Origin of the sequence: Mesorhizobium sp. B2-4-7 (assembly GCF_006442685.1) — a bacterium.
Classification (GTDB): domain Bacteria; phylum Pseudomonadota; class Alphaproteobacteria; order Rhizobiales; family Rhizobiaceae; genus Mesorhizobium.
The window spans coordinates 1-660,629 of record NZ_VFVH01000002.1 but is presented as its reverse complement, the minus strand read 5'-3'; the positions used below and the strand labels follow the sequence as shown (position 1 = coordinate 660,629).

658 protein-coding genes, 5 tRNA genes and 6 pseudogenes are annotated in these 660,629 nt (G+C 64.4%); 335 read left to right on the top strand and 334 right to left on the bottom strand.

Translation table 11 applies throughout. From position 1 onward, the window contains the following. The first annotated feature begins 105 nt into the window (after window positions 1-105). Complete coding sequence (locus tag FJ946_RS10045; protein WP_013892236.1) at window positions 106-312, top strand: 4-oxalocrotonate tautomerase family protein; 207 nt, start codon at window positions 106-108, stop codon at window positions 310-312. 3 nt (window positions 313-315) lie between these two features. Here the strand turns inward: FJ946_RS10045 and FJ946_RS10040 are convergent, their stop codons facing one another. From FJ946_RS10040 to FJ946_RS10005, 8 genes are all read right to left on the bottom strand, one after another. Beyond that, window positions 316-846, bottom strand: a complete 531-nt coding sequence (locus FJ946_RS10040) for an NADPH-dependent FMN reductase (protein WP_140566690.1) — start codon at window positions 844-846, stop codon at window positions 316-318. A 30-nt stretch (window positions 847-876) separates the two neighbouring features. Continuing rightward, on the bottom strand, window positions 877-1,497 hold the full coding sequence (locus FJ946_RS10035; RefSeq protein WP_140566687.1) for a pyridoxamine 5'-phosphate oxidase family protein: 621 nt from the start codon (window positions 1,495-1,497) through the stop codon (window positions 877-879). A gap of 24 nt (window positions 1,498-1,521) precedes the next feature. Further along, the gene (locus FJ946_RS10030) at window positions 1,522-2,196 is read right to left on the bottom strand and encodes a septation protein A (RefSeq protein WP_140492839.1); all 675 of its coding nucleotides are present in this window, start codon (window positions 2,194-2,196) and stop codon (window positions 1,522-1,524) included. A gap of 53 nt (window positions 2,197-2,249) precedes the next feature. Next, window positions 2,250-4,082 (bottom strand): signal recognition particle-docking protein FtsY, encoded by a 1,833-nt coding sequence (gene ftsY, locus FJ946_RS10025; RefSeq protein ID WP_140566685.1) that lies wholly within the window; start codon window positions 4,080-4,082, stop codon window positions 2,250-2,252. Between the two features lie 12 nt (window positions 4,083-4,094). Further along, a complete protein-coding gene (gene mtaB / locus FJ946_RS10020) occupies window positions 4,095-5,420 on the bottom strand; it encodes a tRNA (N(6)-L-threonylcarbamoyladenosine(37)-C(2))-methylthiotransferase MtaB (protein ID WP_140559282.1) in 1,326 nt (441 codons plus the stop codon). Further along, on the bottom strand, window positions 5,420-6,304 hold the full coding sequence (dapF, locus tag FJ946_RS10015) for a diaminopimelate epimerase (protein WP_140518073.1): 885 nt from the start codon (window positions 6,302-6,304) through the stop codon (window positions 5,420-5,422). The genes mtaB and dapF overlap by 1 nt, the downstream gene beginning before the upstream one ends. A 72-nt stretch (window positions 6,305-6,376) precedes the next feature. Next, on the bottom strand, window positions 6,377-6,538 hold the full coding sequence (locus FJ946_RS10010) for a DUF1328 family protein (protein ID WP_140518074.1): 162 nt from the start codon (window positions 6,536-6,538) through the stop codon (window positions 6,377-6,379). Between the two features lie 89 nt (window positions 6,539-6,627). Continuing rightward, entirely contained in the window at window positions 6,628-7,647 is a 1,020-nt protein-coding gene (locus FJ946_RS10005) for an MBL fold metallo-hydrolase (protein WP_140524971.1), read from the bottom strand. A gap of 129 nt (window positions 7,648-7,776) precedes the next feature. On the opposite strand from FJ946_RS10005, the gene FJ946_RS10000 reads away from it, so the two are divergent. The 3 genes from FJ946_RS10000 to zapE all read left to right on the top strand — a co-directional run bounded on the left by FJ946_RS10000 (window position 7,777) and on the right by zapE (window position 10,183). Further along, on the top strand, window positions 7,777-8,220 hold the full coding sequence (locus FJ946_RS10000; RefSeq protein ID WP_140492821.1) for a hypothetical protein: 444 nt from the start codon (window positions 7,777-7,779) through the stop codon (window positions 8,218-8,220). A 136-nt stretch (window positions 8,221-8,356) separates the two neighbouring features. Further along, window positions 8,357-8,896: a protease inhibitor Inh/omp19 family protein gene (locus FJ946_RS09995; protein ID WP_140492818.1), complete on the top strand. Its 540-nt coding sequence runs from the start codon at window positions 8,357-8,359 to the stop codon at window positions 8,894-8,896. A 27-nt stretch (window positions 8,897-8,923) separates the two neighbouring features. Beyond that, window positions 8,924-10,183 (top strand): cell division protein ZapE, encoded by a 1,260-nt coding sequence (gene zapE / locus FJ946_RS09990; RefSeq protein ID WP_140566682.1) that lies wholly within the window; start codon window positions 8,924-8,926, stop codon window positions 10,181-10,183. Window positions 10,184-10,204: 21 nt separating this feature from the next. Here zapE and FJ946_RS09985 read toward each other — a convergent pair whose 3' ends face one another. Next, on the bottom strand, window positions 10,205-10,633 hold the full coding sequence (locus FJ946_RS09985) for a GNAT family N-acetyltransferase (protein ID WP_140566679.1): 429 nt from the start codon (window positions 10,631-10,633) through the stop codon (window positions 10,205-10,207). A gap of 236 nt (window positions 10,634-10,869) precedes the next feature. On the opposite strand from FJ946_RS09985, the gene mdh reads away from it, so the two are divergent. From mdh to lpdA (FJ946_RS09925), 12 genes are all read left to right on the top strand, one after another. Beyond that, window positions 10,870-11,838: a malate dehydrogenase gene (gene mdh, locus FJ946_RS09980; RefSeq protein WP_140492808.1), complete on the top strand. Its 969-nt coding sequence runs from the start codon at window positions 10,870-10,872 to the stop codon at window positions 11,836-11,838. A gap of 30 nt (window positions 11,839-11,868) precedes the next feature. Further along, window positions 11,869-13,062: an ADP-forming succinate--CoA ligase subunit beta gene (sucC, locus tag FJ946_RS09975; RefSeq protein ID WP_140492804.1), complete on the top strand. Its 1,194-nt coding sequence runs from the start codon at window positions 11,869-11,871 to the stop codon at window positions 13,060-13,062. A 4-nt stretch (window positions 13,063-13,066) separates the two neighbouring features. After that, window positions 13,067-13,438 (top strand): cupin domain-containing protein, encoded by a 372-nt coding sequence (locus FJ946_RS09970; RefSeq protein WP_140524969.1) that lies wholly within the window; start codon window positions 13,067-13,069, stop codon window positions 13,436-13,438. Between the two features lie 3 nt (window positions 13,439-13,441). Further along, window positions 13,442-13,939 carry a DUF1579 family protein gene (locus FJ946_RS09965; RefSeq protein WP_140566676.1) on the top strand — a complete coding sequence of 166 codons (498 nt, stop codon included), beginning with the start codon at window positions 13,442-13,444 and terminating at the stop codon, window positions 13,937-13,939. A gap of 83 nt (window positions 13,940-14,022) precedes the next feature. After that, the gene (locus FJ946_RS09960) at window positions 14,023-14,328 is read left to right on the top strand and encodes a hypothetical protein (protein ID WP_140492797.1); all 306 of its coding nucleotides are present in this window, start codon (window positions 14,023-14,025) and stop codon (window positions 14,326-14,328) included. Further along, the gene (locus FJ946_RS09955) at window positions 14,255-14,671 is read left to right on the top strand and encodes a PIN domain-containing protein (protein ID WP_033838548.1); all 417 of its coding nucleotides are present in this window, start codon (window positions 14,255-14,257) and stop codon (window positions 14,669-14,671) included. The genes FJ946_RS09960 and FJ946_RS09955 overlap by 74 nt, the downstream gene beginning before the upstream one ends. 26 nt (window positions 14,672-14,697) lie before the next feature. Then, window positions 14,698-15,600, top strand: coding sequence for a succinate--CoA ligase subunit alpha (gene sucD, locus FJ946_RS09950; protein WP_140518080.1), 903 nt, complete (start codon window positions 14,698-14,700; stop codon window positions 15,598-15,600). 138 nt (window positions 15,601-15,738) lie between these two features. Beyond that, window positions 15,739-18,723: a 2-oxoglutarate dehydrogenase E1 component gene (locus FJ946_RS09945; RefSeq protein ID WP_140566674.1), complete on the top strand. Its 2,985-nt coding sequence runs from the start codon at window positions 15,739-15,741 to the stop codon at window positions 18,721-18,723. Between the two features lie 47 nt (window positions 18,724-18,770). Then, a complete protein-coding gene (gene odhB / locus FJ946_RS09940) occupies window positions 18,771-20,051 on the top strand; it encodes a 2-oxoglutarate dehydrogenase complex dihydrolipoyllysine-residue succinyltransferase (RefSeq protein ID WP_140566671.1) in 1,281 nt (426 codons plus the stop codon). Between the two features lie 86 nt (window positions 20,052-20,137). Continuing rightward, complete coding sequence (locus tag FJ946_RS09935) at window positions 20,138-20,596, top strand: hypothetical protein (RefSeq protein ID WP_181167599.1); 459 nt, start codon at window positions 20,138-20,140, stop codon at window positions 20,594-20,596. Next, window positions 20,593-21,348, top strand: coding sequence for an SDR family oxidoreductase (locus FJ946_RS09930; RefSeq protein ID WP_140554849.1), 756 nt, complete (start codon window positions 20,593-20,595; stop codon window positions 21,346-21,348). Before FJ946_RS09935 ends, FJ946_RS09930 begins: the two co-directional genes overlap by 4 nt. Window positions 21,349-21,374: 26 nt before the next feature. After that, window positions 21,375-22,778, top strand: a complete 1,404-nt coding sequence (gene lpdA, locus FJ946_RS09925; protein ID WP_140566666.1) for a dihydrolipoyl dehydrogenase — start codon at window positions 21,375-21,377, stop codon at window positions 22,776-22,778. Between the two features lie 556 nt (window positions 22,779-23,334). On the opposite strand, the gene FJ946_RS09915 is transcribed toward lpdA (FJ946_RS09925), so the two are convergent. Further along, complete coding sequence (locus FJ946_RS09915; RefSeq protein ID WP_140732219.1) at window positions 23,335-24,402, bottom strand: TraB/GumN family protein; 1,068 nt, start codon at window positions 24,400-24,402, stop codon at window positions 23,335-23,337. A 174-nt stretch (window positions 24,403-24,576) separates the two neighbouring features. After that, window positions 24,577-25,515 carry a tyrosine recombinase XerC gene (locus FJ946_RS09910; protein ID WP_140492761.1) on the bottom strand — a complete coding sequence of 313 codons (939 nt, stop codon included), beginning with the start codon at window positions 25,513-25,515 and terminating at the stop codon, window positions 24,577-24,579. A gap of 282 nt (window positions 25,516-25,797) precedes the next feature. On the opposite strand from FJ946_RS09910, the gene rimM reads away from it, so the two are divergent. Together rimM and trmD are read left to right on the top strand one after the other, a co-directional pair. Beyond that, complete coding sequence (gene rimM / locus FJ946_RS09905) at window positions 25,798-26,397, top strand: ribosome maturation factor RimM (RefSeq protein ID WP_140492758.1); 600 nt, start codon at window positions 25,798-25,800, stop codon at window positions 26,395-26,397. Then, the gene (trmD, locus tag FJ946_RS09900; protein WP_140492755.1) at window positions 26,394-27,095 is read left to right on the top strand and encodes a tRNA (guanosine(37)-N1)-methyltransferase TrmD; all 702 of its coding nucleotides are present in this window, start codon (window positions 26,394-26,396) and stop codon (window positions 27,093-27,095) included. The genes rimM and trmD overlap by 4 nt, the downstream gene beginning before the upstream one ends. Here trmD and FJ946_RS09895 read toward each other — a convergent pair. Beyond that, the gene (locus FJ946_RS09895; RefSeq protein WP_140518089.1) at window positions 27,077-27,829 is read right to left on the bottom strand and encodes a sulfite exporter TauE/SafE family protein; all 753 of its coding nucleotides are present in this window, start codon (window positions 27,827-27,829) and stop codon (window positions 27,077-27,079) included. The genes trmD and FJ946_RS09895 overlap by 19 nt on opposite strands. Window positions 27,830-28,134: 305 nt before the next feature. Here FJ946_RS09895 and rplS point away from each other — a divergent pair, with 305 nt between their 5' ends. From rplS to leuC, 7 genes are all read left to right on the top strand, one after another. Next, window positions 28,135-28,674, top strand: coding sequence for a 50S ribosomal protein L19 (rplS, locus tag FJ946_RS09890; RefSeq protein WP_140518090.1), 540 nt, complete (start codon window positions 28,135-28,137; stop codon window positions 28,672-28,674). 152 nt (window positions 28,675-28,826) lie between these two features. After that, on the top strand, window positions 28,827-29,246 hold the full coding sequence (locus FJ946_RS09885; RefSeq protein WP_140492746.1) for an organic hydroperoxide resistance protein: 420 nt from the start codon (window positions 28,827-28,829) through the stop codon (window positions 29,244-29,246). Further along, entirely contained in the window at window positions 29,243-29,752 is a 510-nt protein-coding gene (locus FJ946_RS09880; protein WP_140563956.1) for a MarR family transcriptional regulator, read from the top strand. Before FJ946_RS09885 ends, FJ946_RS09880 begins: the two co-directional genes overlap by 4 nt. 177 nt (window positions 29,753-29,929) lie before the next feature. Then, window positions 29,930-30,727 (top strand): transporter substrate-binding domain-containing protein, encoded by a 798-nt coding sequence (locus FJ946_RS09875; RefSeq protein WP_140563955.1) that lies wholly within the window; start codon window positions 29,930-29,932, stop codon window positions 30,725-30,727. 260 nt (window positions 30,728-30,987) lie between these two features. Continuing rightward, window positions 30,988-31,800, top strand: a complete 813-nt coding sequence (locus FJ946_RS09865; protein ID WP_140492737.1) for an amino acid ABC transporter permease — start codon at window positions 30,988-30,990, stop codon at window positions 31,798-31,800. A gap of 56 nt (window positions 31,801-31,856) precedes the next feature. Then, complete coding sequence (locus FJ946_RS09860; RefSeq protein ID WP_140554845.1) at window positions 31,857-32,492, top strand: class I SAM-dependent methyltransferase; 636 nt, start codon at window positions 31,857-31,859, stop codon at window positions 32,490-32,492. Between the two features lie 314 nt (window positions 32,493-32,806). After that, window positions 32,807-34,216 carry a 3-isopropylmalate dehydratase large subunit gene (gene leuC, locus FJ946_RS09850; RefSeq protein ID WP_140518096.1) on the top strand — a complete coding sequence of 470 codons (1,410 nt, stop codon included), beginning with the start codon at window positions 32,807-32,809 and terminating at the stop codon, window positions 34,214-34,216. An 87-nt stretch (window positions 34,217-34,303) separates the two neighbouring features. On the opposite strand, the gene FJ946_RS09845 is transcribed toward leuC, so the two are convergent. Further along, entirely contained in the window at window positions 34,304-34,618 is a 315-nt protein-coding gene (locus FJ946_RS09845) for a hypothetical protein (protein WP_140492726.1), read from the bottom strand. A gap of 160 nt (window positions 34,619-34,778) precedes the next feature. Between FJ946_RS09845 and FJ946_RS09840 the strand changes: the two genes are divergently transcribed. Both FJ946_RS09840 and FJ946_RS09835 read left to right on the top strand, forming a co-directional pair. Beyond that, window positions 34,779-35,975: a GGDEF domain-containing protein gene (locus FJ946_RS09840; protein ID WP_140563954.1), complete on the top strand. Its 1,197-nt coding sequence runs from the start codon at window positions 34,779-34,781 to the stop codon at window positions 35,973-35,975. 190 nt (window positions 35,976-36,165) lie between these two features. Then, window positions 36,166-37,368, top strand: a complete 1,203-nt coding sequence (locus FJ946_RS09835; protein WP_140563953.1) for a GGDEF domain-containing protein — start codon at window positions 36,166-36,168, stop codon at window positions 37,366-37,368. Here the strand turns inward: FJ946_RS09835 and FJ946_RS09830 are convergent. Beyond that, window positions 37,352-37,714 (bottom strand): hypothetical protein, encoded by a 363-nt coding sequence (locus tag FJ946_RS09830; RefSeq protein ID WP_140524669.1) that lies wholly within the window; start codon window positions 37,712-37,714, stop codon window positions 37,352-37,354. The genes FJ946_RS09835 and FJ946_RS09830 overlap by 17 nt on opposite strands. Window positions 37,715-38,158: 444 nt before the next feature. Here FJ946_RS09830 and sdhC point away from each other — a divergent pair, with 444 nt between their 5' ends. The 5 genes from sdhC (at window position 38,159) to FJ946_RS09805 (ending at window position 42,367) form a co-directional block, all read left to right on the top strand. Next, the gene (gene sdhC, locus FJ946_RS09825; protein WP_140518100.1) at window positions 38,159-38,578 is read left to right on the top strand and encodes a succinate dehydrogenase, cytochrome b556 subunit; all 420 of its coding nucleotides are present in this window, start codon (window positions 38,159-38,161) and stop codon (window positions 38,576-38,578) included. 2 nt (window positions 38,579-38,580) lie between these two features. Next, complete coding sequence (gene sdhD / locus FJ946_RS09820; protein WP_140563952.1) at window positions 38,581-38,976, top strand: succinate dehydrogenase, hydrophobic membrane anchor protein; 396 nt, start codon at window positions 38,581-38,583, stop codon at window positions 38,974-38,976. Between the two features lie 4 nt (window positions 38,977-38,980). Beyond that, entirely contained in the window at window positions 38,981-40,816 is a 1,836-nt protein-coding gene (gene sdhA / locus FJ946_RS09815) for a succinate dehydrogenase flavoprotein subunit (RefSeq protein ID WP_140518102.1), read from the top strand. A gap of 39 nt (window positions 40,817-40,855) precedes the next feature. Beyond that, entirely contained in the window at window positions 40,856-41,635 is a 780-nt protein-coding gene (locus FJ946_RS09810; RefSeq protein ID WP_140563951.1) for a succinate dehydrogenase iron-sulfur subunit, read from the top strand. Between the two features lie 105 nt (window positions 41,636-41,740). Beyond that, window positions 41,741-42,367, top strand: coding sequence for a DUF480 domain-containing protein (locus FJ946_RS09805; protein WP_140559263.1), 627 nt, complete (start codon window positions 41,741-41,743; stop codon window positions 42,365-42,367). Between the two features lie 48 nt (window positions 42,368-42,415). On the opposite strand, the gene FJ946_RS09800 is transcribed toward FJ946_RS09805, so the two are convergent. After that, window positions 42,416-42,841 carry an OsmC family protein gene (locus FJ946_RS09800; protein ID WP_140492697.1) on the bottom strand — a complete coding sequence of 142 codons (426 nt, stop codon included), beginning with the start codon at window positions 42,839-42,841 and terminating at the stop codon, window positions 42,416-42,418. Window positions 42,842-43,055: 214 nt separating this feature from the next. Between FJ946_RS09800 and FJ946_RS09795 the strand changes: the two genes are divergently transcribed. Both FJ946_RS09795 and FJ946_RS09790 read left to right on the top strand, forming a co-directional pair. After that, on the top strand, window positions 43,056-43,283 hold the full coding sequence (locus FJ946_RS09795; protein ID WP_140550699.1) for a hypothetical protein: 228 nt from the start codon (window positions 43,056-43,058) through the stop codon (window positions 43,281-43,283). Next, window positions 43,280-43,636 carry a YciI family protein gene (locus tag FJ946_RS09790; RefSeq protein WP_140492691.1) on the top strand — a complete coding sequence of 119 codons (357 nt, stop codon included), beginning with the start codon at window positions 43,280-43,282 and terminating at the stop codon, window positions 43,634-43,636. Before FJ946_RS09795 ends, FJ946_RS09790 begins: the two co-directional genes overlap by 4 nt. Window positions 43,637-43,649: 13 nt before the next feature. Here FJ946_RS09790 and FJ946_RS09785 read toward each other — a convergent pair whose 3' ends face one another. After that, window positions 43,650-44,909, bottom strand: coding sequence for a ubiquinone biosynthesis hydroxylase (locus FJ946_RS09785; protein WP_140563950.1), 1,260 nt, complete (start codon window positions 44,907-44,909; stop codon window positions 43,650-43,652). A 99-nt stretch (window positions 44,910-45,008) separates the two neighbouring features. Here FJ946_RS09785 and tesB point away from each other — a divergent pair, with 99 nt between their 5' ends. The 7 genes from tesB (at window position 45,009) to FJ946_RS09750 (ending at window position 53,062) form a co-directional block, all read left to right on the top strand. Continuing rightward, on the top strand, window positions 45,009-45,869 hold the full coding sequence (tesB, locus tag FJ946_RS09780; RefSeq protein WP_140524665.1) for an acyl-CoA thioesterase II: 861 nt from the start codon (window positions 45,009-45,011) through the stop codon (window positions 45,867-45,869). Between the two features lie 249 nt (window positions 45,870-46,118). Continuing rightward, on the top strand, window positions 46,119-46,457 hold the full coding sequence (locus FJ946_RS09775; protein WP_013528889.1) for a P-II family nitrogen regulator: 339 nt from the start codon (window positions 46,119-46,121) through the stop codon (window positions 46,455-46,457). 32 nt (window positions 46,458-46,489) lie between these two features. Further along, window positions 46,490-47,842, top strand: coding sequence for an ammonium transporter (locus FJ946_RS09770; protein WP_140563949.1), 1,353 nt, complete (start codon window positions 46,490-46,492; stop codon window positions 47,840-47,842). 309 nt (window positions 47,843-48,151) lie between these two features. After that, window positions 48,152-48,427 (top strand): hypothetical protein, encoded by a 276-nt coding sequence (locus FJ946_RS09765; RefSeq protein ID WP_140513949.1) that lies wholly within the window; start codon window positions 48,152-48,154, stop codon window positions 48,425-48,427. Between the two features lie 213 nt (window positions 48,428-48,640). Continuing rightward, on the top strand, window positions 48,641-51,307 hold the full coding sequence (locus FJ946_RS09760) for a DNA translocase FtsK (protein ID WP_140563948.1): 2,667 nt from the start codon (window positions 48,641-48,643) through the stop codon (window positions 51,305-51,307). 137 nt (window positions 51,308-51,444) lie between these two features. Then, window positions 51,445-52,125: an outer membrane lipoprotein carrier protein LolA gene (locus FJ946_RS09755; RefSeq protein ID WP_140513951.1), complete on the top strand. Its 681-nt coding sequence runs from the start codon at window positions 51,445-51,447 to the stop codon at window positions 52,123-52,125. Window positions 52,126-52,255: 130 nt separating this feature from the next. Continuing rightward, complete coding sequence (locus FJ946_RS09750) at window positions 52,256-53,062, top strand: exodeoxyribonuclease III (RefSeq protein WP_140563947.1); 807 nt, start codon at window positions 52,256-52,258, stop codon at window positions 53,060-53,062. A 122-nt stretch (window positions 53,063-53,184) separates the two neighbouring features. On the opposite strand, the gene FJ946_RS09740 is transcribed toward FJ946_RS09750, so the two are convergent. Beyond that, the gene (locus FJ946_RS09740) at window positions 53,185-53,640 is read right to left on the bottom strand and encodes a cyclic nucleotide-binding domain-containing protein (RefSeq protein ID WP_140492671.1); all 456 of its coding nucleotides are present in this window, start codon (window positions 53,638-53,640) and stop codon (window positions 53,185-53,187) included. Window positions 53,641-53,761: 121 nt separating this feature from the next. Further along, window positions 53,762-54,445 carry a response regulator transcription factor gene (locus tag FJ946_RS09735; protein ID WP_091576052.1) on the bottom strand — a complete coding sequence of 228 codons (684 nt, stop codon included), beginning with the start codon at window positions 54,443-54,445 and terminating at the stop codon, window positions 53,762-53,764. Between the two features lie 144 nt (window positions 54,446-54,589). Here FJ946_RS09735 and FJ946_RS09730 point away from each other — a divergent pair, with 144 nt between their 5' ends. Then, window positions 54,590-55,126, top strand: a complete 537-nt coding sequence (locus FJ946_RS09730) for a L,D-transpeptidase (protein WP_181165209.1) — start codon at window positions 54,590-54,592, stop codon at window positions 55,124-55,126. 87 nt (window positions 55,127-55,213) lie between these two features. Here the strand turns inward: FJ946_RS09730 and FJ946_RS09725 are convergent, their stop codons facing one another. Continuing rightward, window positions 55,214-55,450, bottom strand: coding sequence for a hypothetical protein (locus FJ946_RS09725; protein WP_140563946.1), 237 nt, complete (start codon window positions 55,448-55,450; stop codon window positions 55,214-55,216). A gap of 165 nt (window positions 55,451-55,615) precedes the next feature. Between FJ946_RS09725 and gcvA (FJ946_RS09720) the strand changes: the two genes are divergently transcribed. Then, entirely contained in the window at window positions 55,616-56,548 is a 933-nt protein-coding gene (gcvA, locus tag FJ946_RS09720; RefSeq protein WP_140492662.1) for a transcriptional regulator GcvA, read from the top strand. Window positions 56,549-56,557: 9 nt separating this feature from the next. Here gcvA (FJ946_RS09720) and FJ946_RS09715 read toward each other — a convergent pair whose 3' ends face one another. From FJ946_RS09715 to tsaD, 6 genes are read right to left on the bottom strand one after another with little or no spacing between them, the layout of a single operon-like run. Further along, the gene (locus FJ946_RS09715; RefSeq protein ID WP_140563945.1) at window positions 56,558-56,974 is read right to left on the bottom strand and encodes a DUF1761 domain-containing protein; all 417 of its coding nucleotides are present in this window, start codon (window positions 56,972-56,974) and stop codon (window positions 56,558-56,560) included. A 51-nt stretch (window positions 56,975-57,025) separates the two neighbouring features. Then, window positions 57,026-57,697, bottom strand: a complete 672-nt coding sequence (locus FJ946_RS09710) for a methyltransferase (protein WP_140524658.1) — start codon at window positions 57,695-57,697, stop codon at window positions 57,026-57,028. Further along, on the bottom strand, window positions 57,694-58,119 hold the full coding sequence (locus tag FJ946_RS09705; RefSeq protein WP_140492656.1) for an EVE domain-containing protein: 426 nt from the start codon (window positions 58,117-58,119) through the stop codon (window positions 57,694-57,696). The genes FJ946_RS09710 and FJ946_RS09705 overlap by 4 nt, the downstream gene beginning before the upstream one ends. 28 nt (window positions 58,120-58,147) lie before the next feature. Then, entirely contained in the window at window positions 58,148-58,444 is a 297-nt protein-coding gene (locus FJ946_RS09700; RefSeq protein WP_140492651.1) for a YciI-like protein, read from the bottom strand. A gap of 23 nt (window positions 58,445-58,467) precedes the next feature. Continuing rightward, a complete protein-coding gene (locus tag FJ946_RS09695) occupies window positions 58,468-59,490 on the bottom strand; it encodes an NAD(P)H-dependent glycerol-3-phosphate dehydrogenase (protein WP_140563973.1) in 1,023 nt (340 codons plus the stop codon). Between the two features lie 26 nt (window positions 59,491-59,516). Next, a complete protein-coding gene (gene tsaD, locus FJ946_RS09690; protein WP_181167607.1) occupies window positions 59,517-60,602 on the bottom strand; it encodes a tRNA (adenosine(37)-N6)-threonylcarbamoyltransferase complex transferase subunit TsaD in 1,086 nt (361 codons plus the stop codon). Between the two features lie 104 nt (window positions 60,603-60,706). Here tsaD and hemC point away from each other — a divergent pair, with 104 nt between their 5' ends. The 6 genes from hemC (at window position 60,707) to FJ946_RS09660 (ending at window position 66,801) form a co-directional block, all read left to right on the top strand. Next, complete coding sequence (hemC, locus tag FJ946_RS09685) at window positions 60,707-61,633, top strand: hydroxymethylbilane synthase (RefSeq protein WP_140563943.1); 927 nt, start codon at window positions 60,707-60,709, stop codon at window positions 61,631-61,633. 2 nt (window positions 61,634-61,635) lie between these two features. Next, window positions 61,636-62,352 carry a uroporphyrinogen-III synthase gene (locus tag FJ946_RS09680; RefSeq protein ID WP_140547247.1) on the top strand — a complete coding sequence of 239 codons (717 nt, stop codon included), beginning with the start codon at window positions 61,636-61,638 and terminating at the stop codon, window positions 62,350-62,352. Window positions 62,353-62,441: 89 nt separating this feature from the next. After that, entirely contained in the window at window positions 62,442-63,923 is a 1,482-nt protein-coding gene (locus FJ946_RS09675) for a mitofilin family membrane protein (protein WP_140563942.1), read from the top strand. 10 nt (window positions 63,924-63,933) lie between these two features. Further along, a complete protein-coding gene (locus FJ946_RS09670) occupies window positions 63,934-65,535 on the top strand; it encodes a heme biosynthesis protein HemY (protein WP_140563941.1) in 1,602 nt (533 codons plus the stop codon). 36 nt (window positions 65,536-65,571) lie between these two features. Then, window positions 65,572-66,051 (top strand): TerB family tellurite resistance protein, encoded by a 480-nt coding sequence (locus FJ946_RS09665; RefSeq protein WP_140563940.1) that lies wholly within the window; start codon window positions 65,572-65,574, stop codon window positions 66,049-66,051. A 21-nt stretch (window positions 66,052-66,072) separates the two neighbouring features. Continuing rightward, window positions 66,073-66,801: a glutamine amidotransferase gene (locus FJ946_RS09660; protein WP_140563939.1), complete on the top strand. Its 729-nt coding sequence runs from the start codon at window positions 66,073-66,075 to the stop codon at window positions 66,799-66,801. Window positions 66,802-66,822: 21 nt separating this feature from the next. Here FJ946_RS09660 and FJ946_RS09655 read toward each other — a convergent pair whose 3' ends face one another. Both FJ946_RS09655 and FJ946_RS09650 read right to left on the bottom strand, forming a co-directional pair. Further along, on the bottom strand, window positions 66,823-67,053 hold the full coding sequence (locus FJ946_RS09655) for a hypothetical protein (protein ID WP_140492627.1): 231 nt from the start codon (window positions 67,051-67,053) through the stop codon (window positions 66,823-66,825). A gap of 85 nt (window positions 67,054-67,138) precedes the next feature. After that, window positions 67,139-68,377 carry an MFS transporter gene (locus FJ946_RS09650; protein ID WP_140563938.1) on the bottom strand — a complete coding sequence of 413 codons (1,239 nt, stop codon included), beginning with the start codon at window positions 68,375-68,377 and terminating at the stop codon, window positions 67,139-67,141. A gap of 893 nt (window positions 68,378-69,270) precedes the next feature. Between FJ946_RS09650 and FJ946_RS09645 the strand changes: the two genes are divergently transcribed. Further along, complete coding sequence (locus FJ946_RS09645) at window positions 69,271-69,696, top strand: hypothetical protein (RefSeq protein ID WP_140554826.1); 426 nt, start codon at window positions 69,271-69,273, stop codon at window positions 69,694-69,696. 34 nt (window positions 69,697-69,730) lie between these two features. Then, window positions 69,731-70,138 carry a lysozyme inhibitor LprI family protein gene (locus tag FJ946_RS09640; protein WP_140492618.1) on the top strand — a complete coding sequence of 136 codons (408 nt, stop codon included), beginning with the start codon at window positions 69,731-69,733 and terminating at the stop codon, window positions 70,136-70,138. A gap of 179 nt (window positions 70,139-70,317) precedes the next feature. Here FJ946_RS09640 and FJ946_RS09635 read toward each other — a convergent pair whose 3' ends face one another. The 5 genes from FJ946_RS09635 to FJ946_RS09615 form a co-directional block, all read right to left on the bottom strand. Then, window positions 70,318-70,779 (bottom strand): MucR family transcriptional regulator, encoded by a 462-nt coding sequence (locus FJ946_RS09635; protein ID WP_140492615.1) that lies wholly within the window; start codon window positions 70,777-70,779, stop codon window positions 70,318-70,320. Between the two features lie 216 nt (window positions 70,780-70,995). Then, window positions 70,996-71,700 (bottom strand): ROK family protein, encoded by a 705-nt coding sequence (locus FJ946_RS09630; protein ID WP_140492612.1) that lies wholly within the window; start codon window positions 71,698-71,700, stop codon window positions 70,996-70,998. Between the two features lie 16 nt (window positions 71,701-71,716). After that, the gene (gene zwf, locus FJ946_RS09625; protein ID WP_140492609.1) at window positions 71,717-73,093 is read right to left on the bottom strand and encodes a glucose-6-phosphate dehydrogenase; all 1,377 of its coding nucleotides are present in this window, start codon (window positions 73,091-73,093) and stop codon (window positions 71,717-71,719) included. A gap of 22 nt (window positions 73,094-73,115) precedes the next feature. Continuing rightward, window positions 73,116-74,132 carry a phosphogluconate dehydrogenase (NAD(+)-dependent, decarboxylating) gene (gene gnd, locus FJ946_RS09620; protein ID WP_140563937.1) on the bottom strand — a complete coding sequence of 339 codons (1,017 nt, stop codon included), beginning with the start codon at window positions 74,130-74,132 and terminating at the stop codon, window positions 73,116-73,118. Window positions 74,133-74,174: 42 nt separating this feature from the next. Continuing rightward, the gene (locus FJ946_RS09615) at window positions 74,175-76,595 is read right to left on the bottom strand and encodes a glucan 1,4-alpha-glucosidase (protein WP_140563936.1); all 2,421 of its coding nucleotides are present in this window, start codon (window positions 76,593-76,595) and stop codon (window positions 74,175-74,177) included. A 208-nt stretch (window positions 76,596-76,803) separates the two neighbouring features. Between FJ946_RS09615 and FJ946_RS09610 the strand changes: the two genes are divergently transcribed. From FJ946_RS09610 to FJ946_RS09590, 5 genes are all read left to right on the top strand, one after another. Further along, the gene (locus tag FJ946_RS09610) at window positions 76,804-77,817 is read left to right on the top strand and encodes an ABC transporter substrate-binding protein (RefSeq protein WP_140492600.1); all 1,014 of its coding nucleotides are present in this window, start codon (window positions 76,804-76,806) and stop codon (window positions 77,815-77,817) included. Between the two features lie 49 nt (window positions 77,818-77,866). Further along, window positions 77,867-79,330 (top strand): sugar ABC transporter ATP-binding protein, encoded by a 1,464-nt coding sequence (locus FJ946_RS09605; RefSeq protein WP_140492597.1) that lies wholly within the window; start codon window positions 77,867-77,869, stop codon window positions 79,328-79,330. Between the two features lies 1 nt (window position 79,331). Next, window positions 79,332-80,306, top strand: coding sequence for an ABC transporter permease (locus FJ946_RS09600; protein ID WP_140492594.1), 975 nt, complete (start codon window positions 79,332-79,334; stop codon window positions 80,304-80,306). A gap of 3 nt (window positions 80,307-80,309) precedes the next feature. Further along, complete coding sequence (locus FJ946_RS09595) at window positions 80,310-81,257, top strand: ABC transporter permease (RefSeq protein WP_140492591.1); 948 nt, start codon at window positions 80,310-80,312, stop codon at window positions 81,255-81,257. 145 nt (window positions 81,258-81,402) lie between these two features. Next, complete coding sequence (locus tag FJ946_RS09590) at window positions 81,403-83,475, top strand: 3-hydroxyacyl-CoA dehydrogenase NAD-binding domain-containing protein (protein ID WP_140563935.1); 2,073 nt, start codon at window positions 81,403-81,405, stop codon at window positions 83,473-83,475. Window positions 83,476-83,502: 27 nt separating this feature from the next. On the opposite strand, the gene FJ946_RS09585 is transcribed toward FJ946_RS09590, so the two are convergent. Next, window positions 83,503-84,309 carry a LuxR C-terminal-related transcriptional regulator gene (locus FJ946_RS09585; RefSeq protein ID WP_140524652.1) on the bottom strand — a complete coding sequence of 269 codons (807 nt, stop codon included), beginning with the start codon at window positions 84,307-84,309 and terminating at the stop codon, window positions 83,503-83,505. Between the two features lie 119 nt (window positions 84,310-84,428). On the opposite strand from FJ946_RS09585, the gene FJ946_RS09580 reads away from it, so the two are divergent. The 6 genes and pseudogenes from FJ946_RS09580 to FJ946_RS09555 all read left to right on the top strand — a co-directional run bounded on the left by FJ946_RS09580 (window position 84,429) and on the right by FJ946_RS09555 (window position 90,219). After that, a complete protein-coding gene (locus tag FJ946_RS09580) occupies window positions 84,429-85,565 on the top strand; it encodes an ABC transporter ATP-binding protein (RefSeq protein ID WP_140563934.1) in 1,137 nt (378 codons plus the stop codon). After that, window positions 85,546-86,708, top strand: a pseudogene (locus tag FJ946_RS09575) (spermidine/putrescine ABC transporter substrate-binding protein). Before FJ946_RS09580 ends, FJ946_RS09575 begins: the two are co-directional and overlap by 20 nt. 77 nt (window positions 86,709-86,785) lie before the next feature. Further along, window positions 86,786-87,643: an ABC transporter permease gene (locus tag FJ946_RS09570; RefSeq protein WP_140524649.1), complete on the top strand. Its 858-nt coding sequence runs from the start codon at window positions 86,786-86,788 to the stop codon at window positions 87,641-87,643. Further along, window positions 87,643-88,455, top strand: coding sequence for an ABC transporter permease (locus FJ946_RS09565; RefSeq protein WP_140563932.1), 813 nt, complete (start codon window positions 87,643-87,645; stop codon window positions 88,453-88,455). The genes FJ946_RS09570 and FJ946_RS09565 overlap by 1 nt, the downstream gene beginning before the upstream one ends. Window positions 88,456-88,465: 10 nt before the next feature. Continuing rightward, window positions 88,466-89,227 carry a glucose 1-dehydrogenase gene (locus FJ946_RS09560; protein ID WP_140492572.1) on the top strand — a complete coding sequence of 254 codons (762 nt, stop codon included), beginning with the start codon at window positions 88,466-88,468 and terminating at the stop codon, window positions 89,225-89,227. Between the two features lie 323 nt (window positions 89,228-89,550). Then, window positions 89,551-90,219 (top strand): hypothetical protein, encoded by a 669-nt coding sequence (locus FJ946_RS09555; RefSeq protein WP_140563931.1) that lies wholly within the window; start codon window positions 89,551-89,553, stop codon window positions 90,217-90,219. A 29-nt stretch (window positions 90,220-90,248) separates the two neighbouring features. Here FJ946_RS09555 and FJ946_RS30740 read toward each other — a convergent pair whose 3' ends face one another. Further along, a complete protein-coding gene (locus FJ946_RS30740) occupies window positions 90,249-90,443 on the bottom strand; it encodes a hypothetical protein (RefSeq protein ID WP_181167598.1) in 195 nt (64 codons plus the stop codon). A gap of 93 nt (window positions 90,444-90,536) precedes the next feature. On the opposite strand from FJ946_RS30740, the gene FJ946_RS31105 reads away from it, so the two are divergent. The 9 genes from FJ946_RS31105 (at window position 90,537) to FJ946_RS09510 (ending at window position 100,102) form a co-directional block, all read left to right on the top strand. Next, entirely contained in the window at window positions 90,537-90,857 is a 321-nt protein-coding gene (locus FJ946_RS31105) for a hypothetical protein (protein WP_224655810.1), read from the top strand. After that, entirely contained in the window at window positions 90,767-91,195 is a 429-nt protein-coding gene (locus FJ946_RS31520; protein ID WP_348640498.1) for a nucleotide disphospho-sugar-binding domain-containing protein, read from the top strand. The genes FJ946_RS31105 and FJ946_RS31520 overlap by 91 nt, the downstream gene beginning before the upstream one ends. Then, on the top strand, window positions 91,096-92,469 hold the full coding sequence (locus tag FJ946_RS09540) for a glutamine synthetase family protein (protein WP_140563930.1): 1,374 nt from the start codon (window positions 91,096-91,098) through the stop codon (window positions 92,467-92,469). The genes FJ946_RS31520 and FJ946_RS09540 overlap by 100 nt, the downstream gene beginning before the upstream one ends. Window positions 92,470-92,471: 2 nt before the next feature. Beyond that, complete coding sequence (locus FJ946_RS09535) at window positions 92,472-93,770, top strand: FAD-binding oxidoreductase (protein WP_181167597.1); 1,299 nt, start codon at window positions 92,472-92,474, stop codon at window positions 93,768-93,770. A 199-nt stretch (window positions 93,771-93,969) separates the two neighbouring features. Continuing rightward, a complete protein-coding gene (pcaF, locus tag FJ946_RS09530; RefSeq protein ID WP_140492563.1) occupies window positions 93,970-95,175 on the top strand; it encodes a 3-oxoadipyl-CoA thiolase in 1,206 nt (401 codons plus the stop codon). 150 nt (window positions 95,176-95,325) lie between these two features. Further along, window positions 95,326-96,357 carry a BMP family protein gene (locus FJ946_RS09525; protein ID WP_140492560.1) on the top strand — a complete coding sequence of 344 codons (1,032 nt, stop codon included), beginning with the start codon at window positions 95,326-95,328 and terminating at the stop codon, window positions 96,355-96,357. Between the two features lie 258 nt (window positions 96,358-96,615). Next, a complete protein-coding gene (locus FJ946_RS09520; protein WP_140563971.1) occupies window positions 96,616-98,106 on the top strand; it encodes an ABC transporter ATP-binding protein in 1,491 nt (496 codons plus the stop codon). Continuing rightward, window positions 98,106-99,161, top strand: a complete 1,056-nt coding sequence (locus FJ946_RS09515) for an ABC transporter permease (protein WP_140563929.1) — start codon at window positions 98,106-98,108, stop codon at window positions 99,159-99,161. Before FJ946_RS09520 ends, FJ946_RS09515 begins: the two co-directional genes overlap by 1 nt. Next, a complete protein-coding gene (locus FJ946_RS09510; protein WP_140524643.1) occupies window positions 99,158-100,102 on the top strand; it encodes an ABC transporter permease in 945 nt (314 codons plus the stop codon). Before FJ946_RS09515 ends, FJ946_RS09510 begins: the two co-directional genes overlap by 4 nt. A 43-nt stretch (window positions 100,103-100,145) precedes the next feature. Here the strand turns inward: FJ946_RS09510 and FJ946_RS09505 are convergent, their stop codons facing one another. Continuing rightward, on the bottom strand, window positions 100,146-100,913 hold the full coding sequence (locus FJ946_RS09505) for an SDR family oxidoreductase (protein ID WP_140492551.1): 768 nt from the start codon (window positions 100,911-100,913) through the stop codon (window positions 100,146-100,148). 292 nt (window positions 100,914-101,205) lie between these two features. Between FJ946_RS09505 and FJ946_RS09500 the strand changes: the two genes are divergently transcribed. Next, the gene (locus tag FJ946_RS09500) at window positions 101,206-101,361 is read left to right on the top strand and encodes a hypothetical protein (RefSeq protein WP_140492547.1); all 156 of its coding nucleotides are present in this window, start codon (window positions 101,206-101,208) and stop codon (window positions 101,359-101,361) included. Window positions 101,362-101,498: 137 nt separating this feature from the next. After that, complete coding sequence (locus FJ946_RS09495) at window positions 101,499-102,446, top strand: LLM class flavin-dependent oxidoreductase (protein WP_140563928.1); 948 nt, start codon at window positions 101,499-101,501, stop codon at window positions 102,444-102,446. A gap of 117 nt (window positions 102,447-102,563) precedes the next feature. On the opposite strand, the gene FJ946_RS09490 is transcribed toward FJ946_RS09495, so the two are convergent. Next, window positions 102,564-103,250: an isochorismatase family cysteine hydrolase gene (locus FJ946_RS09490; protein WP_140563927.1), complete on the bottom strand. Its 687-nt coding sequence runs from the start codon at window positions 103,248-103,250 to the stop codon at window positions 102,564-102,566. A 218-nt stretch (window positions 103,251-103,468) separates the two neighbouring features. Between FJ946_RS09490 and FJ946_RS09485 the strand changes: the two genes are divergently transcribed. Genes FJ946_RS09485 through FJ946_RS09470 form a run of 4 tightly spaced genes read left to right on the top strand, consistent with a single transcriptional unit; the run spans window position 103,469 to window position 106,657 of the window. After that, the gene (locus FJ946_RS09485; protein WP_246673018.1) at window positions 103,469-104,260 is read left to right on the top strand and encodes an ATP-binding cassette domain-containing protein; all 792 of its coding nucleotides are present in this window, start codon (window positions 103,469-103,471) and stop codon (window positions 104,258-104,260) included. Window positions 104,261-104,315: 55 nt separating this feature from the next. After that, entirely contained in the window at window positions 104,316-105,236 is a 921-nt protein-coding gene (exbB, locus tag FJ946_RS09480) for a tonB-system energizer ExbB (protein WP_140563925.1), read from the top strand. Window positions 105,237-105,248: 12 nt separating this feature from the next. After that, window positions 105,249-105,716 (top strand): TonB system transport protein ExbD, encoded by a 468-nt coding sequence (exbD, locus tag FJ946_RS09475; RefSeq protein WP_140554807.1) that lies wholly within the window; start codon window positions 105,249-105,251, stop codon window positions 105,714-105,716. Then, window positions 105,713-106,657, top strand: a complete 945-nt coding sequence (locus FJ946_RS09470; protein ID WP_140563924.1) for an energy transducer TonB — start codon at window positions 105,713-105,715, stop codon at window positions 106,655-106,657. Before exbD ends, FJ946_RS09470 begins: the two co-directional genes overlap by 4 nt. Before the next feature lie 74 nt (window positions 106,658-106,731). Here the strand turns inward: FJ946_RS09470 and FJ946_RS09465 are convergent, their stop codons facing one another. From FJ946_RS09465 to FJ946_RS09440, 5 genes are all read right to left on the bottom strand, one after another. Continuing rightward, window positions 106,732-107,055, bottom strand: a complete 324-nt coding sequence (locus tag FJ946_RS09465; protein WP_140492528.1) for a hypothetical protein — start codon at window positions 107,053-107,055, stop codon at window positions 106,732-106,734. 236 nt (window positions 107,056-107,291) lie between these two features. Continuing rightward, entirely contained in the window at window positions 107,292-107,543 is a 252-nt protein-coding gene (locus FJ946_RS09460) for a hypothetical protein (protein WP_140492525.1), read from the bottom strand. Between the two features lie 69 nt (window positions 107,544-107,612). Next, on the bottom strand, window positions 107,613-108,707 hold the full coding sequence (locus FJ946_RS09455; protein ID WP_246673017.1) for a SagB/ThcOx family dehydrogenase: 1,095 nt from the start codon (window positions 108,705-108,707) through the stop codon (window positions 107,613-107,615). Window positions 108,708-109,106: 399 nt separating this feature from the next. Beyond that, window positions 109,107-109,853, bottom strand: a complete 747-nt coding sequence (locus FJ946_RS09445) for a helix-turn-helix transcriptional regulator (protein ID WP_140492521.1) — start codon at window positions 109,851-109,853, stop codon at window positions 109,107-109,109. A 324-nt stretch (window positions 109,854-110,177) separates the two neighbouring features. After that, window positions 110,178-110,253 (bottom strand) — tRNA-Ala (locus tag FJ946_RS09440). Window positions 110,254-110,389: 136 nt separating this feature from the next. Here FJ946_RS09440 and FJ946_RS09435 point away from each other — a divergent pair. Both FJ946_RS09435 and FJ946_RS09430 read left to right on the top strand, forming a co-directional pair. Further along, window positions 110,390-110,680 (top strand): YggT family protein, encoded by a 291-nt coding sequence (locus tag FJ946_RS09435; protein WP_140492518.1) that lies wholly within the window; start codon window positions 110,390-110,392, stop codon window positions 110,678-110,680. 13 nt (window positions 110,681-110,693) lie between these two features. Then, entirely contained in the window at window positions 110,694-111,011 is a 318-nt protein-coding gene (locus FJ946_RS09430) for a DUF167 family protein (protein ID WP_140554805.1), read from the top strand. Between the two features lie 3 nt (window positions 111,012-111,014). Here the strand turns inward: FJ946_RS09430 and FJ946_RS09425 are convergent, their stop codons facing one another. From FJ946_RS09425 to FJ946_RS09415, 3 genes are read right to left on the bottom strand one after another with little or no spacing between them, the layout of a single operon-like run. Beyond that, window positions 111,015-111,896: a MurR/RpiR family transcriptional regulator gene (locus FJ946_RS09425; protein WP_140492512.1), complete on the bottom strand. Its 882-nt coding sequence runs from the start codon at window positions 111,894-111,896 to the stop codon at window positions 111,015-111,017. A 24-nt stretch (window positions 111,897-111,920) separates the two neighbouring features. After that, a complete protein-coding gene (gene ugpC, locus FJ946_RS09420) occupies window positions 111,921-112,988 on the bottom strand; it encodes a sn-glycerol-3-phosphate ABC transporter ATP-binding protein UgpC (RefSeq protein WP_140563923.1) in 1,068 nt (355 codons plus the stop codon). Between the two features lie 2 nt (window positions 112,989-112,990). Further along, the gene (locus tag FJ946_RS09415; RefSeq protein WP_140563922.1) at window positions 112,991-113,761 is read right to left on the bottom strand and encodes an SDR family oxidoreductase; all 771 of its coding nucleotides are present in this window, start codon (window positions 113,759-113,761) and stop codon (window positions 112,991-112,993) included. 280 nt (window positions 113,762-114,041) lie between these two features. On the opposite strand from FJ946_RS09415, the gene FJ946_RS09410 reads away from it, so the two are divergent. The 4 genes from FJ946_RS09410 to FJ946_RS09395 all read left to right on the top strand — a co-directional run bounded on the left by FJ946_RS09410 (window position 114,042) and on the right by FJ946_RS09395 (window position 118,696). Further along, window positions 114,042-115,274: a sugar ABC transporter substrate-binding protein gene (locus FJ946_RS09410; RefSeq protein WP_140554802.1), complete on the top strand. Its 1,233-nt coding sequence runs from the start codon at window positions 114,042-114,044 to the stop codon at window positions 115,272-115,274. 126 nt (window positions 115,275-115,400) lie between these two features. Next, the gene (locus FJ946_RS09405; protein WP_140554801.1) at window positions 115,401-116,270 is read left to right on the top strand and encodes a sugar ABC transporter permease; all 870 of its coding nucleotides are present in this window, start codon (window positions 115,401-115,403) and stop codon (window positions 116,268-116,270) included. Further along, on the top strand, window positions 116,267-117,091 hold the full coding sequence (locus FJ946_RS09400) for a carbohydrate ABC transporter permease (RefSeq protein WP_140554800.1): 825 nt from the start codon (window positions 116,267-116,269) through the stop codon (window positions 117,089-117,091). Before FJ946_RS09405 ends, FJ946_RS09400 begins: the two co-directional genes overlap by 4 nt. A 78-nt stretch (window positions 117,092-117,169) precedes the next feature. Further along, on the top strand, window positions 117,170-118,696 hold the full coding sequence (locus tag FJ946_RS09395) for a M81 family metallopeptidase (RefSeq protein WP_140563921.1): 1,527 nt from the start codon (window positions 117,170-117,172) through the stop codon (window positions 118,694-118,696). 110 nt (window positions 118,697-118,806) lie between these two features. Here FJ946_RS09395 and FJ946_RS09390 read toward each other — a convergent pair whose 3' ends face one another. From FJ946_RS09390 to FJ946_RS09365, 6 genes are all read right to left on the bottom strand, one after another. Next, window positions 118,807-120,861, bottom strand: coding sequence for a M3 family metallopeptidase (locus FJ946_RS09390; protein WP_140563920.1), 2,055 nt, complete (start codon window positions 120,859-120,861; stop codon window positions 118,807-118,809). 85 nt (window positions 120,862-120,946) lie between these two features. Continuing rightward, entirely contained in the window at window positions 120,947-121,357 is a 411-nt protein-coding gene (locus tag FJ946_RS09385; RefSeq protein ID WP_181165207.1) for a nuclear transport factor 2 family protein, read from the bottom strand. 20 nt (window positions 121,358-121,377) lie between these two features. Beyond that, entirely contained in the window at window positions 121,378-122,022 is a 645-nt protein-coding gene (locus FJ946_RS09380; RefSeq protein WP_140492485.1) for a carbonic anhydrase, read from the bottom strand. Between the two features lie 138 nt (window positions 122,023-122,160). Next, entirely contained in the window at window positions 122,161-122,928 is a 768-nt protein-coding gene (locus FJ946_RS09375; protein WP_140563918.1) for a DUF429 domain-containing protein, read from the bottom strand. Further along, window positions 122,925-123,809: a pyridoxal kinase PdxY gene (gene pdxY / locus FJ946_RS09370; RefSeq protein ID WP_140563917.1), complete on the bottom strand. Its 885-nt coding sequence runs from the start codon at window positions 123,807-123,809 to the stop codon at window positions 122,925-122,927. Before pdxY ends, FJ946_RS09375 begins: the two co-directional genes overlap by 4 nt. 7 nt (window positions 123,810-123,816) lie before the next feature. Continuing rightward, window positions 123,817-124,068 carry a hypothetical protein gene (locus tag FJ946_RS09365; protein WP_140492477.1) on the bottom strand — a complete coding sequence of 84 codons (252 nt, stop codon included), beginning with the start codon at window positions 124,066-124,068 and terminating at the stop codon, window positions 123,817-123,819. Between the two features lie 162 nt (window positions 124,069-124,230). Here FJ946_RS09365 and FJ946_RS09360 point away from each other — a divergent pair, with 162 nt between their 5' ends. From FJ946_RS09360 to ppa, 5 genes are all read left to right on the top strand, one after another. Beyond that, complete coding sequence (locus FJ946_RS09360; protein ID WP_140514006.1) at window positions 124,231-124,866, top strand: LemA family protein; 636 nt, start codon at window positions 124,231-124,233, stop codon at window positions 124,864-124,866. A gap of 51 nt (window positions 124,867-124,917) precedes the next feature. Next, entirely contained in the window at window positions 124,918-125,727 is an 810-nt protein-coding gene (locus FJ946_RS09355) for a YgcG family protein (RefSeq protein WP_181165206.1), read from the top strand. Between the two features lie 8 nt (window positions 125,728-125,735). Beyond that, complete coding sequence (locus FJ946_RS09350; RefSeq protein WP_140492470.1) at window positions 125,736-126,374, top strand: TPM domain-containing protein; 639 nt, start codon at window positions 125,736-125,738, stop codon at window positions 126,372-126,374. 116 nt (window positions 126,375-126,490) lie between these two features. After that, window positions 126,491-126,997, top strand: coding sequence for a GNAT family N-acetyltransferase (locus FJ946_RS09345; RefSeq protein WP_140563916.1), 507 nt, complete (start codon window positions 126,491-126,493; stop codon window positions 126,995-126,997). Window positions 126,998-127,187: 190 nt separating this feature from the next. Further along, window positions 127,188-127,721: an inorganic diphosphatase gene (gene ppa, locus FJ946_RS09340; protein ID WP_140492463.1), complete on the top strand. Its 534-nt coding sequence runs from the start codon at window positions 127,188-127,190 to the stop codon at window positions 127,719-127,721. Between the two features lie 14 nt (window positions 127,722-127,735). Here ppa and FJ946_RS09335 read toward each other — a convergent pair whose 3' ends face one another. The 5 genes and pseudogenes from FJ946_RS09335 to ccmA all read right to left on the bottom strand — a co-directional run bounded on the left by FJ946_RS09335 (window position 127,736) and on the right by ccmA (window position 130,091). Next, a complete protein-coding gene (locus FJ946_RS09335) occupies window positions 127,736-128,317 on the bottom strand; it encodes a DsbE family thiol:disulfide interchange protein (protein ID WP_140492460.1) in 582 nt (193 codons plus the stop codon). A 51-nt stretch (window positions 128,318-128,368) separates the two neighbouring features. Beyond that, a pseudogene (ccmD, locus tag FJ946_RS31435) lies at window positions 128,369-128,488 on the bottom strand (heme exporter protein CcmD); the annotation flags it as partial. Beyond that, window positions 128,485-128,634 (bottom strand): hypothetical protein, encoded by a 150-nt coding sequence (locus tag FJ946_RS30735; protein WP_181167271.1) that lies wholly within the window; start codon window positions 128,632-128,634, stop codon window positions 128,485-128,487. The pseudogene ccmD and the gene FJ946_RS30735, both read right to left, overlap by 4 nt. Further along, entirely contained in the window at window positions 128,621-129,286 is a 666-nt protein-coding gene (gene ccmB, locus FJ946_RS09325) for a heme exporter protein CcmB (RefSeq protein WP_140492261.1), read from the bottom strand. The genes FJ946_RS30735 and ccmB overlap by 14 nt, the downstream gene beginning before the upstream one ends. 196 nt (window positions 129,287-129,482) lie before the next feature. Beyond that, the gene (gene ccmA / locus FJ946_RS09320; RefSeq protein WP_140563915.1) at window positions 129,483-130,091 is read right to left on the bottom strand and encodes a heme ABC exporter ATP-binding protein CcmA; all 609 of its coding nucleotides are present in this window, start codon (window positions 130,089-130,091) and stop codon (window positions 129,483-129,485) included. A gap of 284 nt (window positions 130,092-130,375) precedes the next feature. On the opposite strand from ccmA, the gene acnA reads away from it, so the two are divergent. Beyond that, on the top strand, window positions 130,376-133,066 hold the full coding sequence (gene acnA / locus FJ946_RS09315) for an aconitate hydratase AcnA (RefSeq protein ID WP_140563914.1): 2,691 nt from the start codon (window positions 130,376-130,378) through the stop codon (window positions 133,064-133,066). 38 nt (window positions 133,067-133,104) lie between these two features. Here acnA and FJ946_RS09310 read toward each other — a convergent pair whose 3' ends face one another. After that, window positions 133,105-133,785 carry a ceramidase domain-containing protein gene (locus FJ946_RS09310; RefSeq protein WP_140492252.1) on the bottom strand — a complete coding sequence of 227 codons (681 nt, stop codon included), beginning with the start codon at window positions 133,783-133,785 and terminating at the stop codon, window positions 133,105-133,107. A gap of 180 nt (window positions 133,786-133,965) precedes the next feature. Between FJ946_RS09310 and FJ946_RS09305 the strand changes: the two genes are divergently transcribed. Further along, window positions 133,966-134,781, top strand: coding sequence for a thioredoxin family protein (locus FJ946_RS09305; RefSeq protein ID WP_140492249.1), 816 nt, complete (start codon window positions 133,966-133,968; stop codon window positions 134,779-134,781). A gap of 91 nt (window positions 134,782-134,872) precedes the next feature. Here FJ946_RS09305 and FJ946_RS09300 read toward each other — a convergent pair whose 3' ends face one another. Genes FJ946_RS09300 through FJ946_RS09275 form a run of 6 tightly spaced genes read right to left on the bottom strand, consistent with a single transcriptional unit; the run spans window position 134,873 to window position 140,866 of the window. Beyond that, entirely contained in the window at window positions 134,873-136,258 is a 1,386-nt protein-coding gene (locus tag FJ946_RS09300) for an FAD-binding oxidoreductase (protein WP_140524601.1), read from the bottom strand. Between the two features lie 46 nt (window positions 136,259-136,304). After that, entirely contained in the window at window positions 136,305-137,417 is a 1,113-nt protein-coding gene (locus FJ946_RS09295; protein ID WP_140563913.1) for an ABC transporter ATP-binding protein, read from the bottom strand. Further along, window positions 137,414-138,211 carry an ABC transporter permease gene (locus FJ946_RS09290; RefSeq protein WP_140559228.1) on the bottom strand — a complete coding sequence of 266 codons (798 nt, stop codon included), beginning with the start codon at window positions 138,209-138,211 and terminating at the stop codon, window positions 137,414-137,416. The genes FJ946_RS09295 and FJ946_RS09290 overlap by 4 nt, the downstream gene beginning before the upstream one ends. Then, window positions 138,211-139,074, bottom strand: coding sequence for an ABC transporter permease (locus FJ946_RS09285; protein ID WP_140563912.1), 864 nt, complete (start codon window positions 139,072-139,074; stop codon window positions 138,211-138,213). Before FJ946_RS09285 ends, FJ946_RS09290 begins: the two co-directional genes overlap by 1 nt. A gap of 23 nt (window positions 139,075-139,097) precedes the next feature. Continuing rightward, complete coding sequence (locus tag FJ946_RS09280) at window positions 139,098-140,168, bottom strand: extracellular solute-binding protein (protein ID WP_181165196.1); 1,071 nt, start codon at window positions 140,166-140,168, stop codon at window positions 139,098-139,100. A gap of 35 nt (window positions 140,169-140,203) precedes the next feature. Continuing rightward, window positions 140,204-140,866, bottom strand: coding sequence for an XRE family transcriptional regulator (locus FJ946_RS09275; protein WP_140563911.1), 663 nt, complete (start codon window positions 140,864-140,866; stop codon window positions 140,204-140,206). A 536-nt stretch (window positions 140,867-141,402) separates the two neighbouring features. On the opposite strand from FJ946_RS09275, the gene FJ946_RS09270 reads away from it, so the two are divergent. Next, a complete protein-coding gene (locus FJ946_RS09270; protein ID WP_140514020.1) occupies window positions 141,403-141,789 on the top strand; it encodes a DUF2794 domain-containing protein in 387 nt (128 codons plus the stop codon). 51 nt (window positions 141,790-141,840) lie between these two features. Here FJ946_RS09270 and FJ946_RS09265 read toward each other — a convergent pair whose 3' ends face one another. The 4 genes from FJ946_RS09265 to FJ946_RS09250 all read right to left on the bottom strand — a co-directional run bounded on the left by FJ946_RS09265 (window position 141,841) and on the right by FJ946_RS09250 (window position 146,792). After that, window positions 141,841-142,410, bottom strand: a complete 570-nt coding sequence (locus tag FJ946_RS09265) for a GNAT family N-acetyltransferase (protein WP_140563910.1) — start codon at window positions 142,408-142,410, stop codon at window positions 141,841-141,843. 123 nt (window positions 142,411-142,533) lie between these two features. After that, the gene (locus tag FJ946_RS09260; protein WP_140492223.1) at window positions 142,534-143,307 is read right to left on the bottom strand and encodes a Bax inhibitor-1/YccA family protein; all 774 of its coding nucleotides are present in this window, start codon (window positions 143,305-143,307) and stop codon (window positions 142,534-142,536) included. Between the two features lie 240 nt (window positions 143,308-143,547). Next, window positions 143,548-146,097: an ABC transporter permease gene (locus FJ946_RS09255; RefSeq protein WP_140563909.1), complete on the bottom strand. Its 2,550-nt coding sequence runs from the start codon at window positions 146,095-146,097 to the stop codon at window positions 143,548-143,550. Then, window positions 146,097-146,792 (bottom strand): ABC transporter ATP-binding protein, encoded by a 696-nt coding sequence (locus FJ946_RS09250; RefSeq protein WP_140492216.1) that lies wholly within the window; start codon window positions 146,790-146,792, stop codon window positions 146,097-146,099. Before FJ946_RS09250 ends, FJ946_RS09255 begins: the two co-directional genes overlap by 1 nt. A gap of 83 nt (window positions 146,793-146,875) precedes the next feature. Here FJ946_RS09250 and FJ946_RS09245 point away from each other — a divergent pair, with 83 nt between their 5' ends. Together FJ946_RS09245 and thpR are read left to right on the top strand one after the other, a co-directional pair. Beyond that, the gene (locus FJ946_RS09245; RefSeq protein WP_140563908.1) at window positions 146,876-147,520 is read left to right on the top strand and encodes an arylesterase; all 645 of its coding nucleotides are present in this window, start codon (window positions 146,876-146,878) and stop codon (window positions 147,518-147,520) included. Between the two features lie 127 nt (window positions 147,521-147,647). Further along, window positions 147,648-148,244 carry an RNA 2',3'-cyclic phosphodiesterase gene (gene thpR / locus FJ946_RS09240; protein WP_140524588.1) on the top strand — a complete coding sequence of 199 codons (597 nt, stop codon included), beginning with the start codon at window positions 147,648-147,650 and terminating at the stop codon, window positions 148,242-148,244. Here thpR and FJ946_RS09235 read toward each other — a convergent pair. Further along, on the bottom strand, window positions 148,148-148,666 hold the full coding sequence (locus FJ946_RS09235; RefSeq protein ID WP_140492208.1) for a low molecular weight protein-tyrosine-phosphatase: 519 nt from the start codon (window positions 148,664-148,666) through the stop codon (window positions 148,148-148,150). The genes thpR and FJ946_RS09235 overlap by 97 nt on opposite strands. Window positions 148,667-148,717: 51 nt before the next feature. Between FJ946_RS09235 and FJ946_RS09230 the strand changes: the two genes are divergently transcribed. The 3 genes from FJ946_RS09230 (at window position 148,718) to FJ946_RS09220 (ending at window position 150,578) form a co-directional block, all read left to right on the top strand. Continuing rightward, window positions 148,718-149,011 (top strand): 4a-hydroxytetrahydrobiopterin dehydratase, encoded by a 294-nt coding sequence (locus tag FJ946_RS09230; RefSeq protein WP_140559219.1) that lies wholly within the window; start codon window positions 148,718-148,720, stop codon window positions 149,009-149,011. A 427-nt stretch (window positions 149,012-149,438) separates the two neighbouring features. After that, window positions 149,439-149,801: a YkvA family protein gene (locus tag FJ946_RS09225; RefSeq protein ID WP_140550608.1), complete on the top strand. Its 363-nt coding sequence runs from the start codon at window positions 149,439-149,441 to the stop codon at window positions 149,799-149,801. 273 nt (window positions 149,802-150,074) lie between these two features. Further along, window positions 150,075-150,578 (top strand): invasion associated locus B family protein, encoded by a 504-nt coding sequence (locus tag FJ946_RS09220; protein WP_140492199.1) that lies wholly within the window; start codon window positions 150,075-150,077, stop codon window positions 150,576-150,578. 54 nt (window positions 150,579-150,632) lie between these two features. On the opposite strand, the gene FJ946_RS09215 is transcribed toward FJ946_RS09220, so the two are convergent. Together FJ946_RS09215 and FJ946_RS09210 are read right to left on the bottom strand one after the other, a co-directional pair. Continuing rightward, a complete protein-coding gene (locus FJ946_RS09215; RefSeq protein WP_140563906.1) occupies window positions 150,633-151,988 on the bottom strand; it encodes a chloride channel protein in 1,356 nt (451 codons plus the stop codon). A gap of 307 nt (window positions 151,989-152,295) precedes the next feature. Then, complete coding sequence (locus FJ946_RS09210; RefSeq protein WP_140563905.1) at window positions 152,296-152,595, bottom strand: hypothetical protein; 300 nt, start codon at window positions 152,593-152,595, stop codon at window positions 152,296-152,298. Window positions 152,596-152,861: 266 nt separating this feature from the next. Between FJ946_RS09210 and rlmN the strand changes: the two genes are divergently transcribed. Genes rlmN through FJ946_RS09195 form a run of 3 tightly spaced genes read left to right on the top strand, consistent with a single transcriptional unit; the run spans window position 152,862 to window position 154,992 of the window. Further along, window positions 152,862-154,097, top strand: a complete 1,236-nt coding sequence (gene rlmN / locus FJ946_RS09205) for a 23S rRNA (adenine(2503)-C(2))-methyltransferase RlmN (protein ID WP_140492190.1) — start codon at window positions 152,862-152,864, stop codon at window positions 154,095-154,097. Beyond that, entirely contained in the window at window positions 154,094-154,543 is a 450-nt protein-coding gene (locus tag FJ946_RS09200) for a hypothetical protein (RefSeq protein WP_140547589.1), read from the top strand. The genes rlmN and FJ946_RS09200 overlap by 4 nt, the downstream gene beginning before the upstream one ends. Beyond that, on the top strand, window positions 154,540-154,992 hold the full coding sequence (locus FJ946_RS09195) for a hypothetical protein (protein WP_140492184.1): 453 nt from the start codon (window positions 154,540-154,542) through the stop codon (window positions 154,990-154,992). The genes FJ946_RS09200 and FJ946_RS09195 overlap by 4 nt, the downstream gene beginning before the upstream one ends. Before the next feature lie 79 nt (window positions 154,993-155,071). Here FJ946_RS09195 and FJ946_RS09190 read toward each other — a convergent pair whose 3' ends face one another. Then, on the bottom strand, window positions 155,072-155,713 hold the full coding sequence (locus FJ946_RS09190; RefSeq protein WP_140492181.1) for a LysE family translocator: 642 nt from the start codon (window positions 155,711-155,713) through the stop codon (window positions 155,072-155,074). 192 nt (window positions 155,714-155,905) lie between these two features. Here FJ946_RS09190 and FJ946_RS09185 point away from each other — a divergent pair, with 192 nt between their 5' ends. Next, window positions 155,906-157,129, top strand: coding sequence for an argininosuccinate synthase (locus FJ946_RS09185; protein ID WP_140563904.1), 1,224 nt, complete (start codon window positions 155,906-155,908; stop codon window positions 157,127-157,129). A 186-nt stretch (window positions 157,130-157,315) separates the two neighbouring features. Here FJ946_RS09185 and FJ946_RS09180 read toward each other — a convergent pair whose 3' ends face one another. Further along, entirely contained in the window at window positions 157,316-158,116 is an 801-nt protein-coding gene (locus tag FJ946_RS09180; RefSeq protein ID WP_140492175.1) for a lytic transglycosylase domain-containing protein, read from the bottom strand. 255 nt (window positions 158,117-158,371) lie between these two features. On the opposite strand from FJ946_RS09180, the gene FJ946_RS09175 reads away from it, so the two are divergent. The 6 genes from FJ946_RS09175 to rpsP all read left to right on the top strand — a co-directional run bounded on the left by FJ946_RS09175 (window position 158,372) and on the right by rpsP (window position 163,932). Beyond that, window positions 158,372-159,469, top strand: a complete 1,098-nt coding sequence (locus tag FJ946_RS09175) for a putative zinc-binding metallopeptidase (protein WP_140563903.1) — start codon at window positions 158,372-158,374, stop codon at window positions 159,467-159,469. A 62-nt stretch (window positions 159,470-159,531) separates the two neighbouring features. Beyond that, entirely contained in the window at window positions 159,532-160,128 is a 597-nt protein-coding gene (locus tag FJ946_RS09170; RefSeq protein ID WP_140559212.1) for a DUF1236 domain-containing protein, read from the top strand. A gap of 172 nt (window positions 160,129-160,300) precedes the next feature. Continuing rightward, window positions 160,301-161,266 (top strand): type II CAAX endopeptidase family protein, encoded by a 966-nt coding sequence (locus tag FJ946_RS09165; protein WP_140563902.1) that lies wholly within the window; start codon window positions 160,301-160,303, stop codon window positions 161,264-161,266. A gap of 289 nt (window positions 161,267-161,555) precedes the next feature. Further along, on the top strand, window positions 161,556-163,139 hold the full coding sequence (gene ffh, locus FJ946_RS09160) for a signal recognition particle protein (RefSeq protein ID WP_140563901.1): 1,584 nt from the start codon (window positions 161,556-161,558) through the stop codon (window positions 163,137-163,139). A gap of 7 nt (window positions 163,140-163,146) precedes the next feature. Next, on the top strand, window positions 163,147-163,473 hold the full coding sequence (locus FJ946_RS09155) for a chorismate mutase (RefSeq protein ID WP_140492160.1): 327 nt from the start codon (window positions 163,147-163,149) through the stop codon (window positions 163,471-163,473). A 57-nt stretch (window positions 163,474-163,530) separates the two neighbouring features. Then, on the top strand, window positions 163,531-163,932 hold the full coding sequence (gene rpsP, locus FJ946_RS09150) for a 30S ribosomal protein S16 (protein ID WP_140492156.1): 402 nt from the start codon (window positions 163,531-163,533) through the stop codon (window positions 163,930-163,932). Between the two features lie 83 nt (window positions 163,933-164,015). Here rpsP and FJ946_RS09145 read toward each other — a convergent pair whose 3' ends face one another. Next, complete coding sequence (locus FJ946_RS09145) at window positions 164,016-164,279, bottom strand: glycine zipper domain-containing protein (RefSeq protein ID WP_140492153.1); 264 nt, start codon at window positions 164,277-164,279, stop codon at window positions 164,016-164,018. A 276-nt stretch (window positions 164,280-164,555) separates the two neighbouring features. On the opposite strand from FJ946_RS09145, the gene FJ946_RS09140 reads away from it, so the two are divergent. Beyond that, window positions 164,556-164,963, top strand: a complete 408-nt coding sequence (locus FJ946_RS09140) for an ACT domain-containing protein (protein ID WP_140524566.1) — start codon at window positions 164,556-164,558, stop codon at window positions 164,961-164,963. 173 nt (window positions 164,964-165,136) lie between these two features. Here the strand turns inward: FJ946_RS09140 and FJ946_RS09135 are convergent, their stop codons facing one another. After that, window positions 165,137-166,171, bottom strand: coding sequence for an aspartate-semialdehyde dehydrogenase (locus tag FJ946_RS09135; RefSeq protein WP_140492147.1), 1,035 nt, complete (start codon window positions 166,169-166,171; stop codon window positions 165,137-165,139). A 463-nt stretch (window positions 166,172-166,634) separates the two neighbouring features. Between FJ946_RS09135 and FJ946_RS09125 the strand changes: the two genes are divergently transcribed. The 3 genes from FJ946_RS09125 (at window position 166,635) to FJ946_RS09115 (ending at window position 170,071) form a co-directional block, all read left to right on the top strand. Continuing rightward, window positions 166,635-168,497: a DEAD/DEAH box helicase gene (locus tag FJ946_RS09125; protein ID WP_140559210.1), complete on the top strand. Its 1,863-nt coding sequence runs from the start codon at window positions 166,635-166,637 to the stop codon at window positions 168,495-168,497. 116 nt (window positions 168,498-168,613) lie between these two features. Then, the gene (locus FJ946_RS09120) at window positions 168,614-169,327 is read left to right on the top strand and encodes a DUF805 domain-containing protein (protein ID WP_140492138.1); all 714 of its coding nucleotides are present in this window, start codon (window positions 168,614-168,616) and stop codon (window positions 169,325-169,327) included. Window positions 169,328-169,399: 72 nt separating this feature from the next. Further along, entirely contained in the window at window positions 169,400-170,071 is a 672-nt protein-coding gene (locus FJ946_RS09115) for a DUF805 domain-containing protein (protein WP_140514041.1), read from the top strand. Here the strand turns inward: FJ946_RS09115 and FJ946_RS09110 are convergent. The 5 genes from FJ946_RS09110 to FJ946_RS09090 all read right to left on the bottom strand — a co-directional run bounded on the left by FJ946_RS09110 (window position 170,061) and on the right by FJ946_RS09090 (window position 173,862). Continuing rightward, the gene (locus FJ946_RS09110; RefSeq protein WP_140563900.1) at window positions 170,061-170,543 is read right to left on the bottom strand and encodes a GNAT family N-acetyltransferase; all 483 of its coding nucleotides are present in this window, start codon (window positions 170,541-170,543) and stop codon (window positions 170,061-170,063) included. The genes FJ946_RS09115 and FJ946_RS09110 overlap by 11 nt on opposite strands. Window positions 170,544-170,547: 4 nt before the next feature. Next, complete coding sequence (leuB, locus tag FJ946_RS09105; RefSeq protein WP_140514043.1) at window positions 170,548-171,651, bottom strand: 3-isopropylmalate dehydrogenase; 1,104 nt, start codon at window positions 171,649-171,651, stop codon at window positions 170,548-170,550. A gap of 249 nt (window positions 171,652-171,900) precedes the next feature. Beyond that, window positions 171,901-172,251: a VOC family protein gene (locus FJ946_RS09100; RefSeq protein WP_140524558.1), complete on the bottom strand. Its 351-nt coding sequence runs from the start codon at window positions 172,249-172,251 to the stop codon at window positions 171,901-171,903. A 13-nt stretch (window positions 172,252-172,264) separates the two neighbouring features. Further along, window positions 172,265-172,648 carry a RidA family protein gene (locus tag FJ946_RS09095; protein WP_140524557.1) on the bottom strand — a complete coding sequence of 128 codons (384 nt, stop codon included), beginning with the start codon at window positions 172,646-172,648 and terminating at the stop codon, window positions 172,265-172,267. 110 nt (window positions 172,649-172,758) lie between these two features. After that, on the bottom strand, window positions 172,759-173,862 hold the full coding sequence (locus tag FJ946_RS09090; RefSeq protein WP_140563899.1) for a saccharopine dehydrogenase family protein: 1,104 nt from the start codon (window positions 173,860-173,862) through the stop codon (window positions 172,759-172,761). A gap of 126 nt (window positions 173,863-173,988) precedes the next feature. Here FJ946_RS09090 and FJ946_RS09085 point away from each other — a divergent pair, with 126 nt between their 5' ends. Continuing rightward, a complete protein-coding gene (locus FJ946_RS09085) occupies window positions 173,989-174,417 on the top strand; it encodes an Lrp/AsnC family transcriptional regulator (RefSeq protein ID WP_140492118.1) in 429 nt (142 codons plus the stop codon). Window positions 174,418-174,462: 45 nt separating this feature from the next. On the opposite strand, the gene FJ946_RS09080 is transcribed toward FJ946_RS09085, so the two are convergent. The 5 genes from FJ946_RS09080 to FJ946_RS09060 all read right to left on the bottom strand — a co-directional run bounded on the left by FJ946_RS09080 (window position 174,463) and on the right by FJ946_RS09060 (window position 178,159). Beyond that, window positions 174,463-174,717, bottom strand: a complete 255-nt coding sequence (locus FJ946_RS09080) for a DUF1344 domain-containing protein (RefSeq protein WP_140492115.1) — start codon at window positions 174,715-174,717, stop codon at window positions 174,463-174,465. A gap of 200 nt (window positions 174,718-174,917) precedes the next feature. Continuing rightward, window positions 174,918-176,288, bottom strand: coding sequence for an ATP-binding protein (locus tag FJ946_RS09075; protein WP_140563898.1), 1,371 nt, complete (start codon window positions 176,286-176,288; stop codon window positions 174,918-174,920). Beyond that, complete coding sequence (locus FJ946_RS09070; RefSeq protein WP_140492109.1) at window positions 176,285-176,968, bottom strand: winged helix-turn-helix domain-containing protein; 684 nt, start codon at window positions 176,966-176,968, stop codon at window positions 176,285-176,287. The genes FJ946_RS09075 and FJ946_RS09070 overlap by 4 nt, the downstream gene beginning before the upstream one ends. Window positions 176,969-177,071: 103 nt before the next feature. Further along, window positions 177,072-177,869 (bottom strand): hypothetical protein, encoded by a 798-nt coding sequence (locus FJ946_RS09065; protein WP_140492106.1) that lies wholly within the window; start codon window positions 177,867-177,869, stop codon window positions 177,072-177,074. A 32-nt stretch (window positions 177,870-177,901) separates the two neighbouring features. Then, a complete protein-coding gene (locus tag FJ946_RS09060; protein WP_140492103.1) occupies window positions 177,902-178,159 on the bottom strand; it encodes a hypothetical protein in 258 nt (85 codons plus the stop codon). Between the two features lie 261 nt (window positions 178,160-178,420). Here FJ946_RS09060 and FJ946_RS09055 point away from each other — a divergent pair, with 261 nt between their 5' ends. After that, window positions 178,421-179,056: an isoprenylcysteine carboxylmethyltransferase family protein gene (locus FJ946_RS09055; protein WP_140492100.1), complete on the top strand. Its 636-nt coding sequence runs from the start codon at window positions 178,421-178,423 to the stop codon at window positions 179,054-179,056. Window positions 179,057-179,103: 47 nt separating this feature from the next. Here the strand turns inward: FJ946_RS09055 and FJ946_RS09050 are convergent, their stop codons facing one another. Next, a complete protein-coding gene (locus FJ946_RS09050) occupies window positions 179,104-179,589 on the bottom strand; it encodes a hypothetical protein (protein ID WP_140492097.1) in 486 nt (161 codons plus the stop codon). Between the two features lie 212 nt (window positions 179,590-179,801). Between FJ946_RS09050 and FJ946_RS09045 the strand changes: the two genes are divergently transcribed. Both FJ946_RS09045 and FJ946_RS09040 read left to right on the top strand, forming a co-directional pair. Then, on the top strand, window positions 179,802-180,167 hold the full coding sequence (locus FJ946_RS09045; RefSeq protein ID WP_140524551.1) for a RidA family protein: 366 nt from the start codon (window positions 179,802-179,804) through the stop codon (window positions 180,165-180,167). Window positions 180,168-180,209: 42 nt separating this feature from the next. Beyond that, the gene (locus FJ946_RS09040; RefSeq protein ID WP_140563897.1) at window positions 180,210-181,445 is read left to right on the top strand and encodes an amidohydrolase/deacetylase family metallohydrolase; all 1,236 of its coding nucleotides are present in this window, start codon (window positions 180,210-180,212) and stop codon (window positions 181,443-181,445) included. A gap of 231 nt (window positions 181,446-181,676) precedes the next feature. Here FJ946_RS09040 and FJ946_RS09030 read toward each other — a convergent pair whose 3' ends face one another. Together FJ946_RS09030 and FJ946_RS09025 are read right to left on the bottom strand one after the other, a co-directional pair. Then, a complete protein-coding gene (locus tag FJ946_RS09030) occupies window positions 181,677-183,467 on the bottom strand; it encodes an NAD(P)/FAD-dependent oxidoreductase (RefSeq protein ID WP_140563896.1) in 1,791 nt (596 codons plus the stop codon). A gap of 195 nt (window positions 183,468-183,662) precedes the next feature. Beyond that, complete coding sequence (locus FJ946_RS09025; protein ID WP_140563895.1) at window positions 183,663-184,607, bottom strand: MurR/RpiR family transcriptional regulator; 945 nt, start codon at window positions 184,605-184,607, stop codon at window positions 183,663-183,665. Window positions 184,608-184,935: 328 nt separating this feature from the next. Between FJ946_RS09025 and FJ946_RS09020 the strand changes: the two genes are divergently transcribed. From FJ946_RS09020 to FJ946_RS09000, 5 genes are all read left to right on the top strand, one after another. Then, complete coding sequence (locus FJ946_RS09020; protein WP_140563894.1) at window positions 184,936-185,769, top strand: ABC transporter ATP-binding protein; 834 nt, start codon at window positions 184,936-184,938, stop codon at window positions 185,767-185,769. Beyond that, the gene (locus FJ946_RS09015) at window positions 185,766-186,620 is read left to right on the top strand and encodes an ABC transporter permease (RefSeq protein WP_140492076.1); all 855 of its coding nucleotides are present in this window, start codon (window positions 185,766-185,768) and stop codon (window positions 186,618-186,620) included. The genes FJ946_RS09020 and FJ946_RS09015 overlap by 4 nt, the downstream gene beginning before the upstream one ends. Before the next feature lie 89 nt (window positions 186,621-186,709). Next, window positions 186,710-187,882 (top strand): ABC transporter substrate-binding protein, encoded by a 1,173-nt coding sequence (locus FJ946_RS09010; RefSeq protein ID WP_140554766.1) that lies wholly within the window; start codon window positions 186,710-186,712, stop codon window positions 187,880-187,882. Window positions 187,883-188,055: 173 nt separating this feature from the next. Continuing rightward, window positions 188,056-189,147, top strand: coding sequence for a Gfo/Idh/MocA family oxidoreductase (locus tag FJ946_RS09005; protein WP_140563893.1), 1,092 nt, complete (start codon window positions 188,056-188,058; stop codon window positions 189,145-189,147). 214 nt (window positions 189,148-189,361) lie between these two features. Continuing rightward, entirely contained in the window at window positions 189,362-190,798 is a 1,437-nt protein-coding gene (locus tag FJ946_RS09000) for an amidase (RefSeq protein ID WP_140563892.1), read from the top strand. 241 nt (window positions 190,799-191,039) lie between these two features. Here FJ946_RS09000 and FJ946_RS08990 read toward each other — a convergent pair whose 3' ends face one another. Continuing rightward, complete coding sequence (locus tag FJ946_RS08990; RefSeq protein WP_140563891.1) at window positions 191,040-192,284, bottom strand: Xaa-Pro peptidase family protein; 1,245 nt, start codon at window positions 192,282-192,284, stop codon at window positions 191,040-191,042. 349 nt (window positions 192,285-192,633) lie between these two features. Between FJ946_RS08990 and FJ946_RS08985 the strand changes: the two genes are divergently transcribed. Beyond that, complete coding sequence (locus FJ946_RS08985; RefSeq protein WP_140563890.1) at window positions 192,634-193,431, top strand: SapC family protein; 798 nt, start codon at window positions 192,634-192,636, stop codon at window positions 193,429-193,431. A gap of 51 nt (window positions 193,432-193,482) precedes the next feature. On the opposite strand, the gene FJ946_RS08980 is transcribed toward FJ946_RS08985, so the two are convergent. The 8 genes from FJ946_RS08980 to FJ946_RS08945 all read right to left on the bottom strand — a co-directional run bounded on the left by FJ946_RS08980 (window position 193,483) and on the right by FJ946_RS08945 (window position 201,457). Continuing rightward, window positions 193,483-194,046: a type 1 glutamine amidotransferase domain-containing protein gene (locus tag FJ946_RS08980; protein WP_140514067.1), complete on the bottom strand. Its 564-nt coding sequence runs from the start codon at window positions 194,044-194,046 to the stop codon at window positions 193,483-193,485. A gap of 297 nt (window positions 194,047-194,343) precedes the next feature. Further along, window positions 194,344-195,159 carry a transporter substrate-binding domain-containing protein gene (locus FJ946_RS08975; protein WP_181165194.1) on the bottom strand — a complete coding sequence of 272 codons (816 nt, stop codon included), beginning with the start codon at window positions 195,157-195,159 and terminating at the stop codon, window positions 194,344-194,346. Between the two features lie 38 nt (window positions 195,160-195,197). Then, on the bottom strand, window positions 195,198-195,857 hold the full coding sequence (locus FJ946_RS08970; protein ID WP_140492032.1) for an amino acid ABC transporter permease: 660 nt from the start codon (window positions 195,855-195,857) through the stop codon (window positions 195,198-195,200). Beyond that, complete coding sequence (locus FJ946_RS08965) at window positions 195,854-196,498, bottom strand: amino acid ABC transporter permease (RefSeq protein WP_140492029.1); 645 nt, start codon at window positions 196,496-196,498, stop codon at window positions 195,854-195,856. Before FJ946_RS08965 ends, FJ946_RS08970 begins: the two co-directional genes overlap by 4 nt. Then, complete coding sequence (locus tag FJ946_RS08960) at window positions 196,495-197,256, bottom strand: amino acid ABC transporter ATP-binding protein (RefSeq protein WP_263483292.1); 762 nt, start codon at window positions 197,254-197,256, stop codon at window positions 196,495-196,497. Before FJ946_RS08960 ends, FJ946_RS08965 begins: the two co-directional genes overlap by 4 nt. Window positions 197,257-197,295: 39 nt before the next feature. Beyond that, entirely contained in the window at window positions 197,296-198,465 is a 1,170-nt protein-coding gene (locus FJ946_RS08955) for an FAD-binding oxidoreductase (RefSeq protein WP_140563889.1), read from the bottom strand. A gap of 62 nt (window positions 198,466-198,527) precedes the next feature. Further along, window positions 198,528-199,823 carry an aspartate aminotransferase family protein gene (locus FJ946_RS08950; protein ID WP_246673015.1) on the bottom strand — a complete coding sequence of 432 codons (1,296 nt, stop codon included), beginning with the start codon at window positions 199,821-199,823 and terminating at the stop codon, window positions 198,528-198,530. 86 nt (window positions 199,824-199,909) lie between these two features. Beyond that, complete coding sequence (locus FJ946_RS08945; RefSeq protein WP_140563887.1) at window positions 199,910-201,457, bottom strand: aldehyde dehydrogenase family protein; 1,548 nt, start codon at window positions 201,455-201,457, stop codon at window positions 199,910-199,912. Between the two features lie 291 nt (window positions 201,458-201,748). Between FJ946_RS08945 and FJ946_RS08940 the strand changes: the two genes are divergently transcribed. Continuing rightward, complete coding sequence (locus FJ946_RS08940; protein ID WP_140563886.1) at window positions 201,749-202,591, top strand: IclR family transcriptional regulator; 843 nt, start codon at window positions 201,749-201,751, stop codon at window positions 202,589-202,591. A gap of 194 nt (window positions 202,592-202,785) precedes the next feature. Here FJ946_RS08940 and FJ946_RS08935 read toward each other — a convergent pair whose 3' ends face one another. Then, window positions 202,786-203,547 carry an IclR family transcriptional regulator C-terminal domain-containing protein gene (locus tag FJ946_RS08935; RefSeq protein ID WP_140563885.1) on the bottom strand — a complete coding sequence of 254 codons (762 nt, stop codon included), beginning with the start codon at window positions 203,545-203,547 and terminating at the stop codon, window positions 202,786-202,788. A 123-nt stretch (window positions 203,548-203,670) separates the two neighbouring features. Here FJ946_RS08935 and FJ946_RS08930 point away from each other — a divergent pair, with 123 nt between their 5' ends. Genes FJ946_RS08930 through pcaF (FJ946_RS08920) form a run of 3 tightly spaced genes read left to right on the top strand, consistent with a single transcriptional unit; the run spans window position 203,671 to window position 206,270 of the window. Further along, window positions 203,671-204,393: a 3-oxoacid CoA-transferase subunit A gene (locus FJ946_RS08930; RefSeq protein ID WP_140563884.1), complete on the top strand. Its 723-nt coding sequence runs from the start codon at window positions 203,671-203,673 to the stop codon at window positions 204,391-204,393. Then, on the top strand, window positions 204,390-205,061 hold the full coding sequence (locus FJ946_RS08925) for a 3-oxoacid CoA-transferase subunit B (RefSeq protein WP_140524514.1): 672 nt from the start codon (window positions 204,390-204,392) through the stop codon (window positions 205,059-205,061). Before FJ946_RS08930 ends, FJ946_RS08925 begins: the two co-directional genes overlap by 4 nt. Further along, window positions 205,062-206,270: a 3-oxoadipyl-CoA thiolase gene (gene pcaF, locus FJ946_RS08920; RefSeq protein WP_140563883.1), complete on the top strand. Its 1,209-nt coding sequence runs from the start codon at window positions 205,062-205,064 to the stop codon at window positions 206,268-206,270. It abuts the gene before it with no gap. A gap of 243 nt (window positions 206,271-206,513) precedes the next feature. Here the strand turns inward: pcaF (FJ946_RS08920) and FJ946_RS08915 are convergent. Further along, window positions 206,514-206,588: transfer RNA gene (locus FJ946_RS08915), tRNA-Gly, on the bottom strand. A 216-nt stretch (window positions 206,589-206,804) separates the two neighbouring features. On the opposite strand from FJ946_RS08915, the gene FJ946_RS08910 reads away from it, so the two are divergent. The 4 genes from FJ946_RS08910 to FJ946_RS08895 all read left to right on the top strand — a co-directional run bounded on the left by FJ946_RS08910 (window position 206,805) and on the right by FJ946_RS08895 (window position 209,476). Further along, window positions 206,805-207,302, top strand: coding sequence for a prolyl-tRNA synthetase associated domain-containing protein (locus FJ946_RS08910; protein ID WP_140524511.1), 498 nt, complete (start codon window positions 206,805-206,807; stop codon window positions 207,300-207,302). A 78-nt stretch (window positions 207,303-207,380) separates the two neighbouring features. Beyond that, window positions 207,381-208,373, top strand: coding sequence for a thioredoxin (gene trxA, locus FJ946_RS08905; RefSeq protein ID WP_140563882.1), 993 nt, complete (start codon window positions 207,381-207,383; stop codon window positions 208,371-208,373). Between the two features lie 163 nt (window positions 208,374-208,536). Then, a complete protein-coding gene (locus FJ946_RS08900; RefSeq protein ID WP_140514078.1) occupies window positions 208,537-209,208 on the top strand; it encodes an LON peptidase substrate-binding domain-containing protein in 672 nt (223 codons plus the stop codon). Window positions 209,209-209,227: 19 nt separating this feature from the next. Beyond that, a complete protein-coding gene (locus tag FJ946_RS08895; RefSeq protein ID WP_140514079.1) occupies window positions 209,228-209,476 on the top strand; it encodes a Trm112 family protein in 249 nt (82 codons plus the stop codon). A 377-nt stretch (window positions 209,477-209,853) separates the two neighbouring features. Here the strand turns inward: FJ946_RS08895 and FJ946_RS08890 are convergent, their stop codons facing one another. Genes FJ946_RS08890 through FJ946_RS31095 form a run of 3 tightly spaced genes read right to left on the bottom strand, consistent with a single transcriptional unit; the run spans window position 209,854 to window position 215,679 of the window. Next, complete coding sequence (locus FJ946_RS08890; protein WP_140563881.1) at window positions 209,854-213,210, bottom strand: error-prone DNA polymerase; 3,357 nt, start codon at window positions 213,208-213,210, stop codon at window positions 209,854-209,856. Continuing rightward, on the bottom strand, window positions 213,207-214,682 hold the full coding sequence (locus FJ946_RS08885) for a DUF6504 family protein (RefSeq protein ID WP_140491985.1): 1,476 nt from the start codon (window positions 214,680-214,682) through the stop codon (window positions 213,207-213,209). The genes FJ946_RS08890 and FJ946_RS08885 overlap by 4 nt, the downstream gene beginning before the upstream one ends. Beyond that, the gene (locus tag FJ946_RS31095) at window positions 214,624-215,679 is read right to left on the bottom strand and encodes a hypothetical protein (RefSeq protein WP_140563880.1); all 1,056 of its coding nucleotides are present in this window, start codon (window positions 215,677-215,679) and stop codon (window positions 214,624-214,626) included. Before FJ946_RS31095 ends, FJ946_RS08885 begins: the two co-directional genes overlap by 59 nt. Before the next feature lie 250 nt (window positions 215,680-215,929). Here FJ946_RS31095 and FJ946_RS08875 point away from each other — a divergent pair, with 250 nt between their 5' ends. Further along, the gene (locus FJ946_RS08875) at window positions 215,930-216,352 is read left to right on the top strand and encodes a metallopeptidase family protein (RefSeq protein WP_140491980.1); all 423 of its coding nucleotides are present in this window, start codon (window positions 215,930-215,932) and stop codon (window positions 216,350-216,352) included. 19 nt (window positions 216,353-216,371) lie between these two features. Here FJ946_RS08875 and FJ946_RS08870 read toward each other — a convergent pair whose 3' ends face one another. Further along, window positions 216,372-217,001, bottom strand: a complete 630-nt coding sequence (locus FJ946_RS08870) for a TetR/AcrR family transcriptional regulator (RefSeq protein WP_140514082.1) — start codon at window positions 216,999-217,001, stop codon at window positions 216,372-216,374. Window positions 217,002-217,171: 170 nt separating this feature from the next. Here FJ946_RS08870 and FJ946_RS08865 point away from each other — a divergent pair, with 170 nt between their 5' ends. Next, window positions 217,172-217,849, top strand: coding sequence for a hypothetical protein (locus FJ946_RS08865; RefSeq protein ID WP_210239597.1), 678 nt, complete (start codon window positions 217,172-217,174; stop codon window positions 217,847-217,849). On the opposite strand, the gene FJ946_RS08860 is transcribed toward FJ946_RS08865, so the two are convergent. Continuing rightward, window positions 217,836-218,042: a DUF1737 domain-containing protein gene (locus tag FJ946_RS08860; protein ID WP_140493464.1), complete on the bottom strand. Its 207-nt coding sequence runs from the start codon at window positions 218,040-218,042 to the stop codon at window positions 217,836-217,838. The two genes, FJ946_RS08865 and FJ946_RS08860, sit on opposite strands and share 14 nt — an antisense overlap. 55 nt (window positions 218,043-218,097) lie before the next feature. Beyond that, window positions 218,098-218,994, bottom strand: coding sequence for a CoA ester lyase (locus FJ946_RS08855; protein ID WP_140563879.1), 897 nt, complete (start codon window positions 218,992-218,994; stop codon window positions 218,098-218,100). A 63-nt stretch (window positions 218,995-219,057) separates the two neighbouring features. Here FJ946_RS08855 and FJ946_RS08850 point away from each other — a divergent pair. Both FJ946_RS08850 and FJ946_RS08845 read left to right on the top strand, forming a co-directional pair. Continuing rightward, window positions 219,058-219,180, top strand: a pseudogene (locus FJ946_RS08850) (ATP-binding protein); the annotation flags it as partial. A 28-nt stretch (window positions 219,181-219,208) separates the two neighbouring features. After that, window positions 219,209-220,375, top strand: a complete 1,167-nt coding sequence (locus FJ946_RS08845) for an FAD-binding oxidoreductase (protein ID WP_140563878.1) — start codon at window positions 219,209-219,211, stop codon at window positions 220,373-220,375. 60 nt (window positions 220,376-220,435) lie between these two features. Here the strand turns inward: FJ946_RS08845 and FJ946_RS08840 are convergent, their stop codons facing one another. The 4 genes from FJ946_RS08840 to FJ946_RS08825 all read right to left on the bottom strand — a co-directional run bounded on the left by FJ946_RS08840 (window position 220,436) and on the right by FJ946_RS08825 (window position 222,250). Then, the gene (locus tag FJ946_RS08840; protein WP_140563877.1) at window positions 220,436-220,939 is read right to left on the bottom strand and encodes an SRPBCC domain-containing protein; all 504 of its coding nucleotides are present in this window, start codon (window positions 220,937-220,939) and stop codon (window positions 220,436-220,438) included. A 42-nt stretch (window positions 220,940-220,981) separates the two neighbouring features. After that, on the bottom strand, window positions 220,982-221,428 hold the full coding sequence (locus FJ946_RS08835; RefSeq protein ID WP_140554745.1) for an SRPBCC family protein: 447 nt from the start codon (window positions 221,426-221,428) through the stop codon (window positions 220,982-220,984). Continuing rightward, window positions 221,428-221,739, bottom strand: coding sequence for a metalloregulator ArsR/SmtB family transcription factor (locus FJ946_RS08830; protein ID WP_140514430.1), 312 nt, complete (start codon window positions 221,737-221,739; stop codon window positions 221,428-221,430). Before FJ946_RS08830 ends, FJ946_RS08835 begins: the two co-directional genes overlap by 1 nt. Before the next feature lie 91 nt (window positions 221,740-221,830). Beyond that, window positions 221,831-222,250: a GNAT family N-acetyltransferase gene (locus tag FJ946_RS08825; RefSeq protein WP_140524498.1), complete on the bottom strand. Its 420-nt coding sequence runs from the start codon at window positions 222,248-222,250 to the stop codon at window positions 221,831-221,833. A 152-nt stretch (window positions 222,251-222,402) separates the two neighbouring features. Between FJ946_RS08825 and leuD the strand changes: the two genes are divergently transcribed. Then, a complete protein-coding gene (leuD, locus tag FJ946_RS08820) occupies window positions 222,403-223,008 on the top strand; it encodes a 3-isopropylmalate dehydratase small subunit (protein ID WP_140491959.1) in 606 nt (201 codons plus the stop codon). Between the two features lie 69 nt (window positions 223,009-223,077). Then, a complete protein-coding gene (locus FJ946_RS08815; RefSeq protein WP_140563876.1) occupies window positions 223,078-224,001 on the top strand; it encodes a hypothetical protein in 924 nt (307 codons plus the stop codon). Window positions 224,002-224,113: 112 nt separating this feature from the next. Here FJ946_RS08815 and lpdA (FJ946_RS08810) read toward each other — a convergent pair whose 3' ends face one another. From lpdA (FJ946_RS08810) to FJ946_RS08790, 4 genes are all read right to left on the bottom strand, one after another. After that, complete coding sequence (lpdA, locus tag FJ946_RS08810) at window positions 224,114-225,511, bottom strand: dihydrolipoyl dehydrogenase (protein WP_140563875.1); 1,398 nt, start codon at window positions 225,509-225,511, stop codon at window positions 224,114-224,116. 234 nt (window positions 225,512-225,745) lie between these two features. Next, window positions 225,746-227,125, bottom strand: coding sequence for a dihydrolipoamide acetyltransferase family protein (locus FJ946_RS08800; protein WP_140563874.1), 1,380 nt, complete (start codon window positions 227,123-227,125; stop codon window positions 225,746-225,748). Window positions 227,126-227,141: 16 nt separating this feature from the next. Beyond that, entirely contained in the window at window positions 227,142-228,155 is a 1,014-nt protein-coding gene (locus FJ946_RS08795) for an alpha-ketoacid dehydrogenase subunit beta (RefSeq protein WP_140524493.1), read from the bottom strand. 3 nt (window positions 228,156-228,158) lie between these two features. Further along, the gene (locus tag FJ946_RS08790) at window positions 228,159-229,391 is read right to left on the bottom strand and encodes a 3-methyl-2-oxobutanoate dehydrogenase (2-methylpropanoyl-transferring) subunit alpha (protein ID WP_140514092.1); all 1,233 of its coding nucleotides are present in this window, start codon (window positions 229,389-229,391) and stop codon (window positions 228,159-228,161) included. A gap of 438 nt (window positions 229,392-229,829) precedes the next feature. Between FJ946_RS08790 and holA the strand changes: the two genes are divergently transcribed. Beyond that, window positions 229,830-230,873 (top strand): DNA polymerase III subunit delta, encoded by a 1,044-nt coding sequence (gene holA / locus FJ946_RS08785; RefSeq protein WP_140524492.1) that lies wholly within the window; start codon window positions 229,830-229,832, stop codon window positions 230,871-230,873. A gap of 50 nt (window positions 230,874-230,923) precedes the next feature. Here the strand turns inward: holA and FJ946_RS08780 are convergent, their stop codons facing one another. From FJ946_RS08780 to mnmE, 7 genes are all read right to left on the bottom strand, one after another. After that, on the bottom strand, window positions 230,924-231,712 hold the full coding sequence (locus tag FJ946_RS08780) for a DUF2182 domain-containing protein (protein ID WP_140563873.1): 789 nt from the start codon (window positions 231,710-231,712) through the stop codon (window positions 230,924-230,926). Window positions 231,713-231,746: 34 nt separating this feature from the next. Then, window positions 231,747-232,373 (bottom strand): DUF1326 domain-containing protein, encoded by a 627-nt coding sequence (locus tag FJ946_RS08775; RefSeq protein ID WP_140563872.1) that lies wholly within the window; start codon window positions 232,371-232,373, stop codon window positions 231,747-231,749. 314 nt (window positions 232,374-232,687) lie between these two features. Next, on the bottom strand, window positions 232,688-233,575 hold the full coding sequence (locus FJ946_RS08770; protein ID WP_140491933.1) for a ParB/RepB/Spo0J family partition protein: 888 nt from the start codon (window positions 233,573-233,575) through the stop codon (window positions 232,688-232,690). 57 nt (window positions 233,576-233,632) lie between these two features. Next, window positions 233,633-234,433, bottom strand: coding sequence for a ParA family protein (locus tag FJ946_RS08765; protein ID WP_140491929.1), 801 nt, complete (start codon window positions 234,431-234,433; stop codon window positions 233,633-233,635). A gap of 57 nt (window positions 234,434-234,490) precedes the next feature. After that, window positions 234,491-235,123 (bottom strand): 16S rRNA (guanine(527)-N(7))-methyltransferase RsmG, encoded by a 633-nt coding sequence (rsmG, locus tag FJ946_RS08760; RefSeq protein ID WP_140563871.1) that lies wholly within the window; start codon window positions 235,121-235,123, stop codon window positions 234,491-234,493. Beyond that, complete coding sequence (gene mnmG, locus FJ946_RS08755) at window positions 235,120-236,994, bottom strand: tRNA uridine-5-carboxymethylaminomethyl(34) synthesis enzyme MnmG (protein ID WP_140563870.1); 1,875 nt, start codon at window positions 236,992-236,994, stop codon at window positions 235,120-235,122. The genes rsmG and mnmG overlap by 4 nt, the downstream gene beginning before the upstream one ends. 542 nt (window positions 236,995-237,536) lie before the next feature. Then, the gene (gene mnmE, locus FJ946_RS08750) at window positions 237,537-238,868 is read right to left on the bottom strand and encodes a tRNA uridine-5-carboxymethylaminomethyl(34) synthesis GTPase MnmE (protein WP_140563869.1); all 1,332 of its coding nucleotides are present in this window, start codon (window positions 238,866-238,868) and stop codon (window positions 237,537-237,539) included. Window positions 238,869-238,932: 64 nt separating this feature from the next. Between mnmE and FJ946_RS08745 the strand changes: the two genes are divergently transcribed. After that, window positions 238,933-240,954, top strand: a complete 2,022-nt coding sequence (locus FJ946_RS08745) for a thioredoxin domain-containing protein (protein WP_140563868.1) — start codon at window positions 238,933-238,935, stop codon at window positions 240,952-240,954. Window positions 240,955-241,138: 184 nt separating this feature from the next. On the opposite strand, the gene rho is transcribed toward FJ946_RS08745, so the two are convergent. The 3 genes from rho to hemE form a co-directional block, all read right to left on the bottom strand. After that, window positions 241,139-242,404: a transcription termination factor Rho gene (rho, locus tag FJ946_RS08740; RefSeq protein WP_140491913.1), complete on the bottom strand. Its 1,266-nt coding sequence runs from the start codon at window positions 242,402-242,404 to the stop codon at window positions 241,139-241,141. A gap of 174 nt (window positions 242,405-242,578) precedes the next feature. After that, window positions 242,579-243,115 carry a protoporphyrinogen oxidase HemJ gene (gene hemJ / locus FJ946_RS08735; RefSeq protein ID WP_140491911.1) on the bottom strand — a complete coding sequence of 179 codons (537 nt, stop codon included), beginning with the start codon at window positions 243,113-243,115 and terminating at the stop codon, window positions 242,579-242,581. Continuing rightward, a complete protein-coding gene (gene hemE / locus FJ946_RS08730; protein ID WP_140563867.1) occupies window positions 243,115-244,146 on the bottom strand; it encodes a uroporphyrinogen decarboxylase in 1,032 nt (343 codons plus the stop codon). The genes hemJ and hemE overlap by 1 nt, the downstream gene beginning before the upstream one ends. A gap of 404 nt (window positions 244,147-244,550) precedes the next feature. Between hemE and FJ946_RS08725 the strand changes: the two genes are divergently transcribed. From FJ946_RS08725 to dnaQ, 5 genes are all read left to right on the top strand, one after another. Further along, window positions 244,551-245,372 carry a pyruvate, water dikinase regulatory protein gene (locus tag FJ946_RS08725; RefSeq protein WP_140491905.1) on the top strand — a complete coding sequence of 274 codons (822 nt, stop codon included), beginning with the start codon at window positions 244,551-244,553 and terminating at the stop codon, window positions 245,370-245,372. A gap of 57 nt (window positions 245,373-245,429) precedes the next feature. Beyond that, the gene (locus FJ946_RS08720) at window positions 245,430-246,029 is read left to right on the top strand and encodes a Maf-like protein (protein WP_140563866.1); all 600 of its coding nucleotides are present in this window, start codon (window positions 245,430-245,432) and stop codon (window positions 246,027-246,029) included. After that, a complete protein-coding gene (locus FJ946_RS08715; RefSeq protein WP_140554732.1) occupies window positions 246,022-246,864 on the top strand; it encodes a shikimate dehydrogenase in 843 nt (280 codons plus the stop codon). Before FJ946_RS08720 ends, FJ946_RS08715 begins: the two co-directional genes overlap by 8 nt. Next, window positions 246,861-247,442, top strand: coding sequence for a dephospho-CoA kinase (coaE, locus tag FJ946_RS08710; RefSeq protein WP_140554731.1), 582 nt, complete (start codon window positions 246,861-246,863; stop codon window positions 247,440-247,442). Before FJ946_RS08715 ends, coaE begins: the two co-directional genes overlap by 4 nt. A 107-nt stretch (window positions 247,443-247,549) precedes the next feature. Further along, on the top strand, window positions 247,550-248,254 hold the full coding sequence (gene dnaQ / locus FJ946_RS08705) for a DNA polymerase III subunit epsilon (RefSeq protein ID WP_140563865.1): 705 nt from the start codon (window positions 247,550-247,552) through the stop codon (window positions 248,252-248,254). 107 nt (window positions 248,255-248,361) lie between these two features. On the opposite strand, the gene secB is transcribed toward dnaQ, so the two are convergent. Together secB and FJ946_RS08695 are read right to left on the bottom strand one after the other, a co-directional pair. Further along, window positions 248,362-248,859 (bottom strand): protein-export chaperone SecB, encoded by a 498-nt coding sequence (gene secB / locus FJ946_RS08700; RefSeq protein ID WP_140491875.1) that lies wholly within the window; start codon window positions 248,857-248,859, stop codon window positions 248,362-248,364. Window positions 248,860-249,026: 167 nt separating this feature from the next. Continuing rightward, complete coding sequence (locus tag FJ946_RS08695; protein WP_140491873.1) at window positions 249,027-249,527, bottom strand: FxsA family protein; 501 nt, start codon at window positions 249,525-249,527, stop codon at window positions 249,027-249,029. 213 nt (window positions 249,528-249,740) lie between these two features. Between FJ946_RS08695 and FJ946_RS08690 the strand changes: the two genes are divergently transcribed. From FJ946_RS08690 to FJ946_RS08675, 4 genes are read left to right on the top strand one after another with little or no spacing between them, the layout of a single operon-like run. After that, on the top strand, window positions 249,741-250,445 hold the full coding sequence (locus FJ946_RS08690; protein ID WP_140514105.1) for a Tim44/TimA family putative adaptor protein: 705 nt from the start codon (window positions 249,741-249,743) through the stop codon (window positions 250,443-250,445). A 24-nt stretch (window positions 250,446-250,469) separates the two neighbouring features. Continuing rightward, window positions 250,470-251,573, top strand: coding sequence for a murein transglycosylase A (locus tag FJ946_RS08685; RefSeq protein ID WP_140563864.1), 1,104 nt, complete (start codon window positions 250,470-250,472; stop codon window positions 251,571-251,573). Further along, a complete protein-coding gene (locus FJ946_RS08680) occupies window positions 251,570-252,100 on the top strand; it encodes a Smr/MutS family protein (protein ID WP_140491867.1) in 531 nt (176 codons plus the stop codon). Before FJ946_RS08685 ends, FJ946_RS08680 begins: the two co-directional genes overlap by 4 nt. A 10-nt stretch (window positions 252,101-252,110) precedes the next feature. After that, the gene (locus FJ946_RS08675; protein ID WP_140491865.1) at window positions 252,111-252,479 is read left to right on the top strand and encodes a helix-turn-helix transcriptional regulator; all 369 of its coding nucleotides are present in this window, start codon (window positions 252,111-252,113) and stop codon (window positions 252,477-252,479) included. An 89-nt stretch (window positions 252,480-252,568) separates the two neighbouring features. Here the strand turns inward: FJ946_RS08675 and FJ946_RS08670 are convergent, their stop codons facing one another. The 4 genes from FJ946_RS08670 to FJ946_RS08650 form a co-directional block, all read right to left on the bottom strand. After that, entirely contained in the window at window positions 252,569-252,808 is a 240-nt protein-coding gene (locus FJ946_RS08670; RefSeq protein WP_140563863.1) for a hypothetical protein, read from the bottom strand. A 337-nt stretch (window positions 252,809-253,145) separates the two neighbouring features. Next, on the bottom strand, window positions 253,146-253,766 hold the full coding sequence (locus tag FJ946_RS08660; RefSeq protein ID WP_140491861.1) for a transglutaminase-like cysteine peptidase: 621 nt from the start codon (window positions 253,764-253,766) through the stop codon (window positions 253,146-253,148). Between the two features lie 173 nt (window positions 253,767-253,939). Then, on the bottom strand, window positions 253,940-255,217 hold the full coding sequence (locus tag FJ946_RS08655; protein WP_140491858.1) for a polyhydroxyalkanoate depolymerase: 1,278 nt from the start codon (window positions 255,215-255,217) through the stop codon (window positions 253,940-253,942). 228 nt (window positions 255,218-255,445) lie between these two features. After that, window positions 255,446-255,814 carry a septal ring lytic transglycosylase RlpA family protein gene (locus tag FJ946_RS08650; protein WP_140491856.1) on the bottom strand — a complete coding sequence of 123 codons (369 nt, stop codon included), beginning with the start codon at window positions 255,812-255,814 and terminating at the stop codon, window positions 255,446-255,448. Window positions 255,815-256,124: 310 nt separating this feature from the next. Between FJ946_RS08650 and FJ946_RS30730 the strand changes: the two genes are divergently transcribed. After that, window positions 256,125-256,310 (top strand): hypothetical protein, encoded by a 186-nt coding sequence (locus FJ946_RS30730; RefSeq protein WP_181167265.1) that lies wholly within the window; start codon window positions 256,125-256,127, stop codon window positions 256,308-256,310. Between the two features lie 7 nt (window positions 256,311-256,317). Here FJ946_RS30730 and FJ946_RS08640 read toward each other — a convergent pair whose 3' ends face one another. From FJ946_RS08640 to FJ946_RS08625, 4 genes are all read right to left on the bottom strand, one after another. Then, window positions 256,318-256,524 carry a hypothetical protein gene (locus FJ946_RS08640; protein ID WP_140491853.1) on the bottom strand — a complete coding sequence of 69 codons (207 nt, stop codon included), beginning with the start codon at window positions 256,522-256,524 and terminating at the stop codon, window positions 256,318-256,320. A 19-nt stretch (window positions 256,525-256,543) separates the two neighbouring features. After that, window positions 256,544-257,407, bottom strand: a complete 864-nt coding sequence (locus FJ946_RS08635) for an ABC transporter permease subunit (RefSeq protein WP_140563861.1) — start codon at window positions 257,405-257,407, stop codon at window positions 256,544-256,546. Further along, on the bottom strand, window positions 257,404-258,177 hold the full coding sequence (locus FJ946_RS08630) for a taurine ABC transporter ATP-binding protein (protein WP_140563859.1): 774 nt from the start codon (window positions 258,175-258,177) through the stop codon (window positions 257,404-257,406). The genes FJ946_RS08635 and FJ946_RS08630 overlap by 4 nt, the downstream gene beginning before the upstream one ends. A gap of 152 nt (window positions 258,178-258,329) precedes the next feature. Then, the gene (locus FJ946_RS08625; RefSeq protein WP_140563857.1) at window positions 258,330-259,247 is read right to left on the bottom strand and encodes an ABC transporter substrate-binding protein; all 918 of its coding nucleotides are present in this window, start codon (window positions 259,245-259,247) and stop codon (window positions 258,330-258,332) included. Window positions 259,248-259,859: 612 nt separating this feature from the next. Here FJ946_RS08625 and FJ946_RS08620 point away from each other — a divergent pair. The 4 genes from FJ946_RS08620 to FJ946_RS08605 all read left to right on the top strand — a co-directional run bounded on the left by FJ946_RS08620 (window position 259,860) and on the right by FJ946_RS08605 (window position 264,551). After that, window positions 259,860-260,351 (top strand): Rrf2 family transcriptional regulator, encoded by a 492-nt coding sequence (locus tag FJ946_RS08620; RefSeq protein WP_140563855.1) that lies wholly within the window; start codon window positions 259,860-259,862, stop codon window positions 260,349-260,351. Between the two features lie 25 nt (window positions 260,352-260,376). After that, window positions 260,377-261,717, top strand: coding sequence for an FAD/NAD(P)-binding protein (locus FJ946_RS08615; protein WP_140563853.1), 1,341 nt, complete (start codon window positions 260,377-260,379; stop codon window positions 261,715-261,717). 210 nt (window positions 261,718-261,927) lie between these two features. Further along, the gene (locus tag FJ946_RS08610; RefSeq protein ID WP_140563851.1) at window positions 261,928-263,385 is read left to right on the top strand and encodes a pyridoxal-phosphate dependent enzyme; all 1,458 of its coding nucleotides are present in this window, start codon (window positions 261,928-261,930) and stop codon (window positions 263,383-263,385) included. Next, window positions 263,382-264,551: a PLP-dependent aspartate aminotransferase family protein gene (locus FJ946_RS08605; protein ID WP_140563849.1), complete on the top strand. Its 1,170-nt coding sequence runs from the start codon at window positions 263,382-263,384 to the stop codon at window positions 264,549-264,551. The genes FJ946_RS08610 and FJ946_RS08605 overlap by 4 nt, the downstream gene beginning before the upstream one ends. Window positions 264,552-264,567: 16 nt before the next feature. On the opposite strand, the gene FJ946_RS08600 is transcribed toward FJ946_RS08605, so the two are convergent. Together FJ946_RS08600 and FJ946_RS08595 are read right to left on the bottom strand one after the other, a co-directional pair. Then, window positions 264,568-265,380: a HEPN domain-containing protein gene (locus FJ946_RS08600; protein ID WP_140563847.1), complete on the bottom strand. Its 813-nt coding sequence runs from the start codon at window positions 265,378-265,380 to the stop codon at window positions 264,568-264,570. Further along, window positions 265,373-266,614, bottom strand: a complete 1,242-nt coding sequence (locus FJ946_RS08595; protein ID WP_181167594.1) for a DUF262 domain-containing protein — start codon at window positions 266,612-266,614, stop codon at window positions 265,373-265,375. The genes FJ946_RS08600 and FJ946_RS08595 overlap by 8 nt, the downstream gene beginning before the upstream one ends. 130 nt (window positions 266,615-266,744) lie before the next feature. Here FJ946_RS08595 and FJ946_RS08590 point away from each other — a divergent pair, with 130 nt between their 5' ends. From FJ946_RS08590 to FJ946_RS08570, 4 genes are all read left to right on the top strand, one after another. Next, window positions 266,745-267,716 carry a GlxA family transcriptional regulator gene (locus tag FJ946_RS08590; protein WP_140563969.1) on the top strand — a complete coding sequence of 324 codons (972 nt, stop codon included), beginning with the start codon at window positions 266,745-266,747 and terminating at the stop codon, window positions 267,714-267,716. A 311-nt stretch (window positions 267,717-268,027) separates the two neighbouring features. Continuing rightward, on the top strand, window positions 268,028-269,332 hold the full coding sequence (locus tag FJ946_RS08580) for a Xaa-Pro peptidase family protein (protein WP_140550515.1): 1,305 nt from the start codon (window positions 268,028-268,030) through the stop codon (window positions 269,330-269,332). Between the two features lie 115 nt (window positions 269,333-269,447). After that, window positions 269,448-270,128, top strand: a complete 681-nt coding sequence (locus tag FJ946_RS08575) for an isochorismatase family protein (RefSeq protein WP_140563843.1) — start codon at window positions 269,448-269,450, stop codon at window positions 270,126-270,128. Between the two features lie 33 nt (window positions 270,129-270,161). Continuing rightward, complete coding sequence (locus tag FJ946_RS08570; protein WP_140563841.1) at window positions 270,162-271,151, top strand: alpha/beta hydrolase; 990 nt, start codon at window positions 270,162-270,164, stop codon at window positions 271,149-271,151. Here the strand turns inward: FJ946_RS08570 and FJ946_RS08565 are convergent. Both FJ946_RS08565 and rsmI read right to left on the bottom strand, forming a co-directional pair. Further along, window positions 271,136-271,530 (bottom strand): annotated as a pseudogene (locus tag FJ946_RS08565) (YraN family protein). The gene FJ946_RS08570 and the pseudogene FJ946_RS08565 overlap by 16 nt on opposite strands. Further along, window positions 271,505-272,416, bottom strand: a complete 912-nt coding sequence (rsmI, locus tag FJ946_RS08560; protein WP_140563839.1) for a 16S rRNA (cytidine(1402)-2'-O)-methyltransferase — start codon at window positions 272,414-272,416, stop codon at window positions 271,505-271,507. Before rsmI ends, FJ946_RS08565 begins: the two are co-directional and overlap by 26 nt. 200 nt (window positions 272,417-272,616) lie before the next feature. Here rsmI and FJ946_RS08555 point away from each other — a divergent pair, with 200 nt between their 5' ends. Further along, entirely contained in the window at window positions 272,617-272,796 is a 180-nt protein-coding gene (locus FJ946_RS08555) for a hypothetical protein (RefSeq protein WP_140491829.1), read from the top strand. 73 nt (window positions 272,797-272,869) lie between these two features. On the opposite strand, the gene FJ946_RS08550 is transcribed toward FJ946_RS08555, so the two are convergent. From FJ946_RS08550 to rph, 5 genes are all read right to left on the bottom strand, one after another. After that, window positions 272,870-273,304 (bottom strand): EamA family transporter, encoded by a 435-nt coding sequence (locus FJ946_RS08550; RefSeq protein ID WP_140491827.1) that lies wholly within the window; start codon window positions 273,302-273,304, stop codon window positions 272,870-272,872. Between the two features lie 98 nt (window positions 273,305-273,402). Then, the gene (hemW, locus tag FJ946_RS08545) at window positions 273,403-274,581 is read right to left on the bottom strand and encodes a radical SAM family heme chaperone HemW (RefSeq protein WP_140491825.1); all 1,179 of its coding nucleotides are present in this window, start codon (window positions 274,579-274,581) and stop codon (window positions 273,403-273,405) included. Beyond that, the gene (gene rdgB / locus FJ946_RS08540; protein ID WP_140554722.1) at window positions 274,578-275,240 is read right to left on the bottom strand and encodes an RdgB/HAM1 family non-canonical purine NTP pyrophosphatase; all 663 of its coding nucleotides are present in this window, start codon (window positions 275,238-275,240) and stop codon (window positions 274,578-274,580) included. Before rdgB ends, hemW begins: the two co-directional genes overlap by 4 nt. Next, on the bottom strand, window positions 275,240-275,650 hold the full coding sequence (locus FJ946_RS08535; protein ID WP_140554721.1) for a VOC family protein: 411 nt from the start codon (window positions 275,648-275,650) through the stop codon (window positions 275,240-275,242). Before FJ946_RS08535 ends, rdgB begins: the two co-directional genes overlap by 1 nt. Window positions 275,651-275,827: 177 nt before the next feature. Then, the gene (gene rph, locus FJ946_RS08525; RefSeq protein WP_140563837.1) at window positions 275,828-276,544 is read right to left on the bottom strand and encodes a ribonuclease PH; all 717 of its coding nucleotides are present in this window, start codon (window positions 276,542-276,544) and stop codon (window positions 275,828-275,830) included. Window positions 276,545-276,729: 185 nt separating this feature from the next. Here rph and hrcA point away from each other — a divergent pair, with 185 nt between their 5' ends. From hrcA to FJ946_RS08495, 6 genes are all read left to right on the top strand, one after another. Then, window positions 276,730-277,842: a heat-inducible transcriptional repressor HrcA gene (gene hrcA / locus FJ946_RS08520; RefSeq protein WP_140524421.1), complete on the top strand. Its 1,113-nt coding sequence runs from the start codon at window positions 276,730-276,732 to the stop codon at window positions 277,840-277,842. Window positions 277,843-277,879: 37 nt separating this feature from the next. After that, window positions 277,880-278,074, top strand: a complete 195-nt coding sequence (locus FJ946_RS08515) for a hypothetical protein (RefSeq protein WP_140524420.1) — start codon at window positions 277,880-277,882, stop codon at window positions 278,072-278,074. Between the two features lie 124 nt (window positions 278,075-278,198). Beyond that, the gene (locus tag FJ946_RS08510) at window positions 278,199-279,569 is read left to right on the top strand and encodes a sorbosone dehydrogenase family protein (RefSeq protein WP_140563835.1); all 1,371 of its coding nucleotides are present in this window, start codon (window positions 278,199-278,201) and stop codon (window positions 279,567-279,569) included. 129 nt (window positions 279,570-279,698) lie between these two features. Beyond that, on the top strand, window positions 279,699-280,316 hold the full coding sequence (locus FJ946_RS08505; RefSeq protein WP_140563833.1) for a LysE family translocator: 618 nt from the start codon (window positions 279,699-279,701) through the stop codon (window positions 280,314-280,316). 192 nt (window positions 280,317-280,508) lie between these two features. Then, window positions 280,509-281,489, top strand: a complete 981-nt coding sequence (gene cysK, locus FJ946_RS08500) for a cysteine synthase A (RefSeq protein WP_140491804.1) — start codon at window positions 280,509-280,511, stop codon at window positions 281,487-281,489. Window positions 281,490-281,689: 200 nt separating this feature from the next. After that, window positions 281,690-282,316: a glutathione S-transferase family protein gene (locus tag FJ946_RS08495; protein WP_140563831.1), complete on the top strand. Its 627-nt coding sequence runs from the start codon at window positions 281,690-281,692 to the stop codon at window positions 282,314-282,316. Window positions 282,317-282,350: 34 nt separating this feature from the next. Here FJ946_RS08495 and FJ946_RS08490 read toward each other — a convergent pair whose 3' ends face one another. Then, complete coding sequence (locus FJ946_RS08490; protein WP_140563967.1) at window positions 282,351-283,595, bottom strand: RNA polymerase sigma factor; 1,245 nt, start codon at window positions 283,593-283,595, stop codon at window positions 282,351-282,353. 7 nt (window positions 283,596-283,602) lie between these two features. After that, window positions 283,603-283,971, bottom strand: coding sequence for a YciI family protein (locus FJ946_RS08485; protein ID WP_140491798.1), 369 nt, complete (start codon window positions 283,969-283,971; stop codon window positions 283,603-283,605). A 261-nt stretch (window positions 283,972-284,232) separates the two neighbouring features. Between FJ946_RS08485 and FJ946_RS08480 the strand changes: the two genes are divergently transcribed. The 3 genes from FJ946_RS08480 to FJ946_RS08470 are packed head-to-tail and all read left to right on the top strand — an operon-like array spanning window position 284,233 to window position 287,735. Continuing rightward, window positions 284,233-285,192: a TAXI family TRAP transporter solute-binding subunit gene (locus tag FJ946_RS08480; protein ID WP_140563829.1), complete on the top strand. Its 960-nt coding sequence runs from the start codon at window positions 284,233-284,235 to the stop codon at window positions 285,190-285,192. 57 nt (window positions 285,193-285,249) lie between these two features. Beyond that, window positions 285,250-287,355: a TRAP transporter permease gene (locus FJ946_RS08475; RefSeq protein WP_140563827.1), complete on the top strand. Its 2,106-nt coding sequence runs from the start codon at window positions 285,250-285,252 to the stop codon at window positions 287,353-287,355. Then, complete coding sequence (locus FJ946_RS08470) at window positions 287,352-287,735, top strand: DUF1850 domain-containing protein (protein ID WP_140563825.1); 384 nt, start codon at window positions 287,352-287,354, stop codon at window positions 287,733-287,735. Before FJ946_RS08475 ends, FJ946_RS08470 begins: the two co-directional genes overlap by 4 nt. A 313-nt stretch (window positions 287,736-288,048) precedes the next feature. Here FJ946_RS08470 and FJ946_RS08465 read toward each other — a convergent pair whose 3' ends face one another. After that, window positions 288,049-288,189, bottom strand: a complete 141-nt coding sequence (locus FJ946_RS08465; RefSeq protein ID WP_013892047.1) for a hypothetical protein — start codon at window positions 288,187-288,189, stop codon at window positions 288,049-288,051. Between the two features lie 400 nt (window positions 288,190-288,589). On the opposite strand from FJ946_RS08465, the gene FJ946_RS08460 reads away from it, so the two are divergent. The 3 genes from FJ946_RS08460 (at window position 288,590) to ligD (ending at window position 292,612) form a co-directional block, all read left to right on the top strand. Beyond that, complete coding sequence (locus FJ946_RS08460) at window positions 288,590-289,096, top strand: ferritin-like domain-containing protein (protein ID WP_140491790.1); 507 nt, start codon at window positions 288,590-288,592, stop codon at window positions 289,094-289,096. Window positions 289,097-289,207: 111 nt separating this feature from the next. Next, window positions 289,208-290,086, top strand: coding sequence for a Ku protein (locus FJ946_RS08455; RefSeq protein WP_140563823.1), 879 nt, complete (start codon window positions 289,208-289,210; stop codon window positions 290,084-290,086). Window positions 290,087-290,098: 12 nt separating this feature from the next. Continuing rightward, window positions 290,099-292,612, top strand: coding sequence for a DNA ligase D (gene ligD, locus FJ946_RS08450; protein WP_140563821.1), 2,514 nt, complete (start codon window positions 290,099-290,101; stop codon window positions 292,610-292,612). Between the two features lie 78 nt (window positions 292,613-292,690). Here ligD and FJ946_RS08445 read toward each other — a convergent pair whose 3' ends face one another. Continuing rightward, complete coding sequence (locus FJ946_RS08445) at window positions 292,691-293,365, bottom strand: winged helix-turn-helix domain-containing protein (RefSeq protein WP_140563819.1); 675 nt, start codon at window positions 293,363-293,365, stop codon at window positions 292,691-292,693. Window positions 293,366-293,526: 161 nt separating this feature from the next. On the opposite strand from FJ946_RS08445, the gene FJ946_RS08440 reads away from it, so the two are divergent. Both FJ946_RS08440 and FJ946_RS08435 read left to right on the top strand, forming a co-directional pair. Then, window positions 293,527-293,859 carry an NIPSNAP family protein gene (locus FJ946_RS08440; RefSeq protein WP_140491782.1) on the top strand — a complete coding sequence of 111 codons (333 nt, stop codon included), beginning with the start codon at window positions 293,527-293,529 and terminating at the stop codon, window positions 293,857-293,859. Further along, the gene (locus FJ946_RS08435) at window positions 293,856-294,200 is read left to right on the top strand and encodes an antibiotic biosynthesis monooxygenase (protein WP_140563817.1); all 345 of its coding nucleotides are present in this window, start codon (window positions 293,856-293,858) and stop codon (window positions 294,198-294,200) included. Before FJ946_RS08440 ends, FJ946_RS08435 begins: the two co-directional genes overlap by 4 nt. A gap of 17 nt (window positions 294,201-294,217) precedes the next feature. On the opposite strand, the gene mbfA is transcribed toward FJ946_RS08435, so the two are convergent. Continuing rightward, window positions 294,218-295,201, bottom strand: a complete 984-nt coding sequence (gene mbfA, locus FJ946_RS08430; protein ID WP_140491779.1) for an iron exporter MbfA — start codon at window positions 295,199-295,201, stop codon at window positions 294,218-294,220. A 177-nt stretch (window positions 295,202-295,378) separates the two neighbouring features. Here mbfA and FJ946_RS08425 point away from each other — a divergent pair, with 177 nt between their 5' ends. Continuing rightward, complete coding sequence (locus FJ946_RS08425) at window positions 295,379-295,702, top strand: hypothetical protein (protein WP_140491777.1); 324 nt, start codon at window positions 295,379-295,381, stop codon at window positions 295,700-295,702. 147 nt (window positions 295,703-295,849) lie between these two features. Beyond that, a complete protein-coding gene (locus tag FJ946_RS08420; protein ID WP_140563815.1) occupies window positions 295,850-296,830 on the top strand; it encodes a threonine/serine dehydratase in 981 nt (326 codons plus the stop codon). A 112-nt stretch (window positions 296,831-296,942) separates the two neighbouring features. Here the strand turns inward: FJ946_RS08420 and FJ946_RS08415 are convergent, their stop codons facing one another. The 5 genes from FJ946_RS08415 to FJ946_RS08395 form a co-directional block, all read right to left on the bottom strand. After that, the gene (locus FJ946_RS08415; RefSeq protein ID WP_140491773.1) at window positions 296,943-297,248 is read right to left on the bottom strand and encodes a DUF1236 domain-containing protein; all 306 of its coding nucleotides are present in this window, start codon (window positions 297,246-297,248) and stop codon (window positions 296,943-296,945) included. A gap of 257 nt (window positions 297,249-297,505) precedes the next feature. Beyond that, complete coding sequence (locus FJ946_RS08410; protein ID WP_140559144.1) at window positions 297,506-298,642, bottom strand: ABC transporter permease; 1,137 nt, start codon at window positions 298,640-298,642, stop codon at window positions 297,506-297,508. Then, window positions 298,639-299,559: an ABC transporter ATP-binding protein gene (locus FJ946_RS08405; RefSeq protein WP_140563813.1), complete on the bottom strand. Its 921-nt coding sequence runs from the start codon at window positions 299,557-299,559 to the stop codon at window positions 298,639-298,641. The genes FJ946_RS08410 and FJ946_RS08405 overlap by 4 nt, the downstream gene beginning before the upstream one ends. Beyond that, window positions 299,556-300,509, bottom strand: coding sequence for an HlyD family efflux transporter periplasmic adaptor subunit (locus tag FJ946_RS08400; protein ID WP_140524405.1), 954 nt, complete (start codon window positions 300,507-300,509; stop codon window positions 299,556-299,558). Before FJ946_RS08400 ends, FJ946_RS08405 begins: the two co-directional genes overlap by 4 nt. Continuing rightward, entirely contained in the window at window positions 300,506-301,195 is a 690-nt protein-coding gene (locus FJ946_RS08395; protein ID WP_140563811.1) for a CerR family C-terminal domain-containing protein, read from the bottom strand. Before FJ946_RS08395 ends, FJ946_RS08400 begins: the two co-directional genes overlap by 4 nt. 92 nt (window positions 301,196-301,287) lie before the next feature. Here FJ946_RS08395 and FJ946_RS08390 point away from each other — a divergent pair, with 92 nt between their 5' ends. From FJ946_RS08390 to FJ946_RS08380, 3 genes are all read left to right on the top strand, one after another. Beyond that, window positions 301,288-301,761 (top strand): CYTH domain-containing protein, encoded by a 474-nt coding sequence (locus tag FJ946_RS08390; RefSeq protein ID WP_140491763.1) that lies wholly within the window; start codon window positions 301,288-301,290, stop codon window positions 301,759-301,761. Continuing rightward, window positions 301,758-302,696, top strand: a complete 939-nt coding sequence (locus FJ946_RS08385) for a CHAD domain-containing protein (RefSeq protein ID WP_140563809.1) — start codon at window positions 301,758-301,760, stop codon at window positions 302,694-302,696. The genes FJ946_RS08390 and FJ946_RS08385 overlap by 4 nt, the downstream gene beginning before the upstream one ends. A 240-nt stretch (window positions 302,697-302,936) precedes the next feature. Further along, a complete protein-coding gene (locus tag FJ946_RS08380; RefSeq protein WP_140493453.1) occupies window positions 302,937-303,536 on the top strand; it encodes a DNA-3-methyladenine glycosylase in 600 nt (199 codons plus the stop codon). Between the two features lie 40 nt (window positions 303,537-303,576). Here the strand turns inward: FJ946_RS08380 and FJ946_RS08375 are convergent, their stop codons facing one another. From FJ946_RS08375 to FJ946_RS08360, 4 genes are all read right to left on the bottom strand, one after another. Next, on the bottom strand, window positions 303,577-305,310 hold the full coding sequence (locus tag FJ946_RS08375; protein WP_140563807.1) for a SulP family inorganic anion transporter: 1,734 nt from the start codon (window positions 305,308-305,310) through the stop codon (window positions 303,577-303,579). Window positions 305,311-305,377: 67 nt separating this feature from the next. After that, on the bottom strand, window positions 305,378-305,656 hold the full coding sequence (locus FJ946_RS08370; protein WP_140491757.1) for a helix-turn-helix transcriptional regulator: 279 nt from the start codon (window positions 305,654-305,656) through the stop codon (window positions 305,378-305,380). A 290-nt stretch (window positions 305,657-305,946) separates the two neighbouring features. Continuing rightward, entirely contained in the window at window positions 305,947-306,648 is a 702-nt protein-coding gene (locus FJ946_RS08365) for a phosphatase PAP2 family protein (RefSeq protein WP_140563805.1), read from the bottom strand. 31 nt (window positions 306,649-306,679) lie between these two features. Then, window positions 306,680-307,018, bottom strand: a complete 339-nt coding sequence (locus tag FJ946_RS08360) for a hypothetical protein (protein WP_140493450.1) — start codon at window positions 307,016-307,018, stop codon at window positions 306,680-306,682. A 159-nt stretch (window positions 307,019-307,177) separates the two neighbouring features. On the opposite strand from FJ946_RS08360, the gene FJ946_RS08355 reads away from it, so the two are divergent. Together FJ946_RS08355 and FJ946_RS08350 are read left to right on the top strand one after the other, a co-directional pair. Further along, the gene (locus FJ946_RS08355; protein ID WP_140491753.1) at window positions 307,178-308,569 is read left to right on the top strand and encodes a sensor histidine kinase; all 1,392 of its coding nucleotides are present in this window, start codon (window positions 307,178-307,180) and stop codon (window positions 308,567-308,569) included. After that, entirely contained in the window at window positions 308,566-309,222 is a 657-nt protein-coding gene (locus tag FJ946_RS08350; RefSeq protein WP_140524397.1) for a response regulator transcription factor, read from the top strand. Before FJ946_RS08355 ends, FJ946_RS08350 begins: the two co-directional genes overlap by 4 nt. A 190-nt stretch (window positions 309,223-309,412) precedes the next feature. Here FJ946_RS08350 and FJ946_RS30725 read toward each other — a convergent pair whose 3' ends face one another. Then, on the bottom strand, window positions 309,413-309,868 hold the full coding sequence (locus FJ946_RS30725) for a hypothetical protein (protein WP_348640496.1): 456 nt from the start codon (window positions 309,866-309,868) through the stop codon (window positions 309,413-309,415). Between the two features lie 331 nt (window positions 309,869-310,199). On the opposite strand from FJ946_RS30725, the gene FJ946_RS08335 reads away from it, so the two are divergent. Continuing rightward, complete coding sequence (locus FJ946_RS08335; protein WP_140563801.1) at window positions 310,200-312,203, top strand: PhoX family phosphatase; 2,004 nt, start codon at window positions 310,200-310,202, stop codon at window positions 312,201-312,203. Window positions 312,204-312,262: 59 nt separating this feature from the next. Here FJ946_RS08335 and FJ946_RS08330 read toward each other — a convergent pair whose 3' ends face one another. After that, a complete protein-coding gene (locus tag FJ946_RS08330) occupies window positions 312,263-313,444 on the bottom strand; it encodes an NAD(P)/FAD-dependent oxidoreductase (RefSeq protein ID WP_140524391.1) in 1,182 nt (393 codons plus the stop codon). A gap of 331 nt (window positions 313,445-313,775) precedes the next feature. Here FJ946_RS08330 and FJ946_RS08325 point away from each other — a divergent pair, with 331 nt between their 5' ends. Beyond that, window positions 313,776-314,813: a phosphatidylglycerol lysyltransferase domain-containing protein gene (locus FJ946_RS08325; RefSeq protein ID WP_140524389.1), complete on the top strand. Its 1,038-nt coding sequence runs from the start codon at window positions 313,776-313,778 to the stop codon at window positions 314,811-314,813. 31 nt (window positions 314,814-314,844) lie between these two features. Here FJ946_RS08325 and FJ946_RS08320 read toward each other — a convergent pair whose 3' ends face one another. After that, window positions 314,845-315,606, bottom strand: a complete 762-nt coding sequence (locus FJ946_RS08320; RefSeq protein WP_140491741.1) for an ABC transporter permease — start codon at window positions 315,604-315,606, stop codon at window positions 314,845-314,847. Continuing rightward, a complete protein-coding gene (locus FJ946_RS08315) occupies window positions 315,603-316,529 on the bottom strand; it encodes an ABC transporter ATP-binding protein (RefSeq protein WP_140563799.1) in 927 nt (308 codons plus the stop codon). The genes FJ946_RS08320 and FJ946_RS08315 overlap by 4 nt, the downstream gene beginning before the upstream one ends. 202 nt (window positions 316,530-316,731) lie before the next feature. Between FJ946_RS08315 and FJ946_RS08310 the strand changes: the two genes are divergently transcribed. The 3 genes from FJ946_RS08310 (at window position 316,732) to FJ946_RS08300 (ending at window position 321,865) form a co-directional block, all read left to right on the top strand. After that, on the top strand, window positions 316,732-318,093 hold the full coding sequence (locus FJ946_RS08310; protein WP_140491737.1) for a cytochrome ubiquinol oxidase subunit I: 1,362 nt from the start codon (window positions 316,732-316,734) through the stop codon (window positions 318,091-318,093). Window positions 318,094-318,106: 13 nt separating this feature from the next. Then, window positions 318,107-319,111, top strand: coding sequence for a cytochrome d ubiquinol oxidase subunit II (locus FJ946_RS08305; protein WP_140524385.1), 1,005 nt, complete (start codon window positions 318,107-318,109; stop codon window positions 319,109-319,111). A 141-nt stretch (window positions 319,112-319,252) separates the two neighbouring features. After that, on the top strand, window positions 319,253-321,865 hold the full coding sequence (locus FJ946_RS08300; protein ID WP_140563797.1) for a mechanosensitive ion channel family protein: 2,613 nt from the start codon (window positions 319,253-319,255) through the stop codon (window positions 321,863-321,865). Between the two features lie 94 nt (window positions 321,866-321,959). Here FJ946_RS08300 and msrA read toward each other — a convergent pair whose 3' ends face one another. The 5 genes from msrA to FJ946_RS08270 form a co-directional block, all read right to left on the bottom strand. After that, the gene (gene msrA / locus FJ946_RS08295) at window positions 321,960-322,685 is read right to left on the bottom strand and encodes a peptide-methionine (S)-S-oxide reductase MsrA (RefSeq protein WP_140491732.1); all 726 of its coding nucleotides are present in this window, start codon (window positions 322,683-322,685) and stop codon (window positions 321,960-321,962) included. A gap of 133 nt (window positions 322,686-322,818) precedes the next feature. Further along, entirely contained in the window at window positions 322,819-323,097 is a 279-nt protein-coding gene (locus FJ946_RS08290) for a hypothetical protein (protein WP_140491730.1), read from the bottom strand. Window positions 323,098-323,217: 120 nt separating this feature from the next. Continuing rightward, window positions 323,218-323,922: a DUF1223 domain-containing protein gene (locus tag FJ946_RS08285; RefSeq protein WP_140563795.1), complete on the bottom strand. Its 705-nt coding sequence runs from the start codon at window positions 323,920-323,922 to the stop codon at window positions 323,218-323,220. A gap of 311 nt (window positions 323,923-324,233) precedes the next feature. Then, window positions 324,234-324,605: an endonuclease domain-containing protein gene (locus tag FJ946_RS08275; RefSeq protein ID WP_140491726.1), complete on the bottom strand. Its 372-nt coding sequence runs from the start codon at window positions 324,603-324,605 to the stop codon at window positions 324,234-324,236. Window positions 324,606-324,783: 178 nt separating this feature from the next. Further along, window positions 324,784-325,863 (bottom strand): TadE/TadG family type IV pilus assembly protein, encoded by a 1,080-nt coding sequence (locus FJ946_RS08270; protein ID WP_140563791.1) that lies wholly within the window; start codon window positions 325,861-325,863, stop codon window positions 324,784-324,786. 209 nt (window positions 325,864-326,072) lie between these two features. Between FJ946_RS08270 and lepA the strand changes: the two genes are divergently transcribed. Further along, entirely contained in the window at window positions 326,073-327,878 is a 1,806-nt protein-coding gene (lepA, locus tag FJ946_RS08265) for a translation elongation factor 4 (RefSeq protein WP_140563789.1), read from the top strand. 8 nt (window positions 327,879-327,886) lie between these two features. Here the strand turns inward: lepA and FJ946_RS08260 are convergent, their stop codons facing one another. The 4 genes from FJ946_RS08260 to FJ946_RS08250 form a co-directional block, all read right to left on the bottom strand. Next, entirely contained in the window at window positions 327,887-330,406 is a 2,520-nt protein-coding gene (locus FJ946_RS08260; RefSeq protein WP_140563788.1) for a DEAD/DEAH box helicase family protein, read from the bottom strand. Window positions 330,407-330,493: 87 nt separating this feature from the next. Beyond that, window positions 330,494-331,084 (bottom strand): hypothetical protein, encoded by a 591-nt coding sequence (locus FJ946_RS30720; RefSeq protein WP_181167592.1) that lies wholly within the window; start codon window positions 331,082-331,084, stop codon window positions 330,494-330,496. Window positions 331,085-331,196: 112 nt separating this feature from the next. Further along, window positions 331,197-332,837 carry an ABC transporter substrate-binding protein gene (locus FJ946_RS08255; RefSeq protein ID WP_140563786.1) on the bottom strand — a complete coding sequence of 547 codons (1,641 nt, stop codon included), beginning with the start codon at window positions 332,835-332,837 and terminating at the stop codon, window positions 331,197-331,199. Window positions 332,838-333,081: 244 nt separating this feature from the next. Further along, window positions 333,082-333,888, bottom strand: a complete 807-nt coding sequence (locus tag FJ946_RS08250) for an undecaprenyl-diphosphate phosphatase (RefSeq protein WP_140563784.1) — start codon at window positions 333,886-333,888, stop codon at window positions 333,082-333,084. A 316-nt stretch (window positions 333,889-334,204) separates the two neighbouring features. Between FJ946_RS08250 and FJ946_RS08245 the strand changes: the two genes are divergently transcribed. From FJ946_RS08245 to FJ946_RS08195, 10 genes are all read left to right on the top strand, one after another. Further along, a complete protein-coding gene (locus tag FJ946_RS08245) occupies window positions 334,205-334,897 on the top strand; it encodes a glutathione S-transferase family protein (protein ID WP_140491712.1) in 693 nt (230 codons plus the stop codon). Beyond that, entirely contained in the window at window positions 334,878-336,032 is a 1,155-nt protein-coding gene (gene queG / locus FJ946_RS08240; RefSeq protein ID WP_140563782.1) for a tRNA epoxyqueuosine(34) reductase QueG, read from the top strand. Before FJ946_RS08245 ends, queG begins: the two co-directional genes overlap by 20 nt. Next, window positions 336,029-336,931 carry an SDR family oxidoreductase gene (locus FJ946_RS08235; RefSeq protein ID WP_140563780.1) on the top strand — a complete coding sequence of 301 codons (903 nt, stop codon included), beginning with the start codon at window positions 336,029-336,031 and terminating at the stop codon, window positions 336,929-336,931. Before queG ends, FJ946_RS08235 begins: the two co-directional genes overlap by 4 nt. A gap of 154 nt (window positions 336,932-337,085) precedes the next feature. Then, the gene (gene mepA / locus FJ946_RS08230) at window positions 337,086-338,171 is read left to right on the top strand and encodes a penicillin-insensitive murein endopeptidase (RefSeq protein ID WP_140563778.1); all 1,086 of its coding nucleotides are present in this window, start codon (window positions 337,086-337,088) and stop codon (window positions 338,169-338,171) included. A gap of 68 nt (window positions 338,172-338,239) precedes the next feature. Continuing rightward, the gene (locus FJ946_RS08225; protein WP_140491703.1) at window positions 338,240-338,830 is read left to right on the top strand and encodes a cation transporter; all 591 of its coding nucleotides are present in this window, start codon (window positions 338,240-338,242) and stop codon (window positions 338,828-338,830) included. A gap of 134 nt (window positions 338,831-338,964) precedes the next feature. Continuing rightward, on the top strand, window positions 338,965-339,990 hold the full coding sequence (locus FJ946_RS08220) for a glucokinase (protein WP_140524358.1): 1,026 nt from the start codon (window positions 338,965-338,967) through the stop codon (window positions 339,988-339,990). 160 nt (window positions 339,991-340,150) lie between these two features. Next, complete coding sequence (locus tag FJ946_RS08215) at window positions 340,151-342,022, top strand: ABC transporter ATP-binding protein (protein WP_140563776.1); 1,872 nt, start codon at window positions 340,151-340,153, stop codon at window positions 342,020-342,022. Next, window positions 342,019-342,861: a 4-hydroxy-tetrahydrodipicolinate reductase gene (gene dapB, locus FJ946_RS08210; protein WP_140524355.1), complete on the top strand. Its 843-nt coding sequence runs from the start codon at window positions 342,019-342,021 to the stop codon at window positions 342,859-342,861. The genes FJ946_RS08215 and dapB overlap by 4 nt, the downstream gene beginning before the upstream one ends. Window positions 342,862-342,954: 93 nt before the next feature. Beyond that, window positions 342,955-343,575 (top strand): 2,3-bisphosphoglycerate-dependent phosphoglycerate mutase, encoded by a 621-nt coding sequence (locus FJ946_RS08205; protein ID WP_140514169.1) that lies wholly within the window; start codon window positions 342,955-342,957, stop codon window positions 343,573-343,575. 285 nt (window positions 343,576-343,860) lie between these two features. Continuing rightward, window positions 343,861-343,945, top strand: a tRNA-Leu gene (locus FJ946_RS08195). A 182-nt stretch (window positions 343,946-344,127) separates the two neighbouring features. Here the strand turns inward: FJ946_RS08195 and FJ946_RS08190 are convergent. Both FJ946_RS08190 and FJ946_RS08185 read right to left on the bottom strand, forming a co-directional pair. Next, window positions 344,128-344,304: a hypothetical protein gene (locus FJ946_RS08190; RefSeq protein ID WP_181167591.1), complete on the bottom strand. Its 177-nt coding sequence runs from the start codon at window positions 344,302-344,304 to the stop codon at window positions 344,128-344,130. 97 nt (window positions 344,305-344,401) lie between these two features. Beyond that, the gene (locus FJ946_RS08185) at window positions 344,402-346,471 is read right to left on the bottom strand and encodes a transcriptional regulator (RefSeq protein WP_140554956.1); all 2,070 of its coding nucleotides are present in this window, start codon (window positions 346,469-346,471) and stop codon (window positions 344,402-344,404) included. A 231-nt stretch (window positions 346,472-346,702) separates the two neighbouring features. Here FJ946_RS08185 and FJ946_RS08180 point away from each other — a divergent pair, with 231 nt between their 5' ends. The 7 genes from FJ946_RS08180 to FJ946_RS08145 all read left to right on the top strand — a co-directional run bounded on the left by FJ946_RS08180 (window position 346,703) and on the right by FJ946_RS08145 (window position 355,599). After that, window positions 346,703-347,791: a pyridoxal-phosphate dependent enzyme gene (locus tag FJ946_RS08180; protein ID WP_140563774.1), complete on the top strand. Its 1,089-nt coding sequence runs from the start codon at window positions 346,703-346,705 to the stop codon at window positions 347,789-347,791. Window positions 347,792-347,803: 12 nt separating this feature from the next. After that, the gene (locus FJ946_RS08175; protein ID WP_140563772.1) at window positions 347,804-349,288 is read left to right on the top strand and encodes an aspartate aminotransferase family protein; all 1,485 of its coding nucleotides are present in this window, start codon (window positions 347,804-347,806) and stop codon (window positions 349,286-349,288) included. A gap of 48 nt (window positions 349,289-349,336) precedes the next feature. Continuing rightward, window positions 349,337-349,693: a hypothetical protein gene (locus tag FJ946_RS08170; protein WP_140524348.1), complete on the top strand. Its 357-nt coding sequence runs from the start codon at window positions 349,337-349,339 to the stop codon at window positions 349,691-349,693. A 115-nt stretch (window positions 349,694-349,808) separates the two neighbouring features. Then, window positions 349,809-350,180, top strand: coding sequence for a hypothetical protein (locus tag FJ946_RS08165; RefSeq protein ID WP_140491675.1), 372 nt, complete (start codon window positions 349,809-349,811; stop codon window positions 350,178-350,180). 107 nt (window positions 350,181-350,287) lie between these two features. After that, window positions 350,288-350,914, top strand: coding sequence for a CDGSH iron-sulfur domain-containing protein (locus FJ946_RS08160; RefSeq protein ID WP_140563770.1), 627 nt, complete (start codon window positions 350,288-350,290; stop codon window positions 350,912-350,914). A 147-nt stretch (window positions 350,915-351,061) separates the two neighbouring features. Beyond that, the gene (locus FJ946_RS08155; RefSeq protein WP_140563768.1) at window positions 351,062-353,101 is read left to right on the top strand and encodes a hydantoinase/oxoprolinase family protein; all 2,040 of its coding nucleotides are present in this window, start codon (window positions 351,062-351,064) and stop codon (window positions 353,099-353,101) included. Between the two features lie 326 nt (window positions 353,102-353,427). After that, a complete protein-coding gene (locus FJ946_RS08145) occupies window positions 353,428-355,599 on the top strand; it encodes a malate synthase G (protein WP_140563766.1) in 2,172 nt (723 codons plus the stop codon). 56 nt (window positions 355,600-355,655) lie between these two features. Here FJ946_RS08145 and FJ946_RS08140 read toward each other — a convergent pair whose 3' ends face one another. The 4 genes from FJ946_RS08140 to FJ946_RS08125 form a co-directional block, all read right to left on the bottom strand. After that, window positions 355,656-357,188 (bottom strand): YifB family Mg chelatase-like AAA ATPase, encoded by a 1,533-nt coding sequence (locus FJ946_RS08140; protein ID WP_140491665.1) that lies wholly within the window; start codon window positions 357,186-357,188, stop codon window positions 355,656-355,658. A gap of 185 nt (window positions 357,189-357,373) precedes the next feature. Next, window positions 357,374-358,315, bottom strand: a complete 942-nt coding sequence (gene gshB / locus FJ946_RS08135) for a glutathione synthase (RefSeq protein WP_140514181.1) — start codon at window positions 358,313-358,315, stop codon at window positions 357,374-357,376. Between the two features lie 73 nt (window positions 358,316-358,388). Continuing rightward, the gene (locus FJ946_RS08130; protein WP_140563764.1) at window positions 358,389-358,763 is read right to left on the bottom strand and encodes a GtrA family protein; all 375 of its coding nucleotides are present in this window, start codon (window positions 358,761-358,763) and stop codon (window positions 358,389-358,391) included. Window positions 358,764-358,767: 4 nt separating this feature from the next. Continuing rightward, window positions 358,768-359,778, bottom strand: coding sequence for a glycosyltransferase (locus tag FJ946_RS08125; RefSeq protein ID WP_140563762.1), 1,011 nt, complete (start codon window positions 359,776-359,778; stop codon window positions 358,768-358,770). Between the two features lie 162 nt (window positions 359,779-359,940). Here FJ946_RS08125 and FJ946_RS08120 point away from each other — a divergent pair, with 162 nt between their 5' ends. The 7 genes from FJ946_RS08120 (at window position 359,941) to FJ946_RS08090 (ending at window position 367,910) form a co-directional block, all read left to right on the top strand. Then, complete coding sequence (locus FJ946_RS08120) at window positions 359,941-361,737, top strand: GtrA family protein (RefSeq protein WP_140563760.1); 1,797 nt, start codon at window positions 359,941-359,943, stop codon at window positions 361,735-361,737. A 153-nt stretch (window positions 361,738-361,890) separates the two neighbouring features. Continuing rightward, a complete protein-coding gene (locus FJ946_RS08115) occupies window positions 361,891-363,240 on the top strand; it encodes an EAL domain-containing protein (RefSeq protein ID WP_140554680.1) in 1,350 nt (449 codons plus the stop codon). Between the two features lie 155 nt (window positions 363,241-363,395). Next, a complete protein-coding gene (locus tag FJ946_RS08110) occupies window positions 363,396-364,163 on the top strand; it encodes an SDR family oxidoreductase (RefSeq protein WP_140491653.1) in 768 nt (255 codons plus the stop codon). Then, window positions 364,160-365,131, top strand: a complete 972-nt coding sequence (locus tag FJ946_RS08105) for a 2-dehydro-3-deoxygalactonokinase (protein WP_140491651.1) — start codon at window positions 364,160-364,162, stop codon at window positions 365,129-365,131. Before FJ946_RS08110 ends, FJ946_RS08105 begins: the two co-directional genes overlap by 4 nt. After that, window positions 365,131-365,775: a 2-dehydro-3-deoxy-6-phosphogalactonate aldolase gene (locus FJ946_RS08100; RefSeq protein WP_140563758.1), complete on the top strand. Its 645-nt coding sequence runs from the start codon at window positions 365,131-365,133 to the stop codon at window positions 365,773-365,775. The genes FJ946_RS08105 and FJ946_RS08100 overlap by 1 nt, the downstream gene beginning before the upstream one ends. Further along, a complete protein-coding gene (locus FJ946_RS08095; protein ID WP_140563756.1) occupies window positions 365,772-366,653 on the top strand; it encodes an SMP-30/gluconolactonase/LRE family protein in 882 nt (293 codons plus the stop codon). The genes FJ946_RS08100 and FJ946_RS08095 overlap by 4 nt, the downstream gene beginning before the upstream one ends. Before the next feature lie 189 nt (window positions 366,654-366,842). After that, window positions 366,843-367,910: a D-alanine:D-lactate ligase-like protein gene (locus tag FJ946_RS08090; protein ID WP_140563754.1), complete on the top strand. Its 1,068-nt coding sequence runs from the start codon at window positions 366,843-366,845 to the stop codon at window positions 367,908-367,910. A gap of 178 nt (window positions 367,911-368,088) precedes the next feature. Here FJ946_RS08090 and FJ946_RS08085 read toward each other — a convergent pair whose 3' ends face one another. From FJ946_RS08085 to dnaK, 9 genes are all read right to left on the bottom strand, one after another. Further along, window positions 368,089-368,505 (bottom strand): GFA family protein, encoded by a 417-nt coding sequence (locus FJ946_RS08085; RefSeq protein WP_140563752.1) that lies wholly within the window; start codon window positions 368,503-368,505, stop codon window positions 368,089-368,091. 29 nt (window positions 368,506-368,534) lie between these two features. Continuing rightward, entirely contained in the window at window positions 368,535-368,999 is a 465-nt protein-coding gene (locus FJ946_RS08080; protein ID WP_140563750.1) for an SRPBCC family protein, read from the bottom strand. Further along, window positions 368,996-369,316 (bottom strand): helix-turn-helix domain-containing protein, encoded by a 321-nt coding sequence (locus FJ946_RS08075; protein WP_140491640.1) that lies wholly within the window; start codon window positions 369,314-369,316, stop codon window positions 368,996-368,998. The genes FJ946_RS08080 and FJ946_RS08075 overlap by 4 nt, the downstream gene beginning before the upstream one ends. Before the next feature lie 276 nt (window positions 369,317-369,592). Further along, window positions 369,593-369,880 carry a DUF1330 domain-containing protein gene (locus tag FJ946_RS08070; RefSeq protein WP_140491638.1) on the bottom strand — a complete coding sequence of 96 codons (288 nt, stop codon included), beginning with the start codon at window positions 369,878-369,880 and terminating at the stop codon, window positions 369,593-369,595. A 29-nt stretch (window positions 369,881-369,909) separates the two neighbouring features. Then, complete coding sequence (gene pyrF / locus FJ946_RS08065) at window positions 369,910-370,623, bottom strand: orotidine-5'-phosphate decarboxylase (RefSeq protein WP_181167606.1); 714 nt, start codon at window positions 370,621-370,623, stop codon at window positions 369,910-369,912. Further along, the gene (locus FJ946_RS08060; protein ID WP_140491631.1) at window positions 370,620-371,216 is read right to left on the bottom strand and encodes an NADPH-dependent FMN reductase; all 597 of its coding nucleotides are present in this window, start codon (window positions 371,214-371,216) and stop codon (window positions 370,620-370,622) included. The genes pyrF and FJ946_RS08060 overlap by 4 nt, the downstream gene beginning before the upstream one ends. A gap of 222 nt (window positions 371,217-371,438) precedes the next feature. Continuing rightward, on the bottom strand, window positions 371,439-372,044 hold the full coding sequence (pmtA, locus tag FJ946_RS08055; protein ID WP_140563748.1) for a phospholipid N-methyltransferase PmtA: 606 nt from the start codon (window positions 372,042-372,044) through the stop codon (window positions 371,439-371,441). 210 nt (window positions 372,045-372,254) lie between these two features. Next, a complete protein-coding gene (gene dnaJ, locus FJ946_RS08050) occupies window positions 372,255-373,385 on the bottom strand; it encodes a molecular chaperone DnaJ (RefSeq protein ID WP_140563746.1) in 1,131 nt (376 codons plus the stop codon). Window positions 373,386-373,598: 213 nt separating this feature from the next. Further along, window positions 373,599-375,515, bottom strand: a complete 1,917-nt coding sequence (dnaK, locus tag FJ946_RS08045) for a molecular chaperone DnaK (RefSeq protein ID WP_140514198.1) — start codon at window positions 375,513-375,515, stop codon at window positions 373,599-373,601. Window positions 375,516-375,861: 346 nt separating this feature from the next. On the opposite strand from dnaK, the gene FJ946_RS08040 reads away from it, so the two are divergent. From FJ946_RS08040 to FJ946_RS08020, 5 genes are all read left to right on the top strand, one after another. Next, the gene (locus FJ946_RS08040) at window positions 375,862-378,090 is read left to right on the top strand and encodes a hypothetical protein (protein WP_140563744.1); all 2,229 of its coding nucleotides are present in this window, start codon (window positions 375,862-375,864) and stop codon (window positions 378,088-378,090) included. 10 nt (window positions 378,091-378,100) lie between these two features. Next, a complete protein-coding gene (locus tag FJ946_RS08035) occupies window positions 378,101-381,859 on the top strand; it encodes a hypothetical protein (protein WP_140563742.1) in 3,759 nt (1,252 codons plus the stop codon). Window positions 381,860-382,060: 201 nt separating this feature from the next. Next, a complete protein-coding gene (gene rpe / locus FJ946_RS08030) occupies window positions 382,061-382,738 on the top strand; it encodes a ribulose-phosphate 3-epimerase (protein WP_140563740.1) in 678 nt (225 codons plus the stop codon). 417 nt (window positions 382,739-383,155) lie between these two features. Next, window positions 383,156-383,902 (top strand): GntR family transcriptional regulator, encoded by a 747-nt coding sequence (locus FJ946_RS08025; protein WP_140514205.1) that lies wholly within the window; start codon window positions 383,156-383,158, stop codon window positions 383,900-383,902. A 214-nt stretch (window positions 383,903-384,116) separates the two neighbouring features. After that, window positions 384,117-385,646 (top strand): malonyl-CoA synthase, encoded by a 1,530-nt coding sequence (locus FJ946_RS08020; protein WP_140563738.1) that lies wholly within the window; start codon window positions 384,117-384,119, stop codon window positions 385,644-385,646. A gap of 78 nt (window positions 385,647-385,724) precedes the next feature. On the opposite strand, the gene FJ946_RS08015 is transcribed toward FJ946_RS08020, so the two are convergent. Genes FJ946_RS08015 through FJ946_RS07995 form a run of 5 tightly spaced genes read right to left on the bottom strand, consistent with a single transcriptional unit; the run spans window position 385,725 to window position 390,728 of the window. After that, entirely contained in the window at window positions 385,725-386,837 is a 1,113-nt protein-coding gene (locus tag FJ946_RS08015; protein ID WP_140563736.1) for an NAD(P)/FAD-dependent oxidoreductase, read from the bottom strand. A 9-nt stretch (window positions 386,838-386,846) separates the two neighbouring features. Then, window positions 386,847-388,025 (bottom strand): N-acetylglucosamine-6-phosphate deacetylase, encoded by a 1,179-nt coding sequence (gene nagA / locus FJ946_RS08010; RefSeq protein ID WP_140563734.1) that lies wholly within the window; start codon window positions 388,023-388,025, stop codon window positions 386,847-386,849. Further along, a complete protein-coding gene (locus FJ946_RS08005) occupies window positions 388,022-389,074 on the bottom strand; it encodes an SIS domain-containing protein (protein ID WP_140491611.1) in 1,053 nt (350 codons plus the stop codon). Before FJ946_RS08005 ends, nagA begins: the two co-directional genes overlap by 4 nt. Continuing rightward, a complete protein-coding gene (locus FJ946_RS08000) occupies window positions 389,071-389,853 on the bottom strand; it encodes a GntR family transcriptional regulator (RefSeq protein WP_140491609.1) in 783 nt (260 codons plus the stop codon). Before FJ946_RS08000 ends, FJ946_RS08005 begins: the two co-directional genes overlap by 4 nt. Then, window positions 389,850-390,728, bottom strand: coding sequence for an N-acetylglucosamine kinase (locus tag FJ946_RS07995; protein WP_140563732.1), 879 nt, complete (start codon window positions 390,726-390,728; stop codon window positions 389,850-389,852). Before FJ946_RS07995 ends, FJ946_RS08000 begins: the two co-directional genes overlap by 4 nt. Before the next feature lie 199 nt (window positions 390,729-390,927). Between FJ946_RS07995 and FJ946_RS07990 the strand changes: the two genes are divergently transcribed. From FJ946_RS07990 to FJ946_RS07955, 6 genes are all read left to right on the top strand, one after another. Continuing rightward, window positions 390,928-391,878, top strand: a complete 951-nt coding sequence (locus FJ946_RS07990; RefSeq protein WP_140563730.1) for an N-acetylmuramic acid 6-phosphate etherase — start codon at window positions 390,928-390,930, stop codon at window positions 391,876-391,878. 117 nt (window positions 391,879-391,995) lie between these two features. Next, the gene (locus tag FJ946_RS07985) at window positions 391,996-393,255 is read left to right on the top strand and encodes an ABC transporter substrate-binding protein (protein WP_140491603.1); all 1,260 of its coding nucleotides are present in this window, start codon (window positions 391,996-391,998) and stop codon (window positions 393,253-393,255) included. 249 nt (window positions 393,256-393,504) lie between these two features. Then, complete coding sequence (locus FJ946_RS07980; RefSeq protein WP_140524307.1) at window positions 393,505-394,434, top strand: sugar ABC transporter permease; 930 nt, start codon at window positions 393,505-393,507, stop codon at window positions 394,432-394,434. A 226-nt stretch (window positions 394,435-394,660) separates the two neighbouring features. Then, complete coding sequence (locus FJ946_RS07970) at window positions 394,661-395,500, top strand: carbohydrate ABC transporter permease (RefSeq protein WP_140551691.1); 840 nt, start codon at window positions 394,661-394,663, stop codon at window positions 395,498-395,500. Next, entirely contained in the window at window positions 395,497-396,558 is a 1,062-nt protein-coding gene (locus FJ946_RS07965; protein ID WP_140563728.1) for a Gfo/Idh/MocA family oxidoreductase, read from the top strand. Before FJ946_RS07970 ends, FJ946_RS07965 begins: the two co-directional genes overlap by 4 nt. Window positions 396,559-396,784: 226 nt before the next feature. Beyond that, window positions 396,785-397,783 (top strand): ABC transporter ATP-binding protein, encoded by a 999-nt coding sequence (locus tag FJ946_RS07955; protein ID WP_140514224.1) that lies wholly within the window; start codon window positions 396,785-396,787, stop codon window positions 397,781-397,783. Window positions 397,784-397,969: 186 nt separating this feature from the next. Here the strand turns inward: FJ946_RS07955 and FJ946_RS07950 are convergent, their stop codons facing one another. The 5 genes from FJ946_RS07950 to FJ946_RS07925 all read right to left on the bottom strand — a co-directional run bounded on the left by FJ946_RS07950 (window position 397,970) and on the right by FJ946_RS07925 (window position 404,567). Next, window positions 397,970-398,815, bottom strand: a complete 846-nt coding sequence (locus FJ946_RS07950) for a fumarylacetoacetate hydrolase family protein (RefSeq protein ID WP_140563725.1) — start codon at window positions 398,813-398,815, stop codon at window positions 397,970-397,972. Between the two features lie 169 nt (window positions 398,816-398,984). Further along, complete coding sequence (locus FJ946_RS07945; protein WP_140491586.1) at window positions 398,985-399,716, bottom strand: SDR family oxidoreductase; 732 nt, start codon at window positions 399,714-399,716, stop codon at window positions 398,985-398,987. A gap of 179 nt (window positions 399,717-399,895) precedes the next feature. Then, entirely contained in the window at window positions 399,896-402,268 is a 2,373-nt protein-coding gene (locus FJ946_RS07940) for an aldehyde dehydrogenase family protein (RefSeq protein ID WP_140563723.1), read from the bottom strand. A 223-nt stretch (window positions 402,269-402,491) separates the two neighbouring features. Then, window positions 402,492-403,532, bottom strand: coding sequence for a deoxyribose-phosphate aldolase (gene deoC, locus FJ946_RS07930; RefSeq protein ID WP_140563721.1), 1,041 nt, complete (start codon window positions 403,530-403,532; stop codon window positions 402,492-402,494). 207 nt (window positions 403,533-403,739) lie between these two features. Next, window positions 403,740-404,567, bottom strand: coding sequence for a ferredoxin--NADP reductase (locus FJ946_RS07925; protein WP_140563719.1), 828 nt, complete (start codon window positions 404,565-404,567; stop codon window positions 403,740-403,742). A 222-nt stretch (window positions 404,568-404,789) separates the two neighbouring features. Here FJ946_RS07925 and FJ946_RS07920 point away from each other — a divergent pair, with 222 nt between their 5' ends. The 3 genes from FJ946_RS07920 to FJ946_RS07910 all read left to right on the top strand — a co-directional run bounded on the left by FJ946_RS07920 (window position 404,790) and on the right by FJ946_RS07910 (window position 408,873). Further along, window positions 404,790-406,874 (top strand): hydantoinase/oxoprolinase family protein, encoded by a 2,085-nt coding sequence (locus FJ946_RS07920; RefSeq protein WP_140563717.1) that lies wholly within the window; start codon window positions 404,790-404,792, stop codon window positions 406,872-406,874. A gap of 1 nt (window position 406,875) precedes the next feature. After that, window positions 406,876-408,561 (top strand): hydantoinase B/oxoprolinase family protein, encoded by a 1,686-nt coding sequence (locus FJ946_RS07915; protein ID WP_140563715.1) that lies wholly within the window; start codon window positions 406,876-406,878, stop codon window positions 408,559-408,561. Between the two features lie 105 nt (window positions 408,562-408,666). After that, window positions 408,667-408,873: a hypothetical protein gene (locus tag FJ946_RS07910; protein WP_140491571.1), complete on the top strand. Its 207-nt coding sequence runs from the start codon at window positions 408,667-408,669 to the stop codon at window positions 408,871-408,873. Here the strand turns inward: FJ946_RS07910 and FJ946_RS31515 are convergent. Further along, complete coding sequence (locus FJ946_RS31515; RefSeq protein WP_348640495.1) at window positions 408,845-409,072, bottom strand: hypothetical protein; 228 nt, start codon at window positions 409,070-409,072, stop codon at window positions 408,845-408,847. The genes FJ946_RS07910 and FJ946_RS31515 overlap by 29 nt on opposite strands. Window positions 409,073-409,077: 5 nt before the next feature. Here FJ946_RS31515 and FJ946_RS07905 point away from each other — a divergent pair, with 5 nt between their 5' ends. After that, window positions 409,078-409,455, top strand: a complete 378-nt coding sequence (locus FJ946_RS07905; protein WP_348640494.1) for a Fic family protein — start codon at window positions 409,078-409,080, stop codon at window positions 409,453-409,455. Window positions 409,456-409,464: 9 nt separating this feature from the next. On the opposite strand, the gene FJ946_RS07900 is transcribed toward FJ946_RS07905, so the two are convergent. The 3 genes from FJ946_RS07900 to FJ946_RS07890 form a co-directional block, all read right to left on the bottom strand. Further along, window positions 409,465-410,121, bottom strand: coding sequence for a methionine ABC transporter permease (locus tag FJ946_RS07900; protein WP_140491569.1), 657 nt, complete (start codon window positions 410,119-410,121; stop codon window positions 409,465-409,467). Continuing rightward, a complete protein-coding gene (locus tag FJ946_RS07895; protein ID WP_140563713.1) occupies window positions 410,102-411,199 on the bottom strand; it encodes a methionine ABC transporter ATP-binding protein in 1,098 nt (365 codons plus the stop codon). Before FJ946_RS07895 ends, FJ946_RS07900 begins: the two co-directional genes overlap by 20 nt. A 94-nt stretch (window positions 411,200-411,293) precedes the next feature. After that, the gene (locus FJ946_RS07890; RefSeq protein WP_140563711.1) at window positions 411,294-412,148 is read right to left on the bottom strand and encodes a MetQ/NlpA family lipoprotein; all 855 of its coding nucleotides are present in this window, start codon (window positions 412,146-412,148) and stop codon (window positions 411,294-411,296) included. A gap of 750 nt (window positions 412,149-412,898) precedes the next feature. Here FJ946_RS07890 and FJ946_RS07885 point away from each other — a divergent pair. The 7 genes from FJ946_RS07885 (at window position 412,899) to FJ946_RS07855 (ending at window position 420,961) form a co-directional block, all read left to right on the top strand. Then, on the top strand, window positions 412,899-413,993 hold the full coding sequence (locus FJ946_RS07885; RefSeq protein ID WP_140491563.1) for a transporter substrate-binding protein: 1,095 nt from the start codon (window positions 412,899-412,901) through the stop codon (window positions 413,991-413,993). Further along, entirely contained in the window at window positions 413,990-414,607 is a 618-nt protein-coding gene (locus tag FJ946_RS07880) for an ANTAR domain-containing protein (protein ID WP_140491561.1), read from the top strand. Before FJ946_RS07885 ends, FJ946_RS07880 begins: the two co-directional genes overlap by 4 nt. 19 nt (window positions 414,608-414,626) lie before the next feature. After that, window positions 414,627-415,493, top strand: coding sequence for an ABC transporter permease (locus tag FJ946_RS07875; RefSeq protein ID WP_210239460.1), 867 nt, complete (start codon window positions 414,627-414,629; stop codon window positions 415,491-415,493). After that, on the top strand, window positions 415,490-416,410 hold the full coding sequence (locus tag FJ946_RS07870; RefSeq protein ID WP_140563709.1) for an ABC transporter permease: 921 nt from the start codon (window positions 415,490-415,492) through the stop codon (window positions 416,408-416,410). The genes FJ946_RS07875 and FJ946_RS07870 overlap by 4 nt, the downstream gene beginning before the upstream one ends. A gap of 34 nt (window positions 416,411-416,444) precedes the next feature. Then, window positions 416,445-418,088, top strand: a complete 1,644-nt coding sequence (locus FJ946_RS07865) for an ABC transporter substrate-binding protein (protein ID WP_140732216.1) — start codon at window positions 416,445-416,447, stop codon at window positions 418,086-418,088. Beyond that, complete coding sequence (locus tag FJ946_RS07860) at window positions 418,078-419,022, top strand: acetamidase/formamidase family protein (protein ID WP_140491553.1); 945 nt, start codon at window positions 418,078-418,080, stop codon at window positions 419,020-419,022. The genes FJ946_RS07865 and FJ946_RS07860 overlap by 11 nt, the downstream gene beginning before the upstream one ends. Window positions 419,023-419,185: 163 nt before the next feature. Then, window positions 419,186-420,961: an ABC transporter ATP-binding protein gene (locus FJ946_RS07855; RefSeq protein ID WP_140563705.1), complete on the top strand. Its 1,776-nt coding sequence runs from the start codon at window positions 419,186-419,188 to the stop codon at window positions 420,959-420,961. Window positions 420,962-421,046: 85 nt separating this feature from the next. Here the strand turns inward: FJ946_RS07855 and ggt are convergent, their stop codons facing one another. The 5 genes from ggt to FJ946_RS07830 form a co-directional block, all read right to left on the bottom strand. Then, window positions 421,047-422,633: a gamma-glutamyltransferase gene (ggt, locus tag FJ946_RS07850; RefSeq protein ID WP_140563703.1), complete on the bottom strand. Its 1,587-nt coding sequence runs from the start codon at window positions 422,631-422,633 to the stop codon at window positions 421,047-421,049. Window positions 422,634-422,681: 48 nt separating this feature from the next. Continuing rightward, entirely contained in the window at window positions 422,682-423,482 is an 801-nt protein-coding gene (locus FJ946_RS07845; protein WP_140491547.1) for an ABC transporter permease, read from the bottom strand. Then, complete coding sequence (locus FJ946_RS07840; RefSeq protein ID WP_140554659.1) at window positions 423,479-424,405, bottom strand: ABC transporter permease; 927 nt, start codon at window positions 424,403-424,405, stop codon at window positions 423,479-423,481. The genes FJ946_RS07845 and FJ946_RS07840 overlap by 4 nt, the downstream gene beginning before the upstream one ends. Beyond that, a complete protein-coding gene (locus FJ946_RS07835) occupies window positions 424,405-425,487 on the bottom strand; it encodes an ABC transporter ATP-binding protein (RefSeq protein WP_140554658.1) in 1,083 nt (360 codons plus the stop codon). Before FJ946_RS07835 ends, FJ946_RS07840 begins: the two co-directional genes overlap by 1 nt. Before the next feature lie 69 nt (window positions 425,488-425,556). Further along, complete coding sequence (locus FJ946_RS07830) at window positions 425,557-426,597, bottom strand: ABC transporter substrate-binding protein (protein WP_140514265.1); 1,041 nt, start codon at window positions 426,595-426,597, stop codon at window positions 425,557-425,559. Window positions 426,598-426,815: 218 nt separating this feature from the next. Here FJ946_RS07830 and FJ946_RS07825 point away from each other — a divergent pair, with 218 nt between their 5' ends. Together FJ946_RS07825 and FJ946_RS07820 are read left to right on the top strand one after the other, a co-directional pair. Then, window positions 426,816-427,517 carry a GntR family transcriptional regulator gene (locus FJ946_RS07825; RefSeq protein WP_181165185.1) on the top strand — a complete coding sequence of 234 codons (702 nt, stop codon included), beginning with the start codon at window positions 426,816-426,818 and terminating at the stop codon, window positions 427,515-427,517. A gap of 141 nt (window positions 427,518-427,658) precedes the next feature. Further along, a complete protein-coding gene (locus FJ946_RS07820) occupies window positions 427,659-428,216 on the top strand; it encodes a TMEM175 family protein (RefSeq protein WP_246673014.1) in 558 nt (185 codons plus the stop codon). Window positions 428,217-428,374: 158 nt separating this feature from the next. On the opposite strand, the gene FJ946_RS07815 is transcribed toward FJ946_RS07820, so the two are convergent. The 5 genes from FJ946_RS07815 to FJ946_RS07795 all read right to left on the bottom strand — a co-directional run bounded on the left by FJ946_RS07815 (window position 428,375) and on the right by FJ946_RS07795 (window position 432,381). Continuing rightward, complete coding sequence (locus tag FJ946_RS07815) at window positions 428,375-429,115, bottom strand: carboxymuconolactone decarboxylase family protein (protein WP_348640497.1); 741 nt, start codon at window positions 429,113-429,115, stop codon at window positions 428,375-428,377. Between the two features lie 63 nt (window positions 429,116-429,178). Further along, entirely contained in the window at window positions 429,179-429,637 is a 459-nt protein-coding gene (locus FJ946_RS07810; RefSeq protein WP_140563697.1) for a cupin domain-containing protein, read from the bottom strand. A 56-nt stretch (window positions 429,638-429,693) separates the two neighbouring features. Next, window positions 429,694-430,710 (bottom strand): zinc-dependent alcohol dehydrogenase family protein, encoded by a 1,017-nt coding sequence (locus tag FJ946_RS07805; RefSeq protein WP_140563695.1) that lies wholly within the window; start codon window positions 430,708-430,710, stop codon window positions 429,694-429,696. Between the two features lie 16 nt (window positions 430,711-430,726). Continuing rightward, window positions 430,727-431,077, bottom strand: a complete 351-nt coding sequence (locus FJ946_RS07800) for a cyclophilin-like fold protein (protein ID WP_318012490.1) — start codon at window positions 431,075-431,077, stop codon at window positions 430,727-430,729. Window positions 431,078-431,190: 113 nt separating this feature from the next. After that, window positions 431,191-432,381 carry an MFS transporter gene (locus FJ946_RS07795; RefSeq protein WP_140563691.1) on the bottom strand — a complete coding sequence of 397 codons (1,191 nt, stop codon included), beginning with the start codon at window positions 432,379-432,381 and terminating at the stop codon, window positions 431,191-431,193. Window positions 432,382-432,548: 167 nt separating this feature from the next. Between FJ946_RS07795 and FJ946_RS07790 the strand changes: the two genes are divergently transcribed. After that, window positions 432,549-433,442, top strand: coding sequence for a LysR family transcriptional regulator (locus FJ946_RS07790; RefSeq protein WP_140563689.1), 894 nt, complete (start codon window positions 432,549-432,551; stop codon window positions 433,440-433,442). Window positions 433,443-433,542: 100 nt separating this feature from the next. Here the strand turns inward: FJ946_RS07790 and FJ946_RS07785 are convergent, their stop codons facing one another. The 5 genes from FJ946_RS07785 to FJ946_RS07770 all read right to left on the bottom strand — a co-directional run bounded on the left by FJ946_RS07785 (window position 433,543) and on the right by FJ946_RS07770 (window position 436,900). Beyond that, entirely contained in the window at window positions 433,543-433,932 is a 390-nt protein-coding gene (locus FJ946_RS07785) for a DUF4440 domain-containing protein (RefSeq protein WP_140563687.1), read from the bottom strand. 82 nt (window positions 433,933-434,014) lie between these two features. Beyond that, entirely contained in the window at window positions 434,015-434,992 is a 978-nt protein-coding gene (locus FJ946_RS07780) for an alpha/beta hydrolase (protein ID WP_140563685.1), read from the bottom strand. A gap of 121 nt (window positions 434,993-435,113) precedes the next feature. Next, on the bottom strand, window positions 435,114-436,082 hold the full coding sequence (locus FJ946_RS07775) for an alpha/beta hydrolase (RefSeq protein ID WP_140493441.1): 969 nt from the start codon (window positions 436,080-436,082) through the stop codon (window positions 435,114-435,116). A 414-nt stretch (window positions 436,083-436,496) separates the two neighbouring features. Beyond that, entirely contained in the window at window positions 436,497-436,595 is a 99-nt protein-coding gene (locus FJ946_RS31090) for a hypothetical protein (RefSeq protein WP_246673013.1), read from the bottom strand. Then, window positions 436,592-436,900, bottom strand: coding sequence for a hypothetical protein (locus FJ946_RS07770; RefSeq protein ID WP_246673012.1), 309 nt, complete (start codon window positions 436,898-436,900; stop codon window positions 436,592-436,594). Before FJ946_RS07770 ends, FJ946_RS31090 begins: the two co-directional genes overlap by 4 nt. A 201-nt stretch (window positions 436,901-437,101) precedes the next feature. Here FJ946_RS07770 and FJ946_RS07765 point away from each other — a divergent pair, with 201 nt between their 5' ends. The 3 genes from FJ946_RS07765 to FJ946_RS07755 all read left to right on the top strand — a co-directional run bounded on the left by FJ946_RS07765 (window position 437,102) and on the right by FJ946_RS07755 (window position 440,336). Next, complete coding sequence (locus FJ946_RS07765) at window positions 437,102-439,015, top strand: DUF4396 domain-containing protein (RefSeq protein WP_140563683.1); 1,914 nt, start codon at window positions 437,102-437,104, stop codon at window positions 439,013-439,015. Window positions 439,016-439,169: 154 nt separating this feature from the next. Further along, window positions 439,170-439,544: an avidin/streptavidin family protein gene (locus FJ946_RS07760; protein WP_140514279.1), complete on the top strand. Its 375-nt coding sequence runs from the start codon at window positions 439,170-439,172 to the stop codon at window positions 439,542-439,544. Between the two features lie 138 nt (window positions 439,545-439,682). Then, on the top strand, window positions 439,683-440,336 hold the full coding sequence (locus tag FJ946_RS07755) for a hypothetical protein (protein ID WP_140563681.1): 654 nt from the start codon (window positions 439,683-439,685) through the stop codon (window positions 440,334-440,336). 116 nt (window positions 440,337-440,452) lie between these two features. Here the strand turns inward: FJ946_RS07755 and FJ946_RS07750 are convergent, their stop codons facing one another. The 3 genes from FJ946_RS07750 to FJ946_RS07740 all read right to left on the bottom strand — a co-directional run bounded on the left by FJ946_RS07750 (window position 440,453) and on the right by FJ946_RS07740 (window position 442,270). Next, entirely contained in the window at window positions 440,453-440,725 is a 273-nt protein-coding gene (locus tag FJ946_RS07750) for a DUF1127 domain-containing protein (RefSeq protein WP_246673011.1), read from the bottom strand. A gap of 94 nt (window positions 440,726-440,819) precedes the next feature. After that, window positions 440,820-441,059: a hypothetical protein gene (locus tag FJ946_RS07745; RefSeq protein WP_140563679.1), complete on the bottom strand. Its 240-nt coding sequence runs from the start codon at window positions 441,057-441,059 to the stop codon at window positions 440,820-440,822. A 299-nt stretch (window positions 441,060-441,358) separates the two neighbouring features. Further along, window positions 441,359-442,270 carry a LysR family transcriptional regulator gene (locus FJ946_RS07740; RefSeq protein ID WP_140524242.1) on the bottom strand — a complete coding sequence of 304 codons (912 nt, stop codon included), beginning with the start codon at window positions 442,268-442,270 and terminating at the stop codon, window positions 441,359-441,361. A 121-nt stretch (window positions 442,271-442,391) separates the two neighbouring features. Between FJ946_RS07740 and FJ946_RS07735 the strand changes: the two genes are divergently transcribed. Together FJ946_RS07735 and FJ946_RS07730 are read left to right on the top strand one after the other, a co-directional pair. Beyond that, window positions 442,392-443,546, top strand: coding sequence for an HlyD family secretion protein (locus tag FJ946_RS07735; protein WP_140563677.1), 1,155 nt, complete (start codon window positions 442,392-442,394; stop codon window positions 443,544-443,546). Window positions 443,547-443,677: 131 nt separating this feature from the next. Further along, window positions 443,678-445,261, top strand: a complete 1,584-nt coding sequence (locus tag FJ946_RS07730) for an MDR family MFS transporter (RefSeq protein WP_140563964.1) — start codon at window positions 443,678-443,680, stop codon at window positions 445,259-445,261. 270 nt (window positions 445,262-445,531) lie between these two features. Here the strand turns inward: FJ946_RS07730 and FJ946_RS07725 are convergent. Together FJ946_RS07725 and FJ946_RS07720 are read right to left on the bottom strand one after the other, a co-directional pair. Next, window positions 445,532-445,608 (bottom strand) — tRNA-Arg (locus FJ946_RS07725). Window positions 445,609-445,833: 225 nt separating this feature from the next. After that, window positions 445,834-447,321, bottom strand: coding sequence for a HAMP domain-containing sensor histidine kinase (locus FJ946_RS07720; protein WP_140563675.1), 1,488 nt, complete (start codon window positions 447,319-447,321; stop codon window positions 445,834-445,836). 301 nt (window positions 447,322-447,622) lie between these two features. Between FJ946_RS07720 and rpmH the strand changes: the two genes are divergently transcribed. From rpmH to yihA, 5 genes are all read left to right on the top strand, one after another. Beyond that, window positions 447,623-447,757 carry a 50S ribosomal protein L34 gene (gene rpmH / locus FJ946_RS07710; RefSeq protein WP_008833937.1) on the top strand — a complete coding sequence of 45 codons (135 nt, stop codon included), beginning with the start codon at window positions 447,623-447,625 and terminating at the stop codon, window positions 447,755-447,757. A 14-nt stretch (window positions 447,758-447,771) separates the two neighbouring features. After that, window positions 447,772-448,125: a ribonuclease P protein component gene (gene rnpA, locus FJ946_RS07705; RefSeq protein ID WP_140491500.1), complete on the top strand. Its 354-nt coding sequence runs from the start codon at window positions 447,772-447,774 to the stop codon at window positions 448,123-448,125. Window positions 448,126-448,139: 14 nt separating this feature from the next. Further along, window positions 448,140-449,960, top strand: coding sequence for a membrane protein insertase YidC (yidC, locus tag FJ946_RS07700; protein WP_140563673.1), 1,821 nt, complete (start codon window positions 448,140-448,142; stop codon window positions 449,958-449,960). A 248-nt stretch (window positions 449,961-450,208) separates the two neighbouring features. Further along, entirely contained in the window at window positions 450,209-450,847 is a 639-nt protein-coding gene (locus tag FJ946_RS07695; protein WP_140563671.1) for a CatB-related O-acetyltransferase, read from the top strand. Then, entirely contained in the window at window positions 450,844-451,503 is a 660-nt protein-coding gene (gene yihA / locus FJ946_RS07690; RefSeq protein ID WP_140491494.1) for a ribosome biogenesis GTP-binding protein YihA/YsxC, read from the top strand. Before FJ946_RS07695 ends, yihA begins: the two co-directional genes overlap by 4 nt. Window positions 451,504-451,520: 17 nt before the next feature. On the opposite strand, the gene FJ946_RS07685 is transcribed toward yihA, so the two are convergent. Next, window positions 451,521-452,255 carry a TetR/AcrR family transcriptional regulator gene (locus tag FJ946_RS07685; RefSeq protein ID WP_140514299.1) on the bottom strand — a complete coding sequence of 245 codons (735 nt, stop codon included), beginning with the start codon at window positions 452,253-452,255 and terminating at the stop codon, window positions 451,521-451,523. A 127-nt stretch (window positions 452,256-452,382) separates the two neighbouring features. Between FJ946_RS07685 and FJ946_RS07680 the strand changes: the two genes are divergently transcribed. Further along, window positions 452,383-453,567, top strand: a complete 1,185-nt coding sequence (locus FJ946_RS07680; protein ID WP_140563669.1) for an HlyD family secretion protein — start codon at window positions 452,383-452,385, stop codon at window positions 453,565-453,567. Window positions 453,568-453,589: 22 nt separating this feature from the next. Then, window positions 453,590-455,182 (top strand): DHA2 family efflux MFS transporter permease subunit, encoded by a 1,593-nt coding sequence (locus FJ946_RS07675; protein WP_140491487.1) that lies wholly within the window; start codon window positions 453,590-453,592, stop codon window positions 455,180-455,182. A gap of 167 nt (window positions 455,183-455,349) precedes the next feature. Here the strand turns inward: FJ946_RS07675 and msrB are convergent, their stop codons facing one another. The 4 genes from msrB to FJ946_RS07655 form a co-directional block, all read right to left on the bottom strand. Next, window positions 455,350-455,853, bottom strand: a complete 504-nt coding sequence (msrB, locus tag FJ946_RS07670) for a peptide-methionine (R)-S-oxide reductase MsrB (RefSeq protein WP_140491485.1) — start codon at window positions 455,851-455,853, stop codon at window positions 455,350-455,352. Window positions 455,854-456,045: 192 nt separating this feature from the next. Further along, entirely contained in the window at window positions 456,046-456,603 is a 558-nt protein-coding gene (locus FJ946_RS07665) for a fasciclin domain-containing protein (RefSeq protein ID WP_140551640.1), read from the bottom strand. A gap of 221 nt (window positions 456,604-456,824) precedes the next feature. After that, on the bottom strand, window positions 456,825-457,523 hold the full coding sequence (locus tag FJ946_RS07660) for an anti-sigma factor (protein ID WP_140559076.1): 699 nt from the start codon (window positions 457,521-457,523) through the stop codon (window positions 456,825-456,827). Further along, on the bottom strand, window positions 457,520-458,059 hold the full coding sequence (locus FJ946_RS07655; protein ID WP_140491478.1) for a sigma-70 family RNA polymerase sigma factor: 540 nt from the start codon (window positions 458,057-458,059) through the stop codon (window positions 457,520-457,522). The genes FJ946_RS07660 and FJ946_RS07655 overlap by 4 nt, the downstream gene beginning before the upstream one ends. A gap of 145 nt (window positions 458,060-458,204) precedes the next feature. On the opposite strand from FJ946_RS07655, the gene FJ946_RS07650 reads away from it, so the two are divergent. Beyond that, on the top strand, window positions 458,205-459,698 hold the full coding sequence (locus FJ946_RS07650) for an amidase (protein ID WP_140524235.1): 1,494 nt from the start codon (window positions 458,205-458,207) through the stop codon (window positions 459,696-459,698). Between the two features lie 166 nt (window positions 459,699-459,864). Then, window positions 459,865-460,758 (top strand): acetylglutamate kinase, encoded by an 894-nt coding sequence (argB, locus tag FJ946_RS07645; protein WP_140491474.1) that lies wholly within the window; start codon window positions 459,865-459,867, stop codon window positions 460,756-460,758. Between the two features lie 25 nt (window positions 460,759-460,783). On the opposite strand, the gene FJ946_RS07640 is transcribed toward argB, so the two are convergent. Both FJ946_RS07640 and FJ946_RS07635 read right to left on the bottom strand, forming a co-directional pair. Beyond that, a complete protein-coding gene (locus FJ946_RS07640; protein ID WP_140559074.1) occupies window positions 460,784-461,242 on the bottom strand; it encodes a RidA family protein in 459 nt (152 codons plus the stop codon). A 323-nt stretch (window positions 461,243-461,565) separates the two neighbouring features. After that, entirely contained in the window at window positions 461,566-462,042 is a 477-nt protein-coding gene (locus tag FJ946_RS07635) for an Lrp/AsnC family transcriptional regulator (protein WP_140491470.1), read from the bottom strand. A gap of 137 nt (window positions 462,043-462,179) precedes the next feature. On the opposite strand from FJ946_RS07635, the gene phhA reads away from it, so the two are divergent. Continuing rightward, the gene (gene phhA / locus FJ946_RS07630; protein WP_140563667.1) at window positions 462,180-463,016 is read left to right on the top strand and encodes a phenylalanine 4-monooxygenase; all 837 of its coding nucleotides are present in this window, start codon (window positions 462,180-462,182) and stop codon (window positions 463,014-463,016) included. A 165-nt stretch (window positions 463,017-463,181) separates the two neighbouring features. On the opposite strand, the gene FJ946_RS07625 is transcribed toward phhA, so the two are convergent. Further along, window positions 463,182-463,802, bottom strand: coding sequence for an Lrp/AsnC family transcriptional regulator (locus FJ946_RS07625; protein WP_224519054.1), 621 nt, complete (start codon window positions 463,800-463,802; stop codon window positions 463,182-463,184). A 315-nt stretch (window positions 463,803-464,117) separates the two neighbouring features. On the opposite strand from FJ946_RS07625, the gene FJ946_RS07620 reads away from it, so the two are divergent. The 3 genes from FJ946_RS07620 to FJ946_RS07610 all read left to right on the top strand — a co-directional run bounded on the left by FJ946_RS07620 (window position 464,118) and on the right by FJ946_RS07610 (window position 467,336). After that, entirely contained in the window at window positions 464,118-464,882 is a 765-nt protein-coding gene (locus FJ946_RS07620) for a transporter substrate-binding domain-containing protein (protein ID WP_224519058.1), read from the top strand. A gap of 178 nt (window positions 464,883-465,060) precedes the next feature. Continuing rightward, a complete protein-coding gene (locus FJ946_RS07615; RefSeq protein ID WP_140563665.1) occupies window positions 465,061-466,365 on the top strand; it encodes an FAD-binding oxidoreductase in 1,305 nt (434 codons plus the stop codon). Beyond that, a complete protein-coding gene (locus FJ946_RS07610) occupies window positions 466,362-467,336 on the top strand; it encodes an amino acid ABC transporter permease (protein ID WP_140563663.1) in 975 nt (324 codons plus the stop codon). Before FJ946_RS07615 ends, FJ946_RS07610 begins: the two co-directional genes overlap by 4 nt. A 133-nt stretch (window positions 467,337-467,469) precedes the next feature. Here FJ946_RS07610 and FJ946_RS07605 read toward each other — a convergent pair whose 3' ends face one another. The 3 genes from FJ946_RS07605 to FJ946_RS07600 all read right to left on the bottom strand — a co-directional run bounded on the left by FJ946_RS07605 (window position 467,470) and on the right by FJ946_RS07600 (window position 470,027). Continuing rightward, complete coding sequence (locus FJ946_RS07605; protein ID WP_140563661.1) at window positions 467,470-468,909, bottom strand: GMC family oxidoreductase; 1,440 nt, start codon at window positions 468,907-468,909, stop codon at window positions 467,470-467,472. After that, complete coding sequence (locus FJ946_RS30715; protein ID WP_181165184.1) at window positions 468,906-469,076, bottom strand: hypothetical protein; 171 nt, start codon at window positions 469,074-469,076, stop codon at window positions 468,906-468,908. The genes FJ946_RS07605 and FJ946_RS30715 overlap by 4 nt, the downstream gene beginning before the upstream one ends. A 189-nt stretch (window positions 469,077-469,265) precedes the next feature. After that, window positions 469,266-470,027, bottom strand: coding sequence for a GGDEF domain-containing protein (locus FJ946_RS07600; RefSeq protein ID WP_140491457.1), 762 nt, complete (start codon window positions 470,025-470,027; stop codon window positions 469,266-469,268). A gap of 160 nt (window positions 470,028-470,187) precedes the next feature. Between FJ946_RS07600 and FJ946_RS07595 the strand changes: the two genes are divergently transcribed. Then, window positions 470,188-470,898 carry a pyrimidine 5'-nucleotidase gene (locus FJ946_RS07595; protein ID WP_140563659.1) on the top strand — a complete coding sequence of 237 codons (711 nt, stop codon included), beginning with the start codon at window positions 470,188-470,190 and terminating at the stop codon, window positions 470,896-470,898. 76 nt (window positions 470,899-470,974) lie between these two features. Here FJ946_RS07595 and FJ946_RS07590 read toward each other — a convergent pair whose 3' ends face one another. Continuing rightward, window positions 470,975-471,820, bottom strand: coding sequence for an LOG family protein (locus FJ946_RS07590; RefSeq protein WP_140563657.1), 846 nt, complete (start codon window positions 471,818-471,820; stop codon window positions 470,975-470,977). 146 nt (window positions 471,821-471,966) lie between these two features. Here FJ946_RS07590 and dapD point away from each other — a divergent pair, with 146 nt between their 5' ends. The 3 genes from dapD (at window position 471,967) to FJ946_RS07575 (ending at window position 473,586) form a co-directional block, all read left to right on the top strand. After that, entirely contained in the window at window positions 471,967-472,821 is an 855-nt protein-coding gene (gene dapD / locus FJ946_RS07585; protein ID WP_140491451.1) for a 2,3,4,5-tetrahydropyridine-2,6-dicarboxylate N-succinyltransferase, read from the top strand. A 71-nt stretch (window positions 472,822-472,892) separates the two neighbouring features. Next, window positions 472,893-473,216, top strand: a complete 324-nt coding sequence (locus FJ946_RS07580) for a DUF805 domain-containing protein (RefSeq protein WP_140559068.1) — start codon at window positions 472,893-472,895, stop codon at window positions 473,214-473,216. Next, the gene (locus tag FJ946_RS07575; RefSeq protein WP_224519055.1) at window positions 473,209-473,586 is read left to right on the top strand and encodes a DUF805 domain-containing protein; all 378 of its coding nucleotides are present in this window, start codon (window positions 473,209-473,211) and stop codon (window positions 473,584-473,586) included. The genes FJ946_RS07580 and FJ946_RS07575 overlap by 8 nt, the downstream gene beginning before the upstream one ends. A gap of 73 nt (window positions 473,587-473,659) precedes the next feature. Here FJ946_RS07575 and FJ946_RS07570 read toward each other — a convergent pair whose 3' ends face one another. Continuing rightward, complete coding sequence (locus tag FJ946_RS07570) at window positions 473,660-474,697, bottom strand: 2-dehydropantoate 2-reductase (protein ID WP_140563655.1); 1,038 nt, start codon at window positions 474,695-474,697, stop codon at window positions 473,660-473,662. 129 nt (window positions 474,698-474,826) lie between these two features. On the opposite strand from FJ946_RS07570, the gene dapE reads away from it, so the two are divergent. Beyond that, the gene (gene dapE / locus FJ946_RS07565) at window positions 474,827-476,020 is read left to right on the top strand and encodes a succinyl-diaminopimelate desuccinylase (RefSeq protein ID WP_140563653.1); all 1,194 of its coding nucleotides are present in this window, start codon (window positions 474,827-474,829) and stop codon (window positions 476,018-476,020) included. 5 nt (window positions 476,021-476,025) lie between these two features. Beyond that, window positions 476,026-476,655, top strand: coding sequence for a transporter (locus FJ946_RS07560; protein ID WP_140514320.1), 630 nt, complete (start codon window positions 476,026-476,028; stop codon window positions 476,653-476,655). Here FJ946_RS07560 and truA read toward each other — a convergent pair. Genes truA through def form a run of 4 tightly spaced genes read right to left on the bottom strand, consistent with a single transcriptional unit; the run spans window position 476,643 to window position 479,391 of the window. Next, window positions 476,643-477,392, bottom strand: a complete 750-nt coding sequence (truA, locus tag FJ946_RS07555) for a tRNA pseudouridine(38-40) synthase TruA (RefSeq protein WP_140563651.1) — start codon at window positions 477,390-477,392, stop codon at window positions 476,643-476,645. The two genes, FJ946_RS07560 and truA, sit on opposite strands and share 13 nt — an antisense overlap. 23 nt (window positions 477,393-477,415) lie before the next feature. Continuing rightward, window positions 477,416-477,922: an N-acetyltransferase gene (locus tag FJ946_RS07550; RefSeq protein WP_140563649.1), complete on the bottom strand. Its 507-nt coding sequence runs from the start codon at window positions 477,920-477,922 to the stop codon at window positions 477,416-477,418. After that, entirely contained in the window at window positions 477,919-478,854 is a 936-nt protein-coding gene (fmt, locus tag FJ946_RS07545) for a methionyl-tRNA formyltransferase (RefSeq protein WP_140563647.1), read from the bottom strand. The genes FJ946_RS07550 and fmt overlap by 4 nt, the downstream gene beginning before the upstream one ends. A gap of 6 nt (window positions 478,855-478,860) precedes the next feature. Continuing rightward, a complete protein-coding gene (def, locus tag FJ946_RS07540; RefSeq protein ID WP_056573548.1) occupies window positions 478,861-479,391 on the bottom strand; it encodes a peptide deformylase in 531 nt (176 codons plus the stop codon). A gap of 103 nt (window positions 479,392-479,494) precedes the next feature. Here def and FJ946_RS07535 point away from each other — a divergent pair, with 103 nt between their 5' ends. Then, window positions 479,495-480,781, top strand: a complete 1,287-nt coding sequence (locus FJ946_RS07535) for a DNA recombination protein RmuC (protein ID WP_140491433.1) — start codon at window positions 479,495-479,497, stop codon at window positions 480,779-480,781. Window positions 480,782-480,800: 19 nt separating this feature from the next. On the opposite strand, the gene FJ946_RS07530 is transcribed toward FJ946_RS07535, so the two are convergent. Both FJ946_RS07530 and FJ946_RS07525 read right to left on the bottom strand, forming a co-directional pair. Continuing rightward, window positions 480,801-481,205 carry a GFA family protein gene (locus tag FJ946_RS07530; RefSeq protein WP_140563645.1) on the bottom strand — a complete coding sequence of 135 codons (405 nt, stop codon included), beginning with the start codon at window positions 481,203-481,205 and terminating at the stop codon, window positions 480,801-480,803. A gap of 125 nt (window positions 481,206-481,330) precedes the next feature. Next, the gene (locus FJ946_RS07525; RefSeq protein WP_140514327.1) at window positions 481,331-482,284 is read right to left on the bottom strand and encodes a cation diffusion facilitator family transporter; all 954 of its coding nucleotides are present in this window, start codon (window positions 482,282-482,284) and stop codon (window positions 481,331-481,333) included. 199 nt (window positions 482,285-482,483) lie between these two features. Here FJ946_RS07525 and FJ946_RS30710 point away from each other — a divergent pair, with 199 nt between their 5' ends. Next, on the top strand, window positions 482,484-482,684 hold the full coding sequence (locus FJ946_RS30710; protein ID WP_181167610.1) for a hypothetical protein: 201 nt from the start codon (window positions 482,484-482,486) through the stop codon (window positions 482,682-482,684). Between the two features lie 245 nt (window positions 482,685-482,929). Then, window positions 482,930-483,244, top strand: a complete 315-nt coding sequence (gene sugE / locus FJ946_RS07515) for a quaternary ammonium compound efflux SMR transporter SugE (RefSeq protein ID WP_140491423.1) — start codon at window positions 482,930-482,932, stop codon at window positions 483,242-483,244. Window positions 483,245-483,430: 186 nt separating this feature from the next. On the opposite strand, the gene FJ946_RS07510 is transcribed toward sugE, so the two are convergent. Beyond that, entirely contained in the window at window positions 483,431-483,859 is a 429-nt protein-coding gene (locus FJ946_RS07510; RefSeq protein ID WP_140551615.1) for a DUF6481 family protein, read from the bottom strand. Between the two features lie 220 nt (window positions 483,860-484,079). Between FJ946_RS07510 and FJ946_RS07505 the strand changes: the two genes are divergently transcribed. From FJ946_RS07505 to FJ946_RS07490, 4 genes are all read left to right on the top strand, one after another. Then, window positions 484,080-485,138: an LLM class flavin-dependent oxidoreductase gene (locus FJ946_RS07505; protein WP_140563643.1), complete on the top strand. Its 1,059-nt coding sequence runs from the start codon at window positions 484,080-484,082 to the stop codon at window positions 485,136-485,138. A 151-nt stretch (window positions 485,139-485,289) separates the two neighbouring features. Beyond that, complete coding sequence (locus FJ946_RS07500) at window positions 485,290-486,456, top strand: AI-2E family transporter (protein WP_140491417.1); 1,167 nt, start codon at window positions 485,290-485,292, stop codon at window positions 486,454-486,456. 73 nt (window positions 486,457-486,529) lie between these two features. Next, the gene (locus FJ946_RS07495; RefSeq protein WP_140563641.1) at window positions 486,530-486,778 is read left to right on the top strand and encodes a hypothetical protein; all 249 of its coding nucleotides are present in this window, start codon (window positions 486,530-486,532) and stop codon (window positions 486,776-486,778) included. Window positions 486,779-486,801: 23 nt separating this feature from the next. After that, a complete protein-coding gene (locus FJ946_RS07490) occupies window positions 486,802-487,803 on the top strand; it encodes an LLM class flavin-dependent oxidoreductase (RefSeq protein ID WP_140524214.1) in 1,002 nt (333 codons plus the stop codon). 48 nt (window positions 487,804-487,851) lie between these two features. Here the strand turns inward: FJ946_RS07490 and FJ946_RS07485 are convergent, their stop codons facing one another. Further along, entirely contained in the window at window positions 487,852-488,871 is a 1,020-nt protein-coding gene (locus tag FJ946_RS07485) for a LacI family DNA-binding transcriptional regulator (RefSeq protein ID WP_140491411.1), read from the bottom strand. Between the two features lie 219 nt (window positions 488,872-489,090). Here FJ946_RS07485 and FJ946_RS07480 point away from each other — a divergent pair, with 219 nt between their 5' ends. From FJ946_RS07480 to FJ946_RS07470, 3 genes are read left to right on the top strand one after another with little or no spacing between them, the layout of a single operon-like run. Beyond that, the gene (locus FJ946_RS07480) at window positions 489,091-490,674 is read left to right on the top strand and encodes a sugar ABC transporter ATP-binding protein (protein WP_140524437.1); all 1,584 of its coding nucleotides are present in this window, start codon (window positions 489,091-489,093) and stop codon (window positions 490,672-490,674) included. After that, window positions 490,671-491,981, top strand: coding sequence for an ABC transporter permease (locus tag FJ946_RS07475; RefSeq protein WP_140563639.1), 1,311 nt, complete (start codon window positions 490,671-490,673; stop codon window positions 491,979-491,981). The genes FJ946_RS07480 and FJ946_RS07475 overlap by 4 nt, the downstream gene beginning before the upstream one ends. Continuing rightward, the gene (locus FJ946_RS07470) at window positions 491,978-492,946 is read left to right on the top strand and encodes a substrate-binding domain-containing protein (RefSeq protein WP_140563637.1); all 969 of its coding nucleotides are present in this window, start codon (window positions 491,978-491,980) and stop codon (window positions 492,944-492,946) included. The genes FJ946_RS07475 and FJ946_RS07470 overlap by 4 nt, the downstream gene beginning before the upstream one ends. A gap of 238 nt (window positions 492,947-493,184) precedes the next feature. Here the strand turns inward: FJ946_RS07470 and FJ946_RS07465 are convergent, their stop codons facing one another. From FJ946_RS07465 to FJ946_RS07440, 6 genes are read right to left on the bottom strand one after another with little or no spacing between them, the layout of a single operon-like run. Beyond that, the gene (locus FJ946_RS07465) at window positions 493,185-493,646 is read right to left on the bottom strand and encodes a MarR family transcriptional regulator (RefSeq protein ID WP_140493433.1); all 462 of its coding nucleotides are present in this window, start codon (window positions 493,644-493,646) and stop codon (window positions 493,185-493,187) included. Beyond that, entirely contained in the window at window positions 493,643-494,227 is a 585-nt protein-coding gene (locus FJ946_RS07460; protein WP_140563635.1) for an amino acid synthesis family protein, read from the bottom strand. The genes FJ946_RS07465 and FJ946_RS07460 overlap by 4 nt, the downstream gene beginning before the upstream one ends. Beyond that, window positions 494,220-495,101: a UPF0280 family protein gene (locus tag FJ946_RS07455; protein WP_140563633.1), complete on the bottom strand. Its 882-nt coding sequence runs from the start codon at window positions 495,099-495,101 to the stop codon at window positions 494,220-494,222. Before FJ946_RS07455 ends, FJ946_RS07460 begins: the two co-directional genes overlap by 8 nt. Window positions 495,102-495,103: 2 nt before the next feature. Continuing rightward, window positions 495,104-496,645 (bottom strand): 6-hydroxynicotinate reductase, encoded by a 1,542-nt coding sequence (locus FJ946_RS07450; protein ID WP_140563631.1) that lies wholly within the window; start codon window positions 496,643-496,645, stop codon window positions 495,104-495,106. Continuing rightward, the gene (locus tag FJ946_RS07445) at window positions 496,642-499,467 is read right to left on the bottom strand and encodes a molybdopterin-dependent oxidoreductase (protein WP_140563629.1); all 2,826 of its coding nucleotides are present in this window, start codon (window positions 499,465-499,467) and stop codon (window positions 496,642-496,644) included. The genes FJ946_RS07450 and FJ946_RS07445 overlap by 4 nt, the downstream gene beginning before the upstream one ends. After that, complete coding sequence (locus FJ946_RS07440; protein WP_140563627.1) at window positions 499,464-500,327, bottom strand: xanthine dehydrogenase family protein subunit M; 864 nt, start codon at window positions 500,325-500,327, stop codon at window positions 499,464-499,466. Before FJ946_RS07440 ends, FJ946_RS07445 begins: the two co-directional genes overlap by 4 nt. A gap of 332 nt (window positions 500,328-500,659) precedes the next feature. Here FJ946_RS07440 and pncA point away from each other — a divergent pair, with 332 nt between their 5' ends. Beyond that, window positions 500,660-501,274, top strand: a complete 615-nt coding sequence (pncA, locus tag FJ946_RS07435; RefSeq protein WP_140514339.1) for a bifunctional nicotinamidase/pyrazinamidase — start codon at window positions 500,660-500,662, stop codon at window positions 501,272-501,274. Window positions 501,275-501,323: 49 nt separating this feature from the next. Further along, window positions 501,324-502,733: a sodium:proton antiporter gene (locus FJ946_RS07430; protein ID WP_140559048.1), complete on the top strand. Its 1,410-nt coding sequence runs from the start codon at window positions 501,324-501,326 to the stop codon at window positions 502,731-502,733. A 54-nt stretch (window positions 502,734-502,787) separates the two neighbouring features. On the opposite strand, the gene FJ946_RS07425 is transcribed toward FJ946_RS07430, so the two are convergent. The 7 genes from FJ946_RS07425 to pncB all read right to left on the bottom strand — a co-directional run bounded on the left by FJ946_RS07425 (window position 502,788) and on the right by pncB (window position 510,658). Next, a complete protein-coding gene (locus FJ946_RS07425) occupies window positions 502,788-503,510 on the bottom strand; it encodes an ABC transporter ATP-binding protein (RefSeq protein ID WP_140514341.1) in 723 nt (240 codons plus the stop codon). Continuing rightward, window positions 503,507-504,232, bottom strand: a complete 726-nt coding sequence (locus tag FJ946_RS07420; RefSeq protein ID WP_140514343.1) for an ABC transporter ATP-binding protein — start codon at window positions 504,230-504,232, stop codon at window positions 503,507-503,509. Before FJ946_RS07420 ends, FJ946_RS07425 begins: the two co-directional genes overlap by 4 nt. Then, window positions 504,229-505,191: a branched-chain amino acid ABC transporter permease gene (locus tag FJ946_RS07415; RefSeq protein ID WP_140563625.1), complete on the bottom strand. Its 963-nt coding sequence runs from the start codon at window positions 505,189-505,191 to the stop codon at window positions 504,229-504,231. Before FJ946_RS07415 ends, FJ946_RS07420 begins: the two co-directional genes overlap by 4 nt. After that, complete coding sequence (locus FJ946_RS07410; protein WP_140491384.1) at window positions 505,188-506,069, bottom strand: branched-chain amino acid ABC transporter permease; 882 nt, start codon at window positions 506,067-506,069, stop codon at window positions 505,188-505,190. Before FJ946_RS07410 ends, FJ946_RS07415 begins: the two co-directional genes overlap by 4 nt. A gap of 183 nt (window positions 506,070-506,252) precedes the next feature. Next, a complete protein-coding gene (locus tag FJ946_RS07405) occupies window positions 506,253-507,557 on the bottom strand; it encodes an ABC transporter substrate-binding protein (protein WP_140563623.1) in 1,305 nt (434 codons plus the stop codon). A 156-nt stretch (window positions 507,558-507,713) separates the two neighbouring features. Further along, window positions 507,714-509,153, bottom strand: coding sequence for a hypothetical protein (locus FJ946_RS07400; RefSeq protein WP_140563621.1), 1,440 nt, complete (start codon window positions 509,151-509,153; stop codon window positions 507,714-507,716). Between the two features lie 200 nt (window positions 509,154-509,353). Beyond that, complete coding sequence (pncB, locus tag FJ946_RS07390) at window positions 509,354-510,658, bottom strand: nicotinate phosphoribosyltransferase (protein ID WP_140563619.1); 1,305 nt, start codon at window positions 510,656-510,658, stop codon at window positions 509,354-509,356. A gap of 194 nt (window positions 510,659-510,852) precedes the next feature. On the opposite strand from pncB, the gene speB reads away from it, so the two are divergent. Further along, window positions 510,853-511,908, top strand: a complete 1,056-nt coding sequence (gene speB, locus FJ946_RS07385) for an agmatinase (RefSeq protein ID WP_140491375.1) — start codon at window positions 510,853-510,855, stop codon at window positions 511,906-511,908. Between the two features lie 48 nt (window positions 511,909-511,956). Here the strand turns inward: speB and FJ946_RS07380 are convergent, their stop codons facing one another. Next, window positions 511,957-513,360: an MATE family efflux transporter gene (locus FJ946_RS07380; protein WP_140524197.1), complete on the bottom strand. Its 1,404-nt coding sequence runs from the start codon at window positions 513,358-513,360 to the stop codon at window positions 511,957-511,959. Window positions 513,361-513,614: 254 nt separating this feature from the next. Here FJ946_RS07380 and FJ946_RS07375 point away from each other — a divergent pair, with 254 nt between their 5' ends. From FJ946_RS07375 to ugpC (FJ946_RS07350), 6 genes are all read left to right on the top strand, one after another. Beyond that, on the top strand, window positions 513,615-514,532 hold the full coding sequence (locus FJ946_RS07375) for an AraC family transcriptional regulator (protein ID WP_140563617.1): 918 nt from the start codon (window positions 513,615-513,617) through the stop codon (window positions 514,530-514,532). Between the two features lie 242 nt (window positions 514,533-514,774). Next, complete coding sequence (locus FJ946_RS07370; protein ID WP_140563615.1) at window positions 514,775-516,046, top strand: extracellular solute-binding protein; 1,272 nt, start codon at window positions 514,775-514,777, stop codon at window positions 516,044-516,046. A 154-nt stretch (window positions 516,047-516,200) separates the two neighbouring features. After that, entirely contained in the window at window positions 516,201-517,067 is an 867-nt protein-coding gene (locus tag FJ946_RS07365) for a sugar ABC transporter permease (RefSeq protein ID WP_140563613.1), read from the top strand. 11 nt (window positions 517,068-517,078) lie between these two features. Beyond that, window positions 517,079-517,891, top strand: coding sequence for a carbohydrate ABC transporter permease (locus tag FJ946_RS07360; RefSeq protein WP_140559032.1), 813 nt, complete (start codon window positions 517,079-517,081; stop codon window positions 517,889-517,891). Window positions 517,892-517,906: 15 nt separating this feature from the next. After that, window positions 517,907-518,953: an NAD(P)-dependent alcohol dehydrogenase gene (locus tag FJ946_RS07355; RefSeq protein ID WP_140563611.1), complete on the top strand. Its 1,047-nt coding sequence runs from the start codon at window positions 517,907-517,909 to the stop codon at window positions 518,951-518,953. A 2-nt stretch (window positions 518,954-518,955) separates the two neighbouring features. Then, the gene (ugpC, locus tag FJ946_RS07350; RefSeq protein WP_140559028.1) at window positions 518,956-520,044 is read left to right on the top strand and encodes a sn-glycerol-3-phosphate ABC transporter ATP-binding protein UgpC; all 1,089 of its coding nucleotides are present in this window, start codon (window positions 518,956-518,958) and stop codon (window positions 520,042-520,044) included. 8 nt (window positions 520,045-520,052) lie between these two features. Here the strand turns inward: ugpC (FJ946_RS07350) and FJ946_RS07345 are convergent, their stop codons facing one another. From FJ946_RS07345 to gcvA (FJ946_RS07305), 9 genes are all read right to left on the bottom strand, one after another. Further along, window positions 520,053-521,639 (bottom strand): FGGY-family carbohydrate kinase, encoded by a 1,587-nt coding sequence (locus FJ946_RS07345; protein WP_140563609.1) that lies wholly within the window; start codon window positions 521,637-521,639, stop codon window positions 520,053-520,055. After that, on the bottom strand, window positions 521,636-522,319 hold the full coding sequence (locus FJ946_RS07340; RefSeq protein ID WP_140563607.1) for an HAD family hydrolase: 684 nt from the start codon (window positions 522,317-522,319) through the stop codon (window positions 521,636-521,638). Before FJ946_RS07340 ends, FJ946_RS07345 begins: the two co-directional genes overlap by 4 nt. Before the next feature lie 9 nt (window positions 522,320-522,328). Next, complete coding sequence (locus tag FJ946_RS07335; RefSeq protein WP_140563605.1) at window positions 522,329-523,807, bottom strand: mannitol dehydrogenase family protein; 1,479 nt, start codon at window positions 523,805-523,807, stop codon at window positions 522,329-522,331. Between the two features lie 160 nt (window positions 523,808-523,967). Continuing rightward, the gene (locus tag FJ946_RS07330; protein WP_140563603.1) at window positions 523,968-524,738 is read right to left on the bottom strand and encodes an L-iditol 2-dehydrogenase; all 771 of its coding nucleotides are present in this window, start codon (window positions 524,736-524,738) and stop codon (window positions 523,968-523,970) included. Further along, the gene (locus tag FJ946_RS07325) at window positions 524,735-525,739 is read right to left on the bottom strand and encodes an ABC transporter ATP-binding protein (RefSeq protein WP_140551584.1); all 1,005 of its coding nucleotides are present in this window, start codon (window positions 525,737-525,739) and stop codon (window positions 524,735-524,737) included. Before FJ946_RS07325 ends, FJ946_RS07330 begins: the two co-directional genes overlap by 4 nt. 63 nt (window positions 525,740-525,802) lie before the next feature. After that, the gene (locus FJ946_RS07320; RefSeq protein ID WP_140491348.1) at window positions 525,803-526,627 is read right to left on the bottom strand and encodes a carbohydrate ABC transporter permease; all 825 of its coding nucleotides are present in this window, start codon (window positions 526,625-526,627) and stop codon (window positions 525,803-525,805) included. Window positions 526,628-526,638: 11 nt separating this feature from the next. Beyond that, the gene (locus FJ946_RS07315) at window positions 526,639-527,511 is read right to left on the bottom strand and encodes a sugar ABC transporter permease (RefSeq protein WP_140491346.1); all 873 of its coding nucleotides are present in this window, start codon (window positions 527,509-527,511) and stop codon (window positions 526,639-526,641) included. 125 nt (window positions 527,512-527,636) lie between these two features. Continuing rightward, window positions 527,637-528,947 carry a sugar ABC transporter substrate-binding protein gene (locus FJ946_RS07310; protein WP_140563601.1) on the bottom strand — a complete coding sequence of 437 codons (1,311 nt, stop codon included), beginning with the start codon at window positions 528,945-528,947 and terminating at the stop codon, window positions 527,637-527,639. Window positions 528,948-529,159: 212 nt separating this feature from the next. Beyond that, window positions 529,160-530,065: a transcriptional regulator GcvA gene (gene gcvA / locus FJ946_RS07305; RefSeq protein ID WP_140563599.1), complete on the bottom strand. Its 906-nt coding sequence runs from the start codon at window positions 530,063-530,065 to the stop codon at window positions 529,160-529,162. Window positions 530,066-530,175: 110 nt separating this feature from the next. On the opposite strand from gcvA (FJ946_RS07305), the gene FJ946_RS31085 reads away from it, so the two are divergent. Beyond that, window positions 530,176-530,361 (top strand): hypothetical protein, encoded by a 186-nt coding sequence (locus FJ946_RS31085; protein WP_140493424.1) that lies wholly within the window; start codon window positions 530,176-530,178, stop codon window positions 530,359-530,361. A gap of 47 nt (window positions 530,362-530,408) precedes the next feature. Here FJ946_RS31085 and FJ946_RS07295 read toward each other — a convergent pair whose 3' ends face one another. Then, window positions 530,409-531,368, bottom strand: a complete 960-nt coding sequence (locus tag FJ946_RS07295; protein ID WP_140491340.1) for a sugar-binding transcriptional regulator — start codon at window positions 531,366-531,368, stop codon at window positions 530,409-530,411. Between the two features lie 254 nt (window positions 531,369-531,622). Here FJ946_RS07295 and FJ946_RS07290 point away from each other — a divergent pair, with 254 nt between their 5' ends. Continuing rightward, window positions 531,623-532,255 (top strand): HAD family phosphatase, encoded by a 633-nt coding sequence (locus tag FJ946_RS07290; RefSeq protein WP_140524182.1) that lies wholly within the window; start codon window positions 531,623-531,625, stop codon window positions 532,253-532,255. 3 nt (window positions 532,256-532,258) lie between these two features. On the opposite strand, the gene FJ946_RS07285 is transcribed toward FJ946_RS07290, so the two are convergent. From FJ946_RS07285 to ureC, 9 genes are all read right to left on the bottom strand, one after another. Beyond that, a complete protein-coding gene (locus FJ946_RS07285; protein ID WP_140524180.1) occupies window positions 532,259-533,026 on the bottom strand; it encodes a class II aldolase and adducin N-terminal domain-containing protein in 768 nt (255 codons plus the stop codon). Window positions 533,027-533,103: 77 nt separating this feature from the next. Beyond that, entirely contained in the window at window positions 533,104-533,745 is a 642-nt protein-coding gene (gene ureG / locus FJ946_RS07280) for an urease accessory protein UreG (protein ID WP_140563597.1), read from the bottom strand. Continuing rightward, entirely contained in the window at window positions 533,742-534,182 is a 441-nt protein-coding gene (locus FJ946_RS07275; protein WP_140563595.1) for a DUF3995 domain-containing protein, read from the bottom strand. Before FJ946_RS07275 ends, ureG begins: the two co-directional genes overlap by 4 nt. Continuing rightward, window positions 534,179-534,850, bottom strand: a complete 672-nt coding sequence (locus FJ946_RS07270; RefSeq protein WP_181167590.1) for an urease accessory protein UreF — start codon at window positions 534,848-534,850, stop codon at window positions 534,179-534,181. The genes FJ946_RS07275 and FJ946_RS07270 overlap by 4 nt, the downstream gene beginning before the upstream one ends. Then, complete coding sequence (gene ureE / locus FJ946_RS07265; RefSeq protein ID WP_140563593.1) at window positions 534,843-535,415, bottom strand: urease accessory protein UreE; 573 nt, start codon at window positions 535,413-535,415, stop codon at window positions 534,843-534,845. The genes FJ946_RS07270 and ureE overlap by 8 nt, the downstream gene beginning before the upstream one ends. Then, on the bottom strand, window positions 535,412-536,017 hold the full coding sequence (locus tag FJ946_RS07260; protein ID WP_140563591.1) for a glutathione S-transferase family protein: 606 nt from the start codon (window positions 536,015-536,017) through the stop codon (window positions 535,412-535,414). Before FJ946_RS07260 ends, ureE begins: the two co-directional genes overlap by 4 nt. 45 nt (window positions 536,018-536,062) lie before the next feature. Further along, window positions 536,063-536,656 carry a hypothetical protein gene (locus tag FJ946_RS07255; RefSeq protein ID WP_140563589.1) on the bottom strand — a complete coding sequence of 198 codons (594 nt, stop codon included), beginning with the start codon at window positions 536,654-536,656 and terminating at the stop codon, window positions 536,063-536,065. Window positions 536,657-536,706: 50 nt separating this feature from the next. Continuing rightward, window positions 536,707-537,195: a DUF29 domain-containing protein gene (locus FJ946_RS07250; protein WP_140491324.1), complete on the bottom strand. Its 489-nt coding sequence runs from the start codon at window positions 537,193-537,195 to the stop codon at window positions 536,707-536,709. A 126-nt stretch (window positions 537,196-537,321) separates the two neighbouring features. Beyond that, window positions 537,322-539,037, bottom strand: a complete 1,716-nt coding sequence (gene ureC / locus FJ946_RS07245; RefSeq protein WP_140563962.1) for an urease subunit alpha — start codon at window positions 539,035-539,037, stop codon at window positions 537,322-537,324. Window positions 539,038-539,201: 164 nt separating this feature from the next. Between ureC and FJ946_RS07240 the strand changes: the two genes are divergently transcribed. Continuing rightward, window positions 539,202-539,579: a hypothetical protein gene (locus FJ946_RS07240; protein ID WP_140514392.1), complete on the top strand. Its 378-nt coding sequence runs from the start codon at window positions 539,202-539,204 to the stop codon at window positions 539,577-539,579. 132 nt (window positions 539,580-539,711) lie between these two features. Further along, the gene (locus FJ946_RS07235; RefSeq protein WP_140514393.1) at window positions 539,712-540,200 is read left to right on the top strand and encodes a hypothetical protein; all 489 of its coding nucleotides are present in this window, start codon (window positions 539,712-539,714) and stop codon (window positions 540,198-540,200) included. Window positions 540,201-540,280: 80 nt separating this feature from the next. On the opposite strand, the gene FJ946_RS07230 is transcribed toward FJ946_RS07235, so the two are convergent. Genes FJ946_RS07230 through FJ946_RS07210 form a run of 5 tightly spaced genes read right to left on the bottom strand, consistent with a single transcriptional unit; the run spans window position 540,281 to window position 542,676 of the window. Further along, complete coding sequence (locus FJ946_RS07230) at window positions 540,281-540,586, bottom strand: urease subunit beta (RefSeq protein ID WP_140491317.1); 306 nt, start codon at window positions 540,584-540,586, stop codon at window positions 540,281-540,283. Window positions 540,587-540,592: 6 nt separating this feature from the next. Next, on the bottom strand, window positions 540,593-541,186 hold the full coding sequence (locus FJ946_RS07225) for a HupE/UreJ family protein (RefSeq protein ID WP_140563587.1): 594 nt from the start codon (window positions 541,184-541,186) through the stop codon (window positions 540,593-540,595). A 51-nt stretch (window positions 541,187-541,237) separates the two neighbouring features. Further along, on the bottom strand, window positions 541,238-541,492 hold the full coding sequence (locus FJ946_RS07220) for a DUF1272 domain-containing protein (RefSeq protein WP_140554594.1): 255 nt from the start codon (window positions 541,490-541,492) through the stop codon (window positions 541,238-541,240). Between the two features lie 10 nt (window positions 541,493-541,502). Then, a complete protein-coding gene (locus tag FJ946_RS07215; RefSeq protein ID WP_140491311.1) occupies window positions 541,503-541,805 on the bottom strand; it encodes an urease subunit gamma in 303 nt (100 codons plus the stop codon). Between the two features lie 28 nt (window positions 541,806-541,833). Continuing rightward, on the bottom strand, window positions 541,834-542,676 hold the full coding sequence (locus tag FJ946_RS07210) for an urease accessory protein UreD (protein ID WP_140493415.1): 843 nt from the start codon (window positions 542,674-542,676) through the stop codon (window positions 541,834-541,836). Window positions 542,677-542,878: 202 nt separating this feature from the next. Here FJ946_RS07210 and FJ946_RS07205 point away from each other — a divergent pair, with 202 nt between their 5' ends. From FJ946_RS07205 to FJ946_RS07195, 3 genes are all read left to right on the top strand, one after another. Continuing rightward, complete coding sequence (locus FJ946_RS07205) at window positions 542,879-543,133, top strand: acyl carrier protein (RefSeq protein WP_140491308.1); 255 nt, start codon at window positions 542,879-542,881, stop codon at window positions 543,131-543,133. Between the two features lie 4 nt (window positions 543,134-543,137). Then, a complete protein-coding gene (locus FJ946_RS07200) occupies window positions 543,138-544,346 on the top strand; it encodes a beta-ketoacyl-[acyl-carrier-protein] synthase family protein (RefSeq protein WP_140563585.1) in 1,209 nt (402 codons plus the stop codon). Between the two features lie 191 nt (window positions 544,347-544,537). Beyond that, complete coding sequence (locus tag FJ946_RS07195) at window positions 544,538-545,242, top strand: glutathione binding-like protein (protein WP_140563583.1); 705 nt, start codon at window positions 544,538-544,540, stop codon at window positions 545,240-545,242. 56 nt (window positions 545,243-545,298) lie between these two features. On the opposite strand, the gene FJ946_RS07190 is transcribed toward FJ946_RS07195, so the two are convergent. The 3 genes from FJ946_RS07190 to FJ946_RS07180 form a co-directional block, all read right to left on the bottom strand. Next, a complete protein-coding gene (locus FJ946_RS07190; RefSeq protein WP_140559001.1) occupies window positions 545,299-545,616 on the bottom strand; it encodes a hypothetical protein in 318 nt (105 codons plus the stop codon). A gap of 94 nt (window positions 545,617-545,710) precedes the next feature. Then, entirely contained in the window at window positions 545,711-546,322 is a 612-nt protein-coding gene (locus tag FJ946_RS07185; RefSeq protein ID WP_140563581.1) for a nucleoside triphosphate hydrolase, read from the bottom strand. Window positions 546,323-546,453: 131 nt separating this feature from the next. Next, on the bottom strand, window positions 546,454-547,575 hold the full coding sequence (locus FJ946_RS07180; protein ID WP_140563579.1) for a hypothetical protein: 1,122 nt from the start codon (window positions 547,573-547,575) through the stop codon (window positions 546,454-546,456). A 208-nt stretch (window positions 547,576-547,783) separates the two neighbouring features. Here FJ946_RS07180 and FJ946_RS07175 point away from each other — a divergent pair, with 208 nt between their 5' ends. The 3 genes from FJ946_RS07175 (at window position 547,784) to FJ946_RS07160 (ending at window position 550,740) form a co-directional block, all read left to right on the top strand. Further along, window positions 547,784-548,677 carry a D-alanyl-D-alanine carboxypeptidase family protein gene (locus FJ946_RS07175; RefSeq protein ID WP_140563577.1) on the top strand — a complete coding sequence of 298 codons (894 nt, stop codon included), beginning with the start codon at window positions 547,784-547,786 and terminating at the stop codon, window positions 548,675-548,677. A 755-nt stretch (window positions 548,678-549,432) separates the two neighbouring features. Continuing rightward, entirely contained in the window at window positions 549,433-550,350 is a 918-nt protein-coding gene (locus FJ946_RS07165) for a DUF1003 domain-containing protein (RefSeq protein WP_140563575.1), read from the top strand. A 313-nt stretch (window positions 550,351-550,663) separates the two neighbouring features. Beyond that, window positions 550,664-550,740, top strand: a tRNA-Arg gene (locus tag FJ946_RS07160). Window positions 550,741-550,859: 119 nt separating this feature from the next. Here FJ946_RS07160 and FJ946_RS07155 read toward each other — a convergent pair. Continuing rightward, window positions 550,860-551,561: a haloacid dehalogenase type II gene (locus FJ946_RS07155; RefSeq protein ID WP_140563573.1), complete on the bottom strand. Its 702-nt coding sequence runs from the start codon at window positions 551,559-551,561 to the stop codon at window positions 550,860-550,862. A gap of 199 nt (window positions 551,562-551,760) precedes the next feature. Then, on the bottom strand, window positions 551,761-552,222 hold the full coding sequence (locus FJ946_RS07150) for a cupin domain-containing protein (RefSeq protein ID WP_140563571.1): 462 nt from the start codon (window positions 552,220-552,222) through the stop codon (window positions 551,761-551,763). A 127-nt stretch (window positions 552,223-552,349) separates the two neighbouring features. On the opposite strand from FJ946_RS07150, the gene FJ946_RS07145 reads away from it, so the two are divergent. Next, the gene (locus FJ946_RS07145; protein ID WP_140563569.1) at window positions 552,350-553,888 is read left to right on the top strand and encodes a winged helix-turn-helix domain-containing protein; all 1,539 of its coding nucleotides are present in this window, start codon (window positions 552,350-552,352) and stop codon (window positions 553,886-553,888) included. Window positions 553,889-553,954: 66 nt separating this feature from the next. Here the strand turns inward: FJ946_RS07145 and FJ946_RS07140 are convergent, their stop codons facing one another. From FJ946_RS07140 to FJ946_RS07120, 5 genes are all read right to left on the bottom strand, one after another. Beyond that, the gene (locus FJ946_RS07140) at window positions 553,955-554,755 is read right to left on the bottom strand and encodes a class I SAM-dependent methyltransferase (RefSeq protein WP_140524156.1); all 801 of its coding nucleotides are present in this window, start codon (window positions 554,753-554,755) and stop codon (window positions 553,955-553,957) included. Window positions 554,756-555,044: 289 nt separating this feature from the next. Beyond that, on the bottom strand, window positions 555,045-555,557 hold the full coding sequence (locus FJ946_RS07135) for a RidA family protein (protein ID WP_140563567.1): 513 nt from the start codon (window positions 555,555-555,557) through the stop codon (window positions 555,045-555,047). Window positions 555,558-555,647: 90 nt separating this feature from the next. Next, a complete protein-coding gene (locus FJ946_RS07130) occupies window positions 555,648-556,061 on the bottom strand; it encodes a cytochrome c (protein ID WP_140517716.1) in 414 nt (137 codons plus the stop codon). A 49-nt stretch (window positions 556,062-556,110) separates the two neighbouring features. Further along, window positions 556,111-557,712, bottom strand: coding sequence for a flavin monoamine oxidase family protein (locus FJ946_RS07125; RefSeq protein ID WP_224519155.1), 1,602 nt, complete (start codon window positions 557,710-557,712; stop codon window positions 556,111-556,113). Between the two features lie 361 nt (window positions 557,713-558,073). Next, complete coding sequence (locus FJ946_RS07120) at window positions 558,074-559,168, bottom strand: LacI family DNA-binding transcriptional regulator (protein WP_181167589.1); 1,095 nt, start codon at window positions 559,166-559,168, stop codon at window positions 558,074-558,076. Between the two features lie 550 nt (window positions 559,169-559,718). Between FJ946_RS07120 and FJ946_RS07115 the strand changes: the two genes are divergently transcribed. The 4 genes from FJ946_RS07115 to FJ946_RS07100 all read left to right on the top strand — a co-directional run bounded on the left by FJ946_RS07115 (window position 559,719) and on the right by FJ946_RS07100 (window position 564,132). Then, window positions 559,719-560,681: a sugar-binding protein gene (locus FJ946_RS07115; RefSeq protein ID WP_140491278.1), complete on the top strand. Its 963-nt coding sequence runs from the start codon at window positions 559,719-559,721 to the stop codon at window positions 560,679-560,681. A gap of 116 nt (window positions 560,682-560,797) precedes the next feature. Next, window positions 560,798-562,336 (top strand): sugar ABC transporter ATP-binding protein, encoded by a 1,539-nt coding sequence (locus FJ946_RS07110; protein WP_140493406.1) that lies wholly within the window; start codon window positions 560,798-560,800, stop codon window positions 562,334-562,336. Window positions 562,337-562,386: 50 nt separating this feature from the next. Next, window positions 562,387-563,382: an ABC transporter permease gene (locus FJ946_RS07105; RefSeq protein ID WP_140491276.1), complete on the top strand. Its 996-nt coding sequence runs from the start codon at window positions 562,387-562,389 to the stop codon at window positions 563,380-563,382. Window positions 563,383-563,613: 231 nt separating this feature from the next. Next, a complete protein-coding gene (locus FJ946_RS07100; protein WP_140517718.1) occupies window positions 563,614-564,132 on the top strand; it encodes a DUF2231 domain-containing protein in 519 nt (172 codons plus the stop codon). Window positions 564,133-564,187: 55 nt separating this feature from the next. Here the strand turns inward: FJ946_RS07100 and phnN are convergent, their stop codons facing one another. The 9 genes from phnN to FJ946_RS07055 all read right to left on the bottom strand — a co-directional run bounded on the left by phnN (window position 564,188) and on the right by FJ946_RS07055 (window position 574,141). Next, window positions 564,188-564,820 (bottom strand): phosphonate metabolism protein/1,5-bisphosphokinase (PRPP-forming) PhnN, encoded by a 633-nt coding sequence (gene phnN, locus FJ946_RS07095; RefSeq protein WP_181167588.1) that lies wholly within the window; start codon window positions 564,818-564,820, stop codon window positions 564,188-564,190. Continuing rightward, window positions 564,817-565,956, bottom strand: coding sequence for an alpha-D-ribose 1-methylphosphonate 5-triphosphate diphosphatase (locus FJ946_RS07090; RefSeq protein WP_140563565.1), 1,140 nt, complete (start codon window positions 565,954-565,956; stop codon window positions 564,817-564,819). The genes phnN and FJ946_RS07090 overlap by 4 nt, the downstream gene beginning before the upstream one ends. A gap of 44 nt (window positions 565,957-566,000) precedes the next feature. Then, on the bottom strand, window positions 566,001-566,708 hold the full coding sequence (locus tag FJ946_RS07085) for a DUF1045 domain-containing protein (protein WP_140563563.1): 708 nt from the start codon (window positions 566,706-566,708) through the stop codon (window positions 566,001-566,003). Between the two features lie 151 nt (window positions 566,709-566,859). Then, on the bottom strand, window positions 566,860-567,672 hold the full coding sequence (gene iolB, locus FJ946_RS07080; RefSeq protein WP_140563561.1) for a 5-deoxy-glucuronate isomerase: 813 nt from the start codon (window positions 567,670-567,672) through the stop codon (window positions 566,860-566,862). A gap of 347 nt (window positions 567,673-568,019) precedes the next feature. Then, window positions 568,020-568,232, bottom strand: coding sequence for a DUF3329 domain-containing protein (locus FJ946_RS07075; RefSeq protein WP_140563559.1), 213 nt, complete (start codon window positions 568,230-568,232; stop codon window positions 568,020-568,022). A gap of 40 nt (window positions 568,233-568,272) precedes the next feature. Then, window positions 568,273-569,190: a myo-inosose-2 dehydratase gene (gene iolE / locus FJ946_RS07070; protein ID WP_140563557.1), complete on the bottom strand. Its 918-nt coding sequence runs from the start codon at window positions 569,188-569,190 to the stop codon at window positions 568,273-568,275. Window positions 569,191-569,334: 144 nt separating this feature from the next. Further along, window positions 569,335-571,185 carry a 3D-(3,5/4)-trihydroxycyclohexane-1,2-dione acylhydrolase (decyclizing) gene (iolD, locus tag FJ946_RS07065; RefSeq protein ID WP_140563555.1) on the bottom strand — a complete coding sequence of 617 codons (1,851 nt, stop codon included), beginning with the start codon at window positions 571,183-571,185 and terminating at the stop codon, window positions 569,335-569,337. 34 nt (window positions 571,186-571,219) lie between these two features. Next, window positions 571,220-573,154, bottom strand: a complete 1,935-nt coding sequence (gene iolC, locus FJ946_RS07060; protein ID WP_140563553.1) for a 5-dehydro-2-deoxygluconokinase — start codon at window positions 573,152-573,154, stop codon at window positions 571,220-571,222. A gap of 141 nt (window positions 573,155-573,295) precedes the next feature. Beyond that, window positions 573,296-574,141, bottom strand: coding sequence for a MurR/RpiR family transcriptional regulator (locus tag FJ946_RS07055; RefSeq protein ID WP_181165350.1), 846 nt, complete (start codon window positions 574,139-574,141; stop codon window positions 573,296-573,298). 155 nt (window positions 574,142-574,296) lie between these two features. On the opposite strand from FJ946_RS07055, the gene FJ946_RS07050 reads away from it, so the two are divergent. Beyond that, entirely contained in the window at window positions 574,297-575,406 is a 1,110-nt protein-coding gene (locus FJ946_RS07050) for a Gfo/Idh/MocA family oxidoreductase (RefSeq protein WP_140563552.1), read from the top strand. Between the two features lie 20 nt (window positions 575,407-575,426). Here FJ946_RS07050 and FJ946_RS07045 read toward each other — a convergent pair whose 3' ends face one another. Continuing rightward, window positions 575,427-576,125, bottom strand: a complete 699-nt coding sequence (locus FJ946_RS07045; RefSeq protein ID WP_140563551.1) for a YafY family protein — start codon at window positions 576,123-576,125, stop codon at window positions 575,427-575,429. Between the two features lie 129 nt (window positions 576,126-576,254). Between FJ946_RS07045 and FJ946_RS07040 the strand changes: the two genes are divergently transcribed. Beyond that, window positions 576,255-576,890: a LysE family translocator gene (locus FJ946_RS07040; protein WP_140563550.1), complete on the top strand. Its 636-nt coding sequence runs from the start codon at window positions 576,255-576,257 to the stop codon at window positions 576,888-576,890. A gap of 43 nt (window positions 576,891-576,933) precedes the next feature. Here the strand turns inward: FJ946_RS07040 and FJ946_RS07035 are convergent, their stop codons facing one another. The 10 genes from FJ946_RS07035 to FJ946_RS06990 form a co-directional block, all read right to left on the bottom strand. Then, complete coding sequence (locus tag FJ946_RS07035) at window positions 576,934-577,431, bottom strand: SRPBCC family protein (RefSeq protein WP_140563549.1); 498 nt, start codon at window positions 577,429-577,431, stop codon at window positions 576,934-576,936. Next, complete coding sequence (locus FJ946_RS07030; protein WP_140563547.1) at window positions 577,409-577,774, bottom strand: metalloregulator ArsR/SmtB family transcription factor; 366 nt, start codon at window positions 577,772-577,774, stop codon at window positions 577,409-577,411. The genes FJ946_RS07035 and FJ946_RS07030 overlap by 23 nt, the downstream gene beginning before the upstream one ends. 219 nt (window positions 577,775-577,993) lie before the next feature. Next, entirely contained in the window at window positions 577,994-579,085 is a 1,092-nt protein-coding gene (locus tag FJ946_RS07025; protein WP_140561744.1) for a 3-deoxy-7-phosphoheptulonate synthase, read from the bottom strand. A gap of 87 nt (window positions 579,086-579,172) precedes the next feature. Next, the gene (locus tag FJ946_RS30705) at window positions 579,173-579,334 is read right to left on the bottom strand and encodes a hypothetical protein (protein WP_181167258.1); all 162 of its coding nucleotides are present in this window, start codon (window positions 579,332-579,334) and stop codon (window positions 579,173-579,175) included. A gap of 207 nt (window positions 579,335-579,541) precedes the next feature. Next, complete coding sequence (locus FJ946_RS07015; protein ID WP_140517731.1) at window positions 579,542-580,336, bottom strand: SDR family oxidoreductase; 795 nt, start codon at window positions 580,334-580,336, stop codon at window positions 579,542-579,544. Between the two features lie 25 nt (window positions 580,337-580,361). Next, complete coding sequence (gene iolG / locus FJ946_RS07010) at window positions 580,362-581,357, bottom strand: inositol 2-dehydrogenase (RefSeq protein ID WP_140563543.1); 996 nt, start codon at window positions 581,355-581,357, stop codon at window positions 580,362-580,364. A gap of 118 nt (window positions 581,358-581,475) precedes the next feature. Next, entirely contained in the window at window positions 581,476-582,243 is a 768-nt protein-coding gene (locus FJ946_RS07005) for an ATP-binding cassette domain-containing protein (protein ID WP_140563541.1), read from the bottom strand. Between the two features lie 2 nt (window positions 582,244-582,245). Next, entirely contained in the window at window positions 582,246-583,322 is a 1,077-nt protein-coding gene (locus FJ946_RS07000; RefSeq protein ID WP_140517734.1) for an ABC transporter permease, read from the bottom strand. A 108-nt stretch (window positions 583,323-583,430) separates the two neighbouring features. Next, complete coding sequence (locus FJ946_RS06995) at window positions 583,431-584,372, bottom strand: sugar ABC transporter substrate-binding protein (RefSeq protein ID WP_140491233.1); 942 nt, start codon at window positions 584,370-584,372, stop codon at window positions 583,431-583,433. Window positions 584,373-584,763: 391 nt separating this feature from the next. Then, a complete protein-coding gene (locus FJ946_RS06990; protein ID WP_140563539.1) occupies window positions 584,764-585,795 on the bottom strand; it encodes a LacI family DNA-binding transcriptional regulator in 1,032 nt (343 codons plus the stop codon). A 166-nt stretch (window positions 585,796-585,961) separates the two neighbouring features. On the opposite strand from FJ946_RS06990, the gene FJ946_RS06985 reads away from it, so the two are divergent. The 3 genes from FJ946_RS06985 to FJ946_RS06975 are packed head-to-tail and all read left to right on the top strand — an operon-like array spanning window position 585,962 to window position 588,654. Continuing rightward, window positions 585,962-587,059 carry a fatty acid desaturase family protein gene (locus FJ946_RS06985; protein ID WP_140491229.1) on the top strand — a complete coding sequence of 366 codons (1,098 nt, stop codon included), beginning with the start codon at window positions 585,962-585,964 and terminating at the stop codon, window positions 587,057-587,059. Between the two features lie 45 nt (window positions 587,060-587,104). After that, window positions 587,105-587,419, top strand: coding sequence for a MocE family 2Fe-2S type ferredoxin (locus FJ946_RS06980; RefSeq protein ID WP_140563537.1), 315 nt, complete (start codon window positions 587,105-587,107; stop codon window positions 587,417-587,419). Next, window positions 587,416-588,654, top strand: a complete 1,239-nt coding sequence (locus FJ946_RS06975; RefSeq protein WP_181167587.1) for an FAD-dependent oxidoreductase — start codon at window positions 587,416-587,418, stop codon at window positions 588,652-588,654. The genes FJ946_RS06980 and FJ946_RS06975 overlap by 4 nt, the downstream gene beginning before the upstream one ends. Window positions 588,655-588,723: 69 nt before the next feature. On the opposite strand, the gene FJ946_RS06970 is transcribed toward FJ946_RS06975, so the two are convergent. From FJ946_RS06970 to hslV, 5 genes are all read right to left on the bottom strand, one after another. After that, on the bottom strand, window positions 588,724-589,683 hold the full coding sequence (locus tag FJ946_RS06970; RefSeq protein WP_140524122.1) for a DUF1402 family protein: 960 nt from the start codon (window positions 589,681-589,683) through the stop codon (window positions 588,724-588,726). 163 nt (window positions 589,684-589,846) lie between these two features. Continuing rightward, a complete protein-coding gene (hslU, locus tag FJ946_RS06965) occupies window positions 589,847-591,157 on the bottom strand; it encodes an ATP-dependent protease ATPase subunit HslU (protein WP_140517738.1) in 1,311 nt (436 codons plus the stop codon). Window positions 591,158-591,161: 4 nt separating this feature from the next. Beyond that, complete coding sequence (locus FJ946_RS06960) at window positions 591,162-591,761, bottom strand: DUF2585 domain-containing protein (RefSeq protein WP_140563533.1); 600 nt, start codon at window positions 591,759-591,761, stop codon at window positions 591,162-591,164. Between the two features lie 3 nt (window positions 591,762-591,764). Beyond that, the gene (locus FJ946_RS06955) at window positions 591,765-592,298 is read right to left on the bottom strand and encodes a GNAT family N-acetyltransferase (protein WP_140524120.1); all 534 of its coding nucleotides are present in this window, start codon (window positions 592,296-592,298) and stop codon (window positions 591,765-591,767) included. Window positions 592,299-592,372: 74 nt separating this feature from the next. Beyond that, window positions 592,373-592,924, bottom strand: coding sequence for an ATP-dependent protease subunit HslV (hslV, locus tag FJ946_RS06950; RefSeq protein WP_140563531.1), 552 nt, complete (start codon window positions 592,922-592,924; stop codon window positions 592,373-592,375). Between the two features lie 213 nt (window positions 592,925-593,137). Here hslV and hisB point away from each other — a divergent pair, with 213 nt between their 5' ends. From hisB to FJ946_RS06900, 10 genes are all read left to right on the top strand, one after another. Next, a complete protein-coding gene (gene hisB, locus FJ946_RS06945; RefSeq protein WP_140491213.1) occupies window positions 593,138-593,737 on the top strand; it encodes an imidazoleglycerol-phosphate dehydratase HisB in 600 nt (199 codons plus the stop codon). Between the two features lie 3 nt (window positions 593,738-593,740). Further along, window positions 593,741-594,217, top strand: coding sequence for a DUF2628 domain-containing protein (locus FJ946_RS06940; RefSeq protein WP_140563529.1), 477 nt, complete (start codon window positions 593,741-593,743; stop codon window positions 594,215-594,217). A gap of 1 nt (window position 594,218) precedes the next feature. Continuing rightward, a complete protein-coding gene (gene hisH, locus FJ946_RS06935; protein ID WP_140491209.1) occupies window positions 594,219-594,869 on the top strand; it encodes an imidazole glycerol phosphate synthase subunit HisH in 651 nt (216 codons plus the stop codon). A gap of 6 nt (window positions 594,870-594,875) precedes the next feature. Further along, the gene (locus FJ946_RS06930; RefSeq protein WP_140491206.1) at window positions 594,876-595,166 is read left to right on the top strand and encodes a DUF1330 domain-containing protein; all 291 of its coding nucleotides are present in this window, start codon (window positions 594,876-594,878) and stop codon (window positions 595,164-595,166) included. 4 nt (window positions 595,167-595,170) lie between these two features. Beyond that, on the top strand, window positions 595,171-595,920 hold the full coding sequence (gene hisA / locus FJ946_RS06925) for a 1-(5-phosphoribosyl)-5-[(5-phosphoribosylamino)methylideneamino]imidazole-4-carboxamide isomerase (protein WP_140491204.1): 750 nt from the start codon (window positions 595,171-595,173) through the stop codon (window positions 595,918-595,920). After that, entirely contained in the window at window positions 595,917-596,753 is an 837-nt protein-coding gene (locus tag FJ946_RS06920) for an arginase family protein (protein ID WP_140563527.1), read from the top strand. The genes hisA and FJ946_RS06920 overlap by 4 nt, the downstream gene beginning before the upstream one ends. Then, entirely contained in the window at window positions 596,750-597,544 is a 795-nt protein-coding gene (hisF, locus tag FJ946_RS06915) for an imidazole glycerol phosphate synthase subunit HisF (RefSeq protein WP_181167605.1), read from the top strand. The genes FJ946_RS06920 and hisF overlap by 4 nt, the downstream gene beginning before the upstream one ends. 33 nt (window positions 597,545-597,577) lie before the next feature. Next, on the top strand, window positions 597,578-597,901 hold the full coding sequence (locus tag FJ946_RS06910; RefSeq protein WP_140524106.1) for a phosphoribosyl-ATP diphosphatase: 324 nt from the start codon (window positions 597,578-597,580) through the stop codon (window positions 597,899-597,901). Window positions 597,902-597,924: 23 nt separating this feature from the next. Next, window positions 597,925-598,884 (top strand): type I pantothenate kinase, encoded by a 960-nt coding sequence (gene coaA, locus FJ946_RS06905; protein WP_140491197.1) that lies wholly within the window; start codon window positions 597,925-597,927, stop codon window positions 598,882-598,884. A 143-nt stretch (window positions 598,885-599,027) separates the two neighbouring features. Next, window positions 599,028-600,620, top strand: a complete 1,593-nt coding sequence (locus tag FJ946_RS06900; protein ID WP_140554567.1) for a hypothetical protein — start codon at window positions 599,028-599,030, stop codon at window positions 600,618-600,620. On the opposite strand, the gene FJ946_RS06895 is transcribed toward FJ946_RS06900, so the two are convergent. The 4 genes from FJ946_RS06895 to FJ946_RS06880 all read right to left on the bottom strand — a co-directional run bounded on the left by FJ946_RS06895 (window position 600,614) and on the right by FJ946_RS06880 (window position 604,030). Further along, window positions 600,614-601,231 carry an alpha-ketoglutarate-dependent dioxygenase AlkB gene (locus tag FJ946_RS06895; protein ID WP_140524103.1) on the bottom strand — a complete coding sequence of 206 codons (618 nt, stop codon included), beginning with the start codon at window positions 601,229-601,231 and terminating at the stop codon, window positions 600,614-600,616. The two genes, FJ946_RS06900 and FJ946_RS06895, sit on opposite strands and share 7 nt — an antisense overlap. 103 nt (window positions 601,232-601,334) lie before the next feature. Then, window positions 601,335-601,808, bottom strand: a complete 474-nt coding sequence (gene lysM, locus FJ946_RS06890) for a peptidoglycan-binding protein LysM (RefSeq protein WP_140491191.1) — start codon at window positions 601,806-601,808, stop codon at window positions 601,335-601,337. 89 nt (window positions 601,809-601,897) lie between these two features. Then, window positions 601,898-602,335, bottom strand: a complete 438-nt coding sequence (gene arfB / locus FJ946_RS06885) for an alternative ribosome rescue aminoacyl-tRNA hydrolase ArfB (RefSeq protein ID WP_140491189.1) — start codon at window positions 602,333-602,335, stop codon at window positions 601,898-601,900. 84 nt (window positions 602,336-602,419) lie between these two features. Next, window positions 602,420-604,030, bottom strand: coding sequence for a phosphoenolpyruvate carboxykinase (locus FJ946_RS06880; RefSeq protein ID WP_140563523.1), 1,611 nt, complete (start codon window positions 604,028-604,030; stop codon window positions 602,420-602,422). Between the two features lie 343 nt (window positions 604,031-604,373). Here FJ946_RS06880 and FJ946_RS06875 point away from each other — a divergent pair, with 343 nt between their 5' ends. The 15 genes and pseudogenes from FJ946_RS06875 to FJ946_RS06800 all read left to right on the top strand — a co-directional run bounded on the left by FJ946_RS06875 (window position 604,374) and on the right by FJ946_RS06800 (window position 623,298). Then, window positions 604,374-605,075, top strand: a complete 702-nt coding sequence (locus FJ946_RS06875) for a response regulator transcription factor (protein ID WP_010912942.1) — start codon at window positions 604,374-604,376, stop codon at window positions 605,073-605,075. Between the two features lie 143 nt (window positions 605,076-605,218). Then, the gene (locus FJ946_RS06870; RefSeq protein WP_140491185.1) at window positions 605,219-607,003 is read left to right on the top strand and encodes a sensor histidine kinase; all 1,785 of its coding nucleotides are present in this window, start codon (window positions 605,219-605,221) and stop codon (window positions 607,001-607,003) included. 210 nt (window positions 607,004-607,213) lie between these two features. Then, window positions 607,214-607,660 (top strand): HPr kinase/phosphorylase, encoded by a 447-nt coding sequence (locus tag FJ946_RS06865; RefSeq protein ID WP_140563521.1) that lies wholly within the window; start codon window positions 607,214-607,216, stop codon window positions 607,658-607,660. A gap of 164 nt (window positions 607,661-607,824) precedes the next feature. Continuing rightward, window positions 607,825-608,226, top strand: coding sequence for a PTS sugar transporter subunit IIA (locus FJ946_RS06855; RefSeq protein ID WP_010912939.1), 402 nt, complete (start codon window positions 607,825-607,827; stop codon window positions 608,224-608,226). Further along, the gene (locus FJ946_RS06850; protein WP_140491179.1) at window positions 608,223-608,519 is read left to right on the top strand and encodes an HPr family phosphocarrier protein; all 297 of its coding nucleotides are present in this window, start codon (window positions 608,223-608,225) and stop codon (window positions 608,517-608,519) included. Before FJ946_RS06855 ends, FJ946_RS06850 begins: the two co-directional genes overlap by 4 nt. A gap of 173 nt (window positions 608,520-608,692) precedes the next feature. Then, window positions 608,693-610,093 (top strand): adenosylhomocysteinase, encoded by a 1,401-nt coding sequence (gene ahcY, locus FJ946_RS06845; RefSeq protein WP_140517752.1) that lies wholly within the window; start codon window positions 608,693-608,695, stop codon window positions 610,091-610,093. A 187-nt stretch (window positions 610,094-610,280) separates the two neighbouring features. After that, window positions 610,281-612,836 (top strand): PAS domain-containing sensor histidine kinase, encoded by a 2,556-nt coding sequence (locus tag FJ946_RS06840; protein WP_140563519.1) that lies wholly within the window; start codon window positions 610,281-610,283, stop codon window positions 612,834-612,836. A gap of 8 nt (window positions 612,837-612,844) precedes the next feature. After that, window positions 612,845-614,356: a tRNA (adenosine(37)-N6)-threonylcarbamoyltransferase complex ATPase subunit type 1 TsaE gene (tsaE, locus tag FJ946_RS06835; protein WP_140563517.1), complete on the top strand. Its 1,512-nt coding sequence runs from the start codon at window positions 612,845-612,847 to the stop codon at window positions 614,354-614,356. Beyond that, complete coding sequence (locus FJ946_RS06830; RefSeq protein WP_281405852.1) at window positions 614,353-615,117, top strand: nucleotidyltransferase family protein; 765 nt, start codon at window positions 614,353-614,355, stop codon at window positions 615,115-615,117. Before tsaE ends, FJ946_RS06830 begins: the two co-directional genes overlap by 4 nt. Further along, window positions 615,114-618,248, top strand: a complete 3,135-nt coding sequence (gene addB, locus FJ946_RS06825) for a double-strand break repair protein AddB (protein ID WP_140563515.1) — start codon at window positions 615,114-615,116, stop codon at window positions 618,246-618,248. Before FJ946_RS06830 ends, addB begins: the two co-directional genes overlap by 4 nt. Continuing rightward, on the top strand, window positions 618,245-621,766 hold the full coding sequence (gene addA, locus FJ946_RS06820) for a double-strand break repair helicase AddA (RefSeq protein ID WP_140563513.1): 3,522 nt from the start codon (window positions 618,245-618,247) through the stop codon (window positions 621,764-621,766). Before addB ends, addA begins: the two co-directional genes overlap by 4 nt. Window positions 621,767-621,840: 74 nt before the next feature. Then, a complete protein-coding gene (gene trxA, locus FJ946_RS06815) occupies window positions 621,841-622,164 on the top strand; it encodes a thioredoxin (RefSeq protein ID WP_140491167.1) in 324 nt (107 codons plus the stop codon). Between the two features lie 134 nt (window positions 622,165-622,298). Continuing rightward, window positions 622,299-622,580: a cupin domain-containing protein gene (locus FJ946_RS06810; RefSeq protein WP_140524093.1), complete on the top strand. Its 282-nt coding sequence runs from the start codon at window positions 622,299-622,301 to the stop codon at window positions 622,578-622,580. 64 nt (window positions 622,581-622,644) lie between these two features. Continuing rightward, window positions 622,645-622,893 (top strand): type II toxin-antitoxin system VapB family antitoxin, encoded by a 249-nt coding sequence (locus tag FJ946_RS06805; protein WP_140524091.1) that lies wholly within the window; start codon window positions 622,645-622,647, stop codon window positions 622,891-622,893. Further along, window positions 622,890-623,298, top strand: a pseudogene (locus tag FJ946_RS06800) (PIN domain-containing protein). Before FJ946_RS06805 ends, FJ946_RS06800 begins: the two are co-directional and overlap by 4 nt. 109 nt (window positions 623,299-623,407) lie before the next feature. Here FJ946_RS06800 and FJ946_RS06795 read toward each other — a convergent pair. From FJ946_RS06795 to FJ946_RS06775, 5 genes are all read right to left on the bottom strand, one after another. Then, window positions 623,408-624,733, bottom strand: coding sequence for a folylpolyglutamate synthase/dihydrofolate synthase family protein (locus tag FJ946_RS06795; protein WP_140563511.1), 1,326 nt, complete (start codon window positions 624,731-624,733; stop codon window positions 623,408-623,410). 62 nt (window positions 624,734-624,795) lie between these two features. Next, complete coding sequence (gene accD, locus FJ946_RS06790; RefSeq protein WP_140491161.1) at window positions 624,796-625,722, bottom strand: acetyl-CoA carboxylase, carboxyltransferase subunit beta; 927 nt, start codon at window positions 625,720-625,722, stop codon at window positions 624,796-624,798. Window positions 625,723-625,903: 181 nt separating this feature from the next. Continuing rightward, on the bottom strand, window positions 625,904-626,743 hold the full coding sequence (gene trpA / locus FJ946_RS06785; RefSeq protein ID WP_140561789.1) for a tryptophan synthase subunit alpha: 840 nt from the start codon (window positions 626,741-626,743) through the stop codon (window positions 625,904-625,906). A 2-nt stretch (window positions 626,744-626,745) separates the two neighbouring features. After that, window positions 626,746-627,996 (bottom strand): tryptophan synthase subunit beta, encoded by a 1,251-nt coding sequence (gene trpB, locus FJ946_RS06780; protein WP_140563509.1) that lies wholly within the window; start codon window positions 627,994-627,996, stop codon window positions 626,746-626,748. Between the two features lie 89 nt (window positions 627,997-628,085). Next, window positions 628,086-628,745, bottom strand: a complete 660-nt coding sequence (locus FJ946_RS06775) for a phosphoribosylanthranilate isomerase (RefSeq protein WP_140554553.1) — start codon at window positions 628,743-628,745, stop codon at window positions 628,086-628,088. A gap of 111 nt (window positions 628,746-628,856) precedes the next feature. On the opposite strand from FJ946_RS06775, the gene FJ946_RS06770 reads away from it, so the two are divergent. Continuing rightward, window positions 628,857-629,075 (top strand): hypothetical protein, encoded by a 219-nt coding sequence (locus tag FJ946_RS06770; RefSeq protein WP_140491152.1) that lies wholly within the window; start codon window positions 628,857-628,859, stop codon window positions 629,073-629,075. A 103-nt stretch (window positions 629,076-629,178) separates the two neighbouring features. Here the strand turns inward: FJ946_RS06770 and FJ946_RS06765 are convergent, their stop codons facing one another. From FJ946_RS06765 to FJ946_RS06750, 4 genes are all read right to left on the bottom strand, one after another. After that, window positions 629,179-629,937: a M48 family metallopeptidase gene (locus tag FJ946_RS06765; protein ID WP_140561794.1), complete on the bottom strand. Its 759-nt coding sequence runs from the start codon at window positions 629,935-629,937 to the stop codon at window positions 629,179-629,181. Between the two features lie 100 nt (window positions 629,938-630,037). Further along, the gene (locus FJ946_RS06760) at window positions 630,038-630,520 is read right to left on the bottom strand and encodes a DUF2852 domain-containing protein (RefSeq protein ID WP_140491148.1); all 483 of its coding nucleotides are present in this window, start codon (window positions 630,518-630,520) and stop codon (window positions 630,038-630,040) included. Window positions 630,521-630,637: 117 nt separating this feature from the next. Then, window positions 630,638-631,780: a benzoate/H(+) symporter BenE family transporter gene (locus FJ946_RS06755; RefSeq protein ID WP_140491146.1), complete on the bottom strand. Its 1,143-nt coding sequence runs from the start codon at window positions 631,778-631,780 to the stop codon at window positions 630,638-630,640. 2 nt (window positions 631,781-631,782) lie between these two features. Beyond that, window positions 631,783-632,547 carry an alpha/beta hydrolase gene (locus FJ946_RS06750; RefSeq protein WP_140563507.1) on the bottom strand — a complete coding sequence of 255 codons (765 nt, stop codon included), beginning with the start codon at window positions 632,545-632,547 and terminating at the stop codon, window positions 631,783-631,785. A gap of 218 nt (window positions 632,548-632,765) precedes the next feature. Between FJ946_RS06750 and infC the strand changes: the two genes are divergently transcribed. From infC to FJ946_RS06715, 7 genes are all read left to right on the top strand, one after another. Then, window positions 632,766-633,302, top strand: coding sequence for a translation initiation factor IF-3 (gene infC / locus FJ946_RS06745; RefSeq protein WP_140491142.1), 537 nt, complete (start codon window positions 632,766-632,768; stop codon window positions 633,300-633,302). Between the two features lie 140 nt (window positions 633,303-633,442). Then, a complete protein-coding gene (locus tag FJ946_RS06740; RefSeq protein ID WP_140563505.1) occupies window positions 633,443-634,069 on the top strand; it encodes an isoprenylcysteine carboxylmethyltransferase family protein in 627 nt (208 codons plus the stop codon). A gap of 206 nt (window positions 634,070-634,275) precedes the next feature. Further along, complete coding sequence (gene rpmI / locus FJ946_RS06735; RefSeq protein ID WP_006201248.1) at window positions 634,276-634,479, top strand: 50S ribosomal protein L35; 204 nt, start codon at window positions 634,276-634,278, stop codon at window positions 634,477-634,479. Between the two features lie 91 nt (window positions 634,480-634,570). Beyond that, window positions 634,571-634,972, top strand: coding sequence for a 50S ribosomal protein L20 (gene rplT, locus FJ946_RS06730; protein ID WP_006201247.1), 402 nt, complete (start codon window positions 634,571-634,573; stop codon window positions 634,970-634,972). A gap of 142 nt (window positions 634,973-635,114) precedes the next feature. After that, entirely contained in the window at window positions 635,115-636,212 is a 1,098-nt protein-coding gene (gene pheS / locus FJ946_RS06725) for a phenylalanine--tRNA ligase subunit alpha (protein ID WP_140491135.1), read from the top strand. A 43-nt stretch (window positions 636,213-636,255) separates the two neighbouring features. After that, the gene (pheT, locus tag FJ946_RS06720; protein WP_140561799.1) at window positions 636,256-638,664 is read left to right on the top strand and encodes a phenylalanine--tRNA ligase subunit beta; all 2,409 of its coding nucleotides are present in this window, start codon (window positions 636,256-636,258) and stop codon (window positions 638,662-638,664) included. Between the two features lie 48 nt (window positions 638,665-638,712). Beyond that, the gene (locus FJ946_RS06715) at window positions 638,713-639,315 is read left to right on the top strand and encodes a nucleotidyltransferase family protein (protein ID WP_140563503.1); all 603 of its coding nucleotides are present in this window, start codon (window positions 638,713-638,715) and stop codon (window positions 639,313-639,315) included. Window positions 639,316-639,447: 132 nt separating this feature from the next. On the opposite strand, the gene FJ946_RS06710 is transcribed toward FJ946_RS06715, so the two are convergent. Next, on the bottom strand, window positions 639,448-640,443 hold the full coding sequence (locus tag FJ946_RS06710) for an aldo/keto reductase (RefSeq protein WP_140561802.1): 996 nt from the start codon (window positions 640,441-640,443) through the stop codon (window positions 639,448-639,450). A 96-nt stretch (window positions 640,444-640,539) separates the two neighbouring features. Here FJ946_RS06710 and FJ946_RS06705 point away from each other — a divergent pair, with 96 nt between their 5' ends. The 5 genes from FJ946_RS06705 (at window position 640,540) to FJ946_RS06685 (ending at window position 645,513) form a co-directional block, all read left to right on the top strand. Continuing rightward, window positions 640,540-641,430 (top strand): LysR family transcriptional regulator, encoded by an 891-nt coding sequence (locus FJ946_RS06705; RefSeq protein WP_140563501.1) that lies wholly within the window; start codon window positions 640,540-640,542, stop codon window positions 641,428-641,430. A gap of 59 nt (window positions 641,431-641,489) precedes the next feature. Further along, window positions 641,490-642,062 carry a cytochrome b gene (locus FJ946_RS06700; RefSeq protein WP_140517768.1) on the top strand — a complete coding sequence of 191 codons (573 nt, stop codon included), beginning with the start codon at window positions 641,490-641,492 and terminating at the stop codon, window positions 642,060-642,062. A 68-nt stretch (window positions 642,063-642,130) separates the two neighbouring features. Next, on the top strand, window positions 642,131-642,706 hold the full coding sequence (locus FJ946_RS06695; protein ID WP_140491123.1) for a YceI family protein: 576 nt from the start codon (window positions 642,131-642,133) through the stop codon (window positions 642,704-642,706). Window positions 642,707-642,808: 102 nt separating this feature from the next. Further along, the gene (locus tag FJ946_RS06690; protein WP_140491121.1) at window positions 642,809-643,795 is read left to right on the top strand and encodes a Gfo/Idh/MocA family oxidoreductase; all 987 of its coding nucleotides are present in this window, start codon (window positions 642,809-642,811) and stop codon (window positions 643,793-643,795) included. Between the two features lie 59 nt (window positions 643,796-643,854). Then, window positions 643,855-645,513 (top strand): FAD-binding dehydrogenase, encoded by a 1,659-nt coding sequence (locus FJ946_RS06685; protein WP_140563499.1) that lies wholly within the window; start codon window positions 643,855-643,857, stop codon window positions 645,511-645,513. Window positions 645,514-645,577: 64 nt separating this feature from the next. On the opposite strand, the gene FJ946_RS06680 is transcribed toward FJ946_RS06685, so the two are convergent. The 7 genes from FJ946_RS06680 to FJ946_RS06645 all read right to left on the bottom strand — a co-directional run bounded on the left by FJ946_RS06680 (window position 645,578) and on the right by FJ946_RS06645 (window position 653,411). Next, window positions 645,578-646,516, bottom strand: a complete 939-nt coding sequence (locus FJ946_RS06680; protein WP_140563497.1) for an alpha/beta hydrolase — start codon at window positions 646,514-646,516, stop codon at window positions 645,578-645,580. Window positions 646,517-646,732: 216 nt separating this feature from the next. After that, on the bottom strand, window positions 646,733-647,515 hold the full coding sequence (locus FJ946_RS06670) for a carnitinyl-CoA dehydratase (RefSeq protein WP_140563495.1): 783 nt from the start codon (window positions 647,513-647,515) through the stop codon (window positions 646,733-646,735). Continuing rightward, window positions 647,508-649,586 carry an acetate--CoA ligase family protein gene (locus FJ946_RS06665; protein WP_140563493.1) on the bottom strand — a complete coding sequence of 693 codons (2,079 nt, stop codon included), beginning with the start codon at window positions 649,584-649,586 and terminating at the stop codon, window positions 647,508-647,510. The genes FJ946_RS06670 and FJ946_RS06665 overlap by 8 nt, the downstream gene beginning before the upstream one ends. A 3-nt stretch (window positions 649,587-649,589) precedes the next feature. Next, entirely contained in the window at window positions 649,590-650,753 is a 1,164-nt protein-coding gene (locus FJ946_RS06660) for an acyl-CoA dehydrogenase (protein ID WP_140491110.1), read from the bottom strand. Between the two features lie 4 nt (window positions 650,754-650,757). Continuing rightward, on the bottom strand, window positions 650,758-651,852 hold the full coding sequence (locus FJ946_RS06655; protein ID WP_140563491.1) for a carnitine 3-dehydrogenase: 1,095 nt from the start codon (window positions 651,850-651,852) through the stop codon (window positions 650,758-650,760). Between the two features lie 2 nt (window positions 651,853-651,854). Beyond that, window positions 651,855-652,478 carry an HD domain-containing protein gene (locus FJ946_RS06650; protein ID WP_140563489.1) on the bottom strand — a complete coding sequence of 208 codons (624 nt, stop codon included), beginning with the start codon at window positions 652,476-652,478 and terminating at the stop codon, window positions 651,855-651,857. 15 nt (window positions 652,479-652,493) lie between these two features. Then, on the bottom strand, window positions 652,494-653,411 hold the full coding sequence (locus FJ946_RS06645; RefSeq protein WP_140491102.1) for a 3-keto-5-aminohexanoate cleavage protein: 918 nt from the start codon (window positions 653,409-653,411) through the stop codon (window positions 652,494-652,496). Between the two features lie 79 nt (window positions 653,412-653,490). Here FJ946_RS06645 and FJ946_RS06640 point away from each other — a divergent pair, with 79 nt between their 5' ends. After that, entirely contained in the window at window positions 653,491-654,471 is a 981-nt protein-coding gene (locus FJ946_RS06640) for a GlxA family transcriptional regulator (protein WP_140491100.1), read from the top strand. Window positions 654,472-654,528: 57 nt separating this feature from the next. Here the strand turns inward: FJ946_RS06640 and FJ946_RS06635 are convergent, their stop codons facing one another. Together FJ946_RS06635 and xylA are read right to left on the bottom strand one after the other, a co-directional pair. Continuing rightward, a complete protein-coding gene (locus FJ946_RS06635; protein ID WP_140563487.1) occupies window positions 654,529-654,738 on the bottom strand; it encodes a hypothetical protein in 210 nt (69 codons plus the stop codon). Between the two features lie 307 nt (window positions 654,739-655,045). After that, entirely contained in the window at window positions 655,046-656,371 is a 1,326-nt protein-coding gene (gene xylA, locus FJ946_RS06630) for a xylose isomerase (RefSeq protein WP_140563486.1), read from the bottom strand. A 110-nt stretch (window positions 656,372-656,481) separates the two neighbouring features. On the opposite strand from xylA, the gene FJ946_RS06625 reads away from it, so the two are divergent. Then, window positions 656,482-656,844, top strand: coding sequence for a nuclear transport factor 2 family protein (locus FJ946_RS06625; protein ID WP_140563484.1), 363 nt, complete (start codon window positions 656,482-656,484; stop codon window positions 656,842-656,844). A gap of 197 nt (window positions 656,845-657,041) precedes the next feature. On the opposite strand, the gene xylB is transcribed toward FJ946_RS06625, so the two are convergent. Next, window positions 657,042-658,496: a xylulokinase gene (gene xylB / locus FJ946_RS06615; RefSeq protein ID WP_140563958.1), complete on the bottom strand. Its 1,455-nt coding sequence runs from the start codon at window positions 658,494-658,496 to the stop codon at window positions 657,042-657,044. 455 nt (window positions 658,497-658,951) lie between these two features. Between xylB and FJ946_RS06610 the strand changes: the two are divergent. Beyond that, a pseudogene (locus tag FJ946_RS06610) lies at window positions 658,952-660,629 on the top strand (autotransporter outer membrane beta-barrel domain-containing protein); the annotation flags it as partial.

The following is a 660,629-nucleotide window of genomic DNA, read 5'->3' as shown; positions in this document are numbered from 1 at the left end:
CAAGCTGAACTGTCTCTACATTGCCGGCACCACCTCGCTCTACATGGTCCGGCTGATGGTGAACGGCGCCAAGACCTACTGAGCTGAATTAAAGGGAGGATCGTCATGCCATTCGTCAACATCCGCATCGTCAAGGAAGTGATCGCCGCCGATCCGGCCGGCAAGAAAGCCGACATCGCCAAAAAAGTCACGGCGGCGATCATGGACGCCACCGGGCTCGGCAATGACGATGTCTGGGTGGTCTTCGAGGAGGTCAACGCCCGCGACTGGTACGTCGGCAAGACCGATGTCGAGACGCTGAGAAAAGGGTAGGCGCTAACGCGCGCGAATGAAATCCGCGAAAGCGGACAACGCATCGCGCATTGCCAACGCGTTCGCCTGCTCCCCCAGGACGGCCTCCACCTCAGCTGGCTTCTTGCCGAGCAGCCCGATCTCCAGCCCGCCGTCATAAAGCGCGAAGGACATGGTGCGCATGATCTCCGCCAATGCGGCGCGGGCATAGAGCGAGCGCGGCGAGGCGTGCACCAGCATGGCCGGCTTGTCGACGGCGGCATCGCGCGACACCAGCCAGTCGAGCGCATTCTTCAGGCCGCCCGGCACGCCATGCGCATATTCCGGGCATGAGATGATGACGCCGTCGGCGGCGGTGACGGCATCGATCAGCCTGGACGCTTCGGACGGCGTCCGCTCACTCTCGTCGTCGGGGTTGAAGATCGGCAGCAGGCCGAGTCCTTCATGGATGGCGACGCGGCAGCCCTCTGGCGCGTTCCACGCCAGTGCCGCGACCAGGGCCGAATTGGTGGAGGCCGCCCGCAGGCTGCCGGAAATGGCAAGGAGGTTCAGCAAGGCGACGCTCGGACGAATCTTCCGCGCACGCTACCACATCGTTTGCTTGTATTCGTCGTCCAGCCAGCGGTCGGTCGCCTCGGCCGAATCGGCGAGCGCCAGTTGGTCGCGCAGGATCTGACCGAGCGTCGGCAGCGTGGCGCGGTCGTACCAGCTGTTGGGCTTCCACAAGTCGGAGCGCATGAACGCCTTGGCGCAATGCATGTAGGCGGCCTTGACGGCGACCACGACGACGCTCTGCGGCTCCTTGCCGTCGACGGCCAGCCGTTCGCGCAAACCCGCGTCGACGGTGATGCGGGCGTCGCCGTTGACGCGCAGCGTCTCGTTCATGCCGGGAATGAGGAACAGCAGCCCGATCGACGGGTTGAGCAGGATGTTCTCCAGCGTATCCAGCCGGTTGTTGCCGGGCCGGTCGGGGATGGCGATGGTCCTGTCGTCAAGCACGGCGGCGAATCCTGGCTTGTCGCCTTTGGGCGTCACATCGGCATTGCCTTCGCCGTCGGAGGAGCCGATCAGCACGAAGGGGCTCTTGCCGATGAAGGAGCGGCAATGGCCGTCCAGCGCCTTCAATTCTTTGCGGATCGAACCATCCGTCGGACGCGGCGTCTTGTAGATCGTCCGCAGCTCTTCGCGCGTGGTGACGAATTCCATGGCACTCCCCCCAATTTGCAGGCCTTACTTGCCGGCCTTCTCTTCGCCGCCGGTCTTGTCGTCCAGCGAATGGCGCAGGATCAGCGGCATCTGGCTGAAGGTGAACAGAAGCGTGATCGGCATGATGCCCCAGACCTTGAAGGTAACCCAGGCATCGGTCGAAAAATTCCGCCACACCACCTCGTTGACGAGGGCCAGGAACAGGAAGAACAGACCCCAGCGGAAGGTGAGTTTTCTCCAGCCCTCGGCATCGAGCCTGAAGGCGGAATCGAAGACGTAGCCAAGCAGAGATCTGCCGAAGAACAACCCTCCGAGCAGCACGCCGCCGAACAGCGTGTTAACGATGGTCGGCTTCATCTTGATGAAGATGTCGTCCTGCAGATAAAGCGTCAGCGCGCCGAAGATGAAGACGACGACGCCCGACACCATCGGCATGATCGGCAAGGTGCGCGTCAGCAGCCAGGACGCGACCAGCGCGATCGCGGTGGCGGCCATGAACAGGCCGGTGGCGACGAAGATCGGGCCGCCGAATTCAGCCAGCGCCGGGAATTTCTGCGTCAGCCATTCGCCTCGCGCATTGGCGAAAAAGAACACCAGCAGCGGCCCTAGCTCGAGAACGAGCTTGAGCAGCGGGTTGACGCCTTCCTTCTTCTCTTTCTGCGGGTCGGACGGATCGCGTTCGAGAATGGGTGGGTTCATATCTTCCTTCTTACGCACGATCCGGTTGAAGCAATCTTCCCGGGATCATGCCGTTACGCAACGCCAGCGATCGCCCTGGCGAATTCGCTTGCCGAGAACGGTTCGAGGTCGTCGACCTGTTCGCCGACGCCGATGAAATAGACCGGCAATCTGTGTTTTGCCGCGATCGCCACCAGAATACCGCCACGCGCCGTGCCGTCCAGCTTGGTCATCACCAGGCCGTTGACCCCGGCGACATTGCGGAAGATCTCGACCTGGTTGAGCGCGTTCTGGCCGGTGGTGGCGTCGACCGTCTGCAGCACGGTGTGCGGGGCTTCCGGATCAAGCTTGCCCAGCACGCGCACGATCTTTTCCAACTCGGCCATCAGCTCGGCCTTGTTTTGCAATCGGCCGGCGGTGTCGATGATCAGCACGTCGGAACCCGCTTCCTTCGCCTTCTCGAAGGCATCGTAGGCGAGGCCGGCGGCATCGGCGCCGAGCTTGGAGGCGATGACCGGCGATTTCGTCCGCTCGCCCCAGATCTTGAGCTGCTCGATGGCGGCGGCTCGGAAGGTGTCGCCGGCGGCCAGCATCACCGACAAGCCGCCATCGGTCAGTTTGGCCGCCAGCTTGCCGATGGTCGTGGTCTTGCCGGTGCCGTTGACGCCGACCACCAGGATGACATGCGGTTTGTGGCTGAGGTCGAGTTCCAGCGGCAGGGCGACGGGGGTCAGCACCTTCTCGACCTCCTGCGCCATCACGGTGCGGACCTCGGCGTCGGAGACATCCTTGCCGTAGCGGCTGGCGGCCAGCGAATCGGTGACGCGCAAGGCGGTCTCCAGCCCGAGATCGGCGCGGATCAGCACGTCCTCCAGGTCCTGCAGCGTGTCGTCGTCGAGCTTGCGCTTGGTGAAGACGCCAGCAATGTTGCCCGACAATTCGCGCGAGGAACGGGCAAGCCCGTCCCGCATGCGCTGGAACCAGGAGCGCCGCGGCGCCGGCTCCGGCGCCTTCTGCGGCTCGGCCTTCTGCTCCACTTTTTTGGCGACCGTCACCTTGACGGGAGCGGGCGTGGGCTTCGGCGGCGCGGGAACTGCCTCAGGTTCCGGCGCGATCTCGGCGCGCACAGGCTGCGGCTCGATCGGCGCAGGCTGGCGAATTGGCGGCGAGATTTCGGCGGCAGTTTCGGCACTGGGTGCCAGGTTCTCGACAGGCTGGCGCCCCTCACCCTTACCCTCTCCCCATGAAGGACGGAGAGAGGGAGGCGTTGGCGATGGAACTTCTTCCTTCTCCCCGTCACTATACGGGGAGAAGGCGCCGGCAGGCGGATGAGGGGGGGCGCCGGCCTGTGACGGCTGCGCCGAAGACGGTGTCGTAGGAATCTCGATTGGCGCCGGCGTCTCGACCGGAACTTCGGCGGGCGTCGGTACTTCGGCGGGTGCCGGTTCCGGCAGCTGCTCCGGGCGCGACGGGACAATTTCCGGCTCGGCGGGCGCTGGCGGCGGTACCTCCTGCGGCCGCGGTTCGGGCGCAGGCTCCGGAATGGCCGGAGGTGTCGGAACTTCCTCAGGTGCCGGCGGCTCCGGGCGCTCGGGCGTCGGTGCCGGTTCCTCCTCCGGCCGCGGCTCCGGCAGCGGTTCCGGCTCGGGCGGAACAGTCGGCTCCGGCACCGGCGGAATGGCCGGGGCAGGCTCGGGTGTCGGCTCCTCGGGCGGCGCGGGCTCGACGGGAGGCTGAGCCTGGGTCTCCTCCCGCTTCAGGAATTCCGGAACGGCCTGCTCGGCCGCCGGCTTCAGCGTGTCGAGCTGATCCCATTTGATCGGCGGCAGCGGGGCGGTCTCGTCGACGCGCTCCTCGACGACCTCCTTCTTGCCGAACGAAAATATCTTCTTGAAGAACCCGGCCATCTCTTGCGTTTCTCAGGCGGCGCGGGCGGCAAGCGGGGCCGCGATCAGCCGGGCGCCGTCATGACCGGTGACTGTTGCTTCGACGATCTCGCCCGGCGCGCCGGTGGCGAGCGCGGCGAGCGTAAACCCTTCGGTGCGGCCGAGCCCGTCGCGCTCGATCAGGATCGACTGGCGCGTTCCGGAGAGCGACGACAGATGGCGGCGATATGCGGTCTCGCCGGCGGCGCGCAGGCGGGCTGCCCGCTGCTTGACCACTTCGCGGCGGACCTGCGGCATGCGCGCGGCGGGCGTGCCTTCGCGCGGCGAAAACGGAAAGACGTGCAGGTGGGTCAGCCCGCATTCCTCGACGATCTTTGCCGAATTTTCGAACATCGCCTCCGTCTCGGTCGGGAAGCCGGCGATGATGTCGGCGCCGAAGACGACGTCAGGGCGCAGCTTGCGCACGTCTTCGCAGAAGCGGATCGACTGATCGCGCAGATGCCGACGCTTCATGCGCTTCAAAATCATGTCATCGCCGGATTGCAGCGACAGATGCAGATGCGGCATCAGCCGCGGCTCGGTGGCGATGGCGTCGAGCAAATCGTCGTCGGCCTCGATGGAATCGATGGAGGAGAGGCGCAGGCGCTTCACGTCCGGCACCTGGCGCAGGATGGTCTTCACCAGCCTGCCGAGTTTCGGTGCGCCCGGCAGGTCGGCGCCGAAACTCGTCATGTCGACGCCGGTCAGCACGATCTCGGCATAGCCATTGCCGGTGAGCCGCTTGACCTGTTCGACCACGGCGCCCATCGGCACCGAGCGTGAATTGCCGCGGCCATAGGGGATGATGCAGAAGGTGCAGCGGTGGTCACAGCCATTCTGCACCTGCACGAAGGCGCGTGCCCTGCCCTCGATGGCATCGACCATATGGCCGGCGGTCTCGCGTACGGAGAAGATGTCGTTGACGCGCGCCTTCTCGCTGTCGTTGACACCGAAATCCGGCAGCGCGCGATAGGAATTGGCCTTCAGCTTCTCCTCATTGCCGAGAACGAGATCGACCTCGTCCATGGCAGCGAAATTCTGCGGCTCGGTCTGCGCCGCGCAGCCGGTGACGATGATGCGAGCCTCGGGGTTGTCGCGGCGCGCCTTGCGAATCGCCTGTTTGGCCTGGCGCACCGCCTCACCTGTGACGGCGCAGGTGTTGAAGATGACGGCGCCGCCAGCCAGCCCACCGAGGCCCGCAGTTTCGGCCTCGCGCCGCATCACCTCGGATTCATAGGTGTTCAGCCGGCAGCCGAAGGTCACCAGTTCGATGCGATTGGGGCCCTTCCCCACATCGCCATCCTTGAAAGGAGCGGGCATCAGGCCGCGCTTTCGGTGTCGCGCGCCCAGGCGCCGCTCGAGGGATCGAAGCTGCCGGAAAACTCCCATTCGGCCGCACCGGTCAGGATGACATGGTCGTTTTCAAGCCATTCGACGTGCAGCGAGCCGCCGCCGGGGGTCAGTAGATTGACGCTGCGCCCGGTGCGCCGGGTGCGGGCCGCAGCCACGACGGCGGCGCAGGATGCCGTGCCGCAAGCCTTGGTCAGGCCGGCGCCGCGTTCCCAGGTGCGGATGATCATGCTGTCGGGCGAGGTCACCTGCGCGATGGTGATGTTGGCGCGCTCGGGGAAGATCGGATGGTTTTCGAGCAGCGGTCCGAAGCGGTCGAGTTCGTAGGACCAGACGTCGCGGTCGACCCAGAAGATGGCATGCGGATTGCCCATGGAGACGACCGAGGGCGAATGCAGCACCGGGGCGTCGATCGGGCCGACCTGCAATTCGATCATGCGGGTATCGCGAAACTCCTCAGCGAGCGGAATGTCCCGCCAGCCGAAGCGCGGCGTGCCCATGTCGACCGAGATCGAGCCGTCGGCATGTTCCTGCGCGTTGAGGATTCCGGCGACGGTCTCGAAGGTGAATGTCTTTTGTCCGGTCTCGGCCGCCAGCGCCTGGACGACGCAGCGCATGCCGTTGCCGCAGGCCTGCGCGCCCGAGCCGTCCGAATTCAATATGTCGATGAAATAGGCCGTACCCGGCGTCCGCGCCTCATGGATCGCCATGATCTGGTCGAACCGCGTCGAGGCATCGGCGTTGAGCGCGATCGCCGCTGTCGGCGTCACCCGGTCGGCACGGCCGCGCATGTCGGCAACGATGATCTCGTTGCCGATGCCGTTCATCTTGGCGAAAGGGGCGGTGCCTGCCATTTCTTCCGGTCATTCCGTACTGTTTGCCGCTATATGGCGGAAAAGGGCGGGAATTACCAGTGCATCGCGCCTTCAGGTGACGGCGAAGACGCCGAGCACGATCAGCAGGAATATGATCAGCACGATACCGATCAGGATGCGCGCGCCGGTGGCGGCCGCACCTGCTAATGCCGGCATGCCGAGCAGGCTCGCAGCGGCGGCGATAATCAGGAGAATGATGATCCATTTAAGCATGGAAATGCCTCGCAAAGCGATAGAAATCGAAGCCCCTTCAACAAACGCGCCGGTGGCGCTCGGGTTCCGCCGGCCGCGGCCGGCCCCGGTCAAAGCGCCGCTTCCTGCGGCACGTCCCAGACCTCACCTGGCCGCAAGGCGCGAAAACGTTCGCGCGGCAGGCCCTCGGCCTCCAGCGCCTCGTCGAGCTTGCGTGCCGGCTCGTCGATCGGTTCGTCGGTGAGCTGGAACGTGCCCCAATGGCAGCCGGCCGCATAGGCGGCGTTGCACAATGTCATGCCTTGCACCGCCTCCTCCGGGTTTTGATGCTGCGAGGCCATGAACCAGCGCGGCTCATAGGCGCCGATCGGCAGGATGGCGAAGCGGAAGCCGCCGTGCTTGTGAGCCATGAGCCGGTAGTTGATGCCGTCATGGAAGCCGGTATCGCCCGCGAAATAGATCCGGCCGGCCGGCGTCTCGATGACGAAGCCGGCCCATAGCGCCATGCGCCGGTCGCGTGTGCCGCGCGCCGACCAGTGATGCGCCGGCTCGACATGGACGGCCACGCCATCGCCGATGTCGACCCTGTCGCCCCAGTCATGCGCCGAGAGCCGCATGCCGGGAACCGCCCCGCCAATCAGGACGTCATTGCCGAACGGGGTCACCACCAGCGGGTCGTGCCTGGCCTTGAGCTGCTTCAGCGTCGCGATGTCGAGATGGTCGTAGTGATTGTGGCTGACCAGCACGAGATCGATCGGCGGCAGGTCGGCCAGGGCGATGCCCGGCGCGTTGACGCGTTTCGGCCCGACGAAGGAGAACGGCGAGGCCCGCAGCGACCATACCGGATCGGTGAGGATGTTCAGGCCCGCGGTCTGGACCAGCAGCGTGGAATGACCGACCATGGTCACGGTCAGGCCGGCGCCCTCGACACGTGCAGGCGGCTTTGCCTGCGGAAAGGGGCTCGGATTGGTGGCCGGCCATTTCGAGCGTTGGCCATTGAACTGCCATTTCAGCAGATCGGCGAAACGCGCCGGCGGCTGGCCGCCGGGATTGAAGAACAAGATTCCGTCGAAATGATCGCTGGGCGGGCCGTTATAGTAGCGATTGGCGGCTTTCGGTCTCGCAGCCAATTTGCGGCTCCAGCGAATTTCGTCTTGATAGACATAGCCCTTGTGCCGGCTGGCGCAAGCGTTTGCCGGCCGAATGCCAACGGCCCGGGCGGCCGGCTTGAGTAGGATCGGATTGGGGAGGACGATGCCATGGCGATGAAGCGGACCAGGACACCATGGATGAAGGCCGGGGATTTCGGCCGCTCGCTGGCGCGCGGCATCGGCGTCAACCTGCTGGTGAGCGACATGGCGGCCATGGAAGCCTTCTGCCGCGACGTGCTCGGCGCCGATATCATCTATGCCGACGAGGATTTCGCGGCGATCGAGCTGCTGGGCTCGGTGTTCATGCTGCACGCCGACCATTCCTATCTCGACAATGCCATGACAGGGACGATCGCCGGCGCCGAGACACGCGGCGCCGGCATCGAACTGCGCCTTTACGGCGCCAATCCGGATGCGGTCGAGGCCGCCGCGCGCGATCACGGCCACATCGTGCTGGCCGGAGCGATCGACAAGCCGCACGGCCTGCGCGAGAGCTATGTCGTCGGACCGGACGGCTATATATTCGTGCCGAGCGCTCCGCTGGCCGGATGATAGCGACAAATTTGCAACAATTCTTGGCGCAAACCCTATTTTAACCATATCGGGTTGAAATTTCGCCACCTTCTCCATCTTGGTGGAGGGCGACATTGTGCGGACGGCAGCCCCGCCGGATCCGACGGAGGTTGAAATGACTTTTTCGAAAACAGCCCTGGTGGCCGTATCGCTGGCGGCGCTCGTTGCGAGCGGCTGCTCAACCTCACGGTTTTCCTCGATGGACGACCAGCAGCCGGCGCCGCTGCAGCCGGCGCCGTCCGGTCAGGTGACGGCCAACCAGTTGCCGCCCCCGGCCTCCCCCGGCACCACGGATCCTTCGCAATTCCCGACCGCCCCGCAGAACAGCCAGGTCGCCTCCTTGCCGCCGGACGGTTCGGCGCCGGCGGGTGCGCCGGACCTGACCGCGGCCAGTGTCGCCGGCGTATGGAACGCCAGCGTTTCCGGCCAGAGCTGCAAGGTGGCGACGCCGCAGACCAAATTCGGCGCCGGTTTCCGCGCCGGACCGCTGCATTGCCCGGCGCCGATCGACGGCATCAAGTCATGGAACGTCGCCGGCAAGCAGTTGACGCTTTACGATGAGAATGGCGGCACGCTGGCACGGCTCTATTCCTCGGGCGGCTCGAAATTCGACGGCCAGACTTCCAATGGCCTGCCGATCTCGCTTACAAGGTAAGCCAATCCCTCGACAACGACGTGACCTATGCATCTGCGTGACGGCCTCCAGACCCATGTGACCGTCAGGCAGCGTTACGACCATCTGGTCGACACCGGTGCCATCGAGCGCGATCCGGCGCAGGAGCGGATCGTCACCGCTCTCGACCGGCTGATATCAGAGATTTCGGTGAAGCGGCTGGCGCACAAATCGAGCGCGCTTGGCTGGCTCTTCGCCCGAAGGCGCGAGACGCACGAGGCGGTCAAGGGCCTCTACATCCATGGCGGCGTCGGCCGCGGCAAGACCATGTTGATGGACTTGTTCTTCGAGCTGCTGCCGGTGCGGCGCAAGCGCCGCGTGCATTTCAACGACTTCATGGCCGAGGTGCAGGACCGCATCCAGAAGCACCGGCAGGAGCGCAAGGACGGCACGGTGAGGGAAGACGATCCGATTCCGCCGGTGGCGCGGGCGCTTGCCGAACAGGCCTGGGTACTGTGTTTCGACGAGTTCTCGGTCACCGACATCGCCGATGCGATGATCCTGTCCCGGCTGTTTTCGGCGCTGTTCGCCAGCGGCGTGGTGCTGGTGGCGACGTCGAACGTGGCACCGGAAAATCTCTATCGCGACGGGCTGAACCGTCAGCTTTTCCTGCCCTTCATCGGCATATTGGAACGGCACGCGCAGGTGCTCTCGCTCGATGCCGACAAGGACTATCGGCTGGAAAAGCTTGCCCGTACGCCGGTCTATGTCACGCCCACCGATGCGGCGGCCGATGAGGCGATGGACGCGGCTTGGCAAACGATGACCCGCGGCGCGCCGACGGCCGAGACGTTGCTTGCCGTCAAGGGCCGGCAGCTGGCCGTTCCGCGCGCCGCCGGCGACGCGGCGCGTTTTTCCTTCGCCGATCTGTGCGAGAAACCACTCGGCGCGCGCGACTATCTGGCCCTTGCCGACCGCTTCTCGACCATCTTTATCGACCACATTCCGGTGCTGGGTGAAGGCCGGCGCAACGAGGCCAAGCGCTTCATCCTGCTGGTCGACACGCTCTACGACCATCACATCAGGCTGGTGGTAAGCGCGGAAGCGCCGCCGCAGCAACTCTATGTGGCCAAGCGCGGCGTCGAGGTGTTCGAGTTCGAACGCACGGCTTCGCGGCTGATCGAGATGCAGAGCCGCGACTGGCTGGAGGATTGGGCGGAGCGGCGGAAGGCGAAGACGACGCCGGAGGCGCGGCAGGCGCCGGCTACGCCGCCTTCGTCCCAGGGCGGAGCGACGCAAAGCGAAGCGCGCACCCTAGGACGAAGATAGGCCGAACTCCTGTCAGCCTCGCTACAGTTGATAAACATACATGAGGAAGCTCTCTGCTGACTCGTGCGTCTCCTCGCGCGACTCGTAAAGCGCGCGGGCGGCACGGTTGTCCGGCTCGGTGCCGACCCAGGCTTCTTCGCAGCCATTCTCCCTGCCGATCGCAAACATCGCGTCGAGCATCTTTCGCGCGATGCCCTGGCGCTGGAAGGCCGGCGATACGCCGACCTCGTCGATGTAGCGCTCCGTCGCCTTGTCGGGATGACGGTGAATGATGGCGGCGCATTGACCGACGGTCACGCCGTCGGCGAGCGCCACGACCATGAAGTGGCCGGGTTCCCTGAGATAGACTGCCAATCGATCTGGCCTGACCGGTTCGTCGAACACATCCTCGGCGACCCGCATCACAAGGGCGTCATTGCCGGCATCAAGTCTTACGATCTCCATCTTCATCGTGTAGATTTTCCCCAGTCGAGTTTTCAAACTTTTACGTTTACGTAATTCCCGGTCACTCTAACCGATTGAAAACGCTCGCTCCAAAATAATCGTTTGAATTTACGCGGCGCCGGGGCTATTGGGTGCGGCGAAATCTCGCGGGATCCCCGCAGCATTCCGGTCTCTTCCTCGACGCCGTCATCAGATCGTCAGCGATTTGAGCGACATCACGAACAAAGGGAAACTATCCTGACATGGCACGCAACAAGATAGCGCTTATCGGCTCTGGCATGATCGGCGGCACGCTCGCTCACATGATCGGCCTCAAGGACCTCGGCGACGTGGTTCTGTTCGATATTGCCGAAGGCATCCCGCAGGGCAAGGGGCTCGATATTGCGCAATCGTCGCCGGTCGACGGGTTCGATTCCAGGCTGACCGGCGTCAACGACTATGCCGGGATCGAAGGGGCGGACGTCTGCATCGTCACCGCCGGCGTGCCGCGCAAGCCGGGCATGAGCCGCGACGATCTGCTCGGCATCAACCTCAAGGTCATGGAACAGGTCGGCGCCGGCCTGAAGAAGTACGCGCCGAAGGCCTTCGTCATCTGCATCACCAATCCGCTGGATGCGATGGTCTGGGCGCTGCAGAAGTTTTCCGGCCTGCCCAACACCCATGTCGTGGGCATGGCCGGCGTGCTCGACAGCGCTCGCTTCCGCTATTTCCTGGCCGAGGAGTTCAAGGTCTCGGTCGAGGACGTCACCGCCTTCGTGCTCGGCGGCCATGGCGATTCCATGGTGCCGATGATCCGCTATTCGACGGTTGCAGGCATTCCTCTGCCCGATCTCGTCAAGATGGGCTGGACCTCGAAGGAGAAGCTCGACCAAATCGTGCAGCGCACCCGCGACGGCGGCGCCGAGATCGTCGGCCTGTTGAAGACCGGCTCGGCCTATTATGCGCCGGCCGCATCGGCGATCTCGATGGCCGAAGCCTATCTCAAGGACAAGAAGCGTGTGCTGCCTTGCGCGGCCCACCTTTCCGGCCAGTATGGCGTGAAGAACACCTATGTCGGCGTTCCCGTGGTGATCGGCGCCGGTGGCGTCGAGCGCGTCATCGAGATCGAGCTTTCCAAGCCAGAGCAGAAGATGTTCGATAGCTCGGTGGCGGCGGTGCAAGGCCTGACCGAGGCCTGCGTCAAGATCGCGCCGCAACTCGCCTCGAAGTGAACCCCAGCAGCTGATCCGGAGACGATCCAGATGAACATCCATGAATATCAGGGCAAGGCGCTGCTGAAGGGCTTTGGCGCGCCGGTGGCCCAAGGCGTGCCGGTGTTCAAGGCGGATGAGGCGGAAGCCGCCGCCAAGGCGCTGCCCGGCCCGCTCTATGTGGTGAAGAGCCAGATCCATGCCGGCGGCCGCGGCAAGGGCAAGTTCAAGGAGCTCGGGCCTGACGCCAAGGGCGGCGTGCGGCTGGCCAAGTCGGTCGCCGACGTCGTCGCCAACGCCAACGAGATGCTCGGCCACACGCTGGTGACCAAGCAAACCGGCCCGGCCGGCAAGCAGGTCAACCGGCTCTATATCGAGGATGGCGCCGACATCGAGCGCGAGCTCTATCTGTCTGTTCTGGTCGACCGTTCGGTCGGCCGCATCGCCTTCGTCGTCTCGACCGAAGGCGGCATGGACATCGAGGCGGTCGCCCACGACACGCCGGAAAAGATCATCACCGTCGCCATCGATCCGGAAAAGGGCGTTACCGCGGATGACGTGAAGAAACTCAATGGCGCGCTGAAGCTCGACGGCGATGCTGCCAGGGACGGCGGCACGCTGTTCCCGATCCTCTACAAGGCCTTCGTCGAGAAGGACATGAGCCTGCTCGAGGTCAATCCCCTGATCGTCATGAAAAACGGCCGGCTGCGCGTCCTCGACGCCAAGGTGTCGTTCGACAACAACGCGCTGTTTCGCCATCCGGATGTGCTCGAGCTGCGCGACACCACCGAAGAGGACGAGAAGGAGATCGAGGCGTCGAAATACGACCTCGCCTATGTCGCGCTCGACGGCAATATCGGCTGCATGGTCAATGGCGCCGGCCTCGCCATGGCGACGATGGACATCATCAAGCTCTACGGCGCCGAGCCGGCCAACTTCCTCGATGTCGGCGGCGGCGCGTCGAAGGAAAAGGTGACGGCGGCCTTCAAGATCATCACCAGGGATCCGGCGGTCAAGGGCATCCTGATCAACATCTTCGGCGGCATCATGAAATGCGACATCATCGCCGAGGGCGTCATCGCCGCGGTCAAGGAAGTCGGCCTGAAAGTGCCGCTGGTCGTGCGCCTGGAAGGCACCAATGCCGAACTCGGCAAGAAGATCATCAACGACAGCGGCCTCAACGTCGTGTCAGCCGACGATCTTGACGACGCGGCCAAGAAAATCGTGGCGGCGGTGAAGGGCTGATCAAGTGCCTCCACGCAAGATAAACCTCGTCGAGGCTGCGGATGCGAAGATCGCGGATGTCTTCGATCCGCATATCGCCGGCGACGTCAATGACAGCCAGGCGAAGGTCGCCAAGTTCGGCGCGGTTTTCGACTGGCACGCCCATGACAACGAAGACGAAGCCTTCCTCGTGCTGCGCGGCCGCATCGCCATCGATTTCCGCGACGGTCCGGTCGAGCTCGGCGAAGGCGATTTCATCGTCGTGCCGCGCGGCGTCGAGCACCGGCCGCGTTCGCTGACACCGGAACCGGTGGTGCTGATGTTCGAGCCGGCGACGACGCTCAACACCGGCAACGCCAAGAGCGCTCTCACCGTCACCGACCTGAAGCGGCTCTGAGCCATGAACGCGGCCTCCTTCTCCTCGCTCTCGCCTGATCACCAGCGCCTGCAGGCGCTGGTCGGCGCGTGGCGTGGCGAGGAAGAGGTCGCGGACACACAATGGGCCGATGGCGGCTCAGCGACTTCGGAAGTACTGGCAGAGGCACAGTTCGGCGGCCTGTTCGTAGTGCAACGCTATCGCCAGCGCCGCGACGGGACGATTTCGTTCGGCGCGCACAGCGTGTTCGGCTTCGACCGGCAAAACAGCCTTGTCACCATGCATCAGTTCGATTCGATGGGCTTTGTGCCGGCCTCGCCGGCCTCCGGCACGTGGGAGGGCAACACACTGACGCTGTTGCGCTCGTCGCCGCGCGGGGCCGCACGCGTGACCTACGCTTTCGACGGCAGCGACAGCTATCGCATGCGACTGCAATTCCAGCTCGTCGGCAGCGACGGCTGGCAAGACATGATGAGCGGCCTTTACCGGCGCGTCCCGCCTTCCGTTTTGGGGGATGGCTGAGCGATGGAAATCCTGGGCAAAGCGGTTGAAGAAAGACACATAATCACACATATATTGGCTGTGTGTTTATGTGGAGACGAGCGATGAAGAACGTCACCCTGGCCATGGACGAGGCACTGCTTGAGAAAGCGCGAGGCCTTGCCGGACGTCGCAAGACGACGCTCAACGCCCTCATTCGTTCACTGCTTGCGCATGAAGTCGAGCAGGAAGATCGGATTGCCTGGGCCAAGGCGGGAATGAAGCGGCTTATGGACGAGGCTGCGAAACGGAGCGACAGCGCCGACACCCCCTACAAGTGGGATCGAAGGGACGCCTATGCCGACCGGGAAGATCGACTGCTTTCTCGACACGAACGTCCTGATCTACGCGGCTTCGGAGAAGAATCGTGACCCACGTCGCGCGCCAATCGCAGAAGACCTGGTATCGAGCACTGTCTTTGGCGTGTCGGGGCAAACCTTGGCCGAATTCACAGCGGTGGCGCGAGGAAAATCCCTTCTGGGGGATGATCTGCTCGACCAATGGCTGGTCCTCCTCGGCACTTGTCCGCTGGTGCCTGTCGACGAAAGCTATGTTCGCGCAGGACTGGACCTCGCACGCCGCTACGGAATTCACTACTACGACGCCGCGCTTCTTGCCGCAGCCGGATATCTCGGCGCGCCGATTTTCTACACCGAAGATCTCAACCACAACCAGGTTTATGGCTCGGTGCGAGCCGTCAATCCTTTCTTGTAATCGCTGAATTCAGAGGCGTTCTCACCATGTCCATTCTCGTCGACAAGAACACCAAGGTGCTCGTGCAGGGCCTGACCGGCAAGACCGGCACCTTCCACACCGAACAGGCGCTGGCCTATCACGGGACCAAGATGGTCGGCGGCATCCATCCCAAGAAGGGCGGCGAGACCTGGACCGGCGCCAAGGGCGAGAACCTGCCGATCTTCGCCACCGTCGCCGAGGGCAAGGCCAAGACCGGCGCCAACGCTTCCGTCGTCTATGTGCCGCCGGCGGGTGCTGCCGAAGCCATCATCGAGGCCATCGAGGCCGAAATCCCGCTCATCGTCTGCATCACCGAAGGCATTCCCGTCATGGACATGATCAAGGTCAAGGCGCGGCTCGACCGTTCGACGTCGCGGCTGATCGGCCCGAACTGTCCCGGCGTGCTCACCCCCGACGAATGCAAGATCGGCATCATGCCCGGGAACATCTTCCGCAAGGGTTCGGTCGGTGTTGTTTCGCGCTCGGGAACGCTTACCTATGAAGCCGTGTTCCAGACCACCAATGTCGGCCTCGGCCAGACCACCGCTGTCGGCATCGGTGGCGATCCCGTCAAAGGCACCGAATTCATCGACGTGCTCGAAATGTTCCTCGCCGACGACGAGACCAAGTCGATCATCATGATCGGCGAGATCGGCGGCTCGGCCGAGGAAGACGCCGCGCAGTTTCTCAAGGACGAGGCCAAACGCGGCCGCCGCAAGCCGATGGCGGGCTTCATCGCCGGACGCACGGCGCCGGCCGGCCGCACCATGGGCCATGCGGGCGCGGTTATCTCGGGCGGCAAGGGCGGCGCCGAAGACAAGATCGCGGCAATGGAATCGGCCGGGATAAAAGTTTCGCCATCGCCGGCCCGGCTGGGCACGACGCTGGTCGAGGCAATTAAGGGCTAGTGAGTAGTCAATAGTGAGTAGTGAAAAGGGAAGAACGGGTGAGTAGCAGCTGAACGGGAAAGTCTTCATTTTTCCTACTCCTTACTGACTACTCACTATTCCCCTCGAAAGGAGACGGAGCCAGGCTCCGCAGACAAAATGGCACGACAAGATCAGGCCAACGACCAATTTTCGCTCACCTCTTTCCTCTATGGCGGCAATGCCGATTATATCGACGCGCTCTATGCGGCGTATGAGGACGATCCAGCCTCGGTCAATCCCGAATGGCAGGAGTTCTTCGCCGGCCTGAAGGACGATGCCGGGGATGTCCGCAAGAACGCCAAGGGCGCCTCGTGGGCCAAGCCCTCCTGGCCGCTGCAGGCCAATGGCGAGCTGGTGTCGGCGCTCGACGGCAATTGGGGCCTGGTCGAGAAGCACATCGAAAAGAAGGTCAAGGAGAAGGCAGCCGTCAACGGCGCCGTCCCCTCCGACGCCGACGTGCACCAGGCGACGCGCGATTCCGTGCGCGCCATCATGATGATCCGCGCCTATCGCATGCGCGGCCATCTGCACGCCAATCTCGACCCGCTCGGCATCGCCACGCTCGAGGATTACAACGAGCTGTCGCCAGAGAATTACGGCTTCACCGAAGCCGACTACGACCGGCCGATCTTCCTCGACAATGTGCTCGGGCTCGAATTCGGCACCATCCGCCAGATGCTCGACATCCTGACCCGCACCTATTGCTCGACGCTGGGCGTCGAGTTCATGCATATCTCCGATCCGGAAGAGAAAGCGTGGATCCAGGCGCGCATCGAGGGCGCCGACAAGGAGATTTCCTTCACCGCGACCGGCAAGAAGGCGATCCTGCAGAAACTGATCGAGGCCGAGGGCTTCGAGCAGTTCGCCGACGTCAAGTTCAAAGGCACCAAGCGCTTCGGCCTCGACGGCGGCGAAGCGCTGATCCCGGCGCTGGAGCAGATCGTCAAGCGCGGCGGTCAGCTCGGGCTGAAGGAGATCGTGCTCGGCATGGCGCATCGCGGCCGCCTCAACGTACTCTCCCAGGTGATGGCCAAGCCGCATCGCGCCATCTTCCACGAATTCAAGGGCGGCTCGGCCGCACCCGACGAGGTCGAGGGCTCGGGCGACGTCAAATACCATCTTGGCGCCTCGTCGGACCGCGAGTTCGACGGCAACAAGGTGCATCTGTCGCTGACCGCCAATCCCTCGCATCTTGAAATCGTCGACCCGGTGGTGATGGGCAAGGCGCGCGCCAAACAGGATTATCTGTTCGGCCGTGGCCGCGAGGAGATCGTGCCGCTGGAAGAGCGGGCCAAGGTGCTGCCGCTTTTGCTGCATGGCGACGCCGCCTTTGCCGGCCAGGGCGTCATTGCCGAAATCCTCGGCCTGTCCGGCCTGCGCGGCCACCGCGTTGCCGGCACGCTGCATTTCATCATCAACAACCAGATCGGCTTCACCACCAATCCGCGCTTCTCGCGCTCGTCGCCCTACCCGTCCGACGTCGCCAAGATGATCGAGGCGCCGATCTTCCACGTCAACGGCGACGATCCGGAGGCCGTGGTGCACGCCGCCAAGGTGGCGATCGAATTCCGCATGAAATTCCACAAGCCTGTCGTGGTCGACATGTTCTGCTACCGCCGCTTCGGCCACAATGAGGGCGACGAGCCGGCCTTCACGCAGCCGATCATGTACCGCAACATCCGCAACCATAAGACAACGGTGCAGATCTATGCCGACCGGCTGATCGCCGAAGGCCACTTGACGCAGGCCGAGTTCGACAAGCTCAAGGCCGACTGGCGGGAGCATCTGGAATCCGAGTGGGAAGTCGGCCAGCATTACAAGCCCAACAAGGCCGATTGGTTGGATGGCGCCTGGTCGGGCCTGCGTACGGCCGACAACCAGGATGAACAGCGGCGCGGCAAGACCGCGGTGCCGGCCAAGACACTGAAGGAGATCGGCAAGAAGCTGACCGAGGTGCCGAAGAATTTCGAGGCGCACAAGACGATCATCCGCTTCCTCGAAAACCGCCGCCAGGCCATCGAATCCGGCGAAGGCATCGACTGGTCGACGGCCGAGGCGCTGGCTTTTGGCGCCATCCTGCTCGACGGCAACCCGATCCGCCTCTCCGGGCAGGATTCGGAGCGGGGTACCTTCTCGCAGCGCCATTCCGTGCTCTACGACCAGCGCGACGAGACCCGCTACATCCCGCTCAACAATCTGTCGGCGGCGCAGGCCGGCTATGAGGTCATCAACTCAATGCTGTCCGAAGAAGCCGTGCTCGGCTTCGAATATGGCTACAGCCTGGCCGAGCCTAAGGCGCTGACGTTGTGGGAAGCTCAGTTCGGCGACTTCGCCAACGGCGCCCAGGTGGTGTTCGACCAGTTCATATCCAGCGGAGAGCGCAAGTGGCTCCGGATGTCGGGCCTCGTCTGCCTGCTGCCGCATGGTTATGAAGGCCAGGGACCGGAACATTCGTCTGCCCGGCTCGAGCGTTTCCTGCAGCTCTGCGCCGAGGACAACATGCAAGTGGCCAACTGCACGACGCCGGCCAACTACTTCCATATATTGCGCCGGCAGTTGAAGCGCGACTTCCGCAAGCCGCTGATCCTGATGACGCCGAAGTCGCTGCTGCGCCACAAGCGGGCGGTGTCGACGCTGCCGGAAATGTCGGGCGAAAGCTCGTTCCACCGGCTGCTGTGGGACGATGCCCAGCTCTTGCCCAACCAGGCCATCAAGCTGACCAAGGATTCCAAGATCCGCCGTGTCGTGCTGTGCTCGGGCAAGGTCTATTACGACCTCTACGAGGAGCGCGAGAAACGCGGCATCAACGACATCTATCTGCTGCGTGTCGAACAACTCTACCCGTTCCCGGCCAAGGCGCTGATCACCGAACTGTCGCGCTTCCGCAATGCCGAAATGGTGTGGTGCCAGGAGGAACCCAAGAACATGGGCGCCTGGTCGTTCATCGACCCGTATCTGGAATGGGTGCTGGCGCATATCGACGCCAAGCACCAGCGGGTGCGCTACACCGGCCGGCCGGCATCCGCCTCGCCGGCGACCGGGCTTATGTCCAAGCATCTCGCCCAGCTCGCCGCCTTGCTCGAAGACGCGCTCGGCGAGTAGGCAGAGTTGAGCGAATAGAACAGACAGACAACAAACGGACAGGCACAATGGCTACCGAAATCCGCGTTCCCACTCTCGGCGAATCCGTCACCGAGGCAACCATCGGCAAATGGTTCAAGAAGGTGGGCGATGCCATTGCCGCCGACGAGCCGCTGGTCGAGCTCGAAACCGACAAGGTGACGGTCGAGGTTCCCTCGCCAGGCGCCGGAACCTTGGGCGAGATCGCCGCCAAGGAGGGCGAGACGGTCGGGGTCGGCGCTCTTCTGGGCTCGATTTCGGCCGGTGGCGCCGCCGCACCGGTCACCAAGCCGCAAGCCGTGGCGCAGGCATCGAGCCCCGACGCCGCGCAGACCACCAAACAGGCCGCCGCCGAGACCGCCAAGGTCGCCGGCGACGCCGGTCCGGTCGAGCCGCGCACCATGCCGCCGGCGCCGGCAGCGGCGAAACTGATCGCCGAGAACAATCTGTCGGTCGACCAATTGTCCGGCTCCGGCAAGCGCGGCCAGGTGCTGAAGGGCGACGTGCTCGACGCCATCACCAAGGGTGCGCCGTCGCAGCCGGCCGAAACGCCGAAGGCGGCCCCGGCAGCGCCGATTGCTGCCCGTGCGCCGTCCTCAGGCGACGACGCGGCGCGCGAGGAGCGCGTGCGCATGACCAAGCTGCGCCAGACCATCGCGCGCCGGCTCAAGGAAGCGCAGTCGACCGCCGCCATGCTCACCACCTTCAACGAGGTCGACATGTCAGCGGTGATGGCGCTCAGGACCAAGTACAAGGACGTGTTCGAGAAGAAGCACGGCGTGAAGCTCGGCTTCATGGGTTTCTTCACCAAGGCCGTCACGCACGCGCTGAAGGAAATCCCGTCGGTCAACGCCGAGATCGACGCCACCGATATCATCTTCAAGAACTACGCCCATATCGGCGTCGCCGTCGGCACCGAGAAGGGTCTGGTCGTTCCGGTGGTGCGCGATGCCGACCAGATGTCTATCGCCGAGATCGAGAAGGAGATCGGCCGGCTCGGCATCGCCGCGCGCGACGGCAAGCTGTCGGTCGCCGACATGCAGGGGGGCACGTTCACGATTTCCAATGGCGGCGTCTACGGGTCGCTGATGTCCACGCCGATCCTCAACGCGCCGCAGTCGGGCATTCTGGGCATGCACAAGATCCAGGACCGGCCCGTGGTGGTCGGCGGCCAGATCGTGATCCGGCCGATGATGTATCTGGCGCTGAGCTACGATCACCGCATCGTCGACGGCAAGGAAGCGGTGACCTTCCTGGTGCGCGTCAAGGAAAGCCTGGAGGATCCGGAACGGCTGGTGCTTGATCTGTGAGGCGGTCGGATGGCGGCTCGCGGTCGGAGTAGCCAATAATGGCCCTGTTCCCTGGGCCTGCCAGACCGATAGCGCTGGCGGCCGGTATGGCATTCGCCGCTGTCCACGCTAATGCCGCATGCCCGGCCGAACTCGCCGTCTACGGCGATGCCCAGAGCGGCAGTGAGATCAATTTTACGCCGACCGGCACGTCGGCGACCGTCACCAACACGTTCCGCTTGATCCTCGACAACGATGTGGTGCTGAACGGCATCGTCCAATGGAACGAAGGTGTTTCGCGGCCGAACGGGGCGCTGATGTACAAATGCCCGGGAGGCGACGTTACCGGCACCGAGCTTGCCGCCTGCACCTTGTGGAGCGGCGTCATCTATACGTCGGATGAAAAGGGCAGCATCGGCCTGTTGCCGGCCGAAGGCGTCGAAGCACCGAAGACGCTGATCCTGCCCGATCTCGGTCCGGTGTTGCATCAATCCACCGCCTATGGCGGCGCCGGGTTTTCGAAAGTGCCGTCGGACGTGTTTGCCTTGAAGGGATGCCAGGAATGAGCGGGACGCAAAAGGTGCTGCTGGTCACCGGTGGCAGCCGCGGCATCGGCGCCGCGATCTGCCGGCTCGGGTCGAAGGCTGGCTATCGCGTAGCGGTCAACTACACCTCCCACCAGACCGCCGCCGAGGCACTGGTCGGCGAAATCAAGGCCGCAGGCGGCGAGGCCTTTGCGGTCAGGGGCGATGTCGGCGTCGAATCCGATATCGTTGCCATGTTTGAAGCCGTCGACCGCGGCTATGGCCGGCTCGATGCTTTCGTCAACAATGCCGGCATCGTCGACGTCAAGGCGCGGGTCGATGAGATGGATGTTTCACGGCTGGAGCGCATGATGCGCATCAATGTCGTGGGGTCGTTCCTCTGCGCCCGCGAAGCGGTGAAGCGGATGTCGAGCCGTCACGGTGGGTCGGGTGGATCCATCGTCAACATCTCGTCGGCTGCGGCAGTTCTGGGCTCGCCGGGCGAATATGTCGACTACGCCGCGTCCAAGGGCGCGATCGACACCTTCACCATGGGGCTCGCCCGCGAGGTGGCGCTGGAAGGCATCCGCGTCAATGCGGTGCGGCCGGGCATCATCGATACCGAAATCCATGCCTCGGGTGGACAGCCGGACCGGATAGAACGCTTCCGCGATCTTCTGCCGATGAAAAGAGCCGGCACCGCGGATGAAGTCGCGGGCGCGGTTCTCTACCTGTTGTCCGATGCCGCGTCCTATACGACCGGCGCGATCCTGAACGTCAGCGGCGGCCGCTGAGCGCCCCAAGAAAAAGGGAAACAAACATGGCTTATGACGTCGTAATCATCGGCTCGGGACCGGGCGGCTATGTCTGCGCCATCAAGGCGGCGCAGCTCGGGCTGAAGGTCGCGGTGGTCGAGAAGAACCCGACCTTCGGCGGCACCTGCCTCAACATCGGCTGCATTCCGTCCAAGGCGTTGCTGCATGCCTCCGAGATGTTCGCCGAAGCCGGCCACTCCTTCGACACACTGGGTGTCGAAGTGACACCGAAGCTCAATTTGAAGAAGATGATGGCGCACAAGGACGCCACGGTGACGGCGAACGTCAACGGCGTCGCCTTCCTGTTCAAGAAGAACAAGATCGATAGTTTTCGCGGCATCGGCACGGTGGTCGCGGCGGGCAAGGTGTCGGTGACGAGCGAGGACGGCAAGGTCGAGGAAATCGAGACGAAGAACATCGTCATCGCCACCGGCTCGGATGTCGCCGGCATTCCTGGCGTCACGGTCGACTTCGACGAAAAAGTCATCGTGTCCTCGACCGGCGCGCTGTCGCTGGACAAGGTGCCCGGCCATCTCGTCGTGGTCGGCGGCGGCGTCATCGGGCTCGAGCTCGGCTCGGTCTGGGCGCGGCTCGGCGCCAAGGTCACCGTGGTCGAATTCCTCGACACCATCCTCGGCGGTATGGACGGTGAGGTCTCCAAGCAATTCCAGCGGCTGCTCTCCAAGCAGGGCTTCGAATTCAGGCTCGGCGCCAAGGTCACCGGCGTCGCCAAGGCCAAGAAGGGCGCCAGCGTCACTTTCGAGCCTGTGAAAGGCGGCGCGGCCGAGACGATCGAGGCCGACATGGTGCTGATCGCCACCGGCCGCCGCGCTTTCGCCGACAGCCTGGGCCTGAAGGAAGCGGGCGTCGAGGTCGATGAGCGCGGCCGGGTCAAGACCGACGCGCACCTCAGGACCAACGTACCAGGCATCTATGCCATCGGCGATGTCATCGCCGGGCCGATGCTGGCGCACAAGGCCGAGGATGAGGGCGTGGCAGTGGCCGAGACCATTGCCGGCCAGGCCGGCCATGTGAACTATGACGTCATTCCGAGCGTCGTCTACACCAGCCCGGAGATCGCTTCGGTCGGCAAGACCGAGGAAGAATTGAAGAAGGCCGGCATCGACTACAAGGTCGGGAAATTCCCGTTCACCGCCAATGGCCGGGCGCGCGCCATGCTGCACACCGACGGCTTCGTCAAGATCCTGGCCGACAAGGCCACCGACCGCGTGCTCGGCGTTCACATCGTCGGCTTCGGCGCCGGCGAGATGATCCACGAGGCGGCGGTGCTGATGGAATTCGGCGGCTCGTCGGAAGATCTCGCCCGCACCTGTCATGCCCATCCGACCATGTCGGAAGCAGTGAAGGAAGCGGCATTGGCGACGTTCTTCAAGCCGATCCATATTTAGAACGATCCAGGAAAACCGTGAAACGGTTTTCCCGGGCAAGCGCGTAACGCTTCCCTTGAGGGAATTGCCTCCTTGCCTGCCCCAAACAGAACGGCCCACCGGAAGGCGGGCCGTTCTTCGTTGAAAGCCGTGGCCCGATTACTGGGCCGGTGCGGGAGCTGGGGCTGGCGCAGGAGCCGGTGTCGCCGGTGCAGGGGCCGGCGCGGGTGCTGGGGCAGGGGCAGGGGCCGGTTCGGCGGGCTTCATCGGCTCCGCGGGCGCTGGCGCCGGGGCCGGTGTGCTCGCGGCGGGCGGTTCGGTCGCCGGATGCTCACCACTTCTTCCGAAAACATAATACGCGACAATCGCCAGAATAACGACGACCAATGCAATCAGCCAAGGGCTGCCGCCGCCACCTGATCTGGGCGTGTCGTTTGATGGATTCGCCATAAAAGTGTCCTCCGTGGATGAAAATGATCAATCAACAGCCATCAACGCGCAACCGTTGATGGGGTTTCACGCTAGGGAAGGAAAGCGCCGAAAACGCGGCGCCTGGGTCCTCCGCTGCCCACGCGACTCAATCGACAGCGGTGACAGTATAGCCGGCTTTGCGGAAATCCTCGACCAGGCCCTCGGGACCGGGCAGATGCAGCGCGCCGACGGCGATGAAGGCACTGCCTTTGGCGAGGAATGGTCCGGCATGATCGACCATCGCCTTGTTGCGGCTGGTGATCATGGTCTGCTCGAACGCCGCATAGCCTGTCGCGTCGCCCGTCTCGCCGGGCAGCACGGCGCGAAACAGCGGCCAGAACATGCCGGTCTCGCCGCGCTGGTAGAGCACGATCATGGTTTCGTTGACGTCGTTCATCTTGTCGCCGAGCTTCAGCGTGTCGACCAGTCCCTTCATGTGGAACGCCATCGGCAGCGAAGCCATGGCGCGCAGCTGGTCGGCGACGGTTTCCAGCCCTTCGACGGATTTGCCGGAGGCCTTGGCATCCTCGGCAAGCTTGACGTCGAGCACCGGCGCGCCGCCCGCCTTGCGGGCGAGCTCGCAGGCTGGAAGCGCCACCATGGCCGACAGCATCCACGGCTTCATCTTGGCGACGGTTGCCGGCGGGATGCCGCGTTCGTCGAGCGCCTTGCCGACCGCCGCGGCGTCGTCGGGCGACAGCAGCGACGACAGCGTGGTGCTGTCGGTGAACATCATCAGCTCCGGCTGCTTGAGCAGGGCCGCCATCATCTTCTGCTGGTCGAGCACTTCGGTGGTCTCGATGACGATGGTGCCGGCGCCGTCATAGGCCTTCTGCGCCGCCGGCGGCAGCGCTGTGACGCGCGGGTCGGTCATATGCATGGTGCCGAACAGGAAGGACGGCTGTTCGCCCGTCTTCTCCAGCTTCCACAGCAGGCCCTTGCCGTTCGGCGTTGCGGCGGCTTCCGCCTCGATCTTGCGGTAGGTGGACGGGTCACTTTTCTGCAACGCCGACAGCATGTCGGCGCCGGTGCAGGACGGGATTTCGGCATGCGCCTTGCCCGCCGCGAACAACAGGACGGCGAGCAGAGACAGGAAGAACAGCACATGGAACGCCAGGAGCAGCTTCAGCGAGAAGAGCGCAGCGCGGTCGGCGATGACGATGACCCGTTTCATGGTCCTTTCCTAAGCTGGAAAAACGGCAAAACGGTTAACCCGGAGAACGAAATTGTCTTCGGTTCAATCAGTTTTGACTATCGCTCGAATTACTGAACGGCTTGCGGTTGGTTGAGCCGCCCACCCCTCATCATCCCGTGGCGAAGTCCGGAAGCCTCGCGCAACCCCAATACTTCACGCCCTCGGGTGAGCCGATTCATAGATCTCCAACAGCCTCGACGTATCGACGCCGGTGTAGATCTGCGTGGTCGACAGGCTGGCATGGCCGAGCAGTTCCTGGATGGTGCGCAGGTCGCCGCCGCGGCCGAGCAGATGCGTGGCGAAGGAATGGCGCAAGGCGTGCGGCGTTGCGGTGTCCGGCAGGTTGAGCGCCGAGCGCAGCTTGGCCATCTCGCGCTGGACGATGGCCGGGTTGAGCGGGCCGCCGCGCGCGCCGCGAAACAACCGGCCCTTGGGGTCGAGATGGTAGGGGCACAGCCGGCGGTATTCGGCAACCGCCCTGAGCGCCACCGGCAGCACCGGCACCAGCCGCGTCTTGCCGCCCTTGCCGGTGACGCGCAGCACCGTGTCGGCCTCCGACGCCAGTTCGGCGCCGGCAAGGCCGAGCGCCTCGGAAATGCGCAGGCCCGAGCCGTAGAGCAGCGTCAGCACGGCGGCGTTGCGGGCGGCGATCCAGGGTTCCTCCGCCAATTGACCCTCGACGGAAACGACATGTTTTGCGTCACTGGCCGTCAGCGGTTTCGGCAGTGATTTTGGTTGGCGAGGCGCACGCAGGGCCGCCGCGCCCGCTGCGTTGGCGAGACCACGCCGTTCCAGAAAGCGCAAGAGTGAGCGAATGCCGGCCAGCCCCCGGCCGAGCGTGCGGGCGCCTGCGCCTTCGTTGCGGCGGGCGGCGAGAAAGCCGCGCAGGTCGGCCGGGCGCAGATCGGCGATGTCGGCTATGCCGGGCGGGCCGCCATTATGACCCGTCAGGAAATGCAGGAACTGCCTGGTGTCGCGCTCGTAGGCTTCCACCGTCTCGGGCGACAGCCGACGTTCTCGCGCGAGCATCTTGAGCCAGCTTTCGCGCGCCGCCTGGAGGTCGGGCTTTGCCGGGATAAGGAATTCCTGCATGGCGTCGTTCCGGTTCGCCGTCATTTTCCGGCAGCCGGGTTAGGAAGCGGTGAAGAGGCGTCATTGAAATGACAATCTGGTGGGGCTAGGAGTCGACCGGCGGCAAGTCAAAACCGTGGTGATTGGCCAAACGGGGTATCCGCAAATAGAGAGTTGCAGGAACGAAACCCGTGAGCCTTTCTGAACTGCCGTGGGTTTGATCACCGTAACGAATGGGTCCTCGGGTCTGCGCAGTCGCTTCGCGCCTGCTCCGCCCGTGGATGACGAAGGTAAAAGCGCGCCATGAGCAAGCCCCAGAACCCCGTCCAGATGGCCGTGATCGGCGCCGCTCACGGCATCAAGGGCGAATTGCGCGTCAAAACCTTTACCGGCGATCCGCTGGCGCTCGCCGATTACGGGCCGCTTTACGCAAGGGACGGCCGCGCCTTCCAGATCATCGACATAAGGCCCGCCAACACCGTGGTCGTGGTGCGCTTCAAGGGTGTCAGCGACCGCAACGCGGCCGAGGCGCTCGCCGGCACGGAGCTGTTCGTCGATCGCTCCATGCTGCCCGATGACGGCGAGGAGGACGAATTCTATCATGCCGACCTGATCGGTCTGGAGGTTCGGGACGATACGGGAGCCGTCCTTGGCAAGGTCGTCGCCGTGCACAATTTCGGCGGCGGCGACATCCTCGATGTGACGCTGGCCGGACGCAAGGGCGTGTTGATCCCGTTCACGCAGGCCGCTGTGCCCGAAGTGTCCATCGCCGAGGGTTTTGTGCGCGTCAACCAGGCGGCGGCCGGACTGGTCGAGGACGAGGACGGCGAAGCGCCGCGCGAGGAAGGCTTCGACCCGAAGGGCAGGCCGCGCGGCCCGAGGGACGCCGGGGGCAACCGGTGAGCTTCTCCGCCTCCGTGCTTACGCTCTACCCGGAAATGTTTCCGGGTCTGCTTGGCCTGTCGCTGGCCGGGCGGGCGCTGGAGGCGGGTACATGGTCGCTGCAAGCAATCCAGATCCGCGACTTTGCAACCGACCGCCACCGCACTGTCGACGACACGCCGGCCGGCGGCGGCGCCGGCATGGTGATGCGCGCCGATGTCTTGGCCAGGGCGATCGACCATGCCTCGCCCGAAGGCGATTTGCGGCCACGGCTGCTGATGAGCCCGCGTGGAAAGCCGCTGACGCAGGCGCGCGTGCGCGAACTGGCCGCCGGGCCGGGCGCCGTCATCCTGTGCGGCCGCTTCGAAGGCATCGACCAGCGGGTGATCGACGCGCGAGGATTGGAGGAAGTCTCGGTCGGAGACTTCATTCTGTCCGGTGGCGAGCCGGCGGCGCTTGTGCTGCTCGACGCGGTCGTGCGGCTGCTGCCCGGCGTTATGGGCAATGCGGTGTCGGGTGAAGAAGAGAGCTTTGAAAACGGCCTGCTCGAACACCCGCACTACACGCGGCCGCAGGATTTCGAGGGCCGGCCTATTCCCGAGGTGCTGACCTCGGGCAACCACGGCAAGATCGCGGCGTGGCGGCGGGCACAGTCGGAGAAGCTGACGCGGGAACGGCGGCCGGACTTGCTCGGCTCTCCTCAGCCCTTGGCGAAATAGTAGAAAGCCAGGAACAGCCCGACCGCGACGACGAAGCCACGCACCACGTTCTGCGGCACGCGCTTGGCGATCCACACGCCGGCATAGCCGCCCAACGCGCCGCCGGGGATCATGATGATCGCTTGCGGCCAGGCGACGACGCCACCCGAGACGAAGACGACGATGGCGACCGCTGCGATGACCATGGCCAGCATGTTTTTCAGCGCGTTCAGGCGGTGGTAGTCGCCGGCCTGGGTCAGGCCGAGCGTCGCCAGCATCATCACGCCCATGCCGGCCCCGAAGAAGCCGCCATAGATGGCCGTGACGAACTGCGCCAGCGAGCCGGCCAACGAGCCCACAGAAGCCTCATGCCCCGGCTTGGGTGCGGGCTTCAGCCACGGCCCGGCGGCGAACAGCGCCGTCGCGGCCAGCAGCAGCCACGGCACCAGGACGCGAAATGACGGATTGTCCAGCGCCAGCAGGATGAGTGCGCCGGCCAGTGCGCCGAGCGCCGATATCAGGCAGAGCAGCAGGGCGCCACGCCAGAAATGGCGGATGTCGTCCCGGTAGGCCAGCGTCGAGGTGATGTAGCCGGGGAATTGCGTCACCGAGGAGGTCGCGTTGGCGACGATCGGCGGCAGGCCGACCAAGGTCATGGCACCGAAGGTGATGAAGGTGCCGCCGCCCGCGACCGCATTGGCGGCGCCGGAAAGAAAACCCGCCATGAATAGCAGGACCGCGTCGAAAAAGGACATGAGGATGCCGCCGGAGAACTATGGTTGCCCCGCCTTAGGCAGCTTGAAGGGCCCTTGCAACCCGGTAGTGGACAGATACGATGGTGCACGCGAGCAAAAAAGACGCGGCCAAGACGTGACAAAGCGTCGAAATAGCTGTATGTGCCCGCCGAACCGGGAGAAATCTGCCGGACCCGTCAACAATGGCGGTGTAGTCGCCCCTGCCCGATGTTTTCGAACAAAGGGCATAGCCGAGCGGTCATTGGAACTGCAAGGCGAGCGCCGGGCGCTCTGACTGTCGGAAGAACAAGAAGTGGATTATTGAGATGGATCTCATCCGTCAGATCGAGGCCGAACAGGCCGCCAAGATCGAAGCAAAGCGCAAGCTTCCCGAATTCCAGCCCGGCGACACCGTGCGCGTCCAGGTCCGCGTGACCGAAGGCACCCGCACCCGCGTCCAGGCATATGAAGGCGTCGTCATCGCCCGTGCCGGTTCGGGCTTCCAGGAAAATTTCACCGTCCGCAAGATCTCCTACGGCGAAGGCGTCGAGCGCGTGTTCCCGGTGTTTTCGCCAATGGTCGAAGGCGTCGAGATCGTGCGTCGCGGCAAGGTGCGTCGTGCCAAGCTCTATTACCTGCGCGACCGTCGCGGCAAGTCGGCCCGTATTTCGGAGAACACCGGCGTGCGCGCCCGCAAGCTCAACGATGAGGAGCGCGATGCGCTGAACGCCGAGAAGGCGCGCATCGAGGCCGAGAAGGTTGCCGCCGCGCAGGCGCTGGCCGCCGAGACGGCCGCCAAGGAAGCCGCCGAGAAGAAGGCCGCCGACGAAGCCGCCAAGGCTGCGGAAGCCGCTGCCGCCGAATAAGGCTTTCGACAGACATTTCTGAAAGGCGGCTTCGGCCGCCTTTTTTCGTTTCGGAGCCCGCCCTTTGCCACATGCGGGCTTCCAAAGCGGGATTGACTTCTATAATACGGTACACAAATTAATCGTGTACAAGCTAATTTTGGAGACTTGATATGACCGCCCTCTATTCGACCCAGGCTCGTGCCGTCGGCGGCCGCGCCGGCCACGTCCAGACCGATGACGGCCTGCTCAGCCTCGACCTCGCAATGCCGAAGGAGCTTGGCGGCAAGGGTGGTGCCACCAATCCCGAACAGCTTTTCGCCGCCGGCTATGCCGCTTGCTTCGAAAGCGCCATGCGGTTTCTCGCCGGCAAGCAGAAACTCCCGCTGCGCGATGCCTCGGTGACGGCCACTGTCAGCCTCCATCCCAACGGCCAGGGCGGTTTCCTGCTCGGCGTTTCCCTGGCGGCCGAGACGAAAGGTCTTGATCAGGCGGCCGCCGAAGCGCTTGTATCGGCAGCGCACCAGATCTGCCCCTACTCCAACGCAACCAGGGGCAATATCGAGGTGGCGATTTCGGCAAAGGCGACATGACGGCGAAAACCAAAGACACGGCCAACCAGGTCCCGGCGGGTGATGCTGGGGCAAGCGCGGTCCCAAGGCTCAGCGACCAGCTCTGCTTCGCGCTCTATTCGGCGAGCGGATTGATGACGAAGCTCTACCGGCCGTTGCTCGATCCGCTTGGCCTGACCTATCCGCAATATCTGGCCATGCTGGCGCTGTGGGAGCGCGCGCCGAGCACGGTGGGCGAGCTCGGCGAGGCGCTGGGCCTCGATTCGGCGACGCTGACGCCGCTGCTCAAGCGGCTCGAGGCCGGCGGCCTGGTTACGCGCCGGCGCGATCCTGCCGACGAGCGCCGCGTGCTGGTCGAGCCGACAGCCAAGGGCCAAGCCTTGCGCGAGCGCGCCAGGGACATCCCCGCCGCCATGCTCTGCAGCATGCCGCTCGACCCAGCCGAGTTGAAGTCGCTGCATGGCACGCTGACCCGCTTCGTCGCCGGGCTGCGCGAGGCCGATGCCGGAGCGCCGCAGCGCGGCTGATCGGCCACGGCAAGGATCGTTCCCCAGAATCCCGGCCGAAAGTATCTATTTGCGTTTTTCGCCGGCCGTGGCGCAGCGGAGCGTCTTGCATGGCGCTTGCGGAGAGCTAAAGTCGGCGCCGGATTCCTTTGCAAGCCCGGCCCGTGTCCGGGCGCTTTCACTTCCGGGGAGTGTGTCATGACAAAATCGAAACTGCTGCTGGCCGGCCTGCTTGCCGTCATGCTTGCGCCCGTTGCCGCCTTCGCCCAGGCGCTGCCCGATCTCGGCGGCAAGAAAGTGGTGGTGGTGACGGAAAACGCCTATCCGCCGCTACAGTTCATCGATGCCAAGACCGGAAAACAGATCGGCTGGGAATATGACGCGATGAACGAGATCGCCAAGCGGCTGAATTTCACCGTCCAGTACCAGAACACGTCCTGGGACGCGATGATCCAGGCGGTTTCCGACAACCAGTACAACATCGGCATGACCGGCATCACCATCAAGGACGACCGCAAGCAGAAGGTGGATTTCTCCGACCCCTATATGCGCTCGGAACAGTTCATGTTGGTGCGCGGCGACGAGAGCCGCTTCACCGACGCCAAGACCTTCGGCGCCTTCAAGGACGGGCTGATCGGCGCGCAGGCCGGCACGACGCCCTTCTACACCGCTGTCTACAGCGTGCTGGACGGCAATGAGCAGAACCCGCGCATAAAGCTGTTCGAGACGTTCGGTGCCACCGTGCAGGCGCTGAAGACTGGCGACGTCGATGTGGTGCTCACGGACGGCACTGCGGGCAAGGGCTATGTCGACGCTTCCGAGGGCAAGCTGAAGCTGATCGGCGGCCCGCTCGGCACCGAGGATTTCGGCTTCATCTTTCCCAAGGGCTCCGACCTGGTGAAGCCTGTCAACGCCGCGATCGCCGCGCTCAAGGCCGACGGCACGTTCGATGCGCTGAACAAGAAATGGTTTCTTGATTACAAGATGGGGCAGTAGTTCGTCTTGATGCGGGCGGTGCGCGTGCGGGAACTCGCGCTGAGTTTGCGCTTGAACGCCCCCCTCTGCCCTGCCGGGCATCTCCCCCTCAAGGGGGGAGATTGGCAGCTTGGCCTTCGTCCCACATGCAGCATCGATGAAGATTGGCGAAGGCCGATGAGACATCTGATCTCCCCCCTTGAGGGGGAGATGTCCGGCAGGACAGAGGGGGGCGCCTTGGCGCCTGCCTTGCGCACTATGCACCTCGCCGGCCACGCCTGATGGCCCCCCCACCATCCTCCGTCAAACCTGAATTCCCCTGGTGGCTGGCCGCCGCCCTTGTCCTTGCCTTGGCCGCCGCGCTCGCCATCGCCGCCAGCGATCTTTATGCCCAGGTCTTCGCCACTGTCGCCAAGGGCATCGGCGTCACCGTCTTCGTCACCATTGTCGCCTTCGCGCTGGCCTCGATCATCGGCCTCGGCATCGCGCTGATGGGATTGTCGGGTTCGCAGTGGCTGCGGCAGATCGCGCGTTTCTATGTCGAGATCATCCGTGGCGTACCGATCCTGGTGCTTTTGTTCTGGATCGCGTTTGCCGGCGCACCGGCTTTCGTCGCAGCCTGGAACGCGCTGACCGCGCCGCTGCAGAGCACCGGCTATCTCGGCGAGTTGCAGGTGCGCGACGTCTCGCTCTTGTGGCGCGCCGTCATGGCGCTGACCATCGGCTATTCCGCCTTCATCTCCGAAGTGTTCCGGGCCGGCATCCAGGCGGTCGAGAAGGGCCAGATCGAAGCGGCCAAGGCGCTCGGGCTCACGCGGGCGCAACGTTTCCGGCTCATCGTCTTTCCGCAGGCGATCCGTACCATCCTGCCGCCGCTCGGCAATGACTTCGTCGCCCTGGTCAAGGATTCCTCGCTGGTCTCGGTGCTCGGTGTCGCCGACATCACGCAGATGGGCAAGGTCTATGCCGCCGGTTCCTTCCGCTTCTTCGAGACCTATTCGATAACAGCCTACATCTATCTCATCCTGACCGTCGGCTTGTCTTTGGCGCTCCGGGCGCTGGAACGGCGGTTGCGCCGCCAGCATCAGGAATAGTCTTTCGGCAAGGACGGCGTTACGCTCCGGTTGCGCACTGGAGGAGGAGCATGCCCATGAACGTCGACAAGGCCAATGCTGCGCTGGATTCGGTCTATACGGCCGATACGCCCGAAACCCTGGCGCAGGCCTATGCCGCATGGGCCGCGACTTATGACAGCGAGACCGCCTCGCTCGGCTATCTCCTGCCGTTCCTCATCACCGCCTGGGTGGCGCGCCACGTGCCTGCGGGCGAAGGGCCGCTGCTCGACGCCGGCTGCGGCACCGGCCTGTCCGGGCCGTCGCTGAAGGCGCTGGGCTACGGCGATATCGCCGGGCTCGACCTGTCGGACGACATGCTGAAGATCGCCGGCAGCCGCAACGCCTATGGCGAGCTGAAGCAGGCAATGCTGGGCGGCCCGCTGCCCTGGCCCGACGGCCATTTCCGCGCCTTCTTCTCGACCGGCGTGTTCACCATCAGCCATGCGCCGGCTTCCGGCCTGCACGAACTGGTGCGCGTCACGAAGAAAGGCGGCCACGCCATCTTCACCGTGCGCGACCAGGTGTTCGAGAGCGGTGGTTTCCAGGCCGTCTTCGACGAGCTGGAACGGACGGGAAAATGGCGGCTGATGGAGCAAAGCCCGTGGTTCCGCTGCTATGCGATTGCCGAGCCGGATGCGCTGGTGAAGACGTTTGTCTTCGAGGTGCTTTGAACCGCGGGTCCGCCAAGCTTGGTGCGCATCCCCCGGAGGCGTGGACGCGAGGACGAGGAACCCAGGTCCCGCGCAGCCACCGCCAATTGCCGAAAAGCCAAAACATTGCTATCTACCCCGCCATGGAAGAGCTTTTTGGCGATCCGGCCTACAAGGGGTTCGTGCTGCAGGACAGAAAACGCCTGCCGTCGCGCTTCTCCGCGCGCGTCTGTGGCGCGCCGACCAGCCGACTTACGCGGGCCGACTGATCAACTCGTTTCGCCTGACATCTCGGCGTCTGCCCTTCCCTTTCTCATATCGACGGATTTACGCACATGAGCGCACCGCGCACCCTCTATGACAAGATTTTCGACGACCACGTCGTCGACCGCCAGGACGACGGCACCTGCCTGCTCTATATCGACCGCCACCTCGTCCATGAGGTGACCAGCCCGCAGGCCTTCGAGGGCCTGCGCATGAGTGGCCGCAAAGTCCGTCATCCCGAAAAGACGCTGGCCGTGGTCGACCACAACGTCTCGACCTCGCCCGAGCGCAAGTTCGGCATCAAGAACGAGGAAAGCCGCATCCAGGTCGAGGCTCTGGCCAAGAACGCCAAGGATTTCGGCGTCGAATATTATTCCGAGAATGACATCCGCCAGGGCATCGTCCACATCATCGGGCCGGAACAGGGTTTCACCTTGCCCGGCATGACCATCGTCTGCGGCGACAGCCACACCTCCACCCACGGCGCCTTCGGCGCGCTGGCGCACGGCATCGGCACGTCGGAGGTCGAGCACGTGCTGGCGACGCAGACGCTGATCCAGCGCAAGGCCAAGAACATGCTGGTGCGCGTCGACGGCCAGTTGCCGGAAGGCGTCACCGCCAAGGACATCATCCTCGCCATCATCGGCGAGATCGGCACCGCCGGCGGCACCGGCTATGTCATCGAATATGCCGGCGAGGCGATCCGCTCGCTGTCGATGGAAGGCCGCATGACGATCTGCAACATGTCGATCGAGGGCGGCGCGCGCGCCGGCCTGATCGCACCCGACGAGACGACCTTCGCCTATGTCAAGGACAAGCCGCGCGCGCCCAAGGGCGCCGCCTGGGACGCCGCGCTCGCCTACTGGAAGACGCTGCAATCCGACGAAGGCGCGCATTTCGACAAGGTGATCGTGCTCGATGCGGCCAAACTGCCGCCGATCGTCTCCTGGGGCTCTTCCCCGGAGGATGTTGTCTCGGTGCAAGGGATTGTGCCGAACCCGGAAGACATCACCGACGAAAACAAGCGCACCTCAAAGCAGCGCGCGCTCGACTATATGGGCCTGACGCCGGGAACGAAGATCACCGACATCGCCCTCGACCGTGTCTTCATCGGCTCCTGCACCAACGGCCGCATCGAGGATCTGCGCGCCGCCGCCAAGGTGGTCGAGGGCAGAAAAGTCAATCCGCGCGTCAACGCCATGATCGTGCCGGGCTCCGGCCTGGTCAAGGAACAGGCCGAGGCCGAAGGGCTGGACAAGATCTTCCTCGCCGCCGGCTTCGACTGGCGCGAGCCGGGCTGCTCGATGTGCCTTGCCATGAACGACGACCGGCTGAAGCCACATGAGCGCTGCGCCTCGACCTCGAACCGCAATTTCGAGGGCCGGCAAGGCTTCAAGGGGCGCACCCATTTGGTGTCGCCGGCCATGGCTGCGGCGGCGGCGATCGCCGGCCATTTCGTCGATATTCGCGACTGGAAGTAAACCGCGGCTGGTTCGATCGAAACGCAAGGGCCCGGACCGCGATGCGATCCGGGCCTTCTGCTTGAGCGTCCAGAGCATGTTGGAGCTTCACCGGTCGTCGCGGCGGATGATCTCGTGGAACTGCTCGCGGCGCCCCGGTTCTTCGGCGGCGACCACCAGGGCCAGCCCGCGTTCATCGAAGAGTTTGAACCATTCGTCCCACTCGACCAGCTCATAACCTCCGGCATTGATCGGGCGCTCCGGCTGGTCTTCGTCCTCATAGGCGTGCTGGCCGAATACCAGCCGCAGCATCGCCTGCGTGCCGGCCTCGGGCGACACGTCGACAATGGCCGGAAAGCCGGCGCGTGACGCGGCCCATGAACGGATTGCCTCGTGATCGGTCAGGGTGATTGTATCGGCCATTATCGGTTCCTCTTCTGCGCTGGACAAACGCAGGTCCGGCGCGCCGGTTCCACGTCACGCTCCGCACCCGCGTGACACATATTCGCTTTCGCTTAACCGCTTGTTTGGGCTTGCGCCCTAAGGTCTTCCCCGACGTCAAGCGAGGGGAAGTCACGGTCCTTTGGACACCGGCCTGCTGATAGCGTTGTTAAACCCGACGATCGCGCTGGCCCTCGGCGCGGCGTTCCTCGTGCTTTGGTTCTATCAGCGCCACCGTCCCTATCTGGCCGTGCTGGCGGTAAGCTATTCGCTTGCGGCGGCCGGGTTCCTGTTCCAGCATTTCACGCTGCCCGTTGGCTTGGCACCGTCGAAGCTGCTCTCCAATCTATGCTTCTGCGTTGCCGGATCCTGCCTGGCCGGCGCGATCGTGGCGCGGCATGGCCGGCGAGTGCCCTATGCCGGGCTTTGCGTCTTGGCGAGCGGCGGCATGGCCGCCTTTTGCTGGTTCCTGTTCGTCCAGCCGGACCTGACATGGCGGGTCCTCGTCATCAATTTCGCGCTCGGCGGCATCAGCCTGGTGGCAGCCGCCGAATTGCGCAAGGTGCGTGGCAATGGCCCGACGGAAAAGATCCTGTTCGTCCTGGCGTTGCTCGCGGGGCTGAATTTCTTCGTGCGCACGCTTGCCGTCATCGTCGCGCACGGGCCTTTCGCGACTTATGACGAGCTCTATACATCCTCCTATTGGACGACGGCGTTGCTGTCGCACGCGCTGCTGTCGCTGCTGATCGCGCTTTGCCTGTTCTCCGCCGCCGCGCTCGACGTGATGAAGGCGTTGAAGGTCGAAACCTACACAGATCCGCTGTCTCGCCTCCTCAACCGGCGCGGCTTCGAGCAACGGGCGGCACTGCTCTTGCAACGCTGCGCGGCGGCGAAATTGCCGGTGGCCCTTGTGCTGGCCGATCTCGACCACTTCAAGGCGCTCAACGACCTGCATGGGCATGCCGCGGGCGACCGGGTGATCGCCGACTTCGCCGCCAAGCTTCGCGCCGCCGCCGGTACGCGCGGTGAGGCCGGACGTATCGGCGGCGAGGAATTCGCGGTGCTCCTGCCCTTGACCGATCTTGCCGCCGCGCGGCTGCTCGCAGAGGCCGTGCGCGTGGCCTACTCGGCCGGCGGCGTCGACGGACTTCCGCCCGGCACCAAGGTCACCGCCAGTTTCGGCGTGGCGGCGCGCAGCGGCGACGAAGCTCTGGAGCCGTTGATGCGCCGCGCCGACGAGGCCCTCTACAAGGCCAAGAAGAACGGCCGCGATAGCGTGCGCCTGTCCTATGAGCGGCCGGAAACGCTGTTCGTGCCGGAGCCGCTCAAAGCCGGCTGAAGGCGATCGGCCGACGCCTTCATCATCCAGGACCCGCGCCGCACCGCTTCGTTCCTTGCTTCGCCCTGAAGGGCGATGGCAACCATCCTTCGGCCAATCTCCGAGGCGTGCGCGAGCCTTCCGATATGACCTGACGTTAACTTCTTTTTCGCCCGTCGATGGTTTGCTGCCGTCAGGGGCTTGGGAAATCATGGGCGGCGCGGACTTCATCCTTGTCATCAATCTGTTCGTTGCCGGGCTGCTGGCGGCGGCCTTCATGGCGATTGCCGTCTATGGCATCGGACGCGTCTCGGCACGCTGGCTGGCGTTCGGTTATGTGCTGGGCATGGCCTATTTCGTCGTGGAATTCAGCATCCCCGCCTTCGACAATGCGCGGCTGGTGGTCGTCGCAGCCTTTGCCGTTTTCCTTGGCGCCACCATCGCCTTCAACGGCGGGCTTGCGCATAGATACGGCGTGACGCCGCCCTGGTCGGCGATGCTCCTGGTCCTGGCCGTTGCGTCTGTCGCGGTCTATTTCGCCCAGGATCTGCCGCGCCAGTCCCTTGTCAGCAAGATGGCCTACCAACTGCCCTACGCCGTCATGCAGCTTACCGGGTTCGGCATTGTCTGGTCGTCCAGGCAAAGGCGTGACCGGCTCGATCGGATGCTGATGGCGGTGCTGGCGGCCAGCGCCATGCAGTTCGCCAGCAAGCCATTCATCGCCGATGCGCTTGGCGGCCGCGGCGCCGCCCCGCAATCCTATCTGCAGACCAGCTATGCCCTGGTATCGCAATCGCTCGGCACCGTGTTCGGCGTGGCGCTGGCCTTGCTGGCGCTGGCCATACTGGTGCGCGACGTGCTCGCCGAGGCGACGTCGAAATCGGAAACGGACACGCTGTCGCGGCTCCTCAACCGCGGCGGCTTCGAGCGTCACGCCGAGACGGCGCTGGGGGACGCGGCGCGCCGGGGCGTTCCAGTCGCGCTGGTCATCGCCGATCTCGATCACTTCAAGTCCATCAACGACAATTACGGCCATGCCTCGGGCGACCGGGTCATCGAGGCCTTTGCCCGCTTCCTGCGTGAGGCCGCGACCGACCACCATGTCGCCGGTCGTATAGGCGGCGAGGAGTTCGCCATCATCCTGCCCGGCACCCACCTTGCCGCCGCGCGGCTGTTCGCCGAAGGCGCGCGCAGCGCCTTCGGGACGCTGCCCATCGACGGGCTCCCCGCCGACAATCGCTGCACGGCGAGCTTCGGCGTCGCCGAACTTCATGCCGGCGAGCATTTTTCCGACCTGATGCGACGTGCCGATGAAGCGCTCTATCAGGCCAAGGATGCCGGGCGCGACTGCGTGCGCGTTTCCGCCGGGCCAGCCAGGCCAGAGGCCGTGGCGCTGTTCAGCGGCAGGGGCTGAGCTCGGGCATTTCGCCGTCGGAGAGGCCATACATATAACTGCGCCCCTTCACGAACACCGGCGGCCGATAGCAGTCGCCATAGCCCGACATCTCGTCAGCCCCGTTCTCGTAGATCACCTTGGGCTGGCCGGCGCTGGTATAGTCGGACAGCTGCTTGGCGAGCTTGCCTTCGCCGACGAGGATGCGCTTGTAGCCGGCGGCACTGTCGATGACGAGATTGCCGAAGGAATCGGCGTAGACCCGATCCTGGTGGCGTCCGTCCGCCAGCGCCGGCGCGGCGAAGCCGACGGCCAATACCGCCACTGTGAGCACTGCAAGGCGCGATCTGCCCGAATTCGAACGCATGGCGTCCTCCATGTTGGAGACAAAGCCTCCTCGAATCGGAAATTAACCTTTTCTTAACCTTTGTTAAGAGGCTGGCGCGGTTCTCACCCATGTCTTGATAAACATGGTTAACGAGGCACATGACGCGATCGTGATCGACGGTCGCGAGGCGCTGGTGATGAAAGCGGGCTCGGCGCCGCTGACCCGCACCCGCTGAGCCGAAGCCCGCGCCCGCCACATATATGCTGCACCGCAGCGAGAACGGGCCGGCTTGGCATCGTCGACGCCTAATCGATTGAAGCCCGGACCTGCCTTTTAATCAGACTAAATTACGTTTTCGAAACGGTTTTCTGGCTTTGACGCGGTGCAAAAAGAGCATTAGAAACCGGCTGTCCGAAGTCGCAACCGGAAGCGGCAATGCCGCATTTCCACCTGAGGCTCCAGGAACGCCGAACTGGGGGAGCCATGAGCAAATCACCAGCCACCCGCGAATTCGCCAGACGTGAACGGCCGCTTTCGCCGCACCTCAGCGTGTACCGGCCGCCGATCACCATGACGATGTCGATCATCCATCGCATCACCGGTGGCGCGCTCTATTTCGGCACGCTCCTGGTCGCGATATGGCTGATGGCGGCGGCGAGCTCGCAAGCCACTTTCGATTGGGTGAGCTGGGCCTTCGGAACCTGGCTCGGACGGCTGATCCTGTTCGGCTACACCTGGGCGCTCATGCACCACATGCTGGGCGGCGTGCGCCACCTGATCTGGGATACCGGCGCCGGTCTCGAAAAGCATACCGCCTCCAAGATCGCCTGGGCGACCCTGGCCGGCTCGGTCCTGCTCACGCTGCTGATCTGGATCGCCGGCTATATGGCGCGAGGAGCCTGACCATGAGCACTGGAAGGACCGACATGCGCACGCCGCTGGCGAAAGTCCGCGGCCTGGGCTCGGCCCGCGAAGGCACCGGGCATTTCTGGCGCCAGCGCCTCACGGCAATCGCCAACATCCCGCTGATCCTATTCTTCACCGGGTTCCTGGTCGCGCTCAACGGCGCCGGTTATGCGGAGGTGCGGGCAGCGCTCGCCAACCCGCTCGTGGCGCTGATGATGGCCCTTGTGCTCATCTCGCCGCTTTATCACATGCGGATCGGCATGCAGGTGATCATCGAGGATTACGTGCATGGCGAAGGCATGAAGCTGGCGCTGATCGCCCTCAACACTTTCTTCACCGTAGCGGTCGGCGTGGCTTCGCTCTTCGCCCTGCTCAAACTGGCATTCGGAGGCTGACGTTTTGGCCAAGGACGCGAAAGAAGCCAATACGGCAGGCTATACCTATGTCGACCACAAATTCGACGTCGTGGTCGTCGGTGCCGGAGGCGCGGGACTGCGCGCTACGCTGGGCATGGCCGAACAGGGCCTGCGCACCGCCTGTATCACCAAGGTTTTCCCGACCCGCTCGCACACGGTGGCGGCGCAGGGCGGCATTGCCGCTTCGCTTTCCAACATGGGCCCGGACTCCTGGCAGTGGCACATGTACGACACCGTCAAGGGTTCGGACTGGCTGGGCGATGTCGACGCCATGGAATATCTGGTGCGTGAAGCGCCGGCCGCCGTCTACGAACTCGAGCACTACGGCGTGCCGTTCTCGCGCACGGAAGAGGGCAAGATCTACCAGCGGCCGTTCGGCGGCCACATGATGAATTACGGCGATGGCCCGCCCGTGCAGCGCACCTGCGCGGCCGCCGACCGCACCGGCCACGCCATCCTGCACACGCTCTACGGCCAGTCGCTGAAGAACAACGCGCAGTTCTTCATCGAGTATTTCGCGCTCGACCTGATCATGGAGCCGGACGGTACATGCACCGGCGTCGTCGCCTGGAACCTCGACGACGGCACCATCCACCGTTTCTCGGCCAAGATGGTTGTGCTGGCGACAGGCGGCTATGGCCGCGCTTATTTCTCGGCGACGTCGGCCCACACCTGCACCGGCGACGGCGGCGGCATGGCCGCGCGGGCGGGGTTCCCCTTACAGGACATGGAGTTCGTGCAGTTCCACCCGACCGGCATCTACGGGGCCGGCTGCCTGATCACCGAGGGCGCGCGCGGCGAGGGCGGCTATCTCGTCAATTCCGAGGGCGAGCGCTTCATGGAGCGCTACGCGCCGTCGGCCAAGGACCTTGCCTCGCGCGATGTCGTCTCGCGCTGCATGACGCTGGAAATCCGGGAAGGCCGCGGCGTCGGCAAGAACAAGGACCATATCTTCCTGCACCTCGATCATCTCGATCCGGCGGTGCTGCACGAGCGGCTGCCCGGCATCTCGGAATCGGCGAAGATCTTTGCCGGCGTCGACCTCACCAAGGAGCCGATTCCGGTGCTGCCGACGGTGCACTACAATATGGGCGGCGTGCCGACCAATTACTGGGGCGAGGTGCTCAACCCGACGATCCTTAATCCCGATCGGGTCTCGCCCGGCTTGATGGCGGTAGGCGAGGCCGGCTGCGCCTCGGTGCACGGCGCCAACCGGCTGGGATCGAACTCGCTGATCGACCTGGTCGTGTTCGGCCGCGCGGCGGCGATCCGTGCCGGCCAGGTCATCGACCGCAAATCGGCGATCCCGTCGCCCAACCAGGCCTCGGTCGACAAGATCATGGACCGCTTCGACCGGCTGCGCCACGCCAACGGCTCGACGCCGACGGCGGTTCTGCGCGAAAAGATGCAGCGCGCCATGCAGGAAGACGCGGCGGTGTTCCGCACGCAGGAATCGCTGGAGAACGGTTGCAAGCGCATTTCGCAGATCTGGGGCGAGCTCAAGGACATAAAGGTTTTCGACCGCTCGATGATCTGGAACTCCGACCTGGTGGAGACGCTGGAGCTGGAAAACCTGATGGCCAACGCCATCACCACGGTCTACGGCGCCGAGGCCCGCAAGGAGAGCCGTGGCGCGCACGCGCGGGAGGATTTCTCGGCCCGTGACGACGCCAACTGGCGCAAGCACACGCTCGCCCATCTGAGCGAGACCGGTGAGGTGACGCTCTCCTATCGTCCGGTGCACACCGAACCGCTGCTGGCCGAAAAGGACGGCGGCATCAGTCTCGCCAAGATCGCGCCCAAGGCCAGGGTGTATTGAAATGACGTCCAGCCGCGTCATCCGAAAGGACCTGAGGTAATGGTCGAACTCACGCTCCCCAAGAACTCGAAGATCCAGCAGGGCAAGACCTGGCCGAAGCCGGAAGGCGCGACCAATCTCAGGGAATATCGCATCTACCGCTGGTCGCCGGATGATGACGAGAACCCGCGCATGGACACATATTTCGTCGACATGGACGATTGCGGGCCGATGGTGCTGGATGCGCTGCTCTGGATCAAGAACAAGATCGACCCGACGCTGACCTTGCGCCGCTCCTGCCGGGAAGGCATCTGCGGCTCCTGCGCCATGAATATCGACGGCTCCAACACGCTCGCCTGCACCAAGGGCTGCGACGACATATCGGGTGCCGTCAAGATCTACCCGCTGCCGCATATGCCCGTCATCAAGGACCTGGTGCCCGACCTCACCAATTTCTACGCCCAGCACGCCTCGATCGAACCGTGGCTGAAGACGGTCTCGCCGCAGCCAGCGAAGGAATGGCTGCAGAGCCACGAGGAGCGCGAGAAGCTCGACGGGCTCTACGAGTGCATATTGTGCGCCTGCTGCTCGACCTCGTGCCCGAGCTACTGGTGGAACGGCGACCGCTATCTCGGCCCGGCCACCTTGCTGCAGGCCTATCGCTGGCTGATCGACAGCCGCGACGAGGCCAAGGGCGAGCGGCTCGACAATCTCGAGGACCCCTTCCGGCTCTATCGCTGCCACACCATCATGAACTGCGCGCAGACCTGCCCCAAGGGCTTGAATCCGGCCAAGGCGATCGCGGAAATCAAGAAGATGATGGTGGAGAGAAGGGTTTAGGCGCTCGCTCGCGGCAATCTTGAACGCAGCGATCCTTCGCGCCCCCTTTCTCCGGCAGGACAAAAGGGGCGCTGTCTTGCCAGCTTCAAAAAGGATTGCAATCCAATGACGGACCTCCCCATCCTGTCTCCTCCCGAAGCGCGTGTGCTCGGCTGCCTCATCGAGAAGAAGGAGCTGACGCCGGACGTCTATCCGTTGACCCTCAACGCAGCGCTTGCCGCCGCCAACCAGAAGACGGCGCGCGAGCCCGTCATGGCGCTGGAGCAGACAGAGGTGCACCGGGCGCTGAAGCTGCTCGAGCAGAAGGGGCTGGTGCGGCAGATGTTCGGCTCCCGCGTCGAGCGCTACGAGCACCAGATGGCGCAGCGCTTCTCGCTGACCACGCCTCAGACCGCCTTGGTCGGTCTGCTTTTGCTGCGCGGGCCGCAGACGGCGCATGAATTGTTGGCACGCAGCGAGCGCATGGCAAGGTTTTCATCGATCGAGGATTTGCGCGGTGAACTCGATATGCTGATCGGCCGTCGACCGCCGCTCGTTCAGGAAATCCCGCGCGGTCCAGGCCAACGCGAGGACCGCTATGTGCATCTCCTCGCCGGGCCGGTTGACGTTGCCGCCCTGTCGGCGCAGCGCACTGCATCGGCCGTGCCCGCTTCCGACCTCGAAGCGAGAGTGGAGGCGCTGGAGCAGGAAGTCGCAGCCCTTCGCGCCCGGCTCGACGCGCTGGGCGCCTGAGCGGTCGGGCGTGTCCGGCGCGACCATGCGCGCCGGGATGCCGGGGTCTCAGCCGAGCCTGGCGTCGAGCGATACGTTGATGGCGCCCAGCGCTTTGGAAACAGGGCATTCGGCCTTGGCCTTCTCGGCCAATTCCTTGAACTTCGCCGCGTCGATGCCGGGCACCTTGCCGACAAGGGTGATCGCGCTGCCCGTGATGCCGGTGCCGGGAACCAGCGTCACCACGGCCTTGGCGTCGAGTTCGGCTGCCGGGGTGCCGTTCTCGGCCAGGAAATGCGACAGCTGCATGGCGTAGCAGCCGGCGTGCGCGGCCGCGATCAGCTCTTCCGGATTGGTGCCGGATTTGCCGCTCTCGTCCTCGAAGCGTGCCTTGAACGAATAGGGCGTGCCGTTCAGGGTCCCGCTCTGGCTGTCGAGCGTGCCTTTGCCGTCCTTCAGATTGCCCTTCCAGACGGCGGTTGCGGTGCGGTCCATGAATTCCTCCTTGGTTGTCGTGAACTTGTCCAGGTGAGCCCAGCGTCCGGCCAACTATAACGCGGGCATGCGCGAAGACCACTGCGCTGTTTGGACCACGGCGTGATGACGGTTCATTCCTTTCGAAAAAAAAACTGCGTGCAAAAATGTCGGCTTCCATTCGGCCCGGCCGTCCTGCGGGCGACCACGGGATTGTGGCCGGATGGAGGTTCACATGGACAATCTGTTTTTCGCAATATGGAAGACCCCGGGCCGCAAGGCTCAACGACGGCAAGACTTCTGGCTGGAGCCACCGCCGTCCGGTGTCCGCAGGCTGCTGGCGGCTGTCGCCATCATCGCGGTCGCGGCATGCCTTCTCGACCATGCGGCAGCGGTCGAAGGCAAGGCTGACACGCTCGTCGCCGCATCCTATGATTCATCGCAGCAAGGGAGCGCGAAATGAAATATGTCTGCCTGGTCTATGGTGAGGAGAAAGACCTCTACGCGCTCACCCCGGAAGGATCGGCCAAGCTCGACGCCGATTCGCTGGCCTATGACCGGTCCTTGGACCAACAAGGCAAGCTCATCGTCGCGCAGGCGCTGCAATCGGTGAAGACCTCGAAGACCGTGCGCCGTCGCAAGGGCAAGCGGCTGGTCACCGACGGCCCGTTCGCCGAAACCAAGGAGCAGTTGCTCGGCTTCGTCATGATCGAGGCGAAGGACCTCCAGGAGGCACTGGACATCGCCGGCGGCATTCCGCTGGCCGAACTCGGCACGATCGAGGTCCGGGCGATCTATGACGTGCCCGGGTCATAGATGGCGCGGCGGGTCAGATCGCCTCGCCCTTCAAAAGGCGCGGCGTGCCGGCTGAAAGCCCCGACGCCTGGCGGATGAAGAATTCCTTCAGCCGCGGCATGCGTTCGACCAGGCCGAGGCCGATGTCGCGCACTGCGCGCAGCGGACCGATGTCGTTGGAAAACAGCCGGTTCAGCACATCTGTCGTGACGCCCATCTGCACCGTGTCGAAACGACGCCATTGCTGGTAGCGCTCGAGCACGTCGAGCGCGCCGATATCCTGGCCCAGCCGGTCGGCCTCGACGATCACCTCGGCCAGGGCGGCGACATCCTTGAAGCCGAGATTGAGGCCCTGGCCGGCAATCGGATGGATGCCGTGGGCGGCATCGCCGGCAAGCGCCACGCGCGGCGCGACGAAGGCGCGCGCGATGGTAAGACCCAGCGGCCAGGCGCGCGGCTTGTCGGCGACGCGGATCTCGCCAAGCTTGAGGCCGAAACGCTGTTCCAGCTCATGCTCGAAGAGGAGGTCGTCGCCGGCGACCAGCGTCTGAGCATCTTCCGACCGCTCGACCCAGACGATCGACGAGCGGTTGGAGCCGTCCGCGCCCGGCTTCAGCGGCAGCGTGGCGAAGGGGCCGGCGGGCAGGAAATGCTCTTCGGCACGGCCGTTGTGGGGCCGTTCATGTGCCACGGTGCAGACGATGCCGGACTGGCCGTATTCCCACTTCACCGTCTTGATGCCGGCCATGTCACGCAGCTTCGAATTGACGCCGTCGGCGGCGACCAGCAGCCGCGCCTTCAGCGTCGCGCCGTCGGCTAAATGCACGGTGATGCCTGCACCATTGGTTTCGAACCCTTGCACGGCAACGCCTTCGATGATGTCGACGCCGAGCTTTTCGGCGCTGCGGCGCAAGGCGCCGTTCAGCACCCGGTTGGCCACCATATGTGCGAAGGGCTCGCCCGACGCCACCTCGCCGTCGAAAGTGAGGAAGACCGGGCGCACAGGATCGGCGGCACGCGAATCGGTGATGATCATCTCGGTGATTGCCTGCGCTTCCGGCGCGATCTCGGCCCAGACGCCGAGCCGCTCGAGCATGCGGCAGGCGGCCGCCGCAATGGCCGAGGCGCGCCCGTCCCTTTGCCAGGAGCCGGGGGGTGCGGCATCGACCAGGGCCACGGCAAGCTCCGGTTGCGCCTGTTTCAGCGACACGGCGGCAGCCAGGCCGACATAGCCGGCGCCGGCGACCAGAACATCGAGCCCGGACCTGGTTTTCGCCTCTGCCTTGCCTTCCATGGTCTTCGCTCCTTGCAAGCCAGCCTGCCATCCGCCCTTGACGGCCCGTCCTTCCTGTCGGAAACCCGCCGAGGAAATCTTGAGGCGAGGTCACGACACATGACGGCGGCCATGGACGAGCTTCTGCGCATTCTCGACCTCGAGAGGCTGGAACACAATCTGTATCGTGGTCGCAGCCCCCAGGTGGAGTGGCAGCGCGTGTTCGGCGGCCAGACCATCGCCCAGGCGCTGGTGGCGGCGCAGCGGACCGTCGAGCCCGACCGCTACGTGCATTCGCTGCACGGCTATTTTATGCGGCCGGGCGACATCAAGGTGCCGATCATCTACGAGGTCGACCGCATCCGCGACGGCGGCTCCTTCACCACCCGCCGGGTGCTGGCGATCCAGCACGGGAACGCGATCTTCTCGCTGGAAGCCTCGTTCCAGGTCGATGAGAAGGGGCTGGAGCACCAGTTCGCTTTGCCCGACGACGTGCCGCCGCCGGAAGGGCTGAAGACGCAGCGCCAACTGCTCGAAAAGGCCGACCGGGTGCCGGAAGCGGTGCGACGCTTCTGGGCGCGCGAGCGACCGCTGGAGCTCAGGCCGGTCAATCTCCAGCACTATGAAAGCCGTGACAAGCTGCCGCCCCGGCAGAATGTCTGGATCCGCCTCGCCGGTCCCGTCCCAGACGACCGCGCGCTGCAATCGGTGTTGCTCGCCTATCTCTCCGACATGACGCTGCTCGACACCTCGACCTTCGCGCATGGGCGCGGGCTGTTCGATCCCGACATCCAGGCGGCCAGCCTCGACCATTCGATGTGGTTCCACCGCCCGCATTCGCTCGACGGCTGGCTGCTCTACGCGCAGGACAGCCCCTCGAGCTCGGGATCGCGCGGATTCAGCCGCGGCACGCTTTATGCCCGCGACGGCACGCTGATCGCCTCGATGGCCCAGGAAGGCTTGATCCGGCTCAAGCGTTGAGCAGTCCTTTCGACCAAAGCCCGCCAAATAGGCGTTTTCTGAAAACTGCTTAATTATTGAGCAGAAGCTGTGCCGCGCTCATCGGTACGGTGCGATCGCCGGTGCGTCAATTCCTTTGTTTACAACCAGTTAACACGCTGCTTCGGCAATTGGCACGGAGCTTGAATCCTCGTCGGCACTCTCCGGCTCCTCGGGATCGGTGAAGGTGTGCAAACGCGGGGGACCGCAACAGCAAAAGGGTGAAACCTTATGAAAATCGTGATGGCAATCATCAAGCCGTTCAAGCTCGACGAGGTACGCGAAGCGCTTACCGCCGTCGGCATCCAGGGCCTGACCGTCACCGAAGTCAAAGGCTACGGGCGTCAGAAGGGGCACACGGAAATCTATCGCGGGGCGGAATACGCGGTCAGTTTCCTGCCGAAGATCAAGATCGAGGTCGCGGTCAGCGCCGACATGGTCGACAAGGCCGTGGAGGCCATCACCGCGGCCGCCAAGACCGGTCAGATCGGCGACGGCAAGATCTTCGTTTTCGGCATCGACCAGGCGGTGCGCATCCGCACCGGCGAAACAGACACCGACGCGCTCTGAAGCGGCGAACACGTATTCCAATGGAGAGTTCAATGAATATTCCTTCCACCTTGAAGAAGACGGGACGCGCCGCCCTTTTTGGCTCGCTCGCTCTCGCAGCGTTGGGCAGCGTCGCCGCCCTCGCGCAGGAAGCGGCTCCGGCCGCGGCTGCCGCCGCCCCGGCCGCTCCCACCCCGGTGCTCGACACCGGCAACACCGCCTGGATGCTGACTTCGACGGCGCTGGTGCTGATGATGACCATCCCCGGCCTGGCACTGTTCTACGGCGGCATGGTGCGCAAGAAGAACGTGCTTGCCACCGTCATGCAGAGCTTCGCCATCACCTGCCTGGTGACGGTGCTGTGGTTCATGTTCGGCTATTCGCTGGCCTTTTCCGACGGCGGCGGCATGAATGCCTATCTCGGGGGCTTCTCGAAGTTCTTCCATCACGGCATCACCACCTCGACGCTGTGGGCGCCGGGCGTGGCCAACATTCCTGAATTCGTCTTTTCGATGTTCCAGATGACCTTCGCCATCATCACCCCGGCCCTGATCGCCGGCGCCTTTGCCGAGCGCATGAAGTTCTCGGCCCTGCTGATCTTCATGGCGCTGTGGCTGCTGGTCGTCTATGCGCCGATCGCGCATTGGGTCTGGGGCGGCGGCTTCCTCGGCGCTGCCGGCGTGCTCGACTTCGCCGGCGGCACGGTCGTCCATATCAATGCCGGTGTCGCGGGTCTCGTCTGCGCCCTGGTCCTGGGCAAGCGCGAAGGCTACGGCACCACCAACATGGCGCCGCATAACCTGGTCTATTCCGTGATCGGCGCTTCGCTGCTGTGGGTCGGCTGGTTCGGCTTCAACGCCGGTTCGGAACTCGCCGCCGACGGCCTCGCCGGTGCCGCGATGCTCAACACCCAGGTTGCCACCGCGGCAGCGGCGCTGGCCTGGATGTTCGCCGAATGGATCGTCGCCAAGAAGCCCTCGGTGCTCGGCATCATCTCCGGCGCCGTCGCCGGCCTTGTCGCGGTGACGCCGGCTTCCGGCTTCGTCAACCCGACGGGCGCCTTCATCGTCGGCATCGTCGCCGGCGTCGTCTGCTACATCTCGGCGGTCAAGGTAAAGCACATGTTCGGCTATGACGACTCGCTCGATGCCTTCGGTGTCCATGGCGTCGGCGGCGTGGTCGGCGCATTGCTGACCGGCGTGCTCGCCGACCCGGCAATCAACAGCCTCTCCTCGGGCGCGTCGATCGGCAAGCAGCTCTACGGCATCATCTTCACCATCCTGTGGACGGCAATCGCCACCTTCGTCATCCTCTACATCGTCAAGGCGCTCGTCGGCCTGCGTCCGTCGACCCAGGAGGAGGTCGAGGGTCTCGACATCAGCCAGCACGGCGAAGTGGTGCCGTAAGGCCTCTTTGCCATGGGACCGGCGGACCTCCTCCCGCCGGTCCCATCTCTTTCGGTAATCACGTACGGAAAACCGCTGCACGTCTTCCGGAACTGTTTTGAAATCCCGTCGTGACGCTCCGCAAGGTGCTCACGCCTTGAGGCCCGGATCGCTCCGGGCCTCTTTTTTTGGAGCCCGTTTGGTTGGACGAGCGCAATCACGTTCGCGTGATTGAGATTTTCGAGGAAACATCGGCCGTCTTGGCATCGAACTCCCGGGCACGACCACTGTTCGGCGGTCGTTGCAAACAATAGGGAAGGAAATTATCCAATGAACGTCAAGAATATCTGTCTCGGCGCGCTCGCTCTTTCCATGGTCAGCGGCATGGCATTTGCCGGGGCTCTCGACGAACCCGACAATATGGCCCCGTTCTTCACCGATTCCAGCATGAAAACCATGAAGCCGATGGCGGAATTCAAGACCGCTTTCATGGCCATGCCAATGGAAAAGCAGGATGCGATGAAGAAGGAATGCCAGGACGCGGCGATGAGCAAGCCGCACGCCGAGTTCTGCGCCAACGTCCAGGCGCTCGGCGGAGCCAACTGAGACCGCGGCGGATCAGGCCCACCGAGCCTGGTCATCCTGCCGTTGCCGATGCAGAAATGGCGGGCCGTGAGGCTCGCCATTGTTATTTGCGGCAGGCGGGTGGGGCCCTTGCCATGGTTAATGCGGCCTTAACCTTCCCACGCATAGTCTGGCAGCCAAATCTGCCGAAGTGCGTCACGCGCTCGGGCCAGGCAATCACTGACGGGGAAGAGCATGCGTTCAGGGGCTTCAGCACCGCTCGCGCTGACCGATACGGGGCACGGCATCCAGGCATTCGCGCGACGCCAGGTCGGCCGGCTTGTCGGCGCCGGCATGTTCGCGTTCACCGCTTTCGGCGTCGCCAGCCTGGCCACCTGGAATGTCGCCGACCCGAGCTTCTCGCACGCCACAGCCAACACCGTCACCAATGCCATGGGCTATGCGGGTGCTGTCTTCTCCGACATCGCCATGCAGTTCTTCGGCCTTGCCGCCGTGGCGGCGCTGGTTCCGGCCGTGATCTGGGGATATCTCCTGTTTTCGGCGCGTGGCGTCGACAGGCTGCCCAGGCGCGGTCTGTTCTGGTTCGGCTTTGCCCTGCTGGCCGCTGCGATCGCCGGCTGCGTGGTGCCGCCCAAGACCTGGCCGCTGCCGACCGGGCTCGGCGGCGTGTTCGGCGACATGGTACTGAAGATTCCGGGCGTCGTCATCGGTGGCTATCCGACCGGGCTGGTGGCCAGCGTGCTCGCCATTCTGATGGCCGGTCCGGCGCTATGGCTGTTCGCCTACGGTTCGGCGCTGATCGCACGCAAGAACGGTTTCGCCGTCATGGAGGAACCGGCCGCCGCCGATCCGCGTGAGGATGAGCTGCTGTTCGACAATGACGAGGATGAAGGCGACGAAGGCATGCTGGCGCTCGGCGCAATGACCCATTGGTGGCTTTCGTTCCGCGCGTGGATGCACCGCCGCGCCGTGCGCCGCAGGCAGCGGCGGGACGAATTCGAGCCGGGAATGGAGCCGCGCGCCAGCGCCTGGCGGCGTGCCGCCGAACGGGTCGAATCGGCCGAGTTCGCCGAGCAGCGGATGAGCCCGGATGGCCGTGCCCGCGTCGAACCGGAATTCTTCGCCGCCATGGTCAACGACCGCAGCGTTTCCGTCGATCCGGACGATGACGTCTTCGACGATCGCTTCGACACCGGCGATGACGATGTCGATTTCGACGATGAACCCCTCGTCCAGCGTCGCGCGGCTTCCACCGCAAAGGTCCAGCCGTTCCGCTCGGATGCCGCCACGCGCGTTGAAGCGCCGGCGCCGCGCCCGGCTCCGGGTGCGCGCGTCCAGCGCGAGGCGCAGGCCTCGTTGATCGGCTCGGAAAAATTCGAGATGCCGTCGCTGCATTTCCTGTCCGAACCGAAGAACGTCGCGCGCGACCCGAGCCTCTCGAAAGACGCGCTGGAACAGAACGCCCGCCTGCTCGAAGGCGTGCTGGAGGATTTCGGCGTCAAGGGCGAGATCATCCATGTCCGCCCCGGCCCCGTCGTCACGCTCTATGAGCTGGAGCCTGCGCCAGGCATCAAATCATCGCGCGTCATCGGCCTCTCCGACGACATCGCCCGCTCGATGAGCGCCATCGCCTGCCGCGTCGCCGTGGTGCCGGGCCGCAACGCCATCGGCATCGAATTGCCGAACGCCAAGCGCGAGACGGTGTATCTCAGGGAAATCATGGCCAGCCGCGATTTCGAGACCACCAAGGCCAAGCTGGCGCTGGCGCTGGGCAAGACCATCAACGGCGAGGCGGTCATCGTCGATATCGCCAAGATGCCGCACGTCTTGGTCGCCGGCACCACCGGCTCGGGCAAGTCGGTCGCCATCAACACCATGATCCTGTCGCTGCTCTACCGGCTGACGCCGCAGGAATGCCGGCTGATCATGATCGATCCCAAGATGCTGGAGCTCTCGGTCTATGACGGCATCCCGCACCTTTTGACGCCTGTCGTCACCGACCCGAAGAAGGCGGTGGTTGCGCTGAAATGGACCGTGCGGGAGATGGAAGACCGCTACCGCAAGATGTCGAAGGTCGGCGTGCGCAATATCGACGGTTTCAACGCACGCGTCCACCAGGCGGAGAAGAAGGGCGAAAAGATCTCGCGCACGGTGCAGACCGGCTTCGACCGCCAGACCGGCGAGGCGATCTACGAGACCGAGAATCTCGACCTCGAGCCGATGCCCTACATCGTCGTCATCATCGACGAAATGGCCGATCTGATGATGGTTGCCGGCAAGGACATCGAGGGTGCCGTCCAGCGCCTGGCGCAGATGGCGCGCGCCGCCGGCATCCATGTCATCATGGCGACGCAACGTCCGTCTGTCGACGTGATCACCGGTACCATCAAGGCCAACTTCCCCACCCGCATCTCCTTCCAGGTGACGTCGAAGATCGACAGCCGCACCATCTTGGGCGAGCAAGGCGCCGAGCAGCTGCTCGGCATGGGCGACATGCTCTACATGGCCGGCGGCGGCCGCATCCAGCGCGTGCACGGCCCGTTCGTCTCCGACGACGAGGTCGAGAAGATCGTCGCGCATCTGAAACTGCAGGGCGTGCCGGAATATCTCGACGCCATCACCGAGGACGATGATGAGGACGAGGACGAGCCCTCCGGCAAGGGCGGCTCGGGCGGCGGCGGCGGCAATTTCGAGGATTCCGACGATCCTTACGACCAGGCGGTGTCCGTGGTGTTGCGCGACGGCAAGGCCTCGACCAGCTATATCCAGCGGCGTCTGGGCATCGGCTACAACCGCGCCGCTTCGATCATCGAGAAGATGGAAAAAGAAGGCATTGTCGGCCCCGCCAATCATGCCGGAAAACGCGAGATCCTGGTGCCGATCGAAGAGGACAAATTCTGATCGCGACAAATACCGGCGGCAACTTTGAACCTTCTGGCGCGTTCAAGCGGTCAAGCAGTGTTCGCGCCGTCAAACTTCAGCCCAACTGGGGGTTCAGGACAGCAACAAATCAGGATTTCAAGATGAGAGTGACCGACATGAAAAACGATCTTTCCGCGCTCGGCGATCTTGCCCCGACGCGCCGTCAGTTGCTTGGCCTCGGCCTAGTGCTCGCGGGCGCTGCCGCCCTCAACGTGGTGCCCGGATTCGAGCTGCTGGCATCCGCGCAGGCCGCCGTGCCGGCGGCCGCGCAGAAGATCGCCGATCATTTTTCCTCGGTTAAGTCGATGAGCGGCGAATTCGTGCAGTTCGGCCCCAAGGGCGAACAGACCGGCGGCAAGTTCTTCCTGGAAAGACCGGGCAAGATCCGCTTCAATTATGACGGATCCTCGAATTTCCGGGTGATTTCGGACGGCAAGTCGGTGGTCATCCTCAACAAGAAACTGAACACGTCCGATCTTTATCCCTTGTCGAAGACGCCGCTGAAACTGTTGCTCGACGACCGGATCGACCTCTCCGGAAACCGCGTCAAGAGCGTCAAGGAAGAGGACGACCTCACCACCATCCAGCTCTCGGACAAGTCGGTGTTCGGCAATGCGCGGATCACCATGATGTTCGATCCGAAGACCTATGATCTGCGCCAGTGGACGATCACCGATGCGCAGGGCAAGGACACCACGGTGATGATCTTCAACACCAAGGAAGGCGTCAGCTTCGCTCCCGACACGTTTGCCATCGACTATACGGCCAATCGCGAGCTGAATACGAAAACCAGATAGCTTTCCTCGCGCTGGCGAAGCCTTTCGTGCAGTTTCGGCGGTGCGGCGCCGACCTCCGCAACTGCTGCAATGCTTGTCTTTATGGCGCGGGGCTGGCAGTAGTTCGGCGATCTTTCGCCGGACCCGCCAAATGCCCTTTTCCATCGCCACCTGGAACATAAATTCCGTTCGCCTGCGCATGCCGATCATCGAGCGCCTGCTCGATGAATACGCACCCGATGTGCTTTGCCTGCAGGAAACAAAAGTTCCCGACGAGCTGTTCCCCGAAAAGGCCTTCCGCAGGCTCGGCTACGGGCACATCGCCTTTCACGGTCAGAAGGGCTATCACGGCGTGGCGACGGTCGCGCGCCGGCCGATCGTGGTGGTCGAGAAGCGCCGCTTCTGCGACATCGACGACAGCCGGCATTTGTCGGTGACCGTGCGGGCCGGCGGCAAGACGATCCTGCTGCACAATTTCTACGTTCCGGCGGGCGGTGACGAACCGGACCCGGAAGTCAACCGCAAATTCAGGCACAAGCTCGATTTCGTCGCCGAGATGAACGCAATCCGCGCCGAACACAGCGAAGTGTCCGCCTCGGTCCTGGTCGGCGACCTCAACATCGCGCCGCTCGAACACGATGTCTGGTCGCATAAGCAACTGCTCAACGTGGTCAGCCATACGCCGGTCGAGACGGAGAGTTTCGAGGCCATGCGGCTGGCCGGCGACTGGGTCGACCTGATGCGGCTCAACGTGCCATCAGAACAGAAGCTCTACACCTGGTGGAGCTACCGCGCGCAGGACTGGGAGGCATCCAACCGCGGCCGGCGGCTTGACCATGTCTGGTCGTCACCGAACCTGGTGCCTGATTTCACCGGCTACGAAATCCTGCGGGCGGCGCGTGGCTGGGAACGTCCCTCGGACCATGTTCCGGTCATCGCGCGGTTCAACCTGGACTGATCAGCCGGGCCGGCGCTTTTCCCACTCCGGCGACAATTGCGTCAAGCCGCTCGGTCGCCATGATGAAGGGCAGGTCATTTTCGGTGGCGCGAACCAGCCGGAACTCCACCTGTCTCTCCCGTTCACTCGGAAAAGCGCGGCGCCAGCTTCTCGATGCGGTGGATCATTGCCTGAAAGTCTTCCAGGATGCGCTGGTGGAGCTGTGCCGCCAAATCCGGATATTCCTCCAGGATGCGGCGGAACATCTTTCGGCTGAGCCGGATCACCTCCGAATCGACCGCGGCCGATGCACTGGTCAGCCGGTTGGTGTCGGCGATCAGCGCCAGTTCGCTCAGCATGGTGCCGGGGCCGGCCGTGCCGATAGGGATGCGTTCGCCTGTCTGCTCGCGGTAGAGCACGATCTCTCCGCTGACCACGATATAGGCCGAATCAGCCATATCGTCCTCGCGATAGAGCTTGTGGTCTGCCTGCAGCAGCATGGTCTCGGCGCCGAAGGCGAGCAGGCGCAATTGTTCCTGCGTGAAGCCCTCGAAAAGCCTCACGGCTGACAGGATGCGGATGTCGTCATCCAGCGCCATCTAGCTGTGTCCCCGAACGGTCAGTCCAATCCCTCCTCTGCGGTGCGATCCAGAATCCCGCTCCAACAGGATCGCACCCAAAAGCAGCCCCGCCCAGACCGCTTATTGGATAATAAAATGTCTAAGGAACCAGCTTGTAGCCACCGCTTTCTGTCACAAGAATTTCCGCATTGGAAGGATCGCGCTCGATCTTCTGGCGCAGGCGATACACATGGGTTTCCAGCGTGTGCGTGGTAACGCCGGAATTGTAGCCCCACACCTCCTCGAGCAGCACGTCGCGCGTCACCACCTTCTGGTCGGCGCGGTAGAGATATTTGATGATCGAGGCCTCCTTCTCCGTCAGCCGCACCTTTGCGCCGCGCGGGTCGATCAGCAGCTTCTGGCTTGGCTTGAAGGTGTAGGGGCCGACCGAGAAGGTGGCGTCCTCGCTTTGCTCGTGCTGGCGCAGCTGCGCGCGGATGCGCGCCAAAAGCACCGCGAAGCGGAACGGCTTCGTCACGTAGTCGTTGGCGCCGGCTTCGAGGCCAAGGATCGTGTCCGAATCGGTGTCGTGGCCGGTCAGCATGATGATGGGCGCCTTGTAGCCGCCCTTGCGCAGGATCTTCACCGCTTCGCGGCCGTCCATGTCGGGCAGGCCGACATCCATGATCAGCAGGTCGATGAGGCCGCCACGCGCCGCGGCGACGCCTTTTGCCGCAGTGGACTCCTGCAGCACGTCGAATTCCTCATAAAGGGACAATTGCTCGACCAACGTGCCGCGCAGGTCGTCATCGTCGTCGACGATTAGGATGGTTCGTGAAGTCATGGATCAATCCGTTGTTTTGAAAAGAAAATTCAGTTGACCGCTGCCTGTTTATGCGGAAGCTGACCGGCACAACAGCCGATCACAGTGATTTGTTCCGTGGCACGATCATACAAGAAAAAACACGATCGCAATGCAGCCGGCGCAATTTTGCGAAAAGGACTGCGGGTGCTGACCGTGCGGGCAAGGCCCGGCCGTCCCAGCCAGGGGCTGCTGCAGGCGGGCAGAACGGTGTTTGCCTGCGCGCTGGGGCGTGGCGGCATCTCGGCGGGCAAGCGCGAAGGCGACGGCGCCACGCCGCTTGGCCAAATGCGGATCCTGTCGGGTTATTTCCGGGGAGACCACTTCTCCAGCGGCCGCATCACCCGGCTGGCGATGACGCCGATCGGGCCTGATCTCGGCTGGTGCGAAGTGCCCGACGACCGAAACTATAACAGGCCAGTCAAGATCCCCTACGGCGCCAGCCACGAACGCATGCGGCGCGACGACAGGCTCTATGATGCCTGCCTTGTGCTCGACTGGAATATAACGCCGCGCCGCCGCGGACGCGGCAGCGCCATCTTCTTCCACCTGGCGCGCCCGGGCTTCACGCCCACGCAAGGCTGCGTCGCGGTGACCGCACGCACGATGGCGCGCCTTTTGCCGCTGCTGTCGGACCGGACGGTGGTGAGGGTGGTAAGGTAGGGAGTAGGGAGTAGGGAGTAGGGAGTAGGGAGTAGGGAAATAGGCAGTCGGGCTCTTCCTAATCTCTAATCCCTACTGCCTACCTCCTTACCTCCGTGGCTGCTGCCAACCGATGTCGAGCAGGCCCAGCCGGCCGCGTTCGCGGTCCATGGCACGGGAGACGTCTTTGCGCGTGGCGCCGACATCGCGCAACTGGCGGTCCGACAGATCCTCGACATCGTCCTGCGGCAGGCTTGCCGCGACCTTGGCCTGGCGGAGCCAGTCGAACGCGGCGGTCAGCCAGTTCAACCGGCTCGCGGGAGCTCTCAAAGCTATGTGAGACATGATGCGGCTCCTTCCATCCGGACATAAAATCCGGTTTGATATTGGTTCGATGGTTGCATCATGCCCGATTGAAAGATTGGAGAGAAACGAGTAGTTCTTTCCGGATTATCAAGTTTTCTTTGAGGATCAGGGCGCCATGACCGCGTCTGTTCTGGGGCCGCGCTGATGGCCCGCCTGGTGCCGGGAACCCGGGCGCTGAGGACGCTGGAGGCAGCGGCCCGGCATCTCAATTTCACCCGGGCCGCCGACGAACTCGGCCTGACGCCAGCCGCCGTCAGCCACCAGATCAAGGAGATCGAAGACCAGCTCGGCATCGTCCTGTTCACGCGTTCCAGCCGCAGCATCCGGCTGACGGAGGCCGGAACGGTGCTGTTCGAGGCCTCTGCCGATGCGCTCGACCTGCTTGGCAAGGCCGTCTCGCGGGCGCAGAAGATGACGCGCGGCACGACGCTGCTGAAAGTGACGCTCGACGCCCAATTCGCGACGAAATGGCTGATGCGGCGGGTCGAGGATTTCCGAAAAAAACATGAAGGCATCGAACTCAGGTTCGACATCGCCTACGGATTGCGGGATTTCGACCTCGACGATGTCGATGTCGGCATCCGCTTCGGCGCCGGCAGATATCCGGGACTTTGCGCGCACCGGCTGTTCGACAACGTCATCATTCCGGTGTGCAGCCCGAGCCTGCTGGCATCAGGTCCGCCGCTGCGCGAACCGCGCGATCTCTTCCATCACACGCTTGCCCATATCGAATGGGCGCGGCAGGGCGTGACCTGGCCGAACTGGCGCATGTGGATGGCGGCAGCCGGCGTCGACGATTTCGACGACAGCCGCACCATCGTTTTCGGCACCTCGGCCGACGCGGTCCAGGCGGCGATGGAGGGCAGCGCCGTGGCGCTCGCCGATTTCGCCATGGTGGCCAACGACCTTTCCGAAGGTAGGTTGGTGCGGCCTTTCGAACTCGGCATCAAGGTCGCGCCGGAATTCGCCTATTTCCTGGTCTATCCCAAGGAACTGGTGAACGATCCGCGCATCGTTGCCTTTCGCACGTGGATTCTGGAGGAAATGGCAAAATCCCAAACCGCGGACCGGGTGTAGCGGAGGCCTTCAACTCGCTGCGGCGCCGAACCAGCCGACCACGGCGCCGACGATCAACAGCACGCCAAGCCAGTGGCCGCCGTCGATGATGGTCAGGTTCCAGCCGAAATTCTCGTAGTGATGATTGACCGACAGCGTGGTTGCGACGAAGCCGAGCCAAAGCACGAAACCGAAGACCAGTCCCGCCAGCAATGTCGGCTCGCCGCCAGTCACCGCGCCGACGACCAGGGCCATCACAAGCGCCATGACCAACTCGGCGATGAAAGAGATGAGAAACGGCAGCAACGATTTCTTCATGGTCGCCGGATCGAGTTTTGCAGCCTTCAGCCATGGCTTACTCAAACCGGTGTACCAGCCGGCGCCGAACAGCCACGCCAGGATTGCGGCGACGATCACCGCCAGCCAGTTAACCGCTGAAAAATCCATGATATTCCCCTCTGATACGGAGCTCATGGAAACGCCTGTTCAGTGGCGGCGTCAAGCCGGGCGCTCGGTGCTCCACCGCCAGACGGTGGTGCGTTTTATTTCGGCATCCTCGAGCGCCCGCGTCACCGGCACCTGGTAGACGCCAAGCGGTTCCAGCCCCGACCGCGGCAGATAGGAGCGGCCGGGATCGCCGATCAGGATATCGGCGCCGCGCCGCTTCAGAGCCGCGAACCAGGGCGTCAGCCGGTCTGCGAACGGCTTGTCGTAGAAGACATCGCCGGCAAGAACCACGTCCCAGTCCGCATCCGTTCCGACGCAGTCATCCTGGACGAATTCGACGGCGACGCCATTGGCTTGCGCATTGAGGCGGACCGCCGTGGCGCAGAACGGGTCGATGTCGGCGGCGGTCACCCCTGCCGCGCCGGCTTTGGCCGCGGCGATGGCGACGAGACCGGAGCCGGAGGCGAAGTCGAGCACGCGCTTGCCCCGCACCATGGCCGGGTTGTCGATGATATGGCGGGCAAGCCCCTGGCCGCCGGCCCAGGCAAAGGCCCAGAAAGGCGGCGGCAGCCCGATCTCGACCAGCTCGTCCTCCGTCCGCTGCCACAGATCATGCGCCTCGTCGGCAAGATACAGCGCAATCTCCGGCACATGCGGCGGCGCCATCAGCGCCGTATTGTCGAGGATGAAGCGTTCCGCGCTATGGCTCGTGAGAACCGTCACGGAGCCGGCGTCAGGCCACCCATGCGGCAGACTTCCTTCCATTCGGCCGGCGTCACCGGCTGCACGGAAAGCCGTCCGAGCCGCACCAGCGCCATGTCGGCGAGCTTGGGATTGGCCTTGACCTGCTCCAGCGTCGGCGGGTTCGGCACATCCTTGAAGGCGCGGATGTCGACGCATTCCCAGCGCGGATCGTCCGATGTGGTGTCGGGATGAGCCAGTGCGCACACTTCGGCGATGCCGACCACGTTCAGCCCCTCGTTGGAGTGGTAGAAGAAGCCGAGATCACCGATCTGCATGGCCTTCATGTTGTTGCGCGCCGCATAGTTGCGCACGCCGTCCCATTGCGTGCCTGCCTTCCCCTTGGCCTTCAACGCCTCGAAGGAGAACACCGAGGGTTCGGATTTGAACAACCAGTAGTTCATTCGTATTGCTCCTCCAGCCTTGTGCCGATTAATTAGCCGCCGGCTTGTTGAAGGTCCAGTTCCACTGGCGGACCTCGACGCTTTCGAACAGTCCCGCCTTGGCATAGGGATCGGCGGCCGACAGCGCCTGCGCGCCTGCCATGTCAGGCGCTTCGACGACGACGAGGCTGCCGTTGGACTTGCCGTCGGCGTCGAGGAACGGACCGGCGAAGGCCAGCTTCTTGTCGCTGTTCAGCCCTTCGAGAAAAGCGAGGTGCTCCGGCCGCGTATCGATGCGCACTTGCGTGCTTCCGGGCTTGTCCTTGCAAATCAACGCGAACAACATGTCTCTGTCTCCTGATGCTGGAATCAATCGTCGGTTTCGGTCTTCAGCGGCCGGGTCATCAAGGCCGCCACAGCCTGCCGGATGGTGATGGTGCCGTCCAGTATGGCGGCGACGGCGGCGATGATAGGCGCGTCGATGCCGCGCTCGGTGGCGATGCGGGCGGCGATCGCCGCCGTCGGCACGCCTTCCGCCAGCGGCAGCCCGCCAAGCGGCTTGCCCTGGCCGAGCGCCAGTCCGTAGGCGAAGTTGCGCGATTGCGTGGACGAGCAGGTGAGCAGCAGGTCGCCAAGGCCGGAAAGCCCCATCAACGTCTCGGGTCTGGCGCCGAAGGCGGCGCCGATGCGGCGCAGTTCGACGAAGCCGCGCGTCACCATGGCGGCCTGGGCACTGGCGCCAAGCCCGGCGCCGGTGACGGCACCCGCGGCGATGGCGAAGACGTTCTTCAAGGCGCCGCCGATCTCGACGCCGATCAAATCATCATTCGAATAGCAACGCAGATTTTCCGCCGAGAAGCGCGCGGCAAGCTTGGCCGCCAGCGCCTCGTCGCGGGCGGCAACCACCACCGCTGTCGGCAAGCCCCGGGCAACGTCCGTGGCGAAGCTCGGGCCGGACAGAGCGGCGACCGGATTCCCAGGCAGGATCTCCCCGACGATCGCCGAAAGCAAGTCGCCGGTGTCGCGTTCGATGCCCTTCGCGCAAAGGACAAGCGGAACGCCGGAAGGCATATGCGGCTTGGTGGCTGTCAGCATCGCCCGCAGCGATTGCGCAGGCGCCACTGCCAGCACGCAATCGGCACCGTCGAGCGCGGCTTGGATGTTGCTCGTCGCTACGATGCCGGCCTGGAGCGCGATGCCAGGCAGATAGCGTCGATTTTCGCCGTGGTCGATTGCGGCGACGGTCTCCGGGTCGCGCGCATAAAGGCGGACGAAATGGCCGGCGCGCAGCATGGCCAGCGCCAAAGCGGTACCCCAGGCCCCGCCACCGAGCACGGCAACGCGCCAGCCGGTTGGCGCGGCCTCGATGCCGCTCATGCCTTCCTCGCTCATGCCCTCCTTGCTCATGCCCTCCTTGCTCATGCTTTGGCCCCGCGCCGGCCCGAGCCGATCATCGGCGCGGAGATGCTGTCCAGCGGCCAGCGCGAGCGCGGCACGAAGTCGAAGCCGTTTTCCTGGGCCAGGCCTTCGCGCATCCGCTCGATGCCGGCCCAGGCGATCATTGCCGCATTGTCGGTGCAAAGTTTCAGCGGTGGCGCGACGAAGGCGAAGCTCGCCTCGGCGCACAGCCGTTCCAGCGTCGCCTTGATCGTGTGGTTGGCGGCGACTCCTCCGGCGACGACCAGCGCCGGCGCTGCCGTGCCGGGGAATTCCCGGCGGAACCGGGCGAGCGCGCGCGAGACACGGTCGCCCAGCGCGTCGGCCACCGCCGCCTGGAACGACGCGCAGATGTCGGCGACGTCCCGGTCGCTCAAGGGCTCGATCGCGCTCGCCGCCTGGCGCACAGCGGTCTTCAGGCCGGAGAACGAAAAATCGGGCTGCGCCGATCCCTTCATCGGACGCGGGAAGGCAAAACGACCCGCATCGCCCGATGCCGCCGCCTTCTCGACATTGGGACCGCCGGGATAGGGTAGGCCAAGCATCTTGGCCGTCTTGTCGAATGCTTCGCCGAGCGCGTCGTCGATGGTCGTCGCCCAGCGCTGGTAGTCGCCGACGCCGCGCACGGCCAGGATCTGTGTGTGGCCGCCGGAGACCAGCAGCAGGAGATAGGGAAAGTCGAGCCCATCGGTCAGCCGCGCCGTCAAGGCATGGCCTTCGAGATGGTTGACGGCGATCAGCGGCTTGCCGGTTGCGGCCGCGATCGCCTTGGCCGTCATCAACCCGACGATGAGGCCGCCGACGAGGCCCGGACCTGCGGTCGCGGCGATGGCATCGATGTCGGCCAGCGCCACGCCCGAATCGGCAAGGGCTGCCTCGACAATGCCGTCCAGCGCCTCGACATGAGCGCGCGCGGCGATCTCCGGCACAACCCCGCCGAAGGCGGCATGCTCCTCGATCTGCGACAGCACGATATTGGACAGGATTTTGGGCGCGGCATTGCCTTCCAGCGCCACGACGCTGGCGGCGGTCTCGTCACAACTCGTTTCAATGCCCAGAACGCGGATCAATTGGTCGCTGTCCCCAAGGATTGTGTATCGGGGCATTCCCCGGTAGGAGACGCCCGGAAAAGGCGACTTCGCCTGCCGGGGGTTATCACGGACCGCGCGCCATGCAAACAATCTTGAAGATCGGAACACGCGGCAGCCCGCTGGCGCTGGCGCAGGCGCAGGAAACCCAGGCGCGGCTTATGGCGGCGCATGGTTTGCCGCAAGAAGTGTTCGAAATCGTCGTCATCTCGACCAGCGGCGACCGCATCCAGGACCGGCCGCTGTCGGAAGCTGGCGGCAAGGGCATGTTCACCAAGGAGATCGAGGAGGCGCTGCTCGCCCGCGCGATCGACATTGCCGTGCATTCCTCGAAGGACATGCCGACGCAGTTGCCCGATGGGCTGGAGCTGTCTGCTTTCCTGCCGCGCGAGGACGCGCGCGATGCTTTCGTCGGCAAGGCGGCTAAGACGATTGCAGACCTGCCGCGTGGCGCCAAAGTCGGCTCGTCGTCGCTCAGGCGGCAGGCGCTGATCCGCCGCATGCGGCCGGATCTCGACGTGGTGATGTTTCGTGGCAATGTGCAGACGCGGCTGCGCAAGCTCGAGGAAGGCGTCGCCGCCGGCACCATCCTCGCCCATGCCGGGCTGAAGCGGCTCGGGCTCGGCCATGTGGTCACCGATCTGATCCCGCTCGACATCTTTCCGCCGGCGCCGGGCCAAGGCGCGATCGGCATCGAAACCCGCATAGGCGATGGCGACGTCGAACAGATGCTGGCGGCCATCCACGACCTGCCGACCGGACAGGCGCTGGCTTGCGAGCGCGCTTTCCTGGCGGCCCTCGACGGCTCTTGCCGCACGCCGATTGCCGGTCATGCCGTGATAGACGGCGCGGACCTTTCTTTCGCGGGATTGATCATCTCGCCTGATGGCACGCAGTCGCACATGGTCGAGATGAAAGGCCCGGCGCTGGATGCCGCCCGCATCGGTGAAGAGGCGGCAAGGACGGTGCGGGCCAGGGCCGGCGAGACATTCTTCGACGGCTGGGCCTGATGGTGCAGCGCGTTCTGGTGACGCGGCCTCAACCGGGCGCCTCCCGCACCGCGCGACTGCTCAAGGACATGGGGTTTCTACCGCTGCTTTTGCCGCTGACCGAGACGGTGACCTTGCCGATCGATACGGACCTCGTCATCGGCAATGCCGTGGCCGTTGCGGTGACCAGCGCCAATGGCGTGCGCTTTGCGCCTAAGGAGGTCGTCGCCCGGCTTTCGGACTTGCCTTGCCATGCCGTCGGCAAGAGGACCGCGCAAGCCGCGCGTGAAGCAGGATTTTTGTCCGTCAGCGAAGGTCCCGGCAATGCCGAAGGTCTTGCCGGCAGTCTTGCCGGCGAATTCCAGGGCAAGACCATTGTCTATCTCTGCGGACGCGTGCGCTTCCCGGCATTCGAGCAGCGGCTGCAAGCTGCCGACGTCGGGGTCCGCCCCGTCGAGACATACGACACGCTCGCCGTGACCTATTCGGACGAGGCCGTGCTTGCCCGTCTGTCGGGGCAAACCGCGGATGCGGTGCTGCTCTATTCCGCCAGGGCGGCTACCGCGCTGCAGGCCCTGGTCAGGCGGCCTGCGCTGCATGAAGCCTTTGACAAGACGCGGGTTTTTGCCCTGTCGCATCGCATCGCCGCCGTCCTTGGCGACGTCGCTGGCGACCGTATCCACATAGCCGCGCGGCCCGACGAGGGTGCGCTGCTTTCGCTTTTGCGGCCCGGGTCCTGAGCCGCGTCATCACACCGCCCCTTTTCACCGCTTGGTGATGTGCTAGACCCTCTTTGAACCATCCCCAAGCGAATTTGCGGAGCCCAAGCATGGTGAAGACGCCGAAGATGCGACATTCGAAAAGCCGCCGCGAGCCGGTGACCATCGAACTTGAGCCCGGCGCCGTTTCCCGCATCGCCGACGAGAATGCCGCCAGGGCCGGGGCGCAAACCGATGAGGCCAAGGCGGAGGAAGCCGCGAACGCCTCGCAGCCGGAGGCGCCCGAAGAGCCTGTGCACGCCGACCAGACCGATCTAGAACCCTGGGAGCACGCCGAGGCGACAGCGCCCCGATCGGAACGATCCGCGGAAAGCGCCGCCAAGGCGGACGAACCGGCGGCAGCCTACCCCGGTTCCCCGGAGGACGCCGCTGGCAAGGCCGGCGCCTTCGACTACAGTTTCGAGGACGCTTCGGCGAAGCGCGCCGAACCTGAACCGGCCGGGCGGGTGACCGGCGCCTCGGCGGGGAACGGGAAAACCGCATCCGCACCGCCACCGCCGAAGCGGGTCAACGGCATCGCGGCCGGCATCATCGGCGGTGTCATCGCACTGGTCGGCGCCGGCGGATTGCAGTTCGCCGGCCTGCTCGGCGCGCCGGGGTCCGCTCCCAGCGTCTCGCTCGAAGGCGTCAACGGCGAAATCGGCGCGCTCAGAACCGAGATCGCGGATCTGAGGCAAGCCGGCGACGGCGGTGCGTCGGCCAAGGTCGACGGGTTGTCCGCGGCGTTGGATCAGGTCAGGACGGATGTCGCAGCGCTCAAATCGGCGGTCGAGCAAGGCGGAGCGGGCGACAATGCCGGGCTGGCCGCGCTTGGCGACAAGGTCAGGCAGATCGAGACGGCGGTTGCGGCGCTAGGCAAGGCCGGCAACCCGGCTCCAGTCGATCTCGGCCCGCTCAATGAAAGGCTGGCTGGCCTCGATGCGCTGGTCAAATCGGCCGGCGAGGCGGCGGCGAAGCAGGACGGCCGGCTCACCGCGCTGGAGCAGTCGGTGGCGCAGCTTTCCGGCAAGGTCGAGGCGCAGGCCGGACAGCCGAAGGTCGCGCTCGCCATCGCCGCTTCGGCACTGAAGGCGGCGCTCGACCGTGGCGCGCCGTTCGGTGCCGAACTCGAGACCTTCGCCGCGATCGCGCCGGACGCGCCGCAGCTTGCGGCTCTGCGCGCCTACGCGCAAAAGGGCGTCCAGACCCGCACCGAGATCGCATCGCAGATGGATGCCGCCGCCAACGCCATGGTCGCGGCGGCCACGCCGGTCGACGAAAATGCCGGGCTGCTGCAGAACCTTCTGTCGAGCGCCGAATCGCTGGTCAAGGTCCGGCCGATCGGCGCTGTCCAGGGCGCTGGCGCGCCGGAAACCATTGCGCGCATGGAGGTGGCGGTCAATCAGGGCGACTATGCCAAGGCGCTCACAGAATATGAGACGCTGCCCGCGCCTGCAAAGGCGGCCGGCGCCGATTTTGCCGGCAAGCTGAAGGCACGCATCGAGGTCGAGACGCTGATCGATGCGCTGATATCAGGCGCGATGAAGGCGTGAGGAACTGGCGATGATCCGAATCCTGCTCTTCCTCGCCGTCGTCTTCGCGCTGGGCCTAGGCTTTGCCTGGCTGGCGGACCGGCCGGGCGACATGGTCATCACCTTCAACGGCTACCAGTATCAGGTCAGCCTGATGGTGGCGGCGGTGGCGGTGGTCGCCGTCGTCGCGGCGGTGATGATCCTGTGGTGGCTGATCAAGTCGGTCTGGAACAGCCCCTACACCATTTCGCGCTATTTCCGGGTGCGGCGCCGCGACCGCGGCTATCAGGCGCTGTCGACCGGCATGATCGCCGCCGGCGCCGGCGACGGCGCGCTGGCCCGCAAGAAGACCAAGGAAGCGGCCAAGCTGATCCGCTCCGACCAGGAGCCATTGATCCATCTGCTCGAGGCCCAGGCTTCGCTGCTCGAAGGCGACCACGAAGGCGCGCGCCAGAAATTCGAGAGCATGCTCGACGATCCCGAAATGCGGCTGCTCGGCCTGCGCGGGCTTTATCTCGAAGCCGAGCGCCTGGGGGACCGCAATGCCGCCAGGCACTATGCCGGGCGCGCCGCCGGCATGGCGCCGCAGCTGGCCTGGGCGGCCGAATCGACGCTTGAAGAGCTGACCGGGCGCGGCGACTGGGACGGCGCGCTGAAGCTGGTCGAGGCGCAGAAGGCGACCCGCCAGATCGAACGTGACGCCGCCAACCGCCGACGCGCCGTGCTGTTGACCGCCAAGGCGCAGTCACTCGCCGACAGCGATCCCGCAGCCGCCCGCACGGCGGCGATAGAGGCCAATCGGCTGCAGCCGGAGTTCGCGCCGGCCGCGGTCGCGGCTGCGACGCTGCTGTTTCGCCAAAACGACGTGCGCAAGGGCTCGAAGATCCTCGAGACGGCCTGGAGGGCCGAACCGCATCCGGAGATAGCGGAGCTCTATACCCATGCAAGGCCGGGTGACGCCGTGCTCGATCGCCTCAACCGGGCGAGGAAATTGCAGGAGATGAGGAAGAACCACGCCGAATCCTCGATGACGGTGGCGCGCGCCGCGCTCGATGCACAGGATTTTGCGACCGCCCGCCGCGAGGCCGAGGCGGCGATCCGGATGGACCGCCGCGAGGGCGCCTATCTGCTTCTGGCCGACATCGAAGAAGCCGAGACCGGCGACCAGGGCAAGGTGCGACAGCTCTTGTCCAAGGCGGTGCGGGCGCCGCGCGACCCGGCCTGGGTCGCCGACGGCGTCGTCTCGGAGCGCTGGGCGCCGGTATCGCCGGTCACCGGCCGGCTTGACGCTTTCGAGTGGCGCGCTCCGATGGAGCGTCTCGGCCAGCTGATCGACAGCCGTGACGATGCGCCGGACGCCCCGGCGGTGGCGATCGAGGCGCCGGGCAGGCCGGCGCAGGAAGAGTCGGTCGAGGTGATCGATCACGCTGGCCCAGGCGGCGAGACGGCGGGCAAGCAGGCCGAGAACGATCAGGACCACGTCAGGGCGGTGACGGCGCAGGCTTTCGCCGCGGTGCCCGCCGATGCCGAGGCCGTCGAACCGGCGCAGGAATTGGCACGCCTGCCGGACGATCCCGGCGTCGACCCGGACGATGCGGCGGAAAACTCGCCGCGCCGGTTCCGGTTGTTTTGAGTTGGCCGGATGGTCCGGCCGTTTGGGAATGGATCGATGTTCGAACGCGTCCTGTCGTTTCTGAGGGATTTGCCGACCGGCGCCGGCGCCCGCGCCAGCGCCGATGACCCGCGCGTGGCGGCGTCGGCGCTGCTCTACCACGTGATGAGCGCCGACGGCGTGCGCCAGGACGTCGAGTGGGAGCGGTTCAAGGCAGTGTTGGCGCAGGCCTATTCGGTCAGCGGCAACGAGCTCGACGCGCTGGCCGCCGCCGGCGAGCGCGCCGACAACGAGGCGATCGACCTCTATGCCTTCACCAGCGTTCTGAAGCGCCACCTCGATGCCGAAGGCCGCAAGGCTTTCATCGGCTTGATGTGGGAGATCGTCTATGCCGATGGCGAGCTGCACGAATTGGAAGACAACACGGTGTGGCGCGTTGCCGAGCTGATCGGCGTCGAACGCCAGGACCGCATCGAGGCGCGCCGCAAGGCGGCGGCCGATGCGCCGGGCGCCCGTGGAACGTCGAGCGACGAATAGGTCCATCCGCCGATGCCGCCGATGCCCCCGCGTTCGAAGCCGAGAATTCTGATCGTGCTGCATCAGGAGAATTCGAGCCCCGGGCGCGTCGGCCACATGCTTCTCGAAGAGGGCTTCGATCTCGACATCCGCCGCCCGCCGCTTGGCGATGCCTTGCCAGAGACGCTCGACGGCCATGCCGGGGCCGTGGTGTTCGGCGGGCCGATGAGCGCCAATGACGAGGACGAGTTCGTCCGCCGCGAGACCGACTGGCTTGAGGTTCCGCTGCGTGAGAACCGACCGCTGCTGGGTATCTGTCTTGGTGCGCAGATGCTGGCCAACCATCTCGGCGGCAAGGTCGAGGGCCATGGCGAAGGTCTGGTCGAGATCGGCTGGTATCCGTTGAAGGCGACCGAAGCCGGCAGAAAGCTGATGCACTGGCCCGAAATGGTCTATCAGTTCCACCGCGAAGGTTTTTCGCTGCCCAGCGACGCGACACTGCTGGCTACGAACGAGACCTATCCCAACCAGGCCTTTCGCTACGGCGAAAATGCCTGGGGCATCCAGTTCCATGGCGAACTGACCCGAGTGATGATGCAGCGCTGGGTGGTGCGAGGCGCGCACCGCTTCGAATTGCCGGGCGCCCAGCCCGGCCGCGACCATCTCGGCGGCAGGCTGATCTGGGACATGCACCTCAAGCGCTGGCTGGACGAGTTCCTGGTGCTGATTTTCGGCGGCCGACGGCGCGGTCGCGGCACAACCATCCCCTGATGGCGGGTTGTTTAACGCCTGCTAGTTCGAAAACGTCACGCTCACGCCGCGCTGACGAAAATAAGCCTGCATCAATTTGCGGCCCGAGCGGTTGTTCTGCGCCAGTTTGGTGGGATCGAACACCGCCTGCTTCATCCCCTCTCGTGCCAGCGCTGCCTTAAGCGTCGCGATATGGGCGTCGAGATCGGCATTGTCGGCCCGCAGCGACACATAGATACTCTCGGTTGCCTCAGCCACGGTCGGTTCGCTCACAGTTATCGTCCTTTGGTTGGTCGGGCGGCGGCTTAGCACGGATTCGCAGCCCGCCGATACCGGTGGACCTGAATTCGATGCCCCGTCAGTTTCGTTCATTGAGGTGCCGCACCCTTCGGAGCGCCGGGAACAGGTAGGCCCACAGGCCGGCAACGGCGATGGCGCCGACGCCGCCGATGACGACGGCCGGCACCGTGCCGATCAGCGCCGCCATGGTGCCGGCGCGGAATTCGCCGAGCTCGTTGGAGGCGCCGACGAAGACCTGATTGACGGCGTTGACGCGGCCGCGGACATGATCGGGGGTCCAGAGCTGGATCAAGGTTTCCCTGATGTAGACGCTGAACATGTCGGTGGCGCCGAGGAAGGCCAATGCCAGGATCGACAGCCAGGCGATGGTCGACAGGCCGAACAGCACCGTAAAGGCGCCGAACGCGGCCACGAAGCCGAGCATGATCAGGCCCGCGTGGTTTCGGATAGGATGACCAGCGAGCCAGATGGCGACACAGATGGCACCCACCCCTGGCGCCGAGCGCAGCAAACCAAGTCCCCAGGGACCGAGTTGCAATATGTCGCGGGCATAGATCGGCAGCAGCGCCGAGGCGCCGGACAGGAGCACGGCGAAGAGATCGAGCGAGATGGCGCCAAGCACGATCTTCTCGCCCCAGATGTAACCGAAGCCGGCGAACAGGGTCTGCATGGTCGGCTTGTCGGTCTCGCTGCGTTGCGCTGGCCTCGGTATGGTGAAGATCAGCAGCCCGGCGACGAGCATCAGCGCCGTGGCCGTGCCATAGGCCACCTCGGCCGATACGCCGTAGAGCAGGCCGCCGGCGACCGGCCCGACGATGGTCGCCGTCTGCCAGGCCGACGAGTTCCAGGCGATGGCGTTGGCGAAATCCCGGGGCGGCACCAGATTGGCGAACAGCGACGACGAGGCCGGTCCGAAGAAGGCGCGGGCAATGCCGAACATGGCGAGCACGATGAAGATTGGCAGCGGGCCGCTGATGCCGCGCAGGGTCAGGATGAGCAGCGCGAGCGCGCAGATCGCCTCGAGCAGCACCGCCAGCGCCATGATCAGCCGGCGGCCGAAACGGTCGGCAACGACCCCCGTGACCAGCACCAGGAGCAGCGCAGGCAGGAACTGGACGATGCCGACAAGCCCGAGATCGAGCGGGTCGCGGGTCAGGTCGTACATCTGCCAGCCGACCGCGACGGACACGATCATGGTGGCGAATGTGGTGAGGAAGCGCGCCGCCCAATAGCTCAGGAAGGAGCGATGGCGGAACGCGGCATAGCGCTGGTCCGGTGATATCTGTTCGGAGGTCATGGAACGAGGCCCCGTTAGAAGGATGGAGGCCGGCGGGGCACTTCCACGAAGGACGCTGGTCCGGCCGGGGAACCCTTTAGCCCAGTTCGACGTATGACGCGCGCAAAAAACAGGTTCTGGATCAAGGATTTTCTGACGTGTTCCATCGAACGCACACGAAACTCACCCGCCAAGGCCCGGCGGGACAGGAAAGCCTATCGGGTGTCTCGAAGACCGCATGTCTCCCCATCGTGCACGCGATAGCCTTGAAAGCCGATCGATGAGCAGCATTCTTTCGGCCTGCCCACTGGCATGGCCGAAACCTACCGATACATTGGGTTTTGGCGATAATGTCGAGCGTAACTTCACCCTTATATATCGTCGTTCCTTGTGAATTGGAACAATAGACCATTCCATGTTGGAATAATGCGAAAAGCGTACGCGTAATCAGCAATCTTTTTGCTGGCGCCTTTCTGTCATTGCATTTAAGTACTTGCTAAATCAAGCAGGGTGCTTACTGGATTATTAAGCATTTTCAAAACAGAACTCAAGATCGGGCAATTTTTCCTTGCTAGCCGGGGACATCGGTTACAACCTATGGATACATCAACCGCGCCGGCGGATCGTTGGCATGCTTGGGCGGATGGGCGCTAGGCATGGAGAGGGAAATGGACATTCGCCAAGGCGGCTCCCGCTGGGAGCGCTCCCCTCGATTTGAGGAATTGCGACGGCCGGCCGCAAAGTCGTCGAATGCATGGGCCACAGCCCGGCAATCCAAGCTTCGATACGCAGGGCAACTATCAGGGGTGCAATGGCATCGGCTGCCAGGTCGATGCGCCTGACGATGACAATTCATCGGGTGACGACGATTCCGACTGACAGCCACACTCCGCAAAGGAAGAGGAAAACCACCTATGTCTGAATTCGGCGACTTGGTTCGACGGCACGCCAAAATCGTCATGATCGGGCTGGCGGGGTTGATACCGACATCTGCTTTCGCGAACGATGCCTGCGACGGCGTCAAGGTCGAAGTGACGAAGGCGCGCAAACAGGAATATGCACCGCTCGTCGCTTCGGCGATGGACAATAAGTTCAAGCCCGCCCGCGCCAAGTTCATCACCATCTTGGAAAGCGGCAACTGGAGCGCCGCTTATGTCTCCACGCCTGTGAGCGATGACGGCGTGATGTTCTTCCAGACCGTCGACGGAAAGAAGCAGTTTCGTGACGTCTGGGGCGGCTATGCCGATCCATCGGAAAAGCCTGGACTGGTATCCTGGGCGAAGAAGCTCGGAGCGCCGGAAAAGCTGGCCAGGTGCTTCGCCGAAACCGTTACGGAATGACGATGCCGCTCACCTGCAAAGAGGACGAGAACCAATGAAAACCGCAATTCTGACCACCGCCGTAGTTCTGGCCATGCCGGCTTTCGCTTTTGCCAAGGACAAGTGCGCCGACGCCAAGGATCAGGCCACCATGAACCAATGCGCCGATGCTTCGTTCAGGAAATCCGACAAGAAGCTCAACGAACTTTACAAGCAGATCGAAACCCGCCTGAAGGACGACGCGGATACCAAGAAGCTTCTTGTCCAAGCGCAGCAGAATTGGATCAAGTTCCGCGACGCCGAGTGCAATTTCCAGATCGCGGGAGCGGCCGGAGGCAGCGTGGTCCCCATGCTCCTCTCGATGTGCATGGATGGCCTGACGCAATCCCGGGTCAAGGATTTCGAGGGTTACCTGAATTGCAAGGAAGGCGATCTGAGCTGTTCCGTTCCGGCAGCGAACTGAGGTTTCCTGCCAGTCTGCAGACGGGGTGGAAAATCATTCCCTCAGCGCGCCGGAGATGGCATCGAGCCCGCCCTGCAATTGCGCGCTCGCCATGGAAGAGCGTAAGATCGGGCAGCCTGCCAAGACGGAACCGCCGGCAGGCCTCAATCAAACCATTGGCTCAGCGCCGGAATGCGCGCTCAGGCCGAGACCTTGGCTTTCCTGCCCCTGGCCGGCGCTTTCGGAGCGACGGCCTTGCGGCCGAGACCGATCGACTTCGCCAGTTCCGAACGCGAGGCCGCGTAATTGGGAGCGACCATCGGATAGTCCGACGGCAAGCCCCATTTGGCGCGGTAGGCGTCCGGCGTCAGGCCGAAATGCACGCCCAGATGACGCTTCAGCGATTTGAACTTCTTGCCGTCCTCCAGGCAGATGATGAAATCCGGCGTCACCGACTTCTTGGGATTGACCGCCGGCACGAGCGGCGCCGCCACGGGTACGGCCGGCTGGCCGAGCCCGCTGATCGAAGCGCTGACGCTGGCGATGAGGTCGGCCAGGCCGGAGGCGGGCAGGCGGTTCTTCTCGACGTAAGCCGACACGATATGGGCGGTCAGCTCGAGAAGGTCGATATCCTTGCGAGCGTCGTTGCTGTCGTCGGTCAATCTATTTTCCTCCGTCTATGGCGTATGGGGCCCGAAATCGGCACAGTTTCGGATGGGATGATGCGCAAAGTTAAAGTGCGGCGGCGTCTTTGCACGTCCCTCGCGGTTCGTCGCGATGTAGTGCGCCGGAATTCCTAGTCGGCAAATCTGCGCAATGCAACGACTTGGCCCCGCGTCACACATTATTTTGAATAACTATACTGAACTGTAATACTATCAGACGATCAGGGCCTTGTCTCGCCACAGACGAAATCCGCCTTCGAAGGCGCGTGTGTTGTCGCCGCGCCTGCTGTCGGCGGGCAAATCGCCGAGCTTGTCGACATTGCCGCCGCCGATGACGACATAATCGGGCTGCATGGCGGCGCGCAGCCGGTCGACGACGTCGAAAACGGATTTTCGCCATTTCTTCTTGCCGCGTTTTATCAGGCCGCGCTCACCGACATAGTCCTCGAAGCTCTTGCCCTTCTTATAGGGAAGATGGGCGAGTTCCATCGGTTGGGCGACGTTGTCGACGATCATCGCCGCACCCAGGCCGGTTCCCAACCCCAGGAACAGCATGCGACCGCCTTCATAGCTGCCGATGGCCTGCATCAGCGCGTCGTTGACCACCTTGACCGGTTTGCCGAACTGCGCGGCGAAGTCGAAGCCGGCCCAGCCCTTGCCGAGATTGGCGGGATCGAACAAGGGCCTGTTGTGATGCACCGGGCCGGGATAGCCCATCGAGATGACGTCGTAGGACAGTCCGTCGGCCAGCGCCTTCACCGCATCGATCATCTGCTGGGGCCTCAGGTCCGGCCCGGAATCGGCGCGGCGCTCAGCACCGCCTGAGCTGGTGAGGATCTTGACGTGCGAGCCGCCTATGTCGATCGACAGCACGATCGGATCGCCGCTCGCCGCTTTCGGCCTTGCCGTCCTGGCCATGCTGCCCTCTCCCAGCCTATTTCGATGGATTGATCCAGCCGTTCGGCGGCCCGAAGCCGTTCATGGCGGCTGCCGGCCCCCAGGTCTTCGGTTCATAAAGATGCGGCGGCGTGGTGTCGCCGAGGACCGGCCCGACGATGCGCCAGGCAAGTTCGCTGGCGTCCTGGCGGGTAAAAAGCTGGCCATTGCCGTTCATGGCATCGCCGATCAGCCGTTCATAGGGCGGCATATCGCCCTTGCTGTCGTCGAGCGCCGTCAGTTCGACCTGTTCGCCGACCATGTCGTCGCCCGCTGCCTTGCGCTGGGCGCCGATCGAGATCGCCACCTGCGGGTCGATGCGGAAGCGCACATAGTTGGCGTCGTTCGGCTTGATCGGGTCGAAGACATCGAGCGGCGGCCGCTTCAGCCGCACGATCACCTCCGTGGCATGCACCGGCATGTTCTTGCCGGCGCGGATGAAGAACGGCACGTCCCGCCAGCGCCAGGTGTCGACGAGGAAGCGCACCGCCGCGAAGGTTTCGACCGGCGAGTTGGGCGCCACGCCGGGCTCGGCGAGATAGCCGTCGAATTGGCCACGCACGATATCGTCCTTGGTCAGGGTGCGGATCGCGCGCAGCACCTGCACCTTCTCGTCGATCAGGTCGTCGGCGGAACGGCCGACCGGCGGTTCCATCGCCAGCAGCAGGAGGATGTTGAGCAGATGGTTCTCGATGACGTCCCTGACGCAGCCGACCTCGTCATAGAAGCGGCCGCGCCCATCGATGCCGAAATCCTCGGCCATGGTGATCTGCACGCTCTCGACGAAATTGCGGTTCCAGATCGGTTCCAGGAAGGAATTGGCGAAGCGGAAATAGAGCAGGTTCTGGATCGCCTCCTTGCCGAGATAGTGATCGATGCGGAAGATCGACTGTTCGTCGAACACCAGATGCAGCACTCGGTTCAGCCAGCGCGCCGATTGCAGGTCATGGCCGAAGGGCTTTTCCACCATCAGCCGCGCGCCGCGCGCCGTGCCCGATTGCTCCAGGCCCTGGACCACCGTCTCGAACATGGTCGGCGGCACCGCCATGTAGTGCAGCGGCCGCTGGGCGGTGCCCAGCGCGCTCTTCAGTTTCTCGAACGTGGCCGGGTCGCGATAGTCGCCGCTGACATAGCGCAGCAGCGAAGCGAGCTTGGCGAACACCTTCTCGTCGATCTTGCCGAGCGTATTGACGATGCCGTCGCGCGCGCGGTCCTGCAATTTCCTCAAATCCCAGGCGTCGAAGGCGACGCCGATCACCGGTTCGGTAAGCGTTCCCTTGGCGACCATGGCATAGAGGGAAGGAAATATCTTCTTGTGGGCGAGGTCGCCGGTCGCCCCGAAGAGCACCAGCGTATCGGACCGTTCCGGGCTCATGAGTGCGTCTCCCCTGCCGCCGTCACTTGCCGGCCTTCGGTTTTTCGACATGGCCGCCGAATGCATAGCGCATGGCCGACAAGAGCTTGTCGGCGAATTCGGATTCGCCTTGCGAGGAGAAGCGGTCGAACAGGGCCGAGGACAGCACCGGCGCCGGCACGCCGGTGTCGATGGCCGCTTTCAGGGTCCAGCGGCCTTCGCCGGAATCGGACACCCGTCCGCCAAACTGGGTCAGGCCGGGATCGCTCTTCAACGCGCCGGCGGTGAGATCAAGCAGCCACGAGCCGATGACGCTGCCATGCCGCCAGACCTCGGCCACCTCGGCAAGGTCGATGTCGAACTGGTAGTATTCAGGGTTCTGCAACGGGCTGGTCTCGGCATCGGCATCGCGCTTGACCTTACCGGCATTGCCGGCCTTGAGAATATTCATGCCTTCGGCATAGGCGGCCATGACGCCGTACTCGATGCCGTTATGGACCATCTTGACGAAGTGGCCGGCGCCGCTCGGGCCACAATGCAGATAGCCGAAGGGCGCCGTGCCGGCCGTCTTGTCGGGAGCGGGCGCACCGGCATCCGCGCCGGGCGCCAGCGTGGCGAAGACCGAATCGAGATGCCGGACCGCGTCATCGGGCCCGCCGATCATCAGGCAGTAGCCGCGATCCAGGCCCCAGACGCCGCCGCTGGTGCCGACATCGACATAGTTGAGGCCCTTGGCGGCGAGCTTGGCGGCCCGGTCGACGTCGTCGTGATAGTAGGAATTGCCGCCGTCGATGATGATGTCGCCGGGTTCCATCAGCGCCGCCACCTGATCGACGATCTTGCCGGTGATGGCCGCAGGCAGCATCAGCCACACGCAGCGCGGCTTGGCGAGCTTGCCGACGAATTCCGCCATCGATGCAGCCCCCGAGGCGCCGTCGCCGACCAGGGCCGCGACGCTTGCCGGGTTGATGTCGTAGACGACGCATTCGTGGCCGTCACGCATCAGGCGCCGGACCATGTTGGCGCCCATTCGGCCCAGTCCCATCATTCCGATCTGCATGGTCTCATCCTTGTGTCTTGAAGAGGATCTGCCGGGAAGGATCTACAGTCTGTCCTGTTCACCAATGATGACGGAGAAGTCGACATTCTCCCAATCGCCGCTGCCGGGCCAGAAAAAAGTGAAGATCAGCGTGCTCCCCTCGGGCAGGCCGGCGACCGGCAGATCAGCAACATGGACGCCGAAGGCATTCTCGCTGGTCGCGCTGTCATGCACGGTCGCCCAATTGTCGACGCTCCAATGAACGGTTGCCTTCGCCAAAAGCTCGACGCGCATTGTCTTGCCGGCCGGCATGGAACGGATCTTGTTGTTGAAGCGCCATGTCCGGAACGGCGAGACGGTCCTATTGTCGATATAGCGTTCGACGCCTTGCGGCGGCATGTCGAACACCGCGCCGTCGCGCAGCGAGCGCAGCAGCTTGATATGTTCGGAATGCGCCCAGACCAGCGGCATGGCGCTGCCCGAGGGCTTGCCATGCAGCAGTTCGCGCTCGGGGAGGTCGGCGCCGTCCCAGATCTGCTCCGGCAACAGGCCGCCCGGTCCGGACGAGCCCTCCATTGCCGCCAGCAGCGAGGTCGCCTTGTCCTTGCGTCCGGCCGCCAGCTCGTAATGGGCCCGTTCGCCGGCGAGCAACGGCCAGGGGCGGCCCTGGCCGGTGCCGTCGAATGGCGCGCCGTCCTCGTGCTCGCCATAGCCGTCGCCGGTGTAGCGATACCAGAGCGGCCCCTGCGGCAGTTGCCGGCGCAGCTGCGCGTCGATGACCTTGACCGTGTCGACGATGCGCGGATCGTCGGCTGCCCTGAGGCCAAAGCGCACCAGGGCCAATGCGTCCGGGCTGACGATTTCCTGCGCCGGCCGGTCGGCATCGCCAGGCGGGCGGTTTTTGATCGGCACATAGCCGTCCTTCGGCGAACCGGCCTCGGCGCTGTCGGGCGGTGCGATGCGGACATAGTAACCCGCGACGCCGGTCGCCTCGCAGCTTGCCGTGCCGGTGACATAGGTCCAGCGCTCGACCTGGTCGTTCCAGCCGTCGGCGGTCTCGCGCAGATAGCTTGCTGCGTCCTGCTTGCCGCAGGCCTCCAGCATATCCGCGGCGGCAAGCAGCGCCGCGATCTCAACGGCGAGCGTGAACGGGCTGTAACCGGAATCCTCCTCCCAACGGTCCTCGCCGGTGACGGGTCCATTGCGCACGACATAGGCTGCGGCGCGCTCGATCATTGGCAGGAAGGCCAAAAGCCTGGCGCGCGGCAAATGGCCCTGGCGCCGCAGCGCATTCGCCAGCAGCAGCGGAAAGGCGCATTCGTCCATCTGGATGCCCGGCCAATAAGCTGTCCCATCGAGCCAGGCGTTCTGCGGCCAGTGGCCATCCGGCTGCTGGATGGAGCAGAGATAGTCGAGGGTTTGCAGAGCCGAAGCGGCATCGCCGGCGGCGAGAAAGCCGCCCGCCGTCTCGACCAGATCGCGCGGCCAGACCAGATGGTAGCCGCCGAGATCGTCGTCGCCCTTGTCGAAGCCCCATGGGATAGACAGGCTGGCGACCGCCGCGCCCGGCATGAGCGATGACCGGTGCGTCGCCAGGACGGCGGTGGAGATCCTGTAGCTGTTCACTCCGGACGCGCCACGGCGGTCCAGCCGCAGCAGGCCAGCCTGCCATTCGCGCCATTGTTCGGCGTAGGACGTCGCCGCCGCCGCGAACCCCTGCCTGAGGCTGGCGAAGGCATTTCGAGCGGCCTCTTCGGACGTCGCCCCGAAGCCCAGCGCCAGTACCGTTTTGGTGCTGTTGGCGGAAAACCCGATTTCGCCGGTCAGCGCGACATTGCCGTCCTCGGCTCGCTGAAAGGCTGGATCGAGCCGACCGGTGTTGCGCAGTTGCTGCCAGCCGTCGGAGACGCCGACATAGCCGGCCGAGCAGTTCCGCCAAGACAGCGATGAGGCCAACGCCAAGCAGGTGCCGCGACCCGAGGCGAACAGCACAGGCTCTCCCTCGTGGTCGCCGATCCAGGCGGTGTTGCCCATCCCGGCATTGACCAGATGCGGCGCCAGCAAGGCGTGGACGCGGAAGTCGTCGCCCGGCGCGCCCTTGAGCGGCGTGAAGGTGATCTCCTGCAGCAAGGTTGGTCGCGCCGGGTCGGCCAGGATGCGCTTCTCGATCCGGTAGGCACCGTCATCAGCGGTGTTGACCAGCCTGTAGCCTGGCACGCCTTCTTCGAACAGTTCGATGCCATGCGAGGCATCACGTTTTTCTTCCGAGAAATATCCGTTCGGGCCGGTGACAATCAGGCCGAGGTCGCGGGTGCAGGCACTGTCGACACCGGGATAGTAGATCTCGTTCAGGATGCCATGGCTGAGCGTGAACCAGACGCGGCTCGACGGCGAAAGCGCCGCGCCGACGCCGCTTTTGGCGCTTGACGTCCAGCGCGCCGGAATTCCCGGAGCCCCCGGGGGAACGATCGGCGTCACTGCCATGCGTCTGCGGCCTCCTGCCCGCATGCCTAGTCCATCCACCGAAGCCTTTTCAATCGTCGCACCGCAATGTGATCAGCGGCATCTTATGGATTGCAGTTGACAGCTCGCCGGCCTTCTGCACTTTTGTCTGACAATAGATAAAAAACAGGTACGCAAGCGCGATAGTCACCAGCAGCCATCAAGACCAGCAACTCGGGAGGAGTATGACATGAAGAAACTGTTCGTCCTGGGCACCCTTGCAGCGGTGCTCGCAGCCGGTACGGCGTTTGCCGACACCAGCGGCAAGAAGATCGCTTTCTCCAATAATTACGCCGGCAATTCGTGGCGGCAGGCGATGCTCGACAGCTACAACGCCGTCACCAAGAAGGCGGTGGCCGACAAGGTGGTCGGGGCCGCCGATGTCTTCACGACGGCCGACAAGGAAGTGCCGACCCAGGCAGCCCAGGTGCAAAACCTGATTCTACAGGGCTATGACGCCATCGTCATCAACGCCGCCTCGCCCGACGCGCTGAACGGTGCCATCAAGCAGGCCTGCGACGCCGGCATCGTGGTCGTTTCCTTCGACGGCATCGTCACCGAACCCTGCGCCTACCGCGTCGTCGTCGACTATAAGGACATGGGCAAGCAGGAAGTCGAGCATATGGCCAAGTTCCAGCCCAAGGGCGGCAACCTGCTCGAGATCCGTGGCCTCGCCGGCACCTCGATCGACGACGCCATCCATGCCGGCATCCTCGAAGGCGTGGCCGCCCATCCCGAGTTCAAGATCGTCGGCTCGGTGACCGGCGACTGGGACCAGACGACGGCGCAGAAGGCCGTGGCGACCATCCTGCCCTCGCTGCCCGAAATCGTCGGCATCGTCGACCAGGGCGGTGACGGCTATGGCGCCGCGCAAGCCTTCGCCGCCGCCGGCAAGCCGCGCCCGACCATCATCATGGGCAACCGCCAGGACGAGCTGAAATGGTGGAAGGAACAGAAGGAAAAGGACGGCTACCAGACCTGGTCGGCCTCGATCGCGCCCGGTGTCTCGACGCTCGCCTTCTGGGTGGCGCAGCAAGTGCTCGATGGCCGCAAGGACATTCCGCACGACCTGCTGGTGCCGTATCTCGCCTTCACTCAGGACGATTTCGAGGCCGCTCTGCCGAAGATCAAGGAGGGCGGTGTCGCCACGCACGAATACACACAGGAAGATGCCATCGCGGCCATCAAAGCCAATATCAAGTGAATGTCGCACACGCGTTGCCGTGCACATCGCCGACCGGATATCGTTGAGCATGCCTGAAGGGAACGCGGACATCATCAGACTGAGCGGCGCCGAAAAACACTTCGGCGCCGTTCGCGCGCTTGGCGGCGTCGACTTCACTGTCGGGCCCGGCGAGTGCGTCGGCCTCGTCGGCCACAACGGCGCCGGCAAATCGACGCTCATGCACATGGTGGCGGGCACGCTGACACCCGACAGCGGAACGATCGGCGTGCATGGTGAGGCCGAGGAGAACTACTCGGTGTCGCGGGCACAGCAGCTCGGCATACGCTGCGTGTTCCAGGAATTGTCGCTGTGCCCCAATCTCAGCGTCGCCGAGAACACGCGCATCAACCACGCCTCGCTCACCGGCTTCGGCTGGCGGCGCAAGGCGGCCGAGCTGATCACGGCCAAGCTGGACGAAATCTTTCCCGACCATGGCATCTCGGCGGCCGACATCGCCGGTGACCTTTCCATCGGACGGCGACAGATGGTGGAGGTGGCGCGCGCGTTCACGCTGACCCGCGAGCCGCTGCACCTGGTTATCCTCGACGAGCCGACGTCCTCGCTCGACGCGCACACGGCGGGTCAGCTGCTTGCCTTCGTGCGCCGCTTCGTCGCGTCGGGCGGCAGCTGCATCCTGATCTCGCATGTGCTGGGCGAAGTGCTGCAGAACGCCGATCGCATCGTCGTGATGCGCGACGGCAAGGTTGTCGCCGCCGACGCGGCGAACGCCTTCGACCGCGATAGGCTGGTCGCCACCATGGGCGGTGCCGAAGCACATCGGAGGACCCCCACCGAAATCCGGAAAGCCGAGGCCGGCCCGTTGCGCGTGCGCGCACGGCCGGCGCGGCAACGGGACGGCAAGGAGCTGGTGGCCCGCGCCGGCGAGATTATCGGACTTGCCGGCCTGGCCGGCCATGGCCAGACCGACCTGCTGCTGGCGATCTTCGCGGCCGCGTCCCGCGCCAAGGCCGGCATCGAGGTCACCGCGCCGGTGGCGCTTGTGGCTGGCGACCGCCAGGCGGACGGCATCTTTCCGCAGTGGTCGATCGCTGAAAATATCGGCATCCGCTCGCTGGCTCGGCTGCGCAACGGGCTGCTGATCTCGTCGCGGCGCGAGGCCGAACTGGCCGGCTTTTGGCAAAAGAAGATCGGCATCCGCACGCCGGATATGAACAACAACATCTTTTCGCTGTCGGGCGGCAACCAGCAGAAGGCCTTGTTCGCCCGGGCTCTCGGCTCCGATGCCGGGATCGTGCTGATGGACGACCCGATGCGCGGCGTCGACATCGGCACCAAGCTCGAGGTTTACGATCTCGTGCGCGAGGAGGCCGGCAAGGGCCGCACCTTCCTCTGGTACACCACGGAAACGGAAGAACTCGACAATTGCGACCATGTCTATGTCTTCAAGAACGGCCGCATCGTCGCCAATCTGACGCGCGACGAGCTGACGGAAGAAAAGATCATCCAGTCCTCCTTCGGCGACGCCGCCTAAGATGACAGCCCTGTCTGTTCAAAACGGTTCGAAGACTTTTGGAAGCGGAGCGGCGCGCGCCCGCCTGCTGCGCGGGCTGCTGCCGGCGCTGTCGCTGGCGCTGGTGCTGCTCGCCATCGCCTGGCTCAATCCGCGCGCCATCAGCTATTTCGGCTTCGGCCTGATGCTGAACCTGGCGATCCCGATCGCGCTGGCGACGATCGCGCAGATGTTCGTCATATCGGGCAACGAGCTCGACCTGTCGATCGGCACCTTTGTCGGTTTCGTCGGCTGCGTCACCGCGACCTGGTTGAAGGACGCACCGCTCATCGGCGTCCTCGTCCTGCTCGGATCGATCGGCGTCTATGCGCTGCTCGGCGCGCTGATCCATCTGCGCAATTTGCCATCGATCGTGGTGACGCTGGGCATGAGTTTCGTCTGGCAGGGGCTGGCCATCCTGGTGCTGCCCAAGCCCGGCGGCAAGGCGCCGGACTGGCTGCTGGCGATCATGGCGTTCAAGCCGCCCTTTGTGCCCTTCCCGATCATCGCGGCGCTGCTGATTGGCCTCATCGTCCATTTCGGCCTGATGCGCACCTCCTATGGCGTGATTCTGCGCGGCTCGGGCGGCAACCCGGCTGCGCTCAAACGCGCCGGCTGGTCGCTGCTCAAGACCAAGGTCGTGTTGTTCGCGCTGACGGGTCTGTTCGGCGTGCTGTCCGGCATGGCGCTGATCGGCATCACCACTTCGGCCGATGCCAATATCGGCAATGGCTACACGCTGCTTTCGATCGCCGGCGTCATCCTCGGCGGCGGTGAATTCGTCGGCGGCCGCGTGTCGCCGATCGGAGCGGTGATCGGCGCGCTGACGCTGGCGCTGGCGGCATCGCCGCTGCTTACCTTCATGCACATCCCGCCCGACTGGCAGGTGGCGGCCAACGGCGCCATCCTGATCATCGTGCTGGCGGCGCGGGTGCTGATCAGCCGTAAGGAGAGGTAAGCGATGGCGCTGGTTAGATCGCTGGTTGCCAAACCCTGGATCTGGTCGTTCGTCGGCGCGCTTGTGGTGTGGCTGGCGACCATCGCTTTCACCGGCGGCTATGGCGCCGGCGGCATGGTCACCGCCGCGCTGTCGCTGGCCGTGTTCACCGTCATCGCTGGCGTCGGCCAGATGTTCGTCATCACGCTTGGGCCGGGCAATGTCGACCTGTCGCTACCGGCCAATATCGGGCTCGCCAGCGCGGTGGCCATGAAGGTGATGGGCGGCAGCGATGCCATGATTGTGGTCGGGCTGCTGGCTGCGCTTGCCTGTGGTGCCGCGATCGGTGCCGTCAACTATCTGCTGATCTGGGCGCTGCGAATACCGCCGATCATCGCCACTTTGTCGGCGAGCTTCATCATCCAGTCGGTCGACATCAGCTATGGGCGCGGATTGCAGATCAAGCCGCCGCCGGGCTTTGCCGATTTCGCCAACCGGCAGGTTCTCGGCATTCCGGTGCTGGCGGTTCTCACCGTGCTGTTTACCATCGGTGCGGCCATCGCCTTGCAGCGCATGATCTATGGTCGCTCGGTGCTGGCGATAGGCCAGAACATCCGCGCCGCCTGGCTCGCCGGCGTCAATGTCGGCCGCGTCCGTTTCCTCACCTACACGCTGTCGGGCGCGCTCGGCGGCATCGACGGCGCGCTGCTCGCCGGCTATTTCCGCGGCGCCAATGTCGATATCGGCAACGAGTATTTGCTGGCTTCGATCGCCGTGGTGGTCATCGGCGGCACCTCGGTGGCCGGCGGCAAGGCCAATGTCCCCGGCGTTTGGGGCGCAGCACTGTTCCTGGTGCTGCTTTTGACCATGCTCAACACATTCGGCGTCAGCGCCGGCGTGCGCCTGCTTTTGACCGGGCTGATCATCGTCGGCGTCATCACGGCGGCAGGCGGGGAGAAGGCGGTGCGGTGATATTCGCTTCTCTTCAGCCGCAACTCGCCAGCGTGCCGCCTTACAGCCTGGCCTGACAAGCCTTGTGCCAATGCGGCACGCGGTTCCCATTCGCGGCGCAGCCTAGTAAACCCTCCGGATCGCAGCCGGTCTCGGGAGGTTCAGCTTGTCCAATTTTGTCAGCGTCGCCAGGGACAACGACGTCGCCATCGTCACCATCGACAACCCGCCAGTCAACGCGCTGAGCTTTCATGTCCGCGAACCACTGATGCACGCGCTGGCTGCCTTGCGTGACGACGCATCGGTCGGAGCCATCGTCGTCGCATGCGCGGGCCGGACCTTCGTCGCCGGCGCCGACATCACCGAATTCGGCAAGCCCGTGCAGCAGCCCGAGCTGCGTGCCATCATTGGGACGCTGGAAACCATCGCCAAACCTACGGTCGCCGCCATCCACGGCACCGCGCTGGGCGGCGGGCTGGAGCTGGCGCTCGGCTGTCACTTCCGCGTTGCCGATGCCGACGCCAGGCTCGGCCTGCCCGAGGTGAAGCTTGGACTGCTGCCGGGCGGCGGCGGCACGGTGCGGCTGCCGCGCCTCGTCGGCGCGATCAAAGCGCTCAGGATGATCGTTTCCGGTGCGCTGGTCGGTGCTGATGAGGCGCATGAAGCCGGACTGGTCGATGCTGTGTTCGAGAGTAACGTGATCACGCATGCCGTGAACTTCGCCAGGGAGATCGCTCGCAAGGGCGGGCCGTTCACGCCGGTGCGCGATCGCGATGACGAGATCAAGAAAACCGAGCTGGCCGCTTTCGATGCCGAGGCGGCGGATCTCGCCAGGAAAGCGCGCGGCCTCGACGCGCCGATCGCTTGCGCGCAAGCGGTGCGCAATACCGTCACGATGTCGTTCGAGGAAGCTCTGGCTGCCGAACGCGCGCTGTTCATGAAGCTGGTCGCCAGCGATCAGTCGCGGGCGCAGCGGCATCTGTTCTTCGCCGAGCGTGAAGCGGCAAAGGTCCCGGGCAAGGATCTTGTCCGGCGCAGGATCGCCCGCGTCGGCGTCGTCGGCGCCGGCACGATGGGCGGCGGCATCGCCATGGCCTTCGTCAATGGCGGTTTTCCAGTCACCTTATTGGAGACCAGCCAGGAAGCCTTGCAGCGCGGGCTCGGCATGATCGACAAGAACTATGCCGTCTCGGTCTCGCGTGGCTCCTTGACCGAAGACGCCAAGCGCCAACGCCTCGCTCAATTCAAGGGCTCCACCGACTATTCCGACCTCGCCGATTGCGACCTGATCATCGAGGCGGTGTTCGAGGACATGGCGGTCAAGAAAGAGGTGTTCGGCAAGCTCGATGCCATGGCCAAGCCGGGAGCGATACTCGCCACCAACACCTCCTATCTCGACATCGACGAAATCGCCGCCTCGATCTCGCGCCCGCAAGACGTGCTCGGCCTGCACTTCTTCTCGCCGGCCAACGTCATGAAGCTGTTGGAGATCGTGCGCGCCGACAAGACCGCGCCCGACGCGCTGGCAACCGTAGTCGACTTGGCGCGGCGGATCGGCAAGGTGGCCGTCGTCGTCGGCGTCTGCCACGGCTTCGTCGGCAACCGCATGCTGGCCGCGCGCGGCTCCGAATCGGAAGCCTTGCTGCTGGAAGGCGCGACGCCCAGCCAGATCGACAAGGCCTTCACCGATTTCGGCTGGCCGATGGGGCCCTTCCAGATGAGCGATCTCGCCGGCCTCGACATTAGCTGGCGCAACCGCAAGGCGCGAGGCCAGACGGCCGTGATCGCCGACACGTTGTGCGAACAGGGGCGTTTCGGCCAGAAAACCGGTCGAGGTTATTATCTTTACGAGAACGGGTCACGTATGCCGGTCCCGGACCCGCAGATCGATGCGCTGATCCGCGGTAAGGCAGCCGAGAAGGGCATCGCGTCGCGCGAAATCAGCGCGGAAGAAATCATCGAGCGCACGCTCTATCCCATGGTCAACGAGGGGGCCAAGATTCTGGAAGAAGGGATAGCCGCCCGCGCCTCCGACATCGATGTCATCTGGGTCAACGGCTATGGCTTTCCCATCGGCAAGGGCGGTCCGATGTTCTGGGCCGGCCTCGAAGGCGCGCCCAGGATCGTCGAGCGGCTCGAATATTGGCACCAGCGGACGGGCAAGGATGTTTTCAAGCCGGCGCGGCTGCTGAAACGGATGGCCGAGACCGGCTCCTGGGAGGCTGGCGCAAGACCTTGATCGAAAGGCGGTTGAAGGCCGTCGGAATTATCTTATCCGCGCGTCGATGATTTCGACAAAGCGGGCAAAAAGGCCGGCCTGCGATTTGATCTTGAGCTTGCGATAGATGTTGCGGCGATGGACCTTCACCGTCCCCGGCACGATGCGCATGGCCCGGGCGATTGATTCGGTGGAATGCCCTTGCAGCACTAGATCGACGACATGCTTTTCGCGCGGCGTCAGGGACAGGCTCTTCCAGATATGGGCGCGATCGAACTCGTTGACCGCCGCCAATGCATCGTCTTGCCTGGCCTCGGCCGGCTCGTCGGCGGGAAGGGCGGGCCAGCGCAATCGGGCGAAGGCGACCACCGCCGGCGCCATGTCGCGCAGCAGTCTGGCGTCGGCGGTCCCGAACGGACCTGAAGCGCGCAGCCGCATCAGCGACAGCACCAGCGCATCCTTGCCCGGCAGCGGAACGAAGAAGCCGACCTCCTCGGCCAGCCTGGTCTGGCTGTAGTAGGAGCGAAAATATTCGCTGGCGTAGAAGCGGTCGGGCGCCAGCTCGCGCATGCGCCAGAACCCTTCCTTGCGCTCGACCGCCGCATGGTGGAACGGATCCAGCAGGTATGGGCCTTCCTGGTAAAGCGCAACGAAGACATGGCTCTCGGCCGACGAGAAGGTCTCGAACAGCAGCGGCGGGCGTGCAGCGCCGCGATAGCCGAAGACCACGCAGTGGTCGAAGCCGACATGCTGCCGCAGCCAAGCGACCATCGCCTTGCCGAAGACGTCGCCGCTCGTCTCCCGCGTCGCCGCGACCAGCGCGGCGAGCTGGCTGTAGTCGTCGCTGCGGGACATCCAATACCCCCTTAAACAAGAAAATAGGTCAGATATACCACCTGCGAGGTATATACTAGCTGCCATTGGCTCTGGTAGCGTCCCGAAATCGCATCGTCCTGTCGCTGGAGCCCGCAGCCTTGACCGCAGTGCCCGACATCGAGTTTCGCGGCGTCACCAAGCGCTATGGCGCGGTGACCGCGGTCAGCGGCATCGATCTGGCCGTGCCGCCCTCCGCTTTCGTCGCCCTGCTCGGACCGTCCGGCTGCGGCAAGACGACCTGCCTGCGCATGATCGGCGGCTTCGAACAGCCGAGCGAGGGCAAGGTGTTCATCCGCGGCCAGGACATGGCCGGCACGCCGCCTTACAGGCGGCCTGTCAACATGGTGTTCCAGCAATATGCGCTGTTCCCGCATCTGGATGTGAACGACAATGTCGCCTACGGATTGCGCCAGGCGAGACCGCGGCTGTCGTCGCGCGAGATCGGCCTGCGGGCAGGCAAGGCGCTGGAAATGGTGCGGCTCGCCGGTTATGGCGGCCGCAAGGTCCACGAACTGTCCGGCGGCCAGCAGCAGCGCGTCGCTCTCGCCCGCGCGCTGGTCAACAAACCGGCGGTGCTGCTGCTCGACGAACCGCTGGCGGCGCTCGACAAGAAGCTGCGCACCGACATGCAGATCGAGTTGCAGAACCTGCAGCGCGAGATCGGCATCACCTTCGTTCTGGTCACCCACGACCAGGAGGAGGCGCTGTCGATGAGCGATTTCGTCTGCGTCATGAATGGCGGCCGCATCGTGCAGCTCGGGCAGCCGAGCGAGATTTATGACGAGCCGGCCGACCTGTTCGTCGCCGATTTCGTCGGCAAGACCAATCTCTTGAGCGGCACCGTCGCAGGGCATTCGGGTGATCTGGTGGATGTGAAGCTGGCCGATGGCACCGTCATCGCGGCGCGCAAGCGGACAGCCTTGCAGCAAGACGAAACCGTTTCGGTCAGCCTGCGTCCTGAATCGCTCAGCCTCGGTGGCCCGACAAGCGGGCCGCTCAGGGGCATCGTCCGCAACCGGATCTTTCTGGGCTCCACGGCGGAATACGCAGTCGAGATCCAGGGCATCGGTACGCTGCTGGCCAAGGCCGACCATCTGATCGGCCAGGGCAATCTCTTCAAGCCGGGTGAACCCGTCGCCATCGGCTTTGCCGCCGGAAGGCCGTTGGCGTTCGCGGATCCAAAGAACAACGGGACCAACCAGAGGGTAGAAAAACATGTCGAAATCATATCGTGACGGACTGCCGATAAGCCCCGAGAATTTCGTCGACCAGCTGATGCGTTTGAAGCGCGGCTCGATCGGCCGCCGCGACTTCCTTGGCCTCACCGGCCTCGGCATCGCGACGGCGGTGAAGCGCGCGAGATCGGCATCATGCCGACGCCGGCCTTTGCCGCCGAGAACCTCGGCGACCGCATGTCGATTGCCACCTGGCCCAACTATCACGACCCGCAGACCTTCGAGAATTTCAAGACGGACACAGGCGTCGCCGTCGAGGTCAACGTGTTCGGCTCGAATGAGGAGATGCTGGCCAAATTGCAGGCCGGGGCGTCGGGCTGGAGCCTGTTCGTACCGACCAACTACACGATCTCGACATACAAGAAGCTCGGCATCATCGAGCCGCTCGACATGGCCAAGCTGCCGAATTTCGACGGCACGCAGGAAGATCCGCGCTTCACCTCGGAAGGCACGATCGACAGCACCATCTATGCCGTGCCGAAGAACTGGGGCACCACTGGCTTTGCCGTCAACACCAAGAAGCTGACCAAGCCGATGACGAGCTGGAAGGAGTTCTGGGACGCGGCCATGGCCGAAGGCGACGGCCGCACCATGGTCCACGACTATCAGCTCACCACCATCGGCAATGCGCTGAAATATTACGGCTACTCCTTCAACTCGCTGAAGCAGGACGAGCTCGCCAAGGCGGAGGAATTGCTGCTTAAGGTCAAGCCGCATCTGTTCGCGGTGTCATCCGACTACCAGCCTGGCATGCGCGCGGGCGATGCCTGGATGACCATGTGCTGGACCAATGACGGTGCGCAGCTCCATCGCGACATTCCGGAGATCGCCTATGTACTGGGCAAGGAAGGCGGCGAGATCTGGACCGACTTCTACGCCATTCCGAAGGACGCGCCGAACAAGCCGGCCGGTTATGCCCTGCTCAACTATTTGATGAACCCGCAGGTCGCGGTCAAGGAACACCTCGCCAACGGCGCGCCCTCGACCGACGCGCGCGTCAACAAGCTGCTGCCCAAGGAAGTGCTGGACAATCCGATCCTCTATCCGGCGGCCGACCTGTTGACGCCGCTGGAATTCGGCGCTGCGGCAACGCTGACCGATCCGGGCCGCGCCGAGCTGATGGCGCGCTTCAAGTCGGCTTGAGCCAGGCGGGCAACAAATCCCATTCGAGACAACTTGACCGGCGGGCCCAGACCCGCCGGCACCGGGGCAATCCTTCGATGCGCGGCATTCGCAAAAATCTGCTGACGGCCATGCTGCTCGGGCCGGCGGCCGCCTGGCTCGTCGTGTTCCTGGTGCTGCCGTTCATGGCCATCGCCGTCTTCAGCGTCGGCGAGCGGGCGCCGGAGGGCGGCTATCAGGCGGCCTTCACGCTGGCGCAATATGCCAATCTTCCGGCGCGGGCGACCGCGTTCTGGAACACGATGGTGCTGGCTCCGGTGGGCGCGCTCGCCTGTCTGCTCGTGGCCTATCCCGTCGCCTATTACCTCGCCCTGCGGGCGCCGCAGCGCTGGCGGTTGATCCTGCTCGCGCTGGTCGTCATACCGTTCTGGACCAGCCTTTTGATGCGTACCTATGCCTGGATGTACATTTTGGGTGGACGCGGCATCCCGGCGCTGCTCGCGCTTGCCGGCATCGAGGACGTCAGGCTGATCAACACGCCGGGCGCCGTCCTGCTCGGCATCGTCTATGGCTATCTGCCGCTGATGATCCTGCCGATCTATGTCAGCCTCGAGCGGCTCGATCGCCGTCTGCTGGAGGCCTCCGCCGATCTCGGCGCGACGCCGCTCTCCACTTTCTTGGGCGTGACCTTGAAACTGTCGCTGCCCGGCGTGATGACCGGCTTCTCGCTGGTGATGATCCTGCTGCTCGGCGAATACCTGATCCCGACGCTGCTTGGCGGCGGCAAGGTGTTCTTCATCGGCAATGCGCTGGTCGACCTGTTCCTGCAGTCGCGCAACTGGCCGTTCGGATCGGCCATCGCGATCACGCTGGTGCTGGTTTCGGTTGTAGTGCTGATTGCCGCCAACCGCATCTCGACCCGCGTCTCGGGCGCCCGCCGGGTGGATCTGATCTGATGCGCGTCTTCGTCGTAGCCGTCTTCGCCTTCCTCTACCTGCCGATCGCGCTGGTCGTGCTGTTTTCCTTCAACGCCGGTCACCACGCCAGCGAGTTCACCGGTTTTTCGGTGCAATGGTACGGCAAGGCGCTGGCGAACCCATTCCTGGTCGAGGCGCTGAAGAACAGCCTGTTCATCGCCACCACCAGCGCCTTGCTGGCGGCGGTGTTCGGCACGGCGGCCGCGCTCGGCCTGGCACGCGTCGGGGTGCGGACCCGCGCTGTCTTCGACGCCTTGCTTGGAGCCGCAATCGTCGTTCCCGGCGTCGTCATCGGCATTTCGACACTGGTCGCACTCGTCCAGCTGTTCGCCGTCATCAACCCGTTCCTCGCCTCGATCTGGCCGGACGATCAGCCGCCGCGCCTGTCGCTCGGCTATGGTTCGATCATCGCCGCGCACGGCCTGTTTTCGATGGCGCTGGTGACGATGATCGTCGGCACGCGGCTGGGCAGCCTTGATCGCAACTTGGTCGAGGCATCCAGCGATCTCTACGCCACGCCGCTGACGACGTTCCGCTCGATCGTCCTGCCGCAGATCATGCCGGCGGTGGTCGCCGGCTTCCTGCTCGCCTTCACCTTCTCCTTCGACGATTTCATCGTCGCCTTCTTCGTCGCCGGCGCGCAGACGACGCTGCCAATCTATGTCTTTGCGTCGATCCGGCGCGGGGTGACGCCGGAGATCAATGCCATCGCGACGATCGTGCTCGTCGCGTCCGTCCTGCTCGTGGTGCTTGCCCAATGGCAGCTGCGCCAGCGCAAGCTGTCAAACTGAAGGTCGCATCATGATCCTCGAAGACCGCATCGCCGTGGTGACAGGCGCCGGTTCCGGCATCGGGCGCGCCGGCGCCATGATCATGGCCAGGGAAGGCGCGGTGGTCGTCATCGCGGACAGGGATCGGACCAGCGGCGAGGCGACGGCTTCAGATATACGCGCCGCGGGCGGCCGGGCGGAGGCGGTCGCCACCGACGTCTCGGACGACAACGCGGTCGAGCAGCTCCTTGCCGGTACGCTCGACCGGCATGGGCGCATCGACATCCTGCACAATCACGCCGGCATCCAGGTCGGCGGCACGCTGACCGAGGTCGAGACCGGCGGCATGGACGCTTCCTGGCGGGTCAATGTGCGGGCGCAGTTCCTGGCGGCAAGGATCGTCATGCCATCGATGGTCGCACAGGGCGGCGGCGTCATCCTTAATACGGCTTCGAATTCAGGCGTGTTCTACGACCGCGAGATGATCGCCTATGCGACCTCGAAACATGCCGTGGTGGCGATGACCAGGCAGATGTCGCTCGACTATGCCCGCCACAATGTGCGCGTCAACGCGCTCTGCCCCGGCTGGGTCGACACGCCGTTCAATGGACCGTTCATCGCCCAGATGGGCGGACGCGAGGCAATCGAAGCCTATGTCCGCACCAAGATCCCGATGGGGCGCTGGGCCAGCGCCGAGGAGATCGCCGAGGCGATCCTCTTCCTCGTGTCCGATCGGTCATCCTTCATGACCGGCCAGGCGTTGGTGATCGACGGTGGCGAAAGCATCGGCTGAATCAGCCGTCTGGGCCTTCGGCCGATTGGTGAAAAGCGCCGTGGCCTGCGCGTTCTGGGCCAGAGCCGCGTCGCCGGCCGGCAGCGCCGAAATCAACTCTGACCGACAGTTCGGACCATGGTCCGACCGGCATGGGACTTCAGTACCGCAGCCGTTCAAAGACATAGGTTTCCTTTAAACATCAACAAGTTACTGTGCCGACAGGTTGCCCAGCTCTCTTATTGAGACAGTCTTTGTCCAAAGTTTACTGCGCATAATTAGCGGCTTCTCATACGAACTTACCATAGCAGCGGGCGCAGGGCGGCGTTTCCCGAGGAGACATCATGACAAACCGGAAAACTGTTTTCGCGGCGTTAGCCGCACTGGCGCTTCTGGCTTCTCCGGCGCTCGCCGAAGCCGGCGGCAACGGGCATAGCAATGGTGGCGCCCACGGCAACAGCGGCGCTGCGCACGGCAAGTCCTCGTCGGCCCGGGGGCAGGTAGCCAAGGCGACAACGGACACAATGACCACGGTCGATAAGAAGACAAAGGTCTCGTCCCTGCCCAAGGAAAAGAACCTCCACGCCAAGCTCGGCCGGCTGAACTCGCTCCAGCGCAACGTCAACGCCTATATGAATTCCAAGAGCAGGAAATTCGCTGCGCTTCAGGCCTTCGTGACGCAGTCGGCAAAAGCCAAGGTCGCACAAACTCAGCTGGATGCCCTGAATTCACAGCTGGACGCACTGACATCGCTGACGCCGGACCAGATCGCCGCGATGACCCCCGAGGAGCAGGCGGCCCTGCCTGGACAGATATCGGCTCTGCAGGACCAGATCGCCGCCCAGCAGGAAGTGGTCGACGCGGCGGCGGTCGGTACCGACCCGGCCACGCTCGATGCGGCGTTGACCGATATGGCCAACAAGCCCGTCGACGCCGAGGTCACCGCTTGGGCCCAAGGCGTCCTTGCCGGCAAGATCGACGAGACGGCCGCTGCCATGCAACCGACGCCGTAGCATCGCCAGCGACAACGGGGCAGCCGGCCTCACACGCGTTTGCGGCCAATCGCTTCGTGGCCGATGCCTTGTCCGATCACCTTAAGCTGCGGCGGCTGCCGGCATCTATGCCGGTGGTCGCCAATGTCTTTCGGCTGCGGCAATCGCTGCGCGAACATCTGAAAGCACTCGACCAGCTCGAAAGCCGGCAGTATTAGGTTACTGCCGATCTGCTTCGCGTCCATCTGCGGCTCTCGCAAACTGCGACCGCAAGCGGCCGGCCACGGCGCTCTCGCGCCGTTCGGCATGACCAGCCGGCCGGAATGAAGAGGAAATAATTGACGCGTAAAGCCAGCCCGACCATCGCGCTGTTTCCCGAAGCAGGCTTCGGCGCGGCGTTGAATTGCGTCGGCATCGCGCAGGCCGTGCGGGGCGCCCGCCCCGTCTTCATCTCCCAACCCGGCCTTTCCGGTGTCTTTGCCGACAAGCTGCCGGCGCGCTTCATCGTCAATGTCGGCGGCCTGCGCGACGCCTACCGAGCGGTGCCCGACAATATCTATCTCGACCCCTGGTTTCCGCAGCGAAGTCGGATTTCTTCATCCACCATGGCGGCAGCAACTGCTTTTTTGAGGCGCTGCGCTTCCGTGTGGCGTCGCTGATCATGCCCTATTGCCGGGACGGCCACGACAATGCACGCCGCGCCGAAGAGACCGGCACCGGCGATCATATCGGCCGTGACGGCTGGACCGAAGGAGTATTGGAGAGCGCCATTCCCGGCCTTCTGGCCGACGACGCCATGCGCGCCCGCCTCAAGGGAAATGCAGCCCAGATGGCGCTGAACCCCGGAACGGACGTGGTCGCGCAAGCCATACTCTCTCTGATACGGACTCGAACAAAATGCTTGAGAAGAACACGAATACCGCGCCCTCCACCGATCCCAAGGCCTGGTTGGCGCAGCACGGCATCAACGAGGTCGAATGCCTTGTGCCCGACATGAACGGCGTGCTGCGCGGCAAGGCGCTGCCGACGGCAAAATTCCTCAAGGCGCTGGAAGACCGTGCGCTTTATCTGCCGAGCAGCGCCTTCCTGGTCAGCATAGACGGCCGCTATTCCGGTTCCATCGACGAGGGTTTTGCGTATTCGGACCCCGACATGCGCATGGTGCCCGATGTCTCGACGCTTTGCCTGGCGCCGGGCGCCGGCGCTGGCAAGGCCTACGTCTTCGCCGACGCCTTCCACATGGACGGCCGGCCATGGATGGCCTCGCCGCGCCATGTTCTGCGCGCCGTGCTCGATCTCTACCGGCAGCGCGGCTGGCGGGCGGTAGTGGCGCCGGAGCTCGAATTCTACCTGACCGCGCCCAATCCCGATCCCGACAAGCCGCTGACCGCGCCGACCGGCGGCAATGGCCGCGCCGAGGCCGTGCAGCATCCTTATGACATGGCGGCGCTCGAGGAATACGAACCGGTGGTTCGGCGCATCTATGACTATGCTGCGATCGCCGGACTGCCGCTCGATACGCTGATTCATGAATCGGGACCGGGGCAGTTGGAGATCAACTTCCTGCATGGCGACGCGCTGCCGCTGGCCGACAAGGTGCTGCTGTTCAAACGGCTGACGCGCCAGGCCGCCCAGCAAGACGGCATGCACGCCACCTTCATGGCCAAGCCGATTGCCGCACAGGCCGGCAGCTCGATGCATCTGCACATGTCCGTCATCGACGAGGCCGGCAACACGTTGTTTGCCGGCAGCGATGATGCCGATACCGCGATGTTCGGTTATTTCATCGGCGGCCTGCAAAAATACATTCCCGAAATCATGCCGCTGTTCGCGCCCAACGTGAATTCGTTCCGACGCGTTAGACCAAACCACAGCGCGCCGGCCAACATCGAATGGTCGCATGACAACCGCTCCTGCGGCCTGCGCGTGCCGGCCGGCGGGCGCGCCGCGCGGCGGGTGGAGAACCGGCTGCCGGGTGCCGATTGCAATCCGTATCTGGCGATCGCCGGCTCGCTTCTGGCCGGCTATCTGGGCGTCGAACAGAAGCTGGCGCGCTCGGCGGAAGCATCCGGAAATGCCTACAAGATCAAGAGCACGCTGCCGAAAACGATGGAGGAGGCGCTGGATCGTTTCGAGGCCTGTGAACCGGTGCGCAAACTGCTCGGCGAGGACTTCTTCCAGACCTATCTGCGGGTGAAAAGCGTCGAGCTCGACCTGTTCCAGAGCGTGGTGACGAGCTGGGAACGCGACCACCTGCTCTTGAAGGTGTGATCATGGCATCTTCAACGGGTTTCAATTCCGGTCTCGACATCGGCAAGTCCTACTATGTCGCCACCGCCAATCCGGCGCCGGACCATCCGGCACTTATCGGCGATGTCGAGGCCGACCTGGTGGTCGTCGGCGGCGGCTGCACCGGTCTGTCGGCCGCTCTTCACGCCGCCGAACGCGGGTTGAAGGTGGTGCTGCTGGAAGGCGGCAAGATTGGCTGGGGCGCTTCGGGCCGCAATGGCGGCCAGATGATCCCCGGCCTGCGCAAGGGCGCCAAGGGCCTGGTCAAGCTTTATGGGCCTGAACGGGCAAAGGCGCTGTTCGATCTCGCCTTCGAGGCGCGCAGCCTGGTGCTCGACATTATCGAGCGCCATACGATCGACTGTGATCTCAGGCTGACCGGCCATCTGGTCGGCGCGGTCAACGGCTCCGATCTCAGGGATTTGGAGGAAGAGGCGAAATGCCTAGAGAGCGTGATGAAATTCCGCGACGTCGAGATCCTGTCGGCGGCGCAGGCCCGGGCCAAGGTCGACACGCCCTATCACGGCGCGATGTACGAGCCGCTCGGCGGCCACATGCATCCCTTGAAGCACACGCTCGGGCTTGCCCGCGCTGCAAGCGCGGCCGGCGTCGTCATCCACGAGAATTCGGTGGCCGTGCGGCTTGAGCGCGAGCCTTCGATCCGGGTCTCGACGTCAAAAGGATCGGTGCGCGCAAAGCATGTCGTGCTGGCTGGCGACGCGCTGCTCAATGGGCTGGAGCCGCGCGTCAACAGCCGCATCATGCCGGTCGGCAACTACATCGTCGCCACCGAGCCGCTGGATGGCTCCCGCAACGTCATTCCTGCCAATGTCGCGGTGTCCGACACGCGCTTCGTCGTCAACTATTACCGCATGTCGGCCGACGGTCGCCTGCTGTTCGGCGGCGGCGAGCGCTACACGCCGTCGCCGCCGGCCGATATTGCCGGTTTCGTGCGGCCGCACATGGAAGGCACCTTCCCGCAGCTCAAGGGCTGCCGGATCGACCATGCCTGGGGTGGGCTGGTGTCGGTGACGACGTCGCGACTGCCGCATGTCGGGCACTATGGCGAGGTCTATTACGCGCACGGCTATTCCGGCAAGGGCGTCATCCTGTCGACCCTGTCGGGCAAGCTGCTCGCCGAAGCCATCACCGGCGACGCCTCGCGGCTGGACCTGTTCTCGACGCTGACCCCGATGCCCTTCCCCGGAGGCACGGCGCTGCGCGGGCCGCTCTATGTGCTGGGAATGCTGTGGTATGCGATGAGGGATCGGATGAAGCATTGAGCTCGCGGCCAACCGGCTGATCGTGGCGCTGCATCCAAGCGTGATTCGCCAGCAGGGGCAGGAGAGCTGTGGCTGGGTGGTTAAGTTCGCGCAGGCGCTTGACGAAATGCCGGCGCCAAGCGAACCGAGCTACGACATTGCGCGACCTGCACGCGTCGCACCAAGGCGGCGCATGAGGGAAACGGGAGAGCTGACTGACATGGCCGAAGCCTATATCTGCGACTATATCCGTACGCCGATCGGCCGCTTTGGCGGCTCGCTGTCCTCGGTACGCGCCGACGACCTCGGCGCCATTCCGCTGAAGGCACTGATCGAGCGCAATGCCGGCGTCGACTGGCAGGCGGTCGACGACGTTGTCTACGGTTGCGCCAACCAGGCCGGCGAGGACAACCGCAACGTGGCGCGCATGGCGCTGCTGCTGGCCGGCCTGCCGAAGGAAATCCCCGGCTCGACCGTCAACCGCCTGTGCGGCTCGGGCATGGATGCGCTGACCATCGCCGCCCGTGCAATCAAGGCCGGCGAGGCCGAGCTGATGATCGCGGGCGGCGTCGAATCGATGAGCCGGGCGCCCTTCGTCATGCCCAAGGCCGAGACGGCGTTTTCACGCAATGCCGAGATCTACGACACCACGATCGGCTGGCGCTTCGTCAACCCGCTGATGAAGAGTCAGTATGGCGTCAATTCCATGCCGGAGACGGGCGAGAATGTCGCCGAGGATTTTTCGGTTTCCCGCGCGGACCAGGACGCTTTCGCGGTGCGCAGCCAGGACAAGGCCGTCGCCGCGCAGTCCAATGGCCGGCTGGCCAAGGAAATAACCGCGGTGACCATTCCGCAGCGCAAGGGCGATCCGGTTGTCGTCTCGAAGGACGAGCACCCCCGCGCTGGCACCACGATAGAGGCCTTGGCCAAGCTGCCGACGCCGTTCCGGCAAGGCGGCACGGTGACCGCCGGCAATGCCTCGGGCGTCAATGACGGGGCGGCGGCGCTGATCGTCGCTTCGGAAGCGGCGGCCAGGAAATACGGCCTGACGCCGATCGCCCGCATCCTCGGCGGGGCCGCCGTCGGCGTCGCGCCGCGCATCATGGGCATCGGCCCGGCGCCGGCGACGCAAAAACTGTGCGCGCGGCTTGGCCTGACGCCAAAACAGTTCGATGTCATCGAGCTCAACGAAGCCTTCGCCTCGCAAGGCATCGCAGTGCTGCGCCAGCTCGGCATCGCGGTGGATGCGCCGCACGTCAACCCGAATGGCGGCGCCATAGCGCTCGGCCACCCCTTGGGCATGTCGGGCGCGCGCATCTCCGGCACGGCGGCGCTGGAGCTGCGCGAACGCGGCGGCCGCTATGCGCTGGCGACCATGTGCATCGGCGTCGGCCAAGGCATCGCCATCGCGCTCGAACGGGTCTGAACAACCGCTCTCCCGGCTAGTCCAGGAGAGTGGATATGATCGATCTGCCAAATTTGACCATGTGGACAAAAGTCCGGACCCGTTCCATAGTTCCTCGTCTGATTTTTAGAACGGCCGGCTCGACACGGCTGTCGAACAGAGGGGACTGCAATGGAAAACCGGAAGAACAAATCTCATTCAACGCGCGAAGGCCTTTCGCGGCGCAACGTGCTGGAACTGGGCGCGCTTGGCCTGGCCGCGGCGATGCTGCCGGGCGCCGCCTTCGCCAAGGACAAGAAGCTGAAAGTAGCGGCGATCTTCGCCACGCCCATCGAGGAGCCGTGGGACAACCAGATCCATGTCGCTTTGCAGAAGGCCGAGAAGGAACTCGGCATCGAGTATAAATGGTCGGAGAAGGTGCAGACCGCCGACTTCAGCCGCGTCATGCGCGAATATGCACAGGGCGGCTATGAACTGGTGCTGGGCGATGCCTTCGCCGCCGAGCGTGAATCGCGCCGCACCGCCAAGCAGTTCCCGAAGACTGCCTGGCTGTTCGGCTCCGGCGCCGGGCCGGCGGAGCCCAATTTCGGCGTCTTCGACAATTGGATCCACGAGCCCGCCTATCTCTCCGGCATGATCGCCGGCAAGATGTCGAAGTCGGGCACGGTCGGCGCCGTCGCGGCGATGGGCATTCCGGAAGTGAACCGGCTGGTCAACGCCTTCTTCGCCGGCGCCAAGGAGGTCAATCCGAACATCAAGAAGAAGGTCGCCTTCATCGGTTCCTTCTTTGATCCTCCCAAGGCCAAGGAGGCGGCCGTCGCTCAGATCGACGCCGGCGTCGACGTCATCTATGCCGAGCGCTTCGGTGTCATCGAAGCGGCGGTGGAGAAAAAGATCTACGCCATCTCCAATATGTCCGACCAGTCGAGCCTTGGCCCCGACACCGTCATTACCGGCCCGGTCTGGGATATGTATCCCACCGTCGAACAAGCCATAAAACTGGTCAAGGCCGGCGTCTTCACGGCGCAGGACTATGGCGATTTCTCGCGCATGGCCAAGGGCGGTTCTCACCTGGCGCCTTACCATAAGTTCGACAAGACGCTGCCGGCCGAGGTCAAGGACATGGTCGAGAAGAAGAAGGCCGAAATCCTCGAAGGCAATTTCCGCGTCGACGTGGACGAGAACACACCGGTTTCGGATTGAGTTCTGGTCTTTAGGAGTTGGTGCTAAGCGCCCCCCTCTGGCCTGCCGGCCATCTTCCCCTCAAGGGGGAGATTGGCAGCTTCGCCGGCTAGTCAAATTGGGAATTGGCGAAAGCCGAGGGGTGACATCCGATCTCCCCCGTTGAGGGGAGATGGCCGGCAGGCCAGAGGGGGGTGCAGCGCATCCCTATCGGTCAAGCCGAATCGTAAGCCCATCCGATCAGGAGTACTCTTGCCGACGCCCGCCCCGCTCATCGAAATGCACGGCATCACCAAGAGCTTCGGCGCCGTCAAGGCGAACGAAGCCGTCGACCTCAGCGTGGCGCCCGGCGAGATCCTCGGCTTGCTGGGCGAGAACGGCGCCGGCAAGACGACGCTGATGAACGTGCTGTTCGGCGCCTATGCGCCCGACGCCGGCGAGATCCTCATCCAGGGCCGGAAGGTGCGGATCACCAGTTCGGCCGATGCGCTGGCCGCCGGCATCGGCATGGTGCACCAGCATTTTCACCTGGCGCCACGGCTCACGGTACTGGAAAACCTGCTTATCGGCATACCAGGCAAATCCGGGCGGATCGACCGCGCCGGCGGACTGGCGCGGTTGGTTGAAATCAGCCGCCAGCACGGGCTGACACTCGATCCCAGCCTGCCGGTCTCGGCGCTGTCTGTCGGAGAGCAGCAACGTCTCGAGATCGTCAAGGCGCTGTTTCGCGGCGCAAAACTGCTGATTCTCGACGAGCCGACCGCGGTGCTGGCGCCGAGCGAAGTCGACGGGCTGTTTTCGGCCTTGCGGTCGATGGCGGCGCAGGGTCTGGGCATCATCTTCATCTCGCACAAGCTCAACGAGGTGCGCGCGCTCACCCATCGCTGCACGGTGCTGCGGCATGGCCGCGTCGCCGGCCGCGTCGACGATCCGGCCAACACCACGTCGGCGGAAATGGCGCGACTGATGTGCGGCCACGAGATCGTGCCGCCGGCCAAGGGGCCGTCGACACCGGGGGCAGCGGTGCTCACTCTCGACGGCATTTCCACCTCGAGCCATTCGGGCACGGCGCTGCGCGATGTGTCGCTTTCCGTGCGCGCCGGCGAGATCCTCGGCATTGCCGGTGTCTCCGGCAATGGCCAGCGGGCACTGGCGGAGGTGATCTCGGGCGTACGCGCCCCCGATGCCGGTCGGATGACGATTGCGGGACAGAAAGTGTCTCGCTTCTCGCCGCGCGAGGTGCAGGCGCTGGGCCTTGGCCGCATCCCGGAAGACCGCATGACGACGGGACTGGTCACCAATTTGCCGCTCGCCGATTCCATGGTGCTGCCGCGCATCGGCACCGCCGCTTTCAGCAGCAAGGGCCTGCTCAAGCCGGATGCAATCCGCGCCTTCGCCGAGGCGCAGATCAAGGCCTATGATATCAGATGCCCCGGGCCGATGACGCGCGCCGGCGCCCTGTCCGGCGGCAATCTGCAGAAGGCGCTTTTGGCGCGCGAGCTCGCCTTCGATCCGAAGGTGCTTATCGTCTCGCAGCCGACGCGCGGCCTCGACATCGGAGCCGCCCGCTTCATCCATGAAAAATTCCTCCACATGCGCGCCAAGGGCTGCGGCATCATCGTCATCGGCGAGGATCTGGAAGAGTTGCTCGTGCTCTGCGACCGCATCGCGGTGATGTATGAGGGCCGCATCGCCGGCACGCTTCCCAGCGCCGAGGCGACGATCGCACGGCTGGGGCTGCTGATGACCGGGGCGGAGGGCCATAGCTGATGTTCCGCCTCGAAGTCCGCAGCTCGACGCCAGCCTGGTTCAACCTCGCATTGCCGCTGCTGGCGATCGGTGCCGCGCTGGTGCTGTGCAGCGGCCTGATCGCGCTGGCCGGCGCCGGCGTGCTCGAATCCTACGGCGTTATGTTCACGGCGTCGCTCGGCGACAGCTATGCGATCACCGAAACGCTGGTGCGCGCCGCGCCCATGATCTTCACCGGGCTGGCGGTGGCTGTCGCCTTCCGCGCCAAATTCTGGAACATCGGCGCCGAAGGGCAACTGCTTGCCGGCGCGGTGGCGAGCTGCTTCGTCGGCGCGATCCCGATGCCGGGACCGCTCGCCATGCTTTTGATGGCAGTGGCAGGCGCCGCGGCCGGTGCAGCCGTCGCGCTCGTGCCGGCAACGCTGCGGGTGAAATTCAAGGTCGACGACGTCGTCAGTTCGCTGCTGCTCAATTCGGTCATCTATTACGCGCTGATGGCGCTGATCGAAGGGCCATGGAAGGATAGTTTCAGCGGCTATCCGATCTCGCCTCCGATTGAGGATTCGGCCAATTTTCCGGTGCTGATCGAGGGCACGCGGCTGCATCTCGGCGTCATCGCGGCGCTTATCGCGGCACCGCTGATCTGGTTCCTGATCGTGCGCACCACGCTCGGCTTCCGGATCCGGGTCACCGGCGAAAATCCGGAAGCGGCCAGATATGGCGGCATCAATGTCCAGCGGGTGCTGCTCTCGACGGCGTTGCTGTCCGGTGCGCTAGCCGGGCTCGCCGGCGTCGGCGAGGTTGGCGGCGTGCATTTTCAGGTGATGAGCGACATCTCGCCGGGCTACGGTTATTCCGGCATCGTCGTTGCAATGCTGGCGCGGCTCAACCCGCTCGGCGTGGTGCCGGCGGCAATCTTCCTGGCTGCCGTGATGACCGGCGCCGAGGCGATGTCGCGCGCGACCGGCGTGCCGGCCTTCCTCAGCGATGTCATCCAGGGCACGGCACTGCTTGCCATGCTGGTGGCGCTGCTGTTCACCGCCTATCGCATCCGCCGCGTCGGAGCCGCCCGATGAGCGCGGTGTTCGAACAGATCTTCCAGGTCGGCTTCTTGGCCGCCATCATCCGCATCGCCACGCCCTTGGCTTTCGCCACGCTTGGCGAAATGTTCTCCGAGCGCGCCGGCGTGCTCAATCTCGGCATCGAAGGCATCATGCTGTTGTCGGCAATGGCCGGCTTCACCGCCGCCAGCCTCAGCGGCAACCTGTGGCTGGGCGTCCTGGCGGCGGTGCTGACCGGCATGCTGATGGGGGCGCTGCATGCGCTGTTCACGGTGGCGCTGGGCTTAAGCCAGCATGTCTGCGGCATCGGCGTGACGCTGCTTGCGTCGGGTTTGGCCTATTTCCTCTACCGGCTGATCTTCGGCCAGCAATCGGTGCCGCCGAGCATCAAGGGTTTTCAGACGCTGCCGATCCCGGTCCTCTCCGAGATTCCCGTGCTTGGGCCGGCGGTGTTCAACCAGTTCGCGCTGGTCTACATGGCGATCCTGGCCATCCCGATCGCCGCCTTCGTGCTCTACCGCACGCCATGGGGGCTGTCGGTGCGCATGGTCGGCGAAAACCCGCGCGCCGCCGACTCCGCCGGCGTCAGCGTCATTGTCACCCGCTTCCAGGCGGTCATTCTCGGCGGGGCGCTGATGGGGCTGGCCGGCGCCTTTCTGTCGATGGCGCAGTTCAACGCCTTCACCTTCGGCGTCGTCTCGGGGCGCGGCTGGGTGGCGATCGCCCTGGTCGTGTTCGGCCGCTGGGACCCGTGGCGCTCGGCGGGCGCCGCGCTGCTATTCGCCTTTGTCGATGCCTTGCAGTTGCGCATGCAGGCGAGTGGTCTCGGGCATATTCCCTACGAGGCGTTCCTGATGCTGCCTTTCATCTTCACCATCGTCGCCATGGCGGTGATGTCGCGCAACGCGGTGGCGCCGTCGGCGCTGCTGAAGCCGTTTCGACGGGAAGAACGATAGACGAGTAGGGCTTGGGACGAAGACCCTGGACCTTTGGGACACCTCACATCGCGGTAAAACCATTGTCGACGAACAGATGGGCCCCGTTGACGAAGCTCGATTCGTCGCTGGCGAGGTACAGCGCCGCCTTTGCCACCTCTTCCGGTTCGCCGATCCGCCCCTGCTGCGCAGCCAGCGCCGCGTCGGAGACATCGACGCCGAGCTTGCCCAGATCGGCGACCTCGCGCAGCCCATGCGGTGTGCGGATGAAGCCGGGGCAGACGGCGTTGCAGCGGATGTTGCGGTCGCGGAATTCCACGGCGATGGCGCGCGCGAACATGTGACAGGCGCCCTTGGTGGTGTCATAGAGCACTTCGTTCGGCGTCGCCGCCACCGCCGAGATCGACGAGGTGCAGACGATCGAGCCGCCGCCGGCCGCGATCATGCCGGGCAGCACGGCGCGGGTCATCAGGAACATCGAGCGCACGTTGACGGCATGCAGCCAGTCCCATTCCTGCACGCTGGTCTCCAGGAACGGCTTTATCACGATGGTGCCGGCATGATTGAACAGGACGGTAACCGCGCCGAACTTCTCGGCCGCGCCCTTCACGGCCGCCTCGACCTGCGCCTCGTCGGAAACGTCGGCGACAAAATGCTCCGCGATTTGGCCGCGCGCCCGGATCGCCGCGGCGGTGGCTGCCGCCGCTTCGCCATTGCGGTCGATGATCGCCACCTTTGCGCCTTCCGCCGCGAACAGTTCCGAGGCCGCCCCGCCCATTCCCGTCGCGCCGCCCGAAACGATGGCGACCTTGCCGGCCAGTCTTGCTCCCATTTCCTTGCTCCTCCCAAATGTCCTTTGGACGATCTCGCATTGTCGCTCTGCCGCGATGCTATCCTGCCCGCGCGGGGCGGCCAATGCACGAATGGATCGGCAAGTGAAGTGCCGTCGAGCGCCGGAAGTGAAACCGACGCTGCCATGTCCGTCGATCACGCCGATGCCGCTCTGCAGCAACTCAGCGCCAGTTCTCACGGCGCTGTTAGAAAAAAATTCTGCGCATGGCCGAAAAATAGCAATCGACAAAGTCTACAACTTTTATAGATTAACCGGCGAGACGGAGGTCGACATGTCCTATATGCAGAACACCGAGACCCGCAGCAGCGGCCAGAGGCTGGCCAATGCCCAGAGCTTCCGCCCGGCCTATGCCGGTGCTTTCGCCTATGTCGTCTTTGCCCTTGCGTTCGTGTTCACCGGGGCTGTTGTTCTGGGCCTCATTCCCTGAGCCGTGGTCCGGCCAGACTGACGACCCACCGCCTTCAGGCAATCGGAGTTGAATGAACAGGATCGCGGTGCGCTTTCGCGTGCGCCATTGATTCGTATTTGACCGCATCCGTGATTCCAGAGATGGAGGAGATGGCAATGCCGATCGAATTCACGCATGTGCCCGGCAAGACCCATCCTGCCGATAGCGCAGTTTCCTTTTTCTACGACTTTGCCGAGACGGCGACCAGGCTGGCGCTGATCGAGGATGGCGGTTTCCGCAACCTCGTCGTCGACGATCCGGCCGGCCTGCTGACCAATATGGATCTTGCCGCCCAGGTGCTGGACCGCAGCTCGTCGCTGGAAGTGGTCCTCACCCATTGGGCCGGCGTGGTCGAACCGACCGTGGCGGCGCGGCAACTTGCCTCGATCGACGCCCGCAGCGGCGGCCGCCTGGCGCTCAGGATGATCAGCGAGCCGTTAAGCGACGACGATGCCGAAGCGCGTCCGGTCGGACACGGTGTCCTCTGGCAGCGCATCGACGAATATCTGGTTCTGTTGAAGCGGCTATGGTCGAACGAGCAGCCTTTCGACCATGAAGGCGCGTTCTACAGCATCAAGGGCGGCTATGTTCCGCGCAAGGGGCCTCATGGTGCCGACCTCGTCATCCGCATGGGCGGGCAGTCCGGCACGGCACTGAAAGTGGCCGGCCGGCATGCCGACGTCTTCGAACTGGCGCCCGGTTCGATCGACGATGTCAGGCAGTTGATGGAGCGTGTGCGCAGCGCCGCCGCCGAACATGGCCGGGCCGCCAGACTACGCTTCGCCCTTCCGGTCCGCATCCACCGGGGAATTTCCTCGGCAGGGCACAAGGCGGTCGATGTCTCCGGTCCGCCGGCCCAGGCCGCCCTGTCGCTGCTTGCTTACGCGGCTCTCGGCATCGATGAATTCATGATCGTCGGTGTCGACACGCCGCGCGAGATCGCGACAGTCGGCCGCGAGACGATCGCGCTGCTGCGCAATTCGCTGGCGCGGCGTGAAAGCGGCGAGTTCCAGCATGGGGCTTTCGCGCAGCGCACGGGACTGGAAACACGGGCAACGGGCTGAACTGCGAAAACGAAATTTTTATTTCGGAGTGATCGGTCCCATCACTTGTCGCCCACGGACGAGGTGCTGTCCGTTCGAGTCGATGATCTGCGCGCCTTGCTGCTTTGCGCTACGCTATCAATCCTGATCCTTTAGCGCCTTGCTACCCAGCCGTGACAGGCCTTCAATGACTGCACCAGAATCCGCCAGCACGCCGAAGACGCCGTCTTCGACCGTCACCATGTGAAGGGCCGCCTCATGTGCCCGTCCGTCGCCGCTGGCGCAGGCGTCGGAGATCGTCAGGCACTGGAAGTTGCGGTCGCAGGCTTCGCGCAGCGTCGTGTGCACGCAGACATCCGTCGTGCATCCGCAAAACAGAAGATGCGTGATGCCTCGCGCGCGCAGCACGAGCTCGAAATCCGTATAGGTGAAGGCGCCGTTGCAGGTCTTGTCGACGATGATGTCCTGCGGCGCGACGTCGATCTCCGGAGCGATCTGAAAACCCGGACCCGAACGAAGCAGGATCTCGGTGCCGTCGAGGCCGGCCCGCCTGCGGCGCCATTTCTCGTAAGGCGTCATGTCGGCCATGTCGGCCCGGTAGCCCTGCCTTGTATGGACGATGCTGACGCCCGCCTCGCGGGCAGCGGCGATCAGCCGGCTCACCGCGAGCAGGATCGCTCTCAACGGCGACGGATCATATCCCTTCCTGGCGAAGTAACCCGTCGTCGACAGGAAATCCTGCTGCAGGTCGATCACGACCAGCGCGGTGTTCTCGGCCACCAGCCTGCCGTCATAGGGAAAATCGAAGGGTGTCGCCTTGATCATGCGCGGTTTCCTGTTTCAGCGAAGACCTTAGAGCGGTTCATCGCTTCACGGAAACGCTTCCTTGCCTGAAATTCGAAGCGGCATCAGGCGTCACGATGTTTGTTGATGCAAAAACCCAACTTCATTGTTGACTATTAAAGTCATGTTTCATAGTCAACCGGGCACGGTTGCCGAAAACCGGATTGATGACATGCCCGCAGCCGTACTGGAGACGGACCTTGACCGGAACTGACACCCAGACTGCTTTCCACATCGACGCGGTGCGCTTTGCCGTGGGCGAGCGGACGCTGCTCGGTCCGGTTTCGCTCGAATTGCAGTGCGCGCGCGTCTACGGGCTGATCGGCCACAACGGGTCCGGCAAGTCGACGCTGGTCAAGCTTTTGGCGCGCCAGCAGCCGGCAAGCTCTGGCGCCATCACCTTCGCCAGGCGGCCTTTGGCCCAGTGGGGTGCGCGCGAACTGGCGCGGGCGCTTGCCTATCTGCCGCAGACGACGCCGGCGGCGACCAGCTTGACCGTGCGCGAGTTGGCGGCGCTCGGACGTTATCCGTGGCATGGCGCGCTCGGCCGCTTCGGCCAGGACGACAGACGGCATGTCGAGGAAGCGCTGGCCCTGACCGACATGGCCGGCTTTGCCGACCGGCTGGTCGACGAGCTGTCGGGCGGCGAGCGCCAGCGCGCCTGGCTCGCCATGCTGGTGGCGCAGAATGCCGGCGTCATGCTGCTCGATGAGCCTATCTCGGCGCTCGACATCGCCCATCAGGTCGAGGTGCTTGGGTTGGTCAGGGATCTCAGCCGCAAGCGCGACCTTTGCGTCGTCGTGGTGCTGCACGATCCCAACATGGCGGCGCGCTATTGCGACGAGCTGATTGCCCTGAAGGACGGCAGGCTGCTGACGCGCGGCACGCCCGGCGAAATCATGCAAGGCGATGTGCTCAACGGCATTTTCGGGGTCGAGATGGGTGTGTTCGCGCACCCCGTCACAGGCCAGCCCGTCGGCTACGTCCAGTGACGCTTCAGCGCCACGGCGGGGGAGACCGGCGGCTGTGAGAACGAGGAAGAAGACGATGTCGAGAACCGGTTTGGTCGCAGCGCTGTTTGCATCCGCCATGCTGGCGGCCGCCAGCGCGCCGGCGCAGGAGCAGCCGGCAAGCGGCACGCCCGCTACCATTACGGCGCCAGCACCATCGCCGGCCGCGCCCGCCGCTCCCGTGGGAGCCCTAGCGCCTGCACAGCCGCAAGCCGGGGCCGGTACGGCGGCCGAGCCCTCGCCGGCGCTGAGCTTGCCGCATGATCTGTCGCCAGGGGGCATGTTCATGGCTGCCGACATCATCGTCAAGGCGGTGATGATCGGGCTGGCCTTCGCCTCGCTCGTCACCTGGACGATATGGCTGGCCAAGTCGCTGGAAGTGCTTGCCGGCAAGCTTGGCGCCCGTCGCGCCGCGCGGGCCATCGGCAATGCCGCGACGCTGAAGCAGGCGAGCCGCGCGCTCGGCCGCAACGGCGGCACCGGCGCCCTGCTGGTGCGGGCGGCGGAGGAAGAAGCGGCACTTTCGGCCGGCGCGCTCGACCATGCCGGCGGCGACGGGCTGAAGGAACGGGTCGCCTCGCGCCTGACACGCATCGAGGCGGCGGCGGCGCGACGCATGTCGCGCGGCACCGGCCTGCTGGCGACGATCGGCTCGACCGCGCCTTTCGTCGGTCTGTTCGGCACGGTATGGGGCATCATGAACGCCTTCATCGGCATTTCGCAGGCGCAGACCACCAATCTGGCGGTGGTGGCGCCGGGCATTGCCGAAGCCCTTCTCGCCACCGCAATGGGGCTCGTCGCCGCGATACCGGCCGTCGTCATCTACAACGTCTTTGCGCGCTCGATAGCCGGCTACCGGCAGATCCTCGCCGACGCCTCGGCTGGCGTCGAGCGGCTGGTCAGCCGCGACCTCGATTTCCGCACGGTGGCGCCGGCAACGGCGCTGGCGGCGCAGTAGCGGGGCAAGACCATGGGCAGCCGCATCCGTCAAGCCATGGACGACGATCTCGAGGAAAGCCACGAGATCAATGTCACGCCCTTCATCGACGTCATCCTGGTGCTGCTGATCATCTTCATGGTCGCAGCACCCCTGGCGACGGTTGATGTCAATGTCGACCTGCCGGGCTCGACCGCGACGCCGGCGCCGCGGCCGGAGACGCCGCTGTTCCTGACGTTGAAGGATGATCTCTCGCTGGCGATCGGCAATGACACCGTGCCGCGCCAGGTTTTCGCCGCCACGCTGGACGGCAGGACCAAAGGCGACAAGCAGACGCGCATCTTCCTTCGCGCCGACAAGGCGGTTGCCTATGGCGACCTTATGGAGGCAATGAACCTGCTGCGCGGCGCCGGCTATCTGAAGATCGCCCTGGTCGGCCTGGAGGCTGCGCCCGCCGGCGGTGCTCCCGCAGCGGATCCAGGCGGAGCCGCTGGTCCATGACCGGGCAAGCGGCCGCCTCGCCCACGGTGGAGCTGTCGCGCCTCGGCTGGCGCGACCTCGGCCTGTGGGCGGTTGCGGCCGCGCTGGTGCTTTGGGCGCATGTTGCGGTCGCCTATGCGGTACAGAGCTTCACTCCGGTCGACCCGGCGGATGGCGGGGCGCCGCCGGCGCTGGCCATCGAGATGGCGCCGATGGTCGCGACGCCGGCCGTGCCCGAACAAGCCGCGATGTTGGACGCCGCTGTGCCCGACCAGGCCGAGCCGGTCGAGGACACCGAAAAGGCCGCCGAAGCCGAGCCCGAGAAAATGGCCGAGCAAGCGGAGCCCGTTGCCGAGCCGGATGCAACGCCGCCTGACACGACCGAACCGACTGAAACGACGCGGGCTGAGCCGGCCGACCAACCCCCGCTTGAAGAGATCGTCCCTGACATGGTCGAGACGGTCGCGCCTGACGTCGTCGTGCCGCTGCCGCAGCCGAAGCCGGTCGAGACGCCCAGGGAAAAGAAACCCGTCCAGGCCACGGTGAAAAAGCCGGTCGAGAAGCCCAAGCCGAAAAAGGATAAGGCGCCGCCGAAGACGATAACCGCCGCGAGCGCGGAAGCAAAGCCCGCCCCCAGGACAGCGGCGCCGAAATCGGCGTCCGGGGCGTCCGGCGTCAGCCCGGCCAAGTGGGAATCGCGGCTGCTGTCATGGATCAAGCGGCATACGCGCTATCCGAGCGCCGCGAAATCGCGACGCTCGCAAGGCAATGCGAACGTCACCTTCACGGTGGACGCCTCAGGCCGGGTGACGTCGGCGCGCGTCGTCCGCTCCTCGGGCGATCCCGACCTCGACCGCGCCGCGCTCGCCGTGCTGCAGGGCGCCACCGTGCCGCCGCCGCCGCCGGAGCTGGGTTCGCGCGTCAGCCGCACGGCGCCATTCGTATTCAGCCTTCGGAATTGACGCATGCCGCCCAAGACTGAACCCGGTTCGGGAGAAACGACGTCCACGGATCAAAGCAAGGTCGAACGGTCGGCCTACCGATAGCTCATCGACAGACACAGGGCCTCGACCTGCTCGAGGTAGAAGCGGCATCTCATGCGCAGGATCCTGAGGTTCGGATCGCCGGCGCCGTTGATCTCGATGGTCTGCATCATGAAGTCGAAATGGGCATGGAAGGCATCCACCGCGCCCCAGAGACTGTCGGCGTGCCAGGTGTCGGCTATCGCCGTGGAAACCAGTTGGCGCGCTTGAAGGCGCGCCGCATCCGGCGATGCCGGCCGGCTGGCGATCAGGGCATGGAGGCGGCTGAAGACACTTTCACCGGCATCGGCGCTTTTGATGGCTGCGATCATGTTCATTTGTGGGTTCCCCTCAGGTCGTCGTGCATAAATGCCGGTTCGGCGGGCTGCGGGCGATCATTGCAGCGATCGCGGCGACATCGGCCGGCCTTGGATGATGTTGCCTCTGCGCCCGCGTGTTCCAACCAATCGGCCATCTCGATGCGGTCAAGCCGACGGCGGCCTTCCTGAAGGACGGCAGCAGGCCTTGCCGCGCACGTCCCGGGGCACGCCACAGAGATGATGGCTGCATCTGGCTATGCCCTCCTCGGCTGGACGCGATTGTCTTTCGCCTGCGTCCTGGGGTGCATCGAATTGCCGCTGAGCTGCGGATGCCTCGCCGGCCGGGCGCCGCGAAGGACGTCGAAGGCCTCGGCATAAGCCATGCCCAGCAGATAGGAGATCATGGGGAAACGGCTTGCTTCGGCCATCTGCACCAGCTCATTGGCCATCGACGCGATATATTGGAGACTATCGATCTCGGACTGGCGTAGGGATTGGTTGGCCACGTGCTGCTCCTGTGATGTGGTGGAATTCAGGGGACCCCCTCACCGGGCACTCTGAACATAATCAATCGGCTAATTGATTGACCGCGCTGCCAGGCGCGGATTGGTTTCCGGGATAGACAGGGTCAAGGCGTAGATGGGCGCGTCGGTGAGCCGGTCGAGGCCGAGCAAGCGCTTGATCGCCGAGTGGCTGAGCGCCGCGGTCGGGCAGGCCGACAGGCCGTGCCTGGTCGCTGCAAGCATCATGTTCTGGCCGATATGGCCAGCTTCGATCAGCACGACACGATAGGCGTTGGCGTCCTCATACTTCCACATGGTGCGGTCGAGCCTTGCGCAGAGCAGGACCAGGCAGGGCATGGGGTCGGCCCATTCCTGTCCGCCGACCAGCTCGGAGATTTTCGGCAGGTGGTTCGCCGAAATCCTTTCAAGATCGTGTCCGACAGCCGAGTAGTGATAGACGCCGGGCTCCAGCCCTTCCACCGCCGGCGCGACCACATAGGCTTCGTAGGGGTTTCTCGCGCCGCCGGAAGGGGTCATGCCCAGCGGCAGGGCGCCAACGCAGTTGCTGGTCTCGCCGGTGATGCCCATGCCCGCGAACAGACAGTCGGAAAGCTGTTTCGCGGTGATGGTGGGCGCCGCCGCCGTTCGGTTCGTGCGACGCTGGGCCATCAGGGCAATGAGTTCATTGTCGTCCAGCGCGTCCGGCAGCCGGATGGCCGCCGCGGAATTCCTGAGCACGAGGTCGGGCTGCACGGTGTGACCGGCGCGTTCGATCTGCCGTGCCTCCGCCTGTTCGATGGTCATGAACTCGCTGTCCTGGACGCAGAAATGCATCAGCGCGGTCGGAATGCCCCAGTTCCATTGTCCCGAGAATTGGCTCTCCTGTTCGGCCAGTTGCGACCCGGCGGTCACCAGTGCGGAAAAATCGAGCAATTGGGGGATGACGGCATCCAGCTCTGATCGCGACCATCCGTGGTCCCGCGCGATCTCCGCGGCGGATGCCCATTTGTCCCAGGATGCGAGAAGACCGATCACCTCGGAACTGCATTCGAAGACGCTTCTGGTCAGGAAATTGCACGCCGTGACCTTGTTGGCGTCGGGGTAGAAGACAAGCGTTTTTGCGGAGCGCATTTTCATGATGCCGAAAGCCGAATGCAGAAATGTCATTGCGAAGGCGAGGCGCCGACGAACAACCGTCGCCGGCGCCTCGGGCAGCTCAGCGCTTGTTGTAGTGCATGCCCTGCGAAAAGAAGACGGTCTGGGTGCCTGCGGCAATCGTCAGCTTCGGAGCAGTGTTCACTTTCTTCGCCATTTTCATCCCTTCCTGACCCCAATGGGATCTCTTGAAAAGATCCCCAAAACGGGATCCACGGGCGGAAGGTAAGATCGAAAGAGTTAATGGTTTGTTAAAATGGTAGTAAAACTGCATTAATCTAAATTATCTTTCTTAGTCATAAAGTACAAAAAATCGATTTTACTCGTATACGGAGTAGATGACTCCCGGCATACGCTATTTACGGATAGAGTTATTCTTATTTAGCGTAACAAGGGAAGATTCTGACGCGATCAGTCCAGCCCGTCCCGAGCGAGGCTGACCACGAGGTGGTCGAGGCTCGGGTCGTCGAGCTTGACGACGTGCGCCATGCGGATCGCCTGCCGCGGGCCGATGGATACGTCCTGCCGCATGATGACCGACACGAAGGCCGGCCCGGCTTCCGTCAGAAGCATGGCCTTGCCAATCAGTACCGGTTCCGAGATGGGAGCCCACTGCACCGAGATCAGCGATGGTTCACCGGTCTGGCGGCGATTGACGCCGCTGAAGTAGATCCAGTTCAGGCGCGAGATCGCCACGCCGTAATGATTGCCGCGCGCCCGCGCCCATGTCGTTCCCCGGCGCTCCGACCATCCGGTAACCCTTCGGAACGTCACCAGCTCGGCGTCGCGCCGCACGAAGGTCACCGACCGCATCAACAGGTCGGGGCGGGCCGGGATCGAAAAATAGGTGAAGTAGGTGCCGCCCGCGATCGACGGGGCGGGCGGCCGGATCATTTGGTTGAACAGGCTTTCGGAAATCGGTGGCAGGCCGCGAACCGCAGGCTTCGGCGCGCCCGGTTCCCGGTACAATTCGGCTTCGTCGATGCGGAAATAGTCGCAGATCAGCTTGGCTGTCGCTTTGTTCGGAACAGTCTGTCCCTGAAGGTAGCGTTCGAACTGCGTGCGATTGATGCCCAGTTCCCGGCATACCGCGCTCACCGAGGCATGCTCCTTACAGAGCCGTCTGAGATTTGCAGCGAGATACTCGCGAATTGACACGTTTTGCTTCCGCGGGCGGGTTCTTCATATCGACTTCCAAATCCGTATAGCGCCTTCAGCCGCCCCCGCCGAAACGCCTTGCTACAACACACAGAAAAACTGATTTGGTAATGCCACTCTAATGGGGTGGATTCCAAAAAAAATAGCGCGATTCCATAGCGATCACCGCCATAAGTCCAATTGACAGGCGTTTGCCCCGGAAGGCTCTCGCAATCCTTCATGATGGACGGAAAAGGGCGCCAGTGTCGTGACATTTCGCACCGTAGCCACCGACGTGGCTTCGGCTGTTGCAATGCAGCGAAGAGAAGAAAACGACTATCCCGCTGGTGGAGCTGAGGGGGATCGAACCCCTGACCTCGTCATTGCGAACGACGCGCTCTCCCAGCTGAGCTACAGCCCCGTCCAGCGGATGGCGCATTTATCGGGCACGGCAGTTTTCTGTCAAGGCGACGTTTTGCCGAAATCCTGGCGGCCGAAGCCTGCCCTTGCCGGTTTCGCGCGCAATGGCTACATGTCGGCAACAATTGGAGACCGGCATGCTCGCCCTCATTCAAACAATCGTCATGGCGCTCGACCTCTATTGGTGGGTCATCATCATCTCGGCGATCTTTTCCTGGCTCTATGCCTTCAACGTCGTCAACTCGCGCAACCAGTTTGTCGGCAGCATCGGCAATATGCTCTACCGGCTGACCGAACCGGCGCTCAGGCCGATCCGACGTTTCATGCCGGACCTTGGCGGTATCGACATCTCGCCGATCATCCTGCTGCTGATCCTGTTCTTCCTCAGGCAGTTCCTGCTCACCACCGTGGCACCGCTGGTGCTGTGAACCCGATGCTCGCATGAGTGCCCCGTTCCGCATCCGCGAGAACGGCATCGAATTGTTCGTCCGGCTGACACCGAAGTCTTCCATGGACAGGTTCGAAGGCATAGAGAGATCGGCTGATGGGCGAAGCCATTTGAAGGCACGGGTTCGCGCCGTACCCGAAAACGGCGCCGCCAATCAAGCGCTGGAGAAGCTGGCCGCCAAGACGCTTGGAGTGCCGGCCTCGGCCGTTTCGGTTGTCGCCGGCGGCACGGCACGGCTCAAGACGCTGCGCGTGACGGGTGAACCCCAGGTGCTGATGCAGCGCATCGAGGCACTCAGTGCTTCGGCCTGAAGTTCAATCGCCCAGCGGCAAACGCGGATCGTCGACCTTCAGCGTGTTCACGCTCTGCTTGATGCGGCGCAAATTCTCCAGCACCTTCGGGCCGCGCGTCTCGGCCACCGACGTGACGATCATGTCGACGATCGCCAGCAGCGCATAGCGCGACGATGTCGGCTTGTAGATGTTGCCGTCCTCGAGCGGCTGCAAATGGATGACGGTGTCGGCGGCCCTGGCCAATGCCGAGTCCGGCGCGGTGACGGCGACCGTTGTGGCGCCATATTGCTGCGCGACCTGCACCGCCTCGATGACCGACCGTGCATAGCCGGAAACCGAGAAGGCGACCAGCGTGGTGTCGGGCGTGGCCACGGCGGCGTACATGCGCTGCAATTGCCCGTCGATCTGCGCCAGCACCGGCAGGCCCAGCCTGAACAGCCGGTTCTGCATTTCGGTCGCCATCATCGAGGAAATGCCGCCGGAGCCGACGCACAGCACGTTGCCTGACGTGGCAATGCGCGCGGCGACATCGACCAGCGTCGTCATGTCGAGGTTTTCGCTGGCGCGCTGGATGGCCGATATCGCCGCCTCGGTGATGGCCGATGCGATGCGCTGCTCGCGGGCGTCGCGGCTCAGCGGCTCCGGCGACAGATACTGGCCGCCGATGGCGATCGCCTGCGCCAAGTAGAACTTGAAGTCGCGCAGGCCTTCGCAGCCGAGATTGCGGCAGAAGCGGGTCACCGTCGGCTCGCTGACACCGACGCGCGCGGCGATCTCCGAGATCGCCGCCTTGGAGGCGAAATCGAGATCGGACAGGACCAGGCCCGCCAACCGGCGATCCGACTTGGTGCCGTCCTGCGACATCAGCTGCAACCGGGTGATGATGTCGGCCGGTGTCTTCATGCCGGTGTCTTCACGCTTGTGCTTTCATAGAGGCAGGCCCGTCGCCTTGTCGAAAAGATGGACGTTGCGCGGCTCGACCGAGACCGGCAGGCGGTCGCCCGGCTTCACCTGCATCCGGTCGCGGAAGACGACGCGCACCGTATCGCTGCCAATGGCGCCGTAGACATGGGTTTCGGAGCCCGTCGGCTCGACGACGTCCACCTTGATGGTCATGGCGTCGGCAGCTTCGCCGATGACAAAATGTTCGGGCCGGATGCCGGCCTCCACCGCGCCGCCTGTCGGCACCTCTTTGCCGGCAAGCGCAAGCCTTCCGCCGCCAGTCGATTCGAACCAGCTGTTCGTGGCCGTCGTCTTGAGGGACCCGGAAACGAAACTCATCGAGGGCGAGCCGAGAAAGCCGGCAACGAACTTGTTGGATGGCCGGTCATAGAGCTCCAGTGGCGGCCCGACCTGCTGGATCCGGCCGCGATCCATCACCACGATGCGGTCGGCCATGGTCATGGCCTCGATCTGATCGTGGGTGACATAGACGACCGTCGATCTCAGTCTCTGGTGCAGCGCCTTGATCTCGGTGCGCATCTGCACCCGCAATTGCGCGTCGAGGTTGGACAGCGGTTCGTCGAACAGGAAGACCGAGGGCTCGCGCACGATGGCGCGGCCCATGGCGACGCGCTGGCGCTGACCGCCCGACAATTGCCGGGGGTAACGGTCGAGATAGGAGAACAGATTGAGGACGCTGGATGCCTTCTTGACCTTGTCCTCGACCGCGGCGCGGTTCTCGCCGCGGATTTTTGGCCCAAAGCCGATATTGTCGGAGGCCTTGAGGTGCGGAAACAGCGCATACGACTGGAAGACCATGGCGATGTTGCGCTGCTGTGGCGGCAGGTCGTTGGCGCGCACGCCGCCAATGACGAGATCGCCCGAGCTTATCGTTTCCAGTCCGGCCAGCATGCGCAGCAAGGTCGACTTGCCGCACCCGGACGGGCCGACCAGCACGACGAATTCGCCGCTCTCGATGTCGAGGTCGATGTTCTCGAGGATGCTGTGCTGGCCGAAGGATTTCGAAAGATCGCGGAACTGGACGTCGGTCATGGTCACGCTCCCAATATGTCGTCGATGAACGGCAGGCAGCCGGCGGTCAGGCCGGCATCCACCGGCATCACCACGCCCGTTACGCCGGACGCCCGGTCGGAGGCAAGAAACGCCACGGCTTCCGCCACCTCCGAGGCATTGACGATGCGGCCGAGCGGATAGAGCCGTTGGAGCTTGCCGAGAATGTCGGGGTTCTTGGCCAGGCGATGATCCCAGGCGGCGGTACGGATCGATCCCGGACAGACGACATTGGCGCGAACGCCGCTGCGGCCGAGCTCGACGGCGATCGCCTTGGCATAGGCGTTGATGCCGGCCTTGGCGGCGGCATAGGCAGGATTGCCGAAATGGGCGATGGCGTTGACGGAAGAAATGAAGACGACGCTGCCCGAACCGCGCGCCGCCATCGCCTTCACCAGCGGGTCGGCAAAAGTCATCACGCCGGTCAGGTTGAGGTCGAGTTCCTGCTCTATCCTGTCGGCCGTCAATGCGCCGAGCGTCTCCGCGCGCGTCCAGCCGGCATTGTTGATCAGGATGTCGGGCACGCCGTCCTTGTCGAGCACGGCCGCGACGGCTGCCTCGACCGAAACCCGGTCGAGAAGGTTGAAGACATGGCGCGAGGCGAGGTGCGGGCTTGCCAACGCCTCCTCCGATTGATCGCAACCGACCACCCGCGCGCCTCTTCCGGCCAGCAACGCGACGATCGCCGAGCCGAGGCCACCGCCGGCGCCCGTGACAACGACAGTGCGGCCTTCGAACTCGGCTTTCGAAACCACGGCGCTTGCTCCTCCGGCAGTTCGAGCAATTCCAGGAAAGTGTATACGGTTTTCGGTCCGGAATTGCGTCAAAACAAAGAGTTAGAGTGGTTCTCCGTTTCCATGAAACGGTGAACTGCTCTAGGCAGATGTCGGCAGGCTAGTGAATGGAATGTAATTAAGCAACACGATAATCTGCTTGCGTGCGGCCAGATCCTCGATAATGTAGGAAAGTCACATAATCCTGCGCCAACATCGGCGTGAGGAGCGCAAAAGCGCGGAACAAAATGGGAGAGATCGGATGAGCATTGCGAAATGGACTGTCGGCTTGATGGCCGGAATGAGCATGCTGGCCTTCGCGGCACAGGCGCAAGCCGGCGAGGTGCGCGTCACGGTCGCCGAATACAGCGCCAAGACCGGCCCCTACTTCGAGGAGGTCAAGAAGGAGTTCGAGGCAAAGAACCCCGGCATCACGGTCAAGTTCGAAGTGGTGCCGTGGGATGTGCTCTTGCAGAAGCTGACCACCGACATCACCGCCGGCACCAATGCGGATCTCTCGATCATCGGCACGCGCTGGCTGATCGACTTCGTGCAGCAGGACGTCGCCGAGCCGCTCGACAGCTACATCACGCCAGACTTCAAGGGCCGTTTCATCGACACGTTCCTGTCGCCTTCGATCATGGACGGCAAGACCTACGGCCTGCCGATCGCAGCTTCGGCGCGCGCCATGTATTACAACAAGGAACTGTTCGAGAAAGCAGGCATCGCCAAGCCGCCGGCCAATTGGACCGAGCTGCAGGAGGACGCCCGCAAGATCAAGGCGCTGGGGTCCGGCACATTCGGCTTCGGCCTGCAGGGCAAGGAGATCGAGACCGACGTTTATTATTATTATGCGATGTGGTCATACGGCACCGAGATCCTCAACAAGGACGGCACATCGGGCTTGAGCACGCCTGGCGCGCTCGAAGCCGCCAAGCTCTACAAGTCGATGATCGACGAGGGCCTGACGGAGCCCGGCGTCACCTCCAACAACCGTGAGGACGTTCAGAACCTGTTCAAGCAGGGCAAGGTCGGCATGATGATCACCGCACCCTTCCTGTCCAACCAGATCAAGGACGAGGCGCCGAGCCTCAAATACGGCGTGGCGGCTATACCCGCCGGCCCGACGGGCGCGCGCGGCACCTACGGCGTCACCGATTCCATCATCATGTTCAAGAACTCCAAGAACAAGGACGAGGCCTGGAAGCTGCTCGACTTCCTGTTCACCACGGAGCAGCGCGCCAAGTTCACGCAAGGCGAAGGCTTCCTGCCGGTGAACAAGGAAGAGGCCAAGATGGACTATTACGTCAACAATGCCGACCTCGCCGCCTTCACCGCGCTGTTGCCCGATGCGCGCTTCGCGCCGGTCATTCCGGGCTGGGAGGAGATCGCCCAGATCACGTCGGATGCGATCCAGAAGATATACCTCGGCGGCGACCCGGAGGCGGGTTTGAAGGATGCGGCGGCGAAGGCCAACGCCGTGCTGAAGAAATAGGGCGTATCTCCCTGCGCCCGTGGCGCGCCCCACTCAGGCGGGGCGCGCCACATCTTTGGTCTCCCGATCCGAAATCCGCATAAGCAGAACCTTCCGATCCCGTGCGCCGAGGTTACAGGCCAGCCGATGCAAAATCGTTTCCTGCCTTATCTGCTGACCTTGCCCAGCCTGTTCCTGGCGGCAATCGTGATCTTCTGGCCGGTCTGGGACCTGATCCAGATCGCCACGCATGACGTCAACCGTTTCGGCCAGCTGCGCGAATTCAGCGGTCTTGCCAATTTCGCCGCCCTCACCGCCGATCCCGATTTCGTCGCCGCACTGTGGCGCACGGGGATATGGACCGTTCTGGTGGTTGGCGGCGCGCTGCTTCTGTCGATCCCGGTCGCCATCATCCTCAACACCGATTTTTACGGCCGCGGCCTTGCCCGCGTCATCATCATGCTGCCCTGGGCGGTGTCGCTGACCATGACGGCGGTGGTCTGGCGCTGGGCGCTGAGCGGCGAAAGCGGCATGCTGAATTCGGCGCTGCTCGGCCTCGGCCTGATCGATCACAATGTCCAATGGCTGGCCAGCGCCGAGACGGCGTTCCCGATGCAGGTGCTGATCGGCATATTGGTGACGGTGCCGTTCACCACGACGATCTTCCTTGGCGGCCTGTCTTCGATTCCGGACGATCTCTACGAGGCCGCCGCGCTCGAAGGAGCGACGCCGGCACAGCAGTTCCGCGAAATCACCTTTCCGCTCCTGAAACCGTTCATCAACATCGCCATCGTGCTCAACACCATCTACGTCTTCAATTCCTTCCCGATCATCTGGGTAATGACGCAGGGCGGGCCGGCCAACTCGACCGACATCCTGGTCACTCACCTCTACAAGCTTGCCTTCCGCATCGGCAAACTGGGGGAGGCTTCCGCCGTGTCGCTGGTGATGTTCGCCATATTGCTGGTCTTCACCATGATCTATGTGCGCCTCGCCATGCGGGAGCAGCGCGTATGAGGAGCAAGCTGAAACGTACCGTCATCGCCTGGCTGCTGCTGGCGCCTTTGATCGTGGTGACGGTCTTCCCCTTCGCGGTGATGTTCCTGACCGCGGTCAAGCCGCGGCAGGAGGTGCTGTCGCCGACCTGGTGGCCGAGCGAATTCCGCTGGTCGAATTTTGCCGACATGTGGGTGGCGACCGGCTTCGGCCGGGCGCTCGCCAATTCGCTCTATGTCTCGGTGATCGCCACCGTCGGCGCCATCCTGATCTCGGTGCCGGCGGCCTATGCCATGTCGCGCTTTCGTTTTGCCGGCTATGGCGCCTTCCGCCAGTTCCTGCTGATCTCGCAGATGATCTCGCCGATCGTGCTGGTGCTGGGCCTGTTCCGGTTGATGGCCGCCTGGGGGCTGGTCGAATCGACGACCGCGCTCGGCTTCATCTACATGGCCTTCAACGTCGCCTTCACCGTGTGGATGCTGCAGAGTTATTTCGACACCATACCGCGCGATCTCGAGGAGGCGGCCTGGATGGAAGGCGCCGGCCGCTGGCTGACGCTGCGCAAAGTGTTCCTGCCGCTCTGCCTGCCGGCCATTGCCGTCACCGCCATCTTCACCTTCATCAACGCCTGGAACGAATTCGTCGTGGCGCTCACCATGCTGCGCAGCCAGGAGAGCTACACGCTGCCGATCCAGGTGTTCTCGCTGGTCGCCGGGCGCTACACCATCGAATGGCACCACGTCATGGCCGCCACGCTGCTGGCGACGCTGCCGGTGGCGATCCTGTTCATCTGGCTGCAGCGCTACCTCGTGCGGGGGCTGGCGCTCGGAGCCGTCAAATAGCAATTCCATGAGAAAGTATATGGCGGTTTTTCAGTCCGGAATTGCGAGAGCGAAGAGTAACCTGTCCACGGAGCTTTCATGCGCATCTTCACCGCCTCGCTGGCGACGGAAACCAACACCTTCTCGCCGGTGCCGACCGACAGGGCATCGTTCGAGATGGCCTTCTATGCCGGGCCGGGCAAGCATCCGGAGACGCCGACGCTGTGCTCCTCGCCGATCGTCGTGCTGCGCCGGCGCGCGGCCGCAGAGGGATTGACCGTCATCGAGGGCACCGCCACCTGGGCCGAGCCCGGCGGGCTGGTGCAGCGGCAGACCTACGAGGCGCTGCGCGACGAGATTCTGGGCCAGCTCCGAGCAGCGCTGCCGGTCGAGGCCGTCATTCTCGGCCTGCATGGCGCCATGGTGGCGCAGGGCTATGACGACTGCGAGGGCGACCTGCTCGAACGGGTGCGCGAGATCGTCGGGCCTGGCGTGGTGATCGCTTGCGAGTTCGATCCGCACAGTCATCTCACGCCCAAGCGCGTGGCGGCATCTGATATCATGGCCTATTTCCTCGAATTCCCGCACACCGACTTCTACGAGCGCGGCGAGCATGTCGTCGAGCTCGGCCTTGCCGCGGCGCGTGGCGAGATCAAGCCCGTCATCTCGACCTTCGACTGCCGCATGATCCAGGTGCTGCCGACCAGCCGCGAACCGATGCGCTCCTTCGTCGACCGTATCAAGGCGCTGCACGGCAGGGACGGCGTGCTGTCGGTCTCGGTCATCCATGGCTTCATGGCGGCGGATGTGCCCGAAATGGGCACGCGTATCCTCGTTGTCACCGACAATGACAAGGCCAAGGGCGACGCGCTGGCCGAAACGCTGGGACGCGAGCTCTACGCGATGCGCGAAAAGACGGCGATGACGATGCTGAGCGCCGGCGATGGCATCGATCGGGCGCTGGTGGTGCACGCTGAAAAGCGCGGCAGGCCGGTGGTCATCGCCGACATCTGGGACAATCCGGGCGGCGGCGTGCCGGGTGACGGCACCATCGTGCTGCGGGAGCTTTTGGCCCGCGGCATCGACAATGTCGGCGTGGCGACGATCTGGGATCCGGTCGCCGTGACCTTCTGCCGGGCCGCGGGCGAGGGCGCCGTCATCGACCTGCGTTTCGGCGGCAAGGCCGGTCCCCAGGCCGGCGAGCCGATCGACGCCCGCGTCATGGTGCTGAAAGTTCTCGCCGAAGGTTGGCAGAGCTTCGGGCCGAGCCGGGTGACGCTCGGGCCCGCCGCGTTGATCCGCATCGAGGGCACCGAGGTCGACATCATCCTCAACACCAACCGCACGCAGACCTTCGAGCCGGACATTTTTTCCAACATCGGCGTCGATCCGCTGGCCAAGGACATGCTGCTGATCAAATCGACCAACCATTTCTACGCCGGCTTCGAACCGATCGCCGCCGAGATCATCTATCTCTCGGCGCCGAGCGCGTACCCCAGCAATCCGGCGGTGACGGATTACAGGAAACTGAAGCGGGCGATCTGGCCGAGGGTGGCGGATCCGTGGAAGGACAAGGCTCCCCCTTCTCCCCTTGTGGGAGAAGGTGTCGCCGAAGGCGACGGATGAGGGGCGTTCCAGGGAACACCCACGCCTCACTCCGCTGGAGCACCCCTCAACCGTCTCGGCGCTGCGCGCCGATCCACCTTCTCCCACAAGGGGAGAAGGGAAGGCTCGCTCTACACCAGCCCCCGCTTCACCATCATGGCTTCCGGCGACGGCATCTTGCCGCGAAACGCGGTGTAGAGTTCTTCCGGATCCTTCGAGCCGCCGGCGGCATAGATGTTCTTTCTCAGCCGCTCGGCCAGCGCGGGATTGAAGGGGTCGCCCGTCTCCTCGAAAGCGGCGAAGGCGTCGGCGTCGAGTACTTCCGACCACATGTAGGAATAGTAGCCGGCCGAATAGCCCTCGCCGGCAAAGACATGGCCGAAATGCGGCGTGCGGTGGCGCATGGCGATGGTGTCGGGCATGTCGAGTTTTTCGAGCGTTTCGGCTTCGAAACGAAGCGGCTCCTGGGGGGCGTCCGGCCGCGCGTGGTAGGCCATGTCGATCAGCGCGGAGGCGGTGAATTCCACCGTGGCAAAGCCAGCCCCGAAGGTGCGCGCCGCCAGCATCTTGTCGAGCAGCGCCTTCGGCATCGGCAGGCCGGTCTTGACATGCAAAGCGTGCTTTTCCAGCACCGCCGGCACGGTCAGCCAGTGTTCGTAGAGCTGCGAGGGCAGTTCGACGAAATCGCGGCTGACGGAAGTGCCCGACACCGAAGGCCAGGTGACGTCGGTCAGCATGCCGTGCAGGGCATGGCCGAATTCATGGAACAAGGTCTTCGCCTCGTCCACCGACAGCAGCGCCGGCTCGCCCACGGGCGGCTTGGCGAAATTCATGATGTTGTAGATGATCGGGCTCGCGCCGGGGCCCAGGCGGTAGCCTGATTTCAGTGCGCTCATCCAGGCCCCGGAGCGTTTCGACGGCCGCGCGAAATAGTCGGCCAGGAACAGGCCGCGCTCGCTGCCATCGGCATTCTTCACCACGAACACACGCGCGTCCGGATGCCAGGCGGCAATGCCTTTCCTCTCTTCGAAGGTGATGCCGAACAGTCTTGTCGCGACGTCGAAACAGGCATCGATGATCCGGTCGAGCTGGAGATAGGGCTTCAATTCCGCCTCGTCGAAGGCGAATTTCTCCGCGCGCAGCTTCTCCTGGTAGAAACGCCAATCCCAGGCGGCGAATTTTTCGTTGCTGCCGGCTTCCGCCGCCAGCCGTTCCAGCTCCTTTTGGTCGGCGGCGGCCTTTTCCAACGCCTTTTCCCAGACGGGATCGAGCAGGTCGTGCACCGCCTTGGGCGTCTTGGCCATGGTGTCGTCGAGCTTCAGCGCCGCGAAGGAGCCGTAGCCGAGCAGCTTCGCCTTCTCGGCGCGCAGCTTCAGCATGTCGCGCACCACGGCCGTATTGTCGGTCGCGCCGCCATTCTGGCCGCGCATGGTGAAGGCGCGGAAGGCGATCTCTCGCAAGTCGCGGCGCTCCGAGAAGGTCGAGAACGGCTCGTAGATCGAGCGCGACAAGGTGACGGCGTAGCGGCCTTTCTGGCCGCGCATCTCGGCGGCTTCGGCCATCGAGCTCTTCACGAAATCCGGCAGGCCGGCCAGGTCGGCCTCGTCGAGGAACAGCGCCCAGTCGCGTTCGTCGGCAAGCACGTTCTGGCCGAAGCTGGTGCCGAGCGACGACAGCTCCTCGTTGATCCCTGCCAGCCGCTTCTTGCCATCCGCATCGAGTTTCGCGCCCGAGCGGACAAAACCCTTCCAGGTCTTTTCCAGCACCCGCAGCGTCTCGGCATCGAGCTTGAGCGTCTCGCGCCGCCGGTAAAGGTCGTCGATGCGGGCAAAGAGCCTTTCATTCATCGAGATCGCCGAGAAATGCCTCGACATCCTTGGCGAGATGTCGCGCTCCAGCGTCTGGATATCTTCGTTGGTGTGGGCCCCGGCGCGGCACCAGAAGATCGACGAGACATGGTCGAGCGCTTCGCCGGCGAGCTCCAGGGCTTGAAGCGTGTTCTCGATGGTCGGCGTATCCTCGTTCGCGGCGATGGCCTCGATCTCGGCCTCATGCGCCTTCAGCGCCGCGTCGAAGACGGGTGCGAACTCGTCGTCGCCAAATCGGGCGAAATCGGGCAGGCCGAGTGGCCCTTGCCACGTGGTCAGCGGATGGGCGGCGAGGTCGACGGCTTTCGTGGCGGGCATGGATTGTCTTTCGGGCTGGCAGGTCGGGAGGGGCTGAAATCACCGATGTAGGGCGCTCGTCCGGCGCGCGCAACAGCGCTGCCGGTCAGTAGGCTTCGCAGCTTTCCGCAAGCGCTTTCTGCGTGCTGGCCGTGATGCGGTCGCCCGCTATAGCGAAGGTCTCATGCATCAGCATGTCGTTGTCGGGGAAGTCGTAGCAGGCGATCACCGTGGTGACGCCGCCTTCGTTCTTCTCGATCCGGTGTCGGATCGCGGCACCAGCAACCGCACCTTTCCATTCGTCGAGCGAGGCGATGAACTCCTGCTTTCCCTGCACGATGCCGAGGTCGTCGAGTTCGATGCGCACATTGTCGGCGAGCAGGTCGGAAAGTTCGGTGCGGTCGGCGACCAGCAGGGCCGAATACCACCGGCTGATGATGGCGCCGTCATCGGCGCGGGCGGCCATGATCGCCATCAGCAGTGCGGCGACGGTGAACATGACCGGCCGGATGTTCATTGCCTGGCGTGCCGTTTCGGTCACTCCAGCACCGGGCGCTCGAAATCGCCGGTTTCCTTGTTCATCACCCAGAGCTCGCCGGTCGAAATGTCGAACCAGGCACCGTGCAGCGACAGCCGCCCCTTGCCCTCAAGGATCGAGACGCAGGGAAAGGTCCTGAGATTGGCGAGGGAATAGCGGATCGAGATGCGCTCCAGCGCCGTCTGGCGCTCCGTCGCAGTCATGAAGGTGCTGGCCGACACGGTCTCGGCGGCCGGCGCGATCAGGCTCATCCATTTGCCGATGAAATCGCCCGGCGACAGTGGCGCGGAATTGGCGTCGAGCGCGGCACGGATACCGCCGCAGCGGCCATGGCCCATGACAACGATGTTCTTGACCTTGAGGCTCTGCACCGCGAATTCGAGCGCGGCCGAGGTCGAGTGGAACTCGCCGTCCGGCTCGTAAGGCGGCACCAGATTGCCGACATTGCGCAGCACGAAGAGTTCGCCGGGCCCTGCGTCGAAGATCGCCTCGGGAGCCGAGCGGGAATCGCAGCACGCGACGATCATGGTTTCCGGCGCTTGCCCCTCCCGGGCGAGCTCGCGATAGCGGCCGCTCTCGGTGAGATAGCGACCGTTCATGAAATTGCGGTAGCCGGCAAGAAGGTGGTCGGGAAGGTGAGGCATGGGCGGCTTTCCGGGTTGGAGGCGGCAGCTCGTTGCGGTCGAGAAAACGCTCTAGCGGTAAAAGCCCGTCGCGAGCAATGCAGAATTGTGGGGTTGGTGAGAAATGCCCTGCGTCAGGCGCAAAGCAGGGCAATGTTGTCACGCCCAGATGGCGACCGGTATGCCAAAGCCGTCGGTAAGTGGCGGGTCGGGAAACGGCCGTGCCGTGCAGGCGGCGATGCGGCCGGCGATCAGCATCATCGCCGCCGCATCGAGGAAATCGTCGGCGGCCGCACCGCGCGGCGGCGCCTGATCGAGGAAGTCTATGGCATAGCCGTGCCGGCTAAGCAGCGCCTTGCGTTCCGCCATGCCGGCCGGATTGATGCTGCCCTTGACCTTCTTCGGCAGCAGCATGGCCTGCCCGCCGTTGAGCCGACAGAAAGCCACTTCCGGATGCGATTCGAAGACGCGGCCACGCAGTTCGGGCCGCGAGATCAGCAACGTATCGATCTCGCGTATTTTGCCAAAGATGCCGAATGCCTGGATCGAAACGCCGCGCGGCGGATCGGATGTCGTCCTGGCCACGTCGCTCGCCCGGCGGTGCGCGGCGTACCAGGCTTCGATCGAAGTGAACTCGGCGGTATCGGCGTAGAGTGCCGCACGAGAGGGGATCGAGAAGACGCTGGATTGGCGCGGCCCGAGCAGCCGCCTGACCTGCGCCTCCGGCCCGCGCCCGCCCTTGCTCGAAAATTCAGGCAGGCCGATCGGCATGTCGACGGCGACGATCGCGTCGTCGGGAACCGCCGACAGCAGCGCGGCGAAGCTGGCGAAGACCTCGACCGAAGGCGCCGCGTTCGGAGCGCTCCGAACGGCGACCCAGCCGGCCTTGCAGCCGTCCGCGCCGACCAGCACCCGTGCCGATGTCACGCGCGGCGGTCCCGCCCCGGATGCGTGAGATGGCGAAGCTGCACCATCGCCATCGGGTGCGACAGGCTCTGCGCATCGGTTTCGAGCTGCAATTCGTCGCCGCCGCGTTTGGCCGTGCGCGCCAGGATCTCGTAGACCGCCGCCGTCGTCGATTGCAGCGCCTTGATCGCCGGCTGGCCGGAGAGGATGCGCGCCAGGTAGACCGCCGCTGTCAGGTCGCCCAAACCGTTCGGCGGCTTGTCGATGACGCGGTGCTCGGCGAGCAGCGCCTGGCTGCCGTCGAGCAGAAGATTCCCGGTGCCGCCTGAAATCATCGACGGCGCCGAGGTGACCAGCATGGTTGAAGGCCCCGCATGGAGCGCCGCGGCCATCACCGACTTCAGGTCGGGCAACGGCACGCCGGCCATCCATTCCATCTCATAGCGGTTAGGGGTAGCAATGTCGGCGATCGGCATCAGCCGGTCGCGCATGGCGATCGCCGTCGGCTCCGGCACATAGAGCCCGCCCGAATCGCCCATTACCGGATCGCAGATATAGACGGCGTCGGGCGTCCTCGCCTTGACCGCGGCGACCAGCGAGGCGACGGCTTCGGCCTGGCCGGCCTCGCCGAGATAGCCCGACAGCACCGCCCCGACCTCGCCCAGCCACGGCGCGCGCTCCAGATCGGCCATCAATGCCTTGAACTGATCGAGCGGCGGCACGATGCGGGTCGCGCGCCCATGGCCGGGATGCCAGGGCAGGATGATTGTCGGCACTGCCCATACCGGGAAACCCAGCGATTCCAGCGCAAAGACGGCGGCGCGATTGCCGACCGAGCCGCGTGCGACATGGCTGGAAATGACGATGACCGCGCGCGGCGCGTCGGCTTGCTCGGTGCTCATTGGAATCCTAACTGCCTCGGGTGAGGAAAAGCACGAGCCAGACCATCAGGCCCAGCGCCAGCAGCAGCCCAATTATCCTGCCAATGCGCGTGCCCCAGACTTCGATCGGATCCGCGCGGTCGGCATCGGCCGCCGCGACGTGGTCGCGAACGGCCTTCGCGGTCCGCGCCGCGAGCGAAGTGGCGGCCGGATCGGTTTCGCGCGCGACGCGCTCGAGGATGCGGCGCGATTCGGTGTCGCTGTCCTGGCGCTGCACCATGATGCTGTCCTGTTTCGTGGCGACCTTACCGCGTTCGCTCCGTCAATTACAGCGCCTTGCGACCGACCGTAACCCCATCGGTAACCGTCTGCGCCGAGGTCGTTTTCTTGCGCGCCGATTGTGGTAATGCTTCGCATGCAACTTCTACCGAGGGGACCGATCATGTTTGCCCAGCGCCTTGCTTTCCCGACATTCCGCACGCTGCCCGCCTTGCTGGTGATGGCCGTCATGCTGCCGCTGCTTGCCGGCTGCGGCTACAACACCATCCCGACGGCGGAGGAGAACGCCAAGGCGGCGTGGAGCGAGGTGCTGAACCAGTATCAACGCCGCGCCGACCTCATCCCCAACCTGGTCGAGACGGTCAAGGGCTACGCCTCGCACGAAAAGGACACGCTTGACGCGGTGGTCGAGGCGCGCGCCAAGGCGACGCAGGTCACGGTAACGCCAGAAACGTTGAAGGATCCCGAAGCCCTCAAGAGGTTTCAGGACGCCCAGGCAGGGCTGACCAGCGCGCTATCGCGGCTGCTCGCTGTGTCGGAGGCATACCCGGACCTGAAGGCCAACCAGAACTTCCTGGCGCTGCAGGCGCAGCTCGAAGGCACCGAGAACCGCATCGCGGTGGCGCGGCGTGACTACATCCAGGCGGTCAGGGACTACAATCTGACGCTGCGGACCTTCCCCTCGGTGCTGTGGGCGACGTTCTGGTTCCGCGGCAACGAGCCCTTCGCCAATTTCACGGTCGAGGAGGACAAGTTGCAGACGCCGAAGGTCGATTTCGGCACGAAACAGGGCGGATGATTGCCGGATTCCGACGTGGTGATCCTGCTCGCCAATGAGGGACGACGCGCCATGTATCGCGTCGCTGTCCTGCTCCTCGTTCTCGTGGTGCCATTTGCGGCCCTCGCCGCCGAGCTCCCGGCGCTGACCGGCCGTGTCGTCGACAATGCAGGCATCATCGATGCGGCGACCAGGGCGGCACTGACGCAGAAGCTTGCCGATTTCGAGACGAAGGGCTCCGATCAGATCGTCGTCGCCACCATTCCCAGTCTCGGCGGCGAGGAGATCGAGCCCTATGCCAACCGGCTGTACCGGTTCTGGAAACTCGGCCAGGCGAAGGAGAACAACGGCGTGCTGCTTCTGGTCGCGCCGAACGACCGCAAGATGCGCATCGAGGTCGGCTACGGGCTGGAAGGCACGCTGACCGACCTGCACACCAAGCTGATCATCGAAAACGACATGGTGCCGGCCTTCCGTGCCGGCGATTTCTCCGGCGGCATCACCAAGGCCGTCGACGACATGATCATGGTGCTCAACGGCAATCCCGAGGAGCTGGAAGCACGCGGCAAGCGCAACCAGCAGGCGCCGTTCAATTCCGACGATTTGTTCTTCGCCATCTTCATCGGCATCTGGGCGCTCATCTTCTTCGGCAGCATAGCGGCCTCGGTGTTGCCGCCGATCTTCGGCCAGAAGATCGGTCCCGGCCGTTACCGCTGGCTCGGCATGACGTTCGAGCCGAGCCGGCGATCGTCGGGTGGCGGCTGGTCGTCAGGTGGCGGCGGCTGGTCGGGCGGCGGCGGCTGGTCCTCGGGCGGTAGCGGCGGTGGTTTCTCCGGCGGTGGGGGCTCTTCCGGCGGCGGCGGCTCTTCGGGAAGCTGGTGAGAGGGATCATGGCGATACGACCGATCAGCCCGCAGGACCATGAGCGCATCGCCGGGGCGATCCGCGCCGCCGAATCAAGGACCGACGGCGAAATCTACTGCGTGGTGGCGCATGCCAGCGGCAACTACTTCTTTCCGGCTGCCTTCGTGGCGGCTCTCGCCACGCTGCTGGTCAGCCTCGCCGTCGCCTATGGGCTCGAGGCCTGGTGGCTAACCATCCGTCTGCCGCACTTCGTCATTGCCCAGCTTCTGGCGCTGGCCTGCTTTCTTTTGCTGTTATGGGCCTTTCCGGGGCTGCGCATCCATATGGTGCCGAGACGGCTGCGCTATCAGACCGCGCATGACAACGCACTGAAGCAGTTCCTGGCCCGCAACGTCCACCGCACCACCGCGCGTACCGGAGCGCTGGTGTTCGTGTCGGTCACCGAGCGCTACGCCGAGGTGGTCGCCGATTCAGGCATCGACGCCAAGGTCGGCCAGCATGTCTGGGACGATGTGGTGCGCGAGCTTACCGCACATGCCGGCGACGACCGGCTTGCCGACGGCTTCGTCAAGGCGATCCAATCGGTTGGAGCGGTGCTCGCCGAGCACTTCCCGGTGACGTCGGGCGACACCAACGAACTCGACGATCATCTGGTCGAGATTTGAGCTCCACCGACAGCCTCGAACGCGCATCGCGCAGGCGATGACGGCCTGTGAGAAAGCGTCCTCCGGACTGCCCGGACTCTTGCATTCGAGCGATGCGGGTTTATGGTTAACAAATCATGAATACGCTGAGCATCGATATCCGCAAAGCCGAATCGCGCGACGCCGCGGCGATCGCCGACGTGCATTTGCAGGCCTGGCGCGGCGCCTATAGCGGCATCATCCCGCACCGCACCCTGACATCGATGATCAACCGTCGCGGCGCCGACTGGTGGGCCAATGCCATCCGCCGCGCCGCTACCGTCCTGGTGATCGAGATCGGCGGCACGGTTGCCGGCTACGCCACGATCGGCAAGAACCGGGCCCGCGAACTCAAGCAGCAGGGCGAGATCTATGAATTGTACCTGCGGCCGGAATATCAGGGCATCGGGCTCGGCAGCCGGCTTTTCAAGGCGGCACGGGCGCGGCTTGCCGACCACGGATTGAAGGGCACGGTGGTGTGGGCGCTGGAAGACAATCAGAACGCGCTCGCCTTCTATTCCGGCGTCGGCGGCCGCGATATCGCCGAAGGCGTCGAGATATTCGAGCAGAAGGCGCTGAAGAAGGTTGCTTTCGTCTGGGAATGACCGGCGAGGAACGATCGCGTAAGCGGCGCGAAGCGCAACCTACGCAATCACGACACTGAAACATCTTCTGCTAATGATTGAACGCATTGAATGCCATTGCGTCTTGCTGGGCGTTCTTGAGCACCATTCGCCGCATTGCACCATTTTGCGCCGCCCGCTATCGGTCTGCCAATCGAGAGAGGGATAAGTCATGCGTATTGAAGCCATCGCCACCGGAAAGAATCCGCCCGAGGACGTCAACGTCATCATCGAGGTGCCGATCGGCGGCGAGCCGATCAAATACGAGATGGACAAGGAGGCCGGCACGCTGTTCGTCGACCGTTTCCTGCACACCTCGATGCGCTATCCCGGCAATTACGGCTTCGTTCCGCACACGCTGTCTGGCGACGGCGATCCGATCGACGTGCTGGTCTGCAACACGCGCGCGCTGGTGCCCGGCTGCGTCATCAATGTGCGGCCGATCGGCGTGCTGATCATGGAAGACAATGCCGGCCAGGACGAGAAGGTCATCGCCGTGCCGTCGCCGAAGCTGACGTTGCGTTACGAGAACGTCACCGAATACACGCAGCTGCCCGAGATCACCCGCGATCAGGTGCAGCACTTCTTCGAGCACTACAAGGATCTCGAACCCGGCAAATGGGTCAAGATCGAGGGCTGGCACGATTCCAAATACGCCAAGAAGATGATCGTCGACGCGATCGAGCGGGCCAAGGCAAGCAAGTAGGCCGGCAAGTCGCCTCAGTTCGGCGCGGCCAGCGCCTTCTCGATCTGCGGCAACAGCAGCGTCCGAGCCGTCTCGGCCGTCAGCGGGCCGACATGCTTGTAGGCTATTTTGCCGTCCTTGCCGATGACGAAGGTTTCCGGCACGCCATAGACGCCCCAGTCGATCGCCGTGCGGCCGGCCTCGTCGACGCCGATCGCCTGGAACGGATTGCCGAGATCGCCGAGGAATCGGCGGGCGTTTTCCGGCCGGTCCTTGTAGTTCAGCGCCGCCATGGTGAAGCGCCTGTCCTGCGCCAGCCCCAAAAGCACCGGGTGCTCTTCGCGGCAAGGCGCGCACCATGAGGCGAAGACGTTGACCAGCGTCACCTTGCCGGCAAACGATTTCGAATCGAGTCCCGGCAGGTTCGTGCCGTCCAGCGGGGGCAGGTTGGTCGGCGGCGCCGGCAGGCCGATCAGCGCCGACGGCACCTCCGAAGTGTCGCGCCCCGACAGGAGCTGCGCCAGGAACAGCCCCGCCAGCCCGAGGAAGACCAGCAGCGGCAACAGCACGAACAGGCGGCGCCGGGCCGGCGCCGGCGTTGGCATATCCGTGCTCATGACACGCGCTCCCCCGCCCTTGTCGGAGCGTCGGCGCACGCCCGCCGCCTCGAGTTCGGCCAGTTCGCGCTTGCGGGCCCGTTGATCGAGCAGGATCCACCCGATCAGCCCGGCCAGCGCAATCGCCGTGACGGCATAGGCGGCGGTGACGTAGAGCGCATGCGGGCTCATGCCGGCTGCCTCGTCGGCATGCCGCCCGCCAATTCGATCCTTCCGCCGTGCTCGATCATGCCTTCCCTTAGCCCCGCGCCGGTGACCGCGCAATTGGCCGCCGCGCCGCAGCCCCTGCCGGTCGTGGCCGCCTCAATCCGTGCCATGGCGCAGCGCCAGCGCCGCCGCCAGCGGTCCGAGCACGGCAAGAAACAACGTCAGCGCGGCAAGAATGAGGAAAGGCTGCAGGAACGGATCGGGATTGGCCGTCGCGCCGTAACTCGCCGAAACCCCGAAGATCAGCACCGGGATGGTCAGCGGCAGCACCAGCACCGAGATCAGGAGTCCGCCGCGCGGCAGCGCCACCGCCACCGCCGCGCCGACGGCGCCGATGAAAGTGATCGCCGGCGTGCCGACCAGCAGCGTAAGCGCCGTGGCGCCGATGGCGACCGGCTCCATGTTCATGAACAGGCCGAGCAGGGGCGCGGCGACCACCAGCGGCAGCACGCTGCCCGCCCAATGGGCCAGGCATTTGGTGAGCACCGTCAGCGCCAGCATGTGGCGGTCGTTGCCAAGCACCAGGAGATCGAGCGAGCCGTCCTCGCGGTCGGCCTGGAACAACCGGTCGAGGCCGAGCAAGCAAGAGAGCAGTGCTCCGATCCACAGGATCGCCGGGCCGATGCGGGCTAGCAGTCTCAGGTCCGGCCCGACGCCGAAGGGAATGGTGGCGATCACGGCGAGGAAGAAGATCACGCCCGTCAGCGCCCCGCCGCCGGCCCGAATCGAAAGGCGGATATCGCGGAGGAGGAGGGCTAGCATGATATGAGATACTCGCGCTTGAGCGCCCCCCTCTGTCCTGCCGGACATCTCCCCCTCGAGGGGGGAGATTGGCAGCTTCGGTGGCGCGCCAATCTTTCAACCGTTGTAATTGGCGAAAGCCAAGCTGGCAGCCGATCTCCCCCCTCGAGGGGGAGATGTCCGGCAGGACAGAGGGGGGCGCCGTAGAGTGCCGTCATCAAAAGGCCTGCCCCATCCTCAACGTCTGCGCTCCCTCGATCCCGAGCGGCAGATGCGTTGCCGCGACGATCATCCCGCCCTCGGAACAATGCCCCCTCATCAATCCCGCGAATCGCGCCTCCGAATCCTTGTCCAGACCCGCCGTCGGCTCGTCGAGCAGCCAGATCGGTCGGTGGCTGACCAGCAGTTTCGCGATCGCCGCGCGTCGTCTTTGCCCGGTCGAGAGATAGCCGAACGGCAGATGGCCGATGCCGCCCAGTCCGACCGTCTCCAGCGCCTCCTCGACGCCGAAGGATCCACCGCCGTTGAAGTCGCGCCAGAAGCGCAGGTTTTCCGTCACGCTGAGCGCCGTTTTCATTGCGTTCTGATGGCCGAGATAGTGGCAGGCCGAAGCGATCGACGGAAATTCATCGCCGCCGCCCTCGATCAGCAAATTGCCTTCAGCCTTCGGCAGCAGTCCGGCGACGATCCTGAGCAAGGTCGATTTGCCTGATCCGTTCGGCCCGGTGACGACAAGCGCCTGGCCTTGATCGAGCTCAAACCCAATGCCCGAAAACACCGTCTCGCCGCCGCGTTCGCCGCCCAGATTTTCGGCGATAAGCCGCATCCCTCGCCCGCCCTGAAACAATCCGCCTCGGCCCCTGCCGCATCGCACAAATTTGCTTTTTAACTGTCTAGAACTATTCCAGAAAATTCTCTATATGCGGTGCATCCGTGCCAGCGGTCGGCGCGGGAACAGAACTAGCGCCGAACCAGCGCACGCGCCGCCTTGAACGGCTCGGGTTGCTTGGGAGCGGACAGCGGAAATGGCCGTACCCGCACCTTTGCGCGTGATTGCATGCCATCGGCGTCCGTTCCCTTTCAGGCTGAACAGACAAGGACGGATCGCACGTGTCAAAATCCCTCGACAGTTTCAATTGCCGCCGCACGCTGAAAGCGGGCGACGCCGAATATACCTATTTCGACCTCGTCGAGGCCGAGAAGAACGGGCTCACCGGCATCGCCCAATTGCCTTATTCGATGAAGGTTCTGCTGGAGAACCTTCTGCGCAACGAGGACGGCCGCTCCGTCACCAAGGACTCGATCAAGGCGGTTGCCGGCTGGCTCACCGACAAGGGCACCGCCGGCGTCGAGATCGCCTACCGCCCGGCCCGCGTGCTGATGCAGGACTTCACCGGCGTTCCGGCCGTCGTCGACCTCGCCGCCATGCGCGATGCCATGGTCTCGCTCGGCGGTGATCCGCAAAAGATCAATCCGCTGGTGCCGGTCGACCTCGTCATCGACCATTCCGTCATTGTCGACGAGTTCGGCTCGCCGATGGCTTTCGCCCGCAATGTCGAGCTCGAATATGATCGCAACGAGGAACGCTACAAGTTCCTGAAATGGGGCCAGCAGGCATTTCGCAATTTCCGCGTCGTGCCGCCCGGCACCGGCATCTGCCACCAGGTCAACCTCGAATATCTCGGCCAGGTGGTGTGGACCAACACCGAGGACGGCGAAACATCAGCCTATCCCGACACCTGCGTCGGCACCGATTCGCACACCACCATGATCAACGGCCTCGGCGTGCTCGGCTGGGGCGTCGGCGGCATCGAGGCCGAGGCGGCGATGCTCGGCCAGCCCGTCTCCATGCTTTTGCCCGAGGTCATCGGCTTCCGCCTCACCGGCAAGCTGAAGGAGGGCGTCACCGCCACCGACCTCGTGCTCACCGTCACCCAGATGCTGCGCAAGAAGGGCGTCGTCGGCAAGTTCGTCGAATTCTTCGGCCCCGGTCTCTCCAACATGACGCTGGCCGACCGCGCCACCATAGGCAACATGGCGCCTGAATATGGCGCCACCTGCGGCTTCTTCCCGGTCGATAGCGAGACCATCCGCTACCTCACAATGTCGGGCCGCGAGGAAAGCCGCATCGCGCTGGTCGAAGCCTACTCCAAGGCGCAAGGCATGTGGCGTGACGCAGGCTCCGCCGACCCGGTCTTCACCGACTTGCTGGAGCTCGACCTCGGCGACGTCGTGCCGTCGATGGCCGGCCCGAAGCGCCCAGAGGGCCGCGTCGCGCTGGAAGGCATCCCGGCCGGCTTCGTCAAGGCTATGGACACCGAATACAAGAAGGCGGCTGAAATCTCGAAGCGCTACGCCGTCGAAGGCACCGGCCATGATCTCGGCCATGGCGACGTCGTCATCGCCGCCATCACCTCCTGCACCAACACCTCGAACCCGAGCGTGCTGATCGGCGCCGGCCTGCTCGCCCGCAACGCCAATCGCCTCGGCCTCAAGCAGAAGCCCTGGGTGAAGACCTCGCTGGCGCCGGGCAGCCAGGTGGTCGCCGAATATCTCGAGAAATCCGGCCTGCAGAAGGAGCTCGACCAGATCGGCTTCAACCTGGTCGGCTTCGGCTGCACCACCTGCATCGGCAATTCCGGCCCGCTGCCGGCGCCGATCTCCAAGACCATCAACGATAAGGGTCTGATTGCCGCCGCGGTGCTTTCCGGCAACCGCAACTTCGAGGGCCGTGTCTCGCCCGACGTGCAGGCCAACTATCTCGCCTCGCCGCCGCTGGTCGTGGCGCACGCGCTGGCCGGCACGGTGACGAAGGACCTGACCACCGAGCCGCTCGGCGAGGACAGGAACGGCAAGCCGGTCTACCTCAAGGATATATGGCCGAGCTCGGCGGAGATCCAGGAGTTCATCGAGAAGAACGTGACGCGCGAGCTGTTCGCCCGCAAATATGCCGACGTCTTCAAGGGCGATGAGAACTGGCAGAACGTCAAGGCGCCGGAAGGCCAGACCTATGCCTGGGACGACAATTCCACCTATGTGCAGAACCCGCCCTATTTCGCCGGCATGACCACGGGCTTCGGCAAGATCGGCGACATCAAGGGCGCCCGCGTGCTGGGCTTGTTCGGCGACAAGATCACCACCGACCACATTTCGCCAGCGGGCTCGATCAAGGCCGCCTCGCCGGCCGGCAAATACCTCACCGAGCATGGCGTCGGCGTTGCCGACTTCAACCAGTACGGCACGCGCCGCGGCAACCATGAGGTGATGATGCGCGGCACCTTCGCCAACATCCGCATCCGCAACCACATGCTGGGCGAGAATGGCAGGGAAGGCGGCTACACCATCCATTACCCGTCGAAGGAAGAGGAATCGATCTACGACGCGGCGATGCAATACAAGAAGGAAGGCGTGCCGCTGGTCATCTTCGCCGGCGTCGAATACGGCAACGGCTCGTCGCGCGACTGGGCGGCCAAGGGAACGAATCTCCTTGGTGTCCGCGCGGTCATCGCCCAGTCCTTCGAGCGCATCCACCGCTCCAATCTGGTCGGCATGGGCGTCATCCCCTTCGTCTTCGAGGAAGGCACCTCATGGGCTTCGCTCAACCTGAAAGGGGATGAGTTGGTCGAGATCGACGGCCTGGACGCCCTCAAGCCGCGCCAGAAGATGGAAGCCAGGATCACCTATGGCGACGGCACGGTGAAGAAGGTGCCGATCATTTGCCGCATCGATACGCTTGACGAACTCGACTACTTCAAGAACGGCGGCATTTTGCAGTACGTGTTGCGCGATCTTGCCGCGTAGCGGCAAGGGAGTAGGGCTTAGGCAGTAGGAAATAGGACCTACTGCCTACTACTGCCTCGCTGTGGCGCGCCGTAGCGCGCCGCGGCGGCCAGCAGCACAGCCAGCATCAGCCCGTTGAGCAGGTGCCAGAGGAAGTGCGTGCCGAGCGGGAAGCTGGTGCAGACCAGCGGATCGATCATGCGGCAGATGACCGACAGCACGAAGATCGCCGATCCGGCCAGATTATACCAGCCGGCGCGATTGCCGCTGGCCGTCACCCAGACACCGAAGAAGGCGAGCGCCAGGAACGGCGGCAGGTAGCCTGTGGTGCCGTTCGACGCCTGGCGCAGCCAATCCGGCACGGCCAGAGTTATCGCTCCGACAACGGCATAGAAAACGACGAAGATCGCGATCGCCTTGCCCCATTCCAGGCGCAGGAAGCGGCGCAGGTTGAACAGCGTGTAGGCCAGCGTGAAGCCGGCGATCGGCACCACGTCGGCCCAGACCGTTCCCTTGGTGGCGAAGATGTGAAAGATCGTCGAGCCGACGCCGATCGCCACCACCCACCAGGCCAGGACCTCGGCGAAAATGCCGGTCCTGCATCGCCGCACTTCGCGGACGCCCCATAGTCCCGCGGCAATGAAAGCCAGGTTGGTCAAAGCATTCACCGGCTCGGCCCAAAGTTCAGGACCGGTTCGCTCGCAATAGAGATCGACTGGAGCCAGGAAACTTTGCCACATGATGATGATCCCGCCCCCGAATCGAACCGCCGGTTGAAATGCAGTGGGCTTCTCCTATTGCCGCCCTACCCAGGCTTGCAATGGCAAAATTTCACCGCAACGTGACTTCCCGTTGACTTCCGGTTCTGCCACATATTTCAGCCAATCAAAACAAAGCCGGCATCACCGGCGGGAATTGGAATGGTCATGGCCTCGCGTAGATCATTGTGGCTGGCAGCGTTCGCGCTGGCCTTCTCGGCGTTTGCCGGTGCCGGGCACGCCGGCGAGTCCGGCGGGCTCCCGGCCGACAAGCCCCAGGGCGACAGGCCCGTGGGCGTGGTCGAGCTGTTCACCAGCCAAGGCTGCAGTTCCTGCCCGCCTGCCGACGCCTTCTTCTCCGAACTTGCCGCCAGGCAGGATCTTGTCGCGCTCTCCTATCACGTCGGCTACTGGGATTATCTCGGCTGGCGGGACACGCTGAGCAGCAAGGAAAACACCGAGCGGCAATATGAGTATATGCGGGCCTTCGGCAACCGCTCAGTCTATACGCCGCAGGCGGTCATCAACGGCCGGGTCCATGTCAACGGCGCCAATCGCGGCGAGGTCGATGGCCAACTCGCCCGCATGGCAAGGATCGGCGAAGACATGCGGGTCGCCATCAAGGTCAGCCGGACCAGCGACCGCGTCATGATCGATACCGGCGATGGCGGGACCGGTCCCAGCGATGCCCATGTCGTCATCGTCTATTTCGAGCCGCCGCAGACGGTCACGATCGGCCAGGGCGAGAACACGGGCCGCAAGATGACCTATTGGAACGCGGTGACCGGCATCCAGACAGCGGGCATCTGGCACGGCAAGGCGCAGCGCTACGAATTGCCGATGAGTGAGATTTCCAAGAAGGGCGGCTGCGCCGTGCTTTTGCAGTCCGTCGGCAAGGACGGCCTGCCAGGGCCCATCCTGGGCGCCGCCTTCATTCACCGCCCCGGTTCCGATGCGCCGTTCGATCGAAGGCTCTGAAGCGCGCCGCCGAAAACGGAAATGATGCGACGCGCTGTCGGTCTCCATTCATGCCTGTCGACCAAACGGAATCGCGTTTGAGTGACCTGCCTCAATGGCCGGTCAGGCGATCAGCGAAAGCGGCGAGGCGCGACGTCCGCCCCAGGCCATTTGCCTCCCGCCGGTCGGCGATGCGGTAGAGCTGGTACATGGCGTGGACGCCGAGCCAGCGCAGCGGCTCCGGCTCCCATTTCTTCACCGTGCGGTTGACCCAAGGCAACCGGGTCAGCTCCGTGTCGTGTCCGAGCACCAGGTCGCGCAAGGTGCGGCCGGACAGGTTCGAACTGGAAACGCCGAGCCCGACATAGCCGCCGGCCCAGCCGATGCCGCTTTCGCGATCGAAGCCGCACGTCGTGCACCAGTCGCGCGGCACGCCGAGCGTGCCGCACCAGGCATGGTCGAGCCGCACGCCTTTGGTCTGCGGCAGCAGCCTGGTCAGGATCTCGTGCAGCTGGTCGATGGTCGCCTGTTGTGTCTTGCCGCGCGTGTCGGTGCGCGATCCGAAGCGGTAGGGCACGCCCCGGCCGCCCATGGCGATCCGGCCTTCCCGCGTGCGCTGCGCATAGCAGTAGGTATGCGCGGCATCGCCCAGCACCTCGTAGCCGCTCCAGCCGATTTCGTCCCAGAGCTTCTGCGGCAGCTTCTCGGTCACCACGATGGCGCTGTTCAGCGGCAGCCAGAGACGCTCGTAGCCGGCAATGCCGGCGGTGAAGCCCTCGGTGGCGCGCACGATCTTTTCGGCGCGCACGACGCCGCGGTCGGTGGTGACCTTGCCCTTCTCGAGCGCCAGCACCTGCGTCTGTTCGTAGATGGCGACGCCGAGCCGCGCGACCGCCGCCGCCAGACCCTGCACCAGCTTGGCCGGCTGCACGCGCGCGACGTCGCGCACGACGAAGGCGCCCAATACATTGTCGATGGCGATGCGCTCGCGCGCTTCCTGCGCACCGAGGAAGGCCAACCGCTCCGGCGGCATTTCCCAGTGCCGGGCCTCTTCGTACTCGGCTTTGGCGCGCTCAAGCTGCGCGGCGTTTGTGGCGACGGTGATGTTGTCGACGCGGCGGATATCGGCGTCGATCCCTTCGGCAGCGGCAATCGCGATCACCTCGTCGACCGTGCCGGACATGGCGCGCTGCATGTCGATCACCGCCCCGCGCGAGGAGGTTTTTGCATATTTCTCGCGCGACCAGCTGAAGCCGCCGGACAGCCATCCGCCATTGCGGCCCGAGGCACCGAAGCCGGCGAACTCCTTTTCGACGATGGCGATGCGCAGCGCGGGCTCTGCCTTCTTCAGATAGTAGGCCGTCCAAAGTCCGGTATAGCCGGCGCCGACGATGCAGACATCGGCCTCGATGTCGCCGGGCAAGGGTGGGCGGCTGGCCGGCGGGCCACCTATGTCGGCATACCAGAACGACACGTCGCCATTGCGCTGGGCTTGCATCTTGTGATCCGTTCTCCGTGCGATTCCAGGAAAGTGTGGAGCGGTTTCAGGTAAGCGTCAGGTCGGCCTTGTCGTCATCGGCGAGCAGCTTCACGTCGCCGCCGGCGAAGAGCACGTCGACCTCGTCTCCAATGGCAAAAGTGTCCGCCTCGAGCGTCGAGCGCACGATGGCTTTCGAGCCGTCGGCGAGCTCCACCTCGTATTTGGAGCCGGAGCCGAGATAGATGGCCTCGCCGATACGCCCGGCGAGCCGGTTGCGGCCATCCCCGCCGCCGCCGCGACGAGCAAGCGCCAGCTTTTCGGGACGCAGCAGCATCACCGGCTTGCCGCCATCGGCGAGACGCTTGGCGGTCGCCACTCTCTGGCCTGATATCTCGATCGCCGTCTCCTTGCCGGAAGTGGCGGCGGGGCCGCGCAGCACGGTAGAATCGCCAATGAACTTGCCGACGAAAAGCGTCGCCGGCTCGTCGTAGAGTTCGCGGCCGGTGCCGATCTGCTCGATACCGCCGCGGTTGAACACGGCGATGCGGTCGGAGAGCACCAGCGCCTCCTCCTGGTCGTGCGTCACATAGACGAAGGTGGTGCCGAGTTCGCGGTGGATGCGCTTGATCTCGAGCTGCAGCCATTCGCGCAGTTTCTTGTCCAGCGCGCCGAGCGGCTCATCCATCAGCAGCAGCGGCGGATCGAAGACGATGGCGCGGGCCAGCGCCACGCGCTGCTGCTGGCCGCCCGAAAGCTCGCTTGGAAAGCGATGGCCGAAATCGGCCATCTTGACCATGTCGAGCGCGTGGCGGACACGGCGTTCGCGTTCTGCCCCGGTGACGCCGCGCAGCTTCAGCGGATAGGCGACATTGCGGCCGACCGTCATGTGCGGGAACAGTGCATAATGCTGGAAGACCACGCCGATGTTGCGCTTGTGCGCCGGCACGCCGACCACGCTCTTTTCCCCGACCAGCAGCTTGCCGCTGGTCAGGTCGGTAAAGCCGGCGATCACGTTCAGCGTCGTCGTCTTGCCTGAGCCGCTCGGGCCGAGCAGCGTCATGAATTCACCCGGCTCGATTCGCAGCGACACGCCGTCGAGCGCCTTGAAGGAACCATAGGCCTTGCTTACCGACTCCAGGTCGATCGCCGCACCGCGATTTTCCGCTTTCTGATTCATAAGCCTCCCTTCCGCTCACGGCCAAGAAGCAGCATGCCGCCGCCGATCAGCAGTGTCGTTGCGCATAAGAGGATCGTGCCGACGGCCGCGACCGTCGGGTCGGCGTCGCGCGTGATGGAAGCGAAGATCTGCACCGGCAACGTCTTGAGATAGGGATTGGTGATGAACAGCGACACCACGATCTCGTCGAAGGAGGTGGCGAAGGCGAACAGCAGGCCTGACAGTACCCCGGGGGCAATCAGCGGCAGCGTCACCGTGCGGAACGTGGTGAGCGAACCTGCGCCCAGGCTCGCCGCGGCTGTCTCCAGCCGCTTGTCGAACACTTCGAGATTGGCCGAAACGGCGATCAGCACGAAAGGCAGCGCAAGGATGGTGTGGGCCAGAACGAAGCCGAGCAGCGTGCCGACAAGCCGCGTGTCGAGATAGACGGCGTAGATGCCGATGGCCAGGACCACGCCCGGCACCACCATCGGCGTCAGCATCAGCATGCGCAGGAGATTTGCCGGCCGCGCCTGCATGCGGTCGAGGCCGAAGGCGGCAAGGGTGCCGAGCACGGTTGCCAGAACCGCAACGATCGATGCGACCTTCAGCGAATTGAGGAAGCTGGTCGACCAATCCGGATTGGTGACGAAATTTTCGTACCATTGCCAGGAGAAGCCCTGGGGTGGAAATGCCAGCGATTTGTTCTCGTTGAATGACATCGGCACCACGACGAGCGTCGGTGCCACCAACCATATGGCTACCAGCAGGCAGACAAGGCCCAGCATGAGGCGGGTAAGCGGCTTCATCTCCATCAGGGCCGCCCCGCTTGCCGATGGCTGGACCGCATCACGGGCGCGGCAAGCGCCAGCAGCACGAAGGTCGTGACGAGCAGCACCACGCCCATGGCCCCGCCCCTGCCCCATTGCAGGAGGCTGAGCACCTGTGTCTGCACCAGCGTGGACAGCATCGTCGAGCGCGGTCCGCCGAGCAGGGCCGGCGTGATGTAGAAGCCGAGCGCCAGGATGAAGACGATGATCGCGCCGGCATAGACGCCAGGCATCGACAGCGGCAGATACACCGTGAGGAACGCGCGCGAGGGTCTCGCCCCGAGGCTCCGCGCGGCTTGCATCAGCCTGAGATCGATGCCTTTCATGACCGAATAGAGCGGCAGGATCATGAAAGGCAAAAGCACCTGCGCCATGCCGATGACTACGCCCGTCTGGGTGCGGATCAGCCTGACGCCACCGAACCCGAGCGACCGCAGGATCGAGTTGATGACCCCCGAATCCTGCAGCAGTATCACCCAGGACAAAGTGCGTACCACGCCGCTCACCCAAAACGGGATCAACACACATAGCAGCAGCACCAAGCGCACGCGTGGTCGTACCGCGGTCATCAGATAGGCATAGGGATAGGCGCAAACCACGCAGACCAGCGTGACCCATGCTGAAATGAGGAAGGTCCGCTGGAGCACGGCAAGGTTGATGGGCGCGCCGAAGAACCAGATATAGTTCTGCAGGCCCCACTGCGGCTCCGACAGGCTGCGCACGACGATGGTGAGCAGCGGATAGCCAATCACCGCGAAAAGCAGGACCAGCGCCGGCAGCGCGAGCGCGAACGGCCGCCACGCCCGGCGCCTTTCGGCGGCCGGAATGGTTGGCTGGGACGCGCTCACGGCTTTTGGTCTCCCTCAGCCGGTCAGTTGCCGGACATCAGCGCGGACCACTTCTCCTGCGCGACCGCGAAATTCGGGACCCAGAACTTGAAGTTCTGCTTATAACCCTGCTTCTGGCGTTCGGGCGTGTTGGTCAGGAAAGCGGAGACGGAAGCGTCGACCTTGGGCTGCGCTTCACTGTTGATCGGCGTGTAAGACGTTTGCTCCGTCAACACCTCCTGCGCGTGCTTGCCGAGATAGGCGTTGAGCAGCGCGTAGGATGCCTCCGTGTCCTTGGCGCCGACAGGGATCGTCATCTGATCCATCACCACCAGCCAGTCCTGCCAGGCCGGTGCGTATTTGGCGCCGTTCTTGACCGCGGTCATGGCGCGGCCTGTCCACATCATCAGCATGTCGGCCTCGCCGGATTCGGCGAGTTGCTGCGATTCTGCACCCGTCTTCCAGAAGATGGTATCGGGGCCGAGCTTGCGAACCACATCGATGGCCTTGTCGATATCGGCCACCGTCATCGCCTTGGGGTCCCCGCCGGCAACCTTGAACGCCTGTTCCAGCAAGCCACCGGTCGGGCTGCCGGAGCCGTCGATTCCGCGCACGCCGGGGAATTTCTGCGTGTCGAAGAAGTCGGCCCAGCTCTTGGGCGGATTGTCCTTGTACTTTTCGGTGTTGTACATCAGCACGACGCCGTAGTTCATCGCCGGCACCGAGCACTCGCCGACCTGGCCCTCGGGAATTTTCGAGACGTCGAGTTTGGTGAAGTCCAGCTTCTGGAACAGTTTGCCGCAATAGACATAAGGCGGCAGATCGTCGGTATCGACAACGTCCCATGTCACATTGCCGGACTCGACCTGCGCCTGCAGCTTGGCGATCTCGGTCGGGCCGTCATTGAGCAGCTTGACGCCCGACTTGTCCACGAACTCCTTGAGCGCTGCCGCCTGGCCGTCCTGGTAGATGCCGCCATAGGACACGAAAGTCAGGGTCTTGCCCTTTAGCGAGCCTTCGGCCACCTCTCCGGCAACCGGCTTCGATTGCGCGAGCGCGGCCGTCGCCGCCAGAAGCACGCCCAGGCACGCCGCATGTGCAAATTTCACTCTCATGTTCAACTCTCCCATTCCAGAGCTCGCATTTGTTCTCATTCACCCGGATGCGAGCGGTTTCCGGGCCTGTACTGATCGAGTTCCAGCGCGCCTGCGGTCGGCGGCGCGATGATCCAGAGCACCTCCGCCGGCGTGTCGCCGACATTGACCGTGCGGTGCGGCACCGAGGTCGCGTATTCGACGCTGTCGCCTTCGCGCATCAGATGGCGCTCGTCGGCAAGCGTCAGTTCGACAGTTCCCTTGAGCACCACGAACATCTCATGCTCGCCGCCATGCACATAGGCGTCGTCGCCGGTCGAGCCGCCGACCTCGAAATGCCCCGCATAAACCTCGAACTGATGGATCGGCCGCCGCGACAAAAGCATCTTGCGGCCTCGCACGCCGACGGGAACGACAGGTCGTTCCGCGCGCCTCAGCACCTTGTGCAACGGACGGCTGCTGCCCTCGAACAGGTCGTTGATGCCGAGATCGAGAGCGGCGGCGATCCTGAGCAGCGTGCCTGTGTTGGCGCCGCACAGATTGCGCTCGAGCTGGCTGATGAAGCTCGCCGTCGTGCCGGTCATGTCGGCCAACCGGCGCAGCGAGACGCGCCTTGCCATGCGCAGCGCCTTGATGCGGGGACCGACGCCGCCCGCCTCAGGGGTGGCCGCGACCGTGCCATTCACCTCTTTCACCGTGGAGTCCGATACGCGTGGCATTGCCGCTCCCGTTTCACTTAACACCTTATTAAGTGGCGATAGCGTTGGCAAGCGCGGACGGCATGCCAAGATTTCGGCGCGCATCGATCCTGCCGGTCGCACCGGATCGGGCTGAAAACCGTCCTATGGCGGGAAATCCACCTTAGCGGCGATCCAGACATGAAAAAACCGACGTCAGCTTGCTTCTGACGTCGGTCATTTAGGTTTTGGGATCGTCGCACCCGGTCTTTCCGAGGAAAAACCGAGGTTGGTTCGATCCGACGCAGACCCGTGGGCGGGGGGCTTGGGGTTTACGAGCCGGTGCCGGACCGAACCGTCTCAGGCAACGCCGGTAAATTCGTCGGACATTGGGGCATGAGCGCGGATAAAAAATGGCGAGAATGTGGCGGAGCATCACCAATTCCAACATGTCGTTTGCAAACGTGACTGGACGCGACGGAAATGGCGCGGGTCCGCACCGCTTCGCCGGCACTTGCAATTCGATGGCGAAAGCGCCAACTTTGGTTGGCAAAGATTCATTTTTGAAGGATCGAGGCATGACCGATCACGGCGGCGGGACGGAGGATGGCGACGCATCCGCGATACTGATCCCGCTCCACGAGGCACGCCGTGCGCGCCTCGACCAGCCGGTGCGCTTCGAGCGGCGCGAACTGGACCAGATCCTGAAACTCTACGGGCGCATGGTCGCCGCCAATGAATGGCGCGACTACGCTATCGATCATCTCACCGACAGGGCCGTGTTTTCGGTGTTCCGCCGGGCCAGCGAGGTGCCGCTGTTCCAGATCGTCAAGGACCCGAAGCTGGCACGCAAGCAAGGCGCCTTCGCCGTCATCGCCGCGGGCGGCCGCATCCTCAAGCGCGGGCAGGAGCTTGGCCGTGTGCTCGGCGTCTTCGACAGCAAGCTGAAGCTGGTCGAGGCCTGAACCGCGGCGCAATTGCTCGGTTGACCTCAGTCTTGGCGCTCATCTAAGCCCTTATTTTTCTTGACGGAATTTCTGTTCCGGCAATGATTCCGGATCCGGCGGAGCCGAGGCCCCGCCGTTCAGCGCCAGTTGCATGAACACCGTGTCCAGCCAGCGTCCGTGCTTGTAGCCGGAGCCTTCGAGGCGGCCGGAATGACGAAAGCCGAGCTTTTCGTGCAGCTTGACGGAAGCGCTGTCGGGATGACCATCGCCGATAACCGCGACGATCTGGCGAAAGCCCGCAGCCTCGGCGGCCGCGATCAGGCTTTGCATCAGTTTGAGGCCGACACCCTGGCCCTTGGCATCAGGCGCGACATAGACGGAGTCCTCGACGATGAAGCGATAGGCCGGGCGCGGCCGGAAGGGACCGGCATAGGCATAGCCGAGCACGGCGCCATCCTTTTCCGCCACAAGGTAAGGGAAGCCGCCGGCCTGGAGCGTGTCGAATCGCATGCCCATTTCGGCGCGGCCTGGCGGCTCCAGCTCGTAGCTCGCCGTGCCGCGGGTCACAGCATCGGCATAGATTTGCGTAATGGCGTCGAGGTCGGCCGCGCGCGCGGCCCGTATAACGATAGTGCTCATTCTTTATGCAGGCCTCTTGTCTGCCTGCAATAACAGCAAAGGTCGGCGCAAAAGAAAAGGGCGGCCGTTGGGCCGCCCCTTCCAAACCCGATGGTCCAGTCAGACCACGACGCGGACCAGCCCTTAGCGGCGGTCGCCCATGAACTGGAGCAGGAACATGAACAGGTTGATGAAGTCGAGATAGAGCGTCAGCGCGCCCATGATGGCCTTGCGGCCGGCAACGTCGGAAGCGTCGCCCTCGAAATACATCTCCTTGATCTTCTGCGTGTCGTAGGCGGTGAGGCCGGCGAAGACCAGCACGCCGATCGCCGAGACGGCGAAGGACAGCGCCGACGACTGCAGGAAGATGTTGATCACCATCGCGATGATGATGCCGAACACGCCCATGATCAGGAACGAGCCCATCGCCGTCAGGTCGCGCTTGGTCGTGTAGCCGAACAGCGACAGCGCGCCGAAGGCCGCGGCGGTGGCGAAGAAGGTCTGCGAGATGCTGGCGGTGGTGTAGACCAGGAAGATCGACGACAGCGACAGGCCGACCAGGCCCGCATAGACCCAGAACGTCGTCTGCGCCGCCGACACGCTCATCGACTGGACGCGGAACGACAGGAACAGAACGGCGGCCAGCGGGGCCAGCATCACCAGCCAGCGCAGCGGCGAGCCGAAGATCGCGTAGCCGAACGAGGTCAGCATCTCGCCGCTCGGCAGCGTCGCGACAGCCGAGGCCGGATCGGTGGTTGTGGCCAGCATGATCGTGCCGACGGCGGCAAGACCAGTGATGAGGAGACCAAGCCCCATCAAATTGTAGACCTTGATCATATAGGCGCGCAGGCCCTGATCGATGTCGACGGCTGCGCCGGGCACGGCGCGCGTCTGATAGTTGCGAATGGGTTCAGCCATTGTGGTCCTCTATTGCTTCTGCCCCGTCCGGTGTCGGGTCCACCCGGACCCAGGCGCCGCTGGCGGGACTCCAGCATGCCTGCGGCGAAATATGATGGTTATTCGCGCCAAGAACAAGACCGTAACCGGGTGTAATGCTTCGTGAGGCACGTATGGCGCGGTTTTCCAGCCCTTTGGCCGCGAAACATTACGCTGATTTAACCAAATGACGGCCGTCGGCGGGTTGGAACCGACGCGGACTCAGAGGTTGCGCAGCACGGGCGCTGCCTTGTGGCCGAGCACCCGCCAGGTGCCGACGAGACCGATGCCGACCGTGATGACCAGCGCAAAGAGAATGGTCGCCACCGCCACTTCCGGCATGAAATGCGACGGCAATGTCATGATGCGGGCGACGACGAACCATGCGGCGGCACTGCCTGCGGCGAGCGCGAAGACCGCCGTGGCGAGGCCGATCAGCATGTATTCGAGCGAGAAGGCCGATATCAGCGTCAGCCGCGTCGCACCGAGCGTCTTCAGCACCACCGCGTCATGGATGCGCGCCCGGTTGCCGGCGGCGAGCGCGCCGGCCAGCACAAGCACCGACGCGATCAGTGCCACGCCGGCCGCCGCCCTGATCGCCGCGCCGAGCTGTCCGACCAGACGGTTGACGATGTCGAGCGCGTCCTTGACGCGGACCGTAGTGACTGCCGGGAAGGCGCGGGTGACGGCATTGAGGATGCGGGCGTCATCAGCCGCGGTGGCGCTCTTTTCGGTCAGCGTCGCCACCCAGCCATGCGGCGCGCCGGCAAATGTGTTGGGCGAGAACACCATGACGAAGTTGATGCCCATCGTCTCCCATTCGACCTGGCGGAAATTGGCGATCCTGGCCGTGACATTGCGGCCGAGCACGTTGACGGTGACGGTATCGCCGAGCTTCAGCCCGATTTCCTTGCCTTCCTTGCCGGAAAACGAGACGAGCGGCTCGCCGGTATAATCGGCCGGCCACCAGCTGCCCTCGGTCAGCGTCGCGTTGTCCGGCTGCTTGGCCTCATAGGTCAGGCCGCGATCGCCGCGCAGCACCCAAGCGCCCTCCGCCGGTACCTTGACCTTGTCGACGGCAACGCCGTTCAGCGCCATCACCCGGCCGCGCAGCATTGGCACCTTGGCAAGCGTCCCCTGCGGGGCCTCCTTGCTGATCAGACTGGAGAAGCCGTCGACATCGCTGCTCTGGATATCGACGAAGAAGAAGTTCGGCGCCCGCTCCGGCAGGCTGCCGGAGATCTGCCGCCGCAGATTGCCGTCGATCAGCGCCAGCGTCACCAGCAGCGTCAGCCCAAGCCCCAGCGACAGCACCACCGACGGCGTCAGCGCGCCCGGCCGATGGATGTTGCCGACGGCGAGCCTGAGCGCCACGAAGCGCACGCGCGGACTCTTCCTTGCCGCCCATTGCACCAGCGCGCCGACCAGACGCAGCACCAGAAAGGCGAAGATGGTGGCTCCGACGAAAATCGAAGCGATGCGCTGGTCGCCCGAAAACAGGATGGCGAGCGCTGCAAGAAGCACTGCGATGCCGAGCGCCGAAACGACATAGACAGGGCGTGGAAAACCGCGGCCCTCCAGTCCCATCTCGCGGAACAGCGCGGTCGCCGGCACATCGCGGGCGCGACCGAGTGGCAGCAGCGCGAAGGCCAGCGTCACCAGCAGCCCGAACAGCGCTGCCATGCCGAGAGCGCCGGGATAAAAGCCGCCTTGCGCCGGCACCGGAACGACCGACTGAAGCGCGGCGCTCGCGGCAAAGGGCATCAGTGCGCCGAGCACCAGACCTGCGGCGATGCCGAGGGCCGCGATCATCAGGATCTGCACGAGGTAAACGGCAAAGACGAAGCCGCCCGATGCGCCCAGGCTCTTGAAGGTGGCGATGACGCCGCGCTTGCCGTCGAGATAGGCGCGCACCGCGTTGGCGACGCCGACGCCGCCTACCACCAGCGCCGTCAGCCCGACCAGGGTCAGGAATTGCGAAAAGCGTTCGATGTTGGAAGAGAGCGCCGGGGCCGCATTGCTGCGCGTGCGGATCGACCAGCCGGACTCCGGGAACTCCTTGGCAGTCTTGTCCTGGATGGCCTTGAGCCGCGCCTCGTCGGCGTCGGCGGCCAGCCGGATCTTGTAGGAATTCTCGACGAGGCTGCCCGGCTGAACCAGCCCTGTCGCGACCAGGCCCTCGGTCGAGATCATCAGGCGCGGCGCGAAACCGAAACCTTCGGACACGGCATCGGGCTCGGTGACCAGCCTGGCGCGCAGTTCGAAGGTGGCGGTTCCGAGCTTCAGCCGATCGCCGAGCTTCACATGCAGCCGCTCGAACAGCAGGTCGGGCGCGGCCGCGCCGAAAACACCGAACTGTTCGCCAAACAGTTCCTGCTTCGTCAGCGCCGGCTCGGTTTCCAGCGCACCGTAAAGCGGATAGGCCTCGTCGACGGCCTTGGCCTCGACCAGCGCCTGATCGGAGCCGTCGGCAAGCCGCGCCATCGAACGCATGCTGGCGGTTCTCGACACCGTGCCCAGCCCATCGAGGAAGCCGCGTTCGGCTTCGCTTGCGTCGCGCTGGTTAAGCTGGAAGCGCAGATCGCCGCCAAGCAGCGTCTGGCCCTGGTTGGCGACGCCGCCACTGATCGAGCGGGCCACGGAATTCACGCCGCCGATCGCCGCGACGCCGAGCGCGATGCAGGCAAGAAAGATCAGAAAACCGGACAGGCCGCCGCGCATCTCGCGCAAGGAGAAGCGGACGGCGAGCTTCAACGTCCGCGCCGGTGACATCAGGCGATGGCCTTGGTCGGCGCCGGTGCCTCGATCCTGCCGGAGCGCATGGAGACCTGGCGCGAACAGCGCGCCGCGAGCGCCTGGTCATGCGTGACCAGCACCAGAGTCATGCCGCGCTCGGCCGCCTTGGCGAACAAAAGGTCGGCGACCTGCTTGCCGGTTGCCTGGTCGAGATTGCCGGTCGGCTCGTCGGCGATGAGGATGCGCGGCGACGGCGCCAGCGCCCGGGCGATCGCCACGCGCTGCTGCTCGCCGCCCGAAAGTTCCCCAGGATAGTGCGTGACGCGGTCACTCAGACCGACGGCCGCCAGCTCGCGTTCCGCCACCGAGAACGGATCGGCATGGCCGGCCAGCTCCAGCGGCACGGCGACATTTTCGAGCGCCGTCATATTGGGGATGAGATGGAAGGACTGGAATACGATGCCGATGTTTCGCCCCCGAAACGATGCGATCTGATCCTCGCTCTTGCCGTTGAGCAGCTCGCCGGCGATTCGTACCGTGCCCGAATCGACCCTTTCCAGACCGGCGAGAACCATGAGCAGCGTCGACTTGCCCGACCCCGACGGCCCGACGATGCCGGTCGCCTCGCCGCGCGCCACATCGAGGCTGACGCCCTTCAGCACATGGACGGACGAGGCGCCTTCGCCCAATGTCAGCGATACGTCTTTCAGCTCGATGACGGCTTCTGTCAAAATGAAAGCGTCCTATATGGAGATGAGGGCTTCGCCTGCCGGGCCGTCGCCGGAAGAATTCTCTGTCATATGGGACCTGCCGCATGTCTTTCCAACGCAGAATTGCCGCAGGCCTGATCGTTTTCCTCGCCATTTGCGGCGCCATTTCGTCGGCACGCGCCGAGCCTTTCAAGATCGTCGGTTTCGGCGACAGCCTGATGGCCGGCTTCGGCCTCGGACCCGACGAAGGTTTTACCGACAGGCTGCAGGCTGCGCTGCGCGCCAGGGGCAGGGATGTGACCGTCGCCAATGCCGGCGTTTCCGGCGACACCTCCAGCGGCGGGCTGGCGCGGCTCGACTGGTCGGTGCCGGACGACACACAGCTTGTCATCCTCGAACTCGGCGCCAACGACATGCTGCGCGGCGTTTCCCCCGACATCACCCGCAAGAACCTGGATACGATGCTGGCCAAGCTGAAACAGCGCAAGATCGCCGTTCTGCTGGCCGGCATGCGCGCAGCGCCCAATCTCGGCGCCGATTATCAGAACGCCTTCGACTCCATCTTTCCGGAACTGGCCGCAAAATACGGCGTTACCTTGTACCCGTTCTTTCTCGACGGCGTAACCGGCCAGTCCGCCTTGCAGCTTGAGGATGGCTTGCATCCGAACGCCAAGGGGGTCGCCCAGATGGTCGAGCGCATCCTGCCTGCGGTCGAGAAGGCCATCGCGGCGGCGCCGGGAGGATCTTGAGACGGGATAGGCCCTTTCCGTTGGGGAAATCTTTTTGACGACACCTGTGACCAACAAACCTCTTGCCCCGCTTGATTATCGATGATTCGCTGGGGGCACAGTTCGATTCGAGGAAGGGAGGCTCTTCATGCCGCGTCTTTTCACCGCCCTCGAAATTCCGCGTGACGCCGCCCTTTCGCTGTCCCTGCTCAGGGGCGGCCTGCCCGGGGCCCGCTGGATCGACGTCGAGAACTATCATCTGACGCTGCGCTTCATCGGCGATGTCGAAGGCCATGTCGCCGACGAGATCGCCAACGCGCTCGACCGCGTCCACCGCCCCTCCTTCCCGCTGACGCTGTCGGGCGTCGGCGCTTTCGGCCAGAAGAAACCGCATGCCGTATGGGCCGGGGTCTCTGCCTCGCCGGATCTCTCGGCGCTTCAGGCTGAAATCGAGCGCATCTGCCAGCGGCTCGGCATTCCGGCCGATCCGCGCAAGTTCATGCCGCATGTCACACTGGCCCGCCTGCGCAATTCGAGCCCGCTGGACGTCGCCCAATATCTTTCGGCGCGCGGCAATTTTTCGACATTGCCGTTCCGCATCAGCCGGTTCGTCTTGATGTCGTCGCGCGATTCGGTCGGCGGCGGCCCCTACATCGTCGAGGAAGCTTGGCCGCTGTCGGGCGCCGATACGCGCGCGGCAAGCCGCGTCGCCAGCGCCTCCGACGCTTCGCGGATCATGCGGTAGACCTCGGCGAAGGCTTCCTCGCCGTCGTGATAGGGATCCGGCACGTCGCGCGCCTTTCCCTGCGCAAATTCCAGGAACAGGTGGATGCGGTCGCGCACGCCGGCGGGCGCCAGCGTCTTCAGGTCGGCGACGTTCGACCTGTCCATGCCGAAGATCAGGTCGAAACGCGAGAAATCCTCGGGCGCGATCTTGCGTGCCCGCAGTTCCGATATGTCGATGCCGTGGCGCGACGCGATGGCGATCGAACGCCGATCAGGGGCGGAGCCCGCCTCCCAGTCGCTGGTTGCGGCCGAATCGAGCACTATGTCCCGGCCCAGTCCACGTTCCGTCAGCACGGAACGAAGCACGCCTTCCGCCAGCGGCGAGCGGCAGATGTTGCCCAGGCAGACGAACAGAATGGATTTTATGGGCTTCGTGCTCATCGATCCGGCGCTATGGTGAAAGTCATCTTCGAAATAGCACAGGAACCGGACATGACGAGAGAGAAACTTGGCAAGGAAGCCATCATCGCGGCGCTGACAGACCTCGAAGGCTGGTCGCTGGCTGCGGATGGCGCTTCCATCAAACGGACGTTCACCTTCAGGAATTTCTCCGAAGCCTTCGCCTTTATGACCCGCGTCGCGCTTGCTGCCGAGAAGATGGACCACCATCCCGACTGGTCGAATGTCTACAAAACCGTCGACGTGACGCTGAACACGCACGATGCCGGCGGCATCACGGCGCTCGACATCGAGTTGGCGAAGAAAATGAACCGCTTTGTTGGCTAGGGTAATCCATAGGTGCGGCAACCCCGGCTTCGTCATCCACGGGCGGAGCGGGAGCGAAGCGGACGCGCAGACCCGAGGATCCATGCCGCGACGTTGACTAAGGGGTGTAGTCGAGCAGAATTCAGCACCGCTGCGTCGCTCTTGAGTCGCGGCATGGATTCTAGGGTCTGCGCCGCGTCGCTTCGCTCCTTGCTTCGCCCTAGAATGACGACGGGAGGGGCGTTTGCCGCCGAACTCCAAGGGAGGACGACTGCCAGCGGAGTGTCCGCTAGGCCGGCATCACCTGATCCGCAGGACAGCACGGTAAAGACTGATCCCGATTTTCAGGCCAGCGATCTCCCAAGCTCTTGCAGCAAGCGTCGGGTTTCACCACATTTTGCCCCGCGGCCATGCGCAGGCAAGCGCATGAGCCCGCAAGGAGAAATTGATGGCGCAAAAATCCGGTTTTGATTTCTTCGGCTTTGGCGACAGGCTGGGCGGTGAGGGCGAGGTGCGCGAGAAATTCTGGCGCACGGCCAAGAAGGCTGCGCGGCAGATCCCGTTCATGGAAGATGTCGTCGCGGCCTATTACTGCGCCATGGACAAGAACACGCCGCTGCGCGCAAAAGGCATCCTGGTGGCGGCACTCGGTTATTTCGTCCTGCCGGTGGATATGGTCCCCGACTTCGTCCTCGGCCTCGGCTTCACCGACGATATCGCCGTGCTCACCGCCGCGATCACCGCCGTCAGCGCCCATATCACGCCGGCGCACCGGCAGGCCGCCAAGGACGCCATATCGGACAGGGGCTGAGCCCTGGAACCGGCCTCCGCGCTCTGGACACCAGCGTTCAGAGGGCTTGTGGAAAAGTCAAACTCTTGCCGCTTTCATGCCCTCCAAGTCGCCGAAGGGACATCGCGCCAGCCGCTTGAAAGGCGGCGGCGCGAAGACGGCGGCGGTTTCCTGGGGTGAGCGTCCTTTTCTCAGAGGTAATTCACCGTTTGGTAACCCAGATTAAATCAAAATGAAGCGACGGCAGGACGCCACGCGGCCCGCCTCCGCACCATTTGGAATACGGGAAAAACGATGCGCGGATTGATTGCTACAGTTTCGAGCCTGGTCCTGGTGGCCTTCGCAGCGCCGGCGATGGCGCAGCAGGCGACCAAGATCGGCCAGCACAATGCCTGGGGCACCTACAGCTACCAGGCATCGGGCGGCAAGGTCTGCTATGTCCTCACCGTGCCGACCGACAAGCAGCCGCCGACGCTCGACCATGGCGACATGTTCTTCTTCGTCAGCCAGCGGCCCGGCCAGCAGGTGTCCTACGAGCCGCAATTCATCGCCGGCTACACCTTCCAGGAAAACTCCAAGGCCACCGTCACAATCGACAAGAAGACGTTTTCGATGTTCACGCGCGGCAAGTCGGCCTGGGTCGAGAACGCCGCCGAGGAGCCGGTGCTGATCGCCGCCATGAAATCCGGCACCGACATGAAGGTGCAGGCCAAGTCCGGCCGCGGCAACACCACCTCCTACGTCTTCTCGCTGAAAGGCATCTCGGCGGCGCTGTCGTCGATCGCCAACTGCAAATAGTCGAAATTTCGCTTTGAACAGAGAGGCCGGACCCTTGAGTCCGGCCTTTGTTTTTCACGCCGGACCTGGTTCCGGCGCCGCCTCCGCCCTGCGCCGGCGGATCGCTTCCGCGATGAAGACGCGCGACAGCGCATGATAGAGCGGCTCGCGCGAGATCATGCGCGCCGTGCCGTAGCCCAGCATCGAGGCCAGCATCAGCGCGATGACATTGTCGTGATTGCCGGTCATCTCCAGGATGATGACGAAGGCCGTCATCGGCGCCTGCACGACGCCGGCGAAATAACCGGCCATGCCGAGCAACGCGGCCGCACCCGTGCTGGCGCCGAAGACGAGGCCGAGCGAGCTGCCGATGCCGGCGCCGACCGAAAGCGAAGGCGCAAAGATGCCGCCCGGAATGCCCGAGACCATCGACAGCAGCCCGGCAAGGAACTTCTCGGCGAAGAAGAACCAGGGCAGCGGCGTGCCTTCAACGGCGCCGCGCGCCTGCGCGTAGCCGGTGCCGAAGGTCAGGCCGCCCGAGGCGATGCCGATCGCCGCGACGCCGAGCCCACAGATGGCGGCGACCAGCAGGACGCGCCGCAAGGGCTGCCCCGTGTTCCAGCGCCGGATCCGGCGCGTCGCCTTCAGCGCCAGGAGCGAGAACAGCGCGCCGAGGCCGCCGCCGATGACGCCGCAGGCAATCACAAGCGGCCACTCGGCGGCAAACGAGATCGTCTCCTTCGAGACACCGAAATAGGTGTAGTTGCCAAGCAGGCCGAGCGAGGCGATGCCGGCCAGGATCACCGCCGTCAGCACCAGCCCGTTGGTCCGCGCTTCGTAGGTGCGGCCCATTTCCTCGATGGCGAAGACGATGCCGGCCAGCGGCGTGTTGAAGGCGGCCGCGATGCCGGCGGCCGAGCCGGCCAGGATCAGGCCGCGCGCCTGCGCCATGCCGCCCCAGCGTGCCGCCTGCAGCATCAACGACGCGCCGACCTGCACGGTCGGTCCCTCACGGCCGATCGAAGCGCCGCAGAACAGGCCGACCAGGGTGAGCGCGATCTTGCCCGCGACCAGCTTCAGCGACAGGATGTGGCCACGGTCGTCGTCGTCGCGCAGATGCCGCGCCGCGATCGCCTGCGGAATGCCGCTGCCTTGCGAGCCCGGGAAGAAGGCTTGCGCCAGCCAGGCACACAGCACGAAGCCGAGCGGCGTGATCGCCAGCGGCAGATAGAAACGCCAGCCGCCGTCATCGCCGGTCATGGCATGGAACAGCGCCTGCGCCTTGTCGGCGAGCACCGCGAATAGCACGCTGATCACGCCGATGCAGATCGCGCCGGCCCAGAACACCAGCCGCGGCTGCCACACCCGGCGAGAGCCCCACATCGCGCGCGAACGCCGCAGCAAGGGGTATTTTCGCACTGTACCGGCCATGTGTGTCCTCTCGACGGAGCCCCAGCCCTAACACAGGCATGGCCTCGATCAAGCGTTCGCATCAAACGTGAAATGGAAGACGGACGTGGAGCAAAAGTCCATGGCTGCGGTTTGGCACCATGAACAAGGAACCATGAGTTATGCCGGTTCGGCGCAATGATCGTCGTCTCCGCATTGATCATGAGACACCCTCAACACCGACAGGTGGATATCTCGACCTGCGTGTGCTGAGTGGTCTGCGGGAACAAGGCTCGGATGGGCTCCCGCCGACCTTCGAGCCGGCGGGAATATCGATCGACGGCAGGCCTCACATGGCCATTTTTTCGCATTCCGCCTGAGCCTTCTTGGTCGACGTGTCGATCATGAAGGCTTTGCCCTTGGAGTCGGTCATCATCATCATGCAGTGCTTGATCGGCTTTGCCATCTTCATCATCTCGGCACTCATTTTCGCGTCCGGCGTTATGGTGCCCATATGCCCGTCCGGCATGATTGCCGTGACTTGCCCTGCCTTCATCATGGTCATTGTGCCCATCGCGTCTTCGGCAAATGCCTGCGAGGCTGAAAGGCCGACGAAGCCGGCAATGACGGCGAGCTTGATAGAGTTCATCGTGCGTACTCCCATTTGTCAGGGCATGGTTGCCCCATTCAGGGTTCGAACACGCGGGGAGAACCGTTACTTCAACACGATCAAGTGATCCGTTTTCGGGCGAAAAGCACGGACCGCAGGTCTGACCGGCCGGCGCATCTGTCAATCGGTCGGCACACGGATCGCCTCGCCATCGCATGACTCCGCCGCCAAGCTGTGCTATGGGCCGCGCTTCATATCCGGCCGATGGATGAAATCGGCAGCAAACCGCTTATATCAGTGCAACCATGACCCTTTCATTCGACCTCACCGCCGAAGGCGCCCGCGACGCGTTGCGCGCCCGCGCGATACAGCCGGAAAAGCCGTCGCTGATCGGCCTGACGCGCGCCGAACTGGGCGAGGCGCTCGTCGCGTCCGGCATCGTGCCGGAGCGCCAGGCAAAAATGCGTGCACAGCAGCTCTGGCACTGGATGTATGTGCGCGGCGTCTCCGATTTCGCCGGCATGTTCAACATCTCCAAGGATCTTCGCGCCGAACTCGACAAGCATTTCACCGTGGCGCGGCCCGAGATCGTCGAGGAGCAGGTCTCCGCCGACGGCACGCGCAAATGGCTGTTCCGCTTCCCGCCGCGCGGCGCCGGCCGCCCGGTCGAGATCGAGACCGTCTACATCCCCGAGGAAGGCCGCGGCACGCTCTGCATCTCCTCGCAGGTCGGCTGCACGCTGACCTGCTCCTTCTGCCACACCGGCACGCAGAAGCTGGTGCGCAACCTGACGGCCGAGGAAATCCTCGCCCAGTTGCTCACCGCGCGCGACCGGCTCGGCGATTTCCCCGACCGCGACACGCCCGACGGCGCCATCGTGCCGGCCGAGGGCCGCAAAGTGTCCAACATCGTCATGATGGGTATGGGCGAGCCGCTCTACAATTTCGAGGCGGTCAAGAAAGCGCTGCTGATCGCTTCCGACGGCGACGGTCTTTCGCTCTCCAAGCGCCGCATTACCCTGTCGACCTCCGGCGTGGTGCCGGAGATTTTCCGCACCGGCGAGGAGATCGGGGTCATGCTCGCCATCTCGCTGCACGCCACCAATGACGATCTGCGCGACCTTCTGGTGCCGATCAACAAGAAATATCCGCTCAAGGAGCTGATCGCCGCCTGCCGCGCCTATCCCGGCCTGTCGAACGCCAGGCGCATCACCTTCGAATATGTGATGCTGAAGGACGTCAACGATTCCCTCGACGATGCCAAGGCGCTGGTCAAGCTGCTCAGGGGCATTCCGGCCAAGATCAACCTGATCCCGTTCAACCCCTGGCCCGGCACCAACTACCAGTGCTCGGACTGGGAGACGATCGAGAAATTCGCCGACTACATAAACAATGCCGGCTATGCCTCGCCGATCCGCACGCCGCGCGGCCGCGACATCCTCGCCGCCTGCGGCCAGCTCAAATCGGAATCGGAGCGCATGCGCAAAGTCGACCGGCTGGCGCTGGAAGCCATGATGATCGCGGGGCACGGCGAGGCGTGAGGCGTCTCGTCGCCGGGCTCAAGCGCTTCGTCATCATAGCAGTCGGCTATATCGCCGCCGTGCTGACCTCGATCCTGGTGCCTGTGCTGCTGATCGCTCTTCTGGAAGGGCTCGAATATGGCAACTGGTCCATCGTTTTCGCGTTCGACTGGCTGGTTTCCTTCCCGCTCGCGGTAGTGACAGTGGCGGTCTGCGCGCTGTTGATCGTCGGCCCCGCGATCTTCATGGCCGAACGCTTGTCGCTTCGGGGCTGGTTCTACTTCGCGGCCACGGGCGCGATCACGTCCATCGCATTCGGGGTTCTTGTCCCGGGCTCGGCCGGAGGGTTTGTTTTCAACCCGGGCTTTCTCGGCTTCCTGGCCACCGCCGGCATTGCCGCCGGTTCGGTCTACTGGTTTCTGGCCGGGCGCAAGTCCGGCCATCCCTTACGCCGGGATCAGCAATGACCCGTCTCGTCGCCTATATCGTGCGCCTTGCCGTCATCCTGTTCGGCTATGCCGTCGCCGCGCTGGCGGCCAGCGCGTTCCTCAATGTCCTGTTCCTGGCCTCCCTCGGCTACACGCCGGCGCATGCGGAGCCGGCGGCGACCGCCTCGCTCTATTTCTCGATCCCCTTCGTCGCGCTGTTTGCCGCCTATTTCGCCTTCATGCCGGCGGCCCTCGTGATTCTGATCGCCGAGATTCTCGGCCGGCGCGATTGGCTGTTCTATGCGCTGGCCGGTGCGATCGTCGCCGCCGTCTTCCTCGGCTTCGCCGACCAGATGGGCGATACGCCATTCGCCGTCACCGAGCCGCGCGCCATGGCCGCCGTCATCGGCGGCGGCATGGTCGGGGGCATCTTCTATTGGCTCAGCGCCGGGCGCTGGGCCGGAAGCTGGTGGAAAGCCGAACCCTGACCTCGAACCGAGCGCCCGCGTAAGCAGGGAGCTTTGCTGACCTCCGGTTCGGAAGAAATCAGCAGCGAACAGCAAAATCCTACTTCGCCTGGGCAGTCAGGATTTTGAGCGCGAACGCGGAAAACACGCCGGCGAAGAGATAGTCGACCACCCGCGTCACGCGCGGGCTGGCCTTCATCGCCGCCGAGAATTTCTCCGCCGCCAGCACCATCGGTGTCGTCACCGGGGTCGACAGCACGACGAACATGGCGCCGAGGAAGAACAGCTTTCCCGGCGCGTGCGGATCATGCGCCGAGACGAATTGCGGCAGGAAGGTCATGAAGAACAGGATGATCTTCGGGTTGAGCAGGTTGACGCCCAGCCCCACCATCCAGCTCCGGAACAGCGAGATTTGCGGGCCCGTCTTCTTCTCCGGCGAGAAGGCCGACCCCTTGGTGATCGCCTGCCAGGCCAGGAAGACGAGATAGCCGGCGCCGAAGATCTTCAGCACGAAGAAGGCCATCGGCGAGGCGACGATCAGCGCCGAGACGCCGACCACCACCAGCGTGGTGTGAATCAGCGTGCCGCACAGCGCCCCCGCCATCGAGGCGAAGCCTGCGGCGCGGCCCTGGCTCAGCGTGCGCGAGACGAACAGCGTCATGTCCGGCCCCGGCGTGATCGCCAGGATGACCGTGGCGATGGCGAACTGGATCAGCGTTGCGGTGTCGGGAATGAAGGACATGGTAGGCCCGTTGACTTTCGATACGCAGCTATAGTGAACGGGGCCTGCCGTTGCCAGCGGCTGTGCGACGGAAAGGATGATCCAGCTGTCCCGTATGCCTGTTTCTCCGCGCCTTGCCCCGTTCATCCCTTGCGGTGACCGGAAACGGCGTGATACCTCGCCGGCCGAGAACTCTTGTCGCGGAAACAGCAAATGTCGAAAACAAAAGACGTCAAGAAGGTCGTGCTCGCCTATTCCGGCGGCCTCGACACATCAATCATCCTGAAATGGCTGCAGACCGAGCTCGGCGCCGAGGTCGTCACCTTCACCGCCGACCTCGGCCAGGGCGGCGAATTGGAGCCGGCGCGCCGCAAGGCCGAGATGATGGGCATCAAGGACATCCGCATCGTCGACGTGCGCGAGGAATTCGTCGCCGACTTCGTCTTCCCGATGTTCCGCGCCAACGCCGTCTACGAAGGGACCTATCTGCTCGGCACCTCGATCGCCCGGCCGCTGATCTCGAAACACCTCGTCGAGATCGCAAAGGAGACCGGCGCCGACGCGATCGCCCACGGCGCCACCGGCAAGGGCAATGACCAGGTGCGCTTCGAGCTTTCGGCCTATGCGCTGAACCCCGACATCAAGGTCATCGCACCCTGGCGCGACTGGTCGTTCAAGTCGCGCACCGACCTCATCAACTTCGCCGAGCAGCACCAGATTCCGGTGCCGAAGGACAAGAAGGGTGACGCGCCGTTCTCGGTCGACGCCAATCTCCTGCATTCGTCTTCCGAGGGCAAGGTGCTTGAGGACCCGTGGAGCGAGCCGCCGGAATTCGTCCATCAGCGCACGGTCTCGCCGATGGACGCGCCGGACAAGGTCACCGAGATCGAGATCGAGTTCCTGAAGGGCGATCCGATAGCGCTCAACGGCAAGAAGCTATCGCCGGCAACCATGCTCGCCGCACTCAACGATCTCGGCCGCGACAACGGCATCGGCCGGCTCGACCTGGTCGAGAACCGCTTCGTCGGCATGAAATCGCGCGGCGTCTACGAAACCCCCGGCGGCACCATCCTGATCGCTGCCCACCGCGCCATCGAATCGATCACGCTCGACAGGGGAGCTGCCCACCTCAAGGACGAGTTCATGCCGCGCTACGCCGAACTCATCTACAACGGCTTTTGGTTCGCGCCCGAGCGGCTGATGCTGCAGGCGATGATCGACAAGAGCCAGGAGGATGTCGAAGGCACGGTGCGTCTGAAGCTCTACAAGGGCAATGTCATCGTTACCGGCCGCAAGTCGAAGAAGACGCTCTATTCCGACGCGCTGGTGACCTTCGAGGACGACCGCGGCGCCTACGACCAGAAGGACGCCGCAGGCTTCATCCGCCTCAATGCGCTGAGGCTGCGCACGCTCGCCGCACGCAACCGCCGGGACTGACCACTCTACCAGTCAGCGAAAAGGAAACCCGGCATCGCGGCCGGGCTTTCTGCTGAAAAGCAATTCCAGGAAAAGTGTGTACGGTTTTCCCGGGAAAAGCGCGCAGCGCTTTCCCTTGGGAATTGCGCAAAAACAAAGACATAGAGCGGTTCGCCGTTTCCGTGAAACGGTGAACTGCCCTAACGATTACTCGCCATCGATTGCGGTGGCGATACGGGCGATGGCCTGTTGATAGACACTCGCCGAGTTCCAGCCGGCAATTGCACCCATATTCGCCTGAGCGCTCGCGCCGGCCTGCCAGCCATGCGCCTTGAGGAAGTTGGCCGTGGAAGCCAGCGCGGTGCTCTTGTCGCGCAGGTTTCCGCTGCCCACTCCATATTTCAGGACATTTCCGGGCAGGAACTGCGTATGGCCGATCTCGCCATGCATGGCCCCGACCGACGAGGCGGTCAACGTTCCGCGATCGACCAGCTTCAGGGCCGCAATGGCATGCGGCTGAAAATAGTCCGGACGGCGGCAGTCATAGGCAAGCGTCAAAATGGCGGACACCGTGTTCTGGTTGCCCATAGAGGCGCCGAAGCCCGTCTCCATGCCCCAGATGGCAAGCAGCACGCCCGGCGAGACGCCGTAGGTCCTTTCGATCTTGTCGAACAGCGCCGCATTCGATTTCTTCAGCGCCCGGCCCCTGGAAATGATCGCCGCCCCGCCGCGGCGCTTCATGAAGGCTTCCACGGAGCCGCTGAAAGCCTTGTGGATGGCGCGGTCCGCGGAAATGGTCCTGGTCGCGTAGGTCGCGCCGGCCAGGGCGGCCAGCCCCCTCGAACCCACGCCCTCGGCCCTGGCCTCCGCTGCGAAGTCCTGCTTCCAGGCATCGAAGCCGGCTCCGGTCTTGCCACAGCTGGCCGCCGCCTGCGCGCCCGTCGCCAGCGCAAGCATCGCCACCACAGTGGCCGCTGCAAACATCTTACCCTTGGCAAGAAATGCCATGTTGTTCTCTCCTGGTTGCCTGAATCACGTCCCGGCCGGAATTTGCCAGTGAAACGCGCACTTGTCACTGTCGCGCGCGCAAGCTGGCCAATGGAAGGGAATTTGCCTACGATCAAGCAAATATTGTGGCAAGAACCACCCATGGCCTGACGATCCTTGCGCCATGTTGCTCAATGACGTCACAGTGGGGAACGACGTCTGTCGGCCGGCGTTTTGCACGACGCGCCTTCCCCTGTTCCCTGGTCCGAGACCGAGATGAAACTCTTCGACTGTCCTCATTGCGGCCATCGTCTCTATTTCGAGAACGCCCGGTGCCTGAACTGCTCCAGTGCCGTGCTCTATGATCCGCAGCGCGCCTGCTTTGCCCTGTCCGGTGCCGACAGCGGCTCCCCATGCGCCAACGCCGACGAATGCGCCTGCAACTGGATGGCCGAGCCGGGACAGCCCTTCTGCCGCGCCTGCGCGCTCAACCAGCTGATCCCGGACCTCTCCGTCGACGGCAACCGCCGCCGCTGGATACGGGTCGAGGCCGCGAAGAAGCGCGCGGTCTATTCGCTGCTGGCTTTCGGACTGCCGGTGACGCCCAAGCAGAACCCCGCCGACGAGGCCGGCCTTGCCTTCGACTTCCTTGCCGATCCGATCGGCGGCGGCCCGGGCGGCGAGCGCATCCTGACCGGCCACGACAATGGCCTGATCACCCTCAACGTCGCCGAAGCCGACTCCGCCGAGCGCGAAAGGCGGCGCGTTGAGATGGGCGAGAACTATCGCACCTTGCTCGGCCATTTCCGCCACGAGCTCGGCCACTACTACTGGGACCGGCTGATCCGCGACGATCCGCAAAGGCTTGACGCCTTCCGCGCGCTGTTCGGCGACGAGCGCACCGGCTACGAGCAGGCATTGAAGAACCACCATGCCAATGGTGCCCCACCCGACTGGCAGCAACGCCACATCTCGCCCTATGCCACCTCTCATCCCTGGGAGGACTGGGCCGAAAGCTGGGCCCACCACCTGCATATCACCGACACGCTGGAAATGGTCCATGCGCTGAACTTCCCGCTCGGCCGGCTGGAGACGGTGGAGGCCAACGAATTGCCCCAGGGCGATACCGGGGGCATGCTACAACCAGCGCCGTCCGAACCGACACCCGCTCCCGAACCGTTCGAAAAGATCCTGTCGCGCTGGCTGGTGCTGTCGGAAGCCTCCAATTCCATCAATCGCTGCATGGGTCTGCCCGACCTCTACCCTTTCGTCATCTCGGATGTCGCGGCGCGCAAACTGGCCTTCGTTCACGACCTCTTGACCCGCCTGCCGCAAGAAACGGGAGCAAATCGTGAGTTGGCTTCAACATTTTAGCGGGAACGCATGCGCCGCTCTCCCGTTTTCGCTGCCGAGGGACCATGAAACGGAGAGAAACCATGAAATCCGTATTGTTTCCCGCGGTCGCCGGAATGCTCACGCTCTTCTCGGGCGCCGCCATGGCCGACACCCCCGTCTCCGCAATCACCGATCTCAACGTCCGCGCTGGCCCAGGCCCGCAATATCCTGTCATCGGCGTGCTCGCCGCCGGCCAGTCGGCGACGCTCAATGGCTGTATCGAAAACAGCAAATGGTGCACCATCGCCGAAGCCGGTGGCCAGGGCTGGGTCTATTCGGACTATGTGACGGCTGATTTCGGCGGCAACCGGGTCGTGTTGACGCGACGCCCGCTCGGCTCCAGCGTCGCCGTCGTGTCGCCGCCCGAGGGCTATTCCACCGACTACACCGGCTCGATCATCGCCGGCGAGCCGGTCGAGGACGCCATCCCGCAGCCTCCCGCCGAAGTCAGGACCTATGTCGACACGCATCGCGTCGACCCTGTCTATCTTGAGGGCGAGGTGGTCACCGGGGCCGTTTTGCCCGAGAGTGTCGAACTGCGCGAGATCCCCGATTACGATTACCGCTACGTCTATGTGAACGGCCAGCCGGCGCTGATCGACCCGCAGACGCGGCGCATCGTGTATGTGGTGCGTTGAGGCGGATAGGACACGGGGGTAATCATCGGAGCATGCCTTTCGCCTGCCGGCAGGCAGGCGAGGGCGGCGCACATGCGCCGAAGGCTGGCGGGGCGTACCGAACAGGAATGATTGCGCAGAACCGCCCGATCCCATAGATCATGCGACGCGAAGCACCAGCTTGCGAGAGAGCGTGATATCGGACCCTGCCGTCTTCGAGCACTATCGAAACACAGCCAACGAAAAGACGACTCTGCCGCGCCTGCTTCTCGGGACCGGGATCGTCGTCCTGTTCTGGGCCGCGTCGACGGCGGTCGTGCTGCTGGGCGGCACCTATGCCTTTTTCGCCTGGCGGACAGCGCAAGGCGCGGCTGCGCCCGCCGGCGGCATGCAGGGTTTCCTTGCGTCGCCAATCGGCATTCTCACCGCGCTCGCGTCTTTCGCCGGCATCTGGATCGGCTTGTGGATCGCCATGCGCTGGGTGCATGGCGAGAAGCTGTCGGCGCTCCTCGGCAACAGCCGTCGCATTTCGCGCTCGGGTTTCGTCAAGGGACTGGTCGCGGTGTTGGTCACTTCGCTCGTGTCCGAGGTCCTGCTCTACCTGATGCAGCCCGAGATCGCGCGCGGCTCGATCGCCCTGTCGTCCTGGCTGCTGTTCCTGATCCCGATCCTCGCGCTCACTTTTCTGCAGACATCATCGGAAGAGGTGCTGTTCCGAGGCTACCTGCTGCGCGGTCTTGCCTACCGGTTCAGGAGCCCGTTCGTCTGGGCACTGCTGCCGGGCCTGCTGTTCACCTCACTGCACTGGAGCGCGAGCGCCTCGGCCGCCATCAATGCCTGCGTGCTGGTCTCGATCGCCGCTTTTGCACTGCTTCTGACGCTTGTCGTCTATGCCACCGGCAACCTCGGCGCGGCCCTTGGCGCCCATCTCGGCAACAATCTGACCGGCTTCCTGCTGATCTCGCATCAGGAGAGCTACAATTCCTTCGCCCTGTTTACCGCCAGACCACTCGAAGGGCCGGGCTGGGCGACGTCGGATGCGGTCCTCATCGCCACGATCGGCATCGCCTGCAGCCTGCTGACGATACTGCTGCTTTTGCATCCGCGCTCGCCGCTGAGCGTCTCGGCCGAACCTGCAGACGCAACGAAGGCGACTTGATTGCTGCGCAGGGAGACCGGCGGAACGGTCCTTGTCTTGACTCCGCGGCCGTTTTCCTGTCTACAGCCCCGAATTCCGCGACGAGTATCCCTCCGAGCAAGCCGACCAGGACGCCGAAGCCTCTTTGAGGCCAAGTGCTGTAAACAGATCCTGGAGGCCAACACCCGGCAGCGCTGTGCGCCCCCGGGTGCTTTTTGGTTTTGGCTTTTGCTTGCCACGAGACTTGGACACTTGGCGCGAACGCATTACCTCTCGGGCACCATCCGGTTGCCAGGGAAAAGGAAACAGAATGTTTGAATCACTTCAGGAGCGCCTTGGCTCCATCCTGAACGGCCTGACCGGCCGCGGCGCGCTGTCGGAGGCGGATGTCTCGGCGGCGCTCCGCGAGGTGCGCCGTGCGCTGCTCGAGGCCGACGTGGCGCTGGAAGTGGTGCGCTCCTTCACCGACAAGGTGCGCGAGAAGGCGGTCGGCGCGGCGGTGCTGAAGTCGATCAAGCCCGGCCAGATGGTCGTCAAGATCGTGCATGACGAGCTGGTCGACATGCTCGGCGCCGAAGGCGTCGCCGTCGACCTCAACGCACCGGCGCCTGTCGTCGTCATGATGGTCGGCCTGCAGGGTTCCGGCAAGACGACGACCTCGGCCAAGATCGCCAAGCGGCTCACCGAGCGTCAGAACAAGAAGGTCCTGATGGCCTCGCTCGACACGCGGCGCCCCGCCGCGCAGGAGCAGTTGCGCCAGCTCGGCGAGCAGGTCAAGGTGGCGACGCTGCCTGTCGTCGCCGGCCAGAACCCGGTCGATATCGCCAAGCGCGCCGTGCAGGCGGCCAGGCTCGGCGGTCACGATGTGGTCATCCTCGACACTGCCGGCCGCACCCATATCGACGAGCCGCTGATGGTCGAGATGGCCGACATCAAGAAGGTGTCGAGCCCGCACGAGATCCTGCTGGTGGCCGACTCCTTGACCGGCCAGGACGCCGTCAACCTGGCCAAGAGCTTCGACGAGCGTGTCGGCATCACCGGACTGGTGCTGACCCGCATGGACGGCGACGGCCGTGGCGGCGCCGCGCTGTCGATGCGCGCCGTCACCGGCAAGCCGATCAAGCTGATCGGCACCGGCGAGAAGATGGACGGGCTGGAGGAATTCCACCCCAAGCGTATCGCCGACCGCATCCTGGGCATGGGCGACATCGTTTCGCTTGTCGAAAAAGCCGCCGAGAACATCGACGCCGAGCAGGCGGCGGCGATGGCCAAAAAGATGCAGTCGGGCAAGTTCGACCTGAACGACCTCGCCCAGCAGCTTCAGCAGATGTCGAAAATGGGCGGCATGGGCGGCATCATGGGCATGATGCCCGGCATGGGCAAGATGAAGGACCAGATGGCCGCCGCCGGTCTCGACGACAAGATGTTCGGCCGCCAGCTCGCCATCATCTCCTCGATGACCAAGGCCGAGCGCGCCAACCCCGACATTCTCAAGCACTCGCGCAAGAAGCGCATCGCCGCCGGCTCCGGCACCGACGCGGCCGAGATCAACAAGCTCTTGAAGATGCATCGCGGCATGGCCGACATGATGAAGGCGATGGGCGGCAAGGGCAAAGGCGGCGGCCTGATGCGCGGCATGATGGGCGGGCTCGCCTCCAAGATGGGTCTCGGCGGCATGATGCCCGGTGGCATGGGCGGCATGCCTGACCTCTCCAAGATGGATCCCAAGCAGCTCGAAGCCTTGCAGAAGCAGGCGCAGGCCGCCGGCATGAAGGGCCTGCCCAGCGGCCTTCCCGGCGGCGGTGGCCTGCCCGGCTTGCCCGGCGGCATGAAGCTTCCCGGGCTTCCCGGTCTCGGCGGCGGTGGCCTGCCTGGCCTCGGCAAGAAGAAGTGAGGACGCGATGAACGAGGAAAAGGACATGGCGGACGCCCGCACCATCCTGGCCGGCTACCGTGCTTCGATCGACAACATCGATGCCGCCCTCATCCACATGCTGGCCGAGCGCTTCCGCTGCACCAAGGCGGTCGGCCTGCTCAAGGCCGAGCATGGCTTGCCGCCGGCTGACCCGGCGCGCGAGCAGCAGCAGATCGCCCGTCTTCGCCAGCTCGCGGACGATGCGCATCTCGACCCGGATTTCGCGGAGAAATTCCTCAATTTCGTCGTCCGCGAAGTGATCCGCCACCACGAACAGATCGCCGCTGCCAACGGCGTGACGAAAACCGGCTGAAGACAAAGATTTAGCCGCAACCCTACCAACGAAATCAGAGCTTTTAGGAGATAAGAAATGGCACTGAAGATCAGATTGGCCCGCGCGGGCTCGAAGAAGCGTCCCTACTACCACGTCGTCGTCGCCGACGCGCGCTCGCCGCGCGACGGCCGTTTCATCGAGTCGCTCGGCTCGTGGAACCCGCTGCTGCCGAAGGACGGCGAGCGCGTCAAGGTTGACGCCGAGCGCGTCAAGCACTGGCTGTCGCACGGCGCCCAGCCGACCGACCGCGTGCTGCGCTTCCTCGATGAGGCCGGCCTCGCCAAGCGCGACGCCCGTTCCAATCCGAAAAAGGCCGAGCCCGGCAAGAAGGCACAGGAGCGCGCCGCGCTTCTGAAGAAGGCGCAGGACGACGCCGCTGCCGCCGTCGCGGCGGCTGCGGCCGCGCCGGCCGAGGCGGAGCCCGCCACGGCCGAGTAATCGATCACCGATCGTCTTTTTCGAAACGGCGGGCCCTTAGCCCGCCGTTTTCTATTTCGAATTCATTGTGCGGATGCTGCCGCTCAATAGCCGCTCGGGCAACGATCGACATAGACATGGCCGCGGCTGTCGCGATAACGGCAGCGGCCCGGTTCGCTGGCCCGCCCGATCAGCGCGCCGGCTACGGCACCGACCGCGCCGCCGACCACGGCGCCCTGGACGGGATCGCCCGCCACCGCCGCGCCGACCGCTGCTCCGCCCAGGCCGCCGACGGCCGCGCCTTTTTCCGTCTGCGAACAGGCGCCAAGCGCTGCCGTCAGCACCAGAATGGTCATGATTTTCTTCATTGTCGTTCCTCTCTCACGGGGATCGCCGTCCTCGCCGCCATGTTCCTAACTCCCAGGCGGCCGATTTGATCCCTAGACATTGAAGGCCGGTGCTTCGCCGCGCCTGCCAAGGCCATGCCGATCTCCGGCAAGCATTTGAAATCGTTGATGTTCTCACGTCGCAGCGCAGTTCTCTCGCCGGGTTGTCCGTGCAGCGCGCCGGCGTGGCTATCGGCCCGCTTCGGTCGCGTATATGAAAAGCTGGCGGGCGTGGCCCGTCAGACAAGAGCAGGCGAGATGGCCGGAGAGACAGATCTGAAGACATTGCTGGCGTCGATGATGCCGCAATTGATTGCCGGCATCCATGTCTTCGCCACGCTGCCGGCGGGTGTATCGGTTCCGGAAGGACTCGAAGCGGTCATGCTGTTTCGCGAATGCGAAGGCACGACATTGATCCTGCCCGAAGACGAGGCGCAGGCAGCCGGGCTGGAAGCCGTTTTCCGCTGCCGCATGATAACGCTGAACATCCATTCGTCGCTGGAAGCCGTCGGCTTCCTCGCCGCCATCACCGCACGCCTCGCCGCCGCCGGCATGGGCGTCAATCCCGTCTCCGCCTTCTATCATGACCATCTGTTCGTGCCGGTCGACCGGGCCGAGGAAGCGATGAGGTTGCTGCGGGAACTGGCGGCGGAAAATCGGACATAGGCCGGCGCCCCCCTCATCCGCCTGCCGGCACCTTCTCCCCATATAAGGACGGGGGGAAGGTGAGCTAACGGCCGAAGGCCGAGCCCGCGACTGCGGGCCGCCGGTCGTCCGGCCTCGCGGAGGGCCAGCCGCGGCAGCGGCGGTGCGGCCCGCGAGCGAAAGCCAAACAGCCGTCAGGCTGCCTTCTTCTTCGGCTGGATCAGGCCGCGCTCGACCAGCAGTTCGGCGATCTGCACTGCGTTGAGGGCGGCGCCCTTGCGCAGATTGTCGGAAACGATCCACATCGACAGGCCGTTGTCGATGGTCGAATCCTCGCGGATGCGCGAGATGAAGGTGGCGTCCTCGCCGGCCGATTCCAGCGGCGTGATGTAGCCGCCGTCCTCGCGCTTGTCCAAGACCTGGCAGCCCGGCGCCTCGCGCAGGATGTCGCGCGCCTCGTCGGCGGTGATCGGGTTCTCGAACTCGATGTTGACCGCTTCCGAATGGCCGATGAACACCGGCACGCGCACGCAGGTCGCCGTCAGCTTGATCTTGGGATCGAGCATCTTCTTGGTCTCGGCGACCATCTTCCACTCTTCCTTGGTGAAGCCGTCATCGAGGAAAACGTCGATATGCGGGATCACGTTGAAGGCGATGCGCTTGGTGAACTTCTTGACGTCGACCTGGTCGGCGACGAACACGGCGCGGGTCTGCGTGAACAGCTCGTCCATGCCTTCCTTGCCGGCGCCCGACACCGACTGGTAGGTGGCCACGACGATGCGCTTGATGGTGGCCGCGTCATGCAGCGGCTTCAGCGCCACGACGAGCTGCGCCGTCGAGCAGTTCGGGTTGGCGATGATGTTCTTGCGGGTGAACAGCGAGATCGCATCCGGGTTCACTTCCGGGACGATCAGCGGCACGTCGGCGTCGTAGCGGAAGGCCGAGGAATTGTCGATGACGACGCAGCCCTGCTTGCCGATCTTGGGTGACCATTCCTTCGAGACATTGCCGCCGGCCGACATGATGCAGATGTCGGTGTCGGAAAAGTCGTAGGTGTCGAGTGCGCGGACCTTCAGCGTGCGGTCGCCGAACGACACTTCCGTGCCCTGGCTGCGGCGCGAGGCAAGCGCCACCACTTCGCTGACCGGAAAACCGCGCTCTTCCAGTATGTTGAGCATTTCGCGGCCCACATTGCCCGTGGCGCCAACTACCGCAACCTTGAAACTCATAAAGATCTCCTATCCCTCTCCGCTTGGTTGTTGGAGAAAACCCGCCGGCCAGGTGCGGGTTCCGTCCCCCGGGCCGAACCCGGGAGAGGGTGGTCAGGCCAAGGGAATCACACCGTTTTGGTGGTGGTTTTGGCCGTTACTTTGCTGGAACGGGGGGACGCGCCGAAACGCCCGGCGCAATGATGCTCATTGCGGCTGGGGGCATCGAATGCAAGAAGAGCCATCAAAAGGCCGCGCATCGAAAAACGATCCCGTTCGAAGCGGGCTTTTACGCGGTTTGCGGCAGGAGTCAATCAGTGGTGTTTCTTCCTTCCCTCCTTGCGGGAGAAGGGAAGGCGGTGCCGCCTGCCCTGTACAAGAGCGGCGCCAGCAAGTACGAACGGGCGAGATCGTCTGGCTGGCGCTGCGCCAGCCCTGTATGTGCTCCATGATGAGCGCAAGCCCTGAATTCCGAAAGAGTGAGATGTCCAACTTCGAAGCACTTGTTCCTGCGCTGGCAAAGGCGCTGGAAAAACGCGGCTATGCCGAACTGACGCCGGTGCAGAAGGCGGTCCTGGAACTTGGCCAGGCCGACGCGCTGGTGTCGGCGCAGACCGGCTCCGGCAAGACGGTGGCCTTCGGCCTTGCCATGGCGCCGACGCTCCTCGGCGGCGCCGACCGCTTTGCCCATGCCGCGGCCCCGCTGGCGCTGGCGGTGGCGCCGACGCGCGAGCTGGCGCTGCAGGTGACGCGCGAACTGGAATGGCTCTACGAGCTGACCGGCGCCACGGTCGCCTCCTGCGTCGGCGGCATGGACATGCGCACCGAACGGCGCGCGCTGGAGCGCGGCGCCCATATCGTCGTCGGCACCCCCGGGCGGCTGCGCGACCACATCACGCGGAACTCGCTCGACATGTCGGCGCTGAAGGCGGTGGTGCTGGACGAAGCCGACGAGATGCTCGATCTCGGTTTTCGCGAGGACCTGGAATTCATCCTCGACGCCGCCCCCGCCGAGCGCCGCACGCTGATGTTTTCGGCCACCGTGCCGCGCTCCATCGCAACCCTCGCCCAGGGCTATCAACGTGACGCCGTGCGCATCTCGGCCGCCGGCGAGGAGAAGCAGCATCTCGACATCGAATACCGGGCGCTCAGCGTCGCCCAGGCCGATCGCGAGAACGCCATCATCAATGTGCTGCGTTTCTACGAAGCGAAAAACGCGCTGGTGTTCTGCAACACCCGTGCCGCCGTCAACCATCTCACCGCACGCTTCAACAACCGCAATTTTTCCGTCGTCGCGCTCTCGGGCGAGCTCAGCCAGAACGAACGCAGCCACGCGCTGCAGGCGATGCGTGATGGCCGCGCCAAGGTCTGCATCGCCACCGACGTCGCGGCGCGCGGCATCGACCTGCCCAATCTGGAGCTGGTCATCCACGCCGACCTGCCGACCAACCCGGAAACGCTGCTGCACCGAAGCGGCCGCACCGGACGCGCGGGTCGCAAGGGCGTCAGCGCGCTGATCGTGCCCAACAGCGCCCGCAGGCGCACTGAACGCCTGCTGGCGAGCGCAAAGCTGACCGCGACATGGGCAAGTCCGCCATCCGCCGACGACGTGATCCGCCGCGACGACGAGCGCATCCTTGCCGATCCCGCCTTCGACGAACCGGTGAAGGACGACGAACGCGGCTTCATCGACGCGCTTCTCGCCAAGCACGGCGCCGAGCAGGTGACGGCCGCCTTCGTGCGGCTGTGCCGCTCGAGCCGCTCGGCGCCAGAGGATCTGATGGACGTCGCGCCGTTCACGCCGTCGCGTGAAAGACCGGCGGGCGAAAACTTCGCGCGCCGCGACGAGGCGCCCAGCCGCCGCGACGATTTCGGCGCCAGCGTCTGGTTTTCGCTGTCGGTCGGGCGCCGGCAGAATGCCGAGCCACGCTGGCTGATTCCGATGCTGTGCCGCACCGGCAGCATCACCAAGCGCGAGATCGGCGCCATCAAGATGCAGCCGGAAGAGACCTTCGTGCAGATCGCCGCCGACTGGGCCGACCGTTTCCTCGCCGCCGTTGGTCCCGACCGCAAATTGCAGGGTAACATCGTGGTGAAACGGCTGGACGGCATGCCGGACCTGTCGCGCGCCGGCTACCAGCCGCCAAGTCCGGACAAGAAACCGCATCGCGGCAAGGCGCCGTTCGACCCGAACGCGCCGAAGCGCAAATTCGAGAAGCGCGCGCCGGCTGGCGACCAGCGCCCCGCCGCATCTGACGCGAAGCCCTGGGCGAAAAAGCCGGGCAAGCCGAAATTCGACAACGCCGGACCGCCGAAACCCAAGAAGGCGAAGAAGCGGCCGAGCTGAGATCTCCCGGCCATGTCGTCACGATGGCTGCCGCGCCAGCCGTCGCATTTTCATGCTGCCCCTTGCGATCCGCCGGAACTTTGAACAGTCTGGTCGGGCGTTCGGGGGATCGGGGCATGCGCGGCGAAGTTCTTCACTATGACGAGACCCAGGGCTTCGGCTTCATCACCGGGGCGGATGGTGAGCGCTATACTTTTGCGCGTGAGGATCTGCGCCGCGAAATCGCAATTGCCCGAGGCACGGCCGTTGAATTCCAGCCCGGCGGCGGCCAGGCGCGCGACATCTTCCCGGCCGGCGCCCAATCCGCGCCTCCAACCGGCGTGGCCGCCGGCGCCCATGCGCGAACCGGTGCGTCCGTCTCTTCCGCTGCTCAAATCGCACAGCCGCGGCATTTTGGCCGCGCCGCCAGCACCGGGCCGGCCGAGCCCGGCCTGTGGGGTTATTTCTGGCGCGGCATCACCGAGAATTATTTCAACTTCACCGGCCGCGCCCGCCGCAAGGAATACTGGGCCTATTGCCTGTTCTGGTTCGTCGCGCTGCTGGCAGTGACCGGCATCGGCATTTTCGCCGATGCCGCGATGGGCAATCTCGACGACGCTGAAATGCCGGCGGTGACGATTGGCCTGTTCGGCCTTTTCCTACTTGCGACCTTTCTGCCTGGCCTCGGCATGACCGTGCGTCGTCTGCACGATATCGGCCTGACCGGCTGGCTTTTCCTGGTGATCCTGATCCCCACCATCGGCAGCCTGATCATCCTGGTCTTCGCGCTCATCCCGACCCAGGCCCGGGAGAACCAGTGGGGACCGGTGCCGGCGGGCGCCAGAACGTAGCCCTGCGTGCGTATTGCAATTACATGCAACTTTAAGTAGCGTCTCGCGACGCAATGTGAAATGGGGCAGAGCATGCGCGGGACAGTGTTCCACTATGACGAAGGCCAGGACTACGGTTACATCAACGGAACCGACGGCAAACGCTACATCTTTTCCCGTATCGATTTCAGCCTGGAACTGCCCCTCGGCAAGGGTACCCTTGTCGAGTTCCAGCCGGGCGACGGCACGGCGCACAACATTGTCGCCACGGCCTCGGCCGCATCGTCGTCAACCACCAGTCAGCCACGGCAGACCAGCCGTTCTGCCCGAAGCCGTCCCGCCTACTCCACAGGGCTGTGGGCTTATTTCTGGCGCGCGGTGATCGCGGATTATGGTAATTTCACCGGACGCTCCCGCCGCAAGGAATTCTGGGCCTTCTGGCTATTCTACACCCTCGGGGTGCTCGCGCTTTTCGGCTTCGGGATACTTGTTGAACTGGCGATCAACGGCTTCGAAACCAACGCGGACAGGACGCCGATGGGGTTCATAGGGTTCATACCCCTACTGGTTTTCTTTTCGGGATTGATCCTGCCTTGCATTGCGCTCCTCGTACGGCGTGCGCATGACGCCGGCCTGAGCGGCTGGTTTGCCCTGCTTTGCTTCGTCCCGCTCATTGGCGGCATCGCCGTGCTAGTCTTCGGGCTTATGCCGCCTCAGCTGGGCGAAAATCCTTGGGGACCGGTGCCGGCGGGCGTCAGGGTCTGACCGCCCCCAGCGCCTCGCCCGAAAGCCTGAGAAAGATCTTCTGGCCGTGGCGTTCGGCGCCAAGCCGGTCGTAGAAGCGCAGCGCGCCTTCGTTCCAGTCCTCGGTGGTCAGGTCGATGCGGCCGATGCCGTTGCGCCGGCAATGGTCGGCGAGAAAGCCGACCAGCGCCCGGCCGACCCCAGCGTTGCGAGCCTTGTCGCGCACGAACAGATCCTTGAGGAACAATAGCCGCTCGAGGTCGATGCCGGGATGCGCGATCGCTACCGACGCCAGACCGCTGATCTCGGCCCCGATGAAGGCCAGCGCGAAATGCGGATAGGCCGGGCTTTCCTCATCCAGCCATTTGCGTGCCGCCGACAAGGCGCGCTCGTGGTCGAGCGGCGGCTGCCGGTAGTACACCGCCATTTCGCACAGCATCGTGGCGAGCGCCGTCGCGTCGCCGGTCGTCGCCCAGCGGACGGCGATCATCATGGGCTCAGCCCAGGAACTTGGCGATGATCGCGTCGCTCATCTCGACGGTGCCGACCTCGGTCATGCCGGCGGAGAGGATGTCCTTGGTGCGCAGCCCGTCGTCGAGCACGGCGGCGATTGCCGCTTCGAGCTTGTCGGCTTCATCGACCATGGCGAAGGAATAGCGCAGGCACATGGCGAAGGAAGCGATCATGGCGATCGGGTTGGCGATGCCCTTGCCGGCGATATCGGGCGCCGAACCGTGCACCGGCTCGTAAAGCGCCTTGCGCTTCTTGGTCTTGGCATCAGGCGCGCCGAGCGAGGCGGAAGGCAGCATGCCGATCGAGCCGGTCAGCATGGCGGCGATATCGGACAGCATGTCGCCGAACAGGTTATCGGTGACGATGACGTCGAACTGCTTGGGCCAGCGCACCAGTTGCATGCCGCCGGCATCGGCCAGCATGTGGTCGAGCTTGACGTCGGAATATCGGGCCTTGTGGGTCTGGGTGACGACCTCGTTCCACAACACGCCGGACTTCATGACGTTGCGCTTTTCCATCGAGGTGACATGGTTCTTGCGCGTGCGCGCCAATTCGAAGGCGACGCCCGAAATGCGCTCGATCTCGAATGTGTCGTAGACCTGGGTGTCGATGCCGCGCTTCTGGCCGTTGCCGAGATCGATGATCTGCTTGGGCTCGCCGAAATAGACGCCGCCGGTCAGTTCGCGCACGATCAATATGTCGAGGCCTTCGACCACCTCTTGCTTCAGCGAGGAGGACGCCGCCAGCGCCGGATAGCAGATCGCGGGCCTGAGATTGGCAAACAGCTCCATGTCCTTGCGCAGGCGCAGCAGGCCGGCCTCGGGGCGAACCTCGTAAGGCACGGCATCCCATTTCGGACCGCCGACGGCCCCGAACAGCACGGCGTCGGCGGCAACAGCCTTTTCCATGTCGGCATCGGAAATCGCGGCACCATGTGCATCGTAGGCGCAGCCGCCGACCAGCCCCTCGTCGGTGGCGAAGCCGCTGCCGAGCTTCTCGTTCATGGCCGCTATCAGCTTCTTGACCTCGGCCATGGCCTCGGGGCCGATGCCGTCGCCGGGAAGCAGGAAGAGATGTTTCGAAGCCATGGAGAGCCGTCCCAGAAAGAATGCGTTTCGATTTGCACAGCATCCTTCGCGCGCCAATGAGGCGCGCGGCGCTGTGCGACCGCGGCCTTGCTAACCGCCAAGCGGTTGCTACGCAAGGAAGAACAATTGGCGAAGGCGGCTAAGTGCGTAATCTCCCCCCTTGAGGGGGAGATGGCCGCCAGGCCAGAGGGGGGCGCTGTCCCGCCAGCATGTCCAGGTCAGCAGTCGCCTCGGCGCTTTGCAGATGTTTCACCGATGCGAGAGAATGTTGACCAGCCGGTTGAAAGGGTCGCGCACATAGAAGCGCCGCACGCCCCAGGGCTCGTCGGCCGGCCCGTATTCGATGGCGAAGCCGGCTGCCTTCATGGCGTCGAGTGCGGCATCAACGTCGTCGACCTCGATCGACAGGTCCGGCACCGGCGTGCCCGACCCGCCTTGCGCCATGAAGCTGACCTGTACCTGCATCCTTTCCTCGGACCCGTAGGTGACGATCCAGCCTTGATCCATGAGCATATCGAGGCCGAGCACGTCATGGTAGAAGCGCCTCGCCGATGCCGCGTCCTTTGTTTCGATATTGGCTACGATACGCCGCACTGCCATGGCATTGGCCTCCTCAGTCTGTGCGCCGAAGCGCCGTCACCTCGATTTCGATCTTCATCTCCGGTCTGTTGAGCTGGCACACGATCATCGTTGCCGCCGGCCTGATCTCGCCGAACGCTTCGCCGAGAATGGGGAACACCACGTCGACGAAGGCCTGGTCGGTGATATAGTAATGCGCGCGCACCACATCTTCCATGTCGAAGCCGCCGTCCCGCAAGGCACTGGCGATGGTTGCCAGGCAATTGCGCGTCTGCGCCTCGACCGTTTCCGGCATCGTCATCGAGGCATAGTCGTAGCCGGTCGTTCCGGACACGAAACACCAGTCGCCCTGCACCACGGCGCGCGAATAGCCGGCGGTCTTCTCGAAGGGCGAACCGGTGGAGATCAGCTTTCGCATGGCATCCTCGCAAGGGGTGTTCGCAACCACTTTGCGGGCAAAAGCCTCGCGCGGCCATAGGCCAGACGGAGCTGGCCGTTGTCCCGATGACCTTGATCGTCCGCTGGGCCTCAGCTCGCCAGCCGGCTGACCATCTCGTGCTGGGCGTAGGCCCGGCCGAAGCGGTTGGCGAGGAAGGCGTCGAGCGCGATGTCCTCCTGCTTGACGAAGCCGGTCGCCGGCAAGGTACCGTCGGCCAGCATGTCGAGCACGGCGCAGATTCCGGATGCCGTGGTGATCTGGATGGCGCTGCGCACCGTCTGGCCGACCCGCTTCGAATAGATCTTGTTGGCGTAGGTCTCCTGCAGCAGGCGGCCGTTCTTGCGCCCCGAGACGGTGACGAAGACGATGACCACGTCCTGCAGCGTCGCTGGCAGCGCGCTTTCGAAAATGTCCTTCAACACCTCTCGGCGGTGACGCAGGCCGAGATCGTTGAGCAGCGCCTTCATGATGGCGGCGTGGCCGGGATAGCGGATGGTGCGATAGTTGAGCGTGCGCACCTTGCCCTTCAGCGTCTCGGCCAAAGTGCCGAGCCCGCCCGAGGTGTTGAAGGCCTCGTAGGTTACCCCGTCGAGCGAGAATTCCTCGCGCTCCTCCAGCGGCGGCACCTCGACCAGCTCGCCCTCGACGATCGCCTCGCAGGGCTCGCAATATTCGTTGATGACGCCGTCGGTGCTCCAGGTCAGATTGTAGTTCAGCGCGTTCGAGGGATATTGCGGCAGCGCGCCGACCCGCATGCGCACGCTTTCCAGCGTGTCGAAACGGCTGGCGAGATCGTTGGCGACGATCGAGATGAAGCCCGGCGCCAGCCCGCATTGCGGGATGAAGGCGCTGTTGGTCGAACGCGCCAGTTCCTTCACGCGCCGGGTCGAGACGACGTCCTCCGTGAGATCGAGATAATGCACGTCGGCGCTTGCGGCAGCTTCGGCGATGCGCGTGGTCAGATGGAAGGGAGCGGCGCTGAGCACCGCGAATTTTCCGGCGAGCGCAGCTTCCAGCGTGCCCGCGGCCGCGATGTCGAGTTCGAGCGTCTCTACTCCGTCAGGCAATTCAGCCGCGGCAAGCTGCGCGGCCGAGCGGTCGACGAGGGTGACATGATAGTCCCTGGTTGAAAACAGCATCTCGGCAATGGTCGAGCCGATCTTGCCGGCGCCGACGACAACAATTTTCTTCATGACCCGGTTCCCTCGCCCGACAGTTGATTTGTCCCGCTACAATCGCGGCTTGCCGGACGAAAGGAAGCGTGGAATTATGCGAAATGAAGCACAGTTTCTATCAATATGCCGACCAGGTTCGTTGAAATGCTGAGTGATGCCGACCAGGCCCTGCTTGCCCTGCTGCGCGAGAACGCCCGCGCCTCGACCGCCGCGCTGGCGCGCCGGCTCGGCGTGTCGCGCACCACGGTGCAGAGCCGCATCGAACGGCTGGAGCAGCGCGGCATCATAGCCGGCTACGGCGTCAAGCTTGCGCCCGATTATGAACAGGGACTGGTGCGGGCGCATGTGCTGCTCACCGTGACGCCCAAGCTCGCCGACAAGGTGGTGCGCAGCCTGCGCGCCCTGGCGCCGGTCAGGACGCTGCATTCGGTGAGCGGCAATTTCGACATGATCGTCATCGCCGACGCGCCGTCGATCAAGGACCTGGACACGCTGCTCGACCAGATCGGCGCCCTCGAAGGCGTCGAACGGACATCGTCGTCGATCATCCTGTCGACGCGGATCGATCGGTGATCACCGGTGAAAAACCGGGCCGCAGGCGGCCCGGTCGTGCCGCCTTTACTTGGCAGGCTGGATGTTCGAGACCAGCGATTTGCCGGATTTCGTCGAATAGGTGACGATCACCTTCTTGCCGGGCTTCAGCGTCTCGACCTCTATGCCCTCCGGCAGGTTCAGCGTCTTGCCGTCGGCCAGCGTGATGGCGTCGCCCTTTGCATCGACATTGACGATGGTGCTGGTAACCGTCCTTGCAAGGGCTGCCGTCGAGGATGCGGCCGCCAGCACTGTCGCGGCGGCGATGACGAATTTCCTCATGGTCTTTTCTCCTAACGCTTGTTGTGGTGCCGAAGTGGTTCGGCATCGAGGGGTCGGAACGATTACAGTTGCCGCCCCGCTTCCCCCGGATCGAGAGAAGATCGGTCGATCCTAGCGAGGCGAGTTGTCGGGCAGCTGGCCGGCGCCTTACGGATCCGTAAGACCGGGATGACGGACAGAGGATCCAGGTCTATCGCCGGCTAACCCGACGCCAGCGGGAAACTCACCATCACGGCGAGACCCGGCCGGCAGTCCTCAAGCGTGATCGATGCGCCGTGCAGGTCGGCGATGGCCCTAACGAGGCTGAGGCCGAGGCCGCTGCCTGGCGTCGAGCGGCTGTGGTCCAGCCGGTAGAGCCGCTGGAACACTTTTTCACGCTCGTACGCCGGGATGCCAGGACCGTTGTCGGCGACTCTGGCCAGGATATGCTCGTCCCGGCGTTCGGCCGACAATTTGATCGCGGTGCCGGGCGGGCAATGGCGCAGCGCATTCTCGACCAGGTTGGCGAACATCTGCATCAGCAGCTCGCGATCGCCATGGACCCGGTCCGTCGTCCCGTCCAGCCGCTGCGACGACAGCGACTTGCAGTCGTCCTCTGCCACCTCGGTGTAGATCTCGGCGATGGTTTGCAGAATCTCGCCGAGATCGACATCGGTAAAGCGCGCCTTGCGCGCGCCAGCCTCGATCTGTGCAATTCTAAGCAGCGCGTCAAAGGTCTCGTTGATCTGGTGACCCTCCGCGCGCGCGTCGGCCAGGTCGCCGGAGACATCCTGATCCTGCGCCGCCTTGTCGGCCGCGCCCTCCAGAATCATCTGCAGCCGATTGAGCGGCGTCTTCAGATCGTGCGCAATGTCGGCGCTGACCTGCTTCATGCCTTCGACCAGCGCCGACAGACGATCAAGAGCCGCATTGACCTGATTGGACACGACGTCGATGTCGTCGCCATTGCCGGTCAGTGGAATGCGGGTATCCAGCCGGCCATGCGAGACATCCACCATAGTGGCGGCAATGCCGTCGAGCCGGCGCTGAACGCGCGAGGCGAGCAAGGCGCCGCCGGCCACCGCCAGCCCGGCGATGATCAGCGTCGCCCAGCCGAAGCTCATCAGTATGATAGTTTCCAGTTCCTCCGTCTCGGACAGGCTGAAGGCGATCGTCAGATTGTTGCCGCCAATCGAGCCGGAATAGGCACGGTATTGGGCACCGGCCGGCACACCGGGCATTTTTGCGTCGAGCATCGAGAACCCGTCGGGAACTCCAGCCGCGGTGAAGTTGCCGGCCAGACGGTTGCCGGCCGCGTCGGTCAGCGAAAAGAGCTGTTCCTTCTTGGAGCTGAGCTGCGAATGACTCTCGACCGTGGCGATCAGGTCCTCGAGGTCGCTCTCGGTATACGTTGCGGCGACGACCGAGTAGGTTTCCCTGATGGTTTCGTCGAGCCGTCCCGCAAGATCGGCGCTCATCATCCGGTAGACGATGGCGCCGGACAGCACGAAAGCCAGCATGAACAGGAAGGCGAACGTCAAGGCGAGCCGGAACGGCGTGCTGCGCGGCAGCCGGGACCATGTCGCGGTCATGGTGAAAGCGGTGCGTGCAGGCTGTAGCCGGTATTGCGGACCGTATGGATGAGCTGGGTTTCGAAAGGCCTGTCGATCTTGGCCCGCAAGCGGCTGATATGGGTCTCGACGACGCTGGTCCTGGGATCGAAATGGAAATCCCAGACGCGCTCCAGGAGCATGGTGCGGGTGATCACCCGGCCCTCGCCGCGCATCAGCACTTCCAACAGGCTGAACTCACGCGGTTGCAGGTCGATCGGCTGGCCCTGCCTGGCAACGCGGCGCATGATCAGGTCCATTTCGAGGTCGGCTACCCGCAGAACGGTCTTCTGCTCCAGTGCGGCCGGCCTGCGGCCGAGCGCATTGATGCGGGCAAGCAATTCGGAAAAGGCGAAAGGCTTGACCAGATAGTCGTCGCCGCCAGCCTCGAGGCCCTCGACACGGTCGTCGATGCCGCCGACGGACGTGAGAAAGATCGCCGGCGTGCGCACGCCCGCCGCACGGACCGCCTTAACCATCGACAGGCCGTCGAGGCCTGGGATCATCCGGTCGGCCACGATCACGTCATAGCCGCCGCTGGTCGCGGCGAAGAGCGCGTCGTGCCCGTTGCGCAATAGGTCGCAGACATGGCCGGCCTCGGTCAGGCCCCTGACGATGTAGTCAGCCGTCCTGTGGTCATCCTCGACAAGAAGAAGTCGCATCGCTGTTCCGGTTGATTGCCGATGTTGGGAACAGGCTAGCACCGGCGTGGGTCCGTTCCTAGGATGGCACGTGGCCGGCAAGCTCGGCTGCGCTTGTCCGGCGTCAGTCCGATTCCAGCAAGATCTCGTCGGCATCGTCTGCGGTCTTCTTCAGCGTCATGTAGAGAACCAGGGCAATGATGCAGCCGAGGAAGATCAGGCTGGTGAAGGTGGTGCCGAAACCGAGGCCGCCATATTCGACTGGCTGCGACAGCAGATCGCCGAAGGAGGCGCCAAGTGGCCGCGTCAGGATATAGGCGAGCCAGAAGGCGAGAATGCCGTCCAGATGAAGCAGGTAATAGGCACCCGCGATGACCGCGATTACGCCGCCGAACAGCAGGCCGGTCGTCAGGTAGCCCATGTCGAAGCTCTCGGCGACGAGATCGCCGGCGGCGGTGCCGAGCGAGAAGGTGAACAGGATCGCCAGCCAGTAGAAGATCTCGCGCCGGGTGGTGAAGATGGTGTGGATCGACAGCGTCCGCTCGCTTGCATACCAAACAGCGAATGTGGCGGCGAGCATGACGGTGAAGGCGATCGTGGTCGTTTCGAGACGCACGCCGAAATTGTCGACCAGATTATCTGATATCAGCGTGCCGACGACGCTGATCAGCACCACCGCCAGCCAGTAAGCCCAGGGCACGTAGCGTTTCTGGGCGAACTGGAGGGCAAGGGCAACGACTAGGACGCCGGTCATGATCAACGACGTGGCGGTCAGCCCAAGGCCAAGGTTGACGGCGAGATAGTCAGCCGCCGTCTCGCCCATGGTCACCGCCATCAGCTTGATCAGCCAGAAATCGGCGGTGACGTCCGGGACCCTGTTGTGGGTCGATCCGGCGGGCTTTTGCGCGTTGGAAGTGAGCATGGCGGATGTCCTGCGGTTTGTGATTCGCGGACTTACTTGCCTATGACCTTCATGGCCTGGGCGAAGAAGTCGTCGGCGCGCTTATCATCGTCGGCATTGCAGCGTTCGATGCCCTGGGTCTCCAGTTCCGAGACCTTCGCCTTGTCGGAGGCGCCGAGCTTAACCGTAGCCTCCGCCGCGCGAAGAGCCTTCAGTGTGTCCTCGCAAGGTGCGGTGGCGGCGAAAACGGGCGAGATCGAAGCCGAGACAGCGAGGCTGCCCACCGCAATGGCAAGTGCAAATCTTCTCATGAAACCAGTCCCTGTCCGATGCCGGTGGTCCGGCGGCCATAGTTGATGTCGGCCCATGGCGGACCGGCATCGCAATGATATGGAAGCGACTTCACTCCAGCCTGTCCGCCGGCATACAAATTCGTAAGGTTGGACCTGGTTGGCGCAAAAAGGCTTTACGAACGTCGTGCGCTGCTTTGATAGAAAGCGATTGCCTTGTATCCGCCATCAATGGCGTGCCCGAGTGCACGCGGGCCTCGCCAGCGCCCCAGGAAAACACGAATGACCTACGCTTCCCTCAAGCCGGTCTCAGAGGCCTTCGTCCAGCGCAAACGGCTGATTTTCGTGCGAGTGGCGGCGGTGTTCGCGGTCCTGCTTCTGTTCCTCACCAAGCCTGGGCTCAACGAGGGCTCGCAAGGCCACGAGACGCTCGAATTCCTCGGCTTCTGTCTGGTGCTCGCCTGCGTCGCCGGCCGGCTCTGGAGCATCCTCTATGTCGGCGGCAAGAAAAACGAGGAACTGGTCTCGATCGGACCGTTCTCGATAAGTCAGAACCCGCTCTATTTCTTCTCGACGGTGGGCGCTGTCGGTATCGGACTGCTCTACGGCTCGGTTCTGGCGGCCGTGGCGCTGGGCGCTGCCAGCTTCCTCATCTTCCGCGTCACGGCGCGCAAGGAAGCCGAATACCTCCTGGGCAAATTCGGCCCGGCCTATCTCGCCTACACCAAGGCCACGCCGCGCTTCTGGCCGAACCCGCTGCTCTACCGCGACAATGACGAGTTGCAATTCTCGACGCGCGCGCTGAAGCGCACCTTCTATGACGGGCTCTATTTCCTGGCCATTTTCCCGGCCATCGAGCTGATCGAATATCTCCGGGAGAGCGGGCTGCTGTTCCCGGCCTTCGTGACGCTCTACTGATCGTCGGATCGGTTGCAAAAACCGACCGCCCTCGACAACAGGCGCTATCAGCCTCCCAGCGGATAGGGCATGTAGCCGACGAAGCCCGCGATCTTCCAGCTGCCGCCGACCTTCCTGCAGAAATACAGCGTCTGCCATTTCAGCCGATCGACGCCGCCATCCGCCTTGGCGACGGTGCCGTCGAATTTCTTGTGCAGCACGGCGCGGTCGCCGTCGACATCGATGTCGCGCAGGTTGGTGACGCGGAACAGCGCCTCGCGCAGCGGCTCGGCGAATTTGGTCGCCGCCGTTTCCTTGGCCTGGCGGAGCCACTCGTCGCGATAGATCTCCAGCCGCGGGAACTGCAGCCGCCAGGCGTCGGCGTTGGCAAGAAAATGCGCGTGCATGCCGAAGAAGCTTTCGGCGACAAAATCGTCCTCGACCATGGACCAGTCCTGACCGATGAAGGCATCGATGTCGCGCCGCACCAGCATCTCCCAGAGGGCGTGGCGGTCGGCATCACCTGATGGAAACGGGTTCTTGTCGAAGGTCATTCTCGGTTCTCCGCTCTGGAAATGCGCCCGTCCGTTTCAAGCCCGGCCGGCGAGCGCGCACGATGCAAGCGCTTCTGTAATAAAGCAACATGGATTTCCAGGAATGTTGCTTTCCAACAAGACCTCTATCGGGATCGCCTCGATCGGGGTAAATCTCGGCCGAAGCGGGCGCTCCCACCGTGTCCCGTCATAGCATCAGAGGAGGTCCGCTCTTGCCCAAGCAATGTTTTGGAACGTCGCATGTCCCGCTGTCACCCGCGGTGCGGGCCGGCGACTTCGTCTATATCTCGGGCCAGGTGCCGGTCGGCGGCGACGGCATCGTGGTCAGGGGCGGCATATCCGAACAGACGGAGCAGGTGCTTTCCAACGTCAAGGCGGCGCTGGCGCTGGCCGGCTGCACCATGGACGATGTGGTCAAGACCACCGTCTGGCTGGAGGACGCGCGCGACTTCGGCGCCTTCAACGCCGTCTATGCCAGGCATTTCCCGAAGAACCCGCCGGCCCGCACCACGGTCGAATCGCGGCTGATGATCGACATCAAGATCGAAGTGGAAGCCGTCGCCTACCGGCCGCTCTGACGGCCGTCGGCGAGGATGGAACGAAGCGGAGAGGCGCGCCCGATGCAATTTGATCTTCTGTTCAAGGGCGGGCGGCTGATCGATCCGGCGGCCGGGCTCGACGCGCCGCGCGATCTTGCCATCGCCAATGGCCGCATCGCCGCCGTCGACGCCGACATTCCCGCCGACCGCGCGGCCAGCGTCATCGATGCCAAGGGCTGCATCGTGGCGCCCGGCCTCGTCGACCTGCACAGCCACGTCTATTGGGGCGGCACCTCGCTCGGCGTCGATGCCGACCGGCTGGCGGCCAAGAGCGGCACCACCACCTTCATTGATGCCGGCAGTGCCGGCGCCGGCAATTTCCTCGGCTTCCGCCGCCATGTCATGGAGCGCTCGAAGGTGCGCATCCTGGCTTATGTCAACATCTCCTTCGCCGGCATTTTCGGCTTCTCGCAGACCGTCTCGGTCGGCGAGTGCAGCGATCTCAGGCTCTGCGAACCGCGTGAGGTGGTGGCGGCGGTGCGCGAGCACGCGGACGTCGTCGTCGGCGTCAAGGTCCGCTCCGGCAAGCATGCCGGCGGCACCAGCGGCATCGCGCCGGTCGATCTGGCGCTGGAGGCGGCCGACAAATCCGGTCTGCCGCTGATGGCGCACATAGACGAACCGCCGCCCGGGCGCTCGGAAGTGCTGCCGCGCCTGCGCAGGGGCGACATTCTCACCCACTGCTTCCGACCGTTTCCGAACGCGCCGGTCTTCGCCTCCGGCGCGGTGCGGCCCGACATGCGGCTGGCGCGCGAGCGTGGCGTCATCTTCGATCTCGGCCACGGCATGGGCTCGTTCGACTTCGAGGTCGCTCGCGCCATGCTGGCCGAAGGGCTGGCGCCCGACGTCATCTCGAGCGACGTGCATCTCTACTGCGTCGACGGTCCTGCCTTCGACATACTGGTGTGCATGTCGAAGCTGCTGGCGCTCGGCATGCCGCTGGTCGAGGTGTTGCGCGCCGCCACCCAAGCGCCGGCGCAGGCGATCGCGCGGCCTGATCTGGGCACGCTCAAGGTCGGAACCGCCGGCGACGTCGCGCTGCTGCGGCAGCACTCCGGCCGCTTCACCTTTGTCGACGCGGTCGGCGCCTCGCTGGTCGCCGACCAGCGGCTGGTCTGCGAAGGCATCGCCATCGGCGGCGCCTGGTGGCCGAACGAGACGATGAACGATGTCGGCGACACCGAGCGTTTCGAGGCGCATGTGGGGCATACGCATGTCGAGGTCGCGGCCAGGCATTTTGGGCACCGGCATGATTGATTGATCTCGGTAGCACTGCGCCGCCTGTCTTGCCGCGGCTGCGAGTTTGGCGAATGGCTTCCCCCACTCCGTCGCTGCTCCGCAGCGCCACCTCTCCCCCCTCCGGAGGGAGAGGAAGGGAGCCTCCCGGCATAAGCTCGCGCCCTTCCTCTCCCCCGTCGATCGGGGGAGAGGTGTCGAGCGAAGCTCGACGGAGTGGGGGCGACCTTCCCTTGAAGCAACGCTTCCGCTTCACCGTCGCGCGTTGCTGACCGCCCCATAAACCGGCGTATCAATCCCCTCCATCCGCGCCTTGATCTGCAGCGCCACATATTTCGAATAGAAGCGCGAGAGCGCCAGATTGCCGCCGTGGAACCACAGCGCTTCCTGTGCCGTCGGTTTCCACATGTTGCGCAGTTCGCCCTGCCATGGCCCGGGGTCGCCCTTGACGCCGGAGCCGAGGCCCCAGCACGGGCCGACCCTGTCGGCGACCTCGCGCGAGACGATTTGCGCCACGGTTTCGTTCATCGACTGATAGCCGGTGCAGGCGATGATGGCGTCGGCTTCAAGCTCGCTGCCGTCCTCGAAGAGAATGCCTTTCGCGGTCAGCGACTTGATCGCCACGCCGCTGCGGATGCCGATCTTGCCGTCGATGATCAGGTCCGAGGCGCCGACATCGATGTAGTAGCCGGAGCCGGTGCGGTAGGCCTTCATCAGCAGGCCGGTCTCGTCGTCGCCGAAGTCGAGGGCGAACCCGGCGGCGCGAAGCCGCTCGTAAAAAGCCGCGTCGCGTGCGCGGATGACGTCGTAGAGCGCTCGCTGGCCCTTGGGCACCAGCGCGAAGGGCGTCGAGGCGACGATCATGTCGGCCTTTTCGGTGGTGATGCCGCGCGCCAGCGCGTTCTCCGAAAAGATCTCGAAACCGACTTCCATCAGCGTGTCCGATTTGACCACGGTCGTCGGCGAACGCTGGATCATGGTGACCTCGGCGCCGCTTTCCCAGAGATCGACGCAGACGTCATGCCCGGAGCTCGCCGCGCCGATGACCGCGGTCTTTTTGCCGCGGAGCTTCTCGCCGCTGGAATACTGGCTGGAATGCAGCAGCTCGCCCTTAAAGTCACCGGCGCCCGGCAGGTCGATCGGCCGCGCCGGACCGTAGGCGCCGGTGGCGAAGACGATGTGCTTGGGCTTCAGCGTGATGTGCTGGCCGACGCGGTCCACGACCACGGTCCAGACCTTCTCGGCCTCGTCATAGCTGGCGCTGACGCATCTGGTGGCGACCCAATAGTTGAGCTCCATGACGCGCGTGTACATTTCCAGCCAGTCGCCCATCTTGTCCTTGGGCGTGAAGACCGGCCAATTGTCGGGAAACGGAATGTAAGGCAGATGGTCGTACCAGACCGGATCGTGCAGCACGAGCGTGCGGTAGCGCTTGCGCCAGGAATCGCCCGGCCGGGCATTCTTCTCGATGACGATCGAGGGCACGCCGAGCTGCCTGAGCCGCGCGCCCAGCATGATGCCGCCCTGGCCGCCGCCGATGACCAGGCAATAGGGCTGCTCGGAAGCGCCAAGCTCGCGGGTCTCGCGCGCGCGCGCCTCCGACCAGGTCTCGCGCTCCGGGTCGGCCTTGTGGCGCACGCCCAGCGGCCGCGTCGCGCCCTTGCGCTCCTCGAATCCTTTCAGGTCGGTCATTGCCGTGAACAATGTCCGGCAGCGGCCGTCGCGCAGGCGCATGATGCCCTGGCCCGAGGCCACGGCGGTCTCGAAGGTGAACCAGGCCTCGATTATCTCCTCGTCCGAGGTGGCTTCGCCGGTGAGCTGCCATCTTGCCGGCCGCGTCGCTGCCAGCGTCGCCTTCAGCATGTCGGCGATCGCCTCGCGCCCTTCCATCGTGGTGACGTTCCAGGTGAAGGTCAGGAGGTCACGCCAGTAGCAATCGTCGACGAACAGGTTGGCCGCGGCCGCTATGTCACCGGCTTCGAGCGCCTTGTCGAAAGCGCCGAGCCATGCGGCTGCCTGTTGCGATGGTGCTATTTCGAGCATTTGTTTCCCTCTTTTTCGCGTTGGCGCTGTCCGGTGTTCCCTTCTCCCCTTGTGGGAGAAGGTGGCCTCGCGGAGCGAGGTCGGATGAGGGGTGCTCCAGCTCGGCACGGCCGGCACTCCGTCACCCACCCCTCAACCGTCTCGGCGCTGCGCGCCGATCCACCTTCTCCCACAAGGGGAGAAGGAAAAAACGTCCTAATCCCCGAGCGGCTCCATCTCGTTGCCGGTGCGGTGGATCTGGGCATTGTATTTGATGCGGCGGACCGTCTCGCGGGCCGAGCCGTCGAGCTTGTAGGCGGCAGCCACCGCCATGAGGTCGATCATGGCCAAAAAGGCGAAGCGCGATGCCGTCGGCTTCAGCGTATCGGGATATTCCGGCACCGCTACGGTCAGCCTGACGTCGCCGACGCGCGCGAGCTCGGTGTCGGGCGCCGTCACGCAGATGGCATTGGCGCGGTAGTGCTTGGCGAGTTCGACCGCCTCGATCACCTCGCGCGTGCGCCCCGTCGCCGAAATGGCGATCACCAGGTCGCCGGGCTTCAAGGTCGAGGCGGTCATGCGCATGAGATAAGGGTCGCATTGCGCGCTGATCGATATGCCGTAGCGAAACAGCCGGTACTGCGTTTCCTGCGCCAGCGCCGAGGAACTGCCGCCCAGTCCGAACACCGTAACCTGGCGCGCCTTGGCGATCAGCTCGGCGGCCTTCTGCAGCTGGACCGGATCGAGCTGCCGCTCGGCCTCCTGCAGCGCCCGCCGCGCTTCGCCGAACACCGCGTTCCAGAACGGCATGCCGGTGTCGTTCTCCCTGGCTGGCGAAGTGTCCAGATAGAGCGCGCCGACGACGAGGCTCTGCGCCAGCTTCAGCTTGAAATCACGCACGCCCTCGCAGCCGATGGCGCGGCAGAAGCGGGTCACCGTCGGTTCGCTGACGCCGGCACGCTGGGCAAGGGCGGCGTTGGAGGCATCGACCGCGTATTTGACGTCGTCGAGCACGACATCGGCGACGCGGCGCTCGGCCGGACGCAGTTCGGCATAGGTATCCTTGACCAGCGAGATGATGTCGGGAATGCGCCGCACAGGCTCACCCCCGTCCGCCTCGCCATCCGTCATCAGGTTTTCCCGGCTGTCAGCTTCGGTCATGAAGTGGCCTTCCCTGGTCCCTTGTCGACCTCTTACCATGCTTGCACGCTGTCGTTCCATGTGCACGGCCCCGCTGCAACTGCTGCGTGCCGTTGCGGCATGCCACCCGGCTTTGCCCATCTGCAACGCCCGCCTTGTTGTGCCACTTTTCCCGAGTATGTAGGAAAGCAACACGCATTTCAAGATAAAGAAAAGACAGCGAAAGCAGGTATATAGAGGAATAGGCAGCTCTCAACGACGGAACGATCGCGCTCTTCGCTTGACACCAAAGTAGGATAGTTACACACTGATTTTTGGCAGTCGATTGGACGCACTCTCCGAGGGGCGGATGAACGCGGGCGAAACAACAGCGCCGAAGCTTGGTGTGCAGGCAGCGACCAAGATCTATCACACCGCATCCGGCGACCTCCTGGCGCTGGACCGCTGCAGCCTCGACGTCCACGCCAATGAAATCGTTTCGATCGTCGGCCCGTCCGGCTGCGGCAAGACCACGCTTTTGTGGTCGATGTCGGGCTTGCACAGCCTGACCGGCGGCGAGATCCGGCTCGACGGCGTCAAGATCACCGGGCCGCATCCCGACATCGGCATCGTGTTCCAGGAAGCGAACCTGCTGCCTTGGCGCAATCTCGATGCCAACATCCGCTTTCCCTTCGAGATCAAGGGCGAGAAACCAGACCGCGCATGGATCGCGCATCTGCTCCACCGCGTCGGGCTCGACGGTTTCGGCGGCAAGTTCCCGCGCGAGCTTTCGGGCGGCATGCAGCAGCGCGCCGCGATCGTGCGGGCGCTGGCGCCAAAACCCTCCGTGCTTTTGATGGACGAGCCGTTCGGCGCGCTCGACAGTTTTACCCGCGAGGAGATGAACCGTCTCGTCGAGGAGATCTGGCTCGACACCAAGACCACCATCGTCTTCATCACCCACAGCATCGAGGAAGCAATCTTTCTCTCCGACCGCGTGGTGGTGCTGAGCGCGCGGCCCGGCCGCGTCGCCAGGGAGTATCGCGTGCCGTTCGCGCGGCCGCGCTCGCTGGAGATCATGGCGACGAAAGAGGTTTTCGACCTCACCAACCGGATCAAGATGGACATCGTCGGCGAGCGCGCCAGGCCCAAGGCACCGGAACAGGAACGCGCCAGCGCCGAGATCGTGAGGATCAGGCCGTGAGCGACGCCATCCCGGAATTCTCCAAATCCAAATCGGGTGCCAAGTCCGGCGATGGGCAGGACGTCAGCCTGACCAATCTCTCGGCCTTCGCCAGCGGCCCCGGCATCAAGTCGGGCAAGGAGGTGGCGGCGATCATAGCTGTCGCCGTAATCATAATCGGCGGCATCGAATTGGCGCTGCGCCTGTTCCATGTGCCGCTCTACATCATGCCGCCGCCAAGCTCGATCGCCTACGCGCTGTTCGACGAGTTCCCGCTGATTGCGCCGCATCTCGGCTATACGCTGGTCGAGCTGGTTTCCGGCTTCGCCATCGGAGCCGTCGTCGGCCTGGTGCTGGCCGCCGTCATCACCCAGTTTCCCTTCGCCGAAAAGATCGTCGCGCCCTACATCCTGCTTCTCGTCACCACGCCGATGCTGGCGCTGGTGCCGCTTTTGATCCTTCGCTTCGGTTTCGGCTACACGCCGCGCATCATCGCGGTGGCGCTGGCCGCCGGGCCGATGGTGATGATCAACGCAGCCACCGGCTTTCGCCGCGTCGACAGCGCCAAGATCGCGCTGGCGCGCTCCTATGGCGCCAGCACCTTGCAGATATTCTGGAAGATCCGCGCGCCGATGGCGCTGCCTATGATCCTGGTCGGGCTGATGATCGGCGCCATCTTCGGCCTGCTGACCGCAGTCGGCGCGGAGATGGTCGGCGGCGGCTTCGGCCTCGGCAACCGGCTCACCACCTATTCGTCGATGATCCAGATGCCGCAATTCTTCGCCGTGGTGCTGATCCTGTCGACGCTCGGCATCCTGATCTACGTGCTGTTCTTCCTGATCGGCAAGAAATGGGCGAGCTGGGAGGCTTGAGCACGAGATCATGAACGCCCCGGAGCGGGCGAGGAGCGGGCGAAAGGCCATCGATCAACAAGAAGGTCAATCAACAAAAGGGGAATGCCATGACCGACCAGAACTCATTCCAGACGGCGACAAGAACGGGCATCAGCCGCCGCACCTTCCTGCAGGTGACGGCAGCCGGCGTCGTGACCGCCACCGCGCTCGGTGCATCGGGCTTGAAGGCCAGGGCGGCGGCCTATGAAAAATTCACCTGGATCTCGCCGCGCGGCACGCTCGAAGTGCTCGACGACTATCCTTATTGGGCAGCCAAGAAGGCAGGCTATTTCGACGGGCTCAGCACCGACATGCAGCCAGGCCCGTCGGACGGCACGGCGACGGTGAAGTTCGTCGATGTCGGCCAGGCCGATATGGGCTTTCCCTCGCCCGGCGTGTTCTCCTTCGCCATCCAGAACGGCATGAAGCTGAAGTCGGTGTTCCACATGGGCGCGCGCGACACGTTCTCCATCGCCTTCCGCAAGGGCGAGGGCACGAACGACCTGAAGAAGCTCGAAGGCAAGACCATCCTGCTCGGCTCCGCCGCCTGGCAGTCGATCACCGATCCGCTGCTCGCCGCGCAAGGCGTCGACATCAAGAAGGTCAAGTATGTCGAGGCCGGCTGGCCGACCTGGGGCACCGCGCTCGCCGGCGGCCAGGGCGACGCTGCCTTGTCGTGGGAGGGGCTGCGCGCCGAATGGATCGCCAAGGGCCTCGACTTCGAATACTGGCTCGGCGTGAAGAATTCCAAGCTGCCGGCCAACACCTTCGTCGTGCGCGCCGCCGATCTCGAAGATCCCGACAAGAAGGCGTTCCTGGAAAAATATCTGCGCGGCTGGGCGATGGGGCTGGAGTTCGGCTACCAGAACCCGCGCGCGGCGGTCGAAGCGGTGTTCGAGCAGTTCCCGACATTGGCCAAGAACCTCGGCCCCGAGCTCGGCACCACCTCGATCCTGCAGCAGATCAACGTCTTCCGCGGCGACATGGACAAGCGCGGCGGCTGGGGCTCGCACGACATGGCGAGCTGGCAAGGCTTCTTCGACGAGATCCACAAGATCGGCCAGATCACCAATCCGGTGAAGGCCGAGGACGTCTGCACCAACGAGCTGATCCCGGCCGCCAACGACTTCGACAAGGCCAAGGTCAAGGCCGATGCCGACGGCGTCAAGCTGACGGAGGGCTTTGCCGCGCTCGATGTCGAGAAGATCAAGGCGCATCTGTTCGATTCGGCGGTGAAGTAAGGGCTGCAAAAGAGGTCGTTCATTGCCCTGTCTTGGCTCCTTTCCTCTCCCTCCGGACAGGGGAGAGGAAAGGGCAGGCGGATGAGGGGCGGCGCCAACCTGAAGTGATTGTTCTGGATGCCCAGGCGCGGCAGCAGCTCGCCAGGTCCTATCAAAAAAATTGGGAGGCTGAATTGGCCGACAAAATAAAAGTGCTGGTTGTGGGTCTCGGCAATATGGGCGCCTCGCATGCCAGCGCCTATCACCGCTCGGACGGCTTCGAGATCGTCGGCATCATGAGCCGCTCGATCAAGAGCAACAAGAAAATCCCCGCCGAACTTGCCGGCTATCCGCTCTACGAGGGTTTCGACCGGGCGCTTGCGGAGACCAGGCCGGACGCCGTGTCGATCAACAGCTGGCCCAACACCCATGCCGAATACGCGCTGAAGGCGATAGCGGCCAACTGCCACGTGTTCATGGAAAAGCCGCTCGCCACCAACATCGAGGATGCCGAAAAGGTCGTCGCGGCAGCGCGGGCGAAGAACCGCAAGCTGGTGCTTGGCTACATCCTGCGCGTCCACCCGTCCTGGATAAAATTCATCGAGGTCGGCAAGACGCTGGGCAAGCCGCTGGTGATGCGCCTCAACCTCAACCAGCAGAGCAGCGGCAGCGCCTGGCACTGGCACAAGAACCTGATCGATTCGCTGATCCCGATCGTTGATTGCGGCGTGCACTATGTCGACGTCATGTGCCAGCTCACGGGCGCCAGGCCGGTGCGCGTGCACGGCATCGGCGCGAAGCTCTGGGCGGAAGCCGACAAGCAGAATTACGGCCATCTCCACGTCACCTTCGATGACGGTTCGGTCGGCTGGTACGAGGCAGGCTGGGGCCCGATGATGAGCGAGACGGCCTATTTCGTGAAGGACGTGGTGGGGCCGAAGGGCGCGGTGTCGATCGTCGCCGGCCAGCAGGCGAGCAGCGCAGCGGAAGCGGCGGAGGTCTCGAACTCGGCCGACATCGACCGCCATACCAAGACCGACGCGCTGAAGATCCACTATGCGGCGGTCGACGCCGACAAGAACTTTTCGAAACCCGACGAGATCGTCAGCATGGAAGACGAGCCCGGCCACCAGGAGCTCTGCGACCGCGAGCAGGCCTTCTTCCTGCGCGCCATCCGCGAGGATCTCGATTTGACCGAGCAGATGGACGCCGCCGTCAACAGCCTGCGCATCGTGCTCGCCGCGGAACAGAGCATCGAATTGGGGCGCACCGTCGAGCTGGCGTGAGACAAGCGCGCTGCTGGGGGCAGCAGTTTCAGGTCGGTGCCCCTCACTCAGCCCTCTCCCGAGAAGAACGGGAGGCGGTCGCCAGCATCAGAGCGCTTTCCTTCTCCCCGTCATGACGGGGAGAAGGTGCCGGCAGGCGGATGAGGGGCGGCGCTAACGTCGGCCCGAAGCGATAGCTCGGGCGCGGCGCGAGGCAAAGACTGGGAGGAGAGACATGGTCACCGACAGCCTGCTGAAAACCTATGCGAACTCCGATGCGCTGGACCTTGCTGACTTGGTGCATCGGGGCGAGATTTCACCTGCGGAAATGGTCGAGGCGGCGATCACGCTGGTCGAGCAGCTCAACCCGGCGCTGAACGCGGTCATCCATCACCTCTACGACATGGCGCGTGCCCAGGCGCAGACGGTCGACAGATCAGCACCTTTCGCCGGCGTGCCATTCCTGCTCAAGGAACTGGCCTCGTCCTGGACCGGCGCGCCGAACACCAACTCTTGCCTCTACCTGAAAGATGTCGTCGCCGATTTCGACACCGAAGTCGTGCGCCGCATGAAGGCGGCCGGGCTGGTGCTGGTCGGCAAGTCGAACGCGCCCGAAAACGGCTGGTCGATCACGACGGAACCGAAGCTCTACGGCACGACGAAGAACCCGTGGAAGGAAGGCATCACGCCAGGTGGCTCGAGCGGCGGCGCGGCGGCGGCCGTCGCTTCGCGCATGGTGCCGATCGCCGAGGCCAGCGACGGCGCCGGCTCGATCCGCATTCCGGCCTCCTGCTGCGGCATCGTCGGGCTGAAGCCGTCGCGCGGCCGCGTCAGCCTGGCACCGTTCGGCGACTATTGGTATGGCGGCGCCTACTTCCTGTGCTGCTCGCGCAGCGTGCGCGACACGGCGGCCTATCTCGACGCGGTGGCCGGCGCCTTGCCGGGCGACCCCTATACGCCGCCGATCCCCGACGCCTCCTGGCTCAGCCTGTCGGCACAGGCGCCGAAGAAGCTGCGCATCGGCTTCACCGTCACCCCGCCCAACGGCACGGCCATCGATGCGGAAGTGAAGGCGGCCGTGCTGGCCACCGTGGCGGCGCTGGAGCGGCTGGGACATGATGTCGAGGAACACGACATGCCGCTCGATGCCGATGCCATGTGGGCCACCTACACCAACATGACCTGCGTACAGACGGCGGCGACCTTCGACTATCATGAAACGGTGATCGGCCGGCCGGTGACGCCTGATGATGTCGAACCGGTGACCTGGGCGATCATCGAACGCGGCCGTGCGACCAGCGGCACCAGGCACATTTCCGATGTCGAGCAGCTCAGGCAGGTCGGCCGCGACATCGTCGGCGACCTTTCGCCCTACGATCTCTTCATCACCCCGACGCTGACGCAACTGCCGCGTCCGTTCGGCTATTACGATATGTCGGAGACCGACATCGACCGCTACAACGCCAAATGGACGGATGCGGCGTTCGCCTCCCCCTTCAACATCTCAGGCCAGCCGGCCATCTCGCTGCCGCTCGGCTGGTCGAAAGACGGCGTACCGATCGGGGTGCAGCTTGTCGGCCGCTATGGCGACGAGGCAGCGGTGCTGGCCGCGTCGGCGCAGCTCGAGCGGGAAATGCCGTGGAGGGACAGGCGGCCGCCGGTGAGCGGTTAATCGCTCGCGGCAGGGCACCCATCGCCGAGTTCTGTGGCGCCCCCCTCTGTCCTGCCGGACATCTCCCCCTCAAGGGGGGAGATTGGAAGTTTCGGCGCCGGCTCATCTTGTTCTTGCAACGTTGAAAATTGGCGAAAGCGGGAGCGATAATCGATCTCCCCCCTTGAGGGGGAGATGCCCGGCAGGGCAGAGGGGGGCGCCGTAGGGCGCTGACAGTGACACCGTCACGATCCCGCCCTCGCTATCCTATCCTCTCCAACCGCCTTGGCAGCCGGTTCATCGCGGCTGGCCCATCCGGCGTGATCAGGAACTGGTCCTCCAGGTTGAAGCTGGCGAGGCCGTCGATGTAGAGCGGGATCTCGAAGGCCAGCACCATGCCGGCTTCGACCAGGACATCGCTGTCGGCCGCAATGAACGGCCATTGCTCCGAGAACACAGACTGCCCGACACCGTGGCCGAAATGCCCCCGGCGGTAGGAGCGCAGGCCTTGCCGCGCCAGGCTGTCGGTGGCGACGCGGTGCACATGGCCGATCGAATTTCCCGGCACGAGTGCCGCCAACCCGTCCTCGAAAGCGCGCTCGGCGATCGCGTGCAGTTCGACCTGGTCGGCGGAAGCGGGACCGAAAGTGAAGTTGCGCGACATGTCGGACGCATACCCGCCGACCGTGCAGACCATGTCGCATTTCAGCGGATCGCCGGGCATTGCCTTGGCATCGGCACCCTTGGCCCGGGCGCCGAGCGTCACATATTCCGCCGTCGCGACCGGATGGGAGAGGCCCGCCGCCGCCGCGGCCACGCCTTGCCGGTAGAGCGCGACGAGATCGGCCTGGCGCATGCCTGCCATCGCATCGACCTGCAGCCGCTCCAGCCCTGCTTCAGACAGGATAATGCCTTGCTGCAAGAGCTCGATCTCGCGTTGCGACTTGATCGCCCGCAGCCGATCCAGCACCGGCGAGCCGTCGATCATCCGGCACTGCGGCAGCAGCGCCTGCATGGCGGAAAAATCGGCGGCTGGAACAAAGCCGAGATCGATGCCCAGCGTTGCGCGCTCCAGTCCGAATTCGGCAAGCAAGGCTTGCAGCTGGCGCACCGAGCCGGCGAGATCGAAGGTGGCGGGGCGCGCGAAATCCGGCGCGCGGGCAAGCGAGACAAGGCCGGCCTCGATGCGCTCCGCCAGAAGAAGGCCGCGGGTTTCCGTCTCGACCGGCGCGGATTCGATCCAGATCGGGTGCGAACGCACCACCGCTTCGGGCGCTGCGATCCGCAGCTGCGCCGCGTTGAAATCCGCGACGACGACGCCGATCGGCAGGTCCTGCCCAGCCGGGATGACAACGAAGCCGGCGCCGGCACGCCGGAACAGCCCCGCCGGTCCGATCGACACGCCGGTCGCATAGTGGAAGGCCTCGGGCGCTGAGAGCACCAGCGCCTGCAGGCCGGCGCGCTGCATCAGCTGCGCGGCGTGTTCGCGGTCGACAAAGCCCGTCATGGTTCCCTCCGGATGGCTGAAGCGACATCGGCTCCTCGTATCCTTGCAATCCCGGACGGAAGACTCCCACGGCTTCCCGGAATTTTGCCATGTGATGCCACTGTCGCCGCTTCGCGGCAGGCTGTCCATAGGCCGGCATGGTTGCGGGCGTCCCGCAAGGCGATTAGGGCGCAAACGCCAAAATACAGCAGCGCGTGTCCTTTTATGCGCGCCGGCGACGCTGTAGTACTTTGTCCCTGCGCAGGATTGCTTCGAAGCAAGGCCGGCGCGACAAGAACAGACCCCGCTTTGGGAATTCAATGCTGGACGGGCCGGCCTGGTTGGCCGGCGCGAGGAGGAAAACGGACACATGGCTGACAGCGGTGCGAAGACGGAAACGGCGGGCGAGGCCTTGCCGCTGTTCTATTCCAGGCCCGAGGCGCTCAATCCGGCGCGGCACGGTTCACTCGGCCTGACGGCGCGCAGCGATTTCTCCTTCGCCCGCTCGGCGCATGCCATCCCGGTGGTGGCCTCGGAAATGCCGGCGGCGATGCGCTCCTACCCGATCGTTTTCATCGGCACCGCCAAGGCGCCCGTCATCATCACCGGCCTGCGCCAGGACGAGAACCTGTTCGTCGACGCCGACGGCAACTGGGCCGGGCCGCACTACATCCCCGCCTATGTCCGCCGCTATCCCTTCATTCTCGCCGACGATCCCAAGCAGCCCGGCCGGCTGACGCTGTGCGTCGACCGGGCGAGCGAGCGCGTCATCGACCAGCTGCTGGCGCCGTTCCGCGACGACAAGGTGCTGCCGTTCTTCAGCGGTAACGAAGCGACCGAGGCGACGAAGCAGGCGCTCGCCTTCTGCAACCAGTTCCAGATCGACTTCAGGGAGACCCGCGAGATGGTCGACAAGATCGACGCGCATGCCCTGTTCGCGCCGCGCCAGAGCAAGGTGACGCTGGAAGGAGGCGAGGTGCTGAACCTCACCGATTTCCAGGTGATAGACGAGGCTGCCTTCAACAGATTGAGCGACGAGGCCTTCCTCGACCTGAGAAAGTCAGGCGCGCTCAGCCTGCTCTACTGCCACCTTGCTTCGACCAACAGCTGGACGTCGCTGGTGCATCAGGCGTCGCTGCGCAAGGCGGAGGGGGCGAAGAGCGCCTGAACAACCCACGCCGAGATCCTTCGCGGCGCGGCTGGGGAACAAGGTTCGGTGCTAAGCCGCGGCCCGCCTGTCGTGCCGCCCTTCCCTGATCTCCTCCGTGAGCTTGTCGCAGAAGGCCTCGAGATCGCCGGGATTGCGACTGGTGACCAGCCCCTGGTCGGTGACGACCTCGCTGTCTTGCCACAGGCCGCCGGCATTGATCACGTCGGTCTTGATCGACTTGTAGGATGTGACGCGGCGGGCTTTGATGATCCCGGTCTCGACCAGAAGCCAGGGCGCATGGCAGATCGCGCCGACGACCTTGTTGGCCGACCAGAACGAACTGATGAAATCCAGCGCCTTGCGCTCGACCCGCAAGAGGTCGGGATTGATGACGCCGCCGGGCAGAACGATCGCATCGTAGGCATCGGCGCGGGCCTCGTCCAAGGTCTTGTCGACCGGAACTTCGCGGCCCCAATCCTTGTGGTCCCAGCCCTTGATCTTGCCGCTTTCGAGCGACACGATTTCGACCTCGGCGCCGGCCTGGCGCAGCTTGTTCAGCGGTACCTCAAGCTCGGACTGTTCAAAACCATTCGTCGCAAGGATGGCGACGCGCTTGCCGGAAATATCCTGCATCGTTTTTCTCCATGATTGGATTGGATGCAGGGCTAACGAGCCTGAACCGGTACCGTTCCTCGCTGTAACCTTATGTGACCGGAGGGATCTGTGGTGCGCTGTACTGCACCACGGGTCTCCTTTCCTCATCAGCTCTCCTTAGTGAAGGACTGTTACCCTTTTCGTGTCTCAGACTCGGGGTGCACTACGGAATTCTGCTCGCGGATCGCAGCCGCGCGGCAAACGTACAGGCCGCCCCCCGCACCCGGTTTTCTTCCTAGAAGCGGGGCAGGCAGGGCGGCCCTTCATACCAGCGGCTTACTCGATGACGCGGGCTTCACCGACATCTGCGGCCGACGGATCCAGCCCGTAAGCCTTGAGCGCTTCGGCGATAGCCCCGTTCTTGCGGTAGACATCGAGCGAAGCGTCAACCGCCTTAACGAAGCCCTCATTGCTCTTGTCCAGCAGGAAGGCGGTCTGCGACGGGTTCATGGTCGCATCGATGCGCGGATCCGGCTTCAGGACATGCACCTTGTAGTTCTGCCCTTCGTTCTGAATGACAGCGGAGCCGAAGCCGTCGAGCGCCGCCTCAATACGACCGGCATGAAGGTCCTGAGCGAGGTTCAGCGACGACGGATAGGTCTTGGAGCCTTCGTAGAGCTTCTCCATGTCCTGGACCCACAGATATCCTTCCACGGTGCCGACCTTCTTGCCCAGCAGACCGTCCACGGTATCAATGCCGTTGGTCGAGGTGACGGACAGTTGGTCGAGATAGACCGGCGTGGACAGAGCGACGACCTTCGCGCGGGCGGCGGTACGATAGAAGCCGCCAAGCGCGATGTCCGCGCGCCGCGACTGAACTGCGGAAACCGCGCCTGGATATGTGAAGATCTCATAAGCGATCTCCAGGCAGTTCTCCTTGGCAAAACGCTTCACGAGATCGCCGTCGATACCCGCGATGCCGCCGTCTTTTTCGAGCGAATACGGAGCGGTGTTGGTGAGCGCGACGGTGAGTTTGCCCGCCGACACGGTTTCGAAAGCATGCTGCGGCTTGCAATCCTGTGCGGACGCGACGCTGGCACCCAAGGCCGTGGCAATGGCTGCGGCCGAGATGATCTTACTCCAATTTTTCACTTTGCTCTCCTCTGACATTGATGGTTTTTGATTGCAGGTCAGCCGAGATGGCTGCCCAGCCTACGTTCGGTGTACGAGACCAGCCACCCGAACGGGACGGTGATGGCGAGGTAGAACAGGCCCGCCAGGATCAGGACATCGAGGTAGAGGTAGGTGGCCGCACCCACGCGATAGGCGCGCGCCAGAAGTTCGGGGATGGCGATCGTGTATGTAAGGGCCGTCGCCTGGAAGATGAGAATGGCAAAGCCCATCAGCGCGGGTATTGCGAACAGGATTCCCTGGGGGACCACCACGAAGCGCAGGATGTCCCGGCGGGTCATGCCGAGCGCCAAGCCCGCCTCGATCTCACAATGCGGAACCGCGTTCAGACCGGCCCGAAGGATCTCGCTGGTGTAGGCGCCTGTCGTTAGCGCCAACGCAATCACGCCAGAGGTGAAGGCACTTACGGTCATCCCCGAAGCAGGCAATCCATAGTAGACCATCTGCAGGACGACGAGTGCAGGCGCGCCGCGCCCGATCTCGACCAGTACCACCGCGAAATAGCGGACGAGCCTGTTTCCAGAGGAGGAGGCAAGCGCAAGAACGAGACCGATAGGCAATCCGAACAGCAGCGCCAGGCCCGCCAACTGGAGACTGACAAGAACTCCTTGGAAAAGCTGGGGGGACCAGTCCAGCCAGTTGGCCAGCATCTCGCTCATTTCGCTTGCCCTCTTGAGCGCAGCCGCTCGTCCACGGCGCGTGCCAACACGACAACGGGTATCGACAGCGCGATGTAGAGAAGCGCAGCGAAAATGAACGGCATGAAGCTGCCGCCTCCGCCTTGGGCCTGCTGCGATGCGTACATCATCACGTCGCGGACACCGATCGTGGAGGCCACGGTCGTGTCTTTGAGCAGGCTGACAAGAAAGGTCGCCATGGGCGGAACCGAGACGCGCAGGACCTGCGGCGCCAGGATGTAGCGCAGCGTATCCAGGCGCGTCATACCGAGCGCCGTGGACGCCTCCCGCTGGCCCTTCGAGAGGGCCAGGAAGCCACCCCTGTAGATTTCAGCGAGATAGGCCGTTGATACCAGCCCCATACCCAGGATGGCAGCCTGATAGGAACTGAGAACGATCACTCCGCTGCCCAATCCGAAGAAGATAATGAACAGCCAGACGATCGGCGGGATTCCCCGGACAACGTCGATGTATATGCGCGCCGGCATGCTTAGAAGGAGCCACCGGGAACGTCGCATCAGCACCAGCGGCACGGCTGCGATGGCCCCGACTGCGAAAGCGCCGAAGGTCACCAGCAGCGTGGCCGGAACGCCTCTGAGCAGTGAAACCAGCAGGTCGATCATCTGCGATCGACCACGGCACGGAAGAACTGCCGCGTGCGCGGCGACGACGGGTTGCGGATCACGGCATCAGGCGGACCCTGCTCGATGATCTCTCCATTGGCCATGACGATCACGCGGTCGGCGACGTCTGCGGCAAAGGCGATCTCGTGCGTGACGATGATCATTGTCATGCCTTCCTGGGCGAGCTCGCGCATCACGGCCAACACCTCAAGCCCGAGTTCGGGATCCAGGGCGCTCGTGGGTTCGTCGAAGAGCATCACCTTGGGGTCAAGAGCCAGGGCGCGTGCGATCGCGATACGCTGCTGCTGGCCACCCGACAGGCGCGCCGGGTAGGAGTGCGCCTTGTCCGTAAGGTGTACGCGTTCGAGCAATTGGGCGGTGCGCGCGTCCGCCTGCTCCCTGGTGCGCCCCAGAACCCGCATCTGCGGCAGCGAAATGTTGCGCTGCACGGTCATGTGCGGAAACAGGTTGAAGGACTGGAAAACCATCCCGGTGGAACGTCGGAGCCTCAACAGCTCTCCGGCGGACAGATTGCGGTCGACCGAAAACCGGATGGCGCCCACTTCGAGGGTACCGGATGACGGCTGTTCGAGCATGTTGATCGCACGCAGCAGCGTGCTCTTCCCCGCGCCGCTGGGTCCGACGATCGCCACGACCTCGCCGCGCGTAATGTCGAGCGAGACGTTTTTCACGGCGTGATGGCCGCCATAGATCACGTTGATGTTCTTGATGCGGACGATGTTTTCTGCCTCGGGCATGGCTTCTTTGTCCTTGCGCTAACGCCGGTGTCCTACTGGTCAAGCCGCCGCAGTATGTACGGCGGGGACGTTTCTTTCCGGAGTTGGAGCGAGACTCTCGGTGCCTGGGATCGATGCGGGAGAGCCCTTGAGCACCCAGTCCGCGACGATCAGGCCTATCACCGGCGCGAGCTGGATCCCGTAGCCGCCCGCACCGGCCGCGGTGATCAGACCGGGCTCGGACTGATCGACTGGTCCGACATGGGGACGGTGGTCGGCGGTGACAGGGTAGAGGCCTGCCCAGCCCCGGCCGAGCCGGGCGCCCGGCAGATCAGGCACGCGCTCGATCAGCATCTCGGCCAGCATGACCTTGGACCCTTCCTCGCACTGCTCGTTGTAATTGTCCGGATCCTCGGGCGAGGGCGAACTTACCTTGTGTATCTCGGCGATGAGCTCGCTCGCTTTCTCGTGCCGAAAGTTGAGTCCGGTGCCCTGCCCGTTCACCAGATCCATGACCATCGGCATTGTGTAGGGAAGCGGCGCGTCCAGGTGGATTGTCAGCGCCTCGTGGCGCTCGGGGCGGATGTGAAGCGTCTGTCCAAGCATCTCGGCAACGCGTGGCGCCCAGGCGCCTGCCGCATTCACGACGAAGTCGCAGCCGATCGGACCCTTGCTGGTGTCCAACCGATAGCCACCGGATGTCCGCGCGACACCAAGCAGCTTGCGGAACTGGAAAACCTCGGAGCCGAGCTTCTTCACCTCTTGCGCCAGCAACGTGCACATTTCGTGGGGATCGAGGAAGCCGTCGTCCGGCCCGAAGATGCCGCCTTCGAGCCCATCTGAACTCAAGTGCGGCACGAGCTGCTGGAGCTCGTTCGCCTGGTAGACCCTGGATCTGAAGCCGGCATCGCGCTGGATCTCCACCGAGCGGGCGAACAGTTCCATCTGCTCGGAGGTGCGCGCCAGACGCAGATAGCCGATAGGGTTGAAGCCGAGACCGAGGCGCTCCTGCCACCGGCGGATGCGCTGCACGGATTGCATGCGCAGCTGGATCTCGAACGGATCCGTCAGCTGTGTGCCAACGACCCCGACCGAGCGGCCGCTGGATCCTGACGCAATGGATCGTGCGTCGATGACGGTGACGCGAGCGCCCTGTTCCGTGAGCGCGTGCGCAGAGCACATGCCGAGGGTGCCTGCACCGATGACGACGACGTGAGGAGAAGCTGTCATGTGACTTCCATCTGTTGCTGCGTCGTCCCGTGCCGGATGGATCCGGCGCCGGACGCGCTACGTCATTGCTTTGCGATTGCTGCGAGGGCGCCGTCGATTGCGGAAAGGATCTCGCGTGCGTCTTCCTCGGTCATCGAGGTGGAAAGCGCGAAGAGTCCGTAACTCGCCGAAAGCACGCCGCGGTCGAGCAGACCCTTGTGGAACAGGTCGAGCTTCGCGCGTTCGGACGCACCCGGATAGACCGACCGATAGTCCGTGATCGGCAACGCAGTGAAATGGACTTTGAAGAGCGAGCCGAGACCGACGCACTGCCCGTTGAGGCCATGGCGGGCAAGCGAGGCCGTGATGCCGTCGCGAAGCAGGCTGCCGATAGCGTCCAGATGCGCGAAGCTGGCCGGGGTCAACGCGCGCATCGCCGCCAGACCGGCTCGCATCGTCACCGGGTTCGCGGTGAAGGTGCCGCCATGCGGCAATGCAGGCTTGCCTCGCGTTGGATCGAACACCGCCATCACGTCGGCGCGGCCGCCGACGGCACCGACCGGGAACCCTCCGCCGATGATCTTGCCGAGAGCCGTCAGATCGGGCGTGATGCTCCACAGGCCCTGCGCCCCCGAATAGCCAAGGCGGAGCGAGATCACCTCGTCGAAGATCACCAGCGAGCCGGCGGCATGAGCGATCTCGACCATCGCGTCGAGATAGTCCTTCCGCGCGGGAATAAGTCCGGCGCGGTTCGGCATCGGGTCGATCAGAACACCCGCAATCGTGTCGCCATGCGCGTCGAAGACGGCACGCAGCGCCTCCGTATCGTTGAACGGCACCGCGATGACGTCGTCGAGAACTCCCTTCGGCGTGCCTTTCGCGTATGCCGTCGAGGCAGGCATGTCGCCCCAGTTGGCGGGCGAGCTGTCCAGGCTGACTTCCGCGAAGTCGTAGGAGCCATGGTAGGCACCTTCGATCTTGACGATCTTCGGCCGCTCGGTGAACGCCCGAGCCGCCTTGATCGCCATCATGACGCCTTCCGTGCCGGAGTTGGCGAAGCGAACCTGCTCGACCGACGGGAGGCGCTCCACCAGCAGTTCAGCAAGATCAAGTTCGCTCTCGGTGGGCGCTCCGAAAGCCGATCCCCGGGGCATCTGGTCCACCACCGCCGCCGTGACGGCGGGATGGCCGTAGCCATGGATCATGGCCGTGAAATTGTTGATGCAGTCGTAGTAGACGTTTCCATCGACGTCCCAGACGCGGCAGCCCTCGCCGCGCTGGGCATAGATCGGAAACGGGTCGATGAAGACCGTTGTCCGGGTGTTCCCTCCCGGCATGACCTTGCGGGCCCGTTCGAACATCTCGCGGGATTTCGGCATTGAATCTGGATAGTGGCGCATAATCTTGTAAACCGATGAAGGAGACAGCCTTGGATGGCCGCGGCGAAGGGCGCGACCTCTTTCGATCACCTGGTCATGATCGTGTGGCTCTGCTCGCGCAGGTACTGTGGCAGGAACCACGAGCCGAGACCGCCCTTGCCGCTGACCCCGGTGCCCTTCCAGCCGCAGAATGGCTGCGCGCCTGGCCATGCACCCGTCGTCGCGCCGCTCGCACGGTTGGCATAGAGGACCCCCGCTTCGGCGGTGTCGAGGAAGTGACGCAACTCTTCCTGGTCGTTGGTAAAGATGCCGGCCGATAGTCCGTAGGCGATGTCGTTGCCCTCTTCGATCGCGGCATCGAGACTGTCGAAACCGCGGACGACCACGAAAGGCATGAAGAGTTCGTCGCGGGTCAGCCGGCCCGGACCATCAAGCTCGACGACCGTCGGCAGGACGTAGTTGTCCGCAAAGCCCTGGCCCAGGACGGCGCCCCCAAAGTGTACCTTGCCTTTGCCCTCGACTTCCGACAGCGCGGCCTGGAAACGGGCGACTGTGGCGTCGCCATAGACAGGGCCCATAAAGGTCTCGGCCTTGCGAGGATCTCCGACCACCAGCTTTCCGGCGAATGCTACCAGCTTCCCGATGAATTCCGCCTTGACCTTCTCGTCGACATACACGACCGAGCATGCGGAGCACTTCTGGCCTTGCAGGCCAAAAGCGGAGCGCGCCACCCCCTGCGCCGCACGGTCGAGGTCGGCCTTGCTGGTCACGTAGGCGGGGTTCTTGCCACCCATTTCGGCGATGACGGGCTTCATGTGGGGCAGCGTTGCCATGTGACGGAAGATGCTCATGCCGGTCTTATGGGAGCCCGTGAATGCAACGCCATCGATGCCGTTGTCGGTGGCAAGAAGGCGCCCCACCTCTCCATCGCCAAGCACGATGTTGAAAACACCTTCGGGCAATCCCGCCTTGCGAAGCGTTTCGGCAATCAGCAGTCCGGTCAGCGCGCAACCCGGCGACGGCTTGTAGACCACCGCATTGCCTGTCAACAGCGCACCCGAGACCATGCCGATCGACAAGGCGAGCGGAAAGTTGAAAGGAGCGATCACCGCGAAGACGCCATAGGGCTTCATGACGCTGGTAGCGGTCTCGTTTTCCACCAACATGGTCATCGGCCGGACGAACCCGTTGTTCGCCTTCATCTCCGATGCGTAGTACTCGACCATGTCGAGGCATTCCTCGGCTTCGCCGACTGCCTCGAGGCGGGACTTTCCGATCTCGTATAGCGCCGCCAAACCAAGGTCATACTTCCGCTCCGCCAGCGCCTCTCGCCAGCGGGCGCCGAATGCAAGGCGATCGTCCAGCGTCGAACGGTTCCAGGCCTTCGCGCCGGCTCCGGCAGCCTGGATCGCCGACTTGACGTCTGACGGGGTTGAAGCCGGGAACTTGCCGAGAGAGATCTTCTTGTCGATCGGGCTCAGGATCTCTTTCCGAGCGCCAGTCGCAAACGGCGTCGACCACTCGCGACCCAGTGTGTTCTTCTCGAAATCCGGGATCATTGCGTCGAGGTGAGCGTGAACCGGGGAAAAATCCACTCCGATGTTCGAGTAGGTCACACGCGGGAGTTCAGCCATTTCAAGTTCCTCCGAAAATCGGTATTTAGTCCGATAATCAGGATTTGGCTTGCGAGTCAATCGAGGGGACCATAAAATGGGGATAATACCGAATTTCGGAATTTGCGAGGACATTTCCCGGTTCGGATTGCTAACCGAGCCCGACGGATCGGGGCGTGCGGCCGTTCGGCTATTCCACGGAGCCCCGGGCTCAAGGCGCGGCGGAATAACAAGGGACCGACCTTGCCCCTCATGTCTGTTTTGAACGATAACCTTCTTGCAGTTGCAATTGTCAGATCGGCGTAGGTGCCCTTGAAGACGAAATCAAAGAAGCCGAGCGCCAAGGACAGCCCCCTCGAGCGCTACATCTCGATCATGGAGACGGTCGCGCCGTTCGAGCACGGCCTGACGGCGATCGAACTCGAAACGACGCTTGGACTGCCCAAAACCACGATCAACAGGCTGCTGCACGCCTTGATCGAAAGCGGGATGATCACCGCCGAGAGCGTTCGCAATCGGACATACCGTCTCGGCGATCGCTTGCTGCAGCTGCTACAGATGTCTCCGGACAGCGGCTGGCTGACGACGCTCGCGCAGCGACCGCTTCAGGATTTGGCCGACCGCACCGGCCAGTCGGCGTTCCTGTCGAAGTTCGACGGTACCGAAGTGCGCTCGGTCACCTGCGTCGCGCCCGACACTCCGGTCCGGACCTATGTCATGCCGGGCATGGCCATGCCTGTAAATGCGACCGCTTCGGCCAAGGCGATCCTTGCGTTTCATCCGCAGGAGACCGTGAAGAGGATCCTGGCGACGGAGCTGCGCAGCTATACCGATCGGACGAAAACGAAGATCGCGGAGTTGACCAGGGAATTGGCCGAGGTTCGGGAGCAGGGTTACGCCATGGACCTGGCCGAGCATGTTCCGGGCCTTGGCTCGATCGCATTTCCGATAAGGCCGACGAGCGGTGAGGTGATATACGCGGTGGGACTTACGGGGCCCTACGGTCAGATCATAGAGCAAAACTTCAAGCAGCATTGCGCGGCGCTCGCGGAGGCCGCCCAGCGCATGGCGAAGCTGGCGCAGATGCACGCCTACAACGGATCGGCTATGGCCGCAAAGAATGCCGCAGCGGATCAGCGACAGGGCGGTGCGTGAGAGGCCGGTCACTTGCGCGAAGAAACGTCGCGCTTTGACCGAGAATGTAGTTTCGCGATCTCCGTCTCGACGGCGGCGAATGTCCGGCCACCCCTCCGATCCGCGACCTTGATCTTCCGTCGACAAGATCATGGGTGGGAACATGCTCTCCTATCTCAAGCGACTTGGACGCTAATTCCCTCTGTGCCAGCGCCCTAACGCAGCACTGCCCGCAGCTCAGCTTGAAGTGCACGCAACGGCTCCAAGTAGAGCGCAACGAGATTGCTGACACTCACATGTGTCGCCGCAACGCCGACGTTCACGGCTGCGATCACCGTCCCGCGCACGGTCATCAACGGCACGGCGATCGAGCGCAATCCGAGCTCGACCTCCTGATCGATCAACGCGAACCCTTGCGTCCGCACCCGCCCTAACTCCGCAAGGATGGTGTCGGGGTCGGTCAAGGTATGAGCAGTCCGCGCCGGCAGGGCATGGGAAGATAGAAGATGTGCAGCGCGTTCCGGAGGCATGGCTGCCAGGAGCACGCGCCCCATGGAAGTGCAGTATGCCGGAAGCCGCGAGCCGGGCATCAGCGCGATCGACATCACCTTTCGCTGCGCCGCGCGCGCGACATAGACGACGTCGGTGCCGTCCAGAATCGAGACGGACGAGCTTTCGCCGAGCCGCTCCGAAAGGCCGTCCAGCAAAGGCTGCACCAGATGCGGCAGCGGCATGGTTGCCAGACAGGCTGTCCCGAGCCTCAACACGCGCGGCGTGAGCGTGAAGAACTTTCCGTCGTAGTCGGCGTAGCCGAGATGGGAAAGCGTAAGGAGACAGCGTCTGGCTGTCGCCCTGTCGAGACCGGATGCATTCGCGACGTCCGTGATCGACTGCCGTGGCCGTTCCACCGTGAACGTCTCTATGACAGACAATCCCTTGGCCAAGCCACCCATCGTGTCCCGTTCGGAAATGGGCATCCATTCACCTTGTGCGATATGTCAACAAACGAATGATATCGCACAAGCCGGCTTGCCGAAAGATCTCATCTGCCGATACGTGTGGCGTCGAAATCGATCTTGGTGCCGGGAAAGGCTGGTTACGTGGACAAGACAATCGCGAGCCTCGCGGAAGCAGTGGCAATCGTCGAAGACGGCATGACCGTCATGATCGGCGGCTTCGGCGGCGCAGGTGCTCCGATAGAGCTGATCCACGCCCTGATTGACCGTTTTCGCGCTACCGGCGCCCCGAAAAACCTTACGATCGTCAACAACAATGCAGGGAACGGACGGATCGGCATCGCCGCCATGATCGACAATGGCATGGTCGCCAAGATGATCTGCTCGTTCCCGCGCTCGTCCGATCCGCGGGCATTCACCGAGCGGTATCTCGCCGGGAAAATCGCGCTCGAACTGGTTCCACAGGGGACCCTGGCCGAACGAATCCGCGCCGGTGGCGCGGGTATCCCGGCTTTCTACACGCCGACGAGCTACGGGACCGATCTCGCGGCCGGCAAGCCTGTGGCCGAGTTCGAGGGGCGCCACTATGTGCAGGAACGTTGGCTGAAGGCGGATGTGGCCCTCATCAAGGCGGAACTTGCCGACCCTCATGGTAACCTCACCTACAGGAAGGCGGCACGCAACTTCTCGCCGCTGATGGCGATGGCCGCACGCACGACCGTCGTTCAGGCGCGCCGGATCGTCCAGCCGGGTGCGATTGATCCCGAGCTGGTCGTGACGCCCGGGATCTTCGTGGACCAGGTGATCGAGGTCTCGAACCCGATGCAGGAAGAGGCGCTTATCCGCCAAGGGGTCGCATACGCATGACAGTCAAGCTGACCAACGCGCAGATTGCATGGCGCGCCGCGCAGGACATTGAGGACGGCGCTTATGTGAACCTCGGCATAGGCTTTCCCGAGATGGTGGCGAGCTTTCAGCCGCCTGGGCGTCGGGCGATCTTCCACACCGAAAACGGCATCCTCAATTTTGGCGAAGCCCCGGCGGCAGGCGACGAGGACTGGGATCTGATCAATGCGGGCAAGAAGGCGGTCACGCTCAATCCGGGCGCTTCGTTCTTCCACCATGCCGACAGCTTCGCGATGGTGCGTGGCGAACATCTCGACGTTGCCATTCTCGGCGCCTACGAGGTGGCCGAGACCGGTGACCTTGCGAACTGGAGCACAGGACCCAAGGGCATACCAGCGGTCGGTGGTGCCATGGATCTGGTGCACGGAGCAAAACGCGTGGCCGTCATCACCGATCACGTCACCAAGGACGGTCGTCCGAAACTGGTGAAAGCCTGCAGCCTTCCCCTGACCGGCGTGCGCTGCGTGACGAGGGTCTACACGAGCCTTGCGGTCATAGACATCATCGATTGTCGTTTCGTGCTGCGCGAGAAGCTGCTTGCGATGAGCTTCGATGAATTGAAGGCGCTGACCGGCGCAGAGCTTAAGGTCGATGGCGAAATCAAATCCTTGACGGCACCGGAGCTCTGAATGACCGAGGCCTTCATCTGCGACTACACCCGCACCCCGATCGGCAGGGTTGGCGGTTCGCTGTCCTCGGTCCGGACCGACGATCTCGGCGCAGTGCCGCTGCGAGCGCTGCGGCACCGCAATCCAGGCCTGGACTGGTCCGCGGTGGATGAGGTCATCTTTGGCTGCGCCAACCAGGCAGGCGAGGACAACCGCAATGTCGCGCGCATGTCATCGCTGTTGGCGGGACTGCCGATCGAAGTCCCGGGCAGCACGGTCAACCGCCTGTGCGGTTCTGGAATGGACGCCGTGGGCATCGCTGCACGGGCCATCAAGGCCGGCGAAGCCGACCTGATCATCGCCGGTGGCGTCGAATCCATGAGCCGCGCGCCGTTCGTGCTTCCGAAGGCGGGCGAGGCGTTCTCGCGCAACGCCGAGATTTACGACACCACGATCGGTTGGCGCTTCGTCAATCCATTGATGAAGAAGCAGTACGGCGTCGATTCGATGCCGGAGACGGGTGAAAACGTTGCGGAAGCCTTCAAGGTCAGCCGCGCCGATCAGGATGGCTTCGCCGCACGCAGCCAGGCCAGGACCGCCGCCGCTCAGGAAAATGGCCGGCTCGCGCTGGAGATCACGCCGGTGACTGTGCCCCAGCGCAAAGGCGATGCGATCATGGTCGATCGCGACGAACATCCACGCGCCGGAACGACAACCGAGTCGCTCGCCAAGCTTGCAGCGCCGTTCAAAAAGGAAGGCGGCACCGTCACCGCGGGCAACGCCTCTGGCGTGAACGACGGAGCGGCAGCGCTGATCATCGCGTCCGAAGCCTCCGTCAAGGCATTCGGGCTCACACCGATCGCCCGGATTGCGGGCGTCGCGACGGCCGGGGTTGCCCCACGGATCATGGGGATCGGCCCGGCTCCGGCGACACGCAAGCTTTGCGCGCGCCTCGGCATCGCGCCTTCGGACTTCGATATCATCGAGCTGAATGAAGCATTTGCCTCCCAAAGCATCGCCGTGCTCCGCGAACTCGGTATCCCCGAGGACGCGGAGCATGTGAACCCGAACGGCGGAGCGATCGCGCTCGGGCACCCGCTTGGGATGTCGGGCATTCGCATCACCGGCACTGCCGCGCTTGAGTTGCGGTCCCGAAAAGCACGACTGGCCCTGGCCACGATGTGCATCGGTGTCGGACAGGGTATCGCGATCGCTCTGGCCAGTGCGTAGCGGAGATGATGCGACGGTCCGAGTCAGGCGGATTGCATCGATCCGCAGCGAAGTAACTACGGGTATGGATCGGTTGACGTTTGTCAGCTTGTCGATTCGCTAACAGACCAGAGCTATGGCGAGCCGACAAAGATCGTGCCCTGGCTCGCCAAGTCATGGGAGATATCAATGACCTACGCGCAAAAAAGAAGCGCCGCACTAGGCGGCGCTTTCTTCTAATTGCTTGATTCCCCAAGAGGAAACTGGAGCGGGTGAAGCGATTCGAACGCTCGACCCCAACCTTGGCAAGGTTGTGCTCTACCCCTGAGCTACACCCGCTCGCGCGGCTTTGGGCCGCAAGCCGGGCCTATATGGCTGAAGAGCGCGGCGATTGCAACAGGGAAATCGCAGGCTTTTTTCAATGCGCCGGACGAGGCCGGCGGGCCGCCGGCGGGAGGCGGAAGGATTCGGCGCCGCGTCGCGCGGCGGTCTTGTCTCGACCATGTCATTGGCCGTAAACGGCATGGCTGGAAACCAGCCGAAGACGAGAACCCCATGCCCAGGACCGAAGCCGAGCTCTTTGCCTTTCTTGCCGAACTCGGCATCGCCGTTTCGACGAAACGCCATCCGCCGCTCTATACGGTCGCCGATTCGCAGGCGCTGCGCGGCGAAATCGCCGGCGGCCACACCAAGAACCTGTTCCTGAAGGACAAGAAGGACGCCTTCTTCCTGGTCACGGTCGGCGAGGATGCTGTCGTCGACCTGAAGCAGATCCATCATGTGATCGGCGCTGCCGGCCGCGTTTCCTTCGGCAAGCCGGAGATGCTGATGGAGCTTCTGGGCGTCGCCCCGGGCGCAGTCACGGTGTTTGGCCTGATCAACGACACGCAGCACAGGGTCAGGGTCGTGCTCGACGAGGCGCTGATGCGGCATGCGGTGATCAACGCGCATCCGCTGACCAATGAGGCGACGACATCAATCGCATCGGGCGACCTCGTCAGATTCGTCGAGGCAACCGGGCACGATGCTGCTATCTTGAAAGTCTCGGCATGATCGCCACATGGATGGCGAAACCGGTTTCCAACCAAGGACAGTGCGCCGATCCGCTGGCGCCACCGAAAGGGCGACGACATGAGTGACAACAATCCGTTTGGCGGCTCCTTTGGCAATAGCGGCGGCCAGTATGCCACGACGGTGCAGTATGGCGGCGGCGCGGAACCGCAGAAACCTGCGGCCGGCGCCGCCCCCGCCGGCGACGTCATCAAGGATACGACCACCGCGGCCTTTGCCGCCGACGTCATCCAGGAATCGCGCCGCCAGCCGGTGCTGGTGGATTTCTGGGCGCCGTGGTGCGGGCCGTGCAAGCAGCTGACGCCGCAACTGGAAAAGGCGGTCCGCGCCGCCGGCGGCAAGGTCAAGCTGGTCAAGATGAACATCGACGACCATCCCTCGATCGCCGGCCAGCTCGGCATCCAGTCCATTCCCGCGGTCATCGCCTTCAAGGACGGCCAGCCGGTCGACGGCTTCATGGGCGCCATCCCCGAGAGCCAGATCGCCCAGTTCATCGACAAGGTCGGCGGCAAGGGCAATGGTGCGGCTGATGTAACCGAGGCGCTGGCGGCGGCGGCCGAGGCGCGCGCGGCCGGCGACGTGCAGACGGCGGCCGACATCTATGACGCGGTGCTCGAGCAGGCGCCGGAGACGATCGAGGCGATAGCGGGGCTAGGCGAATTGCTGTTCGAGGCCGGTGATACCGAAGGCGCCGAGGCGATGCTGGCGCGGGCGCCGCAGGCCAAGGCCGATGCGCCGCCGCTGGCCGCGCTGCGCGCCAGGATGACCTTGGCCGCGCAAGCGTCCGAACTCGGCAACCCGGCGGAGTTCGAGCGCCGGCTGGCTGAGAATCCCGGCGACCATCAGGCCCGCTTCGATCTGGCCATGGTCCAGAACGCCAGGGGCGAGCGCGATGCGGCCGCCGACAATCTCCTGGCCATCATCAAGGCTGACCGCGGCTGGAACGAGGACGGCGCCAAGGCGCAATTGCTGCGCTTCTTCGAGGCCTGGGGCATGACGGACGAGGCGACGCTTGCCGCGCGGCGCAAATTGTCGTCGCTGCTGTTTTCCTGAGCCGGCGCGGCCGAATGGTCGCGCGGGGCTTGCACCCGGCGCCGGCCGCGCCAGATAGGACGAATCCGGCCCGCCTTTCCCTCGGGAAGCCAACAACCCCGGGCAGCGACAGGCGGATCGCGGCATGGAGGCGCTTCCCGGGCGAAGCGATCGGAGGAACGAGGTGCAAGCGGGAAACGCTCACTACCGGCTCGCCAGGGATCTGCCGTCGACCATCCCGGTCTTTCCGCTCGAGGGCGCGCTTCTGCTGCCGGGCGGCCGCATGCCGCTCAACATCTTCGAGCCGCGCTACCTGCAGATGGTCGACGAGGCGATCGCCGGCTCCCGGCTGATCGGCGTCATCCAGCCCAGCCTCGACGGCGCCTTGCGCGACGATGGCGAGCCGGAACTCTGCAATGTCGGCTGCGCCGGCCGCATCATAGCGCTTTCCGAGACCGGCGACGGCCGCTACCTGATTTCGCTGCAGGGCGTGTGCCGGTTCCGTGTCACCCATGAACTGACGGTCAAGACGCCGTTCCGCCAGGGCAAGATCGCCCCCTTTCTCGCCGATCTCGACGACGACCAGGCAGCCGCCGAGGTCGACCGGCCGGCGCTGCTGCGGGCGTTCCGCTCCTATCTTCAGGCCAACGACCTAGAGGCCGACTGGGAAAGCGTCAGCCGGGCCGAAAACGCCATGCTGGTCAACGCGCTGTCGATGATGGCGCCCTATGGGCCGGCCGAGAAGCAGGCGCTGCTCGAAGCGGCCGATCTCAAGACCCGCGCCGAAACGCTGATCGCCATCACCGAAATGGCGCTGGCGCGCGAGAACGAGGATTTTGGCTCGAGCCTGCAGTAGGATGTTGAGAGAGGGCACGATGGCGGCGGATGGGCGTGACGGAAAGAGAGCGAATGTCGACCCCAGGATGCTGGAGCTGCTGGCTTGCCCGCTGACCAAGGGGCCGCTGGCCTGGGATCCCGAGCGCGGCGAACTGATCTCGCGGGTCGCCAAGCTCGCCTATCCCGTGCGCGACGGCATCCCGATCATGCTGCCTTCGGAGGCACGGAGCATCTCGGCGGAAGACGTGCTGCCGCCGCGGCTGGGCGGGCCGGCCGGCTCGACGTGAAAATTATCGGTCGGCATTCTACGGCGCCCCCCTCTGCCCTGCCGGGCATTTCCCCCTCAAGGGGGGAGATCGAATGTCACCTCCGCCTTCGCCAATCTCCATTGTTGCAGGAATTGGCGGAGCGTTGAAACTGCCAATCTCCCCCTTGAGGGGGCGAGGAGTGGTCCATGAAGTGGACGCAAAGCCAATTGCTTGGCTTTGCGAACGAAGAGCGCCCGAAGCGACAGCGAAGGGCCGGGTCCGGCAGGCGAGAGGGGGGCTCGCCCGCCAGCGTCAAGTTTCGCACCGCTGCGGTGCGGAGACGTCGCGGCATGAATCCTCGCGCCGCGTCGCTTCGCTCCTTGCTCCGCCGGTGGATGACGAAGGCACCGATGTGCCTACTGAAAATTGCGGCCCCTGGGCATGACGCTTTCCGCTTCTTCCGACAGTGTTGCCAAATCCTGCCCGGCCGGTGGGTTCCGCATCGCGGGCCGGCCGGGACGATCCGGATCCTCCCTCGAGGCGTGCCCCTGAGAACCGGCGCCCGGCAAACTGGCCTGGTCGACCTTCTCCAGCAACACCGTGAGCCAGGGCGTCAGATCCTCGATCTTCTCGGCGACGATGTGGACGACATCCGATTCCGACTGCAATTTGCCGGTGACCTTGACGAAGCGCGCGCCCATGACGATGGGACGGAAGCGGTCGAAGGTCCGCTGCCAGAAAATGACGTTGGCGACGGCTTCGTCATCCTCCAGCGTCAGGAAGACCGCATTGCCCTTGCCGGGGCGCTGCCGCACCAGAACGAGCCCGGCGACCGAGACGCGCCGTCCGTCCCGCACCGAGCACAGCCTGGCATTGGGCGTGACGCCGGCCCGGTCGAGCCGCTCGCGCAGGAAGGCGACCGGGTGCGCCTTCAAGGACAGGCCGAGCGAGCGGTAATCGTGGATGACATGCTCGCCGAGCGGCATTTTCGGCAGCTTCGTCTCCGGCTCCAGCTCGCGTAGCCGCAGCGCCGGCCGGTCGAAAAGCGGCAGCTTTTCGGCGGCACTCTTGCCGTCGAGGGCGCGCACCGCCCAAAGCGCGGCGCGGCGGTCGAGGCCGAGCGAGCGGAAGGCATCGGCCTGCGCCAGTCTTTCGATCTCGGCGACATCGAGGCCGGAGCGCAGCCAGACATCCCGCACGGATGCGTAGCCTGAACCGCGCCGCTCGACGAAGGCGTCCATGCGCTCCTTGGAAAGTCCCTTGATCTGCCTGAAGCCGAGCCGCACTGCGTGCTGCGTCGCGATGACGCCGCGCATGTCGGCATGGCGCGGCAGGATGCGGGCCGGGTCGAAAGTCGCCTGTTCCAGCGTGCAGTCCCAGACGGAGAAATTGACGTCGACCTCGCGGATGTCGACGCCATGATCGCGCGCATCACGAACAAGCTGGGCCGGCTGGTAAAACCCCATGGGCTGTGAATTCAGGATCGCGGCGCAGAACACGTCGGGATAGAAGGTCTTGAACCAGCAGGAGGCATAGACCAGCAGCGCGAAGGAGGCGGCATGGCTTTCGGGAAAGCCGTATTCGCCAAAACCCTCGATCTGCTTGAAACAGCGTTCGGCGAAATCCCGGGTGTAGCCCTTGCCGACCATGCCGTCGATCATGCGCCGGCGGTAATTGCCGATCGTGCCGGTGCGCTTGAAGGTGGCCATGGCGCGGCGCAACTCGTCGGCCTCGCCAGGCTTGAAGCCACCGGCCACGATGGCGATGTTCATCGCCTGTTCCTGGAACAGAGGAACGCCCAGCGTCTTGTGGAGGATCGCCTCCAGCTCCGGTTTCTGATACTCGGGCTGCTCCTTGCCTTGCCGGCGGCGCAGATAGGGGTGGACCATGTCGCCCTGGATCGGGCCGGGCCGCACGATCGCCACCTCGATGACAAGGTCATAGAATTCTTTTGGCTTGAGACGCGGCAGCATCGACATCTGCGCGCGCGATTCGATCTGGAAGACGCCGATCGTGTCGGCGCGACCGATCATCTTATAGACCGGCTTCGCCTCTTCCGGCAGGGTGGCAAGGACATAGGGCTGCCCGTAAGGGTCTCGCGCCTGCGGATAATGGTCCGTCAGCAGAGTGAAGGCGCGTTTGAGACAAGTCAGCATGCCGAGCGCCAGCACGTCGACCTTGAGGATCTTGACCGCGTCGAGATCGTCCTTGTCCCATTCGACCATCTTGCGTTCCTCCATCGCCGTCTTGACGATGGGCACGATCTCGTCGAGCCGGTCCCTGGTGATGACGAAGCCGCCGACATGCTGGGAGAGGTGACGGGGAAAGCCCATGATCTCGTTGGCACGCTCCATCACGTGCCGCGATATGGGGTCGGCGCGATCGAGGCCGCCGGCCCGGGCTTCCTTCTCGCCGAGCTCCGAGGTCGACCAGCCCCAGATCGAGCCGGAGAGCGATGCCCTGACATCCTCGGACAGGCCCATCGCCTTCGACACTTCGCGCAGCGCCGAGCGGCCGCGATAGCTGATGACGGCGGCGGCCAGCGCGGTGCGCTTGGAACTGTATTTCTCGTAGATATATTGGATGACCGTCTCGCGCTTCTCATGCTCGAAATCGACGTCGATGTCGGGCGGTTCGTTCCTCTCCTCGGAAATGAAGCGTTCGAACAGCGTGTCGATTCGCTCCGGCCCGACCTCGGTGATGCCGAGGCAGAAGCAGACGACCGAATTGGCGGCCGAACCGCGCCCCTGGCAGAGAATATCCTGGCTGCGGGCGAATTTGACGATGTCGTGGACGGTCAGGAAATAACGGGCATAGTTCAGGCGCTCAATAAGGGCGAGCTCTTCCTCGATGCGCCTCGTCACCGATTGCGGCACGCCCGAGGGATAGCGCCTGGCCGCCCCCTCCCGCGCCAACCTTTCCAGCTCCGCCTGCGGGCCGAGCCCTGATTGCGTCGGCTCGTCGGGGTAATTGTACTGAAGGTCGCTGAGCGAGAAGGTCAGCTCCTGCGCGAAGCGCAGCGTTTCGGCCAGTGCCTCCGGGTGCCTGCGGAACAGGCGCGCCATCTCCAGCGGCGGTTTCAGATGGCGCTCGGCATTCGCCGTGAGTTCCAGCCCGACCTCCGAAACGGGAATGTTGAGACGAATCGCGGTCAGCACGTCCTGCAGCGGGCGGCGCTCGGCCGTGTGGTAGAGGACGTCGTTGGTCGCCATCAAGGGCAGGCCGGCCAGCTCCGCCATCGCCGCCGCCTGCTCGATCCTGAAGCGGTCGTTTCCCGCGTAGTCGGGCGAGACACCGAGCCGCAGGGCCCCGCCGAAACGGTCCTTGAGCTGGCGAAGCAGGGCAAGGCTGTCTTGCGCGCCTGTCGCCAGAGCGGGCAGGACCGCCAGCGACATCAGTTCGCCCCATTCGAGAAGGTCGTCGCGCCGCAGAAGGGTCGCGCCCTTTTCGTTCTCCTCGCGCAGATTGGCTTGCGTGAGCATGCGGCACAGATGTCCCCAGCCCTTGCGGTTCCGCGGATAGGCGAGAATATCAGGCGTGCCGTCGCAAAAAACCAGCCGGCTGCCGGGGTGGTAGGCAAGCGTCTCGACCTTGGCCTGCTGCCAGGCGCGCACCACGCCCGCCACCGTGTTGCGGTCGGCGAGCCCGATCGCGGAGAACCCCATGAGCTTGGCCGCGACCACCAGCTCCTCCGGCTTGGAGGCGCCGCGCAGGAACGAGAAATTCGACTGGATGCCGAATTCCGCATAGGGAATGGCGGTCAGCGCGTTCATGCGAAGACCCCGTGCAGGAACCAGCGCGGCGGGATTTCAGAGCCGCCATAGAGACCTTGCCGGTAGAGCCAGTAGCGGCGGCCGTCGGCATCCTCGATGCGGAAATAGTCGCGTGTCGACGCCGCTTCGTCGCTCGAAAATTCACGCCACCATTCCGGCGCGATGCGTTCAGGGCCTTCGGCGCGGGCGACCCTGTAGAGCGCACGCCGCCAGCGGAAATTCAGCGGCGGTCCCTCGGGCATTTCGGTGGCCGGCACCTCAATCGGCTCGGGCGAGCGGAAAAGCCGGATCGGCCGCTCCGGCGGGAAGATGGTCATCGGCGCCTGCATCCTGTCCGGTTTCTTCGGCGGCGTGATGCGGCGCGGGGTTTCCGTGAAGGGGATGGTGGCGACGGCACGCTCGGGCAGATGGCTTTCCACGACGACCGGCTTGAGAACCGCGCCCTCGCCGAGCCGGGCGCGGATGCGGTCGGCGAACAGCGCGATATCGGCGCCGTCGTCGGTCGTTTTGCCTGTCAGGTCGGCCTGCGGCATGTCGAAGGCCGCCGCCGCCAGCACCGAAAGCCGCACCAGGTCGAAGCCATAGCCGGCATCGATATGCTGCTCGAGGGCGGCCAGCCGCTCATGGAACAATTTCTGGATCAGCCGGGGTTCGCGCATCGGTCGCGACGTGCCGAGCGCGATGCGGCTGACGGCGCCGTCGACGCGGAACAAGAGCAGCGCCAGGCTTCTCGCGCCTTCGCCGCGCCGCTCGAGGTCGATCTTCAGGGTCGTCGCCAGCATGCCCACCAGCCGTTCTATGTCCTCTGTCAGCGTGACGGGCTCGGCCAAATGGCGTTCGACCGAAAGCGGCGCGACGGGCAGGCGCGGCGACACCGCCTCGTCGAGACGGCCGAGCGCCTGGTCGAGGCGCAAGAGCAGGGAGGCACCGAAGCGGCGGGCGAGCGGCGCGCGCGGCGCGGCCATCACCGCGCCCGCCGTGCGCAGGCCAACACTTTCCAGGCTGGCGCGGGTTTCCGGCGCGATGCGTAGCGCCGCCAGCGGCAAGGGCGCCAGGAGCGCTTCCTCCTCGCCGCCGGCAACGATGCGGTCGCCGCAGAACCGCGCCGCCGCCCAGGCGGCGCCGGGTGTCGCGGCAAGGCCGGCACGGACGTCGAAGCCCTGATGGAAGAAGCGCGACAGGATCTCGTCCAGCATGGCGCGTTCGCCGCCGAAAAGATGGGTGCAGCCGGTGACGTCGAGGAACAGGCCGTCGGTCCCGTCGAGCGCCACCAGCGGGGTATAGCGGTCGCACCAGTCCGCAAGGCCTTCGAGCAGGCGCCGGTCGGCTTCGGCATCGGCCTCCATTATGTCGATCGACGGATGCATGGCGCGCGCATCGGCGATGCCCATGCCGGGCTTCAGATGCAGCGCCTCAGCCCGCTCGTCGAGGGCTAAGATGCGCTGCGCGTTGCTGTCGCGATGGCTGATCACCAGCGGCCGGTGATCCGATGGCCGGGAACGCCAGGACCGCCCCAGGCGCTGCCGCAGGATCCGTTCGGCCGCGAGATAGGGAAACCACAGGGACAGGATTCTTTGCTCGTTCTTCCCCAATCCGTCTTTCATCGAATATGCGTTCATCGGGGTTCCACTCCAATATGAATTGTCCTGGCAGGGCCGTGCGGCTCTTGCCGATGCTGATGGTGAAGGCGGGGCGGCCGATCGAGCCGGCAAGCGGCCCGGCGACCGTGTCGCGCGGCCCTGCCGGCGCCGGCGAGACGATGAGGCGGACGGGCGCCGCCGTCGGTTCGGGTTCGGCCGCCTGCCGCAGCAGGAAGACCGGCCGGCCGGCGCTCTGCGCGCGGGCGTGCAGCCGGCGCGTCGCGGTCAGGTCCAGCCGCTGCGGATTGCCGCGGACTTCAAGGATGACGGCGGCGAGCGCCGTCATGCGGGCCGCCTCCTCGGCGACCCACAGCGCATCGGCGAGCCTTGGCGCCTCGGAAAACAGCAATTGCTCCGGCTCGATGCCGAAGGCGGCGTGAAGGCCCCGGGCATAGGGAAAGCCCGCCTCGCGAAAAACCTCCTGGGTGCCGATCCACAGCACCGGCAATCGCGGCCCTTGCTTGAGGATCAGGCTGGGCTTGAGGATTAGGCTGGCGAGCGACAGGGCGAAGCCGGCGACCGCTCCGGCATCGCGGGTCTCGATGCCATGGATTTCGCTCAAGGCCGCTTTCGGCAGGCCGCCGCCCAAATCGCCGCCCCAATCGCCACCGAGGGCGGCATCGAGCCGGCCGATGCCGGTGCGCAGGAAAGCATCCGGCCTGGCTACGGCGATGCCGCGCCGGACCACGGTGCGGTCCGCGGCGGCCATGCCGGCGTCGGAAACCGCGCCGGCCGGCGCCTGCAGGCGCTCGGGCAGCGTTCCCTCGATCTTCGCGATCTGGCGGCGCAGGGCAAAAACAGTCTCCCGCGCCACGGCGCTCATCGCCATGACGGTCAGTGTCCACTCACAATTGTTCCTGTTATGTTCTTATAGATTCCAGAGGCGACCCGAAGAGTCAAGCAGACTCATGGGGGAATTTATTCCTCTCCGATAAGAGGGCCAACATGGGTCGGACAGCCGACCGCGCCTCAAGCCATGCGAAACGGCTCCCGGTGCCGTAAGCAATCCTGGGGTTGGCCGCCGCGTCATTTGCCGATTGTGGCCCAAAAGCCTATATGCCGGGATCAAAGGACAAAGCATGGCCCGCATCTACAAGACCCGCATTTGGCACGACCAGCTTTCGCCGTCGATGGACGAGATCGAGTTCCTGGCGCTGGAGGCCTACGCCCATCTGCCCGAGGATTTTCGCAAGCTGACCGGCGAGATCGTCATCCAGATCGCCGAGTTCCCCACCGACGAGATCATGGACGACCTGTCGCTGGAAACCCCCTTCGACCTGCTCGGCCTGTTCGAGGGACGCGGCATTGCCGAGCGCTGGAACCCGCAGACCGGCGAAGGCCCGAACCGCATCACGCTCTATCGCCGCGCCATCCTCGACTACTGGGCCGAGAACGAGGAGACTTTGGGCGACATCGTCACCCATGTGCTGATCCACGAGATCGGCCACCATTTCGGCCTGTCGGACGACGATATGGAGAAGATCGAAGAGGCAGCCGAGTGACCGGTTCTACGTCAGGCCGTCATTTCACAATGAGTGTGACGAAATGTTTTAATACGTTCTGCACAGTCTGCTCCCCGGTATGTCCTGCCACTGCCCATTGCGCAAAATGTCCATCAATGTACATGCGTGCGAGCCCGTAGACGAGCGCCCTCGCGGCTATCTGGGTCTCTGCCATGTCGTCCGACCGGAGCATGTTTCGCCGCTGTGCTTCTGCCATTGACGCTTCCATCAGCGAACGCACCGCTTCATTATCGTGACGCAGCGACTCCGAAGCATCCCAATCAATAAGATTGCGTGTCGAGATGATCTGGAAGTGGGTGGGGTTTCGAATTGCCCAGCGCAAATAGGCGATTCCAACAGCGGCAAAGCGTTCGATCGGATCGTCCGTCGCAACCTTCTCGACCGCATTCGTGATCTCCGAGCGGAATCGGCTCATTGCCTGCTCCGCGACAGCCGTCATCAACGCGGTCTTGTTGCTGAAGTGACGGAATGGCGCGCCGGGGGAAACCCCGGCACGTTTTGCGGCTTCGCGCACGCTCACATTGTCGGGGCCGCCTTCCTCGACCAGTTGAACCGCGGCATCGATCAGGACCTCCCGCAAATTGCCATGGTGGTAACCAGTGCGATGAGGCGCCTTGGCTTTTGCCATCTCTTTCCCTTCGTTCCGTGGAGCAGCTTCCCGCCTCTGTAGCATGATTCCGCGATTTATGTAATCGCCGTTTACAATCCCGGCCAGAGGATGTAAGCAGTGATTACTGATGGGATCGGAACAGGCCTACGGTCTTCGCGGCTCCCGAACTCCCAGCTGAGGAGACGAACATGCTCGCCAGAACAGCCCCACCCCGCCCGCAATCGGTCATTTCGCATCAGAGTCCAGCCGAAGAACTTCAGCAGGAGAATTTCGCGATTGTTCAGTCGAGCGCGACTGTGCCCAGCCTCACGCTTTATCGGCTTGCCGCCGTCGCCGGGATGGGAAGCGCGCTTATTCTTCTGGTCAACGCGGCTAAACGCAGCTCGCTCATCGCGACCACCGATCTGACGCAACTTCTCGCACCAGTCGCCGAGATATTGGCACTTGGCCTCGTCGTAGGCCTGTTTCTTGCGTTTGGCCGGCGCGCGGGGCTGTTCGGCACTATCGCGTTTGTCATCAACTTCGTTGCGTTGGCAAGTTTGGTAGGCGTGGAAGCAGTGATCAATCTGGTATTTTCGAAGCTTCCGCTCACAACCATCGTCGAGCTGCGAGCCGGACCGCTCGGTCTGGCTCTGGTCGCCAGTTCGGTTCTTTTTCTGGTTGGAACGCTCGCGTTTGTAATCTCTCTCGCCGTTGCAAGAGGCGTGCCGCGCATTCCTCTCGCTCTTTATCTCATTGGCGCGGTGCCGATCGCGCTTCGTGCGTTCGTTCCGGAGCTGGCTCTTGACCTGGGCTTGGCGATGCTTGCGGCATCGATCGCCTGGCTGGCGGCGTGGCTGTGGATGCGAGGGGCTACCAGTCGCTGAGCTTGGTGTCCGGCCCGTATTCCTGGCCCTCGACATCCTTCACCACGGCCTGGCCGCAGCGCATGGTCTTGGTCTTCTTGTCGTAGGCGTAGGTGGGGGAGCCGAACAGGTGCCAGCCCTTGTTCAGCGCCGCCGTCACCTTGTGACAGAAGCTGGCGTCGTCCGGAGCGGTGAGAAAGCGGTAGAGTTTCATCATTCAATTCCTGTCGTCAGTCCATCGCCCGCGATCGGCAATCCAACACGGCACATCATGCGCCGACGGCCGCCGCCTTCGCCAGCAGTTTTTCGGCCTGCGCAAGGTGCAGCCGTTCGACCATCCTTCCCTCCAGCGCAATCACGTTCTTGCCGGCATTTTCCGGAAGCGCAAAGGCCTGCTTCACCGCGCGGGCCTTGGCCACCGCCTCCGCCGATGGCGCAAAGGCACGGTTCGCCGCCTCGATCTGGGCGGGATGGATGAGCGTCTTGCCGTCGAAGCCCATGGCGGCCGCTTCCGTGCATTCGCGGCTGAAAGCATCGAGCGCGCGAAAATCGTTGAAGACGCCGTCGACGATATCGAGATCGCCGGCACGCGCCGCCAGCACCATCTGCATCAGCCACGGCAGGAGATAACGCCGGTCCGACGTCGCCATAATGCCGGTGTCCTTGGTCAGGTCATTCGTTCCGGCAACGAAACAATCAAGCCGCGAGGCAGGATCGCGGCCAAGTTCGGCGATGGCGCCGACATTGAGCACGGCCTTCGGCGTCTCGATCATCGCCCATAGTTTCACGCTGTCGGGGGCGGAATTGTCGTCGAGCACGTCACCCGCCTCGAGCACGTCGCGGGGCGTGTCGACCTTGGCCAGCAGGATGCCGTCCGGCTCCGCCTTGGCCGCCGCCAGCAGGTCGGCGCCGCCCCATTCGCTCGAGAGCGCATTGATGCGCACCACCATCTCGCAGCGCCGGCCACTATGGTTGGTATCAGGACGATTGCTGAAGATGCCGGCCAGTTTTTCGCGCGCCGCGACCTTCTCGGCCGGGGCGACGGCATCCTCCAGGTCGATGATGACGGTATCGCAGGCAAGCTGCGCCATCTTGGCCAGCGCCTTGTCGTTCGAGGCGGGAACATAGAGCACCGAGCGGCGCGGGCGGTAGAGATCGGTCGTCATGCCAGATCTATGCCGCCTGCCGCGGGTTGAGGCAAGGGAGCAGGCGGCATCGCGCGGTGCTCTACCGGGGGCACCGGCATGGGGCTCGGCATCGTGCTGGCCCTCCTGAAAGCGCAGGATGGCACGATCAGGCTGGTTGACTCCGAGCGCGGCACGCGCTTCGAGATTGTCTTGCCGGTTGCGTAAGGACGCCGGCAGCGGATCGGAGAAAAAAGTGCGCTACGACATCGTCATCATCGGCGGAGCCATCGTCGGCTCCTCGATCGCCTATTATCTGCGCGAGGAGGGCTTTTCCGGCAGGATCGCGCTGGTCGAGCGCGACCCGCAATTTTCCCACGCGGCGACAACGCTATCCATGGCCTCGATCCGTCAGCAATTCTCCATTCCGGAAAATATCCGCCTGTCGCAATTCACGCTGAAACTGTTCCGCCGGCTGAAGGAAGAATTCGGCGCAGACGCCGACATCGGTTTTCGCGAGGGCGGCTATCTCATTCTCGCCGGCGAAACCGGGCTGCCGATCCTCAGGGCCAACCACGAGGCACAGCTTGCCGAAGGCGCCGACATTTTGCTGGAGGACGCCGAACAACTCGTGCGCCGTTTCCCTTGGCTGTCGGCCGAGGGCATCACCGCCGGCGCCTATGGCCGCAGCGGCGAGGGCTGGTTCGACGCGCATGCCATGCTGATGCTGTTCCGCAAGGCGTTGCGCGAGAAGAAGATCGACTTCATCAATGCTTCGGTCACCGGCATCGAGCGGCAGGGTGACCGCGTTACCGGCGTCAGCCTCGACAATGGCGAACGGCTCGAGGCCGGCATCCTTGTCAATGCCGCAGGGCCGAATGCGGGCAAGGTCGCCGCACTCGCCGGGCTGGCGCTGCCGGTCGAGCCGCGCAAGCGCAACGTCTTCGTCTTCGAGGCGCGCGAGAAATATGCCGACATGCCGCTGCTGGTCGACCCGTCCGGCATCTATGTCAGGCCGGAAGGCTCGGTCTATCTCACCGGCGGCGCCGAGCCGGAGGAGGGCGACGGCCCGGCCGATCCCGCCGATTTCGACGTCGACTGGCCGCTGTTCGAAGAGGTGATCTGGCCGGTGCTGGCGACCCGCATCCCGGCCTTCGAGGCGATCAAGCCGACGCGCGCCTGGGCCGGTCATTACGACTACAACACGCTCGACCAGAACGCGGTGATCGGCCCGCATCCCGAAGTCGGCAATTTCCTCTTCGCCAACGGCTTTTCCGGCCACGGCCTGCAGCAGGCGCCCGCCGTGGGCAAGGCGCTGGCCGAGCTGATCGTCCATGGTGGCTACCGCACGATCGATTGCTCCCCCTTTGGCTACGAACGCGTTGCGGAAGGGCGGGCGTTCCGCGAGTTGAATGTGATTTGAGCCGAGTCAAGGTCCCTCTTTGACGCTGACATCAAAAGGGTCTGCACCGCCACCAGTCGGCTAAGCCGCCACTCGGCTTCCCGCACCCAAATACGCCTGTAGCCAGCCCAGCACGCGTCCCCAGCCCTCGGCATGTTCGGCCGCCGCTTCGGCCAGCCCGGCAAAGCCGCCATGGCAGATGGTGAGGCGCGTGCCCGCGGCGGTTGGTTCCAGCAGCCAGGCGACCGTCGTTTGCCGGCGGCCAAGCGTCGGATGGTCCCAGGCATAGGCCCTTGTCTGCACGATCCGCCGCGGCACCTCGATATCGAGGAATTCCCCGTTGGCCGGCAATTCCCTGCCGTCGGCTCCACGGACCGTGACGGCCCATCGGCCGCCGGCGCGAGGGTCTGCCGACCATTTCACCATCCGGTAGGCGTCGGCGGACCCCCACCATTGTTCGACCTCGTCGGAGATCAGCGCGCGGAAGACGCGCTCGGCCGGCGCGCCGATCTCGGCCTGGGCCATAACGGTCTCGCCATTGGTCATGCTCTGCACGGCTGAAGTTGGCACTGGCACATGCAACATCGATGCCTCCGAATGATTGTTTCGGCTGAGAAGCAATGATTTTCAGCCTTTTGACGCCGGCCGCGACAGGCCCTGCCCGGTTTCGAGTAGGCTTTTCAGGCTCGACAGGACGAGCGGCCAGCCCTTGCCGACATGCTCCAGCAGCTTGTGCGGGCCGTCGGCCGCATGGGTGACGGCAAGCTTCATCATGTCGCCCTCCTGCTCGATGACGAAGGTGCAGGTGGTGTAGCCGTCGGCCTTGACGTCCGGCATGAACTCGTTGCGCCATTTGATCACCAGGCGCCTTGGCGGATCGACTTCGAGGATCTCGCCGCTGTCGGTCACCCGGCCGTCGGCATAGACCATCTTCCACGCCGAGCCCTTTCTCCAGTCGCTCTGCATATGGGCGCCGAGAAAATATTGCTCGTGGAATTCCGGTTCGGTCAGCGCCTGCCAAAGCTTGTCGGGCGTGGTGCGGATGTAGGTCACATAAACGAAGGCGTTGCTCATCAGTCTTCCCTTTCGAGGCGTCTCTTCAGATCGCCGAGGGCGGAGAGCCGCCCCCGCTCGAATTTGCCGATCCAGCGCTCGGCGATCTCGTTGATCGGAACCGGGTTGAGGTAGTGCTCCTTCTCGCGCCCCTTGCGGATTGTGGTGACAAGGTTCGCCTCCTCGAGGATCGCCAGGTGCTTGGTCACCGCCTGGCGCGTCATATCCATCTCAGCGCACAGCCCGTTCAGCGTCTGCCCGTTCCTGTCATGAAGGCTGTCCAGCAATTGCCGGCGGGTCGGGTCGGCCAAAGCGCGAAAGACGGCGTCCATGCTCATGGCTCTAATATGCAACCATTTGGTTGCATGTCAAGCACAACATGTCATGCCAACGGCTGCTGGATCCGGCCACAGGAGAAAAATGTCAGCGCGTGCGGGAGAACCAGAAGGCGTCGGCCATGCGCATCATGCCGATGCGTTCGTAGAAGCCGGCGGCGTCGGGCACGGAAACCAGGCTGATGGCGACGGACGGGCCGAGCTGCCGCCGCGCCTCGTCCATCAGTCCCTTGCCGATGCCGAGCCCCTGCGCCGATCCGGAAACGGCGAGATCGGAGATGTAGCAGACCCAGGAGAAGTCCGTCACGGCCCTGATGACGCCGACCAGCGGCTTGCCTTCGGTATCCAGCCGCGCGGTCAGCACCAGATTGGCGCCCGACAGCATCGCCCGCAGCCTGTCGGCATCATCGACGGGGCGGATCTCGCCAAGGCCGGAGTCCACCAGCACGCGGCGGAATTCGGCGACGTTGAGCGCGGGTTCGCGGGCATAGAGGATTTTTTCAGCCATCACAGCCAGACTGCACCATCGGGCCGCGAATTCGAAGCCGTTTGTGCGGCACCCGTGCCGACGCGCGCGAACACCTGCCTTTTATTTGTCGCCGGCTTTGTGTAAACCGGGCGCCAGCAATCCCCCGCAATGCCAGGAGACGGGCAAAGACCATGGAAAAATTCACCAAGCTCACCGGCGTCGCCGCGCCCATGCCGATCGTCAATGTCGACACCGACATGATCATCCCCAAGGATTATCTCAAGACGATCAAGCGCACCGGGCTCGGCAGCGGCCTGTTCGCCGAGATGCGCTACAAGGACGACGGTTCGGAGAATCCGGATTTCGTGCTCAACAAGCCGGCCTACCGCAAGGCGCAGATCCTTGTCGCCGGCGACAATTTCGGCTGCGGCTCCTCGCGCGAGCACGCGCCGTGGGCGCTGCTCGATTTCGGCATACGCTGCGTCATCTCGACCTCCTTCGCCGACATCTTCTACAACAACTGCTTCAAGAACGGCGTGCTGCCCATCACTGTCAGCCCCGAGGATCTCGACAAGCTGATGGACGACGCGTCGCGCGGCTCCAACGCCACCTTGTCGATCGACCTCGAGGCCAAGGAGATCCGCGGGCCCGATGGCGGCGTGGTCAAGTTCGATCTCGACGACTTCAAGCGTCATTGCCTGCTGAACGGCCTCGACGATATCGGCCTGACCATGGAGAAGGCCGGCGCCATCGCTTCGTTCGAGAAGAAGAACGCCGAGCTGCGCCCCTGGGCCTGAGCGGCGCGGCTGACGATATCGGCCCGGCCGTCGCTGGCCGGGTTTGCGGCGGCTGAAGGAGGAACAGTCATGACACGCCCGCTTCTTGCCAGCGCCTGCGCCCTGGCCATGACCGTGGCGACGATGGCCGGCGCGCATGCGCAGGCCGAGACGCCAGAGGCGCAGCCACCGGCGGCAAGCGAGACGCCGGCCACGGATCAGGGAGCCGCCGACGTTTCCGACGACGACAAACAGGCGCCGGTCCCGTTCGAAGGCGGCCAGTTCACCATCACCCAGCAGGAACAGTATGGCGAGAAGGTGCTTGCCTATGACGGCAAGCAACTGGCCGGCAATTACGACGTCTTCTTCGACAAGATCGTCGAGGTCGGCGGCGTCAAGGTGGCGCTGTTCGACGTCGGCGACGGCGGCAACCAGTGCGGGCCGGCGACGGTGATCGTCTGGAAACCGGAAGGCGCGGAGATCCAGAGCACCACCGTCGAGCAGGACGAGTGCGGCGCGCCGCCCACGGCCGTCTCCGACAGCGCCATCTATTTCGTGCCTTATCTCCTGCCCGGCGATTCGAAGCCGGCATTGCAGTGGTCGCCGACATCGGGTCTGACGATCTCCGGCAATCTGACCTACATGCCCGAACCCGGCACCGACTGGAAGGACATCGATCCGTCGAAATACGACAACATCATCGACGCCTTCCACAATGAGGCCGTCTACAAGGCGGCCGAGACGCTGCTCGGCAAGGAGATGCCCGACATGGCGACCAGCCTGCTGGTCGGTGGCGGCACAGAAAAGACCGCGTCCGGCGCCTTCTACGCCAGCGGCTGCGTGCCGCACGATTGCGGCGGCAATGACGGCTTCATGGCGGTCGACCCGGGCCAGCACAAGCTCTATTTCGCCCGCCGCGGCGAGAACGGCCAGCCGGACGCCAAGCCCCCGGTGAAGACCTGGCCGGCGGACGTGAAGGCAGCGCTCGACAAGGCGATGAGCGCGGCGAATTAACTCCGAATTGCGCACCGTAGGCGGGATGTGCGGGGCTCCTAAGCTGCCAATCTCCCCCCTTGAGGGGGAGATGTCCGGCAGGACAGAGGGGGGTGCTTTCCGCCGTCCCGAATTAGATATGCAGCGCGTGTCCCAGCGCCTTCAGGGCCGCTTCCTGGAAGCCTTCGCCCTGTGTCGGATGGGCATGGATGGTGCCGGCGATGTCCTCCAGCCGCGCGCCCATTTCGAGCGCCAGGCCGAAGGCCGTCGACAGTTCCGACACGCTTTGCCCGACCGCCTGGATGCCTAGCACAAGATGATTGTCCGCGCGGGCGACGACGCGGACAAAGCCATCCTCGCCAATCCTGGTCATCGCGCGGCCATTGGCGGCGAAGGGAAACATCCCGACCTTGATTTCCCCGCCGAGCGCCTTGGCCTCTTCGGGCGACAGGCCGACGGTGACCAGCTCCGGATCGGTGAAGCAGACGGCGGGGATAGCCCGCTTGTCCCAGCCGCGCTTATGGCCGGCGACGATTTCGGCGACCATCTCGCCTTGCGCCATCGCGCGGTGCGCCAGCATCGGCTCGCCGGTGACGTCGCCAATGGCGAAGATGCCGCGCATGGAGGTGCGGCACTGCTCGTCGATGCGGATGAATCGCCCCGCCATGTCGAGGTCGATCTGGTCGAGCCCCCACCCTTCCGTCACCGGCTTGCGGCCGACCGTGACCAGGATCTTGTCGGCGGCGATCCTCGCATCCTTGCCATCCGGGGTCTCGACCAGCAGCGCATCGCCTTTCGTCGACAGGCCCTTGGCCTTGGCGCCTGGCATCATTTCGATGCCGAGTGCCGCCAGCCGCTTGACCACCGGCCGCGTCAGTTCGGCGTCATACTGCGCCAGCACGCGCGGCAAGGCCTCGACCACGGTCACCGCCGCGCCCATCTTGGCGAAGGCCGTGCCGAGCTCCAGGCCGATATAGCCGCCGCCGACCACCGCCAGCCGCTGCGGCACCTCCTTCAGCGCCAGCGCTTCCGTCGACGAGATCACCGGCCCGCCGAACGGCAGGAACGGCAACTCGACCGGCGCCGAGCCGGTGGCGATCACCACCGCTTCGGCGCGGATCACCTGGCTTCCCGTCTCGGTCTCGACCGCGACGGTCTTGCCGTCTCGAAACGTCGCCCAGCCCTGCACGGTCTTCACCCCGGCCTTCTTGAGCAGGCCGGCGACCCCGCTGTTAAGCCGACTAACGATGCCGTCCTTCCAGGCGACCGTCTTGCCCAGATCCAGCGCCGGCGCGGCCACCGAAATGCCGAGCGGGCTGTTGCCGCCCGCCATCTGCGCGACCTTCTCGAACTCCTCCGCTGCATGGATCAGCGCCTTGGAGGGAATGCAGCCGACATTGAGACAGGTGCCGCCCGGCTTGCCGGCCTCGACGATGACGGTATCGACGCCGAGCTGCCCGGCACGAATAGCGCAGACATAGCCGCCCGGCCCCGCGCCGATGACCAGCAGCTTGCAGGAGATTTCTTTCATGACGTGACCCTTCGATCCGAGGAAACGCTCCGTCGAGATTCTTCGCGCCCCCCTCTGTCCTGCCGGACATCTCCCCCACAAGGGGGGAGATTGGAGGCTTCGGCGCCTCGCTCAATCCCGCAGCGCTGGTGATTGGCGAAAGCCGGCGTGACATCTGATCTCCCCCCTTGTGGGGGAGATGCCTGGCAAGGCAGAGGGGGGCGCTCTCCCGCCATCATCTCGAATGATCCACCGTCAATCCACGAAAATCAGCGCCGGCGTTTCCAGGAGCGTCTTGATGCGCTGGATGAACACCGCCGCGTCCCAGCCGTCGATGACGCGATGGTCGAAGCTCGACGACAGGTTCATCATCTTGCGCGGGATGAACCGGGTGCCGTCCCATACCGGCCGCACCATCATCTTGTTGACGCCGAGGATCGCCACTTCCGGGTGGTTGATGACCGGAGTCGTCGCCACGCCGCCCATGGCGCCGAGCGAGGTGATGGTGATGGTCGAGCCGGAGAGCTCGCCGCGCGTCGCGGTTCCCGACTTGGCCGCCTCGGCCAGCCTGGCGACCTCCGCGCCGCATTCCCAGATGTCCAGCGCCTCGGCGTGCTTGACGACGGGCACGACCAGTCCCGACGGCGTCTGCGCGGCGATGCCGATATGGATGCCGCCATGCTGGTGGATGATGCCGGCCTCGTCGTCGAACAGCGCATTGAGGTTGGGCTGGTCCGCGATCGCCCTGACCATCGCGCGCATCAGGAACGGCAGCAGCGTCAGCTTTGGCCTTTCTACCCCCTTGGCCGCCCGCTTCTCCTTGTTGAGCGCGGCGCGCAGATCCTCGAGCGCGGTGACGTCGACCTCCTCGACATAGGTGATGTGCGGGATGCGCGACGCCGCCAGCGTCATCTTCTCGGCGATCTTGCGCCGCAGGCCCACCACCTTGATGTCCTCGACGGCATCGTTGCGGGCGAGGCCGGATGCCTTGGCCATGTGCGGCCCGCGCGCCAGGAACGCCTCGATGTCCTCATGGCCGATGCGGCCGGCCGGGCCGCTTCCCTGGACCTGCCTGAGGTCGATGCCCGCTTCCTTCGCACGCAGCCGCACGGCCGGCGAGGCCAGCGGCCTTTCACCTTGCGCACGCGGCGCGCTGTTGACCTTGGACCTGGCGCCGTCATCCTCGGGCTTGTCCCGAGGATCTACCGACCTTCCGGAACTGGTCGCGTCATATCCCTGTGGGACGGCGGATCCTCGGGACAAGCCCGAGGATGACGGCGACAGATTGGGCGATGACGGCTCCAGGTCCGAGACCGGGCGAGCCCCCGTATCATCGGAGATACTTTCAGCCGTCACTTCCGCCGGCATCGCACCGCCAACGACATTGCCCTCGCCGGCCACCTTCAGCCGCACGATGGGCGAGCCGATCGCCACCGTGTCGCCGATATCGGCGCCCAGCCACAGGATCTCGCCGTCGACGGGGGAAGGGATCTCTACCGTGGCCTTGTCGGTCATCACGGCGGCAAGCATCATGTCCTCGCGCACGATGTCGCCGACCTTGACATGCCATTCGACGAGTTCCGCCTCGGCGACGCCCTCGCCGACATCGGGCAGCTTGATGATGTGTTCGCCCATGTCGGGCCTCCCCGTTCTAGGCTTCCAATGTTTCCGTAAGCGCCCGGCCGACGCGGGCCGGACCGGGGAAATAGTCCCATTCCTGCGCATGCGGATAGGGCGTGTCCCAGCCGGCGACGCGGGCCACCGGTGCCTCCAGATGGTAGAAGCAGTTTTCCTGCACAAGCGCGACCAGCTCCGCTCCGAAGCCGGAGGTCAGCGTCGCCTCGTGCACCACGACGCAGCGTCCGGTCTTCTTCACCGACGCCACGATGGTGTCGAGGTCGAGCGGCAACAGCGTCCTGAGATCGACGATCTCGGCATCGATGCCGGTCTCCTCGGCCGCCGCCTGCGCGACATAGACCATTGTGCCGTACGCCAACACCGTGACGGCGGAGCCGGCCCGGCGGATCGCGGCCTTGCCGAGCGGCACGGTGTAGTGGCCGTCGGCGACCTCGCCCAGCTCGTGCTTCGACCACGGCGTCACCGGCCGGTCGTGATGGCCGTCGAAGGGGCCGTTGTAGAGCCGCTTCGGCTCGAGGAAGATGACCGGGTCGGGATCCTCGATCGCCGCGATCAGCAACCCCTTGGCGTCATGCGGGTTCGAGGGCACGACGGTCTTCAGCCCCGACACATGGGTGAACAACGCTTCCGGGCTTTGGCTGTGCGTCTGGCCGCCGAATATGCCGCCGCCGGTCGGCATGCGCACCACGATCGGGCAGGTGAAGTCGCCGTTCGAGCGGTAGCGCAGCCTCGCGGCTTCCTGGGTCAGCTGGTCGTAGGCCGGGTACATGTAGTCGGCAAACTGGATCTCCACGCACGGCTTCAGACCATAGGCGGCCATGCCGATGGCCGAGCCGACAATGCCGGATTCATTGATCGGTGCGTCGAAGCAGCGGCTCTTGCCGTATTTCGCCTGCAGGCCTTGCGTGCAGCGGAACACGCCGCCGAAAAAGCCGACATCCTCGCCGAACACCACCACTTTCTCGTCGCGCCCCATCGACACGTCCATCGCGTCGCGAATGGCCTCGATCATGGTCCGCCTCGGCATGGCTCAGACCCCCGCCTGCTGGCGCTGGCGCCGCAGATGCGGCGGCATCTCGGCATAGAGGCCCTCGAACATGTCGCGCGTCGACGGCTTGCCGCCGGCGTGCAGCGTGCCGTGGCTTTCGGCTTCCTTCTGCGCCGCGATCACCGTGTCGAGGATTTCCGCTTCAGCCTGCTTGTGCCGCTCCTCCGACCAGACGCCGAGCCGGATGAGATGGTTCTTCAGCCGAACCACCGGGTCGCCGAGCGGCCAGGCATCGGATTCGGTCTTCGGCCGGTAGGCCGAGGGATCGTCCGAGCTCGAATGCGCGCCGGCGCGGTAGGTGACATATTCGACCAGCGTCGGCCCCAGGTTGCTGCGCGCGCGCTCGGCCGCCCATTTCGCCACGGCGTGGACGGCGAGATAGTCGTTGCCGTCGACGCGCAGCGCCGGGATGCCGAAACCCAGCCCGCGCGCGGCGAAAGTGCCCGCGCCGCCGCGCGCTATGCCTTGAAACGTCGAGATTGCCCACTGGTTGTTGACGACATTGAGCACCACGGGCGCCTTGTAGGTCGAGGCGAACACCAGCGCCGAATGGAAGTCGGATTCCGCCGTCGAGCCGTCGCCGATCCAGGCCGCGGCGATCCTTGAGTCGTTCGAGATCGCCGAGGCCATCGCCCAGCCGACCGCCTGGATATACTGCGTCGCCAGATTGCCCGAGATCGAGAAGAAGCCGTGCTCCTTGGACGAATACATGATCGGCAATTGCCGGCCCTTCAGCGGGTCGGCCTCGTTGGAATAGATCTGGTTCATCATCGTGACCATCGGGTAGCCGTCGGCGATGAGCAGCCCGGCCTGCCGATAGGTCGGGAAATTCATGTCGCCGGGGGCGAGCGCCTTGCGGAAGGCGCAGCTCACCGCCTCTTCGCCCAGATGCTGCATGTAGAAGGAGGTCTTGCCCTGCCGCTGCGCCATCTGCATGCGCGCATCGAAGGTCCTCAGCGTCATCATGTGGCGCAGGCCTTCGAGCAGTTCCTCGTCGGAGAGCAGCCCCGCCCACGGCCCCACCGCCTCGCCGGCGCGGTTCAGCACCCGGATGATCGAGAAGGCCATGTCGCGGATGGCGCGTGGATCGACGTCGATTTCGGGGCGCGGCACCGAGCCGGCGGCGGCGATGGTCACGTTGGAGAAATCAGGCGTGCCGCCCGGCCGCACCTCGGGCTCCGGAACATGGAAGCGCAACATCCCAGCATCGGCCATGACCTTCGTCCTCCATGTCGCCCGGCACCGATATTTGCATATCCGCGCCGCCAGTGCGAATTCACCGGGCAAGCCTCCGGGCATCGGGCCGGCCAAGCCGGCCGATACAGCCTGCCGCGCACCAAGATGAAGATATGTCGGCGAAATTTCTTGTCGATGTTGGGCGGCGCCGCGCAACTAGGCGCAAGGTCGCGTGAGGTTTGTCGCCAGATAAGGTGATTGTTTGGCAAGCTTGGCTGCCGCGCCCACTTCACGCCTGCGGAAGGAGAGGAGAATCGCGGGTCCGCCAAACGTCGCGCCCTTCCTCTCCCCCGTCGATCGGGGGAGAGGTGTCGAGCGCAGCTCGACGGAGTGGGGGTCGATCTTCCCTCGAAGCAGTTCTTCCGAGGTGAACTGGAAAACGTTCACTCCGCCCCAACATCATGCTAACCACCCTCGATGGCACAGAAGAAAGCATACGAGGTGGATTCCTGGCTCGCGAAGCCGGACCCGCGCATGGCGATCGTCCTGCTTTATGGCCCCGATCGCGGCCTTGTCTCGGAGCGCGCCAAGGCTTTTGCCGCCGCGACCGGCCTGCCGCTCGACGACCCCTTCTCGGTGGTCAGGCTCGACGGCTCCGAAGTCGAGCGCGACGAGGGCCGGCTGCTCGACGAGGCGCGCACCGTGCCGATGTTTTCCGACCGCCGCCTGCTGTGGGTGCGCAATGCCGGCGGCCAGAAGGCGCTGGCCGACGACGTCAAGGCGCTGACGGCGGAGCCCGTGCGGGACGCGATCATCCTCATCGAGGCCGGCGATCTCAAGAAGGGCGTCGGACTGCGCGCCGTCGTCGAGGCGGCCGACAACGCCATGGCGCTGCCCTGCTATGCCGACGAGGCCAGGGACATCGATGCCGTAATCGACGACGAGCTGCGCAAGACCGGCGCGACGATGACGCTTGAGGCAAGACAGGCGCTGCGCCGCAATCTCGGCGGCGACCGGCTGGCCTCGCGCGGCGAGATCGACAAGCTGCTGCTTTATGTCCATGGCCAGAAGGAAATCGGCCTCGACGACGTCAGGGCGATGTCCGGCGACGTTTCCGGCGCGTCCTTCGACGATGCCGTCGACGCGCTTCTCGAAGGCAAGGTCGGCGAGTTCGACACCGCCTTCACCCGCCATTGCCAGGCAGGCGGCCAACCCTTCCTGGTGCTGTCCTCGGCGATGCGGCAGTTTCAGGCGATGCAGTCCATGCGCGGCCAGATGGAGGCCGGCGGCCGCAATGCCGCGTCGGTGGTGGCGGCGGCGCGCCCGCCGGTTTTCTTCTCGCGCCGCAAGCTGGTGGAGAAGGCGCTGGAACGCTGGAGCGTCGAGGCGCTCGGCCGCGCGCTGACCCGGCTGCAGACCGCCGTGCTGCAGACGCGGCGAAGGCCGGACCTGTCGGTGGCGCTGGCAAGGCAGGCGCTGCTCGGGATCGCGGTGGAAAGCGCGAGGCTGGCACAGCGTTAGGCCCTTTCGGCACCGGGCGCCTGCCTCCGTTGGTCAATTCCCTCCTTTGATCAATTCATTGTCATGGCGCCTACCGGCTCAAAGGTCGGCAGCGCCTGTGGAAAGACCAGCACCGCCGCGCCATAGAGCAGCAGAGCGATCCCCGACAGCTTCGCGATCCCATTTCCAGACGGCAGGGTCTTTTCCGCGAATATCAGCAAGGTGACCACGGCCATTGCGGCAACGTTCATGATCCCGAGAGGAAAGAGAGCGAGAAACAGAAGCCAGCAGCAGCCCAGGCAGAAAAGTCCATGCTCCAGACCCATGCGAACCGCGCCCCAGTAACCATCGCGCCATGAGGTCAGGATGAAGCCGATCGGCGTGCGGCATTTGGCCAGACACAGATCCTTCAGTGGGGAAAGTTGGTAGGCGCCCCCAAGCATCAGCAGCGCGCCGCCGAAACGCGCGGCCGTCGCCGTGGACAATCCCACATGCCCGGCGAGCATCTCCGCACCCGCCGCGCCGGCAAAGGCGATAACGCCCATCACGCCCCAGACCAGCATGTACCCGGCCACGAACACCCAACTCGAGACAAAGGTCTCGCCCCGGCCCCGTTTGCCCGCCTGGACCCGGTGAAATGTCAGGATCATGGGGGCGGCCGTCGGAAACATCATGGCAATCATCATGATCATCCAGACGGCAAGAAACAGCGGCGCCTTCATGCCCATGGTGAGCGAGTACATTTCCATGCGCATGTCCGCGTCCATGCCCGTCTGCTGCCGGATGAGCAAGGTCCATGCCGCCGCCGCGATAGCGATCAGCAGCGCGAGAATGATGTATCGCTGCAACGTCTGCACCATGGACGAAGTACGTCCCGTACTCTGCGGCCAACGGCTACTGCTGGCCGGACCAGTTGATCGGGGCGTAATGTCCGTTCCGGCGGGAATTGTCCCAGCTCATGCCATGGTCGCTGAATGTACTGCCTTCCGCCCCCATCGCCAAGGCGAGCCAGTCGGGATTGACGGGATGGCCGGTGGCCGCCCACATCTGCCCGTCCTCGCGCATCGTCGGCAGCGGCTCGACCGCCATTCGCATGACGCCGGCAATCTCCGCCGACCGCTTCTTGCCGTCTATCCGGTAGCTTATCGGCACCTTCTTGGCGCCGAGATTCGTGCCGATCAAGGGTGCCAGCACCGCCATGGGGCCGCCCGCGACGCCAGTGAAGATGGCGCCTAGCGCCTCTGTCTGCCTGTCATCGGCCCGTTCGTCGATATAGGCGGCGGCCGTCCAATCGCCGTCTGCCATCGGACCCGGCGTGTGGGCAACCATGGCGACGCTGAGCCCATCCAACCGAACGTCGCCGTAACTGCCCGTATCGATATGAAAGACCAGACCGACGTCGCAAAAGCCTTTCGTCGGCCTTGATGTCAGCTGCGCGTTGGTGGACAGCAGGCAAGGACACACGACATCGCAGCTACAGTTTTCGAAGTAACTTCCGGACAATTGCCAACGGACTGCCATTTGCACCTCCCATTTGCGTCAGGCGCGCGTCGGCATATTGCTTTGGCGAGGCGGTGCCATTTCACGCCTGTTGCAGGAATGGCAGACAGCCCTCGCCGCGACTGACCGGCACGCTAGGGCAATGAATTTAAGCCTTGTCTAATAGAGGTTACGCCGTTGCCGGGCACTGTCAAGCCGCGAGCGCGGCTGGCGACGGATGCCGATGGCGCTGCTTTTTCGCCAATCGCCAGCGCTTCAAACGAAAGGGCTGGCGGACAGCCAGCCCTCGTTTTCCCTGCGTTGTAGCTTCCGCTTTGTTGAAGTTCGCCGGCTAACTACCGCTCTTGTTTCAATCTCCGACACAGCTCGTCAAGCTGCTCCAGCGTCCGGTACGCCACGCGAATCTCGCCGCCTTTGTTCGTGTGGTCGATGGTCACGATCATGCCGAGCGTGCCGGTCATCAGCTTTTCCAGCGCCAGCGTGTCGGCGTCTTTTTCCGGCGCGCTTTTCGCCTGCTTCGGCTTCGCCGGGGTCGGACCGGCCGGCATCTGCGCCAGCGCTTCGGCCTGGCGCACCGAGAGCCCTTCCTCGACGATGCGCTTGGCAAGCCCTGCCGGGTCCTCCGCCGTCACCAGCGTGCGGGCATGGCCCGCCGACAAGGCCCCGTCGACCAGCATGTCGCGGATCACGTCGGGCAGCTTCAGCAGCCGCAGCGTGTTGGCGACATGGCTGCGGCTTTTGCCGATGACCTGGCCGAGATCGGCCTGGGTGTAGCCGTGATCGTCGATGAGCTGCTGATAGCCGAGCGCTTCCTCGACCGGGTTGAGATCGGCGCGCTGGACGTTCTCGATGATTGCCAGTTCCAGCGCCGTGCGGTCGTTGACCTCGCGCACGATGACCGGGATCTCGGTCAATCCGGCGCGTTGCGCGGCACGCCAGCGCCGCTCGCCGGCGATGATCTCGTAGCGCCCGGCCTGCGACGGCGAAGGCCGCGCCACCACCGGCTGCACCACGCCATGCTCGCGGATCGATTGGGCCAGGTCGGTCAACTCGGCGTCGCCGAAATGCCGGCGCGGGTTTTTCGGATTGGGCGTCAGGAACTCGATCGGCACCTTGCCGTCGGCACTCATCCCAGGCTTCTCCGGCGCGCTCGGACGGTCGATCTCGCCGATCAGCGCCGCCAGCCCGCGGCCCAGTCTCTTTCTCGAAAGGTCTTCGCTCATTTCGGTTCCAGATTGTTTCGGTATCGAATCGGCTTTTGCTCCATGCGCGGCCGCTTGTTAAGCGGCGCGCAATTTACGCTCGCGGCGGATCACTTCCGACGCAAGCTGCAGATAAGCCTGGCTGCCGGAGCATTTGAGGTCGTAGAGGATCGCCGGTTTGCCGTAGGACGGCGCTTCAGAGACCCGCACATTGCGCGGGATGATGGTCTCGTAGACCTTGTCGCCCATATGCTCGCGCACGTCCTGCACCACCTGGTTGGCGAGGTTGTTGCGGCCGTCATACATGGTCAGCACGATGCCCTGGATGGTGAGATCCGGGTTGATCGAGCGGCGCACCTGCTCGACGGTTTCGAGCAGCTGGCTGAGACCTTCCAGCGCGAAGAACTCGCATTGCAGCGGCACCAGGACGGAATCGGCCGCCGCCATCGAATTCAAGGTCAAGAGATTGAGCGACGGCGGACAGTCGATCAGCACATAGCCAAACCCGGCCGAACGCGCCGATGCGGCGCGCAGGGCGTTGCGCAGCCGCAGCACCCGGTCCGGCGCCGAGGCGATCTCCATCTCGATGCCGAGCAGGTCGAGGGTCGACGGCACGATCGACAGGCCGGGCACCGCCGTCGGGATCGCCGCCTCCTCAAGCTCCAGCTCGCCGGTCAGCACGTCATAGGACGACACCGTGCGGTCCTTGCGGTCGATGCCGAGGCCGGTGCTGGCATTGCCTTGCGGATCGAGGTCGACGATCAGCACCTTCTCGCCGATCGCCGCCAGCGCGGTGGCCAGGTTGATGGCGGTGGTGGTCTTGCCGACACCGCCCTTCTGGTTGGCTACGGTGATGATTCGAGGGCCGTTCTTCATCATGGGTCTATGCCAGGAATTCATTTTGGGTCGCCAACACGGATTCGGACAGGTCTTTGTTCAGACAGGTCGCACATTGGACAGTTCAAGGATGACGCCGCCAGGGTCGGTCATGCTTGGATGTTCTACCAGATCGAAGCTCCAGCGGTTAACGCTTTCTTGCACTTCGGCGCGGTAATCCCGGCCTTTGTGGAACAGCCCGCGCGCGCCTGATGTCAGCCACGGCCCCGCCAGCTCAAGCAAGGTCGAAAGCGGCGCGAGCGCCCGCGCCGTGACGATTTCCGGTGCCGCGACAAGCGCATGGCTCTCGTCGATGCGGCGCGCCACGACACGCGCCGGCAGGCCGAACTGGCCGACGACGGCTTGCAGGAATCCCGCTTTCTTGCGATTGCTTTCGACCAGGTCGATGCTGGCGCCGTCACGCTCGGCAAGCAGGAACGCCAGCACCAGTCCCGGAAATCCGCCGCCCGAGCCGATATCGACCCATCGCCGCGCTTTGTCCTCGATTCGCCAGAGCTGCGCGCTGTCCAGTATGTGGCGTTGCCAGACATCGCCTGCTGTCGACTGCGCGACAAGATTGATGCTGCGATTCCATTTCTGGAACATCTCTTCGAACGCCACCAGGCGATCGAATGTTTCACGTGAAACCGGACCGGCGGCGTTGCGCAGGCTCTCCCAGGAGGCAGCGCTCACGCGACGTCCCTTTGCGCGCTCTCGGAATGCCTGACATGAGCGACGATGATGGCCAGCGCCGCTGGCGTCATCCCTTCCATGCGCTGCGCGTCGGCAACCGAACGCGGTCGCCGCGCATGCATCTTCTGCTTCAGCTCGTTCGATAGTCCCGGCACCTCGGCGAAGTCGAGCGACTCGGGGATGAGCCGGCTTTCCTCGTGCCGGATCTGGGCGACGTCGCTCTTCTGGCGATCGAGATAAACCGAATATTTCGCTTCCGTTTCGAGGCGCTCCGCCGTCCTGGCGTCGATCGTCCCGAAATTCCCATCGATTCGGGCCAGCCAAGCCACGTCGACGCCGGGATAGGCGAGCAGCTCATAGGCGGATCTGCGCACGCCGTCGCGATTGACCTCCAGCCCGTGGCGCGCCGCCTCGTTGGGTGTCAGCTTTACGCCGAGCGCCAGCCGGCGCGCTTCGGCGAGGCGCTGCTCCACCTCGCCGAACCGCTGCATCCGCCGGGCTGACGCTATACCCAGCCTTGCAGCCAGCGGCGTTAGCCGCTCGTCGGCATTGTCGGCGCGCAGCGAAAGCCGGAATTCGGCGCGCGAGGTGAACATGCGGTAAGGCTCACTGATGCCGCGGCTGGTCAGATCGTCGACCATGACGCCGATATAGGCTTCGGTGCGGCTGAGCACGACTTGCTCGCTGCCCGACGCCCGCCTTGCGGCATTGAGGCCCGCGAGCAGGCCTTGCGCGGCGGCCTCCTCATAGCCGGTCGTGCCGTTGATCTGCCCGGCGAGGAACAGGCCGCCGACGCGCTTTGTCTCCAGCGTCGGATGGAGCTCGCGCGGGTCGACATGGTCATATTCGATGGCATAACCGGGCTGCAGCATCACCGCTCGGTCCAGCCCCGGGATGGTCTTCAAGATTTCGAGCTGAACCTCCTCCGGCAGCGAGGTCGAGATGCCGTTGGGATAGACCGTGTCGTCGTCCAGGCCTTCCGGCTCGAGAAAAATCTGGTGGCCTTCGCGGTCGCCGAACTTGACGATCTTGTCTTCGATCGACGGACAGTAGCGCGGCCCGACGCCTTCGATCGAGCCCGAATACATGGCCGAGCGCCCGAGATTGGCGCGGATCAGTTCATGCGTGGCCGCGGTCGTGCGCGTGATGCCGCATTCGATCTGCGGCGTCTCGATGCGGTCGGTCAGCAGCGAGAACGGCACCGGTTCGTCATCCGCCGCCTGGCGTTCCAGCGACGCCCAGTCGATGGTGCGCCCGTCGAGGCGCGGCGGCGTGCCGGTCTTCAGCCGGCCGAGCTTGAAGCCTGCGCGGCTCATCGTCGCCGACAGCCCTAGGCTCGCTTGTTCGTTCATGCGGCCGGCGACAATCTTCTTCTCGCCGATATGGATCAGCCCGCGTAGGAAGGTTCCGGTGGTCAGGACCACCGCGCCGCTGGCAAGGCGCCGGCCATCGGCCAGGAGAACGGCGCGCAGGCATCCCGAATCGTCGATGTCGAAGTCGAGCACCTCGCCCTCGATCACATCGAGACCGTTCTGCTGCCGGATCGCTTCCTGCATGGCGAGCCGGTAAAGTTTCCGGTCGGCCTGGGTGCGCGGGCCGCGCACGGCCGGCCCCTTGCGCCGGTTGAGCAGGCGAAACTGGATGCCGGCCGCGTCCGCCACCCGGCCCATCAGCCCGTCCATGGCATCGATCTCGCGCACCAGATGGCCCTTGCCGAGCCCGCCAATGGCCGGATTGCAGGACATCACGCCGATCGTGTCGAAACGCAGCGTCACCAGCGCTGTCCTGGCGCCCGCACGCGCAGCCGCGCTGGCCGCCTCGCTGCCCGCATGGCCGCCACCCACCACAACCACATCATAGTGATCGGTCATTTCAAAACGCCCTGGATTCGAAGTTTGGTGGAGAGATGTCCCCGCAGCGGGACGGTGTCAAGAAACTTCGCGGGAGTTTCACGTGAAACAGGACGGCGAGCCTCATTGTAGTGTTTCACGTGAGTCACGTGTATCGACCGCCGGCGCCGCCCCCCGGCGCCGTGTCGGCACTTCTCCCTGGCACAGGGAGACAGCGCTGACCGCAAAGCCGGCACCTTCATTTACAAGGCTGATAATTGCCGAAACTGGAAATAACAGCGCGCCCTCTCCCCGTCCTTGTAAGAGAATGCCGAATAAGAGAATGCCGGCAGGCAAGTGCGGGGTAGCGCCGACGCTGGCGATTGACCCCGGCGCAGCCGTTTCACGTGAAACAACGTCGGTCGGAGAGCCCTTCTGTTTCACGTGAGTCATCGGCCGGGCCCGTCGTGATAGAAGCCGAGGTCAGCGCTGCCCCTCATCCGCCTGCCGGCACCTTCCCCCGTATAGTGACGGGGAGAAGGGAGGCTTGACGGCGTCCGCGCCCCGACAATGTTCCACGTGAATCATTTCCCGATGCAGAACTGCGAGAAAATCACATCCAGCATGTCCTCGACATCGACCGCGCCGACGATCCGGCCGAGCCGGTCGGCGGCCAGCCGCAGATCCTCGGCGCGCAGTTCCTGCCCGGCGTCCGGACTCTCGGCCGCGCGCAGCAGGAAGCGGTTGGCTTCGCCTAGCAATTCAACGTGGCGAAGCCGTGAGGGCAGGATGTCGCCGGCTTCGCCGACCTGCGCGGCCGCGAGCCTGGCGATTTCGGCCAGCAGTTCCGTCACGCCCGTCCCGTTCTTGGTCGAAATGACGCGATCATAACCGCCTGTAAGCCCGGCGGGGGCTCTTTCCTGCACCAAATCGAGCTTGGTGCCCACGCGCAAGGTCGCGATCCCCTCGCGTTGAAGAGCAACGGGATGCGGGTCGGCCATATCCTCGAGGATGAGCAAGAGGTCGGCGCCATGCGCCTTGGCTCGCGCCTTCTGAATGCCGATCGCTTCCACCTTGCCGGCCGCATCGCGCAGGCCTGCGGTGTCGGTCAGCCTGACCCGCAGGCCTTCGAGGTCAAGCACGATCTCGAGCAGGTCCCGCGTCGTGCCCGGCTCATCCGTTACAATAGCTGCATCGCGCCGCGCCAAGGCGTTGAACAGGCTCGACTTGCCGGCATTCGGGGCGCCGAGGATAACAACCTCGAACCCGTCGCGGATGATTTCGCCGGCACGAAACCCGGCAATGTGGCGGTCGATCTCCCCAATCATCGCCGAGACGTCAGACCAGACCGTGTCCGAAACGGACCCGGGAATATCGTCCTCGTCGGCAAAGTCGATCTCGGCCTCGATCATGGCGCGCGCATGGATCAGCCGCCGCCGCCAGCTCAGATAAAGCTCGGCTTGCGCGCCCTCGGCATTCTGCACCGCGAAGCGCCGCTGCGCCTCGGTCTCGGCGTTGACCAGGTCGGCCAGCGCTTCCGTCCTTACCAGATCGACCTTGCCATTGAGGAAGGCCCGGCGCGTAAACTCGCCCGCTTCGGCGTGCCTGACGCCTTCGAAACCGGCGATCGTCTCCAACAGCCTCGCCACCACGGCGCGGCCGCCATGCACCTGGAATTCCGCCACGTCCTCGCCGGTGAAGCTGCCGGGGCCGGGGAAAAAGATCACCAGGCCACTGTCGAGCACGCCGCCATCGGGCGCCCGCAGCTTGCGCAGGCTGGCCACGCGGCCCTTAACCATACCGCCGGCGATCGTTTCGACAACGAATCGAGTCTTTGGCCCCGAAATGCGGATGACGGCGACGCCGGCGGGCAGGCGGCCGCTGGAAAGCGCGACGATGGTGTCGGCCGAAATCATTTGCCCGCCTTGTTGGACCGCCCTAGCTTCACTATCCAACCCCTGTTTCGCCGGACCGCTCATCGTGACACTGCCTGCGCAAAATCTGCTTGCCGACGAAGCCAGCCCCTATTTGCAGCAGCACAGCGGCAATCCGGTGCATTGGCGGGCCTGGTCGCCGGCGTCGCTTGACGAGGCGAGGGCGCTGGATCGGCCGATCCTGCTGTCGATCGGCTATGCCGCCTGCCACTGGTGCCACGTCATGGCCCATGAAAGCTTCGAGAACGACGACGTCGCCGCCGTCATGAACCGTCTGTTCGTCAATATCAAGGTCGACCGTGAGGAGCGTCCCGACATCGACCAGATCTACATGGCGGCGCTGTCCTCGATGGGCGAGCAGGGCGGCTGGCCGCTGACCATGTTCCTGACGCCGGACGGCAAGCCGTTCTGGGGCGGCACCTATTTCCCGCGCGAGCCGCGCTATGGCCGCCCGGGCTTCATCCAGGTGATGGAGGCGATCGACAAGGCCTGGCGCGAGAAAAGAGGCAGCCTGAACCAGAGCGCCGACGGGCTGACTTCGCATGTCGAGACCCGGCTCGCCGGCGCGCATGCCCGCACCGCGCTCGACCGCGACACGCTTGCCGCGCTCGCCAGAGGCATAGACGGCATGATCGATAAGGATCTCGGCGGCCTGCGCGGCGCGCCGAAATTCCCCAATGCGCCATTCATGCAGACACTGTGGCTGTCGTGGCTGCGCGACGGCAATGCCGGTCACCGCGACGATGTCCTCCTGAGCCTCGAACGGATGCTGGCCGGCGGCATCTACGATCACGTCGGCGGCGGTCTCAGCCGCTATTCCACGGACGCGCAATGGCTGGTGCCGCATTTCGAAAAGATGCTCTACGACAACGCGCAACTCATCCGTTTTTGCAACTGGGCCCATGCCGCGGGCGGAAAGGATTTGTTCCGGGTCCGAATCGAGGAGACCGTCGACTGGCTGCTGCGTGAGATGCGCGTCGATGGCGGCGCCTTCGCCGCCAGTCTAGATGCCGACAGCGAGGGTGAGGAGGGTCTTTTCTACACCTGGAGCCGGGAGGAGATCGAGGCCGCGCTCGGCGACGATTCACCGTTGTTTTTCAATCACTTCACACTCTCCAGCCCACCCGGTTGGGAAGGCAAGCCCGTTGTCCACCAGACGCAGGCCCAGCAGGTGCAAGGCATTGCCGAGCAGCCACTTCTGGCCGCTCTCAAGGCAAGGCTGCTGGCGGTCCGGGAACGGCGCGTCAGACCAGGCCGCGACGGCAAGGTCCTCGCCGACTGGAACGGCCAGATGATCTCGGCACTTGCCGAGGCCGGCCGCTCGCTGGCGCGACAAGACTGGATCGACGCGGCCAAGACCGCATTCGACCAGATCGCCTCTTCCGCCGAGGGCGGACGGCTGCCGCATTCCATGCTCGGCGCCAAGAAACTGTTCCCGGCCCTGTCGAGCGACTATGCGTCGATGACCAATGCGGCGATTGCCCTGTTCGAAGCCACCGGCGACTGGAGCTACGCCGATCGGGCCCGGCAATTCGTCGAGCAGCTCGACCGCTGGCACGCCGATGCCGACGGCACCGGCTATTATCTCACGGCATCCGACAGCACCGACGTGCCGATCCGCATCAGGGGCGATGTCGACGAGGCTATTGCGTCGGCCACCGGTCAGGTCATCGAGGCGCTGGTCCGGCTCGCCGCGCTGACCGGCGATCTCGACCTGCAGGAGAAAGCGACGAAAGTCGCCGAACATGCCGCCGGCCGCGCGGCGCACCAGGCCTATGGCCAGGCCGGCATCGTCAACGCCTCGGCGCTCGCCATAGAGCCGCTAAAGCTGGTGCTTGTGGACGATTTGACAAATCCAACGCTCGTTCCGGTAGCGGATCGCAATCCCGATCCGCGCCGGGTGGATATTGTGGTGGCGCTCGGCACGCAGGCGAATCGACCGCTACTGCCGGGTGGGATCCTGCCACCCGCCGACAGGCGGGGCGCGTGGTTGTGCACGGGGCAGGTGTGTTTGCCGGCGGTGAGCGATCCGGATGAATTGGAAGGGCTATTGCGACGAAGACCATAGAGTTCGTCATCCTAGGGCGAAGCAGGAGCGAAGCTCCGTCGCAGAGACCCTAGGATCCATGCCGTGACTTTCGAGCGCTGCAACAGGTGGAAGATCCAGTCCGCCGCGCTCTTTGGCAGAGGCCATGGCATGGATCCTCGGGTCAAGCCCGAGGATGACGAGGAAGTGGAGCTCGCTCTGCGAACTACGTATTCATCGAATCGAAGAAGTCCGCATTGGTCTTGGTCTGCTTCAGCTTGTCGATGAGGAACTCGATCGCGTCGGTTGTTCCCATCGGCGCCAGGATGCGGCGCAGCACGAAGATCTTCTGCAGGTCAGCGCGCGGCACGAGCAGGTCTTCCTTGCGGGTACCCGACTTCAGAATGTCCATGGCCGGGTAGATGCGCTTGTCGGCGACCTTGCGGTCGAGCTGGATTTCGCAGTTGCCGGTGCCCTTGAACTCTTCGAAGATGACTTCGTCCATGCGGCTGCCGGTGTCGATCAGCGCGGTGGCAATGATGGTCAGCGAACCGCCTTCCTCGATGTTGCGGGCGGCGCCGAAGAAACGCTTCGGCCGCTGCAGCGCATTGGCGTCGACGCCGCCGGTCAGCACCTTGCCGGAAGACGGCACCACGGTGTTGTAGGCGCGGCCGAGGCGGGTGATCGAATCGAGCAGGATGACGACGTCGCGGCCATGCTCGACCAGCCGCTTGGCTTTCTCGATGACCATCTCGGCGACCTGCACGTGGCGCACCGCCGGCTCGTCGAAGGTCGAGGAGATCACCTCGCCCTTCACCGAGCGCTGCATGTCTGTCACTTCCTCCGGCCGCTCGTCGATCAGAAGCACGATCAGGTAGCATTCCGGATGGTTGGCGGTAATCGAGTGGGCGATGTTCTGCATGAGAACCGTCTTACCGGTACGCGGCTGCGCGTTGATCAATGCGCGTTGGCCCTTGCCGATCGGCGCCACCAGGTCGATCACGCGCGGCGAGATATCCTTGGAGGTCGGGTTGTCGATCTCCATCTTCAGCCGCTTGGTCGGATAGAGCGGCGTCAGATTGTCGAAGTGGATCTTGTGGCGGATCTTTTCGGGATCGTCGAAATTGATCGTGTTGACCTTGAGCAGCGCGAAATAGCGCTCGCCCTCTTTCGGGCTGCGGATCGGCCCCTCGACCGTATCGCCGGTCTTGAGCGAAAAGCGTCGGATCTGCGAGGGCGAGATATAGATGTCGTCGGGACCCGGCAGATAATTGGCGTTGGCCGAGCGCAGGAAACCGAAACCGTCCTGGAGCACTTCGACCACGCCGTCGCCGATGATCTCGATGTCCTGGGCGGCCAGCTTCTTGAGGATTGCGAACATCAGCTCCTGCTTGCGCATGACGCTGGCGTTCTCCACCTCGAGCGATTCGGCATAGGCGATCAGCTCTGGCGGTTTCTTGTTCTTGAACTCGGTGAGTTTCATTTCTTGCATTAGGATAGACTCTGGGTAGGCTTTTGGGAGGAAATCGGCGGGATGCGATAAATGCCGGGCGCGGCCAAAAGCAATGAAGGGCGGCGCATGACGGGAAGGAAGACCCGTCTTTTATCGTCGGCCGGCTGAAAGAGCAAGCCGCCTTTTAGCAGGTCGTGAGAGAGGTCCGAAGGTTCAGAACGGCTTGACGACGACCAGGATCACGATAGCGATCATCAGCAATGTGGGGATCTCGTTGACGATCCGCCAGTGCCTCGCGGGTTTTTCGTTACGATCCTCGGCGAATTTTCTTACCGCGCCGGCCAGATAGCCGTGGATGCCCGACAGAACCAGCACCAGCGCGATCTTGCCGTGCAGCCAGCCACCCTGGAAACCAAAACCTTTCCAGGCCAGCCATAGGCCGAACACCCAGGTGACGATCATCGCCGGGTTGATGATGCCGCGCAGAAGCCGGCGCTCCATCACCTTGAAAGTCTCCGACTGCACCGAACCCTTCTCGGCATCGGCGTGGTAGACCAGCAGCCGCGGCAGATAGAGCATGCCCGCCATCCACGAAATGACGGCAAGAACGTGGATCGCCTTGGCCCAGAGATAGAAGCCGTCTGGGGCCGCCAGAAACAGCAGCGCGGTGAGCACGACCAGGGCCGCGATGCCGATCACCATGCGCATCATCGCCTGGCCCGTGCTGTTGGTGTTGCTCATCCCGGCCATCAGCGTGTCGCGCTCCTCACCAGTTTCACCATCGCCTCGACATGCGCAATCGGCGTTTCCGGGGTAATGCCGTGGCCAAGATTGAAGATCAACGGTCCGCTTCCCAGGCTCTCCAGGATCGCGCTGACGCCGTCGGCCAGCGCCTTGCCGCCGGCGACCAGCCGCAGCGGATCGAGATTGCCCTGGACGGCCCCTTCCCGCTGCAACGCCTTCGCTGTCTCCAGCGGCACCGTCCAGTCGATCCCCAGCCCCGTGACGCCGGTCTTCTCGCGATAGCTCCGGTAGCGCGCGCCGGCGCCCTTGGGAAAACCGATGATCGGCACATCGGGATGGACCGCTCGAACCTGCCTGACGATCTCGGCCACCGGCTCGACGCAGAACAGCTCGAAACAAGCATCGTCGAGCACGCCGGACCAGGAATCGAATATCTGCACCACATCGGCGCCGGCCTCGATCTGCCTGATGAGATAGGCGGTCGAATGATCGGTCAGCACCTTGAGCAGCCGACGAAACGCCGCCGGCTCCCGATAGGCGAACAGCCGCGCCGGCGCCTGGTCCGGCGTGCCGTGCCCGGCGATCATGTAGGTCGCCACCGTCCATGGCGCGCCGCAGAAGCCGATCAGCGTGATTTCATCGGGCAGTTTCGTCCGCAACCGGCGAACCGTCTCGTAGACCGGTTCGAGATTCACGTGAAACACCGTGCTGTCCAGGGCCGCGATTTCAGCCGCCGTGATCGGCGTCAGCAGCGGCCCTCGCCCCTCTTCGAAGCGCACGTCGCGGCCAAGCGCATGCGGAACGACAAGGATGTCGGAGAACAGGATCGAAGCGTCGAAGCCGAAGCGCTCGATCGGCTGCATGGTCACCTCGAAGGCAAGGTCGGGATCATAGCAGAGGTCGAGGAATGAACCTGCGCGTCGGCGCGTCTCGCGGTATTCCGGTAGATAGCGCCCGGCCTGGCGCATCATCCAGAGCGGCGGCGGAAACACCGTCTCACCCTTCAGCACGTCCAGCATGATCCGTCTTGCAGGCATAGAGCGCTCGCCTCTCCCGGCTTCCCTTTAATCAAATATCTTATTTTAAAGAATCTTCTGATTCTAAGAGTCTGTTGGTTGTGGTGGTTGTCACCTGTCCCGCTTTGGCCGTCAAAACACCAGCAAGCATATTGTCGCGCATTTCCAATCGCCCCTTGCAGGGTTCTGGGGACGAGCCGGAATCTTCCATTGGACTCAACACGCTAGAGCAGCGATCCTGCAGGTACGTCCTGTGGACAGACAAAAGGCAAAAATCTTCGTCCACGGACTTGTCCCCAGCCGCCCGACGAAGCCTACAGCGCATCGAATTGTGGACAAACCGGCATCTGATACAGTCGATCCGGCCGGCGGGTTTTCCGAACCCTGCTTTATCCACATCCGCCCACAGCCCTAGGTAAAACCCTGTGAACAAACCCCAGAGCTTCTTCCACCTGCACCTGATCTCCGACGCCACCGGCGAAACGCTGCTCGCGGCCGGCCGCGCGGCTTCGGCGCAATACAAGGATGCGCGCGCCATCGAGCACATCTACCCGCTCATCCGAACCGAAAAACAGGTGGCCAAAGTGTTCGAGGACATCGAGGAGGAGCCGGGCATCATTCTCTACACCGTCGTCGACCAGAAGCTGGCGCGCGGCATCGACGAGCGCTGCGCCGCCATGGGCCTGCCCTGCGTCTCCGTGCTGGAGCCGGTGCTCACCGTCTTCCAGTCCTATCTGGGCACGCCGGCCGGCCGCCGCGTCGGCGCCCAGCACGTCCTCGATGCCGAATATTTCCGCCGCATCGACGCACTCAACTTCACCATGGAACATGATGACGGCCAGTTGCCGGCCAATATGGACGATGCCGACATCGTGCTGGTCGGCATTTCGCGCACGTCCAAGACGCCGACCAGCATCTATCTCGCCAACAGGGGCATCAAGACCGCCAACATTCCGATCGTGCTCGGCGTGCCGGTGCCCGAAAGCCTGGTCAACGCCAGGACGCCGCTGATCGTCGGCCTTGTCGCCACCGCCGAACGCATCTCGCATGTCCGCCAGAACCGCATCCTCGGCAACAGCAGCGCCTATGTGCCAGGCGACTATGTCGACCGCGCCGCCATCAATGAGGAGCTCGCCTATGCCCGCCAGATCTGTACCCGCCATGGCTGGCCGATGATCGACGTCAGCCGCCGCTCGATCGAGGAGACGGCGGCGGCAATCGTTGCCCTGCGGGGGAAGACGCGGTAGGTGCAGATGAGAGAAGTGAGGGGTGCGCGATGGAACGCCAACCCTGGGTGAACCAGCATGACCGAAAAAATCATCCTCGCCTCCGGCAGTCCGTTCCGCAAGACGATGCTCCTCGGTGCCGGCATCGACGTCGAGGCGGTTGCGCCTGATGTCGACGAGCGCGCGCTCGAGGCGCCCCTGCAAGGCAGCGGCGCCTCGCCCGAGGATGTCGCGCTGGTGCTGGCCGAAGCCAAGGCCACCGAAGTAAGCGAGCGCAGGCCCGGCGCGTTGGTGCTCGGCTGCGACCAGACGCTGTCGCTCGGCGACGAGGTGTTCCACAAGCCGGCCGACATGGAAGGGGCGCGCCGCCATCTGCTGGCGCTGTCGGGAAGGACCCATCAGCTCAACAGCGCCGCGGTCCTGGTCCGCGACGGCGAGGTGCTGTGGCGCCATGTCGGCATCGCCAGCCTCACCATGCGCAAGCTCGATCCGGCCTTCATCGGCCGCCACCTGGCGCGCGTCGGCTCAAGGGCGCTGTCGAGCGTCGGCGCCTACCAGGTCGAAGGCGAAGGCATCCAGCTCTTCGAGAAGATCGAGGGCGACCACTTCGCCATTGTCGGCCTGCCGCTGCTGCCGCTGCTGGCCGAACTGCGCACGCTGGGAGCGATCGATGGCTGAGGCGACCAAAAAGGCCTTCGTCACCGGTCACCCGATCAAGCATTCGCGCTCGCCGAAGATCCACGGCCACTGGCTGGCCAGATACGGCATCGACGGCAGCTACCAGGCGATCGATGTCGCGCCGCAGGATTTCGCCGAATTCCTGAGCACATTGCAAGCGAACGGCTATCTCGGCGGCAACGTCACCATCCCGCACAAGGAGGCGGCGTTCGCCCTGATCGAGCGCCGTGATGAGGCAGCCCAGCAGATCGGTGCCGTCAACACGCTGTGGCTGGAGGGCGGCCAATTGTGGGGCGGCAACACCGACAGCCATGGCTTCGCCGCCAATCTCGACGATCATGCGCCGGGTTGGGCAATCAATGGCCCGGCGGTGGTGCTCGGCGCCGGCGGGGCCTCGCGCGCCGTCATTCACGCGCTGAAGCAACGCGACGTGAGCGATATCCGCATCGTCAACCGCACGCTTGCCCGGGCGGTGGAATTGCGCGACCGGTTCGGCGCCGGTGTCTCCGCGCATGGCGTGGCGGCGACCGGTGAACTGCTTGCCGATGCCGGCCTGCTCATCAACACCACGGCGCTTGGGATGCAAGGCAATGAGGGTCTGGCCGCCGACCCGGCCCTTTTGCCGGACCACGCGATCGTCACCGATATCGTCTATGTGCCGCTCGAGACGCCGCTGCTTGCGGCGGCAAGCGCGCGCAAGCTGAAGACGGTGGACGGCCTCGGCATGCTGCTCAACCAGGCGGTGCCGGGTTTCGAGCGCTGGTTCGGCGTGCGGCCCCAGGTCACACCCGAATTGCGCGCGCTCGTCGAAGCCGATCTGGCGCCAAAACCATGATCGTGCTCGGCCTCACCGGTTCGATCGGCATGGGCAAGTCGACCACCGCGAAAATGTTTGCCGAGGCCGGCATCCCGGTCCACGATTCCGACGAGACGGTGCATCGCCTCTATGCCGGCAAGGCAGCCCCCCTGGTCGAGGCCGCGTTTCCAGGAACCACCGGCGCCGGAGGCGTCGACCGGGCAAAGCTCGGCGCTCGGGTGCTTGGCGATGCGGCCGCGCTGAAAAGGCTGGAAGCGATCATCCATCCGCTGGTGCGCGCCGACGCCGACGCGTTCCTGGCGCGCAACCGCGCCGCCGGCGAGCCGCTTGCCGTTCTCGACATTCCGCTCCTGTTCGAGACCGGCGGCCGCGACCGCGTCGACAAGGTCGTCGTCGTCACCGCGCCGGCCGAAGTCCAGCGCCAGCGCGTGCTGGCGCGGCCCGGCATGAGCGAAGAGAAACTCGCCTCCATCCTCGCCAGCCAGGTGCCGGATGCGCAAAAGCGCCGCCAGGCCGACTTCGTCATCGACACCAGCCCGGGCCTGGATGCCGCGCGGGCTGAGGTCAAAGCTATCATCGCGGATTTGAGAGGTTAGATCGCTGCCTCTTTTCCTTCTCCCACAGGGGGAGAAGGAAAAAAGCCATTGCCCATTGCCATTTTGTTCCGCTCTCACGATTCTGCTTACCAGGAGCGACTGATTCGATGCGTGAGATCATTTTCGATACGGAAACCACCGGCCTCGACATGCGCGACGACCGCATCATCGAGCTTGGCGGCGTCGAGCTGGTCAACCGCTTTCCAACCGGCAAGACCTTCCACCACTACATCAACCCGCAGGGCCGCTCGATCCACGCCGAGGCGCAGGCCGTGCACGGCATCAGCATGGCGGACCTGCAAGGCAAGCCGTCCTTCGCCGAGATTGTCGAGGAGTGGATCGCCTTCACCGACGGCGCCAAGCTAGTCGCACACAATGCCACCTTCGACATCGGCTTCCTCAATGTCGAGTTCGGCCGGCTCGGCCATCCGGCCGTCGATATCGGGCGCATCGTCGACACGCTGGCGCTGGCGCGGCGCAGGCATCCGATGGGTCCCAATTCGCTCGATGCGCTCTGCCGGCGCTATGGCATCGACAATGCGCGGCGCACCAAGCACGGCGCCTTGCTGGATTCGGAGCTGTTGGCCGAAGTCTATATCGAGCTGATCGGCGGCAAGCAGACGGCTCTGATCCTGGACACAGTTTCAGTGCAGATGAACGGCGCGGGCGAAGTGGCAGACATCGATATCTCGGTCGGTGCGCGGCCGATCGCCCTCCCCCCGCGCCTGAGCGAAGCCGAGCGCGCGGCGCATGCCGGCATGGTCGCCACGCTGGGTGAGAAGGCGCTGTGGCTGAAGGTGATGGGCGCCTAAGCGCGCCGTTCTCCTCGAAGTCGGGGGGCTTCGCGGCCAAACCGGCCTCGAAAACGAAAAACCCGGCGCGAGGCCGGGTCTTTCTGCAATATCCGTACGAGCCGGAATCAGCTCACCTGGACCTTCGACGCCGCCTGGTCCTCGGCCAGCTTCTGCTGGAACATCTGCGCGAAATCGATCGGGTCGAGCATCAGCGGCGGGAAGCCGCCATTGCGCGTTGCCTCGGCGATGATCTGCCGGGCGAACGGGAACAGCAGCCGCGGGCATTCGATGAACAGGATCGGCAGCATGTGTTCCTGCGGGAAGCCACTGATGGCGAAAACGCCGCCATAGACCAGCTCGACATTGAACAGCACTTCCTGGTCGAAGGACGCCTTGGCGTTCAGCGTCAGGTTGACGTCGAACTGCTTGTCGGAGAGCGGATTGGCGTTGACGTTGACGTTGATGGCGATGCCGGGCGCCTTATCGCGGCCGCGCAGCGAGTTCGGCGCGCCGGGGCTCTCGAAGGAAAGGTCCTTCACATACTGGGCAAGGACGTTGAGCGAGGGCTGCGCCGTGTTGCCGTTTCCGTTGGCGCCGACCGGCGCGTCATCTTTGCTGGCCATGAGCCTTGTGTCCTTTTGCCTGGGCAGCATTGCTGACCGAATTGAAATCGGGCGTTCGCTACCATGGCCGGCATGACAAGACAAGGTTTGCCGCCTTGCGACCGGAGGGGATCCAGACTGCGTCGAGATTCAGGTCAGGCCGGCATCACCTGAACATCAATATAGCCTCAGTCGTCCTTCAGGCGGCGCCATGGCGAATTGTGGTCCGGCCCGCGCTTGAAATCGTCTTCGCGCGAATAATCGCCGTCGTCGAGGTCGATGACCCTGTCGCGCGGCCGGCCGCGGAAGCCGCCGGCCGAGAAATTCGTCGCCACCACGATGCGGCCCTTGAGCCTGCGCCAGGCAAGATCGCGCACCGGCGGCAGGAACAGGAGAATGCCGAAAATGTCCGATATGAAGCCCGGGATGATCAGCAGGATCGCGGCGAGCACGATCATGGCGCCGTGCGCGAGCTGGCGGCTCGGATCGCGGCCGGCGCCCATCTCGGTGCTGATGCGGCTCATGACGCCAAAACCCTGATGCCTGAGCAGCAGCGCCCCGGCGATGCTCGAGGCGAGCACCAGGCCGACCGTCGCCAGCGCGCCGATCTGGCGCCCGACTATGACGAAGCCGGCGATCTCCAGCAGCGGAAGCGCCAGAAGAAAAACGGGAAATAACGAAATGCGCAAGTCTTGCCGATCCTTCCGATCGTTCTGGCGTTGGTCTGTTTTGCCTGCCAGCGGCCACCGGCCGCTGGCGCCGAGGCTGTTAGATAGGTATGGCTGCCTTTGATTTGAATGATTGCGCCTTGCGTTCTATATGGTTTGCATGTTGAACGCTATGCGACCGCTGCCCTGTTGGCCGGGCGGTCCGGCCGAGGGCAGGATTGATTGGCGGAAGATATGGGTTTCTTCGACTTCGGCACGATTTTCTTTCTGATTGCGGCAGTTGTGATCTTTTTCCAGCTGCGCAATGTGCTGGGCCGTCGTACCGGCAGCGAACGGCCGCCTTTCGATCCCTATACCGCCGCCCGCACCGGCGACAAGGATGCGCAGAAGTCCGAGAATGTCGTGTCGCTGCCGCGCAAGCGCCAGCCCGGTGAGCCGGCCGGCGAGGTCTATGCGGCCATCGACGCCTTTGCCAAGCCCGGCACCGACCTCAACAAGGGCCTGCGCACGATCAAGGACAACGATCCGTCCTTCGACCCGAAGGGTTTCGTCGACGGCGCCAAGATGGCTTACGAGATGATCGTCATGGCCTATGCCGACGGCGATCGCAAAACGCTGAAGAACCTTCTGTCGCGCGATGTCTATGACGGTTTCGTCGCCGCGATCGGCGAGCGCGAGGCGCGGTCGGAAAAGATCCAGTCTTCCTTCGTCGGCATCGACAAGGCCGACATCGTCTCGGCCGAGATGAAGGGCGGCGAGGCGCATGTCACGCTGCGCATCATCAGCGAGCTGATTTCGGCGACGCGCGACAAGGCCGGTGCGGTCATCGACGGCGACCCCGAAACCGTCGCCGAGGTCAAGGACGTCTGGACCTTCGCCCGCGACACGCGCTCGCGCGACCCGAACTGGAAGCTCGTCGCCACCGAAGAAGAAGATTGAATCCCTGACCGCGGCGGGCCTGTCGTGTCCTTCCATCAGGCATTCAGCGAAAGATCCTTCGGCGCTCTGCCCGGCTGGGATGACGACGACCATCTGGCGGCCTTGGAGGCCTTTCGCCGCTCTGCCTTCCATGTCCTGGCCAAGCCCTATCGCAGCGGCGCGCTCGGCGTCGACTTCGACGCCTTTGCCGGTGCCAATGCCGAGGCGCGCGCGGCCCCTCCTGCCAGCCGGTCGGAGGCCCGCGCCTTCTTCGAGCGTCATTTCGTCCCCATGCTGGTGAGTCCAGAGACCGGCGCCGGCCTCGTCACCGGCTTCTACGAACCGGAGGTCGAGGCCTCGCCGGTGCGCACGGAGCGTTTTGCCGTGCCGCTTCTGTCGCGTCCCGCCGATCTCGTCGATGTCGACGACGCCAACCGGCCCGACGGAATGGACCCCTATCTCGCTTTCGCGCGCCGGACGCCGGACGGGCCGGCCGAATATTTCGACCGCGGCGCGATCGAGCGTGGCGCGCTCGCCGGCAAGGGACTGGAGATCGCCTGGCTGGCCGACAGGGTCGATGCATTCTTCATCCATGTGCAGGGCGCGGCGCGGCTTCTCATGACCGACGGCCGGCTGTGCCGCGTCACCTATGCGGCCAAGTCCGGCCAGCGCTTCACCGGGCCCGGCAAGGTGTTGAGCGAGCTCGGCGAGATCCCGCTGGAAAACGTGACGATGCAGTCGATCCGCGCCTGGTTCAGGGCGCATCCCGGCCGCGTCGACGAGATCCTGTGGCAGAACCGTTCCTATATCTTCTTCCGCGAGGCCGCGGTCGAGGACGCAACGCTCGGGCCGATCGCCGCCGCCAAGGTGCCGTTGACGCCGGGCCGCTCGATCGCCGTCGACCGGCTGCTGCACACATTCGGCACGCCCTTCTACATCGACGCGCCATCGCTGACGGCCTTCGAGGCAAAACCGTTCCGGCGCCTGATGATCGCGCAGGACACCGGCTCCGCCATCACCGGGCCGGCGCGCGGAGATCTCTTCGCCGGCTCGGGCGACGCCGCCGGCGAGATCGCCGGCGTGGTGCGCAATCCGGCCGATTTCTACGCACTGGTGCCGCGCCCGCTCGTCTCGGGGTCGAAGCCATGACCCGCCGCAGCGACAGGTTGAGCGAGGACGACCGGGTGCTGTGGAACCTGGTGGCGCGCACGGCCAAGCCGCTGAAGGGCAAGGCCGCCGTGCCTGTCCCGGATTTCGGCATCGAGGCGAAGCCGGCGCCGACGCAACAAGCCCGGCCCGTTGCCGGTCCGGCCGGCGCGCCTAAGCCGAAGGCCCAGCATGTCTCCCATGCACTCGACGAGCCGACGCTGGACAAATTGTCGAAAGGCCGGCTGCCCATCGAAGGCCGGGTCGACCTGCACGGCATGACGCAGGACGAAGCCTATTCGCTGCTGTTCTCCTTCCTGCACCGCGCCCATGCCGGCGGCATTCGTTACGTCCTGGTCATCACCGGCAAGGGCTCGTCGTCGGGCGGCGACGGCGTGCTGCGCCGCGCGGTGCCGGCTTGGCTGTCGACGCCGGCGTTCCGGCCGCTGGTCTCCAGTCACGACCACGCCGCGCGCAATCATGGCGGCTCGGGCGCGCTCTATGTCAGGCTGCGGCGGGTCCGGTCGTGAGGATGGGGTCGTGACCCCGTTCGGCGAGAGGCTGCGGGCGCTGAGGGCCGAGCGCGGCGTCACCCAGAAGGACATGGCCGCCGCCATCGGCGTCAGCGCCGCCTATCTGTCGGCGCTCGAGCATGGAAGGCGCGGCGCGCCGACCTGGACGCTGATCCAGAAGATCATCGGCTATTTCAACATCATCTGGGACGACGCGGAGGAACTGGCGCGACTGGCCGAAGGCTCGCATCCGCGCGTCAGGCTCGACACGTCGGGCCTGAGCCCGGCCGCGACCGAGCTTGCCAACCTCCTGGCCGAGAACATCGAAAAGCTCGACGAGGAGGAACTGCGCGGCATAACCTTCTCTATCCGAGCGGCGCTGGGGCGACGGCGGTAGGCCGGGTTTGCCCGGCTCTCGCGGCGGCTGAGCTCCCGATCGCGAAACGGCGGCCCGCCAGCAGCAGCCGGCGGGCCGCCGTGATGAGATCAGTTCTTGCCGGCCGTGCTGCCGCCATTGCCACCGCGGCCGTGATCACCATGGCCGCGGCCACCATTGCCGCCGCCAAGGCAGTCCGATGCGCCGGCGGCGCCGCAACAGCGGCCGCTCCACAGGTCGTTGAGATTGGTGTTGGCGCAGCTTCGAATGGTCTGATCGGCCAGAGCGGATCCGGCCATGCCCGACACCGTGACGGCGGCGAGAAGGGTGTTACGCAGGAAAGCAGTCATTTGAAGTCTCCATGGTTGGTTTCGGTTCACGGCTGTGTGTCGCCGGCCGGGCCGAAATGGTTCATGGAGGGTGTGGGAATTTTTTTGGGGAGTGCGCGAGGCGCGTGACTGCAACGTCGGCGCCGCCCCTCATCCGCCTGCCGGCACCTTCTCCCCGTATAGGACGGGGAGAAGGGAGACAGCCGCGCCCTTGGCGTATTTCTTGCGACGTCGGCAATTGGGGAAATCGTCGATGACAGCGTCTTTCTCCCCGTCACTATACGGGGAGAAATGCCCGGCAGGGCAATGAGGGGCGGGGCCGACATCCGGCGGTTGGGCGCGCCGCCCGCCGCAGTCCCTACTCCACGGACCCGACCAGCACCTGCTGGCCGCCACGGATCGAGACCCAGCGGCCGGTGTTGTCGATCGCCTGGCGCTTGAGGAAATGGTAGCCGGTGTCGTCCCAGGCCTTGACCTTGTCGGTCAGATTGTCGAGCACATAGTCGCCCCTGTCGGTGCGCACCGTCAGCACCGAGTGCCCTTCGCCGTCGGGTTTGCGCACCACGGTGATGAGAAGATCGGCAAGCGATATGCCCATCCGGGACAGCAGGCGCCGCTTTTCCAGCACATAGTCCTCGCAGTCGCCGACGCCCTTGGCGGGATAGGCCCAGACCTCGTCCTTGCCATAGATGTCCATGTCGCTCATCGGCTTGACGGCGGCATTCACCCTGGCGGTGACCTTGGCCAGCTTGCGCCACAACCTGTCCGTCATCGCGGCCGGCGCCAGATTGCCGGGACGGATTGCGCATTCGCGGGCATTGAGCCTGCAGAAATCATAATGGCCGATCGGTTGCGACGCGACGCCGCCGGTCGTCATCGCTCCGGCCGCCAGGGCCGGTGCCACCCAGCCTCCCATCATTGTCGCCAGTCCGGCTACTGCGCACGCACGAAGCGCTCGCGCCATTGGTGAGGAATTCATTGTCCCCGCTCGCCCTTGTTATTAATGAAAGGTTAAGGGCGATCTACAGTCCGTGTCAATTACCACGATTGGGTGATTTGCGACATGGTTACCCGCGAGACGCATGGCAGCGGCACCCGTGCGACAGGCCTGCCCGGCCTGTCCGGCGCTATCGGGCCGGCAATGCAGGCTGCCTATCTTTTGGCGGTGCGGACCAGCTTCGGTTTCACGGCGACCCGGTTCTGGCGGCCATAGCTGGTGATGAAGTCGACGATGCGCGGCACGATCTCGGCGCGGAAGCGCGACCCGTTGAAGACGCCGTAGTGCCCGACCGCGGGCTGCATGTAATGCGCCTTCCTGTCGGCGGGAATGTTGACGCACAGATCGTGCGCCGCCCGCGTCTGGCCAAGGCCGGAAATGTCGTCGTTCTCGCCCTCCACCGTGAACAGCGCGACATTGCGGATGGCCGAGGGATCGATGGGCGTGCCGCGATGCGTCATCTCGCCCTTGGGCAAGGCATGCCGGACAAACACCGTGTCGACCGTCTGCAGGTAGAACTCAGCCGTCAGGTCCATCACCGCCAGATATTCGTCGTAGAAGTCGCGGTGCTTCTCGGCGCTGTCGCCGTCATGCTTCACAAGGTGCATGAAGAAGTCCTTGTGGGCGATGATGTGGCGGTCGAGGTTCATGCTCATGAAGCCCGAAAGCTGCAGGAAGCCTGGATAGACCTCGCGGCCGAAGCCCGGCACCGGCCAGGGCGCGCGCATCACGACATTGTCGCGGAACCAGTCTATGCCCTTCTCCTCGGCCAGAAGGTTGACCGCGGTCGGGTTGCGGCGCGTGTCGATCGGCCCGCCCATCAGGGTCATCGTCGCAGGAACGAAGGGGTCGCCGCGCGTTTCCATCAGCGCCACGGCCGCCAGCACCGGCACGGAAGGCTGGCAAACAGCCATCACATGCGTGTCGGGGCCCAGCACATGCAGCATGTCGACGACATAGTCGATATAGTCGTCGAGATCGAATTGGCCGTCGGCCGTCGGCACCATGCGGGCGTCGATCCAGTCGGTGATGTGCACGTCGGCATGGGGCAGCATGGCTTCGACCGTGCCGCGCAGCAGCGTCGCATAGTGGCCCGACATCGGCGCCACGATCAGAAGCTTCGGATCGCGCCGCCGCCCGGCGGGCACGGCGCGCTCGAAACGCACCAGGTTGCAGAACGGTCGTGACCAGACGACCTTCTCGGTCACTGCCACGCTCTTCCAGTCGACCACCGTCTTGTCGAGGCCGAATTGCGGCTTGCCGTAGCGGCGCGTGGTGCGCTCGAACAACTCGGCGCCCGCCGCGATCGAGCGGCCCCAGGACGTGTGCGAGAACGGATTGAGCGGGTTGGAATAGAACAGCCGCACCGCATCGGCATAGAGACGGGCCGGCTGCAGGGCGGCGTGGTTCATTTCATAGAGCTGGTAGAACATCCGTTTACCCCGCTGCGGCCTGCGACCGAAGGGGCGGCGAGCAGTGCCTGGCCCTAACTGTCTCGCGGGGAAGTTAACAACTAATTGCTGCGATGCAATACGTCACGTGGCGTGATCTATACGCATTCTTGGTCCAAAGCGTTGGAAATCAGCCTTGGACGGTACAAGCCGGCTCATTGTGCAGGTGCGAAGGCCAGGCGGCCCGGCCCTCGGGCCGGGCAGTGGTGGTCAGACGCGCGCCATGCAGACCGCGGTGTGGCCCGAACCGATGAAGCCGAGCTGGCCGGCGGCACCCTTCGACAGGTCGAGCACGCGTCCCCGGATGAACGGTCCGCGATCGTTGATGCGCACCACGACGCTGCGGCCATTGTTCTGGTTGGTGACCCGCAGCTTGGTGCCGAAAGGCAGCGTGCGGTGTGCGGCGGTCAAGGCCGAAGGGTTCATCCGTTCGCCCGACGCGGTCCTGGAGTGCAGGGCGTACCAGGAAGCGCGGCCGCATTGACCGGCGGCGGAGGCGGCTGGAGTGGCGGAGGCGCCGACCATCAGGCCAGCAGCGATCGTCACCGCGGCAAGCGCGGTCCGGTTGTTGTTATTCATATTTGGGGGAAGGCTCCGTTTTTGACAGGCCCCAGCCGTTACGGAGACAATAAGGCACGAAATGCGGCAATCATCTGGCGGTTCCATGGCGCCGGCACACGTTTGGAGTCGCCCGGTAACAGTCTGTCAGTGATTTCCCGACGGTCAGCGATCAACTCACGATGATGTTCCAGCGGATATCCATGTCTTGTTTGACAAGATCGAGCGGCAACATCCAAGTAGAAGATGCTGCTGCCGAACCGATTCCTTTGCCTCTTTCATCGCGACGGCGACGACGCGACCGATCAACTTCGGAAGGGAGAATCCGGCAATGAGACTGATCAAAAATCTGCTGGCGTTGATTGTGCTGGCCGTCGGCGCGCTGTGGTCGCTGCAAGGCATCGGCGCGATCGGCGGCAGCTTCATGACCGGCCAGTCGCAATGGCTCACCATCGGCATCGTCGTCATGCTGGTCGGTCTCGCCGGGCTCGTGTGGGCGAACCGTTCGCGCGGTTGAGCCGCTCTCACTGCGACCAGTACTGCCAGGCCCAGTAGAAGCTTTCGTCTCGCGGCGGCAGGCGGTCACGCCCGGCCGGGAGTCGGACGGGCGCCGGCGAGCGCGGACCGTCCTCCCTTGTCGCCTTGTCCTCCTCTATCGCCTTGCCATCGGATGTCAGGCCCAGCAGCCAGGTGCCAAAATGGGCGAACAGCATGGCGGTGGAATGGGTCATCGTCATCTCCGTTTCCCGATCATTCGCGTCCCGCCCACGGCACGAGCGCGCGCTCGATCCTGCGGATGGCGAATTCGAGCACGAAGGCGATGGCCGCGATCACCAAAATGCCCATGACCACCACGTCGGTGACCAGGAACTGCGCCGCCGACTGGATCATGAAGCCAAGCCCGCGCGTCGCCGCCACCAGTTCGGCGGCGACCAGCGTGGACCACCCGGCGCCGAGCGCGATGCGCAGTCCGGTCAGGATCGACGGCAGCGCGCTGGGCAGGATCACGTGGCGGACCACCTGGCGCCTCGTCGCGCCAAGCGAACGCGCGGCGTTGATGCGCTCCTGCGAGACGCCGCGGACGCCGGACGCGGTCGACAAGGCCACCGGCGCCAGCATGGCGATGGCTATCACCAGGACCTTGGACGGCTCGCCGATGCCGAACCAGATGATGACCAGCGGCAGATAGGCGAGCGGCGGGATCGGCCGCAGGAATTCCAGCAGCGGATCGAAAATGCCGCGGCCGACGGTGCTGATGCCGATGGCGAGGCCAACCGGCACGCCGACGAGGAGCGCCGCGATGAGCGCGGCGAACACCCGCCCCAGGCTGGCGGCGATATGCTGGACGAGCGTTGCGTCGACAAAGCCATCGCGGGCGACGATGATGAATTTGTTCCACACCGCGACAGGCGAGGGCAGGAATACCGGCGACACCAGTTGCAGGCGGGCCGACAGCGTCCAAAGCGCCAGCACCAGAAGAATGGTGGCCGCGCTGACCATGCGCGCCGAAACGCCCTTGCGCTTCGGGACCGGGCGCGACCATGGCACCGACAGGCCGTCGGCCTCTTCGGTCCTGGAGCCGGAGCGTTCGGTGTAGGAGGAGGAAATGGTCATGCCGCCTCTCCCTCGAAGATCGCGTCGGTCAGTTCGCCGCGCGCCGCGGCGAAGCCAGGATCGGCCTTGATGGCGCGGATGGCCTCGCCCGCTGCGTAGCGCCTGGAGAAGCCCGGCTCCAAGGTCCGCACCACCCGGCCCGGCCCGGGCGCCAGGACGACGATGCGGGTGGCGAGCACCAGCGCCTCGTCGATGCCGTGCGTGACCATCAGCACGCCGACATTGCTTGCCGTCCACAGGTCGAGCAGCGTCGTCTGCATGCGCTCGCGCGTCAGCGCATCGAGCGCGCCGAGCGGCTCGTCGAGCAGCAGGAATTGCGGCTCGGCAGCCAGCGCCCGGGCAAGGCCGACGCGCTGGCGCATGCCGCCGGACAGCTCCCAGATGCGCTTGTCGCCGGCATCGGTGAGCTTGACCAGGCCGAGCAATTCGTCGGCGCGGCGCGCCCGCTCGGATGGCCCGACACCGCGCAGCCTGAGCGCGAAGGCGACGTTCTCGCGCGCCGTCAGCCAAGGAAACAGCGCGTCGTTCTGGAACACCACCGCACGGTCCGAACCGGGTGCTGCGATCGGCCGGCCGTCGATCGCGGCCGTGCCGCGTGCCGGCGCGACAAAGCCGGCGGCGACATTGAGCAGCGAGGTCTTGCCGCAGCCGGAACGGCCGACAAGGACGACGAGGTCATCGCTGGCGACGTCGATCGATACCCGCTCGACGGCGGGTGCGGGCTGGCCGTCATAGTGGATCGAGATTCTGTCGAGCACGAGATGCGACATGAGCCCTCGCAGGAGTTCGTTGAAGTCCGCCTGCCCGAAGCAGAGCCTCGTCAGCGGCTCCGGGACAGACGACACGCGGCGTCAGGAAAGCCGCGCGCGTCTCATAGGGGCGCCACCTGCCCGTCGTGGCATGGGGCGCTCCAACGCTCGGGTCAGTTCGAGGCCAGCGCCTCGGTGACGTATTTCGATGTCACATATTTCGAATAGTCCGGCAGCACGGCGTCTACCTTGCCCTGCTCCTTGAGGAAGGCGGACGCGGCCGCGATCGCCTTGACCGTGCCGCCGCCGAGGAACTTGTCGGAGGCTTGTTCTTCGAGTGTCGGGAAGACATAGCCCTTGAGCAGTTCAGGCACTTCCTCGACCTTGGCGCCGGTCAGCTTGGCGATCTCGGCCGCCTGCGGCGACGCTGCCGACCAGGCATCGGGCTTGACCAGGTACTCGGCATAGGCCGCACCCGTCACCTTGACGAAGTCGCGCACCGCTTCCGGGTTCTTTTCGGCAAAGTCGGTGCGCACGATCCAGGCGTCGAAGGTCGGCGCGCCCCAGGCGGCGACCTGGGAGGAATCCAGCACCACCTTGCCTGATGTCTTGACCTGGCCGAGCGCCGGATCCCAGACATAGGCCGCAAGCAGGCTGTAATGCGTCGTCGAGACGAAGGGCACGGCCACCTTCTTGCCGGCGAGGTCGGTGACCTTCTCGATGCCGGCGCCGTTGCGTGCGACCAGGGCCTCGGATGGCCCGATCAGGCCGACGACGAAGATGGTCTGGACCGGCAACTCGCGGCTCGCCGCCGCCGCCAGCGGGCTCGAACCGACATAGCCGATGTCGACCGAGCCGGATGCGACCGCGGCGATGACATCGGCGCCGGAATCGAATTTGCGCCAGTCGATGGCGGCCTTGGTAGCCTTTTCATAGGCACCATCGGCCTGCGGCACCTTGGAGGGTTCGACCACCGTCTGGTAGCCGATGGTGATCTTGAGGTCGTCGGCAAAAGCCGGGCCGAGGAAGGCGGCGCCGGCAAGTGCGGCCGTAGACAGGAGAAGGATGCGTCGCGAAATGGTGGTGGACATCAAGGGCTCCATGAAACAGGGGAAAACCGGATTGCTTCATGATAGTTCGCTAATTCTATGGTTCTTGTAGAGTTAAATTCTTCTAGCGGGGCTGGATTTGTTGGAAAAAGCTGCCGGTGCCGAGGTCCCCAAGCGGATTTGGCGGCTATGGCGCTTCAAGAGTGGCGACGTCAATCACATTCGGGAAGCTCGGCCCCGCTACCGGCCACCGATCGCGAACGAGAATTCACGCTGCAGCCGCTTGAAAGGCAAATCCATGCTTCAGACGGATGGGAATTTAAAAACATGTTCCGCCTGTTCGCGTTTAAGTATAGTAAACTTATCGACATAGAACCTGGAGGCGGCGATGAGAGGTCATACCCACCCGTATCGCGGCGATCGCCGGCGGCACCAGTCTCAGGCCGTCGCGCCACGGTTTGTGTCCCCGGAGTCACAAGTCAGGTCCAAAATGGCCGCAATGGCTTGAAAATCAAGCAAGATCAATCGCGATTGGCTTGTATATCATGTTGGTAGAATTTATGTGTCATGGATGCTTGAGCGCGGCGGGAGGCACGCCAGGCGTTTCGCAACGGATGGCCTCGAGCCATCGCATGACAGAGAAACGTTCGGATCATGCTCACCAAGAAAGGCAAGTACGGCCTCAAGGCGCTCGTCCATCTGGCGCGGATGCCGGCCGGGCAGCTTGCCTTCGTCAACGACATCGCGACCGGCAACAGCATCCCGAAGAAGTTTCTCGACGCCATCCTGGGCGAATTGCGCAATGCCGGTTTCGTGCAGAGCCGCAAAGGCAAGGATGGCGGCTATCGCCTGGCGCGGCCACCGGAGGAAATCAGGGTCGGCCATGTCGTGCGTGTGCTCGACGGCCCGCTGGCGCCGATCCCTTGCGCCAGCCGTACCCAATACCAGCGCTGCGAAGACTGTAACGAGGCGACATGCCAGGTTCGACATCTGATGCTGGAAGTCCGGCAAGCGATCGCCGAGGTGCTCGACCAGCGCAGCCTCGCCGAGATGCGCGACATCGGCCTCGACGACCTTGGGGTCGCAAGGGGCCTCGACGACCTCTCGGTCGCGAGCGACGATCTGCCGGTTGCGGTGAAGGCCTGACGCCGGCGCGTCGCACGGGGCTGGCATGAGCGGCCGCGGCAACTCGATCATCATCGTCGGCGGCGGCGCCAGCGGGGTCGTGCTCGCCGCGCATCTGCTGAGACAGCCCAATCCCGACCTTCGCGTCACGCTGATCGAGAAGCGCCCGCATTTCGGCCAGGGCATCGCCTACTCCACATTGCTCTCCGCGCATGTGCTGAACGTCAGCGCCGCCGGCATGAGCGCCTATGCCGACGATCCCGGCAATTTCTGGCGCTGGCTGGTGGAACGCGGCCTGGCAACGCCCGAGCAGGCGCCGGTCTACGCGCCGCGCAGCATCTATGCCCGCTATCTCGGCGAATTGCTGGACGATCTCGAGGCGCGCGAGAGGGAGACCGGACGGCTTCGGCTGATCCATGAGGAGAGCCTGTCGATCTCGCCCACGGCCTCGGGGGTCGAAGTGGCGCTCGCCAACGGCACCAGCGTCGTCGCCCATCTGGCGGTGCTCGCCACCGGCCATGACGAGGTGCCGGCCATGGGGCAAGGCCATGCGGTTCGGATGGGGTCGGAGGCCGACACCGCGCTCGATCCCGACCGGAGCGTCATGGTGCTGGGAACGGGCCTCAGCATGGTCGACGCATTCCTGGCGCTCGAACAGCGCGGCCACCGCGCGGAGATCGTCGCGGTGTCGCGGCGCGGCCTGCTGCCCTCGCCGCACCGCAAGGGCAATCCGATCAAGCTCGACGTCGCCGATATCCCGCTCGGCACCCAGCTTTCCTATTTCGTAGGCTGGTTCCGCGACCTGATCCGGGAAAACCAGAAGGCCGGCATCGACTGGCGCGACGTCGTCGACGGCCTTCGCCCGTTCAACCAGAAGATCTGGCAGAACTGGCCGGCCTCCGCCAAGCGTCGTTTCGTCGAGCACACCAAGGCGTGGTGGGACATCCACCGCCACCGCATGGCGCCCGAGGTCCATGCCCGCGTCACGCAAGCCGTGCAGTCCGGCCGCATCCGCCTCGTCGCCGGCCGTGTCGTCGACATCGCGGCGGGCGGCGAGTTCACGGTCCAGGTCCAGTCGCGCCACACCAAGCGGCTGGAGAGGTTCGAGGTCGCCCGCATCTATGATTGCTCCGGTATCGTCAGGGACATCTCGGCCTCGTCGAACAGCGTGGTGCGCTCGCTGGTCGACCGCGGGCTGGCGCGGCCGGATCCGCTGCGCATCGGCCTCGACGTGACGGCCAATTGCGAGATCATCGCCGGCGACGGCACGGTGTCCAGGAAAATCCTCGCCGTCGGCCCGCTGACCAGAGGCACCTTCTTCGAGATCGACGCCATTCCGGATATTCGCGTCCAGTGTGCGAGGCTGAGCAAGCAGCTGCTGGGGTAGGGTGTTTGGCGTCGGCGTTCTACGGCAGGCCAGAGGGGGCGTGCCCCACAAGCCTGCGGGCGATTTGCACGACGGAGCCCGCCCCGGAATTTCATTCTCCATCTAGCCGGTCGATTGGCACGATCTATCTTCTTTCCCACTGCAAAGGGCTGGAAAAGAGGATACGCTGCCGCCCTGCCCGAAGCGGCCGCTTGATCATGGAGCATCGATATGAGCAGGCACAAGATCGCGCCCTCGGATAGCGCCCCCTTGGAAAACGCCGCTTCGGAAAACGCACTGTCGCGCCTGCGGCCGCCTTACGGATCGGTGCTCGACCTGATCGGCCAGACCCCCGTGGTCGAACTGACCCAATTCGACACCGGCAAGTGCCGGCTGTTCATCAAGCTCGAAAGCCAGAATCCTGGCGGCTCGATCAAGGACCGTATCGCACTGTCGATGATCGCGGCGGCCGAGAAGGAGGGCAGGCTGAAGCAAGGCGGCACGATCGTCGAGGCGACGGCCGGCAATACGGGGCTGGGCCTCGCCCAGGTCGGCATCCCCAAGGGCTACCGTATCATCCTGGTCGTGCCCGACAAGATGTCGCGCGAGAAGATCCAGCACCTGCGCGCACTGGGCGCGGAAGTGCGCATGACGCGCTCCGATGTCGGCAAGGGCCACCCCGAATATTATCAGGACATGGCCGAAAAAATCGCGGCCGAGCTGCCCGGCGCTTTCTACGCCAACCAGTTCGCCAATCCGGCCAACCCTGAGGCGCATGAAACCACCACCGGTCCGGAAATCTTTTCGCAGCTCGACGGCGATGTCGACGCGGTGGTGGTCGGCGTCGGCTCCGGCGGCACGCTGACCGGCCTTGGCCGGTTCTTCGCCAAGGCATCGCCGAAGACGGAAATGGTGCTGGCCGATCCGGTCGGCTCGGTGCTGGCGCCGCTGATCAAGACCGGCAAGATGGTGGAGGCCGGCAGCTGGACTGTGGAAGGCATCGGCGAGGACTTCGTGCCGCCCAATGCCGAGCTGTCGCTGGTCAAGAAGGCCTATTCCATATCGGACAAGCAGAGCATGCTGGCGGTGCGCGATCTCCTGTCCCGGGAAGGCATCCTGGCCGGCTCGTCTTCGGGCACGCTGCTGTCGGCCGCCTTGCGCTATTGCCGCGAGCAGACGTCGCCCAAGCGCGTCGTCACCTTCGTCTGCGACAGCGGCAACAAATATCTGTCGAAAGTCTTCGACGATTTCTGGCTGGCCGAGCAGGGGCTGGCCGAGCACGAGCAGCATGGCGACCTGCGCGACCTGGTGATGCGCACGCACCGCACCGGCGACACCGTCTATGTCGGTCCGGACGAGAGCCTGCTCAACGCCTATGGCCGCATGCGCCGCTCCGATGTCTCGCAGCTGCCGGTGCTCGACGACGGCAAGCTGGTCGGCATCGTCGACGAAAGCGACATTCTGGCCAAGGTCGACGGCCCCTATGAGGGCCGCTGGGAGCGCTTCAACGCGCCGGTACGCACGGCGATGACCTCCAATCTGCATACTTTGCAGGCCAGCCAGACGCTGGACGCGCTGCTGCCGGTATTCGACCGCAACGAGGTCGCCATCATCTTCGACGGCGACGAGTTCGTCGGCCTGATAACCCGCATCGACCTGATCAACCATTTGAGGCGCCGTGCACGATGACCGCATCCGGAAAGAACCGCCTGGCCTTCTCCACCCGCACCATCCATGGCGGCCAGAGCCACGATCCCCTGACCGGAGCGGTGATGGTGCCGATTTACGCCACCTCGACCTATGGCCAGCAGTCGCCCGGCGTGCACAAGGGCTTTGAATATGCCCGGAGCCAGAATCCGACGCGCTTTGCCTTCGAGCGCGCGGTGGCCGATCTCGAAAGCGGCTCGGCTGCCTTCGCCTTCGCCTCCGGGCTGGCGGCGATCGCCACCGTGCTGGAACTGCTCGATTCCGGCGCCCACATCGTCGCCACCGACGACATCTATGGCGGCTCCTTCCGCCTGATGGAGCGTGTGCGCAAGCGCTCCGCCGATCTCAAGGTGAGCTTCGTCGACTGCACCGACCTTGCGGTTATAGAGGCGGCAATCCGCCCGGAGACGAAAATGCTCTGGGTCGAGACGCCGACCAACCCGCTGCTGCGCATCGTCGATCTCGAAGGCGTCGCAGCCCTTGCAAGGCGCAAGGGCATCCTCTCGGTCGCCGACAACACATTCTGCAGCCCCTATTTGCAGCGGCCGCTGGAGCTCGGCATCGACGTCGTGGTGCATTCGACGACGAAGTACCTCAACGGCCATTCCGACATGGTCGGCGGCGTGGCTGTTGTCGGCGACAACAAGGATCTGGCCGATCGCCTGAAATTCCTGCAGAACGCCATCGGCGCCATTTCGGGCCCGTTCGACAGTTTTCTCGCCCTGCGCGGCCTCAAGACATTGGCGCTGAGGATGGAGCGGCACTCGTCGAACGGCCTCAAGATCGCGCAGTGGCTGGAAGCCCGCAAGGATGTGCGCCGGGTCATCTATCCCGGCCTCGCCAGCCATCCGCAGCATGCCGTTGCCGTCCAGCAGATGCATGCGTTCGGCGGCATGATATCAGCCGTGCTCGACCGCGACCTCGCCGGCACGAAACGCTTCCTCGAACGCACGCAATTGTTCACGCTGGCCGAAAGCCTCGGTGGCGTGGAGAGCCTGATCGAGCATCCGGCGCTGATGACGCATGGATCGATCCCGGCGGAGAAGCGCGAAGAGATCGGCATATCGGATTCGCTGGTGCGGCTGTCGGCGGGCATCGAAGATGGCGACGATCTGATCGCGGACCTGGAGCAGGCGCTGGGGAGTTAGAGGGCGGGACAGAGTCCTAACCCGCTATTGCGGGCGCTCCTGCGACCTGCTTCGCCTTCTCAATTTCCTTGTCAAACTTCTGAAACGCCTCATTTAACGCGTCCGAAAAAGCAGTTGTGAGGAGCCGAAAAAAGGCTGCCCACTGGTTGAAAACTGTTGCTCCCACCCCAGTGTTCTGAGAGATTGAATGAACAATTCCGTTTCGGAGTTCGTAGAACTCAGACACCTGTCGCTGAAGCGTTATATTGAACTGATCCTTTGATGGGGAATTCACAGTGTCCCTAAGCGGTTTGGATTTATACATCAGTTCTCCAAGTTTTGTTATGCCAACTCGACCGCAAAGCTCCGCCATTGTATCGAACCTCATATTGTTTTCGTGCTCGGATACTAGTTTTGCTTGGAACGATAGCATGTTGGTACCAATCGGATATTCGATCAATGCGCGCATAACGGGCTCTGCTAAGCCAACCCATGCGGGAAAGCCTTTCGGCTTGATTCGAGATAACTTCCCCGAACCAGATCTCCAATAGGTATCCATTAACTTCTCTTTAAATTCACTCTTTAGAAAGGCATACTCGACGATGACGCCTTTGGCATATTCCTCCACCTGTTGCCGGACGTACTCTTCAAAGTGCGCGGCTAACAATACGATTGCGGCAGCAGCCATCGTATTCTTCCCACCCGCTGGAACCAACGGCAAAGCAGTGCCCGCGACTAGAGTCGGAGCAAGGGCATCTTGGAGCGACGAAACATCAATCGTCCGGACTAGAATCTCGAGGATAGACGCCTGCCTGTCGAACTCGGAATCTGCAACTTTGAAATCAGGCATTTTTAACAGAAGCCTTAAAAAGCTCCTCCATCGCAGTTATTCTCGCACGGATGTCGGCTGCCGTATTGGCGCGTCCCGTGAATTGCTCAATCTTCTCCGGACTGTCCAATGCAGCCCAATACGCAGTTTGGATCGCCTGCTTTGCCGCGATAAGGTCATTTCGCCTCGCCCAAAGCCGATCAATCGCGATCATTACCGCATCGTACATACTTTCCGATCGGCGTTCCGTGTCGCCCGGCGATAGACGGAAAGGCGCTCCATCGAAAAGTGCGTCAGCGAAGGTCAGTCTTTCGGAAAATTGCTTAGAAATGATACTCCCTTGGGCGGAAGTCATGTCTAGGTTGGCCTCCATGCATTTGTCGAGGATAGAGCGCATTGACCCTTTGATCCCCTTGTCGTTCTGAAGGGCAAAGTACCTGAGAACGATCTGGCAATCGCCCATAGTCTGGTAAAGGGCATTTTTCTTTCTCTCGGGGCTCTCATAGTCAGCCTCGGTGTATTCGGCGCTATAAGGAGGTATTCCCCATATCCTTGTGAAGGCCGGAGTTCTTGTCAGGCTGATTATGGTGTCATTAAATACGCCGGAATAAACTGCATTGCGAATCTCCTGCGCATTAAGTTTCTTACCACCTGTGTTTAATCTCTCGAAGACAAACTTTTTCAACTCAAGTACGCGATTTGTGTTGGCGTCCCTCAATGAGGCGCGAGACTCTTTTAAAAGCACAATAGCGGAAAGTGAGGCTCTCTCGAGTGTGCGTTTAGTGCGAGGTGGTAAGGATGCGTAGGTACGGCCTACTAGCGGTGCCAGAACGCCCAACGATGATAGTTTGAATTGATTGGCAAAGAACTCACGAATCGCGAGCAATCTTTGTTGACCATCCATCACCTCATATCGAGCAAAGTCACCCTCGAAGAGAAAAATCGGTGGAACAGGTATGTTTAGTAAAAATGACTCAATTAGAAGCGATTTTTGCTTGTTTGTCCATCTCGACCGTCTTTGATATTCCGGTCTCAAATTGACAGTTTTCGATTCGTCAACAACATCCTTTATCTGCGGCAAAAGGAAGTTGTTTGTCTGATAAATAGCCCTAAATGGAGAATCGACGATCGACTTCTCGATCTCATCTACCGTCTTAAACGAAATCACATTGAAATCGGAATCAGCTTCTTCTGTATCGTCCAATTCCTCCAATAGAGGGTCGCTATCTTCATCTATGCTGCCCGCCGAACCCACTATATCGTCTCCTTTTCAGTCGTAGCGGCTAAAGTGCCTCGTTATGCAACAAATAGTTCTCACAGGACAGCGCTTTGCGCTTCCAGCATGTATCATGCATAGATCGGCCGAGCTGGAGGCAAACGGCGCCATGAACAACCCGCGCAAACCTCCGAAATCCACCGAATCTATCACTTTCGCGGTGCTGGTCTTCCCCGGCTTTCCGATGATGGCGTTCAGCTCGGTCATCGAGCCGCTGCGCGCGACCAATGTGCTGGCGAAGCGGGAATGCTATCGCTGGATCATCGTCGGCGCTACCCAGGGCGCGGTCGAGGCCTCGAACGGCGTCGTCATCCAGCCGCGCTTCTATGCCGGGGATGCGCCGAAGGTCGACCGCATCGTCGTCTGCTCAGGCGGCGATGCCGATCATCTCGTTGCCGAGGATGCGGCAAGCTGGATCCGCCGCAGCTTGCGCAGTGGCGCCCATATCGGCGCGGTGGCGGACGCCGCCTTCTTCCTCGCCCGCGCCGGCCTGCTCGACGGCCATGCCTGCACCTTGCACTGGACCAGCCAGGCGGCCTTCACCGAGGCCTTTCCCAATGTCGAGCTGAGGCGCGACCTCTATGTCATCGACCGCAAGCGTTTCACCTCGGCCGGCGGCGTCGGCAGCCTCGACATGATGCTGGAGATCATTACCCGCGACTACGGCGCCGAGCTTGCGGCCGGCGTCGCCGAATGGTTCGTGCACAGCCAGCTGCGCTCCAGCGTCGACCGCAAGCTGATGCCGCTGCGCCTCCGTACCGGCGTGCGGAACGAGCTGGTGCTGTCGGCCATCGCCATCATGGAGGACGCGGTCGAGGAGCGGCTCGGCATGGCGGAGCTCACCGCGCGGCTCGGCGTGTCGTCCGACAAGCTCGAACGCTCCTTCCGCTCCGAACTCGCCATCTCGCCCAGCGGCTATTACCGGCGGCTCAGGCTGAAACGCGCCGCCGATCTCCTGGCGCACTCGACGCTCGCCGTGCGCGACGTGGCGCTCGCCTGCGGCTTTGCCTCGATGTCGAGCTTCGCGCGCGCCTTTCGCGAGGAGCACGGTCATCCTCCGAAGCTGGCGCGACGGCATTAGAGGTCTTGCTGGCGCTGAGAGACGTCGCCCCCCTCTGTCCTGCCGGCCATCTCCCATACGAGGGTCCCTCAAGGGGGGAGATTGAACGTCACAACAGCTTTCGCCAATTTTCACCGAAGAAGCGACGAGGTCAAAGCTGCCAATCTCCCCACTTGAGGGGGAGATGCCCGGCAGGGCAGAGGGGGGCGCTTGGCACCTGCATCTCTTATTACCCCAGCGGCATCTCGCACAACAAGCGCGGTTTTCCGCACAATCCCTCGTTATCTCCTGCGCCATGGTCTGATCTTGCAAACCACCCAAGGTCAGCCCCCATGAGCATCGTCGTATTCGACCCCGACAGCACTGAAGACGTCGACTTCAAGGACCGCATGCGCCACCCCGCGGCGGCCGATCCGGCGGGCGGCATGTGGCTGTCCGACACCGAGCCGTCCTTCATCGATGCCGACGCCCTTCGTAAAGGCCGGCTGGCCAAGCTGCGCGGTTGGATGCGCGAGGCCGGCTATGGCGGCGTGGTGCTGTTCGACCCCTACAACCAGCGCTACGCCACCGGCTCGCGCAACATGTTCGGCTATTTTCTGCGCAACTCGACCCGTTATTTCTTCATTCCGACCGAAGGGCCGATCGTGCTGTTCGAATATCCGCAGAGCTACCATGTCTCGATGGTGCTCGACACGATCGACGAGGCGCGTCCTTCCAAGCTCGTCTGGTCGTCGGTATCGGGCCGCGACGACGAGACCGCCGGTCCCTTCGCCGACGAGATCGCCGAACTCCTGAAGCAGCATGGCGGCGGCTCGATGAAACTCGGGCTCGACCGTTGCAGCCATCTGCAGGCGCTGGCGCTGGAAAAGCGCGGCTGCGAGGTCCGGGATTGCCAGGGCGAGATCCTGGCGGTGCGCGCGGTCAAGACGCCGGAGGAAGTGAAATGCCTGCAGGTGTCGATGGCCGGCGCGGAAGCCGCCGTCTATGCCGTGCGCGAGGCGATCAAGCCCGGCGTTTCCGAGAACGAGCTGTTCGCCATCATGTATGGCGAGGTCATCCGCCAGGGCGGCGAGTTCATCGAGACGCGGCTCTTGACGTCGGGCCAGCGCACCAATCCCTGGTTCAACGAGGCCAGCGGGCGAAAAATCCGGCCGGGCGAGTTGCTGGCGCTCGATACCGACACGATCGGCTGCTATGGCTATTATTCGGATTTCTCGCGCACCTTCCGCTGCGGGCCCGGCAAGCCGACCCCCTATCAGAAATCGCTCTACCGCATGGCGCACGACCAGGTTCAGCACAATATCTCGATCGTGAAGCCCGGCATGGCTTTCCGCGAGATCGCCGAAAAGGCTTGGAAGATCCCCGACCGCTTCGTCGACCAGCGCTACACCTCGGTCATGCACGGCGTCGGCATGCATGGCGAGACACCCTTCATCGCGCACGCCATGGACTACGAAACCTATGGCCGCGACGGCCATATCGTGCCAGGCATGGTGGTGAGCGTGGAAAGCTATATTGGCGAGAAGGGCGGCCGCGAGGGCGTCAAGCTGGAGGATGAAATCCTGATCACCGAGACCGGCACCGAGCTCCTGTCGCGCTTCCCCTATGAGGATGAGTTTCTGGAGAAGCAGGTTTGACATCCACTGCCCGCCTCGGCGACGCATCGCAGCTGCAGAACGAGCGCCTCATTCCTTGGCGCCCCCCTCTGTCCCTCCAGCGTTTGGAAGTATCTTGGGGGCTAGGCGCATCCGCATGAAAAGCCCTATCTCCGTCAAGCGCGGCACCGTGGCCGCTGTCTTCATCGACCTGCAGGAAGAGCACCGGCAGGACCCGCGCTACCTGGTCGAGGGTTTTGACAAGATTCTCGCCAACGTCCAGCGGCTGCAGGCGGCGGCGCGGCAGAACAATGTGCCGCTCCATCACTGGGCCTACATTGTCGATCTCGACAAGCAGGAGCGGCCCTTTCACCCTGTTGGAACCGACGGCAAGTCGGCCTTCTCCGACAAGAGCGATCCGCTGACCGAGATCTGCCGTGAGGTGGCGCCTGCTGATGGCGAGGCGCTGCTGATCAAGGCCGAGGCCAGCGCCTTCCGCGCGGGACCGGCCGCCGATCGGCTCAAGGCTTCCGGCGTCGAATGGCTGGTCATATCTGGCGTGTGGACCGAGGCCTGCATCGATGCCACCGTGAAGGACGCCGTGGCGCGCGGCTTTCGCGTGCTGCTGGTCAAGGACGCCTGCGGCAGCGGCAGTGCCGCCATGCACCAGACCGCAATCCTCAACCTCGCCAACCGGCTCTATGGCGGCGCCGTCACCGACACCGACGGCGCCTGCCTGCTGCTGGCTGGCGAGAGCGTCGCCGTCTGGCAGGTCGAGGGCTCGGTGCCGCTGCGCTTCAGCTTTGAAAACGCGGCCAGGCTTTACAGCGAGCTTTGAGGCAATGCCTTCCGAAACCGTGGGCAGCAGTGAATGACCGGTCGCAGCAAATACGCGACGCGGCTCGACCCTGCGCTGTGGGCCTATATAGACGGCATCAACGCCTGGTATCCGCCCGAGACGATCGACCTGCCGATCGCCAAGCAGCGTGCGATCTATGACAGGATGTGCCGGGCGCTTCGCCAGCCCTATCCGCCGGGGGTGACGGCGAGCGACGGCCTCATCGCCGCCCCCGGCCGGGACATCGCGGTGCGGCACTACGGGATGGCAGGCACGGCCGCGCGGGCCACGGTGCTTTATTACCATGGCGGCGGCTTCATCCTGGGCGGGCTCGACAGCCATGACGACATCTGCGCCGAGATCTGCGCCGGCACCGGCTTTGCCGTGCTCTCGGTCGACTATCGGCTGGCGCCCGAACATCTCCACCCCGCCGCCTTCGACGACGCTCTGGCCGCCTTCGAATGGGCGGCGGCTAGAGCGAACGGGCCACTGCTGCTGTCCGGCGAGAGCGCCGGCGGCAATCTGGCGGCGGCGGTCAGTCACGCGACGCGCGCTCGCGCGAAGAGGCCGACCGGCCAGGTGCTGATCTATCCCGGCCTCGGCGGCGACGAGACTGCCCGCTCCTACATCGAGCATGCCGAGGCGCCGCTTCTGTCGACCGGCGACGTCGCCTTCTACCGCCACGTCCGCTCGGCCAAGAGACAGGCGCCGGACGATCCGACCTTCTCGCCGCTGCGCGCCGCCGACTTCTCCGGCCTGCCGCCCACCATTGTCGTTACCGCCGAATGCGACCCGCTGTCGTCGGACGGCGAGGCCTATCGCGACCGCATCCTGGCCGCCGGCGGCAGAGCGAGTTGGCGCGAGGAGAAGCGCCTCGTGCACAGTTTCCTGCGCGCCCGCACCACAGTGCCGGCCGCCGCCGAGGCGTTCCGGCGCATAATCGCGGCGATCGCGGCACTTGGCGCGGGCGAATGGCCCGCCGAATGCCGAACCCGAGCGACGCAGCCTCAATTGCGCCCGTAAAACGCGTTCGGGACATGCACCGGCCAGCGCCATGGCAGCACGGCGATCATGTCGAACCGCATCGACAGCCTGCCGTAATCCGGCTGGCGCGACAGCCAGATGTCGGCGGCGCCTTCGATGCGGCGCTCCGATTCATGGGCGATCGCCTCCATCGCTTCCATCAGCGTGCGGCGCGCCTTGACCTCGACGAACAGCACCAGGTCGCCGCGCCGCGCGATCAGGTCGATCTCGCCGAAACGGTGCGATGGCGGCGCGCCAGGATCCGGTAGCCTTTCAGCACCAGCGCCGCCGCCGCCAGCCATTCGCCGCGATGGCCGCGCCGGTAGGCCTTTTGACGGCTGACGCTCGGGAGCCTAGCCACGGTCCTCTCCAGAGGCATCCCTGAGTTCCAGCAGCCGCCGGTAAAGCGCCTGCTTCTGACCGCCGGTCATCTTCGCCGCTTCCGCCGCCGCCTTCGAAGCCGGCATTTCGGCGGCGAGCGACAACAGCATCCGGTCGATATCGGCCGGCTCGTCCGCCCTGGCTTCGGCCGGACCGACGCACACCACGATCTCGCCCTTCGGCGTATCGGCCGCCGCATAGTGGTCGGCCAGCGCCCGCAGCGTGCCGGTGCGCATCTCCTCGAAGGTCTTGGTCAATTCCCTGCCGATCGCTGCCTTGCGCTCGCCGCCAAGCGCTTCGGCCATCGCGCCGAGAGACTCGGCCAGCCGGCGCGGCGATTCGAAGAAGATCAGCGTCGCCGGCACCGCTTTAAGCGCGTCCAGCCGCGCCAGCCGCTGCCCCGCCTTGACCGGCAGGAAGCCGGAGAACAGGAAGGCATCCGAAGGCAAGCCGGATGCGGTGAGCGCGGCAAGCGGCGCGGACGGACCGGGGATGGGCACGACGCGAATGCCCTGGTCGAGCGCCTCGCCGACCAGCCGGTAGCCGGGATCGGAAACCAGCGGCGTGCCGGCATCCGAGATCAGCGCCACGCTCTGCCCCGACTGGAGCGCCGCTATCAATTTTGGCCCGGCCTCGCCGGCATTGTGCTCGTGATAGGCCGTGGTGCGGCGGCGGATGCCGTAGCGGTCGAGCAGCACGCGCGACACGCGCGTGTCCTCGCAGGCGACCATGTCGGCGGCGGCCAGCGTCTCAAGCGCGCGCAGCGTGATGTCGGCGAGATTGCCGATCGGCGTCGCCACCAGATAGAGCGCGGGTTCGAGCGGCCGGGCCGCGATCTCGGTCTGCCCGATCACATAGCTGCGCTTTCCCGTCTCGCCAGTCACCGGTGCCCTTCTCCGTCAGCGGCGCGCCCGCGTCCAGATGGAGCCGCGAAGGACGTTCCGAAATCATCCGCCCTGTTTGGCACGGCCCGCGCCGGGTTGCAAAAGCCGCTGTAATGCAAGGCGAGCGCCATTCCTTCGCCACAGTAGGGAACGAAACCGTCTTTCGCAGATTTAGCCCCTGATTCCCCCGGGAGGACAGGATGGACAGACTGACCATACAGGACGCTTTCGAGCCCTACTATGCAGGCCGCAAGCGCTTTGCCGCGCAAGGAGACGGGAAGCCGCCCGCCACCACGGACGGCAAGCAGGGGCCCGCGCGCCGCCCGCCACCAGAGATCAAGCTACCCGACAACGAACCCGACAGCACGACGGAGCACTGACCGGACGATGCCCAATCGCTTCGATATTTTCATCACCCGTCTCGAAACCAAGAACGCCCGCCACGGCGCAGCACTACCCTCGATAAGCGACCAGCACCGCGCCCGCCGCGATAAGGGCGACGCCAAGCCAGTTCGCACCGGTGAGCCGCTCGCCGAGAAAGACCGCGCCAAACACCGCCACAAGCACGACGCTTAGCTTGTCGATGGGCGCCACCTGCGCCGCATTGCCGATTTTCAGCGCGCGGAAATAGCAGAGCCACGAGGCTCCGGTCGCCAGTCCCGACAGGCTAAGGAAAAGCCAGGTCTTCCCGGAGATCGAGGCCCACGATTGGAATTGGCCGCTGGCGGCGAGGATCGCCGCAAGCACGACCAGGATGATGGCTGTCCGGATGAGGGTGGCGAAATCGGAATTGATGGTCTCGATGCCGACCTTGGCGAAGATCGCCGTCAGCGCCGCGAAAGTCGCCGACAACAGCGCCCAGAATTGCCAGGAGAGCGGCAGGTTCATTCGGATAGCCTCACCGGTCGGGTCTCAACTCAGATACCGCGAAACAGCCGCCTCCAGAAGCGTAATCTTGGCTTCGAGATTGGGAGCAGCATCCCAGCCTACCGTGCCAGATCGGCCACCACGGCGTCGAGCACGATCATGCCGGCGGGCGTGGCGCGCAGGCGGGCGTTGCCGATCGGCGCCACCAGCCCTTCGCCTTGCAGCACCGACAGCCGTGCGCTCGACAGGCCGCGCCCGGAAAACGCTTCGTAGCGCGACAGGTCGATGCCTTCCGCCAGCCTCAGTCCCATCAGCAGGAACTCGTCAGCCTCTTCGGAGCGCGTCAGGGTCTCGCCTCCGGTGACGCCATGGCCCTTGGCCTCGACCAGATTGGCCCAGGTTTCCGGCATCCTCTCCGCGATGGTCACGACGCGGTGGCCGTTCTCGACGAAGCGGCCATGCGCGCCGGGGCCGACGCCGACATATTCGCCATAGCGCCAGTAGGTCAGATTGTGCCGGCTTTCGGCACCCGGCCGGGCGTGGTTTGAGATCTCATATGCCGGCAAACCATGGGCCGATGTCACCTCTTGCGTCAGCGCATAGAGGTCGGCGGCGTGGTCGTTGTCGGGGATGATGAATTTCTTCGCCGCGTGCAGCGCGTGGAACGGCGTGCCTTCCTCGATGGTCAGCTGATAGAGCGACAGATGGTCGGCGGCGTGGCCGATCGCCTGTTCGAGCTCCGATGCCCAGGCCTCCGGCGTCTGGCCTGGCCGTGCGTAGATCAGGTCGAAGGAGAGCCTTGGGAATATCTCCCGCGCGAGCCCGATCGCGTGCAGCGCCTCGTCCACATTGTGCAGCCGGCCAAGGAAGCGCAAATCCTTGTCGTTCAGCGCCTGCACGCCGAGCGAGACCCGGTTGACGCCCGCAGCGCGATAGCCGCGAAAGCGTTCGGCTTCGACCGAGGAGGGATTGGCCTCCAGCGTCACCTCGATGCCGTCGGGCACCGTCCAGTTCTTCGCCACGGCGTCCAGGACCCTGGCCACCGTTTCCGGCTTCATCAACGACGGCGTGCCGCCGCCGAGAAAGATGCTGGTCACCTCGCGTGGGCCGGTGCGCTGGCGCATCGTCGCCAGTTCCGCCTCGAAGGCGGCGGCAAAGCGCTCCTGGTCGACCGGCTGGTGGCGGACATGGCTGTTGAAGTCGCAATAGGGGCATTTGGCCGCGCAGAACGGCCAATGCACATAGACGCCGAAACCGGGGCTGCGGTCGAGCGGCATGGTGGCGCCGGGCCTGATCATGCCGAGCCTAACCGGGCCAGACCCAATCGGGCTTGGGCGAATTTCTGGAAGGCGCGGGCGCGGTGCGACAGCGCCGTGGCCTGGCCGGGTTTCCAGCCGTGTTTTTCCTCGGCGGTCATCTCGCCGAAGGTCTTTTCGAAGCCGTCGGGCAGGAACACCGGGTCGTAGCCGAATCCGAGCTCGCCGCGCGGCGGCCAGACCAGCGTGCCTTCGGCCTCGCCGCGGTAATATTCGGCCTCGCCGTCGGGAAAGGCGAGGCAGATGACGGCGACGAAGCGACCCTTGCGCTGCTCGGCCGAGGCGGCGCCGACTTCCTGCAGCGCCACTTCGGTGCGCTGCATGGCGATGCCGAAATCCCTGCTGCCATCAGGCGTTTCGGCCCAGTTGGCGGTGTAGACGCCGGGCGCGCCGTCAAGCGCGTCGACGCACAGGCCCGAATCGTCCGACAGCGCCGGCAGGCCCGTCGCCTTGGCCGCGGCGAAGGCCTTGATATAGGCGTTCTCCTCGAAGGTTGTGCCGGTCTCCTCGGGTTCGGGCAAGCCATAGTCCTTCGCCGATTTCGCCTCGAATCCGAATGGCGCCATCAGATCGGCGAATTCGCGCAGCTTGCCTTCATTGTGGCTGGCGACGACGATCTTTTTTCCGTCGAGAGAATGCATCAAAGTCCCCAGATTCTCGGCTCGGCGAATTCGATCGAATTGCCGGAGGGATCGCGGATATAAAGCGAGCGGCCGCCTTGCGGCCATTCGAATTCGCTTTCGACAGCGATGTTCTTCGCCTTCAGATGGGATTTCCAGCGGCTGATTTCATCGGCGGTCGCCGCAAAGCAGAGATGGCCTTCGCCCGATGTGCCGTGTGGCGGCACTTTCAGCCTCGCGTCGGGCGCAGGCGGGATCCTGGTCGCCTCGGCGTTGAAGACCAGCAGCACGCCGGCTCCGCAACGGAAGAACAGATGGCGGCCCTCGACCTTGCCGAGAGGAGTGAGGCCGAGGATGTCGGTGTAGAAGGCTTCGGCAGCGGCGAGGTCGGTGACGTAAAGAGCGGATTCAAGAATGGCAGAGGGGATCACGAGGCACCCCCCTCTGGCCTGCCGGCCATCTCCCCCGCAAGGGGGGAGATTGGCAGCGTGAGCGCCCGCTCATGGTATTCTATGCTGATTACTGGCGAAGACAACAGCCGATCTCCCCCCTTGCGGGGGAGATGCCCGGCAGGGCAGAGGGGGGTGCCCAGGCTCCGCATGAATAAACTACGCCACCGCCATCTGCTGCAAACTCACCAGCCTCTGGATGCCTTTCTTGGCCAGGCCCATCAGCTCGGCGAACTGCCCTTCCGAAAAGGGCTCGCCCTCGGCCGTGCCTTGGATCTCGACGATGCCGCCCTTGCCGGTCATGACGAAATTGGCGTCGGTGCCGGCCGAGGAATCCTCGATATAGTCGAGGTCGATGACCGGCTGGCCGTCATGGATGCCGCAGGAAATCGCCGCGACATGGTCTTTCAGCACCTTGGCGACGCTCACCATCTGCCGGGCCTCCATCCAGCGCAAGCAATCGTAGAGCGCCACCCAGCCGCCCGTGATGGAGGCGGTGCGGGTGCCGCCATCGGCCTGGATGACGTCGCAGTCGACGGTGATCTGCTGCTCGCCCAGCGCCTGCAGGTCGACCACCGCGCGCAGCGAGCGGCCGATCAGCCGCTGGATCTCCAGCGTGCGCCCGCCCTGCTTGCCGGCGGAGGCCTCGCGGCGCATGCGCTCGCCTGTCGAGCGCGGCAGCATGCCATATTCGGCCGTCACCCAGCCTTTCCCGGAATTGCGCATCCAGCCCGGCACCTTTTCTTCCAGGCTTGCCGTGCACAAGACATGCGTGTCGCCGAACTTCACCAGGCACGAGCCTTCGGCATGTTTGGAGATGCCGCGCTCGAAGGAGATGGCGCGCATTTCGTCGAACTGGCGTTTGGAGGGGCGCATTCGGCCTGCTTTCTTGTCAGCTTTTTTGAATCTTGGCCGGCTTTTAGACGCATGCGGGGCACGGCGTAAAGGAAAATGGACCGGCGGCCGCAAACGCGGCGACACCGGGGTGATCGCGCAACACGACACCGGGTTGCGCGCAGCGCCGCGAAGTCTATATCCTTGAACCGGAGGTTATGGCCGCAATGACCAAGGCAGTCGATCCCGCTTCGCAGTCGCTCGCTCTTCACACGCCGGCACTTCAGGCGCCCGCACTTCAGGCGCTCGACATGCGTTCGCGCGACATCTTCCGGCGCATCGTCGATTCCTATCTGAGGGACGGCGAGCCCGTGGGATCGCGCAGCCTGTCGCGCATCCTGCCGTCCTCGCTGTCGCCCGCCACCATCCGCAACGTGATGAGCGACCTCGAACATCTCGGCCTGATCTACGCGCCGCACATCTCGGCCGGCCGTCTGCCGACGCAGGCCGGCCTGCGCTTCTTCGTCGACGCCTTTATGGAACTGGGCGACCTCTCCGACGAGGAGCGGCGCAGCATCGAGGCGCAGGTGCGAGCCTCCGGCTCGGGCGCTACCCTGGAACACATGCTGACCGAGGCCAGCCAGATGCTGTCGGGCATGTCGCGCGGCGCCGGCCTGGTGCTGGCCGCCAAGAACGAGGTGGCCCTTAAGCACATCGAGTTCATCCAGCTCGAACCGACCAAGGCGCTGACCGTGATGGTGTCGCAGAACGGCGACGTCGAGAACCGGGTCATCGATCTGCCGGCCGGCATCACCGTCTCGCAATTGCACGAGGCCTCGAATTTCCTCAACGCCCATATTCGCGGCCGTACGCTGGCCGAGGCGCGGGCGGAGGTCGAGCGTATCAAGGAAGAGACAAGGGCAGCGCTCGACACGCTGTCGCAGGACCTGGTGGAGAAAGGGCTGGCGGTGTGGGCCGGCGCGGAAAGCGGCCTGCCGGCGCGCCTGATCGTGCGCGGCCGCGCCAATCTGCTCGAAAACGTCACCGCCCAGGCCGACATCGAACTCCTGCGCCACCTGTTCGAGGACATGGAGACGCAGGACGGGCTGATCCAGCTGCTCGACCTCGCCGAGGCGGGACCGGGCGTGCGCATCTTCATCGGCTCGGAAAACAAGCTTTTCTCGCTCTCCGGCTCGTCGCTGGTCGTGGCGCCTTACCGCGACAAGGACGCCCGCGTCGTCGGCGCGCTCGGAGTCATCGGCCCGACCCGGCTCAACTATGCCCGCATTGTCCCGATGGTCGACTATACGGCGCAGCTGATATCGCGCATGCTGCGCTGAGAGCTGGGATCGATCCAGCCGGCCGAGGAGAGAAAAGATGGCGCTGGAATCGTTCAAGGCCCAGATCAGCCTGCTGCTGGAGGAGATGGTCAACCAGCCTGAGGATGTGCGCGAAGTGCAGGAGCAATTGCGCGAGAAGCTGCGCGAAATCCGCGCCATGGGCATGCCGCTGCCGGCCGACCTCGTCGAACTGGAAAAGAACCTCGACGCCGATCTCGACGCGGATACCTGACCCGAATTCCTTCAACTCCCCGTGTCGTCCGGAACGACTGCCGAGCCCGCCCGTTCCCTTGGTGCATGTGACCTCGGTCTTGGGACAACGACATGCATGAAGAAGCGAGAAGCTGGAGACTGGGATGATCCGACTTGCCGGCGCGGTGGCGCTCCCTGCTGCCTTGCTCTTCGCCGCGACGGCATTGGCCCAGCAGGCAGAGCCGGTGCTGAAGGGCGCGGCCGCATTCGGTGACTGGCGTGCCGACGAGCCGGGCGTGCGCCGGCTGATCAGGCCGCAAGACCAGCCCCGGCCCTATGTCACCAGATCCGCTTCGAACAGCGCCGGTCCGGTGCAAAGGCCTCGAGGCGCCGAGCCGCGGCTGCCGGCGGGTTTTTCGGCGGAACTGATCGCGTCGGGCATCGATAATCCGCGCGTCGTGCGTGTCGCGCCCAATGGCGACCTGTTCGTCGCCGACAGCGAGGCCAACCAGATCCGCGTCTACCGTCTCGGCGAGGGCAGCGCGAAACCTGTCAGGGACGGCATCTTCGCCCGCAATCTCAACCGGCCCTACGGCATCGCCTTCTATCCGCCAGGGGACAGCCCGCAGTGGATCTATGTCGCCAACAGCGACAGCATCGTGCGCTTTCCCTACCGCGATGGCGACCTGAAGGCCTCCGGCGAGCCGGAAACCGTCGTCCGCGATATTCCGGCCACTCATCACTGGACCCGCGACGTCGCGTTCTCGCCGGACGGCAAGACGCTGTATCTCTCGGTCGGCTCCGGTTCGAACGCCGCCCAGGACATGGCAAAAAAACCGCGGGGCGGGCTCGACGCCTGGGCCAGGTCGAAGCCGCTCGGCGCCACCTGGGGCGCGGAGGAAGGCCGCGCCGACGTCAGGGCTTTCGACCCGGACGGTAGGAATGGCCGCATCGTTGCCACCGGCTTGCGCAATTGTTCGGGCATGGCCATGCAGCCGGCGGCGGGCGCGCTGTGGTGCGTGGTCAACGAGCGCGACGCGCTCGGCGACAACGTGCCCTTCGAATATGCGACCGAAGTGAAGGAAGGCGCCTTCTACGGCTGGCCCTGGTACTATATCGGCGACAATGAGGATCCGCGCCACAAGGGCGCGCGTCCCGACCTTGCCGGCAAGGTCACCGTCCCCGACATTCTGATGCAGGCGCATTCGGCGCCGCTCAACATCGCCTTCTACGACGGCAGGAATGTCCGCGCGGGATCCGGTTTTCCGGCCGAATACAGGGGCGACGCCTTCGTCGCCCTGCACGGTTCGTGGAACCGCGGCAACAGGACCGGCTACAAGGTGGTGCGGCTCAAGTTCAAGGACGGCAAGCCGACCGGCGAATATGAGGACTTCATGACCGGCTTCCTCACCTCCGGCGGCGAGGTCTGGGGCCGGCCCGTCGGCGTGGCGGTGGCGAGCGACGGCGCGCTGATCGTCACCGAGGACGGCAACGGCACCATCTGGCGCGTGACCTACGGCGACGGGCGGTCCTGATCCGCTTGGGAGGTCCCGGGCACGGGGCATGCCTGGTGCAACCAAATCCGGCTCCAGGCAATTCCCGCCCGCGAAACTCTGTGCGACAAGGCGCCGTCCCAGCAGTTTCGCGGACGCAAGGCTCGATCCATGACCCTCACCGGCTTCCTCGCCTACAGCGCCGCCCTCGGCTTGGCCGCGGCCATTCCCGGCCCCGGCGTCACCGCGCTTGTGGCGCGCGCGCTCGGTTCCGGCTTCCGCTCGTCGCTGGCCATGTCCTTCGGCCTGATGCTCGGCGACCTCCTTTATCTCACCGCCGTGGTGCTTGGGCTTGCCTTTGTCGCGCAGACCTTCGGCCTGGTGTTCCTCGCCGTCAAATGGGCCGGCGTCGCCTATCTCGCCTTCCTCGGCTGGCGCTTCTGGACCGCCGGCATCACGCCCGAGACGGTCGAGGCCAGGAAAGGCAACGGCGGGCTGGCGTCGAGCTTCCTCGCCGGCCTGACGGTGACGCTCGGCAATCCGAAGACGATGATCTTCTATCTCGCCATCACGCCGACCATCGTCGACCTCAAGACCATCACGCTGGCCGATTACGGCATCCTCGCCGCACTCACCGTCCTCGTCCTGTTCGTGGTGCTGGTGCCTTATCTGGCGCTGGCGGCCAAGGCACGCTGGTTCCTGCGCTCGCCGCGCGCCCTGAAGGCGCTGAACCGCACCGCGGCCGGTTTCATGGTCGGCGCGGCGGCGGCGATCGCTGCCCGCCAATAGGGCCATTTTTGCCAAAGCATTCCGCTGGACCGGCTTTTGCGGGAACGCTTTTCCGAGGCCGAGGCGTTTTAGACACGCGCCCCACTCGGATATTTTCGGGCGACGGTCTATCTTGCGTCCGTGGAAGGCCTATCTTGGCGGGCCATCCGTCTGAGATCAGTTCATCCGCCTGACATTCTGGGAGCCAAACCAATGAACAAGTCCGCCGCCTCCGCCCGTGTTCCCGGCCGTGGCCGCATCTACAATTCCATCACCGATACGATCGGCGACACGCCACTGGTGCGGCTCGACAAATTCGCCAAGGAGAAGGGCATCGTTGCCCATCTCCTTGCCAAGCTCGAATTCTTCAACCCGATCGCCTCGGTCAAGGACCGTATCGGCGTGGCGATGATCGAGGCGCTCGAGGCATCGGGCAAGATCGCTCCCGGCAAGACGACGCTGATCGAGCCGACTTCGGGCAATACCGGCATAGCGCTTGCCTTCGCCGCCGCCGCCAAGGGCTACAAGCTGATCCTCACCATGCCCGAGACCATGTCGGTCGAGCGCCGCAAGATGCTGGCGCTGCTCGGCGCCGAACTGGTGCTGACCGAAGGGCCGAAAGGCATGAAGGGCGCCATCGCCAAGGCCGACGAACTGGCGGCCACCATCCCCAACGCCATCATCCCGCAGCAGTTCGAGAACCCGGCCAATCCCGAGATCCATCGCACGACGACTGCCGAGGAGATCTGGAACGACACCCATGGCGAGGTCGACATCATCGTCTCCGGCATCGGCACCGGCGGCACCATCACCGGCGTCGGCCAGGTGCTGAAGAAGCGCAAGCCTTCGCTGCATGTCGTCGCGGTCGAACCGGAAACCTCGCCGGTGCTGTCGGGCGGCCAGCCTGGCCCGCACAAGATCCAGGGCATCGGCGCCGGCTTCGCGCCAAAAATCCTCGACACCACCATCTATGACGAAATCGTCACGGTCTCGAACGAGGATTCGGTCGCCAATGCCCGCCTCGTCGCCCGGCTGGAAGGCGTGCCGGTCGGCATCTCCTCGGGCGCCGCTTTGCAGGCGGCGATCGTCGTCGGCTCGCGGCCGGAGAACAAGGGCAAGAACCTGGTGGTGATCATCCCGTCCTTCGCCGAACGCTACTTGTCGACCATCCTGTTCGAGGGCTTGGGGGCGTAGGGTCTTCGTTGGGCGAAGCGATACGGCGCGTCGCCTGTCGAGTTCCGACACGCTCTCTTCTGCCCTGCCGGGCGCTTAACACAAAAGGCGCTTAGCCTGGCCCGCTGAAAAAACCCGCGGTGGCGGCTGCCACGGGCTTGAGCAGCGCCCTGCTTCCGGTTCATATCGCCCCGGCCCCCGCAGGGCCGGCGGAGGACCTCATGTACAAGCTCTACACCCGTCCCGGCAGCGGCGGCTTCGTTGTCGAGGCGGCCCTGGCGCTGGCCAAGGCGCCGTTCGAGCAGATCGACGTACCGAAATCCGATCGGCCCGATCCCGCTTTCCTCCACATCAGCCCGCTGAACCAGGTGCCGGTGCTGACCTTGCCGGACGGCCGCTCGCTGACCGAATCGGCGGCCATCTGCATCCTGCTCGCCGAACGCCATCCGCGGGCCGGGCTGGCGCCGGCGGCCGATGAACCGGCCCGCGCCGACTTCCTGCGCTGGATGGCGTTCATGTCGTCCGCCCTCTATCCGGCGGTGCTGCGTTTCTACTACGCGCCGCGCTACACGGCCGACGCCGACGGCGCCAAGGCCGTCAAGCAGGCGGCCGTGGCCGAGATGGACCGCGGCTTTGCCGTCGTCGATGCCGCCTTGCGCGGCCGCGACTGGCTGGCAGGCGAGGCGATGTCGGTGGCCGATATCTATCTGGCCATGCTGGTGGCCTGGCATCCCGACAGCGGCAAGGCACGCACTGCCTGGCCCGACATCGAACGCATGTGGGCCAGGCTTCGCGAGCACCCGCTGATGAAGACGCTCAACGCATCGCACGAAATGTGGCCGGGCTGAACAATTCATCGGCAAAGCACCGCGCTCAGGCATTTCAATGCCTGAGCGTCGCGCGTTTTCCCTGCAGGAAGCGGCGTACCGCCGGATCGCTTTCGAGGCCGATCGCACGGTCATAGGCTTCGACCGCCTGCGGCACCTGGCCGAGCCTGGCCAGAAGGCCGGCGCGCGCGGCCCAATAGGGCTGGTAATCATTGAGCCGCTTGTCGTCGCCAAGCACGTACAACGCCGCCAGCCCCGCCACGGCGCCCTCGGCTTCGGCGATCGCCACCGCGCGGTTGATCGCCACCACGGGCGATCGTGCGATCGAAAGCAACGCGTCGTAGAATTCGCGGATCGCCACCCAGTCGGTCTCGCCGCTCAGCCGCCGCGCCGCGTGGACGGACTGCACGGCCGCCTCGAGCTGGTAGCGGCCGATCGCGCCCATGGAGGCGGCGCGGCCGAGCAGGACTTCCGCCTCGTCGATCAGGGCATGATCCCACAGCGCATGATCCTGCTCGGCGAGCGGCACATAATCTCCGGACCCATCGCGGCGCGCGGTACGGCGCGCCTCGGCGAACAGCATCAGCGCAAGCAGGCCCAGCGCCTCCGGTTCGTCCGGCAGCAGCGAGGCCACCAGCCTGCCGAGCCAGATCCCTTCTGTGGCCAGGTTCCGGCGCCGCGTCTCTGTGCCCGCCGGGTCGGACCAACCCTCGGCGAAGGTCGCGTATATGGCCTCCAGCACGGTATCCAGGCGCTCGCCGAGTTCGGCTCGCTTCGGTACGCGGAACGGAATGCCGGCTTCACGGATGCGGGCCTTGGCCCGCACCAGGCGCTGGCCCATTGTCGCCGGCGGGACCAGGAAGGCGGAGGCGATCGTCGCGGCGTCGAAGCCAAGCACGGCCTGCAGGATCAATGGCGCGCGCACGCCAGGTTCGATCGCCGGATGCGCGCAGGCGAACATCAGCCGCAGCCGCTCGTCGGGCAGGTCCTGGTCGGTCATGCACGCCTCCGCCTCCTCGGCAATCAGCTTGAGATGGTCGCGGCCGGCTTCGCTGGTGAGCCGCCGCCGCACCGCGTCGACACGCCGCCGCCTTGCCACGGCAAGCAGCCAGGCTTCCGGCTTTTCCGGCACGCCGGTCTCCGGCCAGCGTTCGAGCGCCGCGGCAAAGGCGTCGGCCAGCGCGTCCTCGGCGGCGGCCACATCGCGCGTGCGCGCCGCGAGCCAGGCGACCAGCTTGCCGTAGCTTTGCCGGGCGGCGGCCTCGGCGGCTGCCCGGGCAATCTGCGCGCTGCTGTCCATCACATCGTCATTTCTTGGGCATGTATTCGGCCATTTCCCAAATCGGCCGCAACTCGACCGTGCCTGTGCTGGCCGCCGGGCAGCGCGCGGCCCATTCGATGGCGGTATCGATGTCGGCCGCTTCGATCATGTAGAAGCCGGCAAGCTGCTCCTTGGTGTCCGCATAGGGGCCGTCGATCACGTTGGTCTTGCCGTCGGTGATCCGCACCGAGGTGGTTGCCTGAGTCGGGCGCAGCCTTTCTCCGGCCAGCCACGCGCCGGATTTCTTCAACGCTTCGGTATAGGCGCCATAGGCCGCGCTCATCTGTTGAGCCTTCTCGATCGGCGTGTTCGCCAGTGCGGCTTCGTCGTTGTTGATCAAAAGCATGTATCGCATGGGTCTTCTCCCGTGGTTTCGTAGGCCGCGTCCTTGCGAGCCGGACATATGTCGCGCGGCAAGGGCCGATTTCGACAGGTGCCGGAAAAAATCTTTCGGCCACGGTCGCGCCCCGCGCAAGCCGGAGCTGTTTCCGCATCCATTCAACCGTTCGTCTAATGAATGCAATTGCGGGTTGGCATTTGCGGCCCGCCGTCTAAACTCGGCCGGTTCGCATCGAGGAGGTGGTGCGGCAGCCAATATTTTCAGGGAGGAAACCGGATGTTCCATTTCAGAACGAAGTTCGTTGCAGCCGGCGCAATGGCGCTTTCGCTTGGGCTCGGCATTGCCTCGGCCAGGGCACAGGAATTCATCAACGTGCTGACCGGCGGCACGTCGGGCGTCTACTACCCGCTCGGCGTGGCGCTGTCGGAAATCTACAGCAAGGGCATCACAGGCGCCCGCACCCAGGTGCAGGCCACCAAGGCTTCGGTCGAGAACCTCAACCTGCTGCAGCAGGGCAAGGGCGAGATCGCCTTCGCGCTCGGCGATTCCGTCAAGATGGCCGCCGAAGGCAATGCCGAGGCCGGCTTCCCCGGCAAGCTCGACAAATTGCGCGGCATCGCCGCCATCTACCCCAACTATATCCAGATCGTCGCCAGCCAGGATTCCGGCATCAAGACGCTGGCCGACCTCAAGGGCAAGAGCCTGTCGGTCGGCGCGCCGGCCTCCGGTACCGAGCTCAATGCGCGTGCCATCTTTGCCGCCGCCGGGCTGAAATACGAGGATCTCGGCCGGGTCGAATACCTGCCCTTCGCCGAATCGGTCGAGCTGATCAAGAACCGCCAGCTCGATGCCACGCTGCAGTCGGCCGGCCTCGGGGTCGCCTCGATCCGCGATCTCGCCACCTCGGTGCCGATCAACGTCGTCGCCGTGCCGGCCGAGGATGTCGCCAAGATCGGCGCCCCCTATCTGTCGGTGGTTATCCCCAAGGGCACCTATGAGGGCCAGGCCGAGGACGTCGCGACCGCGGCCGTCGGCAATTTCCTCGTCACCCGCGCCGATGTTTCCGACGAGACGGCCTATCAGATGACCAAGCTGATGTTCGAGCATCTCGACCAACTAGCCGCCGCCCACGCCGCCGCCAAGGCGATCGATCCTGCAAAGGCGCTCGACGGCATGCCGGTGCCGCTACATCCAGGCGCGGAGCGGTACTACAAGGAGAAGGGGCTGCTGAAGTAGGCGAGGACTATCTGAGATGTCTTCGCACTGTCATTCGCTCATTTTGGAGTGCGTCGGATGAGCGAAGCAGCCGACGGCAAATCCTCCACCTTCCATCTCCCCGTCGCCGAAGAGCAGGTCGAAGGCTTGCCGCCGGGCTTTGGCGACGGCATCGCCGGCAAGGCTGCCTTCCTCATCGCCGTCGCCTTTTCCGTGTTCCAGATCTACGTCGCCGCCTATGGCAGCATCCCGAGCCAGGTGGTGCGGGCCATGCATGTCGGCTTCCTGCTGCTGCTCGGCTTTGGCCTGATCGCCAACCTGCGCACACGAAGCCCGGCGGCCAAGGCCGTGTTCTGGGCGCTCGGCGTGCTCGGCTTCGGCACCGGCCTCTACAATTGGGTGTTCTACACCGACCTCATCCGCCGCTCCGGTTTCCTCACCACGCCGGATCTTGTCGTCGGCGCGGTGCTGGTGGTGCTGGTCTTCGAGGCGGCCCGGCGGCTGATGGGACTGCCGCTGGCGATCATCGCTTTCATCTTTCTCGCCTATTGTTTCGTCGGCAACCATCTGCCGCCGCCCTTCATCCATCGCGGCTACGATTTCGCCCAGCTCGTCGACACTTTCGCCTATGGCACCGAAGGCATATACGGCACGCCGGTCTATGTCTCGGCCGCCTATATTTTCATTTTCGTGGTCTTCGCCGCCTTCCTCGAACGCGCCGGCATGATCGCGCTGTTCAACGATTTCGCGCTCGGCCTGGTCGGCTCATGGCGCGGCGGCCCGGCGCAGGTCTGCGTTTTGTCCTCGGCACTGATGGGCACCATCTCCGGCTCCGGCGTCGCCAATGTCGTGGCCAGCGGCCAGTTCACCATCCCGCTGATGAAGCGCTTCGGCTTCCGGTCGGCCTTCGCCGGCGCCGTCGAGGCGACCTCCTCGATGGGCGGCCAGATCATGCCGCCGGTGATGGGCGCGGTCGCCTTCATCATGGCCGAGACGCTGAACATCCCCTATGCCGAAGTGGTCAAGGCGGCGATCATCCCGGCGCTGCTCTATTTCGGCGCCTGTTTCTGGCAGGTGCATCTGGAAGCCGGCAAGGCCGGCCTGCACGGCATGGCCAAGGCCGAACTGCCCAATCCCTGGGATGCCGTGCGCCAGCACTGGCCGCTGGTGCTGCCGCTGGCGGCCCTCATCTATCTCCTGTTTGCCGGCTACACACCGATCTTCGCCGGCACGATGGGGCTGGCGCTGACCATCGTGCTCATCCTCGGCACGCCACTGGCGGCCCTGATCGGACCGCTCGCCTTCCGCGTCGTCTTCTGGCTGGCGCTCGGGCTCGCCGCCGCCTCGTTCATGCGCTTCGGCGTCAACATACTCGGCCTCGTCATCGCCGCGCTCGTCGTCGCCTGCTTCGCCTTCAAGGGCGGGCGCGAAACGCTGCGGATCTGCGTGGATTCACTCGCCGAAGGGGCCAAGAACGCGCTGCCGGTCGGCATCGCCTGCGCCATCGTCGGCATCGTCATAGGCACGCTGACGCTCACCGGCATCGCCTCCACTTTCATCGGCTGGATCATCTCCATCGGCCAGGACAATCTGTTCCTGTCGCTGGTGCTGACCATGCTCACCTGCCTGGTGCTTGGCATGGGCATCCCGACCATTCCCAACTACATCATCACCTCCTCGCTGGCCGGCCCCGCGCTGCTGTCGCTCGGCGTGCCGCTGGTGGTCAGCCACATGTTCGTCTTCTACTTCGGCATCATGGCCGATCTCACGCCGCCGGTGGCGCTGGCCGCCTTCGCGGCCGCCCCGATGGCCAGGGAAAGCGGCCTCAAGATCGGCATCCAGGCGACCAAGCTTGCCATTGCCGGTTTCGTCGTGCCGTTCATGGCCGTCTACACGCCGGCGCTCATGCTGCAGGATCCAGGCCCGGTCGCCGCCCAGTTCGGCTACCCCGTCGAGGTCGCCTACATCGTCGTCAAGGCGTGCATGGGCATCGTGCTGTGGGGCGCCGCCGCCGTCGGCTTCCTTGCCAGGCGCATGGCGTGGTGGGAACGGCTCATCGCCTTCTGTGCCGGCGTGCTGCTGGTCGCGGCGATCCCGCTCACCGACGAGACAGGCTGGGCATTGTCGTTTGCCTGGATCGGCTGGCATTTCTGGCGTGCGCGGCGGGCGACGGCCCAAGCATGAGCCTGTGTATCCTTGCCGCCGGCAAGACGGTGACGCTGGCGGCCGCCGCCTTCACCCTCTCCTGGACGCACTCGGTGGAGCGCACGCGCTGGGAGGAACACTGGAAGGTGATGCCTTCCGGCCTGCAAGTCACCGAGGCGCGCATAAAGGGCTCGGGCGCCGGCATGGAACCACCGGAGGGCGCGGTGCTGCGAGACGGCTGGTGGGCCTATGCTCCGAAGGTCGGGCCGCAGCGAAGCCTTATGCTCGCCGCCTCCGGCGCGACCGGTGATGGTTGGACACTGTGCACAGATCAGGGTTGCCGAGAACTCGGCAAGGTGGCCGGCGGCACGATCGTGCTGGAGCCGTGTGCTCCGGACGGCACGAGCCTGCCGCGGTAGCGCACGATCATCCCGGCTGGAGCCAGCGCCGTCGAAGACGGTCAGCGGATGGCTTGCATCGAAGGGTATTCAGAAGGACGGCTTGGACTGGGCCCGACTGGACTGGGGCCGACTGGGCTGGAGAAGGTCGCTTACGCGGGCCTCGGCGGCTCGTGTCCTGAGACATTAAGCCGGCGAAGGCGGTCTCAAAGCCGCGGCGATGTCGCACGCCGCCGATCGGCGAAGGTCGGGCGCTCGGCGCGATAGGTGGTGGCGCGCGACTCGACGTCAGGCCTGCAGATGCGGCTGTTGTGTCGGCTCTCGAAAGTCATGGTCAGTGCGCGCCCAGCGAGGTGCCGCGACGAGCGCAGGCCGGGCCCGGCCCGCGCATGTAGTAGCGCTCGGGCCGATAGGTCGGCGCGACGAATTCGCGGATGGCTGCGGCATAGCCGATGAGGTGCGTGAGGAAGTTCATTTTACCTGTCCCTGTCCCGACTTTCGGGTGTCCCTTCCGAATTGCGGAAATCATAGCGTCGAGGCGTGAATAGTCGGTGAACGCGATGTTAATTTCTGGTCGAAAACCCGTCGCTTCATGGCCGGAATGCGGCTGATTCGGGGTCTTTCCACGCCTTTTGTCGCCATTTCGGCGTGTGTGACTTTTGCATCACATATGTTTCGTTTGGATGTCGCCTGGGTGCGGTTGCGTTTCAGCTTTCGCCCTGGCGGGAGAATTTTCCTTGCTCGCCGCCGCAAGTCCGGAACCCGGCCTGGGACGAGACGTTGATTCTTCGAGCCGGCATGGCCGGCCCATGGGGCCGCCGACCTGCGGCCCCACGCTAACCCGCAACCGCAAGAGCAAAGGAAGGGCCGCAATCATGGGCTTCTTTTCGAAGGACATCAAAACCCTGGACGACCTCTTCGTGCACACGCTGCGCGACATCTATTATGCCGAAAAGCAGATCGAGAAGGCATTGCCGAAGATGATCGACAAGGCGACGGATCCGCAGCTGAAGGCCGGCTTCGAGAAACATCTCGAGCAGACCAGGGGCCATGTCGAGCGCGTCGAGCAGGTGTTCGAACTGCACGGCGTCAAGGCCAAGGAGGTCAACTGCCCGGCCATAGACGGCATCCTCGAGGAAGCCGACGACGTCAGCGGCGACGTCGACGACAAGGAGGTGCTGGATGCGGCGCTGATCGCCTCGGCGCAAGCGGTCGAGCACTATGAGATGACCCGCTATGGCACCTTGATCGCCTGGGCCAAGCAGCTTGGCCGCAGCGACTGCGCCAACGTGCTGGCCAAGAACCTCAAGGAAGAGCAGGCGACGGATCGCAAGCTGACCGAAATAGCGGAAAGCAAGATCAACCTGCAGGCCGCCGAATAGGGGCTGAAAGAGCCGGGGCCGGTGGCAATCGCGCCGGCCTTGGCTCGACCGGATTGGAACCGTTGGGGTCGTCGTCCGTTCCAGCCAGGTCTTTCTCTACAGGAAATCATCATGGCGCCGCGTCCCGCCTGGAGAGGCTATCTGAAGCTTTCGCTGGTCACCTGCGCCATCGAACTGACCAATGTCGTCACTCATGCCGAGAAGGTCTCTTTTCGCATCCTCAACCGCGAGACCGGCAACACGGTGAAGCGGGTCTATGTCGACGCCGAAACCGGCAAGCCGCTTGAGGATGGCGACGAGATAAAGGGCTACGAGGACGACGATGGCAAGTTCATCCACATCGAAGAGGACGAGATCGAGGCCATCCAGATCGAGTCCTCGCACACGATGAGCCTCGACGGCTTCGTCGACAAATCCTCCATCGAGCAGATCTATCTCGATACGCCCTATTACGTCGCGCCGGCCGACAAGGTCTCGCAGGACGCTTTCGCCGTCATCCGCGACGCGATGGCCGGCAAGAAGATGGCGGGCCTGGCGCGCATCGTGCTCTATCGGCGCGAACGTCCCGTGGTCATCGAACCGCTCGGCAAGGGCATGGTGCTGACGACGTTGCGATACGACAACACGGTGCGCCAGCCGGACACCGTCTTCGGCGACATCGAATCGGTAAAGACGGATCAGGAGATGACCGATCTGGCCGAGCTCATCATCGACAAGAAGAAGGCGAAGTTCGATCCCTCGAAATTCGAGGACAAGTATGAGGATGCGCTGCTCGAACTGATCCGCGCCAAGAAGGCGGGCCGCAAGGCGCCGAAGGCCAAGGCGGCGCCCAAGCCGTCCAACGTCGTCAATCTTTTCGACGCTCTGAAGAAGAGCCTTTCGTCGGACGGCGGATCGGGCGAACGCCGCGGCAAGGCCTCCGCGAAAGCCAAACCGGCGGTCAAACGCGGCAAGCCGAGAGAAGCCGCGCCCAAGCGCAAATCGGCGTGAGGACATCAAGGGATGGCCAGCCTCGAACAATATCACGCCAAGCGCGATTTCAGGAAAACCGCCGAACCCCCCGGCAAGGTCGCCCGCGGCAAGAAGAGCGAGGCCGGCGGCATCTTCGTCATCCACAAGCACGCCGCGACCAGGCTGCATTACGACCTGCGCCTCGAACATGCCGGTGTGCTGTGGAGCTGGGCGGTGACGCGCGGGCCCAGCCTCGATCCGCACGAGAAACGGCTCGCCGTGCATGTCGAGGACCATCCGATCGACTATGCGCCGTTCGAGGGCACCATTCCCAAGGGCGAATATGGCGCCGGCTCGGTCATCGTCTGGGACGAGGGCACATGGGTGCCCGAGGGCGATCCGGCCAAGGCGATGAAGAAGGGCCATATCAACTTCGAGCTCAACGGCCACAAGCTGCACGGCCGCTGGCACCTGGTGCGGCTGAGACCGCGCCCCGGCGAGAAGCGCGACAACTGGCTGCTGATCAAGTCGGACGATGGCGCGGCCCGGCCAGGCGAGGATATTCTGGAGGAAGCGCCGAAATCGGTGAAGTCGGGCCTGACGATCGAGGAGGTCGGGGCGGGCAAGGCCGCGAAAGGGGAGAAGGCGAAAGTCTGGCACTCCAACAAACCGGCCGCCGAAAAGGCGAAGGCCGGACACGCAAAGCGCCTCGACTTCATCGAGCCGCAACTGGCCACGCTCGAGCGGGAAGCGCCGCCGGGCGAGGACTGGCTGCATGAGGTCAAGTTCGACGGCTATCGCATGCAGGCGCAGATCGCCGGCACGGACGTGCGGCTGCTCACCCGCACCGGCCTCGACTGGACGAAGAAATTCGGCGACGCGATCGTCGCCGAGCTCGCCGGATTGAAATGCAGCGACGCCATCATCGACGGCGAGATCGTGGTGCTGGCCGACAGCGGCGTCTCTTCCTTCGCGCTTTTGCAGGCCGACCTGTCGGCGAAGCGCACGGATCGCTTCATCTACTACGTCTTCGACCTGATGCGGCTGAATGGGCGGGACCTGCGCCGCGAGCCGCTGGTCGAGCGCAAGCAGGCCTTGCAGGAATTGCTGGCCGGCCAGCCGGAGGATTCGGCGGTCCGCTTCAGCGACCATTTCGCCGAGCCCGGCAAGGTGATGCTCGAGCATGCCTGCCGCATGGGACTGGAAGGCGTCGTCTCCAAGCGCGCCGACGCGGTCTACCGAAGCGGGCGCGGGCCGTCCTGGGTGAAGTCGAAATGCACGCTGCGACAGGAGTTCGTCATCGCCGGCTACCTGCCGTCAGACAAGACCGGGCGCGGGCTGCGTTCGCTGCTGCTTGGCTATTTCGAGGCCGGCAAGCTGCACTATGCCGGCCGCGTCGGCACCGGCTTCTCGACCGGCGGCGCCAATGCCCTGAAGAAGAAGCTCGATGCGCTGCAAACGAAGTCGTCGCCCTTCGACAAGGCCGTGCCGAGGGGCAAGGGCCTGGTCTGGGTGAAGCCGGAGCTTGTCGGCGAAGTGGAGTTCCGCAGTTGGACCTCCGACCGTATAGTACGCCACGCCTCGTTCCAGGGGCTGCGCGAGGACAAGCCGGCGGAGGAAGTCGTGCAGGAAAAGCCGAAGGCACCGACAGGCAAAAGCACGGCCCGGGCCAAGCCGGCGTCAAGCGGCGCAACGCCGGCAAGGGCGGCAACCACCACGGTGAAGCTGTCCCACCCAGAAAAGCTGCTGTGGCCCGACGAAAAAATATCCAAGCAGGGGCTGCTCGATCATTACGCGCTGGTGTGGCCGCGCATGAAACAATTCGTGGTCAACCGCCCGCTCAGCCTGGTCAGGGCCCCTGATGGTGTCGGCGGCCAGCGCTTCTTCCAGAAGCATGCCTCGCCCGGCATGCATGACAAGATCGAGAAGACGAGGGATCCCACGGATGGCGAGGAAATCCTGTTCATCCGTGACTTCGACGGCATCGCGGCACTTGTCCAGCTCGGCGTGGTCGAGATCCACATCTGGGGTTGCACCATCGACGAGCTCGAACGTCCCGACCAGATCGTCTTCGATCTCGACCCCGATGAAGGCGTCGACGTGAAGGCGGTGCGGGCGGCGGCACTCGACATAAGAGGCAAGCTTGACGAGCTGTCGCTGCCCAATTTCGTCAAGACGTCGGGTGGCAAGGGCTTTCATGTCGTCGTGCCGCTGAAGCCGTCGGCCAACTGGGAGGAGGTGAAAGGCTTCGCCCATGATTTCGCGCGCGCGCTGGAACAGGGCGCGCCCGACCGCTACACCGCGACGCTGTCCAAGAAGGCGCGCACCGGCAAGATATTCGTCGACTATCTGCGCAATGGCAGCGGCGCGACCACGGTCGCGCCCTACTCGTCGCGGGCCAAGAAGGGTGCCACGGTGTCGATGCCGGTGACCTGGGCCGAGATCGAAGCCGGCCTGCCGCCGAACGCATTCCCCATCGGCGACAAGACGACGCTGAAGCAACTCGCGGAAGCCGATCCGTGGAAGGATTTCTTCAAGAAGGGGAAGGTGTTGAAGCGGGGGTAATCCTGCCCGCATTTGCAGCGCGGCGATCCTTCGCGCCTGTCCCGCCGACGAATCGATGCTGGCAACAGCGCCGATAGCTCAAGCCAAAAACACCTTCTCGAACGCCTGTTTGCCGGGCGGCGAAAAAATCACGGCGCGGCTGTCCTTCTCCCGGCGCGCCCATTTCTCGGTGAGGATCTTGTCGAGGATGGCGGCGCCCAGCGTGCCGGCGAGATGCGAGCGCCGTACGCTCCAGTCGAGGCAGGCGCGGCACACCGGCCGCCGGGCCTTTGCCTCCACATCGATGCCCATCGTCGCGAAATGCGAGGCGGCCGAAGGCGCCAAGCGGATTTCGCCGTGGTCTCGCAGCAGCAGTCTCCGGTCGATGAGGCGGTCGAGCATCGCCACCGCCTGCTCGCCGGCAAGATGATCGTAGCAGACGCGCGCCACGCGCATGGCCCCGTCGCGCGGGCCCGGCCGCACGCGCCTGGGGCCGATGGTTTCGGCGACGCCGGCGATGGCTTCGATCATTTCAGCCACCTGCGGCCCGGCGAGCCCGTAATAGCGATGCCGGCCCTGGCTTGCCACGGTCAGCAGCCCGCCTTCCATCAGTTTCGACAGATGCGAGGAGGCGGTCGGCATCGATACGCCGGCCTCGAGCGCCAGTTCGCTTGCCGTCAGCGCCGTGCCGCCCATCAGTGCGTTGAGCATGTTGGCGCGGGCCGGGTCGCCGATCAGGCTGGCGATGCGGGCAATGTCGGGTCCTTCGCGCATAGTTTCATCCCTATCGAAGCATTCTCGCCAGATAATCACTATCCTTCGCTGAGCTCAAGGAGCGCTGACGATGCTCCTGACAGGAAACTGCTTAGCACAACGGCGTAGGCGACGTTTCGACAGAGATCGAATTATCTGTGCGTCAACTCAGGGAGACCGAAATGACCATCACCTGCTTCATCCGCTACGAGATCGATCCGTTCGGCAAGGCCGCGTTCGAGGAATATGCCCGCAACTGGGGCCAGGCCATTCCGCGCTGCGGCGCCGACCTGATCGGCTACTACGCGCCGCATGAAGGCTCGGCCACGACCGCCTATGCGGCCTACAACATAGAAAGCCTGGCTGCCTATGAAGCCTATAGGGCCCGGCTTGCCGCCGACCCGGCCGGCAAGGCAAACTACGAATTCGCCCGCCGTGAAAAATTCATCCTCAAGGAGGACCGCATGTTCCTGAAACTGGCGTCCGGCCCGCACGCGAAGCTGGTGCTGCCGTGATCGCCGTCATCTTCGAGGTCGAGCCGGCCGCGGGCAGGCGCGATGGCTATCTGGACATCGCCGCGCAGTTGCGGCCGCTGCTTGAAGGCATCGATGGCTTCATCTCGGTCGAGCGCTTCCAGAGCCTCGCCAATCCGGACCGCATCCTGTCACTATCGTTCTGGCGCGACGAGGAAGCGGTGAAGGCCTGGCGCAACACGCAAGAACACCGGCAGGCCCAGCAGGCCGGGCGCGGCGGCATCTTTGCCGGCTACCGCCTGCGCATCGCGCACGTCGTGCGCGATTATGGCTTGAGTGAAAGGCAACAGGCGCCGGTGGATAGCCGGGCGGTGCACGGGTAATCGGCAGGTCCTTCCCCCTATGCGTTCCCGATCAGCACGCCCGCCGCGAACACCAGCGCGCCGCCGAGCACCACCTGGAAGGCCGCGCGCAGGAAGGGTGTCTGCATGTAGCGGTTCTGGACGAAGGCGATGGCCCAGAGTTCGAAGAACACCACCACGGCGGCAACCGCTGTCGCCGTCCAGAAATGCGGGATCAGGTAGGGCAGCGCATGGCCGAGGCCGCCGAGCGTCGTCATGATGCCCACGGTCAGGCCGCGCTTGACCGGCGAACCCCGACCCGACAGCTTGCCGTCGTCGGAGGCGACCTCGGTGAAGCCCATCGAGATGCCGGCGCCGATCGAGGCGGCGAGACCGACGAGAAGCGTCTGCCACGTGTCATGCGTGGCAAAGGCGGCGGCGAAGATCGGCGCCAGCGTCGATACCGAGCCGTCCATCAGTCCGGCCAGTCCCGGCTGCACATAGGTGAGGATGAACTGGCGCTGCTCGGCCGTCGCCTCCTCGACCTTCACGGTGCCCGGCACGTGCTGCTGCTCCAGCCGCTGCGCCATGCTCTCATGGCTCTGTTCCGCCGCCGCCAGTTCGTCGAGCAGCTTTCTGGTCGAGGCATCGGTGGTGCGCCTGGCCGCCTCGACATAGAACAGATAGGCCTGCCGCTCCATCGCCTCGGCCTGGCGGCGTACCTGCTCGATGCCGAGCGGCTTGACCAGCCAGTCGGGCTTGCGCTCGTAATAGCCCTTCACATGCTCGCGCCGGATCAGCGGAATGCGCTCGCCGAAACGCCTGCGGAAAAGCTCGATCAGCGCGTCGCGATGACCGTCCTCCTCCTCGGCCATGTCCTCGAACATCTTGGCCGATTGCGGAAAATCCTCCGCCAGCCCATCCGCATAGGCGCGGTAGATGCGACCGTCGTCTTCTTCCGACGAGATGGCAAGCGCCAGGATCTCCTGTTCGGAGAGCGAATCGAAGGAGCGGCGGCCGAAGCCGAAAACACGGGAAAGCATGAGGAAATCACCCTAGTTTAGAATTGTTCTAAACTAAGGTTTGCTGCCGCATCGGTCAATCGTGCGCCTGGGCGGCAGTCAAGATTTGTTGAGCAGCCATTCGGCGCCGGCCCTTCATTATCGGCAAATGTTCACTTATATGACGGAACTCCAAGCCAACAACCGAGGAAGCCGCCGATGACTGCAAAGCCGCACGCCCATCACTTCGACCCGAAACCCGTCCTCGACCTCATAGCCAGCATCGAGGCAGATCTGCAGCGCCTGAAAGGTCTGGTCGAGCAGCAGATCGAGAAGTTCGATCCCGCCAACCCGCACAACAAGACCCTCGACGGCAAGCTGACCGAGGAAGGCGTCGAGTGCTGCTACCGCATGTTCGACGAAGGCAAGTCGCGCTATTCGGTCTCCCAGCAGATGAAGATTTCCTTTGCCGCCGCCACCCATCGCTTCAATGCCTGGCGCAAGGCCGGCGGCAACAAGCGGCAGCGGACGTTGTTGGGGTGAGGGTTGAACTGGACGGACCGGCAGGCAGGTGACTGCCAGCACTGCCGGCCGTCGTGATCCCAAACCTTGTGACGGTTACATTTTTTTGTTGGCCTCGCGCGGCCCTTTGCGTGCACCATGGCCGGACCACATCTTACAGGACCCGCCATGACCACGCCTCCCGGCATCGCCGATATCCACGCCGCCGCCGCCCGGCTCTCCGGCCTTATCGTCGAGACGCCGCTGATCGAATCGCCCGAGCTCAACAGCCGCTTCGGCGGCCGCATCCTGTTCAAGCCGGAAACGCTGCAGCGTACCGGCTCGTTCAAGTTCCGCGGCGCCTACAACAAGCTGTCCTCGCTATCGGCCGAGGAGCGCGGCCGCGGCGTGGTCGCCTTTTCCTCGGGCAATCATGCGCAAGGCGTTGCCGCTTCCGCCGCCATGTTCGGCGTCAGGGCGGTCATCGCCATGCCGTCGGACGCACCGGCCATGAAGATCGGCAATGTCCGCAAGATGGGCGCCGAAGTGGTCGCCTTCGATCGCGTCCGCGAAGACCGCGTGGCCGTGGTGCGGCCTTACGTGGAGAAGGGCATGGTCCTGGTGCCGCCCTATGACGATCCCGCCATCATCGCCGGCCAGGGCACGATCGGCCTCGAACTGCTGCGTCAGGCCAAGGCGCTTGGCGTGAGCCTCGACGCCGTCATCGTTCCCTGTGGCGGCGGCGGGCTGAGCAGCGGGATTTCGATCGCGGTCAAGGACGGTTCGCCCGCCACCGCCGTCTGGGCGGCAGAGCCGGAATTTTTCGACGACACCAGCCGGTCGCTGGCCAAGGGCACCAGGGTAGCGAATGAGCCCGGCCACACCTCGATCTGCGATTCACTTCTCGTCGCCGAGCCGGGCGCGCTCACTTTCGAGATCAATCGCAAGACGCTGGCCGGCGGGATTGCCGTCTCGGAGGAGGCGACGAAGCAGGCCATGCGCGACGCCATGGCCCATCTCAAGCTGGTCGTGGAGCCCGGCGGCTGCGTCGGGCTGGCGGCGCTCTCGTCGGGTAGGATCGGCTTGGCCGGCAAATGCGTGGCCGTGGTGCTGTCTGGCGGCAATGTCGATTTCGACGCCTATGCCAAGATCATGGCTGCTGCCGCCTGACGCCCGCCCTGCATGGCAGGGCGGGCGGCCTTGTTGTTTCGCAATTCCGGATGGAAACCGCTGCGCACTTTTCCTGGAATTGCCCAGTGCCCGTCAGCTGATGACGGTGCCGTCAGTCGATGACTTTCACGATGCGACGGGTTCCGGGATCGACGAGGACGGTCTGACCGTTGACGACGACATAGCGGTACTGCACATCAGGAACATCGATCGCATGCAGCTCAACAGTGTCCGGCAAGGTCGAGCCGATGGCCAGCTGGACGCCCAGCAGGTCGACCGAGGCGATCGGCTTCTTGTGCACATATTCGCGGATAACGGTCTCCTGCTGCGGCTCGATGATCACGTCCTGAGCGGCGGCGGCACCGATGCCGGCCGCAAGCAGAAGCCCGGCCGCGGTGGCGGAAAGATACAGTCTCATCATTGCCTCCATTGCTGGTCGATAGAGCGCAATACAGTTGCAAGTCTGCGCTCTATCCCGTTGTTTTGATGGCATTCCGCACCCCGCCAGATGATGCGGCCGGACTCGAGATGCCAAAGGCTTCGCTTGCACTGAGGGGGCCGTCTTGGCCCGCAAGTGGCAGCGGCGAGGCTGATCGACAACGCCGGGGCAGAAGCATGGTTCCAACGGGAGGGTCCAGGGCTCGGTGGAACCCTGGACCGCCCCAGGGGCTGTTTTCAGTCCAGCGTGCGGCGGAAGCGGACAAGGGCGACGCCGGCAAACAGCGCCACGAATACCACCAGCCAGCCGATCTCCACGGCCACCGCCGGCAGCTGCGCGCCCTTCAGCATGACGGCACGGGTAATGCGCAGGAAATGCGTCAGGGGAAAGATCTCGCCGAAGATCTGCGCCCAGCCCGGCATGCCGCGATAGGGAAACATGAAACCCGAAAGCATGATCGACGGCAGGAAGAAGAAGAAGGTGAGCTGCAACGCCTGCATCTGCGTGCGCGCAACGGTCGAAATCGTGTAGCCGAGCAGCACCAGGGACAGCACGAACACCAGCACCGCCGACAAGAGCAGCGTCATCGACCCCGTGAAAGGGATGGCGAACAGAAGCTTCGACGCCGCCAGCACCACCACGACCTGCACCGCGCCGACCGCCAGATAGGGCAGCACCTTGCCCAGCATGATCTCGAGCGGGCTCGACGGCATGGCGAGCAGGTTCTCCATCGTGCCGCGCTCTGTCTCGCGTGTCAGCGCGATCGAGGTCATCATCACCATCGTCATCTGCAGGATGACGCCGAGCAGGCCGGGGACGATGTTGTATTGCGAGATGCCCTCCGGATTGTATCGCCGGTGCACGACCACATCGAGCTGGCCCCGGGCGGCCTCGGCGGCGGCCTCCTGCATGCCTTGCGCTCTGAGCAGCGCCTGGCCGGCGACGGTGCTGAGCGTCGAGATGGCGCCGCTGGCAACCGCCGGGTCGGTGGCGTCGGCCTCGATCAGGATCTGCGGATTGTCGCCGCGCTCCACCCGCCGCGCGAAATCGGCCGGAATGGTGACGACGAAGGCGACGTCGCCGCGCGCCATCAGGAATTCGGCCTCCTCGGCACTTTGCGCCACATGGTCGAAACGGTAGTAGCCGGTGGTCTGCAGCGCCGAGACCATGGCGCGCGTATAGGGATCGCTGCTCGTCGCCACGAGTGCCGCCGGCAGGCTCTTCGGGTCGTTGTTGATGGCGTAGCCGAACAGCACCAGCTGGATCAGCGGCACGCCCAGCATCATGGCGAAGGTGATGCGGTCGCGGCGCATCTGGATGAACTCCTTGATCAGCAGCGCGCCGAGCCGGGCGAAGGAGAAGACCGCGTTCATGCCATGTTGTCCTTCGAGCCGGACATGAACTGGATGAAGACGTCCTCGAGGCTGGTTTCGCCCGGCGCCACCGTCACGCCCTTGTGCTCCTTCTCGACATCGGCCAGCGCCGCCTCCAGCTTCTTCTTGTCGGCTCCCACGACATGCAGCGTCGCGCCGAACGGCGCCACCTGGTCGACGCCCGGCCGGCCTTCGAGCGCTTGCGCCACCTGGTCGAGGCGCGGGCCCTGCAGGACGAAAGTGGTCAGGCCGGCATTCCTGACCACCTCGGCGACGGTGCCCGTCGCCAGCATCTTGCCGTAGGAAATATAGCTGATGCGATGGCACCGCTCGGCCTCGTCCATGTAGTGGGTGGAGACCAGCACGGTCAGCCCGCCGCTCGCCAGCCGGTGGATCTCGTCCCAGAACTCGCGCCGCGCCTTGGGGTCGACGCCGGCCGTCGGCTCGTCGAGCAGAAGCAGCTTGGGCTTGTGCATGATGCAAGCGGCCAGCGCCAGCCGCTGCTTCCAGCCGCCCGACAGCGTCCCGGCGAGCTGGTTGCGGCGTGTCGTCAGGCCGAGTTCCTCCAGGGTCCTGGCGACATGCTCCTCGACCGGCTTCAGCCGGTAGAGCCGCGCCACGAATTCGAGGTTCTCGCCGATCGTCAGATCCTCGTAGAACGAGAATTTCTGCGTCATGTAGCCGACCTCGCGCTTGATGCGCAGGCTGTCGGTGAGGATGTCGAAACCCAGCACCGTGCCTTCGCCCTCGTCCGGGGTCAGCAGGCCGCACATGATGCGGATGGTGGTGGTCTTGCCCGAGCCGTTGGGGCCGAGGAAGCCGACGATCTCGCCTTCCGCCACCGTCATCGTGACATGGTCGACGACGGTCTTGTCGCCGAAGCGCTTGACCAGGCCGTGCACGTCGATGACGTTCATTTCCCTGAAACCGCCAGCTCGACGTCGACGATCTGGCCCGGCTGCAAGGCGCCGGCGCCGCCCTCCGGCCGCGCCTCGACGAGGTAGACCAGCTTCTGCCGGTTCTCCAGCGAATAGATCACCGGCGGAGTGAATTCCGGATCGGGCGAGACATAGCTGACGCGCGCCTTCACATCCGGGCCGCAACCGTCGCAATGGACGCGGAGCAAAGTGCCGACCTTGACCGAGGAGAAGGCGGCTTCGGGTATATAGACGCTGAGCTTCACCGCGCCGTCGGGCAGCACGGAGATGACGGGCGCGGTCGGCCCTGCCGTGTCGCCCGGATTGCGAATGACGTCGCTGACGCGGCCCGGAGAAGGGGCCGCCAGGGTGCGCTTGGATAGCCGCCACGCCGCTTGGTCGAGCGCGGCCTGTGCCTGCTTGACCTGACTTTCGGCGGCCTTGATCGTCTCGGGACGCGCCGGCAGGCCGCCGGCGGCGAGATTGGCCTGCGCCTGTCCGACCTGCGCGTTGGCCGTCTCCAGCGTGGCCGAGGCGGTGTCGTAGTCGGCCTGCGTGCCGGTGCCGCGCTTGAAGAGGTCGGCAGCGCGGTCGTATTTGCGTCTGGCATCGTCAGCCTGCGCCTTGGCCATGTCGACCTGGGCCTTGAGGGCGGCGATTTCTTCCGGCCGCTTGCCCACCTGCAGATCGGCAAGCTGCGCCCGCGCCTGGGCGAGACTTGCCGTGGCCTGTGCGACCGCGATTTTCGCGTCGGCGTTTTCCAGCGTCACGATCGTGGTGCCCGATGTGACGCGATCGCCGCGCTTGACCGCGACGGTCTCGACCTGCGCCACCTCGATCGGCGCCAGCAGCACATAATCGCCTTCGACATAGCCGACGGCCAGCGGAGAAGCCGGTGCGCAGGCGCCGAAGAGTTGAGCGGCAAGCGGCAGCGAACAAAGAAAGCTCATCGTCTCGATCCCTTCCGGGCGGCCAGTATGGCGCTGAGGTTGTCCGATGTGACGGCCGCCACCTTGGCGGCCTCGGCGGCGCCGATCTCGCGCCAGCCCATGCGGCGCATGACCGCCTCGCGGCCGATGCGGAAATAGATGACCTGTCCGATCAGCGTGAACACGGTGAGCCGGGTCGCCTCGCTCTCGGCCGCCTCGCCGGTCGCCTGTTCCCAGAGCAGGCACAGGCGCCGATGCGTCGGCTCGAACACGCCGTCATAGATGCGGTCGAGCGCCGCGGTCGGATGCGAGAGCTCGCGCAGCACGAACTGCACGATCTCACCGGCTTGCGGCTGGGCCACGACGAATGCCACCATCCGCTCCAGCGCCGCGAACAGCTGTGCCCGCGCCGTCTCGGGGTTCGCGATTGCCGGCGCCCGCGCCTCGCCGAGTGCCTGGCCGGCGACCGATTGTATGGTCTCCACGATATGGTCGGCGGCGGCGAGGCGCAGCCCCTCCTTGCTGCCGAAGTGATAGGCGATGGAACCGATATTGGCCTTGGCTTCCGCCGCGATCTCGCGCGTGGAGGTGCCGTCGAAGCCTTGTCGTCCGAACAGCTTGAGCGCCGCGCGGACCAGCGCTTCACGCGTCATCTCCGCGGCGGGCGGCTCACGGCGAGGAGTTCGGGCTTCGGGCGGCTTGATCATGTGGCATACTTTAATCAATCGATTGATTAAAGTCAAATCCGAGTTCGGACATGGCTTGCCATGCCGGCCCGCGCGGGCTTTAGTGCGCGGCCATGGGCAAGGAAGTCGAGCGCAAGTTCCTGGTCTCCGGCACGGCATGGCGGGATCTGGTCGAGGCGGACATCCGCATCCTCCAGTTCTATCTCGCCGCCGCGCCAGGACGCACGGTGCGCGTGCGCATCAGCAACGGCGCCTCGGCCAGGTTGACGCTCAAATTCGGCAGCACGGCGCGGGAGCGCGACGAATTCGAATATCCCATTCCGCTGGCCGACGCCGTGGAGATGCTCGGCTTCGCCATCGGGCGTGTCATCGAGAAGACACGTCATCATGTTAGGCATGGCGGCTATCTCTACGAAGTCGATGTCTTCGGCGGCGCGCTGGCGGGGCTTGTGATGGCCGAACTCGAAACGCCGGACGATGTTCCGGATGAAATGCTGCCAGACTGGCTCGGCCGCGAAGTGACTGGCGAACAGAAATTCTACAACGCGTCGCTCGCCCTCGGGGGGATTCCGGAGATCGCCGCATGAGCTTTCGCATTGATCCGCGCCTGCCGCTGACCGGCGAGGTCAGGCGTATCCTGGCCGAGGAAATCGGCAAGGCGCTTGCTCATCTCGACACGGCGCGTGACAGGCCGGAGCAGGGACTGCACAAATCCCGCAAACGACTGAAGAGCGTGCGCGCCTTGTTACAGCTCGTTCGTTCCGGTGACGAAACATTCTGCCGTACGGAGAACGAGTGCTACAAGCAGGTCTCGGCACTGCTCGCCGGACCGCGCGAGGCGACCGCCTTGATCGAGACGATCGACCGCCTGGCCGACACCTTTCCGGGGCAAAGCGCCGGTCACGGCCTCGGCCCCGCCCGCGATCGCCTGGTGATGCGCCAGCACGCGCTTCATGCCGGCGCCGGTCTCGACGCGGCCATAAAAGCTGCCATCGCCGCCTGCCAGGAGGGCCTCGAACGCGTCGACAGGCTGTCCTTGCCGGACCAGCCGGAGCAGGCCGCCGACATTCTGGCGGAGGGCGCCCGCGCCACATTGCGGCGCGCGCGCAAAGCGCTGGACAAGGCGGCCTCGAGCGGCGGGGCCGAGGATTTCCACGACCTGCGCAAGGCGGCCAAGACCCACAGCATGCATCTGTCGCTGCTCGGCCGCCTGTGGCCGACGCCAATCAAGGCTCGTCGCAAGGCGGTCGACAAGCTCGCAGAGCAACTCGGCGAACTGCACGACGTCTTCGTCATGCGGGCGATGCTGGAGGCCGGCGGCGAGCCGCTTGGACCGCCCGGGGATACGAAACTCCTTGGCAAACTCCTGAAGCATTCCGAAAAGAGCCTGAGGAAATCCTGCCTAGCCGAGGCGGCCGAACTGTTCGGCGACAGTCCCAGGCGCTCGACGAAGAAGCTGGCCCGCAAGGCGCGCGACGATCTTGCCGGCGCTCCGCCCGCGGAGGAATTGGCGGCGAGGTGACGCGAGGGCATTAATCGCCGGTCATGCGGTCATTCGCCTTGGATGGCTCGCGGGCAGGGGCTGGCCCTCCATTCGCGCACCGGCATCCGCACCGACGGCAAGTCGATCCTCTATGCCCCCCTGATGAACGAGGGCGAAGTCGCGGCGCTGAAGCTCGATTGAGAAGCCAGATATCCCGAGCGGACTCACGAGAGCCTTTGCCACATGGGCCGGGCGGATCTAAAACCAGCCGCCATGAGGATGGTCGTCCGCCGCCCGCTCGCTCGTTCGGAACTGCCGCACGATACGGCCGCTCTCGCGCGCTATCTCATCGGCAAGATCGTGGTCCGGGAATTGCCCGAAGGCATTGCCAGCGGCCGCATCGTCGAGACCGAGGCGTATGTCGCCGGCGATGCTGCCGGGCACGGCTTCAGGGGAATGACCCCGCGCAATCGCTCGCTGTTCCTCGAGCGCGGGCATGCCTATGTCTATCTCGCCTACGGCATCTCATACATGCTGAATGTCTCGAGCGAGATGCCCGGCATCGGAACCGGCGTCCTGATCAGGGCACTGGAGCCGCTCGACGGCATTCCGATCATGCAGCTCAATCGCGGCATCGAGCGCCTGCGTGACCTGGCGCGAGGGCCGGGAAGGCTCGCCATGGCGTTGCGGATCGACCGTTCGCTCGACGGGCTCGATCTTTGCCGGGAAGGCCCTCTATGGCTTGCAAGCGATGGCCGCGACCCCGGCGAAATCGGGCAGAGCGTTCGGATCGGCATTTCGAAGGATGCCGACCGCCTGCTGCGATTTTACGTCCGGGGAAGTCCGTTTGTCAGCGGTTCACGATCGCTCAACCCATGAGAGGTGCTTCCCGGCGCGTTGAAAGGAAGAAGAATGCAAGCTACTGCGCTGCCCTTTTTCCCTCCAACTGCGCCTGCGCTGCCCGGATCGAGGCGGCGTAGGTCACCAGCGGGCGCTTGAGGCCGTGGTTGATCAGCGTGCGTCTTGTCTGCGGCGAAGCGCCGGATATGACAAAGCGCACGCCGGCGCGCCTGGCCTTGTGCGCCGCACCCTCGATGACATTGGCCGCGGTCGAGTCGAAGAACGGCACCGCCGAGCAGTCGAGGATGAAGTTCTTGCGCTGGTCGGCGATGCGGTCGAGCACCGCGCCGACGGTCGAAGCGGCGCCGAAGAAGAATGCGCCGGAGATGCGGTAGACGACGGTGTCGGCGTCGGTCGCGTCCCTGGAATCATAGACGCTCTCGCGGTCGGCGACGTCCTCAGGCACCAGCGTCTGGTCGGCCTCGACGGCGATGGATTTCGCCATGCGGTCGATGAACAGGATCGAGCCCAGCGCGAATCCGACAACGATGCCTTCGGTCAAGTCGCGGAAGACCACGATCAGGAAGGTGGCCATCAGCACCAGCGCATCGCCGCGCGAGGCGCGCAGCAGCGTGGCGAAAGCCTGCTTCTCGAACATGTTCCAGCACACCACCGCCAGCACGCCGGCGAGGGCGGAGAGCGGGATGTAGCTGGCGAGCGGCGCTGCCGCCAACATCAGGACGAGCAGGATCATGGAGTGGACCATGCCCGAAACCGGCCCGTGCGCGCCGGCCCGCACGTTGGTGGCGGTACGGGCAATGGTGCCGGTGGTGCAGATGCCGCCGAACAGGGCCGAGGCGATGTTGGCGAAGCCTTGCGCCACCAGTTCGCAGTTGGAACGGTGCCGGCGGCCGGTCATCCCGTCGGCGACGACGGCCGACAGCAAGGATTCGATGGCGCCCAGCAACGCGAAGGCGATGGCGTCCGGCAGCACGTCGATCATCCTGTCGAGGCTGACGGGGGGAAGCGCCGGCCATTGCAGGCTGCGCGGGATCCCGCCAAAGCGCGTGCCGATCGTCTCGGCCGGCAGCGCAAACAGCGCCACCGCGAGCGACGCCAGACCGATGGCGATCAACATCGCCGGCCATTTCGGCCGCCAGCGCTTCAGGAAAGCGATGGTTGCGATTGTCAGCACCGCCACGAAGGTCGCCGCGAGATTGATCGTGCCGGCCGCCTCGCCGATCGCCGTCAGCTTCGGCACCAGCGGGCCTGGCTCCTTGCCGGCGAGCTTCAGCCCGAACAGTTCGACGATCTGGCCCGAGAAGATGATGACCGCGATACCGGCGGTAAAGCCGACCGTCACCGGATAGGGAATGAACTTTATGTAGGTGCCGAGCCGCAGATAGCCGATGGCGATGAGGAAGATGCCGGCCATCATCGTCGCCAGCAACAGCCCGTCCACGCCGACCCGCGCGACCGTCGCCGCCACCAGCACGATGAAGGCGCCCGCGGGGCCGCCGATCTGGAAACGGCTGCCGCCGAACGCCGAGATGATGAAGCCGCCGATGATCGATGTGTAGAGCCCGCGCTCCGGCGTCACCCCTGATGCGATGGCGATTGCCATCGACAGCGGCAAGGCGACGATGGCGACGGTCAGCCCGGCAATGGCATCGGCCCTGAGATGTTCGAGCCTGTAGCCTTCGCGCCAGACCGTCACCAGTTTCGGTGTGAACAGTTCGGAAAAAGTCGGCTTTGCCGGCCCATGGGTCGGTTTGCGCGCGGTTTCGTTGAGTGTCTGCCCGATCTCGTCCATGGACTTCCTTCCGCACCTGAAAGGCGGCGGGATCGTCGGCAGGACTGTCGGCGGTCGCCGTCGCGACTTATGCCGGCTCAGCTTTCGGATTGGGCGGCACGGCAGGCTTGAGGCGCACGCCCCGGCCGCCGCGCTCACTGGGTTGATTCTCGCCGATCAGCTCCACCCCGGCCTCGTCGAGGGCCTGGATGACCTTCATCAGCGTATCGACCACACCCCTGACCACGCCGTCGCTCGCTTCCATGCGCTGGATGGTGGGAAGCGAAACGCCGGCGCGCTCGGCGAGCGTCTTCTGATCGATGCCGGCCAGCGCCCTCGCGGCGCGCATCTGCGCGGCAGTGATCATCGGCCGGGATCCCCGTCTGAGTCTGCGGATATGATGTATAATACGATCATTATGATGTTTCAAGCATCAGGATGCACGCTTGAGCCTTGATCATCATCGCTATCGAGCATTTTTCGGATACTTCCCGAGCATTGAGAGCTATGGTGTTCCATCTGGGGCAGGGGATAACGTGGTTGACCATTTTCAAGACATTGACGACATCGGCATGCCTGGTATCGGTGGTCCTTCTGCTAACGGGCTGCGGACACTTGATCAACCGGCTGATCTGACCGCTTCCCGGTCGAGCGTCGTCAGACGTCGTCACGCACCACCCTGCGCCGTTGCAGGACCCTTGCCGCCAACCAGCACAGCATGGCCCAGGCAAAGCCCGCGCACCAGCCGGCCAGCACGTCCGACGGCCAGTGGACGCCGAGATAGATGCGGCTGATGCCGACCAGCACCGTCGTCAGCACGGCGAGCGCCAGAACATAGATCTTCGTCGTCCGGCCCTGCAGGAAGCGCGCCGCAAGCGAGCCCAATGTGAGATAGGTCACCGCCGAAAGCATCGCGTGGCCGCTCGGGAAGGAAAGCGAGGTCTCGTTGACCAGATGCGAGACGAGCTCGGGCCGCGGCCGGTCGACGCCGAGCTTCAGCAGGCTCGACAGCATCTGGCCGCCCGCCACGGCGACGAAGATGAGAAGCGCGGTCCCGGGCCTGCGGATCAACAGCAGATAGATGATCGTCGCCGCCGTGATCAGCACCAGCACGCTGGTGCTGCCGAGGCTGGTGATGTCGCGCATCGCCCCTTCCATCCATGGCGGGCCGATCGGGATACCGGGTTGGCCGGCCTGGCGGAAGGCAAGCATGATTTCAGCGTCGAAGGCGTGCGGCGTGGTGGCCCGTGCCACCTCCATCAACTCCACGAAGCCCCACAGGCCGGCGGCGACGACAAGGCCGGCCAGCAGCACCGGGAATTCGACCCGGCTCAGCAGAGCCTTTGCCGCAGTTCTCATCGGACCTCGTTTCGCAACCATGGTTTGCCGGTCATCGCCCTTGCACATAGGGCCCGAGCGTGATCAGCGCCACGGCGGCGATCGCCAGCACGATGCCGGCCGCCTGCAGCGTATTGATGCGCTCGCCGAAGAATATCAGCGCCACCAGATTGACCGATACCAGCTGGATGACGGCCGACAGGCTGAACGACACCGACATGCCGAACTCGCGAATCAGCCGCAGCATGATCAGATTGCCCAGCGAATAGAGCGCAAGCGTCAGCACGATCTTGCCCAGGCTGGGCGCCATCCCCCATTGCTTGGCGGCCGCCGCCGCCAGCAGAAAGATCACGGTCGAAAGACCGAGCTGAAGTAACCCCGAAAAACTCACGCTGCCCTCGATATTGATGCCGGTCGTCCGTGCCTTGTTTCGCAAGCGCGTCGCGACGTCAAGCAACTGCCGTGGGACCAGGCTCTTGTGTCGGCAGGACCGAAGCGCCAAAGTCGCGGCCACTACCCTGCCCCTGCGGGTGGGGGCGAGGAGCGTGGCGTGCGATTTCTCGAAACCTTGTCGCGGCGCTGGAACGGGCTTACGCTGGCGCTGCAGTTCATCATTGCCGGCGGCTTCGGGCTGCTTGCGGTGATGCTGGTGGTCGGCTTCTGGGTCACCGCGCAAATCCGCGAAAGCGTGCTCCACAATTCGGCGGCCACGACTGCCCTTTATGTCGACAGCGTGATCGCTCCGCTGCTCCCCGATCTGCGCACGAACCATCAGCTCGATGACGCCGTCAAACGGGCGCTTGACGAGACCCTCGGCCAAGGCGCGCTCGGCAAACGGCTGTTTTCCTTCAAGTTGTGGCGTCGGGACGGCACGGTGCTGTATTCGAAGGACACGGCCTTGATCGGCCGGCAGTTCGGCCCGAGCGCCAACCTGCGTGCCGCCTTCGCCGGTAATGTCGTCGCCGAGTTCAACGAGCTAGGCGACGAGGACGACAAGGAGGAGAGGGCCGCGGGCGTGCCGCTGCTGGAAATCTACAATCCAGTCCGCGAACCCTGGTCGGGCGAGGTGGTCGCCGTCACCGAATTCTACGAGATCGCCGACGATTTCCAGGCGGCTCTGGCTTCCGCCTTGCTGTCGAGCTGGCTGATCGTGGCCGGCGCCACGCTGACGGCGCTGCTGCTGTTGTCGGGGATCGTCATACGTGGCAGCCGCACCATCGACAAGCAGCGCGGCGTTCTGCAGGGTCAGGTCTCCGAGCTGCAGGCGCTGGTTTCGCAAAACCGGGCGCTGCGCCTGCGCGTCCAGCAGGCGTCGCGCCGTGCCACGGCGCTCAATGAACGATACTTGCGTCGCATCGGCGCCGACCTTCACGACGGGCCGGCTCAGCTCGTCGCGCTGGCGGCGCTGCGTGTGGACAGCCCCGCCATTTCCGGCGAGGGTGCCTCCAGCGACAGCCGCAACGCCGAGATCGCCATGATCCGCATGGCGCTGGACGACGCGATGCGTGAAATCCGCGGCATCTGCAACGGCCTCGTCCTGCCGCAGATAGAAACGGCCGCGACCGGCGACATTCTGCGTCTTGCCGTCGACGAGCATCAACGCAGGACCCGCAGTTCCGTGGCGCTGACCCTATCCAGGCAGTTGCCCGAACTGGGCGCTTCGGAGAAGATCAGCATCTATCGCTTCGTCCAGGAGGGGCTGAACAACGCTTATCGTCATGGGCAGGGCAAGGATCAGGAGGTGAAGGCCGGGATGACAGGCGGCAAGTTCTTCGTTGAAGTGTCGGATGGCGGGCCCGGATTCGACCCGAGGCGAGCCGAGGGCCTGGGGCTCGCCGGCATCAGGGAACGTATCGAAAGCATTGGTGGCCAGTTCGAGACCACGACCGGGCCACAGGGAACACGATTGATGATTACGCTAGCCGTCGAGGATCAACCATGATCGGTACCATCCGTGTCGCCATTGTCGACGACCACCCGCTGTTTCGCGAAGGCGTTACCCGCAGCCTGTCGGAGATCGGCGGCTTCGAAATGGTGGCCCAGGGCGCCACTGCGCAGGATGCCGAACGCATCGCCTCGACTTTGCAGCCCGACATATTGCTGCTCGACATCAGCATGCCGGGTGACGGCCTTGCGTCGGTGGCCGGCATACTGGGTGCCAATCCCGGACAGAAGATCGTCATGCTGACGGTCTCGGAGGCCAATGCCGACGTGGCGCGGGCGCTGAACGCCGGTGTGCGCGGCTATGTGCTGAAGGGGGTCGGCTCGCGCATGCTGGCCGAAATCCTGAATGGTGTAGCGGCCGGCGAGACCTATGTGTCGCCGACCCTGTCGGCCCGCCTGCTTTCGGACCTGCAATCGCTGCAGCCGGCCAACGGCAGGACGGATCGTCTGCGTCAGCTCACCGGACGCGAGGCCGAGATCCTGCAGCTGGTGGCGGAAGGGCTGAGCAACAAGGAAGTGGCGCTGCGGCTGGCACTGCAGGAAAAAACGGTCAAGCATCACATGACCGGTGTGCTGTCCAAGCTCAACGTCCGCAATCGCACCGAGGCGGCGCTGCTGATGCGCGAAGCGCGGGATCGGGCCGGCAGCTAATCCTGGTCGGCCGCAAGGGATCCCCGGTTTGGGATAACGACACGCATAAATGAAAACCTGAAGCGCGGTGCAGCAGCGGAACGCTCCAGGGCAAAAAAGACGGCCCCTATACGGGGCCGGAGCGACAAGGTCACCTCCGCCGGGGGGCGGCGGAGGTGACACGTAAAACGGGCGATGCCTATTGCCCGCTCTACAACCCCTTGAGGCGGCTTATATCCGCCGCCGTCGCAGGGCGCTCGACGATCGTGCGGCCCAGAGCGTCGGTCATTTTGAAGCGACCCTTCTCGATCTCTTCCCCGAAGCCGTTAGGGTGCTGCACCACGATCTTGTTGTCGTCTATTTCGACACGATCGCCGGTTGTTGCGTTCACATGCTTGCCGGAGCTGTTGGCACCCTTCCCCTTGCCGTTGTTGCCGCCGCCATTGTTCCCGTTGCCGCCAGCGTTGCCATTGTTGCCTCCGGCGTTGCCATTGTTGCCGCCGCCGTTATTTCCATTGCCGCCATTGCCGCCATTGCCGTTACCGCCACCACCGCCATTGCCGCTGTTCCCGCCAGGCTTGGCTTGGGCGCTGGACGCGACAATGCCTGCGGCGGAACCGTGAAAATCGAGGTGATAGGGGGCTATGGTCAGCGCCAGTGCCGGCACTGCTCTCAGGGCCAGCCAGCAACAATGAGCCATGATCGAGCTGCGCATCAGTCCCTCACTTGATCGGACCGGCAAAATTCAGAGGCCATCTCGTGCAGGTACGCGACCATCGGCGACATGGCGTGTTCGTGTAAGTGGCCCACGACCGATGCCGCGGCAATCCGGACCTTCGCCCCGATCGGTTTAGGACCTTGGTCCGAGTTTCAAACCGGATGTGGCGCGAGGTTCGCGGTCAAGCTGGCGGGTGCACGAATGTCACGAAAGTGTGACCGATCGTCTATAAGGGGTCGAAACGCGTGACACGCTCCAGCCATCCAGCCAGAGGCAGACCATGACCGACCATCGCTCGCCCGACGCCCGATTCCGCACCAGCCTGCTTGAGGAAAACGACGGTCCGGCGACCAACCCCACCGAAAACCGCACCATGGGCGAAATCATTGCCGAACGGTTTTCCCGCCGCGCCTTCCTCAAGGGCTCGCTGGCCGTCTCTGCCATTGCCGCCACCGTCAGCCCGCTGGCGCTCGTGGCCGCCGACGATGCGCGTGCCGCCGAGGGCTCCGCCTTCTCGTTCGAGGAACTCGAAGCCGGTATCGACGACAAGCACCATGTCGCGCCGGGCTACGATGCTGACGTGCTGTTGCGCTGGGGCGATCCGCTGTTTGCCGATTCGCCGGAGTTCGACCCGGCCAGGCAGTCGGCTGAGGCCCAGGCAAGACAATTCGGCTACAACAATGACTATGTCGGCTATATCGGGATCGATGGCTCCGCCGAGCACGGGCTGCTGGTCGTCAACCACGAATACACCAATCCGCATCTGATGTTCCCGGGCATCGCCAAGATCGTCGAGAAGGACGGCAAGAAGGCGGCCGAACTCGCGCCGCTCTCGAAGGAGCAGGTCGATGTCGAGATGGCGGCACATGGCGGCACCATCGTCGAGATCCGCAAGGAAGGCGGCAAGTGGCAGGTGGTGCGCGACGGCAAGTTGAACCGCCGCATCACCTCCAACACCGAAATGGCGCTGTCGGGCCCGGTCGCCGGTCATGACCGCGTCAAGACCAATGCCGACCCATCCGGCACCAAGGTCATCGGCACATTCAACAACTGCGCCGGCGGCGTCACGCCTTGGGGCACCTATGTCATGGCCGAGGAGAACATCCACGGCTATTTCTCCGGTGAACTGCCGGAAGGCCATAAGGAAGCCGCCAATTACAAGCGCCTCGGCATTCCGGAAGGCGCCTATGAATGGGGCGCGCATTACGATCGTTTCGACCTCGCCAAGGAGCCGAACGAGCCCAACCGTTTCGGCTGGATCGTCGAGGTCGACGTCAACGATCCGACATCCACGCCGAGGAAGCGCACCGCAATGGGCCGCTTCAAGCATGAAGGCGCCGAATCGATCATCGCCAAGGATGGCCGCGTCGTCTTCTATCTCGGCGACGACGAGCGCTTCGAGTACGTCTACAAATTCGTCACCGCGGGCCGTTTCGATCCGGACGACCGCGCCGCCAACATGAACCTGCTCGATGACGGCACGCTGCATGTCGCCAAATTCGCCGCGGACGGTACGGTGGAATGGCTGCCGATCGTCTTCGGCCAGGGCCCGCTGACGGCCGAGAACGGCTTTGCCGGCCAGGCCGACGTGTTGATCGAGACGCGGCGTGCCGCCGACCTGCTCGGCGCCACCAAGATGGACCGCCCCGAGGACATCCAGCCCAATCGTGTCAACGGCAAGGTCTATGTCATGCTGACCAACAATTCCAAGCGCAAGGCCGACCAGGTCGACGCCGCCAACCCGCGCGCCGACAACGCCTTCGGCCATATCATCGAGATATCGGAGGACGGCGGCGATTTCGCCGGCACCAGGGGCAGATGGGAGGTGCTCCTGAAATGCGGCGATCCGGCGGTTGCCGATGTCGGCGCCACCTTCTCCACCGCCACCACGGCCAATGGCTGGTTCGGCATGCCCGACAATTGCGCGGTCGATTCAGCCGGGCGCCTGTGGGTCGCCACCGACGGCCAAGGGCCGAAGGCTACCGGCCGCACTGACGGCCTGTGGGCGGTCGACACCGAAGGGCCCGCACGCGCGACGTCAAAACTGTTTTTCCGCGTGCCGATCGGCGCTGAAATGTGCGGGCCGCTGTTTGCGCCCGACGATCAGACCGCCTTCGTCGCCGTCCAGCATCCAGGCGACGGCGGCGAGGATTGGGAGGCGTTCGGCCGCCCGTCCTATTATGAGGATCCGTCGACGCGCTGGCCCGATTTCAAGCCGGACATGCCGGTGCGGCCGGCGGTCGTCGCCATTACCAGGCAAGGCGGCGGCAAGATCGCGATTTAGAGGGCAATTCCAGGAAAGTGGGGTTCCGTCCGACGCGTAAAACGAACCTCCAGCCCGGTTCAGCGGCCCGAATTGGCGATCCGCCGGGCAATCCGCTCGGCGATCGCCTTGGCCTGGATGGCGGCATTGGCGAAGCAGCCGCGGATGCTCGGCCGCATGCCGGTGAACCAGAGGCCAGGCAGTTTCGGATCCGCATCGCCGCCGTTGAAGACCGGAACGCCCTTGCCGTCGAGCACGCCGAGATTGCCGACCATCTGCTCAAGCCCGGTGCGGTAGCCCGTCGCGGCAATGACGATGTCGGGATCGATCAGGCTGCCATTGGCCAGGATGACGCCGTCGCGGGTGAATTCTCGCACCCCCGGCACGACGGTGATCCTGCCCGCGCGGATGGCGTCGATCGCGCCCTCGTCGGCGGCGATCGCTGTGTAGTCGGTGGTCAGGCGGCTGGCGCCGCCCACCGGTGCCGGCGGCACGCCGAATTTCGTCAGGTCGCCGAAAACCAGGCGCTGCGTCAAGGCGATCACCGCATCGGCGACCCGCAAAGGCAACCGCGCCATCAGCGGCGACAGCCGGTGCACGGCAATCTTGCCGATGCGCTTGGGCAGGACCGACGGACCGTTGCGGGCCGACAGCCACAGCGAGGCGGTGCTTGCCTGCGCCAGGTGGTTGAGCGCGTCTATACCCGAGTTGCCGGCGCCGACGACCAGCACCTTCTTGCCGGCATAGTCCTTCGCGTCGCCGAAATCCGCCGAATGGATGATGCGGCCGGCGAAATCCCGCATTCCTTTCCAGTCGGGGATGAACGGCTGTCTGTCGCGGCCGGTGGCGATCACGACGTGGCGCGCCAGGCGCATCCCGGCGCTGGTCTCTATCGCCCAGTGGTCGCCCCTGAACAGGACCGCCTCGACGGCGACGCCGAGCTCCACCGGCAGCCGGTTCGCCTCGCTGAAATCGTTCAGATAGCGGATGACGGCGGTTCTGTGGGGGAAGGCGAGCGTGCCCTTCGGATAGGCAAGGCCGGGAAGTGCCGAAAGGTCGCGGTGAGTATTGAGGCGCAGCTGCTGGTGACGCCGATGCCATGGCTCGGCCAACCGGCTCTCCTTTTCCAGGATCGCCGTCGCCACGCCGGCCTTGACCAGCGCCTGCGCTGCCGCGAGACCGGCGGCGCCGGCGCCGATGACGATCGCCGGTTCGATAGTTACCGTCTGGTGCGCTGCCGGTCTGATTGTCGTATCTGCCATTCGCTCACGAACCCCATTCCACCCTTGTGGCGCTTCCGCCGACACCGGCAGAACGCCCTCCCGCGCATGATCCATACAGCAGATCGGCCCCGGATTTCGAGGCCATGCGCCGCACCGCGGTTGCGTCCTATATGGCATATACGCGAGATCGGCGATAATCAGGTCGCGGCAATGTGATTGATTCGAGATCCGGGGGCTGGCGGATCTCTGTTACCGGTACAGGAATCCGAAGTCCTCGAAACGCTTTTTTCGGCTTCCTGTGCAAAATCAAGGCGCCACGGCGTATAGCGTACCCGGGTGCGCGCCGCAGATGCACGCGGAATCTCGACCCATGCCCTCCTTGCGGATCTATCTCGACAAAATCCTCGAGCGTGCCTCGCCAAAGGTCGAGCGCCAGGCGTTCACCCATGCCGAACGGCTGGCGCTGGTGCGCCGCCACGGCGACTTCTCACTCGCCTACTCCTCCGCCGTGCAAGGCAGGCTCTCCTATTTCGGCGACGCCGACGGTTACATCGCCTTCGGCACCAAGATGAAGCATCATTTCGCGCTCGGCGACCCGGTCGCCGATCCGGCCCATCGGGCCGACTATATCAGGCGCTTCGTCGAGACCGCCGGCAGCCCCTGGTTCGTGCAGATCGGCGAACAGTCGGCGCGGGTGCTGGCCGGGCTCGGCTACAAGGTCAACCGGCTGGGCATCGACACCCGTCTGCCGCTGCCCGCACACGATTTTTCCGGCAAGCGCAACGAAACCGTGCGCTACTCCGAGCGCTGGCTGTTGAAGAAGGGCTTTTCGTTCGCCGAGGACAAGCGGACCATCTTTCTCGACGAGATCTCCCGGCTTTCGGCGAACTGGCGCGGCGACCGCATCGTCAAGCGCTGGGAAATGGGCTTCCTCAACCGGCACTTCGCCGATCATGTGGGCGTCGACATGCGCCGCTTCGTGCTGCACGGCCCTGATGGCGAACTGGTCGCCCTGCTCGACTTCGATCCGCTGTTTCGCGGCGGCAAGGTCATCGGCTACACCACCGCCTTCAAGCGCAAGCACATCGACGCCTCGCCGCATGCCGAGGTCGGCCTGACCAAATTCGCCGTCGACCGCTTTCGCGAGGAAGGCATTTCGGTCGTCACGCTCGGGCTCTCGCCGCTGGTCGACGTCGGCCCCAGCGGATTCGCCGAAAGCGATTTCTGGCGCAACGCCTTCCAGCGCGCCTATGATTCGCCCTGGGTCAACCGCCGCCGCTTCAACCTGCAGGGGCAGGCGGCGTTCAAGCGCCGTTTCCACGGCATCGAGGAGCCGGTCTACGTCGCCTTCCGCAAGGGAACCTATGTCGAGATGCTGGGCCTGCTGCGGCTGGTGAAGGCGATCTAGCTCTGACCGCGGCTCAGCGTGGCTTCGCCCCTCAATTCCTCAGCCGGTAGCCGGTCCTGAATATCCAGGCGACGGTCGCCACGCAGATCAGCAGAAAAACCACGGTCATGCCGAGGCTGATGCCGACCGAAACGTCCGATTTTCCGAAAAAGCTCCAGCGGAAGCCGCTGATCAGATAGACGACCGGATTGAACAGCGTCACCGTGCGCCAGGCGCCCGGCAGCATGTTGATGGAATAGAAGCTGCCACCCAGGAAGGTCAGCGGCGTGATGATCAGCAGCGGCACCAGTTGCAACTGCTCGAAGCTCCTGGCCCAGATTCCGATGATGAAGCCGAACAGGCTGAAGGTCACCGCCGTCAGCACCAGGAAGGCCAGCATCCAGAACGGATGCTGGATCGAGAGCGGCACGAACAGCGAGGCCGTCGCCAGAATGATCAGGCCGAGGATGATCGACTTGGTGGCGGCGCCCCCGACATAGGCGAGGACGATCTCGAGATAGGAGACCGGAGCCGACAACAGCTCGTAGATCGAGCCGACGAATTTCGGGAAGTAGATGGCGAAGGAGGCGTTGGAGATCGACTGCGTCAAAAGCGACAGCATGATCAGCCCGGGCACGATGAAGGCGCCGTAGCTGATGCCGTCGATCTCGGTGATGCGCGAGCCGATGGCCGAGCCGAAGACGACGAAATACAGCGACGTCGACAGCACGGGTGAGACGATGCTCTGCAAGACGGTGCGCAGCGCGCGCGCCATCTCCACCCGGTAGATCGCCCATACCGCGCGCAGGTTCATGGCTCTTGCCTCAGAAGATTGACGAAGATCTCCTCCAGCGAACTGTTCTGCGTGTCCAAGTCGCGGAACTGGATGTCGGCGGCCTCGAGATCGCGGATCAGCGACGCCACACCGGGCCGGTCGCTCTGGTTGTCATAGGTGTAGGTGATCTGCCCGCCATCCGGCGACAATTCCAGGGCGTAGTGCGAGAAGGCGTCCGGAATGGCGCCGAGCGGGCTGCGCAGTTCCATCACCAGGCGCTTGCGGCCGAGCTTGCGCATCAGTTCGGCCTTGCCCTCGACCAGGATGATCTCGCCGCGGTTGATGACGCCGACGCGGTCGGCCATCGCCTCGGCTTCCTCGATATAGTGGGTGGTGAGGATGATGGTGACGCCGTCCTCGCGCAGCCGCCGCACCATCGCCCACATGTCCTGGCGCAGTTCGACGTCGACGCCGGCCGTCGGCTCGTCGAGGAACAGCACGCGCGGTTCATGCGACAGCGCCTTGGCGATCATCAGCCGCCGCTTCATGCCGCCCGAAAGCGTGATCGCCTTGGCGTCCTTCTTGTCCCACAGCGACAGGTCGCGCAGCACCTTCTCGACAAAGGCATGGTTTGCCGGCTTGCCGAACAGGCCGCGGCTGTAGTTGACCGTCGCCCAGACGCTCTCGAAGGCATCGATGGTCAGCTCCTGCGGCACTAGCCCGATCAGGCCGCGCGCGGCGCGATAGTCCTTGGTGATGTCGTGGCCGTCCACCGTGACGCTGCCCGACGAACGGTTGACGATGCCGCAGACGATGGAGATCAGCGTCGTCTTGCCGGCGCCGTTGGGGCCAAGCAGCGCGAAAATCTCGCCGCGCTCGATGTCGAGATTGATTTCCTTCAGCGCCTTGAAGCCGGTGGCGTAGGTCTTGGTGACCCCGGAAATGGAGATGACAGGCTGCATGGCTGAAAACGGCTGCTTGAAAGAGGACCCCAGATATAGGACGAATGTCGCCGCATGCAACCGCAAGTCAATGCCGTTGCTGACAGTTCTCGACATTGCCGCCGCATGGCGCTGCGGCGTTCCGCCTCGCGGCGGGACGCCGCTTTGACCGGCCGGCCCTACAAGCCTATTCTCCGCTTATTAGAAGCAGCCGGAGCCCGCCATGGACCCGCTCATCCTTTCGCGCATTCAGTTCGGTGCGAATATTTCGTTTCATATTCTGTTTCCAGCCATCACCATCGCACTCGGCTGGGTGCTGCTTTTCTTCAAGCTCCGCTACAACGCGACCAATGATTCGGCCTGGATGCGCGCGTATTTCACCTGGGTGAAGGTGTTCGCATTGTCCTTCGCCATGGGCGTGGTTTCCGGCGTCACCATGAGCTTTCAGTTCGGCACCAACTGGCCGGGCTACATGGAAACGGTCGGCAACATCGCCGGGCCGCTGCTGGCCTACGAAATCCTCACCGCCTTTTTCCTCGAGGCAGCCTTCCTCGGCATCATGCTGTTTGGCTTCCGCCGCGTTTCCAACCGCATCCACACGCTGGCGACCGTGCTGGTGGCCGGCGGCACCACGGTGTCTGCCTTCTGGATCATCGCGCTGAACTCGTGGATGCAGACGCCGGTCGGCTTCGAGATGCGCGACGGCGTCGCCCACGCCGTCGACTGGTGGGCGATCCTCTTCAACCCCTCCATGCCCTACCGTCTCGTCCATATGCTGCTCGCCTCCGGGCTTACGGTATCGTTCCTCATAGCCGGCCTGTCGGCGCTGCGCTACCTCAAGGGCGACCGCTCGGAATCGATGTGGAAGGCGCTGCGCACCGGCGTCTTCACCGCCGCCATCCTCATTCCCATCCAGATCCTTGCCGGCGACCAGCACGGCCTGAACACGCTCGAGCACCAGCCGCAGAAGATCGCCGCCATGGAAGCCAACTGGAACACCGGCCCCAACGTGCCGCTGGTGCTGTTTGCCATTCCGGATGAAGCGGCCAGGGAAAACAGGTTCGAGGTGACCATTCCCAACGGGGCGAGCTGGATCCTGCGGCACAGTGCCAGGGGCGTGGTACCGGGACTCAACGACTATCCCGGCAACCATCCGCCCGTCTTCCCGGTGTTCTGGGGTTTTCGCGTCATGGTCGGCACCGGCCTGTTGATGCTCGCCGTCTCCTGGTCGGCCGCCTTCTTCCTCAAGCGCCGTCATGGCTTGCCGAGGCCGCTGGCGCTGCTCATGGTGCCGATGACCATCTCCGGTTGGGTGGCGACGCTCGCCGGCTGGTATACGACGGAGATCGGCCGCCAGCCCTGGCTGGTGACGGGCGTGCTGAGGACCGCCGACGCCGTCGGCCCGGTGGCCGGCAGCCATGTGGCGCTGACGCTGGCCGTCTATCTCGCTCTCTACGTGCTGTTGCTGATCGCCTATCTCGGCGTTCTGGTCCACCTGGCGCTGAAGGCGGCCAAGGACGGCGACACCTCGCCGCTGCCGGGCGTGCTCAACAAGCCGATGTCGCAGCCCGCGGCTGGCGAGTAGGAGAGAGAGAGAAATGACCTATGACTGGCCGACCCTGCTCCCCCTCATCTTCGCCGGCCTGATGGGCCTCGCCATCCTGATCTACGTCATTCTCGACGGCTTCGATCTCGGCATCGGCATCCTGTTCGCGGCGGCCGAGGACGCCGAGCAGGACACCATGATCGCCGCCATCGGCCCGTTCTGGGATGCCAACGAGACCTGGCTGGTGCTGGCCGTCGGCCTTCTGCTGGTCGCCTTTCCGATGGCGCATGGCGTCATCCTCAGCGCGCTCTATATCCCGGTGTTCGTGCTCCTGGTCGGCCTCATCCTGCGCGGCGTCGCCTTCGACTTCCGCGCCAAGGTGGCGACCGAGCGCAAGCACCGCTGGAACCGCATCTTCTTCCTCGGCTCGCTCATCGCCTCGCTGGCGCAAGGCTATATGCTGGGCGTCTATGTGCTTGGCCTCGACTTCGGCCTGGGGGGCATGGCGTTCGGCGTGCTGGTGGCGTTCTGCCTGGCGGCGGCCTACGCCGCGATGGGGGCGGCCTGGGTCATCTACAAGGCCGAAGGCGACTTGCAGAAAAAGGCGGTGCGCTGGCTGCGCACCACATTGGTGCTGACTGCGCTCGGCATGGCTGCCGTGTCGCTGGCCACGCCCTTCGCCAGCCCGCGCATCTTCGCCAAATGGTTCGTCCTGCCCGAAATGCTCTATCTGTCGCCGCTGCCGATCCTGTCGGCGCTGCTGTTCCTGTGGCTGTGGCGGCAGACCTCTCATCTGCCCAGGCCCGACGACCGCCATTCACTGACGCCGTTCCTGACGCTGGCCGCCATCTTCGCGCTGGGCTTTGCCGGGCTCGCCTGGTCGTTCTATCCGTTCGTGGTGCCCGACAGGCTGACCATCTGGCAGGCGGCTTCCGCACCCGAAAGCCTGGCCATCATCCTGGCCGGCACCGTGGTCGTGCTGCCGATCATCATCTTCTATTCCTTCTATGCCTACCGCGTGTTCGGCGGCAAGGCGAGGGACCTGACCTACGATTGAAGGGCCAGGCGACGGCGCGAAATCATCGCCTCCGCCTGCCGCCTGTCGCCGGCCGGAAAGACAATATTCATCTTCACGCGCAATAACCTTCCGCGACATGCTGCGGCCTGATGGCAGCGGTCCGAGAAGAAGGGCAATGCAATGCGCGGTGTCCCGGTTGCCTCGATAGAACACGATCCGCAGGCGCGGCAGCGCTACGCATCTTTCCCAAGAAAATCGCTACGCCGCTTTCCTGGGGTTGCTCTGGTCCTGATCCGCCTGGTCACGCTGATCGCCGCGCTCGTGCTGGCCGGCCTGCTGCCTGTCATTCAGCCCGCTCATGCCCAGCAGACGGCCAACTGGGCCGGTGTCTGGGACACCAAATGGCGCGGCGGCGGCGCCCAGATCACCTTCGAGCAGGACGGCGCCGAGGTGAAGGGCGTCTATCCCCTGTACAACGGCCGCATCGAAGCCAAGGCCGAAGGCGAAAAGCTGTTCGGCCGCTGGTTCGAGGGCAGTCGCCAGGGCGAGTTCAGCTTCGTCATGGCGCCGGATGGCGCGAGCTTCATGGGCCGTTTCGAATCCGCCACCGCCGAATGGTGGACGGGCGTGCGCGTCGACGCCGCCGAGACCCTCAAGGTCGACCAGACCAGCCCCATGACGACGATGCGCTCATTCCTGCAGACCATGAACGAGAGCGGCGCCGACAATGTGCCGCGCGCCACCGGCGGCGGCATGGGCCTTGCCGCGCTGGCGGCCGGCCTGGTCGACGTCACGGAGGCCGATCGCGGCGGCCTCAACATGCCCGATTACACCAAGCTCCTGTTTTCGGTGATCGACAACGCCACCTTGCGCCTGTGGAACCTGCCGCATGATGCGATCCCCGGCGACGAGGTGACAGCCAGGCTGCAGCAATATGGCAGCAAGGTTTTCTTCGACGTCACCTTCCGCCGCAAGGCCGGCGAATGGTTCATCGTCGGGCCGCAGCTCGCCGTGCTGCAGGCCAAGCTCGCCGAGTTCCAGGCGGCGCGTGGCGAAGCCCCCGACATGGTCGACGATCCGGCCAAGCTCGCCTCGCCGCGCGACACGTTCAAGATGCTGCTCGGCGGCATCGCTGACCAGAATGGCGGTTCGACGCAAACGGCGCTCGACATGCGCGGTTACAATCCGGCGGTGCGGTCCGACGAGGCGGTTCTGCTCGAGAGCTATCTCAAGAAAGTCATCGACCGCATCGGCTACGTCTACTGGCAGGAAATTCCCGACGATCCCCAAAGCAACACGCCCTATGTGTATTTCGAGCATCCGGCCGGCAACATCGTCGTCGCTCCGGTGGGGACGGAGAAAGGCGGCAAGCTGTGGAAATTCACGCCGGAAACGCTGGCCAACATCCGCACGCTCTATGCCGATATCGAGGATGCGCCGGTGGCGCCGGAATTCACCGCCTTCGCCAGCAACGATCCCTTCTTCGCCACCAGGGGCCTTGCCCGTGAGATCAGCCCTGCCCTTTTGACCCGCGCCGGGCCGATCGAACGCTGGCAATGGCTGGGGCTCGGCATTGCCGGGCTTGCCGGCATCGCCTTCGGCTTCCTTGCCAACGCGGTGATCGTGTTCTTCGCCGGCCGCGGCAGGAGTTCCGGGCGGGCCGGCTTCTTCCGCGTCGTCGAATGGGCGGTGCGCTCGATCTTCCTCGGCCTGTTCCTGCTGTTTGCGCTGCGGCCGCTCGGCTTGCCGCAGGTGATCGCGGCATCCGCCAAGGCGGCGGCCTGGAGCCTGATCCTGATCGGCGCGGTTCCCGTCGTCTGGCACCTGATCGGCAAGATCGCCGAGCGCTACCGCGCCACCTTCAACGTGCCCGGCTACCACGAGACGCTGATCTCGCTGCTGACCGGCGTGGCGCGCATCGCCGCCCTGGTGGTCGCCTTCCTGCTCCTGGCCGAGGTGCTGGCGATCCCCTATCAGGGCGTGCTGGCCGGCCTCGGCATTGGCGGCCTGGCGGTGGCGCTGGCGGCGCAGCCAACGCTGCAGAATTTTCTTTCCGGCCTGACGCTCTATGCCGACCGGCCGGTCAGCGTCGGTGACTTCTGCAAGTTCGGCAACCAGTCCGGCACCATCGAGCATATCGGCATGCGCTCGACCCGCATCCGCTCGGTCGACCGCACGGTGATCTCGGTGCCCAATTCCGACTTCGCCGGCATGCAGATCGAGAACTACGCCCATCGCGACCGCACCCGCTTCGCCACCACGCTGCAATTGCGCTACGAGACGACGCCCGACCAGCTGCGCTACACGCTGGCGGCGCTGCGCAAGCTCCTGATCGCTCATCCGCGCGTCATCGACGACCCGTGCCGCGTGCGCTTCGTCGGCTTCGGCCCCTATTCACTCGACATCGAGGTCTTCACCTACATCACGACCGCGGATGGCTCGGAGTTTCTCGCCATCCGCGAGGACATATTGCTGTCGATGATCGCGGTGATGGACGAGGCCGGCGCCCAGTTCGCCTTCCCGGCGCAGCTGGAATACAGCGCCGCCGACCTGCCGCTCGACCAGGAAAAGCGCATCGCCGCGGAAAAGCGGGTCAGCGCCTGGCGCGAGGAGGAAAAACTGCCTTTCCCCGATTTCAGCCAGCTCGACAGGCTGGAGCTCAACGACAGCCTGCCCTATCCGCCGCGGGGCTCGGTGCAATACCGAGAAGCCCAGTCCGCCCCGGCCACGGTCGAAACCAAGGCCTCGCTGGAGAAGGCGCGCTGGAGCCTGCCGTGGCGGAAGAGGGTGTAGCCTTCTTCGCAGGAGAGGCCGCGATCCCTCGCGCCCCCCTCTGGCCGGCAGGGCAGCAGGAGGCGCTTCCCGCCAGCGCCTCCGCTTCTGAACCTCAATTGCTGGCCGACAGCACCAGCACCGGCTTGTCGCTGTAAAGCTTCGGGAACAGCGTCTTCAAATTCGCCACCTTTGGCAGGTCGTTGTAGACGATGTAGGGATAGGTCGGGTTGAGCGTCAGGAAATCCTGGTGGTACTCCTCGGCCGGGTAGAAGGTCTTGCCGGTTTCGATCGTGGTGACGATGGGCTTGGAAAACAGCTTGGCCTGGTCGAGCTGGGCGATGTAGCTCTGCGCGATCTTCTTCTGCGCCTCGTTCTCCGCAAAGATAGTCGAGCGGTACTGCGTGCCCTGGTCCGGACCCTGGTAGTTGAGCTGGGTCGGATTGTGGGCGACCGAGAAATACACCTGCAGCAGCTGGCCATAGGTGACTTTGGAGGGATCGTAGGTGATCTCGACGGATTCGGCATGGCCGGTGCGGCCGGTGCCCACGGTCTCGTAGACGGCGTCGTCCTTGGCGCCGCCGGTATAGCCCGAGACCGCCTTGGTGACGCCCTTGACGTGCTGGAACACGCCCTGCACGCCCCAGAAGCAGCCGCCGGCGAAGACTGCCGTCTCGCTGCCGCCCGCTGCCTTTTCATCCAGCGCCGGCGGCGGGATCACCACGGCATCCTCCGCCGAAACCGCTGGGGTGAGCCAGAAGGCGGCGCCCGCGACGGCGAGCGCGAAAGCTGCGAGCGCGCCGCGGACGAAGCCGCTCGAACGGTTCTTGATGTCGGTCATGGTTGCACTCCTCATGGCTTGCATAGGGTCCAGTCTATTGAATTAGCGGAGCCGGCGCGATGCGCGAGTTGCGGCGGAGGCTCACATTCTCGTGCGGCCCCAGCGGGTGCGTAACTCTCCGCCGCGGCTTGACCTAGTTGGCAGGCTTCATCGCATCCGTCGCCGGCTTCATCGCGCCAGTCGCCGGCTTCATGGCGTCCGCCGGTTTCATCGCATCGGCTGCCGGCTTCATGGCATTGGTGGCCATCGGGTCGGCCGGCTTCATCGCATCGGTTGCCGGTTTCATCGCGTCGGCGGCGGGTTTCATGGCGTTGGTGGCCTCGTCGGCACGGGCGATGCCGCCGGCCAGCAATGCCGTCGAGCACAAAGCGAGCGCAAGCGCCGGCAACGTCAGGCGGGAAAGAACGGTCATGATGGTCTCCTTGGTTGGGTGGCGCGCCCACGCGGCGGCCGGCTGTTGCGGCGCCGCAGGCGCGGCGCTGCGCAATTTCTGATGGTCTCTCCCCGCAAACGGGAAGTTCCCGGAGGTAAGCTAATCGGCGGCGGCGGCCAGGATCGGCCCGCCGCCGGGCGACTGCACCAGCACTGCAGTGCTGAGGCCGTTGGCGGCCGCCGGCACGTCGAGCGTCGTGGCCTCTCCGGTCCAGCTGCCGAGCTTCTTCAGCGCATGCACGACATTGCCGTGCGGCAAGGTGCGGCCGGTGTTCTCGCCGCGCGCCACGGGCACCTCGACGACGCCCCTGGCATAGCGCACCAGCCAGATGTCGGCTTTGCCGCCCGGCACGCTCCCCGCGCCGATGCTGGCCTTGCCGCCATCGAGCGACAGCGACGGTCCCTTGATGCGTCCGCTCGCCGCAATCAGCCGTTCGATCTCGCCGGGCGCGGCGCCGACCGCATCGGCACGGCCGTTGACCACCACCTGCGGCGTGAACGGCCCGTCACGGCCGAGCGGCGGCTCGTAGCTCACCTGGCGTTGCGTGAACTCCTGCCGGCCGAAAATGTCCTTCCAGCCGAGATAGTCCCAGTAGGTGACGTTGAAGGACAGCGCCAGCACGCCGGGCTGGTCCTTGACCTTGATCAGATTGGCATTGGCCGGCGGGCAGGACGAACAGCCCTGGCTGGTGAACAGCTCGACAATGGTAAGCGGCTGCGCCGCGGCCGCACCGACCGACGCCGCGAGCGCAAGCGCGCCCAGGCTGGACACTGCGAGAAACCTGCTGCGTTTGGCTTGCGACATGGAATTGCTCCGTGGGTGACGGCGCCGCGACGCGCCGCTCATGTCCCCACTTCGCCGCCAATTATCGCTTCGTTACAGCGCTCACCGGTTTGTGATTGAGCGCCAGCGGGTTCTTCCTTCTCCCCCTGTGGGAGAAGGTGGATCGGCGCGCAGCGCCGAGACGGTTGAGGGGTGTTCCAGCGGAGTGAGACGTTGGCGTTTCCTGGAACAGCCCTCATCCGACCTCGCTTCGCCAGGCCACCGCCCGGGGGCGAGCCACGCGTCCCGCCCGTCCTTCGGACCCCACAAGGGGAGAAGGGAAAACGGCGCCACTATCTCCAGGGCTGCAGACTTCTGTCCCGCACATAGGCGATGATCGTGTCGCAAACGGCATTCATCTCTTTCAGGACATCGTCGTTCCAGAAGCGCAGAACGCGAAAACCCCTAGCCTCCAGCTCGGCCTTGCGGATCCGGTCAGCATCCGAGTCCGCGTGTTGGCTGCCGTCGATCTCGATAATCAGCCCGGCTTCGAGGCAAACGAAATCGGCAATGTATTTTCCAAAAGGAACCTGGCGCCTGAATTTGATCCGGTCCAGTCTGCGGTCTCGCAGTTCCTGCCAAAGCCTGTCTTCCGCTTCCGTCATGTCACGGCGGAGTGAGCGAGCAAAGTTGCGCTTGGCGGGGGTGACGGGTTGGTGCGGCATGGCGCCAGACTAGTCGAACGCTGCGATCCGTCTATAGCCCCGGCGGACGGGACGAGGCCGAGCGCAAAAGGGCTGTTCCAGCGGAGTGAGGCGTTGGCGTTGCCTGGAACACCCCTCATCCGACCTCGCTTCGCGAGGCCACCTTCTCCCACAAGGGGAGAAGGAAGAAGCCGCAGTGTCACTGCGTCAGCACCGTTTGCGAGGGGCGCTGGTTGAAGTCGCATTTGCCCATCACGGTGTAGAAGAAGTCGGCGTTGACGACAGGCGCCGGCACGGCGGAGCCGCCGTCTTCCCAGGCCTGGTAGCCTGTCTGGCCGCACGGCACGGCGGTGAAGATGTCGACGGTCTGGCCCGTGGCGATTTCGGGCATGTCGGTCGGGCTGGTGCCGATATAGAGCCGGTTCGAGGTTTTAGGGTCATTCGACCTGAGCGTGGTCGGCTGAGCCGGTTTGGCCGTCGCGGCGGAAGGCACGTCCATCTCGAGATAGAGCTGGTCCATCTGGCTGACGTCGATGACCGCGCCGGCGCTGTTGGCCGGTGTGGTGGTGCAGACGGTCTGCCGCATGATGCCGTTGCCGTCGGTGCTGGTGATGGCGCCGGAGGGCGTGTTGTTGAAATTGGCGACCGTCGTGGTGTTGCACACCTGCTGCTGCACCTGGGTAAGCGTGGTGCCGCTGACGGTGGAGACGGTGGTGGTGCCATAGCCCTTGGGATCGCCGCCCTTGTTGTAGACATAGCTGATCTGCATCAGCTTCTGCTTCGTGGTCGAGCCAAATTGCGTGCCGTAGAGATACATCGTCTTGTCCCACCAGCCCGACGCCTTCTCGATCTTGAAGGTGGTCTGCACCAGGGCCGCCGCCTTGTTGACCGCCGAGGTGACGCCGACCGGCACGGTGTCGATTCTGGCGATCTGCATGAAGTCGGTCGGCATGGCGAAGCTCGCCGAGGCCTGCGCCGTGGCGGTGCCGTTGGCCGCGATGGTGAAGCTCACCAGCGTGGCGGTGCCTTGCCCGCCATTGGCGGCAAAGGTGTCCCGGAGCATCTGCTGGCGGGCCGCCAGCGTTGTCGTCTTCGGCAGCGTGGTGGTGGCCAGCGTCGCCGCGTCGAGCGCCTGCTGCATGTTGGACCGGGTCTGGACCGCCGACGTATAATCGACCGAGAAGCCGACGACGGTGACCAGCGGCACCAGGCTGATGAAGAACAGCGGCATCATCGAGCCGCCGCGAGAGCGGGCGAACTTTCCTGCAAGCCCCGGCATTTTTTCTTACCCCAAAAAACGGTTACCTGCGGGGGAACTAACATGCGCCGGCAAACCGGGGTCTAAGAGGATCGTTCAAAGTTTAAGCATCCGGCCGTGCCCGCCGGCCGTTTCGGGCTTTTCCGCCCGGCTCACCGCTTTGTGATGACCGGGGGCGCCTTGCGCCGCAAGCCTTGCCGCAGCAAGCCGCCCCTGCTAAAGCGCGCGGCATGAGCACGCCCCTCGACCACATCAGGAATTTCTCCATCGTCGCCCATATCGACCATGGCAAATCCACCCTTGCCGACCGCCTGATCCAGCTCACCGGCGGGCTGGAGCTGCGCGACATGAAGGAGCAGGTGCTGGACTCGATGGACATCGAGCGCGAGCGCGGCATCACCATCAAGGCGCAGACGGTGCGGCTGAAATACCGCGCCAACAATGGCGAGGACTATATCCTCAACCTCATCGACACGCCCGGCCATGTCGACTTCGCCTATGAAGTGTCGCGCTCGCTGGCCGCCTGCGAAGGCTCGCTGCTGGTGGTCGACGCCTCTCAGGGCGTCGAGGCGCAGACGCTCGCCAATGTCTACCAGGCCATCGACAACAACCACGAGATCGTCGTGGTGCTGAACAAGGTCGACCTGCCGGCCGCCGAGCCCGAGCGCATCCGCGAGCAGGTCGAGGAGGTGATCGGCATCGACGCTTCCAACGCCGTGCTGATCTCGGCCAAGACCGGTCTCGGCATTCCCGATGTGCTGGAGGCCATCGTCCACCAATTGCCGCCGCCGCGCGAGGGCGACGCGAGCGCGCCCTTGAAGGCGATGCTGGTCGACAGCTGGTACGACGCCTATCTCGGCGTCATCGTTTTGGTGCGCGTCATCGACGGCGTGCTGAAAAAAGGCCAGACCATCCGCATGATGGGCACCGGCGCCAAATATCTGGTCGAACGGACCGGCGTGTTCACGCCCGCCCGCATCAATGTCGAGGAGCTCGGCCCCGGCGAGTTCGGCTTCTTCACCGGCTCGATCAAGGAAGTGGCCGACACGCGCGTCGGCGACACCATCACCGAGGACAAGCGCCAGACCGCGCACGCTTTGCCCGGCTTCAAGCCGGCGCAGCCGGTGGTGTTCTGCGGCCTGTTCCCGGTCGACGCCGCCGATTTCGAGGATCTGCGCGCCGCCGTCGGCAAGCTGCGTCTCAACGACGCCTCCTTCTCCTATGAGATGGAAACCAGTGCCGCGCTCGGCTTCGGCTATCGCTGCGGCTTCCTCGGCTTGCTGCATCTGGAAATCATCCAGGAGCGGCTGGAGCGCGAGTTCAACCTCGACCTGATCGCCACCGCGCCATCGGTCGTCTACCGGCTGCTGCTCAATGACGGCTCGGTGAAGGAACTGCACAACCCGGCCGACATGCCCGACGTGGTCAAGATCTCGGCCATCGAGGAGCCGTGGATCCGCGCCACCATCCTGACCCCCGACGACTATCTCGGCGGCATTCTGAAGCTCTGCCAGGACCGGCGCGGCATCCAGGCCGACCTCTCCTATGTCGGCAAGCGCGCCATGCTGACCTACGGCCTGCCGCTCAACGAAGTGGTCTTCGATTTCTACGACCGCCTGAAGTCGATCTCCAAGGGCTATGCCTCGTTCGACTATCACCTCACCGACTATCGCGAGGGCGACCTGGTGAAGATGTCGATCCTGGTCAACGAGGAGCCGGTCGACGCGCTCTCCATGCTGGTCCACCGCACGGCGGCGGAAAAGCGCGGCCGCCAGATGTGCGAGAAGCTGAAGGAGCTGATCCCGCACCATCTGTTCAAGATCCCTATCCAGGCTGCCATAGGCGGCAAGGTCATCGCCCGCGAAACCATCTCCGCCCTGCGCAAGGACGTCACCGCGAAGTGCTACGGCGGCGACGTGAGCCGCAAACGCAAGCTGCTCGACAAGCAGAAAGAGGGCAAGAAGCGGATGCGCCAGTTCGGCAAGGTGGATATCCCGCAGGAGGCGTTTATTCAGGCGCTGAAGATGGGGGATTGAGGGGGCCTTTATTTCGTTAAACTAGCAAGTATGCCCTCTATTGACCACTTCTCCTCTTGGCCAACACGATTGGCATTTATAAATCTTTCTACAGGTGTAAGTGCACTCAAATCGCCCACTATCGCACTAAATTCACGCCAAAGCTGCCTCATCGAATCGAACGAGCAAATATGCATCAAATCTGATGGGCTTGCTTTTTCTGAGATAGCTGTAGCTTGAGTGTATATTAGCAGGCCTACCAGTTCATAGTTGGGGAATTCTTGTCTAATCCACTCAACGTGATTATGGCTTTGACCGATATCTTTTTTTGAGATCTCGGAAGAGTCCTGCTTGTCGCTCTTAAGCTCTATTCCGATAATCTTCTTCGCTCGATGGTCGATCCATATGCCGTCGGGCCCGACGCCGTGATCAGTGCATGGGCGCCGCGCATCAAAGCCCAAAGCGCTACCGAATTCCCTTATTCCTTCTTCTGCCTTTTTGTGATCTTCCTGTTGAAAGGCCATCGCAACCGTCTCTGCGACCTTCCCAATCCGCTTTACCAACATAGGCCTGTCAAGCGCCAGGAATTGACGGAGCCCCTCTTCCAAAAATGTCGTTTCATCCTGTAGACCCGACTCAAGTCCTTCTGGTTTAGGTCTGCGCGGAAGTGGCAATCGGCCTCCAAGTTTTTTCCGGGCCTCATCAAACCAGTCGTACATCGCGTCGTCTTCACCAATAGCGAGGTGAGCGATACCAACCCAGAGAGAATACCAACCGTGCAACCTCGGATTTATCTGCGAAATATCCGAAAAATCTCCTCTGAACTCATCGATGGCTCCGCTGAAATCGCTTTGCCAGAGTTTTAGTATAAACCTTGACTCCTTCTTAGCGTAAATATCATCTAATTTATTTTCCCTCTCCCGGTCAGCTATCTTTTTATCATCAAGATTTTGGTTATCTATATGAGCCGCGTAAAAGGAAATCCAATTCTCGTCCCTATTTATAATTTGGTCAATCAAAGCATCAACCTTTTCTGATTGTATGTCTTTAATCTGCTCGTTGAAAGACTCCGAAAGCCGAATCTGTTCCTGCAATATTCTAGGGAAGCTCGAAATATTCCGGGTGTTTCGTATCCAGTTCTCAACTTCCCGGTTGGGAATAATATAAAGCCCAAAATCATTCTTGCCGCGATTTATGCGCCCAAAGAGCTGGGTGATCCGGCTGGCTACCGTGGAAAGAAACGCCCTATCTAGGCGCAGCGTGTCGAACGAGTAGCGCTCAAGCTGGGTAATGCCGACGGGTAACCCATCTACCACCATTATTCTGCATTGATCATCCGGGAGGTCGATGCCGTCATAGCGCCCCACGAGAATGAAAGCGCCACTGTCTGCCGCACGGAATGCATTTAGCCTAGCACTAAAATCGGCGTCATTGGACGGTTGATCCACCACTGTCCGCCAAGACAATGCCCTCTTGTCGCTTGGGACGGCGATCAGAACTTTGTGGCGTTGACTAAGTTTTCGCACGTTGCCCGTGTCGTTCGTGAACTTGGATACCGAACTGCCAAAAAGAAGAACTCGTTCGCCCCGGCCGGCGTCCACGGGCGGTTCAATGGGAATTGACGACCGGCCAAATGCTCGAATGACATCAGCTTTCGATTGAATCGTCGCCGATAGAAAAACTTTCGGCGCCGCGTTGTCTTCAAGAATATTCATGTGAAGAGATGGGAGAAATGGCGGCGTTATCTCGATACGATCTCTCGAGATAGTGATTGCGCAAAGCCCTATCCGCCCCCTTAGATAGTCAAGCGATAGTACGTTTGACGTATCATTGTCCGATATATTATTCTTCAGTATCTCCTGAAGCCGACCGGAATGCTTGAAGACCCCAACCGGAGGCGCCAAAGCAATTCCCCCGCTAGACTCATTAACCGCTTGATCGAAGTTATGAGCAATATTCAATTCGTCAAAAATTGTGCGAATCTCTGCTGCCAAGGAATGAAATAGTTCTGGACTGTAGGTCTTGTTTGCGACTATCGTGAATGCCTCTCGGACAAGCCGTTCCCCCACATGTGCGTCATCAAATATGATTGCACCAGGAGCCTTTGCGCCCTTGAACTTTGTCCGCGCTGGCAATAACGCCTGGTATGTCGTCACGCAAAATGACTTGCCCTGTTCAAACTTGTCGTCCGAAAACGCGCTTCCATAATATGTTGTTGGATTTATTCCAACAGAATTTGCCTCTTTTAACGTTTGCTTGATTAGGTCAATAGTTGGGCAGGCATATAGTACGTTCTGATATCCACGGTTAACGTAACTTTGAGCTATCAACACGCCGACCAGCGTCTTTCCTGCACCCGTGTACATTGAGATAATGGTATTTTTGTCGTAATGCTTAGCCCATTCATCAAGGGCGAGGGCTTGGCCTTGCCAAAGCTCCTTTATCGAGGATTTCCCAGAGGGCCGTCGGCTAAATATTTCCTTTGGATCGTGAGGCTTGTCGCCAGCCCCCGGCTTCTTCAGACCCCCAAAGTCAAACGTTTCAACCATATCACCCTCCCAAGCACTAAGTGATAGCCTTACACGAGTTTTCCTTGCAGTATAGTGTATTGTTTTTCGGGGCGACGTTCGAGCGGACTAGCTCATGCTGCCTTTGTCGAACTCTTTGACGCCTACGTCGTCAACTGCTTCGTATTTGTTTCCTTCGACGTTCGGGGCGCACTCGTGGTCGCCACCGCCCAGATAGGGATGAAACATCAGCGGCTTGGCAGTGCCTGCGTAGCCGTCGCAGGCTCCTGACTTCCTGGCCGACGAGACTTTGTTGATGGCCGGCAATGCGGCGGGGCTGGAGGCCAGCTTGCGCTCGGCGGCATCTCGCTTTGGGCGGCAGCGTTTGTCATGCTTAGCGAGCCCAGCACTTTTGCGCTCTGGATTCGGCTCACCGCGCGCGCGGGGGCGCTTCAATTTCAGGCGTTGGCGCTGCCCCTCATCTGGCTGCCGCCATCTTCTCCCCGTAAACGGGGCGAAGGACGCTATCATCGCCGCTTTCGCCAATCGCCAGCGCTGCAGAAAGAGCGCCGGCGTCGCGGCCAGCTTTCCTTCTCCCCTTGTGGGAGAAGGTGGATCGGCGCGCAGCGCCGAGACGGTTGAGGGTGTTCCAGCGGAGTGAGGTGATGGTGAATCTGCTTTGATTCGGCGGTTGTCGACGCCCGCGCCGAGCTGGAGCACCCCTCATCCGACCTCGCTTCGCCGGGCCACCCTGCCGGGGCGAGCCACGGGTCTCGCCCGTCCTTCGGACCCCCACTTTCGTGGGGGCGAGGAAATCAGGTCGGCGCTCGCCTCACACCTCCAGCCAAACCTTCTCGAAATGCTGCTCCAGCGCCTGGTGCTGTTCGCAGCCTTCGACGCCCTTGCGATAGGTCCGGTAGACCGAGCGCCAGTAGGGTTGGATGATGATGCCGCTGTCTCGCAGATTCTTCTCGATGCCGGCCATGATCTCCTTGCGCTGGGCGGCGTCGGGGGTGGCGAGCGCCTTGTCGAGCAGTTCGTCGAACTCCTTGTTGGCGTAGGCGCTTTCGTTCCAGGCGGCGCCCGATTTATACGCCAGCGCCAGCACCTGGACGCCGAGCGGGCGGCCCAGCCATTCGGTGCAGGAGAAGGGATATTTGCTCCAGTCGTTCCAGAAGGTGGCGGCGGGCAGCACGGTGCGCTTGATCTTGAGGCCGGCCTCGCGCATCTGCGCCGCTATGGCGTCGCCGGTGCTCTTCTGCCATTCGACGTCGACCGAGATGAGGTCATATTCATGGTCGGCCTTGCCGGACTCGGCGAGCAGCTTCTTCGAGGCGTCCACGTCGCGCTTGGCCGGGCCGATATCGGCATATTCGGGGTGCATGGGGCCGACATGGTGGTTGTCGGCGGGCTTGCCGCGGCCGCCGAGGCCGAGCGCCAGCACGGCGGAGTTGTCGACGGCGAGCTGGGCGGCGCGGCGCACCTTCACGTCGTCATAGGGCGCGTTGGCGACATTGAAGCGGGCGACGATGGTGGAGCCGGTGGCGATCTCGGAATTCTTCAGGCCCATCTGCTCGGTTTGCGAGACGGCATCGGAGGCGGTCTCGTGGTCGGTGTCGATCTCGCCGGATTCGAACGCCGACAGCATGGCGTTGGGGTCGGAGCCGTAGTCGATCCACTGGATCCCATCCAGGTAGAATTCGCCCTTCCACCAGGGCTTGTCCTTGCGCTTCACCTCGGCTCCCGTCTCGGCGTCCCACTTCACCAGCTCGCAAGGGCCGGTGGTGATCGAAAGCGCCTTCAGGGGATCGCCGTCGCCCTCATAGGAGCGGTGCATGATCAGCGCGGGATAATCGGCCATGCCGGCGATCAGGGAAATGTCGGGCTTGGGCAGGTTGAGCTTGATCGTGTAGTCGTCGACCTTCTCGATGCCGCCATCGACCACCTTCTTGGTGTCGGCATTGACCAGCGCGCCCATGCGCGCGGCGACCGAATTGCCGGCAACGCCGGCCTCGCACCAGCGGTTGAGGTTGTGGACGACATCGTCGGCGTTGAAGGCATCGCCGTTCGACCAGGTGATACCCTTGCGCACATGCAGCGTGAGCGTCTTGGCGTCGTCGCTCATCTCCCATTTTTCGAGCAGCCAGGGCTCGAACGAAAAATCGGTGTTCCAGCGGACGAGGTACTCGTTGCAGTGGCGCGCGACATTGGACATTTCGACGCCGTCGAAGGTGCGCGGGTCCTTGAACCCCTTGACGTTCATGGCGACGCGCAGCACGCCGCCCTTCTTGGGCTCCGCCGCGCGGGCGGGCGTGGGCGCCAGCCCGCCCAGGGCAAAAGCGCCGGCGGCGCTGACGCCGAGCCCGGCCATGAGCGCAAAATATTCGCGCCGGTTGATGGCGCCGCTCCTGAAATCCTCGGCGACGGGTTTGGCCCGCGGGTGCAGTTTCCTGTCGGTCAGCATGAATTTCATCGTCGTTCCCTCTTGTTGGGCGCCCGGCCGGCCGCGTGCGCGGGGGCGGATGCGGCTCGCCGGACGCCATTGCCTAAGGGATGATAGGGCGAGCTTACGCAGCGGAGTGTTCTGGAATCCGCAAGACTTGTGCGCTGCTCCGCAGGAGGTTTGCATGAAGGGGGCCCGCGAAGGCCTTCACCTTCGTCATCCACGGGCCTGCGCGGCGTCGCTGCGCTCCTTGCTTCGCCCGTGGATGACGAGGTCACCCCCAGATCATCAGCGCGGCCAGCCCGACGATGCCGACCACCAGCCGCCACCAGCCGAACAGCGCATAGCCCTTGCGCGAGACGTAATCGAGCAGCAGGCGCACCACGAGCAGCGCGGTGACGAAGGCGGCGACGAAGCCGACGGCGATGATCGGCAGGTCGGCCGACGTCAGCACGTTGCGGTTCTTGAACAGGTCGAAGGCGAAGGCGCCGACCATGGTGGGGATGGCGAGGAAGAAGGAAAATTCCGCCGCCGCCCGCTTGTCGACGCCAAGCAGCAGGGCGCCGACGATGGTCGAGCCCGAGCGTGAAGTGCCGGGGATCAGCGACAGGCACTGGAACAGCCCGATCTGCAAATAGAGCCGCGTCGGGAAGCGTTCGACGTCGCGGTACATCGGCTTGAGGTTCATGCGGTCTACGGCGAGCAGCACCACGCCGCCGATGATCAGCATGATGCAGATCAGCCGCGGCGATTCGAACAGGATGGTCTTGATGAAATCATGCGCCAGCGCGCCGATGATGGCCGCCGGCAGGAAGGCGATGAGGATGCCGATGACGAAATGCCGCGTCAGCCGGTCATGCGGCAGGTCGAGCAGCATCTGCCACAAGCGCCGGAAATAGACGCTCAGAATGGCCAGGATGGCGCCGAGCTGGATCAGGATCTCGAAGGCCTTGCCGGTCGAGTGGAAGCCGAGAAAATGGCCGGCGAGCAGGATATGGCCGGTCGAGGACACCGGAATGAACTCGGTCAATCCCTCCAGCAGACCGAGCAGCAGGGCTTCGACGATTGTCTGGCTTTCCATTGGCTACCTCGGCATTCGCTGGATGGGCTGACAGGGCTTGCTTGTCATGGCGCCGAACTCCCCCTATAGGTCGCAACACCCTGACGGCCCGCTTACCGGGCGGCCAAGACTTACCGGTGCGCCCGGCGATTCGCCAGTGTGGCAATCCGGAATTCGCCACACCCGGGAGGAGCGCGATGCGCGAATTCCGGATTCTGAGCCACACTGCCAACTTTAGTTCTGGTGTGGTTTGGATTTGAAGTTCCTGAACGCGGATGCCGTTGAGGGACAGGAACTTCAAATCCAAACCACCAGTGCGCTTTATCATCGCGGAACCATGCTGACGCTTTTCCATCATCCCATGTTCGCCTCCTGCCGGTTCGTGCGCCTCGCTTTCGGCGAGTATGGCGAGGAACTGGCGCTGATCGAGGAGAAGCCGTGGACGCGGCGCAAGGAGTTCCTGGCGCTGAACCCGGCCGGCACGCTGCCGATCCTTTTGGCCGAGGGCGACGTGCCGATCGTCGGCGCCACGGTCATCTCGGAATATCTCGACGAGACGCGCGGCGTCCTGAAGCGCGACAAGCGCCTGTTCGCCGAGGACCCGATGCAGCGCGCTGAGATCCGCCGGCTCACCGACTGGTATCTCCACAAGGCCGAGAGCGAGGTCACCCGGCATCTGGTGCGCGAGCGCGTGCTGAAGCCGGTCATGCCGGAAACCGCCGGCGGCGGCTCGCCCGATTCGGCCGCCATCCGTGCGGCGCGGGCCAACATCCGCCAGCACATGAAATACACCAACTGGCTGGCCGGCACCCGCCACTGGCTGGCCGGATCGAGGGTCACCTATGCCGATCTCGCCGCCGCCGCCACCCTTTCGGTGCTCGACTATCTCGGCGAGATCGACTGGCGCGAGCACACTGCCGCGCGCGAATGGTACACGCGGGTCAAGTCGCGGCCTTCGTTCCGGCCGCTGTTGACCGACCGGGTGCGCGGCCTGTCGCCGGTGTCGCATTATGCGGACCTCGACTTCTGACGCCGCAAAACTGCGCGCGCTGATCGACGCGCAGGCGCGGCGCGCCGGTTTCGAGGCGGTCGCCGTCACCACCCCCGATGCGATCCCGCTGGCGCCGGCCCGGCTCGCCGCCTTTGTCGAAGACGGGTTCCACGGCTCCATGGGCTGGATCGCCGAGACGCTGCAACGCCGCAGCGAGCCGTCAAGCCTGTGGCCGCAGGTGCGTTCGATCGTCGTGCTGGCGATGAATTACGGGCCGGACCACGATCCGCGCGACCTGTTGGCCAGGCGCGACCGGGGCGCGATCTCGGTCTACGCGCAAAACCGCGACTATCATGACGTGATGAAGGGCCGGCTGAAGGAAATCGCCGGCAAGATCGTCGCGCGGGCGGGAGGTGACGTCAAAGTCTTCGTCGATACGGCCCCCGTCATGGAAAAGCCGCTGGCCGAGGCCGCCGGGCTCGGCTGGCAAGGCAAGCACACCAACCTGGTCAGCCGGCAGCACGGGTCCTGGCTGTTCCTCGGCACGATTTTCACAACCGCCGAACTGGTTCCCGACATGCCGGAGGAGGACCATTGCGGCTCCTGCCGCGCCTGCCTAGACGCCTGCCCGACCCATGCCTTCCCGGCGCCCTACCGGCTCGATGCGCGGCGCTGCATCTCCTATCTCACCATCGAGAACAAGGAGCCGATCCCGCATGAATTCCGCGAGGCGATCGGCAACCGCATCTATGGCTGCGACGACTGTCTCGCCGCCTGCCCATGGAACAAGTTCGCCAAGGTGGCGTCCGAGGCCAAGCTCGCCGCGCGCGACGATCTACGCGAGCCGGCGCTGGCCGATCTCCTGCGGCTGGACGACACGGCGTTTCGCGCCTTCTTTTCCGGCTCGCCGGTCAAGCGCATCGGCCGCGACCGCTTTGTCCGCAACGTGCTGATCGCTGCCGGCAATTCCCGCGATGCCGCGCTTGCCGGCGCCGTGCGCGCCTTGCTGGCAGACGCCTCGCCGCTGGTGCGGGGCGCGGCAATATGGGCGCTGGCGCGGCTGGTGCCGGAGGCCGAATATTGCGAACGCGCCGCAGCCGGCCTGAAAACCGAGAGCGACGCGGCCGTGCGCGAGGAATGGGCGCGGCCGGTTCCAGCCAGGGCGCCTGCATGAGTGAAAAGCGGATATTCATTTTCGGCGCCGGTTATTCGGGCAAGGCTTTTGCGCGCGCCAACAGGGAGTCCGCCACGACGGTCCGCGGCACGACGCGCTCCGCGGAAAAATTCGAGGCGCTCCGCCAGGCCGGCATCGCGCCGCTGCTGTTCGATGGCGCGCTGACCGGCGAAATCGGCGATGCGCTCGCAACAACAACCCATCTGGTGATCTCGATCGCGCCTGAGGAGGCCGGCGATCCCGTGCTGAATGCCGCCCGCGAGGCGATCGTCCGGATGCCTGCGCTCGAATGGATCGGCTATCTCTCCACCGTCGGCGTCTATGGCGACCATGGCGGCGCCTGGGTCGACGAGACGGCGCAATGCCGGCCGGTGTCGAAACGCTCGGCGATGCGGGTGGCGGCCGAGCAGGATTGGCTGCGGCTTGGCCGCGAGATCGGCCGGCCGGTGGCGGTGCTGCGGCTCTCCGGCATCTACGGCCCCGGCCGTAACGCCTTGGTCAATCTGGAAAACGGCACCGCGCGGCGGCTGGTCAAGCCCGGTCAGGTGTTCAACCGCATCCACTGCGACGATATAGCCGGCGCGCTGTGGCATCTCATCGGGGATAATACGGGCGGCATCTTCAACGTCACCGACGATGAGCCCGCGCCGCCGCAGGACGTGGTGGCCTATGCCGCCGCGCTGATGGGCATCACGCCGCCGCCCGAAATTTCCTTCGAGGCCGCCCAACTTTCGCCCATGGCGCGGTCCTTCTATGGCGAGAACAAGCGCGTCGCCAACGCGGCGCTCAAGGCGACGGGCTACCGGTTCCGCTTCCCGGATTACCGCGCCGCCTTCGACCATATGTGGGCAAGCGGCGACTGGCGCGACGGCGCGCCGCGCAGCCCGATGAAGCGCTGACGCATGCCGGGAAGCACGTGCCACGGTTCGGTCGGAATGCGTCGGAAAAGAAAACAGGGCGGTTGACCGGTTTGTGAAAAACGGAACCGCTCCGGCGATCGAAGCAACGTCCATTGCGTGCTATGATTCGGGCTTGGGTTTGCGGCGGGGGTTCATGGAGACAGCGATGCGGCTCGGCAAGCGTTTACAGCTGGCGGCGGCTTTTGGCCTGCTCGCCCTCACAAGTCTTGCCGCGCGGCCGGCAATGGCCGAGGAACGGGCAAAAGACCTGTTCGGCGCCGAGAGACTGCCGGCGGCGGCCGCGCCGCAATCCTTCGGCTTCTACTCCAAGGGCTGCTTTGCCGGCGGCGTCGCCATCCCCATGGACGGCCCGACCTGGCAGGTGATGCGGCCGTCGCGCAATCGCCGCTGGGGCCATCCGGCGATGATCGCGCTGGTCGAGAAACTGTCGCGCGATGCCGTCGCCGACGGCTGGCCGGGCCTTTTGATCGGCGACATCGCGCAGCCGCGCGGCGGCCCGATGCTGACCGGCCATGCCTCGCACCAGATCGGGCTCGATGCCGACATCTGGCTGACGCCGATGCCCAGCCGGCCGTTGTCGATGGCGCGGCGCGAGACGATGAGCGCGACCTTGATGGTCGACGAAAAGACGCATCTGGTGAAGGACGCGCTGTGGACGTCGGCGCATACGCGGCTTTTGAAGCGCGCGGCGAGCTATCCCGAGGTCGAGCGCATCCTGGTCAATCCCGGCATCAAGAAGAAGCTCTGCGACACCGTCAGGGGCGACCGCTCCTGGCTGCGCAAGATCAGGCCGTTCTGGGGCCACGACTATCATTTCCACATGCGCATCGGCTGCCAGCCGGGCTCGCCCAACTGCAAGGCGCAGGAAGCGACCCCGGCCGACGACGGCTGCGGCAAGCCGCTGGCCTGGTGGTTCACGCAGGAACCGTGGCGGCCCAACAAGAACCCGGACGCGCCCAAGGCGCGCGACCTGATGACCATGGCGAACCTGCCGAGAGAATGCCGCGCCGTGCTCGACGCGCCCGGGCCGGCCTCGGTCGAGGCGGCCACCTACCATGGCGGCGTCGTGCCGGTCGCCGTCGCCGCGCCCGAACCCGAGGCGCCGTCGCTGCCCGCCACCGCGGCCAGCGGCACGGCCGGCCTGCCAGGCATGGTGAACGCCTTCACCGCGACGCCCGAGATCGGCGTGCCGGTGCCGCGGCCACGGCCGGGAAACTGACCGCGTGATTTGACGCCCCGGCGCTTCGCCGCCGTTCATTCGTCACCCCGCGAGCAGGAGGGCCGGCATTGCAAACGCAGGATATAGGCCTTCGCCGCGTCGTCCGGTGGGTGGCCCTTCTGAACCTGGGCTACTTCATCGTCGAGTTCGCCGTGGCATCTGCAATCGGCTCCGTGTCGCTGTTCGCGGACAGCGTCGATTTCCTGGAAGATGCCTCGCTCAATTTGCTTATTCTCGTTGCCCTGGGCTGGGGCGCCCGCAGTCGCGCAAGGGTCGGCATGGCTCTGGCGGCGATTCTTCTGGTGCCCGCGTTGGCAACGCTCTGGACGGCTTGGGCCAAGTTCAACCTGCCGGTCGCGCCGTCGCCGCTGCCGCTGTCGCTTGCGGGCGCCGGGGCTTTGGCCGTGAACTTGTCTTGCGCGTTCATGCTGGCGCGCTTCCGCCATCACGGCGGCAGCCTGACAAAGGCCGCGTTCCTCTCCGCGCGAAACGACGCCTTTGCCAACGTCGCCATAATCGCCGCGGGCCTTCTCACCGCCGTGATCTGGCATTCTGCGTGGCCCGACCTGATTGTCGGCCTGGGAATTGCCGCCATGAACGCCGATGCGGCCCGCGAGGTCTGGTCCGCTGCCCGCGAGGAGCACAAGGCGGCAGCCTAGTCGCGGCCGTTGGACCTCATAAATCGGTCGTGCGCACCATCGGTTTCGAAAACCGTTTCCCTTTTCAAACTCATGCGCTAGTCAACGGGAGAACGGCAATGGGGCCGTCGGGCGCCGGGGACGGACGAGAAAGCATGCCAAACACAGGCGACGACGACACGGCGCTGCGGTTCCCGATCCTGATCGGCGACATCGGCGGCACCAATGCTCGCTTCTCGGTCGTGCTCGACGCCAATTCGGAAGCCGGCGAGCCGGCGATCGTCCAGACCGCCAGCTACAACACAATCGACGAGGCGATCCAGGCGGCGGTGCTCGACCGCTCCTCGGTCCGCCCCAATTCGGCGGTGCTGGCGGTGGCCGGCCCGGTCGATGGCGACGAGATCGAGCTCACCAATTGCCCGTGGATCGTCAAGCCCCGGCAGATGTTCGCCAGCCTCGGCCTCAGCGACATCGTCGTGCTCAACGATTTCGAGGCGCAGGCGCTGGCCGTCGTGGCGCTCGGCGAAGAGCACATGGAAAAGATCGGCGGCGGCGCGCCGGAGCCCAATGCCGGCCGCGTGGTGCTCGGTCCCGGAACCGGGCTCGGCGTCGCCGGGCTGGTGCACGCGCTGCGCCACTGGATCCCGGTGCCCGGCGAGGGCGGCCATATGGACATCGGCCCGCGTTCTAGCAGGGATTTCGAGGTTTTCCCGCATATCGAGAAGATCGAGGGCCGCATTTCGGGCGAGCAGATCCTGTGCGGACGCGGTCTGGTCAACGTCTACCGGGCGGTGGCCAAGGCGGACGGCAAGCCGTCGCCCTTCACCACGCCGGCCGAGATAACCGCAGCGGCACTTGCCAGGACCGATCCGGTTGCGCAGGAAGCGCTGGAGATATTCGTCACCTGCCTTGGGCGCACCGCCGGCGATCTCGCCTTGGTGTTCATGAGCCGTGGCGGCGTCTTTCTCACCGGCGGCATCGCGCAGAAGATCGTGCCGGCGCTGAAACAGGGCAATTTCCGCGCCGCCTTCGAGGACAAGGCCCCGCACAGCGAATTGATGCGCACCATGCCCGTCTATGTCATCACCCATCCGCTGGCGGCCCTTCTGGGCCTCGCCGCCTACGCCAGGAACCCTTCGCTGTTCGGCGTGCAGACCGCAGGCCGCCGCTGGCAGGCCTAGGCTGGGTCGCATGACGGACCAGGCGTCCGTCCGGTCCCCGCGACGAAGTTAATCAGCCGCGGGCATAGGCAAGCCGGCCGCTTGGCGCTAAGAGGGGCGCCAGAAGGGATGCTGTGTGCAGCCCGGTCTTGCCAAGCGGAAACCACGAAGCGCTCCCGATTTGACACTCCAAGCTCCACATAAGCAGAAAGCCACTCCCGGCGAGGTCTGGGCGGTGCTGCGCCGTATCATCGCCGAGAACGGCCGCGACTACCTTTGGTCCTACATCTTTGCCGGCGCCTGCCTGCTGGCGGTATCCGCCACGACCGCTTTCACCGCCTGGATCATGAGCCCGGTCGTCAACCAGATCTTTTACGAGCGGCGCGGCGATCTGATCGTGTGGATTTGCGCCGGCGTCATGGGCGCCTTTCTCGTGCGCGGTTTCGCCGGCTACGGCCAGGCGGTGACGCTGGCGACCGTCGGCAACAATCTGGTTGCGCGCTACCAGCGCCGCATCTTCGATCACCTGATGAAGCTCGGCGTCGGTTTCTTCAACGACACGAGATCGGGCCGGCTGGCGGCGCAGGTCAACGAGAACGTCAACGGCATTCGCGACCTGCTGTCGATGACGCTGACGTCGATCGCGCGCGACGGGGTGACGCTGTTCGGGCTGCTCGGCGTCATGATCTACCAGGATCCGGTCCTGTCGCTCAGCTCGCTGGTGATCGGGCCGCCGCTCATCTACACCGTTGTCTATCTGATGCGCCGGGTGCGCCGCATCACCCGCGAATCGGTGCAGATCAACTCGCGGCTGATCGGCGCCATGCAGGAAGCCACGCAAGGCATCGCCATCGTCAAGGCCTTCACCATGGAGGACGAGCTGTCGCGGCGCATCAGCCAGCTTGCCAACAGCGCCGAGCACCGCGGCAACAAGATCGCCCGGGTTTCGGAACGGCTGTCGCCGATTTCCGACATGCTGGCCGGTCTCGCCGTCACCGGCGTCATCGCCTACTCCGGCTATCGTGCGCTCGTCCTCGGGCAGCCGCCGGGCGCCGTCTTCTCCTTTATCACCGCGCTGATGCTGGCCTACGACCCGGCAAGGCGGCTGGCGCGCATGCAGGTCGGCATGGAGCGCGCGTTGGTCAATGCGCGCATGATCTACGAAATCCTCGATCTCGAGCCGCAGCAGGGCGACGCGCCGGGAGCCGCCGAGGCGAATTTCACCACGGGCGAAGTGCGCTTCAACAATGTGAGCTTCCGCTATGTCGAGGAGGCACCGGTCCTGCAGGACCTCAGCTTCGTCGCCGCCGCCGGCAAGATGACCGCCATCGTCGGCGCCTCCGGCGCCGGCAAGACGACGCTGGTGGCCCTGCTCCAGCGTTTCTACGACGTCGAGGCGGGTACGATCGAGATCGACGGCCAGGACATTTCGAAAATCACCAAGCAGTCGCTGCGCAGCTCCATCGCCTATGTTTCGCAGCAGCCCTATCTGTTCGAAGGCACCATCCGCGACAACATCCGCTATGGCCGGCTCTCCGCCACCGACGCCGAGATCGAGCAGGCCGCGCGACTGGCCCAGGCCGACGGCTTCATCCGCCAGCAGCCGCTCGGCTACGACACGCCCGTCGGCGAAAACGGCGCGTCGCTGTCGGGTGGCCAGCGCCAGCGTGTGTCGATCGCCCGCGCCATCGTCCGCCAGGCGCCGATCCTGCTGCTCGACGAGGCGACCTCGGCGCTCGACAATGAGGCGGAAGCCAAGGTCCAGGAAGCGCTGACCCACGTCATGGAGGGGCGCACCACCATCGTCATCGCCCACCGGCTGTCGACGGTGGTCAATGCCGACCACATCATCGTGCTGGAACAGGGTCATCTGGTCGAACAGGGCACCCATGCCTCGCTGATGGCCGACCCGCACAGCGTCTATTCCCGCTTCCACCGGGTGCAGGGCAGGAAGGGCCTGGGGCTTGTCGATGACGGCGCGCCGATCCAAACTCCGGCGCCAGGGCCGACGCAACCTATCGAGACGCAGGGCATCGCCGGGAGCGCGAGATGAGTGAAACGCCGACAGCCGACAGACCCGCGGGCGATATGGGCCTGGTGGTGGTGGGCGCCGCCGGCCGCATGGGCCAGACGCTGATCCGCGCCATCCACACAATGCCGGGCGCACGCGTCGCCGGCGCGATCGAGCGGCAGGGATCGCCCTATCTCGGCAAGGATGCGGGCGAGCTTGCCGGCATCGGCATCATCAATGTGCCGATATCGGACGATCCGCTGCCGGCCTTCGCAGGGGCGGACGGCGTGCTCGATTTCACCGCCCCGGCTGCGACCGTCGAATTCGCCGGCTATGCGGCGCAGGCGCGCATCGTCCATGTCATCGGCACGACCGGCTGCTCGGCCGACGACAATGCCAGGATCGCCGCTGCGGCGCGCCATGCGACGATCGTCAAGTCGGGCAATATGAGCCTCGGCGTCAATCTCCTGGCGGTGCTGGTCGAACAGGCCGCGCGCGCACTCGACGCCGGGGATTTCGACATCGAGATCCTCGAAATGCATCACAGGCACAAGGTCGACGCGCCGTCCGGCACCGCTCTGCTGCTGGGCGAAGCCGCCGCCGCGGGGCGTGGCGTGCCGCTTGCCGGCAACGATGTGCGCGTCCGCGACGGCCACACCGGCGTGCGCAAGCCGGGCTCGATCGGCTTCGCAACGCTGCGCGGCGGCTCGGTGGTCGGCGACCACAGCGTCATCCTGGCCGGCACCGGCGAACGCATCACGCTGGCCCACCATGCCGAGGACCGCACCATCTTCGCCCGCGGCGCCGTCAAGGCAGCCCTGTGGGCGCATGGCAGGAAGCCCGGCCTTTACTCGATGCGGGACGTGCTCGGGCTTGCCTGAAACGACCCCGGACCATCTTCATCCCCATGCAATTCCAGACAGAAAACCGCTTCCCACTTCTGCTGGAATTGCTCAGATCCCAGAGGAGCAAAAATGTCGAGAACCCTCGTGCTCGTGCGCCATGGCCAGAGCGAATGGAATTTGAAGAATCTCTTCACCGGCTGGCGTGACGTCGACCTGACCGAACAGGGCCACGCCGAGGCCAAGGCAGCCGGGCAGAAGCTCAAGGCACGCGGCCTGAAGTTCGACATCGCCTTCACCTCGGCGCTGGTCCGGGCGCAAAAAACCTGCCAGCACATTCTTGACGCCGTCGGCCAGAGCGACCTGAAAACCGTCCGCGACCAGGCGCTGAACGAGCGCGACTATGGCGACCTCTCCGGCCTCAACAAGGACGACGCGCGCAAGAAATGGGGCGAGGAACAGGTGCATGTCTGGCGCCGCTCCTACGACGTGCCGCCCCCCGGTGGCGAAAGCCTGAAGGACACCGGCGCCCGCGTCTGGCCTTATTACCTGCACGACCTCCAGCCGCATGTGCTGCGCGGCGGCACGGTCCTAGTCGCCGCCCACGGAAATTCGCTGCGTGCGCTGATCATGGCGCTGGACGGCAAGTCGGGCGAGGAGATCGTCAAGCTGGAGCTCGGCACCGGCGTGCCGGTCATCTACACGCTCAACGCCGATTCCACCGTGGCGTCGAAGGAAGTGCTGGAGGGCTGACCGGCAAGCGTCCCGGTCACCAAATTGTCAAAGTCGGCGCCGCCCCTCATTGTCCTGCCGGACATTTCTCCCCGTATAGTGACGGGGAGAAAGGGCTGGCCGCAACGCTGGTGATTGGCGAAACCGTTGATGAAAGCGCCCCTCTCCCCGTCACTATACGGGGAGAGGATGCCGGCAGGCAGGTGAGGGGCGGCGCCAACGCCCGAAACTGAGCCGGCGCGCGGCAGCCCTCGAAAAAAAACCGCGTTGACACGCACCGCTTGCCCGCTTATTGAGCCCGCACCAGCCCAGATGGCGGAATTGGTAGACGCGCACGGTTCAGGTCCGTGTTCCGCAAGGAGTGGAGGTTCGAGTCCTCTTCTGGGCACCAAATTCCCGTCTCTGAACCGTTCGACGGTTCAGAGACTCGCAGAAAAAGCCCGGCTCGTCCGGGCTTTTTTGTTGCCTGTGCGACCGATCGCATGGTCATTCCTGCCAACAGAAAGCCGCGGGGACTTGCCCGACATCATGCGCACGCCTGCCGGGGAACGTTCGCTGTCGATGGCCGTGCCCTTATCGCACGGAGCCTGTCACCGTCCGGTCGATGGCGGGAACGGATTTGCGGTCGTTGCCGGCAAGTGCGGCTATGATCAGCAGGCTGGCGACGACCGGGACGAACAGGACCGCCACGCGGGCTTGTACGTAAAGAATGGCGCGCCATTCATTGCGCTTGTCAGGGCTGTCGCTCATCATACACTCTCTGTCATGCCCCTCCCGGGCGCTGACATAGCGACGAACGGTTAAACAACCCCTTCCGAAATCGTTAATCGGCGGGAATTGCGCGGGTTCAGTTCAATCCGATCCGCTTTGCGCCTTGCCGGAACAATGCCTCCGCGTCCGCCTCGAAACGGAACGTGCCGATGAAATCGTCGGCGCGGTAGTCCGGCAGCGCCTTGCGGAGGGCGGCGGCGAAATTGCGTGCCTCGTCGAGCCGCCCGGCCAGCGCCAGGCAGTGTGCTGCTATCGCCAGGATGATGGCGTGGGCATTGGGCCGCGCCGCCGCCTTCAGCGCCCATTCTGCCGCTTCCTCGAACTGGCCGAGCCGCACATGCGACATGGCGCGCGCGCCCAGCATGCCGAACAGCAGCGGGTCGAAAGGGCTGAGATGGCGCGAATGGTCGGAAGAGCCGATCGCCGCCTGCGGATCGCCTGACTGCGAGTGGACGAAGGACAGCGCATAGTGGCCGAGCGCGAAATTGGGGCTGAGCTCCACTGCCCGTTCCAATTCGAAGAGCGATCCGTCCTGTTCGCCGCGCAGCCACAGCGCCCGGCCCATCGCCCAGTGCGCGGCAGGGTTCTGTTCGTCAACCAGGAGACTGTGCCCCGCTGTCTCGTAGGCTAGCGCGCTTTCGTGGTCGCGGTCGCCCCAGCGCTGGAAAGCGCTTTGCCAATGGGTGAAGGACAGGCCGGCATGGGCGCGGGCGAAGGTCGGGTCGAGCGCCGTCGCCACGCTGAAGAAATGCTGCGCCAACTCGTTTTCCGGCTGGGTGAAGCGATACATGTGCCAGAGGCCGCGGTGATAGGCCTCCCAGGCGTTGAGCGAGTTGGGCGCCTTCAGCATGGCGCGGTTGCGCTCGACCGTCTCGATCTCGGCCGAGATAGACGAGACGATCGCGTTGCCGATATCGTCGAGCACGCCGAAGAGATCGTCGGCCCGGCGCTCGAAGCTCTCGGCCCAGACGATCCTGGCCGTGCGAACCTCGATGAGCTCGACGGCGATGATGACGCGGCCGGCCACGGTGCCCACCGTGCCGGTGGCGACATAGTCCACATTCAGCTGCCGCCCCGCTTCCTGCGGCGCGATGTTTTTCTCGGCGAGCGCGAAGACCGAGCCGCGCGCGATGACGAAGAAATCCCTGAGCTTGGCCAGACGCGTGATGATGTCATGGGTCAGGCCGTCGGCGATCCCGCCGCGCGTGCCGCAAGGGCCGGCAGTCTCGACGAACGGCATCACCGCCAGCGAGGCGTGGCTGGGCTCCACGCCCGCCGGAGCGGGCGACGGCGGCGATGCCGCGATGCCGGCGGGCTGCGCCGAAAGCCGATCTACCGCCGGCCGATCTATCGACGGCCGATCTTCCGCTGGCCGATCTTCCGCTGGCTTGTCGCGCAGCGCCTGCCAGGCCGCGCGCACCGGTCCGAAGTCGAGCCCTTCCGATTGGAACAATTGCGCCGTCGCCGTCAGGTGCTGCTCGGCCGCGCCGATGGCGCCGCGCCCGGCCAGATGCGTGAGCAGCGCCAGATGCGCGCGGCCGTCGAACGGCGCCAGCTCCACCCACCGGTCAAGACCGGCTGCTGCCGCCTCCGAACCGGGCGGAACCGCCGCGACAAGGTGCTCCAGCACGGCGGCGTGAGACGACTGGAAGCGGCGGCGCTGCGCGATCAGCCAACTCTCGAAAAACGGACTGCGGTCGAGCTCCAGACCGTCGAGAAAGTCGCCGGCGAACAGCTCCGACAGCGATCGAAGGCGCTCGGCGTCGAGCGAGGCGATCCCTTGCGCGGCGGCGGCGCTAACCTCTAGCGCGTCGACGAAACAGCCGTCGAGGCGCAATGCGACCGTGTCGTCCTGTGTCTCGACCCGACGGTGCCCCGGCTCGTCGAGGACGGCGCGAAGCTTGCTGAGGCACCAACGCAACTCGCCCCTGGGGTCGTTCGGAACATCCCACAAGAGCTCGCACAGCCGAGCGCGTCCCACCGGATGCGGGGCCAGCGCCAGATAGGCAAGCAGCGCGCGCAGCTTGCGCGATGCCGGCAATTCGGCCCGCACGCCATCGCGTACGACCGCGAACGGCCCGAGCAGGCGCACGGCAAGAGCGGGCTTGCCGCGATCCAGGCTCGGTCGAGCGGATTCCACGTGCATTTCCACGCTTGCTCCCACGCTTCCTCCCACGTTGGCCGGTCGGCCCTCGTTTTATCACCGAACACGGCATGAACGCACCCGGTTGCGAGTTGCGCGCCGGGATGCGGGCAGCCGCATTGCCGGCACGTCGAGCGACCCTAGCGCGGCAAGGTCTCGAAACCTCGCCGCCCAAGCCGCCGGTTTGTAACCGGCCCGTGACCGCAAGGTACCAACACAGACGAGGAGACAGATATGTTGCAGCAAGCAAGAATCAGAACCACGGCCGGCCGCGGCCGCCTGTTCGACAGCATTTTGGACACGGTCGGCGACACGCCGGTCATCCGCATCAACAATCTTGGCCCGGCCCACGCGACGATCTACGTCAAGGCCGAGTTCTTCAACCCGGCTGCCTCGGTGAAGGACCGGCTGGCGCTCAACATCATCGAGGAGGGCGAGCGCAGCGGCGCGTTGAAGCCGGGCCAGACCATCGTCGAGGCGACCAGCGGCAACACCGGCATCGGGCTCGCCATGGTCTGCGCGCAGAAAGCCTATCCGCTGGTCGTCACCATGGCCGACAGCTTTTCCGTCGAGCGCCGCAAGCTGATGCGCATGCTGGGTGCCAAGGTGGTGCTGACGCCGCGCGCCGAAAAGGGGTTCGGCATGTACAAGAAGGCCGTGGAGCTGGCCGAGGCCAATGGCTGGTTCCTGGCGCGACAGTTCGAAACCAGGGCCAACGCCGCCATCCACGAGGCGACGACGGCGCGCGAGATCATCAATGATTTCGCCGGCTCGCGGCTCGATTGCTTCGTCACCGGCTACGGCACAGGCGGCACCGTCGTCGGCGTGGCGCGCGTGCTGCGCCGTGAGCGGCCGGATGTGCGCATCATCCTGTCCGAGCCGGCCAACGCCCAGCTCATCGGCAGTGGCAAGGTGCAGCAGCGCGGTGCCGACGGGGCGCCCGCCGCCAGCCACCCGGCCTTCGAGCCGCATCCGATCCAGGGCTGGACGCCTGATTTCATCCCCAACGTGCTGCAGGAAGCGGTCGATGCCGGCCTCTATGACGAGGTGATGCCGATCGCCGGGCCCGAAGGCATCAAATGGGCCAAGGCGCTGGCGCGGAAGGAAGGCATCTTCACCGGCATTTCCGGCGGCGCCACCTTCGCCGTGGCGCGGCAGGTCGCCGAGAAAGCGCCGGCCGGATCGGTGGTCCTGTGCATGCTGCCCGACACCGGCGAACGCTACATGACGACGCCGCTGTTCGACGGCATCGATGCCGAGATGGACGCCGACGAGACGGCGCTGTCGCGCTCGACGCCCGGCTGCCAGTTCCCGGCGACTTGACGGGAGGCTGTCATGGACGTCGCGCAGGAAACCCTTGGCACTGTGGCCGAGGAGACGCTTGACCCCCTGGACTGGGCCGATGTGCAGGCCCTGTCGCACCGGGTCATCGACGATGCCGTCGACTATCTGCGCGCCGTGCGCGACCGCCCGGTCTGGCGGGAGGTGCCGGCTGACGTGAGGGAGGTCTTCGCCGCACCCCTGCCGCGAACGCCGGCGCGGCTGGCCGCCGTCTATGGCGAGGTCTCCCGCACCGTGATGTCATACCCGATGGGCAACATCCATCCTCGCTTCTGGGCCTGGTACATGGGCTCGAGCAACTTCACCGGCGCGCTCGGCGATTTCCTGGCGGCGATCCAGGGTTCCAACCTCGGCGGCGGCAACCATGCCGCCGGGCTGATGGACTGCCAGGTCGTCAACTGGTGCAAGCAAATGCTGGGGTTTCCCGTCTCGGCCAGCGGCACGCTGGTCAGCGGCGGTTCGATGGCAAACATGATCGGGCTGACGGTGGCGCGCAACGTCAAGGCCGGCATCGACGTGCGCGAGCACGGCGTTGCCGCCATCGAGAAGCCCCTGCGCTATTATGGCTCGGACCAACTCCATTCCTGTCACCGCAAAGCCATGGAGGCGCTCGGCCTCGGCAACCGGGCCTTGCGGCGAATACCGACCGGTGCCGGGCTGCGCATCGACATCGCCGCCTTGCGGGCGGCAATTGCCGAGGACCGCCAGGCGGGCTTCAAACCGGCCTGCGTCATCGGCAATGCCGGCACCGTCAACACCGGAGCGATCGACGACCTGCGGGCGCTTGCCAAGCTGGCGCATGAGGAAGAGCTCTGGTTCCATGTCGATGGCTGCATCGGCGCCCTGGTCGCCATCGCTCCGCAGAACGCCCATCGCGTCGCCGGCATCGAATGGGCCGATTCGATCGCGCTCGATCCGCACAAATGGCTGCACGCGCCGTTCGAGGCCGGCTGCGCCCTGGTCAGGGACGCCCTCGCGCATCGCCGTACCTTCGCCGTGACGCCCGAATATCTGGAATCGACGCCGCGTGGTCTCGCCTCCGGCGAATGGCTGCACGACTATGGTTTGCAGACGTCGCGCGGCTTTCGCGCGCTCAAAGTATGGATGGCGCTGAAGGAGCATGGCATCGACAAATTCGGCCGCCTGATCGACCAGAACATCGCGCAAGCGGCCTATCTCGCCGGACTGATCGAGGACGAGCCGTCGCTGGTGCTGATGGCGCCGACCACGATCAACATCGTCTGCTTCCGGCATCGGCTTGCCGGGGCGTCCGGCGAGGAGCTTAAGCGGTTCAACACGGAGATCATGCTGCGTTTGCAGGAACAAGGCATTGCGGCACTGTCGGACACGACGGTGCAAGGCCAGCATTGCCTGCGCGTGGCGATCACCAACCACCGGACCCGGCGCGACGATCTTCACCTGCTGGTGCGGGAAACGCTGCGGCTGGGACGCCAGATCGCGGCGGAGGCGGCTTCCTAGTTCGCGGCGGCCATGCGAGTCTGCCCGCATGATTCGAAAGGTCCAATCGTGACGCTCTTTCGCGCGGCCACACTCGCGGCATTGGTTTTCACCACCTCGGCTGGGGCTGCCGACATGGCTTTCTTCGTCAAGAACCAGCGCGGGCAGGCCGTTGCGGTCGAACTGTTCAGCCGCGACCGCGAAACGGTCTGGCCGGGCGACGACAAGGTGTTCCTGATCGATCCCGGCTCACGCAAATCGGTGCCGATTTCGTGCAATGAGGGTGAACGCATCTGCTACGGCGCGTGGGTCAACGGCAATGACGCCATCTCGGCCGGCGTCGGCCCGGACAACGACCGGCCCTGCGACGATTGCTGTTTCATCTGCGTGCACCATTCGACCGAGACCGTCGACCTGGTGGAGTAGCGCCAATCTCCCCAAAATTAGTCCGGGATTGTCGCGGTCGCCCCCTTTAGCGATCGCTCGCCCCGTGCAATGCCCGCAAGGCGGCCGGGTGGGCCGTTTATTTTTGGGGGATATCATGTTCTACGCCTATGCGCGCCGCTCGCTGGCCGCGCTGTCTCTTGCCATGCTGCTGGTGCCGTCGGCCCATGCCGGCGACGTCACCTTCGCCATCAAGAACAGCCATCCCAATGCCATGCGCCTCGAGCTCTACAGCCAGGACCGCGACTATGTGTGGCCGGGCAACGGCAAGGATTTCTACCTCGATGACGGCGAGACCAGGCAATTGCCGGTCTCCTGCGACGAGGGCGAATCGATCTGCTACGGCGCCTGGGTCGACGGCGACGAAGGCACCTATTGGGGCGTCGGCCCCGGCGACAAGGAAAAATGCGACGATTGCTGCTATACCTGCAGCGGCGGCGAGACCGAGGAGATCGAACTGGTTCCCTGACCGGCTTGCCAGCTTGACGCTTTTCCTGCCTGGGGCATAGCCTGCAAGAACAGCACCCAAAGCACGCCGCATCCAGGCGGCGTGCGTCAGGCAACAGGAGCAAGGCGATGGCAGGTCCGGTCGAGGGCGAGAAGATAGACGTCGGCTTTGCCGGCCGGCGCTGCATCCATTCGCGCAATTGCGTGCTGGGCGATCCGCATGTCTTCGTGCCGAACGCGCCGGGAGAGTGGATCCATCCCGACGCGGCCAGCGTCGAGAAGATCGTCGCCATTGCCGAAAGCTGCCCGTCAGGCGCCATCACCTATGTCAGGAAGGATGGCGGGCCGCAGGAAAGGCCGCCGGTGGTCAACACCGTGCGCATCAGGGAAAACGGCCCGCTGGCCGTCCACGCCGAGATTATGCTCGACGGCGAGACGTTACACCGCGCCACGCTCTGCCGCTGCGGCGCGTCGCAGAACAAGCCGTTCTGCGACGGCAGCCACAACAAGTCAGGTTTTGCCGCCACCGGCGAGCCGGGGCTGAAGGACACGCCGGCGCTGGACGCGCGCGACGGGCCACTCAAGGTTACGCCGACGAAAGACGGGCCGCTCAAGCTCGAAGGCAATGTCGAAATCGTCACCGGCACCGGCCACACGGTCGACCGCACGCAACGCGCCTTCCTATGCCGCTGCGGCCATTCGGCGAACAAGCCGTATTGCGATGGGTCGCATAAAAAGGTTGGGTTCGTGGGGTAGGTTGACCCTGCCATTGAAGCTGCCAATCTCCCCCCTCGTGGGGGAGATCGAACCCCTCCCGTGGCCCAGCGCTCTCAGCTTTATCGTCCGGCCGCTATAGGTTAAGGGCGAGAAGCATTTTCCTATCTGCTCGGGCCATCATCAGACATGACCAAGACCAAGCCAAAACCTCTTTTCCTCGGCATCGACACCGGCGGCACCTACACCGATGCCGTGCTGTGGTCTGAAACCGAAGGCCCGCAGAGCGGGCCGAACAAGGGAAAGGTGCTGGCCAAGGCCAAGGCTCTGACCACCAGGCACGATCTCGCCGTTGGCATTTCCGGCGCCGTCGACGCGGTTCTGGAAAAAGCGGTCACCGATCCGGCCGCCATCAAGCTTGTCTCCATGTCGACGACGCTTGCCACCAACGCGCTGGTCGAGGGCCAGGGCGGCCGCGTCGCGCTGATCATGATCGGCTTTTCCGAGGCGGACCTTGCCCGCGATGGGCTGAAGGCGGCATTGGGCACCGATCCGGTCGTGTTCTGCCCTGGCGGTCATGATGTGCACGGCAATACCGCCAAGCTCGACCTGTCCGGGCTCGAGGCGGCGCTGCCCGGACTCGGCGGCTCGGTCTCGGGCTTTGCCGTCTGCGCCTATTTCGCCACCCGCAACCCGGCGCACGAGATCGCCGCCCGCGAGCTGATCCGGGAGAAAACCGGCCTGCCGGTCACCGCGAGCCATGAATTGTCGGCCAAGCTCGGCGGCCCGCGCCGGGCGCTGACGACGCTGCTCAACGCCCGGCTGATCTCGATGATCGACCGGCTGGTGGCGGCGACCGAAGGCTTTCTCGAGGCGCGCGGCATCGCCGCGCCCCTGATGGTGGTGCGCGGCGACGGTGCGCTGGTGTCGGCGGCGTTCGCCCGCCAGCGGCCGATCGAGACCATTCTCTCCGGCCCGGCCGCCAGCCTGGTCGGCGCGCACCACATGACCGGATTGGAAAACGCGGTGGTTTCCGACATCGGCGGCACCACCACCGACGTTGCGGTGCTCGACAAGGGACGGCCGCGGCTCGATCCGGAAGGCGCCACCGTCGGCGGCTTTCGCACCATGGTCGAGGCCGTCGCCATGCGCACCTTCGGCCTCGGCGGCGATTCCGAAGTGGCGTTGGAAGACGGCGCTCTCAACCCCAGGCTCCTGCTTGGACCGCGCCGGCTGGTGCCGCTGGCGCTGGCCGGCATGGTGCATCGCGAGGCGGTTCTGGCGGAACTCGAGCGCCAGCTGCGCGCGCCGAACACCGGCCGCATGGACGGCCGTTTCGCGGTGCGCACCGGCGTGCCCGACCGTCTTGCCGCCGGGCTGACGGCTCCGGAAGCAAGGCTCTATGAAGCGATCGGCGCAATGCCCTTGCCCCTCGACAGGCTTTTGACCTCGAATGCCCAGAACGCTACCCTGAACCGCCTGGTGTCGCGCGGGCTGGTGCACATTTCAGGTTTCACCCCGTCGGATGCGGCGCATGTGCTTGGCAAGCAGGCGAACTGGGATGCCGCGGCCGCCCGCCTCGGCGCAGAGCTGTTTGCCCGCAAGCGCGACGGCCGCGGCCAGGCGATCGCGGCCTCTCCCGAGGCGATTTCGGAGCGCGTGCTGGCCGCGCTGACGCGCTGGTCGGCCGAATATATCCTTCAAACCGCCTTCGCCGAGGACGGGCTCGACGGTGCGTCCACCGTGGCGCATGCGCTGGTGCAGCGCGCCGTCGACGCGCATCCCGGCATTGCGCGCCTGAGCGTCGCGCTCGACCGGCCGGTGATCGGCCTCGGTGCCTCCGCGCCGCTGCACTATGCCGGACTCCCGCCATTGGTCGGCAATGACTGCGTGGTGCCTGATGACACCGACGTCGCCAACGCGCTCGGCGCCGTTGTCGGCCAGGTCCGGGTATCGGCGGAGGCGCGCGTCAGCCAGCCCAAGGAAGGTCTGTTCCGTCTTGCCTCGGGCGAAACCGTGCGCGATTTCCTCGACGAGGCGGCGGCGATCGCGGCCGCCGAGGCCGATGTGCGCAGCATCGCTGCGCAGCGCGCCAGGGATGCCGGCACTGACAGCGCCGAGATCGACGTCGCAACCGAATTCCGCGTCTCCACCGTCGAAGCCCAGCGTATGTTCATCGAGGCACATGTGGTGGCGGTGGCTTCGGGCAGGCCACGGATCGCGGTGTGATGGAGGGTGTAATCTCCCCCCTTGTGGGGGAGATGGCCGGCAGGCCAGAGGGGGGCGCTGTCCCGCCAGCGTCTCGGAGCAGCGCCCGCTCATACTCGACGTCGACCGACTGCACGAAATACCGAAACTTGCCGAGGTCGGCATTCCTTCGCGCCCCCCTCTGCCCTGCCGGGCATCTCCCCCACTTGGGGGGAGATTGGCAGCGTCGCCGCCGGCACCAAGCCTAAAAACCGCGCCTACCTGCCTTGCCTTCACCCTAAGCTGAATTGACCCTGCACTCCCAACATGCCAAAGGCCCGCGAAAGCCTTTCATCTGGAGCAGCCTGATGACCGATCGCGTCGAAATCGCCGGATTGCGGATCGCCCGCGAACTTCATGACTTCGTTGTCAACGAGGCCGCTCCGGGCACCGGCATCGATCCGGACAAATTCTGGAACGGCTTTTCGGCCATCGTCCACGACCTCGCGCCGAAGAACCGGGCACTGCTGGCAAAGCGCGACGCTATCCAGGAAAAGCTCGATGACTGGTATCGCGCCAATGGCGCGCCGGTCGACATGGAAGCCTACAAAACCTTCCTGAAGGAGATCGGCTATCTCGTCCCCGAAGGCCCGTCCTTCTCGGTGACGACCGAAAAGGTCGATCCCGAGATCGCCGTCGTCGCCGGGCCGCAGCTTGTGGTGCCGGTGATGAATGCGCGCTATGCGCTCAACGCCGCCAATGCCCGCTGGGGCTCGCTCTATGATGCGCTTTACGGCACCGACGCGATTCCCGAGACGGACGGCGCCGGGAAGGGCAAGGGCTTCAACCCCGCGCGCGGTGCGAAAGTCGTCGCCTGGGCCAAGGACTTTCTCGACCAGTCGGTGCCGCTCACATCGGGCAAATGGGCCGGCGTCAACGGCCTTTCGCTGGCCAATGGCGCGCTGCGGCTCAGCGCCGGCGCCGGCTCGACCACCCTTGCCGATGTCAGGCAGTTCGTCGCCTATCGCGGCGATGCCGCCAACCCGCAAGCCGTGCTGCTGGTCAGCAACGGCCTGCATATCGAGATATTGATCGACCGCGACAACCAGATCGGCCGCACCGATCCGGCCGGCATCGCCGACATCATCCTGGAATCGGCGCTGACCACCATCCAGGACTGCGAGGATTCGGTCGCGGCGGTGGATGCGCAGGACAAGGTCGTCGTCTACCGCAACTGGCTCGGCCTGATGAAAGGCGACCTGGCCGAAGAGATCACCAAGGGCGGCCGGACCTTTGTCCGCAAGCTCAACCCCGATCGGTCCTATACCTCGCCCAATGGTGGCACGGTGACGCTGCCCGGCCGCTCGCTGATGCTGGTCAGGAATGTCGGCCACCTCATGACCAATCCGGCGATAACGGACCGAGACGGCAACGAGGTGCCGGAAGGCATCATGGACACCGCGCTGACCGCGCTGATCGCGCTGCACGATATCGGGCCGAACGGCCGCCGCGCCAATTCCCGCGCGGGCTCGATGTATGCCGTGAAGCCCAAGATGCATGGACCCGAGGAAGTCGCCTTCGCCGTCGAGATATTCGATCGCGTCGAGGCCCTGCTCGGCATGGACCAGAATACCGTCAAGATGGGCATCATGGACGAGGAGCGGCGCACCACCGTCAACCTCAAGGAGGCGATCCGCGCCGCCAGGGAGCGCGTCGTGTTCATCAACACAGGCTTCCTCGACCGCACCGGCGACGAGATCCACACCTCGATGGAAGCCGGCCCGATGATCCGCAAGGGCGACATGAAGCAGGCCGCCTGGATTTCCGCCTACGAGGCCTGGAATGTCGACACCGGGCTGGAATGCGGGCTTGCCGGCCATGCCCAGATCGGCAAGGGCATGTGGGCGATGCCGGATTTGATGGCGGCGATGCTCACCGAGAAGATCGCCCACCCCAGGGCCGGCGCCAACACCGCCTGGGTGCCTTCGCCGACCGCGGCGACGCTGCACGCCACCCACTATCACAAGGTCGATGTCCACGCCGTCCAGGCGGCGCTGAAGAGCCGGCCGAAGGCCAAGCTCGACGACATCCTGTCGGCGCCGGTCGCGGTGCGGCCCAACTGGTCTCCGGCCGACATCCAGGCGGAACTCGACAACAATGCGCAAGGCATTCTGGGCTATGTCGTGCGCTGGATCGACCAGGGCGTCGGCTGCTCGAAAGTGCCCGATATCAACGATGTCGGCCTGATGGAGGACCGCGCCACGCTGCGCATCTCCTCGCAGCACATCGCCAACTGGCTGCACCATGGCGTCTGCACGGCCGACCAGGTGATGGAAACGATGAGGCGCATGGCTGATATCGTCGACCAGCAGAACCAAGGCGACCCGCTCTACCGGCCGATGGCCGCCGATTTCGACGGCTCCGTCGCCTTCCAGGCCGCCTGCGACCTCGTCTTCAAAGGCCGCATCCAGCCCAACGGCTACACCGAACCGGTGCTGCACGCGCGGAGGCTGGAACTGAAGGCGAAGGGAGCGGCCTGAACCGGAGAGTTGAAGCCGGCAGGCGTTCCGCTTCCCTCCTCTCGAAGCAGCGCGAACTACGCCGCCTGCGCCACTCGCTCCGAACTCATCCGGTAGGAGATCGCTTCGGCCAAGTGAATGCGGCCGACGGTCTCGCTGGCGTCGAGATCGGCCAGTGTTCTCGCCACCTTCAGCACGCGGTGATAGGCCCGCGCCGAGAAGGCGAGCTTTTCGCTGGCGTCCTTGAGCAGCGACAGGCCCGATGCGTCGGGCATGGCGATCTCCTCGATGACCGCCGGCGCGCAATGCGCGTTTGTGGTGGCGCTGGTGACGCCGAGCCGTTCGAAACGCTCGCGCTGGAGGGTGCGGGCACGCGCCACGCGCAGCGCCACGTCGGCGCTCTTCTCCGCCCGGTCGGGCCGGATCAGGTCGCTGGCCGAGACCGCCGGCACCTCGATCCTGAGATCGATGCGGTCGAGCAGCGGTCCCGAGATGCGCGCCTGGTAATCGGTGCGGCAGCGTTCGCCGCGCAGGCAGCGATAGCCGGGCTCGCCGGCCATGCCGCAGCGGCACGGGTTCATCGCCGCCACAAGCTGGATGCGCGCCGGATAGGTGACGCGGTGGTTGGCGCGCGCGATCATGCAGTCGCCGGTCTCGAGCGGCTGGCGCAACGCGTCGAGCGTCTGCGGCGTGAATTCGGGAAATTCGTCGAGGAACAGCACGCCGTGGTGCGCAAGCGACACTTCGCCCGGCCGCGCCCGGATGCCGCCGCCGACCATCGCCGCCATCGAGGCCGAATGGTGCGGCGCGCGGAACGGCCGCCGGTCGGTCAGCTTGCCCTCGCCGAGCTCGCCGGCGACGGAGGCGATCATCGATACTTCGAGCAATTCCTTCGGCGCCAGCGGCGGCAGGATCGACGGCAGCCGCTGCGCCAGCATCGACTTTCCCGATCCGGGCGGGCCGACCATGAGCAGGTTGTGTCCGCCGGCCGCCGCCACCTCCAGTGCCCGCTTGGCGGTTTCCTGGCCCTTGATATCGGCAAGATCGGGCAGGTCGCGCGCCGCGGCATGGATACCGGCTTCGGGGCGCGACAGCACCTGCGTGCCGCGAAAATGATTGGCGATGGCGATCAGGCTGCGCGGCGCGAGTATGTCAAAGTCCTTCCCGGCCCAGGCGGCTTCCGGGCCGCAGGCGAAGGGGCAGATCAGGCCCTTGCCTTCGGAATTCGCGCCGATCGCCGCCGGCAGGGCGCCGGCGACCGCCGCGATGGTGCCGTCGAGCGACAATTCGCCAAGCACGACATAGCCGGCCAGCATGTCGCCCGGAATGGCGCCAAGGGCCGCCATCAGGCCGAGCGCGATCGGCAAATCGTAATGGCTGCCCTCCTTGGGCAGGTCTGCCGGCGCAAGATTGACCGTGACCTTCTTGGACGGCATCGACAGGCCGGAAGCATGGAGTGCCGCCTGCACCCGTTCGCGGCTTTCGGCCACCGCCTTGTCGGCCAGGCCGACGATGTGCATGTTGACCTTGCCGGGCGCTATCATAACCTGCACGTCGACCGGAACGGCCTCGATGCCCTGGAAAGCAACCGTGCGAACCCGCGCCACCATGTTTTGCCCCCGGATCTGGGCTTGCCCCAAGCCTTTTGCAATCAGGCCGCGAAGGGCCTGGCCCGGAGACAATCACAATTCCTCGGCTAAATCAAGAACATTACAGGAACGCGCAATCGCTGAAGTTGCAGCGCGATTGTCTCCGGTTGCAAAAACGGAACATGGTTAATACGAAATGAAAACGGTTACTTCCGCTTGGCCTCCACCGCGTCCCAGAACAGGCTGGCGATATCGGCGCCGCCGAAGCGTTTGACTTCACGCACGCCGGTCGGCGAGGTCACGTTGATCTCGGTCATGTAGTCGCCGATGACGTCGATGCCGACGAGGATGAAGCCACGTTCCCTCAGTGCCGGCCCGATGCGGGCGCAGATCTCGCGTTCGCGCTCGGTCAGCTCGGTCTTCTCGGCGCGGCCGCCGACATGCATGTTGGAGCGGGAATCGTGCTCGGCCGGCACCCGGTTGATGGCCCCGACCGGCTCGCCGTCAATCAGGATGATGCGCTTGTCGCCCTTGCGCACGTCCTTGAGGTAGCGCTGCACGATGTAGGGCTCACGGAACAACTGGCCGAACATTTCGAGCAGCGAGGCGAGGTTGCGGTCGGCCTCCAGCAGGTGGAAGATGCCCGCTCCGCCATTGCCGTAGAGCGGCTTGACGATGATGTCGCCGAATTCCTTGCGGAAGGCGGCGACCTCCTGGGGATCCTTGGTGATCAGCGTTTCCGGCATCAGGTCGGAAAACTCGGTGACGAAGATCTTTTCCGGGCTGTTGCGCACCCAGGCCGGGTCGTTGACCACCAGCGTCCTGGGGTGGATGCGCTCCAGTATGTGCGTGGTGGTGATGTAGTTCATGTCGAAGGGCGGATCCTGTCTCAGCAGGATCACGTCCATCTCCGACAGGTCGGTGCGCACCTTCTCCCCCAGCGAATAGTGGCTGCCCTTCTCGTCGCGTACCTGCATCTCCTCGATGCGGGCGAACACCTTGCCGTCGCGCAGCGACAGCCGGTCGGGCGTGTAGTGGTAGAGCTGATGGCCGCGCCGCTGCGCCTCCAGCGACAGCGCGAACGAAGTGTCTCCGGCGATCGACACGGTGGAGATGTGGTCCATCTGGACGGCGATTTTCAGCTTCATGGCAGGTCCCCAGCACGGTCGATGAGAGAGCGATATAGGGGTCCCGGCGCCTTCTGCCAATCGGGCCACGCCGCTAGCGGTCGAAGACCAGCCTGGAATAGCCGAGAAAGGACAGCCCCATGGCGGCCAGCGAAGCGAAAGCAAGGGCGGCCAATGGCGGGGTTGTCGGCAGGACGACAAGGATGGCGCAGTAGACCAGATAGTTGGCGATGCTGGTGGCGATGCCGACGCTGCCATAGCGCGCGCCTTCCCGCACCAAGCCGCGGCTCGACGGCGAGAAGGTCAGATGCCGGTTTGTCTGCCAGGTGACACAGAGTGCAAAGCCGATGGACAGCATGCGGGCGCTGAAAGGGCCGAGCGGCGTGACCGCAAGCAGCAACCAGAGGGCGGCCGCGTCGGCGACGAAGCCGATGCCGCCGGCAAAGACGAAGCGGACGAGACGGCTCACCGCTTCATGCGGCGCGAGGCGTCTTGCCTGGGCCGGCCTTCGCGGCAGTCGGCTCGTTGGCGCGCTCGCGCCGCTCTATGCGGCCCGAAGGCATCGACAGGTAGAAGATGCGCTTCTGTTCGGCGCGGCCGCGCGACACCGAGTCGAGGATCACCCCAGTCACACCAGCCAGCATCGATAGCAAGAGCAGGCCGACCGACAGCACCCATGTCGGCATGCGCGGCACCAGCCCGGTCTCGGCGAATTCGACCAGCACAGGCGCCATCAGGAACAGGCTCGACACCAGGAAGACCAGGGCGAAGGCGCCGAAGAAACGTAGCGGTTGCGTTTCCTTCATCAGCATGGCGAACATCCACAGGATCCTGGCGCCGTCGCGAAAGGTCGAAAGCTTCGATGACGAGCCGTCCGGCCGCTTGCCGTAATCGAGCGCGATCTCGCTGACGGGCAATTTGAGCTGCGAAGCATGAACCGACATTTCGGTCTCGATCTCGAAGCCGCCGGAGACGGCCGGGAAGCTCTTGACGAAGCGCCGGGTGAAGACGCGGTAGCCCGAGAAGATGTCGGTGAAATCGCTGCCGAACAGCCCTTTATAGAGGCTGTTGAAGACGCGGTTGCCGAAGGCATGGCCGGTCCTGCCGGCATCGTCGGTGACGCCGCGCCGGGTGCCCACCGCCATGTCGGAGCGCTCGGTCAGAAGCGTGTTGATCAATTGCGGCGCGTCTTCCGGCGCATAGGTGCCGTCGCCGTCGGCCATCAGGTAAATGTCGGCGTCGATGTCGGCGAACATGCGCCGCACCACATTGCCCTTGCCCTGGCGCGGTTCGCGCACCACGATGGCGCCGGCGGCGCGGGCCCTGAGCGCGGTCAGGTCGCGCGAATTGTTGTCGTAGACATAGACCGTCGCCAAAGGCAGCGTCTCGCGGAAGCGCCGCACCACCTCGGCGATCGTCAATTCCTCGTTGTAGCAAGGCAGCAGCACGGCGATGGCGGGTTCGTAGCGAAGCTCTTGCGGCATTTTCCTCTCCGGGTGCCTCGCCGCCACGCGCGGTTCGCGCCGAAAGTCAGGCGCGTTCAGGCGGTTTTACTATTTATTGAAGCCGTTAAGGCTAGGTTTAAGGCCGACTTTACGAGTGTCGATTGGCCGAAAAAGCCCGGCATTCCTGCCAGGGGCGATGGGATGAGCACAGCCAGCAACGGCGCTTCCACCTGGAAGTCCGACATAGCGTTTGCGTTGCTTGCCGCCTTGCTGCTGCTGGCGCTCGATCTCTATGCCGGATTCCCGCAACTGGCCAACCCGGCCGGCGACAATGACAGCCTGCTGCAACTGGTGGAGGTTCGCGACCTCCTGGCCGGCCAGGGCTGGTTCGACCTGCACCAGTACAGGATGGGGCTGGAGGGTGGCTTCGTCATGCACTGGTCGCGGCTGCTCGACGCCCCGCTGGCGCTCGGCATGCTTGCCCTGTCGGCCCTGACGGGCAGTGCCGCTTTGGGCGAGCAGGTCGTGCAGGTGCTTTGGCCTCTCCTGCAATTCTGGCTCGCGCTGTTCTCCATCATGCGCGCCGCGCGCGCTTTCGCCGGCGAGCACGCGGTCCTGCCCGCCGCGGTGGTCGGCGGAGCGGCCTTGTATTATCTCGGAATCTTCTCGCCCGGCGCGCTCGATCACCACAATGTCCAGCTGATGCTGACCTTGGCCGGCTTGGCTTTGCTGCTTGAAGCACCTCGCCACCGGACAGCCGCCCTGTTTGCCGGCGCGTGCGCCACCCTGGCTTTGGCGATCGGCATGGAAAGCGCCCCCTATGCTGGAACCCTGGGCGCCATCGTCGCCCTGCTGTTCCTCGTCAGCGGTGGCGGCGAAAGGCTGATCGCCAGGGATTTTGGCTTGGGCGTCACCGCCGTCTCGGCCCTTGTTTTCATCACCACCATACCGGCGTCGGCATGGGGGCAGGCGCAGTGCGACACCTTCTCGACCGTGCACTTCGTGGTTGCCGCGCTTGCCGGCGCCGGCCTTGCGGTCATCGCCTCATGGGGCGCCGCCAATGCGACGTACGGCCGTCGCCTGGTCTCGCTCGGCCTGCTGGCATTCGTGCTTGTCCTTGTCGTGATGTTTCTGTTCCCGCAATGCCTGGCTGCCCCCTATGCGGGCCTCGACCCGCGCCTCCAGCAGATGTGGCTCGGTCATATCGACGAAGCGCAATCGATATTCCAGCTCGTCGCGGCCGATCCGGCCAGAGCGGTGGCGCGCTTCGCGACGCCGCTGGTGGCGACCGTCCTGATGGCGCTGCGCCTCGGCAAGGGCGGCTGGCGGCGGCAGGACAGTCTCGTCGGCGCGCTGCTGGTGGTGGCTTTCCTGGTCAGTGCCTGGGAGGTCCGCGGCTCGACCTTCTCCATCGCCTTCGCGGTGATCCCGCTTTGCGCCTGGATCGCCAAATGGCGGCAGCGCGCCGAAAACAGCCCGTCCGGCGGCTCCGTGTTCCGTATGGCCGCGGCCTGGCTGATCTCGGTCAATGCGGTTTGGTCCAGCGCTGCCGAGGCGGCATCGAGCGCCTTCCAGATCGGTGCGGCCGTCACCGATGTCGGCATCGATGCACCTTGCAACAGCAAGGCCTCGTTCGCCGCGCTCGCCCGCATGCCTGACACCACGGTGCTGGCCATCTCCAATCTCGGCTCGCCGATCCTGGCCTTTACCGGTCATCGCGCGCTCGCTGGGCCCTACCACCGCAACGTCGCCGGAAACCTGCTCGTATTCGATGCCTTGCTGGGCTCGGCCACTGACGCGAAAGCCGTCGTGGCAAACCATCGCGTCGGGATTGTCGCGCTCTGCCGCGGCAATCCCGAAACCAGGCTTCTCGCAACCAAGGCGCCTGACGGCTTTCTGGCCGGGTTGATGCATGGCAGCGTGCCGGATTGGCTGGAACCGGTGGCGGAGACCCGGGGCACGCCGCTGGAGCTCTATCGCGTTCGCCCCGCCGGTTGAGAATCCGCCTGAGCGACGACGCCCTTGAGCCCGGGCGGCTTTGCGGAGGGCAGCGTGCTCTAGCGGCGAAAAATCGATTTTCCCGATACGTTTCCTAAAGGGTTTGCTGCCAGTCTCGGAAATAAATTCCGACTTCGAGAAACAGGGACACCGATGCAAACTTCGTTTGGCACCGGTCAGGCAAACAGGGAGAGCACGGATCTGGCATTCACCGATCCGTTGACCGGGCTTGGCAACCATCGCCGCTTCTTCGACAAGGTCGATCGCCTGATCAGCGACCGTGCCGACGATCCCGCGCCCTTCACCGTCGGCATTCTCGACCTTGATGGCTTCAAGCCGATCAACGATCTGTTCGGCCACAAGGCTGGCGACGACATCCTGATCCAGGTGGCGATGCGGCTGCGCGCCTCGATGGACGGCCATTCCACCGTCTGCCGCATCGGCGCCGACGAATTCGCCTTCCTCTATCCGCTGGTGTTCAGCGAGGAGGCGGCGGCCGAAAAGTCGCGCATGCTGATCGAAATCCTGTCGGCCCCTTACGATGTCGGCGAACGCACCGCGAGGCTGTCGGCCTCCGTCGGCTGTTCGCTGTTCTATTCCGGCGACGAAACCACCGAGATCCTCATCAACAAGGCCGAAACGGCGCTTTACCATGCCAAGCGGTCTGGCCGCGGCCGGGTCGTCGTCTATACCCGCGAAATGGAAGAGGCGGCCAAACGCGTCACCCGCATCGAGCAGGCGTTGCGCCGCGCCGTCTCGGCCGGCGAGGTGGAGCCGCATTTCCAGCCGATCGTCGACCTCACCACGCGCCGCACCATCGGCTTCGAGACGCTGGCGCGCTGGACCGACCGCGACCTCGGCTCGGTGCCGCCGACCGTCTTCATTCCGATCGCCGAGGAGCGCGGCATCATCGGCCCGCTGTCGCAGCTGGTGCTGCGCAAGGCGACCGAGGCGGCGAGAAGCTGGCCGAAGGACCTGTTCCTGTCGTTCAACCTGTCGCCCTCGCAGCTCGTCGACCAGAACACCGGCCTGCACATATTGGCGATCCTCGATCGCACCGGCTTCGATCCGCGCCGGCTGGAGATCGAGATTACCGAGACCGGCCTGATGAACGATCCGGCCTCGGCCGCGCAGATCGTCGAGGACCTGCGCCGCGTCGGCATCCGCGTCTCGCTTGACGATTTCGGCACCGGCCAGTCCTCGCTCGGGCGGCTACGCGAATTCCATTTCGACAAGTTGAAGATCGACCGCGCCTTCGTCTCCTCCATTCTCGATGACCGCCCGTCGGAGCACATCATCCGCGCCATTCTCGCAATGTGCGAAGGGCTCGGCATGGATGTCGTCGCCGAAGGCATCGAGGAAGAGGCGCAGGCCGACCGGCTCGTCCAGTTCGGCTGCGCCGGTGGGCAGGGCTATCTGTTCGGCAAGCCGGCCGATGCCGACGCCACGCTCGGCTATCTCCGCGATTCCTTCCGCGGCGCCCTGCGCGCCAAGGCGGTCTGAACGGGCGATTGGCCCGTTCGATCGAGGCCGTGCCGTGCCTGCGCGCGGTCTCCAGGCTTTTTGTCAGACATAAGCCTCAAAATCCGTCTTTTCGCCCTTGCCCGCCGGATCGGTCTGGCTAGGATGCGCGCCGGTCAACCCGGGAGACGAAAACCATGATGCCATCGGCACGTTTTGCCGACCTCGAAGGCGCTTCGGTGCTGATCACCGGCGGCGGCTCCGGCATTGGCGCGGCATTGACCGAGGGTTTCATGCGCCAGGGCGCCAAGGTCGCCTTCATCGACATCGCCGACAAGCCCAGCACCGCGCTTGCCGACCGCATCGAGAAAGAGCTCGGCCGCCGGCCGCTCTACCTCAAGTCCGATCTGCGCGACATCGAAGCGCTCCGGGCGTCTGCCGCGAAGGCGGCCGAAGCGCATGGCGACGTCACCGTGCTGGTCAACAATGCCGCCTGGGACGAACGCCACGCCGTCGAAGACGTGACGGTGGAGTTTTGGGACAACAACCAGGCGATCAACCTCAGACCGCATTTCTTCACCGCGCAGGCGGTGGCGCCGGGCATGAAGCGGGCCGGCGGCGGCTCGATCATCAATTTCACCTCGACCTCCTACCTGATCAACCACCCCGACATGCCGGCCTACACCGCCGCCAAGGCGGGCATACTCGGCCTCACCAAGGGTTTGGCCGGCAAGCTCGGGCCCGACCGTATCCGCGTCAACGCCGTCGCGCCCGGCTGGGTCATCACGGAACGGCAGCAGGAACGCTGGGTGACGGAGCAGGCGCTTGCCTCTCATGTCGCCAAGCAGTGCATCAAGGACGTCATGCGGCCGGACGATTTGGTCGGCACCGTGCTGTTCCTGGCCTCGGACGCCTCGCGCATGCTGACCGCGCAAATGCTGATCGTCGACGGAGGTTTCCTGTGAGCCCCGGGTTTGCCGGCCCCCGATTTGTCGGCAATGTGCCGGCGGTCGCGGCGCTCGATTGGGGCACGACCCGGCTTCGTGCCTGGCTGATCGACGGCGGCGGCAAGGTGCTTGCCGAGCGTCGCGGCGACGACGGACTGATCACCGCGCGCGAGAAGGGCTTTTCCCGGGTTCTCGAGGGTCATCTCGCCGCCATGGGCGCGCCGGAAACGCTGCCCGTCATCATCTGCGGCATGGCAGGCTCGCGCCAGGGCTGGCTCGAAGCGCCCTATGTCACCGTGCCGGCGCCGATCGGCGCCATCCTGGCCGGCGCGGCCCGCATCCCGGGGGAGAGCCGCGACATTCGTATCGTGCCCGGCCTTGCCCAACGCCTGGCCGATGCGCCAGACGTCATGCGCGGCGAGGAGACACAGCTTGCCGGCGCCGGTTTGCCGGCAAAGGGGCGTGAAATCGTCTGCATGCCGGGCACCCATTCGAAATGGGTTCTGGTTGAGGACGGCGCCGTTGCCGGCTTCGGCACATGGCCGACCGGCGAGCTGTTCTCGGTGCTGGCCGCGCATTCGATCCTGCGCCATTCGCTCGGCGAGCATCCCAAGCCGGTCGACCCGCAGAACCCTTTCTTCCGCCGCTGGTGTGGTGCGGCGTTGACCGAAGGTGGCGACGTCACCGCAAAACTGTTCTCGATCCGCGCCGCCGGTCTGCTCCAGGACATGAAGGCCGACGATGCCGCGGCCTGCCTGTCGGGCCTGCTGATCGGCGGCGAGATCGCCTCGGCGAGGCGCCGCCAGGCCGCGGGCGCCACATCGGTGGTGCTGATTGCCTCCGGCGCGCTTGCGGCGCTTTATCGGCAGGCGCTCGGCCTTGCCGGGCTTGGCGTGCGGACCGTCGACGCGGATGAGGCGGTGCGTGCCGGCCTGGTCGAGGCGGCGCGCGAAAACGGCATGATCGCCAGAACCGGAGTTGCCTGATGAACCAGACCGCTGCGTTCCCGAAGCTCAAGCGCGGGCTGGTCGCCATCCTGCGCGGCCTCAAGCCTGCCGAGGCGGTGGCGATCGGCCAGGCGGTCTTCGATGCCGGCATCGAGGCGATCGAGGTGCCGCTCAATTCACCCGATCCGTTCGCGTCCATCGCCGCCATCCTCAAGGCGCTGCCGCCGGCCGCGCTGGTCGGCGCCGGCACGGTGCTGACGCCGGCCGATGTCGATGGCTTGCACGAAGCCGGCGGCCGGCTGCTGGTCAGTCCCAATATCGATGCCGAGGTGATGGAACGCGCCATGCAATACGGCATGATCACCATGCCCGGCGTGTTCACGCCCACGGAGGCCTTCCTGGCGATCCGGCTCGGCGCCTCGGCGCTGAAATTCTTCCCGGCAAGCGTGCTCGGCGCATCCGGTATTTCCGCCATCCGCGCGGTGCTGCCGGCTTCGACATTGGTCGGCGCGGTCGGCGGCGTCTCGGAGAAGGACTTTGCCGGCTACAAGGCGGCCGGCGTCACGGTTTTCGGGCTTGGTTCCAGCCTGTTCAAGCCGGGCATGAGCGTCGAAGACGTGGCCGCGCGGGCCCAGGCGGCGGTGACGGCCTGGGACGCGGTGTTCGGCGGAGACGCAGGATGAGCGAAGCGATTGTTTCGGTTTTTTCCGACCATGTCTGCCAGCTCGGCGAGGGGCCGAGCTACGACCCCGCCACCGACACGCTCTACTGGTTCGACATCGTCAAGGGCCATCTCCTGGAAAAGCGCCTCTCCGGCAGCGCGACCCAGGTGCACGAGCTTGGCCGGATGGCCAGCGCTATCGCCATCATCGACGACAAGCGCCAGCTGATCGCCACCGAAACCGGGCTTTTTGTCCGCGACGTCGCCACCGGCAGGATGACGCTGCACACACCTGTCGAGGCCGACAATCCGGTCACCCGTTCCAACGATTCCCGCGTCCATCCCTGCGGCGCCCTGTGGACCGGCACGATGGGCAAAAGCGAGGAGAAGCGCGCCGGCGCGATCTACTGGTTCTTCAAGGGCGAATTGCGCAAGCTGTTCTCCGACATCACCGTGTCGAACTCGATCTGTTTTTCCGCGGACGGCGCGCTCGCTTATTACACCGACACCTCGACCGGCCTGTTGATGCGTGTTGCCTGCGATCCGGCGACCGGCCTACCGGAGGGCGAGCCGAAGCTGTTCGTTGATCACCGGTCGGCCAAGGGCTTCGTCGACGGCTCCGTGCTCGACCGCGACGGCATCCTGTGGAATGCCGTCTGGGGCGGCAAGGTGGTCAAGGGCTATGCGCCCGACGGCAAGCTGGTGCGCACGATCGCCATGCCGGTGACGCAGCCTTCCTGCCCGGCCTTTGTCGGCAAGAACGCCAGCCGGCTGGCGGTCACCTCGGCCTGGCACGGCAAGGACGAGAAGCAGCGTCAGCTTGACCCGCAGGCAGGCATGACCTTCCTCCTCGACATCGAGGTCAATGGCCGGTTCGAGCCGCGCGTGCTGATCGCCTAGGGCATCTCTATATTCAGGTGACGCCGGCCTTTTCGGCTCGGCCCGACTTGAGTCTCGGTACCCGATGCACCGCGTCTGACGGGATCATTCAGCCGGCTGTCACGCAGGCGTCCGGCCCGCGTCGGTTTCGCGAAAGCCTGGCGTCTTCGCCATGCGATGGTGTGGAATTGCACCATTGGGAATCATGTCATGTCCAGCCTAAGGCTGATCCTCGTCCACGAGCCGGAAAAGGCCTGCCTCGAGCGGCTCCTCGCCGATGGCCACCCGCCGGAGCGTGCCGCCGAAATCGCTTCTTACCTGGCGCAATCGACCGATCTCGCGCATGAGTTCGACGCCCTCGCTTCTGCCTTCAAACGGCGCGATCTCGGCTTCGCGGCGGTGGAGCTGGACGATGCCGCCGATATGCTCGCCAAGGCCGACCCGGCGGCCACGCTGGTCTGGACGCTGACCGACGGCATCGCCTATTTCCGGGGCGGCGCGGCGCCTGCGCTTGCCAGGCTGAACGGCCTGAAGGCGATCGGCGCCGAGGATTCGCTGTTCGCGCTCTGCCAGGACAAGTTTCGCTCCGGCGCCGTGCTCGGCGCGCTCGGCCTGCCTGTGCCGCGGGCCGGCCTGGCGCGCAACGGACAATGGCTGGTCGAGCCGCCGGTTTTCGCCGCCGGCTGGTTCGTCAAGCCGAACCGGCTCGGCGCCAAGATCGGCATCTGGCCGGAGTCGCGCTGCGGCGATCTCGGCCACGCGCTGGAGCTTAGCCGGCGTGTTTTCGCCGCCTATCGCGACGACGTCGTCGTCCAGCCCTATGTCGCCGGCCGCAACGCGCGCGCCAGTTTCCTGGGTCTGACGCCGGACACCGGCGTCGAAGCGCTCGGCGTCGCCTTCGTCGAGTCCGGCGGCGATTTCCAGACCATGGAGGACAGCCTGGCGCTTTACGGCGAGACCGGCGAGGCGGCGAGGACAGCAGGGAAATACGCTGAGCCGCTGCTGCTTGCGGTCGCCGAAAGCCAGCCGGTCGCCGATGCAAAAGTCCGCGCGATCGCCGAACGGCTGATGAGCGGGCTCGGCCTGCGCGACGTGTTCTCCATCGATCTCCGCATCGAGCCCGACGACACCGTTCACCTCATAGAATTCGAAGTCTGCCCCGGCCTACCCTGCTTCGATTTCCGCGCCTATTGCCGGTCGCAATGGAACCTGGAGCTCGCCGACGCCATGGCCGAAACCGCCGCCAGCCGGCTAATCGGGCCGAATCGTCGCGCCTAGAGCAATCCAACAAAAGTGTGTGCGGTTTTCCCCGCAAAAGCGCGTAGCGCTTTCCCTTGGGAATTGCGCAAAAACAAAGAGATAGAGCGGCTCGCCGCTTCCCGTGAAACGGTGAACTGCTCTAAGCGGCGCGACGGCAAATCCAAGCTTACTCGGCGAAAATGGACGTCCGGCGGAATTATCCCTGCGGCATTCGCTCGAAGGTCTGCAACGATGGGTCGATCATGTCCCAGGCATGGCCGCGGATGGCATATGTGACCACCTGCGGATTGAACTGGCCGGGATCGTCGAGGCTGGTCGCGTGGACCGCTATCAGGTCCGGCATCGCGACTTGCGTCAGGTAGACCGGCGTTCCACAGGTCGGGCAGAAGGCGTGGATCTTTTCGTTGCCGCTGTCGCCAGCCACCCGCCAGGTGTTCGCTTCGCCCGTTATCGTCACATCGGCTCGCCGGGGGAAGGTCAGATAGGAGCTGTGACCCGTGCCGCTTCGCTTCTGGCATTCGTGGCATTGGCAGTGGTTCTCGAAGATGGGTTCGCTGCTCGTTTCATAGCGGATCGCACCGCAGGCGCATCCGCCGGTGTAGCGTTTGGTCATTATCGTTTTCCCACAGTCGGATTTGCTGGTCAGGCCGATTTCGGCTTGGCGAAAATGTCGATGCCACTGCCGGTCTCCAGGAAGGATTTCATGCTGGACAGCACCGCCGGCCATCCCTGGCTGACGCCCTTCGCCATGCCGCTGCCGGCTTCGAGCTCGTCATGGCTGACGGTCAGCCGCACCATCGTGTCGTATTCCTCGATGGCGAACGTCACCCGGCTGTATTTCGACGCATCGTCGGCCTGCGAAGCGTTTGCCCAGGTCATCACGAGACGGGTCGGCGGCGAGATCTCGACGACCTTGCCGACCAGTTCGACGGTGCGCTCGTCATTGGCGCGGATATGTTCCCATTTCGATCCCGCCTTCCAGTCCGAGACGTTCTCGTGGCCCCAGTAACGCCGTGCGATGTCGGGCCTGGTTATGGCCTCGAACACTTTTTGCGGCGTCGAGCGGATGTAGGTCACGTAGACAAAGCTGGTCGCCTCTGCGGTCATTTGTCTTCTCCTTCGAGTTCCTGTTTCAGGTCGTGCAGCAGGCTGAGCCGCTGGCGTTCGAATTTGCGCACCCAGCGCTCGTAGACCTCGTGCAGCGGCACGGGATTGATGAAATGCAGCTTCTCGCGGCCGCGTTTGACCGTGCTCACCAGATTGGCCGCCTCCAGCAGGTCGATGTGTTGGGTGGCGGATTGCCTGGCCATATCGAGATGTTCGCAAAGCTGGCCCAGCGTCTGCCCGTTCTTCTCGCACAGAAGATCAAGCAGCCTTCTGCGCGTCGGGTCGCCCAGCGCCTTGAAAACCTTGTCCGCGTCCATTGGGTTCACTCTGATGTGAAGCCATAATATGCAGGTAAATACCTGCATGTCAACCCGCGATCGGCCGGCATCAAAATTACCCCGTGTAAGGGCTGTTCGGACGCGATTGCTAAAGGGATTATGCGTCAGCCATGTCGTGGCCGTTGTCGAACGACTGTGCCGGTTGTCACTCAAAGACAACCGGTCGGGGCGCCGCCTGCTGGGCCAGGCTGCGGGATGTGAACCTCAGGACTCGTGCAAAGGCCGCGGCCGGCACTGATGCCGGCCGGGATAGCCTCAGACGCCCTCGACCAGCACGATCTCGCCGTCGGCGACCTTCTGGCGAATGGCGGCGGCGCGCTGGTATTCAGGTGAATGGTAGCAGTCATGCGCGGCGGCAAGCGTCTCGAACTCGATGACGACGTTGCGCGCGCGGCCGGCCCCTTCTGCCTTCTCATGCTCGCCGCCGCGCGCCAGGAATTTCGCGCCGAAGCGCTCGAAGGCCGGCTTGGCGGCGGCGACATAATCCTTGTAGCCTTCCGCGTCGCGCACATCGACGCGGGCGATCCAGTATCCCTTGGGCATCCTTCTTCTCCGAAGCCGTTCGTTGGAAATTATGCCGAGCGCATTTCGTCGAGGATGGCTTCAGCCGCCGCGCGTCTGTCCGCCGCGGCGACGATCGGGCGCCCGACGACCAGATGGCTGGAGCCGCTGCGGATGGCATCCGCCGGCGTCATCACGCGCTTCTGGTCGCCATGGTCGCTGCCGGCGGGGCGTATGCCTGGCGTCACCACCGCCATGTCGGGCCCGACGATGCGGCGCACCGCCTCTGTTTCCGCGGCCGAGCAGACGATGCCGCCCATGCCTGCATGCAGCGCCTGTTCCGCGCGCCGCAGCACCAGCGTGTGCGGGTCGTATTCATAGCCCGCGTCGATCACGTCCTGTTCGTCCATCGAGGTCAGCACGGTGACGGCAAGCAGGCAAAGCTCGCTGCCTCTCGCCGCCTCCACCGCCGCCCGCATCGTCTTTGGATAGGCATGCAGCGTCAGCATAGTCATGCCCATCTTGACGATGTTCTCGACCCCCTTGGCCACCGTGTTGTCGATGTCGAGCAGCTTCATGTCGAGAAAGATCTTCTTGCCCCCGCTGGCGAGCTCCTTTGCGAAATCGAGCCCGCCGGCGAAGGCGAGCTGGTAGCCGATCTTGTAGAAGGAGACGACGCCGTCGAGTTCGCAGACCGCCTTCTCGGCCTCTTTCAAGCTCGGCACGTCGAGGCCGACGATCAGCCTTTCGCGCATTGTGTCGGTCTGCATGGCGTTGGCGATCACGGCTCGACCCGGGTCGACAGCATGCGCGAGGTTTCGATCAGCGTGCGGCATAGGTGCTCCATGGTTCGGTGCAGTCGTTCGTCCTTGAAACGCCCGTCCTCGTCGAAGGCGTTGCCGCCTTCCGGCACCGAGCATTCCGGCGTCACCACCTCCATCTGGCAACGCACCAGCACGGCGCGCAGATGGTTGATGCAGCGTATCCCGGCGAAGTGTCCGCTGGAAGACGAACTGAGGCCGGCGACCTTGCCGGCAAACGGCCTCACCGCACGGCCGCCATCCTTGCGCACCCGGCTCACCCAGTCGATCGTGTTCTTGAGCAGCGGCGGAATGGAGCCGTTATATTCGGGCGTGGCGATCAGCAGCCCGTCATGGGCAATGATCATCCGGGCAAGTTTCAGGGCGTTTTCGGGGACGCCTTTTTCCTTCTCCAGATCCTCATCCATGATCGGCAAGGGATAGTCGCCAAGCGAGATGCGAGTGACCTCGGCGCCTTGCACCGCAAGTTCCTTCTGCGCCACGTCGGCGGTCCTGCCACTGAAGGCCCCGGCCCGGACCGAGCCGGCAAAGACGAGGATTTTTGGGATCACTGCCATTGGCCAACCTTGTTCCCGGACAGGTACAGCCAGAGCCCGCTCAAATCAATGCAGATCAGGCAAAGCGTCATCCCCGGGCTTGCCCCGAGGATCTGCCAACGCATCCAAGTCAGACATTTTCGTCCCAATGCCCACCGCATCTGATACCGCTATGCGGCAGATCCTCGGGACAAGCCGCAGGATGACGACTTTCGAAGACATTCGCGGTCGGCTTCGCAATCCCTAATGCGCCTCGCGCCGGTAGATCCACAGCTGCGTCGGCGGGATGTTGCGAATGATGAAGTCGAAATGCTTGACCGTATAGTCGCCGCGGCCGGGCGGGATCGGCGACATCGGGCCGTAGGTCAGCTGCACGATCGGCCGGCCGGCCGGAATGCGGTCAAGCAGGCTTTCGATATAGGCGATGCGCTGGGCGACCGGGAAGTTGAGCAGCGGCACGCCCGAGACCACCGAATCGAACATCATCCCGCTCTTGTCGCCAAGCGTGGCGTTGAGATCGAAGGCGTCGCCCTCGATGACGTTGACGCCGGGATAGAGCCGGCGCAGATGGCGCACGAAATCGGTGGAATATTCGACCGCGTAGAGGTTTTCAGGCTTCACGCCCTGGGCCAGTATGGCGCGGGTGATGACGCCGGTGCCGGGGCCGACCTCGAGCACGGGCAGGCCGGACTTCGGGTCGACGATCGAAGCCATCTTGCGAGCGGTGATGGAGCTGGTCGGCACGATCGAGCCGACCGTCTTCGGCTTGTCGATCCAGCCCTTGAAGAACTTCAGCTCGTCGTCGAACTTTTCGGCAAGCGCCTTCCGCAGTCCCGGACCACGTGTCATGCAAGCTCTCCTCAGCGCTCCCCTGAGAGCTACTTAACACCTAAGCCGCCCAAGGCAAGGCAGGGTCATGCCTATGTCGTGGATAAGATAGTTTTCGTCGCGTCTAAAAATGCGCGCCTACTGCGGTCTTCACGGCGCGTGTTGGCCGCCCGGCAGGTGAGGCGCAGCGCCGACACCGGCAAGGCAAGCCACACGCGCACAGGCCGTCGATCAACGCTCGCCGAACGACTCGAAAAAGTCCTTCATGCGGGCGAAAAAGCCGCTCGACTGGGGGGAATTGTCCTGTGAGGAGAGCTGTTCGAATTCCTCCAGCAGCTCGCGTTGGCGGCGCGACAGGTTCTGCGGCGTCTCGACCGCCGTCTGGATGTAGAGGTCGCCGACATTGGGCTGGCGCAGCACCGGCATGCCCTTGCCCTTGAGGCGGAACTGGCGTCCGTTCTGGGTGCCTTCCGGCACCCTCACCTTGGTCTGCGTTCCGTCCAGCGTCGTCACCTCGAACGAGCCGCCAAGGGCGGCAGTCGTCATCGAGATCGGCACCTTGCAGTAGAGGTCGGCGCCGTCGCGCTGGAAGAATTCGTGCGGCTTGACCGCGAGGAAGATGTAGAGGTCGCCCGACGGCCCGCCGCGCAAGCCGGCTTCGCCCTCATTGGCAAGCCGGATGCGGGTGCCGTCCTCGATGCCGGCTGGGATGTTGACCGACAGCGACCGCTCCTCGGTGACGCGGCCCTGGCCGGCGCATTTCGGGCACGGATCCTTGATCGTCTGGCCGCGGCCCTGGCATTGCGGGCAGGTGCGCTCGATGGAGAAGAAGCCTTGCGTGGCGCGCACCTTGCCGTGGCCGTTGCACATCGAGCACGTGACCGGCTGGGTTCCGGGCTTGGCGCCGGTTCCCGAACATTCCGAACAGGAGATCGAGGCCGGCACGCGGATCTGCGCGGTCTTGCCGGCAAAGGCCTCTTCCAGTGAGATTTCCATGTTGTAGCGCAGGTCGGCGCCGCGCTCGCGGCCGCCGGAAGAGCGGCGCTGGCGGCCACCCATCATGTCGCCGAAAATGTCCTCGAAAATGTCGGCGAAGCCGCCGGCGCCGAAGCCGTGTGCGCCGCCGTTCATGCCGCCCTGCTCGAAGGCCGCGTGACCGAAACGGTCATAGGCCGCGCGCTTCTGCGGATCCTTCAGCGTCTCGTAGGCTTCGTTGATTTCCTTGAATTTGTGCTCGCAGGCATGGTCGCCCGGATTGCGGTCGGGGTGGAACTGCATGGCGAGCTTGCGGAAAGCGCTCTTCAGTTCCTTGTCGTCGGCACCCTTGTGCACGCCCAGCGTTTCGTAGAAATCAGCTTTCATTTTTTCCCGCTGTCCGGATGCTCAACGTCTTCATGCAGTGTTGCGTCGTTTGCCGGCACGTTGCCACGATTTAGGATCGGCGCAGCCCGGATGCTAGGGCCGGCGCGGAGCTGTTCGTGCTTTTCGACGATTTTTTCCGCACTTTTTCTGCCAGGGTTGCAAAAAAGCCCGGCTTTGCGCCGGGCTTTCCGCTTTATCTTGCCGTCAGCCGGTTCAGGCCGACTTCTTCTTGTCGTCGTCCTCGTCGATTTCCTCGAAATCGGCATCGACCACATCCGAGTCCTTGGCGGCGTCCGCTTTGGCGTCGGCTTCCGCCGCTTCCTTCTGCGAGGCCTCGTACATGGCCTGGCCGAGCTTCATCGAAGCCTCCGCGAGCGCTTGGCTCTTGGCTTCGATTTCCGCTGCGTCGTCACCCTCGGTAGCGGTCTTCAGCGCCGCGATCGCGTCCGATATCGCCGTGCGGTCGGCTTCCGAGACCTTGTCGCCATATTCCTTCAGCGACTTCTCCGAGGAATGCACCAGCGCCTCGGCCTGGTTGCGGGCCTCGACCAGCGCGCGCCGCTTCTTGTCGGCGTCGGCATTGGCTTCGGCATCCTTCACCATCTTCTCGATGTCGGCGTCCGAAAGGCCACCCGAGGCCTGGATGCGGATTTGGTGCTCCTTGCCGGTGCCCTTGTCCTTGGCCGAAACATTGACGATACCGTTGGCGTCGATGTCGAAGGTGACCTCGATCTGCGGCACGCCGCGCGGGGCCGGCGGAATGCCGACCAGGTCGAACTGGCCGAGCGCCTTGTTGTCGGCGGCCATTTCGCGCTCGCCCTGGAAGACCCGGATGGTCACGGCCGACTGCGAATCCTCAGCCGTCGAGAACACCTGGCTCTTCTTCGTTGGAATCGTCGTGTTGCGCTCGATAAGCCGGGTGAACACGCCGCCCAGCGTCTCGATGCCGAGCGACAGCGGGGTCACGTCGAGCAGCAGCACGTCCTTGACATCGCCCTGCAGCACGCCGGCCTGGATGGCGGCGCCGAGTGCGACGACCTCATCGGGGTTGACGCCCTTGTGCGGCTCCTTGCCGAAGAACTGCTTCACGATCTCCTGGATCTTGGGCATGCGGGTCATGCCGCCGACCAGCACCACTTCGTCGATCTCGCCAGCCTTCAGGCCGGCATCCTTGAGCGCCGCCTTGCACGGATCGATGGTGCGCTGGACGAGGTCTTCGACCAGGCTTTCGAACTTGGCGCGCGTCAGCTTCAGCGTCAGGTGCTTGGGCCCGGTGGCGTCGGCGGTGATGAACGGCAGGTTGATCTCGGTCTGCGTCGTCGACGACAGCTCGATCTTGGCCTTCTCGGCAGCCTCCTTGAGGCGCTGCAAGGCAAGCTTGTCGTTCTTCAGGTCGATGCCCTGTTCCTTCTTGAACTCGGCCGCCAGATACTCGACGAGGCGCATGTCGAAATCCTCGCCGCCGAGGAAGGTGTCGCCATTGGTCGACTTCACCTCGAACACGCCGTCACCGATCTCGAGCACCGAAATGTCGAACGTGCCGCCGCCAAGGTCATAGACGGCGATGGTCTTGCCGTCCTTCTTGTCGAGGCCGTAGGCGAGGGCAGCCGCGGTCGGCTCGTTGATGATGCGCAGCACTTCGAGGCCGGCGATCTTGCCGGCGTCCTTGGTCGCCTGGCGCTGGGCGTCATTGAAATAGGCCGGAACGGTGATGACCGCCTTCTCGACCTTCTCGCCGAGATAGGCTTCCGCCGTTTCCTTCATCTTCTGCAGGATCATGGCCGAGATCTGGCTGGGCGACTGCTTCTTGCCGCCGGCCTCGACCCAGGCATCGCCATTGTCGCCCTTGACGATCTTGTAGGGGACAAGCTTCTTGTCCTTTTCCGTCACCGGATCGTCATAGCGGCGGCCGATCAGGCGCTTGACCGCGAAGATGGTGTTTTCAGGATTGGTGACCGCCTGGCGCTTGGCCGGCTGGCCGACGAGACGTTCGCCGTCGCCCGAGATGGCGACGATGGAAGGCGTCGTGCGCGCGCCTTCCGCATTCTCGATCACCTTCGGCTCCTTGCCGTCCATGATGGCGATGCAGGAGTTGGTGGTGCCGAGATCGATACCGATTACTTTTGCCATTTTTCTAGTCTCTCCGCTAAGCAGGCTCTCAGGACCCGTAAGGCGTTCCGACGAAAGCCCCTGTTCACAAGAAATCCCGTTCGGCAACCGCTGTTGCGGCGCTGGACGGCTTGGCGCGTATATAAGAACAGGCAGCATCGGGCGCAAGCATTCTGCGCAAGGCTTCCACCATCCTCGCCAGCGGATGGCGAAACGGCGCAATTACGCCTGCGCCTGAGGCATTTGCGCCCGTTCCGCCTCGCTGCGGTCTGGAAAGAATAATCAGACCCCACGGTGAACCTTTCCGCCTCCGCGTGCGACTGACGCTCAGGCGCCGCATGATGCGGCCACGGGAAAGGGAGCCACCATGACCAGCACCCCAGGGACGCCATGGCCTCCCCGACCAACAGGAGCTCGGCGCGACCATCATCTTCGCGACAAGGTCGATGCGCTTGGCTTTCCGCCGGTTCCGTTGACCCTGCACAGGAGCAGGCGTATCGTAATTATGAGGAAAGCAGACAATTCGATCGGGGACGAACGTGCCGGAACGCCGCGCCTTGCGCTGGTTTGCGCGGCAGGATCGGTTGGTTCTCCCTTAGACTTCGGGGGGAGTTCCATGTCTCGCGATCACCGCCGGTTCGCGCCCTCTCGTGCCGGCGGTTTGGGCGGCGTGGCGAAGGCCGCCAGCGCCTTTCTTGTCCTGGCGCTGACCGCCGGCCTATGGCTTGGCGGCCCCGCGCGGGCGCAGGAAACCCGGATCATCTATCCCGGCTCGATGGCGGTCACCGGATTTTCCGGCACCGTCATTCCCGATTTCGACTCTTCAGATTCCGAAAAGGGGGGCCTGCCGCCCGGCGTCGATCCGATTGACGAGACCTTCATCGACACGGCGCGCGCCACCTTGCGCGTTTTCGACGTTTCAAGCCTGGGCGGGCCGGCCTCCGGCCAGCTCGTCTACACGCCGCCGCCTTTCGAGGTGACATCAGGCCAGATCGGCCAGGTGTTCGGCCTCACCTATGATGACGGCATGCGCGGTGGCGTCCCGTCAGGCATTCCCAATCTCTATGCCGGCGCCACCTCGCTGCACGGCATCCGCATCGTCACGCCTGACGCCGACGATGACGGCCGTCCGGAGCGGCAGCGCCGCGGCATGGCAGGCGCTGCCTTCATGGAGGGCCAGTTCGGCACCGAGAACGGCGGCGGGCCGGGCACCATCTGGAAGGTCGACGGCATCAGCGGGCAGGTCGCCAAATTCGCAGACATCGACACCAACAGCGGGCCCGGCATCGGCAATCTCACCTTCGACCCCATCCACCGCCAGGTCTTCGCCTCCGACCTCGATACCGGTCTGATCCATCGCATCGACGCCAATGGCGCGCTGGTCGACACGTTCGACCATGGCGTCGCCGGGCGCCCGGCGCATGGCCTGGCTCCGGTCGCCGACGATGGCGCCGTCATGGACATACAGGGAGCGGCCTTCGACACGGAAGACCCCGAGACCTGGGGCTACACCCAGGACGAGCGCCGTGTCTGGGCAGTCGCCTATCATGGCGGCCGGCTCTATTATTCCGTCGGCGAGAAGGCCGAGATCTGGTCCGTGGGCATTGCCCGCGACGGCCGCTTCGCCGGCGATCCCCGTTGGGAGCTGACGGTCAAGGCCGACAAGGACTATGCCGTCACCGACATCGCCTTCGACGATAGCGGCTTCATGTACCTGGCCCAGCGCGGCCCGGTCGAGAACCGCTACGACTACAGCCAGTTCGCCGATTCCGGCAGGGGCGAGGTCATCCGCTACTTCAGCGAAAACCCGAACGATCCGGCAACGGAATCGGTCTGGGTGAAAGCGCCGCAGGAATATGCCGTCGGCTTCCCGCAAGGCTTCAGGCAGTCGGCCGGCGGGCTGGACCTGCAATATGGCTATGACGCCGAAGGCGATCTCGACACCTCGGCCTGTGCCCAGACGCTGGTCAACACCGGCGACAAATTGCGCGACAATCCGGCTCTTGCCGAGCGGCTCGCCGCTGGCGGGCCGCTCGCCGTGCATGGCGTGCAGATCACGCCCAGGGAGCTGGTCAAGCCGGCCAATGTGCCGCCTTTCGGCTCCCGGTTCGTCGACTTCGACGGCTATTTCGAGGACCCGGAAGTGGAAGGCCATGTCGGCGACGTCGCCGTCTGGCATCCCTGCGAGGGCCGCGCCGGCTATTATGAGGAAATCCCGGGCGGCTATCTGCCACCGTTCTATCCGCCGGACTTCCAACCGCCCGGCAACCTGCCCCCTTGTCTCGATGTCGACGATGTCAGGTATTTCTGCACACCGCGCGGGCTCGAGGCGGACCTTTATCTCCATGACCATGCCGGCCTCGGGGGCGATTCGATCAAAGCCCAATCCAGGACGCCAGGCGTCGGGGTGACCTCGCCCATGTCGCATGTGCCTGGCAAGCCATACACGATCGGCATCACCGGCCACGATCCGGGCGACACGGTCGATGTCGGACTCTGCTTCTACAGGAAGTCCGACAAGGACAAGGGCGGCTACTACCCTTGCTGCAAGATGACCTTGCCGCTCAGAACGCCAGCCGTCAGCTGCGACCGTTGAGGAGGGGACGATGAACAATCTCGCACTCTCCCTGCTTGGCGTCGCCGACAAGGCAACGGTCAAGAACACGAGGCGCCTGTCTTTTGCCAGGCGCGCTGCGCGCTGGCTGGTGGCGGCCGGTATCGCGGTCGCCATGCTGCCGGCGCTGCCGGCACTTGCCGAAGACACGGCTCCGGCCAAGACCGTCCAGGCCGCCAGCCCGGATAAGGAATTCAAGCTCGACAATCTGCGCATCATCAATCCGGAGCCCGGACGAGCCGTGCCGTTCTTCACCAAGACCGGCGGCCAGCGAAGCTGCGACTATGTCTTCTACACGTTGAGCTTCGGCCTGCGCGGCGCCCCGCAAGCCTTCTCCAGTCCGGGGCTGTCGGCTTCGCTGCAGAGGGCCCGGCTCGACTTCAAGGACCAGCTCCCGCATGGCTTGCAAATCGTCGACATGCAGGTCTCCGGTGACGGCACCGATGCGTCGGGCGGACCTCTGCCTGGCGCCGTCATCAGCAATTCGGCCGGCCCCAACGACACGGCAACGGTTTCGGATTTCCGGATTTCCGCTTCCGATCTCGACGGCTCGGGCGCACCGGGCGAACGCGTCATCACTTTCCGCATCACCGCCCGGATCGACCACGCGGCGTTCCCCGCGCCGGCGACGGTCGACAATCAGGGCCTGGTCAAAGTCACCGTCGGCACCGGCACGGGAACCATCATCCCGTCGCAGGATCCCGGCAAGCCGGACGACGGCAATTTTCTCACCGGCGAAAAAACCTCGATCCGGATCGACCTGACCAAGTGCAATCCGCCACCGCCACCTCCCGGCAAGGAATGCTTCAAGGTGGAGCGCGGCACGGTCGACTGCGTGCCCGGCGGCGGCGCGTTCATCTACCATATGCCTGTCGGTCCCGAGATGGGCGGCAGGTGGGTGCAGCTTTCGACCGCCACGCCAGGCATCACCATCGTCCCCGACACACAGAAGATGCCGGCCGGCGGCGGTGTGCTGAACTGGAAGATCGTCGGCGCCTCGCCCGGCGACGTCATCCACCTCGTCGTCACCGGCATCGAGACCTATGCCGGGCCGAAAGAGGGTTGGGGGCTCTGCTGCACGCAGACCATCGACATCGTCATCCCGCGCGACCAGAGATGTCCGCCCAAGGACAGGGAACCGGACCTGAAGGTCGAGAAACGCGCCGATGTCACGCGCTGCACCATGGGCGGCGGCTGCGACTTCAGCATCCGGGTCACCAATGTCGGCGACGCGCCCTACAACGGCAAGATCGTGCTCGACGAGGTGACGCTGCCGGCGGGCTCGACGCTCGATTCGGGACCCAATCCGCCCTGGACCTGTGTGCCCGGCGCCACCCCGATGATGTGCACCCATCCGGTGACCACGCTCAATCCGGGGGCTTTCATCGACCTGGAGTTCGGCTTCAAGCCGGCTGGCGGCTGGCAAGGCAGCAGCTTGCGCAACTGTGCCACCTATAACTATGCCGCCAGCGGCAAGCCGCTGTTCGGCAGCCAGGCCAACGACCGTGGCTGCGCCTCGATCCCGATCTGCCGGCGTGGCGATCGCGATCGCGACTGCCGGCCGCCGGTCGAGAAGAAGGCCGACCTGATCCTGAAAAAGCGTGCCCGCGCGGAAGCCTGCACCGCCGATGGCGTGTGCAGCTTCGTCATCGACATCATCAACAACGGCACCTCGACCTATAACGGGCCGCTGACCGTGGTCGACACCTATCCCGGGGGCGCGCCGGCCTCCTCGACCTTTGGCCCGAGCCCACCTTGGACATGCGGTCCGAACGGCCCCGGCCAGTTCCGTTGCGACAATGCCGGCATCTCGCTGCCGCGGGGCGCTTTGACGGCGATCGTCGTCAAGGCGGTGGTGCCGGCCGGCTACCGGTCGGACACGGTCGAGAATTGCGCCGAGGTGAAACCGATCCCCGGCGAGACCGACCTCACCAACAACCGGGCCTGCGCCAAGCAACGCATCCCTCGTCCCAATGGCGGCCAGCCTGTCCTGCGTATCACCAAGACATGCGGCAGTTCGCTGGCGGGTGCCGCTTTCGTCTCCTGCCGCATCACCGTCAGCAATGCCGGCACGGCTGCCCCCACCGGTCCGGTGCGGGTCAACGATGCCGCCACTTTGGTGGCGGGCGGCGCGCCCGTCCAGATCCAGACCGTCACATCAGACGGCGCGGAATGGGCATGCGGGCCGGTTCCGGCCGACACGCTGGCGTGCCAGATTCCCGGCGCCGTCATGACGCCGGGAACCAGCAGGCACTTCGACGTGACGGTTTCGGCCAACGGCGAGTTCGAGAATTGCGCGCGGGGCTCCTACGGCCCGGCGCAGGGCGAGGATGTCGTCCATCCGGTCGGCCGGGCCTGCGCCAAGGGCGGCGTGGTCTCGTCCATCCGCGTCGAGAAGACCGGCGACCGCGAGTGCCGGCCCGGAGAACCCTGCTCGTTCGAGATCACCATCACCAACGACGGCCCGGCGGAATTTTCCGGCCCTGTCCGCATCGGCGATGCGATCGGCGTCGAAGGCCTCGGCCGGCTGGAAGGCGTCGCGATCACCTCGATCGAGCCGGCCTTCGGCTGCTCGCCGGAACCGGCGGCCTTGCCTGCGTCCTGCATCGCAGACCTGACGCTTGGCGCTGGCGAAAGCCGCGTCCACCACGTCACCGTGGTCATCCCCGACGACGGCCGCCTGGCCAATCTGCAAGGCAGCGTCAACGGCCAGAACTGCGTCGGCGTGCTCTCTCCCGACACGCGGGTGCAGGGCGGCGGAGATGTGCTTTCCCGCGACCAGGCCAATACCCAGGGCAATCGCGACAAGGCCTATGCCTGCCATCCCTTCGCCATCAGGCATGAGACGAAGAAGGAATGCTCGGCAGGCTTCGTCATGAACGACGCCGGCCGGTGCGTCTGCCCGCAAGGCACCACCTATCGCAACGGCCAGTGCTCGTCCGGCGGCGTCATCATCCCGCCGAAGGAGCCAAAGCGTTGCGTGCTGCTCAAGGGCCAGGTCCGCACAGAGGACGGACGCTGCGTCTGTCCGCGCGGGACCGAGTTGGAGAATGGCGCCTGCGTCACGATATCCAGGCCGGGCTGCGCGATACCGGGCTCGGTGCCGACATCGAACGGCCATGGCTGCACCTGTCCCAGGGGCACGCATCTCGACCGGGATGCCAACGCCTGCGTACGCGACAGGCCGAAGCCTGAGCAGTGCACCATCCGTGGTCAGGTCCACGGCGCGGAAGGCGAATGCGTCTGCCCACGAGGGACCGAACTGCGCAAGGGAGCCTGCCGGGCTCTCCAGCCGGAGCCTGAGCAATGCACCATCCGCGGCCAGGTCCACGACGCCAATGGCGACTGCGTGTGCCCGAGGGGGACCGAGCTGCGCAATGGAGTGTGCCGGCGCAAGCAGCCCGATGTGGAGCAGTGCGACATTCGCGGCCAGATCCACAACAAGCGCGGCGAGTGCGTCTGTCCGCGTGGAACCCAGGTGATCGACGGCGCATGCCGCCGGTCCAGGCAAGAGAGCGAATGCGCGCCGGGCTCGCAAATGGTCAACGGCCAGTGCCAGCCGATCTTCAGGCGGCGTTGCCCGGAAGGCATGATCGGCCGTTATCCAAACTGCAGGCCGGTGCGCGGGCTGCCCTCGCTGGAACTCAACCCGGGACTGCTGCTGCAGCAGGTTCTGCCACGGCGCAGGCCGCAGTCCGAACAGCAGCAGGATACGGCTCCAAACAGAATCCTGAATCTCCAGCAGCAGTAACCATCGCCTGAAGGCACATCGGAAACCCCGCCGGAGCAATCCGGCGGGGTTCTTCGTGGCCGGGCAGGCTGAAGCTGCAACACGAAGAGGACGCCGCACTACCCCAGCTGTGGAACCGCCAAGCTCGCACCCTCGACAAGTCAGCGGCTGCGCTTTAGGCAGTGATCAGATGAAAAAGGCGCTCGGAAAGGCCCCGTCATCATGACGAAAAAAACCTTGATCGCACCTTCGGTGCTGGCTTCGGACTTTTCGAAGCTGGGCGACGAGGTCGAGGCCGTCGCGGCAGCCGGCGCCGACTGGATCCATCTCGATGTGATGGACGGCCATTTCGTCCCCAACATCACCTTCGGTCCGCCGGTGATCAAGGCGATCCGCAATCGCACCAAGGCTTTCTTCGACTGCCATTTGATGATTGCGCCGGCCGATCCCTATCTGGCAGCCTTCGCCGAGGCCGGCTGCGACGGCATGACCGTGCATGCCGAGGCCGGGCCGCATCTCGACCGCTCGCTGCAGACGATCAGGAATCTCGGCAAGAAGGCCGGCGTTTCGCTCAATCCGGCAACGCCGGAAAGTGCGATCGAATACGTGCTCGACAGGCTCGACCTGATCCTGATCATGACCGTCAACCCGGGTTTCGGGGGCCAGGCCTTCATTCCGGCAATCGTCGACAAGGTGAGGCGGGTCAAGGCGCTGATCGGCGGCCGGCCGATCCGCATCGAGATCGACGGCGGCGTGTCGCCCGAAACCGCGCCGCTGGTGACCGCCGCCGGCGCCGATGTGCTGGTGGCCGGCGCCGCCATCTTCAAGGGCGGCAGCGTGGAAGCGTACCGGGCAAATATCGGGGCGATCAGGACGGCGGCCGACAAGGCAGCCGGCTAAAAGCACCGCACAAGGAACCGATGGAGGCCAGGATCTCCCCACGTGGTCAACCCCGGGGGCCTGCACTGCGCGCTTCGCTGCGGCTGGCCCCGCGACAAAAGCCATGGGCAGGATAAAAGGCCTGATTCGGTCCCACTGTTCGGTGTCTTTTGCGCGCGACGGAAAAGAGGTTCGCGCGGAGGCACGGAAGAACAGGTGATCCTGCATATAAACACGTTAAATTTCCGCCGGTTGTAGCCGAACACGATTTCGTTCGACCAGATATAGGATCGTGCATATTTCTTTGTTCTAAAGTACAATGACGCGATCTCCCGCTTGAGCGCGTCGAGGCGCGCGCGGTAGGGTACGTGTACGGAAAGGGAACTGTTTCTCGGACTCGAATTGCCCAGGACAAGATTTGGGGACAAGGAGCCGATTTTGACATACGCAGCTGCCAATCTGAATGACGACGGCACAGGCTCGAAGAGTACGCTCGCCAGCACCGTCTATCATCAACTCCGTGCCGATCTTCTGCGGGGCGCCTTTGAAACCGAGAGCAAGCTGCGGGTTGAGTGGGTTGTTTCCAAATATGGCGCCGGCGCTTCCCCGGTTCGTGAGGCTCTCAATCGCCTGGCCTCGGAAGGGCTTCTCGGTCGGCATGACCAGCGAGGCTTCTTCATCATGCCGGTCAGCGCGGCAGAGCTCGAGGAATTGACACGTACCCGTTGCTGGCTCGAGGAACGGGCGCTTCGCGAATCCATCGCCCACCGCACCGCCGAATGGGAAGAACAGCTGGTTCTGGCGTTGCATCGGTTGGGGCGCACCTCACGTCTCATGCCAACGGATCTGTCGTCGCTCAATCCGGACTGGGAGAGACTGCACCGCACTTTCCACCGTGCGCTGATCTCGGCCTGCCGGTCGCGATGGCTGGTGGGGTTTTGCGACCAGCTTTCCGATCACGCCTACCGCTACCGCCGAATGGCCAGTAACGGCGAAGGCATCCAGCGCGACGATTTTGCAGAGCACCGCCTGATCGCGGAAAATGCGCTGGACGGTAATGCCGACGCCGCGGTCGAAGCCCTGCTCAATCACTATCGCCTGACGGCAGCCATGTGCATGGAGCGCTTCAAGCAGGTCGAAGCATCAGAGCCGGCCAGCGCCAGGGCCGAGCGCACGCCACGTTAGCGCCGCATCGCGCCCCAAGCCTTTGCCCCCCACCGCCGAGGCCTTCCGCTTTTCGCCGGCGACATGATCATGGCGGCCGCGTGGAGCCGCCCTTGCGGGCTTGACGGGTCGGCAAGAACCACCAACAGTCTGGCGCCGTGCAAGCGGCCGAACCGGAAGACAGGCCCGGCTCCGTCGGATGCATGCCTTTGGCCGCCAGACGCAGGAAGACCTCATGAGCAATCATCTGTTCGACATTTTCCGGTCCCGGATGCCGAAGCCCGGACGCCTGTTGATGCGAACGGATGACGGCCGCGTGCTGACCTATGGCGACATGCTGGCGCGCTCGGCGCAACTGGCGCACGCGCTTTTGCAACTTGGCGTCGAGCCCGGCGACCGGGTCGCGGTGCAGGTCGAGAAGAGCCCGGAAGCTATGCTGCTGTACCTCGCCTGCCTGCGTGCCGGCGCCGTCTTCCTGCCGCTCAACACCGCCTATACGCTGGCCGAACTCGCCTATTTCTTCGGCGACGCCGAGCCCCGGCTGGTCGTCTGCGATCCGGCACGGGCAGCCGACATCGAAGCCCTGGCGCAAAAATGCGGAGCCCTTGCCGTCACCCTCGACGGCAAGGGCGAAGGATCGCTGGCGGACCAGGCGTCGCGGCAATCGCCCGACTTCCACGACGTCGCGCGCGGTCCCGACGATCTTGCGGCGATCCTCTACACGTCGGGAACGACCGGCCGCTCGAAAGGGGCCATGCTCAGCCACGAGAACCTCGCCTCGAATGCGCGCGTGCTGGTCGACTATTGGCGCTTCAGATCAGACGATGTGCTGATCCACGCGCTGCCCATCTTCCACACCCATGGGCTGTTCGTCGCCACCAACGTCATCCTGATGGCCGGCGCCTCGATGCTGTTCGAGCAGAAATTCGACGAAGGGCGCATCGTCTCGCTCTTGCCGGACGCCACGGCGCTGATGGGCGTGCCGACCTTCTATGTCCGGCTCTTGCAGCAGGACGGGTTGACCCGCGAGGCGGCAAGAAACATCCGCCTGTTCGTTTCCGGCTCCGCGCCGCTGCTGGCCGAGACGCACAGGGCCTGGCGCGAGCGCACAGGCCACGCCATTCTCGAGCGCTACGGCATGACCGAGACCAATATGAACACCTCGAACCCCTATGATGGCGAGCGCCGCGCCGGCACCGTCGGCTTTCCCTTGCCCGGCGTGTCGTTGCGCATCGCCGACCCCGACACTGGCAGGCCGCTTGCCCAAAGCGAGGTCGGCATGATCGAGGTCAAGGGGCCGAATGTCTTCTCCGGCTACTGGCGCATGCCGGAAAAGACCAAAGCGGAATTCCGCGACGACGGCTTCTTCATCACAGGCGATCTCGGCATGATCGACCCCGACGGTTATGTCCACATCGTCGGCCGCGGCAAGGACCTGATCATCTCGGGCGGCTACAACATCTATCCCAAGGAGCTCGAGAGCGAGATCGACGCGCTTGACGGCGTCCTGGAAAGTGCCGTCATCGGCGTTGCCCATCCCGATTTCGGCGAAGGCGTGACGGCCGTCGTGGTTCGCTTGCCGGCTTCGACCGTCACCGCTGCCGAGATACTCAATGCCATTGCCGCGCGCGTGGCGAAATACAAGCATCCCAAGCGCGTGGTCTTCGTCGACGAATTGCCGCGCAATACCATGGGCAAGGTGCAGAAGAATCTGCTGCGCGATACCTACAAGGACCTTTTTTCCATAAGCAGTCCCGCCAGCTAAGTCGATCCAGGCAAGGATACCTCATCCCGCTTGTTTGGACGGGGAGCATCGCGACAGTTTCGTGCGGTCGCCTGGGCACTATCGGGGGAACAAGAGACCGACGACATGCTCGGCCAGCGCCAGGCTTGCCGTCAGGCCCGGGCTCTCTATGCCGAACAGGTTGACGATCCGGCCCGCGCCGTGGTCGGCCGGCCCCTGCACCATGAAGTCGGCCGCCGGCTGGTTCGGGCCCGAGAGTTTCGGCCTGATCCCGGCATAGGCCGGCAGCAGGGCGCCGTCCCTCAGATCCGGCCAATAGCGCCGGATCTCGTCATAGAAGACCGCGCCGCGGCCGGGATCGACCGCATAGGCCGCCTGGTCGATCCATTCGACGTCGGGGCCGAAGCGGGCGCTGCCGCCGAGGTCGAGTGTCAGGTGCACGCCCAGGCCGCCATTGACCGGCACTGGATAGATCAGCCGCGAGAATGGCGAGCGGCCCGAAAGCGAAAAGTAGTTGCCGCGCGCCAGCCAGAGCGGCGGCACGAGCTCTGGCGGGAACCCTTCGATGCTACCGGCCAGCGCCTGCGCGTCGAGCCCTGCGGCATTTACGAAAGCGCCGGCTTTCAACGCGAACGTCTCGCCGTCGCCATCGCGCGTGGTGATACGAATCCCGTCGGCCTCGACCGTCGCCGCTGCGACGGCGGTCAGGAAGGCGAACGACGCACCGGCCGCCTCCGCGTCGCCGCGCAGCGACAGCATCAGCCCCTGGCTGTCGACGATGCCCGTCGACGGCGACAGCAGCGCCCCGGCGCAGCTCAGCGCCGGTTCGAGGCTTTCTGCTTGCGCGGCGGTCAGCAAATCGAGGTCGTCGACGCCGCATTGTTCCGCATTGGCCCGGATTGCATTGAGCCGAGGCAGCTGGCCCGGTTCGACGGCGACGATCAGCTTGCCGGTGCGTCGATGGCCGATGCCGCGCTCGCGGCAATAGGCATAGAGCCGTTCGCGTCCTTCGACGCAGAAACGCGCCTTCAGGCTTCCGGGCGCGTAATAGAGCCCGGCATGAACGACTTCCGAATTGCGCGAACTGGTGACGGTGCCGATCGAAGCGGCCTTTTCGACCACCAGCACTTCGCGGCCCGACAGGGCGAGCGCCCTGGCGATGGCGAGCCCGACGACGCCGGCTCCGGCGACGACGCAATCGACGTCAGGCATTGCCGGCTTTCACCGTTGCCCGCCGGCGCTGGTCGAAAAAACACTGTCGCCGCCGATCCAGACGCTTTTGATGTCGAGATCGTCCGAAAGCGAAACGATGTCGGCGGCGGTGCCCTTGGCGAAGCGGCCGAGCCGGTGCGATTGGCCGATCGCCTGCGCCGGATAAAGAGAGGCCATGCGCAAGGCCTCGGAAAGCTCCACGCCCACGCTGCGGTGAGTGAAGCGCACAGCCGAGATCATGTCGAGATCCGCGCCGGCCAGCGTTCCATCGGCAAGCCGCAGGCTGCCGTCCTTGCGGTAGATGGTGCGGCCGTTGAGCGTGAAGGAGGTCATGTCGGTGCCGATCGTCGCCATGGCGTCGGTGACCAGCACGATCCTGCCCGGCCCCTCTTTGGCCCGCAGCGCTATTGCGATGGTGGCGGGATCGACATGGATGCCGTCGGCGATCAGTCCCGCGGACAGGCCGCCGATGTCGATGGCGGCGCCCGCCAGTCCCGGCTCCCGGTTGCCGATCTGGCTCATGGCATTGAACAGATGCGTGACCACGCTGGCGCCGGCCTCGGCGAAGGCTTTGGCCGTGGCGTAGCCGGTGTCGGAATGGCCGAGGCTGACGATGATGCCGGCCTTGGCCAAGGCCGTCACGCGGGCCGCCTCGACGGATTCGGGTGCGATCGTGGTGAGCAGCACCGGGAGCTTGCCTCGCGCCGCGATCAGCATCGCCTCGTCCTTGTCCGTCATCGGCCGGATCAGCGCCGGGTCATGCGCGCCCTTGCGGGCGATCGACAGATGCGGACCTTCCAGATGCAGTCCGAGGAACCCCGGCACTTTCCGCAGTGCCGACGCCTCGCCGGCGGCAATCGCCGCGGTCGTGATATCGGCTGTATCGGTGATCAGCGTCGGCAGCAGCGCCGTGGTGCCAAACGCCGCATGCGCCCGGCAGATGGTCTCGATCGAGGCGACATCGGGATGATCGTTGAGCATGACGCCGCCGCCGCCATTGACCTGGATGTCAACGAAGCCCGGAGCCAGCATGCCGCCGCCGGTGTCGACGCGGCGGATATCCGTGGCAAGCGCGCCGGTGGGCAGGATGGCCTCGACCAAGCCGTCGCGCACGACGAGGGCATGACCGTCATGCCAGTCGTCGCCGTCGAAGATACGGGCGCCAGTCAGGGCGAAACGGTCGCTCATACGGTCTCCGTCACCTTGCGAAGGTTGCGCGGCGTGTCCGGATCGAGGCCGCGGTGGCGCGCAAGGGCCTCGACGAACACGTAGAAGGAGACGATCAGCGTCAGCGGATCGGTCAGTGGATGGCCGGTGGCGACATGCGGCAGGCGTGTGGCCTTGTTCGCCAGCATCGAGGTGACGAAGACCGGCGCCCCCTTGGCCGCCAGGCTGTCGGCGGCTTCGGCCACGGACGGTTCGGATGCGTCGCGCGCGGCCAGGGCCAGCACCGGAAAATCGGGGCCGATCAGCGCCAGCGGGCCATGCATGACTTCGGCAGCACTGTAGGCCTCGGCATGCATGCCGCAGGTTTCCTTGAATTTCAGCGCCGCTTCGTTAGCCATCGCCGCGGATGGGCCGCGGCCGAGGATGAACAGCGACTTCTGCTTTTCGATCGTTTCGACGAGCACGCTCATCCAGTCGCAAGCGATCGCCTTGCCGAAATGCTCGGGCAAGCGGGCAAGCGCCTTGAGAAGCGCTTCGTCGCCGGTGGAATGCGCCATCAGAGCAAGGCCGGCGACGGCGGAATTGACGAAGGTCTTGGTCGCCGCGACGCTGCGCTCGGGCCCGGCCAGGATGTCGATCGCATGGTCCGAGGCGCGCGCCAGCGGTGAATCGGCGGTGTTGGTGACGGCGATGGTCAGCGCGCCACCTGCCCGTGCGGTTTCGGCCATGGCGACGATGTCGGGGCTCTTGCCCGACTGCGAGATGGCCAGGCACGCGGAGCCGCCGAGCCTGAGCTTGCGGCCATAGATCGAAGCGATGGAAGGGCCGACCGAAGCCACCGCAAGACCGGCGGTGAGTTCGACCGCGTATTTCATGAAAGTAGCGGCATGGTCGGACGAGCCGCGCGCCACAGTGACGACGAAATGCGGGTCGCGCTCGCGAATGCCGCGGCCGGCTTCGGAAAGTACGGCACCGGAACCGTCGAGCAGGCGGGCGACGGCTTGCGGGATCTCCTCGATCTCGCGCCGCATATGGGTCGGCTCCGTCGATTTGTTAGGCTCGGTCGTCATGGTCGGCCCTCTTCGCTCGGCCCTGTCAGCCGCAGTTCGGCGACGAAATCATAAGCGTCGCCCCTGTAGATGGAGCGGGTGAACTCGATCACCTTGCCGCTCGCCAGATAGGAAATACGCTCGATGTGCAGGCCGGCAATGCCCGGCGGCACTTCGAGCAGGCGCGCGTCGCCGTCGCCGAGATTGGCGGCCGAGATGCGCTGCACCGCGCGCACCGGCCTGTTGCCGGTCAATTCCAGGGCTGCGTAGAGCGAGGAGCCAATTCCAGCGGGGTCCGGCAGCACGCTGGCCGACAGCGAGGCGCGCTCGATCGCCAGCGGCGTGTCGTTGGCGATGCGCAGGCGCGCCACGCGCGCCACCAATTCGTTCGACGACAGGCCAAGCACCATCATCTCGTCGGGCGAGGGCGCGTAAAGGCCGCGGTCGAGCCAGGCCGAGCGCACAACCATGCCGCGCCGCGCCATGTCCTCGGTGAAGGAGGTCAGCCGCGACAGCGACTGCTCGACCCGCTCCATGCGCGGCGCCACGAAGGTGCCGGAGCCGTGGCGCTGGACCAGGATGCCGCCCTTGACGAGGTCCTGCACCGCCTTACGCACGGTGACACGCGAAATATCGGCCTTGATGGCGATGTCGCGCTCGGAAGGCAGCGCGTCGCCGGGCCCGATCAGGCCGCGATTGACGGCATCCTCAATGCTTTTGCGCAGTTGCAGGTAGAGCGGCGCACCGCTTTGCGAGGACTGTTTCAGCGCGGCGAAGATCTGGTCGGCGGCGTCGCTCATCGAGCCGCTCCCCTCGGCGCGAACAGGCGGACCGCCATCTGCACGGCGCCGCCGAGCGCATCGTCGAGCGGCTCCCGAAGCAGCGCCCGGTAGCGTGCCGACAAGCGCGGCGCGTAGAGCGGCGCCAGCCCGCCGAGCAGGCAGAGCGGCGCGTCTGCCGCGAGATCGAGAGCGCCGAGCGAGGCCTCGACATCGCCGACCGCCTTGTCGAGGATCCAGTTGGCGACCGCGTCGCCCTTTTCGGCGTGTTCGAACACTTTGGGGGCGAAGCCGCCGAAATCGCCGGGCTTGGCATTGGTGGTGAACTCGACCACATCCTCCGGATTGTCGCGGAAGACGGCCATCATGCTATCGGTCAGCGGCGTGCGCGCGCGCACGCCATCATGGGCAAGCAGGGTCTGTTCGAGCAGGTCGCGGCCGATGCGGGCGCCGCTGCCCTGGTCGCCGACCTGGAAGCCCCAGCCGCCGATGGCACGCGACTTGCCGTTCTTGCGCGCCATGTAGGCGGTGCCGGTGCCGAGGATCGCCATGGCGCCGTCGCCGGAACCGACCGCGCCTTCCAGCGCGATTTCGGCATCGGTTTCGACGCGGCTGGTGCTGAACGGCAGGATCGCCTCGAGCTGCTGCCGGTAGGTGCCGACATTGGCGCCGGCGAGGCCGAGAATGGCCGGTGTTTGCGGGATCAGGTCCGAATCCTGGCCAGCCGCGACAAAGGCTTGCCGCGCCGCCTCGACGATGTTCGACCGGGCGCCGGTCAGGTCGGTGCGGATGTTGGCGGCGCCGCTTTTGGCGCGGCCGAGCACCGTGCCGTCTGCCATTGCCAGGGCCGCCCTGCAGCTGGTGCCGCCGCCATCGATGCCAAGCACGAATTTCACGTGATTTCTCCTCCAGGCCGATAATACCAATAAAATACCAATAGCCAAGGGTTAATTTCCGCTGCAAAAAGATTAGAGCGTATTTCACTGAAAAACTTGGCCATTTATCTGCGCCAGCGATTTCGGTGCGGCGAATTCGTTAATGCGTGTGGACAAGTGGTATTTTTTTGGTATTGTTTTCCGAATTGGAGGAATTGGGATGGCCGAAACGCGCACCGAAGCGCTGCACAGGAATGCCGAGGGGCTGGATATCCAGGCTCCCGAAGCGATCCTTGCTTCGCTGGCCGATGCGCAGGTCGAGGCGGCGAAGATTGTGCGCAACGCCATTCCCTCCATCGCCAAAGCGGCCGAGATCATCACCGGTAGCCTGAAGGGCGGCGGCAAGCTCGCCTATGCCGCGGCCGGCAGCTCCGGCCTGATGGCGCTTGCCGATGCGCTGGAACTGCCTGGCACCTTCGGCATCCGTCGCGACCGCATCGCCATCCTGATCGCCGGCGGCGATGAGGCCTTCAGAACGCTGGCCGGCGGCCCCGAAGACGATAAAGAGGAGGCCGCGACAGCGGTCGCCAACGCCGGCATTGGCAAGGGCGACTGCCTGATCGCAATCTCGGCCAGTGGTACGACGCCCTATGCACTGCGGGCGATCGAGGAAGCCGCCCGTCGCGGTGCGGCCACCATCGGCATCGCCAACAACCGGGACTCGGCTCTGCTGCGTCTGTCTGGAACCGCCATCCTGCTCGAAACGCCACCGGAAGTGATCGCCGGCTCGACGCGCATGGGCGCCGGCACGGCCCAGAAGATCGCCCTCAACATGCTGTCGACGCTCGCCGCTATCCATCTCGGCCATGTCCATGACGGCTACATGGTCAATCTCATGGCCGACAACAGCAAGCTGCGCGACCGCGCGGCGCGGATCGTCGCGGCCATCAGCGGCGGCAGCCGCGACGACGCGGCCCGTTTGCTCGAAAAGAGCGGCGGTGCGGTCAAGACCGCCATTCTGCTTGCCGCCGGCGCTGACAGCGCCGACACGGCGCAGAAGATACTGGAAGAGGCCGGCCAGAAGCTGCGGCCGGCCCTTTCCGCGCTGGGGCATGATCCCGAAAAGTGGAGACCGCTTCTCGGAAAAGATCATGCTCGAACAAAGAAATAGAGCCTGTTTCATCCCGGTGTCCATCGGGGTGAAGCAGGCTTGCGAGGGGAGCAAGGGGCGCAACGCCTCTGTTCTCATCAAAACCGAACCTGAAAAAGGTCAACAGGGAGACTGAGCATGACAACGAAACTACTGACGGCACTGCTTCTGGGCACCAGCATTCTCGGCTCCGCCGGGGTGGCTTACGCCGAGGACGTAACGCTCAACATCGAAAGCTGGCGCGGCGACGACCTTGCCATCTGGAAGGACAAGCTGATCCCGGCTTTCGAAGCCAAGAACCCCGGCATCAAGGTGGTGTTCGCGCCCTCGGCGCCGACCGAATATGACGCGGCTCTCGGCGCCAAGCTCGCCGCCGGTTCGGCGGGCGACCTGATCACCTGCCGCCCGTTCGACAAGTCGCTCGAGCTGTTCAAGAAGGGCAATCTCGCGGACCTCTCCTCGCTGCCGGGCATGGACAACTTCTCGCCGGTGGCCAAGTCCGCCTGGCAGACCGACGACGGCAAGGCGACCTTCTGCGTGCCGATGGCGTCGGTCATCCATGGCTTCATCTACAACAAGGACGCCTTCGACAAGCTCGGCATCAAGGTGCCGGAGACCCGTGACGAGTTCTTCGCCGCGCTCGACAAGATCAAGGCCGACGGCACGTACATCCCGATGGCGATGGGCACCAAGGATCTCTGGGAAGCCGCGACCATGGGCTACCAGAACATCGGCCCCAACTACTGGAAGGGCGAGGAAGGCCGTGCGGCCCTCATCAAGGGCGAGCAGAAGCTGACCGACAAGGACTGGGTGGCGCCCTATGAGGAACTGGCCAAGTGGAAGCCCTATCTCGGTGACGGCTTCGAGGCGCAGACCTATCCGGACAGCCAGAACCTGTTCACGCTCGGCCGCGCCGCCATCTACCCGGCCGGCTCGTGGGAAATCGGCCTGTTCAACACCCAGGCCCAGTTCAAGATGGGCGCCTTCCCGCCGCCGGTCGAGAAGGCCGGCGATACCTGCTACATCTCCGACCATACCGATATCGGCATGGGCCTGAATGCGGGCTCCAAGCATGCGGACGCCGCCAAGACCTTCCTGTCCTGGGTGGCCTCGCCGGATTTCGCCACCATCTACGCCAACGCGCTGCCGGGCTTCTTCAGCCTGAACTCCTCGCCGGTGAAGATGGAAGACCCGCTGGCGCAGGAGTTCGTCTCCTGGCGCGGCAAGTGCAAGTCGACGATCCGCTCGACCTACCAGATCCTGTCGCGCGGCACGCCGAACCTCGAGAACGAGACCTGGGTCGAATCGGCCAATGTCATCAACGGCACCGATACGCCGGAAGCCGCTGCCAAGAAGCTGCAGGACGGCCTCGACAGCTGGTACAAGCCCGCCAAGTAAGGCTCGGGCAATGAGCTGGGCCGTTCCAAGTGGACGGCCCAGCGTTTTTCGATAGCATCGACTGCGAAGGACGGCGCCGCCCCTTATCCGCCTGCCGGCACCTTCTCCCCGTACAGTGACGGTGAGAAAGGGAGTTGCCGCAACGCTGGCGACCTCCTCTCTCCGTTCTTCACCGGGAGAGGGTAAGGATGAGGGGCACCGCTGTTGTCGAAAGCATTTTCCCAGACCTGATCGGTGGGGACCGAACTCATGGCCGCACAAGCACGACCGAAAAGACCGATCCGCTGGCATATCGCCGTCTTCCTGGCGCCGGCGGTGCTCGTCTATACGGCGATCATGATCCTGCCGCTCGCCGGCACTTTGCAGCTGTCGCTGTTCCGCAACATCGAGCAATCCCAGGTCTTCGTCGGGCTGGCAAACTTCCGCACCCTGTTCGGCGATCCAAACTGGTCGGTGAATTTCTGGAACGCGCTGCGCAACAATGTCTGGTTCTTCATCATCCACATGCTGGTGCAGAACCCGATCGGCGTACTGCTGGCCGCACTTCTGTCCAGCCCCAGGCTGCGCTTTTCGGCCTTCTACCGCACGGCGATCTTCGTGCCGACCATCCTGTCCTTCGTCATCGTCGGCTTCGCCTGGAAGCTCATCCTGTCGCCGCTATGGGGCGTGGCACCGCACATGATGGACCTGGTCGGCCTTAAAAGCCTGTTCACGCCATGGCTCGGCAAGGAGCAGTATGCGCTGACCGCGCTTAGCCTGGTCTCGGTGTGGCAGTTCGTCGGCATCCCCATGATGCTGATCTACGCCGCGCTGCTGTCGATCCCCAATGAGGTCATAGAGGCGGCGGAATGCGATGGCATCACCGGCCTGTCGCAGTTCTGGAAGATCAAGCTGCCGCTGATCCTGCCCTCGATCGGCATCATCTCGATCCTGACCTTCGTCGGCAATTTCAACGCCTTCGACCTGATCTACACCGCGCAGGGCGCGCTCGCCGGGCCGAATTATTCGACCGACATTCTCGGCACCTTCCTCTACCGCGCATTCTTCGGCTTCCAGCTGCAGGTCGGCGACCCCAACATGGGCGCGACCATCGCCACGATCATGTTCCTGATCATCCTCGGCGGTGTCTGCGTCTACCTCTTCCTCATCCAGACGCGCCTGCGTCGATATCAGTTTTAGGGGGCGATATGTCGAGCTCGAGCACCCCCCTCTGTCCTGCCGGACATCTCCCCCGCAAGGGGGGAGATCAGCTGTTGTCACGGCCTTCGCCAGCCACCAGCGATGCAGGAGATGTGTCGGCGCCAAAGCTGCCAATCTCCCCCCTTGCGGGGGAGATGGCCGGCAGGCCAGAGGGGGGTGGCTGGGTGCTGTTCCTCGGCAAAGTAGCTCCTCAGGAGACCATCCAATGAGCACCGCCACCCGTTCGCTGCCCCGCACGATCGGCGCCCATGCGGTCCTGTTGACCTACACGGCGATCGCGCTGTTCCCGGTGATCCTTGTCATCATGAATTCGTTCAAATCCCGCGCCGGCATTTTCGGCGCGCCTTTGACGCCGCCGACACCAAAGACCTTCGACCTGATCGGCTACACCACGGTGATCGGCCAGGGCGACTTCATCCACTACTTCCAGAACAGCCTCGTCGTCACGGTCGCCTCGCTGTTCTTCGTGCTGCTGTTCGGCGCCATGGCGGCATTCGCCCTGTCGGAATACCGTTTTCGCGGCAATACGCTGATGGGCCTCTATCTGGCGCTGGGCATCATGATCCCGATCCGGCTGGCCACCGTCGCCATCCTGCAATTGATGGTGGCGAGCGGGCTGGTCAACACGCTGACGGCGCTGATCCTGGTCTACACCGCGCAAGGCCTGCCGCTGGCTGTCTTCATCCTTTCGGAATTCATGAAGCAGGTGTCCGACGACCTGAAGAACGCCGGCCGCATCGACGGCCTGTCGGAATATACCATCTTCTTCCGGCTGGTGCTGCCGCTGGTGCGGCCATCGATGGCGACAGTCGCCGTCTTCACCATGATCCCGATCTGGAACGATCTGTGGTTCCCGCTGATCCTGGCGCCGTCGGAAGAGACCAAGACTGTGACCCTCGGCGCGCAGCTCTTCCTCGGCCAGTTCGTCACCAACTGGAACGCCATCCTGGCCGCGCTCTCGCTGGCGATCATGCCGGTGCTGATCCTCTACGTCATCTTCTCGCGGCAGCTGATCCGCGGCATCACGTCAGGAGCCGTCAAGTGAATTCGCAATCGCCCCTTCGCGTCGTCGCCGCCGGCCTCGGCAATATGGGCCGCAGCCATGCGCTCGCCTATCACACCAATCCGGGCTTCGAGATCGCCGCGTTGATCAACCGCTCCGACGTGCCGCTGCCGGATGGGCTGTCGGGCTACGGCATCAGGCGCTCCTTCGACGATGCGCTGCGCGACGAAAAGCCCGATGTCGCCTGCATAGCCACTTATTCCGACAGCCACGCCGACTATGCGGTGAGGGCGTTCGAGGCCGGCTGCCATGTCTTCGTCGAAAAGCCCTTGGCGACGACGGTGGCCGACGCCAGGCGCGTCGTCGCGGCCGCCAAGGCCAATGGCAGGAAACTGGTGATCGGCTACATACTGCGCCACCACCCGTCCTGGATCAGGCTGATCGCCGAGGCGCGCAAGCTCGGCGGCCCTTATGTCTTCCGCATGAACCTCAACCAGCAGTCCTCTGGCCATACCTGGGAGACGCACAAGCAATTGATGCGCACGACCTCGCCGATCGTCGACTGCGGCGTGCATTATCTCGACGTCATGCTGCAGATCACCGACGCCAGGCCGGTCGAGGTGCGCGGCATGGGCGTGCGGCTGACCGAGGAGGTGGCGCCCACGATGTACAATTACGGCCACCTCCAGGTGCTGTTCGATGACGGCTCGGTCGGCTGGTACGAGGCCGGCTGGGGACCGATGATTTCGGAGACCGCGTTCTTTGTCAAAGATGTCATCTCGTCGACGGGCTGCGTGTCGATCGTCATGAAGGAAGGCGTTAAGTCCGACGACATCGACACTCACACCAAGACGTCGACCATCCGCCTGCACAGTGCGAAAACCGGCGCGGACGGCAAGTTCGCCAAGCCAGACGAGATGCTGTCGATGGAGGGCGAACCCGGCCACCAGGATCTCTGCGATCTCGAACAGGCTTTTGTCCTCAAGGCGATCCGCGAGGATATCGATCTCACCCGCCATATGGACGACGCCGTGAAATCGCTCGCCGTCTGCCTTGCCGCCGACGAGAGCGTGCGCAGCGGGAAGGCGGTGCGATTGTGAAAAGGGAGCTAGCGGCAGGGGTTGCGGCCTACGGCGCCCCCCTCTGGCCTGCCGGCCATCTCCCCCTCAGGGAGGGAGATCAGCTGTCGGCATGGCCTTCGCCAATCACAAACGTCAACAAGAGTGTTTCAGCGTCAAAGCTGCCAATCTCCCCCCTTGAGGGGGAGATGTCCGGCAGGACAGAGGGGGGTGCCCTGGCGCCCACTCATCAATTTGGAGGACTGCCGTGGGCTCGCTGAAGATCGAAAACGTGAAGAAGGCTTTCGGCCCGGTCGAGGTGCTGAAGGGCATCGACCTCGAGGTGACGGATGGCGAATTCGTCGTCTTCGTCGGCCCCTCGGGCTGCGGCAAGTCGACTTTGCTGAGGGTGATCGCCGGGCTGGAGGATTCGACCTCGGGCCGGGTGGTCATCGATGGCGCGGATGTCTCGGCCACGCCGCCGGCCAAGCGCGGCATCGCCATGGTGTTCCAGACCTATGCGCTCTATCCGCACCTGACGGTGAAGAACAATATGGGCCTTGGCCTCAAGCAGGCCGGCACGCCGGCGCCCGAGATCGAGCGCCGCATCGGCATCGCCTCGTCCATGCTGTCGCTTGAGCCTTATCTGGAAAGGCGTCCCGCCGAACTCTCCGGCGGCCAGCGCCAGCGCGTCGCCATCGGCCGCGCCGTGGTGCGCGAGCCAAAGCTGTTCCTGTTCGACGAGCCGTTGTCCAATCTCGACGCGGCACTGCGCGTCAACACGCGGTTGGAAATCGCGCAGCTGCATCGCCGCCTCAAGGCGACGATGATCTACGTCACCCACGACCAGGTCGAGGCGATGACGCTGGCAGACAAGATCGTGGTGCTCAATGCCGGGAAAATCGAGCAGATCGGCGGACCGATGGAACTCTACAATTCGCCGGCGAACGAATTTGTCGCGGGCTTCATCGGCTCGCCGAAGATGAACTTCATCGACGGCGCCAGGCTTGGGGAAACCGCCAAGAGCATCGGCGTGCGGCCGGAGCATCTGACTGTCGACCCGAAATCCGGCGCCTGGAAAGGCACGGTCGTGCATGCCGAGCACCTCGGCGCCGACACCAATCTCTATCTCGACTGCGAGAAGGCCGGGCTGATCACGGTGCGCATTTTCGGTGTTTATGACGCCGAGCCGGGGGCGACACTTTATGCAACGCCGGATCCGGCGAAGACCTATCGGTTTGGCGCGGATGGGAAGGTGCTGAAGTAGTATCGCAACATAGGTTGGCGCTGCCCTCATCCGCCTGCCGGCACCTTCTCCCCGTATAGTGACGGGGAGAAGGAAGATAGCACCAGCGCCGGCGATTGGCGAAAGCAGCAACGACAGCGTCCTTCTCCCCGTTTTACGGGGAGAAGATGGCGGCAGCCAGATGAGGGGCGGCGCGACTCGTGAAAGTTATGCGTCAGCCCTGAACGTCTGCTTCTGCTGGCCCAACCCTTCGATGCCCAGCTCCACCACGTCGCCGGCCTTCAAGAACACCGGCGGCTTCATGCCCAATCCAACGCCGGGCGGCGTGCCTGTCGAAATAATGTCGCCGGGATGCAGCGACATGAACTGGCTGAGATAGGACACAAGGTAGGCGACGCCGTAGACCATGGTCTTCGTCGAGCCGTTCTGCATGGTCTTGCCGTTGACGGTCAGCCACATCTTCAGGTTCTGCGGATCCGAGACCTCGTCCTTGGTCACCAGCCATGGGCCGGTCGGGCCGAACGTGTCGCAGCTCTTGCCCTTGGTCCATTGGCCCTGGCGCTCGGCCTGGAAGGCGCGCTCGGAGACATCGTGCGCGACGCAGTAGCCGGCGACATAATCGAGCGCATCGGCCTGGCTGACATATTTTGCCGTTTTGCCGATGACCACGCCGAGCTCGACCTCCCAGTCGGTCTTTTCCGAGCCGCGCGGGATCAGCACGTCATCGTCCGGTCCGACGATGGCCGAGCTGGCCTTCATGAAGATGATCGGCTCCGGCGGCACGGTGGCGCCGGTCTCGGCGGCGTGATCGGAATAGTTGAGGCCGACGCAGATGAACTTGCCGGTGCCGGCAACGCAGGCGCCGAGCCGCGGCTTGCCGGAAACCGCCGGCAGCGACTTTGCGTCGAGCTTGGACAGCATCTCCAGTGAGGCCGGGTGAAGCGTGGTGCCGGCAATGTCGGCGACATGGGCGGAGAGGTCGCGGATCGTCCCATCCGCATCGAGCAGGCCGGGACGTTCGCTCCCCACCTCGCCATAGCGCAGCAGTTTCATTTAAACCCTTCTCCTGGTTGCGGCCTCGCGGCCTTTTGCAAACTCTTCACCGAAACGAATGGCTCCCGTTGGGGAAGCCGGCGGACCGTACCACCGGCCTGATCCAGGGCAAGCGCGGACACCATATAGTGATCGCCGGTGAGCGGGATTTTCAGACTCCTCGATCCGGTCAGATCGACCAGCCACCATCGATATTGTAGGCCTGCCCGGATGTGTAGGTGGCGCCGGCCAGATAGACGGCCAGATCGGCGATTTCCTCCGGCGTGCCGAGCCGGCCCATCGGCTGGCGCGCGATGAAGGCGGCGCGCGCGGCTTCATAATCGCCCTGCGCGTGCATGCGATCCTGCAGCGACGGGCTCTCGACCGTACCGGGGCAGATGGCGTTGCAGCGTATGCCCTTGCCGACATAGTCGGCCGCGACTGCCTTGGTCAGGCCGATCACCGCAGCCTTGGTGACACCATAGGCGAAACGGTTCGGCACGCCCTTCTGCGAACTCGCCAGCGAGGCCATGTTGATGATCGACCCGTCGCCGCGCTCCAGCATGCCGGGCAGCACGGCGCGGATGGTGCGGATCATGGCGCGGACGTTGAGGTTGAGAGCGAAATCGAGATCGCTGTCCTTCATCTCCAGGATCGAGCCGGAGTGGACGAAACCGGCGCAGTTGAACAGCACGTCGACGCGGCCGATCCCGGCGAAGGCGGTGTTGACCGCCTCGTCATTGAGCACGTCGACCTTGCGTGTCTTGATCCCGGCAGTCTTGGCGAGTTCCGCCAGCAGCGTTTCGTTGATGTCGGTGGCATGGACGGTAGCTCCTGCCTTGGCGAAGGCGAGCGCGCTTGCCTTGCCGATGCCTTGCGCCGCTGCCGTGATGACGACGACCTTGCCTGCCAGATCCGCCATGCTGTTCTCCTCCTGGGTTAACTGCCTTTATCGGCGGCCTGCGAAGGCGTCATGTGCCAGTCACAGGCCATGATGTGGCCTGCTCTGTCAGTTCACAGATAAAGATGTTTTTTCTCGTTAAAGAACATAAGCCCGAGCGTCAAGCCCGAACCCGATCTCCATTGTGACAGCATGGAACGTCAGTCGCCGTAGGGCACCCAGACGTTCTTCATCTCGACGGCGCGGCGCAGCAAAGCATCGCCAGCGGCTTCTTCCGAGGCCCAGTCGAGGCTACGGCCATTGCCGCTCCAGATACGTTTGAGGTTGCCGACGGACTCGACCTCCGCCTTGGCGCAGGTGTCGGCATCGGCGAACAGCCAGAGCCCATCGACATCGTCATGCTTGGCCAGCACGCCGGCAAGTTCGGCCGTGCGGCCGGTGACGATGTTGATGGCGCCGGCAGGCACGTCGGAATATTCGATGACCTGATACAAGTCGGTGGCGAGCAGCGGATGGCGCTCCGAAGGCACCGCGACCACCGTGTTGCCCATTGCCAGCGCCGGCGCGACCAGCGAGATGAACCCGAGCAGCGGCTGATTGTCGGGCGCGACGATGCCGACGACGCCAACCGGCTCATGCAATGCCAGCGTCACCGCCCGTGCCGGCGGCTGGTGCACGCGCCCCTCGAACTTGTCGGCAAGTCCGGCATAGAGGAACAACCGCTCGATCGACTGGTCGACCTCCTCGCGTGCCGCCTTGGCGGTCGCGCCCGTGAGCTGGACGAGGCGTGAAGCGAATTCCTCCGCCCGGCCGGAGAGGTTTTCCGCCAGATAGTAGAGCACCTGTGAGCGGTTGTAGGCGGTCGCCTCCGGCCAGCTCTTGCAGGCCCGCGCCGCGGAGACGGCATCGCGTATATCCTTGCGGTTGCCCAAGCCGACTTCGCCGGCAAGCTTGCCCTTGGCGGTGACAACCGCCAGCGAGTAGTTGCCGTCCGGCCGGACCTGTTTGCCGCCGATGAACAGCTTTGCCGTCCGGTCGATTGCTGTGCCATCGGCCTGCTCGACCGGTTGTGTCGAGGCTGCCGCCGGCTTGATGACCGGGCCAAGCGGCAGCTTTGCCGTGAGATATTCGAACATGCCTTCGCGCCCGCCCTCGCGGCCGAAACCGCTCTCGCGATAGCCGCCGAAGCCGCAGGCGGCGTCGAACATATTGGTGCCGTTGACCCAGACGACACCCGCTTTCAATTGCGGCGCGACGTGCAAGGCAAGATTGACGTTTTCGCTCCACACCGAAGCGGCAAGGCCATAGCGGGTGTTGTTGGCGAGCTCGATCGCTTCCTCGGTGTTGCGGAACGTCATGGTCGCCAGAACGGGGCCGAACACTTCTTCCTGGGCGAGAATATTAGCCGGCGAAACGCCGGTAGCGAGGGTCGGCAGATGGTAATAGCCGGATGAGGGCAGCGCCGCATCCGGCTGCCAGCAGACCGCCCCCTGTTTTGCGCCCTCGGCGACCAGGCCCTTGACGCGATCGAGCTGCGTCAGATCGACCAGCGGGCCGATATCGGTGTTCTTGTCCAGTGGGCTGCCGACGCGCAGCCGGCTCATCCTGACCTTGACCTTGGCGATGAAGGCGTCGGCGATGCCCTCCTGCACCAGCAGCCGCGAACCGGCGCAGCAGACCTGTCCCTGGTTGAACCAGATGCCGTCGACCAGACCTTCGACGGCGCTGTCGAGATCGGCATCCTCGAACACGATGAAGGCCGACTTGCCGCCAAGCTCCAGCGACAGCTTCTTGCCCGAGCCGGCGGTAGCCTTGCGTATGATCTTGCCGACTTCCGAAGACCCGGTGAAGGCGATCTTCTGGATGCCGGGGTGGTTGACGATGGCCGCACCCGCTTCCGGGCCGCCCTGCACGATGTTGACGACGCCTTTCGGCACGCCGGCGCGTTCGCAGATTTCGGCGAACAGGATGGCGGTCAGCGGCGTGAATTCGGCCGGCTTCAGCACCACGGTGCAGCCGGCGGCCAGCGCCGGCGCGATCTTCCAGGCCAGCATCAGCAGCGGAAAGTTCCAAGGGATGATCTGGCCGACGATGCCGACGCCCTTGTGGCCGGGGAAATCCTTGTCCAGCGCCTGCGCCCAGCCGGCGTGATGGATGAAGTGGCGGATCGCCAATGGCACATCGATGTCGCGGCTCTCACGGATCGGCTTGCCATTGTCGATTGTCTCCAGCACCGCGAACAGGCGCTGGTGGCGCTGCATGGCGCGGCCGATGGCATAGAGCACTTTTGCCCTGGCATAGCCCGAGGAGGCCGACCATTTCGGCAGCGCCTTGGTGGCCGCCGCGACCGCGGCGTCGATGTCGGCGGCTCCGGCATCCGAGACCTTGGCCAGCAGCTTGCCGGAAGACGGTTCGCTGGTCTCGAAGGTCTTGCCGCCGCCAGCCGCCTTCCAGGAGCCGTCGATGAACAATGCCTTGGAAAAATCGCGCGTGGCCAGCCAGGCGTCGGCCTCGTTACGGGCTTCCGGCGCCGGGCCGTAGTCCATGGCGTGATAGCGTTCGAGGATATTCATGGGGCCCTCCAGATAATTGCCTCGGCAGGCGCTCTGTCGCGCGCCTCTCTGTCCTGCCGGACATCTCCCCCACGAGGGGGGAGATTGGCAGTTTCAGCGTGTCGCTGCCCTTGCGACGTTGAAAATGGACGAAAACAAGGAAGCGCGTGATCTCCCCCCGTGTGGGGGAGATGTCCGGTAGGACAGAGGGGGGCGCCGTAGGGCTCCACGTTCGAGCCCTGACTCAAGCCATCGCGTGGCGGTGATTGGCCGAATAGTGCCCGGTCAGGTGATGTTCGAGTTGCCGCTCGATGTCTGTCAGCAGGCTCGAGGCGCCGAAGCGGAACAGATCCGGTTCCAGCCACGGCCGGCCGAGTTCTTCCTTCATCAGCACCAGCCAGTCGAGCGACACCTTGGCGGTAGAAATGCCGCCGGCCGGCTTGAAGCCGATGAGATAGCCGGTTTCCTCGAAATAGGCCCTGATGGCGCGCACCATGGCAAGGCCGACGGGCAGCGTGGCGTTGACGCTTTCCTTGCCGGTCGAGGTCTTGATGAAATCGGCGCCCGCCATCATTGCCACCATAGAGGCCAGCATCACATTCCGCAGCGTGGCGAGGTCGCCGGTGCCGAGAATGACCTTCAGATGCGCATCGCCGCAGGCAGCGCGCATCGAGACGATCTCGTTGTAGAGTTCGCGCCATTTGGCCCCGAACACCAGGCCGCGCGGGATGACGACGTCGATCTCGTCGGCGCCGTCGCGCACCGAGGCCTCGATCTCCTGGAGGCGGGTCGACAGTGGCGCAAGACCATGCGGGAAGGCGGTGGAGACGGCGGCGACATGGATGCCGGTGCCGCGCACGGCGTCGACCGCGGTGGCGACGAACGGATGATACACGCAGACGGCGGCCGGGCGGATGGGTTCGCCCGCAATGCCCAGGCCCTCGGCGATGTCGCGGCGCAGCGGATTGATCGCTTTGGCGCAAAGCCGGCGCACGCGCTCTTCCGTGTCGTTCGAGTTGAGCGTCGTCAGGTCCATGCAGGCTATCGCCCGCAGCAGCCAGGCCGCCTGGTCGTCGGCCTTGATCGAGCGCCGCTTGGTCAGGCTGGCGACGCGCCGTTCCAGCGCCGAGCGGTTGACGCTGCGCACCGACTCCAGAAAGCCGAGGTCGAGCTTCATGCCGGGATTGCGCGCGATGCGATGATCCAGCGGGAGGGCGGTGTTGGCGGCGGCGCGCGCCGGCAGCGGCATCACCTTGGCCTCGGCCTCGCGGATTGTGCTGCTCATCTCCTGCCCTTTCACTCAGCGACTGCGCCTATGTCTTGGTGTGTATCGTCTTCCCAAACCGCTCGGCACTTTTGGGCGACACGCACGAAGATAGCCCGCGAAGCCGCGCTTCACGAGTCCTCAAGCGAGGGATAGCTGAAAAAGGCCGCGAAAGCAGCTAATTTTTGACCAGAAGGTCAAAAGGTCGATCGCCGGGAAGAGCAGGCCTCAGCCGACGAAGGCGCGCTCGACGACAAAAGTCGAGGGATGGCTGAGCGAGCCTTCCTGGAAACCGAGGCTCTCGGCCATTTCCTTGACGTCCTTTAGCATATGCATCGAGCCGCAGATCATGATGCGGTCGGTCTCGGGATTGAGCTTCTCGATGCCGAGGTCGGCGTAGAACTTGCCGGAGCCGATGAGCGCGGTGATACGGCCCATGCGCGCCGACTCCTCGCGGGTCGTGGAGTTGTAGAGCGTGACACGGCCGCCGGTCAGTTCGCCGATCAGCGGGTCGCTTTCGAGCGTCGCCACCAGTTCCTGGCCATAGGTCAGCTCGGCATTGTCACGGCAGGTGTGGGTCAGGATCAGCTGCTCGAATTTTTCATAAGTGTCAGGGTCACGCAGCAGGCTGGCGAAGGGCGCGATGCCGGTGCCGGTGGAGATCATGAACAGCCGCTTGGCCGGCGTCAGCGCGTCGACCACCAGCGTGCCGGTCGACTTCTGGCGCATGATGACGGTGTCGCCGACCTGGATCTTCTGCAACTCCGAGGTCAGGGGGCCGTCCGGTACCTTGATGGAAAAGAATTCCAGCTCTTCGTCCCAGGCCGGGCTGGCCACCGAATAGGCGCGGAACACCGGCTTCTCGGCATTGGGCAGGCCGATCATGACGAATTCGCCGGAACGGAAGCGCAGCGACTGCGGACGGGTGATGCGGAACGAGAACAGCCGGTCGGTGTAGTGCTTCACCGAGACCACGGTTTCGGCATAGACATTGGCTGGAATCGGAAATTGCAGCGGGCGGGCGCCGGCGGTGTTGAACGCGGATGTGGTGTTCATCAAATCCAACCTTCTGGCCCAACTCACGAACGCGGGCGCCTAACCTTATTCCTGCGCGCCCGGACCGTTCAGGTTCCGGCGTGCTGCTCGCACACTCCAAAGCGGTAAGCTCTTGTGTCCGGAATTTATTAGTATACAAACGATATTTGCGTCAAGATGCCGCCGTAAAACACCTTTCCAAACTGTGACATATCCGTAGTCCCAGCATTTCGGGTTTCGACAATGAAAGAGAATTTTTCGGTGCAGCCGCCGGATTCCCTGGGCAGTGTCGTCGCCGGCATCGACGTCGGCGGAACCTTCACCGATCTGCTTCTGATTGATGGCAAGGATGGCGGGCGGGTACATATCGCCAAGACGCCCACGACCGTCGACAACCAGGCCTTCGGCGTCGTTTCGGCACTCGATACCACCGGCTTTCCGATCGACGGCATCGATCTTATCGTGCATGGCACGACGACAACCACCAACGCGGTGCTCGAACGCCGGCTGGCGAAGACCGGCATGATCACCACGCGCGGCTTTCGCGACGTGATCGAGCTCGGCCGGCGCACGCGGCCGCAGTCCTATGGCATGACCGGCACCTTTGTTCCGGTCATCCCGCGCAACCTGCGGCTCGAAGTGTCCGAGCGCGTCGAGGCGTCGGGAGCGGTACGCATGCCACTCGACGAAGCCGAAATGCGCGAGGCGGTGAAGGCGCTGATCGATGCCGGCTGCGAATCCCTGGTCATCCACTTCCTGCATTCCTACGCCAACCCTTCGCACGAGCGGCGCGCCGCCGAGATCGCCGCCGAACTCTGGCCGAACGACTACATCACCGCGGGTCATGCGCTGCTGTCGGAAGCGCGCGAATTCGAGCGCGGCGTCACCGCCTCGGTCAACGCTTCGGTGCAGCCGATCCTCGAGCGCTATGTCAAGCGGCTGCGCAAGGAACTCGCCGACAAAGGCTACGCCCGCGACTTCCTGATCATGAACGGCAATGGCGGTATGATCTCGGCCCGCTTCGTCACACGTGAATCGGCCAAGACCGTGATGTCCGGCCCGGCCTCGGGCGTCATCGCCGCCGCCTACACGGGCAAGCGCGTCGGCTTCGAAAATCTCGTCACCTACGACATGGGCGGCACCTCGACCGACGTGGCGCTGATCCGCAACGCCGAACCGGCGGTTTCGAACGAGATCGAGATCGAATACGCTATGCCCATCCATGTGCCGATGGTGGCGGTGCACACGGTCGGGGCCGGCGGCGGCTCGATCGCGCGCGTCGACGCGGCAGGCCTGATCCAGATCGGCCCGGAAAGTGCCGGCGCCAATCCAGGCCCGATCTGCTACGGCCGCGGCGGCCTGGAGCCGACCATCACCGACGCCAATCTGGTGCTCGGCCGGCTGGCGTCGAAGAAGCTGCTTGCCGTTGACAATCCGGTCACATCAGAGCGTGTCACCGGCATTTTCGCCGACAGGATCGGCAAGGCGACGGGCTTGTCCGGCGTCGAAGCAGCCGGCGCGGTGCTCAGGCTCGGCAATATGAAGATGGCCGGCGCCATCCGCATGGTGTCGGTGTCGCGCGGTCACGATCCGCGCGATTTCGCGCTGTTCGCCTTCGGCGGCGCCGGCCCGCTGCACGCCACCGCCCTGGCGCGCGAACTCGGACTGCCCCGGGTGCTGGTGCCGGCTCGGCCCGGCATCACCAACGCGCTGGGCTGCGTCGTCGCCGATCTGCGCCACGATTTCGTCAACACCATCAACCGGCCGGTAGGCGTTCTTGATGAAAGCCAGCTCCATCGGGTTTTGGAACGGCATCGAAACGAAGGCGAGGAGCTGATCGCCAAGGAGGCGGTGAAACCGCAGACCATCCGCGTCACCCATTCCGCCGACATGCAGTTCGTCGGCCAGACCCACATCATCAACGTGCCGCTGCCGTCCTCGTCGGTGACCCGGCAGGAGCTGCAGGCGCTGTTCGAAAAGGCCTATTTCGCGCGCTTCAAGGTCGAGCTGCCGGAAATCCGCGCCAATCTGGTCAACTTGAACACCTCGGTGACGGGTGTCAGGCCGGCGATCGATCTGTCGCGGCTGATCGACCCCGCCGGGCGGGCAAAGACGCTCGACGAGGCCCGGCGCGAGATCCGGCCGGTCTGGTACAGCGGGCGCTGGCATGACACGCCCGTATACGCACGCGAAGAACTGCCGCTCGATGTGATCATCGAAGGGCCGGCGATCCTCGAACAGATGGACGCTACCACGGTGCTCGAACCCGGCGACCGTGCCCGCTCGGACGCCGACGGCAACATCATCATCGACATTGGCGAGGCCTGAGATGCAAAAGCTCGACGCCATCACGCTCTCGGTTCTCCAGGCAGCCCTGCAGCAGGTCTGCGATGAGATGGACCTGACCTTTTCCCGCGCCGCCTTCTCACCTGTCATCGCCGAGGCCAATGACCGCTCCGACGGCATCTATTCGGCCGTCGACGGCTCGCTGATCGCGCAAGGCAGCCAGGGCCTGCCGGTATTCGTCGGCGTCATGCAATATTCGACCAGGACGGTGATCGAGATGATTGCCGACGGCCGCTGCCTGGCTCCGGAGCCGGGCGATATCTACATCGTCAACGACCCGTATCTCGGCGGCACGCATCTGATGGACGTGCGCTTCGTCATGCCGGTCTACCGCCACGGCAAGATTTTCTGCTGGCTGTCCAACACCGGTCATTGGCCCGACATTGGCGGTTCGGTGCCCGGCGGCTTCTCGGCTTCGGCGACGGCGGTCGAGCAGGAAGGCTTGCGGCTGCCGCCGGTCAAACTGTTCAAGAAAGGCGTACTCGACCCGGAGATCTACGCCATCATCTGTTCGAACATCCGCGTCGCCGACCAGCGCATCGGCGACATCAGGGCGCAGGCTGCCGCACTGCTGATCGGCCAGGATCGGCTCAATGGAATTCTGGATCGTTACGGAGACGAAACTGTTGTCGAGGCGATCGCAGAACTGCGCCGCCGCGCCGCCGAGCAGATGCGCGCCAACATAGCGGCCATTCCCGACGGGACGTACCGCTCGAAGGCCTTCGTCGATTCCGACGGCGTGGTCAACGAGCCGCTGACCATCGCGCTCGCCGTCGAGAAGAAGGACGACACCCTGACTTTCGATTTCGCCGGCTCGTCAAAGCCCTGCGCGGGGCCGATGAACAGCGTGCTGGCGACCACCTTGTCCTCGGTTTATCTCGCCATGCGCCATATCTTCCCCGATGTGCCGATCAGCGCCGGCGCCTTCGAGCCGCTCGAGGTCAAGCGGCCGGAGGGTACCTTCCTGGATGCCAGATATCCCCGCCCGGTCTCGGGCTGCGCCGCGGAAGTGTCGCAGCGCATCGCCGAGGCGGTGTTTGCGGCCATGGTGCAGGCGCTGCCCGACAAGGTAACGGCGGCGCCCGCCGGCTCCAGCGGCAATTTCGCGCTCGGCGGCAACGATCCGGCGCGCGGCCGCGACTATGTCATGTACCAGATCTCTGGTGGCGGCTATGGCGGCAATGCCGGCCATGACGGGCTGACCAATGGCTGCTCGACCATCGGCATCTCCAAGTCGCCGCCGGTCGAGATCATGGAGCAGGCCTTTCCGGTGCTTTACCGTCACTATGCGTTGCGCGAGGGCTCGGGCGGCGCCGGCAAACATCGCGGCGGCTTTGGCCTTGCCTACGAGGTCGAGATCCTGCGTGGAGAAGCCCGCGCCTCCTTTGTCATGGACCATGGCCGCTTCGGCCCGCAAGGCGCGCTCGGCGGCCGGGATGGCGAGCCCAACACGGTGGCCGTCATCCGCGACGGGAAGGAACATGTGCCGCCGCACCTCTCCAAGGAGCAGGACATCGCGCTCAAGGCCGGTGACCGCGTCCGCGTCGGTACGCCGGGTGGTGGCGGCTACGGCGATCCGCGTGAGCGCGATCCGGAACTGGTGGCTCAGGACGTCAGGCTTGGTTATTATACGGCTGAACAGGCCAGGGATTTGTTCGGCGCCGCATGAACTCGCTGGCGCCTTGTTCGACCCGGAGGAGTAAGGCCGCGGCCTGGTCCGGCTTGCTCGGAAATCGTTTTGGCCTCTCCTGCGGGTCCATGATATGATTTGCGAATGAAGTATCTTAATTCAAGAACCGGCCGCTCAGCCAAGACGGGTCATTTCGTGCTGACGAGAGCGCATGGCGAGAAAATCAGCGCTGTCGAAGGTATGAAGTTGTCGTCCCGCATGGCGAAAATACTCAACCATAGTGTGCGGCAAGGGTTGTCCGGTGACGAGCGGCGCTCGCTGATCAAAGAAGAAATCCGCAAAAAGAAATAGGCCGTTGGTCTACGCTGCCGAGTTCGATCCACTCTGCTACCCCGGCACGACCGTGCTTATGAATCTGCTTGATATCCGCGAGCAGGCAGAGCTCGATGAGGTCGAGCTCGCCTTGTTCCTGACTCGCGCGGACGAGCCCCTTCCGGCAGGCGAACTCGACTACCGTCACTATCTCCACCTGCATCGGCACCTGTTCCAAGACGTGTGTATGCTTGGGCCGGTCAGCCGCGCACCATCCGGATCGGCAAGGCTGGCAGCTGGTTTTGCTATCCCGAGCACATCGCCAGCGAGATGGTTCGGGTGTTCCGTGAACTTGGCGACCCCGACTCCTTGGCAGACCTAGACAGCCTCGGTTTTGCGAGGCACGTGGCCCACGTCGTTGCGGAGGTCAATGCCGTTCATCCTTTTCGCGAAGGCAACGGCCGTACCCAACTCACCTTCCTTGCGATGCTTGCTGAACATGCGGGCTTCACATTCAACGCCGATATCCTGGAGCGAGATCGCGTTATTCAGGCGATGATTGACAGCTTCGGTGGTTCCGAGGCGCCGCTTCAAACGCTTATCGAAGACATCATCGCGTAGCTCAGCCGCTCACCCCCTCCGGTCCAGCTTCGCCACCAGCCGGTCGCCCACCCACTGGATGCCGCAGACCAGGATGATCAGCACGATCACCACGGCGATCATCACTGACGTCTCGAACCGCTGGTAGCCGTAGCGGATGGCGAGGTCTCCGAGGCCGCCGGCGCCGATCGCGCCGGCCATGGCGGAGGCGCCGACCAGCGTCACCAGCGTCACGGTGAAGCCCGCGACGATGCCTGGCAGCGCTTCCGGCACCAGCACCTCGCGGATGATCGTCCAGCGGTTGCCGCCCATGGCGCGCGCCGCCTCGATCAGGCCATGGTCGACCTCGCGCAGCGACACTTCGGCGATGCGCGCGTAGTAGGGGGTGGCGGCGATCGACAGCGGCACGATCGCCGCCCAGGTGCCGATCGAGGTACCGACGATCAGCCGCGTCACCGGGATCAGCGCCACCAAAAGGATGATGAACGGCACCGACCGGAAGCCGTTGATGACTGCGCCGAGCACGCGGTTGACCCACAGGCTTTCGGCGATGCCGCCGCGTTCGGTGGCGATCAAGGCGAGACCAAGCGGCAGGCCGAAAACCAGCGAGATGAGGCCGGAAGCGGCCGTCATCAGCACCGTCTCCCAGATCGACCGCAGCAGAAGCTCAAACAGGATCGGCGACATGGCCAAGCACCTCCACCCGCGCCTGGCGCGATTTCAGGAATGCGATCACTCGCGCGAGATGGCTTGCATCGCTGCCGGGGACAGACAGGAACAGTGTGCCCACCGGCTGCTGCTGGATATGGTCGATGCCGCCATGGACGAGGCGGAACGTGCCAGGCACGAGCGTCGCGAGATCGGACAAGAGCGGGCTTTGCGCGGCCTCCCCGGCCACATCCACGCGCAGGATCGTCTCCGCGCCGGTCGCGGGCAGCAGCCGGGCCAAGAGCTCGGCCGGCAGTTGCGGCCGGATGGCGCCAAGCAGGCTTTTCGTGATCGGCGACCGCGGCTCGGCAAACACCGACCAGACCGGGCCTTGCTCGACGAAGCGCCCGGCGTCGATCACCGCCACGCGGTCGCCGATCGAGCGGATCACCTCCATCTCATGGGTGATCAAAAGGATGGTCAGGCCAAGCTGCCGGTTGATGTCCCTCAGCAAGGCGAGGATGGACCGCGTCGTCTCCGGGTCAAGCGCGGAGGTGGCTTCATCCGACAACAGCAGCGCCGGCCGCGCGGCCAGCGCCCTGGCGATGCCGACGCGCTGCTTCTGCCCACCCGACAGCGATGCCGGATACGCCTTTGCCTTCTCCGACAGGCCGACCAGTTCAAGCAGTTCGGCGGCGCGGCGCAGCCGCTCCGCCTTCGGGCGGCCCTCGATCTTGAGCGGCAGCGCCACATTGTCCTCGACGGTCTTGGCCGACAAAAGGTTGAAATGCTGGAAGATCATGCCGATGCGCCGCCGCAGCGGCTGCAGGTCGCGCTCGCCGAGCCGGCTGATCTCGCGGCCTTCGATGAAAACCTCGCCGGAATCCGGCCGCTCCAGTCCGTTCAGGCAGCGGATCAGCGTCGATTTGCCGGCGCCGCTGCGTCCGATGATGCCGAGGATCTCCCCCTTGCGCGCCGTCAGCGAAATGCCGTCGAGTGCCGCCGTCGCGCCGAAGCGGCGCTTCAGGTCAACGAGCCGCACCACGTCCTGGGACGTGTCAGGCTGGCCCTGGATCGGGCCGACGGTGCCCGTTGATGCCGCGAAATGCTGGTTCATGCGTGTTCCTGTTCTCGTCATCCGAAAACGAAAATTGCGGCCCGCGCTCGAGCGCGGGCCGCTATAGCTGTCGAACCGGGCGCCCGGTCCGTTCTCAATAGGCGCTGAGGCCGGTGCCCTTGTAGACCTTGTCGAACTCGGCTTTCACCGCCTCGTTCTGGTAGGAGGCGACCAGCGTCTTCACCCAGGGCTCGTTCTCATTGCCAACCTTGACCGCGATGAAGTTGCGGTAGGGGTTGTCGGCGATAGGCTCCTGCGCGATACGGTTTTCCGGTGTCAGGCCGCTCTTCAGCGCCCAGTCGGTGTTGACCACGGCGGCATCGAGATCCTCGACGGAGCGGCCGACAATGCCGGCGTCAAGCTCCTTGATCTCGACCTTCTTCGGGTTTTCCGCGATGTCGGCGGTGGTGGCGAGAATGCCGGTGCCGTCCTTCAGTTTGATCACGCCTTCGTTCTGCAGCACGCGCAGCGCCCGGCCTTCATTGGAGGGATCGTTCGGCACGCCGATCACCGCGCCCTCGGGCAGGTCGGCGATCTTCGTATATTTCTTGGAGTAGAGGCCGATCGGCCAGACGCCGGTATAGCCGACGCGCACGATGTGGTAGCCCTGTGTCTTGATCTGGTTGTCGAGATAGGGCTGGTGCTGGAAGGCATTGGCGTCGATCTCGCCGCGTTCCAGCGCCTCGTTGGGCTGGGTGTAATCGTTGAACACCACGGTCTCGATGCTGAGGCCCTTTTGCGCCGCCTGGGCGACGACGACGCGCCAGACATCCTCGTCCTCGCCGCTGATGATGCCGACCTTGATCGCCTTCTTGTCCTCGGCGAACGAAGCGCTGGGCGCAATCAGCCCGGCGACCGCGACCGCCGAAGCGAAAAGCAAGCCAAGACCCGCGCGGCGGTTGAAATATGACGAGAGGGAAGACAACAAGGTGTTCCTGAAATCGGACATGATGGAATCTCTGCGGTTGCGAAGTCACAAGCCCGGCGGAACGCCAAGCCTTGTCCAGATCATCAGAAACTCTAGGGATATTATCAAAGAACCGCGTTCCCCGGTTCGCCCGGAAGCCCGGAATATTCTCTCAAAATTTTCTGAACGGCGAGCACGGCAGCCTAGCCGCCGCGCCAAACGGGCCGCAGCGCCGCGGTTGAGCTGACGAACGCACTTTCCCGTAGTGTCCCGGTTGCGATCTGGCCGGTCTGCTGGCGCATTCCGCTCTGAATCCCTATATGCCTAGAGGAAAGCACAGGAGATTTCATGATAGCCAAATACACAACCGCTGAAGAAATGGCTCAAACCGTAGGCGTTGAGCCGACAGCATTCCGTGAAGCGCTACGCAGTGCTAAGTTTCCCCGTAAACGCGGCACTGACTGGGAAGTGACAATCGGCGGCCCGGCATACTCAGGAATGCGTACCGTCCTAGCATCTCTCATACGGCGCAAGGCGGCCTGATTCCGACCGGTCCAAAAGGTCACATGTTCTTTTCAATCGCGCCGCTTTTCCATAGGAGTTTGGCTAGGATCGCGACAAGCGCGGCGTCTAATTTCAAACTGAGACACTAGCCACTTTCCCGCTTGACTGCGTGGTGGCACGGAATAGTTTAGGCTGAAAATACCGGCCCTGATCGCCGGGCGGCAAGAATGCCTCGTATGCCTCGCCCTCCGGCGGTGGCTGCGGGGCATTGTTATTTTGGGGATCTGTTTGAAACGGCGTATCGAGATCGGCATCCTCTATTCCCGCTCGGGAAGCTACCAGCTCGTCTCCGATGCGTGCCGGATGGGCGCCATGCGCGCCATCGCCGACACCAATGCCGACCGCGGCTCGGGTATCGAACTGATGCCCGTCGAGCGTGACCCGCAAAGCAATGCCGATCGCTATGCGACGCTCTGCGAGGACATCTTCAAGACCAGCAGCGCCCGCCACGTGGTCGGCTGCGTCACCTCCTGGAGCCGCAAGGAGACCATTCCGGTGCTGGAAAAAGCCGGCGGCATGCTCTGGTACGCCTGCCCCTATGAAGGCTTCGAGGCCAACGAGCACGTCGTCTACATGCACGCTTGTCCAAACCAGCATCTGGTGCCGCTGATGGCCCATGTCGTGCCCCGCTTCGGCGCCAACGGCTTCCTGCTCGGCTCGAACTACATCTGGGGCTGGGAGATGAACCGCGTTGCGCGCGACCTGATCGCGGATGCCGGCGGCAAGGTCTTGGGCGAGCGCTATCTTCGTATCGGCGAGACCGACGTGTCACGGCTGATCGCCGAGATCCGGGCGACGCGGCCGAACTTCGTCCTCAACAACCTGATCGGCACCTCCTCCTACGCCTTCCTGGCGGCCTACCGCGACCTGGGCGTTGAGGACCCGGCCTTCAGCCCCGAGGTGTGCCCGATCATCTCCTGCAACCTCACCGAGGGTGAGCTGCCGGCGATCGGCGAAACCGGCAAGGGGCATTTGTCGGTCGGGCCGTATTTCGCGCCTCGCCCGGCGGCCTTCGCCTCGTCTTTCGAGGCCTCCGCCTATGCCTCCGTGCAAGTGATGGCCGACGTGCTCTCGCGTGATCCCGACGCCGGTCCGGCGGAATTTTCCAAGGCCTTCGCCGAACGGCGCTTCTCCACCCGGCTCGGCCCGATTGCTATCGACGCTCATTCCCAGCACGCAACGCTGCCGGTAATCATCGGCCGGATCGCCGACGGCTTCTTCGAGGTCGTCAGCCGGCAGCACGAGGTCGCGCCCGATCCGTACCTGTCACGCTACGACCCCGCCACGACATTCGGCCGGCCGCGCCTGAGGGTGGTGTCGTGACCAGGCCATCGCGCATCCCGAATCTCGGCGGCGCCAGGGCATTCATCCTGCATCGCCCGCACCCGACCGTGCAGGCCATCACCAGGCAGTTGTCCGCCATCGGCCTGGTCACCGTCGACTGCTGGCCCGAACTGCCGCCTGAAGCGCTGGCCGCCGATTTCGTGTTCTTCGACGCCGATCTCGGTTTCGACGAGCAATTCCCGTGGAAGGCCGGCGAGGCGCCGATGCCGCTGGTGGCGCTGATCGGTTCGGAGGCGCCCGGCCGCATCGAATGGGCTCTCTCGCACAAGGCCGATGCGCAGCTCCTGAAGCCGGTCGGCACTGCCGGCGTCTACAGCGCGCTGCTGATCGCAAGGCAGAGTTTCGAGGCGCGAAAACATTTGGCCGGCGAGATCGCCTCGCTGCGTCAGCGTGTCGCCGAGCGCCAGACCATCGTGCGCGCCGTCGCGGCACTGTCGAAAGGCGCCGACGACGATCGCGCCTACGCGCAGCTGCGCTCGCTGGCGATGAGCTGGCAGATCAGTGTCGAGGATGCGGCGCGCCGCATCGTGGCAATGACCAATGAGGAAGTAACGGGTGAGGAAGGCGGCGATGACCACTCCTATCGCGCCTGACCTCCCGGCGGCCGCACGCATGCCGGTCAAGTCGCGCGCCGGCGTCTGGCGCCGGCTGGTCAAACGCCGCCTGGCGCTGCTCGGTCTGTTCATCGTCGCCATCGTCCTTGCCGGCGCGATCCTCGCGCCATGGCTGACCGGCTATGACCCGAATGAGCAGATGTTCGACGGGCTGACGTTGGAAGGCTCGCCCTTGCCGCCTGACGCAAAATTCTGGCTGGGCACCGATCTGCTCGGCCGCGACCTGTTGACCCGCATCCTCTACGGCGCCCGCACCTCGCTGATCATCGGCATCGCCGCCAACGGCGTGGCGCTGTTGATCGGCACGCTGGTCGGCGTCACGGCGGGTTATTTCCGCGGCTGGATCGGCAGTGCTCTCATGCGCTTCACCGATCTGATGATGGCGTTTCCGGCATTGCTGCTCGCCATTTGTCTCGCGGCCGTGTTCGAGCCAAGTCTCTGGATCGTCGCTCTGGTCATCGCGCTGGTCAACTGGGTGCAGACCGCGCGTGTCATCTATACCGAAACCTCCTCGCTCGCCGAACGCGAGTTCATCGACGCCGAACGCACCATCGGGGCGAGCGCGCCGCGCATCCTGTTTCGTCACATCCTGCCGCATCTCCTGCCCACCATCATCGTCTGGGGCACGCTCGGCATCTCGACCACGGTGCTGCTGGAAGCAACGCTCTCCTTCCTCGGCATCGGCGTGCAGCCGCCGACGGCCTCCTGGGGCAACATCATCTTCGAGAACCAGACCTACTTCCAGGCGGCGCCCTGGCTGGTGTTCTTCCCGGGTGCGGCGATCCTGGCGCTGGCGCTGGCCTTCAACCTGATCGGCGACGCGCTGCGCGACATCCTCGATCCGACGCAAAGGGGCCGGGCATGATCGCCTATCTCGGCCGCCGCCTGATCCAGTCGCTGCTCATCCTGCTCGGCGTCTCGCTGATCACCTTCGCGCTGCTTTATTTGCTGCCTGCCGACCCGGTGCGCCAGATCGCCGGCCGCAGCGCCACGCCGCAGACGGTCGAGAACATCCGCCAGCAGCTCGGCCTCGACCAGCCCTTCGTGGTCCAGTACTGGCACTATCTCACGAAGCTCGCCAGCGGCGATCTCGGCCGCTCCTACATCCAACGCTCCGAGGTCACCGAACTGATCGTCTCGCGGCTGCCGGCGAGCCTGCTTCTGATGGTCGGCGCCATCCTGTGCGAATTGCTGATCGGGCTCTCGATGGGCCTGACCGCCGCCGTCAAGCGCGGCACCGCCACCGACCAGACGCTGATGGTCGCCTCCTTCGTCGGCGTCTCGGCGCCGCAATTCGTCGTCGGCCTGCTTTTGCTCTACGTGTTCGCCGTGCGGCTCGGCTGGTTCCCGATCGGCGGCTACGGCACCTGGCGCCATCTGGTACTACCGTCGTTAACCATGGGCATTCTCGGCGCGGGCTGGTACGCGCGCATGATGCGCTCCTCGATGATCGACGTGCTCCGCCAGGATTATGTGCGCACCGCGCGCGCCAAGGGCCTTGCGCGCCGCGCCATCCTGTTCCGCCATGCGCTCCCCAACGCCATCCTGCCGGTCATCGCCATGATCGGCATCGACATCGGCATCTTCATGGGCGGCATCGTGGTGGTCGAAAGCGTGTTCGGCTGGCCAGGCATCGGCCAGCTCGCCTGGCAGGCGATCCAGCGCGTCGACATTCCGATCATCATGGGCGTCACGCTGGTGTCGGCCTTCGCCATCGTGCTCGGTAATCTCTTGGCCGACATCATCGCCCCGTTCATCGATCCCCGCATCAAGCTCAGATGAAACCAGAAAACCAACAGAGAAAGGGAACATAACAATGAAAAAGCTTCTCGCATCAACCGTGGCCGCATCGGCGCTGGCGCTGATGCTCGGCATGACGAGCGTCCGCGCCGAGGACGCCGTCGACCCCAACGCCAAGCAGGGCGGCGCCATCACCATCACCTACAAGGACGATGTCGCGACCCTCGATCCGGCGATCGGCTATGACTGGCAGAACTGGTCGATGATCAAGAGCCTGTTCGACGGGCTGATGGACTACGAGCCGGGCACCACCAATCTCAGGCCCGACCTCGCCGAAAGCTACGAGATCTCGCCCGACGGCAAGACCTTCACCTTCAAGCTGCGCCATGGTGTGAAATTCCACAATGGCCGCGAAATGACCGCCGAGGACGTGAAATACTCGCTCGACCGCGTCACCAATCCCAAGACGCAGAGCCCCGGCGCCGGATTCTTCGGCTCGATCAAGGGCTATGACGATGTCGCCGCCGGCAAGGCCGAAAGCCTGTCCGGCGTCACCGTCGTCGATCCCTATACCGTCAAGTTCGAGCTGACCCGGCCCGACGCCACCTTCCTGCATGTCATGGCCATCAACTTCTCGCATGTCGTGCCGAAGGAAGAGGTCGAGAAATACGGCGCCGATTTCGGCAAGCATCCGGTCGGCACCGGCGCCTTCAAGCTCGCCGAGTGGACGCTCGGCCAGCGCATCGTCTTCGAGCGCAACGCGGACTACTGGCACAAGGGACTGCCGCATCTGGACAAGATCACCTTCGAGATCGGCCAAGAGCCGATCGTGGCGCTGCTGCGCCTTCAGAAGGGCGAGATCGACGTGCCCGGCGATGGCATTCCGCCGGCCAAGTTCCAGGAGGTGATGGCCGATCCCGAGCAGAAGGCGCGCGTCGTCGAGGGCGGGCAGCTGCACACCGGCTACGTCACCATGAACACCACCATGGCGCAGTTCGACAATGTGAAGGTGCGCCAGGCGGTCAACATGGCGATCAACAAGGCGCGTGTCGTCCAGATCATCAACAACCGTGCCGTGCCGGCCAACCAGCCGCTGCCGCCCTCGATGCCGGGCTACGACAAGGCGTACAAGGGCTATCCCTATGACGTCGCCAAAGCCAAGGCGCTGCTGGCCGAAGCCGGCCATCCCGACGGCTTCGAGACGCAGCTTTTCGCCATGAACACCGATCCCAATCCGCGCATCGCGCAGGCGATCCAGCAGGACCTCGCGGCGATCGGCATCAAGGCCAGCATCCAGTCGCTCGCCCAGGCAAACGTCATCGCCGCCGGCGGCGACAAGGCCGGCGCGCCGATGATCTGGTCGGGCGGCATGGCCTGGATCGCCGACTTCCCGGACCCATCGAACTTCTACGGTCCGATCCTCGGCTGTGCTGGCGCGGTGCCTGGCGGCTGGAACTGGTCGTGGTATTGCAACAAGGACCTCGACGCCAAGGCGGCCGAGGCCGACTCGGTGGTCGACCCGGCTAAAGCCGCCGAGCGCGACAAGATGTGGAGCGCCATCTACGACAAGGTGATGGAGGACGCGCCCTGGGCGCCGGTCTTCAACGAGCAGCGCTTCACCATGAAGTCCGCGCGCATGGGCGGCGCCGACAACCTCTATGTCGACCCGGTCCATATCCCGATCAACTACGACAATGTGTACGTAAAAGATGTGCAATAACTGCGACTACACCATCCACGGACGCCATCACCATTTCGGCTGGGACAATTCCTTTGCCCCGGCGCAGCGCGTGGCGCCCGGCTCGACCATCGAGTTTCAGTGCCTCGATTCCTCCGGTGGCCAGCTCAAGCCCGACAGCACCGTCGCCGACATCGCCAAGCTCGACTTCGCCGGGATCAACCCTGTCACCGGGCCGATTTTCGTCGAGGGCGCCGAGCCGGGCGACGCGCTGAAGGTGACGATCGAGATGTTCAAACCGTCCGGCTTCGGCTGGACGGCGAACATTCCAGGTTTCGGCCTGCTCGCCGACGACTTCAAGCAGCCGGCGCTCAACATCTGGAAATACGATGCCGCCTCGCTGGAGCCGGCCTTGTTCGGCAAGAACGGCCGCGTGCCGCTGAAACCCTTCGCCGGCACCATCGGCAACGCGCCGGGCGAGATGGGCCATCACTCGGTGGTGCCGCCCCGCCGCGTCGGCGGCAATCTGGACATTCGCGACCTCGCCGCCGGCACAACGCTCTATCTGCCGGTGGAGGTGGCCGGCGCGCTGTTTTCGGTCGGCGACACGCATGCCGCGCAGGGCGATGGCGAGGTCTGCGGCACGGCGATCGAAAGCCCGATGGACGTCGTGCTCAAGCTCGACCTTGTCAAGGACGCCAGGCTGAAGATGCCGCGCTTCACCACGCCCGGCCCGGTGACGCGCCACCTCGACACCAAGGGTTACGAGGTGACCACCGGCATCGGCCCGGACCTGATGACCGGCGCGAAAGAGGCGGTCGCCCAGATGATCGACCTGCTCGCCGGCCGTTACCAGATCGATCCGGTCGAGGCCTATATGCTGGCCTCGGTCTGTGGCGATCTCAGGATCAGCGAGATCGTCGACATGCCGAACTGGGTGGTGTCGTTCTACTTCCCGCGCTGCGTGTTCGAATGATGTTCGGTCGGCGCTGCACCCCCACCCCGCTGCTTCGCAGCGACCCTCGCCACAAGGGGGAGGGTAAAAAACCGGCGCCCTACCTCCCCCTTGTGGGGAGGTCGGACCGAAGGTCCGGGTGGGGGGCGCCACAGAATAAATCCCTTGCAGGTTTGCGTCTGCAATGACCTCAGCCACCGAAACAATTCTCGACATCGCCAATCTCTCCGTCTCCGTGCGTGGCGAGGACGGCGAGCGCGACGTCGTCTCCAACCTCTCTCTGACGCTTTCACGCGGCGAGACGCTCTGCATCGCCGGCGAATCCGGCTCCGGCAAATCGATGACCGCGCTGGCGATCATGCAACTACTGCCGCAGCCCGCCGCGCGCATATCTTCGGGCACGATCCGCCTTCTTGGCGGGGATGCGGGCGACACCGATCTCACAGCGCTCGACGAGCGCCGGATGCGCCGCATCCGCGGCGACCGCGTCGCCATGATCTTTCAGGAGCCGATGACCTCGCTGAACCCGGTGCTGTCGATCGGCCGCCAGCTCACCGAATCCATCGAGGCGCACACCAGCCCCTCGCGCGCCGAGGCCCGAAGCCGCGCCATCGAGGCGTTGAAGGCAGTGCGCATTTCGGAAGCCGAAAGCCGGCTGAAACAGTTTCCGCATGAGCTGTCCGGCGGCATGCGCCAGCGGGTGATGATCGCCATGGCGCTGGCGCTCGAGCCGGACGTGCTGATCGCCGACGAGCCGACGACTGCGCTCGACGTCACCGTGCAGGGCGAGATTCTGGAACTGCTGCGCGACCTGCAGCGCCAGCACGGCACCAGCGTCATCCTCATCACTCACGACATGGGCGTGGTCGCCGAAATGGCCGACCGCGTCATCATCATGCGGCATGGCCGCATGGTCGAGGAAGGCAAGACATCGGACATTTTTGCTCGCCCGCGAGCCGACTACACGCGCGAGCTGCTCGCCGCCGTGCCGCGCATCGGCACTGGCGCCGGCCGCCAGAAATCGAAAGAGATTGCCGAGCCGGCTGCGCCGGCAAACGTCGCCGATGTCACCGATCTGCATGTCCGGTTCGACCTGCGTGGCGGCTTCTTCGGCCGGGTCAACCGGCGCGTCCATGCCGTCGAAGGCGTCAGCTTTTCGATCGCGCCCAACGAAGCGCTGGCGCTGGTGGGCGAGTCCGGCTGCGGCAAGTCGACCACCGCCAAGGCGCTGGCCGGACTGGTGCCTTATACCGGCGACATCGTCATCGGCGGACGCAACCTGTCGGGCCTCGGCCGCGACGAGCGCAAGGCGGTGCGCCGCGACGTGCAGATGATCTTCCAGGACCCCTACGCTTCGCTCGACCCGCGCATGCGCGTCGGCGATCTCGTCGCCGAGCCGCTGGTCATCCATGGCGTCGCTTCGAAGGAAGAGCGCAGGGAGCGGGTGGCGGCATTATTCGAGCGTGTCGGCCTGTCGGCCGGCCAGATGGAGCTCTATCCCCACGAATTCTCCGGCGGCCAGCGCCAGCGCGTCTGCATCGCCCGTGCCCTGGCGCTCAGGCCGAAGCTGATCATCGCCGACGAAAGCGTTTCGGCCCTCGACGTTTCCGTGCAGGCGCGCGTGCTCGGCCTGCTGAAGGAATTGCAGCGCGAATTCGGCGTCGCCTACCTCTTCATCTCGCACGACATGGCCGTGGTCGAAAACATCTCCGACCGCGTCGCCGTCATGTATCTCGGCCAGATCGTCGAAATGGGCACGCGCGACCAGGTTTTCTCCAACCCGCGCCACCCTTACACCAGGCGGCTGATCGAAGCCGTGCCGGTGCCCGATCCGGCGAAGCGCAGGAGCCGGTTCGCAAGGCTGGACCAGGAGATTCCGAGTGCGACGCGGAGGCTGGGCGAGAGCCCGCAGAGGCTGGTGCTGAGCGATGTCGGAGGCGGTCACCTGGTGGCGGGGTGAGGGTATGCTGCTCATGTGGGGCGGCGCCGACGCTTGCTGCGGCAACTGCAGCCAAATCCGAGCCGCGACGGCTGTCCCGATCCCATCAATACCCAAGCGCCATTCCGTCCTTGCGTGGATCCGACGCCCCGGTCAGCGTTCCCTTTTCCCAGTCGATCAGCACCGCCTGGCCGCCGCCGAGCGGATGGTGCGGCTGGGTGATGGCATGGCCGCGGCGGCGCAGGCCTTCGATCGCATCAGCGGGAACACCGCGCTCGGCCTCCACCATGCCGTCATTGTAGAACACTCGCGGCGCATCGAGCGCCTGCTGCGGGTCCATGCCGAAGTCGAGCATGTTGGTCAAAAGATGGACATGGCCGAACGGCTGGTAGCCGCCGCCCATGACGCCGAACGGCATCACCACGCGGCCGTTTCGCGTCGCCATGCCGGGCATGATCGTGTGCATCGGCCGCTTGCCGGGCGCGATGGCGTTCGGATGCGCCGGGTCGAGGCGGAAGCTCGAGCCGCGGTTCTGCAGCACCACGCCGGTCTTCGGGCCGACGACGCCGCTGCCGAAGGAATAATAGGTCGAGTTGATGAAGGAGACCGCGTTGCGGTCGCGGTCGACGATGGAGATGTAGACCGTGTCGCTGCCGGGCAGCTGCACATCCGGCAGGTGCGTCATGGCACGCTGGCGGTCGATCTCGGCGCGCAGCCGCTCGGCATAGGCGGCCGACAGAAGCTCTTTTACCGGCACCGGCACATGGTCCTGGTCGCCGAGGAAACGGTCGCGGTCGCGGTAGGCCAACCGCCCCGCTTCGATCTCCAAGTGCAGGCGCTCGGCGCCGCCGGGGTCGAGCTCGCCGAGCCTGAGCCCCGACAGCACATTCAGCATCACGAGCGCCGTCAGCCCCTGATTGTTCGGCGGCATCTGGTGGATCTCGTGGCCGCCATAGGAGACGCTGACCGGCGCTACATAATCGCCCTTGGTCGAAGCGAAATCCTCAAGCGAATGCAGTCCGCCCAACGCCCTGAGCCGGCTCACAATGTCGTCGGCCACGGTGCCTTCATAGAACCCGGCGCGGCCATGCCTGGCAATGATGCGTAAGGTGGCGGCAAGCTCCGGCTGCCGGTGCACGTCGCCGGCCCTGGGCGCCTCGCCGCCCGGCAGGAAAATGCGCGCGGCGTGCTCGTCGGCCGACAGGTCGGTCTCCGGTTCGGCCCAGTCGAAGGCGACGCGGTCATGCACGACATAGCCGTTCTCGGCATAGTTGATCGCCGGCGCCAACACCTCTGCAAGGTCCTTGCTGCCATGGTCTTCCAGCAGCCTGCACCAGGCGTCGATCGCGCCGGGCACGGTCACGGCATGCGGTCCCTGTTTGGGAAGTTCGCTGAAGCCTTTGTCGCGATACCAGTCCACGGTCGCCTTGGCGGGCGCCCGGCCGGAGCCATTGAAAGCCAGCACGTGTCCCTGCCCCGCGGGGCAATAGAGGACAAAGCAGTCGCCGCCTATGCCGGTCGATTGCGGCTCGACCACGCCCTGCACGGCGGCGGCGCAGACAGCGGCGTCCATGGCATTGCCGCCGGCGCGCAGCATGTCAATGGCTGCAAGCGTCGAAAGCGGATGCGAGGTCGCGGCGATCGCTTCGGTGGCACGGACCGGCGAGCGGCCGGGAAACTGGAAATCACGCATTCTGTCCGAATATCTCCTGGTCACTTGAAGCCAATTGGTCCGGTGAAATCAATGCCGTCTGCCGAAGATCTGCGCCACCGACAAGAGCACGACCGACAGCACGATCAGGCAGGTCGAGATGGCAGCGATCGTCGGGTCTATCTGGTCGCGCAGGGCGTTGAACATGCGGCGCGTCAAGGTCGTCGTCTCGCCGCCCGATATGAACAGCGAAACCACCACTTCGTCGAAGGAGGTGATGAAGGCAAACAGCGCGCCCGAAACGATCGAGAAGCGGATCTGCGGCATGGTCACCTGCCAGAAGGCGGCGACGCGTCCGGCGCCGAGGCTGCGCGCCACGCGCTCTTGGTTCATGTCATAGGAGCGCAAGCCGGACAGCACCGTCAGCACCACCAGCGGCAGCGCCTGCACCGTATGCGCGATGACCAGGCCGGTCAGCGTGTTGTTGAGCCCGATGCGCGCATAGAGGAAGAAGGTGCCGATGCCGATCAAGATCACCGGCACGATCAGCGACGCGGTCATCAGCGCGTTGATGGTGCCGTTGAAGCGCAGGGTGCCCCGGTTGATGGCATAGGCGGCGGCCGTGCCGAGCGGCGTCGCCACCAGCGCGGTCATAACGGCCACCTTGACCGAGACCACCGTCGCGTCGCGCCACTCCAGCGACTGGAAGTAGGTCTGGTACCAACGCAGCGACCATTGCTGCGGCGGAAACTGCAGCAGCGTCGAATCCGAAAACGACATGATGACGATGATGACCGACGGCGCGATCAGGAACAGCAGCACGAGGCCGCCCAGCGCATAGAGCCACAGACGTTGCCGGTGCGAGATCGGCAGGCCGACATCTCCGCTCATCGCGAACTCCACACACCTGTGGCGCGCGCGCCGAGCAGCCACTGGAACAGGCCGAGCAGCGCCAGCGTGACCACGAGCAGCACGACGCCGAGCGCCGCGCCGGCGCCCCAGTTGGAATAGAGGCTGGTGGTCTGTTCCATGCGCATCGCCCACATGACGACCTTGCCGCCGCCCATCAGCGCCGGCGTGACGAAAAAGCCCAGGCACAGCACGAAGACGATGACCACGCCCGAGGCGAGGCCGGGCAGCGACAGCGGAAAGAAGATCTGCCGGAAGGTGGCGACGGGGCCGGCGCCCAGATTCATCCCGGCGCGCAGGCAGTCGGTGTCGATGGTCTTCATCGAGGCGTAGAGCGGCAGCACCAGGAACGGCAGCAATATATGCGTCATGCCGATGACGACGCCGGAAAAATTGTTGGCCAGCGGCAGCGGCTGGCTGATGACTCCGAGGTCGATCAGCCAACTGTTGATCAGCCCCTTGCGCTGCAGGATCACCAGCCAGGCATAGGTGCGCACCAGCACCGATGTCCAGAACGGCAGGATGACGAAGATCAGGCAGATCGACGCCGCCCGGCGCGGCAGTTGCGACAGCATGTAGGCCAAGGGATAGCCCAGCAGCACGCAGGCGGCGGTGACGATGAAGGCGACCTTGAAGGTGGTGAGGAAGGTCTTGATGTAGGAGGCCTGCTCGAAGAAGCGCGCATAGTTGGCGGCGCTCAAGACGCCGGCCTCGTCGAACAGCGACAGCCAGAACAGCCAGCCGATCGGCACGATGATGATGGCAAAGACGAGGAACAGACTTGGCGCCAGCAGCGCCAGCAGCCGAAACTGCTCGCGCCACGCATCGGCGCGCAACGCATGCGCGTTCAGGTCCTGGGTCATGGCGCCAATTGCCTCGTCCATCGCGGCGGTTTGCACGCTCATCAGTCCGCCGCCACCAGGATCGTATCCTGCGCATCAAGGCCAAGCGCGATCGGCTGCCCGGCGGCCGGCAACCTGGCCAGCACGTCGCTGCGGCAATAGTCGCGCAATGTCAGCTGCCTGCCGTCGCGCAGCACGGCGTAGCAGACGAAGCTGTCGCCCTGATAAATCACGTCACTGAGCGTCGCGCTGAGCACGTTGACGCCCTTGGCCGGCTCTGCATTTGCCAGCAGCCGCAGCTTTTCCGGCCGCACCACCATCAGCTGCTGGCCCGATGCCGGCGCCGGCGCCGCGGTGTGGATTTGCCTGTCCTCGTACCAGACCGAACCGCTGCGGCATTCGACGGGAATGAAATTCGATTCCCCGATGAAGCCGGCGACGAACCGGGTGCGCGGCGCGGCGTAGAGAATTTCGGGCTTGTCGAGCTGCTCGATGCGCCCGGCATTCATGACGGCGATACGATCCGACATGGTGATCGCCTCGCGCTGGTCGTGCGTGACATAGACAGTCGTCATGCCAAGCCGCCGATGCAGGGCGCGCAGTTCGATCTGCATGTGCTCGCGCAGGCCCTTGTCCAACGCCGACAGCGGCTCGTCCATCAGCACGATGCGCGGCTCGAACACGATGGCGCGCGCCAGCGCCACGCGCTGGCGCTGGCCACCGGAGAGCTGGTCGACGCGCCGTTCGCCGAGGCCCTGCAACTTCACCAACTCCAGCGCTTTCTCGACGCGTTCCACCGTCTCGGCGGCCGGAACGCGGCGCTGCTTCAGCGGAAAGGCGATGTTGTGGAAGACGTTCATATGCGGGAACAGGGCATAGTTCTGGAACACCATGCCGATATTGCGCCTGTGCGGCGGCGTGGTGATGATCTCCTCGTCGCCGACCTTGATTGAGCCGGCATTGGCCCTGACGAATCCCGCCAGGATCATCAGCAGCGTCGTCTTTCCGGAGCCGGAAGGGCCGAGCAACGTCAGGAATTCGCCGGCCGCGACGTCGAGATTGAGGTCGCGCAGCACCGATACGGAGCCAAAACGTTTCTCTATCGCGCGCATGCCGATCGGCAGCGCGGATGGCGCAATGGACAAGATTGTTTTCTCCTAGGCAGGACTCCAAGAAGCAGGGCCAGGCGGCCCCGCAATGTCAGGGTTTCCGGTCTATTGCTGGATCAGATTGTTGAACTTCTCCGTCGCCTCGACGAGGTTGTCGCGCCAGAACTCGGCGTCCTGCAGCACCTGCTTCTTGACGTTCTCAGGCGACGAGTTGATGTCCTTGATCCGCTCCGGCGGGATCTTCCCGGTCTCGAACGCCTTCTCGTTGACCGGTCCGTTGTCGACATAAAGCGGCAGATTGGCCTGTAATTGCGGACTGACGAACATCGCCAGCGCCTTCATCGCGACCTCCTTGTTCTTGGCGCCCTTGGGAATGACCATGCAGTCGGCGGTGAGTACGCCCTGGTCGAAGGAGAAGCTGACCGGCGCGCCTTCCTTCTTCAAGGTGCCGGCGCGGCCGTTCCAGATGCTTGCCATGTCGACCTCGCCGTCCTTCACCAGTTGCATGGCCTGCGCGCCGGAAGTCCACCAGGCATCGACATGGCCACGGATCTTGTCGACCGATTTCAGCGCGCCGTCGATGTCGACAGGATAGACCTTGTCGATCGGAATGCCTTCGGCGAGGGCTGCAACGCTAAGCGTCTCCGTCGCCTGGCTGCTGCTCAGTGCGCGCCGTCCGGGAAACTTCTCCACATTCCAGAAGTCGGCCCAGGTCTTGGGGCCTTTGTCACCGAATACGTCGGTCCGGTAGACGAGTACCACGGAGGTGTAGGAGATGCCGACCCAGTCGTCATGCACGAGCTTGGGATTGATGCCGCTCTTGTCGATGAGGTTGTAGTCGAGCTTTTCGAAAAGCCCTTCCTTCGAGCCGCGCGCGCATTCGTCGGCGCCGAGCTCGGTGATGTCCCACTTCACCGCGTTGCCTGTCACCTGCAGGCGCACGTCATCGAGACCGTTGGTCGTGTCTTCCTTGATGGTGATGCCGAGCGCATCGGCGGTCGGCTTGAAGAAGGCCTTGGCCTGCGCCTCCTGATAGGTGCCGCCCCATGAGGCGACGGTAATGGTGTCGCCTGCCGCGGCGGGCGCCGTGACCGTGGCCATGAGGCCCGCTATGGCAACGACGCTAATGCCTTTGGTGCTGTTCATTTCGGTTCTCCAACCGGTGTTCCCATTGTTTTTGATTTCGCATGCGATTTTGTATACAATTTTGAGTGTAGCTCGGGGATCAGCGAAGTCAACACCGCTCGCCGGGGCCTTGGGGCCACCGACCCGGGGCCGGGGAATGGCAAAACGCGCCGATTTTGAATACAGCTACGCGCGAAACACATCGATTTCCGGCACGGACCGGAGACTGGATACGGAACTTGGCCAAGGAAACAAAAAACACGCTGCGCGACTCGGTCTATTCCGCGCTCAAGGCAATGATCGTGACCGGCCAGATCCCGCCGGGCGCGCGCGTCACCGAGAGCGACATTGCGGCAAAGCTGAATGTCAGCCGCACGCCCGTGCGCGAGGCCTTCAACCGCCTCGAGCGCGACGGGTTGGTCACCGGCCGGCCGCGGCAGGGCTACGCCGTCACCGAGTTCGACATAAACATGTTCCGCGAGGCCTTCGACATCCGCGAACTGCTCGACGGCCACGCCACCGAACTGGCGGCGGCTGCGGCCACCGAGAAAGACAAGGCGCGGCTGCGCGCCATGCTGGCCGAATGCGAGAGGCTGGCCGCCATTGCGGATCGAACCACAAGGGAAAAATTCCAGGAGCTTGAAGTCGGCATCGATCTGCACCGCGTCATCGCCGAAATCAGCGGCAATGCCATGCTGCACGGCATGCTGTGCGGCATCCTCGACAAATGCCAGCACTATGTCTGGACGGAACTGCTGTGGCTCGACGAATGGAAGATCGCCCGCGACGAGCATGCCGAGATCGTCGAGGCGATCTGCGCCGGCGACGCCAAGCGCGCCGGCGCCCTGGCGCGCGCCCATGTGCGCGGCTCGCGCGAGAACGTGCTGCGCCTGCTGCAGGCCAAATCGGATTACCAGAGCTTTCTGGCCAAGGCGTCGTGAGCGGGGTTGGACTTGGCGCGAAGCAACGCGTTAGCGATCTCGACTGGGCAGCCATGGATATTGCGGGTGGCGATGCTACCATAGGCCGGACGAACCTCGACAAGGACACTCCAGGTGCTTCCCTCGACAGGGCTTGAGCGATTGAGCGCATTTTCGGATGGCGTGTTCGCCGTCCTTATCACCGTGCTCGTGCTTGACCTGCGCCCACCGGAGGTGCCGACCTTCACTGCGTTGCTGGCCTTGTGGCCGACATGGCTGAGCTACGGCGTGAGCTATCTCTTCATCGCCATCGTCTGGGCGAACCACCATCATCTCCTGCGCCATGCCACGGCGGCGACGACCAGCCTGATGTGGTACAATTTCGCGCACCTGTTCTCGGTGTCGCTGCTGCCGCTGGCAACCGCGTGGATGGCGGTCAGCGAGCTGGCCCCGCAGCCGGTGGCGTTCTACGCGGTCGTCTTCTTCCTGGTGAATCTGCCCTACATTCTCCTGATCCGGGAACTCATCGACCCGATGCCGGCCGACACCGTTCCGCTCAAGGTGCGCAAGGTCATGCGCATCCGCTCGATGGTGACGCTGTGCCTTTTCGGCTTGGCGGCGGTCGTCGCCCTGAAATACCCGATCGCCGGACTGGCGATCTGTTGCTGCTGCCTGACGGTCTATCTCCGGCCGGAAGCGCCGGGATCGCGCGCCGGCTGAGCGCAATGTCAGGTCATGCCGCCCGCGTCGGCTTTCGGCCTCGATCCGCCAGACCGCCCTGAATTTGCGCTGGGCAGTCTCCAGATGCTCGCCGCATCGCCACTTGGCCGCGTCAGGCCGCGCGGCTCGAACGGCAGGGTCGTTACGGTCGAAAATGATCAGTTGGCGGAGCGCTTCTCGAATACGGAGCGTGCGACCGGGGCTGCCGAAAAAGCGTTTGGCCATCCCGCGTAATAGGCGAGATGACTGATCACCTCCGAGGCCTCGGCGCGCGTCAGTCCATTATCCATGGCCCTGTTGAGATGGTAGGGAATCTGCTCCACCTGCCCGGCGGCGACCAGTGCGCTGACCGTCACCAGGCTGCGGTCGCGCGGCGCGAGGTCGGGACGCAGCCACAAGTCGCGAAACAGCACTTCCGTCGTGTCGCGCACCAGGCCCGGCGACGCCGGTCCCGTGCCTTGCTCGACCCGTGCGGCACGATCGGCCTCCGCCTTTTCGTCGAGCGGCAGCAAATCGACGACAGCCTTGGGGAGCTGGTCCGGCCCGATGCCGCGTGCCTCGAACACCGCTTTGGCGATCGCCGTGGCTGCCATCGCGTTGCCCCACCCGGCATAGAAGGCAAGATGCGTGATCATCTCCGAGATCTCGGCCGGCTTCACGCCACTGTCGAGGGCGAGGCTCAACTGCTCCGGCAGGAGTATGCCCTGGTTGCGGGTGACCACCGCCGCGATGGTGACGATGCTGCGATCGCGCCGCGACAGGCCGGGGCGCTTCCAAACGTCATTGGCAAGCTTGTCCGTCGCATAGCGCGCAAGGGCGGGCGAGACGGCCTGCAAATCCTCTGGAGGCAGGCTGCCGGTCTGCGACCCAGTCTGCGCCGCAGCGTCGGCAGCCCCCATCGACAAAGCGAGTGCGAGAATGGTTGAAGGTTTCATGATGATGCCTTTCGTTCCTGCGTACGGTCAGCGGTATTGCTCGTCGGAGACAGGCTCCAGCCAGTCGACATTCTTGCCGTCATGCATGTAGCTCAACGCGATATGGGCCATCGGGCTGGTGGCGGTTGCGCCATGCCAGTGCTTCACCCCGGCGGGAATCCAGACGACGTCGCCTGGATTGATGACGAGGGCCTCCTTGCCGTCTTCGCGAATCCAGCCTTGGCCTGATCTGACGATCAGCAATTGACCGGCAGGATGGGTGTGCCAGACGGTGCGCGCTCCGGGAGCAAAGTTCACCAGCCCCGTGCTTGCGCGCGTTATCTCGGTGGCGGGAAACAGCGCAGTGATGACCGCTTGCCCGGTAAAGTTTTCTGCCGCTCCGATCACCGCCGGCGTGCTGCCGTTTGTCCGGATTTCGATGCCCTGCGCCTGCACGGGCATGGTTCCCGCCACACTCGCGGCCGTTGCTGTCAGGATTTTCTTCATTTTGGTCTCCTTAAGGTTTGCTCCCCTGCATTTGTGGGCTGAACGCAGTGCGGCGCTTACAGACGAAGCAGCGTCTTGATCGCCCGCCTCTCATCCATGGCGCGGTAGCCCTCGGCGACATCGGCCAGCGGCAGGGTCAGGTCGAAGACCTTGCCGGGATTGATCTTGCGCTCCAGCACCAGATCCATCAGATGCGGAAGAAAACGGCGCACGGGCGCGGGGCCGCCGAGCAGGCTCTTCTGGGCGAAGAAGAGGCCCTGGCCGTCGAGCTGGACGCCATGCGGCACGCCGACAAAGCCGATCGAGCCGCCGGGGCGGGCACAGTTGATCGCCTGCATCATGGATTCCTGCGTGCCGACGCATTCCAGCACGGATTCCGCGCCGACGCCGCGGGTCAGCTCCTTGATCCGCGCCACGCCGTCATCGCCGCGCTCCGAAATGATATCGGTGGCGCCGAATTCGAGCGCGAGATCCTGGCGCGTCTTGTGGCGGCTCATGGCGATGATGCGCTCCGCGCCCATCTGCTTGGCCGCGAGCACGCCCATCAGCCCGACCGCGCCGTCACCCACGACGACCGCGGTCGCGCCGGGCTCGACGCGCGCGGCGTCGGCGGCATACCAGCCGGTGCCAAGCACATCCGATGCCGCCAGCAGGCTCGGGATCAGGTCGTCCTCGGGCATGCCGGGGGTGGCGACCAGCGTGCCGTCGGCAAGCGGCACGCGCAGCATCGGCGCCTGCGCCCGGCTCATGAACTCGCGCTGCTCGCAGGACGAGGGGAAGCCGAAGCGGCAATGCGGGCAGGTGTTGTCGGAGGTGCAGAACGAGCCGACGACGAACTGGCCGGGCTTCACCGTTCTCACCGCGCTGCCCACTTCCACCACCACGCCGCAATATTCGTGGCCCATATGCATCGGTTCGTTCAGCGGCTGGAGCCCGCGATAGGGCCACAGGTCGGAGCCGCAGATGCAGGTGGCCGAGAGCTTGAGGATGGCGTCGGTGGGATGAAGGATTTCGGGCTCCGCCACTTCCTCGCAGCGGATGTCGCCGGCACCGTAGAGAACTGTTCCGAGCATCGTTTTCTCCTTGAGCCTATGTCAGGCGTTCTATGCGTATGTTGAAGCGTCCGCCGCGCAGCAGCGGTGCGATACCGCTGTCGAGCCGGCCGAGCCGGATCAGGCCGCGCGAATACCGGTAGGGGCCATAAAAGAAGATGAGATTGCCCCAGGGCGCGTAGTAGGCGATGTCGCCGATGGCCTCACTGTCGAACGGGCCGCTGCCCTCGATCCGCAATTTGCGCGGCAGGTAGCCGATCTTCTCGACGGATGCGTAGTCTTCCAGTGTCAGGTCGAGCGGCAGCATCGCGGCGAAATCCTGCGCGCTCGGATTGTCGAACAGGGAGGCCGTCAGGCGCATCGCGTCCACTTCAATAGCAATCCTCATCAACGGTTTCTCCTGTCCGTCCGTTCCGCGGGCTTGGCCTGGCGCGGCGGAGGGCGCGAACGCGGCTGCCAGTGCGGCGGCAACCGCGGCGCGGCGCGTCATGTGGCTGCGTGTCATGGTGCGCCCTTGCAGTGGTCATGGGCGGCTGCCGCCGCGGCCAGCGCGGATCCCACAAGCAGCACCGCGCCAAGTGCGAAGGGGCTTCGCCAGCCGAGCGTGTCCAGCAGCAGGCCGCCGCCCGCCGCGCCGAGCGTGATGGCGAACTGGATGACGGCGACCTGCAAGCCGCCGCCGGCTTCGGCATCGTCGCGCAGCGCGCGGCTCAGCCAGGTGCCCCAGCCGACCGGCGCCGCGGTTCCGAAAAAGCCCCAGCCGACGAGCAACGCGGTGACGGCCATCGGCATCGATCCAAGCACGATCAATGCGACGGCCAGCAGCGCCATGGCCAGCGGAATGATGATGACGATGCTGTAGAGCCGCGTCTTGAGCAGCCGGCCTATGGTCCAGGTGCCGGCGACGCCTGCTAGTCCCATCACGAGCAGGATCGCCGAGAGCGCCGAAACGCCGACACCGGTCACGGTTTCCAGGAAAGGCCTGAGATAGGTGAAGAGCGCGAACTGGCCCATGAAGAGCAACAGGATCGAGGCCATGCCGAGCGCGACCTGACGGCGCAGCAGCAGCCGGAGGACATTGCCCGACGCCTTGCGGCCGCGTGGCGGCAGCGCAGGCAGGCTGAGGCTTTGCCAGACAAGGGCAAAGAGGGCCAACGGCACCACGAGGAAGAACGCGCCGCGCCAGCCGACATAATCGCCGAGCAGGCTTCCGAGCGGCGCCGATATGGTTGCCGCGACGGCGTTGCCGGCGTTGATCATCGCCAGGCCCTCGGGCACGGAGTCCTCCGGCACGAGGCGCATCACGATCGCGGTGGACATCGACCAGAAACCGCCGATGGCAATGCCGAGCAAGACGCGGCCGATCATCAGCACGGCATAGTTGGGCGCAAAGGTCACCACCAAGCCGGACACGGCGAGCAGCAGCGAGAACGACGTCAGCACCAGCTTGCGGTCGATATGCCGCGTCAGGCCGGCGATGAACAGGCTGGTGAGGACCGCGAAGATGCCGGAGACCGAGATCGCCTGTCCCGCCCGGCCTTCGGTGATGCCGAGCCCGTCGGCGATCGGCGTCAGCAAGCTGACCGGCATGAACTCGGAAGCGATGAGGACGGCGACGCAAAGCGTCATCGAGAACACCGCACCCCATCCTGCCCGAGGCTTCACCAGCCTGTCGTCGTAAGTCGTTTCCATCAGCCGTCACCACGCACAAAAAGCCGGCCGCCGGAAAACGCATCGGCGGCCTGTTCGCGACAGGAGATAGCGCCGGACTATTGGAATGATTAGCGGCTGAAAGTCGCTTGAACTTATCGATGCATGCCATAAATAACGTCGGGCCGTATTCAGCGGGGCAGAAGGCCATGCGCGAAAACTTCAACGATCTTCTGTGGTTCCTGATGGTGGCCGAGGAGCGCAGTTTCACCAAGGCCGCCGCCAAGATCGGTATTACTCAATCGACCCTCAGCCACACCATCAAGCGGCTCGAAACCCGCATGGGCCTGCGGCTGCTGGCGCGAACGACGCGCAGTGTCTCGACGACCGAGGCGGGGGAGCGGTTGCGTCAATCCCTTGCGCCGCGCATCGTCGATATCGAAACCGACATCGCGGCGCTGACGGCCTATCGCGACAAACCCTCGGGGACCGTGCGCATCACCGTCTCCGATCACGCCCTCGAGCAGCTGGTCTGGCCGAAACTGCGGCCCGTCCTTGCCGACTATCCTGACATCAAGCTCGAATTCAGCCGGGACAACGGATTGCGCAACATTGTCGAGGATGGTTTCGATGCTGGCGTGCGGCTTGGCGAAAGCGTGGAGAAGGACATGATCGCCGTGCGCATCGGGCCGGACTGGCGGCTTGTTGCCGTGGGGTCGCCGGCCTACATCGCCGGACGTGGTGTGCCGAAGGCGCCGCAGGACCTGATCGGCCACAATTGCATCAACCTGCGCATGACCAGCGCCGGTGGCCTCTATGCCTGGGAATTCCAGAAGGCCGGCCAGGCTCTGCGCGTCCGCGTCGATGGCCAGCTCGTGTTCAACTCGACCCTGCCGATGGTCGACGCCGCCATTGCCGGCTACGGGCTTGCCTATGTGCCCGAGGATCTGGTCACGGCGCATGTTGCCGCCGGACGGTTGCAACTCGTGCTCGACGATTGGGCGCCGAAATTCGCCGGCTATTATTTATATTATCCGAGCAGTCGCCAGAACTCGCCGGCCTTCAAGGTCATCGTCGAAGCGCTTCGAAAACACAGCCAATGATCGTCCACCGAGAAGCCGACGGCGGGTTGAACGCAATCGGGAATAGGAGCGGCGGACTTCAGACGATGCCGTGCTTCTTCAGCAGCGCCTGCTCATCGCCCTACACCCATCCGAATATCTTCGGCTCCCCGTCGAGTTTCCGGACAAGGTAGTGAACGTCGAAATCTATTTCGACATCCGCTTGGCCCTTGCGGGCGTAGGTCGCGGTCCATGCAACATGGGCAACGCAATGATGCTCGTCGATCGGCGAGATGCGGATGTCGCGTATCCGCATCTCTTTCGTTCCGATTGCCCGGTAGTGGGCATAGCCCTGGGCCATGACTTGCTTGAGTTGATCGTCGTTCTTTCCGGTCACGACGCCGGCAGGCGAGGCGGCTATGAACTCCGACGTGTAGAGCGACGCGGCCTCGTCCATATCCATGCTGCCGCCAAGCGACTCCTTGAAAAACCGCTGATAGCGTTCAAAAAATCTCTTTACGCTCATCTCCATGATTTCCGCGCCTATGGCGCATTCCAGACCCATCCGACAATGAGCTTTCGCCGGCGGCCTCGCGGCCGGTCGTGTCCTCGGATCAGCGCCGTTCCGGCAAGCTCCGGAGGAAATGGATCATCGCGGCATTGACCTCGTCCGGGCGTTCCTGCTGGGTCCAGTGCCCGCAGCCGGGCAGCATCAACTTGTCGCGGAGTTGCGGGACGAAATTTCCGAGATTGGCCAGCAACTGGTCCATTCCGGGGAAGGCGACCACCAGATCGCGGTCGCCCGCTATATAGAGCGCGGGAACCTTGACGCGCGCGCCGGCAAAGGGCGCCATCAGCTCCCAGTTCCGGTCGATGTTGCGGTACCAGTTGAGACCTCCCGCGAAGCCGGTGCGCTGGAACTCGCCCGCGTAGAAATCGAGGTCGCCTTGGCTGAGCCAGGGCGGCAGGCCCGGCGGCGCCTCGACGGCTTGCAGGAAACCTCCATCATGTGGAACCATGCCGATTCCACCCGCGCTCGTGCCCGAGGCATCCCCCGATGCGGCGTAAAGCATGGCCCGCACCGTGGTCCGGGGGTCCCGCTCCAGCTCGGCTTCGGCAATGCCGGGTTGCTGGAAATAGAGCTGGTAGAATTGCGAGTCCGTCGTTCGCGGCATCACGCTGGTTGGGCGCACCTTGGCCCGCGGCCGGAACGGCACGCTGAGGCCGATGACGGCTTGGAACCGGTCCGGGCGCATCAGCGCCGCGTGCCAGGCGACGACGGCGCCCCAGTCGTGGCCGGCGATGATGGCGGTCGGCGCTTCGAAGGCGTCAAGAAGGCCCACCATGTCGCCGACCAGATAGAAGAGCGTATACTGTTCGACCGCCTCCGGCCGATCGCTCTTGCCATAGCCCCGCATGTCGGGGGCGACGGCGTGAAAGCCCGCCGCCGCGAGCGCACTCAATTGATGGCGCCACGAATACCAGGATTCGGGAAAGCCGTGGCACAAGAGCACCAAAGGGCCATCGCCCTGCTCCGCGACGTTGAGGCGGATGCCGTTGGTCTCGACCATTCGCTGCGTTGGCTCGCTCACGGCTGCTTCTCATGCTCGTGTGTCAGCCTCAGTTTATTAATGGCTGGCGGCGGAGGCCGCAACGAGTGACTGTCTCAGGAACGATCAGGGCGATGAATGTCCAAAGCGGATGATCACCGCACTATTTCGCTCCGCGATAGATTTGACTGAAGAAGGCGACCAGCTCCTTGGTGAGGAACTCCGGGTTTTCGTCGGGCAGCCAGTGCCCGGTGTCCGGTGCGACACCGCCGCGCACGTTGATGCCGAGGTCCTTCGCCATGGCGAGTTCCGTCATGCCGTTGCTCTTGTCGCCGGCAAGCGCCAGGATAGGCATCGGCAGTCTGCGTTTCTCAAATTCGGCGAAACGGCGCTCGTCTTCGGGAAAGGCGCGATAGAGCTCGAAGCCGGCACGAAGCCCTCCTGGAGCGGCGTAGGCCCTGGCATAGACCGCTATGTCCTCGTCGGCGACGTGCCTGTAGGCGCGCTTCAGATAGAAATCCCGGATGAACGGGTATTCGTGGCCCGCGACCAACATTTCGGCGATGTCGCGCTGCTGGAACAGCCCGAAATGCCAAAGCTCCGGATCGGGCTTGTGCTTCGCCTCGTTCCATGCGGCGGTGGCCGGAATCGGCACGTCGAGCATCACCAAACTCGCGACCTCGTCCGGCCACTGCGCGGCGTAGGCATAGGCGACCATCACGCCGATGTCGCGCCCGACCAGATCGACCTTGGTCGCGCCGAGCCCGTGGACAAGGGCGCGAATATCGGCGGCCATAGTCGCTTTGTCATACCCGGCGAGTGGCTTGTCGGATTCTCCCGCACCGCGATAGTCGACGGCGACGACGCGGTAGCCGGCCTTCGCCAGCGACGGCATCACATTCCGCCATGTATACCAGGTCTGCGGCCAACCGTGCAGCAGTACCACGAGCGGGCCGGTGGCGCCGCCGCCGATGACATAGTGGAGCCGGGTACCGTTCGCGTCGATATAGCGGTGCTGGAATTGCGCCTCAAAGCCGGGTGGCAGGCCGGTTTGCTGCGTTTCAACAGAGGTTGCGTGCTGCTGTTCTTGCGCGGGTGCGGGGGCGCAGAGCGCGGCAAAGGTCAGCGCCATAGCTGTGACGAGGCACCGCATTCGAGTAGGTCCCTTTAACGTTTGCACGCAGTCCAGCCACGTTGGCCATGAACTCGACCGGCAGTTCATGAACGACGGCGGCGCCGTCTGTCTCGTTCAGCTTCGAGTCGATCCCAAGCTGCTCCAGCGCCGAAGCGATCCGATGCGTGCGCCCGTCGAACAGCTTTCCTGATCCGGCTCTTTCGCTGGATGAAATGATCCTGAATCTCCGGCGTGACCTTGTCCGTCAGCGGGCGTCGTCCGGCCAAACCCCCACGCGCGGGAAAGGTTCCCCCGTGAGCGCCAGGAGGCGTCGCCTGCTAACAGACAACGGTGCGACACTGTTCGTCAATTGGCGGCCTGCTGGTTGATTGTCTTGCAAAAAAGGGCGCGCCGGCGCGGTCGCAGCCATTCTCATTTCACCCTTTGCCGGAACCTGGAATGGCAGCGGTTGGCGAAGGTGATCTCCACGCGGTCGCCCTCGAAGGCTTCGATCAGCGGGCCCGGGCTCACACAGTTATAGGCGAGGATCGGCGTGTCGAGCCTCTCGGCGAACCTCGCGACGGCCGGCTCCGCCGCCAGCCTCGCCTTGAACAGGCTGGCCGATCAGTTTCGTTGGCAAGCAGCGGCAGGTCGCGCAACGCCTGGCCGTCGGGCAGGGTAACAGCGTCTTGCCTCATCGCGGCCATGTCGTGGCCGGCATGGCCGCCCATATCCATGCCGGGCATCGACATGTCGTCCATCTTCGTCTGCGCCAGTGCGCGCGGGCTCGCCAGAACCGTCGCCAGGCCTGCCGCCAGAAAACCGCGTCGATGCATTTTTTGCTCCTTGCGCCCGATGGAAAGGCCTCGCCGGAAGACCTCGCTCCGACCCTAGAGGTTCCAGTAGCCGGAAGGTCAAGCGGGATCGAGCCGTCGGCGTATGAGAGGAACAGACGGGATCGTATCCGCCACGACCGCGTTCATCCGCAGGAGGGCACAACCTGCCGTTTTATCTGACGACGCAAAGAGGCCGAATCCATGCTTATCCAACCGATCGACTATTTTCTGGTCGCCTGGTTCGTGCTCGCCCTGGCCTCGACGCTCTATGTCGGCGTTGACCAGTACCGCAACAATCCTGAGCCGGTGGTGATGAAATGGGGCTTCATCCTGGTGACGCTCTATATGGGCCCGCTCGGGCTGCTGCTTTACGTGCTCGCCGACAAGGAGCCGCGCCCGGGCGAGCATGAAGCCTTCACCAGTCCGCTCTGGAAGCAGGGCGTCGGCTCGACCATCCACTGTGTCGCCGGCGATGCGACGGGCATCATCCTTGCCGCGGTCGTCACCGCCACGCTCGGCCTGCCGATGTGGCTCGATCTCATCGTCGAATATCTCGCCGGCTTCGCGTTCGGCCTTTTCATCTTCCAGTCGCTGTTCATGAAATCGATGATGGGCGGCAGCTATTGGGAAAACGTGCGCAAGAGCTTCCTGCCCGAGTTCATTTCGATGAACTTCATGATGGCCGGCATGGCGCCGGTCATGAGCTTCCTGATGATGGGCCGCGACATGCGCGCCATGGAGCCGACCGAGCTGCTGTTCTGGGGCGTGATGTCGCTCGGCGTCATCGCCGGTTTCGCGCTTGCCTACCCCGCCAATGTCTGGCTGGTTGCGCGCGAGTTGAAGCACGGCCTGATGACCGAGCGCCCGCCGGAGGCCGGGAAAGACAACCAGGAGCCCGCTGCCAGAAGGCAGCATGCGCAGACGCAAATGCGGCAGGCCGGTGGCCATGGTCATCGCGAGCATGGCCACGACACGGGTTCCCACAAAAGCAAGGGCGGCCATCAGACGCGGTCGGACGCGACCACGCCGCAGATCGCCGCGCTCGGCGTGGTGTCGCTGATTGCGCTTGGTGTTGGCATGGCCGCTCCGGCGAACTGGCTGAACCTCAGGCTTTCGGCCCGCGACGTCGGCGGGGTGATCATGCCGCAGGGCATGATCATGGACCGCGACACCCCGGCCGACGCCATGCGCGACATGGCGGCGGCCGATCCGCGCCTCGTCACCGCTTTATACGACCTCGCCACCAAGGGCGACCAGGATCTGCCGTTCCGAATGGAGAACGGCGTGAAGGTGTTCGAGCTGAGGCCCTCGGTGATCCGCTGGCAGATCCTGCCGGACGTCGCGGTCGATGCCTATGCCTATAACGGCCAGATTCCCGGCCCGCGCATCCACATCCGGCAGGGTGACCGCATCAGGGTCAACGTGACAAACGATCTGCCTGAGGAAACGACCGTGCACTGGCATGGCCTGATCCTGCCCAACCAGATGGACGGGCCGGCCGAGATCACGCAGGCCCCGATCGAGCCGGGGCAGACCTATTCTTACGAATTCACGGCCACCCAGCACGGCACCTATTTCTACCATCCGCACGCCAAGCCCGACCGCACCCAGGCACTCGGCCTCTATGGCGCCCTGATCATCGATCCCGCCAACCCCGCCGATGAGGTCGCCGCCGACCATGACTACGTCATCGAGTTGCAGGAATGGCTGGTGCGAGAGGGGCTGACCTATCCCTCGATGCCGATGGACGGCGGCATGCCGAACTTCTTCACCATCAACGGCAAGGCCTATCCCTCCACCGAGACGATCCGCATGAAGGTCGGCGAGACCCTGAAGGTTCGCTTCATCGGCACCAACAACGGCTTCATCCATCCGATGCACATTCATGGCGGACCATTCGAGGTCGTCGCGCGCGACGGCGAGACCATTCCCCCTTCGGCCCGCTTCCTCGCCGACACCATCAATGTCGGTCCGGGCCAGCGCTATGATGTCGTCTGGACGGCGCGGCGACCCGGCAAATGGCTCATCCACTGCCACATTCCGCACCACACGACGAACAACAATGTCGAGCAAAAGGGCGGCGGCGGGCTGATGGTCGTCATCGACGTCAGCTGACGCGGGCGCCGGAATTGGCGCTGTTGCGGCATCAGCGCCGCACTCGGCCCGGCGACGGCTGCCCAGAGGTTGGCCTCGACGCCGAGCGGCGCAGGCAGCCTCGGAACGCGTGCGGGCCCTGCACGTTGATCCCGAACCGCTCGTGGAGTGCTCCATGCCAGATTGGATCGGGACTTGGCGAAACCAATACGGCTCGACCGTCATCATCGAGGACGATGCGGAAGGCGTCATCCGCGGCACGTTCAGGACGGCGTTGGAAGACAGCAGTTTCTTTGGTCAGGAACTTCCGATCCATGGCGCTGCTTGCGGCGACGTAATCGGCTTCACGGCTGCGGGACAGGGCAAGGCCGGGCCTGCGGCCGTGAGCTACACCGGTATTCTGCGGGAAAGTAAGCTCGAGATGCTTTGGCATACCGTTGCAGGGCAGACCCTTACCGCATCGGCGGAAGGGGCGCCTGCCAGGATGGTCAGAGTTGGGGCATGGCGCGCCTTCGGGACCAGCCTGGATGTGTTCGAGCGCGTGGAATGACCCAGCCTCTCGGGCCGGCGTGGCTCCATGGGCGGCTACGGAAGGCCGCCAGGCCCGCATATGCGCGACTGAAGGCGGCTTGCCGATCCTGAGCGATTTCGGCGGCGCTGTGGTCGAGCCGACCGGAGGACGGATGGGATGGCGGAAGAAGGCAACGACGCGCGGGTAGTCCTGCAGTGCATGACAACCGAGCACTTCGTGCTGCAGACCGCCCGCGCGGCCACCATTCAGGAGGCGAATCAGCGCGCCAATCTGTTCCTCACATCGGTCTCAAGCGCGGCGATCGCTCTGTCATTCGTGGCGCAGGTCACGAAAATGGGCACGCCGTTCGTGCTGTTCAGCCTGATCTTGCTGCCTTGCGTTTTCTTCATCGGCCTGGTCACCTTCGTCCGCGCCGTGCAGGTCGCCATCGAGGACATGGTGCACGCCCGTGGAATGGCGCGGATCCGGCACTACTACGTCGAAGTCGCGCCCGCCATGCAAAGCTACCTCGTTCATTCCACGCACGACGATCGCTCGGCGGTGCTCGTGGACAAGGGGCTCAGCCTATCGCCGTTGCAGTATTTCATGACCACGGCCGGAATGGTGAGCGTGATCAGCAGCGCCATCGCAGGTGTCTTTACAGGCATAGCCGCCACAGCGGCAGCCGGCGCCGGAATGGCTCTCGGCGTGGCAGCCGGGATGCTCGCCTTCGCTGCAAGCGTGTTCGTGCTGCGCAGCTACCATCTGCGGGCTTGGGCGGCGGCCGAGCAAAGACTGACGGTTCTTTTCCCAGGCACGCGCGGGGAATGAAGCTCTGCGGAGCCAGGGACGTGTCAAGACCATGAACTGCATGTTCTTTCTCCTGCTGTATGAAGGTAGGGCTTTCCGGTTTTTCCCGCCGGGTGCTTGATGCCTGTCACGGTTATTTAGCGGCCATCGGCTGGAACAGGGCGGAAAGAATCGGTTTTCCAGTCTCGGCCGGCAACGTCGGCGCGAGAAAGACCGATGTCTTGCAATTGCGAGTCCGTGAGTTCCATCAGCATGCGGCGGCTCCGGCGCCTTTCCATACCGGCTTCGACCCAGACCAAGATCGCCGCGACGCGCGCCATCAGAATCTGTAGAGCCTCGACTCCACGCCGCTGCGGTGCACTCCTTGTTTCGGCCCGCTCCAAGGCGGCGCCGTTGACGACTGCGTCCATCGCATTTCTCCTTTTTTTCGCGACCGGTCGAACCCCGAGGCGAAGGCGGCGAATGAGCCCGCTGCTTTGGGGGTTCGGCGGCCGGAGCCGGTGTCTAACGGTTGCCGAAAAGGTCCCGGCGACGCTCGACCGCCGGATCCTGCGCGATGGCCGCATTGGAGCCCGCATTGAGCAGTTCGTAGGCTGCACTATGCGCGATCGAGGACGTGTGGGTGTTGTCGAGCTGTTCCCGGGCAATCGCACTGATGTCGGAACCGCCGACATTCGGGTTCTCGGCGAGTGCGGCGCCAGTGATGGCCAGGAACGCGGCGGTGGCAAGAGCGATCTTTTTCATGGAAATCTCCTAAGGTTGAGTTCTGGACTTGGGTTCAAGAACAGGTCCTTGCCTGTTCGCCAAGACGATGCATCTTGGGCCCGTTCATGATAATCATCGAAGATTGGGAAGGATCATCCGCCAAGAGCGGATAATAGGATCATGAGCGGGCGCGCTGCCTCAGCGCTGACCCCCCCGGATCGAGGATTTTGCCATGTCGGTGCTGGCAATCGCTCCGGCCCTTGCCCGCATGTGGCCGGCCAGAAGATCAGAAGGGACATCAGCCCACCGACTTTCCGGCGGGGACGGTGGACTGCTGTTCAGTACTTCAATTCCATCCATCTGCGGTGTTCGGCAAAGCGCTCGGCCAACAGATCGATGAAAGTCCTGACCTTGGCCGAGACATGGTGACGATGCGGATAGAACGCGTTGATCGCGAACTCGACTCCTGAATATTCCTCCAGCACCCGGACAAGGCGCCCGGCGCTCAGGTCGTCGGCCACGAGGAAGGGCGGCGGTATGAACAGACCGCGGCCGTCGAGAGCAAGGCGTCTGAGCGTCTCCTGGCTGTTGGTCAATAAGTTGCCATCGACGCGGACGGAAACGGGCTCGCCGTCGGGGTCCTCGAAACGCCACTCGTTACCGAAAGGATATGACGCATGGCGCATGCAATTGTGGCGTGCGAGGTCATCGGGCCGACGCGGTGTTCCATGGCGTTCGAAATAGCCGGGCGAACCGCAGACGATGTTGCGCCATGAGGTCAGCCGCCGCACGATCAGGCTCGAATCGGGAAGCGGCAGCGAACGCACGTCAAGGTCGAAGCCCTCCTCCACCATGTCGACCATTCTTTCGCCGACGGTGAGATCGACCGAAACAGCCGGATAAAGGTTGACGAATTCGGAAACGATCGGCGCCAGAAAACGGATGACGCTCATGCTGGAATGAAGGCGAAGCGTGCCTTGCGGCGTCGCCTGAAGTGCTCCCGCGACGCGGTCCGCCTCCTCCAGATCGGCGAGGATCTGCGAGGAACGCTGATAGTAAGCCTGGCCGATCTCGGTCAGGCTCACCTTGCGGGTGGTGCGATTGAGAAGCCGAACGCCGAGCCTTTCCTCCAGCGCCTGGACGTGGTTGCTGACCATCGTCGTCGACATGTTGAGGCGTCGGGCCGCCGCGGAAAAGCCTCCGCATTCCACAACGCGGCCAAACACCGTCAAGCTCGTGAGCCTGTCCATTTCGATTATCCGCTCTTAATGGATGATCCTTCCGTTCTTTCCTCGATTATCACATCAAGATTGCCGTTGCATCGTCCTTGCACCAATCGGCCACTCGGCCCGACCGTGAGAGGAGATTACGATGACCGTAAGCGTCAACCCCGCCACCTTGGAATACCCGGTTGAGGTAAAACCCGCGCGGCGGTCCCGCAAGACGATGATCAAACGCACCGTAATCGGGTTGGGTCTGGTGGCCGGCCTGACCGCGGCTGCGCTCTACGGCTATGACTATTGGACGGTCGGGCAGTATCTGCAATCGACCGACGATGCCTATGTCAAGGCCGACTATACGGCTGTCGCGCCGAAGATCTCGGGCCACATCGCCGAGGTGCTGGTCGAGGACAACACTCACGTCAAGGCGGGCCAGGTTCTGGCCCGCATCGACGATCGCGATTTCAGGACCGCGCTAGACCAAGCGCAAGCCAATGTCGAAGCAGCCGAAGCGACGCTGCATAACCTCGACGCCCAGATCGGCCTGCAGCATTCGGTGGTCGAACAGCAAAAGGCCAACGTCGCCGCAACCGAGGCGAAGCTCAAATTCGCGCAGCAGGAGGGTGACCGCTATAAAACCCTGCTGAAAAGCGGCTACGGCACCAGCCAACGCGCCCAGCAGGCCGAAGCCTCCCTTGGCGAAAACGAAGCCCAACTGCAGAGGGATCGCGCCGCACTGGTTGCTGCCCGCAAAGCAATCGACGTGCTCACGACTGAGCGCGGCAAGGCGGAGGCCGAGCGCGACAGCAGCCAGGCCGCCCTGCGTCAGGCGAAACTCAGTCTCTCCTACACCACGATCACAGCGCCCGTCGACGGCACCGTCGGGGCCCGTTCGCTTCGCGTCGGCCAGTATGTGCAGGCCGGCACGCTGCTCATGGCGGTGGTGCCGCTGAATGCGGTCTATGTCGTGGCCAATTTCAAGGAAACACAGCTCACTCATGTGCAGAGCGGACAGCCGGTCGAGATCGCCGTCGACGGCTTTCCCGGCGTGGCACTCAAGGGCCGCGTCGACAGTGTGTCGCCGGCCAGCGGTCTCGAGTTCGCGCTGCTGCCCCCGGATAACGCCACCGGCAATTTCACCAAGATCGTGCAGCGCATCCCGGTGAAGATCGCGATCAACGACGGCAGGCTCGCCGGCAAGCTGCGCGCCGGCATGTCGGCCGAACCGACGATCGACACGAAGGCAACCATCCTGGCCGAACGGGGTGAACCGGACAGCGGCCGCCGGATCATCGCCGGCTGGTAACTCGTAGCGGCTGCGCGAGGTTCTCCGGGACCTCGCATGGTGGCCGCCACGCCAGTGTCTCACGCGCGCTTCGTCAAACAAGGAATTCAGCCGTGCCCGCAACCCTCACCACCAACCCCACGCCTGCGCCGATGGCAGCCAAAGCATCGAGCCTGGCGCCGACCGATGCCTCTTCCGCCCCGCTCAAGACCTGGATCGCCGTCATTGGCTCGACGCTCGGCGCCTTCATGGCGGTCCTCAACATCCAGATCGTCAACGCATCGCTAGCCGACATTCAGGGCGCCATCGGCGCGGGCATCGATGACGGCGGCTGGATATCGACCGCCTACCTGGTGGCCGAGATCGTCGTCATTCCGCTCACCGGCTGGCTGTCGCGGGTCTTTTCCATCCGCGTCTATCTTCTGGCCAATGCAGTCCTGTTTCTCGCCTTCTCGGTTGCCTGCGCCTTCGCGCAAAACCTTCAGCAGATGATTGTTCTGCGTGCTCTGCAGGGCTTTTGCGGCGGCGTGCTGATTCCGGTCGCCTTCACCATCACCATAACCCTCCTGCCGAAGGCGAAGCAGCCGATCGGATTCGCCCTGTTCGCGCTGTCGGCGACCTTCGCACCAGCCATCGGGCCGACAATCGGTGGCTATCTCACCGAGAACTGGGGTTGGCAGTTCATCTTCTATGTCAACTTGGTCCCCGGCGCGCTGATGGTCGGCATGCTGTGGATGTCGCTCGAAAGGGCGCCGATGCAGCTTTCGCTGCTGCGCCAGGGCGACTGGGCCGGGATCATCACCATGGCGATCGGGCTCGGCGCCTTGCAGACCGTGCTCGAGGAGGGCAACAAGGACGATTGGTTCGGCTCGCCTTTCATCGTGCGGCTGTCCATGATCGCCCTCGTCAGCCTCTCGCTTTTCCTGTGGATCGAGTTGAGAAGCGAAAGGCCCTTGCTTAACCTCAGACTGTTCGCCCGCTGGAATTTCGGGTTCTCCATCCTGGCCAGCTTCCTGCTCGGAATTGCGCTCTACGGGGCGGTGTTCATCCTGCCCGTCTATCTCGCGCGCATCCAGGGCTACAACGCTCAGCAGATCGGCATGGTGCTGGCCTGGACAGGCCTGCCGCAACTGGTGCTGATCCCGCTGGTGCCGCAGTTGATGAAGCGTTTCGACATGCGCATTATCGTTGCCTTCGGCTTTGCGCTGTTCGCGGCGAGCAATTTCATGAACATCGAAATGACGGCGGCCTACGCGTCGGAGCAGTTCTTTTGGCCGAATGTCGTCCGAGCCGTCGGTCAGGCGCTGGTCATGGTACCCCTGGCTGCGGTCGCTACGGCCGGCATCGAGCAGGAGAATGCCGGCTCTGCCTCCGCATTGTTCAACATGATCCGGAATCTCGGCGGCGCCGTCGGCATCGCCATGCTGCAGACTTTTCTGACCAAGCGCGAGCAGTTCCACTCCAACGTGCTGGTGCGGTCGGTGTCGCTGTTCGAAGAGAGCACTCGCGCGCGCATCGAGCATCTGACCCGGTACTTCCTGGCGCATGGCGCCGGCGATCGCGCAGCCGCGATGCACAAGGCCGTCATCGCCATCGGACAGATGGTGCGCAAGCAGGCTTTCATCATGGCTTTCAGCGACGCGTTCTATCTGCTCGGAGCAGCCCTTGTCGTCGCGTTCTTCGCCACGCTGCTGTTGCGCAACCCGGGCCATATCGAGGCGGGTGGCGCGCACTGAAAGATCGGAAAGAAGAACTACAATGATTTCAATCCCGAACTACGCCAGCGCGGCCCCGGAATGTGAGTCTGTCACGTGCACCGCCAGGAAACTCAGCAAATTTCGAATGCTTAGCAGAGACTGTGCCGTTCCAAGTAGGGCACTTTAGCCCATAGTGCGATTTTGGCACCGGCTGCCGCCGTCTTGCCAAAACCGGCTGAATTCCGAAAATCGAGCCAGTGGCGTCGCGCTGGAAACGCCTGGAAGTCTATTGATTTCAATAGGATAAAATGGCGCGCCCGAAGAGATTCGAACTCCTGACCCCCAGATTCGTAGTCTGGTGCTCTATCCAGCTGAGCTACGGGCGCGCATCAGGTCATGCTTTCCATGACCCCGCGATCCGATCCTTGAGGACCGGCCGCGAATGTGTGCAGTTCCCTAGCGACTGAATTCGCGAAAAGCAAGCCGATCCGGCAAAAGTTTTGTCGTCGATGCGTCATCCGCTGGATCCGGCCGGAAATCGGGTTGTTCGAAGCGGCATTCAGGGCGAAGGGGGCCGGACCGGTTTGCGGGCGAAACAGCGCCCAAGCCTGTCAGGCCGGGCGGCGCAGCCCGTTGCGGGCCTGGTCGAGCCGCACCGGCTGGTCGGGAATGGTGACGGCGAAGGTGGTGCGCCCGCCGATCGATTCGACCAGCTCCACCGTGCCGCCATGCGCGCGGATCAGTTCATGCGCGATCGCCAGACCAAGCCCGGTGCCGCCGCTGCGCGCAGAGCCGCGGAACGCCGCGAACAGGTTCTCGCGCGCCTTCGGCGGCAGGCCGGGACCGGTGTCGGTCACGACGATGCGGCTGACGCTGCCCATGCGCTCGGCCGAAACCGCCAGCCGGCGCACCACGGCGCTCTCCGTGTCCGCCGCCATCGCCTGCACGGCGTTGCGGCACAGATTGGTGAGCACGCGGAACAACTGGTCGGAATCGGCGTCCACCTCGAACGCCTTTTCGACCGCGTTGATGAACTCGATGCCTTCCTCGATGTCGAGCAGGCCGTGCACGTCCTCGACCAGCTGGCGCAGCCGCACGCGCCGGCGCGAAGGCGGCGGCTCCTGCGTACGGCCGTAATGAAGCACGCCTTCCGAGTAGGAGACCGCACGGTCGAGCGCACGCAGGAGCTTCGGCGCGAAGGCCTGCACGGTCGGATCCTTGACCTGGCGCAGGCGGTCCGAAATTAGCTGCGCCGAGGCCAGGATGTTGCGCATGTCGTGGTTGATCTTCGACACGGCGAGGCCGAGGTCGGCCAGGTGCTTCTGCTCGGTCAGCATCTTCTGCAGCCGCTCCTGCATCTGCGACAGCTCGCGCTCGGCCACCCCGATCTCATCGGCGCGGGCGGCGGGATGAATGATCCGGCTGGGGTCGTCGGGGGCCTGCGAGAAGGACAGCATGGAGCGCGTCATGTTGCGGATCGGGCCGATCATGATCAGGTCGATCGCGGCATAGACCAGCATGGCCGTGAACAGCGAGATCAGCAGCGAGACGAAGGCGACGTTGCGCGAATAGATGAGCATCGCCTTGCGCAGGCTGGAGTCCGGCATGATCAGTTCGAACTCCTTGTCGCTGTCGCCGACCGGCCCGAAGACGCGCAGCATCCGGTTGCCGCCGAAAAACAGCGTGTCGAGCGCGCCGGTCATGCCCTTGACCATGCCGACGCTGGCGAGGTCGATGTGCTCGTCGACCTGCGGCGGCATGTCGGCCACCACAAGCAGCCGCGACACGCCGCCGTCGCGCACCGCGATCGCCTTGGCGCCGATCGCCATAAGCACGTCGTTCTGCGCCGTGCGCGACAGCGAGGTCGGTTCGCCCTGCACCAGCACGATCGATACGGCCGCGGCGGTACTCAGCCGCTCCTTGAGCCAGGCCAGCCGGTAGCTGGCGATCCAGGGCAGGAAGATGAGCACCTCGGCCAAAAGCACGAAAACGATGGTCAACAGCAGCAGTTTTGTCGACAGGCCGCGCGATAAGGGTACGCTGCGGACGGCGGCTGGCGCTGGTCCTGTCCCTTCCTCGGCGTGCGTGGTTTCGCTCATGCGGTCCTGTCTTCACAATCGCTTGATCAGCCCAGATTAGGCGATTGCGGCTTTTTTGCCAATTTCCCCCTTGGTCGGAGAGATATAATTGCCGGCGAAAGTGCGCATCCCGGGCCCGGCGACACCGGCCCGGCACCGGCCCGGCACCGGATTGACTTCCAAAACCCTTCTTTCTATAAGCCCGCTCACGCTCGGGCCATTCGTCCCGGCGCGGTTTCGATCGCGCCAAAGCCGGCCCGGCAAAGCTCCTGTTACAGAGTGACAGAATCAAGAAGGGCCGCACCCCGCGGTATTAAAACAAATGAAGCGTACCTACCAACCGTCAAAACTCGTCCGCAAACGCCGGCACGGTTTCCGTGCCCGCATGGCCACCAAGGGTGGTCGCGGCGTCGTCGCAGCTCGCCGCAACCGCGGCCGCAAGCGGCTCAGCGCCTGAGCGAGACAAGATCGTTGCCCGCAACCGGCAAGCCAGTGGGACAAAATCCCAAGCGGCTTCTGAAACGCGCGGAATTCCTGGCCGTCCGCCGTGGTGAAAAACGTCGCGGGCGGTTTTTCCTCGTCGAGGTCCTCGACCGCGGCGACGGCGGCGCGCCGCGCGTCGGCTACACCGTCACCAAGAAGGTCGGCAACGCGGTCGTGCGCAACCGCGTCAGGCGGCGGCTGAAAGAGGCCGTGCGCACCCATGCGGCCGATGACATGATGCCCGGCAATGATTATGTCATCGTCGGGCGCGATGATGCGCTCCGCGCCCCGTTCGGCCAGTTGAAGGTCGAACTCTCCCGCCGACTTCGCGGAACACGATAGGCCAAGGGCTCTCGATGGAAAACAACCGAAACTTCTTCATCACCATCGCGCTGTCGGTGCTGATCCTGACCCTGTGGCAGGTCTTCTACATGAACCCGCGCGTCGAACAGCAGCGCGAGGCGGCGCGCGTCGAGCAGCAGCGCGTGGAAGAGCAGAAGAAGGCGGCAGAGACAGCCAATCCGGGCGCGGCAACGCCGGCACCGGCCGGCACCGCTCCCGGTGCCATCCCCAACGCGCCCGGCGGAGACACCGTCACCGCGGCCAGCCGCGACCAGGCGCTGGCGGCTTCGAAGCGCGTCAAGATCGATACGCCGAGCCTCGAAGGCTCGATCAACCTGACCGGCGCCCGTCTCGACGACCTCAAGCTCAAGCACTACACCGAAACCGTCGACAAGAATTCGCCCGAGATCGAACTGCTCAACCCTTCGGAGTTGCCCAGCGGCTACTTCGCCGAGATCGGCTTCGTCGGCAACGACAAGACGGGCACGGTACCGGGCGCGGATACGGTGTGGAACGTCGAAGGCAATCCGACGCTGACCCCGTCGACGCCGGTGACGCTGACTTACACCAGTGACAAGGGGCTGACCTTCAAGCGCACCTTCTCTGTGGACAGCGACTACATGTTCACCGTTTCCGACGAGGTGCGCAATTCGGGTTCGGCCCCGGTTACGCTGTCGAATTACGGCCGCGTCACGCGCTACGACAAGCCGGCAGTCGCCAGCACCTACGTGCTGCATGAAGGCCTGATCGGCTTCACCGGTGCGGAAGGCCTCCAGGAACACAAATACGCGTCCATCGAGAAGGACAAGGAAGTCAAGCCGGGCAAGTCGACGGACGGCTGGCTTGGCATTACCGACAAATATTGGGCGGTGACGGTGGTTCCGAGCGAGAAGCAGCCGTTTCAGCCGCGCTTCGGCTATTTCGTGGACGGCCGCCACCGCTACCAGTCCGACTTCCTCACCGACCCGATCAATGTCGAGGCCGGCCAGTCGGCAACCGTCGAGACCGAGGTCTTCGCCGGCGCCAAGGAAGTCGCCAAGATCAATGCCTATGCCGAAGACCGCCATATCAAGCGGTTCGACCTGCTGATCGACTGGGGCTGGTTCCACTTCATCACCAAGCCGATGTTCTGGCTTATCGACACGCTCTACAAATTCCTCGGCAATTTCGGCCTGGCGATCCTCGCCACCACCGTCATCGTCAAGGCCATCTTCTTCCCGCTCGCCAACAAGTCTTACGCGTCAATGGCGAACATGAAGAAGGTGCAGCCCAAGATGCTCGAGATCCGCGAGAAATACGCGGACGACAAGATGAAGCAGCAGCAGGCGATGATGGAGCTGTACAAGACCGAGAAGATCAATCCGCTCGCCGGCTGCTGGCCGGTGGCGCTGCAGATCCCGGTCTTCTTCTCGCTCTACAAGGTGCTCTACATCACCATCGAGATGCGCCATGCGCCGTTCTTCGGCTGGATCCAGGATCTGGCCGCGCCCGATCCGACCTCGATCTTCAACCTGTTCGGCCTCGTTCCGATCACGCTTCCCCACATGCTGATGATCGGCGTCTGGCCGCTGATCATGGGCGTCACCATGTTCCTGCAGATGCGCATGAACCCGACGCCGCCGGATCCGACGCAGGCAGCCATCTTCACCTGGATGCCCGTCATCTTCACCTTCATGATGGCTGGGTTCCCGGCAGGCCTGGTCATCTACTGGGCCTGGAACAACACGCTGTCGATCCTCCAGCAAGGCGTGATCATGAAGCGCCAGGGCGCCAAGATCGAACTGTGGGACAATCTGCTAGCGCTGTTCCGCAAGAAACCGTCGCCAGCGGAATAGAGGCGCCGGCTCACGATTCAAAAAACCCGGCTCGTCCGGGTTTTTTCTTGTGCGCCGGCATCGGTCCACGTCCGCCCGCGATGGGCGAAACTGCAAACGCGCGGCACCGTCCGATCCGGCAAATGCGCTTGTCCACCATCGAAGACTCGCTCCCGGGGCGATTGGTGCTATACGGCGGATTACGCTACTTTGACGAGGTGTGCGCCGACGCGGGACGCGTCCGCCAGCCAATTCCCGGACGAACCGCCATGACCGGACCCAATCCCGACATCAAGCACCCGATCCCGATGCACACGCGCGTCGGCTTCCTCAAGGCGCTGGTGAGCGCGCCCAACATCGAGATCGGCGACTTCACCTATTATGACGATCCGGAAGGGCCGGATAAATTCGCCGAGAAATGCGTGCTGCACCACTATCCCTTCATCGGCGACAGGCTGATCATCGGCAAGTTCTGCGCCATCGCCGAAGGTGCCCGCTTCATCATGAACGGCGCCAACCACGCCATGTCCGGTTTTTCGACCTATCCGTTCAACATTTTCGGCCATGGCTGGGAAAAGGGTTTCGACCCCGCCACATGGTCGAAGGAGGTGCGCGGCGACACGGTGGTCGGCAACGATGTCTGGATCGGCATGGAGGCAGTGATCCTGCCGGGGGTGCAAATCGGCCATGGCGCCATCGTCGCGGCGAAGTCCGTGGTCACGCACGACGTGCGGCCCTATGCCATCGTCGCCGGCAACGCGGCCAAGGTCGTCAAGATGCGTTTCGACGACAGGACGATCCGGCGGCTGCTGGCGGTGGCTTGGTGGGATTGGCCGGTGGACAAGATCAGCCGCAACCTCCATGCCATCAGGGGCGCCGATATTTCTCTTCTGGAGACAGCAGCTTGAACGCTCAATACAGCACCACGATCGGCACGGACCTGTTTACCCGCGGGTGGATCTTCATCCGCGGTGTGCCCGCCATGAAGTTCCTGCCGCCGGAAGGGCCGCCGGAAATCGCCTTTGCCGGCCGCTCCAACGTCGGCAAGTCGTCGCTGATCAACGCTCTGGTCAACCAGAAGGGCCTGGCGCGCACCTCCAACACGCCGGGGCGCACGCAGGAGCTCAATTATTTCGTGCCGGACGGATTTTCGGGGGAGGGCGCCGACCTGCCGCCAATGGCATTGGTCGACATGCCGGGCTACGGCTATGCCACCGCGCCCAAGGAAAAGGTCGACGATTGGACGAAGCTGGTCTTCGACTATCTCAAGGGCCGTGTCACGCTGAAGCGGGTTTATGTGCTGATCGACGCCCGCCACGGCATCAAGGCCAAGGACGACGAGGTGCTGTCGCTGCTCGACAAGGCGGCGGTTTCGTACCAGGTCGTGCTGACCAAGACCGACAAGATCAAGGCCGCCGGCGTGCCGCGGCTGATTGAGGAGACGCTTGCCAAGATCAAGAAGCGACCGGCGGCGTTTCCTTTCGTGCTGGCGACGTCATCGGAAAAGGCCGAGGGCCTGGAGGAGCTGCGCGCCGCGATCGTGCTCGCGGCCAATGGCGGCTAGCGGCACAAAAAGCCGGGTTAAGCCTTCGCCTCCAGGGCGATCATCTTGTGGCTTTCCTCCGCGGCAAGCATTTCGGTGCCATAGGCCTTCAGGAACATGTCGACGCCCGACCTGACGATATGGTCGATTTCGTCCTGGTTCGGAGCCTTGGCGCGATAGGCGAAGATGCACTGCCGGAAAAGACCGGCCAGGCAGAGTTCTGTGAACTGATAGGCGGCAAGGTCGACATCGTCGATCTTGAGCAGGCCACGGTCGATGGCGGCATTGAGGAAGGTCACGACCTTGTCGTGGCCGCGTTTGGGGCCGCGTTCGTAAAACCGCGCGCCCATGTCGGGTATCCTGTCGGAGGCGCCGATCACCGTGCGCTGGGCCTGGATGACCTTGGCCGAGGTGATCTTCATGGACAGGACCTTGCCGAATTTCACCAGCGTCTCGCGCAGGTCGTCGGCACGGTCGAGCACGTCATACATGTTCTTGAAGATCGTGCCGCGCTCTTCCTCGATCAGCGCCTCGAACAGCTCTTCCTTGTTGGCGAAGTAGACATAGATGGTCCCTTTCGACACGCCGGCTTCCCGCGTGATGTCGTTCATCGAGGCCGCCTCAAAGCCCTTGTCGATAAAGACCCGGCGGGCGCCATCGATGATCTGGCTGCGCTTGACCGGATCCTGTCCGGCTGCCGGGCGGCCGCGGCGCAAGCCGTCCAGCAGGTCGCCGCAATTGTCGTTTTCGACGTCGGGCGTTGTGTCGGCCATTAAAGTCACACCTCGAAAATAATTCGAACCAAGCGGTTCGATTGCCTCTTGATATGGTCCTCTTTAGGCGCTATGTCAACGGCCGGATCGAACCGAACGGTTCAGTATTATAACTTAGAGAGATGTCATGTCCTCGAACGCGCCGTCCACCGCCGAAGTCCGTCCCTTCCCCAACGCCAAGGTCGCCCCGGCGACGGAAGCACCGGAAGTTCCCGTCCACCCAGTCGCCGCGCCGCCTCTGGCGGAAACTCCGGCGAAGAAGAAGCGTTCCGTGCGCTCTTTCCTGCTGCCGATCATCGGCGTCGCCCTGCTCGGCGCCGGCGCCTGGTACGGCTACGATTACTGGACCACCGGCCGTTTCATGATTTCGACCGACGACGCCTATGTCCAGGCCGACATGGCTTTTATTTCGCCCAAGATCTCCGGCTATGTCGATCAGGTCAAGGTCAGCGAGAACCAGCAGGTCAAGGCCGGCGATCCCCTGCTGACGGTCGATGACGGTGATTACAAAATAGCGGTCGCCCAGGCCGAGGCGCAGATCGCCACGCTGGCCAGGACGCTCGATCGCATCGATGCGCAGACCAAGGCGGCGCAGGCCTCCTTGCAGCAGGCGCAGGCCGCCAAGACCGCCGACCAGGCCGCGGCGGCCAATGCCGCGCGCGCCCAGCAGCGCGCCGCGCAACTGCTCAAGACCCATGTCGGTACGCAGGCGCAACTCGACGACGCCCAGACGGCGCTCGACCAGGCCAACGCCGCTCTCGTCGGCGCCGACGCACAGATCGCCGCAGCACAGGCCAATATCGGCGTGCTGGAGGCGCAGCGTGCTGAATCGGCAAGCACGCTGGCATCCTTGCAGCTCAGCCGCGACAAGGCCGCGCGCGACCTTTCCTTCACGGTGCTCAAGGCGCCCTATGACGGCGTTGTCGGCAACCGTTCCGTCGAGCAGGGCGACCTCGTGAGCCCCGGCCAGAAGCTCGCCGTCATCGTCCCGATGAACAAGCTCTACATCGTCGCCAACTTCAAGGAGACCCAGCTTGCCCGGCTGGTGCCCGGCGAAAAGGTCAGGATTTCGGTCGATGCCATCGACGGCGAGCCCATCGAGGGCACCGTCTCCTCGCTGGCGCCGGCCTCGGGTGCCGTGTTCTCGCTGCTGCCGCCGGAAAACGCCACCGGCAACTTCACCAAAGTGGTGCAGCGCGTCCCGGTCCGCATCGACGTGCCGGCCGATGCCCTGAAGAGCGGCAGGCTGCGCGCCGGCTTGAGCGTCGTTGTCGCCGTCGACAGCCGCACCGCGCCGGCCGCGACCAACTGAGCGCGCTCCGGGGAGCAACGCCATGGCCACCGCAACCCTGACCGCAGGAGCGCCGCCGGCGAGGCCGGCTGTGCCTGACACCATCTCGACGCGGCGCGTCATAGCCTTCCTGGCGATGGTGTTCGGCATGTTCATGGCCATCCTGGACATCCAGATCGTCTCGGCCTCGCTGGCCGAGATCCAGGCTGGCCTGAGCGCCAGTTCCGACGAGATCCCTTGGGTGCAGACGGCCTATCTGATTGCCGAGGTGGTCATGATCCCCCTGTCCGGCTTTCTCAGCCGGATGCTGTCGACGCGCGTTCTGTTCACAATTTCGGCGGCGGGTTTTACCGCCGCCAGCGCGCTCGCTGCGACCGCTACCAACATCGACCAGATGATCGTCTATCGCGCCATCCAGGGCTTTATCGGCGGCGGCATGATCCCCAGCGTCTTCGCGGCCGCCTTCACCATCTTCCCGCCGTCGCGCCGTGCCGTCGTGTCGCCGATGATCGGCCTGGTGGCCACCCTGGCGCCGACAATCGGCCCGACCGTCGGCGGCTATATCAGCCACGCAATGTCCTGGCACTGGCTGTTCCTCGTCAATGTCGTGCCCGGCATTCTGGTGACGACGGCGGCCTGGTCGCTGATCGACTTCGACAAGCCCAACCTCAAGCTGTTCTCGAAGTTCGACTGGTGGGGCCTTGCCGGCATGGCGGCGTTCCTCGGCTGCATGGAATATGTGCTCGAGGAAGGCCCGAACAATGATTGGCTGCAGGATCAGGCGGTGTTCATCTGCGCCGTCGTCATGACCTTCGGCGCGGTGCTGTTCTTCTGGCGGGTGTTCACCGCCGAGGAGCCGATCGTCGATCTCAAGGCGTTCAGCAATATCAACTTCGCCTTCGGCTCGCTGTTCTCCTTCGTCATCGGCATCGGCCTCTACGGTCTCACCTATCTCTACCCCGTGTTCCTCGGACGCATCCGCGGCTACGATTCCATGATGATCGGCGAGGCGCTGTTCGTCAGCGGCCTGGCGATGTTCTTCACCGCGCCGGTCTCGGGCATCCTGTCGAACAAGATGGACCCGCGCCTGATGATGATGATCGGCTTCTTCGGCTTTGCCACCGGAACCTGGTGGATGACGCACCTGACCGCCGACTGGGATTTCTACGAGCTGCTCATCCCGCAGATCCTGCGCGGCTGTTCGATGATGCTGTGCATGGTGCCGATCAACAACATCGCGCTCGGCACGCTGCCGCCCGAGCGGCTGAAGAATGCATCGGGCCTGTTCAACCTGACCCGCAATCTCGGCGGTGCCGTCGGCCTCGCCTTGATCAACACGGTGCTGATCGACCGCAACGCCTTCCACTATGCAAGGCTCTCCGAGCACGTGCAGTGGGGAAGTGCGGCCGCGCAGCAGAAGCTTCAGAACATGACGCTCAATTTCGAGCAGACCGCCGGCCTGGATGCGGCCAGCGCGGCGATCTCGAAATTGTCGGGCATGGTCCAGCAGCAGGCGGCGCTGCTGTCCTTCATGGACGTGTTCTACATGCTGACGGTGCTGTTCGCGACGCTTGGCCTGTTCACCATGATGATCCGCAAACCGGCGGCCGCCGGCGGTGGTGGCGGCGGGCACTGACACCAGGGCAATACCGGAGAAACGATTTGCGTTCGGTAATGCGCTGGAAGCAAGGAAACACGGGCAGCCGTTTCGGGAAGCTCCTCCAGTCCACGCCCGAAATGACTGACCGCTAAAAAACTCCGGGTCGCAAGCCCGGAGTTTTTTCATATCGCGGCCGCATGGTCTCAGGCTGTGGCGGGCTTGAAGCTCAGCGCCACGCCGTTGATGCAGTGACGCAGCCCGGTCGGCGGCGGGCCGTCGTCGAAGACATGGCCCAGATGGCCGCCGCAGCGGCGGCAGTGGACTTCGGTGCGAGTCATGCCGAGCGACCGGTCCTGCGTCTTGCCGACGGCGTTGGCGATCTCCTGCCAGAAACTCGGCCAGCCGGTGCCGGAATCGAACTTCGTCTCGGAGGAGTAAACCGGCAGGTCGCAGCCGGCGCAGGCGAAGACGCCCTTGCGGTGCTCGTTGAGCAATGGGCTGGTGCCGGGATATTCGGTGCCTTCCTTGCGCAGCACGTCGAAGGCCGCGGGAGACAGGATCGCGCGCCATTCGGCATCGGTCTTGGTGACTTCGAAGGTCTCCGCCGCACGTGCATCCTGCGATCCGCCCATGCGCAGCAGAGATGCCGTGCCGGCCACCACGCCGATGGCGGCGGCGCCGCTCAAGAGAAAGTCGCGACGGTTCATGGCCAATCCTCCTGCTGTCTGTTTGCCACATTCAACGCTCGGCTGAAAATCAAAAGCCGTTGAGGGCCGAACGTTACCCGCACCAGCCTCCTGGTTGGAGCCACAGTGCGTAGCGGACGCCTGCCGGCGCAACGCGGAGCCGCGCACCGGCAGGAGAGCCTTGCTGCCTGTTCGCCGGCAGCGAGCCGTTCGTTACATCTTCGGCAAAAGAACCTTGTCGATGACGTGGATGACGCCATTGGACTGCCTGACGTCGGCAATCGTCACATGGGCGACGTTACCGTTCTCGTCCGTGACGGTGACCTTGCCCTTGTCGGCCTTGAGCGTCAGCTCGCAGCCGCCGGCGGTCTTGACCACATGCGCGCCGCCATCGGCCTTGGCCATCTTGGCGACGTCGGCGGCCATCGCTTTCGCCGCGATCACATGGCACGTCAGGACCTTGGTCAGCTTGTCCTTGTTCTCGGGCTTGAGCAGCGTTTCGACCGTGCCGGCCGGAAGCGCTGCAAAGGCCTCGTTGGTGGGAGCGAAAACAGTAAAGGGTCCGGCGCCCTGCAGCGTGTCGACCAGGCCCGCTGCCTTGACGGCAGCGACCAGCGTCGTGTGGTCCTTCGAATTGACGGCGTTCTCGATGATGTTCTTCTTGGCGTACATGGGTGCGCCCCCGACCATCGGATTGGCGGCATAGGCGATGGTGCCGAGCGCTGAGAGGCCGATCGTACCGGCGAGCAAAAGGGTGGCGAGTTTACGCATGATGTAAGTCTCCTCGGGTTGTTTTCCCCATCATTGGGAACGCGAGGAGATACGGGCCATGCAAAACTTAGTTTCGCTCCCTATGAAAGAATTATTTTCTTCCGAATGAGGTCCAGTGATTTCGGCGGATAGGCTGATCCAACCACGAGAATTTGGTCCGTGGTTATCCATACAAAAATAGACTTAAATATTTGTAAGGCGACGGTCCGGGCGGGGAGCCATCAGATGCCCTTCAGGTCGCCTGCCGCGACCACCGGTCCCGTCGGCTGGCCGGTCGGCGAACCGCCTGAAGGCTCGAGGCTGACCGCCAGCACGGCGCCCTGCGCAAGTTTCTGCTGCACGGCCGGCGAAACCGCCACATGCGCAGCCTTCCCGGCCGGGATGACGCCCATCGAAACCGGCGCGTTCTTGCCCACGATCACCCACAGTTCGAAGTCCTTGCCGGAGGCCCGCTCACCGGAAACGTGCGACAGGCCGACTTCATGATGCGCCGCGTCATAGACGACGAGGTATCTGACGTCGCTGCCTTCGGCGGCCAGCGAGGCGACAAGCTGTGGTTGTTGGAGCGGCGGGTTGATGAAAGGCAAGGCGATGTAGATCGCCAGCGCCGCGATGGCGGCGGCGGCAAGGCCGCGCCAGAAGGCAAGGCTCGACCATAGGCCGGCGCGAGGCCGCGAGGCGAACAGCCGACGATCGATCGCCTCCTTGACCCTGATCGGAGGTTCTGTCCCGGGATAGGCGACGGCCAAGGGCGAAAAATGGGCCTCCCAGGCATCGACAAGCCGAGCGAATGCGGCGTCGCCATCGATGCGGCGGGACGCGATCTGGCGTTCTTCCGCTGTCAGGACGCCAAGAACGTATTCGGCGGCGAACAGGTCGTCGCCTCCACGTTCCGGTCCGTCGTCGTCTACCAGCGTCATCTTTCCAGACACTCTCTGAGCTTCAGCAGGCTGCGCCGCAGCCAGGTTCGCATCGTGTTCAGCGGCACGCCATGGCGCTCCGCCAGTTCGGCATAGCTCTCGCCGTTCAGATAGGCGCCCCGGACAGCCGCTGCCCGGCCCTTCTCCAATTCCTCGAGACAATGGTAGATGCGCTCGGACTCGCCACCTGCCACGGTCATGGCCTCCGGTCCCGGCGCCGGATCGGCCACATCGAGCGCGGCATCGATATAGGCGGCAGGTTCCCGCCGCGCCCTGATACGATCGATCGCATGGTTGCGCGCGATGGCCACCAGCCAGGAAATCGGGCTTAGATCCGAGACGGCGAAACGGTCCGCCTTCGTCCATATCTTGACGAAGACCTCCTGAAGCGCCTCTTCGGCATCTCCCCGGTCCTTCAATACACGAAGGCAGACACCGAAAAGTTTCGCGCTGGTCTGCCGGTACAGCAGATCGAACGAAGCCCGGTCCTTCATCGAAGTCCGGACAATCAGATTGCTGATCTCCTGTGGCGTCATGTCGGCAAATTAGGGGATTGCGATGTATTTGCAACGGCGCAAATTTCCGTGCACCCAAAGCTTTCCGCACCGCGCCGCACTCGTTCATCGCTCGATTGCCAACGGATTGGCCGCTGGTTACCTTGCCTGGATCGGGGGAGCGCGCATGTCGGTCGAACGAGTGCTGTGGGAAGAAGACGCCACCGGCCTTGCCACGTTGGTGCGCAAGGGCGAGGTTTCGCCGGTCGAACTGGTCGACGCTGCGATCGCGCGCGCCGAGGCCAGCCGGCCTGAAATCAATGCCACGGCCGAGACACTCTACGATGCGGCGCGCAGCCGGGCGAAGGGCATCGATCGTTCCCTACCGCTGGCCGGCGTGCCCTTCGCCATCAAGGATCTCGGCATCGCCATCAAGGGCGTGCCGTCACATGGCGGCAGCCGCATCCCCGCCTGGATGCCCGAGGTCAGTTCGGTGCTGACCGAACGCTATCTCGCCGCCGGACTGACACCCATCGTCACCTCGACATCGCCCGAACACGGGCTGCGGCTGATGACCGAATCAAAAGCCTTCGGCATCACCCGCAATCCCTGGAACACCGGCCACACCAGCGGCGGCTCGTCCGGCGGCGCTGCGGCACTGGTCGCCGCCGGCGTCGTGCCGGTGGCGCATGCCTCAGATGGCGGCGGCTCGATCCGCGTGCCTTCTGCCTGCACCGGGCTGGTCGGTCTCAAGACCTCGCGCGGCCGCGTCCCGCTGTCGCCATTGGTGAGCGAAAGCTGGTACGGCATGGTGGTCGACCATGCCGTCACCCGCTCGGTGCGCGATTGCGCCCTGCTGCTTGACCTCACCCATGGCCCCGACCCGCTCGCACCCTATGTCGCGCCGCCGCCGAAGGGTGCGTTCGCCGCGGCTGCCGCCCGCGATCCCGGCAAGCTCAAGCTCGCAATGTACCGGAACTCTCCGCTCGGCCTGCCGATTTCGGCCGAGACGCTGAAAGCGCTCGATACCGCGGTGGCGCTCGCCCGCGAGGGCGGCCACAGCGTCGAGGAAATCGATTTGCCCTCCATCGGTCGCGACTTCTTCGCCGATTTCTGCAGAACGGTTGCCTCGGCTGTCGCAGGCATGTTGCGGGCCGAGGCGGTGCGCGTCGGCCGCACCGTCACCGGCGACATCGAGCGCGCGACGCGGGTGCTCGGCCGACTGGGCGAAATGGTCTCGGCCGGCGAGACCTATGCCGGCTTGCAGCGGCTGCATGCCGCCTCGCGGCAACTGATTGCGGAGACGGCGCGTTACGACGCCGTGCTGATGCCTGTTATCGCCCACCCGCCGCTCGCTTGCGGTGCGATGGACCCGAAGGGTGCCGACGAGCTCATCGAGAATATGCTCGACAAGCTTCGCCTCACGGCGCTGCTCAGGATCGAACCGCTGTTCGGCCAGTTGATGGACAAGAGCCTGTGGTTCACTCACTGGCCGGCGATCCAGAATGTCAGCGGCCAGCCTTCCATCGCGCTCCCTGTTTACGTCACCGAAGCCGGCCTGCCGCTCGGCGTCCAGGCCGCGGGCCGCCCCGGTGACGAGGAGACGCTTTTGTCCCTGGCCGCGCAGATGGAGAAGATCTCCGGTTGGCTTGGCCGCAGGGCGCCGCTTATGGTGCCTTAAGTGATGACGAGGTCGTGAGCCGCCCGAATATGACAGCAAAGCCGTTTGCGGCCCGCGTCAATTCCCGCTAAGACGCCGCCGTCTTTACCTGATGCATGTCGCCAAAAATGCGCAGCGGTTTTGGGGCAACGACAGGAATGAAATCAAAAGCCAGGGAACCACGCCGATGACGGACATCGCCGCCACCGCCGAAATGCAGGCCGCCCTGCTGTCGCGGGCGCTGCCCTACATGCAGCGCTACGAGAACAAGACGGTGGTGGTGAAATATGGCGGCCACGCCATGGGCGACAGCGAACTCGGCAAAGCCTTCGCGCGCGACATCGCGCTGTTGAAACAGTCCGGCGTCAACCCGATCGTCGTCCATGGCGGCGGGCCGCAGATCGGCGCCATGCTCAACAAGATGGGCATTGAATCCAAATTCGAGGGCGGCCTGCGCGTCACCGACCAGAAGACGGTCGAGATCGTCGAGATGGTGCTGGCGGGCTCTATCAACAAGGAGATCGTCGCGCTCATCAACGCCGAGGGCGAATGGGCGATCGGCCTGTGCGGCAAGGACGGCAACATGGTGTTCGCCGAAAAGGCGCGCAAGACCATGATCGACCCGGACTCCAACATCGAGCGCGTGCTCGATCTCGGCTTCGTCGGCGAGCCGGTCGAGGTCGATCGCACGCTGCTCGACCTTCTGGCGCGCTCCGAGATGATCCCGGTGCTGGCGCCGGTGGCGCCCGGCCGCGACGGACACACCTACAACATCAATGCCGATACCTTTGCCGGCGCCATCGCCGGCGCCTGCAAGGCCTCGCGTCTTCTGTTCCTCACCGATGTGCCGGGCGTGCTCGACAAGGACAAGAAGCTGATCGACGAGCTGACGGTCGCCGAGGCCAAGGCGCTGATCAAGGACGGCACGGTGTCGGGCGGCATGATCCCGAAGGTCGAGACCTGCATCGAGGCGATCGAGCGCGGCGTCGAAGGCGTCGTCATCCTCAACGGCAAGACGCCGCATTCGGTGCTGCTTGAACTGTTCACCGAGCACGGCGCCGGCACGCTGATCGTGCCCTGACATTTGTGGGCTGTCGCGCCGGACGCTAGTCCGGTAGAGCGGCGATCGCCACGATCTCGATGACGAGATCGGGATGCGCAAGTGCGGCAACCCCGATTACCTCCGATGGCGGCGGATTGTTGTAGCTGCAGTGCTTCGGGCAGTGCGCGGCGAAGAATTCGTCCATGACGTCCAGCCGGAAATTGGGGGAACTCAGAACGCCGCCGTCCGGAAATGGTCCTTTGACATATTGGGTGATCTTGACGAGATGCTCGAGCGAGCTGCCAAGCTCCTCCAGGTCCGATTTGATGGTCGTCAAAATGGAGCGCCATTGCGTCGCCGCGTCCCCGACGGCGCCACCTTTGCCCGTCGACGGGTCGTAATCTTCGGCCGTGCCCGTATTGCCGGCGAGAAAGACATAGCCCCTGGCGCCGCTGACGACGGTGCCTTTTCCCCAAGGCATCAGCCGGCCCTCTTTCATCTTTTTATGGGTGACAAGCTCCATCGCTTCCTCCTGCCGGACACCCTCTGCTTCCAGGAAGTAGCGCGCAGCCTGATAACGGCCAGCGTGAAAAAGTCAGGCGCGGTGCGAATGCATGGCCGCGAGCACGGCAGGTTTCCATGCCGTCCGTTCGAACACCATCGATTGCTCTTCCGCGTCCTGTGGCGCGCTCCGGAAATCGGCCATCTTTCATCCGGCCATCGCGCGTCAGAAATCCCTAGACTCGCGGACCAGAGCCGCCGTCCATCTGCGTATACCAGCGCATGGAGAACGAGCTCCATGGCGGGACCTCTTCATGGGTGATCCGCCCATGCTGGCCGGCGCCATCACCGCCGCAGATGTCCGAGCGGCACGTGGCCGGGTCCCTTGATGTTCTGCAGCACGAGCTGCGTGTGGACGTCGCGCACACCGTCAAGCCGCATCAGCCGGTGCATGACGAAGGCGTTGAGTTCGTCGACCGACGGCACCATGACATGCAGCAGGAAGTCGTGGTCGCCGGTCATCGTCCAGCAGGATGATACCTCGTCCATGCGCTGGACCGCGGCGATGAAACTCTCGGGCGAACCGTCGCTGTGGCTGACCAGCCGCACCTGGATGAACACCTCGACCGTCAGGCCGACGGCACGGCGGCTGAGCACGGCGGCAAAGCCCTTGATGATGCCGGCCTCCTGCAGCGCCTCGAAGCGCCGCGCGCAAGGTGTCGTCGACAGGCCGATCTCCTGCGCCAGTTCGGAGACCGGCTTGCGTCCGTCGCGCTGGAGGATATCGAGCATCTTGATCTCGAAATCGTCGAATTGAGGCATTTTCACTCCGCTATGGCATATTCCGAGTGGATGTTATCCAAAAATCCTCATTCCGGCCATCACCGAAACCGATTTGCCTCCGCAAGTCCGGTTAACTTCGGGCACATCCGGAATTCAAGATTGGCGAGGAGAAAACCATGACGACAATGAGCGTTGCCGAATATGCCCGCGACTGCGCGGCTCAAGGGTTGCGCGGCGACTACTCGGTCTGCCGTGCCGATTTCACCGTGGCGCAAGGCTATGACTACAGCGCCGAGGAACAGGCGGTCTGGCGCACGCTGTGCGACCGCCAGACGAAACTGACGCGCAAGCTCGCCCACCATTCCTATCTCGACGGCGTCGACAAGCTCGGCCTGCTCGACCGCATCCCGGACTTCGACGAAGTCAGTGCCAAGTTGCGCAAGCTCACTGGCTGGGAGATCGTCGCCGTGCCAGGGCTCATCCCGGCCGCGCCCTTCTTCGACCATCTCGCCAGCCGCCGTTTCCCCGTCACCAACTGGCTGCGGACGCAGCAGGAGCTCGACTACATCGTCGAACCCGACATGTTCCATGATTTCTTCGGCCATGTGCCGGTGCTGTCGCAGCCGGTCTTCGCCGACTTCATGCAGATGTATGGCCAGAAGGCCGGCGACATCATCGCGCTCGGCGGCGACGAAATGATCAGCCGGCTCTACTGGTACACGGCCGAATACGGCCTCATGCAGGAGAGTGGTCATCCGCTGAAGGCCTTCGGCGCCGGTCTGATGTCATCCTTCACGGAGTTGCAGTTCGCGGTCGAAAGCAAGGATGCGCACCATGCGCCTTTCGACCTGGAGACGGTGATGCGCACGGGCTACGAAATCGACAAGTTCCAGCGCGTCTATTTCGTGCTGCCGTCCTTCGACGCGCTGCGCGACACATTCCAGACCGCCGATTTCGCGGCGATCGTCGCTCGCCGCATGGGCGAGCCCGCACTCGACCCGGCGACTGTCTAGAGCAGTTCCAGGAAAAGTGTGCACGGTTTCCCCGGTAAAAGCGCGCAGCGCTTTCCCTGGGGAATTGCGCAAAAACAAAGAGATAGAGCAGTTCAGCGTTCCATGGAACGGTGAATTGCTCTAGCCGGATTTGGATGGGCAGGGGCGAGCGAAACCTCGCCCTTCCTACAGTGCGGCATAGATGTTGCGATTGAACTTCGTCTCCATCACCACATGCGATGCGGTTTTGACGATGCCGCTGATTTCATTCAGCGCATTCACTTCCCGGTTCAGCTTCTCGAGCGTCTCGGCCGCGACATGGATGATCAGGTCCCACTCGCCGGTTATGGCATAGACCGCCTGGATCGAAGGCATCGCCTTGATCTTCCTGGAGACGTCCGGGTAGCTCTTGTTGTTCAGGGCGGCGAAGGTGAAACAGTGGACGGAATTCTGTGCCGCCTCCTTGGTCAGCCGCACCGCGTAGCCTTCGATGACCCCGCCCGCCTCGAGCTTTTGTATGCGCTCCTGCAAGGCAGTCCGGGATACGCCGAGCTGACGCGCCAGTGATGCGACCGGCTCACGCGCGTTCTTCTGCATCAGCGCGAGCAGCTGGCGATCTTTTTCGGTCAATTCCACAATCAATCCTCTCCTTCGATCCGCCCTGGAACCCGTCCAATCGCTCGGCGCGATCCTATCGGCTGAACCACCGCCGCGACAATCCTCAGGAACCGCCGGTGCAGGCTGCGCAAGGCGCAAATATCCGGCATTTTGCCGCCTCACGGCACGTAATGACTGCATGGCTGCCATTATCCGGCATTTCGCCGGGTGGAACCCTGCTTTTCGCGACCTGAGTGTCAACTGTCACAAACGCCAGTCCATGAGGGGGAACAGCTTCGGCTGCGATGGACGCAAATCGACACCGAGCCGCGTTGGACTTGCATCCGCAAGCCGAACGCCACGGTACGCCGCGGAGACGTCGCGGACGAGGCTGATCGAAACAACCACTGGTGCCCGACGCAGGTACCGTCATTTCAGCTGCATCCATAAGGGAGGATAACTTTGAAAAAACTGCTCGATTTCGCCATTCTTGCCGTCGCGACATTCGCGATCACGACGGCGGCCATGGCCGGAGAAACTTTGGATCGCGTCACGTCGAAGAAGGCGATGGTCGTCGCCACCAACGCCGCCTGGCCGCCGCAAAGCTTTCTCAATGACAGCAACGAGCTCGCCGGCTTCGACATCGATGTCTCGCGCGAGATCGGCAAACGGCTGGGGGTCGAGGTCTCGTTCGAGACGCCCGACTGGGCGACCCTGACCGGCGGCCGCTGGCAAGGGCGCTACGACCTCGGCGTCGGCTCGGTCACGCCGACCAAGGCCCGTTCCAAGGTGATCGATTTTGTCGGCATCTATTACTACAGCCCCTATGTCTACGTCGTGCACAAGGACAGCACCGCGAAGTCGGTCGCCGATCTCAACGGCAAGGTGATCGGCGTCGAGACGGCCACCACCTCGGAGGATTTCATCCGCCGCAAGCTTGAGATCGACGCGCCCGGCCTGCCTCCCGTCGAATACAAGCTGGAGCCCGGCGAGATCCGCACCTTCGCCGATTCCATGCTTCCCTTCGATGACCTGCGGCTTGGCGACGGCGTTCGCCTGAATGCCGTGATCGCGCCGGAGCAGACGGCGCAGAACGCCATCAAGAACGGCTATCCCGTGAAGATCCTCGAAGGGGAATATGCCTTCCGGGAACCGCTCGTGGTCATCGCCGAGAAGAACGATCCCGAGTGGACCGCAAAGGTTTCGGGCATCATCGCCGAGCTGAAGAAGGACGGCACGCTCGCCGCGCTGACCACGAAATGGTACGGCAAGGACTACAGCGCCAAATGACGTTGGATTGCCCGCCGGCCGCCGCTCGGCGACCGGCGGGCATCACGTGTCAGATGCCGGAGCGGTGCAGCGTTTAAAACAATCGCCACCCCTCTCTAAACCTTTGTTCTTGCGCAATTCCCCAGGGAAAAGCGCTACGCGCTTTTCCTGACGAGCGGGATGCAGTTGAAAGTCGCCGATGGCCTATCCGGATACCTATTACGCCCGCACCATGATCGACCGGAAGATCAGGCCCCCGCTCCGCGGCGAGGCGCACTGTGACGTGGCCATCGTCGGCGGGGGACTGGCCGGCCTGACCACGGCGCTGCAGCTGTCGCGTTCCGGGCTGCGCGTCGCCGTGCTGGAGGCCCAGGTCGTCGGTTTCGGCGCCTCCGGCCGCAATGGCGGCTTCGTCACGCCTGGCTTCGCCACCAGCGGCGACACCATTGCCGCACGCGTCGGCAAGGAGGCCGCGCGGCAACTGCACCGGCTGTCGATCGAGGGCGTCGAATTCGTGCGTCATACCATCGAGGCTCTCGACATATCGGCCGCCATGCCGCGCGACGGGCTGGTCAGTGTCCTGCGTTACGACGATGGCGACGCGCTCAAGGCCTATGCCGACCAGGCGGCACGCGACCACGGATACCAGCTTCAATATCTGCGCAGAGAAGACGTCCGTTCGGTGCTTAAATCGGCTCGCTACTATCAGGGCCTGCGCGACCCGAAAGCCTTTCACATCCATCCGCTCAATTATCTGCGTTCCGTGGCCGATGAGATCGAGCGGCTTGGCGGCAGCATCCATGAGAGCTCCGAAGTCGTGCAATGCGATCTGTCGGGGCCGCAAAAGATGCTGCGCACGCGAGAGGGCATGCTTCGGGCAACTCGCGTCGTGCTGGCTACCGGCGGCTACACCGGCCCGGTATTCAGCCAACTCCACCGCGCCTTCCTGCCCATCGCGACCTATGTGATGGTTTCCGAGCCGGCGCCGCGCCTGATCGCGCAAGCCGTTGCGACCACGGACGCGGTCGGCGACAACCGGCGGGCCGGCGACTATTATCGGCTGGTCGATGGCGGCAATCGCCTTTTGTGGGGCGGGCGCATCACCACGCGCGCCGCTTCTGCCTACGCGCTGGCGCGCGAATTGCGCCGCGAGATGATCGGTACCTATCCGCAGCTTGCGGACCTCAAGACCGAACTGGCCTGGTCCGGATTGATGTCCTATGCCCGTCACTTGATGCCCCAGATCGGCGAATTGCAGCCGGGCGTCTGGTATTGCACGGCTTTCGGCGGCCATGGTCTCAACACCACGGCCATCGCCGGAAAAATCGTTGCGGAAGGCATTCTGGGCGTTTCGGACCGGTACCGGCAGTTCGCGCCATTCGGATTGAGCTGGGCCGGCGGCGCCGCCGGCCTGGCGGCCGCGCAACTCACCTACTGGAAATTGCAGGCGCAGGACTGGTGGCGAGAACGTCATGCCGCCACGAAAGACAAGGTGACGGCATGATCGGCAGGCTGATGCTCTTCTATCCGGGGATCACCCGCCGCGCAGCGGCGGGGCTCGTGCTGGCGCTGTTGGCCGCCGGCCTTTACGCGATGGGCATCAAGTCAAGCTGGATCGGCTCGGTGATTCCAGTCGCATCCGGCTGGCTGCAGGCCAACCCTGCCCTGTCGCGCGCGCTTTCCGCGGTGCTGATCGCGCTCATTGTGCTGGTGAATTGCAAGCTGCTGCTGCTTTTGCCCCGGCGGCAGCAGATCGTCGGCGTCTGGATCGAACTGTTCGTGCTCCTGATGCTGTTCTTCTATTCCTTCGACCTTTCGCTTGCCTTCATCGCCAGGAAGATCGGCTTCCTGATCACCCAGGGCGTCACCACCACGCTCTACATTTCGGCGATCTCGATCCTGATCGCGACAGCCATCGCACTTGTCGGCGCGATCGCCAAACTGACCGGAAACGGCATTGTGTACGGGCTGGCCACTTTCTACACCTCGTTGTTCCGCGGCCTTCCTTTGCTGATGCAGATCTACATCATCTATCTCGGCCTGCCGCAGGTCGGTTACGTGATCGGCGCGGTGCCGGCCGGCATTCTGGCGTTGTCGCTGTGTTATGGCGCCTACATGACCGAGATCTTCCGCGCCGGCATCGAAAGCATTCCGCGCGGACAGAGCGAAGGCGCCACCGCGCTTGGACTGAGCCCCGGCCAGACCATGGCGCTGGTCATCCTGCCGCAGGCCATGCGCGTCATCATCCCGCCGACCGGCAACCAGTTCATCGCCATGCTGAAGGACTCGTCCCTGGTGTCGGTCGTCGGCGTCTGGGAGATCATGTATCTCGCCCGCACCATGGGCCAGACCGAGTTCCGCCATATCGAGATGTTGATCACCGCCTCGATGATCTACTGGATCCTGTCGATCACGCTGGAGTTCGGCCAGGCCTATCTCGAACGGCGTTTTGGCCGGTCGGAGCGGCGGGCGTAGGACAATTCCAGGAAAGCTGCGTCGCCGCCGTGCCGGTGCGCATCTCCACGGCTTTTAAGCCGCTCCGGCGGCCGCGCCATTATGTGACGCGGCTTTGCCGGGATGAGATGATTTAGTGGGGACTGCGGAACCCTCAGGCGGCGACCACCTTGCCGAGATGCTCGCCGAGCCGGCAGGCCAACGCCGTGATCGTCGTCGTCGGGTTGCATTGGCCCGAGGTGCAGAACACCGAGGAGCCGCCGACATAGAGATTGTCCATGCCGTGCACCTTGCAATTGGCATCCACGACGCTCGTGGCGACATCGGTGCCCATGCGCGTGCCTCCCATGTGGTGGTGGCCGGCCGTCTCCTCGTCCGTCGGGTAGTCGCCGCCGTTCGAAATCCAGTCGGCTATACGCACCCGGCCCAGATTCTTCTGGGCTAGCGTCGTCCCGAAAAGCCTCAGCCCTTCGAGCAGCGTGCGGCGTTCCAGGTCCGATTTCTTCCAGTGCAGCTCGATGCGCGGCACGCCGGCGTGGTCGACCACGGTCTTCGACAGCTCGACCCGGTTCGAGGCCAGCGGCGCCTGCTCCCAGGCTACATAGAGTTGGGCCGCGCAGCGCAGGTTCTGGTTGAGCCTGCCCGATAGCCACTCCGCCATGTTGGGCGCCGTACAGGCGAGATCCGCGATCAGGTCCTTGACGCCGGGATAGGGCGTCTCGATCAGCCTGATGCCGAAATTCATGATCCGCAGCCGCTCCATCGCGGCCGGCATCGGCGAGAAGAAGGCCTCGTTCACCGCATCGACCTCGAATGCGCCATAGTCGGCCAGGATGGCGTTGCCGCCCTGGAAGGTCGGGTGTTCCATCCAGTAGCGGCCAAGTGCCGTCGCGTTCGGCACGACGCCGCCATTGAAGCGCTGGTTCGACCACAAAAGCAGCCGCGAATTCTCCAGCCCGCCGGTACAAACGATGAAATAGTCGGCGCTGAAGAAGCCGGCATCCTGCCCCTGCGACCACAGCCTGGCGCCCGTCACGCGTCTGCCGTCGCCGGCAAGCTCGGTGGCACAAGTGTTGAGCACGACAGCGATGTTCCTGCTCTTGTCGAGCTCGTCGGCGTATTTTTCAGCGAAGCGCACGGCACCGCTCTTGATCAGCTGCACCCAGCGGATGTCGTCCGAGACCGGCGCGTCCGGCCGGAAATCCGGCAGTTCCAGGATGTCGCGCACTTCGCCCAGATACGGTTCGATGTCGCTGCGCCGGATCGGCCAGCCCGTGTCCGGCACCCACGCCTTCGGCTCGAAATCCTGTTTGTCGAGCACGCGGCACCAGCCGGCCCAGTGGTTCGAGCTGCCGCCCATGAACCGCAGCCGGGTGATATCGAGATCGAAATAGAAATCGCCGACTGTGGTGCCGCGGTAGAAATCCTGCGAGGTGTCGCTGAACTCCCTGCCGCCGGCCTCCAGCACCACGACCGGTATGCCGGCGGCACCGAGCTTTCTGGCGATCGTGGTGCCGGCCGGGCCGGAGCCGAGAACGCAGACCCTAGGCGTGAAATTCGCGGCGCGAAACGCCTCATAACTGTCGAAGATCATGCCAGGTCGCTCCGCTTCAGGATCCAGCCATTGACCTCGACGATCTCATCGGGGGCGGCTTCGGAAGAACCCGCATCGGGCAATTTGCGGAACAGCGACAGGGCAGGCACCGCGATCAGCGTCTGCATGATCATTCGGCGCGATATCTTCTTGATAAGGAAACTCATGACAGGTCTCTCGACGGGGTCTCTATCCAGGCATGTTCCCTGAACATCCAGGCATGGTCCCTGAACGGCACATGCTTCATCATCGAAGCCAGAAGCGTGCCAAAACTGGTTGCAAGCCGGAACAATGCGCAGCCGAGTGCAAACAGGGTTAGAGACTCCTTAACAGGCCGATGTGCTGGATCGGCCCGTTCAGGCCGCCTCGGAGATGTCGGTGTCGAGGATCACCAGGTTGCGTCCCCGATGTTTGGCCTGGTAGAGGCGCCGGTCGGCGGCCCGCATCAGCTCCGACACGCTGGCGCTTTCGTCGCAGAGGGTTCCGCCGATGCTGACGGTCAGCGGAATGGTCCGCTCGTCCACGGGCCGGAAGCGGATCAGCTCGACTTCGCGGCGGATGTGCTCGGCGACGCGCTTGGCTTCCCGTTCCGTGGCTCCGACCAGCAATGCGCCGAACTCCTCGCCGCCGATGCGGCCGAGGACGTCGCCGTCGCGCACCCCGCGCTTGATCGCGCTGGCGATCAGGAGCAGCGCGTCGTCGCCGGTCAGATGGCCGAAGCTGTCATTGATCATCTTGAAATGGTCGGCATCGATGATCAGCAAGGCGCCGCGATCGGGCTTGTGCCGGGAGCCGTTGAGCACGGCAAAGAAGCTTTCCCGGTTGAGCATGCCCGTCATGTCGTCGCGGCTGGCCTTTTCCGCCAGCCGGCGATGCGCTGCGGCAAGCTGGGCGTGCGTGCGGGCAAGGTCGCGATGCGCCGACTTCAGCCTGTCGCTGTGCCAGAACGTGCTTGCGCAGGCCGCCCATGCAAGAACCAGCGGACACAATGTCGAGGTCAGCCAGATCATGCGGTTGACCGGGAATCCCATGGCGGGGACGATGATCAGGGTCAGAAGGAGCGAAACCGCGACGGAGACGAAAGCAATGGTGGCGGACTTCAGAATTATACTGCTCATCGCTGGCTCCCACTGGACCGCCTCTGTGCCAGCAAGCCCTGAAGGCCACCTTTCCAGGATGCCTAAAATTTGAACGGTGAGACTGTTCTGCCACTTTCGGCGCGTAGAAGTTGTGGATAAAGCCCCTTCAAGATCGTCCGTTTCGTGCCATAAGGGGCGCATGGCTACACACCCCGACCCCGCTCGCTTCGCCCATGTCACCGACTGGGTGTTCGACCTGGACAACACGCTCTATCCGCATCATTCGAATCTGTTCTCGCAGATCGACGTCAAGATGACCGCCTATGTCGGGGAACTGCTGTCGCTGCCGCGCGAGGACGCGCGCAAGCTGCAAAAGGAACTTTATCGGGAATATGGCACGACACTGAACGGGCTGATGACGCGCCATGGCATAGACCCCGACGATTTCCTCGAGAAGGTCCACGACATCGACTATTCCTGGCTGGTGCCGGATCCCGTCCTCGGCACCGCCATTCGCCAGCTTCCCGGCCGCAAGTTCATCTTCACCAACGGCGACCGCAGGCATGCCGAGCGCACTGCGCGCCAGCTTGGCATCCTTGATCATTTCGACGACATCTTCGATATCGTCGCTGCCGGGCTCAACCCCAAGCCTGCGCGCCAGACCTACGAGAAATTCGCCGAACTTCACGCCGTCACCGGCCACAATGCGGTGATGTTCGAGGATCTCGCGCGCAACCTGTCCGTGCCGAAGTCACTGGGCATAACGACGGTCCTGGTGGTGCCGCGCAATTTCGAGCCGACATTCTCCGAAATCTGGGAGCGCGATCCGGCGCAGGAAGATGATGTCGACTTCGTCACCGACGATTTGGCCGGGTTTCTGACGGAGATAGTCGTGGGGATAAGGCAGTAGGGCAGTAGGGCAGTAGGAAGATGAGGGGCGCTCTCAGCCCTTGATTCTAGATATACTGCCTTACTGCCCTACTCCCTTACTCCCCTAACTTATAGAACCGGCTGACGATGCCCCAGGCCTCGTCGGCGGTGTCGACGAAATCGATGATGTCCTGGTCGCCGGGACTGATCGTGCCTTGCTCGGCGAGGAAGTCGAGATCGATCGCCCGTTTCCAGAAGGATTTGCCGAACAGGATCACCGGCACGCGCTCCATGCGCCCGGTCTGGATCAGCGTCAGCGTCTCGAAGAATTCGTCCATCGTGCCGAAGCCGCCGGGAAACACCGCGACGGCCTTCGCGCGCATGACGAAATGCATCTTGCGGATGGCGAAATAGTGGAAGTTGAAACAGAGTTCCGGCGTCACATAGACATTGGGCGCCTGCTCGTGCGGCAGAACGATGTTAAGGCCGATAGAGGGCGCGCCGACATCGTCGGCGCCGCGATTGCCCGCTTCCATCACGCCGGGCCCGCCGCCGGTCACCACGACATATTCGCGGTAGTATGAACTGGCCGATTGCTGCGAGCAGAGGCGGGCGAATTTGCGCGCCTCCTCGTAATATTTGCTGTTTTCCTCGAGGTTCTTCTTCTGCGTCTCGTTTTTGGCCGCCCAGGCCTCGCCGCCGGGTTCAGGCAGCCGCGCGCCCCCGAACAGGACCACGGTCGAGCGGATACCGCGCTCGGCCAGGATCATCTCCGGCTTCAGGAGTTCGAGCTGCAGCCTGACCGCGCGCAGTTCGCGCCGCGTCATGAAGTCGGGATCGTTCCACGCCAGGCGGTAGGTCTCGGCGCGCGTCTGCGGCGTGTCCGGCACGCTCCTGGCCCGCTCCAGATCCTCGTCCGAATGCGGCAGCGGCGTCCAGCCCGCCTTTTCCATGGGTGTCATGATGTCAGGTCCGTCCATTTCATTCACTTGCGCCGTCCCATGGCGCAGTCGCGATTGACCCCTACTCTGCCTTCACATAGGGTCCGCGCGATTTTCAAAACAGGTTAAGGCTCAGCCCCTTAACAGCCTGGTAATGGAGCGAATTCATGTCGAAGCCGGATCTGGCGAGCCTCGAAAAGACCATCGACAAGGCCTTCGAGGAGCGTGACGCGATTTCGACGGCGACCAGAGGCGAGACACGCGACGCCATCCAGTCGGCGCTCGATCTGCTCGACCGCGGCACCGCCCGCGTTGCCGAGCGCCAGGCCGATGGCCAGTGGCATGTCAACCAATGGCTGAAGAAAGCCGTCCTTTTGTCCTTCCGGCTGAACCCGATGGAGATCATCAAGGGCGGTCCCGGCCAGGCCGTGTGGTGGGACAAGGTGCCGTCGAAGTTCGACGGCTGGAGCGCCGTCGATTTCGAGAAGGCCGGTTTCCGCGCCGTGCCGTCGTCGATCGTGCGCCGCTCGGCCTATGTCGCGCCGGGCGCCGTGCTGATGCCGTCCTTCGTCAATGTCGGCGCCTATGTCGATTCGGGCACCATGGTCGATACCTGGGCTTCGGTGGGCTCCTGCGCCCAGATCGGCAAGAATGTGCACCTGTCGGGCGGCGTCGGCATCGGCGGCGTGCTGGAGCCGATGCAGGCCGGTCCCACCATCATCGAGGACAATTGCTTCATCGGCGCGCGCTCGGAAGTGGTCGAAGGCTGCATCGTGCGCGAGGGCTCTGTGCTCGGCATGGGCGTCTTCATTGGCCAATCGACCAAGATCGTCGACCGCGCCACCGGCGAGATTTTCTACGGCGAAGTGCCGCCGAATTCCGTCGTCGTAGCCGGTTCGCTGCCTGGCAAGCCGTTTCCGAACAATGAGCCGGGTCCAAGCCTCTATTGCGCGGTCATCGTCAAGCGGGTCGATGCCAGGACCCGGTCCAAGACCTCGATCAACGAATTGCTGCGCGATTGATCTTTTTGGAAAGCGGGCGCACCTTCCGCCGGCGCGACGATCGGTCGCGCCGGTTCAACATGGAGGGTGGCATGGACTGGAGATGTCTGCTGACGAGCTTCGACGGCCGCATCGATCACGCCAAGTTCTGGGCCGGCATCGATATATTCATCGTCATCGGTATTGTTGCCTTCATTCTCGATGCGATTCTCGGCACGCGCTTCACGACCGCAGGCGGCGGCAGGATCGGCATCATCGGCATGCTCGTCGCGCTGGCGTCGATCTATTTCGCGATTGCTCTCTATGGAAAACGCTGGCACGACCGCGACAAGTCGGGCTGGTGGACGCTGATCGGTCTCAGCGTTCTCGAAGGCGCCCAGGGTGTCAATCAATATGGACGGGACCCGCTTGCCTGACAGATCCAACCTTACTTGGCTTTTCTTCAAGACATCGGGCCGCGTCAGCCGCGCGGCCTATTTTCTTGGTGGGCTGCTCGTGGCCATCATCCAGGCCTTCCCGCTCTATCGTTTCACGCTGGTGCCGGAAGGCTCGCCCGAGAGCAACATGTGGTCGTTCGTCTTCTTCATCGCCTTCGTCGCCTCGCTGTGGTCGAACATCGCACTGGCGGTGAAGCGGCTGCACGACCTCGACAAGCCCGGCATCGCGGCGTTGATCCTGTTCGTGCCGGTCGTCTCGATCGTCGCCTTCGTCGTGCTTTGCCTGTTTCCGGGCAAGCCCGGACCCAACCGCTATGGCAAGCGCACCAATGCACCGGCCGAACCCTGAGCGCCCATCATCGCGATGCGCTACTGACGGTATGCATGAAAATGAAGGCCTGATCCGCGTCGCCTGAATTCATTCAGACGCGACGCGCTTCAGGCGCGGCGACCTGATCCGCGCCGAAACCGGGCGATCCGCGGCCGGCCGCTTCCGCTTCACGCACCAGGGCGATGATTCGTCGGACCGTCGGCGCCGGCGTGCCCGCTTCTTGCGCCAGGCGAAGAACGGCGCCTTGCAAATCGCCGATCTCCGTCGGCCGGCCGCGCTGCAGATCGTCCCACATGGAGGAACGCGCCTCCGGGTCGATGGCCAGCATCCGCCGCGCCAGCAGCCTGAATAGCCAATCGGGGAGGCGGAGCACTATCGGCAACAGCGCCGGCCGCAAGCCGGCGATCCGCGCCGGCTCGATGCCCGACGCCTTCATGGCCTGGAGCGCCTCGTCGATCTGTCTTGCCAGGATCAGCCGCCAGCGCCGGTCGGCAAGCTCGCTCGCCAGCGGCAGGCCCGAAAGCGCCACCAGCGCATTGTTCAAATTCATCAAAAGCTTGCCCCACAGCACGGCTTTCATGTCGGCATGGGCTTCAACCCGGAGCCCTTCGACGCCGAGAAGGCTGATCAGACCGGCATCGCTGTCCTCGATCATGACCTTGCCGTCGCTGGCGCGGTGGACACGCAGCGGCAATTCGCCGTCGGCCGATTGCACGACATTGAACGGCACCATGCCGGCCAGCACTGGTCGCCCGCCGACACCGGCGCGCAGCCTGTCGGCATTGTCGATGCCGTTCTGCAGGCTCACCACCACGGCGTCCGGCGGGGCGTGGGCGGCGATGAGCGCAGCCATTTCCCGCGTCGCGCCGCTCTTGACGGTGACCAGGATCACGTCCGCCTGCGGCAAGGCAGCGGCTGGATCGATGGTGACGGCAAGCGCTTGCGGCTCGAGGCCTCGATCGCGGCCCTCAAGGTCGCTGACCCGCAATCCGCCTTGCCGCAGCGCCGCCTCGACGCGCGGCCGGGCCAGCAAGATGACCTGGTGCCCGGCGAGCGCCAGGCAGCCGCCGGCATAGCAGCCGATGCTGCCGGCGCCGGCAATGACGATTCTCTTGTCCCCGTTTGCCATCCTGTCGCTCCGCACCGGGCCCACGACTATACGACATGAAAACCATAATGTCGGCGGTATCGCCGGTCATAGGACTGGCCCCTACGTCTGGCCGTGACAGGCCTTCAGCTTTCGACTATCGCTTTTGCCATGACGCTGCCGACCGATCCCGCCGCAAACCTCGCCGCCCTCATCCGTTGCGCCTCCGTGACGCCGGCCGAAGGCGGTGCGCTGACCGCGTTGCAGACGATGCTGGAACCGCTCGGCTTCCTCGTCGATCGCCCGGTGTTTTCGGAAGACGGCACGCCCGATATCGAGAACCTTTATGCCAGGCGCTCCGGCAATGGCCCTCATCTGATGTTCGCCGGACACACCGACGTGGTGCCGGTCGGCGACGAAGCCGCCTGGACGCATCCGCCCTTCGGCGCCGAGATCGCCAATGGCGAGATGTATGGCCGGGGTGCGGTCGACATGAAGGGCGGCATCGCCTGTTTCATCGCCGCGGTAGCGCGCCATGTCGAGGCGAATGGCGGCCCGAAGGGCTCGGTCTCGCTGCTGATCACCGGCGACGAGGAAGGCCCGGCCATCAACGGTACCACGAAGCTGCTCGAATGGGCGGCTTCCAGGGGCGAGAAATGGGATGCATCGATCGTCGGCGAGCCGACCAACCCGGCTGCGCTCGGCGACATGATAAAAATCGGCCGGCGCGGCTCGCTGTCGGGCGACGTCATCGTCAATGGCCGCCAGGGCCATGTCGCTTACCCCTTGCTTGCCGACAATCCGGTACGCGGGCTGATGAGCCTGATCGATGCTTTGCTGCATCCCGTCTTCGATGAGGGCACGAAGGATTTCCAGCCGACCAATCTGGAGGTGACATCCATCGACGTAGGCAACCCGGCCACCAACGTCATTCCAGCAAAGGCAACCGCCACCTTCAACATCCGCTTCAATGACAGCTGGACCGCCGAGACCATACAGGCCGAAATCCACAACCGTCTCGACCAGGCGGCGGGCCGCAAGAAATACCGGCCCGGCAAGGAGATGCCGGTCGACTACGAACTCGTCTGGCGCGACCGGCCGAGCCATGTCTTCCTGACCCGCGACGACAGGCTGATCGAGACGTTGAGCGGCTCGGTCAAGACGGTGGTCGGCAGAGCGCCGGCGTTGTCCACCTCCGGCGGCACGTCGGATGCCCGCTTCATCAAGGACTATTGCCCGGTGGTCGAATTCGGCCTGGTCGGCAAGACCATGCACATGGTCGACGAGCGCGTAGCCCTTGCCGATCTCGAGACGCTGACGCAAATCTATCAGCGCTTCATCGAAGACTGGTTCGGACAGGACTGAGCAGCATGCTTTCGGCGGACGAGACCCAAGTTTCGCTGACCGGCGCCTGGCGACTGATGCTCGGCAGGGCCGATGGCCTGCGTCTGCTCGACCTGTCTGCCGATGGTTTCTGGAATTCCTTTTTCGCCATCGTCGTCGCGGCGCCGGCATTGATCGTCGGCTGGGTCGGCATCGCCAACGAGATCGGCGATCCCGATGCCTTCGCGGGCCGCTTCAGCATGCTGTTGCGGCTGGCGACAGTCGATATCGGTTCCTGGGTGCTGCCTCTGGTCGCACTGGCTCTGGTCGCGCCGCGCGCCGGCATCGGCGGCCGCTTCGTGCACTATGTGGTGGCCTCGAACTGGGCTTCGGCCATCACCGCCTGGCTGATGCTGCCGTCCGCGCTGATCAGGCTTTTCCTGACGTCGGCGAGCCAGATCTCCAGCCTTGTGTCGCTGCTGTTGTTCGCGCTGTCGATGGTGCTGACCTGGCGCATGACCAACGCGACCATCGGCAGGGGGGCCGCAATCGGGACCGCTGTCTTCGTTGGCATGTTCATCGCTTCGCTGATCGTGCTGTTCGGGCTGCAGGCGCTGCTTGGCATCACGGTTCCGGACACCGGAGCTCAGAGCCTTTCGGGACTCTATCCGGGATAATCGACGCCGATCAGAAAAAGCCCGTCGGGCGGCGCCACCTGGCCGCAGGCGGCGCGGTCGTGCGCCTCGAGCGCCGCCTTGAGATCGCCGGCCGTCCATGCGCCTTCGCCGACGCGCTTGAGCGAGCCGACCATCGAGCGCACCTGGTTGTGCAGGAAGGAACGCGCCGAGGCTCTGACTTCGATCATGTCGCCCGAACGGCTGACGTCAAGACGGTCGAGCGTGCGCACCGGGCTCTCGGCCTGGCATTGCGTGGAACGGAAGGTGGTGAAATCGTGCCGTCCGAGCAGCACTTTGGCGGCTTCGTGCATGGCAGCGGCGTCGAGCTGCTTCGGCACCCACCATACCTTACCCTTTTCCAGGGCCGAGGGCGCGCGCCGGTTGAGGATGCGGTAGAGATAGTGGCGGCCGATGGCCGAGAAGCGGGCATCGAAGCCGTCGACGACGGTCGTGGCTTTCAAGATCGCGATGCGATTGCCGGCGCCCTGCAGGTGCGCGTTGACGGCATCGCGCACCTTGTCGTCCGGCCAGGCCCTGGCCAGGTCGACATGCGCCACCTGGGCCGTCGCATGCACGCCCGCATCGGTGCGGCCGGCAGCGCGCAAGCGGACCTGCTGGCCGCAGAATTTTTCGATCGCCTGCTCGATCGCCTGCTGCACCGAAGGCTGGTCCGCCTGGTGCTGCCAGCCGGCAAACAAGCTGCCGTCATATTCGATGTCGAGGCGAAAACGCGGCATGCCGGGCGGCTATACGCACTCGCCTAGGCGGCGAGTGCGGTGAAGGCCGAGGCGTAGACCAGCCGGCCGGTTTCGGGAGCGTCGCCCCAGGCCAGCGCCTGCAGCGCCTCGCCCTGGTATTCACTCTCGAATCCTTCGGCGCGCGCGTGGCTGTAGCCGAAACGGCCGTAGTAGGTGGGGTCGCCCAGCACCACGGCCAGCATCTCGCCGGTGTCGCGCAGGCGGATGTGAGCCTCGCGGATCAGCGCGCCGCCAATGCCGGTGCCGTGAAAGGAGGGCTCCACCGCCAGCGGCGCCAGTGCCACCGCCGGGAAATCTTTCCCGCCGGTGCGGACGAAGAGCCGCGAAAACAGGATGTGGCCAACCACTTGCCCGTCTTCTTCCGCCACCAGTTCGACAACGGCGTCGCCGCCGGAAACCAGCGCGTCAACCAGCCCGGCCTCCGCCTGCTGGCCGAAAGCGTGTTCCTCGACGAGGCGGATGGCCTCGCGATCCCGCGGCGTCGCCGCGCGTATCGACATCATGCTCATGACAGTTTCATTCCTTTTTCGATCTTGGTCCCGCGCAGGAATTCTTGCGCGGCGGCGGGCCTTCCGCCAGCCCGTTGAACTTCGACCAGCCGGATCGCGCCCGCTCCGCAGGCGACCGTCAGGCGGTCGTCGAGAATTCCTCCCGGCTCGCCCACACCTTGCGCAAGCGTCGAGCGAAGCAGTTTCAGCCGTTCCACCCGGCCACCAATTTCAACCTCGCACCAGGCGCCGGGGAACGGCGACAGGCCGCGAATATTATTGTGAACTTCGGCCGCGGGTCGCGTCCAATCCACGTGCGTATCGGATTTATCGATCTTTTTGGCATAGGTCACCCCCTCAACCGCTTGGGCGGTGAACGCCAGGCTATTCCTTTCCAGCCGCGCCAGCGCTTCCACGATCAGTGCGGCGCTGACGCTCATCAATCGATCATGCAGATCGCCGGCGGTCATATCGGGTTCGATGACGCATTTTTCAACCAGCCCCACCGGGCCGGTGTCGAGGCCTTCTTCCATGCGCATGACCATCATGCCGGTTTCGCTGTCGCCCGCCATGATCGCCCGTTGGATGGGCGCCGCACCGCGCCACCGCGGCAACAGCGAGGCATGGCCGTTGATGCAGCCCAGTCGCGGCGCCTCAAGCACCGCCCTGGGCAGCAGCAGGCCGTAAGCCACGACCACGCCGATATCGGCTTGCAGCGCGCGAAAAGCTGCCTGTTCGGCCTCGCCCTTGAGCGACGTCGGCGTGCGCGTCTCGATGCCCAGCCGTTCCGCCTCGCGCTGTACCGGCGACGGCGTCAGCTCAAGGCCGCGCCGGCCGGCGGCTCGCGGCGGCTGCGTGTAGACGGCCGCGACCTCATGTCCGGCATCGGCAATTGCGCGCAATGTCGGCACCGAAAACTCCGGCGTCCCCATGAAAATCACGCGAAGGGGCATTGTCCCCTATCCCACCAGCTTGCCCGGAGCCTTGTCCTTGGCCAGCTTCTTGAACTTCTTCACCACCATGTCGCGCTTCAGCTTCGAAATGTGGTCGATGAACAGCACGCCGTTGAGATGGTCGATCTCATGCTGCAGGCAGGTTGCCATCAGCCCCTCGGCCTCCATTTCCTGCAGCTTGCCATCGCGGTCGAGGTACTTGACCCGCACGGAAGCCGGGCGTTCGACCTCGGCATAATAGTCGGGAATCGACAGGCAACCTTCCTCGTAGACGGAGCGCTGGTCGGCGCTTTCCAGGATTTCGGGATTGATGAAGACATGCGGCGCCGGCGTCTCGTCCTCCTTGGCGAGGTCGATCACCAGCATGCGCAGCGGTTCGCCGATCTGGATCGCGGCCAGCCCGATGCCGGGCGCGTCATACATGGTCGCCAGCATGTCGTCGGCCAGTTTGCGCAAGGGCGCGTCGACGCGCTCCACCGGCTTGGAAACCTGGCGCAGGATGGGGTCGGGAAGGATGATGAGCGGCTTGATCGGCATGGCGTCTCACCTAAGACCTTGAATAAAGGGCGTCAACCGGTACGCCGGGGGATCGTTCACGTTTTGATCTGTGCTGGCCGGCCGAATCGTCTATGCTGTGTGCATGAACGACCTGACATCCATCCTTTCGGAACCTGTCGCCCGGCTTGGCGCGACCACGATCACGCTCGGCCATGCGCTGGCGTTCGGGGCCTTTGTGTTTCTTGGCCTGTTCGTGGCGCTTGTCGTCGCGCTGTGGCGCTCGGCCAAGGCGCGCGCCGTGGCCGCTGCCGAAGCCGCCGACCATGCCCGCGACGCCGAGGCGCGGATGGCCGGCATATTGCAAAGCCAAGCCGAGATGCAGGGCCGCATGGGCGCCATCGCGGAAGTCTTCGGCGCGCGGCAGGCGGAACTGACGCAATCGATCGGCCAGCGCCTCGATGCCATGACCGGCCGCCTCGGCCAGACCATGACCGAGCAAACCAAATCCACTCATGAGAGCCTGGCCAAATTGCAGGAGCGGCTGGCCGTCATCGACACCGCGCAAGGCAACATCCAGTCGCTCGCCGGCCAGGTCGTGCAATTGCAGGCGATCCTCTCCAACAAGCAGACGCGCGGCGCCTTCGGCCAGTCGCGCATGGAAGCGATCGTCGCCGACGGTCTGCCGCACGGCGCCTACGAGTTCCAGGCGACCTTGTCCAACGGCAGCCGTCCCGATTGCCTGGTGAAGATGCCCAACGGCGCGCCGGCGCTTGCCGTCGACGCCAAGTTTCCGCTGGAAGCCTGGAACGCCATCCGCGCCGCCGAAGGCGCCGAACAGCAGAAGGTCGCGTCGCAGGCCTTCCGCCGCGACATCGAGGTGCATGTCCGCGATATCGCGGATAAATATCTGATCCAGGGCGAGACGCAGGATACCGCCTTCATGTTCGTGCCGTCGGAATCGGTGTTTGCCGAGATCCACGAAAATTTCGAGGCGGTGGTGCAGAAGGCGCACCGCGCCCGCGTCGTCATCGTCTCGCCGTCGCTCCTGATGCTGTCGATCCAGGTCATCCAGGCGATCCTGAAGGATGCCCGTATGCGCGAGCAGGCACACCTGATCCAGGGCGAGGTGATCCGGCTGATGGAGGATGTTTCGCGCGTCGACGAGCGGGTGCGCAAATTGCAGGGCCATTTTGCCCAGTCGGCCAAGGATATAGACGACATCCTCGTCTCGACGTCGAAGGTGACCAAACGCGGCCAGAAGATCGAAGCTCTGGAGTTTGGGGCGCAGCCCGGAGGCGATGCCGACCCTGACATGGCGTCACCAGCCCCTGCGAAGCCGGAACCCGGCCCGCGCGTTGTCGATTCCCCACGCGTTGCCGATTCAAAGACCGGCCAGCTCAGGCTGAGGGTCGTCGAAGGCGACGAATGAGGCGCCGCACCGGACGGCGCTACTGCTCCTCCACTGTGGCCATGCCGTGAAATTCAGGTAGCCAGTGAAGCGCCGAGCGGTGCCATTTTTGCAGTGTCGGAATCAAATCCTGGCGTTGCCGCGCGGTTCCCACTCGAATGCCGTAGACCTTTGGGCCATCTCCGACCGACGTGGCGTAAAGGTGCGAGCCGCAGTCGGCGCAAAAGGCCTGGACGCGCTTGGCGCCGCTTGCCACGGTCTTGATGTAGACCTTCGGTGTACCCTTTGTGATCCGGTAGTGATCTTCAGACGCCGGAACGGTGACGCGAAAGGCCGTACCGGTCAACTGTTGGCAATCGGTACAATGGCAGATCGAGGTCTTTTCCGGTTCGACCTCCGCCTCATAGGTGATGGCACCACAATGACAGCCGCCGTCGATCTTCATAATCAGTCCTCCAAAACTCGATCGGCTGATTTTAGCGGCGCAGCGGCGCAAGGCAACGACGCGACGCTGATCCAGAGGCATGATCCCGAGGAATGGAACGCGGGTTTCGAGGCTATGCTCAAAGTCTACTCGGATGCTGATTCGATCAGCTTGCGTCGCTGTTCCCAGGTGCCTGACGTCTGCGGCTTGACGAACAGCCGGGTGATCTCGGGCATTTCCTTCCTTAGCTGCGCTTCGAGGCGCTCGACGCAGGCTTCGATTTCCGGCGCGGACAGATGGTCCTCGAATTCGATGCTCAGGCCGGCAACGATTTCTTCCGGCCCCAGGTGGACCGTCAGGACGCCGTTCGCCCGCTGCACCGCCGGATCCTGCTGCGCGATCGCCAGCACTTCTTTCTGCACCGCGGGCGAAGCAGGCTCGCCGATGAGCAGCCCCTTGCTCTCGCGCGCCAGGAAGGCCGCGGTCGCACCCAGGATCAGCGCAATGCCGATCGAGGCGGCGCCGTCCAGTTCCGGCATCTCGAAAATCTCCGCCGCCAATATGCCGGCAAAGGCGACGATCAGGCCGAGAAGCGCGGCACTGTCCTCGAACAGCACTGTGTAGACGCTTGGATCCTTGCTCGATTGCACGGCCTGCAGCCAGCCCTGCTGGCCCTTCTGCCGGCGGAATTCCCTCAGCGCCACCAGCCATGAGCTGCCCTCGAACAGAAACGACAGGCCGAGCACGATGTAGTTGACCCTGACATTGGCGGCCGGTTCGGGCGCAATGATGTGCGTCACGCCTTCGTAGAACGATACGCCGGCGCCGAGCGCGAAGACGAGAAGCGCCACGATGAAGCTCCAGAAGTAGAGCTCGCGGCCATGGCCGAGCGGATGCGCGCGGGTGGCCGGGCGTGCGGCGCGATGCATGCCATAAAGCAGCAGGCTACCATTGCCGGTATCGACCAGCGAATGCACGCCTTCCGAAAACATCGCCGAACTGCCGGTGAAGAAGGCTGCGACGAATTTGGTCAGCGCGATCGCGAGATTGCCGGCGAGCGCCGCGTAGATGACCGTTCGAGAGCCGCCATGCCCCGCCATTGCTTCCCTGTCGTCCTGTCCGACACGCGAAGTCTAGAGCAATTGCAGGAAAAGTGGGAGCCGATTTCCTTGAGATCATGCTGCGGGCCCGCCGAAATTTCGCGGCCATCGCGACGCACCAACACCCCGTCCGTTCAAGTCGCTGCGCGCCGGTTCGGATTCATAAGGCCGCCGAAACAGGTTGCCGGTTTTCGCGGCCATGGCCGCGAACAGCCCCTTGCCTAGAGGCATTTCTCTTGTTTCACTTCGCCTCCCGCAACTGGAGGAACGAATCATGGCAAAAGGTGCGATGAAAGCAGGCAAGGAGGCCCGCAAGCCAAAGAAGGACGCCAAGAAGCCGGCCGCTGCTCCCACGCTCAAGGCGCCGCCGGTCAAGGCAACGAGGCTCAAGGAAAAATAGTCGCGTGCCTCGGATGGAGTTCGCCGGCGGCGTTCGAAACACCGCCGGCACCTTGTTGATACGGCGTTAAGACAGCCTATATCTGGTGCGGGGACGACCCCACATCTCCTGAAATCCGGTCGGGACGACCCGCCCACTGTTTGATAGGGCATCGGCAGCCGGACGGCTTCCGCGGTGCTCGGTCGATCGCGCATTGCATCGTCCCGAAACGGACGTCGGTGCGATGCTTGGATGGAGCGTTCCCCATGTCATGGATTTTTCTGTTTTTCGCCGGCCTGTTCGAGATCGGCTGGGCAATCGGCCTCAAATACACCGACGGATTCACCCGGCTCGTCCCAACCGTGCTCACGGTCGCTTCGATGATCGTCAGCCTCACGCTGCTTGGACTGGCGCTGAAAGCGCTGCCCGTCGGCACCGCCTATGCGGTGTGGACCGGTATCGGCACGGTCGGCACGGCGCTGCTCGGTATCTGGCTACTCGGCGAGCCGGCGACCGTGATCAGGCTCGCCTGCATCGCGCTCATCGTCTGCGGCATTATGGGGCTGAAATTCGCGGCGTAAAGCAATCCAGGAAAGGTGCGAAGCGGCTTTCCGTCCGGAATTGCGTCGAAGCAAACAGAGCAATTCCGCGAAAGTCGCATCACAACCGGCGTCGGCAATCGCATGAATTGGCGCGCGGACAAACGCATGCAGGGCCGCTTCGCAGCGACCCTGATCCTCGAAGCAGATTGCTCCGGCGGTCTGAGGCTAGCGGCCGGTAAAGCCTGGCGGTGTCCTGCCGGTGCGCGCCTTGCGCGCCGCATAGCGCGCATCGCGCTTCGCCTTGCGCTCGGCCTCGTCGGCCAGCAGACGCGCGATGCGCTCGGCCTCTTCGGCTTCCCGAATCCTGGCTTCCGCCTGCGCCGCCTCTTCGGCCGCGATCCGTGCGGCTTCGGCTGCGGCCTCGCGCTCAGCCTTTTCGATTGCCTCGCGTGCCAGCCTTTCCTGCTTCAGCCTCGCCTTCTCGGCCTCACGTATCTCACGCGCCGCAAGGATAGCCTTGCGTTCGGCCTGTCGCGCCAGCACTGCGGGATCGTCCGCCGCCGGCTTCGACTTGAAGCGCTCCAGAAGCGCCTTCTTTGCCTCGTTCGCGGCGTTGCGCCGCTCGAAAATGTCTTTTTCCCTGTAGATAGCCAAGTCCACTTCCCTGAAGTCAATTCGCGACGCTTACATACGCGCGAAAACCGGGAGTTCAAGCGCCAAAACGGTATGCCAGCCATGAAATTCCGTGCTGTTGCAGCCGGGAGACGCCTTCGCGGCCGAAACGGACACGCACTGTTCGCAGTCAGACCCTCTGGTGGTGATACGGGCTGATCGCTACCTCTAGCGCGAAAATCAAACGCCAGGATGACACCAGATGGAACTCGGTCTCTACACTTTCGCCGACGTCAGCCCGCAGCCGGGCCCCGGCGCAATCGGCCCGCACGAGCGGCTGCGCAACCTGATCGAGGAGATCGAACTGGCCGATCAGGTCGGCCTCGACGTTTTCGGCCTCGGCGAGCATCACCGGCCGGACTATGCCGCGTCCGCGCCTGTCGTGGCTCTGGCCGCGGCGGCCGAGCACACCAAACGCATAAAACTGACCAGCGCCGTCACTGTCCTGTCCTCGGACGATCCGGTCCGCGTCTTCCAGCAATTCGCCACGCTCGACCTTCTTTCCGGCGGCCGGGCCGAAATCATGGCCGGGCGCGGCTCGTTCATCGAGTCCTTTCCGCTGTTCGGCTACAATCTTGAGGATTATGACGAGCTGTTCGCCGAAAAGCTCGACCTGCTGCTCGCCATCCGCGATCAGGTGAAGATCACCTGGTCGGGCAATCTGCGCGCGCCGATCAACGATCGCGGCGTCTACCCACGCCCCTTGCAGGAAAAACTGCCGATCTGGATCGCCATCGGCGGCACGCCGCAGTCCGCCGCCCGCGCGGGCGCGCTCGGCCTGCCGCTGGCGCTCGCCATCATCGGCGGCGAGCCGGCGCGGTTCGCGCCGCTGTTTGACCTCTACCGCGAGGCCGCCAGGCGCGCGGGCGCCGATCCGAAGGGTCTTGCCACCAGCATCAACGTCCACGGCTTCATCGCCGACACGACCGAGAAGGCGGCCGACGATTTCTATGGCCCACAGGCCGAGGTGATGAACCGCATCGGCCGCGAGCGCGGCTGGGGTCCGACCTCGCGGGCGCATTTCGACCAGTCACGCGGCCCGGGCGGCGCCTTGTTCGTCGGCAATCCCGAGCAGGTGGCCGAGAAGATCGTCGCCCAGCACAAGATCTTCGGCAATGACCGCTTCCTGCTGCAGATGGCGATCGGCATCATGCCGCATGCCAAGATCATGAAGGCGATTGAACTCTACGGCACCAGGGTGGCGCCGATCGTGCGCAAGGAAACGGCTGACGCCGTCCCGGCCCCGGCGCCTGCCGCGTAGTGTTGCACTTCCGCGAAAAATTGCGTGGGAACAATAACCGCGACGGCGGGCCTCGTGGGCTCGCCGTCAACGCCGGCTCACGGAACCTTGGACCGGCAGGGGCGTTTTCTCAGCGGTTGCGCCAATTGCGGTGCGCCGCCGAGGGACCGTGATGAAAGCTGACCCCACCGCTTCGGTCGCGGGCGTTTCCGAAGCAGAAGAGGCGCGCATCGCCGCCCGCGCCGACACGCATCTGATACGCTCGCTGCTCGTCGGCATCTTCATCTTCATGGCCATCTACGCGCTCTATTTCGCCCGTGCCTTCTTCATGCCGGTCATACTGGCCTTTCTGCTGGCATTGACGCTGACGCCGATCGTCAGGCTTCTGCGCAAGCGCGGCATACCCGAGGTGATTTCGGCGACGCTTCTGGTGCTTCTGTCCCTCTGCCTCTTCGCCAGCGCCGGCTACCTGCTGAGCGGCCCGGTGATCGATCTCATCAACAACACTTCGTCGATCGGCCAGCGGCTGACCGAGCGGCTGGCGCATTTGCGACCTCCGCTCGAGAGGATGATGGAGGTTACACATCAGATCGAAGGCCTCACCGAGACGTCGCAGGAGCCGGGCATACAGAAAGTCGCGGTAGCCCAGTCTGGCTTCCTGTCGTCGGCGGCCTCGAACATCCTTTCGGCGGGAACAAGCCTGACCATCATCTTCGTGCTGTCGCTGTTCCTGCTCGCTTCAGGCACGATGTTCTATGAAAAGATCATCCAGTCCTTCGCCAGCCTCACCGAGAAGAAGCGGGCGCTGCGGGTCGTTTACGACGTGGAACGGGAAATCTCGCACTATCTGCTCACCGTCACCATCATCAATATCGGCCTCGGCACGATCATTGGCCTTGGTCTGTGGGCACTCGGCATGCCCAACCCGCTCGTCTGGGGCGCCACGGCCGCTCTGCTTAATTTCCTGCCCTATGTCGGCGCCATGATCACGCTCATCGTGGTCACGATCATCGCGCTGATCAGCTTCGACACGATCTCCTATGCGTTGTTGGCGCCTGCCTTCCTGCTTTTGTGCGACATCGTCGAAGGCCAATTCGTAACGCCGATGGTTGTCGGCCGGCGGCTCGAGATCAACGCCGTGGCGATCTTCATCGCCATTGCCTTCTGGTCATGGCTATGGGGCTTTGTCGGCGCGCTGATGGCGGTGCCGCTGCTGGTCCTCATCAAGGTGTTCTGCGATCACTTCGATGGTCTGAGCCATGTCGGCAACTTCCTGGCGGCACAACATCTCTCGGCGGTGGAAGATGAGGCCACCGAGGAAGGTAAGGCTCCGGCATAAAGCCGCGCGTCTGGTTTGCGGCGCCTGGCTCGAATGCCTATATCCGGCCGGTCCAATGGCCGGTGCCCTTCCCATGAGCGATGCTTCCTTCGACCTCGACGACTGTTTCGCTCGCATCGGCCATGCCGGCTTGCGCGATGCGCGGCTGGGCGCGTCGCCAACATTTGGCGTCGACAGATCCGGGCTTGCATTTCCTGTCCATCATCGCGGCAGCCCCGCCGAGCAGAAACGCATGGCCGCGGCCAGCGGATTTGACGATGCGCTCGGGGGCGGCTTGGCATCCTCATTCCCGACCGCACGGCCTTCGAGGCAGGGTGCTTGAGATAAATCTCGTGGAGACCTGACATGGCAGCCCTTTCCGTCCTCGACCTGTCGCCGATCGTCGAAGGCAGCGATGCCTCGCAGTCGCTGGCCAATTCGCTCGATCTTGCCCGCCATGCCGAGCGGCTGGGCTACAAGCGCTATTGGCTGGCCGAGCATCATAACATGCCGGGCATCGCAAGTGCCGCCACCTCGGTCGTCATTGCCCATGTCGCGGGCGGCACCAAGACCATTCGCGTCGGCGCCGGCGGCATCATGTTGCCCAATCACTCGCCGCTGGTCATCGCCGAGCAGTTCGGCACGCTGGCCGCCTTGTTCCCCGGCCGCATCGATCTCGGCCTCGGCAGGGCGCCCGGCACGGACATGAACACGGCGCGCGCCTTGCGCCGCAATCTCGAGGCCGGTGCCGACAATTTTCCGCAGGACGTCGTCGAGCTGATGGGCTATTTCCTGCCGGCGGAAGAGGGCCAGCGGCTGCGCGCCGTGCCGGGTGAAGGCCAGACCGTGCCGGTCTGGATCCTCGGCTCCAGCCTGTATGGCGCCCAGCTTGCCGCCATGCTCGGCCTGCCCTACGCCTTCGCTTCGCATTTCGCGCCGGCCGAGCTAGACCATGCGCTGGACATCTACCGCTCCCGCTTCCAGCCGTCGGAACAGCTCGACAAGCCCTATGTCATGCTCGGCCTCAACGTCTTTGCGGCGCCCACCGACACTGAGGCACGACTGCTGTTCACCTCGCTGCAGCAGGCTTTCGTCAATCTGCGCACCGGCCGCCCCGGAAAATTGCCGCCACCGGTCGAGAACTATGACCGCGATCTCGATCCGATGGCCAAGTCCATGCTCGGCCAGGCGCTGTCCTGCGCCGTCGTCGGCTCGCCGGAAACGGTGCGGCAAGGCATCGACGCCTTCGTTCGCCGCACCGGCGCCGACGAATTGATGGTCACCGCGCAGATATTCGATCATGCGGCTCGGGTGAGGTCCTTCGAAATCCTGGCCGACGCCCACAAATCGCTGTCGCAAGCGGCGTGAGATTTCCAGCTCGGCGCTTGCCGATAGCGATTCAACCACTGAACCGCTCTACGCACTCACGCTCTGCGCCACCGCTCCCAGCGGTCGGCATGAATTGCGGATCATCAACCGGCCCTTGAGCACCAGCTTGCGCGGCGGCGCGTCGCGATTTCCGGCAAGGCGGTCGAGCAGCAAATTGGCCGCCTGTTCGCCGATCGCCTGCACCGGCTGTGCCACCGTGGTCAGTTGCGGGACAAACACGTCCGACCACGGAAAATCGTCGAAACAGGCGATCGAAACATCTTCCGGGCAGGACAGGCCGATATCGCGGATCGCCTTCATGGTGCCGATCACCATCGGATTGTTGGCGGAGAAGATCGCGCTCGGCCTGTCGTGCAGCGACAACAGCTGCATGGCCGCGTTATAGCCGTCGATCTCGTGAAAATTGCCGGAACGTACCAGCTCCTCGGCGACCGGCAGGCCGGCTGCCTGAAGCGCTTCGCGATATCCGGCCATGCGATCATGCATCGGTGAGATATCCGACGTTCCGGTGATGTAGCCGATGCGCCGGTGCCCGAGATGTATCAGGTAGGTGATGGCGTCGAACACGGCGCGCTGGTTGTCGAGCACCACGGCATCCGTGTCGACACCGTCGCAGATGCGGTCAAGCAGGACGACCGGCACGTTGGCGTCGTCGACGATGCGCTTGAGGATCGTCCCATCGCCGACGCGCGCCACGATCAGCCCGTCGACCATACGGTCGAGCAGCAGCCTGATCTGGTCGTCCTGGGTGTTGAGGTCCTCGTCCGTGCAGCACAGCATGACCGCATAGCCGGCGCGGTCGAAGGCCTGCTGGATGACTGACACGACATCGGTGAAGAACGGATTGGTGATGTGCGGGACAGTCAATCCGATGGTGCGCGTGGTGCCCATTTTCAGGCTGCGGGCGATCGCATTGCGCTTGTAGCCGATATCGCGGATCGCCTGCTCGATGCGCTGGCTGAGCTCCGGGCTGACGGTCGCCGTGCCGTTGATCAGCGCCGAAACCGTGGCGACCGACACGCGCGCCGCTTCGGCCACGTGAAGCATGGTCGGCGCCGTCGATTTTCGCTGCCTTGTCTGCCTTGACCTTGCCATTTTCGAAACGTTTCGCCGCCTCTCTAGCATCATACCTACGGAATATCGCGGTTTTTCGCAAGAATTGAAATGAGCCAATCTCACGTGACCAGATAGAAGCTTGACAGGATCGAAACGTTTAGAATAGCGTTCATGAGGTCAGACGACGACGGAAGGGAGGCCGCCTTTGTCATGGAGCACGGAAATTCCATCGCGCGTCGGGATGTTGCGGCGGATCGTTCGGAGGTCGTCCTAAGCGCTGAGCACGTATCCAAGAGCTTCGGCGGCATTGCCGCCTTGGTCGACGTCGGTTTCGAGCTGCGGCGCGGCGAAGTCCATGCCTTGATGGGTGAGAACGGCGCCGGCAAGTCGACGCTGATGAAGATCCTTTCCGGTGTCTACACGGGTTATGAAGGCACGGTTCGCGTCGACGGCGTAGCCGCGAGTTTCGCCGGCGTGCGCGACGCCGAGGCCGCCGGCATTGCCATCATCCACCAGGAGCTCAACCTGGTTCCCGAACTCAGCGTCGCCGACAACATCTTTCTCGGACGCGAGAAGCTGATCGCCGGGCTGATCGTCGATCGCAAGGCGAGCAGCCGCGCCGCCAGCGCCCTTCTGCAGCGGCTGGGCATCGAGCTCGACCCGGAAGCCCGTGTCGGCACCTTGCGCGTCGGCGAACAGCAACTGGTCGAGATCGCCAAGGCGCTGTCGATGTCGGCGCGCATCCTGATCATGGACGAGCCGACTTCGGCGCTCTCTCCAGCCGAATGCCAGAGGCTGTTCCGCATCATCCGCCAGCTTGCCGACAGCGGCGTCGCCATCGTCTACATCTCGCACCGCATCGACGAGGTCATGCACCTGGCGGGCAGGGTCACGGTGTTTCGCGACGGACGCCACGTGCTGACGCGGCCGATGGGCGAGCTCGACGAGAACGCCATCATTTCGGCAATGGTCGGGCGAGACCTGCTGGCCTCCTCGGAAGAGGAGCGCCGTTCCGGCGGCGAAATCGTGCTTTCCGTCGAGAACCTGTCGCTGACGAAACCCGACGCCCATGGCTGGCGCACCGTGATCGACGGAGTCAGCTTCGAACTCGCCGAAGGCGAGATCCTTGGCATTGGCGGGCTGCTGGGTTCAGGGCGCACCGAAATCCTGGAGGCGATCTTCGGCTCGAGCGATGGCCGCACCGGCGGCGAGATCCGGCTCGACGGCGCGCCGGTCGAGATCCGCTCGCCGCGCGATGCCAGGCGCCTCGGCATTGCGCTGGTGACCGAGGACCGCAAGACCCAAGGCCTGCATCTCCAGGCTTCCATTACAGACAACGTCGCATTGCCGCTGGTCGGATCGCTGGCGCGCTTCGGCATCCGTTCGCTGGCCGGCGAACAGGAGCTGGCGCGCCACGCGGTCCGGGCGCTCGGCATACGCTGCGAGGACATCGACCAGCCAGCCGGCACATTGTCGGGCGGCAACCAGCAGAAGGTCGTCATCGGCAAATGGCTGGCGACACGGCCGCGCGTGCTTCTTCTCGACGAGCCGACGCGCGGCATCGACGTCGGCGCCAAGCGCGAGATCTACGATCTCATCTTCAAGCTTGCGCGCGACGGGCTGGCTATTGCCGTCATCAGCTCCGAATTGCCGGAACTGCTGTACCTCTCCGACCGCATTCTGGTGATGGCCGATGGCCGCCAGACCGGCATCCTTTCCCGCGATGCGGCGAGCGAGGAGGCCATCATGCGTCTCGCCGCGCCGCGCCGCACGATTTCGAGACCTGCCGCATGACCGCCTTGAAACTCCTGTCCCGCACCAAGCTCTATTGGGGCCTCATCGCCATCTTCCTGATCGGCGTGCTGGGCTCGCCGGTCAGCTCCAAGGGCAACAACATCTTCCTGTCCTACGGCAATCTGCTCGACGTGCTGCGCCAGGTGTCGACCACCGGCCTGATCGCCACCGGCATGACGGCGGTGATCATCACCGGCGGCATCGATCTTTCGGTCGGCTCGCTGATGGCAATCTGTTCGGTGGTCTGCGCCATGCTGCTGACGGTTCCGGGCGTGACGCCGGGAGTGGTGCTTGGCGTGCCCACCGTCGCCGTGGTGGCGCTCTGTCTCGGCTTCATCGTCACCCGCTTCATTTTCCTCAATCTTGAAAAGTCGCGCGCCGGCGCCGATGCCTCGCGCGACGCAAGGCTGGACCGCGCCCGCGGCCTGGTCACGCCGGCAATCGTCGGCGTGGTCCTGTGCTGTCTTTCCCTGTGGTACCTGCTGCCGCAGGTCGAGCCCAAATTCGGCGTCCTCGGCGTGCTGCTGGTCGCGCCATGCGTGGGCCTGCTGTTCGGTGCGCTCAACGGCTTCATCATCGTTGCCGGGCGGCTGCAGCCCTTCATCGTCACCCTGGCGATGATGGTGACGGCGTTGGGCATCGCCCGGCTGACCGCCGGCCAGAACAATGCTGTGCTGCCGGTCTATACCGGCTCGAACGCCACCGAGGATTTCGAGCTGCTGCGCTCGATGGTGTTCGGCGTCATTCCGATGCCCGGCCTGTTCTTCCTCGGCGCCATCCTGATCTATGGCGCGGTGCTGCGCTTCACGCCGTTCGGCCGCTATGTCTACGCCATCGGCGGCAATGAGGAGGCGGCCAGGCTTTCCGGCATCGCCGCCGGCCGGGTCAAGATCGTCACCTACGCCGTTTCGGGCCTGCTCGCCGGCATTGCCGCGGTGCTCTATGTCGCGCAGTACCGGCAAGGCAAGCCCGATGCCGGCGCCGGCCTGGAGCTCGACGCCATCGCCGCCGTGGTCATCGGCGGCACCAGCCTGATGGGTGGGCGCGGCAGCCTCATGGGGACATTCTGCGGCGTGCTGATCTTCGGGCTGCTGTCCAACATATTGCAGCTCCACAACATCAATTCGAACCTTCAGCTGGTGCTGAAGGGGATGATCATCATCGGCACAGTGCTCGTGCAGGAGCGCAATGCCGGTGATCTCCTAGCCTATCTGCGCCTGCCCGGAGCGGCGCACAAGGAAACGGCCGCGGCAAAACGGCCGTCGCAAGAGACCCGGTCTCTCAATCTCGGAGGAAACAAGAAATGAAACGACGTGACACGCTGAAGCTTGCCGCCCTTGGCGCGGCATTGCTGACCACCACCGCGCTGCTCTCCACCGGCCACGCCATGGCCCAGGACAAGAAGTGGAAGATCGGCTTCTCGCAGGTGACGACCATCGAGCCTTGGCGCGCGCAGTTCAACAAGGACATACCGGCCGAGGCCGCCAAGCACCCCGAGGTCGAGCTGATCATCACCGACGGCGAGGACAAGACCGAGAAGCAGGTTGCCGATGTCGAGAACCTGATCCGCCAGGAGGTCGATGCGCTCTTGGTGTCGCCGAAGGAATCGGCCGGCCTGACCGGGGTCGTGCAGCAGGCGATCGACGCCAAGATCCCGGTCTTCGTGCTCGACCGCAATGTCGACACCAAGGACTACACCCAGTTCGTCGGCGGCGACAACAAGCTGATCGGCCGCGCGGCCGGCGAATATGCCGTCGAGCTGCTCGGCGGCAAGGGCAAGGCATCGGGCAATGTCGTCGAGATCTGGGGCGGCATGGGCACCCAGCCGGCGCATGACCGCCATGACGGCTTCCATGAGTTCACCGACAAGGAGCCGGGCATCAAGTACCTGCTCGACCAGCAGTCGGGCGACTGGAAGCAGGACCAGGCCTATAATCTGATGGCCAACGCGCTGAAGAGCAACGAGAAGATCGATCTCGTCTACGGCCACAACGACCCGATGGCCTATGGCGCCTATCTTGCCGCCAAGGATGTCGGCCGCGAGAAGGACATCAAGTTCATCGGCATCGACGGCCTGCCCAACGAAGGCGTGCAGATGGTGAACAAGGGCGAGCTGACGGCGACCTTCACCTATGTCACCCCGGGCGCCGAGGGCCTTCGGCAGGCGATCAAGTTCCTCAATGGCGAGAAGGTCGAAAAGACCATCACCTTGCCGACGCAGAAGATCACCAAGGAAAACGCCGCCCAGGTGCTGAAGGACAACGGCCTCTGAGATTTCGCCGGAGATAAGCGCCGGCCCAAGGTCCAGGTTCTTCGTCCCAGGACAGCTTGGCGCCCACCTCTCCCCCGTCGATCGGGGGAGAGGTGTCGAGCGAAGCTCGACGGAGTGGGAGTCGACCCTTGGCGCGGTGCAGGAAGGTTCTTGCGCCCTGGTCCCCTTTCAATATCCGTCGGCGGCGGTGGCCAGGTGGTTCCCGTCCGGAGGGAGAGGAAAGGACCTCGTCGCCGGCCTACGCCAATTTCGCCAGCAGCTTCATGAAGGTGGCGATCTCCCTGGCCGTGAGCGGTGCCAAGGTTTCCTCGGTAATCTCGCGCGCCAGCGGGATCAGGCGTTCGATCGCCTCGCGCCCTTCGGCGGTCAAATTGACCAGCAGCCGCCGCTTGTCGCCCTCGTGCTTGGAGAGCTCGACAAGGCCGCGCGCCTTCAGCCTGTCGATCACGCCCTTCACCGTCGCCGCATCCATGGCGATCAGCGTGCCGAGCTGGTTCTGCGAAGTCTCGCCGACATCGCGCAGCTTGGCCAATGCCGCGAATTGCGGTGGCGTCAGGTCGCCGATATGGGCAGCGAAGATCGAGACGTGGCGCTGATGCGCCTTGCGCAGGATGAAGCCGACCTGCTCCTGCAGGTGGTAGTCCTGATCGTCCGCCTCCTCGACCTCGACCAGCTTCAGCAGATTGTCCTCGCCGCTCACCGCAGCCCGTCCCATGCCTTGATGTCGTCGGCGGCCAGGCCGCCCATGCGATTGTGCACGCGCGGACCGCAGGTCATGGCGAGGCAGAACAGGATCTCGTCGGGACGCGGTCCGTCGCTGACGCCGACTTCCATCGCATCGAAATGGCTGCGCACATAGGCGGCGTTGATGTGGCCGAGAGGCACATCCAGCCGCGAGCCGAAGGCGCCGACCTTCTTGGCCGACGGCACGATCGCCTTGGCGTCGCCGAGCCGCTCGCGCATGGCGTAGCCGCCCGGCACATGCCAAAGCGCGCCATGCTCGAGTTCGCCCGAGATGCCGACGAGGGCGCCTTTGCCATAGCCGTCGATCTGCTTCACGTCGCCACCCAATGCCGCGATCAGCCGGTCGGCAAGCAGCAGGCCAAGCGGCTTCAGATCGTCCATGGCGCTCTGCAACTCCTCGACATAGCGCCCGGCGAACGGGTTCTTCACCAGCGCCATGGCGGCGGCACGGCGGCGCGGCACCTTGGGCGCCGGCCCGCCCTCATGAAAGATCTCTTCGGTCAGCACCACGATCTTGCGGAGCGGAAACTCAGGCATGGGCAACTTCCTTCCCTGGACTTTTGTCGGGCGCGGCAAGCGCCATGGAGCCCTCGATGCGGGTCTTGCCGGCGAGGAACAGCGCCGACGCGGCGATCAGTCCCCTGCGGCGGAAATCTTCGGCGACGGCAAGTCCCCTGTCCAGCGCCGTGGCAATCTCTGTGGCAGAAAGCGGCCCGACCTCTTGCGTCACCAGCCTGTCGCCAAGGTCGTTGTCCGGCGCCAGATCACGCGCGGGCACACGCCGAATAGCGGGATGGTTGGCCAAGTCGACGGCATTGGCGATCAGGGTCGCCGCGGCATCGGCCTCTGCGCCGGTCCTCGCCAGCACGGTGACGGCGTCGGCGATGCCCAGGGAAAACGAGCGCCCGCGCCAGCCACTGGTGGCAACGCCTTGCACGCCGTCCTCGGCGCTGATGACGATGCGGTCGGCAAGGCCATGGCCGGTGCCGGCAATGGCAAGAGTGATCGACTGGCCGGCACCGAGATGAAGCGCGCTGTCGCCACCGTTGTTGACATAGGCGCGATCGAGTTTTCGCCCAGCAATGAGTGCGGCAAGTATTTCGTCGGCTACCGAACCGGCGACGGCTGCCATCGGCGTGATGAAGTCGTCCGCCAATGGGGTAACTGCCGCTTCCATGCGCCGCGCCGTCGAGCCGGCGAAGGCGCGCGGGCGCAACGTGGCCGGCCGGCGCAACTCGGGCAATTCCTCCACCAGTTCCGGCAGGATGGTCTGGAATCGCGCCACGGCCTGCTCATAAGCTCGCCGGCATTCGCCTGGTGTCCCAAAGGCCTCGACGATCAGGTCGATCGGCCCGTGATTGAGGTGTAGCCGCCTGCCATCCCCGAGCCAATGCGCTTGCGGGCCGTTCATCGTCACGCGGCCCCGTTCGCGGGCGTGCGCCGCAACTGCGCCAGCGGCGGCCATGGATTGCCGGCCGGCGCACCGCCGCCCCGGCGCGCGTTCAGGTACTCGCCGCCTTTGGCGACGACATCCTCGACGCTGCGGATCTCGGCTTCGTAGCCGCCGAGCCTGATATAGTCGTCGCGGAGCAGCGTGAATTCGATCGGCGCCACCAGCGCCGGCGTCGGCACATAGCCGAAGGCGCCTTCCGGCACACGCGTCACATCCACCATCAGCGTGATGCCGCCGCCCGGCCAGACATAGACCGGCGCGCCGCCGACCGTCACATAGGTAGTCAGGCCCTGTACGGAACGCGTCAGGTTGACGGGATTCTCGGTGACGCCGGCGCGCAGCGAACCGCCGGCGCCGCCGATGAACAGCACGGTGCACAGCGCCGGTTCGCAATTGTCCTCGATCAGCCTGACCGACTTTTGCAACCGTTCCGGGAACGGCTTTTTGACAGGCTTCAACTGGTCGTCGAGTTCGTAATAGGCGAACTGCTCGCCGGTGGTCGAAACCATCAGCAGCGACAGGCCGGGCCGCGCGCCCTTCTTGGCATTCCATTCGCCCAGGATCGACAGCGGGTCGGATATGCTGGTGCCGCCCCAGCCGAGGCCGGGCTCGGAGACCTTGAAATAGCGCCCAGGCGTCGAGCGGCGGCCGATGATCTTTATCCCCGTGTCCTGCCAGCCCAGCACCTTGCCGGCCTGATGCTCGGAGATGACGCCGGTGATGTGGTCGTCGACCACCACCACCTCGTCGACCAAGCCGCGCCATTGGGTGGCGAACATGCCGATGGTCGCCGACCCGCAGCCGACCCGCATGCGGTGCTCCTGCTTGCCGTCGATGACAGGCGGTTTGCCGGCTTCGACTGTTATCGTGGCTCCGCCGTCGATGCTCAGTTCTACTGGCTTGCGGTTGCACAGATCGAGCAGCGCATCGCAGGTGGCGCGGCCTTCGGCCTTGGAGCCGCCGGTCAGATGATGCACGCCGCCCAGCGACAGCATCTGCGAGCCATATTCGCCTGTCGTGACATGACCGATCGCCTCGCCTTGCGACCGCACGACAGCCGTTTCGGGTCCGATATGACGGTCGGTGTCGATCTTCACCTTGACGCCGCAATAGGAGAAGATGCCCTCCGTGACGACGGTGACGAGATCGACGCCCTCGACCTGCTGGCTGACGATGAAGGGCGCCGGCTTGTAGTCGGGATAGGTGGTTCCTGCCCCGATCGCCGTGACGAAGCGGCGGCCGGTGTTGACCAGTTCGCCGTCCCAGGCCTCGCCCTCGGCGACGAAGGGCACGACAGCGCCGCCGATCTCGGCGGTATGATCGAGAATGGTCAGCGGGTCCATGCGCACGATCCGGCCGCCGGCATTGCCGTAGCGGTCGCAAGCGCCGGTGCGGCCATCTGATATGTAGCACATCACAGGGCAGGCATCGCAGCGGATCTTCTCCGCCATCAGCTTCTCGCCGGGATCATGGGTTTCGAAGCGTTCGGCAAGCTCGCTCATCGGCATGCCTCCTTCTCGCGGATGGCGGCGCGGATGCGCGTCGGCGTTGCCGGAACTTTTGTGACCAGCACACCAGTGGCATGGCGGATGGCGTTGAGGATCGCCGGCGCCGTCGGGATCAGCACATGTTCGCCCAGGCCCTTGGCGCCGAACGGCCCCTCCGGGTCTGGCACCTCGATCAATATCGTCTCGATCGGCGGCACGTCGCCGATGGTCGGAATGAGATAATCGTGCAGATTCTCGGTGCGGCCGGGAATAAACTCTTCCATCAGCGCCATGCCGATGCCTTGCGCGATGCCGCCCTCGATCTGGCCCTCGGCCAGCAGAGGGTTGATCGCCTTGCCGACATCGTGCGCGGCTGTGATCTTGACCAGTTTGACCGTGCCGAGCTTGAGGTCGACCTCGAGCTCGGCGATCTGCGCGCCGTAACCATAGACCGCATAGGGCTTGCCCTGGCCTTTGCCGTCGAGCGGCAAGGTCGGCGGGTCGTAAGTCTCCTCGGCGCGGAAGACGAAGCCGTGGATATCCGCTTCGAGTGTGCCAAGATGGACGCGGCGGATCGCTTCGCCCTCGCATATGATAATCGTCGGCCCGTCGAGTTGAAGCGACGCCTTTTGCGAGACATTGGCAAAACGCAGGATCTCATCACGCAAGGCACGGCCGGCCTTCTCGGCCGCCTTGCCGGTGACGAAGGTCTGGCGCGAGGCCGAGGTCTTGCCGGCATCGGGAGTGATCGCGGTGTCGGCGCCTTTCAGCCGGAACTTTTCCAGGGGCAGGCCGAGCGCGTCGGCGCAGATCTGCGTGACGACGGTGTTGGAGCCCTGGCCGATGTCGACGGCGCCCTGGTGCAGGATGATCTCGCCTGACGCCGCAATGCCGACCCGGATGGTCGATGGATTGGGCAGCGAGGTGTTGCCGCAGCCATACCAGCAGGAGGCGATGCCGACGCCGCGCTTTTTATCCACGTTGGCACCGTTGAAGGCGTCCGCGTCAGCCACTGCACGCGCCCAATGCGGCCGCAGGGCATCGAGGCATTCGGCGATGCCGACTCCGGACTCCAGAAGCTGTCCGGTAACTGTTTCGGATCCGTTACGAAGGCAGTTTCTCAAGCGGAAGTCGAGCCGGTCGATGCCGAGCTTGCCGGCCAGCTCGTCGTACAAGGTCTCCTGCATGATGGTCGCTTGCGGCACGCCGAAGCCGCGGAAAGCGCCGGAAATCGGCCCATGTGTATGGATGGCGCGGCCTTCGGCGCGGTAGTTCGGGGTCGCGTAGGGACCTGAGGCATGCACCGGCACACGGTTGGCCACGGTCGGTCCCCAGCTCGCGTACGCCCCGGTGTTGAAATCGCCTGAGAAAATCATGCCGGTGACATGGCCCTCGGCATCGGCGCCGATGGTCGCTTTCATCTGCGCCGGGTGGCGCTTGGTGGTCGACATCATCGATTCATTGCGCGTGTAGGCAAGCGCCGCCGGCCGCCCGGTCCTCATCGCCACCAGGCCGACCAGCGGTTGCAGGGACACGTCGAGTTTGGAACCAAAACCGCCGCCCGTCGCGGTCGGCACGATGCGCACCTTGTCGACGGGCAGGCCCAGCACCTTCGCCGTGTCGTCGCGGTCCATATAGGGCGCCTGCGTGCAGGCGACGACGACCAGCGTGTCGCCATCCATATAGGCATGGCCGGCTTCCGGCTCGATATAGGCATGCTCGACATAGGACGTCTCGATCGCACCGGTCACGGTGACAGCGGCATCGGCAAGCGCCGTCTCGGGATCGCCGCGTTCGACGAAGCCCTTGGTCAGAAGGTTGGCCGGGCGGTTCACATGGATCAGCGCCGCTCCTTCGGCCTGTGCCTCGCAAGGCTGCAACAGGTGTGGCAATTCGGTCCAGCGGATCGGGAAATCCGACAGGTCGAGATCGAGCATCGCCTCGCGCTCGCCGGCAACAAGCGCCACCGCCTCGCCGCGAAACCGCGCCAAGCCTTCGGCGAGAGCCGGCTGGTCGGCAAACGGACCGATGACGCCGAAACAGTTCTTTCCCGGGATATCGGCCGCCGTGAAGACGCCGGCGATGCCGGGACGAGCTTTTGCCCAGCCGTCGAGGTCGCCGAAGGCGAAGCTGGCATGGTAGTGCGGCGAGCGGATTACCAGCACCGCCAGCGCATCGGCCGGGAACGAATCGCTGCCGAATTTCTCACCGCCGGTCACCTTCGGCACGCCATCGAGCCGGATCGGGGAGGAACCAATGGCGTGACCGGACCGAGGCAGACGGAAATCCAGGCTTGCAGCCTGGGCGGAGGCATCCATCACAGCAGCGACGATCTTCCGGTACCCGGTGCAACGGCAGAGGACACCACCAAGCGCGTCCTGCACTTCGATCTCGCTCGGCCTGGCTTTCTTCTCCAGCAGGGCCGTCGCCGCCACCAGCAGGCCCGGCGTGCAGATGCCGCACTGCGCCGCACCATGCGCCAGGAAGGAGGCCTGTAGTGCCGACAGCCGGCCATTGGCGAGCCCTTCAACCGTCGTTACCGACGCTCCGGCGGCCGACGCCGCCGGCATCAGGCAGGCGCAGACCGGATCGCCATCGACCAGCACCGTGCAGGCGCCGCAGTCGCCGGCGTCGCAGCCGACCTTGGTCCCGGTCAGCAGCAATTCGTCGCGCAGCACCGAGGACAGCCGGCGCAGCGGCGGCACGTTGACCGAGACGGCGGCGCCATTGACCGCGAAGGTAATCTCGGCGCGTGCGAGGCCGGGCTGACCTGCGTCACTGTCGGAAAGGGCTCCGCCGGGTCGACCTTGGCTGATGTCAGGCTGTGCTTTGTTCATGCCGCCGCCGTCCTGTCACCATTCACCGGCCCCGCAGCCGCCAGCACGGCGCGGACAACGATTTCGCGCGCTGCGTCCTGCCGGTATTCGGCGCTGCCGCGCACGTCGCCGATCGGCGACAGCTCTTCCATCGGCGCGGCGAGGACCGCTGTGGCCAGCCCATGATCCGCCGCCAGTCCGCGCAGGGCCGCCTCGACCCCGCCGAGCCGCTTTGCAACAGCCGAGCAGGAACCGACGGCGACCGCCGCTTGCTCGACGATGCCGTCCTGCACGACCAGGCGTGCCCCCACCATGGCGATCGAGATGATGAGATAGCGCCGCGCGCCGAGCTTGACGAAAGCCGACATACCCGCGCCGGCCGCTTTCGGCACGCGGATGGCGGTTACCATCTCGCCGGGCCGCAGGTCCGTGCGGCGATTGCCGAGGATGAATTCCCGGAGCGGCAGGTGGCGCACCGCTTGCGCCGAGCGCAGTTCTATCTCGGCGTCGAGCACCAGCAGCGCCGGCACGCCATCCGCGGCCGGCGAAGCGTTGCAGAGATTGCCGGCGATCGAGGCGACATTCTGGATCTGAACGGACCCGACCTCCCGCGCGGCCGCTTTCAGCGCATCGAAGGCCGGCGGCAAGGGATGGCGAACGATATCGGTCCAGCTGGTGCGCGCCCCGATCTGCCAGTGCGTTTCCGTTTCCGCAATGCCGCGCAGCGCGGCCAGCCCGTTGATGTCGAGCACATTGTCGCGGAAAGGCTTGTTGCCTTGCGCCGGGTAGAAGTCGGTGCCGCCGGCAAGGATGCGCCACGAAGCTTCGCCAAGCAGGGCGAGCGCCTCGTCGACCGTGGTGGGTTTCGCGTAACGGATCACGCTTTGCCTTCCCAGAAAAAGGGCCTTTCCGAGGGAACTTGCCGGCGTCCGGGCCCGGCTTAAATTCATTCGTATGCAAATGATATCAAGTCGGCGGAAATTGTCAAAGCCGGAGTTTGCGCAGCACCCGCACGGCTGCCGCCGCCACGCATTTGTTCTCCGCAAAATCTAGGTGCTGGGGCGCCCTTTGCGCGTTCGGGGTTGCGCCCGGCGCTCTAATGGTTGACGCGGCCCGCCATCTGGTCAAGTTTCTCCCTCCGGTCGCGCCAGCGGCTTTCTTTCGCCGGGATCCCCCTGGGAGCCCGCGCCCGATACCGACAGGAAGGAACCCCATGGCCGAAGAAGCGCTTGTCGTCATCGACCTGCAGAACGACTTTTGCCCTGGCGGCGCGTTGGCTGTGACCGGCGGCGACGAGATCGTGCCGCTGGTCAACGACCTGATCCGGCGAACCGATCATGTCGTGCTGACGCAGGACTGGCATCCAGCCGGCCATTCGAGCTTTGCCTCAAGCCATCCAGGCGCCCAGCCTTTTGAAACCATCGAGATGCCATACGGCCAGCAGACATTGTGGCCGGACCATTGTATCCAGGGCAGCCTCGGCTCGGATTTTCACTCGGGTCTTGCCTGGACCAAGGCCGAGCTCGTCATCCGCAAGGGATTTCGGCCTGATATCGACAGCTATTCGGCCTTCTTCGAGAACGACCACACGACGCCGACCGGCCTTGCCGGCTATCTCAGGGAGCGCGGCATCGACACTCTGACCCTGGTCGGCCTGGCGACCGATTTCTGCGTCGCCTTCTCGGCGCTCGACGCGGTCAAGCAGGGGTTCAGGACCACTGTCAGGCTCGATGCCTGCCGCGGGATCGACCTCAACGGTTCGGTCGAGACGATGCTGGCGAGGATGCGCCAAGCAGGCGTGACGCTCGAAGACCACGCGGCGGACTAATCGCATCGTGGGGGAAAAGAGGGGGTTCATACCGGTAGCGACGGCTTTGATGGCAAGCGCCGTGGTGGCTGTCGCGATGCTGTTGCCGGGAACGGCCTTCGCCGCGGAAGAGCACGGCCTGCCAGGCCGGACGATGTCGCTGTGGTGGGCACTGCCCTTTGCCGGGCTGTTGCTGTCGATCGCCACGGGACCGCTGCTTTTCAACCATGTCTGGGAGCATCATTACGGCAAGATTGCTGCATTTTGGGCGGCTCTCGTGGTGGTGCCGCTCGCATCGGCCTTCGGCACGACGGTGGCGACGGAAGCGGTGCTGCATGCGCTGCTCACCGAATACATGTCGTTCATCATTCTCCTGTTCGCGCTGTTCACCATTTCGGGCGGCATTCTCGTGGCCGGCAACATCCACGGCACGCCATTGGTCAATGCCGGGCTGCTGCTCATCGGCGCCCTGCTCGCTTCCGTCATCGGCACTACCGGCGCTTCGATGATCCTTATCCGGCCGCTCATCCGCGCCAATGACAACCGGCCGTTCAACGCCCATGTCATCATCTTCTTCATCTTCCTGGTGTCCAACATCGGCGGTTCGCTGACGCCGCTCGGCGACCCGCCGCTGTTCGTCGGCTTCCTGCGCGGCGTCGATTTCTTCTGGACCACCGCCAACCTCTGGCGCGAGACCCTGTTCGTCAGCGTCGTCGTGCTCGCCGTCTTCCTGGCGATCGACACCACGCTGCATCGCCGCGAAATGGGCGCGCCAAAGATCAAGGACCCGACGCCGGACACGAAAGTGCGCATCCGCGGCCTGCCCAACCTGCCGCTGCTGGCCGGCGTGATCGGCGCGATCCTGCTTTCGGCCACATGGAAGCCCGGCATCGGTCTTTCCATTCAGGGGGTGGACCTCGAGTTGCAGAACCTTGTGCGCGATGTCGTCATCCTGGCGCTTGCCTTCGTTTCGCTGGCCGTCTCGCGCAAGGAGTATCGGCAGGCGAACGGTTTCAACTGGGGGCCGATCGCGGAAGTGGCGAAACTGTTCGCCGGCATCTTCGTCTGCATCGTGCCCGTCGTCGCCATCCTGAGGGCCGGCCACGAAGGCGCGCTGGCGCCGCTGGTCGCGCTCGTCACGTCAGCGCAAGGCATGCCCAACGATCTCGCCTATTTCTGGCTGACCGGAGCGCTGTCGTCCTTCCTGGATAACGCTCCGACCTACCTGGTGTTCTTCGAGCTGGCCGGCGGCGCTCCCCGGCATCTGATGACGGAGCTCGCTTCGACCTTGGCGGCGATCTCGGCGGGTGCGGTGTTCATGGGCGCCAACACCTATATCGGCAACGCGCCGAACTTCATGGTCTACGCCATTGCCCGGCACCGCGGCGTGAACATGCCGGGTTTTTTCGGCTACATGGCATGGTCGGGCGCGGTGCTGATCCCGACGTTTTTGATCGCCGGGTTTTTGTTCTTTGGATAAGCCCACGATGGCGCCAAGCGGTTGACGCGGAACGGCTACTAGGGGAGATAGTGCTCAGCCTACGCCGACATAGCGCCTGACCGCCGACGGGTCGGCGCGCAACGCCTCGACATCGACCGTCTCGCGGTTGCGGCCGTTCTCGATGAAGGCGACGCGGTCGGCTACCGACAGCACGGCGTCGACCCGCTGCTCCACCAGGATGGTGGAAACGCCCAGTTCGCGCAGCTTCGCCACCGTTTCGCGGATTTTTGCGATCATCGACGGCATCAGCCCTTCGGTCGGCTCGTCGAGCAGTAGCACCTGCGGTTCCAGGCAGAGCGCGCGTGCCATGGCCAGCATCTGCTGCTCGCCGCCCGACAAGGTGCCCGAGCGCTGCCTGAGCCGCTGGCGCAGCAGCGGGAACAGGTTGAGCACGTTTTCGCGCACGGCCTTCCCCTTGCCGCGCGCCATCAGCCCGATCTCGATGTTCTCCGCCACCGTCATTTCGGCGAACAGCCGCCTGCCTTGCGGCACATAGGCAATGCCGGCTTTGGGCACCTCGTGGGCGGCCAGGCCGGTCAATTCCTGGCCTGCGAGGCTGATCGAACCGGCACTCGCCCGGACCAGTCCCATGATGGCTTTCAGCGTCGTCGTCTTGCCGGCGCCGTTGCGGCCGAACAGGCACAGCACCTCGCCCTTGTTCAGCACCAGGTCGAGCCCATAGAGCACCTGGATCTCGCCATAGAAGCAGTCCAGTCCCGCGATCCGCAACGCTTGCGTCTTGCTCGTCTCGGTCATGGGGCGGTCCCCAGATAGGCTTCCTGCACCGCCGCATTTTCGCGGATCGCCTCCGGCGTGCCCTCTGCCAGGATCTTGCCGGCGTTGAAAACGGTGATGCGGTCGGCAAGCTGCATGACGACAGGCATGTTGTGCTCGATCAGGAGCACGGTGGCGTCGCTGGCGATCTCGCGCACCAGGGCGATGAAATTGTCGATCTCGCTGTCGGCGAGCCCCTGCGTCGGCTCGTCGAGGATCAGCAGGCGCGGCTTCAGCGCCAGGCCCATCGCCACCTCCAGCAGGCGCTGGTGGCCATAGGACAATTGACCGGCCGGCATATGGGCGCGGTCGGCCAGCCCAGTGCGTGCGAGCGCCGACATGACAGCGGCCTGTATCGCGCTCTTGGAATGGCCATGCCGTAGCGTCAGTTGCACTGGCAGCGCGACGTTGGCGTAAACGGACAGGTTGGCATAGATGCTGGTGATCTGGAACGTGTAGGCAATGCCTTGGCGGACCCTGACATAGGCCGGCAGGCCGGTGATGTCGGAGCCGTCGAAAACGATCGATCCGGACGAGGGCGGGATTCGGCCGCTGATCAGGCTGACGAAAGTGGTCTTCCCGGCACCGTTGGGGCCGATGACGGCGCGGATTTCGCCCGGCACCAAGGTGAAATCGACGCTGTCGACGGCGCGCAGGCCGCCGAAATTGCGCGACAGGCCTTTGGTGGTCAGAAGCGGCGTCATGGCAGCCATCCGAGCCAGCGCTGCCGGATGCTGCCCAGAATGCCTTTCGGGAAGAACAGCACCAGCAGGATCAACGCGACGCCGACGATCAACAGGTAGGCGGAGGTGAAGCCGCTGGTGACGTCGATGACATAGTACATGAACAGCGTGCCGATCAGCGGTCCGAGCGTGGTGGCGGCGCCGCCGAGCAGCACCCACAGCAGCGGCAGGATCGAGTACTGTACCGAGGCGAAGCTCGAGCCGACATAGCCGAACAGCAGCGCATAGGCAGCGCCCGACGCCGCGCAGATGGCGCCGGAGACGACCACGGCGGCGAGCTTGTTGGAGAAGGTGTCGTACCCCAGCATTTTCGTCCGTTCCTCGTTCTCGCGGATGGCGACCAGCACGCGGCCGCATCGGGAGCGGACGACGGCCAGCGTGACCAGAAGCACGAGCGAGAACAGCGCCAGCGCGCTCATGTAGCGCACCGTCGGATTGGTGAGATCGAGCGATGTCGCGCCGAAATTCAGGACGCGTGCCGGCTGCGGCACCACCATGCCCTGGTCGCCGCCGGTCCACGCGGCAAAATAGAGGATGAGGAGGTAAAAGACCTGCGCGAACATCATGGTGACGATCATGAAGGCGACACCCGTAGTGCGCAGCGCCAGCAGCCCGATTACCAGTGCCAGCACCGCGCCGCAGGCGATACCGCTCAACAAAGCCGCCGGCACGCTCCAGCCAAGCTGGATGACGGCAAGGCCGGCGCCGTAGAGGCCGGCGGCAAAGAACATGGCATGACCGAGACTGAGCAGGCCGACATAGCCGAACAGCATGTTGTAGCCCATGGCGAAGACCGCCAGCACCATGATGCGGGCGACGAGGCCGTGATGATAGTCCGGCAGCACGAAGCTCAGGACAAAAAGCAGCGCGATAACGCCGAGATGCAAGCCGTAGGCTTTTGCCGGCGAGGTCTCGCTCATCGCGTCGCCGTCCCGAACAGGCCCTGCGGCCGGAACACCAGCACCATGGCGACCAGCAGCGTGGCGATGATCTTGGCCAGCGTCGGCGAGAAGAACATCGAGATGATACCGTCGGACAGGCCGATCAGCACGGCGGCGATGACGGTTCCGCGCAGCGAACCGAGGCCGCCGATGATGACGACGATGAAGGAAAGCAGCAGCGGGTCCTGCCCCATCAGATAATGCGCCTGGCTGATCGGCACGATCAGCACCGCCGCAATGGCCGCGAGCATGGCGCCGAGCGCGAAGACGCCGCCATAGACACGATCGACAGGGATGCCGAAGGCCTGTGCCGTCTCGCTGTCATACTGCGTGGCACGCATGACGAGGCCGACCCTGGTGCGCGTCAGCACCAGCCATGTCACCACGAGCAGAAGGACGGATGCCGCGATGATCGACAGCTTGTAGCCCGAATAGCCGAACCACGGCAGAAGGATGCGATAGCTGAAGGGCGGCTCTACCGGGCGCGCTTCCGGACCATAGAAGGTCAGCGCCAGCTGCTGGATGATGTAGAGCATGCCGATGGTGGCGACGATGGTGGCTTCCGGATTGTAGTTCAGCCGGCGCAGCACCAGCCGCTCGGCCACCAGTGCAAGGGCGCCGACGACCAGCGGTGCGATGATAAGTGCCGCCAGGAACCCGAGCGCCGGATGGCCTCCGATCGCAGTCGTGATCGCCCAGGCGAGCACGGCGCCCAGCATGAAGAACTCGCCATGCGCGACGTTGACCACGCGCATCACGCCGAACACCAGCGACAGGCCGAGCGCGGTCAGCGCCAGCACGGCGGATGTGACGAGCCCTTCGAGGGCGGCAAGGAGGAGGTGGGGTCCGAAATGCATGGGTTAGGCACTCACCGATAGCGCAATCGCGCCCCTTGAGGGGGGTGAGAAGTGGTCCGCGCAGCGGACGGAAAGCCAATTGCTTGGCTTTCCGAACGACGAACGCCCGGAGCGACAGCGAAGGGCCGGGTCCGGCAGGACAGAGGGGGGTGGCTTGGCGCTCACGCTTGCTGTTGAGCCGGCCTACAACGCCTGCGTCGTATAATCCCCCTCGGCCTCGTAAAGCCCGTCCTCGATCTTGGTCTTGTGCACCACCTTGAGCTTGCCGCCTTCGACCTTGGAGATGTTCTGGATGCCGAAGCACTGGTGGATCTTGCCGTTGAAGGTCTTTGGCCCTTGCGGATGCTCCGGGCCTTCGGCGAATTCGGTCAGCGCCTCGGTCGCCTCGACCAGCTTGGCGCGGTCTTCCGGGCCCTTGTAGCCGGCGTCTTCCATCGCCTTCTTGACGACGTAGAGCGTCTCCCAGCAGCCGAACATATGCGCGGCGGTGGAGACATCCTTGGGGTCGCCGACGGCCGCGCCATTGTCGTCGATGCCGACGGCGGCGCGATAGGCCTTCTGCGCCTCGGAATCGTCCGTCTGGGCATAACGTGGCGAGCCTTCCCAGAAATGGCTGCCGTCCAGGAATTCGAGCCCGGGGCTGTTGATGTCGACGGCTTCGAGCGAATCGATGAAGCCGAACAGCTGCGGCCGGTTGGAGCCGTAGAACTCGCCAAGCTCCTTGACGAAGGTGAGCACCGCCGGGCCGACCATGACGTGGTAGATCACCTCGGTCTCGGCAGGGATCTGCGGGAAGTATTTGGTGAAGGAGCTCTCCGTCGGTGGAATGGCGATTTGCGCGATGACCTCTGCGCCTTGCGCCTTCAACGCCGGCGGGAGGTAGTCGCGGTGGTCGTAGCCGAAAGCAAAATCGGGGAAGATCTGTGTCACCTTCTTGCCGGCATTGGCCGCGATCCACGGCGCCATCGACTGGATCTGGCTCTTCACGTCGGTGATGCCGGGCTGGAAGACATAGCGGTTGAGCTTGGTCGAGGCGACATGGTGGCCTTCGCTGACGACGAAATAGGGCATCTTGGCTTCGCCGGCGGCGGGTGCCGAGCCGATGACGACATGCGAGAACAAGGTGCCGAAGACGATGTCGGTCTTGTGCTGGGTGGCGAACTTGCCAACCACCTCGGCACCCCGGCCGGGATCGGTGCCGTCATCCTCGATGATGACCTCGACCGGCCGGCCATTGATGCCGCCGGCCGCGTTGATCGCCTTGACCGCCGCGGCCGTGGTCTTCTCGTACCAGCGGCCATAGGCGGCGCCGATGCCGGTTCGGTGCGACTGGAAGCCGATCTTGACCGGGGCGGAGCTTTGCGCCTGGGAGTAGCGGACGAAACCGGGCGCGACCGCCAGGCCGGCGCCGGCGGCCAGACCCTTCAGCGCGGTGCGGCGGGTGAGACCGGCCTTGGAGAGATCGAAAAACCCATTCTTGTCAGTCACGGCAGTTCCCCTGTTTTTGAGTTTTGACCAATGGCTGGAACGTAGCAGACCGCTTCCTGCGGACGGCCGAAATTGCATGTGTACAAACTAAATCACCAAAGTCCGGACACGGCAATGCCGTTTCCCCAAGGGGATCCCGGTTTATTTCCACCGCGTCTAGCCAACGGTCGGCGTGGCGAGCAGCCAGAGGCCGAAGACGGTGTAGGCGATCATCAGCAAGGTGAGCGGAAACTGGCTGAGCGCGGCGCGGGCGGGAACCGGATGCAGGCGTGCGGCGAAGCCGTGGGCGACGAGCACAGCAAGCAGATGACCGAGAATGATGGCACCGGCCTGGATGTTCCACAGCCACCATGCCGAGCCCGCGCCGGCGACGATGCCGGCTTCGATCTGCATGTCGGCGGTGCCGAAAAGGTTCCAGCCGAACGCAAACGGATCGGACAGTGCCGCAAGCGCATACTGGCCGTCGACCAGCAGCGCCGTCAGGTAGTGCGCGATGTGGTAGGCGAGCGCGATCGGCACGATCGACCAGACCAGCAGTCCCGTCGCCTCGCCAAGCCTGTGGCCTTCGCCGGCGAGCTTCTGGCCGACGACCACGGCAAGCAGGAAGACCGCCGCAAGCAGCATGAATGTCAGGACGAGGCCGAAACTGCCGCTGCCGATCACCGCCGTGCGGCCGGGGAATTCAAGCGGATTGATGCCGAACAGGCCCAGCCAGAAGAAGGTCTTCGACAGGCCGTCATAGGAAACCGAGGACAGGGCGAGCAGCAGGAAGGCCACGCCGCTTGCCGGCAAAGGCGCGGCGGTCAGCAGCTTGGCGCCCGGCCAGCATAGCGCAAGCCGGCCGCGTTCGTCGCGCACGAGCGGCGCGAAGCGTGCCACCATCGAGAAGAAGACGGTGAGGAATTCGCCGCTGCGGGCCCACGCCCCATAACCGAACGACAGCATCGCCAGCAAGGTGAACAACCAGTAGAGGCCGGCGGCCCGGGCGAGCCGTGTCGGATCGTCGGACGCCGGATCGATGAGCTCGAACCAGGCAAAAGCGAAGAACAGGATAACAGCCAGCCAGCAGCCGAGCCATGATGGAAGGCGCCTGGCCGCTTCATCACCCCTGCCGGCCAGGCGAGACAGGAGACGCACCGGCCCGTACCAGGGATTAAGCCAGGACCAGAGGTCGCCGAGGAAACCTTGCAGCAGCGTGAAGCCGGCCCACAGCAGTGTCCAGATCACCAGAGGCAGCGGGTTGGAGAGCGGATCGCGGCTGCCGAGAAAACCCGCGGCAATGAGACATGCAAAGCCGGCAAAGGATATCAGGCTGGCAGCGGTGCGGGCATCATCACCCAGTGTGAACAGTGGCAGGCGCCGCCGCCAGAAACGATCGAGCCGATGCGCCGGCAGCAGCGCCAGCACGAGGAAGCTTGCGGCCACGGCGAAAGCGCCGCCGATCAGGTAATAGCCGGTCGGCAGGAGCAGGACGTGGCCGCGGTCCGAGGCGTGGGCGAAGGCTGGGGTGGGTGAGAGGAGCAATAGAGCGATAGGCAAAAATGCTAATGACCGACGACGGCACTCTACGGCGCCCCCCTCTGTCCTGCCGGACATCTCCCCCTCAAGGGGGGAGATTGGCGGTTTCTCTGTCGGCGCTTCCCTTGCAACGCCGGAGGTTCGCGAAGACGAAGATGACAGCATGATCTCCCCCCTTGAGGGGGAGATGTCCGGCAGGACAGAGGGGGGCGCCAAGGAACTCAGCCTATCCGACTTTGCCGTCTCGTATGGCGATGCCGGAAGCACCGGTCGTGCCCTCACACCTTGACCAACTGCTCCACCCGGTCCTTTTCACCGAAGATGCGCAGATACCGCTCGATCTCCTTGAGGTCACCCGTCGCCTTGGCTGGATTATCCGAGAGCTTCACGGCCGGCCGGCCGTTGGCCTCGGTGACCTTGCAGACCAGCGATATGGCGTCGAGGCTGTCGGTCGCCGTAGGCGCACAGCCCTCGAAATCATTGGTCAGGTTCGTGCCCCAGCCGAAGGACATGCGCACCTTGCCCTTGAAGTGGCGGTAGGTCTCCTCGATGGTCTCGACCTCGAGCCCGTCGGAGAAGATCAGCAGCTTCTGCCTGGGGTCCTTGCCCTTCTCGCGCCACCAGGACAGGATCTTCTCGCCGCCCTCGATCGGTGGCGCGCTGTCGGGGCGAAAGCCGGTCCAGTCGGCCACCCAGTCCGGCGCGTCGCGCAGGAAGGAAGCCGTACCGAAGGCGTCGGGCAGCACGATCAGCAAATTGCCGCCATAGTAGCGCTGCCAATCCTGCAGCACCTTGTAGGGCGCCTGTTTCAATTCCTTTTCCGAATTGGCCAGCGCCCCAAGCACCATCGGCAGTTCATGCGCGTTGGTGCCCAGCGCCTCGAGGTCGTTGTCCATGGCCAGAAGCACGTTGGAGGTGCCGGTGAAAGCCTCGCCGATGCCTTCCTTCAGCGCTTCCACGCACCAGCGCTGCCACAGGAAGGAATGGCGCCGGCGCGTGCCGAAGTCGGAAATACGGATGCCGGGCAGCGCCTTCAGCCGTTCGGTCTTGGCCCACATCTTGGCCTTGGCGCGGGCGTAGAGCACGTCGAGCGTGAAAGGCCCGAACGACCGCAAGGCGGCGCGCGAGCGCAATTCGTTGATGATGGCGAGTGCGGGAATCTCCCACAGCGTGGTGTACATCCACGGGCCGCTGAAGGAGAGTTCATACTGCCCGCCGCGCCTGGAAAGCTCGTACTCGGGCAACCGGAAATTCTCCAGCCAGGCCAGGAATTCCGGCTCGAAGATCTGCTTGCGGCCATAGAAATTGTTGCCCCCCAGCCAGATCATCTCCTTCTTGGAGAAGCGCAAGGTGCGGGCGTGGTCAAGCTGTTCGCGCAACTCGCCCTCGTCGATCTCCTCGGCCAGCCGCACCGAAGTGGTGCGGTTGATCAGCGAAAAGGTGGCGTCGACCTTGGGGTACATCCCCCAGATCATCTGCAGCATCAGAAGCTTGTAGAAATCCGTGTCCAGCAGGCTGCGCACGATCGGGTCGAGCTTCCAGGTATGGTTGTAGACGCGCCGCGCAATATCGGTCCTGGCCATGTCTCGTTACCGCCTTCGCTGCCTGCCGCCCATGATCGCGACAGGCCTCATAGCATCGAATTGGCAAAAGCGCTGCCCGGTTTCAGGCTGGCCCGACAAAAAGAAAGACCTGCGGCAGCCAACCCGTCCGAACGCAATTGATTTTTCCAAAGCGCTACCGGACACTCCGGAGAAACAGACAGGAGAAAACCGACATGGGTTATGACAGCGGCAAGCTCGACGCGTTGCGCCGCAAATATGGCGAGAGCCATGGCGGCGAGATGTTCGACCCGAAGTTCCGCAAGGTCGCCGACAAGATATTCTCCAAGTCAGGCACGCGGCTGGCGCCCTATTCCGGTATCCCCACCTTCCTCGCCGCACCCTATCGCGAAATATCGGCCGACAACCCGGATTTCGGCGATTTGCAGGTGGCGATAACAGGCGTGCCGATGGATCTCGGCGTCACCAACCGGCCGGGCTCCCGCTTCGGGCCGCGGGCGCTGCGCGCCATCGAGCGCATCGGCCCCTACAATCACGTGCTGGAATGCGCACCGACGCATGAGCTCAGGGTCGCCGACATCGGCGACGTGCCGTTCCAGAGCCGCTACCGACTCGAGACCTGCCATGAGGACATCGAGCGCCGCACCAACCAGATCGTCGATGCCGGCGTCATTCCATTGTCGGTCGGCGGCGACCATTCGATCAGCCATCCGATCCTGAAGGCCGTCGGCAAGAAGGCCCCGGTCGGCCTCATCCACATCGACGCCCATTGCGATACAAGCGGCTTGTTCGACATGACCAAGTTCCACCATGGCGGCCCGTTCCGCAACGCGGTGCTCGATGGCGTGCTCGACCCGACGCGCACCATCCAGATCGGCATCCGCGGCTCGGCCGAATATCTGTGGGAGTTCACCTACGAATCCGGCATGACCGTGATCCATGCCGAGGAGGTGACCGGCCTCGGTATCCCCGCCATTATCGAGAAGGCGCGCAGAATAGTCGGCGACGGACCGACCTATGTCTCCTTCGACATCGACAGCGTCGATCCGGCCTTCGCGCCGGGCACCGGCACGCCGGAAGTCGGCGGCCTGACGACTCGGGAAGTGCTCGAACTGCTGCGCGGCCTCAAAGGCCTCAACATCGTCGGCGGCGACGTGGTCGAGGTGGCGCCGCAATATGATGCGACCACCAACACCGCGCATGCCGGCGCCCAGGTGCTGTTCGAAATACTGAGCCTGATGGTGTTCAGCCCGGCGCTCAAAAACAGCTGACGCCGACAATGACGGAAAGGCCACCGGACAACCCGGCGGCCCTCTGCATCAGTGTTCGAACACCAGCGGCGGCGCGAGGCGATCCCGCCGTAGCCAGCGCGCCAGAAGCAACGCCGCCACCACCGCCAGTCCGCTGGACAGCCCGATCCAGATGCCGACGCCATGGAAGCCGAAAGGGAAGGCGAGCAGCACGCCCAGCGGCAGGCCGACGCCCCAATAGCCGATCGCGGCATAGATCATCGGCACCTTGGTGTCGTGCAGGCCGCGCAGCATGCCGGCGGCAACCGCTTGCGCGCCGTCGAAGACCTGGAACAGGGCCGCGAAGACCAGGAACGATACGGCAAGCGTGATCACCCTGGCATTGGCCGGATTGGCCAGGTCGATGAAGGCGCTGATCAGGAGATGCGGCCACAGGATCATTATCAGGCCCATCAGGGCCATGAACGAGACGCCGATGACGAAGGCGGTCCAGCCGGCGCGCGAGACGCCTTCCGGATTGCCGGCGCCATGCGCAAGCCCGACGCGCACCGTCACCGCCTGGTTTAGGCCGAGCGGCACCATGAAGGAGATCGACGCGATCTGGATGGCGATGGCGTGCGCGGCAAGCGAATCCGCGTCGATCAGGCCCATCAGCAGCGCCGCGGCGTTGAAGATCGTCACCTCGAAAGCCAGGATGCCGGCGATCGGCAGGCCGAGCCGCAGCAGGCCCTTGAAGCGCGGCCAGTCGGACCGCCAGAAGCGGCCGAACAGATGATAGCGCCTGAACTTCTTCTCCCACATCACCACGGCGGCCATGCCGACGAACATCAGCGTTGAGGACAGCGAGGTGGCAAGGCCCGAGCCTGATATGCCCATGGCCGGGACGCCGAGATTGCCGAACATGAACACCCAGTTGAAGAGCGCGTTGCAGGCGACGGCGACGAAGACGATGATCAGCGCCCAGCCCGGCCGCTCCAGCGCCGAGATGAACGAACGCAGCACGATATAGCCGTAGAAGGGCAGCACCGCCCATTCCAGCCAGCGCAGGTAGATGCCGGCGCTGTGCGCCAGAGCGGGCTCCTGGCCCATGGCGAGCAGCACGTTCTCGCCGTGCCAGAGAAAGATCCAGATCGGAATGCAGATGAGGATCGCCAGCCACAGGCCCTGGCGCACGGTGCGGCGCAGGTCGCGCACCGAATGGCGGCGGCGGCCGAGCTCGGTCGCCATCATTGGCGAGGTCGCCAGCATCAGGCCCAGGCCGAAGATCAGCGGCATGAAATAGAGATTGGCGCCAAGCGCGCCGCTGGCGAGCGTGTCCGCCCCCAGCCTGCCCATCATCATGACGTCGGTGGCCGTCATGGCGGTCTGGCCGAGATTGGTCAGCACCATCGGCCAGGCGAGCGCCAGCGTCGCCCTGATTTCCTGACGCCAAAGATTTTCCGGCGCGCGAGCGCCGGCTTCGATCGCAGACATTGTTCCGCTCTTTCAAGGTCGCGGCGCGTCGGCAAAAAGCCGGAAGCCGCGTGTCAAACGGCAAAACCTTCGGTTTCGCGGCGTTTGCGCCGTCTCTTGAACGAAATGCGACATGAAGGCAAGGGAGGAGGCACTGGAAGAGATTGAGCCAGCGGCATTTCAGGGAGATGCCTGCGTCTCGTTCCCTTGCCGGCCAGGGGCTGCTACGGATCATCAAGAGAGATGAGCAGCCGGCGAATTGCCGGGAGGGAAGGATGCAGTTCAGGCGCAGGAAAAATCCGGCCGCGATCCCGCGCACGGCGCCGGCCTTCGAACATATCGTCACCGAGGCGAGCGACAGTTTCCTGTGGCGGCTGGACGACTATCCCTGGGAGCGCAATGTCTGGAATTTCCATCCTGAGTACGAAATCCACCTCTTGCGAAAATCTTCCGGCGTCGTGCTGGTCGGCGACCACATCGGCGAGTTCGGGCCGGGTTATCTGACCATCGTCGGCGGCGGGCTGCCGCATGATTGGGTGACGGCGGTGCAGCCGGGCGAGCTGATCGAAGGCCGCGACATCGTCCTCCAGTTCGATGCCGAGAGGCTGCGCGGCTCGGCTGGCCTGTTGCCCGAACTGCGCGAACTGGAGCCGTTCCTGGAGCGGTCGCTGCGCGGTATGGTTTTTCATGGCCGCACGGCATTGGAAGGCGCCGAGCTGATGGAACGGATGGGGGAGGCCAGCGGGCTAACCAGGTTCTGCCTGTTCCTGAATCTCGTCGATCTCCTCGCCAGGACCGACGAATACGAGCTGTTGTCCTCGCCGGATTTCTCCCCGGTTCTGGATGCCGCCTCGCTCGACATCATCCAGCGCACGCTGACCTATCTGTTCCAGCATTTCGCCGAGGATCTGAAGCTGCCTGATGTGGCGGCGCTCGCGGGAATGACCGAGAGCACATTCTCGCGCTTCTTCCAGAAGAACACCGGCAATTCCTTCAGTGACCACCTTGCCAAGCTGAGGCTGTGGCAGGCCTGCAAGCTGCTGGCCGATACCGATATTCCGATCACCGACATCTGTTTCCAGGTCGGCTATATGAACATCTCCAATTTCAACCGCGCCTTCATGCGCAAGCACAAGATGACGCCGTCATCCTATCGCAAGCTGTCGCGGCAGCGGCTGGCGATGCGCGCGTAAGCACGCCCTAAAAACCACCGCCCCCGAGTCCGATCGATACTCATGTGAGATTGGGCGCAACCGGATGCCGGTTTTTGCGTCGCACAATGCATAAAAGTACAGGTCTTCTGCAACGGAGCTTCTAGCGCGAGCCGCTGCAACTCCGCATTTTGGCGATGGGTGGCAAGTCGCTCGGGCGATGGTGAGGATCGCGCAACCCGAGGACGTCCGCTTCCTGCGACGTGTTCCTGGAGGAGAAAATAATGAAACCAATTCGGCTCGCTGCCAGCCTTGGTGCAGCTTTCATGCTTTCCGCTACCGTTTCAACCATCGCTTTAGCGCAGGCGCCGGTCTGCTCGGCGCCGGTCAAGGTGCTGGCGCAGCCACGTGACGGCCTGACGCTTCTGGAGGACTCCAAGGCCGAGTTCGAGAAGCTTGCCGGCGCCGGCTTCCAGATCGATTACCTCAACGAGAACGACCGCCGGGCAAAATCGCGCGCCGACGCGTCCACGGTCGGCAACTACAACGTCTACTATGTCGACGAAGCCAATGTCGCGCTGTTCGCTTCCTCGAAATGGATCGTGCCGCTGGCCGACTACTATCCGGCCGACTACGACTATGCCGACTTCGACCCCGGCCGCCAGAAGGTCGCCACCTATGACGGCAAGGTCTGGTTCGCGCCGCTGACCGGCGGCGGCGACCTGATGGTCTATCGCAAGGACGTGCTGGAGGCCGCCGGCATCCAGCCGCCGAAGACGCTGGACGAGCTGATCGCCGACGTGCCGAAGCTGACCAATCCGGACAAGGGCATGTATGGCATCGCGCTGCGCGGCGCGCGCGGTTCGGGCGCCAATGTCTGGCGCTGGATGCCCTTCTTCAAGGCCTATGGCGGCCAGTGGTTCGACGGTGACAACCCGGCCTTCAATTCGGATGCCGCGGTCAAGGCGACCGAGACCTACCTGAAACTGTTCAAGGATTCGGCGCCCGGCACGCAGACCGGCAGCTGGGATGAATCGACCGGCGCCTTCCTGTCGGGCCAGGTCGCGATCCTGGTCGAATCGACGCCGCTGTCGGGCATGGCGGTCGATCCGAAGACCTCGCAGGTCGTCGGCAACATCGGCTTCATGCCGCCGCCGTCGCCACTGCCGGGCGGCGGTTACGGCCATGGCCTCGCCATCGCGACGAAGGCCAATGCCGACGACGCGTCGAAGAAATGCGCCGGCCTGTTCATCGCCTGGGCAACATCGAAGGAAAACGAGAAGCGCCGGCTCGACGCCCACCAGTTCGGCGAGCTGAACCGCACCAGCATCCTGGCCAGCAAGGAATTCGCCGATATTTACGGCGCCGATCTCGGCCAGGCACTGGCCGAAACCGGCAAGGTCACGGCGGTCAATTTCTGGCAGGACCCGCGCTGGCCCGATCTCGGCGACCGCTGGGGCATCATCCTCGAGGAACTGGTCACCGGCACCCGCACCGATATCAAGGGCGGCCTAAACGAACTCGAGGCTTATGCCAACGAGCTGGTGAAGAAATAAGCCATCCTCCCCCTGCGGCGCGCGGTCCACGGCATTCGGTGGAGCGCCGGAACCTGTGCGCCGCAGGTCTTGGTTCATCATTGCGGTTTGAGCCAGCCTTCGCGCGAAAGGTCAGTCATGCTCAATCGTTCGAGACGCAGCAGAGGTTAGACAGATGCCGCGACGCTCATCCCTGCCGGTCACCTTCGTCGTGCCGACACTCGTCATCCTTCTGGTGCTGTCGATGGTGCCGACGCTCTACGCGGTCGTCATCGCCCTGCAGAACCGTGAACTCAGCTCGACAGCCTATTCCTATGTCTGGCTCTCGAATTTCGCCGACCTGTTCGTCGACCGCCGCTTTCTCAACGCCGTCTGGGTGTCGGTGAAATGGGAATTCGTCACGGTTATCGCGACGATGACGGTCGCCATCGGACTGGGCGTCCTGATGTTCGAGGTCGCCTCGCCGCGCCTTCGCAACGTCTATTGCCTGCTGTTCATCATCCCGGTCCTGCTGCCGCGCGTCTCGGCGGCCTTCGTCTGGAAGTTCGCCTACCATCCGCTCTACGGCATCGCCACTTACCCCTACCGGCTGCTGACCGGCGGGCTGATCTTCGATCCGCTGTCCAAGCCGTCGACGGCGCTGTTCGCCGTCGCTTCGGTCGACGTCTGGCAATGGGGCCTGTTCTTCGCCGTCATCGTGCTGAAGCTCCTGGAAACGCTGCCGCCGCAGCCGATCGAGGCGGCCCGGCTCGACCATGCCAAACGCTGGCAGATCCACGCCTATGTGACCTTGCCGATGCTCAAGGCGCCGCTGGTCAGCCTAATGTTCGTCAAGATGATCGAGTCGCTGCGCTCCTTCGACCTGATCTATGTGATGACCCGCGGCGGTCCGGGCGTGGCGACCGAAACGCTCGACATGTACGCCTTCTCGCAAGGCTTCATCGAGTCCGGCAAGGTCTCCTACGCCTCGGCGATGGCGGTGCTGATGATGATCGCCACGGTCATCACCTTCACCATGCTCTGGAAGCGGGCGCAGGCATGAGACCATATCGCATGAGACCCGGCCGCCTGATCGGCAAGACCGTGCTGGCGTTTGCAGGCTTCATGGCCGTGTTTCCTTTGCTGTGGACGGCGCTCAATTCGCTGAAGAACAATGTCGACATCATCACCCGCGTCCCGCGCCTGGTGTTCACGCCGACGCTGGCTAACATCAGCTATATCGTCGGCCGCGACAGCGTCATGACCGGCCTCTACAATTCGGTCGTCGCCTGCGGCTGCGCGGTACTGATCGGCGTGGTGCTCGGCCTGCCGGCGGCTTACGCGGTGGCGCGCTACCCGAACCGCTGGGCCGGCGACATCCAGTTCTTCGTTTTGTCGCTTCGCTTCCTGCCGCCGGTGGCGGTCGCCATCCCGCTGATGGTGATCTGGCTGCAGCTCGGGCTTTACGACACGCTCGCCGCGCTGATCGTCACCTATTGCCTGCTCACCATCTCGGTGATCATGTGGCTCGCCATTCCCGCCTTCCAGGCCGTGCCGAAGGAGGTCGAGGAAGCCGCCTTCGTCGATGGCTACGGCGCCTATTCGGTGTTCTGGAGGGTCGCGCTGCCGGTCGCGGCGCGCTCGCTGATCGGCGCGGTGGCTTTCAGTTTCGTGCTGGTCTGGAACGAGTTCCTGATCGCGCTGATGCTGTCGAGCTCCAATGCCAAGACCTTGCCGATCGTCGCCTCGGAACTCTCCCAGCAAGGCATGAATGTGCCGTGGGGAATCCTGAACGCCTCGGTCGTGCTTTTGTCGCTGCCGCCGCTGTTGTTTCTCGGCGTGCTCAGCGGCTTCCTGAATTCCGTTTTCCGGCAAAAAAAGACTTGAAGCGAGGACGACACGATGCGGGCACTGGTGCTTGAGAAAAAGGGCGAGCTGTCGCTGCGCGAAATTGCGTTGCCGCTCGAAGTCGGGCCGCACGACGTCAGGATCGCCATCCACACGGTCGGCGTCTGCGGTAGCGACGTGCATTATTACACCCATGGCGCCATCGGCAGCTATGTCGTGCGCGCGCCGATGGTACTCGGCCACGAAGCGTCCGGAACGATCGTCGAGATCGGCGCCAATGTCCGGACGCTAAAGGTCGGCGATCGCGTCTGCATGGAACCAGGCGTACCGAATCTGTCGTCGCGGGCAACCAAGCTCGGCATCTACAATGTCGACCCGGACGTCACCTTCTGGGCGACGCCGCCGGTGCACGGCATTCTGGCGCCGCAAGCCGTGCATCCGGCGGCGTTCACCTACAGGCTGCCCGACAACGTCTCCTTCGCCGAAGGCGCGATGGTCGAACCTTTCGCCATCGGCATGCAGGCGGCGGCGCGCGCGCGCATCGTTCCGGGTGACGTGGCGGCTGTCGTCGGCTGTGGCCCGATCGGCATCATGATAGCGCTGGCCGCCCTGGCCGGTGGTTGCTCGAAAGTGCTGATTTCCGACTTCTCCGCGCCCAAGCTCGAAATTGCCGGGCGCTATCCCGGCGTCGTTCCGGTCAACATCGGCGAGCAGTCATTGGCCGAGGCGGTGGCGGAGGCGACCGACAATTGGGGCGCGGACATCGTCTTCGAGGCCAGCGGCAGCCCCAAGGCGTTCGCCAATCTGTTCGATGTCGTGCGCCCTGGCGGCGCGGTGGTGCTCGTCGGGCTGCCGGTGGAGCCGGTGTCGCTCAACGTGCCGGCGGCCATATCGAAGGAAGTGCGCATCGAAACCGTGTTCCGCTATGCCAACATTTTCGACCGCGCTTTGCAGCTCATCGCCTCCGGCAAGGTCGATCTCAAGCCGCTGATCACTGGCACCTATGATTTCTCCGACAGCATCGAGGCTTTCGAGCGGGCGGCGGCAGCGCACCCGCAGGACGTCAAGCTGCAGATCCTGCTCAGCGGCAAAAAGGGCTGACCATGTCCGCGATCACCTGTTCCCATGTCGACAAGGCCTATGGCACCACGACGGTCATCCGCGACCTCAATCTCTCGATCGAGGAGCACGAGTTCGTCGTGTTCCTCGGCCCGTCCGGCTGTGGCAAGTCGACCTTGCTGCGCATGTTGGCGGGGCTGGAGGACATCAGCGGCGGCGAGGTCTCGATCGGCGGCAAGGTAGTCAACGATCTCGATCCGGGCGACCGCGGCATCGCCATGGTGTTCCAGAACTATGCCCTTTACCCGCACATGACGATCTTCGACAACATCGCCTTCGGGCTGCGGCGCCAGAAAGTGCCGGCGGCCGAGATCCAGAAGCGGGTCGAAGCGGTGTCGAGGACGCTCGGGCTGGAACCCTATCTCGGCCGCAAGCCGGCCGAGCTTTCCGGCGGCCAGCAGCAGCGCGTGGCGATCGCGCGCGCCATGATCAAGACGCCGAAAGTCTTCCTGTTCGACGAGCCGCTGTCCAATCTCGACGCCAAGCTGCGCAACCACATGCGCGTCGAGATCGCGCGGCTGCACCAGTCGCTGAAGACCACCACCGTCTATGTCACCCATGACCAGCTCGAAGCGATGACGCTCGCCGACCGCATCGTGCTGCTCAAGGACGGCGTCATCGAGCAGGTCGGCTCGCCGGCGGAAATCTACGAGCGGCCGGGCAATCTGTTCGTTGCCGGCTTCATCGGCACGCCGAACATGAATTTCATCGATTTGACGGTGGCCCGGAAAGAAAATGGCTGGACGCTGACCAATGGCGGAACTGTCTTCACCCTCGACGGCTCGCGCTTCAAGCTACAACATGGCGAGCAGGCGGTGCTTGGCATCAGGCCTCCGGATCTCAAGCCCGCGACCCCCGGCAGCGCCGGAAATTTCCTGGCGGGAACGGCCGATCTCATCGAGTTTCATGGCAACGATGCACTGGTGACATTCGCTCTTGGCGGCAAGGAGATCAGCGCACTCGTTCCCAGCCGCGTCTGCCCAACTATCCGCAGCGATGTCCGCTATACGTTTGACGAATCGGATATGCACCTGTTCGATGCCAAGTCCGGCCTATCCTTGTTGACACGGTAAGGCGCGTTCTACTGGATCGCGTCGAGCGCCTGGCGTTGCCGGTGCATCTTCAGGAAAATCCGGTAGTCGCGATCGAAGCGGGCGCCGGCGGCCGGGTTGGCGGCGCGGGTCCTGCCGCCCTGCTGCATGGCAAGACAGGCCGCGTTGAGGTCGGGGAAAAGCCCGGCGGCGGTCGCCGCCACCATGCCTGTGCCGAGCAGCACCGCCTCGTCGGCCAGCGGCTCGACCACCGTGCAGCCGGTGGCGTCGGCATAGAGTTCCATCAAGAGCGGATTTTTGGTGTGGCCGCCGGTGACATGCAGCGTGTCGATCAGATAGCCATTCTCGTTCAGCGCTTCCAGCACGTGGCGCACGCCGAGCGCGATGCCGACGGCGGTGCGCCAGTAAAGCCGGCACAGGCTGTCGAAGGAGGAATCCAGCGTAAGTCCGCTGACCACGCCGACCGCATGTGGATCGGCGAGCGGCGAGCGGTTGCCGTGAAAGTCGGGCAGCACATGCAGCCGGCCGGCAAGGGCGTCGCCCTCCGCCGTGCGCAGCTCGGCGACGCGGCTTGCAATCCTCGCATGCATGGCCGCGTTCGGCTCGCCGCCCGCGCCGTGCCAGCGGATGATGTGGTCGAGCAGGGCGCCGGTGGCCGACTGGCCGCCCTCCGACAGCCACAGCTTCGGTAGCGCGGCGCCGTAGTATGGCCCCCAGACCCCTGCGAAGGGCTGCGGATCGGGTGACATCGCCATGACGCAGGAGGATGTGCCGGCGATCAGCGCCAAATGACGGCCGATATTCCGCTCGTCGCCGGCAAACCCGCCGAGCACGCCAAGCGCACCGGCATAGGCATCGATCACCCCGGCGCCGACCCGGCATGTCTCCGTCAGGCCGAGCTCCGCCGCTGCTTGCGCGCTCAAAGAGCCGATGTAAGCGCCGACCGGACTGGCCCTTTCGGGCAGATTGCCGTGCTCGAAGAGGTCGCCGAGGCCGACGAGTTCGAAGAAATCGCGCTGCCATGCGGGTTCCCGGTGCGCCAGATAGGTCCATTTGGCGGTCAGCGTGCACTGCGAGCGGGCCAGCGACCCCGTTGCCTGCCAGGTCAGGAAGTCGGTAAGGTCGAATAGATAGCCGGCTTTATTCCAGGTCTTCGGCAGGTTTCGCTTCAGCCACATCAGCTTCGGCGTCGCCATTTCCGGCGACATGACGCCGCCGATATAGTTGAGCACCTCATGGCCGCTCGCCGTGCATTCGTCGGCCTCGGCGATGGCGCGGTGATCGAGCCAGACGATGGTATCCCAGCGCTCCTCTCCGGTCACCGAAACGCTGAGCTGGCCGCCTTGCCTGTCGCGCACGACCAGCGAGCAGGTGGCATCGAAGGAAATGCCGGCAATGTCCTCGGCGGCAACACCGGATTTTTCGCGGGCCGCACGCACCGCGGCGCACACGGCTGACCAGATATCGCGCGAATCATGCTCGGCGTGATCGGCCTTCGGCTGGTGCATGGCGATCGGGTGCTCGGCGCGGCCGAGCAAGGTGCCACTGGTGTCGAGAATGCCCGCGCGGGCGCTCCCGGTGCCGACATCGACCGCGCAAACGAACTGTTTCGTCAAGATGCTCTGTCTCTCGCTCCCAGGCCTGCAATCAGATCGGGCAATTGCAGCATGTCAGCGAATATAAAGTCCGGCTCACTCGACGCAAGCCGCGCTTTCAGGGCAGGGTTGCCGGCATGCGCGCCGCCGGTGAAGGCGAACACGCGCATATCAGCCGCCCGCGCCGCCGCGACGCCGGCGGGGCTGTCCTCGATCACAAGGCATTTGCGCGGATGCGCCCGCATCGAGGCGGCGGCATGAAGGAACAGGTCGGGCGCCGGCTTGCCCCTGGCCACCATGCCGGCACTGAACAGATGCGGCTCCATCAATCCGAGCAATCCGGTGACGTCGAGCGCGTAGCGGATGCGGTCGAGCGTGCCGGACGAGGCGACGCAAAACGGCAAGCCTAGCCTCGGCAGCACTTCCTTGACGCCGGCGATCGGCTTCAGCTCCTCGCGGAATTTGCGCATCAATTCGACGCGCATCATGGTCAGGTGCTGATCGGTGATGGGCAGGCCGAAGTCGCGGGCGAGGATCTCGCACACGCTTTTCATGCTCTTGCCGAGGAAATGCTCGTAGGCCGTATCCTCGCCGATACTGCCGCCGGCAAGCGCGATCATGCCGAGCAGTGCCGAGACGGACAGCGCCTCGCTGTCCACCAGCACGCCGTCGCAGTCGAAGATGACCAGTTCCGGCGCCATGGTCCCGTTTCAGAGCTTGCCGGCGAGGTAGCGCGTCAGCGTGGTGCGCGTGCCATCCGTCCACAGCAGGTTTAATGCATGCGCGAAAGCCTCGACGAACGCGGTGGCGCGCCCGACATCGCCATAGATGTCTTCCATCGCAAGCCAGGCGGCGGGCGCGTCCTTTGCCGCCTTTGCCGCCGCCTGCAAGCGGTCCCAGTTCGGATCGTTGGGCTCGATGACCGCGCCGCTGTCCGTCGTGCCGAAGCAGTAGCGGCACCACAGCGCCGATTCCAGTGCCAGGCCGGCGACGCTCTTTCCCGCCTTCAAGCGGTCGGCGATGGTCGGGATGATGAATTTCGGCTGGCGATTGGAACCGTCGAGACAGAGCCGGCGCACCGTGTCGCCGATCTTGGGGTTGGAAAAGCGCTTTTCGATGAGCTGGTAATAATCCTCCAGGACCGTGTCCGGCACCGGCGGCACAGTCGGGATGATTTCGTCATGCTCGAGCTTGTCGAGAAAGCCGCGCACCAGCGGCTCCTGCATCGCCTCATGCACGAAATGGATGTCCATCAGCCCGGCCGGATAGGCGATGGTGGCATGGCCGCCATTGAGGATGCGGATCTTCATCAGCTCGTAGGGCGCGACGTCTTTGACGAACTGCACACCGACCTTTTCAAGCGGCGGCCGGCCGTCGGTGAAATGGTCTTCCAGCACCCATTGCCGGAAGGGTTCGCAAAAGACAGGCCAATTGTCCTCGACGCCGAAATCCTTGGCCAGGATCGCGCGTTCGCGGTCCGACGTGGCCGGCGTGATGCGGTCGACCATCGCGTTCGGGAAAGCGACATTGCCGCCGACCCAGGCCGCCAGATCCTCGTCGATCAGGCGGGCCAACCCGATGACGCCATCCGACGTGACATGGCCGTTGTGGGGAATGTTGTCGCAGGACATCACCGTGAACGGTGCGATGCCATCGCCGCGCCGCCGCACCAGGCCGGCGAGGATGATGCCGAACACGGTCTTCGGCGTCGCGCCCGGCTGCGCATCGGCGACGATATCGGGATGCGTCGGGTTGAACACGCCGGAGGCAGGATCGATGAAATAGCCGCCTTCGGTGATGGTCAGCGACACGATCTTGATCGCCGGATCGGCCAGCCGTTCGATGATGGCGGCGGCATCGCCCGGCGTCAGGAAGTCGATCATGGCGCCGGTGACGCGGGCGCTCATATGACCCTCGTCCTGCTCGACCACCGTCGTCAGCCAGTCCTGCTCTTCCAGTTTGCCGCGGCCGATCTTCTCGCCCTCGAACACGCCGGCGCCGACCAGCGCCCAGTCGTGGCCGACGCCCGAATTGAACAGCTCGTCGAGATAGACGGCCTGGTGCGAGCGATGGAAGTTGCCGACGCCGAAATGCACGATGCCGGCCTTCAGCGCTGCGCGGTCGTATTTCGGACCTGCGACCCTGGCGGGCAGGTTGGCGAGATTGGCGGAAGAGAGTTTCACGGTCATCTGTTTACCCTTTGGCCGGGTTGCGGCCTTCGTTACCCTTCTCTCCCCTTCACCGGGAGAGGGTAGGAAGCGGCACATGCCTTCCGAAGCGATGCGGCCGCCACCTTGATGTTGGCCTCTTCTCCCCGCGGAGGCACGGGGAGAAGAGGCCGCCCCCGCCTCAACTCATCCACTGGCCGCCATCGACATTGTAGGTCTGGGCGACGATATATTCGGCTTCGTCGCTGGCCAGGAACACGGCCATGCCGGCGAGGTCCTCCGGTCTGCCCATGCGGCCGTAAGGCACGCCTTCGCCGACCAGTCTTTTCTTTTCGCCCTTGGGCCGGTTTTCGTATTTGGCGAACAGCGCGTCGACCTGGTCCCACATGTCGCTGTCGACGACGCCAGGCGCGATGCCGTTGACGTTGATGCCGTGCTTGATCAGGTCGAGCCCGGCCGACTGGGTCAGTGAAATGACCGCCGCCTTGCTGGCGCAGTAGACCGCGACCAGCGCTTCGCCGCGCCGCCCGGCCTGGCTCGCCATGTTGATGATCCTGCCGCCCTTTCCCCGCGTGATCATCGAGCGCGCCGCCGCCTGCAGCATGAACAGCGTGCCGGCGACATTGACCGAGAACAGTTTTTCATAGCTCGCCCGCGAGATCTCGACGATCGGCGCAAGGTCGAAGATCGCGGCGTTGTTGATCAGTATGTCCAGGCCGCCGGTCCTGGTTTCCACCGCCTGCACCGCGGCATCGATGGAGGCCTGGTCCGTGACGTCGAGCTTCACCGCGTAGGCCTTGCCGCCGATCCCGGCGGCCGTCTTTTGCGCAGCCTCGAGGTCAATGTCGGCAATCGCCACGATAGCGCCCTCACGGGCATAGGCTTCGGCGAAGGCCTTGCCGATGCCGCGCGCCGACCCGGTGATCAGCGCCGATTTGCCTTTCAGCCTCACGGCGCCAATGCCTTGCCGTCGGGGCCGAAGCGATGCAGCTTGGCCTTGTCGGGGGTGAGATAAATGCTGTCGCCATGGTGGACGCTGAGTTCGCCGTCGGCGCGCACCGTCAGCGGGCCGACACCGTCGGCCTGGACATGCAGGAAGGTGTCGGATCCCAGGTGTTCGGCGACACCGACTGTTGCCTTCCAATCGCCCGCCGTGGTCGAGATCGCCATGTGCTCGGGCCGGATGCCGATGGTCTTGGCGCCGTACTTCGCCGCCGGGGCGCCTTCGATCAGGTTCATTTTCGGCGAGCCGATGAAGCCGGCGACGAACAGGTTCTTCGGCGTCTTGTAGAGCTCCATCGGCGAGCCAACCTGCTCGACATTTCCAGCATTCAGCACGACGATCTTGTCGGCCATGGTCATCGCCTCGACCTGGTCGTGGGTGACGTAGATCATCGTCGTCTTGAGCTGGTGGTGCAGTTCGCTGATCTCCAGCCGCATCGTTCCGCGCAGCGCCGCGTCGAGGTTGGATAGGGGTTCATCGAACAGGAAGGCCGAAGGCTGGCGCACGATGGCGCGGCCGATGGCGACGCGCTGGCGCTGGCCGCCGGAAAGCTGGCCGGGGCGGCGCTCCAGATAATTGGTGAGGTTGAGCACGCGCGCGGCGTCCTTCACCTTCCTGTCGATGGTCGCCTGGTCCTCGCCCGCCATCTTCAGCGGAAAGGCGATGTTCTTGGCCACCGTCATGTGCGGGTAGAGCGCATAGGACTGGAACACCATGGCAAGCTTGCGCTTGGCCGGCGCCTCGCCGGTGACGTCGCGACCGTCAATGTTGATGGTGCCGCCGCTGGTGTCCTCCAGGCCGGCGATCAGGCGCAGCAGCGTGGACTTGCCGCAGCCCGACGGGCCGACGAAGACGACGAACTCGCCGTCCTCGATGACGAGATCGATGTTCGGAATGATCGACGTCGAGCCGAAGGATTTCGAGACGTTCTTGAGCGTGATATTTCCCATGCTTTCCTCCCGGTGGATTTCCGTCCGCCGCCTGGCGCACGCTGCTACTTCACGGCGCCGCCCCTACTTCACCGCACCGAAGGTCAGGCCGCGCACCAGTTGCTTCTGGCTGAACCAGCCCATGATCAGGATCGGCGCGATCGCCAGCGTCGAGGCGGCCGAGAGCTTCGCCCAGAACAGGCCTTGCGGGCTGGAGAAGGAGCTGATGAAGGCGGTCAAGGGTGCTGCTTCCGTCGTGGTCAGCCGGATCGTCCAGAACGCTTCGTTCCAGGCCAGGATGATGTTGAGCAGCATGGTCGAGGCGATGCCCGGCACCGCCATGGGTGTGAGCACATAGATGATCTCGTTCCACAGCGAGGCGCCGTCCATGCGCGCCGCTTCCAGGATCTCGCCGGGGATTTCGCGGAAATAGGTGTAGAGCATCCACACCACGATCGGCAGGTTGATCAGCATCAGCATCACCATCAGGCCGATGCGGCTGTCGAGCAGGCCGGTGTCGCGGAAGATCAGGTAGATCGGAAACAGCACGGCCACGGCCGGCATCATCTTGGTGGACAGCATCCACATCAAAATGTCCTTGGTCCGCTTGGTCGGCGAGAACGCCATCGACCAGGCCGCCGGAATGGCGACCAGCAGGGCCAGGATGGTCGAGCCGACCGAGAGCAGCACCGAGTTCAGGAAGAACTTGAAATAGCCGTTCTGCGCCTGGACCTCGGAATAGCTCTCGAAGGTCCCGGACGGGATCAGGTTGAAGCCCTGGATCGCCTCCTGTTCCGACTTGAACGAGGTGATGATCGTGTAGAGGATCGGGAAGAAGATCAGCAAGGCGACGATCCAGGCGGCAGCCGTCGCGATCGTCTTGTGCCGGGTTGTGACTGCGCGTGCCATCTTTTCCTCCCTTATCTGTCCAGGTTCTTGCCGACGGCGCGCATGGCGAAGAAGGCGACGATGTTGGCGAGAATGACCGCGATGATGCCGCCGGCGGAGGCCTGGCCGATTTTGAATTCGAGCAGCGCCTTCTGGTAGACCAGGAAGGGCAGGTTGGTGGAGGCGTATCCCGGGCCGCCATTGGTGGTGACGAGGATCTCGGCATAGACCGAAAGCAGGAAGATCGTCTGGATCAGGATGACGACGGTGATCGCGCGCGACATGTGCGGCAGCGTCAGGTAGATGAAGCGGCTGATGAAGCCGGCGCCGTCCATCTCGGCGGCTTCCTTCTGCTCGCCGTCCAGCGACTGAAGCGAAGTCAAAAGAATGAGCGTCGCGAAAGGCAGCCACTGCCAGGCGACGATGATGATGATGGCGGTCAGCGGATATTGTCCGAACCAGTCTATGGGCTGGAGGCCGAAGAACCGCGCTATGTCGGCGAAGACGCCGTATTGCGGATGCATGATCATGTTCTTCCAGACCAGTGCCGCCACCGGCGGCATGACGAAGAACGGCGAGATGACGAGGATGCGCACGATGCCCTGGCCCCACATCGGCTGGTCGATCAAAAGCGCCAGCAGGATGCCTCCGACCACGGTGATCACAAGCACGCTGACGACGATCAGCAGCGTGTTCAGGATCGATTGCAGGAAGGCCGGGTTGGAATAGAACAACGCGTAATTGGAGAAGCCGACGAAGCCGTCGCGGATCGGATTGAGCGGATTGTACTGCTGGAAGGAGAACCAGAGCGTGAGCGCCAGCGGAACGACCATCCAGACGAGCAGCAGGACGACGGATGGCGCCATCATGAAACGGGCAAGCGAACGGGTCTGCTGAGTAGCCATGACGGTCACCCTTCAAGGATCGGACGGAATTTTCTCGAGCTGTCGGGAAGTGGCCGCCCGAACTGGGTTTCGGGCGGCCGTTGCCGGCCATGGTCGGCGACCGGCCTTAGGCACCGGGAGGAGCCTTACTGGATGTAGCCGCCCTCGGTCATCGCCGCGGTTGCGGCGTCCTGGGCCTGCTTCAGCGCGTCGTCGACGCTCGACTGGCCGGCAAGGGCTGCCGAGAACAGCTGGCCGACGGTGGTGCCGAGGCCCTGGAATTCGGGGATGGCGACGAACTGCACGCCGACATAGGGCACCGGCTTGACGGTCGGATGCGTCGGGTCGGCGGCATTGATGGAGTCCAGCGTCATCTTGGCGAACGGAGCCGCCTTCTGGTACTCTGGATTGGCGTAGAGCGAGGAGCGCGTTCCCGGAGGGACGTTGGCCCAGCCTTCCTTCGAGGCGACCAGTTCTGCATAGTGCTTGCTGGTTGCCCATGACACGAACTTCTCGGCGGCATCGGCCTTCTGCGTGCCGGCGGGAATGGCCAGCGACCACGCCCACAGCCAGTTGCCGCGCTTGCCGAGCCCATTGTCAGGCGCCAGTGCGTAACCGACCTTGTCGGCGACCTGCGAGGCCTTGGGATCGGAGACGAAGGAGGCGGCGACGGTGGCGTCGATCCACATGCCGCACTTGCCCTGCTGGAACAGCGCCAAATTCTCGTTGAAGCCGTTGGAGGACGCGCCCTCCGGCCCGTCGGCCTTCATCAGGTCGACATAGAACTGCAAGGTGTTCTTCCATTCGGGCTGGTCGAATTGCGGCTTCCAGTTCTCGTCGAACCAGCGCGCGCCGAAGGAGTTCGACATGGCGGTCAGGAAGGCCATGTTCTCGCCCCAGCCGGCCTTGCCGCGCAGGCACACGCCGTTCACGCCATTGGCGCGGTCGGTCATCTTGTCGGCGGCCTGCTTGATGAAGTCCCAGGTCGGCGCGTCGGGCATCTTCAGCCCTGCCTTCTCCATCAGGTCCTTGCGGTACATGACGAAGGAGCTTTCGCCGTAGAAGGGCGCGGCATAAAGCTTGCCGTCGACCGAGAGGCCGCCGGCGATCGCCGGGATGATGTCCTTGGCGTCGTAGTCGTCGCCGAGCTTGTCGAGCGGCAACAGCCAGCTCTGCTTGGCCCAGATCGGGACCTCGTAGGTGCCGATGGTCATCACGTCATACTGGCCGCCCTTGGTGGCGATGTCGGTGGTCACGCGCTCGCGCAGCACGTTCTCTTCCAGCGTCACCCAGTTGAGCTGGATGTTGGGGTTCGCCTTGGTGAAGTCGTCGGTCAGCTTCTGCATGCGGACCATATCGCCATTGTTGACGGTGGCGATGGTGATGGATTCGGCATGTGCCGCGAACGCGAGCGCGCTGGCCGAGCACAAGCCCAGGATGAGCGTACGAAGTTTCATCAAATTCCTCCCATGGACCAAGATGAGCATTTGCCTTGGCTGTGAGCAATTACTCACTAAGAATGAATTATGTCAAGCCAGATTCGATGGTGCAGCGCACACTCGATGGAGGAGCGCCGACCTGGCGCGTTGCAAATGGCCGTCCCGCAGGCGCGGACCGGGCGACAACGGCGATCTGGATGGAGCGCGGTTTTGATCCTGGAGTTAGCCGGTCAGCAGGCGATCTCGGCCAGGATCCAGTCGCGGAAAGCGCGGATCTTCGGCACGTTGCGGCGCGCCTCCGGATAGACCAGCCAGTAGGCGTGGCCGTCGTCGCCGACCAGGTCGAAGGGCTGGATCAGGCGGCCGTCGGCGAGTTCCGCCTTGAACAGCGCCCTGGTCAGGACCGCCACGCCATGGCCTGCGATGGCCGCATTGGCCTCATAGGCCTGCGCGCCCATGCTGCTGCCGGGGCGCTTGGCAAGGTCATGGCTTTGCACGCCCGCGGCCTCGAACCATTGCGTCCACCAGATGTCGCCGGGATCGAGGATAGGCAGCTTGAGCAGATCGGCCGGTTCCTTGACGCCGCCGATGCTCGCGGCGAGCTTGGGGCTCAGCATCGGCGTGAAATCGGCGTCGAGCAGCTTGTAGGCCTCCAGTCCCGGCCATTTGCCGCCGCCCGAGCGGATGGCAAGGTCGACATCCTCGCGGGCGAAATCGGTCAGGCGGCTGGATGTGTCGAGCCGCACGGCAAGGGCGGGATGCGCGATCTGGAACGAACCCAGATGATGCGCCAGCCAGTTGGAGGCAAAGGTCAGCACCGTGGTGACGCACAGCAGACCGTCCGCCCCGCCGCGCGCCGCCGCATAGGCCTGCCCGAGTAAGGCGAAGGCCTCGCTGACCGCCGGCGCCAGGCGCTGTCCGGCTTCGGTGAGCTCGATCTGTCGCGGCCGGCGCAGGAAAAGCGGCGCGCCGACCCGCTCCTCCAGCACCTTGATCTGATAGCTGACCGCTGCCTGCGTCATCGCCAGTTCCTCGGCCGCTTTGGTGAAGGACAGATGCCGAGCCACCGCTTCGAACACCCGGATCGCCTGCAGCGGCGGAAGCTGCGCAACCTGTCGCGAGCTGAGATCCGGCATAAAGCCTCCTTATGGGTCCTTATCGACGTTCGATTGGCAAAGGCGGCCGGCAAGACCGACATTCATCCTCAGCCCGTCACTCGGGTTGAAGATAGCGAAGGTTGACGATCATGACCATGGCGCAGCAAAAATGCACTCCCGCTCCGGATCATCGCTGGATTTCATGGCTTGCGGACGGATTCGGCTGGTTCGCGACCAGGAAAAAGGCGCATCTCGACATCAGGGACCTGTCGCCGCACCTGCAGCGGGACCTTGGCTTCCTCGACGGCAACGATCCTTTCGGACGGCATGGATAGCAGGCCCGGATTTTATCGCAAATCGATGTTGCTTCGAGGCTTTTGGCTCACCCGCTCGCCAGCAGGGCGGCGGCGGTTCGTTCGTCGGTGATGAGGCCGTTGACCAGCCGGCGGTTCACGGCCGCCAGGATGCCCGGCAGCTTGCGTTCACCCATGGCGAGCGCGATGACCAGCGACTTCTCGCGTGACGGCAGGGCCGCCGACGACACCCGGTCGTTGGTGATGCCCTCGATCATGCGGCCGTCGCGATCGAACACCCAGCCGACGATTTCGGCGACGCCGCCGGCCTTCTGTAGCGCCTTCAGCTCGGCGTCGGAAATGAAGCCGTCCTCATAGAGCGGCGCCTTCGGGCCGAGGTCGCCGATGCCGACGAAGGTGACGTCGGCCTCCGCGGCGAGCGCCAGCGTCGGCTGGATCATCGGCTGGCTGAGCAGCATCTCGCGCTCCTGCGGCGAGGAGGCGATGACCGGCAACGGCATCGGGAACGACCGCGCCTTGACCCTGTCGGCCATGGTGAAGATGACGTTGTAGAAAGCGGCCGAACCGTCGGGCGAGATATTGCCGGTCAGGGACACCACCTTGTGCTGTGGGCACTCCATCGGCGGCAGTTGCTCGATCGCCGCCTTCAGCGTACGGCCGGTGCCGATCGCCAGCACGATCGGGGCCGGCGATCTCAGTCGCCTCTCAATTTCCGCTGCCGCCGCCTCGGCGATGCCGATCGTCGTCGATGATGAGGTCGGGTCGCTCGGCACCACCTCCACCAGGTCGAGCGCGAAGCGCGATTTCAGGCGGGCGGCGAGGTCGAGGCAGTTGGCGATCGGATGGTCGACGCGCACCTTGATCAGGCCTTCCGACACTGCCAGCGACACCAGCCGCTGCGCCGTCTGTCTGGAGATGCCGAGCGTGGCGGCGATCTGGTCCTGCGTGTTGCCGGCAACGTAATAGAGCCAGCCCGCGCGCGCGGCATCGTCCAACCTGTTGCTGCCGCCCTCCTGCCGGTTGTTCACGTCCTGCCTCCCGAAACCGCCGGTCATGGAAGCGGTCGCGCCTACTTTCGCAGGGAACAGCGCGCTGCGCAATTGTCAATCGCCAGGGCAATTGCTTGCTTCTGCGGGCGAGGGATCGGCCGGATCATCGTCGGCCTGGGGATTCCACGGCAGGCAAAAGGGGGATTTCCGTTCCGACAGGTGGCACGTTCTGCCGTCCGGATGGTTTATCTCGCGGGGTAAACCCTTTAAGGGAACGCCAAAAGGAGCGTTGCATGACACCGAAAGCGGTTTTTTGGGACATGGACGGCACGCTGGTCGACAGCGAACCGCTGCACGAAGCAGCCCTGGTGGCGGCGATGCGCAATGTCGGCCTTCAGCCTCCGCCCGACCTGCATGAGCGCGTTCTCGGGGTCGCTGCCTGGCCGGTCTACCTGATGATGCGCGACGAGTTCGGCCTGGATCTGCCCTTCGACGAGTGGATCGTCCATAAATACGAGCATTATCTGCCGCTTGTCGCGACATTGAAGCCGCGCCCCGGTGCGATCGAGATATTCAACGAATTGCGCGCGCTTGGCGTGCAGCAAGCCGTGGTCTCGAATTCCGACCGCATGATCGTCGACGCCAATCTGCACATGGTCGGCCTGATCTATCCAGGCATGAAGACCATCAGCCGCAACGACGTGCGCGAAGGGAAGCCGCAAGCCGAGCCGTTCCTGCGCGCCGCCTATCTGGCCGATGTCGATCCCGCGCACGCGGTGGCGGTCGACGACAGCTGGCCGGGCGCCATGGCGGGGCTGGCGGCAGGCATGAAGACGATCTTCTGGCCGGAAAAACCGATGGACGGCCCGCCCGGTGCGGTGGTCATCAACAGCGCCGAGGAATTGCGGGCTGAACTGGGGCTTTAAACCTCAGTTCCGGTAGACCGGCTCCTGCTCGTCGAGGATCGCCTTCAGCTCGCTGAGATGCCGCTCGGCCTGGCCGGGATAGTCGTCCATTTCGCTTGCCGCCTTCTCGGCGATGGCGTCGGAAAGCGTGCGTAGCGGCCGCCCTGTCCACAGCGCCTTGATGTAGGTCTCGGCGGCGCGTTCGAAATAGAACATGCGATTGAAGGCGTCGGCCACCGTGTCGCCGATGACCAGCACGCCGTGATTGCCCATCACCATTACCTTGACCTTGGGGTCGGTCAGGAGCTGCGAGCAGCGCTCGCCCTCTTCCTCGAAGGCCAGACCGCCATAATGGGCGTCGACGACGTGGCGGTTGAAGAACATCGCCGAATTCTGGTCGATCGGCGGCAGCCTAGAATCGGCGAGCGAGGCCAGCACGGTGGCGTGGATGGAATGCACATGCATGACGCAGCGCGCATGGCGGACGTTGCGGTGGATGGCGCCGTGCAGGCCCCACGCCGTCGGGTCGGGCGCATTCGGGCCGGACAGCGTCTCGGGATCGTTGGCGTCGATCATCAAAAGGTCGCTCGCCTTGATGCGCGAGAAGTGCACCTGATTGGGGTTCATCAGGAATTTTGTGCCGTCCTCGTTGACCGCCAGCGAGAAATGGTTGGCCACCGCCTCGTGCATGTTGAGCCGCGCCGTCCAGCGGAAGGCGCAGGCAAGATCGACGCGCTCCTCGTAGAAGGGCAGGTTGGTCAGCGGTTCCTTTTGCAGGCGGGCGATGCTCATCGAAAAATCCTCCGGGTTTTAGGAACAATGCCGTGCCCTGCTTGTGCCCGCAACCGGTTTCGGTTGGTGCAGCCGGCTCACGCCGCCGTGCTTGCGGCGGTCCCGAGCCTCAAGCCGCCATGCTCGACGATGAAATCGATCACCTCCCGCAACCCCTTGCCGCGCGACAGGTCGGTGAAGCCGAACGGCCGCTTGCCGCGCATGCGGGTGGCGTCGCTCTCCATCACGTCGAGATTGACGTTCACATAGGGCGCCAGGTCGCTCTTGTTGATGATCAGGAAATCGGAACGGGTGATCGCCGGACCGCCTTTCCGCGGGATCTCCTCGCCCTGGCAGACGGAGATGACATAGAGCGTGAGATCGGCGAGATCCGGCGAGAAGGTGGCGGCAAGGTTGTCGCCGCCGGATTCGATGAAGATGATGTCGAGATCGGGGAATTTGCGGTTGAGCTCCGCGATCGCCTGCAGATTGATCGAGGCGTCCTCGCGGATGGCGGTGTGCGGGCAGCCGCCGGTCTCGACGCCGACGATGCGCTCTTCCGGCAGCGCCTGCAGCCGCGCCAGCATCATGGCGTCTTCCCTTGTGTAGATGTCGTTGGTGACGACGGCGATGGAGAATTCCTCACGCAGCGCCTTGCACAGTTTCTCGGTGAGCGTCGTCTTGCCCGAACCGACGGGGCCGCCAATGCCGATGCGAAAGGGACCGTTGGGCTGCGTCATGTCGGGAACTCCGTGATGGCGAGAACTGCGAAGCCGAGCCCGATCAGCAGGCACAGCGGCGAATAAAGGCTCCTATCGAGCCGCGCGAAAGGCTGTTCCGGTGCCAGCCGGCGCCACCGGGGCGTGAAGCCGGCAATGCCGCGTCCGAGAAACACCAGCCCGATCAGCAGCGCGGTGGCGGCGAGGCCTTCCCTGGGAAAGGGCGAGGCAAACACACCCTCCAGAGCCATCGGCCAGAGCGTTGCCAGCGCCAGGCAGGCGGCGACGGCAAAGCAGGCGAACGGCGCCGGCATCTCGTCGACGCCGCGAAAGCCGACGACCGCATGCGCGCAGGACGCCGCATCCTTGCCCGGCCATATCCCGCCAATGCCCCAATAAACGTGCAACGCGGTGATCACCAGCAGGACGAATGAGAGGACGAAGGCAAGGACGATCATGAGCGGAACAATCGCGAATACTGGGTTTCGTGCTGCATCGCCACGATATCAGAGACAAAGGCGCAACCGCCGAGATCATCCAATGTCGAGCGGGATGCGCGGGCGGCGGTCGCAAGGGCCAGCGGCTCGAAGCCGGCGAGCAAACTGGTCGCGCCGCTTTGTCCGATGACGCCCAGCCGGATCGCGGCCTGGACGAGGTTGGAGAAGAAGGCCTGCAGGAAGGCGGACAGCGCGTCCTGAAGCGCGATACCATTGCCGCCGGCAACAGCGCCGACGGCGACGCAGTACGCACAATCGGCGGGCAAGCGCTCCAGCACGGGGGAGGGCCAGGCGGCGGCCGCTTTGAGGAAAGCCGCACCTTGCAGCATGGTCTCGGCATGGCGTTCGCGCGACCCGGCCAACGCCTCGGCCAGTGCGGCGACTTCGGCCGGATCGCCGCCTTCGCGGGCTTTGCGCCAGCTCTCGGCGAACAGCACGGCATCGTTCCAGGCGGAGCCCATCTCGACCAGCGTTTCAAGCCATGCGGCGAGGCCCGCCGCATCGGTCACCAGCCCATCATGCACGGCGCGTTCGAGGCCATGGCTGTAGGAAAAGCCGCCGACCGGAAAGACCGGCGACAGCCATGCCATCAATCGCAGCAGGGCGATGCCGGATGGCTGGTCAGTCATGATGATCATCGTGATGATCGTGATGGTCGTGCGAATGCGAATGGCTGTGTGAATGCGCTTCGGCGTGGCTGTGGGCGTGCGCATGGCCGTGGTCATGGCCGCCGGAATAGGCGCCCCGCACCGGTTTGAACGGTTCGGAAACCTCGCTCACCGTGGCCCCGAGCCCCTCCAGCATCGCCTTGATGACATGATCGCGCAGGATGAGGATGCGCTCCGCCTCTATCGCCGCCGCGAGATGGCGGTTGCCGATATGCCAGGCAAGCTCGGCCAGATGCACGGCGTCGCGGGCGCGGATATCGTAGACCTCCTCCGGCGCCGCGATGATCTCGACATGGCGGCCGTCTTCCAGCACCAGCCTGTCGCCGTCGTTGAGGGTGACGGGCTCCGGCAGGTCGACCAGTACCTTGCTGCCATCGGACAATTCGATCGCCCGGCGGCGCAGATGCCGCTCATCATGGGCAAGAACCGCGCGGCCGGATGGCGCCGTGGTGCCGGCATTGCCGGAGGTCAGCACCGAGATGGCGCGCGGGAACTTCGTGAAGTCGGTGTTGAGGTTGAGCTTCATTTCATGGCTCCGCCATTGGCTTGCGCCCGGGCACGGGCAGGGCGTGAAAGCACGCGGTCGAAATAGGCGTTGACGCGTTCGGATTCTATTGGAAAGCGGCCGGCTCTGGCCCAGCCGCCCATGTCGCCGAGCAGCACGTCGACAGCCGAGAACCGGTCGCCGAGCGCGAACGGCTTGTCGCCAAGCCGCCGCTCCAGCGCCTTGACCTCCGAGGCGAAATCATAGGCGGCCGCGGGGCCGACATCGACGCGGATTTCCCTGGGCAGCAGGAAGCGGTGGCGCAATTTGTTCCACAGCGGCGCCTCGAACTCGCTCTGGGCGAAATGCATCCAGGAATCCATCTCGGCGCGGCCGGCGAGGCCGGGATTGGCGCCCATGCCCTTGTCCGCGTGCTTATCGGCGAGATAGACGCAGATCGCCGCCGAATCCGTCAGCGTCAGCTCGCCGTCGATCAGGATCGGCACCTTGCCCGAGGGGTTGAGCGCATAGGCTTCGGGCGAGCGCAGGGGAATTTCGACGAATTCATAGGCCTGTCCGAGTTCTTCGAGCATCCACAGAACACGGCTGACCCGGGATCCACGCGATCCGACGGCCTTGTACATGGTTGAACCCTGCCTTTCCCGGTCAGCTTAGAGCATCCGCGGCCGTCATACGATCGTGTCGAACAGCCGCAGGATGAACGATATCTGGTAGATCAGCGCCGCGGCGACGAAGGCGATGTGGAAGCGGCGGTCGCGCACCAGGATCGCGGCGATGCACAGCGCGACGAAGACCGGCGTGCGGAACAGATATTCGTTGCCGAAGCGGGCAAAATGCTCTGGTCCCTTCAGCAGCGTGTCGATCACGTCGAGCAGGTAGGTCGCGGCCAGCAGGCCGAAGAACCAGGCGCGGCGCGAATAGAAGAAATCCTCATAGCTGGTGTAGTCGAGCATCGAATCCGGAAACAGCAGCGCGCAGAGCAGGAACAGGGTGATGGCGTAGAAGATGATGAACAGGTACTTGCCGAAGGTCCATGTTTCGATGGCGTAGAGGCCGAACTCCCACCACCAGAAATGCACCAGCATCAACAGCACCGAAGCGACCCAGGCCAGATGCACCGCATAGAGCCGGTACTGGCCGGGATGCTGGACGATGCGCGCCACCCCCGACAACAGGCGCGCGACGCCGAGCCCGATCACCATGCCCATGACGATGCGGATATGCGGGAAGATGTCGTGGGGCGAAGCTATTTCGGTGGCCATGCCGAATGCTCGCCAGGTGATGGAACGTCCGTCAACACACCACTATCAGTCTATTCGCGCATAAGGTTGTCTGAAGACCACGGTGATCCTGGGAAATAATCATCGTCCAAGATTTCCTTGATCCCATAGGGGCAATGGACAGGGAAATCCCGATCTCTCAGGCCTGTTTCGTCCAATGCCTTTAATCTTGCTATCTTGAACTCTCGATCGAGCACCTGCGCAGGATATTTTTTGAGGCTCGGACTTTCATCAAGCAGGCCCTCAATCCGAAGCCGTTGCTCCCGAATTGTCAGCAACCAGCCCGTTTTGCGCTGCTCAGACTGAAACTCCCATTTCAGCAAGTGAAGGACCAAAGTGCCAAGCCTGCTCGCAATTTCCCTTTTGTCGCTCCGCCCCAAGCTCTCGATCTCCTCGGCAACATTCTCACGATCGAGGTCGGAAAGACGACCTTCGCGCAGCAACGCGCCCTGCTCGGCGCACCACTGAGCATAGTCGGCCTCGTAGGGCGTCAATTGCTGTTTGCGAAATATCTTGTTCATTGAGGAGATATTGCTCCCAAAGTGCACAATTTCCAAGTCCGCGGAGAACGAGTGGGCCCATTCGGGCAGTCGGCACAACCCACTCACCGCCGCATTTAACGAGGGCAATGACTCGCGGCGATCTTATCAAAACAGAAAATATCGCTGCGCCATCGGCAGCACCGTCGCTGGTTCGCAGGTCAAGAGTTCGCCGTCGGCACGAACCTCGTAAGTCTCGGGATCGACTTCGATATGCGGCGTGGCGTCGTTGAGCACCATCGAATGCTTGCCGATGCCGCCACGCGTGTTTTCGACCGCGACGAACTGCTTGTCGACGCCGAGCCGGCCGTGCAGACCGGACTCCAGTGCCGCCTTCGAGACGAAGGTTACCGACGAGTTGGTGCGCGCCTTGCCATAGGCGCCGAACATCGGCCGATAGTGCATCGGCTGCGGCGTCGGGATCGAGGCGTTGGGGTCGCCCATCGGCGCCGCCGCGATCATGCCCCCGATCAGCACCATATCAGGCTTGACGCCGAAGAAGGCCGGGTTCCACAGCACCAGGTCGGCGCGTTTGCCGACGGCGATCGAACCAATCTCCTTCGACAGCCCGTGCGCGATGGCCGGGTTGATCGTGTATTTGGCGATATAGCGGCGGACGCGGAAATTGTCGTTGTTGCCGGTCTCCTGCGGCAGCGAACCGCGCTGGCGCTTCATCTTGTCGGCGGTCTGCCAGGTCCGGATCGCCACCTCGCCGACGCGGCCCATCGCTTGTGAGTCCGAGGAGATGATCGAGAAGGCACCGATGTCGTGCAGAATGTCTTCCGCCGCGATGGTCTCCTTGCGGATGCGGCTTTCGGCGAAGGCGATGTCTTCCGGGATCGACGGCGACAGATGGTGGCAGACCATCAGCATGTCGAGATGCTCGGCCAGCGTGTTGACCGTGTAGGGCCGCGTCGGGTTGGTCGAGGACGGGATGACGTTGGGCAGGCCGCAGACCTTGATGATGTCGGGCGCATGCCCGCCGCCCGCGCCTTCGGTGTGGAAGGCGTGGATGGTGCGGCCCCCGATCGCCGCCACCGTGTTCTCGACGAAGCCGCTCTCGTTGAGCGTATCGGTATGGATCATCACCTGAACGTCATGGTCGTCGGCGACCGACAGGCAGCAGTCGATCGCGGCCGGCGTCGTGCCCCAGTCCTCGTGCAGCTTCAGCGAGCAGGCGCCGCCCAGCACCATCTCCTCGAGCGCCGCGGGCAAGGAAGCGTTGCCCTTGCCCGACAGGCCGATATTCATCGGGAAGGCGTCGAAGGACTGGATCATGCGCGCCATGTGCCATGGCCCGGGCGTGCAGGTGGTGGCGAGCGTGCCGTGCGCCGGGCCGGTGCCGCCGCCGAGCATCGTGGTGATGCCCGACATCAGCGCTTCCTCGATCTGCTGCGGACAGATGAAATGGATATGCGCGTCGAAGCCGCCTGCGGTAAGGATCTTGCCTTCGCCGGCGATGATCTCGGTGCCGGGGCCGATGATGATGGTGACGCCATCCTGTGTGTCCGGGTTGCCGGCCTTGCCGATTGCCGCGATGCGGCCGTCCCTGAGGCCGATATCGGCCTTGAAGATGCCGGCGCTGGCGTCGATCACCAGCGCATTGGTGATGACGGTGTCGACCGCTCCTTCAGCGCGGGAAACCTGGCTCTGGCCCATGCCGTCGCGGATGACCTTGCCGCCGCCGAATTTCACCTCCTCGCCATGAATGGTGAAATCCCTCTCGACCTCGACGAAGAGTTCGGTATCGGCAAGCCTCACCCTGTCGCCGACCGTCGGCCCGTACATCTGCGCATAGGCGGCGCGGGTTATTCTGGCCATCAGTGATTGCTCCCGAATTGCGGTGCTGGTGAAACCGGGCTGCACATTGCTGCCATCCAATGGTCACGCAATGACCCGCTGGTCGACACCTTCTGATCCCATTTGGCGGTTGAGGTTGGAGGGTCACCCCAAAACGACCGTTTGCCAAATCGATGGAAGGAAAATCCATGCGCAAAACGATAGTTCTCGCCGCTGCCGCCACCCTGATGCTGGCGGGTGCCGCCAGTGCCCAGCAGCAGCCCGCGCAGCAGCCCGCTCCGGCAGCGCCGGCCGCGCCCGCCCCCGGCGGGCAGCAGGCCGCGCCGACGATCCAGAGCGTCAACATCGTCGACATCACCGAACTGCCGAAGGACACCCAGACGCAGGTCAACCAGGTGATCGCCCAGCGCGGCGATGCCGGCCTGCAGAAGCTGCGCAGCTCGATCGATGCCACGCCCAAGGTCAAATCCGCCCTCGAGGCCAAGGGAATGACCTCGGCGCAGGTGGTCGCGGCCAGCATGGAGCCCAACGGCGCCCTGACCCTGATCACCAAGAAGGCGAGCTGACGGCGCGCCTGCGCGGCGGGCCGTCGTCCGGTCCGCCCGCGCTATCTGGAAGGGAACCTTGGCCGGGCAGGAGCCGTTTCGTTTCATCGGCGCTGAACGGCGCCGCGAAACGAACCCGTCCAGGAGCGAGCGATGGCGACCAACCCCGGCAAGAGACGGCTCTATGCCTTCGCCTCCATGGCATTCCTGGCGGCGGGCAGCCCCGGAGCCTCCCTTCACGCACAAGGACTCGAAAGTCCCGAGACCGTCAATCGGATCATCGGCTCGGACGTCAAGCAGGAAGAAACCAGGAGCGATGCCGAAGCGGGCAAAGTTGCCAGGGCGATCGACCGGACGCGTGAAAACATCGGCACGGTGCGCAAGACCTCCAAGCTCGACAAGGTCGACATCGTGTTCCTGACCGATGCCGCGCGCACCGAAGGCGGTCCGCCGCCGGCGATCGAAACCAAGGTCAAGCAGCATCAGGACGACATTGCGGAGCTGCGCAAGGAGATCGAGGCCAACGCGCTGCTGTTCAACGCCATCGACTCGCGACGCGTGCTTGCGCAGGACGTTCTCGCCGTGGAATTCGACGACCCCGGAAAGATCGTCATCTATGCGGCGGCCAAGCCGTCCGATTGAGCCGAGGGCACAACTCGCTTTCGTGCTGGCCCGAAAGCCCTTTGCCCTCTTTGCACGCCGCGCATGAGACGCCCTCGGCCTCACAGCCTGCCCATCACCTTCTGCTGAAAGCCATAGACCTCGCGCTTGCCGCCCAGCGGCACCAGCGTAACGTCGCGCTCCTGTCCGGGCTCGAAGCGCATGGCGGTGCCGGCGGCGATGTCGAGGCGCATGCCGCGCGCCTGTTCGCGGTCGAATTTCAAGCCCTCATTGGTCTCGAAGAAATGATAGTGGCTGCCGACCTGGATCGGCCGGTCGCCGCTGTTGGCCACTTTGAGCGTAACCGTCGGCAGGCCTTTGTTCAGGTCGATGTCGCCGTCGGCGGGAATGATTTCACCTGGGATCATCGTTCGTCACACGGCGCCGAAGACGAGGCCGAGCCCTATCGCCGTGCAGGCGGCACCAGCGGCCCGCACGAGCACGCGAAATCGCCTGCCGAGGCCAAGCCCGGCGGCGATGCCGGCGGCGTGCAGCAGCGCCGTGGCGACGGCAAAGCCGGCCATATATTCAAGCCCTGCGGCATTTTCCGGCACTTCAGTGCCATGGGCGTGGCCATGAAACAGCGCGAACGCGCCGATGATGGCGACGCCGGCCGTGACAGGAAGATCGACGGCCAGCGCCACGAATAATCCGAGCGCCACCACCGACGCCAATATGCCCGGCTCGACGAAGGGCAGCGGCACATGCAGCATGCCGAGCGCGCCACCGGCCAGCATGACGCCCACAAAGGCCGCCGGCCATGCCCACATGGCCTTGCCGCCTTTCTGTGCCGCCCACAGGCCGACCGCGACCATCACCGTCATGTGGTCGAGGCCGGAGAGCGGATGCATGAAGCCGGCCGCGAAGGAGGAGGTCGTGCCGGCCCCGACATGGGCGTAGGCGGGCATTGCGGCTGCCATGAGCAGAATCGCCGAGAGGGCTGTGCGTTTCATCTGTGCTGAGATCATCGGTGCGTCTTTCCTATCAGGATCGTCTTTCCTATCAGGGTCGTCTGGCGTTCACGCGGCCTCGCGCGGGCCACAGGCCTCGGCTTTGAGGACGCGCTTGGTCGAAGCGGGATATTTCTTCAGCATTGCCGCCGGACGGATCGGCCGTGCCGAAAAATTGCCGCCGCAATTGGGGCAGACGCCGCCGAGCACGTCTTCGACGCAATCGGCGCAAAAGGTGCATTCGAAGGTGCAGATCAACGCATCCGCCGCTTCCGGCGGCAGGTCCTTGTCGCAGCATTCGCAGTTCGGGCGCAGCTCAAGCATATCTGTCTCCTCACCGTATCGGCTCATGCACGGTCACCAGCTTGGTGCCGTCGGGGAATGTCGCCTCCACCTGCACGTCATGGATCATCTCGGCGATGCCTTCCATCACCTGGGCGCGGCTGACGACGTGGGCGCCGGCTTCCATCAGCTCGGCGACGGGACGGCCGTCGCGGGCGCCTTCGACGACGAAGTCGGTGATCAGCGCGATCGCCTCCGGATGATTGAGCCTGACCCCGCGCTCCAGACGCTTGCGCGCCACGACCGCCGCCATGGCTATCAGCAGCTTGTCCTTTTCCCTTGGCGTCAGGTTCATGCGTTTCCCTGAAATGATGCGGACACGATCACAGTGACCATATTTTGGGCAGTCCCGCCTTTCCGTTGAGCAAGCCGACGAGCGGAACCAGATGCTGGCGCAGCCGGTAGCCGTCGCCGGCATACAGCCTCGCAAGAAGCTTGCCAGATTCCTGCACGCTCCAGGTGCTGGCGCCGCCCTGGCCGCCGATGATCTCCCGAACCGGATCGAGAAGCGCTTCCGCCCGCGGCGAGATCAATAGCACCGTCGCCATGGCGACGGCGCCGCCGGCAATCGGTGGGCGCGCCAGGGTCGCGGCGATGTCGGGCCCGATGCGGAAATCCTCGGCATGGATGAGAGCCCCGCCCCGGCGGACGCGCCAGCGATCGTGAAAGCCGCCCTGGACCGCGCGTTCGCCCATCGCCGTCCGGCCGAAGACGGTGGCTTCCAGCACCAGCGCCTCGGCGCCGGCGGCAAGATCAAGGTCGAGCGTGCGGGCAAAGGCCGATCGGTCGAAAACGATGGTCTCCTGCGGCAGCCAGGCGACGCGGCCGTTTTCGCCGACCGTTAGCCGGACGCTGACTTCGGCCCGGTCGGAAGCGGCGCGATAGATTTTCTCGCAGGCCTGCGTCGTTATCGTGGCGCTGGCATGCGCGCCGACGTCGATCTCCCAGCCGAGGCGGTCGCCTCCGGTCAGCCCGCCCGCGGTGTTGATCAGCACGGCTTCCAGCGGGCCGCCGGAAACGGCCGGCATCCTTATCTTGGCGGAACCGTCCTGATAGAGGCGGCGCAGCCGTGTGCGGCCGTCTTGACTGGCGCAGACGAGCTGCGCCAGTCCGGCCGCCCGCTGCGCCGGCGGGGCCGAAAATCCGGTATGTTCGATCGTATCCACGCCGTCAGGTTAAGCACCGCGGCGGTTTTGTCGATATATAGCTTGTTGCTTGATGGCGTTTCCGTTTCTATAGAGGGAGCCACCTTGGTACGCTCATGCGACGCCTGGCGGGGGTCCAAGGCGACGGTCGCGGCCTGATATCGAGGACAAAAAGGCGCTGTTCAGTTGGCGTCGGGAAACGACAAAGTGGGGAAGAAACCGAATGGCTGACCAACTGGCGACCGAAATCATCGAAAAGATCAAGGCTCATGCCGAGCCGGGCGGCGAGGAGATCACCACCAGCACCGAATTGACGGCGCTCGGCATCCATTCGCTGGAACTGACCGAGATCATCTTCGATCTCGAGGAGCAGTATGGCATCGAGATCGAGATGAACACGGTCGATGCCTGGAGCAACCTGAAGAATGTTGGCGACATGGTCGAGGCCGTTCGCGCGCTGATCGCGAAAAAAGCCTGACCGGATGCACAAGCGCGTCGTCATTACCGGCATCGGCGGTTTGTGCGGGCTTGGCACCGACGTGCCGGCGATCTGGACCGAGATGCGCGCCGGCCGCTCGGCGATCGGCCCCATCGATAACCCGTTCCTGCACGATTTGAAGGTCAAGATCGGCTGCGAGATCAAGGGGCTGCCCGACCATGGCATCGAGCGCAAGCAGCTGGTCTCGATGGACCGTTTCAGCCTGTTGGCGGTGATTGCCGCCCGCGAAGCCTTACAGCAGTCCGGTTTGGCCGCCCATGCGGACAATACCTACCGCATGGGTGCCGTTATCGGCATCGGCGTCTGCGGCTTCGAGACGGTCGAGGAGAACTATCGCGCCATCCTGATCGAGGGCAAGAATCGCGCCGGCATCTTCACGGTGCCGAAGGTCATGCCGGGCGCCGCCGCCGGCCAGGTCAGCATGCATCTCGGCCTGCGCGGACCGGTGTTCGGCGTCACTTCGGCCTGCTCGTCGGCCAACCACGCCATCGCATCGGCGGTCGACCAGATCAGGCTCGGCCGCGCCGACGTCATGGTCGCCGGCGGCACCGAGGCGCCGCTGGTCTGGGGCGTGCTGAAGGGGTGGGAGGCTCTGCGCGTGCTGTCGCCCGATACCTGCCGGCCGTTTTCGGCCGATCGTCAGGGCTTGGTGCTGGGCGAAGGCGCCGGCATGGCGGTTCTGGAAAGCTACGATCATGCGGTGGCGCGCGGCGCAAACATCCTCGCCGAAATCGTCGGCGCCGGCCTCTCGGCCGATGCCTCCGACATCGTTGCGCCGACCATAGAAGGGCCGGAAGCGGCGATGCGTTTCTGCCTGGCGGACGCCGGGTTGAATCCCGAGGACATCGACTACCTCAATGCGCACGGCACCGGCACCAAGGCCAATGACCAGATCGAGACCGCCGCGATCAAGCGCGTCTTCGGCGAGCACGCGCGCTCGCTTTCCGTCTCCTCGACCAAGTCGATGCATGCCCATTGCCTTGGCGCCTCGGGCGGGCTGGAGATGATCGCCTGCGTGATGGCGATCCGAGAGGGCGTGGTGCCGCCCACGGCGAATTTCCGCGAGGCCGACCCCGATTGCGATCTCGACGTGACGCCGAACGTCGCGCGCGAGCGCAAGGTGCGCGCCGCCATCAGCAACGGCTTCGCCTTTGGCGGCACCAATGCGGTGCTGGCCTTCAAGGCGATCTGATCCCGGCGATCGTGTTCTGCCCGGCAGGTCAATCTGCCGGCTCCCGATGCCGGCATCATTCGATTTGTTGACTGTGCGTGCACGGCCAAACGCCTGACGCCGCATTGATCGTGCCGGGGCGTACGCCTAATTCTTTGCCGACCCCACCCAGACCGCGCCGCTCGGTGCGAAATCCCGCCCAGGAGTTCTCGATGGCCGACCTGTCCGCCTTTCCAATCACCGCCCGCTGGCCGGCCAGGCATCCGGACCGGATCCAGCTCTATTCGGCGACGACCCCGAACGGGGTGAAGATATCGATCGCCCTGGAAGAGATCGGCCTGGCCTACGAGCCGCATTATGTGGACATCGGCAAAAACGAAAGCTGGACGCCGGAATTCCTGTCGCTCAATCCCAACGGCAAGATACCGGCGATCATCGATCCGAACGGTCCCGACGGCAAGCCGATCGGCCTGTTCGAGTCCGGCGCCATCCTGCTCTACCTCGCCGACAAGACCGGCCTGCTCGTCCCGGCGGACGCGGCGCTGCGCTACGAGACGATCCAGTGGGTGTTCTTCCAGATGGCGGCCGTCGGCCCGATCTTCGGCCAGGTCGGCTTTTTCCACAAATTCGCCGGCCGTGAGATTGCCGACAAGCGGCCGCTGGAGCGCTACCGCGATGAATCGCGCCGCCTGCTCGGCGTTCTCGACGGCAGGCTGAAGGGCCGCCGATGGATCATGGACAATGACTACACCATCGCCGACATCTCGCTCATCGGCTGGGTGCGCAATCTGATCGGCTTCTATGAAGCGCGCGACCTCGTCGGCTTCGATGATTTCGCGCATGTGGCGGCATGGCTGGAGCGCGGCCTGGCTCGGCCGGCGGTGCAGAAGGGGCTGACACTCCCGGCAAAGGGCTGAAGCGGCCCGGCCGCCCTGGGGCGCGGGATATCGTAGCCTTGGCCGGCCCGGCTGGGCTATTTCGCCTTGGCTTTCGGGCCGCCCTTGCCCATCACGGAAGCCGCCAGCGAAGCGGCGCCGCGTGCCGTCGCCACCACCGCGCCGGCCGCGACGCTTGCCACGGTGCGGACGGCGCCGGATTTCTCTGGGGCCGGCTTGCGCGCGCTGGCCGGCTTTGCGGCCGCGGCCGCGACCTTCCGAGGCGCGGCCTTGCCGAAGCTGGGCTTTGCGTCCTTCGAACGTTCGGCGATCGCCGGACCAGCGCCGGCTTTCGCCTGCGTCGTCTTCGTCGTCCTGGTCTTGGCGGTCGCGGGTTTTCTTGCCTTGGTTGCCATTGCAAAATCCCCTTACGCAGGACAATCGGTTCCCGGCCATAACGGTGCGAAACCCCTTAAGGTTCCCGTCGAAAAATACCGACAATTAAGCAGGTTAACCAATCACCAGGTCGGCCGCCCGGCGCCGCGCCAGCACGCGTTCGATGTTGGGCATGTCGTTGGAGGCGATCCAGGCGCGCGCATCCTCCTCGGAGCGGCCATGTTCGTGCCAGCGCTCCATCAGGCGGCGCTCGAGCTCGTTGCGCGGCACCTCGACGAAGATCGAGAAATCGAACAGCGGCGCCAGCCGCGACCACGGCTCCTCGTCGAGCAGCAGATAATTGCCCTCGACCAGGATGAATTTGGTCTCCGCGCCGATGATCGCCGCCGCGGCGCGCGACAGTTCCTTGCCGCGGTCGAACACCGGGATGGCGATGTCGGGCTCGCCGGCCCGGATGCGCTTCAGAAGCGTCTCGAAGCCACCGAAGTCGAACGTATCCGGCGCGCCCTTTCGCGCGCGCAGCCCGCGCTGGTTGAGAACGACGTCGTCATAGTGGAAGCCGTCCATCGGCACGACCTCCACGGCGCCTTCCGGCAGCAGATCGTGCAGGCTCGCCGACAATGTCGACTTGCCGGCCCCCGGCGGTCCGGCAATGGCGACGATGAAGCGCTTTGCCTTGCCGGCGCGCTTGAAGATGGTGGCGGCGAGATGGGCGATTTCGGACATGGCGGCCTCGCTTGCCCCTGAGGGTTGGCGCGACCGTTATTCTGGCGGCACTCGGCGGAAATTTCAAACCGGCATTTTGGGTAAGGTGCGGTGGTCAAGTGTCGAAACGCCGACGTTCGAAGCCAATCCGCTCAACCAGCCGCGGCCTGCCCGATGCGCAGGAAATCGCTGTCGAACGGCACCTCCCGCGCCGAGCCTCGGCCCAAGAGCCGCATGCGGCCCTCCGCCGTGGTGACCTCCTGCGGCGGCTCGCCGCCCGCCAGCGGCAGGGCGCCGATGACATGGCGGAAGGAGACGCTGGCGCCTTCGCCGACTGTAAACGCCGTCGCCACGCCTTCGCGCGTCAGCCAGTTGTCGCCGATCGAGGCGGCATGGCCTATCGCCGTGCGCCCGTCCTCGATGCCGAGCACGCCGAGATGCCGGCCGCTCCACGGCGCGTAGTCGCGGCCGCCATTGCTGAACCACAGCATGGTGACCGGCAGTTCCGCCGGGTTCTTCAGCACCAGAACCAGATCGTCCTCGGCCCGGCGCGCGAGGGCCGTCCAGCCCGGCCCGCCATGATCGGCCTCGACCAGCGTGACAAAATCCTCGCGCCGGTCGTCCATGCGGTAATCCGTCAGGTCGAGCGTGCCGCCGTCGGCGGCGGGAAAATGGCCGAGATCGCTGCTGCGCCCGGGATAGGCGAGCAGGAAGCGGCCGCGCGCGGGGTCGGTCTCCAGCGGATCGGCGGGCGAGGCCGCGAAGCGTTTTGGCGAAAAGGCCAGCCGGCCGCCATCCGTCATCGCCGTCATCGGATGATGGGCGACCGAGATCGCGCCGTGGCCGCCGGAAAACACATGTTCCTGATAGAGGAAGGCATGGCCGTCGCGCAGCGTCAGGATCTTGTCGACGGTCGCGCCCATCACCTTGCGGCGCAGCCGGAAAACGGCTCGCCAGCCGCCGTCCACGGCGCTGCTTTCGGTGACGTCCCAGGCGCTGTTGGCCGGCCAGCCATGCAGCGGCGCTTCCTCGACGTCGCTGCGCGAAAACGGCGCGCACAGGAAATCGCCGGACAGCCGCACCGTGCCTTCCGGCAAGTCGGCCGGCAGCGTCTCGCGTGGCGTGCCGACCCAGGGTGCGCGGTGCAGCGGCCGCAATTGGCGCCCGCCGTCCTCGACCACCCCGCCATTCTCGATCACCATGTCGGCGACATGGCCGACCGTGGTGTCCAGCGAAACCGAAATGCCGCGTGCCTTGAGGGTGACCGTGTCCATAGCGCTCTCATCGAATCCGAAGGCGCAACAAGAACCGTTCGCCGCCGGTTGCGCAAGCGCCGCGACCGGCATTTTGCATCACCTTGGAACGCAAGCTTGCGAAAGCAGACAAAGCTGGGGCTACCGCCATTAACCAAATGGACGCGGCCGGCGGGTTACGTTAGCTTCGCCGCATCTCAGCAACAGCCTGACCCGAACAGACTTGCCCTTGTCCAACCAGCGTCGCCTTCCGCTCGTCCAGAGACTTTTCGTCGCCCTTGGCCTGTTGCTGATGGCTGCGGGCTGCTCGACCACGACACCGCCGGACTCTGTGCTCGCCGTGCCGGCGCCGCCGCAGAAATACGCCGCCATCGTCGTCGATATCAGAAGCGGAAAGCAGCTGTTCGAGGTCAATTCGAGGGCGCAGCGCTATCCGGCCTCGCTGACCAAGATGATGACGCTCTACCTCCTGTTCGAGGCGATGGAGAGCGGCCGCGTCTCCAAGGAAACGCAGATCCCGGTCTCCGACCATGCCGCCTCGCAGCCGCCGACCAAGCTGCGATTCCGGCGCGGGGAAACGATCGACGTCGACTCCGCCATCCGCGCCATCGTCGTCAAGTCGGCCAATGACGTGGCGGTGGCGGTGGGCGAATATCTCGGCGGCTCGGAGGACGAGTTCGCCGCCATGATGACGTCGAAGGCGCGCCAGCTCGGCATGACCAGCACCATTTTCCGCAACGCCTCGGGCCTGCCCGACGACGGCCAGGTCACCAGCGCGCGCGACATGGCGGTGCTCGGCATGGCGCTGCACCAGCGCTTCCCCCAGCATTTCCACTATTTTTCCGAAAGCGACTTCATGTTTCGCGGCCGGCTGGTGCGCGGCCACAACGACATGCTCGGCCGCGTGCGCGGCGTGAACGGCATCAAGACCGGCTATATCAGGGCTTCCGGCTTCAACATCGTCACCTCCTACGAAGCCGACGGCCGCCAGCTGATCGTGGTGGTGATGGGCGCCGACAGCGCCCGCCAGCGCAACGACCATGTCGAGGCGCTGATCCAGCGCAACCTGTCGCCGGCGGTTGCCGACGCCCCGACCAGGGTGATGTACGCCGAACAGCAGTGAGCGGGCGAACTGCGGGGCTGCCTCGCTTCGGACCAGCTTGCTCAACTATCGAAGTCGGTCCCGCCCCTCATCGCCCTGCCGGGCACTTCTCCCCGTATAGTGACGGGGAGAAGGAGCTGGCCGCAACCTCGGCACCCTTTTTGCAGCGTTGGTGATTGGCGAAACCGGCGATAACAGCCCCTCTCTCCCCGTTCTACGGGGAGAGATGTCCGGCAGGACAGTGAGGGGCGGCGCAGTCGCTCGAAAGCGGGCGATGGCGTCGACTGGCCCGATAGGAATTTTTTCTTGACAGGGTGAAGGCAACTATGCTACTATTCTCGCTATGGTGCTGATTTGCGCCAGCCACCCGCCGCAAGGCGGGTTTTTTGTGCCGTCGCCCAGGCGCCGGCCAATCACTTCGTCATCCACGGGCGGAGCAAGGAGCGTAGCGACGCGGCGCGAGGATCCATGCCGCGACTCGGCAGGCGCCGCAACGGTTCGCAATTCTGCTCCACCGCCGCCAATGTCACGGAATGGATCCAGGCTCCGCGACGGAGCTTCGCCCCCGTTATGGTGCCCCCAGGGGGTTGATGACGATTTCATTGAGCCGCCGCCAACCTCGAATGTCTCTCTACCAGCCCCGAAAGGCGGCCCGCTGCCCCTTCCTGTCACGCAATCGTCCGCAAGGCGTGGCATAGGCACGCCAATTCGCCGCGATGCTGGCTAAGCATCGCCGCATCGGTCTATCGTCTTCCACCACAGCAGGAGCCCGCATCATGAGCACCGTTCCCAAGGCGTCAGAGCAGCAGGCGGCGGACAACGACAGCGGCGGCGAATATTTCGAGGCGCCGACCACCGGAGAGGACCTGCATGGGGTTTCGGACGAGCATTTCGACACGCCGGAGGTGCCGGACTCCGAGCCGGCCTTGCCCGGAGCCTCGCGGGCCAAGCCCAAGAAAAGACCGTCGGCGATCTCGGGCCGCAAATTCCGCAAGCGCGACCTGGTGCGCATCGACGATTTGCGCCCGAGCCTGGCCGACCGCATCCGCTCCGACCATCCCGACCTGCCGCATGGCGCCCGCATCAGCCGCGAGGAGCTCGGGCGCTACCGCATGCGCTACATGGAGGAGCTGCTCCAGCAGGAGCACGGCGAATTCTCCGAGCTCGACCGCCAGGTGGTGGAATCGATCGCCAGGCAGGACACGATTTCGGAAAACTCGGAAGAGGAGTTCGAGGAGCACCGCTCGTTCGCCGACCGCGTCTCCGACAACATGGCGGCCTTCGGCGGCAGCTGGTGGTTCCTGATCTCGTTCGCCGGCGTGCTCCTGGTGTGGATCGCCATCAACCTGTTCGAGGGCTTGAATCGCGCCTTCGATCCCTACCCCTTCATCCTGCTCAACCTGCTGCTCTCCTGCATCGCCGCCATCCAGGCGCCCATCATCATGATGAGCCAGAAGCGCCAGGAGGTGAAAGACCGCCTGCGCTCCTTCAACGACTACCGCGTCAACCTCAAGGCCGAGCTCGAAGTGCGCCACCTGCACGAAAAGCTCGACTACCTCATCTCGCGCCAATGGACGCGCCTGGCCGAAATGCAGCAGATGCAACTCGACGCCATGCACGAGCTGACCGGCGCGAAGAAGGCGAAGAGGGCGGTGCGGAGGAGGCGGGCGGTGAAGGGTGAGCCGGCGGGGTGAAGGAACGCACAGCAGGCATGATCGGAAGAAACGCGACCGCCATTGCAGACACACACAAAGCTCGCCTCTGGCAAGCTTGGGGTCCTCTCCGCCACAAAGTGGGTCCGAAGGACGGGCGAGACCCCGTGGCTCGCCCCGGCAAGGTGGCGCGGCGAAGCCGAGACGGAGAGGGAGCGCCGCACGCGACAGGCTCCCGCCTGCGAGGCTCTTTGGAAACCGCCAATCCCCAATTGCCCGTTGAAGCCCGCGCCCGCTTCCGCTAAGAAGCCGTGACTTGCCGGTTCACCCGGTTCGTTTTCCGGCCCGCCGGGAAGCACCCGTAGCTCAGCTGGATAGAGCGCTGCCCTCCGAAGGCAGAGGTCACAGGTTCGAATCCTGTCGGGTGCGCCAACTCACAAGGGGTCCGTTCCGGACACATAGGTTACGGTTTATACCGGAGACATGGGTGACACTTTTGGCCCGAAGGGCTTTGGAGTGGTTCGAGCCTACGCGCCCAACCCTCCGATATCCTAAACCCACCCAGCCGCCTCAAAGAACCCCGGCACATCATCCAGCCCCCGCGCCACCGCGTCCGGCTCATAATCCGCCGGCGGGCGTCGTCCCGTCCCGCGATCGACCCAGACCGCGCGGAAGTGGAGGTCGCGTGCGGCGGTCAGGTCGAGGTGCGGGCTGGCGCAGATGTGGACCAGCTCGTCCCTGGTCACGCCAAGGGTGCGCCAGGCGTGTTCGAAGATCTGCCGCGACGGCTTGTAGGCCTGCGCCTGTTGCGCGGTGATGACCCGGTCGATGGCGCCGCCCAGCTGCGCGACATTGCCGGCGATGATGGCGTCGTCGGTGTTGGAGATGATCGCCAGCTTGAAGCCGGCTTGCTTCAGCTTTTGCAGCGTCGCGACGACCTCCGGAAAGGGCGGCATGCGGCCGATCGAGGATGTCAGCAGTTCGGCGTCGCCGGCTTCCGCTTCCAGCGAAAAATCCCGCATCGCCAGCTGCAGCGCCTTGGCCGTCACCTCGGCGAAGGAGAGGTGCGGCCTGGTATGCTCGAGCTGGTGTTCGTGCCGGTCGTAGACCGGGATGAATGTCTGCGCCTCGATCCTGCGGCCCTTGCGCGACAGGATCGTCTCCATCGCGGCCATCAGCCCTTCATCCCATTGGATCAGCGTGCCGTAGCAGTCGAAAGTAAGCCAAGTCGGGCGCGGTCCGCCAAGTGCCATTCGGGTATCCCCTGCGAAAGACGTCGGAATCCCGAGGGAGATTAGACCACTGCTCGCTTTTATCCAGATGCAGGGTTCCCCGCGTTGGAGGGCCACCTCTCGGCCGTGGAGATCATCTTCGCTGTGTCCGGACATCGCAGCCACCGGAGGTCACAGTTGCGCCGGAGGCAGGCCAACTACGCCTGTCGACCAACTGCGCCTATGCACTCGTCGTCAACGTAGAAATCTGGTCGGTGTCGTAGCGGTTCCGCAGCGCGGCAACCGCCTTCGGATCCGGGGAGCCCTTTGCGGCGAGCCTCGCAAGATCTTCGAAATAGTGCTCATGCCCGGGCGGCGAGACGGTCATCAGCACGCGGGCCGGTTTTTCGCCGACATTGGTGATGTTGTGCTGCACGCCGGGCGGAATGAACAGGAAGGTGCCCGGCGTCGCCCGGATCACCTTTCCGCCCACGTACCAGACACATTCGCCGTCAAGCACATAGAAGGTTTCTTCCTGCACGCGATGGACATGCAGGCCGGTGGCGAAGCCGGCCGGTATGGTCCAGTCGAACATGCTCGTGTGTCTGGTATCCCCGCCGGTGACGAGGAACACCATCGGCTGGCCCCGCAGCATGACCCCCGTGTTCTCGTCGGGCATCCGGATGACAGGGGCGGCGCTCATTTGATCCTCCATCGGTTCGCTGCTTTTTCCCGCAGCCACCGGCACAGGATGCCTCTACCCGGCCGGCCAGTCGTGAAGCCGTTGCGAAATCATTGCGAAAAGATTGCAAACGGTATCTCCTTCGGGGATGGCAACGAGCCTCGCCTTTGGCCCCTTTCGCATCGACGGCGAAGCCGGGATCCTGTTCCACGGCGACCAGCCGACGCCGCTCGGCCAACGGGCCGTCGCGCTGCTGGCGCTGCTTGTTGAACGCACGGGCAAGCCGGTTCCGAAACAGGCGCTGATCGACGCCGCATGGGCGGGCCAAGCGATCGAGGACAGCAATCTGACGGTGCAGATCGCGGCGGCCAGGCGCATGCTGGAGAGCGCGGCCGGCGGCGGAAGCTGGATCGAGACGCTGCCGCGGCACGGTTATCGTTATGTCGGTCCCGAGGTCGCGATCGGTGGTCTCGGCCCCGAGGCGGCAACGCTCACCTGGCCCGGCAAGCCTTCGATCGCGGTTCTGCCGTTCTCGAACCTGAGCGGCGATCCCGAACAGGATTATTTCGCCGACGGCATCGTCGACGACATCATCACCGGCCTGGCGCGCATCAACTGGCTGTTCGTCATCGCGCGCAACTCCTCCTTCACCTATAAGGGGCGCGCGGTGGACGTGAAGCAGGTCGGCCGCGAGCTCGGCGTCCACTATGTGCTCGAAGGCAGCGTGCGCAGGGCCGGCGGCAGCGTGCGCGTCACCGGCCAGATGATCGACACCTCGACCGGCGCCCACATATGGGCCGAGCGCTTCGACCGCGCCTCCGCCGATATTTTCGCGCTCCAGGATGAGATCGCGCTGGCGGCCGTCGGCGCGATCGCGCCCAGCCTGCGGCGTGTCGAAATCGAGAGGGTGAGGCGCAAGCGCCCCAACAGTCTCGATGCCTACGACCTCGTGCTGCGCGCCCAGCCGGACGTGGATTCCGGCATGCCCGAGCGGGTGACGCAGGCGCTCGTGCTGCTCGAACGCGCCATCGAACTCGAGCCGACCTATGCGCTTGCCCATGGCAACGCCGCCATGTGCCACCATTGCCTGTTCCTTCGCGCCGGCTTGCAGGAAGCCGATCGCGAGGCTTCGGTGCGCCATGCCCGCCTGGCCATCCTGCACGGACAGGACGACGCGGCCGCGCTTACCCTTGCGGGGTTTTCGATCGGCATGGATGGACATGACCGCAAGGCCGCCTTCACCGCTTTGGAAGCCGCGCTCGCCGTCAGCCCGTCATCCGCCCTGACCTATATTCTGGGCAGCGTCATCCTCGGCTGGAGCGGCGAAGCCGAGCAAGCCATCGCGTGGAGCGAGCGCGGGATGCGGCTCAGCCCCTTCGACCCCTGGGCCTTCGCCGCCTTCGACGCGCAGGCGATGAGCCATCTGCTGCGCGGCCGCTATGACGAGGCCTGCCGTGCCGCATACAGGTCGGTGCAGGCCAATCCCGCCCACAGCATCACCTATGTGCAACTGGCCGCCGCCTTGGCCAAGCTCGGCCGGCTGGACGAGGCGATGGCGGCAGCGGCGCGGGTGCGTGAGCTGCATCCGACGTTTCGCTACGGTCGGCAGTTCGCCGCCGTACATTGCGCCCCGGCGGTCGCGCAATGCCTCGGCGAGGCGCTGCAGGCCGCCGGTCTGCCGCAATAGCGCCGGTGCGTCTTCATGGAGACCGGCCTGGGCGGCAGATGGCGGACGGGCGGTTCTTCGGCGCCCTTACCGCACCACGCCCCTGCAAGCCCAGGCAACGTTCGCGAACGACCGCGCGCCATCCGGCCGGCCGGCCTCATAGGCATCGCGGACGGCGGCCTCGCTGCGCGTCCGCTCGGCTGGATCGAGCGTCATCATGTATTTGCCGAGCGGGCCTTCGCCGGCCGCTATCGGCGCCCAATAGTCGTCGAAGTCCCGGTAGTCCATGCGGATCATCAGCTCGGTTTCGGTCACGTCGGCCAGGTCCTGCTCGACAAAAGTCCGCTTCATTTCGCCCGGCTGCATCATCGGCTGGAAGCAATAGCGGCTGCGCATCTGGCGTCCGCCTTCGCTGAGCGCGGCCACCGTGTCGATCATCATGCGCATGCCGGGCATGCCGCCGAGATGATCCCACACGACGGCCGCCACCACGCCGCCCGGCCGCACCACGCGGCGCATCTCGCCCACCGCCTTGCCGGCCTCCGGCACGAAGTGGAGCACGAGCAGCGCCAGCGCGCGGTCGAAACCATCGTCGGCGAACGGCAAGGCGGTGGCGTCGGCTTGCTGGATCTCGATGCGCGGGTCGGTGTTGCGCCGCTTCGCCGCCTCGACGAAGACGGGCGAAAAGTCGATTGCCGCGATCGCCGCGAGGTCGGCGGATTTGGCCAGCTCGAATGTCAGGCTGCCGGTGCCGCAGCCGACGTCGAGGATCTTTTCGCCGCGGGCAAGCCCGGCGAAGTCGATGAATTTGGGCGCGAGCTTGCGGCTCCAGCGGCCCATGAGCTGCTCATATCCGCTGGCGTCATGAACGGTGAAACTTGAGGTCATCTCGCTCTCCCTGCGCTGAAGAGGCGAGGCTAGGGCAATTCCGGGAAAAGCGTGAGGCGGTTTTCCGTCCGCGGTCGCGCGACCTGCCTTCGACGAATGGCTAGTGCATGGGCGTGGGCTCCGCGCGGTTTAGCCCTCACTGGCGGGTCAACATCGCCCGGCTCCGCCTTTCGGTGGGTGCCTGGGCGAGCGAGGCCGCTTCAGCCGCCCCGGTTCGCGGCCCGCCAGATCCGCGCCTCGCCAGCCCGTTCGGCATCCTGGCTCGACGGGCTGGCCGAACGCCCCGGCTTCAGGGCCGCACGGCGGTCGCTTCGATTTCGACCAGGAAGCCTGGACCGGCGAGGCCCGCGACCTGCACCACCGAACGCGTCGGCAGGTTCGGCTGGTCCTTGGTGCCGAAAAACTTCGTGTATCCTTTCATGAAGCCGGCAAAATCCATCTTGCCGCCCTTGGCGGGATCGCCGACCAGGAAGACCTGCATCTTGACGACGTCGCCCATCTTCAGGCCGAGATCGGCCAGCGTCTTGTCGATCGACTTCAGCACCGAGCCGGTCTGGGCCTCGGTGTCGCCATAGGCGGCGATCGTCGCCTTGTCGGCCTTCTCGTCGATGACCGACGGCACGGCGCCGCTGAGATAGACCGTGGTCTTGCCGGCCGGCACCTCGACGGCGCGCAGGATCGGAAAATCCGAATTCGGAATCTTGTGGCGAACGACGTCGTCGGCCACGGCCGCGCCGGCCGCCAGCATTCCCGCCGCCAGCACGGCGGCCCCAATCCATGATTTCCCGATCGATGGTTTCATGACCCGTTTCCTTCCATTCGAGAGGGCGGCGAGCGCCGGAATGCCCGCCGCGCGGTTTGCGTTGCCGCATGTGCGGGCGACATCCGCCACTCAGCGGACATCCTTCACGTCCTGCGCCGTCACGGCATCCTTGTAGTCGTTGCCGAAATGCGTCCTGACATAGTTGACCACGGCCGCGACCTGGTCGTCGCTCATCATCTGCCCCACCGGCGGCATGCCGTTTTGCCCGTGCAGGACGAGGCTTACGGGATAGCCGCCGGTCTCTAGGTTCTTGTTCTTGGCCAGCGCCGGATAGTGGCCGGCGCCGACCGCGCCTTGCCCCTTGTCCAGGTGGCAGGCGGCGCAGACATTGGCATAGAGCGCCGCGCCGTCCTTTTCGGTGAAAGTATCGCCCTGGCTGAACGTGACACCGGCCGAATCGGCGAACGCGCCGGGGGCCGTGAACGCCATGGCGGCGGCCATGGCGGCGATGAGACCGCAGGGTCTTTTGAAGGAGCTGCTCATGATGGGATGCCTCGCGGGATATGGGGTGAACGAAGGAATCGGCATGGCCTCATCCCTGCATGACGCGCTGGTGCAGGCGGGTGATGGCGTTGAGCGAGGACAGGATCGCGCCCTCCTGCCAGGCAGGAATGTAGGAGGCATGCTCGCCGGCCAGCACGATGCGGCCGTCGATCTGGCACAGATTGTCGTAATGCTCCTTGCGCGCCTCTTCGGTCCAGTCGCCCGCGCAGCCAAGCGTGAAGGGCGAGCGGTGCCATGCCCAGGAAACGCCGGTCTCGAACTCCTGTTTGTATTGCGGGTGAAGCTGCGCGCCGTATTCCACCGCCTTCTGCACGCGCTCCTGCGGGGTCATGGCGGTGAATTCGTAGGAGTTCGGTCCGTTCCATGTGTAGCAGCCGAGCAGCACGCCCTTGCCGCCGGCGTTGAAGCCGGTGCTGGGGTAGGAGATCTGCGAAATGGGCAAGTTGGTGTAGCTGACGCCGCCGAAGATCGATTCGTCCTCCTCCCAGAAACGGCGCTTCATCTGCAGGCCGACCTTGACCGAGGACGCATAGGGCACCGCCCCGATCGCCGCCTGCATGGCGCCGCCGACCTGGATTTCGATCTGGCTGAGGATGGTGAGCGGAATGGTGCACACGCACCAGTCGGCGCTGGCTTCCTGGGCGGTTCCGGGGTTTTTCGCGTCCTCATAGGTCACCGTCACGCCCTTGTCGTTCTGGGCGATCTTGGTGACCTTGGCATTGTAGGTGATGAGATCGCCGACCTGCTTGGCGAAGGCTTCGCCGATCCTGCCCATGCCGCCGACCGGCTGGAACATGGTGGTCTGGAATTCGTAGAGCGAGAAGTTGGCGAGGCTGCCCCACAGGCGCGAATTCAATACGTCGGACGCGCCGATGACCTGACCCGCCACCGGCTCGGCGCCGATGCCGCCGCCCGGCTCCTTCTCGTAGCCGCGGAATTCGGCGGTCGCGAGGCTGGATTTGTAGCTGTAGTCCTTGTCCAGCGCGCCCCAGGACTGCAGCGCCTCGAGCAGCACCTCCTGGTCCTCCTTGGAGACGAGCCCTTCCAGTTGGCCTTTCTTGGCCACCTTGGCCAGCAGCTCCGACGTGTGGCCCTTGAAGTCGGTCTGGATCTCGCGCACCCGCTTAGGCTTGCCGCCGAAGGCCTCCGTCGAGTGCAGCAGGGCGTTGTGGTTGGTCTGCTGGAACGGCTCCAGCGTCACCCCGAGCCTCCGGCAGTAGGCCAACAGCCCGTTGTGATGGTAAGGGATGCGCCAGGGGCCGGGATTGAGGTAGAGCCCCTCGTCGAACTCGCATTTCTGCGTGTAGCCGCCAAGTTCGGTAACGGTGTCGCCGCCGCGTATCGTCCAGTTGCGGCCGCCGGCGCGGGCATTGTATTCGAGGATCTTCACCTTGTAGCCGGCCTGGCGCAGTTCCAGGGCCGCCAGCATGCCGGCCAGGCCGGCGCCCAGGACGAGCACCGAAGCGCCCTTCGGGTCGCCTTCGAGCTTGATCGGTCCCTTGTAATCGGACTCTGCCGCCAGCCCCATGCTGGTCATGGCCTGGTACATTGCGGCGCTGCCCGCCGTAATGCCGATCATTTTGAGAAGGTCGCGCCGGCGCATGCCGGCAAGGGATTGTTCGAGCTGCATGTTCGTCTCCTCGATCAGCGGCACGCCGCGATCCGCCGCCTGTTGCCCCCGCAAGCTCGAGGCGAGCCCCGGTGGACGACGCAAGGCTATGCCTGCAACCCAATCTGTTCAACCAACACGCCGCGCTTGGAACAAATGTCCTCGAATCTTGGCGCAATCGGGCTCTCGCGGCGTCGCTGGCCGGCATTTTTCACGCCTTCGCGGCCTCGGGGCCGGCGGCCCGACCGCTTGCTGTGCCAATTGAAAGGGCATGCCTGGCTGGCCCCGGCAGCGGGAAAGTCCGACGGGAAAGTCCGTGGCCTGCCGGCGCTCGCGGCGCCGGTTTTCATCGCCCAAATGCTTGCCTTGTCGGCCGGGTCGGTCAGCCTGCCACGGCCCGCACGCTCTCCCTCTCCACCAGCGGACATTCCAGCTTGGTGATGGGATAGCGCCCCCGTCCCACCGTCGCTGGCGCTTCGAGCTGTTCGATCGCCCATTGGCCCATCGCCATATGCGGCAGGATCGAGGTGGTCAGCGGCGGGAACAGATGCCTGGCGATTTCCTCGTCGTCGTAGCCGACCACGGAGATGTCCTGCGGGATGTGCAGGCCGGCTTCCTTCAGCGCTTCGTAGCAGCCGATCGCGGTGCGGTCGTTCTGGCAGAAGATGGCGGTCGGGCGGTCCTTCAGCGCCAGGAGCTTGACGGTCGCGGCATAGCCGGCACTTGCCGACCAGTCGCCCTCGACCACCAGTTCGGGATCGAAAGGGATGTCGGCAGTGGCAAGAGCGCGGCGGTAGCCTTTCAGGCGGTCCTGTGCCGCCTGCATCCAGGGCTCGCCGGTGATGGTGGCGATGCGGCGGTGGCCGTGGCTGATCAAGTGCCGGGTGGAGCTCTGGCCGCCGGCGATCTCGGAGGGCACCACGGCGGGGAAGGCGTAATCCGACATGTAGCAGTTGAGCAGGATCACCGGGATGTCGAGGCTGTAGAGGAAATCGGGCGCCGTGATCTCGCGGGTGAAGATGGTCATGTAGATCAGCGCCGAAATGCCCCGCCTGGTCAGCGCCTCTATGGCGCGCGGCTCCATCACGGCGTCGCCCATGGTCTGCGCCACCAGAAGCACGTTGCCGGCGTTCCACGAGGCCTGGCGCGCGCCCTCGATGGCGACGACGGCTTCCGGGCTGGTGGCGAGCTGGTCGACGGCGAAGCCGATCACTCCGTCCAGCCCGTCGAAGGCGCTGGCCGGCGCCTTCAGTGCCGAAAAGGCCGGCGCACTATAGCCCAGCGCGCGCGCCGCCTCGATCACCCGCTCGCGCGTCTGCCGCGACAGTTTTATGCCAGGCGAATTGTTGAGCACGAAGGAAACAGTCGCCTGCGAGCAGCCGGCGGCGCGCGCAATGTCGGTCATGGTGACCCGGCCCTTGGGCTTCACCGGCGCCTTGCGGCGCCTTGCCGTCGCGATATCGGGGGTCTCGCTCATGCTGTTCGTGTTCCCCGGCCTGTCCGGCCTGCCCGGCGACCATCAAGGCCGCGCCGGTTTATAGAAATATCGGCTGACTTATATCTATTAGCGGGCGACCGGTCTACTGGCTACGGGGCTCGGACAGCTTAAAATCACAGCATATGAGCCGATTATCCCTTTTGCGCCAAACCCTTGCGTTCTCGGCAAAGCCAACAGCGTCACCGCCGGCGCGGTCGCCATCGAACGCAACTAATACCGTTTACTAATACGAAAATGCGCTGTAACGTCGGTCCGTCGCGTCCGTTTTCCCTGGGGCGCGGTGCATGCGAATGGCCCGATGGCAAGCGGACAGTACCCCGCGAAGCCTTGTCGCGGACATGTGATATGTCAGACAAATCGGACTATTTACGAACGGGGGATGAGTCTCTAAAGTCCGTCGCCGTGGCTGGAACGACGCCATCTTCAGTGCCGGGAACCCTTGAGGAGGAGGGCGTCCAAGCCGCGAACGGCAAATCAGACAAGTGCAGGATCGGCCGGTCCGACGACCAGCCAAAACGGGAGGTTGAACATGAAATCCTTGATACGCAATGCATCCGTGGCCACCGCGGCGCTGCTGCTCGGCCTGACGGCGAGCACGATCGCGCGCGCCGACGACAAGCCGACGCTGGCCTTCGTCGTCAACGGCGCTTCCGACTTCTGGAAGGCGGCCGAAGCCGGCGTCAAGAAGGCGCAGGGCGAACTGCCCGACTACAATCTCGAGCTGAAATATCCCGAGCAGTCCTCGGTCGCCATCCAGCAGCGGCTGATGGACGATCTGGTCACCGCCGGCGTCAAGGGCATCATGGTTTCGGCCGTCGATCCCAAGACCTCGACCGACGGGCTGAACAAGATCGCCTCGGAAACGGCGCTGTTCACCACCGACAGCGACGCTCCGCAGACCAAGCGCGTCGCCTATATCGGCTCGTCCAATGTCGATGCCGGCAAGCAGGCGGCCGAAATCGCCAAGAAGGCGATGCCGGACGGCGGCAAGTGCCTCGGCTTCGTCGGCCTGCTCGGCGCCGACAATGCCAAGGAGCGCATCCAGGGCATGAAGGATGGCCTGGCCGGCACCAAGATCGAGCTCGTCGACGTGCGCGGCGACGACATCGACCAGGCCCGCGCCAAGAAGAATGTCGAGGACGCGCTGGTCGCCAGCCCCGACGTCACCTGCATGGTCGGCTTCTACTCCTACAACACGCCGCGCATCTATGAAGCGCTGCGCGATGCCGGCAAGCTCGGCTCGATCACCGTCGTCGGCTTCGATGACGATCCGATCACCCTGGGCGGCGTCAAGGAAGGCACCATTGCCGCCACCGTCGTGCAGCAGCCCTTCGAGTGGGCCTATCAGGGCATGAAGCTGATGGCATCCTATCTCAAGGGCGACAAGTCGGGCATCCCGGCCGACGGCCTCATCATCATCCCGACCAAGATCATCGGCAAGGATGACGTCGACGCCTACGCCGCCAATCTGAAGGCGATGGCTGGAAACTAAGACCGAAGGCAGTTCAGCCGGCTCAACGTCGCTTGAGCCGGCTGCTCTCGCATTGACGAACCCTTCGAGGCCAGTCAGTCTGCCAAGAGGTCGGCCCGCCAACGCTGTCAGGCATGATGAATTATTCCGACACATCCATCGCCGCGACCACCCCGTTCCTCAGTCTCGAGAACGTGCGCAAGACCTATCCGGGCGTCGTCGCGCTCGACGGCTTCTCGATGGAGGTCAGGCCGGGCGAGGTCATCGGTCTCGTCGGCGAGAACGGCGCCGGCAAATCCACCTTGATGAAGATCCTCGGCGGCGTGACGCGGCCCGACAGCGGCACCGTCACCGTCGACGGCACCGCCCATGACGGCCTGAGCGTCGAGGGCAGCCTGGGCTCCGGCATCGCCTTCGTCCACCAGGAACTCAACCTCTTCGAGAACCTCGACGTCGCAGCCAACATCTTCTTCGGCCGCGAACCGCTGCGCGCCGGGCCGCTCAGGCTCGTCGACCGCGCCAGGCTGCGCGCCATGGTGGCGCCGCTCCTAAAGCGCGTCGGCGCCAATTTCTCCGCCGACACGCCCGTCGCCGAACTGTCGCTCGCTCAGCAACAGATGGTCGAGATCGCCAAGGCGCTGTCGATCAAGGCAAGGCTGGTCATCCTCGACGAACCGACGTCGAGCCTGCCGATCGCCGAGACCGACAAATTGCTCGACGTCATCAGGGCGCTGAAGGCGGACGGCATCAGCGTCATCTTCATTTCGCATCGCCTGCACGAGGTCGAGCGCGTCGCCGACCGCGTCATCGTGCTGCGCGACGGCATGCTGGCCGGCACCTTGCCCAAGCGCGACATCAACCACGACCAGATGGTCAAGCTGATGATCGGCCGCATGCTGAAGGAGCGCGAGAAGGCTTCCGAGGCGGCCCGCGCCCCCGGCGCCGTCGCCCTGTCGGCCAAGGCCATCCGCACCCCGACCTATCCCGGCCGCCCGGTAGATCTCGACGTCAGGCGCGGTGAAATCCTCGGCCTTGCCGGCCTTGTCGGTTCCGGCCGCACCGAGCTGGCGCGGGTGTTCTTCGGCATCGAAAGCAGCCTTGGCGGCACGCTCGAGCTCGCCGGCAAGCCGCTCGCCCTGGGCTCGGCGGCCGATGCCGTCGCGCACGGCATCTTCCTAGTGCCGGAGGACCGCAAGCTGACCGGCATCCTGCTCGACCTTTCGATCGCCCAGAACATTTCGCTGCCCAACCTGCCGGCGCATGCCAAGCGCTCCTTGGTGTCGACCAGCGCCGAAACGGCAACCGCCGAGAAGCAGAAAAAAGATCTCGGCATCAAGGCGCCCTCGGTGCAGACGCGCACCGGCACGCTGTCGGGCGGCAACCAGCAGAAGGTCGTGCTGGCCAAATGGCTGGCGATGAACCCCAAGGTGATGATCCTCGATGAGCCGACGCGCGGCATCGACATCGGCGCCAAGGCGGAGATCTACGGGCTGATGCGTGCGCTGGCCGACGCCGGCGTCGCCGTGCTGATGATCTCCAGCGACATGGAGGAGGTGATCGGCGTGTCCGACCGCATCGCCGTCATGCATGAGGGCCAGATCTCGGGCATTCTGGACAAGGACCAGTTCAGCCAGGAAAACGTGCTGCTGCTGGCGGTAGGCAAGCAGCCGAAATAATTCTGCCGCCGCGCCGCGGAAGCGCTCGGGCCGGCATTGGGGAGAAGATGATGAGCAAGAAAGATCTCGGCCTGCTGATCCTGATCCTGGTGGTCGGCGCCATCGTCGCCATCATCAATCCGCGCTTCCTGCTGCCAATCAATCTCGCCAACACCTCGAACCTGATCGGACTGTTCGGCATCCTGTCGATCGGCCAGGCCTTCGTCATCATCACCGGCGGCATCGAATTGTCGGTCGGCTCGCTGGTGGCGCTGCTGGGAACGCTTTTCATCGACTTCATCGCCGTGCGCGGCATGGAATGGCCGCTGGCCTTCGTGCTCATCCTGGTGCTCGGTGCCATCATCGGCCTGGCGCATGGCTGGCTGATCACGCGGCTCAAATTGCAGCCCTTCGTGGTGACCTTGTGCGGCCTTTTGATCTATCGCGGCGTCGCCCGCTTCTACACCGCCGACGGCACCGCCGGCTTCGCCTTCGGCCAGAATTTCCCGGAGCTCGAATTCTTGACCGCCGGCCGCTCCTGGGGCGTGCCGAACTCCTTCTTCGCGCTGATGGTCATCGCCATCGTCATGTGGGTGGTGCTGCACCGCTCGGTGTTCGGCCGCTATCTCTACGCCATCGGCAAGAACGAGGAAGCGGCGAAATATTCCGGCATCCGCACCGGGCGTGTCGTCATGGCCGCCTACGTCATCTGCGGGGTACTGACGGCGCTGTCGGCGATCTATTTCGCCATGTACACGCGATCCATCTCGCCGGCCAGCCACGGCCAGTTCTACGAGCTTTACGCCATTGCCGCGGCCGTGCTCGGCGGCTTCTCGCTGCGCGGCGGCGAGGGCTCGCTGATCGGCGTCATCCTCGGCACCGTGCTGCTGCAGGAGCTGCAGAACCTCGTCAATCTGCTCGGCATCCCGTCCTCGCTCAACTTCGCGGTGATGGGCGGCGTCATCCTCATCGGCGTGCTGATCGACCAGCAGTGGGGCGTGTTCCGCGCGCGGCGGCGCATGGTCGACGCCAGCCGCAAGAGCATCGCCGGGGCAGCGGCGGAATAGTCAGGGGCAAAAAGCCGCCGTCCGCCGTGGCCGTCGAAAGATAACTTCGCTCTATCTCGCCCGCCCCGCAATTCCGCTCGATCTGTTGTCGGCCGTATCTGTGCGGCCCCAAGTGACTTGAGTGCAAAAGGGGGGCGGCATCGCGAAAACGGTCTTGCGAGCTTCCATCCGGATTGGAACGAAACCCTTATCTGGGCGTTGTTCAAAGCTTTTCTATTCGGAGGCATGGTCATGGCTGCGAATCCGCTAAGCACCGCCAAGGTGGGAGGTCATCCCATCCATCCGATGCTCATTCCCTTTCCTGTCGCGTTCCTTGTCGGCGCGTTTCTCACCGATCTGATGTTCTGGGGCACTGCCGACGTCTTTTGGGCACGCGCGTCGATGTGGCTGATTGGAGCAGCCATCGTCATGGCTCTCCTGGCGGCGATTGCCGGCTTTATCGATTTCCTGAGCGAGCCGCGCATCCGCGCTCTGACGGACGCCTGGTATCACATGGTCGGCAATTTGACCGCCGTCGTTCTGGCGCTGATCAATTTCTATCTTCGCTACAGCCAAGGCGCCGAAGCGGCAGTTCGCCCATGGGGAGTGCTGCTTTCATTGATCGTTGTCTGCATCCTGCTGTTTACCGGCTGGAAAGGCTGGGAAATGGTGTACCGTCATCACGTCGCGGTTCTGGACGCGCCGACACAACCTTCGGCAACGCCGTCGGCCAGCACGCGTCGTGCCGATCACGACCGGCACGCGGCATAAAAGGAAGGTGTTTCGATGTTCAGGTCAGGCGAGCGCCACCTGACCATCAACACCTTTAGTCGATCAGCCCCGACATGTCGGAGAACGCCATCGCCTTGCGCAGCACCTCGGCAAAGCGCTCGCCTGCCGCTTCGCGCGAACCGCTATTGTCGATCGAGGTGACGCCGGGTCCGGAGAGCGTCACAGGGGCGCTGCGCGCCAGGCGTGCCAGAACCTCCCCGCGCGACTCGCGGCCACGCATCGCCAGCCGCCCGGCCAGCACATCGGGCGAAGCGGTGATCTCGACGACGGCCAGATTGGCATAGCGCTCCCGCAAGGCAGGAATGATCGCGCGCGATACGTTGGCGACAGCGACATGGCCGTTGGCCACTGCCCAATCGACCTCGGCCGGCAGGCCGTAGCGCAGGCCGTGCGCTTCCCAGGAAACGGCGAAGGCGCCGTCGGCTTCGGCCTCGATGAAGGCGGCATCGGCCAGCGTGTCGTGATCCTCGCTTGCCGTGTCGCTCGGTCTGGTGATGACGCGGCGGACGAATTCCAGCCGCGTCTCGTCGGCGAAGAGCGCCTTGGCATGGCCGATGATCGTATCCTTGCCGGCGCCGCTCGGGCCCACCACGGCAACAAAGACGCCGTCGCGTATCGGAAACGCCTCGGCCGACAGTTCACGCTCGATCAACGCCGAGACCATCATGCGACCCGCCGCCCTTGCCGCCAGACCGTGCGCACCACCGGAACGTGGTCGTCGAGGCGCACGCGCACCAGGTCGGCCCGGCGGCCCTCTTCGATGACACCGCGATCGGAAAGACCGACGGCCTCGGCCGGGTTCTTGGACACCATTGCCACCGCCTGCGGCAGGGAAATGCTATCGACGACGTCGCCGAGAAAGAAGGCGGACTGGATCAGGCTGAAGGGGATGTAGTCGGACGACAATATGTCGAGCAGGCCGTCGCTGGCCAGCGTGCGCGCCGAGACATTGCCCGAATGCGAGGCGCCGCGCATGACATTGGGCGCGCCCATCAGCACGCCGAGCCCGGCATCCTTCGAAGCTCTGGCGGCCTCCTCGGTGGTCGGGAATTCGGCAACGCGCACGCCTTGCTCGATGGCTTCGTCGACATGGCCCGTCGTCGCATCGTCATGGCTCGCAAGCACGATGCCGCGCTCGTGGCAGGCGGCGGCGATGAAGACGCGGTTCGGGGCCGAATTCCGGGCCGATTCGCCCATCCGCTTCTCGCAGAATTTCTGGAAATCGTGATCGGTCAGCTTCAGCTTGCGCTGATAGTAGTAGGCGTAGGTTTCGAGGTTGACGAACTGGCGCTGGCCTGGCGCATGGTCCATCAGCGAGGCGAGCTTCACCCGTTCGTCCGTGTCGAAATTGGCGAAGGCCCTGAGGCAATCCGGCGCCGAGACCTCGCAGCGTAGATGGATGAAATGATCGGCCCGCAATCGATCCATCCGCACGCTGTCCTCGATCGCATCGGCGAGCTTGCGGATGTCGGCGGCGTTGAGATCGGCATCCTCGTCCATGCCGACACGCAAGGCGTCGAGCACGGTGGTGATGCCTGCCGTCGCCACCTGCGCGTCATGGGCGAGCACGGCGGCGATCGGGTTCCAACGCACCTTGGGCCGCGGCGCATAGTGGCCTTCCAGGTGATCGGTGTGCAGCTCGACCAGTCCCGGAATGATGAAGTCGCCAGCCATGTCCTCGCCGGCTCGCACGACGCCGGCGGATATGTCGGCGATCAGACCGTCACGCATCACGAGCGAACCGTCGATGATCTCGTCGGCAAGAACGATGCGGGCGTTGCTCAGAATGGTGTCGGCGGTCATCTTAGGCAGTCCTTGGTTTTTTCTCGCCTTTGCGGCTTGTTGCTTCAGGCGGTTTTTCTGGCCGGACGGCGCCCGAGCGCGTGCTGGGAAAGCACCATGAACGGGGCGCCGGGTTCGGGCTCGATGAACAACGTCAGCGCGTCCACCGGAACCGGCTGGCGCAGCACCTCGGTGAACAGGCCCTCGATTGCCAGGCGAAGACGAGGGCTTTCCTGTGGCCCGGCCCTGCCGGACAGCGTCATGTGAAAGCGGAAGCTCTCGAAGACGTAAGGATAGCCCCATTGGCAGAGATTGCGGAATTCGCCCGGCTTCAGCGAGTCCGGGCTGCGCCGCTCGATCTCGGCCTCCGTCAACGGCGCGCGAAAGCGGTCGAAATCGCGCACCACATCATCGGCGAAGCGATTGAGCGGAGGCAATGGCGCCTCCGGCACCAGTGCGAAGAAACCGTCGATCTGGCTGACGACGAGACGCGGGATCATCACAACGGGCGTCGCCTGGGCAAAGGCGTCGAGCGCTGCGCGCAACGAGGCTTCGGTTTCGTTGGCCGCTAACCGGAAAGGGGCTTTCAGCGTTGCGTGAAAACCATAGCGCCGTGCCGATGCGGTGTGGAAGGCGACTTCCGCCGCCGACAAATCGCCCACCGCCTCCACCGGTCGCGTCGCGGCGCCGAACGGGTCACGGCCCAGCCAGTTGGCGGCGATCCGCGCCAATTTTTCGTCCTGTTGGGGGGTGAAGTAGATGGCGTAGCGCATCGAAAATCCTCGTCAGCCCGTTGCCATAGGTGATTTCCATGACGGATTGACGAAGCTTTGAAGGGTTTTCGAAGGCAAATCGACCCCGCCGGTCCTTAGCCGACGATTTTCCTGATCTGGACCAACAGGTTCAGCCGTGAACGCGCAACGGTCAGGCCTTCATCAGCCATTCGTGCTCGGGCGCATTGTGGAATTTCCACGTCCGCTTCGGGCCGGCCATGACGTTGAGGTAGTAGAGGTCGTAGCCATGACAAGCCGCGCAGGGGTGATAGCCCCTGGGCACCAGCACGACATCGCCGTCCTCGATCGCCATCGCCTCGTCCAGATCGCGGGAGCCGTCCTTGTCGGCGTCGGTATAGACCCGCTGGAAAGCAAAGCCCTGCGGCGGGTTGAGGCGGTGGTAATAGGTCTCCTCGAGATAGGACTCGGCAGGCAGATTGTCCTGGTCGTGCTTGTGCGGCGGATAGCTCGACGTGTGGCCGCCGGGCGTGATGACCTCGACCACCAGCAGCGAATCGGCCGGCTTGCCCTCGGGCAGGATGTTGGTGACGTAGCGCGTATTGGTGCCCTTGCCGCGCACCTCCTGGCCGAGGTCGTCAGGCCCGATGACGCGAACCGGCAGGCCGCCGCTCAATCCCGGCGCCGAGCAGACCGCCAGTTCCAGTCCGCTATCAGCCGTCACCGACCAGTCCGATCCCTGCGGCACATAGACCGACCATGGTTTGCCTTCGAAGGGCGACATGCGCTGGCCAAGCAGGCCGAGATCCTTGCCGCCGGCCGTGACCGTGCCCTTGCCGGTGACGAACACCAGGCAGACTTCGCGATCGTCCGTTGTTCCCGAAGCCGTTTCGCCCGGTTCCAGCCGGTGCAGGTCGAACCCGACATAGGTCCACCCGGCGCTTTGCGGGGTGACATGCGCGACACGGCCATGGCCCTTGTGGGCTTTGACCAGCAGCTTCGACATTCTGTCTCTCCTATTCCTTTGGCTTGCTACAAAGCCTGCGAAGCCAAGCCGTGTGGTCGAAGCCTTCCAACTTCGTCATCCTAGGGCGTAGCAGGAGCGAAGCTCCGTCGCGAAGACCCTAGGATCCATGCCGTGACCTCACCCAAAGGGCGCGGCGGAGCGGAATTCTGCACCGCAGCGGCTGTTTTGATGCCCCGGCATGAATCCTGGGGTCTGCGCCGCGTCGCTTCGCTCCTTGCTCCGCCCCAGGATGACGAAGCGAGAGGCGTTTCGCCCGATCTCCCAGGCACGCTATCTGTCATGCATACAGTGCCCGACCCGTAAGCCTTCTGCGCACCATGGACCGTTTATTCCTTGGGCTCGGCCGGAGGCTTAACCTCTTCCGCCGGCTTGTAGAGATAAAAAAACTGCCAGACGCCATAGCCGGCGAAGCCCAGCGCGATCACGCCCCAGAACGGCGTGCCGCTCGCGAATTCGATGATCGACCAGATGACGCACACCGCGACGACGGCGACACGCCGCCACAATGGCCGGAAGAAGGGATGCTCGGAATCTTTCATCGCGGCAACCTACAGCAAGCCCGGCCTGGCGAGAACCCGATCAGACATCGGGGAAGCCCTGCGTCTCGACCGTATAGCCGGCCGCCGTCATCACCCGCATCAACTCCTTGTGGCCCACCTGCGCCATCTTGAGCGGCGGGTTCTTCTTCGGGTCCTGTTCGGCCTCGACCACGAACCAGCCTTCATAGCCATGGTCGGCGAAACGCTGCACGATGGCGCCGAAATCCAGCGAGCCGTCGCCCGGCACGGTGAAGGCGCCAAGCGCCACCGCGTCGAGGAAGGACTGCTTCGTGCGGTCGAGCTTCTCGATCACGCCCATGCGCACATCCTTCACATGCACATGGCTGATGCGCTTGTGGTGATTGTCGATGGCGCGCAGCACATCGCCGCCGGCAAAGGCCAGATGGCCCGCATCGAGCAGCAGCGGAATGCCCGCTCCGGAATGGCGCATGAAGGCGTCGAGCTCCGGCTCGGTCTCGACCACCGCCGCCATGTGATGATGATAGGAAAGCGGCATGCCTTGCTCGGCGCACCATTCGCCGAATTCGGTCAGGCGCCTGGCATAGGCCTTCATCTCGTCGCCCGAGAGTTTCGGCTTGGTGGCGAGCGGCTTCGAGCGGTCGCCCTGGATCGAACGGCCAACCTCGCCATAGACGATGCAAGGCGCGTTGACCGCCTTGAACAGGTCGATCATCGGCTGGATGCGATCCTTGTTCTTGCTCATCTCCTCGTCGACCAGCGTGCCCGAGAACCAGCCGCCGCACAGCGTGACGTCAGCCGCCTTCAGGATCGGCAGCATCAGCTTGGGGTCCTTGGGAAAGCGCCGTCCCATCTCCATGCCGGTGAAGCCGGCCGAACGCGACTGGCGTAGGCACTCCTCCAACGACACGTCGTCGCTGAGTTCCGCAAGATCGTCGTTCCACCACGCGATGGGGGACATGCCCAGTTTGGCTTTCAAGTCGTCACTCCGGTTCTTGTTCACCCTCCCCCTTGTGGGGAGGGTCGCTGCGAAGCAGCGGGGTGGGGGTGCGGCGCCAGACCCCACCCGGACCTTCGGTCCGACCTCCCCACAAGGAGAGGTAGGGGGTGGGCAGCGCCGAGATCAATCGCCGACGCTCTGCATCCGCCGCTTCTCGTCATAGACCTTGCGCGCCGCGTTCACTCGGCTGCGCTCGGAGACTTCCGGCACCGCCACGTCCCACCAGTGGCCGCCGGCATCGGTGGAGACCAGCGGATCGGTGTCGATGACCAGTACCGTGGTGCGGTCGTTGCCTTTCGCCTGAGCCAGCGCCGTCTCCAGCCCTGCGATCGACGAGACCTTCTCGGCGATCGCCCCCATGCTCGCGGCGTGCGCGGCAAAGTCGACGTCGGGCAGCACCTCGTGGCGCGCGTCCTTCAGGAGATTGTTGAAGTTGGCGCCGCCGGTCGCCATCTGCAGCCGGTTGATGCAGCCAAAACCCCTGTTGTCGAGCAGCACGATGGTTAGCTTCAGGCCGAGCATCACCGAGGTGGCGATCTCGGAATTGAGCATCAGATAAGAGCCGTCGCCGATCATGACGACGACCTCTTCGTCAGGCTTGGCCATCTTGGTGCCGAGCCCGCCCGCAATCTCATAGCCCATGGTCGAGAAGCCGTATTCTGCGTGGTAGGAGCCGGGCGCGCCGGCCTGCCAAAGCTTGTGCAATTCGCCCGGCAGCCCGCCGGCGGCGTTGAGCAGCGTCACGCCGGAGCCCATGGCGCGTTGCACGGCGCCGATCACCTGCGCGTCGGAAGGGTAGGCGGCATTGGTCGACGCCGTCACCTTGGCGGCTTCGGCCTGCCATTCTTTCTTGCCGGCTGCCGCGTTGTCGGTCCAGGCGGATGGGGCCTTCCAGCCCTTCAGCGCGGCACCGAGTTCAGCCAAGCCTTCGGCCGCGTCGGCGACCAGCGTCGATGCCCGATGCTTGCCGGCATCGAAAGGCTGCACATTCAAGCCGATGATGGTCTTGCCCGAATTCTTGAACAGCGCCCATGAGCCGGTGGTGAAATCCTGCAAGCGCGTGCCGATGGCGAGCACGACATCGGCCTCTTCCGCCAGCCGGTTGGCGGCCGACGTGCCGGTGACGCCGACCGCCGCCATGTTGAGCGGATGATCGTCCGGCAGCGAGGATTTGCCGCCCTGCGTTTCGCAGACCGGAATGCCGGCGACTTCAACGAATTTCGCCAGTTCGTTCGAGGCCTGAGAATAGAGCACGCCGCCGCCGGCGATCACCAGCGGCTTGCGTGCGCTCTTCAGCGCTGCAACCGCAGCCGCCAATTCAGCCCGATCCGGGCGCGGCCGGCGCTGGCGCCAGACCCGTTCGGCAAAGAAGCTCTCGGGATAGTCATAGGCCTCGGCCTGCACGTCCTGGCAGAGCGACAAGGTCACCGGCCCGCATTCGGCCGGGTCGGTCAGCACGGCCATGGCGCGGTTAAGCGCCGGGATGATCTGCTCCGGCCGCGTGATACGGTCGAAATAGCGCGACACCGGACGAAAACAGTCATTGACCGTCGCCGTGCCGTCGGAAAAATCCTCGGCCTGCTGCAGCACCGGGTCAGGAATGCGGTTGGCGAAGACGTCGCCCGGCAGAAACAGGACAGGCAACCTGTTTACATGCGCAAGTGCCGCCGCCGTCACCATGTTGAGCGCGCCGGGTCCGATCGAAGAGGTGGCGGCCATGAAGCGGCGACGGAAATTGGCCTTGCCATAGGCGATCGCCGCATGCGCCATCGCCTGTTCATTGTGGGCGCGGAAGGTCGGCAGTTCGTCGCGCACCTGGTAGAGCGCCTCGCCGATGCCGGCAACATTGCCGTGGCCGAAGATCGCCCAGACGCCCCCGAAGATCGGCACCTTTGCGCCGTCGATCTCGGTCATCTGTTTGCTCAGGAAACGGGTCAGCGCCTGCGCCATCGTCAGGCGGATTGTCTTGCTCATTGGTTTCCTCCGCAGTCCCTGTGCCCGTGCCTTCTTATGCTGCTTTACGGCCGCGCGCGGCAAGCCATGCCTCGGTCAGCTGCTCGAAGCGCGATGCCATGTCGGCAACCGCTTCGTCGTCCGACATCCTGCCGGAAAGCCATTGTTCGGCGGCGTTGATGAAGATGGTGCGGCCGACCGCGAAACCCTTCACGATAGGCGCCTTGGCCGTCGCTGCGAAGGCGGCCTCCAACTCGTCCTGCGGCGCCTCCAGGCCGAGCAGCACGACTCCGCGGCACCAGGGGTCGTTCTTCAGGATCACGGCCTCGATCTTCGTCCACGCGCCTGCGGATGCCTGCGGTTCGAGCTTCCACCAATCCGGCTTGATGCCGAGTGCATAGAGTTCCTCAAGCGCGCGCGGGATGGTCTTGTCGTCGAGCTTGCCGTGCTTGCCGGCGATGATCTCGATGAGAAGCTCCCTCCCCACTTTCCGCGCGGCCTCGAACAGGGCGCGCAATTTCTGCTGCTGTTCCTCCTTCAAGCCCGGCGGATCGTCGGGATGATAGAAGCACAGGCATTTGATGCAGTGGTCGACCGGCCATTCGGTGAGCTGCGAGCCGATGTCCTGCGAGAATTCGAAGCGCAGCGGCCGCGAGCCCGGCAGCTCCACCGGCCGCCCGAGCCAGGCAAAGGAATGCCTGGCGAATTCGAACATCGCCTCGCGGCCATGCCTCTCGTCGAGCAGCATGCCGTATCCGTCGCGCCCGGCGGCGACCTTGGCCGCCGCCTTCACCGTCAGCACCTTGAAATCCTCGATGCGCGAGGCATCGGCGCCGGTCTTGGCCGCGACGTCCTCGAGCTGCACCCGGTGATCGCAGGCGAACGCCATCAGCGAGGGAATGTCGTGCCGGCGCGTCGTTGCCCAGTGGATGTGGTTGATCGCCTCGTCCTTGCGCAAGGCCAGATGCCTGCTGCCGTGTTTGAGGAAGAACTGCAATTCCTCGAAGGTCGGATATTCCGGCGCGCACAACAGCCGCGACACGGCGAAGGCGCCGCAGGCATTGGCCCAGGTCGCCGCCGTGGCAAGGCTTTCGCCGCCGAGCCAGCCGCGCAGGAAGCCCGACATGAAGGCATCGCCGGCGCCAAGCACGTTGTAGATCTCGATCGGAAAACCCTTGCCGACCACGCCGTCCTCGAGATCGTCGCTGATCGGCCCGTCATAGACGATGCAGCCCATGGCGCCGCGCTTCAAGACGATGGTGGCCGAGGACAGCGAACGGATCGTCTTTAGCGCGCTCAGGCAGTCGTCGGCGCCCGAGGCGATCATGATCTCTTCCTCGGTACCCACGACGAGGTCGCAATCGGGCAGCACCGTCTTCAACTGTGCCGAGACGCGGTCGGACTTGACGTAGCGCTCAAAACCCTCGGCGTGGCCGGCCAGGCCCCAGAGGTTCGGCCGGTAGTCGATGTCGAACACGACCTTGCCGCCCTTGGCCTTCATGATGCGGATCGCCTTGCGCTGGGCGGCATCGCTGTTGGGCCGGGAAAAATGTGTGCCGGTGACGACGACCGCGCGAGCCGAGGAAATAAACGCCTCGTCGATGTCCTCCTCGGCCAGCGCCATGTCGGCGCAGTCGGAGCGGTAGAAGATCATCGGCGAAACGCCTTCGCTCTCGACCGAAAGCAGCACCAGTGCGGTCAATCGCTCCTTGTCGGTCTTCAGCCCGTCGGTGTTGACGCCTTCGCGCTTCAATTGTTCACGGATGAAGCGCCCCATCTGCTCGTCGCCGACGCGCGTCAGGAGCGCCGAACGCAGGCCGAGCCTGGCCGTGCCGACCGAGATATTGGCGGGGCAGCCGCCGACCGACTTGGCGAAGGAGGTGATGTCCTCCAGCCGCGAGCCGATCTGCTGGCCATAGAGGTCGACGGAAGCCCGGCCGATGGTGATGACGTCGAGCGCAGCGTATTTCGCGTCCACGGCTTCGCTCATTGGAACCTCCCGTCGGGCCTGTTATGTTGGGGTACACGCGCGAGCGGCAGCGTGGCGCCGAAAAATATGAAATAATAATTCCAATCCATAGTCAATATGGAATGAGCATTCCCCGATCTAAAATCGCCTTTTGCCTTCCACTCAGGCCTTGCGCCCTTTGCCGGGGTTTCGCCGCTTCTCGCCGACGCCAACGGTCAGCGCCATGGCCAGCGCCATCGTCGCCGATAGCGAGCGGAAGCCGGCAAAATCCGCCTCGGCAACCTCGAACCAGACGCTGGCGAACTGAGCAAGCGGTGAAAACGAGCTGTCGGTGATGGCAATGATCGGCACGCCCTGTTCCGAAATCGTGCGCGCCTCCTCGATCGTGGCCGGCGCATAGGGCGAGAAGGAAATGGCGACGACGGCATCCGCGGGCGTCGCAAAGCTGACCATCTCGGCGTTGAGGCCGGCGGCTGATTCGATCAGCTGGTTGCGGATCTTCAGCTTGCCAAGCGCATAGGCGATGTAGGACGCCACCGGATAGGAGCGCCGCTTGGCCAGCACATAGATGGTCTGTGCCTTGGCCAGCAGGGAAATCGCTTCTTCCAGATGCGCGTCGTCCAGCGTGCGCGAAATGTCGTTGAGCGAGGTGCTGGCGGCGGCGACGAAGCCGTCGAAGATCGCCCGGTGGCCGGCGCCGCCCTCGGCCTTGGCGCGCAGCGCCTGCAGCCGTTCGTCATAGGAGGAGTTGCGCTCGCGCAGCCGTTCGCGAAACACCTGCTGCAGGCTGGTGAAGCCGTCAAAGCCGAGCTGCTGGGCAAAGCGGATCAGCGTCGAGGGCTGCACGCCGGCTGAGGCGGCGATGCTGGCGGCGGTGCCGAAAGCGATATCGTCGGGATTGTCGAGCGCATAGGCGGCGATCTGGGCGATGCGCTTGGGCAGGCTTTCGCGCCGATCGAGGATTGTGGCGCGCAGCGTCTCGAAGTCGCGAGGTACCCGTTCGTCCATCGTCGGCCCGTCCAAGCTCATCGGTGAAGCGTCCTCTCTGCCCCATCATAGCGAGGCTGCGCAAGAACACCATAAAAAATGAGGCAGACATTCCATTCCGAACAAAAATGGACTAATTCATCCACGTAGCATCTATGACGGTGGAGGAACGGAAAATGGTCGGCGTCGGTCTTATCGGCACGGGATTTATGGGCAAGTGCCACGCCATCGCGTGGAGTGCCGTCGGCGCCGTCTTTCCCGACATAACCAAACCGCGGCTTGTCCATCTCGGCGAGGTCAATGAGGATCTCGCCAGGCGCAAGGCCGGCGAGTTCGGTTTCGCCAGGGCGTCCGGCGACTGGCGCGCCGTCGTCAACGATCCCGAAGTGGACGTCATCTCGCTCACCACGCCCAACCAGTTCCATCCGGAAATGGCCATCGCAGTTCTCGAGGCCGGCAAGCATTTGTGGTGCGAAAAGCCGATGGCGCCGAGCTTCGCCGAAGCCGAGGCGATGGCGGCCGCGGCGAAGAAATCCGGCAAGGTCGCGGCGCTCGGCTACAACTACATCCAGAGCCCGGCCATCCGCCATATCGGCGCGCTGCTGGACGAAAAGATCATCGGCGAGGTCAACCATCTGCGCATCGAGATGGACGAGGATTTCATGGCCGATCCCGAGGCGCTGTTCTTCTGGAAGCACGAGGCATCTTCCGGCTATGGCGCGCTTGATGATTTCGCCGTGCATCCGCTGTCGCTGGTGTCGACCCTGTTCGGCCGCGTCGCCAGCGTCATCTGCGACATGGCCAAGCCCTATGCCGACCGCAAGCTGGCCGCCGGCGGCCGCCGCGCGGTCGAGACCTACGACATTGCCTCCGTGCTGATGCATCTGGAGAACGGCATCGCCGGCACGCTTCTGGTCAACCGTTCGGCCTGGGGCCGCAAGGGCCGCATCGCCGTCCAGATCTTCGGCTCCAAGGGCTCGATCCTGTTCGACCAGGAGCGGATGAATGAGTTCCAGCTCTACCTCACATCGGATCGCCCGACCGAACAGGGCTATCGCACCATCCTGGTGGCGCCGCAGCACAAGCCCTACGATCTGTTCGTGCCCGCGCCCGGGCATAGCCTCGGCTTCAACGATCTCAAGATCATCGAATGCCATGAACTGCTGACCCGGCTCGCCGGCAGACCGGCGCGGCTCATCGAATTCGACGAAGGTCTGGAGATCGAGCGCACCGTGCATGCGATGGCGCGATCGTTCGAGGAGAAGCGCTGGGTGGATGTAAGGTAAGGTTCGCTCCGCTGGTCGGTTTAGCCGACGGCCGCTGCGTTGACTTCCCACCCATTGACCCAGATCTGCCGCAACCGATCGCCTTCGCCCTTGAAGCGCAGTCCCGTCGGCTGGCAATCCTCGATGCGGTCGCTGCGGAAATTGCGGATCGCCTGGCGCAGCTCGCACCAGGCGACGATGTTGGCGGTCTCGGCGTAATAGATCAGCGCGATCGGGCGGATGAGGCGCTCGGAAGCGCGGCCAAGCTCGTCGCGATAGGAGAGGTCGAGCTTCTCCTCGTCGCGTATGGCGCGGCGCACCAGCGCCAGGTCGATCGCACCTGCAGAGGGCGCGGCGAATCCCCACGCATGCAGCGCATTGGCGTCGAGCGTCTGGCGCAAAGGCGGCGGTACGGCGCCGGCGATCTTGGCGCCGACGCGCTTGGCTGCCTGCTTGAGCTCGTCGTCGCCCGTGCGCTCCAGCAGCGCCAGTGACAGCACGATCGCCTCCATCTCCTCGATCGAAAACATCAGAGGCGGCAAGTCGAAGCCGGGGCGCAGGATATAGCCGATGCCCCTCCCGCCCTCGATCGGCACGCGCATGGCCTGAAGCGCTGCGATGTCGCGATAGATCGAGCGTATCGTCACCTCCAGCTGCGCGGCTATCATTGCCGCCGTCACCGGCTGCCGCGCCAGCCGCAGGATCTGGATGATCTCGAACAGGCGCGACGCCTTGCGCATTTTTCTCACCCGTTGCCGATCACAACTGACACATCATCGTCAGTTGGTTCGGCCTATAGGATCGTCTATCGGATTGAAAATCAACAGGTTCCGCTGCGGCTGGGCCGAGCGAGGCGACAGGCTACTGACATGAGCTATGCTGAAAATCTCTGGCTGTTCTTTATCCTGCTGTTCGGCATCATCGCCGTTCCGGGCATGGACATGCTGTTCGTGCTGGCCAATGCGCTGACGGGCGGGCGCGACAGGGGCCTTGCCGCGACCGGCGGCATCATGGTCGGCGGCATGGTGCACACGCTGAACGGCGCGATCGGCGTCGGCCTGCTGATGCATTTTTTGCCGATCCTGTTCAAGCCGCTGTTGATTGCAGGCGCCGCCTACATGGCCTTCATCGGCATCACGCTGATGCGCAGCTCCATCACTGTCGGTCGCGACGGGCCCGCCGGCAGCCGCTCGGCATGGAAGGCGTTTCGCCAAGGCCTTGTGACCTGCCTGATCAATCCGAAGGCCTACCTGTTCGTCCTTGCCGTCTATCCGCAGTTCCTGAGAACGGACTACGGCCCGATCTGGATGCAGGCGACGGTGATGGGCCTGCTGACCGTGCTGACGCAGGCCGCGATCTATGGCGGGCTCGCAATATCGGCCGGCCGCAGCCGCAAGCTGCTGATCGCTAATCCGCGAGCGACCATCCTTGCCGGCCGGGCGGCCGGGCTGCTGCTCTTCGCGGTGTCCGTGTTCACCGCATGGGAAGGGCTGAGGGCGGCGTAATGCCGGGCTAGACCGGACCGCCGCCCTTCTGGCGCCGGCCGGATCAGGCGGCGCCCTGCAGCGTGGCGAGAAGCTCGTCCAGCTGCTCGAACTGCTCGGACATCGCATCCGCCGCCCCGGCGCCGGCGTCGAGGGCTTCCTTCGAGGGATAGAGCTCGCGCATGACTAGCAGCGTCTTGCCGCCTTTTTCCTCGAAGGTCACCGTGGTGACGGGGCCACCCTCACCCCCTTCGTCATTGGTCCAGACGAGGCGCGAGTGCGGTGTCACTTCGAGATACCTGCCGAAGAACTCGGCAGGGTTCGAGCCGTCATGCCCGAACACCAAACGGTACCCGCCTCCCACACGAACATCCATCTCGCAGGAACGCAGGAACATGCCCATCGACTTCGGCACCCACCACTGCTTGAACAGCTCAGGCTTGGTCCACGCCTCGAACACGATGCGCGCAGGCGCGTCGAAGCTTCGCGTAACGATCAACTCCCGGTCGGACCTCCGTTCCACCGTCGTGCGTTTGGCCTCACTCGCTCTTCCTGCGTCCATCGACTTCCTCCTTGCGTTTCAATTCCTCGATAACCTTATCCAACTCGTCGAAGCGTGCGGCCCAGAGCTGGCGGTATCTCTCGATCCATGCGGTCTCCTCCTCCAGGCGGCGCAGGCCCAGCTTGCAGGTCCGCACGCGCCCGACCTTCCGCGTCGTGACGAGTCCCGCCTGCTCCAGGACGCCGACATGCTTCTTCATGCCCGTGAGGGTCATGTGGAATTTCTGGGCCAAGTCCGTGATCGAAGCGTCCGCACGGCCGAGCTGCTCCAGAACGCCGCGCCGGGTGGCGTCCGAAAGCGCGGCGAACGAGGCATCCAGGCGGGTCGCGGAATACTGAACCATTTGGTTCAGTATGTAACACGGGGATCGGTGGCATGCAAGGGAGGTGGAGGGCTGCGGCCCTAGAGCAATTCCAAGAAAAGTGCGTGCGGTTTTCTGTCCGGAATTGCGTCAAAACAAAGAGTTAGAGCGGTTCGCCGTTTCCATGAAACGGTGAACTGCTCTAAGGGCGGCGTGGTCCTGGGCTGAAACCGGAAACGCCGCCCTTATGCTCCAACCGGATCAGGCGGCGCCCTGCCGGCTCTCCATTAAGGCGCGGCGCGCCGACCGGCGCCATTCCACGGCGCCGGCAAGGCCGTGCAGCACCGTCTCCGTGGCCGCCCAGTCGATGCAGCCATCGGTGATGCTCTGGCCGTAGACGAGCTGCTTGCCCGGCACGACATCCTGCCGGCCGGCGACGAGATTGCTCTCGATCATGACGCCGATAATGCGCTCGTCCCCCGCCGCGACCTGTCCTGCCACGTCAGCCGCGACCTTGGGCTGGTTCTCCGGCTTCTTGGCTGAGTTGGCATGGCTGACATCGATCATCAGGCGGGGCGCGATACCGATGCGGGCGAGTTCGACCGAGGCGGCCTCGACGCTTGCCGCGTCATAGTTGGGCTGAACGCCGCCACGCAGGATGACATGGCAATCCTCGTTTCCGGTCGTTGCCGCGATCGCACTGCGTCCGCCCTTGGTCACCGCCATGAAATGATGCGGCTGGGCGGCGGATTTCACCGCCTCGGCAGCGATCCTGAGATTGCCGTCGGTGCCGTTCTTGAAGCCGACCGGGCAGGACAGGCCCGAGGCCAACTCGCGATGGATCTGGCTTTCGGTGGTCCGCGCGCCGATGGCGCCCCAGGCGACGAGGTCGGCGATGTATTGCGGCGTGGTCATGTCGAGAAATTCGGTCGCCGCCGGCAGGCCCAGATTGTTGACGGCGGACAGCACGTTGCGGGCCATCCGCAGCCCCTTGTCGATGTTGAAGCTGCCGTCGAGGTCGGGGTCGTTGATCAGGCCTTTCCAGCCGACCGTCGTGCGCGGCTTTTCGAAATAGACCCGCATCACGATCTCGAGCCGGTCGGACAGAGCCTCGCGCAGCGCCGCCAGACGGCTGGCATAGTCAACGGCCGCGACCGGATCGTGGATGGAACAAGGGCCGACGATGACAACAAGTCGGTCGTCGGCCCCGGTCAGGATGGAGTGGATGGCGTTGCGCGAGGCGGCAACGGTGCGCGTCGCCGTGAGTGAGCGCGGTATCTCGCGCATCACCTCTTCCGGCGTGCTCAGCAGTCTCAGTTCCTTGACCCGAAGGTCGTCTGTGGTGGTCAACACGGCTTCTGCTCCTGGTTGGGAGACCTGCCGGCTGAAAACAAAAAAGCCGCCAGGTCTGGCGGCTTGTCGGACTGTTTGCTGCAATCTTCAGATCGAGCGCAATCCTCCCGCCGCCAGCGAGCTGCTAAAGTACCAATAGGTGGCGGTCAGGTGGATCATGCGGCTCATATAGTCGAAGCGGCGGCGTTTGTCACGTACCCTGGTAGCAAGCAATTTCAGGTGAGGGCCGAGCCTTTGCGATTTCGTCATTCTAGGGCGAAGCAGGAGCGAAGCTCCGTCGCGGAGACCCTGGGATCCATGCCGCGACCTAGATGGGAGAGTGCTGCGGTGCAGAATCTTGTGCCGTAGCGACGGCCCGGAAGTCGCGGCATGGATCCTCGGGTCTGCGCCGCGTCGCTGCGCTCCTTGCTCCGCCCGTGGATGACCACCTGGTTAACGGTTTCGCTTACGCGGCCGCTACTCCGGCGACGCCCCAGCGATGCTCTGGTCGTAGTCGACCAGCGAGCCGGTCATCACGCCGGATTGCGGGCTGACCATGTAGCTGATCAGCCGGGCCAACTGGTCCGGCTTCACCAGCTGCCCCATCGGCTGCGCAGCCTCGGCCTTCTCGAGCCAGTCGTCGGGTGCGTCGTGCCATTTCTTCTGCACGATATCCTCGCCCTCGGTGTCCATCCAGCCGGGCAGCACGGCGTTGCAGCGGATGCGATTGAAGCGATAGGCGTTGGCGACATTCTTGGTCAGCGTCATCAGCGCGCCTTTGCTGGTCGAATAGGGCGTCAGGAACGACTGGCCGGTATGCGCCGACATCGACAGCACGTTGACGATCGATCCGGGGGCCTTTTTTTCAAGCAGATGCGCCACCACGCCCTGCATCAGGAAGAAGGGTCCTCGCACATTGGTGTCGAAGATGGTGTCGAAGAGCTCCTCGCTGGTCTCCACCAGCGAGCCGCGCGCGGATGTGGCGGCGGCGTTGACCAGGGCGTTGATGGTGCCGAAATGCGAAAGCGCGGTGGCGACGGCGCGCTTGCAGTCGGCCACCTTGGAGACATCGGCGCTGATGAAGATCGCGTCGACGCCCGACTTCTTGAGGCTGGCGACTGCCTTGTCGCCCTTTTCCTGCGAGCGGCCGATCAGGGCCAGCGCCCGGCAGCCTTCGTCCGCCAATGCCTCGGCGACCGCGAAGCCTATGCCTTGTGCGCCGCCGGTGACGATGGCGCGCGTTTGTGAATTGCGATCGGCTGATGCGCTCATCGCTCTGCTCCTGTGCTTTAAGTCGTTACTTGTCGAGGCGGACGGTCTGGCCTGATGTCGCCGATTTCAGCGCCGCATCCGCCAGCCGAAGTGCGATGAGCCCGTCCGTCCCGCTCGGTGCTGCCTTCTTGCCCGACGTCGCGGCGGCGATGAAGGACGCAATCTCAATGGCATAGGCATCGAGATAGCGGGTCATGAAGAAGTCGTGCAGCGGCGGGCGCGTATAGCCCTTCTCATTGGCCAGTTCGATCGACACCGGCCGCTGGTTCTCGGCCGCGACCATGCCTTTCGAGCCATGCACCTCGATGCGCTGGTCGTAGCCATAGGTGGCGCGGCGCGAATTGGAGATGACGGCCTGCTTGCCGGAAGCCGTTTCGAGGATAACGCTGACCGAGTCGAAATCGCCGGCCTCGCCGATCTTCTTGTCGACCAGCACCGAGGCATGCGCACTGACCGCCACCGGCTCTTCGCCGAGCAGGAAGCGCGCCATGTCGAAATCATGGATGGTCATGTCGCGAAAGATTCCGCCGGAGCGCGCGATGTAGTCGATCGGCGGTGCGCCCGGATCGCGCGACGTGATGGTCACCATCTCGACCGTGCCGATGGCGCCGTCATCGATTGCCTTGCGCACCGCAGCGAAGTGCGGGTCGAAGCGCCTGTTGAAGCCGACCATCAGCGTCGCCTTGGCCTTCTCGACCACGGCCAGGCACTGCTCGACCCGCTTGACGTCGAGGTCGATCGGTTTCTCGCAGAAGATCGCCTTGCCGGCCTTGGCGAAGCGCTCGATCAGGTCGGCATGGGTGTCGGTCGGCGTGCAGATCACGACCGCGTCGATGTCCCCGGATTTCTCGATGGCATCAATGGTGCGCACCTCGGCGCCGTAGGCCGTGGCGAGTTCGCTCGCCGCCTTCTCGAAAGCGTCGGCAACGGCGACCAGTTTGGCCTGCGGATTGGAGCCGACGGCGCGGGCGTGGACCTTGCCGATGCGGCCGGCACCGAGGAGGGCGAAGCGGAGAGTCATGGAAATTTCCTCTGGGGAATGGTTCGAAGGTTGGCGGGGCGCCGGTCATGCGCGCAGGTGTTTTTCCGGTCAAGACAAGATCGACAGGGAGGCGATGACCGCCGCCTCCGCGCCCGGCCTAGGCCGCGAGTTCGGCCTCTCCGGTCTTGGCGCCGGTGATGTAGGAAACGATATCGTTTCCGTCGGTGTTCTCCTTGCGCAAATTGGCGACGATGCGGCCGCGCCGGAAGACGACGATGCGGTCGCAAAGGTCGAACACCTGGCGCATATTGTGGCTGATCAGGATCAGCGGCTCGCCATTGTCCTTCAGCGTGCGGATGATGTTCTCGACCTGCGCGGTCTCCTGCACGCCGAGTGCTGCCGTCGGCTCGTCCATGATGATCAGCTTGGAGGCGAAGGTCGCGGTTCTGGCGATCGCCACGCATTGCCGCTGGCCGCCCGACATATGGCGGATGGTGTTCGACAGGTTTGGGATTTTCACCGCCGTGCGCACCAGCGCCGCTTCGGTCGCCTTGCGCATCCCCCGGCGGTCCAGGATCGAAAACGGTCCCAGATTGAACAGCACTTTTTCTCGGCCAAGGAACAGGTTCGACGGCACGTCGAGGTCGTCGGCCAGCGCCAGGTTCTGGAACACGGTCTCGATGCCGGCCTCGCGCGCCTCGATAGGGCCCGAAAAATTGACTTGCTTGCCGTCGAACCAGATCTGGCCGCTGGTCGGTTGCTCGACGGCGGTGATCTGGCGCACGAAGGTCGACTTGCCGGCGCCATTGTCGCCCATGATGGCGACGTGTTCGCCCTTGCGCAGCTCGAAATTCGCGCCTTCCAGCGCCTGCACGCCGCCATAGCGCTTGGTCAGGGTTTCGGTCTTCAGGACGATGTCTGCCATGGTCAAGCCCTCAATGCCCGCAGGCGTTGGCGCCACTGGTCGAGAACGACGGCGCCGACGATGATCACGCCCTTGACCATCTCCTGGTAGTAGGCGTCGAGGCGCAGGAAGGTGAAGCCGGAGATGATGACGCCGAAGATCAGCGCGCCGATCACCGTGCCGATGATCGAGCCGCGGCCGCCCGACAGCGATACGCCGCCGATGACCGCCATGGCGATGGCGTCGAGTTCGTACATCACGCCCATGCCGGCCTGGGCGGTGAGGTTCTTGGAAGACAGCACCACCGCGGCGAGCGCCGCGAGTATGCCGGCGATGACGTAGACCAGGATCTTGTGGTTGGCGATCTTGATGCCGGACATGCGTGCGGCGTCCTCGTTGGAGCCGATCGCGTAGCAATGCTTGCCGTATCGTGTGTAGGTCATGATCAGCTGGAACAGCACGGCCAGCGACAGGAAGATGATGACGGGCATCAGGCCCTTGCCGATGGCGGCGAAGCTCTCGGTCGGGAACGAGATGGGCTGCCCCTTGGACCACCATTTGGCGATGCCGCGCGCGGTCACCATCATGCCTAGCGTGGCGATGAAGGGCGGAATGCGCGTGTAGGCGATCAGGGCGCCGTTGACCAGGCCTGCCAGCAGCCCGCAGCCGATGGCGACCAGCACCGGCACGATCACCGGCAGGTCGGTCCAGCCCTGAGCCAGGAACATCGCCTTGGGATTGGGGTTGCCGTTGACCGTCGCCACCTGGGCGAAGCTCATGGCGATCATGGCGGTGGCGCCGACGATCGAGCCCGACGACAGGTCGATGCCGCCCGATATGATAACCTGCGTCACGCCGATGGCGATGATGCCGACGATCGATACTTGCAGGATGATGATCTGTAGCCGCGCCTCGTTGAAGAGGCCGCCGACATTGCTGCGGGTGTTGAACAGGAAGCTGTCGCCGAGAAAGACGCGGCCGATCAATTCGAAGATGACGACAAGAATGACGAGCGCCAGGAAGACGTTGAATTCCGCCGGCCATATGCGCTTCTTCGCATCATAGCTGACCCCGCCGACGCCATGAGATGTCTGTGCCACTCGTCTATCCTCCGTCAGCCGCGGTCGCTCCTGGCGCCATGAAAGCGCCGAGAGGAGGAGCGGCGCCCGGTCCTTTGAGCGCCGCCCCGAGGTGAACCGTTCCGCCGCTCAGTTCTTCTTCAGGAACTTGTCGATGTTGGCCGGCGTCACCAGTTGGAAGGGCACGTAGACCTTGTGTTCGACCTTCTCGCCCTTGGACAGTTTCAGTGCCGCGTCGAGCGCGCCGGCGCCCTGGCCAGCCGCGTCCTGGAACACGGTGGCGTCGAGGTCGCCTGCCTGCATGGCGGCGAGCGCGTCCTGCGTGGCGTCGACACCGCCAACGACAACCGTCTTCATGTCGACATTGGCGGCCTTCATTGCCTGGATGGCGCCGATGGCGCTTTCGTCATTGTTGGCGATGACGCCGTCGAACGGCTTGCCGGTCGACAGCCAGTTGGTCATCAGGTTCTGGGCCTCATCGCGGTTCCAGTTCGACGTCTGCTTGTCGATGATCTTGATGAAGCTGCAATCCGGCGTTGCGATCACCTCCTCGATGTCCTTGGTGCGCTGCACGGCTGCCTGGTTGGAAAGCTCGCCCATGATCACATAGACATTGGCTTCCTTCTTGCCGGCTTCCTTGAACAGGCGGCAGACCTCCTTGGTTTCGAGCGTGCCGGAATCGGCCTCGTTCGAAGCGACGAAGGCCTGGTTGTCAGGCAGCGTGTCGACATTGACCGGTTCGCGGTTGACATACACCAGCGGGATCTTTGCGGCGGCCGCGGCATCCGACATCGCCTGCGTGGCCGAGGTGTCGACCGGATTGACGATGATGGCGTCGACCCCTGATGCGGCGAAGTTCTTGATCTGGTCGAGCTGTTTGGCGACGTCGTTCTGCGCGTCCTCGACCTGCAGCTCCACGCCGCTCATGCCCTTGGCCTGCTCGATCATGCCGTTGCGCAGCACGGTCAGGAAATTGTCGTCGAACTTGGCCATCGACACGCCGATCTTGGCGGCCATGGCGGACGAACTCATCAGCGCCGCGAAAGCGACGCCCAAAATCATTTTCTTCATTGTATCTCTCCTCCACTTTGGGTGTCCGGTCGCACCGATCTATCCGGAATCCCCGATCTCCTCGGGGAATCTCTCCCTGATATCATTTCGTTCCAACGCGGTTCACCACTGGCTGGAACGCCGAACTGCCTGCTCGAACCAGATGTTGTCGGAACGAAAGAACCAAAATGTACAGTCAGTGAAATATTTATTCCATTTCGGATCGGGGCGTCAAGGGAGATTCCGAATCCGGGCGTGCGATTTTCGGCTGCCTCTGATGGATTCTATCATTTCAGGCGGCTGGTTTGCGGCAGACCGGGCTGCCCGAGGGTTTTATCGTTTCATGGAAACGCCCTACCTTCCGTCCTGACGCGACCTGGACGGAAAACCGCTGCGCATTCCTGAAATGGCTTCAGATGTTTTCCGGCAAATAGATGTCGAAGGGGAGGAATGTCTGGCCCGGCGCATTGGCCGCGCCAGTTTCGATGGCATGCGCCATCCGATCGACGAGCTCGCGACAGAGCGCGGCAAGCGGCGTCGAGATCACCATCGTCAGGATGTTGTCGGCAAGCGCGGCGCGCGATTCGGCGTTGATCTCGTTGCAGACGACCACCGGCATGCTTGCGGGCTTCGCTGTCCGCAGCGCCGAGACGGCGCCCTCCATGCCGCCGCCGGCGACGTAGCAGCCGACAAGATCCGGATATCGCCCCAGAAGATCGATCGTCGCATCATGGGTCACCTGGTTGGCCTCCAGATTGACCAGCGTCTCCAGCACGTTGAAGTCCGGCGCATGCTCGCGAAAGAAGGAGCGGAAGCCGATCTCACGCAGCTCATGGCCGTGGAAGCGATGGCTGCCGACAAAAAGGGCGACCTTGCCGGGCTTCCTCGCAGCCTTCGAGATCATCCAGGCGGCGGTGCGGCCGACCTTGCGGTTGTCGAGCCCGACATAGCCTTCGCGGATGCCGGCGGCGAAGTCGGACAGCAGGGAGAAGACCGGCTGCCCCCTGGCCTTTAGCGCCTCCACGACCGCCGTCAGCGTCGGATGATCAGGGCCGACCACGGCGATCGCCCGCGATTTCGCCGCCAGCCTGCGCGTCTGGGCGGCGATCTCATCCGGGGCCAGGGAGCTGGCGAAATCGATGGTTGCGACGCCACGGAAGCGCTGCGATTGTGCGACCGCGAGTTCGAGTTCCCGCGCGAAATCGCCATAGAAAACGTCATTGCCCCGAAGCAGCAGGAAACCCAGCCGATACTCGGGCAATTCCTGGCGCATACGCTGCTTGATCAGGCCTGCGGCGTGATAGCCGATCTCGGTCGCGGCGTCATAGACGCGGCGCGCCGTTTCCTCGCGCACAGGCAGGCGGCTGTTGAGTACCCGGTCCACCGTGGCGACGCTGACGCCGGAGATGCGCGCCAGATCTGATATGGTCGGCCGTTTCGCCATGTCTGTCCTCATTTGACCGTGCATCTTTCCTACATCTTGATGATAGGAAATGATAGAAACTATCTTTATGATGTTGAGTCTATCATGAGCTGGCGTTATTTTCAGCCTCGAAGTCAGGAAATGTCGGGCATTCGCGTGGCGGATGCCCTTGCCGAGGGAGGCAACCATGCATGCTGCGCCGTCCCGGCGTGACTACAGCCTGATCGGCCGCGACGCCAGGCTGGCCGTCGAGACCGGCCTGTCGGCGGCCGAATGGTATCACACCGACATTCCCCGCAAGCAGATGAAGGAGCTGATGCAGCGCTCCGACGCGCCCGCGCTCCGCGACACGGCGATCTGGATCGCCGCGCTCATCGTCAGCGGCGCCGGCGGTGCCTGGTTCTGGGGCACCTGGTGGTGCGTGCCGTTCTTCTTCGCCTATGGCGTGCTCTACGGCTCGTCCACGGATTCCCGCTGGCACGAATGCGGCCATGGTACGGCCTTCCGCACGCAGTGGATGAATGATTGGGTCTATCAGGTCGCCTGCTTCATGATCATGCGCAACCCGGTGACCTGGCGCTGGAGCCACACGCGCCATCACACCGACACCATCATCGTCGGCCGCGATCCGGAAATCTCGGTCATGCGGCCGCCGGACCTGGTGCGCGCCATCCTCGGCTTTGTCGGCGTGCTCGACGCCTGGCATGCGATGTCAGACATGCTGCGCAACGCCGCCGGCAACATCAGCGCGGCCGAAAAGACCTTTATTCCCGAGCAGGAACAGCCGAAAGCGATCCGCATCGCCCGCATCTGGACCGCGATCTATGCCGCAACCATCGCGCTGGCGCTCTATACCGGCTCGTTCCTGCCCTTGATGCTGGTCGGCCTGCCCAGGCTCTATGGCGCCTGGCACCACGTCATGGTCGGCCTGCTGCAGCATGGCGGTCTTGCCGACAACGTCACCGACCATCGGCTGAACAGCCGCACCGTCTACATGAACCCGATCAGCCGTTTCATCTACTGGAACATGAACTACCACGTCGAGCATCATATGTTCCCGATGGTGCCCTACCATGCGCTGCCGAAGCTGCATGAACTGATCAAGCATGATTTGCCGGCGCCGACGCCCTCGATCCTGGCCGGCTATCGCGAGATGCTGCCTGTCTTCTGGCGCCAGTTGCGCAACGAGGATTATTTCCTCAAGCGCGAGCTGCCGCCAACGGCCAGGCCGTATCGCGAGGATCTGCACAACGACAATGCTGCCTTCAACGCCGCGGCGGAGTGATATCCGCCCGTGAGGCGCGATCGGGAAATTTCGCGGGAGAAATGTATGAGCGACTGGGTCGAGGCCTGTGCCGTGGGAGACATCGACGAAGAAGATGTGATGCGGCTCGATCACGGCGGCCGCAGCTACGCCATCTATCGCAGCCCCGATGACGAGTATTTCGCCACCGACGGCCTTTGTACGCACGAAAAGGTGCATCTCGCCGACGGGCTCGTCATGGACGACATCATCGAATGCCCCAAGCACAATGGCCGCTTCAACTACAAGACAGGCCAGGCCAAGGGTGCGCCGGCCTGCGTCAACCTCAGGACCTATCCGGTCAAGGTCGAGGCCGGCAGCGTCCTCGTCCAGATCGGATGACCGGTATGACGCGCGGAATGGTCATCATCGGCGCCGGGGAATGCGGCGGCCGGGCAGCGCTTACATTGCGTGACCTCGGCTATGAGGGACCAGTGACGCTGGTCGGCGACGAGCCGCATCTGCCCTATGAACGGCCGCCTCTGTCCAAGGACGCCATGGCCGGCGGCGCGCCCGAGATCAAGGCGATCGCCAGCGACGAGATCCTCGCCGAAAAGTCGATCCGGCATATCCATTCCATTCAGGCTGCAGCGATCGATCGCGCCGCGTATACTGTGCGCCTGTCGGACGGTTCGGTCCTGCCCTATGACAAGCTGCTGCTGGCGACGGGCTCGACGCCGCGCAAACTGCCGATGCCCGGCCTTGGCGGGCGCTGCGTCTACCTCAGGACCTTCGCCGATGCGCTGGCTATCCGCGCCCATCTCAAGGCGGGTAACCGCATTGCCGTCATCGGCGGCGGCTTCATCGGGCTCGAGCTCGCCGCGGTGGCCCGCAAGCTCGGTGCCGCGGTCACCGTCATCGAGGCGCAGCCGCGCATCCTGATGCGCGGCGTACCGGCCGAGATCGCCAAGGTCGTCCATGACACCCACGTCGCCGAAGGCGTCGACATAGCGTGCGGCGAAGGCATTGCCTTGATCGCCGACGACGGCAGGCAGGTGCGCATCGCGCTTGCCGGCGGCCGCGAAATCCTCGCCGATCTCACCATCATCGGCATCGGCGCCGTGCCGGTGACGGCTCTTGCCGCCGAAGCGGGACTGGCCATCGACAACGGCATATCAGTCGACGCCGAACTGCGCAGCAGCGACCCCGACATCTTCGCTGCCGGCGATTGCTGTTCGTTCCCGCTTGCCGTCTATGGCGGCCGTCGCGTGCGGCTGGAGGCCTGGCGCAACGCCCAGGAACAAGGCGCGCTGGCGGCAAAAAACATGCTCGGCGCCGGCGAAGCACATGCGGCGGTGCCGTGGTTCTGGTCGGATCAATACGGCCTGTCCCTGCAGATCGCGGGGCTTTCCGACGAAGGCCGCAGCACGGTGCGCCGCGATCTCGGCGATCACGCCTTCATCCTCTTTCATCTTGCCGAGGACGGCAGGCTGGTGGCCGCCAGCGGCATCGGGCCGGGCAATGCGGTCGCCCGCGATATCAGGCTGGCGGAGATGCTGATCGGCAAACGGGCGAGGCCGGCGCCGGAAGCGCTCGGTTCGCAGGCGGTGAAATTGAAGTCGCTGCTGGCGGCGTAGGATGCAACGCCAATTGTCAGGGTCTGCGGCGCAGGCGTTGGCAAATTAACGTCAGCGCGCCTGAGCTCCCTAAAACAGCGCCTTCAGCTCCGGTAGTTTGTCATTGACCAGCCAGCCGTAATAATTCTCCTCCGGCAGCTTCACCGGCTCGCCGGCGGCGCTGCGCTTCTCGTTCTCCGCCTTCAGCGCATAGGCGCGCTGCTCGGGATTGCCGACATTGTAGAGCGTGGCGGTCAGGCCCGGATTGCTCGAAATGTCGAAGCCGGCGATGCTCTTGTAGGCGTCGATCGATTTCCGGATCGTCGCGGCGACGTAGGGCAGCGTCAGGTCGGGATCCATGATGGTCTTGTAGACCGCATTGGGATCGCCGACGTCGAGCTTGGGCAGGCCGGAAACCTTGTGCACGAGATCGCTCATCTGGAGCGCGGTCAGCGGATTGAGCTGGCCGAGACCAAAGGTCTGGCCGGCATAGTAGGGCTGGAAGAAAGTGGCGCCGAAACGGTCGTTGGGGAAATCCTCGCCGCCCACCGTCTTTCCGCGAAACGAACGGTTCCACACCTGCTCGCGGCATTCCCATAAATCGTAACTGTCGGACATTCCGGCGCATTTCCTGAATTCCGGCCGCTGCACGAAATCCGTGATGCCCTCGCCGTCATAGGCGAAGGACAGTTTGCTGGAGAGATAGGAGATCGCCTTGACGTAGTAGGTCTGCAGCCGGTCGTAGGCGTCGACATTGTAGGTGTGCTCGCCGACGATGGCGCCGACAATGTGCATTGGATCGATGCCGTAGACGCTTGCCGCCTTCTTGATCTTGCCGCGCAGGTCGGCGTCGTTCTGCAGCAGCGCATAGACCTTGCGGTATTTTGCCTGGAACGTGGTGTTGGTGGCCTGCGTGCGCCGGCTCGAGGCTCCCGGAATGCTGGGCTGCTCGGCATTGCGGTTTCCCGGCGGCACCAGGGTTGCCGCGTCGGCGCCGAACAGCGTTGCCGCCAGCGTCAAGCCGAGAATGACTGGGATGAGTTTTTTCATGCGCCCCGCCGCCTAGAGAATTGCCGCGCAAACTAGGTAAAGCTCCTGGTCGAGTCGAGAGCGGCCCTGCGCTCGGCAGAACGAAAGGTGGCCGAATGATACCATCCGGCCACACATGATCCATTCGCCCGACAGGCGCCGGAACGATCCGGCGCGCGCCTGCTCAAAGAATGAAGCGCGACAGATCGGTGTTCCTCGACAAGTCGCCGACATGTTTCTCCACATAGGCGGCGTCGATGGTCACCGCAGTGCCGTTGCGGTCCGGCGCGTCGTAGGAGATCTCGTCCAGCACGCGCTCCATCACCGTCTGCAAACGCCTCGCGCCGATGTTCTCGACGCTGGCGTTGAGGTCGACGGCGATGCCGGCGAGCGAATCGATGGCGTCGTCGGTGAAGGTCAGGTCGACGCCTTCGGTCTTCATCAGCGCGATATACTGCTTGATGAGGCTCGCTTCCGTCTCGGTCAGGATACGAACGAAGTCCTCCTTTTCCAGGGCGCGCAATTCGACGCGGATAGGCAGGCGGCCCTGCAGCTCTGGCAAAAGGTCGGACGGCTTCGAGACGTGGAACGCACCCGATGCGATGAACAGGATGTGATCGGTCTTCAACGGCCCATATTTGGTCGCCACCGTGGTGCCTTCGACCAGCGGCAGCAAGTCGCGCTGCACGCCTTCGCGCGAAGGGCCGCCGGAGATGTCCGACCGGGCCGCAATCTTGTCGATCTCGTCGAGGAAGACGATGCCGTCATTTTCCGCGGCGTCCAGCGCCCGGCGAACCACCTCGTCCTGGTCGAGCAGCTTGTCGGACTCGTCGTTGACCAGCAGGTCGTAGGATTCCTTCACCGTCGTCTTGCGCAATTTGGTCTTCTTGCCGCCCATTGCCTTGGACAGCATGTCGTTGATATTGAGCACGCCGATATTGGCGCCCGGCATGCCGGGAATCTCGAAGCCGGGCATGCCGCCATTGCCGGTGTCGGCCACTTCGATCTCGATCTCCTTGTCGTCGAGTTCGCCCTCGCGCAGCTTCTTGCGGAAAGAATCGCGCGTCGCAGGGCTGGCAGTCTTGCCGACCAGCGCCTCCAGCACGCGTTCCTCGGCGTTGACATGGGCGCGCGCCTTGACGTCCTCACGCATCTTCTCGCGCACCAGGCCGATGGCGACCTCGACGAGGTCGCGCACGATCTGCTCGACATCGCGGCCGACATAGCCGACCTCGGTGAATTTGGTTGCCTCGACCTTGACGAAGGGCGCACCGGCCAGCCGCGCCAGGCGGCGCGAGATTTCGGTCTTGCCGACGCCGGTCGGCCCGATCATGAGGATGTTCTTCGGCATCACCTCTTCGCGCATCTGGCCTTCCAGCTGCTGGCGGCGCCAGCGGTTGCGCAAGGCGATGGCCACGGCACGCTTGGCGTCTTTCTGGCCAATGATGAAGCGGTCGAGTTCCGAAACGATTTCGCGGGGAGAAAATGTGCTCATATCACTAAATTCCACTTTGCCACTGCTTGATGGCCTCGAACGGATGCAGCAGCATGATCACGTTGAGTGTCAGATTGTCCCGGATAAGGTAGCCCGTACCCAGTTCGAAAAGGATGGCGAGGCTGACGATCACCCATATAGGTAGCCTTCGCGCCATCACAAATCCCAGCACCATGGCCAGCGTGTCCGACACCGAATTGATGATGCTGTCGCCGTAATAGTCGAGCGAGATGGTGCCGGCGCGGTAGCGCTCTATGATGAACGGGCTGTTCTCGATCAGCTCCCAGCCGCCTTCTATGAAGACGGCGAAAGCCAGCCGCAAGCCGACCGGCGAACGCGGAAACAGGAACCTAGCCAGCGCATAGAACAGGAAGCCGTGGATGATATGCGAGAACGTGTACCAGTCCGATATATGCTGGGAATTTTCGGAACTGTTCACCACGCCGTGCCAGAGCTTGACATAGCCACAGGTGCAGATCGGCGGATGCCCCATGCCATAGAGGGCTCCAGCCTGGAAGATGATCAGGGCGAGCACGAGCAGAAGCCCCATCCGCCAGCTGTCTTCATAGGCCGAGAGCGCTCTGTCCTCGCCAACTGCGTTCATCCGTCAGTTCCCCGCTTCCGTGTCGCCCGCTTGCCTCTCGTGCGCATCGATTGCCATCAGCAAGACGTCGCCATATCTGGATTGCCGGCGATCAATTGCGCGGAATCCCGCCTTTTCATAGGCGCGGATGGCGCGTCCATTGGATGGGTCGGGATCGATGATGACGCGCGGCACGCCTTCCTCGAATAACTGCTCGACGAACTGGCGCACCATCGCCGAGCCATGGCCGATGCCGACCAGTTCCGGCCGGCCGATCGACAGGTCGATGCCGAGCGTCCCGAACGGCTGGTCGGCATAAGGGTGGTCTTCTTCCAGGTGTGGATCGTAGCTTTGCAGGTAAGCGATCGGCGTGCCGTCGAGTTCCACGATCAGCGGTTCGACGGAAATCGAATCGATATGATCGCGAATCTCGGCGATTTCCGTCTCTGGATCGTCCCACCACTGAGCGACATGCGGTTCGGCGAGCCAGCCGGCGATCATCGGCAGGTCCTTCTGGGTCACCGGCCGAAAATCGTAGCTATGTTCGTGTCTTTCCATGATCTTCTCCGAAGCCGGCCTCCATTTTTCGCTTGCGCGGTCTTTCGGATCGGGATCATGGACGCCGGCCTGTTTCAGGCGGCATCGAGTGTTTCGACGACGAAATTGTTGTTGGTGTAGACGCAGATGTCGGAGGCGATCTGCATCGCCTTGCGCGCGATCTCCTCGGCATCCTTGTCGCTGTCCATCAAGGCGCGGGCCGCAGCCAGCGCATAGTTGCCGCCTGAACCGATGGCCATGACGCCATGCTCGGGCTCGAGCACGTCGCCGGTGCCGGTCAGCGCCAGCGAGACCGACTTGTCGGCCACCAGCATCATCGCTTCCAGCCGGCGCAGATAGCGGTCGGTGCGCCAGTCCTTGGCGAGTTCGACACAGGCGCGCGTCAACTGGTCGGGATATTGTTCGAGCTTGGCTTCGAGCCGCTCCAGAAGCGTGAAGGCGTCCGCCGTGGCACCGGCGAAACCGGCGATCACGTTGCCATCCTTGCCGATGCGGCGCACCTTTCTCGCGTTGCCCTTCATGATGGTCTGGCCAAGGCTGACCTGGCCATCGCCGGCGATCACCACCTTGTTGCCCTTGCGCACCGTCACGATAGTCGTGGCGTGCATGGTCAGTTCATTGGACATTTGCTGCTCCGATTCGCGCCATCCCTCAAAAGGCGATTGGCGCGGTACGAGTGACTTTGATCAGCCCATATGTATGCATGGGGGCGGTGATTGCAAACGCTCGATACCGGCCTGGATCGCAACTGGCAATCGCCGGATCATGCTGCTAGAAGGCTTTCGTTTTCAAGCAGGCGAACGCCTGAAGCGCTTAAACTCACGGACAAGGACAAGGCCATGTCGCCCCGTTCCGCCGAAATCAGCCGCAAGACCAGGGAAACCGACATTGCCGTGTCGGTCCATGTCGACGGCTCCGGCAAATCGGACATCGTGACCGGCGTCGGCTTCTTCGATCATATGCTCGACCAGCTTTCGCGCCATTCGCTGATCGACATGACCGTTCGGGCCAAGGGCGACCTGCACATAGACGACCACCACACGGTCGAGGACACCGGCATCGCGCTCGGCCAGGCGCTGGCCAAGGCGCTGGGCGAGCGGCGCGGCATCATGCGCTATGCCTCGATCGATCTTGCCATGGACGAGACGCTGACGCGCGCGGCGATCGATGTCTCCGGCCGTCCCTTCCTGGTGTGGAACGTTTCGTTTTCCTCGCCCAAGATCGGCACCTTCGACACCGAGCTGGTGCGCGAATTCTTCCAGGCGCTGGCACAGAACGCCGGCATCACGTTGCATGTCACCAATCACTATGGCGCCAACAACCACCACATCGCCGAAACCTGCTTCAAGGCGGTGGCGCGTGCGCTGCGGACAGCACTGGAGCGCGATCCGCGCCAGCCGGACGCGGTTCCCTCCACCAAGGGATCGTTGAAGGGATAGGTCATGGCCAGCTATGTCGTGATGGAACCGCCGGGCCCTGGCGAAAAGGCCGATGCGACGGCGCTTGTCCGCGACGGCTTCACCTGGCTCGGCCTGCTGGTGCCGCCGCTGTGGTTCGCCTGGCATCGGCTGTGGATCGAAGCGGCACTCACCTTCATTGTCATGGCGGTGCTTTCGATGCTTGGCGAAAGGCTCGGTCTCGGGTTGGCCGGTTCGCTGCTGTCCCTGCTTGTCTCGCTCTATGTCGGCTTGGAAGGGCAGGCGCTGCGCATCGCGGCGCTCCGCCGCCGCGGCTGGCGCGAATGCGGGGTGGTCGAAGCCGGTTGGCTCGACGATGCCGATGCGCGCTTTGCCCTGGAGGCCGAGCGGCATGCGGATGAAGCCGAGCCTGCGCCGCGCATGGTGCCGGACGCCGCCCTGGCGCGCCCGGCGCAGCCGGGCATGGCGCTTGGGCTGACCCACATTCCGGGAAGGCGCTGACATGCGCGTTGCGATCATCGATTACGGCTCGGGCAATTTGCGCTCGGCCACCAAAGCCTTCGAGCGCGCGGCGCGCGAGGCGGGCATCGCCGCCGGCATCGACCTGACCGCCGACGCCGAGCGGGTGCGCACGGCCGACCGCATCGTGCTGCCCGGCGTCGGCGCCTATGCCGATTGCGCGGCCGGCCTGCGTGCCGTCCCCGGCATGTGGGAAGCTGTCGAGGAAGTCGCCATCGCCAAGGGGCGTCCTTTCCTCGGCATCTGCGTCGGCATGCAGCTGATGTCGCAGCGCGGCCTCGAAAAGACGATCACCGATGGCTTTGGCTGGATATCAGGTGACGTGAAGGAGATCACGCCGGCCGATCCGGCACTGAAGATCCCGCAGATCGGCTGGAACACGATCGAGCTGATGCGCAAGCATCCGCTGTTCTCCGGCGTTCCAACCGGGCCAACCGGCCTGCACGCCTATTTCGTCCATTCCTATCATCTCGATGCGCGCAAGCCCGACGAGGTGCTGGCGATCGCCGACTATGGCGGCCCGGTAACGGCGACCGTCGCCCGCGACAATCTCGTCGGCACGCAGTTCCACCCAGAGAAGAGCCAGGCGCTGGGCCTCGCCCTGATCACCAATTTCCTGCGCTGGAGGCCTTGAGGAGCCATGAGCAAGAAGGGCTATTGGATGGCGATGATCGATGTTCGCGATCCCGATCTGTACAAGCGGTATATCGAGGCGAATGCCGTTGCCTTCGCCAAGTACGGCGCGAAATTCGTCGTGCGGGCGGGACGCCACGAGAGCCCGGAAGGGCCAACCGGCAACCGCCACGTCCTGGTCGAGTTCGAATCCTACGCCAAGGCCGTCGAATGCTATCATTCGCCGGAATATCAGCAGGCCTCTAAATTCCGGCTTGCCGCCTCGACCGGCCATTTTGTCATTGTCGAAGGCGCCTGAGAAAATGATCCTGTTTCCGGCAATCGACCTCAAGGACGGCCAGTGCGTGCGCCTCAGGCACGGCGACATGGCGACCGCGACCATCTACAACGACGACCCGGCCGCCCAGGCAAAGGCATTTGAAGAGCAGGGCTTCGAATGGCTGCATGTCGTCGACCTCAATGGCGCCTTCCAGGGTCAGAGCGTCAACAGCGCCGCGGTCGGCGCCATCCTCAAGGCGACCAAGAACCCGGTGCAGCTCGGCGGCGGCATCCGCACGCTCGAGCAGATCGAGGATTGGCTCGACCGCGGGCTTGCCCGTGTCATTCTCGGCACCGTGGCCGTGCGCGATCCGGACCTGGTCAGGCAGGCTTGCAAGGCCTTTCCGGGCAAGGTCGCCGTCGGCATCGACGCCAAGGGCGGCAAGGTGGCGGTCGAGGGCTGGGCCGAAGCGTCGAGCCTCGGCGTCGTTGAGCTAGCCAGGAAATTCGAAGGCGCCGGCGTCGCCGCCATCATCTACACCGACATCGACCGCGATGGCGTGCTGACCGGCATCAACTGGGATTCCACGATCAGCCTCGCCGATGCCGTGTCGATCCCCGTCATCGCGTCGGGCGGCCTCGCCTCGATCGCCGACATCGTGCGCATGACCATGCCCGACGCGCAAAAGCTCGAAGGGGCGATCTCCGGCCGTGCGCTTTACGACGGCCGTATCGACCCGGCCGAAGCATTGGCGATCCTGAAAGGCGCGCCCCCGGTGGAGATGCGATCTTGAAAGTCTCGATCATCCTGGCCTCCTATGACAGCGGCCATTATCATGGCGGCATGGGGCAGGGGCCGGACGCGCTGATTGCGGGCGGACTGGTCGAAGCCCTGACCATGGCCGGCCACGATGTCGCGGTCGAGGACATCGGCAAGGTCGGCGATGCCCAGGAGCGTGAGATCGCCACCGGTTTCGCTGTCTGCAATGCCGTTTCGGGCGAGGTCCGCATTGCCCGCGACAGGGGACGCTTTCCCATCGTGCTGGCCGGAAACTGCCTGACATCAGCCGGCGCGGTCGCCGGCGAAGGCGCCGACGCGATCATCTGGGCCGACCAGCACGGCGACCTCAACACGCCCGACACATCCATATACGGGTTTCTCGACGGCATGGCGCTGGCCACCGTGCTTGGCCTGTGCTGGCGCCCGATGGCGGCGGCCATTCCCGGCTTCCAGCCGATCGATCCGTCGCGCTGCGTGCTCGTCAACGCCCGCGATCTCGACCCGGACGAGAAACAGCTTCTGGAGGCATTGCCGGTGATCCGCACGGAATGTCCGGGAGCGGCAGCGGCAACCGAAAAACTCAAGGTCGCCGGCGCTAAACGCGTGCACTTGCATCTCGATCTCGACGTGCACGACCCTGAGGCGCTGCAGGCCAACCGCTATGTAGCGCCGGGCGGGCCGAACCCGGAACAATTGCGCGACGCGACCTGCGCTATGGCGCTTGCGGTGCCGATCGTCGGCATCACCGTTTCCGCCTACGATCCGGCTTTCGATGCGCAGGCCGATGTGCCGCCGCTGGTCGGGCAGCTGCTCAACGATCTCATAGCCACGATAGAAGGCCGCTGATGCTGAAAGCCCGCGTCATCCCCTGTCTCGACGTCAAGGGCGGCCGCGTCGTCAAGGGCGTCAACTTCGTCGATCTCGTCGATGCCGGCGACCCGGTCGAGGCCGCCAAGGCCTATGACGCGGCCGGCGCCGACGAGCTTTGCTTCCTCGACATCACCGCGTCATCGGACAATCGCGAGACCATCTTCGATGTCGTCGCCCGCACGGCCGAGCAATGCTTCATGCCGCTCACCGTCGGCGGCGGCGTACGCCAGGTCGCCGATATCAGGAAATTGCTCCTGGCCGGCGCCGACAAGGTGTCGATCAACACGGCGGCGGTCAAGAACCCGGATTTCGTCGCCGAGGCCGCCGACAAGTTCGGCAACCAGTGCATCGTTGTCGCCATCGACGCCAAGAAAGTGTCGGGCGCCGGCGAGGCCGACCGCTGGGAGATCTTCACCCACGGCGGACGGGAAAAAACCGGCATGGATGCGATCGAATTCGCCCGGAAAATGGTCGATCGCGGTGCCGGCGAGATCCTGTTGACCTCGATGGACCGCGACGGCACCAAGGCCGGTTACGACATCGCGCTGACCCGCGCGGTATCGGACGCGGTGCGCGCCCCGGTGATCGCTTCGGGCGGTGTCGGCACGCTCGACCATATGGTCGAAGGCATTCGCGACGGTCATGCAGGTGCCGTGCTGGCGGCCTCCATCTTCCATTTCGGTACCTATACGATCGCCGCGGCCAAGGCCCATATGGCGCAAGCCGGCCTGCCGATGCGGCTGGACTCCTCGGGCGATCGGCCCTAGAGGCTTGCGGCTAAGAAACAGGGCCAAGGCGCCATGACTGAGTTTTCACTCTCCGACCTGGAGACAATCATCAGCGAACGCGCCCATTCCGGCGATCCGGACTCGTGGACCGCCAAGCTTTACGCGCGCGGCATCGAGAAGGCGGCGCAGAAGCTCGGCGAAGAGGCGGTCGAGACGGTGATTGCCGCCATCAAGGGCGACAAACAGGCGCTCGTTTCGGAAAGTGCCGATCTTATATATCATTGGCTCGTCGTTCTCGGCATTTCGGGTGTGCCGTTGGACGACGTGCTTAGGGAGCTCGAAAGCCGCACCGGGCGTTCGGGTATCGCCGAGAAGGCGTCACGGTCCAAGCGCTGACCGCGAGGAGGGCAGGAATCTCGATGGATCAGCTCGCACCGACCGAGAAATATTCCCCTTTTCGTTTCTTCTCGGCCGAGCAATGGTCGCAATTCCGCGCCGACACGCCGCTGACGCTGAGCGAGGATGAATTCCGCCGCCTGCGGTCGCTGAACGATCCAATCGATCTCGAAGAGGTCAAGCGCATCTATCTGTCGCTGTCGCGGCTTCTGTCGGCGCATGTCGAGGCCAGCCAACTGCTGTTCCGGCAGCGCCAGGCTTTCTTCAACGCCTCGGACGTGGTCAAGACGCCCTTCATCATCGGCATCGCCGGTTCGGTCGCGGTCGGCAAATCGACCACGGCGCGCGTGCTGAAGGAGCTGCTCGCGCGCTGGCCGTCCAGCCCCAAGGTCGATCTCATCACCACCGACGGTTTCCTGTTGCCCAACGAGGTGCTGCGCCGCGAAAACCTGATGGAGCGCAAGGGCTTTCCCGACAGCTACGACGTCGGCGCGCTGCTGCGCTTCCTCTCGGGCATCAAGTCGGCGCTGCCAGATATCCGCGCGCCGGTCTATTCGCACCTCACCTATGACGTCATCCCCGGCGAGTTCGTCACCATCGACCGGCCCGACATCCTGATCTTCGAGGGCATCAATGTGCTGCAGCCGGGCAAGCTGCCGCAGGACGGCAAGATCGTGCCTTTCCTGTCCGACTTCTTCGACTTCGCCATCTACATCGATGCCGACGAGAAGCTGATCCACGAATGGTACATTTCCCGCTTCATGCGGCTGCGCGAGACCGCTTTCCGCAATCCGGAATCGTTCTTCCATCGCTATTCGCAACTGTCGGAGGATTCGGCACGGGCGATTGCCGAAGGCCTGTGGACCAACATCAACCTGAAGAACCTGCGCGAAAACATCCTGCCGACACGCGCCCGCGCCGACTTGATCCTACGCAAAGGCGCCGACCACCTGGTCGAGGAAGTGGCGCTGCGCAAGCTTTAGCTGGCGCGATTAACGGCACTTTAGGCTATCCGAGCTAGTTTCCGATGCAATCTTAATGGGATCGCAAGCAGCTATGCCTCTGTCCCAGTTTCGATCATGACCTTTAATCTTTTGCGGAGGCTCGTCCTTTTAGAGGCAATCATATGAGCTTGTCGGGCGCAAGAACGTTCGATGCGATGGTCGCATCCCAGTACCGTATCGGCAGTCTGCGGCAATTCTCGCTCGTTGGACTGGTCGTCGTGATCTCCTTTTTCATGCCTTGGACAGCGGGTGACAACACCGATGTGAGTTGGATAATCATTATCTGCGAGAAGATTTTTTCTGGTCAGAAACTCTATGTCGACATTTTAGAAACCAACCCGCCTTTTTCGGTCGCTCTGTATATCGGACCAGTGTGGTTGTCCCATAGGTTGGGAATTTCGCCGGAATTGGCGATCGAATATTTCATCTATCTTATCTTCGTCGTTTCGATTTTGTTGTCGGCCCTTGTGATCGAGAAAGGCAGGATCTTTGTCGATCTCAGAACCCAGTGGGTCTATCCCATGCTCGCGGTTCTGCTTCTGATCATGCCAGGGAATATTTTCGGACAACGCGAGCATATCGGTATGATGCTGTTCATGCCGATGCTGTTCCTGATGATGTGGCGTTCCAACGATAGTCAAGGCCAGCATATACCATTTGCACTTGCATTCACCGTTGGGCTGGCGGCAAGCGTGTTGCTGCTCGTTAAGCCCCACTGGGCACTTGGCATCGCACTGCCTTATCTTGTCATCGCCTGGCGAAGGCGGTCGCTTCTGGCCTGCCTGACTGTTGAGAATATCGTCATAGGCGCGATCTGCACGGGGTATCTCGCCAGCGTGCGAATATGGTTCCCAGAATTTCTTGATACGTTCTTGCCTTTGCTGATGCGCTACTATGTCAGTCTGCGGGCCAACATAAATATTCTGTTGGCGCTGCCGACCTTTGCGGTGTTCGTCGTTTTTATAGCCTTCCAGATGCGGAAATCTGCTTGGCGAAGTGATGTGGCAATTGCGGTAACAAGTGGCGCAGGCTTCTTTGTCTCAATGGCATATCTTGGCAAATATTGGCCCAATCACCAGTATCCGTATCAGCTTGCGTTGCTGGTCGCGATGCTGTTGGCTGTTGCATCGCGACGGCAAAAAGTGCTCGCGCTTTCAGGAGAAGAAGCGGCCTCGGAGCGCGCCAATGCGAGACTTCATTCTAGCGCCGCCTTTGCCGTGGTTGTCGCTCTCACGGTAACGCACCACCAGTTTTACCAGATGCCGGAAAAGAGCCTGGTCGATGCAATCAAGGCCCGATACTCCTCGCCGTCCATTGTTCAGGTCAGTTCGGATCTTTCCGTCGGGAATCCGCTGGCGAGGATGGTCAATGGCCGCTGGCTTTCAGCCTACGCTCATGATTGGGTTGGCGCCCATGCGCTTTGGGGTTTGATGAAAGGCAACTATCACGGCGAAGACGAACGAATAGCGCGGCACGACCTCGACAACTATACGCTTTATGTCAACTCCTTGATCCGCGACAACAAGCCGGACATCATCCTTGTCGATCGCTTGGACAAGAAGAAATCCGTGTTGTCGTTGGCAGCGAATTATCCTCCAATATGGACTACCTGGATGCGTCAGAACGCTGACTTCCAGGCCTTGATGAGCAATTACGAAGAGATCGCGCTAGGAGACTACATCGAGGTCTATGCGCGGCGCAGCAGTGCTCACTGACCCCTCGTCACCCGCCGCAGCGTCAGATTGATCCTGCCGCCATTTTTCAGCAGCGCCGAGGTCGAGGGATAGATGCGGTCGACGCCGTGAAAGCAGAGGCGTCCTTCGCCGCCGAGCACGACGACGTCGCCGCTCTTCAGCCGGAACGACCGGGTCGCCCCCTCGCGCGTCGTCTGGCCGACCCTGAACAGGCAGTCGTCGCCCAGCGAGACCGAGACGACGGGTGCTGAGAAATCCTCCTCGTCGCGGTCCTGATGCAGACCCATCTTCGCATCCGGCGCGTAGAAATTGACCAGGCATGCCTGCGGCGGATGCGGGTAGGCCGAGACCTCTCGCCACAACCGCATCAGCACATCAGGGATCGGCGGCCACGGCGTCCCTGTCACGGGGTGCGTCGGCTGGTAGCGATAGCCGCGTTCCTTGTCGGTGACCCAGCCGAGCGGGCCGCAATTGGTCATGCGCACGCTCATTTCCTTGCCGGTGCGCGGCATGGCCGGCACGAATAGCGGCGCCTGCTGGACGATGCCTCTCACATCCTCCACCAGCGCCTCCTGCACGTCGCGGGACAGATAGGCCGGCATGTGGCGGACGCCCTTGGGCAGAACGAGCATGAGGTCGGTCGCTAGCTCCGTTTCGTCGGTTCGAGCATGCCATCTGAAAATGAAAACGGCGACCCGAAAGCCGCCGTTCCCGAAAAATTCGCGTCTCCCTTGATCAGGTGAGGTCTGGAATGCGCAGGACCTGCCCCGGATAGATCTTGTCGGGATGGGTCAGCATCGGCTTGTTGGCCTCGAAGATGACCGTGTTCTTGGCGCCCTTGCCCTTGCCATAGCTTTTCTCGGCGATCTTCCAGAGATTGTCGCCCTTCTGGACGGTGTAGAAGGTCGGTTCCTTGGCCGCGGCCGCCGCCGAACCGGAGGCCGGCGCGACCTGCAACTCGTCCGCCTGCACCTTGGAGACGCCTAGCGTGTTGCCGACGGCGATGACCGCCTTTTCGAAAACCGACTGGTCCTTGACCACGCCCTTCAGCACCGCCGTGTCGCCCTGGACGACGACCTGCACGCCGTCGGTACCGAGCTTGTGCGAATCGAGTTCTTTCTTGAGCGTATCGGCGCTGGGTGCCGCTTCCTCGTCACCGCCTATGCCGAGCTTTTTGCCGACGCTCTTGACGAAATCGAACATACCCATCTCCAGGTCTCCTTGCTGTGGCAATGAGTAAACCTTGCATCTGCAAAGCGAAATTGAAAGCGGGTTCACGCGCGCGATTGGTGTGTTGCTTAATCGTTCTCTACCCGGCCGCGCAGTTTCTTGATGGTGCCGCGTCCGGCCTTGCTCTTCAGCCGCCGTTCGACCGCGCCTTTCGACGGTCTCGTCTTCTTGCGCGGCGGCGGTGGCGGCTCGGCCGCCTTGGCGACCAGCGCCGTCAGCCGCGCCCGTGCATCCGCCCGGTTCTGCTCCTGCGTGCGGAAGCGTCCGGCTTCGATGACGATGACGCCGTCCTTGGTGGCGCGCTGGCCGGCAAGCCTGATCGTGCGTTCGCGCACGCGCTCCGACAGGCCGGGTGCGTTGCGTGCATCGAAGCGCAGCTGCACCGCCGTCGCCACCTTGTTGACGTTCTGCCCGCCGGGGCCGGAGGAGCGGATGAAATCCTCGTGCAGATCACCCGGATGGATCACGGCATCGTCGGCAATGATGATTGTGTCGTCGCTCGTCATGCCGCAGTCATGGCGCGGCGCACGAAAAAAGAAAAGGCCCGATCGGGACCGGGCCTTGCGAGGATGGCTGAGCCTGGCGGGCGATTATTCCGCCGCTTCCCGCATGTGCGGCGCCGCGCCGAGGACGGAGGCGTCGACATGGCTTTCGAACTTCTCGAAATTGACGGCGAACATGCCGACCAGCCTTGCCGCTTGCCGGTCATAGGCCGATTTGTCGGCCCAGGTCGATCGCGGGTCGAGGATGGCGGCGTCGACGCCCGGCACCGCCACCGGCACCTCGAAACCGAAATTGGCGTCGGTACGGAAACCGGTCGTCTTCAGAGAGCCGTCGAGTGCCGCGGCAAGCAGCGCGCGCGTCGCCTTGATCGGCATCCGCCTGCCTGTGCCGTAGGCGCCGCCAGTCCAGCCGGTGTTGACCAGCCAGCAATCGGCACCGTGCTGCGCGATCAGCTCGCGCAGCAGATTGCCATATTCCGAGGGATGGCGCGGCATGAACGGCGCGCCGAAACAGGTCGAGAACGTCGCTTCGGGCTCGGTCACGCCCTTCTCCGTTCCGGCCACCTTGGCCGTGTAGCCGGACAGGAAATGATACATCGCCTGCGCCGGGGTCAGTCGTGCGATCGGCGGCATCACGCCGAAAGCGTCGGCGGTCAGCATGATGATGTTCCGGGGATGGTCGGCGCGCCCCGTCTTGCTGGCATTGGGTATGAAGTCGAGCGGATAGGCGCAGCGCGTGTTCTCGGTGAGCCGGCTGTCGTCGAAATCCGGCACGCCATGGGCGTCGAGAACGACGTTCTCCAGCACCGTGCCGAAGCGCTGCGTGGTGGCGAAAATCTCAGGCTCCGCTTCCGCCGACAGCTTGATGGTCTTGGCATAGCAGCCGCCTTCGAAATTGAAGATGCCGTGCGGCCCCCAGCCGTGCTCGTCGTCGCCGATCAGCGTGCGCGACGGATCGGCCGACAGCGTCGTCTTGCCGGTGCCCGACAGGCCGAAGAAAATCGCGGCGTCGCCGCCAGCGCCCTCATTGGCCGAGCAGTGCATCGGCATCACGCCCTTGGCCGGCAGCAGGTAGTTCAGCATTGTGAACACCGATTTCTTCATCTCGCCGGCATAGGAAGTGCCGCCGATCAGGACGATCTTGCGGGTGAGGTCGACGGCGATCACGGTTTCGGTGCGGGTGCCGTGGCGGGCGGGGTCGGCGCGGAAGGAGGGCAGGTCGATGATCGTCATCTCGGGCACGAAATGGTCGAGCTCCGCAGCTTCCGGACGGATCAGCAGGTTGCGGATGAACAGCGAATGCCAGGCAAACTCGGTGATGACCCTGGTGGGCAGCTTCAGCTCATGGTCTGCGCCGCCGACAAGGTCCTGCACGTAGAGATCCTTGTCCGCGGCGTGCGCCCGGAACTCTTCGAGCAGCGTCTCGAACTGGTCCGGCGAGATCGCCTTGTTGTTGTCCCACCAGATGTCATTCTCGGTGGCGCCGTCGCGGACGACGAACTTGTCCTTGGGCGAACGGCCGGTGTGCTGGCCTGTTTCGGCGACCAGCGCGCCATGTGCGGTCAGCCGCGCTTCGCCGCGCCTGATCGATTCCTCGTAGAGGGCGGGCGCCCCGAAATTGTAGCGCACCAGGCCAGAGGTTCTGAGACCGATACGATCGATCGCGCAGGCAGGATTGCGTTTGCCGACTTCCGACATGGGTGACCCTTCTCCGATTTGCCGCATCTTTGCCGGCGCCTTTCCGGCACGCCCACTACGCGAGCTTAGATGGTCAGAACCAGAAAAGCCGAATGATATCAAATCATTAATCGATTTAAAAATTTTGAAAGTTGTTTAAATCGTTTATATGTGCAAAAAGTTTCGTGGTTGCCCAAAGGATTGGCGGCGCTGGTTCGTCCAATCCATATCGAGGTGCGATCGTGGCCGCCGGCATGCCGCCCGTGACAGCGGCGAAGGCCTATGCCACATTTTGTACCTAATTTGTCCTGCAAAAGCCCCTTCTCTACCAAAGAAGGGACAGCTCATGAGGGAGCCGCTTGAAATGGCAACAATCGCGCTTGTCGATGACGACCGCAACATTCTGACCTCGGTGTCGATCGCCCTCGAATCGGAAGGCTATCGCGTCGAAACCTACACGGATGGTGCGTCCGCGCTGGAAGGCCTGGCGGCGCGCCCGCCGAATCTCGCCATCCTCGACATCAAGATGCCGCGCATGGACGGCATGGAACTCTTGCGCCGGATGCGCCAGAAATCCGACCTGCCGGTCATCTTCCTGACCTCCAAGGACGACGAGATCGACGAGCTGTTCGGCCTCAAGATGGGCGCCGACGACTTCATCCGCAAACCCTTCTCGCAGCGTTTGCTGGTCGAGCGGGTGCGCGCGGTGTTGCGTCGTGCCAGCGCCCGTGAGGCCGCGGCAAAAGCGCCCAGCCAGCAGGCGCGCTCGCTCGAGCGCGGCCAGCTCGTCATGGACCAGGAACGCCACACCTGCACCTGGAAGGGGGAACCGGTGACGCTCACCGTCACCGAATTCCTGATCCTGCATTCGCTGGCACAGCGCCCCGGCGTCGTAAAAAGTCGTGATGCGCTGATGGATTCGGCTTATGATGAGCAGGTCTATGTTGACGACCGTACCATCGACAGCCACATCAAGCGGCTGCGCAAGAAGTTCAAGGCCGTCGACGACGACTTCGAGATGATCGAAACCCTTTACGGAGTCGGATACCGGTTCCGCGAGGCGTGAATAGGCGGGTAGGCAATAGAGAATAGTCGGTAGTCAGTTTTGAATGGTGCGAGCGGCCACCCGTGCATCGCCGTGATCTCAGCCAACCATTTCTCTATTCGCTACCCGCTACTCACTAATACTAAGCAGGGAACTGCTGTTCGATGGCAGTGGAAGCACAGCGGAGCAGATCGGCGGGCGTTGCAAGGCGGCCGGCGCGCATCATGCCCGCGTTCCTGTCGAAGCTCACCGTGCCCATGCGCCGCTTCCTCGGCCATCACATCTTTTCCAGCCTGACGCGGCGTATCCTCTTCCTCAATCTCGCCGGCCTCGCAGTCCTGGTCACCGGCATTCTCTATCTCAACACCTTCCGCGACGGGCTGATCGACGCCCGCGTCGAAAGCCTGATGACCCAGGGCGAGATCATCGCCGGCGCGATCGCCGCCTCGGCGACGGTCGAGACCGATTCGATCAGCATCGATCCGGAAAAGCTGCTTGAGCTGCAGGCCGGCGAAAGCCTGGGACCGGGCTCCGACCAGCTCGACAATCTGGATTTCCCGATCAATCCCGAGCGCGTCGCCCCGGTGCTGCGCCGGCTGATCTCGCCGACCCGCACCCGCGCCCGCATCTACGACCGCGACGCCAATTTGCTGCTCGATTCGCGCCATCTCTATTCGCGCGGCCAGATCCTTCGGTACGATCTGCCCCCGGTCGACGAGGAAGAGCCCGACCTTGTCGAACGCATCCAGAAGTTCATCTTCGACTTCTTCCGCAACACCGATCTGCCGGTCTATCACGAGCAGCCGGGCGGCAATGGCGCCGCCTTCCCGGAAGTGGTCAAGGCGCTGACCGGCAGCCCGTCGACCATCGTCCGGATCAGCGAACAGGGCGAGCAGATCGTTTCCGTCGCGGTGCCGATCCAGCGCTTCCGCGCCGTTCTCGGCGTGTTGATGCTGTCGACCGAAGGCGGCGACATCGATAAGATCGTCGCCGCCGAACGCAAGGCGATCCTGCGCGTCTTTGGCATCGCGGCGCTCGTCACCGCCATCCTGTCGATGCTTCTGGCCTCCACCATCGCCAATCCGCTGCGCCGGCTGTCGGCGGCGGCCGTGCGGGTGCGGCGCGGCGTCAAGAGCCGCGAGGAAATCCCTGATTTCTCCGACCGGCAGGACGAGATCGGCAATCTGTCGATTGCCGTGCGCGACATGACGAACGCGCTCTATGCGCGCATCGAGGCGATCGAGAGCTTCGCCGCCGATGTTTCCCATGAATTGAAGAACCCGCTGACCTCGCTGCGCAGCGCGGTGGAGACCTTGCCGCTCGCCAAGAACGACAATTCGCGCAGCCGGCTGATGGAGATCATCCAGCACGACGTCAGGCGGCTGGACCGCCTCATCACCGACATTTCGGACGCCTCCCGTCTCGACGCCGAGCTGGCGCGGGATGACGCGGGGACCGTGGACCTGAAGAAGTTCATCACCGACCTCGTCGCCGTCTCGCGTGAAACGACGCGCAACAAGAAGGCGGTCGAGATCGAGCTCAGGGTCGCCAAGCTGCCGCAGGGCGTCAAGGGCTATTTCGTCGTCGGCCACGACCTGCGCATCGGCCAGGTTATCACCAACCTGATCGAGAACGCCCGCTCCTTCGTGCCAGAGGAGCGCGGCCACATCATCCTGTCGCTGGCGCGCACCGGCAAGTTCAACATCCTCACCGTCGATGACAATGGTCCCGGCATCCGTGCCGACAACATCGACCGCATCTTCGAACGTTTCTACACCGACCGGCCCGCCGGCGAGGCGTTCGGCCAGAATTCAGGCCTTGGCCTGTCGATATCCAGGCAGATCGTCGAGGCCCATGGCGGCACGCTGACCGCCGAGAACATCCCCGGCACCAAGCCAGGCGAGATCAAGGGCGCCCGCTTCGTGGTTACGCTGCCGGCCGAAGCATGATCCCGAAAAGTGGGAACCGGTTTTCGGATCAGATCATGCCTCATGCAAAAATGATCCCGGATATCGCGGCCTTGCGGCCGTCATCCTCGGGCTTGTCCCGTGGATCCGCCGCACAGCGGGACTATGGTGCGAACACTATTGGAAGGCCTGCAGATTCTCGGGATGACGGGGTTGGATCAGGATTTCCGAAATGCATAAGCGGGCACGCTCATGCAGCCTGAAAACATCCACGCAACGGCCATCCTGATCGGCGAGCGCGGCGTTCTCGTCAGCGGCGCATCCGGTTCGGGCAAGACGACGCTGGCGCTGGCGCTCATTGACCATTGCCACCCGCGAGGCTTGTTCTCACGGCTCGTCGGCGACGACCAGCTTTTCGTCATGGCACATGCGGGACGGCTGGTGTGCCGCGCGCCCGCCGCGATCGAGGGCCTGGTCGAGGTGCGCGGGCGTGGTCCGCGACCCGTGCCGTTTGAGGCGGGCGCCGTCATCGATCTGCATGTCAGGCTTTTGCCGGCCGGCGAAGTGGCACGCTTTCAGGAGGATGCCGACGACAACATCGCCGGCTGCCTGGTGCCGCGGATTGACGTGGCGGAACGCAATATTGCCGCTGCCTTGCCCGCCGTGATGGCGCATCTGTCGATCGCGCCTTTTCTATGATGCGACCGGGGTTTTTTGCTGCAATGCGTCAAAATGGCATGGGCCGGCGCAATTTTGGGCTTGTCAACGAGCCGCGCGTCGACAAGATAGCGCTCCCGCCGCCTGGAATGGCTGGCGAGCATAAAATGCGCCTGTGAAGCGGCGATGACGGGAGCCACCAAAGAATGATCGGACTCGTGCTTGTAACGCACGGTCAACTGGCCACCGAGTTCCGACATGCCGTGGAACATGTCGTCGGGCCACAAGACAATTTCGAAACCGTGGCGATCGGGGCTGACGACGATATGGAGCAGCGCCGGCGCGACATCGTCGACGCCGTCGCCCGTGTCGACACCGGGGCGGGCGTCATCGTGCTGACCGACATGTTCGGAGGCACGCCATCGAACCTTGCCATTTCCGTGATGGAGTCCGGCCGCACCGAAGTCATCGCCGGCATGAATTTGCCGATGCTGATCAAGCTCTCCTCGATTCGCAAGGGCGACAACATGGCGGCGGCCCTCGACGAGGCGCAGGCGGCGGGGCGCAAATACATCAATGTCGCCAGCCAGCTCCTGAGCAGCAAATGAGCACGATGTCGTCGGAAAAGGACCAGATCGTCCGCGAATTTCCGATCGTCAACCAGCGCGGCCTGCACGCGCGCGCCTCGGCCAAGTTCGTACAGCTCGCCAGCGGCTACAACGCGTCGGTCCATGTCGAGAAGGACGGCGTCAAGGTCGGCGGCACCTCGATCATGGGTCTGATGATGCTGGCTGCAAGTCCGGGTTATTCGATTCGCGTCACCGCCAGCGGTCCCGAAGCGCTTGAGGTCATGAATGCGCTGGAGCAGCTGGTGGCGTCCCGCTTCGGCGAGGAATGCTGATCCCTTACCTTCGCATGAAAGACATGCAGGGATAAAGATTTCTTTATATCCCATTGTCGTCTTGACGCCGATCTGCTAGTCAGTCGGGCAATTCGCGCCCTTCGACGCGCCTGCCGGCGCGGGCGCATCCGCAACCAATTCAACAGCGTAACAATTCGCATCGGAGCACTGCCATGACGGGTAGCAAGGACTATGTGGTCGCCGACATCTCGCTTGCCGGCTGGGGCCGCAAGGAAATCGAGATCGCCGAAACCGAAATGCCGGGCCTGATGGCCTGCCGCGAGGAATTCGGCTCCAAGAAGCCGCTCAAGGGCGCGCGCATCACCGGCTCGCTGCACATGACCATCCAGACCGCGGTGTTGATCGAGACGCTGAAGGCGCTCGGTGCCGATATACGCTGGGCTTCCTGCAACATCTTCTCGACCCAGGACCATGCGGCTGCTGCCATCGCCGAGGCCGGCATCCCGGTCTTCGCCGTTAAGGGCGAGACGCTTGAGCAGTACTGGGACTACACCGACAGGATTTTCCAGTGGGCCGACGGCGGCACCTCCAACATGATCCTCGATGATGGCGGCGACGCCACCATGTACATCCTGATCGGCGCGCGCGCCGAGGCCGGCGAGGACGTGCTGTCCAATCCGCACAGCGAGGAGGAGGAATATTTCTATGCCCAGGTCAAGAAGCGCATGAAGGCTTCGCCCGGCTTCTTCACCAAGCAGAAGGAAGCGATCCGGGGCGTCACCGAAGAGACGACCACCGGCGTCAACAGGCTCTACCAGCTGCAGAAGAAGGGCTTGCTGCCTTTCCCGGCCATCAATGTCAACGACTCCGTCACCAAGTCGAAATTCGACAATAAATATGGCTGTAAGGAATCGCTGGTCGACGGCATCCGCCGCGGCACCGACACCATGATGGCCGGCAAGGTCGCCGTCGTCTGCGGCTATGGCGACGTCGGCAAGGGCTCGTCCGCCTCGCTGAAGGGCGCCGGCGCCCGCGTCAAGGTCACCGAGGTCGATCCGATCTGCGCCCTGCAGGCGGCGATGGACGGCTTCGAGGTCGTCACGCTCGAAGATGCCGCACCCACCGCCGACATCGTCATCACCACCACCGGCAACAAGGATGTCGTCACCCTCGACCACATGCGTTCGATGAAGGACATGGTGATCGTCGGCAACATCGGTCACTTCGACAACGAGATCCAGGTGGCATCGCTGCGCAACCTGAAATGGACCAACGTCAAGCCTCAGGTCGACATGATCACCTTCCCCGATGGCAAGCGCATGATCTTGCTGTCGGAAGGCCGCCTGCTCAACCTCGGCAACGCCACCGGCCATCCGAGCTTCGTCATGTCGGCGTCCTTCACCAACCAGGTGCTGGCGCAGATCGAGCTATTCACCAAGGGCGAGCAGTACCAGAACCAGGTCTACGTGCTGCCCAAGCATCTCGACGAGAAGGTCGCGCGCCTGCATCTCGACAAGCTCGGCGCTCGCCTGACCGAACTGTCGGGCGAACAGGCAGCCTATATCGGCGTGACCCCGCAGGGTCCGTTCAAGCCGGAACACTACCGCTATTAACCAAAGCTGAATTTACTACCAGATATTGACGCCGGGCGATTGACTTTTCGCCCGGCTTTATTTTTGCGCCGAATGATTCTTCACGCCGATTCCAGCAGGCGCTATTGTTGTGATTCGCGGTCCGGGGACGAGGACCGGCGTACGCATCAGGGCGGTCTTGCATTCAGGCGGCGAAGAGGACCAAGACATGCCGGGGGATAACCCGCTTTGCGCGGGACGGGCCGTTTCCGGCGGCCATGACGATTCGAGGATTACCGGCACCGCCACGCGAGGCGGGCACCCTTCATGGCGCGCGCGCGCCGGACTGTTCCTTGCCGGCTCCGCACTTGGCTGGCCTTTGGCCGGCACGGTGGCCCACGCCCAGGCTGCTGGTGCGGAGGCCGCAAGCCTATCGGTGAGCACGGTCGAGGTCGTGCAGCTTGCCGTCTTTGTCGGAGTGATGGGAGCGGCATTCCTGTCGGCCATCGTTCTGATCCGGGAGAGAGCGCGCACCTCGGCCGAAAATGTCGAGCTCAGGAGCCGCATCGCGGACATCAACGCGGCGCTGCGCCGTTCGGAGGCGCTGCTCAACTTGCGCGACCAGCGTGTCGTCGTCTGGGCCTCGGAGAACAAGAAACCCGAGCTCATCGGCACGCTGCCGGTCGAAAGCGGCGCGCCCGAGGAGCGGGCCGCCTTCCTTGCCTTCGGCCGCTGGCTGATGCCGCGCTCGGCTGCGGCACTCGAGCATGCCGTCGCGGGGCTGCGCGAAAGAGCCGTGTCCTTCGACCTCGTCATCGAAACGCAGACCGGCGCTCCGCTGGAAGTGCATGGCCGCAAGAGCGCGGCGCATGTGCTGGTGCGGTTCGTTTCCCTTTCCGAGACGCAACGCAGCCAGGCCCGGCTGAAGATCGAAAACCAGCGGCTGGCCGCCGATCATGATACGATGATCGGCCTGCTCGAGGCGCTGAAGATGCCGGCATGGCTGCGCGGCGAGGACGGCCGCCTGAGATGGGTGAACCGGGCCTATGCCGAAGCGGTCGAGGCCGAAAGCGCGGAGATGGCCGTCCGCGACGCCAAGGAATTCCTCGGCGGCCAGGCGCGCGAAGCGATCGCTGCCCAGCACAAGTCCCATCCTGTCTTCGAACAGACGCTTTCCACGGTGATCGAGGGCGACCGCCGCGTCTTCGCGGTGACCGATTTCGCCGGCGCCGACGGTTCGGCCGGGCTTGCCTGCGACACCAGCGCCATCGAAACGATCCGCAGCGAATATGAGCGCACCGTGCGCAGCCACGCCGACACGCTCGACCAGCTCAACACGGCGGTCGCGATCTTCGACACCGACGAGAAGCTGCGCTTCTTCAACCAGGCTTTCCAGAAGCTCTGGGGCCTCGATGCAGGCTTCCTGCACAGCGCGCCCGATAACGCTTTGCTGCTGGATCGGCTGCGCAGCGAGGGCAAGATCGCCGAGCAGCCGGAGTGGCGCCGCTGGAAGGAAGGCCTGCTCGGCGCCTACCGCGCGGTGGAATCGCAGGAGCATTGGTGGCACCTGCCCGACGGCAAGACCATCCGCGTCGTCGCCAACCCGCAGCCCAAGGGCGGCGTCACCTGGGTGTTCGAGAACCTGACCGAGAAGATGGACCTCGAAAGCCGCTACCGCACCGCGGTGCGGGTCCAGGGCGAAACACTCGACAACCTCGCCGAAGGCGTGGCGGTGTTCGGTCCCGACGGCAGGCTGCGCCTGTCGAACCCGGCATTTGCTACTTTGTGGGGCCTGGACGCCGAAACCGCCCGGCCCAATGTCCATGTTTCCGCAATCCGTGAGCTTTGCGACCTGCAAGCGATCGACAGCCCGTGGGGCGGCTTCGTCGCCGCCATCACCGGCTTCGACGACGAGCGCCGCGACCGCCACGGCCAGACCGAGCTCAACAACGGCACCGTGCTGCGCTACGCCGTGATCCCCCTGCCCAACGGGCAAGTGATGATGACCTTCGTCGACGTTACCGACAGCGTCCGTGTCGAACGCGCGCTCAAGGACAAGAACGAGGCGCTGGAGAAATCTGACCAGCTCAAGAACGAATTCGTCCAGCACGTGTCCTACGAACTGCGCTCGCCGCTGACCAACATCATCGGCTTCACCGAACTGCTGTCGCTGCCGGCCACCGGTCCGCTGACGCAGAAGCAGCGCGAATATGTCGAGCATGTCGGCTCGTCGTCCTCGGTGCTTTTGACCATCGTCAACGACATACTCGACCTCGCCACGGTCGATGCCGGCATCATGCAGCTCGACATTTCCGAGGTCCATGTCGACCGCACGATCGCCGCCGCCGCCGAGCTGGTTGCCGACCGGCTGGAAGAGCATTCAATCAGGCTCGAGGTCGATGCCGCGGCGGCGCCGAAGACCTTCCACGGCGACGAAATCCGCATCCGCCAGATCCTCTACAACCTGCTCAGCAACGCCGCCAACTACGCGCCGGAGGCCAGCGCCATCCGGCTCGCCTGCCGTCAGTTGGCGGACGGTGTGGAATTCTCGGTCCATGACGATGGACCCGGCATGCCGCCCGACGTGCTTGACTCGGTGTTCCGCCGCTTCGAGCCGCGCGCCAATGGCGGCCGCCGGCGCGGCGCCGGGCTCGGACTGTCGATCGTCAAGAGCTTCGTCGAGCTGCATGGCGGCAGCGTCCGCATCGAAACCGGCAAGGACAAGGGCACGACCGTCATCTGCACCTTTCCCGACATGCCGGGCATCCGCGCCGCGGCCGAGTAGCGCACTCGATGGCCGCATTGATGCTCGAGCGTTTACTCGCCGACGAAACACAGACAGCGCGGCTGGGTGAGGATCTGGCGCTGGCGTTGCGCGCCGGCGACATCCTGGCGCTGAAGGGCGATCTCGGCGCGGGCAAATCGACGCTGGCGCGGGCGCTGATCAGGGCCGTGGCCGACGATGCCGGTCTCGACGTGCCGAGTCCTACCTTCACCCTTGTGCAAAGCTACGATACGCGCATCCCGGTCCATCATTTCGACCTCTACCGCCTGTCCTCGGCAGCCGAGCTCGATGAACTGGGCTTCGACGAGGCGTTGGCGCAAGGCGCGGCCCTTGTCGAATGGCCGGAACGGGCCGAGGGTTATTTGCCTGGGACCGCCGTGTTGATCGAACTCGTCCAGCATGGCGATGGCCGATTGGCGAGACTGTCCGGGCAAGGCGCTGCCTACGATCGGGTGGCGCGGTCGCTCGCCATGCGTGATTTCCTCGAAGGCGCTGGATGGGGCGAGGCCAGCCGCCGCCATTTCATCGGCGATGCCTCTGCCCGCTCCTACGAAATTGTCTCGCTTCCAGGCCACGCCGCGAGGGTGCTGATGAACTCGCCGCGGCTGGTGCTGGGCCCGCCGGTGCGCGACGGCAAGCCCTATGGCGTCATCGCCCACACCGCCCAGTCGGTGTCAGCCTTCGCCGCCATCGACCGCGCGCTGCTCGCCGCCGGGGTCAGCGTTCCCGAAATCCATGCGCAGGATCTCGACCAGGGATTCCTGCTACTCGAACATCTGGGCTCCGAAGGTTTCCTGGACGGGCATGGCAGGCCGGTCGCCGGGCGCTATGAGGCGGCGGCCGAACTGCTCGCCATGATGCATGGCAAGACCTGGCCCCACCGGATGGAGGCCGCGCCCGGCGTGTTTCACGATGTGCCGCCCTTCGACCGCGACGCCATGCTGATCGAGGCGGACCTGCTGGTCGATTGGTACGTGCCGATGCTGACGGGCGCTCCGGCGGGCGATGCCTTGCGCGTCGGCTACCACAAGGAGTGGAACGCGGTTCTCGACCGGCTCGCTGACAGCCAATACACGCTGATGCTGCGTGACTTTCATTCGCCGAACATCATCTGGCGCGCTGAGCGCTCCGGCCATGACCGGCTCGGTATCGTCGATATCCAGGACGCGTTGATCGGCCCCGCCGCTTACGACGTCGCCTCGCTGGCCATGGACGCGCGCGTCACCATCCCGCCAGGCATCGAGAAACGCACGCTCGATGCCTATGTCGCCGCCCGCCACGCGGCCGGCCCATTTGACGAGGCGGCATTCCTCGAGGCCTATGCGATCATGGCGGCGCAGCGCAATTCCAAGATCCTCGGCATCTTCGTCCGGCTCGAAAAACGCGACGGCAAGCCCTATTATCTGAAGCACTTGCCGCGTATCCGCGACTATCTGCGCCGGGCGCTGTCTCATCCTGCCTTGGCCGGCCTTCGCGAGTTCTATACCGCTCACGGTCTGCTGGAGGAGCAAACGCCGTGACATCGATACCGGACGCAGCGAGCGTGCCCAAAACTGCGATCGTGCCCAAAACTGCGATAGTGCTTGCCGCAGGGCTCGGCAAGCGCATGCGGCCGATCACCGACACGATCCCCAAGCCGCTGGTCAGGATCGCCGGCAAGACGCTGCTCGACTGGGGCCTCGACAGTCTCGCCGCGGCCGGCATCGGCAAGGCCGTCGTCAACGTGCACTATCTTCCCGAACAGATCGTCGCCCATCTCGGCGCGCGCCATGCGCCGCGGATCGTCATTTCGGACGAGAGCGAGCGGTTGCTCGATTCCGCCGGCGGCATCGTCAAGGCGCTGCCGGAGCTCGGCCAACAGCCCTTCTACATCCTCAACGCCGACACCTTCTGGATCGACCAAGGAACGCTCAATCTCAACCGTCTCGCCCTTGCATGGGACGCCGCGAAAATGGATATTCTGCTGATGCTGGCGGATCTCCATCAGGCGACCGGACACTGCGGCAGCACCGATTTCCTGGTGGCGCCGGACGGCACCCTGCGGCGTTCCAAGGGCGATCCGGCGGGCCTGATCTATGCCGGGGCGGCGATCGTCCATCCGCGCATCTTCAAGGGTGCCCTGCCGGAACCTCATTCGCTTAACGCCTACTTCGACAAGGCGATCGCCGCCGGCCGGCTGTCCGGCATGCCGATGCATGGCCATTGGATCACCGTCGGCACGCCTGACGCTATTGCGAGCGCGGAAGCGGCGGTCGCCGACGCGCTAGCCGAGTTGCAATGAGCGGCCCGGGCCGCGTTTTCTCCATTCCGCCCGGTGCGCCGTTTCTGCCGACGCTTGCCGAGGCGCTGCTGGCCGGGCGTCTTGTTCCGGGCTTTCGCTTCGATGGCGACCCGCTCGCTTTGGCCGATGTCATCATCTATGTGCCGACGCGCCGCGCCGCGCGCGCCTTGCGTGGCGTCTTCGTCGACAGCCTGTCGGCGAGGGGCGGCGGCGGTTCGGCGATTCTGCCGGTCATCCGGCCGCTCGGCGAGTTCGATGAGGACGAGGCCGCGTTCGAGACGGAAGCGTCGGCGGCCATCGACCTCGCGCCGCCGATCGCGGCGACCGAACGCCTGTTGCTGCTGGCGCCGTTGGTGCGTGCCTGGAAACGCCGGCTGCCGGCGCATGTGGCGGCGCTTTTCGACGAGGAGATCGTCATTCCGGCCTCCGCCGCCGATGCGATCTGGCTGGCGCGCGATCTCGCCCGGCTTATGGATGAGATCGAGACGGAAGGCACGGACTGGACGCGGCTCGCCGATCTGGTGAGCGGCAATCTCGCGGGATGGTGGCAGGTCACGCTCGATTTCCTCGGCATCGTCACCGAAGCCTGGCCGAAATTCCTTGGGGAACGGAACCTCTCCAACCCGGCCGCGCATCGCAGCGCCCTGCTCCGGCTGGAAGCGGCGCGGTTGCGGCGCAATCCGCCCGCCGGGCCGGTTATCGCCGCCGGTTCCACCGGCTCCATCCCCGCCACGGCAGAGCTGCTGGCCGCCATCGCCCGCTTGGCGGGCGGAGCCATCGTGCTGCCAGGCCTCGACCGGACGATGGATGAGCCGTCCTTCCAGGCCATCACGGCGCCGGGCGCACGTCCGGCCGTGCTCGGCCATCCGCAATACGGCCTCGCCAAGCTGATCGGCACCATCGGGGTGCTGCGCGGCGATGTCGAGGAGATAGGCGCGGCCGGACATGAACTCGCGCTTCGCGCCGCCCTCGTGGGCGAAGCGCTGCGGCCGGCCGAGACCACCGAATTGTGGGCCGAGACGCGCAGCGGCTTTTCCGCCTCCGACATCGAGCAGGCGTTCTCCGGCGTGAGCCTGCTGGAAGCGGCCAGCGAACGCGATGAAGCCGTGGCGATCGCCGTTGCGCTCAAGCGCGCCGTCGAGCAGCCCGGCCAAAGGGCGGCTCTCGTTACCGGCGACCGGGCGCTGGCGCGCCGCGTCTCGGTCGAACTCGCCCGCTTCGGCGTCGTCGCCGACGATTCCGGCGGTGTGCCGCTTTCCAACACGCCCGCCGCCGGCCTGCTTGGGCTGGCGTTGCAGGCGGTGTTCCGCCCCGGTGACCCCGTCGGCCTGCTGTCGTTGCTCAAGCATCCCCTGCTTGCCGTTGGCCTGGACCGGACGAGCGTTCGCCATGCGGCGGAACTGATCGAGCTGGTGGCGCTGCGCGGCGGCACCGGCCGCCCCGACATCGCGTCGCTGCCGGACCTGTTCGAAGCCCGCCTGGTTGACCTCGGCGCCGACAGCAGGCGGCCTTTCTGGTTTGCCCGGCTGACCGTGCGCGCCATCGAAGGCGCGCGGAATTTGCTCGGACGTCTCAACGAAGCGCTGGCGCCGCTTGCCGCCTTTCGCGGCCAGGCCGACGCCGGTCTTGTCGCGCTGGTCGGGGCCAGCGTCGTGGTGTTGGAAAATCTCGGCCGTGCGGCCGATGGCGGGCTTGGCGCACTCTATGCCGGCGATGCCGGCGAGAAACTGGCCGACCTGTTGCGTGGACTGGTCGCGGCGTCCGTGCCGCTGTCGTTTGCCGCCGACGAATGGCCAGATGTCATGGCGGCGCTGATCGCGCCCGAGACGGTCAAGCCGGCGCAAGGCACAGACAGGAACATCGCCATCTGGGGGGCGCTGGAAGCCCGCTTGCAGAATGTCGACACGCTGGTCATCGGCGGCATGAACGAAGGCGTGTGGCCGCGCAAACCCGAAAGCGATCGCTTCATGTCGCGGCTGATGAAGACCGGCATCGACCTGGAGCCGCCCGAACGGCGCATTGGGCTTGCCGCGCATGATTTCCAGATGGCCATGGGGGCGGCGAAGGTGGTGCTGTCGCGCTCCGCACGCGCCGGTGACGCGCCCGCCGTGCCCTCGCGCTGGCTGCAGCGCATTCTCACTTATATCGGCAAGGACCAGGCAGCCAGGCTTGCCGAACGCGGCGACGAGCTCATCGCCTGGGCGCGCGCGCTCGATACCGGCCCGCGGCGGGATTTCGCGCCGCGCCCGCAGCCGAAGCCGCCGGTCGCGCTGCGTCCAACCCATTTCTCGGTCACCGAGATCGAGACGCTGCGTCGCGATCCCTACGCCATCTATGCCAGGCGCATCCTCGGCCTGCTGCCGCTCGACCCGGTCATCCGCGACCCGGGTGCGGCCGAGCGCGGCACGCTGTTCCACGCCATCCTGCATCTGTTCTCGGGCAGCGTGGCCGATCCGCGTGCTCCCGATGCGCTGGCCGGCCTGCTCGCCGCCGGCCGAACCTGCTTCGCCGAGGCAGCACTTCCCGCCGATGTCGAGGCGGTCTGGTGGCCGCGTTTCGAAAAGCTCGCCGCCAGCATCATCGAATGGGAACGCGGCCGCGCTGGGGCCGTGGCCCGGCGCCACGCCGAGGCGCGAGCGGCCAAGACCGTGGTCGGCCAATCCGGGATCACCCTGTCGGGCTATGCCGACCGGGTCGATCTTCTCCATGGCGGCATGGCCGACATATTGGACTACAAGACCGGCTCCTCGCCTTCCAAGGCGCAGGCGCACACGCTGCTGTCGCCGCAACTGGCCCTGGAGGGCGCGTTGCTCAGGCGCGGCGCTTTCCAGGAACTCGGCGCGCGCGAGCCCTCGCAATTGGCTTTTGTCAGGCTGAAGCCGAATGGCGAGGTCTTCGAGGAATCGATCCTCGAATACAACCGGCAGCCACGCACCGCCACGGACCTCGCCGAGGAGGCCTGGGCGCGGCTGGAGAAATTGCTCATCCACTATGCCGATCCGGCGGCCGGCTACCTGTCGCGGGCACTGCCGTTCCGCGAAGGCGAGACCGACGGCAACTACGACCATCTCGCCCGCGTGCTCGAATGGTCGGCGGGCGGCGATGCGGATGACGAGGGAGGGGAGGCATGAAGAAAGCCTATCCCATCCCCGGCGAAACCGCCTCCAGGCAGGCCAGCGCCTCGGATCCGAGGAATTCCGCCTGGGTGTCGGCCAATGCCGGGTCCGGCAAGACCCATGTGCTGGCCCAGCGCGTGATCCGCCTCCTGCTTCGCGGCACCGATCCGTCGAAGATACTGTGCCTGACCTATACGCGTGCCGCCGCCGCCAACATGTCGAACCGGGTGTTCTCGACCCTGTCGGAATGGACCGCGCTCGGCGATGCCGAACTGGCGGTGAGGGTCGAGGCGCTCGATGGCCGCCGGCCCGACTGCGAAACCATGCGCCGCGCCCGCCGCCTGTTTGCCGAGGCGCTGGAAACGCCCGGCGGCCTGAAGATCCAGACCATTCATGCCTTCTGCGAATCGGTGCTGCACCAGTTCCCGCTGGAAGCCAACATCCCCGCGCATTTCGAGATGCTCGACCCGCAGATGGAGGCATCGTTGTTCGCCGCCGCGCGCCGTGAAATGATTTCGGGCAGCGCGGCGGATCGGCCGGACCTCGCCGAAGCTTTCGCCGCCGTGCTCGAGCGCGGTGGCGAGGCCGGGCTCGACGCTTTGCTGGGTGAGATCGTCCGCAAGCGCGACGAACTGGGCGCCTTCATCGGTGAAATCGATCGAGGCGGCCCGAACTTCCAGACGCTGTTCGACGAATTCCAATTCCGCCCCGGCCAGACCGCCGAAGGCATAGCGACCGCCATCTGGCCGCTGCCCGGCTTCCTGCCGGATTATTTTGCCGGCTTCGCCCAGGCGGCGGAGGCCGCCGACGCCAGGACGGTGCTCAACAACATCTTGCCTCATGCGCGCCTGGCTTTCGCGGAAACCGACCCCGTGCGCCGCCTGCAGCTGCTTTCGCGGGCTTTCCTGAAGGCCGACGGCGACGTCTACGATCCAGCCAATGCATTCAAAAAGGCGCTGCTCGACCGGCTGCCGGACCTGGCGGAGCGCTATCTCTCGGCGACCACCGCAATCGTCGAGACGGTCGACCGGCTCGCCCTGTTCCGAATGCTGGAGGGCACGCGCGCCGCGCTGACGCTGGCCGACTGGCTGGTCGCCCGCTACGAGCAGTTGAAGCGTGGCCGCGGGTTCCTCGACTTCAACGACCTGATCACCCGCACCGTCAGTCTCCTGGCCAGGCCCGATGCCGGCCCGTGGGTGCAATACAAGCTCGACCAGGGCATCGACCACATCCTGCTCGACGAGGCGCAGGACACCAGCCCCGACCAGTGGGAGGTGGTGAAGCGGCTGGCCGAGGAATTCTTCGCCGGCATCGGCGCCCGCGACACCGCGCATCGGACGATCTTCGCTGTCGGTGACGAAAAACAGTCGATCTATTCCTTCCAGGGAGCGGCGCCGGATTCCTTCGCCGACAGCAGGCTCCTGTTCGCAAGCAAGGTGCGCGACGCCGATGCGCCCTTCGCCGATCTGAAGCTCACCTGGTCGTTCCGCTCGACCGACGATGTTCTGGCCGCTGTCGACCGTGTCTTCGCCGATCCGGTCGTGCGGCGCGGCATCAGCCATGACCCCGACCCGCTGAGCCACAAGGCGATACGCACCGATGCACCGGGCTATGTCGAGGTCTGGCCATCCATCGGCGCCGATGTCGTCGACGAGCCGGACGACTGGACCCAGGCAGTCGACCATGCCCGCGCGCCGGCGGTTCGGGTTGCCGAAAACGTCGCCGCCACCATTGCCGGCTGGATCGGCAATGGCGAGGTCATCGAAGGCCGCGGCAAGAGGCTGCGCCCTGGCGACGTGCTGGTGCTGGTGCGCAAGCGCGATCGCTTCGTTCATGCACTGACGCGTGCCCTGAAACGTCGTGACATCCCGGTCGCCGGCGCGGACCGGTTGAGCCTGCCCGGCCACATCGCGGTCAAGGACCTGATCGCGCTCGGCCATTTCCTGATCCAGCCGCAGGACGATCTGTCGCTCGCCGCCGTGCTGCGGAGCCCGATCTTCGATCTGTCGGAAGAGATGCTTTTCACACTGGCCGCGCAAAGACCATCCGGCCTGTCGCTGGCCGAGTCCCTGCGCCAGCATGCCAGCCAAAGCGAAGCGCTCGCGGCGGTCGCCGCTCAACTCGACATCTGGGCCAACGAGGCCGTCTTCAAGCCGGTGTTCGAATTCTATGCCGGCCTGCTGGCACGCGGTGGCGTGCGCCGCAAGATGGTTGCGCGGCTCGGGCCGGAAGCCGGGGACATTCTCGACGAATTCCTGAGTTTCTGCCTTGCCGAGGAGCGGACCGGCTTGCCCGGGCTGGAAGCCTTCCTGTCGACGCTGGAGAGCGCCGGTCCAGAAATCAAGCGCGAGATGGACCAGACCCGCGACGAGGTCCGCGTCATGACCGTGCATGCAGCCAAGGGGCTCGAGGCGCCTGTCGTCTTCCTGGTCGATGGCGGTTCGGCTCCGTTCAGCGATCAGCACCTGCCGCGCCTGATGCCGTTCGAGGGTTCCGGGCTGAACTGGAGCGGCAAGGGCTTTCTCTGGCGTTCGGCCAGCGACGTCGCCAACGCCATTTCGAAGGCTGCCGCGGCAAGGGCGCGCGATCTCGCCGATGACGAGTATCGGCGGCTGCTCTATGTCGGCATGACCCGGGCCGAGGACAGGCTGATCGTCTGCGGTTATCACGGCAAGCGCGCGCCGAACACCGGCACCTGGCATTCGCTCGTCAGCCGTGCCCTGGTCGGGGCGCCGGAGAGTGCCGAGTATCCGCATCCGGCCGGCGGCGGCGTCTCAGTGCATCGCTTCCAGGTGACCGGATTGCCGCCGTTTGCACCGGTCGCCGAGAGCGAAGCCAGGCAGACGCGGGACTTCGGGCCGCCGCCCGAAATCTTGTTCAAGCCGCTGCCGCCATACGAGGACCTGCCGCGCCCGCTGTCGCCATCCGGAGCCTCCGCCCTGATCGACGAGGGCAAGGAAAGCGTCATCGACACCGGCTCGCCAGTGCTGGATGGCGACGCCGAACCCGGCTTCGCCGTCATGCGAGGCCTGGCGCTGCACAAACTGCTGCAGATGCTGCCCGGCGTGGCGCAAAACGAACGCCAGGGCGCAGCCGAACGCTATCTCGCCCGCGCCGGCGCGCAATGGCCGGCCGGCGAGTGCGAAAAGGCGGTCGCCTCGGTGATGGCGATCCTTGCCGATCCGCGTTTCGCGCCGCTTTTCGGACCCTCTTCGCGCGCCGAAGTGGCGGTCATGAGCAGCCTCGACGTCAAGGGCACGAAACGCTCGATTTCCGGCAAGATCGACAGGTTGGCGGTGACGCCGGACCGCGTATCCATCATCGATTACAAGACCAATCGGCCGGCGCCCGCCTCGCTGGGCGAGGTTCCGCCCGCCTATCTGCTGCAGCTCGCGCTCTATCGCGCCTTGCTGCGGCCGCTCTATCCCGGCCGCGAAGTCACGGCGGCCTTGCTGTTCACGGAGGCGCCGCGGCTGATCGAACTGCCGGCTCGGGCCATGGATGACGCTCTTGCCCGACTCACGCGAGCGTGACACAAGAACTGCTTGAAGAAGGGCGCGGCAACCACCACATTTGGTGCGACGAAAAATTTCGAAAGGATTTCCGCATGGCTACCGTCAAGGTCGACAAGAACAATTTCCAGACCGCTGTGCTCGACGCCAAGGAGCCGGTCGTGGTGGATTTCTGGGCGGAATGGTGCGGTCCCTGCAAGATGATCGCGCCGGCGCTGGAAGACATCGCCAATGAGCTCGGCAGCAAGGTGAAGATCGCCAAGCTCAACATTGACGAGAATCCCGAACTGGCAGCGGAATTCGGCGTGCGCTCGATCCCGACGCTGATGATCTTCAAGGGCGGCGAAAGAGCCGATGTGAAGGTTGGCGCCGCGCCCAAGACCGCGCTGTCGCACTGGATCAACGGTAATCTCGCCTGATCAATCCGAAATTCCTGACATCAAGCCCGGCCGATCGCGCCGGGCTTTTTGTTGGCGTCATTGGTCGCCCGCTCTGGCCCTGACGTCCGGGGCCTCCATGTCTTCTGCTGGCAGCAGATGCAGGGAGAGGAAAAATGACCGGATCCGCCAAGGCCACCGTCTTCATCGACAATGAGCGCGTCATCGTCACGGAATACCGCTTTCAGCCGGGCGACAACACCGGCTGGCACCGCCATGGCCACGACTATGTTGTCGTGCCGCTGATGGACGGCAAGGTAAAGCTTCTGACCAAGGACGGCGAATCCTTCGCCGAAATGAAGAAAGGCGCGCCCTATTTCCGCAGGGAAGGCGTCGAGCACGACGTCATCAGCGCCAATGAGGGCGAATATGCCTTCATTGAGATCGAGCTGAAATAGCGGCGTTCGCCTCGAATACCGCAGCGGAAACCGGTATATATGTCTTCCAACAACGGAGTTTGAGATGGCCGAACCTCAGCTCTCGGTCCGTAGCGCAAAAGCACGCGACCTGGCTCATAGACTTGCTCGTCGCGAAAATCGCTCGATAGCAGATGTCGTCGAGCGAGCGCTTGAATCGTACGAGATCCGTGAGGCGGGACGCGAGCCCGCCACCACCTTCTACGCCCGCCTCACGGCCAGTTGTGGCGTCGATATCGATCTGAAGGAAATCATCCGCGACGGCCGCCTGGTTCATGCTGGACCCGAGCTTTGATTTTCGTCGACACCGATGTGATTTCAGAAACACTCAAGAAGGCACCGGACGAAGCCGTTCTCGCCTGGCTTGTCCGCAACGATGCTGAATTGGCCCACGGTGACGATTGCTGAAGTCGCTTTCGGCATTCACAAAATCCGACCTGATGAGCGTGCGGATCGCCTGGAGCAGGGGCTTTCTCAATGGCGCCGTCGCTTCGCCGACCGGATTTCTGGGCTGACGGAAGAGGCTGCGCTGGTTTACGGGGAGATCATGGGAACCGCCAGCCGCCTGGGCCGTGGAATGTCGGCTCCCGATAGCATGATCGCCGCGATCGTGCGTGTAAACGGTGGTCGGCTGGCGATGCGCAACCTCAACGACTTTGCCACCGCCAACCTCGACCTGATCTCACCGTGGGATTTCTAGCGTTGGAACGGATCACGCGAAGCGTCTTTGGTATGTTGTGCCATGACGTTTTCCCAAGCCGAGATCGTTTTCCGGGGGCGGGTAGGATAGATTTCCGATTATCGCCATGTCACGTCGGCGGCGTGCCGTTCTCCGCCAACACCGCTCCAGCCAGATAGAGCGAACCGCCGATCAGGATGCGCGGCGGCGGGCCGTCCCAGGTGTCCCGCAGTAACATCAGCGCGCTGGCGACGGAACTCACCGGCTCGGCCGTCAGCCCGGCCTCGGTGGCACGGGCCGCCAGTTCGTCGTTCGGCGCGCTGGCGTCGCTCAGGCTCACCGGCACGGTATAGACGTGCCGGGCGAGGCCATTGAAGGCGCGGAAATAGCCGCTCTGGTCCTTGGTGTTGATCATGCCGGAGATGAGAAAAAGCGGCCTGGGGTTCTTCTCTTCCTGTTCGGCCAGCGCCTCGGCGACGACCACGCCAGCGCCCGGATTGTGGCCGCCGTCGAGCCAGATGTCGGCGCCCTTGGGCGCCAGTTCCGTCAGCCTGCCTTGCGACAGCTTCTGCATCCGCCCCGGCCAGGCGACAGTGGTCATCGCCTTCTCGGCGGCACGGTGGCTGATCTCGAAGCCGGCTGCCTTGACGGCGGCGATCGCGGCGGCAGCATTGGCGAACTGGTGGCGCCCGGGCAGCCGCGGCGGCGGCAGATCCATCAAGCCATCATCGTCCTGATAGACCATGCGGCCGTTCTCCTCGAAGGCGAGGAAATCCTGTCCATAGACCAGGGTCGGGCAGCTGAGCCGCTCGGCGGTTTCGATCAGCACCTGCTGCGCCGCCTCGGTTTCCTGCGCCCCGATGACCACCGGGCAGCCGCGCTTGATGATGCCGGCCTTCTCGGCGGCGATCAGTTCGACGCGGTCGCCGAGATAGGCTTCGTGGTCCATCGACACCGGCATGATCACCGAGACGGCCGGCCTGGCGATGACATTGGTGGCGTCGAAGCGGCCGCCGAGACCGACCTCGATGATGGCGGCATCGGCCGGATGCTCCGAAAACAGGATGAAGGTGACGGCGGTGAGGATCTCGAAAACGGTGATCTTCTCGCCGCCATTGGCCTTGGCGACGCGGGCGATGGCCTCGGCGAAGATATCGTCCTCGACCAGCCTGCCGCCGCCATCAGCCGCCAGCCGGTAGCGCTCGTGCCAGCTGACCAGATGCGGCGAGGTGTGCACGTGCACGAGTCGGCCGGATGCTTCCAGAAGCGCTCGCGAGAAGGCGGCGCAAGAGCCCTTGCCGTTGGTACCGGCGATGTGGATCACCGGCGGCAGCAAGTCCTGAGGATTGCCCAGCCGCTCCAGCAGTCGTGAAATGCGGTCGAGCGAAAGGTCGAAGCCTTTCGGGTGAAGCGCCATCAGCGCTTCGATTTCACGGTCGGCGGCAAGCGTGGTCATGTAGGAGTCCTAAGCGCGCGATGGATCGCGCGCAATCGCGGTTCGCGGCAAAGAGTGTCGCGTCAGGCCTGCGGCCGTGCTTCCGTCGCGACCACCGCCGGCGGCAGGATTTCCGGCTCCAGGGGCTTGTGCTCTTCCGGCATCTTGAGCAGCATCTTCAAGAGCCGCGCGATGGTCCGGCGCATCTCCAGTCGCGACACCACCATGTCGACCATGCCGTGCTCCATCAGATATTCGGAGCGCTGGAAGCCGTCCGGCAGTTTTTCCCGGATGGTCTGCTCGATGACACGCGGTCCGGCGAAGCCGATCAGTGCGCCGGGCTCGGCTATATGCACGTCGCCCAGCATGGCGTAGGAGGCAGTGACGCCGCCGGTCGTCGGATTGGTCAGCACGACGATGTAGGGAAGGCCGGCTTCCTTCAGCCGGTCGACGCCAACCGTGGTGCGCGGCAATTGCATCAGCGACAGGATGCCTTCCTGCATGCGCGCGCCGCCGGAAGCGGCAAACAGGATCAGCGGCCGCTTGCGCTGCACGGCCACCTCGAAGGCATGAACGATGGCGTCGCCCGCGGCCATGCCGAGCGAACCGCCCATGAAGGCAAAATCCTGCACCGTCACCACCACCGGCAGGCCTTCTACGGTGCCCAGCGCGTTGACGATGGCATCTTCCAGGCCGGTCTTGGCCTTGGCGTCCTTCAACCGGTCGGTGTAGCGCTTCTCGTCGCGGAATTTCAGCGGGTCCAGCATGACCTTGGGATTTTCGAGCTGTTCGTATTTGCCGTCGTCGAGGAAGTATTTCAGCCGCTCCTTGGCCGAGATCTTCATGTGATGGCCCGAAGACGGGATGACGAACTGGTTGGATTCCAGATCCTTGTGGAACACCATCTCCCCGGTCTCGGGATCCTTGATCCACAGGTTCTCGGGCATGTCGGTGCGCCGGCCGAGCATCGAATTGATCTTCGGGCGAACGTAGTTGGTGATCCAGTTCATCGCTTCGGCTCCTGTCCTGACGAAGAGTTAGAGCAATTCCAGGAAAAGTGTGAACCGGTTTTCCGACCGGAATTGCGATAAAGCAAAAAGATAGAGCGGTTCGGCGTTTCCGTGAAACGGCAAACCGATCCAGCGCATGCCGCCCGGGATGGCGACGTGCACAAGACCTGAGGTAGGAAAACTATTCGGCGGCAGCAAGGCGGGCCGACCGCACGCCCTGCGCGAGGCCGCTGACCAGCGTGGCGACGGCCTCGGCCGGGTCGGCGGTCTTTTCGCCCTTCGGCCCCAGCACATTGGCGACCGCATTGACGATCGCGGTGCCGACGACGACGCCGTCGGCATTGGCGCCGATGACGCGCGCCTGTTCGGCGGTCTTGACGCCGAAGCCGACGCAGACCGGCAGATCGGTATGGCCCTTGATGCGCTTGACCGCCGCAGCCACCTTGCCGGTGTCGGCCAGCGCGGAACCGGTGATGCCGGTCATCGACACGTAATAGACGAAGCCGGACGTGTTCTGCAGCACCTTGGGCAGGCGCTTGTCGTCGGTGGTCGGCGTCGCCAGCCGGATGAAGTTGATGCCGGCTTTCAGCGCCGGGATGCACAGCTCCTCGTCCATCTCCGGCGGCAGGTCGACGACGATCAGCCCGTCGATGCCGCTGGCCAATGCGTCCTTGAGAAAGCGGTCGACGCCGTAGATGTAGATCGGGTTGTAGTAGCCCATCAGAACGATCGGCGTCTCATTGTCGCCGGTGCGGAAGTCAGCCGCCATCTTGAGCGTCTTGACCAGCGTCTGGCCGCCTCTCAGTGCTCTCAAGCCCGCGGCCTGGATCGCCGGGCCATCGGCCATCGGATCGGAGAACGGCATGCCGAGTTCGATGATGTCCGCGCCGGCCGTTGGCAGCGCCTTCATGATCGACAGCGAGGTCTGATAGTCCGGGTCGCCGCCCATGAAATAGGTGACGAGCGCCGGGCGGCCTTCGTTCTTGAGCTTTGCCATGCGGCGATCGATGCGGGTCACCATGATCAGATCTCCATGCCCAGCATCGAAGCCACCGTATGCACGTCCTTGTCGCCGCGGCCGGACAGGTTGACGATGACGATCTGGTCCTTGTCCATGGCGGGCACGATCTTCACCGCATGGGCGATGGCGTGCGCCGATTCGAGCGCCGGGATGATGCCTTCGACGCGTGTGGTCAGCTTGAAGGCCTCCAGCGCCTCGTCGTCGAGGATCGGCACATATTCGACGCGGCCAGAGTCGCGCAGCCAGGAATGCTCCGGGCCGACGCCGGGGTAATCGAGGCCGGCCGAGATCGAATGGCCGTCCATGATCTGGCCGTCGGCATTTTGCAGGAGATAGGTGCGGTTGCCATGCAGCACGCCCGGCGCGCCGGCGTTCATCGAGGCGCAGTGCTCGATGCCGTCGAGGCCACGCCCGCCGGCCTCGATGCCGATGATGCGGACATCCTTGTCGTCGAGGAACGGATGGAACAGGCCGATGGCGTTGGAGCCGCCGCCGACGGCGGCGATGATGGTGTCGGGCAACCGGCCTTCCTGCTCGAGGATCTGAGCGCGCGCCTCCGAACCGATCACCGACTGGAAGTCGCGCACCAGCTCCGGATAGGGGTGCGGGCCGGCGGCGGTGCCGATCAGGTAATAAGTGTCCTCGACATTGGTCACCCAGTCGCGCAGCGCCTCGTTCATGGCGTCCTTCAGCGTGCCGTGGCCAGCGGTCACCGGCCGCACTTCGGCGCCAAGCAGCTTCATGCGGAAGACATTGGGGCTTTGGCGGGCAACGTCCGTGGCACCCATGTAGACGACGCAGGGAAAGCCGAAACGGGCAGCGACCGTGGCCGACGCCACGCCGTGCTGGCCGGCCCCGGTCTCGGCGATGATGCGCGTCTTGCCCATGCGCTTGGCCAGCAGGATCTGGCCGAGGCAATTGTTGATCTTGTGCGAACCGGTATGGTTCAGGTCCTCGCGCTTGAAATAGACTTTTGCACCGCCCCCGAGGCCCTTCGCCGAGGAAACTTCACGAAGATATTTCGTCAGGCCATCGGCGAAATAGAGTTTCGACGGCCGCCCCGCATAGTGGGTCGAAAGGTCGGTGAGCTCGGCCCTGAAATCCGGATCGTCCTTGACCTCGTTCCAGTGCCGTTCGAGGTCGAGGATCAGCGGCATCAGCGTTTCGGCCACGAAACGACCGCCGAAAATGCCAAACATGCCCTGTTCGTCGGGTCCGGTGCGGAAGGAATTGGGTGTCGCCGGCTTGTTCATCGCCGATCTCCTGGCATCTCGATTTTCTTGAGCATGTCCTGTCGAAAACCGGTTTCCACTTTTCCGGGACATGCTCGGGTTTGAGGCGGTCAGGCGGCGCGGTCGTCTCGCACTGCCTTGACGGCCCGGAAAAACTGCTCGATCAGCGCCGGATCCTTGACGCCCGGCGCGCTTTCCACGCCGGAGGAAATATCAATTCCGGGCGGGCTGGCAAGCCGAAGGGCATCGCCGATATTGGCGGCGTTGAGCCCACCGGAAAGCATGTAATCGAGCCCGGCGTCAAGGCCGGTCAGGATGCGCCAGTCGAACGCAACGCCATTGCCGCCCGGCAACTCGGAGCCCTTCGGCGGCTTGGCGTCGAACAGGAACCGGTCCGCGACCCCGACGAACGGTTTGATGCGCTCGAGATCGGCGGCTTCGCTGAGCGGCAGCGCCTTCATGACCGGCAGGTCATAGCGGGCTTTCAGTTCGGCCACCCGTTCGGGCGTTTCCGAGCCGTGCAGCTGCAGCATGTCCGGGCGCATGCTGTCGATGATGTCGTCCAGGAAGGTGTCGTTGGCGTCGACGGTAACGGCAACCGCCAAAGCCTTGCCGCGCGCCGCTTCGCGCAACCGCCCGGCTGCAGCCGGTTCGATGTAACGCGGGCTCTTGGCAAAGAAAATGAAGCCGACATGGCTGGCGCCGCCGGCCAGCGCCGCGGCCATTGCCTGGTCGGTCTTCAAGCCGCAGATTTTGACGTCGAGTGCCATGGCGCGGGAATTGACATGAAATCGAGGCAGAGTCGAGAAAAAGCATGTTGTTTGCCGGCAGGGCCAAAGGCGCTACCTATCATGGGAAAGCATGCAAGGCGGGAGAACATCATGACTGACAGAACCGTTGCCGAACTCAGGCAGAAGATCGCGCAAGCGCGCGAGGTGATCGCGCATTTGATGGACAAGGCCGCCTTCAACGGCGCCGAGGCGCATCGGGCGCTCGATTATTTCGACACCGACGCCTTCGATCGGAATTTTTTACCGTGGCCGCATCATAGCGAAGAGGGGCTGCGGCCTGAAGAGCTGAACGCCGCGAATGACGATTGAGTTCGTGCGGCCAGTAAGAACGTAAACGCTGGCGCGACAGGAGGTGTGAAGGATCACCACGCAACAGCTATCCTCAGGCACCGTGCGACGCTTCGCGATTGCGCTACTCGAAAACGATCGCCTGCAGGGCGCCGCCATTGCGCTTCAGCCAGTCCTTGCAGCGGTCGGTGTCGGGACAGAGCTTTTCGCACAATTTCCAGAATTTCGGGCCGTGGTTCATCTCTTTCAGATGCGCTACTTCATGCGCGACGAGGTAGTTGATGACGGGTGGCGGCGCCATCATGATGCGCCAGGAAAAGGACAAATTGCCTTCGGAAGTGCACGAGCCCCAGCGGCTGGACGTGTCCTTGTAGCGGATCGCCTTGGCGCGCTTGCCAAGCGCCTCGGTGTGCCTGGCCACCAGCTTCTCGATCTCCTTCTTGGCCTCGCGCTTCAAAAAATCGGCGATGCGGCGCGGCAGGTGGATGCGCTCGCCATGCACGATCAGCAGCGGGCCGCGTTCGTCGCGCGACACGGTGACGGTGCCGCGCCTTGACGGCTCATGCACGATGCGGTGCGGCACGCCGCGTATGGGGATCTTGATGCCGGGCCGCACCTGCGGCCGCGTTGGCACCTTGGCCAGCCGCTGCTCCAGCCAGTCCTGATGACGATCGAGGAACCGCTCCACCTCGCCGCGGCGCAGGCCCGGCGGCACGGTGATACGCAGGCCCTGGCCGCCGGAATCGATGCGCAGCGTCAGACGCCGCGCCCTGGCGCTCTCGACGATCTTGAGCGGCAGCGTGCGGCCGGCAACGCAGTATTCTCGCTCCACGACAGGCGTGGGCTTGGGCTTCGTCAGATTGCGGAAGAATCCGAGGGTCATGGCCGGACGATACGCGATTCGAGAAAAACGAATAGAACAAAAAAGAAACGGCGCCGCTCGCGCGACGCCGTTTTTTCACGATCGGGCCTGTCGCTCAGCCTCAGTCGTCAAGCAGGTTCGAGCCTTTGCCACGCTTGGTGGGGGTCGTGCCTGTGCTCGGGTCGCTCTTTGCCGGAGCGGTCGACTTGTTGCGGTTCGCCATGAAGCGATCGAACTCGTCCTGGTCCTTGGCGCGACGCAATTCGCGGGCGTAGTCGTCGAACTCGGTCAACATGTCGTCGAGCTTGCGGCGTTCCTCGGCCAGGCGTTCAAGCTCCTTTTCGCGCCAGTCGTCAAACGCGACGTTGCCGGTCCGGGCGGAGCCGTGGCCCCAGCGTGCGGCTTTGTCGGAACCGCGGCGGCAGCCGGCGAAGATGCCGTCGGTCGCGCGGTTGACATCACGCTTGAAGCCCTCGAGCCGGTCGCCCCAGATGATGTAGGCGAGCATGGCGAAGCCGAGCGGCCAGAACACCATGAAGCCGATCACCATCAACGCGATGGTTGCCGGCGTCCAGGCCGGGCGGATCAATGCAGATGTGTTCATTTTCTCCCATTCCTTCGGTTGGAGACAGCCAGGACCGGCTGCGTGGAATCGAAATGGGAAGGCAAAAACGGCGATTCAAGACAATGTCGGCTAAAACCGGACAAGCTGCTGAAATGATTATCGCTTTTTGAGCATATCGAGGAAAAGCACGACCAGCCCGGCAATCAGTCCCCAGAATGCGGCGCCGACGCCGAACAAGGTCAGCCCGGAGGCGGTGACGACAAAAGTGACGGTGGCGGCCATGCGCTCGCTTTCGTCCTTGAGCGCGATCGCCAGCGCGTTGGCCAGCGAGGCCATCAGCGCAAGACCCGCAACCAGCACGATCAGGCTCTGCGGCAGGACGGCGAAGATCGCCACCAGGGAGGCGCCGAAAATCGCGAAGATCAGATAGGCAAGGGCATAGAACGGCCCTGTCTTCCAGCGCTCCGTTGGGTCTGGATGAACGTCGGGCCCGGTGCAGATAGCCGCCGAAATTGCCGCCAGATTGGTGGTCGAGCCGCCGAACGGCGCCGAAAGCAGCGAAAACAGGCCGGTGATGCCGATCAGCGGACCGGGTTCCGGATGGTAGCCGGCGGCGCGCAGCACGGCGAGGCCCGACAGGTTCTGCGAAGCCATGGTGACCAGGTAGAGCGGTACTGCCAGGCCGATTATCGCCTTGGCGGTGAACACAGGCGCGATCAGAGTGAGCGTCGACAGTTCAGGAGTGGGCAAACCGCCGACGCGGCCGGTGAGAAACGCGGCGAGACCGCCGCCGACCAGCACTGCCAGCACCGACAGCGCCGGATTGAACAGGCGGATGACGAAGAAGGCGGCGATCAACGGCAGGATCAGCCAGGGATCGGCGGGAACAGTTTTGACCGCATTAAGCGCGAAGGTGACGACAATGCCGGCCAGCATTCCTGAAGCGACCGAGGGCGGTATCCCCGAGATCAGTTTCGTCAGCGGCCGGAACAGCCCGGTGGCGACCAAAAGAATGCCGGTAACGATGAAGGCGGCGACGGCCTCGCCGATCGAAAAACCGCTCGACGCCGCCATCAGCGCCAGGCCCGGCGTCGACCAGGCGGTGATGACCGGCATTTTCGTTCGCCAGGATAGCCACAGGCTTTCGACCGCCATCGCCAGGCAGATGGTGGTCACCCAGCTCGCCGTCTGGATTTGCGTCGCGCCAACCGCGTGGGCGGCGGCAATGACAATGGCCAGCGTGCCGCCGAAACCGACGATGGCCGCGACAAAGGCTGAGATCGGGATGGAAAGGCGCATCGTCACTTGCTCCGCGCGGCCATGTCGCCGACCGCCCGCACCAGCATGTCGAAATCCTGCGGCCGCGATAGCCGGTGGTCGCCGTCGGGGATCAGCGACAGCGTGACATCGTCGGCCGGCAGCAGGCTGACCAGCCTCAGCGCATGGCTCGACGGCACGTCCCGATCGGCCAGGCCCTGCACGATGTGGACGGGGCAGTGCGTGTCGAGCGGGCCTGTCATGACCAGGTTGTCGCGCCCATCCTCGATCAGCGCGCGCGTGTAGATGTAGGGCTCGGTGGAATAGTCCGACGGCTCCTCGAAGAAGCCTTTTTTGGCAAGGTCGCGCTTCTGCGCTTTGGTCAGCACCGGTTCGACCAGTTCTGCGGTAAAATCCGGCGCCGGTGCTAGAAGCACCAGACCGACGACGCTTGCGTCGCCTGCCTTGCGCAATTCCTGCACCATGCGCAGGGCGATCCAGGCGCCCATCGACGAGCCGACCAGGATCTGGCTGCCGCTGGTGAAATGCCGGAACACGGCCAGGCTTTGCGAAAGCCATTTCGAGATCGTGCCGTCGGCAAAGGCGCCGCCGGATTCGCCGTGTCCGGAATAGTCATGGCGCAGGAAGGCGCGGCCTTCTTTTGCCGCCCAGTCCGAAAGCGCTTCAGCCTTCGTGCCCAGCATGTCCGACTTGTAGCCGCCGAGCCAGACGACGCCAGGCGTCGCGCCCGCAATATGGCGCACCGCGATGCTCGATCCGTCGACATCCAGAAAGACAGGGGCAGTCATGGCTTTTTCCTTGCGCCGACTTTCGGCGCAGGGTCTTGTGACACAGCCAGTGGTGTGGCGAAAAGTGCTCGCGATCTTTCTTTGTTTGTCGCAGGCAGCGATCAGGTGATTTTCTGTCAATGCTGTGCTATTGACTCCGCCCGCGCGCTCCCCACATTGGCGCGTCCACATATCAAGACCTGCAAATCCAGAACGAAACGGCCAAGGAGACCACGACCATTCGCAGACCTTTCAAAGCAGCGGCGCCGACCAAGGATGGGCCGCGCTCCAATCGTGACATCCGGGTTCCCCGGGTCCAGCTTATCGACGCCGAAGGCCAGAACCGTGGCGATGTTTCCATCAACGACGCATTGCTGCTCGCCGAAGAGGCAGGGCTCGATCTCGTCGAGATATCGCCCAACGCGCAGCCGCCCGTCGTAAAAATCCTCGATCTCGGCAAGTTGAAATACGCCAACCAGAAGAAGGCGGCCGAGGCGCGCAAGAACCAGAAGGTCATCGAGATCAAGGAGATCAAGATGCGCCCGAACATCGACAGCCACGACTACGAGACCAAGATGAAGGCGGTGCGCCGCTTCTTCGAGGAAGGCGATAAGGTCAAGCTGACATTGCGCTTCCGTGGCCGCGAGATGGCGCATATGGAGCTTGGCATGCAGCTTCTGAACAAGGTGCGTGAGGAAGTGGCTACCATCGCCAAGGTCGAGGCGGAGCCGAAGCTCGAAGGCCGCCAGATGATGATGGTGCTGGCGCCGCGCTAGATCACGATAAGGTTAGCGCGACCGACGCGCTCCAATTCCGCCTGAATTGTGCTACAGGGCGTCCCGGCGATCGGCGGGACGCCCATTTCTCGGCCATAGCTGCGGTCGCCGGCTAAGCTCTCGACGATCGGATTCCTCCCTTGGACAAAAAACTCAAATACGGGCTGGGTGGCTACCAGCGCACGCGCAGGCTGGTGCTTGCCGTGCTCGTGGTGGTGCTGTTCGCAGCCCTGCTGTTCGGGCAATCGAGCTTTCCGCCTGATACGGCGATGCATGAAACGATCGAGATGTTCGGCGTGCTGCTGATTTTCCTAGGTATCTGCGGCCGCCTTTGGTCGACGCTCTACATAGGTGGGCGCAAATCTTCCGAAGTTGTGACGGGCGGGCCTTATTCGATCACCCGCAACCCGCTCTATGTGTTCTCGACTGTGGCCGCGGCCGGCGTCGGCGCGCAGATCGGCTCGTTCTCCGGCATCATTCTGTTCGCTGTCCTGTGTGCGGGCGCCTTCCATATCGTCATCCTGCGCGAGGAGAAATTCCTTAAGGAAGCGCTCGGCGAGCCCTATCAGGCCTATCTGGCAAGAGTGCCGCGCTTCTTTCCGAAGCTTTCCCTTTACCAGGAAGGCGACACCGGCAGCTTCAAGCCGCGCCTGCTGTTGACAACGCTTCTCGACGGCCTGGTGTTCCTCATCGCGCTGCCGGCCTTCGAACTGATCGACGGCGCCCAGCAGTCGGGTATGTTGCCGGTGTTGTTTACGCTCCCCTGATGAAGGACCGGGCGCCGCATCCGGGCGTTCGGGGAAACGCGCGGCGCGGTGGGTGTTGCACAGTCGCCTGCTTTGACGTATAGGACCGCCGTTCCAAGAAAACCGCCCGGCAGGGCATGCCGTGGCGGTTTCATTTGCTTTTCGGGCTTTGGTCGGCCCGAAGCGAACAAGAAGCGCGATGGTGCGCCACAATACGGAGTAGCAAAATGCCCAAGATGAAGACCAAATCGGCCGCCAAGAAGCGGTTCAAGATCACCGGTACGGGTAAAGTCCTGTCGGCTGCGGCCGGCAAGCGTCACGGCATGATCAAGCGTTCCAACAAGTTCATTCGAAATGCCCGCGGCACGATGGTTCTGGCTGAACCGGATGGCAAGAAGGTCATCAAGAATTTTCTGCCGAACGGCCTCTGAGCATTCGGCCGAACACGAATTTGTTTTACGCAATTCCGAACGGAAAACCGCAAGGCACTTTTCCTGGAATTGCTTTTAAGGAGATCATGACATGGCACGCGTAAAAAGAGGCGTCACCTCGCACGCCAAGCACAAGAAGGTCCTGAAAGCCGCGAAAGGCTTCTACGGCCGCCGCAAGAACACCATCCGCATCGCCAAGCAGGCGGTGGAAAAGTCGCTGCAATACGCCTATCGCGACCGCAAGAACCGCAAGCGCTCGTTCCGCGCGCTGTGGATCCAGCGCATCAACGCCGCGACGCACGAGCACGGCCTGACCTATGGCCGTTTCATCGACGGCCTCAACAAGGCTGGCATTGAGATCGATCGCAAGATCCTGTCGGATATGGCCATCCACGAGCCGCAGGCTTTCGCCGCGCTCGTGGCCAAGGCCAAGGTTGCTCTTGAGTACCTCAAGAACACCACCCCGAATGCTTTTGAAAGCGCTGTCGCCTAAGACCAGCGCTTCCCAAGCATTCGAAATTCTGATTTGGGGAACCCGCGCTGGCACGGCTGGCGCGGGTTTTTCTTATGCCTGATGTAACCAAATTGGTGACACGCCCGGTGATGGTGGGTTGCCCGATCGAGAGAGTTTCGCCGTGAACGCCACCGCTGGAAATCTTGAAAGCCTGGAAGCTTCGCTGCTCGCCGACATAGCGTCGGCTGCTGACGAGGCCGCGATAGAAGCCGTGCGCGTGGCAGCCCTTGGCAAGAAGGGGTCGATCTCGGAAATGCTGAAGACGCTCGGCTCGATGAGCGCTGAGGAGCGCCAGGTCAAAGGCCCCGCCATCAACGGCCTCAAGAACCGCGTCACCGATGCGCTCACCGCGCGCAAGGCGGAACTCAGGGATGTTGCCATCACTGCCCGCCTCGCCGCGGAGAAGGTCGACGTGACGCTGCCGGTGCGGCAGTCGCCGGCCGAGCGCGGCCGCATTCATCCGATCAGCCAGGTCATCGACGAGATCGCGGCGATCTTCGGCGATCTCGGCTTCGCCATCGCCGAAGGGCCCGACATCGAGACCGACTATTACAATTTCACCGCGCTGAATTTCCCGGAAGGCCATCCGGCGCGCGAGATGCATGACACCTTCTTCTTCCAGCCGGACGAGAAGGGCGAGCGCAAGCTTCTGCGCACCCACACCTCGCCGGTGCAGATCCGCACCATGGAGAAGCAGAAGCCGCCGATCCGCATCGTCATTCCGGGCAAGACCTACCGGCAGGATTCCGACGCCACCCACTCGCCGATGTTCCATCAGGTCGAAGGGCTGGTGATCGACAAATCGGCCAACGTCGCCAACATGAAGTGGGTGCTGGAAGAGTTCTGCAAGGCCTTCTTCGAGGTGCCGTCGGTCAAGATGCGCTTCCGGCCGTCCTTCTTCCCGTTCACCGAGCCAAGCCTCGAGGTCGATATCCAGTGCGACCGCTCGCGGCCAGGCGAGGTGCGCTTCGGCGAAGGCTCCGACTGGATGGAGATCCTTGGCTGCGGCATGGTGCACCCCAACGTTCTGCGCGCTGGCGGGCTCGATCCCGATGAATATCAGGGCTTTGCCTGGGGCATGGGCATCGACCGCATCGCCATGCTGAAATACGGCATGCCGGATCTGCGCGCCTTCTTCGATGCCGATGTGCGCTGGCTGTCGCATTACGGCTTCCGGCCGCTCGACATGCCGACTTTGTTCGGGGGCCTGAGCGCGTGACGGTCAAGACGATTCCTGCTGCGATACATTACGGAACAGCATCATGAAATTCACCCTCTCCTGGCTCAAGGACCATCTCGAGACCGACGCCTCGCTCGGCGAGATCGTCGAGCGGCTGACCTCGATCGGCCTCGAGGTCGAGCATGTCGACGACAAGGCGAGCCTGAAGCCCTTCGTCATCGCCAGGGTGCTGACGGCGGTGCAGCATCCCGACGCCGACCGGCTGCGGGTGCTGACCGTCGACACCGGCGACGGCAAGCCGCCCGTGCAGGTCGTCTGTGGCGCACCCAATGCGCGGGCGGGCATGATCGGCGCCTTCGCCGCGCCCGGCACTTATGTGCCCGGCATCGATGTGACGCTGACGGTTGGCAAGATCAGGGGCGTCGAAAGCCACGGCATGATGTGTTCCGAGCGCGAGCTGGAACTTTCCGACGAGCACAACGGCATCATCGACCTGCCCGAAGATGCGCCGGTCGGCACCAGCTTCGCCGCTTACGCGCATCTCGACGATCCGGTCATCGAGATCAATCTGACGCCAAACCGGCCTGATGCCACCAGCGTTTACGGCATCGCCCGGGATCTCGCGGCGAGCGGTCTCGGCCGCCTCGTCGGCGGCGCGATCATGCCGCATGTCGGCAATGGAATGTGCCCCGTCAAGGTGACGATCGAAGCGCCGGAACTCTGCCCCGGCTTCGCGCTCAATCTGGTCAGCGGCGTCAGGAACGGCCCGTCCCCGAAATGGCTCCAGCAGCGGCTGATCGCCATTGGGCTGAGGCCCATCAGCGCGCTGGTCGATATCACCAACTACGTCACCTTCGATCGTGGCAGGCCGCTGCATGTCTTCGATGCCGGCAAGGTCGCCGGCAATCTTGTCGTGCGTCGCGCCAGGGATGGCGAAAAGGTACTGGCGCTCGACGGCCGCGAATACACGTTGACGCCGGAGATGTGCGTCATCGCCGATGACAATGGCGTGGAATCGATCGCCGGCATCATGGGCGGCGAGCGTTCCGGCTGCGACGAGAACACGACCGACGTGCTGATCGAATCCGCACTCTGGGACCCGATCACCACGGCCCGCACCGGGCGCGCGCTCGGCATCATCACCGATGCCCGCTATCGTTTCGAGCGCGGGGTCGACCCCGAATTCATGGTGCCGGGCGTTGAGCTTGCGACCCGGCTGGTGCTTGATTTCTGCGGCGGCACGCCGACGGAAATCGAGGTGGCCGGCTATGCCGGCCATCAGCCCAAGATCGTCTCCTTCCCGCTGTCGGAAGTGAAGCGGCTGACCGGCATAGAAGTGCCGACGGCGGAAAGCCTCGATATTCTCACGCGCCTCGGCTTCAAGCCTGAGGGTTCGGGCGATGTCGTCGAAATCGCCGTGCCGTCCTGGCGTCCCGATGTCGACGGCAAGGCCGACCTGGTCGAGGAGGTGATGCGCATCCACGGCGTCGACAACATCGCTTCGCAGCCGCTCGGCGCGCATGACGCGGTCAACGGCAAGATCCTGACGACGCTGCAGATCCGCACCCGCGCGGCCAAGCGGGCGCTGGCCGTGCGCGGCATGATGGAGGCAGTCACCTGGTCGTTCATCCCCGCCAGGCACGCCGAACTATTCGGCGGCGGGCAGGCTTCGCTCAAGCTCGCCAACCCGATCGCCGCCGACATGTCCGACATGCGGCCCTCGCTGCTGCCCGGCCTGATCGCAGCCGCCCAGCGCAATGCCGACAAGGGCATTGGCGACGTGGCGTTGTTCGAGGTCTCCGGCACCTATGAGGGCGACGGCGCCGACCAGCAACGGCGCGTTGCCGCCGGCGTGCGGCGCGGCACCGCCAAGCTCGACGGTTCCGGCCGCAACTGGGCTGGCAATTCCGGTCCGGTCGGCGTGTTCGACGCCAAGGCTGATGCCATCGCCGCACTCGAAGCCTGCGGCGCGCCGGTCGAGCGGCTGCAGATCGAGGCCGGCGGCCCGTCCTGGTACCATCCTGGTCGTTCCGGAACGATCAAGCTCGGACCGAAGACGGTGCTCGGCACGTTCGGTGAATTTCATCCAAAAACGCTGGAAGGGCTCGACGTCTCCGGCCCGCTCTGCGGCTTCGAAGTGTATGTCGATGCCGTGCCCGAGCCCAAGGCAAAGCCGACGAAAACCAAGCCCAGGCTGGATCTCTCCGCCTTCCAGGCGGTGAAGCGCGACTTCGCCTTCGTCGTCGACAAGGCGGTCGAGGCCGGCACGCTGGTACGCGCGGCGCTCGCCGCGGACAAGAAGCTGGTCACCGGCGTCTCGGTCTTTGATGTTTTCGAAGGTGCGGCGCTCGGCGAGGGCAAGAAGTCCATCGCCATCGAAGTGTCGATCCAGCCGGTCGAGAAGACGCTGACCGACGAGGATTTCGAGGCGTTGGCCAGGCGCATCGTCGAGAATGTCGGCAAGCAGACTGGAGGCGTGCTCAGGGCATAGCCTCTTTCCGGGATTGCGGGAGCACGGCGAATCGCCCTCCAAAGGGCGATGGACCATTTGCACTATTCCGGGCTCCCGTTCGAAGCACAACGCGCTGCGTTTCTCGACATCCTGCTGTCGGATGCGCTCGTGCGCCAGGCGCTGGTATGTGCCCGCACGCTCGATCTTCCGGACTGGCTGGTGGTCTCCGGCGTGCTCTATAACTCGGTCTGGAACCATCTGACGGGGAAGCCGTCGGGTTATGGCATCAAGGATGTCGACCTGTTCTATTTCGACGATAGCGACCTGTCCTACGAGGCCGAGGACGCCGTCATCCGCCGGGCGGCGAAGCATTTCCAGGGGCTGCCCCTGCCGGTCGAGGTGCGCAACCAAGCGCGGGTGCATTTGTGGTACCCGCAGAAGTTCGGGCGGCCCTGTCCGCGCTACACGAGTTCGAGCGAGTCGGTCCGGTTTTTTGCGTCGAAGACACATGCGGTCGGGGTGCGATACGACGCGGATTGTCAACTGGAACTGCTGGCGCCGTTCGGTCTCGACGACGTCTTCTCATTCCGCGTCACGCCGAACCGGGCGATGGACAATCAGCGGACGCATGAGGCGAAGGGCCAGCGGGCGCGGGATTACTGGCCGGAGATTACGGTCGTGCCATGGTAGGAAATGTCGGCAGGACAGAGGGGGGTGCCTCGCGCGGACACCCGTGATCTTCTGTATCGCGCATCGCCACCCCACCCTGTCTTCGCTTCGCTGCGACAGCGAGCCGACCTCCGCACAGGGGAGGGTGAAAGCTCACCCATTCACCAGCGCCAGCAGCTCCTCTGTGTAGCGCTTGCCCATGACCTTATCAGGCGACAGTGCATCGCCGATGGTCTGTACCTCTGCGGCACTCAGCTCGATATCAGCCGCCGCCGTGTTCTGCTCCAGATGGCGGATCTTTCGGGCGCCCGGGATGGGGACAATGAAATCGTCCTGGTGCAGTACCCAGGCGAGCGCCAGCTGTGCCGAGGTCACTCCCTTTTCGGTCGCCAGTTTTTCCAGCGTGGCCACGACTTTGGCATTGGCTTCCATGGCGTCGGCCTGGAAGCGCGGCAAGGTGCGGCGCCAGTCGTCGTCATCAAGCGTTTCGGGCTTGGCGATCGTGCCGGTCAAGAGGCCACGGCCGAGCGGGCTATAGGGAACGAAACCGATGCCGAGTTCGCGGCAGACGGCGAACACCTCGTCTTCCGGGTCACGGCTCCACAGCGAATATTCGCTCTGGACGGCCGCGATCGGATGCACGGCATGCGCCCGGCGGATGGTGGCGGCACTCGCTTCCGAAAGGCCGAGCGCGCGCACCTTGCCCTCGCGCACCAGCTCGGCCATGGCGCCGACCGTGTCCTCGATCGGCACGTTCGGGTCGACGCGGTGCTGGTAATAGAGATCGATCACGTCGGTGCCCAGCCGCTTCAGTGACGCCTCTGCGACGGCCTTGACGTGTTTGGGGCGGCTGTCGACGCCCGCCATGCGATCGGTGCCGGTGCCTTCCTCCAGGATATTGAAGCCGAACTTGGTTGCGATCGTCACCTGATCGCGCACCGGCTTCAGCGCCTTGCCGAGCAGGATCTCGTTCTCGTAGGGCCCGTAGACCTCTGCCGTGTCGAAGAAATTGACGCCGATCTCGACGGCGCGGCGCAAGGTGGCGATCGCCTCGGCTTCCGGCTGGCCGCCATAGCCGAAGCTCATGCCCATGCAGCCGAGGCCGATCGGGAAAACTTCGAGTTCAGTACCGAGTTTGCGGGTTTTCATCACGCGTCTCCTTGTTGCGATGCCCAGGAAATAGCGCCTTGCCTTATGTTCGATAATCGGCTCATCTGTGCACGGGGCGTTCTCGAAAATAGATCAATGAACCGGGCACATCTTTCACAGCTTGCGGTGCTGGCAACTGTTGCCCAATGCGGCAGCTTTCGCGGCGCGGCCAGGGAACTGGCGATCGCCCCGTCGGCGGTCAGCCATGCCGTGTCCAGCCTTGAGGCGCGGCTTGGCGTGCGGCTGTTGGCACGCAGCACCCGCAGCGTTGCCCCGACCGAAGAGGGCGCGCGGTTGCTGGAACGATTGCGGCCGGCGCTGTCGGAGATCGACCTGGCACTGGAGGCGGCGGTCGAGGCGCGCGACCGGCCGGCCGGCAATCTGCGGCTGAGCGTGCCGCGCACGGCAGCCCATCTGGTGCTGACCCCGCGGCTCGGCGCCTTTGCCGCGGCTTATCCCGATATCGTGCTGGAGATCGTTATCGAGGACCGCTTCACGGACGTGGTGGAAGGCGGTTTCGATGCAGGCGTGCGGCTTGGCGAAAGCCTGCAACGCGACATGATCGCGGTGCGCATCGGGCCCGATATACGCGGCGCCGTGGTGGGCGCGCCCTCCTATTTCGACACCATGCCCAGGCCTCGCCATCCGCGTGACCTGTCCGATCATCGCTGCATCCGCTTCCGCTTCTCCAGCGGCATTCTCTACCGCTGGGAATTCGCCAGGGATGGCGAGGAGATCGAGATTGCCGCGCAAGGACCATTGATTCTCGACGAAGACCATCTGATCGCTCAGGCGGCGGTCGACGGGGCCGGGCTTGCCTTCGTCTTCGAGGATTATGTCCGCGAGCCGCTCCGCGATGGCCGGCTGGTTCGCGTGCTGGAGGATTGGTGTCCGTCCTTCGAGGGTTTCTTCGTCTACTATCCGAGTCGCCGCCAGATGCGGCCTGCGCTCAGGGCCTTCATCGATTTCTTCAGGGTGAGCGGATAGGCTGCCCTCTCCCTTGTGGGAGGGTGGAAGAAAGCCGACGCGACATTCGTTCACTTTCCATGCGAGCTTCGATCATAAATACCCCGACCCGCTACGGTTGGGCGGCAATCCTGCTTCATTGGCTGATCGGCCTTGCCTTCATCGGCCAGTTCGCGCTCGGTTTCGCGATGGTCCGCATCAGCAGCCAGCGCACGGCTTTCGAGCTCATCCAGCTGCACAAATCGCTGGGCTTCCTGCTGCTCGGCCTGATCATCCTGCGCATCGCCTGGCGGCTCGGCAATGCCGCGCCGGCCTTGCCATCCTCGGTCGGATCCCTGGAGCGCCGGGCGGCGCCGCTCGCTCACCTGGCGCTCTATGCCTTCCAGATCGCTTTGCCTCTGTCCGGCTGGGCGCTGGTTTCGGTCTCGACGCTGGAAATTCCAAGCATGCCGTTCAACCTGTTCGTGATGCCCAACCTGCCGCTCGCGGAATCCGATGCCGCCGAGAGTTTTTGGGCGGCAGCGCACTGGTACCTTGCCTATGCCGGCGCAGCACTTGTGGCGCTGCATGTCACGGCGGCACTGCGCCATCATTTCCGACTGAGGGACAATGTGCTTACACGCATCGTCACGCCTTCCTCAGGCGGGGAATAGAACGGGGTTCGGCCTCGTTTGTAAGCGAGGACGCGAAGAGCGTTGCCTCCGAAGAAGGAAATAATCTCATGTATGCGCGACTCCTCGGATCGGCGGCCCTTGCCGCTTGCCTTGCCGTGCCTGTCTGGGCAGCAGTTGTCCTCGATGATGCCGCCGGCAGTTACACGATCAGCCAGGCTGACTCCTCGATCCGCTTCACCATCGGCAAGGCCGGCGGCGGCGGTTTCGATGGTGCGTTTGCTCACTTCAAGGGCACGATCCGCATCGACAATGACGACGTCAGCCGCTCGAAGGTCAACCTTACCATTTTTCCCGAAAGCGTCGGCACCGGCCAGGGCCGCATCGACGCTTTCCTGCGTTCAGACGCCGTGTTCGATGCGGCCAACAGCCCCGAAATCCAGTTCCGCTCGACCAGCGTGACCCGCACCGGCGATACGACGGCGCTTGTCACCGGCCGGCTGACGGCGCGCGGCAAGACGTTTGCGGAAAAGTTCACCGCCGAGCTCGATGGCCTGAAGTCCGGCACGATCGGGTTCCACGTCACCGGCAAGGTGCTGCGGTCGCGCTACGGAATGGATGTCGGCACGCCGATCTATTCCAACGTCGTCGGTTTCGACATGAGGCTGACGGGGAAGAGGGGTTGAGCCATCGCTCCCCGCTCGTGGGGCGAGGAACTTGGCCCCCGCATTGGCTTTTGCCCCGATTTCAGGCAAACCTCCTCGCCTGTAATCGAGAGGAGAAGCCTGATGTTCCGATGGGGTGTGTTATCGACGGCCAAGATCGGTCGCGAGCAGCTTTTACCTGCGATCGTGGAGGCGGAAAATGGCGTGCTGTCCGCAATCGCCAGCCGCGATCAGTCGAAGGCCCGTGGGTTGGCCGATCGCTTCGGCGCGCCGCATGCTTTCGGTTCCTATGAGGAGTTGCTCGCCTCGAACGAGGTCGACGGCGTCTATATCCCGCTGCCGACATCGCAGCATGTCGAATGGACGGCCAAGGCCATTCAGGCGGGAAAACATGTGCTGGTCGAAAAGCCGTTGGCGCTCGACGCCAAGGACATTCCGCCGCTGATCAAGCTGCGCGATGCCAGCAAGGTGTTGGTCTGCGAAGCCTTCATGGTCGTCTACCATCCGCAATGGATCAAGGTGCGCGACCTGATCGCCAGCGGCGTCATCGGCCGGCTGCGCCATGTGCAGGGCGCGTTCTCCTATTACAATGTCGATCCCAACAACATGCGCAACCAACTCGACCTTGGCGGCGGCGCGCTGCCCGACATCGGCGTCTACCCGACCGTGTCGACGCGCTTTTCCACCGGCAAGGAGCCGCTGCGCGTGCAGGCGACGATCGAGCGCGACAAAAAATTCGGCACCGACATCTATTCCTCGATCCGCGCCGATTTCGGCGACTTCGAACTGTCCTTCTATCTCTCGACCCAGATGGCCGCGCGCCAGGTGATGGTGTTCCATGGCGAGAACGGGTTCATCGAGGTGTTCTCGCCGTTCAATGCCGGGCTCTACGATCACCACCGCGTCGAGTTGCACAATCAGAACCACACGGAGGCGCAGGTGTTCCGCTTTCCCGGTACGCAGCAGTACCGGCTCGAGGTCGAGACCTTCGCGCGGGCGGCCCAGGGCGGTAAGGAGCGCGTCTTCACGCTGGAGGAATCCGTGCTCAACCAGAAGGTCATCGACGCCATCTTCCGCGCCGGCGGCAAGGATGGCTGGGAGGCGGTCTGACCATCATTGATATATTCCGGTTCGAGATTCATACGGTAGCCAGCTAACGGGAGGGGAAATTGGCTGACGACGCGGATGTCATCATTGTCGGCGCCGGCCTTGCCGGGCTGGTCGCCGCCGCCGAACTGGCCGAGGCCGGCAAGAAGATCGTCATCGTCGACCAGGAACCGGAGCAGTCGCTGGGCGGCCAGGCCTTCTGGTCGTTCGGCGGTCTGTTCCTCGTCGATTCGCCCGAGCAGCGGCGCATGCGCATCCGCGATTCGCACGAGCTGGCGCTCGAGGACTGGCTGGGCACCGCCGCTTTCGACCGGCCGGAGGATCACTGGCCGCGCAAATGGGCCGAGGCCTACGTCGGCTTCGCCGCCGGCGAGAAGCGCTCCTGGCTGCTGGAGCGCGGGATGAAATTCTTTCCCGTGGTCGGATGGGCCGAGCGCGGCGGCGGCAATGCCATTGGCCATGGCAATTCCGTGCCCCGCTTTCACATCACCTGGGGCACCGGTCCCGGCGTGCTCGAGCCCTTCGTGCTGCGCGTCCGCGAAGCCGAGAAGAAGGGACTGATCCGCTTCAAGTTCCGCCACCGCGTCAACGAATTGATCCGCACCGGCACGAGGATCGACGGGGTGCGCGGCGACATCCTGCAACCAAGCACCGTCGAGCGCGGCCACAAGAGTTCGCGTGAGATATCAGGTGATTTCGAGGTTCATGCGCAGGCCGTGATCGTCGCCTCCGGCGGCATCGGCGGCAACCACCAGCTGGTCCGGGAAAACTGGCCGAAGCGTCTGGGCGCGGCGCCGAAGTGCATGATCACCGGCGTGCCCGACCATGTCGACGGCCGCATGCTGGCGATCACGGAACAGGCCGGCGGCAGCGTCATCAATCGCGACCGCATGTGGCACTATGTCGAGGGCATCAGGAACTGGGCGCCGATCTGGACCGATCATGCCATCCGCATCCTGCCCGGTCCGTCGTCGCTGTGGCTCGACGCCAGGGGCAAGCGCCTGCCGGTGCCGCTTTACCCCGGTTTCGACACGCTCGGCACGCTCAGCCACATCATGAGCACCGGCTTCGACTATTCCTGGTTCATCCTGACCAAAAAAATCATCCAGAAGGAGTTCGCGCTCTCGGGCTCCGAGCAGAACCCGGACCTGACCGGCAAGAGCTGGCGCCAGGTGCTCGGCCGCGCCACGTCGGGCATTCCGGGCCCGGTCAAGGCGTTCATGGAGAAGGGCGAGGATTTCATCATCGAGGCCGAACTGCCCGATCTGGTGGCGCGCATGAACAAGCTGGCCGGCGGCGAACCGCTGCTCGACCTCGCCCATGTCGAGCGCGAGATCCGCGCCCGCGACCGGCAACTCGACAATCCCTTCTCCAAGGACATGCAGGTCACCGCGCTGCGCGGAGCGCGGGCCTATCTCGGCGACCGGCTGATCCGCACGGCCAGGCCGCACAAGATGCTCGATCCCGCGAACGGCCCGCTGATCGCGGTTCGCCTCAACATCCTGACCCGCAAGACGCTGGGTGGCCTGCAGACCGATCTCGAAAGCCGCGTGCTGGGGAGCGATGGCGAGCCGGTTCAGGGCCTCTATGCGGTCGGCGAAGCCGCCGGTTTCGGCGGCGGCGGCGTGCATGGCTATGCGGCGCTCGAAGGCACGTTCCTGGGCGGCTGTATCTTCTCCGGCCGCAGCGCCGGCCGGGCGGCGGCTCGTTCGGTAGGCTGAGCGCCGAACGGCTTGGCAGTCGCTGGGTTGATCATCTTCTGTCGATTGTCATGCGAGGAGGCCCTCACCAGATCCACTCGCTTTTGCCGAGCGCCGACACCGCCTCGACGATGCGGGTAAAGCTGGCGCGGGCGCGGCCGACCGTGTGCCTCGCCCTGAGATAGCCGTGCACAAGCCCTTTTTCCTCGAACCAAGTGGCCCGCCCGCCGCCCGCCACGATGCGGTCGCGATAGGCCTCGCCGTCCGACGACAGCGGATCGCACTCGGCGGTGATCAGCACGGTCGGCGGCAGGTTGGCGAAATCGGCGTCGGCCAGCGGCTGAAGCGTGATGTCGCCGGTCTGGTCCACGCCGCCGGTACGGATGTGCTTGTAGAATTCGAGGTCGCGCGTGGTCAGCATAGGCGCTTCGGCATGCTTCAGATAGGAGCCACGCGAACGGTCGCCGCCGAGCCCGGGATAGATCAGCACCTGCCCGATCGGTTTCTTCGCATGGCCGCGCGTCGCATGGCTGACCGCGGCGCAGAGATTGCCGCCGGCGCTGTCGCCGCAGAGCAGGACGGGATGATCGCGGGTGGCTGCCGCCCACTCGAAGGCGTTCATCGCGTCGTCAAACGCGGCCGGATGCAGATGCTCCGGCGCCAGCCGGTAGTCGACCGAAACGACGTCATAACCGGTGCGGCCGCAAAGCTCGGCGCAAACGTCGTCATGGCTGCCGAGCCCGCCAAGGATGAACCCGCCGCCGTGGCAATAGAGCACCGTCGCCGCTGTCTGCGGGGCGCTGCGATAGATGCGGATCGGGATATTGCACGCCTGTGCGGCAATAGCGGTGGTCTCCGCTGTCACCCCCTCGGGATAGCCGGCAAAGAACTCCCGGCACATGCGGTCGTAGATCTCGCGCTGTTCGGCAATCGTGTAGTCGATCGTATCCGGCGGGTAATAGGAATTGGTCCGCTCGATGAAGGCCCGGGTCTCGGCATCGATGAGTTTGCTGTAGTCGGTCATGGCCGCGCCGACTGTGAACGGCGAGCCCAGGCACCCCCCTCTGTCCTGCCGGACATCTCCCCCGCAAGGGGGGAGATTGGCAGTTCAATCGACATCGCCCTCCTTGCAGCGTTGACGATTGGCGAAAGCGGAAATGACATCCAATCTCCCCCCTTGCGGGGGAGATGGCCGGCAGGCCAGAGGGGGGTGCCTCGCGCCGTCATCTCTGGCATTGCTTTACTTCCCCTTCCACACCGGTTCCCGCTTCTCCGCAAAAGCCCGGAACCCTTCCATATTGTCCTCGGAACCGTACAGCGCATCGACCGTCGGCAACTGCCGGCGCGTCACCCTGTTCATCGCGTCCTGGAAAGTCAGCGCTTCGGCCACCCGCGCGGTTTCCTTGATCGCGGCGAAGACAAGCGGCGGGCCGCTGGCGAGCAGGCGGGCGATCTCCCAGACGCGGTCCTCCAGCTTCTCCTTCGGCAGCACCTCGTTGACCAGGCCCCAGCGATGCGCCTCGGCAACGTCCATCCAGCGGCCAGTGAGCAAAAGGTCCATGGCGACATGATAGGGAATGCGCTTCGGCAGCTTGATGGTCGCGGCGTCGGCAAGCGTGCCGGCGCGGATCTCGGGCAATGCGAAGGAGGAGTGATCGGAGGCGTAGATGAGATCGCAGGACAGCGCCAGCTCGAAGCCGCCCCCCACTGCCATGCCGTTTACGCAGGCGATGACAGGCTTGTTCAAGTCGCGCAGTTCCTGCAGCCCGGCAAAGCCGCCGACGCCATAGTCGCCGTCGACGGCGTCGCCGCCGGCGGCGGCCTTCAGGTCCCAGCCGGCGCAGAAGAACTTGTCGCCGGCGGTCTTGACGATGGCGACGCGCAAGCCGGGGTCGTCGCGAAACGCCTTGAAGGTCTCGCCCATCAGCCGAGAGGTCTTCAGGTCGATGGCGTTGGCCTTGGGCCGATCGAGCGTGACCTCGAGGATCGAGCCTTCACGGCGGGTCGAAATGACGTCAGGCATTCTTGTTCTCTCCCAGCACCAAAAGCGCATCGGCGATCCAGGCGCCCTTGCCCTCGCTGCAGACGATCAGCGGATTGATGTCGAGTTCCTCGATCTCGCCGGCATTCGTCTGCACGAAGGCAGCAATGCCCGCGATGGCGTCGATGGCAGCTTGGACGTCGGCCTTCGGCCGACCGCGATAGCCTTCGAGCAGCGGGAACAGTTTGAGACCGCGAAGTGCTGCCTCGATGTCGTCGCGGGTCGCCGGCAGCATCAAGGTGACGCTGTCGCGCAGCAATTCGACCAGCACGCCGCCGGTGCCCAGCGTCATGACAGCGCCGAACATCGGATCGCGGGTGAAGCCGACGATCAGCTCGGCGACGCCGTCGCGCACCATGCGCTCGACATAAAGGCCGGTGCCGAGCGGCAAAAGGTGGTGCGCGGCGGTGCTGACGGATTCGGCGTCCCTGAGGTTGAGCCTGACGGCGCCGACCTCGGATTTGTGGGTGACGCCTAGCGCCTTCAGCGCCACGGGGAAGCCGAGCGCCATGGACGAGATCACCGCCTCGACGGCACTGTCGGCGCGCTCGCCCTTGGGCACCGGCAGCCCGGCCTTGATCAGCCGCGCCTTGGCTTGCGCCTCGTCAGGCGTGACATGCTCGCCGCCGGCAGCGCCGGAAGCGGAGGTGTCGACCGGCTGCGCCTGCGGCTCGCGCCAGGCCCAGCCGATGAAGGCGGCCGCCTGGGCGGCATCCATCGCTTCGGAAATGCCGAACAGCGGCACCATGCCCCGCGCCATCAGCTCGGCGGTGTATTCCTCGGGCAGGTTCTCGGGCAGCGACGAGACGATCGCGCCATGCGCCTTGTTGGTCTTGAGCGCCGATTCGAAGGCGCGCAGCGTCGCCCACCAGTCGGTCACCGAGCAGCGGTCCGGGCGCGGGAAGTCGAGCACCAGCATGTTGAGGTCGAAGCCGCCCGACACCATGGCGGTGAAGGTGGCGGTCATCGCCGGCTCGTTGTTCCAGATGAAGGTGTGGTAGTCCAATGGATTGGCGACCGCGACCAGCGGCCCGAGCGTCGACTTGACGTGGGCACGGTGTTCTTCCGTCAGCACCGGGAAGTTGACCCAGCGGCCTTCGGCGCTGTCGGCCATGACCGAAGCCTCGCCGCCCGAACAGCTCATCGATGACAGGCTGTAGCCGGGCAGCGGACCGGTGACATGCAGCAGCTTCAGCGCCTCGATGAAGGCGGGGATGGAATCGACGCGCGCGATGCCGAGCCGTTTCAGGAAGGCCCCGGACGCTGCGTCCGAGCCGGCGAGCGACGCGGTGTGCGAGACGGTCGCTTGCCTGGCCTGTTCGGAGCGGCCGACCTTCATGGCGATGATCGGCTTTTTCAATTCCCTCGCCCGTGCCGCCAGCCGCTCGAAGCCGGCTACCGAATCGAAAGCCTCGATGTGCAGGCCGAGCGAGCTGACGCGCTCGTCCTCGATCAGGCCGAGCGCCATTTCGGAGAGGCCGGTCTGCGCCTGGTTGCCGGCGGTCATCAGGAAGGCGATCGGCAGGCCGCGCTTCTGCATCGTCATGTTGATGGCGATGTTGGACGACTGGGTAATGATGGCCACCCCTTTGCCGCCGTCGGCCAATCTTATGCCGCCATGCTGGTCGGGCCACAAAAGCGCGCCGTCGGCATAGTTGATCAGGCCGTAACAGTTCGGCCCGATGATCGGCATCTCGCCGGCGGCGGCGACGAGTTCGGCCTGCAGGCGCTCGCCATCCGCGTCATAGGCTTCGGTTTCGAGGAAACCGGCGGCAAAGCAGACGGCCCCGCCGGCGCCGCGTTCGGCCAGGGCCTTGATCACGTCGATGGTCAGGTGTCGGTTGACGCCGACAAAGGCGGCGTCCGGCGCGCCGGGCAGATCGGCGATCGAACGATAGGCCTTGCGGCCGGCGACCTCTTCCTTGCTCGGGTGCACCGGCCAGATCTCGCCGGCAAAGCCCATCTTGATCGACTGTGCCACGACCGCGGCGGCCTGCGCGCCGCCGAACACGGCGATCGATTTAGGGCGCAGAAGGCGTTCAAGTTTGTGCATGGATCAGGCCCCGAACGGGCGCAGCAGCGCCCGCGAAATGATGTGGCGCTGGATTTCCGACGTGCCTTCCCAGATGCGCTCGACCCGGGCGTCGCGCCAGATGCGCTCCAGCGGCAGGTCGTCCATCAGCCCCATGCCGCCATGGATCTGGATCGCTTCGTCGGCGACGTAAGCCAGCATTTCTGTGGCCTTCAGCTTGGCCATGGCCATGTCCTGGTCGGTGACGGTGCCCTGATCGTACTTCCAGCCGGCTTCGAACACCATCAGGTCCGCGGCCTTGAGTTCGGTTGCCATGTCGGCGAGCTTGAACGACACGCCCTGGAACTTGCCGATCTGCTGGCCGAATTGCTGACGCTGCGCGGCGTACTCGACCGCATGGCCAAGCGCCCGCTCGGCACGGCCGAGGCAGGTGGCGCCGACCTGCAGGCGGGTGGCGCCGAGCCAGGAATTGGCGACGTCGAAACCCTTGTGGACTTCACCCAACACCTGGCTTGCCGGAAGGCGGCAATCGTCGAATTCGAGGATGGCGTTGGTGTAGCCGCGATGCGAGACGTTGCGGTAGCCGTCGCGCACCGTGAAGCCCTTGGTGCCCTTGTCGACGAAGAAGGCGGTGATCTTCTTGCGTTTGCCGCGCGGCGAATCCTCTTCGCCCGAGGCCATGAAGACAATGGCAAAGTCGGCGAGGTCGGCGTGGGAGATAAAGTGCTTGGTGCCGTTCAATACCCAGTCGTCGCCGTCCTGCACGGCGGTCGCCTTCATGCCGCGCAGATCGGAGCCGGCGCCCGGCTCGGTCATCGCCAGGCAATCCCATTTCTCGCCACGGATGCACGGGAACAGATATTTTTCGCGCTGCTCCGGCGTGCCGGCCAAAAGGATGTTGGAGGGGCGCGCGACGCAGGTCCAGTGCAGCGCGTAGTTGGCGCGGCCGAGTTCCTTCTCGTAAAGCAGCCAGGTCACCGTATCGAGCCCCGCGCCGCCGACATCGGCCGGCATGTTGGCGGCATAGAGACCGGCTTCGATCGCCTTGGCCTTCAGCTCCTCGATCAGTTCGCGGCGCAGCACGCCGGTGCGCTCGACCTCGCGCTCATGCGGGTAAAGCTCATTCTCGACGAAGGCGCGCGTCGTCTCGACAATGAGCTTCTGTTCCTCCGACAGACCGAAATCCATGGTCTCAGCCTTTCTTCTTTTTCTTCGGTTTTTCGGCTTTCTTCACCGGCTTCGATGCCTTCGCCTTCTCGGCCGCCTTGGAGGCGGCCGGCTTTTTCGCCGCCAGCTTGGCCAACTGCTTCGTATAGTCCCTGTGCAGGGCGCCGGCTCCCCAGCCCTTGCCCTTGTTCTGCTTCGAGAGCGCATCCATGATGGCGACCAGATTGTCGTCGCGGATCTTTTCCAGTTCGCGGATCGACAGGCCATGCGCCTGGTCGTCCGACTGCGTGGCGATCAGGTCGACCAGCTCGTCGTTGAACTCCGGTACGTCCATCAGCTTGGTCCACGGCCATTTCAGGCAGGGGCCGAACTGCGCCATGAAGTGGCGCATGCCGGCTTCGCCGCCGGCGACGCGATAGACCTGGAACATACCCATCTGCGCCCAGCGCAGGCCAAAGCCATAGCGCATGATGTCGTCCAGTTCCTCGACGGTGCAGATGCCGTCCTTGATCAGCCACAGCGCCTCGCGCCAGGCGGCTTCCAGCAGTCGGTCGCCGACGAAGGCCTCGATTTCCTTGCGGATGACGACAGGCTTCATGCCGATCGAGGCATAGATTTCCCGGGCAACCTCGATCGCCTCCGGAAAGGTCTGGTCGCCGCCGACGATCTCGACCAGCGGCAGGAGATAGACCGGGTTGAACGGGTGGCCGACGACCAGCCGCTCCGGATGCTTCTTCATCGCAATCTGCATGTCGGTCGGCTTGATGCCTGATGTGGACGAGCCGACGATGGCGTTGGCCGGCGCGTGAGTGTCGATCTCGGCCAGCACCTTGTGCTTGAGGTCGAGCCGTTCCGGCACGCTTTCCTGGATGAAATCGGCGTCGGCCACCGCGTCGGCAATGGTCTTGGCGAAGGTCAGTCTGCCTTCTTTCGGCAGGCCGCCCGGAACCATCTGCTTGTAGGCGCGGCGCGCGCCCCTCATCACTTCTGAGACCTTGCGCGAGGCCTCGGGATCGGGATCGAAGATCGACACGTCGATGCCGTTGAGGAGCAGCCGCGCCACCCAGCCGGCGCCGATGACACCGCCGCCGATGGCGGCCGCCTTGTTGATGATGCTCATTGTCAGGCTCCGGTTCTTTTGCTGGCTGTTTGTGGATCCGTCAGAGGCACGCGCTCGCCCGTACGGATCACCGATGGGTCGTAGGCCTTGCGGGCAAAGACTTCGAGCGCGAAGGGCCGGAAGAACTCGATCGGCAGCGTCTCGTAGTCGGGGTCGAAGCTCGACTGGTCCCAGCGTTCGCAAAACTGGTCGCAATCGTCGAAATAGGCATGGCCGGCGAAGCGGTCGCGCGCGTGGCGATTGCCGCCGAGATGATGGGCGTAATAAAGGCGCTGGAAATCGCCGTGCTTTTCCACCACCCAGGTGCATTGCTCGCGCACGAAGGGTTTCAGGATCGACGCGGCATATTCGTCGTGATTGTAGGGCGCGTAGATGTCGCCGATGTCGTGCAGCAGCGCGCAGGCGATCCAGTCGGTGTCGGCGCCATCACGCCAGGCGCGCGTCGCCGCCTGCAGCGAATGGCCGAGCCGGGTGATCTTGTAGCCCGACAGGCCCTCGTCGAGCTGCACCAGCGCGTCGAGCAGCCGCTCGCCGATCCTGGCTGCATAGTCGATCTCGTGCGCGGTCAGGAATTCGTAGTCTTCCCTGTCGCCATCCTTCATTGCGGTGAATTTGACGGTGGCCATCTGAAGCTCCCCTCTCTATGCCGCGATCGGCGGCCGCTTGGTGAGGTTGAGCTTCCTGCGCACTTCCTCCGGCCCCAGAATCCTGGCGCCGAGATTGGTGACGATGCTGGCGGCACGTTCGACCAGCTGCGCGTTGGTGGCAAGCACGCCCTTGTCGAGCCAGAGATTGTCTTCGAGACCGACGCGGACATTGCCGCCGGCCAGCACTGCGGCGGCGGCATAGGCCATCTGGTTGCGGCCGATCGAAAAGGCCGACCAGCTCCAGGTCGACGGCACGTTGTTGACCATGGCCATGAAGGTGTTGAGGTCGTCAGGCGCCCCCCATGGCACGCCCATGCAAAGCTGCACAAGCGCATCCGGCTTCAGAACCTGTTCCTCGACCAACTGCTTGGCGAACCACAGATGGCCGGTATCAAAGGCCTCGATCTCCGGCTTGACGCCGAGCGCGGTCATCATGCCGCCCATGGCGCGCAGCATGCCGGGTGTGTTGGTCATGACATAGTCGGCCTCGGCGAAGTTCATGGTGCCGCAGTCCAACGTGCAGATCTCCGGCAGGCACTGGCGCACATGCTCCATGCGGTTGGTGGCGCCGCCCATGTCGGTGCCCTTTTCATTCAGCGGCAGCGGCGCTTCGGGCGAGCCGAACACCATGTCTCCACCCATGCCGGCGGTAAGGTTCAGCACCACGTCGACGTCTGCCTCGCGGATGCGCTCGGTCACCTCGCGGTAGAGATGAACGTCGCGCCTGGGCTTGCCGGTCTCGGGATCGCGCACATGGCAATGCACGATCGCCGCCCCCGCCTTGGCCGCGTCGATGGCCGAATCGGCGATCTCTTTGGGCGAGCGCGGCACATGCGGGCTGCGGTCCTGCGTACCGCCGGACCCGGTCACGGCACAGGTAATGAAAACCTCACGGTTCATCGCAAGCGGCATGGAACTCTCCTCCCAGTCGAAACAGGCGCCAAGCATCGCCCGACTTGCCGAAAACTGCTTTGCGTTTTACGAAGCTTCCATGACTAAAGGCGAAAAACTGACGATCTTTCGCGCCGAGCGTCTGCCGCTCAAGGTGACGATGCTGGTGTTTTCCGGCTCGTCCATCATGTGCGTGGCCTCGGCGGTCGACCCGCTGCGCGCCGCCAACCGCATCTCCGGCGAGACATTGTTCGATTTCAAGCTGGTTTCCGTAACCGGCGAGGCGCCGGTCACCACTTGCGGCCTGCCAGTGGCGGTCAGCGGCCGCTTCGACGCGGCCGAGCCGACCGACGTTCTTGTCGTCGTCGCCGGTTTCGGCACGCAGAATTATGCGACGTCGGCTCTGCTCTCGGGCCTGCGCCGCGCCGCCCGTTCGGCGCGCGCCTGCGGCGGCGTCGAGGCCGGTACATGGCTGGTCGCGCGGGCCGGCTTGCTCGAAGGCCGCAGCGCCACCACCCATTGGGAAGACATGGAGGATTTCTCGTCGGCCTTTCCGGGCGTCGACGTCCGCCCGGACCGTTACGTCATCGACGGGCCGGTCTTCACCTCAGGCGGCGCCTCGCCCACCTTCGACCTGATGCTGCACCTGGTTCGCACCCGCCTCGGCATGGCCGTGGCGCTCGATGTGGCCAGCGTCTTCATCTACGATCAGGCCCGTGCGGCCACCGACGCTCAGCCCCTGGTCTCGCTCGGCCGGCTCGACGGCTATGACCCGCGCCTGGCGCAAGCCATCCGGCTGATGGAGGCGCATGTCGACCAGCCGTTGACGGTCGCCGCCGTGGCAAAGCGCGCCGGGGTTACGGCACGGACACTGGAGAGCATCTTCCGCAAGTCGATCGGCGAGACGCCCGGCGCCTACTATCTCAGGCTGCGCCTGGGTGCTGCGCGGCGGCTGGTGATCGACACCAGAGTGGCCATGGCCGACATTGCCGGGCGGACCGGATTTTCATCCGCCGCGGCATTTTCAAGGGCGTTTTCAAGAGCTTTCGGTGAAGCCCCGGTCAGGCTACGCCGGGGTTGATGTACATGTCATCCAAAGCATGCCCACGGGCTTGACCCGAGGGTGGGAAGCGGTTGATCAGGCAGCGTTCTGCCGGTCGCTGCCGCCGTCGATCTGCGAGCGCATCTGTCTTGCCAGATGGGTCTCGAAACGGCTGGCAACGGCGCGGTCCCATTCGTTGGAGCGGCGCGCACCATCCTTCGGATGCGGCATTGCCATCAGCCGGTCGATGATCGACCCGGCTTCGCCATTTGAGAGCAGGGCGTCGATTTCACGTTCGTTCTGCATATCGGTTCGCCTCCTTCTTCCTCTCCCGCCACGAGCACCTTCTTATAGGAGATTCGTGACGGCAGTTTGAAGGCAAGAGAGAGGCGATTGAGGGGCGTCAGTGGGCAAAACCTTGTCGTCGATTCCGCACTGGCGCAAAGCCCTTCACCCGGTCTCGGCGCCACCCTCGTCCGCCCGCCGGCACCTTTTCCGTTCAATGGCGAACAGGGCGGCAGGCAAATAAGCGCGACGCCGGGAACTTCTCCCCGCGAAGCGGCGTGGGTAAGCGGAGCGGCGGCTGAACGAGCCGCCGCCCGCCTTTCATCCCTTACACGTAGCGGTTGACGATGTTTTCCAGCAGTTCCTGACGGCCGGAGCGCGGCTGCGGTTCGATCTTCTTCTTCACCACGCGCTCGGCGATGTCCTCCAGCGTGCGCTTGCCGGCAAGCATCGCCTTGGCCTCGCCGCTGTTCCAGCCTGCGTAGCGCTCGGCGAGTGGAGCCGACAGCGCCTTGTCTTCGACCATCTTGGCGGCTGCCTTCAGGCCGCGCGCGCAGGCATCCATGCCGCCGATATGGCCGATCAGCAGGTCCTGCGGATCGAGCGACTGGCGGCGCAGCTTGGCGTCGAAATTGGTGCCGCCGGTCTTGAAGCCGCCCGCCTGCAGGACCTGGTAATAGGCCAGGGCCATCTCCGGCACATTGTTGGGGAACTGGTCGGTGTCCCAGCCCGACTGGTAGTCGTTGCGGTTCATGTCGATCGAGCCGAAGATGCCGAGCGCATTGGCCAACGCCAGCTCGTGCTCGAAGGAATGGCCGGCGAGGATGGCGTGGCCCTGCTCGATGTTGAGCTTGACCTCCTTCTCCAGGCCGAAGCGCTTGAGGAAGCCATAGACGGTCGCGACATCGTAGTCGTACTGGTGTTTTGTGGGTTCCTGCGGCTTCGGCTCGATCAGGATCGTGCCTTTGAAGCCGATTTTGTGCTTGTAGTCGACGACGAGGTTGAGGAAACGGCCGGCCTGCTCCTGCTCGCGGGCAAGGTCGGTGTTGAGCAGCGTCTCATAGCCCTCGCGTCCGCCCCAAAGCACATAGTTCTCGCCCTTCAGCCGCTTGGTGACGTCGATGCAGCTCTTCACCGTCGCCGCCGCATAGGCAAACACATCCGGATCGGGGTTTGTCGCGGCGCCCGACATGAAGCGGCGGTGCGAGAACAGGTTCGCCGTGCCCCACAAGAGCTTGACGCCAGTCTGCTTCATCTTGGTGGCGAAATAGTCCGCGATCTCGTCGAGGCGCGCGGAACTTTCCGAAAAATCCTTGCCTTCGGGCCGCACGTCGGCATCGTGGAAGCAGAAATAGGGCGCGCCGAGCAGCGAGAACATCTCGAAGGCGACGTCTGCTTTCAGTTTTGCCAGTTCCATCGTGTCGATGCCGCCGGCCTTGGGGAACCACGGCCGATCGAAGGTCTGGCCGCCGAACGGATCGCCGCCCGGCCAGGCGAAGGAATGCCAGTAGGCGACGGCGAAGCGCAGATGGTCTTCCAGCCGTTTGCCGGCCACCAGTTCGTCTGGGTTGTAGAACCGGTAAGCCAGCGGATTGGTCGAATCCGGCCCCTCATATTTGATTTTCTGGATGTCGCCGAAAAAGCCGCTGCTCATGGATTTCCTTCCTCTCCGAAATGGCTCCGCCTGATTACCTCAGGCGTAATTGGTTCCGTTCGTCCGTTGGGTGAAAAGGGTCATGTCAAAGCCAACGAAGGAGACAGATCATGACCGATCTCAACAAGATCGCCGAAAGCTACATCACCGCCTGGAACGAGAGCGACGCCGCGCGCCGTCAGGTGCTGCTCAAGGCGACTTTCACCGAAGACGTCAGCTATCGCGATCCCATCATGCAGGGCGACGGCCATGAAGGCGTCGCGGCGCTGATCGATGGCGTGCAGCAGCGCTTTGCCGGCTTCCGCTTCTCGCTGAAAGGCACACCGGACGGGTTTGCCGACAAAATCCGCTTTTCCTGGAACCTCGGCCCGGAGGGCACACCGTCCGTCATCGAAGGCACCGATATCGGCGTCATCGAGAACGGCCGCCTGAAGAGCATCACCGGCTTCCTCGACAAGGTGCCGGCGCAGTGAGGCTTCACGGCTAAGGTAGGCGCCAGGCGCCCCCCTCTGGCCTGCCGGCAATCTCCCCCTCAAGGGGGGAGATTGGCTGATTTTTATACCTTCGCCAACCTCCGGCCTTGCAAGGCTGGCGTAGCCGCCAAAGCTGCCGATCTTCCCCCTAGAGGGGGAGATGCCCGGCAGGGCAGAGGGGGGCGCGTGGCACCTGCTCACGCCGTTGCCGCCCTGATCGCCGGATAAAGCCCGCGGTAGCGCTGGTAGGCATCGGCAAATGCACCATCCAAGCCGGCATCCGGTTCGATCGTTGCATCGGTCCTCGGCGCCGTGCAGACATCGAGCGGATCAGTGTCCGTCGCTGCGATCAGGCCGAGCCGGGCGGCGCCGAAGGCGGCGCCGAAATCGCCGTCGGCGGGAATGTCGACAGGCAGCTGAAGCGCGGTGGCGATGGCCTTCAGCCAGTAGCGCGAGCGCGAGCCGCCGCCGATCGCCGTCACACGCATCAAGCTCGTGCCCGCAGTCTTCAACGCCTCGAGGCTGTCGCGAAAGGCGAAGGCCACGCCTTCCAGCACGGCCTGGGTCAGGACGGCGCGGCTCGATTCATGCGCCAGTCCGGTAAAGGAGCCGCGAATGACGGAATCATTGTGTGGCGTGCGCTCGCCCGAGAGATAGGGCAGGAAGGACACGCCGGTCGGCGCCTTCAGTGTATCGCCCAGTTCCGATGTCAACTCGCCTGCGCCCTTGCCGGTAATCTCGGACAGCCAATTGAGCGAATCGGTGGCCGACAGGATGACGCCCATCTGATGCCAGGTGTCAGGCAGCGCATGGCAGAAAGTGTGGACCGCGCTTGCCGGGTTGGGCAGATAGGAGGCATTGGCGGCAAACAGCACGCCTGACGTGCCCAGAGACACGAACGCATGGCCGGCACGGACCGTGCCCATGCCGCAGGCGGAAGCCGCATTGTCGCCGGCGCCGCCGGCAATCGGGATGCCGGCTTCGACGCCCCATTTCGACGCCAGCTCGCCGCGCAGCCCACCGGCCTTCTGCGTACCCTCGACCAGGGATGGCATGTGCTTTTCGTCGAGCGACGTGGCCGCGAGCAGGTCGGCGGACCAGCGCCGCTTCCCAACGTCGAGCCAGGAAGTGCCAGCCGAGTCCGACATTTCCGAAATATGTTCGCCGGTCAGCCACAGCCGCAGGAAATCCTTGGGCAGCAGCACCTTGGCCACTTTGGCGAAAATGGCGGGTTCGTTGTTCTTCACCCAGGCGAGCTTCGGCGCGGTGAAACCGGGAAAGACGATGTTGCCGGTCAGCTCGCGAAACCGCGGATCGGCGTCGAGCGCGGCTGCCTCGGCATGGCTGCGCGTATCGTTCCACAGAATGCAGGGGCGCAGCACCTTGTCAGAGGCATCGAGCAAGGTGGCGCCATGCATCTGACCGGACAGGCCAATGCCTTTCACCGCCGCGAACTGCCAGGGATGGGAGGCCTTCAGTTCGGCAATCGCGTCTTCGCAGGCGCGTAGCCAGTGGGCTGGATCCTGTTCGGACCAGCCGGGATGCGGCCGCGAAACGTCGAGCGCGCCATGGCCGGAACCGATGACGGTCTGTTCGGCATCGATCAGCAGCGCCTTGACGCCCGACGTGCCAAGGTCGAGGCCGACATACATGTTTTCCTCCCTTGCCATTATTTTTTTCGGAACTCGAAAAAATCTGGCCGAGGCAGTTTTTAAGCCAAGATCCGCCGCGGGTCAATTCTCTGACAATCGGCCGCGCATCACGAAAACAACGCCGACGGCGGGCTGTGTGGCCGCGCCAGCGTACGCGCCGCCACCAACACGCTTTGGAGGGTTGGCGAGACGCACGCCAAGCACCAATTCTGGCTCAATCAAAGCACAGCTCTGTCCGGCCCGTTTTCCAGTTCATCAACCATGACGGGCAGATTAGGCTTTGTAAAACGGAACGAATTGTGTCTTCATTGCGGCGTAGGGTGGGGGCTTGCAATCGCGAATCTTGGAGGGACGCGGTGCGGCGCTTTGAAAACAGGCTTCCGAATGGCGATTCGGAAGACATCGCTAAATTAGTTGTTCTGAAACGGCATATGCCGGTGATGTTTCTTCCTCGAATGCTTGGCGTTTTTGCCGCGACGTCGCTGGCGTTGCTGCCCAATTCCGCCGCCTTCGCCGCATGCCTGCTCGTTCCGACCGCCGGAAACGACACCTTCATCTGCGACAGCGGCGATTCGGGCGGCAGCCTCAACGATCTGAACGGCGACAACACGCTCACCTTTCCCGCCGGCGGCACCGGCCAGGTGAGCGGCAATGTCACCTTCGGCGTTGGTTCGGACCGCATCAACATGCAATCCGGTACCATCACCGGCACGGTCGACCAGGGCGGTGGCGCCGATTTCTTCACCATCGGCGCTGGCACCGTCATCGGCAATGTGCAGCAGGGCTCGGGCATAGACGACTTCAACATAAGCGGCGGCCAGATCGGTTCACTTAACCAGGGTGATGGCCTCGACACCTTCACCATGACGGACGGACGCATCGTCGATTTCTTCGACGACGGCGACCATGCGGTGATGACGGGCGGCCGCATCGGCCGCGTCAACATGAAGCTCGACCAGAACTACTTCAACATGTCCGGCGGCACCATCGACCGCAACCTGGTCACCGGCTTCGACAAGGACACGATCATCCTTTCGGGCGGCACGATCGGCGGCAACATCAGTGTCAGCGGCGGCAATGACAGCGTGACGATTACCGGCGGCACGGTCGGCGGCGACGTGCTGATGAGCTTCGGCGCCGACAGTTTCGTCTGGGACGGCGGCGGCATCATCTATGGCGCCGTCGACCTCGGCGCCGACAACGACACGGCAAAGCTGAGCAACCTGACCAATTCCAATATGGGCGGCGCCGACGCGCTGAATGGTGGCCTCGGCACCGACACGCTGAGTTTCGACAACGTCAAGCTCAAAGGCATCAGCCGGGTGCAGAACTGGGAGAGCATCGACGCCACCAACGACACCGAACTCACGCTGGACGGCAATCTGGTGCTGGGAGACAGCGGCACCGGCACGGGCTCGCTCAGCGTCGATGCGGCAAGCACGCTCTATGGCGGCGGCTTCAACGCGTCGATACAGGCCTTTACGGCGGGCCAGCTTGCGGACGTCGTCAATGCCGGCCGCATCGACCTGACCAATGGCAGTACAGGCGCGACGGATCGGCTGACGATTTCGGGCAATTACACCGGGCTTGGCGGCCTGCTGCTCATCCAGACGGAACTCGGCGATGATTCCTCGGCCTCGGACAGGCTGGTGCTGTCGGGCGGCACGGCTTCCGGCTCGACCGGCATCGGGGTGGTCAATGTCGGCGGCACGGGTGCCGAGACGACGCAGGACGGCATCATGGTCGTCCAGGCGGTCAATGGCGCCACCTCCAGCGCCAGCGCCTTCGCGCTCGACGCGCCGGTCGCGGCGGGCGCCTTCGAATATTATCTGTTCAAGGGTGGCGTCACCGCAGGCAGCGCGGAGAACTGGTATCTGCGCTCGTCGTTGATAACGCCGACATCGCCGGCCGCAGCGCCGCCGGGGATCGGACCGACGGCGGCGCCCGAGCCCGAACCTCCGGCAACCGAGCCGCCGCCGCCGCCTTCCCAACTGCCGCACGTGCCCGTGCCGTCCGAAGGCGACGTCAACAATCCGCCGGTCGATCCGACGCCGCCGGTGCAGGCCGGCGATCCGGAGCTCCAGCCCCCGCCACCCCCGCCGGCGGCACCGGCGGGGGTGGCGGGGGCTGGAG

Excerpts from the sequence above, each read along its gene's own strand:
- FJ946_RS08980 (WP_140514067.1), bottom strand. The coding sequence starts at position 194,046 with ATGCAGGATATTTCCGGCAAGCGCGTCGCCATCCTTGCGACGAATGGT.
- FJ946_RS08315 (WP_140563799.1), bottom strand. The coding sequence starts at position 316,529 with ATGCAGCCTGTCATCTCCATTTCCGGGGTCACCAAGACCTACGCCACC.
- FJ946_RS09570 (WP_140524649.1), top strand. The coding sequence starts at position 86,786 with ATGCGCGGCATTCGCAAAAATCTGCTGACGGCCATGCTGCTCGGGCCG.
- FJ946_RS09020 (WP_140563894.1), top strand. The coding sequence starts at position 184,936 with ATGAACGCGGGCGAAACAACAGCGCCGAAGCTTGGTGTGCAGGCAGCG.
- hemC (WP_140563943.1), top strand. The coding sequence starts at position 60,707 with ATGCAAACAATCTTGAAGATCGGAACACGCGGCAGCCCGCTGGCGCTG.
- FJ946_RS09835 (WP_140563953.1), top strand. The coding sequence starts at position 36,166 with ATGGGCGGCGCGGACTTCATCCTTGTCATCAATCTGTTCGTTGCCGGG.
- queG (WP_140563782.1), top strand. The coding sequence starts at position 334,878 with ATGCGGACCTCGACTTCTGACGCCGCAAAACTGCGCGCGCTGATCGAC.
- xylA (WP_140563486.1), bottom strand. The coding sequence starts at position 656,371 with ATGAGCAGCGGCTTTTTCGGCGACATCCAGAAAATCAAATATGAGGGG.
- FJ946_RS09125 (WP_140559210.1), top strand. The coding sequence starts at position 166,635 with ATGTCCAACTTCGAAGCACTTGTTCCTGCGCTGGCAAAGGCGCTGGAA.
- FJ946_RS08115 (WP_140554680.1), top strand. The coding sequence starts at position 361,891 with ATGCAAACTTCGTTTGGCACCGGTCAGGCAAACAGGGAGAGCACGGAT.
- FJ946_RS08445 (WP_140563819.1), bottom strand. The coding sequence starts at position 293,365 with ATGCGCGAAGGACCCGACATTGCCCGCATCGCCAGCCTGATCGGCGAC.
- FJ946_RS07640 (WP_140559074.1), bottom strand. The coding sequence starts at position 461,242 with ATGGAGCTTGTCACCCATAAAAAGATGAAAGAGGGCCGGCTGATGCCT.
- FJ946_RS08275 (WP_140491726.1), bottom strand. The coding sequence starts at position 324,605 with ATGCCGCACCAACCCGTCACCCCCGCCAAGCGCAACTTTGCTCGCTCA.
- FJ946_RS07590 (WP_140563657.1), bottom strand. The coding sequence starts at position 471,820 with ATGACACCCATGGAAAAGGCGGGCTGGACGCCGCTGCCGCATTCGGAC.
- FJ946_RS07985 (WP_140491603.1), top strand. The coding sequence starts at position 391,996 with ATGACAACGAAACTACTGACGGCACTGCTTCTGGGCACCAGCATTCTC.
- FJ946_RS07795 (WP_140563691.1), bottom strand. The coding sequence starts at position 432,381 with ATGGAAACGACTTACGACGACAGGCTGGTGAAGCCTCGGGCAGGATGG.
- mtaB (WP_140559282.1), bottom strand. The coding sequence starts at position 5,420 with ATGCCCGCTCCTTTCAAGGATGGCGATGTGGGGAAGGGCCCCAATCGC.
- FJ946_RS09405 (WP_140554801.1), top strand. The coding sequence starts at position 115,401 with ATGCAAAATCGTTTCCTGCCTTATCTGCTGACCTTGCCCAGCCTGTTC.
- FJ946_RS07460 (WP_140563635.1), bottom strand. The coding sequence starts at position 494,227 with ATGCCTGAGTTTCCGCTCCGCAAGATCGTGGTGCTGACCGAAGAGATC.
- FJ946_RS06805 (WP_140524091.1), top strand. The coding sequence starts at position 622,645 with ATGGCCGAACCTCAGCTCTCGGTCCGTAGCGCAAAAGCACGCGACCTG.
- FJ946_RS07355 (WP_140563611.1), top strand. The coding sequence starts at position 517,907 with ATGCGGGCACTGGTGCTTGAGAAAAAGGGCGAGCTGTCGCTGCGCGAA.
- FJ946_RS07750 (WP_246673011.1), bottom strand. The coding sequence starts at position 440,725 with ATGGACGCAGTCGTCAACGGCGCCGCCTTGGAGCGGGCCGAAACAAGG.
- FJ946_RS09075 (WP_140563898.1), bottom strand. The coding sequence starts at position 176,288 with ATGACCGCGACATGGTCCCGGCTGCCGCGCAGCACGCCGTTCCGGCTC.
- speB (WP_140491375.1), top strand. The coding sequence starts at position 510,853 with ATGGGTTATGACAGCGGCAAGCTCGACGCGTTGCGCCGCAAATATGGC.
- FJ946_RS30710 (WP_181167610.1), top strand. The coding sequence starts at position 482,484 with ATGGCCGCGAACAGCCCCTTGCCTAGAGGCATTTCTCTTGTTTCACTT.
- FJ946_RS08080 (WP_140563750.1), bottom strand. The coding sequence starts at position 368,999 with ATGACCGCAGAGGCGACCAGCTTTGTCTACGTGACCTACATCCGCTCG.
- FJ946_RS07220 (WP_140554594.1), bottom strand. The coding sequence starts at position 541,492 with ATGCTTGAGCTGCGCCCGAACTGCGAATGCTGCGACAAGGACCTGCCG.
- pncB (WP_140563619.1), bottom strand. The coding sequence starts at position 510,658 with ATGGCCAGGACCGATATTGCGCGGCGCGTCTACAACCATACCTGGAAG.
- FJ946_RS08085 (WP_140563752.1), bottom strand. The coding sequence starts at position 368,505 with ATGACCAAACGCTACACCGGCGGATGCGCCTGCGGTGCGATCCGCTAT.
- FJ946_RS08765 (WP_140491929.1), bottom strand. The coding sequence starts at position 234,433 with ATGATGAAGAACGGCCCTCGAATCATCACCGTAGCCAACCAGAAGGGC.
- FJ946_RS08095 (WP_140563756.1), top strand. The coding sequence starts at position 365,772 with ATGAGCGAAGCGATTGTTTCGGTTTTTTCCGACCATGTCTGCCAGCTC.
- FJ946_RS09400 (WP_140554800.1), top strand. The coding sequence starts at position 116,267 with ATGAGGAGCAAGCTGAAACGTACCGTCATCGCCTGGCTGCTGCTGGCG.
- fmt (WP_140563647.1), bottom strand. The coding sequence starts at position 478,854 with ATGCCCCTTCGCGTGATTTTCATGGGGACGCCGGAGTTTTCGGTGCCG.
- FJ946_RS07015 (WP_140517731.1), bottom strand. The coding sequence starts at position 580,336 with ATGAGCGCATCAGCCGATCGCAATTCACAAACGCGCGCCATCGTCACC.
- FJ946_RS08590 (WP_140563969.1), top strand. The coding sequence starts at position 266,745 with ATGAACAACCCGCGCAAACCTCCGAAATCCACCGAATCTATCACTTTC.
- FJ946_RS07420 (WP_140514343.1), bottom strand. The coding sequence starts at position 504,232 with ATGACGCCGCTTCTGACCACCAAAGGCCTGTCGCGCAATTTCGGCGGC.
- FJ946_RS09615 (WP_140563936.1), bottom strand. The coding sequence starts at position 76,595 with ATGGCAGTGACGCCGATCGTTCCCCCGGGGGCTCCGGGAATTCCGGCG.
- pncA (WP_140514339.1), top strand. The coding sequence starts at position 500,660 with ATGGCCGAAGAAGCGCTTGTCGTCATCGACCTGCAGAACGACTTTTGC.
- FJ946_RS09280 (WP_181165196.1), bottom strand. The coding sequence starts at position 140,168 with ATGAGAGTGAAATTTGCACATGCGGCGTGCCTGGGCGTGCTTCTGGCG.
- FJ946_RS09915 (WP_140732219.1), bottom strand. The coding sequence starts at position 24,402 with ATGAAACGGGTCATCGTCATCGCCGACCGCGCTGCGCTCTTCTCGCTG.
- FJ946_RS08405 (WP_140563813.1), bottom strand. The coding sequence starts at position 299,559 with ATGAACGTCATCGACGTGCACGGCCTGGTCAAGCGCTTCGGCGACAAG.
- FJ946_RS07840 (WP_140554659.1), bottom strand. The coding sequence starts at position 424,405 with ATGAGCGTGCAAACCGCCGCGATGGACGAGGCAATTGGCGCCATGACC.
- ppa (WP_140492463.1), top strand. The coding sequence starts at position 127,188 with ATGCGTATTGAAGCCATCGCCACCGGAAAGAATCCGCCCGAGGACGTC.
- FJ946_RS07685 (WP_140514299.1), bottom strand. The coding sequence starts at position 452,255 with ATGGCCGACACAACGCCCGACGTCGAAAACGACAATTGCGGCGACCTG.
- FJ946_RS07740 (WP_140524242.1), bottom strand. The coding sequence starts at position 442,270 with ATGGACAGGCTCACGAGCTTGACGGTGTTTGGCCGCGTTGTGGAATGC.
- FJ946_RS07155 (WP_140563573.1), bottom strand. The coding sequence starts at position 551,561 with ATGGCACTTGGCGGACCGCGCCCGACTTGGCTTACTTTCGACTGCTAC.
- FJ946_RS09255 (WP_140563909.1), bottom strand. The coding sequence starts at position 146,097 with ATGTCACCGGCGCGGACGTTGAAGCTCGCCGTCCGCTTCTCCTTGCGC.
- FJ946_RS07495 (WP_140563641.1), top strand. The coding sequence starts at position 486,530 with ATGAGCGATGCTTCCTTCGACCTCGACGACTGTTTCGCTCGCATCGGC.
- mnmE (WP_140563869.1), bottom strand. The coding sequence starts at position 238,868 with ATGATTTCGGCCGACACCATCGTCGCGCTTTCCAGCGGCCGCCTGCCC.
- FJ946_RS09365 (WP_140492477.1), bottom strand. The coding sequence starts at position 124,068 with ATGGTGCAGCGCCAGGACAGCGACACCGAATCGCGCCGCATCCTCGAG.
- FJ946_RS08390 (WP_140491763.1), top strand. The coding sequence starts at position 301,288 with ATGGGCAAGGAAGTCGAGCGCAAGTTCCTGGTCTCCGGCACGGCATGG.
- yidC (WP_140563673.1), top strand. The coding sequence starts at position 448,140 with ATGGAAAACAACCGAAACTTCTTCATCACCATCGCGCTGTCGGTGCTG.
- FJ946_RS07480 (WP_140524437.1), top strand. The coding sequence starts at position 489,091 with ATGGAGCACGGAAATTCCATCGCGCGTCGGGATGTTGCGGCGGATCGT.
- FJ946_RS09520 (WP_140563971.1), top strand. The coding sequence starts at position 96,616 with ATGCACGGCATCACCAAGAGCTTCGGCGCCGTCAAGGCGAACGAAGCC.
- iolC (WP_140563553.1), bottom strand. The coding sequence starts at position 573,154 with ATGAGCGAAGCCGTGGACGCGAAATACGCTGCGCTCGACGTCATCACC.
- FJ946_RS09670 (WP_140563941.1), top strand. The coding sequence starts at position 63,934 with ATGATCCGAATCCTGCTCTTCCTCGCCGTCGTCTTCGCGCTGGGCCTA.
- FJ946_RS09410 (WP_140554802.1), top strand. The coding sequence starts at position 114,042 with ATGAGCATTGCGAAATGGACTGTCGGCTTGATGGCCGGAATGAGCATG.
- sucC (WP_140492804.1), top strand. The coding sequence starts at position 11,869 with ATGAACATCCATGAATATCAGGGCAAGGCGCTGCTGAAGGGCTTTGGC.
- gshB (WP_140514181.1), bottom strand. The coding sequence starts at position 358,315 with ATGAAGCTGAAAATCGCCGTCCAGATGGACCACATCTCCACCGTGTCG.
- FJ946_RS09000 (WP_140563892.1), top strand. The coding sequence starts at position 189,362 with ATGGTCACCGACAGCCTGCTGAAAACCTATGCGAACTCCGATGCGCTG.
- FJ946_RS08620 (WP_140563855.1), top strand. The coding sequence starts at position 259,860 with ATGCTCACCAAGAAAGGCAAGTACGGCCTCAAGGCGCTCGTCCATCTG.
- FJ946_RS06900 (WP_140554567.1), top strand. The coding sequence starts at position 599,028 with ATGAGCTTGTCGGGCGCAAGAACGTTCGATGCGATGGTCGCATCCCAG.
- hisA (WP_140491204.1), top strand. The coding sequence starts at position 595,171 with ATGATCCTGTTTCCGGCAATCGACCTCAAGGACGGCCAGTGCGTGCGC.
- FJ946_RS09750 (WP_140563947.1), top strand. The coding sequence starts at position 52,256 with ATGCCCTTTTCCATCGCCACCTGGAACATAAATTCCGTTCGCCTGCGC.
- FJ946_RS30730 (WP_181167265.1), top strand. The coding sequence starts at position 256,125 with ATGAGACTGATCAAAAATCTGCTGGCGTTGATTGTGCTGGCCGTCGGC.
- FJ946_RS08220 (WP_140524358.1), top strand. The coding sequence starts at position 338,965 with ATGCCAAACACAGGCGACGACGACACGGCGCTGCGGTTCCCGATCCTG.
- FJ946_RS08415 (WP_140491773.1), bottom strand. The coding sequence starts at position 297,248 with ATGAGACTGTATCTTTCCGCCACCGCGGCCGGGCTTCTGCTTGCGGCC.
- mdh (WP_140492808.1), top strand. The coding sequence starts at position 10,870 with ATGGCACGCAACAAGATAGCGCTTATCGGCTCTGGCATGATCGGCGGC.
- FJ946_RS08120 (WP_140563760.1), top strand. The coding sequence starts at position 359,941 with ATGAGCACAGCCAGCAACGGCGCTTCCACCTGGAAGTCCGACATAGCG.
- zapE (WP_140566682.1), top strand. The coding sequence starts at position 8,924 with ATGCATCTGCGTGACGGCCTCCAGACCCATGTGACCGTCAGGCAGCGT.
- dapB (WP_140524355.1), top strand. The coding sequence starts at position 342,019 with ATGAGTGAAACGCCGACAGCCGACAGACCCGCGGGCGATATGGGCCTG.
- rdgB (WP_140554722.1), bottom strand. The coding sequence starts at position 275,240 with ATGCATTCTCTCGACGGAAAAAAGATCGTCGTCGCCAGCCACAATGAA.
- FJ946_RS09120 (WP_140492138.1), top strand. The coding sequence starts at position 168,614 with ATGCGCGGCGAAGTTCTTCACTATGACGAGACCCAGGGCTTCGGCTTC.
- FJ946_RS06705 (WP_140563501.1), top strand. The coding sequence starts at position 640,540 with ATGAACCGGGCACATCTTTCACAGCTTGCGGTGCTGGCAACTGTTGCC.
- FJ946_RS09295 (WP_140563913.1), bottom strand. The coding sequence starts at position 137,417 with ATGAATCAGAAAGCGGAAAATCGCGGTGCGGCGATCGACCTGGAGTCG.
- FJ946_RS08770 (WP_140491933.1), bottom strand. The coding sequence starts at position 233,575 with ATGAGCGAAGACCTTTCGAGAAAGAGACTGGGCCGCGGGCTGGCGGCG.
- FJ946_RS07030 (WP_140563547.1), bottom strand. The coding sequence starts at position 577,774 with ATGGTTCAGTATTCCGCGACCCGCCTGGATGCCTCGTTCGCCGCGCTT.
- FJ946_RS08840 (WP_140563877.1), bottom strand. The coding sequence starts at position 220,939 with ATGTTGCATGTGCCAGTGCCAACTTCAGCCGTGCAGAGCATGACCAAT.
- FJ946_RS09565 (WP_140563932.1), top strand. The coding sequence starts at position 87,643 with ATGCGCGTCTTCGTCGTAGCCGTCTTCGCCTTCCTCTACCTGCCGATC.
- tsaE (WP_140563517.1), top strand. The coding sequence starts at position 612,845 with ATGGCCGCATTGATGCTCGAGCGTTTACTCGCCGACGAAACACAGACA.
- dapD (WP_140491451.1), top strand. The coding sequence starts at position 471,967 with ATGTCGAAGCCGGATCTGGCGAGCCTCGAAAAGACCATCGACAAGGCC.
- FJ946_RS09350 (WP_140492470.1), top strand. The coding sequence starts at position 125,736 with ATGGCGATACGACCGATCAGCCCGCAGGACCATGAGCGCATCGCCGGG.
- FJ946_RS06645 (WP_140491102.1), bottom strand. The coding sequence starts at position 653,411 with ATGCCGCTTGCGATGAACCGTGAGGTTTTCATTACCTGTGCCGTGACC.
- sucD (WP_140518080.1), top strand. The coding sequence starts at position 14,698 with ATGTCCATTCTCGTCGACAAGAACACCAAGGTGCTCGTGCAGGGCCTG.
- FJ946_RS09465 (WP_140492528.1), bottom strand. The coding sequence starts at position 107,055 with ATGAACATGATCGCAGCCATCAAAAGCGCCGATGCCGGTGAAAGTGTC.
- FJ946_RS06710 (WP_140561802.1), bottom strand. The coding sequence starts at position 640,443 with ATGAAAACCCGCAAACTCGGTACTGAACTCGAAGTTTTCCCGATCGGC.
- FJ946_RS08605 (WP_140563849.1), top strand. The coding sequence starts at position 263,382 with ATGACCGCATCCGGAAAGAACCGCCTGGCCTTCTCCACCCGCACCATC.
- FJ946_RS06795 (WP_140563511.1), bottom strand. The coding sequence starts at position 624,733 with ATGACCACGCTTGCCGCCGACCGTGAAATCGAAGCGCTGATGGCGCTT.
- rimM (WP_140492758.1), top strand. The coding sequence starts at position 25,798 with ATGAGCAAGCCCCAGAACCCCGTCCAGATGGCCGTGATCGGCGCCGCT.
- FJ946_RS08890 (WP_140563881.1), bottom strand. The coding sequence starts at position 213,210 with ATGAACGCGCTGACCGCCATTCCCTATGCGGAATTCGGCATCCAGTCG.
- FJ946_RS07450 (WP_140563631.1), bottom strand. The coding sequence starts at position 496,645 with ATGAGCGAGCTTGCCGAACGCTTCGAAACCCATGATCCCGGCGAGAAG.
- FJ946_RS08020 (WP_140563738.1), top strand. The coding sequence starts at position 384,117 with ATGAGCAATCATCTGTTCGACATTTTCCGGTCCCGGATGCCGAAGCCC.
- FJ946_RS09025 (WP_140563895.1), bottom strand. The coding sequence starts at position 184,607 with ATGACCGAAGCTGACAGCCGGGAAAACCTGATGACGGATGGCGAGGCG.
- FJ946_RS07260 (WP_140563591.1), bottom strand. The coding sequence starts at position 536,017 with ATGTACAAGGCCGTCGGATCGCGTGGATCCCGGGTCAGCCGTGTTCTG.
- FJ946_RS09030 (WP_140563896.1), bottom strand. The coding sequence starts at position 183,467 with ATGCTCGAAATAGCACCATCGCAACAGGCAGCCGCATGGCTCGGCGCT.
- FJ946_RS07125 (WP_224519155.1), bottom strand. The coding sequence starts at position 557,712 with ATGCAGCTCGAACAATCCCTTGCCGGCATGCGCCGGCGCGACCTTCTC.
- addB (WP_140563515.1), top strand. The coding sequence starts at position 615,114 with ATGAGCGGCCCGGGCCGCGTTTTCTCCATTCCGCCCGGTGCGCCGTTT.
- FJ946_RS08600 (WP_140563847.1), bottom strand. The coding sequence starts at position 265,380 with ATGCCTGATTTCAAAGTTGCAGATTCCGAGTTCGACAGGCAGGCGTCT.
- FJ946_RS07375 (WP_140563617.1), top strand. The coding sequence starts at position 513,615 with ATGCAGTTCAGGCGCAGGAAAAATCCGGCCGCGATCCCGCGCACGGCG.
- FJ946_RS08495 (WP_140563831.1), top strand. The coding sequence starts at position 281,690 with ATGTACAAGCTCTACACCCGTCCCGGCAGCGGCGGCTTCGTTGTCGAG.
- FJ946_RS07735 (WP_140563677.1), top strand. The coding sequence starts at position 442,392 with ATGACCGTAAGCGTCAACCCCGCCACCTTGGAATACCCGGTTGAGGTA.
- FJ946_RS07830 (WP_140514265.1), bottom strand. The coding sequence starts at position 426,597 with ATGAACAGCACCAAAGGCATTAGCGTCGTTGCCATAGCGGGCCTCATG.
- FJ946_RS07455 (WP_140563633.1), bottom strand. The coding sequence starts at position 495,101 with ATGAACGGCCCGCAAGCGCATTGGCTCGGGGATGGCAGGCGGCTACAC.
- FJ946_RS07500 (WP_140491417.1), top strand. The coding sequence starts at position 485,290 with ATGAAAGCTGACCCCACCGCTTCGGTCGCGGGCGTTTCCGAAGCAGAA.
- FJ946_RS09755 (WP_140513951.1), top strand. The coding sequence starts at position 51,445 with ATGAAAAACGATCTTTCCGCGCTCGGCGATCTTGCCCCGACGCGCCGT.
- FJ946_RS08715 (WP_140554732.1), top strand. The coding sequence starts at position 246,022 with ATGGCTGAGGCGACCAAAAAGGCCTTCGTCACCGGTCACCCGATCAAG.
- FJ946_RS07855 (WP_140563705.1), top strand. The coding sequence starts at position 419,186 with ATGACCTCAGCCACCGAAACAATTCTCGACATCGCCAATCTCTCCGTC.
- FJ946_RS08550 (WP_140491827.1), bottom strand. The coding sequence starts at position 273,304 with ATGAACCTGCCGCTCTCCTGGCAATTCTGGGCGCTGTTGTCGGCGACT.
- FJ946_RS07525 (WP_140514327.1), bottom strand. The coding sequence starts at position 482,284 with ATGGCGGGGCATGGCGGCTCTCGAACGGTCATCTACGCGGCGCTCGCC.
- FJ946_RS08945 (WP_140563887.1), bottom strand. The coding sequence starts at position 201,457 with ATGGCTGAACTCCCGCGTGTGACCTACTCGAACATCGGAGTGGATTTT.
- FJ946_RS07570 (WP_140563655.1), bottom strand. The coding sequence starts at position 474,697 with ATGGCAAACGGGGACAAGAGAATCGTCATTGCCGGCGCCGGCAGCATC.
- FJ946_RS07865 (WP_140732216.1), top strand. The coding sequence starts at position 416,445 with ATGAAAAAGCTTCTCGCATCAACCGTGGCCGCATCGGCGCTGGCGCTG.
- FJ946_RS07115 (WP_140491278.1), top strand. The coding sequence starts at position 559,719 with ATGAAATCCTTGATACGCAATGCATCCGTGGCCACCGCGGCGCTGCTG.
- FJ946_RS07335 (WP_140563605.1), bottom strand. The coding sequence starts at position 523,807 with ATGACCGTGAAACTCTCTTCCGCCAATCTCGCCAACCTGCCCGCCAGG.
- FJ946_RS07720 (WP_140563675.1), bottom strand. The coding sequence starts at position 447,321 with ATGAGCGAAACCACGCACGCCGAGGAAGGGACAGGACCAGCGCCAGCC.
- FJ946_RS07055 (WP_181165350.1), bottom strand. The coding sequence starts at position 574,141 with ATGGACGAACGGGTACCTCGCGACTTCGAGACGCTGCGCGCCACAATC.
- FJ946_RS08960 (WP_263483292.1), bottom strand. The coding sequence starts at position 197,256 with ATGCCCGAGGCAGAAAACATCGTCCGCATCAAGAACATCAACGTGATC.
- FJ946_RS07200 (WP_140563585.1), top strand. The coding sequence starts at position 543,138 with ATGCACAAGCGCGTCGTCATTACCGGCATCGGCGGTTTGTGCGGGCTT.
- FJ946_RS09425 (WP_140492512.1), bottom strand. The coding sequence starts at position 111,896 with ATGAAGACACCGGCCGACATCATCACCCGGTTGCAGCTGATGTCGCAG.
- FJ946_RS07550 (WP_140563649.1), bottom strand. The coding sequence starts at position 477,922 with ATGAGCATGATGTCGATACGCGCGGCGACGCCGCGGGATCGCGAGGCC.
- FJ946_RS08090 (WP_140563754.1), top strand. The coding sequence starts at position 366,843 with ATGTCCAGCCTAAGGCTGATCCTCGTCCACGAGCCGGAAAAGGCCTGC.
- FJ946_RS08650 (WP_140491856.1), bottom strand. The coding sequence starts at position 255,814 with ATGAATAACAACAACCGGACCGCGCTTGCCGCGGTGACGATCGCTGCT.
- FJ946_RS07270 (WP_181167590.1), bottom strand. The coding sequence starts at position 534,850 with ATGACTGACCAGCCATCCGGCATCGCCCTGCTGCGATTGATGGCATGG.
- FJ946_RS07315 (WP_140491346.1), bottom strand. The coding sequence starts at position 527,511 with ATGGCTACTCAGCAGACCCGTTCGCTTGCCCGTTTCATGATGGCGCCA.
- FJ946_RS06670 (WP_140563495.1), bottom strand. The coding sequence starts at position 647,515 with ATGCCTGACGTCATTTCGACCCGCCGTGAAGGCTCGATCCTCGAGGTC.
- FJ946_RS09770 (WP_140563949.1), top strand. The coding sequence starts at position 46,490 with ATGAATATTCCTTCCACCTTGAAGAAGACGGGACGCGCCGCCCTTTTT.
- FJ946_RS09100 (WP_140524558.1), bottom strand. The coding sequence starts at position 172,251 with ATGGCAGTGCGGCGTATCGTAGCCAATATCGAAACAAAGGACGCGGCA.
- FJ946_RS07255 (WP_140563589.1), bottom strand. The coding sequence starts at position 536,656 with ATGGCCACCGAAATAGCTTCGCCCCACGACATCTTCCCGCATATCCGC.
- FJ946_RS07470 (WP_140563637.1), top strand. The coding sequence starts at position 491,978 with ATGAAACGACGTGACACGCTGAAGCTTGCCGCCCTTGGCGCGGCATTG.
- nagA (WP_140563734.1), bottom strand. The coding sequence starts at position 388,025 with ATGAGCGACCGTTTCGCCCTGACTGGCGCCCGTATCTTCGACGGCGAC.
- FJ946_RS07910 (WP_140491571.1), top strand. The coding sequence starts at position 408,667 with ATGAAGTATCTTAATTCAAGAACCGGCCGCTCAGCCAAGACGGGTCAT.
- FJ946_RS09595 (WP_140492591.1), top strand. The coding sequence starts at position 80,310 with ATGGCGCTGGTTAGATCGCTGGTTGCCAAACCCTGGATCTGGTCGTTC.
- FJ946_RS08775 (WP_140563872.1), bottom strand. The coding sequence starts at position 232,373 with ATGGCAGTCCGTTGGCAATTGTCCGGAAGTTACTTCGAAAACTGTAGC.
- FJ946_RS07980 (WP_140524307.1), top strand. The coding sequence starts at position 393,505 with ATGGCCGCACAAGCACGACCGAAAAGACCGATCCGCTGGCATATCGCC.
- FJ946_RS07915 (WP_140563715.1), top strand. The coding sequence starts at position 406,876 with ATGCAAAAGCTCGACGCCATCACGCTCTCGGTTCTCCAGGCAGCCCTG.
- trxA (WP_140563882.1), top strand. The coding sequence starts at position 207,381 with ATGAGTGACAACAATCCGTTTGGCGGCTCCTTTGGCAATAGCGGCGGC.
- FJ946_RS08285 (WP_140563795.1), bottom strand. The coding sequence starts at position 323,922 with ATGTCGCAAGCCAAACGCAGCAGGTTTCTCGCAGTGTCCAGCCTGGGC.
- FJ946_RS09245 (WP_140563908.1), top strand. The coding sequence starts at position 146,876 with ATGTCTTTCCAACGCAGAATTGCCGCAGGCCTGATCGTTTTCCTCGCC.
- FJ946_RS08870 (WP_140514082.1), bottom strand. The coding sequence starts at position 217,001 with ATGGCAAAAGCCAAGGCGCCTCATCGCACTGGTTACCACCATGGCAAT.
- FJ946_RS08060 (WP_140491631.1), bottom strand. The coding sequence starts at position 371,216 with ATGGCAGTGATCCCAAAAATCCTCGTCTTTGCCGGCTCGGTCCGGGCC.
- FJ946_RS09155 (WP_140492160.1), top strand. The coding sequence starts at position 163,147 with ATGAACGAGGAAAAGGACATGGCGGACGCCCGCACCATCCTGGCCGGC.
- FJ946_RS09275 (WP_140563911.1), bottom strand. The coding sequence starts at position 140,866 with ATGCCACGCGTATCGGACTCCACGGTGAAAGAGGTGAATGGCACGGTC.
- FJ946_RS07760 (WP_140514279.1), top strand. The coding sequence starts at position 439,170 with ATGCCAGATTGGATCGGGACTTGGCGAAACCAATACGGCTCGACCGTC.
- FJ946_RS08075 (WP_140491640.1), bottom strand. The coding sequence starts at position 369,316 with ATGGACGCGGACAAGGTTTTCAAGGCGCTGGGCGACCCGACGCGCAGA.
- FJ946_RS07165 (WP_140563575.1), top strand. The coding sequence starts at position 549,433 with ATGAGCACCGTTCCCAAGGCGTCAGAGCAGCAGGCGGCGGACAACGAC.
- FJ946_RS08375 (WP_140563807.1), bottom strand. The coding sequence starts at position 305,310 with ATGGACGAGATCGGGCAGACACTCAACGAAACCGCGCGCAAACCGACC.
- FJ946_RS07775 (WP_140493441.1), bottom strand. The coding sequence starts at position 436,082 with ATGGCGCTGACCTTTGCCGCGCTCTGCGCCCCCGCACCCGCGCAAGAA.
- FJ946_RS09140 (WP_140524566.1), top strand. The coding sequence starts at position 164,556 with ATGGCCGGAGAGACAGATCTGAAGACATTGCTGGCGTCGATGATGCCG.
- FJ946_RS07190 (WP_140559001.1), bottom strand. The coding sequence starts at position 545,616 with ATGGCAACCAAGGCAAGAAAACCCGCGACCGCCAAGACCAGGACGACG.
- FJ946_RS30735 (WP_181167271.1), bottom strand. The coding sequence starts at position 128,634 with ATGGCACGGATTGAGGCGGCCACGACCGGCAGGGGCTGCGGCGCGGCG.
- FJ946_RS07415 (WP_140563625.1), bottom strand. The coding sequence starts at position 505,191 with ATGAGCGAGACCTCGCCGGCAAAAGCCTACGGCTTGCATCTCGGCGTT.
- rplS (WP_140518090.1), top strand. The coding sequence starts at position 28,135 with ATGGATCTCATCCGTCAGATCGAGGCCGAACAGGCCGCCAAGATCGAA.
- FJ946_RS08380 (WP_140493453.1), top strand. The coding sequence starts at position 302,937 with ATGGTCGTCCGCCGCCCGCTCGCTCGTTCGGAACTGCCGCACGATACG.
- FJ946_RS09960 (WP_140492797.1), top strand. The coding sequence starts at position 14,023 with ATGAAGAACGTCACCCTGGCCATGGACGAGGCACTGCTTGAGAAAGCG.
- FJ946_RS09540 (WP_140563930.1), top strand. The coding sequence starts at position 91,096 with ATGCTTGAGAAGAACACGAATACCGCGCCCTCCACCGATCCCAAGGCC.
- FJ946_RS09810 (WP_140563951.1), top strand. The coding sequence starts at position 40,856 with ATGGTCGAACTCACGCTCCCCAAGAACTCGAAGATCCAGCAGGGCAAG.
- FJ946_RS09505 (WP_140492551.1), bottom strand. The coding sequence starts at position 100,913 with ATGGGAGCAAGACTGGCCGGCAAGGTCGCCATCGTTTCGGGCGGCGCG.
- FJ946_RS07035 (WP_140563549.1), bottom strand. The coding sequence starts at position 577,431 with ATGGACGCAGGAAGAGCGAGTGAGGCCAAACGCACGACGGTGGAACGG.
- FJ946_RS07895 (WP_140563713.1), bottom strand. The coding sequence starts at position 411,199 with ATGAACCAGCATTTCGCGGCATCAACGGGCACCGTCGGCCCGATCCAG.
- FJ946_RS07445 (WP_140563629.1), bottom strand. The coding sequence starts at position 499,467 with ATGAACAAAGCACAGCCTGACATCAGCCAAGGTCGACCCGGCGGAGCC.
- sdhD (WP_140563952.1), top strand. The coding sequence starts at position 38,581 with ATGAGCACTGGAAGGACCGACATGCGCACGCCGCTGGCGAAAGTCCGC.
- rho (WP_140491913.1), bottom strand. The coding sequence starts at position 242,404 with ATGCAAGAAATGAAACTCACCGAGTTCAAGAACAAGAAACCGCCAGAG.
- FJ946_RS08790 (WP_140514092.1), bottom strand. The coding sequence starts at position 229,391 with ATGGCCGATGCTGGGATGTTGCGCTTCCATGTTCCGGAGCCCGAGGTG.
- lpdA (WP_140563875.1), bottom strand. The coding sequence starts at position 225,511 with ATGAAAGAAATCTCCTGCAAGCTGCTGGTCATCGGCGCGGGGCCGGGC.
- FJ946_RS07790 (WP_140563689.1), top strand. The coding sequence starts at position 432,549 with ATGCGCGAAAACTTCAACGATCTTCTGTGGTTCCTGATGGTGGCCGAG.
- FJ946_RS09860 (WP_140554845.1), top strand. The coding sequence starts at position 31,857 with ATGAACGTCGACAAGGCCAATGCTGCGCTGGATTCGGTCTATACGGCC.
- FJ946_RS09335 (WP_140492460.1), bottom strand. The coding sequence starts at position 128,317 with ATGAGCACGGATATGCCAACGCCGGCGCCGGCCCGGCGCCGCCTGTTC.
- FJ946_RS09135 (WP_140492147.1), bottom strand. The coding sequence starts at position 166,171 with ATGAGTTTCAAGGTTGCGGTAGTTGGCGCCACGGGCAATGTGGGCCGC.
- FJ946_RS07785 (WP_140563687.1), bottom strand. The coding sequence starts at position 433,932 with ATGGAGATGAGCGTAAAGAGATTTTTTGAACGCTATCAGCGGTTTTTC.
- FJ946_RS06700 (WP_140517768.1), top strand. The coding sequence starts at position 641,490 with ATGCGAGCTTCGATCATAAATACCCCGACCCGCTACGGTTGGGCGGCA.
- FJ946_RS09085 (WP_140492118.1), top strand. The coding sequence starts at position 173,989 with ATGCTGAGTGATGCCGACCAGGCCCTGCTTGCCCTGCTGCGCGAGAAC.
- FJ946_RS07695 (WP_140563671.1), top strand. The coding sequence starts at position 450,209 with ATGACCGGACCCAATCCCGACATCAAGCACCCGATCCCGATGCACACG.
- FJ946_RS09095 (WP_140524557.1), bottom strand. The coding sequence starts at position 172,648 with ATGCGAAAGCTGATCTCCACCGGTTCGCCCTTCGAGAAGACCGCCGGC.
- FJ946_RS09715 (WP_140563945.1), bottom strand. The coding sequence starts at position 56,974 with ATGGATTTTTCAGCGGTTAACTGGCTGGCGGTGATCGTCGCCGCAATC.
- FJ946_RS09760 (WP_140563948.1), top strand. The coding sequence starts at position 48,641 with ATGCGTTCAGGGGCTTCAGCACCGCTCGCGCTGACCGATACGGGGCAC.
- FJ946_RS06680 (WP_140563497.1), bottom strand. The coding sequence starts at position 646,516 with ATGACCGACTACAGCAAACTCATCGATGCCGAGACCCGGGCCTTCATC.
- FJ946_RS09795 (WP_140550699.1), top strand. The coding sequence starts at position 43,056 with ATGGACAATCTGTTTTTCGCAATATGGAAGACCCCGGGCCGCAAGGCT.
- ccmB (WP_140492261.1), bottom strand. The coding sequence starts at position 129,286 with ATGCTAGCCCTCCTCCTCCGCGATATCCGCCTTTCGATTCGGGCCGGC.
- FJ946_RS08140 (WP_140491665.1), bottom strand. The coding sequence starts at position 357,188 with ATGGTGGCGCGGGTTCGCACGGTTGCTTTCCAGGGCATCGAGGCCGTT.
- phhA (WP_140563667.1), top strand. The coding sequence starts at position 462,180 with ATGACGACAATGAGCGTTGCCGAATATGCCCGCGACTGCGCGGCTCAA.
- FJ946_RS07945 (WP_140491586.1), bottom strand. The coding sequence starts at position 399,716 with ATGGCGGATCTGGCAGGCAAGGTCGTCGTCATCACGGCAGCGGCGCAA.
- FJ946_RS07845 (WP_140491547.1), bottom strand. The coding sequence starts at position 423,482 with ATGAGCGGAGATGTCGGCCTGCCGATCTCGCACCGGCAACGTCTGTGG.
- FJ946_RS08580 (WP_140550515.1), top strand. The coding sequence starts at position 268,028 with ATGAGCATCGTCGTATTCGACCCCGACAGCACTGAAGACGTCGACTTC.
- FJ946_RS07135 (WP_140563567.1), bottom strand. The coding sequence starts at position 555,557 with ATGAAACCATCGATCGGGAAATCATGGATTGGGGCCGCCGTGCTGGCG.
- FJ946_RS07665 (WP_140551640.1), bottom strand. The coding sequence starts at position 456,603 with ATGCGTAAACTCGCCACCCTTTTGCTCGCCGGTACGATCGGCCTCTCA.
- FJ946_RS09845 (WP_140492726.1), bottom strand. The coding sequence starts at position 34,618 with ATGGCCGATACAATCACCCTGACCGATCACGAGGCAATCCGTTCATGG.
- FJ946_RS08505 (WP_140563833.1), top strand. The coding sequence starts at position 279,699 with ATGACCCTCACCGGCTTCCTCGCCTACAGCGCCGCCCTCGGCTTGGCC.
- FJ946_RS09785 (WP_140563950.1), bottom strand. The coding sequence starts at position 44,909 with ATGGAAGGCAAGGCAGAGGCGAAAACCAGGTCCGGGCTCGATGTTCTG.
- FJ946_RS09185 (WP_140563904.1), top strand. The coding sequence starts at position 155,906 with ATGTCGAAAACAAAAGACGTCAAGAAGGTCGTGCTCGCCTATTCCGGC.
- FJ946_RS07145 (WP_140563569.1), top strand. The coding sequence starts at position 552,350 with ATGGCAACGAGCCTCGCCTTTGGCCCCTTTCGCATCGACGGCGAAGCC.
- FJ946_RS08005 (WP_140491611.1), bottom strand. The coding sequence starts at position 389,074 with ATGACGACCGAGCCTAACAAATCGACGGAGCCGACCCATATGCGGCGC.
- rpe (WP_140563740.1), top strand. The coding sequence starts at position 382,061 with ATGACGAAAAAAACCTTGATCGCACCTTCGGTGCTGGCTTCGGACTTT.
- thpR (WP_140524588.1), top strand. The coding sequence starts at position 147,648 with ATGCCGCGTCTTTTCACCGCCCTCGAAATTCCGCGTGACGCCGCCCTT.
- FJ946_RS10000 (WP_140492821.1), top strand. The coding sequence starts at position 7,777 with ATGGCGATGAAGCGGACCAGGACACCATGGATGAAGGCCGGGGATTTC.
- FJ946_RS07755 (WP_140563681.1), top strand. The coding sequence starts at position 439,683 with ATGGCGGAAGAAGGCAACGACGCGCGGGTAGTCCTGCAGTGCATGACA.
- FJ946_RS07680 (WP_140563669.1), top strand. The coding sequence starts at position 452,383 with ATGTCCTCGAACGCGCCGTCCACCGCCGAAGTCCGTCCCTTCCCCAAC.
- FJ946_RS08630 (WP_140563859.1), bottom strand. The coding sequence starts at position 258,177 with ATGTCGCATCTCGTGCTCGACAGAATCTCGATCCACTATGACGGCCAG.
- FJ946_RS07130 (WP_140517716.1), bottom strand. The coding sequence starts at position 556,061 with ATGAGCAGCTCCTTCAAAAGACCCTGCGGTCTCATCGCCGCCATGGCC.
- dapE (WP_140563653.1), top strand. The coding sequence starts at position 474,827 with ATGACGCTGCCGACCGATCCCGCCGCAAACCTCGCCGCCCTCATCCGT.
- FJ946_RS31085 (WP_140493424.1), top strand. The coding sequence starts at position 530,176 with ATGACCATGGCGCAGCAAAAATGCACTCCCGCTCCGGATCATCGCTGG.
- FJ946_RS08830 (WP_140514430.1), bottom strand. The coding sequence starts at position 221,739 with ATGGACGCCGTCTTTCGCGCTTTGGCCGACCCGACCCGCCGGCAATTG.
- FJ946_RS08515 (WP_140524420.1), top strand. The coding sequence starts at position 277,880 with ATGGCGCTGGAATCGTTCAAGGCCCAGATCAGCCTGCTGCTGGAGGAG.
- FJ946_RS08970 (WP_140492032.1), bottom strand. The coding sequence starts at position 195,857 with ATGAGCGAGATGCTGGCCAACTGGCTGGACTGGTCCCCCCAGCTTTTC.
- arfB (WP_140491189.1), bottom strand. The coding sequence starts at position 602,335 with ATGACGAGCGACGACACAATCATCATTGCCGACGATGCCGTGATCCAT.
- FJ946_RS07400 (WP_140563621.1), bottom strand. The coding sequence starts at position 509,153 with ATGTCCGGCAGGACAGAGGGGGGCGCCGTAGAGTGCCGTCGTCGGTCA.
- FJ946_RS09115 (WP_140514041.1), top strand. The coding sequence starts at position 169,400 with ATGCGCGGGACAGTGTTCCACTATGACGAAGGCCAGGACTACGGTTAC.
- FJ946_RS07490 (WP_140524214.1), top strand. The coding sequence starts at position 486,802 with ATGGCAGCCCTTTCCGTCCTCGACCTGTCGCCGATCGTCGAAGGCAGC.
- FJ946_RS08510 (WP_140563835.1), top strand. The coding sequence starts at position 278,199 with ATGATCCGACTTGCCGGCGCGGTGGCGCTCCCTGCTGCCTTGCTCTTC.
- FJ946_RS07620 (WP_224519058.1), top strand. The coding sequence starts at position 464,118 with ATGGCCGGAGAAACTTTGGATCGCGTCACGTCGAAGAAGGCGATGGTC.
- FJ946_RS09560 (WP_140492572.1), top strand. The coding sequence starts at position 88,466 with ATGATCCTCGAAGACCGCATCGCCGTGGTGACAGGCGCCGGTTCCGGC.
- FJ946_RS09610 (WP_140492600.1), top strand. The coding sequence starts at position 76,804 with ATGAAGAAACTGTTCGTCCTGGGCACCCTTGCAGCGGTGCTCGCAGCC.
- FJ946_RS07320 (WP_140491348.1), bottom strand. The coding sequence starts at position 526,627 with ATGGCACGCGCAGTCACAACCCGGCACAAGACGATCGCGACGGCTGCC.
- FJ946_RS08795 (WP_140524493.1), bottom strand. The coding sequence starts at position 228,155 with ATGCCGAGGCGGACCATGATCGAGGCCATTCGCGACGCGATGGACGTG.
- FJ946_RS09660 (WP_140563939.1), top strand. The coding sequence starts at position 66,073 with ATGCCCCCGCGTTCGAAGCCGAGAATTCTGATCGTGCTGCATCAGGAG.
- FJ946_RS07410 (WP_140491384.1), bottom strand. The coding sequence starts at position 506,069 with ATGCATTTCGGACCCCACCTCCTCCTTGCCGCCCTCGAAGGGCTCGTC.
- FJ946_RS09640 (WP_140492618.1), top strand. The coding sequence starts at position 69,731 with ATGAAAACCGCAATTCTGACCACCGCCGTAGTTCTGGCCATGCCGGCT.
- FJ946_RS09225 (WP_140550608.1), top strand. The coding sequence starts at position 149,439 with ATGGCGCAAAAATCCGGTTTTGATTTCTTCGGCTTTGGCGACAGGCTG.
- FJ946_RS08955 (WP_140563889.1), bottom strand. The coding sequence starts at position 198,465 with ATGACAGCTTCTCCTCACGTCGTCGTCATCGGTGCAGGCACCCTCGGC.
- FJ946_RS07225 (WP_140563587.1), bottom strand. The coding sequence starts at position 541,186 with ATGATCTCAGCACAGATGAAACGCACAGCCCTCTCGGCGATTCTGCTC.
- FJ946_RS07675 (WP_140491487.1), top strand. The coding sequence starts at position 453,590 with ATGGCCACCGCAACCCTGACCGCAGGAGCGCCGCCGGCGAGGCCGGCT.
- FJ946_RS09230 (WP_140559219.1), top strand. The coding sequence starts at position 148,718 with ATGACGAGAGAGAAACTTGGCAAGGAAGCCATCATCGCGGCGCTGACA.
- FJ946_RS08185 (WP_140554956.1), bottom strand. The coding sequence starts at position 346,471 with ATGCACGTGGAATCCGCTCGACCGAGCCTGGATCGCGGCAAGCCCGCT.
- FJ946_RS08865 (WP_210239597.1), top strand. The coding sequence starts at position 217,172 with ATGCTCGCCAGAACAGCCCCACCCCGCCCGCAATCGGTCATTTCGCAT.
- FJ946_RS10010 (WP_140518074.1), bottom strand. The coding sequence starts at position 6,538 with ATGCTTAAATGGATCATCATTCTCCTGATTATCGCCGCCGCTGCGAGC.
- FJ946_RS08260 (WP_140563788.1), bottom strand. The coding sequence starts at position 330,406 with ATGGTTGAAACGTTTGACTTTGGGGGTCTGAAGAAGCCGGGGGCTGGC.
- FJ946_RS08420 (WP_140563815.1), top strand. The coding sequence starts at position 295,850 with ATGACCACGCCTCCCGGCATCGCCGATATCCACGCCGCCGCCGCCCGG.
- FJ946_RS08250 (WP_140563784.1), bottom strand. The coding sequence starts at position 333,888 with ATGGAAAGCCAGACAATCGTCGAAGCCCTGCTGCTCGGTCTGCTGGAG.
- FJ946_RS09695 (WP_140563973.1), bottom strand. The coding sequence starts at position 59,490 with ATGAGCGAGGAAGGCATGAGCGGCATCGAGGCCGCGCCAACCGGCTGG.
- FJ946_RS08635 (WP_140563861.1), bottom strand. The coding sequence starts at position 257,407 with ATGACCATTTCCTCCTCCTACACCGAACGCTCCGGCTCCAGGACCGAA.
- FJ946_RS07430 (WP_140559048.1), top strand. The coding sequence starts at position 501,324 with ATGGCAAGCGCCGTGGTGGCTGTCGCGATGCTGTTGCCGGGAACGGCC.
- FJ946_RS09385 (WP_181165207.1), bottom strand. The coding sequence starts at position 121,357 with ATGAACATCCGGCCGGTCATGTTCACCGTCGCCGCACTGCTGATGGCG.
- FJ946_RS08480 (WP_140563829.1), top strand. The coding sequence starts at position 284,233 with ATGTTCCATTTCAGAACGAAGTTCGTTGCAGCCGGCGCAATGGCGCTT.
- FJ946_RS07285 (WP_140524180.1), bottom strand. The coding sequence starts at position 533,026 with ATGAGCATCGCCCGCCTGCAAAAGGAACCGCTGACCAACCTGCCCTTC.
- FJ946_RS08985 (WP_140563890.1), top strand. The coding sequence starts at position 192,634 with ATGGCTGACAGCGGTGCGAAGACGGAAACGGCGGGCGAGGCCTTGCCG.
- FJ946_RS06765 (WP_140561794.1), bottom strand. The coding sequence starts at position 629,937 with ATGACCCTCGGATTCTTCCGCAATCTGACGAAGCCCAAGCCCACGCCT.
- FJ946_RS06775 (WP_140554553.1), bottom strand. The coding sequence starts at position 628,745 with ATGGCACTCGACGTCAAAATCTGCGGCTTGAAGACCGACCAGGCAATG.
- FJ946_RS09435 (WP_140492518.1), top strand. The coding sequence starts at position 110,390 with ATGCTCGCCCTCATTCAAACAATCGTCATGGCGCTCGACCTCTATTGG.
- FJ946_RS06695 (WP_140491123.1), top strand. The coding sequence starts at position 642,131 with ATGTATGCGCGACTCCTCGGATCGGCGGCCCTTGCCGCTTGCCTTGCC.
- FJ946_RS07370 (WP_140563615.1), top strand. The coding sequence starts at position 514,775 with ATGAAACCAATTCGGCTCGCTGCCAGCCTTGGTGCAGCTTTCATGCTT.
- FJ946_RS09495 (WP_140563928.1), top strand. The coding sequence starts at position 101,499 with ATGCCGATCGAATTCACGCATGTGCCCGGCAAGACCCATCCTGCCGAT.
- ligD (WP_140563821.1), top strand. The coding sequence starts at position 290,099 with ATGGCCAGCCTCGAACAATATCACGCCAAGCGCGATTTCAGGAAAACC.
- FJ946_RS07310 (WP_140563601.1), bottom strand. The coding sequence starts at position 528,947 with ATGAAACTTCGTACGCTCATCCTGGGCTTGTGCTCGGCCAGCGCGCTC.
- FJ946_RS09490 (WP_140563927.1), bottom strand. The coding sequence starts at position 103,250 with ATGATCAAGGCGACACCCTTCGATTTTCCCTATGACGGCAGGCTGGTG.
- pcaF (WP_140492563.1), top strand. The coding sequence starts at position 93,970 with ATGGCCGAAGCCTATATCTGCGACTATATCCGTACGCCGATCGGCCGC.
- phnN (WP_181167588.1), bottom strand. The coding sequence starts at position 564,820 with ATGATGGTCTCGGCGTTGATCGAGCGTGAACTGTCGGCCGAGGCGTTT.
- FJ946_RS08440 (WP_140491782.1), top strand. The coding sequence starts at position 293,527 with ATGACCATCACCTGCTTCATCCGCTACGAGATCGATCCGTTCGGCAAG.
- FJ946_RS06855 (WP_010912939.1), top strand. The coding sequence starts at position 607,825 with ATGATCGGACTCGTGCTTGTAACGCACGGTCAACTGGCCACCGAGTTC.
- FJ946_RS07535 (WP_140491433.1), top strand. The coding sequence starts at position 479,495 with ATGAACGACCTGACATCCATCCTTTCGGAACCTGTCGCCCGGCTTGGC.
- FJ946_RS07990 (WP_140563730.1), top strand. The coding sequence starts at position 390,928 with ATGGCCGAAACGCGCACCGAAGCGCTGCACAGGAATGCCGAGGGGCTG.
- FJ946_RS09060 (WP_140492103.1), bottom strand. The coding sequence starts at position 178,159 with ATGAGAAGATTTGCACTTGCCATTGCGGTGGGCAGCCTCGCTGTCTCG.
- mbfA (WP_140491779.1), bottom strand. The coding sequence starts at position 295,201 with ATGCTTTCCCGTGTTTTCGGCTTCGGCCGCCGCTCCTTCGATTCGCTC.
- argB (WP_140491474.1), top strand. The coding sequence starts at position 459,865 with ATGACGGACATCGCCGCCACCGCCGAAATGCAGGCCGCCCTGCTGTCG.
- FJ946_RS08410 (WP_140559144.1), bottom strand. The coding sequence starts at position 298,642 with ATGAACGCGGTCTTCTCCTTCGCCCGGCTCGGCGCGCTGCTGATCAAG.
- FJ946_RS08475 (WP_140563827.1), top strand. The coding sequence starts at position 285,250 with ATGAGCGAAGCAGCCGACGGCAAATCCTCCACCTTCCATCTCCCCGTC.
- FJ946_RS08425 (WP_140491777.1), top strand. The coding sequence starts at position 295,379 with ATGACTGCAAAGCCGCACGCCCATCACTTCGACCCGAAACCCGTCCTC.
- FJ946_RS09260 (WP_140492223.1), bottom strand. The coding sequence starts at position 143,307 with ATGGCTGAACCCATTCGCAACTATCAGACGCGCGCCGTGCCCGGCGCA.
- FJ946_RS07860 (WP_140491553.1), top strand. The coding sequence starts at position 418,078 with ATGTGCAATAACTGCGACTACACCATCCACGGACGCCATCACCATTTC.
- FJ946_RS08015 (WP_140563736.1), bottom strand. The coding sequence starts at position 386,837 with ATGCCTGACGTCGATTGCGTCGTCGCCGGAGCCGGCGTCGTCGGGCTC.
- FJ946_RS07610 (WP_140563663.1), top strand. The coding sequence starts at position 466,362 with ATGATCGGCAGGCTGATGCTCTTCTATCCGGGGATCACCCGCCGCGCA.
- FJ946_RS09525 (WP_140492560.1), top strand. The coding sequence starts at position 95,326 with ATGGAAAACCGGAAGAACAAATCTCATTCAACGCGCGAAGGCCTTTCG.
- FJ946_RS30715 (WP_181165184.1), bottom strand. The coding sequence starts at position 469,076 with ATGAGTTTCCTTATCAAGAAGATATCGCGCCGAATGATCATGCAGACG.
- FJ946_RS08205 (WP_140514169.1), top strand. The coding sequence starts at position 342,955 with ATGTCGAGAACCCTCGTGCTCGTGCGCCATGGCCAGAGCGAATGGAAT.
- FJ946_RS07805 (WP_140563695.1), bottom strand. The coding sequence starts at position 430,710 with ATGCTCGGAACAGTTCTCTACGGTGCCGGCGACATCCGCTGCGAGGAA.
- secB (WP_140491875.1), bottom strand. The coding sequence starts at position 248,859 with ATGGCCAGCAAAGATGACGCGCCGGTCGGCGCCAACGGAAACGGCAAC.
- deoC (WP_140563721.1), bottom strand. The coding sequence starts at position 403,532 with ATGAGCAGCACAATCCGCGAGGCCGAGGCCAAGGTGATGCCGCTGCCG.
- FJ946_RS09110 (WP_140563900.1), bottom strand. The coding sequence starts at position 170,543 with ATGATGATCGCCGTCCGCTGGGCGACGACCGGCGACGCGACGGCGCTC.
- FJ946_RS07580 (WP_140559068.1), top strand. The coding sequence starts at position 472,893 with ATGGACTGGAGATGTCTGCTGACGAGCTTCGACGGCCGCATCGATCAC.
- trxA (WP_140491167.1), top strand. The coding sequence starts at position 621,841 with ATGGCTACCGTCAAGGTCGACAAGAACAATTTCCAGACCGCTGTGCTC.
- FJ946_RS07950 (WP_140563725.1), bottom strand. The coding sequence starts at position 398,815 with ATGAAACTGCTGCGCTATGGCGAGGTGGGGAGCGAACGTCCCGGCCTG.
- FJ946_RS09735 (WP_091576052.1), bottom strand. The coding sequence starts at position 54,445 with ATGACTTCACGAACCATCCTAATCGTCGACGACGATGACGACCTGCGC.
- FJ946_RS09040 (WP_140563897.1), top strand. The coding sequence starts at position 180,210 with ATGCAATTTGATCTTCTGTTCAAGGGCGGGCGGCTGATCGATCCGGCG.
- FJ946_RS08680 (WP_140491867.1), top strand. The coding sequence starts at position 251,570 with ATGACCCGCCGCAGCGACAGGTTGAGCGAGGACGACCGGGTGCTGTGG.
- FJ946_RS09510 (WP_140524643.1), top strand. The coding sequence starts at position 99,158 with ATGAGCGCGGTGTTCGAACAGATCTTCCAGGTCGGCTTCTTGGCCGCC.
- FJ946_RS09270 (WP_140514020.1), top strand. The coding sequence starts at position 141,403 with ATGACCGATCACGGCGGCGGGACGGAGGATGGCGACGCATCCGCGATA.
- FJ946_RS08815 (WP_140563876.1), top strand. The coding sequence starts at position 223,078 with ATGACACGCCCGCTTCTTGCCAGCGCCTGCGCCCTGGCCATGACCGTG.
- FJ946_RS06690 (WP_140491121.1), top strand. The coding sequence starts at position 642,809 with ATGTTCCGATGGGGTGTGTTATCGACGGCCAAGATCGGTCGCGAGCAG.
- FJ946_RS07600 (WP_140491457.1), bottom strand. The coding sequence starts at position 470,027 with ATGAGCAGTATAATTCTGAAGTCCGCCACCATTGCTTTCGTCTCCGTC.
- FJ946_RS06930 (WP_140491206.1), top strand. The coding sequence starts at position 594,876 with ATGAGCAAGAAGGGCTATTGGATGGCGATGATCGATGTTCGCGATCCC.
- FJ946_RS07120 (WP_181167589.1), bottom strand. The coding sequence starts at position 559,168 with ATGAGCGAGACCCCCGATATCGCGACGGCAAGGCGCCGCAAGGCGCCG.
- FJ946_RS07250 (WP_140491324.1), bottom strand. The coding sequence starts at position 537,195 with ATGAACAAGATATTTCGCAAACAGCAATTGACGCCCTACGAGGCCGAC.
- FJ946_RS08290 (WP_140491730.1), bottom strand. The coding sequence starts at position 323,097 with ATGACCGTTCTTTCCCGCCTGACGTTGCCGGCGCTTGCGCTCGCTTTG.
- FJ946_RS09360 (WP_140514006.1), top strand. The coding sequence starts at position 124,231 with ATGTTTGCCCAGCGCCTTGCTTTCCCGACATTCCGCACGCTGCCCGCC.
- FJ946_RS08175 (WP_140563772.1), top strand. The coding sequence starts at position 347,804 with ATGGACGTCGCGCAGGAAACCCTTGGCACTGTGGCCGAGGAGACGCTT.
- accD (WP_140491161.1), bottom strand. The coding sequence starts at position 625,722 with ATGAACTGGATCACCAACTACGTTCGCCCGAAGATCAATTCGATGCTC.
- FJ946_RS10035 (WP_140566687.1), bottom strand. The coding sequence starts at position 1,497 with ATGGAATTCGTCACCACGCGCGAAGAGCTGCGGACGATCTACAAGACG.
- rlmN (WP_140492190.1), top strand. The coding sequence starts at position 152,862 with ATGACCCTTTCATTCGACCTCACCGCCGAAGGCGCCCGCGACGCGTTG.
- FJ946_RS07050 (WP_140563552.1), top strand. The coding sequence starts at position 574,297 with ATGGTCGGCGTCGGTCTTATCGGCACGGGATTTATGGGCAAGTGCCAC.
- FJ946_RS08860 (WP_140493464.1), bottom strand. The coding sequence starts at position 218,042 with ATGAAACTCTACCGCTTTCTCACCGCTCCGGACGACGCCAGCTTCTGT.
- FJ946_RS09010 (WP_140554766.1), top strand. The coding sequence starts at position 186,710 with ATGACCGACCAGAACTCATTCCAGACGGCGACAAGAACGGGCATCAGC.
- FJ946_RS06760 (WP_140491148.1), bottom strand. The coding sequence starts at position 630,520 with ATGAACACATCTGCATTGATCCGCCCGGCCTGGACGCCGGCAACCATC.
- odhB (WP_140566671.1), top strand. The coding sequence starts at position 18,771 with ATGGCTACCGAAATCCGCGTTCCCACTCTCGGCGAATCCGTCACCGAG.
- FJ946_RS07005 (WP_140563541.1), bottom strand. The coding sequence starts at position 582,243 with ATGGCAGACATCGTCCTGAAGACCGAAACCCTGACCAAGCGCTATGGC.
- FJ946_RS07810 (WP_140563697.1), bottom strand. The coding sequence starts at position 429,637 with ATGAAGAAAATCCTGACAGCAACGGCCGCGAGTGTGGCGGGAACCATG.
- rpmI (WP_006201248.1), top strand. The coding sequence starts at position 634,276 with ATGCCCAAGATGAAGACCAAATCGGCCGCCAAGAAGCGGTTCAAGATC.
- msrB (WP_140491485.1), bottom strand. The coding sequence starts at position 455,853 with ATGAACCGTCGCGACTTTCTCTTGAGCGGCGCCGCCGCCATCGGCGTG.
- FJ946_RS08145 (WP_140563766.1), top strand. The coding sequence starts at position 353,428 with ATGACCGATCGCGTCGAAATCGCCGGATTGCGGATCGCCCGCGAACTT.
- FJ946_RS08575 (WP_140563843.1), top strand. The coding sequence starts at position 269,448 with ATGAAAAGCCCTATCTCCGTCAAGCGCGGCACCGTGGCCGCTGTCTTC.
- FJ946_RS09995 (WP_140492818.1), top strand. The coding sequence starts at position 8,357 with ATGACTTTTTCGAAAACAGCCCTGGTGGCCGTATCGCTGGCGGCGCTC.
- FJ946_RS09535 (WP_181167597.1), top strand. The coding sequence starts at position 92,472 with ATGGCATCTTCAACGGGTTTCAATTCCGGTCTCGACATCGGCAAGTCC.
- FJ946_RS07240 (WP_140514392.1), top strand. The coding sequence starts at position 539,202 with ATGCGCAAAACGATAGTTCTCGCCGCTGCCGCCACCCTGATGCTGGCG.
- FJ946_RS07205 (WP_140491308.1), top strand. The coding sequence starts at position 542,879 with ATGGCTGACCAACTGGCGACCGAAATCATCGAAAAGATCAAGGCTCAT.
- rph (WP_140563837.1), bottom strand. The coding sequence starts at position 276,544 with ATGCGCCCCTCCAAACGCCAGTTCGACGAAATGCGCGCCATCTCCTTC.
- FJ946_RS06975 (WP_181167587.1), top strand. The coding sequence starts at position 587,416 with ATGACCGGTATGACGCGCGGAATGGTCATCATCGGCGCCGGGGAATGC.
- FJ946_RS09700 (WP_140492651.1), bottom strand. The coding sequence starts at position 58,444 with ATGTTGTTCGCGTTGATTTGCAAGGACAAGCCCGGAAGCACGCAAGTG.
- trpB (WP_140563509.1), bottom strand. The coding sequence starts at position 627,996 with ATGAACAAGCCGGCGACACCCAATTCCTTCCGCACCGGACCCGACGAA.
- FJ946_RS08035 (WP_140563742.1), top strand. The coding sequence starts at position 378,101 with ATGAACAATCTCGCACTCTCCCTGCTTGGCGTCGCCGACAAGGCAACG.
- pheT (WP_140561799.1), top strand. The coding sequence starts at position 636,256 with ATGAAATTCACCCTCTCCTGGCTCAAGGACCATCTCGAGACCGACGCC.
- exbD (WP_140554807.1), top strand. The coding sequence starts at position 105,249 with ATGGGCAGCCGCATCCGTCAAGCCATGGACGACGATCTCGAGGAAAGC.
- FJ946_RS08330 (WP_140524391.1), bottom strand. The coding sequence starts at position 313,444 with ATGGCAGATACGACAATCAGACCGGCAGCGCACCAGACGGTAACTATC.
- FJ946_RS07090 (WP_140563565.1), bottom strand. The coding sequence starts at position 565,956 with ATGACCGCCGACACCATTCTGAGCAACGCCCGCATCGTTCTTGCCGAC.
- FJ946_RS09985 (WP_140566679.1), bottom strand. The coding sequence starts at position 10,633 with ATGAAGATGGAGATCGTAAGACTTGATGCCGGCAATGACGCCCTTGTG.
- hisB (WP_140491213.1), top strand. The coding sequence starts at position 593,138 with ATGTCGCCCCGTTCCGCCGAAATCAGCCGCAAGACCAGGGAAACCGAC.
- FJ946_RS07180 (WP_140563579.1), bottom strand. The coding sequence starts at position 547,575 with ATGGACACGGTCACCCTCAAGGCACGCGGCATTTCGGTTTCGCTGGAC.
- FJ946_RS07615 (WP_140563665.1), top strand. The coding sequence starts at position 465,061 with ATGGCCTATCCGGATACCTATTACGCCCGCACCATGATCGACCGGAAG.
- iolB (WP_140563561.1), bottom strand. The coding sequence starts at position 567,672 with ATGTCGAAGCTGCTGGTCAAAGCCCACAAGGGCCATGGCCGTGTCGCG.
- coaA (WP_140491197.1), top strand. The coding sequence starts at position 597,925 with ATGGATCAGCTCGCACCGACCGAGAAATATTCCCCTTTTCGTTTCTTC.
- def (WP_056573548.1), bottom strand. The coding sequence starts at position 479,391 with ATGCCGATCAAGCCGCTCATCATCCTTCCCGACCCCATCCTGCGCCAG.
- leuB (WP_140514043.1), bottom strand. The coding sequence starts at position 171,651 with ATGGCTTCGAAACATCTCTTCCTGCTTCCCGGCGACGGCATCGGCCCC.
- FJ946_RS09930 (WP_140554849.1), top strand. The coding sequence starts at position 20,593 with ATGAGCGGGACGCAAAAGGTGCTGCTGGTCACCGGTGGCAGCCGCGGC.
- FJ946_RS07595 (WP_140563659.1), top strand. The coding sequence starts at position 470,188 with ATGGCTACACACCCCGACCCCGCTCGCTTCGCCCATGTCACCGACTGG.
- FJ946_RS09290 (WP_140559228.1), bottom strand. The coding sequence starts at position 138,211 with ATGGAGATGAAGCCGCTTACCCGCCTCATGCTGGGCCTTGTCTGCCTG.
- FJ946_RS08190 (WP_181167591.1), bottom strand. The coding sequence starts at position 344,304 with ATGAGCGACAGCCCTGACAAGCGCAATGAATGGCGCGCCATTCTTTAC.
- FJ946_RS08310 (WP_140491737.1), top strand. The coding sequence starts at position 316,732 with ATGGACCCGCTCATCCTTTCGCGCATTCAGTTCGGTGCGAATATTTCG.
- FJ946_RS07800 (WP_318012490.1), bottom strand. The coding sequence starts at position 431,077 with ATGAGGATTGCTATTGAAGTGGACGCGATGCGCCTGACGGCCTCCCTG.
- FJ946_RS06650 (WP_140563489.1), bottom strand. The coding sequence starts at position 652,478 with ATGGCCACCGTCAAATTCACCGCAATGAAGGATGGCGACAGGGAAGAC.
- FJ946_RS09470 (WP_140563924.1), top strand. The coding sequence starts at position 105,713 with ATGACCGGGCAAGCGGCCGCCTCGCCCACGGTGGAGCTGTCGCGCCTC.
- FJ946_RS06955 (WP_140524120.1), bottom strand. The coding sequence starts at position 592,298 with ATGGAAAGACACGAACATAGCTACGATTTTCGGCCGGTGACCCAGAAG.
- gnd (WP_140563937.1), bottom strand. The coding sequence starts at position 74,132 with ATGCAGATCGGAATGATGGGACTGGGCCGAATGGGCGCCAACATGGTC.
- FJ946_RS09180 (WP_140492175.1), bottom strand. The coding sequence starts at position 158,116 with ATGGCATTTCTTGCCAAGGGTAAGATGTTTGCAGCGGCCACTGTGGTG.
- hisH (WP_140491209.1), top strand. The coding sequence starts at position 594,219 with ATGCGCGTTGCGATCATCGATTACGGCTCGGGCAATTTGCGCTCGGCC.
- FJ946_RS09515 (WP_140563929.1), top strand. The coding sequence starts at position 98,106 with ATGTTCCGCCTCGAAGTCCGCAGCTCGACGCCAGCCTGGTTCAACCTC.
- FJ946_RS08350 (WP_140524397.1), top strand. The coding sequence starts at position 308,566 with ATGATCGGTACCATCCGTGTCGCCATTGTCGACGACCACCCGCTGTTT.
- lepA (WP_140563789.1), top strand. The coding sequence starts at position 326,073 with ATGAGCACGCCCCTCGACCACATCAGGAATTTCTCCATCGTCGCCCAT.
- FJ946_RS06715 (WP_140563503.1), top strand. The coding sequence starts at position 638,713 with ATGGACCATTTGCACTATTCCGGGCTCCCGTTCGAAGCACAACGCGCT.
- FJ946_RS10030 (WP_140492839.1), bottom strand. The coding sequence starts at position 2,196 with ATGAACCCACCCATTCTCGAACGCGATCCGTCCGACCCGCAGAAAGAG.
- FJ946_RS07605 (WP_140563661.1), bottom strand. The coding sequence starts at position 468,909 with ATGATCTTCGACAGTTATGAGGCGTTTCGCGCCGCGAATTTCACGCCT.
- FJ946_RS07360 (WP_140559032.1), top strand. The coding sequence starts at position 517,079 with ATGAGACCCGGCCGCCTGATCGGCAAGACCGTGCTGGCGTTTGCAGGC.
- FJ946_RS09885 (WP_140492746.1), top strand. The coding sequence starts at position 28,827 with ATGACCGCCCTCTATTCGACCCAGGCTCGTGCCGTCGGCGGCCGCGCC.
- FJ946_RS09090 (WP_140563899.1), bottom strand. The coding sequence starts at position 173,862 with ATGAAGAAAATTGTTGTCGTCGGCGCCGGCAAGATCGGCTCGACCATT.
- FJ946_RS08465 (WP_013892047.1), bottom strand. The coding sequence starts at position 288,189 with ATGAACTTCCTCACGCACCTCATCGGCTATGCCGCAGCCATCCGCGAA.
- FJ946_RS09065 (WP_140492106.1), bottom strand. The coding sequence starts at position 177,869 with ATGCTCACTTCCAACGCGCAAAAGCCCGCCGGATCGACCCACAACAGG.
- hslV (WP_140563531.1), bottom strand. The coding sequence starts at position 592,924 with ATGTCCAATGAACTGACCATGCACGCCACGACTATCGTGACGGTGCGC.
- FJ946_RS06655 (WP_140563491.1), bottom strand. The coding sequence starts at position 651,852 with ATGAGCATCATCAACAAGGCGGCCGCCATCGGCGGCGGTGTCATCGGC.
- FJ946_RS07635 (WP_140491470.1), bottom strand. The coding sequence starts at position 462,042 with ATGCCTCAATTCGACGATTTCGAGATCAAGATGCTCGATATCCTCCAG.
- FJ946_RS08720 (WP_140563866.1), top strand. The coding sequence starts at position 245,430 with ATGACCGAAAAAATCATCCTCGCCTCCGGCAGTCCGTTCCGCAAGACG.
- hslU (WP_140517738.1), bottom strand. The coding sequence starts at position 591,157 with ATGAGCACATTTTCTCCCCGCGAAATCGTTTCGGAACTCGACCGCTTC.
- FJ946_RS08570 (WP_140563841.1), top strand. The coding sequence starts at position 270,162 with ATGACCGGTCGCAGCAAATACGCGACGCGGCTCGACCCTGCGCTGTGG.
- FJ946_RS07040 (WP_140563550.1), top strand. The coding sequence starts at position 576,255 with ATGAGCTATGCTGAAAATCTCTGGCTGTTCTTTATCCTGCTGTTCGGC.
- FJ946_RS07650 (WP_140524235.1), top strand. The coding sequence starts at position 458,205 with ATGTCGGTCGAACGAGTGCTGTGGGAAGAAGACGCCACCGGCCTTGCC.
- FJ946_RS08180 (WP_140563774.1), top strand. The coding sequence starts at position 346,703 with ATGTTGCAGCAAGCAAGAATCAGAACCACGGCCGGCCGCGGCCGCCTG.
- FJ946_RS07530 (WP_140563645.1), bottom strand. The coding sequence starts at position 481,205 with ATGAAGATCGACGGCGGCTGTCATTGTGGTGCCATCACCTATGAGGCG.
- FJ946_RS07925 (WP_140563719.1), bottom strand. The coding sequence starts at position 404,567 with ATGAACACCACATCCGCGTTCAACACCGCCGGCGCCCGCCCGCTGCAA.
- FJ946_RS08875 (WP_140491980.1), top strand. The coding sequence starts at position 215,930 with ATGGCCCGCATCTACAAGACCCGCATTTGGCACGACCAGCTTTCGCCG.
- FJ946_RS06810 (WP_140524093.1), top strand. The coding sequence starts at position 622,299 with ATGACCGGATCCGCCAAGGCCACCGTCTTCATCGACAATGAGCGCGTC.
- pmtA (WP_140563748.1), bottom strand. The coding sequence starts at position 372,044 with ATGACACGTGGTCCGGGACTGCGGAAGGCGCTTGCCGAAAAGTTCGAC.
- xylB (WP_140563958.1), bottom strand. The coding sequence starts at position 658,496 with ATGTATGTCGGCCTCGACCTTGGCACGTCGGGCGTCAAGGCGCTGCTG.
- FJ946_RS09645 (WP_140554826.1), top strand. The coding sequence starts at position 69,271 with ATGTCTGAATTCGGCGACTTGGTTCGACGGCACGCCAAAATCGTCATG.
- FJ946_RS07875 (WP_210239460.1), top strand. The coding sequence starts at position 414,627 with ATGCCGGTCAAGTCGCGCGCCGGCGTCTGGCGCCGGCTGGTCAAACGC.
- FJ946_RS06840 (WP_140563519.1), top strand. The coding sequence starts at position 610,281 with ATGCCGGGGGATAACCCGCTTTGCGCGGGACGGGCCGTTTCCGGCGGC.
- FJ946_RS06635 (WP_140563487.1), bottom strand. The coding sequence starts at position 654,738 with ATGCAGAACGAACGTGAAATCGACGCCCTGCTCTCAAATGGCGAAGCC.
- FJ946_RS09220 (WP_140492199.1), top strand. The coding sequence starts at position 150,075 with ATGCGCGGATTGATTGCTACAGTTTCGAGCCTGGTCCTGGTGGCCTTC.
- FJ946_RS07765 (WP_140563683.1), top strand. The coding sequence starts at position 437,102 with ATGCTTATCCAACCGATCGACTATTTTCTGGTCGCCTGGTTCGTGCTC.
- FJ946_RS08855 (WP_140563879.1), bottom strand. The coding sequence starts at position 218,994 with ATGACGACCGATCTCTACCGCCCGCGCCGCTCGGTGCTCTATGTTCCC.
- FJ946_RS07475 (WP_140563639.1), top strand. The coding sequence starts at position 490,671 with ATGACCGCCTTGAAACTCCTGTCCCGCACCAAGCTCTATTGGGGCCTC.
- rplT (WP_006201247.1), top strand. The coding sequence starts at position 634,571 with ATGGCACGCGTAAAAAGAGGCGTCACCTCGCACGCCAAGCACAAGAAG.
- FJ946_RS08385 (WP_140563809.1), top strand. The coding sequence starts at position 301,758 with ATGAGCTTTCGCATTGATCCGCGCCTGCCGCTGACCGGCGAGGTCAGG.
- FJ946_RS31095 (WP_140563880.1), bottom strand. The coding sequence starts at position 215,679 with ATGGCGATGAGCGCCGTGGCGCGGGAGACTGTTTTTGCCCTGCGCCGC.
- FJ946_RS08235 (WP_140563780.1), top strand. The coding sequence starts at position 336,029 with ATGAGTGAAAAGCGGATATTCATTTTCGGCGCCGGTTATTCGGGCAAG.
- ftsY (WP_140566685.1), bottom strand. The coding sequence starts at position 4,082 with ATGGCCGGGTTCTTCAAGAAGATATTTTCGTTCGGCAAGAAGGAGGTC.
- ffh (WP_140563901.1), top strand. The coding sequence starts at position 161,556 with ATGTTTGAATCACTTCAGGAGCGCCTTGGCTCCATCCTGAACGGCCTG.
- msrA (WP_140491732.1), bottom strand. The coding sequence starts at position 322,685 with ATGACCGACATCAAGAACCGTTCGAGCGGCTTCGTCCGCGGCGCGCTC.
- FJ946_RS07110 (WP_140493406.1), top strand. The coding sequence starts at position 560,798 with ATGAATTATTCCGACACATCCATCGCCGCGACCACCCCGTTCCTCAGT.
- ureE (WP_140563593.1), bottom strand. The coding sequence starts at position 535,415 with ATGAAGCTCAACCTCAACACCGACTTCACGAAGTTCCCGCGCGCCATC.
- FJ946_RS07195 (WP_140563583.1), top strand. The coding sequence starts at position 544,538 with ATGGCCGACCTGTCCGCCTTTCCAATCACCGCCCGCTGGCCGGCCAGG.
- FJ946_RS06665 (WP_140563493.1), bottom strand. The coding sequence starts at position 649,586 with ATGCACAAACTTGAACGCCTTCTGCGCCCTAAATCGATCGCCGTGTTC.
- FJ946_RS06870 (WP_140491185.1), top strand. The coding sequence starts at position 605,219 with ATGGCAGTGGAAGCACAGCGGAGCAGATCGGCGGGCGTTGCAAGGCGG.
- FJ946_RS07900 (WP_140491569.1), bottom strand. The coding sequence starts at position 410,121 with ATGTCGCCGATCCTGTTTGAGCTTCTGCTGCGGTCGATCTGGGAGACG.
- FJ946_RS08325 (WP_140524389.1), top strand. The coding sequence starts at position 313,776 with ATGCCCTCCTTGCGGATCTATCTCGACAAAATCCTCGAGCGTGCCTCG.
- hemJ (WP_140491911.1), bottom strand. The coding sequence starts at position 243,115 with ATGGCCGGGATGAGCAACACCAACAGCACGGGCCAGGCGATGATGCGC.
- FJ946_RS09800 (WP_140492697.1), bottom strand. The coding sequence starts at position 42,841 with ATGGACCGCACCGCAACCGCCGTCTGGAAGGGCAATCTGAAGGACGGC.
- FJ946_RS09895 (WP_140518089.1), bottom strand. The coding sequence starts at position 27,829 with ATGTCCTTTTTCGACGCGGTCCTGCTATTCATGGCGGGTTTTCTTTCC.
- FJ946_RS08040 (WP_140563744.1), top strand. The coding sequence starts at position 375,862 with ATGACCAGCACCCCAGGGACGCCATGGCCTCCCCGACCAACAGGAGCT.
- FJ946_RS08320 (WP_140491741.1), bottom strand. The coding sequence starts at position 315,606 with ATGAACCTGCGCGCGGTATGGGCGATCTACCGGGTGGAGATGGCGCGC.
- gcvA (WP_140492662.1), top strand. The coding sequence starts at position 55,616 with ATGGCCCGCCTGGTGCCGGGAACCCGGGCGCTGAGGACGCTGGAGGCA.
- hemW (WP_140491825.1), bottom strand. The coding sequence starts at position 274,581 with ATGATCAGGCCCGGCGCCACCATGCCGCTCGACCGCAGCCCCGGTTTC.
- FJ946_RS09630 (WP_140492612.1), bottom strand. The coding sequence starts at position 71,700 with ATGGCCAGGACGGCAAGGCCGAAAGCGGCGAGCGGCGATCCGATCGTG.
- FJ946_RS09265 (WP_140563910.1), bottom strand. The coding sequence starts at position 142,410 with ATGAGCACTATCGTTATACGGGCCGCGCGCGCGGCCGACCTCGACGCC.
- FJ946_RS06980 (WP_140563537.1), top strand. The coding sequence starts at position 587,105 with ATGAGCGACTGGGTCGAGGCCTGTGCCGTGGGAGACATCGACGAAGAA.
- dapF (WP_140518073.1), bottom strand. The coding sequence starts at position 6,304 with ATGGCAGGCACCGCCCCTTTCGCCAAGATGAACGGCATCGGCAACGAG.
- FJ946_RS09600 (WP_140492594.1), top strand. The coding sequence starts at position 79,332 with ATGACAGCCCTGTCTGTTCAAAACGGTTCGAAGACTTTTGGAAGCGGA.
- dnaJ (WP_140563746.1), bottom strand. The coding sequence starts at position 373,385 with ATGAAAGCTGATTTCTACGAAACGCTGGGCGTGCACAAGGGTGCCGAC.
- FJ946_RS09455 (WP_246673017.1), bottom strand. The coding sequence starts at position 108,707 with ATGACATTTCTGCATTCGGCTTTCGGCATCATGAAAATGCGCTCCGCA.
- sdhC (WP_140518100.1), top strand. The coding sequence starts at position 38,159 with ATGAGCAAATCACCAGCCACCCGCGAATTCGCCAGACGTGAACGGCCG.
- FJ946_RS08110 (WP_140491653.1), top strand. The coding sequence starts at position 363,396 with ATGATGCCATCGGCACGTTTTGCCGACCTCGAAGGCGCTTCGGTGCTG.
- FJ946_RS07215 (WP_140491311.1), bottom strand. The coding sequence starts at position 541,805 with ATGAACCTGACGCCAAGGGAAAAGGACAAGCTGCTGATAGCCATGGCG.
- trpA (WP_140561789.1), bottom strand. The coding sequence starts at position 626,743 with ATGGTGACCCGCATCGATCGCCGCATGGCAAAGCTCAAGAACGAAGGC.
- FJ946_RS08485 (WP_140491798.1), bottom strand. The coding sequence starts at position 283,971 with ATGCGATACATGCTTTTGATCAACAACGACGAAGCCGCACTGGCGAAC.
- FJ946_RS08305 (WP_140524385.1), top strand. The coding sequence starts at position 318,107 with ATGACCTATGACTGGCCGACCCTGCTCCCCCTCATCTTCGCCGGCCTG.
- FJ946_RS08160 (WP_140563770.1), top strand. The coding sequence starts at position 350,288 with ATGGCAGGTCCGGTCGAGGGCGAGAAGATAGACGTCGGCTTTGCCGGC.
- FJ946_RS06865 (WP_140563521.1), top strand. The coding sequence starts at position 607,214 with ATGCAGCCTGAAAACATCCACGCAACGGCCATCCTGATCGGCGAGCGC.
- FJ946_RS08950 (WP_246673015.1), bottom strand. The coding sequence starts at position 199,823 with ATGCCGAAATCCCGCGAGATGTTCGAACGGGCCCGCAAGGTCATGCCG.
- pdxY (WP_140563917.1), bottom strand. The coding sequence starts at position 123,809 with ATGAGCACCGAGCAAGCCGACGCGCCGCGCGCGGTCATCGTCATTTCC.
- mepA (WP_140563778.1), top strand. The coding sequence starts at position 337,086 with ATGGAGACAGCGATGCGGCTCGGCAAGCGTTTACAGCTGGCGGCGGCT.
- FJ946_RS07890 (WP_140563711.1), bottom strand. The coding sequence starts at position 412,148 with ATGTCCGATTTCAGGAACACCTTGTTGTCTTCCCTCTCGTCATATTTC.
- FJ946_RS30705 (WP_181167258.1), bottom strand. The coding sequence starts at position 579,334 with ATGACGAAATCGCAAAGGCTCGGCCCTCACCTGAAATTGCTTGCTACC.
- FJ946_RS08780 (WP_140563873.1), bottom strand. The coding sequence starts at position 231,712 with ATGGTGCAGACGTTGCAGCGATACATCATTCTCGCGCTGCTGATCGCT.
- FJ946_RS06770 (WP_140491152.1), top strand. The coding sequence starts at position 628,857 with ATGACTGACAGAACCGTTGCCGAACTCAGGCAGAAGATCGCGCAAGCG.
- FJ946_RS09910 (WP_140492761.1), bottom strand. The coding sequence starts at position 25,515 with ATGCAGGAATTCCTTATCCCGGCAAAGCCCGACCTCCAGGCGGCGCGC.
- FJ946_RS09765 (WP_140513949.1), top strand. The coding sequence starts at position 48,152 with ATGAACGTCAAGAATATCTGTCTCGGCGCGCTCGCTCTTTCCATGGTC.
- iolD (WP_140563555.1), bottom strand. The coding sequence starts at position 571,185 with ATGAGCAAGACAATCCGCCTGACGATGGCGCAGGCGCTGACCCGTTTC.
- FJ946_RS09675 (WP_140563942.1), top strand. The coding sequence starts at position 62,442 with ATGGTGAAGACGCCGAAGATGCGACATTCGAAAAGCCGCCGCGAGCCG.
- FJ946_RS06640 (WP_140491100.1), top strand. The coding sequence starts at position 653,491 with ATGACTAAAGGCGAAAAACTGACGATCTTTCGCGCCGAGCGTCTGCCG.
- FJ946_RS09215 (WP_140563906.1), bottom strand. The coding sequence starts at position 151,988 with ATGGCCGGTACAGTGCGAAAATACCCCTTGCTGCGGCGTTCGCGCGCG.
- FJ946_RS08640 (WP_140491853.1), bottom strand. The coding sequence starts at position 256,524 with ATGACCCATTCCACCGCCATGCTGTTCGCCCATTTTGGCACCTGGCTG.
- FJ946_RS06990 (WP_140563539.1), bottom strand. The coding sequence starts at position 585,795 with ATGGCGAAACGGCCGACCATATCAGATCTGGCGCGCATCTCCGGCGTC.
- FJ946_RS08660 (WP_140491861.1), bottom strand. The coding sequence starts at position 253,766 with ATGAATTCCTCACCAATGGCGCGAGCGCTTCGTGCGTGCGCAGTAGCC.
- dnaQ (WP_140563865.1), top strand. The coding sequence starts at position 247,550 with ATGCGTGAGATCATTTTCGATACGGAAACCACCGGCCTCGACATGCGC.
- FJ946_RS07045 (WP_140563551.1), bottom strand. The coding sequence starts at position 576,125 with ATGCGCAAGGCGTCGCGCCTGTTCGAGATCATCCAGATCCTGCGGCTG.
- tesB (WP_140524665.1), top strand. The coding sequence starts at position 45,009 with ATGACGGCGGCCATGGACGAGCTTCTGCGCATTCTCGACCTCGAGAGG.
- FJ946_RS09725 (WP_140563946.1), bottom strand. The coding sequence starts at position 55,450 with ATGTCTCACATAGCTTTGAGAGCTCCCGCGAGCCGGTTGAACTGGCTG.
- FJ946_RS09195 (WP_140492184.1), top strand. The coding sequence starts at position 154,540 with ATGACCCGTCTCGTCGCCTATATCGTGCGCCTTGCCGTCATCCTGTTC.
- FJ946_RS08165 (WP_140491675.1), top strand. The coding sequence starts at position 349,809 with ATGTTCTACGCCTATGCGCGCCGCTCGCTGGCCGCGCTGTCTCTTGCC.
- FJ946_RS08400 (WP_140524405.1), bottom strand. The coding sequence starts at position 300,509 with ATGAGCTTTCTTTGTTCGCTGCCGCTTGCCGCTCAACTCTTCGGCGCC.
- mnmG (WP_140563870.1), bottom strand. The coding sequence starts at position 236,994 with ATGACCGATCACTATGATGTGGTTGTGGTGGGTGGCGGCCATGCGGGC.
- FJ946_RS08655 (WP_140491858.1), bottom strand. The coding sequence starts at position 255,217 with ATGTTCTACCAGCTCTATGAAATGAACCACGCCGCCCTGCAGCCGGCC.
- zwf (WP_140492609.1), bottom strand. The coding sequence starts at position 73,093 with ATGAGCCCGGAACGGTCCGATACGCTGGTGCTCTTCGGGGCGACCGGC.
- FJ946_RS06850 (WP_140491179.1), top strand. The coding sequence starts at position 608,223 with ATGAGCACGATGTCGTCGGAAAAGGACCAGATCGTCCGCGAATTTCCG.
- pcaF (WP_140563883.1), top strand. The coding sequence starts at position 205,062 with ATGACCGAGGCCTTCATCTGCGACTACACCCGCACCCCGATCGGCAGG.
- FJ946_RS09775 (WP_013528889.1), top strand. The coding sequence starts at position 46,119 with ATGAAAATCGTGATGGCAATCATCAAGCCGTTCAAGCTCGACGAGGTA.
- FJ946_RS09705 (WP_140492656.1), bottom strand. The coding sequence starts at position 58,119 with ATGAACTACTGGTTGTTCAAATCCGAACCCTCGGTGTTCTCCTTCGAG.
- iolG (WP_140563543.1), bottom strand. The coding sequence starts at position 581,357 with ATGACTCTCCGCTTCGCCCTCCTCGGTGCCGGCCGCATCGGCAAGGTC.
- FJ946_RS09865 (WP_140492737.1), top strand. The coding sequence starts at position 30,988 with ATGGCCCCCCCACCATCCTCCGTCAAACCTGAATTCCCCTGGTGGCTG.
- FJ946_RS09070 (WP_140492109.1), bottom strand. The coding sequence starts at position 176,968 with ATGCGACTTCTTCTTGTCGAGGATGACCACAGGACGGCTGACTACATC.
- FJ946_RS07920 (WP_140563717.1), top strand. The coding sequence starts at position 404,790 with ATGAAAGAGAATTTTTCGGTGCAGCCGCCGGATTCCCTGGGCAGTGTC.
- FJ946_RS30740 (WP_181167598.1), bottom strand. The coding sequence starts at position 90,443 with ATGGACGCGAAGCAGATCGGCAGTAACCTAATACTGCCGGCTTTCGAG.
- FJ946_RS09945 (WP_140566674.1), top strand. The coding sequence starts at position 15,739 with ATGGCACGACAAGATCAGGCCAACGACCAATTTTCGCTCACCTCTTTC.
- FJ946_RS09500 (WP_140492547.1), top strand. The coding sequence starts at position 101,206 with ATGTCCTATATGCAGAACACCGAGACCCGCAGCAGCGGCCAGAGGCTG.
- FJ946_RS07770 (WP_246673012.1), bottom strand. The coding sequence starts at position 436,900 with ATGCATCGACGCGGTTTTCTGGCGGCAGGCCTGGCGACGGTTCTGGCG.
- lpdA (WP_140566666.1), top strand. The coding sequence starts at position 21,375 with ATGGCTTATGACGTCGTAATCATCGGCTCGGGACCGGGCGGCTATGTC.
- FJ946_RS09345 (WP_140563916.1), top strand. The coding sequence starts at position 126,491 with ATGAATACGCTGAGCATCGATATCCGCAAAGCCGAATCGCGCGACGCC.
- hemE (WP_140563867.1), bottom strand. The coding sequence starts at position 244,146 with ATGCCTGCAAGACGGATCATGCTGGACGTGCTGAAGGGTGAGACGGTG.
- FJ946_RS06750 (WP_140563507.1), bottom strand. The coding sequence starts at position 632,547 with ATGACTGCCCCTGTCTTTCTGGATGTCGACGGATCGAGCATCGCGGTG.
- FJ946_RS08245 (WP_140491712.1), top strand. The coding sequence starts at position 334,205 with ATGCTGACGCTTTTCCATCATCCCATGTTCGCCTCCTGCCGGTTCGTG.
- FJ946_RS09555 (WP_140563931.1), top strand. The coding sequence starts at position 89,551 with ATGACAAACCGGAAAACTGTTTTCGCGGCGTTAGCCGCACTGGCGCTT.
- holA (WP_140524492.1), top strand. The coding sequence starts at position 229,830 with ATGGCACAGAAGAAAGCATACGAGGTGGATTCCTGGCTCGCGAAGCCG.
- FJ946_RS08895 (WP_140514079.1), top strand. The coding sequence starts at position 209,228 with ATGGCGGCGGATGGGCGTGACGGAAAGAGAGCGAATGTCGACCCCAGG.
- FJ946_RS08470 (WP_140563825.1), top strand. The coding sequence starts at position 287,352 with ATGAGCCTGTGTATCCTTGCCGCCGGCAAGACGGTGACGCTGGCGGCC.
- FJ946_RS06960 (WP_140563533.1), bottom strand. The coding sequence starts at position 591,761 with ATGAACGCAGTTGGCGAGGACAGAGCGCTCTCGGCCTATGAAGACAGC.
- FJ946_RS08490 (WP_140563967.1), bottom strand. The coding sequence starts at position 283,595 with ATGGACAGCAGCGCGCAGATTGCCCGGGCAGCCGCCGAGGCCGCCGCC.
- FJ946_RS06895 (WP_140524103.1), bottom strand. The coding sequence starts at position 601,231 with ATGCTCGTTCTGCCCAAGGGCGTCCGCCACATGCCGGCCTATCTGTCC.
- FJ946_RS08835 (WP_140554745.1), bottom strand. The coding sequence starts at position 221,428 with ATGAGCAACGCCTTCGTTTATGTGACCTACATCCGCACCACGCCCGAC.
- FJ946_RS10045 (WP_013892236.1), top strand. The coding sequence starts at position 106 with ATGCCATTCGTCAACATCCGCATCGTCAAGGAAGTGATCGCCGCCGAT.
- FJ946_RS09935 (WP_181167599.1), top strand. The coding sequence starts at position 20,138 with ATGGCATTCGCCGCTGTCCACGCTAATGCCGCATGCCCGGCCGAACTC.
- ahcY (WP_140517752.1), top strand. The coding sequence starts at position 608,693 with ATGACGGGTAGCAAGGACTATGTGGTCGCCGACATCTCGCTTGCCGGC.
- FJ946_RS08300 (WP_140563797.1), top strand. The coding sequence starts at position 319,253 with ATGCGCGGTGTCCCGGTTGCCTCGATAGAACACGATCCGCAGGCGCGG.
- FJ946_RS07235 (WP_140514393.1), top strand. The coding sequence starts at position 539,712 with ATGGCGACCAACCCCGGCAAGAGACGGCTCTATGCCTTCGCCTCCATG.
- FJ946_RS08965 (WP_140492029.1), bottom strand. The coding sequence starts at position 196,498 with ATGATCGACCTGCTGGTTTCACTGCTCAGAGGCGTTCCGGCCACGCTG.
- FJ946_RS07485 (WP_140491411.1), bottom strand. The coding sequence starts at position 488,871 with ATGCTTCACGTGGCCGAAGCGGCGCGCGTGTCGGTCGCCACGGTTTCG.
- FJ946_RS08690 (WP_140514105.1), top strand. The coding sequence starts at position 249,741 with ATGGGTTTCTTCGACTTCGGCACGATTTTCTTTCTGATTGCGGCAGTT.
- FJ946_RS07940 (WP_140563723.1), bottom strand. The coding sequence starts at position 402,268 with ATGAATATCCTCGAACGCTATCACGCCATGGACTACGGCCCGGCGCCG.
- FJ946_RS07290 (WP_140524182.1), top strand. The coding sequence starts at position 531,623 with ATGACACCGAAAGCGGTTTTTTGGGACATGGACGGCACGCTGGTCGAC.
- ugpC (WP_140559028.1), top strand. The coding sequence starts at position 518,956 with ATGTCCGCGATCACCTGTTCCCATGTCGACAAGGCCTATGGCACCACG.
- FJ946_RS09605 (WP_140492597.1), top strand. The coding sequence starts at position 77,867 with ATGCCTGAAGGGAACGCGGACATCATCAGACTGAGCGGCGCCGAAAAA.
- FJ946_RS08800 (WP_140563874.1), bottom strand. The coding sequence starts at position 227,125 with ATGGGCGAACACATCATCAAGCTGCCCGATGTCGGCGAGGGCGTCGCC.
- FJ946_RS08555 (WP_140491829.1), top strand. The coding sequence starts at position 272,617 with ATGGACAGACTGACCATACAGGACGCTTTCGAGCCCTACTATGCAGGC.
- exbB (WP_140563925.1), top strand. The coding sequence starts at position 104,316 with ATGTCGAGAACCGGTTTGGTCGCAGCGCTGTTTGCATCCGCCATGCTG.
- FJ946_RS08395 (WP_140563811.1), bottom strand. The coding sequence starts at position 301,195 with ATGATCAAGCCGCCCGAAGCCCGAACTCCTCGCCGTGAGCCGCCCGCC.
- FJ946_RS07150 (WP_140563571.1), bottom strand. The coding sequence starts at position 552,222 with ATGAGCGCCGCCCCTGTCATCCGGATGCCCGACGAGAACACGGGGGTC.
- FJ946_RS07275 (WP_140563595.1), bottom strand. The coding sequence starts at position 534,182 with ATGATCGTCCTTGCCTTCGTCCTCTCATTCGTCCTGCTGGTGATCACC.
- FJ946_RS06970 (WP_140524122.1), bottom strand. The coding sequence starts at position 589,683 with ATGAAAAAACTCATCCCAGTCATTCTCGGCTTGACGCTGGCGGCAACG.
- leuC (WP_140518096.1), top strand. The coding sequence starts at position 32,807 with ATGAGCGCACCGCGCACCCTCTATGACAAGATTTTCGACGACCACGTC.
- FJ946_RS07365 (WP_140563613.1), top strand. The coding sequence starts at position 516,201 with ATGCCGCGACGCTCATCCCTGCCGGTCACCTTCGTCGTGCCGACACTC.
- FJ946_RS09175 (WP_140563903.1), top strand. The coding sequence starts at position 158,372 with ATGAAACTCTTCGACTGTCCTCATTGCGGCCATCGTCTCTATTTCGAG.
- FJ946_RS06985 (WP_140491229.1), top strand. The coding sequence starts at position 585,962 with ATGCATGCTGCGCCGTCCCGGCGTGACTACAGCCTGATCGGCCGCGAC.
- FJ946_RS09965 (WP_140566676.1), top strand. The coding sequence starts at position 13,442 with ATGAACGCGGCCTCCTTCTCCTCGCTCTCGCCTGATCACCAGCGCCTG.
- FJ946_RS07185 (WP_140563581.1), bottom strand. The coding sequence starts at position 546,322 with ATGTCCGAAATCGCCCATCTCGCCGCCACCATCTTCAAGCGCGCCGGC.
- ugpC (WP_140563923.1), bottom strand. The coding sequence starts at position 112,988 with ATGACCGACGTCCAGTTCCGCGATCTTTCGAAATCCTTCGGCCAGCAC.
- FJ946_RS09665 (WP_140563940.1), top strand. The coding sequence starts at position 65,572 with ATGTTCGAACGCGTCCTGTCGTTTCTGAGGGATTTGCCGACCGGCGCC.
- FJ946_RS09310 (WP_140492252.1), bottom strand. The coding sequence starts at position 133,785 with ATGTGGCAAAGTTTCCTGGCTCCAGTCGATCTCTATTGCGAGCGAACC.
- rpsP (WP_140492156.1), top strand. The coding sequence starts at position 163,531 with ATGGCACTGAAGATCAGATTGGCCCGCGCGGGCTCGAAGAAGCGTCCC.
- FJ946_RS09650 (WP_140563938.1), bottom strand. The coding sequence starts at position 68,377 with ATGACCTCCGAACAGATATCACCGGACCAGCGCTATGCCGCGTTCCGC.
- ggt (WP_140563703.1), bottom strand. The coding sequence starts at position 422,633 with ATGCGTGATTTCCAGTTTCCCGGCCGCTCGCCGGTCCGTGCCACCGAA.
- FJ946_RS09055 (WP_140492100.1), top strand. The coding sequence starts at position 178,421 with ATGACCTACGCTTCCCTCAAGCCGGTCTCAGAGGCCTTCGTCCAGCGC.
- FJ946_RS09740 (WP_140492671.1), bottom strand. The coding sequence starts at position 53,640 with ATGGCGCTGGATGACGACATCCGCATCCTGTCAGCCGTGAGGCTTTTC.
- FJ946_RS08335 (WP_140563801.1), top strand. The coding sequence starts at position 310,200 with ATGACCGACCATCGCTCGCCCGACGCCCGATTCCGCACCAGCCTGCTT.
- FJ946_RS08125 (WP_140563762.1), bottom strand. The coding sequence starts at position 359,778 with ATGCCGCAAGAGCTTCGCTACGAACCCGCCATCGCCGTGCTGCTGCCT.
- FJ946_RS09170 (WP_140559212.1), top strand. The coding sequence starts at position 159,532 with ATGAAATCCGTATTGTTTCCCGCGGTCGCCGGAATGCTCACGCTCTTC.
- hrcA (WP_140524421.1), top strand. The coding sequence starts at position 276,730 with ATGACCAAGGCAGTCGATCCCGCTTCGCAGTCGCTCGCTCTTCACACG.
- FJ946_RS08935 (WP_140563885.1), bottom strand. The coding sequence starts at position 203,547 with ATGCCCATTTCCGAACGGGACACGATGGGTGGCTTGGCCAAGGGATTG.
- FJ946_RS07140 (WP_140524156.1), bottom strand. The coding sequence starts at position 554,755 with ATGACCTCAAGTTTCACCGTTCATGACGCCAGCGGATATGAGCAGCTC.
- leuD (WP_140491959.1), top strand. The coding sequence starts at position 222,403 with ATGGAAAAATTCACCAAGCTCACCGGCGTCGCCGCGCCCATGCCGATC.
- FJ946_RS07745 (WP_140563679.1), bottom strand. The coding sequence starts at position 441,059 with ATGAAAAAGATCGCTCTTGCCACCGCCGCGTTCCTGGCCATCACTGGC.
- FJ946_RS08370 (WP_140491757.1), bottom strand. The coding sequence starts at position 305,656 with ATGATCACTGCCGCGCAGATGCGCGCCGCGAGGGCGCTGGCCGGCATC.
- cysK (WP_140491804.1), top strand. The coding sequence starts at position 280,509 with ATGAACAAGTCCGCCGCCTCCGCCCGTGTTCCCGGCCGTGGCCGCATC.
- FJ946_RS07100 (WP_140517718.1), top strand. The coding sequence starts at position 563,614 with ATGGCTGCGAATCCGCTAAGCACCGCCAAGGTGGGAGGTCATCCCATC.
- FJ946_RS07085 (WP_140563563.1), bottom strand. The coding sequence starts at position 566,708 with ATGCGCTACGCCATCTACTTCACCCCCCAACAGGACGAAAAATTGGCG.
- FJ946_RS06660 (WP_140491110.1), bottom strand. The coding sequence starts at position 650,753 with ATGGATTTCGGTCTGTCGGAGGAACAGAAGCTCATTGTCGAGACGACG.
- FJ946_RS09585 (WP_140524652.1), bottom strand. The coding sequence starts at position 84,309 with ATGTCCCGCAGCGACGACTACAGCCAGCTCGCCGCGCTGGTCGCGGCG.
- FJ946_RS09305 (WP_140492249.1), top strand. The coding sequence starts at position 133,966 with ATGGTCATGGCCTCGCGTAGATCATTGTGGCTGGCAGCGTTCGCGCTG.
- gcvA (WP_140563599.1), bottom strand. The coding sequence starts at position 530,065 with ATGCCGGATCTCAGCTCGCGACAGGTTGCGCAGCTTCCGCCGCTGCAG.
- FJ946_RS08365 (WP_140563805.1), bottom strand. The coding sequence starts at position 306,648 with ATGAGAACTGCGGCAAAGGCTCTGCTGAGCCGGGTCGAATTCCCGGTG.
- FJ946_RS06875 (WP_010912942.1), top strand. The coding sequence starts at position 604,374 with ATGGCAACAATCGCGCTTGTCGATGACGACCGCAACATTCTGACCTCG.
- FJ946_RS07625 (WP_224519054.1), bottom strand. The coding sequence starts at position 463,802 with ATGGCAGCCATGCAGTCATTACGTGCCGTGAGGCGGCAAAATGCCGGA.
- FJ946_RS07815 (WP_348640497.1), bottom strand. The coding sequence starts at position 429,115 with ATGGGGGCTGCCGACGCTGCGGCGCAGACTGGGTCGCAGACCGGCAGC.
- FJ946_RS09395 (WP_140563921.1), top strand. The coding sequence starts at position 117,170 with ATGCGCATCTTCACCGCCTCGCTGGCGACGGAAACCAACACCTTCTCG.
- FJ946_RS08460 (WP_140491790.1), top strand. The coding sequence starts at position 288,590 with ATGGGCTTCTTTTCGAAGGACATCAAAACCCTGGACGACCTCTTCGTG.
- FJ946_RS06910 (WP_140524106.1), top strand. The coding sequence starts at position 597,578 with ATGACTGAGTTTTCACTCTCCGACCTGGAGACAATCATCAGCGAACGC.
- FJ946_RS08615 (WP_140563853.1), top strand. The coding sequence starts at position 260,377 with ATGAGCGGCCGCGGCAACTCGATCATCATCGTCGGCGGCGGCGCCAGC.
- ureG (WP_140563597.1), bottom strand. The coding sequence starts at position 533,745 with ATGACGCAGCCCAACGGTCCCTTTCGCATCGGCATTGGCGGCCCCGTC.
- FJ946_RS09880 (WP_140563956.1), top strand. The coding sequence starts at position 29,243 with ATGACGGCGAAAACCAAAGACACGGCCAACCAGGTCCCGGCGGGTGAT.
- FJ946_RS09210 (WP_140563905.1), bottom strand. The coding sequence starts at position 152,595 with ATGAACTCTATCAAGCTCGCCGTCATTGCCGGCTTCGTCGGCCTTTCA.
- truA (WP_140563651.1), bottom strand. The coding sequence starts at position 477,392 with ATGCCGCGTTTTCGCCTCGACATCGAATATGACGGCAGCTTGTTTGCC.
- FJ946_RS07425 (WP_140514341.1), bottom strand. The coding sequence starts at position 503,510 with ATGACCGAGACGAGCAAGACGCAAGCGTTGCGGATCGCGGGACTGGAC.
- FJ946_RS09390 (WP_140563920.1), bottom strand. The coding sequence starts at position 120,861 with ATGCCCGCCACGAAAGCCGTCGACCTCGCCGCCCATCCGCTGACCACG.
- FJ946_RS08070 (WP_140491638.1), bottom strand. The coding sequence starts at position 369,880 with ATGCCCAAGGGATACTGGATCGCCCGCGTCGATGTGCGCGACGCGGAA.
- FJ946_RS07325 (WP_140551584.1), bottom strand. The coding sequence starts at position 525,739 with ATGGGAAATATCACGCTCAAGAACGTCTCGAAATCCTTCGGCTCGACG.
- FJ946_RS07340 (WP_140563607.1), bottom strand. The coding sequence starts at position 522,319 with ATGGCGCCGGAACTGGTCATCTTCGACTGCGACGGCGTGCTGGTGGAC.
- FJ946_RS06995 (WP_140491233.1), bottom strand. The coding sequence starts at position 584,372 with ATGAAGAAAATGATTTTGGGCGTCGCTTTCGCGGCGCTGATGAGTTCG.
- FJ946_RS08100 (WP_140563758.1), top strand. The coding sequence starts at position 365,131 with ATGAACCAGACCGCTGCGTTCCCGAAGCTCAAGCGCGGGCTGGTCGCC.
- FJ946_RS09875 (WP_140563955.1), top strand. The coding sequence starts at position 29,930 with ATGACAAAATCGAAACTGCTGCTGGCCGGCCTGCTTGCCGTCATGCTT.
- FJ946_RS07230 (WP_140491317.1), bottom strand. The coding sequence starts at position 540,586 with ATGATCCCAGGTGAAATCATTCCCGCCGACGGCGACATCGACCTGAAC.
- FJ946_RS07105 (WP_140491276.1), top strand. The coding sequence starts at position 562,387 with ATGAGCAAGAAAGATCTCGGCCTGCTGATCCTGATCCTGGTGGTCGGC.
- FJ946_RS07380 (WP_140524197.1), bottom strand. The coding sequence starts at position 513,360 with ATGTCTGCGATCGAAGCCGGCGCTCGCGCGCCGGAAAATCTTTGGCGT.
- dnaK (WP_140514198.1), bottom strand. The coding sequence starts at position 375,515 with ATGGCAAAAGTAATCGGTATCGATCTCGGCACCACCAACTCCTGCATC.
- FJ946_RS07870 (WP_140563709.1), top strand. The coding sequence starts at position 415,490 with ATGATCGCCTATCTCGGCCGCCGCCTGATCCAGTCGCTGCTCATCCTG.
- FJ946_RS08000 (WP_140491609.1), bottom strand. The coding sequence starts at position 389,853 with ATGAGCGACGCCGCCGACCAGATCTTCGCCGCGCTGAAACAGTCCTCG.
- FJ946_RS09145 (WP_140492153.1), bottom strand. The coding sequence starts at position 164,279 with ATGAAGAAAATCATGACCATTCTGGTGCTGACGGCAGCGCTTGGCGCC.
- FJ946_RS08610 (WP_140563851.1), top strand. The coding sequence starts at position 261,928 with ATGAGCAGGCACAAGATCGCGCCCTCGGATAGCGCCCCCTTGGAAAAC.
- FJ946_RS09355 (WP_181165206.1), top strand. The coding sequence starts at position 124,918 with ATGTATCGCGTCGCTGTCCTGCTCCTCGTTCTCGTGGTGCCATTTGCG.
- FJ946_RS08625 (WP_140563857.1), bottom strand. The coding sequence starts at position 259,247 with ATGTCCACCACCATTTCGCGACGCATCCTTCTCCTGTCTACGGCCGCA.
- lysM (WP_140491191.1), bottom strand. The coding sequence starts at position 601,808 with ATGGGTATGTTCGATTTCGTCAAGAGCGTCGGCAAAAAGCTCGGCATA.
- FJ946_RS08670 (WP_140563863.1), bottom strand. The coding sequence starts at position 252,808 with ATGACTGCTTTCCTGCGTAACACCCTTCTCGCCGCCGTCACGGTGTCG.
- coaE (WP_140554731.1), top strand. The coding sequence starts at position 246,861 with ATGATCGTGCTCGGCCTCACCGGTTCGATCGGCATGGGCAAGTCGACC.
- FJ946_RS06880 (WP_140563523.1), bottom strand. The coding sequence starts at position 604,030 with ATGTCGGAAGTCGGCAAACGCAATCCTGCCTGCGCGATCGATCGTATC.
- FJ946_RS06755 (WP_140491146.1), bottom strand. The coding sequence starts at position 631,780 with ATGCGCCTTTCCATCCCGATCTCAGCCTTTGTCGCGGCCATCGTCGGT.
- ccmA (WP_140563915.1), bottom strand. The coding sequence starts at position 130,091 with ATGCGGCTTATCGCCGAAAATCTGGGCGGCGAACGCGGCGGCGAGACG.
- FJ946_RS09235 (WP_140492208.1), bottom strand. The coding sequence starts at position 148,666 with ATGAGCACGAAGCCCATAAAATCCATTCTGTTCGTCTGCCTGGGCAAC.
- FJ946_RS06625 (WP_140563484.1), top strand. The coding sequence starts at position 656,482 with ATGACCGATCTCAACAAGATCGCCGAAAGCTACATCACCGCCTGGAAC.
- rpmH (WP_008833937.1), top strand. The coding sequence starts at position 447,623 with ATGAAGCGTACCTACCAACCGTCAAAACTCGTCCGCAAACGCCGGCAC.
- FJ946_RS09430 (WP_140554805.1), top strand. The coding sequence starts at position 110,694 with ATGAGTGCCCCGTTCCGCATCCGCGAGAACGGCATCGAATTGTTCGTC.
- FJ946_RS06940 (WP_140563529.1), top strand. The coding sequence starts at position 593,741 with ATGGCCAGCTATGTCGTGATGGAACCGCCGGGCCCTGGCGAAAAGGCC.
- FJ946_RS09955 (WP_033838548.1), top strand. The coding sequence starts at position 14,255 with ATGCCGACCGGGAAGATCGACTGCTTTCTCGACACGAACGTCCTGATC.
- FJ946_RS09790 (WP_140492691.1), top strand. The coding sequence starts at position 43,280 with ATGAAATATGTCTGCCTGGTCTATGGTGAGGAGAAAGACCTCTACGCG.
- FJ946_RS07970 (WP_140551691.1), top strand. The coding sequence starts at position 394,661 with ATGAGCACCGCCACCCGTTCGCTGCCCCGCACGATCGGCGCCCATGCG.
- FJ946_RS09300 (WP_140524601.1), bottom strand. The coding sequence starts at position 136,258 with ATGCAAGCCCAGCGCAATGGCGACGTGTCGTTCTGGTATGCCGACATA.
- FJ946_RS08155 (WP_140563768.1), top strand. The coding sequence starts at position 351,062 with ATGACCAAGACCAAGCCAAAACCTCTTTTCCTCGGCATCGACACCGGC.
- FJ946_RS07655 (WP_140491478.1), bottom strand. The coding sequence starts at position 458,059 with ATGACGCCACAGGAGATCAGCAATCTGATTGTCCGGACTTCGATGAAG.
- FJ946_RS09190 (WP_140492181.1), bottom strand. The coding sequence starts at position 155,713 with ATGTCCTTCATTCCCGACACCGCAACGCTGATCCAGTTCGCCATCGCC.
- sugE (WP_140491423.1), top strand. The coding sequence starts at position 482,930 with ATGTCATGGATTTTTCTGTTTTTCGCCGGCCTGTTCGAGATCGGCTGG.
- FJ946_RS08255 (WP_140563786.1), bottom strand. The coding sequence starts at position 332,837 with ATGAAATTCATGCTGACCGACAGGAAACTGCACCCGCGGGCCAAACCC.
- FJ946_RS07505 (WP_140563643.1), top strand. The coding sequence starts at position 484,080 with ATGGAACTCGGTCTCTACACTTTCGCCGACGTCAGCCCGCAGCCGGGC.
- FJ946_RS07660 (WP_140559076.1), bottom strand. The coding sequence starts at position 457,523 with ATGACGCTGGTAGACGACGACGGACCGGAACGTGGAGGCGACGACCTG.
- FJ946_RS09080 (WP_140492115.1), bottom strand. The coding sequence starts at position 174,717 with ATGAGGAAATTCGTCATCGCCGCCGCGACAGTGCTGGCGGCCGCATCC.
- FJ946_RS08910 (WP_140524511.1), top strand. The coding sequence starts at position 206,805 with ATGCCCAGGACCGAAGCCGAGCTCTTTGCCTTTCTTGCCGAACTCGGC.
- addA (WP_140563513.1), top strand. The coding sequence starts at position 618,245 with ATGAAGAAAGCCTATCCCATCCCCGGCGAAACCGCCTCCAGGCAGGCC.
- FJ946_RS07560 (WP_140514320.1), top strand. The coding sequence starts at position 476,026 with ATGCTTTCGGCGGACGAGACCCAAGTTTCGCTGACCGGCGCCTGGCGA.
- FJ946_RS08990 (WP_140563891.1), bottom strand. The coding sequence starts at position 192,284 with ATGACGGGCTTTGTCGACCGCGAACACGCCGCGCAGCTGATGCAGCGC.
- FJ946_RS08455 (WP_140563823.1), top strand. The coding sequence starts at position 289,208 with ATGGCGCCGCGTCCCGCCTGGAGAGGCTATCTGAAGCTTTCGCTGGTC.
- FJ946_RS08925 (WP_140524514.1), top strand. The coding sequence starts at position 204,390 with ATGACAGTCAAGCTGACCAACGCGCAGATTGCATGGCGCGCCGCGCAG.
- FJ946_RS08825 (WP_140524498.1), bottom strand. The coding sequence starts at position 222,250 with ATGGCTGAAAAAATCCTCTATGCCCGCGAACCCGCGCTCAACGTCGCC.
- FJ946_RS08270 (WP_140563791.1), bottom strand. The coding sequence starts at position 325,863 with ATGCCGGGGCTTGCAGGAAAGTTCGCCCGCTCTCGCGGCGGCTCGATG.
- FJ946_RS09050 (WP_140492097.1), bottom strand. The coding sequence starts at position 179,589 with ATGACCTTCGACAAGAACCCGTTTCCATCAGGTGATGCCGACCGCCAC.
- FJ946_RS09830 (WP_140524669.1), bottom strand. The coding sequence starts at position 37,714 with ATGCGTTCGAATTCGGGCAGATCGCGCCTTGCAGTGCTCACAGTGGCG.
- FJ946_RS09805 (WP_140559263.1), top strand. The coding sequence starts at position 41,741 with ATGACGGACCTCCCCATCCTGTCTCCTCCCGAAGCGCGTGTGCTCGGC.
- FJ946_RS07730 (WP_140563964.1), top strand. The coding sequence starts at position 443,678 with ATGGCAGCCAAAGCATCGAGCCTGGCGCCGACCGATGCCTCTTCCGCC.
- FJ946_RS09380 (WP_140492485.1), bottom strand. The coding sequence starts at position 122,022 with ATGCCTCACCTTCCCGACCACCTTCTTGCCGGCTACCGCAATTTCATG.
- FJ946_RS07075 (WP_140563559.1), bottom strand. The coding sequence starts at position 568,232 with ATGAAAGATTCCGAGCATCCCTTCTTCCGGCCATTGTGGCGGCGTGTC.